Annotated in this window: 713 protein-coding genes, 6 tRNA genes, 2 rRNA genes and 2 other RNA genes (2 of these 723 cut by a window edge); 402 read left to right on the top strand and 321 right to left on the bottom strand. The window is 39.4% G+C overall.

What is annotated here, in order from left to right; all coding sequences use genetic code 11:
• Both ACYVM0_RS09695 and rrf read left to right on the top strand, forming a co-directional pair.
• A 23S ribosomal RNA gene (locus ACYVM0_RS09695) occupies nucleotides 1-1,727 on the top strand (it extends 1,152 nt beyond the left edge of the window).
• Between the two features lie 116 nt (nucleotides 1,728-1,843).
• Nucleotides 1,844-1,955: ribosomal RNA gene (gene rrf, locus ACYVM0_RS09690) — 5S ribosomal RNA — on the top strand.
• A 1,507-nt stretch (nucleotides 1,956-3,462) separates the two neighbouring features.
• Here the strand turns inward: rrf and ACYVM0_RS09685 are convergent.
• The 6 genes from ACYVM0_RS09685 to ACYVM0_RS09660 all read right to left on the bottom strand — a co-directional run bounded on the left by ACYVM0_RS09685 (nucleotide 3,463) and on the right by ACYVM0_RS09660 (nucleotide 8,002).
• Nucleotides 3,463-4,035, bottom strand: a complete 573-nt coding sequence (locus tag ACYVM0_RS09685) for a TMEM175 family protein (protein WP_460556058.1) — start codon at nucleotides 4,033-4,035, stop codon at nucleotides 3,463-3,465.
• Nucleotides 4,036-4,174: 139 nt separating this feature from the next.
• Entirely contained in the window at nucleotides 4,175-4,603 is a 429-nt protein-coding gene (locus tag ACYVM0_RS09680) for an RNA recognition motif domain-containing protein (protein WP_460556056.1), read from the bottom strand.
• A gap of 294 nt (nucleotides 4,604-4,897) precedes the next feature.
• Complete coding sequence (rplI, locus tag ACYVM0_RS09675; RefSeq protein ID WP_430989373.1) at nucleotides 4,898-5,344, bottom strand: 50S ribosomal protein L9; 447 nt, start codon at nucleotides 5,342-5,344, stop codon at nucleotides 4,898-4,900.
• Nucleotides 5,345-5,418: 74 nt separating this feature from the next.
• Nucleotides 5,419-5,682 carry a 30S ribosomal protein S18 gene (gene rpsR / locus ACYVM0_RS09670; protein WP_430989374.1) on the bottom strand — a complete coding sequence of 88 codons (264 nt, stop codon included), beginning with the start codon at nucleotides 5,680-5,682 and terminating at the stop codon, nucleotides 5,419-5,421.
• Between the two features lie 3 nt (nucleotides 5,683-5,685).
• Nucleotides 5,686-6,039, bottom strand: coding sequence for a 30S ribosomal protein S6 (gene rpsF / locus ACYVM0_RS09665; RefSeq protein WP_430989375.1), 354 nt, complete (start codon nucleotides 6,037-6,039; stop codon nucleotides 5,686-5,688).
• Between the two features lie 235 nt (nucleotides 6,040-6,274).
• Nucleotides 6,275-8,002, bottom strand: a complete 1,728-nt coding sequence (locus ACYVM0_RS09660; protein ID WP_460556051.1) for a M14 family metallopeptidase — start codon at nucleotides 8,000-8,002, stop codon at nucleotides 6,275-6,277.
• A gap of 141 nt (nucleotides 8,003-8,143) precedes the next feature.
• On the opposite strand from ACYVM0_RS09660, the gene ACYVM0_RS09655 reads away from it, so the two are divergent.
• Complete coding sequence (locus ACYVM0_RS09655) at nucleotides 8,144-9,436, top strand: sensor histidine kinase (RefSeq protein ID WP_460556048.1); 1,293 nt, start codon at nucleotides 8,144-8,146, stop codon at nucleotides 9,434-9,436.
• 6 nt (nucleotides 9,437-9,442) lie between these two features.
• The gene (locus ACYVM0_RS09650) at nucleotides 9,443-10,135 is read left to right on the top strand and encodes a response regulator transcription factor (protein WP_460556044.1); all 693 of its coding nucleotides are present in this window, start codon (nucleotides 9,443-9,445) and stop codon (nucleotides 10,133-10,135) included.
• Between the two features lie 319 nt (nucleotides 10,136-10,454).
• Here the strand turns inward: ACYVM0_RS09650 and ACYVM0_RS09645 are convergent, their stop codons facing one another.
• Both ACYVM0_RS09645 and rpsT read right to left on the bottom strand, forming a co-directional pair.
• Nucleotides 10,455-10,784 (bottom strand): hypothetical protein, encoded by a 330-nt coding sequence (locus ACYVM0_RS09645; protein ID WP_430989379.1) that lies wholly within the window; start codon nucleotides 10,782-10,784, stop codon nucleotides 10,455-10,457.
• Between the two features lie 221 nt (nucleotides 10,785-11,005).
• Nucleotides 11,006-11,260 (bottom strand): 30S ribosomal protein S20, encoded by a 255-nt coding sequence (gene rpsT, locus ACYVM0_RS09640; RefSeq protein WP_460556041.1) that lies wholly within the window; start codon nucleotides 11,258-11,260, stop codon nucleotides 11,006-11,008.
• A 117-nt stretch (nucleotides 11,261-11,377) separates the two neighbouring features.
• Between rpsT and ACYVM0_RS09635 the strand changes: the two genes are divergently transcribed.
• Together ACYVM0_RS09635 and ACYVM0_RS09630 are read left to right on the top strand one after the other, a co-directional pair.
• Nucleotides 11,378-11,872: a paraquat-inducible protein A gene (locus tag ACYVM0_RS09635; RefSeq protein WP_460556038.1), complete on the top strand. Its 495-nt coding sequence runs from the start codon at nucleotides 11,378-11,380 to the stop codon at nucleotides 11,870-11,872.
• Nucleotides 11,873-12,034: 162 nt separating this feature from the next.
• Nucleotides 12,035-14,803 (top strand): 2-oxoglutarate dehydrogenase family protein, encoded by a 2,769-nt coding sequence (locus ACYVM0_RS09630; RefSeq protein ID WP_460556035.1) that lies wholly within the window; start codon nucleotides 12,035-12,037, stop codon nucleotides 14,801-14,803.
• Between the two features lie 92 nt (nucleotides 14,804-14,895).
• On the opposite strand, the gene ACYVM0_RS09625 is transcribed toward ACYVM0_RS09630, so the two are convergent.
• The 5 genes from ACYVM0_RS09625 to ACYVM0_RS09605 are packed head-to-tail and all read right to left on the bottom strand — an operon-like array spanning nucleotide 14,896 to nucleotide 18,915.
• A complete protein-coding gene (locus ACYVM0_RS09625) occupies nucleotides 14,896-15,297 on the bottom strand; it encodes a c-type cytochrome (protein WP_460556032.1) in 402 nt (133 codons plus the stop codon).
• A 26-nt stretch (nucleotides 15,298-15,323) separates the two neighbouring features.
• Nucleotides 15,324-16,271 (bottom strand): hypothetical protein, encoded by a 948-nt coding sequence (locus ACYVM0_RS09620; RefSeq protein WP_460556029.1) that lies wholly within the window; start codon nucleotides 16,269-16,271, stop codon nucleotides 15,324-15,326.
• A gap of 10 nt (nucleotides 16,272-16,281) precedes the next feature.
• Entirely contained in the window at nucleotides 16,282-17,655 is a 1,374-nt protein-coding gene (gene nrfD, locus ACYVM0_RS09615) for an NrfD/PsrC family molybdoenzyme membrane anchor subunit (RefSeq protein ID WP_460556026.1), read from the bottom strand.
• A gap of 38 nt (nucleotides 17,656-17,693) precedes the next feature.
• On the bottom strand, nucleotides 17,694-18,665 hold the full coding sequence (locus ACYVM0_RS09610; protein WP_460556023.1) for a 4Fe-4S dicluster domain-containing protein: 972 nt from the start codon (nucleotides 18,663-18,665) through the stop codon (nucleotides 17,694-17,696).
• Between the two features lie 19 nt (nucleotides 18,666-18,684).
• Nucleotides 18,685-18,915 (bottom strand): hypothetical protein, encoded by a 231-nt coding sequence (locus ACYVM0_RS09605; protein WP_460556020.1) that lies wholly within the window; start codon nucleotides 18,913-18,915, stop codon nucleotides 18,685-18,687.
• 278 nt (nucleotides 18,916-19,193) lie between these two features.
• Between ACYVM0_RS09605 and ACYVM0_RS09600 the strand changes: the two genes are divergently transcribed.
• Genes ACYVM0_RS09600 through ACYVM0_RS09590 form a run of 3 tightly spaced genes read left to right on the top strand, consistent with a single transcriptional unit; the run spans nucleotide 19,194 to nucleotide 21,991 of the window.
• On the top strand, nucleotides 19,194-20,387 hold the full coding sequence (locus tag ACYVM0_RS09600) for a hypothetical protein (RefSeq protein ID WP_460556017.1): 1,194 nt from the start codon (nucleotides 19,194-19,196) through the stop codon (nucleotides 20,385-20,387).
• Nucleotides 20,388-20,417: 30 nt separating this feature from the next.
• Complete coding sequence (locus ACYVM0_RS09595; RefSeq protein WP_460556014.1) at nucleotides 20,418-21,029, top strand: hypothetical protein; 612 nt, start codon at nucleotides 20,418-20,420, stop codon at nucleotides 21,027-21,029.
• A 44-nt stretch (nucleotides 21,030-21,073) separates the two neighbouring features.
• Nucleotides 21,074-21,991 carry a DUF5777 family beta-barrel protein gene (locus tag ACYVM0_RS09590; protein ID WP_460556011.1) on the top strand — a complete coding sequence of 306 codons (918 nt, stop codon included), beginning with the start codon at nucleotides 21,074-21,076 and terminating at the stop codon, nucleotides 21,989-21,991.
• A 61-nt stretch (nucleotides 21,992-22,052) separates the two neighbouring features.
• On the opposite strand, the gene pdeM is transcribed toward ACYVM0_RS09590, so the two are convergent.
• Complete coding sequence (gene pdeM / locus ACYVM0_RS09585) at nucleotides 22,053-22,712, bottom strand: metallophosphoesterase family protein (RefSeq protein ID WP_460556008.1); 660 nt, start codon at nucleotides 22,710-22,712, stop codon at nucleotides 22,053-22,055.
• Nucleotides 22,713-22,839: 127 nt separating this feature from the next.
• Nucleotides 22,840-25,317 carry a ligase-associated DNA damage response DEXH box helicase gene (locus ACYVM0_RS09580; protein WP_460556005.1) on the bottom strand — a complete coding sequence of 826 codons (2,478 nt, stop codon included), beginning with the start codon at nucleotides 25,315-25,317 and terminating at the stop codon, nucleotides 22,840-22,842.
• Nucleotides 25,318-25,492: 175 nt separating this feature from the next.
• Between ACYVM0_RS09580 and ffh the strand changes: the two genes are divergently transcribed.
• The 9 genes from ffh to dinB all read left to right on the top strand — a co-directional run bounded on the left by ffh (nucleotide 25,493) and on the right by dinB (nucleotide 38,629).
• On the top strand, nucleotides 25,493-26,815 hold the full coding sequence (gene ffh, locus ACYVM0_RS09575; RefSeq protein ID WP_460556002.1) for a signal recognition particle protein: 1,323 nt from the start codon (nucleotides 25,493-25,495) through the stop codon (nucleotides 26,813-26,815).
• A gap of 62 nt (nucleotides 26,816-26,877) precedes the next feature.
• Nucleotides 26,878-27,405, top strand: coding sequence for a hypothetical protein (locus ACYVM0_RS09570; protein ID WP_460555999.1), 528 nt, complete (start codon nucleotides 26,878-26,880; stop codon nucleotides 27,403-27,405).
• Nucleotides 27,406-27,518: 113 nt separating this feature from the next.
• Nucleotides 27,519-29,954, top strand: coding sequence for a hypothetical protein (locus ACYVM0_RS09565; RefSeq protein ID WP_460555996.1), 2,436 nt, complete (start codon nucleotides 27,519-27,521; stop codon nucleotides 29,952-29,954).
• A gap of 61 nt (nucleotides 29,955-30,015) precedes the next feature.
• Nucleotides 30,016-31,113 (top strand): carboxypeptidase-like regulatory domain-containing protein, encoded by a 1,098-nt coding sequence (locus tag ACYVM0_RS09560; protein WP_460555993.1) that lies wholly within the window; start codon nucleotides 30,016-30,018, stop codon nucleotides 31,111-31,113.
• Between the two features lie 109 nt (nucleotides 31,114-31,222).
• Nucleotides 31,223-33,640 carry a hypothetical protein gene (locus tag ACYVM0_RS09555; protein ID WP_460555990.1) on the top strand — a complete coding sequence of 806 codons (2,418 nt, stop codon included), beginning with the start codon at nucleotides 31,223-31,225 and terminating at the stop codon, nucleotides 33,638-33,640.
• Nucleotide 33,641: 1 nt separating this feature from the next.
• Nucleotides 33,642-36,098 (top strand): hypothetical protein, encoded by a 2,457-nt coding sequence (locus ACYVM0_RS09550; protein ID WP_460555987.1) that lies wholly within the window; start codon nucleotides 33,642-33,644, stop codon nucleotides 36,096-36,098.
• A 126-nt stretch (nucleotides 36,099-36,224) separates the two neighbouring features.
• On the top strand, nucleotides 36,225-36,689 hold the full coding sequence (gene rpsP / locus ACYVM0_RS09545) for a 30S ribosomal protein S16 (protein ID WP_430989400.1): 465 nt from the start codon (nucleotides 36,225-36,227) through the stop codon (nucleotides 36,687-36,689).
• Between the two features lie 214 nt (nucleotides 36,690-36,903).
• Entirely contained in the window at nucleotides 36,904-37,419 is a 516-nt protein-coding gene (locus ACYVM0_RS09540; RefSeq protein WP_460555984.1) for a ribosome maturation factor RimM, read from the top strand.
• A 64-nt stretch (nucleotides 37,420-37,483) separates the two neighbouring features.
• On the top strand, nucleotides 37,484-38,629 hold the full coding sequence (gene dinB, locus ACYVM0_RS09535; protein WP_460555981.1) for a DNA polymerase IV: 1,146 nt from the start codon (nucleotides 37,484-37,486) through the stop codon (nucleotides 38,627-38,629).
• Nucleotides 38,630-38,667: 38 nt separating this feature from the next.
• Here dinB and ACYVM0_RS09530 read toward each other — a convergent pair whose 3' ends face one another.
• The gene (locus ACYVM0_RS09530; RefSeq protein ID WP_460555978.1) at nucleotides 38,668-39,084 is read right to left on the bottom strand and encodes an RrF2 family transcriptional regulator; all 417 of its coding nucleotides are present in this window, start codon (nucleotides 39,082-39,084) and stop codon (nucleotides 38,668-38,670) included.
• A 94-nt stretch (nucleotides 39,085-39,178) separates the two neighbouring features.
• Between ACYVM0_RS09530 and ACYVM0_RS09525 the strand changes: the two genes are divergently transcribed.
• The gene (locus tag ACYVM0_RS09525) at nucleotides 39,179-39,817 is read left to right on the top strand and encodes a peroxiredoxin (protein WP_460555975.1); all 639 of its coding nucleotides are present in this window, start codon (nucleotides 39,179-39,181) and stop codon (nucleotides 39,815-39,817) included.
• A 118-nt stretch (nucleotides 39,818-39,935) separates the two neighbouring features.
• Here the strand turns inward: ACYVM0_RS09525 and ACYVM0_RS09520 are convergent, their stop codons facing one another.
• The 5 genes from ACYVM0_RS09520 to rlmN all read right to left on the bottom strand — a co-directional run bounded on the left by ACYVM0_RS09520 (nucleotide 39,936) and on the right by rlmN (nucleotide 43,938).
• Nucleotides 39,936-40,700 carry an RluA family pseudouridine synthase gene (locus ACYVM0_RS09520; protein WP_460555972.1) on the bottom strand — a complete coding sequence of 255 codons (765 nt, stop codon included), beginning with the start codon at nucleotides 40,698-40,700 and terminating at the stop codon, nucleotides 39,936-39,938.
• Between the two features lie 6 nt (nucleotides 40,701-40,706).
• Entirely contained in the window at nucleotides 40,707-41,783 is a 1,077-nt protein-coding gene (locus ACYVM0_RS09515; protein WP_460555969.1) for a pseudouridine synthase, read from the bottom strand.
• A 101-nt stretch (nucleotides 41,784-41,884) separates the two neighbouring features.
• Nucleotides 41,885-42,562 carry a hypothetical protein gene (locus tag ACYVM0_RS09510; protein ID WP_460555966.1) on the bottom strand — a complete coding sequence of 226 codons (678 nt, stop codon included), beginning with the start codon at nucleotides 42,560-42,562 and terminating at the stop codon, nucleotides 41,885-41,887.
• 8 nt (nucleotides 42,563-42,570) lie between these two features.
• Nucleotides 42,571-42,810, bottom strand: a complete 240-nt coding sequence (locus ACYVM0_RS09505; protein WP_460555963.1) for a hypothetical protein — start codon at nucleotides 42,808-42,810, stop codon at nucleotides 42,571-42,573.
• 87 nt (nucleotides 42,811-42,897) lie between these two features.
• Nucleotides 42,898-43,938 (bottom strand): 23S rRNA (adenine(2503)-C(2))-methyltransferase RlmN, encoded by a 1,041-nt coding sequence (gene rlmN / locus ACYVM0_RS09500; protein ID WP_460555960.1) that lies wholly within the window; start codon nucleotides 43,936-43,938, stop codon nucleotides 42,898-42,900.
• 197 nt (nucleotides 43,939-44,135) lie between these two features.
• On the opposite strand from rlmN, the gene ACYVM0_RS09495 reads away from it, so the two are divergent.
• Nucleotides 44,136-45,329 (top strand): thiolase family protein, encoded by a 1,194-nt coding sequence (locus ACYVM0_RS09495; RefSeq protein WP_460555957.1) that lies wholly within the window; start codon nucleotides 44,136-44,138, stop codon nucleotides 45,327-45,329.
• On the opposite strand, the gene ACYVM0_RS09490 is transcribed toward ACYVM0_RS09495, so the two are convergent.
• The 5 genes from ACYVM0_RS09490 to ACYVM0_RS09470 all read right to left on the bottom strand — a co-directional run bounded on the left by ACYVM0_RS09490 (nucleotide 45,324) and on the right by ACYVM0_RS09470 (nucleotide 50,974).
• A complete protein-coding gene (locus ACYVM0_RS09490) occupies nucleotides 45,324-46,508 on the bottom strand; it encodes an FtsX-like permease family protein (protein ID WP_460555954.1) in 1,185 nt (394 codons plus the stop codon). The two genes, ACYVM0_RS09495 and ACYVM0_RS09490, sit on opposite strands and share 6 nt — an antisense overlap.
• Nucleotides 46,509-46,549: 41 nt before the next feature.
• A complete protein-coding gene (locus ACYVM0_RS09485) occupies nucleotides 46,550-47,191 on the bottom strand; it encodes a P-loop NTPase family protein (RefSeq protein ID WP_460555951.1) in 642 nt (213 codons plus the stop codon).
• Between the two features lie 68 nt (nucleotides 47,192-47,259).
• Nucleotides 47,260-48,924, bottom strand: coding sequence for a DUF4836 family protein (locus ACYVM0_RS09480; RefSeq protein WP_460555948.1), 1,665 nt, complete (start codon nucleotides 48,922-48,924; stop codon nucleotides 47,260-47,262).
• Nucleotides 48,925-48,968: 44 nt separating this feature from the next.
• The gene (gene hisS / locus ACYVM0_RS09475) at nucleotides 48,969-50,342 is read right to left on the bottom strand and encodes a histidine--tRNA ligase (RefSeq protein WP_460555945.1); all 1,374 of its coding nucleotides are present in this window, start codon (nucleotides 50,340-50,342) and stop codon (nucleotides 48,969-48,971) included.
• Between the two features lie 176 nt (nucleotides 50,343-50,518).
• Entirely contained in the window at nucleotides 50,519-50,974 is a 456-nt protein-coding gene (locus tag ACYVM0_RS09470; protein ID WP_460555942.1) for a low molecular weight protein-tyrosine-phosphatase, read from the bottom strand.
• 306 nt (nucleotides 50,975-51,280) lie between these two features.
• On the opposite strand from ACYVM0_RS09470, the gene ACYVM0_RS09465 reads away from it, so the two are divergent.
• The 22 genes from ACYVM0_RS09465 to ACYVM0_RS09360 all read left to right on the top strand — a co-directional run bounded on the left by ACYVM0_RS09465 (nucleotide 51,281) and on the right by ACYVM0_RS09360 (nucleotide 71,774).
• On the top strand, nucleotides 51,281-52,105 hold the full coding sequence (locus tag ACYVM0_RS09465) for an energy transducer TonB (protein ID WP_460555939.1): 825 nt from the start codon (nucleotides 51,281-51,283) through the stop codon (nucleotides 52,103-52,105).
• Between the two features lie 93 nt (nucleotides 52,106-52,198).
• The gene (locus ACYVM0_RS09460; protein WP_460555936.1) at nucleotides 52,199-52,459 is read left to right on the top strand and encodes a hypothetical protein; all 261 of its coding nucleotides are present in this window, start codon (nucleotides 52,199-52,201) and stop codon (nucleotides 52,457-52,459) included.
• A complete protein-coding gene (locus tag ACYVM0_RS09455; protein ID WP_460555933.1) occupies nucleotides 52,456-53,403 on the top strand; it encodes a PstS family phosphate ABC transporter substrate-binding protein in 948 nt (315 codons plus the stop codon). The genes ACYVM0_RS09460 and ACYVM0_RS09455 overlap by 4 nt, the downstream gene beginning before the upstream one ends.
• Before the next feature lie 74 nt (nucleotides 53,404-53,477).
• The gene (locus ACYVM0_RS09450) at nucleotides 53,478-55,259 is read left to right on the top strand and encodes a tetratricopeptide repeat protein (protein WP_460555930.1); all 1,782 of its coding nucleotides are present in this window, start codon (nucleotides 53,478-53,480) and stop codon (nucleotides 55,257-55,259) included.
• A 124-nt stretch (nucleotides 55,260-55,383) separates the two neighbouring features.
• The gene (locus ACYVM0_RS09445) at nucleotides 55,384-55,779 is read left to right on the top strand and encodes an NADH-quinone oxidoreductase subunit A (RefSeq protein ID WP_460555927.1); all 396 of its coding nucleotides are present in this window, start codon (nucleotides 55,384-55,386) and stop codon (nucleotides 55,777-55,779) included.
• 73 nt (nucleotides 55,780-55,852) lie between these two features.
• The gene (locus tag ACYVM0_RS09440; protein ID WP_460555924.1) at nucleotides 55,853-56,416 is read left to right on the top strand and encodes an NADH-quinone oxidoreductase subunit B; all 564 of its coding nucleotides are present in this window, start codon (nucleotides 55,853-55,855) and stop codon (nucleotides 56,414-56,416) included.
• Between the two features lie 79 nt (nucleotides 56,417-56,495).
• Nucleotides 56,496-56,999, top strand: a complete 504-nt coding sequence (locus ACYVM0_RS09435) for an NADH-quinone oxidoreductase subunit C (RefSeq protein WP_460556315.1) — start codon at nucleotides 56,496-56,498, stop codon at nucleotides 56,997-56,999.
• Nucleotides 57,000-57,129: 130 nt separating this feature from the next.
• Nucleotides 57,130-58,356: an NADH-quinone oxidoreductase subunit D gene (locus ACYVM0_RS09430; protein ID WP_460555921.1), complete on the top strand. Its 1,227-nt coding sequence runs from the start codon at nucleotides 57,130-57,132 to the stop codon at nucleotides 58,354-58,356.
• An 84-nt stretch (nucleotides 58,357-58,440) separates the two neighbouring features.
• The gene (locus ACYVM0_RS09425) at nucleotides 58,441-58,941 is read left to right on the top strand and encodes an NADH-quinone oxidoreductase subunit NuoE family protein (RefSeq protein WP_460555919.1); all 501 of its coding nucleotides are present in this window, start codon (nucleotides 58,441-58,443) and stop codon (nucleotides 58,939-58,941) included.
• A 4-nt stretch (nucleotides 58,942-58,945) separates the two neighbouring features.
• Nucleotides 58,946-59,377, top strand: a complete 432-nt coding sequence (locus ACYVM0_RS09420) for a nuclear transport factor 2 family protein (protein ID WP_460555916.1) — start codon at nucleotides 58,946-58,948, stop codon at nucleotides 59,375-59,377.
• A 1-nt stretch (nucleotide 59,378) separates the two neighbouring features.
• Nucleotides 59,379-59,807, top strand: coding sequence for a nuclear transport factor 2 family protein (locus ACYVM0_RS09415; RefSeq protein ID WP_460555913.1), 429 nt, complete (start codon nucleotides 59,379-59,381; stop codon nucleotides 59,805-59,807).
• Nucleotides 59,808-59,852: 45 nt separating this feature from the next.
• A complete protein-coding gene (gene nuoF / locus ACYVM0_RS09410; protein WP_460555910.1) occupies nucleotides 59,853-61,208 on the top strand; it encodes a complex I 51 kDa subunit family protein in 1,356 nt (451 codons plus the stop codon).
• Between the two features lie 26 nt (nucleotides 61,209-61,234).
• Nucleotides 61,235-62,413 carry an NADH-quinone oxidoreductase subunit G gene (locus ACYVM0_RS09405; RefSeq protein ID WP_460555907.1) on the top strand — a complete coding sequence of 393 codons (1,179 nt, stop codon included), beginning with the start codon at nucleotides 61,235-61,237 and terminating at the stop codon, nucleotides 62,411-62,413.
• Between the two features lie 20 nt (nucleotides 62,414-62,433).
• Entirely contained in the window at nucleotides 62,434-63,486 is a 1,053-nt protein-coding gene (gene nuoH, locus ACYVM0_RS09400) for a complex I subunit 1/NuoH family protein (protein ID WP_460555904.1), read from the top strand.
• A 30-nt stretch (nucleotides 63,487-63,516) separates the two neighbouring features.
• Nucleotides 63,517-64,065, top strand: a complete 549-nt coding sequence (gene nuoI, locus ACYVM0_RS09395) for a NuoI/complex I 23 kDa subunit family protein (RefSeq protein ID WP_460555901.1) — start codon at nucleotides 63,517-63,519, stop codon at nucleotides 64,063-64,065.
• 16 nt (nucleotides 64,066-64,081) lie between these two features.
• Nucleotides 64,082-64,585, top strand: coding sequence for an NADH-quinone oxidoreductase subunit J family protein (locus ACYVM0_RS09390; protein ID WP_460555898.1), 504 nt, complete (start codon nucleotides 64,082-64,084; stop codon nucleotides 64,583-64,585).
• 35 nt (nucleotides 64,586-64,620) lie between these two features.
• Nucleotides 64,621-65,148, top strand: a complete 528-nt coding sequence (locus ACYVM0_RS09385) for a hypothetical protein (protein ID WP_460555895.1) — start codon at nucleotides 64,621-64,623, stop codon at nucleotides 65,146-65,148.
• A 3-nt stretch (nucleotides 65,149-65,151) separates the two neighbouring features.
• Nucleotides 65,152-65,484: an NADH-quinone oxidoreductase subunit NuoK gene (nuoK, locus tag ACYVM0_RS09380; RefSeq protein ID WP_460555892.1), complete on the top strand. Its 333-nt coding sequence runs from the start codon at nucleotides 65,152-65,154 to the stop codon at nucleotides 65,482-65,484.
• Nucleotides 65,485-65,490: 6 nt separating this feature from the next.
• On the top strand, nucleotides 65,491-67,404 hold the full coding sequence (gene nuoL, locus ACYVM0_RS09375; protein WP_460555889.1) for an NADH-quinone oxidoreductase subunit L: 1,914 nt from the start codon (nucleotides 65,491-65,493) through the stop codon (nucleotides 67,402-67,404).
• Nucleotides 67,405-67,416: 12 nt separating this feature from the next.
• Nucleotides 67,417-68,913, top strand: coding sequence for a complex I subunit 4 family protein (locus ACYVM0_RS09370; protein ID WP_460555886.1), 1,497 nt, complete (start codon nucleotides 67,417-67,419; stop codon nucleotides 68,911-68,913).
• A 42-nt stretch (nucleotides 68,914-68,955) separates the two neighbouring features.
• Complete coding sequence (locus ACYVM0_RS09365) at nucleotides 68,956-70,362, top strand: NADH-quinone oxidoreductase subunit N (RefSeq protein ID WP_460555883.1); 1,407 nt, start codon at nucleotides 68,956-68,958, stop codon at nucleotides 70,360-70,362.
• A gap of 131 nt (nucleotides 70,363-70,493) precedes the next feature.
• Nucleotides 70,494-71,774, top strand: a complete 1,281-nt coding sequence (locus ACYVM0_RS09360; protein ID WP_460555880.1) for an ABC transporter permease — start codon at nucleotides 70,494-70,496, stop codon at nucleotides 71,772-71,774.
• A gap of 106 nt (nucleotides 71,775-71,880) precedes the next feature.
• Here the strand turns inward: ACYVM0_RS09360 and ACYVM0_RS09355 are convergent, their stop codons facing one another.
• On the bottom strand, nucleotides 71,881-74,418 hold the full coding sequence (locus tag ACYVM0_RS09355) for a zinc-dependent metalloprotease (protein ID WP_460555877.1): 2,538 nt from the start codon (nucleotides 74,416-74,418) through the stop codon (nucleotides 71,881-71,883).
• A gap of 340 nt (nucleotides 74,419-74,758) precedes the next feature.
• On the opposite strand from ACYVM0_RS09355, the gene ACYVM0_RS09350 reads away from it, so the two are divergent.
• The 7 genes from ACYVM0_RS09350 (at nucleotide 74,759) to mnmE (ending at nucleotide 80,930) form a co-directional block, all read left to right on the top strand.
• Nucleotides 74,759-75,610 (top strand): MotA/TolQ/ExbB proton channel family protein, encoded by an 852-nt coding sequence (locus ACYVM0_RS09350; protein WP_430989441.1) that lies wholly within the window; start codon nucleotides 74,759-74,761, stop codon nucleotides 75,608-75,610.
• Between the two features lie 58 nt (nucleotides 75,611-75,668).
• Nucleotides 75,669-76,322: an ExbD/TolR family protein gene (locus tag ACYVM0_RS09345; protein ID WP_460555873.1), complete on the top strand. Its 654-nt coding sequence runs from the start codon at nucleotides 75,669-75,671 to the stop codon at nucleotides 76,320-76,322.
• Nucleotides 76,323-76,367: 45 nt separating this feature from the next.
• Nucleotides 76,368-76,916 (top strand): ExbD/TolR family protein, encoded by a 549-nt coding sequence (locus tag ACYVM0_RS09340; protein WP_460555870.1) that lies wholly within the window; start codon nucleotides 76,368-76,370, stop codon nucleotides 76,914-76,916.
• A 49-nt stretch (nucleotides 76,917-76,965) separates the two neighbouring features.
• On the top strand, nucleotides 76,966-77,796 hold the full coding sequence (locus ACYVM0_RS09335; protein WP_460555867.1) for an energy transducer TonB: 831 nt from the start codon (nucleotides 76,966-76,968) through the stop codon (nucleotides 77,794-77,796).
• A 252-nt stretch (nucleotides 77,797-78,048) separates the two neighbouring features.
• Complete coding sequence (locus ACYVM0_RS09330) at nucleotides 78,049-78,870, top strand: energy transducer TonB (RefSeq protein WP_460555864.1); 822 nt, start codon at nucleotides 78,049-78,051, stop codon at nucleotides 78,868-78,870.
• Between the two features lie 111 nt (nucleotides 78,871-78,981).
• Nucleotides 78,982-79,509: an ExbD/TolR family protein gene (locus ACYVM0_RS09325; protein ID WP_460555861.1), complete on the top strand. Its 528-nt coding sequence runs from the start codon at nucleotides 78,982-78,984 to the stop codon at nucleotides 79,507-79,509.
• A 38-nt stretch (nucleotides 79,510-79,547) separates the two neighbouring features.
• Nucleotides 79,548-80,930, top strand: coding sequence for a tRNA modification GTPase (gene mnmE / locus ACYVM0_RS09320; protein ID WP_460555858.1), 1,383 nt, complete (start codon nucleotides 79,548-79,550; stop codon nucleotides 80,928-80,930).
• A 2-nt stretch (nucleotides 80,931-80,932) separates the two neighbouring features.
• On the opposite strand, the gene ACYVM0_RS09315 is transcribed toward mnmE, so the two are convergent.
• Together ACYVM0_RS09315 and ACYVM0_RS09310 are read right to left on the bottom strand one after the other, a co-directional pair.
• On the bottom strand, nucleotides 80,933-81,397 hold the full coding sequence (locus tag ACYVM0_RS09315) for an RrF2 family transcriptional regulator (RefSeq protein WP_460555855.1): 465 nt from the start codon (nucleotides 81,395-81,397) through the stop codon (nucleotides 80,933-80,935).
• A 47-nt stretch (nucleotides 81,398-81,444) separates the two neighbouring features.
• Entirely contained in the window at nucleotides 81,445-81,891 is a 447-nt protein-coding gene (locus tag ACYVM0_RS09310; protein ID WP_460555852.1) for a 6-pyruvoyl trahydropterin synthase family protein, read from the bottom strand.
• Between the two features lie 165 nt (nucleotides 81,892-82,056).
• Here ACYVM0_RS09310 and ACYVM0_RS09305 point away from each other — a divergent pair, with 165 nt between their 5' ends.
• From ACYVM0_RS09305 to ACYVM0_RS09285, 5 genes are all read left to right on the top strand, one after another.
• On the top strand, nucleotides 82,057-82,530 hold the full coding sequence (locus ACYVM0_RS09305; RefSeq protein WP_460555849.1) for an acyl-CoA thioesterase: 474 nt from the start codon (nucleotides 82,057-82,059) through the stop codon (nucleotides 82,528-82,530).
• A 16-nt stretch (nucleotides 82,531-82,546) separates the two neighbouring features.
• Nucleotides 82,547-83,794 carry a peptidase U32 family protein gene (locus ACYVM0_RS09300; RefSeq protein ID WP_460555846.1) on the top strand — a complete coding sequence of 416 codons (1,248 nt, stop codon included), beginning with the start codon at nucleotides 82,547-82,549 and terminating at the stop codon, nucleotides 83,792-83,794.
• Nucleotides 83,787-84,008, top strand: a complete 222-nt coding sequence (locus tag ACYVM0_RS09295; RefSeq protein WP_460555843.1) for a ferredoxin — start codon at nucleotides 83,787-83,789, stop codon at nucleotides 84,006-84,008. Before ACYVM0_RS09300 ends, ACYVM0_RS09295 begins: the two co-directional genes overlap by 8 nt.
• Nucleotides 84,005-84,439, top strand: coding sequence for a hypothetical protein (locus ACYVM0_RS09290; RefSeq protein WP_460555840.1), 435 nt, complete (start codon nucleotides 84,005-84,007; stop codon nucleotides 84,437-84,439). The genes ACYVM0_RS09295 and ACYVM0_RS09290 overlap by 4 nt, the downstream gene beginning before the upstream one ends.
• An 81-nt stretch (nucleotides 84,440-84,520) precedes the next feature.
• Nucleotides 84,521-86,365 (top strand): hypothetical protein, encoded by a 1,845-nt coding sequence (locus ACYVM0_RS09285; RefSeq protein ID WP_460555837.1) that lies wholly within the window; start codon nucleotides 84,521-84,523, stop codon nucleotides 86,363-86,365.
• A 41-nt stretch (nucleotides 86,366-86,406) separates the two neighbouring features.
• On the opposite strand, the gene ACYVM0_RS09280 is transcribed toward ACYVM0_RS09285, so the two are convergent.
• Together ACYVM0_RS09280 and ACYVM0_RS09275 are read right to left on the bottom strand one after the other, a co-directional pair.
• On the bottom strand, nucleotides 86,407-87,786 hold the full coding sequence (locus tag ACYVM0_RS09280; RefSeq protein WP_460555834.1) for a tryptophanase: 1,380 nt from the start codon (nucleotides 87,784-87,786) through the stop codon (nucleotides 86,407-86,409).
• A 10-nt stretch (nucleotides 87,787-87,796) separates the two neighbouring features.
• On the bottom strand, nucleotides 87,797-89,170 hold the full coding sequence (locus ACYVM0_RS09275) for a tryptophanase (RefSeq protein ID WP_460555832.1): 1,374 nt from the start codon (nucleotides 89,168-89,170) through the stop codon (nucleotides 87,797-87,799).
• A 229-nt stretch (nucleotides 89,171-89,399) separates the two neighbouring features.
• On the opposite strand from ACYVM0_RS09275, the gene ACYVM0_RS09270 reads away from it, so the two are divergent.
• Nucleotides 89,400-90,158, top strand: coding sequence for a DUF4184 family protein (locus tag ACYVM0_RS09270; RefSeq protein ID WP_460555829.1), 759 nt, complete (start codon nucleotides 89,400-89,402; stop codon nucleotides 90,156-90,158).
• Between the two features lie 24 nt (nucleotides 90,159-90,182).
• Here the strand turns inward: ACYVM0_RS09270 and ACYVM0_RS09265 are convergent, their stop codons facing one another.
• A complete protein-coding gene (locus ACYVM0_RS09265; protein WP_460555826.1) occupies nucleotides 90,183-91,925 on the bottom strand; it encodes a DEAD/DEAH box helicase in 1,743 nt (580 codons plus the stop codon).
• Nucleotides 91,926-92,254: 329 nt separating this feature from the next.
• On the opposite strand from ACYVM0_RS09265, the gene ACYVM0_RS09260 reads away from it, so the two are divergent.
• Nucleotides 92,255-93,256: a hypothetical protein gene (locus ACYVM0_RS09260; RefSeq protein ID WP_460555823.1), complete on the top strand. Its 1,002-nt coding sequence runs from the start codon at nucleotides 92,255-92,257 to the stop codon at nucleotides 93,254-93,256.
• Nucleotides 93,257-93,340: 84 nt separating this feature from the next.
• Complete coding sequence (locus ACYVM0_RS09255) at nucleotides 93,341-93,919, top strand: porin family protein (RefSeq protein WP_460555820.1); 579 nt, start codon at nucleotides 93,341-93,343, stop codon at nucleotides 93,917-93,919.
• Between the two features lie 60 nt (nucleotides 93,920-93,979).
• Here the strand turns inward: ACYVM0_RS09255 and ACYVM0_RS09250 are convergent, their stop codons facing one another.
• Both ACYVM0_RS09250 and waaF read right to left on the bottom strand, forming a co-directional pair.
• Nucleotides 93,980-94,549, bottom strand: coding sequence for an L-threonylcarbamoyladenylate synthase (locus tag ACYVM0_RS09250; RefSeq protein WP_460555817.1), 570 nt, complete (start codon nucleotides 94,547-94,549; stop codon nucleotides 93,980-93,982).
• Complete coding sequence (waaF, locus tag ACYVM0_RS09245; RefSeq protein ID WP_460555814.1) at nucleotides 94,549-95,553, bottom strand: lipopolysaccharide heptosyltransferase II; 1,005 nt, start codon at nucleotides 95,551-95,553, stop codon at nucleotides 94,549-94,551. Before waaF ends, ACYVM0_RS09250 begins: the two co-directional genes overlap by 1 nt.
• Nucleotides 95,554-95,621: 68 nt before the next feature.
• Between waaF and ACYVM0_RS09240 the strand changes: the two genes are divergently transcribed.
• The 4 genes from ACYVM0_RS09240 to ACYVM0_RS09225 all read left to right on the top strand — a co-directional run bounded on the left by ACYVM0_RS09240 (nucleotide 95,622) and on the right by ACYVM0_RS09225 (nucleotide 99,677).
• Complete coding sequence (locus ACYVM0_RS09240; RefSeq protein WP_460555811.1) at nucleotides 95,622-96,428, top strand: 2,3,4,5-tetrahydropyridine-2,6-dicarboxylate N-succinyltransferase; 807 nt, start codon at nucleotides 95,622-95,624, stop codon at nucleotides 96,426-96,428.
• 119 nt (nucleotides 96,429-96,547) lie between these two features.
• On the top strand, nucleotides 96,548-97,471 hold the full coding sequence (locus ACYVM0_RS09235; protein ID WP_460555808.1) for a DMT family transporter: 924 nt from the start codon (nucleotides 96,548-96,550) through the stop codon (nucleotides 97,469-97,471).
• Between the two features lie 145 nt (nucleotides 97,472-97,616).
• Nucleotides 97,617-97,700, top strand: a tRNA-Leu gene (locus tag ACYVM0_RS09230).
• A 159-nt stretch (nucleotides 97,701-97,859) separates the two neighbouring features.
• Nucleotides 97,860-99,677 (top strand): NACHT domain-containing protein, encoded by a 1,818-nt coding sequence (locus ACYVM0_RS09225; protein ID WP_460555805.1) that lies wholly within the window; start codon nucleotides 97,860-97,862, stop codon nucleotides 99,675-99,677.
• A 405-nt stretch (nucleotides 99,678-100,082) separates the two neighbouring features.
• Here ACYVM0_RS09225 and ACYVM0_RS09220 read toward each other — a convergent pair whose 3' ends face one another.
• Together ACYVM0_RS09220 and ACYVM0_RS09215 are read right to left on the bottom strand one after the other, a co-directional pair.
• Nucleotides 100,083-100,853, bottom strand: coding sequence for an anti-sigma factor (locus ACYVM0_RS09220; protein ID WP_460555802.1), 771 nt, complete (start codon nucleotides 100,851-100,853; stop codon nucleotides 100,083-100,085).
• Complete coding sequence (locus tag ACYVM0_RS09215; protein WP_460555799.1) at nucleotides 100,853-101,470, bottom strand: RNA polymerase sigma factor; 618 nt, start codon at nucleotides 101,468-101,470, stop codon at nucleotides 100,853-100,855. Before ACYVM0_RS09215 ends, ACYVM0_RS09220 begins: the two co-directional genes overlap by 1 nt.
• A 173-nt stretch (nucleotides 101,471-101,643) precedes the next feature.
• Between ACYVM0_RS09215 and ACYVM0_RS09210 the strand changes: the two genes are divergently transcribed.
• The 6 genes from ACYVM0_RS09210 to ACYVM0_RS09185 all read left to right on the top strand — a co-directional run bounded on the left by ACYVM0_RS09210 (nucleotide 101,644) and on the right by ACYVM0_RS09185 (nucleotide 107,064).
• Nucleotides 101,644-102,504 (top strand): alpha/beta fold hydrolase, encoded by an 861-nt coding sequence (locus ACYVM0_RS09210; protein WP_460555796.1) that lies wholly within the window; start codon nucleotides 101,644-101,646, stop codon nucleotides 102,502-102,504.
• Between the two features lie 162 nt (nucleotides 102,505-102,666).
• Nucleotides 102,667-103,662 carry a YHS domain-containing (seleno)protein gene (locus ACYVM0_RS09205; protein WP_460555793.1) on the top strand — a complete coding sequence of 332 codons (996 nt, stop codon included), beginning with the start codon at nucleotides 102,667-102,669 and terminating at the stop codon, nucleotides 103,660-103,662.
• A 36-nt stretch (nucleotides 103,663-103,698) separates the two neighbouring features.
• Nucleotides 103,699-104,184 carry a GlcG/HbpS family heme-binding protein gene (locus tag ACYVM0_RS09200; protein ID WP_460555790.1) on the top strand — a complete coding sequence of 162 codons (486 nt, stop codon included), beginning with the start codon at nucleotides 103,699-103,701 and terminating at the stop codon, nucleotides 104,182-104,184.
• 20 nt (nucleotides 104,185-104,204) lie between these two features.
• Complete coding sequence (locus ACYVM0_RS09195; RefSeq protein WP_460555787.1) at nucleotides 104,205-105,878, top strand: SMP-30/gluconolactonase/LRE family protein; 1,674 nt, start codon at nucleotides 104,205-104,207, stop codon at nucleotides 105,876-105,878.
• Nucleotides 105,879-105,929: 51 nt separating this feature from the next.
• On the top strand, nucleotides 105,930-106,352 hold the full coding sequence (locus ACYVM0_RS09190; RefSeq protein WP_460555784.1) for a DM13 domain-containing protein: 423 nt from the start codon (nucleotides 105,930-105,932) through the stop codon (nucleotides 106,350-106,352).
• Nucleotides 106,353-106,368: 16 nt separating this feature from the next.
• The gene (locus tag ACYVM0_RS09185; protein ID WP_460555781.1) at nucleotides 106,369-107,064 is read left to right on the top strand and encodes a Rossmann-fold NAD(P)-binding domain-containing protein; all 696 of its coding nucleotides are present in this window, start codon (nucleotides 106,369-106,371) and stop codon (nucleotides 107,062-107,064) included.
• Between the two features lie 58 nt (nucleotides 107,065-107,122).
• Here the strand turns inward: ACYVM0_RS09185 and ACYVM0_RS09180 are convergent, their stop codons facing one another.
• The 8 genes from ACYVM0_RS09180 to ACYVM0_RS09145 form a co-directional block, all read right to left on the bottom strand.
• Nucleotides 107,123-107,674, bottom strand: a complete 552-nt coding sequence (locus ACYVM0_RS09180) for a hypothetical protein (RefSeq protein WP_460555778.1) — start codon at nucleotides 107,672-107,674, stop codon at nucleotides 107,123-107,125.
• Nucleotides 107,675-107,771: 97 nt separating this feature from the next.
• Complete coding sequence (locus ACYVM0_RS09175; protein ID WP_460555775.1) at nucleotides 107,772-110,252, bottom strand: peptidase associated and DUF5686 domain-containing protein; 2,481 nt, start codon at nucleotides 110,250-110,252, stop codon at nucleotides 107,772-107,774.
• Between the two features lie 40 nt (nucleotides 110,253-110,292).
• The gene (locus tag ACYVM0_RS09170; RefSeq protein WP_460555772.1) at nucleotides 110,293-110,907 is read right to left on the bottom strand and encodes a TMEM175 family protein; all 615 of its coding nucleotides are present in this window, start codon (nucleotides 110,905-110,907) and stop codon (nucleotides 110,293-110,295) included.
• Nucleotides 110,908-110,912: 5 nt separating this feature from the next.
• Nucleotides 110,913-112,034, bottom strand: coding sequence for a hypothetical protein (locus ACYVM0_RS09165; protein WP_460555769.1), 1,122 nt, complete (start codon nucleotides 112,032-112,034; stop codon nucleotides 110,913-110,915).
• A gap of 14 nt (nucleotides 112,035-112,048) precedes the next feature.
• A complete protein-coding gene (locus tag ACYVM0_RS09160) occupies nucleotides 112,049-112,777 on the bottom strand; it encodes an NRDE family protein (RefSeq protein WP_460555766.1) in 729 nt (242 codons plus the stop codon).
• A complete protein-coding gene (locus ACYVM0_RS09155; protein WP_460555763.1) occupies nucleotides 112,765-113,265 on the bottom strand; it encodes a hypothetical protein in 501 nt (166 codons plus the stop codon). The genes ACYVM0_RS09160 and ACYVM0_RS09155 overlap by 13 nt, the downstream gene beginning before the upstream one ends.
• A 9-nt stretch (nucleotides 113,266-113,274) precedes the next feature.
• Nucleotides 113,275-113,676 carry a DoxX family protein gene (locus ACYVM0_RS09150; RefSeq protein ID WP_460555760.1) on the bottom strand — a complete coding sequence of 134 codons (402 nt, stop codon included), beginning with the start codon at nucleotides 113,674-113,676 and terminating at the stop codon, nucleotides 113,275-113,277.
• A gap of 20 nt (nucleotides 113,677-113,696) precedes the next feature.
• A complete protein-coding gene (locus tag ACYVM0_RS09145; protein WP_460555757.1) occupies nucleotides 113,697-114,164 on the bottom strand; it encodes a YHS domain-containing (seleno)protein in 468 nt (155 codons plus the stop codon).
• Between the two features lie 357 nt (nucleotides 114,165-114,521).
• Between ACYVM0_RS09145 and ACYVM0_RS09140 the strand changes: the two genes are divergently transcribed.
• From ACYVM0_RS09140 to ACYVM0_RS09110, 7 genes are all read left to right on the top strand, one after another.
• On the top strand, nucleotides 114,522-114,851 hold the full coding sequence (locus tag ACYVM0_RS09140; RefSeq protein ID WP_460555754.1) for a thioredoxin family protein: 330 nt from the start codon (nucleotides 114,522-114,524) through the stop codon (nucleotides 114,849-114,851).
• Nucleotides 114,852-114,887: 36 nt separating this feature from the next.
• Nucleotides 114,888-115,568: a Crp/Fnr family transcriptional regulator gene (locus ACYVM0_RS09135; protein WP_460555751.1), complete on the top strand. Its 681-nt coding sequence runs from the start codon at nucleotides 114,888-114,890 to the stop codon at nucleotides 115,566-115,568.
• Nucleotides 115,569-115,675: 107 nt separating this feature from the next.
• Nucleotides 115,676-116,917: a glycoside hydrolase family 57 protein gene (locus ACYVM0_RS09130; protein WP_460555748.1), complete on the top strand. Its 1,242-nt coding sequence runs from the start codon at nucleotides 115,676-115,678 to the stop codon at nucleotides 116,915-116,917.
• Between the two features lie 20 nt (nucleotides 116,918-116,937).
• A complete protein-coding gene (locus tag ACYVM0_RS09125) occupies nucleotides 116,938-117,744 on the top strand; it encodes an SDR family oxidoreductase (RefSeq protein ID WP_460555745.1) in 807 nt (268 codons plus the stop codon).
• Nucleotides 117,745-117,799: 55 nt separating this feature from the next.
• Nucleotides 117,800-118,558 carry a TlpA family protein disulfide reductase gene (locus ACYVM0_RS09120; RefSeq protein WP_460555743.1) on the top strand — a complete coding sequence of 253 codons (759 nt, stop codon included), beginning with the start codon at nucleotides 117,800-117,802 and terminating at the stop codon, nucleotides 118,556-118,558.
• Between the two features lie 12 nt (nucleotides 118,559-118,570).
• Nucleotides 118,571-121,237 (top strand): glucosidase family protein, encoded by a 2,667-nt coding sequence (locus tag ACYVM0_RS09115; protein ID WP_460555740.1) that lies wholly within the window; start codon nucleotides 118,571-118,573, stop codon nucleotides 121,235-121,237.
• A 9-nt stretch (nucleotides 121,238-121,246) separates the two neighbouring features.
• A complete protein-coding gene (locus ACYVM0_RS09110; protein WP_460555737.1) occupies nucleotides 121,247-123,232 on the top strand; it encodes an amylo-alpha-1,6-glucosidase in 1,986 nt (661 codons plus the stop codon).
• A 56-nt stretch (nucleotides 123,233-123,288) separates the two neighbouring features.
• Here the strand turns inward: ACYVM0_RS09110 and ACYVM0_RS09105 are convergent, their stop codons facing one another.
• The 10 genes from ACYVM0_RS09105 to ACYVM0_RS09060 form a co-directional block, all read right to left on the bottom strand.
• Nucleotides 123,289-123,744 (bottom strand): DoxX family protein, encoded by a 456-nt coding sequence (locus ACYVM0_RS09105; protein ID WP_460555734.1) that lies wholly within the window; start codon nucleotides 123,742-123,744, stop codon nucleotides 123,289-123,291.
• Nucleotides 123,745-123,753: 9 nt separating this feature from the next.
• Nucleotides 123,754-124,107 carry a nuclear transport factor 2 family protein gene (locus tag ACYVM0_RS09100; RefSeq protein ID WP_460555731.1) on the bottom strand — a complete coding sequence of 118 codons (354 nt, stop codon included), beginning with the start codon at nucleotides 124,105-124,107 and terminating at the stop codon, nucleotides 123,754-123,756.
• Nucleotides 124,108-124,214: 107 nt separating this feature from the next.
• Nucleotides 124,215-124,793 (bottom strand): Crp/Fnr family transcriptional regulator, encoded by a 579-nt coding sequence (locus ACYVM0_RS09095; RefSeq protein ID WP_460555728.1) that lies wholly within the window; start codon nucleotides 124,791-124,793, stop codon nucleotides 124,215-124,217.
• A gap of 36 nt (nucleotides 124,794-124,829) precedes the next feature.
• Nucleotides 124,830-125,711, bottom strand: a complete 882-nt coding sequence (locus ACYVM0_RS09090; protein ID WP_460555726.1) for a helix-turn-helix domain-containing protein — start codon at nucleotides 125,709-125,711, stop codon at nucleotides 124,830-124,832.
• A 3-nt stretch (nucleotides 125,712-125,714) separates the two neighbouring features.
• Nucleotides 125,715-126,968 (bottom strand): beta-ketoacyl-[acyl-carrier-protein] synthase family protein, encoded by a 1,254-nt coding sequence (fabF, locus tag ACYVM0_RS09085; protein ID WP_460555722.1) that lies wholly within the window; start codon nucleotides 126,966-126,968, stop codon nucleotides 125,715-125,717.
• On the bottom strand, nucleotides 126,965-127,591 hold the full coding sequence (locus tag ACYVM0_RS09080; protein WP_460555719.1) for a pyridoxamine 5'-phosphate oxidase family protein: 627 nt from the start codon (nucleotides 127,589-127,591) through the stop codon (nucleotides 126,965-126,967). The genes fabF and ACYVM0_RS09080 overlap by 4 nt, the downstream gene beginning before the upstream one ends.
• An 18-nt stretch (nucleotides 127,592-127,609) precedes the next feature.
• Nucleotides 127,610-127,801 (bottom strand): hypothetical protein, encoded by a 192-nt coding sequence (locus tag ACYVM0_RS09075; RefSeq protein WP_460555716.1) that lies wholly within the window; start codon nucleotides 127,799-127,801, stop codon nucleotides 127,610-127,612.
• Between the two features lie 16 nt (nucleotides 127,802-127,817).
• Nucleotides 127,818-128,228: a DUF1348 family protein gene (locus ACYVM0_RS09070; RefSeq protein ID WP_460555713.1), complete on the bottom strand. Its 411-nt coding sequence runs from the start codon at nucleotides 128,226-128,228 to the stop codon at nucleotides 127,818-127,820.
• Nucleotides 128,229-128,340: 112 nt separating this feature from the next.
• Nucleotides 128,341-128,898, bottom strand: coding sequence for a carboxymuconolactone decarboxylase family protein (locus ACYVM0_RS09065; protein ID WP_460555710.1), 558 nt, complete (start codon nucleotides 128,896-128,898; stop codon nucleotides 128,341-128,343).
• 160 nt (nucleotides 128,899-129,058) lie between these two features.
• A complete protein-coding gene (locus ACYVM0_RS09060) occupies nucleotides 129,059-129,589 on the bottom strand; it encodes a TlpA family protein disulfide reductase (RefSeq protein ID WP_460555707.1) in 531 nt (176 codons plus the stop codon).
• Between the two features lie 157 nt (nucleotides 129,590-129,746).
• Here ACYVM0_RS09060 and ACYVM0_RS09055 point away from each other — a divergent pair, with 157 nt between their 5' ends.
• The 6 genes from ACYVM0_RS09055 (at nucleotide 129,747) to ACYVM0_RS09030 (ending at nucleotide 135,210) form a co-directional block, all read left to right on the top strand.
• Complete coding sequence (locus ACYVM0_RS09055; protein WP_460555704.1) at nucleotides 129,747-131,336, top strand: GMC family oxidoreductase; 1,590 nt, start codon at nucleotides 129,747-129,749, stop codon at nucleotides 131,334-131,336.
• Nucleotides 131,337-131,414: 78 nt separating this feature from the next.
• On the top strand, nucleotides 131,415-131,762 hold the full coding sequence (locus ACYVM0_RS09050; protein WP_460555701.1) for a DUF1622 domain-containing protein: 348 nt from the start codon (nucleotides 131,415-131,417) through the stop codon (nucleotides 131,760-131,762).
• 60 nt (nucleotides 131,763-131,822) lie between these two features.
• Nucleotides 131,823-132,620, top strand: coding sequence for an aquaporin (locus ACYVM0_RS09045; protein ID WP_460555698.1), 798 nt, complete (start codon nucleotides 131,823-131,825; stop codon nucleotides 132,618-132,620).
• A complete protein-coding gene (locus ACYVM0_RS09040; protein WP_460555695.1) occupies nucleotides 132,586-133,596 on the top strand; it encodes a VOC family protein in 1,011 nt (336 codons plus the stop codon). The genes ACYVM0_RS09045 and ACYVM0_RS09040 overlap by 35 nt, the downstream gene beginning before the upstream one ends.
• Before the next feature lie 45 nt (nucleotides 133,597-133,641).
• Nucleotides 133,642-134,574: a hypothetical protein gene (locus ACYVM0_RS09035; RefSeq protein ID WP_460555692.1), complete on the top strand. Its 933-nt coding sequence runs from the start codon at nucleotides 133,642-133,644 to the stop codon at nucleotides 134,572-134,574.
• 51 nt (nucleotides 134,575-134,625) lie between these two features.
• Nucleotides 134,626-135,210, top strand: a complete 585-nt coding sequence (locus ACYVM0_RS09030) for a peroxiredoxin-like family protein (RefSeq protein ID WP_460555689.1) — start codon at nucleotides 134,626-134,628, stop codon at nucleotides 135,208-135,210.
• Between the two features lie 49 nt (nucleotides 135,211-135,259).
• Here ACYVM0_RS09030 and ACYVM0_RS09025 read toward each other — a convergent pair whose 3' ends face one another.
• The gene (locus tag ACYVM0_RS09025; RefSeq protein WP_460555686.1) at nucleotides 135,260-135,442 is read right to left on the bottom strand and encodes a hypothetical protein; all 183 of its coding nucleotides are present in this window, start codon (nucleotides 135,440-135,442) and stop codon (nucleotides 135,260-135,262) included.
• Nucleotides 135,443-135,592: 150 nt separating this feature from the next.
• Between ACYVM0_RS09025 and ACYVM0_RS09020 the strand changes: the two genes are divergently transcribed.
• Genes ACYVM0_RS09020 through ACYVM0_RS09000 form a run of 5 tightly spaced genes read left to right on the top strand, consistent with a single transcriptional unit; the run spans nucleotide 135,593 to nucleotide 139,799 of the window.
• Nucleotides 135,593-137,248 carry a S8 family serine peptidase gene (locus ACYVM0_RS09020; protein WP_460555683.1) on the top strand — a complete coding sequence of 552 codons (1,656 nt, stop codon included), beginning with the start codon at nucleotides 135,593-135,595 and terminating at the stop codon, nucleotides 137,246-137,248.
• 5 nt (nucleotides 137,249-137,253) lie between these two features.
• Nucleotides 137,254-137,460 (top strand): hypothetical protein, encoded by a 207-nt coding sequence (locus ACYVM0_RS09015; protein ID WP_460555680.1) that lies wholly within the window; start codon nucleotides 137,254-137,256, stop codon nucleotides 137,458-137,460.
• 6 nt (nucleotides 137,461-137,466) lie between these two features.
• Nucleotides 137,467-137,889: a hypothetical protein gene (locus ACYVM0_RS09010; RefSeq protein ID WP_460555677.1), complete on the top strand. Its 423-nt coding sequence runs from the start codon at nucleotides 137,467-137,469 to the stop codon at nucleotides 137,887-137,889.
• A gap of 3 nt (nucleotides 137,890-137,892) precedes the next feature.
• The gene (locus ACYVM0_RS09005) at nucleotides 137,893-138,945 is read left to right on the top strand and encodes a Rieske 2Fe-2S domain-containing protein (RefSeq protein ID WP_460555675.1); all 1,053 of its coding nucleotides are present in this window, start codon (nucleotides 137,893-137,895) and stop codon (nucleotides 138,943-138,945) included.
• Complete coding sequence (locus ACYVM0_RS09000) at nucleotides 138,945-139,799, top strand: hypothetical protein (RefSeq protein WP_460555672.1); 855 nt, start codon at nucleotides 138,945-138,947, stop codon at nucleotides 139,797-139,799. The genes ACYVM0_RS09005 and ACYVM0_RS09000 overlap by 1 nt, the downstream gene beginning before the upstream one ends.
• A 2-nt stretch (nucleotides 139,800-139,801) precedes the next feature.
• On the opposite strand, the gene ACYVM0_RS08995 is transcribed toward ACYVM0_RS09000, so the two are convergent.
• The 6 genes from ACYVM0_RS08995 to ACYVM0_RS08970 all read right to left on the bottom strand — a co-directional run bounded on the left by ACYVM0_RS08995 (nucleotide 139,802) and on the right by ACYVM0_RS08970 (nucleotide 148,062).
• Nucleotides 139,802-142,057 (bottom strand): sigma-54 interaction domain-containing protein, encoded by a 2,256-nt coding sequence (locus ACYVM0_RS08995; RefSeq protein WP_460555669.1) that lies wholly within the window; start codon nucleotides 142,055-142,057, stop codon nucleotides 139,802-139,804.
• Nucleotides 142,058-142,223: 166 nt separating this feature from the next.
• Nucleotides 142,224-142,598 carry a hypothetical protein gene (locus ACYVM0_RS08990; protein ID WP_460555666.1) on the bottom strand — a complete coding sequence of 125 codons (375 nt, stop codon included), beginning with the start codon at nucleotides 142,596-142,598 and terminating at the stop codon, nucleotides 142,224-142,226.
• Between the two features lie 36 nt (nucleotides 142,599-142,634).
• Entirely contained in the window at nucleotides 142,635-144,446 is a 1,812-nt protein-coding gene (locus tag ACYVM0_RS08985; protein ID WP_460555663.1) for an SGNH/GDSL hydrolase family protein, read from the bottom strand.
• A gap of 59 nt (nucleotides 144,447-144,505) precedes the next feature.
• Nucleotides 144,506-145,846, bottom strand: coding sequence for a T9SS type A sorting domain-containing protein (locus ACYVM0_RS08980; RefSeq protein WP_460555660.1), 1,341 nt, complete (start codon nucleotides 145,844-145,846; stop codon nucleotides 144,506-144,508).
• A gap of 249 nt (nucleotides 145,847-146,095) precedes the next feature.
• Nucleotides 146,096-146,815, bottom strand: a complete 720-nt coding sequence (locus ACYVM0_RS08975) for a Crp/Fnr family transcriptional regulator (protein ID WP_460555657.1) — start codon at nucleotides 146,813-146,815, stop codon at nucleotides 146,096-146,098.
• 350 nt (nucleotides 146,816-147,165) lie between these two features.
• Nucleotides 147,166-148,062 (bottom strand): helix-turn-helix domain-containing protein, encoded by an 897-nt coding sequence (locus ACYVM0_RS08970; RefSeq protein ID WP_460555654.1) that lies wholly within the window; start codon nucleotides 148,060-148,062, stop codon nucleotides 147,166-147,168.
• Between the two features lie 189 nt (nucleotides 148,063-148,251).
• On the opposite strand from ACYVM0_RS08970, the gene ACYVM0_RS08965 reads away from it, so the two are divergent.
• The 7 genes from ACYVM0_RS08965 to ACYVM0_RS08935 all read left to right on the top strand — a co-directional run bounded on the left by ACYVM0_RS08965 (nucleotide 148,252) and on the right by ACYVM0_RS08935 (nucleotide 157,629).
• A complete protein-coding gene (locus ACYVM0_RS08965; RefSeq protein WP_460555651.1) occupies nucleotides 148,252-149,232 on the top strand; it encodes an aldo/keto reductase in 981 nt (326 codons plus the stop codon).
• Nucleotides 149,233-149,259: 27 nt separating this feature from the next.
• Nucleotides 149,260-150,378, top strand: a complete 1,119-nt coding sequence (locus ACYVM0_RS08960) for an aldo/keto reductase (protein WP_460555648.1) — start codon at nucleotides 149,260-149,262, stop codon at nucleotides 150,376-150,378.
• A gap of 26 nt (nucleotides 150,379-150,404) precedes the next feature.
• Entirely contained in the window at nucleotides 150,405-150,980 is a 576-nt protein-coding gene (locus ACYVM0_RS08955) for a Rossmann-fold NAD(P)-binding domain-containing protein (protein WP_460555645.1), read from the top strand.
• Nucleotides 150,981-150,985: 5 nt separating this feature from the next.
• A complete protein-coding gene (locus ACYVM0_RS08950) occupies nucleotides 150,986-151,558 on the top strand; it encodes a TMEM175 family protein (protein ID WP_460555642.1) in 573 nt (190 codons plus the stop codon).
• A gap of 362 nt (nucleotides 151,559-151,920) precedes the next feature.
• On the top strand, nucleotides 151,921-153,003 hold the full coding sequence (locus ACYVM0_RS08945) for an efflux RND transporter periplasmic adaptor subunit (RefSeq protein WP_460555639.1): 1,083 nt from the start codon (nucleotides 151,921-151,923) through the stop codon (nucleotides 153,001-153,003).
• A gap of 28 nt (nucleotides 153,004-153,031) precedes the next feature.
• Nucleotides 153,032-156,199, top strand: coding sequence for an efflux RND transporter permease subunit (locus ACYVM0_RS08940; RefSeq protein WP_460555636.1), 3,168 nt, complete (start codon nucleotides 153,032-153,034; stop codon nucleotides 156,197-156,199).
• The gene (locus tag ACYVM0_RS08935; protein ID WP_460555633.1) at nucleotides 156,196-157,629 is read left to right on the top strand and encodes a TolC family protein; all 1,434 of its coding nucleotides are present in this window, start codon (nucleotides 156,196-156,198) and stop codon (nucleotides 157,627-157,629) included. The genes ACYVM0_RS08940 and ACYVM0_RS08935 overlap by 4 nt, the downstream gene beginning before the upstream one ends.
• 188 nt (nucleotides 157,630-157,817) lie before the next feature.
• On the opposite strand, the gene lpdA is transcribed toward ACYVM0_RS08935, so the two are convergent.
• Nucleotides 157,818-159,206, bottom strand: a complete 1,389-nt coding sequence (gene lpdA / locus ACYVM0_RS08930) for a dihydrolipoyl dehydrogenase (protein ID WP_460555630.1) — start codon at nucleotides 159,204-159,206, stop codon at nucleotides 157,818-157,820.
• Nucleotides 159,207-159,481: 275 nt separating this feature from the next.
• Here lpdA and ACYVM0_RS08925 point away from each other — a divergent pair, with 275 nt between their 5' ends.
• Nucleotides 159,482-160,417: a redoxin domain-containing protein gene (locus tag ACYVM0_RS08925; protein WP_460555627.1), complete on the top strand. Its 936-nt coding sequence runs from the start codon at nucleotides 159,482-159,484 to the stop codon at nucleotides 160,415-160,417.
• Between the two features lie 12 nt (nucleotides 160,418-160,429).
• Here the strand turns inward: ACYVM0_RS08925 and ACYVM0_RS08920 are convergent, their stop codons facing one another.
• Nucleotides 160,430-162,052: a hypothetical protein gene (locus ACYVM0_RS08920; RefSeq protein ID WP_460555624.1), complete on the bottom strand. Its 1,623-nt coding sequence runs from the start codon at nucleotides 162,050-162,052 to the stop codon at nucleotides 160,430-160,432.
• 127 nt (nucleotides 162,053-162,179) lie between these two features.
• Here ACYVM0_RS08920 and ACYVM0_RS08915 point away from each other — a divergent pair, with 127 nt between their 5' ends.
• From ACYVM0_RS08915 to ACYVM0_RS08850, 14 genes are all read left to right on the top strand, one after another.
• On the top strand, nucleotides 162,180-163,352 hold the full coding sequence (locus ACYVM0_RS08915; protein ID WP_460555621.1) for a 2-isopropylmalate synthase: 1,173 nt from the start codon (nucleotides 162,180-162,182) through the stop codon (nucleotides 163,350-163,352).
• Nucleotides 163,353-163,552: 200 nt separating this feature from the next.
• Nucleotides 163,553-164,956: a 3-isopropylmalate dehydratase large subunit gene (gene leuC / locus ACYVM0_RS08910; RefSeq protein ID WP_460555617.1), complete on the top strand. Its 1,404-nt coding sequence runs from the start codon at nucleotides 163,553-163,555 to the stop codon at nucleotides 164,954-164,956.
• Between the two features lie 57 nt (nucleotides 164,957-165,013).
• Entirely contained in the window at nucleotides 165,014-165,601 is a 588-nt protein-coding gene (leuD, locus tag ACYVM0_RS08905) for a 3-isopropylmalate dehydratase small subunit (protein WP_460555614.1), read from the top strand.
• A gap of 6 nt (nucleotides 165,602-165,607) precedes the next feature.
• Nucleotides 165,608-166,729, top strand: a complete 1,122-nt coding sequence (gene leuB, locus ACYVM0_RS08900; RefSeq protein WP_460555611.1) for a 3-isopropylmalate dehydrogenase — start codon at nucleotides 165,608-165,610, stop codon at nucleotides 166,727-166,729.
• 448 nt (nucleotides 166,730-167,177) lie between these two features.
• Nucleotides 167,178-168,857, top strand: coding sequence for a dihydroxy-acid dehydratase (gene ilvD / locus ACYVM0_RS08895; RefSeq protein ID WP_460555608.1), 1,680 nt, complete (start codon nucleotides 167,178-167,180; stop codon nucleotides 168,855-168,857).
• An 11-nt stretch (nucleotides 168,858-168,868) separates the two neighbouring features.
• On the top strand, nucleotides 168,869-170,617 hold the full coding sequence (gene ilvB, locus ACYVM0_RS08890) for a thiamine pyrophosphate-binding protein (RefSeq protein ID WP_460555605.1): 1,749 nt from the start codon (nucleotides 168,869-168,871) through the stop codon (nucleotides 170,615-170,617).
• Nucleotides 170,618-170,675: 58 nt separating this feature from the next.
• Complete coding sequence (gene ilvN, locus ACYVM0_RS08885; protein WP_460555602.1) at nucleotides 170,676-171,266, top strand: acetolactate synthase small subunit; 591 nt, start codon at nucleotides 170,676-170,678, stop codon at nucleotides 171,264-171,266.
• A 50-nt stretch (nucleotides 171,267-171,316) separates the two neighbouring features.
• Nucleotides 171,317-171,796, top strand: a complete 480-nt coding sequence (locus tag ACYVM0_RS08880; RefSeq protein WP_460555599.1) for a DinB family protein — start codon at nucleotides 171,317-171,319, stop codon at nucleotides 171,794-171,796.
• A gap of 17 nt (nucleotides 171,797-171,813) precedes the next feature.
• A complete protein-coding gene (ilvC, locus tag ACYVM0_RS08875) occupies nucleotides 171,814-173,298 on the top strand; it encodes an NADP-dependent ketol-acid reductoisomerase (protein WP_460555596.1) in 1,485 nt (494 codons plus the stop codon).
• Nucleotides 173,291-174,553, top strand: a complete 1,263-nt coding sequence (gene ilvA, locus ACYVM0_RS08870) for a threonine ammonia-lyase (protein WP_460555593.1) — start codon at nucleotides 173,291-173,293, stop codon at nucleotides 174,551-174,553. The genes ilvC and ilvA overlap by 8 nt, the downstream gene beginning before the upstream one ends.
• A 117-nt stretch (nucleotides 174,554-174,670) precedes the next feature.
• Nucleotides 174,671-179,233, top strand: coding sequence for a glutamate synthase family protein (gene gltB / locus ACYVM0_RS08865; protein WP_460555590.1), 4,563 nt, complete (start codon nucleotides 174,671-174,673; stop codon nucleotides 179,231-179,233).
• Between the two features lie 211 nt (nucleotides 179,234-179,444).
• Nucleotides 179,445-180,908, top strand: a complete 1,464-nt coding sequence (locus tag ACYVM0_RS08860) for a glutamate synthase subunit beta (RefSeq protein WP_460555587.1) — start codon at nucleotides 179,445-179,447, stop codon at nucleotides 180,906-180,908.
• 266 nt (nucleotides 180,909-181,174) lie between these two features.
• Nucleotides 181,175-182,569 carry an ammonium transporter gene (locus ACYVM0_RS08855; RefSeq protein ID WP_460555585.1) on the top strand — a complete coding sequence of 465 codons (1,395 nt, stop codon included), beginning with the start codon at nucleotides 181,175-181,177 and terminating at the stop codon, nucleotides 182,567-182,569.
• 98 nt (nucleotides 182,570-182,667) lie between these two features.
• Nucleotides 182,668-183,753: a porin family protein gene (locus ACYVM0_RS08850; RefSeq protein WP_460555582.1), complete on the top strand. Its 1,086-nt coding sequence runs from the start codon at nucleotides 182,668-182,670 to the stop codon at nucleotides 183,751-183,753.
• Nucleotides 183,754-183,876: 123 nt separating this feature from the next.
• Here the strand turns inward: ACYVM0_RS08850 and ACYVM0_RS08845 are convergent, their stop codons facing one another.
• Nucleotides 183,877-186,438, bottom strand: a complete 2,562-nt coding sequence (locus ACYVM0_RS08845) for a phosphoenolpyruvate carboxylase family protein (protein WP_460555579.1) — start codon at nucleotides 186,436-186,438, stop codon at nucleotides 183,877-183,879.
• Between the two features lie 286 nt (nucleotides 186,439-186,724).
• Here ACYVM0_RS08845 and thrA point away from each other — a divergent pair, with 286 nt between their 5' ends.
• The 3 genes from thrA (at nucleotide 186,725) to thrC (ending at nucleotide 191,680) form a co-directional block, all read left to right on the top strand.
• Nucleotides 186,725-189,169, top strand: a complete 2,445-nt coding sequence (thrA, locus tag ACYVM0_RS08840; RefSeq protein ID WP_460555576.1) for a homoserine dehydrogenase family protein — start codon at nucleotides 186,725-186,727, stop codon at nucleotides 189,167-189,169.
• 93 nt (nucleotides 189,170-189,262) lie between these two features.
• On the top strand, nucleotides 189,263-190,195 hold the full coding sequence (locus ACYVM0_RS08835; protein ID WP_460555574.1) for a homoserine kinase: 933 nt from the start codon (nucleotides 189,263-189,265) through the stop codon (nucleotides 190,193-190,195).
• A 186-nt stretch (nucleotides 190,196-190,381) separates the two neighbouring features.
• Nucleotides 190,382-191,680 (top strand): PALP domain-containing protein, encoded by a 1,299-nt coding sequence (gene thrC, locus ACYVM0_RS08830; RefSeq protein ID WP_460555572.1) that lies wholly within the window; start codon nucleotides 190,382-190,384, stop codon nucleotides 191,678-191,680.
• A 53-nt stretch (nucleotides 191,681-191,733) separates the two neighbouring features.
• On the opposite strand, the gene ACYVM0_RS08825 is transcribed toward thrC, so the two are convergent.
• From ACYVM0_RS08825 to miaB, 11 genes are all read right to left on the bottom strand, one after another.
• Nucleotides 191,734-191,940 (bottom strand): DUF4177 domain-containing protein, encoded by a 207-nt coding sequence (locus ACYVM0_RS08825; protein WP_460555569.1) that lies wholly within the window; start codon nucleotides 191,938-191,940, stop codon nucleotides 191,734-191,736.
• 56 nt (nucleotides 191,941-191,996) lie between these two features.
• Nucleotides 191,997-192,446: a hypothetical protein gene (locus tag ACYVM0_RS08820; RefSeq protein WP_460555566.1), complete on the bottom strand. Its 450-nt coding sequence runs from the start codon at nucleotides 192,444-192,446 to the stop codon at nucleotides 191,997-191,999.
• 274 nt (nucleotides 192,447-192,720) lie between these two features.
• Entirely contained in the window at nucleotides 192,721-193,326 is a 606-nt protein-coding gene (locus ACYVM0_RS08815) for a thioredoxin family protein (RefSeq protein WP_460555563.1), read from the bottom strand.
• Between the two features lie 51 nt (nucleotides 193,327-193,377).
• A complete protein-coding gene (locus tag ACYVM0_RS08810; protein ID WP_460555559.1) occupies nucleotides 193,378-194,352 on the bottom strand; it encodes a YihY/virulence factor BrkB family protein in 975 nt (324 codons plus the stop codon).
• 22 nt (nucleotides 194,353-194,374) lie between these two features.
• Entirely contained in the window at nucleotides 194,375-195,394 is a 1,020-nt protein-coding gene (gene mltG / locus ACYVM0_RS08805) for an endolytic transglycosylase MltG (protein WP_460555556.1), read from the bottom strand.
• Between the two features lie 223 nt (nucleotides 195,395-195,617).
• Nucleotides 195,618-195,968 (bottom strand): preprotein translocase subunit SecG, encoded by a 351-nt coding sequence (secG, locus tag ACYVM0_RS08800; protein WP_460555553.1) that lies wholly within the window; start codon nucleotides 195,966-195,968, stop codon nucleotides 195,618-195,620.
• Between the two features lies 1 nt (nucleotide 195,969).
• On the bottom strand, nucleotides 195,970-196,866 hold the full coding sequence (locus ACYVM0_RS08795; RefSeq protein ID WP_460555550.1) for a hypothetical protein: 897 nt from the start codon (nucleotides 196,864-196,866) through the stop codon (nucleotides 195,970-195,972).
• A 43-nt stretch (nucleotides 196,867-196,909) separates the two neighbouring features.
• Nucleotides 196,910-197,428 carry an LPS assembly lipoprotein LptE gene (gene lptE, locus ACYVM0_RS08790; RefSeq protein WP_460555547.1) on the bottom strand — a complete coding sequence of 173 codons (519 nt, stop codon included), beginning with the start codon at nucleotides 197,426-197,428 and terminating at the stop codon, nucleotides 196,910-196,912.
• A 19-nt stretch (nucleotides 197,429-197,447) separates the two neighbouring features.
• Nucleotides 197,448-198,686 carry a sigma-54 interaction domain-containing protein gene (locus ACYVM0_RS08785; protein WP_460555544.1) on the bottom strand — a complete coding sequence of 413 codons (1,239 nt, stop codon included), beginning with the start codon at nucleotides 198,684-198,686 and terminating at the stop codon, nucleotides 197,448-197,450.
• On the bottom strand, nucleotides 198,686-198,859 hold the full coding sequence (locus ACYVM0_RS08780; RefSeq protein ID WP_460555541.1) for a hypothetical protein: 174 nt from the start codon (nucleotides 198,857-198,859) through the stop codon (nucleotides 198,686-198,688). Before ACYVM0_RS08780 ends, ACYVM0_RS08785 begins: the two co-directional genes overlap by 1 nt.
• Nucleotides 198,856-200,274 (bottom strand): MiaB/RimO family radical SAM methylthiotransferase, encoded by a 1,419-nt coding sequence (gene miaB / locus ACYVM0_RS08775; RefSeq protein WP_460555538.1) that lies wholly within the window; start codon nucleotides 200,272-200,274, stop codon nucleotides 198,856-198,858. The genes ACYVM0_RS08780 and miaB overlap by 4 nt, the downstream gene beginning before the upstream one ends.
• Before the next feature lie 169 nt (nucleotides 200,275-200,443).
• Between miaB and ACYVM0_RS08770 the strand changes: the two genes are divergently transcribed.
• Nucleotides 200,444-202,873: an outer membrane beta-barrel protein gene (locus ACYVM0_RS08770; protein ID WP_460555536.1), complete on the top strand. Its 2,430-nt coding sequence runs from the start codon at nucleotides 200,444-200,446 to the stop codon at nucleotides 202,871-202,873.
• A 4-nt stretch (nucleotides 202,874-202,877) separates the two neighbouring features.
• Here ACYVM0_RS08770 and ACYVM0_RS08765 read toward each other — a convergent pair whose 3' ends face one another.
• The 4 genes from ACYVM0_RS08765 to ACYVM0_RS08750 all read right to left on the bottom strand — a co-directional run bounded on the left by ACYVM0_RS08765 (nucleotide 202,878) and on the right by ACYVM0_RS08750 (nucleotide 205,277).
• Nucleotides 202,878-203,165 carry a hypothetical protein gene (locus ACYVM0_RS08765; RefSeq protein WP_460555533.1) on the bottom strand — a complete coding sequence of 96 codons (288 nt, stop codon included), beginning with the start codon at nucleotides 203,163-203,165 and terminating at the stop codon, nucleotides 202,878-202,880.
• 273 nt (nucleotides 203,166-203,438) lie between these two features.
• A complete protein-coding gene (locus ACYVM0_RS08760; RefSeq protein WP_460555530.1) occupies nucleotides 203,439-203,948 on the bottom strand; it encodes a hypothetical protein in 510 nt (169 codons plus the stop codon).
• 17 nt (nucleotides 203,949-203,965) lie between these two features.
• Nucleotides 203,966-204,748: a (Fe-S)-binding protein gene (locus ACYVM0_RS08755; RefSeq protein WP_460555527.1), complete on the bottom strand. Its 783-nt coding sequence runs from the start codon at nucleotides 204,746-204,748 to the stop codon at nucleotides 203,966-203,968.
• Between the two features lie 7 nt (nucleotides 204,749-204,755).
• Nucleotides 204,756-205,277 (bottom strand): hypothetical protein, encoded by a 522-nt coding sequence (locus ACYVM0_RS08750; protein WP_460555524.1) that lies wholly within the window; start codon nucleotides 205,275-205,277, stop codon nucleotides 204,756-204,758.
• A gap of 77 nt (nucleotides 205,278-205,354) precedes the next feature.
• Here ACYVM0_RS08750 and ACYVM0_RS08745 point away from each other — a divergent pair, with 77 nt between their 5' ends.
• Nucleotides 205,355-206,404, top strand: coding sequence for a hypothetical protein (locus ACYVM0_RS08745; RefSeq protein ID WP_460555521.1), 1,050 nt, complete (start codon nucleotides 205,355-205,357; stop codon nucleotides 206,402-206,404).
• A gap of 79 nt (nucleotides 206,405-206,483) precedes the next feature.
• Nucleotides 206,484-207,164, top strand: coding sequence for a LysE family translocator (locus ACYVM0_RS08740; protein ID WP_460555518.1), 681 nt, complete (start codon nucleotides 206,484-206,486; stop codon nucleotides 207,162-207,164).
• A 133-nt stretch (nucleotides 207,165-207,297) separates the two neighbouring features.
• Here ACYVM0_RS08740 and ACYVM0_RS08735 read toward each other — a convergent pair whose 3' ends face one another.
• The gene (locus ACYVM0_RS08735; protein ID WP_460555515.1) at nucleotides 207,298-207,627 is read right to left on the bottom strand and encodes a DHCW motif cupin fold protein; all 330 of its coding nucleotides are present in this window, start codon (nucleotides 207,625-207,627) and stop codon (nucleotides 207,298-207,300) included.
• Nucleotides 207,628-207,717: 90 nt separating this feature from the next.
• On the opposite strand from ACYVM0_RS08735, the gene ACYVM0_RS08730 reads away from it, so the two are divergent.
• The 3 genes from ACYVM0_RS08730 (at nucleotide 207,718) to ACYVM0_RS08720 (ending at nucleotide 212,908) form a co-directional block, all read left to right on the top strand.
• Nucleotides 207,718-208,884: a class I SAM-dependent methyltransferase gene (locus ACYVM0_RS08730; protein ID WP_460555512.1), complete on the top strand. Its 1,167-nt coding sequence runs from the start codon at nucleotides 207,718-207,720 to the stop codon at nucleotides 208,882-208,884.
• Nucleotides 208,885-209,045: 161 nt separating this feature from the next.
• On the top strand, nucleotides 209,046-210,386 hold the full coding sequence (locus ACYVM0_RS08725; RefSeq protein WP_460555508.1) for an exonuclease domain-containing protein: 1,341 nt from the start codon (nucleotides 209,046-209,048) through the stop codon (nucleotides 210,384-210,386).
• A gap of 272 nt (nucleotides 210,387-210,658) precedes the next feature.
• Complete coding sequence (locus ACYVM0_RS08720) at nucleotides 210,659-212,908, top strand: Tex family protein (RefSeq protein ID WP_460555505.1); 2,250 nt, start codon at nucleotides 210,659-210,661, stop codon at nucleotides 212,906-212,908.
• Nucleotides 212,909-212,974: 66 nt separating this feature from the next.
• Here the strand turns inward: ACYVM0_RS08720 and ACYVM0_RS08715 are convergent, their stop codons facing one another.
• The 8 genes from ACYVM0_RS08715 to ACYVM0_RS08680 form a co-directional block, all read right to left on the bottom strand.
• Nucleotides 212,975-213,568 (bottom strand): outer membrane beta-barrel protein, encoded by a 594-nt coding sequence (locus ACYVM0_RS08715; protein ID WP_460555502.1) that lies wholly within the window; start codon nucleotides 213,566-213,568, stop codon nucleotides 212,975-212,977.
• A gap of 129 nt (nucleotides 213,569-213,697) precedes the next feature.
• Complete coding sequence (gene aat, locus ACYVM0_RS08710; protein WP_460555499.1) at nucleotides 213,698-214,342, bottom strand: leucyl/phenylalanyl-tRNA--protein transferase; 645 nt, start codon at nucleotides 214,340-214,342, stop codon at nucleotides 213,698-213,700.
• A 581-nt stretch (nucleotides 214,343-214,923) separates the two neighbouring features.
• Nucleotides 214,924-215,301: a VOC family protein gene (locus ACYVM0_RS08705; RefSeq protein WP_460555496.1), complete on the bottom strand. Its 378-nt coding sequence runs from the start codon at nucleotides 215,299-215,301 to the stop codon at nucleotides 214,924-214,926.
• A gap of 35 nt (nucleotides 215,302-215,336) precedes the next feature.
• The gene (locus ACYVM0_RS08700) at nucleotides 215,337-215,840 is read right to left on the bottom strand and encodes a GNAT family N-acetyltransferase (protein WP_460555494.1); all 504 of its coding nucleotides are present in this window, start codon (nucleotides 215,838-215,840) and stop codon (nucleotides 215,337-215,339) included.
• A gap of 56 nt (nucleotides 215,841-215,896) precedes the next feature.
• On the bottom strand, nucleotides 215,897-216,667 hold the full coding sequence (locus tag ACYVM0_RS08695; protein ID WP_460555491.1) for a hypothetical protein: 771 nt from the start codon (nucleotides 216,665-216,667) through the stop codon (nucleotides 215,897-215,899).
• Between the two features lie 103 nt (nucleotides 216,668-216,770).
• Entirely contained in the window at nucleotides 216,771-217,718 is a 948-nt protein-coding gene (gene plsX / locus ACYVM0_RS08690; RefSeq protein WP_460555488.1) for a phosphate acyltransferase, read from the bottom strand.
• A gap of 131 nt (nucleotides 217,719-217,849) precedes the next feature.
• Nucleotides 217,850-218,044: a 50S ribosomal protein L32 gene (gene rpmF / locus ACYVM0_RS08685; RefSeq protein ID WP_430989508.1), complete on the bottom strand. Its 195-nt coding sequence runs from the start codon at nucleotides 218,042-218,044 to the stop codon at nucleotides 217,850-217,852.
• A 56-nt stretch (nucleotides 218,045-218,100) separates the two neighbouring features.
• Entirely contained in the window at nucleotides 218,101-218,658 is a 558-nt protein-coding gene (locus tag ACYVM0_RS08680; protein WP_460555484.1) for a YceD family protein, read from the bottom strand.
• Nucleotides 218,659-218,773: 115 nt separating this feature from the next.
• Between ACYVM0_RS08680 and ACYVM0_RS08675 the strand changes: the two genes are divergently transcribed.
• Nucleotides 218,774-219,853 carry a DUF3810 domain-containing protein gene (locus tag ACYVM0_RS08675; protein ID WP_460555481.1) on the top strand — a complete coding sequence of 360 codons (1,080 nt, stop codon included), beginning with the start codon at nucleotides 218,774-218,776 and terminating at the stop codon, nucleotides 219,851-219,853.
• Between the two features lie 60 nt (nucleotides 219,854-219,913).
• Nucleotides 219,914-220,372, top strand: coding sequence for a TspO/MBR family protein (locus tag ACYVM0_RS08670; RefSeq protein WP_460555478.1), 459 nt, complete (start codon nucleotides 219,914-219,916; stop codon nucleotides 220,370-220,372).
• 13 nt (nucleotides 220,373-220,385) lie between these two features.
• On the opposite strand, the gene ACYVM0_RS08665 is transcribed toward ACYVM0_RS08670, so the two are convergent.
• Both ACYVM0_RS08665 and dcd read right to left on the bottom strand, forming a co-directional pair.
• Nucleotides 220,386-220,694: a hypothetical protein gene (locus tag ACYVM0_RS08665; RefSeq protein ID WP_460555475.1), complete on the bottom strand. Its 309-nt coding sequence runs from the start codon at nucleotides 220,692-220,694 to the stop codon at nucleotides 220,386-220,388.
• The gene (gene dcd, locus ACYVM0_RS08660; RefSeq protein WP_460555472.1) at nucleotides 220,694-221,230 is read right to left on the bottom strand and encodes a dCTP deaminase; all 537 of its coding nucleotides are present in this window, start codon (nucleotides 221,228-221,230) and stop codon (nucleotides 220,694-220,696) included. Before dcd ends, ACYVM0_RS08665 begins: the two co-directional genes overlap by 1 nt.
• Nucleotides 221,231-221,350: 120 nt before the next feature.
• Between dcd and ACYVM0_RS08655 the strand changes: the two genes are divergently transcribed.
• Nucleotides 221,351-221,965 carry a 4'-phosphopantetheinyl transferase family protein gene (locus tag ACYVM0_RS08655; protein WP_460555469.1) on the top strand — a complete coding sequence of 205 codons (615 nt, stop codon included), beginning with the start codon at nucleotides 221,351-221,353 and terminating at the stop codon, nucleotides 221,963-221,965.
• A gap of 107 nt (nucleotides 221,966-222,072) precedes the next feature.
• Here ACYVM0_RS08655 and ACYVM0_RS08650 read toward each other — a convergent pair whose 3' ends face one another.
• The 4 genes from ACYVM0_RS08650 to ACYVM0_RS08635 form a co-directional block, all read right to left on the bottom strand.
• Nucleotides 222,073-222,996 carry a M90 metallopeptidase family protein gene (locus tag ACYVM0_RS08650; RefSeq protein WP_460555466.1) on the bottom strand — a complete coding sequence of 308 codons (924 nt, stop codon included), beginning with the start codon at nucleotides 222,994-222,996 and terminating at the stop codon, nucleotides 222,073-222,075.
• A gap of 1 nt (nucleotide 222,997) precedes the next feature.
• A complete protein-coding gene (locus tag ACYVM0_RS08645) occupies nucleotides 222,998-224,269 on the bottom strand; it encodes a DUF2130 domain-containing protein (protein ID WP_460555464.1) in 1,272 nt (423 codons plus the stop codon).
• A 622-nt stretch (nucleotides 224,270-224,891) separates the two neighbouring features.
• Nucleotides 224,892-226,181, bottom strand: a complete 1,290-nt coding sequence (locus ACYVM0_RS08640; protein ID WP_460555461.1) for a RagB/SusD family nutrient uptake outer membrane protein — start codon at nucleotides 226,179-226,181, stop codon at nucleotides 224,892-224,894.
• Nucleotides 226,182-226,205: 24 nt separating this feature from the next.
• On the bottom strand, nucleotides 226,206-229,154 hold the full coding sequence (locus ACYVM0_RS08635; protein ID WP_460555458.1) for a SusC/RagA family TonB-linked outer membrane protein: 2,949 nt from the start codon (nucleotides 229,152-229,154) through the stop codon (nucleotides 226,206-226,208).
• A 486-nt stretch (nucleotides 229,155-229,640) separates the two neighbouring features.
• Here ACYVM0_RS08635 and ACYVM0_RS08630 point away from each other — a divergent pair, with 486 nt between their 5' ends.
• Nucleotides 229,641-232,658, top strand: a complete 3,018-nt coding sequence (locus ACYVM0_RS08630) for a sensor histidine kinase (RefSeq protein WP_460555455.1) — start codon at nucleotides 229,641-229,643, stop codon at nucleotides 232,656-232,658.
• A complete protein-coding gene (locus ACYVM0_RS08625) occupies nucleotides 232,655-233,278 on the top strand; it encodes a response regulator transcription factor (RefSeq protein ID WP_460555452.1) in 624 nt (207 codons plus the stop codon). Before ACYVM0_RS08630 ends, ACYVM0_RS08625 begins: the two co-directional genes overlap by 4 nt.
• Before the next feature lie 83 nt (nucleotides 233,279-233,361).
• Here ACYVM0_RS08625 and ACYVM0_RS08620 read toward each other — a convergent pair whose 3' ends face one another.
• Nucleotides 233,362-234,150 carry an MBL fold metallo-hydrolase gene (locus ACYVM0_RS08620; RefSeq protein WP_460555449.1) on the bottom strand — a complete coding sequence of 263 codons (789 nt, stop codon included), beginning with the start codon at nucleotides 234,148-234,150 and terminating at the stop codon, nucleotides 233,362-233,364.
• Between the two features lie 560 nt (nucleotides 234,151-234,710).
• Between ACYVM0_RS08620 and ACYVM0_RS08615 the strand changes: the two genes are divergently transcribed.
• From ACYVM0_RS08615 to ACYVM0_RS08605, 3 genes are all read left to right on the top strand, one after another.
• Nucleotides 234,711-236,366, top strand: a complete 1,656-nt coding sequence (locus tag ACYVM0_RS08615) for a hypothetical protein (protein ID WP_460555447.1) — start codon at nucleotides 234,711-234,713, stop codon at nucleotides 236,364-236,366.
• Between the two features lie 188 nt (nucleotides 236,367-236,554).
• The gene (locus ACYVM0_RS08610) at nucleotides 236,555-239,836 is read left to right on the top strand and encodes a T9SS type A sorting domain-containing protein (RefSeq protein WP_460555444.1); all 3,282 of its coding nucleotides are present in this window, start codon (nucleotides 236,555-236,557) and stop codon (nucleotides 239,834-239,836) included.
• Nucleotides 239,837-240,196: 360 nt separating this feature from the next.
• Nucleotides 240,197-240,850: a Crp/Fnr family transcriptional regulator gene (locus ACYVM0_RS08605; protein ID WP_460555441.1), complete on the top strand. Its 654-nt coding sequence runs from the start codon at nucleotides 240,197-240,199 to the stop codon at nucleotides 240,848-240,850.
• 455 nt (nucleotides 240,851-241,305) lie between these two features.
• Here the strand turns inward: ACYVM0_RS08605 and ACYVM0_RS08600 are convergent, their stop codons facing one another.
• Complete coding sequence (locus ACYVM0_RS08600; RefSeq protein WP_460555439.1) at nucleotides 241,306-241,929, bottom strand: response regulator; 624 nt, start codon at nucleotides 241,927-241,929, stop codon at nucleotides 241,306-241,308.
• Between the two features lie 78 nt (nucleotides 241,930-242,007).
• Nucleotides 242,008-243,222 carry a sensor histidine kinase gene (locus ACYVM0_RS08595; protein ID WP_460555436.1) on the bottom strand — a complete coding sequence of 405 codons (1,215 nt, stop codon included), beginning with the start codon at nucleotides 243,220-243,222 and terminating at the stop codon, nucleotides 242,008-242,010.
• Nucleotides 243,223-244,149: 927 nt separating this feature from the next.
• Here ACYVM0_RS08595 and ACYVM0_RS08590 point away from each other — a divergent pair.
• Nucleotides 244,150-244,791, top strand: a complete 642-nt coding sequence (locus ACYVM0_RS08590; RefSeq protein WP_460555433.1) for a response regulator transcription factor — start codon at nucleotides 244,150-244,152, stop codon at nucleotides 244,789-244,791.
• A gap of 240 nt (nucleotides 244,792-245,031) precedes the next feature.
• Nucleotides 245,032-245,682, top strand: a complete 651-nt coding sequence (locus tag ACYVM0_RS08585; RefSeq protein WP_460555430.1) for a response regulator transcription factor — start codon at nucleotides 245,032-245,034, stop codon at nucleotides 245,680-245,682.
• Between the two features lie 223 nt (nucleotides 245,683-245,905).
• On the opposite strand, the gene ACYVM0_RS08580 is transcribed toward ACYVM0_RS08585, so the two are convergent.
• Nucleotides 245,906-246,655 (bottom strand): DUF937 domain-containing protein, encoded by a 750-nt coding sequence (locus ACYVM0_RS08580; protein WP_460555427.1) that lies wholly within the window; start codon nucleotides 246,653-246,655, stop codon nucleotides 245,906-245,908.
• Nucleotides 246,656-247,493: 838 nt separating this feature from the next.
• Here ACYVM0_RS08580 and ACYVM0_RS08575 point away from each other — a divergent pair.
• Complete coding sequence (locus ACYVM0_RS08575; RefSeq protein WP_460555424.1) at nucleotides 247,494-250,301, top strand: T9SS type A sorting domain-containing protein; 2,808 nt, start codon at nucleotides 247,494-247,496, stop codon at nucleotides 250,299-250,301.
• Nucleotides 250,302-250,504: 203 nt separating this feature from the next.
• Nucleotides 250,505-250,972: a hypothetical protein gene (locus ACYVM0_RS08570; RefSeq protein ID WP_460555421.1), complete on the top strand. Its 468-nt coding sequence runs from the start codon at nucleotides 250,505-250,507 to the stop codon at nucleotides 250,970-250,972.
• Nucleotides 250,973-251,125: 153 nt separating this feature from the next.
• On the opposite strand, the gene ACYVM0_RS08565 is transcribed toward ACYVM0_RS08570, so the two are convergent.
• Nucleotides 251,126-251,536 carry a sensor histidine kinase gene (locus ACYVM0_RS08565; RefSeq protein WP_460555418.1) on the bottom strand — a complete coding sequence of 137 codons (411 nt, stop codon included), beginning with the start codon at nucleotides 251,534-251,536 and terminating at the stop codon, nucleotides 251,126-251,128.
• A gap of 367 nt (nucleotides 251,537-251,903) precedes the next feature.
• On the opposite strand from ACYVM0_RS08565, the gene ACYVM0_RS08560 reads away from it, so the two are divergent.
• From ACYVM0_RS08560 to ACYVM0_RS08545, 4 genes are all read left to right on the top strand, one after another.
• Nucleotides 251,904-252,236 (top strand): LytR/AlgR family response regulator transcription factor, encoded by a 333-nt coding sequence (locus tag ACYVM0_RS08560; protein WP_460556312.1) that lies wholly within the window; start codon nucleotides 251,904-251,906, stop codon nucleotides 252,234-252,236.
• 897 nt (nucleotides 252,237-253,133) lie between these two features.
• Nucleotides 253,134-256,415 carry a T9SS type A sorting domain-containing protein gene (locus ACYVM0_RS08555; protein ID WP_460555415.1) on the top strand — a complete coding sequence of 1,094 codons (3,282 nt, stop codon included), beginning with the start codon at nucleotides 253,134-253,136 and terminating at the stop codon, nucleotides 256,413-256,415.
• A gap of 516 nt (nucleotides 256,416-256,931) precedes the next feature.
• Nucleotides 256,932-259,943 (top strand): discoidin domain-containing protein, encoded by a 3,012-nt coding sequence (locus tag ACYVM0_RS08550; protein ID WP_460555412.1) that lies wholly within the window; start codon nucleotides 256,932-256,934, stop codon nucleotides 259,941-259,943.
• A gap of 162 nt (nucleotides 259,944-260,105) precedes the next feature.
• Nucleotides 260,106-262,094, top strand: coding sequence for a T9SS type A sorting domain-containing protein (locus tag ACYVM0_RS08545; protein WP_460555409.1), 1,989 nt, complete (start codon nucleotides 260,106-260,108; stop codon nucleotides 262,092-262,094).
• A gap of 256 nt (nucleotides 262,095-262,350) precedes the next feature.
• Here the strand turns inward: ACYVM0_RS08545 and ACYVM0_RS08540 are convergent, their stop codons facing one another.
• Nucleotides 262,351-262,989, bottom strand: coding sequence for a response regulator (locus tag ACYVM0_RS08540; protein WP_460555406.1), 639 nt, complete (start codon nucleotides 262,987-262,989; stop codon nucleotides 262,351-262,353).
• 609 nt (nucleotides 262,990-263,598) lie between these two features.
• Between ACYVM0_RS08540 and ACYVM0_RS08535 the strand changes: the two genes are divergently transcribed.
• The 3 genes from ACYVM0_RS08535 to ACYVM0_RS08525 all read left to right on the top strand — a co-directional run bounded on the left by ACYVM0_RS08535 (nucleotide 263,599) and on the right by ACYVM0_RS08525 (nucleotide 273,913).
• Nucleotides 263,599-269,664 (top strand): T9SS type A sorting domain-containing protein, encoded by a 6,066-nt coding sequence (locus ACYVM0_RS08535; RefSeq protein ID WP_460555403.1) that lies wholly within the window; start codon nucleotides 263,599-263,601, stop codon nucleotides 269,662-269,664.
• Between the two features lie 232 nt (nucleotides 269,665-269,896).
• The gene (locus ACYVM0_RS08530; protein WP_460555400.1) at nucleotides 269,897-272,404 is read left to right on the top strand and encodes a T9SS type A sorting domain-containing protein; all 2,508 of its coding nucleotides are present in this window, start codon (nucleotides 269,897-269,899) and stop codon (nucleotides 272,402-272,404) included.
• 567 nt (nucleotides 272,405-272,971) lie between these two features.
• Complete coding sequence (locus ACYVM0_RS08525; RefSeq protein ID WP_460555397.1) at nucleotides 272,972-273,913, top strand: T9SS type A sorting domain-containing protein; 942 nt, start codon at nucleotides 272,972-272,974, stop codon at nucleotides 273,911-273,913.
• A 210-nt stretch (nucleotides 273,914-274,123) separates the two neighbouring features.
• On the opposite strand, the gene ACYVM0_RS08520 is transcribed toward ACYVM0_RS08525, so the two are convergent.
• Both ACYVM0_RS08520 and ACYVM0_RS08515 read right to left on the bottom strand, forming a co-directional pair.
• Nucleotides 274,124-274,207, bottom strand: a tRNA-Leu gene (locus tag ACYVM0_RS08520).
• 324 nt (nucleotides 274,208-274,531) lie between these two features.
• On the bottom strand, nucleotides 274,532-275,692 hold the full coding sequence (locus tag ACYVM0_RS08515; protein WP_460555394.1) for a sensor histidine kinase: 1,161 nt from the start codon (nucleotides 275,690-275,692) through the stop codon (nucleotides 274,532-274,534).
• Between the two features lie 57 nt (nucleotides 275,693-275,749).
• Here ACYVM0_RS08515 and ACYVM0_RS08510 point away from each other — a divergent pair, with 57 nt between their 5' ends.
• The 4 genes from ACYVM0_RS08510 (at nucleotide 275,750) to ACYVM0_RS08495 (ending at nucleotide 277,330) form a co-directional block, all read left to right on the top strand.
• Nucleotides 275,750-276,778: a glycosyltransferase family 2 protein gene (locus ACYVM0_RS08510; RefSeq protein WP_460555391.1), complete on the top strand. Its 1,029-nt coding sequence runs from the start codon at nucleotides 275,750-275,752 to the stop codon at nucleotides 276,776-276,778.
• Between the two features lie 49 nt (nucleotides 276,779-276,827).
• Nucleotides 276,828-277,031 carry a hypothetical protein gene (locus tag ACYVM0_RS08505; RefSeq protein WP_460555388.1) on the top strand — a complete coding sequence of 68 codons (204 nt, stop codon included), beginning with the start codon at nucleotides 276,828-276,830 and terminating at the stop codon, nucleotides 277,029-277,031.
• Between the two features lie 99 nt (nucleotides 277,032-277,130).
• Nucleotides 277,131-277,206, top strand: a tRNA-Gly gene (locus ACYVM0_RS08500).
• 38 nt (nucleotides 277,207-277,244) lie between these two features.
• A tRNA-Leu gene (locus tag ACYVM0_RS08495) sits at nucleotides 277,245-277,330 on the top strand.
• A 133-nt stretch (nucleotides 277,331-277,463) separates the two neighbouring features.
• On the opposite strand, the gene ACYVM0_RS08490 is transcribed toward ACYVM0_RS08495, so the two are convergent.
• Nucleotides 277,464-278,174 (bottom strand): YebC/PmpR family DNA-binding transcriptional regulator, encoded by a 711-nt coding sequence (locus ACYVM0_RS08490; RefSeq protein WP_460555385.1) that lies wholly within the window; start codon nucleotides 278,172-278,174, stop codon nucleotides 277,464-277,466.
• Between the two features lie 275 nt (nucleotides 278,175-278,449).
• A complete protein-coding gene (locus ACYVM0_RS08485) occupies nucleotides 278,450-279,115 on the bottom strand; it encodes a porin family protein (RefSeq protein WP_460555382.1) in 666 nt (221 codons plus the stop codon).
• 191 nt (nucleotides 279,116-279,306) lie between these two features.
• Here ACYVM0_RS08485 and ACYVM0_RS08480 point away from each other — a divergent pair, with 191 nt between their 5' ends.
• Nucleotides 279,307-280,299 carry a tryptophan 2,3-dioxygenase gene (locus ACYVM0_RS08480; protein WP_460555379.1) on the top strand — a complete coding sequence of 331 codons (993 nt, stop codon included), beginning with the start codon at nucleotides 279,307-279,309 and terminating at the stop codon, nucleotides 280,297-280,299.
• 111 nt (nucleotides 280,300-280,410) lie between these two features.
• On the opposite strand, the gene ACYVM0_RS08475 is transcribed toward ACYVM0_RS08480, so the two are convergent.
• The 3 genes from ACYVM0_RS08475 to glmM form a co-directional block, all read right to left on the bottom strand.
• Entirely contained in the window at nucleotides 280,411-280,647 is a 237-nt protein-coding gene (locus tag ACYVM0_RS08475; protein ID WP_460555376.1) for a hypothetical protein, read from the bottom strand.
• A gap of 15 nt (nucleotides 280,648-280,662) precedes the next feature.
• Complete coding sequence (locus ACYVM0_RS08470) at nucleotides 280,663-281,793, bottom strand: cysteine desulfurase family protein (RefSeq protein WP_460555373.1); 1,131 nt, start codon at nucleotides 281,791-281,793, stop codon at nucleotides 280,663-280,665.
• A 75-nt stretch (nucleotides 281,794-281,868) separates the two neighbouring features.
• Nucleotides 281,869-283,248: a phosphohexomutase domain-containing protein gene (glmM, locus tag ACYVM0_RS08465; RefSeq protein WP_460555370.1), complete on the bottom strand. Its 1,380-nt coding sequence runs from the start codon at nucleotides 283,246-283,248 to the stop codon at nucleotides 281,869-281,871.
• Nucleotides 283,249-283,437: 189 nt separating this feature from the next.
• Between glmM and ACYVM0_RS08460 the strand changes: the two genes are divergently transcribed.
• Nucleotides 283,438-284,178 (top strand): class I SAM-dependent methyltransferase, encoded by a 741-nt coding sequence (locus ACYVM0_RS08460; RefSeq protein ID WP_460555367.1) that lies wholly within the window; start codon nucleotides 283,438-283,440, stop codon nucleotides 284,176-284,178.
• A 157-nt stretch (nucleotides 284,179-284,335) separates the two neighbouring features.
• Here the strand turns inward: ACYVM0_RS08460 and ACYVM0_RS08455 are convergent, their stop codons facing one another.
• Both ACYVM0_RS08455 and ACYVM0_RS08450 read right to left on the bottom strand, forming a co-directional pair.
• The gene (locus ACYVM0_RS08455) at nucleotides 284,336-286,315 is read right to left on the bottom strand and encodes an LTA synthase family protein (protein WP_460555364.1); all 1,980 of its coding nucleotides are present in this window, start codon (nucleotides 286,313-286,315) and stop codon (nucleotides 284,336-284,338) included.
• A gap of 205 nt (nucleotides 286,316-286,520) precedes the next feature.
• Nucleotides 286,521-288,539 (bottom strand): LTA synthase family protein, encoded by a 2,019-nt coding sequence (locus ACYVM0_RS08450; protein ID WP_460555361.1) that lies wholly within the window; start codon nucleotides 288,537-288,539, stop codon nucleotides 286,521-286,523.
• Between the two features lie 77 nt (nucleotides 288,540-288,616).
• Here ACYVM0_RS08450 and ACYVM0_RS08445 point away from each other — a divergent pair, with 77 nt between their 5' ends.
• Both ACYVM0_RS08445 and ACYVM0_RS08440 read left to right on the top strand, forming a co-directional pair.
• Nucleotides 288,617-289,180: a phosphatase PAP2 family protein gene (locus tag ACYVM0_RS08445; RefSeq protein ID WP_460555358.1), complete on the top strand. Its 564-nt coding sequence runs from the start codon at nucleotides 288,617-288,619 to the stop codon at nucleotides 289,178-289,180.
• A 4-nt stretch (nucleotides 289,181-289,184) separates the two neighbouring features.
• Nucleotides 289,185-290,483 (top strand): hemolysin family protein, encoded by a 1,299-nt coding sequence (locus ACYVM0_RS08440; RefSeq protein WP_460555355.1) that lies wholly within the window; start codon nucleotides 289,185-289,187, stop codon nucleotides 290,481-290,483.
• Nucleotides 290,484-290,492: 9 nt separating this feature from the next.
• Here ACYVM0_RS08440 and ACYVM0_RS08435 read toward each other — a convergent pair whose 3' ends face one another.
• Complete coding sequence (locus ACYVM0_RS08435; protein ID WP_460555352.1) at nucleotides 290,493-291,020, bottom strand: DUF6702 family protein; 528 nt, start codon at nucleotides 291,018-291,020, stop codon at nucleotides 290,493-290,495.
• A gap of 85 nt (nucleotides 291,021-291,105) precedes the next feature.
• Between ACYVM0_RS08435 and ACYVM0_RS08430 the strand changes: the two genes are divergently transcribed.
• The 3 genes from ACYVM0_RS08430 to ACYVM0_RS08420 all read left to right on the top strand — a co-directional run bounded on the left by ACYVM0_RS08430 (nucleotide 291,106) and on the right by ACYVM0_RS08420 (nucleotide 295,089).
• Complete coding sequence (locus tag ACYVM0_RS08430; protein ID WP_460555349.1) at nucleotides 291,106-291,684, top strand: HupE/UreJ family protein; 579 nt, start codon at nucleotides 291,106-291,108, stop codon at nucleotides 291,682-291,684.
• A 108-nt stretch (nucleotides 291,685-291,792) separates the two neighbouring features.
• Entirely contained in the window at nucleotides 291,793-294,180 is a 2,388-nt protein-coding gene (locus tag ACYVM0_RS08425; protein WP_460555346.1) for a M1 family metallopeptidase, read from the top strand.
• Between the two features lie 90 nt (nucleotides 294,181-294,270).
• The gene (locus tag ACYVM0_RS08420; RefSeq protein WP_460555343.1) at nucleotides 294,271-295,089 is read left to right on the top strand and encodes an alpha/beta hydrolase; all 819 of its coding nucleotides are present in this window, start codon (nucleotides 294,271-294,273) and stop codon (nucleotides 295,087-295,089) included.
• A 12-nt stretch (nucleotides 295,090-295,101) separates the two neighbouring features.
• On the opposite strand, the gene ACYVM0_RS08415 is transcribed toward ACYVM0_RS08420, so the two are convergent.
• Nucleotides 295,102-295,788 (bottom strand): toxin-antitoxin system YwqK family antitoxin, encoded by a 687-nt coding sequence (locus ACYVM0_RS08415; RefSeq protein WP_460555340.1) that lies wholly within the window; start codon nucleotides 295,786-295,788, stop codon nucleotides 295,102-295,104.
• A 25-nt stretch (nucleotides 295,789-295,813) separates the two neighbouring features.
• Between ACYVM0_RS08415 and ACYVM0_RS08410 the strand changes: the two genes are divergently transcribed.
• From ACYVM0_RS08410 to ACYVM0_RS08340, 15 genes are all read left to right on the top strand, one after another.
• Nucleotides 295,814-298,372: a WD40/YVTN/BNR-like repeat-containing protein gene (locus ACYVM0_RS08410; protein WP_460555337.1), complete on the top strand. Its 2,559-nt coding sequence runs from the start codon at nucleotides 295,814-295,816 to the stop codon at nucleotides 298,370-298,372.
• 184 nt (nucleotides 298,373-298,556) lie between these two features.
• Entirely contained in the window at nucleotides 298,557-299,387 is an 831-nt protein-coding gene (locus tag ACYVM0_RS08405; RefSeq protein ID WP_460555334.1) for an adenine nucleotide alpha hydrolase family protein, read from the top strand.
• A gap of 6 nt (nucleotides 299,388-299,393) precedes the next feature.
• Nucleotides 299,394-299,879, top strand: a complete 486-nt coding sequence (locus ACYVM0_RS08400; RefSeq protein WP_460555331.1) for an OsmC family protein — start codon at nucleotides 299,394-299,396, stop codon at nucleotides 299,877-299,879.
• Between the two features lie 18 nt (nucleotides 299,880-299,897).
• On the top strand, nucleotides 299,898-300,278 hold the full coding sequence (locus tag ACYVM0_RS08395; protein WP_460555328.1) for a hypothetical protein: 381 nt from the start codon (nucleotides 299,898-299,900) through the stop codon (nucleotides 300,276-300,278).
• Nucleotides 300,279-300,341: 63 nt separating this feature from the next.
• Nucleotides 300,342-301,067, top strand: coding sequence for an LOG family protein (locus tag ACYVM0_RS08390; protein WP_460555325.1), 726 nt, complete (start codon nucleotides 300,342-300,344; stop codon nucleotides 301,065-301,067).
• Nucleotides 301,068-301,211: 144 nt separating this feature from the next.
• Nucleotides 301,212-301,619: a hypothetical protein gene (locus ACYVM0_RS08385; protein ID WP_460555322.1), complete on the top strand. Its 408-nt coding sequence runs from the start codon at nucleotides 301,212-301,214 to the stop codon at nucleotides 301,617-301,619.
• Between the two features lie 129 nt (nucleotides 301,620-301,748).
• Entirely contained in the window at nucleotides 301,749-304,166 is a 2,418-nt protein-coding gene (locus ACYVM0_RS08380) for a heavy metal translocating P-type ATPase (protein ID WP_460556308.1), read from the top strand.
• Nucleotides 304,167-304,258: 92 nt separating this feature from the next.
• Nucleotides 304,259-304,450, top strand: coding sequence for a cbb3-type cytochrome oxidase assembly protein (ccoS, locus tag ACYVM0_RS08375; RefSeq protein WP_460555319.1), 192 nt, complete (start codon nucleotides 304,259-304,261; stop codon nucleotides 304,448-304,450).
• Between the two features lie 3 nt (nucleotides 304,451-304,453).
• Nucleotides 304,454-306,592, top strand: a complete 2,139-nt coding sequence (gene ccoN / locus ACYVM0_RS08370; protein ID WP_460555316.1) for a bifunctional cbb3-type cytochrome c oxidase subunit I/II — start codon at nucleotides 304,454-304,456, stop codon at nucleotides 306,590-306,592.
• Between the two features lie 3 nt (nucleotides 306,593-306,595).
• The gene (locus ACYVM0_RS08365) at nucleotides 306,596-306,787 is read left to right on the top strand and encodes a CcoQ/FixQ family Cbb3-type cytochrome c oxidase assembly chaperone (RefSeq protein WP_460555313.1); all 192 of its coding nucleotides are present in this window, start codon (nucleotides 306,596-306,598) and stop codon (nucleotides 306,785-306,787) included.
• 11 nt (nucleotides 306,788-306,798) lie between these two features.
• Entirely contained in the window at nucleotides 306,799-308,025 is a 1,227-nt protein-coding gene (locus ACYVM0_RS08360; protein WP_460555310.1) for a cytochrome c family protein, read from the top strand.
• Nucleotides 308,026-308,037: 12 nt separating this feature from the next.
• The gene (ccoG, locus tag ACYVM0_RS08355) at nucleotides 308,038-309,525 is read left to right on the top strand and encodes a CcoG/RdxA/FixG family protein (protein ID WP_460555306.1); all 1,488 of its coding nucleotides are present in this window, start codon (nucleotides 308,038-308,040) and stop codon (nucleotides 309,523-309,525) included.
• Nucleotides 309,526-309,538: 13 nt separating this feature from the next.
• A complete protein-coding gene (locus ACYVM0_RS08350) occupies nucleotides 309,539-309,970 on the top strand; it encodes a FixH family protein (RefSeq protein WP_460555303.1) in 432 nt (143 codons plus the stop codon).
• Between the two features lie 11 nt (nucleotides 309,971-309,981).
• Nucleotides 309,982-310,698 (top strand): sulfite exporter TauE/SafE family protein, encoded by a 717-nt coding sequence (locus ACYVM0_RS08345; protein WP_460555300.1) that lies wholly within the window; start codon nucleotides 309,982-309,984, stop codon nucleotides 310,696-310,698.
• An 82-nt stretch (nucleotides 310,699-310,780) separates the two neighbouring features.
• Nucleotides 310,781-311,182 carry a hypothetical protein gene (locus ACYVM0_RS08340; protein WP_460555297.1) on the top strand — a complete coding sequence of 134 codons (402 nt, stop codon included), beginning with the start codon at nucleotides 310,781-310,783 and terminating at the stop codon, nucleotides 311,180-311,182.
• Between the two features lie 6 nt (nucleotides 311,183-311,188).
• Here the strand turns inward: ACYVM0_RS08340 and ACYVM0_RS08335 are convergent, their stop codons facing one another.
• The 5 genes from ACYVM0_RS08335 to msrB all read right to left on the bottom strand — a co-directional run bounded on the left by ACYVM0_RS08335 (nucleotide 311,189) and on the right by msrB (nucleotide 315,629).
• The gene (locus tag ACYVM0_RS08335) at nucleotides 311,189-312,247 is read right to left on the bottom strand and encodes a response regulator (protein ID WP_460555294.1); all 1,059 of its coding nucleotides are present in this window, start codon (nucleotides 312,245-312,247) and stop codon (nucleotides 311,189-311,191) included.
• Between the two features lie 26 nt (nucleotides 312,248-312,273).
• Nucleotides 312,274-313,530 (bottom strand): PAS domain-containing sensor histidine kinase, encoded by a 1,257-nt coding sequence (locus ACYVM0_RS08330; protein ID WP_460555291.1) that lies wholly within the window; start codon nucleotides 313,528-313,530, stop codon nucleotides 312,274-312,276.
• Between the two features lie 79 nt (nucleotides 313,531-313,609).
• A complete protein-coding gene (locus ACYVM0_RS08325) occupies nucleotides 313,610-314,365 on the bottom strand; it encodes a molybdopterin-dependent oxidoreductase (RefSeq protein WP_460555288.1) in 756 nt (251 codons plus the stop codon).
• A gap of 20 nt (nucleotides 314,366-314,385) precedes the next feature.
• A complete protein-coding gene (locus tag ACYVM0_RS08320) occupies nucleotides 314,386-315,087 on the bottom strand; it encodes a cytochrome b/b6 domain-containing protein (RefSeq protein WP_460555285.1) in 702 nt (233 codons plus the stop codon).
• A gap of 77 nt (nucleotides 315,088-315,164) precedes the next feature.
• A complete protein-coding gene (gene msrB, locus ACYVM0_RS08315; protein WP_460555282.1) occupies nucleotides 315,165-315,629 on the bottom strand; it encodes a peptide-methionine (R)-S-oxide reductase in 465 nt (154 codons plus the stop codon).
• A 127-nt stretch (nucleotides 315,630-315,756) separates the two neighbouring features.
• Here msrB and ACYVM0_RS08310 point away from each other — a divergent pair, with 127 nt between their 5' ends.
• Nucleotides 315,757-315,918 carry a DUF6728 family protein gene (locus tag ACYVM0_RS08310; protein ID WP_460555279.1) on the top strand — a complete coding sequence of 54 codons (162 nt, stop codon included), beginning with the start codon at nucleotides 315,757-315,759 and terminating at the stop codon, nucleotides 315,916-315,918.
• Here ACYVM0_RS08310 and lpxB read toward each other — a convergent pair.
• On the bottom strand, nucleotides 315,907-317,043 hold the full coding sequence (gene lpxB / locus ACYVM0_RS08305) for a lipid-A-disaccharide synthase (RefSeq protein ID WP_460555276.1): 1,137 nt from the start codon (nucleotides 317,041-317,043) through the stop codon (nucleotides 315,907-315,909). The genes ACYVM0_RS08310 and lpxB overlap by 12 nt on opposite strands.
• 262 nt (nucleotides 317,044-317,305) lie before the next feature.
• Between lpxB and ACYVM0_RS08300 the strand changes: the two genes are divergently transcribed.
• Complete coding sequence (locus ACYVM0_RS08300; protein WP_460555273.1) at nucleotides 317,306-318,763, top strand: AAA family ATPase; 1,458 nt, start codon at nucleotides 317,306-317,308, stop codon at nucleotides 318,761-318,763.
• Between the two features lie 79 nt (nucleotides 318,764-318,842).
• On the opposite strand, the gene ACYVM0_RS08295 is transcribed toward ACYVM0_RS08300, so the two are convergent.
• From ACYVM0_RS08295 to ACYVM0_RS08285, 3 genes are all read right to left on the bottom strand, one after another.
• Nucleotides 318,843-319,499, bottom strand: a complete 657-nt coding sequence (locus ACYVM0_RS08295) for a class I SAM-dependent methyltransferase (protein ID WP_460555270.1) — start codon at nucleotides 319,497-319,499, stop codon at nucleotides 318,843-318,845.
• 23 nt (nucleotides 319,500-319,522) lie between these two features.
• Nucleotides 319,523-319,867: a VOC family protein gene (locus ACYVM0_RS08290; RefSeq protein ID WP_460555267.1), complete on the bottom strand. Its 345-nt coding sequence runs from the start codon at nucleotides 319,865-319,867 to the stop codon at nucleotides 319,523-319,525.
• A 203-nt stretch (nucleotides 319,868-320,070) separates the two neighbouring features.
• Nucleotides 320,071-320,487, bottom strand: coding sequence for an ATP-dependent Clp protease adaptor ClpS (locus ACYVM0_RS08285; RefSeq protein ID WP_460555264.1), 417 nt, complete (start codon nucleotides 320,485-320,487; stop codon nucleotides 320,071-320,073).
• Nucleotides 320,488-320,561: 74 nt separating this feature from the next.
• Between ACYVM0_RS08285 and ACYVM0_RS08280 the strand changes: the two genes are divergently transcribed.
• The 4 genes from ACYVM0_RS08280 to ACYVM0_RS08265 all read left to right on the top strand — a co-directional run bounded on the left by ACYVM0_RS08280 (nucleotide 320,562) and on the right by ACYVM0_RS08265 (nucleotide 326,254).
• Complete coding sequence (locus ACYVM0_RS08280) at nucleotides 320,562-322,607, top strand: hypothetical protein (protein WP_460555261.1); 2,046 nt, start codon at nucleotides 320,562-320,564, stop codon at nucleotides 322,605-322,607.
• A 118-nt stretch (nucleotides 322,608-322,725) separates the two neighbouring features.
• Nucleotides 322,726-324,702 carry a sialate O-acetylesterase family protein gene (locus ACYVM0_RS08275; protein WP_460555258.1) on the top strand — a complete coding sequence of 659 codons (1,977 nt, stop codon included), beginning with the start codon at nucleotides 322,726-322,728 and terminating at the stop codon, nucleotides 324,700-324,702.
• 253 nt (nucleotides 324,703-324,955) lie between these two features.
• Nucleotides 324,956-326,071, top strand: a complete 1,116-nt coding sequence (locus ACYVM0_RS08270) for an acyltransferase family protein (protein ID WP_460555255.1) — start codon at nucleotides 324,956-324,958, stop codon at nucleotides 326,069-326,071.
• Nucleotides 326,072-326,179: 108 nt separating this feature from the next.
• Nucleotides 326,180-326,254: transfer RNA gene (locus ACYVM0_RS08265), tRNA-Val, on the top strand.
• Between the two features lie 116 nt (nucleotides 326,255-326,370).
• On the opposite strand, the gene ACYVM0_RS08260 is transcribed toward ACYVM0_RS08265, so the two are convergent.
• Genes ACYVM0_RS08260 through mtaB form a run of 3 tightly spaced genes read right to left on the bottom strand, consistent with a single transcriptional unit; the run spans nucleotide 326,371 to nucleotide 328,433 of the window.
• Nucleotides 326,371-326,823 carry a hypothetical protein gene (locus ACYVM0_RS08260; protein ID WP_460555253.1) on the bottom strand — a complete coding sequence of 151 codons (453 nt, stop codon included), beginning with the start codon at nucleotides 326,821-326,823 and terminating at the stop codon, nucleotides 326,371-326,373.
• Nucleotides 326,824-326,865: 42 nt separating this feature from the next.
• Nucleotides 326,866-327,180, bottom strand: a complete 315-nt coding sequence (locus ACYVM0_RS08255) for a hypothetical protein (RefSeq protein ID WP_460555250.1) — start codon at nucleotides 327,178-327,180, stop codon at nucleotides 326,866-326,868.
• Nucleotides 327,168-328,433 (bottom strand): MiaB/RimO family radical SAM methylthiotransferase, encoded by a 1,266-nt coding sequence (gene mtaB / locus ACYVM0_RS08250; RefSeq protein WP_460555247.1) that lies wholly within the window; start codon nucleotides 328,431-328,433, stop codon nucleotides 327,168-327,170. Before mtaB ends, ACYVM0_RS08255 begins: the two co-directional genes overlap by 13 nt.
• Before the next feature lie 96 nt (nucleotides 328,434-328,529).
• On the opposite strand from mtaB, the gene ACYVM0_RS08245 reads away from it, so the two are divergent.
• The 3 genes from ACYVM0_RS08245 (at nucleotide 328,530) to ACYVM0_RS08235 (ending at nucleotide 331,088) form a co-directional block, all read left to right on the top strand.
• Entirely contained in the window at nucleotides 328,530-328,970 is a 441-nt protein-coding gene (locus ACYVM0_RS08245; RefSeq protein ID WP_460555244.1) for an NUDIX hydrolase, read from the top strand.
• A 30-nt stretch (nucleotides 328,971-329,000) separates the two neighbouring features.
• Nucleotides 329,001-329,441, top strand: a complete 441-nt coding sequence (locus tag ACYVM0_RS08240) for a DUF4258 domain-containing protein (RefSeq protein ID WP_460555241.1) — start codon at nucleotides 329,001-329,003, stop codon at nucleotides 329,439-329,441.
• Between the two features lie 150 nt (nucleotides 329,442-329,591).
• On the top strand, nucleotides 329,592-331,088 hold the full coding sequence (locus ACYVM0_RS08235; RefSeq protein ID WP_460555237.1) for a GH3 auxin-responsive promoter family protein: 1,497 nt from the start codon (nucleotides 329,592-329,594) through the stop codon (nucleotides 331,086-331,088).
• Nucleotides 331,089-331,224: 136 nt separating this feature from the next.
• Here the strand turns inward: ACYVM0_RS08235 and ACYVM0_RS08230 are convergent, their stop codons facing one another.
• Complete coding sequence (locus ACYVM0_RS08230) at nucleotides 331,225-331,797, bottom strand: hypothetical protein (RefSeq protein ID WP_460555234.1); 573 nt, start codon at nucleotides 331,795-331,797, stop codon at nucleotides 331,225-331,227.
• A 99-nt stretch (nucleotides 331,798-331,896) separates the two neighbouring features.
• Nucleotides 331,897-333,249: a Gfo/Idh/MocA family protein gene (locus ACYVM0_RS08225; RefSeq protein WP_460555231.1), complete on the bottom strand. Its 1,353-nt coding sequence runs from the start codon at nucleotides 333,247-333,249 to the stop codon at nucleotides 331,897-331,899.
• Nucleotides 333,250-333,599: 350 nt separating this feature from the next.
• On the opposite strand from ACYVM0_RS08225, the gene ACYVM0_RS08220 reads away from it, so the two are divergent.
• The 12 genes from ACYVM0_RS08220 to rseP all read left to right on the top strand — a co-directional run bounded on the left by ACYVM0_RS08220 (nucleotide 333,600) and on the right by rseP (nucleotide 345,766).
• The gene (locus tag ACYVM0_RS08220) at nucleotides 333,600-334,310 is read left to right on the top strand and encodes a GNAT family N-acetyltransferase (protein ID WP_460555229.1); all 711 of its coding nucleotides are present in this window, start codon (nucleotides 333,600-333,602) and stop codon (nucleotides 334,308-334,310) included.
• A 2-nt stretch (nucleotides 334,311-334,312) separates the two neighbouring features.
• The gene (locus tag ACYVM0_RS08215; protein WP_460555226.1) at nucleotides 334,313-334,756 is read left to right on the top strand and encodes a DinB family protein; all 444 of its coding nucleotides are present in this window, start codon (nucleotides 334,313-334,315) and stop codon (nucleotides 334,754-334,756) included.
• Between the two features lie 55 nt (nucleotides 334,757-334,811).
• Nucleotides 334,812-336,011: an argininosuccinate synthase gene (locus ACYVM0_RS08210; protein WP_460555223.1), complete on the top strand. Its 1,200-nt coding sequence runs from the start codon at nucleotides 334,812-334,814 to the stop codon at nucleotides 336,009-336,011.
• The gene (argC, locus tag ACYVM0_RS08205) at nucleotides 336,001-336,993 is read left to right on the top strand and encodes an N-acetyl-gamma-glutamyl-phosphate reductase (RefSeq protein ID WP_460555220.1); all 993 of its coding nucleotides are present in this window, start codon (nucleotides 336,001-336,003) and stop codon (nucleotides 336,991-336,993) included. The genes ACYVM0_RS08210 and argC overlap by 11 nt, the downstream gene beginning before the upstream one ends.
• 158 nt (nucleotides 336,994-337,151) lie before the next feature.
• Nucleotides 337,152-338,285, top strand: a complete 1,134-nt coding sequence (locus tag ACYVM0_RS08200; RefSeq protein WP_460555217.1) for an aspartate aminotransferase family protein — start codon at nucleotides 337,152-337,154, stop codon at nucleotides 338,283-338,285.
• 16 nt (nucleotides 338,286-338,301) lie between these two features.
• Nucleotides 338,302-338,658, top strand: coding sequence for a four helix bundle protein (locus tag ACYVM0_RS08195; RefSeq protein ID WP_460555214.1), 357 nt, complete (start codon nucleotides 338,302-338,304; stop codon nucleotides 338,656-338,658).
• A gap of 74 nt (nucleotides 338,659-338,732) precedes the next feature.
• Nucleotides 338,733-339,698, top strand: coding sequence for a Rossmann-fold NAD(P)-binding domain-containing protein (locus tag ACYVM0_RS08190; RefSeq protein WP_460555211.1), 966 nt, complete (start codon nucleotides 338,733-338,735; stop codon nucleotides 339,696-339,698).
• Nucleotides 339,698-340,498, top strand: coding sequence for an acetylglutamate kinase (argB, locus tag ACYVM0_RS08185; RefSeq protein ID WP_460555208.1), 801 nt, complete (start codon nucleotides 339,698-339,700; stop codon nucleotides 340,496-340,498). Before ACYVM0_RS08190 ends, argB begins: the two co-directional genes overlap by 1 nt.
• 45 nt (nucleotides 340,499-340,543) lie before the next feature.
• Nucleotides 340,544-341,611: a M20 family metallo-hydrolase gene (locus ACYVM0_RS08180; RefSeq protein ID WP_460555205.1), complete on the top strand. Its 1,068-nt coding sequence runs from the start codon at nucleotides 340,544-340,546 to the stop codon at nucleotides 341,609-341,611.
• Between the two features lie 79 nt (nucleotides 341,612-341,690).
• The gene (gene argH / locus ACYVM0_RS08175) at nucleotides 341,691-343,022 is read left to right on the top strand and encodes an argininosuccinate lyase (protein WP_460555202.1); all 1,332 of its coding nucleotides are present in this window, start codon (nucleotides 341,691-341,693) and stop codon (nucleotides 343,020-343,022) included.
• Nucleotides 343,023-343,048: 26 nt separating this feature from the next.
• A complete protein-coding gene (locus tag ACYVM0_RS08170; RefSeq protein ID WP_460555199.1) occupies nucleotides 343,049-344,218 on the top strand; it encodes a 1-deoxy-D-xylulose-5-phosphate reductoisomerase in 1,170 nt (389 codons plus the stop codon).
• Nucleotides 344,219-344,362: 144 nt separating this feature from the next.
• Nucleotides 344,363-345,766, top strand: coding sequence for a M50 family metallopeptidase (gene rseP / locus ACYVM0_RS08165; RefSeq protein WP_460555197.1), 1,404 nt, complete (start codon nucleotides 344,363-344,365; stop codon nucleotides 345,764-345,766).
• A 63-nt stretch (nucleotides 345,767-345,829) separates the two neighbouring features.
• Here the strand turns inward: rseP and ACYVM0_RS08160 are convergent, their stop codons facing one another.
• Nucleotides 345,830-347,623 (bottom strand): MutS-related protein, encoded by a 1,794-nt coding sequence (locus ACYVM0_RS08160; RefSeq protein WP_460555194.1) that lies wholly within the window; start codon nucleotides 347,621-347,623, stop codon nucleotides 345,830-345,832.
• A gap of 119 nt (nucleotides 347,624-347,742) precedes the next feature.
• Between ACYVM0_RS08160 and ssrA the strand changes: the two genes are divergently transcribed.
• The 29 genes from ssrA to ACYVM0_RS08015 all read left to right on the top strand — a co-directional run bounded on the left by ssrA (nucleotide 347,743) and on the right by ACYVM0_RS08015 (nucleotide 394,325).
• Nucleotides 347,743-348,116, top strand: a transfer-messenger RNA (tmRNA) gene (gene ssrA / locus ACYVM0_RS08155).
• A gap of 267 nt (nucleotides 348,117-348,383) precedes the next feature.
• Nucleotides 348,384-348,977 (top strand): RNA polymerase sigma factor, encoded by a 594-nt coding sequence (locus ACYVM0_RS08150; RefSeq protein ID WP_460555191.1) that lies wholly within the window; start codon nucleotides 348,384-348,386, stop codon nucleotides 348,975-348,977.
• Nucleotides 348,978-349,052: 75 nt separating this feature from the next.
• A complete protein-coding gene (locus tag ACYVM0_RS08145; protein WP_460555188.1) occupies nucleotides 349,053-350,246 on the top strand; it encodes a FecR family protein in 1,194 nt (397 codons plus the stop codon).
• 181 nt (nucleotides 350,247-350,427) lie between these two features.
• Nucleotides 350,428-353,805 carry a TonB-dependent receptor gene (locus ACYVM0_RS08140; protein WP_460555185.1) on the top strand — a complete coding sequence of 1,126 codons (3,378 nt, stop codon included), beginning with the start codon at nucleotides 350,428-350,430 and terminating at the stop codon, nucleotides 353,803-353,805.
• Between the two features lie 11 nt (nucleotides 353,806-353,816).
• The gene (locus ACYVM0_RS08135) at nucleotides 353,817-355,475 is read left to right on the top strand and encodes a RagB/SusD family nutrient uptake outer membrane protein (protein ID WP_460555182.1); all 1,659 of its coding nucleotides are present in this window, start codon (nucleotides 353,817-353,819) and stop codon (nucleotides 355,473-355,475) included.
• Nucleotides 355,476-355,511: 36 nt separating this feature from the next.
• On the top strand, nucleotides 355,512-358,538 hold the full coding sequence (locus ACYVM0_RS08130; RefSeq protein WP_460555179.1) for a SusC/RagA family TonB-linked outer membrane protein: 3,027 nt from the start codon (nucleotides 355,512-355,514) through the stop codon (nucleotides 358,536-358,538).
• A gap of 21 nt (nucleotides 358,539-358,559) precedes the next feature.
• Nucleotides 358,560-360,215, top strand: a complete 1,656-nt coding sequence (locus ACYVM0_RS08125) for a RagB/SusD family nutrient uptake outer membrane protein (RefSeq protein WP_460555176.1) — start codon at nucleotides 358,560-358,562, stop codon at nucleotides 360,213-360,215.
• A 10-nt stretch (nucleotides 360,216-360,225) separates the two neighbouring features.
• The gene (locus tag ACYVM0_RS08120) at nucleotides 360,226-361,296 is read left to right on the top strand and encodes an endo-1,4-beta-xylanase (RefSeq protein ID WP_460555173.1); all 1,071 of its coding nucleotides are present in this window, start codon (nucleotides 360,226-360,228) and stop codon (nucleotides 361,294-361,296) included.
• Nucleotides 361,297-361,411: 115 nt separating this feature from the next.
• Nucleotides 361,412-363,253: a glycoside hydrolase family 2 protein gene (locus tag ACYVM0_RS08115; protein WP_460555170.1), complete on the top strand. Its 1,842-nt coding sequence runs from the start codon at nucleotides 361,412-361,414 to the stop codon at nucleotides 363,251-363,253.
• Nucleotides 363,225-364,679, top strand: a complete 1,455-nt coding sequence (locus tag ACYVM0_RS08110; RefSeq protein ID WP_460555167.1) for a hypothetical protein — start codon at nucleotides 363,225-363,227, stop codon at nucleotides 364,677-364,679. Before ACYVM0_RS08115 ends, ACYVM0_RS08110 begins: the two co-directional genes overlap by 29 nt.
• A gap of 28 nt (nucleotides 364,680-364,707) precedes the next feature.
• On the top strand, nucleotides 364,708-365,724 hold the full coding sequence (locus tag ACYVM0_RS08105; RefSeq protein WP_460555164.1) for a LacI family DNA-binding transcriptional regulator: 1,017 nt from the start codon (nucleotides 364,708-364,710) through the stop codon (nucleotides 365,722-365,724).
• 383 nt (nucleotides 365,725-366,107) lie between these two features.
• On the top strand, nucleotides 366,108-369,173 hold the full coding sequence (locus ACYVM0_RS08100) for a SusC/RagA family TonB-linked outer membrane protein (RefSeq protein WP_460555161.1): 3,066 nt from the start codon (nucleotides 366,108-366,110) through the stop codon (nucleotides 369,171-369,173).
• Between the two features lie 53 nt (nucleotides 369,174-369,226).
• Entirely contained in the window at nucleotides 369,227-370,801 is a 1,575-nt protein-coding gene (locus ACYVM0_RS08095) for a RagB/SusD family nutrient uptake outer membrane protein (protein ID WP_460555158.1), read from the top strand.
• A gap of 221 nt (nucleotides 370,802-371,022) precedes the next feature.
• Nucleotides 371,023-373,221: a glycoside hydrolase family 3 protein gene (locus ACYVM0_RS08090; protein ID WP_460555155.1), complete on the top strand. Its 2,199-nt coding sequence runs from the start codon at nucleotides 371,023-371,025 to the stop codon at nucleotides 373,219-373,221.
• Between the two features lie 43 nt (nucleotides 373,222-373,264).
• Nucleotides 373,265-373,717, top strand: coding sequence for a GlcG/HbpS family heme-binding protein (locus tag ACYVM0_RS08085; protein WP_460555152.1), 453 nt, complete (start codon nucleotides 373,265-373,267; stop codon nucleotides 373,715-373,717).
• Between the two features lie 48 nt (nucleotides 373,718-373,765).
• The gene (gene mgrA, locus ACYVM0_RS08080) at nucleotides 373,766-374,761 is read left to right on the top strand and encodes an aldo-keto reductase family protein (RefSeq protein WP_460555149.1); all 996 of its coding nucleotides are present in this window, start codon (nucleotides 373,766-373,768) and stop codon (nucleotides 374,759-374,761) included.
• A 13-nt stretch (nucleotides 374,762-374,774) separates the two neighbouring features.
• Nucleotides 374,775-376,289 carry a TolB family protein gene (locus ACYVM0_RS08075; protein WP_460555146.1) on the top strand — a complete coding sequence of 505 codons (1,515 nt, stop codon included), beginning with the start codon at nucleotides 374,775-374,777 and terminating at the stop codon, nucleotides 376,287-376,289.
• A 23-nt stretch (nucleotides 376,290-376,312) separates the two neighbouring features.
• Nucleotides 376,313-377,272 carry a sugar phosphate isomerase/epimerase family protein gene (locus ACYVM0_RS08070; protein ID WP_460555143.1) on the top strand — a complete coding sequence of 320 codons (960 nt, stop codon included), beginning with the start codon at nucleotides 376,313-376,315 and terminating at the stop codon, nucleotides 377,270-377,272.
• A gap of 28 nt (nucleotides 377,273-377,300) precedes the next feature.
• Entirely contained in the window at nucleotides 377,301-378,326 is a 1,026-nt protein-coding gene (locus ACYVM0_RS08065; RefSeq protein ID WP_460555140.1) for a glycoside hydrolase family 5 protein, read from the top strand.
• 9 nt (nucleotides 378,327-378,335) lie between these two features.
• On the top strand, nucleotides 378,336-379,529 hold the full coding sequence (locus ACYVM0_RS08060; protein WP_460555137.1) for a Gfo/Idh/MocA family protein: 1,194 nt from the start codon (nucleotides 378,336-378,338) through the stop codon (nucleotides 379,527-379,529).
• Nucleotides 379,465-380,895 carry an MFS transporter gene (locus ACYVM0_RS08055; protein WP_460555134.1) on the top strand — a complete coding sequence of 477 codons (1,431 nt, stop codon included), beginning with the start codon at nucleotides 379,465-379,467 and terminating at the stop codon, nucleotides 380,893-380,895. The genes ACYVM0_RS08060 and ACYVM0_RS08055 overlap by 65 nt, the downstream gene beginning before the upstream one ends.
• 119 nt (nucleotides 380,896-381,014) lie before the next feature.
• Nucleotides 381,015-382,250 carry a mannonate dehydratase gene (gene uxuA, locus ACYVM0_RS08050; protein ID WP_460555131.1) on the top strand — a complete coding sequence of 412 codons (1,236 nt, stop codon included), beginning with the start codon at nucleotides 381,015-381,017 and terminating at the stop codon, nucleotides 382,248-382,250.
• A gap of 12 nt (nucleotides 382,251-382,262) precedes the next feature.
• Nucleotides 382,263-384,785, top strand: coding sequence for a glycoside hydrolase family 3 C-terminal domain-containing protein (locus ACYVM0_RS08045; RefSeq protein WP_460555128.1), 2,523 nt, complete (start codon nucleotides 382,263-382,265; stop codon nucleotides 384,783-384,785).
• A 3-nt stretch (nucleotides 384,786-384,788) separates the two neighbouring features.
• Nucleotides 384,789-387,125 carry a glycoside hydrolase family 3 N-terminal domain-containing protein gene (locus tag ACYVM0_RS08040; RefSeq protein WP_460555125.1) on the top strand — a complete coding sequence of 779 codons (2,337 nt, stop codon included), beginning with the start codon at nucleotides 384,789-384,791 and terminating at the stop codon, nucleotides 387,123-387,125.
• Nucleotides 387,126-387,131: 6 nt separating this feature from the next.
• Nucleotides 387,132-388,037, top strand: coding sequence for a substrate-binding domain-containing protein (locus tag ACYVM0_RS08035; RefSeq protein WP_460555122.1), 906 nt, complete (start codon nucleotides 387,132-387,134; stop codon nucleotides 388,035-388,037).
• Between the two features lie 40 nt (nucleotides 388,038-388,077).
• Nucleotides 388,078-389,421: an SUMF1/EgtB/PvdO family nonheme iron enzyme gene (locus tag ACYVM0_RS08030; protein WP_460555119.1), complete on the top strand. Its 1,344-nt coding sequence runs from the start codon at nucleotides 388,078-388,080 to the stop codon at nucleotides 389,419-389,421.
• A gap of 33 nt (nucleotides 389,422-389,454) precedes the next feature.
• The gene (locus tag ACYVM0_RS08025) at nucleotides 389,455-390,825 is read left to right on the top strand and encodes a 3-keto-disaccharide hydrolase (RefSeq protein WP_460555116.1); all 1,371 of its coding nucleotides are present in this window, start codon (nucleotides 389,455-389,457) and stop codon (nucleotides 390,823-390,825) included.
• A gap of 58 nt (nucleotides 390,826-390,883) precedes the next feature.
• Nucleotides 390,884-392,074 carry a glycoside hydrolase family 5 protein gene (locus tag ACYVM0_RS08020; protein WP_460555113.1) on the top strand — a complete coding sequence of 397 codons (1,191 nt, stop codon included), beginning with the start codon at nucleotides 390,884-390,886 and terminating at the stop codon, nucleotides 392,072-392,074.
• A gap of 106 nt (nucleotides 392,075-392,180) precedes the next feature.
• Nucleotides 392,181-394,325, top strand: a complete 2,145-nt coding sequence (locus tag ACYVM0_RS08015) for a glycoside hydrolase family 2 protein (RefSeq protein ID WP_460555110.1) — start codon at nucleotides 392,181-392,183, stop codon at nucleotides 394,323-394,325.
• Nucleotides 394,326-394,408: 83 nt separating this feature from the next.
• Here ACYVM0_RS08015 and ACYVM0_RS08010 read toward each other — a convergent pair whose 3' ends face one another.
• Both ACYVM0_RS08010 and ACYVM0_RS08005 read right to left on the bottom strand, forming a co-directional pair.
• Nucleotides 394,409-395,416 (bottom strand): cytochrome-c peroxidase, encoded by a 1,008-nt coding sequence (locus ACYVM0_RS08010; RefSeq protein ID WP_460555107.1) that lies wholly within the window; start codon nucleotides 395,414-395,416, stop codon nucleotides 394,409-394,411.
• Nucleotides 395,413-396,087, bottom strand: a complete 675-nt coding sequence (locus tag ACYVM0_RS08005; RefSeq protein ID WP_460555104.1) for an MbnP family protein — start codon at nucleotides 396,085-396,087, stop codon at nucleotides 395,413-395,415. Before ACYVM0_RS08005 ends, ACYVM0_RS08010 begins: the two co-directional genes overlap by 4 nt.
• Nucleotides 396,088-396,635: 548 nt before the next feature.
• On the opposite strand from ACYVM0_RS08005, the gene ACYVM0_RS08000 reads away from it, so the two are divergent.
• From ACYVM0_RS08000 to ACYVM0_RS07990, 3 genes are all read left to right on the top strand, one after another.
• Nucleotides 396,636-399,941 (top strand): PQQ-dependent sugar dehydrogenase, encoded by a 3,306-nt coding sequence (locus ACYVM0_RS08000; RefSeq protein WP_460555101.1) that lies wholly within the window; start codon nucleotides 396,636-396,638, stop codon nucleotides 399,939-399,941.
• A gap of 85 nt (nucleotides 399,942-400,026) precedes the next feature.
• Nucleotides 400,027-402,753 carry an Ig-like domain-containing protein gene (locus ACYVM0_RS07995; RefSeq protein WP_460555098.1) on the top strand — a complete coding sequence of 909 codons (2,727 nt, stop codon included), beginning with the start codon at nucleotides 400,027-400,029 and terminating at the stop codon, nucleotides 402,751-402,753.
• Between the two features lie 174 nt (nucleotides 402,754-402,927).
• Entirely contained in the window at nucleotides 402,928-405,207 is a 2,280-nt protein-coding gene (locus ACYVM0_RS07990; protein WP_460555095.1) for a glycoside hydrolase family 3 N-terminal domain-containing protein, read from the top strand.
• 134 nt (nucleotides 405,208-405,341) lie between these two features.
• Here ACYVM0_RS07990 and ACYVM0_RS07985 read toward each other — a convergent pair whose 3' ends face one another.
• Entirely contained in the window at nucleotides 405,342-406,235 is an 894-nt protein-coding gene (locus ACYVM0_RS07985; RefSeq protein ID WP_460555092.1) for a glycoside hydrolase family 16 protein, read from the bottom strand.
• A gap of 212 nt (nucleotides 406,236-406,447) precedes the next feature.
• Between ACYVM0_RS07985 and ACYVM0_RS07980 the strand changes: the two genes are divergently transcribed.
• Nucleotides 406,448-408,886 (top strand): glycoside hydrolase family 3 N-terminal domain-containing protein, encoded by a 2,439-nt coding sequence (locus tag ACYVM0_RS07980; RefSeq protein ID WP_460555089.1) that lies wholly within the window; start codon nucleotides 406,448-406,450, stop codon nucleotides 408,884-408,886.
• 93 nt (nucleotides 408,887-408,979) lie between these two features.
• Here the strand turns inward: ACYVM0_RS07980 and ACYVM0_RS07975 are convergent, their stop codons facing one another.
• The 13 genes from ACYVM0_RS07975 to ACYVM0_RS07915 all read right to left on the bottom strand — a co-directional run bounded on the left by ACYVM0_RS07975 (nucleotide 408,980) and on the right by ACYVM0_RS07915 (nucleotide 418,848).
• On the bottom strand, nucleotides 408,980-409,633 hold the full coding sequence (locus tag ACYVM0_RS07975) for an SCO family protein (protein WP_460555086.1): 654 nt from the start codon (nucleotides 409,631-409,633) through the stop codon (nucleotides 408,980-408,982).
• The gene (locus ACYVM0_RS07970; protein WP_460555080.1) at nucleotides 409,605-410,207 is read right to left on the bottom strand and encodes a toxin-antitoxin system YwqK family antitoxin; all 603 of its coding nucleotides are present in this window, start codon (nucleotides 410,205-410,207) and stop codon (nucleotides 409,605-409,607) included. Before ACYVM0_RS07970 ends, ACYVM0_RS07975 begins: the two co-directional genes overlap by 29 nt.
• Nucleotides 410,179-410,952, bottom strand: coding sequence for a YHYH protein (locus ACYVM0_RS07965; RefSeq protein WP_460555077.1), 774 nt, complete (start codon nucleotides 410,950-410,952; stop codon nucleotides 410,179-410,181). The genes ACYVM0_RS07970 and ACYVM0_RS07965 overlap by 29 nt, the downstream gene beginning before the upstream one ends.
• Nucleotides 410,953-411,013: 61 nt before the next feature.
• Nucleotides 411,014-411,502, bottom strand: a complete 489-nt coding sequence (locus ACYVM0_RS07960) for a Spy/CpxP family protein refolding chaperone (RefSeq protein WP_460555074.1) — start codon at nucleotides 411,500-411,502, stop codon at nucleotides 411,014-411,016.
• A gap of 11 nt (nucleotides 411,503-411,513) precedes the next feature.
• Nucleotides 411,514-411,819, bottom strand: a complete 306-nt coding sequence (locus ACYVM0_RS07955; RefSeq protein ID WP_460555071.1) for a hypothetical protein — start codon at nucleotides 411,817-411,819, stop codon at nucleotides 411,514-411,516.
• Nucleotides 411,820-411,823: 4 nt separating this feature from the next.
• Nucleotides 411,824-412,393 carry an RNA polymerase sigma factor gene (locus ACYVM0_RS07950; protein WP_460555068.1) on the bottom strand — a complete coding sequence of 190 codons (570 nt, stop codon included), beginning with the start codon at nucleotides 412,391-412,393 and terminating at the stop codon, nucleotides 411,824-411,826.
• A gap of 283 nt (nucleotides 412,394-412,676) precedes the next feature.
• Nucleotides 412,677-413,669 (bottom strand): LacI family DNA-binding transcriptional regulator, encoded by a 993-nt coding sequence (locus ACYVM0_RS07945; RefSeq protein ID WP_460555065.1) that lies wholly within the window; start codon nucleotides 413,667-413,669, stop codon nucleotides 412,677-412,679.
• Between the two features lie 158 nt (nucleotides 413,670-413,827).
• Nucleotides 413,828-413,959, bottom strand: a complete 132-nt coding sequence (locus ACYVM0_RS07940) for a hypothetical protein (RefSeq protein ID WP_460555062.1) — start codon at nucleotides 413,957-413,959, stop codon at nucleotides 413,828-413,830.
• Between the two features lie 275 nt (nucleotides 413,960-414,234).
• Nucleotides 414,235-414,951 (bottom strand): DUF4386 domain-containing protein, encoded by a 717-nt coding sequence (locus tag ACYVM0_RS07935; RefSeq protein WP_460555059.1) that lies wholly within the window; start codon nucleotides 414,949-414,951, stop codon nucleotides 414,235-414,237.
• A gap of 76 nt (nucleotides 414,952-415,027) precedes the next feature.
• Nucleotides 415,028-415,723, bottom strand: a complete 696-nt coding sequence (locus ACYVM0_RS07930; protein WP_460555056.1) for a porin family protein — start codon at nucleotides 415,721-415,723, stop codon at nucleotides 415,028-415,030.
• Between the two features lie 138 nt (nucleotides 415,724-415,861).
• Nucleotides 415,862-416,557, bottom strand: coding sequence for a LytR/AlgR family response regulator transcription factor (locus ACYVM0_RS07925; RefSeq protein WP_460555053.1), 696 nt, complete (start codon nucleotides 416,555-416,557; stop codon nucleotides 415,862-415,864).
• On the bottom strand, nucleotides 416,550-417,617 hold the full coding sequence (locus ACYVM0_RS07920; RefSeq protein WP_460555050.1) for a sensor histidine kinase: 1,068 nt from the start codon (nucleotides 417,615-417,617) through the stop codon (nucleotides 416,550-416,552). Before ACYVM0_RS07920 ends, ACYVM0_RS07925 begins: the two co-directional genes overlap by 8 nt.
• 346 nt (nucleotides 417,618-417,963) lie before the next feature.
• On the bottom strand, nucleotides 417,964-418,848 hold the full coding sequence (locus ACYVM0_RS07915) for a LysR family transcriptional regulator (RefSeq protein WP_460555047.1): 885 nt from the start codon (nucleotides 418,846-418,848) through the stop codon (nucleotides 417,964-417,966).
• Between the two features lie 98 nt (nucleotides 418,849-418,946).
• Here ACYVM0_RS07915 and ACYVM0_RS07910 point away from each other — a divergent pair, with 98 nt between their 5' ends.
• Nucleotides 418,947-419,516, top strand: coding sequence for a cysteine hydrolase family protein (locus tag ACYVM0_RS07910; protein WP_460555044.1), 570 nt, complete (start codon nucleotides 418,947-418,949; stop codon nucleotides 419,514-419,516).
• Nucleotides 419,517-419,534: 18 nt separating this feature from the next.
• Nucleotides 419,535-420,218 carry a M24 family metallopeptidase gene (locus tag ACYVM0_RS07905; RefSeq protein WP_460555041.1) on the top strand — a complete coding sequence of 228 codons (684 nt, stop codon included), beginning with the start codon at nucleotides 419,535-419,537 and terminating at the stop codon, nucleotides 420,216-420,218.
• Nucleotides 420,219-420,306: 88 nt separating this feature from the next.
• On the opposite strand, the gene ACYVM0_RS07900 is transcribed toward ACYVM0_RS07905, so the two are convergent.
• The gene (locus tag ACYVM0_RS07900; RefSeq protein WP_460555039.1) at nucleotides 420,307-422,550 is read right to left on the bottom strand and encodes a bifunctional alpha,alpha-trehalose-phosphate synthase (UDP-forming)/trehalose-phosphatase; all 2,244 of its coding nucleotides are present in this window, start codon (nucleotides 422,548-422,550) and stop codon (nucleotides 420,307-420,309) included.
• A gap of 173 nt (nucleotides 422,551-422,723) precedes the next feature.
• On the opposite strand from ACYVM0_RS07900, the gene ACYVM0_RS07895 reads away from it, so the two are divergent.
• From ACYVM0_RS07895 to ACYVM0_RS07885, 3 genes are all read left to right on the top strand, one after another.
• Nucleotides 422,724-424,139, top strand: coding sequence for an arabinose isomerase (locus tag ACYVM0_RS07895; protein WP_460555036.1), 1,416 nt, complete (start codon nucleotides 422,724-422,726; stop codon nucleotides 424,137-424,139).
• Between the two features lie 70 nt (nucleotides 424,140-424,209).
• Nucleotides 424,210-425,820, top strand: a complete 1,611-nt coding sequence (locus ACYVM0_RS07890; RefSeq protein ID WP_460555033.1) for a glycoside hydrolase family 43 protein — start codon at nucleotides 424,210-424,212, stop codon at nucleotides 425,818-425,820.
• 3 nt (nucleotides 425,821-425,823) lie between these two features.
• Nucleotides 425,824-426,348, top strand: a complete 525-nt coding sequence (locus ACYVM0_RS07885) for an endonuclease V (protein WP_460556305.1) — start codon at nucleotides 425,824-425,826, stop codon at nucleotides 426,346-426,348.
• Between the two features lie 41 nt (nucleotides 426,349-426,389).
• On the opposite strand, the gene ACYVM0_RS07880 is transcribed toward ACYVM0_RS07885, so the two are convergent.
• Nucleotides 426,390-427,238, bottom strand: coding sequence for an AraC family transcriptional regulator (locus tag ACYVM0_RS07880; protein ID WP_460555030.1), 849 nt, complete (start codon nucleotides 427,236-427,238; stop codon nucleotides 426,390-426,392).
• Nucleotides 427,239-427,475: 237 nt separating this feature from the next.
• Here ACYVM0_RS07880 and ACYVM0_RS07875 point away from each other — a divergent pair, with 237 nt between their 5' ends.
• The 11 genes from ACYVM0_RS07875 to ACYVM0_RS07825 all read left to right on the top strand — a co-directional run bounded on the left by ACYVM0_RS07875 (nucleotide 427,476) and on the right by ACYVM0_RS07825 (nucleotide 442,987).
• Nucleotides 427,476-428,954, top strand: a complete 1,479-nt coding sequence (locus tag ACYVM0_RS07875) for a xylulokinase (protein ID WP_460555027.1) — start codon at nucleotides 427,476-427,478, stop codon at nucleotides 428,952-428,954.
• A 97-nt stretch (nucleotides 428,955-429,051) separates the two neighbouring features.
• Nucleotides 429,052-430,380, top strand: coding sequence for a xylose isomerase (xylA, locus tag ACYVM0_RS07870; RefSeq protein ID WP_460555024.1), 1,329 nt, complete (start codon nucleotides 429,052-429,054; stop codon nucleotides 430,378-430,380).
• A gap of 130 nt (nucleotides 430,381-430,510) precedes the next feature.
• A complete protein-coding gene (locus ACYVM0_RS07865) occupies nucleotides 430,511-431,164 on the top strand; it encodes an HAD family hydrolase (protein ID WP_460555021.1) in 654 nt (217 codons plus the stop codon).
• Between the two features lie 10 nt (nucleotides 431,165-431,174).
• Nucleotides 431,175-432,818: a ribulokinase gene (locus tag ACYVM0_RS07860; protein WP_460555018.1), complete on the top strand. Its 1,644-nt coding sequence runs from the start codon at nucleotides 431,175-431,177 to the stop codon at nucleotides 432,816-432,818.
• A gap of 161 nt (nucleotides 432,819-432,979) precedes the next feature.
• Nucleotides 432,980-433,684: an L-ribulose-5-phosphate 4-epimerase gene (locus ACYVM0_RS07855; RefSeq protein WP_460555015.1), complete on the top strand. Its 705-nt coding sequence runs from the start codon at nucleotides 432,980-432,982 to the stop codon at nucleotides 433,682-433,684.
• An 84-nt stretch (nucleotides 433,685-433,768) separates the two neighbouring features.
• The gene (locus ACYVM0_RS07850; RefSeq protein ID WP_460555012.1) at nucleotides 433,769-434,911 is read left to right on the top strand and encodes an aldose epimerase family protein; all 1,143 of its coding nucleotides are present in this window, start codon (nucleotides 433,769-433,771) and stop codon (nucleotides 434,909-434,911) included.
• A gap of 52 nt (nucleotides 434,912-434,963) precedes the next feature.
• Nucleotides 434,964-436,970, top strand: a complete 2,007-nt coding sequence (locus ACYVM0_RS07845; protein ID WP_460555010.1) for a glycoside hydrolase family 127 protein — start codon at nucleotides 434,964-434,966, stop codon at nucleotides 436,968-436,970.
• Nucleotides 436,967-437,356: a VOC family protein gene (locus tag ACYVM0_RS07840; RefSeq protein ID WP_460555007.1), complete on the top strand. Its 390-nt coding sequence runs from the start codon at nucleotides 436,967-436,969 to the stop codon at nucleotides 437,354-437,356. Before ACYVM0_RS07845 ends, ACYVM0_RS07840 begins: the two co-directional genes overlap by 4 nt.
• A gap of 10 nt (nucleotides 437,357-437,366) precedes the next feature.
• Nucleotides 437,367-438,878: an L-arabinose isomerase gene (gene araA, locus ACYVM0_RS07835; protein ID WP_460555004.1), complete on the top strand. Its 1,512-nt coding sequence runs from the start codon at nucleotides 437,367-437,369 to the stop codon at nucleotides 438,876-438,878.
• 31 nt (nucleotides 438,879-438,909) lie between these two features.
• The gene (locus tag ACYVM0_RS07830; RefSeq protein WP_460555001.1) at nucleotides 438,910-440,661 is read left to right on the top strand and encodes an SLC5/6 family protein; all 1,752 of its coding nucleotides are present in this window, start codon (nucleotides 438,910-438,912) and stop codon (nucleotides 440,659-440,661) included.
• Nucleotides 440,662-440,839: 178 nt separating this feature from the next.
• On the top strand, nucleotides 440,840-442,987 hold the full coding sequence (locus ACYVM0_RS07825) for a M1 family metallopeptidase (RefSeq protein WP_460554999.1): 2,148 nt from the start codon (nucleotides 440,840-440,842) through the stop codon (nucleotides 442,985-442,987).
• A gap of 165 nt (nucleotides 442,988-443,152) precedes the next feature.
• Here the strand turns inward: ACYVM0_RS07825 and ACYVM0_RS07820 are convergent, their stop codons facing one another.
• From ACYVM0_RS07820 to ACYVM0_RS07735, 18 genes are all read right to left on the bottom strand, one after another.
• Nucleotides 443,153-444,130 carry a YitT family protein gene (locus ACYVM0_RS07820; protein WP_460554996.1) on the bottom strand — a complete coding sequence of 326 codons (978 nt, stop codon included), beginning with the start codon at nucleotides 444,128-444,130 and terminating at the stop codon, nucleotides 443,153-443,155.
• Between the two features lie 432 nt (nucleotides 444,131-444,562).
• Nucleotides 444,563-445,177, bottom strand: a complete 615-nt coding sequence (locus ACYVM0_RS07815) for a hypothetical protein (protein WP_460554993.1) — start codon at nucleotides 445,175-445,177, stop codon at nucleotides 444,563-444,565.
• A gap of 23 nt (nucleotides 445,178-445,200) precedes the next feature.
• Nucleotides 445,201-448,752: a TraB/GumN family protein gene (locus tag ACYVM0_RS07810; RefSeq protein ID WP_460554990.1), complete on the bottom strand. Its 3,552-nt coding sequence runs from the start codon at nucleotides 448,750-448,752 to the stop codon at nucleotides 445,201-445,203.
• A gap of 83 nt (nucleotides 448,753-448,835) precedes the next feature.
• Nucleotides 448,836-449,375, bottom strand: coding sequence for a hypothetical protein (locus tag ACYVM0_RS07805; RefSeq protein WP_460554987.1), 540 nt, complete (start codon nucleotides 449,373-449,375; stop codon nucleotides 448,836-448,838).
• 78 nt (nucleotides 449,376-449,453) lie between these two features.
• On the bottom strand, nucleotides 449,454-450,212 hold the full coding sequence (locus tag ACYVM0_RS07800) for a carboxypeptidase-like regulatory domain-containing protein (protein ID WP_460554984.1): 759 nt from the start codon (nucleotides 450,210-450,212) through the stop codon (nucleotides 449,454-449,456).
• Nucleotides 450,190-450,723, bottom strand: coding sequence for a hypothetical protein (locus tag ACYVM0_RS07795; RefSeq protein WP_460554981.1), 534 nt, complete (start codon nucleotides 450,721-450,723; stop codon nucleotides 450,190-450,192). The genes ACYVM0_RS07800 and ACYVM0_RS07795 overlap by 23 nt, the downstream gene beginning before the upstream one ends.
• Before the next feature lie 35 nt (nucleotides 450,724-450,758).
• Nucleotides 450,759-451,367, bottom strand: a complete 609-nt coding sequence (locus tag ACYVM0_RS07790) for a peptidylprolyl isomerase (RefSeq protein WP_460554978.1) — start codon at nucleotides 451,365-451,367, stop codon at nucleotides 450,759-450,761.
• Nucleotides 451,368-451,421: 54 nt separating this feature from the next.
• Nucleotides 451,422-451,988: a hypothetical protein gene (locus tag ACYVM0_RS07785; RefSeq protein WP_460554975.1), complete on the bottom strand. Its 567-nt coding sequence runs from the start codon at nucleotides 451,986-451,988 to the stop codon at nucleotides 451,422-451,424.
• 37 nt (nucleotides 451,989-452,025) lie between these two features.
• Complete coding sequence (locus ACYVM0_RS07780; RefSeq protein ID WP_460554972.1) at nucleotides 452,026-452,529, bottom strand: YfbM family protein; 504 nt, start codon at nucleotides 452,527-452,529, stop codon at nucleotides 452,026-452,028.
• A gap of 45 nt (nucleotides 452,530-452,574) precedes the next feature.
• Nucleotides 452,575-453,108 carry a hypothetical protein gene (locus ACYVM0_RS07775; protein ID WP_460554969.1) on the bottom strand — a complete coding sequence of 178 codons (534 nt, stop codon included), beginning with the start codon at nucleotides 453,106-453,108 and terminating at the stop codon, nucleotides 452,575-452,577.
• A 78-nt stretch (nucleotides 453,109-453,186) separates the two neighbouring features.
• Nucleotides 453,187-454,101: a DUF6438 domain-containing protein gene (locus tag ACYVM0_RS07770; protein WP_460554966.1), complete on the bottom strand. Its 915-nt coding sequence runs from the start codon at nucleotides 454,099-454,101 to the stop codon at nucleotides 453,187-453,189.
• A gap of 12 nt (nucleotides 454,102-454,113) precedes the next feature.
• Nucleotides 454,114-454,446, bottom strand: a complete 333-nt coding sequence (locus ACYVM0_RS07765) for a hypothetical protein (protein WP_460554963.1) — start codon at nucleotides 454,444-454,446, stop codon at nucleotides 454,114-454,116.
• Nucleotides 454,447-454,568: 122 nt separating this feature from the next.
• Nucleotides 454,569-455,156: a hypothetical protein gene (locus tag ACYVM0_RS07760; RefSeq protein ID WP_460554960.1), complete on the bottom strand. Its 588-nt coding sequence runs from the start codon at nucleotides 455,154-455,156 to the stop codon at nucleotides 454,569-454,571.
• 221 nt (nucleotides 455,157-455,377) lie between these two features.
• A complete protein-coding gene (gene sucC, locus ACYVM0_RS07755; protein WP_460554957.1) occupies nucleotides 455,378-456,589 on the bottom strand; it encodes a succinate--CoA ligase subunit beta in 1,212 nt (403 codons plus the stop codon).
• Between the two features lie 92 nt (nucleotides 456,590-456,681).
• Complete coding sequence (locus ACYVM0_RS07750; protein ID WP_460554954.1) at nucleotides 456,682-458,121, bottom strand: alpha-L-fucosidase; 1,440 nt, start codon at nucleotides 458,119-458,121, stop codon at nucleotides 456,682-456,684.
• Between the two features lie 72 nt (nucleotides 458,122-458,193).
• The gene (locus ACYVM0_RS07745; protein WP_460554951.1) at nucleotides 458,194-460,542 is read right to left on the bottom strand and encodes a beta-N-acetylhexosaminidase; all 2,349 of its coding nucleotides are present in this window, start codon (nucleotides 460,540-460,542) and stop codon (nucleotides 458,194-458,196) included.
• A 155-nt stretch (nucleotides 460,543-460,697) separates the two neighbouring features.
• The gene (locus ACYVM0_RS07740; RefSeq protein ID WP_460554949.1) at nucleotides 460,698-462,560 is read right to left on the bottom strand and encodes a CocE/NonD family hydrolase; all 1,863 of its coding nucleotides are present in this window, start codon (nucleotides 462,558-462,560) and stop codon (nucleotides 460,698-460,700) included.
• Nucleotide 462,561: 1 nt separating this feature from the next.
• Nucleotides 462,562-464,475, bottom strand: coding sequence for a CocE/NonD family hydrolase (locus ACYVM0_RS07735; protein ID WP_460554946.1), 1,914 nt, complete (start codon nucleotides 464,473-464,475; stop codon nucleotides 462,562-462,564).
• A 46-nt stretch (nucleotides 464,476-464,521) separates the two neighbouring features.
• On the opposite strand from ACYVM0_RS07735, the gene ACYVM0_RS07730 reads away from it, so the two are divergent.
• The gene (locus tag ACYVM0_RS07730; RefSeq protein ID WP_460554943.1) at nucleotides 464,522-464,992 is read left to right on the top strand and encodes a nuclear transport factor 2 family protein; all 471 of its coding nucleotides are present in this window, start codon (nucleotides 464,522-464,524) and stop codon (nucleotides 464,990-464,992) included.
• Between the two features lie 292 nt (nucleotides 464,993-465,284).
• Here the strand turns inward: ACYVM0_RS07730 and ACYVM0_RS07725 are convergent, their stop codons facing one another.
• On the bottom strand, nucleotides 465,285-465,623 hold the full coding sequence (locus ACYVM0_RS07725) for a hypothetical protein (protein ID WP_460554940.1): 339 nt from the start codon (nucleotides 465,621-465,623) through the stop codon (nucleotides 465,285-465,287).
• A gap of 65 nt (nucleotides 465,624-465,688) precedes the next feature.
• On the opposite strand from ACYVM0_RS07725, the gene ACYVM0_RS07720 reads away from it, so the two are divergent.
• Nucleotides 465,689-466,114, top strand: coding sequence for a DUF1761 domain-containing protein (locus ACYVM0_RS07720; RefSeq protein WP_460554938.1), 426 nt, complete (start codon nucleotides 465,689-465,691; stop codon nucleotides 466,112-466,114).
• Between the two features lie 94 nt (nucleotides 466,115-466,208).
• On the opposite strand, the gene pyk is transcribed toward ACYVM0_RS07720, so the two are convergent.
• Both pyk and pfkA read right to left on the bottom strand, forming a co-directional pair.
• Nucleotides 466,209-467,699 (bottom strand): pyruvate kinase, encoded by a 1,491-nt coding sequence (pyk, locus tag ACYVM0_RS07715; RefSeq protein WP_460554935.1) that lies wholly within the window; start codon nucleotides 467,697-467,699, stop codon nucleotides 466,209-466,211.
• Nucleotides 467,700-467,839: 140 nt separating this feature from the next.
• Nucleotides 467,840-468,823, bottom strand: a complete 984-nt coding sequence (pfkA, locus tag ACYVM0_RS07710; protein WP_430989640.1) for a 6-phosphofructokinase — start codon at nucleotides 468,821-468,823, stop codon at nucleotides 467,840-467,842.
• A gap of 179 nt (nucleotides 468,824-469,002) precedes the next feature.
• Here pfkA and ACYVM0_RS07705 point away from each other — a divergent pair, with 179 nt between their 5' ends.
• The 3 genes from ACYVM0_RS07705 (at nucleotide 469,003) to ACYVM0_RS07695 (ending at nucleotide 471,841) form a co-directional block, all read left to right on the top strand.
• On the top strand, nucleotides 469,003-469,749 hold the full coding sequence (locus tag ACYVM0_RS07705; protein ID WP_460554932.1) for a hypothetical protein: 747 nt from the start codon (nucleotides 469,003-469,005) through the stop codon (nucleotides 469,747-469,749).
• Between the two features lie 190 nt (nucleotides 469,750-469,939).
• Nucleotides 469,940-470,824, top strand: coding sequence for an SDR family oxidoreductase (locus ACYVM0_RS07700; protein WP_460554929.1), 885 nt, complete (start codon nucleotides 469,940-469,942; stop codon nucleotides 470,822-470,824).
• 48 nt (nucleotides 470,825-470,872) lie between these two features.
• On the top strand, nucleotides 470,873-471,841 hold the full coding sequence (locus ACYVM0_RS07695) for a carboxypeptidase-like regulatory domain-containing protein (protein WP_460554926.1): 969 nt from the start codon (nucleotides 470,873-470,875) through the stop codon (nucleotides 471,839-471,841).
• 2 nt (nucleotides 471,842-471,843) lie between these two features.
• On the opposite strand, the gene argS is transcribed toward ACYVM0_RS07695, so the two are convergent.
• The gene (gene argS, locus ACYVM0_RS07690) at nucleotides 471,844-473,814 is read right to left on the bottom strand and encodes an arginine--tRNA ligase (RefSeq protein WP_460554923.1); all 1,971 of its coding nucleotides are present in this window, start codon (nucleotides 473,812-473,814) and stop codon (nucleotides 471,844-471,846) included.
• Nucleotides 473,815-473,937: 123 nt separating this feature from the next.
• A complete protein-coding gene (locus ACYVM0_RS07685; protein ID WP_460554920.1) occupies nucleotides 473,938-474,750 on the bottom strand; it encodes an OmpA family protein in 813 nt (270 codons plus the stop codon).
• Nucleotides 474,751-474,914: 164 nt separating this feature from the next.
• Between ACYVM0_RS07685 and ACYVM0_RS07680 the strand changes: the two genes are divergently transcribed.
• From ACYVM0_RS07680 to ACYVM0_RS07640, 9 genes are all read left to right on the top strand, one after another.
• Entirely contained in the window at nucleotides 474,915-476,543 is a 1,629-nt protein-coding gene (locus ACYVM0_RS07680; RefSeq protein WP_460554917.1) for an ABC-F family ATP-binding cassette domain-containing protein, read from the top strand.
• 104 nt (nucleotides 476,544-476,647) lie between these two features.
• Nucleotides 476,648-477,154, top strand: coding sequence for a GtrA domain-containing protein (locus tag ACYVM0_RS07675; protein ID WP_460554914.1), 507 nt, complete (start codon nucleotides 476,648-476,650; stop codon nucleotides 477,152-477,154).
• 323 nt (nucleotides 477,155-477,477) lie between these two features.
• On the top strand, nucleotides 477,478-479,085 hold the full coding sequence (locus tag ACYVM0_RS07670) for a hypothetical protein (RefSeq protein ID WP_460554911.1): 1,608 nt from the start codon (nucleotides 477,478-477,480) through the stop codon (nucleotides 479,083-479,085).
• A 74-nt stretch (nucleotides 479,086-479,159) separates the two neighbouring features.
• Nucleotides 479,160-479,339 carry a hypothetical protein gene (locus ACYVM0_RS07665; protein ID WP_460554908.1) on the top strand — a complete coding sequence of 60 codons (180 nt, stop codon included), beginning with the start codon at nucleotides 479,160-479,162 and terminating at the stop codon, nucleotides 479,337-479,339.
• 28 nt (nucleotides 479,340-479,367) lie between these two features.
• Nucleotides 479,368-480,741 (top strand): hypothetical protein, encoded by a 1,374-nt coding sequence (locus tag ACYVM0_RS07660; RefSeq protein WP_460554906.1) that lies wholly within the window; start codon nucleotides 479,368-479,370, stop codon nucleotides 480,739-480,741.
• Nucleotides 480,742-482,229: a sulfatase-like hydrolase/transferase gene (locus tag ACYVM0_RS07655; protein ID WP_460554903.1), complete on the top strand. Its 1,488-nt coding sequence runs from the start codon at nucleotides 480,742-480,744 to the stop codon at nucleotides 482,227-482,229. It begins immediately after the preceding gene.
• 301 nt (nucleotides 482,230-482,530) lie between these two features.
• Entirely contained in the window at nucleotides 482,531-484,447 is a 1,917-nt protein-coding gene (dnaK, locus tag ACYVM0_RS07650) for an Hsp70 family protein (protein WP_460554900.1), read from the top strand.
• Between the two features lie 333 nt (nucleotides 484,448-484,780).
• Nucleotides 484,781-485,446 (top strand): hypothetical protein, encoded by a 666-nt coding sequence (locus ACYVM0_RS07645; protein ID WP_460554897.1) that lies wholly within the window; start codon nucleotides 484,781-484,783, stop codon nucleotides 485,444-485,446.
• A gap of 254 nt (nucleotides 485,447-485,700) precedes the next feature.
• Complete coding sequence (locus ACYVM0_RS07640; protein WP_460554894.1) at nucleotides 485,701-486,201, top strand: hypothetical protein; 501 nt, start codon at nucleotides 485,701-485,703, stop codon at nucleotides 486,199-486,201.
• Between the two features lie 662 nt (nucleotides 486,202-486,863).
• Here ACYVM0_RS07640 and ACYVM0_RS07635 read toward each other — a convergent pair.
• A complete protein-coding gene (locus ACYVM0_RS07635) occupies nucleotides 486,864-487,367 on the bottom strand; it encodes a hypothetical protein (protein ID WP_460554891.1) in 504 nt (167 codons plus the stop codon).
• Between the two features lie 254 nt (nucleotides 487,368-487,621).
• On the opposite strand from ACYVM0_RS07635, the gene ACYVM0_RS07630 reads away from it, so the two are divergent.
• Together ACYVM0_RS07630 and ACYVM0_RS07625 are read left to right on the top strand one after the other, a co-directional pair.
• Nucleotides 487,622-487,861: a hypothetical protein gene (locus ACYVM0_RS07630; RefSeq protein WP_460554888.1), complete on the top strand. Its 240-nt coding sequence runs from the start codon at nucleotides 487,622-487,624 to the stop codon at nucleotides 487,859-487,861.
• Nucleotides 487,862-488,295: 434 nt separating this feature from the next.
• Nucleotides 488,296-488,700: an energy transducer TonB gene (locus ACYVM0_RS07625; protein ID WP_460554885.1), complete on the top strand. Its 405-nt coding sequence runs from the start codon at nucleotides 488,296-488,298 to the stop codon at nucleotides 488,698-488,700.
• A gap of 134 nt (nucleotides 488,701-488,834) precedes the next feature.
• On the opposite strand, the gene ACYVM0_RS07620 is transcribed toward ACYVM0_RS07625, so the two are convergent.
• Entirely contained in the window at nucleotides 488,835-489,233 is a 399-nt protein-coding gene (locus ACYVM0_RS07620) for a helix-turn-helix transcriptional regulator (protein ID WP_460554882.1), read from the bottom strand.
• Nucleotides 489,234-489,668: 435 nt separating this feature from the next.
• Here ACYVM0_RS07620 and ACYVM0_RS07615 point away from each other — a divergent pair, with 435 nt between their 5' ends.
• Both ACYVM0_RS07615 and ACYVM0_RS07610 read left to right on the top strand, forming a co-directional pair.
• Nucleotides 489,669-489,890 carry a hypothetical protein gene (locus tag ACYVM0_RS07615; RefSeq protein ID WP_460554879.1) on the top strand — a complete coding sequence of 74 codons (222 nt, stop codon included), beginning with the start codon at nucleotides 489,669-489,671 and terminating at the stop codon, nucleotides 489,888-489,890.
• Complete coding sequence (locus ACYVM0_RS07610; RefSeq protein WP_460554876.1) at nucleotides 489,884-490,189, top strand: type II toxin-antitoxin system RelE/ParE family toxin; 306 nt, start codon at nucleotides 489,884-489,886, stop codon at nucleotides 490,187-490,189. The genes ACYVM0_RS07615 and ACYVM0_RS07610 overlap by 7 nt, the downstream gene beginning before the upstream one ends.
• A 321-nt stretch (nucleotides 490,190-490,510) precedes the next feature.
• Here ACYVM0_RS07610 and ACYVM0_RS07605 read toward each other — a convergent pair whose 3' ends face one another.
• The gene (locus tag ACYVM0_RS07605; RefSeq protein WP_460554873.1) at nucleotides 490,511-491,491 is read right to left on the bottom strand and encodes a hypothetical protein; all 981 of its coding nucleotides are present in this window, start codon (nucleotides 491,489-491,491) and stop codon (nucleotides 490,511-490,513) included.
• A 285-nt stretch (nucleotides 491,492-491,776) separates the two neighbouring features.
• Nucleotides 491,777-492,112 (bottom strand): hypothetical protein, encoded by a 336-nt coding sequence (locus ACYVM0_RS07600; protein WP_460554870.1) that lies wholly within the window; start codon nucleotides 492,110-492,112, stop codon nucleotides 491,777-491,779.
• A 131-nt stretch (nucleotides 492,113-492,243) separates the two neighbouring features.
• Between ACYVM0_RS07600 and ACYVM0_RS07595 the strand changes: the two genes are divergently transcribed.
• Nucleotides 492,244-492,933 carry a hypothetical protein gene (locus tag ACYVM0_RS07595; RefSeq protein ID WP_460554867.1) on the top strand — a complete coding sequence of 230 codons (690 nt, stop codon included), beginning with the start codon at nucleotides 492,244-492,246 and terminating at the stop codon, nucleotides 492,931-492,933.
• Nucleotides 492,934-493,095: 162 nt separating this feature from the next.
• Here ACYVM0_RS07595 and ACYVM0_RS07590 read toward each other — a convergent pair whose 3' ends face one another.
• The 3 genes from ACYVM0_RS07590 to ACYVM0_RS07580 form a co-directional block, all read right to left on the bottom strand.
• Nucleotides 493,096-493,491 carry a DUF4242 domain-containing protein gene (locus ACYVM0_RS07590; protein WP_460554864.1) on the bottom strand — a complete coding sequence of 132 codons (396 nt, stop codon included), beginning with the start codon at nucleotides 493,489-493,491 and terminating at the stop codon, nucleotides 493,096-493,098.
• Nucleotides 493,492-493,630: 139 nt separating this feature from the next.
• Complete coding sequence (locus tag ACYVM0_RS07585) at nucleotides 493,631-494,719, bottom strand: nickel-binding protein (protein ID WP_460554861.1); 1,089 nt, start codon at nucleotides 494,717-494,719, stop codon at nucleotides 493,631-493,633.
• An 85-nt stretch (nucleotides 494,720-494,804) separates the two neighbouring features.
• Complete coding sequence (locus tag ACYVM0_RS07580; RefSeq protein WP_460554858.1) at nucleotides 494,805-495,434, bottom strand: hypothetical protein; 630 nt, start codon at nucleotides 495,432-495,434, stop codon at nucleotides 494,805-494,807.
• A 74-nt stretch (nucleotides 495,435-495,508) separates the two neighbouring features.
• Between ACYVM0_RS07580 and ACYVM0_RS07575 the strand changes: the two genes are divergently transcribed.
• Nucleotides 495,509-496,258: a hypothetical protein gene (locus ACYVM0_RS07575; protein ID WP_460554855.1), complete on the top strand. Its 750-nt coding sequence runs from the start codon at nucleotides 495,509-495,511 to the stop codon at nucleotides 496,256-496,258.
• 120 nt (nucleotides 496,259-496,378) lie between these two features.
• On the opposite strand, the gene ACYVM0_RS07570 is transcribed toward ACYVM0_RS07575, so the two are convergent.
• Nucleotides 496,379-497,650, bottom strand: a complete 1,272-nt coding sequence (locus tag ACYVM0_RS07570; protein WP_460554852.1) for a T9SS type A sorting domain-containing protein — start codon at nucleotides 497,648-497,650, stop codon at nucleotides 496,379-496,381.
• A gap of 464 nt (nucleotides 497,651-498,114) precedes the next feature.
• Here ACYVM0_RS07570 and ACYVM0_RS07565 point away from each other — a divergent pair, with 464 nt between their 5' ends.
• The 6 genes from ACYVM0_RS07565 to ACYVM0_RS07540 all read left to right on the top strand — a co-directional run bounded on the left by ACYVM0_RS07565 (nucleotide 498,115) and on the right by ACYVM0_RS07540 (nucleotide 502,388).
• The gene (locus ACYVM0_RS07565) at nucleotides 498,115-498,783 is read left to right on the top strand and encodes a hypothetical protein (protein WP_460554849.1); all 669 of its coding nucleotides are present in this window, start codon (nucleotides 498,115-498,117) and stop codon (nucleotides 498,781-498,783) included.
• Between the two features lie 108 nt (nucleotides 498,784-498,891).
• Nucleotides 498,892-500,436, top strand: coding sequence for a hypothetical protein (locus ACYVM0_RS07560; RefSeq protein ID WP_460554846.1), 1,545 nt, complete (start codon nucleotides 498,892-498,894; stop codon nucleotides 500,434-500,436).
• A 36-nt stretch (nucleotides 500,437-500,472) separates the two neighbouring features.
• Nucleotides 500,473-500,763, top strand: a complete 291-nt coding sequence (locus ACYVM0_RS07555) for a hypothetical protein (RefSeq protein WP_460554843.1) — start codon at nucleotides 500,473-500,475, stop codon at nucleotides 500,761-500,763.
• Nucleotides 500,764-500,771: 8 nt separating this feature from the next.
• Nucleotides 500,772-501,245, top strand: a complete 474-nt coding sequence (locus tag ACYVM0_RS07550) for a RidA family protein (protein ID WP_460554840.1) — start codon at nucleotides 500,772-500,774, stop codon at nucleotides 501,243-501,245.
• A gap of 27 nt (nucleotides 501,246-501,272) precedes the next feature.
• On the top strand, nucleotides 501,273-501,800 hold the full coding sequence (locus ACYVM0_RS07545) for an STM3941 family protein (protein ID WP_460554837.1): 528 nt from the start codon (nucleotides 501,273-501,275) through the stop codon (nucleotides 501,798-501,800).
• A gap of 105 nt (nucleotides 501,801-501,905) precedes the next feature.
• A complete protein-coding gene (locus ACYVM0_RS07540) occupies nucleotides 501,906-502,388 on the top strand; it encodes a hypothetical protein (protein WP_460554834.1) in 483 nt (160 codons plus the stop codon).
• 107 nt (nucleotides 502,389-502,495) lie between these two features.
• On the opposite strand, the gene ACYVM0_RS07535 is transcribed toward ACYVM0_RS07540, so the two are convergent.
• Together ACYVM0_RS07535 and ACYVM0_RS07530 are read right to left on the bottom strand one after the other, a co-directional pair.
• Nucleotides 502,496-502,921 (bottom strand): YqaE/Pmp3 family membrane protein, encoded by a 426-nt coding sequence (locus ACYVM0_RS07535; RefSeq protein ID WP_460554831.1) that lies wholly within the window; start codon nucleotides 502,919-502,921, stop codon nucleotides 502,496-502,498.
• Between the two features lie 107 nt (nucleotides 502,922-503,028).
• The gene (locus tag ACYVM0_RS07530; protein ID WP_460554828.1) at nucleotides 503,029-503,709 is read right to left on the bottom strand and encodes an energy transducer TonB; all 681 of its coding nucleotides are present in this window, start codon (nucleotides 503,707-503,709) and stop codon (nucleotides 503,029-503,031) included.
• Nucleotides 503,710-503,852: 143 nt separating this feature from the next.
• Here ACYVM0_RS07530 and ACYVM0_RS07525 point away from each other — a divergent pair, with 143 nt between their 5' ends.
• The 5 genes from ACYVM0_RS07525 (at nucleotide 503,853) to ACYVM0_RS07505 (ending at nucleotide 509,331) form a co-directional block, all read left to right on the top strand.
• Nucleotides 503,853-504,437 (top strand): hypothetical protein, encoded by a 585-nt coding sequence (locus ACYVM0_RS07525; RefSeq protein ID WP_460554825.1) that lies wholly within the window; start codon nucleotides 503,853-503,855, stop codon nucleotides 504,435-504,437.
• A 173-nt stretch (nucleotides 504,438-504,610) separates the two neighbouring features.
• Nucleotides 504,611-504,850 (top strand): hypothetical protein, encoded by a 240-nt coding sequence (locus ACYVM0_RS07520; RefSeq protein ID WP_460554822.1) that lies wholly within the window; start codon nucleotides 504,611-504,613, stop codon nucleotides 504,848-504,850.
• A 92-nt stretch (nucleotides 504,851-504,942) separates the two neighbouring features.
• On the top strand, nucleotides 504,943-505,335 hold the full coding sequence (locus ACYVM0_RS07515; RefSeq protein WP_460554819.1) for a DUF6941 family protein: 393 nt from the start codon (nucleotides 504,943-504,945) through the stop codon (nucleotides 505,333-505,335).
• A gap of 19 nt (nucleotides 505,336-505,354) precedes the next feature.
• Nucleotides 505,355-506,644 carry a PQQ-dependent sugar dehydrogenase gene (locus ACYVM0_RS07510; protein ID WP_460554816.1) on the top strand — a complete coding sequence of 430 codons (1,290 nt, stop codon included), beginning with the start codon at nucleotides 505,355-505,357 and terminating at the stop codon, nucleotides 506,642-506,644.
• Nucleotides 506,645-507,504: 860 nt separating this feature from the next.
• Complete coding sequence (locus ACYVM0_RS07505) at nucleotides 507,505-509,331, top strand: hypothetical protein (protein WP_460554813.1); 1,827 nt, start codon at nucleotides 507,505-507,507, stop codon at nucleotides 509,329-509,331.
• A gap of 68 nt (nucleotides 509,332-509,399) precedes the next feature.
• Here the strand turns inward: ACYVM0_RS07505 and ACYVM0_RS07500 are convergent, their stop codons facing one another.
• Nucleotides 509,400-509,558: a hypothetical protein gene (locus ACYVM0_RS07500; RefSeq protein ID WP_430989686.1), complete on the bottom strand. Its 159-nt coding sequence runs from the start codon at nucleotides 509,556-509,558 to the stop codon at nucleotides 509,400-509,402.
• Between the two features lie 172 nt (nucleotides 509,559-509,730).
• On the opposite strand from ACYVM0_RS07500, the gene ACYVM0_RS07495 reads away from it, so the two are divergent.
• The 14 genes from ACYVM0_RS07495 to ACYVM0_RS07430 all read left to right on the top strand — a co-directional run bounded on the left by ACYVM0_RS07495 (nucleotide 509,731) and on the right by ACYVM0_RS07430 (nucleotide 526,842).
• Nucleotides 509,731-512,412 (top strand): 4-alpha-glucanotransferase, encoded by a 2,682-nt coding sequence (locus ACYVM0_RS07495; protein ID WP_460554810.1) that lies wholly within the window; start codon nucleotides 509,731-509,733, stop codon nucleotides 512,410-512,412.
• A gap of 177 nt (nucleotides 512,413-512,589) precedes the next feature.
• Entirely contained in the window at nucleotides 512,590-514,272 is a 1,683-nt protein-coding gene (locus tag ACYVM0_RS07490; RefSeq protein ID WP_460554807.1) for a hypothetical protein, read from the top strand.
• A gap of 95 nt (nucleotides 514,273-514,367) precedes the next feature.
• Nucleotides 514,368-515,378 carry a dipeptide epimerase gene (locus ACYVM0_RS07485; protein WP_460554804.1) on the top strand — a complete coding sequence of 337 codons (1,011 nt, stop codon included), beginning with the start codon at nucleotides 514,368-514,370 and terminating at the stop codon, nucleotides 515,376-515,378.
• A 127-nt stretch (nucleotides 515,379-515,505) separates the two neighbouring features.
• A complete protein-coding gene (locus ACYVM0_RS07480) occupies nucleotides 515,506-516,438 on the top strand; it encodes a zinc metalloprotease (RefSeq protein ID WP_460554801.1) in 933 nt (310 codons plus the stop codon).
• Nucleotides 516,439-516,710: 272 nt separating this feature from the next.
• Entirely contained in the window at nucleotides 516,711-517,562 is an 852-nt protein-coding gene (hisG, locus tag ACYVM0_RS07475; protein WP_460554798.1) for an ATP phosphoribosyltransferase, read from the top strand.
• Between the two features lie 74 nt (nucleotides 517,563-517,636).
• On the top strand, nucleotides 517,637-518,983 hold the full coding sequence (gene hisD / locus ACYVM0_RS07470; protein WP_460554795.1) for a histidinol dehydrogenase: 1,347 nt from the start codon (nucleotides 517,637-517,639) through the stop codon (nucleotides 518,981-518,983).
• Nucleotides 518,983-520,035, top strand: coding sequence for a histidinol-phosphate transaminase (hisC, locus tag ACYVM0_RS07465; protein ID WP_460554792.1), 1,053 nt, complete (start codon nucleotides 518,983-518,985; stop codon nucleotides 520,033-520,035). The genes hisD and hisC overlap by 1 nt, the downstream gene beginning before the upstream one ends.
• A complete protein-coding gene (gene hisB, locus ACYVM0_RS07460; RefSeq protein ID WP_460554789.1) occupies nucleotides 520,032-521,174 on the top strand; it encodes a bifunctional histidinol-phosphatase/imidazoleglycerol-phosphate dehydratase HisB in 1,143 nt (380 codons plus the stop codon). The genes hisC and hisB overlap by 4 nt, the downstream gene beginning before the upstream one ends.
• Nucleotides 521,171-521,755, top strand: coding sequence for an imidazole glycerol phosphate synthase subunit HisH (hisH, locus tag ACYVM0_RS07455; RefSeq protein ID WP_460554787.1), 585 nt, complete (start codon nucleotides 521,171-521,173; stop codon nucleotides 521,753-521,755). The genes hisB and hisH overlap by 4 nt, the downstream gene beginning before the upstream one ends.
• Complete coding sequence (hisA, locus tag ACYVM0_RS07450) at nucleotides 521,752-522,477, top strand: 1-(5-phosphoribosyl)-5-[(5-phosphoribosylamino)methylideneamino]imidazole-4-carboxamide isomerase (RefSeq protein ID WP_460554784.1); 726 nt, start codon at nucleotides 521,752-521,754, stop codon at nucleotides 522,475-522,477. The genes hisH and hisA overlap by 4 nt, the downstream gene beginning before the upstream one ends.
• 18 nt (nucleotides 522,478-522,495) lie before the next feature.
• Nucleotides 522,496-523,251 (top strand): imidazole glycerol phosphate synthase subunit HisF, encoded by a 756-nt coding sequence (gene hisF, locus ACYVM0_RS07445; protein ID WP_460554781.1) that lies wholly within the window; start codon nucleotides 522,496-522,498, stop codon nucleotides 523,249-523,251.
• A 20-nt stretch (nucleotides 523,252-523,271) separates the two neighbouring features.
• On the top strand, nucleotides 523,272-523,436 hold the full coding sequence (locus ACYVM0_RS07440; protein WP_460554778.1) for a hypothetical protein: 165 nt from the start codon (nucleotides 523,272-523,274) through the stop codon (nucleotides 523,434-523,436).
• On the top strand, nucleotides 523,426-524,022 hold the full coding sequence (gene hisIE, locus ACYVM0_RS07435; protein WP_460554775.1) for a bifunctional phosphoribosyl-AMP cyclohydrolase/phosphoribosyl-ATP diphosphatase: 597 nt from the start codon (nucleotides 523,426-523,428) through the stop codon (nucleotides 524,020-524,022). The genes ACYVM0_RS07440 and hisIE overlap by 11 nt, the downstream gene beginning before the upstream one ends.
• Before the next feature lie 132 nt (nucleotides 524,023-524,154).
• Nucleotides 524,155-526,842 carry a hypothetical protein gene (locus tag ACYVM0_RS07430; RefSeq protein ID WP_460554772.1) on the top strand — a complete coding sequence of 896 codons (2,688 nt, stop codon included), beginning with the start codon at nucleotides 524,155-524,157 and terminating at the stop codon, nucleotides 526,840-526,842.
• Between the two features lie 126 nt (nucleotides 526,843-526,968).
• Here the strand turns inward: ACYVM0_RS07430 and ACYVM0_RS07425 are convergent, their stop codons facing one another.
• From ACYVM0_RS07425 to ACYVM0_RS07380, 10 genes are all read right to left on the bottom strand, one after another.
• Nucleotides 526,969-527,259 carry a hypothetical protein gene (locus ACYVM0_RS07425; RefSeq protein WP_460554769.1) on the bottom strand — a complete coding sequence of 97 codons (291 nt, stop codon included), beginning with the start codon at nucleotides 527,257-527,259 and terminating at the stop codon, nucleotides 526,969-526,971.
• 178 nt (nucleotides 527,260-527,437) lie between these two features.
• On the bottom strand, nucleotides 527,438-528,070 hold the full coding sequence (locus ACYVM0_RS07420) for a hypothetical protein (protein WP_460554766.1): 633 nt from the start codon (nucleotides 528,068-528,070) through the stop codon (nucleotides 527,438-527,440).
• A 169-nt stretch (nucleotides 528,071-528,239) separates the two neighbouring features.
• On the bottom strand, nucleotides 528,240-529,094 hold the full coding sequence (locus ACYVM0_RS07415) for a sterol desaturase family protein (protein WP_460554763.1): 855 nt from the start codon (nucleotides 529,092-529,094) through the stop codon (nucleotides 528,240-528,242).
• Between the two features lie 8 nt (nucleotides 529,095-529,102).
• Nucleotides 529,103-529,549, bottom strand: coding sequence for a DUF2147 domain-containing protein (locus tag ACYVM0_RS07410; RefSeq protein ID WP_460554760.1), 447 nt, complete (start codon nucleotides 529,547-529,549; stop codon nucleotides 529,103-529,105).
• 159 nt (nucleotides 529,550-529,708) lie between these two features.
• Nucleotides 529,709-530,236 (bottom strand): DUF2911 domain-containing protein, encoded by a 528-nt coding sequence (locus ACYVM0_RS07405; RefSeq protein ID WP_460554757.1) that lies wholly within the window; start codon nucleotides 530,234-530,236, stop codon nucleotides 529,709-529,711.
• A 106-nt stretch (nucleotides 530,237-530,342) separates the two neighbouring features.
• On the bottom strand, nucleotides 530,343-531,014 hold the full coding sequence (locus ACYVM0_RS07400; protein ID WP_460554754.1) for an RteC domain-containing protein: 672 nt from the start codon (nucleotides 531,012-531,014) through the stop codon (nucleotides 530,343-530,345).
• 98 nt (nucleotides 531,015-531,112) lie between these two features.
• The gene (locus ACYVM0_RS07395; protein WP_460554751.1) at nucleotides 531,113-532,492 is read right to left on the bottom strand and encodes a T9SS type A sorting domain-containing protein; all 1,380 of its coding nucleotides are present in this window, start codon (nucleotides 532,490-532,492) and stop codon (nucleotides 531,113-531,115) included.
• A 288-nt stretch (nucleotides 532,493-532,780) separates the two neighbouring features.
• Nucleotides 532,781-533,515: a LytR/AlgR family response regulator transcription factor gene (locus ACYVM0_RS07390; protein WP_460554749.1), complete on the bottom strand. Its 735-nt coding sequence runs from the start codon at nucleotides 533,513-533,515 to the stop codon at nucleotides 532,781-532,783.
• A gap of 154 nt (nucleotides 533,516-533,669) precedes the next feature.
• Nucleotides 533,670-534,299: an SHOCT domain-containing protein gene (locus ACYVM0_RS07385; protein ID WP_460554746.1), complete on the bottom strand. Its 630-nt coding sequence runs from the start codon at nucleotides 534,297-534,299 to the stop codon at nucleotides 533,670-533,672.
• A gap of 137 nt (nucleotides 534,300-534,436) precedes the next feature.
• Nucleotides 534,437-536,461: a M13 family metallopeptidase gene (locus ACYVM0_RS07380; RefSeq protein WP_460554743.1), complete on the bottom strand. Its 2,025-nt coding sequence runs from the start codon at nucleotides 536,459-536,461 to the stop codon at nucleotides 534,437-534,439.
• Between the two features lie 109 nt (nucleotides 536,462-536,570).
• Here ACYVM0_RS07380 and ACYVM0_RS07375 point away from each other — a divergent pair, with 109 nt between their 5' ends.
• Both ACYVM0_RS07375 and ACYVM0_RS07370 read left to right on the top strand, forming a co-directional pair.
• Nucleotides 536,571-537,161: a TrmH family RNA methyltransferase gene (locus ACYVM0_RS07375; RefSeq protein ID WP_460554740.1), complete on the top strand. Its 591-nt coding sequence runs from the start codon at nucleotides 536,571-536,573 to the stop codon at nucleotides 537,159-537,161.
• A gap of 203 nt (nucleotides 537,162-537,364) precedes the next feature.
• Nucleotides 537,365-540,295 carry an alpha/beta hydrolase family protein gene (locus ACYVM0_RS07370; protein ID WP_460554737.1) on the top strand — a complete coding sequence of 977 codons (2,931 nt, stop codon included), beginning with the start codon at nucleotides 537,365-537,367 and terminating at the stop codon, nucleotides 540,293-540,295.
• Between the two features lie 174 nt (nucleotides 540,296-540,469).
• Here the strand turns inward: ACYVM0_RS07370 and ACYVM0_RS07365 are convergent, their stop codons facing one another.
• A complete protein-coding gene (locus ACYVM0_RS07365) occupies nucleotides 540,470-540,649 on the bottom strand; it encodes a hypothetical protein (protein WP_460556318.1) in 180 nt (59 codons plus the stop codon).
• Here ACYVM0_RS07365 and ACYVM0_RS07360 point away from each other — a divergent pair.
• The 8 genes from ACYVM0_RS07360 to ACYVM0_RS07325 all read left to right on the top strand — a co-directional run bounded on the left by ACYVM0_RS07360 (nucleotide 540,570) and on the right by ACYVM0_RS07325 (nucleotide 548,932).
• The gene (locus ACYVM0_RS07360; RefSeq protein ID WP_460556302.1) at nucleotides 540,570-541,445 is read left to right on the top strand and encodes a hypothetical protein; all 876 of its coding nucleotides are present in this window, start codon (nucleotides 540,570-540,572) and stop codon (nucleotides 541,443-541,445) included. The genes ACYVM0_RS07365 and ACYVM0_RS07360 overlap by 80 nt on opposite strands.
• 215 nt (nucleotides 541,446-541,660) lie before the next feature.
• A complete protein-coding gene (locus ACYVM0_RS07355; protein WP_460554733.1) occupies nucleotides 541,661-542,611 on the top strand; it encodes a SecDF P1 head subdomain-containing protein in 951 nt (316 codons plus the stop codon).
• A 66-nt stretch (nucleotides 542,612-542,677) separates the two neighbouring features.
• Nucleotides 542,678-543,067, top strand: coding sequence for a RidA family protein (locus tag ACYVM0_RS07350; protein ID WP_460554730.1), 390 nt, complete (start codon nucleotides 542,678-542,680; stop codon nucleotides 543,065-543,067).
• 15 nt (nucleotides 543,068-543,082) lie between these two features.
• Complete coding sequence (locus ACYVM0_RS07345) at nucleotides 543,083-544,297, top strand: carbohydrate binding domain-containing protein (protein WP_460554727.1); 1,215 nt, start codon at nucleotides 543,083-543,085, stop codon at nucleotides 544,295-544,297.
• A 91-nt stretch (nucleotides 544,298-544,388) separates the two neighbouring features.
• A complete protein-coding gene (locus ACYVM0_RS07340) occupies nucleotides 544,389-544,748 on the top strand; it encodes a BlaI/MecI/CopY family transcriptional regulator (RefSeq protein ID WP_460554724.1) in 360 nt (119 codons plus the stop codon).
• Nucleotides 544,749-544,765: 17 nt separating this feature from the next.
• The gene (locus ACYVM0_RS07335; protein WP_460554721.1) at nucleotides 544,766-546,532 is read left to right on the top strand and encodes a M56 family metallopeptidase; all 1,767 of its coding nucleotides are present in this window, start codon (nucleotides 544,766-544,768) and stop codon (nucleotides 546,530-546,532) included.
• A gap of 321 nt (nucleotides 546,533-546,853) precedes the next feature.
• Nucleotides 546,854-547,306, top strand: coding sequence for a hypothetical protein (locus tag ACYVM0_RS07330; protein WP_460554718.1), 453 nt, complete (start codon nucleotides 546,854-546,856; stop codon nucleotides 547,304-547,306).
• Between the two features lie 42 nt (nucleotides 547,307-547,348).
• A complete protein-coding gene (locus ACYVM0_RS07325; protein WP_460554715.1) occupies nucleotides 547,349-548,932 on the top strand; it encodes a T9SS type A sorting domain-containing protein in 1,584 nt (527 codons plus the stop codon).
• 23 nt (nucleotides 548,933-548,955) lie between these two features.
• Here the strand turns inward: ACYVM0_RS07325 and ACYVM0_RS07320 are convergent, their stop codons facing one another.
• Genes ACYVM0_RS07320 through ACYVM0_RS07310 form a run of 3 tightly spaced genes read right to left on the bottom strand, consistent with a single transcriptional unit; the run spans nucleotide 548,956 to nucleotide 553,123 of the window.
• Nucleotides 548,956-551,178: an FUSC family protein gene (locus tag ACYVM0_RS07320; protein ID WP_460554712.1), complete on the bottom strand. Its 2,223-nt coding sequence runs from the start codon at nucleotides 551,176-551,178 to the stop codon at nucleotides 548,956-548,958.
• Between the two features lie 59 nt (nucleotides 551,179-551,237).
• Nucleotides 551,238-552,458 (bottom strand): hypothetical protein, encoded by a 1,221-nt coding sequence (locus ACYVM0_RS07315; protein WP_460554709.1) that lies wholly within the window; start codon nucleotides 552,456-552,458, stop codon nucleotides 551,238-551,240.
• Nucleotides 552,455-553,123 carry a hypothetical protein gene (locus tag ACYVM0_RS07310; protein WP_460554706.1) on the bottom strand — a complete coding sequence of 223 codons (669 nt, stop codon included), beginning with the start codon at nucleotides 553,121-553,123 and terminating at the stop codon, nucleotides 552,455-552,457. Before ACYVM0_RS07310 ends, ACYVM0_RS07315 begins: the two co-directional genes overlap by 4 nt.
• Nucleotides 553,124-553,351: 228 nt before the next feature.
• On the opposite strand from ACYVM0_RS07310, the gene ACYVM0_RS07305 reads away from it, so the two are divergent.
• From ACYVM0_RS07305 to ACYVM0_RS07280, 6 genes are all read left to right on the top strand, one after another.
• Complete coding sequence (locus ACYVM0_RS07305) at nucleotides 553,352-556,597, top strand: S41 family peptidase (protein ID WP_460554703.1); 3,246 nt, start codon at nucleotides 553,352-553,354, stop codon at nucleotides 556,595-556,597.
• A 9-nt stretch (nucleotides 556,598-556,606) separates the two neighbouring features.
• Nucleotides 556,607-557,035: an OmpA family protein gene (locus ACYVM0_RS07300; RefSeq protein ID WP_460554701.1), complete on the top strand. Its 429-nt coding sequence runs from the start codon at nucleotides 556,607-556,609 to the stop codon at nucleotides 557,033-557,035.
• A gap of 44 nt (nucleotides 557,036-557,079) precedes the next feature.
• Nucleotides 557,080-557,463, top strand: coding sequence for a hypothetical protein (locus ACYVM0_RS07295; RefSeq protein WP_460554698.1), 384 nt, complete (start codon nucleotides 557,080-557,082; stop codon nucleotides 557,461-557,463).
• A gap of 23 nt (nucleotides 557,464-557,486) precedes the next feature.
• Nucleotides 557,487-557,870, top strand: coding sequence for a ribosomal maturation YjgA family protein (locus tag ACYVM0_RS07290; protein ID WP_460554695.1), 384 nt, complete (start codon nucleotides 557,487-557,489; stop codon nucleotides 557,868-557,870).
• Nucleotides 557,871-557,946: 76 nt separating this feature from the next.
• Nucleotides 557,947-558,999, top strand: coding sequence for a tetratricopeptide repeat protein (locus ACYVM0_RS07285; protein WP_460554692.1), 1,053 nt, complete (start codon nucleotides 557,947-557,949; stop codon nucleotides 558,997-558,999).
• Nucleotides 559,000-559,246: 247 nt separating this feature from the next.
• Nucleotides 559,247-560,356, top strand: coding sequence for a Gfo/Idh/MocA family oxidoreductase (locus ACYVM0_RS07280; RefSeq protein WP_460554689.1), 1,110 nt, complete (start codon nucleotides 559,247-559,249; stop codon nucleotides 560,354-560,356).
• A gap of 69 nt (nucleotides 560,357-560,425) precedes the next feature.
• Here ACYVM0_RS07280 and ACYVM0_RS07275 read toward each other — a convergent pair whose 3' ends face one another.
• The 8 genes from ACYVM0_RS07275 to ACYVM0_RS07240 all read right to left on the bottom strand — a co-directional run bounded on the left by ACYVM0_RS07275 (nucleotide 560,426) and on the right by ACYVM0_RS07240 (nucleotide 568,085).
• Nucleotides 560,426-560,716 (bottom strand): hypothetical protein, encoded by a 291-nt coding sequence (locus ACYVM0_RS07275; RefSeq protein ID WP_460554686.1) that lies wholly within the window; start codon nucleotides 560,714-560,716, stop codon nucleotides 560,426-560,428.
• Entirely contained in the window at nucleotides 560,716-561,477 is a 762-nt protein-coding gene (locus tag ACYVM0_RS07270; protein ID WP_460554683.1) for a hypothetical protein, read from the bottom strand. The genes ACYVM0_RS07275 and ACYVM0_RS07270 overlap by 1 nt, the downstream gene beginning before the upstream one ends.
• Nucleotides 561,467-561,877, bottom strand: a complete 411-nt coding sequence (locus tag ACYVM0_RS07265) for a contact-dependent growth inhibition system immunity protein (protein WP_460554681.1) — start codon at nucleotides 561,875-561,877, stop codon at nucleotides 561,467-561,469. The genes ACYVM0_RS07270 and ACYVM0_RS07265 overlap by 11 nt, the downstream gene beginning before the upstream one ends.
• 106 nt (nucleotides 561,878-561,983) lie before the next feature.
• Nucleotides 561,984-562,484, bottom strand: coding sequence for a hypothetical protein (locus ACYVM0_RS07260; protein ID WP_460554679.1), 501 nt, complete (start codon nucleotides 562,482-562,484; stop codon nucleotides 561,984-561,986).
• Nucleotides 562,485-562,724: 240 nt separating this feature from the next.
• A complete protein-coding gene (locus tag ACYVM0_RS07255; protein ID WP_460554676.1) occupies nucleotides 562,725-564,119 on the bottom strand; it encodes a caspase family protein in 1,395 nt (464 codons plus the stop codon).
• A 242-nt stretch (nucleotides 564,120-564,361) separates the two neighbouring features.
• Nucleotides 564,362-565,735, bottom strand: coding sequence for a dihydrolipoamide acetyltransferase family protein (locus ACYVM0_RS07250; RefSeq protein ID WP_460554673.1), 1,374 nt, complete (start codon nucleotides 565,733-565,735; stop codon nucleotides 564,362-564,364).
• A 496-nt stretch (nucleotides 565,736-566,231) separates the two neighbouring features.
• Nucleotides 566,232-567,479, bottom strand: coding sequence for a competence/damage-inducible protein A (locus ACYVM0_RS07245; protein WP_460554669.1), 1,248 nt, complete (start codon nucleotides 567,477-567,479; stop codon nucleotides 566,232-566,234).
• A gap of 18 nt (nucleotides 567,480-567,497) precedes the next feature.
• The gene (locus ACYVM0_RS07240) at nucleotides 567,498-568,085 is read right to left on the bottom strand and encodes a Uma2 family endonuclease (protein WP_460554666.1); all 588 of its coding nucleotides are present in this window, start codon (nucleotides 568,083-568,085) and stop codon (nucleotides 567,498-567,500) included.
• Between the two features lie 47 nt (nucleotides 568,086-568,132).
• Between ACYVM0_RS07240 and dacB the strand changes: the two genes are divergently transcribed.
• The 3 genes from dacB to ACYVM0_RS07225 are packed head-to-tail and all read left to right on the top strand — an operon-like array spanning nucleotide 568,133 to nucleotide 570,788.
• Nucleotides 568,133-569,542 carry a D-alanyl-D-alanine carboxypeptidase/D-alanyl-D-alanine endopeptidase gene (dacB, locus tag ACYVM0_RS07235; RefSeq protein WP_460554663.1) on the top strand — a complete coding sequence of 470 codons (1,410 nt, stop codon included), beginning with the start codon at nucleotides 568,133-568,135 and terminating at the stop codon, nucleotides 569,540-569,542.
• 36 nt (nucleotides 569,543-569,578) lie between these two features.
• Nucleotides 569,579-570,013, top strand: coding sequence for a DUF6526 family protein (locus ACYVM0_RS07230; RefSeq protein WP_460554660.1), 435 nt, complete (start codon nucleotides 569,579-569,581; stop codon nucleotides 570,011-570,013).
• 31 nt (nucleotides 570,014-570,044) lie between these two features.
• The gene (locus ACYVM0_RS07225) at nucleotides 570,045-570,788 is read left to right on the top strand and encodes a hypothetical protein (protein ID WP_460554657.1); all 744 of its coding nucleotides are present in this window, start codon (nucleotides 570,045-570,047) and stop codon (nucleotides 570,786-570,788) included.
• 4 nt (nucleotides 570,789-570,792) lie between these two features.
• On the opposite strand, the gene ACYVM0_RS07220 is transcribed toward ACYVM0_RS07225, so the two are convergent.
• Genes ACYVM0_RS07220 through ACYVM0_RS07210 form a run of 3 tightly spaced genes read right to left on the bottom strand, consistent with a single transcriptional unit; the run spans nucleotide 570,793 to nucleotide 572,198 of the window.
• Complete coding sequence (locus ACYVM0_RS07220; RefSeq protein ID WP_460554653.1) at nucleotides 570,793-571,200, bottom strand: acyl-CoA thioesterase; 408 nt, start codon at nucleotides 571,198-571,200, stop codon at nucleotides 570,793-570,795.
• Nucleotides 571,201-571,205: 5 nt separating this feature from the next.
• Nucleotides 571,206-571,781: a hypothetical protein gene (locus ACYVM0_RS07215; protein WP_460554650.1), complete on the bottom strand. Its 576-nt coding sequence runs from the start codon at nucleotides 571,779-571,781 to the stop codon at nucleotides 571,206-571,208.
• 9 nt (nucleotides 571,782-571,790) lie between these two features.
• Complete coding sequence (locus ACYVM0_RS07210) at nucleotides 571,791-572,198, bottom strand: DoxX family protein (protein WP_460554647.1); 408 nt, start codon at nucleotides 572,196-572,198, stop codon at nucleotides 571,791-571,793.
• Between the two features lie 191 nt (nucleotides 572,199-572,389).
• Here ACYVM0_RS07210 and ACYVM0_RS07205 point away from each other — a divergent pair, with 191 nt between their 5' ends.
• The 5 genes from ACYVM0_RS07205 (at nucleotide 572,390) to ACYVM0_RS07185 (ending at nucleotide 579,360) form a co-directional block, all read left to right on the top strand.
• Nucleotides 572,390-575,434, top strand: a complete 3,045-nt coding sequence (locus ACYVM0_RS07205) for a tetratricopeptide repeat protein (protein ID WP_460554644.1) — start codon at nucleotides 572,390-572,392, stop codon at nucleotides 575,432-575,434.
• Between the two features lie 79 nt (nucleotides 575,435-575,513).
• On the top strand, nucleotides 575,514-577,175 hold the full coding sequence (locus ACYVM0_RS07200) for a TonB-dependent receptor (RefSeq protein WP_460554641.1): 1,662 nt from the start codon (nucleotides 575,514-575,516) through the stop codon (nucleotides 577,173-577,175).
• Nucleotides 577,176-577,327: 152 nt separating this feature from the next.
• Nucleotides 577,328-577,933 carry a hypothetical protein gene (locus ACYVM0_RS07195; RefSeq protein WP_460554638.1) on the top strand — a complete coding sequence of 202 codons (606 nt, stop codon included), beginning with the start codon at nucleotides 577,328-577,330 and terminating at the stop codon, nucleotides 577,931-577,933.
• Nucleotides 577,934-578,461 carry a signal peptidase II gene (gene lspA / locus ACYVM0_RS07190; protein WP_460554635.1) on the top strand — a complete coding sequence of 176 codons (528 nt, stop codon included), beginning with the start codon at nucleotides 577,934-577,936 and terminating at the stop codon, nucleotides 578,459-578,461.
• An 11-nt stretch (nucleotides 578,462-578,472) separates the two neighbouring features.
• Nucleotides 578,473-579,360: a class I SAM-dependent methyltransferase gene (locus tag ACYVM0_RS07185; RefSeq protein ID WP_460554632.1), complete on the top strand. Its 888-nt coding sequence runs from the start codon at nucleotides 578,473-578,475 to the stop codon at nucleotides 579,358-579,360.
• A gap of 59 nt (nucleotides 579,361-579,419) precedes the next feature.
• On the opposite strand, the gene ACYVM0_RS07180 is transcribed toward ACYVM0_RS07185, so the two are convergent.
• The 6 genes from ACYVM0_RS07180 to ACYVM0_RS07155 all read right to left on the bottom strand — a co-directional run bounded on the left by ACYVM0_RS07180 (nucleotide 579,420) and on the right by ACYVM0_RS07155 (nucleotide 586,880).
• Complete coding sequence (locus tag ACYVM0_RS07180) at nucleotides 579,420-580,229, bottom strand: glutaminyl-peptide cyclotransferase (protein ID WP_460554629.1); 810 nt, start codon at nucleotides 580,227-580,229, stop codon at nucleotides 579,420-579,422.
• A gap of 87 nt (nucleotides 580,230-580,316) precedes the next feature.
• Nucleotides 580,317-581,432, bottom strand: coding sequence for a saccharopine dehydrogenase family protein (locus ACYVM0_RS07175; RefSeq protein ID WP_460554626.1), 1,116 nt, complete (start codon nucleotides 581,430-581,432; stop codon nucleotides 580,317-580,319).
• 370 nt (nucleotides 581,433-581,802) lie between these two features.
• Nucleotides 581,803-582,294, bottom strand: a complete 492-nt coding sequence (locus ACYVM0_RS07170) for a GNAT family N-acetyltransferase (RefSeq protein ID WP_460554623.1) — start codon at nucleotides 582,292-582,294, stop codon at nucleotides 581,803-581,805.
• A 12-nt stretch (nucleotides 582,295-582,306) separates the two neighbouring features.
• Nucleotides 582,307-584,466 carry a S46 family peptidase gene (locus ACYVM0_RS07165; RefSeq protein ID WP_460554621.1) on the bottom strand — a complete coding sequence of 720 codons (2,160 nt, stop codon included), beginning with the start codon at nucleotides 584,464-584,466 and terminating at the stop codon, nucleotides 582,307-582,309.
• Nucleotides 584,467-584,557: 91 nt separating this feature from the next.
• Nucleotides 584,558-585,184, bottom strand: coding sequence for a metallophosphatase domain-containing protein (locus ACYVM0_RS07160; RefSeq protein WP_460554617.1), 627 nt, complete (start codon nucleotides 585,182-585,184; stop codon nucleotides 584,558-584,560).
• Nucleotides 585,185-585,203: 19 nt separating this feature from the next.
• On the bottom strand, nucleotides 585,204-586,880 hold the full coding sequence (locus ACYVM0_RS07155) for a helix-hairpin-helix domain-containing protein (RefSeq protein WP_460554614.1): 1,677 nt from the start codon (nucleotides 586,878-586,880) through the stop codon (nucleotides 585,204-585,206).
• Nucleotides 586,881-586,973: 93 nt separating this feature from the next.
• Between ACYVM0_RS07155 and ACYVM0_RS07150 the strand changes: the two genes are divergently transcribed.
• Complete coding sequence (locus ACYVM0_RS07150) at nucleotides 586,974-587,117, top strand: hypothetical protein (protein WP_460554611.1); 144 nt, start codon at nucleotides 586,974-586,976, stop codon at nucleotides 587,115-587,117.
• An 83-nt stretch (nucleotides 587,118-587,200) separates the two neighbouring features.
• Here the strand turns inward: ACYVM0_RS07150 and ACYVM0_RS07145 are convergent, their stop codons facing one another.
• From ACYVM0_RS07145 to rplU, 3 genes are all read right to left on the bottom strand, one after another.
• Nucleotides 587,201-587,329: a hypothetical protein gene (locus tag ACYVM0_RS07145; protein ID WP_430989759.1), complete on the bottom strand. Its 129-nt coding sequence runs from the start codon at nucleotides 587,327-587,329 to the stop codon at nucleotides 587,201-587,203.
• Nucleotides 587,330-587,409: 80 nt separating this feature from the next.
• The gene (gene rpmA, locus ACYVM0_RS07140) at nucleotides 587,410-587,676 is read right to left on the bottom strand and encodes a 50S ribosomal protein L27 (protein WP_460554608.1); all 267 of its coding nucleotides are present in this window, start codon (nucleotides 587,674-587,676) and stop codon (nucleotides 587,410-587,412) included.
• 107 nt (nucleotides 587,677-587,783) lie between these two features.
• The gene (gene rplU, locus ACYVM0_RS07135; RefSeq protein ID WP_430989761.1) at nucleotides 587,784-588,089 is read right to left on the bottom strand and encodes a 50S ribosomal protein L21; all 306 of its coding nucleotides are present in this window, start codon (nucleotides 588,087-588,089) and stop codon (nucleotides 587,784-587,786) included.
• A gap of 190 nt (nucleotides 588,090-588,279) precedes the next feature.
• Between rplU and ACYVM0_RS07130 the strand changes: the two genes are divergently transcribed.
• From ACYVM0_RS07130 to ACYVM0_RS07115, 4 genes are all read left to right on the top strand, one after another.
• Entirely contained in the window at nucleotides 588,280-589,041 is a 762-nt protein-coding gene (locus tag ACYVM0_RS07130) for a lysophospholipid acyltransferase family protein (protein WP_460554605.1), read from the top strand.
• 42 nt (nucleotides 589,042-589,083) lie between these two features.
• On the top strand, nucleotides 589,084-591,558 hold the full coding sequence (gene priA, locus ACYVM0_RS07125; protein WP_460554602.1) for a primosomal protein N': 2,475 nt from the start codon (nucleotides 589,084-589,086) through the stop codon (nucleotides 591,556-591,558).
• Between the two features lie 138 nt (nucleotides 591,559-591,696).
• Nucleotides 591,697-592,749: a UDP-N-acetylmuramate dehydrogenase gene (gene murB / locus ACYVM0_RS07120; RefSeq protein WP_460554599.1), complete on the top strand. Its 1,053-nt coding sequence runs from the start codon at nucleotides 591,697-591,699 to the stop codon at nucleotides 592,747-592,749.
• 69 nt (nucleotides 592,750-592,818) lie between these two features.
• Nucleotides 592,819-593,703 carry a hypothetical protein gene (locus ACYVM0_RS07115; protein ID WP_460554596.1) on the top strand — a complete coding sequence of 295 codons (885 nt, stop codon included), beginning with the start codon at nucleotides 592,819-592,821 and terminating at the stop codon, nucleotides 593,701-593,703.
• 68 nt (nucleotides 593,704-593,771) lie between these two features.
• On the opposite strand, the gene ACYVM0_RS07110 is transcribed toward ACYVM0_RS07115, so the two are convergent.
• The 4 genes from ACYVM0_RS07110 to ACYVM0_RS07095 form a co-directional block, all read right to left on the bottom strand.
• The gene (locus ACYVM0_RS07110; RefSeq protein WP_460554593.1) at nucleotides 593,772-595,292 is read right to left on the bottom strand and encodes an AAA family ATPase; all 1,521 of its coding nucleotides are present in this window, start codon (nucleotides 595,290-595,292) and stop codon (nucleotides 593,772-593,774) included.
• Complete coding sequence (locus ACYVM0_RS07105; RefSeq protein WP_460554590.1) at nucleotides 595,293-596,396, bottom strand: hypothetical protein; 1,104 nt, start codon at nucleotides 596,394-596,396, stop codon at nucleotides 595,293-595,295.
• 38 nt (nucleotides 596,397-596,434) lie between these two features.
• On the bottom strand, nucleotides 596,435-597,532 hold the full coding sequence (locus ACYVM0_RS07100) for a vWA domain-containing protein (RefSeq protein ID WP_460554587.1): 1,098 nt from the start codon (nucleotides 597,530-597,532) through the stop codon (nucleotides 596,435-596,437).
• A gap of 167 nt (nucleotides 597,533-597,699) precedes the next feature.
• A complete protein-coding gene (locus ACYVM0_RS07095; RefSeq protein ID WP_460554585.1) occupies nucleotides 597,700-600,909 on the bottom strand; it encodes a glycosyltransferase family 117 protein in 3,210 nt (1,069 codons plus the stop codon).
• Nucleotides 600,910-601,205: 296 nt separating this feature from the next.
• Between ACYVM0_RS07095 and ACYVM0_RS07090 the strand changes: the two genes are divergently transcribed.
• The gene (locus ACYVM0_RS07090; RefSeq protein ID WP_460554583.1) at nucleotides 601,206-602,096 is read left to right on the top strand and encodes a DMT family transporter; all 891 of its coding nucleotides are present in this window, start codon (nucleotides 601,206-601,208) and stop codon (nucleotides 602,094-602,096) included.
• Here ACYVM0_RS07090 and ACYVM0_RS07085 read toward each other — a convergent pair.
• On the bottom strand, nucleotides 602,091-604,283 hold the full coding sequence (locus ACYVM0_RS07085) for a right-handed parallel beta-helix repeat-containing protein (RefSeq protein ID WP_460554580.1): 2,193 nt from the start codon (nucleotides 604,281-604,283) through the stop codon (nucleotides 602,091-602,093). The two genes, ACYVM0_RS07090 and ACYVM0_RS07085, sit on opposite strands and share 6 nt — an antisense overlap.
• A 132-nt stretch (nucleotides 604,284-604,415) precedes the next feature.
• On the opposite strand from ACYVM0_RS07085, the gene rpmB reads away from it, so the two are divergent.
• The 7 genes from rpmB to ACYVM0_RS07050 all read left to right on the top strand — a co-directional run bounded on the left by rpmB (nucleotide 604,416) and on the right by ACYVM0_RS07050 (nucleotide 609,178).
• Nucleotides 604,416-604,652, top strand: a complete 237-nt coding sequence (gene rpmB / locus ACYVM0_RS07080) for a 50S ribosomal protein L28 (protein WP_430989771.1) — start codon at nucleotides 604,416-604,418, stop codon at nucleotides 604,650-604,652.
• A 66-nt stretch (nucleotides 604,653-604,718) separates the two neighbouring features.
• Nucleotides 604,719-604,901, top strand: coding sequence for a 50S ribosomal protein L33 (rpmG, locus tag ACYVM0_RS07075; protein ID WP_430989772.1), 183 nt, complete (start codon nucleotides 604,719-604,721; stop codon nucleotides 604,899-604,901).
• A gap of 76 nt (nucleotides 604,902-604,977) precedes the next feature.
• Nucleotides 604,978-605,148, top strand: a complete 171-nt coding sequence (locus ACYVM0_RS07070) for a DUF4295 domain-containing protein (RefSeq protein ID WP_430989773.1) — start codon at nucleotides 604,978-604,980, stop codon at nucleotides 605,146-605,148.
• Nucleotides 605,149-605,386: 238 nt separating this feature from the next.
• Nucleotides 605,387-606,355, top strand: a complete 969-nt coding sequence (ftsY, locus tag ACYVM0_RS07065) for a signal recognition particle-docking protein FtsY (protein ID WP_460554576.1) — start codon at nucleotides 605,387-605,389, stop codon at nucleotides 606,353-606,355.
• Nucleotides 606,356-606,627: 272 nt separating this feature from the next.
• Nucleotides 606,628-607,023, top strand: coding sequence for a hypothetical protein (locus tag ACYVM0_RS07060; protein ID WP_460554574.1), 396 nt, complete (start codon nucleotides 606,628-606,630; stop codon nucleotides 607,021-607,023).
• 18 nt (nucleotides 607,024-607,041) lie between these two features.
• Complete coding sequence (locus tag ACYVM0_RS07055) at nucleotides 607,042-608,226, top strand: hypothetical protein (protein WP_460554572.1); 1,185 nt, start codon at nucleotides 607,042-607,044, stop codon at nucleotides 608,224-608,226.
• Nucleotides 608,227-608,257: 31 nt separating this feature from the next.
• On the top strand, nucleotides 608,258-609,178 hold the full coding sequence (locus tag ACYVM0_RS07050; protein WP_460554570.1) for a hypothetical protein: 921 nt from the start codon (nucleotides 608,258-608,260) through the stop codon (nucleotides 609,176-609,178).
• A 95-nt stretch (nucleotides 609,179-609,273) separates the two neighbouring features.
• Here the strand turns inward: ACYVM0_RS07050 and ACYVM0_RS07045 are convergent, their stop codons facing one another.
• Nucleotides 609,274-611,838 carry an outer membrane beta-barrel protein gene (locus tag ACYVM0_RS07045; RefSeq protein WP_460556299.1) on the bottom strand — a complete coding sequence of 855 codons (2,565 nt, stop codon included), beginning with the start codon at nucleotides 611,836-611,838 and terminating at the stop codon, nucleotides 609,274-609,276.
• Between the two features lie 297 nt (nucleotides 611,839-612,135).
• Here ACYVM0_RS07045 and rimO point away from each other — a divergent pair, with 297 nt between their 5' ends.
• From rimO to ACYVM0_RS07025, 4 genes are all read left to right on the top strand, one after another.
• Nucleotides 612,136-613,443: a 30S ribosomal protein S12 methylthiotransferase RimO gene (gene rimO / locus ACYVM0_RS07040; RefSeq protein ID WP_460554568.1), complete on the top strand. Its 1,308-nt coding sequence runs from the start codon at nucleotides 612,136-612,138 to the stop codon at nucleotides 613,441-613,443.
• A 47-nt stretch (nucleotides 613,444-613,490) separates the two neighbouring features.
• The gene (gene bshC, locus ACYVM0_RS07035) at nucleotides 613,491-615,089 is read left to right on the top strand and encodes a bacillithiol biosynthesis cysteine-adding enzyme BshC (protein ID WP_460554566.1); all 1,599 of its coding nucleotides are present in this window, start codon (nucleotides 613,491-613,493) and stop codon (nucleotides 615,087-615,089) included.
• Between the two features lie 88 nt (nucleotides 615,090-615,177).
• Nucleotides 615,178-615,819 (top strand): peptide-methionine (S)-S-oxide reductase, encoded by a 642-nt coding sequence (msrA, locus tag ACYVM0_RS07030; RefSeq protein ID WP_460554564.1) that lies wholly within the window; start codon nucleotides 615,178-615,180, stop codon nucleotides 615,817-615,819.
• Nucleotides 615,820-615,824: 5 nt separating this feature from the next.
• Nucleotides 615,825-616,610, top strand: coding sequence for a DUF1223 domain-containing protein (locus ACYVM0_RS07025; protein WP_460554562.1), 786 nt, complete (start codon nucleotides 615,825-615,827; stop codon nucleotides 616,608-616,610).
• Nucleotides 616,611-616,680: 70 nt separating this feature from the next.
• Here the strand turns inward: ACYVM0_RS07025 and ACYVM0_RS07020 are convergent, their stop codons facing one another.
• From ACYVM0_RS07020 to purE, 4 genes are all read right to left on the bottom strand, one after another.
• Entirely contained in the window at nucleotides 616,681-618,468 is a 1,788-nt protein-coding gene (locus tag ACYVM0_RS07020) for a chloride channel protein (RefSeq protein WP_460554560.1), read from the bottom strand.
• 79 nt (nucleotides 618,469-618,547) lie between these two features.
• Entirely contained in the window at nucleotides 618,548-619,423 is an 876-nt protein-coding gene (locus tag ACYVM0_RS07015; protein WP_460554558.1) for an alpha/beta hydrolase family protein, read from the bottom strand.
• Nucleotides 619,424-619,479: 56 nt separating this feature from the next.
• On the bottom strand, nucleotides 619,480-619,893 hold the full coding sequence (locus ACYVM0_RS07010; protein ID WP_460554555.1) for a hypothetical protein: 414 nt from the start codon (nucleotides 619,891-619,893) through the stop codon (nucleotides 619,480-619,482).
• 207 nt (nucleotides 619,894-620,100) lie between these two features.
• Nucleotides 620,101-620,616, bottom strand: a complete 516-nt coding sequence (gene purE / locus ACYVM0_RS07005; RefSeq protein WP_460554552.1) for a 5-(carboxyamino)imidazole ribonucleotide mutase — start codon at nucleotides 620,614-620,616, stop codon at nucleotides 620,101-620,103.
• Nucleotides 620,617-620,830: 214 nt separating this feature from the next.
• Between purE and ACYVM0_RS07000 the strand changes: the two genes are divergently transcribed.
• From ACYVM0_RS07000 to ACYVM0_RS06990, 3 genes are all read left to right on the top strand, one after another.
• Nucleotides 620,831-621,928: an efflux RND transporter periplasmic adaptor subunit gene (locus ACYVM0_RS07000; RefSeq protein ID WP_460554549.1), complete on the top strand. Its 1,098-nt coding sequence runs from the start codon at nucleotides 620,831-620,833 to the stop codon at nucleotides 621,926-621,928.
• Between the two features lie 70 nt (nucleotides 621,929-621,998).
• Nucleotides 621,999-625,118 carry an efflux RND transporter permease subunit gene (locus ACYVM0_RS06995; protein WP_460554546.1) on the top strand — a complete coding sequence of 1,040 codons (3,120 nt, stop codon included), beginning with the start codon at nucleotides 621,999-622,001 and terminating at the stop codon, nucleotides 625,116-625,118.
• An 8-nt stretch (nucleotides 625,119-625,126) separates the two neighbouring features.
• The gene (locus ACYVM0_RS06990) at nucleotides 625,127-626,425 is read left to right on the top strand and encodes a TolC family protein (RefSeq protein ID WP_460554543.1); all 1,299 of its coding nucleotides are present in this window, start codon (nucleotides 625,127-625,129) and stop codon (nucleotides 626,423-626,425) included.
• 70 nt (nucleotides 626,426-626,495) lie between these two features.
• Here the strand turns inward: ACYVM0_RS06990 and ACYVM0_RS06985 are convergent, their stop codons facing one another.
• The 3 genes from ACYVM0_RS06985 to ACYVM0_RS06975 form a co-directional block, all read right to left on the bottom strand.
• Nucleotides 626,496-627,620, bottom strand: a complete 1,125-nt coding sequence (locus ACYVM0_RS06985; protein WP_460554540.1) for a 5-(carboxyamino)imidazole ribonucleotide synthase — start codon at nucleotides 627,618-627,620, stop codon at nucleotides 626,496-626,498.
• Between the two features lie 62 nt (nucleotides 627,621-627,682).
• A complete protein-coding gene (locus ACYVM0_RS06980) occupies nucleotides 627,683-629,806 on the bottom strand; it encodes a tyrosine-protein kinase family protein (protein WP_460554538.1) in 2,124 nt (707 codons plus the stop codon).
• Nucleotides 629,791-630,435, bottom strand: coding sequence for a toll/interleukin-1 receptor domain-containing protein (locus ACYVM0_RS06975; protein ID WP_460554535.1), 645 nt, complete (start codon nucleotides 630,433-630,435; stop codon nucleotides 629,791-629,793). The genes ACYVM0_RS06980 and ACYVM0_RS06975 overlap by 16 nt, the downstream gene beginning before the upstream one ends.
• A 389-nt stretch (nucleotides 630,436-630,824) precedes the next feature.
• On the opposite strand from ACYVM0_RS06975, the gene hppD reads away from it, so the two are divergent.
• The 3 genes from hppD to ACYVM0_RS06960 all read left to right on the top strand — a co-directional run bounded on the left by hppD (nucleotide 630,825) and on the right by ACYVM0_RS06960 (nucleotide 633,631).
• Complete coding sequence (gene hppD / locus ACYVM0_RS06970) at nucleotides 630,825-631,958, top strand: 4-hydroxyphenylpyruvate dioxygenase family protein (RefSeq protein WP_460554533.1); 1,134 nt, start codon at nucleotides 630,825-630,827, stop codon at nucleotides 631,956-631,958.
• 142 nt (nucleotides 631,959-632,100) lie between these two features.
• Nucleotides 632,101-632,868: a L,D-transpeptidase family protein gene (locus ACYVM0_RS06965; RefSeq protein WP_460554530.1), complete on the top strand. Its 768-nt coding sequence runs from the start codon at nucleotides 632,101-632,103 to the stop codon at nucleotides 632,866-632,868.
• A gap of 55 nt (nucleotides 632,869-632,923) precedes the next feature.
• The gene (locus ACYVM0_RS06960; protein WP_460554527.1) at nucleotides 632,924-633,631 is read left to right on the top strand and encodes a DUF2071 domain-containing protein; all 708 of its coding nucleotides are present in this window, start codon (nucleotides 632,924-632,926) and stop codon (nucleotides 633,629-633,631) included.
• A 7-nt stretch (nucleotides 633,632-633,638) separates the two neighbouring features.
• On the opposite strand, the gene ACYVM0_RS06955 is transcribed toward ACYVM0_RS06960, so the two are convergent.
• Nucleotides 633,639-634,922: an aspartate kinase gene (locus ACYVM0_RS06955; RefSeq protein WP_460554524.1), complete on the bottom strand. Its 1,284-nt coding sequence runs from the start codon at nucleotides 634,920-634,922 to the stop codon at nucleotides 633,639-633,641.
• Between the two features lie 110 nt (nucleotides 634,923-635,032).
• On the opposite strand from ACYVM0_RS06955, the gene fbp reads away from it, so the two are divergent.
• The 6 genes from fbp (at nucleotide 635,033) to ACYVM0_RS06925 (ending at nucleotide 639,314) form a co-directional block, all read left to right on the top strand.
• Nucleotides 635,033-636,049 carry a class 1 fructose-bisphosphatase gene (gene fbp, locus ACYVM0_RS06950; RefSeq protein ID WP_460554522.1) on the top strand — a complete coding sequence of 339 codons (1,017 nt, stop codon included), beginning with the start codon at nucleotides 635,033-635,035 and terminating at the stop codon, nucleotides 636,047-636,049.
• A 15-nt stretch (nucleotides 636,050-636,064) separates the two neighbouring features.
• On the top strand, nucleotides 636,065-636,544 hold the full coding sequence (locus ACYVM0_RS06945; protein ID WP_460554520.1) for a GNAT family N-acetyltransferase: 480 nt from the start codon (nucleotides 636,065-636,067) through the stop codon (nucleotides 636,542-636,544).
• A gap of 10 nt (nucleotides 636,545-636,554) precedes the next feature.
• The gene (locus tag ACYVM0_RS06940; RefSeq protein WP_460554518.1) at nucleotides 636,555-637,313 is read left to right on the top strand and encodes an ABC transporter ATP-binding protein; all 759 of its coding nucleotides are present in this window, start codon (nucleotides 636,555-636,557) and stop codon (nucleotides 637,311-637,313) included.
• 60 nt (nucleotides 637,314-637,373) lie between these two features.
• Nucleotides 637,374-638,120 carry a peptidylprolyl isomerase gene (locus ACYVM0_RS06935; protein ID WP_460554516.1) on the top strand — a complete coding sequence of 249 codons (747 nt, stop codon included), beginning with the start codon at nucleotides 637,374-637,376 and terminating at the stop codon, nucleotides 638,118-638,120.
• A 21-nt stretch (nucleotides 638,121-638,141) separates the two neighbouring features.
• A complete protein-coding gene (locus tag ACYVM0_RS06930) occupies nucleotides 638,142-638,672 on the top strand; it encodes a metal-dependent hydrolase (RefSeq protein WP_460554514.1) in 531 nt (176 codons plus the stop codon).
• 99 nt (nucleotides 638,673-638,771) lie between these two features.
• The gene (locus ACYVM0_RS06925; protein WP_460554512.1) at nucleotides 638,772-639,314 is read left to right on the top strand and encodes an NUDIX hydrolase; all 543 of its coding nucleotides are present in this window, start codon (nucleotides 638,772-638,774) and stop codon (nucleotides 639,312-639,314) included.
• Between the two features lie 36 nt (nucleotides 639,315-639,350).
• Here ACYVM0_RS06925 and ACYVM0_RS06920 read toward each other — a convergent pair whose 3' ends face one another.
• The 3 genes from ACYVM0_RS06920 to ACYVM0_RS06910 form a co-directional block, all read right to left on the bottom strand.
• On the bottom strand, nucleotides 639,351-640,676 hold the full coding sequence (locus ACYVM0_RS06920) for a bifunctional folylpolyglutamate synthase/dihydrofolate synthase (protein WP_460554510.1): 1,326 nt from the start codon (nucleotides 640,674-640,676) through the stop codon (nucleotides 639,351-639,353).
• Between the two features lie 106 nt (nucleotides 640,677-640,782).
• Nucleotides 640,783-641,622 carry an SPOR domain-containing protein gene (locus ACYVM0_RS06915; protein WP_460554509.1) on the bottom strand — a complete coding sequence of 280 codons (840 nt, stop codon included), beginning with the start codon at nucleotides 641,620-641,622 and terminating at the stop codon, nucleotides 640,783-640,785.
• A gap of 396 nt (nucleotides 641,623-642,018) precedes the next feature.
• A complete protein-coding gene (locus tag ACYVM0_RS06910; protein WP_430989803.1) occupies nucleotides 642,019-642,219 on the bottom strand; it encodes a hypothetical protein in 201 nt (66 codons plus the stop codon).
• 423 nt (nucleotides 642,220-642,642) lie between these two features.
• On the opposite strand from ACYVM0_RS06910, the gene ACYVM0_RS06905 reads away from it, so the two are divergent.
• Nucleotides 642,643-643,332 (top strand): aspartate/glutamate racemase family protein, encoded by a 690-nt coding sequence (locus tag ACYVM0_RS06905; RefSeq protein ID WP_460554507.1) that lies wholly within the window; start codon nucleotides 642,643-642,645, stop codon nucleotides 643,330-643,332.
• A 7-nt stretch (nucleotides 643,333-643,339) separates the two neighbouring features.
• On the opposite strand, the gene ACYVM0_RS06900 is transcribed toward ACYVM0_RS06905, so the two are convergent.
• The 4 genes from ACYVM0_RS06900 to ACYVM0_RS06885 all read right to left on the bottom strand — a co-directional run bounded on the left by ACYVM0_RS06900 (nucleotide 643,340) and on the right by ACYVM0_RS06885 (nucleotide 648,260).
• Nucleotides 643,340-643,774, bottom strand: a complete 435-nt coding sequence (locus tag ACYVM0_RS06900) for a hypothetical protein (protein WP_460554505.1) — start codon at nucleotides 643,772-643,774, stop codon at nucleotides 643,340-643,342.
• A 69-nt stretch (nucleotides 643,775-643,843) separates the two neighbouring features.
• Complete coding sequence (locus tag ACYVM0_RS06895; RefSeq protein WP_460554501.1) at nucleotides 643,844-645,415, bottom strand: SulP family inorganic anion transporter; 1,572 nt, start codon at nucleotides 645,413-645,415, stop codon at nucleotides 643,844-643,846.
• 112 nt (nucleotides 645,416-645,527) lie between these two features.
• Nucleotides 645,528-647,546 (bottom strand): tetratricopeptide repeat-containing sensor histidine kinase, encoded by a 2,019-nt coding sequence (locus ACYVM0_RS06890; protein ID WP_460554499.1) that lies wholly within the window; start codon nucleotides 647,544-647,546, stop codon nucleotides 645,528-645,530.
• Nucleotides 647,547-647,552: 6 nt separating this feature from the next.
• Nucleotides 647,553-648,260 carry a LytR/AlgR family response regulator transcription factor gene (locus ACYVM0_RS06885; protein ID WP_460554496.1) on the bottom strand — a complete coding sequence of 236 codons (708 nt, stop codon included), beginning with the start codon at nucleotides 648,258-648,260 and terminating at the stop codon, nucleotides 647,553-647,555.
• Nucleotides 648,261-648,386: 126 nt separating this feature from the next.
• On the opposite strand from ACYVM0_RS06885, the gene ACYVM0_RS06880 reads away from it, so the two are divergent.
• The 3 genes from ACYVM0_RS06880 to ACYVM0_RS06870 are packed head-to-tail and all read left to right on the top strand — an operon-like array spanning nucleotide 648,387 to nucleotide 652,186.
• Nucleotides 648,387-649,226 (top strand): hypothetical protein, encoded by an 840-nt coding sequence (locus ACYVM0_RS06880; RefSeq protein WP_460554493.1) that lies wholly within the window; start codon nucleotides 648,387-648,389, stop codon nucleotides 649,224-649,226.
• 24 nt (nucleotides 649,227-649,250) lie between these two features.
• Nucleotides 649,251-650,267: a hypothetical protein gene (locus tag ACYVM0_RS06875; protein ID WP_460554490.1), complete on the top strand. Its 1,017-nt coding sequence runs from the start codon at nucleotides 649,251-649,253 to the stop codon at nucleotides 650,265-650,267.
• 35 nt (nucleotides 650,268-650,302) lie between these two features.
• On the top strand, nucleotides 650,303-652,186 hold the full coding sequence (locus tag ACYVM0_RS06870; protein ID WP_460554487.1) for a thiol-activated cytolysin family protein: 1,884 nt from the start codon (nucleotides 650,303-650,305) through the stop codon (nucleotides 652,184-652,186).
• Nucleotides 652,187-652,216: 30 nt separating this feature from the next.
• On the opposite strand, the gene ACYVM0_RS06865 is transcribed toward ACYVM0_RS06870, so the two are convergent.
• The 4 genes from ACYVM0_RS06865 to ACYVM0_RS06850 form a co-directional block, all read right to left on the bottom strand.
• On the bottom strand, nucleotides 652,217-653,446 hold the full coding sequence (locus ACYVM0_RS06865) for an RNA polymerase sigma factor (RefSeq protein ID WP_460554484.1): 1,230 nt from the start codon (nucleotides 653,444-653,446) through the stop codon (nucleotides 652,217-652,219).
• Between the two features lie 85 nt (nucleotides 653,447-653,531).
• Entirely contained in the window at nucleotides 653,532-653,876 is a 345-nt protein-coding gene (locus ACYVM0_RS06860) for a YciI family protein (protein WP_460554481.1), read from the bottom strand.
• An 18-nt stretch (nucleotides 653,877-653,894) separates the two neighbouring features.
• On the bottom strand, nucleotides 653,895-654,278 hold the full coding sequence (locus ACYVM0_RS06855) for a VOC family protein (protein ID WP_460554478.1): 384 nt from the start codon (nucleotides 654,276-654,278) through the stop codon (nucleotides 653,895-653,897).
• 88 nt (nucleotides 654,279-654,366) lie between these two features.
• Entirely contained in the window at nucleotides 654,367-657,078 is a 2,712-nt protein-coding gene (locus ACYVM0_RS06850; protein ID WP_460554475.1) for a family 78 glycoside hydrolase catalytic domain, read from the bottom strand.
• A 151-nt stretch (nucleotides 657,079-657,229) separates the two neighbouring features.
• Here ACYVM0_RS06850 and ACYVM0_RS06845 point away from each other — a divergent pair, with 151 nt between their 5' ends.
• The 6 genes from ACYVM0_RS06845 (at nucleotide 657,230) to ACYVM0_RS06820 (ending at nucleotide 661,134) form a co-directional block, all read left to right on the top strand.
• Nucleotides 657,230-657,814, top strand: a complete 585-nt coding sequence (locus ACYVM0_RS06845; protein WP_460554472.1) for a Crp/Fnr family transcriptional regulator — start codon at nucleotides 657,230-657,232, stop codon at nucleotides 657,812-657,814.
• 93 nt (nucleotides 657,815-657,907) lie between these two features.
• Entirely contained in the window at nucleotides 657,908-658,255 is a 348-nt protein-coding gene (locus ACYVM0_RS06840; RefSeq protein ID WP_460554469.1) for a hypothetical protein, read from the top strand.
• A 19-nt stretch (nucleotides 658,256-658,274) separates the two neighbouring features.
• Nucleotides 658,275-659,144, top strand: coding sequence for a pirin family protein (locus ACYVM0_RS06835; RefSeq protein WP_460554466.1), 870 nt, complete (start codon nucleotides 658,275-658,277; stop codon nucleotides 659,142-659,144).
• 145 nt (nucleotides 659,145-659,289) lie between these two features.
• Entirely contained in the window at nucleotides 659,290-660,144 is an 855-nt protein-coding gene (locus tag ACYVM0_RS06830) for a pirin family protein (RefSeq protein ID WP_460554463.1), read from the top strand.
• Between the two features lie 15 nt (nucleotides 660,145-660,159).
• A complete protein-coding gene (locus ACYVM0_RS06825; protein WP_460554460.1) occupies nucleotides 660,160-660,471 on the top strand; it encodes a GNAT family N-acetyltransferase in 312 nt (103 codons plus the stop codon).
• A gap of 9 nt (nucleotides 660,472-660,480) precedes the next feature.
• Nucleotides 660,481-661,134 (top strand): (4Fe-4S)-binding protein, encoded by a 654-nt coding sequence (locus ACYVM0_RS06820; RefSeq protein ID WP_460554457.1) that lies wholly within the window; start codon nucleotides 660,481-660,483, stop codon nucleotides 661,132-661,134.
• Here the strand turns inward: ACYVM0_RS06820 and ACYVM0_RS06815 are convergent.
• Entirely contained in the window at nucleotides 661,131-661,682 is a 552-nt protein-coding gene (locus ACYVM0_RS06815) for an NADPH-dependent FMN reductase (RefSeq protein WP_460554454.1), read from the bottom strand. The genes ACYVM0_RS06820 and ACYVM0_RS06815 overlap by 4 nt on opposite strands.
• 152 nt (nucleotides 661,683-661,834) lie before the next feature.
• Between ACYVM0_RS06815 and ACYVM0_RS06810 the strand changes: the two genes are divergently transcribed.
• Nucleotides 661,835-662,590, top strand: a complete 756-nt coding sequence (locus ACYVM0_RS06810) for a DUF4197 domain-containing protein (protein WP_460554451.1) — start codon at nucleotides 661,835-661,837, stop codon at nucleotides 662,588-662,590.
• Between the two features lie 263 nt (nucleotides 662,591-662,853).
• Nucleotides 662,854-663,309, top strand: a complete 456-nt coding sequence (locus tag ACYVM0_RS06805) for a DoxX family protein (RefSeq protein WP_460554448.1) — start codon at nucleotides 662,854-662,856, stop codon at nucleotides 663,307-663,309.
• 197 nt (nucleotides 663,310-663,506) lie between these two features.
• Here ACYVM0_RS06805 and ACYVM0_RS06800 read toward each other — a convergent pair whose 3' ends face one another.
• From ACYVM0_RS06800 to ACYVM0_RS06780, 5 genes are all read right to left on the bottom strand, one after another.
• A complete protein-coding gene (locus ACYVM0_RS06800; protein ID WP_460554445.1) occupies nucleotides 663,507-666,146 on the bottom strand; it encodes a TonB-dependent receptor domain-containing protein in 2,640 nt (879 codons plus the stop codon).
• A gap of 66 nt (nucleotides 666,147-666,212) precedes the next feature.
• Nucleotides 666,213-666,548 (bottom strand): heavy metal-binding domain-containing protein, encoded by a 336-nt coding sequence (locus ACYVM0_RS06795; protein ID WP_460554442.1) that lies wholly within the window; start codon nucleotides 666,546-666,548, stop codon nucleotides 666,213-666,215.
• 162 nt (nucleotides 666,549-666,710) lie between these two features.
• Complete coding sequence (locus ACYVM0_RS06790; RefSeq protein WP_460554439.1) at nucleotides 666,711-667,100, bottom strand: HYC_CC_PP family protein; 390 nt, start codon at nucleotides 667,098-667,100, stop codon at nucleotides 666,711-666,713.
• Between the two features lie 119 nt (nucleotides 667,101-667,219).
• Complete coding sequence (locus ACYVM0_RS06785; protein WP_460554436.1) at nucleotides 667,220-667,999, bottom strand: hypothetical protein; 780 nt, start codon at nucleotides 667,997-667,999, stop codon at nucleotides 667,220-667,222.
• Nucleotides 668,000-668,001: 2 nt separating this feature from the next.
• Nucleotides 668,002-668,571: a DUF4337 domain-containing protein gene (locus tag ACYVM0_RS06780; protein WP_460554433.1), complete on the bottom strand. Its 570-nt coding sequence runs from the start codon at nucleotides 668,569-668,571 to the stop codon at nucleotides 668,002-668,004.
• 399 nt (nucleotides 668,572-668,970) lie between these two features.
• Here ACYVM0_RS06780 and ACYVM0_RS06775 point away from each other — a divergent pair, with 399 nt between their 5' ends.
• Nucleotides 668,971-670,059, top strand: coding sequence for a T9SS type A sorting domain-containing protein (locus tag ACYVM0_RS06775; protein ID WP_460554430.1), 1,089 nt, complete (start codon nucleotides 668,971-668,973; stop codon nucleotides 670,057-670,059).
• Between the two features lie 61 nt (nucleotides 670,060-670,120).
• Here ACYVM0_RS06775 and ACYVM0_RS06770 read toward each other — a convergent pair whose 3' ends face one another.
• The 5 genes from ACYVM0_RS06770 to ACYVM0_RS06750 form a co-directional block, all read right to left on the bottom strand.
• Nucleotides 670,121-674,656: a sensor histidine kinase gene (locus tag ACYVM0_RS06770; protein ID WP_460554427.1), complete on the bottom strand. Its 4,536-nt coding sequence runs from the start codon at nucleotides 674,654-674,656 to the stop codon at nucleotides 670,121-670,123.
• 171 nt (nucleotides 674,657-674,827) lie between these two features.
• A complete protein-coding gene (locus ACYVM0_RS06765; protein ID WP_460554424.1) occupies nucleotides 674,828-676,363 on the bottom strand; it encodes a zinc-binding metallopeptidase family protein in 1,536 nt (511 codons plus the stop codon).
• Nucleotides 676,364-676,454: 91 nt separating this feature from the next.
• On the bottom strand, nucleotides 676,455-677,231 hold the full coding sequence (locus tag ACYVM0_RS06760) for a hypothetical protein (RefSeq protein WP_460554421.1): 777 nt from the start codon (nucleotides 677,229-677,231) through the stop codon (nucleotides 676,455-676,457).
• 52 nt (nucleotides 677,232-677,283) lie between these two features.
• Nucleotides 677,284-677,856 (bottom strand): hypothetical protein, encoded by a 573-nt coding sequence (locus tag ACYVM0_RS06755; RefSeq protein WP_460554418.1) that lies wholly within the window; start codon nucleotides 677,854-677,856, stop codon nucleotides 677,284-677,286.
• Between the two features lie 9 nt (nucleotides 677,857-677,865).
• Nucleotides 677,866-678,261 (bottom strand): hypothetical protein, encoded by a 396-nt coding sequence (locus ACYVM0_RS06750; protein WP_460554415.1) that lies wholly within the window; start codon nucleotides 678,259-678,261, stop codon nucleotides 677,866-677,868.
• 279 nt (nucleotides 678,262-678,540) lie between these two features.
• On the opposite strand from ACYVM0_RS06750, the gene katG reads away from it, so the two are divergent.
• On the top strand, nucleotides 678,541-680,778 hold the full coding sequence (gene katG / locus ACYVM0_RS06745; protein WP_460554412.1) for a catalase/peroxidase HPI: 2,238 nt from the start codon (nucleotides 678,541-678,543) through the stop codon (nucleotides 680,776-680,778).
• A 97-nt stretch (nucleotides 680,779-680,875) separates the two neighbouring features.
• On the opposite strand, the gene ACYVM0_RS06740 is transcribed toward katG, so the two are convergent.
• The 3 genes from ACYVM0_RS06740 to ACYVM0_RS06730 form a co-directional block, all read right to left on the bottom strand.
• Nucleotides 680,876-682,231, bottom strand: coding sequence for a hypothetical protein (locus ACYVM0_RS06740; protein WP_460554409.1), 1,356 nt, complete (start codon nucleotides 682,229-682,231; stop codon nucleotides 680,876-680,878).
• A gap of 110 nt (nucleotides 682,232-682,341) precedes the next feature.
• Complete coding sequence (locus tag ACYVM0_RS06735; RefSeq protein WP_460554406.1) at nucleotides 682,342-682,866, bottom strand: RDD family protein; 525 nt, start codon at nucleotides 682,864-682,866, stop codon at nucleotides 682,342-682,344.
• A 100-nt stretch (nucleotides 682,867-682,966) separates the two neighbouring features.
• Nucleotides 682,967-683,455, bottom strand: coding sequence for a hypothetical protein (locus ACYVM0_RS06730; protein ID WP_460554403.1), 489 nt, complete (start codon nucleotides 683,453-683,455; stop codon nucleotides 682,967-682,969).
• Nucleotides 683,456-683,642: 187 nt separating this feature from the next.
• On the opposite strand from ACYVM0_RS06730, the gene rnpB reads away from it, so the two are divergent.
• Nucleotides 683,643-684,045: RNase P RNA component class A (rnpB, locus tag ACYVM0_RS06725), an RNA gene on the top strand.
• 242 nt (nucleotides 684,046-684,287) lie between these two features.
• Here rnpB and ACYVM0_RS06720 read toward each other — a convergent pair.
• From ACYVM0_RS06720 to ACYVM0_RS06690, 7 genes are all read right to left on the bottom strand, one after another.
• On the bottom strand, nucleotides 684,288-684,935 hold the full coding sequence (locus ACYVM0_RS06720; protein ID WP_460554400.1) for an NAD-dependent epimerase/dehydratase family protein: 648 nt from the start codon (nucleotides 684,933-684,935) through the stop codon (nucleotides 684,288-684,290).
• Between the two features lie 11 nt (nucleotides 684,936-684,946).
• Complete coding sequence (locus ACYVM0_RS06715; RefSeq protein ID WP_460554397.1) at nucleotides 684,947-685,978, bottom strand: alpha/beta hydrolase family protein; 1,032 nt, start codon at nucleotides 685,976-685,978, stop codon at nucleotides 684,947-684,949.
• Nucleotides 685,979-686,086: 108 nt separating this feature from the next.
• Entirely contained in the window at nucleotides 686,087-686,683 is a 597-nt protein-coding gene (locus tag ACYVM0_RS06710; protein WP_460554394.1) for a GNAT family N-acetyltransferase, read from the bottom strand.
• 220 nt (nucleotides 686,684-686,903) lie between these two features.
• The gene (locus tag ACYVM0_RS06705) at nucleotides 686,904-687,362 is read right to left on the bottom strand and encodes an NUDIX hydrolase (protein WP_460554391.1); all 459 of its coding nucleotides are present in this window, start codon (nucleotides 687,360-687,362) and stop codon (nucleotides 686,904-686,906) included.
• A gap of 2 nt (nucleotides 687,363-687,364) precedes the next feature.
• The gene (locus ACYVM0_RS06700) at nucleotides 687,365-688,303 is read right to left on the bottom strand and encodes a magnesium transporter CorA family protein (RefSeq protein ID WP_460554388.1); all 939 of its coding nucleotides are present in this window, start codon (nucleotides 688,301-688,303) and stop codon (nucleotides 687,365-687,367) included.
• Nucleotides 688,304-688,378: 75 nt separating this feature from the next.
• The gene (dapF, locus tag ACYVM0_RS06695) at nucleotides 688,379-689,167 is read right to left on the bottom strand and encodes a diaminopimelate epimerase (protein ID WP_460554385.1); all 789 of its coding nucleotides are present in this window, start codon (nucleotides 689,165-689,167) and stop codon (nucleotides 688,379-688,381) included.
• Nucleotides 689,168-689,255: 88 nt separating this feature from the next.
• Nucleotides 689,256-690,134 carry a nucleoside phosphorylase gene (locus ACYVM0_RS06690; protein ID WP_460554382.1) on the bottom strand — a complete coding sequence of 293 codons (879 nt, stop codon included), beginning with the start codon at nucleotides 690,132-690,134 and terminating at the stop codon, nucleotides 689,256-689,258.
• A gap of 76 nt (nucleotides 690,135-690,210) precedes the next feature.
• Between ACYVM0_RS06690 and ACYVM0_RS06685 the strand changes: the two genes are divergently transcribed.
• Together ACYVM0_RS06685 and ACYVM0_RS06680 are read left to right on the top strand one after the other, a co-directional pair.
• Nucleotides 690,211-690,281: transfer RNA gene (locus tag ACYVM0_RS06685), tRNA-Cys, on the top strand.
• Nucleotides 690,282-690,327: 46 nt separating this feature from the next.
• A complete protein-coding gene (locus ACYVM0_RS06680; protein WP_460554379.1) occupies nucleotides 690,328-690,759 on the top strand; it encodes a hypothetical protein in 432 nt (143 codons plus the stop codon).
• 44 nt (nucleotides 690,760-690,803) lie between these two features.
• Here ACYVM0_RS06680 and ACYVM0_RS06675 read toward each other — a convergent pair whose 3' ends face one another.
• The 10 genes from ACYVM0_RS06675 to ACYVM0_RS06630 form a co-directional block, all read right to left on the bottom strand.
• Nucleotides 690,804-692,465 carry a glutamine--tRNA ligase gene (locus ACYVM0_RS06675; protein WP_460554376.1) on the bottom strand — a complete coding sequence of 554 codons (1,662 nt, stop codon included), beginning with the start codon at nucleotides 692,463-692,465 and terminating at the stop codon, nucleotides 690,804-690,806.
• 92 nt (nucleotides 692,466-692,557) lie between these two features.
• Nucleotides 692,558-692,974, bottom strand: a complete 417-nt coding sequence (locus tag ACYVM0_RS06670) for a DUF1003 domain-containing protein (protein ID WP_460554373.1) — start codon at nucleotides 692,972-692,974, stop codon at nucleotides 692,558-692,560.
• Between the two features lie 99 nt (nucleotides 692,975-693,073).
• Entirely contained in the window at nucleotides 693,074-694,144 is a 1,071-nt protein-coding gene (locus tag ACYVM0_RS06665; RefSeq protein WP_460554370.1) for a fatty acid desaturase family protein, read from the bottom strand.
• A 12-nt stretch (nucleotides 694,145-694,156) separates the two neighbouring features.
• The gene (bshB1, locus tag ACYVM0_RS06660) at nucleotides 694,157-694,885 is read right to left on the bottom strand and encodes a bacillithiol biosynthesis deacetylase BshB1 (RefSeq protein ID WP_460554367.1); all 729 of its coding nucleotides are present in this window, start codon (nucleotides 694,883-694,885) and stop codon (nucleotides 694,157-694,159) included.
• 282 nt (nucleotides 694,886-695,167) lie between these two features.
• Entirely contained in the window at nucleotides 695,168-695,797 is a 630-nt protein-coding gene (locus ACYVM0_RS06655) for a DUF4294 domain-containing protein (protein WP_460554364.1), read from the bottom strand.
• A 126-nt stretch (nucleotides 695,798-695,923) separates the two neighbouring features.
• Nucleotides 695,924-696,739 (bottom strand): copper homeostasis protein CutC, encoded by an 816-nt coding sequence (locus tag ACYVM0_RS06650; RefSeq protein ID WP_460554361.1) that lies wholly within the window; start codon nucleotides 696,737-696,739, stop codon nucleotides 695,924-695,926.
• A gap of 41 nt (nucleotides 696,740-696,780) precedes the next feature.
• Entirely contained in the window at nucleotides 696,781-697,800 is a 1,020-nt protein-coding gene (locus ACYVM0_RS06645) for a N(4)-(beta-N-acetylglucosaminyl)-L-asparaginase (RefSeq protein WP_460554358.1), read from the bottom strand.
• Between the two features lie 33 nt (nucleotides 697,801-697,833).
• Complete coding sequence (locus tag ACYVM0_RS06640) at nucleotides 697,834-699,222, bottom strand: Gfo/Idh/MocA family oxidoreductase (protein ID WP_460554355.1); 1,389 nt, start codon at nucleotides 699,220-699,222, stop codon at nucleotides 697,834-697,836.
• A 28-nt stretch (nucleotides 699,223-699,250) separates the two neighbouring features.
• Complete coding sequence (locus ACYVM0_RS06635; protein ID WP_460554352.1) at nucleotides 699,251-699,556, bottom strand: phosphoribosylpyrophosphate synthetase; 306 nt, start codon at nucleotides 699,554-699,556, stop codon at nucleotides 699,251-699,253.
• 31 nt (nucleotides 699,557-699,587) lie between these two features.
• Nucleotides 699,588-700,811 carry an MFS transporter gene (locus tag ACYVM0_RS06630; protein WP_460554349.1) on the bottom strand — a complete coding sequence of 408 codons (1,224 nt, stop codon included), beginning with the start codon at nucleotides 700,809-700,811 and terminating at the stop codon, nucleotides 699,588-699,590.
• Between the two features lie 198 nt (nucleotides 700,812-701,009).
• Between ACYVM0_RS06630 and rnr the strand changes: the two genes are divergently transcribed.
• Nucleotides 701,010-703,037 (top strand): ribonuclease R, encoded by a 2,028-nt coding sequence (rnr, locus tag ACYVM0_RS06625; protein ID WP_460554346.1) that lies wholly within the window; start codon nucleotides 701,010-701,012, stop codon nucleotides 703,035-703,037.
• A gap of 4 nt (nucleotides 703,038-703,041) precedes the next feature.
• Nucleotides 703,042-704,007 (top strand): polyprenyl synthetase family protein, encoded by a 966-nt coding sequence (locus ACYVM0_RS06620; RefSeq protein WP_460554343.1) that lies wholly within the window; start codon nucleotides 703,042-703,044, stop codon nucleotides 704,005-704,007.
• Here the strand turns inward: ACYVM0_RS06620 and ACYVM0_RS06615 are convergent, their stop codons facing one another.
• Nucleotides 704,008-704,568: a hypothetical protein gene (locus tag ACYVM0_RS06615; protein ID WP_460554340.1), complete on the bottom strand. Its 561-nt coding sequence runs from the start codon at nucleotides 704,566-704,568 to the stop codon at nucleotides 704,008-704,010.
• Nucleotides 704,569-704,639: 71 nt separating this feature from the next.
• On the opposite strand from ACYVM0_RS06615, the gene ACYVM0_RS06610 reads away from it, so the two are divergent.
• The 4 genes from ACYVM0_RS06610 to ACYVM0_RS06595 all read left to right on the top strand — a co-directional run bounded on the left by ACYVM0_RS06610 (nucleotide 704,640) and on the right by ACYVM0_RS06595 (nucleotide 709,692).
• Nucleotides 704,640-706,409, top strand: a complete 1,770-nt coding sequence (locus ACYVM0_RS06610; protein ID WP_460554337.1) for an APC family permease — start codon at nucleotides 704,640-704,642, stop codon at nucleotides 706,407-706,409.
• Nucleotides 706,410-706,475: 66 nt separating this feature from the next.
• Nucleotides 706,476-707,489: a Smr/MutS family protein gene (locus tag ACYVM0_RS06605; RefSeq protein ID WP_460554334.1), complete on the top strand. Its 1,014-nt coding sequence runs from the start codon at nucleotides 706,476-706,478 to the stop codon at nucleotides 707,487-707,489.
• Between the two features lie 219 nt (nucleotides 707,490-707,708).
• Nucleotides 707,709-708,758 (top strand): hypothetical protein, encoded by a 1,050-nt coding sequence (locus ACYVM0_RS06600; protein ID WP_460554331.1) that lies wholly within the window; start codon nucleotides 707,709-707,711, stop codon nucleotides 708,756-708,758.
• Between the two features lie 112 nt (nucleotides 708,759-708,870).
• Nucleotides 708,871-709,692 carry a dienelactone hydrolase family protein gene (locus tag ACYVM0_RS06595; RefSeq protein WP_460554327.1) on the top strand — a complete coding sequence of 274 codons (822 nt, stop codon included), beginning with the start codon at nucleotides 708,871-708,873 and terminating at the stop codon, nucleotides 709,690-709,692.
• 73 nt (nucleotides 709,693-709,765) lie between these two features.
• On the opposite strand, the gene ACYVM0_RS06590 is transcribed toward ACYVM0_RS06595, so the two are convergent.
• Together ACYVM0_RS06590 and ACYVM0_RS06585 are read right to left on the bottom strand one after the other, a co-directional pair.
• A complete protein-coding gene (locus ACYVM0_RS06590) occupies nucleotides 709,766-710,044 on the bottom strand; it encodes a hypothetical protein (RefSeq protein ID WP_460554324.1) in 279 nt (92 codons plus the stop codon).
• A gap of 116 nt (nucleotides 710,045-710,160) precedes the next feature.
• Entirely contained in the window at nucleotides 710,161-710,775 is a 615-nt protein-coding gene (locus ACYVM0_RS06585) for a pseudouridine synthase (RefSeq protein WP_460554321.1), read from the bottom strand.
• A gap of 251 nt (nucleotides 710,776-711,026) precedes the next feature.
• Here ACYVM0_RS06585 and ACYVM0_RS06580 point away from each other — a divergent pair, with 251 nt between their 5' ends.
• The 8 genes from ACYVM0_RS06580 to ACYVM0_RS06545 all read left to right on the top strand — a co-directional run bounded on the left by ACYVM0_RS06580 (nucleotide 711,027) and on the right by ACYVM0_RS06545 (nucleotide 717,701).
• Complete coding sequence (locus tag ACYVM0_RS06580; RefSeq protein WP_460554318.1) at nucleotides 711,027-711,491, top strand: OB-fold protein; 465 nt, start codon at nucleotides 711,027-711,029, stop codon at nucleotides 711,489-711,491.
• Between the two features lie 31 nt (nucleotides 711,492-711,522).
• Nucleotides 711,523-712,071 carry a YceI family protein gene (locus ACYVM0_RS06575; RefSeq protein WP_460554315.1) on the top strand — a complete coding sequence of 183 codons (549 nt, stop codon included), beginning with the start codon at nucleotides 711,523-711,525 and terminating at the stop codon, nucleotides 712,069-712,071.
• Nucleotides 712,072-712,243: 172 nt separating this feature from the next.
• Nucleotides 712,244-713,339, top strand: a protein-coding gene (prfB, locus tag ACYVM0_RS06570; RefSeq protein WP_460554312.1) for a peptide chain release factor 2 whose coding sequence is annotated in 2 segments (ribosomal slippage) — nucleotides 712,244-712,303 and nucleotides 712,305-713,339 — 1,095 coding nt in all. Because the reading frame shifts where the segments join, the coding sequence is not laid out codon by codon here.
• A gap of 78 nt (nucleotides 713,340-713,417) precedes the next feature.
• Entirely contained in the window at nucleotides 713,418-715,052 is a 1,635-nt protein-coding gene (pruA, locus tag ACYVM0_RS06565) for an L-glutamate gamma-semialdehyde dehydrogenase (protein WP_460554309.1), read from the top strand.
• Between the two features lie 75 nt (nucleotides 715,053-715,127).
• On the top strand, nucleotides 715,128-715,637 hold the full coding sequence (gene pyrR / locus ACYVM0_RS06560; protein WP_460554306.1) for a bifunctional pyr operon transcriptional regulator/uracil phosphoribosyltransferase PyrR: 510 nt from the start codon (nucleotides 715,128-715,130) through the stop codon (nucleotides 715,635-715,637).
• A gap of 135 nt (nucleotides 715,638-715,772) precedes the next feature.
• Nucleotides 715,773-716,699 carry an aspartate/ornithine carbamoyltransferase family protein gene (locus tag ACYVM0_RS06555; protein ID WP_460554303.1) on the top strand — a complete coding sequence of 309 codons (927 nt, stop codon included), beginning with the start codon at nucleotides 715,773-715,775 and terminating at the stop codon, nucleotides 716,697-716,699.
• 91 nt (nucleotides 716,700-716,790) lie between these two features.
• Nucleotides 716,791-717,270 (top strand): pantetheine-phosphate adenylyltransferase, encoded by a 480-nt coding sequence (gene coaD, locus ACYVM0_RS06550; protein WP_460554300.1) that lies wholly within the window; start codon nucleotides 716,791-716,793, stop codon nucleotides 717,268-717,270.
• Nucleotides 717,270-717,701 carry a hotdog family protein gene (locus tag ACYVM0_RS06545; RefSeq protein WP_460554297.1) on the top strand — a complete coding sequence of 144 codons (432 nt, stop codon included), beginning with the start codon at nucleotides 717,270-717,272 and terminating at the stop codon, nucleotides 717,699-717,701. Before coaD ends, ACYVM0_RS06545 begins: the two co-directional genes overlap by 1 nt.
• 51 nt (nucleotides 717,702-717,752) lie before the next feature.
• On the opposite strand, the gene ACYVM0_RS06540 is transcribed toward ACYVM0_RS06545, so the two are convergent.
• Nucleotides 717,753-718,382, bottom strand: a complete 630-nt coding sequence (locus ACYVM0_RS06540) for an NUDIX hydrolase (RefSeq protein WP_460554294.1) — start codon at nucleotides 718,380-718,382, stop codon at nucleotides 717,753-717,755.
• Between the two features lie 43 nt (nucleotides 718,383-718,425).
• On the opposite strand from ACYVM0_RS06540, the gene pyrE reads away from it, so the two are divergent.
• Nucleotides 718,426-719,058, top strand: coding sequence for an orotate phosphoribosyltransferase (pyrE, locus tag ACYVM0_RS06535; protein ID WP_460554291.1), 633 nt, complete (start codon nucleotides 718,426-718,428; stop codon nucleotides 719,056-719,058).
• 28 nt (nucleotides 719,059-719,086) lie between these two features.
• Nucleotides 719,087-719,455, top strand: coding sequence for a heavy-metal-associated domain-containing protein (locus tag ACYVM0_RS06530; protein ID WP_460554288.1), 369 nt, complete (start codon nucleotides 719,087-719,089; stop codon nucleotides 719,453-719,455).
• A gap of 58 nt (nucleotides 719,456-719,513) precedes the next feature.
• Here ACYVM0_RS06530 and ACYVM0_RS06525 read toward each other — a convergent pair whose 3' ends face one another.
• Nucleotides 719,514-719,918 carry an LEA/WHy family protein gene (locus ACYVM0_RS06525; protein ID WP_430989879.1) on the bottom strand — a complete coding sequence of 135 codons (405 nt, stop codon included), beginning with the start codon at nucleotides 719,916-719,918 and terminating at the stop codon, nucleotides 719,514-719,516.
• Between the two features lie 1,131 nt (nucleotides 719,919-721,049).
• Between ACYVM0_RS06525 and ACYVM0_RS06520 the strand changes: the two genes are divergently transcribed.
• From ACYVM0_RS06520 to ACYVM0_RS06500, 5 genes are all read left to right on the top strand, one after another.
• Entirely contained in the window at nucleotides 721,050-722,315 is a 1,266-nt protein-coding gene (locus tag ACYVM0_RS06520; RefSeq protein ID WP_460554284.1) for a T9SS type A sorting domain-containing protein, read from the top strand.
• A gap of 460 nt (nucleotides 722,316-722,775) precedes the next feature.
• The gene (locus ACYVM0_RS06515; protein WP_460554281.1) at nucleotides 722,776-722,943 is read left to right on the top strand and encodes a hypothetical protein; all 168 of its coding nucleotides are present in this window, start codon (nucleotides 722,776-722,778) and stop codon (nucleotides 722,941-722,943) included.
• 717 nt (nucleotides 722,944-723,660) lie between these two features.
• Complete coding sequence (locus ACYVM0_RS06510) at nucleotides 723,661-730,143, top strand: PKD domain-containing protein (RefSeq protein WP_460554278.1); 6,483 nt, start codon at nucleotides 723,661-723,663, stop codon at nucleotides 730,141-730,143.
• 115 nt (nucleotides 730,144-730,258) lie between these two features.
• A complete protein-coding gene (locus tag ACYVM0_RS06505; RefSeq protein WP_460554275.1) occupies nucleotides 730,259-731,287 on the top strand; it encodes a PorP/SprF family type IX secretion system membrane protein in 1,029 nt (342 codons plus the stop codon).
• Nucleotides 731,288-731,539: 252 nt separating this feature from the next.
• Nucleotides 731,540-736,681: a gliding motility-associated C-terminal domain-containing protein gene (locus ACYVM0_RS06500; RefSeq protein WP_460554272.1), complete on the top strand. Its 5,142-nt coding sequence runs from the start codon at nucleotides 731,540-731,542 to the stop codon at nucleotides 736,679-736,681.
• 186 nt (nucleotides 736,682-736,867) lie between these two features.
• Here ACYVM0_RS06500 and ACYVM0_RS06495 read toward each other — a convergent pair whose 3' ends face one another.
• The 9 genes from ACYVM0_RS06495 to nusB all read right to left on the bottom strand — a co-directional run bounded on the left by ACYVM0_RS06495 (nucleotide 736,868) and on the right by nusB (nucleotide 747,184).
• Entirely contained in the window at nucleotides 736,868-738,304 is a 1,437-nt protein-coding gene (locus tag ACYVM0_RS06495) for a M56 family metallopeptidase (RefSeq protein ID WP_460554269.1), read from the bottom strand.
• Between the two features lie 32 nt (nucleotides 738,305-738,336).
• Complete coding sequence (locus tag ACYVM0_RS06490; protein WP_460554266.1) at nucleotides 738,337-738,726, bottom strand: BlaI/MecI/CopY family transcriptional regulator; 390 nt, start codon at nucleotides 738,724-738,726, stop codon at nucleotides 738,337-738,339.
• A gap of 351 nt (nucleotides 738,727-739,077) precedes the next feature.
• Complete coding sequence (locus tag ACYVM0_RS06485) at nucleotides 739,078-741,516, bottom strand: proton/sodium-translocating pyrophosphatase (protein WP_460554263.1); 2,439 nt, start codon at nucleotides 741,514-741,516, stop codon at nucleotides 739,078-739,080.
• A 153-nt stretch (nucleotides 741,517-741,669) separates the two neighbouring features.
• The gene (locus tag ACYVM0_RS06480) at nucleotides 741,670-743,166 is read right to left on the bottom strand and encodes a bifunctional ADP-dependent NAD(P)H-hydrate dehydratase/NAD(P)H-hydrate epimerase (protein WP_460554260.1); all 1,497 of its coding nucleotides are present in this window, start codon (nucleotides 743,164-743,166) and stop codon (nucleotides 741,670-741,672) included.
• An 85-nt stretch (nucleotides 743,167-743,251) separates the two neighbouring features.
• Nucleotides 743,252-744,556 (bottom strand): WG repeat-containing protein, encoded by a 1,305-nt coding sequence (locus ACYVM0_RS06475; protein WP_460554257.1) that lies wholly within the window; start codon nucleotides 744,554-744,556, stop codon nucleotides 743,252-743,254.
• A 66-nt stretch (nucleotides 744,557-744,622) separates the two neighbouring features.
• Nucleotides 744,623-745,204 (bottom strand): dephospho-CoA kinase, encoded by a 582-nt coding sequence (coaE, locus tag ACYVM0_RS06470; protein WP_460554254.1) that lies wholly within the window; start codon nucleotides 745,202-745,204, stop codon nucleotides 744,623-744,625.
• A gap of 123 nt (nucleotides 745,205-745,327) precedes the next feature.
• Complete coding sequence (yajC, locus tag ACYVM0_RS06465; RefSeq protein ID WP_460554251.1) at nucleotides 745,328-745,669, bottom strand: preprotein translocase subunit YajC; 342 nt, start codon at nucleotides 745,667-745,669, stop codon at nucleotides 745,328-745,330.
• 26 nt (nucleotides 745,670-745,695) lie between these two features.
• Entirely contained in the window at nucleotides 745,696-746,226 is a 531-nt protein-coding gene (locus ACYVM0_RS06460) for a DUF1573 domain-containing protein (RefSeq protein WP_460554248.1), read from the bottom strand.
• Nucleotides 746,227-746,251: 25 nt separating this feature from the next.
• On the bottom strand, nucleotides 746,252-747,184 hold the full coding sequence (gene nusB, locus ACYVM0_RS06455; RefSeq protein WP_460554245.1) for a transcription antitermination protein NusB: 933 nt from the start codon (nucleotides 747,182-747,184) through the stop codon (nucleotides 746,252-746,254).
• 267 nt (nucleotides 747,185-747,451) lie between these two features.
• Between nusB and ACYVM0_RS06450 the strand changes: the two genes are divergently transcribed.
• From ACYVM0_RS06450 to ACYVM0_RS06430, 5 genes are all read left to right on the top strand, one after another.
• Nucleotides 747,452-747,736: a co-chaperone GroES gene (locus ACYVM0_RS06450; protein ID WP_430989893.1), complete on the top strand. Its 285-nt coding sequence runs from the start codon at nucleotides 747,452-747,454 to the stop codon at nucleotides 747,734-747,736.
• A 104-nt stretch (nucleotides 747,737-747,840) separates the two neighbouring features.
• Nucleotides 747,841-749,478 (top strand): chaperonin GroEL, encoded by a 1,638-nt coding sequence (groL, locus tag ACYVM0_RS06445; protein WP_460554241.1) that lies wholly within the window; start codon nucleotides 747,841-747,843, stop codon nucleotides 749,476-749,478.
• A 408-nt stretch (nucleotides 749,479-749,886) separates the two neighbouring features.
• Entirely contained in the window at nucleotides 749,887-750,447 is a 561-nt protein-coding gene (locus ACYVM0_RS06440; RefSeq protein WP_460554238.1) for a helix-turn-helix domain-containing protein, read from the top strand.
• Between the two features lie 77 nt (nucleotides 750,448-750,524).
• Nucleotides 750,525-751,226, top strand: coding sequence for a basic secretory protein-like protein (locus tag ACYVM0_RS06435; protein WP_460554235.1), 702 nt, complete (start codon nucleotides 750,525-750,527; stop codon nucleotides 751,224-751,226).
• 14 nt (nucleotides 751,227-751,240) lie between these two features.
• Complete coding sequence (locus ACYVM0_RS06430; RefSeq protein ID WP_460554232.1) at nucleotides 751,241-751,762, top strand: class I SAM-dependent methyltransferase; 522 nt, start codon at nucleotides 751,241-751,243, stop codon at nucleotides 751,760-751,762.
• Here ACYVM0_RS06430 and ACYVM0_RS06425 read toward each other — a convergent pair.
• The 3 genes from ACYVM0_RS06425 to ACYVM0_RS06415 are packed head-to-tail and all read right to left on the bottom strand — an operon-like array spanning nucleotide 751,759 to nucleotide 753,762.
• The gene (locus ACYVM0_RS06425) at nucleotides 751,759-752,166 is read right to left on the bottom strand and encodes an SET domain-containing protein (RefSeq protein WP_460554229.1); all 408 of its coding nucleotides are present in this window, start codon (nucleotides 752,164-752,166) and stop codon (nucleotides 751,759-751,761) included. The genes ACYVM0_RS06430 and ACYVM0_RS06425 overlap by 4 nt on opposite strands.
• Nucleotides 752,159-752,839 carry a lysoplasmalogenase gene (locus ACYVM0_RS06420; RefSeq protein ID WP_460554226.1) on the bottom strand — a complete coding sequence of 227 codons (681 nt, stop codon included), beginning with the start codon at nucleotides 752,837-752,839 and terminating at the stop codon, nucleotides 752,159-752,161. Before ACYVM0_RS06420 ends, ACYVM0_RS06425 begins: the two co-directional genes overlap by 8 nt.
• A 17-nt stretch (nucleotides 752,840-752,856) precedes the next feature.
• The gene (locus ACYVM0_RS06415; RefSeq protein ID WP_460554223.1) at nucleotides 752,857-753,762 is read right to left on the bottom strand and encodes a flagellar basal body-associated FliL family protein; all 906 of its coding nucleotides are present in this window, start codon (nucleotides 753,760-753,762) and stop codon (nucleotides 752,857-752,859) included.
• An 81-nt stretch (nucleotides 753,763-753,843) separates the two neighbouring features.
• Between ACYVM0_RS06415 and ACYVM0_RS06410 the strand changes: the two genes are divergently transcribed.
• Genes ACYVM0_RS06410 through ACYVM0_RS06400 form a run of 3 tightly spaced genes read left to right on the top strand, consistent with a single transcriptional unit; the run spans nucleotide 753,844 to nucleotide 756,212 of the window.
• Nucleotides 753,844-754,248, top strand: coding sequence for a hypothetical protein (locus tag ACYVM0_RS06410; protein WP_460554220.1), 405 nt, complete (start codon nucleotides 753,844-753,846; stop codon nucleotides 754,246-754,248).
• Nucleotides 754,249-754,273: 25 nt separating this feature from the next.
• Nucleotides 754,274-754,756 carry an FKBP-type peptidyl-prolyl cis-trans isomerase gene (locus ACYVM0_RS06405; RefSeq protein WP_460554217.1) on the top strand — a complete coding sequence of 161 codons (483 nt, stop codon included), beginning with the start codon at nucleotides 754,274-754,276 and terminating at the stop codon, nucleotides 754,754-754,756.
• A 28-nt stretch (nucleotides 754,757-754,784) separates the two neighbouring features.
• On the top strand, nucleotides 754,785-756,212 hold the full coding sequence (locus ACYVM0_RS06400) for a serine dehydratase alpha family protein (protein ID WP_460554214.1): 1,428 nt from the start codon (nucleotides 754,785-754,787) through the stop codon (nucleotides 756,210-756,212).
• A gap of 92 nt (nucleotides 756,213-756,304) precedes the next feature.
• On the opposite strand, the gene smpB is transcribed toward ACYVM0_RS06400, so the two are convergent.
• The 14 genes from smpB to ACYVM0_RS06330 all read right to left on the bottom strand — a co-directional run bounded on the left by smpB (nucleotide 756,305) and on the right by ACYVM0_RS06330 (nucleotide 772,046).
• Entirely contained in the window at nucleotides 756,305-756,742 is a 438-nt protein-coding gene (gene smpB / locus ACYVM0_RS06395; protein WP_460554211.1) for an SsrA-binding protein, read from the bottom strand.
• A gap of 92 nt (nucleotides 756,743-756,834) precedes the next feature.
• The gene (locus ACYVM0_RS06390) at nucleotides 756,835-757,809 is read right to left on the bottom strand and encodes a lipid A deacylase LpxR family protein (protein ID WP_460554208.1); all 975 of its coding nucleotides are present in this window, start codon (nucleotides 757,807-757,809) and stop codon (nucleotides 756,835-756,837) included.
• 53 nt (nucleotides 757,810-757,862) lie between these two features.
• Complete coding sequence (locus ACYVM0_RS06385) at nucleotides 757,863-758,771, bottom strand: fatty acid desaturase family protein (RefSeq protein WP_460554205.1); 909 nt, start codon at nucleotides 758,769-758,771, stop codon at nucleotides 757,863-757,865.
• On the bottom strand, nucleotides 758,768-759,880 hold the full coding sequence (locus tag ACYVM0_RS06380; protein ID WP_460554202.1) for a BtaA family protein: 1,113 nt from the start codon (nucleotides 759,878-759,880) through the stop codon (nucleotides 758,768-758,770). Before ACYVM0_RS06380 ends, ACYVM0_RS06385 begins: the two co-directional genes overlap by 4 nt.
• A 24-nt stretch (nucleotides 759,881-759,904) precedes the next feature.
• On the bottom strand, nucleotides 759,905-760,969 hold the full coding sequence (locus ACYVM0_RS06375) for a hypothetical protein (protein ID WP_460554200.1): 1,065 nt from the start codon (nucleotides 760,967-760,969) through the stop codon (nucleotides 759,905-759,907).
• Complete coding sequence (locus ACYVM0_RS06370; RefSeq protein ID WP_460554197.1) at nucleotides 760,945-761,682, bottom strand: ferritin family protein; 738 nt, start codon at nucleotides 761,680-761,682, stop codon at nucleotides 760,945-760,947. Before ACYVM0_RS06370 ends, ACYVM0_RS06375 begins: the two co-directional genes overlap by 25 nt.
• Nucleotides 761,683-761,714: 32 nt before the next feature.
• Nucleotides 761,715-762,767, bottom strand: a complete 1,053-nt coding sequence (locus ACYVM0_RS06365; protein ID WP_460554194.1) for a GNAT family N-acetyltransferase — start codon at nucleotides 762,765-762,767, stop codon at nucleotides 761,715-761,717.
• Nucleotides 762,768-762,778: 11 nt separating this feature from the next.
• Nucleotides 762,779-763,228 (bottom strand): hypothetical protein, encoded by a 450-nt coding sequence (locus ACYVM0_RS06360; RefSeq protein ID WP_460554191.1) that lies wholly within the window; start codon nucleotides 763,226-763,228, stop codon nucleotides 762,779-762,781.
• 213 nt (nucleotides 763,229-763,441) lie between these two features.
• On the bottom strand, nucleotides 763,442-763,927 hold the full coding sequence (locus ACYVM0_RS06355; protein WP_460554188.1) for a hypothetical protein: 486 nt from the start codon (nucleotides 763,925-763,927) through the stop codon (nucleotides 763,442-763,444).
• 213 nt (nucleotides 763,928-764,140) lie between these two features.
• A complete protein-coding gene (gene accD, locus ACYVM0_RS06350; protein WP_460554185.1) occupies nucleotides 764,141-765,058 on the bottom strand; it encodes an acetyl-CoA carboxylase carboxyltransferase subunit beta in 918 nt (305 codons plus the stop codon).
• A 142-nt stretch (nucleotides 765,059-765,200) separates the two neighbouring features.
• The gene (gene fbaA / locus ACYVM0_RS06345) at nucleotides 765,201-766,268 is read right to left on the bottom strand and encodes a class II fructose-bisphosphate aldolase (protein ID WP_460554182.1); all 1,068 of its coding nucleotides are present in this window, start codon (nucleotides 766,266-766,268) and stop codon (nucleotides 765,201-765,203) included.
• 170 nt (nucleotides 766,269-766,438) lie between these two features.
• Entirely contained in the window at nucleotides 766,439-767,206 is a 768-nt protein-coding gene (locus ACYVM0_RS06340; protein ID WP_460554179.1) for a TroA family protein, read from the bottom strand.
• A 1,488-nt stretch (nucleotides 767,207-768,694) separates the two neighbouring features.
• On the bottom strand, nucleotides 768,695-770,050 hold the full coding sequence (locus tag ACYVM0_RS06335) for a cystathionine beta-synthase (RefSeq protein WP_460554176.1): 1,356 nt from the start codon (nucleotides 770,048-770,050) through the stop codon (nucleotides 768,695-768,697).
• Nucleotides 770,051-770,459: 409 nt separating this feature from the next.
• The gene (locus ACYVM0_RS06330) at nucleotides 770,460-772,046 is read right to left on the bottom strand and encodes a S41 family peptidase (RefSeq protein WP_460554173.1); all 1,587 of its coding nucleotides are present in this window, start codon (nucleotides 772,044-772,046) and stop codon (nucleotides 770,460-770,462) included.
• 279 nt (nucleotides 772,047-772,325) lie between these two features.
• On the opposite strand from ACYVM0_RS06330, the gene ACYVM0_RS06325 reads away from it, so the two are divergent.
• From ACYVM0_RS06325 to ACYVM0_RS06290, 8 genes are all read left to right on the top strand, one after another.
• A complete protein-coding gene (locus tag ACYVM0_RS06325; protein WP_460554170.1) occupies nucleotides 772,326-773,162 on the top strand; it encodes a BadF/BadG/BcrA/BcrD ATPase family protein in 837 nt (278 codons plus the stop codon).
• Between the two features lie 21 nt (nucleotides 773,163-773,183).
• A complete protein-coding gene (murQ, locus tag ACYVM0_RS06320; RefSeq protein WP_460554167.1) occupies nucleotides 773,184-773,999 on the top strand; it encodes an N-acetylmuramic acid 6-phosphate etherase in 816 nt (271 codons plus the stop codon).
• A 62-nt stretch (nucleotides 774,000-774,061) separates the two neighbouring features.
• Nucleotides 774,062-775,333, top strand: a complete 1,272-nt coding sequence (locus ACYVM0_RS06315; RefSeq protein WP_460554164.1) for a T9SS type A sorting domain-containing protein — start codon at nucleotides 774,062-774,064, stop codon at nucleotides 775,331-775,333.
• Between the two features lie 153 nt (nucleotides 775,334-775,486).
• Nucleotides 775,487-776,050, top strand: a complete 564-nt coding sequence (locus tag ACYVM0_RS06310) for a hypothetical protein (protein ID WP_460554161.1) — start codon at nucleotides 775,487-775,489, stop codon at nucleotides 776,048-776,050.
• Nucleotides 776,051-776,149: 99 nt separating this feature from the next.
• Nucleotides 776,150-776,827 carry a succinate dehydrogenase cytochrome b subunit gene (locus ACYVM0_RS06305; RefSeq protein WP_460554158.1) on the top strand — a complete coding sequence of 226 codons (678 nt, stop codon included), beginning with the start codon at nucleotides 776,150-776,152 and terminating at the stop codon, nucleotides 776,825-776,827.
• A 93-nt stretch (nucleotides 776,828-776,920) separates the two neighbouring features.
• Nucleotides 776,921-778,897, top strand: coding sequence for a fumarate reductase/succinate dehydrogenase flavoprotein subunit (locus ACYVM0_RS06300; protein WP_460554155.1), 1,977 nt, complete (start codon nucleotides 776,921-776,923; stop codon nucleotides 778,895-778,897).
• Between the two features lies 1 nt (nucleotide 778,898).
• Nucleotides 778,899-779,771 (top strand): glycosyltransferase family protein, encoded by an 873-nt coding sequence (locus tag ACYVM0_RS06295; protein WP_460554152.1) that lies wholly within the window; start codon nucleotides 778,899-778,901, stop codon nucleotides 779,769-779,771.
• A gap of 18 nt (nucleotides 779,772-779,789) precedes the next feature.
• Nucleotides 779,790-780,554, top strand: coding sequence for a succinate dehydrogenase/fumarate reductase iron-sulfur subunit (locus ACYVM0_RS06290; RefSeq protein ID WP_460554149.1), 765 nt, complete (start codon nucleotides 779,790-779,792; stop codon nucleotides 780,552-780,554).
• A gap of 77 nt (nucleotides 780,555-780,631) precedes the next feature.
• Here the strand turns inward: ACYVM0_RS06290 and ACYVM0_RS06285 are convergent, their stop codons facing one another.
• The 9 genes from ACYVM0_RS06285 to ACYVM0_RS06245 all read right to left on the bottom strand — a co-directional run bounded on the left by ACYVM0_RS06285 (nucleotide 780,632) and on the right by ACYVM0_RS06245 (nucleotide 789,814).
• Complete coding sequence (locus tag ACYVM0_RS06285) at nucleotides 780,632-781,555, bottom strand: DUF5777 family beta-barrel protein (protein ID WP_460554146.1); 924 nt, start codon at nucleotides 781,553-781,555, stop codon at nucleotides 780,632-780,634.
• Nucleotides 781,556-781,574: 19 nt separating this feature from the next.
• Nucleotides 781,575-782,126, bottom strand: a complete 552-nt coding sequence (locus tag ACYVM0_RS06280; protein WP_460554143.1) for a YceI family protein — start codon at nucleotides 782,124-782,126, stop codon at nucleotides 781,575-781,577.
• A gap of 11 nt (nucleotides 782,127-782,137) precedes the next feature.
• Complete coding sequence (locus ACYVM0_RS06275; protein WP_460554140.1) at nucleotides 782,138-782,521, bottom strand: hypothetical protein; 384 nt, start codon at nucleotides 782,519-782,521, stop codon at nucleotides 782,138-782,140.
• Between the two features lie 29 nt (nucleotides 782,522-782,550).
• The gene (locus ACYVM0_RS06270) at nucleotides 782,551-783,252 is read right to left on the bottom strand and encodes a c-type cytochrome domain-containing protein (protein WP_460554137.1); all 702 of its coding nucleotides are present in this window, start codon (nucleotides 783,250-783,252) and stop codon (nucleotides 782,551-782,553) included.
• Nucleotides 783,253-783,309: 57 nt separating this feature from the next.
• Nucleotides 783,310-783,735, bottom strand: coding sequence for an OB-fold protein (locus tag ACYVM0_RS06265; protein WP_460554134.1), 426 nt, complete (start codon nucleotides 783,733-783,735; stop codon nucleotides 783,310-783,312).
• Nucleotides 783,736-783,895: 160 nt separating this feature from the next.
• Nucleotides 783,896-785,467: a hypothetical protein gene (locus ACYVM0_RS06260; protein WP_460554131.1), complete on the bottom strand. Its 1,572-nt coding sequence runs from the start codon at nucleotides 785,465-785,467 to the stop codon at nucleotides 783,896-783,898.
• A gap of 198 nt (nucleotides 785,468-785,665) precedes the next feature.
• Nucleotides 785,666-786,424 (bottom strand): LytR/AlgR family response regulator transcription factor, encoded by a 759-nt coding sequence (locus tag ACYVM0_RS06255; protein ID WP_460554128.1) that lies wholly within the window; start codon nucleotides 786,422-786,424, stop codon nucleotides 785,666-785,668.
• A 2-nt stretch (nucleotides 786,425-786,426) separates the two neighbouring features.
• The gene (locus tag ACYVM0_RS06250) at nucleotides 786,427-789,306 is read right to left on the bottom strand and encodes a two-component regulator propeller domain-containing protein (RefSeq protein ID WP_460554126.1); all 2,880 of its coding nucleotides are present in this window, start codon (nucleotides 789,304-789,306) and stop codon (nucleotides 786,427-786,429) included.
• A 31-nt stretch (nucleotides 789,307-789,337) separates the two neighbouring features.
• Nucleotides 789,338-789,814 (bottom strand): YceI family protein, encoded by a 477-nt coding sequence (locus ACYVM0_RS06245; RefSeq protein WP_460554123.1) that lies wholly within the window; start codon nucleotides 789,812-789,814, stop codon nucleotides 789,338-789,340.
• Between the two features lie 284 nt (nucleotides 789,815-790,098).
• Here ACYVM0_RS06245 and ACYVM0_RS06240 point away from each other — a divergent pair, with 284 nt between their 5' ends.
• From ACYVM0_RS06240 to ACYVM0_RS06225, 4 genes are all read left to right on the top strand, one after another.
• Nucleotides 790,099-790,479: a hypothetical protein gene (locus ACYVM0_RS06240; protein WP_460554120.1), complete on the top strand. Its 381-nt coding sequence runs from the start codon at nucleotides 790,099-790,101 to the stop codon at nucleotides 790,477-790,479.
• Nucleotides 790,480-790,589: 110 nt separating this feature from the next.
• Complete coding sequence (locus ACYVM0_RS06235) at nucleotides 790,590-795,002, top strand: CusA/CzcA family heavy metal efflux RND transporter (protein WP_460554117.1); 4,413 nt, start codon at nucleotides 790,590-790,592, stop codon at nucleotides 795,000-795,002.
• Nucleotides 795,003-795,013: 11 nt separating this feature from the next.
• Complete coding sequence (locus ACYVM0_RS06230; RefSeq protein WP_460554114.1) at nucleotides 795,014-796,150, top strand: efflux RND transporter periplasmic adaptor subunit; 1,137 nt, start codon at nucleotides 795,014-795,016, stop codon at nucleotides 796,148-796,150.
• 106 nt (nucleotides 796,151-796,256) lie between these two features.
• Nucleotides 796,257-799,754 (top strand): hypothetical protein, encoded by a 3,498-nt coding sequence (locus ACYVM0_RS06225; protein ID WP_460554111.1) that lies wholly within the window; start codon nucleotides 796,257-796,259, stop codon nucleotides 799,752-799,754.
• Nucleotides 799,755-799,845: 91 nt separating this feature from the next.
• Here the strand turns inward: ACYVM0_RS06225 and ACYVM0_RS06220 are convergent, their stop codons facing one another.
• On the bottom strand, nucleotides 799,846-800,853 hold the full coding sequence (locus ACYVM0_RS06220) for a hypothetical protein (protein WP_460554108.1): 1,008 nt from the start codon (nucleotides 800,851-800,853) through the stop codon (nucleotides 799,846-799,848).
• A 227-nt stretch (nucleotides 800,854-801,080) separates the two neighbouring features.
• Here ACYVM0_RS06220 and holA point away from each other — a divergent pair, with 227 nt between their 5' ends.
• The 4 genes from holA to ACYVM0_RS06200 all read left to right on the top strand — a co-directional run bounded on the left by holA (nucleotide 801,081) and on the right by ACYVM0_RS06200 (nucleotide 806,105).
• On the top strand, nucleotides 801,081-802,079 hold the full coding sequence (gene holA / locus ACYVM0_RS06215; RefSeq protein ID WP_460554105.1) for a DNA polymerase III subunit delta: 999 nt from the start codon (nucleotides 801,081-801,083) through the stop codon (nucleotides 802,077-802,079).
• A 413-nt stretch (nucleotides 802,080-802,492) separates the two neighbouring features.
• Nucleotides 802,493-802,681: a hypothetical protein gene (locus tag ACYVM0_RS06210; RefSeq protein WP_460554102.1), complete on the top strand. Its 189-nt coding sequence runs from the start codon at nucleotides 802,493-802,495 to the stop codon at nucleotides 802,679-802,681.
• 671 nt (nucleotides 802,682-803,352) lie between these two features.
• Nucleotides 803,353-803,886, top strand: coding sequence for a hypothetical protein (locus ACYVM0_RS06205; RefSeq protein ID WP_460554099.1), 534 nt, complete (start codon nucleotides 803,353-803,355; stop codon nucleotides 803,884-803,886).
• Nucleotides 803,887-803,912: 26 nt separating this feature from the next.
• The gene (locus ACYVM0_RS06200; protein WP_460554096.1) at nucleotides 803,913-806,105 is read left to right on the top strand and encodes a hypothetical protein; all 2,193 of its coding nucleotides are present in this window, start codon (nucleotides 803,913-803,915) and stop codon (nucleotides 806,103-806,105) included.
• A gap of 31 nt (nucleotides 806,106-806,136) precedes the next feature.
• Here the strand turns inward: ACYVM0_RS06200 and ribF are convergent, their stop codons facing one another.
• Complete coding sequence (gene ribF, locus ACYVM0_RS06195) at nucleotides 806,137-807,087, bottom strand: bifunctional riboflavin kinase/FMN adenylyltransferase (RefSeq protein WP_460554094.1); 951 nt, start codon at nucleotides 807,085-807,087, stop codon at nucleotides 806,137-806,139.
• Nucleotides 807,088-807,217: 130 nt separating this feature from the next.
• Here ribF and ACYVM0_RS06190 point away from each other — a divergent pair, with 130 nt between their 5' ends.
• Nucleotides 807,218-808,423, top strand: a complete 1,206-nt coding sequence (locus ACYVM0_RS06190; protein WP_460554091.1) for an AIR synthase family protein — start codon at nucleotides 807,218-807,220, stop codon at nucleotides 808,421-808,423.
• A gap of 115 nt (nucleotides 808,424-808,538) precedes the next feature.
• Here ACYVM0_RS06190 and ACYVM0_RS06185 read toward each other — a convergent pair whose 3' ends face one another.
• Nucleotides 808,539-811,547: an N-acetylmuramoyl-L-alanine amidase gene (locus ACYVM0_RS06185; RefSeq protein ID WP_460554088.1), complete on the bottom strand. Its 3,009-nt coding sequence runs from the start codon at nucleotides 811,545-811,547 to the stop codon at nucleotides 808,539-808,541.
• 96 nt (nucleotides 811,548-811,643) lie between these two features.
• Entirely contained in the window at nucleotides 811,644-812,000 is a 357-nt protein-coding gene (locus ACYVM0_RS06180; protein WP_460554085.1) for a BlaI/MecI/CopY family transcriptional regulator, read from the bottom strand.
• A gap of 223 nt (nucleotides 812,001-812,223) precedes the next feature.
• On the opposite strand from ACYVM0_RS06180, the gene ACYVM0_RS06175 reads away from it, so the two are divergent.
• Complete coding sequence (locus ACYVM0_RS06175) at nucleotides 812,224-812,910, top strand: cell division ATP-binding protein FtsE (RefSeq protein ID WP_430988332.1); 687 nt, start codon at nucleotides 812,224-812,226, stop codon at nucleotides 812,908-812,910.
• 346 nt (nucleotides 812,911-813,256) lie between these two features.
• Here the strand turns inward: ACYVM0_RS06175 and ACYVM0_RS06170 are convergent, their stop codons facing one another.
• The 3 genes from ACYVM0_RS06170 to ACYVM0_RS06160 are packed head-to-tail and all read right to left on the bottom strand — an operon-like array spanning nucleotide 813,257 to nucleotide 816,466.
• Nucleotides 813,257-814,390, bottom strand: a complete 1,134-nt coding sequence (locus ACYVM0_RS06170) for a glycosyltransferase family protein (protein ID WP_460554081.1) — start codon at nucleotides 814,388-814,390, stop codon at nucleotides 813,257-813,259.
• A complete protein-coding gene (locus ACYVM0_RS06165) occupies nucleotides 814,383-815,477 on the bottom strand; it encodes a glycosyltransferase family protein (protein ID WP_460554078.1) in 1,095 nt (364 codons plus the stop codon). The genes ACYVM0_RS06170 and ACYVM0_RS06165 overlap by 8 nt, the downstream gene beginning before the upstream one ends.
• Entirely contained in the window at nucleotides 815,477-816,466 is a 990-nt protein-coding gene (locus ACYVM0_RS06160; protein WP_460554075.1) for a Gfo/Idh/MocA family protein, read from the bottom strand. The genes ACYVM0_RS06165 and ACYVM0_RS06160 overlap by 1 nt, the downstream gene beginning before the upstream one ends.
• Nucleotides 816,467-816,583: 117 nt before the next feature.
• Between ACYVM0_RS06160 and rpsO the strand changes: the two genes are divergently transcribed.
• Together rpsO and pnp are read left to right on the top strand one after the other, a co-directional pair.
• A complete protein-coding gene (gene rpsO, locus ACYVM0_RS06155; protein WP_430988336.1) occupies nucleotides 816,584-816,856 on the top strand; it encodes a 30S ribosomal protein S15 in 273 nt (90 codons plus the stop codon).
• A gap of 141 nt (nucleotides 816,857-816,997) precedes the next feature.
• Nucleotides 816,998-819,142 carry a polyribonucleotide nucleotidyltransferase gene (gene pnp / locus ACYVM0_RS06150; protein ID WP_460554071.1) on the top strand — a complete coding sequence of 715 codons (2,145 nt, stop codon included), beginning with the start codon at nucleotides 816,998-817,000 and terminating at the stop codon, nucleotides 819,140-819,142.
• 170 nt (nucleotides 819,143-819,312) lie between these two features.
• On the opposite strand, the gene ACYVM0_RS06145 is transcribed toward pnp, so the two are convergent.
• Genes ACYVM0_RS06145 through ACYVM0_RS06130 form a run of 4 tightly spaced genes read right to left on the bottom strand, consistent with a single transcriptional unit; the run spans nucleotide 819,313 to nucleotide 825,215 of the window.
• Entirely contained in the window at nucleotides 819,313-822,126 is a 2,814-nt protein-coding gene (locus ACYVM0_RS06145) for an outer membrane beta-barrel protein (RefSeq protein ID WP_460554068.1), read from the bottom strand.
• A 40-nt stretch (nucleotides 822,127-822,166) separates the two neighbouring features.
• On the bottom strand, nucleotides 822,167-823,951 hold the full coding sequence (locus ACYVM0_RS06140; RefSeq protein WP_460554065.1) for a hypothetical protein: 1,785 nt from the start codon (nucleotides 823,949-823,951) through the stop codon (nucleotides 822,167-822,169).
• Nucleotides 823,952-823,960: 9 nt separating this feature from the next.
• Complete coding sequence (locus ACYVM0_RS06135; protein WP_460554062.1) at nucleotides 823,961-824,671, bottom strand: hypothetical protein; 711 nt, start codon at nucleotides 824,669-824,671, stop codon at nucleotides 823,961-823,963.
• Nucleotides 824,664-825,215, bottom strand: coding sequence for an RNA polymerase sigma factor (locus ACYVM0_RS06130; protein ID WP_460554059.1), 552 nt, complete (start codon nucleotides 825,213-825,215; stop codon nucleotides 824,664-824,666). The genes ACYVM0_RS06135 and ACYVM0_RS06130 overlap by 8 nt, the downstream gene beginning before the upstream one ends.
• A 213-nt stretch (nucleotides 825,216-825,428) precedes the next feature.
• On the opposite strand from ACYVM0_RS06130, the gene prmA reads away from it, so the two are divergent.
• From prmA to ACYVM0_RS06110, 4 genes are all read left to right on the top strand, one after another.
• Complete coding sequence (gene prmA, locus ACYVM0_RS06125) at nucleotides 825,429-826,244, top strand: 50S ribosomal protein L11 methyltransferase (RefSeq protein ID WP_460554056.1); 816 nt, start codon at nucleotides 825,429-825,431, stop codon at nucleotides 826,242-826,244.
• Nucleotides 826,245-826,362: 118 nt separating this feature from the next.
• A complete protein-coding gene (gene plsY, locus ACYVM0_RS06120; protein WP_460554053.1) occupies nucleotides 826,363-827,022 on the top strand; it encodes a glycerol-3-phosphate acyltransferase in 660 nt (219 codons plus the stop codon).
• A 129-nt stretch (nucleotides 827,023-827,151) separates the two neighbouring features.
• Entirely contained in the window at nucleotides 827,152-827,973 is an 822-nt protein-coding gene (locus ACYVM0_RS06115; RefSeq protein ID WP_460554050.1) for a M48 family metallopeptidase, read from the top strand.
• Between the two features lie 252 nt (nucleotides 827,974-828,225).
• Nucleotides 828,226-828,867 carry a YdeI/OmpD-associated family protein gene (locus tag ACYVM0_RS06110; protein ID WP_460554047.1) on the top strand — a complete coding sequence of 214 codons (642 nt, stop codon included), beginning with the start codon at nucleotides 828,226-828,228 and terminating at the stop codon, nucleotides 828,865-828,867.
• Nucleotide 828,868: 1 nt separating this feature from the next.
• Here the strand turns inward: ACYVM0_RS06110 and dnaG are convergent, their stop codons facing one another.
• Nucleotides 828,869-830,812 (bottom strand): DNA primase, encoded by a 1,944-nt coding sequence (dnaG, locus tag ACYVM0_RS06105; protein ID WP_460554044.1) that lies wholly within the window; start codon nucleotides 830,810-830,812, stop codon nucleotides 828,869-828,871.
• A 212-nt stretch (nucleotides 830,813-831,024) separates the two neighbouring features.
• Here dnaG and ACYVM0_RS06100 point away from each other — a divergent pair, with 212 nt between their 5' ends.
• Nucleotides 831,025-832,290, top strand: coding sequence for a hypothetical protein (locus tag ACYVM0_RS06100; protein ID WP_460554041.1), 1,266 nt, complete (start codon nucleotides 831,025-831,027; stop codon nucleotides 832,288-832,290).
• 368 nt (nucleotides 832,291-832,658) lie between these two features.
• On the opposite strand, the gene ACYVM0_RS06095 is transcribed toward ACYVM0_RS06100, so the two are convergent.
• Complete coding sequence (locus ACYVM0_RS06095; protein WP_460554038.1) at nucleotides 832,659-833,522, bottom strand: hypothetical protein; 864 nt, start codon at nucleotides 833,520-833,522, stop codon at nucleotides 832,659-832,661.
• A gap of 171 nt (nucleotides 833,523-833,693) precedes the next feature.
• On the opposite strand from ACYVM0_RS06095, the gene ACYVM0_RS06090 reads away from it, so the two are divergent.
• Nucleotides 833,694-834,134, top strand: a complete 441-nt coding sequence (locus ACYVM0_RS06090) for a CHRD domain-containing protein (protein ID WP_460554035.1) — start codon at nucleotides 833,694-833,696, stop codon at nucleotides 834,132-834,134.
• Between the two features lie 259 nt (nucleotides 834,135-834,393).
• Nucleotides 834,394-835,973, top strand: partial view of a chromosome segregation protein SMC gene (gene smc, locus ACYVM0_RS06085; RefSeq protein WP_460554032.1) — the beginning only. It continues 1,936 nt past the right edge of the window; only the first 1,580 of its 3,516 coding nucleotides appear in the window; it begins with the start codon at nucleotides 834,394-834,396; the stop codon falls past the right edge of the window.

Genomic DNA, 835,973 nt, shown 5'->3' with positions numbered 1-835,973 from the left:
AAAATAATCGGGCATCAAACCATGAACCGAAGTTCTAAACCGCATCTTTGAGATGTGTGTGGTAGGGGAGCATTGAAATCTGCTGCGAAGGTGTGAGGCGACTCATGCTGGAGCGATTTCAAAAGAAAATGTAGGCATAAGTAACGATAATTAATGTGAAAAACATTAACGCCGTAAACCCAAGGTTTCCTGATCAATGTTAATCAGATCAGGGTTAGTCGGGTCCTTAGGCAAACCCGAAAGGGGTAGCTGATGGAAAGTTGGTTAATATTCCAACACCTACTATAGTTTCGATGGGGTGACGAGGTAGTGAAAGATCCGCGTTCTTACGGAATAGAACGTTAAAGGGTGTAGTTATAGGCAGTGTAGGTAAATCCGCACAGCTTGGCGAACCTGATAGTACAGCAAAGCTTCGGCAGCGCTGATAGTGATCCTAATCAAACCTCCGAGAAAAACCTCTAAGTTATGACTATAGCAGCCCGTACCGTAAACCGACACAGGTGGGTGGGATGAGTATTCTAAGGCGCTCGGGTGAGCCTTGGAGAAGGAACTAGGCAAATTAACGCTGTAACTTCGGGATAAAGCGTACCGATTTCGGTCGGTCTCAGTAAAATGGTACAACCAACTGTTTAGCAAAAACACAGGGCCCTGCAAAATCGAAAGATGACGTATAGAGCCTGATACCTGCCCGGTGCTGGAAGGTTAAGGAAGGATGTTCGGCGCAAGCCAAAGCTTCTGACTGAAGCCCCAGTAAACGGCGGCCGTAACTATAACGGTCCTAAGGTAGCGAAATTCCTTGTCGGGTAAGTTCCGACCTGCACGAATGGTCTAATGAGTTGTACACTGTCTCCTCCAAGAGCCCGGTGAAATTGTAGTATCGGTGAAGATGCCGGTTACCCGTCACGGGACGGAAAGACCCCATGAACCTTCACTACAACTTTGCATTGATTTTGAATTTTTGATGTGTAGGATAGTTGGGAGACTTTGAAGTGGTGTCGCTAGGCATCATGGAGTCGTCGTTGAAATACCAACCTTTAAACATTTAGAATCTAATCCCTAACGGGAAACAGTGCATGGTGGGTAGTTTGACTGGGGTGGTCGCCTCCTAAAATGTAACGGAGGCTTGCAAAGGTTCCCTCAGTACGGTTGGTAATCGTACATAGAGCGTATTAGTATAAGGGAGCTTGACTGTGAGACATACATGTCGAGCAGGGACGAAAGTCGGCTAAAGTGATCCGGCGGTTCTGTATGGAAGGGCCGTCGCTCAAAGGATAAAAGGTACTCTGGGGATAACAGGCTGATCTCACCCAAGAGCTCATATCGACGGTGAGGTTTGGCACCTCGATGTCGGTTCGTCACATCCTGGGGCTGGAGAAGGTCCCAAGGGTTCGGCTGTTCGCCGATTAAAGTGGCACGTGAACTGGGTTCAGAACGTCGCAAGACAGTTCGGTCCCTATCTGTGATGGGCGCTAGTAAATTGAGAGGACATGACCTTAGTACGAGAGGACCGGGTCGTACGTTCCGCTGGTGTATCTGTTGTGCCGCCAGGTGCAATGCAGAGTAGCTATGAACGGCCAGGATAAACGCTGAAAGCATCTAAGCGTGAAACCTTCCTCAAGATGAGTTTACTTTTAAGGGTCGTCGGAGACTACGACGTTGATAGGCTATAGGTATACAGGTGGTAACATCAAAGCCGAGTAGTACTAATTGCCCGTAAGCTTTATTTTTTATTTTTCTTAGGAGAAATAATTATATTTAATTACTCTTCTTTACAACTTATCCCAATATGTTATATTATTTATTGTCACTGGTTATCTTTTTAATCAGCTCGACATGACCGTCTTATGGTGGTTTTGCCGAGGGTGTTCACCTCTTCCCATACCGAACAGAGAAGTTAAGCCCCTCATGGCCGATGGTACTGCACAACAATGTGGGAGAGTAGGTAGCTGCCATATTCATTTAAAGCCCTTCAGTTTACTGAGGGGCTTTTTTATTTGTGTCATTTGAAAGATACTGGCTGGTGATGGTGTGTCCCCAACTTGTTGGGGAGGAGAGTAGGTAGCTGCCATATTCATTTAAAGCCCTTCAGTTTACTGAGGGGCTTTTTTATTTAAGTCATCTGAAAGATACTGACTGCTGATGGTATTGTCCCCAACGTGTTGGGGAGGAGAGTAGGTAGCTGCCATATTCATTTAAAGCCCTTCAGTTTACTGAGGGGCTTTTTTATTTGTGTCATTTGAAAGATACTGGCTGCTGATGGTATTGTCCCCAACGTGTTGGGGAGGAGAGTAGGTAGCTGCCATATTCATTTAAAGCCCTTCAGTTTACTGAGGGGCTTTTTTATTTGTGTCATTTGAAAGATACTGGCTGCTGATGGTATTGTCCCCAACGTGTTGGGGAGGAGAGTAGGTAGCTGCCATATTCATTTAAAGCCCCTCAGTTTACTGAGGGGCTTTTTTATTTGAGTCATTTGAAAGATACTGGCTGCTGATGGTATTGTCCCCAACGTGTTGGGGAGGAGAGTAGGTAGCTGCCATATTCATTTAAAGCCCTTCAGTTTACTGAGGGGCTTTTTTATTTGTGTCATTTGAAAGATACTGGCTGGTGATGGTACTGTCCCCAACTTGTTGGGGAGGAGAGTAGGTAGCTGCCATATTCATTTAAAGCCCTTCAGTTTACTGAGGGGCTTTTTTATTTGTGTCATTTGAAAGATACTGGCTGGTGATGGTGTGTCCCAACTTGTTGGGGAGGAGAGTAGGTAGCTGCCATATTCATTTAAAGCCCTTCAGTTTACTGAGGGGCTTTTTTATTTGTGTTATTTGAAAGATACTGGCTGCTGATGGTATTGTCCCCAACGTGTTGGGGAAGAGAGTAGGTAGCTGCCATATTCATTTAAAGCCCTTCAGTTTACTGAGGGGCTTTTTTATTTGTGTCATTTGAAAGATACTGACTGCTTATGGTATTGTCCCCAACCTGTTGGGGAGGAGAGCAGGTAGCTGCCATGTTCATTTGAAAAGCTTTTCGGGAAACGGAGGGACTTTTTGTTTTACCAATGTCTCTTTTTTCTTTAATGATTAAGCCTGTCCCTTTCCTGGTAGATCTGCCGGAGCAGATTAGCATGTAGATGTACATCCATAAAGTATATGTTATCGGAATTGTTATTACTCTTTTTGATAAAGGAGAATGGCGTGGAACTATGGGCAGTTTTTTTGTTACCTGCCTTTCTGTTTCTCTGTATTTATAGCGGGTTAATCTGATCACCTGCTAAAAGAGATGTTTTTTAAATAAGTGTAATGGTAGTGTATTTCGATTGGGCGGGAACTTACAATATCATCCCGTACAATTTAAATTCAGAAGATTAAAAGATTACCAGAACTACTGAATAGTATTCCGCTGGGTATTTTGGACAAGAGAAAGAAAACTCTTTGTAAGCAGAGGTTAGCAATAATAAACAAGACAGCTTTATTCAACTTTTTTCTCAATTCGCCGGTCGGGAATAAACCATACTGCAGCCACAAGTAAATACATAGAAAAACCAAGCCATGAATTAATAAAGGAAAGCCCGATACCAACAATATAAAATATAACGGAAAGAATTCCTTTACGGTCTTTGCCCAGGGCTTTTGCAAGTAACGAATCCTTACCCTGGATATCTGCAAGGCAATGTGCTAAAAAGTAATAAGCAATTCCCGCCATCATGGCAATAAATCCATACAAAGCTACCGGCCAGGTACTAAAATGATTTTCACCCATCCAGGCTGTGGCAAAGGGAAATAAAGACAACCAGAAAAGCAGGTGTATATTATTCCAAAGTACTGTTCCCGTTACTTTGTGAACGGTGTGCAACATATGATGATGATTATTCCAATAGATACCAATATTTATAAAACTCAGTACATAACTAAAAAATGTTGGTAGTAGAGGAAGCAATGCTTCCGGTGTATTACCATGAGGCACTTTCATTTCTAAAACCATAATTGTAATAATGATTGCAATAACGCCATCACTAAATGCTTCCAACCTGCCTTTACCCATAAGTGTTATGTTTATAAAGCGCAATATAATTTGCTGCAGTTAATTGCAGGTATATTTTGCCCTGTTATTTTTACTACCAGGTAAAAATAAAAATCCCTTCATTGCTGAAGGGATTTGATATGAGTTTATTTTTATAATATTAATAATCTCTGTTACCGCCACCGCCGTAACCGCCGCCGCTTCTGCCGCCGCCTCTGTTACCGCCGCCGCCATAACCACCGCCGCCGCCTCTGTTACCGCCACCGCCGTAACCGCCGCCTCTGCTACCACCACCGCCGTAACCGCCGCCGCCACTTTTCTTGTAGCCACCGCCGCCACCGCCTTCCTGGCGTGGTTGAGATTCGTTTACGATTAATTTACGACCCTGAACTTCAGTTTCGTTTAATGCAGCGATTGCAGCTTTAGCAGCTTCATCGTCTTCCATTTCAACAAAACCAAAACCTTTACTGCGGCCGTTCATTTTGTCTTTAAGAATTTTTGCGCTAGTTACGCTACCGTGTTCTGTGAAGAGATTCATTAAATCATCATCAGTCATTGACCAACTTAGATTTCCTACATAAATGTTCATTGTAAAAACTTTTAAATAAATAAATAAAAAACGATAATGACTTAGTTGAACAATGAACTGAATCGGACTTGTAAAAAAGCTACTTCAGCCAATAGCGAAAAACTAAAACCATTAATTCCTCATAAAGATAGGGGTTTTGTTCATATATTGTTATAAAAGCATAAAAATTTAAAAAATCATGGTTCCGCCGCTTTGCAGTGGTTATCTAAGGGTTTAACAAACAATTGTTTGTACTAAAAAATCCGCCCTGGTAGGGACGGATTTTTTAGTACAATTTCCGGAATAAATCTAAACTTATTCAGATATTACTTCAAATTCAACCTCAGTTTCGTTACCGTTACCAAAGTCAATTTTTGCTTTGTATGTACCTAATTCTTTTACATCATCAATGATAGTGATGCGGCGGCGATCGATCTCATAACCTTTTTGATCTTTAATAGCACGAGCTATCTGAACAGAAGTTACGCTACCAAATATTTTGCCACTGGTACCGGTTTTAGCACCAATTTTTAAAGCACCATTTTGTAAAACAGCAATTACGCTATTCAATTCAGCCAATAATTTAGCTTCTTTTTTAGCTTGTTGTTTCTTTTTTTCTTCCATCATTTTCACGTTGGAAGGACTTGCTTCTACAGCCATTTTTTGAGGAATAAGATAGTTACGGCCATAACCGTTTTTTACTGTTACCAGTTCGTTTACACCGCCTAAATTATTTACATCCTGTATTAATATTACCTGCATTGTTTTGCATTTTTACCCAATTCCGAAAGCTTTCGGGACTTTCCCTACTAAAAGGTTAGGGTGGTGAAAAAAAATTATTTCAATAAATCTGTAACGTAAGGCAGAATGGCCATTTGACGGGCTTTTTTTACTGCATCACCTACTTTACGCTGAAACTTTAAAGAGTTTCCTGTAATACGGCGTGGCAATAATCTTCCTTGTTCGTTAATGAATTTTTTTAAAAATTCAGCATCCTTATAATCGATATAATGGATACCCATTTTTTTAAAGCGGCAATATTTTTTTGGACGCTTTTCCTGCTTAATGGCAGTAAGGTATTTTATTTCATTTTTTGCCATGGCTTAAGCTTCGGATTTTTCGTTAGTAAATTTGCCGCCACTTTTCTTTTTGGCATTGTACTCAACGGCGTACTTGTCGAGTGCAGTGTACATGTGACGCATCTGAGATTCGTCACGTAAAAGTTGAATTTTCAACTTTTCATTGAAGCTGGATGGCGCTTTATACTCCATTACCCAATAAAGACCAGTGGTCTTTTTAGCAATGGGATAGGCCAGTGATTTTAATCCCCATGGGTTACTGTACACAACTTCACCACCGTTTTCTACAACGAGGTCAGCATATTTTTTCTGAGCGGCTTTAAATTCGTCGTCAGATAGTACAGGGGTAAAAATCACCATCAATTCGTAATTGTTCATTTCCCTTGTTTTGTTGTTTAAAAAATTGTTTATTCCCGTTCGTTTTAAACGGGCAGCAAAGGTAAGCTTTTTAATGGATAATGAGGTAATGAATAACAGATAATTTTAGTGCGTATTGAACGGTTGTTTACCAACGGAGGTACCATATCAGGCATTGTTTTGAAACCAGTATGCAAAACAGTGCTTAACCGGCTTAAAACCAGCGGTGTAGGAAGGTACTATTTATACAACCCGGTTAATTTACCAGCCTGTAAACAGGGTAACGGTTATGTCCTGGTTCGTAGTAAGGCGAGTTTTTATAGATAAAATCAAGCTGGGCAGGCCCGCTGGAAGCAAATTTGGGGTCTGCTTTTTTCTTTTCCTCCAATTTATTTTTCAAGTCCGGATTTTTTTGCAGCACTTCTGCAGCGAGGTCTTCCCAGCGGTAATCGCTATATCCTTCTTTTTGCTGCAGTACGGCATCAAAAAAATTCCAGGCAAAAAAACTGTCATCGCCGGTTGGCTCCAGCATTTCTACGATGTAGCGATTGGCGCTTTGATTCATCGGTATAAGATAATCTCCTTTTAAAAATTTTATTTTTTGTTTTAGGGCCGTAATTTTTACAGCAGAATTTTTATGGTGCTTTTCATAAGGACGGGGAAGGCTTTTGTAATCATCAATGTGATATGCTTCTACTTCTATTAAAGTATCATTGCTGAATTGTTTTACGATCACATTGTTCAGCTTTAATAAATCAACTGCGGCATACCAACCTTGCGGAATGATATATGCAGAAGGAGCAGTTACAACATTGGAAGGTTTAAATACATTGAAAAATCTTACTTGTTTGGTAAATGGTTTGCTTCTGTCGTAAAACATTCTTTGCAAGCCTGTGGCATTACTTGGTTTAAAACCTTGTTCATATCCTTTAAAAGTGATTATTGAATTTTGTGTAGTATCTACAGCCCAACTTAAAGCCCGGTTTTTCTCTTTTATCACTTCTGCCCTTGCATTTTTACGTTGTGCAATTAGTTCACCGGCATTGGCGGCAGTTTTTTCAATCATTGTTTGCATTAAAGCATAGGTGGAAAGCACCCTGTCTTTAAATGGTTTTAGCATATGCGTTTCCGGTACAAAGCCGATGGTTTGAAATAAAGCTGCATAACCTGAAGAATAGCGTGGCGGATCGTAAAACATTTCCATTCCTTTATCCGGTGTTTCAGTTTCAAAATTTACATAGGGCACCATATCCCATTTTTTTTCTGCCATGCCTTTATACAATTGCGGTTCAAAACTATTTTTCAGCCATTCGCCTAAACCGGCACCCAGCTTATTGTATTGAGTAGTAAGCAACGTCATAGTATGTTGGTAATCGGCGCCATCGCTTACGTGATTATCCATTAAGATATCGGGATCGAGTAAATGAAAAATTTGTGCAAATGACCTTGCTTCCCTGCTGTCGCATTTTGTAAAGTCCCTGTTAAGGTCGAGGTTTTGTGCATTGCCACGAAAACCATATTCCTCAGGGCCATTTTGATTGGCCCTTGAATAGGCATTCCGGTTAAGGCATCCGCCAATATTATATACAGGAATAAATGCCAGTGCAATATTGCCAGGAAGCTGAACTTTGCCCAATATAATATCTCTTACCAGCATCATGCTTGCATCAATACCATCAGGTTCTCCGGGATGAATACCATTATTGATAAGAATAACAGCTTTGTTTTGTTTATGCCATTGTGCAGGATCAAATTTTCCATCTTTACTCACCAGTACAATATGCAGAGGATAGCCTGCATCGCTCATGCCCATCTCTTTTACCATTACCATCGCAGATTGTTGATCTAATTTTTTATACCAGTCAATAGCTTCAAAGTAGGTGGCACTTTCGAGGCCATTGGTTTTTTCGAAGCGGCATTGCTGGGCACTGGTAGTATGAAAAATAAAGAAGATAACTGAAAAGAAGAGGACTGTTTTTCTCATTGCGTTGATAAGTTTTGGTGAAGCTACAATGATTTTTTCTTTGCCGGAAGCCGTTTATAAAAAAATAACAGCGACTGCTAAAAACCATTAACCAGTAATTAACTTTAAACAATGCAGGGCTATGTGATTTAAATTTGAATTTTGCGGAGTATCTTAAAGGAAATTATGAGGTCATCTGCTACAAGGTTAATAATTTTTATTACTACAATTTTAATTGCTGTTATTATCGGCCTGCAGATGCATTGGCTTAATAAGACTTATTCTTTTGAGAAAAAAGAATTCAGGACTTCAGTAGTAAAATGTATCCGTGGGCTTTATGAAGATCTTGACCTGGCAGATGAGCCCGGCACTAATCTTACTAAATTAATTGAGAGCCCTAATGAGAATACTTTTATTTTCAGGGTAGATGATGTTCCGCCAAGAGATACGCTTATCAACGCATTGATGAATGAGTTTGATGATTTTAAAGTGTACACCGATTGTAAAGTGGCGGCTTACGATGATAGTACTAAAAAATATGTGTACGAGGCATTTTTGCCAACAGCTGCATCAATTCATCCAGTTTCCATTGATGTTGATGCTCCCAATTCTGTAAAGGATTATTCTTTTGTGTATCTTAATTTTCCTAACCGGAGCAGTTATATACTGGGTAATATGAGTAACTGGATATTTACGATCATCCTGTTATTGCTTTTGCTGATTGGCCTTGGGGCCAGTATCTATTATTTGTACCGGCAAAAATTTCTGAATGATATTCAAAAAGATTTTATCAATAATGTTACACATGAATTCAGTACACCGTTAACGGTGATAGATCTTTCTACAGATGCTTTGCAAAAGCCGGGTATTGCAGCTAACCCCGAAAAATATAATAAGTATGTAGCATCTATCAAATACCAGAATGAGTATTTGAAAAAACATATTCAAACCCTGGTAAAAACAGTGGTTACAGAATCCTATCATCTAACGCTTGATAAAACCGCTGTTCACCCCGAAGAACTGATAAAAAGAGCTATTGTTCAGTTAGAGCCTATTGTATTGCAAAAGAACGGCAGGATCATTTTTGAGGAACCTGAAGAAATGAATGAAGCCATTATGGCCGATAGTGACAACCTGTATTTAGCCATTTTTAATATTATCAGCAATGCGGTTAAATATTCGGAAACACCTAAAATTATAATTACCACGGGGATGCAGCATTTTAAATATGTTATCAGCGTAAAAGATAATGGTGTGGGAATAGCAGCAGCAGAGCAACAAAAAATATTTAAAAAGTTTTACCGTGCACAGAATGGGAATATCCATAATGCCAAAGGGCTTGGATTAGGTTTGTATTTTGTGAAAAAAATTATAGAATTGCATCATGGATTGGTAGAAGTAAACAGCGTGGAAGGGATTGGAACTGAATTCAAGATTATTTTACCCATTAATTAAACTATCATGGAAATAAAAGGCCGGGTTTTACTTGCAGAAGATGATATTCACTTAGGAGATGTGATGAAAGATACACTTGAAGATGAAGGATATTCGGTGTTTCATTGTACGGATGGGCAACAGGCAATTGACCTGTTTGATAAGGATAAATTTGATATTTGCCTGCTTGATATTATGATGCCGGTAAAGGACGGTTTTACGGTTGCAAAAAAAATAAGACAACAAACTGATATAGTGCCCATTATTTTTATCAGTACGAAGGCATTGCTGGAAGATAAAATTGAAGGATACCACAGGGGTGCCGATGATTACATTGTAAAACCTTTTCAAATGCAGGAATTGTTGTTGAAAATGGAAGTGTTTTTACGACGCACCAAAAAAATGTTTGCTGATAATTTACAGGAATTTTCCGTTGGTAAAATTCATTTTCAGTTTACTAATTTAAAGATGATCACACCAGAGGGTACTATAACCATTACGCAAAAAGAAGCGGAGTTATTAAAATTCCTATGCCTGCACCCCAATAAAATTTTAAAACGTGATGAGATATTAACCGCAGTTTGGGGTAAGGATGATTATTTTTTAGGAAGAAGCATGGATGTGTTTATGACAAAGATACGCAAGCTGTTAAAAGCAGATCCTTCGATTGTGCTGGAAACGATACACGGCATGGGCTTTCGTTTTACAATTCCCCAGTAAAAATGTCAATGCTGTAGTTTTTTTGGGGTTAACATTTGCTTAACCCCTGTTTAACCAATATTAATTCGGCTTAACCAAAGTGCAGAGTATGTTTGTGTTTCATATAACAGTACCATATGCTTTGGTGGTTTTTCAATATGGTTTAAAGGGTATTTTTTAAATACCCTTTTTTATGTTTTACGTGTTATCCTTTCTAGTTACCATTTCATTCTTCCCAGGCCTTACAGTTAAATACATTTACCATTTGCGTCAAAAATAAAAAGATACGGGAAAAATAAAAACCACCGGTTGGTGGTTTTTATTGTAGTTTTTTGGATGCTTAGCCTTTTTTGTTAGCCTTAAATCTTTTGTCCGGGGTACCGTCTTTTTTAACGGGGCCTGTAGCAGCAGGGGCGGCAGCTTTGTTGGCTTTAAATCTTTTATCCGGAGTACCGTCTTTTTTCATTGGCCCGGCAGCAGCTGGCGTAGCGGCTGTTTTTGCAGCGGGCATGCTTACCACTTTAGCTGTAGTAGCGGGTTTTGCAGTTTCTTTTTTTACTGCTTCCATTTTGGGTTTAGCTGCCGGCGCAGCTGCTTTGGCTCCTGTTTGTGCAATCGATAAGCTGGCGAATCCTACCAGCGCAAGGGCTGATAACAATAATTTTTTCATGATGGTAAAATTGTTGAAATGAATAATAAACAAGTTTACAAATTTGATTTGGCAAAACTGCTGCTGGTGACACAGTTAACTTGCGCTTAACCAAGGTTAACAAAGTTATAAAACACTATAATTGCTTTGGTTATGCGGCCTTTTGGCGGTGAGATTAGGAAATGGATGCAATAAAAAACCCGTCATAAGACGGGTTGCTGTAAATTATTTTGAAGGCAGTATTATTTAGCCAGTGCGTTAACTCTTTTAGCCAGTTTGCTTTTTAAGTTAGCAGCTTTGTTTTTATGGATGGTGCCGCGTTTTGCCAGCCTGTCGATCATTGAAGCAACTTTTGGAAATTGTTCTGTTGCAACAGCTTTATCGCCTGCTTTTAAATCACGTATTGCATTACGGGTTGTTTTACCGTAATAGCGGTTACGTTCGTTACGCTTTGTACTCTGACGCACATCTTTTTTAGTAGCTGAATGGTTTGCCATTTAAATCTATTTTTTGGGCTGCAAAGATAGGGAGAAATAATTGATAATTGAATAATTAATAATGAATAATTTTTGGAGTAGCCTCATTTTTAGCTATTTTACCCTTTAAATAATTGTATGAACCGCCTGTTATTACTTTTTTTACATATAGTTTCCCTTGTTTTACTGGGTTTTGGATGGGTTAAAGATATGCTGCATATAGAGATCAGTGCCCATTTTATAGTAAACCTCAGTCTTTTTAATGAAGACCGGAGTGTGCTGGGTACATTGCAAACCTTGTGGCACAGTGGCAATTACTGGCCTTTTTTACTCATTTTTTTATTTGGAATTGTGGTGCCACTGGTAAAATCGGCAGTAATTTTTTATTTGCTGGCGGTTAAAAATGCCCACCCGGGCTGGTTTGGTTTTGTAAACGCCATCAGTAAATGGGCTATGGCAGATGTGTTTGCCATCAGCATCCTGGTAGCTTTTTTAGGGGCCACGGCTATGGAAAATACAAAGGCCAACCTTGAAATTGGCTTTTACTGTTTTACAGGATATGTAATATTAAGCGCCATTATAGTACTGCTGTCAGGAAAAATCATCAAAAAGCCTGAAACTTCTAATGCATAATTAACGATATTTGCATACTTATAAAAAAGGCTTTGGGTTGAAGGTTCTTGTTCAGTAGTTTGTTGCCCTTGAAGTGTTCCTCCGATCGGGATGTACCATGCAACGACACTGAAGCCAATAGAATATCTGCTGCCGGGCTCTAAAAAATTACCCCAGTTTATTATGAAGGATTTTCAATACATCACTAACTCTCACCCCGGTTACATTGAAGGTTTGTACAATGATTTTGTAAAGGATCCCAATAGCGTGGATGCTGAAATGCGTAAATTTTTTGAAGGATTTGATTTTGCAGTAAGTAGTGGTGCCAAAGTAAATGGTACTACAGCGGCTACTACTGTATCAACTATCAACGAGCAGTCATCATCAAACAGCCAGATCGATTGGATGAGTGAGATAAGGGTGTACCGTATGATACTAGGCTACAGAAATAAGGGCCATCTGCTGGCAGATACCAATCCTATACGTAAGCGTAAAGACAGGGGCGCCAATATTGACTTAGAGTTTTATGGCTTTACAGACGCAGACCTTAATAAAACTTTTAATGCCGGTAACCTTATAGGCCTTGGTACAACCACACTCAAAAATATAATTGAACATTTAGAAAAATGCTACACCGGGCATTTAGGCATAGAATTCAAATACATCAGTAATCAAAAGAAAATAGACTGGTTAACCAGTGCTGTAGAGAAAACCATGTTGCAGCCGGTTGGCCTGCCGCAAAAAAAACGCATTCTTCAAAAATTGAATGAAGGCGTAATGTTCGAAAAGTTTTTACACACAAAATATATAGGTCAAAAACGCTTTAGCCTTGAAGGTGGCGAAACTACTATTGCTGCATTGGATGCAATAATAACAACTGCTGCTGATAACAATGTACAGGAAGTGGTAATTGGCATGGCGCACAGGGGAAGGCTGAATGTGCTGGCCAATATCATGGGTAAAACGTATGAACAGATATTCAGTGAATTTGAAGGAACAAATGTACCGGATACTACAATGGGTAGCGGTGACGTAAAATACCATTTGGGTTTTAGCAGTGAAGTAACCACGGCTAATGAAAAAAATATTCATTTAAAACTTTGTCCTAACCCTTCGCATTTAGAAGCGGTAGATCCGGTAGTGGTGGGTTTTGCAAGAAGTAAAGCTGATATTTTATACAAAAGTGATTACGATAAAATATTACCCATCCTCATTCATGGCGATGCTTCTGTGGCCGGCCAGGGTATTGTGTATGAACTATTACAAATGAGTGGTTTGCCGGGTTATTATACAGGCGGTACCATACATTTTGTTATCAATAACCAGATTGGTTTTACTACCGATTTTGAAGATGCCCGTACCGCTGATTATTGTACATCCGTTGCAGCCATGGTGCAGGCGCCTGTATTACACGTAAACGGAGATGATGCAGAAGCCGTGGTAAAAGCTGCAGAAATTGCAACTTTATACCGCCAGGAATTTAACAGCGATATTTTTATTGATATGGTTTGCTACCGCAGGCATGGACATAACGAGGGCGATGAACCGAAGTTTACACAGCCGCAGTTGTACGCCTTAATTGAAAAACATCTTAATCCGAGGGAAGTATATACACAATACCTGATCGAGAATGGAGAAGCGGATGCAAAAGACCTGGCAAAGGAAATGGAGCAGAAGTTTCTGGCAGAGTTACAGGAGCGGCTGGATGAAGTGAAACAAAATCCCCTGCCTTATCACTACCAGCAGCCCGAAATTGTATGGAAGAGTTTACGTAAGGCAAAGGCCGATGACTTTGAAGTATCTCCCATAACTGCCATTAAAGAAGAGGAATTTAAAATGTTGTTTGATGGTTTAATGAAATGGCCGGAAGGGTTTAAGCCATTGCGTAAGATAGATAAACTGATACAGGATAAACTGAAATTGTATAGTGATGAAAAGAAGGTGGATTGGGCTACCGGAGAGTTAATAGCCTACGGCAGTTTGCTGGTGGAAGGCAAGGATGTGCGTATGAGCGGACAGGACGTTAAGAGGGGCACTTTCAGCCACAGGCATGCGGTTATATACGACGAGACTAATAACACCGGCTATAACAGGCTGGATCATTTCTCGGGCACACAGCAGCCTTACAGGATATATAATTCTTTGTTGAGTGAATATGCTGTACTGGGCTTTGAATATGGCTATGCCATGGCAAATCCTAATGCACTGGTAATTTGGGAAGCCCAGTTTGGTGATTTCTGTAATGGTGCCCAAACCATGATAGACCAGTTTATAGCAGCTGCGGAAACCAAATGGCAACGTATGAATGGTGTGGTAATGTTATTGCCGCATGGTTACGAAGGGCAGGGGCCGGAACATAGCAGTGCCAGGATGGAGCGTTTTTTACAGCAATGTGCCGAGTTGAATATGGTGGTGACCAATGTAACTACTGCAGCTAACTTTTTCCATGTGTTGAGAAGACAGCTGGCCTGGCCATTCAGAAAGCCATTGATCAATTTTTCTCCTAAAGCAAACCTGCGTCACCCGGGTTCTTATAGTTTAATGACTGAATTTACTTCGGGAGGGTTTAAGGAAGTGATTGATGATACAGGAGTGAAAGATGCAGGTGAAATTAAAAAAGTATTATTCTGCTCCGGTAAAATATATTTTGACCTGCAGGAAAGGCAACAGAAAGAAAACAGGACCGATATCGCCATCATTCGTTTAGAACAGATTCATCCTTTGCCACAAAAACAACTGGATGAATTGTATAAAAAATACAGCAAAGCTATCTGGTACTGGGTACAGGAAGAACCATTAAATATGGGGGCTGCTACTTTTTTAAGGATGACATTGAAAAATATTAATTTTTATATTATCAGCCGCCAGGCAAGTGCGGCTACGGCTAGTGGTTATAGTAAAGTGCATGCCAAAGAGCAGGCGCAGATCATTGATACAGCTTTCAGCATTTAATAATGCTTTACCTATTTTAAAATCAAGAGGGCTGGTAAAAATACCGGCCCTCTTTTTTAAACACCTTCAAAGTTAAAACTTAGTTTACATTACTATTTTAAGGTTCTCATGTAGTTTACTACAGCCCATATGCCATTGGCATCGGTAATTTTCTTTTTGAAAGATGGCATGTCTTTACGTCCTTCAAAAGTTTTGTAAAATAACGCACCATCAGTTTGTGACTGGAAGGCAGCTTTTGTGAAATCACCACATTCAGTATCTAACTGAGATGCCTTAGGGCCATCGCCTTTACCTTTAGTGCCATGGCATGATTTGCAATGGGTGTTGTACAGGTCTTTTCCTGTAGCAACAGAAGCCGCATCACCTTTAAGCGGATTAACCTTTGTTTTGTAAGCATCTGGCACCGGCCAGTCTTTCTGGAATGTTTTAGGAACAAAGGCAAATAGGCCTAATGCTATAAAACAAATAATGAGAGCAGGAATTTTCTTTTTCATTTTTTTTAGTTTTAAGAATTAAAATTTTATGTGTTTGCAATAGTTGCTGTGTGTGGCTCTTCTTTTCTTAACCTGAATAATTGTACCACAATTACAACATAGTGGCTCCATACAATTCCCATTAAAATAAAGAAGGTGATAAGCATCCATAAAGGCGGATGGGAGCTCCATAAGGCCCGGGGCTGGTTTTCAATTTTATCGGAAACCGGTATGCCCCATTTTTGTATTACAGACGCTTCAAGATTTCCAAAAGTTTCATTTTCATCAAGCTTTGCCACCAGTGTAATATTTCCGCCGGCATCTCCCGGAAGGTTGGCAGGAACTTCTACAGTGGCTTCGCCATCATCATCGGTAGTGCCTTCGCCAATTTTTAATAAGCTGAAAGAACGGTGAACGAATATGCCCACTACGGTGCCTTTAATAGGTGTGTCCTTTCCTAAATCTACCAATTTTATTTTTACATTCAAAACGGAATCTTCTTTTACAGCTGTAATATCCAGCCTTGCTCTTTTTACAGCAAGTTCTTCTTCGGCAGCTTCCATTGATTTGTTACCGGCAAATACTGCTTTAAAATGAATTTTGCCTTCCTTGTCTGCGGATACAGCAGCAGTTTTATAATTGAAAACCGCAACGCCGTTTCTGTCGGTAATAGCATGGCCAAGGGTTACTGTAGCGGTATCAATTACCTGTAAAAAGGTAACTTTAAGCAAAGGCAATTTTAAAAAGGTACCTTTTATTTTTGCTTTAAGTGTGGCTTTTAATTCAATGCTATCGCCTGGCTTTTGTATGCTGGTGAATTCTGCAGACGGAGAGATGAGTGATGGTTCTTCTTTGGCTGCCGGTTCGTCTTTTTTTGTACTGTCTGTTTGTGCAGTTGCATTGCCGGGTAAAATCAGCATGGCTGATAATACTGCCGGGATAACCATCCGCTGCATTTTTTTTATTAATCGGTTCAGTATTGAAACTTGTTTCATAAAATTTCTTTTAAGCGGTTTGTATAACTTCTTTTTGTATGGCGGGTTGCTCATGATGATCGTGATGTGCGTGTGCATGAGGGTGATGTGGTTCTTCCAAACCAGATACCGGTACCACGGTCACAAATTTTGAAATAATGGTAAAGAATAAAAAGAAAGTAGCAATGCCGGCAAAGGTTAAAGCCCATTCAGGCCATGTAGCTGAGTATTTTACATAAGCTATTCTTGTATCCTCCATTGGTAAAGCCGGTGTTTCTAATGTAGGCACAATGATTAAATAGCGTTTAACCCAAAGTGCTATCACCATAAAAAATGATGCCAGTGCTATCCAGTTTGGTTTCCTGGTTTTTGGAAGTGCAACAATAATAATAGGAATAATAATACCGGTGAAATTTGCAAACAACGTCCACCATCCATATTGCGCAGGATTAAATAGTTTGTTGATCACTTCGCTATCCCATTTTGCAGAGCCAAACCAATCGGTAAAATATTCGGAGAAAGTAAAATAGCCATAACCGGCGGATAATACCATCAGGCAATAACCCAGATTGGTAAAATGTTTATCCGTAAAATAGTTTTCCAGTTTGTACATTTTCCGGTATACCCACATTGCAACAATAAGTACTCCGCAACCAGAGTATAAAGCACCTAAAACAAAGTAAGGCCCAAAGATGGTACTGTGCCAGCCTGGCCTCAACGTCATACCAAATATCCATGATAAGATTGAACTAACGATAATGGATAGGGGAATCATGATTATAGCCAGTAAGTTCTGGGAAATGATCAAATGCCTTTTCTGGCTTGCCGCACCCCTGTAACCTATTGCTAATATTTTATACAGTTTTTGTTTCCATGCAGGGATGTTTAATTTAGCATCACGATATACCGCAAAATCTTTTATTAATGCCATGTATAAAAAAAGTATGCTGCCTACAAAATAAGTCATAATGGCGAGTACATCCCATGTCATTGGTGATTGTATCCTCGGATAAATAAACAAGTGATGCAACCTGTCGAAGCGGCCTACACACAACAAAATAAATATCGGGCCTACAATAACAGATATCACCGTCATCATTTGTGCTAACCTGATAATGGGTTTGCCCCAGGGCACTTTAAATAAATGCAGCAAACCTGCAATGATAGCACCGGCATAACTGAGGCCGATAAAAAATATAAAATTAACGATGAACAGGCCCCACACCACATTATCCCTCATGCCTGTAACAACGTGCCCTTTGCTGATCTGTAAGTATAATGCATAGCCGCCCACCATTATCCAAAGCAGAAAAAAAACTGACCATATCAGGTTCTTTTTTCCAAACTTTTCAATATTGGGTCTTTGGTAATTAAAGGCTTCCTGCTGGTATGTATTGAGTTCCATAAAATGTATGCTTTAAATGATATTAAATGTCGCTTTCGTTAAGGTCTTTTCTTTTCCTCTTCAATGATATCTTTAAACCTTGCTTTTAATTTATCAGGCAGGTTTTCATAACCTCTTTCTACAGGGAATTGCCTGTCTTTTGGAGGCAGATAATAAACCCTTGGTTTAGTACCCAGTTCTTCCAGGAACCTGTAAGCTGCACGGTCTTTTATCAATTGTTTAAAGCCGATGGTTTCATCACCGTTGGTAACAGTGTCTTCATTTTCATCACCAAAATAAAATACACCATTGGGGCATGCTTCTACACAAGGAGGCAGTAAACCTTCTCTTGACCTGTCCGGGCAGAAATCACATTTTTCTACTGTGCCAACTTTTGCAGGCACACCGGTTTCGGCATTATAGGCAAGACCTTTTATTTCGAAAGGCATTTCAGGTTCGGCCCAGTTGAACACACGTGTTGAATAAGGGCAGGCAGCCATGCAAAATTTACAGCCGATGCAACGTTCATTATCAATGAGCACCAATCCATCTTGTCTTTTGAAAGTAGCATCAACAGGGCAAACTTTTACGCAGGGAGGGTTATCGCAGTGAAAGCACTGTTTAGGAAACCAATAAGGTGCGGCGTTGTCGCTGTCCTTCATTAGTTTTACGGTAAGCCATTCTGTATCTTCGGGGCGATAGTGATGTTTCTGGCAGGCAGATACACATTTGCGTGCATTCTTACAACGTGCCAGGTCTACCACCATTACAAATTTCTTTCCGGGTATACCTACTCTTTGATCGTGTTGTGATAAAACCGCCATATTCTCCTGGTGATTGAGGTAAGCAGAATCAATTTCAACTATTTCACCATCGGGTGATAATAATCTTACTTTTTCAGCTGCAGGAGCTTTTTTTGATGAGCAGGAACAGTTTAAACTGCCACAGGCTGCTGCTGCAACAGTTACCACGGCAGCGGTTTTAATAAACCCCCGCCTGCTGTTATTGTCTATTTCATCTTCTTGTTTCATGATGTTGGTTTGATTAGGTTCAACTATTTTTTTCTTTAGAAGGATTTTGCATCCAGTCGTAAATTTCTTTGTTGGTGGCTTTCTGGTTTTTCTTTGCTGCATCAAGCACTGTTTGTTCTATTTCCACCAGTTTACCTTCGGCAGTAAGCATTTTTACCATACCGGGCCTGGTTGTTTTTTTATCTGTTGCAGATAAAAGTGATAAAAACCACCGGCGGGATTTGTCTTCAGCTTTTTTATTGTCTCCCATATACTGTTGATTTTCTTTTGTTCTGTGAAAAATGTAGCTGCAATTTATCCAGGCAGCAGAAATAATAGTATGATATCAATCAAGCGGCAACCTGAGAAATATCAGGTACGCCGCTGCAGTGACCATGAGCAGAGCATGACATGATAAAGGTCATAAACCGACCAATCTATTGTCATAGAACTGTAAAAGCAGCCGGGATATTTTTGATATACAATTTTAGAAATAAAGTTGGTCACATAATTAAATAGAAATCTTTCCAAAAAATAAATTAACGTGTTATGAAAAAATTTTCAATAATCAAGGGAACAACACTCTTCCTGGGTGTTATGTTGGTGTCAGCATCCGTTTTGCAGTGCAAAAAAACAGGAGATGTAGTAAAAGGACTTGACAGGTCATTTAAAGGAACTTCAGACACTACATTGTATGCTGCTTTTTACGAAAGTAATAATGTAGGTACAGCCGATGTTGTTGCTGATGTAAATGACGTTGTTAAATTCAGGGGTGTACAAACGATCCTGCATGAATACTGTGCCACATCAAATTGCCACGGCGGCCCTATCGGCCCTAAGTTTGACTCTTATACCGATGTAATGCGGTATGTAGTGGCTGGTAATCCTGATGGCAGTAAATTATGGGAATATATTACCACCAATAATTTTGATAAAGCAATGCCGCCGGTTAACTCCAATCATGAATTGGGCATCAGCGACAAAACTTTAATTTATAACTGGATAGTAAATGGTGCAAAAGAAAAACCGGACCTTAAAGATTTCAGACCAGCTGCCATCACTCTAATTAATAATGGTTGCGGATCTGCCAACTGCCATAACGAAGCCACTGCTACCGGTGGTTGGGCAAGAAAAGGATTGATACCCGGCTTGACCGCTGCTGATACAACACAATTTACATTTACGAATCAAACAACTGGTGCTGTTACTGTATACTGTTTGCTATCAAACAAAACTATACGTGACCAGGTTTGGAATTCTTATAAAGACAGTGTAAGAAAATTTTATTCTGATACATTGGCTTATGCAAGCTACAGGCCATGGAAAACTTTTGCAACCCCACGTTCTGCAAGCAGTACAAGAGGACCATTGCAAACCTATGATGATATATTGCTTGATATCATGTATCCAAAAAGTGCAAGAAGTAATTCATCTGTTCAGTACACTGATCCTGTAACATTAACACAGTACTATGTAAAGGGAAATTATTTGAATGTTACCAGTTCTTTAGTTTCCAGGGTAGATTCCACTTTGTTATTAGCGAATCCTTTCTTAGGTGTGTATGCAACAAATCAGCAAGGTGATATGGCTTATGGAGACGGTGGTTTAAAATCAAATGAAGTGGCGCTGATCAAAGCATGGTATTTCGCTGATCCTAATATTCCTGATGTATGGAAATATGGTAATGCCAATGTGGGCATCTTTAAATACAGGAAAACAGGAAACATCATTATCAAACACTAATTAATACAATCATCCTTAAATTTCAGGAATATGAAAAAGAAAATAATAATGGCAGCTACAATGACTTCAATGCTGATCTATATGTTGTCATCCTGCTACAAAAATAAAGAAGACATTCTTACACTACCAACAGTATCATTCAGGGGAGAAGTAGTACCCATTATTGCATCCGGCGGTTGCGGTTGCCATATCAATGGTAAAGTTTCCAATGCCGTTGCATTTGCACATGGGGATACAGTTTTTTATGATGCTATACTTTCAAGATCATCACTGTTTAGTGCATGGGTTAATGGCGGAACACACCCGGGCGGAGGTATCATTGATTTTAAACCCAATGAAAAAGTGTTGATTAAACAATGGATTGCAGAAGGTGCAAAAGATGACGGCGGCGGATGTACTGTAACCGGAGCATTAAGCTATGCTACCAATATCGCACCGATTTATAACACTACCTGTAAAGGATCAACCTGCCATGGAGGAATAGCTGTAGCATTGGATTATAACAAACTGGTGGCTGATAAAGATAAATTAACTACTATGATGAGCAGTAGCGGTAACGGACACCCGGGTGGAGCGTTAAGCTTAAGTTCCTGCACAGTAAAAATATTTACAGAATGGATCAACCAGGGGTTACCAAAATAATTTTAAAAAACAATAATGAAGTTTATCAAATAAAATAAGACATTATGAAAAAGATATTATCACTACTGCTTGCTTCCATGGTTATTTTTAGCTATGCTGTAGCACAGGATTCTGCCGCAGTAGAAGCTAAAGAAGCACCAACCGCAAAATATGCGAGGGCTACTTTTAACTCTACCCGTATCATCAATATGCAAAGCACAGAGATCGTAAGTAAAGGTGCATTGGAGTTTATGGTTAGTCACCATTTCAGTAATATCTGGAATAAAGATGCAGGCTCACAAAATGTTGGCCAGTTGTTTGGCCTTAACTCAGGTGTTGCACATACCTATTTATCATTTGCTTATTCACCAACCAACTGGCTTAACCTGGGTGTTGCAGCAGCGGGTAGTTCTAAATACGAAGGCTGGGCAAAATTCAGGGTGTTACGCCAGCAAACAGGATTGAAAAATATTCCTGTATCCGTAAGCTACTTTTCTTTAATTAACATCAATACTGCAAAAGATCCTGACCAGACATTTGCCGGAAATAAAATAGCTTTTGTAAATCAAGTATTGATCGCACGTAAACTGTCTCCTAAATTTTCTGTTGAGTTGATTCCTTCATGGGTACACTTTAATATTGTTCCTTATGGTATTAACAACAGTAACGAAGTATTCGCATTGGGTGCCGGTGTTAAATACAAAGCAAAACCAAAAATGAACCTTACACTGGAATACTCACGCCAGCTTAATATGTACGAAAACCTCATCACCAAAAACGGAGCTATCCTGAATTATTATCCTAACCTGCTTGCTGCAGGTATAGAAATCAATACCGGGGGTCACTTGTTCCAGTTCTTTGTGGGAAGTACAACAGATGCCTCAAATGTTGATCAGCTGGCAAGAAATAACAGCAGCATAAAAGATGGCAACTTTGCTTTTGGTTTTACCATAAACAGAAGCCTGAGTTTGAAAAAGAATTAGTTGTTTAAGTTTGATGAATGATAAAAGAGCCGGATATTATATGCCGGCTTTTTTAATACCCTTATTTATGTGGCAGTACACTGTCTTCAACAATGGCAAATGCCTTTTCGGCTTTTAAAGGCGTAACAAGGTAAGTACCTGTAAATTTTCCAAAAGCGGGTAACACCGCATATTGTTGTGTAAAATAAAAACAGGGGAAACGCAATGATTGCTTGCCTAAACCCCTGATGCTAACGGCAGGGTGTATGTGCCCGCTAAAAAAATAGGCAGCAGTAGTTTCATCTCCGGCATCTTCCATCTGGTGCACAAAAGCAAAATTATTTTTATGCCAGATCTTTTCAACGATCTCAACGCCGGCTTCTTTGTACCATGCGTCGGGTACAATATCATGATTGCCTTTTACCAGCAGCATAGGAATATGTTGCAGGTCTTTTCGCCATTTTAAAAATAATTCATGTTCTTTATTTTCTACACTGTGAAAAAGATCGCCCACTATTACCACCAGCAGCGGCTTGTAAAATTGTATGGCAGCTACAAAACGTTGCATATCTTCTTTCATAATTGCCGCAGGCACACCAATACCGCTTTTTCTGAAGTGCCCGGTTTTGCCTAAATGCAGATCTGACAGGATGAGTATTTTTTCCTGCTCCCAAAACACCGTGCGGTTGCTGTTTAAAATAAAGTCATTTTTATTGATGGTATGTTTAACGAATGATGCCATTTGGTTTAGTACATTGAATTTTAAATTCGATAAAATTTTTTAACGCCATAGTGCATTTTTTTTGCCAGGAATGACACTGCTTTTTCTGGTTATTTTGTATTAGTTCTATTCGTGTAATTAGTGGCAACTAGCTATCCTTCCCCAACTGCTCCTGCATCCTTTTCACCCTGTCTTCCAGTTTTTCTGAAGAAACATTCTCTCTCATACTATCTACTTTAAGCGGAAAGCAAAATGGTGTTAATTGCTGCGGCCAGGTAATAATGATCTTACTTTGTTGAATTCTTTGCAACATATCTCTTAATCTTGTTTCTTCCATCTGCTGGTCAAATACTTCCCGGTACGCCTGTTTTAATAAAATATTATTCGGTTCATATTCTGCAAATACTTTAAACAGCAGTGATGCGGAAGATTGCAAATGTCTTGCTTTTTTATATTCGCCGGGATAACCCTGGAAAATTAGTCCTCCAATCACGGCAATATCCCTGAATTTACGCTTGGCCATTTCTGTGCTGTTCACACTGCGCTGAATGTCTTCAAATAAATTTTTATCAGTGAATAATTCATACACATTGCTATCATCCAGGGGTATTGGCTGATCACTCAGTAATTCAAAACCATAGTCGTTCATGGCAAAGGAAAAAGTGATAGGCGTTATCTGGCTGATGCGCCACGATAAAATTGCTGCCATGGCTTCATGTACCAATCTTCCTTCAAAAGGATACACAAATAAATGGAAGCCGTCTTTGGTTTCAATATGTTCAATCAGTAATTCATTTTCTTTGGGCACCTGAGATAAAAGATTTTGCAAATCAAATAAAGGCCTGAGTACTGTAAGTTCCGGTATCTTATTTTTTTGCTGGCTTACGGTAAGGGCCTGCCGCAATTTTTTTCCCATATTGCTGCTCAGGCTCATGCGGCCGCCCTGCCAGCTGGGGATAATACTTTTTTTAGCCGTTGATTTTTTTACCAGTACCGTCATGTCTTTTATCATCACCAACTCTAAATTTCTGCCGGCAATTGTAAAAGAATCTCCTGGCTCTAATCTGGATATAAAGTATTCTTCAATTACACCAATATAGCCGCCACTGAAAAATTTTACTTTAAGCATCGCATCACTTACAATGGTACCTATATGCATACGGTGCTGCATTGCAATACGGCGGTTGTTGATCTTATACAAACCGTTGTCCAGTATTTCTACTTTTTTAAATTCGTCGTATTGATTTAGCGCAATTCCCCCTGCTGTAATATGCAATAAAATTTCAGCAAATTCGTCTTTAGTAATTTCTGCAAAACAATAAGTAGAACTTACTTCTTCAAAAATTTCCTCAGGGTAAAAACCATCTGAAATGGCAATGGTGCATAAATATTGAATTAACACATCAAAGCAAAGTAGTTGTGGTACTTTACTTTCAATAAAATTTTCTTCCACGGCTTGTTTTAATGCGGCGGCTTCCACTAATTCTAAACTATGCGTAGGTAAAAAGTAAATCTTACTAACAGCTTCGGGGCTATGGCCACTTCTTCCGGCTCTTTGTAAAAATCTTGCCACACCTTTTGGTGAGCCTACCTGTATAACGGTTTCTACTGGCCGAAAATCGACGCCGAGGTCTAAGCTGGCGGTACAAACCACAGCTTTTAATTTTCCACTATGCAAATTTTCTTCTACCCAAAAACGCAGTTCCTGTTCAATGCTGCCATGGTGCAAGGCAATGGCACCGGCCAATTCAGGTGCTGCGGTTAATAAGGCCTGGTACCACATTTCAGTCATACCGCGGGTGTTGATGAAGATCAATGTAGTGCGGCTGTTATTTATTATGGGCAGTACCTTATCTACCAGCTTAATGCCTAAATGACCGGCCCAGGGATATTTTTCAATCTCATCAGGAAAAATGGATTCAATTTCAATTTTCTTATAAAGATTTGCTTTTACAATCACCCCCTCCTCTTTCAAGGAGCTCAGCAATACTTCTTTTGCTTCTTCCAGGTTTCCGATAGTAGCAGAAATGCCCCAGATTGAACATGCCGCATTCGTGATCCGGTATTTCACATTCACAATTCTGGAAATAGCTAATTCTGTTTGCACACCTCTCTTACTACCGAGTAATTCATGCCATTCATCTACTGCAATTATTTTTAATGATGCAAAAACATCAGGATAATTTTTTTGTGCCAGCAATAAATGTAAACTCTCCGGTGTAATGATCAGCACTTCGGGCATCTGCCTTTTTTGTTTGGCCCGTTCATTTACTTCGGTATCTCCGTTGCGGATACCAATTTTCCATTGCATATCCAATGCTGCAATTACCTCATCCATAGCACGGGCAATATCCTTTGCCAGGGCCCGTAATGGCGTTATCCATAAAAGTTGTAAACCATTATTTTTTTTGGTGTGATATTGTTTGGGATGAGCGTTAATGAATTGAATAAGGGCACCCAGGAAAACGGAATAGGTTTTACCGCATCCGGTAGGGGCATTCACCAGGCCATTTTGCCCGTTTAAAATATGTTGCCAGGTCTCCGTTTGAAAAGGAAAAGGTTGCCGCTCATTTTTTTTAAGCCAGTCTGTAATAATGGTATAGCCGGTGCTTTTCTCCAGGTTCATAAGGGCAAATTAAGGATTGCTAAACAATTTGGCTAAAACAATTTTAGGATTAACCCCTGGGCAGTTACAGACCCCGCCAGCGGTTAATACGGGATGAATAAATATCCTGTAAAATTATTGACGCTTGCAGCCCTATAATTTTATACTTTTGCAGTCATTTTTAAATGATAGTTATATGTTTAATTCGTTAAGTGAGAAATTAGAAGGTGCGTTTAAGAACCTAAAAGGCCAGGGCCGTATTACCGACCTTAATATTGCCAATACCGTAAAAGATATCCGCCGTGCATTGGTAGATGCGGATGTGAACTATAAGATTGCTAAAGAATTTACAGATAAAGTAAAGGAGAAAGCGATTGGCTCTAAGGTGTTGCTGGCCGTAAATCCCGGACAGCAAATGGTAAAGATCGTTCAGGACGAACTGACAGAATTAATGGGGGGCAGCGAAAGCGAATTCAATATTACCGGCGCCCCGGCTATTATTTTAATTGCAGGGCTGCAGGGTAGTGGTAAAACCACATTCAGCGGTAAGCTGGCGAATTACCTTAAAACAAAAAAAGGTAAATCACCATTGCTGGTGGCAGCAGATATTTACAGGCCGGCGGCGATTGACCAGCTGGAAGTATTAGGCGGCCAAATAGGAGTAGATGTTTTTGCAGAAAGAGAAAATAAAGATGCGGTATCGATTGTACAAAATGCAATAAAGGAGGCAAAGAGTAAAAATAAGAATGTGATCATCGTGGATACTGCCGGCCGTTTGGCGGTAGATGAAGTGATGATGACTGAAGTGGCGAATATTAAAAAAGCTATCAATCCTCAGGAGATTTTATTTGTGGTGGATAGTATGACGGGACAGGATGCGGTGAATACAGCTAAAGCATTTAACGACCGTTTGGACTTTAGTGGTGTGGTATTAACCAAATTAGATGGTGATACAAGAGGTGGTGCTGCGTTATCAATTAAATACACGGTAAACAAACCAATAAAGTTTGCAAGTAGTGGAGAGAAGATGGATACACTGGATGTGTTTTATCCTGAGCGTATGGCGCAACGTATACTGGGCATGGGTGATATTGTGAGCCTGGTAGAAAAAGCGCAGGAACAATTTGACGAAGCTGAAGCAAGAAAACTGGAAAAGAAGATCCGCAAAAATCAATTTGATTTTGAAGATTTTAAAACGCAGTTGCAGCAGATCAAAAAAATGGGTAATCTTAAAGACCTGATGGGTATGATACCCGGTGTAGGTAAACAAATAAAGGATGTTGATATCAACGATGATTCTTTTAAAGGTATAGAAGCGATGATCAACAGTATGACTTTAGAAGAAAGAAGAAATCCCGACATCATAAATCCAAACCGCAAACTGCGTATAGCCAAAGGCGCCGGAAAAGATATTGCTGAACTGAATGCTTTCCTAAAACAATTTGAGCAAATGAAAGGCATGATGAAGATGATGAATAAAATGCCTATGGGAAGAATGCCGGGAATGGGGAAACGTTAAATTTAATATTGATAGAATTATTTTGCAGTATTTGGAATAAATTTAGTTTCAAAACCAACTGCATGATTTCAAGAACTATTACTTTCTTAAGTTTATGCTTCGCTTTATATGCTTGCAGCTTTCACAGGAACGAAGCTATAAATGATTTTTTTGAAAAAGGGAGCGGTTTAGGCGATACCAGCAAATTAAGCTTTATTTTTCTCAGCGACCCTTTGGCCTACAAAGAGAATATTCAAAATATAGTGATTGCTATTGCGGATAATAATCGATTAGACGGGCCTGTTGTAGGATATGGCGGGATTAGAAGTGATCAATATAAAAGGTATGAAATGCTTGCAAAATATGCTACAGATTCTTCTCTTATCAATTTAACCAATCATAAAAATCCCGTAGTAAGGGTCTACGCCTTTGACGCACTAATTAAAAGAAATTATTGGGCATTGAGGTTAGTATTTTGGGAACATGCAAAAGACAATGAAAAATTACAGGCGCTTCAAGGGTGTATAGGATATTATACTACAGTGAGTGAATCCATGACTTCTGCTTTGGAATATTATGAGCACCAAAAAAAGTCAGGCAAACGAAAATAGTAGCTGCTTAAGAATAGCCGGGCACTAAACTTTTGTTAATGCAATTCAATTAAATATAACGCTTTAAAGTTATTAACGAATTATCGCTATATTTAATTCGTAATTGTAAACTTATGCCATCCCTAACTAAAGCGTTGTGTTATTGCTGCATTGCAGTTATCTTTCTTACTCCCATAACAACTTCTGCACAAACAATAGAAAATACTATTAACCTCTATGGTACAAATTTTTCGCAGGAAAAAATTCATATCCATTTTGATAAAGAGGCTTATCTGCCCGGAGAAACCATCTGGTTTAAAGCCTATCTTTTTGAAGATTATATACCTGCTGCAAAAAGTACCAACTTTTATACTTCATTGTATGATGAGAATGGTAAACAGGTACAGCAACTGCTTTGTCCTATTTTTAATGGTACTGCCGATGGACATTTTCAGATACCCGATAGCTTGCTGAGCAAACAACTCATTTGCCGTGCCTACACCACATGGATGTTGAATTTAGATACTACATTCTTATTTACCAAAGCCATCAGGCTGATAAATAATGATGCCAAAACTGACAGCAGTAAAACTGCAAAAACGGTATCTCTGCAATTTTTTCCGGAAGGCGGAGATATAATTGAGGGGGTAAGAAATACCATTGCTTTTAAAGCCAACTACAATAATGGTTTGCCTTTTGAAATAAATGGGGTCATAAAAAAACAGGAAACCGGCGAAGTGGAAATACCTGTAAAATCTGTACATGATGGTATGGGCAGGTTTGATATTGAAGTTTTGCCCAATCAAAAATTTTATGCAGAGTGGACGGATGACAAAGGCGTGTTACAAAAAACTTATTTACCCCAGGCAAAATCAACTGGTGTATCGCTTAAGCTGGCGCAGGTAAAAGACAATGTGATATTTAATCTTACCAATAAAACGGCTAAGGATAGTTTGCATGTATTGATGTACCTGTACCAAAAAGTCTTTTATAAAAATGACCTGTTAGTACCATCAAATGAACCTTTTACGGCTACTGTGCCGGTAAACGCATTACCCAGTGGTATTATGCAGTTAACGGTGTTTGATGCCAACTGGCAACCGGTGGCGGAACGTGTGGCGTTTATCAACAACAATAATTATGCACTCAATGCCAAATTAACCAACACAGCAATCAGTACACAGAAAAGAGGAAAAAATATTATTGAGATTGAAGTAGCAGATACCATTCTTTCAAACATGTCTTTAAGTGTTACTGATGCAGAATTAAATGATGGTGTATCAACCACAAACATTGTTACCAATCTTTTATTAGGTGGAGATGTAAAAGGGTATATCCATAACCCGGCCTATTATTTTACCGGTAATACCAATGCAACCTTAAAATCTGAGTTAGACCTGGTAATGCTTACCCATGGCTGGCGCAGGTACAATTGGGATAATATGCTGGCAGCAAGAACGCCGGAACTGAAATATCCGCAGGATAATTATTTAAGTATTTATGGAAGAATAGGGAAGCAGACACAACAAAAACTGGATGCTGCAGAACTGGTGAACCTGATTATAAAAAGTAAAGACAGTTCCCAGAATTTTTATTTTGTAAAACCAGATGCAGAAGGAATAATTAAACAGACCGGTTTAGTATTTTATGATAGTGCCAGGGTGCAATTTTCTTTCAATAAAAATAAACTGCTGAATCCCGAAATGGTTTTTAGTTCTTCCAATTATACATATCCGCAACCCGTTACTATTGCAAATGCCGGTAATTATTTAATACCCGATACCGCAGGAACAAAATTTAACCAGGCCGCCTCTGTGTTTGGATATTATATTAAGGACAATGCCCTGCAACAATTTAATAAAAAAAAAACCATGCAAGCGGTATTAGTGAAAAACGGAGGTTGGCACAACTGGAAAAATGACCCGATTTTTAAACTGGATCAAAAATATGCCGATGGCGCTTTCAGGGGGGTGGCAAATTCTTTTGCGTATGATGTAATGCATGATGAAATGGCGCCTGCTAAGATGGATATCTATAACTACATGATAGGTAAAGCGCCGGGCCTGGGAGTATACTTCAGGCAAGGAGAAAAAACATTGGTGGTTTACCAGGGTACTCCACCATACGTTGCCTGCAAATTATACGTTAATGAAAGGCCGGTTGAAAATGAAGAGCTCACCAGAATAAATATCGAAGATATTGCCTACGTAAAATTTATCCCACATCTTGCGATTGTTCCGGGGTTACCACCGGCTATTTCCATTTATCTTAAAAAAGGCGATAACCTGATCGATAACCGACCTAAAGATTCTGACTTAAGAGTAGTGAAGGTTGCAGGCTATTCACCTCAAAAAGAATTTTATGCCCCTGATTATTCGCAAAGTAATACTATAACAGGTACCGATGCCCGAACTACTTTATTGTGGCAGCCTTACATATTAACTGATGCCACCAATCAAAAAGTACCCATCACTTTCTACAATAATGATTTTACAAAGAAACTGCGTATTGTACTGGAAGGGTTTAACGACGAAGGGAAGCTGATCCATATTGAAAAAATAGTGGAATAAAATCATAATAGCTTTTGTGCAAAGGCAGCTGTTTTGAATCATTGCATCCAAACCAAATCACATGAGAAAAAACCTTTTGCTTTTGGCCCTTTATCTTTTGCCGGCTTCAGCATTCTCTCAGCAACCGGACTACTATTATGTAGCCGGCAAAATAATTGATGCCATTACCAGAACACCATTGCCCGGTGCTTCAGTCTTTGCTCAAAATACTACTATTGGCACAGCCGCTGATGCGGAAGGCAATTTTAAATTGAGCCTGCCCGATGGAGGATACGACCTTATCATCACCTGCATCGGTTACCAACCAGAGATTATAAGGATCAGTGCATCTGAAAATAACAGTAAACACACAGTAATTGAATTAAAGCAAAAAGATAAGTCGCTTAAAGATGTAGTTATATCCAATGAATTGGCCGATGGCTGGGAGAAGTATGGTGCTTTCTTCCTGGAAAATTTTATAGGAAGAACCACTAATAGTAATTCCTGCTCTATTGCCAACAAGGAAGTATTAAAATTTTATTTCTCCGCTAAAAAAAATACCTTAAAAGTGTTGGCAGATTCTCCATTGATAATTGTAAATGAGGCACTGGGGTACAGGATAAAATATACACTGGTTACCTTTAATTATGATTATGATAAACTTGTAACTTTTTACAAAGGATATCCTTTCTACGAGGAAATGGAACCCAAAGATGCAATGCAGAAAGTAAATTGGGAAGGTGCCAGGCAAAAAGCTTACAATGGTTCTATGATCCATTTTATGAGAAGCCTCTATAGTAAACAACTGAAGGAAAATGGGTTTGATATTAAATACCTGAAAAAAAGATCTGGTGAAAAGGAAACCCTTGTACCGGTTTTAAATTATTACCAGTTTCTCAGCTACGAAATTGATGACAGTACACAAGATGTAATGGTATTACCGGAGAAAAATGAGGTGGTTATTATTTATAATAAGGATGCTCCCGAACAAACTTATGTAAAAGCCGACCCCACCGCATCTCTAAAATATCAGTTATCTGTTTTAACCTTTAAACCTGCACAAGTAATTGGTGTAGAAGTAAATGGGTATTATTTTGAACAGACCTGTATTACAAAAAGCGGCTACATGGCCTGGATGAGAATGGCTGATACCTTGCCTTATGACTTTAAAATAAAATAATTTTTTGTCCCTGCGAAAATAATTGATACACCTGCCGGAACCTGGTATCCGGCAAGTGTCTTTTGCATATCCACCCTTGTTAGATACGCTTCAACAAAACTGACAACTTATGACAATCGCTAACCGCTGCTTTTTTATGGTAAATCTCTTATTTGCATTATCTGCCGGTGCACAGACCATAGAAAAAAAAGATGCCGCTGCAAATGCCATTATTTCTTTTGAAATCATGCATGTGCATTTTGATAAGGACACCTATCTGCCCGGCGAGACCGTCTGGTTTAAAGCCTACCTCTACAACGTAAATGCAATTTCTATTGCAGCTACCAATTTTTATGCGGCCATTTATGATGATAAAGGAAAACTGATTCAGCAAAAACAATATCCCATAGTTGAAGGTAGTTGCTACGGAGATTTTGTAATACCTGATAGTATAGAAAGCAACCGGATACAATTCAGGGCATTTACAAAAGCAATGATAATTGAAGACAGTACTAATGTGTACCAGAAAATTATAAATGTTTACAACAAAGCCAATAATACAGAGAATGTTGCATTAAACAAAGGCGAACAATTACTATTCTTTCCGGAAGGAGGCCACGTAGTAGCGGAGTTGCAAAATTATATTGCTTTTAAAAGCACTTATGCAGATGGAAAACCTGCGCAGACAAACGGACAAATTATAGAAGTGGAAAGAAATAAAGTAGTGGATACTTTTTTTACTAATGCAATGGGCCTTGGCAAACTATTGTTGATCCCATCTCCCAGAAAAAATTACAAAGCGGTCTGGAAAGATGATAATGGCATTGTAAGGGAAACGCCTTTGCCAATGATCAATCGTTATGGTGTTTCTTTTCATGCAGAAATAGCGGAAAAGAAATTGCAATACCTGGTGGCAAGGAACCGTACCAACGACAGCTTAAGCGAATTGCACCTGCTGGCGCAAATGGGCAATTACAAAGTGTATAAAGCAGATATTGTTTTACCAAACGAAATGGAAATGGCCCAGGTTGGTTTTTCTATTGATTCTATACCCGCAGGTTTAATGCAACTCACCTTATTTGATAAGCATTGGAACATATTGCAGGAAAGAATGGTGTTTATTAATAATGAAGGGATGCAGCAACCGGTTATAAAAAGAGATACGATTGCTGCAGGTCCTAAAGCAAAGAACACAATTACTATCAGTTTGCCCGATACGATATTCACTAATTTGTCAGTGTCGATAGCGGATATTAATTTTTACGACCCTTCCAGTACCCATTCTATTACACAAGACCTTTTGCTAAATACGCAATTAAATGGCCTTGATCTTAATCTGGGTTCGGTGTTGTTAGCAGATAAAAAAAATATCATAGACCTGGTTTTGCTTACACAACAATGGAAAAAATATGATTGGCAAAAATCGACAGATCAAGTGAACCTTGCCGGGGAGCCGTTAGACAATTATATAACCCTTGCTGTTAATTACAAAGAAAAGAACCAGGTATTGCCCGAAGGCGAATCACTTAACCTTATTATAAAAGGCACAGGGGCAGCAAAACAATTGTATAACCTGAAACCCATTAATCAAACAGCATTCAAAAAAAATGAGCTGTTATTCTTTGATTCTGTAAAAGTGATTTATCAGACAGATAAAAATAAAGCACTGGGTAGCTACATGTCGGTTTACAAAGATGATACCTTGGCTGTACCTGCGTTAGTAAATGTTTTGCAGCCACAAAATATTGCAGCATCTGTTAAACCAGAAATACAAAACAACAGTCTTGCTTCTTTCCTGCTGTACAAACCCGGCAGGTTCAATGCTGAGCAAACCATTAAAGAAGTTGTAGTAAAATCCAGGTTAAAACATAATCCGGAATTGGTACGCATTGAAGAACTGGATAAAATATATACTACAGGAATGTTTAGTGGAACCGTAAGAGGTTTTCAGTTGAATGTATTAGATGACCCTACTGCTAAACCCAATAGCGACGTGGCAAGCTATGTAACATACAGGATATCGGGTGTAAAAATAATTGATGATGAATGGTCTCATGAAAAATATTTTGTGGCAGAAGCTACTGTAGGATTAGGATGGAAACAAATTCAGCCAATTCCCATGTTTCTAGATGAGCAGCCGGTTAAAAGTATAGGTAATTACGATTTGTCACAGGTGGCTTACATCAAATACATTCCGGGTATCGTTATAAATAGTTCTTTCAGGTCTACCATAGGTGCTATATATGTTTATTTAAGAAAAGGAAATGAAGCAGAGCCAGAAGGGAATAGTAATATGCATTCGGTGTACATTAAAGGCTATAATACACAAAAGGATTTTCTAAATCCTGATTACAACAATAAGGATATAGCAAAAACACCCGACTTGCGCACTACAGTTTACTGGAACCCTAACGTTATAATGGATAAAACGAATAATACCATTAAAATTGATTATTTTAATAATGATATTTCAAAGAAACTACTGCTTAAAATTGAAGGAATAAATGCAAAGGGGCAATTAATTTATATCGAAAAAGTAATTGAGTGAAATGGTTAAATGGATTGTAATAGTAAATCTTTTTTTTGTTCTGCCTGCTTATGCCCAGACGGAAGAAAAAAATAGTGTGACTGCTGATTCAATTATCTCATTTGAAACCATGCATGTGCATTTTGATAAAGATATTTATTTGCCCGGAGAAACCATTTGGTTTAAAGCCTACCTCTACAGTATAGACGAAGTGTCTTATGCTGCCACTAATTTTTACGCCGCTATCTATGATGATAAAGGAAAATTGATTCAGCAAAAGCAATACCCTATTATAGAAGGGAGCTGCAATGGCGATTTTGAGATACCCGATACTATTGAATATAGCAGGATACAATTCAGGGCATTTACAAAAACCATGATTGCAGAAGATACCAACAACGTGTATCAACGGGTAGTTAAAGTCTATCAAAAAAATAATAGAAATAGTAATCCTGCTGTTAAACAAAAATCACTGCAGGTTTTTGCTGAAGGAGGGCAGGCTGTTGCAGAGTTGCAAAACTTTTTTGGGTTTAAAGCAATGTATGCAGATGGTGCCGCAGCAATAATAAAAGGCGAGATAATAGAGGTGGAAACCGGTAAGGCAATAGATTCTTTTTTTACTGATAGTACAGGAATGGGTAAGCTGCTGTTAATACCCCGGCCACGTATAAGTTATAAAGCAGTTTGGGAAGATGATAATGGTATTGAACAAGAGCTTGCGTTGCCCGCTATTAAAAGATTTGGTGTATCATTTCATGCGGAGGTTGTTGGCAGGGAATTGCAGTATACACTTGCCAGGAACAAAACCAACGATAGCTTAAGCCTCCTGCATATCGTGGCACAGATGGGCAACTACAAAGTGTACAAAGCTGATTTGGTTTTGCCCAATGAAATGGAACTGTCAACTGCAAAGTTCCCTGTCGATTCTTTGTCAACCGGCTTAATGCAACTTACTTTGTTTGATAAAGGATGGAACAAGTTACAGGAACGTTTGATTTTTATTAATACTGATGATAATAGTGGGCAGGTTACCGTGACATGTGATACCGTTAGTATTTTACCTAAAGGAAAAAATATTCTAAGTATCAGGTTATCCGATACATTGTTCACCAATTTATCTGTTTCAATAGCAGATGTCAATTTTTATGACCAGGCAAACACACATTCTATCCGGCAGGATCTTTTATTAAATACCCGGCTTAAATCACTAACACAAAACACCGATGCATTATTACAATCAGAAGACCGCAATGCCATTGACCTGGTTTTGTTATCACATCAATGGAGAAAGTTTGATTGGAAAAAAGCAATAGATAAAAAAGAAATTAAACCGGCACTGTCAGACCACTATATTTCACTGGGTGTTGAGTATAAAGAAAAGAACTTAACCTTACCGGCGAATGACGGGCTTAACCTCTTTATAAGTAACAACGGTATGGGTAAACAGTTTTATAATGTAAAACCTGCTGGTCCTGCTACATTTAAAAAATCTGATCTTGTATTTTTTGATTCTGCAAAAGTGGCTTATCAAATGGATATCAATAAAGCAGTGGTAAATTATCTGACCATAAAAAGAGAAGATACTATGCCTGTTCCGCAATTGATTTCTGCCTTGCCTGCAGAAATCTATGCTGCTACCGTAAAAGCAGCATCCCAAAATAACAGCTATGAAAATTTTTATTCAACTGCCCATACAAAATTTAATGATTTGCAAACGATCAAAGGAGTGGTGATAAAATCTAAGTATAAAGGCAATCCGATAACAGAGCGTATAAATGAATTGGATAAATTTTACACCTCCGGTATGTTTAGCGGAACAACAAGAGGCTTTCAGTTAAATGTAATTGATGATACATTTGGCGTTGCAGCAAATCGTGATATAAAAGATTATTTGCGTTTCAGGTTACCGGGGCTGAATTTACGTGATAACAAGTTTGGTGAAAAACGTACAATGATTGTTCCTCGCAATGGAACAAATGCCGTAATTGATACTATTTTTCTTACCAGGATATTTATCAATGAAGTGGATGTAACTCCTGAGCCTATACCTACTCCGTCTGGTCCCATTAGTCCGGGAGATCCTATGGAGCTTTTAAATTTGGCTGATATTGCGTATGTAAAATATATTCCCGGTATAGTGATCGGTGCAGGTTTTAATACTTCCACCGGGGCTATATTTATATACACCAAAACCGGCCGGGAAAAAGGCCCTCCGGTAAAAGGTTTGCCCTTTGTATATATCAAAGGCTACAATTCGCCCCGGGAATTTACCGGTCCGGATTACAGCGACAAAACACAGCTGAAACAGCCCGATTTTCGCACTACATTATACTGGAACCCTTATGTAATACTCGATAAAACCACCCGTACGTTTAAAATTGACTATTATAATAATGACGTCTCAAAAAAACTCCTGCTTAAAATAGAGGGCGTAAATGCCGCCGGCAAGCTGGTTTCAGTAGAAAAAATACTGGATTAAAGGGCCTTTTACAGCTTCCCAGTAAAGATTTTTAAAATATTTTGGCTAATCGCTGTTTCGTAATTATCTTCGTTATCCTTTTTTAAGGAGAAACCCTATTTAGTAACAACCAAAAATTTCTATTTTATGGCTGTAAAAATGAGACTGCAAAGACATGGCTCAAAGAAGAGACCATTCTATTTCATCGTAGTCGCAGACGGCAGAAGTCCACGTGACGGTAAATTCATTCAAAAATTAGGTACGTACAATCCTTTGACGGTTCCTGCTACAATTCAGGTAGATCGTCAGAAAGCATTGGATTGGCTGCAAAAAGGTGCACAACCCACCGACACTGTACGCCGCATCCTTTCTTTCAAAGGCGTGTTATACCTGAAGCATTTACTGCGTGGTGTAGGCCTGGGTCTGTTTGATGAAGCAGCAGCTATGGAGAAGTTTACGAAGTGGAGCAGTGAGCATGATGCTCATATTGCAAAACGCCAGGGTGCACATAAAAAGGCACGTATGGACAAACGTAACCAACCAGTAGTTCGCAAAGTTGAAGCTCCCGTAGCTTCAGCAGCACCAGCAGAAGAAACCAAGACAGAAGAATAATACCTCTGTTTCGTTAATTCATTTAAGTTCCGTTATTTTTTAGCGGAACTTTTTTTTTTACATGGTCTTACGCCCACGTCTGACCATGTAATTTTAATGCCGGAATAAACAATAATGTGCAACCTGAAAAGCACGCTGCTGACACGACTAATAATTAAACTATTTTTGCAACGCAAAACAGCTGTATTTAAAACCGGCAACTAAAAACTACCCCATGGCAGAATATTTTAAAATAGGTAAACTGGCTGCAAGTACCGGCTTAAAAGGCGAACTCGTATTACAGCATAACCTCGGTAAAAAAACAGCATTCAAAGGCCTGGAAGCTATTTTTTTAGAAGAGAAGAAAGATAGTTTTATGCCGTACTTTATTCAATCTGCACAAATAAGAAGTGAGAGCGAAACGGTAATAAAATTAGAAGGTATTGATATAATGGAAGTGGCCAGGAAATTAACACCCAAAGAAGTGTGGATAACAGCAGATGATTTTAAAAAGTTTGCCGTCAAATCTTCACCCATTGCCATGCTTGGCTTTATGATGGTGAATGATGGCGAAGAGATCGGTGTGATAGAAGAAGTGATTGAGCAACCGCACCAGATACTTTGCAGCATCACCTACAATGGCAAAGAAGCATTGATTCCTGTTCATGAAGATAGCCTGGAAAAACTGGACACAAAAAACCGTAAAGTATTTGTAACACTTCCGGATGGGTTACTGGAAATTTATAAATAGAAATTTTTAATCCCTTCTCCTCTGCATTGCAGAAGTGTCAATGCTAAATTCAGTAAATTACAGTGTGAAAGCTCCGCAACGCATCATAGCACACTTCGACCTTGATTCATTTTTTGTTTCGGTAGAAATACTGAACAATCCTTCATTAAAAGATAAACCTGTAATTGTTGGCGGCAGGGAACGTGGTGTGGTTGCAGCATGCAGCTATGCCGCAAGAAAATTTGGTATTCATAGTGGTATGCCTTCTAAAAAAGCATTTCAGTTATGTCCGCATTTAATTGTTGCCAATGGCAGCAGGGGAGAGTATAGCCGCTACAGCCGCTGGGTTACGCAAATTATTGCAGCTAAAGCGCCGCTTTTTGAAAAAGCCTCTGTTGATGAATTTTACATCGACCTAACCGGGATGGAAAAATTTTTTAACCCGCTGCAATGGACCATCGATTTGCGCCAGGAAATTATTAATGAAACCCAACTACCCATTTCATTTGGATTGGCCAGCAATAAAATGATGGCTAAAATTGCTACTGACGAAGCCAAACCCAATGGCTATTTACAGGTGCCATTCGGTATGGAAAAAGAATTTTTGGCACCTATGCCAGTCAATAAAATTCCGGGAGTAGGAGATCATACTTATGAATCTTTGAAAGCAATGGGGATATACACCATCAAAGATATCAGCGAAAGAAAAATTGAAGAATTAGAAGAACGGTTAGGCAAATGGGGTGTTGACTTATGGCATAAAAGCCATGGTATCCATAATGGTGAAGTATCGCAATACCACGAGGCAAAATCGGTAAGTACAGAAAATACTTTTGATGAAAATACAACGGATGTTGATTTTTTAATGAGCGAATTAGTAAGAATGGTAGAGCGTATCGCTTATGAACTAAGGCAGGATGAAAAAGTGGCCGGCTGTGTGGCAGTAAAGATCCGTTATCCTGATTTTGAAACCACATCAAGACAAACCACTATTCCATATACCTGTGCCGATGATGAAATTATCCCGGTAGCAAAAGAATTATTTAAAAAATTATGGAAGAAGGGCAGCCCGGTACGACTGCTGGGGGTACGTTTGAGCGAACTTACCAATGATGCGGTGCAAACTAATTTGTTTGATGATGTGGAAAGAAAAACAGACTTGTACAAAGCCATCGATAATGTAAAAGGAAGATTTGGAAAGGCTTCAGTTAAAAGAGCCTCTTCAAACTGAGGTTAAATTCACGATTCACCACTCACGATTCATGACCCTTATTCCGGTGTATCAATCAGATCATGCAATGTTTTCTTTTCTAAAATTTTCAGTGTAGCATCTCTTGTATAAGCCATGGCTTTATTTAAACCGCAGGTGGCTTCATCGCAATCTTTACATTTTTCATAAAAATTCAGGCTTACGCAGGGTATCATGGCAATAGGTCCATCCACTATACGGATGGCAGAAGCCAACGTGGTTTTTTTAGGTGAATTAGCTAAAAAATAACCGCCGCCTTTACCTTTCTTACTATCTAAAACGCCTTTGTTTTTCAACTGCAAAAGAATACTTTCCAAAAACTTGATGGGGATCTTTTTCTTCCTGGCAATTTCAGAAATTAATACCGGCCCCTGACCGTATTTAGACGCCAGGTAACCCAGGGCTTTAAGTCCGTATTGTGTTTTTTTAGAGAGCATAGCATCAAATATAACACAAAGTTAAAAAATATTTTTAAATAATAGTCTATTTAATCAGTAGAGTAATTATATTTGTGACTTAAATAACATTATTATGAGTTTAAGACTAGGGGACATAGCTCCCAACTTCCAGGCAAAAACATCTTTGGGCGAAATTGACTTTTATGAATATTTAGGTAATTCATGGGGTATCCTGTTTTCTCATCCTGCGGATTATACACCTGTATGTACCACCGAACTGGGCCGTACTGCCGCTTTAAAAGATGAGTTTGCCAAACGCAATGTAAAAGTACTGGCATTAAGTGTTGACCCTGTTGATAAACATTTAGGCTGGATCGGCGATATTAACGAAACACAAAACTGCTCTGTTGACTTTCCTATTATTGCGGATGACGACAGGAAGGTTTCTGAATTATATGATTTTATTCATCCTAATGCTTCCGCAACGGCAACGGTGCGTTCTTTAGTAATTATCGGGCCGGATAAAGCGGTGAAATTAATCATCACTTACCCTGCATCTACCGGAAGAAATTTTGTGGAAGTATTAAGGGTAATTGATTCTTTACAACTTACCGCTAACTACAGTGTGGCTACACCCGCTAACTGGGCAGCCGGCGAAAAAGTAATTGTAGTACCTGCAGTAAGTACAGAAGATGCTATAAAAAAATTCCCTAAAGGTGTGGAAATTGTAAAACCTTATTTGCGTTATACACCACAGCCAAATCTTGATTAATCAGTTCTTGTATTTTTAGTTTAAGCCGCTCTTTGAGCGGCTTTTTTTTGCCACGGATTACACAGATTTTCACGGATTATTTTATCTGTGTTAAATCGTGTAATCCGTGGTTTATTTTTTAAGAGAGTTTTTTTAGTTGCTGCAATAATGCCCTCATATCTTTCGGGAGTGCTGCGGTTAAATTAAAATCATTGCCTTCGGCATCAGTAAATTTTAAGCAATAAGAATGTAGTGCCAGGCGATTGAGCATCGGCTTTTCTTCTTCATCGTGTTTGCTCAGTTTAAATTTCTTTTTGAGCGAAGATAATAACACGGGCTTACCATCTCCATACAGGTCATCGCAGGCTAACGGGTGGCCCATGTTTTTGCAATGTACCCGTATCTGGTGTGTACGCCCTGTATGCAATTGAAATTGTAATAATGAAAATGATTTATGCTCTTCAATTACTTCATAATCTGTAACCGAAGGCTTGCCATTGCGGTGCACTACCATTAAACCTTTGTGAATGGTATGTTCGCTGATAGGCGCATCAATAGTGCCTGATTTTACGGCAGGTGAACCATGCACAATGCCCTGGTAATATTTCTCCACTCTTCTTTCTTCAAATGCAAGCGATAAAAATTTATGAGCAGCTTCATTCTTTGCAAATACTATAAGCCCGCTGGTATCTCTATCTATACGATGTACAGTAAAAATGCTGCCATATTTAGTGATCAGCATATCTTTTAATGATACTTCACTCTGTGTTCTGTCGGGGATAGATAAAAGGCCGGCAGGTTTGTTGATGGCAACAAAATTTTCATTTTCAAAAACAATAGCTTCTGAAAGTTTAAAAGGCGGAGCACTTCTTTTATTGCCGGAGAATTCGAATTCTGGTAACATTAAAACTTATTTCTTTTTTGAAGCATTCATGTATTTCAACAGGCGGATTTCTTTATCACTCAGGTAACGCCACTTGCTTCTTTCTACATTTTTTTTGGTAAGATTTGCGTACATCACACGGTCAAGGCCCTTTACATCATAACCCAAATGCTCAAATATGCGGCGCACAATACGGTTGCGGCCACTATGTATTTCTATACCGATGATGGATTTGTCTTTGCTATCAGCATAAGCCAGGCTGTCTACATTAATTTCACCGTCTTCCAATTTTAATCCTTTCACGATCTTATCAAAATCAGTTTTTGCTAAAGGCTTGTCTAATTTTACTTCGTAGATCTTTTTTATTTCGTAGCTGGGATGCGATAATTTTTGCGTCAGGTCACCATCATTGGTCAGCAATAAAACACCTGAAGTATTTCTGTCTAAACGGCCAATGGGGTATACTCTTTCTGTAGTGGCTTTTTGTATCAGCTGCAATACTGTTTTTCTTCCCTGCGGATCATCAGTAGTGGTAATATAATCTTTTGGCTTATTCAATAAAATGTACACCAGGTTCTTGGTAACAAATAATTTTTTGGTATTAAAAACCACTTCATCCGTTTCTTTTACTTTATAACCCGGCTCTGTTGCAACAGTGCCATTTATTTTTACTTTACCGGCGATGATTAAGGCCACGGCATCCCTGCGGGAGCATACGCCGCAATGCGCCATAAATTTATTCAGCGGCATTACACCGGTTGGTGCATTGTCATTTGCTGCAACTGCTTTTTCCGATTTGGAATGGGGCGTTTTTGCAGCGCCGCCTGTAGGTTTAAATTTTGGAGTAGTACGGGTGCTGTTGTTATCGGCTACAGGTTTTGCCTCTTGCTTACCGCCTGTTGCCAATTTCCCTTTTGAATTATCAGCAGCCTTTGGCGCCATACCATTCTTCTTTGCCATCCTGGCCTGGTATTCTTCTTCTTTTTTCTTTTCAAAAAAAGCATTGCGCTCTTTACGATAGGTTTTCTTTTCCTGGCGTATTTCTTCTTTAATAACGCTGTTCTTTTTCTTTACGGTAAATTTCTGAAACGGAGACTGGCTCATACTATGAAGTGATTTACTGTTTTACAACAGGAGTGAGGTGCAAAGGTAACAAAAAAAAGCGAATCCGGGGATTCGCTGTATTACATAGGGGTAAAATGTTTTTATTTCACTGCCTTCTTCTCCGTTCTTGCTTTTTTCATGTCCTCCATTTTCTGTAACTGGTCAGGGGTAAATATTTTTTGGCGTGCCGCCTTCATTTCAGTTTTTAAGGCCATCAGCTTTTCTTTTTTTGCGGTTCTGTCCATGCGCTCATTTTCTTTAATAGCTTTTGCTTTTGCCATCATCTCTTCGTGCTGCGTTTTCATTGAAGTCACCTGCTTATCAGTAAGGTTTAATTTTGTTTTCATCTTATCCAGGTGTGCAGTGTAATGCGCTGCTGCTTTTGCCTTCTGCGCTGTTTTTAACTGCGCCATTTTATTCTTCTGTTCCGGGGTAAGCAGGCTTTGCATTTTTGCTTTTTGTTCTTTCTTCAATGCTGTCCTTTGGTCACGCTGTTCTTTTACAGTAATGTTCTCATTACTGTTCAATGCTTTCATTTTCTTTTTAAAATCTTCCCTGTACACGGTAGCCTGTTGTTTTTGTGCGTCAGAAAAATTTAGTTGCTGCGCCATGCGGTGATGGCGGTGCATTCTCCTGATCTTATGGTGGCGATGATGTTTACCGGGCTGTTTTCTTACTTCCGGTCTGTTGCCGGGTTTAACTGTTGCCGGAGTTGTTTGGGCACTGGCTGCAACTGAAATAATGGTGAGTGCCAGTATGGCTGCTAATATTTTTTTCATGGTAATTTTTATTTGTTATCAGACGTTGTATTGGGAGCAAGGTTTAATGACCTTGTATGCTGATGGCGATGTTGCCGTCTTAAATTCATGTTAATGCGGTGGTTGCGGATGCGGTCGGTTTTTATTGCCCGCTTTTTGAAACGTCTTTCTTTTTTATGAGCATGCCTTACAGCGCCGCTGCCTCTTTGTGCCTGGGCCGCCACAGACAACAGGATAAAAAAGATGGCGGCGATGATGATTTTCTTCATGGTAAAATTTTGTATTTACCAATGACTTAAAATGCGGGAGAAAGTTTAATGGGATAACAACATGGTCTGACGCCCCGTCTGACCATGTTACCCCTTATTCGCTAATTGTCCGCAGGCAGCATCAATATCTTTTCCCCTGCTGCGGCGCACCCGTACATTCACCCGGTGCTTTACAAGATGATCGGTAAAAAGTTGGGTGGTATCTTCATCCGGTTTGATGAAGGCCGCGCCTTCAATGGGATTATACTCAATTACATTCACTAAATGCGTAGGTATTTTGCGATAGATCTTTACCAGGTCTTCAGCATCTTCAATAGAATCATTCACATCTTTCAGCAAAATATATTCTAAAGTGATATCGTTTTTGGTATGCTCGTAAAAATAATTCAGTGCTTCAACCAGCGCTTCAATATTATTGCTTTCATTAATGGGCATGATCGTATCACGCTTTTTATCAGATGCAGCATGCAGCGACAATGCCAGGTTAAACTTCACTTTATCATCGCCCAGTTTTTTTATCATTTTGGCAACGCCTGCAGTAGATACGGTAATACGTTTCGGGCTCATACCTAATCCTTCGTTGCTGGTGATTTTATCTATTGCCTGTAATACATTGGCATAATTCAGTAAAGGCTCACCCATGCCCATAAAAACTATATTGCTCAGTTTTTTGTTGTACACTTTTTCACTTTGCTGGTTCAGTTGGGCCACCTGGTCGTAGATCTCATCAAAATTCAAATTTCGTTTGCGCTCCATTTTACCGGTGGCGCAAAAGGAGCAGGTAAGGCTGCAGCCGATCTGGGACGATACACAGGCCGTATTTCTCTTTTCCGTGGGAATAAGCACCCCTTCAATAAAATGCCCGTCAAATGTCTTAAAACGTGATTTTAAAGTGCCGTCGCCGCTGATCTGTGTGGCATCGGTGGTAATTGCCGGCAATGTAAAATGTTCAGCTAATTTGATACGTAACTCCTTGCTTAGGTTGCTCATATCATCAAAACTGGTGGCGCTTTTCTTCCATATCCACTCATAGGTTTGTATGGCACGGAATTTTTTATCCCCTATAGATTCAAAGTATTCTTTTAATTCGGGAAGGCTGAGTGTTCTGATATTTGTTACTGCTGACATGCTGCAAAGATAAACAGAGATTAATTATTATCGGGATTTCGTCAATTTGACGCTATTTCCGTTATTTGTAGTTTAATTTACGCTTCAATAAAAGCTCAGTAAAGAGATAAAGTACAAGAGTGCCCCGAATGCTTTCGGAGTAAACTCTGCCAATTAAGATGAACATAGCTTCTTAACCGGGCTCCAAAAAAATAATTATGCAAAATGTATATGTTGTTGATGCTATAAGAACGCCGATTGGAAAATATGGTGGCGCTTTAAGTAATATAAGGCCGGATGACCTGCTGGCCTACGTTATTAAAACTTTGATAAAAAGAAACGATGCCATTGATGTAAATGCCATTGAAGATGTGATTGCAGGGGCGGCTAACCAAAGCGGCGAAGACAATCGTAATGTGGCCCGTATGGCAGCATTGCTTGCCGGGTTACCCGTAACCGTTAGCGGTAATACAGTAAACCGTTTATGTGCCAGCGGGCTGCAGGCCATAATGGATGGGGCAAGGGCAATTGCCTGCGGCGATGGTGATCTGATTATTGCCTGCGGCGTTGAAAGTATGAGCAGGGCACCCTTTGTAATGCCCAAGGCTACAACAGCTTTCTCCAGGGAAAACCAGGTTTTTGATACTACACTGGGCTGGCGATTTGTAAATAAAAAATTATCGGAATTATATTACCCTTATACCATGGGAGAAACGGCAGAGAATGTTGCCCGCCAATGGAATATCAGCCGCAATGCACAGGATGAATTTGCCATGGAAAGCCAGCAGAAATATGCCCGTGCATTGGCAGCCAATAAATGGAGGGATGAAATTATTCCTTTACAGGTACAGGTGGGTAAAGATGTTTTTGATTTTGATAAAGATGAACATCCCCGTTTATCCAGTTTAGAAAAACTGGGGCAATTAAAGCCTGCATTTGCAAAAGATGGTACCGTTACAGCAGGTAATTCTTCCGGCATTAATGACGGCGCTGCTGCTATGTTACTGGCCAGTGAAGCGGCTGTAAAAAGATATGGGCTGCAGCCTATCGCAAAAATTGTAAGCATGGCTGTTGCCGGAGTTGACCCTTCGGTAATGGGTGTTGGGCCCGTGCCCGCAACCAAGAAAGCTTTGGAAAGAGCAGGGCTTACCGTTGCCGATCTTGACCTGGTGGAATTGAATGAAGCGTTTGCATCACAATCTATTGCCTGTATTTACGACCTGGGTTTAGACCTGGAAAAAGTAAATGTAAATGGAGGGGCCATAGCATTGGGGCATCCTTTAGGGTGCAGCGGTGTAAGAATTTCTACCACATTGTTGTATGAATTAAAACGCCGCAAAGCAAAATATGGATTGGCTACCATGTGTATTGGTGTAGGCCAGGGCGCTGCTGTTATTTACGAGGGTTTATAATTTGTACAGTAATTTTTTTACCAGGCGGAAATTTACCACTACTGATAATACCAGTAATACCAGTGCAATGGCAATTACACTCCAATGTATAAAGGGTGAAAGCTCTTCTTTACCTTTCATAAAAAAACGCTGAAAGCTCCAATGTAATAAGGCGGTTGCAGATACAGCAGCAATAACTACGGCAACGTACACCGGTATCCATTTTTTAGCTACGGTTTTACTCAGCCACTGCGGCGAATACCCCAATGTTAAAAGTAATTGCAGGTTTTCTTTGCTTCTGGCAATCATCAATTGTAAATAGAAGGAGAATAACACCATTGCCAATAAAATAACCAGTACACCAAAGCCCGCTAATCCGCTTACTATTGCCTGCAATACTTGTTTTATCCTGCCGAATTTTGTTTTGTCTTTATTAACGTGGTAGTTTTTTTGTTGTAAGAAATTCAGCAGCTCAGGATTGTTAGCATCTTTTGTTTTTATATAAATTCTGGACGGGTTGAAATTATCGATACCTGCATATTTTTTATTTGCCCATTCTAAAAAACTTTTGGGTAGCAGTACTGTATTGATCCTGTCGCTGAGTGCCACAATATTTCCTTTGTAAGAATCCCTGGCACCATTGCCGGAACAATCTAACTGAATAAAAACAGACGCAATTGTTTTTTCAGAAAACTGCGGCAGGTCCCTGCTGGGGGCAAAAAGCGTATTGTAAATTTCAAAATAATCTGATGATACAATAATTGGTATCACCTGGTCTCCGGGAGCCCATTTAAAAGAAGACGGCAATGTATCTAAAAAACTATTGTCAATGGCTTCTGCAAAAAAATCGGTGCTGAAGGGAAGCATACTGCCGCCATTAGCGTCTATTACAAATTTGTTGCCGATCAATGGCGATACATCATCAAGGAACTTCTGTTGTTTTAATTCTGCTAAATCGGCGGCAGAAAAACTATGATCGCTTACCATATTCTCATCGGTGATATTTTTGGTAATGGCTATAAAATCAAACCCGTTTTTTTTAGGACTTTTATTTTTTAAAAGCTCATTAATGTTGATATACATCTGCACCGAACATAATAATAATAACACACCAATACCCAATCCGATATAGCTTAACCAGCGGCTGGCTTTATTTTCACCGGTATTTAAAAAAGGCGCTATGTTTTTAAAAGAAAGCATTGAGTAGGTTGATTAGTTAATTGTTTAACTTGTTCATTTGGTTATAAATGCAATGTTCTGTCTGCTTTAAAATATTCTATGGCTTTTAGATCTGCCAGTATTATGGACGCCTTTCTTAATTCTGCTTCTTCTTCCATTAATTCCATGGCTTTTTTTCTATTGTTCTCATCCAGGTGGCTGAAGGGTTCATCTAACAATAAAAAATGAAAGGGTTGTTGTAGAGAACGGATGATGGCAATGCGTTGCTGCTCGCCATAGCTACACGTTGTACAAAGTTTATTTAACTTATTTTCTATGCCCAGCCGTTTTGCCATTGCTGTAATTTTACTTTCAGTATGGTAAGGATTTAGCTGTCTTTTAATATCTAAATTTTGCAACACGGTCTGTTCAGGAAATAAACGCAAATCCTGGAAGACAATGCTGATACTTTGCTGCCTGTACATGGCAAATTTTTCCGCATCAAAATTTTTGATGGAATTGCCGTCATACAAAATAATGCCGTTGTAATCCTTTCTTAAGCCGTATAAAAAATGAATGAGTGACGTCTTACCGCTGCCACTCGGCGCAACGATCTGTATCTTTTCGCCGGTATTAAAAACAACATTGCTGTTCCATAGCTGTGAGTTGGAAATCTTTTCTTCTTCAATAAAAGTGGGAACTAAATTTTGCAGTTGTATTTGCATGGGCCGAAGATAAAATAAAAACCTATAAGGTATTACTGCTTATAGGTTTTTAAAATTGTTACCTGTAATTATTTATGCTTTTTAACTGGTGGCGGTGGAACAGCAACGCTTATAGAATCCGGCTTTATTTCTTCAATTGTAACATCGTTCATCTGACGTTTTTTATCCCGTTCCATTTTCAGCTTACCTAACAATCCTACATATTGATTCAATTGTTTTAAGCTGTTGGTGTTTTTATCCATTAAATTTACTTCAAGCGATTGCGTAATTCCTCCATCTTCGAATTGGCCCCCTTTCATGTACAAATTGTCCCACATTTTAACAGACGCATCATACACAATTTTTGCGCTGCTGTCTTTGGTTAAATTACTTTCTATTGCTTTTAAAATAAACTGGAAGTTTACATAGCCGCCAACGGGGTTACCACTGATCTTACTTAAAAAATCAAAATTATTATTCGCTTTTCCGGCAATATAATTGTCTGTATTTTCTTTTACATTACCAATAGCAAAATATTTGCCGTCACTTTTATAACTAACGGGTATACTGGCAGGTAAATTACCTCCCAGTTTTTCTCCTGCTTTAATTAAAAGATTAAACGCATCCTTATCACCAATTGAAGCAGCGAAAATAACATCAGGTTCTACAATACCATCATTGTTTGTACCCATACTGTTGGCCGTGTCGGTATTGGCTTTTTGTTTCAGGTCTGTCAATGCAAATACAATATCTCCTTTATTTGCTTTAATAAAATCATCCAGGCCAAAACCTGCAAATGCAAGTCCCATATTAGCATAGCCTTCCACACCCAGTAATTTCAAGAATTCTTTTATGCCCTCTGGTTTAAAACTCATGGCAAATACGGCAGCAACATCTTTAACAGGCAAATGCTTTATCATGTCCTCATCAATATTTTTACCGCCATATTTTTTATACAACTCAGTTAATTCTTTACCGGCATAACTTTTAGCATCCATTAAAATCTTTCCGTTTTCAAAATTAATAGCCGCCGCCGTAATACTTCCTTTGTATAAATTATCCAGTTTCAACATTGCTAATGCCGGATTATTCATACCGCTCTTATACAATTCCTCGCTGTTCATCCAGAAATGAATATCACCTGTTTTTTTAACCATTTTTGTGAACTTCTCGTTTTCGCCAAGTGAATTACTTTCTTTGATATCAAAAAGCTCTTTACAGGTGTTAAACAGGTCCCTCGTCTGCTTATCCATGTAAGCATGCATGTCCAGTTGCGGCGCATTTACTATCAATAAAAATCTTTCTTTATTCCAGCCCACACACATGGGTGATTTACTGATGAATTTAATGCCATCTTTTTCATTTTCACTTCCGCCTTCGCTGGCATCCAAAAAGAACAACCTGAATTTTTCTGCATCTTTAACTGTTCCTGTAAACCCGATAATGCCGCCTGCTGAATCTTTTTGTGCAAAAAATGACAGGTCGGTTTTTACATCAATACCACTGTTATCGGGATTATTCAACGCATTTTTTACAAATGGCGGAACAGTGCTATCTGCATACATTTCCTGGAACAAGGGATTTTGTTTTACTTCATCCCATGGTAATTTGGTAGACAAGGAAGCCCCGTTGATATGTACAGCAATGGCGGCATCTTTCGGCACATACCTGCCTTCCTTATTGTTTTTTTTGCAGGATGCTAAAAGCAGGATTGATACAGCAACCAGTAAATGGATACGAAAACGTGTTTGCATAAAATTGATTTTTGATTGATACGATAAAATTATTTTAGTAACCTTTAATTACTGTTAAAAAAAATGGCCAGTTTTTCAAACGCTACCTGATGTTGCTCACTTGTTGACAGGTTTTTTACCTGGCAATGGTTTTGTTCAATTTCTTTACTGCCAATAATTACTGCGAAAGGTATATTCTTTTTTTCGGCATAACTGAATTGTTTGGCAATTTTCGATTCTTCACGGTGGTACAGTTCGCAGGCAACACCGGCTTTGCGTAATTGCTGCATAATAGTAAAGGCAAATGCACTTTCCTTTTCGCCCATGTTAAAAAACAAAGCTTTTGTACTTATCTGTAAGTTCTCCGGAAATAATTGCAATTCTTCCAGCACATCATAAATCCTGTCTACACCAAAACTAATGCCCACACCAGGGATACCCGGCACGCCGAATAAGCCTGTAAGGTCATCATACCTGCCGCCACCGCCAATACTGCCCATTTGAACGGTTGCCGGTGCTTTGGCTTCGTAAATAATACCGGTGTAATAATTTAATCCCCGTGCTAACGTAAAATCAACAACAATATTTTTGCCGGCAGTATGTTGTAATATCTTTTTTATTTCTTCAAGCCCTTTGGCGGTTTCATCAACCGTGCCGATCAGGTTGATCAGCTGCCCGATTTTTTCGTCATTGCTGCCGCTGATGCCTACATAGCTTTCTATTACCGCCACCTGGCTTTCTGTCAAACCCTTTTCAGCCAGTTCAATTTTTACTTTATCGATGCTTATCTTATCTAATTTATCTATAGCAGTAGTTATAGCAACTAATTTATCAGTAGCATTACATGCTTTAGCTAAAGCGGATAAAATCTTACGGCTGTTGATCCTTAATTCATAACCGGTTAATCCAAGGCGGGTAAATACCTCATCATAGATTAATGCAAACTCTGCATCGTTCATTAAAGAATAGCTGCCTACCACATCTGCATCGCATTGGGTAAACTCACGATAGCGGCCCTTTTGCGGCTTGTCTCCTCTCCATACGGGTTGAATCTGGTAACGCCTGAAAGGAAATGTAAGCCTGGTGTTATTCATTGCTACATACCTGGCAAAAGGAATGGTAAGGTCGTATTTTAATGCCTTTTCAGTGATATCGGTACTGTTTTTGCCTTCCAGAATTTTTTCAAATCCTGCTTTGGTTTTTTCTATTTTTTCTACACGGTTAAGCCCATTGTTTAGAATTTTGAAAATTAATTTATCGCCTTCTTCTCCGTACTTGCCCATTAAGGTTTCTAAATTTTCCATTGCTGGTGTTTCCAATGGCTGAAATCCATACAATTCAAAAACAGTTTTAATAGTAGAGAGAATATGATTTCTTTTACGGATCACTTCTGCCGGAAAATCACGGGTGCCCTGGGGAATCGATGGTTTGTTGTTCATGGTGGTGAATCGTCAATAGTGAAAAGTGAATGGTGAATTTTATAGGCGGCTGTTCGCTGCACATTTTAAAATTCTGCAATTCACTGCACTGTATTTTGTTTTTATTATTTATTGTTCAGTTATAAATTGAAAATGGGTTTTTATTTTAACAACTGCTGTCACTCACCACTCACGATTCACCATTCACGCCTCACCACTTGCTCACACGCTTTATCAATCAGCTCAAAAACTTCATGATATCCCTTCTCAGGTCCGTACCAAGGATCGGGCACTTCCAGGTTTTTACCGGGAAATAATTCATTCAGCAACAGGTCAGTTTTTTTTAAATCAAATTTGTTCTTTGCAATTCGCTTCATGTCATCCAGTACATCTTCAGCCATCGCATAAATTCTATCATAGCGGTCAAAATCTTCGGCCACAAATTTCCTGCTTCTTTGTTTACTGATATCGATTCCATTTTGCCATGCCACTTTAATGCTTAAATGATGTGGTGCTTCGCCTGTATGATAACCATTGGTGCCGGCGCTTTCCACTACCCAGTTCAATCCGGCTTTCATCACTTTATCCTGTAAAATCCCTTCGGCCAATGGGCTCCTGCAAATATTGCCGAGGCATACCATCAAAATCTTCATGGCGCAAAGATAAGCGGCAAGCTTCAAGATTCAAGCTACAATGGGCAGTTGTAAAACCAGCATTTGGTTGAGATAGCTGCAAGCAATAAGCCGAAAGCTATAAGCTACAAGCTTCAGGCACAAGGGGGAATAGGTGCAAGGGAGAAGCAGAAGATTTAAAACCGCATACTTATCCCTTGTAGCCATTCCCCCTGCGTGTATCCCCTTTATGGAATATTACCACAACTTCATCTCATTATCAAACAAGCGCTTGTTTCAAAATATTCATTCATCATCCGGCAATACTCCCGGAGTAAAACTACAGCAATGAAAACAGATCTGATTTTGAAAAGCGAAGTACTGGACATTCTTTTTGAAAACCGCAATAAAGCATATGGTGCTTACGACCTGCGTAAATTTTACGATAACCGGCTGATAAAATCTTTGGGGCTGATGATAGCGGTAGTGATAATATTATCAGCATTTACTTTTATCCCTAAAAAGAAAACTGTTGAAGACAACCAGGGCTATATTCCAACAATGGGATATGTGATACCTCCTGCAAAAGACAAAGTAAAGGAACCGGAAAAGCCCAAAACAGCCCCGCAACCCAAACAAAAAGCACCGCCTACTCAAATATGGACTATACCTGTAATTACCACTAAAACAGATTCGGTAAAACCTTTGGCAAAACTTTCTGACTCTGTAGCTATTGCCAGTGTTACAGGCACAGGCAAGCCCGGTGACCTGCCGGTCATTGGAACACCGCCGGGGGATGAACCAGGAGGTGGTGGAGGAGATGCACCAGTAGTCGCAAAACCTTCCACCAATACTAATACCGTATTGGATTATGCAGAAGTGATGCCTTCCTATCCCGGTGGTATGGATGCATTAAGAAAATTTTTACAGAGAAACCTTACCAACCCCAGGGATATGGAAGAAGGAGAGCTGGTGAATGTAAAAGTGAGATTTGTGGTAGGGTACGATGGTAAGCTGCAAAGTTTTGTTACCGTTGAAGATGGGGGCGACGAATTTAATAAGGAAGTGGTACGTGTGTTGAAGAAAATGCCTGCCTGGATACCAGGAAAATCAAACGGACAAAATGTGGCAGTTTATTACACCATTCCTGTAAAGTTTGTAGCTGCCAACTGATTTTACGACATAAATTCAGTAATTTGGCAGCCCGGTTTATTTAAGACTGTAAGACTGGTAAAGCCTTACAGTTATTTTAATAAAAACTATTTTATGGCACTGGATGAATTTGAAAGAGAACAGTTATCAGAAAGGGATAAAAATATTATCCGCATGCGAAGTATCACCAATTACACCATGGGTGTGTTTTTTATCGCAGTGGGTTTTTTCTTTATGTTTCCTACTAAATATACCATCGGCTTTTTAAGTAAATACGATCCAAGCACTATGAAAATGTTTGCCGTAATATGCTGGGTATATGGCTTGTTCAGGTTATTCAGGGGCTATAGTAAAAACTATTTTAAGGACAGATGACTAAAGAGCTTGTTTGTGCAGTAAAAAAATATGCCGGCTATATCACTGTTGTTTGTTGTGTATTGCTATCAGCCTGTAACAATAATTATAAAGGAACAGAAACCGATTCTCCTACCGAAGGGGTTATTAATATCAGTGTGGATGAATCTTACAAACCTATAATAGAAGAACAGATAAAAGTTTTTGAATCCTCTTTTCCGGGAGCAAAAATTATTGCACATTATAAAACAGAAGCCGATTGCTTTAAAGACCTGTTGAAAGATTCTGCCACCCGGATGATCATTGCTACTCACGGGCTAAATGCAAAAGAAGAAGATTATTTTAAAAATAATCTGGGCTATGTGCCTGCCTGGAATGATCTTGCTTCGGATGCGATTGTTGTAGTGGTAAATGGTAAAAGTAATGATACACTGTTTACCAGGGAGAGGCTAAGGCAACAACTATCCGGCACATTGGGCAAAAAACAAACTTTTGTTTTTGACGGGTTAAATGCAACCAGTATAGTAAGATTTGCCGTCGATAGTATTTTAAACGGCGCCAGGTTTGACAGTACTATTGTAAAAGCCGTAAAAAGCAGCAAAGAAGTACTGGATTATGTGGCCACAGATGAGAACGCTATTGGCTTTGTTGGCATCAGCTGGATCGGCAATCCTGAAGACAGCGCACAGGTGAATATGTTAAAGAAAATAAAAATGGCTTACATAAAATGCGATCGTTGCCCTGATTCACCTTATGTAAAGCCCACACAATTAGGCATCTTAACCAGGAGGTATCCTTTGGTACGTGGTTTGTATTACATAGTTAAAGAAAGAAATGCAGGGCTTGGAACAGGGTTTGTAAGTTTCTTAAAAAATGAACGGGGGCAACTGATTTTCAGAAGGGCATACCTGGGGCATAAAATGAGTTTTGCCATAAGAGATGTAAAGATCAATGAAAAATTATAAAAAGTTTATTACGATTTTTGAATACGGTATCTGTAAAATTAATAACATTGTAAAGTATAAAACAGCAAATTAAAATGAACAAAATTAAAGCAGCCTTATTTTTTCTGACTACAATGCTTGTTGTAAACTTTGTTAACGCACAAAGCATTGAAGAGGGCAAAAAATTTTTCTACTACGAAAAATACAAAAGTGCTAAAGGTGTATTTGAAAAACTTGTAGCTGCAAATCCTAATAATGTTGATGCAGTGTATTGGTTAGGGCAAACCATGATAGCACCTGACGACAATAAAGATATTGCTGGTGCAAAAGAATTGTACCGCAAAACGCTGGAAGCTAACAGCAACAGCGCATTGCTTACTGCTGGCATGGGGCATATTGAATTGCTGGAAGGCAAAACACAGGATGCCCGTAACCGCTTTGAAACAGCCATTTCATTAAGCCAGGGCAAAAGTATACCTGTATTGAATGCTATAGGTTTGGCCAATGGAGATTTTAATATTAAAAACGGCGATGGTGCCTATGCAGTTGAAAAGTTGAAACTGGCTACCACATTAAAAGGATTTAAAGATCCTGAAACCTATTGCCTGTTAGGTGATGCCTATCGTAAACTGGCAGATGGGGGCGGCGCATTAACTGCATATCAGAATGCATTAACATTAGATCCCAAATATGCAAGAGCTAAATACCGTATTGGTAAAATTTATCTTACCCAGGGTATTACGCAGCAGGATATTTATATGCAGTATTTTAATGATGCTATAGCTTTAGATGCAAATTATACTCCTGTATACTATACTTTGTATGACGTGTATTATAAAACCAATGTTGTAAAAGCAGGTGAATACCTGGAAAAATACCTTGTATTAATGGGAGAAGATGAGCCACAGGCTTGTTACTTCAGAACTACCATTAAGTATGCGCAGGGCTTATTTGCCGAAACAGTTACACAGGCAGAAAGTTGTATTGCTTCAGCTGGAACAAATGCTGACCCTAGATTGTATGGTTTGATTGGCTATGCAAAAGATAAAATGAATGATTCAACAGGAGCAAAATCTGCTTTTGAAAAATTCTTCCAATTTCAGAAACCTGAAAAAATCGGGCCAACAGATTATGAAACTTATTCAAAGATTTTGTTGAAGTTCCCGGGTAATGAAGCTTTAGCCGGAACCTACATTAATAAAGCGGTAGAAGCCGATAGCACAGAAGCTGGTAAAGTAACCTTGTTAAAATCAGTTGCCGTTAAGTACGAAGCTCAGAAAAATTACGGCGAAGCTGCCAATTGGTATAAGCGGATAGTTGACCTGAAGAAAGTGCCTACTAAAACTGATGTATTTAATGCCGGCTATAGTTACTACCGTAGCGGCAACCCACAGGCAAGTATTGATGTATTCAATATCTACACTCAAAAATTCCCTGATGACGTACTAGGTTTTTACTGGGTGGGTAAGGCTTCTTGGGTTATTGATACTACAATGACGTTAGCCATGGCCAACCCCGCTTTTGAAAAAGTAATACAATTGGGCGAGCCAATGACCGATAAATCAAAAATAAAGACCCAATTGATGACAGCTTATAAGTATATGATTATTTATGATGCTAATATTAAAAAGGATAAACCAGGAGCTTTGGATTATACTGACAGGGCATTTTTACTCGACTCTACTGACGTTGATGTAAAAAACTACAAAGTATCTATTCCTAAACTGAATATGAATGCTGCGCCTGCAAAGCCTAAAACAAATACTCCGCCAACGCCTCCGGTACCACCGGCAAAGCCTGCCACCACAAAACCTGCAACGGGGACTACAGTTCCCAAAGCAAACTCGACTAAAGCGGCTCCTGCAAAAAAAAAGTAAAATCTAAAAATTAAAAGATATAACCCCGCTACCAAAAAGTAACGGGGTTTTTTGTGCTACATAATATTGATTATTGCAATTGCTGCCTTATTTTTGCGGATAATCTAATAATTAATATCCGATAATGCAGTTTTTCTTCCTCCAGGTGGCCAATACCAACACTACAGCTAATTATTTACCTATTGCTTTGCAACTGCTTTTTGCCGTAGGTTTAATTGCCACCATCATTGTGCTTTCTAATTTTTTAGGGCCTAAAAGAAAAACCAGTGACAAGCTGCAGAATTTTGAAAGTGGTATTGAAATAAAAGGTAATGCACGCCAGCCTATGGCTATTAAATATTTTTTAGTTGCCATTTTGTTTGTGTTGTTTGATGTGGAAGTTATTTTCTTTTATCCCTACGCAGTAAATTTCAGAGAGTTAGGTAAAGAAGGATTTATAGCAGTAGCCATGTTTGTGGCATTATTTGCAGTAGGCTTCATTTATATTATTAAGAAGGGAGCATTGGATTGGGAAGATTAAACCAATAGCGATATTTTATGTTGATTAGGTAGCTACATATTATGAGAAGTTCAACAATTTTAAATTAAAAACTATGAGTCGTCCGGTACAATATAATAACCACATAAAATATGAAGGTATCCCTGAAGGATACATGGGCGAGGGTTTTATGGCTACTAACTTTGAAAAAGTGGTAAGCATGGCCCGTAAAAATTCCATCTGGCCTTTACCTTTTGCCACTTCCTGCTGTGGTATCGAGTTTATGGCTACGGCTGCCAGTCATTATGACCTGGCGAGGTTTGGTGCCGAGCGTATGAGCTTTTCTCCACGCCAGTGCGATTTAATTTTAGTAATGGGAACCATATCTAAAAAAATGGGACCGGTTTTACGCCAGGTATATTTGCAAATGGCAGAACCCCGTTGGGTAATGGCTGTGGGTGCCTGTGCCAGCAGCGGCGGTATTTTCGATACCTATTCTGTTTTGCAGGGTATCGACCAGGTAATACCCGTAGATGTTTATGTGCCCGGTTGTCCGCCAAGGCCCGAAGCGATCCTCGATGGATTTATGAATATACAAAAACTGGTAGATGCAGAAGGATTGAGAAGAAGGTATAGCGATCAGTATAAAGAACTTTTAGCAGGATACGGAATACAATAAAGAATAAAGCCGCAAGCTTCACGCTACAAGGAAGTTTGCGAAAGGTTTGTTGAAGCTTGTAGCTTGAAACTTGAAGCTAATGTTAACCAACGAGATAATTAAACAAAAACTAACTGAAAAATTCGGCGACCAGTTGTCTGACTGGCAGGAGCCTTATGGTATGTTGACTTTTACAGCAGCCAAAGACCTCAACATTAAAGTAATGCAGTTTTTGTATGATGATGCAGAACTGCGGTTTCAGTTTTTAACCGACCTGCAGGCCGTACATTATCCCGAGAGAAAAGGAGAGGAGTTAGCAGTAGTGTATCATTTGCATAACCTGGTTGATAATGTAAGGATACGTTTTAAAGTATTTACCGATATTACAAAACCTGATGTTTTTACAGCAACAGCATTGTACCAGTCGGCTAATTTCATGGAAAGAGAAACCTATGATTTTTTCGGGGTGAATTTTGTAGGGCATCCCAATTTGATACGCATTTTAAACGTAGATGAAATGGATTACTTCCCTATGAGAAAAGAATTTCCATTGGAAGACCAGACGAGGATTGATAAGGATGATGAAATGTTTGGCAGAGGGTAGCCTCTCTTCACCAACTATTGGGGTGTAATTAAAGAGGATATTGTGAAGAGGATATGAGAAGAGAAAAATGCTAGTAATAAATATTTATTAATAAAACATAATCAAAGTCTCCTTCAGGGGATTTAGGGGCATGACTGACTTATCACACATATTATTACCCGAAGGCTCAATAGAGAAACAAACAACCACGCTTAACCTGGGGCCTACGCATCCGGCTACACATGGTGTGTTTCAGAATATCCTGGAGATGGATGGTGAGCGCATTATGAAAGCTACTTCTACAGTAGGGTACATACACAGGGCTTTTGAAAAATTGGCGGAGCGCAGGCCATTATACCAGATCACTCCCATTACCGACAGGTTGAATTATTGTTCATCGCCCATTAACAATATGGGCTGGCATTTAACCTGCGAAAAATTACTGGGTGTACAAACACCCAAACGTGTTGATTATTTACGCATCATAATAATGGAGCTGTCACGTATCAGCGATCATTTGATCTGTAACTCCATTGTGGGGGTTGATAGCGGCGCTTTTTCAGGATTTTTATACCTGATGCAATACCGTGAATTAATTTATGAAATATATGAAGAAGTATGTGGCTCCCGCCTTACTACTAATATTGGGCGTATTGGCGGTTTTGAAAGGAATTTCACAAATACAGCGTTTGAAAAACTCGAAAAATTCTTAAAGGAATATCCAAAAACTTTAAAAGAGTTTGAAAAACTGTTTACCCGTAACCGCATATTTATCGAACGTACTGTTGGCTGCGGACCAATATCGGCAGAGCGTGCCCTGAATTATGGTTTTACCGGGCCCAATTTACGTGCTGCCGGGGTGGATTATGATGTACGGGTGCATACTCCTTACAGCAGCTACCAGGATTTTGATTTTACAGTGCCCGTGGGTACAACCGGCGATTGCTACGATCGTTTCTTAGTGCGTAACGAAGAAATGTGGCAGAGCTTAAGTATTATAGAGCAGGCCTACCAGAAAGTACAGGAATTTAAAGGCGAAGCAGCAGAAGTATTTCATGCCGATGTGCCTGCCTATTATTTGCCGGAAAAGAAAGATGTGTATACTAAAATGGAAGCGCTCATCTATCATTTTAAAATCATCATGGGAGAAACTGATATTCCGGTTGGCGAAGTATACAACAGTGTGGAAGGTGGCAATGGAGAATTAGGTTTTTATTTAATCAGCGATGGGGGAAGAACACCTTACCGTTTACACTTCCGCAGGCCCTGTTTTATTTATTACCAGGCCTATCCCGAATTGATTAAAGGTGGTATGATGAGTGATGCAATTATTACGATGAGTAGTTTGAATTTAATTGCAGGTGAATTGGATGCTTAAGCATTGAATAATGTACAATTGATAATTAATAATGTTTTCTGTTTGAAGGGTATTTGAAATTTTACAGAAAATAAATACGGGGAAATGATACAATTTTCAGAAGAGAAATTAAATAAGGTAGCGGAGATCATCTCCCGCTATCCCGAAGGCAAACAAAAAAGTGCTTTGCTGCCGGTATTGCATTTGGCGCAGGATACATTTGGAGGATGGTTGGATGTGCCGGTAATGGATTATGTGGCTACACTATTAAAAATTGAACCTATTGAAGTATATGAAGTAGCCAGCTTTTACAGCATGTATAATTTAAAACCTGTAGGTAAATACATGTTTGAAGTTTGCCAGACCGGTCCCTGCATGTTGAACGGTAGTGATAATATCATTGATTACATCAAACAGAAATTAAATATTGGTGTGGGTGAAACCACTGCCGACGGCATGTTTACTTTAAAGACAGTGGAATGCTTAGGCGCCTGCGGCTATGCGCCTATGATGCAATTAGGAAAGAATTACAGGGAACATTTAACTAAAGAAAAAGTGGATGCAATAATTGAAGAATGCAGGAATGCTGCTGCATTAAAAAATTAATACCATGAAAAAATTACTTACAGCCCTTTTTCTTTTTGTATCTGTAGCAGCTATTGCACAAACCAAAGATGAAAAAGAATTGACTGAAAAAACCTATTTACTGAGCCATACCGTTTTCGGCACAAAAGATAGCCTGACCCTGGAAAAGCTATTGGCTAAAACAGTCACCTATGGCCATTCCCACGGTAACCTGCAAACCAGGGAAGAGATGATAAAAGGGGTAAGCCGTAATCAATCCAATTACACCGATACTGCAGTTTCAGGCATCAAAATATTTATAGAAGATAAAACAGCAATAGTGCGGTATCTTTTTAAAGCAAAAGAAAATAAGAAAGACGGTACTGTTACTGATCTTGATTTTAGTATGATGCTGGTTTGGATAAAAGAAAAAGGCAAATGGAAATTAATGGGCCGGCAGGCGGTAAGTTTAAAGTAAGATGAAATTATATTTCGTTATATTAAGTTCTTTGTTTTTTATCTCCGCAGTGGCACAAACTGCCGATGAAAAAAAACTGGTTGAAACAGTAAAAGAGTTTCACCAGGCACTGGTAAAAAAGAATACGGTGGCTATTAACCAGCAAACGGATAAGGCATTGAGTTATGGGCATAGCAATGGGTGGATACAAACAAAAGCTGATCTGATTAAGGATTTTGAAAGAGGGTATATCAGTTATCAGAGTTTTAAAGAAGATAGTATAGCCGCTGTAATAAATGAGAACATGGCCAATGTGCGGTTTGTAGCAGATATTACTGCAACATTGAATGGAACAACAACAGTCAATAATTATCATTTAAGGGTTTTGGAAGTGTGGGTGAAGAAAAGTAAAAGATGGGTGTTGTTTGCAAGGCAGGCGGTGAAGGGATAATTAAAAAGAAAACACAATTAAAGCCCTTTCAGGGGTTTGGGGTATATGAGTAAAAAATTATTATTAGCAAACGCAAATGTTCCTGGCATCCGCAGCTACGAAGTGTATCGCCGTGAAGGAGGTTACCGCAGTGTGGAAAAAGCTTTAAAGATGCAGCCGGCTGAAATTGTTGAAGAAGTAAAGAAGAGCGGCTTACGCGGCCGTGGTGGTGCAGGTTTTCCTACGGGCATGAAATGGAGTTTTATTGCCAGGCCCGAAGGGGTGCCGAGGCACCTGGTGGTAAATGCAGATGAAAGCGAACCGGGTACTTTTAAAGATCGTTACCTGATGGAATTTATTCCGCATTACCTGATTGAAGGAATGATCGTGTCTTCGTTTGCGTTAGGTAGTAATGTAAGTTACATTTATATCCGTGGCGAATATGCATGGATCGTTGATATTTTAGAAGAAGCAATTAGAGAAGCCAGGCAAAATGGTTTTCTCGGTAAAAATATTTTAGGCAGCAATTTTGATTGTGAGATCTATGTACACAGGGGTGCAGGCGCTTATATCTGCGGGGAAGAAACCGCATTGATAGAAAGCCTTGAAGGTAAAAGAGGTAACCCTAGAATTAAACCACCCTTCCCTGCTATTAAAGGTGTTTGGGAAAGGCCAACCGTTGTAAACAATGTGGAAACCATTGCAGCCGTTGTTCCTATCATTAATGAAGGCGGAGAGGAATATGCAAAGATTGGCGTAGGAAAAAGTACCGGTACAAAATTAATTTCTGCCTGCGGCAATATTAATAAACCCGGGGTATATGAAATTGATATGACCATCAGTGTGGAAGAATTTATTTACAGCGATGAATGGTGTGGTGGTATTCCTAACGGAAAAAAATTAAAAGCCTGTATTCCGGGTGGCTCATCAGTGCCGATCTTACCTGCAAATTTATTGCTGACCACTGCCAAAGGCGAAAAGCGGTTAATGAACTACGAAAGCTTAAGCGATGGTGGTTTTGCAACCGGTAGTATGATGGGTAGTGGTGGATTTATTGTTTTAGATGAAGACCAGTGTGTAGTAAAGAATACGTATACTTTAGCCAGGTTCTACCGTCACGAAAGTTGCGGCCAGTGTAGCCCTTGCCGTGAGGGAACCGGCTGGATGGAAAAAATATTAAAGAAGATAGATAGCGGAAAAGGGGAAATGAAGGATATTGATCTGTTGTGGGATATCCAGAGAAAAATTGAAGGGAATACTATTTGTCCGTTAGGTGATGCAGCAGCATGGCCTGTTGCTGCGGCGATCAGGCATTTCAGAGATGAGTTTGAATGGCATGTGTTGAATCCTGAAGAGTGTTTAAGAAAAAATTACGGACTGGCGCATTATGCTGATCCGGTTCATGTGGCAGTACCTGCATAAAAAATTAGAAAGAACGAATCATTTATATGGCTGACGAAACAAAACCTGCACCACCTGCAAACTTTAAAGTTACAATAGATAATATTTCTATTGAGGTGGCTCCTGGTACAACAATATTAAATGCTGCCCGCCAGATCGGTGGCGATGTTACACCTCCTGCAATGTGCTACTACAGCAAGTTACAGGGCAGTGGTGGTAAATGCCGTACCTGTTTGGTTGAAGTGGCAGCGGGTTCAACAGCTGATCCGAGACCAATGCCTAAATTGGTAGCCAGTTGCAGAACAACTGTAATGGATGGCATGATCGTAAAAAATATTACCAGCGATAAAGTAAAAGATGCAAGAGCAGGGGTGGTGGAATTTTTGTTGCTGAACCATCCTTTGGATTGCCCTATTTGCGACCAGGCTGGCGAATGTCACTTACAGGACCTGGGATACGAACACGGTAAAGAAGGCACCCGCTATGAATTCAGTCGCCGCACTTTTGAAAAAGAAGATATCGGGCCTTATATACAATTGCACATGACAAGGTGCATACTTTGTTACCGTTGTACTTACGTTGCAGACCAGATTACTGATCACAGGGTACATGGTATTTTAGACCGTGGTGACCATGCGGAAATATCTACTTATATTTCCAAGGCAATAGAAAATGATTTCAGCGGCAACATGATCGATGTTTGCCCTGTAGGTGCATTAACAGATAAGACATTCCGTTTTAAAAACAGGGTTTGGTTTACAAAACCTGTGGATGCACACCGTGACTGTGATAATCCGAAATGCTGCGGCAAAACAACCTTGTGGTTACGTGGCGATGAAGTGTTCAGGGTAACTGCCCGTAAAGATGAATGGGGCGAAGTACAGAGTTATGATGGCAAACCGGGATGGATCTGTAATACCTGCCGCTTTGATAAAAAGAAAACCAGCGACTGGACCATTGAAGGGGTTACAAAAGTAAACCGTCATTCAGTAATATCACAAGGCCATTACCAGGGATTGGTAATGCCTAAAGAAACAGTAAAAGAAGTTATGGGTGGCCGTGACCCTAAACTTTTAATGAACATACATAATGTAAGTGAGGTGAATAACCCTGCAGTACATTTAAGTAAAATTGCCGGCCCGGCACATATGCAGGATTTTGCAAAATCAGCAGACCATGTGGAAGGTGCGGGAGAATCAACCCAATGGGGTTTAACAAAAGAGTAAAAATATTTTAATAAAGGATTATGCTTTTAGCAATTGAGCTGGGATTTATAATAGAAAAATTAGTGTTGATACTCATTGTGGTGATGGGGTCATTGGTTATTGCCATGTATGCCACCTACGGCGAACGTAAAATTGCTGCTGCGTTGCAGGACAGGCGTGGCCCAAACCGTGCAGGCCCGTTCGGGCTTTTACAACCACTGGCCGATGGGTTGAAATTATTTTTTAAAGAAGAGATCATACCTGATTTTTCTTCTAAATTTTTATTCATTCTTGGCCCGTCAATGGCAATGCTTACAGCCATAATGACCAGTGCTGTAGTGCCATGGGGCGATAAAATACATTTCTTTGACAGGGATATCTCTTTGCAGATAGCCAATGTGGATGTAGGGATATTGTATGTTTTTGGTGTGGTAAGTATGGGCGTGTATGGTATAATGATAGGTAGCTGGGCAAGTAATAATAAATTTTCTTTGATGGGAGGTTTAAGAGCTGCATCACAGATCATCAGCTACGAACTGGCAATGGGCATTTCGCTTATCGCATTAATAATGGTTACAGGCCGGCTCGACCTTAAAGAAATAGTATTACAGCAGCAAAGTGGTACCTGGTGGAATGTAGTTTACCAGCCACTGGGTTTCCTGATATTTTTAATTTGTGCTTTTGCAGAGTGTAACCGGGCTCCTTTTGACCTGGCAGAAGCAGAAAGTGAATTGATCGGTGGGTATCACACAGAATACTCTTCCATGAAACTGGGCTTTTATTTATTTGCAGAGTACATCAACATGTTCATCAGCAGTGTAATAATGAGCACTTTGTTTTTTGGCGGCTACGACATTCCGTTTGTAAATGAACAACACCTGCAGGAAAGCATTGGCCAATGGGCTGTATTACTACAGGTATTGTGTCTTTTAGCTAAGGTGATTGGTTTTATATTTTTCTTTATGTGGGTTCGATGGACGATACCACGTTTCCGTTACGATCAGTTAATGAATCTTGGCTGGAAGGTTTTAATACCTTTAGCTTTGATCAATATGCTGGCAACTGGTGGCGTACTTTTATTCTTAAACAAATAATTAAATAAACCCTAAAACGGTTTTATACATATGCAAGCATTAACAAACAGGGTAAAACAGGTAGAAAGAAAGCCATTAAGCTTTATGGAGCGTTTATACCTGCCTGCAATTTTTAAAGGGATGATGATCACATTCGGTCATATGTTTAAAAAGAGGCCCACTATAAATTACCCGGAAAAGAAAAGGCCGTTCAGCCCTGTGTTCAGGGGTTTGCATGTATTGAACAGGGATGCAGAAGGCAGGGAAAACTGTACAGCCTGCGGATTATGTGCTGTTGCCTGCCCCGCCGAAGCCATTACAATGGAAGCGGCAGAAAGAAAAGCCGGCGAAGAAAATTTATACAAAGAAGAAAAGTATGCAGCTAAGTATGAGATCAACATGCTGCGTTGTATATTCTGCGGACTGTGCGAAGAGGCTTGTCCTAAAGATGCGATCTATTTAAGTGAAACATTTGCGCCATCAGATTACCAGCGTAAACAATTTATCTATAGTAAGGATGAATTATTAATACCCCACCCGGTAAATGAACCGGAGGCTTACAAAAAAGCATTGGGTAACAAGGCAACAATTAAACATTAAAAAGTAACAATTAGTAATGGGGCTTACACAAATAATATTTTGGCTTTTATCGGCACTGGCAATTGGTAGTGCTTTGATGGTGATCACCAGGAAGAATCCAGTACATAGTGTGCTGTACCTGATCGTTACATTCTTTGCCATATCCGGTCATTATATTTTATTGAATGCACAGTTTTTAGCGGTAGTGAATATTATTGTTTATGCAGGCGCTATCATGGTATTGTTTTTATTTGTGGTAATGCTGATGAATTTAAATGCCAATACAGAGCCACAAAAAAATAAATTATTACAGTTTGCAGGTGTTATTTCCGGAGGAAGTTTGTTTTTGGTTCTGGTGGCGGCGTTAATTAAATCAAAAGAGGTAAGCAATGCGGTAGAGATGCAAACAGGAAATTACGGGTTAGTTAAAAATTTAGGACAGGTTCTTTTTAAGGATTACGTATTGCCTTTCGAAATAAGCAGTGTATTATTTTTAAGCGCAATGATCGGGGCTGTTGTGATCAGTAAAAAAGAACATTAATTTAATTGTAACCCAAACAAAACAAACAACACAACATGAAGAAGGTAATTATTTCCTGTTTTATTTCCTGTATGATAGCTGCCTCAGCTTCTGCACAAATTGATTTTGATAATTTAAAACTCGACAATATTTTAGGTAAAGTATTGAATGTAAAACGTGGCTTTGCTCCCAAATTCTCCTTAGGCAAGGTGTCCATTCCAAAAATTGCAAAAGTGGCCGAGATCATCGGGCTTAAAAAAAGTGAACAGGCCATTAAATTGTTCAACACTTTTAAAACAGGGCGTACGGTATACAAAATAGCTTCTTACGCAGGCGGTGCTATTGCAGCGTATAGTGCTATAAAAGCAATAGATAAATCTGCTTTAAAAGAAGATTATCAAAAGCCGTTGGTTGGGGCATTAAGTACTTTGGCAACAGGCCTTGTTGTTAAATTCTTAACCAAAGGTGCTTCCTATAAGGCGGTAGATGTTTTTAACGGCGTTGTAAAAAGAAAAATCAAGGATATTTTATCAGTAGCACCTGCATCTTCAACAATAGGCATGGGTGTTTACGTGAAACTATAGTTTATGGAAATTAATTGGTACATCAGTTTATCAGTGGCTTTATTCTGCATAGGGATAATAGGCGTATTAACACGCCGTAATGCCATCATTATTTTTATGTGCATTGAAGTAATGCTTAATGCAGTCAATTTGTTATTAGTGGCGTTCTCTAAAATGCACGCTGCCGCCGCCATTGGCAAATCAATGCCATCGGTAGTGAGCGACGCACAGATATTTGTATTTTTTATAATGGTGGTGGCAGCGGCAGAAGTAGCCGTAGGCCTTGCCATAATTGTAATGATGTACAGGAATGTACATTCGGTGGATGTAAATTTTTTAAACAGGTTAAAGAACTAACAGGGCATGAATAACGTTTTACAAATGGTTTGGCTGATACCTTTTTTACCGTTGGCTGGTTTTTTAATCAATGGTTTGGGAAGAAAGCAATTGTCGAAAACACTCAGTGGTGTTATTGGCAGCGGGGTTATCTTAATTTCTTTTGCAATCAGCCTTTACGTTTTCTTTAGTGTTAAAAGTGGCAATACACATGTTGCCCATTATTTCAATTTTATAAATATTGAAACACTTAAAATTGGTTTCGATCTGCAGATCGATCAGTTATCATCTTTATTCTTATTAATTATTACCGGGGTTGGTTTTTTAATTCATGTGTATTCCACAGCATACATGCATGATGAAGACAGTAAAGATTTTGCAAAGTATTTTGCCTACCTCAACCTGTTTGTATTTTCGATGTTGCTGCTGGTAATGGGAGCCAACTATGTGATCATGTTTATTGGATGGGAAGGAGTGGGCCTTTGTTCTTATTTACTGATCGGGTTCTGGTTTAAAAACACCAGCTATAACAATGCTGCTAAAAAAGCATTTGTAATGAACCGCATTGGCGATCTTGGCTTTTTACTGGCTGTGTTCTGGTTGATAACCAAATTGGGCACTGCAGATTATCATACTGTATTTGCGGGAGTTTCTAAACTCAGCTCCACAGATATCACCGGTATTACCATGCTGCTATTTGTAGGAGCAATGGGTAAAAGTGCACAGATCCCATTATATACCTGGTTGCCTGATGCGATGGCAGGCCCAACACCCGTATCAGCATTAATACATGCGGCAACAATGGTTACTGCAGGTATCTACATGATTGCACGTAGCAATATATTGTACACCATGGCTCCCACCACACAAGCTGTAGTGGCTATTGTGGGGTTAGCAACTGCAGTATTAGCTGCAACCATTGCACTTAAACAAAACGATATTAAAAAAGTATTGGCTTATAGTACTGTCAGCCAGTTAGGATATATGTTTTTGGCATTAGGAGTAGGCGCTTATACCGGGGCTGTATTTCATGTAATGACGCATGCCTTCTTCAAAGCATTAATGTTTCTTGGTGCTGGTAGTGTGATACATGCAATGGGAGGAGAACAGGATATGCGTAATATGGGGGGATTAAAAAAATATATGGGTACAACCCAGCTTACTTTTTTAATTGGCTGTTTTGCTATTGCAGGTATGCCTCCATTCTCCGGTTTCTTTAGTAAAGATGAAATTCTTGCACATGCATTTGAAAAAAATCCTGTGTTATGGGGTGTTGGTGTGTTAACAGCTTTTATGACGGCTTTCTATATGTTCCGCTTATACGCCATGACCTTCCTTGGGAAATTCAGAGGTACGCACGAACAGGAGCATCACTTACATGAAAGCCCTAAGGCAATTACAATTCCCCTGATAATATTAGCTATTCTCTCATTAGTGGGAGGACTTGTTGGCATTCCAGAAGTGTTTATGCATGGGGGGCATAGACTGGAAGCATTTTTAGAACCCATTTTTAACGGTAGTAATCAGTACGTAAAAGCACATGAAATAGTAAAAGAATTGAGCCATACTACCGAATATGCATTGATGGCGATTTCTGTAGCCGGTGCATTAGCAGCACTTTTATATGCCTGGAACAAATTCAGTAAATATGAAAAAACTGATGTTGCTGAAACCGGACTGGGCAAAGTATTGGAGAACAAATGGTATGTAGATGAATTGTATGATACCATCATTGTAAAACCCATTCAATCTGTTGCTGCATTTTTTAATAATGTATTGGAGAAAAAAGGTATTGATGGTTTTGTAAATGGAGTGGGTAAAGCTGTGAATTATGGCAGCCGCCAGGTAAGGTTATTACAAAGCGGCCATGTGGGCAATTATGTATTGCTGATGGTAATAGGAATTTTAATTTTATTTATAGTACAATTGTTTTTGAAATAAGAAGTTACAGATATGCAAAATCTTGGGTTACGTTTCCCTGAATTATTAATATGGTCTCCGCTGATTGCCGGTTTGCTTTGCTTTATCATAAAGAATGATAAGAATTCAAAGGCTGTGGCTTTATTTTCTTCAATTGTTACTTTGGCCATTTCATTTGCCAGTTTAATATATGCAGATGATAAACAGCTAAGCGGATTAAAAGACAGTTATGTATGGATGCCTTACCTGGGGGCCAGTTTTAATATAGGTTTAGATGGCATGGGGCATTTACTTACTTTGCTAACGGCATTTTCTTTTCCTTTGATTTTTGTAGCTACCTATAAAAATGAATACAAAAACGCCAGTGCTTTTTACGGTTTGATGTTATTATCACAAGCCGGATTAATGGGAGTGTTTACAGCAATGGATGCATTGGTATTCTATTTCTTCTGGGAGCTGGCATTAATACCCGTTTACTTTTTATGCAGCCGCTGGGGTGGCGAAAAAAGGATTCAGGCTACATTTAAATTTTTTGTGTACACGTTCACCGGTTCTTTATTAATGCTGGTAGGTATTATCTATGTGTATTTACAAACACCGGCTGTATTTGATGCCAATCATGTATTGGTTTCAAATCATTCTTTTTCCATCAATTCTTTTTATGCGTTGCACATCCCTTTTGAGCAGCAGTTCTGGTTGTTCTGGTTATTCTTTATAGCCTTTGCCATTAAAATGCCCATATTCCCTTTTCATACCTGGCAGCCGGATACCTACGAGCAGTCACCAACTGCAGTAACCATGGTGCTGAGTGGTATTATGGTTAAGATGGGGGTATTTGCAGTATTGCGCTGGCTGGTTCCTGTTTTTCCTGCCGGGGTTGAAAAATACAGCCTGTTTGTGACAGGGCTTTCTGTATTTGGAATGATCTACGCCAGTTTGATTGCCATAAAACAAGACGACCTGAAAAGACTGGTGGCCTATTCTTCCATTGCTCATATTGGTTTGATGTGTGCAGCCATTTTTTCTTCTACATCAGTTGGGGTACAGGGGGTAATGATACAGATGTTCAGCCATGGTATCAATATCATTGGCCTGTGGATCGTTATTGAACTGATTGAAAAACAAACCGGCGTTAGAAAAATATCCAAGCTCAGTGGTGTTGCTCATAAAGCACCTGTGCTTACCATAATGCTGGTAGTAATTGCTTTTGCAAACATCGCTTTGCCATTAACCAATGCATTTGTAGGAGAGTTTATGATGTTTAATGGTTTATTTACATTTAATGTGTGGTATGCTGCAATTGCAGGATTAAGTATCATATTAGCGGCCGTATACACTTTAAATATGGTGCAAAAAGTTTTTTACGGAGAAACCAATTCAGTTACAGCGAGCATAAAAGAAATTGCGTTGAACGAAAAAATAATATTAGCTGTAATAGTAGTGGCTATATTCTTAATAGGTGTTTTTCCGCAGCCAATGTTTAATTTAACAAAGGATGCCGTAACATTAATAACAGGAAAAGGAAAATAATTAATTACAAAACTTAATTATCTGCCGTTGGCGGAACAGGGTATGAACGAAATTATATTATCAGCAATTTGGGGAATAGTAATGATGCTGGCGGGTGCATTTATAAAAAATAAAAGCACGCCGAAATATCTTGCCATTGGCGGTTTGGTACTTATTATTGCTGCCAATTGCCTGGAACTTTATTACAGGGAATCTATCTTCACTTTTGATGTAAAAGATATGTTGAATGTAAATGGCTCAGATACTGCCTATCATTTAACTTTCATTACGATAATGCTTGTAGCAACACTGCTGTATTTTTTACTGAATGGTCGTGATTTTGAAAAAGTAGGAGCGAATGTATCGGAATATTTTGCGCTGATATTTTTTATTCTTTGTGGTGTGGGCATAGTAGCCACTTTTAATACATTGCTGATGTTATTTATTGGCATAGAAATTATTTCTATCCCTTTATATATTTTAACCGCCAGCGATAAACGAAACCTGAAAAGTAACGAAGCGGCATTGAAATATTTTTTAATGGGCTCTTTTTCCACGGGTGTTATGCTTATGGGGATAGCGTTTATCTATGGCGGCACCCCGTCAGCTTCTTTCTTTTTAGATAAGATCAATATCGGAACAGGGGTAATGTCGCCGCTTATTGCAGTGGGCCTGGTGCTTTTAATGGTCTCTATGGCTTTTAAAGTATCTGCTGCTCCTTTTCATTTCTGGACGCCCGATGTGTACGATGGTGCCCCTACGGTATTTACTTCCTTTATGGCTACTATTGTAAAAGCTGCTGCATTTTATGCTTTTGTGCGCTTGTTTGAAAAAGCTTTTGGTACCATACAACCACAATGGCAAAAACTGATTGTAATAATTACGGCTGCTACTTTATTGATTGGTAACCTCACTGCTGTTTTTCAGCAAAGTGTAAAACGCATGCTGGCTTATTCAAGTATTGCACAGGCAGGTTTTATGCTGTTTGCATTGTTTGCTTTAAACAGGGAGGCCAAAGAAGGCCTGGTGCTTTATACAGCTGCTTACAGCCTGGCTACTATTGGTATTTTTGCAGTGCTCATCAAAATGAATGATTACACTATTGACGGCTTTAACGGGTTGGCTAAAAAGCAACCTGTACTGGCTATCACCGCCACCATATTTTTACTCTCCCTTACCGGTATTCCATTAACAGCAGGCTTCCAGGCTAAATTTTATATGCTGCTGGCAGCTGTAAAAAACGGGCATTTCATGTGGTTGGTTATCCTGGCTGTATTATGTGCAGCAACCAGTGCGTATTATTACTTCAGGGTTATACAGGCAATGTATTTTAAAGAAAGTAATGATAATGCCACTGTACAGGATTGGGATATAACGCCGGCATTTAAAGCCCTGCTTATTGTTGCAGCCGCCTTAATTATCATCCTGGGTATCTATCCCAACCTTATCATCGACTGGTTGTATTATTAAACATTTTGACCGGCAGCACTACCGGGAATAGTTTCTTTTAAAAGAAACCGGCACTATTATTTACTGCCATTCATAAAAGTTTTTCTTCAGCATCTGTTTTCTGTTGTTAACTTTAGGTATAATAAGTTTCAATGACTTTTAAAGACACAGTTAAACTCTCCTGGGGTAATATTACGGGCAACAGGCTACGGACTGTAATAACTGTAATTATTATCGCCCTGGGCATATTTGCATTAATACTTATTATTACCGCAATACAGGCAGCCAGCAACAGCCTTACTGATAGTTTCTCCACTATGGGAGCCAATGCTTTTAGTGTAAGATTTAAAGACAAGAATATCCGGTTTGGGGGTGGTGCCCAACGCACTATCATTAAAACCAATAAATCTGCCTTAAAACAAAAAAACTCCAACATCGGAAAAATTATTACCTACGAAGAAGCTAAAGAATTTAAAGAACGATATCCATTTCCGGCTAAAGTGGGGCTTGCAATACGGGGAGCTGGTGGCATAGTGGTGAATAATGAAAATAAAAAAACCAATCCTGATATTAATGTTACCGGTGGCGATGAAAATTACCTGGAATTAAATGGCTACAAGATCGCTTATGGTAGAAATATCACTGCTGCAGATGTTGAGTCGGGACGTAATGTTTGTATACTTGGCAAAGATGTGGCAGAGAAATTATACCCTGGCAATGCTGCTAAAGCCGTTGATAAAATAGTAAGTGTAGATCATATACCATACAGGGTGCTTGCTGTTCTGGATGATAAAGGGTCCAGTGCTTTTTTAAGTACAGGCAAAGTGGTCATTACATCGTACAATAATATCCGCCGTTTATATGCTACACAAAATTCTTCTTTTGCCATTGCGGTAATGGTACCTGATATCAACCTGATGGACGCTGCTATTGGCGAAGCCAGAGGCGCATTCAGGCCAATAAGAAAACTGGACCTTAAAGAGGAAGACAATTTTTATATTGATAAAAGCGACAGCATTGCAGAAAAATTCCTTTCGGCATCGCAATATCTGCAATATGCAATGATTGCTATTGCACTGATCACTTTAATTGGCGCAGCAATAGGTTTAATGAATATTATGCTGGTCGCAGTAAATGAAAGAACAAAGGAAATTGGTTTGATAAAAGCATTGGGCGGAACAAAGAAAGATATACGTGACCAGTTTTTATGGGAAAGTGTATTGATCAGCCTGATGGGCGCAATTGCAGGTATTATTGCTGGTGTTTTGATAGGTAATGTAGTGGCCATTCTGCTGAAAACCGGTTTTGTAATTCCATGGGCCTGGGTGATAGCCGGTATTTTTGTGTGCTCACTGGTAGGCTTAATCGCCGGTTTGTATCCTGCAATTAAAGCCAGTAAATTAAATCCCATTGATGCTTTACGATACGAATAAATACAGCAGGTAAATTGATCATTCCATAACACTCATAACACTATAAAGTAAAGAGGCGCTTCACAATGGAAGCGCCTCTTTACTATGTTGTAATTTTAGTATTGAATTATTTGGGATCTAAAATCTTTCTTAACCTGTCACTTAAATCCTGTAAGTGGTACTTAGTGGCTTTGTCTGCAGTACCTGCAGCGGCGGCATCAATAGCTGCTTTTAATTCTCTTGCGTTACCTTTCAGGTAAGAAAGAACGTCAGATTTTTTAGTATCAACTGATGGGGCCGGGCCATTGCCAAAATTAATAACAATACCTTGCTGCGGAGCCGGGTTGATAAGTGCGCCTAATCTTTCTACATAAGATTTCTGAAGGTTTCTCCTGTAAATATCAATGGGCTTTTTAGTGCTCAGCTCGGTAAAGATGCTCTGCTTAAGATCACTCAACAGGTCATTTACTGTATACGCCTGGTTGCCGATAGCAGCTTCTGCATTCAGCATTTTTGTCATTGTTGTGGTAGATAGCATTCTGCCTAAAGCTGTTTCCTGCAATGATAAAATTGTTGCAGTAGGATTTCCACCTGTTTTACTGGTGATGTCTTTATTAATAAGCCATGTAGGTGTGGTAAATACCTGCTTGTTAATAAAATCAGCAGCTTCCTTCTGCGTTTCTTTGCTTACATATTCGTACACGTTACCTGGCTGGTTATTCTTTTTTAAAGTTTCGTATACGCCACCAAAATTATAACACACATGCCCGATATACCTGCGGAATTGGGTGGTTAGCTGATCGTACATATTGCTTAAATCACCGTAATCATCATTAGGTTGTTTTGTCCAGCTGATAAGATTAGGCAAAATGCGTTGCAGGTTCTTAATACCATAGGCAGATGCTTTCATGGCATTATCACCTATACACTCACTCTGGTCACGTGGATCATCGGGCTGCCCCTGGCGACCATAATAAAAGCGTTTATCATTTGCTTTAGCCTCAATCCATTTATCTAAAATAGGTACTTCGTCTTCGGCAGTAGCAGCTTCAGGAATCATTTTGTAACCCCATTCAATAGCCCATTTATCGTAATCACCAATGCGAGGGTAAATACCCGGTGCAGTAATATTATCTTCTGGTTGTGCCACATAATTAAAGCGGGCATAATCCATTATACTGGGCGTGTGTCCGTTGGCTTCAACCCATGCTTTATTGCGCAGGTTTTCAACAGGTACACCTGCAGAAGAACCAAAATTATGAGGTAAACCAAGTGTATGGCCTACTTCGTGAGAAGATACAAAACGTATCAACTGTCCCATCAGCTCATCATCAAAAACCATTTTACGGGCTTTAGGATCAATGGCTCCGGCCTGTATCATATACCAGTCGTGCAATAATTTCATTACGTTATGAAACCAGCCGATATGGCTTTCCATAATTTCGCCGCTTCTGGGGTCGGTGGTGCTTGGTCCGTAAGCATTTTCAATTGGCGATGGTTTATAAATAATAGCACTGTTACGGGCATCTTCCAAACTCCAGGTACTGTCCTGCTCTTTTGTAGGCGCTTCCTTACCCATGATCGCATTTTTGAATCCTGCTTTTTCAAATGCAACCTGCCAGTCGTTAATACCCTGTATCAGGTAAGGCACCCATTTTTTTGGTGTGGAAGGATCGATATAATAAACGATCGGTTTTGCTGGTTCCACCAATTCGCCACGTTTATATTTTTCCATATCCTCAGGCTTTGGTTCCAGCCTCCAGCGTGCAATCATGTTGATGTCTTTTACGCCTTGCGGATTAGCATCAAAATCTGTAAAGCCGGTGCTGAAGTAGCCTACACGGTTGTCTTCATACCTTGGCTTCATTGGCTTTTCCGGTAATATCAGCAGTGAACTGTTCATTTCCAGGGTTACTGTGGCCTGGCTTGGTGCAGAAGGAGCGAAGCCTGGCATTGGAGCCCCAGCACTTTTTGAAAATGTTTTAACGGTGGTAATTTCAATATTGGTGGCATAAGGCCTTACACTTACAATGTAAGATTTATCGGGTTGAAAACCTCCTACCTGGAATGATGATTTTGCAAAACCTGCAAAGCCAAAAATTTCATTATCTGCTGTGATATTGTCTGTAACATCAATAACAATACCGCCACCGGCGCTGTCAGAAGCATTGGCTTTAATATCAAATGCCATGGCAATAGGTTGTACGTTACTGTTCATTACCGAACGGAACATCGGTTTGGTACTGTCAGGGTTTACATTGTAAGAAATGTTCTTAAGAAAGATTTTGTTGTTGGGCCCTTTTTCAAAACGGATAACATTGTTACCAATTTCATCGCCTGCATAACCATTGAACTGCTTGGGGCTTTCTACAGATGATTTAGATACACGGTTTATTATTAATATATCCCTGCCCAGTAAACGGGGCGGTAATTCAAAATAATATTTGTCTTCTACCTTGTGCACAATAAACAAACCTTTGCTGGTTTTTGCTTTGTCTGTAATAACCTCTTTATAAGGCTTTGGGCCTGCTTTTGCAGCTGCAGGAGGCATGCCGGGAGCAGTAGTTGGCGGCATGGCAGGCTTATCCTGTGCCGTTACGAAAAATGCAAACGATTGCGCCAAAAGCGCAAGGCAGATTTTCTTGTTACTGTAATTAAATCTCATGTGTTTAGTTTTATTTTGAACAGATAATGTTAATAAACGAAAATATCGAATACCATTTGAAATATCAGTATTTATGGATAAAAGGTAAATAAATAATACGGTTGGAAGAATTTGATTTTTTTTGTGCAAAATGCGGAATCCGGCATCAGTATTAAAAAAATAAAAAAAATTATACAGTCAGTTGTTGCTTTCGATTATTTTATTAACTTGTGCGTTCCTACTTAAAAAATGTGTAGAAAAACTGATTGTTTGATTATATTTTTTTAGTAGAATTGTGCAAGCAAAGTTTAAACAACAAAAATTCAAAATTAACATTTTCACTAACTAAAAATTGAATGTCATGGCAGAATCAAAACCATCTGTAAAACCAGCAGCTTCAGTGCAGGTAAAAAAATCAGGAAATGCAATTTCTCTTTTAGCTCCAATAATATGTATTATTGTTGGGTTCATCATTTGGCGTTTTTTGCTGGGCGCCTCATCAAACTTTGACAAGCCGGGAACAGGATGGTTTTGGCCAAGTCACGAAAAACCAAAAACTGCTTTAAGCAAAATGTACCTTGGAGGTATCATCGTTCCGATCCTTATCGGTTGTTTTTTAACCGTTCTTACTTTTGTGATCGAGCGTTTCTTAACTATCTCTAAAGCAAATGGTACAGGAAGCAATGCAGATTTCATCCGCAAAGTGCAATATCACTTAGCTAATAAAAATGTTGATGCAGCTTTGGCTGAATGCGACAAACAAAAAGGTTCTGTAGGTAATGTAATGAAAGCTGGTTTACACCGCTACAAAGACATGATCGGCAATACTGAATTAAGTACCGACCAGAAGGTAATGGCCATTCAGAAAGAAGTGGAAGAAGCTACCTCACTGGAACTGCCAATGCTGGAAAAAAACCTGGTATTCCTTTCAACTATCGCCTCTGTTGCAACCCTGTTAGGGCTGTTGGGTACGGTAATGGGTATGATCAGGGCCTTCGGTAACTTAGGTGCTGATAGTGGTGGCGGTGCTGCTGCAGAACAATTGTCTGTGGGTATCTCTGAAGCCTTGTATAACACTGCATTAGGTATTGGTACTTCTGCCATCTCTATTATCATGTACAACATCTTTACAACTAAAATTGATGGAATTACTTACGGTATCGATGAATCAGGATTTACTTTAACGCAAAGTTTTGCTTCTTTATACAAGTAATTGTTATGGAAGTTTATGAGTTTTGCATCTATTAAGTATCAATAATTAAATTTTAGTAATGCCAAAAGTTAAAATACCACGCAAGAGCACTAACATCGACATGACGGCGATGTGTGATGTGGCTTTTCTGCTGTTGTCGTTCTTCATCCTGGCAACAAAAACAAAACCACCAGAGGCTGTACCTGTGGTTACACCTACCTCGGTGTCTACAAAAGTTGTAAAAGACGAGGCTATTGTTGTAACACTGGGAAAGGACGGAAAGGTTTTCCTGATGCTTAACGACAGGAAGCATAAAGATGATATCATTGATGATATCAACAAAACAAAAGGATTGGGCTTAACAACAGCGGAAATAGCTAAACTTAAAAAACTGGATTTTATCGGGATGCCTTTTAGTAAACTAAAAAGTTTTCTTGATTTAAGTGAATCTGTACCTGCTTCAAAAATGGACGGTATACCTACAGACAGTACGAATAATGAACTGGCAGATTGGATTAAAAGTGTTTCTAATGCATTTGCAGGAGAAAGTATGGACAATCTTAACCTGTTGGTAAAAGGGGATAATGCGGCCAAATATCCTGCTTTTAAAGATATTAAATCGGCTTTTAAAAAAGCTGATATCTTTAAATTCAAGATCGTAACCAATCCTGAGGGAATTCCTGCTGATTCTGAATTAGGGTTGCATCCGCCAAAACCAGAAGCTGTTAAATAATTTTAATTAACATCCCGTTGTTAAAGGGATAAAAAAAGTACTGATATGGCAGAAATGGATACATCGTCGGGTGGTGGCCATAAGAAAGGCCCCGGCGTCAAAAAACCGAAAAAATTATCTACCAGGGTAGATCTCACTCCAATGGTTGATCTGGGATTCCTGTTGCTTACATTCTTTGTGTTTACTACAACTATGAGTACACCAAAGGGTATGGCAATGAACGAACCTAAGGATGATCCGCTTAACCAGCTGAAAGTAAAAAACTCTGGTGCTATGACCCTTTTGTTAGGGAAGGATGACCACGTGTTTTATTATTTCGGAGAATTGCTACCTGAAACAATTAGCGAACAATTCAAAAGTTCTAATTTTAAAGACATCAGGGAGATAATAGCTACAAAAGCAAAGAATACACCTTTGGGTGATTTAATGTACATCATTAAAGCAAACAAGGATGCTACTTTTAAAAATGCTATAGATATCCTGGATGAAATGACGATCAGTAATGTTCCCCCCGGCCACTATGCAGAGGTTGATATTACACCAACCGAAGAAATGCTAATTCAAAAAACAGAAGAAGCTAACGTCGGGAAGTAACTTTATGGAATTGTTTCAATTTTGAATCTAATTAACAAAGTCTATTACAATGGATATAAACAAAATTTTAAGTGCCGACGTCCTCGATATTATTTTCGATGGAAAAAATAAGCAGTATGGCGCTTATGATCTCCGTAAATCTTACAACAAGCGGCTAACCAAAGCTTTGTTGATAACAGCTGCCCTTGCGCTGCTGATATTCTTAAGTTCTGTTTTTGCCAATATTATGGGCAAAACAAAGAAAGAAACTATCGATGTGGTAGATACCCAGATGGCGGAACTGAAGAAAGAACCACCACCACCGGTTGTACCACCACCACCACCACCAAAACCACCACCACCACCGGAGATCAACCAGGTTAAATTTACACCTCCTAAAATTGTAAAAGATGAAGAGGTAAAACCTGAAGAAAAGATCGAAGAGATCAAGGAGGACGCTGCCATCAGTAATAAAACTGTTGAAAGCGATAATAAAGAACAAATTGTTCAGGCTCCGATAGAAGATAAAGGAACCGGTGTTGCTGTTGTACCTCAAAAAGAAGATGATGAGGGTAAGATCTTTACAAAAGTGGAAGTAGAGGCAGAGTTTCCCGGTGGAGCCGCTGCATGGAATAATTTCCTGAAGAAGAACCTTAATGGCGATGTGCCAACTGATAACGGCGCTTCTGAAGGTACTTATACCGTTGTAGTAAAATTCATTGTAAGTAAGGATGGTAGCTTAAGCGATATCTCTTGCGAAAATGATCCCGGATTTGGTATTTGTGATGAAGCGAAAAGAGTAATTAAAAAGACCAAAAACTGGACTCCGGCAATTCAAAACGGACGTAACGTGAACGCTTATCGCCGTCAGCCAATTACCTTCCTGGTACAATCTCAATAAGCTTTACAGCAACAAATATTTTTTTAAAACCTTTCGGTAATAACCGAAAGGTTTTTTTTATGCCTTAACTGCTGTAATTATTTTACAGGGCTGGTACAATAAATAATTCTTCTGTTTGTAAAAAAGAATGCGGCATGAAATACTACAGCGGGTGAAAGTTTTTTCTTTGAAAAACTTTTATCAAAAAAAATACAAAAAAATAATTTTATGGAAGCGCTTTTGTTTTGAATCTAATTAGCAAAACTAATTATTATGGATACTAACAAAATCTTGAATGCAGATGTTCTTGATATCATTTTTGATGGAAAGAATAAAAGTTACGGAGCGTATGCACTTCGTAAATCGTACAACAAAAGGCTCGTTAAAGCTTTGGCAGTAACGGGACTGGTTGCACTATTATTTTTCTTCAGTTCTGTTTTTGCAAACATCGTTGGTAAAAACAAAAACGAAACTATCGAAGTAAAAGACATTGAAATGGCGAGGGCACACGATAATCCGCCGCCGGTAGTACCTCCGCCACCTCCACCACCGCAAACCGCACCACCGCCACCACTTAACCAGGTAAGATTTACGCCTCCTGTGATTGTAAAAGATGATGATGTGAAACCAGATGAAAAAATTGAAGATATAAAGGACAACCAGGCTATAAGTACGGTAACCAAAGAATCAGACAATACAAACCAGGTGGTACAGGCCCCTCTTGAAGAATCTAACAGCGGTGCCTTTGAAGCACCAAAGAAAAATGAAGATGATAACAAAGTGTTTTTAAAGGTTGAAAAGGAAGCCGCTTTTGATGGCGACTGGGTTAGTTTTTTGAAAAGAAATCTCAATGCAGATGTGCCTAATGATAACGGGGCACCCGAAGGAGTGTATACTGTGGTTGTGAAATTTATTGTAAGTAAAGACGGCAGCTTAAGTGATATCAGCTGCGAATCTGACCCCGGTTATGGTATTTGCAAGGAAGCGATTAGGGTTATTAAAAAGACCAAGAACTGGATTCCTGCACTTCAGAATGGAAATAACGTTAACGCATACCGGAGACAGCCCATTACTTTCCAGGTGCAAAGTTTATAAAAGAATAATGATCACCGCATTTGTAAAACTTCCGGCAACTGGCCGGAAGTTTTTTTATGTGCAATTTTATGGAAAACAAATCTTTTACTGTCTATAAGAAAACTAATTATTATGGCAGAGATACAAACTTCAACAGCAAAACCTAAACACGGTAAAAAACTAAATAAAAAAAGTACCAGGGTAGACCTGACGCCGATGGTAGACCTGGGTTTTTTATTGCTTACATTTTTTGTTTTTACCACATCAATGGCAAAGCCAAGGGCAATGAACCTGGTTACACCTTATGACAAAGACAGTGCGAAATCAACAATCTGCGAAACCTGTGTACTTACCGTTATGCTTGATAAAGACGATAAGATTTTTTACTACGAAGGCATGCCCGGAGATAATGCAGTAGTTAAGGAAACTACTTTTGCACCAGACGGAATAAGGAAAGTGCTATTACAAAAACTAAAGGCAGTAAAGGAAGCCAAAGGAACTGCCAATGATATGGTGCTCATCATAAAACCCGGCAGCGAATCGGCATTTAAGAACTTTGTGGATATGGCAGATGAAGTAACCATCAATAATATAAAACATTATTTCTTGGATGAGATTAATGCAGAAGACGAAAAATTGCTGGCAAAAAACAGGCTGTAAGTTTATCCTTTAGCAGGCAGAGAAAGTATCTTTGCAACATGATGCAAAAACTTTCTGGTTGGGATGATACTATTGTAGCCATAGCTACTCCGCAGGGTATCGGGGCAATAGGGGTTATCAGGTTGAGTGGAAAAAATGCAATTGCCATTACCAATCAATTATTTCCTGCTAAGGATTTAATGGCACAGCCTTCACACACGCTACATGTAGGATTAATTAAAGAGGCTGATACAGCAATTGATGAAGTAGTGGTTTCGTTATTTAAGAACCCCAGAAGTTATACCGGCGAAGATGTGGTGGAAATCAGTTGCCACGGAAGCCCGTATGTGCAGCAGCAGGTTGTGCAGGCTTGCATACGTAAAGGCGCAAGACTGGCAAAGCCCGGGGAATTTACCCAACGGGCATTTTTGAATGGTAAACTGGATTTAACCCAGGCAGAAGCAGTGGCAGACCTGATTGCCAGTAATACAGCTGCATCACAACAAACAGCTTTACATAATATCAGGGGAGGGTTTAGCGATGTGCTAAAAAAATTAAGGGCAGAGCTGATACAGTTTTCGGCATTGATAGAGCTGGAACTGGACTTTAGCCAGGAAGATGTGGAGTTTGCAGACAGAAAGAAATTTTACGCTTTAATAGAAAGTGCAGAATTAACCACAACCGGTTTGCTGCAATCCTTTCAGTTAGGCAATGTGATTAAGAACGGCGTTAGCGTTGCCATTGTGGGCAAACCTAATGCTGGCAAATCTACCTTATTAAATACATTGCTTAACGAAAACAGGGCTATTGTAAGCGAAATTGCGGGCACCACCAGGGATACCATTGAGGAAGTGATCAACATAGACGGAATACTGTTCAGGTTAATTGATACAGCCGGTATACGTGATGATAGCAGTGATATCATTGAACTGATAGGCATAGAAAAGAGCAGGGAAAAAATTGAGCAATCTGATGAGGTGATCTATATTTTTGATGTGAATACCGAAACGGCAGGTGAGCTTCAGGCTGCTGAGGCTTTGATAAAAGAGAAAAATAAAAATTATTTACTGGTGGGCAATAAAACTGATGTGGCAGGCGATGCGGCGGCAGCAGAAAAATTTGCAGGCGAACAGGTGTTATACATTTCAGCCAGGGAACAACAACATATTAATTTACTGAAACAAAAGCTGGTTGATAAGATCATTAAAGGGAGCCTGAATACGGAAAATACCATTGTGACTAATGCACGGCATTACGAAGCATTGCAACAGGTACAGGCATCATTAACTGAAATTAAAAACGGGCTTGATAATACTATTACCGGCGATTTACTGGCACTGGATATACGCAGGTGTTTACATTATATTTCAGAAATTACGGGAGATATAACGAATGAAACAGTGCTGGATCTTATTTTCAGCCAGTTTTGTATTGGAAAGTAAAATCAGCGGGGCCGTTTTTTAGCAGCTGTACTTTTATTATTGATAAATACCTCTCCATCCTTTGTATCGTTGGCTAATTGTAAAATGGTTTTTGATACAAATAATTTTATCAGTTGCTGTTTGATGGTTTTGTATTGTGCATGCATAGGGCAGGGTTGTACTTCCGAACAAAGTTTTAACCCGAGTACACATTTTTCCAATATCTCATCTTCGCCCATGGCCAGTAAAATGGCACGAACCGGAAGGCGTTTTGCTTTTTCCGTAATAAAAAAACCTCCATTGGGCCCACGGGCAGAACTAACAACTTTATTATCTTTTGTAAGGGACTGTAAAATTTTTGCAGTAAACGATTGCGGGGAGTCAATAGCCTTCGCTATTTCTTCTATCCCGATCTTTTTTTCTTCGGTACTTTTTTTAGCAATATAAATAGTTGCCCTGAGGGCATATTCTGTTGCTTTTGAAAACATAGTGATTGTTTTAAAAAAGAAAACTACAGATTTTTTTTCATTCCAGGTTAATATGCTGTAAAAGTATTGCCTGGTATCCATTCAGCATAAGAATCTTTTGTTTCAAACAATTTTAAATGAACCAGTTTTATAGCTGGCGGAAAGACTTTGCCCAGGCTGTGTTTAATATGCAGCAATATGTTTTCTGCGGTAGGTTCAGCTTTCCAGGACACGAGATTTTCCTGGGATGCAAACGATGGGTGATCCGACAAAAAAGCTTCCGATAATACAACTTTATGGTCGAACACAGTGATAATGCTATTATTTACCAGTTGCCTGATTTCTTTAAAGTCGGTGATAAAGCCCGGGGCAGGTACATGATCCGGGTAATCTGTTGAACCGGAAATGGTTACATGGAGTTCATAGGAGTGCCCGTGAATATTTTTACAGGCACCCTGGTAACCATGTATTGCATGCGCCATTTCAAAATGAAAAATTTTTGTGAGTAGTAGCATTTTAAATCAACCTGTTGGTTTATAAAATAAATAAAGACAAAATTATCTTTATTTAGTATCTTTGCCTAATAATTGTAAAATAAAATACCATTTATTGCCTTTTGGACATTGATAGCCTAATGAATTTTAAGGTGGCACAATTTTTTGAATAATTGACCAGGTGAAATGAAACAACAAAAGGATTATAAAATTCCTGCAGCATCAGAAACAGTAAAGACTGAAGTGGTGTGCCCCAATGATACCAATCCAATGGGGATACTACAGGGCGGAAAGCTGGTGGAGTGGATGGATATTGCAGCAGCAGTATGTGCGCAAACTCATGCAGGAAAAATTTGCGTTACGGCTTCTATCAACCAGGTTGATTTTAATGCTGCTGCAAATATTGGCGATATTATTACCATTTGTGCAAGTATAACAAGGGCTTTCAATACTTCGGTAGAGATTTTTGTGCAGTCTTTTGCAAGAAAGGTGTTAGTGGGTAAAAAATACCTGATCAGCGAGGCTTATTTCACTTTTGTGGCGCTTGATGAAAAGGGTAATGCAGTGCCTGTACCTGCGGTTAAGCCTGTAAGCACAGCGGAGAAAGAAAGATTTAATGCAGCACTGTTACGCAGGAGAAAAAGTAATATAAAAAAATAACGTAGTAGTTGTAATAATGAAAGACAGGGAAATTGAATTGTTATCTCCGGCAGGCTCGTTCGATTGTATACGGGCTGCGATAGATGCCGGGGCAAATGCAATATATTTTGGAGTGGAGCAACTGAATATGAGGACGAGGTCATCCGGTGGCTTTTCCATTAATGATATCGGTAAGATCAGCAAGAACTGTAAATCAGCAAAAATCAAATGCTACATCACGCTTAATACAGTGATGTACGAACATGATATGCAGTTGTTGCAAAGTATTTTAAAAGAGGTTAAGAAAGAGGGTATTGACGCAGTGATAGCATCGGACTTTGCGGTGATAGAATATTGTAACCGGTTGAATATACCGTTGCATATCTCTACTCAGGCCAATGTAAGTAATATTGAAGCGGTACAGTTTTTCAGTCGTTTTGCAGATGTAGTGGTGCTTGCAAGAGAGCTGACGTTAAAGCAGGTAGCTCATATCACTAAAGAAATCAAGAGAAAAAAGATCACAGGTACTTCGGGTGAATTGGTAAAGATCGAAATGTTTATTCATGGTGCTTTATGTATGGCCATATCCGGTAAGTGTTACCTGAGTTTACATGCTCAGCATGCGTCTGCCAACAGGGGAGCCTGTATACAAAATTGCAGACGGCCTTATAAAGTAACCGAAGCTGAAACTAATGAAGAGTTGATCATTGACAATGAATACATCATGTCGCCTAAAGATCTTTGTACAATAAATATACTGGACCAGGTGGTAAAGAGTGGTGTTAGTGTATTGAAAATAGAAGGCAGGAGTAAGGGGGCAGACTATGTATCTGTAGTAACCAGGTGTTACCGGGAAGCAGTAGACGCTATTAAGAATGATAGTTATACAAACGAAAAGACCGGTAAATGGATGCAACGTTTATCTTCAGTTTACAACCGGGGTTTCTGGGAAGGTTACTACCTGGGGCGTAAGGCTGGAGAATGGGCAACGCAACCGGGTTCAGCTGCCACCGAAAAGAAAATTTATCTTGGCAAAGGCAGCAAATATTATCCCAAAATAAAAATAGGCGAGTTTTTAATTGAGGTAGGAAGCATTAAAGCGGGAGATACTATAATGATCAGTGGTCCGGCTATCGGGTTTGTAAAAGAAAAAATGGACACATTAAAAGTGAATGGAGCGAATGGAAGTGTTGCAGTAAAAGGAGATAAAATAACTTTTCCTGTTGGCAGCAAAATAACTTCTGCTGATAAAATGTATAAAATTGTGGAAACGGCAAATGGCTAAAATTATTCACTACCGGGATAAATGTATTGGCTGTGGTATTTGCTTTGAAATGCAGCCGGAATTATGGCGCATGTCGAAAAAAGATGGTAAAGCAACTTTACTTAAAGCCGTTAAAAAGAAAAAGGTATTTGTATTAGCAATAAGTAATGGCATTGAATTACAAACGCAGGATGTTAAAAAAGCATGCCCTGTAAAAATAATTAAATTATCATGAACGAGACCATTGCCGGTTTTTTGGCAAAACAAACATGCGCTACTATTTGCAGTGTGGGCAAGGATAATAAACCCTGGTGCTTCAGCTGCTTTTATGTATGTAATCCTGCAGAAGGATTATTGTATTATAAATCAGCTGCAGATACACAGCATTCCCTGCAGATAAAGAATGATCCTTTTGTTGCAGGAACCGTATTGCCGGATAAATTGAATTCCCTTCAAATAAGAGGGCTACAGTTTGAAGGTTTGGTTGTGGCTCCGGAAGACCCGGTAGCTGAAAATGCAGCAGCATTGTATTATAAAAAAAATCCGCTTGCATTGGCTATGCCGGGTGAAATATGGACCGTTAAGCTGCTGCATATAAAAATGACCGACAGCACCCTGGGAATTGGAAAAAAAATAAAATGGAGCCGGGAAGCAGAACTGGTATAATTTTTTACCCGGCAGAGATGCTGCAGTTTTCGTACAGTTTATTTACAAGTTATTATTCACCAATATCACTATAAAAACATTATGTACTATTCTCCGCAACATAAATTCCATATCCCGGTGATGGGATTGGCCTATACCATCGACAGCCCTGTAAAAGTAGCAAGGTTTGGTATCTCCTCTGTTATTTCAATTATAGAAGACCGGTTGATTGAAATGATGAGAAAACATTATTACCCAACGATAAACCTGGAGTATAAACCAATAACTGTACATGAGCCCGATTACCGGGCAAAAAGAGTTACTGATTATTTAAATCTTGTAAATACTATTGTTCAATCGCAGGTAGAAAAATTGAAGAATGCAGCATTTGAAGCAGGTTCAGAAATTGAAAAATATTTTGAGATGTTGCCGGATGACAGTGTATTAAAAAAAATGTACCGGCAAATGATCTGCACAACAGATGTACCTGAAAAGAAAAAAATTGAAACGTATTTAAGAACACAAATAAAACCTGGCAGCATTGATGTAAATATCATGACAAAACTGGACCGGAATAATTTTAATGCTGAAGGGGAGCTGATAGAAAACGGTTCTGATGCAGTAGCTGTTCTGCGGGGGTATGCACAAAGCGATCTGAAAAATTCTTCCGTTATTTTTTCTGCAGGATTAAATCCCAGGTTGTATAATTATCTTGAAGATTGCAAGGCGCTGGATGTAAATGAAGACGGCGGCTTTACAAAAAAGGTAGTTATTAAAGTAAGTGATTACCGTTCTGCATTAATACAGGGAAAATATTTAGCCAAGAAGGGTATTTGGGTAAGTGAGTTCAGGATTGAATCCGGCCTGAATTGCGGGGGGCATGCATTTGCCACTGAAGGGTATTTGTTAGGCCCTATACTGGAAGAATTTAAACAGCATAGGCAGGAGTTAATTGATACCATTTTTGAAATTTATAATGCGGCTTTAGAAAAGAAAAGCAATAAAAAATTCATCTATCCGCCAAGCCTGGTATTTTCTGTGCAGGGAGGTATCGGAACACATGAGGAAGATGAATTTTTACATAAGAACTATGGTGTGGAGAGTACAGGGTGGGGCACGCCTTTTTTGCTTGTTCCGGAGGCAACAACTGTTGATGAGGTAACATTGCATCAACTGAGTGCAGCCACTGCTGAAGATATAACATTGAGTAATAATTCTCCTTTAGGGGTAAGGTTTCATTATCTTAAAGGTACTACTGCTGATAAAGAAAAAATGTTGCGCATCCATAATGGCAAACCGGGAAGCCCCTGTACAGAAAAGCACCTGGCTTCCAATACAGAATTTACCAAAGCTCCTATTTGTATTGCATCGCACCAATACCAGAAATTAAAAATTGCACAATTGCAATCGCTTAATTTACCTGATAAAGAATACGCCAAACAATTGCAGGAAGTACTGGATAAAGAATGTTTATGTGTAGGGCTCAGCAATGCAGCGGCAATTAGTTATAACGAAATATTTATAAAAAAACTGAACGCTGTAAATATTTGCCCCGGGCCCAATATTGTAAATTTTTCCAAAGTGGTTTCGCTGCAAACCATGACCGATCATATTTATGGCAGAAAAAATATTGTAACCAACAGTAACAGGCCTCATATGTTCATTGCTGAATTGCATTTATACCTTACTTATTTTAAAGAGCAACTGGAAGAATATGTAAAGCCTGAACTGCTTGCAAAGAAGAGAAAATCGTTCGCTGTATTTTTTCAAAACCTGCTTGATGGGATAGCGTATTACCGGCAACTGGCAAATGTAGCAGCTGGTGATAAAGACCGTTTTTTTAAAGACCTTTATTTTGCAGAAGAAGAATTAGACGCATTGAATTTTCAATATGAAATTACAGTGGAATTATTGGAAGCGAATAAGATAACAAAAGGCTGGCGGTAAAATTGCAGCCAGCCTTTGTATTGGTTGCAGAGATCGTTGATTTATAATTTTTCGAACCTGGCCTGGAAGAATCTTAAATATTTTGGTTCGTATACCATCTTCAATCCTTTGATCGTATTTCGTTTTTCATAAACCCTTGCGGCGGATTCTGCAATCACATCCATATGTGCCTGTGTGTATACGCGGCGGGGAATGGTAAACCTTACCAGTTCCAGTTTAGGATAATAATTTTCTCCGTTAGCTTTACGCCCTGCTGACACAACACCTCTTTCCATAGTTCTCACACCCGCATCAAGATATATTTCTGCAGCTAAAGTTTGTGCAGGAAACTGGTGCTGTTCAATATGCGGTAAAAATTTTTTTGCATCTACAAAAATGCCGTGGCCGCCAATTGGTTTTACTATCGGAACATTGTAAGACATCATTTTTTCGCCCAGGTAAATCACCTGGCCAACCCTGGCTTTAATATGATCATCACTTACACTTTCACCAATGCCAATGGCCATCGCTTCCATGTCTCGTCCGGCAAGGCCACCATAAGTATGCAGCCCTTCATACACTACCACCATGTTTCTTGCTTCTTCAAAAACATCCCAATCATTCACTGCAAGAAAACCACCGATATTTACCAACGCATCTTTCTTTGCGCTCATAGTGGCACCGTCGGTGTAAGAGCAAATTTCCTTTACAATAGACCGGATCGTTTTGTACTGGTACCCTTTTTCTTTTTGCTGAATAAAATAAGCATTCTCGGCTACTCTTGTCATATCATGTATGATTCGGATGCCGTGTTTTTTTGTAAGCGTTCGCAGTTCTTTTAAATTTTTTATGCTGATGGGTTGGCCGCCTGCCATGTTTACGCTGGTAGCAATACTTACATAAGGTATTTTTTTTGCACCATATTTTTTAATAAGTTTTTCCAGTTTGTTCAGATCAACATTGCCCTTAAAAGGAAATTCATTCTCCGGGTCATGCGCTTCATCAATAATAATGTCTTCAAATTTTCCTCCGGCTAATTCCTGGTGCAAACGTGTAGTGGTGAAATACATATTACCGGGAATGATATCGCCTTTTTTAATTAATATCTTCGATAAAATATTTTCTGCGCCGCGGCCCTGGTGTGTGGGTATAAGGTATTTATAGCCATAGGTATCCTTAACTACTTTTTCAAGGTGATAAAAATTCCTGCTGCCTGCATAGGCTTCATCACCCATCATCATGCCTGCCCATTGCCTGTCGCTCATGGCAGACGTACCGCTATCGGTAAGCAGGTCGATATAGACATCCTCTGATCTTAATAAAAAAGTATTAAAACCGGCTTCCTGCATGGCTTTTTTTCTTTGCTGCGGAGTGGTCATTTTTAACAACTCTACCATTTTTATTTTGTAGGGTTCTGCCCAGCTGTGTTTTATATTTTTCATTGTTGTTATTTTATTGAACGGGTTTTAGTTTTGCTGTAAAATGGCGTAAGGTGGGAGCTTCTTCAATTACCTGCAGTCCTTTAATTGCATGGCGGTTATTGAACACTTCAATAATCACTTCTGCTACATAATCAATATGGCTTTGTGTATAAACTCTTCTCGGGATAGCAAGGCGCACCAGTTCCAATGGTGCAGGGATGAGTTTTTTATTGCTATCATACTTGCCAAACATAAGAGAACCAATCTCCACGCTGCGGATGCCACCGTGTAAGTACAAAGCCCCCGCCAGTGCCTGCCCGGGATATTGACCGGCAGGAATATGCTGCAGAAATGCTTTGGCATCAAGATAAACGGCATGGCCGCCTGCAGGTTGCATTACAGGCACACCGGCAGTAATTAATTTATTGGTGAGGTATTCGATACTGCGTATGCGGTATTGGAGATAATGTTCATCCAGTACTTCATTTAATCCTATCGCAATGGCTTCAAGGTCTCTGCCTGCAAGGCCTCCGTAAGTAGGAAAACCTTCTGTCATTATTAAAAGATTGCGGCATTGCTGCGCAAGTGCTTCATTACGCATGGCCAAAAAACCACCGATATTTGCAAACGCATCTTTTTTTGCACTCATAGTGCAACCGTCGGCGTAAGAGAATAATTCCTTTGCAATTTCTCTTACCGTTTTATTTGCATACCCCGGCTCACGCAGTTTTATGAAATAGGCATTTTCTGCAAAGCGGCAGGCATCAATAAAGAGTGGGATATGGTATTGCATGCAGATATTTTTAACCTCCCTGATATTTTGCATGCTTACCGGTTGTCCGCCACCGGAATTATTAGTTACCGTAATGATGCAAAGCGGAATATTTGCGGCTCCTTTTTTGTCAATAATTTTTTTCAACAAAACCGTATCCATATTTCCTTTAAACGGAGCAGGTATAGCCGGATGTTTTCCTTCTTCGCAAATACAGTCAATACCTTCGGCACCCGAAAATTCTATGTTTGCCCTTGTTGTATCGAATAAGGTATTACTGACAAAATATTTTCCTTTACCACCCATTATGCTGAATAATATTTTTTCAGCTGCCCTTCCCTGGTGTGTTGGAATGATCAACGGCATGCCGGTAATGTTCTGTACTGTTTCTTGGAAGCGAAAGAAACTGGGACTGCCGGCGTAAGATTCATCGCCCTGCATAATACCTGCCCATTGGTTGCTGCTCATGGCGCTGGTGCCGCTATCGGTGAGCAGGTCAATCAATACATCAGTGGAATGTATTAAAAAGGGGTTGTAAAAAGCTTTTTCTAAAATGATACGGCGTTGTTCGGGGGTATTAAAATAAATGGGTTCAACAGATTTTATCCTGAACGGTTCAATGATCGTTTGCATACAATAAATGTTTACTGAAAAAAAATGAAATGGCAGAGAAGGGGGGAGGGCGGAATTATGAGGGTCTGTTGATGATATTTTTCCAGATGTTCATAAAGCAAATTTCGATATAGTAATTCAAAAGGAAAATGATTTTGGTCATACCGGCAATAAAAATCAATAAGTAGTATTTTTGTTTACTAACGTATCTTACGGGTCGGTTTAAATCAAGTAAAGTTTACCATTTACAATGCCGTTTACATTTTCGCATCCTGCTATAATTTTACCGCTTGATAAACTTAAGCGCAAACCATTTTCGTTAACAGGGTTAATTGCAGGAAGTATTGTGCCCGATGTGGAGTTTTTGATCCGGTTAAGAAACACCGAAAACTTTGGCCACACCTGGTTAGGTATCATGTTGTTTGATATCCCGGTAGCTTTATTGCTGAGTTTTGTTTTTCATTTGATAATAAGAAATACGCTGGTACCGCATTTGCCAAAATGCTTCAGGGTAAGGCTTGCAGCAGCTACTACTTTTAACTGGGGCAATTATTATAAGGAAAATAAATTAAGATTTTTTATTGCTGTTGTAGCAGGCGTTTTATCACATATTTTATCAGATGAGTTTACGCACGGCGATGGTGTATTTGTACAACTGTATCCTTTTTTCAGCAGCGAAGTAGCAATATGGAAATTTACCATGCCGGTATATTTTATTTTGCAGGTAACAGGATCTTTGCTTGGAGCGTTGTATATTTTATGGGTGGTTTTAAAAATGCCTAAAGCAAATGATTTGCCAATTAGTAATGCCAGTGTTTTTTACTGGCCTGTACTTATACTTTTAGCTGCTGTAATTTTTTGGGTGCACTATTTACAGGATACCACACATAAAAGTTTTGACGATAGCATCATTGGTGTAACAGGCAGTTTTTTGTATGCACTCATTATTGTATCAATAATATTTTTTAAAAGAACAATTGCAGCAATAAAAAAATCCCCGGAAATTTAACCGGGGATTTTTGCATCAAAAAAATTATCTGAAACTCCTTCTTTCTTTTGGAGCGTAAGTTCTTTTTCTTTCCCTTCCGCCGCCACTGCCTTCATCGTTAGGGCGTTTAAAACCACCATCGGCCTCATTCATGCGAATGGTGCGGTTGTTATAACGTTTACCATCAATTGCAGTGATCATTCTCCCGGCTTCGGCCTTATCAATTTCAATCCAGCTGTTCATATCTCTCATATCAATTTTACCCAGCACTTCTTTTTTAAGATTGCTTTCATCTAATATGAATTGTAAAAAGCTGGCTTTATAAAAACCATCTTTGGTACCAAGGTTGATGAACAATCTTGTATAGCCATTATCACGCCTGTTAAAATCGGTACGTTCTTTCCTGCTGCCGTCTCTTGCATCACCACCGGCAGAAGGTTGCCTTCTGTCGCCACGGATATCGCTTCGGTTAAGATCTTCAGCGTTTTCGTAATATTTTAAAAAGTGGTTGAATTCCAGAGAGGCTACTCTTTGTAAAACTTCTTCCTTACTTACGGCTGCAAATTTTTCCATCAGGTCGGGCATATAGGTTTCATAATCACCGCTGCTTACATCTGCCTGCATCAAGGTATCCATAAAGTGGAAGAATTGTTTACGGCAAACATCTTTACCGGATGGCACATCAACTTTATGAAATTGTGCATTGATCATTCTTTCTAAAGATTTGATCTTAAAAGTTTCCCTGCTATGGCAAATAGATAAACAGATACCGGTTTTGCCGGCACGGCCTGTACGTCCGCTGCGGTGGGTGTACACTTCCATATCATCAGGTAATTCAAAGTTGATCACGTGTGTTACACCATCCACATCAATACCTCTTGCAGCCACATCGGTTGCAATAAGCAATTGCAGGCTTTTGGTACGGAAACGGCCCATTACTTTATCACGCTGCTGTTGCGTAAGATCGCCATGCAAAGCTTCAATTTCGTAACCTGATTTTGCCAGGCGTTCGCTTATTTCCTGTGCATCAATTTTAGTACGTGTAAAGATGATACCATACATACCGGGGTTAAAATCGATCAGTCGTTTTAATGCTTCATAACGATGTTGCTGAGGCACTACAAAATACTGGTGATCGATATTAACGTTTCCGCTATTCTTTTTACCTACGGTAACTTCTTTTGGTGTTTCCATGTAGTTCCTGGAAATGGCCCTTACTTCAGGCGGCATGGTGGCACTGAACAACCAGATGCTTTCCCTGTTGATGGTATTCTTTAATACAAAATCAATATCATCCCTGAAACCCATGTTCAGCATTTCATCAGCCTCATCCAATACCACGTATTTTACTTTCTGCAGGTCGATGGCTTTTCTTTCGATAAGGTCAATTAACCTGCCCGGTGTTGCAACAACGATCTGTACACCTTTTTTAAGGTTACGGATCTGCATGGTGATAGAAGCACCACCATATACGGCTTCGGTAAATATATTTTTACTGTGTTTTTTAAATTTCTCCAGGTCATTGGTGATCTGCAGGCACAATTCCCTGGTAGGGCAAACCACTAAGGCCTGGGCGTGTCTTTGTGCAGGATCGATTAATTGTAAGAGCGGTAATCCAAAGGCCGCAGTTTTTCCGGTACCGGTTTGGGCAAGGCCGATAAAATCGGTGGTGCCGGATAATAATACGGGAATGGCTTTTTCCTGTATTTCACTCGGTTTTTCAAATCCCAGGTCGGCAACAGCTTGTACCAAATGTTCGTTTAAGCCTAAGGCTTCAAATGCATTCATTTAAATTTGTTTTGTGATAGCCACATGTTTGTTCCGGCATTCATTTACCGGATGTGTCATGCTTTGGCCGTTGGAGAACCCCGTTGGCTCCTGCAATTCAGCAGGACCTTCAGCGGTTGTTAGTGAGTAGTGAAACCTGATTGCAGCAATCCTCTTTCAACAGCAACTGAGCATGTCATGTAATTCTCAGTTATTAATAATTGGGCGCAAAGGTAAGGTTTTTAGCCGGTAAAACAATCTTAAGGGCAAAGTTTACGTTTTTAACCGGTAATTTACAAGCCGTTAAACTATTTTTGACCACCGCAGTCTTACAAAACCTACTTAATCTTATGCGCAAATTTTACCTGATTCTTGTTATAGCTGTTTGCAGTTGTTCCCTTTGTGTTGCCCAAACCGATTCGCTTTCTCAAAAAGATAAGGAAGCCCTGGACTCGATGCTGGCTAATGATGAGTTTTTAAAGATGATGAAGGACGGGCCAAAAAGTTCCTTTGACGTTAGTATTGGGGTTGGTAACGGGGCATTTAGTTCCCACAATAATGCAGCTAATGCCACCGGGGTGGATAATAAGATAATTTTTACGCCTTCATTAATGTACCGTACCAAAAGCGGTTTTAGTTTTGGGGTAACAGGTTTTTTAATAACAGACAGTACAGGTAGTTTGAATTTATACCAAACCGGTTTAAGTGCAGGATATGATTATACCGGCAAAACAGTTAATGCCGGAATTACTTATACCCGGTACCTGAGCGAAAAAAATAAATACAACAACAACTCTTTGTACCAAAATGACATTTACGGGTATATTAAAAAAGCGAAAGGAATTATACAACCCGGCCTGGCACTGGGGTTTGATAACGGAGCATATAAAGAAGCTGTTTTTGAAAGTTATAGCAAAAAAATACATCGCCTGTTACCATTGCCCAATGGCAGTGATACCACAATAGTTATTTCGGGGATTGATTCTACACATAATAAAACAAGCTATTTTTCAGTATCAGCCAATATTGAACATGATTTTAGTTTTTATAAGTTGTTTGATAAAGATGATGAACTTGATTTTGTACCCTCTCTTATCCTGAATATGGGAAGTGACCAGCTTACACAAACACACCTGAATAAAATCTTTGACAGAAAAGTATTGAGTAAAAGAAAAAAAATTGAAGCTTCAAATAAATTCCAGGTACAATCCGTTGCTGCTTCTTTCGACTTTAATTATGGCATCGGCAAATTCTCCCTGCAGCCAAATGTTTATTTAGATTATTACCTGCCTGAAACAACGGGTAAAAGATTCACTGCAATTTTTTCTGTAACCGCCGGTTTATCCTTTTAACTGATCGTCTTAACAAAATATTAGGCAGGCGGGGTTGCCGTTGGCATATTAGTTGAATATTAATCCGCAACTAAACATTTATTTATGAAAACAAAACTCTTATTAACCGCTGTAATCAGTATTATCAGTTTCAGTGCTTTTTCTCAAAGTTTAAAGATCGGGGCAAAAGGTGGTGCCACAATGAATAAACTAACCGGGCAAACTTTTAAGGAAGAGTTTTCTTATGGTTATCACATAGGTGGTTTTGCTACCATCGGGCTGGGTAAAAAATTCGCCATTCAACCCGAAGTATTGTTCAACCAGATCAATGTTGATACTTCCAGTAAATTCAGTTCTATATACCAGTTTAATAAGTTAGACAATGTGCAGCTGAAATACCTGACCATTCCTATACTTTTAAACTACAACGCCGGTAAACTTATCACGTTGCAGTTAGGGCCACAGTTTGGTATATTAATGAATAAAAGCAACACCTTTATTGAAAACGGAAAGGATGCATTTAAAAGCGGCGACTTCAGTATGCTGGGTGGTGTACAGTTGAATATTTCGCATTTTAAAGTATACGGCCGGTATGCAGTGGGATTAAGTAACCTGAACGATATTGATAATAAAGATAAATGGAAGAGCCAGAGTATTCAGCTGGGCGTGGGGCTTACATTATAAAATAACTACAGTACAAACAAACAATAATTCCCGGATGGTTTAAATACCTCCGGGATTTTTTTAAGAACGAATGATTTGTAAAGAGCCATCAGCCTGCCATTTTACAATAGCAGAAGGGGTTGCAGGCGTTACATCATCCTGCCGGTATTGCACTATATAATCAACACCATTTTGTATGGCAATATCAATATCTGCAAAAATAGTTGGCGGCGGATAGCCTGAAATATTTGCTGAAGTAGATACAATGGGTTTTTTAAAATTCCTGATCAGCTGTTTGCAAAAATCGTCTTTTACAATTCTTATAGCAGCGCTGCCATCTTTTGCAATTACATTTTTTGCAAGGCCGGTTGCTCCTTCATAAATAACAGTGGTGGGTTTATTGATCCCTTTTATGTAATCAAATATTTTTACATCAGGCTGTGTAATATATTCGGTAATTGTTTTTTCATCAGCTACTAAAACCACCATGCTTTTTTCATCAGTCCTTTGTTTTAACCTGTAAATTTCAGCTACAGCTTTTTCATTAGTGGCATCGCAGCCAATACCCCAGATGGTATCAGTAGGATAGAGTATAAGGCCACCGTTTTCTAAAACAGTAATGCACTCTTGTATATCGTTTGCAAACAGCATCAGTTATGCTTTTTATTTTTTAATACGGTAATTACATTTTGTACTACCAGGTTATCATCCAGCCTTAATAAACATTCCGGTGTGCCATATACTTTGCAGGTATTACTTACACAGGGTTCGCAAGGTAATGCACCCAGGCGAATGATGGTACGGTTGTGTTGATTATAAGGCGCTGTATTATTTTCGTTACCTGCACCAAATAAAACAATGGTATGCGTACCCAATGCGTTGGCAACATGTGCAGGCCCGCTATCTGTTGTAAGCATTACAGTACAGGAGCCCAATAAACTGATCAGTTCATTTAAATTGGTTTTACCAGCCATATTGCTGATATTATTTGTATTTTCCAGTGCAGTAAATACTGCTTCAACAAATGACGCTTCTTTATTACTGCCTGCTAAAATAATTTCATTGTCAATATTTTTTCTCAGCAGGTTAATAACGCTCACTGCTTTTTCTTTAGGTAATCTTCTTGAACCGGCTTCGGAATTTATATTTACGATCACCGCATTTTTATGTACAGCGGCATTACTTTTCAATTCAACCGGTGGTATTTTTATTTCTTTATTTAAAAACTGTTGCAGCAGATCAACATATTCCTCTACCCGGTGTATATTTTTTTTCTTTTGATAAGCATTGGTAAGTAATGCAGCACGTAATTCTTTTTTATACCCCACTCTTTTTTTTGCGCCAACTGCCAGGCCCATTACAGCAGATGATAAAGAATCGGGGAGGCAAAAGAAGATGTCGTATTTTTTTTGCTTTTGTATTTGCCTGCCAAATTTATAGGCACCGGTTAAACCGGGATATTCTTCTTTATTAAAAATAAAACACCGGTTATGGGCAGGAAAATAATCTGCTAAGAAAGCGATCCCTTTTTTTGCGATTATATCAATTGCTGCACCAGGATATTGCTGCTGCACCGCTTTTACAAAAGCAGTACTCATTACCATGTCTCCCAGCCAGTTGGGCAAGCGAATTAATATGTGTTGTGCCTGTTTCAATATCAATTAATATACACGGCTGCAAAAATCAACTATTTTATTTATTATGTTTGCAAAAATTTTAAAAGATGAAAGACTTGATATCAGAAGCCTGGAGTAACAGGGAATTGCTGAAAAATGAGAAATATTCAGATGCTGTACGTGCAGTGATTGAAGAAGTGGATAAAGGACGTTTAAGGACAGCCTCTCCCACCGAAAACGGGTGGCAGGTAAATGAATGGGTAAAACAGGCTATACTGATGTACTTTGGTATTCAGCAGATGCATACCTACACCTTACCTCCGTTTGAGTTTTATGATAAAATGAAATTGAAAAGTGATTACGCCGGTTTAGGTGTACGTGCGGTGCCGCATGCGGTGGCAAGATATGGTGCTTACCTGGCCAAAAATGTAGTGCTGATGCCCAGTTATGTAAATATTGGTGCTTATGTAGATGAAGGTACCATGGTGGATACCTGGGCTACGGTAGGCAGTTGCGCACAGATTGGCAAAGGCGTGCATTTGAGTGGCGGTGTTGGTATTGGTGGTGTACTGGAACCATTGCAGGCCAGCCCTGTTATTATTGAGGATGGTTGTTTTATAGGCAGCCGTTGTATTGTGGTGGAAGGTGTAATAGTTGAAAGGGAAGCGGTATTAGGGGCCAACGTGGTATTGACACAATCTACAAAGATCATTGATGTAAGCGGCGCAGAACCTGTTGAAATGAAAGGAAGGGTGCCTGCAAGGAGTGTGGTGATACCGGGTAGCTATACCAAAAAATTTCCTGCAGGCGAATATGGTGTTGGTTGTGCATTGATCATTGGCCAGCGTAAAGCCAGCACTGATTTAAAAACCAGTTTGAATGATGCGTTGAGGGATTTTAATGTGAGTGCATAACACCATCCCCGGAAGGGTGCAATTACCAACTGGCATTTTGTTTTCGCAACAGCATTTTTAAAGAAAGTTGACCTATTATTTTCTAAACCCCGGTACTATTCGTCGGGGTTTTATTTTTCATGAATAAAGAAGCTAAAATAAAAATTTCTGCTGCAGGATTTATAGTCACTTTTATAGGTGCCGTTTTATTTTCTACCAAAGCAGTAATAGTAAAAAAGGCATTTGCTGATATAAAAACAGATGCATTGAGTTTACTGGCGGTGCGGATGATATGTGCGGTACCTTTTTACCTGGTGATTGCTTTTTATAAAACCAACCAGGGGGAAAATAAAAAACTCACCATTAAACAATGGTGGTTTTTAATTGTGCTGGGCTTATCGGGGTATTATATCAGCAGTTTTTTAGATTTTGTGGGGTTGCAATATATTTCTGCAGGGCTGGAGCGGCTGATCCTGTTTTTGTATCCCACCATTACCATGCTCATTACTACATTGTTTTTTAAGCAAAAGGTTTCAACGGTGCAAAAAATGGCATTACTGTTAACGTATGCCGGTACTGCCATTGCATTTTATGGCGAGCTGAAACTGGATACCGGTAACGTTAACTTTTATTATGGCAGCCTGCTCATTTTTTTATGTGCCATTACCTATGGTTTTTTTGTAGCCGGCAGCGGGCAGTTAATTCCGCAGATAGGCGCCACAAAATTCACCGCCTATGCCATGACGGTTGCTGCAGCTGCGGTATTGCTGCATTTTGTAATGAATGGCAATTTTACAGTGATAGAATCGGGCAGTACAAAATTCTGGCAATACGGGATCTTTCTTGCAGTGGTGGCCACTGTTATTCCATCCTTCCTCATCTCCGAAGGGCTGAAGAAGATGGGCTCCAATAATGTGGCCATTGTTTCCTGTATTGGGCCGGTATCCACTATTATACAGGCCCACTTTATTTTGGGCGAACAAATTTTTACCGCCCAGATCGTTGGAACCATACTGGTAATTGCCGGGGTGGTGATGATTGGCTGGAAAAGAAATGAGATATAGTTTTTTGGAGAGCAATTTTAATTTACATTTGCAGCCCGTAATCGTTAATTGGTGTACCGGTTAACTGGTTTATTGGGTAGTTCTTCAGTTTGCCGGGAGCTTTTTATTAAGGTTTCCACGTAACTGCTAAACAAATTAACCAAAAGCCCAGATGGCGAAATTGGTAGACGCACTGCCTTCAGGTGGCAGCGTTCGCAAGGATGTGCAGGTTCGAATCCTGTTCTGGGCACAGATAAACACTTAAAAGCTTTGATAGTATTGACTCTCAAGGCTTTTTTTATTTTAGGGGACATTAACGGGGGACATATAAAGTATTATTTTAAAGTTTTTAATGATATATTGATTATATTTATTTTCAATACGAATTTGTAAATAAATTTTAATAGTTATGGAAGAGAAATTAATAAAGGTAATAATTGAAGCATTTATTAAACAATTGGTTTCTGAAAGTAAAAATATTTTCAATTCACTTTACGATGAAGGGAAGCAATTTCTAGGTAAATCTGTGAAGAAATATCTTGAGAAACACAAAACTAAATTTTCAAGCTTTAAAACACTATTAAAAGGTAATACACCGGTGTATCTCTACGATATCTATTATCCAATAAATTTAAATCAGGACCATAAGAAAACAATTGACACAAGTAATATAAAAAATTTATTTGCGGATGGTAATTATGTTACTATAATTGGAGATGCAGGAAGTGGTAAAAGTACTTTAATCAAGCATTTATTTCTCAACTCAATTAAGGAACAATTTGCGTTGCCAATTTTAATTGAACTTAGATATTTAAATGGAACAAATGGTAATATCGAAGAATTTATCTGTGAGCATGTTTTCGAAAATAAATTATCCGTAAATGGTAAAATTCTTGAGAAATTATTTGAAAAGGGAAAATTTGTATTTTTTCTTGATGGCTTTGATGAATTGAACTCTGATATTAGAAATCATGTGATCAAGAGTCTGAATTTGTTTATGTCAGCATACGATGAGAATAAATTTATCTTGACGTCAAGGCCTTACTCTAATATCGAGAGCCTTTCGGTTTTTAGAAATTTGCACATAAAGAAATTAGAACCTAAAGAAATTAATGAGTTTATAGAATTACAATTGAAGGGGGAAAAAGAGCTGGCTAAAAAAATACAGCTTTCCATTAAGGAAAGTAAAAGTTCTTATATAGAAAGTTTCTTAGCAAACCCTTTACTACTTACATTATACATATTAACATTTCAAACATACGCAGAAATCCCTGATAAGAAGTATATTTTCTATAGAAGAGTTGTAAATGCTCTTTTTTCTGAACATGATAGTAAAACAAAACTGGGGTATATCCGTGAAAAGAAATCACAACTGAATCAAGAACAGTTTGAAGAAATTCTTAAGGCATTTAGCTTGTTAAGTTATTTTGATGAGCATTTTTATTTTGATTTTGATTATGTTAATTCGACATTCAAAAAAATAAAACAAAGAATAAAATCGATCAATTTTGATAATTCAAATTTAATCGATGATTTAAAATCTGCGGTTGCATTATGGGTTGAGGATAACGGTAAGTATTCATTTGTACATAGGTCGTTACAAGAGTATTTTGCCGCATCTTTTATAAAGAACCTAAACCCCGAAGAAAATGAAAGGGCGTATAAAAAAATGATTGAAAGATTTAGTAAAACCGAAAAAAGACTATCAGAGTACAGCAATTTTTTATCGTTATGTAATGAAATGGATGAAATTAATTTTTACACGTTTTATTATCTACCCCTTTTAAAAGAACTTAGAAGTAATCTTGATAACAGTAGCCGAGATAGCTTAGTTAAATCATTTATTTTATACTTTACTGATAAAGTAAAATTTGTGAAGCAAATAGATGGTAAAAATGAAGAAATCTATAAAAATATTCATATAAGAAACGAAGTTTATCGAACGATTTATTTGCATTTAGACTATACCCAACAGCTATATGATGAGCTGAATGTCGTATTAGATAAATTATGGGATGGGTTAGTATTTGATGTTCCTAAGGCTGGTGAAGCAAGAATTGAGATAATTCTAGACGTTGAAAAGGATATTTTAAAGCATTGTACGGATAGTGCCTTTTATAGAGCTTCAAATGCGATTTTACTTTTTGTTGAAAAGGAAATTGTTGAAAAGGAGCGTAAAATACAACAATCACTCAAAACAGATAAAGATTTAATAGATTTAATCTAACCGCTTTAATATGAAGAGGAGTTAATTTATAGTAATTAACCCCTCTTTATAAATTGTTATATTTACTCTGTTTTAACGGGACATGGTAGAATATTATAAACAGAACATTTGAGGCAATGAATTAAATAGTGTTTGTCTTTTTCATACCAGTCAAAGTTGAATTTTTCATCTTCTGGTAATTGTTCAAACTCTATTATTTGAGCATTTAATATACAAGGTTCACAAACCTTGCATTGTTCTTTTAGTGCTTCAATTGCGGTCATAGTAAAGCATTGGTATTGGGTTGAAAAAAATACGGTTCTTTCAGTAATTTACAAAAGACAATAAGGATACAGCATAATCTCTGTGCAGTAATTTTATGTAGCAATAAATTCCTGTAAAATTAAAAGGGCAGAACAATAAGCACTAAATCTTACCGTATAAAAAAGTTTTATCGGCAGAAGGAATTTGATTGTTGCCGATATTTTCCAGGGTTACGCTAAATGCAGTTGCGCCTTCGGGTACATTGGCCAGTTCAATAAAACGGTCACGGATCTCATCATGCACCATGCCCACGTTAACCGGCTTATTATTTACCATTGCCCAGAGCTGGTATTTTTTATCTTCGGGAGAAGGAATCAAATGATGGATCATAATATATGCCTTGCCTGTTTTTTTATCCCAGTACATAGTGCAGCGGCAGAGTGTGTAAGGTGCCACACCATACATAGCCACAGGAGTAATGGCAGGATTTTTCAGTACGGCATAATCAGCAGCAGGTAACGAACTGTCTTTGTCTTTTGCTGCCAGGGCCAGTTCCTGCGCCTGCATTTTTTTATACATGGTAAAATTATACATGCCACTGATACCTAATAACAAAACAGCCGTTGCCGCAACCGGCATCATCCAGTTTATTTTTTTTGCTGCAGGCGGTTTAGTGTTGATGCTGATGACCGGTGCAGGGGTTTGTAAGTTTTGCAGGGTTTGTAAAATTCTTTTATCAGTAGCTTCGCCGGGCTCTTCAGTACCGCTTTGCAATAAGGTATTTTCAAATACTTTTTCAAATTCAATAATCGCAACATGCAATTCGGGATATTGCGGACGCAACAATTCCAGCTCCGCTTTTTCTTCGGGCGAACAAATACCCATCACATACATTTCAATAATGCCCGACGATATGTAATTGTTAATATCCATTATACAAATTGTTTGCGCAATTCTATCAGCGCATTTCTTAATCTTGTTTTTACGGTACCAACCGGTATGGTTAAAATTTTGGCGATCTCTTCATGTGTAAAGCCATTAAAATAAGAAAGTTCCAACACATTTTTATATTCTTCTCTCAGCAGGTGTACCTGTTTTCTTAAACCGATCTGGTTAATATTCTGGCTCAGGTTATCTTTCTCATCCACATAAGTAACGTAATTGTCGAACGAATCGTTTTTTTGTTCGGATTTAAACGCCTTGCTCCTGGTGGTATTGATGGCACAGTTACGGGTTACATTAAACAGCCAGGTAAATAAACGTCCTTTGGAAGCATCGTATTTATCAATGTTTTTCCAGGCCGTAATAAAAGCTTCCTGTAGCACATCCTGTGCAATTTCCTTATCTGCAATAACCTGGTTAATAACAGTAAACAAAGCCGCTTTGTAATTGGTATACAGGTATTCAAAAGCATTGTTATCATGCTTTTTAAGCGCTGCTATCAGATCGTCTTCGGTATATGTTTTTATTGCTGTCAAAAAAAAATGGGAACTGGTTGCCGGTTGTAAAAGTAAATCGTATGCAGGGTTTAAAAAAATATCTTTATTCATGAAAAAGGGGAGCTCATTTTTATGAATAATGTCGGTTGGCTTACAATGGTTCTGCATTTTTTTACAGGGTGTACCTGCCAGCATTTTTCCAATCAGATCAATAAGGCAGCTTATGTATGGATTAATGTAAGATGCCCGACAATTCCGGTAAAATCCTTCCGTAGTTTTAAAAAATGAAATGGAGAAAAATCATGAAGCGATCATTTTTAATAATGGGGATATTATTATTTATATGGGTTATTGCAGCACAGAGTTGTATGCAATTCAGGATAAGTGATACGGAAGCAAAAGCGGATTTTAAAAAGGCAGGCGTAAGCTTAACTACTACCACGGTTAAAATTAACAACGCCGTCATGCATTATGCTAAAACAGGTAATGATACGTTGCCAACAATTGTTTTTGTACACGGTTCGCCGGGAAGCTGGGAAGCATTTGCCCGGTACATGCAGGATAAAGAGCTGTTGCAGAAATTCCGGATGATTTCAATTGACCGTCCGGGTTTTGGTTATAGTGATTTTGGCGAGGCCAGGCATTTAGCGGCACAATCAGCATTGATCAGCCCCTTATTTAAAATATGGCAAAACCATAAACCAATGTATTTAGTGGGGCATTCTTTAGGTGGCCCGATGATCATACAATTGAATGCAGACAATCCCGGCCTTTTTGACGGGCTTGTTCTGCTGGCAGGATCTGTAGACCCTGCAGAAGAAAAAAGTGAATCGTGGCGCTATGTTCTTGATGCAGGCGTATTCAGGTATTTAGTACCGGGTGCCATGCGGCCGAGTAATACTGAATTAAAATTCTTTAAAAAAGATGTATACAGCTTGCAGGATAAATTTGCGATGGTACAATGCAAGGTATTTATTGTGCATGGAATGAAAGATTCGCTGGTTCCGGTGGGTAATGCCAGCTATGCACAAAAGAAATTAATTAATGCAGCTTCTGTTAATCTTACATTGATACCAGGTGCCAATCATTTTATACCCTGGACCCAATACGAGACCATAAAAAAAGTTTTGCTGGAGTTGTATTAAATTTTCAATTCCATAATAGCTATTTAGCATCATCAATAAAGTGATGGTTGCAAAATGCCCGACAAATGCCGGGTATTTTTATTGCACAAATGGCCGTAATGTAAAATGCCCGACAGGCAAGGCTTTTAACCTGTTGTTTATTTGTACTCAAAAAATAAAGTCATGAAACAGTTTACAAAAACGCCGAAGACATTAAAGGCCATTTCTTATTATCGTAATGCTAAAACAAATAAACTTACTATTATTTTAAAAGTGTGTTTTGCCTTATGCCTTGTGTTTACGGCATTGGGCAGCGTACATGCACAGGGTAATGCGGCTACCTATTTCAACAACCTGAACGATAAAGGAGTGATATTGGATGGCTACGACCCAGTGGCATTTTTTACCGATAATAAACCGGTATTGGGAGATGCAAAATTTCAATATACTTATGAAGACGCCATCTATTATTTTGCTTCTCAGGAACATGAGGATTTATTTAAAACCAATCCCGAAAAATATAAACCGCAATTTGGTGGCTGGTGTGCCTATGCGGTTTCATTAGGCCGTGTGGCTCCGATTATCATTAATACATTTTCGATTGTTGATGGCAGGCTGGTGATACAACATAACGAACGTGCTGTAAAAGGCTGGAACAAAGATGTAGCAGGGAATTTAGCTAAAGCAGATAAATACTGGCCTAAAGTTGCTGCCAAACATGGCAAACAAATTACGACAGATGAAGAGAAGAATTATTTAAATAATGTTGACAAAGAAGGCGTGATACTACAGGGTTATGACGCAGTATCCTATTTCACCGAAAAAAAAGCTGTATTGGGGAATGAAAAATATTTTGCCCGCTACAACGGTGCTACTTATTGGTTTTCTACAGAAGCTAATGCCAATATGTTTAAAGATCACCCGGAGATGTTTGCCCCGCAATATGGTGCTTTTTGCGGCTATGCTATGAGCCTAGGTAAATTAAGACCGATCGATCCCACCATATTTCAAATAGAAAATGGTAAGCTGTATTTGCAACATTCACAAGATGCGTATAAAAGATTTAATAAAGATGTAAACGCAAGCATTCAAAAGGCTGATGAGTACTGGCCAAAAGTAGTAGCAAAAAAAGCCGGAAAATCAGTAGAGTTTGATGAACCTGCCAAAACAATGGATTAATCAATAATTATTATTTCAAACTTTTAAAGTATAGCCATGAAATTTTTACAACAACATTTCCCTTTGTTATTGATTGCTGCAGTTATTTTTTCAATACCGGCAAAAGCACAATTAATAACCCAAAAAACATTATCTCTTGAGGCATCAAAAAAAATTGTTGCAGCTGCAGTAGTTTATGCAAAAGAAAAAGCAGCCCCTGGCGGAGCAATTGCAGTAGTAGATAATGGCGGTAATTTAATTTATTTAGAACGCCTTGATGGAACATTTGCTGCAGCATCGGAAGTGGCGATAAAGAAAGCCAATACTTCCGCACTGTTTAAAGCGCCTTCTACAAAACTGGAAAATGCTATAAATGGCGGCAGGCAGGCATTGATCACTGTCGGGCATACTTTTTTACAAGGTGGTATTCCAATAATAATTGATGGGCAGGTTGCAGGTGCTGTTGGTGTAAGCGGCAGTGCAAGTGCACAGCAGGACGAAGACATTGCGATTGCAGGAAGCAAAGCCAACATCAGCAATTAATATTTTCTAAAACTACTGTTATGATAAAGATATATTCCATTTTAAAAATTTACCTGGTCATTCTTATTGTTCTTCTGTTAACAATGATATCATTTAAATTATTTGCACAGGAAACAAGGCAGCTGGCCATAGATAAACCCAATGCTATTGCCGATTTAAAAACAACAACCGGCGCAGCATTGGTAAATGCAACATGGTTTGTGCAGGCGGCTCATATTAATACAGCCGAGTTCAGGTTGCCGGGGACAATAAAAAATGGCGGGCCACTGGCATTGTATCCTACCGGAGAAATAAATAAAACCAATATCATTCGTCCGCAAATTGGTGATGCTGATTTTGATGCAGCCTTTAAAATGGTTAATCCCAATGATCTTGAATTAAGAGAAGGCAGCGGTTTAGTTTCTTTTGTATGGTATAAAGTTGAACTTACCATTCCTGAAACAATCGGGAAACTAAAAACCAACGGTGCTACTGCCGTGTTTGAAATTACTGTTGATGATTATAGCGAAATATGGGTGAATGGAAAACAAATGCAGGGATTTGGACAAACGGGCAATGGATTAATAGCAGGATATAATACCCGTAACAGAGTTATTTTAACCAATAATGCAAAGGCGGGCGAGCATTTTTCAATTGCAATATTGGGCATTAACGGACCTATTGGAAAAATTCCCGAAAATTATATCTGGGTTCGTAATGCCGTTGTTGATTTTTATAAAGACGGATTACCTGCTAATAAAGACTGGAAAAATATTGGAAAGATTTTCACTATCGATGAAAAATTAAACAGCATTATTACACCCGGCAGCAACATTGAAAAAGTTGCTGACGGGTTTTCTTTTACAGAAGGACCGGTGTGGCATCCTGATGGTTACCTGTTATTCAGCGATCCCAATACAAACACTATCTATCGTTACAATCCTGCCAATAATAATATAACTATTTACATGTCACATTCCGGTTACACCGGTGCTGATATTGGCGACTTCGGGCAACCGGGGAGTAACGGTTTAACCATTGATAAGGAAGGAAGATTAATTGTAGACCAGCATGGCAACAGGAGAGTTATAAGATATGAAAAGAAAGGGCCGGTTACCATTTTAGCTGACAATATTGACGGGAAAAAATTTAATAGTCCTAACGATGTAGTGTTAAAAAGTGACGGCACCATTTATTTTACTGATCCGCCTTATGGCCTGCCCGGTTTTTTTACTGATGCAAAAAAGGAATTGGATTATTCAGGAGTGTTTATGGTGAAGGAAGGAAAAGTTACGGTAGTATCAAAAGACCTGGGTGGGCCAAACGGGCTGGCATTTTCTCCCGATGAAAAATATTTTTACGTTACCAATTGGGATATAAGAGATATTCACCACACCAAAACATTGTGGCGTTACGAAGTAAACACGGATGGTACATTAAAAAACGGCAAGATTTTTTTCGATTTTAGTTTTACCGAAGATGACGAAGCATTGGATGGAATGAAAGTGGATAGGGAAGGAAATTTATTTGTGTCTGCACCGGGTGGCGTGTGGATATTATCGCCGGAGGGAAAATTATTGGGCAAAATTGTAACTCCGGAACGTGCCGCCAACATGGCCTGGGGTGATGCAGATGGAAAGACCTTGTATATGACAGCGCATACCAGCTTGTACAAAGTACGTGTGAACACCGGCGGCAAATTCAGCTGGCAGTAACTAAACTTTTCAGTTACCGGATACGTATATGAGTAAACCAAATTAGATGTTATGAAAAAAATCACCCCGGTTCTCGCCTTAATTTTTATTATTTTTTTATCCTCCTGTAAAAAAAATAATACCCCCGAAGTAGTGTTAAATGAAATGGCAGATAGTACTGCAATGTTGAATTATACCGGCATGTTTGCCAGTGGCCCTTACGGAACAGTGAGTGGTGAGGCGAAAATTTTAAAAACGGATAGTGGCAATGTGCTGAAGCTGATGAGTTTTAGCAGCAGCAACGGCCCCGACCTGAGGGTTTATATAGCAAAAGAAATGTACCCGGTAACATTCATTGATCTGGGTGCTTTAAAAGCCACAGGAGGTAACCAGGTTTATAGCATTACCGGTACAGTTAATTTTTCAGAATATAAATACGCATTGATACATTGCCGCCAGTACAATCATTTATTTGGATGGGCTTTGTTGCAATAATTTAAAATACCGAACAATGGCAAGCAAGACTGTAGTCGTAACCGGTGCTTCAGGTAATCTGGGGCAAGCTGTAGTAAAAAAGTTTTTATCAGAAGATTATAATGTGGTGGGAACAATAGTACCCAATGATCCTGTATTGTTTGATATTGATAATAATAAGCTGGAGAAAATAATTGTTGACCTGATGAATGAGAATGATGCCGGTCAATTTGTACATAACATAATTGCAAAGTATGGAGGTATTGATGCGGTAGTATTAACGGTAGGTGGATTTGCAATGGGCAGTTTAGACAATACAAAAACAGCCGACATACGAACACAATACCAGCTGAATTTTGAAACGGCTTACAATATTGCCCGCCCTGTTTTTGTACAAATGCTGCAGCAAAAAAATGGCCGGATATTTTTAATCGGCTCAAAGCCCGGCCTGAGCGCTGATAATAGCAAGGGTATGATTGCTTATGGTTTAGGGAAGTCATTAATTTTTCGTTTGGCAGAATTGATGAATGCAGAAGCAAAAGGCACAAACGTGGTTACCAGCGTTGTTGTAGCCGGCACCATTGATACAGCACAGAACCGGAAAGCCATGCCTGGTGAGGATTTTGACACATGGGTAAAACCCGGTGTAATCGCTGACGTTATTTATTTTTATTGTACAGCAGAAGCCGCTGCAGTAAGAGAGTCCGTAATAAAAATTTACAATAACGGATAGCCGGGTACAACAATAATTTTGAGTTGCCGTTTGATAAACTTATCAAACGGCAATTTTTTTATTGCACAGGGATGGCTGAAAAATTACCATCAACAGTAATCTGATACCTGTTATAGGGATCGTTGGGTATAATGCTGAATTCAAGATCCTGTACCGAACCACTTATTTTCTTTGTAGCTGTATCGTAGGCAAAATTTACTATTCCATGGGAAGGGAAAAATAAATTTTCTGAGACTGTGTTGGCAACTTCGTTACGGAGTGTAACACGGATAGTTGCCTGGTCCCGTGGAAAACTATAGCTGCCAACAATGCCCTCTGCTGTAGTTTGCCTGTTAAAAGTAAAGCTTAATCCAAATGTTGCCAGTGTATGTGTTGTACCCACCGCACCAAGGTTTACTAAAAATTTATTGCTGCCGCCGTCATTGATCAATTGGCCATAGGAAGTGGTATTGAAAGCTCCGCTCCGGTCTCTTTTGGTTTCCATGCTGCCATCTTTGTAAAATGTTGTAGCAGCTAAATTCACCTGCGCACCATCGGCAGGGGTCTTATTTTTTTTACATGATACCAGCGCAATTGTAATAACAGATAAAAACAGAATTCTCTTTTTCATTTTTTTTAGTACAAAATTCTGTAGTTTTTAAAATGGTAATTGTCAAAATGATGACAAGCAGTGAAGCCGGTAAGTTAAAATTTTCTGAAAGAAGTTATTACAACTGTATTTTAAAACTTCCGAATATGCCAAAGCGATTTGCTTTAATAACAGGCAATGGCCGTGGCGATAATCGCCATACCAGATCGAGGCGTAGTACTTTAAATATATTGTCGATGCCGGTACCGGCTTCTAAGTATAATTTTTTATCTAATGCAGTAAAACTATGTTCGGGGGTATAGTTTAATAATTTGTTTGCACTACTTAAATCACCGGTTACACCTTTAATATTCCAGAATTGACGAAACTTTAGTTTTCGTGTTAAAGGGATAAAGCGAAATATTCCATTGCCTGCATTGTGTTCCAGTGAAAAACCAGCATACCTGTCACTAATATATTCGTACCTGTTCATCAGGTTAAAAGCATATTTATTAAAATAGTAGGTTTCATTACCAGGATGTACTTCCAGCAACGGATAGGGTAGTGTGCCGAATACTTTTCCGGCAAACACATTGTAGCTTAATTTGCCAAATGGGGCTACTGAAATTTGCTGGCTTATACTTCCTGCAATTTTCTGGTAATTGTTACTGCTGTTGAGTATGCCCTTAATGCCGGCAGTAAATTCTACTTCTCCAACAGGATATGGACTTCCTAAGCTGTAACGGAAAAAATTAGTACTGTAAAATTTTTCAATGTAGGCAAAACGGAATTTTACTGAGGCTTCCGTGGTAGTTAAAGGATCACCCGAAGTGACAGGAAAAAATGTTTTACCAGGTATATTTTTTAAAGGATCGTAAGATTTGTGCAGCAAGCCAAATGTTGTAGAAAGGCCGATCCTTGTATCTCTTACGTATTCCAATTTTAACTGTGACAGATTAATGAATTTTATAGGAATGCCATTCTTACGTACTGCAACTGCCAACACATTGTCGGCAGGAATATCGGTGTTGTAGTGTTGCGTACGGTCGAGATCGTTCAGATACGAAAGATGCAAAGTTTGCCAGGGATTCTTTTTTAATAACCACAACGCTTCTCCCATTCCTTTAAATTGCTGATCCCCTGATCCATATGCAAGATAGCCGTGCAGCCATATTTTTTTGCTGAAGTATATGTTGGTGCCTAAATCAAAGCGCAATCTTGTACCTTCCCACGCATTGCCACTGATCCACGTAAACCATGGGCCAATTTGAAATTTGCCGATATTTTTATACCCTGTAGTTAAAAAATATAAAGTGCTGTAATATTTTTTGTAAGCCGGAGCATGTTGCAATGAATCTATCATTACATAAATTCCATTTTCAGTTTTGGTTAATGGTTCTGTACGTGCACTATCCCAATTAATATTTTTATTGCGAATTAATTCAGGTACTTCCACTTCTTCCACTACTTTGTTTTTTGCTATCACCGGGGCAACAGCATTTGTGTTTACCACCACTTTTTCATAAGTAGTGGTTTTTCGTGCAATGAAACCTGTGGTTTTACTGCCTATCGGATTAAGATTTACAATAAATTTGTCCTTACTTAAAAACCAGGTGCTGTCGTTGATCATTTTAAACTCCTGCACTAAACTTAATTTATCTACATAATTAATATTAGCCTCTTTATTGATATGCAGTATAACTTTTTGCACTGCAAACGTAGTATCGTGTATCCAGCAATCGCCGCCAAAGGTATTTTCCCCGGCATGTTTGGGAATAAAAACGAGGTGCAGTAATTTTCTTCCTGCTACTCTTTGTGTATCTGCCAAACGATAGTCGTAATAAGTATCGCCATTATCGTTAAGCGGACTTATGAATTCTTTATCAAACACAGGGATGTAATTGGCGTAGATAATAATGTTCTGGTAAAGGCCACCAAGGTATTTGGTAATACTTTCATTTTTAATACCGCTTACTTTATTGGCCAGGATGATTTCTCTGGTACGATGTGGATTCTTCTGGAAATAATAATCGGATAATGTTTCTGAAAAGAATGCAGGAAGAATGGGCTTTTCCTCTGAGACCGTATCAATATTGTTGGCAATAAAGGCAAACGGTTTTAGTAGCCGGCTCTTTTCAATTTTTTGTTTGTTTACATTGTTGATATCCAGCTCTAATTTATTGTACACCCTGTAGGTGAAATTGTCATGCTTAAAAATATTGTTGCTGTCTTTATGCGCTACTACTTTTTTCCACAGATACCAACCTCGGCTGTGTTTTTGTTTCGATCTAATCACCACTTCGGCACTGGCATTACCTGCCTCAAGAGCGGCTAAAATATCAACAGTGTCCTTATCTTTTGGAATAATAATACAGAAAGGTTTATAACTGATACTGGTAATAAGCAATGTATCAGAAGGCCATTTGCTTAGCCTGAATATAAAGGCACCGGAAGAATCGGTGGTTTTACCAATGCCTGTATTTTTAAACTGTACACTGGCAAAAGGCAAAAATTCATCAGAGTGGCCGTCTTTTACAAACCCTTTGATCACTTTTGTTTGAGCAGCGAGAGAGTTGACAAAAATAACAGAAAGTGAAAGCGTTATAATTCTTTTGATCATTGTTCTGTTTGCTGTTAGTTAAAGTTTTACCTCAATAATATTAGCCCATCGCTATCCAGTATATCCACATAACAAAGCTTAATGCCAATGCCGTCCACGGGCTAAAAAAAGCAACCGCCATAATTATGCTGTTGCAGAGTAAACCCAGGTTTTCGTTTTTTGTAAAGGTTTTTATTTCCTGTTCTGTTATTTCCTGTACCAATAAACTTCTTTTACTTGCCGCCGCAAACCAAAGCAAACGAAAGGCAAGGCTTATGAGAACAAAATAGCCTGTATAAAAAATTGCGGCCGTTTTAAAGGCCCCTGTTAATAAAAACAAGCCTAATGTTTTTGTAGGAAAAGGAACCAATGCCACCAGCATCAGCAACACCCCGTTGCTTATCATGACAAAGCTGTTGGTGGTATTTATTTTTTTAAAGAGACTGTGATGCCCGATCCACGCCAGCAGCACATTAATAAAACTGGTTACATACGCTAATAAAATCGGCCACTTATGCAGCAGCGCTATAGTAAGACTTTTATTTGTCATTCCGGCCTCCACTTCAATTCCGATTTCGATAGATAGTAAAGTAACTGCAATGCAAAAAATACCATCGCTGAAAGTTTCAATGCGTATGGTTTCTTTTTGTTGCTGTATGCCGGGGGACGTATTCATCTGTGTCAGGTAAAAAGGATATCCGGCAATTGAAAATGCACTGTAGTCTCCGGCTTTGTCTCTTTACTATTGTGCTGTGCCCTGATCAGTTTTACATAATTGCGGTTATCCCCGAACATTTTTTTTGCTTCAGCAAAACGCATATAAGGTATTTGCATTTGCCGGTGATTGATGCGACTGATCTTAGCCAATATTTTCCAATGCCTGATGATTTCCTTCCAGGCATAAAAAACAGAATGCTTTGGATCGTACATGTGCGTGGGCTCGCTACCGGCGCCATTCAATTCAATGATGGAAATGTTTTTCCCCTGTTCCAGTTCTTCCCAGGTATTATACCGAAGGTCTATCCGGCCAAAGTAAAAACCATTTACCTGTTTGCAGATCGTATCAATGGCAGCTTCTGATTTTTCGTTGATCAGGTGACTGGCATCGATGAACTTAGCACCCCTGGCGTGATTGCCATAAGGTACCAGTAATTTAATTTCTCCTTTAGATAATACCTGCTGCAAAACAGTACTGCTGGTGGCTTTAAGAAACGGAATTTGTAAAATAAAACGTTGGTCCCTTTGCAATAATTCTTCAACAGTGGCAATACCATCCCCGGTTACAGATAAAAACTCTTTGCTTACGATGCCGGAAATATGCCCCTTAGTTTCTCCCGGATAGCGGTAATAGAATATCCCCACTTCGTTTTCCAAATGAATAAATTCCTGTATTAAAAAATCAACCTGTGAAGATTTTGCATAAGCAATGACATCCGTTTCGGTTTCTAATTTTTTTACTGCAATGCCCTGCATACCAATATCAGGCTTACCAATTAAAGGGTATGTAAAATTATTTTCTGTCACCTGCGCTAAAATTCCGGCGGCATTGTTATCGTTTTTAAATAATAAGGTACGGGGATAATAGCCGGATGGTAACAAATCGTAAATTTCTTTTTTTGATTCCATTAAAAAACCCCCGTTTTTTATTGTTGGGTTAGCGGTATTAAAAAAGAAAAAACTTTTGTTGCGGATACCTAACAGTACCCAGTAAAAATATATGGGACTGTATACAACAGCAAATGGCCAGTACTCCCAGTTAAATAATTTTATAAAAAAAGGAAGTTGCAATATTTTCTTTATCATGCTCATGCTGTTTGTTATGCTACTTTTTGTAAATGGCCAAAGGCGAATTGTTGTATTGTGACTGAATTGTTTTTTAAGTCGATATATTGCATTTTGCCTGAGTATTTTTCAAGTTCGATACCCGTAACACTTACGGTAATCATTTTTCCATCACGGTTCATCACCAGGTCATTATTACTATCTCCATCACCTGTAAATTGGTGAAATTGTAAAATATCTTCCAGTGTTGGGCTTGGTTTTTTATTTAACCATTGGATAAACCAGCTTTCTCTTTTTGTTACCACATCCTGTTCGTACAGTGTTGATGAACTCCAGATATATGGCCTGTTGTTTTTTAATTGTTTGCAATGCTTTTGCTGTCCGTCCCAGCGGCACTCGAACAAACTGTTGTTTTCAAAAATGATCATAGTAAATGGCTCTATATGGTGGAGATTAATTTTAGTAAAGGCAAAGCAAGGCCTTGCTGCACCAATAATGTCCAGGAAAATAATCCCCCTGCTTAAACGATAAGGCGGCTGGGAAATATGTTTTGTAAAAGCTCCATTTAATAAAACTGCGGCATTACCGTTCTGGCTGATACTAATCCAACTGCCACCGGCCTCTGCATCTTTGGGATATACCAGGCCACTTCCGTTTCCCCAATATATTGCAGGCGGGAATGCCGCTTTACGCAACACTTTCTCATCTCTGTTGGAAGTGAGATAGAATTTATCCTTCGTTGGTATAAAACTTACTGTGCACATGCCTGGCGGTATTTAATGGTGGATGCAGCTACTCCGAAATCTGCGGGCACAAGGATGTCTGACACTTCTGTAATACCCACTCTGATTAATGCCATGTGATGCACTGTATGCTCAAGATTGTAAGCTATTTCACGATAATAATTAGTTGCAATCGAAATACAATCTTCGGACTGATCATCAAAGCTTGCTTCCAGCTTCAGATCTTTATTGGCTTTATCCAGTGTGAGGTAAATGGATCTTAAAAGTGCGCCGGCGAAATTTTTATCCGTTTCAATTGCGTAGTCTCTTTTTCTTTTCTCATAGTTCACAATACCTGTGTGGTAACCATTATCCAGGCAAATGAATAGCTCAATAATATGCCTTACATGCTGGCCAATAGAAGCTCCAAATAAAATTTTACTGGGCCTGCAGTATTGCTCGCAGGTTAATTGTTCCAGCGATTCGCTGATCTGTACAAATACGTTTTGAATGGACTGTTGCAGTTGCATATAGTTGGCTTAATTAAATTTCAAAATTGACTTTGTGGTTGCCACCAGCTGCTGCCGGAAAATTACCAGCAGTATTGCTGACGACACCAAAACAATTAGTGCATATACAAATAATTGTCCGCCATCGTTTTTTACAACCACACCTAATTTTGTAAGGTGGAAAAAAATTGCTCCTGCCATTAATCCGATAGCGAGCAAAGCGCCGTATGGTGTCGTTTTAGGATAAAGAATCAGAATAGCGGCTATCAGTTCCATGATGCCAATACCAATTCTGCCCCATGGCTCCATACCAATTTGTGTAAAAATGTATACCGATTCTTCCGCTGCTGTAAATTTGAAGAATAGCGTTTGCAATAAAATAAGGGCAGCCAGTAAACGCAGTATCCAGGTGCCGATGGTTGAAAATGTCATGACGGTTATTATAAAATTTTTTAGTGAAATATTTTGATCCAGTTAGCATCGGCATTTTTCTTCAGGGTAGCCTCATCTTTATTCCAGTCTTTAAGGGTATTGTTAAAAAACTTGTTATAAAAAAGATAGAGTTTACCCCCAACAATCTTATAAGTCTCCGGGTCGATACTTACTTTTTCGCCTTTGGCCCCCATGGCATAGGCGCACCAGCCACCATACTCCGGCAAATATTTAGATGGGTTTGCTTTAAATAATTCTTTGTTACCTGTAGAAGAAAAATAGTAAGTAGCACCCTGGTGGTATACTGCAAGGTCTTTGCTTCCCTTTACCGCTTTGTTGGAAGTAAAATAAGCTACAGGGTCGTAACCTTTTATTGCTATACCATCATCAAGATTAAAATGTTTTTTGTTGAGTGCAGTTGCATCCTGGGCAAAACTGCTGATAGTGGCAGAGATTAAGAAAGCTGTTAAAAACAAAATTGATTTCATGTAATTGATTTTTTATTACACAAATGTAGCTGGCGGTGTGCCGGGCCTCTGTCGGGTACATGACAGAAAAGTAAAATGACAGTAGACAAGAGAAATAGAAAATGGCTACAGCTATAACCTGCCTGCTTAAAATAATTTACGCCGGATAGGGTATTGAATACAGTATTGGGAATCCATTCCCAATATGTTGTGACTTTCCCAATATGTTGTGAAAAATGGAGTGGATAAATCTTCTTGTTGCGTTTTATTGAAATTAATAAAACCCTTTACAGTAAAGGGTTTCAGGAGCTAAAAAGGGGCCTGGTAAAATATGGCATCCCGTTTGGCTATAACAATTGTGCCAAATAAAAAAGCAATATGAAAATAGTAGCAGATAAAAAAGGATTTACAGAAAAGATCTTAAACGAACAGGGAATACAGGTAGTTAAGTTTTACGCAGATTGGAGCGGCCCCTGCCAGATGATGGCCCCGATTTACAAAGAACTATCGATGAATTATAGCAGTAGTGTCGGCTTCTTTACAGTTGATGTGGAGGAATCACCCATGTTAAAAGCAGAGTTAGGTGTTATAGAATTGCCAACAATACTATTTTATAAAAACGGAATTGTAATAGATTTTGTAAATGGGATGATATCAAAAAATGCACTGATTGCAAAAATAGAAAACGCCATTAATCAAAAAAGCTGACTATAATTTATTTAACCAAACTTAAAATATCAAGCCATGCACACAGAAATTAAGTTTTTGTATTTGAAACAACACGAAGTTACTACCGGTTTAACTGATACACAGATTTTGGAGATGACTGAAAATGTAAAAGTTAAAAATGTAAATAAGGGAGAAAGTATTTACATGGAAGACGGCTTTGAAAGCAGGGTTTATCTTTTAGTAAAAGGAAAAATTAAAATTTCTGAAATTGACGACTGCGGTGATGAACTGATAAAAGAAGTTTTAACTGCTACGGATATCTTTGGAGATGTGGCATTAAACGGCGGCATTTCTGATGATGAGTTTGCAGAATCATTTACAGATAATACAGTGATCTGTTCTTACCGCTCGGCAGATTTTAAACTGCTGATGCAATCAAATCCCGTTCTGGCCATGAATTTTGTGCAACATATCAGTGCCAAATTCCGCAGGTTAGAAAGCCGTCATTCCAACCTCGTATTTAAGGATGCCAAAAGCAGGTTAATAAGTTTTTTTAAAGACTGGGCTAACCGGGAAGGCAGCAGGGATGGTGATAAAATAAAACTCAATAATTATTTAACGCATAATGATATTGCAGGCATAATATCTACATCACGCCAGAGTGTTACTACTTTACTGAATGAATTAAAAGACAACGGCCTGCTGTACTACAACCGCAAGCATATTGAAATTAACAGCCGCTACCTGGTAAACTGATTTTATTGTAAACTGCCTTACAAATAATGTTTAACATGGTTGCTAGTTTTGCATTGTATTTTTTAAACACTAATTCCCGACTATTAGTTTTAGTAAGCTGACATTTTATGCCTTCAATAAGTTTTTGCTTCAGAGTACATCAACCTTACCGGTTGAAACAGTATGAATTTAAAGATATAGACGTGTTGCATTGTTATGATGACGAAGACGCCAACATGGCAGCAATAAACAAAGTTGCAGATGACTGTTATTTACCGGCAAATAAAATAATACTCAGCCAGATAGCAGCAACCGGTGGAAAATTTAAAGTGGCATTTTCTATAAGCGGCACTGTACTGGAGTTATTGCAATTGTATCGCAAAGATGTTATTGCTTCTTTTAAAGAACTGGTAAAGACCGGCTGTGTGGAAATACTGGCTGAAACTTATCACAATTCTTTAAGCTGGCTGCATTCTAAAAATGAATTTGCATTGCAGGTTGAAAAACACAGCTTGCTGATCAGGGAATTGTTTAACACAACACCAACGGTTTTCAGAAATACCGAATTGATTTATAATAATGAACTGGCGCAATTTATTGCAGCGGCTGGTTACAAAGGAGTGCTCTGCGAAGGGTTATCGAGGATATTAAACGGAAGAACAACTAATCAAACCTATGCTTGTCCAGGCAATGGCGATTTCGGCGTATTGCTGCGCAACATGGAGTTATCGGATGATATTGCTTTTCGTTTTGGCGCCACCGGCTGGAGCCAGCATCCGTTAACAGCCCAAAAATTTGCCGACTGGATACATGCGCATACTGCTGCAGATACCTGCAACATTAATTTATTTTTTGATTATGAAACATTCGGTATGCATAAAAATGCAGGCACAGGTATTTTTGAATTTTTACAACATTTACCTGCAGCGATATTAGCCAACCCCGATTTTTATTTTACAACACCAACAGCCGCATTGGAAAATTGCTATCCGAAAGATGTTTATGATGTGCCGGAAACCATATCGTGGGAAGATAAAAATAACGACTGTTGTTTGTGGGGAGAAAATGTAATGCAACATAATACGATCAGGAAAATCTACAGCCTGGAAAATATGGTGCTGAAAAGCGGCGATGAAAAAGTAGCTGCTACCTGGAGAAAATTACAAACCGTGGATTATTTTTATTTTATGTCGGCCCATCAGCGATGTGAGGGAGATGCTTATCATTTAATGAACCCTTTCAGCTGCCCCGGCGATGCTTTTAAAACCTACAGCAATATTTTAACAGATTTTGAAATCTCAATGATCAAAACAGGTTTGCAGGATAATGTTCACAAATTTTCCCATTCAGCACAATCGGTTCTTTATTAAATAACTCTTATTATAAAAACATGCAAAAAAAATTACAGGGCCAGGTGGCCATAATTACAGGCGCAAGCAGCGGTATAGGCGCTGGCTGTGCTAAAGAAATGGCAAATGCCGGTGCTACGGTAGTGGTGAATTACCCCATAATTCAGGGTAAGGCAATGGCTGAAACTGTGGTAGCAGAAATTGTTGAAGCCGGAGGTAAAGCAATTGCTTATAAATGCGATGTAAGCAGGGAAGATGAAGTACAGCTGATGTTTGCTGATGTGATACAACAATTTGGCACCGTTGATATTTTAGTGAACAATGCCGGTTTACAAAAAGATGCTCCTTTTACCGAAATGACCCTGGAGCAATGGAATTATGTGTTGGGCGTAAATCTCACCGGGCAATTTTTATGTGCACGTGAAGCGATCAGAGAATTTCTTCGTCGTGGGGTAAATGGTAAATCAAAAAGCGCAGGAAAGATCATCTGCATGAGCAGTGTACACGAAGTTATTCCATGGGCGGGCCATGCTAATTATGCTGCCAGCAAAGGTGGCGTAATGCTGATGATGAAAACCATTGCACAGGAATTTGCGCCAAAGATGATTCGTATCAACAGCATTGCTCCCGGAGCTATTGCTACGCCCATTAATCATGATGCATGGGATACACAGGCCCACCTGCAGGAGTTATTGAAATTGATTCCGCAAAAGCGTGTAGGCAAACCCGATGATATTGGTAAAGCGGCGGTATGGTTAGCCAGTGATGATAGTGACTATGTAAATGGTACTACTTTATTTGTAGATGGTGGTATGACTTTGTATCCGGGGTTTGAGGATAATGGGTAGATGCTGATTGGCGATTGACAAGTAACAATAATTACAAAAGATAAACTAATAAAAAATGATACGGTATTTTCTGATTTTTGCGTTGCTCTTTTTCTCCGGAAAAATATTTTCGCAAGGAAAGGTTATAGCGGCTGTTAATGATAGTACAGAATTGCAGCAATTTGATGATGGTACCCAAATAAAGGTGAGCTACTTTTTTAATGGCAATGGAGTGTCTTTAAAAGATAAGGATAACCTGTTGGCAAAGGGTGGCGTATCGTACCAGCAGGAATTCAATATAAAAAATGTTGGAAAGGAGATTATAGGGGAAGTAAATTTTCTGTTGGCTGATTATGACTTACCGGCAAAAAAAGAACTGCATCCCCAAACATTGGATATGCTGACGAATCTTAAAGGAGTATATTTTCCTGCGTTCAGCTGGAGGGATATTAATGGGAATGAATTTTCTACTGAGTCGTTAAAGGGAAAAACGGTGGTATTAAATTTCTGGCATACCTCCTGTATACCCTGCATTGCTGAGATACCTGTATTGAATACACTGGCAGAGAAATACGAAAATAAAAATGTTGTGTTTATTGCCTCTTCACCCAATGAAAAAACCGGGCTGAATAAATTTCTGATTAAAAATACTTTCAAATACATACAGGTGGCGGAAACAGATCCCAATAAAATATTTACTCCGATGCCCGGTTGGCCTATCCATATTGTTATTGACAGCAATGGTATTATACAGTTTGCTGCTTTGGGAAAACAAAACGGGCTGGAAGAAAAGCTATCAAAAAGCATTGATGAATCATTACATGCGATAAAATAAAAATTCCAACACATGAATGCTGAAGAAAAAAGATTAGCCGATCCTGCATGGAAAAAATGGGGACCATATTTAAGTGAGCGCCAGTGGGGCACTGTACGTGAAGATTATAGTGAACATGGCGAAGCCTGGGATTTTTTTCCTCACGACCATGCCAGGAGCAAAGTGTATCGTTGGGGAGAGGATGGTATTGCCGGTATAAGTGATGATATGCAACGCATTTGTTTTGCCATTGCTTTATGGAACGGTAAAGATCCTATTCTTAAAGAGCGGATGTTTGGCTTAACAGGAAGCGAAGGCAATCATGGCGAAGATGTAAAAGAGTTATATTATTACCTGGATAATACACCATCGCATGCGTACATGAAACATTTGTACAAGTATCCACATGCCGAATATCCTTATGCTGAACTTGTAAATAATAACCGTAGCCGCAACAAATACGAGAAGGAATTTGAGTTACTGGATACTAATTTGTTTAATGAGGGAAAATACTTTGATGTGTTTACAGAATATGCAAAAGATAATGCAGAGGATCTGTGTATAAAAATCACCATTCACAATCGTGGAGATGAAACAGCGTATATCGCATTACTTCCTACATTGTGGTTTCGTAATTTATGGAGCTTTGGTTTAATGGATAAGAAACCGACGCTTTGTCTGCAGGAAGAACAAAAGAACTATGGAACAATAAAAGTTGAACATCCTGACCTTGGAGACTATTATTTTTATTTTGACAAACCTGTTCGTACCCTTTTTACCGAAAACGAAACCAATGCAGAGCGTTTGTATGGCCAACCTAATCCGTCACCTTATGTAAAAGATGCTTTTCATACTGCTGTAACAGAAAATAATTTTGAATGGCTGTCAGGAAAAAATGACGGAACAAAATGTGCGCCCATGTATGAATTTAATATAGGGGCACAATCTTCCGTTTCAGTTAAACTGCGTTTAAGTAAACAACCCCATCGGCAAAATCCTTTTGATAACAACTTTGATGCAATATTTATAAACAGAATTAATGAGGCGGATGATTTTTATGCTGCCATAACCGCAGCAAAAGATACAGATCTTATCAATATTCAGCGGCAGGCTTTTGCCGGTATGTTGTGGAGCAAACAATATTTTAATATTGATATTCCCCGCTGGTTAAATGGCGATCCCGGTCAGCCGGCTCCACCTGAAACAAGAAAGAAAGGGCGTAACCATGATTGGCCAACTTTAAATAATGAGGATATTATTTCGATGCCGGATAAATGGGAATATCCCTGGTATGCCGCATGGGACCTGGCTTTTCATTGTGTGCCTTTATCTATGATTGATGCCGGTTTTGCAAAGAGCCAGCTGATATTATTTTTAAGAGAATGGTATATGCATCCCAACGGGCAGTTGCCGGCATACGAATGGGCATTTGGCGATGTTAATCCACCCGTGCATGCATGGAGTTGTATGCAGGTGTATAAAATTGATAAAGCAAAAACGGGGCAGGGAGATATAAAATTTTTAAAACGGGTATTTAAAAAATTACTGTTAAATTTCACCTGGTGGGTAAACCGTAAAGATCATAAAGGCAATAATGTTTTTGAAGGCGGATTTTTAGGGCTGGATAATATTGGCGTATTCGACAGAAGCAGTGCGATACCTGGTGGTGGTGTTTTAGAACAGGCAGATGGTACCAGCTGGATGGCGATGTATTGTTTGAATATGTTGGAGATGAGTTTGGAAATTGCGCAGTACGATGATAGTTACGAAGATGTGACCACAAAATTCTTTGAGCACTTTACTTATATCGCCGAATCATTAAACCGCATGGGTGCTGATTGGACAGGTAGCTGGGATGATGAAGACGGGTTTTTCTATGATGTATTGTCACTACCCGATGGACGATACATTCCTGTAAAAGTGCGCAGCCTTGTAGGGTTAAGCACCCTGTTTGCAGTATTGGTGCTGAAGAAAGATACGTTAAAAAAATTGCCCGATTTTTATAAGCGTTTAAAATGGTTTCAGCAATACAGGGAAAAGAATAATGATTACCTGGTAATAGAAGAGTTGAACGAACATGATGATATTTTACTATCGCTGGTGCCCCGGAAAAAATTAGAACGCCTGGTAAAAGCGCTGCTGGATGAAAAAGAATTTTTATCGCAGGGTGGAATACGTTCTATTTCAAAAATACATGAGCACGGGTATTCGGTGAATATTGACGGGCAGGAATTTGGCCTGGATTACCAGCCTGCAGAAGGTACCAGTGCATTATTTGGTGGCAATAGTAACTGGCGTGGGCCTGTCTGGATGCCGATGAATTATTTATTGATAAATGCATTGCAGCAATACTGCGAATATTATAAAGACGATACAAGGGTAGAATTTCCAACGGGATCGGGCAATGAGATTTTATTGAGTGAGGTATCCAATGAAATAGCCAAAAGATTAGTGTCTACATTTCAGTTGAATAATGAGGGACACCGGCCGGTAAATGATAACTATGCAATTTATCGTGATGATCCGCATTTTAAAGATCTTGTTTTATTCTATGAATATTTTCATGGTGATACTTCAAGAGGTGTTGGCGCTTCGCATCAAACCGGTTGGACCGGTGTGATTGCAGAATTGATCAACAGGATAAGTTTACCTTCTAAACAACCAACGAAATTGAATAAGGAAGAAATATTCATGAAATAAAAAATGGCGATGCTGAAAAAAGATAAAATTATTTTACAAGACTTTACCGAAGCTGCCCAGTATGAATGGCTGGAAACAAATGGCCTTGGTGGCTGGAGCAGTTCTTCCATTATTCATGCCAATACCAGGCGCTATCACGGCTTGCTGGTTGCAGCAACAAATCCTCCTGCGGAAAGAACGGTGCTTTTATCTAAACTGGATGAAACCATTGTGCTGAATGGAAAAAGGATCGAATATGGGACTAACCTTTATGATGGTGATGTTGTTCATCCCGCCGGTAATTTGTTTTTAAAAAGCTTTGGTAAAAAAATATTTCCTGAATGGAGATATGAAACTGAAGGCCTGCAGTTGAAAAAAACAATTGCAATGATACATGGAGAAAACACGGTGGTTGTTTTGTATGAGGTAATTAAGGCCAATACAAAATTTACATTAGAACTTTTGCCTTTGATGGCAGGCAGGTCTTATCATGCCTTGCAGCACGAAGGCCCGCAAATGCATTGGGATGTTGATTTTAACGACGGTATTTTTCATAACCAGCCAGATGGTAATTTGAATGTGTACATCAGTGTTCCAGGGGCAGCTTACAGGCATGCTCCGCGATGGTTTAAAAATTTTAAATACAGTGTGGAAGCATATCGTGGATTGGATTATACCGAAGATCTTTTTAATCACGGGGTAATTACCGTTCCATTAAAAAAAGGTGATTCAATAGGCGTTATCATTTCCACCGAAGACCCTGCAGGAAGGGATGCACAGGAATTGCTGGCAAAAGAAAGTTTGCGAAGACAGGGATTATTAAACGGGCAACCAAAGGATGATACGTTGCAACAATTGATTTTGGCAGCAGACCAGTTTATTGTAAAGCGTGGAGATAATTTAAAAACTATCATAGCCGGATACCACTGGTTTACTGATTGGGGCAGGGATACCATGATAAGTTTACCTGGTTTATGTTTAAGCACCGGCCGTTTTGAAGATGCAAAAAAAATATTATCGGCCTTTGCAAAGAGCGTGAGTATGGGTATGTTGCCCAACCGTTTCCAGGATAATGATGAACCGCCGGAATACAATAACGTTGATGGAACACTTTGGTATTTTGTTGCCGTACATAAATATATAGCGGCCAGCAAAGACAAAAAATTTATACTGGAAGAAATATTACCGGTGCTGAAAGAAATTATCGACTGGCATTATAAAGGTACCCGGTACAACATACATGTGGATGATGATGGCTTGTTATATGCAGGAGAAGCAGGACAGCAATTGACCTGGATGGATGCAAGGATCGGTACCTGGGTGGTTACACCAAGAATGGGTAAACCAGTAGAGATAGCAGCGTTGTGGTATAATGCACTGAAAATATTTGCAGCATTACTGCGTATGAACAAACAAAAAACGGATGCTGTAAAAACAGAAGCAAGGGCGGCAAAAGCAAAAGAAAGTTTTGATCAATTATTCTGGTATAAAGAAGGCGAATATTTGTATGATGTAATTGATGAGCATGGAAAACCGGATGCAGCGTTGAGGCCCAATCAATTATTTGCTATCAGCCTTCCGTTTGCTTTGCTGGAAGGTGACAACGCAAAAAAAGTTTTGCAGGTTGTAACTGAAAAATTATATACACCGGTTGGTTTGAGGAGTTTGCCTGCTGACGACATACATTATGTGCGTCATTACGGTGGCGATCAATGGCACAGGGATTCATCCTATCACCAGGGAACCGTGTGGAGCTGGTTGCTTGGTGCTTATGTTGATGCTGTTATTAAAGTGTATGGTGCCAAAGGAAAAGTGAAAGCACAAAAGATCATTAACGATTTTAAATATCATCTGAGTGAAGGTTGTATTGGTACTGTTGCAGAAATATTTGATGCCGATGCACCACATCATCCACGGGGTTGTATGGCACAGGCATGGGGTGTGGCAGAAGTTTTAAGAGTGATAAAAGAATATGGATTGTATAAAGAGCCGGTAGATAGAACAAAGAAAAATTAATGGGAGCATATTAAATTGAGCATGGTCATTATCGGGTTAATGTAAAATGCCGGGTATTACAACCCGGCATTTTTTGATTTATACAACAATTTATCCAACGATAATTTCCCACTCCCGTTTAGTAGTAATGTTGCGCTAAGTCCAATGACCAATAAAAAATATTCATAGCCTTCTCCTTTCTGGTTCCCGAACCAATTCATGAAAAAGCCGTTCTGAATATGCGATGTAAAAATGATGCCTATAGAAAGAGCGATCATACTGATTGTAATTAACCTTGAGCCAAGGCCCATCACTAATAAAAGGCTGCCAAAAAATTCCAGTAGGATTACTGCAAAACCAATGATCCAGGGCAAGCCAACAGTGGCAGTAAAAAAATTCATTGTTCCTGTAAACCCATAACCACCAAACCAGCCCAATAGTTTTTGTGCACCATGCGGAAATATTACAATGCCAATGGTTAACCTTAACAGGAGCCCCGTCCAGTCGTTATTTGTTTCAAAAATACTTTTCATGGCTATGTATTAATTTCCGTAAAAGAAATGTTCTTTAATAATTTTTCCGTCATCCCAATGTTGTACTGAAACCTGGGTATAATTTTTTTCACCCCATTCCTTATGAGAATAGTCGTAGTGCCAGGTTACATAAGATACATTTTCTCCTGCAGCCACATTCAGTACTTTAGCCCCACGGAAATCAGTGATATTGTTTAAAAATTCCAGCTCTCTTTGCCTGTTGGCGGCTTTACCAACTGTTGCCGGCATCGTGTTTTCCTGCATTGTTACATCATCATGATAATACAATTCAAAAGCGTCGAGCATTTTGCCATCCAGTACCAATTGATTTAAATGATTGATTTTTTCTAAGATCGTGTGCATAAAATTTATTTTGTGTGATAATAAATAAGAATACAAAATTGCATCACAACAGCTACCTGCTCCAATGATGCAGGGTAAGAAATTGTATTGATCTATGGTAAGAGAATTTATTTGCCCGCTAATTGTTTGCGGATGCGGCTGAGCGACTCCGGGGTAATACCAAGATAAGAAGCCACCTGGTGCTGGGGAACTTTTTGTTCTATTGCGTGATACCGCTTGTTAAAATCAAGATAACGTTCTTCGGCAGTCTGGGTAAGGTTAGAAAGGATGCGTCTTTGCAAGGCAACATAACTATTTTGAAATGCAATACGAAAGAGACGTTCAAATTTAGGCACCTGAACATACAATTGTTCAAGATTATTTTTGCTGATCAGTACAACCTGTGATTCTTCAATGGCATCAATAAAATTGGTTGAAGGCAGGCCGGTTAAAAAACTGTATTGATCACCGATCCACCAATCGCTGATGGCAAACTGGATAATATGTTCCAGGCCTTTTTCATCTAAATAATATTGCCGCAGGCAACCACTGTTTACAAAACACTCATATTGAAATACCTCACCCTCTTCCAGCAGGAATTGTTTTTTGCGTAACCGTTTCAACTGCAATAACGAGGTAAAATAAGCCAGCTCATCTGTTGTAAGATCAATATGCCTGGCAATATTTTTTTGAATGAGTTCAAACATGGATTAAAAATACAACAAATTATAAATCTTCCCTGTTTAAGCCATTGCCTTTGCGTAGCCCACGGTATCCCGGTACAACTGTGGTGATACGTCGGCATTTACCTTAAAAAAACGGCTGAAATAATATTCATCTTCATAACCCAGCTCCCATGCAATTTCTTTAACAGTTTTATCGGTGAGGTATAATTCTCTTTTGGCCTCGATGATGATGCGTTCATTAATAAGGCTGCTGAGTGTTTTATTAAAATGAGATTTAGTGATTTTTGCCAATGCCTTCGGAGAAATGTAAAGCATCTCTGCATAATCGGCAGGGGAGTGCTTGGTCTTGAAATTTTCTTCAATAGCATCTTTAAGTTTTTGCAGAATAAAAGGCTCTTCGTTACCTTTTACTGATACGGCAGCTTCAGGTTGTTGTTGTGTTTTTAAACGGGATGCCGTTATTAAAAATATTTTCAGGTAAGAAACCAGCAATTCATATTGAGCCAGCGCAGGATTTTGCATTTCAGTTTCAAGCTGATGGCAAAGCATCTTTAAAGTTGCGGCAGACGGCTCATCAACTTTTACAAAAGGCGGCTTGTACACATTGTTGTAGAGTACGCCATTGCAGGATACTTCTTTATCGTGTTTATAAATGCAAAAGAATTCAGGATGAAAATAAATGGCTATACCTTTTATGGGTTGTGTACCTGAAAACATAAAAGGCTGATAGGGAGCGAATGCAAATAAACTATTGGCTTCAAAGTCATATTCTGCAAAATCGGCTATCACTTTTCCTGTTCCTTCGGTAACCCAGATCAATGAAAAATAATTATTGCGCTGGATATGGTCGAAAAACCCATTGTCTTCAAAATGAAAAAGTTTGAACGCAAGATTCCCGTTCTGCTGATTAACCAGTGTAAAAGTAGATTGGTTGAGCATGGGTTATTTATATTTTTTTAAAATGATGGTTGCAATATGCCCGCCAAAACCAAAGGTATTACTCATTGCATAATTAATTTGTTTTGTTTGGGCGACACCTAAAGTTAAATTGAATGTATTGTTATAACCAGGTTCCACTTCATTGGTATTAATTGTTGGTGGAACTATGTCATCTGCAATAGCTTTTGTTGAAATAATGGCTTCTATGGCGCCAGCAGCGCCCAGCAGATGTCCCGTCATGGATTTAGTAGCGCTGATGTTTAAATTCTTTCTTTTTCCAAAAACTCTCATAATAGCTTTTAGTTCACTTTCATCACCCATATGTGTTGATGTGGCGTGTGCATTGATGTAATCAATAGCTGATGCACCAATCGCAGCATCTTCTAATGCATCCAACATTCCTAGATAAGCACCTTCACCATCAGGATGAGTGCCGGTAAGATGGAATGCATCAGCTGCCATTCCGGTGCCTGTAATTTCCGCCAGTATGGTGGCCCCTCTTTCAATAGCAGCGTCCAGGCTCTCCAGTACTAAAGCCCCTGCACCTTCGCCCATTACAAATCCATCTCTTTTGATGTCAAAAGGCCTTGATGCTCCTCCGGGATTGTCATTATTTGTGGATAATGCTTTTGAAGCATTGAATCCTCCGATTGAACTCTCATTGATTGGCGCTTCCGATCCACCGGTAATGATCATATCGGCTTTACCTAAACGGATATAATTGCAGGCATCAATGATCGCATTATTGGAAGAAGCACATGCAGAAACAGTAGAAAAATTTAATCCTCTTAATCCATGCCGGATTGAAATAACACCGGAAGGAATATCAGCAATGATCTTCGGAATAAAATACGGATTAAAGCGGGGCTGTTTATTTCCCTTTATAAATTCTTCTACCTGGTCCTGGAAAGTTTGAATACCACCATTGCCCGACCCCCAGATAACCCCGATCTTATTGCGGTTTAAATGCTCAAAATTAATATTCGCATTTTTTATGGCTTCGTCAGAAGCAGCCACTGCGTATTGCGTAAACAGATCGTATTTACGGGCCTCGTTTTTTTCAAAGTAATCAGTAGCCGTAAAGTTTTTAATTTCTGCTGCAAATTTGGTTTTAAAATTAGCAGTATCAAATTTTGTAATTAAGCTCACGCCGCTTTTTCCTGCAATAATGTTTTTCCAGAATTCATCCACTGTATTGCCCAATGAAGTAACCACACCCATTCCTGTGATCACTACCCGTTTTAAATCTTTTATCATACATCCTGATTTTTTAATTGTTGCTTCAGTCTTTTTATTTCTGCTTCCAGGTTTGCGATCTGCTGTTGTTGCGGTGCAAATGCATTTTCAATTGCTGCAATGGTATAGCGTGGTGTAATGTGTTGGGGGCAATTCCAGTCATATGCTTCAATAGTAAACACCATCATGCGTTCAGGTTTAAACTTATATTCCTCCAGGTCAAGTTGATCAAATAAAGCCGGATCATCTTTCAATTCAACGATCTCTGCGGTAGCATATATTTTTAATCTTGCCCTTGCAGGATAATCAACCATTATCAGCGCCACATTTTTATTGGTGGCAATATTGCCAACAGAAATGTATTGCATATTTCCTTTAAAATCTATAAAACCCAGGCGCTTGGTATCCAGCACTTTTAAAAAGCCGGCCGGCCCGCCACGGTGCTGTATGTAAGGAAATCCATTTTCTCCGTAAGACGCCATGTAAAAGCTATCCTGCTGCGAAATGAATTCTGCTTCGTTTTCGGTTAGCCCATCTACATAAGTATTTTGCTCCATCCTGGCGTAACTCTTCCTGCTGCCCGATTTTTCCTGCATTTCTTTTACAGCTTTGGTAAAAGCTATGGATGCGAAATTTTTTGCCATGCTTTAAAATTTAATTATTCAGGCATTGGGTATAGCAATAATTTTTACCTTGCTTTCTTCCTGCCTTAAAACCCTGTCCCAGAGGGTATCCCCGCATTCGTCATACAAAACAATATCGTCTGCGTCGGGTTGCTTATTACCCTTAGTTGACTCGGGAACTGAAACTGTGTTTTCTTTTAATGCTTTATCTTTCGTTGTATTCTTTTCCATAACAATTTTATTTATTTTATAATCTTCTATCCGATTCTTTGATGGGTAAATCATTAATGCTGGCATATCTTTTTCTCATTAAACCATTGTTATCAAATTCCCAGTTTTCATTTCCATAGGCTCTGAACCATTGTCCTTCGGCATTTTGATACTCATACTCAAACCTTACTGCCATACGGTTTTCACGAAAGCCCCACAATTCTTTTTTTAATTTATAGTTCAATTCTTTTTCCCACTTGCCTTTTAAAAATTGCTTTACAGCTTCACGGCCGTTTATAAAATCGGTGCGGTTGCGCCACTCGGTATCAATGGTATAAGCCAGGCAAATCCTTTCAGGGTCTTTACTGTTCCAGGCATCTTCAGCCAATTGTACTTTTTGTAATGCGGTTTCCATCGTAAACGGAGGAAGAGGGAATTTTTGTTCCATGATAAAATCGTTTGAATATGTAAAGTTGAAAATAAATCGCAGTTATGGTAATGGAGAATCGGCACAAAAGGATGGACAATTTTCCCCCGTGCCGGTTCTCTCACTTTCCTATTTAATTATTGCTTGCTGCAAAGCTGGATTCCAGGGCCGGCGCCAAAGGAAAATCAACCGGCACTTTTGTAAGGTTATGTAAATAGTTCATGGCAGTTTTATCACTCACCTGTAAAATCAGATCCACCAGGTTTTCATTAGTGTAGCCCTGTGCATAAAAATCATCTACCAATGCGGCGTCTGCATTACCACGGTTTTTTGTAATATCGGCAGCCAGTTTAACCAGTGCATTTAATTTAGGGTTTTCTGATTTTGCATTGCGGATATCCAGCAATTGTTCGTCAGTAAAGCCATTCATTTTACCGATCACAATATGTGCGCTTTGGCAGTAAATACAATTGTTTACCTGGCTAACTACTAAATTAACTGCTTCTTTTTCTTTGTTGCTTAAAGTGGTTTTGGCATTTTGATAGGCAAGATACCTGGTCAATCCGTTATCAGAGTATGCGATAGTGGCATAAAGGTTTGGGACAAAGCCAAGCGCTTTGGTAAGGTTATCGAAAATGGCCTGGTTGGCTGGTGCTACTTCATCTCTTGCGGGAACTGTGAACTTTTTCATTTTTTATATTTTAAATTTGATGTCGTTATTGACAATGCAAAGATGCACCGGCAATGTTCCGTAAAGAATGGATGATGAACGCCCCTTAATGGATAATTTTTTCTGTAAAAAAAAGGCACATGATTCATGTGCCGTATTATTATGTTGGCTTGTAATATCTCTACTTCAGTAATTGGTCAATCGCTTCCTGCAGTTTCATTTTAATATCATCGGTATAGCCAATAAATACCTGACGTATGATACCGTCTTTATCTGCGATCAGATGAGTAGGGAAATTTTCGATGTGCATCGTCTTAATATAATCCAGCGAAGAAGGAATTAGCTGGTAGGTGAAAGTATTTTTTTGTAAAAATTTCCTGATCTGCTTTTCATTTTCCGGTGCAGGGGCTATAAATACAACAGGGTTTTCTTTATTGGCAGCAACAAGCTCAGTTAAAAAAGGCATTTCTTTAATACAGGGGCCACAGTAAGTAAACCAAAAATTGATCACTATAATTTTGCCTTTTAATTTTTTTAGTTCTAATGCCTGTTTATCTATACTGGTAAATTTAAAATCAGCCAGGGGTTTGTTTACAACACTTGTTTTAAATAATTCAATAGCCGCAGCTCTTTTTGCTGCTTCATCCTGGCCAATTGCAATTTGAGTTATCAATAGTAAAGCAAGGATATTAAGGCCGATGATCTTTTTCATTTTTTTTATTTATAAAACTATACTATCCCGGCATGGTCATTTGTAAGATTGCAGACAATTACAGTTTTTTTTATGAGGCGGCTTTCTTTATTGATTGGTCATGTATATGACATGGAATATGTAGCCAAATGTTTCATTTTGTAATGAAATTATTTTTATGAACAACAACTACTACGACATCATTATCATCGGCACCGGCAGTGGTGGCAGTACTATTGCAAAAAAACTGTCAGAAACCGGCAGGAAAATTTTGATACTGGAAAGAGGTGGATTTATTCCGAAAGAAAAAGAAAACTGGGATGCAAAAGAAGTGGTGGTAAACGGCCGGTACCGGCCAAAGGAAAACTGGTACGATAAAGATGATAAACCGTTTTTGCCATTTATACATTATAATGTCGGCGGTAACAGCAAAGTGTACGGTGCCGCCATGTTTCGTTTCAGGGAAAGTGATTTTGCAGCAGTAGAACATTATGGCGGCACAAGCCCTGCCTGGCCGTTTGGTTACGAAACACTGGCACCTTATTATGATATAGCCGAAAAAATGTATCATGTTCATGGAAAACGTGGTATTGATCCCAGTGAACCCAAAACATCCATGCCATATCCCTTGCCGCCTTTACCTTACGAGCCTTTGATAAAAGACCTGGAGAATAAACTGGTACAGATAGGGTTACAACCTTTTCCGTTACCAATGGGTATAAACCTTCCGCAGGATCATAATAAAAATGCATCACCGGTAGTATTGGAAAATTTTGATGGCTTTCCCGACCCCACAGATTCCAAAGCTGATGCACAATCATCCGCTTTAAACAGTGCATTGATGAATGATACTGTAACATTGGTAACACATGCCTATGTTGAAAAACTCATCACCGATAAAAGCGGGAAAAAAGTAATAGCTGTTGCTGCAATAATTGAAGGCGAAGAAAAGATACTCAGTGCGGATATCATTATTGTTGCATGTGGTGCAGTAAACAGTGCAGCTTTGTTCTTACGCAGTGCCAATGATAAACATCCTTACGGGCTTGCCAATTCTTCCGGTCAGGTTGGACGAAATTTAATGTTGCACCACAATGGATGTTTGGTGGCCTTTACTAAAAAGAAAAATGATTGTGTATTTCAAAAAAGCCTGGGGCTGGCAGATTTTTATCATGGCGCCAATGACAGTACTTTTCCGTTGGGAGAAATTCAGCTGATGGGGCGCAATGATGCGGATACGATTTTGTGGATGGCCGAAAAAATTGCACCCGGCAAAACTTATGACGAACTGAAAGCAATGACAATCGATTTCTGGTTGACGGCTGAAGACCTGCCGTCACCGGATAACAGGGTTACGCTTTGTGAAGATGGTGCCATTAAAGTTAACTACACCAGGACCAATTACACCGCTTACGAAAAATTAAAAGAGAAACTAAAACAGGTGTTCGTGCAATTGGGAGAAATTGATGCCGATTATAAAGATGTACAGTGGGGTGGTTACGATTTAGATGTAAGTGGTATGAGTCACCAGAATGGCACATTACGTTTTGGCAATGATCCTTCACAATCAGTACTTGACCTGAATTGCAAAACACACGACCTGGAAAATGTATACGTGGTGGATGCAAGCTTTTTTCCCAGTTGCGGCGCATTTAATCCTGCACTAACCATTGCAGCCAATGCATTGCGTGTAGGAGAACATATTGCTGATAAGGTATTGGGAAATGAAACAGCGAAGAAAAAAACAGCTGTTGTAGTAACAATGTAAAATCCGGTTTTCTTATAGGTGCGGTTTTGAGTTGAAGGCGACAGGGAGCTGTCGCCTTTTTTAAATTAAAATCAGAAGATGGAAGAAATAGCAAAAATAATTACAACTGATATCAGCCATACACTCGAGATCATTTCGGCATTGGTTATTGCTACCGCCTTATTGCAACTTATAATTGATTATTTTAAATCAACAATCAAAGAGAAAAAGATAATTACTGCAGAAGAAGCCCGTGTAAAATTCGGCAGCTCAGTAGCAGTAGCATTAGAACTTTTATTGGGCGGAGATGTACTGGCAACTGCTGTGGCACCAAGCTGGAACGATATTGGAAAACTGGCTGCTATTGCAACCATACGAACCATACTAAATTATTTTTTAGAAAGAGAACTAAAACATATACATCAAAGTAAACGCAGCATAAGTTAATTGCCTTTTTTCGTCAACTATACGACAGCATTTTTTTTTGCTTTGATTTCTCTTTGTATCATGTTAGCAACATTTAAAAACAATTGGAGACTGTACCTGATGGAAGCCCTTGGCCTCGCCATCTTCATGGTATCCGCTTGTTTTTTTAGTGCTTTGTTATTCTCTCCCTATAGTTCCTGGTACCATTTGTTTCGGGATGACATGATGCGAAATTTACTGATGGGACCAATGATGGGGTTGACGGCACTCTTTATTTTTTACTCGCCGTTTACTGCACCAAGTGGTGCCCATATTAATCCTGCCGTTACCATTACTTTTTTGCGATTGGGAAAAATAAGCAGGGAAAATGCTGCTTTCTACATACTCTTTCAATTTATTGGCGGCACTGCGGCAGTATTTGTAATGCAGTGGCTGATGGGCAAAATACTTACCGGGTCACCCGTAAACAGTGCGGTAACAGTTCCCGGAAAAGCAGGTACCATCAATGCAGCCATCACCGAATTTTTTATTGCTTTTATAATGATCTCAATGGTATTATTTACATCAGCCAGCAAGCGATTAAAAAAACATACCCGCAAATTTGCTGCATGTCTTGTTTGTTGCTATGTGATTTTTGCAGGCCCCATCAGCGGCTTTGGTATGAATCCGGCAAGAAGTTTTGCGTCTGCTTTTCCTTCCGGTATCTACACCGCCTTCTGGATATACCTGCTTATTCCTTTTGCCGGTATGCTTGTGGCAGCAGAATGTTTTGTCAGCATTCAATCAGTAAAAAGAAAATGCCGGTTAAAGATCGTTCATAAAAACCTGGATTTAAAAAAAAGAAATGATGAAAAAATATTTAAGGATTTTACTTATTAGCATATTTGTTTTGTCTGGTAATAATTATTTGTTTGCGCAGGTAAACAAAGTAGATGCTATTGGTATTACGGTAAAAGATTTAACCCGTGCTGAAAAATTTTATGAAGCAGTATTGGGGTTTAAAAAAATAGCTGAGCATGAATACTCTGGTACTGCCTACGAAAAATTAGAAGGCATCTTTGGGTTACATGTTCGTGTGGCAAGGCTGCAACTGGGCGATGAGTACATTGAGTTAACTGACTATTTAACCGCAGGAGGCAGGAGTATTCCTGAAGACCAGAAAAGCAATGATCTTTTTTTTCAGCACATGGCTATTGTGGTAAGCGATATGGATAAAGCATTTGAACAATTGAAAAAACATAATGTGGAGTTTGTATCTACTGCACCGCAAACGCTGCCGGTTACTAATGTTGCTGCGGCAGGAATAAAAGCATTTTATTTTCATGATGCAGACAATCATAATCTAGAGCTCATCTGTTTTCCTAAAGGTAAAGGCGATCCTAAATGGCAAAACTCCGGGGGCAAAATATTTTTAGGAATCGATCACACGGCTATTGGTGTTAGTAGTACCGAAAGCAGCCAGAAATTCTACGCAGGCATTTTAGGTATTGAAAGAAAAGGGGATAGCTGGAATTTTGGAACGGAACAGGAACATTTGAATAATGTAGAGGGTGCAAGCCTGCACATTACAGGTTTTAGAACAACTAATGGCCCCGGCATTGAATTTTTACAATACCTTAAACCCGGTCCGGGTAAAGTATACCCTGCTGATACCAGGGCAGATGACATATGGTTCTGGCAAACTACTTTACTCACTAAGGATGCTGCAGCACTCTACAATACATTAAAGGCTTCCAATTATACATTTGTATCAAATGAGCTGGTACTGAATGATGAAAATGGAAAAAATACCAGATCATTTATCGTAAAAGACCCCGATGGCCATGCCATGCTGGTAAAAGAAATAGTTCAATAAAACTATACCGCTTAAAATTTTGTATATCAAAAATAAAATCGCAGCATGAGAAAAATTATTACCCTGTTCAGTATAGCCGTATTTGTTTGCAGTTTCAACGACGTTAATGCACAGGGCTGCAGTGATGCCGGTGTTTGTACCATTCATGCAATAAAAAATAATACCGAAGGAGAAAGCACTGATAAAACAAAGAACGAGGTAACAGTTGGATTTTCTTTTGGCAAGGGAGAAAGAAAAACGAATGATTATACCACTTCGGTTGAATATACCCGGAGACTAGGTATACAAACTTCTGTTACCGGGAAATTAAATTTTTCTGCAGTGGGCGGAGAGTTAGCTAATACCTCAGGGCCTGGTGATCTGTTTCTTTCTGTTAACCATGCATTTGATATCAAAAAGAAATGGCAAAAATCCTTTATAGTGGGTCTGAAAATTCCTTTGGATGATGGCAACATCATTAAGAATGGTATTTATCTTCCTATGCCATACCAAACCAGCTTAGGCACTACAGATTTGGTATTGGGTGTAAACTTTAGTAAAAAATCTTTTGGTGCCACCATTGCCGTGCAACAACCATTAAAACCAACAAACAGCAATCGTTTTCTGCCGTCAGATTATCCTTTAAATACACTGGCAGCAAAATATTTACCTACTAATAAATTTGTACGAAAAGGTGATGTGCTCTTGCGTCTCTCTTATAATATTAAACTCAATAATAAAAAATTTTCTGTTCGTCCGGGGCTGTTATCTATTTATCATGAGGCTAACGATACGTACCTGGATGCAGCGAATATAAGAAAGGAAATTCCGGAATCAAGTGGCCTTACGCTTAATGCTGTAGTATTTGCCGGCTATAAACTAAACGCCAAAAGCGGATTTGAACTTGGCATCGGGAGTCCTTTTGTTGTACGCACCAACAGGCCGGATGGTTTAACCCGATCTGTAGTAGCCTCACTGGATTACAAAATCAATTTTTAATAACGGAGTTATAACTCCACTAAACCCATCACTAACTTTAATTAAAATTTTATGAAGCAACTCATGTTAACCATTGGCTTATTCATTGCAGCCTTTACCTCAAATGCACAGGATAAACCTAAAGGATTAAATGTAAACGACAAAGCGCCTGTATTTTCTGCAAAGAACCAGGCAGGAAAAACAGTGAGCCTGAAAGAACAATTAAAATCAGGCGCTGTGGTACTGATATTTTATCGTGGCCAGTGGTGTCCTTTTTGCAATAAGCAATTAAAAGGACTGGAAGATTCGCTGTCGTTAATTACAGCCAAAGGCGCAACGCTTATTGCAGTAACCCCGGAAAAGCAGGAGAATATCAGTAAGACAATAGCGAAGACAAAAGCTTCTTATCCTATCTTATTTGATGATGGATTAAAAATAATGAAGAGCTATGATGTGGCATTTACGGTAGATGATAAAACAGTTGAAAAATACAAGGGCTATGGAATTGATTTTGCTGAAGTGAATGGAGCCAACGGTGCTAACTTACCGGTTCCCGCTGTTTATATAATTAATAAGGAAGGTGTAATAACCTATAAATATTTTGATGCCGACTACCGGAAGCGTGCCAGTGTGCAGGATATTCTTGATCATTTATAAAATCACTTTGAGTCAATATTTGTTGACGGGGTGCCGGAAGGCACCCTTTTTATTTTATAGCAATGGTATTTATTACAGCCGCCCGGGCCGGAAGTTCTTTTTCTGAAATCACCTCCTGAACTGATGGGGTAAGCTCTTTACTGCGGTGTGAAACGGCATGGCCGGTAAATACGGTTAAAATAAAAGCGCTCCAGATTAAATGCCTCGTGTGGTTAAATCTTTTGTGTATCATAACAAGCCATTTTATTGCTATAAATCTACGTCGTTGACCGGTAAATATTTGTCTTTCAGAAGACGTCAATTATTTTTTTTATTCTGGTCACCTGAATGACAAATGCTATAGCAGCTCTTTATTTTCTTTGTTGTACTTAAAATTTCTCACATGCATGTCGATGAAAAAATTATCTGCCCGCTTTGCAATGATGCAGTAGATAGATTGCTTTATCGTTTTCATACTGAAAGTGAACAGGTCATCCTGGAAAAAATAAAATTACACAATCCCGAATGGGCTGATGAGGATGGCATTTGTAGCAGATGCCTGGATTATTTTAACACGGAGATATTACTGGAACAAAAAATGTTGCCGGAGATTGGCCCTTACTTTCCTGTAAAAAGTGCAGATGATTTTATTATTCTTCCTACACCCATAAGGGTTAACACCAATCCGAAATATTCCGGCAAAGGTGTTACTATCTGCTTTATCGATAGTGGATTTTATTTACATCCCGACCTGGTACAAAATAAGAACAGGATAAAAAAGATCGTGGATATCACAACAGCTAAAACAACAGCTAAATATTTTTCGCAACCACATAATTCATCCTGGCATGGCACCATGACGAGTGTGGTGTGTGCAGGTGATGGTTATTTAAGCAATGGTTTATACAAGGGTATTGCAAGCGAAGCATCGCTTGTATTACTGAAAGTGATGAATGAAGAAGGAAAAATAACCACAGAGAATATAGCCAAAGCCCTGCAGTGGGTAAAGAGCAATCATTTGAAATATAATATCCGCCTGGTCAATATGTCTCTCGGGGATGACGCAACAGGTATGTGGGCAAACAGCAAAGTGGATCTGCTGGCTGAAGAATTAATTGCAAAAGGTATTACCATTGTGGCTGCTGCCGGCAATGATGATAAAGCGTCCATCAGGCCACCGGCCAACGCACCCAATGTTATTGCTGTTGGCGGCTGGGATGATAACAATTGTTTAAACGGCAACGAAAATAAATTATACCATTCTTCGTATGGCAAAACAGCCGATGAATTGTACAAGCCGGAATTGATAGCCAATGCAATATGGATAGCAGCCCCCATTTTACCTGGTACGCCGGCCCGGGAAGCAGCAGCAGCTTTGTATGAATTACACCAATGCAGCGACGGGGAGCTGCAGGAAAAGATATGCACACTGGGTGTTAAAGCCGGCATCAGTTATAGCGAAACAGGGAAAAAAGATGTAACTTTTATCAGGCAACAAATTACAGACAGGATACAGCAATGCAAATATATTTCGCCGCACTATATGCATGTTGACGGAACTTCTTTTGCAGCGCCGATAGTTACAGCAGTGATAGCACAATTGCTTGAAATTAATCCTAACCTTACGCCAGCGCATATTCGTACCATTTTGTTCAGTACTGCAAAAAGATTACCCAGCTTGCCCGCAGAGCAGCAGGGTTATGGCATCATTCATCCGGGAAAAGCAATTATAAAAACCCTGCAAAATTTTTTTTCTATGAAACAACATACATCACCATTCATCAACAAAAGGAAAAAAGCCATCGAGTTTTATATTCAAAACCCCTGCGCTTCACACATTTCTCTTGCCGGAAGTTTTAATCATTGGGCACATGATGCGTTACTGATGGAACCCACAAAAAACGGTTTGTGGAAAATAGAAATTCCGATGCTGCCAAAGGGCACCTACCAGTACAAATTTTTTGTTGATGACAAGGTTTGGCTGGAAGATATCGATAATCCTTACCGCCAACCCGATGGACTGAATGGGTTCAATAGTTTATTACTGATAGAAAATTAAATTGCATGACAATATTGATAACAATAATTTTCGTGGTGGCAGCGCTATACCTGGTTGCCGGATTTTTGTTTGCTATTTGCTTCCTGAGCAAAGGCATACAGAAAGTAGATACTACTGCACATGGTTCAGGTTGGGGATTCCGGCTTATCATAATGCCCGGCACCATTGTGTTGTGGCCGGTATTATTAAACAAATGGAGAAAAATAAAATAATTATAAATGATACAACCGCTACGTAAAAAGCATTTGCAAATATGGAGTTTACTGGCTATACTGATTCCTGCAGGAATCATCAGCGCTTATATGATAGTTCCAAAAGAAGTAGTGAATAAATTAACGGGCAAAAATAATGCAGCGGCTTTACCGGTGGAAATAAAAAAGCTGGAACGAAAAAATTATTCAGCATGCCTCAGAAATAGTACTGATAGAAAAAATTACCAGTTGCAAATCAATATTCTCAACGAATCAACAACGCCATCCTCATTAATTTATCAACTCAATAAAGATGACAATGAGCTGATAGGAAGAACCGCAAGCAAAGGTAATTATTATTTTTCGTTAAAAGCGGATAGTTCGGGCAGCTATAGTTTTCTTCTGTATGATATTATTCACCGGCAAAATATAGATACCCTAAATTTTTAAATCATGAGCGCAGGTTATACAGCTGTAGGTTGGAACAGGCAGAAGAAATTATACGATGGATTTATTTTTATTTTTTGTGTACTGTATCTCACCACATTTATAGTAATTACGGCATTTGTAAATCCAGATTATACTTTTGAGACCGTGTTAATACGCTCTACATCTACCTTAGCCGTATTACTATTGCATGTTATCTTAAGCATCGGCCCCCTGGCGAGGATCAATAAAAAATTTTTACCGCTTTTATATAATCGCAGGCATTTAGGCGTTACTATGTTTTGTATCGCTGCTGTGCATGGTATATTCAGCATCATTCAATTTCATTCCCTGGGTAATGTAAATCCGCTGGTATCGCTGTTTACTTCCAATACCAATTTCTTTTCATTAAGTGGTTTTCCCTTCCAGGCATTGGGATTTTTTGCATTGCTCATTTTCTTTTTAATGGCAATAACCAGCCACGATTTCTGGCTGCACAATCTTTCTCCTAAAGTCTGGAAGACTTTACACATGTTTGTTTATGTAGCCTATTTCTTAATTGTGATGCATGTGATGTTGGGCGTTATTCAATACGAGACACACCCTGTATTTGTATTGCTGGTAAGTGCAGGAGCCTTGTGGCTGATAACATTGCACCTCATTGCAGGAAGAAAAGAAATAAAAAAAGACAATGAAAAATTTGATATCGCAACAGAAGGCTTTGTACCAGTATGTGAAGTAAACGATTTTGAAGAGGGAAGAGCAAAAATATTCTGTCTTGATAAAGAACGCATTGCTGTATACAAACATGAGAATAAATTGTTTGCATTGCATAATGTGTGCAAGCACCAGGGCGGGCCACTGGGCGAAGGAAAAATTATTGATGGTTGTATCACCTGCCCCTGGCATGGCTATCAGTATTTGCCCCAAAACGGACAGTCGCCTCCGCCATTTACAGAAAAGGTAAGTACTTATGATATTAAAATTATTGGTTCAAAAGTGTGGCTGAACCCAATACCTTTTGCAGAAGGAACAGAGAGAAACGGAGCTATAATAAGTGAACAATTAATAAATCAATAATGAATAGTGCAGAGTTTTATATCGGGTGGATGCCTGAAGCGCCATCATCTTTTGCAAGACTGGTTAAAAGAGTACTGATATTTCTTTTACCTCTTGCTGTAGTTGTTGCATTACTGCTGGCATCATTTCAAAAAAAGTTTTCTTCGGCTAATTTTGAATTTGGTACACTTACTGAAGTAAAGGGTATCTACATAAGCAATCCTTTGCCCATGTTAAAAGTTGTTGCCGGAAAAGATATCTGGGGCAATGCTGCTTATATTACCATTCCATTAGTTGGTTATGGTAAACACGGTGCAGCAACCGCCATTATGGAATCAGAGAAAGAAAAAAATATCGCTTTCAATAATAAAGAACTTACGCTAAAAGGTACATTGCTATACAACGATGGAAAAACATTATTGCAAATAAATAAAGATGAAAATCCTGTAGTAAATATTGGAGCAGTTGCTGACTCTGCTGTGCTGACAGCGCAAAAAGATTTAGGGGTACAAACCATAAACGGAGAGATCATTGATCCTAAATGTTATTTTGGCGTAATGAAGCCCGGTGAAGGTAAAGTGCATCGTGATTGTGCTATCCGTTGCATTTTGGGCGGTATCCCTCCTGTATTAAAAGTACAGAACGAAAAAGGAGAAAAGAATTATTATTTAATTGTTGGCCCCAACGGGGAACCTATGAATGAAGCTGTACAGGATTATGTGGCAGAACCCGTTGCTATTACTGCACGTGTTGTGCAACAAGACGACTGGATAATTTTATATGTAGCGGATAAAAAAATAAACAGGATTTCAGGAATCAGGTTGTATAAATCACCAGCCGAAATTACTTCCTGTGTTGCCGGTTGTATGAAATGATTTTATTTCTCTCTTTCTATGCCCAGTTTTTTCATTCTTGCTTCTAAAGTGGTTGGATTAAGGCCGAGTATTTTTGCAGCTCCTTTTTCGCCACTCACTTTCCAATTGGTATCATTGAGTACGCTGATAATATGTTCCTTTTCCACATCCTCCATTTTTTGTAAAACTGCTTTTCCATTGGAGTTTGTCGTTTTTGCGGCCGGAATCCAATCCCCGTATTCCAGTGTATTGGTATTGGTTAATATCAAAGCTCTTTCAATAAGATTTTCCAGTTCACGGATATTTCCCGGCCAATCGTATTGCATCAGCGCATCAACAACTTTATCAGGAATGTGTTTAATATCCTTCGCCATTTTGCCTTCGTATTTTTTTACAAAATGTTTTATCAGCAGAGGAATATCTTCTTTGCGATGACGTAATGGAGGAGATATGATTGGGAAAACATTCAGGCGATAGAACAGATCTTCCCTGAATTCTTTTTTCTCAATGGCCTGCTGCAGGTTACGGTTGGTGGCAGCTATCAATCGTACATTTACTTTTATTGTTTTCGGATTACCTAATCTTTCAAATTCTCCTTCCTGCAACACTCTTAATAATTTGGCTTGCAATTCCACCGGCAATTCGCCGATCTCATCTAAAAAGATGGTTCCGCCATCTGCTAATTCAAAACGGCCTATCTTTCTTTCCATAGCGCCGGTAAATGCACCACGTTCATGGCCGAATAATTCACTCTCAATTAAATTAGCAGGTAATGTGGCACAGTTAATTTTTATCAGCGGCCTTTTGCTCCTGTTACTGATATTATGTACAGCTCTTGCCAGCAACTCTTTTCCCGTGCCGCTTTCACCTAAAATTAAAACGGTGGCATCTGTGGAAGCTACTTTCTCAATTTGCTGTAGTACTTTATGAAAGTCCTTGCTCTTACTGATAATATCTTCAAAATTATACGTCAGTTTTATTTCTTCCTGTAAGTATTGATTTTGTGCCTGCAGCCTGGCTTGTTCCTGTTCCATCAATACTTTATCTGTAATATCAATGAACATCGTCCGGGTAAATTGCCCGCCGATATCAGGGTTGCTCCACCACTGTATCCAGATGGGTTTGTTATTATCTTTACGACGCAATTCCAAAACCACACCGCTGGTATCAGTTCCGCGGCCTACCGATTCAAATGCTTCCTTCATGCGCTTTTGTGCATCGGGTGTATCGGGCGCCATTGTTTTTCCATATGTAAAAGGTACTTCCTCCGGCTTCACGCCTAAAATTCTTAATGCAGCCCTGTTGGCTTTAATAAATTTTGAATCCAGGCCTTCATGTACATAAGCAATCGGGGCTTCTTCAAACAGATCCCTGAAACGTTGTTCACTTTCATCAAGTAATGTGGCTAAATTTTTATTGGCCACTTTTAATTGTTCCTCCGCTTTTATCCTGTCAATTTCAGATCCGGCACGTGCTGCAAATATTTTTAGTATAGAGGTCTGATTCTGGCTTTCACTCATCGGTTTATCATCCAGCGCCGCAATGTGGCCAACAACCTCATTGGACGAAGGACTGTAAATAGGCACTGCTACATACGACTGCATTCCTTTTTCTTTTGGAAAAGTTTTTTCTAACTCATCGGCACAGAAATAATCTTTGCCCTGCATTACAATTTCACACGGTGTGCCCTCCAGGTCGTACTCAATATTTTCTAATGGAGTGGTATTATCTACAAAGGAAATGGTACGTAGCCTTGTCCTGGCTTCATTGGCACACTCTGTTACCAGTGCATATTTAACGCCCAGTGTAAGGGTAATGTATTTTGTAAGTTCCTTAAAATAATCGTAGCCTACATGGCTGGATGTAGCTTCAGAAACTGTACGCAGTAATTCTTCTTCCAGCTTTCTTTTGCGTATATCACGTACAATGCTGCAGGTAAATTCTTCGCCTTTATAGGAAATAAAATTACCCGTAATCTCTACATCATATAAATAGCCGGTTTTATGCCTGTGCTTCGCCTCAAACCTGAATTTTTTTTCCTCTTTAAGCCGCTGCCAGAATTTAGGAAAATCCATTACAATTTCAGAGGGGTTAATGTCATGTACCCTCATCTTTTGCAATTCTTTTTTGGAATAGCCCGTCATTAAACAGGCGGTATTATTTACATTCAGGATCTCCCCGTTGGCATTTACCCAAAAAACGCCTTCCTGTAAATTTTCAAATGTAAATTGAGAAAGGCTTACATCTTTCTCAAAATCCAATAAGGAAGTTTTTGCCATTGCAGTAGAATTTGAAAAACTGATAAGGTTTGTTGCTGATAAAAATAATAATAAATTGCAAGGTATTTTAATTAAAAATCTGTTGATGTCAGTGTAACGACAAATTTTTATCCGCAACCGGGGATTTGTAAAGTAGCTTTTCAATGCTAATGTTGTAAAACACAACTCACACTCTTTTACCGGCTATATTAAAAAGATAGTTCAGCCTGATATTTCTCGAAAAAATAAACTGCAGGTCCTCATCCGAATAAATGCTGAATTTGCCTACTATGGTATTGGAAACCTGTTCAAAACCATTAGAATGATTAAGCCAGAATTCTTCAACTGATAAAATGCAAAAATCTTTTATGAATATCAATTCAATACCATTGCATTCTTTGGAAGGTTTATAATAGCGGTACACCCATTCATTCTGGCCGGATAAAACTTCAATTTTTTTAAATCCCAGGCGTTGTAAAAACTTTTCATTGATAGTGTAAGTGTTCTTTTTTATAAACGGCGGGCCGGGAGGTCCGCCGTTTATATTTAGTTGGGCACACATAAAAAATATTTAATGGTTAGTAAGGGTAAGCAGTAATTATTTTATGAATGCAAGTACTACCTGCATATTTTTACCAGGCAATGCAATATTTAAATAGTAAACACCTTTGCTGCTGTTTGCAACGGCAACCTTTATATTATTTCTTCCTTTATACAATTGTTGTTTGCCTTCACTCATCTTTCTTCCGTTTAAATCAATAACCTGCCAGGAGATCGTACTGTTTTCGTTGGTGTAATAAACAAATGCATATTCATTTTCAGCTATTTTTTGCATTCCTGATATGCCTGCAGCATACCGGTCATTACGAACCACAATGATATCGCTGTACCTCACCAACCCCGGATTTTCTGTTATCTTAAGTTTATAATAACTTACCGGGGAAGTAAAATCATTATCTGTGTAAGTATATGCAACAGCTGAATGTGCTGCAATAACAGCAACCTGTTCAAAACTGTTACCATCAAAGCTTTTCAGTAATGAAAAAGTTGCAGGTTGCTGACCAGGATCTACTTTCCAGTTAAGTGTAACCTGGTGGCCGCCGGTTTGTTCGCCGGTAAAAAACAATGCATCAACAGGTAGCGTAACATTGTTTAATTTATTACTTGCAACAATAGCTTCGTAAATTTTGTTATTACCCTGCTGATTTAAATGTACGCCGTCGCCGGTATCATATATTCCTTTTAAAACATTACCTGTGGCCATACTATCCCAAACGTTTATATAGTATGCAGGATAGGTTGCCGCAACCCAATCTTTAAAGGCCAGCATATTTACACCCAATGGTTTTGAATAATCTTCCGGTAGTACAATATGGTAAACTTTTGCTCCGGTAGCCTGCAAAATTCTTACGAGTGAATCATAATTGCTTTGCAATTGTAAAAGGGTTGAGCCAAACCTGATATCGTTACTGCCAATACTCAGCAGGTATTTGTTGGCAGAAAGCCTGGTCAATTCATCCTGCCGGTTCAATACGTTGGTAACAAGGTCGGCTCCCCCGGCATTGATCAATGCAGGCGGATAATTATTATTCAGTTGTGCCGCATACCGCCCGGTAAAAGTGTTGGTAAAATAACCAATGGTTTTACTGTCACCAACGGTAACTAAATTAGCACCTGTAGGTTCATTGCTGGTAATTTCAATATTTTGTACCTGGTGTGTACCACCTAATTCCATCAGCGAAAAATTACTGGTATTAGGTACAGCAATAGTGCTGCCGTTGGTAGCGTAGGTAAAACTTACCGATCCCATCGAACCGGAACTGATATTATGTGCCGTAAAATGAAACACACTGTCATAAAATTCACCATCAAGATCTATCGTGTCATTCAATGCAAAATTTATTGTTGGCCCTGTGGCAACAATTGTTCTTCCGGATTTTACTATATACAATCCGCCGCTGCCCGAATTAGTAGTTTGCAAAAATCCCATCACATCGTTTTGCACAAAGGCATTGGCAGATTTAAGTCCAAAACCAAGGCCATAAGAATCTGCGGCCCAGGCTGCTATTTTAAACCGTAATTTAAAACGCCACTTCTCCAGTTTGGTCTGGTAACTGGTAATATGTACGGTATTGTTCCAGTCGTCTTTAGTACTGCTGCTTATATTTACATAATTGCCACTAAGGGTTGCCGTTACATTACCATGAGTAATAAAATCGTTGGTATTACTCCAGCTATTTGCACTGTAAATGGTTCCATAGGGAGTGGTTAGTGGTGATATGGCTTTTTTGTATTCTACAGCCCCGGGATGATGAAGTTGTTTGCTTTTGTTTTTTTCGCCTGCGTTTACGAACATAGTAACAAATAGCATGGCAATGCCTGCCGCAATTCGGTAAAAAGTAAATGTCATGTTTTGGATTTTATGGTTTGTTAATTTGTATGAAGAGTTGCAATAGGAGAGGTGCGATCTTATGGCTTAAAAAATTTCAGCGTTACCTGTTCGCTCTTTCCGTTGATCGTTGCCCAGTAAATTCCTCTGGGTAAGTTGCCGGTAGCAATGGGCATATTGCTGAGAGCATTTATTTCTTTTACCAGCCTGCCTTCGGCATTTAATAAATAAATGTGTAACATTTCCCTGGTAGCTGAACGGATATACATGTACTCTTTTACAGGATTGGGTTGAATAGTATACGCTGTAGTTGTTATAAGCGGAACAGTTGCGCTGAGGCTATTGCTATACAATATTCTTCCGCCTGTGGTTTTTATGATAAGCCGGTAATAATTAACTCCCCCGAAAGGCTGATTATCTGTAAAACTGTAGCGGGTGTTGGCTGGCGCATCTTGTATTGCACCGATACTATCCCAGCGGGAGGCATCAGTGCTGCGCTCAATGATATATTCATTTACTCCGGCACCGTACGGATTCCAGTTTAACTCAACGGCATTGTTTACAGCTTTACATACAAAATTCAGCGTAGCAGTATGCAATACATTGCAGGTGCCAAAAAAACCAAATTTATCAGCAAGGTAATGCTCCACCTGTGTTATTTCCGCCGCAGTAAGTACCCTGTTATAAAGAATTATTTCGCCGATATCGCCGGAAAAAAAACTGTAATTCTGTTGCGGTGCCCTGCCACCAATAGTAGTGCTGTCATAAGGCAGCCTGCCAAAAGGGCCGCTGGTTGTTACTGTTGCAGCAACCGTATTGTTATTTGCGGTATAGCTTGATGGCGATGAATTAACGCTGCCGTTATAAGTCAGGGTAAAAATATTTCCGCTGCTTAAAAAAGTCATGTTATCTCCCATGGCGCCGGTCAATACGCCGCCGGATACACTTGAAGTTACATCAGCAATAAATGAAAGGGGGCTATAGGCCGGAGCATCAGTACATAATATTTCGGAGTAAGTATTGGCAAGCCCTTTTATGGACAGCAGCGTTTCCGGGTTGCCGGAAATAGAGGGTTGAAGAAATACAATAAAAATTGTTTTTGCACCGGATGCTTTCAGCGTGCTGCATAAATAAGTTCTTCTGCCTACATCAAAATGTATAAGTGGCTGTGCGCATAATAAATTGGCGTACGCCACCAATTGCGGCCGCTGGCTATTGATATCCTGCCTGAAATGATTGCCGTTACCGCTTTGATCCTGCCATACCTGCACCAGGTCGCCCGGGTTGGCGTGGGTAATCATATTATTATTGAAAACATTTCTGTCGGCTCTCAGCCATAGGATATTTCCGGATGATGGGATCTGGCTGTAAACAAAAGGAAAACATAAAAAAAATAGGAATGTGCATAGGAGTTTTTTCATGTATTGGAGTTTAAGGTTTAGCAATGCAATGCTTCCATCAGATGTTGTAAAAATTCAACAGGGCTATAAGTGCCTTTCGGTTGAATTTTATTTTTGCAACAAGTAAATGATTTGGCAAGACAAGTTTACTCAATAATTCTATTGCAGTAAATAAACACGTAAACCTATTTTTACTTTCTGTAAATTAGTTTACACATAACAGTATGTTATAGAAAAAAAAATAAATGCAAAAGTGAAAAAACGAATTGGCTATACTGCTTTTTTTTGTTTCAAGGTACCCAGGCTTAAAAAATTATACGTAACATCTATTTTTTTTCGGGTATAATATAGCAAACCTTCTTCTTTTAATTCTTTGATCATCACGTGCATAAACTGGCGTGACACACCTATGAATTCGGCAATATCACTAAGAGCGAAATAATTATCCAGAACGATACGGTCACTTTCCTTTTTTCCTGCGCATGCCGTCCAGCCCTGGAAAAAATACAGTAATCGCATTCTTGCATCTTCATTTGTCCATACTGAATGCCTTGATTCTAAAAGACGAAGCTTGGTGCTGATCATTTCCGCATAGTAAAACGATAACAGGTGATTATGTTGCAACATTTTTTTAAAGTCATCCGCCACAAAATAAAACAGGTAGGTATTGGACCTTAACCCCGTTACATAACTATCGTTGTTAGAACCGGTAAAAGAAAAGTCACCGAATATATCGCCTTCAACAAGTATGTCGCTTACAGCATTATTACCCACACTATTAAAATTTACCAATTTTGCAGTGCCGCTTGCAAGAAAATATATTTTGCTAACGGGCTCTGCATCCAGCAGAAGCGGATTCTTTTTTGTTAGTTTAATTATCCTTGCTCTCTGGCATATTATTTTAAAATGATCTTCATTAAGATGTATAAATAAAGGATGTTTACGCATATAAACACTCTTGATCTTTTCATTATTTATCTCACTTTTCATTGCAATCAATTTGCATCCCTGGTAATTTGTATAATCGGATGATGTACTGTATTAAAATATTTATGGAAGAACAAAGTTAGACAGGCTGCTTTTTTGTAGCTGTAAACTATCTTACACTACACAGGTAAAAATTTTGTTAAAGCCTTTACTGTAAAAACAGTTACACCGAAAATAAATCGCTCTGTGGTACAGGTATCAATAAAAAAGCCGGCCATTATGCTGCCGGCTTTTATAAAAATATGGTGGTAATGCAATTCGTTAAACAACGAATTGCCATTTGGACGGAGCTCTTTTTAAAAAGAACTGGCAATCAGGTTATTTTTTGCCAGGGATTTGTAAAAGCATTTTTACTAATTCAACGTTCTGTACTCATTTGGCGACATACCAACTTTTTGTTTAAATAACCTTGTAAAGTGTTGCGGATATTTAAAGCCTAAACCGTAAGCCACTTCGCTGATGGATTTATGGGTATCAAAAATTCTTTCTTTAGCAATCGCCATCACTTTGTTTTGAATATATTCCTGTGCAGATTTCCCGGTTTCTTTTTTGACCAAATCACCAAAATAATTGGGCGATAAATGCAAGGCATCTGCGCAATAGGCCACGGAGGGCAAACCGGCATGTTGCGGTTGATCAGATGCGTAATAACCATTCAGTAACTCCTCGAATTTTTCTAAGATTCCTTTGTGTGTATTATCACGTGTAATAAACTGGCGGTCGTAAAAACGAATGCAATAATTCAGAAACAATTCTATATTCGAAGCGATCAGTGTTTTGCTGTGCTTGTCGATAGACTGTTCTAATTCATATTGAATTTTACCAAAACAGTCCAGTACAAGCTGTCTTTCTTTTTCCGACAGGTGTAAAGCTTCGTTTACAGCATAAGAAAAAAAAGAATATTCCTGGATGTGTTTTCCTAATGCAGTGCCTTTTATCAATTCCGGGTGAAATAGCAAGGCCCATCCACCGGGTTCAAATGTTTTTACTTTTGGCTGCACACCCACCACCTGGCCGGGAGCTATAAACACCAATGTGCCTTCCTGGTAATCGTAATGATTGCGTCCGTACTTCAACTCACCGCATTTAAATTCTTTCAAATACACGGCATACAAACCAAAGTTGAATGTTTTTGCAGGCATCGGTTCAGCCTTCGACAGGTCTATTACAGTAATCAACGGATGCAATGTTTTTACCCCACGCATCTGATTATAGGCTGCAATGGTGTCCAGTTTTACGATTTCTTCCATATCAGTTTTTTTACAGTAACAAAAGTAAACATTCCGGCAGAGGTTTTTAAATAAGCAGATCGGCATCAGTAATAGTGGTAAGTAAACCAGTAATTGGTATACAAACTCCTGTAATTATTGTTCAGACCTTTGCAATAGAAAATAAAGGATAGCCGCATTGGCATCCGTTAAAAATAAAAAATACTTACAATGAAAAAGAGACTATTGGGAAACAGCGGATTAGAAGTATCCGCATTAGGACTTGGTTGTATGGGACTGAACTTTGGTTACGGCCCAGCAACCGACAAGGAAGCAGCTATAAAATTAATCAGGGCAGCATACGAACAAGGCATCACTTTTTTTGATACTGCCGAAGCATATGGCGCTGCCAATGAAGAACTGGTAGGAGAAGCTGTAGCACCTTTTCGTAAAGAGGTAGTGATAGCCACCAAGTTTGGGTTTAAAGACGGAGACTCCAAAAAAGGCCAGGATAGCCATCCCGATCGTATAAGAGCTGTGGCAGAAGAATCATTACGACGGTTAAAAACGGATGTGATTGATTTATTTTATCAGCACAGGGTAGATGCAAACGTACCAATGGAAGATGTGGCAGGAACAGTAAAAGATTTAATTGCAGAAGGAAAAGTAAAACACTTTGGTCTTTCAGAAGCAGGTGTTGTTTCGATACGGAAAGCACACGCTGTGCAACCCGTAACTGCTTTGCAAAGTGAGTATTCCATCTGGTGGCGGGAGCCTGAAAAAGAAATTATTCCGGTATTGGAAGAATTAGGCATTGGCTTCGTGCCTTTCAGCCCCTTGGGTAAAGGCTTTTTAACCGGTACCATCAATGAAAATACAAAGTTTGATGCCAGCGATTTCAGGAACATTGTTCCCCGGTTTACTGAGGAAAACAGGAAGGCCAATCAAAAACTGGTGGAGCTGTTAAGTGCCATTGCTTTGCAAAAACAAGCAACGCCTGCACAAATTGCACTGGGTTGGTTACTGGCACAAAAGCCATGGATAGTTCCTATTCCGGGTACTACAAAATTACACCGGTTAACAGAAAACATAGGAGGCGCATTGGTTGATCTTTCTGTAAGTGATATTAAAGCAATAGATGCAGCATTTGCCTTAACGAATGTGCAGGGCGATCGTTATCCTGCCCACTTGCAAAACAGGGTTGGTAAATAATGGATCACCTGTAATAAAAAAACAACAATGGAAAATCATAATCGTAGAAATTTTTTAAAGTCAGGTGCCGTATTAAGCAGCGCATTGCTGCTTTCGCCTGCAGCCAGTTTTGCAACAGCAAATGAAAAAGATAACACGAAAAATAATACGCCCGGTACTAAATCCCGTACCCTGGGTTCAGGTAAACACAGTATTGAAGTTGCTTATGGTATGGGACTGGGTTGCATGGGTATGAGCTGGAACCGGAGTTTTATTCCGGGCAGAAAATATATGATCGCCACTATCAGGAAAGCGTATGACATGGGTGTAAATCTTTTTGATACTGCTGAAGCTTACGGCCCGTTAGTAAATGAAGAACTGGTAGGCGAAGCAATTAAACCTTTCAGAAAAAAAATTACGTTGTGCAGCAAATTTGGTTTTGATATACAGGATGGTAAAATGACCGGTGGATTTAACAGCCGGCCAAAACACATCAGGGAAGTAGTGGAACAATCATTAAAAAGATTGCAAACCGACCATATAGATTTATTGTACCAGCACAGGGTTGACCCGGATGTGCCCATTGAAGATGTTGCCGGTACGGTTAAAGACCTGGTACAGGAGGGAAAAGTAAAACACTTTGGTTTAAGTGAAGCCGGCCCGGAAAATATCCGCAAGGCGCATGCAGTGCAACCACTTACCGCTATTCAAACCGAGTTGTCATTGATGTCCAGGGAACCGTTAACAGATATTTTTCCTGTTTGTGAAGAACTGGGAATTGGTTTTGTGCCCTACAGTCCCCTTTGCAGGGCTTATCTTACCGGCTATATTAATGAACGTACCACATATGTTCCGGGTAATGATAACCGCCCAACATTACCCCGTTATAAACCCGATGCGGTTATAGCAAACTGGAAGATCATTGATGTATTGACCAGGTTTGGAAATGAAAGAGGATTAACTGCGGCCCAGGTTTCCCTGGCATGGTTACTGGCACAAAAACCCTGGGTGGTTCCTATTCCCGGTACAACAAAACTGGCTCATCTGCAGGAAAATTTGTGGAGTGCTGATTATAACTTCTCTGCAGATGAATTGAAACAGTTAATGGATGATATCTCAAAAATTACAATTACAGGTGCCCGTTACCAAACACCGCAAACCAAATAAATATTTTTCAAAAAAAAGTACCCACAATGAAAAGAGTGATCATCATTGGTGCTGGCGGCAGCCTTGCGCAATATGTAATTGAGGCATTAAAACAATCAGGTAACACGGCGCTTACCTTATTTGCAAGAAATAAAGCCAGGCTTTCAAAAAATATAACAGAAGGCTGCAACATTATTGAAGGCGATGCTTTGGACTATACCGATATAAAAAATGCAGTAGCGGGTCATGATATTGTATATGTAAATCTTGCCGGCAACCTGGAAGTAATGGCAAAAAATATTGTAAAAGCCATGCAGGAAACAGGCGTTAAAAGGATCATCGCCATAAGTTCTATTGGTATTTACCAAACGCCTTTAAAAACTGTACTGGTGCCGTATAGAAAATTGGCCGATGTAATCGAAAGCTCCGGGCTGGATTATACCATTCTTCGTCCCGATTGGTTTACCAATGCCAACGAAGTGGATTATGCTATTACGCACAAAGGAGAAGCCGAAACCGGTACCGCCATTTCAAGAAAAAGTATCGCCGCCTTCATCTCAACTATTGTAAAAGAACCTGGTTTGTACCAGAATCAAAACTTAGGCATAAGTAAACCCCGGTAATAAGTATGGAAAAAAACAGAATGGAAGCGTTTACAGATGGTGTGATGGCTATTATAATTACCATCATGGTACTGGAATTTAAAGTGCCCGGGAATCCTGCTTTGGATAGTTATTTAAAAATGTGGCCTGTATTTATCAGCTATGCTGTAAGTTTTCTTTTTGTAGGCTTAAATTGGGCAAGCCATCATCACCTGTTCCAGACGGTTTCAAAAGTTAACAATAAAGTACTTTGGATAAATATGCTTAACCTGTTTATTCTGTCATTTGTACCTTTTGCAACAGCTGCCATGGGCGAAAACGCTTTTAAAACTATTACTGTTACTATTTATGCAGGTCTGCTTACACTCAGTGTACTTGTCTACCTGGTACTTGTAAACGCATTACGCAAACTACATGGTAAAGGGTCATCTTTTTCCAATACATTTAAAGGGCATAAAAAAACATATGTCAGTCTCGGTTTAAATCTTCTTGCAATAATTATCTCTGTAACAGGTTTTCCTGAAATTGCATTTATGCTTTTAATACTCACATCAGTATCCTGGTTTATACCTAATCATGTATTTGAACCTAAGGCATAATAGAAAGTAAAAATAAAAGCTGGTCGGCATACTGCCGGTTATCATTGGTCAGTTTCCCGCAATGTCATTTTTTTTATTTTTTTCAGGTTATATAACGTTGCTTGATAATTATTTTTTAACACCTGTAATTTTCTCAGCTGCATCAATTTTCTCCCGCAGTGGCACCGGAATACCCCCATTCTCCCTCTTGTAAAACAGATGTTAACGACAAATTTATAACATGCTGCAATATTACTTTTGCACAGTATACCATGTTTAAAATACAGCTAATAAAAAATAATACCCTTATTCAACAACAACACAGTTCATCATAAAAGAATTTGAATGACGACTGCGTGGTTTTAAAATTCACCTGAAAATCAATGAAGAGAATTGCATTGTTGATCGGCCTTTATAGCCTCGTTTATACTACAGGCTGCTCCTCTAAAAAAAAGGAAACAGAAGAACCCGGCACGTACATTGTTACCAGCCCGTTAAGGGTTGATACCTCTTTCACCAAAGAGTATGTATCGCAGATACAATCTGTCCGTAATGTGGAGATACGGGCACAGGAAAAAGGGTATCTGCAAAGTATTAATGTGGATGAGGGCAGGTATGTACATGCAGGCGAGGTGCTTTTTAAGATTGTGCCCACTATGTACCAGGCCGAATATTTAAAAGCAGAGGCTGCGGTAAAAGGAGCTGAACTGGAACTGCTGAATGCAAAAACACTTGCTGATAAAGACATTGTTTCAAAATCTGAATCGGCTATTGCACAGGCAAAACTGGATGAGGCAAAAGCAGACATGGCGCTGGCAAAATTGCATTTGTCGCTTACAGAGATCAAAGCGCCTTTTGATGGCGTGATAGACAGGATACCATTAAAACTGGGCAGCCTGATTGACGAGGGAGCATTACTGACAACACTATCTGATAACAAGAGCGTGTATGCGTATTTTAATGTGCCTGAAAAAGAATACCTCGATTATAAAGCACAGGGCGATACCAGTAATATGAAAAGCGTTTCACTATTACTGGCCAATAATGAAACACATAAATACAAAGGTGTGGTGGAAACTGTTGAAGGGCAGTTTGATAACGAAACAGGGAATATTGCGTTCAGGGCAAAATTTCCCAATACACAATTGTTACTGAAGCATGGTGAAACTGGTAAGGTACAAATGACCGTTCCGTTAAAGGATGCATTAGTGATACCACAAAAAGCCACTTATGAATTGCAGGATAAAGTGTATGTATTTGTAGTGGATAAAAACAACGTGGTTAAGTCCAGGAACATTACCATTAAAAACAGGCTATCCGACATATACGTTGTAGATGGCGGTCTTTCAGAAGGGGATAAAATTTTACTGGAAGGCGTGCAGAATGTAAAAGATGATGATAAGATAGCATACAAATATGTAGAACCTGCAGCGGTTATCTCCAACCTTCAACTGATCAAACAATAGAATATCCTAATCCTGTAAGCAAAAAAAAATGTTTAATAAATTTATACACCGGCCTGTACTCTCTATCGTTATATCGCTGATCATAACGTTGCTGGGTGTGGTGGCCCTGTTGCAATTACCGGTAACCCAATTTCCTTCCATATCGCCACCTAAAGTAAATATCACTGCAGAGTATCCCGGTGCAAACGGGGAGTTAATGACCAAAGCCGTGATCATACCACTGGAGAGAGCGATCAATGGTACGCCCGGTGTTAAATACATTGCTTCCGATGCAGGTAATGATGGTGAAGGTGATATACAGGTGGTGTTTAACTCCGGGGTTGACCCAAACATTGCCACAGTGAATATCCAAAACCGTGTGGCTTCTGTGATCAATAAATTACCACCCATAGTAGTAAGGGAAGGGGTGAAGATCACTCGTGAGGAATCGAACATGCTGTTGTACCTGAACCTGTATACCAACGACCCCAAGCTGGATGAAAAATTTCTTTTCAATTTTGCCGACATCAATTTGTTGGCAGAATTAAAAAGTGTGGATGGGGTAGGATTTGCTGATGTATTAGGCAACAGGGAATATGCCATGCGTATCTGGCTCAAGCCCGATCGTATGACGGCGTATAAGATCTCTGCCGATGAAGTTTTAAAAGCTTTGGATGAGCAAAGTCTTGAAGCATCTCCCGGAAGAACAGGTGAAGCATCAGGTAAAAGATCGCAGAGCTTTGAATATATATTAAAATACCCCGGCCGTTTTACCACAAAAGAAGGATATGAAAATATAGTTTTAAGGGCAACTCCTGCGGGAGAAATGTTGCGTATAAAAGACGTTGCAGATGTGGAATTTGGCAGTGGTTATTATGATATTTACTCCAAATTAAATGGCAAGGCCTCGGCAGCAATTGTTATTAAGCAATCGTATGGAAGTAATGCCAGCCAGGTAATTAAAAATGTTAAGGCAAAATTAGAGGAGATCAAGGCCAACTCGTTTCCCAAAGGAATGGATTATGAGATCAGTTATGACGTATCCAAATTTTTAGATGCATCAATTGATAAAGTGATACACACACTGGTGGAAGCTTTTATATTGGTGGGTATTGTGGTGTTTTTATTTTTGGGCGACTGGCGCTCTACATTAATACCTGCTATCGCCGTGCCGGTATCATTAATTGGTACTTTTCTTTTCATGCAGTTCTTTGGCATTACTTTAAACCTCATTACACTTTTTGCATTGGTACTTGCCATTGGTATTGTGGTGGATAATGCTATTGTGGTGGTGGAAGCTGTGCATGCAAAAATGGAAGAGGAAAATCTGTCTCCCGCCAAAGCAACAGAAGCAGCCATGCATGAGATCAGCGGCGCCATCATTGCCATTACCCTGGTGATGGCGGCAGTATTTATACCGGTAGCATTTATGAGCGGCCCCGTAGGGATTTTTTACCGGCAGTTTTCTATCACCATGTCAACCTCTATCATTTTATCGGGTTTAATAGCACTAACACTTACGCCTGCACTATGTGCGGCAATGCTTAAAAATACCCATGGGGCTCCTAAAAAGAAAACATGGTTAAACAGGGGATTAACCGGTTTCAATAACTGGTTCGAAAGAGTATTAGGAAAATATAAAAACATATTGGGTGTTATTGTAAACAAAAGAGTGATCACTTTCCTGGCATTTGCAGGCTTTTGTGCAGGAACCTATTTTTTAAATACACAATTGCCATCGGGGTTTATACCAAACGAAGACCAGGGAACATTTTATGCCATTGTGCAAACACCCGCAGGTTCTACGCTGGAGCGTACCGATGCGGTGGTGCGCCAGTTGCAGGATATTGCAGCTAAAATTGATGGCGTAAAATCAGTTTCATCCTTAGCCGGCTACGAAATTCTTTCTGAAGGTACCGGTGCCAACGTAGGTACCTGCCTGGTTAACCTGAAAGACTGGAGTGAAAGAAAACACTCGGTACAGGAAACCATAGCCGAGTTTGAAGAAAAAGCAAAAGATATTAAAGGTGCCACTATCGAATTTTTTCCGCCGCCTGCGGTGCCCGGGTATGGTGCGGCCGGTGGGTTTGAGCTGCGCTTACTGGATAAGTCCGGCTCCGGCGATTTTAAACTGATGGAAAAAGTGAACAACGATTTTGTTGCTGCACTCAACAAAAGGCCCGAGCTTACTTCTGTATTCAGTTTTTACAGCGCCAGCTACCCGCAATACATGCTGATAGTAGACAATGATGCGGCACAGCAAAAGGGTGTTACCATCGATAACGCCATGAATACATTATCCACCCTGGTAGGCAGCAACTACGAAACCAACTTCATACGTTTTGGCAGGCAATATAAAGTAATGGTACAGGCATTGCCTCAATACCGGGCACTGCCGGAAGATATCTTAAAGTTATTTGTAAAAAACGACAAGGGCGAAATGGTTCCTTATTCAGCCTTCATGCATATGGAAAAAGTGTACGGCTTGTCGGAAATTACACGGCATAATTTATACAATTCTTCCGAAATAAGTGGTGGCCCGGCACCGGGTTACAGCAGTGGCGCAGCCATTACTGCCATTACAGAAGTAGCTAAAAAAACTTTACCCAGGGGCTTTGGTATTGATTGGGCCGGTATTTCAAAAGACGAAGTGGGGCAGGGTAACCAGGCGATTTATATATTTATCATTTGCCTTGCTTTCGTGTACCTGTTACTGGCAGCACAATATGAAAGCTTTGTATTGCCGTTCCCCGTAATTCTTTCATTACCTGCGGGTATTTTCGGGGCCTTCCTTTTATTAAAATTACTGGGCCTGGAAAATAATATCTATGCACAGGTGGCAATGGTAATGCTGATAGGGCTGCTGGGAAAGAACGCCGTATTGATTGTTGAATTTGCAGTACAGCGGCACCGGTCGGGCAGTTCGGTGATGGAAGCTGCTATCCAGGGTTCGGCGGCACGTTTCCGGCCTATTTTAATGACCTCCTTTGCATTCATAGCAGGTCTTATACCATTGGTATTTGCAAGTGGCCCGGGTGCAGTGGGCAACAGAACCATTGGCTCTGCAGCAGGCGGCGGTATGTTGCTGGGTACATTGTTTGGTGTATTGCTGATACCGGGATTATATTATCTCTTTGCTAAAATTTCTGAAAAGAATCCCATTGTGGAAGATGAAGATGAAAATCCTTTAACCGAAGAAATAGATCATAACAGATGATGAATGTAACAAAAAATATTTTTATAACAGTAATGGCTACCTGTATTTTGTATGCAGGTTGCAAAACACCGGCATTGGTTCAGTCGCCGCAGCCAAAAGCAGTGGCACCAACCTATGCAAACAGCAGCGATACTGCTAACACCGCAGATATTAAATGGCAGGAGTTTTTTAAAGATAAATACCTGGTTAGCCTTATTGATACGGCGCTGAAAAATAACCAGGAGCTGTCTATTACCCTGCAGGAAATAGAAATTGCCAGGAACGAAATACGCAGCAGGCAGGGATTACTGCTGCCTAAGGTGGAAGCAGGTGGTGGCATAGGTATTGAAAAAGCAGCCCGTTATACCAGCCAGGGTGCAGGCGATGCTTCTACAGATATTACACCGGGTAAAGAAGTACCGGAATGGTTGCCTGATTATCGCCTTGGTGCTTATGCCACCTGGGAACTTGATGTATGGAAAAAACTACGCAATTCAAAAAAGGTTGCGCTCGACCGTTACCTTGCTACTGTGGAAGGCAGGAATTTTGTTATCACTAACCTGATTGCTGAAATAGCTAATGCTTATTATGAATTGCTGGCACTGGATAACCAGCTGGATATTGTAAAGCAAACCATCAAACTACAGCAAAATGCGCTGGAAATTGTAAAAGTTCAAAAGCAGGCTGCAAGGGCTACAGAACTGGGGGTAAAAAAATTTGAGGCAGAAGTTCTCGGCTCACAAAGCATGGAATTTGATCTGCAGCAAAAAATAACCGCCAAAGAAAATGAGATCAATTATTTGCTGGGGCGTTATCCGCAACCCATAGCAAGGGATACCACCGGTTTTTTAAATTTAACGCCATCGCAGGTAGCAGCCGGTATTCCTTCTCAATTATTAAAAAACCGGCCCGATATTAAACAGGCCGAGCTTGAATTGGCTGCAGCAAAGCTGGATGTAAATGTGGCCAGGGCAGAGTTTTATCCTTCCTTTAATATTTCGGCAGGCGTGGGCTTCCAGGCATTTACCCCCGGTTACCTGGTAAAATTTCCTGAGTCGCTGCTGGCTTCTCTCGTTGGCGATGTAGCTGGTCCGTTGATCAATAAAAACGCAATAAAGGCAGAATATTACAACGCCAATGCAAGGCAGCTACAGGCGGTATATAATTACGAACGCACTATACTCAATGCCTATATTGAAGTGGCCACAGAATTATCGGATCTAAAGAACGGGCAACAGATGTATACCATAAAATCGCAGCAGGTAGATGCACTTGTAAAATCTATTGATATTTCCAATGATCTTTTCAAGTCGGCCAGGGCTGATTATTTTGAAGTATTAATGACGCAGAGAGATGCACTGGAATCAAAATTAGAATTGATTGAAAACAAGTTGCACCAGTTTAATGCAGTTACCAATATTTACCGGGCCCTGGGCGGAGGATGGAAATAACCAGCCTGATTACAAATTACCGGCAGTGCCAGAAAATAGCATTCATTGAAAATTAATGCGTTATATTTTTGAGCTGCAATTGCGGTACAAATTTTGTGATAAGGTTCTTCCTCTTCTCTTGTGCTTTGGGACCATAAAAAAGGGTTACAATTATTTGTAACCCTTTTCTTATAACTTTCTTAGGGCTGTTAAATATCTATTGCTTCCCCGTAAGCTGCTGCAGTAGCTTCTTTCAGGCCTTCACTCATGGTGGGGTGAGGGTGAATGGCATTCAGTATTTCATGCGCTGTGGTTTCCAGTTTACGGGCCACCACTGCCTCTGCAATAATTTCGGTTACGTTCATACCAATCATATGGCAACCTAAAAATTCGCCGTATTTAGCATCGTAGATCACTTTTACAAAGCCATCGGTTGCACCGGCAGCCACTGCTTTACCACTGGCGATATATGGAAACTTACCCACTTTAATTTCGTAACCGGCTTCTTTAGCTGCTTTTTCAGTATATCCAACACTGGCAATTTCAGGCGTGCAATACGTACAACCCGGAATGTTGTTGTAATCAATTGGTTCAGGATGATGGCCGCTTAAATGTTCAGCTGCATTGATACCTTCTTTGGTAGCCACATGCGCCAAAGCCTGGCCCGGTGTACAATCACCAATGGCGTATATACCTTTTACATTGGTTTGCTGGTTGGCATCCACAATGATCTTTCCTTTTTCAGTTTTAATGCCCAAAGCTTCCAGGCCAATATTTTCAATATTAGCTACAACACCTACAGCACTCAATAAAATATCAGCTTCTAAAATCACTTCACCCGCAGCAGTTTTTACTTTTGCCTTTACACCTTCGCCGCTGGTATCCACACTCAGCACTTCGCTATTGGTCATAATGGTCATGCCCTGTTTTTTAAATTGCTTTTCCAGTTCTTTGCTGATGTCTTCATCTTCTACAGGAACCAGCCTTGGCATAAACTCCACCATGGTAACTTTTGTGCCCATGCTGTTATAAAAATAGGCAAACTCACTTCCTATAGCACCGCTTCCGCAAATGATCATGCTCTTGGGTTGCGTAGGTAAGCTCATTGCTTTACGGTATTCAATTATTTTTACGCCATCAATCGGTAAGCTGGGCAACGCTCTTGCACGGCCGCCTGTAGCCACAATGATATTGGTCGCTTCTTCTACCTTTTTGCTGCCATCAGCTGCGGTAATTTCCAATTTACCCGGGGCAATCAATTTACCAAAACCCATGATCACATCGATCTTATTTTTCTTCATCAAAAACTGGATGCCCTTGGTCATTTTATCCGCTACACCACGGCTACGGGTGATAACACTACCAAAATCCGGCGTGGGGTTGGCGATATTGATACCATAATCTTTTGAATGCTTGGCATATTCAAATACCTGGGCACTTTTCAACAAGGCTTTGGTAGGGATACAGCCCCAGTTAAGGCAGATGCCGCCCAGGCTTTCTTTTTCTACAATTGCTACTTTTTTACCTAACTGACTAGCCCTGATTGCTGCAGGATAACCGCCGGGACCGCTGCCCAACACTATTACGTCGTATGCCATATTGTTATTTTAGATTTTAGATTTGCGATTTTAGAATGCCGGTTGCTTTTTGAAGCAGGGCAAAATTAGTTTGAAATGAGGGATTAGCCAAAAGCTATTTGGGAGACTTCTGTGTAGGCGTTTTTTTTGCCGCGGATTACACAGATTGGCCTGTATTGATCCGTGTTAATCTTTGTAATCTGTGGCCACCTTATTATGCGGAGCATATTTTTATTTAAGGCTTATTTTAACAGGTGGCATAAACCCAATCCCGTTATTCTGCGTATTTTTAAAGCATGATTAAAAAGACTGCCTTTGTTATTGCTTTTTTTTGTTTTGCCTTCACTGCTACCGCACAGCAAATCCCGGAATTGAAAATGGCGGACGTGGTACGGTCCTTCAGCACTAAATCAGACAGCATATTTGTTATCAACTTCTGGGCTACGTTTTGTAAGCCTTGTGTGGGAGAGATCCCCGGGTTTATAAGAATTGCCAATAAATATAAAAAGGATAAAGTAAAACTGCTGCTGGTGAGTTTAGACCTGCCTTCTTTCTATCCCAAACGCATTGCCACATTTGCAGCTAAAAATAATTTTACCACCAATATAGCCTGGCTCAACGAAACCGATGCCGATTATTTTTGCCCGATGATTGATACCGCCTGGAGCGGTGCCATACCGGCAACAATAATGGTGAATACCAAAACAGGCTATAAGAAATTTTTTGAAGGAGAGTTAAATGGAGAAGAATTTGAAAAGGAATTGAAGAAGGCAATTGGGGGAAATACAGCCTCAATAACAAGTCCGGAGTTTTTAATGCCGATGAATAATGTGGCGTTGATTGATTGCCATGATGGAAACCAGCCGGCACATGCATCAATGCAATTCACCACTTTTGGCTCAAAAGACAGCACCGTTTTTTCATTAACAGAGGGGAGGGTGTCAACTATTGCCATTATCGACGATATAAAAGTGGTGATTGTAGAAAAAGATAGTTTATTTTATACCTACTCCAATCTTAAATCGGTATTGGTAAAAAGAGGGGATAAAATAAAAACTGATCAGATGATCGGCTATGCCGCACTTGGCCTGGATAGCATAATGCCTACCGTGGATTTTTATATGACTGATACAAAGAAATCGGTTGTGCTTTCTAAAAACAATTTTAAGCCACGTAAAAATAGTAATGGTATTAAAGATCATTCATTCGACCCGATGAAGGAGCCGGAATAGATATCGCAGATTTTACTTTCTTGTTAGGTATTTTTTCTGCGTCACCTCCTGCACCGGCACATTATTAATCTTGCTTTCCAGCCAGGATATCACATCTAAATACATAAATGCCCTCGTTTCAAAAGGCTTGTTTTCAAACTGCTTTAATTTATGCAGCAGCTTTTCAAACTCAGGTTTTAATTTATTGGGCGGCAGGCTCAATGCTTTGCGTAAAAATTTAAACATCTCTTCTTCCACCACACTCAGGTTATGCATTTTGGCCATAAAGCGGTACACCGATTTGGCCAGGTACTCCAGCAATTGAAAATTACCCAGTTCGTAGTGAGCGATCAAATGCAGCAGGCGGGCATAACATTGCAGGTCGTTACGCAGGTCCACTTTCCAGTTAATGATCTTATTCAGGTAATCTATCGTGGTTTCAAAATCGCCGGCACCAAAATACATACAGGCAATCTTGTAATAGATCACTAAAATGCGGTGACGGTCCAGGTAGATTTCATATGCTTTTAATTTTGCTTCAATGCCTTCAATCAACAATAAACCTTCAGAAAATTTACCGCTGATAAAATGTTTATTCAGCAAAGAAATAGTGTAATAAATAAAACACTGGATTAAATTATTCTGATTTTGCTGTACTGTTTTACTGTTGGCAAATTTTTCAAACTCAATTAAGGTATCGTTTAATTTTTGATAATTACCCAGGTTAAAATGTGCCCCCATCAGGTTGTGCATGCCTTTAATGTAATGGCCACTTTCAATAGCGATCATGTAAGGCTCTTCTTCAAAAATATCCACCCATTTTTGTGTATAACGGTAGTATTGTAAAAAATCCTGGCGTATAAAAGCCTTCCAGCAATAGCACTGGTACAAATATAATTTTTCGTAAAAGCCATTAGGGTGCCGGATGTTTGCAGGCAAGTTATTATTCAGGAAATTCTTTACAGCTTCCTCTTCTTCATCATCTCTTGCAAAACCATTTTTAATATACCAGCCATACAACTGCAAAGCCAGGTTGCTCAGTTTAGATACGGCAGATAAATGATCGCTTACTTCATCTGCTTCTTTACTCAGTTCCTCGGCACGGTTCTTAAGGCTTCGGGTAATATACAGGCCTTCAATTTTCTTTTCAAAAAAAAGTGCCTGCTGCAAATAAGTGAGTTGATTATGGCTCTTTGCCTGTTCCTTCAGCTTGTCTAACACTTTCAGGCTTTGCAGGTACAGTCCCTTGTTGTACAGTATCCGGGCATAATCCATCTGCTCATGCAATTGAATATCGATATTGTTTTCGTCGTTGATGAGCCTGAGGCTTGACAGAATTTGCTTATATAAATAAGCTTTAAGATTAGAAAGCTGCTGTTTTTTAATGCTCTTATTTTTCTTCAGTAATATGGCCTCATCGTAAGCATCCATTTTGTCCAGAGCATCAAATAGTTGTACAATTTTTAACTCCTCCGAGGCGGTGGTTCTGTTGATATAAAGCTTAAAATTCCGTTTTTCGCTCTTGCCCAGCGATTTTATGAGTTGGAATAATGTATCTGTATGGCGGTTGGGCATCGTAATTGAAAATCTTTTAAAGTCAATACAGGTAAGGGTTTTAGGGAAAATTGGAGGGCTTATACAGCGTATTAAACCCATGCTTTTGATTTTCTCCTTAGCTGCCTGTGCGGTAAATTTATGGCGAAGTTGTTATTAAAGGAAACTAAACTTTTGGTTTTAACGGGGAACCGACATACAATTTCGAGTTACTTAAATCACTTTAGCTATGCCAGGCGACAAAATTCACATTTTTGACACTACATTAAGAGACGGCGAACAGGTGCCGGGCTGTAAATTAGTCAGCAGCGAAAAAATAGCACTTGCACTTAAATTGGAAGAATTGGGGGTTGATATTATTGAGGCGGGTTTTCCCATCAGCAGCCCCGGTGATTTTGCTTCGGTTACTGAAATATCCAAATTGATTACTAAAGCAACTGTTTGCGCATTAAGCCGTGCGGTACAAAAAGATATTGAAGCAGCAGGAGAGGCCATCAAATTTGCCAAACGTCCCAGGATACATACCGGTATCGGCACATCCGATTCTCATATCAAGGCAAAATTTAATGCTACACAAGACGAGATTTTGGAAAGAGCAATACAGGCAGTGAAATGGGCTAAAAAATATACCGACGATATTGAGTTTTATGCAGAAGATGCAGGAAGAACAGAGAACGGTTACTTGGCAAGAGTGATTGAAGCCGTAATTAAAGCCGGTGCTACTGTTGTAAATATACCTGATACAACCGGTTATTGTTTACCGCACCAGTACGGCGAAAAAATTGCGTACTTAATGAACAACGTTCCCAATATTGATAAAGCCATCATCAGTTGTCATTGTCATAATGACCTGGGATTAGCCACAGCCAATAGCATTGCCGGTGTTATTGCAGGTGCAAGGCAGATTGAGTGTACCATCAACGGATTGGGCGAAAGGGCAGGTAACACTTCACTGGAAGAAGTAGTGATGGTAATTAAACAACACAAGGAATTAGGGTTACATACAGATATTAATGCAACATTGCTTAACCCGATGAGCCGCCTGGTGAGTGATACCATGCGTATGCCGGTACAACCAAATAAGGCCATCGTTGGTGCCAATGCTTTTTCTCACTCCTCTGGCATACACCAGGATGGATTTTTAAAAGACACCAGCACTTACGAAATTATTGCTCCCGAAGAAGTGGGTGCCGATAGTTCAAAGATTGTACTAACGGCAAGAAGTGGCCGCAGTGCACTGGCGCACCGGTTTCAAAAATTAAATTACCAGTTTGATAGAAATGATATTGATGTTTTATACGAACATTTTACCCAGTTAGCTGATAGTAAAAAGGAAGTTGACGACAACGATCTTGCTCATATGGCGCAGAGCCATCAACAAAAGACATTGGCTACGGCTTAATTCTTTCTCATGCGTTTTAGTTTAGTTTTAGTTTAGTGGTGGGGGATTGTCCCCCACTCTTTTAAAAATCAGGTGGTGAAAAAAGCAAAACATAATAGTAACTCATTTAATAACATCAGTATTAGTTGCAATAAAATTAATGCTGTAATTACAATATTGTAAAGTAACAATCTAAGTTCCCCGTGAAGGGGCAGGGGCATATGGCACAAACATTATTTGATAAGATCTGGGATACACACATCGTAAAAAATATCGAAGGCGGGCCTTCTGTTTTATATATCGACAAACATTTTATTCATGAAGTAACCAGTCCGCAGGCCTTTACAGGATTGAATAAAAGAGGGATTAAAGTTTTTCGCCCCAAACAAACCATCGCAACAGCTGATCATAATGTGCCTACATTAAATCAGCATTTGCCCATTAAAGAAGAATTAGGAAGATTACAGGTAGAAGCCCTGATAAAAAATTGTGCCGAACATGGCGTTGAATTGTATGGACTGGGGCATCCGTTCCAGGGTATTGTACATGTGATTGGCCCGGAGTTAGGCATTACACAACCGGGTAATACCATTGTATGTGGCGACTCACATACAAGCACACACGGAGCATTTGGCGCTATCGCATTTGGTATTGGCACCAGCGAAGTGGAAATGGTTTTATCAACACAATGTTTGATGCAGACCAAACCAAAATTGATGCGTATCAACATTGAAGGAGAATTAAAAAACGGGGTGGTTTCCAAAGATATTGTGCTATATATCCTTTCAAAGATTACTGCGAGTGGTGCTACTGGCTATGCGGTAGAGTTTGCCGGTAGCGCTATCCGCAGTTTGAGCATGGAGGCGAGAATGACCATTTGCAATATGAGTATTGAAATGGGCGCCAGGTGTGGTATGATAGCTCCTGACGAAACTACTTTCAGTTATATCAAAGGCAGAAAATTTGCGCCTGCCGGGGCTGAGTGGGATAAAAAACTGGCATACTGGAAAACACTGTTCACAGATGCGGATGCCATATTTGATAAAGAGATCACTTTAGATGCAGCAGGTATTACACCTATGATCACATACGGCACCAACCCCGGTATGGGCATTGGTGTAAATGAAAATATTCCAACCCTGGCGGAGGTAAATGATAATGACAGATCAGGTCTGGAAAAATCATTAGCCTATATGGGATTGCAACAGGGCCATCCGATTAAAGGACAAAAAATTGATTACGTTTTTATTGGTAGTTGTACCAATTCAAGAATAGAAGACCTGAGAATGGTGGCCGGTTTTGTGCAGGGAAAACATAAGGCAGACAATGTGGAAGTGTGGATCGTTCCGGGAAGTAAACAGGTGGAAAAACAAGCTATTGAAGAAGGTATTGATAAGATTTTTGAAGCTGCAGGGTTTCAATTACGCCAACCCGGTTGCTCTGCCTGTTTGGGTATGAATGAAGATAAAATTCCTGCAGGAAAATATTGCATCTCTACCTCTAACAGGAATTTTGAAGGCAGGCAGGGTGCAGGTGCAAGAACATTATTGGCAAGTCCTTTATCGGCTGCCGCTGCAGCTGTTACAGGCATGGTTGCAGATGTAAGAGAATTTCTTAACAATTAATAATTAACAATGAGTAATGAGTGGTACACTCACAACTCACGTCTCACAACTCACGAAATGAAAGAAGGTTTCAAAAATATCACCAGCCGGTTTGTTCCATTGCAAAATGAAAATGTAGATACGGACCAGATCATTCCTGCAAGGTTTTTAAAAGCCACTACCAAAGATGGTTTTGGCAAAAATTTATTTCGTGACTGGCGTTATGACAATGATAACGAAGCAACACCTAAAACTGATTTTGTGTTGAATCAATCACAATACAAAGGCGATATTTTAGTTGCAGGAAAAAATTTCGGATGCGGTTCTTCAAGAGAACATGCTGCCTGGTCGATTGTGGATTATGGATTTAAAGTAGTGGTAAGCAGTTTCTTTGCAGATATTTTTAAGAACAATGCATTGAACAATGGCTTGTTACCAATAACTGTATCAGAGGATTTTGTACAAAAAATATTTGCACAAAATAATGAGGCAACACTTTCTGTTGACCTGGAAGCACAAACCATAACTATTGATGCAACCGGCGATAAGGAAAGTTTTGAGATCAATGCCTATAAAAAAACCTGTATGATCAATGGGTACGACGATATTGATTACCTGATCAACAGCATTGATGAAATAGAAAAATTTGAAAAACAATCCGTATAATAATTTATGAGTCTTAAAAAAAACATAGCAGTAATTGAAGGCGACGGCATCGGGCCGGAAGTAACCAAACAATCAGTAAAAGTATTGAATGCTATTGCAGAGCAATTTGGGCATGAGTTTGACTACAAATATTGTTTATTAGGGGCAGATGCCATCGACAAAACTGGAACTCCTTTACCGGAAGAAACTATTGACATCTGCTTAGACAGTGATGCTATTTTATTTGGCGCTATAGGCCATCCGAAATATGATAACGATCCCACAGCTAAAGTAAGGCCTGAACAAGGTTTGCTGGGTATCAGGAAAGCATTGCAGTTGTTTGCCAACATTCGTCCTATTACTACCTACTCTTCTTTACATCATTTATCCCCGCTTAAAACAAAAAATATTGAAGGCGTGGATTTTATCATCTTCAGGGAACTGACCGGTGGTATATATTTTGGTAAAAAAGAAATTAATGCAGAACAAACCATTGCTTCTGATGATTGCACTTATACCAAAGAAGAAATTGAAAGAGTAGCCCACCTGGCATTTCAATCTGCTCAAACAAGAAAGAAAAAATTAACGCTGGTTGATAAGGCAAATGTATTGGAAACATCAAGGCTCTGGAGAAAAGTAGTAAAAGATTTAGCGGTTCAATATCCTGATGTGGCTTTGGATTTTTTATTTGTTGATAATGCAGCGATGCAGATCATACTGAATCCAAAACAATTTGATGTTATTCTTACAGAAAATATGTTTGGTGATATCATCAGCGATGAAGCCAGTGTGATCAGTGGTTCCTTAGGTTTATTGCCTTCTGCTTCTGTTGGAAACAAAACAGCGTTATTTGAACCTATTCATGGTTCTTATCCCCAGGCAACCGGGAAAGATATTGCCAATCCCATCGGCTCTATTTTATCTGCAGCTATGTTGCTGGATTATTTTGAGTTAAGGGAAGAAGCGGCTTTGGTAAGAGAAGCCGTTGAATGGACATTGACCAATCAATTTGTTACCAAAGATATTGAGCCCATCAATTTTTATTTTACTTCTACCATTGGAGAATTGATCAGTGATTATATCGGTAATAAAATTCCGGGAAGGCTGAATAAAGAAAATATTGAGTTAAGAAAATCGACGATTATATAAAAAGGAGGGAAGAAGTTACAAGCTTCAGGGGAGCAAACAGAAACTTGTTGCATTAAGTTATTCATTGTGGTTTTTCCCCTTGTAACTATTTTAAAAAGTTCTTTGTTTTTATTTTAAGTTCAGGTATATTTGTGTAATAACATCCTTCATGTTGAGCAACAGATTAAATAATGTCATTACAAAAATCGCAATAATTATTATTGTGATTGTCATTATTATACCTGTACTGCATGGGGGAGGAACAAGCTTATAAAATAAAATTAAAAATATATAGCGACCCGCCTCCAGAAAGGCGGGTCGCTTTTTTTATGACTTCACCTGCTGGTAAGCGTAAGGTGGGTCACTCTTTAAGAGTGGCTCACCGGGTAAAGAAAATAATAGCGGGATTGAGTTAAAGAAATATAGTTCGTTACAAAGAAAAATAATTCGCCAAAGGCGATTCAAAACGATGGAATTAAATAAATATTCAAAGGTTTTAACGCAGGATGAAACGCAGCCGGCTGCACAAGCCATGTTATATGGTATTGGGTTAACAGAAGAGGATCTAAAAAAGCCCCAGGTTGGCGTTTGCAGCATGGGTTACGATGGGAACACCTGTAACATGCATTTGAACGACCTGGCTAAAACGGTGAAGCAAGGTGTTTGGGATGCGGATATGGTGGGATTGATCTTTAACACTATTGGTATCAGCGACGGTATCAGTAACGGCACTGACGGTATGCGTTACTCGCTGGTGAGCCGTGACCTGATTGCAGATAGTATTGAAGCGGTATGTGGAGGATTTTATTATGATGGATTAATTGCATTACCAGGCTGTGATAAAAATATGCCGGGTTCTGTTATGGCCATGGGAAGGTTGAATCGTCCTTCGATAATGGTATATGGTGGCACCATTGAACCCGGGCATTACAAAGGCGAAGAGTTGAATATTATTTCGGCTTTTGAAGCGCTGGGGAAAAAACTGGCAGGATCAATAACGCCGGAAGATTTTAAAGAAGTAGTAAAGCATAGTTGCCCCAGCGCAGGTGCCTGCGGTGGTATGTATACAGCCAATACCATGGCAAGTGCTATTGAAGCATTAGGTATGAGTCTGCCTTATTCATCCAGCAACCCTGCCTTGAGCGCCGATAAACAAAAAGAATGTTTAGATGCCGGTAAAGCAATAAAAATTTTACTGGAAAAAGATATCAAGCCAAAAGACATCATGACGAAAAAAGCATTTGAAAATGCGATTACCACCATCATGATCTTTGGAGGAAGTACCAATGCGGTGTTGCATCTGATTGCCATGGCAAAAAGTGTGGATGTTGATTTAACACAGGATGATTTTCAACGCATCAGCAATACCACACCGGTACTGGCAGATTTTAAACCGAGTGGAAAGTATTTGATGCAGGAGCTGCACTCACATGGCGGCGTACCAGCTGTAATGAAATATTTACTGGGCAAAGGATTGTTACATGGTGATTGCCTGACCGTAACCGGTAAAACAGTAGCAGAAAATTTAAAAGATATTGAGTCGATAAACTTTGCAACACAAAAAATTATCTTCCCTTTAGAAACGCCGTTGAAAGCAACAGGCCACTTACAAATACTATACGGTAATCTTGCAGAAAAAGGAAGTGTGGCAAAGATCAGTGGTAAAGAAGGCGAACGTTTTGAAGGGCCGGCACGGGTATTTGATGGGGAAAAGGATTTAGTGGCGGGCATCGCAAACGGAAGAGTGAAAAAAGGAGATGTGGTGGTGATAAAAAATGAAGGCCCTAAGGGAGCACCTGGTATGCCGGAAATGCTGAAACCAACTTCTGCCATTACCGGTGCAGGATTAGGAAAAGATGTAGCCTTAATAACCGATGGAAGATTTAGCGGCGGCTCTCATGGTTTTGTCGTCGGACACATCACACCGGAAGCTTACGAAGGTGGATTAATAGGATTGGTGGAAGACAATGATATCATTGAACTGGACGCTACAAAAAATATGATCAACCTTAAAGTAAGCGAAGCAGTTATTGCAGAACGCAGAAAAAAATGGCAGCAACCAGCTTTAAAAGTTACCAAAGGGGTTTTGTACAAATACGCACAATGCGTAAAGGATGCAAGCCAGGGTTGTGTAACTGACGAAGCATAAAATAAATTGTTATGGAAACACTGGAATTAGTAGCAGAAAAAACAGAGGCAAGAAAGAATACCACCATCTCGGGAGGTCAGGCAGTATTAGAGGCATTTTTATACGAAGGAGTGGATACCATTTTTGGTTATCCCGGAGGCGCAATCATGCCTATCTATGACGCCTTGTACGATTATAATGATAAGTTAACACACATATTGGTCCGTCACGAACAGGGAGCCATACACGCAGCACAGGGTTTTGCAAGAGCAAGTGGAAGAACAGGTGTGGTATTTGCAACCAGCGGCCCTGGTGCCACCAATTTAGTTACGGGCTTAGCAGATGCCATGATTGATAGCACACCATTAGTTTGTATCACAGGGCAGGTATTTGCACATTTGTTAGGCACTGATGCCTTCCAGGAAACAGATGTGATCAATATTACAACACCGGTTACCAAATGGAATTACCAGGTAACAGATGCAACAGAAATTCCTGCAGTTTTGGCAAAAGCATTTTATATAGCCGGCAGCGGAAGGCCTGGGCCTGTGTTGATAGACATTACTAAAAACGCACAGTTGCAATTGTTCAATTACGAAGGGTATAAAAAATGTGATCATATCCGAAGCTATCGCCCTAAACCAATTGTTCGTAAAACATATGTAGAGCAGGCAGCTGAATTAATTAATAAAGCAGAAAGGCCGTTTGTGATTTTTGGCCAGGGTGTAATATTAGGTAAAGCAGAAAAAGAATTTGCCGCTTTCATTGAAAAAGCCGGTATCCCAAGCGCATGGACGATCATGGGTATGAGTGCAATCCCGACTGATCATCCGCTTGCAGTGGGTATGCTAGGCATGCATGGCAACTACGGGCCCAATGTTTTAACTAACGAATGTGATGTATTGATAGCGGTGGGAATGCGTTTTGACGACAGGGTTACAGGACGTTTGGATAAATATGCAAAACAGGCAAAAGTTATTCATCTGGATATTGATCCTTCAGAAATTGATAAAAATGTAAAAACAACCGTGCCTGTGTGGGGTGATTGCAAAGAAACATTACCCATGCTTACTGCATTGGTGCAGGAAAAAACACATGCTGCCTGGCTCAGCAGATTTAATGAGTACAAAAAGAAAGAAGAAGAAAAATGTATCAATGCAGAATTGAATCCTGTTACGGATGAATTAACAATGGGAGAAGTAATTAACCTGTTGAATGAATTAACTGGCGGTAATGCGATTATAGTAACCGACGTTGGCCAGCACCAGATGGTAGCCTGCCGTTATGCAAAATACAATCAATCCAAAAGTAATATTACCAGTGGTGGATTAGGTACCATGGGTTTTGCATTGCCAACAGCAATTGGTGCAAAATATGGTGCACCGGAAAGAACTGTTGTTGCTATTGCAGGTGATGGCGGAATCCAGATGACGATACAGGAATTAGGCACCATCATGCAGTTTAAGCCCGATGTAAAAATTATTATTCTTAACAACCAGTTTTTAGGAATGGTGCGCCAGTGGCAACAATTATTTCACGAAAAAAGATATTCATTTGTTGATATCACCAGCCCCGATTTTGTAGCCGTGGCAAAGGGCTATTATATCGATGGGCAAAGAGTAAGCGAAAGAGCCAAGCTTAAAGAAGCTTTACAAACCATGTTGCAGCATAACGGAAGTTACCTGTTGGAAATTATGGTGGGTAAAGAAAATAATGTGTTCCCGATGGTACCACAGGGAAGAGGTGTTTCGGAAATTATTTTAAGTAAAGAAGAACTTTAAAACCCCGACAGGGTTTCAACCGCCGCCGGCGGTTGGTAATGAAATTAAAAAGCTGATTATGCAAAAGCAGGAATATACTATAACCGTTTATACAGAAAACCAGATTGGTTTATTAAATCGTATCGCTATTATTTTCTCCCGTAGAAAAATCAATATCGAAAGTTTAAATACTTCTCCCAGTGAAATTGACAGCGTACATCGTTTTACAATTGTTATCAACGAATCAGAAGAAGTAGTACGAAAAGTGTGCCGCCAGATTGAAAAACAGGTGGAAGTACTGAAAGTATATTACAACACCAATGACGAGATCATCTGGCAGGAACTGGCTTTGTACAAAGTACCAACAGATATTATTGCAGAAGAAGTAAAAGTAGAAAGATTATTAAGTCAGCACGGAGCTAAAGCTGTGGTGATTCGTAAAGATTACACCGTATTTGAAGTAGCGGGGCAAAGAGAAGAGACCGACAATTTTATCAAAGTACTGGAACCCTACGGGCTCATTGAATTTGTTCGCAGTGCAAGAATTGCGATCATTAAAAACAGCGAAGGCTTCCATAAAAAATTAAGTGAGTTTGAATACAAAGAGCCGGGTGAAGAAGCTGTAGAAAATGAATTCTTAAATCAGAATGAAGAAGTGTTTTCGATGTGATTTTTTGGGTGGCTCACCCAAAAAATCAAAATGATTTCAAAAATAAAACAATGCAAAAACAAATCGAATTAATACTACAAACACGAAATCGTTTCATACAATTGGTGGATGGTTTATCCATTGAACAACTGAACGAAATTCCTGCCGGTATGAGCAATAATATAGCCTGGAATTTCGGGCATATTGTGGCGGCGCAACAGGGATTGTGCAACGGGCTTTCGGGGGTGGCTTTAAATGTTCCGGCGGATTTAATAGCCAATTTTAAAAAAGGTACACAGCCGGAAAACTTTATCAGTGAAGAAACCATACAGGTGTTTAAAGGATACCTGATTTCCAATATCTGTGATCTGCAAAAAGGCGTGGACGAAAATATATTTATCAATTATCAGCCTTATGTAACATCCTATGGCTATGCATTGAATACTATTGAAGATGCTGTAAGATTTATAGCCACACATGATGCATTACACCTGGGCTATTCCATGGCAATAAGAAAAAATTTATCAAAAAATAATAAAACACAATCATAAAAAAATAAAAGAAAAAGATGGGAAATTATTTCAACACATTACCGCTAAGAGAACAATTAAATCAATTGGGTGTATGTGAGTTTATGGACATCAGTGAATTTTCAAACGGCGTAAATGCATTGAAAGGAAAAAAAATAGTCATTATAGGTTGTGGCGCACAAGGATTAAACCAGGGCTTGAATTTAAGAGATTCCGGTTTGGATGTTGCTTACGCCTTACGCCAGGAAGCGATTGATGCCAAAAGGCAATCCTGGAAGAGTGCCACTGAAAATAATTTTACTGTAGGTACTTATGAACAATTGATTCCAACTGCAGACCTGGTATTGAATCTTACACCGGATAAACAACACACCGCCGTTGTTGCTGCCGTAATGCCGTTAATGAAAAAAGGCGCTACACTTTCTTACTCTCATGGTTTTAATATTGTTGAAGAAGGAACACAGATACGTAAAGACCTTACCGTAATAATGGTGGCACCCAAATGCCCTGGCTCGGAAGTTCGTGCCGAATATGTACGTGGCTTTGGTGTACCTACTTTAATTGCAGTGCATCCTGAAAATGATCCTGAAGGCAAAGGTTTGGAACAAGCCAAAGCTTATGCTGCAGGAACAGGCGGACATAAAGCCGGTGTATTGCGCTCTTCATTTGTGGCAGAAGTAAAATCAGATCTGATGGGCGAGCAAACTATCTTATGTGGTTTGTTACAAACCGGTTCAATACTTTGTTTTAATAAAATGGTAGAGAAAGGAATTGACAAAGGCTACGCTTCTAAATTGGTACAGTATGGTGTGGAAGTAATTACAGAAGCATTAAAGCAAGGAGGTATCACTGCAATGATGGACAGGCTATCTAATCCTGCAAAAATTAAAGCCTTTGAATTATCAGAAGAATTAAAAACGATCATGCGGCCGTTGTTTCAAAAACACCAGGATGATATTATGAGTGGTGAGTTCAGCAAGACCATGATGGAAGACTGGGCTGCAGGGGATAAAAATTTATTGGCATGGAGAGCTGCAACCGGTGAAACTGCTTTTGAAAAAACACCGGCAGGCGATGTTAAGATCGGGGAGCAGGAATATTTTGATAACTGTTTATTATTTGTAGCCATGATACGGGCCGGTGTGGAACTGGCTTTTGAAACGATGGTGGAAGCAGGTATCAAAGAAGAATCTGCTTATTATGAATCATTGCACGAAACACCATTGATCGCTAATACCATTGCCCGTAAAAAATTATTTGAAATGAACCGGGTAATCTCTGATACAGCAGAATATGGTTGTTATTTATTTGATCACGCCTGTAAACCATTGCTGGCCGGTTTTATGAGTAAGATAGATACCGACGTAATTGGTAAAAACTACAATACAGGCAAGGATGGCAGCGTGGATAATAAAACTTTAATTGCAGTAAATAAAGTATTGCGTTCTCACCCTGTAGAAAAGATAGGCGCTCAGTTAAGAGAAGCGATGACAGCTATGAAATCTATAAGCACTAATGCTTAATACCATGGATACAACAGTGAACACGATATTGAATTTTGCAGGCGCAGCTCAACGATTAAAAAGCGTGGTCAACAGAACACCACTGACCTTTAACCTGAATCTCTCAAAAAAATACCAGTGCAATATTTTTTTAAAAAGAGAAGACCTGCAGGTGGTACGTTCTTACAAACTACGGGGCGCTTATAATATGATGAGTAGTTTATCTCCTGATCAGTTACAGCGTGGAGTGGTATGTGCCAGTGCAGGTAATCATGCGCAGGGTTTTGCATATAGCTGCAAAAAATTAAATACGCATGGTGTGGTGTTTATGCCGGTGATAACCCCCAATCAAAAAATTACCCAGACAAAGATGTTTGGAGAAGATAAGCTTACCGTAAAATTAGTAGGCGATACGTTTGATGATTGTGCTATTGCCGCAAAAAGATATACTGAAGAAAATGGTATGACTTTTATTCCGCCATTTGATGATTATAAAATTATTGAAGGCCAGGGAACGGTTGGGGTAGAAATTTTAGAAGACCAGCCAGATGTTGATTTTTTATTCATGCCCGTTGGTGGCGGTGGTTTAAGTGCAGGTGTGGGAACATATTTTAAAACCTTTTCACCAAAAACAAAAATTATTGGTGTGGAGCCTGAAGGGGCACCCAGTATGTTTGAAGCATTGAAAGCAGGCCACCCTGTTACGCTGGATAATATAGAACGATTTGTAGATGGTGCAGCAGTAAAACGTGTGGGAGAAATTACTTTTTCTATTTGCAAAGATGTACTGGATGATATGCATTTGGTACCCGAAGGAAAAGTATGTACTACTATTTTAAAATTGTACAACGAAGATGCTATTGTTGCAGAACCAGCAGGTGCGTTGAGCATTGCGGCATTGGATGATTATGCATCAGAAATAAAAGGTAAGAATGTAGTGTGTATTGTAAGTGGCAGTAATAATGATATCGACCGCATGCAGGAAATTAAAGAACGCAGCCTGCAATACGAAGGATTAAAACATTATTTCCTGATCAGGTTTGCGCAAAGGCCCGGCGCTTTAAAAGAATTTGTAAATCATGTATTGGGAGAAAATGATGATATCACACGTTTTGAATACATGCAAAAACACAACAAGGAAACAGGACCTGCATTGGTAGGCATTGAATTAAAAACCAGGGAAGATTACGATTTGTTATTGAAAAATTTAAATCAATACCATATCAATTACACCGAGTTAAAAAGTGGCGATAATGCATTTGGGTATTTGGTATAAAGTAGGGTGAGTCACCCCAAGAGGGTGGCTCACCCGGCGAAGAGAACATAAAGGGTGACATATAATAACGATTGCTTGCTATTGAACTTTGGTTCATAAATAAAACTGCTTAACAAAATGAATGAACAAAAAAAGACAGCAATGTTGAACAACGCTATTCCGGTTAACACCAGCAAAGGCTTGTATGATGAACGATACGAGCATGATGCCTGTGGTATTGGTTTTGTAGCCAATATAAAAGGTAACAAATCGCACCAGCATATTGCTGATGCATTAACCGTGTTGGAAAACATGGAACATCGTGGTGCATGTGGTTGCGAAAATAATTCCGGCGATGGTGCCGGTATTATGTTACAAATGCCACACGAATTCTTTTTTGATGAATGTATAAAATTAGGGGTGCATCTGCCGCCATTCGGAAAGTATGGCGTGGGCGTAATGTTTTTTCCAAGAGAAATAAGATTGCGTGAGGAATGCCGTGCCGTATTTAACAGGGCTGCCGAAAAATTAGGTATGGAAATTCTTGCCTATAGAAAAGTACCTGTAAATACAGAAAACATTGGACCTACTGCACTAAGTGTAGAGCCTGAAATGGAGCATGTTTTTATTGCCTGTCCCGACAATGTGAAGAATGCAGATGAATTTGAACGTAAACTTTTTGTGTTGCGTAATTATGCACAACATACTATCAATAGCACCGTAAGAAAAGATGCGATTGGTTTTTACATTGCTTCATTATCGTATAAAACGATCGTTTACAAAGGGCAATTAACCAGTACGCAGGTACGCAATTATTTTCCTGACCTGAGTAATAAAAGAGTGGTGAGCGCTTTTGGTCTGGTGCATTCCCGTTTTGCTACCAATACTTTTCCTTCGTGGAAATTGGCACAACCATTCCGCTACATTGCACATAATGGAGAGATCAATACTTTGCAAGGCAATATCAACTGGTTAAAAGCTGGTGAGCATGAATTTACTTCTACCTTTTTCAGTAAAGAAGAAATGGAAATGTTATTGCCTGTGGTAACCAGCCAGCAATCTGATTCTGCATGCCTGGATAATATGATCGAGTTATTATTATTATGCGGCAGAAGTTTGCCGCATGTAATGATGATGCTCATTCCCGAAGCATGGGATGGCAATGAAGATATGGACCCGGTTAAAAAATCTTTTTACGAATTCTATGCCTCTATCATGGAACCATGGGATGGGCCGGCTTCTATCTCCTTTACCGACGGAAAAATAATTGGCGCTACATTGGATAGGAACGGATTACGTCCTTCAAGATATTGTGTTACCACCGACGACAGGGTGATCATGGCCAGTGAAACCGGCGCATTACCTGTTGATCAGAAATTAATAAAAGAAAAAGGAAGGCTGCAACCCGGCAAAATGTTTGTAGTGGATATGGAGCAGGGAAGGATCATCAGTGATGAAGAACTGAAACAAAAAATATGCAGCCAGAAACCTTATGGCGATTACCTGAATCAATATAAAATCCGGTTGGAAGAAATTGATGAACCAAGAGTTTCATTTACTCATTTATCCGACGCTTCTATTTTAAAATATCAAAAAGCATTTGGTTATTCTACAGAAGATATTGATACTATTTTAAAGCCAATGGCTTTGGATGGTAAAGAACCTATTGGCTCAATGGGTACTGATGTGCCATTGGCAGTACTGAGTGATCAGCCACAACATTTAAGTTCTTATTTCAAGCAATTGTTTGCACAGGTTACCAATCCGCCGATCGATCCGATAAGAGAAAGGTTGGTAATGAGTCTGGCTACATTTGTGGGTAACAATGGTAATTTATTGGATGAAAGTCCTGAGCATTGCCATACGGTAGCACTAAAACAACCGATATTAACCAGTACCGAATTAGAAAAATTAAGAAGTATTGATACCGGGATTTTCCAGGCAAAAACCCTGCAAACCTATTTCCGTGCTGATGAAAAGCCGGGCTCTTTGCAAAGAGGTTTGGAAAGATTATGCCGCTATGCAGAAGATGCAGTACATGATGGTTTTGAAGTATTGATACTGTGTGACCGTGCTGTGGATAGCGATCACGTTGCTATTCCCTCACTGTTAGCCACAGCCGCAGTTCATCATCACTTAATTCGTAAAGGGTTACGTGGGCAGGTAGGTATTGTGGTAGAAGCAGGAGACGTTTGGGAAGTGCATCACTTTGCATGTTTGCTGGGCTTTGGTGCTACCGCAATCAATCCATACCTGGCAATGGCCGCCATCAGGAACATGAAAGTGAACGGTGTAATTAAAACTGATTTGGAATGGAGGGATCTGCGTAAAAATTATATTAAAGCAGTCTGCGATGGTTTATTGAAAGTATTTTCCAAAATGGGCATCTCTACCTTACAATCCTACCAGGGCGCACAGATTTTTGAGATATTGGGTTTGCACAGGGACGTGGTAGATAAATATTTCACCGGTGCCGTAAGCCGTATTGATGGGGTTACGTTAGATGGTATTGCAAAAGAAGCACTGGCAAAGCATATGCAGGCTTTCAGCAAAAAAAATATTCCTGTAGACAGGTTGCCCGTTGGTGGAATTTACCAGTGGAAGCGTAAGGGAGAATTTCATTTATTCAATCCCACCACCATTCACTTGTTGCAATATTCAACCAAGATGAATGATTATGCTACGTTTAAAAAATATACCAAACATGTAAATGATCAGAGTGAAAAAGCAGCTACACTAAGGAGCTTGTTCCAATTTAAAAAGAACAGGCCTTCCATTTCAATTGATGAAGTAGAGCCGGCAGAAAATATCTACAAACGTTTTGCAACGGGCGCCATGAGTTTTGGTTCCATCAGTTGGGAAGCGCATACTACATTGGCCATTGCCATGAACCGCCTTGGCGGTAAAAGCAATACCGGCGAAGGTGGAGAAGATGACAGGCGCTATGATAAAATGGCCAACGGAGATTCTATGCGTTCTGCCATCAAGCAGGTAGCATCGGCACGTTTTGGGGTTACCAGCTTGTACTTAACTGAAGCAGATGAATTGCAAATTAAAATGGCGCAAGGTGCAAAGCCGGGTGAAGGCGGACAGTTGCCCGGGCATAAAGTAGATGAGTGGATCGGTAAAGTGCGTCATGCCACACCGGGTGTGGGATTAATTTCGCCACCGCCGCATCATGATATTTATTCTATTGAAGACCTGGCACAATTAATTTTCGATCTTAAAAATGCCAACCGTGCCGCAAGGATCAATGTAAAACTGGTGAGTAAAGCTGGTGTGGGTACTATTGCTGCAGGTGTTGCCAAGGCAAAGGCAGATGTAGTGCTGATTTCCGGTTTTGATGGCGGTACCGGAGCTTCGCCGATAAGTTCTATCAAACATGCCGGGTTACCGTGGGAGTTAGGTTTGGCAGAATCGCATCAAACCTTGGTAAAAAATAAATTACGCAGCCGTGTGGTACTGCAGGCCGATGGGCAAATGAAAACAGCAAGAGATATTGCTATTGCAACTTTACTGGGTGCCGAAGAATGGGGCGTTGCTACTGCTGCGTTGGTGGTGGAAGGTTGTATCATGATGCGTAAATGTCATTTGAACACTTGCCCTGTTGGTGTGGCCACACAGGACCCGGAATTAAGAAAACGATTTACAGGTAATGCTGATCATGTGGTGAACTTTTTTAAATTCTTAACACAGGAATTAAGAGAGATCATGGCAGAACTGGGTTTCAGAACCATTAACGAAATGGTAGGCCAGGCAGAATGTCTGGAGCAAAGAGAAAATATACAGCATTGGAAATATAATAACCTTGATCTGTCTGCTATTTTATACAAAGAACCGGCTTCTGCATACACCGGCTTGTATAACATGGAACAGCAGGATCATGAACTGGAAAAAGTACTGGATTGGAAATTGCTGGAAGCTGCAAAGCCGGCTTTGGAAAAGCAACAAAAAGTTACCGCTACATTCGATATAAAAAATACCGACCGTACAGCAGGTACCATATTATCCAATGAGATCACTAAGATTTATAAAGCTGCAGGTTTACCTGAAGAGACCATTCACTTTAAATTCAATGGTACAGCAGGGCAAAGCTTTGGCGCTTTTAATACCAAAGGTGTTACCCTGGAACTGGAAGGAGATGCCAATGACTATTTCGGCAAAGGATTAAGTGGAGCCAGGTTAATTGTGTATCCTTCAAAAGATGCCGGTTTTATACCAGAAGAAAACAGCATTATCGGCAACGTGGCTTTTTATGGTGCTACTGATGGCGAAGCCTTTATAAGAGGTAAGGCAGGCGAACGTTTTGGGGTACGTAACAGTGGTGCCAATGTGGTGGTGGAAGGAGTGGGAGATCACGGTTGCGAATACATGACGGGTGGTAATGTTATTATCCTTGGTGCAACCGGTAGAAACTTTGCAGCAGGCATGAGCGGTGGAATTGCTTATATATACGATGTACAGCACCAGTTTGAAAATCTTTGCAATAAAGAAATGGTTGATCTTGATCCTGTGGCAGAAGAAGATGTTCCGTTCCTGCAGGCAATGATTCAAAAACATTTTGATTATACACAAAGTACGGTAGCAAAATTTGTGCTGAATGATTTTGAAAGCCAGCTGAAAAATTTTGTAAAAGTATTCCCTGCCGACTATAAAAAAGCATTGGCGGGAAGAAAGGAAAAAGTAAAGGTGAGCAAGTAATATGCAAGGGTGGGTCACTCCTTAAAGAGTGGCTCATCCGGCCAAATGAAGAGCGCTGTATAATTCAGTGAACTGTTTTTGTAAAACACAATTAAGGTTCAATAAAGTTGTGTGGTACAATCGGATGTTTCAGACGACGTCAATGCAACCAAATTGAATTAGCAGGACTTGCTAAAAAATAAACAACTAACAACAAACAACAAATATTACAATGGGAAAACCAACAGGTTTCTTAGAATTTACCAGGGAGCTTCCGGCAAAACGTAAAGTGGAAGAAAGATTAACTGATTACAACGAATTCATTCAGCGGTATACAGATGAAAAGCTGAATGAACAATCCGGCCGTTGCATGAATTGTGGTGTACCATTCTGTCATAATGGATGCCCGCTGGGTAATATCATTCCCGAATTCAATGATGCGGTGTATCGTAAAGAATGGAAAGAGGCTTATGACATCCTTGCTTCCACCAATAATTTCCCTGAGTTTACAGGAAGAATTTGCCCTGCACCCTGCGAATCTGCCTGCGTGTTAGGCATCAATCAACCTGCTATTACTATTGAAGAAATTGAAAAGCATATTATAGAAATAGCTTTTGATAAAGGATTTGTGCAGCCTAAAAAATCAATTATACGTACCGGTAAAAAAATTGCGGTAGTGGGTAGCGGCCCTTCCGGCTTAGCAGCTGCGGCTCAGTTAAATTATGCCGGCCACTATGTAATGGTATTTGAAAGAGATGATGCACCCGGTGGATTATTACGCTATGGTATACCCGATTTTAAGTTGGAAAAATGGGTGATTGACAGGAGAATAAAATTAATGGAAGAGGAAGGTGTGGTATTTCGCTGCAATGCTAATGTGGGGGTTGATGTAAGCATTAATGAACTGCTGAGAGAATTTAATGTAATTGTTTTGGCAGGCGGATCTACTATCCCGAGAGATTTAAAGATACCGGGCAGGGAATTAAAAGGTGTTCACTTTGCCATGGATTTTTTAAAGCAGCAGAATAAAAGAGTATCGGCAAGGGAAGTTGGGGTAGAAGATATTATAGCCGCTGATAAAAATGTAGTGGTAATTGGTGGTGGTGATACAGGCAGTGATTGTGTAGGAACTTCAAACCGCCAAAAAGCAAAATCGGTTACGCAATTTGAATTACTGCCTAAACCACCGGAAAGCAGAACGCCGTTTATGCCATGGCCTACTTACCCGATGACTTTAAAAACATCCTCATCGCATGAAGAAGGAGCCAGCAGAAACTGGGCAATAGCTACAAAAGAATTTATTGGCGACGGTAATGGCAATTTAAAGGCATTGAAAATTGTAGACCTGGAATGGGCGATAACTGAAGATGGAAGGCCGGCAAAATTTGTAGAAAGGGCCGATAGTGAAAGAGAGATCCCCTGCGACCTGGCATTTTTGGCCATGGGTTTTTTGCATCCGCAACACGAAGGCCTGGTACAGCAACTGGAAATTGAGCTGGATGAAAGGGGAAATGTAAAGGCAACGGAGGCCGCTTATCAAACCAATATTCCTAAGATATTTACTGCCGGCGACATGCGTCGAGGACAATCTTTAGTGGTTTGGGCCATCAGCGAGGGCAGGGAGTGTGCCAGGAAAGTGGATGAATTTTTAATGGGCACTTCATTACTGGAAACAAAAGACAGCTTTTTAAAATAAAACAGCGTTTATATTATCTGCACAATATTTCCTTTGCTTTTTCCGGCAAAGGATTTTTTTTAACCTAAAATACATATTATAAAATAAAATATCTTATACTTTTTTGATAAAATCTATCAAATAATATGAATTGAGAACGTTGCAATTGATTTTTTTCGAATTGTTTAAAAAAAAACTTAAGAAAATATGATATTTGTAACAATTATCTATATATTTGTTTCAAGAGGAACACATTTATTTTTAATTAATATAAAAGCAAAACGAGCATGAAAAATCTAAGTTTAGCAAAATTAGCGCCCTTCTTCATTTTGGCCATTGTTGCCATTGGAGCAATCTTTATTCCGTCTTTACCCAACTTCGATGATGGAAAATTTAACGGTGCAGATGTTGCCTGGATAATTGTTGCAACAGCCCTCGTTTTTTTGATGACTCCCGGTCTTGCATTTTTTTATGGTGGTATGGTACACAGAAAGAATGTGATCAGCACTATGATTAAAAGTGTGGTAGCTGCCGGAGTAGTTAGCGTACTTTGGGTAGTAGTGGGATATAGTCTTTGTTTTGGTCCGACTATTGGCGGTTTTATTGGTAACCCAATGACGCATCTTTTCTTTAAAGGTGTGGCATCCGGTGCACCTCTTTTGCCCGGCGCAACAGCTCCTCTTACAATTCCCCTTTTATTATTTGCATTATTTCAATTAATGTTTGCGGTTATCACGCCAGGCCTGGTTGTGGGTGCCGTTGCAGAACGTATAAAATTTACAGCTTACATCCTGTTTATAGTGTTATTCAGTTTACTGGTATATGCTCCGTTGGCACATTGGACCTGGAACCCTGAAGGATTTTTATTTAAATGGGGTGTATTGGATTTTGCAGGTGGTACCGTGGTACATATTTCTGCAGGTTGTGCAGCTTTGGCAGGTGCCCTGGTTTTAAAAAGAAGGCAATCACATATTGATCAGAAAGAAATTCCACCAGCTAATATTCCTTATGTGTTAATAGGAACCGGTTTACTATGGTTTGGCTGGTTTGGTTTTAATGCAGGCTCTGCTTTAGGTGCAACTACTTTATCTGTTTCGGCATTTGCTACTACTAATACTGCTGCTGCTGCTGCCGGTTTAAGCTGGATGTTCTTTGATGTATTGAAAGGAAAAAAACCATCTGTATTAGGCTTTTGTATTGGTGCGGTAGTTGGCCTTGTGGCTATTACACCTGCTGCAGGTTTTGTTGCTATTCCTCAAAGTATTTTTATCGGTTTTGTAGCCGCAATTATTTCTAACGTTGCTGTGTATTACAAATCAAAATCAAAATTAGATGATACACTTGATGTATTTCCATGCCATGGTCTTGGTGGTATGGTAGGTATGATCCTTACCGGTGTTTTTGCCACTAAATCTGTAAATGGTGCAGGCGCCAACGGATTATTGTATGGAGAAACTGCATTCTTTTTTACACAGCTTAAAGGTTTGGCCATTGTAGTTGCCTATAGCTTTACCGTATCCTTCCTGATTTTTAAATTCATCAATTTCATTTTACCTATACGTGTTAGCCAGGAAGAAGAATTACTCGGACTGGATGCTTCTCAACACAACGAAAATTATACACAGGGTACATTGTTGGTACAAACCGACGGTGGTATTAAAGAAACTCTTGTAGAAGATTAATAAGAGAACAGATTAGCAAAAAAGGTACAACCATAATATGAGCTTCTGGACAAAGTTCATTGGTTGTACCTCTTATTTAATAATTAAAATCAATTACAATGTTAAGAAAAATTTCTTTGGCAGCAATCGCTGTCCTGGGTTTTAATGCCCTGAATGCCCAGGATTCTACAAAAACGCTCAGTTTTTCCGGTTCTGTTGATGGTTATTACCGTTACAATTTTGCAGGAAAAACCAACAACTACACCAGTTTTACCAATTCGCAAAGTTCTTTTGAATTAGGCATGGCTTCATTAAGGGCAGATGCCACTGCTATGTCTGGCAAAGTAGGAGCTACTGTAGATTTAGGTTTTGGCCGCAGGGCAGAGGAGTTTTCCTATAACGATGGTAATGATAACGTTGGAACGGGGTCAGATAAGAACGGGTTCTTATCCCTGGCTGCAATCAAGCAGGCATATATCACTTATGCACCTTCTTCCAAAGTAAAATTTACTGCCGGTAAATTTGCTACTCATGTTGGATACGAACTATTGGATGCCCCGTTAAACAGGAACTATAGTATGAGTTATATGTTCACCAACGGGCCATTTTTTCATACCGGTTTAAAAGCAGATATCACTGCAGGTCCGGTTGCATTTATGATTGGTATTACCAATTATACTGATCAAACTACCGCTACCACCAGTGTAAAGAATTTAATTGCACAGTTCAGCGGCGGCACTAAGAATGGTAAATTAAAATTCTACCTTAACTACTCTGGCTTTGCAGGCTCTGATGCCGGTAATAACCCAAGTGGCTTAAAATCGCTTAACCAGGTTGACCTGGTGGTACTCGGTACCGTTAGTAGTAAATTTAATATCGGGTATAATGGTACCGTGCAGTCAAGAAAGCCCGTTAGCGGCAGCAGCGGCAGCTGGATCGGTAATGCATTGTACCTGAATTTTGATCCTTCTGCTAAAACAGGTATTACTTTAAGAAGCGAAATTATCAGCGATAGTAAAACCATTTACTATGGTACTAAAAGCATTTTCGCCAACACACTTTCTGTAAATTGCAAAGTAGGTCCGCTTACAATCATTCCGGAATTAAGATTTGAATCTGCACAAAGCAATATCTTCCTGAAAAGTAATGGATCGGGCACTAAATCTACTGCAACTGCATTAGTGGCAGCAGTATATAAATTCTAATTACGTTTTTTTATATGGCAGGCAATCGTAAAGAGAGCCCCTGTTTTTACAGGGGCTCTCTATTTTTCTTTCAGAAATTTTATTTGTATCTCTTTTCAAAAAAGTTGACAGGGATAACCTGGCTTATGCCGAATTTCTTCCTGCATTAATGATACCGAATGATGAACGGATCACTAACTTCTCATAAGTTTCCCTCACAGGCGAATTTACCAGCTGCTCATCCATCTCCCTCATTTTATTAATAGCATATTGCTGTATGGTCAATAAGGGCAATACAATTTTTTCTCTCATGGCTATAGATAAACTATCAACCGGGTAGGTGCTCATTAATTCATTGCTGCCGCTTAGCTGCAATACATATTTTTTTGTAAGCTCATATTCCTGGTAGATCTTATTCCATATTTCACCATATTTTTCATCATTACTTAAATACTCTGTTAACGGAAAATAACATTTCTTCATCGCCATCTCACAATTATCCATTAATGTTCTGAAGAAAAGAGAATTACTATACAATTCTTTTACCTGCGAAAATTTGCCAGCTTTTTCCATAGCGGCCAATGCGGTACCTACGCCATAATACCCCGTTACATTTTGTTTTAGCTGCGCCCATGCGCCTACAAAAGGAATGGCACGCAGGTCTTTTAAGGTTAGTTTACTACCGCTGTTCCTTTTGCTGGGCCTGCTGGCAATATTGGTTTCACTGTAAAATTTTACCGGGCTTACATGCGATAAATAATCTAAAAAGTCAGGATGGTTCTTCAGTTCCACATACGCCGCAAAACTTTTATCTGCCAATTGCAGCAGCAGGTCTTCCTCGGCATGTTGTAAAGTAATTGCCTTGCCGCTGAAAAGATCATTGCTTATACCGGCGTGTATCAGTTGCTCAATATTGTATTGTGCAGAATCAATAGTGCCGAAGTTGGAACTTACGGTTTGCCCCTGTATGGTAAGCTGAATTTCTTTATTGCTGATATTCTTTCCCATGCTGGCATAAAACTGGTGTGTTTTACCGCCGCCTCTTGCAGGCGGGCCACCGCGGCCATCAAAGAACACCACATCAATATGGTATTCTTTAGAGATCTTTGTAAGCGCTTCTTTAGCTTTATAAATACTGAAGTTGGCCATTAAATAACCACCGTCTTTGGTACCATCACTAAAGCCCAGCATGATCGTCTGCCGGTTATTTCTCAGCTTTAGATATTTTCTGTACACAGCATTGCTGTACAATTCATTCATGATGGCTGAAGCACGCTGCAGATCATCAATGGTTTCAAACAAAGGAACAATATCCACCGTTAAAGCTGCAGCCTTCCAGCCACAACTTAAGAACAAGCCATACACTTCCAATACATTCAATGCACTATTACATTGGCTGATGATATAGCGGTTACATCCGGCCTCACCGTTAAGCTGCTGTATTTTTTTGATGCCATAAAGATTGGTCACTGTATCCTGTACCAATGCATCGGTATAATTTTTTTCTGCAATTACTTCAGGTGCACTGATACAGAAATTTATTTTTTCTGCAGTACTTAATTTGCTGTAAGCCTCACCATGTATGGCTTCCAGCACCACATTGTGCACAGTGCTTTCCTGCCTGATATCCAGCGATGCAAAGTGTAAACCAAAAACATTCACTTTATTGATGAGGTTATTTACCAGGTGAAGGAATAAGCCATTGTGCTGGTAAATGATGATCTCTTTAATTTTATTCAGCTCGCCTAAAATATACTCTTTACTCAGTTCGGTTTGATAACCGGGAATAAAAATATTGTCGTACAATTGTTTTTCCAAACCGTTTAAAATAACATCAATGCCCTTAAAAGTCAGCCTGCGCTTGATTCTTCTTATTTCAAGATAGTAGCACTTGATAATACTGCCTCTTAAAGCATGGGCCACTTTTAAGGTGATCTCGGCAGTTACAAAAGGATTGCCATCCCTGTCGCCACCGGGCCAGAAACCCATATTGATCAGCGATCTGTTTTGTGGTAAGGCGTCAGCAAACTGGTTTTTTAAAAAAGAAGTGATCCTTCCTGCAGCCAGGTAAAATACATTTTCCAGGTACCAAATTAAGCTTACAGCTTCATCAAAAGGAGTGGGCCTTTGCTTTTGCAAAAAAGGTGTTTTACCCAATTGTTGCAAATAGATATTGATCTTGGCTGCATCGTTTTCGGACAACGCTTTACTAAGGTCATTAATGATGCCTAACACGGTTCCGGGATAAAACTGGGTAGGGTGTGCCGTTAGTACCAGCTGTACCGAAAAATCATGTAGCTTTTTTTCAAGTTCCTTTTCTTTATTATTTTTTATTACTTCAAGTTCTAGTTGTTTTAATGTGCCGGCACCCGCCATATCTTTTACATCAGTAAATGCAGCATCTTCCAAAGCATCAAATAAAACCACCTGCCGTTCTACAAACTGGATGATCCTGAACAGCATATCCAGTCTTTCTTTTTCAGTTTTAAAAGTGGTGTGTTTTTCAAAAAAATCATCAATGATATCGGTAGGATTCATTTTCTTTTTAAATCCTTCCTCGCAATTACTCAGCAACACCGATAAATAAATACCTGTCTTTTCAATGCGGTGAAAAGGAAGCGATGAAAAAAGGCTGTTGTACAACTGAAATTTGATGCCAACATTGTTATTAAACTGCTGCAAACCCCGGGAACTGTGATGATCCATACTAATCTATGTTAAATATTCAAAAAAATGATGAAAATGGCAGCAATCGGTTAACAAAGATGAAATATTTTTTGATAATATCCAATCATTTTTTATATCTTTGCGTTCTGTTCAGATGAAATACAATAATTCCCATATTGCTCCCCTCTCAAAGATAGTGCTAACTATTTGTGGTACTACAATTTTTACTATTACAACCCTTTAAGGGTTGCACATTTTCATATCATCACTTGGGCTTAAGCTGTTTTCTAAAAGAAAACTATTCTATATCATTAAAAAATAAACAATGCAGGTAATAAAATTCGGAGGCAGTTCGGTAGCATCCGCAGAAAATATCAATAAGGTGGTGGAAATTGTAAAAACCAAAACCGGTACCGGAAAAGTAGCAGTAGTAGTGTCGGCATTGGGCGGCATTACCGACCTGTTGCTGCAATGTGCCCACCTGGCGGCAGCAGGCAATGAATTGTATAAAACCCTGTTACAGGAGATTGAATTACGGCATTTAAATACCGTAAAGGAATTGATTCCCGTTACACAGCAAAGCAGTGTATTGAGTGCTGTTAAAAAAATGAGTAACGAGATAGAAGATATCTGTAACGGTATTTTTTTACTGGGCGAATTATCCGAACGTACCAAAGACAAAATAGTGAGCTATGGCGAATTACTTTCTTCGCAGATCATTGCGGCCAAATTAAAAGTTACTGGTTTGGATGTGGCATGGAAAGACTCCCGGGAACTGATACAAACTGATAGCAGCTTTGGTGCTGCATTGGTGGATTTTGCAAAAACGAATATTGCTATCAATAATTATTTTACAGCCACCGGTTCACCACTATATCTTTTGCCGGGTTTTATTTCGGCTGATGCCAATGGTACCACCACAACTTTGGGACGAGGCGGTTCTGACTATACTGCCGCCATCATTGCCGGTGCGGTAGATGCAAAAGTGCTGGAAATATGGACCGATGTGTCGGGTATGATGACTGCCGATCCGAGAATTGTGACCAACATAAAACTGATCCCTAAAATTTCATACCAGGAAGCGATGGAATTATCGCATTTTGGTGCTAAAGTAATTTACCCGCCCACTATTCAGCCGGTGATGAGTAAGAATATTCCGGTATGGATAAAAAATACTTTTGCTCCCGAAGATGAAGGCACGGTAATTCAAAATGAATCGATGACCAATGGCAGTGCCATACGTGGTATTTCAAGTATCAATAAAATTTCACTATTAAGCCTGGAAGGTAGTGGTATGGTGGGCATTCCCGGTTTTAGTAAAAGATTATTTGAAGCCCTGGCGAATAATAAGATCAATGTTATTTTAATTACCCAGAGTTCATCAGAACATTCTATTTGTGTGGCTGTTGATGCTGCCAACGCTTTAGCAGCCAAACAGGCCGTGGATGCGGCTTTTGCTTATGAAATAGAAACTAAAAAAGTAGAACCGCTGTTTGTTGAGAACGACCTGGCTATTGTGGCCGTAGTAGGCGATAACATGAAAAGCCATACCGGTATTGCAGGTAAGATGTTCAGCGCCATGGGAAAAAATGGGGTTAACATCCGTGCTATTGCCCAGGGTTCTTCTGAAAGAAATATTTCTGCCGTAATAGCATTCAGCGACGTAACCAAAGCGGTAAACGTTTTACACGAAGCCTTTTTTGAAACTACTTACAAGCAGGTGAATGTGTTTATTGCAGGTGCAGGAAATGTGGGTAGTAAATTATTGGCACAATTAAACCAGCAATTAGATTTTTTAAAGAACAGCAATCGCCTTAATGTAAAAATTGTTGGTTTGGCCAACAGTAAAAAAGCTTTATTCAATGACGAGGGTATTGATTTAAATAACTGGCAGGCATTGTTATCCGCAGCTGCCCCCAATACCATTGAAGGTTATATTGATACCATTGTTGCAAAAAATTTACGCAACACTATTTTTGTAGATGTTACCGCAAGCGATGTGGTAGCTGCCTGCTACAACAAATTATTGCAGAAAAGCATTGCGGTGGTAGCTTGTAATAAAGTAGCCTGTTCTTCGGCCTATACCTATTACCAGCAATTGAAAGAAAGTGCCAGGGAATACAATGCAAAATTTTTATTTGAAACAAATGTAGGCGCAGGCTTACCAATCATTGGTACATTGAACGACCTTATCAGCAGTGGAGATAAGATCAATAAAATGCAGGCGGTGCTTAGTGGTACGTTAAATTTTGTATTTAATAATTATGATGGAAAAAAATCATTTGCATCAGTAGTTAAACAGGCGCAGGATGAAGGTTACACAGAACCGGACCCACGCCTGGATTTAAGCGGTAAAGATGTGATGCGTAAAATAATGATCCTGGCGAGGGAAAGTGGAGAAACGATTGAAATGGATGACATCGATAATAATTCCTTTATGCCCGAAAGTTGTATGCAGGGTTCTGTAGAAGATTTTTATGCCGCAATGGAAAAAGAAGAAGCACATTTTAAAGCTATCTACGAAGAAGCTGCTGCCAAAGGCAATAAATTAAAATTTGTAGCTTCTTACGAAAATGGAAAAGCTGCGGTAGGATTACAGCACATCAATCCTGAACATGATTTTTACCATTTGTATGGAAAAGATAATATTGTTCTATTTTATACTAATCGTTATCCGCAGCAACCGATGGTAGTAAAAGGCGCTGGTGCCGGTGCAGAAGTTACAGCAAGTGGTGTATTTGCAGATATCATCAGGGCAACGCACAATTAAGAATACTGCAAAGGTAAGTCACTCCTTAAGAGTGGCTCACCCGGCAAAAAAAATAAGATCGCAACTAAATAGTACTGTTAAATAATCTGGTAAATGAACTCCGTTAAAATTTTAGCTCCTGCAACAATTGCAAATCTTGTTTGCGGTTTTGATATTCTGGGCCTTGCACTCAATCATCCGCAGGATGAAATGCAATTAACACTGAGTAAAGAACCGGGATTAAGAATACAGCATATTGATGATTACAATTTACCCACCGAACCTGCAAAAAATGTAGCGGGTGCAGCATTGCTGGCCATGATGGAAGAATATGGTGATACATCAATTGGGTTTGATCTCACCATTAACAAGATCATCAAACCCGGCAGTGGCCTGGGTTCCAGCGCTGCCAGCTCGGCAGGTGCAGTAGCAGGAGCAAATCATTTACTCAACAATCATTTCAGTAAGCAGGACCTGGTGAGGTTTGCCATGAATGGCGAAAAAGTTGCCAGCGGCGTAAAGCATGCAGATAATATAACGCCTTGTATTTATGGTGGCGTTACATTGATACGGTCTATTTTTCCATTGGATATTATTCCTTTATCGGCGCCGCCGATGTATGTAACCGTGGTACATCCGCAGATAGAAGTAAAAACATCTGATGCACGACAAATATTGCGTAAAGAAGTACAATTGAAAGACGCCATAAAACAATGGGGCAATATCGCAGGATTGGTAGCCGGTTTTTTACAAAATGATTACGAACTCATCAGTCGCAGTCTGGAAGATGTGATCATTGAACCTATCCGTAGTATTTTAATTCCTGGCTTTGATGAAGTAAAACAACAATGTAAAGAAGCAGGTGCATTGGGCGGTGGTATCAGCGGTAGTGGCCCTTCTGTTTTTATGTTGAGTAAGGAAGAACACACGGCAAAAAATGTGGAGCAGATCATGAAAAGTATTTACGATAAAATAGGCGTGGATTATCATACGCATGTTACTACAGTGAATACAGAAGGAGTGAAGGTGGAGAGGCGTGAATCGTGAATGGTGAATCGTCAAATCGTCAATGGTGAATAGCGGATATGCAACCAGAGACGAAAGGCTAAACTCCTAAACCCTAAACTCCTAAACCCTAAACTCCTAAACCCTAAACTCCTAAACCCTAAACTCCTAAACCCTAAACTCCTAAACCCTAAACTCTAAACCAATTAACCAGTTAACTAATTTAAAATGAATTTTTACAGTTTAAATAAAAAATCGCCGGATGTAAATTTTAAGGAGGCCACCATTAACGGTCAGGCGCCGGATAAAGGATTATATTTTCCGGCAACTATTCCGCAGGTAAAAAAAGAAATAATTGCCGGTATTGAAAATATCAGCAACGAAGACATTGCTTTTGAAGTAATAAAACCTTATGTGGGTAATACGATTCATGAAAGCGATCTGTACAACATTGTAAAAGAAACGATCAGCTTTCCGATTCCGTTGGTAAAAGTTACAGAAGATATTTTTTCGCTGGAATTATATCATGGGCCAACATTGGCATTTAAAGATATTGGCGCAAGATTTATGAGCCGTTGCCTCGGCCATTTTGTAAAAGGCAGCGAAAAAAAAGTAACCGTATTGGTAGCTACCAGTGGCGACACCGGCGGTGCTGTTGCCAATGGTTTTTATAATGTGGAAGGCGTTGATGTGGTGATATTATACCCGTCGGGAAAAGTAAGCAGTGTGCAGGAAAAGCAGCTCACCACACTCGGTAATAATATTCATGCACTGGAAGTGAATGGCAATTTTGATGATTGCCAGCAAATGGTGAAAGCCGCTTTTCTTGATGAAGAACTAAATAAAAAATTATTCCTCACATCTGCTAATTCTATCAATGTAGCCCGGTGGTTACCGCAGCAATTTTATTATTTCTTTGCGTACAAGCAATGGATAGAAAAAAATAATCCACCGGTGATTTGTGTACCCAGCGGCAACTTTGGAAATATTTGTGCAGGATTGTTAGCGAATGCATCCGGCTTACCCGTAAAACATTTTATTGCTGCTACCAATGCCAACGATGTAGTGCCGCAATATTTTGCCACACAACACTATCAACCTAAAAAAGCGGTTGCTACCATAAGCAATGCGATGGATGTTGGCGATCCCAGTAATTTTGTGCGTATCATGGAAATCTTTCAGCAGCAATTCAATAACCTTACTGCCAAAGTAAGCAGCTGTAGTGTAACGGATACCGTAACCAGGGAAACATTGCTGTCGGTTTATAACGAACATAATTATTTGTGCGATCCGCATGGCGCTGTGGCCTTCAGGGCATTGGAAGATTATTTACAGCTACATACCAACGATAAAGGTATCTTTTTGGAAACGGCACATCCTGTAAAATTCTATGATGTAGTTGAGCCGGTGATTGGCCAAACAGTTGAAGTGCCGGAGAGTATTAAAGCAGAATTGGCTAAAGAAAAGAAAACTACATTAATTGGTACAGGGGTGGAGGAGTTGAAAAGTTTTTTAATGAAACTGTGATCTTATCCTGCAGCTTAAATTTATTGAAAACCCTATGCCGTAACATAGGGTTTCTATTTTTCTCTTTTAAAAATAAAAATCAGTTCTGTTGTTTCGGCAACTTTCCAAAGCATAGAACTTCCGTTCAGGCCTTCGGCGCTGATGATTTCCCAGCCTTCATTTCCCAGTTCATTAAACCTGTCCAGCATTTCTGTCTGAAAGCTATCTTTTTTCATGTGCTCCCTGGATACAGTTATCATTTTGTATTCAAATTTTTTCATAGCCAATTATCTTTTACTGAAGATACGTGCTATGGCTGAATCTGAATAGCAAAAAATTATTGCCTCCTGAAAGAATACTGATAAGAAGAGAACCCGGTGTAAATAAAACCATCCAATCTGTCGCTGCTTCTTTTAAATTGAGCATCATCAAATTCCCAATCTATAAACCGGTTGGCCGCAAAGTTGGCCAGCCTGATACGCAATACAAGATTATTTTTTTGCTGGTAATCGCCATTGCCATCGTAATAACTCCTGTCTTCTCGGTACATACTCCAGTTACCCGTCAGGGTGATGGTATCGGTATAGGTGGCATTGCCATTATTCTCAAAGCGAAATAAACCAGCTTCATAACCTGTTGTAAGATGATCGCTATGTAAAAATTTTCTTTTTACCACGTCGTCCAGTTTCCAGGTGCCGGGCATTTTACTTTCGGGATCTAATTTAGCGCAGGAAGAAAAAATAAGTATAAGTGTACTTAAAAGTACCAAGAAGTAAATATGTTTCATACAGAAGTGTTTATTGAATTTATCACAAAAACAATTCCGTAAGAGATGCAGGAATAAAATTTGTAAGAATATTAACAGCGATAATGAAAAAAAGAGTAGCTGTAGGGAGGCGTTTTAATCTGTGCTATTACAACACACAGGCAAAAAAAGAACAGACGAGTTTATTAAGTTTACGATAGTGAATAGCGGGCATAAATAATCCCCTATACAAAATTAATCAGAATGATATTCGGTTATAGGGGAATCTTATTATAGTAAAACAGTAAAAATTTATTTACCCTTTTCTCTTGATACCACAACCCACACTCCGGCTTTCTTTATAACTTACTTCTTTACCGGCTACCATTTCAGTAATCGCTTCTTTTAAATGATGGCGCTTTACATTATCAGCGTCAGTTGGATTATCATCAATAGCGCCATGGTAAACCAGTTTTAATTCTTTGTTGAATAAAAAACATTCCGGTGTGCGGTTGGCGCCAAATGCATCTGCCAGTTCATTATTTTTATCAACCACGTAATGCCATTTGTAGCCTTGTTCTTTTGCATAAGCTTTCATGGCTTCGTAGCTGTCTTCATCATTGCGCTGCCCTTCATTGCTGTTTAAAATAATGATGCCTACATTATTTTTTTCGGCGTAGTTAGCCGCTTCAATAGTGCGTTGTTGATTTTTTATTACATACGGGCAGGTGTTGCAACTGAACATAACCAGCACACCATTATCTTTTTTTACTTCTTTTATGCTTACCTCTTTACCCGAAATATCTTTCAGCTTAACATCAGCTTTAGGCATTGCACTGCCAATGGGCAGCACTGTACTTATTGTGAACGCCATTGCTGAAACAGCAATAATAGCAAGTGCAGAGAAAAATATCTTTTTCATAAAAAATAGTTTTATTGAAGTTACTACAACAAAAATGGAAATAAAAACCGCTTATGTAATTTGTTTAACTGCGGCGGCACGGGCTTTTTCTTCTGCTTCACGTTGTTCGGCAATCAGGCGTAAGGATTTGATACTTACATTCAATTCAAAACCAATTAATAGTACCAATGAGTTGATGAAGATAAGTGCCATCAGCATAATGATAGTACCAATGGAACCATACAGTGCATTGTATCGGCCAAAATTATTGACAAAAGTAGAAAACCCGATGGTAGCCAGTAAACTTAAAAAAGTGGCCAGTATGGTACCGGGGGAGGTGAGCTTCCAGCGTTTTTGAACAGCCGGCGCATACTTGTAAATAAAAGCTATAGAATAAAATACCAGGCCAATAATAAATATCCAGCGTACATAGTAAATAAAATCTTTCCAGAAATTACTTTTTACACCAAACCATTTTAAAACTGCCCCTTGTGTGATAAGCAAAATAAGGCAGCCCAGCACCAATCCGAAAATTAAAGTGGTTAAGCGTATGGCTACCCAACGGGTATGCAGGCCTTTTCTTTTTTCGAAGCCGATATAATTTTTGTTGAAAGAACGCATTAAACCCATCATGGCATTAGAGGCAAAGAACAGTGCCAATATTAAACCAAAAGAGAGTAAACCAATCTTGTTGCCATCAATAAAAGAGTCGATGAATTTAATGATATTATTGTTGTAGCCTTTCGCCGGAACAATATCGGTTACCAAAGCGTGCAACTGGATCTTTAAACTTCTTTTAGAAATAAAAGGTAAATTGGGAATTAAGGTAAATAAAAATAAAAATGAAGGAGGGACTGCCATTATAAAATTATACGCTACTGCCGAAGCTCTTTCTGTAAGCCCCACCGTTTTGATCTGTTTGTAAAAAAAACGCAGTACATCGTATAAGGGCACGCCTTCAAAGCCCGGTAAATACCAGTGTTTGCTTTTACGCAAGGCAAAGGCAATGGGTGTCTGGGTTAGTATGATGCGTTCCAGCCGGGTCATTCTGTACTACAAGATACTATTCTCATTTAATATTTATGCTGTCCAGGAAATGCTGGTAGATTTTTGCATTGATCTTGTGTTGTTCGTAACTATCTGTAAAGTTAGACAGCCCCGACCAATCAGGCTTTGCCACAAAGAATAAATAATTGGTAGCCGGAGCATTCAGCACTGCGTCAATTGTTTTAGATGATGGCGTGCATATAGGCCCTACCGGAAGCCCGGCATGAAAATACGTATCGTAAGGAGAGTCTTTTGCGGCCAGTTTATGGCCTTCCTTAATGCGCTTTAAACCAAAATTGCGGAGTGCAAATTTTATAGTGGGGTCAGCTTCCAGCCTTTGCCCCGAATTAATGCGGTTGATATATACGCTGGCTACATTTCCTTTATCGGCTTCTTTGGTAGTTTCTTCCTCTACAATGCTTGCCATAGTGTATACCTGCTGCGGCGTCATCTTTAATGCGGCCGCTTTTTTTCTGCGGTCCTCATTCCAGAATTTTTCCTGGTCGGTATATAGTTTTTTAAAAATTCTTGCAGCGGAGGTATTCCATAAAATGCTATACGTATCCGGTATTACGGCAGTCATTACCGTATTACTGTCCAGGTTGTATTTTTTTAAAGAATCGGTATTATTTAAAATAGCGATCATACTCAGCGAATCGCATTCAAAATTGGCGGCTATCTTTTGTGCAAGGTCCTCTTTAGTTCTTAGCTTGGTAATGACAAGGTTTACCGGCGACTGGTTGCCCGAACGCAGCATACGCACCAGGTTAAAAATACTCATGCCTGCTTTTATTTCGTAACGGCCTGCTTTTACTTTTGCAGGATAACTTAATTTATTGGCCACCTGGTTAAACCAGAATCCGCTGCTGATGATTTTAGCTTCCGTTAAATTATTTTTCACGGCATCATAAGTATCACCTGTTCTTACATAAAAATATTTTTTTTCAGGTGCCGCCACTGTGGGACCAAAAATTTTCCAGGCAATAAAGCCGCCGCAGATCAGTAACAGGGCCAGGATGTAGAGGATCGTTTTCTTTTTCATTTTTATGTTTACGTTTTTCGGGTGGTTACGGTGAGTTTTTTTGTTACGTTTTTTTCTTGTTACGGGTTAATTTGTTAGCGGATATTTCCAGGTCGCAAACTATTAAATAACAAAAATAACCCGTACCCCGTAACAAAAAACAACCCGTAACTTCTGCTCCAAAGTAAAATAAAAAACCCCGGTGTTACCATCGGGGTCATTAAATATTTTATAAAATTACTAATTACTTCTTGTTGGTATCCGGCGCTGCTGCTCCAGGCATTGGAGTAGTGTTAGCAGCGGGGGCTGCTTGTTTTACAGGAGCTGAATTCATATTATTCAGAATGTTGTCGCCACCGGAGTTGCCTGCATTCTTAATAAAATACGGCGAAACGATACAAAGAATACCTACAATGGCTGCAAATAACCAGGTTCCTTTTTCCAATACATCAGTAGTTTGTTTTACACCCATCAATTGGTTGCTGAAACCTCCCAGGCTGGCAGATAGACCACCACCTTTAGGGTTCTGGATCAATACGATCATACCTAATACTACAGAAGCAATAATCACTAAAATTCCGAATAAAACTAACATGTCAGGTTCCTTTTAATTGTTCAATTTTGGCTGCAAAGAAAGCGCTTTTAGAGGGATTGAGCAAACTTAATTTTTGATACACTTCAATTGCCTTGCCGGCCTTGCCCTGTTGCAGCAATACTTCGGCCATGGCTTCGGTAACAATTTCGCCTTCCTTATTGCTTTTAGCTGCCAGTGCCTGTACCGCAATATCACTGATGCCGGCATTGGCCTCAGTATCAGGTACATGTATCTTCTTCATGGTTTTAAGCCATTCTGTAAAGCTCTTCAGTTGTTTGCCCAGTTTATCGGCGGTTTGTACCTCGTCGCTTAATTTAATCCCCTGCGATGCAAAATAATCCACCAGGTGCATGGGTTCAAAAGCGGGGGTATTGTCATCAATCTTACCGGCCTCCAGGTTAGGGATAGTAATTTTTATAGGTGTAATTTCTTCCATAACTGCTTCGTCATCGTTATTATCAGCATTTTCTGCCAGCATCAATTGCTCATCAGTCATGGGCAGTTTTTCTGCTTCAGCTGTTATAGCTGCAGGCTCAATAGTTTCTGCAGGCATTGATTGTTCTGCCACCGGTGGTGGTTGGGTAATCACTACGGTATCATCATCATTGTCTGTATTCTCTTCAGGCAATATAGTGTTTGTTATTTCAGTAGCAGCCACTATTGTATCGGCTGGCTGTTGCAATTGAAAGTTCAACCAAAAAGGGTTATTAAAAAGTACCGCAGTTTTTGCAGTTTGCAATGGGTACGCAGCATCAGTTTCTTTCAGTTGTTGTAATAAATAAAATTGTGCCGGCGCAAAATAAGGATGGTGCCTGGTTACATGCTTCAGAAATTCTTCTTCAGGTAAACCACCCAGGTTTTGTTTAGTGATCAGGTTCAATAGTGGGGAATGCTGCATAATTCAAAGCTAAAACACAAAGCACAAACAGCAAATAGTTTTTTTACCAGTTGGCAAATATCTTATTAAAAATTTCATCTACAATATTGCCTACTATCTTACTGCTGTTAGCCGTTTCAGCTTGTGAAAGGCTTTGTGTGGCAGGGAAATCCACGTAGGTACTTACATCAGCTTCAAAATTTTTCTTTTCATCCAGGCTGTTCTTAAAAATGAGGTGAAAAGAAATATTCAAACGGTTAGTGGTGGCGCTGTTGCCGCTGATACCGGTGGTACTGGTGTAATATTGTGTTACGCTGCCGCTGATATCGTAATGGGCATCATCATTATTGGTTTGACGCAAACGGGTATTACCAATGATCTTCGATTTTAGTTTTTCCGTTAACTGCGGACTCAATTGCGGATTTACATATTGCGCTTTATTGGTAAGATAATTCACCCTGAAGGTTTTTACTTCGGGGGGGATAGCACCAATATTTTTAAAACCATATTTACAGGTGGAGTAGGAGCAGGTTATAAGTATTATTAAGCAGGTAATAACCAGCTTCCAGCTTTTGATTTTCAAACTGCCACTTTTAACTATCTTATTCTTCAATATCATATTCCTTCAATTTTCTGTACAACGTTCTTTCACTTATACCCAGATCCAGCGAAGCATCTTTACGTTTGCCCTTATGTTTTTTCAGTGCTTTTATAATGAGTTCCTTTTCCTTATCCATAATGCTTAATGATTCCTCCACATCTTCGTGGTGATGGATATCATCAGTATTACCATGGTGCAAAATAACAGACTGCGATGCTACTGCCGGTAAAGCATTACCATTGTTGCTGCTGTATTCTTTTAATTCTTCTGCAAATACCGGGGCATGATGATTGCCGGCAATATTGGGATTTTGCAACAGATCAAAAAACATTTTCTTTAATTCATTCACATCTTTCTTCATATCGAAAAAGAGTTTGTATAAGATCTCTCTTTCATTGGCAAATTCTGTTTGACTCACCACGCCTGCACCACCCGAAAGAACCGGTAATCTTGAATAATTATGTTCCGGTAAAAAGCCTCTTAATTGTGCCGCATTAATATTTTTGTTCTGGCTCAGTACAGAAATCTGTTCTGCAATATTCTTCAATTCCCTCACATTACCGGGCCAGGTGTAGTTAATTAACACATTTTTTGCCTCTTCATCTAATTGCACCGGTGGTGCTTTGTATTTATCAGCAAAGTCGGCCGAAAATTTTCTGAAGAGTAAAGGAATATCTTCTTTCCTGTCTCTTAAAGAAGGCACCCTGATAGGAACCGTATTTAAACGGTAATACAAATCTTCCCTGAACCTTCCGGTTTGTGTAAATTCTATCAGCTCTTTATTGGTCGCTGCAATTACACGTACATCCGTCTTCTGCACTTTACTTGAACCCACACGTATATACTCACCTGCTTCCAGTACACGTAATAAACGTGCCTGTGTGCCCAATGGCATTTCACCAATCTCATCTAAAAAGATAGTGCCGCCATTCACCGTTTCAAAATAACCTTTGCGGCTATCCAATGCCCCGGTAAAACTTCCTTTTTCATGGCCGAATAATTCGCTGTCAATAGTGCCTTCGGGTATAGCACCGCAGTTAACTGCGATAAAAGGATTGTGCTTTCTTGCAGATAATGCATGAATGATCTGTGAGAACACTTCTTTACCCACCCCGCTTTCTCCGTTAATTAAAACTGAAAGATCGGTATTGGCAACCTGTGCCGCAATATTTAAGGCATGGTTTAATGCAGGTGCATTACCAATAATGCCAAAACGATTTTTTATACTTTGTAAATCCATTACCCTTCGTTGTCTTCTTGATTAATAATTTTCAGATCCTGAATTTCAATTAAGGCATAGCCTATAAAAGCACCTGCAGATGCAATGCCGGGAGCTATATTAGTTACACTAAAAGTTGCTATGCCTGCAATAAATGCAAACCCAAGGATGATATATTTTACCGGTAGTTTCATGTTGTTATCGGTTCGCCAAATAATGTACCTGCAGTACAGGAACTAATTTTTACAAAAACATAGTCTCCCTTTCTCAAATTTCCTTTAGGAAAAATCACCACTTTATTATGATCAGTTCTTCCCTGCAATTCATGGTCATCTTTCTTACTGGTGCCTTCAATTAAAACTTTAAATGTTTTGCCTACATCTCTTTGCATGCTGTGTAAAGATTGTATGCGGTGCAGGTCAATCATTTCCTGCAATCTTCTTTTCTTTACGGCTTCAGGAATATCATCTTTAAATCTTCTTGCGGCCAATGTTCCGGGGCGTTCGCTGTAAAAATACATGTACGCTAAATCGTATTGGCAATAACGCATCAGGCTTAATGATTCCTGGTGGTCTTCTTCTGTTTCGGTACAAAAACCGGTGATCATATCAGTACTTAATCCGCAATCCGGGATAAGTTCTTTAATACGGTTCACTTTTGCAATATACCACTCACGGCTATACGTTCTGTTCATCAGTTGCAATATGCGGCTGCTGCCACTTTGCACAGGCAGGTGAATATAGTTACAGATGTTCTCGTATTTAGCAATGGTAAACAACACATCGTCCGTAATATCTTTTGGATGAGAAGTAGAAAAACGAACACGTAATAACGGAGAGATCAATGCCACTTTTTCCATCAGCATCGCAAAAGTAACCGTCTCATTTTTTTGTTCATCTATCCAGTGATAACTGTCTACATTCTGGCCTAGTAAGGTTACTTCCCTGTACCCCTGTTCAAAAAGATCTTTACACTCATGTACAATACTTGCTGCATCACGGCTTCTTTCCCTGCCTCTTGTAAAGGGTACCACACAAAAGCTGCACATGTTGTTGCAGCCTCTCATAATGCTTACAAAAGCATTCACGCCATTACTGTTTAAACGGATGGGAGAAATATCAGCATAAGTTTCGTCACGGCTTAATAAAACGTTCACTGCTTTTTGCCCGGTCTCGGCCTCTTCAATCAAACCGGGTAAAGTGCGGTAAGCATCAGGGCCAACCACCATGTCCACCAGTTTTTCTTCTTCCAAAAATTGCGCTTTCAATCTTTCAGCCATGCAGCCCAATACACCTACCAATAAGCCGGGATTAGTTTTTTTGAATTTGCGGAATTCGGTTAACCTTTTTCTGACGGTTTGCTCGGCTTTATCCCTGATACTGCAGGTATTGATAAAGATAAGATCAGCCTCTTCCACATTTTTGGTGGCACCAAAACCTTTGCCCTGTAAAATGGAAGCTACTACTTCGCTGTCGGCAAAGTTCATGGCACAGCCATAGCTTTCTATATAAAAATGTTTCTTAAACAGGTTGATCTCGTTAGCAAAAGGTGCATACGCTTCGCCTTGCCTGGTCTCGTCGTGTTCTTTATGTGTCAATGTTTCCAGCATTTTTCCTGCACTTTTTTAGGACTGCAAAGATAGAGAAATCTCTGAAGATTATGACAGGATGGCAGAAACGGACTTTCTAAATCAGGAAAAATTTTGAAACCGTTGGTAACAAAAGCCCTGCAGCCATAAACAGAATGCAATAAATTTGTTTACCAAAACCATATTGTACTTGAAATTTATTTTTTTCACCATTTTTCCTCTCCTTTTTTTAACCGCTGCCGCACAAAAGGATACCAGTAAACCAAAGGGTAACCCGGGAGTTATTGTGGGCAGTGTGCTCGATAATGAAAACGCCAAAGCGATAGTTGCAGCTACTGTTACGCTTGTAAAAATTGCCGACACCGGGGTGGCCAGAACTTTTATTACAGCAAAGGACGGTTCCTTTTTATTTGACCAGCTTGCTTTTGGCTATTACAGGTTGCAGCTGAGTATGGTTGGTTACAATAATTTAAGGCTGGATAGTATTTATATCCGTGCCGAACGTTTTGATTTTGACCTGAACGAAATAAAACTTCATCGCAGATCAACCGATATGGATGAGGTAATAGTGTATGCAGAGAAACCAATTATTGAAAATAAGGACGGCAAAATAATTTTTAATGTAGGCGAATCTGCACTGAGCGCCGGCTCGTCCACTACCGAACTATTAAAACAGGCGCCCCTGGTAAATGTAGACAATGATGGTAAAGTGCAAATGCGGGGCAAGGATGTAAAAATATTGATTGATGATAAACCGGTGGAATTAAACGGCAAGCAATTGCAGGACCTTTTGGAAAGCATGCCCGGCAGCATGATAGATAAGATAGAAGTGATGACCACACCACCACCGCAATACGCCAACGAAAGGGGAGGAGTGATAAATATTGTAACTAAAAAAGGCCGTGTGGGTAAGAGCGGGCGCATCAGTATAAGTTATGGCACAAGGGGAGAGAACGGGATTAACGGCAGTTTCAGTTACCGGAAAAATAAGATTGCGTTGAATGCAGGCGCCGGCTTTGGTTATAATGCTTTTGAAGGCAACAGTTACAGCAACAGGCAAAATATTTATACAGATTCCATTAATTATTTTAATACCATTGGCAATAACAATAATAACGCTTTAAGGCCTAATGCAAGATTGAGCCTTGATTATGACCTGAACAAACGCAATGCTTTTAATTTTACCACTTACTATAACAGCAGTGATGCAGAAAGCAACAGCAATAATCAATACACCAACATCAACAGCGGTAATTTGATCTATAAGCTCAGTAACAGGGCCATCAGCACCAATAGCACCAGCTCTTCTCCCGGCTTTAATGCCACATATACTGCAAAAGGGAAACTGCCTACCACGGTGTTTAAAATAATTACCGGTGTAAATTTTGGTAGTAATGATAATGAGAGAGATTATTACCAGCAATATTTAAATCCCGATTATAGTTTTACCGGTACCGATAGCAGCCAGCAACAGGATACTAAAATAAAAAACAGTACCATTAGTATCCGTATTAATTACGACAGGCTTTTAAAGAACAATAAATTTTTTCTTAACCTGGGCAATGGGTTGATAAGGGCTAATAACCACAATATTTTAAACACTGCATTTTTAAAGAAGCCCGATAATATTTTTGTTAAGAATGAATTGCTGAGTAACGATATTGAGTTTCATCAAAACATATTTTTTTACAGGGCAGCATTGCGCTACACAATTGTACCCGACTTTAATATTACTGCCGGTGCACAGGTGGAACAAACCACAACTAATTTTGACCTGGTAAATGATACCAGTAACTATGCCAACAATTACTGGAGCCCTTTGCCATTTGTTACCATTATAAAAAAATGGGAGAATGATGTGAACATTACAGCCAGTTATAAAAGAAGTATTCAGCGGCCGGGATTGAATCAACTTAACCCGAGTGTGGATTACAGCGACCCCTACAATACCCGTTTTGGTAACCCTTACCTGCAACCTTATTTTGCAGATAATTTTGATTTTATCATTGGTAAATGGAACAAATTGTATTATGCCAATGTATCTGTCGGTTATAATGAATTGAAAGATATTTACAGCTCCATAAGAACATTGCAGCCCGATGGAAAAACCACTACCACCTGGCAAAACCTCAGCGGCAGAAAAGAGTACGAAGCCAATACCTGGGGTGGTTATACCATCAACAAAAAAGCAAAAGTAAACCTGAGCCTGGGTTATACTTACAATGTTTACAGCATACACGACAGAACAGTAAACCGTTACCACAATGGCGGCTCCGTATTCTCCACCTTTAATGGCAGTTACCAGTTTAATGATTTATTGAACAGTAATGCCAGCGTTACTTTCAACCGTTTTGCCAATCCGCAGGGCACGGTGAGGAGCACATTAAGTATGAATATTGGTGTGCAACAAAAATTCTTTAAAAAGAAAATGATCCTTTCTGTAAGCATGATCGATCCTTTTCGCCAGCAACAGAATAAATTCTTTACCTATGCCAGTAATTTTAATTTAGAGAGTTACAGCACTACTAAAACAAAAAATTTCAGGATTGCGGTGAGTTATTTGTTTAGTAAGAAGGTGAAGAATAATAAGGCAGCTTTACTTAAGGCGTTGAAGAAGTAAGGATTTAAAATCTTATTGTAGTTGGCTTGCTCCAGATGTAATCTTTTTTAGTGTATTTAGGGTCGTTTTCAAATAAAGAATTGAATCTTTTAAACTTTTCTCCGGTGTCTTTGAATAGATCGTCACCTGCAGCCGTTAATAATTCGTTCGATGGTTTTATTACTCTGAAACCGGCTCTTAGCATTACAGGATTACCAAAAGAGCTATCTCCAAGTTTATAGCCTCCATCAAGAGAAAAAGAATCGTGTGGTTTTGGTATTATTTCCTTTGGAAAATTTTGGTCACAACCCATGAAATCGCTGTTAACTATATAAGGGTCAAAACTTACACATCCATGCCACGAGCAAGTCATTACCCAGAAAGAAAATGCAGTGTCAGCGGTATTCGTGATTTTGATTCTCAGGGCATGGAAAACAGGACGATAAATTTTATCTTTATCAAGATCTACTAAAGTTACTTTCAGAGGATAAGCAGTCGAAGAATCTTTTTGGCTAAAAGAATTCACTGATACCAGGAGTAAAAAAAATAGTATGCAATATTTAGTTTTCATCAATGGAATAGAAAGTTACACTTTCGCCGGTAACCTTTTTGCCAGCCAGCTTTCCTTAACCGGCACAATCCATTTTTCTAATAATTCTTTTTTAGTCAGCACGGTATTATTAAAATACAAAGTATTGCCATCAATAAAATTATTTTCTGCGGCATAATTCAATTGTGATAGTGGCAGTAACTGCACTTTATCTTTAATGATAAAAGCCAGGTTTTGCCTGTTAAAAAGATCTACGTTAAATTTTTTCTCGATGTCTTTTATCAAATGTACAGAACTATCGGTGCTGCATCCGCTAACACCACTCTGCGTTTCATCGGCCATCAATACAATAAACTGCCCGAAAAATAAATTGGCAAATCCTTTTACCGTATCGCCATGGCTTTTCCAGGTAGCAACAAAATTGTTCAGCATGTCTTCCATTTCAAACGCCTCACTCATTAAAAACAAGCGGCTGCTCTGGTATATCCATACTTTGGAATTATCATCAAAGTCTTCGGGAATATGTTCTTTAATATCGGTGTTCATTTTTAATTATTTCAATATTAATTATTCATTGATAGTGCTACCAGTTCCGCAATATCCAGCACCTGCACTTCTTCTTCCTTTTCGTTACTCTTTACACCATCCGTAAGCATGGTATTACAAAACGGGCAGGCGGCAGCAATTACTTTTGCGCCGGTTGCCAATGCCTCATTGGTTCTTTCCTGGTTAATCCTGGTATCTCCTTTTTCTTCTTCTTTAAACATTTGTGCACCACCGGCACCGCAACATAAGCCATTACTTTTGCAGCGTTTCATTTCTACCAGTTCGGCATCCAATGCTTCTAAAACTTTACGGGGTGCTTCATAAATATTATTGGCACGGCCTAAATAGCAACTATCGTGGTACGTGATCTTTTTTCCTTTAAACGTTCCTCCGTCAGTCATCTTGATTTTGCCTTCATCAATCAATTGCTGTATAAATGTAGCATGATGGATCACTTCATACGTACCTCCTAATTCAGGGTACTCATTTTTCAAGGTATTAAAGCAATGCGGACAAGCGGTTACAATTTTCTTAATACCATAACCATTCAGAATTTGTATGTTCTGGTAAGCCATCATCTGGAACATGAACTCGTTGCCACTTCTTCTTGCAGGGTCGCCGGTACACATTTCTTCTTTACCTAAAATGGCGTATTTGGTGCCCACTTTATCCAGTATGGTCACAAATGCCTTCGTTATCTTCTGTGCCCGCTGGTCAAAACTTCCGGCACAGCCCACCCAAAATAAAATTTCAGGGCTTTCTCCATTAGCCATCATTTCGGCCATTGTTGGAACGTGCATAAACTTATTAATTTAATGTAGATATTATCACTAGCAAAGCTAAGGCAAACAATACAACATAAAGCCCTCCCAAAACAATTCCTAAAATTGACCTGGTATTATTGGGTGTTTTGTTTAATGAAATGGCGCCATAAATAATGGCTGATAGTGCAAAGGGAATAGATAAGATACCGATAAACGGAACCGCTATTCCTAAAAGCAATAAACCCCAGGTGGCAATGCCACAAAACAAGGCGTTTTTGCTATGCCTTTCTGCTTTTGATATATCGCCTTCACCTTTTTCAAGAGCTTTCATCTCTTTCTGCAATTTCCACTGCATAAATTTCCAGGCAATTTTTTCTTTGAACGATAAATGCCTGCCGGTGAGTTTTTCAAAATTTTTAGGGGAGAGGGAAAATAAATCCTCCGTAGTTAGCGGAGCGTTTATATTAACAGGAACAGTTGCAGTTGTTAAAAATGTTGGAGCCCCATAGGTAACACTTGCACAAAGGATACAAATTATACTTGCTAACCAGGTTTTTTTTACCATATATGATTGTTTTATCAAATCTAATTATTTTTATGGAATCCGGCTAACTGATTTTAGATAACTTCGCCTAATTAACAATGAAGAAAATATTTAAAAAAATAACTAATTGGGAGGCCTGGCCTTTCAAGTTAATATACGCACCCATTACGCCGGTTTGGCTCTGGTACATTTTTAAATCCCGTGCTGTTTGGTTTTTTACACCCAGCAACCCCAAATTAACTTTTGGAGGTATGGAGGGCGAACCCAAAAAAGAAATGTACGAGTTGCTGCCCAACGAACTTTATCCTGCCACATTTAATGTATTACCCGGCCAGGATATAGCATCTATTGAGGCAATGTTGCAGCAACACAGTATTACCTACCCGTTTATTGTAAAACCCGAAGTAGGCGGACAAGGCATTCTTTTCAGGAAATTAGATACTAAGGAAGAGTTTTTGCATTATCATTCCATTATGCCATTTGAATACATTGTGCAGCAACTGGTATATTACCCGGTAGAAGTAAGTGTATTTTATATCCGCCATCCAAAAGATGAAAAAGGAATAGTGACCGGTTTTCTCCATAAAATTCCATTGCAGGTAACCGGTGATGGTAAACTTACTTTAGAAGAACTGATACTGGAACATCCGAAAGGGAAAAAAAGAACCGGTGAGTTACACAGCAAGCATAAAGATAAATGGAATACCGTTATTCCTGCAGGGGAAAGGTATATGCTGAGTTATGCGGCTAACCATAACCGTGGGGCTCATTTTGTTGATCTGAAAGAACATATTGATGATAAATTAGTGAGCATTTTCGATAAGATAAGCCATGGGATCAACGATTTTTTTTATGGCCGGTACGATATTATGTGCGCCAGTGTGGAAGACCTGAAGAATGGCAGGAATTTTACGATACTCGAATACAACGGATGCGGTGCAGAACCCAATCATTTTTACGATACCGGGTATACGCTAATGGGGGCGTACAGGGAAATTTTAAAACACTGGAAGGCTTTGTATCAGATCAGTAAATACAACAGGCAACAGGGAATACAACCCTGGCCTTTACAAAAAGGGCGTAAATTTTTAAGCGATACCAACAGGCATATTAAGGCGATGAAGGAAGTAGATGAGCGGATAGGGTAGTAAGTCGTGAATGGTCAATCGTGAATACACAGGTGTAAAAACAGAGAGTCGTTCGATATTAATAAATTCGAAAATTCCAATGAAGAAATTATTGAAAATATTTTCCTGGGGTTTGGTCATCAGCTTTCTTGGATCTTTGCCTTTGGGTACGCTTAATGTGGCGGCAATGCAAATAGGCATACAGGAAAGTATTACTGATGCCATGTATTTTTCATTTGGTTCTTTATTGGTGGAGATGGTGTATGTAAGGCTTTCATTAGTAGGTATTGATTGGGTACGCAAGCAGGAAAAACTGATGAAGGCTATGGAATGGGTAACGCTGGCCATAATTGTGGCATTGGCTGTAGGAAGTTTTATTGCCGCAGCAAAGGGCGGAGGAGATGCAAAAAATGTGTTGCTGAAAAATAATATGCACCGCTTTTTGCTGGGCATGTTTATGTGCGCTATCAATCCTGTGCAGATACCTTTCTGGTTTGGATGGAGTACAGTATTGTTTACCAAAAAAATATTAGAGCCCAGGCAAAACCAGTACAACAGTTATATTATTGGTATAGGATTAGGAACACTTTTAGGTAACTGCGTTTTTATCTTTGGCGGAAAATGGCTGGTACAACGCATTGCCAACAGCCAGCAATATTTAAACTGGGTTATAGGTGGCATTTTTGCATTGACTGCTATAATACAACTGGTAAAAATGTTGTTGCATAAAGATGGCATCTCCAAATTCAATGAAGATAAAGCTGAAGAAACTACAAAGTAGTTTTTCCAGCAGGTATTAATTACATACATGCCCGCTAATGAAATACATTGGGTTGTGTTAACCTGCAAGCCGGAAAGTTTTTGCCATTTGTAGCAAGCCTGTTCACGAAGCGAATTAAAATTATTCAACCAGCTTAATCCACTATCAGCAATTTGCAGCCATTTACCGAAGAGGAACGATGCGCTTCACAATCATCTCCTACATGATAGGTCATGCCTTTGGAAAATTTAAACACCCGGCCATCTTCTAATTTAGTTTCCATTTCGCCTTCAATGCAATAGATAATATGGCCTTTGTGGCACCAATGGTCGGCCAGGTAATTGGCAGAATAATCCACCATTCGCACCCTGACAGGCCCCATATGAAAAATTTTGGAACTTGCTTTTCCGGTAACACCATCACGTTCCATAATTTCAAAATTGGTCCAGTCAACAATTGTAAAAGGGAATTTGTCAATTTTCATATATCAACAATAGTTTCGTTGTATAAAATTAAGGGAAAACCTTCATTCCTGATGTTTGGGTTACCTTTGCAGTGGTTTAAAAATTAAATTATGTCAAATCAGTTATCGCCCTTCCTGCAAAAAATTTCTGAAAGCTTTAACCTTCAGCAGCTGATTAAAATTACGTTGGGTAATAAAAGAGACAAGTCTGCTGATTTAAAAAACGTATTCATTAAACCGGTACGGATAAAAAATGCGGAAAAATTATCCTTTACTTACCGCAATCCCACACAGGATATTTTTAAGAATTACGACCTCAAAGAAAGCCTGATCTTAATAGAAAAAATGTTGCAGGCAGATTTTTATAATGCTGATCTTTTTACTGCGGCGAATGATCTTCATTTGGCAATTGATAAAAATGATGTTGTTAAGATCATTACCCGGCCGGCGACCTTATCCATAACAGCAGCAACACAGCAACATGATAAACAAAAAGTTCGTGTGGTAAATTCCACCACTGCTGTTTACCTGCACCAGTTGGGTATTACCACTGCCGAAGGAGTAGTGAAAAAAGATATGCAGGATAAATTTAAACAGATCAACCGCTATGTGGAAATTATAGAAGGTATCATAAAAGATATTCAGTTAGACGAAAATATTACAGTCGCTGATATGGGCAGTGGTAAGGGATATTTAACTTTTGCGTTGTATGACTACCTGACCAACACTTTAAAAAAAGATGCCACAGTGGTGGGTATTGAAATGAGGGAAGACCTGGTGAATAAATGTAACCAGATAGCAAAAAATATCCACTACCAAAATCTGAAATTTGAAAAAGGAACGATACAGGATGCTGCTGTACCTGCAATAAATATGCTGATCGCTTTACATGCCTGCGATACCGCAACCGACGATGCGATATGTAAAGGTATACAAGCCAATGCCCGGGTGATCATTTGTGCGCCTTGCTGCCACAAACAGATACGCAAACAAATGGCGCCGGAAAATGAATTGAAAAATATTACAAAACATGGTATTTTACTGGAGCGCCAGGCCGAGATTGTAACAGACAGTATTCGTGCTTTAATGCTGGAAGCACATGGCTATAAAACAAAAGTGTTTGAATTTATTGCCACAGAACATACGCCCAAAAATGTGTTGATCGTTGGCATCAGAACCAATACAACCGAAGCCTCAAAACAGGAAAACCTTGAAAAAGTGGCGGGCTTAAAAAAACTCTTTAATATCAAAACACATTACTTAGAAACGCTGTTGTAAGAACACGCCTTGCAGCGTGTTCCACCGGTCTTAAGAGTGCTCCCGGCCATCAGACCCTTTTGTCGCCTGAAATCCATGGCCAAACTTCTTTTGAGGTTAACTAAAATAATTAGTAATTTGCATACTCCTGTCAACAGTCAACTTAAAACTAAGTACTCAACTTGTACGCCATTGTAGATATAGAAACCACCGGTGGTTATGCAGCAGCAAGCGGCATCACAGAAATTTCTGTGTTTATACATGATGGTACCAAAGTGGTAAAACACTTTGAAACACTCATTAATCCCCAGCAAAGTATTCCAAGGTACATCACTGCTTTAACAGGCATTGATGATGATATGGTAAGGGATGCGCCGGCATTTGATGAAATTGCAGATGTGCTTTTTGATATGTTGAATGAACACATTTTTGTTGCACACAGTGTAAATTTTGATTACAGTTTTGTAAAACACCAGCTTAAAAATTCGGGCTACGATCTAACAGCAAAAAAATTATGCACCGTTCGTTTGGGCAGAAAAATTTTTCCTGGATTGCCTTCTTACAGTTTAGGTAATCTTTGCCGCTCTTTAAATATCAGTATCGAAAACCGGCACAGGGCAGGGGGAGATGCAAAAGCAACCGTAACCTTATTTGAATATTACCTGGCTAACAATGGCGAAGTTTTCATTAATGAAATGTTGAAAAAATCTTCCAAAGATCAGTGGCTGCCATTGCACCTGGATAAAAAGGAGATTGATCAGCTGCCATCAAAACCGGGGGTATATTATTTTCATAATAACAAAGACAAGATCGTTTATGTTGGTAAAGCGATCAATATAAAAAAAAGAGTAAGCAGTCATTTTACGCATAACGACCCTGATAGAAAACGGCAGAATTTTTTGCGTAATATTCATAAAGTAACTTACCGGGAATGTGCTACCGAGCTGGAAGCATTGGTTTTAGAAAGCACAGAGATAAAAAGATTGTGGCCTTTATATAACAGGAGCCAGAAACAACCCTTACAAAAATATGCCTTGTATTTATTTGAGGATGCAAGAGGCTATATGAGGTTAGCGATTGATAAAAAGAAAAAAAATATACAATCATTATACGTGTTTAATTTATTGCATGAAGGATTGGTATTACTGAAAAAAATGGTAGATGAATTTGAACTGGATGCCAAACTCTGTTTTTTAGATAAAACCCCTTTTACAACATCAGACTATGAATTTTTAGAACCACCAGCCATCTATAATGGTAAAATAAACCGGGCATTAGAAGCTTTAAATGAGCAATTACCTACGTTTGTTGTAATGGATGAGGGTATTAAAGCCGAAGAAAAATTATGCCTGCTGATTGAAAGAGGAAGCTTCTGGGGCATGGGGTATATTCCCAAAAAATTAAAGCCGAAATCAACAGGAGAATTAAAAAATTATCTAAACCCTTATGCCGATAATGACTATATCCGTAACAGTATTTATTCGTTTGCAGAAGCTAATCCACATAAAAAAATATCACTTTAATTAATTGCCATCACTATTCCAATTTTTTGTTTCAATACACAACATTATTTTCGCAACCCAAAAAACAGTTAATAGTTCATGGTTCATAGTTGACAGCAGAAAAAATATAACCCTGATCGGGTGTCTCCAACGATCAGAAGGTAAAGCAAAATGATAATTACAAATTAAAAAGTATTACAAATAAAATAATTCTTCACCCTGGTCGGTGTCTACACCTGCCGGAATGATACACCAAAGGGTTTAAAAATATAACAATTAAAATAATTCAAATAATGTCAGAATTTGTTCAGCCAATAGCGCAAAAATTCAATTTCAAAATACAACAGGTAGAAGCGGTTCTTTCATTACTGGAAGAAGGTGCTACCATTCCTTTTATTGCCCGTTATCGTAAAGACAGAACCGGGGCTTTGGATGAAGTACAAATTCAGCAGATACAGGAAGAAGCAAAATTTTTAAAGGAATTTACCGAGCGTAAAGCTTTTATTGAAAAAGCTATTACCGATCAGGAAAAAATGACGGAAGCAATACAGGCCAGATTAGATAAAGCTACCACTGTTGCTGAACTGGAAGATATTTACCTGCCGTTTAAACCCAGGCGTAAAACCAAAGCGCAAACAGCAAGAGAGAACGGGTTGGAGCCTTTGGCGATGTTATTATTAGAACAAAAAGATATCGACCTTATTGCAGCAGCAACAAAGTTCATCAATGAAAAAATTGCAGACGCTGAAGCTGCATTGCAAGGTGCAAGGGATATCATTGCAGAAACTGTTAATGAAGATGCACAGGTAAGAGCTAAGCTGCGTAAACTTTTTGACACCGAAGCCACCATGCAAAGCAAAGTGGTAACTGATAAAGAAACGGAAGGGATTAAATACAAAGATTATTTTGAGTTCAGTGAATTGATCAGCAAAATTCCTTCGCACAGAACATTGGCAGTACTGCGGGGATTTTTAGAAGGCTTTTTAAGAATAGAAATTTCTCCGCTGGAAGAAAATGCATTGGAGATGATTGAAAGCCTGTACATCAAAGGTATGAGCACCTGCAGCGACCAGGTACGCAAAGCTATAAAAGATGCTTACAGAAGATTACTGCAACCGAGCCTGGAAACAGAATTCCGTACGGCATTAAAAACAAAGGCAGATGAAGAAGCGATCAATGTATTTGCAGAAAATTTACGCCAGTTATTATTAAGTTCTCCATTGGGTAGTAAAAGGATTTTAGCGATTGATCCGGGTTACAGAACCGGTTGCAAAGTAGTTTGCCTGGATGAAAAAGGAGAGTTACAAAAAACGGATCTCATCTTTCCGCACGAGAACAATCGTGTAGCCGCAGAAGAAATAAAAATAAAACATTTGGTACAGCAATACGGTATTGAAGTATTTGCCATTGGTGATGGAACTGCAGGCAGAGAAACAGAGCAGTTTATAAAACGCCTGAATTTAAACCTGCCGGTATTTTTGGTGAATGAAGATGGCGCCTCTATTTATTCTGCATCAGAAATTGCAAGAGAAGAATTTCCTGACGAAGATATTACTGTACGTGGCGCAGTAAGTATCGGCAGAAGATTAATGGACCCATTGGCGGAGTTGGTAAAATTAGATCCTAAAAGTATCGGCGTAGGGCAGTACCAGCATGATGTAAATCAATTCCGTTTAAAAGAAAGACTAGATGCTACTGTTATCAGTTGCGTAAATAATGTTGGTGTTAATTTAAATACAGCCAGTAAACATTTACTGAGTTATGTAAGTGGTATCGGCAGTACGCTGGCAGATAATATTGTGAAGTACAGAAATGAAATTGGCAAATTCAGTAACCGTAAACAATTATTAAAAGTGCCAAGATTAGGGGGTAAAGCATTTGAACAATGCGCCGGTTTCTTACGTATTAAAGATGGCGAAGATCTGTTAGACGCCAGCGCCGTGCATCCTGAAGCCTACACCGTTGTTGAAAGTATTGCAAAAGACCTGGGTGTTGCTGTAAATGCTATCATCGGGAAAGAAGAATTATTAAAGTCTGTAGAAGCAAAAAAATATGCAACTGAACAGATTGGTGAATTAACAATAAAAGATATTTTAAATGAATTAAAAAAACCGGGGCTGGACCCACGTAGTGAAGCACAGCAATTTGAATTTGCAAACATCTACAGTATTGACGATGTTAAGATTGGAATGGAAGTACCGGGCGTTGTAACTAATATCACCAGGTTTGGTGCATTTATTGATATTGGTGTTAAACAGGATGGGTTAGTACATGTGTCTGAAATTTCTCACACTTACATTACCGATCCAAATGAAGCATTAAAACTGAATCAAAAAGTAAATGTAAAAATTCTGGAGGTTGATACGGCAAGAAAAAGAATTGCTTTATCAATCAAGCAAACTATGGAAGCGCCTGCACGAAATCAAAACCAGAGGCCCAGGTATAACGGGCAACAGGCTCAACATAAACCACAACAAAAATCTGTTGCCGAAATGCCATTGAATGATGCACTGGCTGCATTGAAACAGAAATTCGGTAAATAAGCGTAAGAAAAAAGAATAAAAAAAACGTCTCTGTACAACAGAGACGTTTTTTTTATTCAGCATAAATTATTTCTTTTTACCCGGACCAAAGTTTTTAGAAATACCCACGTTAACCTGCTGGCCAAAAGTTAGCGAAAAAGAATTGGCTGATTTAGCACCGCTCACATCTGCCTTGGAAGTACCATAATCAATACCACCAAAACCAAAGTTCAATGCAAAACCATTTTTAACATTTACGCCTACAGCTGGAAAAATATTAATGCCAAAACCATTTACTGTGGTATTAGTACCGGTAAATGGCTTGTATTTACTGGTAGAGTAATTAAAATTTGCATGGCCAAAAATACTAAAGATATTCCCCAGCGTTTTTGTGTATCGTACAAAGGGCCCTGCAGTAAAACCGGAAATTTTGTTGTAATTACCCGAAGTGCCGATTTCGTCCTTACTACCATTAACGCCAAGATTAATACCGGCTGTCCATTCATCTGCAAACTGGTAGCCAATACCAGGCATTACAGAAAATGATGAATTTTTAGAATCACTTGCATCTTTTGAAGAGTTTACAGCAAGATTTCCGTACAATAAAACTGATCCTTTTTGTGCATTTACCGCCTGTGTTACTGTTACTAATGTTAATGCAGCTACTAATACTTTTTTCATTCTTTTTTGTTTTTAGAGTTAAAGATTAAAATGATTCACACCTAAGGCAATAATTGATAATAATTAGTTGCACGGGTGTACCCTTTTTGCTTTTTGTTAACAATTTTTTTTAAAATAAGAATTGAGTGGTCAAATAATATTAGCAGAAAGTATACCAGAAAAATGGCTGCGGTCAATCATTCTGGCGCCAAGACTTTCCAGGTGTGAAGTATAGATCTGGCAATCGATTAATTTAATATTTTGTTTTTGTAAATGCTTTACAAAATTGATGAAGGCAAATTTACTGGCATTACTTTTTTTGCTGAACATACTTTCTCCAAAGAAAATCTTACCCAGCAAAACGCCATACAATCCGCCCACCAGTTCACCTGCAGCCCATGCTTCGGCACTTACTGCAAAACCTGACTGATGTAATTTTGTATACGCTTCAATTACTTCAGGTTGTATCCATGTACCATCCTGGCCTTTTCTTGTTGCACTTTTACAATTAGCAATTACTTTATCAAAAGCTTTATTCATGGTAAACCTGAAGCTGCCGTTATTTAAAACGGTTTGCATGCTCTTGCTTACTTTTAATTCTTCCGGAAATAAAACAAACCTGGGGTTGGGGCTCCACCAGCAAATGGGTTCATCTTCGTTATACCATGGAAAGATGCCGTTCTTATACGCTGATAATAATCGATCCGTACTTAGGTCGCCACCAATAGCCAACAAACCATCATCATCCGCCAGTTCCACTGCAGGAAAAATTATTGCTTCGCTTAAAATATGCATACTTAAAAATAGGAAATGTTACGGCAAGTAATTGTAAAAAAACTTTTACACCGCTGCAATAAACAGGGCGCAAAAAAAAACTGCCGCTATTAAGCAGCAGAGATTTCCCCTTTATTAAAATTTTTGTGTTTCAGGTCCAGGGATTGGATTCAATGTGTTTTCTGGCTGGGTTTTTGTTTTTAGTTAGGATAATTTTTAATCTTTACAGGGATATTGTTTTATTTTCTTTGGTTTTATTTTTCGACTGTTATTGGATGTATTTTCTGAGGATATTGAATTGTCTTTAATCACAATAATATAGTCTTTCAGCAGGTATTGGATTTCTATTTTTATTCTTATGCTTGAGCTACACCATTTACGATAACTGTGCCAAAGGGGTAACTGCCTGATAATGAGTAGCAATCATTTTGCAGGGAAAGATTTTTTTCCAGAAACGGGAAGGAAATTGTGGAATACGGAATAATTGGAGGCTTTTTTACGGGAAAAAGTTGAAAACAGCGACAGTTATTATTTATTTTTAGTGTATACTATACAGGTATAATAAAATTCCTGGTTAAGGCTGCATTATTATTTTAATGTAGTTAAGATCTGGCGGCCATCAATTGAAATACATTGCCTTCAGGATCTTCTCCGTCACAAAATAAATAGTCAAAACCGGTATAGGATGTAATTGAAGACATTATAACGCCGCTTTGTATAAGCATTGTACGAAGTAGCCCGATATCAGCAATTTTAAATACCAGTTTGGTATTACTTTCTGCTTTGAAAGGTGCTGCACCATTGTTGTGCCAGGCATCTCCGATTTTGTGAAATGCAATTTCAATTTGCCCTGCATTTAAAACCACCCATTCGTTTGGTATTTCTTCTATTACACTAAATGCAAAATGTTGCTGGTAGAATTGTTTCAGTTGTTCAACATTGGCGGCAAAAACTATTATCCTGCTGAGTATGGCATGCATGTTTTATAGTAGGTTTAATAAACCAGGTGATACTGTTAAACAGTTGTAATGGCATTGCTGTACACCAAAAGTTTTTCCTGCTCCACCAGGATTTCTTTTTCAAAATGCAATCCCAATTTAGTAAGCAATTGAATAGATTTTACATTGTGTGGTATTGTGGTTGCCAGCACAGGATGATAAGCAGGATCTTTAGCTGCAATGGATAGCACTTCTTTTGCAGCTTCGTAAGCATAGCCCTGGCCGTTATATTCCGGCAAAAAAGCAAAACCGATATCAAAATGATCGAGATAAGTACGTTTGATAAATGACACGATGCCAATAGGTATGTTGGTTGCAGTAACCCTCACTACCCAATAGGTTAAGTTTTTTGTAGCATTTACTTTTTTTATATAGGCAATGGCATCTTCTTTTGAGTGTACGTTTCTGTCGCCTATAAACTCAATCCAGCCTTTTGTATTTACAATGGCTTCAATAAATTCGAAATCATTTTCAGTTAAAGTTTGTAGTGTTAACCGCTGTGTGGTAATAATATGCTGCATAGTAAACAAAAAATTAGCCGGGTTATAGTGGTATTATTTTTTATGCTGCCTGTAATTTATGCAGGCAGTTGCTCTTCAACATTTAAAGTTATGATTTTTTGTCTGCCTTTTAGTACCATGTCCATATTCGCCCTGGGTTTAATGGTGATTTTTTTATTGGTAACCGTTATCGCTCCAAACCAACCCCTTACCAGGAAAATATTTTCCTGGCCGAATTTCCATTTTACCTTTTTATTGGTTGCTTTATTGAGGATGGTAAAATAAATCTCTTCTTCGTATTTTTTTAATATGCCTTTAAGGGAAATAGTAAATGCGATTTTTTTATTGTCTTTCGTTTTTAAGGTTCGTTCACGTAAAATTCCTGCTGCCCCGGCTTCTTCAATGGCCGAAGCTATGGTATTGGTATCCAGTTTATCTAAGATGGCAATATCCATTAATCCATCCTTAATTGCGGTCAGTACCAATGCCTGTTGTGTTTCTTCATCGGCATTTAAAAATATTGCTGCTGGTAAAACTGCAATGCCGGAAGTATGCCAGTCTTCGGCCAATACAATATTTTGTAAAGCTTCTTCCCTGGTATTGGCAATGGTAATGTACAGGTGATCATAAACAGGGCACATCAATCCTTTAGTAATCAAATGCTGTAGCACAATTTCGGCATAGCGATTCAGGTATAATAACTCTTTGGGTATTTGATATGTAAAAGATATCCTGATATCCCGGATCAATTTAGTAGCATTGGTGGCCGCCAGTTGTCTTAGTTGCCTGGAGTGTTCAATGATGGCAATCTGATCAGCGTTCAGGGGATTTTCTTGTTCTTTCTTCATTGTAAAAAGATTAAATAACAAGTATGGGCACAAAATTCTTTCCGGGTAAAATAAAAATTAAATCTTGCCTATATTGAAAAACGCCGGTGCCAGGTTTACTATCCTATACTTCGCCAACAAAACTGCCCTTCATCTTTTCCAGCAGGTCAGTTTCAATCATACGTTGTGCAATGCGGATCATATTTTTAAATGCCGTGGCGTGAGAGATACCATGACCGATGATAACGGGTTTGGCTACACCTAAAACAGGAACGCCACCGTATTGCTCAAAATTAAAACGGTCGAAATGTTCGTCGTGAATATTGCGGCGCTTTACAATATCGTAAATACTTTCAGCTAATTTTAATACTACGTTGCCGGTAAAGCCTTCGCAAACCAATACATCGGCCTTGGTCATTAAAATATCACGGCCTTCAATATTGCCTATAAAATTGATTTGCTTATTTTCTTTTAACAGGGGATAGGCGGCCTGTGCCAGTAAATTGCCTTTGCCTTCTTCTTCACCTAAATTTACAAGGCCAACTTTAGGGGTATCAAAATTTAAAATATGCTGTGCATATAAAGAACCTAATACAGCAAACTGGTTCAGGTTTTCGGGTTTGCAATCAGCATTAAGGCCCACATCTACCAGTAAACCTAAAGTGCCATCTTCTCTTGGCATATAAGCGCCAATGGTAGGGCGCAATACACCTTCAATAGCTTTAATGCTGAACAGGGAACCTACCATCATTGCACCGGTATTACCAGCGCTGATAAAAGCATCTATTTTGCCGGTAGCCAGTAAATAAAAACCTACGGCAATGGAAGAATCTTTTTTTTCTTTTAAGGCTTTGGTGGGATGCTCATTCATTTCTATTACCTGCGTGGTGCCAATGATAGTGTATTGAGCTGCAGCAAGAGGGTGCGCTGCAATATGGGTTTTAATTTGTGCTTCGTCGCCAATTAAAGTAAGATGAATATTGGCGTTACCTGCTGCTAAAAACTCAGCAGCACCTTTTACTGCTTCCAGGGGGGCAAAATCGCCACCCATCATATCAAGTCCTATATTCATTTCAATTGCTTTTATGTTAAGGTTGTCTCCTTATTTGAGCCAGGGACGACAGTACAGTCCTATAAATAAAAATTCTAAACTCCATATCCGTAAACGAATTTAGAGTTTAGAATGCAAAGTTGAAAATATAATTAGGCTTTAAGCGGCGCTTTTTCTGCAACTAACTTTCCTTTGTAGAACAATTTTCCTTCACTTACATGTGCACGGTGGCGTACATGTGTTTCGCCGGTTGTTTTATCAACACTTAAAGTAGTTTCTACCGCTTTGTAATGCGTTCTTCTTTTTGCACTGCGTTGCTGACTATGGCGCCTTTTTGGATTTGGCATGATTGGTAATTATTAAATTATTAATTATAAATTATTATCTGCTTTAAATACTCTTTCTACTTCTTGCTTTTCTTCTTCACTTTAAACTGTTCCAACCCTTTCCATAACTGGTTGCTGTTGGCTTCCTGTGCTTTTACTTCCATCATCCGCAATTTTTCCAACACTTCCTTATTACAAAGCGGGCCACCCATTTCATCGTCACTGCAGGTTTTTTGAATCGGAAAACTCAGCAGCACAAATTCATAGATCCAGTTGGTTACATTAAGGTGGCTTTCCGTACGGGAGATGTAAAACACATCAGGATCTTCTTCCTGGTCATTCATCTCATCGGGGTTTTCCACCAGTTTTACCAGCATGTTAAACTCATCCCAGATATCCATCGGTAACGGATTTCCACAACGGTCACAGGTAACATCTGCCTTGCCGCCAATTTCAAACTTCAGCAACATAAAGCTGCTTTTCTTATCTAAAGTAAGTTTGATACTGGCGTTGCAGTTGGTAAAATCTGTAGCACCTTTTTCAACAAAGAACTTATCATCTACCTCGTAAGTAAACTCATGAACGCCGGGCTTCAATCCCACAAAAGCTATCTCAAATCCCCGTTTATTAGCCATTACGGATAGTTTAAAGGACGGCAAAGGTAAAGAAAAATTTTAGATTTTTGATTGTAGATTTCAGATTTATTGTTAACAGCCTTTTTATTAGGGTTTTAGTACTTTTAAGGCCGGTATGAAATATCAAAAGAAACTGGCATTTATAGGAATATTAGCTGTTCTGGTCATCATTATTAAGTTGTACTCGGCTGATGCTGTAAGGGTAGAAAATGGCTATTCCGTTGGTTTTTACCGGTTTATTACGGCTTCACTTCGCTTGCTGTTGGGATGGCTTCCCTTTAGCATCGGCGACCTGTTGTACGGGGCTGCGGTGATCTGGATCAGCTGGAAATTAGTAAGATTGACCAGGGTACTGGTGAAAAGACAGGTGACCCGGGAGCGATTTATCAACGGAAGTTTAAAAACCCTCACTATTTTTTTGTTGCTATATATTGTTTTTAATGCTTTTTGGGGCATTAATTACAATCGCAAAGGCATTGCGTATCAATTGGGATTGAAGATGGAAAAATATAGTGTAGAAGACCTGAAAAATATTAATGCACTGCTTATAAGTAAGGTAAATGCGGCCAAACAAAGCCTGGTTAATAGTAAGGCTACCTATCCTTCTTCTCAACAATTATTTACCAAAGTGCAGGACAATTACGAAAATATTGATAGCCTGTACCCGTTTTTACAATACGATCATCAGTCACTGAAATCATCAATGTGGGGATGGCTGGGTAATTACGTTGGGTTTACCGGTTACTATAATCCTTTTACCGGCGAGGCACAGGTAAACACTACTGTACCCCGGTTTTTGCAACCTTTTACCGCCTGCCACGAAGTAGCGCACCAGCTGGGTTACGCCAAAGAAATGGAAGCTAATTTTGTGGGCTACCTTGCCGCAAGTGCCTCAAAAGATACTTTATTTCAGTACTCTGTGTATCTCGATCTGTTTATTTACAGCAACCGTAATCTCCGTAATAGTGATTCTGTGAGCGCAAAAATTTACTCCCAACAATTATTACCTGAAATTAAAAATGACCTGCTGGAATGGCGTGCCTTTAACCGGAGGCATAAAAACCCTGTGGAGCCTGTAATAAGATGGATGTACGGGAAATACCTGGAAAACAATCAACAACCTCAGGGCGTAATGAGTTATGATGAAGTGACCAGTTTTTTAATTGCGTATTATAAAAAATTCGGGAAGATATAGACGTGAAACGTGAATGCCTGGCGGTCTTAAACTTTTTTTAAGTTGGTATGTTAAATCATAATGAAATTGTTCATTGCTATATTAATTCCGCTTTTGGTGGGTGGCATATCGGGTTATTTTACGGCTTCGGGTGTAGAAGGTTGGTATGCGGCCGCTAACAAGCCCTGGTTTAATCCACCCAATTGGATTTTTGCCCCTGTTTGGACGGCGCTTTACATTTTAATGGGGATTGCTTTGTACCTCGTTTGGAAAACCGAAACCATCGGAACGGTAAAACAAACTGCTATTATTTTATTTGCAGTACAATTAACACTTAACTTTTTCTGGTCGCTGATATTTTTTAAACTGCAACAACCCGGCTGGGCTTTTGCAGAAATTATTGCCATGTGGGTGATGATATTATTAACGATACTTTGGTTTGGCAAAATATCTTCCACCGCTGCCTGGTTGCTGGTGCCTTATATCTGCTGGGTAAGTTTTGCTTCCGTGTTAAATTATGCTATCTGGAAGTTGAATTAGGTAAAGCGGAAAATCATTTTGTAAATTCCACGGTATTGATGTAAAGCCCTGTTTGCCCGGTAAAGGATTTTACCTTCATCTCGTAACCTTTTGCATCTGTCCACATAACAATGCATTTTGGTATTCCCTGCCTGAAAATTGTGTCATGCGATAACCTGTAGTAATTACTGGTATCAAATTCAACAAAATCGCCATCACCAATTTTATAGCCCGAATCCCATTGCCATAAATTAGATTGTACATAATTAAGATCGGCATGTTTGCAGGAGCACAATAGCACCAGCAATAACATAACCGGGATATGGTTTTTTAGTGGCACCATTAAAATTTATTCTTCCACATCATGCTTTCAACAGGTTTATTTATTTGTCCGCTGTATTTAGCATTCTTCTTTTGGTTGTATTTTACTTCAATCTCGCCATCTACAGGAAAATAGATCAGCTGGCCGATAGGCATTCCTTTATATACTCTTACGGGTTGCTTTACAGAAATTTCAAGGGTCCAGTTGCCGCAGAAACCCACATCGCCTTTACCGGCAGTGGCATGTATATCAATACCCAGACGGCCGGTTGATGATTTGCCTTCTAAAAAAGGAACATGGGCATGTGTTTCGGTGTATTCTTCTGTAACACCCAGGTAAAACTCATTGGGCTGCAACACAAAACCTTCGTCCGGTATTTCAAAATGCTCGATGGTATTGTGTTTTTTAGCATCCAATTCCTTGTCGGTATAGCGGGCAAGGTCTTTTCCTAAATGCACATCATAACTGTTGCTGCCCAGCTGATCTCTGTCGTAGGGAACAATTTTAATAGTCCCTTTTTCGATTTCTTCTAAAATTCTGGTGTCGCTTAATATCATGTTAACTGGTTAATGAGTTTACTTGTTAATAGGTCAATTCGTGTAATTGGTGTTTTTAATTCGTGTAATTTGTGCAAATATTCAATCTAAAATCTGCAATCTAAAATCTAAAATTGCATTATGCCGTTGGTTTATCAACAAAATATTAACGCTGTAACCAAAATAGGGGTGTGGCATATTGCCGAAGCGGAAGCATTTTTTGCAGGTATGCCACTGCAAAAAACGATTACGCATCCGCACAAGCGGCTGCAACACCTGGCCGGAAGGTTTTTACTGAAGGAATTATATCCCGATTTTCCTTTGGACCTGATTAAAATAGCCGATACCCGCAAACCATTTTTAGAAAACGAAACCTACCATTTTTCTATTTCGCATTGCAGGGATTATGCGGCTGTATTGATCAGCAAAGAAAAAAGGGTAGGTGTGGATATAGAATTAGTGAATGATAAGATAGAACGCATTCTCCATAAATTTTTAACCGACGAAGAATGTCTTTTAATGCCACGGGGTGCCATACAAAAAACGGCTACTTTATTCTGGAGTGTAAAAGAAACTGTTTACAAATGGCAGGGTACAGGTGGCACCGACTTTAAAGAGCATATCCGTATTGAAAAATTTACCGGCGATGCAGAGGAAGGGATCGTATACTGTTTATTTAAAAACAAAATTCCTTTGCAGGTGCACTATCTTTTTTTTAACGGCAATTTTTTAACCTGGGTGCTAAGCGACCACTAAATGTTTTTCTATTCACGAAGTGAATAAAGGTTTGCTGCGGATTACACGAATTAACACGGATGAAAGCCATTGTATTGTAATCAGTGATAACTCGTGGCTACAAAAAACTACGCAGTGGTTGCAAATGCAATTTTATTGTACGGGTCCTGGTTCAGTAAAGTTTTTATGGTATCATACAATTGCGGATAACTTTCTTTCATCACAGCCGGTTTTTCAAAAAATATTTCAGCACTCTCTGCCCAAAACTCCTGGAAATTTTTCAATGCATAATCAGAATAGAGGTCATTGCCCGGTTTTAGTTCCTGCTCAAAAACCTTATTACCATAACTATTGAAGTGGTCGAAACTATCCCTGAAAGTATGGTCGATATTTTCTCCCACTATAAAGGTTTGGTAATATAGCGCATGCGCCAGTTCGTGCAGGCCAACATTTTGCCCGTCTGCATTATCGGCATAACCTTGTAAAAAGTGTTTCCACGATAAATTAACCGCATGGCCCGACACATTGCCTTCCAAAAAACAAATACTATCCTGCACCCTCATAAACTCCTGCGGATATACATGAATGAAACCGAAATTGGGCAGCAGGTATTTTTCTAAACCAAAAGTTAGTTGTATGGCCGCAGCACTGATGAGTACGGGCATTTCTTTAAAACAACTGGCATCATGTATCTTAAAAATTTTTGCGGCAATAAAATTTTGCAACCGCTCAATAAACCGGGTTTGCTGTGCAGGAGAAAGATCATTGTAATACAAAAATCTTTTGGATAGAATAGCCGCCAGCTCTTCATCAGAAAAATTTAATTCTTCTCCGTAATAGGTAGAGTAAGGTATTTTGGCGAGGGAAGATTGAGCAGGTAAATTATTACCTTCTTCCTCTTCACTGTCTTTTTTAAAAACAATAAAATATAAAATGAAGGCGATCATTGAAAAGAAAGGCCACACCACTTCATCCATCCTGTTGTCAAATGCAAAAGCAATGGTGATGGCAAATAAAACCAGTGGAATTATAAATTTTAACCTGTCGCTCATATTAATCTTCTGTAAGGTCATCGCCACCTTCCAGCAACGGGATATCGTTTACCGAGGCTCCTGCAATGCCTTTTACGCTGCCATACAAACCACTGGTGCTGAGTAAAACTTTTTCCAGTTGCTTTTCTCTTTCCTTCCACATTTTTTCCATTTGTATGCGTTCTTTTGTAATAGAATTTTTCATTGATACAAAACCTTCAACAATAGCTTCCATTTGCCCACGAAATTCGTTGCCGGTTAAATAATCGTACAGCATCTGCATTTTATCTCCTTTGTTTTCCTGCGCTTTATTGGCATTAAACACTTTAATGATGCCCTCTCTTAATAGATAGGCAACGCTGCTTACCTCGCTGAAATTGCATATCCATATCCCATCTTTTTCACCAAACTTTTCCATATCCTTGGGAAATACCTGCGATACCAAAATAGCTACATCGCTGCCGCTGGTTCGCTTATCGGCTTTTAATTTATCTATCCAGCCATTGCTCCAGGCCTTGGTACGTTTGCTTTCATAAATGATCCTGCCGCACACAACACCACTGTTATTACGTACCAGTTGTATACAATCTGCACCTTCCACACCCTTACCTACTTCTTCAATCACATCAAAAGGAAAATTTTCTTTTAAAATATCTTCCAGCAATAACTCCTGTACCTCTCCCTGGCGTTGCATGCTGCCTTGTTCTGCCCTTCGTTTCATTTCATCAGCTAATTTCTTTTGTTCTTCCAATTGAATTTCCAAAGATTTCAGCTTCATCTGCAATTCAGTTTCTTTCAATGCATTCTTTTCCACTTCCTGGGTGCGTATCTGTTCTGATAAACTTTCTCTTTCCTGCTGCAGTTTTTTTTGCAACGTAATTTCCATTTCGGCTTCTTTGTTTTTCAGCTCCTGCTCTTTTTGCAAAAATTCCAGCTCTTTTTTCCTGGCCTCTTTTAATTTTTCTTCATTGTCTTTATTATTATTTTCCAGCATTCTCAGCTGGTTCTCAAAATCAGCAGCAGTACTTTTTGTGATCTGCTCTTTAAGGTCATTTTCTATTTTCAATCTTTCCTGCTGCATTTTCTGTGCAAATATTTCATTCTCCCTTTTTTTGGTCTCTTCAAACCGCTGCTGGCTCTCCTGTAATTTTTTCTTGTCTTCTTCTATACTGTTTAAGGATTTTTGTAATTCTTTTTGGTATTGCTGTTTATATTTTTGTTCCAGGTCTGCAGCAATTACATTTTCTACATCAAATTCGTGCCCGCAATTCGGACATTTTATATTATTCGCCATCGGTTAATTTTTTACAAGATAGATAAAAGTACTGTACAGTGAATTTTCATTTTACTTCAGTAAAGGTCGAAATCAAATTTCAACATACAAAAAAGCAAAGTAAAAATTTCTTCTTGTCAAAAGCCTTTTCTTTTCGGTATCAGCCGGCCAGTCATTTTGAAGGGCCCGTTTGCTAAAACTATTTTATTAGTTATTGAGGTAATATAAAAGCCGGCACAAAGTGCCGGCAGAATAAAACAAGAATTATAAAACGGATTTTCATAGGTTCGATAGTGTACATCCTTTAGCAACTACCGGAAATGTTATTTAAACTTTGAGAGTAAATGAAGTTGGAAATAAAAGCAATTCTTTCTCATAGGATTCAGTGTTTAAGGATAGATGGATATTGAATTTAAAACGGGGCCAATTGTCTTTTATTTCCAACTTCTACTCAAAGATAATTTGCGCCGGAATTCTTTTACTTACCCTTTCGTGTATCCCAGAGAGCACTTTTGTGTAACCTGGTTAACAGGTTTATCTGAATTGCTTTATTTGATAGGTAAATTCAAATACATTATCGGTACAAAAAAGCAGCATGAAAATACATGCTGCTTAAAACCTGAAATACAAATGAGACGACAGGTTAAAGTTCGCTTAATGGCAGAGGAAATTTTAGCCAGACATTATCATCCACTCTGTCTATTGTTAACTGCGATAAAAGATCATATCGGCGCATATCTATCCAGCGATGCCCTTCAAAGAATAAAGAATAAGTTCGTTGCTTCAGCATTTCGGTTATCAGTGCAGGTTGGGTAATTGCCCCGGAATAATCAGGTAGTGCATGCCCGTTCCGGATAATATTTAAGGCTTTTATACCATTAGACAGGTCGTTGTTTTGTATACTTGCTTCAGCATAGATCAATATTAATTCTTCATTTTTTATGATTGGTATTGAAGCGGTAGAAGAAGTATAAACCCAAACATCCCTGTTACCTGAAAGCCCGTTAAGAGAAGCGGCTGTACTTCGTAATGTGGCTTTAGAGATCCTGTCATCGCCGGCTTCAATAGCAGCAAAGCAGGAAGGGTGTGCAATACGGATCTCCCCATTTTGATTCTGCGGTATAAAAACTGGATTTAACATGTCGCCTGAGCCGGAGCCAAATGAGGAATATACACCTGTGCCAAAGCTGCCGGTAAGGTCAAAAAAAGATTCCGTCAGATCTTCCAGCGCTGTAGTCCACTTTTTCGAATAAAGCGCAACTCTTGCTGCAATGGCACGGTTGAATTTTATCAGCCCTAGGGCATCATTGAATTTTGTATACCCGTTGGATAAAGGAAATGCGATTGTTGCATGGGCCAAATCGCTTTGAGCTGCATTCAACAGTTTTGTGATTTCGTTTAATGCTGTATCATAGCCAACTATCGGCCCCGGCTTATCCGCATCAGCAACATCAATCCTGATACCATTAGAGTAAGTCAGATTCAGGTTGAGTAAAAGAGAATAAGCTTTTATTGTTTTTGCAAATCCGCTGTAACCTGCTTTTTCAGCATCAGTTATCAATGATGTATTTGCGCAAGCCTGCTCCAGCAGATTACAACTCTTTACTACCCTGTAATTGGCTGCCCATATCGAAGTAATATAAAATCCTGTATTGCTTAAAGTAGTACTGCCCATTCCCAGCAGATTTGCGGTATATGCAGGTTCCGAAGGAGAGAACCGGTAGATCTCTCTTCCAACTACACTTACATCATCTAAGTACAAGGCCAGCTTTATCCGCATTCCGCTTTCAATTCCTGTAACAAGGTTGTTAAGTTGCTCTTTAGAGGCATTTTTTAAAAAATCACTTTCTGTTGGATTATTTAAACTGCCGAAATCTTTTTTACAATTGCTGAAGCAAAATGTTGTAGCCAGTAATAGCAATATTATCCGCATAGTGAAAAATTTATCAGTTATAGATTAGAAAGTAAAGGTAACATGCATGAATGCCCGCTTTGTGGCTGGGTATGGCGCCAGGTCTACACCTGTGGAAAAACCTGTTCCAAAATTTGATACCTCGGGGTCATAGCTTTTGTACCTGGTGATTGTAATAAAATTGTTTAATGATGCACCGATTTTTATAGCGTTTATAAAATGAAGTGCTCTGTTTTGCAGCGTATAATACAAACCTATTTCTCTAAAACGGATATAACCTGCATCTTCTATAAATAATTGAGAATTCTTTCCGTATTGTTTAATACGATAAAGCCCGTTGGCAATGCCTGATGGGTTAGTAACATCATCATAGTCGGCCGATGTACCTCCAAAATCATTGGTTAATGTGGTAATATTAATATTGTCACCGCCTTTTTTCCAATGCAATAAAAAAGAGAACGTTATTTTTTTGCCGAAAGAGAATTGGTTATAACTGGTCATTTGAAAATCCGGTTCAGCATCACCCAGTGCACCAGTACCATTACCATTAACACCAACAATTTGAGTAGCCGGTTTACCTTGTTCTATTCTGAATGAGCCTCCCAGCGAATAGCCAAAGGAACCTTGCGGAACCGGTGGCGTAATAAGCCTTGTAACCAGTGATCTGTTGAACCAGTAATTAACTGATGTTATCCATTTTAATACAGCGGTTGAAAACAGCTGTGCATTTATACCAATTTCAACACCACGGTTACGAAGGTCACCTGCATTTAACCACTTTTGTAAAAAGCCGGATGAGGAAGGAGGGTTTGTCAACATTAAAAAATCATAAATATTTTTAGTGTAGTAAGTAAACTCTACTGATAATTTCCCTTTCAAAAAAGCCAGGTCAAAACCTGTCTCAAGTTCACTCTGTCTTTCCGGCCTGATGGCAGAATTTCCCCTAACAATATCAATTAATGAACCGGCAAGCCCTCCGATATTTGATACCACAAAAGATGTGAACTTGCTGCCATATGCAGGTACATTATTTGCCTGGCCATATGCAGCACGTATTTTAATGTTATCAAAAAAATCAGTTTTAAGAAAGTTCATTTTGGTAATATTCAGCGACAATCCTGCTTTTGGATAAAAATAAAACTTACCGGCGTTGCCATTGTTTGTTGACCGGTCGAAACGGCTGCCGATATTAAGCGTTACAGCTTCTCTAATATTTGCTTCTTCCTGAATAAATATTCCTGTATTCTCAAATTTTGATATGAATTGAGAAGCGGTTAATGATCCGCCCTGTGTAATATTCGATTGCCCGGTGATCACTTTAGTTGCTACACCTAAAAGGGTATTATAATTCCCGTTTTCATTTGTTACACCGCCGGCAGTAGTTAAAGATATTTTGGAAAAAGGAGTGTAATTATTTACGAACGACAATATTAAGTTAGAGGCAAGATTCCTGGTAAAGCCTTGTATTAAAGTGCCCTTATTGATTGCCTGAAACTGTAATTGAGAGGGAAATTGTGCCTTCGAAACTAAATTATAAAAATCCAGTCCGCCGGAAAAGATCAATTTGGTATTGCTGTACTTATTTTTTTGCAGCAGCGCTTCAACACTTATTCCTGAAAGAAAGCGATTATTTGATTCGTTATTTTTTACCAATGCAACAGTCTGCAATGGGTTTGAGCCGGCAAATGGATTGTCAGGAAATTTTCCCTGTGCATCAGGATGCAATTGCGCAAAAGATGGTGTGGAAGAAAGTGCAATGCCAAGTGTTACGCCTGTATTATCATTACCCGTTAAACCCCTGTCTGCCGAAGTACTGATAAAGCTGGTATTTATCGCAATTTTAATATTGTTACTGATCTGGTGATCGGCATTTAAACGAAAGCTGCTGTTTTTGTACCCCGTATATCTTACAATTCCGCTTTCATCTTTTTGCATTGCAGAAAAATAGAACCGGGTCTTTTCATTTCCGCCACGCATGCTTACAGCTGTATTGCGGCCAAAACCGCAATTGCCAAAAATTTCTTTTTCGTAATCAAAAATTTCTCCGGCTGCCTGCGCTTTTAAAAATTGTTGCCTGTATAGTACACTTGTGGCGCTATCGCTTGACAGGCTGGCAGCTTTATTGGCATCAAACACCCGAACACCTAATAACTTACTTGCCTTTATTATACCGGCATCCTGCGAAAAATTGATTTTCGTTTTACCTGTAGTCCCTTTTTTTGTTGTAATGATTATCACACCGGCTGCGGCCTTTGATCCATAAATGGCAGCTGCAGAGGCACCTTTCAATATTTCTATCCTGTCAATATCTTCCGGTTTTATATCCGCAATTCTGTTGACCTGGTTATCCTGGTTAGAAGTGATGGAACCGTTTGACAATGAAGCCTTCGTTATAAAATTCAATCCGCCGGATGTTGCCGTATTATCTGCAAACATGCCATCAATTATGTACAGCGGCTGGGTATTGCCATATATTGAGGTAACGCCTCTTAATTTAACTGAAACGCCTCCACCGGGAGCGCCGGTATTGGCATTAATAAAAGCCCCGGGAATTTTTCCATTGATGGCGGCATCAAAGGTTTGCGCAGGAGCAATTTCATTTAGTAACGTGGCAGAAATAGTGGCCACAGAATTCGTACTGTTACGGCGTTTAATGGTTGTTGTTAAGCCGGTAACTATTACTTCATCCAGTTTGGCAATATCTTCAGGCATAACTATTTTTAAAGTGGCTGCATCGGTGATTTTAACGGTTTGAGTTATATATCCTGTTGCACTTATTTCAAGTATTGTTTGGGCAGGTGCGGATAAAACAAACTTTCCGTTACCATCTGTTAGTATTACCAGGTTACTTTGTTTAACAGCTATAGTGGCAATTATTCCATTACCATTAATATCAACCACCTTTCCGGTTATATTTTTATTTTGTGCAAAGCACTGCGTAATAATAAATAATAAATAAATAAGGGTAAACGTACAGATAAATACTTTTTTCATGTCAGTATATTAATGGGTAAAAATAAAAACCTGTTTATTTTTTAGTATGAGCAATAGTATACAAATCGTACTGCTTGGCTTCGTAGCTTTTCAGGCAGTACGGTTGTATTTCGTTTACCGGCCAAAGCCCTGCAAAATACCATGCCGGCGAATCCCATGCACAGGCCCGGAAAATGAAAAGATTTTTATGAGGATGAGGTTTGCTGTTTATGGCGAAAGGTTACGCTTACAGGTTACAAAAGTATATACAAATTAAATAAATTTATCTACCCTTTTGGGTAGACGAAGAGTATATTTTATGTAAAAATGTTTTGTGTAATAAGAAAATATTTTGAGACTGAATTTGGCACTTTTGTGTACTATACAGGCTTTGTATTACAAGTACATTTGTACCAGGCTCTTTTACAGTAAAAAAGTGCGGTAGCAAAGGGCTCTATAATTATGCGGTTCAAAGCAATTTGTAAATATCATTTTTTAATAGTTTTTGTGTCAGGTAGTTTGATCTCTGCCAGTTGCTATGGCCAGAATTATACCAACCTGTTCTTTAAACGATATGCCTCCCCGGGAGAATTGCCCAGTGGCAGCTGTTCTAACCTGTACAAGGATAGTTATGGCTTTTTATGGATTGGTACTGCATATGGGATAAGTGTATTTAACGGGAAAGAATTCAGCAATATATCAATGTACACTGACAATAAGAATTTTTACCTGGGTGATGCTCCGCAAAATTTTCTTCAGCTTGATAACAACAGGTTGCTGATAACCTGTACCAATGGGTTGTTTATTTTTTATTATAAAGACAAACACATAGTTCAGGTTAAAGCCAGCCTGAAAAAATCGCCGGAAGAACGCATAGAGATAATAGGTTTTGACAGAACGCGGCAAAGGGTAATAATTAAAACAGCAGGTAGCGTTTATTTATTTGACACTGCTTTAAAGCAAACCGGCTTATTAAAGTGTGTTAATGAAAGCAGGGATGTATATGTAAGAAATGAATGCACCTATCCTTATTGTTTTTATTATTCTGCTAACAAGCATTTGGTATCATTAAATATTGAAACCGGGCTTACAGACTCTTTGTTATTAATGCCCGGCGAAAAGGGATTGGTGGTTAATGGCCAAAAAGAAAATCTCTTTCTTGTTGTCTCATCAAAAAAAATAATACAGATTAATGTTTCTAATCTGGCAATAATAAAAACAGCGGATGTTCCGCCCGAAAAATATGGCTGCTTTTTCTTTCCCCGTACTGCAAAAATGGATGAGCAGGGTGCATTCTGGATAGGTGGAGAAACTAATCTTTTTGTGTACAATACCGATAGCAACAAAACTGCCATTGTTGATGCTTCCGTTAGTAACTTTTCTGTAAAAAAGCTGAATAAGTTTAGCATTTATGATATCTGGATAGACAAAGAGTCGCTTTTTGCGGCCTGCTACCGTGGGGGATTATTTGAAAACAAAAAACGGTTAAACAAATTTACCGACTATCATCTGGCGGATACTTTAAATGCCGCAACTTTTTCAATGGTAATTGACAAGGGAATTATCCTTGGGGCAAACGATTTAAAAGGCATTTACGCTTTCCCGTTAAATAAAAATGCCCGCACTGTATTTTATCCGGTTGTAAACAGCAGCAGTGCAATTTTACAAATTGAAAGAATTGATAAAGACTATCTCTGGGTACTTTTCGACGAATATTTTAAAGTGGGTATCATTGATATCAGGTCGATGTCTTTAACCGGTCAGCAACTTTCTATTAACAACATTACCCGCCCTTACTTTGATTCTATTAACAATTTCCGCTTGCTTTCCAGGGATTTTCGTCCGGTAATTAAAAATATTTCAGAGCAGCTGTCATACATTACCGTTGGCAGGGCTTTATTCAGTATAACCGGAACAAAGAAGCAGGGTTTCAGATTTAATTTAGTGGATACCATTGTATCAAGTGGCGCTATTTCCTGTATCTCTTCGGGTAATATTTTTATTGTTGGAAGTACAAAAGGGGAGCTCTTTGTATTAGAGAATAACCGGTTAATAAAAAAAGCCGGTGCTTTGAACAATATATTTTTACCGCTAAAAGGCCTGGACAATGATAAGTATGGAAATGTTTTCGCAATGACATCAAATGGATTGTACATCTACAATAATAATTTTTCACTTTCAAAAACCATGTTGAAGCCGCTATACGGCATGATAGATAATAAAATATATTCGGGTAAAATGGATAGCCAGGGTGTGTTGTGGATGACCACTTTTGGAGGGATTATGGCTTATAATTCGGTTACTGATGAACTGGCTAATTATCCCTCCCCGGGGCTTACAAGAAATGTAGGATTTATTACTAAAGCAATGACGTACGATGATGATCATATTTTCTTTGGCGGTGGAGAAGGAATTACGCAAGTGAATACAAAAGAACAGGTGGCAGACCCATTAAAAACAAAACTGTACTTCGATGAAATAAAAAATGGCAACAAGGTATTGCATTCAGGTATGGTACCGGGTTCTATAGCAGAAGAATTACCTTTTAATTACGACGATAACTCTTTTAGTTTTTCATTTAAATCAATATCATATCAGCAATCAGAAGGTATTTATTATAAGTATAAATTAGAAGGCGTTGACACCTTCTGGCATTTTGTAGATAAGGGTAAACAACTTAATTTCTTGAGTCTTTCTGCAGGCGGGTACAAATTGTTTATAAAAGAAATTTATCCTAATAATCAACCGGGAGCCCAGATATCTTATTCTTTCACAGTAAAAAAGCCTTTTTGGAAAACAATAACTTTTGTTTTTTTATCGGTGTTGGTTTCGGCAAGTTTAGTAACGCTGATCATTGTATTTATTTTTAGAAAAAAATTAGAACAGCAACGGATAGAGGCATACCGGCAAATAGCGTTAAAAAATGAAAGGGAAAGAATTTCGCAGGATCTTCATGACGATCTTGGTACCGGGCTCACCTCCATCAGATTATTGACTAAAACCTTATTGGCACGGCAAGAACAAGCGCCGGGTAATACTATGCTGGATAGTATCGGAAAAATTTCTGCTGGGCTTATTGATCAAATGAGTGAGATAATCTGGCTGCTCAATCATATGGATGATACTTTAAATGGTTTGATGGCACATGTAAGAATGTTTATTGCCGAATATTTACAACGAACTGAATCGGATGTTAAACTCGAATTTGTAAATAATTGTAAAATAGAAAATAACATTACCAGTATCCAGAGACGAAATATTTTACTGGTAGCTAAAGAAATATTTAATAATGCTATTAAATATTCTAACGGAACATTGTTTACCGTTAACTGCTCCTGCAATGAAAAAAGGATATTACTGGTATTTATGGATAATGGTATTGGTTTGCCAGCTACCAGCAACCCGAATGGTAATGGATTGAATAACATAAAAAAACGGATTGCAGCCATAAATGGTACTGTAAAGTTTGAGAATATTAATGGAACCGTAATCACTATTGAAATACCAAAAGAAAAAACTATATGATAACTGTATGTATTGTAGACGACCAAAAAATAATGTCGCAGACGCTGGAACTTATTATAAACGAATCAGAAGATATTGGTTGCATTGGAATATTTTCAAACGCCGAATCTTTTATTGAACAATATGAAGAACTGCGGCCTGATGTGACGCTGATGGATATTGACCTGCCGGGAATGTCGGGGATTGAGGCAATCTTTAATATAAAATCAGGATACCCGAGGGCTAAATTTTTAGTGCTTACTATCTTCAACGATGATGAAAAAGTCTTTAACGCTTTAAAAGCAGGGGCAGGCGGCTATTTATTAAAGAAGCATTCCTTTGACCTGTTACTTGAAAATATTAAAGAACTTTATTTTGGCGGGGCACCAATGTCGCCTGAAATAGCAAAAAAACTGATCGGCTATTTTCAAAGGGATAACGGGCGGGTGCAACTTAACAACCTTACCGATAAAGAGAAGAAAGTTCTGGAATTAATAGTAGAAGGCTACTTATATAAGGAGATTGCCGGTACTTTGGGAGTAACAATTGATGCGATTAAAAAGCACGCCCACAATATTTATGAAAAGCTGCATGTGCGAACAAGGAGTGAAGCAATACGGAAATACCTTTCCGGTAACTAATATGAGTTACGCTGAAATTATATTGTTAAGCAGAATTTGATAGTCATTTTTTTGCCAAACATTATTAACTATTTTCTACAGGCCTATTGTTTATTTTTCATTCTTAAAAATTCTGTCTCGTCGTGTGAAGAAAAGAATTCGGTTTTATTGTTGTTTTTTAAATATAGCGTTCTTAATTTTTTTTCGGTATCGGCTCTGTCTTTTTTGTTAGCTGTAACAATGGCCTGTAGCAATTGGTATTGAAAAGGCGTTTTAGACGTACCATATTTAATTGTTTTTCTGTCATAATAAGCATCTCCGCAGTGAAGTAAAATATGCCCGTTAAAATATAGCAATACTCCACAATGTCCATCCGTATGTCCTTTTAAATCTACCAGCAAAATATCTTTATCATCTTTAAATATTTCGCCGGTCTCAAAATCGTTCCATTTCGTATTAGTCAATTCAATTTTTAACCAAATATAGGTTCCGGAAATCTGCTTTAAATTAGGACGAAACCTTACTTTTTTTGAATGAAATGTATTCTCATATTCTACTGCAGAAGTTATTAAAATTGCATTAGGAAAGTCGTCTATCCCGCCGATATGATCTTCGTGTAAATGGGTTAAAATTATAAATTTCACATCTTCAGCATGGTAACCTAATTGCTGTATTTGATGGTACGCAGTTTCATTAATATTTAATACCGGATTTACCATTTTTCTAAACAGTAAATCCAGTCTTGATTTTGGAGAATTAATATCTTTCTTCCCTAATCCTGTATCAATAAGTATTAACCCTTTATCCGTATCCAGCAGTAAACAATGACAAATTATTTTCCCTGAAAGAGGTTTTAAAGTGGCACAATTTAAATGGAAAAGTTTATTGATCATTTTATAAAATCAGGTATGCGTTACTTATAGTAATCATAAGAAATTAAAATAATTTATTGTGATTTTGTCAAATATACGCAATGCTACCCTGCGTAACACCTGGTTATAAAGTAAAGTAGTTTTTTGGGGCTACTAAAAAAACAGGCTGATCATAATAAATCAAAACCTGTAATATAGTTTCGGCCTGGCATTTTACCTGCAGTGTTATTTTCTTAACAGCTTTACTTACCTGCCAGAAATTGACGTATGTCAAGAAATATATTCTTAGCATAAGCTACTTATACATTTGCAATGTAAAAAGCGTACCGTAAAATTACTAACCTCTTTCTAGCGTAAAAACCCTTAGCCAATATTTTATAAAAGCAAGGGAACAAAATTAATTTCCCTCTTAAGCCTGAAAATCCGTCAACCCGGAAACAATACCATGCACAGGTGTTGTAACTGTTACTTCAGTTATAACACTTGGTGGTATTGACTTATGAATTTATCATTAAAACAACTATTTAAATAAGTAGCATTTGATGCAATCAAAACAATGCTATGTAAAAAATTCAACTACAATGAAACAAAGACTACATTTAAAAATGTTTGTAGTGCTGGCTTTTTTGCTCGTGCAACAACTGTTTACACAAGCCCAGGTAAGTATCAATTATCCCAATCCGGCGCAAGGGCTTACACGTGGTACAGGAAAAAGCAATCTTACCGTACAATTGGGCTTTACGGCCGCCTGTACCGGAGTAACGGTTACCATTGCCCTGCCTCCATCAATAAATTATGTGGCAGGTTCTGCTACTAAAACAGCAGGTTCATTAACCGGCAGTACCATTACAGAAAATAATATAACCAATCTTAATGCGCCTGTATTTTCTGTGAACAGCATTACATCGGCAGGCGATATTACCTTTACCATTAGCAGGCAGGCTGATTGTGGTACTTTAGCAAATGGTAAAGACACTATAAAAGTTAACAGTACAGATTGTGGTACTGCCATAGAAAATAATGCAAGTACCAATACTTATAATATTCTTGCACCTGTGCTAAGTCTTGTACCCCCCGCAGCCATTACCAATGCCGTGATAGGTACTACGGCCACACGAACTATCACAATTACCAATGGCGGTAATGGCGCCTTGGATACCCTGCTGTATTACGTAGTGTATGCCGGCGGCGGTATTGTCAATACCAGCGGTAGCAATGCCATTACAGCCAATGGCACTTCCTTTACACCAGGCAGCATCAACGGCGATACTTTGTTCTACAAAATCTACGGTGCCACGCTGTTTGGCGGCGACAACCTGCTGAGCAATGGCGAAACAGTAACCATTACCGAGCCTATTAAAGTAGTGAAATGTAATGCATCTACTGCCTACGGCGCCAGCTGGGGCAAGAAGTGCCAAACCGCTACCGGTACCAGTGCGGTAACCATGGCCAATGGTGTACCTATCTTAACCACCACCATCGTAGAAAATACCGTGATGAGCCCTTGCACACCTGGTACTGTTACGGTTACTTTTTCTAACACCGGTAGCGGTGGCAATGCAGGAGCCATGTATAATATCATTGCACAGCTTGGTAATCTAAATCCGAATTTGCCAAATGTAGTTTTTGGCCCAACAGGTAGCGGAAATAATAGTACAACAGCGGTTATCTTTAATAATTTTATGATTAATGGTGTACCAATAGCGGTAACTCAAACTGGTACCGGCGCATGGATAGCCGACATGAACCAGTTCAGCAGTGACCCCGACGGGGCTGCTGGCTTGTCCGATCTTGATGGTGATGGTCAGTTTGATGACCTGGCACCGGGAGCCTCCATTGTTGTTACCATGAAACGGGAATACCAGCCTGTTGCACAATGTGTGATACCGGATTATTACAGGAAAATAGGAGCTAAAGCAACCTACAATACCATGTGCGGTACACTAACTACACCACTCGCTACTGTTGGCGGCACTACAGCCCAGTCAACAGGTCACGTAGTCACTACAACAGCACCCTCACTGGTAGCAGGTGGCACAGCTTTTACAGTGAGGTTTTGCCACGCAGGTTTTGACAGCCAGGGATTTTCTTTGCCTACGGATAGCCTTTATCTTAAAATGGATTTGCCTGCGGGAATTTCCTATGTAGCCGGAACGGGGCAGTTTAACGGGGGGCAGCAGCTACCATTACCAGTTCCGGCACCACGCTTTACATATCCGCAAAACGAAATGGCTTAAGTCTGTTTTGCTTTAATGCCGATTTTGTTTATACCTGCGGTGCCGGCGGCAACATCGTAATCCCTTACGAGATATATCATGTATTGGCAAGATCCTGTAATGCGATTGAGTCGTTTAAATGTGGAAGCCTTACAATTGCTGCAAAATGCCCGGCACCCTGCCCAACGGGCATGGCGAATCTTAGTCCTGTGGCAACCAGAACAAATTACGGATGGACCAATACGACAATGACTGCTAAGGTTGACCCGACTACTCTTACCTCACTGGCCCGTAAATCTGCCACGGTGTATGATACCGTTGAAATAATACAACCCGGTAAACAATCCGGTTCTTACAACAATTTGTATTATTCGTATGAAATGAATAAAGCTGGTAGTCCCGGTGTCGATGCTGTGAAATTTGAAGGAGGTACCATCAACTATAAAGCAGGAGGTACAGGGCCAACTATTAGTTGCCCTATGCCAGCCTATACCAATATGAGTACTGCTACATTAACCAAATGGGTGTGGAATTTTACTCCCTTGATGGGTGGTGCCTGTGGTTTTCCTGCTACCCTGGTAAGCGGGGATAGTGTTTGGGTAGATATGAAAATATCAGTAACTAATGCAAATAATAATCAATTGTTTGGTATTACACTTACTGCACCACCCAATCAATTGAGCTATATGTACAATCTGGATGCCGCATCAACACCGCAGTATTGCGACAATTGGGCACCAGACTTTTATTTGATAGGCTTGAAGAATCAGGTGACTTCTTATTTTGCATCAACTCCTTTCAATTTAACTGGCTGTACGCCCGCCACCACCAGTTTTGTAAATTATGGATTTCTTACAGGTGAGTCAGGCGATATATTCCCTGCTGAATACCGACCTGCAGTATCAATAGATTCAATTGCCATTGTATTTCCTCCGGGAATTACCTGGTCTGGAGCTATGCCTACGATGATTGTGGATACATTTATTACGGCATATAATGCAAGGTCAGCTTCGGTTGGAACTACTGCAACTATGACCGGCAACCGGTTAGTATTGAAAAATTTTGGTAGTGGATATTTTAGTGATTTGCTGCCACAAAACTATACACACAGTCACAATACTTATTTTGAAGTAGTAGCTTCATGTGCAGCGGCAGCCACCAACAATAATTTTATCGTCACTACTTACGGCAAAAGCTTTGTATATGCCGGCGCTAATATTCCTTTTGTTTCCACTTATAATGGAACCGGCGCCAGTCTTACGGCTAATTATGATGTTACAACCAAACCCAATATTACAGTGCAAAATAATACGGGTGTGGTGCAAGGTATATTACCTCAGCAATACTGGGACGTACAAGTAAACAGCACCGGAACAACAACAGCACCTTATGTTTGGTTTGCGTTGGAAAAAAGCAGCGGTAGTGGCGGTATTAGTATTGATAGCGTAGTATTAAAACCTGCTAATACTGTATTAACAGCTGCTACTTATAATACTACCGACAAATGGTACCAGGTAAGCACAGCAGGTTTAACCAGTGGCAGCACACAACAGGCAAGGGTATATTTTAAATACAGTAGCTGTACAGCAGATAGTATATTATTAAAAGCAGGTTGGAACTGTACAGGTTACCCGAATCCTGATCCGCTAACAGGTTATTCATGTACTGCTGCACAAACATTTTTAAAAGTTATACCTCAGCCCAGCCAGGTGCAATTAAGTGTAACCCGGCAGCCGGGAGATGGCTCTGCAGTATCATTATGTAATACAGATAGTGTATTGGTGGTAATAAATAGTGCCCAGGCAGGTAATCTTATATCTCCTTACGTAAATGTATATCCGCCGGCAGGCGTAAGTATACAACTGCCCGTACAGGTAGAATATCCATTAGGCAGCGGTAATTATCAAAATACAACTGCCACTGCAATAAGTGGCGGTTATAAATTAGATATTACCTCACATACAGGCATAGGCGCAAATGGCTTACCGGGCACAATAACCAACCCCGGCACTGCCGGTCGCCAGGCAAAACTAAAAGTAATGTTTACTACTACCTGTGGTATCACTTCAGGCAGTCCATTAACTTTTGAGCCCTATGGTACACAACCTTGTGGTGCCCCGGCTATTGGTAATGCCATACCGGTACAAACGGGAGGTATTAATATAACCGGCGCATCTACCACTGGCGGCGCAGGTATCACAATTGGCGTAGGAGCATCATCGATAAGTTGCGGCACCGCTACTACGCTTAGTCTTTCCACCACCCCTGTAATAACCCCTACACAAACAGGAGATACGGTGATCTATACCATTCCTGCCGGGCTTTTATACAATGGTAATTTTACCGGAACAGGTTTTGGTACAATAACAACAGCATTAGGACCTGGTGGTACTACGCTGGTTAAAATACCATTACCGGTAGGTATAGCCGCAGGCACAGTTATTAATTACAGTTTTGATGTGGTTGCCGGAGGAATAGGGGGCTGTGGTAATGTAAATATACTTGCTGCTGCAAAAAGAGATATAGCACCCCTGATGTGCGGCGGAATAGCCTGTACCAGCAGTACAGTTGTTATCGGCACGGCTATATCTGATGCCATTACACTTACCAGGCCATCACTTAATACAAGTAACTTTACCTTTACAGAAAATCTGGCTACATCGCCAAGGGTGATAAATTACTCCTTTAATATTACCAATAATGGTACACTGGCGGCAAGTGCCGGAGCTTACCTGGTTAAAATATATTGCGGTGCTGATAACACCGGTAAAGTGCTGGCAACATTTACTACAAATGCTGTTGGTATTGGAGCTACTATCACACAGACAGGTTCTTTTATCTACGCCGCATATACAGATTGTGCTAAAGGAAGTCCACTGTTTTTGCAGGTACAGGATACCACTGCAACAGGTGCAAAAGTATGTTTATGCAGCAGCCCTGCCGGTTCTTTATCATTGCAGGTATTACCGGTTAAGTTGTCGGCTTTTACCGGTACTCCTATTAACTGTACTGCCAGCCTTTCGTGGACAACTACCGAAGAAACCAATTTTGATCATTTTGATGTGGAACAAAGTATAGATGCTGTTAATTTCGAAAAAATCACCACCATAAATGGTAAAGGTAGTAGCAGCGGAAGTACCTATGCAGCATTATACAATCAGCCTGCAAAAGTAACTTACTACCGCCTTAAGATGGTTGATAAAAACGGGGCAAAAGCTTTTAGCAATGTTGTGGTCGTTAAAACAAACTGTACAGCTAATTTGCAGGTTAATGCTTATCCTAACCCTGTAAAAAATAGGGTAACACTTACAGGCTTAAGCGGGCAAACGGAATTACGATTGGTAAATGTGCTTGGCCAGGTACTAACATCGGAGTCAACCTTTAATAGTACAAAGCAGCTGGACCTAAGCCAATATCCTGCTGCAACTTATATGTTGCAGGTAATACAAAATAATACAATAATAAAAAACATAAAGCTGATTAAGGAATAAATAAAAGGTCTTTAATAATTACAGCCGGACAAGGACTATACCTGTCCGGCTGTTTTGTGCTATGGGTTTGTGATTATTTATTAGCCGCAATGAGTGATAAAATTAAATAGTTGAATATGTATTATCAATTACTTTCTTCATTAGCCATAATATATATACTTTTGCACATTGTATTTTTAGGCCTCTGTAAATAAGAGTTAAAAGAAAATACCAAATCGTTTTTTATAACAAACCTCCCCGGAAAAACTGATTGAATAAAAGTTTTATTCAAAAATATTTTATCTCTGTAATTTAATACAGAGTATAGAATTTTGGAACATAGCGTCAGACTTATCTTGTTATTAAAAAATGTGTTAAAAAATGAATTTCTTTTTTGAAGAATACCCGCTCTCTGAAAAAACAATATCTAATTTATATAAGCAGCGCAATTATGTGTATTGTTGCCTGGCCGATCTGTTAGTTTTTTTGGGTGTGAATGATATTGAAGATCCGATGTCGCTGAAACCTTTTTTTAAAGTTACAGAAATTCCAAAGGATACTTTACTTGTAGCCGAAAATCAACTGGCCGACAAATTATTTTACATAGCGAAAGGGGCTATTAAAAATACGATCACAGTAATGGATGAAGAGCAGGTTTTTTTATTATTATCGGAGGGTAATTTTGTAACAGCTTTTGATAGTTTTATGAGCCAATCAATTTCTAAATCGAATATTATAACGATTGAAGAGTCTGTTGTATTGGAAATTTCTTACGAAAATTTTTTAAAATTGGCATTACTTTATCCTGGTGTACAAAAAGCTATGGAAAATGCGAAATCAATTTTTATGAAATTTCTTAAAGAGTTTACTTTAATTTCAAAATTTGAATCTAAGCAACGCTACGAATTTCTTCTTACTAAAATGCCGCAAATTGCTAATCGGTTTCTGTTAAAAGATCAGGCGTCTTTTTTAGGAATGAAACCCGAAACACTCAGCCGTATCAGGAATGAAATTGCAAAAAGTAGCGGATATTAAATATTATAATAATCATATTTTTTCTCATGGTACCTTTATTGGTACTGTTCAGTGATTCGATTTAATACAGCTGATTTCAAAAGCGGCTGCCTATATTGTACAATTCTTTTGTTATGAAAAATCATCCCGTATACGGCAGGTATTTTCCGTCTTTGGTGCATTGCCGGATGCTCTTCTAAATGTAGTGGTCTTTTTTTATCGATTAACAGCGCTTGAGAAATTTGACTGGTATTGCAGGAAAAGTTTCCTGGTTTGTGAGCAAGTGAATTGGGGAATATAGTTTAAGGATTGTAAAGCTTAGTAAAATAATTGTAGCTAACAGTGGTGTCTCAAAATATTGTATTCTAAAAGTGATTGCAGTTTTAATGCTTTTTTATTTGGGTTATACAGAAATAATTATTTCATTTTTTAGTCGCCGGAATTTAAAGGTGATTTTTTATAATAGAAATATAATATCAGGAGTTTGTCAGAAATTTTTTAATGGCTTCGCTTCTGGTTCTTACGTGTAATTTATCGTAAATGCTCTGGGTGTGTTTTTTTATGGCGTCAATTGTAACAAGCATTTGCGCAGCAATTTCTTTGTACAAAAATCCATCTACAAGAAGCTGCAAAACAATTTTTTCTTTTTCTGTAAGGTTTGTAAAATCGTTTATGCTTACCTGTTTTTGAAAATGTAAGATCACTTTTCTCGCTACTTCGGCGGTCATTGGAGCTCCTCCTTCTGAAACTGAAATTAATGCTGATTCCAGGTTTTTATAGGCATCTTTTTTTAGTAAATACCCATCAGCTCCAGCTCTCAGGGCATTAAATAATTTATCATCATCGCTATAATTTGTAAGTACCAGGAATTTTGTATTGGGATAGCTGGATTTCAACAGGGTAATTACTTCAATTCCGCCTACGCCGGGTAGATCAAGATCAACAATGGTAATATCCGGCTGTAAATTCTCAAATTCTTGTAACAGTTTCTCTGCAGAAGTGAAGCTTCCGGTTATTTGCATGTTTCCCGATTCGCTTAAAATCTGTTCAACAGCATCCAGCGAAATTTGCTGATCATCAACTATGCAAACACTTTTCATGCAATATATTTTTATTTGCTGAGTCTAAATTAGATTAATTAAATCAGGTTATGGCAGCACTTTTGTGTAGTAACTAATTCAAAGCAATGGGATCTCTAATTTGAATACTGATCCTGAATGGCTGCTTTCAGTGCAGGTTAAATTTCCTTTCATTCTTTCAGCAGCTCTTTTTGCACAGGCAAGCCCAAGGCCATTCCCTGTTTTAAACCTGGAGTCATTTTGAATTCTTTTGAAGGGTACAAAAATTGTTGTAAAATATTTTTCCGGAATGCCAATTCCGTTATCACTTACAATTATAAAAACGGAACTTTTTGTTTTTTCGTAAGTTATAGCTACTTCAGGTGTTGGCGAAAGATTATATTTTATTCCGTTATCAATCAGGTTATAGATAATGGTGGAAAAAAGTAATTGATTGGCTTTTATAAAAATGGATGATCCGGTTACCAGTATTTTTGCTTTTGAATATCGCATCGTAATGCTTCTTCTTACAATATCTATTTCCTTCGTTATATCAAATTGTGTTAATTCATTTTCAATATTGATGATGCGGTTATAGGAAAATAAGCCCGTTACCAACTGGTCGATTTGCTGCAGGCCGTTCTTTATTAATTCTATATTTTTTTTTGTTTCCCCGTTTACTTTATTGTGCAATTCCGATTCAATTTTTTCCAGAAAAAAAGCAGATACGTGCAGTGGTGTTTGCATTGTATGAGATGCTGCAATGCTGAATGTTTTGAGGTCATCATTTTGTATTTGCACTTTAGCCTGCGCTTCTACTATCTTTTGCTGTTTGGCCAATAAATTTTTTTCCCGTAGCCGGGTTATATAAATATATACCATTACATCAATGAGGATCGTTAGTATCTGGCTGATCAATAAAACAATATTTGTTGCAGGTATATCTTTTAAAGCGTTTAAAGCAGGTAAGTGATTTTGTAAGGATGTTGTTTCAATGATGAAAAAGGACAGGCATAAAAAAATGCTCATCAATAACCATTTTCTTTCCTGGTAAGAATATACAAAATTGCAATCGATAGCTAAAATGAGGAAAAAATTGTCCAGCATGGTATTGTGAGAAAACCAGCAGGAGGCTAAAAAAAGCATTCCAACAGAAAATATGATTAATAACAGGCGGGAGCTTATGGTGAGCCCGTTGCGGTTTAAATAAATGGGAAGCAGCCACACTATTCCGCTGAAGATGAACATTAATCCGGGTAATATATCGTGTATAAAAAAGAATAAAAATCCTGTGAGTGAATTTATTGTAAACGTGACTACCGCAATCAGGTTCATTTGGATAACATAATGCTGCTTTGATTCGTCTTTTTCATTTTTTACTCCCGAAAGGGATATTGTTAAAGCAAGGCGTTTAAGTTTCCCGGATAGTTTTGGTAAAAAAAAAGTGCTGGCAGGTTTTCTTTTGTTGCTAATTGGCAATAAGCTATTATGCATATACCGGTTTCCTTTGATAATGAAATATGAATACATCTGTTTTTAAAGGAAAGGCTTTTCAAATGTATATTTTTATTGGATGGTACACAAAAGTATTTTACCTGTTACCCAAACGGGTAGTTGTGATGTGTTCTTGGGTAACTATTTTTGTTTTACAATCTTAAAAGATAATCACGCAATGCAAATTGTATAACCCGATACGCCAACCCTGGTAGAACCAAGCACTATACACAGTTCCGGCATTTCTATGTCGGATTTTTTTACATAAAAATTAAACCTTAATCAACATAAAATAAAATTTGACAACATTTTTTAATGTTGGCAGCAGGCAATTTAAAAATGCCGGTGTAGTGAGCTTATTTTAAGCAATAGCTGTTGTGTAATGAAGGGTATATCAGTTGCATAAAAATGAAGTGACGAATTGAAGTGCAGGAAAATATACTAAAATATGATAACCAGTAATATCAGGTAAAGCCAGGTGGGCAATTTGTCTATACCATATTGAAACAGGAAGATATGTATTAAAAAAGAAAGACTGGTAGAAACCAGTCTCGTTTTCTGAAACAAACCCTTCTAGGGTTATATCGTTGATCTGTATTTATTCAGATGTGATCTTTTCTTTTTTGCAGATTGTAAAATTCAATACTTTATCGTTTATAGATACCCGTTAAATTAGCTAAAAATCCCCCCTATTTTTGGGGGGCTGCTGTTTGTTTGTCAATCCGTATTTGTAAGTTTGAAACAATTAAATAAACGCACCCATATCAGATGACAATTGCTCTAATTGATGATCATTCACTTTTTGTTCAATCGTTAAAAATATTATTGGCAAAACATGGGTATAACGATGTGGCCATTTACACAGAAATGAAGGTCTTTTTGGAAGAAGATCTTCCGGAGATACCTGATATAGTAGTGGTGGAATTGATGATGGAAGGTGTAAACGGTATGGATTTTATTGATATGTGCCGCAATAGATATGGCAATGACAAACCTAAAATTATTGTTCTTTCTACATTTTCAGATATGCAATTGGTAAAGCGGGCAATCAGAAGTGGAGCCTCTTCCTATCTTACCAAAAGTATTTCTTTTGACGAATTTCTTGAAGCTATAAATGCCGTTTTTAACGGGAAACAGTTTATTGCAACCGGGCTTAAAGAAAGCCTCCTGAATAGTATTTTTATTGTTGAAAAAGCCAACTTTCATCTTACGCCGAGAGAAAAAGAGGTGCTGAATATGGTTTGCAGGGGCAATACCATAAAACAGATCGCTATCCAGCTTAAACTAAGTGTTCATACGGCTCAATATTATCACAGAAGAGTAATGGGTAAATTTAAAGTGAAAAGAACAGCTGATCTTATTGTAATGGCAATGAAGAATGGTTTTTTTATTCCCGACACAAAAAAATAGCAGTGGGCTATAGAAACAAAAGCAGTAATCATTTTAACCTATCCAATATGTAAAACGAAAAATATTTCCGACACCTTATTTATATTTTTTATTTATTGACTTTACACAGGCCTGCAGGGCGGATTTAACAGGCAGATCCGGGGCTACCCGGGTTAATTTTTCCTAATAAATTTTAAACAATAGTATATTTTATTTTATATTTACTATTATTTTATTACATCACTCCTCAACATAAATACAATGTTAGTTGCACTGGTTGATGATCATCCGCTCTTAACTGAATCAATAAAAAATACATTGTTACTTCAGCCTGGTGTGGGGCAGGTTAAAACCTACAATAGTGCAGATATTTTTCTTTCAGAAAAACTGGTGCCTGTTCCTGATATTGTAATTACAGACTTAATGATGCCGGGTACTAACGGCCTGAAATTGATAGAAACGATTCGTAAACTCAATAACGATAAAATAAAAATACTGGTGTTGAGCAGTATTAATGATGTGCAAACAATAAAACAGGTAATAAGGGCAGGGGCAAATGGATACCTGTCTAAATCATCGCCCCTGGAAGAACTGATTGAAGCCATTTTTGAAATAAATGAAGGGAGGCAGTATATAGCAAAAAGCCTGCGGGAAAGTATGTTAAATACAATGTTTACCGAAGAGCAGGTTGTGTACCACCTGTCTCCCAGGGAAAAGGAAGTACTGCATAAGGTTTGCAGTGGGCTAACCATTAAAGAGATAGCGTATGATTTAGATTTAAGTGCACATACTGTACAGTATTATCACCGGAGTGTACTTACTAAACTAAAAGTTAAACGCACCACCGACCTGATCGTTTTTGCTATGCAAAATGGGCTCTACATACCGGATATTGACCAGCAAAAAAAATAAAATCCGGTATAGAAATACCGGATTTTGGGCTATGCCCAAGTTTTAACCTATCCTAATAAACCTTCTTTTATAAGCCCGGGTATTTAGTTTTTAATCTGCTAATAAGCCAGGCTGTTTTATATGAGCTTTAATTCATTGTTTTCGGGCTGTAAAATACTTCCTGCCACTAAAAGTTCAATCCACTATATTCCATTATAAACTCCCCATAAAATTGGGGGGTATGTTATTTTTTAGAGGAATACATTGTATTTGAAACAGAAATATTTCCTTTTGCAGTTGGATGAACACTGCTTTTGTCAGTAACTGCAGGCGGCTTTTGCAAAGTTTCTTTTCTATGAACAAAAAGCCAGCCCCAAAAAAAAATGGCTCCGATTATTGTAACAACCCCAAAAAACCAACCTTTTGAATATTGCCTTTTATTATAAGGTACGCCAATGTACTCTTCAGGCTCATCTTCCACTTCAATCAGGCAAAGGTCCGGTGGAAACCGTTGTATAAAATTACTTTTCTCAGAGATCAGTAAAGCAGCTAACCCCGTTACTGATATACCGGAGCTTGCTTTATGTTTACCAATTAACCCTAATACTGCGTACAAGGCAAGCGACACCAGGGAAGAAGCAGAGGCGTATTTAATATTTGCATATTTTGAAATGTAATCAATAATATAACCCGGCTTATTACCATACATACTGCTTAGTAAAAAAAGATAGGAACCGGTACCCCCATAAAGTAGAGTGTCCAGCCTGTTTAATACTTGTTGGTTGAAGGAGTCGGTAGCTCTTTGCGAAACTTCTGTGATACCAAACCTGGTGGCAGACTTTTCAGCTAAACCGTACAACACTACAGGAACAATTACATCTATTGCTTTGCGTACGCTGGTTTCCCCTTCTTCTAAATACAGGCAATTTTTTTGGATTACATCATCAGTAAAAAGCTCCAGCGATGCTGTTGTAATATTAAATTGCGGTTTCATTGTGATCAGGATTTGTGGATTTAACTAATACTGCTTTATTTTAATTTAAGAGTGCTTACTTTCTTATCTGATTAATAGCCGCAATTTATTTTACAACTCCAATCCGGGTCTCATTATATATCATGTTCGTCCACGGCTGATTTTCTGCAAAATAAAATTCAATCCCGGTAATTATTTACCCAATACTAATAGCATTGATACCCCAATTTTAGGGGGACTTTTTAAAAAGCCGGAGATAAAAATCTCCGGCTATGCTTACCACTGACAACCTTGAGAAATGGGTTGTAAAAAATATTGACCCCCGGAAATTTAAGACGTAAATATCCGGAAACAGTTGCATGGCGGAACAGTATAATAGCTGAAAATTTAAAGACCGTTAACGTATTGGGTTTAATTAAAATAAACCAGGCGCTTATTAAAAAAGATGCAGGTTTTTGCGTGTAAAAAAAATAATATGCAGTTTTCTGCGTGCAACCGTTTATGATAGTTAGCTGTCTTAAAGAAATATCAATGAAAACAGTTTTGCCTTTATCTTAAAAATTACCACCGCAATATTTTCTGCTTTACCCTTGGCAGAAAATGATCCGATACCTATAAAATTATCTTTAGTCTAAGAGGTTTTAGTAGACCTGGTCAGGTAACTAAGATCGTCTTTAAAGTCACCTTATCAATTTGTAAAACATGAGGTAAACAAATAAAAATTTGTATTGCCATGTTATTTCATCCACTATCCAAAATAAAAATAGTTACTGTTTTATAAAAGGTAAAAACTTTAATAGCCCTGCATATTGATATGCTGACTGGTAATAATAAAATTATTAATAACACATACAACTTTATGAAAAAGATTTACTTTACGGTATTTGCTGCCATTTTATTAATGGTAAAGGCTTTTGCACAATGCCCGGCAAGCATAAGCGTTACATCAACAAATGTAACCACGGCAACCTGTCCCAGCAATGGCGCATTTACCATAAATGCAACAGCAGGTACGGGAGCTACATACCAGATTACGGCAGGGCCCGCAGGCTATCCTTCGGCTTCACAAAGCAGCAGTACTTTTAGTGCGTTATTACCCGGTACGTATACGGTAAAAGTGGCCTGCCAGGCCAACCCCGCTATTTTTACTACTACTACTGTTACCATTCCCTCCACTTACGTACAGGTGGCAGCCAACTCGGTAGTGACTAATGTATGCGGTACAAATGCACCCGGAGGCACTATTACTACCACCGCTGCAGGCAGCAGTACCCCATTTACCTATGCTTACTGGCAGGGAGACCCTGCAGCACCCGAGAGCTCATTAACTTACGGAACTTCTAATACATACACGGCACCGGCATTCGGTACGTATAACATAAGAACTAAAGATGCCTGCGGTGTATTTGTAACACAAACGGTAACGGTAGCAAATCCGTACCCGGCCAATTTATGTATTGAAAGTATATTTTTAAGAAATGAAAATTTAACATGTGCAGAATTACAGGATTCTATTTGGAGTAACTTTATACTGAACGGGAACCTGCAACTTTCATCTTTACCCGCTGCTGGTATTGATGTAGATGTGTATCTAAATCCCGGTAGCTGTGCAAGTCCCGTACAAGGTACATTAGTAAGTACGCATCATTATGATAATACTTCGTGGGATCGTAGAATTAAGATACCCGTTGGCGTTAATTTATTATATGTAGTACGTACGCCATGTGGTGCATCATGTACTTATTGTTATACCTATGATCCGGCGAATTCTGCTTTTCTCCAAAACGTTTCCATGAGATCAAATGGATGCGTTGCTCCGGGGAACCCGATTACCTATTCAATAACTGTAAATCACAACGTATTTTATACTTATCCAATAACATGGCAAATAAAAAATAGTAGCGGAGTAGTGGTGGCTACTTTTACAGCTAATAGCGATGCCGACTTGCCACATAGCTTTAACGGTTTGCCTTCAGATAATTATACCTCTATAGCTACAGATGCCTGTGGGAATACTGCAAGTAATATTGTTACTCCATCGGCAGGTAATTTAAATGAACTTTATATCACTTATACAGGTTCAAATACCGGATGTACAAGTATTGAAGGAAGAACTACGCTTTCAATATATGTAGAAGGTGTAATGGCAAATTTTATGAATGCAGTGGCAACGATTATAGCTCCGAGCCCAAATTTGATTGGTGTTACAGCTTCAGATCCTACGGGCTACTTTACATGGCTAAACGTAATACCGGGGGCCACATATTATATAAAAATAGACAATGGCTGCGGTCAGTCTGACACCGTAACCGCAGTTGTGCCGACAAATATAAATGCTATATTGGTTCAGCATACCAATGCTACAGTGCAACAACTTTGCGGTGGCACCGGTAACATTATTGTTGATGCGGCTTATAATGGATGGGGTTCATTTAGTTATTCGATAACCAACAGCGCAGGTACTGTTGTTGGAACCGGTGCCCTGCCGGGCGGCACTTACAGTAATTTACCAGCGGGTACCTATACTATTACCACTACTGTAAATGGATGTGCTCCCGGGGTTTATACGTATTCCTCCCAGGTTACCATATTGCCTGGTGGCTCAGGGCCATCCATCATTAAAAAACTGGGCGTGGTTTGTGAAAATGCCGTAGGTACCCCTTTAGCTACCGGCAGTGCCATATTCTCATTTACAGGTGCACAGCCTTTAAAAGTAGAATATAAGTTAAGCTCACAACCAGATATTAATTATGTAACTTTTACCAACAATTCGGATGGAAGTGAAACTATTACAGGATTAGCGGCCAATACTTCTTACACTATAAGAATTACAGATGCCTGCGGTAATGCAGTAGTAACAGAAATTTCAATTGGCCAGTTAAGTCCTTTAAGCACAACATCTTCTTCACAACCTTGCGTGGGCAGCACCTATACGTTAAGTGTACCCGATATGGTAGATGCTACGTACACCTGGACGAAAAACGGGGTAACGATTTCCACTAGCCGGGAGATTATTTTTACAAGTTTTACAGCAGGAGACAATGGTACTTATACCTGTACTGTGGTAATTGCAGGCGGATGCGTAACACGTACAGTTACGGTAACCCTTAACTCGGCATTTTGCGGACAGGTTCTACCTATAAAACTGCTTGCTTTTACTGTACAAAAAATAGATAATAGTGCAAAAATTAACTGGAGTACCGAACAGGAAAGTAACAGCAGTTATTTTAATGTGGAAAGATCGGCAGATGGTAGTAACTGGATTACCATCGCAACTATTGGTGCGGCAGGCAACAGCGGTCAGCGTATAGATTACGGAGTTTATGATAACACACCGCTTACAGGCGTTAACTATTACCGTTTAAAAATGGTGGATAAAGATGGCAGGTATATTTATTCATCTATACAAACTGCATTGTTTAAAACTAAATATACTGTTGCGGTGGCGCCAAACCCGGCAAAGGATTTTATACATATTTATATAGCAAAAACGGGCAGCCAGGTTGCGGCTATTCAATTGCTGGATGCCGGTGGAAAATTGATATATAGTACAAAATCTTCACAAGCTCATCTGCAGATCAGCACATCAGGCATAGGCAAGGGGTTGTATTTTGTAAAAGTTGTTGATGCAGATAATGTAACGGTAATAAAAGTGCTGGTGGAGTAAAGTATATAAGCAGCAAAAAAGAAGAGCGGAAGGAAATAATAAAATATTTTCTTCCGTTTTTATTATGTCAGGATAATAATATTAAACAGGAAATTATATTCCTTAAGAGGCTTTTAACTTTTTACCCGTCAATATTATGCAACCGTTTTATACAACCGGCCGTCTTGGCAATTTTACACTTTAAATTATTTGATAAAAACTTTATGAAAAAAATCGTACTCTCAGTATTTACACTTCTTGTTATTGGTGCAGCAAGTGCACAAAACAAAACAGCAAACTCCAATACTTATAAAAACGCTATAGGCGTTAAGGTTTGGGATGGGGGAGGTGTGTCATTTAAACACTTTTTTGATTCAAAAAATGCAGGAGAATTAATTGGCTATTTCTGGGGTCATGGTGCCCGTATAACAGGTCTGTATGAGATTCACGGCGATATAGCAAATGCAGGCGGCCTTAAATGGTATATTGGCCCGGGTGCCCATGTTGGTGTGTATAATTCCAGCTATGGAGATGGCGCATTTTTTGGCGTAGATGGCGTGCTGGGCCTGGATTATAAACTTAAAAAAGCTCCTCTTAACTTTTCACTGGATTGGCAACCTTCTTTTGAATTTGGCGATAATCGCGGCTTTGCCGGCGGCTGGGGCGGTCTGGGAATCAGGTACACATTTTAGTTTGATATAGTTACAGTAAACCAGTAAATACATTACCGGCAGTACTGTAAGAGAAATCAGATGTTGAAGAAAGTTTATTCTCATGGTTGTTAATAGGCGGAGGAAAAATAATATAATTTTAACTCCGCTTTCTTTTTACTGCTGCAGTCAAAATCAGCCAACGTTAAAATTTCCTTTTATTGTAGTACCTGTGCCTGAAGTACTGTCAATTGTAAAATCCCCACCAATATCTTTTACCCTTTGGGTAATACTGTGTATTCCAATGCCATAAATTATTTTATCTTTCTCATACCCTTTGCCATTATCTGAAATAGTGAAATTGCATTTGCCATCATTAAACAAGATAGAGATCATCAACTCCGATGCGTTGGCATGTTTAATAACATTTGAAATACATTCTTTAATGATGTGATAAAGCTGGTCGTGCTGAATGGTAGTGAGGCTGGATTTTATTTTAACTTCATCTTGGTCAAGTTTTATTATCAGCAAATTTTTATCTGCAAATTTTTGCTGATCGCAAATTTTTAAAAACCCCTCCAGTATAGCTTCAGAGTAATGACTCACTGTCATTTTTTTCGGGGAATTAGTGCAGCAATTGAATGTAACTGCAAAAAATACCGGTATTATCAGCGCTATTAATTGTTTTGGATTTCACAAGACCAGGTTTGGGTAAAAAATATAATCAACTTGCCACCCTAAAATTATCAGAGAGGCACTACTCTAAACTATAGGATAAATTAAATAATTGCAACAGGCTTTTAAAAGGAGAGTATTCTTATTAAAAAGTGAACTAATAATTTTATTTAAACCTGTTGTTATGCAACCTGTTTTTCGGAAAAGAACTCTACAGGAAATAGTGGGACAATCTAACATAATTAGCGGTTACCGGCAACCGCTCAAAATAGTAATCTTGTATTTATAAAAGTTTAACATTCTAATTATCAGGAAAATAATTATTAATACCAGCGACAAAGTTCATGTATTAAATACCGCCGATATTGCTTACATAAAGGCAAAGTCATCGTATTCAATATTTGTGCTAACAAGTAAGGAAGAAGTGTTGTCATCTCAACCGATTGCCTTATACAGCAAATCACTTCAAAGTACTGGTTTTTACAGGGTGCATAAATCTTTTTTGGTTAATCTTAATCATATTGCCGAAATCATAAGGAGCGGGGACCTGGTTTTAACCGGCGGTACAGAGATACCTGTTGCAAAAGGGAATATTAAATCTGTGATAGAGGCACTTACAAAATTGCAGTAAAAAATGAAACCCTCGTTTGTATAAATAATTACGAAATACGATCTGGGGTAAGTATGTGAATGCTTTGGGGAAAAATTTAATATCCTTGTTAAAATCAAAGTCTGATGTTCACGCATGGGATACCCAGGCACAAAAGCAGCGGCTCTTCTTAAATAATAAGAAGGCCGCTTTGCTTTTTTATGAACACGGTAAATGATACGATCTTAAGCTGTAACATACCGGATTATTTATGGGGTTACCTGTTCCGGTTTTTAAATTTCAAGAGTATAAATACAGTAAAACAGCCTGGTGTTTTTACTGTATTTTTTTGTCTTATAAGATCAAAAGGTAGTCTTATGAAATAAAGAATAGTGTTCATGCAAAATGGTAAATGCTGTTCGATTTATTATCTAAGTTTGTTAAGCATTGATATAAATCAATATCAATTGCTGCCTCTAACCTTATTCTGCAAAAAGACATTCCGGTATTAAACCATCCTGATTTAATCGTGATAACCTGATTGGCAGCCTTACGGTAGCCCCCTATTTTTAGCGGGGAGTATTCTACAACATAGGGATGCGATGCCAGCCGGATTGTATCAATATTTGCAACGGTTTTTTTTATCAGGTAGTTGTATCGATAGACCAGAAAGACTATTACGAATAGCCGAAATCAGCCAGCTATCCTGCAATAAAACCCATATTCCAATTATCCCCTGAAATAATATTCCTGGTTATTTATTAACATCAGGATTTGATTAGCCTGGCTACTAAAATCGCTTTACCAGGATTTTTAAAGAGGGTGTAATTACTTATAGTTAGTTATGCAACTGGTTTTAAAGTATTCAGGTCTTAAGGAGAAAAGTAAAAAAGGCAATTTTTTATATAAACAATTTAAAATATTAAAAGCAATAAATAAATGGAACAAATCTACTTTAAATTGAAGCGAATTTTTGCAGTAGTACTGCTGTTGGGCGGAGGGGTTTTCTATAATGCAAACGCACAAACCGGTTACATTTATGTGCACAAAAAAGCATTGAATGAAACTGCAAGCATTGATTTCCCTTTCACTGTTTCGGGAGGCAGTACTGCTGTTGCTCCGTTTACTTTAAATGATCAGCCGCAACAATTGAGGGTTAAAGATATCGGGTCTTCACAAAACGGGAGATTATGGGCCATTGATGAAACAGGCAGTACACTTTATTATCGTGATGTTAATAGTAATACCTGGGTTCAGACCAGTATTACAAATGCCAGCCGTGTAGACGGAGATATGAATGGTACTGCAGTATATATTAATACTAGTGGTACCGTGTTCAGTACCAATGGCACTACTACCACACAAATTTCTGTTGCAGGGGCCTATTCCGGCACAGCAGATATAGGATCAGGCTGGGACGGTTTACCCTATGTTGCAGCAGGGGGAAACATTTATCGCTATAGCGGAACCGGTACCAACTGGAATTTAATTGCCAACAACCTGTCAGGTTCTTATGCTCCTTCTGCCATTGATGTAAATCCCTTAACAGGAGATGCTTATATAGCCGCAATAAATAATTCAAATGTTGTAAGTGCTTTTAAAGTTACAGCTGCCGGTGTGGTCACCAATATCGGGGCACCTGCAGGACTATTCAGTGGCGGCTCAAATACCCCTAGAGATATTGCAGTGAATGATAAAGGCGAAGTGTTTTTATCAGCAGTTTCAACCAGCTGGTATGTATTTAAATATAGCGGAGGTTCATGGTCTGCTGCAGAATTAACATCATTTGATGTGAGCAATTTAACAGGTGGCGTAGGCGGAGAATTATGGATAACCATGAACAGCGGTGGACAAAATTTTGGGCAGCCAACCGTTCCTTACTATAATATTTTTACAAGGGCAACTGACGGTACCAATATTTATTATATTGATGATGAGCGGGTGAGGACAACTGCAGGTAATTCGATACTGATACCCGTTACTGCAGGAACCTATACTATTACTGAAGCAGTGTCAGGCGGCTGGGACCTGCAAAATATCATTTTGAATGACCCCACAAATAACAGCAGTTCAAACCAGGTAGCGGGAACGGCTACCCTGGACGTAGCCGCCGGGGAAACTGTAAATGTGGTGTTTCAAAATGGAGAGTTGAATCCCGTGGCTATGACAAATGATTGTTCGGCGAGCTATTTGGAAACCTTTGGTACAGGTGCTGTGGGCAGTTTCGGATCATTGGTGCCGGGACAAACCAGCTATCATTTTTTGAGTAATGCGGTGAGGGCAGAAGATGGATACTGTAAAATCGTAAGTACAGCTTTCCCGGATTTTAATAATTGGCAGGCCAGTAATTTTTATGATCATACTTCCGGAAATGGCACCGGCAGAATGTATGCAGTAAATGCCGGTTATGATAAAGGTGAATTCTTCAGAAGAAGATTTACCGGCGTTATTCCCGGTGCAACATATAATTTTTCTGCCTGGGCAGCTAACCTTACTCCGGGAGGGAGCAATATCAGGCCTAATATTAAGTTTCAGGTACTGGATCATACTTCACAGGCTGTGTTAGCTACTTTTAATTCAGGAGATATCAGTACCGCCACATCGCAATGGATTCAGTACGGTTTTTCATTCACCGCAACTGCCAATGACATTGATCTGTTATTGTCAAATAATGCTGTTGGTGGTTCTGGTAACGACCTTGCGATTGATGATATTTCCTTCGCATTGATTCCGGTATCTACACCCGTTACTACAGTTGCAAATACTGGCTGTGGTACATCAGGAAGTATAACTGTAACAAGTCCTGTAGGAGCTTCATATGAATACAGCAAGGATGGTTTTGTCACAACTCCACAATCAAGTCCTGTTTTTAGTAATCTTGTGCCTGGTACCTATACCATCTCTGCAAGATTTGTTGGAACTCTAAATTGCATTACCAGTAAAGTTGATGTTATAAGTGCTACCATTTGCGGTAACATTTGGGATGATGCTAATGGGAATGCTGCTAACAGTGGCGAAAACCCGATAACCAGTGGCATATGGGTAAATTTAGTTGACCCTGTAACACATGCAGTGCTGCAATCGGTACAGGTAGATGCTTCGGGTAACTACAGTTTTACCGGGTTGCCCCAGAATACCAGTTATCAGGTTATACTTACTACAGCAAATCAAACCGGTAATCTGAATTTAACTACTTCTACAATTCCAACCGGTTTTGTAGCAACAGGAACTAATTTAAGTGGAGTTGCCAATACAACTAATAAAACGGGTGTGATAACTGTAAATACCGGTACCGGTGGTTTAACGCAGCAGAATTTTGGTATAGAAAAATTACCCGATACAGACCCTAAAACACAAACTGTTCCTTATCCAAACGGTGGAATTATTCCGGCAGGAACAGTAACTACCGCAGTTAGTGGTGCCGATTTTGAAGATGGCACATTGGGCAACAGCAATACTATTGTTATTACCAGTTTGCCTGCTAATGCCACTATGTATTATAATGGTGTTGCAGTAACTGCCGGCCAGCAGATAACGGGTTTTAATCCTGCATTGGTTTCATTTGGAGGCATAACCAACGGCTCTACATCAGTTGTTTTTAATTATGCCTTTATAGATGCAGCGGGTAAACAAGACCCTACGCCTGCCAGTTACACCTTAAATTGGCTAGGTGCCCTGCCGGTAATACTTGAAAGTTTTACTGCAACCAAAGAAAATGATAAAGTCAGATTATCGTGGAGAACATTAACAGAGCAGAACGTAAGTAAGTTTACAATTGAATATTCTAAAGACGGCAATACATTTACCGTAATTGCCGATGTTGCAGCAGCAGGCAACAGCAGTGCAGCGGTTAATTATAGCTGGCTGCATACCAATCCGGTTGCAGGCAATAATTATTACAGGCTTAAAATGACTGACCTTGACGGGAAGTATATATACATCAGTACCAATCTCATTAAAATAAGCAGGGCCGGAGAAGTGGCGATCACCGTATATCCTAACCCGGTTCATAATGCGCTGACTGTATCATTACCTAAACCAGGTACAGTAAATACAATGCTGCATATCTATAGTAGCGATGGAAAGCTGGTTTATACCAGGGCTACCGGTAATGCACAAACTATACCTGTACAGGTAAGTACATTGGCCAATGGTGTTTACTATATCAGGATAATTGAAAGTGGTAAAACACTGTATGATACAAAGTTTGTAAAACAATAATTTTTTCTATGATTGTAAAAATAGTTGCCTTCAGTTTTTTGGGGCAACTATTTTTTTACGGAAATAATTAACTGTTTTTTTTGAATAAAATACGATCAGTTTTTATGACAAAAAATAAACCAGGCAACTGCCAGTAAACTCTTACAGTCGGGCTTGTGATATTAGTTTCCGGAGCTATTGTGATGCAACCATTTTTGCAAAAAAACTATCTTTCAATAACTAAAGAAATATAGTTTTCCTGATAGAAAATATAATATTTAAATAACTATCCGATACCTGGTGAAAACAGTTTTCTAAAACTAAATAATTGATTTTTTGAAACAGTTTTTGTAATGATGTTACAGCCCCGTTGAATAGTTCTTTTTAGTACCAACGTACAAAAAAAACTTAGCTCAATATCCAATCTAAAATCCCAATCCATTCCTGTTGCCTGCATATTATTAATTGGCCTCAATCTATAATTATAAAATGCTGCTACAGGGAAAACTATACTTAAAAAAAATAAAATTTTATATTATGTTCGTCAATGCTACTACAAATTTTACAGCAAGATTTATTGTTATAACAGGTATGGTAATGGGGTTGTTATTTTTTAACAATAGCACCAGGGCACAGAACTGTAATACAGATGTAACAAATGGTATTGCTGCTGCCAGTATTGTAGCAAGTGCAGAAAATGCACCCGGGGAAGGAAAGGATATGGCCTTTGATAATATAATAACCACTAAATGGTATGCCGGCGTAACTCCGAGCGTTGCTAATCCTGTTTATATCCAGGTGGATCTGGGAACAGCACAGGTAGTTACCAATTATTCTATTACTTCGGCCAACGATGTTCAGTCAAGAGATCCTAAAGATTTTACACTTTCCGGTTCCAATAACGGGAGTAGTTTTACCGTATTAAGTACCAGGACCGGCGAAGTATTTGCTTCCCGGTTTTTGATGAAATACTACAGTTTTAGCAACAGTACAGCATATCGCTATTACAGGTTAAGTATTACTGCTAATTATGGAGGCGCTACTGCAACACAGCTTGCCGAAATACAATTGCTACCTACCAATAATTGCATAACAGGCAATGTGTATAATAATGCCGTTGGCGTGGGTTATCCCTCAATCCCGGTACTGGCAAGAACTACAGCCGGTACAGTTGCAAGTACAACAACAAATGCATCCGGGGCTTTTGCATTTACTACAGCAAATGCACCGGTTACAGATTATGCCATATTAATTCAACCTCCTACAGGTACATATTTTTATTCCGGACCCGGTATGAACTTTAATGCCAGTGTAATGTCTTCCGATATTTATAATTATTTTAAACAGGAAGCCTGGCCAACCGGTTCGTTTTTAAATGTAAATGGAGATGTAGATGCAATAACCAATAATTATTATACCATTGATAATACAGAAGGAACGAAAACCCCTGCAAGTTTAGACTGGGTGCTAAAGCCAACCGCTATTGTTGCCCCTACCTGTACTGTAGTTGCAACTACATTGGATGGAAGTGGTACTTTTGGTAATCTTTCTGTTGCTGATTACACCACGGAGCATGCCTTGCAACCTGGTTTTCATGCAGGGCCGATCCCTTTTGCAGGAGAGGCTCATCCTAATTTATTTAAATCAATAACTACAGGTTCATCAGGGTATATCAATGGAAATATCCTTTATAGTAACCGGGGATCATTGTACGACGAAGGCCGGTATAACATTACAAGCTTTTTGGGTACTATACAGGATGCAGCATTGATTTTTGGTCGTACAGAAACAGGAGCCAATGTTAACTCCACATTTAATTTGTTGAACGGGCATAACGGAGGCTGGCGTAAAACCTACGGACGTACTACCGGTGACGTATATGACTTATTTTTAGCTGCAAACGGACAAACCAGTGCCACAGGGAGTATTGTGGAGTTTACTGCAAATATTGGCACAACAGGCACAAAATACCTTAACTTTTATGGCAAGAATGCCAATTCGTTTGCACAAACGCAGAATTCAACGGCATACTCAAATGTAGAGGTGGTTTTCTCTGTATATAACAGCTCAAATGTATTGGTGACAAGCTCTACATTGGTATTGTCACCTGTAGCATCCGCCGCACAGGATAATCCAACCAGCCCCTGGGAAGGCAGAACATTTACTTTTACAGCGATTACTACAGGTACTTATACTTTCAAACTAACAGTACCTACTACAGCCCAGCAAGGGAATGATTTTTACCTGGACAATATTGAATTATCGGAGTGCCCGATTCAATACACTTTAACCGGCAAGGTTTGGGACGATGCTAATGGCAATGCGGTACAAAATACCGGGGAAAATACTATCCCTGTTATCAGCAGTTCACTTTATGTAAACCTGGTTGACGCCAATGGCTATATTGTTACCTCCGTAAAAGTTAATGCAGACGGAACTTATAGTATACCCATTCCTCAAAATATTACGGGCTATAAACTGGTATTGACTAGTGATCCTTCGTTAAATACAGCCTCTCTTCCTGCAGGAAGTGGCTGGGTCAATACAGGCGAAAGTGTCAATACACAAAATACCGCTACACAATCGGGACTTGTCGGAGTTATAGAATTAAATACCGCCACAAGTGATATTGCCGGACAGAATTTTGGTATAGAAAAACTACCGGATACCGATCCTAAAACACAGACAGTACCTTACCCAACCGGGGGAATAATTACTGCAGGTGCTATAACTACGGCTGTTAGCGGAACCGATTTTGAAGATGGAGCATTGGGTAACAGCAATACCATTGTTATTACAAGTTTACCTGCTAATGCCACTATGTATTATAATGGTGTTGCAGTTACAGCCGGCCAGCAGATAACGGGATTTAATCCTGCACTGCTTTCCTTTACAGGTATAACATTGGGTTCTACCTCGGTTGTTTTTAATTATGCATTTATTGATGCCGCAGGTAAACAAGACCCTACACCAGCAAGCTATACTTTAAACTGGCTGCAGCCATTACCTGTAACCCTGCAAGTGTTTACCGCCACTAAAGAAAATGATAAAGTAAAATTATCGTGGAGGACATTAACAGAACAAAACGTAAACAGGTTTACTATTGAATATTCTAAAGATGGCAATACATTTACCGCAATTGCCAACGTTGCAGCAGCAGGCAACAGCAGTATAGCAGTTGATTATACCTGGTTGCATTCTGATCCTGTTGCAGGCAATAATTACTACAGGCTTAAAATGATTGACCTTGACGGGAGGTACATATACAGTAATACCAATCTTATTAAAATAAACAGGGCTGGCGAAGTAGCGATCACTGTATATCCTAACCCGGTACATAATGAGCTGACTATAGTGTTACCCAAACCAGGTACAGTAAATACAATGCTGCATATCTATAGTAGCGATGGAAAGCTGGTTTATAACAGGGCTACCGGTAATGCACAAACTATACCTGTACAGGTAAGTACATTTACCAGCGGTGTTTACTATATCAGGATTAGTGAAAGTGGTAAAGCTTTGTATGATACAAGATTTATAAAACAATAATTTTTGTACTAAAGATAACAGGATGTTTTTTTCTGAGTGTGTAATAGTAGTTGTGTGCTAAAATTTGACAGGCTTAAGTTTGATTTTATAATTAATGAAACTAAAAACATTTATAATAAAAACAGTATTAAAATTTAACTCTGCCGTAATTAAAATGAACACATGAAAAAAAGACACACCAATAGCAAAAATAAAAAGGTGCGAAAATTATCTGAAATGGCGATTGCTGTTTTGGTATTTACTGCCATATTATTGTTTTCTCCTGATGTAGTAAAAGCACAAAATGTTTCCGGGTTTGGCTATACCTCGTATACAAGTGTTAATGCAGGTAACTGGACCTATGGAGCAGTTTCTAATCCTTTTACCGTTACTTATTCCGGTAATACATGGAATACTAAAGTAATAGCAACTTATGCTCCTGTTGCTACACCGGCGGCATTATCTAACTACACACAGCCTGGAACTATGTTGGAGTTGGGCGCATTATCTGTAACTACCCCTCCATCGGCGTTGTTTACTTTTACCTCAGTATTGCCAACAGGCGCCGTAATGTTTTTACAGGATATTGATGCCCTTGAGTCGTTCAGGATTGAGTTTTTGGATGCCTCGGGTGCATTGCTTAATCCGGCTGCAATTGGAACGTATAATTTGTCTAATCCTGCCCGTTCTGCAGTTACTTTTAACGCAACAAATATTACAGTAACTGCTGTGGATAATAATAATTATGCAGAATCTTTAAGTGACTTTGTTCTCAGCAGTGGGTTGGTAAAGCAGTTACGAATTACACAGATAGCCAGCACAGGAAGCGTGGCATCGGCTGGTACTGCGGAGTTCTATTTTGCTGCACCCCCGCTTACCAGCGTTAACGGTAATGTATTTAATGATCCTAATGGAGGTAATGTGGATAATAGTACCGGTAGTGCAAACTTAGTACCTGCAGGTATGTTTGCAAATTTGGTAAATTCATCGGGCATAGTAGTAGCTACCGTAACGGTAAATACTGATGGGACTTTTGCTTTTGTTAATGTTGCAGCCGGCACTTATACCGTAGTAGCGGGCACCACACAGGGAACAGTAGGTTCAGCGGCCCCTGCGGAATCCTGGCCATCAGGTTGGGTAAACACAGGAGATTTTAACGGTGTACCAAATACCGGCAATACTAATACCACACCCAATGTAAGCAGTAGTTTTACGGCTACTACAAGCAGTTTGGTAACTAATATAAATTTTGGCATTGAGCAACCGCCGTTACCTGTGGGAGGAACTGCAACGGCGGTGCCCAACCCGGGAGGTACAACACAGTCGGCGAATGAAGCAGGCTTATTTGGTGGTACCGATCCAAGTGGTGGTAGTATTACAAGTTTAAATATTACCGCTTTCCCGTCAAACGCAACAAGTATCAGTATTAACGGCGTACTTTATACTACATTAGCGGCAATACAGGCAGCCTACCCGTCTGGTATACCTACCAATGCGTCGGGGGTACCAACTGTGCCGGTTACAGTAGACCCAATTGATGGCGTAACGACAGTAATAATTTTATTTAATGTAACCGATAATGCAGGGGTAACATCTGCCTCTGTATCAAGTGTAAATATACCATTTGGATCAGCGTTACCTGTAACTCTTATAAGTTTTACGGCCAACCCCAAAGAAAATGATGTAGTGCTTAATTGGGTAGTTGCAATCGAAATAAATGTAGTTGCCTACGAAATAGAGTATAGTACAAACGGAATTGACTATACCAGGGTGAGTACCATACCAGCAACGGGTAGCGGCAATTATATATTTTTACATACTTCGCCAAATCAAGGTCTAAAGTATTACCGGTTAAGAATAATTGATAATAACGGTAGTAAAAGCTATAGCCAATCCATAAAAGTTAATGCAGTACTGACTGCCGGTGAAATTAAAGTCTATCCTGTTCCGGCGAAAACAAGTATCAATATCACAGTGCCAAAAGCAATGATAAATCAGTCAGCAGCCATCATGCTTTTTAATATGGATGGTAAAATGATTTACAGGAAAATCACATCGGCATTAAACCAAACAGAAGTAATTGATGTAAGTAAATTGCCTGCGGGAAATTATATTATACAGGTTGTAGCAGCAAATGAATTATTCAATGCGCAATTGCAGGTAATAAAATAGTTGAATTTGAAAATCTAAGCAACAGAAAGCTAACTTCGTTTATACGAGGTTAGCTTTTTTATTGCCCAAACCGTTTGCAGTAGTCACAATAGTGAGTAGCTATGGCAGGTATTATAAATAGCTTACAGCAAATTTACCAGCCACGGGTATTTACTACATCAGCATAATAAAAGTGGGCAACAAATTGTGTTATAAGCTGAAATGGTTGCCTGTTGAATTATTAAGAGGCATTTTTACTATTGGTAACTGCCGGGAATTAATTAAGGTTATTTTCATAAGCATATTTTACTAATTCAATGGCAGTGTGAACGTTTAATTTTTTCATTATGTTTCTGCGATGAGCTATTACTGTAAATGAGCTGATAAAAAGTATTTCACTGATTTTATCCACTTTATATCCCTGTGCTATTAACTTCAAAACAACAAGTTCTTTAGCTGTTAAATTGGTTTGGGGAGGAAAAAAAAGACTGTTGGCCAATTTGCTGTTTAAATCTGAACTCACATACTTGTCTCCGGCATAAGTTCTTTCAAGAGCAAGATTTAGTTCAAATACGCTTACAGATTTACTGATGTATCCATCTACTCCCCAGGTGAAACATTCTTTTACTCTATTTATTTCAGAAATAGTACTTACAATAATTATAGTTAAATACGGGTACTTTTTTCTGCAAGTAGTTATAAATTCTTTGGTATCAATACCGGGCATCTGTAAATCGATAAACAGAACATTGTAATTATTTGCCTGTAGTTCATTCATCGCCCTTTCTGTATTGGTAAAATGAAGGGTGTTATTAAAAGCCATGGACTTGAGTATCATTGCGAACCCCTGTCCAAAAAGTTCGTGATCGTCAACGATAATTCCATTAAATGAGCTTAAGTCTAAGGCGTTCGTCATAAAATATTGCTTTGCATTAAAAAAAGTAAATTGATTTATTACCGGGTATATTTTTACATAAAAATGAACCTGTACATCCCGGTAAAATATGTAGCAAATATCCCAATAGATGTAATCTGATGCAACTGACATTTTTTTATAATTTACCCGCTAAAAATTAGGGGTATAACGGCTTTTTCTCAAAAAAATAGAAACGAATCCCCATAAGAGATTTTAAAAAAATCATACTCCTGTATAATAAAAATATATCACGGATCTGCTCATTAATCAGGCTCCATAAAACTTTTAAAATATTATTATTCAGTCAATTATGTGTTTCCTGGACTATGTGCAGTAATAATACGGCTGTGATTGTAGCCTGAACAGACTAGTACAGCTGGCTGTTTAATCTACCTGTTGCACCGGTTGAAACTATAAAAAACGTCAATCCAGTCTATTTTTTTCGGGGATTGTTTTATTCACTTTTGCATGGTAGTACTACCCAGATTTTGATAGCTCAAAATTGCACAAAAATTAAGTCTGAATACCTTTTGAAAAACCATTTTTTTTAAACGCTACACAGTATCCTTTTAAAAAACAGCGCTTAAAGAAATACAAAAAAAAAGAAAAATGAAAAGAACAACTACAAAGAAAAAAATCCAGCTTTTAACAGTATTGATATTGCTGCTGGTAAATTACAATTTTGCACAGGCGCCCGGTGGCGTATCTTCTCCTGCTGCAAATGTTCCCGGAATGCGGTACGAACTTTATAATGGTGCCACAACAGTAGCAAATCTGTCTGCCGCCAGTTATGGTACTTTAAAGCAAACAGGGTACACCAGTTCGTTATATGATTTTGACGACAGGTTTGCAAGTGAACTGGCCAATAATTTTACCCTGGTAGGTAAGGCCGGGTTTACAATTACTGCAGCCGGAAGTTATTCCTTCAGCATGAACGCACCTTCTTTAAATGATGCGGCTATCATTTTAATAGATGGCACAACTGAAGTGTACAGGGGAAATAACTCTGCTGCATTGGGTACAGTAGCTACTACCATTACTCCAACGGTATTGAGCGCCGGAACGCATACGATTGAAATACGTTTTACTGATAATGGCAATGGCGTTACCTGCGAACCAGTTTGGAAAGGTAATGCCGCAGGTCTTGATGCCGGCACTTCGTATGTTCAAATGCCAGATAGTAAATTTATGCTTACCAATGCCACTTTGGGTACATGGCACAAAGCAGACGCCGGCATTGCGGTTGCAAACGGAGGTACAGTCACTACGTGGGCTGACCAGTCTTCAAATACATCTAAAACAGATATGACCACTGCTGTGGGTACGGGACCAACTTACCGCAGTACCACCACCGGCCTTTTTAATTTTAACCCTACTTTGCAATTTGCCAATAACGGGGCTTTACTTAGCAATGATGATGCTTATAATTTAGCTTATGCCACACAAGGCAGAACAACTTTTGTGGTTTCATCCAGTGCTAATACAACTGATGTGGGAAATATGTTATCCTATGGCAGAGATAACGGAACTTCAACAACTGCATTTATTTCGCAAAGCGGAGGCACTCTGAACAGCGGATTAGGCGGAGGCACTAACGTAAATACAAACAATATTTTCTTAGTGGCTAATCAGCCTGTATTATCAGTAATGAAATACCAGAATACATCAATTACAGCTTCAAATAATAATTCGCAGTATGTAAACGGTTATCTACGCGGTACCACAACACAGACCGCTGCAGGTATTGAGATAAATGATAACCAGGATTATTTTATCGGCTCCTTTGTTGATAATACTGCCACAACGGATTATTTAGAAGGGAATATTGCAGAGGTAATTAATTATCCATGGGATTTGTCAAATACTGAAAGAAATAAAGTGGAGTCTTATCTTGCCGTTAAGTATGGCATCACATTAGGCAATGCCTCCAATTTAATTAATTATACCAACTCAGCCGGTACAACTACATGGCCCGCAGATGCGGTTTTTCAAAATAATATAGTAGGTATAGCGAGGGATGATGCTTCGGCATTAAATCAAAAGCAATCGCAAAGTCAGAATCAGGGTACAAGCTTAATCGTTAGTAATGGTACAGCGGGTTTTGCGGCTACAAATGATGTCAATGGCAATAACTTTAGTGCTAACCTGCAATCGCTTATAATGGGCGATAATAATTTAAGTACTTCAATTAATGTAAATGTTTCGGGCACTATGTATAGAATGGCCGAAGCGTGGAAGGTACAGGATGCAGGGGGCGTAGCTACTGTTACACTAGCTTACCCGGTAACCGCATTTAGCAGTGTTGCAAATCCCCGGCTTATTTATGCTAATAATTCAGGCTTTTCGGGTTACGGGCTTATTGCCAATTCGGGTACAGCAATAATAAATGGCGTATCATGTTATCTTTTTTATTACGATTTCAGTGATAATGCTACCACTTATTTTAGTTTTGGAGGTACTGCTACCGCACCGGGAGGTGTATTTGCACCAGCTGCAAGTGTTAACGGTATGAAGTATGAAATATACAATGGTGTTGTGGCTGACCGGGCCACGATTATTGCCGGTACTTATGGCAGTTTAAAACAAGTGGGTTATACCAACACGATGTATAACTTTAATACAGTTCTCCAGGGTTCCGGTTCAAGCTCAGAGTTTGCCACGGGTAATTTTACAGTAGTGGGTAAAGGCAGCTTAATAATAAATAATGCAGGGGCCTACCAATTCCAGATGCAGAATATTGATGATTATGGCGCCATATTTATTGACGGAAATCTTGCGTATGCCGATGAATTTGGGGGGGCAGCAGCAACAATTAATACTCAAAACCTTGCAGCTGGAACGCATAGTATAGAGATACGTTTTAGCGGCGGGGCACTTCCAAATCTTTGCCAGCCTCAATGGAAAGGGAATACTGCCGGTTTAGATGCCGGTACCGGTTTTGCCCAAATACCCGATAATAAATTATTTATGGACCCGTTGCTGGGTACCTGGCACAAAGCAGATGCCGGCGTTACCGGTAGTGAAGGTGCAGCAGCCAGTGCCTGGGCAGATCAATCCACCAACAGTAATCTTACCAATCTTACGGCAGGGGGAACTTCACCCATTTACCGTACAGGCACCAACCTGCAAAATTTTAATCCAACTATCGAATTTGGCGGGTCGGGTAATCTTGAATCTGCAGACGATGCCAACAACCTGCCTTATGCCCAACAGGGTACTACCAGTTTTGCCGTGGCTTCAAGATTAAGCCTTGCAACAGGTTCAGCAGATGTTATAACCTCCTACGGGGATGATTTTGGAACAGCTACTATGAATTTTATAAGCCAGGTAAATAATAAACTAAGATCAGGTAGTAACAACTATCCGGCTACAGCAGTACAAAGCCCGGCTGATGTATTTACTACTATTAAAAAGCCGGTAATCGCTGTTCAGGATTATCAGAATAATAACCTGGTAACTACATTAAACAACAGCCAATTTGTTAATGGCGCATCATCTGCTACCGCCATTACTGATGCCGGAACAAACAGGTATTTAAATGACAATAATGATTTTTATATCGGAAGCCAGGTTGACGGGCCAAATGGCTGGAATGGTGCTATCTCAGAAGTAATCACCTATCCGTGGCCGTTAAGTGCTACAGAAAAATTAAGGGTAAACTCTTACCTGGGTATAAAATATGGTATTACGCTGGCAGCAGGTACAAGCAGCTATGTATTTTCGGATGCAGGAGCAACCAATGATATGTGGACACCCGCAAACAATGCAGGTTATATCAATGATATTGCCGGTATCAGCCGTGATGATGCTTCGGGACTATACCAAAAACAATCTCAAAGTGTAAATGATAATGCATTTGTAACATTGGGGCTTAGTACTATTGCAATAAGCAATGCAGCAAATACCAATACCATAGCTTCAGATAAATCATCTTTAGTATGGAGCGCCAACCAGGCTGCTGCACCTGTACTTACAGATAATGCTAATTATAGTGTTTCTGTACAAGGCTTTAATACTATACTGGATAAAAAATGGAAAGTACAACTTTCCGGTTCAGGGCTTGCAGGTAAAACTATACGTGTAGGTATTGCTGCCACCAATGGTGTAATACCTGCATCAGAAAGTTATTTAATAGTAAGTACTACCGGTGCATTTAATGCCGCTAATGAAACTTATTATCCTTTAGCAACCAATGGCAGTTATTTATATGCAGATGTTTCCACCGGCGTTTTGTCCAATGCAACCTATTTTACTTTCGGGCATAAAATAATTGCACCAGGTGGTGTTACAGCTAACCTTAGTGTATGGCTGAGTGCAGATTCAAACTATGTTGCCGGGGCAACAGATACGTGGACAGCCAGGAATGCAACCGGTTATAAAGTACAACAGGCTACCGCATCTAAAAAGCCGGTATTCAATACCGTTAGTAATGCTTTTAATTTTAACCCCGTGGTTACTTTTGACGGATCGAACGATGAGCTTATAAGTGCAGCCGGCAATATTCCGCTTAGTGCAATTACAACTACTTCAGGTGATGCGCCTTCTTCACAATTCGTAGTATATAATTCATCTTCAACAAGTGGTGTACCCGTATACAATTATGCTTCAAACTCGGGTGGCATATATGCTGCTACCTATACTGATGCCGGTACTTTTTATATTCAGCAAAATACGGTTACAGCTGCTACTGCTGTTGCTAATAAGGTAACATTGGCTTCTATGGCCGGTGCAAGAAATACAGCTACTGGTCAGAAAGGTTTAAATGGTAATATGAGTACAGCGACTTTTGGCAATTCGGGCACCTATTTAACATCCGATCAATTATTGAACGTTGGTTCGGGCGGTGGCGCTAATTATTTGCCGGGAAGTATTGGTGAAATAATTCTCTACAATAACCCGGTTAGTATACCCAACAATGTGCAAAGGATAAATTCTTACCTGGCGCTTAAATATGGTATTACGCAAGGCAGTACTGCAAGCCCATTAGATTATGTAAACACAAGGGCAACAACAGTGTGGACAGGCAGTACTACTTACCAGAATAATGTTGCCGGTATAGGCCGTGATGATAACGAGGCATTAATACAAAAACAAAGCCGTAGTGTAAACACACCAGTAACCAGCCAGGTAACTATTGGCTTAGGTACTATTGCAACTACTAACACAGGTAACAGCAATGTATTTGCTAATGATTTAAGCTATCTTGTTTGGGGCGATAACGGACAAACCAATACATTAGGTGCAGACATAACAGCACTTACTGCTCCTGCATTTGTGTATAATGCACCCAGTATGAATAACAGAATGCAGCGTGTATGGAAGACCGTGGCCACTAATTTTACCCAACCGGTAAAAATAAGTGTTGATGGTGCAGGTATAATTGGTACAGTATCTCTTGCAGGCTCCTGCACAAAATTGTGCATGGTTACAGCAAGCGATGCAGCATTTACCACAAATGTTACCACAACAATTCTTACAGTAGAAGGATCAAACTATGTTTGTAATACCGTATTTCCTGCAGGTACCTCTTATTTTTCATTTGCAAGAGTGCAGATAAAACCAGAGGGTAATGTTTACCTGCCTGTTGCTGCTGCTACAGCAGTACCTGTATACAGCGGTTGCCCGCAGGAAGGGTGGCAGTATTACTATTCTGATGGTACTGCAGCAAGTGGTACTACAGGTTTAAGCCTTGGTGATGGTACAAAGAAAATTTTTGCACTGTATGCCAATGGAAATGCCATTCCAACAAATCTTACAGGAAATGTAACTTACCAGGCAGCTCCTTACAGTGTAAGCAACGGAGCTACAAGTACTGTGAATATTATGGGACGTTTGCTTACAATAACAGATCCTACCGCAGGTACATATACTGCAGGTGGCGGAATGAAAGTAAGGGTGTTTTATGATCCGGCAGAATTAAGTGCTTCACTTGTGCCGGCACCTGTAGTAAGCCAGAAGTGGTTTAAATTTGAAGGAGATGCTGCTGCTGCTATTGCTGCCAATACAGGATCAACAATTACCGGGGCCGCTTTTTATACAGGCTTAACTACCGGTACCGAAGATGGAATTAGTTATGTGGAATATACAGGCATTCAAAACTTCTCCACGTTTGGTTTTGCAAGTAATAATGGCGCATCAAATCCGCTACCGATTGTTTTAAATGAGTTTGCAGCAGGGGTAAAGGATTGTAAAGTGATACTTAACTGGAAGAGTGCTGCTGAACCCGGCTCAAGCCTGTATGAAGCAGAGTATAGTAAAGACGGTGTGAATTTTAGTACTATTGCACAGGTGGCAGCAAAAGGAGATAACAGCAGTTATCAATATGCATATCCTGCACCCGCCGGCAGGTCTTACTATCGCATTAAACTTTTAAGTTCAGATATTGCTACTCCAAAATACAGCCAAACGGTAACGGTTAACGCAAATTGTAATACTGCCAATATTATTATTTTCCCTAACCCTGTAAGCACTGCAGTACATATCAGCCTGAGCAATTATACTGGTAAAGTATCCGGACAATTGTTTAATAGCCAGGGACAGTTAGTGCAGAACATAAGTTTAATTAATGGTACTAATACCATTAATTGTGAGCACCTGGCAACTGGTATATATAACTTACGTGTTACCAATGGAAACGCAGGCAGTGAAGTTTATAAAATCCAGGTGATTCATTAATTTATTAATAAAGTCAGAATAGCCAAGCAGAAAGGAGTCGCCGGTAAAATGGCGGCTCTTTTTATTGGGTAAGTATATATTGCAATTGCATCAGGTAACATACGCAAAGTATTCGTTTTACTATCCGCTGATAAAAATAAGCAGGAACAAAAAGGTAGTTGCTGAGTACACAAAGAGGTAGTGAAGGGAGTAAAAGCCCTGTTTACTTTTGTTTTGAATTAAAAAAAACAAAATGACTTTAAACCCAATCCCATGCTTACCCAAAAAACTCACCATTCGCATTTTTTTTGCGATGGTGAGTTTTTTATTTGGCAATGTTGCCATTGCCCAAAACACCGTTAGCGGTACTGTTTATAATGATTTAGATGGAAGTGCCAAGGGGACTTTTTCTAATATACAAACAGGAACAGAAACGGGTACCAATGCCAATGGTACATTAAATGTGTATGTGGTAACCTTATTGGATATTATTGTAGCTAAAGCTTCAGTTGCGCCTGACGGTACTTATATTTCTTCTCCTTTCAGTTCCCTTCTTACCCTTAATGTGTACCTGGTTTTAGATACGGTGTCAAGAAATGTCGGGGATAATATCGGTACTTATTCAACCATTAAGATGCCTGCTGCATGGACAAATACATCACCTTACATGACGGCAGATATGCCCACTCTGGGAGCTGATATTGTAAACCAGAATTTTGGTATTCAAAAAAACGGATTTCTTACTATTCCTGATTTTTCTCTTTGTGCCGCATCAGATTCATTATTTACCTGGTACTTCAGAGGTAGCAGAACCACCCTGGCAAACGGAACAACAATAGTAGAAAGTTCGGGTACCAGTGCAAAGGTTCCGTTCTTAAAAGTAACAGCAAGATATTTTACCAATAATGTTTCTTACAGTGTAAGCCCGGATATTTACGCACCTGCAAACTATACCGTTGCAGGTGCAGGAGGAGGACAACCTATTCCAACGACCCTGGAGTATAAAAATCCTGTGTTGGAAATAGGAGGTTCGTCTGCTGCTAACGGTATTAATAATGATTCAATAGGTATAAGTGTGGCATTTAAAAATACCAATGGCCAAAAAATGTACATTCAGAAATTAAATAACGCTGTATTGGACCTGGATACCTATGAAAGTTTAAAAGTGATAGGATACAATAATGGAGCAGAAGTAAAGCCTGTTATTTATGTAAGTAACGGGTATGCTGATAATACTACTAATGACATGCGTTCTTTTTATATGGGTAACAAGGCGTGGATTTTTGACGTGTCCAGTGGTTTCCAGGCGTCAGGGCCATGTAATGCCTGGTGCGATTATAACTATAATGCTGTTGCTATAATGGAATTTCCTACCGCCGTGGATAGTATTTTTTATACGGCAAGAATTACTGAACCTACCGGCAACAGGGGGTATATATCCACTAGCGTGGGAACTAATGAAATCACCGGATTTAAATACTGTCCGGTAACCATCCAGGGTAAGTTGTGGGACGATGCCAACGGAAACGGAATTACAGATGGTGCTGAAATCAATGTATTGAACAGTGGTTACTATATTAATTTGCTTGACGAGTATGGAAAAGTCTTAGCTACCACTCCAATTCTGGCAGATGGTACTTACATATTTGCCAGCTTTCCACAACTTGCTACAACTACCAATATGAAACTACAGGTTTCTGCCACACAAGGTACAATCGGTGCTTTGCCACCAGCTACCGGTGTGCCTAACGGGTATGTATCCGTTTCTGAAAACCAGGCAGGTGTAACTCCGGAAACAGGCGCTTTAGCAAACAAGGAAATAATATTGCCGTTATTGCTGGGCTCAAATTTAAGCAGCTACGATTTTGGCATAGAAAAATTACCGGATACTGATCCGAAAATTCAGGCAGTTTCTTATCCAGCCGGGGGCATAATTCCTGCAGGTACGGTAACCAATGCCGTTAGTGGCAGTGATTTTGAAGATGGAACTTTGGGTAACAGTAACACCATTGCAATTACTAATCTGCCTGCTAATGCTATGATGTTGTATAATGGTGTTGCTATAGCTGCCGGGCAGCAGATCACAGGTTTCAATCCTGCACTGGTTTCGTTTACAGGTATAACCTTGGGTTCTACCTCAGTTTTTTTTAACTATGCCTTTATAGATGCGGCAGGTAAACAAGACCCTACACCTGCCGGTTATACTTTAAACTGGTTGCAGCCGCTTCCTGTAACGCTTGAAATTTTTACAGCAACCAAAGAAAATGATAATGTACGAGTAATGTGGAAAACTTTGACAGAGCAAAACCTGGACAGGTTTGTTATAGAGTATTCAAAAGATGGCAGAACATTTACTTCCATGGCAACAGTAACGGCAACAGGCAATAGCAGCATACCTGCTAACTATTCATGGTTGCATACCAACGCTGTTGCAGGCAATAATTATTACAGGCTTAAAATTATTGATATAAATGAAAGGTATGTATACAGCAACCTCAGCCTTATAAAAATCAGTAATGCAGGCGGGCCGGCTATTACGGTTTATCCTAACCCTGTACAGAATATATTGACAATTGTATTGCCCCGGAACTGCAATGCAAACACTATGGTAAATGTATTTAGCAGTAACGGCAAATTGGTGTACACAAAAACTACCGGAAATGGACAGAGTATATCTATGCCGGTAAGTGAATTGGCAAGCGGGGTTTATTATGTGAGGATAGCAGGGGAGAAAGGAGGAACAACATTTTTAAAAAAATAACTGCATTGTAATTTAAAAATACTGCCGGAAAACGGGCGGCATTTTACAAACGACCAGAGTGCTTAACAAGTGTTAAGCACTTTTTTAGTAATCAAGGTACAATTCCGGTATGGCAAAGGGGAGATGCTTGTTGGTTGTTTACCGCAGTCATTTAAAATCGGTAAACCGCTAAAAATTGATATATTACTGAATTGGATAACTAGAGTAATGCGTACCCGAAAATTTCCTAAGGTAAATTAGTGGTTAATTATTCAGAAAGAATATAAGTTATTCAATAAAAATCATGTTTTTAAAATTGGCTCTGAATGAAGCCAGTAAAATATTTTGGTAAAATAAATCTTTTATGTTATTTTCATATTCAATCAGCGTTGTTTCTCAATGGCCTTATGGTAGTCTTTCATAAGCAGCCGAATAAACCTTACAAGAGTTGGTAGTACATTACCAACTTCCTCCTTAAAACCTTTTTTGTTTTGTTTAATTACAATACTGCTCCTTTGAGTTTAGTGTTGTTATTGATCATAAGGTAAACTAATGCCAAATCGATTTCATTATTTTAAAAATTCTGTTATGAAGAAGGCGCTACTGTTTTTTTTACTGTCCTTTGCCGCAGGGATAAGTTATGCGGTTACGTATACAGCAATAACTAATGGTAATTTTGAAGCGGCTTCAACATGGAGCCCTGCAGGAGGACCACCAGGTGCAGGAGATAATGTAATAATTCCTTCCGGAATTACTGTTACGGTTACAGCCAATAATACAGCTCAATTAAGCGGTTTAAATCTTTTTGGTACATTAACATTTGCCGTTGGGGCCAAACTGGGTTTTTCTGCCCTTGCCATTATCCAGGTTAATGCAGGGGGTGTTATTAACGGCGGAAATCCGGGGTCCCAGATTGTGTTTCCTGCAGCCACTTATAGCGGGCCCTTCAATAGCTTTGGTCCCGTTTATTATACAAATAATGGCGCTGCGGGAGGTACATTAGCCGTAACCGTAAGTGCATTTGCCTTTGAGATGATAAATGAAGGCGTGAAATTATCCTGGAAAGCCGAAAATGAAACGGATATTGCAGTTTATGAAATTCAATGGAGCGCAACCGGGCTTAATAATTGGCTAACGATCTTTACACAAAAAGCCGCTAACCTGAATACAATCGAAAATTACTGTTTTATACAGCAAAATAGTTCTCCCGGAATAAATTACTATCGCCTGAAAATAGTAGAAAAAAGTGGCCGCTATTCTTATTCTGCTATTGTAAAAGCAAATGTACCCGGGAATAGAAAATTCGAGGTTAGCCCCTCCGTTACAACAGGTACTTTAACCTGTTATATGGCATCTTCAACCCCCGGGTCAATAAGAATAACTGATATATCAGGAAAGATTGTACGAAAAGTGGAAAATATTGGTTCGGCCAAATATACATTGCAATTATATGATATTCCGCCGGGTATTTATTTTATTTCATTAATACAGAACAACAGCATCACTACGGCGAAATTTATAAAGAACTAAGCCAGGCATAGGTATTACATGTAATGCTTAAAAGGGCGGGGCCAATGGCTTGTTATCTGCTATTCGCTAAAGGAATCCTGTTTGATAAAAAAGCATTGTTCGAACTGAAAGAACAAAAATTTTATTTGCCATAATCCCTTCACCGGTAAAGGTATTGTTCCAAAAAAAAGAAAGGTAATCTTCATGAAGATTACCTTAACTCTGATTTAGTGACCGAGACTGGATTCGAACCAGCACGCCGTTTCCAGCGCCACCACCTCAAGGTGGTGCGTCTACCAATTTCGCCACCCGGCCATGGTATTTATATTGACTTTAGAAATTCTTTTCCAATGCCAGATTTCAAATATTTCTCTCTCTTTCTAGCTTCAGCCCTCGTTTTAAATTCTTTTTATGTTGTTTGTCATCCAACATAAATATAGTTTTTTGTCAAGCTCTTAATTGCATAGACACAAAACATAAATTAATCACCTCAAGGTAGCGCATCTACCAATCCTGCCTGCCGGCAGGCAGGTTCGCCACCCGGCCATGATTTGGGATTGCAAATTTAGCGGATAAAATACATTTTGCCACAGATTACACGAATTAACACGGATTTTTTTTTACCTCTGTAATCATGGGCTATTTTTTCAGCACAATCCTGAATGTGGTACCTTTTCCGGGTTCGGAATGTTTTACAAATAATTCTCCCTTATGGTATTGTTCAATAATTCTTTTACTCAGGCTAAGGCCAAGTCCCCAGCCTCTTTTTTTAGTGGTAAAGCCCGGTTTAAACACATTGGCAATATTTTGTTTGCTGATGCCCTTACCACTATCTGTTACATCAATCACAATATTGGCCACTTCATTTTTGATTACAATACCAATAGAGCCCTTGCCTTCCATGGCATCCAGTGCATTTTTCAAGAGGTTTTCAATCACCCAGTCAAATAAAGGTGCATTTACCATACCTGCAATTTCAGTTTCATCAAAACTATTGATGCTGAAATTTACTTTGTCGGGAGCCCTGCGTTTGATATAGGCGACCATATTTTCTACCAGCTCAACTATATTTTTTTCTTCCAGTTGTGGTGTGCTGCCGATTTTTCCAAAACGGTCGCTTACTAACTTTAAGCGATCCACGTCTTTTGCCATTTCGGCCGCAATTTTTTCATTGTGCGGATCGTCCTTCAGCATTTCCACCCAACCCTGCAACGAAGAAAGTGGTGTGCCCAACTGGTGCGCCGTTTCTTTTGCCATACCCGCCCATACCTGGTTTTGGGTAGATTTATTTCTTGTGGATACGGTGATCAATGTAATAATAATAAATAAAGCCACAATGATCAGCTGAATGATGGGGTAGTAGCGCACCTGCTGCAATAATTCCGAATCGCCATAGTAATATTTATTGTAGTACAACGGGTCTTTACTGATCTCTACTTTTATCGGATCGTGCTGGCTCTTAAATTCTGCTATCTTGTTTTTTAAATAATTGGTATCGGCTTTTACTTTGTTAGAATCCAGGTTGGAATAATCATTGGGACCGAGTACCCTATCATTTTCATCTGTGGCAATAATGGGGATCTCTTTATTTTCGGAGGTAATGATGTTGGTAAGTTCAATTGCCGAAGGCTCGGTGGTACTGCTCCTGGTTTTTAAAGATTGTACCCACACGTTTACCTTCTTCCTTTCATCGGCAGCAATTTTTTTTGCCAGGTAATTGGAATAAAAAACGGTGCCGGTTACAATGGCAATAGCCACAAATGCCAGCGCTGTTCTCCAGTTTAAAAATTGACGTACCATTACTGTAAAACTAAAATCTTAAATCTGGAAAATAAAATCTTTTATGTTTGCATATAAATGAAGCCTGTGCCATCTGTTGCAATCGTTATTTTAAACTGGAATGGAAGAAAATTCTTAGAGCAATTTCTTCCATCAGTAATGGCATCGGTATACGATAACAAAAGGGTGATAGTGGCAGATAATGCTTCCACCGACGATTCTGTTGCTTTTATAAAAGCGCAATATCCCCAGGTAGAAATTATCATCAACAATAGCAACGAAGGTTTTGCAAAAGGTTATAATACCGCTTTAAAGCAGGTACAAAGCGATTATTATGTTTTATTGAACAGTGATGTGGAGGTAACTCCCAACTGGATAGCACCTGTTATTGAATTAATGGAAAGTGATATTGCCATTGCTGCCTGTCAGCCCAAGCTACTGGCTTTTCATAATAAAACACATTTTGAATACGCCGGTGCAAGCGGCGGCTGGCTGGATATATTGGGTTATCCTTTTATGAGAGGAAGGGTGTTTGATTTTTGTGAAGAAGATAAGGGACAATACAATGATGCCCGGGCTTGTTTTTGGGCCAGCGGGGCTGCATTATTTGTAAGAGCAGCAGTGTATCATGCCATGGGTGGGTTAGACGAATATTTTTTTGCCCACCAGGAAGAAATTGACCTTTGCTGGCGTATGCAACTGGCGGGGCACAAAGTGTATGTGCAGCCGGCATCTGTGGTATATCATGTAGGCGGTGGTACATTACCCAAAGGCAACAGCAGGAAAACATTCCTCAACTTCAGGAACAACCTGGTAATGCTGGCAAAAAATTTATCCTTTGGTAATGCTTTGTGGAAGATATCTTTCCGCTTAGGTTTAGATGCCGTTTCTGCCTGGCAGAATTTACTGAAAGGGGATAGCGGCTACTTCATGGCGGTTTTAAAAGCACACCTGCATTTTTTTAAATGGTTATTGTTGCAAAAAAAGCAGTCTGTTTTTCCGGTACACAAACACGGAAAGCCTTACGGGTTGTACAAAGGCCTGGTGGTATGGAAGTATTTTGTACAAAAGAAAAAAACCTTTTCAGAAATTGTTGATAACAAATAAGTTTTTTTGAAGCATACACCTTATTTTTGCACTGCAAATTTTAAAAAACATGGAACAGGAAGTTATAGAAACTGCACACAAAGATTTTACCCACAACTGGGTATCATCATCCCGTTTTATCTGGTTTTGCCAGGTATTCCTGGCTTTAGCTTTTGTTATTGGTATGTGCTATAATTTATATACTCACCGTTACAAGGGTAAACCAGAGGTTAATGTACCAGAAAATACCCTGTACAATCCAAAATACAAGTAAATTTTTTTGTTTGTAGAGAATACAAACCTTATTTTTGCCGTCCGAAAAACGGTAGCTGGGTTCCCAGCTTAAATTTTCAAAAGTTCTTACAACACAATTGCGGAAGTAGCTCATTTGGTAGAGCACGACCTTGCCAAGGTCGGGGTGGCCGGTTCGAGCCCGGTCTTCCGCTCCAAATAATCCCGACTCGTCGGGATTTTTTTTCACTACCACACTCGGGTGGTGGAACTGGTAGACACGCAGGACTTAAAATCCTGTTCACAGTAATGTGAGTGTGGGTTCAACTCCCATCCCGAGTACAACAAAAGCCCCGATAGTTTTATTTATCAGGGCTTTTTTGTTGTAGTACCTTTCCAAAAAATATTTATTACCGGTTAAAATAAAAAAGCCATCTGCATAAGACGGCTTTTAATACAATATAGTGCCTGGTTATTATTTCAGATTATGATACACTTTCTGTACATCTTCATCCTGCTCCAATTTATCTACTAATTTCAATACATCATTAGCCGCTTCTTCGTCCAGTTCTGTTAAATTCATTGGTATACGTGTAAGTTCGGCTGTAATGACTTCGATCTTTTTTTCTTCCAATGCCTTTGCCATATGTCCAAACTCAGCAAAAGCTGTGCGGATGATTATATTTCCGGCGCTATCTTCTCCTATTTCTTCTAAACCATAATCGATCAATTCCAATTCCAGCTCTTCAATATTCAGTCCTGCATTTTTTACTTTAAATTCTCCCATTCGGTTAAAAGTAAAAGCCACACTACCACTTGTTCCTAACGCACCGCCACTTTTAGTAAAATGCATTCTCACATTTGCCACCGTTCTTGTAGGGTTATCTGTTGCCGTTTCTACCAGCAAGGCAACACCATGCGGCGCATATCCTTCATAAACAACCTCGTCGTAACTACTCGTGTCTTTACCCATTGCCCTTTTTATAGCAGCCTCTACTCTGTCTTTCGGCATATTGCAGGCTTTGGCATTCAGGTAGCATCTGCGCAAAGCAGGATTGCTATCCGGATCCGGACCGCCGGCTTTCACAGCAATATTGATTTCTTTCCCAATACGGGTAAAGTCTTTTGCCATTTTATCCCAGCGGGCAAACATGGCTCCTTTTCTTACTTCAAATATTCTTCCCATGAATTTGATTGATTGGTTAACTGGTTAATTGGTCTACTGGTTTATTAGTTAATCAGTAAACCAGTTATCCGGGCTGCAAATTTAAGGAAAATCATGGCGTAAACAGAAAGTATGCCATGAAAAGGCGGCCATGAAGTTTTTATAAAATAAAGATCAGAGGAATGTAAAGGTGCCAGTTCCCCCGGAATTTATCCCGATCCTTATCAGGAGGGGGCGGAGGGGGTAAAAAAAGCGGCCCCTTTTTACGGGAGCCGCCCTAACCGAAAGTATAGCCACTAAAAACTAAATCCAACCGAAAGTTTTACCACCCTGTTATAAGCTTTAAAATTATCGTTCTTGTCTAATTTAGATAAGCCGTAATCGTAACCGGCTTTTACGTTAAAGCCATTATCAAACTGGTAGCCTACACCACCGGCAATACCAATATCTATACGATTAAAATTATCGGTAAGGTCTAATCTTTTATTGAGTAAAGAAATACCTAACACACTGGTGTTTACATGCAGGCTGCTTTTAGCCAGGTAAGATAGTTGCGGACCTGCATAAATACTCAGGCCTTTTGCCACTTCTGCTTTTACAATCAAAGGGATATCAATATAATTCGCTTCTACTTTTGCGCTGGCGTTTACACCTAAAAATTTAAGCGCATCAATTTTTAAATCGCCTTTCATAGCATAGCCTTTTTGTGAATATTGTAAGCCGGGTTCAAATGATACCTGTTCGCTGATGGGAATGCTGAGATAGCCGCCAATGTGAAAACCTGTTCTGCTTTTAGTGCCTATAAAACCGTTGGACAGATCAACCACACTGTTTAAACTGTTGAGTGCATCGCCTTGCCAGTTGGCAATGTTTACACCGGCTTGTACGCCGTAACTGATTTGTGCTTTGGAGCTGGTAATAATTATTAAACTAAGTACAGCAAGAGTAAAAAATTTTTTCATGTTGTTGGGGGCAGTGTTTTAAGTGGCTGCTTGTACAATGTTATTAGAATAGCATGCCAGAAAATTTTTCTTTAGATAAGAAAACGTTAAAGGAATTTTCTGTTCACCAGTCGTTAACAAACCATGATTACTAAAAAACATTTTTTGCAGCAATACATTTATGTAAGTTTGCTGCACCAAAAACAATGGTTATGGAAAATAAAGCGGTGTATTACGGCGACTATTTGCAGTTAGAAAAAATTACCGGTGCACAAGATCCCGAAAGTTTTAAAGCAGGAAAAATTCCTGCGCATGATGAAATGCTTTTTATCATCATTCACCAGGCGTATGAATTGTGGTTCAAACAAATTTTGTTTGAAGTGAATTCGGTGATTGCCATTATGGATAAACCAACATTGAATGATAATTCGCCAGAGATGCAAACTGTGGTACATCGTTTAAAAAGAGTAACAACTATTTTAAAAGTATTGGTGCAGCAGATAGATATTATGGAAACGATGACGCCAATGGATTTTTTAGATTTCCGTGATATGTTGCGCCCTGCATCCGGGTTTCAGAGTTACCAGTTTAAAATACTGGAGGCAAAACTGGGCTTAAAATTTGACCAACGCCACGGACAAAATTATTATACTTCTCAATTAAAAGAAAAAGATATTGCTGTTATTAAAGATGCCGAGAATGGTAAATCAGTTTTAGAATTGATCAATGCCTGGTTAGAAAGAATGCCTTTTATTACAACTGAATTCTGGAATAATTACCAGCAAGTATATGTAAACAGCCTGGCAGAAGCAGAAAAAAATAACGCTGAATTTTTTGCTGCTGTTTTTACTGATGCACCGGCCCATGCAGAGAGAAACCTTACACCCAAAGCCTGCCGTGCGGCATTGTTCATTATGTTGTATCGGGGTTATCCCATGCTGGAATTGCCTTTTCAATTATTAGATACCTTATTGGAAATTGACAATCAGTTGGGCAACTGGCGCAACCGCCACATTAATATGGTGCGGCGTATGATTGGTACCCGTATTGGTACCGGCGGCAGTACCGGTGCCGGTTATTTAAAAGGCGCCATGGATAAGCATTATATTTTTAAAGAGCTGGCACAGTTGAATAGTTTTTTAATTGACAGAAGACAGTTGCCGGTGTTGCCGAAAGAGTTAGTGGTGCGTTTAGGATATTCGTAGGAATTCGCCTGTGGCGAATTCAATTTGCCAAAGGCAAATTTTTTGATTTTCTGATTCGATAAAAGTCCAATAATTTTATTCTGTTGAAAAGAATTTGTCTTAATGAGCGTTTTATTTTTTCTTACGTTGATAATTAAGTAGAGCTGCATACAAGGCAAATATAAAACCTACAATGATGAGGCCTTTACCATTAAACGAATAGGGTAAAGTATCTCTTGTTCCTCCACCTGGAATTGCTTCTCTTGTAGCAACTATACCAAATTTGTACATGTATATTCCAACAAGCAAAAAAATGCCTGCTGTAATGTAAAGTATTGTAATAATTCTTTTTTCCGTAGAGGGTTCCATATCGGTAGTAAGAATTTACACCAAACTCTTCAACTTCTCCACCACCGCATCTACCTCCGCCTTAGTATTATGTTTACTAAAACTAAAACGCACTGTTACCTGGTTAGGATTGTTGTTGATGGCACGTATAACATGACTGCCCTGGTCGGCGCCACTGGTGCAGGCGCTACCGCCGCTGGCACAAATATTATTAATGTCCATATTGAACAGGATCATTTCTGATTTTTCTGTTTTGGGAAAACTTACACTGAGAACGGTGTATAGACTCCTGCCTAATGTATCGCCATTGAAAGCAACACCGGGAATATTTTTTTTCAGTTCATCCATCATGTAATACTTTAACGTACCGATGAAAGCACTATCCTCTTCATAGCCTGCCGTAGCTATTTCCAAAGCTTTGGCAAAGCCTACAATGCCATAGAGGTTTTCTGTACCTGCACGCATGTTACGCTCCTGCGAGCCACCATGCACAAAGGGTTTTATTTTTACATTTTCGTTGATGTACAACATGCCCACACCTTTTGGTCCGTGAAATTTATGTGCAGCGCCGGTAATAAAATGCACCGGAGTATTTCTCAAATCGAAAGGGAAGTGGCCAACTGTTTGTACAGTATCACTATGAAAAATAGCATTGTATAATTTGCATAAATTTCCTACTGCATGAATATCTAAAATATTACCAATCTCATTATTGGCATGCATTAAAGTAACCAGTGTTTTTTCGTTGCTGCCGGCTAATAATTTCTCCAGGTCTTCAATATCCACATGACCGTTGGGTAATAATTTTACATAGCTCACTTTTGCAATGTTTAAATTATCTGCATGTTCAACGGAGTGTGATACGGCATGATGTTCTATTGGCGAAGTGATGATATGTTTACAACCTAAATCTCTTACCGCAGCAGTAATAGCAGTGTTGCTGCTTTCGGTACCGCCACTGGTGAAAAATATTTCTGCAGGGTGTGCATTTAAAATTTTAGCAACCGATTTCCTGGCGGCTTCTATAGCCATCCTGGTTTCTCTTCCATAGGAATAAATAGAAGAGGGATTTCCGAACTTTTCAGTTAAGTAAGGCATCATGGTTTCCAGTACTTGTGGATCAAGTGCGGTAGTGGCGGCGTTGTCGAAATAAATTCTTTGGCTCATGGTTAATGGTTCATTGTTCATGGTGAGATCTGTATACGTGAAGGCTGACTATGAACTATCAACCATCAACTTCTCTTACATCATCTGCCCGATATCCTGCATCAATCTTTTAGCAATATTATCGGCAGTGGTTTCAAAATTACTTTCAGCATAAATACGAACGATGGGTTCGGTATTGCTGGTACGCAAATGTACCCAGTCGGTATCAAATTCAATCTTTAAACCATCTTCGGTATTGATCGGCTGGTTTTTATATTTTGCTTTTATCTTTTCAAATATCTCTTTTACATCAGTACCATTTTCCAGGGCAATTTTATTTTTGCTCATAAAATAATCAGGATAGGTATTGCGTAATTGTTTGATACTTTTTTTGCTGTTGGCTAAATGTGTAAGGAATAAAGCAATGCCAATCAATGCATCCCTTCCGTAATGCAGGTCAGGAACAATAATGCCGCCATTCCCTTCGCCACCAATCACAGCATTTACCGCTTTCATTTTATTTACCACATTCACTTCACCTACCGCACTGGGGAAGTATTCGCCGCCATGTTTTATGGTCACATCTTTCAATGCTCTTGTAGAAGACATGTTGCTTACCGTATTGCCTTTTCTTTGGCTTAACACATAATCAGCAACGGCCACTAAAGTATATTCTTCGCCAAACATACTGCCATCTTCGCATACAAAACAAAGGCGGTCCACATCGGGGTCAACAGCAATACCTAAAGATGCATTTTCCTTAACTACTTCGTTGCTCAATTGAGTCAGGTGTTCTGGTAATGGTTCGGGGTTATGGGCAAATTTGCCATTTACTTCTTCATTGATCACCACAATATCTTTTACACCCAATGCTTTTAATAAAGCAGGTACTGCAATAGCGCCGGTACTGTTAACTGCATCTATAACAATTTTGAATTTACTTTTTTTAATAGCCGCAACATCCACCAGTGCGTAATTTACCACTGCATCTATATGTTTCTGTAATAAGCTGTCGTCTTTTGTATAAGAGCCTAATTTATCTACAGCAGCAAAATTAAAATCTTCGCCGGCAGCCAGGTCCAGAATTAATTTGCCTTCATCACTACTGATGAATTCGCCTTTATTATTCAGTAATTTTAAAGCATTCCATTCTTTTGGGTTATGGCTTGCCGTTAGTATGATGCCGCCGGCTGCTGCTTCAAATTTTACTGCCATTTCAACAGTAGGAGTGGTGCTCAATCCGAGATCAATCACATTCAATCCTAATCCCAATAAAGTATTTACTACAAGGCTGCTCACCATTTCTCCGCTTATCCTGCCATCTCTTCCAATAACTATTTTATTATTATTGCTTTGCTGCATCAGCCAGCTGCCATATGCTGCAGAAAATTTAACTATGTCGAGCGGAGTAAGGTTATCATTTGTTTTTCCGCCGATAGTGCCTCTTATTCCGGATATGCTTTTTATCAGTGCCATACGCTTCGTGTTTTAGGGAGGGCAAAGATAAGAAAAGTTAAGGGTTAATAAGTTACGGGTTACGGGTTACGGGTTATTTTTGTTGTTGATTGTTCTGCCAGATAATTTTCGCTAACAATAATTGACCTGTAACTTTTTTACCCTGTAACTTATTAACCCGTAACCCTTTTAACCCGTAACTTTGCAGCTATGCAACAGCCCTGGTTTAAAGACTGGTTCAATTCGCCTTATTATCATCAGCTTTACTTTAAAAGAGATGAAAATGAGGCGGCTGCATTTGTAGATAAACTGATTGATTACCTGAAGCCGGAATGCGGTAGTACCATGCTGGATGTGGCTTGCGGTAAAGGCCGTCATTCCATTCAGCTGGCAGGTAAAGGGTTTGATGTTACCGGTATCGACCTTAGCGAAGACAGCATTAACGAAGCTTTGCAACATGAAGCCGGTAACCTCCATTTTTACCGCCACGATATGCGCCTGCCTTTCTGGATCAATTATTTTAATTATGCGTTTAATTTTTTTACCAGTTTTGGCTATTTTAAGACCCGCCGTGAACATGATAATGCCATAAGAACAATTGCACAGGCTGTAAAACCAGGCGGTACATTTGTAATGGATTATTTGAATGTGCATTATGCCGAAGATCATTTGGTACACCAGTCAGAAAAAGAAATTGAAGGGGTGAATTTTTTGATCACCAAATGGTATGATGAAACACATTTTTATAAAAAAATAATTATTGAAGACGAGGCCATGCATCATGAGCCAATGATCTATACAGAAAAAGTGGCTAAATTTTCCTTAGGTGATTTTACTGACATGTTTGCCTACCAGGGCTTGCAGATACAGGAAGTTTTTGGCGATTATAATTTTGCTAATTACGATGTAAGAGCAACGCCCAGGCTGATAATGATAGCAAAAAAGTCGTGAGACCTGAGTGGTGAATCGGGAGTGTCCTTTCTGATTAAGTTGCTGCAAAACAAGCAGCCCATAAATAACATCCTTTAAAATTAAACCGGTAAGCGCTTAATCAATTGAATAAACCTTAAAGGTTCAGAGTGTCGCTCACGCCACACCACTCACGCTATCATTTCTTCCGGTTATTCACCAACATCCATTTACTGGTTTCAAAAATGGCAGAGGTTAGCTGTGATAATTTACTTTTGATCGAATCGGATTGCTGTGTGGTCAGCGGTGGAAGCCCGTCTTTAACCGGCACTAATTCCTGCTGGGTAATGTTGATATTTTTTACAAAGTAATAATCATCAGTGATGATACCAATATTACCTTCATCGTGATGAATGATAAATGCGGCATGAAAAATTTCCGGCTGATTGATCACATCTCTTCCCAGGGTAGTATTGGTGTAAGGTTGATGTATCATGCCCGCAAGCGTGGGTAGTAAATCAATTTGTGAAACAGTGTAGTGATAGGTTTGTGGTTGTAATAATGAAGGCGCATAATACAACAAGGGCACATGTTCATCACTCAGGCGATGAGAGTTCCATGCTTTGGGATATACAGCACCTGATTCACCTTCCACACCATGGTCGCCTACAAAAACAAAGATGGTATTATTGAAATAAGGCTGTTGTTTTGCAGACTCTATAAATTTCTTAAAACAAAAATCGGTATAACAAAAAGCCTGGTATTCTTCCTGCGATTCAAAACCATTTTTAGCTAAGGTTTCTTTATCTACTTTTTCGCAGGTAAATTCTTTTTCATCCGGCGGTAACATAAAGGGCCGGTGGTTATGTGCCGTTTGAATCACTGCAAAGAAGGGTTTGTTCTGTTGTTTCAACACATCACCGGCTTCTGCAAAAAGATCTTTATCACTGATACCCCATACATTTATTTCCGGCGATTTATATTTTCCCTTTTCATAAATATCAATGCCATCTACATTGCTCATCAGTCCCCTGAAATTATTGAACTGGCTTCTGCCCCCTATAAAATAAAATTTATTGTAGCCTTCAAAATTATTGATAATGGTTTGTTGATTTACTGCTTCAGGATTTTGGGTGGAAAATTTTGCCAACTGCACATCGGGTATGCCGGTGATAGTAGCAAAAATTCCCCTGGCAGTACCAAAAGTGGGCGTAAAGCAATGATCGAAAAAAATACCATTCTTACACAACTCATTAAAGTAAGGCGTGCTGTTGAGTTTGTTGCCGCTCATACTGCTCTTATACATGCTGAAGCTTTCGCAAAGCACCAATACTACGTTGGGTTTACTTTCCAGCCCGTGGCTGTTGGGCAGCATGGTTCTTTCGTAGTTAAATTTTGATTCTGTCAATGAATCCAGCTGCAGGTAACCGGCAATATCTTTATAATATTTTGCTGCACCGCTGGTATTAAAATCGGGCCTGCGTTGCTTTAAAGAAGTAATAAAATTCTGGAAAGGGTTCAATGCCAGGTAACTTTTAAAATTATCATTCAGCTTGTAAGCATCCTGCCGTGTTAATGGTTTCAGTTGTAAAAAGCCATACACAAACCAAAACATCATTAATAGAGCCAGTAAATACCAACGGCGTTTGTATTCAAACTTGTGCCAGTAATTATTGGCATCAACGGAACCATGAGTGCTACGGAATAATTTTGCTGTGAAGAATACTGCAATACCCAGCCCGATCAATATCCATACAATAGGATAAGATTGCCACACCATGCGGAACATTTCGTACGGGTCGTCCTTAAAATTTAAAGCACTGGCACCTATACGGGTGTGGTTGTAACTGAAATTACCAAAATCGGCACCATAAAAAAACATGATGACCAATGTGACAATGGCTAAATAGATCGTCCACAATTTTTTTGTACGGGCTGAGTGAAATGGTGAAAATCTTTTAAATATCGACAATACAATAATGGGGGAGAGTACAATGGCGATCCAGCGCAGATCGTATTTAAGCCCCAGCCAGAATGATGGCACCAGTTCTATTACACCAATAGTTTTGGGTTTAAAAAGAAAGGCAGTGGCAATACGGAAGGCCGTAAACATACACAGGTAAATAATAAACAATTTTATTATCCACTGAATGGTTTTTGAAACTTTCCATTTTCTCATGTTGTGTATTGCCCAGGATTTAAACGAGTGCGAATATAATAATCAATAGGGAGAAATGCAGTTTTATAATGACAAAGGGTAGGCGGCTTTATATTTGCAGGCTTGCTAAAGTTACGGGTTACGGGGTGTTTTTGTTAATTATTGTTTGCGAAGTTTGTTTCGACACAATAATTAACCCGTAACTTTTTTAACCCGTAACTCTACCTCACTTCTTCTTATTATTCAGCATTAAATATTTAGCTGTTTCGTAATAGGCATCTGTTAACCGGGATAAATAATTCCGGGTACTGTCTGATTGCGGATTTTTTTCAACCGGGTTATTATTAATTATCGATACAAAATCTTCCTTTCCTGATTTTAAATTTTTAAGAAAATAATACTGGTTAGAAATGAGCCCGATCGTTTTTACGTCATGGTCTATAACGAAAGCAAATTTTTCTCCCTTTAAAATTGATTGGTATGCTGAAAGCGGCACCAGTGTATCAAACAGGTTTCTTCCAAAAGTATTATTGCGGTATGGCGTTTTTGCCAAGGATGCCACGCTGGGTAAAATATCTACCTGGCTGCAAACATCATGCACTCTTTTAGGTTGCAATAATTTAGGTGCATAAAAAAGCAGTGGCACATGCTCGCAGGTAAGGCCTTGCTCCGTCCAGCTTTTGGGAAACATATCTCCTGCACTGCCTCTTATACCATGATCGCCAACAAAAACAAAAATGGTGTTATCAAAATATTTTTCTTTTTTTGCCGCTTCAATAAATTGCTGGTAACCAAAATCGGTATAGCGAAAAGCATTCATCTCTTCATTGCTTTCAAATCCAAAACGTTTTAAAGAGTCGGTTGAAAAGGAGATCTTTTTAAATGCCCCTTCATCTTCTTTGGGTATGGTGTAAGGCCGGTGGTTATCTGCAGTTTGAATAACGGCGAAGAAAGGTTTGGTTTGTTCTTTCAATACTTTGTTGGCTTCTAAAAAAAGATTTTTATCGCTTATGCCCCATACGTCAATATCACTGGCTTTATAATCGCCCTGTTCATATAAATGAACGCCACTGATATTGTTGGTGAGCAATCCACGGATATTGGCCCAGGTAGCACTGCCGCCCAAAAAATAATAATTGTTGTAGCCGTTAAAATTATTGATGATCGTGTGCTGGTTTACAGCATTGGGGTTGCGGCTGGCGGTGCTCGGGCTTTCCACATCAGGTATGCCTGTAATGGTGGCCCAAACGCCACGTGCGGTGCCGTAGGCAGGTGTAAAGCAACGGTCGAAGAATACACCATTCTTACTTATCTCATTAAAAAAGGGGGTGGTGTTTAAAGGATTGCCATACATGCTGCTTTTGTATGCACTGAAACTTTCGCAGATCACTAACACCACGTTGGGTTTGTTAGCAGTTGAATCGGCGCTGTTGTATTTTCTTTCAAAATTTAATAGCGTACTGTCAGGTTGCTGCACCTGCAGATAGCTTGCCATCAAATCGTAATCTGCCCTTACTTTTTTTATATCGAAAGATGAATTCCTGAAACTTAAAGTGCTGAAAAAACTCTGAAAAGGATTGAGTGCAAGATTGGATTTAAAATCATCCGACAAATTAAAAGCATCGCTCCAGCGTAATGGAAATTGCCCCGGCCTTACTACAATTTTACCCACGATGATTTGTGCCAGTATAATAAAACTGGTAACATATACTAAGGTGCCTTTCCTCTTATAAAAACTATCCTGGTGTAAATAGTTTGCCAATAACCTGCCAAAAAGAAATCTTGCGGCAATCAGGAGAATGATGAGTACCACAGTGGCTTTTACCAATGGATAAGTTTGCCACATCATGCTGAAGGAAATGCCGGCATCCTGCAAATAATTTAATACGCTGGCATTTAACCTTTGGTGTAAATAATCAAAATGGTAAAAATCGATAAAATAAAATAATACCAATATGGCAAACACCAGGGGCAATAAAAAATTCCATAGTTTTTTGGCACTGGTATTTTTAAACGGGTTTAATACAGGGATGAAAGTGAGCAGCATCATGGCCAATCCGATAATACAGGCAATCCTGGCATCAAAACGCAGGCCCATTAAAAATGCAGAGCCGGAAAATGCTTTACCGGGTGGATTGTACTTCCAGTAGAAAATGAAACGGAAGATGGTCATGGTAACCAGCAGGATGATCACCACAGAAAATATCCAGCGTAATAACTTAGGTATTCTTTGTAAAAAAAGCATTCGGGTTATTTTATCAGGCTGCTAAATTAGTTTAATTATTTTTGGGTGATTGTAATTTAACACTCACCTTAGATTTAATGAAGCAATTGTTATCATACGACCTGGATTTGTTTAAACATATCAACTATAACTGGCAGAACGGGTTTTTTGACTGGCTGATGCCGCTGCTGAGGAATGCCGAAATGTGGTACCCCCTCTATCTTTTTTTACTGCTGCTGGTGACCATAAATTATAGAAAAAACGGCTGGTGGTGGGTACTGTTTTTTGGGGTTACTGTTGCAACAGCAAATTTTGTAAGCAGCTCAATCATTAAAGAGCACATCATCAGGTTACGGCCTTGTAATGAGCCTTCTATTGCAGGCTGGGTAAGGGTTTTAGTGGGATACCGGCCACAGAGCAGCAGCTTTACCTCCTCCCATGCCACCAACCATTTTGCTATGGGAATGTTTTTATATGTGACCCTCGAAAAACAGTTTGGCAAATGGCCCCTGTTGTTTCTTTTATGGGCATTTTTAATCTCCTTTGCGCAGGTGTATGTAGGGGTGCATTACCCGTTAGATGTAACCTGCGGAGCACTTATTGGAATACTTATCGGATATTTGTCCGGAAAATCGTTTAACAGAAACTACGGTTTAGTATAAAATTATGGGTCCATTAATTATTTTAATTTTACTGATTATCCTGAATGGTCTTTTGGTGATGAGTGAGATAGCCCTGGTAAGTGCCAGAAAAGCAAGGCTGGAAGGCCTGGCAAATAAAGGCGATACCAAAGCTAAAGTGGCCCTTGCCCTTTCTGAAAATCCGGAGAAGTTTTTGGCTACGGCACAAATATTCATCACGCTTATTGCTATTTTATCGGGTGTTTATGCAGAACGGAAATTGGGGCCCTATGTGGAGCCATATATTGCAGGGGTAGATTTTTTTAAGCCTTATGCTGAAACTATTTCAACCGTACTAATAGTTGTGGTGGTTACTTTTTTATCCATCATTTTCGGAGAACTGATACCTAAAAGGCTGGGCATGCTACAGGCTGAAAAAATTGCACGCCATGTTGCAGCCCCTATGAATTTCTTATCTACCATCACTCTTCCGATCGTATGGCTGCTTTCCAAAATATCGTATTTATTTTTTAAGGTGATCAATGTAAAAACATCTAACGATAATGCCGTAACAGAAGAAGAGATAAAAGCCATGATCACCGAAGGTAGCGAGCATGGCACTATTGAGGAAGAAGAAAAGGAAATTATTGAAAGGGTGTTTCATTTGGGCGACAGGAATATTACATCGCTGATGACACACCGTACTGATATTGCCTGGTTTGATGGCAGCGAAACGGTACAGCAGGTAAAAGATAAAATGGATACGGTTATTTATTCCAGCTATCCTGTTTGTGAAGAAACGGTAGACAATATCAAGGGGATCATCAGCGTAAAAGACCTGCTGAAAGCATCACCTGATATGCTGCTGAAAGATATTGCAAAGCCTGCCTTATTTGTGCCCGAAAATAATACTGCCTACCAGTTACTGGAAAAATTTAAAGAAACAAAAATTCATGGTTGTTTTATTGTAAATGAATATGGCACGCTGGAAGGCATGATAACGCTGAATGATATTTTAGAAGCGATTGTGGGTGATGTGCCGCAAACCGGGCAGGATGAATATGAAATTATTGAAAGGGCCGACGGTACTTTTTTAGTAGACGCACAAATTCCTTTTTATGATTTTTTAAGCCGGTTTGAAAAAACCGACTGGATGAATGAGGCCGAACACGATTTTGATACTTTGGCGGGGTTTGTTTTACATGAACTGGAGCATATTCCTGCAACCGGTGAAACATTTGACTGGCGGGGCTTTGACTTTGAGATCATTGATATGGACGGGCAAAGGATTGATAAGCTGTTAGTGAAAATATCAGAAGAGATCAAAGAAGAGATGGATGAGTAACAGGTAACATTAAAAGTCAAAACTGGCCTTATCATCAGGATTACTGAGTTTGGTGCTTTTCCGGTTTCCGCCCACTGTTACATGCATAATTTCAATCTGCTCTTTCTTGTATTCGTAAAGGATGCTGTTGGTGATGTCGATCTTTTTTACTGCAGTGATATTGTTAACCTGGTAATAACTCAATATACCTTCTTCCTGTTGTTCGTAGCCAATAAATTGCAAACTCACTTTTTTACCATCTACAGTAAGCGTTAAATGTTTTTGCACATAATCACTCACCAGTTTATTCATTGCCGCTTTATCTTTCGGATTGATAAGGTCAACCGTGGTTTTATAAACCTGGCGTAATGTTTTTTCAAAATCGTCAGTGAAGATCTTACAGCTTATTTCCAGTGTTTTATCTTTTGCATTGTGTTCAATTTCGGTAACACTCATAAAAATGGGATGGCTTGCAGCTTTACCGTGTATTATATTTGAAAATACGGGTATATTTACAAGGCTAAAAAAAAGAGACCATTTAAATAAAATTGATACCATTTAGCAAAGATATTAGGTATTAAAAACTAGTTTAAAGATATTTGAACAGCAAAACTAACACAAACATTCAAGCCACAGGCCGTTAATGCAGGATTTTACATTTTATTTAAAATTAGGCTGGCAGCATATTATCAGTTGGGATGCATTGGATCATATACTGTTTGTGCTGGCATTAAGTGCTATTTATTTATTGGGTAACTGGAGGCAGGTGCTGGTGCTGGTAACGGCTTTCACCATCGGGCATTCGCTTACATTGGCTTTAAGCGTATATAAAATTGTTACTGTAAATGACAGCTGGGTGGAATTTTTAATTCCCTGTACCATTGTTGCTACGGCGGTATTTAATTTTTTACAAAAGGATTTTACACCAAAATCTTTGCGGTTAAATTATTTTCTTGCCTTGTTCTTTGGATTGATACATGGGCTTGGGTTTGCCAACTATATTCGCTATATGATGGCAAAAGACCAAAGCATTGGCTGGAGCTTGTTTGCTTTTAACATCGGCTTGGAATTGGGACAGATAGTAGTGGTGTTGGGCATTTTACTACTGAGCTTTGTGCTGGTGAATACACTAAAACTCAAAAGAAGCTGGTGGGTTTGGGGATTATCGTCTGTAGCTTTTTGTATAGCACTAAACATGGTTGTACACAGGTGGATATTCTGAGCGTGTACAGTGTATTAAAAAAAATAAAACCGAAACTAAATACCATATAATTTCCCCGCAGTCTTCATCAGCAGACAGGGGCATTAAACACAAACAATAAACTAAAGCATGAAACAAGTAACCTTCTTAGTGATTTTATTTTCAGTTGCTTTTGCTGTTAGTGCACAGGATATCAAAAATAATCCTGGCAGTAACCACGGCAACCGGTTTGAACAATTGGGAACCATTCTTCCCACCCCCAACGAATACCGTACCGCAAGCGGCGCACCGGGGCCAAAGTACTGGCAGCAACGTTGCGATTACGATATCACCTGCGAACTGGACGAACCCAACCGCCGTTTAACCGGTAAAGAAACCCTGACGTATTTCAACAATTCTCCTGATGTATTAACTTATTTGTGGTTACAGTTAGATGAAAATTCTCACAGTTCTGTAAATAATGCCGGCTATGATAACAGCAGCATTATGCCTACCAGGATCACTGAAGCTTCTATCCAGGCCTTTACCGGAAAAGTGGATAAAGACAGGGAATATGGCGATAATATTACCCGTGTGGCTGATGCTACCGGTAAATTATTAAAATACACCGTTAATAAAACTATGATGAGAGTGGAATTGCCACAGCCATTAAAACCGGGGCAACAATTCATTTTTAAAATAGATTGGAATTACAATATTATCGAGCGCACCAAATACGGGGGCCGTGGAGGCTATGAGTATTTTGCCGAAGATGGTAACGATCTTTATACCATGACGCAGTGGTACCCACGCCTTTGTGTGTACAGCGATTTCCAGGGATGGCAGAACCACCAGTTTACAGGTACCGGCGAATTTGCTTTAACTTTTGGTAATTTTAAAGTGGCTATGACTGTGCCTGCTGATCATGTGATCATGGGAACAGGACAATGCCAGAATTATGCTGCCGTACTGTCTGCTACAGAATTAAAAAGGTGGACTGCTGCACAAACTGCTACTGATGTAACAGAAATTGTAAACCTTGCAGAAGCCACCGCAAAAGAAAAAACAAAATCCACCGCAAAAAAAACATGGATATTTAAAGCGGACATGGTTCGTGATTTTGCATGGGGTTCTTCACGCAAATTTGTTTGGGATGCAATGCCTGCCGTAGTGGAAGGCAAAAAAGTAATGTGCATGAGTGCTTATGGTAAAGAAGCTTACAATTTATACAGGAAATACAGCACCAAAGCAGTGGCGCATACTATTAAAACGTATTCAAAATTCACCATTCCTTATCCATACCCTGTAGCGCAAAGTTTAGAAGCTGCTAACGGAATGGAATACCCGATGATATGTTTTAATTTTGGCCGTTGCGAAAAAGATGGTACTTACAGCGAAGGCACAAAAAATGGCATGCTGGGTGTGGTGATACATGAAGTAGGCCATAACTTTTTCCCGATGATCATCAATAGTGACGAAAGGCAATGGACATGGATGGATGAAGGGTTGAATTCTTTTGTAGAATATTTAAGTGAAGAATTGTGGGATAATAAATACCCGGTGAGCAAAGGCCCGGCCTATAAAATTGTGGATTACATGAAACTCCCTAAAGATCAGCTGGAGCCGATCATGACCAACAGCGAAAATATTATCCAGTTTGGCCCAAATGCATACAGTAAACCTGCTACCGGCTTGAATATTTTAAGAGAAACGATCATGGGCAGAGACCTGTTTGATTATGCTTTTAAAGAGTATGCAAGGCGCTGGGCATTTAAACATCCTACACCTGCTGATTTGTTCAGAACAATGGAAGATGCCAGCGGCGAAGACCTGGATTGGTATTGGAGAGGATGGTTTTACGGAACTGAACCATGTGACATTTCACTGGATACAGTAAAATGGGCCACATTAAGTACAGAATCTGCAGCACCACGTTTTGGTGGTGGCAATAACAATAGTATGCAGCCTGTTGCAAAACCTCTTTTAAATACTTTTGATGATATTTCTAAAAGAAGAAACAGGGAAGATAAAAATATTGTTTTTGCAACCGATGCCGATGAGTCTTTAAGAGATTTTTACTGGAGATACGACAGGGGATTGGCCAAAGTAGATACGACACCATTTACTATTACCATGCCTCCTGCAGTGATAGATACTTTTACTGAAGCAGAACGTTTTGCAATTGCCGGTAAAAAAAATATCTATGAATTAACCTTTAGTAATAAAGGCGGTTTGGTAATGCCGATCATTATTGAATGGACCTATAAAGATGGTACAAAAGAAATTGAAAGGATACCGGTGCAGATATGGCGCAAGAATGAAAATAAAGTGGTGAAGGCATTTATGAAAGATAAAGAAGTGGCATCTATTAAATTAGATCCATTGAGAGAAACTGCCGATATTAATGAAGCTAACAATACATGGCCTGCAGTGGAAACACCCAGCAAGTTCCAGTTGTTTAAAGGTGCCGGCCGTGGCGGCGGACCAAGAGGTGCAGCAGGTGGCGCAGGCAACCCGATGCAAAAAGAAATTAAATAATAATATTGTAACTGATAAAAAAGCTGATCCGGGAAACGGATCAGCTTTTTTATTTTCTGATAATTGTATCTTGCCGTATAAATTATTGCGATGAAGAAAATTATGCTATTGCTTGTGGTTATATTTATTGCTGTAGCTGGTATTGCTGCAACTGTTGATACTGTTGCTATTTATAGTAATGCTATGCATCAATCAATCAACTGTGTGGTAATAAAACCGGACAGTTATAAAAAGAAAAAAAATACTTTTCCTGTAGTGTATTTATTGCATGGTTACAGCGGCCGTTACAGCGACTGGATCATTAAAGTGCCGGGCTTAAAAGAAGAAGCGGATAGAAATGCGATAATTATTGTTTGTCCTGATGGCGGTTACAGCAGCTGGTATTTCGACAGCCCGGTTGACAGCACTTATAAATACGAAACTTATGTGGCCACAGAAGTGGTGCATTTTATTGATACAAATTACCGCACTATCCCCGATAAAAATCATCGTGCTATTACAGGCTTAAGTATGGGCGGGCATGGCGGATTATTTTTGGGGTTACGCCATGCTGATATCTTTGGCGCGGCAGGCGCAATGAGCGGAGGAGTGGACCTGGGCGAAAGCAGGAACCGTTTTGAGATCATAAAGCGTATCGGGGACACAACTGCCTATGCAAAAAACTGGCACGACTATTCTGTGGTTAACCTGGTTGAAAACTATGCCAACACATCCTTAAAAATTATTGTTGATTGTGGCGTAAATGATTTTTTTATTAACGGCAACCGCCTCCTGCATAAAAAAATGGAAGGGTTAAAAATACAACACGATTATATTGAAAGGCCCGGCGAACATAACTGGGCGTATTGGGAAAATGCAGTAGGATTTCAGTTGTACTTTTTTAAACGATTTTTCGATCAGCAAAAATAAAACTGAAGTTTTTTACATTCCCGTTTTGCCATCTCTTATTACATTCTTCTTGCCTTTGTTTTTCTTTTCCCATTCCAGCATTTCGGGGGTCTTTTCTACTTTTTTAGGTTTAGCAGCAGCGGGTGCTGTGGTTGCGGCTACAGCTGTATTGGGTTTTTCTAATAAACCACGGTCGTATTTTTCAAGTTTTATCAATCTGCCGCTGCCCGGTTCATAATACTTCCATTCGCCGTGCTTTACGCTGTATTGCTCGGCTTTTACAATTTTATAATCTACAATTTCGTTGCTGCCGGTGCCATAAATGGCAATAGTGTCATAAGGCGAATTGGGATCATATCCTTTCCAGCTTTCTTCACGGTACAGGTCGCCCAGGTAAGTGTAGTATTGCTGTATGCCATGTTTGCCACCCAGTTTATAATTTTCCACCCCAATTAAATCGCTGGTTAAATTATACAGGCGCCATACACCTTCTTTCTTATCATTCTTATAAATACCTTCTTCTTCATAGCCCGGTTCGCCACGTATCTCATCTACATGCACTACCCATTTACCCTGTTTTAAACCATTTTTATCGATAGCATTAATGGTGTCGCCTTTCTCACTTATCTTATAAGTTTTATATTGCGCAACGCCATTCATCAAAAACAAAAATTGAATGATGATCAATAAATACAATTGCCGTATTTTTAATACTCTCATTTTTTATACAATTTAATTTTTATTTATGTTACCAAACCTTTCCGGCAACCAACTTCGTAGTACCAGATTGCTGCTTAACAAATTTACAATTTTACTTTTTCTTGTAAGTGTTAATTCTGTATATGCACAAATTAAGCCAACTCCGGCTGCTGAAAGAATAAACGGGCTGCAAAAAAGAAAATTGCTGGAAGACAGGTCGGTTTTGAAAAATATTGCATTTCGTAATATTGGTCCCGTGCAAATGAATGGCCGTGTGGTGGATATAGAAGCTAATCCTAACGACCCTACGGAATTTTATGTGGCTTATGCCAGTGGGGGATTGTGGTATACGCATACCAATGGTTTAAGCTTTACCCCCATTTTTGATAAGGAAGATGCGTTTACTATTGGTGATGTGGCTGTAAACTGGAAAACAGGAACCATTTGGGTGGGTACCGGCGAAGTAAACAGCAGCCGTTCTTCGTACAGCGGTATCGGGGTGTATAAAAGTAACGACAATGGTAAAACCTGGCAATACCTTGGTTTGCCCGAAAGCCAGCATATTGGTAAAATAGTATTGCATCCCACCAATGATAATATAGCGTGGGTAGCAGCATTGGGACATTTATATTCTGCCAATAAAGAGCGTGGAGTGTATAAAACTACAGATGGTGGCAAAACCTGGAAACAAACTTTGTATGTAGATGATAATACCGGTGCAGTAGAAATGGATATCAACAATCAAAACCCGATGGAATTGTATGCCACCACCTGGTACAGGGAGAGAAGGGCTTACGACTGGAAAGAAAGTGGTAAAACATCAGCCATTTATAAAAGCACTGATGGTGGTGATAGCTGGAAGCCTGTCACATTACCCGGTAGCGGATTTGCTACCGGCGATAAATTAGGAAGGATAGGCGTAGCAGTGTTTCAAAAAAATCCCAACATTGTGTATGCCGTTATCGATAACAATAATTTAAAGCCTGATACGGCAAAGAAAAAAATTGATAGTACAAAATACAATCTTGATGATTTTAAAAATATCACTAAAGAAAATTTTGCCGCATTAAATGATAAAAAATTAGACAGCTTTTTGATACGCAATAATTTTGATGCTAAATACCGTGCTGCAGCTGTAAAAGAATTGGTGAAGAATGATAAAGTAAAACCAACAGCAGTGTACGAATGGCTGGTGGCCGATGATGGTTTTCAAAACGGAGGTATTATTGGTTGCGAAGTTTACCGCAGCGATGATGCCGGTGTTACGTGGAAAAAGACGAATACCAAAGAGCTGAGTACTTTCAGTACCTACGGTTATTATTTTGCCAAACTGAGTTTATCCGCTACTGATGAAAATAAAGTGGTGGTATTGGGCTTTAATTGCATTTACAGCAGCGATGGCGGTAAAACTTTTAAATCAACAGATAAAAATGCCACACATGCCGATTGGCATGCGTGCTGGATAAATCCTGCACGTGACGGGCATTGGATAGCAGGCAATGACGGTGGCTGCAATATCACTTACGATTATGGTAAGCATTGGTTTAAAGTAGCCACTATACCTGTAGGGCAGTTTTATGGCATTGCCACAGATGATGCAAAACCTTACAATGTGTACGGAGGCCTGCAGGATAATGGCACCTGGTTTGGCAGCAGTAAATTAAATAATGGTTTTTCAAATGATGACGACGATGATGAAACCGAAAAAGAAGATGGCCCTGATGCGTATGGCTGGAAAGCAATTGGCGGAGGCGATGGCATGCAGGTACAGGTGGATACAAGAGACAATAAAACGGTGTATGCCGGTTCGCAATTTGGTTTTTACAGCCGCAGAAATACTGATGGCGGAAGAGGGGCCGGCATTCACCCTATGCATGATTTAGGAGAAGCAAAATTGCGTTACAACTGGCAAACACCCATATGGTTGAGTAAACACAGCCAGGATGTTTTTTATTATGGCAGTAATAAATTTCACCGCAGTTTAAATAAAGGAGAAAAATTAGAAACACTGAGCGGCGATTTAACCAATGGTAAACATGAAGGTAAAGTTCCATTTGGCACCTTAACCACCATTGTGGAATCTCCGTTAAAGTTTGGGTTAATTTATGTTGGCAGTGATGATGGCAATATACACGTAACCAAAGATGGCGGGTACAACTGGACAAAAATAAATGTGCAGGTAAAAAATGTTCCGCAAGGTTTGTATGTAAGCCGGGTTACACCATCTGCATATAAAGAATCGAGGGTTTATGCTACATTAAACGGCTACCGCAACGATAATTTTATAGCGTACCTTTTTGTGAGTGAAGATTATGGTACTACCTGGATACAATTGGGCAACGACCTGCCTGCTGAACCTTTGAATGTGATTAAAGAAGATCCCAAAAAAGAAAATATTCTTTATGCAGGCAGTGACAATGGTTTGTATGTTTCCTTTGATATGGGTAAATCATTTATGACCATTGGTAATTTACCCCGTGTGCCGGTGCATGATATTACGGTGCAGCAAAGAGACAATGAACTGGTGGTGGGTACGCATGGCCGCAGCATTTTTATTGCAAAGTTAGATGCCGTGCAGGCGGCTTACGAAAAAGCAAAACAATAACTTACTGATTACTGATTGTTCAACTTCCGGTTGCCTTCTTTTTAATGCCACTAAGTGACTGCTTAGTGGCATTGTTTTTGACGATTTTTAATAAGGTGATATCAATCATTTTATATACTGCTGCCAGTCATATGTTATGGTTGGCAATGCAGATTACTTTGTTTAAGTATAAAATTTGTCAATCATGAAAAAGATAATCATTGCACTGGATGGTGATCATTTTCCTAAAGGTGCATTCGAATTTGCGAAATACATTAACGAACAAAATGAAATTTTACTGGCAGGCGTTTTTTTAACGCCGGTTGATTATTCCAAACTGATGGCTTACACTACCGCAGTGGAAGGCGTGGCTATAATGCCGGAGTGGCTGATGAAAAATGAAGACGACGAAATTGTAAACCGCAACATTCAATTATTTGAAAATGCCTGCGTTGCAGATGGCATGCATTACAGGGTGCATAAAGACAGTGATATCACTGCACTGGCTTCATTAGTGGAGGAAACCCGTTTTGCAGACCTGCTGTTGGTAAGCAGCGAACTGTTTTACAAAAATGTAGAGCAGGCACAGCCCAATTATTACCTGGAAGAATTATTAAAAAGAACAGAGTGTCCGGTGTTGCTGGTGCCCGAAAACTTTAAAACACCCTCACAGATTTTACTTAGCTACGATGGCAGCGAATCTTCCCTGTTTGCCATTAAACAGTTTGCTTATCTTTTTGCAGAACTCACCAACATTGAAACCATATTACTTTCAGTAAGTGATGATAATCCGGTTGCATTACCTGAATATGGTATGGTAACAGAATTGCTGGCACGCCATTATCCTAACCTGCAATTACAAAATATAAAATCAGAAGATAAAAGATCTTTTGTGGAATGGCTGGCATGCCAACCCAACAGTTATATTGTTATGGGTGCTTTTTCAAGGAGCCTGTTCTCTCAGTTATTTAAAAAGAGTTTTGCAAAAGATATCATCCGTGATATTAAGATGCCCATTTTTATATCCCATAAATAAATTATTATGATAGCAAAAACAGATAAACACCAATATTATTTCCAGGTACAATTAAACTGGCAGGAAGGTTGCAAAGGGATACTTACCGCCAATGATGTAAAAGATGTGATCAGGGTAGCTACGCCGCCTGAGTTTTCGGGTGGTGTTGCTGATATGTGGAGTGCGGAGCATTTATTGCTCAGTGCGCTGAGTAGTTCTTTTATGTCTACCTATTTGGCCTTTGCAGCAAAAGAAAAATTAGCGATTGCCCATTTTGAATGCAGTACCATTGGACAGATTGGTTTGGTGGAAGGGCACCTGGAATTTATCAACATCAATTTGTTTCCTAAAATTTATGTTGAAAAGCAGGAGGATATAGTGACAGCTAACGAAGTGCTCACAAAAACCTATAAGCATTGTATTGTGGCCAATTCTATAAAAGCACACCTGATCCATCACGGGCAGGTATTGCTTAACCATCATGCTGTAGGCTATCATTCTTTGAATAATTAACTAATAAAATCTATTACCATGCAAACTACAAGTATAAAAAAGGTAAGCGGCAATCACGATGAGTGGAAAAATACACTTGGCTTTTATAAAGATGAATTAATGATCTGCAAAAAACGGCTTCTTGAAGTGGTATCAAAAAATACCGGCAAAGAGATCATGCAGATGGTGGAACATTTTCAAAACCAGTTTCTTGTTCAATCAGAAAATATAGACATACTTAGCCATGATATTAATGAGCATATGAAACGGATGGCCACAGAAATACAATCGCATGCGGGCCATGTTGATAAAGAAGAGCTGCCTGTTCATTTTTTGCTGAAGGATCGTTTTGAAACAGAGCAAAAAGTTTTTACACATCTTAAGGAAGAGTTTCAGCAATTCCTGGCTAAAGTGATGTAATTATTATTAATGCTATCCTGTATAAATAAAATCCAGTAAGTTTGAGCCTGATAAATTTACAGGATGAATGAACAGGTAAAATCGGAGATCAAATTTTTAGAAGGCCCCCAAAGCCGTTGGGAGGAATTTAAATTTGCCATCAAAGTACTTTTTGAATTTATAAAAGGATTCAGGGCCCTGCATTTTGTGGGGCCCTGTGTTACTGTTTTTGGTTCTGCAAGATTTAAGGATGGCCATCCCTATTATGAAATTACCGAAGAACTTTCAGGAAAAATTGCGCAACTAGGTTTTACCATTATGACGGGTGGCGGGCCGGGCATTATGGAAGCCGCCAACAAAGGCGCCAAAGCTGTAGGTGGCAGAAGTGTAGGTTGTAATATCGTATTGCCGGTAGAGCAACATCCCAACCCGTATTTGGATAAATGGGTCAACATCCGTTATTTTTTTATACGCAAAACTTTATTGATCAAATATTCTTATGCTTTTGTAGTGATGCCCGGAGGCTTTGGTACACTGGATGAATATTTTGAAGCGCTTACTTTAATTCAAACCAGAAAGATAAGCGAATTTCCCATTGTGATTTTTGATACCGCCTTTCATAAGGAACTCATTGAACATATAGAATACCTTAAAACCAAAGCCACTATTTCGCCGGCGGATACACAACTATTCCTTGTTACTGACTCTATAGAAGAAGCTGTTGCATATATTCAAAAGAACAGCATAGTAAAATTTGGCCTTACAACACAAAAACCATACAAGCCTTTCCGGTGGTTGTTTGAAAAGTAAGCAGGATTACCCAATAAAGTTGTATTATAATACTACTTACCATCCCTCTTTTTTTAATACCTGATTAATATCATGTTGTCCTTTGATAGCCGTCATTTTTATATGCCGGTGTATGCGGCACATTTGTGATGTAATACGGTTGCAATGGAAAACAGGTTGATATTAGACGAAGCGAAATACAGGCTGTTCATAAAAGAGAATGTCAACTGGCAGCGTATTATAAAAGCGCAGGTAAATGAAATTCCGTGGTGGAAAGAATGGCAGCAGGTGGCAATAAAAAAAGCAGCCAACACCTTCAGCAGAACCGGTGATAAAAGAGCGGATTATTTTTTTTATAACCAATTACAGCAACAACAAAATCAAATGCAAAAGCTCGAAAACGATATAGCAATACAACAGCAGCGCCTCGAAAAAGATTGTGTATTAAAAGATCAGTATGATGTGGATGCTTTTTGTACACAGGATATACTGAGAGATCGTATTAAAGCAATAGAAAAGACTTTTATAGAATTGAAATGCAATTTCCTGAAATACATTTCTGCAATATCATAAAACCTTATAAGATCCAATAGCTTGAATATTTCAGGTGCAAAATTTTTAAAAGAGTGTTCAATAGTTTCTGTCTAAAAAAAGCCGCTGTGTAGTCTTATTCGGCGGCTACTTTTTTTAATTAAACCGTAGATTATTAAAACAACCACTACCATACAAACCAAATGCTTTCATTGCGGCGATAACTGCAATGACATTGACATTGCCATAGAAGATAAAAATTTTTGTTGCGAAGGGTGCAAACAGGTTTACCTGCTGCTCAACGAAAATGATCTTTGTGTGTATTACGATTTTGATAAAAATCCCGGTATTAAAGCAAGGGGAAAATTTGTGAGCGAAAGGTTTGCCTATCTTGATGATGAGGCTACCGTAAAAAAACTGGTGCAGTTCAGTAATGCCTCGCAAACCAATGTCACTTTTTCTTTACCGCAGATGCATTGTTCTTCCTGTATTTTTTTACTGGAGAATTTACATCGTATCAATCCTGCCATTACCAAATCGCAAACCAATTTTCAGCGTAAAGAAGTATTCATCATTTTTGATCCGCAAAAAATTTCTTTACGTAAAGTAGTAGAACTGCTGGCCTTTATCGGTTACGAACCTGATATCAGCTTAAAGGATACGGTTACAAAAAAAAACTCAACATTCAACAGGCAAAGAATTTACAAAATTGGTGTGGCGGGCTTTTGCTTTGCCAATATTATGATGCTGAGTTTTCCGGAATACTTTTCATCCGGTAATATTGAGCAAAACGGATTAAAAGAAACCTTTACCTGGCTGAACCTTGGTTTATCATTGCCGGTGTTGTTGTATAGTGCATCAGGCTTTTTTGTATCGGCATGGAAAGGTTTGCGCCAGCGTTTTTTAAATATTGACGCACCTATTGCATTGGCCATTGTGGTTACCTATGGCCGCAGCTATTATGAGATCATCAGCGGGCATGGCGCCGGTTATTTGGATTCCGGTACCGGTATTGTATTTTTCATGCTGATCGGCCGCTGGTTCCAGGATAAAACCTACGATTCATTTTCATTCGACAGGGATTACCGTTCTTATTTTCCATTGGGCGTAAGCGTTATTAAAAATGGTATCGAAAAAAATATCCCGGTTACACAATTACAAAAAGGCAACCGTATCATTATCCGCAACGAGGAAATGATACCTGCAGATGCATTTTTGCTTAGCGGCGATGCCAATGTGGATTATAGTTTTGTAAGCGGAGAAAATACACCGGTGCAAAAAAGAACGGGTGCACTCATCTACGCAGGAGGCAAACAAATCGGCAGCGCCATAGAGCTGGAAGTTGCTGGTGACGTTTCGCAAAGCTATATCACCCAACTCTGGAACAATGATATTTTTCACAATAGGAAGAATGGCGAAAAATCATTTATACATCCCTGGAGCCGGTATTTTACACTGGCACTATTTACCGTAGCTGCCGCCACCCTGGTATTCTGGTGGATAAATGATCCGGCAAAAATACTGCCTGCTGTTTCATCGGTGCTGATTGTAGCCTGTCCATGTTCATTGTTACTGTCTGCAACCTTTACTTACGGCAATATGCTTCGCATTTTTGGTAAAAATAAATTATACCTTAAAAATGCCAGCGTAATGGAATCATTGGCAAAAATTGATACGCTGGTATTTGATAAAACGGGTACGCTTACTCAAAATCACACTTCCCTGGTAAGCTACGAAGGCACGCCATTAATGGAAAAAGAACTGGCTGCAATAAAAATGGTCAGCAGGCAATCATCACATCCGCTGAGTAAAATTATTGCGGCATGGCTGCAGGTAAAAACCGACAGGCGTATACCGGTTGAAAATTTCAGGGAATATACAGGCAAAGGCTTGCAGGGCAGTGTAAATAATATTGATGTAAAAATGGGGTCAGCTGCTTTTATCAACCAGTTTAACCAGGGCTTTGCTTCCTTCGATACCGGTACACATGTGCATGTGATGACGAATAATGTGCATATGGGACGGTTTAATGTAAGTAATCAATACCGTGATGGGGTAAAGCCATTGGCAGGTAAGTTAAAAAGTGATGGATTTACACTTTCTCTTTTAAGCGGTGATAACGATTCGGAAAGAGAGAACCTGAAAAAAATATTTGGCAATGATACACCGCTTCAGTTCAATCAAAGTCCGCAGCAAAAGCTGGACTATATTGAAGCGTTACAACAAAATAAAAAAAATGTATTGATGCTGGGCGATGGTTTAAATGATGCCGGTGCATTAATGCAGAGTAATGTAGGTATTGCAGTCAGTGATAATACGGCCCAGTTTTCTCCTGCCTGCGATGCAATTCTTGATGGCAATAATGTGAAGCTGCTGGATAAATTTATTGCGTATGCAAAGTCGGGCAAAACCATTGTTACCGCCAGTTTCATACTTTCCATTTTATATAATATTGTGGGCTTATCTTTTGCTGTACAAGGCATTTTATCGCCAATGGTAGCAGCTATTTTAATGCCTGCAAGCAGTATCAGTATTGTATTATTAGTCACCTTATTATCTTCTTTAAGTGCCCGCTCAAAGGGCTTGTAAAAGCAACTGACCAAAATCATATTATCGTTTGATGTTCATCAGCCACAAAAATTGCGGCTCCGGCTACTTTTGAATTTATAAAACCATTTTCAATGAGCGTACTATTTATTTTAATCGGTATCAGCATTTTTGTTGCTTCGGTTTTTTTAGCTGCCTTCTTATGGAGCGTACGATCCGGCCAGTTTGATGATGATTACACCCCTTCTGTACGTATGCTTTTTGATGATACCAAAGCAATTCCAACAATAAATAAAAACCAAAACTCAACAAAACTTAAACGATAAACTATGCAGGTAGAAAAATTTTATTATGATAACAAGATTGTGAGAAACTTTGCCTATGCCACCGTTGTATGGGGGGCTGTAGGTATGCTGGTGGGGCTGTGGGTAGCACTGCAACTGGTGTTTCCAACGGCATTAAATATTACACAATACTTTTCATTTGGCAGGCTTCGTCCATTACATACCAATGCGGTAATTTTTGCATTTGTGGGCAACGGGCTTTTTATGGGCGTGTATTATTCCCTGCAGCGTTTATGTAAAGCAAGAATGTTCAGTGATAAACTGAGCTATATACATTTCTGGGGCTGGCAGTTAATTATTGTTGCTGCAGCAATCACATTGCCTTTGGGTTTATCACAAGGAGCAGAATATGCGGAACTGATCTGGCCAATAGATCTTGCCATTACTGTGATCTGGGTAATATTTGGCTGGAACATGTTTGGTACCATTATTAAAAGAAGGGAAAAACATTTGTATGTGGCCATCTGGTTTTACATCGCCACATTTGTTACTGTTGCAGTATTGCACTTAGTACGTTCAGGCGAATTGCCTTATACCTGGTTAAAAAGTTACAGCTTTTATTCCGGTGTACAGGATGCGTTGGTGCAATGGTGGTATGGCCATAATGCGGTGGCATTCTTTTTAACCACTCCTTATTTAGGGTTGATGTATTACTTTATGCCAAAAGCGGCTAACCGCCCGGTTTATTCTTACCGCCTTTCCATCATTCACTTTTGGGCTTTGATCTTTTTATATATCTGGGCAGGCCCTCACCATTTATTATATACAGCCTTACCTAACTGGGCACAATCTCTCGGTGTGGTGTTTTCATTCATGCTCATCTTCCCAAGCTGGGGTGGTATGATCAATGGTTTACTTACACTGCGTGGCGCATGGGACAGGGTACGTGATGATGTGATTCTGAAATTTATGGTTGTGGCTGTTACTGCTTATGGTATGGCCACTTTTGAAGGCCCGATGTTGTCTTTAAAAAGTGTTAGTGCTATTTCGCATTATACCGACTGGATCATTGCTCACGTACACGTTGGTGCATTAGGCTGGAATGGTATGCTCACTTTTGGTGTGCTGTACTGGATCATTCCAAGGATATTTAAAACACAACTGTACTCTAAAAAAATGGCCAATAACCATTTCTGGTTATCTACACTGGGTATTTTATTCTATGCCATACCTATGTACTGGGCAGGTATTCAGCAAAGCCTGATGTGGAAACAATTTACCGAAGCAGGCCAGTTGAAATATACTTTTCTTGAAACAGTTACTTACATGAGACCTTTCTATGCTATGCGTTCTTTGGGAGGAACCCTGTATCTGATCGGCGTTATTTTCATGATCGTTAACTTATACAAAACAGTAAGATCAGGAAAACTTGTAGCCAATGAAGAAGCAGAAGCAGCGCCATTACAAAAAGAATATGTAAAACACCAGGGCGAACACTGGCACAGGTGGATCGAAAGAAGGCCGGTGCAATTCATGATCATGAGTTTGGTAGTGATATTGATCGGAGGATTGATTGAACTGGTACCAACATTCCTCATCAAATCAAATGTGCCTACCATTGCCAGTGTAAAACCTTACACACCACTGGAACTGGAAGGAAGGGATATTTATGTAAGAGAAGGATGCTATGTATGCCACTCGCAAATGATACGGCCTTTCCGGAGTGAAACGGAACGTTATGGCGAATATTCCAAAGCAGGCGAATTTGTTTACGATCACCCGTTCCAGTGGGGTAGTAAGCGTACCGGGCCAGACCTTGCCAGGGAAGGAACCGGGAACCTGAAAAAAACTGACGGCTGGCATTTCCGCCATTTCCGTGAACCATCATCTATGAGCTTAGGCTCTGTTATGCCGGCATATCCTTTCTTATTAACCAACGACCTGGATATTTCCAATACAGAAGCAAAGGTAAATGCAATGAGAACCCTGGGTGTACCTTACGAAAAAGGGTATGAGAAAAATGCGGTTGCTGATCTTGTAACACAATCGCAGCAGATTTCCAATAACCTGGTTAACGACAGCATCCGGATTTCACCTAAAAAAGAAGTGATCGCATTGATCGCTTACATACAACGTTTAGGAGTTGATATCAGTAAAAATAAAACAGCCACTTCAAATAAATAAGCCATGTTCAAATTCATAAAACAATATGCCGAAACAATGAATAATGCGAATATCTATCCCATGATATCATTGTTTATATTCTTCATCTTTTTTATAGTGCTTACTGTGCTGGTGGTAAAAATGAAGAAAGAAAGGGTGACAGAATTATCGAATATTCCTTTTGACAATGAAGAACTAACTAACTCAACCTTATAAATCAGATCAGTATGCGTTTTATATATTTAATAAAGAAAAAATTCATCCTTGTAATAGCAGCACTGCTTGTTGTAACAGTTGCTGTGGCGCAAACAACAGCTCCTGCTGCACCTACTACAGTAACATCGGGGTATAATCAGCTGGCCACATTATTGGTGATAATGACGGTAGTACTTGCTTTTGTATTGTGGGGATTAGGCCAGGTGCTTGTGGTGTTAAGCAGGCAGTTGTTGGAAAAACAGAAGAATGCAACAAAAGCCATCTCCGCAATTGTGGTACTGGTATTATTACTGGCATCTCAAACGGCCTCAGCACAGGATGCTGCAAAAGATGCGGTAACTGTAGTGCCTAACTATGGCGGCTTGTCGGCTACTTCATTTTATTTGTTTGTTACAGTAATTATCACTGAAGTGATTGCCATTGTATTCCTGGCATTTTCTATCAGGAGAATTTACAGTGAGTTGTTACCACAAAAAGAAGTAGCAGCAGCAAAAAAATCTGCATTAAAAGAATGGTGGGCGGGGCTGGACAAAAAAATATTTACAAAAGCTATTCCTGTGGAAAGGGAAGCTGATATTTTACTGGACCATGATTACGATGGCATTAAAGAACTGGATAATGCATTACCACCCTGGTGGAAATATGGTTTCTATTTTACTATCGTGGTAGGATTAATTTACCTGCTCAATTTTCATGTAATGGGCAATGGAAAAAATCCAACAGAAGAATATGCAGCTGAGATGGAAGATGCACGGATACAAAAGGAAATTTTTGAATCTACCAATAAAGATAAAATAGATGAAAATAATGTACCGATGGCCGATGCCACAGGTTTAGCAAGAGCCAAAGAGATTTTTGGAACCAAATGCTGGGCTTGTCATGGTAAGCTGGGTGAAGGTGGTGCAGGCCCGAATCTTACCGATGACTACTGGTTGCATAAGGGTTCATTAAACGATATTTTTCATACCATAAAAAATGGTTATCCCGATAAAGGAATGCAATCATGGGCAACAGATTATACCCCAAAAGAAATTAGTTTTTTGGCCAGCTATGTTAAAACATTGCGTGGCACCAATCCTCCGAATCAAAAAGCGCCACAGGGAGAACTATATACCGAAACAGCAGCAACGGCACCTGCAGCAGATTCTGCAAAGAAAACCACTGCTGATACTGCCGGTGTAAAAAAAGTGGCCGTGGTAAATAAAACTGATTCGGTCAAGACCGTATCAAAAAAGTAGGAGAACAGAACTATGGAAGAAACTATTGTACAAGACAAAAAAGGAAGCTACAGGGACTCTGTCGCCACCATCAGCAAGGAAGGGAAAAGGAATTTTATCAATCCTAAAAAACCCAAGGGCAGGTTGTATAATTTACGTACCTGGTTCAGCGTTTTTTACCTGATCGTTTTTTTTACGTTGCCGTTTATTAAGGTTAGCGGCGAGCCGCTGCTGATGTTTAATATACTGGAGAGAAAATTCATCATTTTCGGCATGGTATTCTGGCCGCAGGATTTTTTCATCTTTGGTATTGCCATGCTTACGTTTGTGGTATTTGTTATTTTATTTACTGTAGTATTTGGCCGTATCTTTTGCGGCTGGGCCTGTCCGCAAACAATTTTTATGGAAATGGTCTTCCGTAAAATTGAGTACTGGATCGATGGTGATTCGGCAAAGCAAAAGCAATTAAAAAGTATGCCCTGGAATGGGGAAAAGATCAGGAAGAGAACAGTGAAATTCATGGTGTTCTTTGCGATCTCCTTTATCATTGCCAATTTTTTCCTGGCTTATCTCATCAGCATGGATCAGTTGCTGGGTTATGTACGAAACCCGGGGGCACATGTGGGTACATTAATATCCCTGTTCATTTTTACCTGTGTATTTTTCTTTGTGTACTGGTGGTTTCGTGAGCAGGCCTGTATTGTGGTTTGCCCTTACGGAAGATTGCAGGGGGTGCTGTTAGATAAAAATTCTATTGTAGTGGCATATGACAGGGTGAGGGGAGAGCCCAGAGGAAAATTAAAGAAGAAAGACGATCACGATTGCAAGTGTACGGATTGTAAAGAGGATGGTGCCTGCAAAAGTATTGCTGCCAAATTTGAAGAAGTAAAACTAAAGCCGCAAAGCGATTGTATTGATTGTTTTGCCTGTGTTCGTGTTTGTCCTACAGGTATAGATATCAGGAACGGTACGCAACTGGAATGTGTAAACTGTACAGCGTGTATTGATGCCTGTGATGCTATTATGACCAGCATTAACAGGCCAACAGGCCTGGTTCGCTATGCTTCTGAAAATAGCATTGCCAACGGGGTGCAATTAAAATTCACCACCAGGATTAAAGCCTATACAGCGGTATTAACTCTACTGTTGTCATTACTGGTATTTTTATTGGTAAGCAGAACAGACCTTGATGCCAGATTGATGCGTACTGCCGGTATGACGTACACTTCTTTGCCTGACGGACGTATCAGTAACCTGTATAATTTAAAACTGGCCAACAAAACGCATAAAGATATTCCGTTTACTTTAAAACTGGAAAACCTTAATGGTGAGATTGAATACGTAGGCAGTGTAAGCATGATCGTTAAAAAAGAAGATTATTCTCACCTGCAGTTTTTTATCAAACTCAACCGCAACGATATTAAAGGCTGGAAAACAGAACTGAAGATTGGCATGTATGAGAATAATGTAAAAATTAAAACCATCACGGCTAATTTTATCGGACCTGAAATTTATAACTGATAAATTATTTACTATGAACTGGGGATATAAAATACTTATTGTTTATGGCATTTTTGTTGCCGGCATCATGTTCATGGTGTTTAAATCATCCAATCAGAAAATGGACCTGGTTACCACAGATTATTATGCCAAAGAATTAAAGTACCAGGAACGTATTGATGCAACCGGCAAGGCCAATGCACTGTCTGAAGATATAAAGTACGAGATAAAAGATAACCAGGTGGTATTGCATTTTCCCAAGGATCTTGCAGGAAAAAAGATCAGCGGCAATGCACAGTTGTATTGCCCTGCAGACGAAACCAGAGATATTGTAAAGGATTTTACTGCAGATGATCTGCTATTGAGTATCCCGCTGAAAAAAGATAATACAGGGCTGCATGAATTACATATCAGCTGGACGGCAGATGGCGTGAGTTATTATTTTGAAAAGAAAATATTTATTTAAGCAACAGGCCGATGGTACAATTAATATTTGCTGCATTTGCAATGGGATTGCTGGGAAGCTTTCACTGCGTAGGTATGTGCGGTCCTTTGGCTTTGTCATTACCATTAAGCAGTGATGGTAACTGGGCAAAATTTTCCGGTGCCTTTTTGTATAATGCAGGCCGGGTGGTAACCTATTCGGTATTAGGGTTAGTATTTGGTGCGCTTGGTAAAAGCGTGGCGCTGTTTGGATACCAGCAATGGTTATCTGTCATCTTAGGCGTATTGATCATTGTTTTTATCATACTCCCGAAAAGAATAGCGTCATTTAATAACAATAATTTTTTGCTGTCTTTTTTCGAAAAGATAAGAGCCGCATTAGGGCAACTGTTTTTTAAAAAGAATTATTCTTCCCTGTTTTCAATAGGCTTGTTAAATGGCTTGCTGCCTTGCGGATTAGTGTATATGGCTGCGGCAGGGGCGGTGGCTACCGGTGATATTGGCAACAGTGTATTATTTATGGCATTTTTTGGTTTGGGAACATTGCCGGTAATGTGGAGTGTTGCTTTCTTTGGCAACTATGTAAGTATCGGTATCAGGCAAAAAATACGCAAGGCCTATCCATATATGATGATGCTGATGGCCTGCCTGCTGATACTCAGGGGCATGGGGCTGGGTATACCTTATGTAAGCCCTAAGGCAGATGTGGAAAAAAAGGAAATTAAGAGCTGCTGTGCAAAACCTGATTAAATTCAGTTTTTGACATGACGAAGATTGGTAAAAATAAGGGAGAGAAAAAAGATATTTATTCAAATGAAAATTATAATATTCAGTGTTTACTAATATGACCAGTAGTTATACAGCCAAATTAGACCAGTACCGCCATGAATACCATACATGGAAAAGAATGCTTGAGTTTTTTAAGCAGGAAAATGCTTTCTTAAAAACCCGTCTTTCTGAAGTGGTAGATCGTAATACAGATAAGGAATTCCTGGCACTGGCCGAACATTTTCAAAATCAGTTTATCATTAAAGATGAGTTCATGGACGAACTGAGGCATGATATTAATGAAATGGAGGCTGAACTTAAAACACCTTCAGGCTCCGCTAAAATAATAACGGATAAAAAAACGGAAGCTAAACAAACCAGGCTGCGTAATGAAATTGAATACCTGGAAAAAAACTTTACACAACTGAAAAATGAGTTTAATAAATACCTTGTTTCGGTTTTGTAACCGGTATTAATTTAAAAGGGAGGCCAGTTTTTTTTCGTTCAGTATAAAAATATTGCCTTCTTTGATCTCAATTAATTTTTCATTTTTAAAATCGCTCAGCGTACGTATCAGCGATTCTGTGGCAGTACCTGCAATATTGGCCAGGTCTTCTCTTGAAATATGCATGGAGAAAATAGTATCGCCTTCTTTCTTATATTTATTCTGCAGGGTTATTAACGCATCGGCTACTCTTTTTCTTAAAGAATTATAGGCAATGCCCAGCAACTGCTCTTCTTTTTCAGAAACATTTTTGGCCAGCAGCTGAATAAATTTCTTCTGTACACCCGAATTGGAGTGCATCAGTTTTTCAAAATCTTCTTTTGGTATCACTGCAATTTCTGCATCTTCAATAGCTTCAGCATTTTCCTTATATACAGATTCTTCCAGTAAAGCTGTATAACCAAAAAAATCGCCTTCGTTAAAAAGGCCAACTGTTAGTTCTTTCCCGTCATCATTGGTCTTAAAAATTTTCACTTTACCTTTTTCTATATAAAACAAACGTACGGGGTGGTTGCCTTCGGTATAAATGATCTGTTTCTTTTTGTAATGGTTAATATTGCCGCTTTCGGTTAAATATTGCAATGCATTTTTGCCACCAAACTCGTTCAGCATCTGCTGCACGCCGGCCGCACTGCTCTGGTATTCTTTTTTCAGCAGGTCGGCTTTATGCAGGCGGCTTTCCACCGCATTCAGCAATTCAATATCATTAAATGGTTTGGTGATATAATCATCGGCACCCATTTCCATCCCTTTTCTAAAATCGTTACGTTCTGCTTTTGCCGTTAAAAAAATAAAGGGAATACCCACCAGCTCGGGGTTTTTATTAATAAGGTGCAAAACGCCATAACCATCCAGTACCGGCATCATTACATCGCAAATGATCAGGTCTATCTTTTTTTGAAGTGCTATCTCTATACCTTTTTTGCCGTTTTCGGCAGTAGCCACGGTATAGCCGGCCAGTTGCAGTATTTCTGCCGTATTCTCCCTGATCTCATTATTATCTTCAATAAGCAGTAAGTGCTTCATATAAATGTTGGTTATGTAGTAAAGGTTTAAAGAACGGTAAATTTAATAATAAATTCGGTTCCTTTTTCTAATTCGCTGGTATAAGAAATCTGCCCGTCCATTAATTCGATGTATTTGCTTACAATATGCAGGCCCAGGCCGGTGCCTTGTATGTTAGAGGCATTGGTGCCCCTGAAGAAACGTTCAAATAAATGTTCCTGGTCTTCTTTAGAAATGCCGATACCACTGTCTTTTACCGTAATAACAATTTCGTCTTGTTTAGTGGCACTGGCTATGGTAATGATCCCTTTTTCGGGAGAAAATTTAATGGCATTAGATAAAAGATTCAGGATTACATTTCTTAATAATGCCGGATCAAGGTTAACAATGGCATCCCCGGTATGGGTATACTGTATATGCTGTCCCGGCTTTACAAGGTTCTGCATTTCGGCACAAACCGTTTCCAGCATTTCTTTAATATTAAACTGGGTGTAATGTGCCGTAATTTTTCCGTCTTCAATTTTTCCGATGGATAAAAATTCGTTGAGCAGATCAGTGAGGTTGTTAACAGAGGTTTTAATGCGTTGAATATGCTTGTCCCTGTTTTCCTGCTGCACTGTTTCGGTATATTTTGCCACCAGGGAAGCCGAAGAAAGTATCGTACTCAAAGGCGTTCGGAATTCATGCGAAGCCATAGAAACAAAACGGCTTTTAAGGTCACTCAGTTCTTTTTCCTTACTTAATGCTTTGGTCAGCTCTTCTTTTGAATCCTGTAGTTGTACCAGTGTTTCCTGTAATTGCTGTGTACGCAATTCTACTTTTTGTTCCAGGTCGTTATTAAGTTCCTCTATTTTTAAATTGATATCGGCCAGTTGCTCTTTTTGTTCCAGTACTGCGTTTTCAATTTCTTTACGTTTCGTAATATCACTTATAAATGCAATAGCAAAACTGCCTTCGTCGGCACCGTAGTGGCTTAAACTGATCTCTACCGGGAATTCGGTACCATCTTTTTTTATGCCATACAGGTCCTTTCCGATACCCATGGGCCGTCGTTCCGGTTTTTTATTGTAATTGGAAAGATGTTTGGTATGGTTATGATGATAGCGGGAGGGGATGAGCGCCTCTACTTTTTTACCAATAAGTTCTTCGGGGCTGCCATAGCCAAATTGTGATAGTAAAAAATTATTGGCAAGAACGATTTCGCTTTTATCGTTTATTACTAAAATACCCATTGAGGCATATTGAAACAGCGCCTCAAATTTTTCCTTTTCTTTTAAAAGGATATGTGCCGATGTGTAGACCAAATTGTGTTGGTTTGTATAAGTTAAGTAATTCTAAAATTACAACAATACAAACATATGCAGAGAAAGAAACTGTAATTTTTTATAAGCCGCCATAATAGTCATAGCCCCTCTCATACCAATAATCGGGCGGCCTTTCATTACTAAAGAAAATAGTGCCGATACGTTTTATATTTTTTACGCCGTATTTAACCGGTATAATCAGCCTTAAAGGGAATCCCTGGTTCATCGGCAGCGGTTTGGCATTCATTTCGTAACATAAAATGGTTTGCGGGTGCAAAATACTTTTGGTATCAATGCCAACATAGTATTCCTTGTCGGGTGTGTTAAGGCCCACAAATTTCATCTGGCTTTGGGCATCCAGCTTATATTGTTTCACAAAGTCGGTAAACTTTACACCTGCCCAGTGTGTAACCTGGCTCCAGCCTTCAATACACTTAAAGTCAAAAATAATTTCGGTTTTGGGAAGGGCTTTAATTTCATCTATGGAAATATATTGCGTGTCTCCGATGTTACGGATCAATTGCAGCTTCCATGTTGTGGCATCAAAATTTTCGCCCATGCCGGCATCGCCATTTACCCTTACCCTGGGTACTGCATCCTTAACGGGGTAAGATCTTGCCAGGTGGTTGTTAGCAAAAAGCGACATAAAGATTTTTTCATTGGTATTTAAAACTGCTCGTAATGGAGCGGGGGTGCCGTTATCTTCCGGTTGCCGGTGCAGCCATTGCCATGCCGCAACGCAGGATGCTATAAACAAAAAGAAAAACAAAAATGAGATCAGGGTTTTATTCCTGATCTGCTTTGCAGAAAGAATTTGTTCTTTGTTGGTATCCATCACCTTTGTTTATAAATAGGTTAAATATCTTCAGCAGGGGCTTCCAAAGTTTTTCCTTCAGACGGAAGGGGTTTGGTTTCAAAACCTCTTACCATTGCTGCAAAATTATTCCAGCCTGCCAGTACCACTTGTATGATATGTACTAAAAAGAAAAGGCAAAACAATATCGTTAAAATAAAATGTTCTGCCCTGGCCCATTCGTAACCCCCTAATATGGTACATAACCAATAGAGTTGTACCGGTTTAAAAATGGCCAGCCCGGTTAATAAAGAACCAAGCCCCATAAAAATTACACCGGTATAAGCAATGCGTTGTGCTGCGTTATATTTTTTTTGAGGAGGCAAGCCTCGTTTCAAATGCAGGTCGTGCAGTAAAACCAACCCAGCTTCTTTTAAAGATCTTCTATTGGGAAAAATAAATTTATATTCTTTTGAAAACAACAGGTATAAAACATAGATCAATCCGTTTACAGCAAACAGCCACATAAACACAAAATGTAAACTCATGCCTTCAGCCAATCTGAAAGGAATGTTCAACGCCTTATTAAAGGAATCAGGAAAAAATTTAAGCACAGTGGTATTACCCCAGCCCAGGCGGTACACATCATTGGCCCAGTAAATTAACATGCCGCTCCAGATCATTACACCCAATACCGGAAAATTGATCCAGTGAAACCATCGTATGGCAAGCGGATGTTTTTGTATGATCTTTTTTTTAGTCATTACTATTGTAAGCAGAAGTTTATACCAACCATTTTAAGTTACGCTGTTAATTTCAAACTTCACCTTCATGAGCGCCTCTATTTTTTGGGAATAAATGTTAAGCTGGCCGAATTCATGCAATATCTTAATCCGGTAGGTTTGGGGCCATCATCAAAAACATGGCCTAAGTGAGCACCACACCTGCTGCAGTTTACCTCAGTTCTAACCATGCCATAGCTGTTATCAGTAAGTTCTTCCACATTAGCTTTTACCAATGGTTGCCAGAAGCTGGGCCACCCGGTGCCGCTGTCAAATTTAGTAGCAGAGCTGAATAATTCCTGGCCACAGCAAACACATTTATAGATACCGGCTTTGTGATTATCCCAGTATTTGCCGGTGTACGCATTTTCGGTGCCTTTTTTACGGGTTACCTGGTATTGTTCTGCAGTTAATTGTTTTTTCCATTCTGCATCGGTTTTTGTTACCGTATAGGTTTTTGTTTGTGCTGATGAACAGCTTGCTGCTGAGATGAATAGTATAGCAGCCAATACAATATGTTTCATATTTTTTATTTTAAACAGATACGGAAGATGAACAATTTTAGTTTTTCGGGAGCTGAACTTTTAACAAAATCCCGTGTTAACAAATTTACAGTATAATTTAGCAGTTCAAAAGTAATCTTACCGACAAATGGGAATACGCAGACAAGTTGCCGAATATTTATTCATTAAAAAGAAAAGTGCGGATGCGCCACATACGTTTAATATCAAAGCCATGCATTTTATTAACCGGCTTTCTATTATGCTTTTTATTGCGGCAATGATAATACTGGCAGTAAAACTATTGCGCTGATGCAGTAAGAAAATGATGAATACTCTTAGCTGCATTGGCAGAGGCATGCCCGCCCTTGCGCAACAGATTTTTTAAGGCCGCATAATCTGCAGCCAGCTGTTGTTGCTTTTTTTCATCGCTGAGTAATAATTCAAGTTCTCGCCTGCAATTTTCTACGGTCAGTTCATCCTGTATCAATTCTTTCACTACTTCTTTATCCATAATTAAATTCACCAGCCCGATGAACTTAATTTTTATTAATCGTTTTGCAATCTGGTAGGAGAGGGCATTGCCTTTATAACAAATTACTTCCGGCACGGCAAACAGTGCTGTTTCTAAAGTAGCCGTACCACTGGTTACCAGGGCCGCTTTAGCCTGTGATAAAAGCGGGTAGGTTTTATTTACTACAGAAGATACATTGCTGTAAGGTGCTAACAGCTCATTATAAAAACTCTCCTCTAAACCGGGTGCTTTAGCTACTACAAATTGATAAGCCGGAAAATGTTTGGCCACCTGCAGCATGATGGGTAATTTTTTTAAAATCTCCTGCTGGCGGCTGCCGGGGAGTAGTGCGATGATGTTAGCTGTTGGTTGACTGTTGCTGGCTATAAGGGGCTTGTTACTGCCGGCTGTCAGCAACCAGCTATCCACTACTTCCACCAAAGGATGCCCCACATATTCCACTTCGTAATTCCATTTTTTATAAAAATCTTTTTCAAATGGTAAGATCACGAGCATTTTATCAACATTCTCTTTAATACCTTTTACCCTGTTTTCCTTCCATGCCCAAACCTGCGGAGAGATATAATAGATCACTTTTATGCCTTGCTGTTTTGCCCATTTTGCAATACGCAAATTAAAGCCGGGGTAATCAATCAGTATTAAGGCATCTGGTTTATGTGCTGTAATATCTTTTTTACAAAAATCGATATTGCGGAAAATAGTGCGCAGGTTTTTTATCACTTCCACAAAGCCCATAAAAGCAAGGTCGCGGTAATGCTTTACCAATGTAGCGCCGGCGGCCTCCATTTTATCGCCACCCCAGCAACGGATACCGGCAGCAGGATCCAGCTTACGCAGTTCTTTAATAAGGTTACTGCCGTGTAAATCGCCACTTGCTTCTCCTGCTATAATATAATACTGCATAAATAATAATTACCGGTGCAATTTACCATTGTTTGTTTAATTAAAATAATCGCCGGGTAAGGAAGCCGGCAGTAACTTTTTACTACCATGCAATAACCTGTTGCTGAATACATATTTAATACTAACAGTAATCTGCCGTGGCAGTAAATGATTTTATCCTGAGCCAAAACGCATAAAAAAATATAGTTTTGGCTCAGGATGCAGGTAAAATTAGGAGCCAAAACAGCAAATAATTTGTACTTTTGGCTTAAGATAAATTACTATGCAGGAAACAAATATTATTGGCAGAGAACAAGAAAAGCTTTTACTGGATGGTATCCTGGCTGATGACAAAGCTGATTTAGTTGCGGTGTACGGCAGGCGGAGGATCGGTAAAACCTACCTTATCCGCAGCTACTTAAAAAAACATATTGTACTGGAATACCCGGGTATTCATAATGTAGAAACTGCCGTGCAATTAACCGGTTATTGCCGGGCATTGGCTACACAACTGAATAATAATATTGCATTACCCGGCGTTACTGACTGGTTTGGGGCATTTGAATTAACAGCCCGGTTATTACAAAAGAAGCTGCGCCGCAAAAAAATAGTGTTTTTTTTAGATGAATTTCCGTGGCTGCAAACCCCCAAATCCAATTTTTTAGCTGCCTTTGAACAATTCTGGAATACCTGGGCCTGTAAACAAGCTAACCTGGCCGTGGTACTTTGTGGTTCTGCCGCAAGCTGGATGATACAAAACGTAGTGCGGAACAAAGGAGGATTGCATAACCGCATTACGCATAAAATTCCCCTGCAACCTTTTACATTAAATGAAACAGAAGCATTTTTAAAAAGCAGGAAGGTGCAATTAAACCGCTACCAGGTTACGCAACTCTATATGGCTTTTGGTGGTGTGCCGCATTACCTGGAGCAGGCAGCTACGGGCTTAAGTGCGGCACAAATTATAGATAAAGCCTGCTTTACCAAAAGCGGTTTTTTATACAACGAATTTACAGATCTGTATAAAGCCTTATTCGACAGTGCCGATAGACATTTAAAAGTAATAAGGGCTTTGGCAGCCAAACCCATGGGGTTAAGCCGTAATGAAATAATTAAGGCCTGTAAATTACAAAGCGGGGGAAGTACCACAGCATTACTGGAAGAGCTGACCGCTTCGGGGTTTATTACACCCTATGTGCCGGTAGAAAAAAAAGTAAAAGACAGTATTTATAAATTAACGGATGAATACTCTTTGTTTTATTTAAAATTTATGGAAGCCAACCGCAGCGGCAGCAAAGGTACCTGGGTACGCCTGAGCGATACCCCTGCATGGAAAAGCTGGAGTGGCCTGGCTTTTGAAAGTATTTGTATGAAACATATTCCGGCTATAAAAAAAGCATTGGGTATAGGTGGCGTTTACAGCGAAACAGCAATCTGGAAAAGTAAGGGCAGCAACAATAAAGCTGTCGCACAAATAGACCTTGTTATCAGCCGCAGGGATAACTGTATTAATTTTTGCGAAATAAAATTTTACGAAAATAAATTTTCAGTAGATAAAAAATATGCGGCTGCCCTGCAGCAGAAGAAACATATTTTTCAGCAGGAAACAAAAACAAGGAAACATCTTTTTATAACGCTCATCAGCAGTACAGGTTTGCAGGCTAATGAGCATAGCCTTGGGTTGATAGACCAGCAACTTACCTTGGATGATTTGTTTATTCCCATGCAAAGAGAAGGATAATATCCTGAGCCAAAACTATGTTTTTTGATGGGTTTTGGCTCAGGATGTGCCGATAGGTAATACTGGCTTTTAATAGTGATCATTCTTTTATTGCTTCAATTACCAGGCTTTCCATTTTTACCATTTCTCCGTTCAATTCAAAATCCGGTTCCTGTATTTCAAGGGACTGCAGTATAGTAAAACCATTTTGAATGAGCAATTGTTCGGCATCTTCTTTACTGAACATATGGAAGCCATATTTTGTAAAAGGGTAATTTTTCATTTGCCGTTTGGGCCGCAGGGTTACAATGAACTTTCCTGCAGGCTGCAATACCCGTTTTATTTCGTTCAGTATGGTTACCGCGTCATCCCAAAAATAAATGGTGTTGATGGTAAATATTTTATTGAAAGCAGCAGCAGCAAATGGCAATGCAGCAACATCAGCTAAAATGAATTCAGCCCTGCCTTTCGCTATCCATGCAGCATTCAGCTTTTCGGCTTCTTTAATCATCACCTCCGAAAAATCGGCGCCGGTATATTGTATGCTCTCATCTTTTTGCAAAATATGGGGTACAAAAAATCCATTACCCATGCCGATCTCTAAAATTATATCCCCTGCTGCTGCGTTCAATACGGCAAGCGTATCTAAATTAATTTGTGTATTGCCCCGGTTCATCCATTCGCCTGTTTGTATGCCTGCGTCGCCGGTAGGTTGGCGTAGTTGTGCGGCAAGTTGCTGGTAAGATGTTTCGTTCATGTTGAATAGAATTAAAGGGAAATTTATTTTTTATACAATTCAATTTTGCGTCCATCAGGGTCGGTAATTATTGTCATAAAACCAAAGTCTGTACTGGTTGGCTCAGTAAAAACTACTTGCTTTTCTTTAAGTATACTAATAACCTGGTTAAAATTATCGATGCTAAAACCTAACCTTAAATTTTTATCCGGCTCGGGTTGATTTTTTGCTAAAGGATAAATCTCCAGAATGGTCTTATCTATCAATGTTGAAAAATGGTAAGCAGAGTTGCCATGTTTGTGATATTCAAATGTTAATCCCAAAACAGCATAAAAATCTGCGAGCTTTTGTATATCGGCTGTCCTTAAAACTAATAATTTGATTTCCATTTTTCCTATAGCTGCGTGAAGACTTCTTACCTTACGAGAGTAGATTCAATATTAAGATATTCTGCGCTAATATAAAAATTGGAAAATAGTATATGCCTGAGGAGTGTAACTTACGATGGCAAATGAAGGTAATAATGCTGATGCAAAAGAAGGGCATGCAATGCATTCTGATCTGCGTATTCAGCGATATCTGCGGGAGATAATTAAATTTCAAACACCTCAATCGTGGCATTAATACCTCTTTCGGTAATGGCATCGCATTGAGGTTTCAGTGTGTCGTAGCTGCCTTCTTTTACGGCGTATTTGCCTTTGGTGTGGATGATCATACTGCATTGCTCGGCCTGCTGTTCGGTATGGCCGCAAACTTCCATCAGGGTTTCTATCACCCATTCAAAAGTATTTACCTCATCATTCCATACAATTAAAGTGCAGGATTCATCTGCGGTGGTCATTGTATCGGTGGCTTCCAGGCCCCTGGTTTCAGTATGTGTTTGAACTGACTGCATGTGGTAATGCAAAAATAATACGATTTTTTTATAAAACACCACCGGTGCAACATTTAAGGCATAATAATTGTCAATATTGGTCGTGAGGCGTGAATAGAGAATCGTGAATGACAAACCCTGAATGTTTTAGTGTTTCTCAACTCAGATCCGACTGCCACGAAAACATACCTCAAAAAACTACCGGAACAATGCTGCGCATCACTAAAAAAAAGAAGGACGGGACAGAACTGCCTGTAAAACAACAGGCCGTAGTGCTGCCTTTGCATACCGGCAACCGCAGCCTGGAATTTTTAGTAGAGCTGATTAAAAAGATCCGCCCCGATAATCCCCGCAACATTGAAGAAGCCGAATTGAAGTTTAAAGCTGTACTGTACCAGGTGGGGCAGGAGCGTACTTCCTTGTTTTCGCTACGTAAAGCATTACTGAGCCAGTTTGTAAAAACAAATATTGTAACGGCACTCACCGAAAGTGGCATTGTAAGCAGCCGTGGTTTTGTGCAGGAATTGCAAAGCAAACTGAAACATAAAATTTTACCGGCGCTGCAAAGCCCCGATAATTTTTTATATGTGATCAACAAAATATTTTATAAAAAAACTGATCATATCTGGGTAGAGGGAATGGACCCTGAATTGTGGAAACAGTTTTTTGAAATGCTGGGTATACAGATCAACCTTACCGAACCGGCATTGATAAAACAACTGCAGCAGTCATTGCAATTGCTGAGTTACCGCATAACCACATTGGGTTTGGAAAAGGAGATGACGCACCGCTACGAGAATTTTGAAGATGCTATTTATCCTTTTTTAGAACAGAACCGCCTGGTGAATGAATATTTGCTGGCCTACGCATCCGGTAAGGATGCACAAACGCAGCGCATCTTATTGGGTAACGCTACCGAAGCATTGCATAATTGCAATCAAAGTATCCAGTGGATAAGAGACCAGCGGAAAACCTATGGCACCAGCCTTGCACAAACGTATATTCTTACCCGTTTACAGCAACAGATCAACCGGTTGTTTATTATTATTGATGTACTGGATAGTGATAATGCGTTAAACACCGAACGCTTTGCCGATTATTTTAAAACTGTAGTGCATAATGAGAACCGGAAAAATTCAGTAAGAGAATTTTTAAGTGAGAACACGGGATACTTAGCTTACCAGATTGCGGAGCATGGTGGCCGTACAGGTGAAAGATACATCAGCACTACCCGGAGAGAATTCTGGAAAATGTTCTGGAGTGCAGCAGGTGGCGGTATAATTATTTCTTTTATCGGGGTGATAAAAAATTTACTGGGTAAGATGAAGCTGGCTCCTTTCTGGCAGGGCTTTTTATACAGTACCAATTATTCGCTGGGGTTTATTTTGATACAGGATACCGGTTCTACCTTAGCAACCAAGCAACCGGCCTACACTGCTAATAATGTAGCCAGTTCTTTTGATGTGGAAAAAATTGGTGAGCAACCCGACCTGCGTAACCTTGCAATTACAGTGGCAAGGGTAAGCCGTACACAACTGGCGTCCTTTGCAGGAAATTTAGCCGTGGTATTTCCGCTCACTTATATTTTGGCATTTTTGTTTTTTGAAATTACCGGTAACAAAATTGTGGGCGGCAATACACCCGAACAATTTAATGCGGCACATAAATTATTAACCGATCAGCAACCCTTTCACAGCCTTGCTTTATTGTATGCATGTTTTACGGGCTTCTTTTTATTTGCCAGCGGATTGATTGCCGGCTATGTAGAAAATTATGTGGTGTATGGAAAGATCGGCGACCGCCTTCGTAGCCTCTCTTCTTTTAAAAATACGTTTAGTGAAAAACGCCGCTACAAGATTATTCATTATATAGAAAATAATTTAGGCGCACTCATTGGTAATATTGCCCTGGGTTTCTTTTTGGGTATGGCCGGTTTTTTTGGAAAAACATTCGGCCTTCCTTTCGATATACGGCACATCACCATCTCGGCAGCCAATACGGCCATCGGGCTTTTTGGTATGGATAATGCAATCTCCACTAAAGAATTATGGTACACTATTGCCGGTGTATTCAGCATTGGTTTTTTAAATTTTGCCGTAAGCTTTAGCCTGGCGTTTATTGTGGCGGTAAAAAGCCGGGGTATTCATTTAAGAGAGTACCCTGAGTTCCTGGGTATTCTATGGCGCTACATAAAAAAATTCCCCCGTGATTTTATTAAGGCGCCTGCAGTGCGTACGGCGAATGAGTTGAAATGATTTTAGCAATTGATACTATTTTATCTCTCTCTTGTAAACAATAAGCACCTCATCAATTAGCTCCCGCTATTTTTGTATATTGTCAGCAATTTTAAAAATCTTATTCAATTATTGCTGTATGAAAAAAATTGCTGCACTGTTATTGCTTTCCATTACTATTTGTTCCGCTTTTGCAACTGTTACCCTGCCAAAAATATTTGGAGATAATATGGTATTGCAACGCAATAAACCCATCAGTATCTGGGGTTGGGCAAATGCCGGAGAAAAAGTAAGGGTGCAATTCAATCAGCAGCAAAAATCTGCAGTAGCTGACAAGATGGGTAAATGGCAATTGTTGTTACAACCGGAAAATGCAGGCGGCCCTTACCAGTTAACAGTAACCGGCAAAAATAAGATCAGCCTGCAAAATATTTTAGTGGGTGAAGTGTGGATATGCAGTGGCCAGAGTAATATGGAAATGCCCATTGCAGGTTGGGGCAGGATCAATAATTACGAAACTGAAATTGCCGGAGCTGATTATAAATTCATTCGTCATTTTAAGGTACCCAATACCGTTAGTACAACAGTAAAAGAGGATATTACAGGGGGAGAATGGAAAGTTTGCAGCCCTGCAACTGCGGGTGATTTTTCTGCAACGGCATATTTTTTTGCAAGAGAATTATACAAACAATTAAAAGTGCCCATAGGATTAATTAATTCTTCCTGGGGTGGCACACAATCCGAAGCATGGACCAGCAAGGAAGGTTTTGCACAAAGCCCTGAGTTTAAAGATATCAGCGCTGCTATGGAAAAAAGTGATATAGAAGCCCTGGTAAAACAAAAAAGGGATGCGGTAATGGCAAATATTAAAAAGGCACAAGGAGTGCTGGATAATGCTGCCGGAACTGCTGACTGGAAGAATAATAATTTGGATGACAGCAAATGGTGGCCGATGAAATTGCCCGGCGCCTGGGAAGAGAATGGCTTTCCGGGGTTAGACGGTGTGGCATGGTTTAGAAAAACAATTACCATCAGCGAAGCCGATGCAGGTAAAGCTGCCGTACTTGAACTGGCAAAAGTGGATGATATTGATGAGACCTACGTAAATGGAATAAAAGCGGGCAGCATAGATAAATGGGATGAACCAAGAAAATACAATATTGGTACAGGTATTTTAAAAGCCGGTAAAAATGTGATCGCTGTAAGGGTAACCGACCAGCAGGGTGGAGGAGGCATTTATGGCGATGCGGCAGCAATGAAACTTACAATTGATAAAACAGTATTACCTCTTTCAGGTGAATGGTTGTTCAGGGTAGAGTCGGTAGCATCAGCTGGCACAGCAGGCTCCGTTGGGCCAAATGATTTTCCTTCTCTTTTATTTAATGGGATGATCAACCCTTTGTTGCCCTATACTTTTAAAGGTGTAATCTGGTACCAGGGCGAAACCAATGCAGGCAGGGCTTACCAATACCGTACCGCTTTTCCTTTAATGATCAGCGACTGGAGGCAACATTTTAAACAAGGTGATTTTCCTTTCTTATTTGTGCAATTATCCACTTTTGGTACTGCAGATGCCAATAGTAACAATGGCAGCAACTGGGCAGAGCTGAGGGAAGCACAGGCTATGACACTTACATTACCCAATACCGGTATGGCAGTTACCACTGATATTGGTAATCCAAAAGATATTCATCCTAAGAATAAGCAGGATGTGGGTAAAAGGCTGGCCGCAATTGCGTTACATGACGTGTATGCACAGGTTGGCGAGTATGCAGGGCCGTTATACCAGGCGATGAAAATAAATGGCAGCCAGCTTGAATTATCATTTACACATACCGGCAGCGGATGGTTAGTAAAAGATAAATATGGTTACATCAAAGGTTTTGAAATTGCAGGTGCAGATAAGAAATTTTATTTTGCCAAAGCCATGATAAAAGATGGGAAGGTAATTGTATTTAACGATGATATTGCACAGCCTGTTGCAGTACGTTACAATTGGTGTGATGATGCATCTGAAGGCAACCTGTTTAATAAGGAAGGTTTTCCTGCAGCTCCGTTGCGTACAGATAATTGGGATGGGATAACTATAAAAAATAAATACAATCTCAATCAATAATGAGCCGGCTGCCTGGTAATATATAAAGCGGTATATGGGTGATACCCGAAAAGCCTTCCGGAATTACATGATAGTAAATGGGTAGAAGACAACCCTTGCCGGTGCCTGTTCTATAAAAACATGCCATTAATATTTGACTTTCAGAAGGCAATATATTCTTTAAATTTTCGTTAGTTTTGGTTTACAAAATACTTTACACTAAGCTTTTCATTATCTAACCCGGGAGTATTTAGCCAGTTACAAAAAGTACACGATGAAACCTTCTGCCACAAGTATTTCCAGCCTTACTCCTTTACGTGGTATTGCAGCCCTTGGTGTGGCGGCTTTTCATTTCCAGATCTATTTTATCAGGTTTGTTGCAAAAGAACAAAGCATGTTTATTGATAAGGGGTATTTAATGGTAGACCTTTTCTTTATCATGAGCGGTTTCCTGATCATGCATGTTTACAAAGATGAATTTGCACAAAAAATAAGTGCGGCTGCATTTAAGAAATTTATGCTGGCCAGGTTTGCAAGGATATACCCGTTGCATTTTTTTACACTGATCATATTCCTGGGGGTATTTTACCTGGGCTATCTTGATGTTGAGGGCCGCTACGATCAGCATGCCATTCTCAGCAATCTTTTTCTGCTTCATTCATTTCCTGTAAATAAAGAATTAACCTGGAATGTGCCCTCATGGAGTATAAGTGCAGAGTGGTGGACCTACATGCTGTTCCCGTTTTTTTGTTTATTGTTGTGTAAAAGCAGGAAACCGGGTATTGTAATAATGCTATCGGGTATTGTATTACTTTATACGGCAATACTGTATTTTATACCAAGGCATGGCGCTGATGAACCGGGATACAACCTGGGGCATAACCTGGATGTGAATTTTGATTATGGATTTTTAAGAAGTATTGCAGGATTTATGACAGGCATGCTTTTGTATTTATTGTATAGCATCAGCAGGGTGAGAAAAATGTTTAGTTCAGATATGCTTTGTGGAAGCTATGTGGCATTGCTATTGTTTGCAATGCATATAGGGATGGAGGATATCTTTTTTGTGCCGGCCTATGCCATTTTAATACTATTACTCACTTGTAACACGGGTAAAATTTCGGCCGGGTTTAATAACAGATTGTTTACTTTTTTAGGGGATATTTCCTATTCGGTTTACCTTATTCACTTTCTGCTGATCATCTTTATTAAAATGGTGGCGTATAAACTGGGCTATCATTTTAACCCCGGAATACTATTCCCCTTTTTACAGGGAGCGGCATTTTGCCTGTTGTATCTTTTAACCCTGGTGGGCATTTCTGCCGTTTCTTACCGGTTACTGGAGAAACCCTGCAGAAAATTTATTAATCAAAAATGGGCAGGAAAGTAAAGCCGGGAGAGGCATTCCGATAAATGTCAATAAATTAATTCAACTAATTTGATGAAAAATTTTGTCAAAAGTTATTAAACCTTATCTTTGCCCTCCGAAAATCAAAAAGGGAGTTTAGCTCAGTTGGTTTAGAGCATCTGCCTTACAAGCAGAGGGTCGGCGGTTCGACCCCGTCAACTCCCACAAAACCTCATCTTCACCGATGAGGTTTTTGCATTTACAGATTTCATCTCCTGTAATTTCACATTAGCTTCCCCGGCAATACGCAGGATCAGGCGTGAATTCATTATTAAGGGCAGTTAATCAATATTTACAGTTGGATTTACTTTTTTTGTTTGAGCAATGAATGCGGCAATATTTTCAGCATCGTACGCTACCTGGAATTTTATTTTTTCTGACCTGCCAGATAGTGTTATATATTTTACAACATAAAAATTAATACCCCTGGTAGCCAGCGAGGTAAAAAAATCTTCTTTTACCGATTTAATATTTTTCAAAGGGACAACAATTTCCTGCCTGTGATATTTTTTTATATAGAGATTACCGGAATCGAAAAAAACAGCTGCCCTTGTAAAAAAATAAACCAGCAGGGCGCTTAATATAATAATCAGCAAAATATATTCTGTTAGTTTTTCTGTAGAAATTCGTTTGTAATCCTGAACCAACAAGAATAAAAGAAGAATGCCTGCAACGGTGAGTATTTTTGTAAAAATAAGTTCAGCTGATATTTTTACTTTTTCCGCGCTTTCCATAATGATAGCGTTTGCAAATAGTAAGGAACCAGGGACAAATTGTTAATTCAATTGCAATGCCGGCAACCGGTAAGTTTGCCCGTCATATACAAATAATTCATCTACCTCAATAGTCCAGTATTTATGCAGTGGTGATTTTGCCAGCATTTTTTCCACGTCTTTCTTACTCTCTGCATTAACGATCATCCAGCTTCTTTGTGTTTCCATGCTCACCGAATAATAATCGATCACATTTTTTTCAATTAATGAATTAATGTACACCCGGTGTGGCGGCACAAAGCTCATAAACTCGTCATCCATTTCAAAATGAATGGTTACCTGGTACTTATTTAATTCCTTTTCATTTAAATAGTCCATGATGTAATATTGTTTACCCATTCTTTATTGAACGGGACGGTTATTTTAATGTAGTTATCTGTAAAGCCCTCCATCATATTATTCTTATCCTGCTTCTCAAACAATACTTTCCTGGTTTCACCAATATGCTGCTGTGTAAAGTACTGCATCTTCTGGTAACTCAAATTACGTAATTGTTTGTTTCTTTCGTTACGAACCGATACGGGCACCACAGGTTTTAAAGTGAGTGCATGGGTATTATCCCTTTCCGAATAGGTGAATACATGCAGGTAGGAAATATCAAGGCCATGTAAAAAATCAAAAGTCTCTTTGAAGTCTTCCTCCGTTTCTCCCGGAAAACCAACGATCACATCCACACCAATACAACAATGCGGCATCAGTGTTTTGATGAGGCCCACTCTTTCGGCATACAATTCTCTCTTATACCTTCTCCGCATCATCCCTAATATTTTATTGCTGCCACTCTGCAAAGGAATATGAAAATGCGGCATAATCCTCTTACTGTTACTTACAAATTCAATGATCTCGTTGGTAAGCAAATTAGGTTCAATAGAAGAGATACGGTAACGCTCTATGCCTTCAATAGTATCCAATTCTTTTAAAAGCCGGAAGAAATTTTCTTCAGTTTTTTTGCCAATATCGCCATTGCCAAAATCGCCAAGGTTTACGCCTGTCAGCACAATTTCTTTAATGCCTGTAGCAGCTAATGTTGTTACATTCTCAACCACATTGGCAATACTGTCGCTTCTGCTTTTGCCACGGGCCATAGGGATAGTGCAGAAAGAACAGTTATAATCACAGCCATCCTGTACTTTTAAAAAGGTCCTGGTACGGTCGTTTTTAGAATATGATGCAGTGAAAGTATTTACATCTTCAATATCGCAACTGCATATTTTAGTGGCATCGCCTTTACTGATCTCTTTGAGATGATGGGCAATATTGAATTTTTCAGCAGCACCCAAAACCAGGTCCACACCCGGAATAGCGGCAATCTCCGTGGGTTTTAACTGGGCGTAGCACCCGGTGATCACCACCATGGCTTCCGGCGCTTTGCTTTGTATGCGGCGCACCAGGTAGCGGCATTCTTTGTCGGCATTTTCGGTAACGCTGCAGGTGTTAATTACATAAACGTCAGCCACTTCGTCAAAATCTTTCTTAATAAAACCATCCTGTTCCAGCAACCTGCCAATAGAAGAGGTTTCAGAAAAATTAAGCTTGCAGCCCAAAGTGTGTAATGCAACGGATTTACTCATGAACCGCAAAGATAAAACAGAGATGATAAATGGTAGTAAAAATGATTTTGGCGCCTTTATCTTTGTAACCGCTGGTTATTGTACAGCATCACAAATATGCATCAACCCCAACAAATACTCCCCGCAGTGGCCGCCGCCATCTTTAACGATAAAGGCGAAATATTACTCCAAAAAAGAAAGGATGTGAACCAATGGTGCATTATTTCGGGGCATGTGGAGTTTGGGGAAACGATTGAAGCGGCTATTTTAAGGGAGATTGCAGAAGAAACGGATAGCAAGGCAACTATCACACGTTTTATAGGGGTGTATTCTTCACCCGGGTCGCAAACCTATCATTACAAAGATAAAACGGTGCAATATGTAACGTCTTATTTTGAAGCCCGGCTTGAAGATGCTGTTGCGCCGGGGTTTTCCAATAACGAAACTGCCGCATTACAATTTTTTAAGCCGGAGCATATTCCCGGTAACCTTGCCCTGATCAATCCACATTGGCTTGATGATGCTTTAAATAAAACATCGGCCGTTTTTATCCGGTAAGCCTTTACTTTGCATTTGTAAATCCCCGTCATGTTAAAAAAGTATTTGCCATTTGTGTTTTTAATTGCTGCGGCAGGTTTGTTATACTATGTAAAAAATCACCAGCGGGGAAAAACAATTTCCACCACTACCAATACGGAACCGCATGTAACTATTCCGTCGACTATTACAACAAAAAATAATACCGATCTCCCCTTCAACAGGCATAGCGGACACCTGATCTATACCAAACATGCCCGATGCAGGATGGAGTGCAGGCATATCGACGAAACCGAAGTACAGGAAATATTAGACAACGGTATACTTAATAATAATAAAATTGAAGAAAGCGATAAAGGCAAAAGTTATCCTTTAGAAGGGGTTACGCATGATAAGCAACATGTGCGTATTGTGTTTGCCCCCAAGCAGGAAAACCTGGTGGTAGTAACTGTAATTGATTTAGATAAGGATTGGTATTGCGATTGCAAGTGAATAAAGAGTATAAAAGTGCTGCGTTTATAAAGTATGATTTACAATAAAAAAGTAACAGTTTATTTAAAAAACATTCGTGTAAATTTGTATAACCTGCCTGCCGGCAGGTTAGTGGCGAAACAATTAATCGATTAACGTGAGTGAACAGATATGAAAATAAAATCTTTTTTGGCAAAACCTTTTGCCTCTTACATACATAAGCAGATAAAAAAAGGAATGGAAACTGCTGTGCAGGACCAGCAATCCATTTTTACCCAGCTAATAAAAGATGCAGCAAAAACCGAGTTTGGCAAAGAACACGGTTTTGCAGATATTAAAACCTATGAAGATTTTGTAAAGCAGGTGCCCATCAGAGATTACGAAGCGTTTAAAGGATACATTGAAAGAATTAAGGAAGGCAAGCATAATGTATTGTGGAAAGGGCAACCGATTTATTTTGCCAAAACGAGCGGCACCACCAGTGGTGTAAAATATATTCCCATCACCAAAGATTCTATTCCCAATCACATCAACACAGCACGCAATGCGCTGTTGTGCTATATGGCCGAAACTGGCAATACACAATTTGCCGATGGCAAGCTGATCTTTTTAAGCGGTTCGCCCGAATTGGAAAGAGTAGGCGGTATACCAACCGGAAGATTGAGTGGCATTGTGAATCATCATGTGCCGAAATATTTACGGAGCAACCAGATGCCTTCTTACGAAACCAATTGTATTGAAGAGTGGGAAGAAAAATTAGATAAGATTGTAGAAGAAACGATCAATCAGAACATGACACTCATCAGTGGTATACCACCATGGATGCAGATGTATTTTGACAGGCTGACAGAAAAAAGCGGAAAAAAAATAAGTGAACTCTTTCCAAATTTTAGTGTGATGGTGCAAGGCGGTGTAAACTTTGAACCATACAAGGCAAAGCTGTATGAAAGTATTGGTAAAAAGATTGATTGCATCGAATTATTCCCGGCAAGCGAAGGCTTTTTTGCTTTCCAGGATAGTCAGCATGAAGAGGGGTTATTATTGAATACCAATAGCGGAATATTTTTTGAATTTGTACCTGCGGGAGAAATTTTCAACCAGCACCCAACAAGGTTGTCATTAAAAGATGTGAAAGTGGGAGAGAACTATGCATTGATCATTAATAACAACGCCGGCTTATGGGGATATAATATCGGTGATACCGTAAAGTTTTTATCAACCAATCCTTACCGTTTAATGGTGAGCGGAAGAACAAAACATTTTATCAGTGCCTTTGGCGAACATGTAATTGGCGAAGAAGTGGAAGCCGCATTATTAAAAGCTGCCGAAGAAGAACAGGTGAAAGTGACGGAATTTACTGTAGCGCCAATGATTGCACAGGATGCCGGCAAAAGTTACCACGAATGGTTTATTGAATTTGAAAATACGCCGGCAGACATGAACCGTTTTGCCAAAAAAATAAATGAGAACCTGCGCACTAAAAATGTATACTACGATGATTTGATAGCCGGTAATATTTTACAGCAATTAAAAATTTCCGCAGTAAAGAAAAACGGTTTTATCGATTACATGAAAAGCATTGGCAAACTCGGCGGACAAAATAAATTACCAAGGTTGAGTAATGATAGAAAGATTGCAGAGGCGCTGGAGCCTTATGTTTCCAATTGAATTTTTTACGAGGAAGTCAAGTTTAAAAAACTTGACTTTTTTGGGTAATTACTAATTGCTTTTACACATTCTGCACCTCTGGCCTTAATCATTGTCAAATAAAAAATCCTCAATCTTCACAGTTTTGCAGCATTGGCTATTTCCTTTCACCTGTAGTACCAACAAGGTACTGGATGATAATTTCTTTAATTGATAAATCAACGATGAGTTTTTCATACCAGTCGATTAAAATAAACGAATATTTTTCTCCTAAATAATTTAATAACTGAGAAATGGCAAATCTGTCATTTTTATTCGACAAGTCATCATCATAATCAAGCCAAATATATTTCACTATGCCGTTTTCTGAACTAAAGAAAATTGCATACGACGAGTTGCCAAAGCAACTGGCGTCTTCGATGTTTTGCCGGTAGTCGTCCATGCGTTGATCTTCTACATAGATATTATTTTCTCTGTAAACTAAGCCATGGTTTAAAAAAGCTTCAGTAAGTTCGGAATTTGAAATATTTAAATTCAATATCGAAAAAGACCTGTCCCCACCAATTGGCCTTTGAGTAAAATAGTAATCACTTGTGTCCCTGTATTTCCAGGTATTATTATCATTTTCTTCCAGATATTTCAAATGCTCTAAGGCATCTAAAATAAGTTGTCGGTTTTTTTTCGTTGTTATCCCGAAAATCAAGTAGTCAGACTCAAAAAATTTATTCATTGATCAATAACATTTCGGTATCCAGGCAACACCAGTATTTCTTGCAGCAATATTATAAAGAAGTCTGGTTTTAAAACCAGACTTCTTTATTTGCAGTAGTTAAATCTTCTGTACGCCCGGCTTTATCGTCGTCAGATCCCCAATCATTACCGGTTTGCCGCTATCACAACTTTTTCTTGCAGCAATACCCACCAAACAAGATAAAGCTCCATCTCTTACGCCGGCAGATTGCCGTAAATTATCTGCGGTACCAGGAATAAAGATCCTGTCTTTCAAAAGTTTATCGCCACCACCATGGCCACTGGCCGCAAAAGGCACTTTTATAAACTCCGGCTTCTCAAAATTTTTGGTCAGCATCAGTTCATCATAATCCAGTTTCACCGGCGGATTGCTTTCCTGTATCCATGCTTCCAGTCTTCCTTCGGTACCATTAAAGGCTATGCGGTAGCCCTCGTAAGGAGAGTAGGTAGTGCAGCTGTAACTTACCTGTACACCATTGGCATATTTTATAGAAGCCGCCATCTTATCAAAAATATCAATATCGTTTTTCCATACACATCCATCTCTTAAATAACCATCATACTTTTCATTATCGGCATACAAGGCCATCAATCTTTTGTCTTTGGTCATATCAAAATAAAATTTGCATTTATCCTTATGCTCACAGGGCCTGCAATTGGTACTGCGGAACGAATTATTTTTTCCATAATGTTCCAATGAGCCAAAGGCAAAAACTTCTGTAGGATCGCTGTCGATCCACCAGTTCAGTAAATCAAAATGATGGGTGGCTTTGTGTACCCACAGGCTGCCGCCAAATTCTCTCAGGCGATGCCATCTTCTGAAATAATCTGCGCCATGATGAATATCGAGGTACCAATGAAAATCGACAGAAGTTATTTTTCCTACTGCACCGGCACGAAGCAGCTCCCACATTTTAGCCCGGTGTGGCGAGTAGCGGTAATTAAATGTTACGGTAACTTTTTTGCCGGTTCTTTTTTCTGCATCAATAATGGCCTGGCATTTTGTTTCATCGGTGGTCATGGGTTTTTCGGTGATGATATCTGCACCCATTTCCATGCCTTTTATGATGAACTCGTTGTGTGTAGAACACATGGTGGTTACAATCAACACTTCCGGTTTCACTGTACGCATCATCTCTTCAAAATTGGTGAAGGTGGGGCAGGTTACGCCCAGCATTTTTTGTACGGTTTCCACACGGCCTTTATTCTTGTCGCACAAGCCAACAAATTCCACATAATCGCTATATTCTTTCAGCACATCCACACCCCACATGCTGCTGCCGCGGTGGCCGGTGCCTACCATGGCATAGCGTTTCTTTTTTCCTGTAAACAGAGCGGCGGTTTCGGCAACGGCATCATTCAGTAACATGGAACCTGCTAAAACGGTACCTGTGGTGGTAATAAATTGCCTCCGGCTGTAGTTGTTTTCCATAATGCAAGTGTTTAATGGTTTGATTAATACATGTTTAGTTTAGCAGATCGGTAACTAAAGATATTTCAAAGTATTTTAAAGTTTAGTATTTTTTTACACATTTTATTTAAATAATGCTATACCTTTGCGACGACTTTACAGATAAATAAATTGAAAAAGAATCAACCATACATTATTTCAGTGAACAACAGCCCTGCAAGGGTTATGTTTTCAATTGAAAATGTAATTGAGTCGCTCCCGCGACCCCGACGTGGTTGCTGATAGGACGAGCAATTGAAACCTGCCCCTGTCAGTGAAAAAATCTCCGAAAGTTTTCTCAATATTTTTAACCTCATTTCAATTTTTAAGAATTGGAAAACAGTAACATTACCATCAGGGTAGCAACGGCCAACGATAAGCATTACGCAAAAACAATAACAGATGAAATGGAATCCTCTGCCAGGGCAAGGGGTACAGGTATTGCAAAACGTTCTCCCGAATACATCGAAAAGAAAATGACCGAAGATAAGGCGGTGATTGCCCTTACCAGTGATGGTAAATGGGTTGGCTTTTGCTATATAGAAGTGTGGAAAGGAGAGTACGTTGCCAACAGCGGTTTAATTGTAGCGCCTGAATTCAGAAAGAGTGGCGTTGCCAAACAGATCAAAAAAAGAATATTCGACCTGAGCAGGGAAAAATATCCTGAAGCAAAAATATTTGGATTAACCACGGGCCTTGCAGTAATGAAAATTAATTCGGAGTTAGGTTATGAACCTGTTACTTACAGTGAATTAACTGACGACGAACAGTTTTGGGCCGGGTGTAAGAGTTGCGTTAATTACGATATCTTAATGAGTAAAGACAGGAAGAATTGTATGTGTACTGCAATGTTGTACGATCCCAAAGATCATTACGAACCTGCAGAGACCAAACAATTTTTTGAAGAAAATAAAAACATCTTTGAAAGATTGATCCGCTTTAAACAATGGAAATTATTGAAACCATTTTTTGATAAACCATCATCAGGTGGTAACGGTGGCGGAGGATCAAAATCAGTATTCAGGTCTTTTTTTAATTTTTAAAAATGGAACAAGCAGCGCAGCAATTAGATACTATTGTAGATACCTATTCAGTTGAATTTTTAAATTTTACTGAAGCTGAACTTGCGCTTAAACCTGCAGCTGATAAATGGAGTAAGAAAGAAATTATCGGCCACCTCATCGACTCTGCACAAAACAATATCAGAAGATTTATTGTAACGCAATACGAAACCACGCCGCATATTGTATATGCACAGGATAAGTGGGTAAGTATACAAAATTATCAAGCGTACAATAGTAAAGATCTTATAACCTTATGGTCGTTGTTGAATAAACATATTGTTGCGATCTTAAAAAATATGCCTGCTGCAAATTACCGTTTGCAATGCAATACGGGAAAAGAACAGGAACAATTGCATACGATTGAATTTCTTGCGCAAGATTATATCACACATCATCTTCATCATTTAAAACAAATTGTAACATAAAATGAAATAACCCCTGGTTATTCCATGTGGCAAACAAAAAATAAAAATAATTCACATGAAAAAAGTTGTTTTAGGTTTCAGCGGCGGATTGGATACCACCTACTGTGCAAAATATTTTACCGACGAGAAAGGATATGAAGTGCATTCGGTGATCGTAAATACCGGTGGCTTCAGCGAAGAAGAATTAAAAAAGATTGAAGCGCATGCCTATAAGCTGGGTGTAAAAACGCATACCACTATTGATGCGGTAAAAAGTTATTACGATAACATCATTAAATATTTGATTTTTGGCAACTGCTTAAAAAATAATACGTACCCTTTAAGTGTGAGTGCCGAAAGATTGAGCCAGGCCTTAAGCATAGCGGAACATACCAAAAAATTAAAAGCTGATGCCGTAGCGCATGGCAGCACCGGTGCTGGTAACGACCAGGTAAGATTTGATATGATCTTCAACATTATGATACCAGGGGTGGAGATTATTACCCCGATACGTGACATGAAACTGAGCCGTGAAGAAGAGATCACCTATTTAAAAAGTAAAGGGGTGGAGATGAACTTTGAAAAAAGTGCCTACTCTATCAATAAAGGTTTGTGGGGAACAAGTGTAGGTGGTAAAGAAACTTTAAACAGCAAAGGGTTGTTACCAGAATCAGCATGGCCAACACAGGTTAGTAAAACCAATGCCGAAGAAGTGAAGCTGGGTTTTGTGAAAGGAGAATTGTTTAGTGTGAACGATAAAAAATTTGATCATCCTTCTGAAGCGATACAATATTTACAAACTATTGCCGGGCCTTTTGGATTGGGCCGGGATATACATGTTGGCGATACCATCATCGGAATTAAAGGCCGCGTAGGTTTTGAAGCAGCTGCGCCAATGGTAATTTTAAAAGCTCACCATGCGTTGGAAAAACATGTGCTTACCAAATGGCAATTGAACTGGAAAGACCAGCTGGCATTATTTTATGGCAACTGGTTGCACGAGGGACAGATCATGGACCCGGTGATGAGGGATATCGAAGCATTTTTTACCAATAGCCAGCAAACGGTAACGGGTGATGTATTTGTTCAATTACAGCCTTATCATTTCCAGGTGATCGGTATTGCATCTGAATTTGACCTGATGAGCGCAAAGTTTGGTAAATATGGTGAAATGAATACAGGTTATACAGGAGATGATGTAAGAGGCTTCAGCAAAATTTTCGGTAATCAAACCTCAATTTATCACAAAGTAAATGCGGCAGGCGATGGCAAATAAAATCCGGGTTGGTATTATTGGAGGTGCAGGATATACTGCCGGCGAACTGATAAGGATATTATTGAATCATCCTGGTGCTGCATTGGTTTCCATTCACAGTAACAGCAATGCAGGAAATTATATTTATAAGGTGCACCAGGATTTAGTTGGCGAGACCGATTTGAAATTTACAGGGGAGATAAGTAATGATGTTGATGTATTGTTTTTATGCCTGGGCCATGGTGAATCGAAAAAGTTTTTAGCAGAAAATAAAATTGCCGATGCCGTAAAAATTATTGACCTGGCAAACGACTTCAGGTTAGTTTCGCAATCAGAGATAGGGAATAGAAAATTCGTATACGGGTTACCGGAACTACAAAGAGAAAAAATTGCCACAGCCAATAATATTGCTAACCCCGGTTGTTTTGCCACTGCTATTCAATTAGGTTTATTGCCACTGGCAAAAGCAGGTTTGTTAAATGAAGTATATACAACGGGTATTACAGGTAGTACCGGTGCAGGGCAAAGTTTAGCTGCCACATCACACTTTAGCTGGCGTGCCAATAATATACAGGCGTATAAAACTTTAACGCATCAGCATAATGCAGAGATATTGCAATCCATCAATTCATTACAATCAGCGTCAGCTTTAAATGAAGAGGACTTCAGTTTTGTTCCCTGGAGAGGAGATTTTACAAGAGGCATATTTATCAGTTCCCAGGTAAAATGTGATTTGAGTGTAGAAGAATTGCAGGTGATGTACAGGGAGTTTTATAATGGCCATCCGTTTACTACAGTAACTACAGAGTCAGTGTTTCTGAAGCAGGTTGTAAACACTAACAAATGTATTATTCAATTAGAAAAATCGGGCAGCAGGTTAGTGGTACATTCCGTAATGGATAATTTAACCAAAGGCGCCAGCGGGCAAGCCATTCAAAATATGAACCTGGTTTTTGGATTAGAAGAAACAACAGGATTAAAGCTGAAAGCGAATTATTTTTAGCGAAATGATGCTCCAAAATCCCCTGAAAGGGACTTTGGAGTTCAATCTTTAAAAGAGTTTTTCAATCAAGTAAGGAAAATAATAGGATTTAAAATTGATACTGATACAAATTAATTATTCACTTTAAAATTAAGTTCCCCTTTGGGGGCAGGGGCATTATGCAACTATTCGACGTTTATCCACTCAACGACATTGTGATCGACAAGGCACAAGGCTCTTATGTATGGGATGATAAGGGACAAATTTATTTAGATATGTACGGCGGGCATGCTGTAATATCAATCGGTCATACGCATCCGCATTATGTAAAGCGATTAGAAGATCAATTGCATAAAGTAGGATTCTACTCCAACTCAGTAAAAATTCCTTTACAGGTGCAGTTGGCAAAAAAGTTAGGCGAAGTTTCGGGTAAAGAAGATTACCACCTTTTTTTGTGCAACTCCGGCGCCGAAGCAAATGAGAATGCATTAAAGCTGGCGTCGTTTTATAATGGCAGAAAAAAGATCATTGCATTTTCAAAAGCCTTTCACGGCAGAACATCCTTAGCCGTTGCGGTGACTGATAATCCCAATATTGTAGCCCCGGTTAATCAGACGGATAATGTGGTGTTTCTTCCTTTTAATGATGAAGCTGCTTTACAAAATTATTTTGATGCACATGGTAATGAAGTATCATCAGTAATTATTGAAGGTATACAAGGCGTTGGCGGCATTAATGTTGCCAGCGATACTTTTTTACAAAAAATAAGAAGCCTGTGTGATCAATACAATGCGGTATACATTGCAGACTCTGTACAATGTGGTTACGGACGTACCGGTAAATTTTACAGCCAGGATTTCAGTGGTGTTGATGCCGATATTTATACCATGGCAAAAGGTATGGGTAATGGTTTTCCGGTGGCAGGTATTTCTATTGCTCCCCAGTTAAAAGCCAAACACTTTATGTTGGGCACTACATTTGGAGGTAACCACCTGGCATGTGCCGCAGCGTTATCAGTGCTTGAAATTATTGAAGAAGATGCATTGATGCACAATGCGGCATCAGTTGGTGCTTACTTGATTGAAGAATTAAAAAAGCTTCCGAAAATAATTGACGTAAGGGGTAGAGGATTGATGATCGGTATTGTGTTGCCGGAAGAAATGAAAGAAGTAAAGAAAAATTTATTATTTAAACATAAAATATTTACCGGCGAAGCCAAGCCTAATGTGATCAGATTGTTGCCGGCATTAAGTATTACAAAAGAAGATGCGGATATTTTTCTGAAAGCAATAAGCATAGAGCTTAAAGCTTAAAGCTAAAAGCAAAGAAATGAGAGATTATAAAAAATACGGAGTTTGGACGAAAGCACATCAACTGACTTTGCATTTGTATAACAATGTGTTGCCGGGTTTTCCAAAAAGCGAACAATTTGACTTGCATTCGCAAATTAAAAGAGCAACTTACTCTATCCCATTAAATATTGTTGAAGGGTGTGGAAGAAACACCGACAAAGATTTTGCTCATTTTCTTGATATCGCACTGGCATCAGCTCAAGAGGCAGAATATTGTGCGCTGCTTGCACATGATTTAGGATATTTAAGTAGTGAAATTTATCAAAAGGTAGATCAGATGTATAACGAAGTAAAAGCCATGCTTATTGGCTTAATAAAGTCAATAAGAAAATAATTAATAACCAACTATCAGCTCAAAGCTTTAAGCCTCTTGCTTTTGGCTTTCAGCTTTTAACTTTCAGCTTAAAAATGAAAAATTTTATTTCTGTTAATGATGTTACTGATATCAATGCTTTGGTTGCAAAGGCGCTGGCGTATAAAGCCAATCCTTATGCAGACAGGATGTTGGGAGCAGACAAAAAAATTGGATTGTTGTTTTTAAATCCGAGCCTGCGTACAAGATTAAGCACACAGGTTGCGGCGAAAAATTTAGGTTTTGAAGCCATTGTTTTTAATGTAGATAAAGAGGGCTGGGCGTTGGAATTTGAAGATGGCGCTATCATGAGTGGCACTACGGTAGAGCATGTAAAAGATGCCGCACCCATTTTAGGACAATATTTTGATGTGTTGTGCATCCGTGCATTTCCGTCACTAAAAAATAAGGAAGAGGATTACAGCGAACTGGTGATGAAATCTTTTGTGCAATATGCCGGAGTGCCCATTGTAAGCCTGGAAAGTGCCACATTGCATCCACTACAATCGCTTACAGACATTATTACTATCAAAGAGCAGGTTGAACAATCGAAAATCATACATCATAAACCTAAAATCGTTCTCACCTGGGCACCACACATTAAGCCTTTGCCACAGTGTGTTTCCAACTCATTTGCACAATGGGTGAATGCCTGGGGCGAAGCGGATTTTGTGATCACACATCCGGAAGATTATGAACTGGACGAGCAATTTACAAAGGCCGCAACCATCACACAAAACCAGGATGAAGCTTTAAAGGATGCAGACTTTGTGTATGTAAAAAACTGGAGTACTTATACTGATTACGGAAGAATTTATTGCAATGATCCTTCGTGGATGCTGACAGAAGAAAAATTGAAACTGACCAATAATGCCAAAGTAATGCATTGCTTACCGGTAAGAAGAAATGTTGAATTGAGCGACGAGATACTCGATGGCAGCAACAGTTTGGTTACAAAGCAGGCGGGTAACAGGGTATGGGCAGCTCAAGCTGTTTTATCAGAAATATTGAAAGCGAAATAATGGAGCAGTTATTTGTTATAAAAATTGGTGGCAATGTAATTGATGATGAAAAAAATCTTTCAGCATTTCTTAAAAATTTTGCTGCAATCCCGGGGCGGAAGATCTTAATTCATGGCGGAGGGAAAATTGCAACTAAGCTGGGAGATAAATTAGGCATAGCATCTAAATATATCAATGGCAGAAGGATTACCGATGCCGAAACCATTGACCTGGTTACAATGGTATATGGCGGATTGGTAAACAAAAAACTAGTAGCTCAGTTGCAAGCCATACAATGCAACGCTATCGGTTTAACCGGCGCCGATGCCAACATCATTCCAGCCACAAAAAGGCCGGTTACCAAAGAAGGTATTGATTTTGGTTTTGTGGGAGATGTAAATACAAAAGAATTAGGAACCAGTAACCTGCAATGGATGGTTGATAGCGGGCTTACACCAATCATAGCGCCGCTAACGCATGATGGCAAAGGACAAATACTGAATACCAATGCCGATACGATGGCATCTTCCATTGCGGTAGCATTATCTGCATTGTATAATGTGCGATTGATCTATTGTTTTGAAAAGAAAGGGGTGTTGGAAAATGTAGATGATGACAATTCTGCCATACGATTGATCAACAAAGATATTTACCAGCAATTAAAAACAGGCAATAAATTATTCGACGGTATCCTGCCAAAAATTGACAATGCATTTGCAGCTATTGATAGCGGTGTAAAAGAAGTATTGATCGGCCATGCGGATGATTTATTACAAAACACAACTGAACAAACAACCGGTACTTTAATCAAGAGGTCTTGACGGGGGCTGACGGCTTTGAGCCGTGTGACCGCTATAAAAAAATATATGCAACAGGAACAATTATACAGTGAAGCAGTAAGCTTATTAAAAGACTTAATTTCCACGCCTTCATTTTCAAAAGAAGAAAATGATACGGCAGAAATTTTAATGGCTTTTTTTACAAAGCATAATATTGCATTTTCCAGGGTAGGCAATAATATTTATGCCAGGAACAAGTATTATGATGCCCATAAACCTTCCATTTTATTAAACTCACACCACGACACGGTTAAACCTAATAAAGGCTATACACTCGATCCGTTTACGCCAATTGAAAAGGAGGGTAAGTTATTTGGTTTGGGCAGTAATGATGCCGGCGGATGCCTGGTAAGTTTAATTGCCACTTTCTTACATTTTTACAATGACGAAAATACAAAATACAATGTGGTGTTTGCTGCCAGTGCAGAAGAAGAGATCAGCGGTGTAAATGGTATTGAATTGGTATTACCTTATTTAGGAAATATTGATTTTGGTATTGTGGGCGAGCCAACAAAATTAGAAATGGCTGTGGCAGAAAGAGGCCTGATGGTGATTGATTGTACAGCTCCGGGCAGGGCAGGACACGCTGCAAGAAAAGAAGGAGAGAATGCATTATACAATGCAGTAGATGATATTAACTGGATAAGGAATTACCATTTTGAAAAAGTAAGCGACCTGTTAGGGGAATCAAGATTAACCGTTACTGTAATTGAAACAGAGAACAAGCAACACAATGTAGTACCTGCGCAATGCAAATTTGTAATTGATGTACGGGTGAACGAACTCTATACTTTTGACGAAATACTGGAGGCATTAAAAGCGAATTTAAAAAGCGCCTTTAAACCCCGTACCACAAGGATGAAATCAACAGCCATTGCATTGGACCACCCGCTGGTAAAAGCAGGTATCCATCTGGGCAAAGGTTATTACGGTTCGCCAACTACAAGTGATAAGGCGCTGATGCCTTTTCCTACTTTAAAGATGGGGCCCGGCGATAGCGCAAGAAGCCATACCGCCGATGAATATATTTACCTGGATGAAATAAAAGATGGTATTACTACTTATATAAAAATGGTGGAGCAGATTGTACAATAAGTAGAGTAAATGGCATAGGGTAAAGGGTAAAAGCCCTGAATCCTAAACGCTAAACTTTTAAACGCTAAACTTGAGTGAAATGAAATTATGGCAAAAAGATAAAGCATCATTACAGGAAGTAGAAAAATTTACTGTAGGCAAAGACAATGAGCTGGATATTCACCTGGCACCATTTGATGTTTTAGGTTCGCTGGCACATACCAAAATGCTGGAGTCGGTTGGGTTGCTTACCAAAGAAGAACTGACTTTGTTAGAAGCGGAATTAAAAAATATTTACCAGCAAATACAAAAAGGCGGCTTTACATTAAATGAGGGTGTAGAAGACATTCATTCGCAGGTGGAATTAATGCTCACTGAAAAATTAGGTGATGTAGGTAAGAAAATTCACAGCGCAAGAAGCCGTAACGACCAGGTTTTAGTGGACCTGAAATTATTTTTGCGGCACGAAATTGAAAAATTAGTGGGCAATACCAAAGATCTTTTCGACCTGCTGATCCGGCAAAGCGAAAAATATAAAACAGACCTCTTGCCAGGTTATACGCATCTGCAATTAGCCATGCCCTCATCATTTGGTTTATGGTTTGGCGCTTATGCCGAAAGTTTGGTGGATGATCTTACTACCTTGCAGGCAGCCTATATTGTGGTTAATAAAAATCCATTGGGTTCCGCTGCAGGGTATGGCAGTTCCTTCCCCATCAACAGAACTCTCACCACACAACTATTGGGTTTTGATGACCTGAACTATAATGTGGTATATGCACAAATGGGACGTGGCAAAACAGAACGTATTGTGGCATCGGCCATGGCCAATATTGCTGCTACATTATCTAAATTAAGTATGGATGCCTGTTTGTTCATCAACCAGAATTTTTCATTCATTAGTTTTCCTGATGAATTAACAACCGGCAGCAGCATCATGCCGCACAAAAAAAACCCGGATGTATTCGAGCTCATCCGCAGCCACTGTAATCGTATACAGGCATTGCCCAACGAGATCATGCTGATGACCACCAACCTGCCTTCAGGTTATCAGAGAGATTTGCAATTATTAAAAGAACATATCATTCCTGCATTTGAAAATTTAAACAACTGCCTGCAAATGGCGGGTTTAATGTTGAGCAATACCGAAGTGAAGAAGGATTTATTAGAGGATGAAAAATATAAATTTCTATTTAGTGTGGAAGAAGTGAATAAATTAGTGCTGCAAGGCCTGCCATTCAGAGATGCGTATAAAAAAGTGGGGATGGATATTGAAGAAGGTAATTTCAGGTATTCCACCGCAGTTAATCATACCCACGAAGGTTCTATTGGTAACCTCTGCAACCCCCAGGTTGAGCAGGCAATGCAAAATATTATCCAAAAATTCAATTTTGATAAAGTGAAAATTGCGTTGCAACAATTATTAGGTTAGATTTGCCACACAATTTTTAAAAGCAAATGGCTGATCAGGCACCCAAAAAACGCATTGCTATCTTTGGTTCCACCGGCTCAATCGGTACACAGGCATTGGAAGTTATCCGTGCCAATCCTGATTTATTTGAAGTAGAGATACTCACCGCACAAACCAATGATGAGCTGCTGATCAAACAAGCCATCGAATTTAAGCCCAATGCCGTAGTTATTGGCGACGAAGGCCGTTACCAGAAGGTAAAAGACGCTTTAGCAAAAACTTTAGTGAAAGTATTTTCAGGCGAAAAAGCCCTGGAAGAAGTAGCTGATTTTGATAGTTATGATATGATGCTGGCGGGTATTGTGGGCTTTGCCGGCCTTAAACCAACCATGAAAGCCGTTGAAAAAGGTAAAGTGGTTGGCCTGGCTAATAAAGAAACCCTGGTGGTGGCCGGCGACCTGGTAATGCAAAAAGCCATTGAAAAAAGAGTACCCATCATTCCTGTTGACAGCGAACATTCGGCCATATTTCAATGCCTGGTAGGAGAGAGCAGGAATAAGATTGAAAAGATCATCCTTACTGCAAGCGGCGGCCCTTTTTTAGGTAAAAAGCCCAACTATTTGGTGAATGTAAAAAGAGACCATGCCTTGCAGCATCCCAACTGGACGATGGGGGCAAAGATATCGATAGACTCTGCCACCCTGATGAATAAAGGGCTGGAGATGATTGAAGCCAAATGGTTATTCAATTTACAGCCCGACCAAATACAGGTAGTGGTACATCCGCAAAGTATTATTCACAGCATGGTACAATTTGAAGATGGCAGCATTAAAGCACAAATGGGTTTACCTGATATGAAACTGCCCATTCAATATGCCATGGCATTTCCGCAGCGCATTAAAAACGATTTTCCAAGACTGGATTTCAGAAAATATCCCAACCTCAGTTTTGAGGAGCCGGATGTTAAAACTTTCAGAAATCTGGCCCTGGCAACCGAAGCACTGTTCCGTGGTGGCAATATGCCTTGTATATTGAATGCGGCCAATGAAATTGCGGTATGGGCTTTTCTCCGCAATCGGGTGGGTTTCCTGGATATGACGGCAATGGTGGAAAAAACAATGGAAAACATAAAATTCATACCAAAACCCACCATGCAGGAATATTTTGAAAGCGACGGTGAAGCCCGTAATTTTGCCGCTTCGTTAATTAACCTGTAGCCCCTCCATCCTCCCAACTTATTGGGGAGTATCGGGTGTCTGCAAACCAACTATAATATTATATCTTCAGCCAGTTCAATTGAAATACGGTTTGAAAAATTATAAACTTTAAAACTAAGTTCCTCTTTCAGGGGACAGGGGCATATGACATTATTATCAATAGATTGGCCGGTAGTAGGCGTAAAAGTGGGACAACTTTTACTGGCATTATCGATACTCGTTATTTTACACGAATTTGGCCACTACATTACAGCACGCTGGTTCAAATGCCGGGTAGAAAAATTTTACCTCTTTTTTGATCCCTGGTTTTCGTTGGTTAAAAAGAAGATCGGCGATACCGAATATGGTATCGGCTGGCTGCCATTGGGCGGTTATGTAAAAATTTCCGGCATGGTGGACGAAAGCATGGATAAAGAAGCATTGAAATTACCACCGCAACCATACGAGTTCCGGAGTAAGCCTGCCTGGCAGCGTTTGATCATCATGTTAGGTGGTGTGATCATGAATGTGCTGGTAGCATTTTTTATTTATGCCATGGTGTTGTGGGTTTGGGGCGATTCAAAAATTCCTATGTCGAGTTTAGAAAATGGTATTGGTATCCAGAACAAACAAATTACTGAACTGGGTTTTAAAAGTGGTGATAAAATAATTGCCATCAATGGTAAGCCCATTGTATATTTTGAAGACCTTACCGAGAAAATTTTAATTGGTACCGAAGCCAGGATTGTTGACCTGGAACGTGATGGTAAAAAAATGCAGATAACCATTCCCGTTAAATTCTTAAACCAGGTAATTGAAAACCGCAAAGCTGCAAGAGGGTTTATTACTCCAAGGCTTCCGGCCATATTAGGTGAGTTTGATCCGAAAGATACGGCCAATAAAGCGGTGCAGGGCGGTTTAAAAGAAGGCGACAGAATTATTGCTGCTGATAATGTGCCGATTAATTTTTTAGATGAGATCAGTGCTTACCTGGAAGATAAGAAGGATAAGAATGTAACTTTTAAAGCCATCAGGGGAACAGACACGGTTACTAAAAATGTGATAGTGGATTGTAACGGAAAGATTGGTATCAGCAGGTATTCATACGAAAAATATGATACCATGAAAGTATTGCACATTGAAAAAACACCTTACACTTTCTTCCAGGCATTTCCTGCCGGTGTAAGCAAAGCTGTAAAATCATTAACCTCTTATGTAGACCAGTTTAAAATGATCTTTAAGCCTGAAACAGGCGCCTACAAAGGCCTTGGTGGCTTTAAAGGGATGACCAATGGCTTGCCCGGCACCTGGGACTGGGAAACTTTCTGGTTGTTTACGGCCTTTATTTCTATGGCATTGGCCTTTATGAACCTGTTGCCTATTCCGGCTTTGGATGGCGGACACGTAGTGTTTACATTATACGAGATGATCACCGGGCGCAAACCCAATGAGAAATTTCTGGAGTATGCACAGATCGTTGGTATGGTGTTACTTTTAGGATTGATGCTGTATGCTAACGGTAACGACTGGTTTGGATGGGGAAAAACAATTAGTACAGATTGTAAATAGAACAGGATTTCTGATTTATGATGTCTGATATCATACAGCATAAATCAGAAATCAAACATCGTTCTATAATTCTATCCCGATCTTCTTCATCAATATGGAGGCATTTAAACTAGTACAAATCCCTTCCTTCAGTTTATAATCAAAATACAATTCATCATTGGCTACCTGCACATCAAAATGATAATTTAAAATATTGTTGGGGTAGTTGTCTTTTAATTTTGCCAATTCCACATCGTGGGTGGCGATAATACAGGCGGCTTTGTGTTTGATCAGTTGTTTTACCAATGCCACCGAGCCTGTATGACGATCCAATGAATTAGTACCTCTTAAAATTTCATCCAGTAAAATAAATATTTTTTCACCGGCATTTACTTTGTCGATGATGGCTTTTAGTTTTTTTAATTCGGCATAAAAAGTACTGGTGCTTTCTTCTAAATTATCTGCAATACGCATGCTGCTGATAATTTGTACCGGCGATAGTGTAAATGTTGCCGCACATACAGGAGCGCCTGCCATTGCCAACACCGTATTTACGCCAATGCTACGCAGGTAGGTACTCTTGCCCGCCATATTGCTGCCTGTTATCAGCATCAGTTCTTCACGGGTAGTAATGCTGATATTGTTGTTGACTCTTTTGGCAGCACTGATCAATGGGTGGCCGATATTGGTGCCTGCTATATAAAAATGTTCTTCTTTAAATAAAGGATAACTCCATTCCGGGTGATTGAATGCCAGGCCGGCAAAACTATGCAGCGCTTCAAATTGCCCGATAGCTTCAAACCAATCATTGATATTTTGACGGTTGCGTTGTTTCCATTTTTCGAGCGCCATGGCCTGTTGTATATCCCATTGTAAAATTACAGCCAGTGGTATAAACACTACAGGATTCAATCGCAGGTCTAGCCGCTCTACAATTCTTTTCAACTCTTTTAATTGAACTGATGCTTTGGTGTGCTCAATCACAAATTTTGATTGCAGTGATTGCAGTAATGGCGCATTAAAAGAAGTTTGTTCTACATGTTTTATGCTATCGGCCAGCACGGCTAATTCATCTGCCATTTTACTTACCTGCATGTGTAAAGGCGCAATTTTTTTTGCCATCACCAAAGCAATTAAAGCAGAACCCAGCAAAAACATATTCCTTACCGGGTTGGTAATTACATCTCCTGCGTTTAAAATAATTACGGTGATGATGATTGCAGGAATAGCATATTGTAAAATCTTCCAGAAAAGATTATTGATAAAATGTGGCTCGGCCTGCAACCATTCCTGCAAACGGGATGCTGTTAAAGTGGTTATCTTTTGTTCCTTACCATATGCTTCCAGTTGTTGCCGCCAGGCTGTTTTGGCCGACAGTTCTTTTACCGCTTCCTGTCTTTCTTTAATTACAGTAATGGCTGCAGGATGCAGCAACCAGTTACTTAATATACCGCCACCCATATCAGAAGTGGTGCGGTTGCAATATTGAAATAAGGAAGCCCTGCCAAAAATATCCAGGTCGTTGGAGTAGGGGTGCTCTGTTGCAGGTATGTATTGATGGCCATCATCAAAACTGTAATAATTGTGTGCCAGCGCCTGCAATTCGGCTTCGTTAATTTGTTTTAAATGACGGTTATTTTTTATTGCAGTTTTATTCTGCAGGTCGATATAGATGAGCCGCACAAATACAACAACTAATAACAAGGCAGTTATAACCGCATAGCGGATACCCGCAGGCAATAAAAAATACAATGCCGCACCAATAGCCACGGCGGCCGCAAAGCGCAACCATGCCAATAGCGATTTTTTAGATTGTAATTGTTGGTATTGTTCTTCCAGTGCTTGTATCCTTTGCTGATAAAATAGATCCGGCTGCATAGCTATGTTTTGTTAAATGATTGTACTGCAAATGTACTTTTATAACGAATACTAATTAGTTTTCGTAATTTTGTATGCTTAATTAGTAATTCTGCATTATTAATGATTCATTGCAAAACGGGGCCGACCGGTTTTGACAGCATAGTTCTTTGTAAGTATAAGCATGTAGTGCGTTGGATAATTAGCACTTTAATCTGAATATTCAACAACTTAAATGGCAATACTCAGTATGCCATGGCTGCTTAATCGATAGATTAACATCCATTAGGGCCGCCGAACAGGTCAGTTCTGTTACCATGTTCCGCCGCCGACTCAAAAACAAAACGGAATGCTGTAGTGGAATGAAGTGACCACTGCTTAAGACCATTCTTCTAAGGATACAGTTGGTTGGTTAGGTTCCTGCTATATCCCGACAATTAATAACTAAATAAACATGTAGAAAGCTTACGGCGGATGTGTTTGGACCAGGGTTCGATTCCCTGCGGCTCCACTGATTTAAGCCCTTGAGTTCAAGGGCTTTTTTGTGAATAGTTAAGATTAAATTTAGTATTTGATTTAGTATTGTTATTCCTTTCTTTTTTATGAGCCACCTAATTTTTACGGGACTTAATAATTACACCAAACCTGCAATCAAATAGCTCTGCATATAGTAGTTATAAATTCCGGACTTTTTTTATGCCCTTAAATCAATTTGTTTTTACTCAACTAATGACAACTATTTTCTGTTATCTTTAATTATTGATTTACGTTTATTTGCTAAATGGAACCTGTTGCTTATGACGAAACTGCTTTATTAAAGCGCCTGAAAGAGGGCGACACTACTGCATTTATTCAACTCTACGATCATTATCATCATCCACTCTATATATTTATTCTGCGGTTTGTAAAAGTGCCTGAGTATGCAGAAGATGTGTTGCAGGATGTTTTTTTAAAAATATGGGAAATAAGGGAACGTATCAATCCTGATTTATCGTTCAATGCTTACTTATATAAGATCTGCCGCAATAAAGTATTTAAGTTATTAAAGAAAATAGTAACTGATAATGCCATGCAAACCCAGCTGATGAATCAATTGGAGACAGCCACAGAAGCACCTCACCTTAAACTGCAATGGAAACAATATAACGACCTGTTGCATAAAGCCGTAAATCAATTGCCCCCTCAAAGGCAAAAGGTATTTAAACTTTGCAGGGAGCAGGGTAAAAGTTATGATGAGGTGGCTGAAGAACTTGGCATTTCCAGGAATACCATTAAAGAACACATGGTTGCGGCTATGAAATCTATTAAAGAATATATTTTTCAGCATGGGGAATTATCATTGCTGCTATTGTTTTTTTACAGTCAAAAAAAATAATTTATAACCGACCCACCCTCTTTTGTTGTTCAAGGATATTATATAGTAGCTGCTTAACGATCAGCCTACTTGCTTATGATAGAAAACCTGTCTTATTACAAAGATATTTTTCAGCGTTACCTGAATAATAATTGCACCCCTGCAGAAGCCGAAGCGCTTTTTATCTTCCTCGAAAAAAATGAATCTGACAAGCTATTGTTGCAGCAGTTAAGAGAAGAGTTTGAACAGATACCCAAACCTGTGGCTGCTACAACAGATTACAGCAGCCGTGTTTTAAACAACCTGCTGAGTAAAATAAATGAAGTCCCCGTTGTACAAATGCCAAAAAGAAGATGGTCAAGAATTGCTGTAGCGGCGGCTGCGGTGGCCATTGTTATAAGTGGCTATTTATTTTTTAATAAGCAGGCTGCCAATAAAATAGTTGCCCAAAAAGAAGACATTGAAAAACGTTACAAAAACGATATTGCCGCAGGCGGTGACAAAGCTATACTGGTGTTAGGCAACGGGCAATCCATTGTATTGGATAGTGCTGCAAACGGAACACTGACGCAACAGGGTAATACCAAAGTACTTAAACTGAATAACGGGCAATTATCCTACGCTTCCGGTACCAATGCCGGCAGCAACGAGGTGCTCTATAATAGCATTGTTACACCAAGGGGTGGTCAATACCTGGTGGTATTGCCTGATGGTACCAATGTATGGTTGAATGCTTCTTCTTCATTGCGTTTTCCTACAGCATTTGTTGGTAAAGAACGCAGGGTTGAAATAACCGGCGAAGCCTATTTTGAAGTACAGAAGAATAAAGCGATGCCATTTATTGTTGCCATCAATGGCGGATCGGAAGTTGAAGTTACAGGAACGCATTTTAATATCATGGCCTATGAAGATGAGCTTACCATGAAAACCACATTGCTGGAAGGGGGCATCAATTTGCATCATGGAAATGAAGTACAAAAATTAAAACCCGGCCAGCAGGCACAGCTTACTCAAAATAAAATGCAATTGATCAATGATGCCGATGTGGATCAGGCCATTGCATGGAAAAACGGTTTATTCGATTTTAATGATGATGTGGTGCCGGATATCATGCGGCAATTATCCCGCTGGTACGACATAGATGTTGCCTATGAAGGTAAAATTCCCGACGGGCATTACGTAGGCTCAGTACGTAGAAAATCCAATATTTCTGAAGTGTTGAAAATGCTGGAACTGGCCGGCGGTATACATTTTGAAATACAAGGCAAAAAAGTAATTGTAAAAAAATAAGCAAAAAGATTTTATACAACAGGTAGCTGAAAAAAACCGTCCCGGCTGGTACCCGGAACGGCCAAAGTTCAGGTTACTCAAATACACAATTGACACTGATAGTTGAATTCCTAAACATTTCAAATTTATGCAAATTCTAATGAACCGCCCTGCTATTTTGAGGGTAAAACTTTTAAAGGTTATGAAATTAACTGCTGTTTTTTTGCTGGCTGCCTTGCTCCAGGTTTCTGCAAAAACCTTTTCCCAAAGGGTGACGTTGAAGATGCAGAATGTTACGCTGGACAAAGTTTTTAAAGAAATAAAAAAGCAAAGTGGCTACCTGTTTTTGTATAAAACAGAAGAGCTGAAAAAGATTGGTAAAGTAAGCATTGATGTACAGGATGCAACCATTGATGAAGTTGTTTCCAAAGCATTGTCTGCTACACAGTTCAGCTATAAAATTGTGGATAAAACAATTATCCTGGAACCAAAGCCATTGTTGTTGCAGCCTTCGGTTACAACAGCAGTAGTATCTCCAACCGTGACGATCTCAGGTTTAATAACTGACGAGAACGGGGCGCCCTTAAACGGGGCTTCAATTCTTATAAAGGGAACTTCCCGTGGTACACAAACGGATGCCAACGGCAGGTTCAATATCAATGTAAACTCCGGGGATGATATATTGGTAGTGTCTAACACAGGATACAAAAGCAGGGAGCTGGCTGTAAAAAATTTACCATCTCCTGCGGTGATAGTACTTAAGTTGGCTGATACAAAATTAGAAGACGTGGTGGTGATCGGGTATGGTACCCAACGAAAAACTTCTGTTACCGGGGCTATCAGTACAGTGTCTTCAAAAGAAATATTGAAATCGCCAAATTCAAATGTTACCAATAGCCTCGTTGGCAGGTTAACAGGATTATCTGCTGTACAACGTAGCGGGCAACCGGGCAATAACGAAGCACTGATCAGTATCCGCGGCTCGGCCACCTATAATAATAATGCCGCTATTGTGGTGGTAGATGGAGTAGAGCGTGCCAGTTTTGGCGATATCGACCCTAATGAAATTGAAAGTATCTCTGTATTAAAAGATGCTGCTTCCACTGCGGTGTTTGGTATTAAAGGTGCCAATGGTGTTATTGTGGTAACTACAAAAAGCGGCCGTGAAGGAAAACCAAGAATCAGTTATAGCGGCAACGTTAGTTTGCAAAGTTATACCGGTATACCTAAAGCATTAGATGCCTATAACAATGCATTGCTGATCAACGAAGCTAACCGCAATGATGGCATTGCTGAAACATGGGCACCTGATGAGTTACAAAAATTTAAAGATGGTTCCGATCCGCAGGGTTATCCCGATATCAACTGGTTTGAATATCTAACCCGTAAAACATATACGCAAACACAACACAATATCAATGTAAGTGGTGGTACCAAAGTGGTAAAATATTTTGCTTCCGTAGGATATCTTTTTGAAGACGGCATTTTTAAAAAATTCGATTCTCCTTTTGGTATCCGGTCCACACCCTCTTATACCCGCTACAATTTCCGGTCCAATGTTGATTTTAACCTGAGTAAAGATCTTATGGTAGGCGTGCGTTTGGGAGGCAAGCTGGGCGAACGTTATCAGCCTGCAGGTTTGCAATCAGGTTCCGGTTCTTTTTCCTATGATAATATTGAGGCAATGATATCAAGGATATTGCAAACACCTTCATTTGCGTATCCAGTTACGTTACCTGATGGCAGGATTGCACAAAATCCGAATGTGGGAACCAATATCTGGAATCCTTTGGCTGTAATAACAAGATGGGGTACACGAGAAGATGATAACAATACATTGGAAAGTACTTTTAATATCAATTATAAATTAGACCGTATCACCAGGGGCCTTGCCTTTAAAGCGGTGATGGGCTATGATTCTTATTTTTCGAGCGCTACAAGGCGTAATGCGGTGTGGGCTGCTTATGTGGTAGACAGAAAGACCAAAGTGGTAACCCTGTCTCCCGACAGGCCCAGAGACGAGCCTTTAAGTGGTTTGATCACCTCTTTCAGCGGATTGATCAACTCTAACCTGCAGGCAGGATTTAATTACGACAGAACATTTAAAAAACATGCTTTTACAGGACTGGTATTAGGTAACCGTCAATTAATCCGTGAGCAGGGGTCAGGGTTAAATGCGCCTCCAAAAGCATCCCAGGGTTTGGTGGGAAGGGTTACTTACAATTATGATAAAAGATACTTTGCCGAATTTAATGCAGCTTACAATGGTTCTGAACAATTTGCAAAAGGAAAACAATATGGATTTTTTCCTGCTGTTTCTGCAGGGTGGACGATCAGCAATGAAAAATTCATGCAGAATGTTTCATGGGTATCTAATTTAAAGATCAGGGGTTCTTATGGTTTGGTGGGTAACGATAAATTAAACACCCGCTTTTTATTCCTGGATAATTATTCCGTTGCAGGGTACACCAATTTTACCGACCCCGTTTACTCCAGGCCCGGTAATGGTGTGCAATTCGGGTTGCCTACATCGCTAGTAAACTACCAGGTGGTGGTACCTACTTCATTTGGTAATCCTGATGTAACATGGGAAACAGGCACTAAAAGAAATATTGGTTTGGAGGCAAGTTTCTTTAATAAAAAATTATCTATTACTGCAGATCTGTTTGATGAAAAGAGAGTGGATATTCTGACCAACAGGGCTTCGGGATTATTAACCTACGGACAAACTTACCCGGCTTTAAACATTGGCCAGGTGTATAACAAAGGGTACGAACTGGAAGTTAATTACCAGGGCAGCATCGGACAATTTAATTATGGTTTGATAAGCCAGCTGTCTTTTGCACGTAATAAAATTTTAACAAGGGATGAACCGCCGGGTACCCCTGATTATAAAAAACAGGAAGGTAAGCCTGTAGGCCAGTTCTTTGGATTTTTAGCTGATGGTTTTTATGCTTCTGCTGCAGATATAGCTGCATCGCCAACCAATACATTGGGTACACCAAAGCCCGGAGACTTAAAATATAAAGATTATAATGGTGATGGAAAAATTGACGCAGATGATATTGTGCCTATCGGTTTTACCAGGACGCCGGAATATATTTTTAGTGTAGCACCTTCTGTTTCTTACAAGGGCTTATCGCTATCATTACTTTTTCAGGGAGTTACTAATGTAAGTTCAGATGTTATTTTGAATGAGCAAAATAACGGGCAGCAGATCTATGAATTTCAATTAGACAGATGGACGCCTGATAATGCAGCCAATGCAAAATGGCCTGCGCTGCATTCCAGGGGCAATACTTACATCAGCTATCGCCTGAACGATTTTATTTTACAGGATGCTTCCTATATCAAATTAAGAAATGCAGAATTGTCGTGGACTTTGCCACAGCACATGATCAGGCAGCTTAAGCTATCTGGTTTAAGGGTGTATTTATCAGGACAAAATCTGCATACCTGGACTAAATTTAAAATGTACCTGGACCCGGAAAATGTAAATCTTTCCAATACAGATTTTTCAAAACAGTCTATTTATCCAACATCACGAATTTTCAATTTTGGTGTAAACGTTCAACTGTAAAAACAACAACAATGAAATCAATGTATAAAATTGCTATCGCTGTCTTACTATTATCACTGGTAGTATCTTGTAAAAAAGATTTTTTAGACAGGGCTCCAAGTGTAAATCTTTCTGAAGCAGATATTTTTTCAAATCCCGTTTTGGCGGCACAGTACGCAGATAATGCCTACAATAGCCTGATAGATGAATACGCCCGTTTTAACGCACATCGTGGAATTACCGGCCAGGCTGCAGATGAAGCCGTATCTGGTAATAACGAAGTGTCCATCCGTACCCTTACCAATGGAACTTATCATGATCATTACGAAAGAGGTGGTGCTTCTTTAAATGATATCAGTGATGTATGGGCCAGGGCATATGGCGGTATTCGTGTTGCCAATAAAATGCTGGAGATGATTGATAAAGTGCCCTGGACCAGTAACCAGTCTCCTGCAAGAATTAAAGGAGAAATGTTATTCATCAGGGGCTTTTTATATTTTGAACTCATCAAAAGATTTGGCGGCGTACCTATCATTGACCATGTATACGGCCCCAATGAAAATATTGATATTCCGCGAAATACTTATACCGAATGCGTAAATTTTATCATCAAAGATTTGAAAGATGCAGATCTGCTATTGCCGGCTACTTATGATAACTCCAATAACGGAAGAGCTACTTCGGGTGCATCAAAAACATTGCGTGCAAGGGTATTATTATTTGCAGCCAGCGCATTAAATAACGAAACTAACGACCTGGAAAAATGGAAAGCTGCTGCGGCTGCTGCAAAAGAGGTAATGGATCTGAACCTGTATTCATTGCAGCCAACTTATGCTGATATTCTGAATGTTGCGTCTTCGCCAGAGTACATTATGATAAAAATAAGAGGGCCACGCCCCATTGATGGGTTTTTGCTGGACTTTGCCATGTCGCCCGGTTCGGGAGGTGCACAGGGGCAACTGAACCCTACACAAAATCATGTTGACCTCTATGAGATGAAAACAACAGGAAAACCTATTTCTGACCCAACTTCCGGCTACAATCCGCAATTACCTTATGCCAACCGTGACCCACGTTTAGCAGCCAATGTATTGTATAATGATGCTACCTGGCAGGGGCGTAAGATGGAAATGTGGAGTGGGGGAAAAGATTACTTGTCCGGAAATGTAACTTATACGGCTACACGATATTACTGCCGCAAATTATGGCCCGAAGTGTATATCAGGAATGTAAGCGGTACCGCACTGCTGAATTTTGTTTATTTCCGTTATGCAGAAGTATTGCTCACTTATGCTGAGGCACAAAACGAAGCGGTGGGTCCGGATGCAAGTGTATACAGCGCAATCAACCAGATAAGGGCAAGAGCAAGTGTGGGTATGCCTCCGTTGCCTGCAGGTTTAACCCAGGCCCAAATGCGGGACAGGATAAGGAACGAACGTGCGGTGGAGCTGGCATTTGAAGATTTCAGGTGGTATGATATCATGCGCTGGAAGGCAGGTCCGCAAATAGTGGCACAACCGATGTATGGCATGAACGTAGTTAAAAATACCAATGGCACATTTACCTATAATAAAGAATTGCTGCCTGCAAATATGCAAAAGGTTTACCTGGATTATATGCATCGTTATCCCATTCCTCATTCAGAAATTTATAAAAGTAAGGGTATTTTATTGCAAAATACCGGGTGGTAATAAGCGATATAATTTAAAAAATATAAACTAACTATAATGAGCATACGTAATAAAATTCTTTTGGTCACTTTTTTTATTGGCCTTTCACTTTCAGGCAATGCGCAGGTGCCGGGTACACCTGTAACTGCGATAGGGAAAATCGTAGACAGTAAAAATGCACCTGTTGAAGGTGTTGCGATTTTTATCCAGGAAAAAACTTCGGGTATTGTAAGCGGAGCAGATGGCGTATTTACTGTTAAGTGTACCTCCAATGATATCCTGATTTTTAAAAAACAAGGATTCAATACTATTCAAAAAGCGGCTACAGATCTTATTGGTGCCGATGTGTTGATGATATTATCATTAATTGATGCCGGCGATGATGACGTGGTAAGTATTCCTTTCGGATTCAGAAAGAAAAGAGCTTTGTCTGCTTCCATCAGTTCTGTAAAAGGCAGCGAATTGCCACAACTCCCGTTATCAACTTTAAACAATGTATTGTCAGGAAAAATTCCCGGTCTGTATGTAAAGCAAACAGGAACACGTCCCGGTACAGATGATGCCACATTTTTAATACGTGGCCGGTCATCTTACAATAGCAACCAGGAACCATTGGTGCTGGTAGATGGTGTGGTAAGGGATTTTGTGAATATGGATTTAAATGAGATACAAAGCATCAGTGTTTTAAAAGATGCCGCTTCTTTATCATGGTATGGAATGAATGGTGCTAATGGTGTAATTTATGTTACCACTAAACGTGGCAGCCCTTCGGCAACAAAAATTTCTTTAGATGTACAGGGCGGTGTACAGGCGCCGGTTAATAAAACCCAAACAGTGAATGCCTACAACTACGCAACCTTATATAATCAGTCGTTAAAAAATGACGGGGCCTTACCAAGATATGATCAAACGGCACTGGACGGGTATCAATCAGGATCAGATCCCTATAAATATCCCAATGTAAATTTTGCAGATGCTTTTCTAAAAACGGCGGCACCGGTGCAGCGTTATGTTGCAACAGTAAGCGGGGGTAATGCATTTGTAAAATATTTTACTTTACTGAGTTACTATAACCAGGATGGTTTATATAAAGGTGCAGATAATGATAAATACAATTCAAACACCAACTACAAGCGTTATAACTTTCGCACTAACCTCGATCTGCGTATAAATAAATCACTCGACGTGCAATTGGATGTAGGCGGCAGGGTTGAAAACCTGCGGTACCCTAATTCCGGTAACGGAACTTTTCTGTCAACGATATTCAGTACACCGGCTAATGCTTTTCCGTTGCTGAATGCCGATGGTACTTATGGCGGCAGCTCACTATTCCGCAATAATCCATTGGCGATGCTGAATGCTGATGGCAATATTACCGATCTGTACCGAACGTTGTTAGCTACTTTAAATGTGAAGCATAAACTTGATTTTATTACAAAAGGGTTGTCTGCCAATGTATTTTATACGTATGATATTACAGGTACATTTCAATCCGGCTATAGCCAGAGTTATGAAGTGTATGAACAAAACAGCAACGGCACTTTTACACGTTTTGGAAATAAAACTCCGCTTACTTACCGCTCTACTTCCTTTGGTGGTAATTTAAGGAACAACGAATTCTGGGCAGGATTTGATTATGACCGTACTTTTAAAAAACATGCTATTAATTTTTCTACACGAATGCAGCGTGCTGTAAGCTCACAACCAAACCGCCTGGATAATAACCGTGTAAGCTATGCCAACCGTGTAAGCTATAATTACAACCAACGGTATTTTGCTGATGTGGTGGTTACCTACGCCGGCTCTCAAAACTTTGCACCTGATAAACGCTTTGGCTGGTTCCCGGCTGTATCTGCAGGGTGGATCATCTCTGACGAAAAATTTCTTAGGTCAGTACATTTCCTGGATTATTTAAAACTCAGGGGCTCTTACGGTTTGGTGGGCAATGATGGTATCAGTGCAAGAAGATTTGCCTACCGTAATTATTTTTCAAGAGGCGGTTCGCAATATACTTTTGGAACGGGGTACACCGCTGTATCAAATACTACAGAAGTAGAGCTGGGCAACCCTGATCTTACGTGGGAAAAAGCGACTAAAACAAGTATTGGTTTTGAAAGTAAGTTATTAAAACAAGCAGTTGCCGTTTCGTTTGATTATTTTAATGAAAGGAGAACAGACTTACTGACAACAGCATTATTGCCCAATATTTTAGGCCAGTCAGTGGTGGATGTTAACGCCGGTACTGCCGCTTACAAAGGATTTGAAATCGGGCTTACTTACAACAAAACTTTTGGAAAAGTAGGTGTGCAACTTAATGGTAACTATACCCGTGCCACCAGTAATATCATTGCTTTAAATGAAGAAGCCGGTTTGCCGGGGTATCAAAAACAAGTGGGTTATTCTATTGGTGGAGTGGGTGATAATTTTGTAAGAAAATTTTTAGTTGCTGAAGGATTATTTCAATCACAGGCAGAAATTGACGCAGCACCGGTGCAGAGATTTGCTGCGGTTGTGCGTCCCGGTGATATACGGTATAAAGATATTAACGGAGATAAGGTGATAGATAACCTGGATTATATAATGACCAATTATTCTGATATTCCTAAAGCATATTACGGATTTGGTGCTTCAGTTAATTATGCTCATTTTGATATTACGGCTCAATTCCAGGGAGTAGAGGGCAGAACTATCCAGATCAATGATCTCATTAATTCCGGCTCTGCAGCAACCGGCTATATCAATCAGTTCAGTGCGCAAAGCTGGACAACTGATAATGCAGCTACTGCTATTTATCCAAGAATGTCGCTTACCAACAGAGGGAATAATAATCTTAATTCCACATTCTGGTTGCGGTCAGGAGATTATCTCCGCCTGAAGAATGCAGAGCTCGGGTACTCTGTTTCATCAAATACCTTAAAAAGATTTAAACTGGCTTCCTGCAGATTTTACGTAAGCGGATTTAATTTACTCACTTTCAGTAAAGTAAAAGACCTGCCCATCGATCCGGAAATTCCAGGCTCAGGTTACGGATCAAACTATCCTTATCTAAGAACTTTTGCAGCGGGCGTGAGTGTAAATTTTTAACCCAAAAATTAAAGTTATACAATGAAACATACAATCAATAAATTTTGCATCATACTACTGCTGGTGATTTCTTCCACGGCTTGTAAAAAGAATTATTTAAAAGATGGTAGTACTACAGAAGGTAATATTACAGAAGACCAGGTGTGGGGAAATGATAGTTATGCCCGTGGTTACCTGAACAATGCCTATTTTACTGTTCCTTCGGGTTTTGACCTGGATGGCGATGGTGCAATGCTGGCTTCGGGCTCTGATGAAGCGGTAAATTCTAACGGAAACTCTTCCATTAATATTTTTAACAATGGCACCTGGAGCCCTTTACGTACCATTGATAATGTGTACAGCAGCATGTATGAGGGTTTAAGAAAAGTAAACCTGTTTTTAGTAAAAGTACCTACAGCAGTGATCATTCCGCAGGATGGTTTATCACTGGAAGATGATGTAAAAAGATTAAAGGGAGAAGCCTTTTTTTTACGGGCCATGTTTCATTTTGAATTAGTGAAACGTTATGGTGCTGTAACGTTGGCAACAAGAGTGTTCGACAGGGAAGAAGATCTTAACCTGCCTAAAAATACTTACCAGGAATGTGTTGACCAGATTGCAAAAGACTGCGATTCTGCGTTTGCGTTATTACCTACATGGACACAATCGTGGAGTGCTGCCAACAGGGGCCGTGCCACTAAAATGGCGGCACAGGCAATCAAGTCCAGGCTGCTGTTGTATGCTGCCAGCCCTTTATTCAACCCATCCAATGATGTAACTAAATGGCAGGCCGCAGCCAATGCAGCTAAGGTGATCATTGATTCCAATAAACACAGTTTAATTACACCTTATATTAATATTTTCAACTTTGGTGCAGCACAGTATAATAACGAAGTGATCTTTGCTACACAGGCATTAAACCGTAACGATATTGAAACGAATAATGCACCTGTTAGTTACGATGGTGCCAAAGGCAGAACTGATCCCATACAGGAGTTTGTAGACGCATTTGAAATGACCAACGGTAAAGCAATTACTGATGCCACATCGGGCTACAATCCTGCAAACCCTTATAACCTTCGTGATCCGAGATTAGCGCTTACGGTAAATTATAATGGCCGTTTGTTTAAATCAATTGCGGTAGAAACTTTTGTTGGCGGTAAAGACGGGTTGAATAAAAATGTGAATGCTACAAGAACAGGATATTACATGCGCAAATTTTTAAGTGAAGCAGTAACATGGAACCAGGCTTCAAATACCAGTGCAAGAAGGCCATGGGTAGTATTCAGATATGCAGAAACATTATTGAATTATGCAGAGGCTTTAAATGAAGCGCAAGGTCCTGTTGCAGATGTATACAAGTATGTGAATGCGGTACGCCAGCGTGCAGGTATTGCAATGCCGGTATTGCCCACAGGATTAACGCAAAGCCAGATGAGAGACAGGATAAGAAATGAGCGCCGCATTGAATTATGTTTTGAAGGACATCGTTTCTTTGATGTGCGCCGTTGGAAACTCGGTGATACTTACCTGAATAAACCCGTTACCGGTATGCGTATCATCAATACTGCAGGTGTACTTACATTTACTCCGTTTGAAGTAGAGAAAAGAGTATTTGCTGACAAGAATTATTTATATCCTTTTTCCCAGAATGATATTAACAGGCAGCCCGCTTTAATTCAAAATCCTGGTTATTAAATTTTATTTTATGAAAAAATATTCGATAGCAATTCTTGCAGGGTGTTTTCTTACCATATCCTGCTCCAAAAAATCTGGTGGAGAAACTACAGTGTTGCCGCCACCGGTAGTTGTACAGGATACCAGTTTGTATAAGATGGTATCATTCCCGGTTGGGGCATCAGTAAATATTACCCTGATGAAAAACAACCTGAAGTATAACGGTATTGTAACAAAGGAATATAACAGTGTTACTGCAGAAAATGCCATGAAGTTTGCGGCATTACATCCTGCACAAAATACTTTTAACTGGACAGATGCAGATTACCTTGTAAATTTTGCACAAACCAATAACAAACGTGTGCATGGCCATACGCTGGTATGGTATACATCATTGCCATCGTGGGTTACCGGTTTTTCCGGTGATTCTGCTGCATGGGAAAATTTGTTGAAGACACATATTCAAACTGTGATGGCACATTTTAAGGGTAAAGTAGCATCCTGGGATGTAGTGAATGAAGATTTTGAAGATACAGGCATACCACGTAACAGTATCTGGAGGCAAAAGTTAGGCAATGATTATGTGGCCCGTTGTTTTCAATATGCGCATGAAGCAGATAGTGCTGCACTATTGTTTTATAATGATTACGGACATGAATACAGTGCTGCAAAAAGAACTGCGATCATTGCCATGGTCAATAATCTTAAAAGCCGCGGTATTCCTATTGATGGAATAGGTATGCAGTTTCATACCACGGTTGGCCAGTCTGATGCCAATATTGCAGCCGCTATAAACACGGCGGCATCCACCGGGTTAAAAGTACATATTTCAGAATTGGATATCAGGTTAAACGCAGCTTTATCGCAAAGCTTAACTTATACCGGTACATTAGGTCAGCAGCAGGCGGCACGTTATAAATTTATTGTACAAACATTTAAAGCCATTCCTGCAAACCAGCAATTTGGTATCACCACATGGAATGTTACTGATGCTGATTCCTGGATTCCGTCATGGCAGGGCGCACCGGATTGGCCATTGCCATTTGATGCAAATTATTTGCGTAAACCTGCATACAAAGCAATCATTGAAGGCGCAAAATAAATCGTTGATTCATCCTGTTTCATATAGCAGCAGTCAGGGTTTCATAAAAGCGTAAGGGTGATTCTTCACTTTTACGCTATGAAACCTCTCTTGCTTTTATTCATAAAATAATATCATGTTTAAAAAAAATAATATTCAGCAAATAGTTTTTATTCTAACTGTTTTTATAATTGTTTGTATTAACCCGGTAAGTGCACAACAACAATTGTTACAAAATATTTATGGCCGTTCCCATACCAGTTTAAATGGCAGGTGGAATTATATCATTGATCCTTATGAAATGGGCTATTATGATTATCGGCATATGCCATTTGATCAGTCACCATCTGGTAAAGGCGGCTTTTATGATGACCGTAAACCAGCAGATAAAACAGATTGGGTAGAATATGACTTTGATCTTTCTCCTGCCATGAAAATTCCCGGCGACTGGAATTCGCAGGCAGAGAAATTACAATTGTATGAGGGTACAGTTTGGTTTCGTCAAAAATTTAAAGCATCTCCCAAAGCTGATAAACAATACATCCTGTATTTTGGTGCTGTAAATTATGAAGCGCATGTATACCTGAATGGTAAAAAATTGGGTATGCACAAAGGAGGATTTACACCCTTTCAATTTGATGTGACCGGTAAATTAAAAGATGGAGAAAATTTTGTTGTGGTAAAGGCTGACAATAAACGTTACCCCGATGAAATACCAACCGTAAATACAGATTGGTGGAATTATGGCGGCATTACTCGTGATGTATTGCTGGCAGAAGTTCCTTTAACTTATATCACCGACTACAAAATACAATTAGCTAAAAATAGCCTCAATAATCTTGAGGGGTATGTACAATTATCGGGTAACCAGAAATCACAAACCATTACGATCAGTATTCCTGAAGCAGGAATTAAACAAATGGTAACTACTGATACATCCGGAAGAGCAGTAATTAATATTCCTGTAAAAAAAATGCAATACTGGGCTCCCGAGAACCCGAAATTGTACAATGTAGAAATTACAGGTGGTACAGATAAAGTTACCGATCGGATTGGTTTCAGAACAATAGAGACAAAGGGTCAGGATATTTTATTGAATGGTAAATCAGTTTTTCTCAGGGGCATTTCCCTGCATGACGAAAATCCGCTGATACCCGGCCGCTTAAGAGGAGAGGGAGATATGCGTATGATGTTGCAATGGGCAAAAGAACTGAATTGTAATTATGTACGCCTGGCACATTATCCGCACAGCGAAGAAATGATAAAGCTTGCCGATGAAATGGGATTAATGGTTTGGGCAGAAGTACCGGTTTACTGGACAATCTCCTGGGAAAATGCGGCAACATTTAACAATGCACAAAAACAATTAACTGATCTCATTACAAGAGATAAAAACAGGGCCAGCGTTATTATCTGGTCGATGGGCAATGAAACGCCGCTTAGCGAGCCCAGGAATATTTTTATGGGTAAGTTGGTTTCCACTGCACGGTCATTAGATGATACCAGGTTAATAGCAGCTGCATTGGAGATACACCGGAATGGGAATAATGTAGTAGTAGAAGATCCTTTAGGAGAAAAATTAGACCTGGTAAGTTTTAATGAATACGCCGGCTGGTATTGGAGCAATACCAAAGACATGCTGAATTATACATTCGATATCAAATACAATAAGCCGGTTGTTATTACAGAGTTTGGTGCTGATGCATTAGCAGGTTATCATGCAGATGATGCCACCAGGTGGAGTGAAGAATACCAGGAACTGTTGTATAAAAATCAATTTACGATGCTAACGGCAATGCCTGGCCTGCGTGGGATGACACCATGGATACTAACCGATTTTCGTTCGCCGAGAAGGCAGCATCCTTATTTCCAGGATTTCTGGAACAGAAAGGGATTGATCTCAGAGACAGGTAAAAAGAAAAAAGCATTTTATACTTTAAAATCATTTTATGATGGCATACAGGCAAAATATAAATAAAGCGTTTATCCGGTCGGTAGTTACAGCAAGCTGCTGCTTAAACATCGGAATAATAAAAATTGTGGCGCAACAACAAACCAATGAGTATACTGCCAGGGTAGAAGCAATGGTGCCCAACAGCGAAAAGAAAATGTATGGTACATGGAAATGGTATCCTACAAGAACCATGGAAACATTAAACGGATTCAAAGCAGGCGCTGCTATCAAAACAGATAAATACGGAGCCCGTACAGATAAAAAATTTACAGCAACCGGTTTTTTTTATGTGCAAAAAACAAATGGCCGCTGGTGGATCATTGATCCCGATGGCTACCCGATGATCAATATCGGATTGAATAATGTAGCCACGGGTGCATCTGACAGCAGTATGCAGTTACTGCAATCGCAGTATGGCAATAAAAATAATTGGGCAGATAAAACCAAAACTGTCATGCATGAACTTGGTTTTAATGCATTGGGGGCATGGTCAGACAATGAATCTTTTCAGCAGGTAAAAAGCCAGCAAAAAAATCCGTTTTCATACACTATCATCAAGGGATTTATGAGTGATTACGGAAGGCAGCGTGGTGGCACTTACCAGGCATCCGGGCATACGGGTTACCCTGATAACACTATTTTTGTTTTCGACCCTGAATTTGAAAGTTTTTGTGATGGTTATGCAAAGCAACTTGCTGCAAATAAAAATGATAAAAACTTATTAGGCTATTTTTCTGATAATGAAATGCCATTTCAAAAATTATCGCTGGACAGATACCTGGCTAAAGCGGATACCACCGATCCCGGTTGTATAGCAGCAAAAAAATGGTTAATTGAAAAAAAAATTGCGATTGCAAATATTACCGATAAAGAACGAAACGAATTTTTAGGAGTGATGGCAGAACGTTATTATTCCATTGTTTCAAAAGCAATAAAAAAGTACGACCCCAATCACATGTATTTAGGCAGCCGCTTTCATTCTTACGAAAAGAAGGTAGCAGAAGTGTTTCAGGCAGCAGGAAAATATGTAGACCTTATTGCAGTAAATTATTACAGGGAGTGGACACCGTTGCAGGAAGATGTTACCAACTGGGAAGCGTGGAGCGGCAGGCCGTTCATCATCACCGAATGGTATACCAAAGGAGAGGATAGCGGAATGCCTAACTATTCCGGTGCCGGCTGGATCGTTCGTACACAAAAAGATCGGGGATTGTTCTATCAGAATTTTGCTTTGGCTTTACTGGAATCAAAAAATTGTGTAGGCTTTCATTGGTTTAAATACCAGGATAATGACCCAACCAATTTAAAAACAGACCCATCTAACCGTGATGCCAACAAAGGCATTGTAACGCTGGGGTATAAAGTTTATAGCGACCTTACCGATAAAATGAAGGAACTCAATGCGAATGTTTATCAACTGGTCGATTTTTTTGATCAGCGAAAAAAATAATTGTTGTAAAAATTAACTGCCAATTATTATGAATCTTAAACAACTTGCCAAGGAACTGAATTTATCATTCTCTACTGTATCAAAAGCTTTACGCGACAGCCATGAAATAAGCAACAGTACAAAAGAAAGGGTATTAGCAAAAGCAAAAGAACTTAATTACCAGGTTAATCCTTTGGCAAGTAGTTTCAGAAAACAAAAAACTAAAACAATAGCAGTTATTATTCCTGAAGTGGTGAATGATTTTTTTGGCCCGGTAATTAATGGCATTGAGTCTATTGCCCAGGAAAAGGGTTATCATGTTTTAATTTATCTTACCCATGAGGACATGGCAAAGGAAGTTGCGATCACTCAGCTTTTACAAAACGGGAGAGTGGATGGCCTGATGATATCTTTATCTGCAAAAACTACCGATACCACTCACCTGGAAGTACTGAAAGAAAAAGAGATACCGCTTGTTTTTTTTGACAGGATTGCTGAACACATCGATGCACCTAAAGTTATTACTGACGATTTTAGCAGTGGTGCCGAAGCAACACAGCACCTGATTGAAAATGGATGTAAACGGATTGCTTTTCTTTCTATTTCCCAATCGCTTTCTATAAGTAATAAAAGAATGAATGGGTACCTGGAGGCGTTAAAGAATAATAATATACCAATAGATGAAAGCCTGGTAGTGCATTGTGATGGAGACAGCCCCGGTGATAATGATCTTATCCGTGCATTATTGAGTCGTAAAGACCGTCCTGATGGCATTTTTGCTTCAATAGAACACCTGGCCATTGCAACCTATGAAATTTGTGAAGCATTAAAATTAAGGATACCACGTGATGTTAAAGTGATCTGTTTTTCTAATTTAAAAACCGCCGGGCTGCTTAACCCTTCCATGACAACCATCACGCAGCCTGCTTTTGAGATTGGCCGTGAAGCGGCCTCTATTCTTTTTAAATTGGTAGAAAAAAAAGGGCACCATTTTTTGCTGGAAAAAACGATAATAAAATCAACATTGGTCAAAAGAAATTCTACGAATGCAAAAATAAAAAAGTAGTTATTTCTCAAATGTAGCCGGCCGTAATATTTGAGGAGTGCAATACGCTCTGCAAAAGGTATCTTCTTTCTTATTGTAATCATTTTTTGCTGCAAGCGTAGCCGTCAGGTAATGTGCATTTTTTAACAGCTGCTTTTTTCTTTATCATCATTAATCCGGCTGAGTTATTTTTTATTACACGATAGCATAGGGACATATTTATTTACTACAACGTTGTAGTAAATAAATGTTAGCCGGTGCAAATGAAATTTATTTCGCAAACTACTAAAACAGACTACAACGTTGTAGTGAATAAATGTCTGCACTTTATGTTGTGCTATTTATTTTTTTCTAAATTTTACATTGCTAAATAAGAATGTCTTCATTAACCAAAACCGATTGTTATGCTTAAAAAGAAAATCGCTTTTTCTATTTTATTGTTTTTTTGTGGCATTATAGCAATGGCCCAGACAAAAACAATAACAGGAAAAATCACCACTGCTGAAAATGCACCACTCTCCGGTGCCACAGTACAATTAAAAAAATCCACGGTCACTACCAAAACAACCAATGACGGTACTTATTCAATAAGCATTCCGCAAAATTCTTCAGGCGTTCTTGTCATCACCAATGTGGGGTACGAATCAAAGGAAGTTGCTATCGGAAATTTAACTGCTATTGATGTAAGCTTAACAGAAGACCTGAAGGGATTGAATGAAGTGGTGGTGGTTGGTTATGGCACCCAGAAAAAAAGTGATGTGATCAGCTCAGTAGCTTCTATTAAACCAGAGAAAGTAACCCGTAACGCCACTTTAGATGTAGGCGAAATGTTACGTGGTAAGGCAGCAGGTGTAATGGTTACCACAAGTGATGCCGGCCCTGGCGGAAGTTCAAATATACAGATCAGGGGCAGACGGTCAATTTCTGCATCTACAGCGCCGATTGTAATTGCCGATGGAGTACGGATCGGTTCTATTAATGATCTTAATCCAAATGATATTGCTTCAATAGAAATTTTAAAAGATGCAGCGGCCCAGGCCATTTATGGAGCAAGAGCCTCCAATGGCGTGATCCTGATCACTACCAAGAGAGGTAAAGCAGGTAAGCTTACTATAAATTATAACGGTTACTATGGTACGCAGACTGCACATAGAAATTTTGATGTTTATTCAGGTCCTGAGTTTGCCCAGTTAAAAAGAGAAGCAGACAGGGCTGTGAATAAAAACATCATGCGCTCGGATGCACTTATTTTCAGCGCAGATGAATTAGCTGCCATTGCAGAGAACAGGACCATTGATTGGTCGGGACAAATTCTGAAACCTGCGCAAATTCAAAATCATGATTTGAATTTTTCTGCGGGAAATGATAAGACAACCGTATACGTTAGTGGTAATTTCCAGGATATGACCGGGATAGTGCCCACAACAGATATTAAGAAAGGTACTGTAAGAATGAACCTGGAACAGGTATTGACGAGTTGGTTAAAGGCAACATTAAATACTTCAACGCAATCGTCGGTATCAAGCGATCCCGGTGTAAGTGGTATTGTTCGCCAGATTGTTACAGCGTCTCCGTTAGGTAATATCTATAATGCAGATGGATCATTCAATGTTCGCCCGGGCGGCAACCAGGAAAGTTTTAATCCATTGCTTAATCTGCAGGAGACAAAAAATAAAGTAACCAACAGGAACGATCTTGTAAATATAATTTTTGATATCAGCCCGATAAAAGGATTTAATAACAGGATCAATGCAAGCCGCAGATCATGGAATTACAAGGAGCTGAATTATAATACCAAATTATCTGAAAGCGGTGTAGCCAACGGATATGCCAATGGCAGTATTTATTTCCAGGAAAATGTAGAGTGGCTGGTGGAGAATATTATGAGTTATAAAACCAAATTCAGGGACCATACTTTCAATTTTACCGCAGTAGGAAGTTTAAGCCAACAGGATTATTATAACTTCAGAAATTCCGCTTCTAAAATATCTAATGATATCCTGGGTGTATACGGACTGGAATCTGCACTCATCAATGTGCCCACCATCGGGGGAAATTCCCGCAAACTTGTAACCGGTGTGGGAAGGGTGATCTACGATTATAAATCTAAATATTCCGCACAGGTAACTTTTACAGCAAATGGCTCTTCTGTTTTTGGAGCAGACAATAAATGGGGTTACTTTCCTGCTGTAGCAGTGGGCTGGAATATTTATAAAGAAAAATTTCTTTCAAACTTCAAACCACTTTCAAGTCTTAAATTAAGGGCCAGCTATGGAAGTGCCGGTAATGAAGCCAACGGGCCTTACGGAAGTTTAAGCTTAGCTAACCAGGTAGATTATTTATATGGTGCAGACAGGGTTTCAGGTTATACTCCCGGTAGTTCATTGCCTAATCCTAAATTAAAATGGGAAACTTCAACCACAATGAATTTGGCGGTTGAGTTCGGGTTTTTTAACAATCGCCTTTCGGGATCTGTTGAATATTACAACACGAGTACCACAGACCTGTTAGTAAACAGGCAACTTAATTCTTCAATCGGGTATTCTTCACAACCTTATAATATCGGTGAAGTGCTGAATAAAGGTATTGAGATACAACTTGATGCCGTGCCGGTAGAAACAAAGGATTTCAGGTTGCAAACCGGTATCATCTTTTCAAAAAATAAAAATTCTATAGTAAGATTATATGGAGATTTGAATGGTGACGGAAAAGAAGATGATGACGTAGCTAATAACTGGTTCATTGGTCAGCCAATTCAAATATTCAGGCAACCTAAATATCTTGGTGTATGGCAGGCATTGGAAGTATATCCGGGATCTACTTTTAATAAAACCACCGGCAAGTGGGAAATAGGTGGTGTGCAGGCTCCCGTAGCAGTTGATAAAAACGGTTTACCCATCATCGATCCTTTTACAGGCAAAACACCGGTACCGGGTACCTGTAAAATTGAGGATAAAAACGGCGACGGTAAAATTAATGCAGATGATAACTATATTACCTCTCAATACCCGGACTGGATGGGGTCATTTAACTTAAGTGCTACCTATAAAAACTTCGATCTCTCCATGGATATCTATACTGTGCAGGGTATCACAAGGAATAATCAATTTCTGTATGATTATACTGCAGGTGGTGATTTAAGAGGGAACAGGAACGGAATTAAAGTGGATTACTGGACACCGGAAAATCCTGCCAGCATTTATCCACAGCCTAATGCCGGTACCTCACCTCCGGGCATGACCAATCTTGGATTACAGGACGCTTCTTACTGGAGATTACAAAATGTTACTATCGGGTATAATTTCCCTAAAAAACTGATCTCCAGATTTAAGTTTTCTAATTTCAGGATTTACGCCACCGGGCAAAATTTAATTACTAAAACTGATTACCAGGCCTATAGTCCGGAACAGGACCTGTATGCTTATCCCATGACTAAGAATTTTATTTTCGGAGTAAAACTTGGCTTGTAATAAAGCTGACGTAAAAACGGGATTTTAATTTTTATCAACCAAAAAAATAACGAATGAAAAATATAAAAATAATTTTAATCGGGGCACTGGCATTAGCACTGCTCAATTCTTCCTGCAAAAAGTGGCTTGCCGAAGAAAATTTTACACAGATCGGGTCGGATGTAATTTATAAAGACGAGGCAGGTTTGAACGTAGGTTTGGGTGGCTTGTATAATTTACAAAGAGCTTATGAAAGATTAAGTGATGCAACAGGCTTAACACAAAATAATCTTTGGGTGTATTGCGCTGATGATTTGGGATGTACCAGAACTTTCAATGACGCACAGGTATACAAATCTGCAATGACGCCAACTGGTTTTCCAAGAGGTAAATGGAGTTCCGGTTATCAATTAATAGACAGGGCCAGTGCAATTATTACTGCGGCACCCAATGTTAGCTTTTCTTCAGCTGCCAACAAGGCAAGAGTAATAGCAGAAGCAAAAGTTATAAGGGCAATGACCTATTTTAAACTCTGGCAATTGTATGATAATATCTTGATTGATACTATTCCAACCACTGTTGACAACGCTTTTGATCCCATTGTATATGCACCGGCCTCTAAGAACGATGTATTAAACCTTATCAATTCCGACCTGGATTATGCTATTGCAAATTTGTCGTACACTGTTAAGCCAGGCCAGGTGAGCCAGGGTTTGGCACGCCACCTGAGAGCACAGGTAGCTTCATGGCAAAGCGACTGGGCAACAATGGCAGCACAATGTGATGCGATTATCAATAATGGCGGTTACAGTCTACAGGCCATTGATAAAGTTTTTGGTGCCGATGTAAATCATAAAGAAGCATTGTATACCTACCAGTATGATGAGGTAACAGGCGGAAGTGATAACCTTGCGGGAGGAAGCCAGCATATTCTTTCTGCTGTATTTACTGCACGGTATTATGAAATGCCGGGAGGTTATATGATTGAAGATAATAACTGGGGTGGTAATTCATTTGCATGGACAACACCTAATAATTATTTAAAAAGCCTGATGAGCTGGGATCCTGCAACAGGTCTTTCTCCTGATAAAAGGTTTACCAACTATTTTTACCCGGATACTGTGATCGGCAATAAACCAGGCTCTGCATATTATGGTTTAAAACTACCAAGGTCTGCTTATCCTGATAATTACAGGCAATATCACTGGAGTATTAAAAAGTACCAGGATTTTACCAAGCCGGATGGCAGGGCCGGAAGTTTTAAAGATGTGATCGCTTATCGTTTGGCAGAAACGCTTTTATTAGGAGCCGAAGCACATTGGAGGCTGACGAATAATGCAGCTGATCCGATAGCATTGTCGTACATAAACAGGGTTCGTACAAGAGCCGGCATGCCCGGATTTACCACCATTGATCAAAAAACAATTTTAGAAGAATCGGCACGTGAATTAGCGTTTGAGGGTGGCCGTTGGTTTTTATTAAAGAGAATGGGTGTTTTAGTGAGCCAGGTTAATCAATACCACACATTTGGCAGTGCTAAAACAAATGAAGCCGTTTACCCGATGCAGCCCTATATGGTTCGTTGGCCAATACCACAAGATCAGATTGATCTGATGGCGCCTAACTTTCCACAAAATACAGGATATTAAAATATACTGTATGAACCGGGGTTGATAATGAAAATTACCTGCCCTGTTTTTAATAACAGGAATTAAGAATACCAGGTTTGATCTCAGTCTTTTTTTTTCATATAGCAGTAGTTGGGGTTTCATAAATGCGTAAAAGTGATTTGTCACTTTTACGCTATGAAACCAATAAGAAAGAAGTTAGCATCGGGAGTAAAAAAACTGGAACCTTGTAACAGATCAGTATGAAAAAAAATATTCTTTGTTTGCTTATCATTGCTATGCCTGCTACCAATTTTGCACAGCAAGCCACTCCTTTGTATAAAAACAAAAATGCAGCAATTGAAAGCCGTATCAATGATTTGCTGAAGCGAATGACATTGGAAGAAAAGATCCTGCAAACCAATCAATGGACCTACGGAAAAAATGCCAATGCCAATAATATAGAGGCCAGTAAAAAAGCTGTGAGGCCGGAGATTGGTTCCCTGATATACCGCAGCATTAATCCTGTTTACCGCAATGAGATCATGCGTAAAGCAATGGAAGAATCCCGTTTGGGTATTCCTATTTTAATGGGCTTTGATGTGATACATGGTTACCGCACGGTTTATCCTATCCCTTTGGCGCAGGCTTGTTCATGGAATACTGATTTAGTATCGCAGGCTTGTGCAGTAGCTGCAAAGGAATCCAGGTTATCTGGTGTAGACTGGACATTTTCTCCCATGATTGATGTAGCCCGTGATGCAAGATGGGGAAGGGTGGCTGAAGGTTATGGCGAAGACCCTTATGTAAATGCGGCATTTGCGGTTGCATCAGTAAAAGGATACCAGGGAAAAAAATTATCTGATTCATTTTCTATTGCGGCCTGCTTGAAACATTATATCGGGTATAGTTTATCGGAAGGCGGCAGAGATTATCACTATGCTGACGTATCTGCACAAACGCTTTGGGAAACTTTTATGCCACCTTATGAAGCTGGTGTAAAAGCCGGCGCCGCTACTTTAATGAGTGCCTTTAATGATATCAGTGGCGTGCCTGCATCTGCTAATAGCTATACGTTGACAGCAATATTAAAACAGCGCTGGAAGCATGATGGCTTTGTTGTTTCTGACTGGGGCTCTATTGAAAATTTAATACCACAAGGTTTTGCTAAAGATAGAAAAGATGCCGCTTTAAAATCCTTTATGTCGGGTGTGGAAATGGATATGGTAGATAACGTGTATGTAGAAAATCTGCAGCAACTGGTGAAAGAAAATAAAATTCCGTTGAGTAAGATAGATGAAGCGGTGAGAAGAATTTTAAGAATAAAATTCAGGCTGGGGTTATTTGATCAGCCTTATGTGGTGGAGTTGCCGGAAAAAGATCGTTACTATCAACCGGCAAGTATGGCTGTTGCAGCAAAGCTTGCAGAAGAATCGATGGTGCTGTTAAAAAATAATAATCAGGCATTGCCTCTTACAGACAAAATAAAAAAGATTGCTTTGATAGGCCCGATGGTTAAAGACAGTATTAATATAATGGGTTCCTGGGAAGGGCAGGGTACTGCCGCATCAGTGGAAACTTTATTCAGTGGATTTGAAAAGGAATTTGCAGGTAAAGCGGTGCTGAATTATGCAAAAGGCTGCGACTTTGAGGGTACTGATGAAACTGGTTTTGAAGAAGCGATCAGTGCAGCACAGCAATCAGATGTGATCATTATTTGTATGGGAGAAATGAAAAAGTGGAGCGGAGAAAATGCTACCCGTTCAACTATCGGGTTACCGGCGATACAGGAACGTTTGGTAAGTGTATTAAAGAAAACAGGTAAGCCGGTAATTCTTGTGTTATCTAACGGGCGCCCTATAGAATTAGGCCGTTTAGATAATTTGTCAGACGCCATGCTGGAGATCTGGCAACCTGGTATTGCCGGCGGCACAGCGGTTGCCGGTTTAATTTCCGGACGCTTAAATCCTTCAGGAAAATTAGCGATCACATTTCCGTTAACCACCGGGCAAATACCAACGTATTACAACATGCGTCAATCAGCAAGGCCTAAATTAGGCGGTTACCAGGATATTGCTACAGAACCCAGCTATTGGTTTGGTCACGGCTTAAGTTATACCACATTCTCTTATGGAAAAGTTACTCTTTCAGATAGTGTGATTAAGAAGAATAATAAAATAATTGCGGAAGTTGAAATAACCAACACAGGTGTAAGAGACGGTAAAGAAACTGCATTATGGTTTATTGCCGATCCGGTGGCATCCATTACAAGGCCAATGAAAGAGTTAAAATATTTTGAGAAAGTGGCATTGAAAGCCGGAGAGAAGATAAAAGTAAAATTTGAAATTGATCCGCTTCGTGACTTAAGTTTTCCTGATGCAAATGGTATACGCCGGCTGGAAAGCGGCACCTTTTACCTGATGATCAGCAATCAAAAACTAAAGTTTGAATTGACGGATTAAATATTTTTCTGAGCATGAATTTCAATAACTAAATAATAACCCGATGGAAAATAAGGAAATTGAAGTAACGATTTATAAATTATTTGAAGCCATTGAAAAACTGATACCGGAGTATATGCAGAATCCGGAAGATCAATGTATTTCCAATGGTAACCTGGCTGCCTGTATAATTGATGAGAATGGTTTGGTGCACGGAAAAATGTTTGGAAAAGATAAGCCAAGATTAAGGCAGTCTTATAAAGTAGCCTGGACAAAAGCCAGCCAGGTTTTGCTTACGGGGGTAAAGACCGGCGAGTATGAGAAAATGGTTTTTAATAAGGAAATAGGGGAGAATGCCAATGGCATTGAAGCACCCGATTTAATAGGCTGGGAAGGCGGACAACCTTTGGTAATGAAAAACGGAACCAGGTTTTCCGTTGGCTTTAGTGGTTTCAGAGGTACAACAGACCTGGAAATAATGGTGAAGGCCCTGGATCATGTTGAGCAGCTGTCATAATCCTATTGCAAAATGCTTTGAAAAGAAAATAATTAAAACGATTGTTACATGAGCTACATTGCTAACGATAAGCGATACCAGCAAATGGAATATCGCAGATGTGGAAATAGCGGTTTAAAATTGCCTGCAGTATCATTAGGACTCTGGCACAACTTCGGTCATATTGATAGTTTGCAAAATGCCGCTGAAATATTACGTGTGGCTTTTGATAATGGCATTACTCACTTTGATTTAGCCAATAACTACGGGCCACCGGCAGGTGCTGCTGAAGAAAATTTCGGAAAAATATTCAAAGCAGATTTTGTTCCGTACAGGGACGAACTTATTATTTCCACAAAAGCGGGTTGGGGTATGTGGCCTGGCCCTTATGGCGATTGGGGATCAAAAAAATATTTAGTGGCCAGCCTCGATCAGAGTTTAAAAAGAATGGGGCTTGATTATGTAGATATTTTTTATCACCATCGCCCCGATCCTGAAACACCACTGGAAGAAACGATGGCTACACTCGATCTAATGGTTCGCCAGGGAAAGGCACTGTATGTTGGTATCTCAAGTTATCAACCAAAAGAAGCTGCAAAAGCAATTGAAATTTTAAAACAATTAGGCACGCCCTGTTTAATTCACCAACCAAAATATTCCATGTTCGACCGTTGGGTGGAAAATGGATTACTGGATGTGTTGGAAGAGAACAAGGTTGGCTGTATTCCTTTCTCTCCGCTTGCACAGGGATTGCTGACCAATAAATATTTAAAAGGAATTCCGCAGGGTTCAAGAGCATCCAGCCATCGTGGCAACGGGGCAATTGAGGAAGATGCGATAACTGAAACCAATATTAATAAAGTGATCCAATTAAATGTGTTGGCGGAAGAACGTGGACAGAATCTTGCTCAGATGGCGCTTGCATGGATATTAAAAGATAAAAGGGTGAGTTCCGTTTTAATTGGTGTTAGTAAACCAGAACAAGTATTAGATTCTATTCGTTGTCTCGAAAATTATTCATTCACCAATGAAGAACTTGATCGTATTGAAACAATTTTAAAATGACTAAACCTACGAAATGAATAATAAAAAAAATATAGTAATAGTAGTAATGATTTTATGCAGTGCATTCTTCTCTCTTGTGTGTGCACAAATCCCCGGTGTTAAGATTGGTTCCTTTGATCAATTCTCCAATGTTGGCGGTTTAAAGATTGCGGGCACAGCAAGCTACAGCGAACCTTCACAAACGTATCGCCTTACAGGTTACGGGGCTAATATCTGGTTTGGCCAGGATAGTTTTGCATTACTCAGCAAAAAAATGACCGGTGATTTTATTTTGCAAACACAGGTTCGTTTTATCGGCGAAGGGCATGAGCCGCATCGTAAGGCCGGACTGATGATCAGGAGTTCTGCGGCAAGCAATTCCCCGGTAGTGGTGTGTACCGTTCATGGCGATGGATTAACTGCATTTCAATACAGAACAACTGCCGGCGGAACGATGAAGGAAATAAAATTAACCATTAAAGCTCCTGATGTTTTACAGTTAGAAAAAAAAGGCACTACTTATATCATGTCGGTAGCACATTTTGGTGAGGTTTACCAGGTGCAACAATTAGATAGCATCGACCTGGGGACAGACCTCATTGCCGGGGTATACGTATGCGCACACACGAATAAATTTTCGGAAGAGGCGGAGTTCAGCAATACAAGAATTTTTAATCCGGCACCCGATAGTTTAATTCAATACAAAACTTATATCGGCAGCGCATTGGAATTGATGGATGTGGCAACCGGGCATCGTGAAATTATAGCCGGTGAAACAGGTTCTATGCAGGCACCTAACTGGACACCGGATGGCAAAACATTGATCTACAATGCCAGGGGAAAGTTGTACAATTTTGACCTGGCAACAAAAACAGCTACTGTTCTTAATACTGACTTTGCCAATAAAAATAATAACGATCATATACTCACGTTTGATGGTAAACAAATTGGCATCAGTAGCCAGCAGCCGGAAACAAAGGGCCAGTCGGCTGTTTATACCTTACCGGTTTCCGGTGGGGTGCCTAAAAAAATTACTGATAACACCCCTTCATATTTGCACGGCTGGTCGCCGGATAACCAATACCTGGTTTACACCGGCGAAAGAAATGGCGAGGCAGATATTTATAAAATTTCGAAAGACGGGGGAAAGGAAACACAATTGACCAATACGAAAGGATTAGATGACGGGTCTGAATATTCGCCTGATGGAAAATATATTTACTTTAATTCTACCCGTACCGGCAAAATGCAGCTGTGGAGAATGACCCCGGATGGCAAAAATCAAACGCAATTGACTTTTGATGAAATGAATAACTGGTTTCCGCATGTATCACCCGATAATAAATGGATCGTGTTTATTTCTTTTCCAAAAGAAGTGCCGGCAGATAAACATCCTTTTTATCAAAGAGTGTATTTACGGTTAATGCCGGTTACTGGTGGCGAACCAAAGGTGATTGCTTATTTATATGGAGGGCAGGGCACTATCAATGTTCCCAGCTGGTCACCCGATAGTAAAAGAATTGCATTTGTCAGCAATGGTATTTTTTAATTAAAGCCTGCAAAAAATAATACATGAAAAATTATAGTTTCAACCTTGTAATAAATAAAAGAACACTGCTGATTGCAGCAGCTGTAACCGTATTGTTAAGTGTGTTTTCTGCAACAGCTGCAGCACAAAAAAAGAAAAAGCAATTGCCGTTGACCGCTTCGCTGAATGCTTATTCATTCAGCGATCTGTTGAGTGCAAAAGATAGCCGGGATAAACAACAGGTATATACTTTATTTAATCTTCTTGACTGGTGTGCATCAAAAAAAATAAAAGCACTTGACCCCACAGCTTATTTTTTTCCTACCTATCCCGAAGTGCCATCAGATGACTACCTGGCCAGGTTTAAAAATAAAGCTGCCGAGCTGGGTGTTGTAATAACCGGAACAGGTATCAGAAACGACTTTGCTTCGCCTGATTCAAACATACGAAGAACGGGAATTGAACTGGCAAAAAAATGGATCGTTGCGGCTTCTAAAATGGGCGCTCCTGTGGTCAGGTTATTCTCGGGAGAAATTCCAAAAGGATATGAAAACAAATGGAAAGAAGTGGCTGATTGGATGATAGTATGCTATAAAGAATGTGCTGCTTATGGTGAAAAATATGGTGTTAAAATCGGCATACAAAATCATGGCGATATGCTGCAAACTGCTGATCAGTGCATGTATATCATTAAAGGGGTTAATTCTAAATGGGCCGGATTAATTGTTGATACAGGTAATTTTAAAACAGAAGATCCTTATAAAGATATTGCAGCGGTTGTTCCATACGCAGTTAACTGGCAAATAAAAGAAAGCGCATTTGGTATCGGCAACACAATTCCAACTGATTACAAAAAACTGATCCGTATAATAAAAGAAGGTGGTTACAAAGGTTATCTTCCTGTAGAAACATTATTGGTTCGTGGCAAGTCATATGATCCCTTTGCTTTGGTTCCTGAAATGTTAGGCGAGCTGGATAAAGCAATTAATGAAGTGTATAAATAATTTGGACTAAAACATTTTATTAAGCTAAATGAAAAATCACTACACCATACTTTATTCGTTTTTTTCTTTTTTGCTTTTGCTAAGTTTTGATGCGACAGCGCAGCACAAATACGGAAAAGGCTTTGCATTTACACAAAATAAAAAACTGGGCCGTGGTGTAAATATTATAGGCTACGATCCTATATGGAGAGATACTGCTAAAGCAAGAATGAAAGAACTCCATTTTAAACTCATTAAAGAAGCCGGCTTTAGTAACGTTCGCATTGTAATTGCACCATTCAAATTTTCAATGAATGATTCTGCATATACAATCAAACCAGAATTTTTTACCACACTGGATTGGGCCATAAATGCGGCATTAAAAAACAAACTGATGGCCATTGTGGATTTTCATGAGCACAATGCAATGGGAAAAGACCCCTTAGGTAATAAGCCAAAATTCCTGGCCATGTGGAAACAGATTGCAGCACATTGTAAAGATTACTCTAACCATGTGTTGTTTGAAATAGCCAATGAACCCAACATGAGACCTGAGATATGGAATACCATTCATAAAGAAGCTTACCAGCTTTTAAGAGTATCTAATCCAAAGCGCACAATTATTATCGGCACTATCAATGGCAACCAGGTAAAGCATTTGCCGGATCTTACTTTGCCAGAAGAAGACAGAAATATCATAGTAGCAATACATTACTACAGTCCTATACAATTTACCCACCAGGGTGCGCCCTGGTCTGTAAAAAATAAAGACCTCAGTGGTATTGAATGGACGCAAAGTAAAGCGCAGGAAGATTCGGTAAAGGCAGATTTTGATTTTGCTCAGCAATGGGCTGTATCCCACAACAGGCCGTTAACGCTAGGTGAATTTGGTGCTTATGAAAAAGCGGATATGCCTTCACGTGTGCGTTGGACAAATTACATAGCCCGCCAGGCAGAAGAAAGAAAGTGGAGCTGGAGTTACTGGCAATTTGATGCTGATTTTATTCTTTATGATATGGGTAAGCAGCAATGGGTGGAACCGATAAAAAATGCACTGTTGCCAAGTCAGCAATAATAAAATCAAATGGAAAGAAACAAAACGGCGATACGTGCAGGAATAATCGGTTCCGGTTTTGCCGCAGCATTTCATTATGCTGCTATAAAAAGGGTGCATAGTGCAGGCATTACCATTGCCGGGGCATTCTCAACCAATAATTACAGGGTAAAAGCTTTTACAGCGCCCAGAGGAATCAGAGGATTTGAAAGCCTTCATACCCTTATTGCGGATTCAGATGTATTACATATCTGTACACCACCGGCAACGCATGAACAATTGGTGATTGAAGTGCTGAAGCAGGGAAAATATGTGATAGTAGAAAAACCCTTTACCGGTTATTTCGGGCAGGGAGCAGCTGAATTTAACGGTGATACATTTTCCCGTAAGGAAGGATTAGAAGCAGCCACCAGCAGTATTCAGCGCATGCTGATGGCTGAAAAAGCAAGTAAGGGTAAAATTATGTATGCAGAGAACTGGGTATATGCACCTGCCATTCAAAAAGAAAAAGAACTGATCGAGAAAACCAAGGCGCAGATTTTGTGGATGCAGGCACAGCAATCGCATTCCGGTTCGCATTCTCCCGATTACGGGCAATGGCATCTTTCCGGTGGAGGTTCTTTAATAGGAAAAGGAAGCCATCCTTTAACTGCAGCAATTTATTTAAAACAAGTGGAAGGAAAAGTGAGGAACGGAAAACCGATCCTGCCAAAGACGGTATCCGCAAGAACACATGCTATTACACGAATGCCAGGTTTTATAAACGAAGGCCATATAAGAGATACTTATAAAGATGTGGAAGATTATGCAATGGTGCATGTGGTGTTTGAAGATGGCAGCATTGCTGATATTGTTGCCGGCGAATTAATGCTGGGTGGTGTTAAAAATTATGTGGAGGTACATGCCAACAACCATCGCACGGTTTGCAATATAGCGCCTAATAATGCCATGCAAACCTATAACCCGGCAGAGCAAAACTTTCAGGATATATATGTGGTAGAAAAAACGGGTACTAAACAAGGCTGGTCGTTTATATCACCCGATGAAGCATGGTTCAATGGTTATCAGCATGAAATGGAAGCCTTTTATCGTACTGTAGCTTTTGATGAACCAATTGAAAGTAATAGCAATTTGGCAGCAGCTGTGATCACTACAATTTATGCAGCTTATCTGTCGGCAGAACAGCAGGGCATCGAAGTGCCTGTTGACCTGGGCAATTATTAAAAGTAATACCATTCAATTATTACCGGGAGAAAAAAGTAAACAGAAAATGGATAATAAAAAAGTGCCTGGTAAAACGCCGGTTAAGAAATACAGGTGGGTAATATTATCTCTGGTTTTTTTTGCCACTACTATTAACTATCTCGACCGGCAGGTGATCAGTTTATTAAAAGATGATTACCTGGAACCATTGTTTGGCTGGAATGAAACTGATTATGCCAATATCGTTATAGCTTTTCAGGTGAGCTATGCAGCGGGGATGGTAGTAGCAGGTTTTGTTATTGACAGGGTAGGTACAAAAATAGGGTATGCTTTATCGTTAACTGTATGGAGCCTGGCAGCAATCGGCCATGCTTTTGCAAAATCTACTTTCGGTTTTGTGATTGCCCGGGGAGCATTGGGTGTTAGTGAGGCGGGGAATTTTCCGGCAGCTATTAAAACGGTGGCAGAGTGGTTTCCTAAAAAAGAAAGGGCATTGGCTGCAGGTATTTTTAATTCGGGCACCAATGTAGGAGCTATACTGGCACCGCTTACCGTGCCGCTTATTGCAGCTTCAATGGGGTGGGATTGGGCATTTATTATTACCGGTATTATCGGGTTGGTCTGGTTACTTTTCTGGTGGTTATTTTATGAAAGTCCATTGAAGCATAAAAAGATCTCTGCAGAAGAATTGGAGTACATCAATAGCGATGATAAGGAAGATGTGTTGACAGATGGAGTGGTAACAAAAATAAAATGGGTTACATTATTAGGTTTCAGGCAAACATGGGCTTTTGCAATATTGAAATTTTTTACTGATCCTATCTGGTGGTTCATTTTATTCTGGTTGCCTTCTTTTTTAAATAAACAATATGGCATGACGAAAATGCAACTGGCATTTCCTATAGCAGTGGTATATACCATGGCAATGTTTGGCAGCATTGCAGGAGGCTGGCTTTCGGGGTATTTTATCCATCGTGGCTGGCCTTTATATAAAGCAAGAAGAACAGCACTGCTCATTTTTGCCTTATGTGCTTTGCCTATGCTGGCAGCGCAATGGCTGGGCGGTTTTAATTATTGGTATGCAGTGGCAATTATTGGTCTTGCTGCTTCGGCTCACCAGGCATGGTCGGCTAATATTTTCACTACAGTGTCTGACATGTTTCCCAAAAGAGCAGTGGCATCGGTGGTTGGCATCGGAGGTATGATTGGCGCTATAGGAGGAATTGTTATTGCAAGAACAGCCGGCCTGATATTGGATCACTACAAAGCATTGGGCAAAATTGAAACCGGCTATTACGTGATGTTCATTATTTGTGCATTTGCCTATATCATCGCATGGGTACTGTTTAGTTTGCTGGTGCCTAAAATGCCCGTGGTAAAAATATAATAATACCTATTGAATAACAGCAATACAGGGAAAATATATCGTCGTATAAAATTTGTTACCGGGATGGATATGGCTGTGATGGTGGTTTTACAATTATCGGCGGCATTTAAAAATAAAAAATGGAAAATACGTATTATCCTTCTTACGGTCAGGTAAATTACCGGATGGAACAAACCATGCGTTGGTATGGCCCCAACGATCCGGTTTCGCTAAAAGATATCCGGCAGGCTGGTTGTACCGGCATTGTAACAGCCTTACATCATATTCCTAACGGTCAGGTATGGACTACAGATGAAATAAATATACGCAAAGCCATTATTGAAAAAGCCGGCTTAACCTGGAGTGTGGTGGAAAGTGTTCCTGTACATGAATCAATAAAAACACAAACTGCCGGCTTTGAACAATTCATCGAAAATTATAAACAGAGTATTAAAAACCTGGCAACATGCGGCATTAGAAATGTAACCTACAATTTTATGCCGGTACTGGACTGGACGAGAACAGATTTGAGTTACGAAGTAGCTGATGGTTCCAGGGCACTGTGTTTTGAAATGGCTGCTTTTGCTGCATTCGATCTTTTTATTTTAAAAAGGAAAGATGCTATAAAGGATTATGATGAGGATACCATTGACGGTGCCATTAAAAGATTTGCCACAATGGATGAACAGGAGAGAATATTATTACAGCGTAACATCATTGCCGGTTTACCGGGAAGTGAAGAAAGTTTTACCATTGAACAATTTCAGCAGGCATTAGATGCTTACAAGGGGATTGACAGGAAAAAATTACAGCAACACCTCATTTATTTTTTACAACAAATAATACCCACTGCAGAAGCTGCAGGTGTGGTAATGAGTATCCATCCTGATGATCCTCCGTTTGAAATATTAGGATTACCAAGGGTGGTAAGCAATGCGGCCGATATACAGGTATTGATTGATGCGGTGCCATCACTATCAAATGGCCTTTGTTTTTGCACCGGTTCGTATGGAGTAATTGCAGGCAATGATTTACCCGCAATGATACGTGAGTTTGGTAAACGCATACACTTTATTCATTTAAGAAACACCCGGAGAAATGAAGCCGGTGATTTTTATGAAGATAATCATCTTGAAGGAGATGTTGACATGTATGCAGTAATTAAGGAACTGGTGAAAATAATGTACGACAGAAAATGTGCTATCCCGGTAAGGCCCGATCACGGTCACCAGATGCTGGATGACCTGCATAAAAAAACTAATCCGGGCTACTCTGCAATAGGCCGCTTAAGAGGATTAGCTGAAATACGTGGCGTTGAATTAGGTGTATTAAGAAGTGTAATGGAAAACAGGTTTAACAGGTTACTGGTATCTTAAAATTTCTTTGGTATGAAAGCGATATCTTATTCATTTGTTGTTGCTACTTTGATGGGCATAATAATGTTGCTGGTGGCTCAAACATCTTTTGCACAGGTAACAGAAAATAAAAATGCTTTGGAAGAACGCCTGGACACGCTGCTTTCTGAAATGACGATGCAGGAAAAAATTGAGCAGCTCTATTATCAGACAGATGGCAACAAACGGTTAGGCATTCCTCAATTTACAGGAAGTGACGGGCCTCATGGCATTGGCAATAAGGCAAAAGGTTTTTCTTCATTTCCTGTAACCATTGCCATGGCTGCAACCTGGGACCCTGGTTTGATTGCAAGGGTAGGAAGGGGTATTGCTGTAGAGCAGGCGGCAAGGCGCAGAGACAGGATTGCAGGCCCCACTTTAGATCTGTTAATTGACCCTAGAATTGGCAGGGCAGCAGAAACCATTGGCGAAGATCCCTTTTTAGGTGGCCGCATTTCTGCAGCTTTTATTGCAGGGCAAAATACTACCTCGGTGTTTGGTACCATCAAACACTACAATTTAAACACCTACGAAATAAACAGGCGAACCAATAACTATTTAAGTGACGAAAGAAGCCTGGTGGAATTCTGGGGCTACCATTGGAAAAGAGCTATTCAGCAGGGTGGCGCTATATCGGTAATGTGTGCCTACAACTGGATCAATGGCGATAAATGTGCCGAAAATAAATACCTCATCAAAGATCTGTTAAGAGACCATTGGGGCTTTAATTATTACACCATGAGCGATTGGGGTGGCTTTAAAGAAACGGGTAAAGCACTTAATGCCGAACTTGATTTTTGCGAAGGCAATGATTTGTACATTAAAGAATTGCCAAAGGGCGTACAGGACGGAACATTTGATAGCAGTTTAATTAACCGGGCTGTAAAAAATGTATTGCGTACAAAAATTATTTCGGGTATGATGGACGGAGTGCCGGTGATACCTGTGGCGGTTATTGATAATAAACAACAAAGAGAACTGGTGTACGAAAGCGGGCTGAAAAGCCTGGTGTTGTTAAAGAACAACAAAAATATTTTACCACTCAGCAAAGAAAAAATCAGGTCTGTTGCAATTATTGGCCCTAACGCGGCCGTATTGCCTTTGGATGGAAACAGTAGTTCAAAAGTAAGTCCGTCTTACCGCATTACAGTTGAAGAAGGAATAAGAAAAATAATAGGTGATGGCAAAGTGAATTATGCAAAAGGTTGCAATATTAATGACAAAGATCAATCGCAATTTAATGCAGCTATCGAAGCAGCAAAAAAATCAGCCTGCGTAATATTTGTGGGAGGCCTGGATAGTACAATAGAAGGCGAAGGTTATTTTATAAACAAAGAAGCAGATGAAAAAGGAGGTGGTACTGTTGCAAGACCAGACAGGCCTTCGCAAACAGTTTTATTACCCGGTATGCAAAATGAATTGATCAATGCCATAGCAAAAGTGAATCCCAATATTGTGCTGGTCGTGATTTCGGGAGGTACATGCAGCGTTACACCGGTTATTAAAAATGTAAAGGGATTGTTGTATGCTTTTTACCCGGGGCAGGAAGGTGGAAGGGCCATTGCGGACGTATTGTTTGGCAATTACAATCCTTCTGGCAAACTACCTGCAACCATACCGAAAGATGATAGCCAGATCATTCCCATTACACCGGATTTTAGAAATTTAGTTACTAAAGGTGTGGGCTATCGCTGGTTTGATAGTCAGCATTTAATTCCTGAATTTGCCTTTGGCGCAGGCTTAAGTTACACCACTTTTAACTATTCAAATATCAGGATCAATAAACAAAATGCTGCTGTTGGAGAGTTGATAAAAATTTCTTTCGATTTAAAAAATACGGGCAGCAGGGTTGGCGAAGAAGTGGCGCAATTGTATTTGTCTACAGGAAAAATTTTTCCCGATGTTGCAATGCCTCAAAAACAATTGCGTGGTTTTGAAAAAGTACTGCTGCAGCCCGGCGAAACAAAAAATATCAGCTTTCAATTAACGCCGGAAGAGTTCTATATCTATAATGAAACCACGAGATCTTACCAGGTACCGGAAGGAAAATTTATAGTGCAGATTGGCAGTGCCTCGGATAAATTGCTATTGAAAACTGAATTCAACCTGCTTAAAGCCGATCCTCAACCTGACTTATCGGTAACCAATATTCGCACTATGCCGGCTTTCCCAAAAGTGGGAGAGCCTGTTGTTTTTATGGCTTCTGTAATTAACAACGGCACGGCTGCCATTAAAAAAGGGGATACCTGTAAAGTGCATTTTTATGTAGATGGTAAAGAAGTAGCTGCTTCTTATACTACCACTTCAGTAATACCTGTTGGTGGCATGGAACTCTCTTGCGCAAAGGGTTTGAATGGAAAAGAATGGCTAGCAATGAACGGGAAATTTAATATCACTGCTACCATTGAGGTTGCAGAAGACAAAGATTTAAATAAGCAAAATAATACCTGTAAAGGACAACTGATTGTGCCTGGTGGAAAAGTAATTCCTATGGAACTTGTAAAAATATTGAACTAAAAAATGAATAAGCTATTGGTTAAATATTATTGTTTGCTATTGTTATCTCTGATGATAGCATGCACTGTTGCAGCACAAAAAAGGGCTACACCAATTTATAAAAATCCAAAAGCTTCTATTGCATTACGCATCAAAGATCTGCTTGGCAGAATGACAATTGAAGACAAATGCCGCCAGTTAGATGTATGGCACCCAACAATAAATTTGAGCATACCGGATACATTACAAAAAGCTATTGCAGCATTAGGTGACACCATAAAAAATGGTATGGGCTTTTTACAATTTGAAGTGGAGATGCCTGTAGCCGATTATGCTGAAAGGTTCAACGCTATTCAAAAATACTTTGTAGAAAAAACAAGGCTTGGTATTCCTGCTATTTCCAATGGTGAGGGTTGCCACGGCTTTGTAGGTAACGATACTGCATCAACGGTGTTTCCTGTACCTCCTGCACTGGGCAGCAGTTGGGATACAACATTAATAGAAAATGTGTTTGCAGCAGTGGCAAAAGAAATGCGTAGCTATGGCATTTCGCATGCGGCAACACCTGTAATTGATTTATTGCGGGACCCCCGCTTCGGACGTTCAGAAGAATTTTTAGGCGAAGATCCTTACCATGTTGCCATGATGGGCGTGGGTGCTATTTATGGTTTACAAGGCCGTTCTGCTGTAATTGATAGTGACCATTTAATGGCCTGTGCCAAACATTTTTCAGGACATGGGCAACCGGAAGGGGGCACCAATTTAGCACCTGCAAATTTCTCGGAAAGAGTATTGCGTGAAAATCATTTTTTTCCTTTTGAGATGGCTGTAAAAAAGGCCAATGTCCGCACCGTAATGGCTTCTTATAACGAAATAGACGGCATTCCAAATCATGCTAATAAATGGTTGCTGACAGATGTATTGCGTGGCGAGTGGAAATTTAATGGCTATGTAATTTCTGATTATGATGCAGTGAACAGGATGGTAACCCGTCAGCATGCAGCGCTGAACCAGGCCGAAGCCGGTAAAAGAGCCATCAATGCGGGAATGGATTTTGAATGCCCGGCTAACTGGAAGGAGTACTGTTTTCGTTTTTTACCTGCACTCATAAAAGCCGGCGAAGTAAAAGAAGCTGTTTTAGATTCAGCAGTAGCAAGAGTTTTACGCAATAAATTTATCATGGGTTTATTTGAACACCCATATATATATCCTGTAGGCCAAACAGAAAGAGTAAATATAAAAAAAGCTCATCGTTTTGTGGCATTGCGTGCAGCAGAAGAAGGCATGGTATTGTTAAAAAACGAAAGCCACACTTTGCCTTTTGACGAAAATAAAATTAAACGCATTGCTGTAATTGGCCCCGATGCAGATGAGGTACACTATGGTAATTATTCCAATGATAAGTCACCGGGCGTTAGCATTATTGAAGGTTTATCAAAATATGCCAGGGGCAGGTTTGAAGTATTGTACAGTGAAGGGTTTAAAATTTATGAGAATGATTTAACCATTAAGGCAGATGATAAAACGGCAGGCGCTGAAAATAAAAGAATTGCTGATGCTGTGGCATTGGCTGCAACCTGCGATGCTGTTCTATTGGTAATGGGTGAAAATGAATTGACCTGCCGTGAAGAATGGAAAGGACATACAGGTGACCGTTATGACCTCGATTTATTAGGCAGGCAAAACGATGTTGCTAAAGCAATTTTTGAATTGAAAAAGCCTACAGCCGTTTTGTTGGTAAATGGCCGTCCTTTATCTGTTAATTATTTAGCAGAAAAAGCTCCTGCGCTCATTGAAGGATGGTATTTAGGGCAAGAGCAGGGTAATGCGGTAGCTAATGTATTGTTTGGAAAAGTAAATCCTTCCGGTAAACTGGCAGTAACTATCCCCCGTTCTGTAGGGCAATTACCTGTTTATTATAATCACAAACCCTATGTGCATGAAAGTCCTTACATCTCTGGTGAATATTCGCCTTTGTTTTCCTTTGGTTATGGCTTGAGTTACACTACTTATAAATACAGTGATCTTAAACTAAGTACTAAAAAAATAGTTGCCGGCGGTGCTCTAAACGTTACTGTTGACGTAACAAATACAGGCGATATGGATGGTGACGAAATTGTACAACTCTACATACACGATATGGTAAGTTCGGTTACACGTCCGGTACAGGAGTTAAAAGATTTTGCCCGTATTCATTTAAAAAAAGGAGAAACAAAAACGGTATCATTTTCCATCACAGCCGATAAACTTCAATACTATGGCCTGGATATGAAGCGTATTGTGGAGCCTGGAGAATTTGAAATACAGGTAGGCAAAAATTCAACAGAGTATTTATCAGAAAAATTTGAAGTGATTAAATAATAAAGAATGAAAAATTGTAAAAGACTTTTCTTAATGGCAGCATTTTTTTTCAATGCCATATTGATGCTATGTGTTTGTAGTCCCGGTAAATTAAGTGCCCAGGTGCAGTTAAACGATACTTTAAAAATGGGGATTGCCGTTACCACCAGGCATTTGATGGAATTGGTGCAGCCTGTTTTTTCAAAAGCCAATCCAACCATGAACATCACGTCAAAAACTGATGAAACCGGTAATGTGGTAGATGATGTAATTACAGGCAAGGCATCTGTTGCAGTTACCACACGAAACCTCAAAGACTTTGAAATAAAAAAATCTGCAACAGTTATTGGAACTCCAATTGGTTTGGATGGACTTGTTGTGGTTGTTTCGTCTGCCGTTCCGGTAAGCAATTTAAGTTTTGAACAAATTGCCGGTATTTATACAGGTGCATATACCAATTGGAAACAGCTTGGCGGTAATGATTTACCCATTGCAGTGATTGGTCGTTTAAAGGCCTATGACCCGATTCAACTTTTTGCTGACTTTATGCAATTGGAAACTAAACCACTTAATACTGGTATTGTGTATAGTGAAAAGGGAAAGAACAAATGGTGTAAAACTATTGCAGCCTCACCATCTACAGATGACGCTGCGTTGGAAATGCTTTTGAAAACGCCAGGTGCCGTTACGTATTTTCCTTTACAGATTTTTAATAGGTATCAAAAGAAAAAAGTTGCTATAAAAGCATTGGATTTTAATGGGATAAAAGCTACAACAGCAACTATTGCCAACGGCGAATATTTTATCCATAGAAGATTAAATGTTATCACCAATGGAATGCCAGCTGGTGCTTCCAAAATTTTTGTTGATTTTATGTTATCAGATAAAGGGCAGCAATTGATTCAACGGGCAGGGTTTCTGTCGATACAGTAAGCATATTGAAAAGATTACAATTTATAAATAGGGTCAGTCAATGAAACTAAAAACCATCATCACATGCTTAACCTGTATTGCTGTTTTACAGCTTGGTGCAAATCCTGTGGATAGAATATTGGTAAAAGGTGGTACAGTATTATTTAAAGGTAATGCAGTCAATATAAAAAGTTTTCAGATCTCGAAGTATGAAATTACTAATGAGGGGTATGTGGCTTTTTTAAATTCAAAGCAGATAGGTTTTGACGGAAAGTATAAAGGAATAGTATTGATCAATATTGCTTCTAAAGACCTGCAGATTGAATTTGCAGAAAAAAAATGGAGGGCAAAACATGGCTTTGAAAATTATCCCATGGTAATGGTGAGTTACTATGGTGCAGCTGAATTTTGCAGCTGGATGGGAGGTAGTTTACCAGGCGAAATGGAATGGTTGTATGCTGCACAGGGAGGTGTCCGCACAAAACACTACAGGTTTGCAGGCAGCAATAATTTTGATGAAGTTGGCTGGTACAAAAACAACAGCAGTCAACAGGTGCACCCTGTTGGCCAAAAGAAACCAAACGAATTGGGTATTTACGATATGAGTGGCAATGTATGGGAATGGTGCATGAACGATATGCCGGTAAACGACAGCAGTTTTTGTGTACACATGGGAGGCAGCTGGTACGCCGGCGAGCAACCGGGCCACCTGGATGCCCGTTATGGAAATACACCAACACATTGCAGTAACAGCGTTGGCTTTAGAATAATATTTACTGGTGACACTGTTGTTGTTAACAAAAATTTTTTTAAAAACTATCCGGGCAAACCCTGGAATAACCAACCGCAGCAAATACCCGGAAAAATTCAATGTGAGTGGTACGACCAGGGCGGAGAAGCCATTGCCTATCATGATAAGGATAGTGTTAATAACGGTAATGGAAAACTAAATCCTGCCAACGGAACTTTTCTCAACGAATTCCGGATGAACGAAGGAGTTGATATCTCTTATACCAAGGATAGAGATATTGACAATAATCCCTACAATGTAAAAGAACCTGAAATGGGATCGTTGTACGCCGGGTGGATGGTGCCGGGAGAGTGGATCAATTACACGGTTAAAGTAAATGTTAGCGGGAAATATAGTGTAGGCATGATGTTTACAGCGAGCGGCGACGGAACTATCATGCTATTGCTGGACGGGAAAGCCATAACACCTGAAGTACTTGTTCCTTCAACCAGGAATGAAAATGAAACTATTCCGTGGAGGCAGTGGCATCACTGGAACAGGATAGATTCATTGGAAACAGTGACATTAAAAAAAGGTACGCATGTGCTCACTTTAAAAACGGTGAGCAATGGTAATATGAATTACGATTACCTCGATTTTAAACTTAGCCAATAAAATAATCGGTTATCACAAATAAAATTTATGATCATGACATTAAATCTTCGCCTGGTGCAATGTATATTTTTTCTTTCGGTGTCGGTAAACATGCTGGCACAGGAAAAAGGATGGCAAAGTCTTTTTAACGGTAAAGATCTTACAGGCTGGAAAAGAATAGCCGGTGCTGCTACGTATACCGTAGAAGACGGCGTAATTGTGGGCAGAACGGTGGCAAAATCACACAATAGTTTTCTGGTAACAGAAAAAGAATATGGTGATTTTATACTTGAAGCAGACGTATATGTGGAGGATGAAGAAGGTAACTCCGGCTTACAAACCAGGAGCCATTTAAATCCTGCAGGGTATAACGGAGAGGGAAGGGTATATGGCCGCCAGTGCGAAATTGATCCTACGCCCAGGCGATGGACGGGAGGTATTTATGATGAAGGAAGAAGGGAATGGTTGTACCCCATGCAATTGAACCAGGCAGCACAAAAGGCGTACAAAAAAAATACGTATAATCATTACCGTGTGGAGTGCATTGGCAACGAAATGCGAACCTGGGTGAATGGTGTTGCAGCTGCTTATGTAGTTGATACGGTAGATGCAAAGGGTTTTATTGGATTGCAGGTACATGAAATTTATTCTGCCGGTCATGTTGGCAAAAAAGTTTGCTTTAAAAACATCTTTATCAAAACCACTGATCTTAAACCAATGCCATTTGCGCCAGGTATCTATGTAGTTAACTTATTGCCTAACCAGTTAAACGCTTATGAAAAGAGAAATGGCTGGCGCCTGTTATTTGATGGCAAAACAACCAGGAGTTGGAAAAGTGCCAAAGGAAGTGCCTTTCCCGATTCAGGCTGGACAGTGGCTAACGGAACAATTGCTGTTGTTGAAGCAGAAGGAAAAGAATCTGCTAATGGTGGGGATATTGTTACCATGGAGGAGTATGCTGCATTTGATCTTTCATTCGATTTTAAATTGACAGCCGGGGCAAACAGCGGGGTAAAATATTTTGTAACACTTTCTGAAGATACTAAGGGCTCTTCTATTGGCCTGGAATACCAGGTGCTGGATGATACACTGCATCCCGATGCCAAACTGGGCCGGGATGGTAACCGGACACTGGCATCTTTATATGACCTTATCAAAGCACAAAAACAAAAAAGATTTTTACGCCCCATTGGCCAATGGAATACGGGACGCATCATTGTATATCCCAATAATAAAGTGGAGCATTACCTCAACGGCATAAAAGTGCTGGAATACATCAGGGGCTCAAAAGAATTGAAAGACCTTGTTGCCATCAGTAAATATGCCGCCTGGAAAAATTTTGGTGAAGCTGACCAGGGGCACATCCTTTTGCAGGATCATGGAAATGCAGTTAGCTATAAAAATATAAAAATTAAAGAACTGTAATTACCGGGGAAGTCGGCACTTAAAAAAATAATTTATTCAATCAATCAAAATAAAAATTATGAAACAAATACAAATGAATATTTCAATCTCATGCAGAAATATTTTCTACGCATTGGCAGTATTGTTTTTATTTACAACGCTTGTCTCATGTAAGAAAAAATCAGATACCCCGGCGCCTACGCCGATTGTAATAGTACCACCCACGGTAATACCACCTATAAATACCAATTCAACTACTGCAAAAGAAATCATCGTAGATATGGGAGGAGGATTTAACCTGGGCAATACGTTTGAAAGTAATGCCAACGCAACCACTCCGTCTGTTATTAAACAAATTATCGACCTGTATTATAGTGCCGGCATGCGGCATATACGTATTCCTGTAACATGGATGGATGGATTCAGCAGTAACCTGGCAGATGCTAATGGCAATGTGAATACTAGTCACCCCAGACTGCTGGAACTGAAAGAAGTAATTGACTATGCATTGGCTAAAAAAATGTATGTGGTAGTAAATACACATCATGAACACTGGATTAAAAATAACTACGATGGCAGTGCAGCTTACGATACAAAATTTGCCAATTTATGGACAAGCATTGCCACTTTTTTTAAAGATGAGCCCAGGCAATTATTGTTTGATGTGATCAACGAACCGGAAGGTAAATTAGGCCAATGGAGCGGAACAACTTATCCTTTGCCAACTGGAGCACAACAATTGGCGTGGACAAGGCAGGTGAACAAAGTTGGGTACGATGCCATCAGGGCAACCGGCGGCAATAACGCCACCCGTGTAATTATGGTAGAACCAAATGGTCAGGGCAACCAGGGAATGATTGAAGAAGTATATCCCGATAAAGCAAGCCTTCCCGGCGGTGGTACCGATGCATACCTCGCCATCCAGGTACATACATACGACCCATGGGCTTTTTGCGGAGAAACCGGCAGCAATGCGGCATGGCCCGGCAGTGCCACTTTTGAAAATGCTATCAAGAAAGTAGGTGTTCATTCAGTACTGATTGATGTACCTGTTAATTATGGCGAATTTGGTGTGGGCAGACAATCGAATACAGCTGAACGTAATACTGAAATAGTTCGTGGATATTACAGGATTTTCAACGTTACCTGCAGGGCTCAGAAAATGTCATTCACTGCATGGGATGACAGGGGGTGGTTTGGTCTGATTTACAAGAACGGATCTGTATACGCATTTTCCAATAACATCGTGCCGGCAATGATGGCACAATAGAAATTGTTTGGAAGAAATTAATTTTTAGCAGTGATTCAAAAATATGTAAGCTTGTTGTAAAATAACAGGCTTACATAAGTTAAAACAAAAGAAGCAATACATTATTATGCGCTCATTCACCCGGATCGTTTTTTTGATTGTACTATCATCTTTGTGTAACGATGATGCCTATAGCCAAAGAAAAATAATTTCTTTAAATGGTGAATGGAAGGTGGAAGAAAACGCAAATGCCACCAATATCCCATCCGTATTTACCCATAGCATAACTGTGCCGTCTTTAATTGATATGGCAGTGCCCGGCTTTAATACGGTAAAAAAAGGTGCAGACTCTTTAAGGTATTTCTGGTATAAAAAAACATTTGCAATTAAAGGGGTATTGCCACAAAATGTATTGCTTCAGGTAAAGAAAGCAGCTTACAGCAAGCAGTTATTTATCAACGGAAAGGAAGTCTATATTCATCAGACTGCATTTACTTCTTATGAAAGTAATATTCGTCAATTTTTAAAAACTGACGGACAGGATAACGAATTGGTACTACGGTTAGGTACTTTCGATAATTTTCCTGACACCATGGTGAACGGAAATGATTTTGAAAAAACGAAATTTTTGCCCGGCATTTTTGATGATGTAAATCTCATTCTTTCAAACGGGGCTTACGTAGAAAATATTCAGATAGCACCAGACATTATCAACAAAAAAATAAATGTAGTTGCAGCAATAAATGGTTTTGGAAAAAAGGGAAAGCAAAAAATAAATTACCAGGTAAGAGAATGGCTCAGTAAAAAAATAATTTATGCTGGTCTGGCTGAAATTGATTTAACGGGTGGCACAGATACCGTAACCTTTGAAGCAAAAATCAGTAACTGTAAGCTCTGGAGCCCGGAGCAACCTTTTTTATATGAGCTGAAAACTACTACAGGTACTGATGACCAAACTACCCGTTTTGGTATGCGGAGTTTTAGATTTGATAAAAATGCAAAGACAGCTCTTTTAAATAACCAAACTTATTTTTTAAGAGGGACCAACGTACCGGTATACCGTTTTTTTGAGGATGCGCTACGTAATAATTTACCGTGGAATGAAAAGTGGGTGCGTTTATTATTCAAACGCTTTAAGCAAATGCACTGGAATATTGTGCGTTTTCATGTTGGCCCTGCGCCACAATTCTGGTATGATATAGCTGATGAAACAGGGATGTTGATACAGGATGAATATGCTATCTGGGGAGGCAAAGGAGGCATTAAGAAAAAAGTTACGCCGGAACATATTGCATTGGAATATACCGAATGGATGAAAGAACGCTGGAATCATCCCTGCATCGTGATCTGGGATGCACAAAATGAAACCGTTGCAAAGCAAACCGGCTTAGCCATTAATAAAGTTCGTCATCTCGATTTATCCAATCGTCCGTGGGATAATGGCTATTCGGCTCCGGCATCGCCGGATGATCCGATAGAAGCACATCCCTATTTATTTTATCCCTACCATTTAAAAGATGCCAAAGAGCCGGAAGAAGGTATACTGAAAAAACTCATGGGTAAAATCCGTATTCCGTCCAACGATCCTAACGAGCAGGATCCATCACCGGATGGGAAAAAGTATGACAATGCAATTGTTTTAAATGAATATGCATGGCTATGGGTAAACAGGGATGGTTCTGCTACTACATTATCTGAAAATGTGTACAGGAATTTTTTTAAGGATGTTGTTACTAATGAACAGCGGATAGAAAAATGTTGCCGGCTTACTGCTGCTTTAACTGAATACTGGAGGGCTCATCGCACTTCAGCAGCAGTCATGTACTTTGCAGGCTTATCCTATTCCCGCCCAACGGTTCCCCGGGGAGAAACCAGCGATCTTCTGCAAAATGTAGAACAATTTACCTATTGGCCGGCATTTACCCGATATGTAAAAGCATCTTTTTCGCCGGTAGGTTTAATGGTAGATACCTGGGAGAAATCGTATCAGCCCGATACTGTAATTTCTGTTCCCGTTTATGTAATTAATGATTTAAATAAAGACTGGAAAGGTAATATGGAAATAGAACTTACAGAAAACGACAAAGTAATTTCACATCAGCGCATTCCTGTTATTGCTGCTGCATTTAAAGTGGAGATTAAAAATTGCGCTGTTAAAATCCCTGCTGCAAACGGATTGTATAAATTGATAGCGAGAATTAATTATAATGGAGAAAAAGTGGAGAGTGTAAGAGATATTTTGGTGGCACGATCAACTACAGTAAGTAATTGATCGTGTCCATCACTGTTTTATTAAAGACTTAATACTATGTCCCTGTATGTTTAACAACAGGACTATACCATTTACTTTATTTATTACCGGGAGTATTGATGTTTTGTATTTAAAATAAATTCCTCATCGTTCAATGTATTTAAAAATGCGATGAGGTTGATCTTGTCAACAGGTGATAATATTATTGGTGTTCTTAAAGGAGCGGATAAGTTTTTATATTGTTTGATATCCCTCATATAATAGTCAACAACCTGTTTTACTGTTTTAAATCTTCCATCATGCATATAAGGATAAGAGTATTTCAGGTTTCGTAAACTCGGTGTTTTAAACATCAGGCTGTCTGCACTTTTTTTTGTTATCATCCATCTGCCAAAGTCATTCAAGGTAGTATCTGTAGTGAGTCCATTATTGGCAAATTTATAATTGCTGAACAATGGTTCTGTATGGCAGTTGTTGCAGTTTTGTAAAAATAGATTATAGCCAATTTGTTCCTCCAGGGTAAAGTTTTCTTTTCCTTGTTTTACTTTATCATATTTAGCCGTAGCAGAAATTAATGTTAATTGAAATTGAGTTAATGCCTGCAATACTTTTTCACTGGTTATTTTATTGCTGCCATAGGCATCACTGAATAGTTTTTTATATACTTCAGCAGCATTTAGTTTTTTTACCACTTCTTCCATATTGCTACCCATTTCTTTTGGATGAATAATAGGAGCCAGGGCCTGCTCCTCCAGGTTATTGGCAGCCCCATCCCACATAAAAGAGTTTTGCCAGGCCAGGTTAAATAACGCAGGCGCATTCCTGTTGCCCAACTGGTTGTTAATACCGTGGCTCAAATTGTGATCAGTATGTGCAAAGGCATTGTAAGGAGAATGACAGGATGCACAGGAAGTACTATTGTCTGCTGATAAAACCGGGTCGTAAAAAAGTTTTCTGCCTAATTCAACCGTGATACTGTCGAGCGGCTTTGTTTTATAATTGTATACAGGTTCAGGAAAATAGTTAGGGTAAATTAATGGCTGTTGCTTTAAGTTAAAGGAGAGTAATGAAGTAAAAGCAACAATTAAAATTAGTATCCGCTTTGTTTTCATATACATGCTTTAAAAATTGCTGAAAATTGTTGGGCCATTTCAACCGCCTTTGTACCCGGGCTCATTAAATGATAAAGCTCAGCCAGGTTGACCTGATTGAGCAGTTGGGTAATATCTATATCAATAGCAATATTTTTTTTATTGGGTATATTAAATGAAAGTGGTTGAATAGTAGCATTGGGATATTGGTACCCTCCAATATGAAAAATGAATTCATTATTACGGGCAGTACACATCTTACTTTTACCTTCCAGCTTTACATTAATGTAGCCGCTTTGCCAGGTCCAGTACATACCATTTGTTGGGTCCAGGTCGCCAGCCTGTGCACCCGATACATTGGTAAGGCTATCAATACCTATGTTAAATGTAACGCGGTTGAAAGGCTGGTTGTTTTTATTAAAATAATTAAGGCTCAACGAGGCAGGGTCCTCCACATTAACCAAATGATATTTTTTAATAGCTATGCCCGCAGGCTTATTATCCTGGAATACTTGAATGTCAGACAGGTAGAATTTTAATGCAGTGATCTGTATACTGTCTGTTTTGTAGCTGTATGCTTTATCTGATTGCAGTGGTACTGCATTGAATATTGGATTAAATGTTATGGAAACGTTCTGCCCAAACAGCAGGCTGTTTAACACAGTTAGTAAAAAAGAAAATATAAGTTTCATTGTGTTCTTTCAAAAGTTGTAAATAATAATTTAATTTTTTGTTGCTAAAAATGTATTCTTTTTCCAGGCTTTACAATTGAGTTGTTATAGTGGTTTTAACATTAAGCTAAAAAAATGCGGGCTGATATTTATTTGTGTTATCTACTATTGCCTGGCCGTAAACTGCTAATAAACTACGGCTGTAACATACATAATTTTATATTTCTCAGATAAAAAAGAGTAACAAGGTTTATCAAAAAAAGCTACAACGTTGTAGTAAATAGGTTTTTAATTCTTTTGCTTTTCGGCACTTAAAATTTCTTTTTTCTCTACTTTCATTCTGCTATATCAATTTAGTAAATTTTATAGCAGTAAACGATATGCTTAAAATATCAGCTGAAAAATTCAGCAGTAAAAAAATAGTTTTTACTTACCATCTTATTGTTAAGTTATTTTTCCTTCTGTTGATTTTCTGCTACAGCTTATTTAAAAGCAAAGCATTCCCTGATAAGATCCTGCTACAGCAATTACTTCCTGTTTTAAATTATTAATTAAAAAAAATCAAAAAAATGAAAAGACGATTACCAGCTTTTTTTAACGCAATTGTTAAAGTATGCAGTATTGTTCTGCTTGTTTTGGCGGCTTCACTTAACAGTGTAATGGCCCAAACATTTCCTGCAGGTTTCAGCAGGGTACAGGTTACCGCTACAGGTGCAACTGTAACGGGTATGACTTTTGCACCTGACGGAAGATTATTTATTGCACATCAGGATGGCCGGATCAGGTTATTTAAAAACGGAGTGCTTTCCACGATGCTTACACTTACTGGTGTAAGAAACGGAGGAGAAGACGGTCTTAGTGCAATTACGGTAGATCCTAATTTTGCAACTAATAACTATATCTATATATGTTATACCACCACCAGTTTGGTAAATCGCCTGGCAAGACTTACGCTTAGTGGTGATGCGGTAGTTGCACAGTTAACGCTTAGAGAATTTCCACTTTTATCTACTACTTCGCAACGCCACAATGGTGGGGGTATCAGATTTAAGGACGGCTATCTTTATATTTCTATTGGTGAAAATGATGTTCCTACTGCTGCTCAGGATAAAACAAAATACGGAGGCAAGGTATTAAGGCTAAATGCGGCAGATGGATCTCCGGCAGCAGGAAATCCTTTTTACAATGAAGCAGGTGCCTCTACTATAACCAAGTGTATTTGGTCTATGGGTGAACGTAACCCATGGTCAATGGATATTTCTCCATCAACAGGGAAAGTATATATCTGTAATGTAGGGCAAACTTTTGCTGAGGAGATTAATGATGTTACTGCGGCTGGCACTAATTCAGGCCATCCGGTTGTAGAAGGTAATTCTACCAACCCTGCTTATAAAAATCCTGTGTATTATGTTACCAATCCTAACTATACACCGGTAACTACGTCGGAAGGTTGTGCTATTATAGGTGCTGCGTTTTTAGAGTCTCCCGCAACTAATTATCCCGCAACCTATGTAGGAAAATTTTTCTACATGGATTATTGCAATAACTGGATTAATTACGTTAATCCCAGTACAGGGGTCTATACTAATTTTGCAACTGGTGTTGGTGGCGCATCTCCAAATGCGAACACTACTACACTTCGTTTAGGGGTTGATGGTAATTTATATTACGCTCAGGGTGGAACAATTTTTAAGGTTATCTATACCAATGTAAGTGCGCCCACAATCACTAATCAGCCTGTAAGCGTTACCGTGACTGCCGGCCAACCAGCAAGTTTTTCGATAAATGCTTCGGGTGCAACTCCCATGACTTTTCAATGGGAAAAAAGTGGCGTTAACATTACTGGTGCAACCGGTAGTACTTATACAATACCAGCTGTTGCAGCTGCCAATGCAGGTAGTTATACTGTAACAGCAACTAACTCTTTTGGTTCAGTAACAAGCACAGCTGCAACCCTTACCGTATTAGCATACAATGCCCCTCCTGTAGCCACCATTATAACTCCGGCAGCAGGTTTAACCTATTTTGCCGGTCAGTCGTTTAGCTTTTCCGGCTCGGCTACCGATGCAGAAGATGGAGTTTTACCTGCCAGTGCCTTCAAATGGGGATTATTTTTTGATCATAATGAACACACCCATGATTTGGCAACTGGTGGATTAGCTGTTGGTTCTAAAACCGGCTCTTTCACAACTTTAACAGGTAACGAAACAGATACAGTGGTATCCTATAGATTAGTTTTAACCGTTACCGATAGCAATGGCTTAACTGACACTGCCTCTGTTTCTGTAGTACCTCAATTATCAAGAATAAGTTTTGTTACGCAGCCTGCTGGTTTAAAGGTTACCGTAAATGGAGCACCCCAAACTACACCTTACTCCACTAATGGTGTGGAGGGCATCACATTTGCTATGGGTGCAGATCTGATTCAAACTTTAAATGGCGTTAGTTATCAATTTGATAGTTGGGTACATGGTGGTACTATGAATCAAACTTTTTCTGTACCTGCCAATAACACTACTTACACGGCTGTTTTTAATGCAGTTGCAGCTACAACTACTACTTTAACCACCACAAAGGATGTATATGTAAGAGATGGTGCCAACGCTGCTATCAATTATGGTGCCACCAATCCTGCCAAAATGGAAACCAAACTGGATGTAACAGCTAATAGCGGATATAACAGGGAGGGCTACCTTGGATTTGATCTGTCAACCATTACTGGTAATATTTCCAGCGCAAAAATAAAAGTGTATGGTAACCTGGGGGCCGCAGGCACTGCCATACCTGTTGCCATGTATGCTGTGTCTGGTACAACATGGGCGGAGGCCACCACCAATTGGAATAATAAGCCCGCTGCTGCTGCCACTGCACTTGCCACTACCAGCGTAACAGATGTTGCCGGAAAATATTATACCTGGGATGTTACCAGTTATATAAATGCAGAAAAAGCTGCCGGCAGAAATCTGGTAAGTTTCAATTTTAAAAACCTGGCAAATGCAGCAAGCCAGTTAAGCTGGAATACTAAAGAAGCCGGCACCAATGCACCCCAATTAGAAATTATTACTTCTAATGCACAAATGCCTTTTTATGGTACGCCAATGACGTTGCCAGGTAAAGTAGAAGTGGAGAATTATGATTTTGGCGGGCAGAATATTGCCTATAACGACCTCACCGCAGGCAATGCCGGTAATGCTTACCGCACAACAGAAAATGTGGATATACAGGCAGGTACTGATGGCGGCGTAGCCATTTACAATATGGGTTATGCAGCCGCCGGCGAATGGATGGAGTATACGGTAAATGTAAATACTACCGGTACCTATAGCTTCCAGGCAAGGGTAGCTTCTACTTTTGCAGGTAAATCTTTTCATATTGAAATGGATGGCGTAAATATAACTGGCAGCATTGCAGTGCCAAATACAGGGGCATGGCAAACTTGGGCAACTGTTACGGTGCCCAATATCAACCTTACTGCAGGTCAAAAAGTAATGCGTATAGTTTTAGAGACAGATAATCTTAACATTGATTATATAAACGTAGTACTAACTGCTGCCGGTCAGGCATTAGTTGCCGCTCCGGTATTCAATGCTGCAAACGAAAAGGTACCGGAAGCAGCTACAGAAAAAAAGCCAACAGCCATTTACCCTAACCCTACCGAGGGAATGATTACCATTTCAACAGATATAGAGGGTGTTTCTGCAGTATCAATATTAATATACAATGTAAATGGCGGGCTTGTCTTATCTAAAGATTTTGAAAATATCAAAGGACACTTTGAGAAAAATCTAAACATCAGTTCACTTCCTTCCGGAACATTTATTGTAAAAATTAAGAAAGGTAATACTACAGAAATTAAAAAATTAGTAAAGAATTAATACCGTTTCATTAATAATAACCTGAAATAAATAACAGGGTTTAGATAAAGAATCTTGTTATTTATTTTAATCTAAAATAGTAAATATGAAAAAAATATTTTTAACTATAGCACTTGCTTTTTTTTATATGGCTTCATTTGCCCAGGTATATTACGGACTTTTTGAAGAGGGTTTGCCTAACAACAATACCAGGTTGGCGTCAATAGAATCTGAGTTGGGTAAAAAGCCAGGGTTGTGCCTTTTGTTTATGTCGCTGCCCAATAATGTTGATGTAGCCGGTTGTAATAATTTAGTATCAAAGGGTATTACGCCAATTATAACGCTTGAGCCGGGAACATCTTATACCAATATCATAAATGGTAATTATGATACTTATTTTAGAACAGTTGCCGATCAGTTAAAACAAATTAACGGCACTGTTTTTTTACGATATGCTCATGAAATGAATGGCAACTGGTATTCATGGTCTGGCTACAGTAATGGTGCTAATGCAACGGCAACAGCCAATTATATTGCGGCATGGAGACGGGTTTATGGCATTATCAAAACAGAAAAAGGAGCTAATAATGTATTATGGAATTGGTGTGTAAATGGTGGCAGCTGGCCTAATGAAACATGGAATCAACATGCGAATTATTATCCTGGTGATGCTTATGTAGATTGGATAGGGTTTGATTCCTATGACAAACCTTACAATTATACGCCAACCAGGTACCAAACTGTAGAACAAACTTTTGGGCCTGTTTATGATATCATAACAGCTATTGCACCCGATAAGCCCGTGTTAGTAGCTGAATTTGCCTCTGAAAATTTTGGTCATGAAACAGATCCTCACAAAGCCGAATTTTTCAGCCAGGCAGCAACAATGTTCGATAAATATCCACGGGTACATGCATTCTCTTATTTTAATGTTGCTAAATCTAATTCCGGCCGTTGGAACGATTACAGGATCAATAATCCTGCATCTTTGTTGCCCGTTTTTAAAGATAACTGGATTTCCAACGTAAACGTAATAGACGGTAATACAGGTATTGCAACCTTGCATATTCCTAAAGTAGTGCCGGCAACAGGAATCTTAAGAGTAGAGGCTGAAAATTATTTTGATCATTTTGGTATTAAAAGTGAAGTTTGCGGCGAAGGTGGTTTAGATGCAGGATCAGCTTCCACAGGTGATTATATGGATTATCTCATAAACGTAACAACTGCGGGTATGCATACCTGTAATTTGAGAGTAGCCAATAGTGCCGCCACCGGTAAAATTGATATAAAAAACCAGTCGGGAACCACACTCGGTTCTTTTACACAAACTGCATCAACCGGAGGTAATCAAACTTATGTTACTGTTTCGGTAACCATAAATCTTTCAGCAGGGAAACAAAAACTCAGGCTTTATCATGCTGCCGGCGGATTAAATGTAAACTGGTTTGAATTAAGCAAAGCCGTTGTAAATACAGCACCATCGGTAAGTATTACTTCACCTGCAACGGGTAGTAATTTTGAGGCCGGTACTGCTATCACGCTTACCGCAACTGCTTCGGATACTGCGCCCGGTACAGTTAGTTCCGTATCTTTTTATGATGGTGCTACATTGTTAGGTACCGACGTAAGCAGCCCTTACAGTTTTAGCTGGTCAGGTGCAGGTATCGGTAGTCATAACGTTACAGCCAAAGCAACAGATAATGATGGCGCAGTCACTACTTCTGTTGCGGTATCAATAACAGTTACAAATACTCCGCCCTCAGTAAGTATTACTTCCCCTGCATCGGGTTCAGGTTTTACTTCTGGTACAGTTATATCGCTTACGGCAACGGCTTCTGATGTTGCACCCGGTACAATCAGTGCTGTATCTTTTTATGATGGCGTAACGTTGTTAAATACCGATGTAAGTAGCCCTTACAGTTTTAGCTGGTCAGGTGCAAGTGTGGGCAGCCATAGCATTACTGCTAAGGCAACCGACAATAATGGGGCAGTTACAACATCAGCCGCTGTAGCGCTGACTGTTACCGCAATAAGTGATCCACTATCATTATCCTATTTTCATTTCATCAATAAATGGACGGCGGATTATATGCGGCCAACAGCCGGCTCTGCTACAGCTGCCATTACGCAATACGAGGAAACAGTAACACCCACTTTAGATTCTTATGAGTGGGAATTCAGAGCTGTTACAGGTACCAGCTATTATTATATTATCAACAAATACACTCAAAAAGCTATTCAACCCACCGGTGGATCTACTGCAGATAATGTAGGGTTATCTCAAACTACTTTAACCGCCGGTAACGAAGGCTTAACAGAATTGCATTGGAGTGTAACCGTATCCGATGAAGCTCCTTATTATTGGATCATGAACAGAAAATCACTCAGGTATATCCGTCCCAATGCAGGTACTAATGGAACCGGTGTAGCCATTGTTCAAAACACATTTAACGCCGCATATTCATCCTTTAAATGGAACCTGGATAGCCAGGGCGTAAAACCTGCAGCACCACAGGCGCTAGTAGCCACGGGTAGTACTGTAGCAGAAGCAGCAGCAATAAATATTTCTGGCGACGTTACAAAAAAGGGCACGGCTGTTTATCCCAACCCTGCAGATGGTATCATTACTATAAGTACTGAGGTTGAATACCTTTCAGCCGTAACGGTGAAAATATATACTGTAGCAGGCGCACTTGTATTTTCAAAGCAATACCAAAAAAGGATAGGTTGGTTTGCAGAGCGTGTTAATGTGAGTGCCCTTGCAGCCGGTACCTATGTTTTGAAAATTCAAAAAGGAGATATCATAACTTCTCAAAAATTAATAAAAAATTGAGAACCGGATTTTTTTACTGGCATTTTTGATACCACACAGGGTTCAGTATGATGAACCCTGTGCTGCATTAAGGAAGTATCGGATTTTATGATACTATAACTACAGGTACTTAAAAGAAGTTATTTGTATACAATGATTACCCGGCATATTTAATCACTATAAATAAATCTATAAATGAAGGCGAAAAGAATTATTCTCGTTGTATTGGTTCAATTGGTTTGCAGCCAGTTGATGCAGGCACAAACAATTGATCAAAAAGTAAATGCCATTCTTGCTAAAATGACGTTGGAGGAAAAAGTAGGGCAGATGACTAACCTTACCATAGATGCTATTTCCAAAACCGATGTAAAGGGCAAGATCATTGAACCACATGAAATTGATCCGGAGAAATTAAAAGATAAAATGTTGGTACATCATGTAGGGTCATTTCAGAATGTAGCTAACCATGGTTACGACCGTAAACATTGGTACGAAATTATTTCCGGTATTCAAAATATGGCCGGCAGCACAAGGTTACAAATACCCGCTTTGTACGGCATTGATGCCATTCATGGTGTTTCTTATACCATGGGCAGCACTTTATTTCCACAACAAATAGGAATGGCAGCAACATTTAATACCGGGCTGGTTACACAGGCAGGTACTATTGCTGCCTATGAAACCAGGGCCAGTTATATTCCCTGGAATTTTTCGCCGGTACTTGATTTAGCTAAAACACAATTGTGGCCGCGTATTTACGAAAGCTTTGGCGAAGACCCTTACCTCATATCCACCATGGGTGCAGCAATTATTAAAGGTTACCAGGGTAATAGCGTAGGAGATAAGTATCATGTGACCTCTACCATGAAACATTTTTTAGGTTATGGGGCACCGTTAAGTGGTAACGACCGAACACCTGCATGGATTCCTGACCGCTATATGAGAGAATATTTTTTACCCCCTTTTGCCGAAGCTGTTAAAACAGGTTCCCGTACAATTATGATCAATTCTTCAGAAATTAATGGTGTGCCGGTGCATGCCAGTAAATATTTACTTACAGATGTGTTGCGCAATGAATTAAAATTTACCGGGGTAGTAATTTCTGATTGGATGGATGTACGTTATTTGTTTACACGTCATCATGTTGCTGCCACAGAAAAAGAAGCAGTGGCGCTTTCTGTAAACTCAGGCATTGATATGTGCATTGTTCCTTATGATTATACTTTTTCCGATTACCTGGTTCAAAATGTAAAAGAAGGCAAAGTACCTATGAGGAGAATTGACGAAGCAGTAAAAAGAATCCTGCATCTTAAGTATGAGTTAGGATTATTTGAACGTCCTGTTGGTAACCCGGATGATTTTCCAAAGTTTGGGTCGGATGAATTTAAAGCGGTAAACCTGCAGGCAGCAACTGAAGCCATTACGCTGCTTAAAAACACCGGCAATATTTTACCGCTGAAGAAAAGCAGTAAAGTATTGGTAACAGGCCCTGCCGCCAATACGATGTGCTCTTTAAACGGCGGCTGGAGTTTTACCTGGCAGGGCGATCAATCCGATAAATATGCAGCAGATAAAAACACTATACTGGCAGCCATTCAGCAAAAAATAGGAAAAGAAAATGTGTTGTACCAGCCCGGGGCAAAATTTGACACGCTGCAAAATATAAATGCCGCAATAGAAGCCGCACAACAGGCTGATGCAATTGTACTTTGTTTGGGTGAATCTACTTACACAGAAAATGTGGGTAATATTAATGATCTACATTTAACCGAAGCTCAAATGGAACTGGCGCAACAATTGGCTACAACAGGTAAGCCGGTAATTTTAGTGCTTGCGCAAGGCCGGCCAAGAATAATTACCAGGGCCGATAATGTTGCTGCGGCAACATTGATGATGTATTTTTCGGGCAATGAAGGCGGCAACGCACTGGCAGATATTTTATTTGGAGATAGCAACCCTTCAGGTAAATTACCTTTTACTTACCCACGCTATAGCAATGCATTGGTAAATTATTACAGGAAAAACCTGGAAAACGGAAACCCCGATGATAAGAATGGCTACAATCCTTTGTATGAATTTGGATATGGATTAAGTTATAGCACGTTTAAGTACTCGAATCTTAAACCGGATAAAAATGATTTTAAGGATAATGAAAATATCAGTGTGCATATTGATGTAACCAATAGCGGAACCAGGGAAGGGAAGGAAGCAGTGTTACTTTATACCAGTGATCTGTATGCTTCCATAGCGCCGGATACAAAAAGATTAAGAGCATTTAGCAAAATTGATTTAAAGCCCGGCGAAACAAAAACAGTAAGTTTTAAAATCAATGCCAAAGACCTGGCTTTTATTAACGGGCTAAGTAAACCGGTAACAGAACCAGGTGAATTTATCATCCAGGTTGGTGATCAAAAAGTAAAAGTAATGTATAAAACTACTGCAAATTATAAGGCTTATACAGATGGTAAATTATAATTTACCGGAACTTTGTATAGAGAAGCTTTTATTACAGAACAGTACAAAGGGCAGAAGAGATTTATTTCTTCTGCCCTTTGTTAATATTTGCAGGATACTTTCTGCAGAAGTAAGGAGTTGTTTTATTCTATCAGTTACAAGGTCCTTTTATCAACAGTAACATAATCAACCCACATTTGTGTATTGGTAAGTATGTTAACATTGCTGAGTGTAAAAACATTACGTTCCGGATCTGAAGCAATGCACATATTTAAAATAATATTGTGGGAATTAAATTTTTCCAATTTCAGATTTGCGTTTATAGAATTGGTATACGACTTTACTGTAGTACCATCTACTTTTGTTGTAACAGTAACTACGCCGTTAGTATTGGCCCAATAACAATCATAGGTATGCCACCCCGAAGTGGTATAGGGAGACGCATAAGTTGCTGTACAGGTATTACCAAGTAAGTTGGAACCAACGGTGGTACCATAAAATAAATTGCTTGTAGCATAGGTAGATGCGTACCTGGAATAGGCTTCTAAAATATCAATTTCGCCATAGGTTGGCCAATTGGTTTCTTTTGTAAGCCAGAACGCAGGCCATGCACCATATGTTGATGCGAACGACGTGTATGTGCTGCCATTCATGGCAATAAATTTTATTTTAGCAGAAATTTTATACTCGGTATTGGTGGTTGGACTAATGGAGTAATATGTTTTTATACGGCCCGATTTCCATGCATTGGTCCCTGTTTTGGTGGCTGTAATTTTAAGTGCATTTATATTTCCATCTACTACACCCGTCGACAATGCAGAGGTAGTGTAGGTACAATAGTTGGAGTTGGGGTCTGTTGGGTCACTGTTATCACTATAGGATTTCCAGGTGGCGTAATTCAGGCTGTTAAAATTTTCTGTAAAAACATTTGACCATGCACTGACCGCAGAGGAAGTAACAGTAACATCATTACCGGAATGTATAGCACTTGTGCCTGCATCAATTCCTGTTGTTTGTTTTTTGCAACTCATAAAACTGAGTGTAATCATAGTAAGAGCAATCGTTTTTTTCATCATTTAGATATTTGGTTAAAAAAATGTTTTTTAAATTTAGTATATGCTGATTATTTTATAGCAGAAATCCACTACAACGTTGTCGCAGGTAAATGTTGTGATATTTTGTTTTAACCGGCAGTTGAACAATATTGTACGATATTGCGTTTTAATTTTTAATTACATTTTTAATTTTTATGCAGTACGGTATGCTTCGCTCAATTACCATGAAAAAATTCAGAAAAAATATATTGCAGACAGGTATTGTATGTATAGCAGTTTATTGTTTTAATTGCCCCTTACATGCCCAGTCTTCTATTTATAAAAATGGATGGATTGATTTTAATAAGAACGGGAAAAAAGATGTGTTTGAAGATAGTAAGCAACCAGTTGAAAAAAGGGTTGCCAACCTGCTGACTCAAATGACGCTGAATGAAAAAACCGTGCAACTGGCAACCCTGTATGGATTTGGCCGGGTGTTAAAAGATACTTTACCTGCAGCGGATTGGAAAAATAAAATATGGAAAGATGGTATTGCCAATATTGATGAACAATTGGCGAACACTACTTTTCGTAAAGAAATGCGAACGGTACTTTCTTTTCCCTACAGCCGGCATGCGGCAGCTATTAATCAAACACAAAAATGGTTTATTGAAGAAACCCGTTTGGGCATTCCGGTGGATTTTACCAATGAAGGGATACACGGTTTGGCACACGACAGGGCAACAGCAATGCCTGCACCCATTGCAATGGGCAGTACCTGGGATAAGCACCTGATTTATAAAGAAGGCCAGGTGATCGGAAGAGAAACAAAAGCTTTGGGTTACACTAACGTATACACGCCAATACTGGATGTAGCCCGTGACCAGCGCTGGGGAAGGATCGTGGAAAGTTACGGCGAAGATCCTTTTTTAATAGCGGAGCTGGGCAAACAAATGGTATTGGGTGTACAAAGTGAAGGTGTGGGGTCAACCGTAAAACATTTTGCAGTGTACAGTGTACCCAAAGGTGGCAGGGAAGGCAATGCAAGAACGGATCCGCATGTGGCGCCCCGTGAATTACATCAGCTTTATTTGTATCCTTTTCGCAGGGTTATTCAGGAAGCACACCCGGTTGGTGTAATGAGCAGTTACAACGATTGGGATGGGGAACCTGTAACCGGCAGTTATTATTTTTTAACGCAATTGCTTCGTAAGGAATACGGATTTGACGGGTATGTGGTTTCCGATAGCAGGGCCGTTGAATTTATTGAATCTAAACATCATGTTGCAGGCTCATATAAAGAAGCCGTGCGGCAGGCGGTAGAAGCAGGCCTTAATGTAAGAACCGATTTTGATATGCCCCAGAAATATATCACGCCGGTAAGGGAACTGGTAAATGAAAAAAAGATTGCTGTAAAAACACTGGATGCAAGAGTGGCTGATGTGCTGAGGGTAAAATTTAAACTCGGCTTGTTTGATGATCCTTATGTAAAACCGGAACTGGCAGATGTGATTGTGAATAATGACGACGCAAAATTGTTTGCAAAGCAGGCTTCAAGAGAAGTGCTGGTGTTATTAAAAAATGCCAATGGTCTGCTGCCGCTCAATAAGGCTGCTGTAAAAAATATATTGGTCACCGGCCCGCTGGCTGCAGATACTTTGCATTCCATGAGCCGCTATGGTCCCAATAATGTAAAAGTAATTTCTGTTTTGGAAGGCATAAAAAATTATGCGGCATCATTTGCCGCAATCGATTACGCAAAAGGATGCGAAACCGTTGATGCCACCTGGCCGGAAAGTGAAATATTTCCGCTGGCTCTCACCGCAAAAGAAACAAGCGATATTAATGATGCCGTTGCAAAAGCAAAATCAAGCGATGTGATTATTGCTGTAATGGGAGAGGATGAAAGTATTGTAGGCGAAAGCAGGAGCAGGACATCGCTGGATTTGCCGGGTAAGCAACTACAATTATTACAGGCATTATATGCAACAGGAAAACCTGTAGTGCTGATTTTAATTAATGGACGGCCATTGACCATCAACTGGGCCAATAAATTTCTTCCTTCCATTATTGAAGCATGGTTTCCCGGTATTGATGGGGGCACTGCTATTGCAGAATCTTTATTTGGTGATTATAACCCAGGTGGAAAATTACCGGTAACTTTTCCTAAAACAGTCGGGCAGATAGAACTTAATTTTCCTTTTAAACCAGGTTCGCATGCGGGCCAGCCCGGCGATGGGCCAAATGGTTTTGGTACCACAAATGTATATGGCGCCTTATATCCTTTTGGGTATGGATTAAGTTACACCACATTTAAGTACAGCAATCTTATTGTTACACCCGAACAACAAAACAGCAAAGGAAATATCAATGTATCAGTTGACATAACAAACACAGGAAAATATAAAGGCGACGAAGTGGTGCAGCTTTATTTTAAAGACGAAGAGAGTAGTGTAACCGTTTATGAATCGCAGCTAAGGGGATTTGAAAGAATTTCATTAAATGCCGGGGAAACTAAAACAGTACAATTTGTTATTAAGCCAGATGATTTAAAATTGCTGGATAAAAATATGAAGTGGGTAGTAGAGCCGGGAACATTCGAAATATTAATAGGAAGTTCGAGTGAAGATATAAGACTGAAAAAGAAATTTAATATTACACAATAAATTACCGGGCAATAAAAAATATGTTTTTAATGAACGTGGCTATGATAATTATTATAGCCACGTTCTTATTTAGTTAAATGCGGCAGGTTTTACTTAATTGTCTTGTAGTATTTTTATATCCTTAATTAACTGTTCCATCTCCAGCTGTAATGTACCATTATATATTCCTCGAATTCTTTTGGTTCTATCAATTAATAAAATATGTTCAGTGTGTAAAAATTGGGTACTGTCTTTAGTAAAGCCCAGGTCTTCTTCGGCATAATATGATTGCCTTGCCAGTTTATATATTTCAGCTTTATTCCCTGTTAACAGGTGCCAGTTTGTGGCGGTGATGTCATTGTTCTTTGCATATTCCTTTAACCTGCTTACGCTGTCGATCCATGGTGTTACACTAAAAGAAAGCATAACAATATCAGGGTCCTGGCTGAATTGATCCTGCAGTAATTTCATATGCCTGGTCATAACAGGGCAAATACTGCCGCATCGTGTAAAGATGAAGTTGGCGACATGGATTTTTCCATCAATATTTTTATCTGTTATTGTTTTACCCAGTTGATCAGTAAAAGAAAATGTACTGATGGTATGTTTTATTTTTTCAGTTACTTCTTTGCCGGTTGATAAAAACATCGGTGTAAAATCCGGTGAATTATAATAGGGTAGTTGTTCCTTTACCTGTTTGCCGGTACATGCGGAAGTGAACATTACCAGTAATAAAATGCTAATTCTTAAAAATGCTGTCTGATACATTGGTGCAATGTTTTGTTCCTAATAATCCGTACCTTCTTCCGCGTATAATAATATAATTGGCCCTTACTTTTCCATTATCATACCACCATCTCTGGCTACCTTCTTCCTGCCCTTTATGGTAATTCATTTCTTTTACCAGTACGCCACTATCTGTCCATTCACGGCTTACACCTTCATATTCATCATCCTTTAATAAACAATACATTTGTTTATGGCCACTTGGCCACCAGGTAAACAGTGTACCGGTCTTCCTGCCATTATTAAATTCTCTCTGCTCTTGTAATTTACCTCCGGGATAATACTTTACCCAAATGCCATGTTCTTTGCCATTTAAATAAGATGCTTTTGTTGCCGTATCTGTAGTAGCCGGATACAAGGAATAAAGTACGCCGCTAAAAACCTGTTGATTAAAATAAATGATGCCGTTTTTATTCTTAATGCCCGTATCGGTAGTATTAAGCAGCAGCAGAGAAACAGGTTGTGGTTGTTGCTCTGTTACGGCGGTGCAACCGGTAACGGCGATGCAAAAAAATAATAGTGCGGCTTTAAAATGTAGCCGTGCCTGGTGTTCCATAATATCCGCTTCCGTTTATATAAGGATCTGTATTATTGATATGGTAATGATAAGTGCCATTGGGAAAGTCTGCAGTAGCATGCGTATGTCCATGATAGGCATCCAGCATAGCATTGGTAACTGCGGCTCCGTTCTCTTCGGGGCCATATACGGGAAAGCCATCCAGTAAAAAGCCCAGTAACGACGACTTGGTAGCCTTTACTGTAGTTAGATAAAGCGGCTCTACGTGATAGTGATACCTGCTGGTTGCAGTGGGGTGTCCCCAGTATTTATCAAAGCTGATTACTTCTGTGGTTAGCGGTTGATTAGGTGCTGCATATTGATTATATAATGGAATACCGTTGATCGCAACTCCCATAGCGCCCAATGGAGTGGCAACATGTGTTGTGGCCATTACAGGGTTTAACGGAATTTTAAAAGTATAATTCTGGGCAGCTATGGTATTAGGATTTTTTACAAATGTATTGCCTCCAAAAGTGGTGCCGCTGAATGCTTCGTACATGGGATCTGTTGGAGGATAGTAAACACTTTTATAATCCGGAAGGCCATTTGTTTTGATGGTGATAAAAGTGCCATCGGATGTAATACTGCTTGCGCCATAGATTTTTGAATACACGGCCGGCACAGGATAAGTGGTGCCACCTCCTCCGGTAGCTGTATCAGTAGTGCTGTCTTTTTTACAGGCAGTAGAAATTACAACTATACCAAGTAAAGCTGCAATAAATGCAATGTGGTTTCTGTTCATAAATGAATTGTTTTATTTTTTATTAAAGACTTTTTTGAATAAATTTTTGGGGGGATCGGTATTAGTTCCGTCCCGGGCCGGGTCCATCTCCGGGTCTTGATTGCGCTTTCATTGCCGTTACCTGGTGAATGATCTGGTCAAATTTATTTTGTTGCTCGGGCGTACACAGTTCCCTTATTTTTTGAAAATGAGTAAATGTTACGCTGTCAAGTGCTTCCGTGTTAACACTCACGGCTTTTAAAGCAGCTGTTTTTGCACTGTCGCTTAGGTTGTATACTTTCAGCAGATCAAATAGCGCTTCTTTACTTGCTCTGATATTTCTTCTCAGTGGCGGAACTTGCTCTTTGTGCCGGGCAACTAATAATTCCAGTTGTTCCTGTTGTTTGATATCAAATTTTAATTCTTTAATAAGAAACTCAGTGGGGGTTGCTTTGGAAGCAGGTAATTGCGTATTCCTGTTCATCCAGAAAAGCACAATACTTGTTACATTTCCAATTAATAACAATACCACCAGCCAGGTTAATATTTTATTTTTTATTGCCGTATTCATATTTTATTATTTCAATAAGAGGGTGACACCACCAGGTCATATGATTCTGCAAATTTTTGCAAAGAAGATTTCTCCGCAGCATTAATTTTTTGATTGCTGAACTGCCTGGACAACATGAATCCATTCACAATCAGTAATAAACAGAGTGTACATATTACCAAAGCCGGTTTAAAAGGAAGTCCCCAGTTTGGCGTGGGTAGTCGTGTGTTCATCCTGGCTTTTAACCGGGTATAAAAAAAATCACCGGTTCCTGTTTGCTGCAAACCCTCAATGCTTTCCAGGTATTCATCCACTAATGGGGTTACTTTATTTTTCATATTACTAATATTGTGTGTTGGCATTATGTTCCAATACTTTTTGCAAATTAATTTTAGCCCTGTTGACCAATGATTCAATGGCTTTTGTATTTTGTTGCATAATGGCACCGGCTTCGTTATAACTCATGCCCTGTACTTTTATCAATGTAAATGCCAGTCTTTGTTTTTCAGGCAATGTTGCAATAGCTTTAAATAAAATGGCCGCTTTCTCTTTTCGTTCAAGTGATATTCCCGGGTGCAGAAAGTTTGCCTCACTGCTTTTTTTCTCTTCCGGCATCCACCAGGGCATAATAGCATGCAGTCGTTGTCTTACTTTTTGTTTTCTTATTTTCCCCAGCCCTTTATGTACTGCAATACGGTTTATCCATGTTGCCAGGGAAGACTCCATTCTGAATGTACCTATTGATTCAAAAACGCCGATAAAGGTTTCCTGTGTACTGTCTTCAGCTTCTTCTGCATTCTGCAACAGGTTCAGTAAAGTATAATACACTCCGTTGCGGTAGTTATCTACCAGCCAACGGAAAGCAGGCTCGTAACCTTGCTTTAATTGCTGTATCAATTCCTGTTCGTCCAATAGTTATGCTATATAGATGCTGCTCAAAAAAAAATCCTTCGCAATGGGGCTATTTTTTTAAATATTTATTTCATTAATTACAACATAAAAGGCAGGCGGAAGTTGCCCGGTTAAATTGACGTCTTGTAACGACGGTGACATAGCGAAGTATGAGAGAGCCGAAATTGTTGCAGCATTTTATACAATGATGCTGCTTGCATTAAACAATATGCAAAATTTAAAAAAAATGCCTTGAAGAGTGATGGCAGCGCTTCTGTTGCAGCAGTAGCAGGGATGGTTACTACTAAATACTGGATTCCCTGAAATGAAAAGTGCAATCAAAAATGATATTCTTTTCAGTGTCGTCCTTCTTATGCTTAAGCTTTTGTAAAAGAAATTCCACTGCAGCCGCACCCATTTGTGTTGCCGGATGAATAATTGATGATAGAGGAGGGGCCAGCAAAGCCGCAGTAGGCGAATTGAAAAAGCTGATGATTTTTAAATTTCCGGGGATAGCGATTTTTAATTCATTGCATAAGCGGTACAATAACAAGGTATAGCGTTCCACCGTAGAAAAAATGCCATCAGGCTTTATTTGTACAAGTGCATTTTTTATCTTTTCTTCCGCTTCTTTTTCATTGCTGCAAAATAAAATATTTTCCTTTTTTACAGGTAAGCCATTATTTTTTAGTGCTTCGGTATAACCGGCAAGCCTTGCACTGGTTACAGAAATCTGATCGGTAATTCCGATAAATGCAATGTTGGAGCAACCTTTTTTAACCAGGTGCTCAGTAGCTTTCAATCCGCTCTCATAATCGTTGCAGGTAATTGCTGGTATGCCTTCCTTTGTGATCACCCTGTCAAAAAAAACAACCGGTATAAAATTGCTGAGATTTTCGATATGCGAAAAGTCTTTGTCAATGCTGCCGGCTACTGATATAAGAACGCCATCCACTCTTCCATTATATAATTCATTGATGATCTCCACTTCCCTGTCATGATTTTCATGTGTCTGGTAGATCAGTACATGAAATTTATTGCGGTTGGCTATTTCTTCAATAGCGTTAAGGGCAAGTGTAAAAAAATGATTGGAGATCTCGGGTATTATAACGGCAATCGTTTTGGTTGAGCCACGCTTTAAGCTGGTGGCCTGCGGATTACGATGAAAATTAATTTCTTTTACAAATTCGTTGACCTTATTCCTGGTTGTTTTGCTGATTTGGTGACTGTTGTTCAAAGCCCTCGAAACGGTAGAGGGGGAAACGCCTAATTTTTTCGCAATCTCAATTATTGTCATAGTGAACAAAAATAAAGATAAAAACTAAAAATAACGTAGTGAATAGCATACTGCAATTTATTCAGATACCGGAATGTAAAAGATAAGCAGTATCCTTTACTTTTCCGGGGCAACAGCTGGTACTTTGTGGTGGAAAACAGAGAAGCGTTTTTCAGCCACTATTTTATTGGCAGCTCTTTACTCAGCTCAAATAATGGCTGTTGAATGGCAGAGCCAAAACTGTACTGTAATTCGCTGAAAGTAGCATTATGCTCAATTTTATCGGCTGCTTTTTGTTTCGTATCAGCCATAAAGCAAATATCATCCGGGTATAAATTATTTAGTGTACTTGTTACAGATAGATATTTGAATAAAGTATGGTGTTGCTGCGGCGCCGGATATTCCATAAATCCATAAGGGTAAAAATTGCAGGGGCAAAATCCCCTGCTACAGTTGTATTTATTACTGCAGTTACATCATTGAATTGCTCTTTACTGATGTTTTGGAAAATTATTTTCAGTTTTCTTCTTCATCATGTGTTATTGTATAACCTGGCTTGTGCCAGCCGGTAAAGCATGATAAGGCTTTAGTGATCTGTGGTGATGACTGATGGCCTGAAGCCCTTTACAACAAGGTAGATGCCCAGTGAAAATTCAAATAGCGCAACTAATAATGCAGCTAACCCTGCTAACGGTTCATGCTGCCCGATGCTACCGGATAGCACGGCGAAGTAACCTGCGAGTAAAGGGAATGCTCCAATAATACCAACCAGGGAAAGTACCCTGGGTACTAACTTCGACTGGTAAAGCAGTAAGCCCAGCAGCAGGTCGTTTAAAGCAGGCATAAAGCTTTGCCCAAGCAGGAAGATACGGTCGTATAAAGTTACAAGCGCATGGCCCGTTGCTATAGTACCGGTACCTTCCTGCCGCAAAGCTACTATTGATACAATAAAGGCTACACCTGCAAACATGGTGCTGGCTTCAAGTATGCGGCAGGCAACAAGCCCCAGCGCAAGGCCCTCGCTTTGCTTTTTAAGTACCGGGTAAAGTATAATGGCAGTGCCCATGCCGGCGAGTGCCACAATGATCTCCAGCAGTCCTCCGGTAACGGCCGCAGTGTCTGGTCCGAAACCGGTAATGTAATTTGTTTCGTGTATTGGGCGGTACAGTATAAGCGTGGGAATGGAAACAAACGTAAGCAGGTATAGTATGCCTGCAACCAGCGAAGTTTTTCGCAATGCACTCATCGGAACTTTTGCTGCTGATACCGCTGCAGCAATTGCTGTATTTTGCTTGGTAGTCATTTTTTATTTTTTAAAATTGATCTGCTTTTTTTGCACGCTGATAAACGGCACTGCTGTAAAGGACAATAGTATTTTTTTAATTTCTTCCCGATAGATTCTTTTTCCAGGGTTTAGAAAAATGTACGCTCACCATTACAGCCCTGTTATAGATTTCCTTTTTGTAAGTGATATTGGTTAAGCCATAATTGTACCTGATGTCCAGCGCAATCCTTCTTTGTTTAACCGGAAACGCAACACCACCGCCTGCCTGCACACCGGCATCAAAGCGTTTAAAGCCTTCAGCTGAATTGGTAAAGGAGAGTTTGGTTGATACTTCCTCCAGCTTCCTGGTTCCGCTAATGTTATAGGCAATGGATGGTCCTGCATTTAAATAGAATTTTCCAAAATGAAAACGGGCCAGCACCGGTAATTCTATTGTGTTTAAGTGAATAACTGACTCATTGGAGGTTAAAGGATTACCGGTGTTTAACTTTCCCCCCTTTCTTATAAAATATAATTCAGGCACAATTGAAAACCCCGGCGTAATACCAGCCTGGAAGGAAGCGCCGGCCTGTATGCCGTTATTCGATTTTTTATAATCAGTGAGGGTACTGTTTGCGCCGCCATAGTTTATGTTGGTACTTACCACATTAACCATCAGGTCCAGGTAAGTTGCTGCAGTTTTTTTATCATCGCCTGATTTTTTTAATGCTGCGGTTTGAGTCTGGCTAATTGCTGTTGCCGACAGGAATATCATACCTGTGATAACCCCGGTTTGTACTACTTTTTTCATAATTCTTTTTTTTTAATTTTTCGTTTTGATTAATTAAAGCAAAAGTATATGACTGAGTGTGGGCCTGCAATTCAGCTATGCAAAGGAGGGGAGTACGTCTTCCAAAAGCAGTTTTTAATCTTCCAAATTTCAGCAGGATTATGCCCTGCTGTTAATGAGTTGAAGAAAAGCTTCTTTATAAGTGTCTGATACAGGAATTAACTGGTCTGCAATTTTTATCCTGCTGCGTTCTATCGATTCTATTTTGTTAATGGCAATCATGTACGACTTGTGTACGCGGCATACGAGGTGAGCAGGTAACAGCTGTTCAAGTTCGTTAAAACTCTGCAGGGTCATGATCTTTTTATTGGAAGTATGAATGCGCAGATAATCTCTCATACCTTCTATGTACAGGATATCGCTGATCATGATTTTTTCAAGGCGGTTTTCAGTTTTTACAAAAATAAAATCCAGTTGTTTTTCTGTCATCCGCTGATTCAGATTTTCCTGCGCTTTATTTACGGCTTGTAAAAAGCGATTAAAAGTAAATGGCTTTAGCAGGTAGTCGGTAACATGCAATTCGTAACCCTTTAAAGCATATTCCTGGTACGCAGTAGTTATAATTACCTGGCTGGTTATTTTAGAACTCTCCAGTAATTCAATGCCTGATAATTCATCCATATTGATGTCTAAAAAAAGAACATCTACTTTGTTGTTGTTCAAATAGGTTAGCCCGTTCAGTGCATTGTCGAAAGTAGCACTCAGGTTTAAAAACGGGACCTTGTTTACAAAATCCTTTGTTTTTTCAAGTGCCAGGGGTTCGTCTTCTATTATGATGCAGGTATATTTATCCATTGCTGATTGTTAAGTGAACGCTGTACAGTTCGTTGTTTTTGTTTATTTCTAAAAGCTGTTTATCCGCATAAATAAGCTGCAGTCTTTTTTGGATCAGTTCGTTACCCAGTCCGCTGTTTAATGACTGGATCTTGGGCTTTGCATCAAATTTATTTTCACACACCATTTTTATTTTCGTATCAGTGATAAGAATAGTAACGGTGATGGCATTTTCAAGTTTTTTATTGGTGGTATGCTTAAAGGCATTTTCAATAAATGGGATAAAGATCATGGGGGCAATAGATTTATTGCCAACATTGCCCGATACGGTAAAATGTATATAATTTATGTTGGCGGTTCTTATTTTTTGCAAAGCAATGTATTTTTCTATGTACTCAATTTCCTGCGAAAGCAATATTTTTTCAGCCATTGTTTCGTACAGCATAAACCGCATAATATCCGACAATTTATTCAAATAGTCAGATGCTTCAACGGCATCCTTTATAATCAGTGAATCGATATTGTTAATGGTGTTAAACAAAAGGTGCGGATCAATTTTTGATTTTACAAGGGCCATTTCCATTTCATGATTCTTTTCTTTTAAGGCCTCTTTCAATTTTTTTTCGTTGAACCAGTTAATGAACCCTTGTATGATCAAAGCCACAGTTCCTGTAACCATTCCAATTAGCGTCATCGCCACTATCACAGTGATAGCAGTAGAACGGCCATGTTTACCGCCATCATCCATATCTGCCATATAACCCGATTCTATTGAATACCTGATGAGGATATAGCCTGCCGTTGCAGCCGCAGCAGAAATAGCAATGCCATGAATGACAGACAGGAATACTCTTTTATGCTGCAGGTACCTGGGAAACAAAATAAAATAATATGCCCAGTACGAAGTAAGCGATGGAATAAAAGCAAACAGGAAAAGATTTTTCAAAGCATTTAAAATTCTGGGAGCCTGGCTGCCTGCACCGGCACTGCTTCTATAGTAAACACCCAGCATGATGGCTATCAACCCGAAGTAACAAACCCAAAAGCCGGTATGCAATAATAAAATAAATGATTTTCTCATACTCCAAAATGTCTCACCTGTGGCATGAAGGTCCTTTATTATTGTGGTATTGGAGCAAATGATATGCAAACAGGCCTTATTTGTCTTCAAAATGAACTGCCGGCTGCCTTTATTGCTTTTCCTGATCGTTGTACAAGCTAGTATTTCTTAGTCATATTTCCCTGTTATCGTAACTGCCTTTTCAATAAGGGCGTCTGTTCTGTTACATATATCCTCACGCAAGCAACCAATACACAAAATATAATTACAAGCAAGGGATTCTTTTTTTAAATTCAAAGTAAGCCTGCGGTTACAGTACGGCAGAAAATAATATACCAACAGGCCGGGTTTGTCTGCGAATGGGGAGTTATCGAAGGTAGTTTGAAGCCTGAAACATTTGTATAAACCTGCTCAATTCGTCTTCCCGTTCCTGTAACCAGAATAATGTCATCACTGCTTTTTGCGGCAGGAATTTCAAGTCAACCAATTTTATATTCATATTGGTGCCACGAACAGAAGAGATAGGTTCAATGGAAATGCCGAGGCCTGCCTCCACAAGGCGCAGTACGCCTGCAGCATGTGCAGATTCGTGTGCTACTTTTGGCTTAAAGCCGTAGCTCTGGCATACCTGTAAAATGGTTTCTACATAACCTGTCCCTGTTGAAAGTTGCGGCAGAATGAAAGTTTCATTTTTTAGAATAGAAAGATCTGTTATTCTTTTTTTTGACAAAGGATGGTTGCCCGGCAATAGCAATACAAAATTTTCTTTGTATAAAATTTTGGAATTCATTTCGGGTGGTAGCATGATATTGGGCGCAATTCCAAGATCTGTTTTTCTTGCCTGCACCATTTCTATTTGCCTGAAGTTGGAGGCTTCCTGCACAATGGTTTTAAGCAGGGGCCAGGTATGTTTAACCTTTACTAAAAAAGCAGGCACTACAGTGTTCATGGCAGAACTTGAATGCGCCACTTTTATTTCGCCCGCTTCGCCGGTATGCAATTGAGCGGTACGTGTAATTGTTTTATCCAGGTCCTGTATAATTCTGCCAGCTTCTTTCTGGAAAAAGATGCCCGCAGCAGTTAAAGAAACGGTCCGGTTATTCCTGTTAAATAATAAAGCCTGTATTTCATTCTCTAATAATTGTATTTGCCTGCTTAAAGCCGGTTGTACAATATTGATCTGCTCAGCAGCTTTTCTGAAATTAAGCGTATCGCATAAAACAAGGAAGTTTTTGATTTGCTGAATATCCATTGTGATCAGAATAAGTTATCAATTAATCAAAACTAAGCATTTTCTGGTATCAGAAAAACAATGTTGCTTTGCACTTTCAGAAACTAATTTTTCCATCGATGGCATTAACAAAATCACAAAGCCCGGCCCTATTGCTTATAGATATTCAAAAGGGATTTGATAATATTGAATATTGGGGAGGGCAAAGAAATAACCCGGATGCAGCAACAAAGGCCTGTGAATTACTGCACTGCTGGAGAATGCATCATTTACCCGTGTTCCATATACAACATTGCTCCTCCAATCCATTATCTCCGCTTCATGAAAGCCATACCGGCAATGCATTTAATGATCTGGTTATGCCCGTTGAAGGGGAAGCAATCATAAAGAAAAATGTCAACAGTGCATTTATCGGCACTGATCTGCAGGCCCGGTTAGCGCAGGCAAAAATTACCACGCTTGTAATTGCCGGGTTAACTACCGATCACTGTGTGTCCACTACGGTGAGAATGGCTGGTAATCTGGGCTTTGAAACTTTTTTGGTAGCTGATGCAACAGCTACGTTTAATAAAAAGGGAATTGATGGCACCAATTATCCTGCAGCATTGATCCATGAAACGGCACTTGCAAGTTTAAACAAAGAGTTTGCAACTGTGGTGACTACCAATTTTATAAAACAAAATATCTGATCTTGTCAACAAATATTTATGCACGAAACAAAACAAAAAATGCTGCTGGCCGAGCAAAAGGCAAAAGCATTATTTAATACCGTGGAGGCACGGGGATTAATTATTCCGGGAAAATCTGAATCGCAACTGGTGGAAGAAATTGTGCAAATTGCCCAAACAGAATTCGGGATAACAAACTACTGGCATAAAAAAATTGTACGTTCAGGTGTTAATACACTGCAACCTTTTAATGGTAATCCGCCTGACAGGATCATAGAAGCCGATGACATCGTGGTATTGGATTTCGGCCCCGTTTTTCAGGGCTATGAAGCCGACCTGGGAAGAACTTATGTTATAGGAAGTGATCCTTTGAAACTAAAAATAAAAAGAGATGTTGAAGCTGCATGGTATGAAGCGAAAGACTGGTATGCTCATCAAAGCAGTCTTACCGGCGCTGAATTTTTCAATTATATAACCAGTCTTACTCAACGGTATGGCTACGAATTCGGCAATGCAATAGCCGGGCATTTGGTAGGCCCCTTTCCTCATGAACAACCCGATGATCCGGAAGATCTCTGTTTTGATATTCATCCGGATAACCACAGCAGTATTTTGCTTACAGATAAAAACGGCAATAGCAGGCACTGGATCTTAGAGATACAATTTGCAGACAGGGTAAATAATATTGGTGGTTTCTTTGAGCAACTGCTGGAGCAGGTGTAATGCAGGCAAACCAGTATTGTGTATAAGAATGGCAACATCCTGATCCGGGTTTTCATAAACTGCTCCTTAATATTTTGTTCTCCCGGCATTATTCCTTTCCAAATGATGGATAGGGTACAATATGTATCAGCTTATCTAATATTTTTGTGATGAGTAATTTAGAAGGCAGGTTGCGCAGCAAAGCACGGGCTTCCCTGGAATTATTAAAATGAAATGCCGCTGCTGATTTGTTGGTGCCAATTTTTACGGTGATACCAAAAGGCCTTACTACTTTAAACATATCTTCATCAGTAACATCATCGCCAATGGCCATAATAAAATTATAGTTGCCATTGGTAATACAGGCCAATGCAGCTTTTCCTTTATTGATCTCACTGCTTTTTATTTCAATCACTTTATTGCCCTGCAGCATGTGCAGGGGCTGGTCGGCTATCAGGTAACGGATATTACCCATCAGCTCGTTGGCCCGCAATTCGCCAATGCCGCCTTCTACACCACGGTAATGCCAGGCCAGTGAATGTGATTTTTCTTCTACAAATGATCCGGGCGCCCTGTCCGAATACACTTTTAAAATCGGTAACAATTGTTTTTTCCAGTCCACATTAAACTGTATGGTTTCCTGCCAGTTGCCACCGGCTTTCTTTAACCATACACCATGCTCTGCCACCATATCAACGGCCATTTTTCCAAACCATTCTTCCATAGTGGTATGTTGCCTTCCGCTGATGATCACTACTTTGTTGCCTTCATCATTTACAAGGTCCTGCAGAATATCAAGTAATTCCTTATCCGGAGAAACAGCATTAATATCGGTATCAAAATTTACCAGCGTACCATCATAATCCAGTAGCAATAATCTTCTTTTAGCCCTTACATAACGATTACGGATATACTGGACGGTAAAAAAACTCAGGTATCTGGATACTTCAACCTGCCTGGGCTTTTCCAATTCATTCAACCTGCGCATAAAAGTCTCTACCCAATGCTGCACATTGTACTTGCTTACCAGTTCCTGCATTTGTTTCATCCTGCGCTGTTGTTCTGTTGCAGGCATATTTAATGCCGCCAGCATAGCATGGCTGATCTCTACAATATTGTTGGGGTTTACAATTATGCTGTCGATCAATTCTTTTGCAGCACCAGCCATTTCGCTCAAAATCAAAACACCATCATGCGATACACGGCTGGCCACAAATTCCTTGCATACCAGGTTCATACCGTCACGCATGGGTGTTACCAGGCATACATCAGCAAACTGGTATAATGCAGAAAGCATTTCCACCGGGTAGGAGCGATAAAAATAATTGATCGGCGTCCAGGTATTGGTCCGGTGCCGTGCATTGATATTACCTGCCAGTTTATCAATCTCGTTTCTTAACTCTTTATACATAGCCACCGTATCTCTGGATGGTACAACGATCATGTATAAAGAAACTTTTTCTCTCCAGTCGGGCCGGTTCTCCAATAACAGGTCAAATGCCTGGAGGCGTTGCAAGATACCTTTGCTGTAATCCAGCCTGTCGATGGTAAGTATAAGCCTTACATCGGCAAAACTGTTTTTTAAATGTTCAATATGCTGCAACACTTCTTTATCATTGGTAAGGCCGATAAATTTTTTATCATCAATGCCCATGGGAAAAGATTCCACTACTACTTTCCGGTCATTGTACAACACCGTGTTCAGCGAAGATTTTACCGAAAGAATATGATTGCTGGCGCCGAGAAAATGACGGGCATCATCATAAGTATGAAAGCCAATAAGATCGGCACCCAATAAACCTTCCAGCAATTCTGTACGCCAGGGTAATAACCTGAACAGTTCAAAAGAAGGAAAAGGAATATGCTGAAAAAATCCAATGCTGGCAAATGGTTGTGCCGCACGTATCATTTTGGGTAACAGCAGTAAATGATAATCATGTATCCAAACCACATCACCCGGCTGATAAATTTTCAGGAAGGCATCACAGAATTTTTTATTCACTACATTATAGTATTCCCAATAAGAATTTTCGTAACGGGCATAGGTGGGCATGTAATGAAATACCGGCCATAAGATCTCATTGGAAAAACCTTCGTAATACTGGTTGATCTCTTCGTTGGTTAAATAAACGGGATGCAGGTTAATGGCGCCCAGTTTTTTATCGATCTCTTTTTTCTGCTGCTCATCGTCAACAAATAAACCGGGCCAACCCAGCCACACACTGTTACCATTTTTATAAATCGATCCAAGCCCTGTTGCAAGCCCGCCTTCGCTGGGTTGAAAACTATAATTGCCCTCTTTAACTGCAATTTTAACCGGTAACCTGTTGGAGATAATAATTGTTTTTCCCATAAAGTGCTTTTCTATAGTAGGGTTGTACTTCCATAGTCAAACATTATACCACAAAGCAAAATGCTAAGGATTGTGTAACCATACAGCTCATAACTGTTAGTTTTTCTATTGCCGATAGCTTTATCTTTAACAACAAATTTTGTAAATTAAAAAACGATTAAAATTGCTATAGAATGAAAATCGGATTATTTGGCATTGGCCTTGATACTTATTGGCCACAGTTTGCAGGTTTAAAAGAGCGCCTGGAAAATTATTTGCAACAGGTAGAAAATAAATTGGCAGCCATTAATCCCGGTGTTATAAATGCAGGTTTGGTTGATACAACTGATAAAGCATTCGCTGCAGGAAAACTATTCAAGACCGGGGATGTTGATATCATTTTTTTATACGTTACCACTTACGCTTTATCATCAACCGTATTGCCGGTTGTGCAAAGGGCAAAAGTACCTGTTATCATTCTTAACCTGGCACCCGGAGCTGCCATTGATTACACTTCGTTCAATGGTATGGCCGATCGTACAAAAATGACCGGAGAGTGGCTGGCATATTGTTCTGCATGTCCTGTTCCTGAAATAGCCAATGTGTTCAACCGAACAGGAATAAAATTTCACCAGGTAACCGGCATGCTGCATAACGATGATGAATGCTGGAATGAAATTACGGAATGGGTACAAGCTGCAAAAGTAATGCATACGATGGCGTACAACCGCATGGGTTGCATGGGGCACTACTACAGCGGTATGTTAGATATTTATACTGACCTGACCAGGCAATATGCTTATTTCGGCGGGCATATTGAATTGTTGGAAGTAGAAGAGTTAGTAGCGCATCGCAAAACAGTTACTGCAGCAGAAATACAAGACCGTATAAAATTATTGCACGGGAAATTTGATGTACAACCCGATTGTTCCGAAAAGGAATTAGAGAATGCAGCAATCACTTCTGTTGCATTGGATAAATTAGTAGCACAACATCAACTTGGCTCAATGGCCTACTATTATAAAGGCTCCGGCAACGAAGAAAATGAAAATGCTATTGCATCAATCATTATTGGTAATTCTTTATTAACTGCCAACGGTATTCCTGTTGCAGGTGAATATGAAATAAAAAATGCGCAGGCCATGAAGATCATGGATAGCTTTGGTGCCGGTGGATCTTTTACAGAATATTATGCAATGGATTTTGCTGCTGATGTTGTGTTGATGGGCCATGATGGCCCGGGGCATATTGCCATTGCAGAAGGTAAAACAAAAGTACGTCCGTTGGGAGTGTACCATGGAAAAGTAGGTAGTGGTTTATCTGTTGAGATGTCGGTGAAGAATGGCCCCGTAACTTTATTATCAGTTGTTGAAACGGCTGACGGCAAACTAATGTTGCAGGTTGCCGAAGGTGAATCTGTAGCCGGCCCGATATTACAAATTGGTAATACCAACAGCAGGTATAAATTTTCTATCGGCGCAAAAAAATTCACCAACGATTGGAATAGTCACGGCCCTGCACATCATTGCGCTGTGGGTATTGGCCATATCAGTTCTAAAATTGAAAAATTGGGAGCCTTGTTAAATATGCAGGTTGTAAAAATTTGTTAGTTAATGGCCCGCGGATATCGCTGATGCCGATGATTTTTTCTGCGCATGCTGCGGGCCAAATAAAAATTGTATGATTAAAAAAAACATTGCAGGTATCATCATTTTATTATTTTTTGGATCATCTCTGTATGCACAATCCAAAACATGGGTTGCAGATAATGGCGATGGCACGTATAAAAATCCCATCATCAATGCCGATTACAGCGATCCGGATGCTATAAGAGTGGGTGATGATTATTATCTCATCAGCAGCAGCTTCAATCAAAGTCCGGGTTTACCCATTTTGCACAGCAAAGACCTGGTCAACTGGTCAATCATCGGCCATGCCTTACAGCAACAACCACCCATTGAACATTTCAGTAAAGTACAACATGGCAATGGCGTGTGGGCGCCCTCTATACGTTATCACAACAATGAATTTTATATTTACTATCCCGATCCTGATTTTGGTATCTATCTCACCAAAGCAAAAAATATTACAGGCCCATGGACAGCACCTGTATTGGTACAGGCCGGAAAAGGGTTGATTGATCCTTGTCCGCTTTGGGATGACAACGGCAAAAATTATTTAGTGCATGCATTGGCCGGCAGCAGGGCAGGATTTAAATCGGTTATTATAATGAAGGAATTGAATGCCGCAGGAGATAAAGTGATTGGTGATGCGGTATTGATTTACGACGGACATGAGCTGGATGCAACTATCGAGGGACCTAAAATTTACAAGCGCAATAATTACTATTACATTTTTGCACCGGCTGGTGGTGTAAGTACCGGTTGGCAAACTATTTTGCGCAGTAAAAATATTTATGGCCCTTACGAAAGAAAAGTGGTGCTGGAACAAGGCACTACAACCACCAATGGTCCACACCAGGGCGCATGGGTACAAACACAAACGGGAGAGGATTGGTTCATTCATTTCCAGGATAAAGATGCTTATGGAAGAGTAGTGCATTTGGAACCAATGAAATGGCTGAATGACTGGCCGGCAATGGGAGTAGATAACAATAATAACGGTATCGGGGAGCCGGTGATGGTATTTAAAAAACCCAATGTAGGCAAAAAATTCCCAGTCACTACACCAAATGAATCAGATGAATTTAATGATAATAAAATGGGCCTGCAATGGCAATGGCATGCCAATACAAAATTAAACTGGGCCTATTGCTATACTTTAAAAGGTGTGCTGCGATTGAATAGTGTACTTAGACCTGATACAGCAAAAAGTTTGTGGGATATTCCCAATATACTCACCCAAAAATTTCCTGCAGAGGAATTTACGGCTACTGCAAAATTTTTATTTACGCCCAAAACAAATGGTGAAAAATTTGGCCTGGTAGTTTTAGGAATGAGCTATGCTGATATTGCCGTAACCAAAAAAGCAGACGGACTTTATTTAAGTTATGCCAAATGTATTGACGCCGAACATGGCAAACCCGAAACAGAAACGGAGCTTACAAAAATTCCATCCGGAGATTTATATTTTCAAGTAAAAGTTACCAAAAATGCTGTGTGCACTTTTAGTTACAGCAGCGATGGAAAAATATTTACTGCTGTACCTGAAACATTTAAAGCCACGCCCGGCAAATGGATCGGCGCTACCATGGGTTTCTTCTGTACAAGAACGCAGGTGATCAATGATGCAGGCTTTGCAGAAGTCGATTGGTTTAGGGTAGAGAAATAGAACCTGGATGCAGCGCAAAAAAATAGCTCTATGTTATTAGCAATCGATGTTTATTATAAAGAACAAACTGCAAAAGCTGTAGGTGTATTATTCAATTGGGAAAGTGATGTGCCCGGGCAAATAATTATTGAAAACATTAATGGCATAGAAGAATATATACCCGGGGAATTTTACAAAAGAGAATTACCATGCATACTCAAGATTTTAGAGCAAATACGATTAGATAATATAGAAGCAATAATTATTGACGGTTATATTTATGTTGATAACAATGGAACAATGGGATTAGGTGGAATCTTGTACAACACAATAAACCAGTCAGTGCCCGTAATCGGCGTGGCCAAAACTTCTTTTTTTAAGAATAAAGAAACCGTTGCAGAATTATTGAGAGGCGAAAGTAAAAATCCGCTATACATTTCATCTATTGGTTACCCAATTAAAGATGCAGTGGAAAGAATAAAAAATATGAAAGGAGAATTCCGGATACCCGCTATTTTAAAAGAATTAGACAGGATCACTAAAGAATAATACGGTATATTTTGCTGCGCTCTCTGCCTCACTACGTGCCGCTACTTACCCTTTTCCACAAACTCCTTCCTGTACATCGATGGTGTAATTTGTTTGATCTGCTTAAACTGTTTACTGAAATGTGCCCAGCTGTTATACCCACTCTCATAACAACAATCCATTACGGGCTTATTGGTGGTTGTTAATAATTTGCAGGCATGGCTCACCCGCAGATCCTGCAAAAAATTAAAGTACGTCTTCTTGATATTCTTTTTAAAAAAACGGCAGAAGGTAGGAATGCTCATTTCTGCAATGGCAGCTACTTGTTCTAAGGTGATGGGTTCTAAATAATGTTTGAAAGAATAATCAATGATCTTTTCAATGGCGGGATTAATATTATTATCAGGAGAAGAAAAATCCTGGGTCAAACGGATATAGTTATTGGAAGTACTCATTTTCTGCAATGCCTGCAGCAACAAATTAATTCTGTCAAAACCTTTTGCGGTTTCCATACTCAATAATAAAACGGTCACTTCTTTTTTTAATTTATTGGATAATTGTATCGCATCATTTTTATTCAGAAAAGTAAATACATGTTTTATCTCGGGCAATAAAAAAAAGCTTTCACCAAAAACATCTTTTTTAAAATGTGCCACTACCGCATCACCGATCATTTTATGGTGCCGTTTACGAAAGGAGTGTGGAATATCGCTGGCAATAAAATAAATATCTCCGGTTTTATACTCACCCACAAAATCACCGATCATGGCCGTGCCCTGCCCTTCGGTAATCACTATCAGTTCACACTCCTCGTGCTTATGCCAGCTGGTTTCAAAATCCGGTGTACGGTAATGCCGGCAGGCAAAGGAATATTGTTCTTCTACATGTATCTTCTGAATTAATGTTCTCATAATCTTATATTGTTCCCGCAGATTTCGCTAATCACGCAGCAAATACAGTTTTAATCTGCGACATCAGCGCTATCTGCGGGCCATAAAAGCCGCTATATTATCATTTTTAAGCCATTAAATTACTATAATTTGATAAGATAGCATATTTTATTTCTAAAATAGCAGTTGTATAAACAGCTAATTAGGTACAAATTTGATGTTCAAAAACGGTTGTGAACTGTAGTTTAAAATTGCTGTATGCTTTTATTAGGAATTGACCTGGGAACATCGTCTGTTAAAGTAGCTGTAATTGATGCTGGCAATGGTAGCATCCTTGCATCAGTACAATACCCCGAAATTGAAACGGCTGTAATTGCCCCGCAACCTGGCTGGGCAGAACAATCTCCCGAAGAGTGGTGGAAAAATGTGCAACAGGCAATTTTAAAAGCGCATGCACAAAACAAATACAATCCTGCAGATATTAAATCTATCGGCATCAGTTACCAGATGCATGGATTGGTTTTGGTTGATAAAGACCAAAACGTTTTACGCAACAGCATCATCTGGTGCGATAGCCGTGCAGTGGAAATTGGTAACAAAGCATTTGATGCTATCGGCCATGAAAAATGTTTATCGCATTTATTAAATTCTCCGGGCAATTTTACCGCATCTAAACTGGCATGGGTAAAACAAAATGAACCGGAAGTATACAATCGTATTGATAAAATTATGTTGCCCGGCGATTTTATTGCCATGAAATTAACCGGTACCGTCACTACTTCTATCTCCGCTTTATCCGAAGGTATCTTCTGGGATTTTCAGCAACAGCAATTGTCTGATGATGTATTTAATTATTATGGTTTTGATAAATCGGTAATACCGGCTGTTAAAGATGTATTTACAGTTCACGGTACTATAAAAAATGATATGGCGCAGGCGCTTTCATTAAATAATGCAGTAACGGTAACTTATAAGGCAGGCGATCAGCCCAACAATGCGTTATCATTAAATGTACTGGAGCCCGGCGAAGTAGCGGCCACTGCAGGTACTTCGGGTGTTATTTATGGAGTGATAGATGAACTGGCTTATGATAAAAAATCAAGGGTCAACACTTTTGCGCATGTTAATCATACCGCAGCACAAAAAAGATTAGGTGTTTTGTTGTGCATCAATGGTACAGGCATTTTAAACCGCTGGGTTAAAAACATTACCGGCAACAGCCTTAGTTACGAACAAATGAATGCTGCCGCAGCAGCAGTTGAACCGGGCAGCAATGGCCTGGTGATACTGCCATTCGGCAATGGTGCAGAACGTATATTTGAAAACAAAATTCTCAACAGCGATATTCAGAACATCGATTTTAATATTCATACCACAGGGCATCTGGTAAGAGCAGCACAGGAAGGAATTGCATTTGCCTTTCGTTATGGTTTGGATATTATGAAATCAAATGGCATTCAACCCAAAGTGATACGGGCAGGTAAAGCCAATATGTTTTTAAGCGATGTATTTACTGAAAGCTTTGTAAATGCCATCAACGTTCCTGTGGAATTGTACAATTGCGATGGCAGTGTGGGTGCTGCAACAGGCGCAGGTATTGGCGCAGGTATTTATGCCTCTGCAAAAGAAGCCTTCCGGGCATTTAAACCGGTAAAACTGGTTGAGCCGGCAAAAGAAAAATTATACGACGGATTATACAACAGATGGAAACAGGGATTGGAAAAAACATTGTCGTGAGTGGCGTGTCGTCAGTCGGGGATAAAACATTCACCATTGACGATGCACTATTGGCGATTCACCATTGACTATTCATAAACACATAAACAACTTCATTATGTCAGTAATTACAGGCGACAAAGAATTTTTTAAAGGCATTGGCCAGATCAAATTTGAAGGCACTCAATCAGATAATCCACTGGCCTACAGGTGGTATGATGAAAATAAGGTGATTGGTGGTAAAACCATGAAGGAATATTTACGCTTTGCCTGTGCTTACTGGCACAGCTTCTGCGGTAATGGCGGCGATCCTTTTGGTGCACCCACACACTTACATCCGTGGGATGTAAAAACCGATGCAGTAGAAAGAGCAAAAGATAAAGCTGATGCTGCATTTGAATTCATTACCAAATTAGGGTTGCCTTATTATTGTTTTCATGATGTGGATGTGGTGGATTATACCAACGATGTAGCGGACAATGAAAAAAGATTACAGGCTATAGCGGCCTACCTGCAGCAAAAGCAGGACGCCAGCGGTGTAAAATTATTATGGGGTACGGCTAATTTATTTTCTAATCCAAGATACATGAATGGCGCTACCACCAATCCTGATTTTCATGTACTGGCACATGGCGGCGCACAGGTAAAAGCAGCATTGGATGCTACTATTTCTTTAAAAGGCGAAAACTATGTTTTCTGGGGTGGAAGAGAAGGCTACATGAGTTTACTGAACACCAACATGCAAAAAGAAAAAGAACATTTTGCAAAATTCCTGCATACAGCAAAAGATTATGCAAGGCGCAATGGCTTTACCGGTACTTTCTTTATTGAACCCAAACCATGTGAGCCAAGCAAACATCAATATGATTATGACAGCGAAACCGTAATTGGTTTTTTACGCCAGTTTGACCTGTTGAACGATTTTAAACTAAATATTGAAGTGAATCATGCAACACTGGCCGGTCATACTTTTCAGCATGAATTACAGGTGGCAGCAGATGCCGGCATGTTGGGCAGCATTGATGCCAACCGTGGCGATTATCAGAATGGCTGGGATACCGACCAGTTCCCCAATAATATTAATGAACTGGTAGAAGCCATGCTGGTAATTGTGGAAGCCAATGGATTTGCAGGCGGCGGTATCAATTTTGATGCAAAGATCCGTCGTAATTCAACCGACCTGGTAGATCTTTTCTATGCCCATATTGGTGGTATGGACACTTTTGCAAGGGCATTGATAGTAGCCGATAATATTCTAAATGAATCTGATTATAAAAAATTCCGGGCAGACAGGTATGCCAGCTTTAATAACGGTGCAGGTAAGGACTTTGAAAATGGTAAGTTAACTTTGGAAGATCTTAGGGATTACGCAGTCAAAAATGGCGAACCTGCAGTGATCAGTGGCAGGCAGGAATACCTGGAGAATATAATCAACAGGTTTATTTAAGAAGAGTTCGTCACGGACTGCACAGGTTTTCACGGATAATACAACCGTCGTTTAAAGATTGTTGTGAACATCAGCAAAAAGATCAGTGAAAATCTGTGCAATCAGTGGCAAAAAATATTGTGGTTAAAATATGAAACAACAGAAGGTTTTTTTATTCGATCTGAATGGTACAGTGATCAATGATATGCAGTTTCACATTCAGTCGTGGTACGAAATTTTGAACAGTTTGGGCGCTACCATTTCCTATGAAGAAACAAAACTGCAGTGTTATGGTAAAAATGAGGAATTACTGGAGCGGATCTTTCCGGGAAGGTTTACGGATGAGGAAATGAAAGCGATGATTGTTGAAAAGGAAAGGAGGTACCAGGAAAATTTCAGGCCCTATTTAAAACTCATCGACGGGTTGGGGGAATTTTTAGAAGCCGCCTATATGGCCAATATTCAAATGGCGATTGGATCGGCCGCCATTCCTTTTAATATTGATTATGTATTGGATGGCTTGCAATTACATAAATATTTTCCTGTGGTGGTAAGTGCATATGATGTAGTGGAAAGTAAGCCGCACCCCGAAACGTTTTTATTGTGCGCTGAAAAATTGAATGTAGCTGCAGCAGACTGCATTGTATTTGAAGATTCACCCAAAGGCGTGGAAGCGGCTGCAAGAGCGGGCATGAAAGCCGTAGTGATCACCACCATGCATACGAAGGAAGAATTTTATGGTGATAATATTATTTGTTGTATAGAAAATTACGGTAACGGTTTATTCGAAAAACTGGTACATTAAAAAGATAACGATGGCTGCTGAAAATAAATATGTAATAGGCGTTGACTATGGAACGGACTCTGTTCGTTCGGTTGTATTGAATGCCATGAACGGAGAAGAAATGGCCGCTTCAGTTTTTTATTATCCAAGATGGAAGGAAGGTAAATATTGCAATGCCATTGCCAACCAGTTCCGCCAGCACCCCCTGGACTATACCGAAGGCCTGGAAGCAACAATAAAAGATTGTCTGCAAAAGGCAGGGCCCGAAGTAGCCGCCGGGGTAAAGGGCATTTCTGTTGATACCACCGGTTCTACACCCGTTGCAGTAGATGCCACAGGAACACCACTGGCATTAGTGCCGGGCCTGGAAGAAAACCCCAATGCGATGTTTGTATTGTGGAAAGATCATACCGCAACCAGGGAAGCAGAAGAGATCAATACACATGCAACAAAATTCCCGGTTAATTATTTACAATTCGTAGGCGGTATTTACAGCAGCGAATGGTTTTGGGCAAAACTGTTACATATTTTAAGAGAAGACGAAGCCATCAGAAAAAATATCTACTCTTTTGTAGAGCATTGCGATTGGATACCTTTTGTATTAACCGGTGGCAACGACGCCACAAAATTAAAACGTGGTGTTTGCAGTGCCGGCCACAAAGCCTTATGGGCCGAAGCGTTTGAAGGGTTACCACCCAATGATTTCTTTACATCACTGGATCCTGTGTTGGATGGCATCACAGCAAAACTATTTACAGCAACCTATACTTCTGCTCAACCTGTTGGTACTATCAGTAACGAATGGGCGCAAAAACTGGGCTTACCAAAAGATGTGGTGATTGGTGCAGGTGCATTCGATTGCCATATGGGTGCAGTAGGCGGACAGATTGAACCGTATTACCTGAGTAAAGTAATGGGCACATCTACCTGCGATATTTTAGTGGCTCCTGTTGATGAAGTAAAAGATACACTGGTAAAAGGTATTTGCGGGCAGGTAAATGGCTCTGTAATTCCCGGTATGATCGGCATGGAAGCAGGCCAATCTGCTTTTGGAGATGCTTATGCCTGGTTTAAAAATCTCATCAGCTGGCCCATACATCAGTTTGTAACAGATGAAAAAGAAAGAGAACTGATCACTGATAAAATAATTGCCGCATTGGCAACTGAAGCAGCAAAAATTGAACTGAACGAAAAAGATGAACTGGCACTCGACTGGATGAATGGCAGAAGAACACCTGATGCCAATCAATTATTAAAAGGAGTGATAGCAAATATAAATTTAGGTAGCGATGCTCCAAGAATTTTTAAATCATTAGTGGAAGCTACCTGCTTTGGCAGTAAAGCCATCGTTGAACGTTTTATAAGCGAGGGTATTCCTGTAAAAGGAATTATTGCATTAGGCGGTGTTGCAAAAAAATCAACCTACGTAATGCAGGTAATGGCCAATGTGCTGAACATGCCCATCCGCATACACAGCAGCGAACAAACCTGTGCCAATGGTGCCGCTATGTTTGCCGCCACAGCTGCTGGTTTATACAGCAAGGTAGAAGATGCTATGAATGCCATGGGGCAGGGCTTTGAAAAAACATACGAGCCGCAGCAGGATAAAGTGGCTTACTATGCAAAGCGGTATAAAATGTACCTGGATTTAGGGAACAAAATTGAAAAAGGATAGGGTGGATCACTCCTTAAGAGTGGCTCACCCGGCCAATTCTTAGTTTGGGCCATCCTTAATGGGGTGACTCAACCAATAGAAAATATAACTGGGATCAGAACAGAAAATCGAAAATAATTGATCATAAAAAATGGTTAGCCTCCTTCAGGGGCCAGGGTATCATGAGTAACAAATATCAACACATTCAGCAAGAGGCTTACGAAGCCAACATGCAATTACCCCAATTGGGTTTAGTACTTTTTACTTTTGGTAATGTAAGTGCAGCCGACAGAAGCCTGGGTGTATTTGCCATTAAACCAAGCGGTGTTGCCTATGAAGATCTTACACCTGCAAAAATGGTGATCGTTGATTTTGAAGGCAAGACGGTTGAAGGTGATCTGCGTCCTTCTTCTGATACATTAACCCATGCAGTACTGTACAAACACTGGGAAAAGATCGGCGGTATTGTACATACACACTCTACTTACGCTACCGCATGGGCGCAATCACAAAGAGACATTCCTATTTTTGGAACAACACATGCTGATTATAATACGGTTGATATTCCCTGTGCACCACCGATGGATGATGAAATGATAAAAGGTAATTACGAATATGAAACCGGTTTCCAGATCATGAATTGTTTTAAAGCCAATGACCTGAAATATGAAGAGGTGGAAATGGTATTGGTGGGTAATCATGCACCATTTACCTGGGGAAAAAATGCTGCCAAAGCGGTACACAACAGTGCGGTATTGGAATGTATTGCAAAAATGGCCCTGCTTACAGAACAAATTAATTTTAATGCACCAAGATTAAAAGATGCATTAATTCAAAAACATTTTGAACGCAAACACGGGCCGGATTCTTATTACGGACAATCGTAGTATTTATATAACCCCGGCAGCGGTTAGATAGAATAGCCGACTATAACCTGACTTAACATCTTTAAAATAAAACGAAAGCTAATTATGAAACAATTATCATCACTAATCCTGGCAGCATCTGTGTTTTTATTTTCCTGTAATAACAACGCTGAAAATAAAGAGACCGCTGCCGCAAATACCACTCCTAAAATGGGCATTACAGAAAAATCTTTCGGCAGTGTAAATGGTGAAGCAGTTACTGAATATACTTTAACCAATGCCAATGGCATGCAGGTGGGTATTATAAATTATGGTGGTACGCTTACAAAAATCCTTACTAAAGATAAAGACGGAAAATTGGGTGATGTTATCCTGGGCTTTGATTCCATTGCAGGATACACTCAAAAAGGCAACCCGTTTTTTGGCGCATTGATAGGCCGTTACGGCAATCGTATTGCCAAAGGTCATTTTACTTTGGATGGTACTACTTATACATTAGCTCAAAATAATAATGGTCAATCTTTACATGGTGGCCTTAAAGGGTATGATAAAGTAATGTGGAAAGCAGAGAAGCAGGCCGGAGACAGCAGTTTAAAATTAACCTACCTGAGTAAAGATGGAGAAGAAGGGTATCCCGGTAATTTATCTGTAGAAGTTATTTATACTCTGACAGCAGACAATGCATTAAAGATTGATTATGCAGCTACCACCGATAAAGCCACACCGGTTAATTTAACCAATCATGCATATTTTAATTTATCAGCAGGAAAAGATTCTACTATTCTAGATCATGAATTAATGCTGAAGGCAGATAAATTTACAGAAGTGGATTCTTTTTTAATACCCACCGGAAAATTGCCTGATATAAAAGGAACACCAATGGATTTTACCACCGCAAAAAAAATAGGTAAAGATATTGCAACAGTAAAGGGTGGTTTCGATCACAACTGGGTATTAAGCAAAAATGCCAATACATTAGAAGTGATAGCCACTTTATACCATCCTGCAAGTGGCCGTTATATGGAAGTATCCACTACAGAACCGGGCATACAATTTTACAGCGGTAACTTTTTAGATGGCACCTTAACCAATACCAATGGCGGACAAAAATATGTGCAGCATGCGGCACTTTGTTTGGAGACACAGCATTTTCCGGATAGTCCAAACCAGCCCACATTCCCGAATACCATTTTAAAACCGGGAGAAAAATATACCCATACTTCATTGTACAAATTTTCAGTAAAATAAATGGTAAAGCAGTCTTCTTTTAAAAAGAAGACTGCTTTGATAAAATACTTGTATGAAAAATTATTTTTTATCAGCCACTATCTTTTTAAGCTTGCCGGTACTGGCACAGCAAAATGATTATGCTATTAAAGAAGTGAATTTTACGCAGGTAAAATTATCGGATAATTTCTGGCTGCCAAGAATAGAAACCAATCGTACCGTTACTATTCCGGCTTCTTTTGAACGTTGTGAAAATACCGGGCGTGTAAAGAATTTTGTAATGGCAGCGCAAAAACAAGGCAAATTCTGCACCCGCTATCCTTTTGATGATACAGACATTTATAAAACCATTGAAGGCGCTTCATTTTCCCTGGCAGTTCATCCGGATAAAAAATTAGAAGCCTATGTGGATTCTTTAATTGCCATTATTAAAGCGGCACAGGAACCTGATGGGTATTTATATACAGCAAGAACAATTGACCCATTACATGTAGGCAGTTGGGTAGGTAAAGAAAGATGGGAAAAAGAAAGAGAGCTCAGTCATGAATTATATAATGCCGGCCATTTGTACGAAGCGGCTGCCGCCCATTTTTTAGCTACTAAAAAAAGAAATCTTTTAGACATTGCTTTAAAGAATGCAGATTTGGTTTGTGCTGTTTTTGGTCCCGGGAAAAAATCAGTAGCACCAGGACATGAAATTGTAGAAATGGGTTTGGTGAAATTGTATCGCATCACCAACAAGATTGACTATTTAAATACCGCTAAATTTTTTATAGAAGCAAGAGGAAGGTACAATGGTTATGATGCCAAAAGTAGTGACAGCTGGAGAAATGGTTCGTACTGGCAGGATAACAAACCGGTAGTGCTGCAGGATGAAGCAGTAGGCCATGCCGTTAGGGCAGGGTATTTATATGCGGCTGTTGCTGATGTGGCAGCACTTACAGGAGATGACAGTTTAACCAGGGCAATTGATAAGATATTTGAGAATGTTGTAACAAAGAAAATTTATGTGCAGGGGGGCGTTGGTGCCATTGGTGCCGGCGAACGTTACGGCGATAATTATGAATTGCCCAACAACACAGCTTATAACGAAACCTGCGCTTCTATAGCAGAAGTGTATTGGTATTACAGGATGTTCTTATTGCATGGCGATGCTAAATATATTGATGTGCTGGAAAAAACTTTGTACAACGGTTTAATATCCGGTATTGGTCTGGATGGCAAATCTTTTTTCTACACCAATGCCATGGAAATACGCAACAGCTTTACCCATCCTGATATGGAAGCCACAAGGTCGGGTTGGTTTGAATGTAGTTGCTGCCCCACTAATTTAACCCGTTTAATTCCTTCGGTGCCGGGATATATGTATGCACAAAAGGGCGATAATTTATTTGTGAATCTTTTTATCAACAGTACGGTTGATCTTACAGTAAATAATAAAGCCGTGCAGGTTGTTCAGCAAAATAATTATCCCTGGGATGGTGATTTAAAATTTACTATCAATGCAGCAAAAGCCAATGCATTTAATTTACTGATCAGGATTCCGGGATGGGCAAATGATGCAGCCATTCCTTCTGACCTTTACAAATTCACCAGCACGTCTTCTGCAAAACCAATAGTAAAAGTGAATGGCGTTGCCATAGCATACGCCATGCAAAATGGTTATGCGGTCATTAACAGGCCATGGAAAAAAAATGATGTGGTGGAAGTAAACCTGCCAATGGAAGTGAAAAGAGTAGTAGCCAACGAAAATGTAAAAAATGATATCGGTAAAGTAGCCTTGCAGCGTGGCCCGATCATGTATTGTGCAGAGTGGGTGGATAACAACAGTAAAACAAGTAACCTGATCATTCCTGACGGTACAGTTTTTAAAAGTGAATTCAATCCGGGTATTTTAAATGGTGTGATGACGTTAAAGGCCGAAGTGCCTGCAGTGATCATTACTAACAACGATAATATTTCAACACAAAAACAAAGTTTTACAGCCATACCATATTACAGCTGGGCCAATAGGGGCAAAGGCGAAATGACGGTGTGGTTTCCAACGCAGGTAAAGGACATTGAAATTCTGTCGAAATGAAAATAGAACATCTGGCAATTTGGGTGGAAGATTTAGAAAGAGCAAGAGATTTTTATGTGCAGTATTTTGATATGCAGTGTAGCGGAAAATATATAAATGAACAAAAACAGTTTGCCTCTTATTTCCTGTCATTTGCCGGCAAAGGAGCAAGAATTGAACTGATGCACCGCCCCGGAATTTTAAAGCATAATGGTGACAGGGGGATTGTGACAGGGTTTACACATATTGCAATTTCTGTTGGCAGCAAGGAAAATGTAAATGCTTTAACGGAGCGAATGAGGGCTGATGGTATTACCATACAAAGCGAACCAAGAACAACCGGCGATGGCTACTACGAAAGTGTTGTATTGGACCCGGAGAAAAATTATATTGAAATAACTGAATAAAAATAATAACATGAAAAGTAGTATCAACACAAGAGGATCAGAGGTTTGGTTTGCTACAGGCAGCCAGAACTTATATGGAGAAGAGACTTTAAAACAGGTAGCCAAACATTCTGCTATGCTGGCAAAATCGCTGAATGATGCAGAAGTCATCCCTGTAAAAGTTGTTTTTAAACCCGTTTTAAAATCTACTGAAGAAATTTACAACCTGGTAATTGATGCTAACAGCAATAAGAACTGTATTGGTATCATTACCTGGATGCACACTTTTTCTCCTGCTAAAATGTGGATCAACGGATTGAAGATCTTACAAAAACCATTACTGCATTTGCATACCCAATTCAACCGTGATATTCCATGGGGCGAAATTGATATGGATTTCATGAACCTGAACCAATCGGCTCATGGTGACCGTGAGTTTGGTTTTATGATGAGCCGTATGCGTATGGAAAGAAAAGTAGTGGTAGGGCACTGGCAGGATAAAAATGTAATTGCACAAATTGCAGGGTGGACAAGATCGGCATTGGGCTGGAACGATTGGCAGGGCGCAAAATTTGTACGCTTTGGCGATAACATGCGTTATGTTGCGGTAACAGATGGCGATAAAGTAGAAGCCGAATTAAAATTCGGGTATAGCGTAAATACTTATGGCATCGGCGATTTAGCTGGTGTTATCAACGGTATAAAAGAAACTGCAGTTACAAAACTGTGTGATGAATATGCGGAGTTATATAAATTAATGCCTTCGTTAAAAAAAGGTAATGCTCAACACCAGTCTTTACGTGATGCTGCTAAAATAGAATTGGGCATGCGTAAATTTTTAGAAGAAGGAAATTACAAAGGATTCACCGATACATTTGAAGACCTCCATGGCCTGCCACAATTACCAGGCATTGCCACACAACGTTTAATGGCCGATGGGTACGGTTTTGGTGGCGAAGGTGATTGGAAAACAGCGGCGTTGGTAAGAGCAATGAAAGTAATGGGAACAGGATTACCGGGCGGTAATTCTTTCATGGAAGATTATACTTATCATTTTGAACCCGGCAATGAAATGGTATTGGGAAGCCATATGTTGGAAATTTGCCCCAGCATTGCCAGCACTAAACCGAGTTGCGAAATTCATCCCTTAGGTATTGGCGGAAAGGCCGATCCTGTGCGTTTGGTTTTTAATGTAGGTGCAGGCCCTGCATTAAATGCCTCTTTAATGGACCTGGGCAACCGTTTCAGGTTATTGGTAAATACTGTTGATGCTGTTAAGGCAACACATGAACTGCCTAAACTACCGGTAGCAAGAGTGTTGTGGAAACCACATCCTAATATGCAAACAGGTTGTGCGGCATGGATACATGCAGGCGGTGCACATCATACCGGCTACAGCCAGAATCTTACTGCAGAAAATATGGAAGACTTTGCAGGCATGGCAGGAATTGAATTTGTTTGTATCAATAAGGATACTAACATTTACAATTTAAAGAATGAATTAAGATGGAATGATGTATTTTACAAAATAAACAGCAAATAATATCTACTAATAATAAAAAAGCAACTTGCTTATGAATGGTTTATCCTCTTTAGACATGCTGATCTTCGTGATCTATTTTATACTGGTGGCCGGTTACGGTTATTGGGTGTACAGTAAAAAGAAGAAAGCAGCGATCTCAGCATCGCATGATTATTTTTTAGCCGAAGGTTCACTTACCTGGTGGGCAATCGGTGCATCACTTATTGCCTCAAATATTTCTGCAGAGCAATTTATTGGCATGAGTGGTAATGGTTATTTTGTAGGTATTGCTGTGGCAGCATACGAATGGATCGCTGCATTGGCATTGATCATTATTGCCGTATGGTTTATGCCCATCTATTTAAAGAACAAGATATACACCATGCCGCAGTTTTTAAAAACACGGTATAACGAAACGGTGTCATTAATAATGGCCATCTTCTGGTTATTCTTATATGTATTTGTAAACCTTACTTCAATTTTATACCTGGGTGCTATCGCTATCAGCGGCTTGATAGGGCCTGAGTATTTACACATTGTAATGATTGCATTGGCGGTGTTTTCACTTATCATTACTTTAGGCGGTATGAAGGTGATTGGCTACACCGATGTGATACAGGTGGCTGTATTGATTATCGGTGGTTTTGCAACCATCTACTTTGCATTGACTATTGTAAGCGAAAAATTTGGTTTGGGAAGAGATGCGTTAGCCGGTTTTAAAACCTTAATGTCACAGGCTCCCGATCACTTTCATATGATATTGCAAAAACCGGTAACGGGAGTTACACCACAGGAAGATGTAAATAAATACCTTATACTTCCAGGTATTGCTATGTACTTTGCCGGGCAGTGGATAGTGAATTTAAATTACTGGGGTTGTAACCAGTACATCACACAAAGAGCACTGGGAGCTGATCTGCAAACTGCACGAAAAGGAATTTTGTTTGCAGGATTTTTAAAACTGATGATGCCGATCATTGTAATGTTGCCGGGTATTGCGGCTTATGTGTTGCACAAAAATGGACACCTGGAAGGCTTACGTGGTATGGATGATGCTTATTCTGCAATATTAGGATTCTTACCTTCAGGATTGAAAGGATTGGCCATTGCCGCACTTACTGCTGCAATTGTTGCATCATTGGCCGGTAAGCTTAATAGTATCGGTACTATTTTTACGCTTGATATTTACATGAAATATTTCCGTAAAAAAGCAGCGCATACCGATGGCACTAAAGCTGATGTATTAACTACGGTAGAAAGAGATGCACATAAAGAAGGTGAAGAAAAAAATATGGTTTGGGTTGGCCGCATGGTAGCATTGGTGGCTATTGTATTGGCAGTGATTTTTGAATGGAAAGATCTGTTGGGTATTGGTGGCGAAGGTGGTTTCACTTTCATTCAGAAGTATACTGGTTTTATCAGCCCGGGTGTGTTTGCCATGTTTATACTAGGGATGTTCTGGAAAAGAACTACCGGTGCAGCAGCAGTGGCAGGTTTGTTAACCGGATTCCTGATGGCGATCTTCTTTAACAGCTTTGCTGTTTCAGTTTTTGGTCACGAAAACTTTATGTACACAGCATTTATCAACAGCAAAGGGGTTTACGAAATTCCATTCCTCATCAACATGGGCTGGGCATTTGTAATTACCATGCTGGTAATGATAGGTATCAGTATGGCAGGGCCAAAAGATAATCCTAAGGCATTCGAACTGGATAAGAGCATGTTTAAATTGAAACCTTCAATAATTGCAATGATCGTAACCACAATATTGATACTTACTGCATTGTATGTTAAGTTCTGGTAACAGTACTGGTAGTTATAGCAAATAATAATAAAATCCCTTTGCCTGGTGGCAAAGGGATTTTTGTTTCAATGACCAGCTTCTTCAAATAGGCAACAGCTACCGCTTATATAAAAAAGCCCCAAAAAGTAGGCTGAAAATATTCTACAGTCTAATTTCAGGGCTTCTTAAAAATAAAGCCATGAAAAAAGCACTCACCTTCCTTTGCCTGTGTATAGCAGCAACTGCTATTGCACAGCAACCATTGTTTATTCCGCAAAATGTAAAAAAGGCATTTGATAACGGCACCCGTAGTATGGACGGGAAGCCCGGGAAAAAGTATTGGCAGAATTTCGGCCGCTATAATATCAGCGTTACCACCATGCCACCTGCCAAAGAGGTAAAGGGTACCGAAACCATTACGTATATCAATAACAGCCCCAATACATTAACAAGATTAACCATCAAATTAATTGTAAACATTCACAATCCCGGTACTGCACGGCAGGGCAATGCTTCCGCAGATTATTTAACAACGGGAATACATATTGATAAGTATACAGAGAATGGTACCGAAAAACCATTTGGCGATCCGCGGGGCTCCACCAATTATGGTATACGTTTAACTAAAGGGGTACCCAGTGGCGATAGCGTAAAACTAACATTCGACTGGCACTATGACCTGAGCGAACAAAGTGGTAGGGAAGGTAAATTAGACAGCACCAGTTTTTTCCTGGGTTACTTTTATCCTCGTGTATCCGTAATGGATGATGTGAACGGATGGGACAGGATGAACTTTACCGATGCACAGGAATTTTACAACGATTTTAATGATTATGAAGTTTCAGTTACGGTACCTAAAAACTTTTTAGTATGGGGCACCGGCGATCTGTTGAATGCAAATGAAGTATTGCAAACAGCTTATGCCGACAAATTTAATAAAAGCCTTACCAGTGATGAAGTGATCAACGTAGTGACACAAAAAGACCTGGATACAAAAAATATCACCACACAAAATGCCACCAACACCTGGAAATGGAAAGCCACTAATGTGAGTGATATGGCGTATTGCATCAGCGATCATTATGTATGGGATGCTGCAAGCGTGGTAGTAGATAAAAAAACAGGCAGAAGGGCTAGTACCCAGGCTGCGTTCAATGATAAAGCGGTCAACTTTCACAACCAGGTAAAGCACATTCAGCATTCATTGGATTGGTATAGTAATAACTGGCCGGGAGTACCTTATCCTTTTCCAAAGAGTACCATCATTGAAGGTTTTGCAGATATGGAATATCCTATGATGGCCAACGACAGCAGGCAGGATGATGATGTGATACAACGTTTTATTGCAGAGCATGAAGTAGGGCACAGTTATTTTCCTTTTTACATGGGCATTAACGAACACCGCTATGGTTTTATGGACGAAGGCTGGACCACCGCATTTGAAAATATGATCGGCATTGCAGACCTGGGTAAAGAAAAAGCCAATACATTCTTTAAACAATTCAGGGTTAATGGCTGGGCATTGAATCCTTCTGACGAAACACAAATACCCATTATTACCCCGGTAAATATTTTAAGCGGGCAAGCCATGGGCGAAAATGAATATGGCAAACCTGCATTGGCGTACCTGGGATTAAAAGACATGCTGGGTGATGACCAGTTTAGAAAATGCCTGCATGGTTTTATGGATCGCTGGCATGGTAAACATCCTATACCATGGGATATGTTCAATAGTTTTTCTGATATTAACGGTAAAGACCTGGGCTGGTACTGGAACAACTGGTTCTTTACCAGTAATTATATGGATGTGGCGGCAGATAAAGTAGTGCCGGCAAAAACAGGCTATACTGTTACTATAAAAAATATCGGCGGTTTTGCCATACCGTTAGATATTGTGATGGAATATGCCGATGGTACCACAGAAACATTGCACCAGACGGCAGCAATGTGGGAGAAGAATCAACAACTGGCTACCATAGAAATTAAGACGGCAAAAAAGATCAGCTACTTAAAATTGGATGGCGGTATTTATGTAGATGCTAATGATAAAGATAACAGCTGGGGCACGGCAAAAACAAAAGCAACAGCTGCAGTAAGTAATTTAGACCTGGGTAAATACACCGGCACTTACAGCTCAAAACAAATACCCATAAAAATTACATTTAGTAAAGAAGACAATAAATTAGTAGCAGAACCGGGTGGACAGGACAAAGTTACTTTGGAAAGCACCGGAAAAGATATATTCAGTTATGTGGCAGCAGGCGCTATATTTGAATTTGATACCACAAAAAATGAAATGACCTTAAAACAGGGTGGAGGAACATTCTTATTTACTAAAGAGAAATAGTATAATCAACAATATAAAAACTTTAATAGCTGCAAGGGAAAAGCTGCAAAGGGAAACAAGAAAATTTAACGGGCATGCTTATCTGCCGGAGCTTATAACCTGCAGCTTATGCGGATCAACATTGCTATGTGTTTCTGATAAGCCTTGAAAGTTTATGGGGTGAAATTAATGTTTCAGTGGTCTTTTCTTTATCATGCCGCCCTTGGTATCTTTAATACTGCTCATTACCACAAAAGCATGAGGGTCAATTTTTTCAATCTCTGTATTCAGGCGGTTCAATTCCAGTCTTGTAACTACAGTGTATACAATATCAATATTTTTAGCTTCCCCGCTTTTTCCAAAGCCACGTTTACCATTGTACACCGTTACACCGCGGCCAATGATATTAATGATCATCTCTCTTATTTCTTCGTTATGCGAAGAGATGATGGTAACGCCGGTGTATTCTTCAATACCTTCAATAATAAAATCGAGTGTTTTGGACGCTGCCAGGTAAGTAACCATGGAGTACAAAGCAACTTCAACGGATAAAAAATATGCTGCTGCAGAAAAAATAATTACATTGATGAGGATGATGATATCGCCGATGGTGGTACCTAGCTTACGGCTTAAATAAATGGCCAGCACTTCGGTTCCATCAATAACAGCACCGCCTCTTACCGAAAGGCCGATGCCGGCACCCAGGAAAAAACCACCAAACACTGCTACCAATAAATTATCTTTTGTTACATCAGGAAAATGCACCGTACCTACAACTAATGCCAGGCCGCAGATAGCCAATGTTGTTTTAATGGCAAAGGCCTTACCAATGGTCTTGTAGCCAAGAATTATAAACGGAATGTTCACTACAATCAGTAATGCATACAGCGGTACATCTGTTAATGCCGAAATTAATAATGAAATGCCGGTGGCACCGCCATCAATAAAATGATTGGTCAATAAAAAGCCTTTAAACCCAAAAGCGGCAGAAAAAATACCCAGCGTGATAAGTACAAAATCCCTGATATGCCGGAATATGGTCAGCTTCAATTCCCACCAGCCTTTTGCCAACTCAAAATCCGAATATTTCTTTTCTTTGCCAGCCTGCTCACCCTTCTTCCTGAGCGTGGTTTGTATGACAATATTTGTAAGAAATGGGTTCATATTGTTTCTTTAAATGCAGTCAATTGGTATTGCCAGTGATGCGTCGTAACCAAATTTAAGGTTTAATATCGAGGGTTGGTGAAAGGTCAGATTAGAAACCGGTTAAAATACAGCGTAAAACAAGCATAAACTACAAGAATCAGCTGGCTGTATGATGTCCGTCATAAAGCAAATTATTTTGCTGCCGTATTCTTGCATACTGAAATTATTATTCAGAGATAGCAATTTCAGCAGTTTTAGTTTTTATGAGGTGCAGCGGGCACCGGTTTCAACTTCCGTATCCTTTATGTAACCACAGACTCCGCCGGGCTTGCAGCTGCAAACATGGCGGAGTTTTTTATTTGCAGGCTGCAAATAAAATGTAATTTTTAAAGTTTGTTTTTTTATGTGGTGATTGTACTGGTGTTTTGTAATATTGAAAATATTACAGGATTAACTGGTTTTATTTTTCTGGTCACTTATTCTTTTAAATCCAAGGCCTTTCCAGTTAGTAACTTCAGTCAAATTATTATATACATTCAGGCCTGCTCTTCCGGTACCATTATTTGAAACCGTTGTTTCTGAAATTAAATACCCGTTTTCCAATTCAATAAACCCTTTATCAAAATTGTCGCCAAAAGTAATCAGGTCTTTTATAATACTGTCTTTAATATATTTAAGCCTGTTCTCTCTATACTCAATGGTATATGGCTGATGTGCTGTAACTACTGGTTTTATTTCAGCCCGTTTTCGTGGAAGCAGAAATTGAAAAATGTCCTCAAAAAAACTAAGTTTTTCCTTCCGGGGCTTCACCTCCGTGTCAGGGGATGGTGGCGCTTCTTCATTAATATGATAAACCGGGTAATCTGAAAGATCAGTAAAAACACTGAAGGCTGCTTCATCAAGCTCTTTAATTATTACTTCATCCCAGCCGCTTTTTGGAATATCAATTATAATGCTGTTATCCAGTTCAATAAAACATTCGCCGGTGTCAAGCCCATAACTTTCATATTCCACTATCTGAAAAATATTGGTTATTCTGCAGCCAATAAGATCTTGTTGTTGCATTACAATAGTTTACTACTGCAAACTCACTTTTTAAATTTATCAATATAATCAGTAAAGAGCTTGTCAATATTACTGGTTTCAAATTTACTTCTGTACAAAATATATTTTTCTTCTCCGGCCTTAATTGAAAAATCAGTTGCTGTTGTTGAAAACGGCCCGATGATACAGGTGTACAATTCATTACTGCGCCTGTATTGGCAGGTTACTTTAAAAACATAAAAGCGGCGCAGGGTATCATTCAGCACCACATCTTTTATAGCAGCAACGTCATAATACTTGGGAATATCTGCAGTAACCTCATTATTGGTGTACGCAGTAGCAAAAGCTTCTGCAAAAGACCGCTGGCTTGCATATTCTCCTTTAAATAATGATTGTTTACCAACATCTATCAAAGCATCATACAGCTGAATGCGGCGTTCGGGGTTAGTACAAAAATTATCTATCACAGAAGTAGCTACGGTTTGACCATTTTGCAATAAGGCTACAATTATTACAGAATTTAAAGTGTAATTGTTTAGATCAATAAAATCATTCAGCACGGCTCTTGCAGATTTTTGATTTATTCTGGCCAGCATTTGCAACACGCCAATGGTATGCGGGGCATAAAAATTATCGTTATTCCGTGCCCTGTATTCTTTCAGTAATTGTTTGCCGGTATGTATAATATCATCCTCATAATCTTTTAACGATGCATACTGAACCTGGTTACTATCGATAAGTATATTGGCGATATCAATTATAAAAGGAGCCAGGTCATCATCCTTTAACTTAATGGCAATACCAGGAAATAAACCTGCTGCTACAGCTGGCGAATGACTTAAGTTACTTAACACAATTCCATAGTCAGTAGCAAGTGGCGGTGGTTCATTCAGTAAAAGTACTTTCAATACCTGGTAAGCTGCCGCATTATTGCTTGCAGATAAAATATTCAGCATCAGCATTCTTAAATCTTCCCGTTTACCTTTTAACAAAGGATAGTTTGTTTTGATGAATTCAAAAACTGCGGTTCCGGTATAAGGGGCAATGGTTTGCGCTATAAGTGCCGCCTGGTTGGTACTGTTGTTTTTAATTGGTGTATACGGAAATAAAAATGCATCTAATAATAGCGGCAGATCCTGCTGCGGAAAACGGAAACCTTTTCTTAATGAGGCTGCTGCACCAATGCAGGTACTGCTGTCTGCAGATTGCAGGTCGCTGATAAGCAGCGCAGTTTTGGAAGTATATGCCGTGCTTGAAAAATTTTCGTTACTAAACCTGAAGCTGTTGAAAAAAATATCTGCATTTTCATTCGTTACCAATTCCTGGTCTCCTTTTAAATTAATGATAAAAACAGAATCGGCAAAATGCATAATGCGTAGTCTTACAAACGAATTGTTCACCAGGTTTTTCAGCAATAATTCTCTTCCTTCAATATTGCCATTATAAACGGGTTTTTTATACACCAGCGAATCTGTGTTCAAAACATTACCTGCAGCAAGTGAATCATCAAAATTCATCCTGGTATAATCATCCAATAATTTTTTTTCTCCTTCTACCCAATAGTATTTACCGAGCCCCAGCGCAGTGATGCCATAAGACATAGCCGTATTACTATCAATCGCAAAATAATCTGTACGCTTTACTGATGTGGTTTTATGTTTCTCCTCTTCATACACATTGTTCTGCAGGTAATAAACAGGCGAAGGTGCTATTACAGAAAACAGGTTATCACCACCGGCTTGTTTTTCAAACACAGTTGCTGCATAAGGCAGAAAACGAAAAGAATTAATGAACTGGTCAAATAATGCTTCATTGTCTTCTGTTATTAAACTACGTGTGGTAAGGTTGTACATTCTGTTGTGGCGTATGGTCAATGCTGCATAGATCACAAAATTCTTCCGGTCAGCTTCTCCTCTTATTTTTACTTTTAATGCAGGGTAACCATCAAGGATAATATTTTCAACAGCAAAATCTGTTTGCACGATGCCTTTTTTGATCTCATTTACAGTTTGTAAAAATATGGTGCTGTCAAAATCAAAGAAATACCCTTTAAAAGGTTCTTTTAAAAGCACCAGGTAGTTGATCTTTGCTTTGGGATCTACACTGCTGAAAAGCGTAACATCTTCTTTGGTATAAGTATTATCACCCGCTACTATTTCTTTTTTAGGCAGCACAGGTAATGATACGCTGAAAGCTTTTTCGGGGCAGGTAAAGGAAAGCATATTGCTTGCCGGCTTTGGCCTGTTAAGAATCATGGTATAACTGTTGATATAACTTTCGCAACGGGCAGAACTCAGGCTGTCTTTATATTTGGAGCCAACAGCAAACATGTAGGTTTTTCCGGCATTATAAAATAACTGTATCCTGATATAGCCTTCACGGCTTTTAAAATTTACATCATAGCCATTCAATTGCTGCCGTACTATCTTATTGCTGGAATATAATTTTATATCATTGCGTGAAAAGAATCTTGTCATTTCTGCCACTTCCTCGTCAATAGTTTTTGCCAGGTTACCATCTTCATAAACACCACTCATCAAAAGAATTTCATTCGACAATTCTTTATAGGTTTTAACGTAAAGCTTGTTGGTGATGCCCGTAAGTATAGTTGGCTTACCAGGCATTTGTACAATATAATTGGAATCGGCATCAGAAATACTGATCAGCTGCTGTAACTGGTTATCGATCTTAATATCGCCGGGCTCAATCGTTTTAGAAGAAAACACCGGCGTAACAGTAAAACCTCTTTTTCTCAACAGGCTTATCACACCCGAATCTCCGGGCAAATGTGCCGCACCTACTGCACAAAAAGTGCTCCTGATCTTTCCCAGGCTATCTATACGCCTGCTCATTTTATAATTGCGGTTGCTCAGCATTAAACTAAACTGTTCTTTCGACTGGCTTTGTTTACTGAATTCGTGAATATTATCCAGCTCAGCCTTAGTGTAGTTATCAATCATCCATTCTTCCACATCGGCATATTTTTTTCTTTGGTTTTTTAAAAATTCATCCGGGTCAAATGGGTTGCCCAGTTCATCCTTTAAAGAAGTCTGGTCAGTAATATCCTCAATACCACCTACTATTTTGCCTTGTCTTTTTGCAAGGTCAAAAAGATACAGGTCAAGTGCTGTACGCATATCATTCCTGTCTCTTCTGCGAAAAGCTTTTCGCAGCCGGGCAATATCACGGGCTGTAATATCATTATACCGCTCCCTCATTTTCAGTAGTACAGAATCAAACTGGCGGCTGCTGTTTTTATAAGGATCAGTTCTCTTTTGCAACAGGTCATTCTCTACTGCCTGGCGGTAGCTGATATTAAGATGTTCATTTTCTATTGAATTGATAAATGTATCTACATATTCCCCGGGGTCTATTTCTATTGCAAACCCGGCACAGGATTTTATGCTGCTGTAAACAGAATCCCCTAAATAATACACCCGCTTATCCCTTGAATGCATGGTGCCGTATAAATAACAAGGCTGCTGCAAATTATTGCCGGTGATCTTCCACAACATCGTTTTAGGTGTTGGGGTGGTTTGAGAAAATGCGATGCCGGAATAAAGGGACAGGAATAAAAGCAGGGTGGTAAAGCGCATAAGAGGATTATAAAAATTAGATAGAGTAGTTTTATTGGTAAAAACGAATTACGGTATTAAAAATACAAAGAAAAACTGATTTTTTATTTTGAAATCCGTGTAAGCAAAGGGCCTAACAAAGGCACATCAATTGTACCATAATTCCAGCCATAGTCTCCAGCAGCGTTTACCTCTATAATTGTATTTTGCTCAGCATTTTTAACTGCAAACTCTATACATGAATTGTCTTTTTTTTCGAGTCTTACCAGGCAAACCCAGGTCGGATTTTTTATTATTGAATGTCGTAAGGTACCAGTTCTTATTGCAGTACACAAGCTGTCAATTATTTCTTTTTTTATTATTGTAAGAGGATTTTTTGTTAAACTAAGTGTTTCGTAACCCTTGTAAGTCGTTGGCTTGATCAAAATTGCAGTAATATCTTTTGGGTCAATATGGAGAACGGTATCGGGATATTTATAGCTTTGTGAAAGTGGTCCAATGATTATTAATACAATTGCTGCCAGGCCGATGGTTAGCGGGATAAGCCCGGTCAGCTTCTTCTGTTTTTTAAATACAAGGGTGCAAATTCCAATAATGGAAAAAATAGTGCCGGTTATAAAAAGCTCAAGGTTATGCTGAATCAAATAATAATTTGTTTTTGGTACCTCAAAAATACAGGAGTTTGCTGTGTTTTATTAACCCTGGAATAAAACGCATAGTGGTTATTCCTTTTTCTTATTGTATTTTCTAAAACGCTCTGAAGATTTTTCCGGCCGCATTACAATCTGGTCTTCTGAAAGCTCATCAATTTCATACACATACACTTCCCCATGATTCAATTCTTTGTTTGTAGACTGGTCTTGCCGGTGAAATAGTGTAATGGTATAATTGGCACAGCTGTCAAGTTGTAGTCGCCCCGGTTCAATACCAAAAGCGTAGGTTTTAATAAGAACAGGGTAATGGTTATTCTTTACCTTCAGCATTAACTGTCCTGATGAATCTGTAGCGGTTCCGGCGGACAAAGAATTCTCTCCTTCTATAAATACGGTGGCATAGGGTATTGGAATACCATGATTATCTCTCACGCTTACAGATATCGTTGAAAAGCTATCTACGCTTGTTGCTTTTATAATGAGGGCAGTTTTTAGACTATCCTTTTTGGGTTTACTTTTATCTTTCCCGAAATACAGGTATAAAAAATTATTACGGATTTCGCAGCGGCCTTTACCATGAACACCATAAGTACAATAAAAGCCATTGAAATAAAAAGAATCTTTGCCAACAAAGTTGATGCTTTCCCCACCAATGAAGCTGGCGCCATAACTGCCCTGTAAGTTTATTTCCTGTGCCAACAGGTTGCCTGTTTTAAAAAGGCATAGTATGAATAATAATTTACGCATAGTTCTATTGAGATGCAGGGAGAGAAGGTATTGCATAAATATAGGCAACCTGTTGTTTTTATTCAGCATCACCTTGTTCATTGGTCAGTTTAACCGGAGTGATGCCCATATATTTTTCAAATGAATGGCGAAGTCTGGTAGCTGCATTTTTTGCGCTGATAAATAAAAAAAATAAAGCAAATACAAAAGGCCAGGGCCCCAACAGCGAAAAATGGAATTCCATTGTCAGCAATGATTTGATAATGATGAAAACTGCAAATGGTAAGCAAACAAAAAATAACAACCGGTATACAGCGTTGGGCTTAACCACAATTTCAATTTTTGTTTGTGTGGCATTGATGGGAGAGATGATGCCGCTTAATTTTGCCGGTTCCCTTTCTTCTCCACCCCGTATTTGCACGAACCATCTTTTGGGTGTGACGCTAAATATCGAAGGGTATTCTAAAAATTTGCCTTTTAAATTGGGCGATTTAAACCAGCCTTGTTTTTCATTAAATAGTACTTCCAGCTTACCGGTTAACAATTGCGGGGTGGTATCTGTTACATAAGTAAAAGTGTCAAAGTAAAGTGTTTTGTAAAAGAAGTTAGGCATGAGTATCGGTTCAGTTTATTTGCTGCTGACAAACATTAATGGCCTGTTTTTATTTTCAGTATTGCCAGTTCCTTTACTTTTCTGTCATCAAAAGTTTTAAGTGCTACATAGTACCATTTATTTACCGGAATATCGATGGTAAAAATGTCATCTTTTTTATGTTGACGGATGGCTGTTTCAAATTCTTTTGCCATCATGCTTTCTGTAAACCAGCCTAAGTCACCAGTGGGGTTACCATCCATCGTATATCCCTTCACCAGGTCGAAAAAGGATGTGCCGTTTTTGAATTTAGCAAGAATGATATTCCTTATACTGTCAATTGATTTTAAAGACAGCTGGCTACCATCCAGATAAATATAGCTTGCCCTGAATTCGGGATAGGTGATTGAATCAATGATCTTATAACTATAGTTGTCAATACTAAAAGTAAAGCCCTTTTTTTTATCAAATAATGGAAGCGTAATGTCGGATGTATCTTTATTGGAAAACAACATGAACACTTTAGCATCAAGATCAGGATAGTTTTTTGCAACCTTGTTTGCCTGCGCAATAGTTTTTGTATCAGCGAGAAGCTTTGCAGGCGTTTGTGCAAAAAGGACTGTATAAATAAAGCAGCATAGAAATGTTGGAAAGATTTGTTTCATGTTTGTAGTCAGGTCTATATTATTAAAGAATGAGAATGTTAATATTCAATACTGCTATTCGTCCCACCACATAAGGTTATTCCATCTTTGCCAGGCTCCGGATACTTTCTTGTAAATAGTAATTTGCCCATGTCCGCATAATCCCCCGCAACTGTAACTATAACATAAAATGCCATAGGTTTGATTGTTAAAAAATATTGGTGGAACTATTTGATATTTTATTGCGTATTCCGGTTGCACCGTACTGCTGGTATCAGGCCCGATAATGCTGAGGTGATCAAGATTTATTTTTTTAGCAACTTCAGTAGTCCACTTAAATGTTTTTAGCGAATGTAGTTTCTGATACATTGAATCTGCATCCTGGCTGGTAAGTTTTACTGTGTCTGAAACGTCTTTATTATTATTGTCAACTAATCTTAGCACAAAGAAACCTTTGTCAACAAATTTTTTTATTTCTGCAAGGTTATACTCTGTCATTTCAGAGATCAGAAAAATGCCGTGCCTTTTGTCTTTAATAGCAAAGTTAACCAGGTCTATATCGGTTTGGCTGATAGCAGGGCTTTGTGCTTTGGAATGGGCCACAAAAGTTAATGACAATAATATAAATAGTAGTCTTACCATAATAGCTATAACATCCGGATCTTGTATAAACCTTAAGTTAGTTGATAAAAGTTATAATGGCTTCCCCGTTTTTTGCAGCTTCCGCATATACTTCCTGCACATTTTTAAAATATTCACTCAAATACTCAAAGGCTTCATCACCTTCTTCGGCCCAGATGGAGGGATACACTTCTAAAGCTTCCATTTTTACAGGATCATATTTTTGTTTCAGATCGGCAGTGGTGATTTTTAAGATCTGTTCATTTAGTTCCGCCACTTGCCCGGGTGTTAAATAATGCGCCGGTCCGTAACCAAGGTCCTGTTCTTCATCAATAATTTGTCCGCTGAATAAAACCTTTGCCAACGGATGTTCTGTATTGGCCACATTCTGCCCGGTAAGTAAAAATAAAATCCCATCCCAGGATTTATCAATATCAGTTAAATTGGGATTTTCATCATCTGTTTCTTCATCATAAATGCTGTGCTCTAATAAGGAGCTGTCTTGTAAATAAGCTTCAAGGTCTGTTGCTGTTACCCGAAGTAAATTGCCGATCATACTCATGAATGAAATGTGTTTTAGGTTATCAATTTTTTTTAGATTAGGGTGTTATTTTTTCTTATCGATAATTTCATCCTTGATATAATTTCTTACCATTTCGTAATTGTCAACCGGTTGTCCTTCCCAGGTATCATCATTAAAATCCCAATGCACTGTTCTGTCATAATAAACACGTTTCTCAATTATGGGAAAATACTTTGGGCTTTCTGTTATCCAGAAATTTCCATAGCCGCCAGCATAGGCACCAACAGGTTTAAAGTAGGCATGAAAAATTCTGCCATTAACTTTTTGGTAGTAAAAGCTGCGCATTTTAAAAGTATCCAGGATAAACATATCTGTAAAACTATATGCTATTAAACCAAATACAATTGCCGAAAGAAAAACTGTTGAAATTTTTAGTGTAACTATTACCCCGGATTTTACAGAACCTTTCTTAAATACAATCCACAGTGCAACCAGGGAAAGCAAAATTGAAAAAATAATATCTGTCCAGAATCCTACTAATGATATATCAGTAAATAAAACTGTATAAAGATAGGCTGCAAAAAAAATGATTAGTATGGTTTGCTTTCCGGGGGTCATTAAATGATGTTTGTATCAACGTTTTTACACCGCTCATGCCTCTGCAATCTAATTAATAAATTAATACAGGCTGTTATTTCATTGTTTCCAATGCTGAGAATATCTCAGGGAGTTGAAATACGCATATAAAAATACTAGTCCAAATTCACCCTCTTTACCATAGTCACGAATGTGTTTATGGGTTCCGTCTGTAAAAGTTAAATCAATTATGCCAGTTGGCAAGTCCGTAACGTAAATGGCATAATCGTCGCTATACCTGGGGAGGTTAATATAATTTATGATCGTATTCATATAATTAAATGTTTGAGATGGAATTGTACAATGGAATACTCCTTCTATATTTTCATTGTACCTGAAAGCTTCAAGCCGGGCTTTGCCGGTACTGTCTATTGTAAGGTCATATATAGGGCAACGGCCAAGGCAACTTTCGGAAAAATATTTCAGGCTGGCTATTTTTCTGTTTATTATTTTTTCTTTGGGCGTAAAATTAATGAAGTGCTTGAATTTGTAAATTAACGTATCAGTTTTTCTTACTTCAATTGTATCGGATTCTTTATCCGAATCAGTAAAATCAATTTCTTTAAAAATTATCACTGCCTCATCATTTATTTTCGTAGGTAAAACGTATGGTCGTACCCAACCTCTGTCCCGGTTTACCAGGTTTACAACCGAATACTTTTTATTGGTATCTCCCAGTACAATCAAAGCCTTATTTTTCCCATCTACACTTCCTGTAACAATTAAATCTGTGAGATGGTCCTGGTTAATATCTGTTTTGTACCAGGTTTTTCCACTCGTTTTTTTCAGGTACTGCTTACCTCTGTTACTTCTGAAAATATAACCAACATAAAAATCAATATAATTGTCTTTGAAGTTTGCCCTGATGAAATTTTGCGCTTCCAACTCCGTTTTCAGATCATCTATATTTTGACAAAAAGAAACTGCAGGGGAAAACAGGAAACTTAAAATTATTAATGCTTTCATCATTTTCATAAGTCATATTGTTTACCTGACTAGCTGGTATATTACAATACCTGAACCTAATACCATTAATATTAAGGGCCAATAAAAGAGCGGGATAAAAAACAGCCTGTGTTCTTTTCCTATTACCATATTTTTTTCACCCGCCGTCACTGATTGCCGCTTCCTTCTGATCATAAAATCTGAAATGAGTCTTACTACAATCGCAGAAACCAGGAAGGAACACCCTAGGGGAATAAGATTGTTTTGATAATAATTTTCATCATGAGTGAGTGATTCTGAAACTACTTCTGCAACCAGTGAATCAAGAAATACAACAACAAAAACAACGAATCCATAACCAGACCAAATTATCATAATTTATATTTTTAAAAATGAATTTTCCGGAGAACGAAAAGTATGGATTTACAAATTCCTGATATTAGTTTATCTCCCTAAACTAATTAAAACCTGCAGTTGGCCACTGGTTACCCGTCCTGCTATTTCCCCTTTCCGGGATTTCTTTTCTTCTTTTTAATTTCATGTAACAACTGTCTTTTCCTGCCTTCCAGCCGGTCAACGGTTATAGATGTAATATCAGCCAGCCGGTATGTTTCAATGCCATCATCTTCCCCGGTTTTAGTAATTGCTTTCAATTGTAATGATGTATCATCATAGTCAAGCACAAATCCGAAATTTACAGTATCAGAATTATTTACTTCTACGGTTATGATTTTACCCTGGTCAAACCCGATTTTTAAAAGTTCATACTGCCAGTTGTCTTCATTGGATATTTCAACGGTTTTTACAATTTGTTTTTGAATTCTATTCTGGTTGTCAAATAATAACTGAATTGATTTTATATAATTGTCTTCAATTTCAAAATTATCAATGTTATCAATTCTTTCTATTATCATACCATCTTCAAGTCCTAATGAAGAAATATGTTGCAATACAAAGAGTGTATCATTGAAGTCAACTATATAGCCAACCCAAACATTGTCGTCACTATTCCGCTTTCGTACCGAAATCAAGGTCTTTGTTTCTTGAGAATAGGTCAATATCTCTCTGATAATTCTGCTGATCATATGGTTTTATAAAAGGTTTATTTAAAACCGGCGGTCAAATATTTTAGTTACACAACTTTTTTGAATCAATCCTTAAGGATAAATAATGCCAATCTGGTCAAAATTAATTTCCTTCCGCAAGCTAACAAAAATCATAACACCACCTGCTCCCACAAAAAAATCCCGTCAATGAAGACAGGATCTTTCGTTTGTTTGGTTACAAAAATCTAAAAAGGTATCGCTTAGGCTACAGCTTTGTTTACCAATGCTGCGGCTTCGCTTAATAAAATAGCGCTTTGTACTTTAAGGCCACTCTCGTCAATTAATTTTTTAGCTACATCTGCATTGGTACCTTGTAAACGTACAATGATAGGGATGCTGATATTGCCAATAGATTGATACGCATCAATTACACCTTGCGCCACACGGTCGCAACGTACAATACCGCCAAAAATATTAATGAGGATCGCTTTTACTTTCGGGTCTTTTAAAATAATACGGAAACCGGCTTCCACAGTTTGTGCATTAGCTGTACCACCTACGTCAAGGAAGTTGGCAGGGTCACCACCGCTTAATTTGATCATATCCATGGTAGCCATAGCAAGGCCGGCACCATTTACCATGCAACCTACATTACCATCTAATTTTACAAAGTTCAGGTTGAATTTGCCTGCTTCCACTTCAGTAGGATCTTCTTCACTGATATCTCTCATAGCGGCAAGATCAGGATGACGCATCAATGCATTATCATCAATATTCATCTTGCAATCCACGGCAATAATTTTATCGTCGCTGGTTTTAAACAAAGGATTTATTTCCAGCATGCCGCAATCTAAACCCACATAGGCATTGTATAAATTGGTTACAAATTTTACGCAGTTCTTAAATGCATTACCGCTTAAACCAAGGTTAAAAGCAATTTTACGTGCCTGGAAACCCTGTAAGCCACCACTTGGGTGAACCCATTCCTTAAATATTTTTTCAGGCGTATCATGGGCCACATCTTCAATGTTCATACCGCCTTCGGTACTGTACATTACTACGTTTTGTCCTTTGGCCCTGTCCATTAAAATCGACAGGTAAAATTCTTTCACCGGCTCAGGACCTTCATAATACACATCCTGTGCAACAATGATCTTATTCACCAGTTTACCAGCCGGACCGGTTTGAATGGTCACCAACGTGCCACCCAGTATATTTTGTGCAATTTGTTTTACGTCTTCTGCATTTTTACCCACAGCCACACCACGTTGTTCGGTACCGGCAATTTTGCCTTTACCACGTCCGCCTGCATGTATCTGTGCTTTTACCACAGCAAACTTGCTGCCGTATTGGGTATGAATTTGGCGGTAAGCTTCTTCCGCTTCAGTGGGGGTGTTGCAGGGGATGCCTTCCTGCACGGGAACATTGTATTTTTTAAGCAATTCCTTAGCCTGGTACTCGTGAAGATTCATGATTTATAAAGTTTTAGCGAAGATAATTAAAAACCGTTTACGGCGGTCGGTTTTCTGCCGGTGGCAGGGCTATTTACCGGCAACGATTGCGTTTACCTGATGAGTTTAAAAACAACTGCATGTTTCAGGTTTCGGATGCCTTCATCATTGGGGAACCTGATCTCCAGCATGGGCAAACCATTGGTAGCCCTGTACTTTTTAATGGGTAGCTTAATGTTCGTCCCTAATACCTGGATATGATTAAACTTTCCTTCATATTGGTCTTCTACCTGTAACAGGGCACCGTTGGTGAAGTAATTCTCCTGCTCTTTTAATAACGTCAAAACGTAAGCAGCACTTTTATCTTTTGCCATGGTGAAATAATTATGGTCATAAATGGGAACAGCGGAAGGCCTGGTATTGTAGATCGCTTCTCCGTTGATCTTCATCCACTCGCCCATTTCTTTCAATCTTGTATAAGCAGTGGTGTCCCATTCGCCATTGGCATCGGGGCCCACATTCAGTAACAGGTTACCGCCGGTGCCCACAATTTTTACCAGGGTATGTATCAGTTCGTTGGTGGATTTGTAGGTATCATGAGGCACATAGCTCCAGCTGCCCGCCATCGTCATACAGGTTTCCCAGGGATAAGGCAACAGGGTAGAAGGGAGCTGTTGCTCCGGCGTTACATAATTTTCATATTCGTTGCCTACGCTGCGGTCTACCACCAAAAGCCCGGGTTGATAACGCCTTGCCATAGCCGCAATTTTTGACATGTCTACATCCTGCTCGTATGTAATGGTGCGTTGCCATTCCACTGCAGTGTCAATAGTATTCTTCGGCCTTACCCAGCCGCCATCTAACCAAAGAATATCCATCTTGCCATACTCACTCATCAGTTCTTTGATCTGTTTATAAGTAAAATCTTTAAACGCATTCCAGCGCTGCGGATATTTTTTAGGATCATAATTTACATTCCTGTCTTTAGGCGGAAAATAAGGCCACCAGTAATTTTCCGTATGCCAGTCGGGTTTGCTGAAGTAGGCTCCGGTTGCTAATCCCTGCTTGCGGAATGCTTCAAATACTTCTTTTGCAATATTGCTTTTTGCGTTAGTGGAAAACGGTGTTTTAGGCGACGTGATCTTATAATCTGTTTCTTTGGTATCAAACATGCAAAAGCCATCATGGTGTTTGGTGGTGAACACCACGTATTTCATTCCGGCATCTTTTGCAGCTGCGGCCCATTTTGCAGGATCGAAATTTTTGGGGTTGAAAGTAGTTTGTAAGGCTTCGTAATTTTTTTTGTACTCGTTATAGGTTTTACCATGAATGCTGTCTCTTTGTGTCCAGCCTTCATCTTCAGGACAAATACTCCAGCTTTCCACCACACCCCACTGGCTGTACGTACCCCAATGCATCAGCAAACCAAATTTCCAGTCCTGCCATTGCGATAATTTTTTTATGACTGCTGAATCGGTAGGAGCTACATAATGTGGTTGTGCGGTTGCGCCGTAAAATGAAAACAGTAAAATGTATACTACAATATTTTTCATTAATCCTTTTTTATGTAAAAGCATTCATTCTTATAATCATAATAATCTACCCCAATCTCCGTTCAGACAAAATCACTCCACTTCAATCTCATCTACAAATAACCAGGCAGCCGAACCGGCACCCGGATTACCGGATGGAATGATACCGAAATTCTTTACCACCACATGTACAAACCGGCAACTATGTTTGCCTTCCAGTACAATTGTTTTTGCACCTTTATCTTTTATCGGATCAATGATTTTTATTTCCTTTGGTGCAGCAGCAATAAGTTCGGGAGTAAGATCACGGTCGGGTAAATAAGTTATTTCCACTGCAGCCGGTAAATAGATCCAGCTGCCGTTTTGATCCATCACATGAACCGTTATTTTACTGATGTCGGTTGTTGTTTTCAGGTCGATCGTCGCATCAAGATCTTTACCTGAAAAACCTAAAAACTCATTGGACTTTGCAAGGCCTTTTTCATTCTGTACACCATCTACCAGTGTAAATGCACCGCTGCCGGGATAATTTTTACTGGGCTCAGTTGCAAGGGTTATTTTTTTGCCGGTGGCTTTATTGAAATGAAAAGTTTGAAAGACACTTGATAACGGAATATTATTGTTATTGAGTAAAGATGCAGAAATGCCATCGGTTGTTTTGTTTATAAGTATCGGCTTAACATAATCAAATGCTGCTGAACTTAACATAGAAGGTATCCATCTTATTTTTGCATTTTTATTTTTGCTTTCTATTTTCCACAATACACCATCATAATTGTCTGTTGGTAAAACTGTCGATTGCAGATCATAATACGCCTTGCTGTAATTAATTTTCTGTTTATCCAACCTTTCAAAAACAGCAGGCAACCTGCTTTCAAAATTGTTCCAGTCCCTTTTTTCTTTCGGGCTCCACAATACTTCACTCAATGCGATCATACGTGGAAAGATCATGTATTCCACTTTGCTGGTATTACCAATGTACTCCGTCCATAAATTGGCTTGTGCGCCTAAAATGTGTTTGGCCTGTGCAGCATTTAAAACTGCAGGAATAGGTTCGTAGCTATATACCTTTTCTAATGGAAGGTAACCACCAATAGTAATACTGTCTTCATTTTTGGATTGAGAATGATCTATATAACAATGACTGCCCGGTGTCATGATCACATCGTGATTTTGTTTAGCAGCTTCAATGCCACCTTCTTCGCCACGCCAGCTCATCACCGTAGCATTGGGTGCAAGGCCGCCTTCTAAAATTTCATCCCAGCCAATAATATTTTTTCCCTTGCTGTTTAAATATTTTTCTATCCGGTTGATAAAATAACTCTGCAAGGCATGTTCATCTTTTAATTGATTGTCCTTAATTCTTTTCTGGCAAAGCGGACAAACCTTCCATCTTTCCTTCGGACATTCATCACCGCCAATATGAATATATTTGGAAGGAAATAATTGTACCACTTCATCCAATACATTTTGTAAAAAAGTAAAAGTGCTATCGTTGCCGGCGCAAAACACATCTTCAATTACGCCCCAGGTTTCAAACGTTTTGTAAGGCCCTTTGGTACAACCGAGATAAGGATAGCTTGCTAATGCTGCCATACCATGCCCCGGCATTTCAATTTCTGGTATTACGGTAATGTAATGGTCGGCAGCATATTTTACGATCTCTTTTATTTGTTCCTGTGTGTAGTAACCGCAATACTTTGTGCCATCATATTTATCGCTGCCGTACCGGCCAATTAATGTTTGCGCCCTGCAACCACCCACTTGTGTGAGCAATGGATATTTTTTTATTTCAATGCGCCAGCCCTGGTCATCGGTTAAATGCCAGTGAAAAGTATTGTATTTATAAGCCGCTAAATAATCAATATATTTTTTAACAAAAGAAACCGGAAAGAAATGACGGGCCACATCAAGGTGCATACCACGGTATTTAAAACGAGGTTCATCATTAATGGTAAGTTGAGGAACTGTGAGTTTGTTTTTTGAAGAAGGCAAAAGCTGCAGAAGGGTTTGAATGCCGTAAAAAATACCTTTTTCAGAGCTGCCAGAAATTTGTATTAAACTCCCTTGTTTGTTTTGGGTAATAGTTAAACTGTATTCATCATTATTATCCAATAAGTCTTTCTTATCATAGGGAATTAGACTCAAATCAATGCAATTCGTGCTTTTGCTTTTTTGGATTTTTTTTGTAACAGACGATTCCATTGCTGCAAAATTCCAAACCTTTATACTTGTTCCTGTTAGCGTTCCGATTTTATTGGCCAATTCCCTTGCAGGTTGGTCTAAACCTCCCGGAGAAAAAAATCGGATACTTGTGATGTTTTTTAGATCAACTTCGCCCTTACCCATCTTTACTTCTGCAGGCATAGGCACAATATTCAATTGCGAAAAACTTTTTAAGGATAGTAATAAGCAAAGGATTAAAAAATAATTTTTCTGCATAGCATTTTATTTTTTTATTGCCCCGGCCTTCAGGCCGGGGATTGAAATTTTAATATTTTGGGGCTTTAGCCCAATGGCGTTTGTAATAATGAGAGGCTAAAGCCAGGCAAAAATCATTTTATTTCCGGCCTGAAGTCCGGAGCAATTCAGCATAATTAATTTTTCAATACCGGCAATACAATTTTACTGGCATTCACCGCATCATGATAAATTCTTATCGATGCTTTTTGAAAATCTTTTTCCGTTGCATCCGGTATCCGCATAAATTTTTGCGGGTTCCTGTCTACCAGCGGAAACCAGCTGCTTTGTACCTGCACCATTATCTTATGCCCTTTTTTAAAAGTATGCGCCACATCATTAAGGTCAAATTTTACTTCGCTTATTTTATTGGGTACAAAAGCTTCAGGTTTTTCATAACTGTTACGGAATTTGCCTCTCATCACTTCAGCCCGTACCAGGCGTTGGTAGCCTGCCATGCTGAAGCCTCTTGGCGAACCTTTAGGCGTTGCGGTGGTATCAGGCAATACATCAATCAGCTTCACAATAAAATCGGCATCCGTACCGGTAATACTTACAAAAAGATCGGCATTAATTCTGCCGGATAGTGTAAGGTCTTCAGTGAGTTCATCCGTTTCAAAAACCACCACATCAGGACGTAACGCGGCAAAGCGCTGATCTTCCGCCATGTATTCGTTATTGCGCCTGCCGAATGTGCCATTGGTATAAGGTACCGGCTTGGCAGGGTCACTGATGTATTCATCAAAACTATTGGATGCAGCTGTTTTTTGTAAAGAGAGTTTATTGTTATCATTAAAATAGTAAGCTATTGGCACTTCATTTTTTGGAGGCCATACGGGGTAGCTTTTCCATTGATTGCTGCCGGTTTCAAATACGGTAGCTTCATTCGCTGTAAAACTGCCTTTGTCTTTTAAATAAAAATTAAAGAAAGTAGTTTCTAAGCTATCCTGGAAATATTTACTGGTGTTGCTGCCAAATTCATGCGTTGCAAATTTGCTCCAGTCGCCACCGGCCCAGGCGCCATGCGTCCACGGGCCCATCACCAGCCGGTTATTATTTTTTGCACTTTGTTTTTCTATTGCTTCATAAGTGTGCAGGGCACCAAAAAGATCTTCAGCATCAAACCAGCCACCAACTACCAGTGTAGGAATGCTGATATTTTTTAAGTGCGTACGGATATTCCTTGCTTTCCAGTACGCATCATAAGTGTCGTGTTGTAAATATTCATTCCATATAACACTCTTGTTATTATAATATTTTGCACCATTGGTATTTTTTATAGTGCCCATTTGTAAATAAAATTTATAAGCATCTCTTGAGCCTGCATTAAAAACTGGTTTGGCATAATCTTTAACGGGGCCGTTTCTTTCCATGTCGAAGAAATTCATAAAACTAAAATTGTCTAACAAAAAGAAAGCACCGTTGTGATTGGCATCATCACCAATAAATTCATCCGTAACCGGTGCCTGCGGACTCACCGCTTTTATTGCCGGGTGTGCGCCGGGTAAACATGCGGTGGCATAAAATCCGGGATAGGAGATACCTGCCAGGCCTACACGGCCATTATTATTTTTAATGTTTTTTATCAGCCAGTCAACGGTATCATAGGTATCACTGCTTTCATCCACATCAGCTTTACTTTTTTTATTGGCGATATAAGGTGTTACTTCTAAATTGGTGCCTTCGCTCATATAGCGGCCACGCACATCCTGGTACACAAAAATGTATTTCTCTTTCATCAGGTTATCATTCGGCCCTAATGAACGGGGGTAATTATTGGCACCATAGGGCCCGGCAGAGTAGGGCGTACGCTCCATTAAAAAAGGGTAGGATTGCGATTCATCTTTCGGCATATAGATCACCGTGTACAATTTTACGCCATCCCTCATGGTAATGGTGGTATCAAACTTGGTATAATTTTCTTTTACAAAACTACCCTGTGCCAATACAACTGCATGCATGGCAACTAATCCGCAAAAACTTAAAAATATTTTTTTCATATTATTTTATAATGGGCAAAATGAATTTGGTTTGATTATTTACATCATGATAAACACGGATAGTTGATTTTTGAAAATCACTATCGTTGCAATGGTAGATATCGGTAAAGGTCTGTGGGTTTCTGTCTGCAATAGGAAACCAGCTGCTTTGTACCTGTATCATTATTTTATGGCCTTTCTTAAAAGTATGCGCTACGTCGGGTAAAGTATATTTTACCTCGGTGATCTTGCCGGGCACAAAAGGTTCCGGCTTTTCAAAACTATTACGGAACTTACCTCTCATAATTTCGCCCCGTACCAGCATCTGGTAACCACCCATCGGGTACTCTTTACCGTTTCCTTTTCCGTATTCCTTTTCATCGTATTTAAAGTCGTCGGGAAAAATATCCACCAGTTTCACCACAAAATCCGCATCCGTGGTGGAAAGACTTACCATCAGGTCGGCAACCAGGGGGCCGCCTAAGGTTACATCATCTGTTAAAATATCCGAACTGAATGTAAGTACATCTGGTCTGCGGCTGGCAAAGCGCTGGTCATCGGTCATGTATTCTCTTGTTCTGCCTAAATGAACATCCTCGGTATACGGTACCGGGTGTGCAGGGTCGCTGGTATATTCAGAAAATGATTCCGGCCTTTTTGCTTTATCTGCAGGTTTAAAAGCATTGGCCGTATTATCAAATGATAATTTACCATCCCATTTTATAACGAGGTTTGTGTATGCCACATTCTTTGGCGGCCATTGATTAAAAGTCTTCCATTCATTAGCACCGCTGAAGAAAATATTGGCTTCGGCAATATCATGTACGGTGCCTTTAAGTTTTAAATAAAAATTAAAGAAGGGGATCTCGATATTGCGTTGATAATATTCACTTGTCTTACTGCCAAATCTTACATTACCCAGGTACTCACCTTCACTTCTGCCACCCCAGCCGCCATGAAACCAGGGGCCCATCACTAAACGGTTATCGGTGTTCTTACTTTTTTCTTCAATGGCTTTATATAAATTCCAGGCGCCAAAGCAATCTTCTGCATCAAACAATCCGCCTACCACCAGCATCGCAGGTTTTACATTCGTAACAAAATTCCTGGGATTGCGTGCCTGCCACCAGGCATCATAATTCGGATGATTCATCAGGTCGTTCCAGAAAGCAATACTGTCGCCCATTATTTTACTGAAGTTTTTTAAAGCACCTGTCTTTAAAAAGAAATCGTAATTATCCTGCGAAGGAATGTTGAAGCCGGGTTTGCCGGTCGTAGTTGGTTTGGGTCTTGGTATACCAAAGCCACTATAAAAATTAAACGCATCCATTACCATCAATGCACCGTTGTGGTGAAAGTCGTCGCCAATAAACCAGTCGGTAACCGGCGCCTGCGGACTCACGGCTTTTAATGCCGGATGATTACTTAATGCCGCCATCGTACTGTAAAACCCGGGATAGGAAATGCCGAATACGCCCACTCTTTTATTATTACCCGGAATATTATTGATCATCCAGTCGATGGCATCATAAGTATCGCTGGCTTCATCAATCTCCTTATCTTTTTTATTGGGATTAAAAGGACGAATATCCACATAATCTCCCTCGCTCATCCATTTGCCTCTTACATCCTGTATGGCAATGATATAACCTTCTTTTAAATAGTTGATCCAGTACGAGCCATATAAACGGGGGCTGAATTTATCTTCTCCGTAAGGGGAACAGGTATAGGGCGTACGGTTGAACAGGATCGGGTGTTTTTGTGTGCTGTCTTTGGGAATATAAAAAGCAGTGAACAACTTAACACCATCCCTCATGGTGATCATCCGTTCAATTTTATAATAGTTATCTCTTACCCAAAGTGAATCAGCATCCTGGGCAGTAAGTTGTGTTGCAACAAAAGAACAAAAAAAGAGGACAAGGAAATATTTTTTCATTTTGTATTTATTTGAATGCTAAATTTAGCGAATCTAAACTGTTTCTATGTCAAATAATGCACAAACGATTGCCCGGTTTTATAACGCCTTTCAAAAAAAGGATTATACAACCATGAATAGTTGCTATAGCGATGATATTATTTTCTTTGATCCTGCCTTTGGTTTATTAAAAGGCGACGAAGTAAAATACATGTGGGAAATGCTCTGCAAAAATGCCAAAGACTTTTCATTAACCTATGGTAACATTATCGATTTAGATGAAGAATACAGCACCTGCGACTGGGTTGCCACTTATACATTCAGTAAAACCGGTAGAAAGGTGGTGAACAAAATAAGAGCGAATATGAAATTTGCAGACGGTAAAATTATTGAACACAGCGATGCTTTCAGTTTACATAAATGGAGTGCCCAGGCCTTAGGTTTCAGTGGCTGGTTGCTGGGCTGGAATAAATTTTTTCAGAATAAAATAAAAAATACTGCGAAGAAGAATTTACTGAAGTTTATGGAATCGAAATAGGGATGTTTTAAACCACAGTGTGCACCGCCTGCGGCACCTTTTAATCGGAAAGCATTTTTAAGATGATTATGATTTGTTGTGATATAACGGTAAGAATTTCATGTATCATAAAAAGCTGCGTTCCAAAAAATACTGAAAGTGCTTAAATTATCACCTTGTCGGTGTCTTCACCGAACGAAAAGCTCAAAATGTACAGCACTTTCCTTTTTTCATTAACTGCCTGTCGGGATGGTCCGGGCTTTTGCGGGGAGTGAAGGTTTCAAAACATTAGTAAAAGCCTGATGTTTTATGGCTACACCTCTTCAATCACCGATTCCCCCTTACTTATATCCCCGCTTGTCCATTGCCATTGTTCATGCAAACGTATTTTTCCATTGGGTAAAAGTTCAGGAACGGATAAACAAATACCCGTCATTAATTGGTTTTGGGTATTGATATGCTGGTATCGCATATCCAATTGCCCCGCTGCATCAGCCAGCGCAATTAAACTGCCGCTGATAATATTACCGCCACTATATGTTGCTGTTACAATATTACCCGATTGCCGGTAGTTAAAGATAGTTGTGGCATCTACCTCGCCATTGCTGCTGTTGGCAACAGACCGGAAGGTCTTGTTATGGTAATTGTACATACTTGCAATTTGGGAAAATTATTTCTATTTTGTTGAATCATTTTCTTTAACCTAAACCTCCTGGCATGAACACCGAATTTTTAAACGACATTAACTGGCTGGCTGTACTGGTAGCCGGTATTGCTTACTGGGCACTTGGTGCGGTATGGTATTCAAAAATTCTATTTGCAAAAAAATGGCTGGAATACACCAAAATTAACCCCAACGACCCCGAAGCTAAAAAGGGTATGGGTATAATGTTTGGCGGTTCCCTGGTAATGATGGTATTAACTGCCACAGGCCTTTCTATACTGGTACACCGCATGGATATTACAGCATGCTGGATGAGTGGCGTAAAAATCGGCGCCATAACAGGCTTGTTATTTGGCACTACTGCCATAGCTGTTTCTTACCTCTACGAAAAAAGGCCCTGGGGTTTGTACCTCATCAATTGCGGCTATACCGTGTTGGGCAATATGATTGCTGCCATTATAGTTTGCTGCTGGCAATAAAATAAAACTATAAAAAAACGGTAAGCCTTGTAAAGCCTTACCGTTTTTTAGTGAAGTGTAAATGCCGGTATCTGCCGGTACTAACGCTTTTCTCTTATTCTACTTTCGTTACTTTAATAATATTGGTAGGCAAATGAAGGTCTACCGGTGTACTTCCGGTATTAACCACTACATCCCCGGTCTTTAAAAATCCTCTTTGTTTTAAGATCTCAATTTCATCTGAAATGATGTCATCCAGGCTTTCTTCTTCGGCATAGTAAATGGCTCTAACGCCCCAGCTTAGACTAAGTTGGTTGATCAGGGTTCTTTCTTTACTGAAAATATACAGCAGTGATTTGGGGCGATAGCTGCTGAGCATAAACCCGGTGTAACCGCTCTGTGTCATCCCTATCAAAGCAGTAGCATTGGTATCCTGTGCCAGTTTACAGGCACTGTAGCAAATAGCATCGCTTAAAAAAGAAGGCGAGTGGGGTTGCGGTTTTAAAATATCATCCCTGTCATAATCATATACTGTTTTTTCTACTTCCTGTATGATCTTACTCATCATTTCCACTACCAGTGTAGGATAATCTCCCATGGCAGTTTCGCCACTCAGCATTACGGCATCGGCACCTTCCAGCACGGCATTGGCAACGTCGGTTACCTCACTGCGGTTGGGTTTGGTACGCTCCATCATACTTTCCATCATTTGCGTAGCCACAATTACGGGCTTGGCACGGTGCATACATTTGCGTATCAGTTCTTTTTGAATGATGGGCACCTGTTCTACCGGAACTTCTACTCCCAGGTCGCCACGGGCTACCATGATACCATCGCTCTCCACAATAATATCCCTGATATTTTTCAAGGCTTCAGGCATTTCAATTTTAGCGATCACTTTTATTTTACTGTTCTTCGCCTTGATTCTTTTTTTAAGATCAGTAATATCAATGGCTTTTCTTACAAACGACAGCGCCACCCAATCAAGATTATTGTCGATGATGAATTCCAGGTCTTCAATATCTTTTGGTGTAAGTGAAGGCATGGTCAGTTCACTATCGGGAAGGTTTACCCCTTTTTTAGGAAGCAATGTGCCGCCTAAACTCACCCTTATCAAAACTTCTTTATCGCTCAGTACTTTTACCAGTTGTACTTCCATTTTACCATCATCAAAAAATATACGCTCGCCGGGTTTTACATCGGTAGCCAGGTTCTGGTAACTCACGTATATCTTTTCTTTGGTGCCCACCATTTTTTCGGTGGTTAAAATAATTTCATCGCCTTCCTTTAATTCCAGGCTGCCACCTTCCAGTTCGCCTACCCTTAATTTAGGGCCCTGCAGGTCTCCCAGTATGGCAATATTGTAAGGCTCTTTTATATTGATCTCACGGATGTAATCGATAATTTGTTTTTTGCTGTCGTAAGCACCATGCGAAAAGTTAAGGCGGAATACGTTTACACCGGCTTTAACCAGGGCCAGTAATTTTTCGTAGGTATCACAAGCCGGGCCTACAGTAGCTACAATTTTAGTTCTTTTCTGGGAGTGTTCAAGCCCCGCCTGCTTATCCATTTGACGATGCAGGTATTGCGTAAGATTTTTGCTCATGATTTTTTTAAAAGTTACGAGTTACGTGTTTTATGGTTTCTGTCTTTTTTTCGTTACGGGTTACGGGTTTATTTTGTTTTTAATACGCTTATAAATCGCTAACGATAAATAACCCGTAACAAAACAAACCCGTAACTGCTTTAACTGGATAATACTTTCACCACTGTCATCCATTCTTCACTGATCCTTTGTTTTTTCTTTACCGCTTCATTTAACGGCGTATAATGTATTTTGTTATTTACAATGCCTACAAAAACATTAAACCTTCCTTCCATCAAACATTCCACTGCATGGTAACCCATACGGCTGGCCAGTAAACGGTCCATACAACTAGGGCTGCCACCTCTCTGGATATGTCCTAAAATACAAACCCTTACTTCCTGCTGCGGCAATCTCTGTTTAATCACTTTGGCCACCTCATCAGCACCACCAAATTCTTCACCTTCAGCCACTACAATTAAATTCACCAGTTTATGACGGCGCTCTTTTTCTTCCAGGGCTTTTACAATATCAGTAATGATGGTCTTTCTTTCGGGTATCAGTATGTTTTCTGCGCCTGTAGCAATACCACTGTGCAGGGCAATATAACCTGCATCACGGCCCATTACTTCAATGATGAATAAACGGTCGTGAGCATCTGCTGTATCCCTTATCTTATCAATAGCTTCTACAGCAGTATTTACCGCAGTATCAAAACCAATGGTAAAATCAGTACCCGCAATATCTTTATCAATAGTGCCCGGTAAACCAATACAGGGGATATCAAATTCATTACTAAAGATCTGTGCACCACGAAAACTGCCATCGCCGCCAATGATCACCAGGCCATTGATGCCGTGTTTCTTTAAATTTTCGTAAGCGATCTTCCTGCCTTCGGGGGTAAAAAATTCTTTACAACGTGATGTTTTTAAAATAGTGCCGCCACGCTGAATAATATTGGCCACACTTTTACTTTCCATACGAAAAATATCATTTTCCACCATGCCGCTATAGCCTCTCATAATACCAAATACTTCCATCCCATGGTAGATACCGGTACGCACTACTGCACGTACGGCAGCATTCATGCCCGGACTATCTCCACCGGAAGTAAGTACACCAATTTTTGTTACTTTCTTTTCCATGTGCCAAAGATAAGTTAAAGACTTGATTTTTTGATGTGTCAAAAATACACATTAGAAATTGCGGCAGTTTTTTGCACCATTTACTAATACTTTTTTGATGCTGCGGCAAAATAAATATACCCTGCAACAGGTATTTACAACGTAATAATAACAACTTACATTTATTAAAACTTATAGTAATGAAATTTCATGTATTGATTTACAGCCTGTTTTTTGGCAGCTTGCAATTATCGGCGCAGCAAGACAATAAGAAAGAGCCTTTTGTTTTTACCATTACAGACTACATCGTTGCCTCAAACGACAGCATTACAATAGTACAGGTGCAAATGCCGGCAGGATCAAAAATAAGTATTGAAAAAGACCAGGTGGGTTTACTCCGGCGCAATTTTACCAACGATAATACTGATACTGCAAAAACCGGATGGGGCAGGTGCCGTTTAATAAAAGGCGACTATTATTATTTTGGTTTGCATTTGTACGATCCCCAAAAAAAGCCACAAAAAAACGACCTGGTATACACCATGGTCAGTTACCCGGCAAAATATAAAGGCCGCATTTATGCCATGATAAAAAACGCTGTTTACTTTGAGCATGTAACCGGCGGTAATTTTTATGATTTTAATACAGCGGCAACATTAAATGAGCAACAGGAAAACAGTGTAATAGATTCTTTGGTTGCAGATATTCAATTTACCGGTAAAGAAATGCTGCAACAAAATAACGGACAGGACCAGGATATCAGCGGTGGCATATTTAATGGCAAAAAATTATTTGCGGCCATGCAAACGGTTACCAATAATAATGTAAAAGATTTTTTAGATTATGTTGCGGCAAGGCCCCAAAAATATGCAGGCAATACCTGGAAGATATCAGAAACATTTGCCACCTGGATGGTAAGTAAAACACCCACAGTGGTACGGGAGTGATAAAGTAAAATATAAGGTTACACTACGCTGCATCAGGTTATACAGCGGAGTGATTCTTCGCCAGGCAAGGTTTCTCTAATGGGCTTTTTTATTCATGTTTATTCGTGTACCTGGCGGCAACAGATTTGTGCTGCAGGCGCAATGTAAATAAAAATTGCTCTCTTAAAATTTATACAGCATCTTTGTTTTGATGAAAGTATTAATTACAGGAGCCAACGGTTTTTTAGGTTATTACGTAGTGGAACAATTGCTGAATAATAATCACGTAGTAATTGCTACGGGTAAAGGAGAGCGCCGCTTACCATTTGTGCACCATCATTTTATTTATGAGGAATTGGATTTTACCGATGCCGGAGCTGTAACGGTAATTTTTGCAAAGCACCGGCCCACACATATCATACATGCAGGCGCTATCAGCAAGCCCGATGAATGCGAATTAAATAAACCAGTAGCAGATAAAGTAAATATAGATGGAACAGCAATTTTATTGGCCGCTGCAGAAGAATATCATGCGGCTTTTTTATTCTGCAGTACCGATTTTATTTTTGATGGTATCAAAGGCATGTACAACGAAGAAGATGCACCTGCCCCTGTAAATTATTATGGCGAAACCAAGGTAAAGGCAGAAGCATTGGTGCAGCAATATCCGCAGCAATGGAGTATTGTAAGAACAGTACTAAACTATGGTAAGCCTTTTAATAAACGTAATAATATCTTAACAATTGTAAGAGAAAAATTAGAAAGAGGAGAAGCGTACCAGGTTTTTCACGACCAGGTACGTACTCCAACCTATGCCGGCGATTTTGCCTGGGCACTTGCTACTATGCTGGAAAAAAATGTGACTGGCATTTACAATATCTGTGGCGAAGATGTGCTTACGCCTTACGAAATGGCAATAGCTACCGGCAACTTTTTACAATTGGATACCTCACTGATCAAAAAAATAACAGCTGCCGATTTTGTGCAGGCTGCAAAGCGGCCATTAAAAACCGGGCTTGATATCACGAAAGCAAAACGTGACCTGGGCTATCAGCCTGTGAGTTTTAAAGAGGGGCTGAGAAGAACATTAGGATAAAATCAAGTCATTTTTTTTTGTAATTTTAATTCACTTAGCCGTATTGCAATGAAAAAAAACACCCCGCTTCATATTACTATTCCAAAACCATGCGCCCAAAGCTGGGATGCAATGCCCGTAGCAGGCGAGGGCAGGCATTGCATGCACTGTAATAATACCATTTACGATTTTTCGCAGATGAGCGATAATGAATTGTTTGATTTTTTTAAACAAAGACCGGATACGCATTGCGGCAGGTTTCATAATACGCAATTACAAAGGGATATTTTGCCTTTAGTTCCGCAAAGAAATCTCGTAGCCTATAAGTTTACCAAAATGGCTGCAGCAATATTTGCAGTACTTAGTTTTAAGTCATTGTCTTTGCAGGCCGGTAAAAAAACTGCAACAACTATCCTGGATGCAGATTACGCCTTCAAAAAATCATCCACTTCCGGCAAGCTGATAATTTCCGGCACCATAAAAGACAGCGAAGGAAATCCATTGGAAAAAGCAACGGTAATATTTGATGAGGCACAGGTTGCCATTACAGATAAAGAAGGAAAATTTAGTTTTGAATTACCTGAAGTAACTGCCACCAGCCATACATTATATTTTAATTATGGGGATCTGATCACCGCGGTTCGCAATTACCATCCGGCTATGTTGTCTACTGCTTATGATGTGGTGCTGAATAAAAAAGTGGAAGGCTTTCATACAATGGGAATAGCGATACCACCTTCTGAACAATTAGGCGCCTTGCCAAGTTTATTATTTAAAACGAATGCCTATAAACTAAGCGCCGATAATAAAGCCATACTGGCTGCCATAGCCGCAAAAATGAAAGGAGTGCCCAATGGTACTATTACTGTTACTGCTTACAGGGGTGGGCATATGAATCCATCGATCTATGCACACCGGATGGACAATATTAAAAAATACCTGGTTGAGCAGGGGGGCATAAGTGCAGACCGGATTACCACTATTGTTGAAGATAGCGGAGGAGATAAAAATACCATTGATATTAAGTCGGATAATTAAAATTACATCCGCTCGGGCACTTCTACGCCCAGTAAATTCATCCCGCTTTTAATTACATTCGCCGTCATAGCGGCTAACTGTAAACGCAATTGTTTTTTCTGTTCTGTTTCTGCATTGGCAATAGAATGCTCCGTATAAAACGAACTGAATGTTTTGGCAATATGGTATACATAAATAGCAATGGCAGATGGATTCATTTCATCGCAGGCCTGCTTAACAATAGCGGGATATTGCTCCAGTGCCACAATCAATTCCTTCTCTAAAGGCAAAAAATCATTCACCACTGACGATTCACCACTCACCACTGACGATTCACCACTCACGCCTGACGATTCACCACTCACGCCTGACAACTCACCACTCACCCCTGCCGATTTCCTCAATATAGATTTTATCCTGGCATGATTGAATTGAATAAAAGGCCCCGTAAATCCATGAAAATCGATACTCTCCTCCGGGTTAAAGATCATTTTCTTCTTAGGGTCAACCCTTAACAGGAAAAACTTTAAAGCACCTAACCCGATGGTATGATACAATGCTGTTAATTCTTCAGCAGTAAAATCTTTTACCTTACCCAGCTCTTCTGTTTTTTCCTGCGCTACTTTTTCCATTTCTTCTACAATATCATCTGCATCCACTACAGTACCTTCCCGGCTTTTCATTTTACCGGTAGGTAATTCCACCATACCATAACTCAGGTGATAAATGTTTTCTGCATTGGGCAACTGTAATTTTTCAGCAATTAATTTCAGCACCTTCATGTGGTAATTCTGTTCATCACCAATTACATAAATGCTCTGGTCAATACCATACTCTTCATACTTCTGTTGCGCCAATCCAATATCCTGGGTGATGTAAACCGAAGTGCCATCTTTACGCTGCACAATTTTTTTATCTAAACCATCAGCAGTCAGATCAATCCAAACGCTGTTATCTTCTTCTTTAATAAACACATTTTTCTGTAAACCTTCTGCTACAATTTTTTTACCTAGCAAGTAAGTATTGCTCTCATAATAGGTTTTATCAAAATCGCTGCCTATCGTTTTATAGGTAATATCAAATCCTGCATAAACCCAGCCGTTCATTTTTGTCCACAGTTCTATTACCTCAGGCTTGCCGGCTTCCCAGTCAAAAAGCATTTGTTTGGCTTCTTTCATGATATCAGTTGCCGACCTTCTTATTTCGGTAATATCATCATCAATTTTTGTGATTTTTTCTTTATTCTTTTCATTATTATCAGTCAGCAGCTGGCTTTTTATTTTTGATAATTCAATTACCTTGTTCTTTTCTTCTTCAGTATAATGCGTATAGTCGTTATTGTTTTCTTTTGTAGTCAGATTGATAGATTGTTTTTTTAATTCCTGTTCAAATTTTACATAATAATCGCCAACAAAATGATCTCCCTTTATTCCGGTTGATGCCGGTGTTTCTCCATTACCCCATTTCTGCCAGGCAATCATACTTTTACAAATATGAATACCCCTGTCGTTTACAATACAGCTTTTTATCACTTCGTATCCACTGGCTTTAAAAATTTCTGCCACACTCCAGCCTAAAAAATTATTTCTTAAATGGCCAAGATGTAGAGGCTTGTTGGTATTGGGAGAAGAATATTCCACCATTACTTTTTTGCCATTCATAGCCTGCTTGCCAAAACACACATCGTTATGATGCTTTGCTACAATATCCATCCAGTAAGCATCGGCAACAGTAAGGTTTAAAAAACCTTTAATGATATTGTATTTTGTAAAAAGCAAAGGATTATTTTCAACCAAATGATCGCCCAGTTTGGTACCAATGGCATCCGGCGATAGCTTTAATGATTTTACTAAGGAGAATAACACAATGGTGTAATCGCCTTCAAATTCGGGCTTGGTCTGGTTAACCTGGAAATCTTTTTCGGTAAAGGCCTGGCCAAATAATGCGGTTAAACTTGCTACGGCACTTTTTTGTAAACTTTCTACTACTGACATAGCGCAAAGATAATAGACAACAGACAATTAGCAATTGTCAATAAACGAAGGGCAACAGGCAATTTAAAAAATGCGGATTTCTTTTTAATAAATCTAAAATCGCCAATTCAAAATCTGCAATCCTTATTTACTGATGATCTTTATCTCAACTCTACGGTTCAGTTTAGCTTCGGTTTCATTTTTTTCGGGATAATCAAACAGTGGCTGATTGTGCCCCACACCGATATAAGAAAGCCTGGTTGCAGCAATGCCATTTTTTATAAGGTATTCCCAGATGGCTTTTGCCCTGGCTTCAGATAAATTATTTAGTCCGGTTTCTTCATCCAGTCCATCAACATTGCCGGGCAGGCAACAGATATGGCCCTGTATCTGTATCACCAGGTTTTTATTTTTCTTCAACGCACCTAACAGGTCTTTCAACACCGGGTAGCTTTCTGGTAACAGCTGGTGCCGGGCACCAATAAAATTGATGTTTTGTAAAATAATATTGCTGCCGGCTTTTACAGCAGTATCCTGCAATTGTGTGCTTACATTATCTGTCACTGTATTTAAAGACGCTGCAATATCCACCCGCCGGTTGGCCTGGCGTTCAGTTGCTGTGGAATTACCATTCACCGGTTTTCGTTTGCCATATCCCCTGGAAATGGTAAAAGCTGCCAGCGGTAATTTATTTTGTAGCAAATATTTCTTTACTGCCTGCACCCTTTGCACACTCAGGCGGTCATTATACGCATTATTGCCAATGCCATCGCAATAGCCCCGTAATTCAATAGCGGTCTGCCCGGCAGCAATATTGATAAAGCTGTCTAATGTTGCTTTTGCGGAAGGTGTAAGCTGGTGTTTATTAAAATCAAAATACACGGCAGTGCCGGTTTCATTTTGTGCGGGTACAAAAAATGGCAGCAACAAAAGGCTGTATAAAAGAGTAAGTTTCATAAAGTTGTTTTCATAAATATGAGGATAATAATCCGCATTAGCTTCAATCAAAGCCAAAATAAATGCTGCAACTATTATTGACCAGCTACCTGTTTTCCCCAAATCCAAAATCGCCAATCTAAAATCCGCAATCCCTCCCTATCTTTGCACACTTTTTTACAATTATGATAAGTGCTAATAATATAACGCTGGCGTACGGCAAAAGGGTTTTGTTTGATGAGGTAAATATCAATTTTACCAAGGGAAACTGTTACGGTATCATTGGCGCCAATGGTGCCGGTAAATCTACATTTTTAAAGATACTGAGCGGGGAGATTGAACCGAATAAAGGAACCGTGGATATTACTCCCGGCGAACGTATGGCGGTGCTTAACCAGAACCAGTTTGCGTTTGACGAAATAACAGTACTCAATACAGTAATGATGGGCCACAGTAAAATGTGGAAAGTGATGCATGAAAGGGATGCCATCTATGCCAAAGAAGATTTTACCGAAGCCGATGGCCTTAAGGCAGGCGAACTGGAAGAACAATTTGGCGAAATGGGTGGCTATACTGCCGAAAGTGATGCGGCTACCATGCTGAGCGAACTGGGTGTGGATGATGCTTTACATCAATTACTGATGAAAGATGTGGCGGCTAACATCAAAGTACGGGTATTGCTGGCACAGGCCATCTTTGGTAACCCCGATATTTTATTACTGGATGAACCTACCAATAACCTTGATGTGGAAACCATCAGCTGGTTAGAGAATTTTTTAGCCGATTACCAGAATATTGTGTTGGTGGTAAGTCACGATCGTCACTTTTTAGATGCCGTATGTACGCATGTGGCGGATGTGGACAAAAACAAAATAAAGATATATACCGGTAACTATACCTTCTGGTACGAGAGTTCTCAATTGGCAGCAAGGCAGGCAGGGGATAAGAATAAAAAGATGGAAGAAAAGAAGAAAGACCTGTTGGAATTTATTGCACGATTCAGCGCCAACGCTTCTAAAAGTAAACAGGCTACCTCCCGTAAAAAAGCATTGGATAAACTGGTGTTTGAAGATATTACACCGAGCAGCAGAAAATATCCCGGTATTATTTTTAAGCAGGAGAGAGAAGTGGGTAATGAGATCTTAAAAGTAGAAGACCTTACCAAAATTGTGGAAGGTAAAACCTTGTTCAGCAAAGTGCGTTTTGATGTACAGAAAGGTGATAAGATAGCATTTGTAAGTAAAGACCCGATGGCATTGACAACTTTTTTTGAAGTTTTAAACGGCAGGATAAAAGCAGACAAAGGCACTTACGAATGGGGTACTACCGTAACCACGGCTTACTTGCCCAACGATAACAGTGAATATTTTACCGGCAGCAGCTACAACCTAATGGATTGGTTGCGCCAATACGTACCACCGGGAACAAAAGATGTGGATGAAGATTTTTTACGCGGCTTCCTGGGTAAAATGTTATTTACCGGCGATGAGATCATGAAGAAGACCAACGTATTGAGCGGGGGAGAAAAAGTGCGTTGCATGGTAAGTAAAATGATGTTGCAGAACCCCAATGTGTTAATGCTGGATGAACCAACCAACCATCTTGACCTGGAAAGCATCACTGCATTTAACGATAGCATGATCGCCTACACCGGCATTGTGCTATTGACTACGCATGATCACCAGTTTATGCAAACCGTTGCCAACCGTATCATTGAATTGACACCTAAAGGCATTATCGATAAACTGATGTCCTACGATGAATACCTGGCGGATGACAGGGTGAAAGCAAGCAGGGAAGAAATGTACAGTTAGAAGTAAAAAAGTATATAAAGTATATAAGGTAGATAAAGTAAAAGTTGTTGCAATAGCAGTATCTCCTGCTATTAGCCATCAACTATCAATCATCAACTTTTTTAATGCCGAAAGACAAGATCATAGCATGTATAGATTTTTTTTATCCGCCATTTCGCAAATTAATGCCGGAACAAACTTTTCGTTATGCAGCTTGTGGTGGTGCCAATACTTTGCTGGGCCTTGCAGTTAACTATGTTTTTTACAGGTTTGTATTTGATAAAGAAGTGTTTCACCTGGGCTTCATCAGCCTGGAGCCTTATGTGGCTTCGCTGGCAGTGGGTTCGGCGGTAAATATTATCACCGGGTTTTTATTGATGAAATACGTGGTATTTGTTGATTCCAATCTTAAAGGCCGCATCCAGTTCTTTCGTTATTTCTTGTCCTTTGCTTCTATGCTGGGGCTTAATTATATCCTGCTTAAATTATTTGTAAAAATATTTCGCTGGGAAGCATTTTTCAGCCAATGCCTTATTACAATAATTGTAATTATTGTAAGTTATATCAGCCAGAAATATTTTACTTTTCGCACCCGGAAGGAAACAGAAACCTCTTCTGTTACGGAGATATAAACACCGGTGGAAAAATTGCCGGCCGGGCTATTATACTTTTTTAACCGGAATGGTTAAATTGCATTACAAAAAAATAGCCCCTCTATAGAAATAGAGCGGCTTTAACGATTGCTTGCTATATGAAAATTCTTAAAGTAGTTCTTGATATGTTTTGCTAAAAGTTTTTCATTCTTCCTGCATTTTTTGTGCAGTTATAACGATTGATTGTCCCTTTAACGATTGCCTGCTATCACCATCAACTCATCCTCTTTAGTAAAAGTAGGATGAGTTGTTATTTTAATAAAATCAACTTAATACCGGTTTTATTATGGTAAACCATATTTTTGCACCATAAAAACCTTACCGGTATTGGTTTTTATAAAAAATTAGTATTTATGCCCAACCGCTTTACAGATACCTTATTTCAACTGGTCCGTTCCCTGGAAAAGGCGGAAAAAAGGCATTTTAAGCTCTATATCAAACGAAGTTCCGGAAACGAAGACCTTAAAATTGTAGAATTATTTGATGCGCTGGATAAACTGGAAGAATACGACGAGGCTTTACTGCTAAAGAAACTGAAGTCCATAAAGAAGCCCCAGTTATCCAACGTAAAAGTTCATTTATACAAACAACTACTGGCCAGTTTACGATTGCTGAAAAGTACCGATAGTATCGATCTGCAATTGAACGAGCAATTTGACTATGCCCATATCCTGTATAAAAAAGGATTGTTCTCTCAAAGCCTTAAAATTTTGGATAAGGCAAAAGAAACAGCTAAAGCCAATCATAAGGTTAACTTTTTACTGCAGGCCATTGCATTGGAAAAGAGAATAGAAACACTGCATATCAGCCGTGCCATGCAAACCCGTGCAGAGCAATTATCTGCCGAGATCAATGAAGTGAACCACCAGATAGATATTCTAGCAAGGCTATCTAACCTGGCCATGTTGCTGTACAGCTGGTTTATAAAAAACGGCCATGCCCGTAACGAAAAAGACGAGGAGGGTGTAAAAGCCTATTTAAAAGAACACCTGCCTAAAGATGCGTTGGAACAAAATGGCTTTTACGAAAAACTATACCTGTACCAAAGCTATACCTGGTACGCTTTTATCCGGCAGGATTTTTTGATGTACTATCGGTACGCTCAAAAATGGGTGGATATTTTTGATGAAAAACCACTGATGATAAGGGTGGAAACCGGCCACTATATTAAAGGCCTGCACACTTTGCTCAATGCACACTTCGACCTGCGCAACTACCAGAAATTTGACGATACACTGAAGAAATTTGAAAAATTTGCAGAAACCGACCGTGTACGCCTACACGATAACTTCCGTACCCAGGCTTTTGTATACATCTACAGTGCCAAAATTAACCAGCACAGTATGCTGGGTACTTTTAAAGAAGGCTTAAAACTGGTGCCGCACCTGCTGGAGCAATTAAGAGAAAATGAACTCTTTATTGATGAACACCGCATCATGGTATTCAACTATAAAATTGCCAGCATGTATTTTGGCAGCGGCGATTTTGCCACCTGTATCGATTTTCTGCAAAAGATCATTAACGAAAATACAGAGGTAAGAAGCGACCTGCAAAGCTACTCCCGCCTTATGCACCTGATGGCACACTACGAACTGGGTAATTTTGAACTGATGGAATACCTTACCAAATCGGTATATCGTTTCATGAGTAAAAAAGAAAACCTTACGGTGGTGGAAGAAGAGATGTTTAAATTCTTAAGAAAATCGTTTCATATCTCCAGGGCTAAATTGCAGCAGGAGCTGGAAAACTTTTTAGAAAAAATAAAGGGGTTGGAAAAGAATCGTTTTGAAACCAGGGCATTTGCTTATTTAGATATTATATCCTGGGTGGAAAGTAAAGTATACAGGAAATCGATGGCTGAAATTTTACAGGAAAAATATGAAGAAAGCCGCAAACGGATATACAAATAAAAACGCCACAAACCTGGTATGCAAAGCATCTGTTCAAATTTGTTTAACTTGGCATTTAATTAGCAAACGTTCTCATGAAAAATGTTTTTTTATACCTCGACCCCGGCAGTGGCAGTTACATACTGCAGGTTATTATTGCAGCTATTTTAGGAGGCTTGATGTTCTTTAAAAATTTCTGGATCAAGGTGAAATCATTTTTTATTAAGCCCAAACAAAAAGAGGAAGAAGCAAAAGAGCAGGAGGGGGATGAATAAATTACAGTACACGCTAAAAAAATAATTATTGGCTCCTGATATTTTACAACATGCTGCTTCCTACAGGGACAGGGATGGCTTTATATTTAAGCACGGCAAAAATTATTACCGTTGCATTAATACAGGTTATCATGAGGCATACCAGCAGTTAATGCAAAGCGGCCTCTATGCACAGCTCACTAAAAAAAAATGGCTGGTCAGTCATGAGGAAGTTACCAGCGATGCGGAATTACATTTCCCCGGTGCAATTATTATTTTACCACAACAGGTTAACTACATCAGTTATCCTTACGAATGGAGTTTTGCCATGTGGCAGGATGCGGCCTTGCTCACGCTCAACATTGCAAAGGAATCTATAGATAAAGGTATGCTACTGAAAGATGCCACGCCTTTCAATATCCAGTTTGTACATGGCCGTCCTGTATTTATAGATACGTTGTCTTTTGAAAAATATGATGCGGCAAAACCATGGGTGGCCTATCGCCAGTTTTGCGAATGTTTTATAGCACCGCTTTTATTGCAACAATATTGCCATGTGGAAATGGGGAAGCTATTTACCATTTACCCCAACGGTATTCCATTACCAATAGTAAAATCATTATTACCAGGCAAAGCAAAATGGAACCTGCATAATTACCTGCATGTGTATTTGCAGGCATCGGTTAAGCCGGGCAAAACAAAAAATGATACTGCTGCCAAAGGTTTTTCTCAACAAAAAATGTTGCTGCTGCTGAATGGCCTTATCAGTTATGTAAATAAGCTGCACCCCAAAAAAAGCAAGACCATCTGGGATGATTATTATGGCGGCACTATTTTAAGCGAAGCCTATCTGCAGGAAAAAACAAAACTGGTGCAATCATTTGTCAACACTGTTTCCTTTTCTACCGTAGTTGACCTTGGTGCTAACGACGGCCACTTTAGTGTACTGTTCAAAAACACGGATAAGCAAATGGTATCCGTTGATGGCGATGCCAATTGTATTGACGAACTCTACAAAAAAATAAAAAAAGAAAAGATCAGTAATATTCTCCCGCTGATCAATACATTAAATACACCATCGCCGGCAATTGGCTGGAACAATGCAGAGCGTACTTCTTTTAATGAAAGAATAAAAGGCGATATGGTTTTTGCATTGGCACTGGTGCATCACCTGGCCATTGGCTGCAATCTGCCGCTGCATTTTATAGCTGGCTGGCTGGCCCCAATGGGCAATTATTTATTGATAGAATTTGTGCCCAAACAGGATGAGAAAGTGAAACTGCTCCTGCAAAACCGGCAGGATATTTTTGACGACTACACTATTGCTGATTTTGAAAAAGTATTCTCTGAAAAATACAGGATACTATTGCAGGAAAAAATCACTGGTACCGAACGCACCCTTTACCTTATGCAAAAATTGTAAATGAAACTATTAAAAACGATACCCTGGTTTCTTTTTTTGCTGGTGCTTTTTTTTGTGGCACATGGTGCGGTGGAAAATTTCGGGTTTATTTATGTAAATGAAGTGGTAAAAATAGGCTTAACGATCCTTGGTTTTGTACTGCTCTTCTTTTTACTCACCAGGATTTTTATCAGGAACAATATACATGCGGCCCTTATTGTTTTTTTTATCAGTGCCTGGCTGTTATTCTTTGGTGCCGTGTTCGATTGGGTAAGAAGTGTTAGCCTTTTGCATTGGCTGCACAGCTATAGTATTTTTGTTCCTTTCATGTGCTGCACTTTTATTGCCTTCATATTATTCATCCGTAAAAAAGAACCGCTGCGGAGTAAGTTATGTTTCTACCTTAATCTGTTACTGCTGATCTATTGTATTTTCGATCTTGCAACATTAGGATTTAAAGCTATCAGTACCAATAAAGCAGTAGTAAAAAATACGATCACCATTGATGCGGCTGCCATACAATCAAAACCTGATATTTACTTTTTACTTTTTGATGGTTATCCCGGTTATAAAAGTTTACAGGATAGTTTTGCATTTGCCAACGACAGTTTGTATCATTTCCTGGCCACGAAGAATTTTAAAATACTGCCCACTTTTTCCAATTACAACATGACGTATTACTCCATGTCTTCCATGTTGAATATGCAGTACATTGATAAACCCTTTGTGCCATTGGCCAATACAGCAGCCGACGATCAGCAGCGCATCAAGGAAATTAAAAATGCCGGACTCATCCGCCTGCTAAAAAGCATGGGTTATCAGTTTACCAATTATTCCATCTTTGATATTGCCGATCAGCCTTCGGTAAAGGGCAATTCCTTTGTGGTATCGCAGGCTACCTTGCTTACACACAAGATCTTCTTTAATAAAATAGTAAAAGATATCGGCTGGCATTTTATATCCGGTAAATACAGCATTCCCTTCATCAAAAATATTTTTATGGGGGATGACAGGAACAATAAATTTATTGAAGAAAAATTAACAGCAGGTAAGATTGCCGGTGCAGGTACGCCAAACTTTGTATACGCACATTTACTGCTGCCGCACCCGCCCATATTTTGCGATAGCGTAGGCAATTACCTGCCAACAGAAACGATCTTTGATCCAAAGGCTGCTGCCAACAAAGCCCTGTATCTATCCTATTTAAAATATGCCAATACAAAAATGCAGGGCATCATAGAAAGCATTGGCAACAATGATCCCGGTGCCATTGTTATTGTAATGAGCGATCATGGCTACAGGGATTACGATATTGGCGACCGCACAGAACCCCTGCACTTTAATAATATCTGCGCCGTGCATTTTCCCGATAGCAACTACCTGCCCATGAAACCCCAATGGAGCAACGTGAATTTTTTCCGCTACCTGCTCAACTGCGAATTCAATCAAAAGCTGCCTTACCTGGCAGATAGTGCCATCTTTTTAAGAGACATAAAAACAGCGGAGTAAAAGTGGCCCGCCGATCTCGCCAATTACGCAGAAAAAGGCATTAAAAATTTGCGAAATCTGCGATATCTGCGGGCCATACCCTCCACCTGCCCGGCAGGCAGAGCCACCTATTTAAGGGATATAAAAGCAGGAGAATAGCATTGCCCCGCCGATCTCGCCAATTACGCAGAAAAAGGCATTAAAAATTTGCGGAATCTGCGACATCTGCGGGCCATATCCTCCCTTTTCTGCCAATTTTGCATAAAATCCCTAATGGCACAATCATTGACTATTCCTTGTAAACTCAATAAATTTTTACAACATGGGAAAGATTATAGGAATTGACTTAGGAACCACCAACAGTTGCGTATCCGTAATGGAAGGTAACGAACCCGTGGTGATTGCCAACGAAGAAGGGCGCCGCACCACCCCGTCGGTAGTGGCTTTCCTTAAAAATGGCGAACGTAAAGTAGGTGATCCTGCAAAGCGCCAGGCCATTACCAACTCTCAAAACACCATCAGCAGCGTTAAGCGCTTTATGGGCCGCCGTTTTGATGAAGTAACTGAAGAGATCAGCCATTGGAGCTACAAAGTAGTAAAAGGCGACAATAATACAGTTCGTATCGACATAGATGGCAGGTTATATACGCCACAGGAAATAAGTGCCATGGTATTGCAGAAAATGAAAAAAACTGCCGAAGATTACCTGGGCCACGAAGTAACAGAAGCGGTAATTACCGTACCTGCTTATTTTAACGATGCACAGCGCCAGGCTACAAAAGAAGCGGGTGAAATTGCAGGCCTTACCGTAAAACGTATTGTAAACGAACCTACCGCAGCTGCATTGGCTTACGGTTTGGATAAAGGCGGTAAAGACCAGAAGATCGCTGTATTTGACCTTGGTGGTGGTACATTCGATATCAGTGTACTGGAATTAGGCGACGGTGTATTTGAAGTAAAATCTACCAATGGTGATACCCACTTAGGTGGTGATGATTTTGATAAAGTGATCATGGATTGGTTAGCAGACGAATTTAAAGCCGACGAAGCCATTGACCTGCGTAAAGACCCGATGGCTTTGCAACGTTTAAAAGAAGCCAGTGAAAAAGCTAAGGTAGAATTATCTTCTTCTACTGAAACAGAGATCAACCTGCCTTATGTAACTGCAGTGGATGGTGTGCCAAAGCACTTAGTGAAAAAATTAACCCGTGCAAAATTTGAAGCACTGGCTGATAAATTATTTGAACGTTGTTTAAAACCATGCGAAGCGGCATTGAAAGATGCCGGCATGAACACCAGCGAAATTGACGAAGTGATAATGGTAGGTGGTAGCAGCCGTATCCCTAAAGTACTGGAGATCGTTGAAAAATTCTTTGGTAAAAAACCTAACCGTGGTGTTAACCCTGATGAAGTAGTTGCTATTGGTGCTGCTATACAAGGTGGTGTAATGACCGGAGAAGTAAAAGATGTATTGTTGTTAGACGTTACCCCGTTAAGCCTGGGTATTGAAACCATGGGTGGTGTAATGACAAGGTTAATCGACAGCAACACTACCATCCCAACCAAAAAATCAGAAACATTCAGTACCGCCAGCGATAACCAGCCGGGGGTGGAAATACATGTACTGCAGGGCGAAAGGCCAATGGCCAACCAGAATAAGAGCCTGGGTAAATTTAACCTGGCCGATATTCCACCTGCACCACGTGGTGTACCGCAGATTGAAGTGATATTTGATATTGATGCCAACGGTATCTTACACGTAACGGCTAAGGATAAAGGCACCGGTAAAGAACAACGCATTACCATACAGGGTGGTAGCGGCTTAAGCAAAGAAGAAGTGGAAAAAATGAAGAACGAAGCTAAAGCCAACGAAGCCTCTGATAAAGCAGAAAAAGAAAAAGTAGAAAAGATAAACGGTGCCGACAGCTTAATTTTCCAGACAGAAAAACAACTGAAAGAATACGGTGATAAAATACCTGCTGATAAAAAAGCACCTATTGAAGCCGCTCTGGAAAAATTAAAAACTGCCCACAAAACTGCCGACCTTGCACAGATTGACGCCGCTACCGCAGAAATGAATACTGCCTGGACAGCCGCAAGTGAAGACATGTACAAGGCCACACAGGATGGTGCAGGAGCTAACCCAGGCGCACAACCCGGCCCGGATGCAGGCAGCGAACCGCAACAGCAAAACAGTGAAAGCAAAGTAGAGGATGTGCCTTTTGAGGAAGTGAAGTAAGAGAAGAAGTAGAAAAGGTTTAAAAGTATATTTAGTAAACAGCCGTTCAGTAATGAGCGGCTGTTTTTTTAACATGGTCTGACGCCTACGTCTGACCATGTTTTTTTGGGTATTAGCGTGAGTAACAATATTGAACTTCAGTGGCGTCGCACTCTTGTACTGTATTACTCTATTGAGCTTTAACTTAAGCCTGGAATGTATTTATACCACTAATTACATTACTCAAAGGAACCTGATAGCTGCTTTCAAAATCTTATATTTGTTAGCGCCATTGTTTCCTCAGTCATTATGATAATGAAATGGCAGGGTAGCAGCTACATAAAATTTATAATTATGCGTAAATATCTATTTATAATAATTGGTAGTTTAAGTTTTTCTATTGCAACAGCTCAAAAATCTCTAGGTAAGTTTATAGATAGTGCAATTAAAATAACCAGTTTTTCTGCTGACGACTGGGCGATTGGGCTCGATATAAGACAAGCGGGAAGAATGGCTATATACGACACCCATGGTAATGACTCCCTTGGTAATGAATTTATTGATCCTGCAATGGATTGTATCCTTTTCATTATTAAGATACAGGGCAAATACTATACACAAAAATTTACAACAACTTACGAGCTATATACACACGACTATCACACAAGTATACAAAAAGCTTTACCAGCTAAAATAACGATTGATTACAATATCGATAGCCTCCGGCTTTCCGGTAAAGAATACATACTCCCATTTATTTACAAGCTCGATGGTGTAGAGGGGTATAGTTATCAGCAACCGGCAGATCATTCGCAATACTATACCATGTATTTCAAAACAAAGGAACTGGACGTGCAAACATTCTTTAACGAAGATGATATCAGAGAAGCAATGTCCTTTCTGAAACCAGGCGAAAAAAATGTAAACTATTTGTATAATTCAAAAACATTTACTTTAAGAGCATTCTATAAACTTAGGGACTTATTTAATGAACATAAAGAGATTTTTCTATTTAAATAAATTTCGCTGCAGCCTTCCCTCACTGGTGTCAACCAGACTTTTAGCCGTTGTTGGTATGTCGGGCAGGCAAGTGCGCAAGACTACCAACAACACATTCCGAAGCCTACTGGCGCCAGTCTTCTTCCGTAGGAAGGCGACTGGTGTCTATCAGTCTTAGCGGTTTGTAACCGCAGCATACATTTTGAGAAAATAATATACCACAACTAACTCAGCCCGAAGTCCACTCAGGCAAAACCAACAAAGCCCAGTTGAAAATGATTGCATCAACATTACAAAACGACATAGAGGAAGCAATTCCAGTCTTGCTTGAGTTAGCAAGAGAAGTAACCTGGAATAAAATTTCAGACAATTGCAAATTCATTGTATCAGAAATAAAGAACAGCGGGGATAACTTTCATGTACAAAGAAGGATGAGGAAAAAAGAGAACGATCTAAAAATTCCTCTTACATTGCAGCAGCAAATGCCCACCTTACAGCAGTTGTATGAAAATTTTTACGACATCAATCTTCACATTTACAAGGCAACAAAAAATCTCACTATCATTGATATTCGTTACTATCCAAAATCTTCACTTGACCAGGAATACAAACAGCAGGTAATGAATAACAAACCAATGTTGCACAGTAAAATAACAATACCTGCGTGGGTGAGTGATAAAAAAAATAAGTTTGATATTAATTGGGAGCATAAAGAATGGTTGATACACTGGAAATTGTATTGGGAAAGACGAAAACTAAAAAGTCAAAAAAGGTAGCTTTCCTTCGCCGTTTTTGATATGTCGGGTAGCCCACTGGCGCCAGTCTTCTTCCGTAGGAAGGCGACTGGTGCCTGTTAGTCTTAGCGGTGTGCAACCGCAGCATACACTCTGAGAAAATAATATAACCCTTCGCCATTGTTGCCCCTCTGGCGCCAGTCTTCTTCCGCAGGAAGGCGACTGGTGTCTATTAGTCTTAGCGGTTTGCAACCGCAGCATACACTTTGAGAAAATAATATAACCCTTCGCCGTTGTGGGTGTGTAGCTAAGGCAAGTGCGCAAGCCTTCCAATAACATAGCCCGAAGCCCACTCCGGCAAAAACAACATAGCGCAATATTTGTTACAGCTTTTATTTCACCCGTATTGTTGGTACCCCACTGGCGCCAGTCTTCTTCCGTAGGAAGGCGACTGGTGTCTATTAGTCTTGGCGGTTTGCAACCGCAGCATACACTTTGAGAAAATAATATAACCCTTCGCCGTTGTTGGTATGTAGCTAAAGCAAGTGCGCAAGCCTTCCAACAACGCAGCCCGAAGCCCACTCCGGCAAAAACAACATAGCGTTTGTTACAGCTTTTATTTCACCCGTGTTGTTGGTACCCCATCGCTCATTATCCTTGCTTCGATACCAACAACGGCTAAGGCTAAAAATAATACAGCCCTATCAATAAGCCAGGGAGGTTACCAGGGCATCCGCTACTTTACTCATTTCTGTTTCCTGGGCTTTATTGCAAATAACGGTAAGTTGTATAAGTCCATTGGTAACATCAGGTAACGGATTTTTAAGCCGGGTTAGGGTGGCGTAGTTTAATTCTGTATTTGTTATTACTACTTTATTATTGGTAAAGTATTTTATTTTTTTGTAAATATGGTCGCCCGATTTTACATCAGGTAGTATGGTACGTACATGTGGGTCTGGTGAAAATTGTAGTTTATCCAGCACCATAAATTTAGCAAGGTCTTTATCTGGGTATTGGTTCAGGGTAATTTCTATCCGGCTGTAAATATCCCCGGTTTTACGCAGCGTAATCTTTTTTAAAGAAGAATCTTTTACATACCAACCGGCAGGTATTGTATATCTCATATTGGCATTAAACACTGTTTTTTCCTGGGCAGAGATTTTTGTTGTAATTATAGCAACGATGATAAATAGCAATAATTTTTTCATAGTGGGTAAATCGGTTTAAGTAATTGAGATACAGTACAGATAATCCATTTTCTGTTTTTGTAACCACCCATTGGCTCAGCCATATGGGGCAGTTAATACAACATAACGTAATTGCTGCAAATTTATTTTTCTCCTTGCCTATGTTTTGCCCTTGTTGGTACGCTATCACAATACTGCATACCAACAACGGCATAGCAACAAAAAAATGCAGGTGAAAATATGGGGTGCCTAATCTTCGTACGCACACAATTAATATGACAGCTAAACTGATCAATGCGCTTATTCCTGTATTTGCAGGAACTTATTTTTTGCTGTTATTGTACGGTAATGTGAATTTACCTGCAGCGCAACAATTAAAATTCAACAATTTTGTTCTGAATAAAAAGAAGTGGTTAATAGTGCTTTGCTGGCTGATGATTGTTTTGCCTGTTTTTGCTTATGTTATGCAAACCTTTTTTACTGAAACTGTTTGGGTTGAGAAACCTGTGCATTGATCAGCTAATCCAATTTGTCCGAAGCCCTGCAAACAAACCTGAGTATTTATTTCGATAAATAAAATCCTGCGTTTGGTTTTACGGAAGCTTTTAATTTTCTAATGCCACCCTTTCAGGGTTAGTCACTTTTGCATAATTATTTTGCTACAGTAATGTCAGCCTTTCAGGCTTAGCGGTTTATAATCCCGAAGGGATGAAATTAATATAGCTGTAGAAATAAGTTTAGAGCTAACCCCGAAGGGGTGGAATTTTTTTCGCCGCTGTGTTGTTTTTAACCGTAGCTATACAAATGCCGTTTGCTTTATCCCGAAGCTCATTGCAACCCCAACCAATTGAAGCCTTATATTTGTAACAGTGCTGTAGTGCATAACCCTAAACATTGCCGGGCAAACAAATTGCAATCCCGTTTAATTTCTTTATTAAAACATTGGCTGATGAAACATTTACTGTTAATGCTATTATGCCTTGGGGGTATAATGTATACGCATGGGCAGGTAGCAGTAAAACAAGTAGTGGTAGAATTTAACAAACCCAAAAAAAGCAGCAAAGCTGTTGCAACGGTGCAGGTAAAGGGCAATTCTGCACAGGACTCTGCATTGCTATTGTCCCTACAGCGAAATATTGATGCTGCCAGGGTTATGGGTAGAGGCGTTAAAAAAGGAAAATATATTGTAGTAGTAAAGTATATCTTTTCTAAAGATGGTTCTATATCTGATATTGCATGTGAGAACGACCCGGGATACGGCCTGTGCCAGGAAGTGATCAGGGTTATGAAAAAGACCAGAGCCTGGACACCGGCTGCTCAAAACGGGCGTACGGTACGTGATTATCGCCACTGAGCCTGTTGATCAGGCAACGAATATTTATTGCTGTTCTTATCCTGGGTCGGTGCCTTAATCAGCTGTAACGCTAAGTATGCAATCAGCAACTGATTCAAAAATCATACTTCATCATTGCAGGTATTCGTAAACGATTACTTTTTTCCATCCAGTAATTTCTGCAACATTTCCACTTTCTCTTTTTCACTTTTCAACAACGCATCATATAGCTCAATAATTTTTTCTATCGGATTAAATGTGGGATAATAATTAAATAAAGAATTGGCTGATGCGTTATCGTGATTGTGAACGGTATTGGAAATAATATTTACCACTGCTTCTTCATCAAAACTTTTAATGGCTGCCACAGGTATTTTAAGCACCGTTGCCAATTGCTCCAATAAAGAATCGTCTATCACTTCTTTCCCTTCCAGCAACGATATTTTTTTCTGGTTCCATTCTGTACCCAGTTCATGCGCCAGGGCTTCCTGTTTAATGCCCAGCATTTCTCTAAAGCGTTTTATGTTGTGGCCCTGGTGTATTGTTTTTTCCATGGTTGGTAGTTTGTGTAATTACAAATATAGCAAGATAATAAAGGAAACCCTATCGTATGAAACAGCAATTTTTCAGATAAAATATCCGCCTGTTGGGCGTTAAAAATGTATTGATCTATGCAACCTTTTTATTTGCGCTACGTCTTAAAAGCGCTTTTAAATTTTATCAACCCGATACCGCCTTCCACACCAGCCTTCCACACGTTTTACGGTAATCATCTATCGCTCATCCTTCGCTGCAAAGCCTGCCCAAAGCGCAGGTAAAGCCTGTGCAAGGCCACACTTTAGTCAGTATTCTTCCAAAGAGAGTTCAAGGTTGTTTTTCCTCCCCGGCCGGTGTCTCTCCATGCCTTTGCACTTCTTTGTTGCCGCAGGTATACCATTTAGTGTTTTAATAAAGAAAAAAAAGTAAATTTGAATATCAAATTAAACAGTATGACAACAATAGCCGTTCGTAAAAAATTGCACGCATTTATCGATGCTATGGAAGAGAAAAAGGCGTTGGCAATTTATACATTATTCAGGGAAGAGATAGAACAGGACGAACATATAAATGTAGAGCAATACAATCAGGAGCTTGCCGAAGCGGAAGCGGAATATGAGAAAGGAGAATATGTTACGCATGAAGAAATGGTAAAGCAAATAAAAAAATGGTAAAAAAGCAATACCAGGTTGTTTGGACAAAGCGTTCGCAACTGCATATCAAAGCTGCTCATAAATATATTAGTAAAGAATCTCCAAAAAATGCTACCAAGGTTGTAAATGATATTGTAACAGCGGTTAATAAAGCGCTTAATCATCCTGAATTTTACGGACCTGATAAATACAAAATAAATAACGATGGCAGTTACCGGGCTTTTGAAAAACATCATTACAGAATAGTGTACCGGTTTTCAAAAAATATAATTCGTGTGCTTCGTGTGAGGCATACAAAAATGGAACCTAAGGAGTTCTGACTTTCGTAGCAGCCTGGTCAGTGTTTCCTCCCTGGCCGGCGTCTTCACCGGCCGGAACTCTTCACCTTCAATCAACAACCTATCCAAAAAAATATTGCTCCAATATTACTGCGGCGTATCCCAGCCCCAAAAATCAAACTTCAAATCATCCTGCAATTGTATAAAGCTGCTGAAAAGAATTTCATAACGCTGCTTCCATAAAAAATAGTCATAAATACATACCCCTTCTTATTAACCGGGCAGAAACAAAAGAGGGGTGTTTCACTATTAAATAAAACTTGCAATAATAAAGTTGCCATTGTTCAACTTACATATTGGTTTTTACAAGGCCTTGTATTTGTACCTGAGTGTAATAGTTGAAGGGTCGGTGGTGGTATAGGTTGATTTACTTAAATAAGCATTCGGTAAATAAATGTTGGCAAAATTAAAAACATAATTATAGCTGGCAGTAAAACCTGAATATTTTGTGAAATTGTTTTTTGAATTATATACCGGGTTATCACCAAAGTAGAAAAAATCATTCAGAGGATCGGTACTTTGCAAACTCGAATTGAAGGATTTAAAAATATTCAGCCTTGCAAAAGGGCTTGGCTTGCTATCAAATTCGGCCAGGTATTTTTGATTGCTTGGATGCAGCATGGGTAAGCTCGTATCTCCGTGCAATAGCGTTTGTACAGCATTCCCAAAGCTATTGATATCGGTACTATCATTTATGTAGTACTTTTTATAGGTGTTAAATGTAGGGATATTTTGTTCCTGTAGCTTTACATAGGAATAAGCACTGATAATACGTTGACTTTGCACTGTAATATTATAAATATGTTTGCTGATGGTGTAATGGTTAGGGGTAGGAGAAGAATTTTGCACTCTTTCTCTTTCAATTATAGAATCCCTGATCAGGTTTTGTTGTCCATCGTAATAAAAATAAGCAGTAGCGGTATCAAATGTATTACTGGCTCCGGCATCATAAGTTCTTACCAGTTCTGCTTTAAATGGTAATGTATCCTGGCTGGTATAAAAATAATTCAGTGTTCCGCCTTCAACGGGCACAATACTGCCGGTTGTAAAATTTTTTGCTACAACAACGGTAACTCTTTTCAGGTTGTCATAAGAAAAACTAAGGACACTGCTGTCATACAATAAGCTGTTACTTCTGTTAGAAAAGAAAACTGTATCAAGGTAAGTGCTATCTGGTACACCGGGTACTATTGGAGTGCCTGTACCTGTAGCGCTTTCTTCTTTAGAGCAGGAAATAAAAAAAAGAACCAACAATGCGGCGGTAACGGATTTGATAAGAGTCATTTTTACGGGTATTTTTTACAAATATAATTGTTTTCTTTATTCCGTACAGGTATGTGCTTCTCCAATCATCGTTTTTTATATATCGTACAGCCAATTACGTAAGCCTGCCGGCAAAACCGCTACATCAAAGCTTTACTGCGGCGTATCCCAGCCCCAAAAATCAAACTTTACAGCATGATCAGCAATATAAATTTCTCCTCCCTGCCTGCAACCTGGCGGTTACAACAAAGCGTATTTGGTTAAAGGATACCTCTACTTAGTAAACAGGTGACTGCATTTAACATCCTACCATTTCCAGAAAGTGTTGAACATGCCGATATAAGTTTCCGATTGCATGCCACTGGTAGCCATTAATGCCGCCACAGCAGGAGATTTGGTAGTAGCAGCCTGTTGCTGCAAACTCACGTGGCTGGGTTTAAAATACGTAACGGTGTAAATACCGAATAATTTGGCACCCAAAAATTTAAATGGCACTTCAGAAACATTTAATCCCACAAAGCTTCCGGCAGGTAATTTGTCGCTTACATATTGTTTGCATTGTTCTTTACCGGTAGAAGTAAAAAACGCAATAATAACAGCCAGCAATAAGGCGTAGCCAAGGTAACTGAAGAACTTTTTCATTTGTGTTGGTTTAAGGTGGTATAAATGTAATTATTCTTTTCAGTTTCTGCAAAGATTGTCATGCGATGAAGGTATTTTTGCAGCATTGCTGATACCGGTAAAACGGCAACTCTAAATAAAATCAACATTAAATGAGAAAGAACATTTTTATTTTTTTTATACTGCTCCTGATAGTAAATACTGCTATTGCGCAATTAAAAATTACCAATAATACTGAGTTTGATTACGACCTGGTTTTTATAGTACCCAATAATGTACCGATAAAAACTAACCCTGGTTGTTTTACTATTACTGAAAAAAGAGTCAATAAAAAAGATCTGAAACCCCGGGAGAATATTGAAGTAGCCTATAAGTTTACAAAAGGTGTAAAGTACGACCTGTTTTTAGTAGATACTTCCCAAATGGGTACCTACGAACATACTGCATGTTTACATTCCATGAATTTTGATAACGAAAGATCAGTAACTGTAATTAATGATAGTTTACCCCGGCAATTTTTTTATCATTGCGAAGAAACTATAATGCTCGAAAACATGGTTTCCTTAAGTTTAACTATTATCAATAAAACCAAATACAGGATACTTGGATTTTCTTATGCAATCGATGATCTGAATAAGTTTACTACCAACAGGTATCTGGTTCCCTGGGCTCCCTTATTAACCAATCAACCGGGCAAGTATTACTTAACACATACCAGGCAAGACGGTGTGGAGAAAAACCTGAAACTCAAATTCAAATTAGAATTGAATGGCGTGTATATAGAAAAAGTGATGGCTTTTAAATTTACTAAGGAAGAACTTGATTGTGTTGTAACGGAATAAGCTGTTTCGGGCCAGTATTCTTATGAAGGAAGCTCAAAGTTTTTTATTAGTTTAAGCGATAGCTGCAGCATACACGCTGAGAAATAGTGCTACCAGTCACCAGTTGCTACAAATACAAAAGCCTGTTATAACAACAGGCTTTTGTATTTGTAGTTTATTCATTTATTGTGTAGCAGTAGCCGGGCTGATAACAGTGGCTATCTCTGTAATAACATTGGCAGGAAAGCCACCTTTTTTAGCATGCTCCCTTATCAGCTCTTCACTCTCGGCCCTGTACACACAAAATATTTTGTTGCCGGTAACATAGCTTTGCAGCCATTCAATTTTTGGCCCCATGTCTTTTAATACCGAACAGGATTTTTGTGAGATGCCTTTTAACTGTTCGGGGGTTAATTTACCGGCATCGGGAATGTCTCTTTCAATGAGATAGGTCTTCATTGTTGTTGTGTTTTTAGTGTTTGATGAATTGGTTGCAGGATTGTTTTGCGCCATAGCGGCATAAGCAGTAAAAAACAGAATGCCCAACAGTAACGCAAATTTTTTAGTGTTCAGTTTCATACAATTTGTTTTTAGGTGATAAGATGCTCAAAGATACTTTCACCAACAGGCCCTGGGCTGTAACAAATCATTCAATAAATGGTACGGCACCTGAAACAAATCGTTCAATCAATGGTAAAATTCAATCAGCGGAATAATATCAATGTAACAAGTCGAGATAGGCCATGGGCAGCAGGCCGTATTTCTTTTTAAAACATTTGGTAAAATAAGAGGGGCTCGAAAATCCGGATTCAAATGTGATCTGCGAAATGCTGTACTGCTTTTTATTCATCAGCTCCTTTGCTTTCTCCAGCCGGAAATCTTTTAAAAATAAATTAGGCGACAGGCCGGTAAGGGAAATTGTTTTCCGGTACAATTGAGAATTACTCATCGCCATCGACTGGCAGTAATTACTGATATCAAATGCTGTATCGGGCCAGTTGGCTTCCAGTGTACTGTATAATGTTTGCAGTAAATTTTCGTCCTGCGCTGATAAAGTGAAAAAATTAGTATTCCTGTTTTGAAAATGATCTTTTAAAACCAGTTCCTTTACGGCATTACTCAATGCCACCTGCATGGAGCCGGCAATAGCACAAAGCTGTTGCGCAAACTGTAAGGTATCTCCAAATAGCTGGTTGCTTTTTTCAACCGGCTCGCCGGCATTAATGCCGATCCGCAGATCCGGTTCATTTGCACCGGTACTTTTTATGGTATCCAGTATTGCCAATGCACAGGCAACAGCCGCACTGGCAGAAGTAAAGGAAATAATAAATCCGGCTCCGCCATGTTCTGCCTCGCTGCCGCCAAAGTGCTGCAGTTTTTGCCGTATAATTTTATTATGGTTATTCAGTAATTCTTCAGCTTTTGCTGCCCCGTATTTGTATTTTAATAAAACAGGGTCGGTTATTTGGGTTACCAGTAAAATCCGGAAAGAAGGATCATTAAAAACCTTTAAGCCTTCTGTAGTGGTTTCAGCATTTTCGGGGTCGTATATTCTTCCTAAAAAAGATTCTACCAGGGTGCTTTTTACTTCAATGATCTTGTTGGGTATAAGGCCATGTGTCTGCGAATGCAATTCTTCCACCGCTTCTTTATTCGGGGCATCAATAAGGCAGAAAACACTTTCACGTTCTTCATCTATCCAATAGGTCATGCACTTGCATTGGTGCTCTTCCTGGTGCGCCAGGTCCATGGTGTGGGCCTGTGCCACATCCCGGGCTTTTACACCCGGTATAATATGTACGTCCATGTAAATAGGCATAAGGAGTGTGCATTAGCAGAAAATGAAGTTAATGTTTTTTTAGTATTGCAGAAAGAGGGGGTAAGTAATTACACTATAAAATTTCCAGCAGTATTTTCGCCAGCTCAATAAAAGCCCCGGCTTCTTCCGGGCTTACAGGTTTACGGCCGGTCCTGAAATAACATTGATTTTCATTCAACTCAAATTCAGCTCCGGGGTGTTCCGTAATCCTGTCTAAATCTTTATTCAAAAAAAGGATTTCTAATGCCTGCCGGTCTTTTGTAACTAAATAAAATTTGCGGGAGAATTTTTTAGCATGATCAAAATCAACATCAGCTTTCGTTATAAGATTTTCAATTTTAAGTGCAACAGTTTCCGGTTGGGCAATTGTATGCGGATAATTTTTTGCAAGATCAAAAACACCAGCAAAATAATAATCCACGCCGGAGTTATTTATACGGCCTGCATGTACTGAACTTTCATAACTGAAAATACAAAAATAAAAGCCCCTGTTCTTCCATTTGCCTTCATAAGATTCAAATACAAAAGGGATGGAAACTGATTTGTGCAGCAGAAACTGTTTTAGATTTTTATGCGATGATTTTTGTGCATTGAAAGTATCGGCAACATTTTTAATGCTGCTATCACGTAGCCGTAATAATTCAGCTTCCAGTTTCCTGTTCTTAATAATCTCTTTATCATTTGCAAAATCATCAATATCCATATAATAAGTTTTGTTTAAAGATAATAAAAATGCGTACAGTATATTTGAAGGCTGAGACAGTAAACTACATTCCAATGAAAAAAAGAAAGGCGAAAAATAGCAACACTAACAAATCAGGCGGTGTAAGCGTTTCTAAATTAACTTTTCATAAACTCGATTGGTTAGAGTGGGTGACCATTGGTTTGGGTATTTGGTTTTTGTTTTTCCCAAAACCATATATAGTTTCATTCAGTATTCTTTTAGCGATGCCCGTTATTGGGTTATTGCTTAATGGTATTCATAAACCCAGTATGGCAACCCTGGTTACCATCAGCAAGGATAAGGATGAAAAAGATACTTACGATGTGGCCGATTTTATTGACGTAGCTGCATGGGTAATTTTATTACGTGTGATACTCGATTTTGAATTTGAAAGTTGGTATAGTTTAATACTGCCAGGTACCGTTGCCAGTATTATAATGCTGGTATTGCTTTTTGCAACGCACCGGCAGATAACGGGTAGTAATAAAAATAAAACATGGATCTACCTGTCTTTGATATTTAATATTTGCCTTTACAGTTATGCCGGTACTTATGCTGCCAATTGCGTCTACGATTTTTCGGAGCCCGCAGTTTACCAGGCAGAGGTAGTGGATAAACATATTGGAGGTACCAAACATAAAACTTATTATTTAAAAGTAACGCCCTGGGGCCATCATTACGATAAAGAAAATATCAGTGTAACAAGAGAACAGTATAACGAAACCCTCATTGGAGAAACTGTAGATGTTAACTTAAAGAAAGGGCTTTTTAATATACCATGGTATTATGCCAGCCGGAGATGAAAAATACAAGCGAAAACATTTTGTCAATCCCGGGTATAAAAAAAGCCGCCCTGAAATTTTACTTTCAAAACGGCTGCCTGGTGATTGGTCTGGAGTTTTATAGTACTGAAAACTGGTTGCTTATTTGATGATCTTTTTACTTTCAATTGTTGCGCCGTTTACTACAAGGCGGGCAATGTAGATGCCTGGTGTAAGTGTGGCCAGGCCATCCACCGTTAAATTATTAGCACCTTTATTAATGCTGAATTGTTTATTCATTACCGTTTTTCCGCCAATTGCAGTAATGCTTATTGTTGCAGTTCCTTTGGTATCACTGTTAAACTGCACTGTAATTTTTTCTGTAAAAGGATTAGGGGCAGTTTTCATCTTTTCAACCGGAACGGTTTGCAAATGAACATACGATAAATTACTGTAGCTTACTTTTCCTGCAGCATCAGTTTGCCTGATCCTGTAATACAGGTATGGCTGACTGGTAAACTCAGGCGCTATATCAATAGCCTCGTAGGTGCTGAGGTTTTCTTGTGCTGATTTTTGTATCACTGTGTTTACAGGTATAAAACTGGTACCATCAAAGGAACGCTCTATGGTAAAAGAATGATCATCTGTCTTTTCATTGGTGTGCCAGCTCAGTACAATATTGTTATTGGTACCGGTAGCACTTAATGATAAATATTGCACCGGTAATACAACCACATTAGGTATAACTATGGGCTTAAAATAAATGCAGCTATACCTGTCCTGTACTGTAAATGTGGCATCGGTTACGCTGCCGATTCTTACCTCACCTATTTTGCTTTTGTTTATATACTTATAATTGATGTTGGATACATAGGCAGAAGTATCAATACCGGGAAAATTAACAATGGTGCTGGTAGCTTTTAATAAACCACTTTGATTGGCTAAGGTAAGGGTGGTGGCATTAGATACACCGTAAGTTGAAAAATCGTTAGCGGCAACCATTTCCCTTACATGCACGCCATCACCATCCACATCAATGGCTGATAAGGTAAAGCAAATAAAAACGTGTGAAGAACCGTCCGTTGTTTTTACAAAGTCAACCGCAAAGCTAACATAGGATTCTCCGGCGCCTTGGGTTAAGGGTGTTTTTACAACCGGTTGCCAGGCATCGCTGTAGCCGTAGGTATTATCATCAATACTGGTAAGCGTGGCACCTCCAACTTTACCGGTCACTTTTACAATAGCATCCACACCGGCAATCACCGAAGGGAATTTGTATACAGCGCCTGTCTGGTTGGGCATACCTGAGATCAATACCGGGTTTTTAAACTTCATTCCGGGTGCTACGCACTGGGCATCAGCACTATTAAAAAGAGAGGAAAAAATGGCAATAGTAAAAAATACTAGGCAAACAAATGTAGAATTAGTTTTCATTTTCTTGTGGGTTTGGTACGTTAATAAGCGGTAATTCTACAGTGGATCAGTTTTGGTTTCAGTCAAAACCGGGAGCTGTATCAGGAGGTTGGACGGGTTTTGAATATTGTAATAACCGAGGTAATGGCCATCATCAAATTCGATACAAACATAATATGCGGTTTCGGAAAACGCAAGTTTTTAAGGCAGTAATTTTACGGTTTTGCAAGTAAAAATACCTATGTTGCTGATTAATAGATACTTATTATCGAAAAAAAAATACTACGCAATCCCTTGTCAGGCTTGATATTGAGCCGATATAAGCTGTTTTTTAGCCATAAGATGCATTTTGGGGTAAAGTATACCCCATAATTAAAAGGCCAGTGCTTGCCTGCCCAATATTGGCTGGCAGACCGGCCGGCAGTTTGCTTATACTATATCTTTTTATAGCATATATTTATACAATAGTCAATGATAAAAGCAGCATGTCAATCCAGGTAAAAATAAGGTTGCTGATAATTATCGGACTGGTAGTCCATTTACAGGCACTGTGCCAGGTTCCGGTAATCATTCCCAATTACAGGGCATCCGATGTGGCAGACCTACAGCCCATTGATTCCTTTATAAAAAAGCAGGCCTATGTTATAGCATATAAAGAGGAGGGAGGATTTTGTCACAATTGCCCCACGTATACTTACAAAATAATTTCCTTTAAAAACAAGCAATGGTCTTCCTTTACGTTGAGTAATTACAGCATCCGTGGTACTTTTAATAAGCTAACAAAGCAAATGGTAACCGACACTGTGCGTACAGGTACATGGTACAAATCAAAACTTACCGTAGATAACCGGGCAGTGCAACAATTATTCGACAGCTTATCAGCAATTCATTTTTGGTATTTACATAACGATTCACTGAATCAAACAAGGAAGGTGATCAGGAGAATTGATAATGGCGATACATCCTATACCAATGCCGGTATTACAGACGATATCAATTACAGGTTTGACATTGTTTTCAAAAGTAAACGCAGGATAATTCAATCTTATGCACCGGAGTATTTTGTATCCTTATTTCCGGATATGACAGACCGAAAAGTTTTTATGCAGGGAAGGGAAATATTTTTACGATGGTGGGATAAGTATGGAAAATAGAGAGCCGTCATTTACTTATAAATTTGAAGTACCGGTATGTAAAAAAACATAAAACAGCATCCTGTCTTTTTAACTGATTTCTCACTTCATTAAATCGATTACTTTTCCATGAAAAAAATACTCCTCTTTATTGCTGCCGCCATTTGCACATGGCAACTTACTGCACAAAAAAAATTACAGGCTTTAAATCCCTCCCGGCTGGGTATTTTTAAAAATGGTACCTGCTTTGTAAAAAGAGAGGGATTGGTAAGTGTAACGGAAAAAAGTTTTTACATTAAGGCACCCGATAAAGTTTTGATGGGTACTTACTGGGTATTTACAGGCAAAGATGCCGCACTGCAATCGATAGTGGTAAAAACAGATACCTTTAAAACCAATCATACCGCTCATGCAATCGGCGAATTTTTAGAAGCCAATGTAGGCCAGGCCATCACTTTGTACGGCAATGCTCAAAATACTGACCTGCGCAAACTGAGTGGTAAATTACTGGAGTATGAAGCCGCTTCTGCAACAATGAAAATGGCAACGGCCAATGGTAAAACAGTTATTGCCGGTACAGCCGGTTTTGACTGGATGGAAACAGGAAGTAATCTGCAAAACACTATTTTAAGAGATAGCATTATTCCCATTGCAAAAGTAAAACTGAATAAACAGGTTGATAATGTAGTAGTCTCAACCATCAGTTTAGAAAAAGGGCTGCAATGGTTTCCTTCTTATTTATTTACAGTAATAAATGATAAGGAAGCTAAACTGGAAATGAAAGCCACCATTGTAAATGGCGAAACAGAATACAGCAATATGCCGGTGGATATTATTATTGGTAACCCCGAAATGTTTTACGGGCAAAGACTTGACCCGGCTTGTATTGAATACCTGAACGAAAGTTTACTGGGCAACCGCTACGACAATAATGGCCTTACCAACATGTTGAATACAGTTAATGTAAGTACACAGGCCGTTGGTAATGTTTATAACTGGACAGGCAATGATACTGATGCCGATGACCCCGGTAAGGCAGGCCAGAAACTGGAAGACCTGTATTACTACCAGTTAGGTGTAATTGATCTTGAGAAAAATGCACGTGTTATTGTACCTGTAATGACTACCAATATTTCATACTCAGAAATTTATACTGCTAACCTGCCTTTACGCAGCACTATGATGGAAGGGGCTAACTCCATACAAACTTATCACAGTTTTCTGGTGAACAATAGTACCAGTGCCCCTTTAACCAGCGGCGCCGTTTTTGTAATGAATGCAGGTGGTCAACCTTTGGCACAGGCACAACTTAATTACACACCGGTAAAAGGCAGTTCAGAAATGCAATTGTCTAAGGCAATAGATGTGCAGGTAAAAAATGATGAAGAAGAAAGCGGCCGTGAAAAAAGTACCGTCAAAAAAAATGGTTCGGAGTATTACGAAAAAGTAACGCATACCGGGGCCATTAGCATTACAAACTACAAAGACAAAAAAATTACGATCAGGATAAATAAAGTAATTGATGGTATATTTATTAAGGCTGATAATAATGGTAAAAGCCGCAAAATAAAAGCGGCGGACGAAGATGATACTGTATCTGAATTATACTGGCAGGTGGAAGTGGCACCCGGTGCAAAAATGAAATTGCAGTATACTTATTATAACCTGGATTAGCATTTTCAGTAATGGTTGATATCCTTAAAAATTGATGTGAAAAAATTTAACGCAATAACATTTCTCATTGCTGTAGGTATTACCGGCATTTTAGTGGTAATAAGTTTTTTGGCAGCCTTTGCTGAAGATGAAGGCACTTCAGGGGGGAGTATAATTACTGTGGTATTCGCCAAACTAATCTATATGCTTCGTTTTCCTGCGCATACATTTTTTGGTAAAACATTTTCCGGTAGCGGTAATGTATTTGTATTGGGGCTTTTTATTAATTGCTTATTTTACGGACTGATCATCGAAAGGATAGGTTCGTTTTTAAGGACAGGTAAATAGTATTGCAAATGATGAAAAAAATAATTGTTATTCCATTATTATTGCTGGTGCTGCAATGTTTTGCGCAAAAAGATACTTCGATAATACAATTTGCCAACCCTTCAGCAGTGGCGCCGGCCAAAGGCTATTCTCATGCAGCAGTAATAGACCTTGGTAATAGCAGGATGATTATTATTTCGGGCCAGGTAGCATTGGATAGTGCAGGAAATTTAATTGGCAAAGGAGATATTGCAAAGCAAACAGAGCAGGTTTTTCTGAACATTAAGAACATCGTTACCAGCCAGGGAGGTACTATGGACAATGTTGTTAAACTGGGCTTTTACATGCAGGATGTATCGCAGGTGCAGGCAGTAAGGGATGTGCGCAATAAATTTATCAATCTTAAAAAGCCACCTGCCAGTACCCTGGTGCAGGTGAGTCAATTAGTAAGAGATGACCTGTTGATTGAGATTGAAGCCACTGCAATTATTCCCAAAAAATAGTATTTAACAACACTGGTAATAATTATTATGGAAGATATTTTAATTCCTTTCAGCAAAAAAAAGTTACGGTTGATTCTTGTTTTAGCACTTGCATTTGTTGCCGCAGGAATTTTTTGTACTACTTTACAGGATTCATTGTACCTCAGCGATTTTGGCCTTACTGTAACCTATAAACAGTCAGGTTATTTTCTTATCGCCCTCTTTACTGTTGCTGCAATTATAATAGTATATAAGATGTGGGATAAAAGCCCTAAGCTCATAATCGATCACCTGGGCATTACCGATAAAACCGGCAATACCGAGATCTTCTGGCAGGACATTACAAAACTTTCAGTATTTACAACACATGGGCAACGCATGCTGATGATACATGTTTCTAATCCGCAGGAATATATGGACAGGCAAACCAAAACAATTAACCGCAAATCGATGTGGGTAAATTATAAAATGCATGGCACGCCGCTTTCCATTAATACCAATACACTCGATATTTCAATGGAAGAACTTATTAAAATTATTAATGAACGCTGCAAATTTCCTGTTGCAGCTTTATAGATTTTTTCTTAACATTCCTTTATAATAAAACCACTAAATAATTTACAGCCTTGTAAATTCTGGCATTTTATTTGGCAATCCTGTTGCGAACCAAACGAAATAACTATGAAAAAGCTTTCGGTGTTTTTTACACTTATTGTATGCAGTTTTATGTACAATGCACAGGCCCAGGTAAGGGTTAATGTTAATATCAATACACAACCACAATGGGGGCCGGCAGGCTATGATTATGCAGCGTATTATTACATGCCCGATATGGATGTGTATTATAGTGTACCCCAGCGGCAGTTTATTTATTTGCAGGGACGCAACTGGATGTTCTCGGCAGCATTGCCTGCACAATACCGGGATTATGATCTGTACAGTTGTTATAAGGTTGTGGTAAATGAACCAAGGCCTTACCTCCGTTGCGACGAGTACCGGTCGAGGTACGCATCATACAGGGGTAGAAGAGACCAGGTGATTTTGCGTGACAGGTGGGAAAGGCACGATAATGGTAATCACTACGGATGGAGAAACCAGGATAAACATGGTGGTTATGATCGTGGACGCGGCCACGGGCATGGTAAATGGAAAGACAGGGACTGATTATGGTAAATGATCAATAATAGCTGAAATAAATTAGCCCGTGGTTTCATAAACTCACGGGCTAATTAAATATTGTAATTGGTTGTAGCTATTTAATCTGTTGAAGATTAGTCTGCGCCAAGTATTACTATCAATGCATAAATAACACCCGGTAACCAGAAGAGCAAGGTCAACAACAGGTCGATCCAGAATTTACTATTGATCTCTCCCTGGTGCAGGTACACCGCCAATGGTGGCAGAATGATTGCTAATATCACTAACAACAAAGTATTAGTACTGGCTTCGCCGCCGCTTTTTTTGGCTGCTTTATACGCTTTCAATTCTTTTTTTACATCTTTAAAGCGTTCCTTTTTTTCTTTACGGGAAAGGCTTTTAAAATCTGCCAGGGCCGATTTAAGCGAAGCTGAATCCGGTAATGCTACCCTCGGGCCTGGTCCGGCAATTTCTCCGGGTGCTACTGCGGCATAAGCAGGGCTAAAAAAAAGTGTGAAAGCAAGAAATAAACTGGTGAGTGCTAAAGAAGTTTTTTTCATAATGTATGTTTTGGTTGTTTTAATGCTGTTAAGCATAAAGTTATTTTATTCATACCAATAGACGAAAAAAAGATATTCAGGTTGCACTGTGTGCCGGATATCTTTTTTTATTGCTTGATCACCTCAATACTTGCGCTGCCAACCTTTTTATTTTTTTTAGTATTGAACAATTCAAAAATCACCCTGCCCGGTTCATTTACACGAACTACAAATTTTCCTTCTGCAATTTGTTTGATGGTGCCTTTTGAAACAGTCACCTGCAGGTCTTCTGGTTTTACTTTTTCGGCCGTTACTGTTATTACATTATCCGTTGCGGCAAAAAGCTGGTGCGGTACCTTTGTGGTAATGTCAAATGTTTCGTCAATTACTGCAAAAGTTATCGGTTGCCTTCTGTAGGCATTTACCACCCTGCCGTTTTGCTGTGCCGGAATCCATTTTCCCGATTTTTCTATTACACGTATCACCTCTTCTTCAATACCATAACCAATTTTTGTTTCGGCTTTAATATCAGTAAGGGTTCCATCTTTACCTACAATAAATTTTACCACTGTAGTATAATAACCAGCAGGTGCACCATTCTTTTCCGGTACATCAGCCTTCAGGTTTTTCATCAGGTATTTCTTCCAGCCATCCAGGCCGCCGGGAAATTCTGCTTCCTGTTCTACACGGGTAAATATTTTATCATCAGCATCACCGGCATCTGCCGGCGGTGGCGGAGTGCTTTGTGCAAAACTATTTGCGACACTGCAGAGTAAAATAAACAGGGCAAGAATTTTTAAGGAACGCATGGCTTATATTTTCAGGCAAGGTAAAATATTTTCATGTTGATATTATAATGAATGGCGATATTTTTCCTGCCGGCAGTCTCAGTGCCTGTGGGTATATCATAAACCAATTATTTTTTTTAGTTTAGCGAACCTAAAAACCTGAAATGGAAAAGCAACCATCGCCTCACTCAGCAGCTTCAATTGCCAGGAACATTGGTATTGGTGTGGTAACACCTGTACTTGCGGCAACTATAATTTATTTTTTGGGATTCAATAAAAATGAAGGCTCCGATTTTAAAAAGAAAAAAGAGGCGACTATAAAAACCTGGACAGCCTACGTACAAAACCGGGGCATACTAAGTACTGTGTTTAAACAATTTGAACATGTGGACAGCAGCATGGAAATAGAAACGCTGCGTAATAATATTTACCACGAAATAGATATTACCATAGATAATATGGAAAATATAAAAAAAGAACCCAACGCAGATCAAAGAGTATATTCTACTATAGATATTGTAGAACAGCAGATAAAGGAGATGAAGCCCATCATGGGGAAAATGATTGATGACATGATCAGTTTTTCGGCTACAGAACAAACACCTGAGTCTGTGGAAATATTTCAGCAGCAACAAATGGAGGATGTTGCAAAGAAAATGCGTGGCTTGATGCAGAGAGATTCAATAAGGCTGGCTACTTTTTACGAAGGGCTTAATAAAGATTACAATGTAACACTTCCCAAACATTAATCTTCCGCATATTGAAAGCGTATATTGCTGTTAGTTTCAACAAAAGGCAAGGTCTGCAGTACGAGCTTGACGTCATTTCAACAACTTTGAAACAGTTTTCCATAGAACCTTTTGTTTTTGCAGATCACTATCATTTTACTGCAGATGAAGAAACGCAGATGATGCAGTAGGCAATGGAAGCTATTGATAGCAGCGATATATTCATAGCCGAGACATCTTACAAAGCCATTGGCATTGGGGTAGAGGCGGGCTATGCAAAGGCAAAACAGGTACCCGTAATTTATATGCGGCAAATAAATGCGGCACACTCCACTACTGTTGCAGGCATCAGCAACTACCGGGTTATTTATGCTGATGCCAGTGATCTGCAACAGCAACTCCAGACAATACTGCAATTGATCCTTAAAAAATAAAACGCCCTTCCCGTAAGCTGAATTTGCCGTAGAAATAAAATAAGTATTAGTTATCGGGCATGCAGTAATTTTACAGCTACAAAAAATAAATAATGGAAATAGAAATATTCACACTCTGCGATTTTGCACAGGATAACAATTCCAAGCTCACCATTGTGGGCACTTTCGATAGTATTAATGCCAGGCAGTTCCCGGTGCAGCACCCCGCCTGTGCAGTAGCGTGCAGGTTACGGTTTGCTGCCAAAGAAGCGGGCGACCACGATTTTAAATTAAGGATGACAGACCCTGCCGGTAAAGAAACCATACAACCCATACAGGGTAATATCAATATTCCGCCACCGGCAAATGGCCAGGTGGTGGCTATTAATTTAGTGGTTAATTTTAACCAGTTGCAATTTGCAACAGCCGGCCGCTATGCTTTTGAATTGCATATAGACGGAGAGTGGAAAAGCGGTCTTTCTTTGTTCCTGAACCAGGTGATGTAATTTTAAATACCAGTTAATAATGAAAATTAAACAGCATTATATTTTGCTGCTGTTTGTTGTAAGCATTGGTGCCTGCAACAACACCAGGATCAGCAAGTCTGCAGGCAGCAATGCTCTTGCCGTGGAAGCCATTCAATTGCCGGCGCCTTTTGCTACACCTTCTGTAAGAAATGTATCAAAAGTTATTGGCTGGCCCGAAGGTAAAACACCCATAGCACCGGAAGGTTTTGCAGTTACAAAATTTGCAGATGGACTGGATAACCCACGCTGGATATATGTAGCACCCAATGGCGATATCTTTATTGCAATGGCCAATACCGTCAGCGACGGATTTACAAAAACAGCCAGTGATAAAAAGCCGGGTAAAAGCAGCAACACCATTTTATTATTAAGAGATAAGGACGGAGATGGCATACCCGAAGTAAAAAATGTTTTTTTAAAAGGCTTGAACCGGCCGCTGGGAATGCTGATACTGAATGGTAAATTTTATGTGGGTAATACCAATGGTTTATGGATGTTTCCATATGAAGAGGGGCAAACAGAAATGACAGCAGAAGGCACTAAGATTTTAGACCTGCCTGCCGGTGGTTATAATAATCACTGGACAAGAAACGTAATTGCCAATGCTTCAGGTACCAAACTTTATGTAAGTGTAGGCTCGGGCAGCAATGTGGCAGAACATGGTATTGATAATGAAAAAAGAAGGGCCAACATACTGGAAATAAATCCTGATGGAAGCGGGGAAAGAATTTATGCCAGTGGTTTACGTAATCCTGTAGGTATGGATTGGGCAACTGGTACTAATACTTTATGGACAGCCGTAAACGAAAGGGATAACCTGGGCGACGACCTGGTACCTGACTATGCTACCAGCGTACAAGAGAATGGATTTTACGGATGGCCCTATGCCTATTATGGAAAAAATGCCGATCCAAGAATGAAAGGAGAAAGAATGGACCTGGTAAATACTACCATTACTCCGGATGTGTCAATGGGTTCACATACAGCATCTTTAGGGCTTGTATTTAATAAAAAAAATTACCTGGCGGCGCCCTATTTTGGCGGCATGTTTGTAGGCCAGCACGGCTCCTGGAACAGGAGTGTACTTTCGGGGTACAAAGTAGTATTTGTGCCTTTTGCCAATGGCAAACCCTCCGGCCCGGTACAGGATTTTTTAACGGGGTTCATTAGCAATCCATCTGGTAATGATGTTTATGGCCGGCCGGTCGGGGTGGCGTTTACTAATGACGGCGCTTTACTGGTGGCTGATGATGCCGGTAAAACCATCTGGCGGATTACCAAAAAATAAAATCCATTCTTCGGATTGTGAACAGGTAAAAATTCCCAATTCGGTACATTTTAAAACCTGGTATTAATAAACAAGCGGTTATAAAAAAACGGCGTATTATGTACAGGTAGTTTTACTAAAAAAACAACCTACTTTCACGTTGCCCTGCCACAGTATTAAGCTTTAATTTTACATTGAATTTATTTTTAATCCAAACTCAGTGTTATGAAAAACAAACTTCTACTATTTTTAGTAACTGTACTTTTTCTTACGTCATGTTCCCGTTCGGTAACAATGCAGCAGGCTGCAAACCGTAGTTACCGGGGTTCCAGAACTGTGAGGTAAAAATGCCGGCAGGTAAAAAAAACAGGAAGGTAAAATTGTTACACTAACCGTTGTATTATAGCTGATGCTGTGTTGCATACCAAAGCAGATTTTTATCTGTTCAATAGCTTCGCCACTGGTGAGATGTGACGAAAATTTACTTTAAGTAATATGTTTTACATTATTAATAATCAGCTGATTATATTTATTTAATGAGTGCGTTGAAATTATGCTTCCGACAGCTTTTTTTACTTTGATCTTTTTGTTAAGTAGCTCCTTGTTTTGTTAAATTATTTCAGGAGGCAGGGCAGGTACTGTATTTAATTGATATTTAATTTCAAGTGAAAATTGCTGCACCAGAACAGATGGTTTAGGCATTACCTGATCCTCATCAAATTTGTTTTGTTTACTTTCTCCGTCAAAATTCCTCGTTCCCCGATTTTTTTATGCATAATGATGACCATATCATTAATTAACACGTCTTAACATCTGGCTGTAGTTCTGTTTACTTACAATGCAATATCTTTATCAAACTGAGATAGAATATTAGGATAAATATGTTCAAGCGCTTGCGGTATATATTTTTAGCTATTGTATTGATGATGCATCATTGTGCCGGTGCACAGGAACCCGGCCATAACCAGGAGGATACTTTTTTCCTGGCAAAGAAAAAAGGATTGCTGGGCAGGCTGGGTAAAAGCATATCTACCTATACACCGGATGAACCTCCTCAGAAAATAGAAAACCAGTATTTAAAATTCAAAGGCAAGATCATCCGTTCGGTAAGAATGATACGCCTGGGCTTTGAATGCAGTATTTACGACACCTGCGATATCAAAAACAATTTTGGTATCCGTATGGCGAATGCCTTTCATAAAAATTCAAAAGAAAAAGTAATAGAGCGCAATTTGTTTTTCAGGCAGGGTGGCCGTTTTTATCCTTACCTGGTGGCCGATAATGAAAGGTATTTGCGTGACCTTTCTTATATACAGGATGCCAGGATTGTGGTGGATTTTGCAGAAGGCTCTGCAGATTCTGTTGATGTGGTGGTATTAACAAAAGACATTTTTTCCATAGGTGGAAAAGTAAAAATTGATACCCGTACAAGGGGGCGGCTGGAGCTGCAGGACGAAAATGTTGGCGGCAGTGCAACCCGTATCCTGGTAAGTGGTTTGTATGATGAAGCAAGGACTCCGCACCAGGCGTTTAATGCAGAGATCACCAAACGTAATATCGGGGGATCTTTTGTAGACTGGACGCTTGGCTATAATAGTTTTGCCCCATCATTCAGCAGTGGCAGAAGGGAGGAGAGTAATTTCTTCACCAGGTGGGAAAAGCCATTGGTAACCCCTTACATTCCCAGCATTGGGGCATTGGAAGCCGGTTATTACAGTACCAATAATGCCTACGTTAACGACTCATTATACAAATCCGATTTCAGGTATACTTACTATAATATTGATGGCTGGCTGGGGTATAGCCTTGATAGCAAACGCAGGTTATATGCCAACAGGGAAATAAGAGTGCACAAGTTTGCAGCGTTACGGGCTTTTAACCAGCATTTTTTTAACCTGCCTACCAGGTACAAAACCGAATTCGATTATCGTTATACCAATTTCATTGGTATGCTGGGTTCGGTAAATGTGTTTAAGCAGAGTTTTTATAAAACCAATTTTATTTATGGATTTGGAAGAAACGAGGATGTTCCCGAAGGATTCAGTGTATCATTAACGGGAGGATGGCTTAAAAAGCAACAGTTGAAAAGGCCTTACGGTGGTTTTGATTTTAATTTAACCAATTTTAAAAAGAGAGGGCTTTACAGCAATTTTACGTTAAGCGGCGGCGGCTTTTTTTATCGCAGGCGTTTTGAAGACCTGACCTTTCTATTTAATGTAGAGCATTTTACCCGGCTGAAAAAGCTGAACAGCAAATGGTACCAGCGTACGTTCATTACTTCGGGTATTACGGCGCAGGTAAACCCGGTATTGAATGCGCCGTTATTTATCAACAGCAGTTATGCATTGCCTTATTTTAACCCGGAGAATATTAATTCTGACCTGCGGGGTACCATGAAACTGGAATCGGTGTATTATAACACCAGTAAAATACTGGGCTTCAGGCTGGCACCATTTGTTTTTACCGACCTGAGTTTACTAAAGCCCGTAAAAGAGAATTTAAGTAAAAGTGACCTGTATACCGCAATAGGTGGTGGTATACGCACCCGTAATGAGAACCTTGTATTTGGCACTATCGAATTGAAAGGTTATTATTTTCCCCGTACTAATGCCGATATGAGGGTGTGGAAAGTGGAGCTGAGCACCAATATCAGGTTTAAATATAACAGCACTTTTATCAGGCGCCCGGGTTTTGTAAACGTTAACTGAGAAAAGTACCAGGCATAAAAAAACACCCGCCCAGGGCAGATGTTTTTTATATAAATAAGTTGGAAAAATTACATCAGGTCTAAAGCCTTTGCAAAAAAGGTAACATTAAAAGGCAGTACCATTGAGCAGTAAGCACCTATTGGTGAATACAGTACAGCAAAAAATCCTGCTACAGAAAGTAAAAATAGTATCCAGTAAAGTCCGGTATTCTTTTTGGTTGTTTCCATTTCTAATTATTTTTTGCAAATATAAGGCAGAAGGATTGATGCTGTTACATTTGTACAAAAAAAACCGGTAGTTTATAAACTTATTATCGTGTTTTGTTCATTTTTTAATGTGTATTTTTTACATTTTGCTATAAAGGTTTTATATTGCCCCCTGATTAGAACCTGATTGCTGATGACTATACATTTTTACCTACGCTTTTCCACACACTTTGGCCAGTCGATTTTTATTAGTGGCAACAACGATGTGCTGGGCAACAATGATTTCTCCAAAGCCTTTCCTATTCAATACCTTAATAACGAACTCTGGCATGGCAGTATCAATATCGATACCGTTAAGGAGTTGAATACCCTTCAGTATAAATACATTTTAAGGGAAGATGGCAAGGACGAGACTGTAGAATTTGGCGACGACAGGATTGCAGAACTGGATAATATACAGGCAGATGAACTGGTATTTTTTGATACCTGGAATTATTCAGGCGAAATAGAGAATGTTTATTTTACACAGGCCTTCCAGGATGTTTTATTAAAAACACCGGCAACAGTGGCAAAAATTGCTGCCAGGTCTCCTAAAACCTATACCCACGAATTCAGGGTTAAAGCGCCTATTTTAAACGAAGATGAAGTCATTTGCATAACCGGTGCGGCAAGCGTTTTAAATAACTGGTCTACCGAAAAACCTGTACTGCTCACCAAAAATAAAACCTGGTGGAAAGTGAGGTTGAATTTAAGCAAGGAGACCTTTCCGGTGGCGTATAAGTATGGCATCTACAATGTAAAAAATAAAAAGTTTACAGCATTTGAAAATGGCAATAACAGAACGGTATCCGGCGATGCTGCAAAGAAAAAGATCACTATCAATCACGATGGTTTTATAAATGCTCCATACACACCCTGGAAAGGTGCCGGTGTGGCTATTCCTGTATTCAGCCTGCGCAGTAAAAACAGTTTTGGTACAGGCGAGTTTGCTGATATCAAATTATTAGTGGACTGGGCAAAGAAAACAGGGTTAAAACTCATACAGGTTTTGCCTCTTAACGATACCACGGCTACGCATACCTGGAAAGATTCTTATCCTTATGCCGCCATTTCTGCTTTTGCATTGCATCCTTTGTTTTTAAATTTAGAAAAAACAGCAGGCGCATCGCAGGCAACATTCATTAAATCGCTGAAGAAAAAGCAACAGCAATTGAATGCGCTGGAAGAGATGGATTATGACAGCGTGATCAAATTCAAGCTGTCAGCCATAAAAGAAATTTACACTGCAAAAAAAGATATTTTTAAAGACGATACTGCCTACTTTGAATTTTTTGAACTCAACCGCCATTGGCTGGTACCGTATGCGGCATTTTGTTTTTTAAGAGATAAATACAACACTTCAGATTTCAGCACCTGGAAGACCAACAGTGTGTATGATGAAAATGCGATCCAGCGTTTGGTGAGCCCTTCACAAAAACATTATGATGATATTGCCGTGCATTATTTTACACAATATCATTTGCATTTACAATTAACAGAAGCTACAGCTTACGCACATAAAAACGGCATAGTAGTTAAAGGCGATATCCCCATTGGTATTTACAGAAATAGTGTGGACGCATGGATGGCACCCCGGCTTTACAATATGGATGCACAGGCCGGAGCGCCGCCGGATGATTTTGCTATAAAGGGCCAGAACTGGGGGTTTCCTACCTACAACTGGAAGGCCATGCAGGAAGATGATTTTACCTGGTGGCGCCAGCGCTTTGAGCAGATGAGCAATTATTTTGATGCCTTCCGCATTGATCATATTTTAGGTTTCTTCCGCATCTGGAGTATTCCTTTATCGGCCGTAGAAGGTATTATGGGCCGGTTTGAACCCGCCATTCCGGTTCACATTAACGAGTTATTTGAAAGAAATATCTCTTACGAATGGCACCGCTATTGCAAACCTTACATTACAGAAGGCGTATTGCACGAATTATTTGGTGAAGAAGTGAATTATGTGAAGGAACATTTTTTAGATCATTACGAATTAAAAGAAGCTTTTAATACACAGCGAAAAGTAACACATTATTTTGCTGCCAATAACGACAGTGATAATAAAATAAAGCAAGGGCTGTTCGATCTGATCAGTAATGTGATCCTGTTTGAAGAAGAAGGATCGCAGGGGCAAAAATTCCATTTCCGCATCGGTATGGACCAAACTTCGTCCTTCAGGGATTTAGATGGCCATTCGCAGTACCAGTTGAAAGAATTGTTTGTGAATTATTTTTTCCGCAGGCAGGATGATTTTTGGGAGAAGGAAGCCATGCATAAATTACCGGGTTTAAAACGCAGTACCAATATGCTGATCTGCGGCGAAGACCTGGGTATGGTACCGCATTGTGTGCCGGATGTAATGCAACGCCTGGGTATACTGAGCCTGGAAATTCAACGTATGCCCAAGAAGAGTACATCGGAATTCTTTCATCCCAACGATGCGCCTTACATGAGTGTGGTTACACCCAGTACACACGACATGAGTACCATACGTGGCTGGTGGCAGGAAGACAGGGTCAAAACACAGCGTTTTTATAATACTATCATGGGCCGCTATGGCGAAGCACCTTATTTCTGTGAACCATGGGTGAATAAGGAAATTGTAACAGAGCATTTATATTGCCCTGCCATGTGGAGCATTTTTCAATTGCAGGACTGGCTGGGCATCAGCGAAAAGCTGAGGCGGCAAAACCCTGATGATGAACGTATCAATATACCCGCCAATCCCGATCATTACTGGCGGTACCGCATGCACATTAACCTGGAAGACCTGTTGAAAGAAGATGAATTTAATGAGGAGGTGAAAGGTTATGTAACATCAAGCGGCAGGTAAGCGGCAATCAAAAAACTTCTCCCGTGTTGGTATCTCCCCTGGGTGGTGAAGGCACCCGCCGGCAATACCTATAGAAATGTTAATGTTGAGTAATCGTTGGCGTATACATACTACGCTTTGGATTGATGCGTTGTACCAGCATTCCCGCAAAATTATTTACCAACATCATCTCTTGTTATGAGTATCACCAAAACGATCCTGGTTAGTTTTTTTATTGTGTGCTGTTCGGTTGCTGCCAAGGCACAGCCTGGCTCAGCCACTAAAGATTCAACGCTGCTCAAATTGAATTTTATCACATTTGAAGGTGAAAAGATCGTAACCAAAGTGCATTTTGAAAATACAGCTACTCATAAAATAATCAATTTTAAAACAGATCAAAACGGGGTGGCTTCATGCACCCTGCGCATTGGCGAAAATTTTGCCATTACCATCGATAACTCTGCTGATTCCTATGAATACACCATTCCTGATGCGGATGGGGAAGCATTGAATTTTACTTTTAAATACCACCTTCAGGAAAAAATTATTCCAACCGGCGTAATAAAAGTATTCAATAAAAAAGAGCTGAAAGCTATCAGCATCAGATCCAACAATAATTCCACACAGGTACTTACAATAACTAACGATACTGTACATTTTCCTGTAAATGAAAATGTACAATACCTTGTACAGGCTTCGGGAGTTTCTATAAAGAATAACACCATAAAAATAAAAAATACCGCAGATGCTGTTTTAAATTATATCCTTTACTTCAGTGATGATACACATGCCGAACTGATTGCTATTGATAGTTCTAAATCAGTGATCAATGTGGTGTATAAAAATTTGTATAATAAACCAGTAGAGGGGGATACTATTTTGGTGAAAGGGAAAAAAATGGCGGAACAAAAGATCCGGACTTCGGCTAATGGTACAGCTATTGTAATATTGCCGGCTGATGATCATTATACCGTATCATTAAAATACTTTCCCAATGTGTATGATATCAATATTGAAAAAGAGAATAACCTTATTCTTGCCAATGATCTTATTTTAAATTACCCCGGCGTAAAAGAATTTGAAAAGCAGAAAAAAGAAGAAGCAGATTTTATTGCCTACCGGGATTCAATTTATAAAGCAACAGAAAAAACAAAGGAACTAAAACTGGAAAGCTTATTGCCTAAAATTGCCAGTGAAATTGAATTTGTTACAAAAAAATTAAAAGATGATCCGGGATATTTTGAAAGAGAACGCAATGTAGTATGTGCTGTTTTAAAACGGAATAAATGGCCATCCCGTATGATAGTAACCGATGTTACGGGAAGTATGTATCCTTACATGCAGCAGATCGCTTTGTGGCATACACTGGAAATGATGGATAAGTCTCCTTCAGATTATGTATTTTTTAATGACGGAGACAATAAACCCGATCGCCTGAAAGTAATTGGAAAAACAGGCGGCATTTACAGTTGTTTAAAAAATATGCCTGATTCAGTAATAAAAACAATGTATACCGCAATGGGGAAGGGCAGTGGCGGCGATGCGCCTGAAAATGATATAGAAGCTTTATTGAAAAGTATAGAATTAAAATCACCTGATGCTACTGTTATTTTAATAGCAGATAATTTAAGCCCGGTAAAAGATATGGCCTTACTATACGATGTTAAAGTGCCGGTAAGGGTAGTGCTTTGTGGTACGGGCATGGGCTGGGTAAACACTGATTATATTGAATTGGCTTATAGAACGGGTGGCAGCATACATACTATTGAACAGGATATTTTTAATCTTACTGATTTACACGATAACGATACCATTACGATTGCAGGCACTACCTATAAGCTTTCAGGGGGGCGTTTTTTCCCATTGTCAACGCGGCTGTAATCAATTCCTTTCCATAGTGAGATTCATTTTTTATTCTATCTTCATTGTTTCTTACATAACACAGTTGGCTGTTAGGGCTGTGTATTAATAAACTCATGAAAGTAAATTACAAAACATACCATCTCCCGTTTACTCACCCTTTCACTATTTCTAAAGGCACCAAAACACATCAACCTACATTAATTGTGGAACTGGAGTTTATGGGCATCAAAGGTTATGGCGAAGCACCAGCTATCAGTTATTACAATATCCCGGTAGAAAAAATGGTGGAAGACCTTGAAAGTAAAAGAATATTTGTAGAAAAATATGCATTTAATGAACCGGAGAGGTACTGGCATTACCTGCACCATCTCTTTCCTGCCAATTCATTTTTAGTGTGTGCATTGGATATGGCAGGATGGGACCTGTATGGCAAATTAAAACGCAAACCATTGCATGCCTTGTGGAATTTAGATATTGCCAAAAGCCCGGTTACAGATTTTACCATCGGCATTGATACCATTGATAATATGGTAGCCAAGATGAAAGAAAAACCATGGCCTGTTTATAAAATAAAAGTGGGCGTGGATAATGATATTGAAATGGTGGCCGCATTGCGGAAACATACCGATGCTGTATTGCGGGTAGATGCCAATGCCGGCTGGACATTGGAACAGGCATTGGAAAAAATTCCATTGCTGAAAGATTTAGGTGTGGAGATGGTGGAACAGCCTTTGGCAAAAGATAATTGGGAAGGTATGAAAGTGCTATACGAAAAATCTCCTTTGCCTTTGTATGCAGATGAAGCTTGTGTGTTTGAAAATGATGTGGAAAAATGTCACCGGCATTTTCATGGTATCAATATCAAGCTCACCAAGTGCAGTGGTATAACGCCTGCCAGGCGCATGATCACCAGGGCACGTGAACTGAATATGGAAGTAATGGTAGGTTGCATGAATGAAAGCAGTATTGGTACTGCCGCCATTGCACAACTGGCGCCATTGTTAGATAAAGTGGATATGGATGGGCCGTTGTTATTGAGTGAAGATATTGCAACCGGTGTGGGTTTTGATTTTGGAAAAATTATTTATAACGAAATACCGGGTTTGGGTATTACAATTTTGTAGAACCCCGTCAGCGGTTGAAAACCCTGGCGGGGTTTGAAAACAAAACCCTGACGGCGGTTGAGCAATCCCGAAAAGCGCTGGCAGGGCCTGAAGCCGCTGCCAGGGTTTGTACCATAAAATAATTTACATGACCGAAGAAAACGAATCGTCAGAAATAGTAGTAAAGCCCGGGGAAACGGAATTTAAAAAAACATCTTTATCCCGAACGCTGGTAAGCCTGGCATTATTTATTGCGATTGATTACTGGATATTTAAAAGCTGGTTTTCGGTATTGTTATTGGTAACGGTAATTTTTATTCATGAGCTGGGGCATTTTATTGCCATGAAATTTTTTGGCTATAAAGGTGTGAACATGACGTTTGTACCCTTTGTTGGCGCTTATGTTTCGGGTACGGCAACCAATCTCTCCAGGAAAAATAAACTGATTGTTTTATTGGCAGGGCCTTTACCTGGTATTGTAATCGGTATTATTCTATTATACCTGCACCAGGGTAATTACGAACACCTTTATTTTCAGCTGGCCATGCCTTTTTTGTTGCTGAATGTATTCAACCTGTTACCGGTCTTTCCATTGGATGGCGGCCAGTTTTTTCAAACGCTGTTCTTTAATGGCAGCCGGATCATACAATTACTTTTTTTGTATTTATCCTGCGCTGCATTGGTGTACCTCTTCTTTAAATTAAATTATGCCTGGGGCCTGTTGCTGGTTGCCTTGCTTGTTTTACTCCGCATACACCAGGTTAACCTGCTGCATAAAGTACGTAAACAACTGGATGAAGAAGGTGTTGATTATGCCTGCTCTTATGATGACCTTACAGATGCGGAATACTGGCAGATCAGGAATGTAGTGATCAATAACAGCAGGGTGCTGAGCAGCAAATTTTCTACAGAAGAACAATCGGGTGATGAGCAAGTGATCATTAAGCATATTGAAAATGTATTGGTGCCGGCTTACGAGGATGACCTTACTACCGGCAGCAGGATGGCCTTTCTGCTGGTATGGATAGTGGCATTTACCCTGCCTGTATTACAATGGCTGCAGTATAAGGGCTACCTGTAGAAATTTTATTTGGAGATATAAACATTCCGTCTTTACTTTGTGCTAACAATGCAACAAATCGTTCACATACACCATCATCATACATTACTCAACGGGTAAGCGTGCTGATTTGTATGTAACTACACATAATTTTAATCAAGGGCTTACTGAAAAGTGAGCCCTTTTTATTTAGCCACGGATTACAGGAATTTACACGGATGAATACAAAAGTAAATTCGGGCAAAACAATTCTTGTAATTAGTGTATTTAATTCGTGTAATAAAAAACAAATAATGCTAAAGATCGCAATTCAAAAATCGGGGCGCTTGTATGAAGATTCCATCAAACTTTTAAAGGAGTGTGGTATCCAGTTAAACAATGGCAACAAACAATTAAAAACTATAGCAGAAAATTTTCCGCTGGAAGTTTATTTTTTAAGGGATGATGATATTCCCCAGTATGTGTACGATGGCGTGGCAGATATTGGCATTGTAGGTGAGAATGTATTGCTGGAAAAAAGTAAAGACATCGATTTAGTCTACCGGTTGGGTTTTGGAAAATGCAGGTTAAGCATTGCTGTACCAAAAACAATGCAGTATAAATCCATTACAGATCTGAACGGATTAAAGATTGCTACCACTTATGCTACTATCCTGCAAAAATATTTAGAGGAGAAAAAAATACCTGCAGAGATACATGAGATCAGCGGATCGGTAGAGATAGCGCCTGGTATTGGATTAGCAGATGCTATCTGCGACCTGGTGAGCAGCGGCAGCACTTTATTCACCAACGGATTGAAAGAAGTTGAAGTGATCTTAAAATCAGAAGCAGTACTAACATCCAATAAAAATCTTTCTGAAGAAAATAAGAATTTGCTGGAAAAATTATTGCTGCGTATCAATGCCGTAAAAACCGCCAAGAATAATAAGTACATTATTTTAAATGCGCCCAATCATCAATTACACAATATCGAAAATGTTTTACCGGGTATGAAGAGCCCAACGGTAACTCCATTGGCAACCGAAGGCTGGAGCAGTGTGCAAAGCGTGGTGAATGAAAATGATTTTTGGGAGGTGATAGAAAAATTAAAACAATTTGAAGCAGAAGGAATTTTAGTGATCCCGATTGAGAAGATGATTGTGTAAATACCATCAGCCCCGGGGGGAACCTGGAGAAAGCTGATCGGTAGTGACATTCAATTTTTATTTGGCTTACTAAAATGCTGTTTAAAAAATTATACACTTTAAAACTAAGTTCCCCTTTTGGGGACAGGGGTATGGAAATTTATATTAATCCTGAAAAAAATAAATGGCAGCAGCTACTGCAGCGCCCGGTTTTTGATACAAAAAAACTGGAAGGCACTGTTGCTGCAATTGTAAAAGACGTGAAATTGAATGGCGATGCAGCTGTAAAAAAATATGCTGCACAATTTGATGCAGTACAATTGAACGAATTAAAAGTGAGTGCAAAAGAAATTGAAGATGCTATTGCAACAGTGGATGATAATTTAAAAGCAGCGATTGCCATTGCCAAAAATAACATCACTGCATTTCACGAAGCACAAAAAGAAACAGTTACAAAAATTGAAACGGTAAACGGTGTGGTGTGCTGGAGAAAAGCGGTAGCTATTGAAAAGGTGGGATTGTATATTCCGGGAGGAACAGCGCCTTTGTTTTCTACCTTATTAATGCTGGGTATACCGGCCGGCATTGCAGGCTGTAAAGAAATTGTAGTATGTACACCTTGTGATAAAAACGGAACAGTAAATGCCGTTGTTTTGTATGTAGCGCAATTGATCGGCATCAAAAATATTTACAAAATAGGCGGCGTGCAGGCCATTGCTGCTATGGCTTATGGTACAGTTGTTGTTCCAAAAGTGTATAAGATATTTGGTCCGGGTAATCAATATGTAACCTGTGCCAAACAGCTGGTAAATGCAGGTGGTATTGCCATTGATATGCCTGCCGGTCCCAGTGAAGTAGCAGTATATGCAGGTGCAGGCAGCAATGCTGCATTTGTTGCAGCCGACTTATTAAGCCAGGCGGAACATGGAACAGACAGCCAGGTGGTGTTAGTTGCCAGTGCCGCTTCAATAGCAGAGGACGTACAGGCAGCGCTGGAAAAACAATTGTCAGCTTTATCAAGAAATACCATAGCTGAAAAAGCTTTGGCCAACAGCAGGTTTATCGTAATGGAAAATGCAGATGCAGCATTTGAATTATTGAATGAATATGCGCCGGAGCACCTGATCATTGCATCTGATAATGCTTTAGCACTTTCTGAAAAAGTAATTAATGCAGGGAGTGTTTTTATCGGGCACTATTCTCCTGAGAGTGCAGGCGATTATGCATCGGGCACCAATCATACGTTGCCCACCAATGGTTATGCAAAAGCCTACAGTGGTGTATCGTTGGATAGTTTTGTAAAGAAGATCACTTTTCAGCAATTGAATGCTGCCGGTTTACAAAATATTGGTACTGCTGTGGAAGTAATGGCTGCGGCAGAAGGACTGGATGCCCATAAAAATGCAGTCACCATTCGTCTAAATGAAATAAACAAATCATAATGCAATTTGAATTACACAAACTGATCCGGGATAATATTAAAGTGCTTAAGCCTTACTCTTCGGCAAGGCATGAGTTTACAGGAAAAGCATCTGTATTTTTAGATGCCAACGAAAACGCTTACGGCTCACCGGTAGCGGAAAATTATAACCGCTATCCCGACCCTTTGCAATGGCAATTAAAATTTCAACTGGCAAGAATAAAAGGAGTGCCGGCAGAAAATATTTTTATTGGTAATGGCAGCGATGAAGTGATCGACCTGGCCTATCGTATTTTTTGTGAGCCACGAAAAGATAATGTGATCATTTGTCCGCCTACTTATGGCATGTACCAGGTAAGTGCCAACATCAATGATGTAGCCATAAAAAAAGTGACCCTCACTAGGGATTTTGAACTGGATGTGGAAGGCATCATGAATGCTACAGACGAACATACCAAATTATTATTCATCTGTTCGCCCAATAATCCAACCGGCAATAATATGAACCGTGCCGATGTGGAAGTATTGCTGAATAATTTTCCTGGTATTATTATCATTGACGAAGCGTATATCAATTTCTCTAAACAAAAAACATTTATACAGGAGTTAACGGAGTATCCTAATTTAATAGTGATGCAAACTTTATCCAAAGCCTGGGGCCTTGCAGCGTTAAGACTGGGATTGTGTTTTGCATCGATGGATATCATTGATATTTTTAACAAGGTAAAACCGCCTTACAATATCAATGAAGCATCGCAACAGATTGCCCTGGATGCCTTGCAGGAAACGGCAATGGTAAATAAATGGATCAAAGAAGTAGTGCATCAGAAAGAAGAACTGGCTGCGGCATTGGTAAGATTGCCGTTTGTTAAAAAAGTATATCCTACAGATGCTAATTTTATTTTAGTACAGGTTAACGATGCTGATGCACTTTACCAATACCTTGCCGACAATGAAATTGTAGTGCGTAACAGGAATAAAGAAGCAGGCTGCGAAAATTGTTTGCGTATCACAGTAGGAACGCCGGATGAAAATAAGAATCTATTATCTACTTTAAAAAAATATCAAGGGTGAAAAAAGTATTATTTATTGACAGGGATGGCACATTGATCAAAGAAGCTCCACCAACCTATCAACTGGACTCATTTGCAAAACTGGAATTTTACCCGGATATGTTTTTGTACATGCGTAAAATTGCAACAGAATTAAATTACGAACTGGTGATGGTGACCAACCAGGATGGGTTAGGCACTGCAAGTTTTCCTGAAGATACATTCTGGCCCGTACATAATTTAGTGATGGCCAGTTTGGCAAATGAAGCCATTCATTTCAGTGAGGTTTGTATCGACAGGACTTTTCCTGAAGAGCATGCACCCACACGTAAGCCTGCTACCGGAATGCTCACAAAATATCTGGATAACACAGAGTATGATATTGCCAATTCATTTGTAATTGGCGATAGAATTACAGATATGGAGTTAGCCAAAAATTTGGGCTGCAAAGGGTTCTGGTTAAATACAGATGCCGGCCTTGGTGCATCCGAAATAAAAGATACCATCAGTGCATTAAAGCAAGAGGTGATTGTTTTGGAAACTCCGGACTGGTCGGATATTTATGCGTATTTGAAATTACCGCCAAGAAAAATCGTTCACCAGCGTAATACAAACGAAACCAAAATAACAGTAGCCGTAAATTTAGATGGTACGGGCAAAGCAACCATAGACACCGGTTTAGCATTTTTTGACCATATGCTGGAACAGATTGCAAGGCATGGCAATATCGACCTGGATATTGAATGCAAGGGCGACCTGCATATTGATGAACACCATAGTATTGAAGACACCGGCATAGCTTTAGGCGAAGCCATTGCAAAGGCATTAGGGGATAAGAGAGGTATTGAGCGCTATGGTTTTTTATTACCTATGGATGATTGTTTGGCCCAGGTAGCGATTGATTTTGGGGGGAGAAACTGGATCGTTTGGGATGCAGAATTTAAAAGAGAAAAAATAGGAGAGATGCCTACAGAAATGTTCTTTCATTTTTTTAAATCATTCAGCGATGCATCTAAAAGTAATTTGAATATAAAAGCAGCAGGCGACAATGAACATCATAAAATTGAATCCATTTTTAAAGCTTTTGCAAAAGCCATAAAAATGGCGGCGAAGAGAGATATTAATAATAATGCGTTGCCATCAACCAAAGGACTATTATGATTGCGATTATAAAATACAATGCCGGTAATGTACAAAGTGTACAGTATGCATTGCAGCGCATAGGAGCTGAATCAATAGTAACCGATGATGAAGCGATGATCCGCAATGCATCAAAAGTTATTTTTCCCGGTGTGGGACATGCCAATGCAGCAATGGCTTATTTAAAAGAACGGGAACTCGATAAAGTGATTGTTTCTTTACAACAGCCGGTACTGGGTATTTGTTTAGGATTGCAATTGTTATGCCATCATTCCGAAGAAGGTGATACCCGGTGCATGGGCATATTTGATACCGGGGTGAAATTATTTGAATCCAAGGAATTAAAAATACCACAGATAGGGTGGAATACAATTTACGATTACCAATCTGTTTTATTTAACGGGTTAAACGAAGGCGCTTTTGCCTATACGGTGCACAGTTATTATGCAGCACTATGTAATGAAACGGTGGCAAAAACAGATTATAGTTTACCTTACAGTGCAGCGCTGCAAAAAGATAATTTTTATGCAGTGCAGTTTCATCCTGAAAAATCAGGAAAGGTTGGAGAAATTATTTTACAAAACTTCATACAACTGCCATGATCATTATTCCCGCAATTGACATTATTGATGGAAAATGTGTACGCCTTACCAAGGGTGATTATGCACAACAGAAAGTTTATAACGAAAATCCTGTAGAAGTAGCTAAACAATTTGAGGCCGCAGGAATACAGCGGTTGCATATTGTAGACCTGGACGGTGCAAAAGCCGGAAAGATCATCAATTTAAAAGTATTGGAAAATATTGCTTCGGCAACAAACCTGGTCATTGATTTTGGAGGTGGTGTAAAAAATATAACCGATGTAGGTAATATTTTTAATGCAGGTGCCGCTATGGTAACCGTGGGCAGCATTGCCGTAAAGCATCCAGAATTACTGGAAGAATGGCTGATGGAATTCAGTGCCGAACATTTTTTAGTAGGCGCAGATGTGCTGGATGAAAAAATAAAGATCAGCGGCTGGCTGGAGGATGGCGGTATTAATATTTTTAATTTTATCGGTCAGATGATCAGCCTGGGTACTACCAATATTTTTTGTACTGATATTTCTAAAGACGGTGTGATGGAAGGGCCTTCTGTGGCGTTGTATAAAAAAATCATGACAGAGCATCCTGAAATAAATTTAATTGCAAGTGGCGGTGTAAGTAATATTGATGATGTGAAAGAATTAAAAACTATCGGGTGCAAGGGTGCTATTATTGGGAAAGCCATTTACGAAGGTTTAATAAGCTTGCAGGACCTGGCATCCCTAAACTCTAAACTCTAAACCTCTAAACTCTAAATCTTGCTTACAAAGAGAATCATCCCTTGTCTCGATATCAAAGACGGCAGAACTGTTAAAGGTATCAACTTCGAAAGCATCCGTGATGCCGGCGATCCGGTTGAACTGGCTATTATTTATTCTGAACAAGGCGCAGATGAATTGGTTTTTTTAGATATCACTGCTACTGTTGAAAAAAGAAAAACATTAGTGGAGTTAGTAAAAAGAATTGCAGCGAATATCAATATCCCTTTTACTGTGGGTGGCGGTATCAGTACGGTAGAAGATGTGGCCTTGTTATTACAAAACGGTGCCGATAAAATTTCGGTGAACACATCCGCATATAAAAATCCACAACTGATACAAGACTTAAGCAATGCATTTGGCAGCCAGTGTGTGGTATTGGCGATAGATACCAAAAAGGAAGCCGATGGCGAATGGTATGTGTATTTAAATGGAGGCAGAACAAAAACTGAAACCAAAACTATGGAATGGGCAAAGCAGGCGGTTAGTTTGGGCGCAGGAGAGATCTTATTAACGAGCATGAATAATGATGGTACTAAAAATGGTTTTGCTATGGATATCACTGCTGCTTTATCCAATGCATTGCCGGTGCCTGTTATTGCAAGCGGTGGTGCAGGAACAATGGAACATTTTAAAGAAGTATTTGAAAATGCCAATGCTGATGCTGCGCTGGCAGCGAGTATTTTTCATTATAAAGAAATTGAAATACCGGAGTTGAAAAAATATTTAGCACCTCATGTTAATATGAGAATGTAAAAAATAAGACGATGTTATTTATGGGCATCATAGCGGCTTTTATAACTTTCCTGTTTTTTAAAAATAAACAGGAAAACAGGGCTATTGACCGCCGTAACAGGATCGCTGAAAAGCAAGAAGAATTGGTAGAACAATTAAGAAAAAATAATTCTCAACAAGAAAATATAACTGACGATGAAAATTGATTTTGCAAAATTTACTGACGGACTTGTACCAGCAATTATACAGGATGATATAACCGGTAAAGTGCTGATGCTTGGTTTTATGAACGAAGCCGCAGTTGCCAAAACGCAGGAGCTGCAGAAAGTAACTTTTTTCAGCCGTAGTAAAAACAGGTTATGGACAAAAGGAGAAGAGAGCGGTAATTTTTTATTGCTGAAAGATATTAAAGCTGATTGTGATAATGACACGTTACTGATCAAGGCCACGCCGCAAGGGCCTACCTGCCATACCGGCGCTGATACCTGCTGGAATGAAAAAAACGAAACCGGTAATTTTCTCTTGCAATTAGAACAAGTTATTGCGGACAGAAAGAATAATCCTTCAGATAAATCCTACACCAGTTCTTTATTTGCAAAAGGGATCAATAAAATTGCCCAAAAAGTAGGCGAAGAGGCAGTGGAAATTGTGATTGAAGCTAAGGATGACAATAAGGATTTATTTTTAGGTGAAGCAGCCGATCTTTTATTTCATTATTTGATTTTATTACAGGCTAAAGATTTTTCATTGCAGGATGTTATTGAAGTGCTGAAGCAAAGGCATAATAAATAAGGAACGGTTTTTGCACTTCTGCAGCCTCTGAGTGCCTGCTTTTACTTTCTTTATACATGATTTGCAACCATTAAGCCTCCCCGGAGGTCAATAGTAAGTAAAGTTTAATACAACGTATCTTAAATTTGTACTATGAAAAAGTTCAAGAAAATCCTGAAAATATTTTTGATCAGCCTGGTAGTGCTGATTGCCCTTGCATTTGCAGCGCCCTATTTATTCAAGAGCCAGATAGTGGCATTTGTAAAAAAAGAGATCAACAATAACCTGACTGCAAAAGTTGATTTTAAAGATGTGGATATTTCTTTCTTCCGCCATTTTCCCAAAGTGGCAGTAGGCCTGGATAAATTACAGGTAATTGGTACGGGGCCTTTTGCTGAAGATACTTTATTATCTGCAGAGCGTATTGATGCCGCTGTTAATATCATGAGCATCATTAAAGGAAAGAACATGACCATTTATTCTGTGTTTGCAGAGTCGCCCCGAATACATGCTATTGTAAATAAAGATGGTGTTGCCAATTGGGATATTATAAAACCCGATACCACTGCCAAAAAAGAAGGCGAAGAAAAGCCATTTGCATTGCAGTTGAATAATTACGAGATCAGCAATGCTTATATCAGTTATAAAGATGAGCCGGGGGCCATGAGCAGTGAAATATTTAACCTTAACCATAGCGGCAGCGGTGATTTTACTTCGGATAAGTTTACTTTAAAAACAGCCACCAAAGCTGATGCCGTTACATTTACCTACGGCGGTATTCCTTTTTTAGCCAATGCAAAAACCGTTGTTGATGCTAATGTGGAAATTGACAACAAACAAAATACCTATACTTACAATACCGATAATATTTCAGTGAATGATCTAAAGATCAGCAGTAATGGTGTCATCAAAAATCTGAACGATAAGGGCTATGACATGGATATTAAATTCAAAGCACCGTCTACCGATTTTAAAAATATTTTGTCATTGATTCCTGCAGTGTATAAAAATGATTTTGATAAAATTAAAACCAGCGGCAATGCTATTTTCAGTGGTTTTGTAAAAGGCGTATATAATGATGTTACCATGCCTGCTTACCATGTGGATATGGAAGTGAAGAATGGTTTCTTTCAATATGCCGATTTGCCAAAGCCGGTACAAAACATAAATTTTAAAGCACAGGTAGATAATAAGGACGGACAAACGGATAATACTATTGTGAATGTGGAGAACGGACATATTGAAATGGATAAAGAACCATTCGACTTCAGGTTGCTGGTAAAAAATCCGGTGAGTAATATGTTTGTGGATGCTGCTGCAAAAGGAAAACTGGATCTGAGTAAGGTAGCACAATATGTAAAACTGGAAAAGGATACCCGGCTGGCTGGTTTGCTGAATGCTGATGTAAGTGTAAAAGGAAATGTAAGCGATATTGAAAAACAGCAGTATGAAAAATTCAGTGCAGCGGGTACTGTTGGGCTGAATGATTTTTTATACGTTGCCAGGGATTATCCCACCGGCGTAAAAATAAATTCGCTGTTAACTTCCTTTACGCCCAAACAAATTGACATCAGTAATCTGAACGGGCAATACATGTCTACCAACTTTAACGGCACCGGGCAAATTAATAACCTGCTGAATTATTTATTTCAGAATAAACCATTGCAGGCTTCTTTGAATGTAAATGCCGATAAATTAAATCTTAACGACTGGATGGGCACATCTGCAGATACCACAACAACGGGGCCTGCGGCTGCACCATTCGCCGTGCCTGCAAATTTAAATATCACTTTGCAGACAAAGGTGGATAAAGTGCATTATGATAAAACGGATATCGATAATCTTACCGGTACCCTTTTAATTAATAACGAAACTGTTTTTATTAAAGATGTAAAAGGCAATGCGCTGGATGGTACGCTTGGTGTAAACGGGCAATACTCCACTCTGCAAAGCAAAGCCAAACCTGATATTGCTTTGGATTATGCTGTTACCGGCGTGGATGTACAAAAAACATTTTACGCTTTTAATACGGTACAAAAATTAATGCCTATCGGAAAATTTATTGCGGGTAAACTCACTTCGCAGATGACGGTAAAAGGAAAATTAGGCGATAATATGATGCCGGATATGAATTCGCTCACCGGAAATGGTAATTTATTATTGATACAAGGTTTCCTCAGCAAGTTTGCCCCGTTGGATAAAATTGCCAGCACTTTAAATGTAAAAGCGCTGGAACAGGTTTCCTTAAAAGATGTAAAAAACTATTTTGAATTTTCCAATGGTAAGGTACTCATCAAACCATTTGCTTTTAAAGTTTCGGGAATTGATATGGAGATCGGCGGCTTGCAAGGTTTTGATCAGTCATTGGATTTTATTGTGAACATGAAACTACCCCGAGCGTTAATGGGAGCTCAAGGCAATCAGCTGGTGAATAATTTAGTTACACAGATCAATAGCAAAGGGGTTCCCGTACAGGTTGGCGAAACGGTGAACCTGAATTTAAAACTCGGCGGTTTTATAAAATCCCCCACTGTAAAAACTGACCTGAAGCAAGGTGCAGCTAATCTTGCCGACCAGATGAAGCAACAGGTTACTGATTTTGCCAAAGCAAAAATTGACAGCACCAAGCTGGCCGTTACCAATGCCGTGAAGGATACTGTAAAATCGTTAAAGAACCAGGCATTGAATGCAGCTAAAGATGAGCTGGCTAAACAATTAGGCGGTGATAAAAATACTGTAGCCGATTCAACTAAAACAAAACCGAATGCCAAAGAATCTTTAAAAGGATTGATGAATGGTTTGTTGAAGAAGAAGGTAAAGGATACGGCAACAAAACAATAATTTTCAGCAGTATATTATTTGCCGGAGTGAGCCACCCTTTGGGGGTGACCCACTCCTTACAGCTCTTTCTTCGGGTGAGTCACCCACGATGGGTGGCTCACCCGAAGAAAGTACGATAGCACTTAATTAATTGCTCCTGGCTTTGGTACCTGCTAAAAATACTTCCATGTTGCTTTTATCTGCTGCACCGGCAATCCACTCATTTACCAGTTCACTGTTGATGGGTTCATAAATATCCATTGGCAATTCTTTTACCGGCACCAGCATCAGGTAATGCGGCTCCACGTATTCAGGATGATGATCGAGTGTAAAACCCTGCACCTGTAAATATTTGTAGCCCTTTTCTTCCAAACTGTGTATTGCTTCGGCAGTAAGTGCCCTGTGATAGAGAAAGTTGTTCTTGATTTCGTTTGTCATAGTTGCTGTTTATGTAATAACAAACTACAGTTAATAAAGTTTATATTTTTTTTGAAAAGAGTGCATGTTCAATGTTTGAACTTCATTGGTGAAGCTTTATTCAACAGTGGAAAATTGGGGCTTTTATTGAAGTGTAGAGGAAACTAAATATTTTTTATTAGTTATAATAATCGATTGTCTATTTATTGACATTTTGAGTGTAGGTCATTTCCGTTATTAAATCTTTTTTGTTTTTGGTGGTTATCAGCAATAGATTTTTTTTCATGGTTTCGTCGGTTTGTGTGCCAGCCAGTTGTTTTAATAATTCATTTCCTTTTGTTTGTTGCCCAAGCATGATCAGTGTTATCGCTTTATTGCTTGCCAGGATAAGATAATTCGTGTTTGTATTATGAATAGTGTCCAGAACGGCATCACATATTTGTAACGATTTTTTAAAATAAGGTACTGATGAAATAGAGTCATTCAGCCTTTCGTAAAATATTCCGCCTAACAGGTAAAGGTCTTGCGCACCCGGATTTATTCTGATGGTATTATTTATAGCGGTAATAGCTTTGTTGTATTGTTGCAAACTGTTCAGGAACATTAATTTTTCATAATAACAGGGAAAGCAATTACTATCAATGGCTGTGGCGCTATCAAGAAATAAAAGTGCTTTTTTACAACTATCGGCATTATCAATATATTGAACCAGGGGAATTATTTTGTCATGCAACTTACCAGCGTCTGCTGTAATTGAGTGTCTGGCTGAATTTGATTTGCAGGAAAAAAATCCCAATAATATAAGAAACAGAATAAGTTTAATAGCTTTCATAAAAGCAGTTGAATAATATAAATATACAAACTACAAGTTACAGAATAGAAATTACTATTTTAATTGCTGCAAGCTACGCTTCAATAAAAGCTCAATAAAGGTATACTGTACAAGTGAGTGACACAACGATGTTTGGCTGTGGACAACTGCTCGTTCCAAAAAGCAACGATCACTTATTAACTGCGTGCAATTCATCAATCATTACCGGATTACTCTTCCGGTATTTTCCAAAAGGCAATTTTAGTAAATGCAGGTATTTTCTTTTATCTGGTTCATCCATAAATGTATCTACACCAAAAATAATTTTAGAAGGGTGGAGGCGTTTGAAAGTGCCGAAGAGATGATCCCAGATGCTCAATACATCGCCGTAATTGCAATCCGTATAGGGTTGAGCATAGTGATGGTGTACATGATGAATATTAGGTGTGATGAACAATATACCGGCAACTTTATCTACTTTTTCGGGCAGCCGGTAGTTCACATGTGCAAAAACATTGCTGGCGATCTGTATAATTTGCCGCAGTACCAATGCCCAGAAAACAGTGCCGCTGATAAAAACCCAGAGTAAGGTAAAACTGTTGCGGATAAAATTTTCACCCGGGTGCTCCCGTAAGGAAGTGGAAGTATCTAAATGAAGGTCGCTGTGGTGTACCACATGAAACATCCAGAAGCGTTTAATTTTGTGCATTACCACATGGTAGATATATTCGCCAAAATCGAGAAAAATAAAAGTGGCGATAAATAGCCAGAGCTCATTTTTTAAGAACGGAATGTGGTAGAAGAAACCAAAATGATGCCTGGCTGTCCATTGCATGGTGGCGGCAAATGTAATACCCACCAGTACCTGCAACGGAAAATTACTGAAGATAAAACCGGCATTTACAATGGCATGTCTCCACTTTTTATAATTTACATTCAGGCCGGCCAGTAATTCAATATTCCAGCAGAGCAGCAGCATGCCGGTGATGAGAAAAAACTGTGCTTCCGATGACGAATACACTAAGAAATGAATAAGGTGGTGCATATATGGGTTTAAACTTTATTAAAGGTCATTGTTTCGCCAAAAAGGCTTACCAGCCAGTAACCCCTCACTTTTAACTGGTGGTTTTTATTGATCCATACTTTGGAACTCCATTCTTTTCCCGATTTACTATCGTAGATCACACCATCCACCCATTCGTCATCCTCTTCATCATACGTTAGTCCGCTCAACACTTCCATCCCCGCAATCTTCCTGGAGCGTAATGCTGCCTTCGGATTTTTTTCATCCAGCCTGGTATTCCAGGGTTTGTTTTTATCATCACTATCATCAAACCAAAGTACTTTAGCTTTAAACTGTGTACCATCTTTGTACACTTCCACTTTAAGGTTATTATCTTCACTCATCCATTGGCCTACAATGGCGTCAGGATTTTTTTGTGCATAGCTGCTGAATGAGCAGAGCGTTGCAATAAAAAAGCAAATGAATGTATGTTTCATTATAGCGGTTACTTTATTTATTCCAACGACAAAGAGACAAATTACATGCGCAGGCCGTGGTTAAACAAGTGTTAATCAGGAAAACATTGGGAGCATTAACGGCAATAAAAAAGAGCCATGCAAATTGCACAGCTCTCTTTTTATAGTGAGATCAAAAAATTATTCTACCTTAAAAGTAACTTTATTATCGCCCCACAATAATGTAACCAGGCCGTTTTTGTCAATGGTAAAAGTCATCTTTTCGGCAAAGGGAGTTGCTTTGGAAACGGTAGCAGGAATCCTTAATGCATCATCGGCTTCTTTGTAAGAAAAAGCGCCCCATTGTTTCCAGGTTTTATTAAAAATAATGGTCCATGTTTCTGCACCGGAAAGGCTGAACAAACCATATTTTCCCGCAGGTAATTCTTTGCCATTAATTTTTAATGCCTTGGTGGTTTCAAAAACGGTGGCTTCGTTGGCACCGGTGCGCCATACTTCACCGGCTTTAGGTTCAAGGTCTTTACCAATAGTCCTTCCTTTTACAGAAGGCTGGCTGTAATCGATACTTACTACGGCGCCTGATGCAAGTGTTTGTGTTACCAGTGCAGGCGGGCTGGGGCGTTTGCTTTTGTCACCTCCCTGTGCCTGTGTGTTACTGCTGATGACCAGGCCGGTTAACAGCAGTGCAAATGTGGCTATCTTTTTCATGTGTAAAGTTTTTAAGTGAACTGCAATGTAAACTTTTTAGATTAATTGCAGTTTACCGTTGCTGTATATTTTGTGATTTAAAACAACAAATTTTTCGGGAAAATGTTTAGCGGGCATGTAATATTAGTTTGGGTTGAGCATTGACCAACCTGTTAAAGAAGGAAAACCTGAGGTCGGATAAAGTGAAAAGTGTTGCAGCAGGATGGTACTGTTGCCGGGGCTCTTTTGTATTGCCTTTCAATAGTATTTCCAGTTCTGCTTCTACATACTTTCTGTATTTCTGGTACGCAATTATGCAAGCCACAACATGATCTTGTGAACTGGCTGTGTTAATATCAGATAGCTTGCTGCCGGCTGCCTTGCCTGTATTACAGGCACGGGTAAAATAACTGCGGTCATTATAGTTTTGCCCGCTGCTGTAGTATTGATAAAATTCCTTGTGCCGGGTATAAAATTTTTCCACTCTCTTCAATTCATGCATCCAGTAGGCTGCCAGTGCATTGGTATCGTTTGAAGGTTTAAATAAAATGGCCTGGTAGTGCAGGGTATAATATTCTATTGCAGCTATAAATAAGGGTTTTATATTTTTAAAGAAATGGATCTCTTCCGTTTCGGTGGTGAATATATAAGATTCTAAGTATTTTTTTATTTTGCCCCAGCAATGAATAACGATATTAAAACAGCCTTCTATCATTGTGGTTTCACATTTGCAATGCATCACTAAGTCGTTGATGTCATCCTGCATTTGTGTATAGAGTTGCATCGAACTACTGTTCATGAGTTTTGGGTTTGGTAATGGCAATAATTTATCATACTGTACGTACAGCTGAGTGGCTGTACATACAGTTGAGGAATACATTTTAATATGTGATAGCGCTATTGTTTTAAAACTTTTTGTCGCCAGGTATGCCCGCCTGCTGTCACTGTGACGATATAAATTCCGGCAGCAGCACCCGGTGGCAGGTTAAGTTGCCACCTGTTACCAGTATACGAAGTATGCTGCTGGCTGATTGTTTTGCCATACACATTGGTAATGGTGGCGGTAACGGTGGCATAATTCTCCGCTAATGAAACCCACAACTGCTCTGTAAAAGGATTGGGATAGATGACAACCGGGTAAGAGTTTTTGGTTTTAATTTTGATGACCGGTGTATAAGTAATAAATTTCGATGCCGTATCAACGTACTTTATCCTGTAATAACCAATTTCGGCTGATAAAGGTGCCGCCAAATAAGAGTATTGTATGGTGTTGTTATACTTTCCTGCGGCTAACGAATGTATCGTTTCAAACTGTGTGCCATCGGTTGATGATTCAATATAGAATACAGCATTGGCCGTATTATTGTTTTCCATTTCCCAATACAGCATATTGCCTGCAGGGTATTGTGTTGCAGAGAAGGTGAGAAAATTATTTGATAGTACCTGTATCATATTACAACCGGTGCAACCCCTGAAAATATCTGCCGTTCCCCAGGAAGGTTTACAACCGAAAGGCCTGCACGAAGAATCAGTGCGGTGTGTGGGGCCAAGGCAAAGATGAATGTACGGATTCACGGTAGTAAGTGTATCCCATAGCTGCGAAAATTCTGATACCGATACACAGGCAAAAGCTTCGGGGGCAAAATAGCTGTTCTTTACTTTGTTATACAGTACTGTCATCACCGTTTCACTGCCTTTGCCAAGGCATACACTGTTTACGGCAGATTGCGGATCGGTGATGATGCCATGAAAATAGGCTTTGCCTTTATTTACAAACCAGGAGTTGGCATTGTTGATAACAAAGTACTGGTTGTTCATTTTTAGAGTTGCAGTACGTGTGGCATTGATAACCACATTGGGTTTTGCAGCGGTAGCCCAGCCATTTTCCAAAGACAAATTCCTTTGAATTTCCAATGTGCCGTAGTTGTAGAGATAACTATTGCCTTTTAACGGCAGGCCCGAACCGATACCGCTGCCAATTACAAACCTGCCACCGGCCTGTACAAATATTTTACCGGAATCCATATAAAATTTATCGATGGTAAGATTACCGCATACCACTAAAGTGCCGCCATTCAATTTTAAAGAATTAAAAGTTGTTGCTGCGCCATAATACCATTTGGTAGTGCCGCTATTTAATGTTTCACCATCAGTAGCTAAAGGCTCGGTATTGGTGCAACTTGCAGTGGGAGCGGTTAAACATTGGCCATGTAAGGGAGTTGCTGTAATCACTGCTAAAATAAGCAGGACAAAGAAGAAAATGAAAAGGGCTTTCATAATTTGATTTTTTTAAGGATATTGAATTTATATATTGGATAATAGAAAAACAGTTCTGTAAAATCCCCTTTTCACTGGCGCTGGTTGATATAATTGACAATAACAATTATAACAGCAGCAAAACTTTGGTAAACTATTAATGCAAACCGGCATTTGCACAGTATCCTTTTATCAGCAGTTGCAAAGTAAACCTACACACTTGGCCGGTAGAAATGTAACGAAGTTGCAGCAGTTGAAACAATTACTGCATTAGTTGTAGAAAATTGAACACGAACAAAAGGAAGGTAGTTATTCTCCCAGCCATTTTTTAAAATTGGCAATACGCTCACGGCTAACGATCATTTCTTTTTCAACCGGGGGCAGTAAATTTATTTTGTAACGGTTACCGGGATAGGAATAAATAACCGCAATTGAATTAATGGAAATGATATACGACCTGTTGATACGAAAGAAAAATTGCGGGTCAAGAATGGTTTCCAGTTCATCCATCCTGTATTCAATTAAAAATTTCCGGTTATCGAATGTTTTAAAAAAGATGAAGCGGTTATCAGAGAAAAAATAAGCAATCTCTTCCACTGCAACAGACAATAGTTTTTGCTGGTAGGTAACTAAAAATCTTTTTTTAATGGCTTGCTGCAATTCGGGTAAGGTAGCCATCTGGTCCCGTTTATTTACGGTTTTAGTGATATCAGTTTGTTCTTTCTGTAAGGGAGTAGTGCCGGTATTTTCCTTGAGTAAATATTTTTGCAGGTACTTCAGATTGTTTATCCTGAAGGCAAGATATACGAGGTGATTTTTGCCGGCGGTAATGATCAGTTTTGCTTCAATAGAATTCTGCGTGTCACTCAGCAATTGTTTATTTACTAATACCAGGTCGGGGATTGGGGGGGTGTTTATTTGTGATTGCAATGCAGCTATATCATTTACCACAGCAAGGATGTTGATGCTGCTATCGATGGCATGCAGCACCCGCATTAATTTTTTTATCACCTGCTTTTCCGGCTCTACAATTATTACTTTCATAACCCCTGGGAATATTTCTTTTATTGCAAGTTCATTTTTTAGCCCTGTAGTTTCAAGGGCAAGCAGAATGAACTGAAAGAAATACTGGATGAGTTGCCCGAAGCAGCAGCGGAATTTATTGCGCTTAGGATTTTGTTAATGTTATCTGAAGCAATTAATTCCCGATCAATTTATTTTTCTGTGCCACGTATTCCTCATTGGTAATAGCGCCTTTCTGCAACAGGTCGAATAATTTATGCAATTCGTCTGCAATCATTTGTTGTGAAGCCGCCGGGCCTGCAGCCGGCCTTTGCGCCGCAATAGCCTGTGCCAGTTGTGTAGCCTGGCTGCTGATCTGCATGCGTTTGTATTCTTCCTGTGCGTGGGTGATGGTGTCTTTTAATAATTTAGGATGATGGATCAACTGGTATTTTGTTTCACCTAATTCAGCGGCCGTTTGTATATCCACATCTCCATAACCAAAAATTCTGCCCCATATCGTTTGATCGTATTCCACATTATTAATTTTATCCAGCGGACTTTCTTTTGAATAGCGGGTAAAATAACCGCTTTCATCCACCACTCTCATATTGGTAACAGCCCACAGGTTATATTTCCAATTGATGTATTCCAACGCAGGGTAAATAGCTGCCAGCAAAATAATTACAAAGCCCACACCGGTAGGCATCCACCATAATATGGCAATGGTAAGCACAAGCCATGCAAACATGGGCAGCACTAATTTTATCCAGTGCTTGCGGATGATGAGTAATAATTTTTCGTCTGTTTTTAATTTCGTCCTCATGATGTATAAATAATTTTTCAGAGCGTGGATTAAAAAGATGGTGCGGAGAAAAGAATATTTTAAAAGTACAATTTTTTTCTGCTGTTTATAAAAAATCTGTGCTGATCCCTTCTATCTGCGTTATCCGTGTTCATCTCTTACCAGATGTTTACCCTTAAATTATCAGCCCTGTACATTTTGTCTCCCGGCTTAATACCAAAGGCTTCATAAAACTCAGCAATATTTACTACCGGCCCGTTCACTCTTTCTTTTGCAGGTGCATGCACATCCGTCATCACCTGGTTGGCAAGGCGTTCTTTTTTTTCCTGGTACATCCATCCATAAGCATAACCTAAAAAATAACGCTGTATCGGTGTAAGCCCGCCGATCAATTTACCTTCTTTATATTCTTTTGTTTTTTTATAGGCATCAAGTCCTAACAACATACCACCAAGGTCGGCAATATTTTCTCCCTGTGTGGCTTCGCCATTAATATGCAACGTATCCACCGGCATAAATTCGTTGAATTGATTGATGATGGCTTTGGCTCTTGTTTTAAATTCTTCACCATCTGCTGTTGTCCACCAATCGGTTAAATTGCCTTTTGCATCATACTGCCTTCCCTGGTCATCAAAGCCATGTGTAATTTCGTGGCCAATGGTACTGGCACCTGCATAGCCATACACAAAGGCATCATCCAATTCATCATCCTTCATGCCCGGCACTGCAAATATGCCGGCGGGTAATACAATTTCATTATTGCCAGGATTATAATACGCATTGTAGGTTTGCGGCGTCATATCCCATTCTGTTCTGTCAACGGGTTTGCCTAATTTATTCATACTGTAAAAATGCCAGAAGGTGCTTGCAGCCATCATATTTTTAAAGTAGGAGTCTGGAGTAATGTTCAAAGAACTAAAGTCTTTCCATTTATCAGGGTAACCAACTTTTTCACTCACCTTGCTCAGTTTATCCAACGCCTTTGTTTTTGTTTCGGCACTCATCCACGATAATTTTTTTATGCGGTCAACATAAGCATCCCTTATCGCTTCTACTAAATTGCTGTACCGTGCTTTTGCTTTTTCATTAAAATATTCCTTTGCAAAAAGTTGTCCCAGTAATTCACCCATCGCACCTTCTTCTGCATCCAATACTCTTTTCCATCTTGGCCGTGGTTCTTTTGCACCCGTTAATGCTTTACGGTAATTAAAAGCATTCATGTAAGTGGTGTTATCTAAAAAACCCGCAGCAGATTGTATCACATGAAATTTTAAATAGTTCTTCCATACTGCAATGGGCGTGGTTTGTATTGCAGTGCTTAGTGCTTTATAAAATTCAGGCTGGCCTACTACAATAGAATCGGTAATGATCGTTTGTTTAATACCGATTGCGGTGGCATATTTATTCCAGTTAATAGCCGGGCAATCTGCAGATAAAGATCCAAAGGTCATTTTATTATAATTCGCATAAGGGTCACGCAGGTCTTCTAACTTGCGGCTGGCAGTAGCTAAGCTGGTTTCCAGGTCAAAAATTTCTTTCATGCTTTTTAAAGCAACAGCATTGCTCATGCCCAGTTGCTGTAAAGTAAGCGTAACATATTTTTTATACGCTTCTCGTACGGTTGCTGTTCTCTCATCGGTTTTAAAATAATATTCCCTGTTGGGTAAACCCAGCCCGCCCTGGTCTAAGCGATACACCATGGCGTCGCTGTTCTTATCGTCCTGTGCTACGTACTGGCTGAAGAAACAATTGACACCCGCAATATGCAGGGCTGCTGCCACTGCAGTAAGATCTGCCGGTGATGTAATGGCATCAATGGTTTTGAAAGTTGTTTTTAATACCGATAAGCCTGCTTTATTGATAGCCACCGTATCCATCGCTGCCTTCCAGAAATCGCCGATCTTTTGCGAAGTGCTGCCATGTATTTTGGTTGCTTGTGCTGCGCTGTAGTTGATCGCTTTTATGCGGCTGTAAATTTCTTCCTGCACCAGGTTGCCAATGCCCCAGCCACTTTCGCTGGCAGGTATGGGTGTTTTGTTGATCCATCCGCCATTGGCATATAAAAAGAAATCGGTGCCGGGAGCAACGGTATGATCAATATTAGCGGCTAAAAAATCCGGTTTCTTTTGTGCCGTAGCAAAAAGGCCCGTGAATAAAAAACTTACCAGTAGTACTTTTCTCATGTTTGAAATTTATATTTAAAAGTAAACAATGATTTTGTGCTGCAATAATATTTTTGACAGATGGATACACTAAGGGCATATTGTGTATTTTTACGTTTTATATATTGATATGACACCCGAACGCAACGAACGACTCTCTTCTGTATTAAATAAACGCCAGCCTGACCTTACGGTGGTATTGGAAAATGTTTTTGATCCGCACAATATCAGCGCTGTAATGCGTACCGCAGATGCCGTGGGCATACAGGACATTTTTATTTTGAACAATAAGATTCCACCGCACCGTAAATGGGGTGCTAAAAGCAGTTCCAGTGCAGCCAAGTGGCTAACCGTACATCAATACACCGATGCGGATGAATGTTTTGCCGAATTAAGAAAACGCTATAAAAAAATTTACACCACGCATTTAAGCAGCGATGCAGTTGGCCTGCACGAATTAAATTTAACCGAACCGGTAGCATTGATTTTTGGTAACGAACACAGTGGTGTTAGCGAGGAGATCATTGCCATGGCTGATGGAAATTTTATTATTCCGCAGGTGGGCATCATTAAATCATTAAATATTTCTGTGGCTTGTGCGGTTACATTATACGAAGCCTACCGGCAGAAAAATAATGCCGGGCATTATGATGCAATAAAATTAGAAGGAGAAAGACTGGAAGGATTGAGAACGGAGTGGGGATTTATGGAGGAGGAATAGGCCCGCAGATTACGCAGGTAACGCAGGTTTGATCCGGGTGGATTTTTGTAACGGCATCAGTGTTGGCATCTGCTTTTTCTATGCTTCCGTACCACTGTGGCAACCCTATTTACTGCAGGTAAAACTATATTTTCTTCCTTTCTGCGTCCTCAGTGAAATCTGCGGGAAAATTCCAATAACTTTAAGCCTCCAAAACCTCTAATATGCAAAAATTGTTTCTTATCCTGTTTCTGTTCATTGTTTCCTCTGCTACAGCACAAAACAAAAAACCTCTGGACCATAGCGTGTATGACAGCTGGAAAAGTATTGGTGAACGTATGATCAGCAACAACGGAAAATTTGTAGTGTACACGGTTAATCCCCAGGAAGGCGATGGTGAACTGGTGATACAAAACCCGGTTACGAGATATAAAAAAGTAATTCCCCGTGGTTACAGCGCTGTACTTACAGAAGACAGTAAATACCTGGTGTTTAAAATAAAACCATTTTTCCAGGATACCCGGCAGGCAAAAATTAAAAAGAAAACCGGTGATGACCTGCCCAAAGATTCTTTAGGTATTATAGAACTGGGGCAAGACAGTGTATTGAAGATCGCTAAAATAAAATCGTACAAAACACCCGAAAAAGGCAGCGGCTGGATGGCCTATTTGTTAGAAAAGGCAGAAACGCCTTCACCTAAAGTAAAAGCATTGCCTGATTCTGCCACGCAATTAAAAAATATGTACCAAACAGCAGATAGCCTGATGAATGTTGCAGCGGAAATGGTAAAAAAAGCGAAGGAAGCACAAGAGAAGGGTATAGCCATACTTAAACCAACTAAAAAAGAAGAGAAACCCACGCCACCCAAACCTGATGCAGAAAAAGTGGAAGAAGGCACTGACCTGGTATTGAGAAATTTGAATACCGGCACCGATAAAAAATTTAAACTGGTAACAGAATATTTCTTCAGCAAAAAAGCCAACACTTTAATTGTAGAAACTTCTGCAAAAAATAACGACAGTATTACAAAGCCAACGGTATTATGGGTAGACCTTACTACCGGCAAGACCGATACTATCATGAAAAAATTCAACGATGCCAAAAATTATGCGTTGAATGAAGAGGGTAATCAACTGGCTTTTGTGGCAGAACGTGATAGTGTAGCCAAAGCACTCACTAAATTTTACAAACTCTATTATTATTTTAAAGGAGCGGATAGTGCCGGTATTATTGCAGAAAAAAATACGGTAGGCATGAAAGTGGGCACTACGGTTAGCGAAAATGCGAATTTGATTTTTAGTAAAGATGGTAAAAAATTATTCTTTGGCACTGCACTCATTAAAGCACCAAAAGACACCACGCTGGTAGATTTTGAACTGGCCCGTTTAGATGTATGGCATTACAATGATGATTATTTACAACCACAGCAATTAAAACAATTGGACGGTGAATTAAAGCGCAGCTATACGGCCGTAATTAATTTAGGCCACAACCAGGTGATACAACTGGGCGCCGAAGATGCCGAGAGAATTACATTGGTAAATGAGGGTAATGCCGATTGGGTTTTGGCAGAGAGTAATAAAGGCAACAGGGTGGAAGGGCAGTGGACAGGCCGTACCAAAACATCTGCTTATGTGATCAGTACAAAAGACGGCAGTAAAAAATTAGTGCTGGCTAATGCCCTGGCTAACTTTGATGCTTCGCCTGCCGGTAAGTATGTGTACTGGTACGATAACGTGAAGAAAAATTATTTTACCTATGATGTAACAACCGGCGTTACAAAAAATGCTACCGAAAAAATTAAAGTGCCTTTGTATGAAGAGGATAATGATGTGCCGGATTATCCTGCGCCTTATGGAGTGATGGGCTGGAGTGATGAAGATAAGGATTTGTACGTGTACGACAGGTATGAAGTGTGGGACGTGAAACCCAATGGCGGAGTTGCCCCCGTAACGATCATTGATCCTGCTCAAATGCCAAGGAAGAACAAGGTAACTTACCGCTATATATCCACAGACAGGGAAGAACGTTTTGTAAATACAGAGAAAGGTGTAATGTTTCGTGTATTTGATAACGTAACAAAAAAATCTGCACTGGATATAACAAAAGCAAAAAATAATATCCTTTCTTTTCACAACGAACTGCTGCCTTATACATTTGGTTTTCCTGTAAAGGCAAAAAATGAGATCGCATATATCTTTACCAAAGAAAACTATACATCTCCGCCAAATTTATATTTCCAATGGGACCAGTTACTAAGCGATATTAATCCCCAGCAAAATGATTACAACTGGGGTACTGCCGAATTATTTAAATGGAAAACCTACAACGGTAAAGAAAGTGAAGGTATTATTTACAAACCCGAAAACTTCGATCCTAAAAAGAAATACCCGATGATCAGTTATTTTTACGAAAAGCTGAGCGATGGTTTGTATGGTTATATTCCACCTTCGCCTACGCCCAGCCGTTTGAACATATCTTTTTTTGTAAGTCGTGGTTATGTGGTGTTTGCTCCTGATATTTCCTATACTACCGGCCACCCCGGCAACGATGCGTATAATTATATCGTAAGCGGTGTAAGGGCAATTGTAAAACTGGGGTATGTAGACAGTACCAGACTGGGGTTACAGGGGCAAAGCTGGGGTGGTTATCAAACCGCCATCCTTATTACCAAAACAAAATTATTTGCTGCGGCATGGGCAGGTGCACCCGTTGCCAACATGACCAGTGCCTATGGCGGCATACGCTGGGGTAGTGGCCTCAACCGCCAGTTCCAGTACGAAAAAACACAGAGCCGTATTGGTGCCACATTGTGGGAAAAACAAAATCTGTATATAGAAAACTCACCGCTGTTCCATTTACCTAAAGTAACTACGCCCTTGGTAATTATGAGTAATGATGCTGATGATGCAGTACCCTGGTACCAGGGTATTGAACTATTTACTGCTATGCGTCGCCTTAACAAACCTGTATGGTTACTGGTGTATAATAACGAAGCCCATAATTTAATTGAAAGAAAAAACCGTAAAGATATCCAGTTAAGAGAGCAACAATTTTTTGACTGGAAACTGAAAGGAGAAAAACCTGCCAAATGGTTAACCGAAGGTGTGCCGGCAACACAGAAGGGCATTGATTGGGGGTTGAAAGTAGAATAGTTGATACAGCGAAGCCAGGTCTCTAAAACCTGGCTTCGCTTTTTTACCATGATTGGTGTATACACCAGGGGTGAAGGCGAGCACCTGCAAACAAAACACCTCCTTAACAATTTTTTAAGAGCACTCTTATATAATAAATGCGTTTGCTGCGTTCTGCATTTAAATCTCACCACCTTAAATTTTGCCCGCCATGATTTGCCAGAAACTGTTTTGGGGAATAGCCTTTTTATTTGTTGCCGGTATTTTTTCCTGTACTAATTCTTCTAAGAGCGAGTTGGCTTTTTTTAAATTGATAAATGAGGGCATAGAAGCATCGTCTAAAAATCTTACACAGCAGAGCAATATGCTGTACATGGGGCTGGAAGAAAAATTATCAGATCCGCAAACAATAGAAAGAACAACACGCTGGCAAGCCAGGTTTACAGGTATTAAAAATTATTCCGTGGGGTTGGTTAGGTACCTTGATAGTTTAAAAGATATATTGAAAGATAAAGCTGGTTATACCTTTAAAGAAAAAAACTATGAATTAAATGAAGGGAACAAAAAATCGGTAAATGAGGTTTTGCTTAGAAACGGAGAGGGTAAAGTGCTGTATCAGAAAATAAAAGCTTACAAAAAGAATATACTTGAATTGGATGAGGGTATCAAAGATGTTTTTGAAAAAAGAATAGTTATTGCAGGTACTATGTTTGAAGACGAAAATACAACATTGAATTTTTCAAATACGCTTTTTGCAAATAAAACGGTTATTGAAGTTTTAACCCTTTTAAACCAGTTTAAACATGCTGTTCTGGATACAGAATGCCAGTTGCTTACTTATTGTAATTATCAAACAAATTCTTATAGTTGTGGATATGAAAAGTTTGAGGCAATTGTAGCGCAAAGCAGTAAATATGTAAAGCAGGGAGACTATATCGATATCAGTGCCGGTATCGGGGCCTTTAATACAGCTTCCTCGCCAAAAATCAGTATCAATGGTAAAAACGTTTTGGTGGATGTGAACGGCGTTGCAAATTATACATTAAAGGCAGCCAGTAAGCCAGGTAAACATTTTGTGCCAGTACGAATAGATTATGTAAAAGCAGATGGCACTTCAACTTCTGAATCTCATACTTTAGAATATGTAGTTAGCAAAGATGCGACATATTAATATACCGGATGTATTCCATTTTCTTTGCCGGTGCCTTCACAGGAAACAATAGCCGGCATTTGTAAACGAAACATCATTATTGCACTCCAGTGATATTTGAATCTGCTGAGAAACGCTCAGCACAATGTATTCGCAATCTTAACCCCTAAAATAAAAGCACCTTACTTTTATAATCATTACATATCTTAGATTACGAAAGCGATAACTCCCCAACAATGAAATACATTTTACCCCTCTTACTTATCTGCAGCCTTGCAACAAGCAGTTGCAACCCTAAACAAAAGCAATTTATTACTACACTCACTATCGAAGATTCCGTTACTGGTAATGAACAAATAGACACCGCAGTATTGATATTGAAAAAACGGCTGGCGATGGCAAAGTTTAATGATGCTGTTGTTACTGCTGACTACAAAGAACACCAGCTAATCATACGTTCAGCGGTTTCAGATAAAGATTGGATAAAAACTAACCTGCTTAAAAAAGGGGCATTAATTTTTTACGAATGTTATTCCATTCCCGAGCTGGCCAATATTATGGAACAGGCAGATAAAATGGTGGCTGAAAAAATTTCAGGAGATAAAACAGATACATCAGGCCATCCTTTTTTGAGTGCATTTTATAGTTACGCACAGCAATATACGATTGGCAGTACCACAAATTTTCCGTCTTATATCGGGGAGGTAACAACACAAAATATTCCCCGGCTGAAAAAATACTTTCAACTTTCGGCTGAATTATTTCCTGCAGATGCAGCACTGGTTTTTAAAGAAGAAGATAGGCCAAATAAAAATACACCACCATTGAGTGAAGTATATGTTATAAAAGAAAATGACACCCGTTTTTTTGCCAGTAACTATATCAAAAAGGCTTCCGTAAAATCCGACGGCAAATACAATTCGGTGGAAATGTCTTTTGATGCCTACGGCACTTACGCCTGGAAAAGAATGACGGAAAGAAATATCAATAAGGCAGTAGCTATGGTAATGGATGGTAAGGTTTTAACAGTGCCGACTGTGATAGGCATTATTGAAGGTGGTAACAGTGTTATCAGCGGTGTTTTAAAAAAGCAGGAGGCACAGGATTTTGCTGACCTGTTAAGCTCAGGTTATCTTTCGCTGAATTGCAGTTTAAAAGAAATGCATGCAGTAAAAGATACAGAGTGAGCTACGCTGAATAAAACAGTTTACATTCATCCGGCAAATTATTTTTTACAACTAATACAATTTACTATGGCAGCAAGAAAAAATTTTAATACGCCTAAAGTCCTGCGGACCAATATGACCTTTCCACAGGCGGTAATTGCTGGTGATTTTATTTTTGTTTCAGGTACTACAGGTATTGATACCGCAACAGGCAGTATTGCAGTAAATGATTTTGAAGCGCAGGCTTTGCAGGCATTTAAAAATGTGCAAACCATTATTGAAGAAGCCGGCAGCAGTATTAGTAAAATTGTAAGAACCACGATTTATATGGTGGCCGGATGTGATAGTGATTTTAAGATCATTAATAAAGTGTACTCAGATTTTTTTAAAGAGAACCCACCTGCACGCAGTGCACCACAGGTAATGCCATTTCCCGGTAATATACTGGTTTCGGTAGAGTGTATTGCAATGGTGTAATAAAATGACCAACAGTTGAAAAAGATTGCAGCAAATATTGCGTTTACTGTTTTTGTATGGCTTGCTTGCTGCGGCAATATAAAAGTATTGGCACAAACAAATAATTGCCATTATGAAGAGCCCGTGATCAGAATTGATTTTGGTACGGCGGCAGATAGTAAGGAGTATAATCTTTCCAATGTAAAAAATTACAGGAAAGCAAAAGACGGCTGCCCCGATGATGGCTATTATAGCTTTGTATCTTACAGCAGCAATTGTTTTGGCGGCAGGTGGCATGATATGTTAAGCGATCACACTACAGGTGATGTGAATGGGAAAATGATGATAGTAAATGCATCAGAAAAGCCGGGCTATTTTTTTGTTTTAAAAATTACCGGGCTTAAACCCGGGGCTGCATATCAATTGTCAACATGGTTTGCCAATATTTGCAGGTATAGTACCGGTTGTTATCCAACGCCACCGGTAATTGCCATTGGTATTTTTGCCAATGATAAAATGCTGTCCGGTTTTGAAACGGGGCAGATATTACAAACAAGCGGGCCTTTGTGGCAAAAGTATACGGGTGAATTTACCATGCCCTTAACTGCTGATGCTGTTACGATACAAATGAAAGATATGACTACCGGAGGTTGCGGCAATGATTTTGCAATGGATGATATTTTTATCAGCGAATGTATTTTGCCACAACCTGAAGTGAAACAAAAAGAAAATTCACCACCGGTGATTACTGTAACAAAACCGGTTGAAAAAGTTATTCCGCCTCCTGTAAAAACAGAAACCAACAGGCAACCGCAAAAACCGGCAGAGCAGATACCTGCAAACAAAACCACTGTTGTTCCTGCCGTGGTTCAAAAGAAAATTATGGCTCCTGTGCCTGAAGTAATTGAAACCAGGGCTAACCCGGTAGTGCGGCAAATAAAAACTGAGGCCACTGAACTAACTATAGAGCTATATGATAATGGTGAAATAGATGGCGATACGGTAAGCATTTACCATAATAATGAACTGGTGGTAAATCATGCAGGTATTTCTGCAAAACCTGTTAGCTTAAAAATAAAAGTAGATAAACAACAACCGCATCACGAACTGATAATGGTTGCCGATAACTTAGGCAATATTCCCCCTAATACCTCACTCATGATCATTACAGCCGGGAAGAAACGGTATGAGATTTTCATTTCTTCTTCTGAACAAAAAAACGCCAAAGTAGTGATTGATCTGCAGGAGTGATCAACACTGTTAAATTATTAGCAGCACACTTTAACAAAAATAAATTTGGTTAATTACGAAATGTTCGTAGATTTACGAAAAATTCGTAGAAATGGAAAAGTTAACACATGTTGAAGAAGAAGTGATGCAGGCCATCTGGCGCACCGGCGAAGCCAACGTAAAAGCCTTTATGGAAAATCTTGACGAACCTGCTCCTTATACTACAGTGGCTTCCATTGTAAAAAATTTAGAACGTAAAGAATATATCAGCAGCAGGCTGGTGGGCAATGCCTACCTGTACAAACCTGCCGTGAGCGAAGCAGAGTATAAAAAGAAATTCATGGGTAATGTGGTAAAGGAATATTTCGACAACTCCTATAAAGAGATGGTGAATTTTTTTGTAGAGCAGAAAAAATTATCTGCCAGGGAGCTGAAGGAAATTATCAGCATGATTGAAAAAGGAAACAAATAACCTGTAAAACTATTGGTATGCATTTTTTAGCGGCGTATATTTTAAAACTTTCTGTAAGTCTTGCGGTAGTATTTTTATTTTACTATTTCATTTTACGCAAGCTTACTTTTTATAACCACAACCGCTGGTACCTGCTGGGATATACCCTGCTTTCTTTTTTAATTCCATTTATTAATATCAGTGCTGTATTACAAAAAAATAACTGGCATAGCAGTGAGATCGTTAATTGGGTGCCAACAATCAATAACAATATAGTAACTGATTTGCCTGCAACGCAGTCTGCCACTTTGGGCATAAGGGAATTATTATTGCTGATAATTATTACAGGTATGCTGGTAATGCTCACCCGTTTGTTACTACAGGTTTTTTCCTTTAAAAAAATGTTGCGCAGGGCAGAACCGGTTACTGCAGACGGCATGAACCTGTACCAGGTAAACGAAAATATCATTCCGTTTTCTTTTGGCAATGCTATTTTTATTAACCGCCACTTACATACCGAAGATGAATTGCAGGAGATCATCCACCATGAATTTGTGCATGTAAAACAAAGGCATAGTATCGATATTATCTGGAGCGAACTGCTTTGCATTGCCTGCTGGTACAATCCCTTTGTATGGCTATTGAAAAGATCGATACGCCAGAACCTGGAGTTTATTGCCGATGAAAAAGTACTGGAGAATGGCATTAATAAAAAAGAATACCAGTACCTGCTGCTGAAAGTAATAGGAAACAATCAATATAGTATAGCCACACAATTCAATTTTTCTTCACTTAAAAAAAGAATAGCCATGATGAACAAAACAAAAAGTGCCAAACGGCAGTTGATACGACTGCTGTTTTTATTACCTGCCACAGCTGTTTTGCTGCTTGCATTCCGTAGCAAATGGGATGCAGCAGTAAAAACAACTGCTGCTGTTAAAGCAGCAGGCATAGCAGGACCTGTAGCAAATACCGGAATGCTGCAACCTGGTATCGCTGCCGTAGACAAAACAATATCCAGGGATACCTTCCCTAAACGTAAGCGGACTAACAGTAAGGGATACCTTATTGATGTTGCCGGCAAAAAAGGTAATGCCACCGTGGTGATAAAAGACCAATCAGGCAAAGAAGTAAAAAGAGTTTTACTAACCGAATGGAATGAAAATCCTGAAAAGTATGAGGGCGTCTATGGCGAATTGCCTGCACCACCTCCGCCACCTGCGGCACCACTTGCTCCGCCAACGCCAGACATGCCTGCATCCCTTGCTCCCCCGGTACCAGACATGCCTGCACCACCTGCAGTAGCCGGCACACAGGTAAAACCAGCAATAGCACCAACGCCACCGCTGCCACCTGTGGCAGGCATACAAGTTGCGCCACCTCCTCCGCCAGCCGCACCACCAGCGCCTCCTGCACCACCAAAATTGCCCGCCAACGTAAAACGGTTAGACATTAATAATAACAAAGCCACTATATGGTTAAAGAACGGACAAAAAGAAACCTATGATTTTAATGACGCTGAACAAAAAGAAAAATTTGAAAAAAAATATGGTGAGATAACCAAACCACCAACACCACCTGACGCAACCGCTATCCCGGCAAAAAATAATCCAGCTGTATATACCGGGGAGATTAAAATTATGAATAGTAATAAAATGCTTGTTCTTGATGGAAAAGAGCTGGCATCAAACAATACCAGGTTAACAGGAAAGTTTACCATGCTTACTTTAACCAGCGATGAAGCAGAAAAAAAATATGGGACAAAAGGAGAAAACGGTGCTATTGAAATTACTACCGTGCAGTAAATAGCATCATCAAAGGATATATACAGCCTGCTTGCATAAAGCAGGCTGTATTTGTTTAATACCATTGCAGATGCAATATGCCCGGCTTAATGGTTATAAAACCGTGCATTCACCAGGATGCACATCAATACCAAATTCCGGGTATACAAAATGTTCAGGTAAGTATCGTAATGGCCATCTGTTATTTATTCGGTATATAAGTTATACTGCATCTGACAATATAATATGCGGTTATTTTTTGTGTGAGATACTAACCCGTATTTAATTGCGTTTGCAATAACAGTTATTGTCCCGATTTCTTCAGTATTCAAATCCGCTGTCATGAATAAACCTGTACTTTATGTATTATTGTTGCTGTTATTTGTTACCACCGGCAGTTTCGGGCAAAACAACGCAACAAACAAACCTGAACAATTCCATGATTTTCCAACGGTGATCGACTGTTCAGCCTCTTTATTAAGCAGTATTTTTAATACTGCTGCCGGGCAAAACATCACGCTTTCTCTTCCCGGTAATTTTTTGTTTTCAGGAAAAGTTACCAGCAACCTGGTAAAATACAATAACCTGCAAACTGCGGTGATACAATCCGCAGTTCTTGACAATACAATTTTCAGTGTATCTAAAATAAAGAATACAGACAATAGTATTACTTACCTCGGCCGTATCATTAATACCAGGTATTTTGATGGCTATGAATTACAAAGAAATACTGACGGCAATTATCAATTGATAAAAATTGAGACCAGCCGTTTGATGCAGGACTGCAAGCACTAATAAAGTACCGGCGATTACCTGATGCCGCTAAATCCAAAGACTATGAAAAATATTTTTACTTCTGTGTTGGTAATAACACACCTGCTGTTTTGTAATAAAGTTTTTAGTGTTCCTAAACTGAACAGTCTGCCCGGTGCGACAGCCACTATCTTTCTTGATTTTGACGGACATTTTGTACAGAGTACATTATGGAATAACGGCGCTGCATTTTATTGCAGCCCTTCCGGTATGTCTGATGTTCAGATCACAGAATCATTTGACCGTGTGGCAGAAGACTACCGCCCGTTCAATATCAATATCACCACAGATTCGGCTGTGTTTGAAATGGTGCCGTTAAATAAACGTATCAGGATCATTATCACTCCCACCAGTGCCTGGAGCCCGGGTGTTGGCGGCGTATCGTGGATCGGTTCATTTAACTGGGGTGATGATACACCGGCGTTTGTGTTTTGCGATCGTCTTGGCCCAAACAGTCCTAAAATGGTAGGAGAGTGTTGTTCTCACGAGAGCGGACACACGATAGGATTGTCGCATCAATCAAAATATGGTACAGATTGCAATACGCCAATTGAAACCTACAATACCGGCAATGGCAGCGGCGAAACAGGGTGGGCACCTATTATGGGAAATAGCTACAACAGGAATATGAGTAACTGGAATAACGGGCCTACTCCTTATGGTTGTACCACATTGCAGGATAATCTTTCTATTATCACTACCATGAATGGTTTTGGTTACCGGGCAGATGATTACGCAGATACCTTAAATGCCAATACGTTTGTTTTAAACGGCACCACCTTTACAGCAAACGGCATCATCAGTACTGATGCGGATAAAGATGCTTTTAAGTTTACCATGGCACAAAATTCTACCTTCCATCTAACGGCTGTTCCCTTTAATGTGGGTGCTGATTATATGGGTGCCAACCTGGATATAAAAATAGAACTCTACAATGCTGCGGCTAATTTAATTGCAACCTGCAACCCGGCAACAATGAGTGTTACAATAGATACCATACTAAATGCAGGTATCTATTATCTTAAAATAGATGGCACCGGAAATATAAACACCGGAGAATACGGAAGCCTGGGTGCTTATACGTTAAATGGCTTCACAGGTATCTTACCTATTCATGATGTAAGCCTGGGTGGAAAAACAGAAAATGAGAATCACCGGCTTAACTGGCATATTACCACTGATGAGCAGGTTAAAACTATAGCAATTGAAACCGCAGAAGATGGTATTCATTTTATTGAGTTAACCACTGCAGCCACTGCCGCAACACAATTTCTGTATCAGCCCGATAAAAAGAGTACTATCTATTACAGGATAAAAGTTACTTCAGTACTCGACCAGGTTATATATTCTAATACCATCGCATTAAAATCTCCGGGCAAAACAAACCTGCCTGCTGTTATATCAGCGGTGGTTCACAATGAGATCACAATAAATGCTGCTGCAAATTATCAATACCGTTTGCTGGATATCAATGGCAGGGTTGTAATTACAGGTACAGGAACAGGGGGTATTAACAAGATCGATATTTCCAATCAACCCGGCGGTATGTATATGCTGCAGCTTTTTAATAACGGCCAGCAACAAACCCAAAAAATATTTAAACAATAAGGGGCATCATTACCTGTAGCAAACTATTCTTCCATCCACTGCATGCCGGTTTTTTTAATATCGGTGGCAATATTATCAATGAAATTAAACTGGTCGGCAATAGGTTTAAATTCTGTCAGCATTTTTTGTGTATCACTCTGCAATATGCCTTGCTGTAATTCTTTACGCCTTGCCTGCAGCAGGTGTTGCAATTGTTGCTGAATGATATTATGTGGTAACGATTCCGGCGCCACTGCTTCACCCGGCGTTTCACTGATCACTTTTTCTGCATCTTCCAAACGTGCTGTGGTATTGTTGATCAGCGGTCTAAAATCTGGCGAGGCAAATTTTGCAGACAGGGGTTTTACATAATAAGACAAGGTGGCAATATGCGACGTAAGCATATGGTTAAGCACTACAAACTGGTGTAGTTTAGTACTGTTCTTTTGCTTACTCTTAGGTTCAGACAGCATACGGGTGAATGCGTCGGAAAGATTGGCCAATGCAACAAAGGCGTCTTTACGGCTTACTTTATACAAGGTATTGTCTGCCGGGTTGCCGGTAAAAGCTCCTGCAATAGCAGTGAAATATTTTTTGTTACTGCGGATGGCATCCAGCATATAACTGCTTACCTGCTCCTGTTCCCATGCCGGCAATAAGATAAGATTTGCTAAAAATGCAATGACAGAAGCTATAGCGGTATCGGTTACACGATCAATAATAATGGTTTGAAAACTGGCATTACTCAGCAGGTGAAAAAGCAACAGTATATATGGCGTCATAAAAATAACGCTGATCATATAATTGGTTCGCAATAAGCTGTAGGTGCCTATCATTAATACCAGCATGATAATAAACAACACCTGGTTGTCATGAATAAAATATAATAACAACATGCCCACTGCAGCGCCAAGTATAGTGCCCACCAGCCTTTCGTAATTTCTTTTTTTAGTAAGGCTGTAAGCTGGTTTTAAAATCACAATAATGGTGAGTAATATCCAGTAACTATGCCCCACAGGCAATAACAGCGAAACAATATAGCCCACCAATGTGGCAATGCTTACCCTTAATGCATGCCTGAAATTATTGGAAGAAAAAGAAAGGTTGTCTTGCAATACTTTCCAATCGATGGCCTGGTGAGAGATGAACTTATCGAGGTCAACTGGTTTGGCCATTTTTTTTGTAAGTTCCTTATCATACGCCGTGTATAAATGCAAAGTATGTATGCGGCCGGCAATATCGCTGATGCTGTTGAGGATATGCCGCATGCTGATGAAACTGTCTACATTTTCTGCAGTGCGGTTAGCATCGCGGAATGTATTAAAGTATGCTGTAGTACTGCTGATATGTGCCGCCAGCAACCCCGTATCTTCAGATTCTCTTCCGCTTTTTACGGCAATGCCGATTTCATCCAGTTCATTCGCCAGTTCCAGTATCAGTTGCCGGTATTGTTCCAGTATATCATTATCATTAAATGCATCATGCAATGCTTTATAATCATGATAAGAAGTCATCGTTCTTTCAAACAGGTCAACAATGTCGGTAAACATCATCAGCAATGTTCTGCCGGTGGTGGTAGATTCTTTAATTACATCCCGGCTTTTAAACAATAATTCTCTTACCAGGTTTTGTTCGGTATGCAACACAATCTGTTGCTCCATCATTTGCTGGTAGGTTTTTTCATAATCAACTTCCTTTTCGTAAAAGGCAGCTCTTACACGCAGGTAATCGGCAGTGGCCATAATACAATCCCCCAGTGCCTGCTGCGCCAGTTTATAAGGCCTGAAACTATACAGCAATAAACTCAGCAATGTATACCATACCGCACCGGCCAGTATATAGCCTGCATTGATCACCAGGTTCCATCCTGTAAGGTGGTCGCTGATATTCAGCACTATCATCAGCAAGGCTGATACACCAATGGAATTAGCCCTGGCACCATACACCGCAATCATCGAAAAAGAAAAACAAGCTACTACTATCAGTACACCAAGTAATAAATGATAAGGTGCCACTAAACCTGTGAGCAGTGCCATCAGAGTGTTGATGACAATGCAGGCCAGCATGCCGTTTTTACGGTGATGTATAGGCCCTGGTGTATCTGTAATGCTCACACTCATGGCGCCTAAGGATACTACCACGCCAACAGCTAATAAATTAAAATGATTGAGAACAATAGCAGGCAAAACAATACCGGCAGTAATGCGAACTCCATCACTGAGGTAATGGCTGCTGATAAAACTTTTATATTCTTTGATGTAATCCATTGCTGCAAATAACAGTTTACGATAGCAAAGATACTATGCATAACGTAAGCATCCATACTTTACTGCATTCCATCCATCGTCCAGTGAAAGTCTTTTTTTAAGGCCGGCAATTTTCTCCAGTCAATAGCTTTGCCAATTAATTGCAGGGCTTTGCCATTACTGAAATACTGCAGGGTTAAAATACCGTCTGACGCATTATAGTTGTAGGAGAGTATAGTTTCTTTAAACTGGTAATCGGTAATCGTAAATGTGGTATCGGTTTTATCGTAACCCAGTTTGTAATCCTGCATCACATCCTGCTGGTTTTGAAAAATAATATAACTATCCCGGTGAATAAAAAAACGTTTTACAGGCGACGCAGACAACGTAATTGTATCTTCTCCGTCAATTACGCCGGTTACTTCATAGGCACCATGCAGGTAAGGCCTGGGCATTTTATCTCCGTTAAAATTACCAGATACCAAAAAAGGATAAAAAACTTCCAGCGCAATAAGGCCGGCAGCCAGCCAGTGTAAAAATGAAATAAGAAATGTTTTTTTGAATAATGATATTTGCCGGGTTGCAGGCAGCACTGTATTATTTTTCTGCAACAATAATTGATACAACCTGCTACCAAAAGGATGCAACAGGTATATATTCAGGAACAATAAAAATAAGGCAAAGAGCTTAACAGAAATATCAAAACTGAAATTTACTGCTACCACATTTACAAGTATTCCCAACGATAGTAATAACCCCATTAACCTTGTCCGTTTCATTAAAATAAAAACTGCGGCCAGTATCTCCAGTGATCCAAGAAAAACAGAATAAGAATAGGAAGTACCCATAGTACTCCAGTACAAAATATCTTTTTCCAATTGGCCCATGGGTGTAAATAAAGTATTGGGCTCGGGAGTATAGAATTGATTTTTAAAAATTTTATCAGCACCATATTTCAATAACTGCAATGCCAGGTAATAAATAAAGAACTGGTAAAAAATGCGGAGTGTTTTTTCTTTGTATAATGGCCATTTTTTTTTACTGTTCAATACCAGTGCAATAATAACAGCAGCCACAAGAAGTAGCAACAGCAACAGGTACATCGAAGTACTGTCTGAATACACTTTTGTATGGCGAAGTGTTTTGCTGAAAAATATTGTAGCAACAAAATCGATCAGCCTGCCGAAAATAAAATCGGTAACCTGCAGTTGCAGTGTGGTGATATTAAAAGGAAAGGGAATGAAGAGCACGCCGAGCAATGCAAAAAAAGCAGCTATGCTTTTGATTATACTGCCCTTCATGCAACAGCTAATTGGTCAGCAATTGCATCACTCTTTTTATTACGGTAACCGGCGTATTTCCAGGAGAGCCAGCCGCCGAGTAGTGCCAGTAAAAAAATGCCGGCAAGTGCTTTTGCCATTTGCCTATCAAAAGGGGAGTTGTCGTTATTATTTGTAACCACAGGGATGATAGTATTTTCTTTTGGTTTTTTATGGCTGTTATCAACAGGAGCAGCCATTGTTTTTTCCCGGATCATTTTTTTCTTATTGTCGTACCCAATGAATACAGCATTGTTAATGAGGTAATCGTAACGGCCAGACTTTTTTAAAACCGCCTTAATACTGTCCAGCGAATGTTTTTTTGAAAATAAAGGATGATTAAAAAGTGAATCTGTATAGCTTCTGATAAACTTTGCCGAATCTTTAGGTTGATTAAACTGGCGGTTATAAAACCTGTACACAATTACAGCAACTGTTTCGGAAACGTAGGTCACGCTATCCAGCCGGTACGTTTTTATGCTTGACGGGATGCCGAAATTTGATTCTTCATTACTAAATAAACTATGCTCCAAAGTAATATTGAAATGCTTCATATTGCCGCTGTGACTTTTAAAAGCAATCACTTTGGTTTGCGCAAAAGAAGAAAGGGTAATTATACTAAGCAGCACCATAATGATCTGTTTCATACCTGGTAAAGTTTTGGAATTGATTTAAAGATAATTATTTTTTCTTCGGTTTTGGCTTTAGCCGAATGTTAAAATTCAGCCATTTTGTTGTATCATCAGTGTATGCCGCAGGCAATTTTTAACAATAATAAATCCTGCTGATTAGTTGTAATTATTACTTTTTTTATTTTATCTTACTGTTCCTTATCAATATCTCTCACACATTTAACTACTAAACTTATAATTGCCATGAAGAAATTAATGCTCTTCCTTTTTATTGCTGTTTTTAGTGTATTGAAGTTAACAGCACAAATTGATGCCGGTTTGTTTCGCTATCCTGATGTTTCAAAAACACAGATCGTTTTTTCATATGGCAATGATATCTGGATAATGCCCAAAACGGGTGGTACAGCAGAAAAATTAAGTTCGCCACCCGGGGTGGAAAGCTTTCCCAAATTCTCCCCAGATGGAAAACTAATTGCATTCAGTGGCAATTACGACGGCAATACAGATGCCTATGTTATTCCTGTTAATGGTGGCGTGCCTGTACGCTTAACCTCACATGGTTTTCCTGATCGTGTGGTAGACTGGACACCGGATGGTAAACGTGTTTTATTTGCATCGGGGCGTGAAAGTGGCAGGAACAGGTTCAACCAGTTTTTTACTATTGCTGCAACCGGTGGCCCCGTGGAAAAATTGCCTTTTGCTTATGCAGAGTTTGGTACTTATTCTCCTGATGGTAAACAAATGGCCGTAACTTTTATATCCCAGGCATTCCGCAACTGGAAAAGATACCGCGGCGGATGGAAGGCTGGTATTCATGTGTTTAATTTTGACAATAACACCTCGCAGAATATTTCTGCTAACGAAGCAGCAGGAAATGAATTTCCCATGTGGCACGATGATTATATTTATTTTTTATCAGACCGTGGTGCAGAATTAAGAATGAATTTGTGGCGGTATTCCGTAACGGGCAAAAAATATGAACAACTCACCAATTTTAAAGATTATGATATTCATTTTCCCTCAGCAGGGCCGGATGAAATTGTATTTGAACAAGGTGGAAAATTATACCTTTTTTCTTTTGCCACACAACAATCAAAAGCCGTTACAGTAAATGTGGTAACTGATAAAGCAGCATTAAAACCCAGATCAGTTACTGCCGCAAACTATGTGCAGCATGTAAATATTAGTCCTGATGGCAACAGGGTATTGGTAGAAGCAAGAGGGGATATTTTTTCTGTACCTGCAGAAAACGGGTTCGTAAAAAATCTCACTCATTCTACAAATGCCAATGAACGTTATCCTTCCTGGTCGCCCGATGGAAAAACTATTGCATACTGGAGTGACCAGTCAGGCGAAAATGAATTGTGGTTATCACAGCCAGGCAAAGACGAAGTGCCTAAAAAAGTTACCAGCTATGGTGTGGGTTTCGGGTATAATTTATCATGGTCGCCCAACGGTAAAAAATTAATTTTTATTGACCAGGCCATGAAAATCAAGGCCTATGATATTGCAACAGGCAGTACAACAGAAATTGACCAGGCATTACGTTTTATGCATGGCGGCTGCGAAAATTTTTCCGGAAGCTGGTCGCCGGATGGTCGTTGGTTTACTTATACCCGTGACCTGAATAATTATCATAATGCAGTGTTCATTTATGATGCAGAGAATAAAAAGACGCAACAGGTTACTGATGGATTTTACAATTGCGGCAACCCGGTGTTTGATACTGAAGGCAAATATTTATACCTTACCACTAATCAATCTTACTCGCCTTATTACAGCGATATTGATAATTCATTTATCTATGGCAACTCCACGCAGATCGCATGTATTACTTTAAAGAAAAGCACCGCCTCACTTTTATATCCCAAAAATGATACCGTTGCTTTTAGAGCAGATGAGATGCCTGCAGAAAAAAAGAAAGATACCACAGCCAAAAAGCCAGCTGCCAATATGGTTGGTATTGACTTTGATGGCATTGAAAAAAGAATGGTACTGTTACCGCTGGCTGCAGGTAACTATGGCAACCTGGCTGCTGTAAAAGGAAAAATAGTATACCAGAAATATCCTAATATGGGTAGTGGTGATGATGCCAAACCGGCACTTAAATTTTTTAGCATTGAGAGCAGGGAAGAAAAAAATATAGCAGACAATGTGGACAACTATATACTTTGCGCTAATACCGATAAAATTCTGGCAGCACGTGGCAATGCATTTGCCGTAATAAAAACTGATGAAGGCCAGAAGTTTGACAAAACATTACGCCTGAATGAAATGGAAATGATGGTGGACCCGGTGGAAGAATGGAAAGAACTGTTTACCGACGCATGGCGTATGGAACGTGACTATTTTTATGACCCCAATATGCATGGTGTAAACTGGAACACCGTAAAAGAACGCTACCTGAAAATGATAGAGGGAGCCATTACACGGGAAGAAGTTGATTTTATTATTGGTGAAATGATAGGCGAACTGAATGCTTCACATACTTATCATGGCGGCGGTGATGTGGAAAGAACCAGCAATAAAAATGTAGGCTACCTTGGTGCAGACTGGGAAGCGGCAGGAAATTTCTATAAAATTAAAACCATTATTCGTGGAGCTGCATGGGATGCCGCAACGCGTTCGTCATTGGATCAGCCGGGTATTGATATAAAAGAAGGCAGCTACATTCTGGCCGTAAATGGTGTACCCATTACAACAGGGCAGGAGCCTTATGCGTACTTCCAGGGACTGGCAAAGAAAACAGTGGAGTTAACGTATAACAGCAGCCCTTCTTTTTCCGGAGCAAAAACTGCAGTGGTGCAAACCATGGATAATGAATACAACCTGCGCTACCTTGCCTGGGTCGAAGGCAACCGTAAACGGGTAGACGAAGCTACCAACGGTGAAGCCGGTTATATTTATGTACCCAGTACCGGCACTGACGGACAGGAAGAGCTTACACGCCAGTTTAATGCACAATGGGATAAAAAAGCATTGGTGATTGATGAACGTTTTAACAGTGGCGGACAAATTCCTGACCGGTTTATTGAAATGCTCAACCGTACACCATTGGCTTACTGGGCTACCCGTGATGGTGAAGCCTGGCCATGGCCGCCTTATGCACACTTTGGCCCTAAAGTGATGCTCATTAATGGCTGGAGTGGTTCCGGCGGCGATGCTTTCCCTGATTATTTCAGGAAGAAAGGTTTAGGCCCGTTGATTGGTGCAAGAACATGGGGAGGACTGATCGGTATCAGTGGTATGCCTTTATTAATTGATGGAGGAAATATTACTGCGCCCACATTCCGCATGTATAATCCTGATGGCAGCTGGTTTAAAGAAGGACACGGAGTTGACCCTGATATTGCAGTGGATGAAGACCTGGGTCTGATGAGCAGGGGAACCGATCCGCAACTGGAACGTGCAATCATCGAAATAAAAGCAGCTTTAAAAAACAAAAGCTACAGTGCCCCCAAACAACCGGGCTACGAAAAAAGAAATTGATTGTACACCATGAAGAGTCATGTGTCTCTAAGGATAGTCTTTACAATAGCATTTTTTGCAGGAGCATCTTTTTTATTTGCACAAAGTGATCTTGTAACAACTATTTATTTTAAACCCGGTAGTTGTACTATTGAAAAAAAATATTTACCTGTGCTTGATGCAGTGGCAAAGCAACTCAGTTCCGATTCAATGGGGTTCTTAAAAGTTTTTGGTTTTGCAGATACCAGGGGAAGGGAAGATGACAATGATGAACTTTCATCTGAAAGGGCCGGTGCAGTGTATGGTTATTTAGCCGCCCATGCGGTATTCGACACCAGCCGTGTGTATGTGGCGTGGATTGGATCGTCTGCAGATGCCTACGACCTGCATTTTCCGCAGGCGCATGTACAACAACGCTGTGTGGATATTTACATTCAGTTCAGGAGAAGAAAAGAATAAGAGCAGGCCGCAACAAAATATTTATTGTAAAGCATAAACTTAGTATGAAATTTTTAAAATACAGCCTGCTTTTTTTATTGTGCATGGCATTTGCATACCCGGATGATACCGACTGCAAAAAACTATTTACCGGTAAATGGAAGTATAAAGATATCGATTCAAAGAATTTATTCGTGGTAAGAACATTGCAAAAGCAAAGGGAGTATGTGGATAGCGGTAAACATTTTTATGAATTTAAGATACATTGGATAGATAAATGCAGTTACCGTTTGGTTTATATGGGCACCACCAGTGCTCGTCCGGCATCAATAAAAGTAGGGGATTCATTATTGGTGGAAGTGCTAAGTATTGATAAAACCAAAATGACCTACAGAAGCACTATTGCCAGTGGGGAACAGGATAATGGTGAAATGGAAAAAATGCGTTGATCATAGTATACCCTGAATAACTTATGAACAGTACCCTCCGCTTCAGTTACAGGTATTTTCTTTTGGCTGTCGCATTATTTATTACAGAGATCATGATTGCATTATATGTTCATGATACCATTGTAAGGCCCTATATCGGGGATCTGCTGGTGGTCATTCTTATCTATTGCGCAGTAAAGGCTTTTATAAATACCCCGGTGTTAAAAACCGCCATTGCAGTGCTGTTGTTTGCCTTTGCTATAGAAACCCTGCAGTACCTAAAAATTGTGGAGGTACTTGGCCTGCAACAGTCAAAACTGGCGAGGGTTATTATTGGTACTTCATTTGAATGGGGCGATATAGCCGCATATATAGCGGGGATACTGGTTGTGTTGGTTGCAGAAAAACTGTCGGGGAATTTAAAATAAATACCTGGTCATAAATCATATTAACTTTTATTGTGTAAATTGAATATCATTCGCATCTTCATCAATAAACTGATTTATGAAAAAAAATATCCTGGTAGCAGTCTTCTGTCTTTTTTGCCTGTTTAGTTTTGCCCAATCTGAAAAAGCGAAAGCCCTGGTAAACGAAGGTATTGCATTGCACGATAAAGGTGAGTACGACAATGCCATAAAAAAATATGACGCCGCTATTGCCGAAGACCCTGCTTATATTGATGCGTATTATGAAAAATCTTTTTCACTTTACTCCATGAAAAAGTATGATGAATGCATTGAACTTTCCAAACAGATGATCAAACAATTTCCTGATAACCCCTTATTAAAAGCAGTGTATGTGCAGTATGGCAGTTCATTGGACGACCAGGGCAAATCTGCAGATGCTATTAAAATTTATAACGAAGGCTTGAAAAAATTTCCCGGCTATTTCCTGTTGAATTTTAATAAGGGCATTACATACAGCATTATGAACGATGCTGATAAAGCCTATGAAAGTTACCAGGAGGCATTGATATCAAATCCATTTCATGCATCCAGTTATTACCGTGTGGGAGAATTATTAAAATCAACCAATCATATTCCGGCCATGATGGCCTGTATCATGCAATTGATAGTAGAACCTGAAACAGACAGGGCAGCTACCAGTTTTGCCACTTTAAAAGAACTGATGTTTGGCAGCGTAAAAAAAACAGGGGAGAACAGTATCACCATCACCATGGATGCAGGAATGCTGGATACAAAAAAATCTAAAAAGAAACCGGATAATTTCAGCATGCAGGAAATGATCTTTAATATGTCTGCAGCATTGGATAAAGATTCTGTGCTCAACTCTACCAGCAAAACTGAAATTGAAAAATTCGACCTGAGATTACAATTACTGATCGGAAGTTTAAATGATAAGGAAAAAGGATTCTTCAGCGAACGTTATGTACCTTTCTTTAAAAGCATGAAGGAAAATAAATACACCATGATCGTCAGCCGCCTGGTGTTTGCCCATACAGGAGAAGAACGCAATAAAATCTGGCTCACTGCCAACACTGGTAAAACAGACGAATTTTATGATTGGCTTAAAGCCTATAAATGGCCGGAAAAATAATCAGTCAATACATTTCCACTTACGGATGCTGCGCCGGTTGGAAAAATTCAATGCTAAAAAAATTCCCTGGCATCTGAATGTTACAAAAACAGGAACAGAGTCGGCATTGACAAAATCGGGTTGATCCCGGGGCCTTACTTTGTGTTTCTGCCATTCATAAAAATCACTACACGGTATTTAATATCTTGTATACATTTGTGCTGATTGCAATGGGCTCGTGTTGCAGCTTATTTTTAAAATATACAAGATGAAAAATTTATCCCGCCGTTCTTTTTTACAAAATCTAAGTATGGGTGCAGGTGGTGTTGCCGTAGCAGCATCATTGCCGTCTTTTATAAAGCCGCCTGCAAATTATGCCGGTAAAAAATTAAACATTGCTATTTGTGGTTTAGGGCGTTACGGCAATTACCTTGCCGAAGGCATAGCAGTTTCTCAATATTGTAAAGTGGCCGGCATAATAACCGGTACGCCGGCTAAAGCCACAGAATGGAAAACGAAATATAATATCCCGGATAAAAATATTTACAACTACCAGGATTTTGATAACATAAAAAATAATAAAGACATTGATTTAGTTTATGTGGTATTGCCCAATGCCATGCATAAAGAATATACCATCCGTGCAGCAAAAGCAGGCAAGCATGTAATTGTAGAAAAGCCCATGGCCATTACATCTGCCGATTGCAGGGAAATGATTGATGCCTGTAAAACCGCAGGGGTTCAATTAGCAGTGGGGTATCGTTTGCATTACGAACCCTATAATTTAGAGATGAAAAGATTGGGACAGGAAAAAGTTTTCGGGCAGGTGCGTTTGATTGAAGCCTCACTCGGTTACAAAACAGGCGACCCAACGGAATGGCGTTTGAACAAAGCATTGGCGGGCGGCGGTCCTTTAATGAATGTTGGTATCTATTGTGTGCAGAGCAGCCGTTATGTAACAGGCGAAGAACCCATTTCGGTAACTGCACAATTTGGCCCCATCACCGATAAAAAATTATTTGCCGAAGTGGAAGCCTCTATTGCATGGCAACTGGAATTTCCGGGCGGTGCTTTCAGTAATTGCACCAGCACTTATAATTGTGGTATCGACAGGTTTTTTGCATCAGCAGATGAAGGCACTTTTGAATTAAGTCCCGGTATCAGTTACGGACCTTTTAAAGGCAAGACAAGCAAGGGTGAATTGAATTTTCCGCAGATCAACCAGCAGGCTGCACAATGCGACGGCATTGCAAAAATAATATTAGACAATAAGCAATTGCCTGAACACATTAACGGCGAAGAAGGTTTTAAAGACATGAAAGTATTACAGGCTATTTATGAAGCCGCAAGAACGGGGAAGAAGATTTCGCTGGAGTAAGTTGAATCTTATTGCATAAAATATTTACCTGAGTAGCAAAAGCATATACTTTTATTATAACTGAAAACCTCAGGTATTCTTTTTTCCTGACCTCCATCTGCTTATTACATAGTTGCCCGGCAGCCATATAACCAGCACTGTTAAAAAACAAAAAGCAATATCAATGCCCAGGTACCAATAGTTTGTCGCCGATGGGTTGGGAGGGCAGGGATCACACATACCACTGAATTTTTCGTGAAACGTTAATGGAAAACCATAAGTGTCGTTGCCATCAACTGGGGTTTCTATTTTAGCAGTAGCCAATGTAGAAGCTATGAAAACAATAATGGTTAATGCTGGTATGATGAAATACTTTTTCATTATTGTACCTGGTTTATATTTCCCTTTACCTCATCATCACTTTCTACTGTAAATTTTATTGCCGGTCTATGCTTCACCAGGTAATCAGTAAAAGCGTAATAACAACTACTGGAAACTTTTATTTCTAACGCATTGGTGCTATCCCAGTGAATATCATTGAAGCAATCAAAATCGTATTTGGAAATATATACATTGCCATACTTGGGAATACTATCGCCTTTATTGATCACTGAAATATTCAACAGGTTATAGCGGTAACCTTCAGACGGTTTTACGTAGCGATACACCACCAGGTCAGATTTATTATCAGGAGAAGTTTCCCTGTAAATAATTTTTCTCTGGTATGAAGTATCAAGCGGGGCCCGTTGAATGATTTTAATGGCAACGCCATTAACTAAAGTGTCTTTCAGGTTTGATTTTCCTTCGCTGATAAAGTCGGAATATTTTTCTTCCACTATAACCGTATCGTTCCCTTTCCAATAGATCTTGTCAAAATCTAAACTCGTTAATGAATAATGAGCAGCCTTTAACGAATCTGTTTTTTTTAGCACTGCAGTAAGCGAAACTCTGCCGCCATCCCATGCGCCTTGCTCATAGCGGTAGGTCAATAAATATTTTGAACTATCAGGACAGAATACTTTTGATAGCTCAGTATATTCCCCGGGTGAGTTGTTGGAATTGGTAAGGTTGAGGCAGCCGGTGGTAAGCACCAATAAAGAGGATAATAAAAATACTATGCTGTTTAGTTTATTACCTGGCATATTTGCAATTGTAAAATTTTACAGTATCAAATCTTTCTTCTGCTATCTCTTGTAGTTTTGGGAGTATCAATGCATTCACTTGCGTCCAGTATACTTCATTGCTATTCCAGAAAGTAGTATCAACTTTTAAAACCATTTGTAAAAGATCACCTTCATACAGGTCACCTTCTGCAAACAGGTTTTCTTTTAAGTGTTCTATAGCAAGCGGTATTAAATAAGGCAATCCAATTTCTTGCCCGATCATGCAACGCAGGTCTTCAATGGTAAATGTATCTACAATTTTTCTTCTCAATTGTAAACATCTTTTTACCAGGCCGGTGGGCGCTTCGTTTGGTTCACCCCAGTTCTTGTTTTCTAAGGTTTCCAGTGTTTTTTGTTGCCAGTTGTGTGGGAGGTTCATTTTGGGTGATTTTGTAGTCAATCTATTTCAGGACGAGACAGCAATTATTTGATGTTTGTTTGTCCCGCCACATTTGCATCAAAACTTTTTGTTGGCTGTAGTGGCTTTAGACTGGAGACGTATTTCCTAAGGCAATAAACTTAGTTGTCTTGCTTAAGAAAAAGGTTAATAAGCCAAGGGTCAAAAGAATTATCCCATTCGTCAAGTACTCTAATGTAATGTTTCCGAAAATTTCACCCGGCGTCAGAAATATATTTTTTAAAAAATCCCAGCCAAGTAGCTCAAAGCGAGACAGGATGCATACCAAAACAAAGACAATAATAGAATTAAACCAAAACCATTTTCGTTTAATTGAAATTATCAACGAGATGATGAACGCTACTAAAAAACCAAGCGTGTTACCGATACTTGTCCATACAACAAAATAACTCACTTCTATTGATGAGACTTGATTTTTGCTTAGAGCGTTGGTTAAATCTCCTTTATCTGAATGTCTTAAAATGTCAATTAAATTCGTGTTGTGTAAAACGGCAAGAGTATGAAATGAATACATAAAAAACCAAGCAGCAATAAAGTGAATTAAAACTTGTCGCCAATTAAGTTTCATTATAAATTTTTGAAGTGTCATATTTCAATTACAGCCAACGTTTGAGGCTTGCCGCAGGGCTGGAATTGTTGCTGTGTCAGCCCGGCAGATGAAGCCGAGTGAAAAACTGAAGTTGAAGTTAACAACTAAAAGCCAAATAGAATTCGGTCAAGCCCGATATTAGTTGGTAGTAGTACAACTGCCGATTGTTTTTCCGTCCGCCAGCCTTGCGGCAAACCTTTTGTTGGTGGCAGTAAAATTCTAAAATGGCAAATCGTCAGCCGGTGGTTCTGCCGGCTTAAACTTGTTTTCGATATCTTTTCTTATTCTATCTTCAATTGTAGCAGTTAAAGTAAGTACTGCTTCTTTAATTGCGGCTTGGTCAGAAATCTTTACCTCATTTGTAAACCACTTTATATCCTTTACATTTAAAGATTTACTGTCAAAACTTTCCTCAACGTAATTTGTAATAAAATAGAAAAAACGTAAATGAATTCTTGATATTAGAAAAACAATATTTGCTTGGTAGCTTACTATATTCGGGAAAAGACTGTTAATCTCCAATTTTATTCCTTTAAACGGTGTTTCAAACTTTAAATCGAAACCAGTCATAGTTGTATATTGCTCGCCGGTATCATAGTCTATTGCATCTTCATAAACAAGTTTTGCAAAGAAATCGTTTTCGTTTTTTGTCAACCAAGTTCCGATAACTTTAAGTTTAGGTATTGTTTTGTTTTCTTCTAAGAATTCAATATCAACTTTAAATAATTCAGAAATATCCCCATTGAGTTTTAATTGCTCTATTTCTTTTTTAATTATTTCAATTGATTTTAAAGCCCCTTCTTTGTCTATATATTCTTTAGCCTTTGACTTTACTATTTCAGCTAGTGTAAGTGGCTTTTCTTTCGGTGTTGTATCCGGTAATTCTTTCGCATTAAAAGTTAAAAGATATTCTTTTAAGTCTTTTGAGAATGTACAAAACTTCTCAGTTAAATCTGCTTGAATAACAAAGAATGGCGTCTGGTCGTTGTTACTTGAGAATTCATCAGAGATAACATCGATGATATCTTTATATCGAATTTCATTTGTGCTATGCTCTTTTAGTGACTTAATAAAGCTAGCAGTAAAAAAGCTTATATTTTTATCTTGATACGAAGACTGATTATTTAATGAAGAATTTAGAAAATAACATTTCCTGAAACCTTTTTTTGTATCAGTAAAATATTTACTCAAAACATTACTTTCTTTTATGTATGTAGTCCCAGATTGACAGGCGTCAATAATTTTAATGACTAATTCTGGGTTTAATGTTCTAAATAACTCATCAATTTCTCCATTTTGAAGTGAAGTTTGATTTCTTTTTTTTGGGTCGAAGTCAGAAAGTATATAATAAAACTCATCGTTCTGAAATTCACCGTGTCCAGTATAATAGAAAAATAATTCTTCAATACTTTTCCCTTTATTCTCTGAAATGAAGTTTGTTAGTTGTTCCTTAATCTTAGCACTCTGTTGATTATCATTTATAAACAGAATGTTTTCAAACTTTTCAGTTTTCTTAATTATCAAATTTATTGCTTCCGCATCGTTTTTACAACCAGGCAAATTATTCCTGCTGTCAACATAGTTACTTACTCCAATTATGATTGCTATATTCATCCCGTTTAAAGTTTTAGAGTGCTGAAATTATTGCCACCAACTCTTGTATTTGCGCAATACTTGTTCAATAACTATTTGATAGCTAAATCAAAAGGGAACAAATCTTTTCAAACACAATACAATTTTTTATTGCAGTAAAATAGATAAAAAAATTGGAAATCATCGCAGCAACCCGCTATAATTTCCAATCAATATTTTGCACAAAAAATTATAAACCTGCCTGCCGGCAGGTCTGCAATCCTCTATATGCTGCGATGCACATCAAAATTCTCCAGCTCTTTACTCACCGCATTTAAGAAAGTACTTCCCAAGGCACCGTCAATTATTCTATGATCGTAACTAAGAGAGATGTACATCATGTGGCGGATAGCAATACTGTCGCCTTGCGGTGTTTCAATAACCATGGGGCGTTTTTTAATGGCACCTACCGCCATAATAGCTACCTGCGGTTGGTTAATGATGGGTGTACCCATGATGCTGCCGAATGTACCCACATTGGTTAAAGTGAAAGTGCCACCAGTGGTATCATCAGGTTTTAATTTGTTATTACGGGCAGCATTGGCAAGGCCATTTACTTGTTTGGTAAGGCCGGTTAAATTTAACTGGTCGGCATTTTTAATTACCGGTACAATCAGGTTGCCGCTGGGCAGGGCAGTAGCCATACCAATGTTAAGGTCTTTTTTAATGATGATCTTATCGCCATCCACACTGCTGCTGAGCATGGGGTATTTTTTAATACACTTTACAATGGCTTCTATAAACAATGGGGTGAAAGTAATTTTTTCGCCTTCTCTTTTTTCAAAATCCTTTTTCACTTTTTCTCTCCACATCACCAAACCGGTAACATCACATTCTGCAAAGCTGGTTACATGAGCGCTGGTATGCTTGCTGTCCGTCATGTGTTTGCTGATGAGCTTGCGCATGCGGTCCATTTCAATGATCTCTACATTGCCGCTATACACAGTAGGTGCCTGAAATGCTGGTTGCTCGTTGGTAGTTGGCCGTTGTTGGTTAGTTGTTGGTTGTTGCGCCGCAATAACAGTTACTTCCTGTGCTTTCGGGCTTTCCGCTTTTAGCTTTCCGCTTGCGGCTCCTTTATCTGCCACATACGCTAAAATATCTTTCTTGCTCACCCTGCCTTCCTGGCCTGTACCGGGGATATTTTCCAGCTCCGTCATGCTGATACCTTCCTGCTGTGCAATATTCAATACTAAAGGAGAGTAGAATTTTATTTTGTTATCGCTGCCTTGCTCGTTGCCTGTTGTAGGCATGGTGTTGGCAGGCACAAAGGGAATTTCTTCCACCAGTTTAGCTTCTTCATATTGTGGCTGGTTAACCGGTGCTGCCGGCTGATTATTGGAAACCGCAGCATTGGCGCCCACACGTATGGTGGCAATTACAGTACCAATGGGTACCACATCATTTTCATTAAATAAAATGGTTTCAATTACACCTTCAGCTGTAGAGGGTACTTCACTATCCACTTTGTCGGTGGCAATGTCTAAAACAGTTTCGTCCTGCTTTACCGTGTCACCGGGTTTTTTGTGCCATTTTAAAATGGTGGCTTCCATAATGCTTTCGCCAAGCTTTGGCATAATTAAATCTACTACACTCATAAAATGGTTTAAGTGTTAACAATCGTTGTTCTGGCAAGGGCAAAAGTAAGCAAAAATGGTTTGCCACGAATGACACAAATTTACAAGGATAAAACGCAGAGAGAATTGGCCACGGATTACACAGATTTTTACGGTTGAAGTGCAGGGGAAATCAGCCACGGATTACACGGATTTTCACGGATGAAGTGCAGGGTAAATCAGCCACGGATTACATGGATTTTCACGGATAAAGTGCAAAGGAAATTGGCCACTGATTACACGGATTTTCACGGATGAAATACAAGGGAATTAGCCACTAATGGCACGAATGAACACGAATAAAATCCAGGGATAATTGGCCCCAGGTTGCGCAGATTTACACGGAAATAAAACAGGCCATATTAGTGTTGATTGGTGCCATTAGTGGCAACAAACAATTCACCTAGTGAATTAAAAAATCCGTGTAAATCCGTGTACTAAGCTTGTAGAAGTATCCGTGGCAAAAGAAAAAATGGCTTTAGCCGTTCTCCAGAATAAATTTGCGCAACAGGTTCAATGCGGTAACTGCTGTTAATTGTATATTCCTTGCCCTGTCGAAACGGAAAAAGAGTTTTTGTGTGATGATCTTTTCGGCGTTGCCGATAGCAACCCAGGCAGTGCCTACCGGTTTTTCGGGCAGGCCGCCGCCGGGGCCCATAATGCCGCTCACTGCTATCACGTAATTGGATTTAATATTCTGCAAAGCACCTTTAGCCATTTCTGTCACCACTTCTTCACTCACCGCACCCTTGGCCAATAAGGTTTGATGATTTACATGAAGCAGGTCTTCCTTGGCACCATACGAATAACTCACCACGCTGCCATCATAAAATGCTGATGAACCGGGGATGGAAGTAACCAGGTGAGCAATATAGCCGCCGGTACAGCTTTCGGCAGTACACATGGTCTGATTTTTTTGCAGGAGTAATTTGCCGACTACTTTTTCCATCGGCTCGTCAATATTGGTAACTAGATATGGTGCCACCAGTAATTGCAGCTGATCAAATTGTGCATCAATTTCTTTTTCTGTTGCGGCTTTATCAAAACCTGAGGTTGACAAGCGCAAACGTACCATGCCGTAATTGGGCAGGTAAGCTAATTTGATGGATGCAGGCAATGCGGTTTCAAAATCCTGGATGAGGTCAGCTAAAAAACTTTCACCCACACCGGCCGTTAATAAAGTACGGTGAATAATAACCGGTAATTCAAATTGTTTGATCAGATGCGGAATCACATCATCTTCCATCATGCCTTTCATTTCGTTGGGTACGCCGGGCATGCTCACAAATATTTTTCCTTCTTTGTTAAATAGCATTCCTGGTGCGGTGCCTCTTTTATTTTGAATAACTGTACACACATCCGGTACTTCGGCCTGTAATAAATTTCTTTCTATCATGGGCCTGTTAAGCCGGGTAAAAATATCGATGACATTTTGTTTGGCACCTTCATCAATAATTAATTGGCCGCCAAAATATTTACACAACAATGGTTTGGTAATATCATCAGCTGTAGGGCCAAGGCCACCGGTGATCAAAATGATGTCAGCATGTTTGCTTTCTTCATCAAGGGCACTCCATATTTCATCCCACACATCGCCTACTGCCAAACGCCTTACAACAGGTATGCCGGCTTTGTTTAATTCCTGTGCCATCCAGGCGCTGTTGGTATCTATAACCTGGCCTATTAAAAGTTCATCGCCAATGGTGATGATGGTTGATTTGATCATGTTTAAAAAGTAATGATTTTAAAAATTGAGATCCTGGTAGATGTCTTTAAGAGGAATAGCAATATTTACAGTGGAGATTTGTAATGTGTCTTCCCGGGAATTGTTATCTATAAGTTGCCAGGCATTATTGTTGCTTCTGGAGTATCTTTCAATATGTATCCTCTGTGAATCCACTAAAATATATTCTTGCAAAGTATCAATATCCCTGTACAATGAAAATTTTTCCAGCCTGTCGTAGTTACGGGTTGACCTGGAAAGTATTTCAATAATTACACTGGGATTTGTAGCAGTATCAAGTTTATCGTCAGTTAGTTTCATTTCGCCACAAATAATACTGATATCCGGATAAGTATATAAAGTGTTCTTAGGGATATGTATCCGCAAATCGCTACCATAAGGTACACAGTTTTTCCCTTTTAGTTTGTAACCAATGTCTGTAAAAATATTTGTAAATATGCGGTTGTGTTTTGCCGATGCGCCACTCATGGCATAAATTTCACCCTCGTAGTATTCATGCTTTTCTGTAGCAGTTCTTTCTTGCTCCAGGTATTCCTCCTCCGAGATGTAATTGTATTTAAGCACAGGCTCTTCTACTTTATTTTCCATACATCAAATTTAAATCTTTTAGTTTTGACAAATAAATTTATTTGCCCATGAAATGGTTGGTAGTAACACTATTGGTTTGCATTTGTTCAAACATGCAAGCGCAAAATATTGATGCCCGTTTAACGGCTGCAATTAAAGGCCTTGAAAATGATACTCAGTTTAAACATGCCATACTAAGCATGTATGTAGCGGATAGCAAAACCGGCAAAGTTGTTTTTGAAAGGAATGCACAAATTGGCCTGGCACCGGCAAGTTGCCAGAAAGTGATTACCAGTGTGAGTGCATTTGAATTATTGGGCAAAGAATATCAGTACAAAACTGAACTGGCAATTGACGGCCAGGTAACAAATGAAAAACTAACCGGCAATATTTACCTGGTTGGTTATGGCGATCCTACCTTGGGTAGCTGGCGCTGGAAAAATACCAATGAAAAAAATGTATTGAATAGCCTGGTGGATGCGGTACAGCAAAAAGGTATTAAAGCAATTGAAGGCAATGTATTTGGTTACGATAGAAAATGGGAAAGTAACAATACACCCCGGGGATGGATATGGGAAGACATCGGTAATTATTATGGTGCTGGAGCTTCTTCATTAAACTGGAGGGAGAACCAGTATAATGTTATTTTAAAAGCCGGTGAAAAAGAGGGCGACAAAGCAACTATTGAAAAGATAATCCCTCACCTGGAAAATGTGGGTTTATATAGCGAAGTTGTTACAGCTAAAAAAGGAAGTGGCGATAATGCCTACATTTACCTGGCACCATACGGAATTAGTGGTTATATAAGAGGTACTATTCCTTTAGGAGAAAATAATTTTACTATCAGTGGTGCAATGCCCAATGCAGCAGAACAACTCACGCTGACTTTTGTGGACGAATTAAAAGCCAAAAATATTAACGGAGTTTTATTTGCAGGTTCTTACAATGGGATAGAAGTAGAAAAAAAAGATATACCGATAAACCCTGCCACTATTTTAACCATCACCTCTCCAACACTCGATAGTATCAACTACTGGTTTTTAAAAAAGAGTGTGAATTTATATGGCGAAGCATTTGTAAAAACCATTGCTTATGAAAAAATAAAATCCGGTTCCACCGATAGCGGCATTGCTATCATAAGGGATTTCTGGAGTAAAAATGGTATTGAAAAATCGGCCTTAAATATTATCGACGGCAGCGGATTATCACCTGCCAACAGGGTAACAACAAATGCATTGGTAACTGTACTACAGTATGCCCAAAAACAAAAATGGTTTGCTTCTTTTTATTACGGTCTGCCGGAGATAAATGGCATTAAAATGAAAGACGGTTATATCAATGGTGTAAGAAGTTATACCGGCTATGTAAAAAGCAGGTTGGGCGAAGCATATACCTTCTCTTTTATCGTCAATAATTTTGACGGCAACCCCGGAACAGTGAGGGAAAAAATGTGGAAGGTACTGGATATTTTAAAGTAGCTTTATTGTTACTCAATCAACCTAAACTATACTATTATGTCAGAACAGAATTTCAAAAATCATTCCCGTTATGTTCCCTTATTTCATTTTGTAGCATTTACTGCGGCATTATTTCCACTTGTCAGCAGTGTGATACATTTTATAAAAACCATCAGCGACGGAAGCGGCAGGCTCCATGCTGCGGCCATGCTGTCTTTAACAGTGGCTGTTGTACTGGCACTCTGGTTTGCAAGGGCATTTGCATTAAAGGCACAGGACAGGGCCATTCGTGCAGAAGAAAATTTCCGTTATTATATTGCCACCGGAAAAACTTTTGACAGCAGGCTGCGTATGAGCCAGATCATCGCTCTACGTTTTGCAGGCGATGATGAATTTGTGGCATTAGCTAAAAAAGCGGCGGATGAAAATCTGTCTTCCAAACAAATTAAAATGGCCATCACCAACTGGAAGGCAGATAATAACAGGGTATAATGGTATAGCAATAAAAATAAACTTTGCGCTTATGAAAATGTTCTTATTCAGCTTGTTCATCAGTAGCTCAATAGTTGCCGCAGCACAAATAAAATACGAACGTACCGCATTAATAACAGGTGCATTTATTGATCCCTATTCTCATACCAGCGATTCGATGGTGATGCCCCGTAACAGGAATAAACTGAGTTTTGGCGATGAATTCAATATTGATCTGCAGAGTTTTTTTTCTTTGCGTAATAAAAGGCTGAGGGTATCGGCAGGGCTGGGATTCAGCCAGCGCCATTTTTCGATGAGTAAATTTAATGCCGGTGATTTTATACTGTTGTTTATACCATTTGCTACTTTTAAAGACACAGCGTACCTGACAAAAGTAAGATCTGTCAGTCAGTATGTTAATGTACCACTGGGGTTTGAATACCGTCTTTCAGGAAATGAAAATAAGAGAGTAACTGTTTTTGCAGGGCTGCGGCTGATCAATAGTTTTAAAGTAGCAGCTTCAACTATTGCTACCCCAGATACCAGTTATTTCAGGCCCAGCAGTACGCAATTGAGTTCCATCAGCGATGCTTATAATAACGACATTAACAATTACCTGCTGCGCATTGAGCCTTATCTTGATATGGATATCCATATTGCCAGAGGGTATGGGGTGCGGCTGGGTTTATTTCCTATCGGTTTTTATGCCACTCCATGGTCTAAAAAAATTACCCAAACGGCAACGGCAATCGGCGTAAATTTTTCTTTGTATAAAAAAATAATGGCCCGCCAATAGAAAATTAAAAGTAATGTTTCAGCTTTTCTTTCAGTACCTCCGGCATTTCGCAACGCTTCATGGTTTTGGCATCAATAAAAAACAAAGTTACCTCGCCGGTGTTCAGTAATTCATCCTGCTCATTATAAATCTCAGCATGAAATACAATTTTATGATGAGCAGGCATTTCCCTTAATGTGGTTTTAATGGTAATGAGGTCATCATATTTTGCAGGCCGTAAAAAACGGCTGTGTATATCTACCACCGGCATAATAATACCCAGCGCTTCAATCTCTTTATACGTATAGCCCAGCTGGCGTATAGCTTCTGTACGCCCAATCTCATAAAACTGTGCATAGTGGCCGTAATACACCATGCTCATCTGGTCGGTAAGGGCATAGTGAATACGTATTTGTGTTTCGGTTACAAACATAAATTTTACTGGGTTTCTTCAAGGTTATCGCCAATTGTATCAACGGCTGTATCCTCTTTGATATGTCTTACAATAAATTCAGTTAATGTTTTGGCATATACAAGCATTGTAGCGGCAAGGATAATAATGACCAGGTATTCAGGGATACTTTCTTTGGGCAAAATAAAATTAGGGCCTTCGTAACCTATTGATTCATTCCTTTCTCTGATATAGGCGTAAATTTTTACGAATAGCTTTGGCAGCCGTGTAGTTAAAATATAAGCCCCCATGGCTACAAACGTAACATATAATACATCGTCTCTTTTTAAATAAATTTTTATAGCAGACGAAAAAGATACTTCTGCCGCAATTTTTTGCGCAATATTTTTTGATCGTTTAATTAAAACTGTTGCCACAGTAATATAAAAAACAAGGTATAATAAATTAAGGGTAACATTGTAAAAGTCACCCGCCAGCGTTAACCCCTGCTCAAACCAGCGGTATAAAACCCATAAAAAGTACGGCACTGTTTCCAGGGCATTATAACCAACCAGCAATGCAAGTATCAGTACGGCTAACTGAAGGGGATCACTATTTTTCATGAATTGTTTTTATTTACCTATCATGCTATCCACACTTACCCTGCCCGGGCCCACCAGCAGTAAAACAATATAGCTGGTAAGAAGCAGCACTACATTTTCATTGGTTCCGGATATATGGCCATTATCTACCTTAAAAATGATAACACAGGTAACAACGATGAGCGGAATGGTGGCAAGGCGTGTAAACAATCCTAAAATTAAAAACAGGGAGCAAAAGAATTCTGCAAAAACCACCAGGGCAAGGCTCAGGGTTTTACCAATGCCCATAAAATTCATAAACTCATTCTGGTATCTGGCAAAATGCATCAGTTTATCATACCCATGCAGCAGCATTAAAATTCCGGCAGCCAAACGGAGTGCTAACATTGCAGTGCTGAATGCACCCGCAGAATACTTTGTAGAGAGTAATTTTTTCATTTTCTTTTTTTGAGATTTTAGGTTACCGATTTTTTAATTGTCAATTTTACAAAATCCTTAACAGCAAAACAAAAATACATTCGTTTAGCATATAACAGTTATCCACTTATTCACAATAAACTTGGAACGGTGTTTGCATAACTGGCATTATAGTTAATTTTACAATTGGCAAAAAGCCTGAATTTACCGACATGATAAAACACAAACTCTTCGCCCTGCTGCTTACTGCCGGGCTTTATTGTACAGCAGTTGCACAACCCACCAATACGGTTACCGATTCAGAAAAAAAATATAAAGATGCTAAGGAATTGTTTGTGAAAGAGCAGTTCGCACTGGCTTATCCGCTGTTTAAAGAACTGAAGGAACAATATCCCGATAACAGCATCAGTAACCATACTTATCTCAACGATGATATCAGTTATTTTTATACCGTTTGCGAATTAAAACTGGTGCAACCTGTAGCCGAAGATGAAGCCAAACGCTACATTGATGTGGTGAATAATGAGCCCCGCAGGCAGCTGATGAGCTATCACCTGGCAAAGTTTTATTTTACAAAAGAAGATTTTAGCAATGCTATAACATATTACGAAAGAGCCGGATTAGATAACCTGAGCAATGAGGAAATTGCCGATGCAAAATTTGAAAGAGCATATTGCTATTTTAATTTAAAGCAGTTTGAAGAAGCCAAACCATTGTTTGATGAAATACACCAGTTGCCCGGCAATAAATATTATTTTCCTGCCAATTACTATTATGGTTTCATTTGCTACTACGATAAACAATATAACGAAGCTTTAAAGTCTTTTAAGTTAGTAGAAACAAGGGAAGAATACAAAGGCGTGGTGCCTTATTATATTGCTGAGATCTATTACTTCCAGGGAAAGAAAGACGAATCATTGCGTTATGGTGAAAGTGTATTGGCAAGAGGGGGGACCTTGTATTATGAAAAAGAAATGAAATTGCTGATGGGGCAATTGCATTTTGAGAAAAAAGAATTTGGAAAAGCACTTCCGCTTTTAGAATACTATGTCAATAATACCGATAAGGTTGATAAAGAAGTGCTCTACGAAGTAAGTTACTGTTACTACCAGGATAACCAGTTACAAAAAGCTATTAACGGGTTTAAGCAATTAAGTAACCAGCGTGACTCCATGGGACAAAACAGTATGTACCTGCTGGGAGATTGTTATTTAAGAACCGGGCAGAAAGCCAATGCAAGAAATGCTTTTCAATATTGTGCGTACAACAACAGTAATGCAAAGCAGCAGGAAGTATCCCGTTTTATCTATGCCAAATTATCTTATGAATTAGGTTACCAGGATATTGCTTTAAATGAATTGAAAAAATTCCTGAACGATTATCCCAATTCAGATTATGAAACAGAAGCCAAAGAATTACTGGTAGGACTGCTGGCGAACACCAATAATTTTTCTGATGCACTAACCTTGTACGAATCGATGGGCAAGCCAACGGTAGCCATGCAAAAAGTATATCCCAGGATATTATTTGGCAAGGCAGTGGAATACATCAACGATCAGCAGATAATAAGGGCAGATGAATTATTGACCAAAGTACTAAGCGATCAATATGCCGGTCCGATATTACCGTACGCTAATTTCTGGAAAGGAGAAATAGCATTGCGCAACCAGAAATTTGATGATGCCATTAAATACATGACGGCGTATTTACAAAGCAGTGCACCATCACAGGGAGAAGCAACGCCGCAGGCAGCCAGGTATGATTTGGGGTATAGCTGGATGAAAAAAGAAAATTACAAACAGGCGTTGAATTATTTTGAGCAGGTTACAAAATCAGTAACCGTTACCTCTCCTGCAATGGAACAGGATGCTTATGTACGCAGTGCTGATAGCTATTTTATGAACCGTGATTTTACAAAGGCAAACAGTATGTATGATAATGTGATCAGCAATGCACTGCCACAAAGTGATTATGCCTATTTTCAAAAAGCAATGATCGCCGGTGTAAAAAGCGCTGCAGATAAAATTAAAACGCTTAATACACTTACAAGGTTATATCCGCAAAGTGGTTTGGTACCTGATGTTACCATGGAAATTGCCAACACTTATATGGCCGACGAAAAATTCAGGGATGCTATTCCTTACCTGAATAATATTTTAACCATGCCTGATGCCGGTGGATTAAAACCTACAGCGTATTTAAAATTAGGATTGAGTTATTATAATATCGATAATAATAAAGATGCACTCACCAACTATCAGACATTAATTCAGAAATATCCCCAATCACCCGAAGCAGATGAAGCGCTGGATAATATCAAAAGTATTTATGTAGAAGATGGTAAGCCGAATGAATACGTGGAACTGATGCGTAAGAATGGCAAGAACATTTCAGTAAGTGAAGCAGATTCATTAACCTATACTTCTGCTGAGTTAAAATACAATGCAAATGACTGCGGGGCAGCAATAACAGGATTTAATAACTATCTGTCGCAATACCCTAATGGTTCCTTTGCTTTAGAAGCAAACTATTTCCGCAGCGAATGTTATAATAAGAATAAAGATTTTCAAAATGCACTTACGGGTTATAACTATGTAAATGCAAAAGGCCTTAACCGTTATTTTGAAAAAGCTACTTTGGAAGCAGCCAGGATCAATTATTTTGAACTGAAAAATTATGCTGAGGCCAAACGATTCTTTGAATCATTATTAAGTGGTACGGCCAGCCAGGATAATATCCTGGAAGCCTTAAGAGGTTTGGTAAGATGCCAGTACCTGTTGAAAGACTATTCCAAAGCCAATGAAACAGCAAAAACATTGCTCACTAAAAAAGGCATCAGCACAGATGATAAATCAATTGCCTTCCTGGTGCTGGGTAAATCGCAGCAACTGGGCGGAGATTGTGCTGCTGCTATTGCTTCCTTTAAATCCTGTGCGGCTATCAACAAAGCGGCCTGGGGTGCAGAAGCCCGGTACGAAATTGCCAACTGCCAGTTTACTTCCAATAATTTAAGCGCAGCTGAAAAATCAGCCATGGCGGTAATTAAAGAAACCGGTTCCTACGATTACTGGGTAACCAGGTCTTATATCTTACTGGGTGATATTTTCATGCAACAGAAAGATTATTTTAATGCCAAAGCTACTTACGAAAGTGTGGCAAAAAATTCAGTGATCCCTGAGTTGAAAAATGAAGCACAACAGAAGCTGGATAAGGCAACTGAGGAAGAGAAGGCAGGGAGTAAGATAACAGGGAATTAAAAATCTGGAATTGTGTGGTGTAACAAAATTAAAAGAAGTTAAAATAATAAGAATGAAAAGGCAAGTAAAAAAATATTCAATGTTCAATGTTCAAGATTCAATACTCACTGTAAAGGCAGGTATATTATTTATTGTTTGTTGCCTGGCATCTGTAGTAAGTCTTGCCCAAAAAGATACTACCAAAAAAGGAACTACCATCGATATTACTTCGGCATACAAACCGGTATTGCGTAATGCGGTAAAAATAAATTTTTCGGCATCGCATTTAAATGCCGATACCAGTAAACCTAAAATGAACTATAGCGTACCGGCGCAGAATTTATTTTACTCTTATCAGCCCATTACATTAAAACCTTTGGCATTACAGCAGGATACCAACCTGAATTTAGGATTAAGAAATTACCTGAAACTTGGCTTTGGTAATTTTTCTACGCCTTATGTGAGTGCAGGTTTTAGCTTTGGTGATGGTAAAACAAGTTTATTGAATTTATATGCTGATTATATTTCTTCCAGGGGAAAAATAAAATACCAGGATTATTCTCAGCTGAACCTTAAAGGCACAGGAAGTTATTTTATGGAAAAAAATGAAGCGTATGGTAGTGTGAATATCAGCCAGCATGATACTTATTTATATGGTTATGATCATACCTTATACAATTATAAAAAAGACAGCATCCGCAACCAGTACCAGGATATAACACTTAAAGCAGGAATACGAAATACTACCGTGGGTGATTTTGGTATCAAATACAATCCCAATGTAGAGGTAAATATCTTTACCAATAAAAACAGGTTGAGCGAAAGTTCTTTAATTGTCAGTGCACCGATAGAAAAGCAATTTGGTGAAGCGATGTCAATAAAAGTAGAGGGTAAAGCAGACATCACCTCTTATACTACAAAAGATCTCACCAGCAATGTAAAGATCAGCAACAATATTTTCCAGGTAGCACCGGCATTGGCTTTTGCATCACCAAGGTTCAGCATTAATGCAGGTATTACACCAACATGGGACAATGGAAATTTTGTGTGGTTGCCTAATGTATATGCAGAAGCACAACTGAAAGAAAAAGTAGTGATGATCCAGGCAGGCTGGGTGGGTACCTACACTAAAAATACTTTCCGTAATCTTTCCGCCATTAACCCTTATTTAAAAACTATTGCATCGCAAACCAACACTAAAGAAATTGAATATTATGGTGGCATAAAGGCAACTATGGGTAAACATTTTAATTTCAGTGCCAAAGCAGGTTTAATCAGCTATACTAACTTTCCTCTATTCATCAATGATACCGCAACAGACAACAAAGCGTTTAAAACCGTGTTTGAAGGCAAAGGAAATAACCTGCGTATTCATGGCGACCTGAGTTACATTAACCAGGACAGGTTTACCTTAACTACCGGGCTTACATTAAACGGTTATACCGGCTTTAATAATAATGGCAAAGCATGGAACACCATACCCATGGAATTAACCAGTTCACTACGTTGGTGGGCATTTAAACAGGTATTGCTTAAAGGTGATTTTTATATGTTTGGCGGGGGTAATTATATTGCCAAAGGCAACAGCACCAAATCATTCAACGGTGGCACCGATTTAAGCGCCGGTATGGAATTTAAAGTGAACAAAATGTTCAGCGCCTGGCTGGATGTGAATAATATCCTCAACAATAAATACGAACGCTGGCACAATTATGAAGTATATGGATTGAATGTGCTGGGAGGGGTGAGAGTAACTTTCTAGGTCAAAGTAGTTAAAGCCTGCAGGAAAATGCTCAATGCTCAATTTTTATTGCATATTGAGCATTTTAAGTCGGTTTAAAATTTAACTATCGCCTTTAGGGCCCCTTTGGACATTCAGTTTTCCGTCATACCTTTGCGCAACCCCCAAATGTTATGCACCAGTTAATCGCTTCATATCTTTTTCAAAATAAAATATGCCCTTTACCTGGCCTGGGCACCTTATCAGTAGTGGCGGGTAAGGCAGAATCAGATTTTTTAAATACTTCAATTAAAGCCCCGCTACCCCGAATTATTTTTGATGCAAAAGAAAATGATGCCAGTAATCTGCTGGACTATGTGGCCTCAAAAACAAACAGCACGGTTTTAAATACGATAGATACATTAGGACAATTTTGTAATAGTTTAAAAGCAGCAGCCATCAGTAACCAACCTGCAACATTAGATGGCGTAGGGAATTTTTTTACAGACTCATCCGGGAATATCAATTTTAAATCGAACCAGGCACCGGCTGCATTTTTACAACCTGTGAAAGCAGAACGGGTGATACATCCGCAGGCAGAACACCAGATACTAGTGGGGGATAAAGAAACCACCAATACGGTAATGACCGAATATTTTAATGAAACTCCTGAAAAGTCAAGCCGATGGTGGGTTTGGGCTATTGTATTAGGCACATTTGCCTTACTGGGTTTACTGTATTATTTAACGATGGATAAAACGGCCTCTGCCTTTGGAGGAAATACAACACCCATTCAATAAATGAAAAAGCGCACTAAAATATTATTATTCTGTACCTGCTGCCTGGCTTTTATCAGCTGCGACAGGCTAACAAAAGATCTTGCCAAAGAACATTTAAAAGATAAGCCCGCCATCACTTACCTGGATAATACGGTAAGATTACAATACGTTGAAAATACAGGAGCTGCTTTAAGTTTGGGCGATGACCTGCCGAAGGCCGTAAGTTTTTGGTTGCTGAGTATTTTACCATTAGCAGTGTTATCGGGATTGTTCATCTACACCATAAAAAACCTGCAGCAAATGGGCACGATGAAAATATTTTCTATCGCCCTTGTTTTTTCGGGGGGTATTGGAAATATTATCGACAGGATAGTATTCGACCGGCATGTAACCGATTTTATGAATCTTGGTATTGGCAATATACGCACAGGTATTTTTAATGTGGCCGATATTTGTGTTACAGCAGGTGTTATAGGGCTGCTTTTATTTTTTAATGATAAAAGAAATACACCAACCACTACTACTACTAACGAACTTCCTGCACCATAAAGTTTTTCTTCATGATCCATTATACTAACTGTCCTGTTTGTGCTTCCGGAAATATTGCGCCTGTATTAACTGCAAAAGATTACACTGTTTCTCAAAAAGAATTTGCAGTATGGCATTGCAGCGCCTGCACAGCAAGGTTTACACAGGATGTGCCGGAACAAAATGCCATTGGCCCATATTATCAATCGGATAATTATATTTCTCATAGTGATACAAAAAAAGGCTTCGTCAATACTTTGTATCATGCAGTAAGAAAACGTACGTTAAATAAAAAGAAAGAACTGATCATCGACCAGGTGGGCATGACAAAAGGAGAAATACTGGATATTGGTTGTGGTACCGGTGCTTTTTTAAATACCATGAAAACGGCAGGCTGGGGCATTACCGGTGTAGAGCCTGATGGTACCGCAAGAAAGAAAGCCGCGGAATTATATGGTATCAACCCGCAATCGCCGGAACAATTATTTCAGTTAAAGCCGGCCTCATATCATGCTATCACCATGTGGCATGTGCTGGAACATGTGCATGAGCTGCATGCCTACATCAAGCAATTGGCTGATCTGATTACACCACAGGGAAAGATATTTATTGCGGTACCTAATTATACTTCTAAAGATGCGGCTATCTATAAAGAGTTCTGGGCTGCTTATGATGTGCCCAGGCATCTGTATCATTTTTCTCCGGCTTCAATGCAGGTATTGATTTCAAAATATAATTTACAACTAACCACCATAAAACCGATGTGGTATGATAGTTTTTATGTGAGCATGCTGAGCGAACAATATAAAAGCGGCAAAGGCAATATCATCAAAGCATTCTGGAACGGATTCATCTCTAACATCAAAACAATGGGGGATAAAACAAAATGCAGTTCGGTGATTTATGTTATCAGCAAGTAATCAGCATAAAGAAGTCAACTTTTTAAAAGTTGACTTCTTTACTAATGAAAAGCAGGTAATTAGTCAAATGAGATCTCAAACATTTTCGGCCAGCGCTTACCGGTAATATACATTTTTTTAGTAGTGCTGTCATAGGCAATTCCATTTAACACATCTGTCCGCTGCTCTACAATTTCTTTGGAAAAATATTTTTCTTTAAGACCAGGGAATTCCATTTTACCAACAATCTGCCCGTTTGCCGGGTCTATCTTTACAATATCATCCGTTTGCCACACATTGGCATAAATAAACCCATTCACATATTCCAGTTCGTTGATTGAATCAACAGATTTACCATCTTCTGTAACAGCAATGGTACTTTTTACTTTAAAGGTTTCGGCATCTACAAAATAAAGATTAGCACTGCCATCACTGATGATCAGGTCAGTACCATTATTCGTCATGCCCCATCCTTCATAAGGCCATTGCATTGTTTTTATTGGCTTATCAATATTATTTTCATCGTACACATACACGATATGGTTCTTCCAGGTAAGCTGGTATATTTTTCCTTTAAATACCTGTATGCCTTCGCCGAATATTGCAGTGTCGGTATAAAAATGTTTTTTTTCTACTTTACCGGTCTTAATATCGGCAATGCGTAATGTAGATTCCTGTTCCATACCGGTTCCTTCATAGAATTTACCATTGTAAATTTGAAGGCCTTCTGTAAAAGCACTGGTATCGTGTGGATATACATTCACAATATTGTAACTGATCATTGGCGTTACTTTTGGTAACAGGGCAGGATCAATGTCTGCAGGTTTATCTCCGCCGCCATTGCAGGCTGCAAAAAAAACAATTACCGCCGGTGCTAAAAAATATTTCATATCTGATCAAATGAGTATGCGCAAAAATAACAAACTGCAGCACATCTGCTGCAGTTTTATTGATAAAAGATTGTAAAATGCCTGGTATTACTGCTCCGTTTTTACATACACAACATTCCGCTCCCGTAAATAATCCAGTATAAAATTAAAACAGGTTTCACTTTTGCCTACCAGCTCAGGCGGAAAAACGCCTTTGGCAGTGAATAAATTATTCATCAGCATGTTCAACGCTGCGGTACAGGTATAGCCAGTAGTGCGGCTCATGCTGCTGGTTGCTGTTGCAGCATCATACTCATCATACAGGTTATAATGAATAGCTTTCCCTTCTCCTTTAATAGTGATGGTCATCAGTGTAAACTCTTCTTCAGCTGGTCCGGGTTTCCATTGGTCAAAAAGTAATGCGGAAGTAAATTCCAACGGAATAATCTGTTGCCCTTTAAAGTTAAGAGGACTTGAACTTAAAAAGCCTGCTTTTATTAATGCCTTCATCAGGTTAATATGGCCGGGATAGCGCAATGTTTTTTCTTTCATGTTGGGGATATGGCTCATGGTAAATAAAATACTCCGCAAGCCATCGGTGTTGAATGATTCCAGTGTGCCCACATTATGGAAGTCAATTAATTCGGCATCGCTTAACGCAGGTTTGGTTACAATATGGCCATTCTCTGCATAGCGTGCCGGCCGTGTATACTCTTCCAGTACATCAATAGGCGAGAAGGGGGCTTTGTACTCAAATGGTAGTATTCTTTTCTTCGGCAAGCCGCCTACCATACATTCAAAACTGTCAATTTTCATTCGTTCGTTATAATAACCTAAAATTAAATTACTCATACCCGGCGCCACACCACAATCAACAATAGCCGTTACGTTATTCTTTTTTGCCAAAGCATCCAGTTGCAATGCATCCTCAGGAAAAAAAGAAATGTCCACCACATTTTTTTGTGCACTGATGATGGCTGTTAAAGTTTTATAACCCATAAAGCCTGGCACCGCACTGATCACAAAATCAAAATCAGCTAATAATTTTTTGTAATTGTTATAATCACCCAGGTCTGTTTGTATAGTGGTGACCGATTTATTTTTTTCATGTAATAATTGCAGCGCCTGTTCGCTGATATCAAATGAAGTAACGGAATAATTCTTTACCAGATCAATTGCCATGGCACGGCCTACCATGCCGGCACCTAATATTGCTATTTGCATAAAATATGTTTTGTGTACCTTGAAACTCCGGCTTCAGGTCTTTTTGTAATGATGGTGTATTCTGAAGGTTTTGCTTCAAAATGCTTTTGTAATGAGCTGAGGAATTCTATGGAGCTGCATTGGTTCCCAACTCATTGGGAACTCCATTCAAAGGTTGTAATTCCTGTTATCTTTTATTGAAGCGGTTGCGACGTTCCATTCATCATAATGGAAATATAGGCAGAGTGCCTGTAGAAATGTGCGTATGAAGTGATGTTTGACACGTAGTAAAAGTAAAGAAATTTTTTAAGCCGTTTACAATTTTTTTGTGCAAATAGTTCTGAGTTGGAGACGCAAAACCATTGCATCCTCGTGAGAGACGAAGACGGCATTACACCCGTTTCCCCAAAATCTTTACACTTCTCTCGATACCATCCAGTAAAGCAATGTTTTTTAAATGCCCCCATTCTTCAAAACCCAATGTCATAAAGAGTTGCAGGCTGGGGCTGTTATGGGCAAAAATGAAGCCAAGCAAAATATTTATTTTCAAAGCTGCTGCATTATCCATGCAGTATTGCAATATTTTTTTGCCATAGCCTTTTCCTCTTTGTGAAGGATCAAGATAAATACTGATCTCTGCTGTACCATCATAAGCCGGCCTTCCATAAAATGCCTGGAAGCTTACCCATCCAATGGTATGGCCGTTATCATCTTCCACCATCCACAAAGGATGTTTATCAGCAGTATGGTCATCAAACCATTGCTGCCGGCTTTCTATAGACACCGGGTCGGTATCTGCAGTTACCATGCGGCCTTCAACAGTTGAATTGTAGATGGAAACGATGGTAGCTAAATCATTTTGTAAGGCATTCCTGAATTGCATACATGCAGCAATTTATTTTTTCTTACGTACTAATTTTAATTCGCTGATAATATTTTTTGCCCCGGCAAATTTGTCTACAATAAATAAAACATAGCGGATGTCTACCATAATATTGCGGCAAATATTTTTATCGTAATTGATATCACTCATTGTGCCTTCCCAAACCCTGTCAAAATTCAATCCTACTAAATTGCCATAACCATCCAATGCAGGGCTGCCGCTATTACCTCCAGTGGTGTGATTGGCTGCAATAAAACATACCGGCTGACGGCCATTAACACCGTAAGGGCCAAAATCTTTTTTATTGTACAGGTCAATTAGTTTTTGCGGTACATCAAATTCATAATCTCCCGGTTTGTATTTTTCCATTACACCATCTAAGTAAGTATAAAAATCATATTTAACCGCATCTCTTGCATGGTATCCTTTTACATTGCCGTAAGTTAAACGTAAAGTACTGTTGGCATCCGGGTAAAAAATTTTTTTGGTAAATACATCCATCTGTGCCTGCATGTAAGTGCGTTGCAATTGATTGATGTTAGCTTGCAGTTCATTCAGCCTGGGGGCAACATTGGTAACGTAGGTTTTAAGTATATCTGCATACAGCGCTGCAGCAATATCATTGGTTACCGGTTGTGTACCACCGGTGCCCATTCCGTTCAATAGATTTTTAAGTTTAGCTGCATCTGTAAATACGGTCTGGTTGTAAACAGATTTTGCCAAAGCCGCAAAGGAGTTACCATTTTCTGCCAGCATTTTTTTCAGCAGGGGAGATACGTTTTCTTCTTTCTGGTCTTTCACATACATTTCCAGCAATACTTCAAATAGTTTTTGATCAACTGTGGCATTGTATTCACCAAATAAACCGTCTAGTTTTTCATTTACTTCTGCCAGTGTTTTTTTGTAGGCAGCTTCATCTTTGCCGGCAGCCGTTGCTGCAGCCATGGCATTGTTGGCAATGGTAAACAATTCTATCCTGGGAATGATCTCATTATAATAATCACGGGCATAACCATAAGGTTCAATAGCTGCATAGGCCTCGTTCAATTTTTTTAACAGGTCAACATACCCGGCATTCATAGCCGGTTGCGATAAAACAATTTTTTCAAAGCCTTCTTCCAGCTCCAGCTTTTTGCCAATGGCATCGGATGCTTTTAAACCCAGTACTTCGCCTTTCCATTTTTTATACGCATTTTCTATGCTGGCATATTTTGCGGCATACTGAATTTTTACCTGTTCATCCTTACGCATAAAACTATTGAGTACCTGCAATGCTTTTTCACGAATACCAATTTTTGCAGGATCATTGATATGCATCGTTTGCGCAACTGCTGCAGAAGGTAAATACTCCATCGTTTTTCCCGGAAACCCAAACACCATGGTAAAATCGCCTTCCTTCATTCCATCTAATGAAATGCTTAAACTACGTTTAGGTTTGTAAGGCACATTATCAGGAGAAAAATCGGCAGGCTTATTATCCTTACCTGCATAAATGCGGAACATGCTGAAGTCGCCGGTATGGCGTGGCCACATCCAGTTATCGGTATCTTTTCCAAAATTACCAATAGAAGAAGGTGGTGCTCCTACCAGGCGGATATCTTTGTACGTTTCGGTAATGAAAATAAAATACTTGTTGCCTTCAAAAAAAGGACGGATCAAAATATCCTGGTAGCTTTCTTTTTTTACCGTCTTTTTAAATTCATTGATATTTTTATCAATGGTACTTTGTCTTTCTCTTTCGCTCATGCCGGCAGTAACGCCATTCAGTATTGGCGCCGTTACTTCGGTAATGCTTACAATAAAAGTGGCAAACAAGCCGGGGTTTTGTAATTCCTGCCCGTTATTGTAAGCCCAGAAGCCATCACGGATATAATTGTTTTGGATAGTAGAATGATTTTGTACAGCATCAAAACCACAATGGTGATTGGTAAGCAGTAAACCTTTATCAGAAATAACTTCCGCCGTACAAAAGCCACCAAAGCTTACAATGGCATCTTTTAAACTTCCCTTACTGATATTGTAGATGTCAGCAGCACTGATCTTCATGCCCATCTTCTTCATTTCTTTTTCATTCAGTGTGGCCAGTAATTGCGGTAGCCACATGCCTTCATCGGCAAAACTCTTCGCCACAAAAGAAAATGCAATAACAAGCAGTAAAAAATATTTTTTCATAAATGCAGTTTAAGTAACAAATGTAGGTAAATGTTTGCTGGGGTGGGTCACCTCCTAAAAGGTGGCTCACCCTGTTTGGGGTGCAGCATACTTAAAGTTCAAAAACTATTGGGGCTTTGGTTAATTTATATTTACTATCCAGCAAACTTGCATTAATGAATCTAATGCCTTCTTTTTCTGTTGTGCCATAAGCTTCATGAATATGTCCGCAAATGTGAACCATAGGATTAATTTGGCGAACCCGGTCAAGTAAATCTTTACAGCCGGTGTGTTCTCCTCTGCTGGTCATGTCAAGGGTATGCAATACCGGTCCATGTGTTATAATGATATCAGTGTCGTCAGGAATAAGATCCCAATGTTTGTTTATGGATTCGCCTCTGTACCGGTTAAATGCCCAGTTAAAAAACCATGGCGTAATAGGGGAGCCCCATATCCTGGTATTATTGATACTTATGCCGCTGTCATTTAAATAGATAATATTTTCCGGAAGAAGCTTTAATATTTTGTCCTGCGGTTCCCTCTCAAAATAAAAATCATGATTGCCTGCAATAAAAATTTTGTGTTGGAAGTTTTGTGCACTGAACCAACTAAGGAAGTTCGCTATTTCAATTTCATCTCCTTTCATTGAAACGTCGCCTGCATGAATTAAAACATCACCAGTAGGAAGTACCAGGGAATTGTGTTGGCCGTGCGTATCAGAGATCGCTACAAATTTCAAATTACTTTATTTACTGTATTTACTTTATCCCCTTCAACCCCCTCACTTTCTCCAGGTACCCTTCAAACGCCTTCAATCCAAAGCTGCTTAAATTCTGTTCCTTAGTCACCATTGCTTTTTGTGCAGCCAGTACACCATATTTTATATCATCAAAACCTTCAATGGTATGTGCATCAGGATCGATAGAGATCAATACATTTTTCTGCAGTGCATAATCAATATGGCGCCAGTCAATATCCAGCCGGCTGGGGTGAGCGTTCAGTTCAATGGCCACATGGTTGGCAGCGCAGGCATCAATAATTTTTTTATGATCAACAGGATAGCCTTTACGGCTTAATAACAACCGGCCCGTCATGTGACCGAGAATAGTGGTGTAAGGATTTTCAATGGCGTTCAGCAAACGCATCATGGCCTTCTCCTCACTCATTTTTAAATTACTGTGCACCGATACAATCACTAAATCAAATGTGGAGAGAATGGCATTGGTGTAATCCAGGCTGCCATCGTTTAAAATATCGCACTCAATGCTTTTAAAAATTTTAAAGCCGGTGATCTTATCGTTCAGTTCGTTAACGTATTGTTGCTGTGCTGCAATTCTTTCTTCATTTAAACCCTGTGCATAAAAAGCGCTCTTGCTATGATCACTGATCACTAAATATTCAAGGCCCTTTTCTTTAGCTGCTTTGGCCATTTCTTCTATTGTATAACTACCATCGCTCCAGTTACTATGGCTATGAATGATGCCTTTGATATCGCCGGGCCGAATAAGATCGGGGATGGTAATTGTTGCAGCTTTTTCTATAATAGCAGCGGTTTCTCTTAAACAAGATGGAATAAAGCTGATCTTTGCCTGCTCAAATATGGCTTTTTCTTCTTTCGAGTAATCTATAGCAGGAAACCGTTGTTCAAAAGCAGTGGCAAATTCGGCACTGCCGCTGCTGGTAAAAATGCGTTTGGCAAAGTTGGCTGTACCCGTGTACAATCTTAAACGCAGGCCGTTTAATAATTTGTAGAGTAAACTGTCCGGCTTTTCTTCCAATAGTTCCGGCGGGTTGGCACTTACAAACTTTGGTTTTATCAATTCATTGGTACTGTTTACTACAAATTCCAGTTCATCTATAATTTCCAGCTGTCTTTTAAAAGCACCGGTAATAGATACATTTTCGGGGGAGAATAATTTTTCCAGATAAGCAATTATCTGTGGTACTACTGCTTCTACCTGTGGATATAAATAACTGCCCTGGTTGTGTAAATAATATTCAATGGTTTCAATAATGTTCTGTTGCGTTTTTTCACCAAAGCCTTTGTATAATTTTAAACGGTTTTCCTGGCAGGCATATAATAATTCACCAATACTTTCTATTTCCATCTCTTTCCATATCGTATGAATTTTTTTTGGCCCGATACCTTTTATATTCAGCAATTCAATAACACCCGGGGGGGTTTTACTGATCATTTCCTGTAATACTTTTAACTCCCCGGTTTCTAATAATTCAATAATTTTTTTTCCGGTTGATTCGCCAATACCTTTTATCACAGGAATTTTTTCAACCGGTGTATTACTTAATTGTTCCGTTAAATTTTCTACATGATAGGCCGCAATAGCGTAAGTTTTTGCCTTAAAACTATTTTCGCCATGTATGTCCATTAATTTGCTTAAAAGAGAAAAATTTTCGGCTATTTGGTAATTATCCATGTTTCAAAAGTAATAAAATCAAAAATAGGGGAGCCGCCAATTTTATAAAATCAGGAAAAATAAAACCATAATTTTTATTCAACCGCACAAAAAATGTTGACTAAAACAGATGATCAAAAAATAAAAATGAATGAAACGCCTGCATTTATTTTAACGGCAGTTTTTATAAAAAATAAAAACCAGTTGCAACGTTTATTGAAAAGTATGAAGGCTGAAGAAAAACTACAGCAGCTGTAATGCAGTGCCACAAAGGGTTTTAAAAGAAAAGCCCCGGTAAAATTACCAGGGCTTCCGTATTTTTTTGCTTTAAAAAGCAAAGCTTACTTTTTCTTAGCAGCTTTTTTTGCAGCTTTTTTAGGAGCAGCTTTCTTTGCAGCTTTTTTAGGAGCAGCTTTCTTTGCAGCTTTTTTTGGAGCAGCTTTTTTTGCAGCTTTTTTCTTTGTTGCCATTTTTTTAAATTTAATTGGTTAGTAAATAATACTTAAAAATAGAAATATTTCTTTAACTAACAAAAAAAATTAAATATTTTTTAAGCGGTTGGCTCCACAGCCTGAACAGAAACTATATTTTTATCACCTTTGGTTTTTCTGAATTCTACTAAACCATCGGTTAATGCAAAGATGGTAAAGTCTCTGCCAACACCAACATTTTTACCAGGATGATAAACTGTACCGCGTTGACGGATGATGATATTACCTGCTAATGCCGGCTGACCACCATAAATTTTTACACCTAATCTTTTGCTTTGTGAATCTCTGCCGTTTTTTACGGAACCTTCACCTTTTTTATGTGCCATGTCTTAAAAGTTTATTCGTTAATTAGTTTAATAGTTTATTGGTTTACGATTGATAAAATGTTTTTTGTATTTGCAAATAAACAAAGTAACCAATCAACCAATTAACGTTACGCTATTGCTGTTACTTTAATGTGAGTGTACTGTGTACGATGTCCGTGTTTTTTACGGAAACCTTTTCTTCTTTTCATTTTAAAAGCGATCACTTTATCGCCTTTAATAAGGTCGCTGATAATTTCAGCTTTAACTACAGCTTTTACATCTGCACCGGCAACAATGCTGCCATCGCTTTCTGTAAATAATACTTCTGCAAATTCAACCTGGTCTCCGGTTTTACCTGCAATGTGAGGCACATATAAGCTGTCGCCTGCTTTAACTTTAAATTGCTGACCTGCTATTTTTACTACTGCTAACATAAATATCCCAAATTTAGGACGGCAAAGGTAAGGGTTTTAACTGAAAATTGGTACAGCTAAACAGAAAAAATATATCCACTAAATCGGGCCAATTGGGGACAAAATGGGCTTTACAGCCTGAAAATCAGTGGCCAACAACTCATTTACCCCCGTAAACAGGTTATCTTCGCAGGCTATTATGCAGTATTTTTTGCGTTTTATACAAGTAATTTACAGCCTTTACGCTATAATAGTGTTCACCGCCTTCCTGGTACTGATATTTCCGCTGGTGATCATTGCTTCCTTTTTCGGTAAAATAAAGGGGGGCAATTTTATATATAAGCTATGCCAGGCCTGGGCCGATTTCTTTCTTTTTATGCTGGGCATACGTACTCAATATATATATGAGAGCGCAATGGACCGCAGCAAGCAATATGTATTTGTGTTTAATCATATCTCTTATGTGGATATTCCCTTTTTGATGAAGGCCATACGCAAACAGCATTTCAGGGTTTTGGGCAAAGCCGAAATGACCAAAATTCCCATTTTTGGATTCTTATATAAATGTACCGTGGTTTTGGTTGACAGGAAGAATGCCCATAACAGGGCCAAAAGTGTACTGCAGTTAAAAAGTGTGATCAAAAAGGGTATATCAATTGTTATTAGTCCGGAGGGTACATTTAATCTTACACACCAGCCACTAAAAGAATTTTATGATGGGGCTTTCAGAATTGCCATTGAAACACAAACTCCCATTAAACCGCTTTTATTTTTAGATGCCTACGACCGCAATAATTATGCAAGTATTTTTTCTTTTACACCGGGCAGGTCAAGAATTGTTTATTTAGAGGAAATACCGGTTGAAGGATTGACCGTTAAAGATGTAAAGGAACTAAAAGAAAGGGTGTATAAAATAATGGAAGAAAAACTGGTTGGGTATAAAGCGAGTTGGATCAGAAAGGCGGATAGTTAATGGTTCATCGTACGCATAAGCAATATCTTTGCACAGCAATTTTTGGAAAACAACACTAACATATTATTTACCGAGCCATCCTCCGGTCTTTGGGCCGAAATAATTTTGCCTTTGGCATTGCCGCAAACTTATACCTACACTATCCCTGTTGCATTGGTTGATAAAGTAAAACCGGGTTGCAGGGCCGAAGTGGAACTGAAAAATAAAAAATATGCAGGGGTTGTAAAAACTATCCTTGATAAAGAACCGGCTTACAAAACCAAGCCGGTGATGAATGTACTGGATGATGAGCCTATTCTTTATCCGCAGCAATTACAACTCTGGCAATGGATGGCACAATATTATATGTGCAGCGAAGGAGAAGTGATGGCAGCAGCATTACCGGCACATTTTAAATTAAGCAGCGAAACTATTTTATTATTTAATGAAGAAGCCGGCGAGGATTTTTCTCATTTGGGCGACGAAGAATTTTTAGTAGCTGAAGCATTGCTGTTAAAAAAAGAATTGCGTTTATCTGAAGTACAGCAGATACTGGACATTAACCACGTATACCCTGTTATAAAAAGACTGATTGAAAAGAAAGTATGTATTGTGTGGGAAAGCCTGGATGAAAAGTATAAAGCCAAAAAAGAAAGTTACGTTATCCTAAACCCGGCTTTTAATAATGAAGAAGAGCTGAGTAAAAAATTAAACGACTGGAAGGGCGCTCCTAAGCAAATGGAATTATTGCTGGCCTATTTGCATTTGGAAAAATCGGCCGGTGATGTTTTACAAACTGACCTGCTAAAAAAATCCGGGGCCAGCCTTGCTCAACTAAAAGGGCTGACAGACAAAAATATTTTGTGGGTAGAGAAAAGAAGCGTGGACAGAATTAAAACCCTGCCCAGGAATGTGGAGGTAGATTTTGAATTCAGTACTGCTCAGCAGGAAGCCAGTGATGCCGTAGCCAAAAGTTTTGAGGAAAAGAATGTGTGTTTGTTGCACGGCGTTACCGGCAGTGGCAAAACACAGGTGTATGTAAAACTGATGGAGCAATATTTTAAAGCAGGCCAGCAGGTATTGTATTTATTGCCCGAGATTGCGCTTACTGCACAAATTATCCGTAGGCTGCAAAAACATTTTGGGGGCAACATTGCTATCTATCATTCTAAATTTAATGACAACGAACGAATAGAATTGTGGAATAAAATAAGAAGCGGCGAAGTGAAAATGGTATTGGGTGCAAGAAGTGCTTTATTTCTTCCGTTTAAAAATTTAGGATTGATAATAGTAGACGAAGAGCATGATGCTTCTTATAAACAACAGGACCCTTCGCCAAGGTATAATGCAAGAGATGCTGCTATTTATTATGCCGGAATATTCCGGGCGCAGGTTTTATTGGGCAGTGCCACACCTTCGGTAGAAAGTTATTTTAATGCGGTTAATAATAAGTATGCACTGGTGGAGTTGAATGAACGTTTTGGCGGTATCAATCTACCTTCAATTGAAATTGTGGATGTACGGCAGGTAGCAAAACAGGGCAAAGTGATGATCAGCCCCCAATTAAAGGAAGCCATGCAACAGGCTCTGGATGCCGACCGGCAGGTGATCTTATTTCAAAACCGGAGAGGCTATAATCCTTATTTGATCTGCGGCACCTGTGGTTTTATTCCGCAATGCGAACATTGTTCTGTATCTCTTACATTACATAAGCACAGCAATAAACTACATTGTCATTATTGCGCCAGCCAGTATCCTAAATTAATTACCTGCCCTGCATGTGGCAATAATAACTGGTTAGAGAAAAATTTTGGTACAGAAAAAATAGAAGAGCAACTGGAAGAAGACTTTCCTAAAAATAAAATAGCCAGGATGGATGTGGATAGTGTGAGGGGGAAAAAAGCACATGATAACCTGATACAATTATTTGAACAGCACCGCCTGGATATTTTGGTAGGCACACAAATGGTAGTAAAAGGATTGGATTTTGATAAAGTAAGTCTGGTGGGTATTTTAGATGCGGATGGTTTATTAAGCTTTGCCGATTTCAGGGTGAATGAAAGGGCCTTTCAATTAATGGAGCAGGTGAGTGGCAGGGCAGGAAGAAAAAATGCACAGGGTAAAGTAATAATTCAGGCCACCAATGTTAAGCATCCCGTTTTGCAACTGGTACAACAGCATGATTATAAAAAGTTGTATGAAAATGAAATTGTAAACCGTAAGGAGTTTTTCTATCCGCCTTATAGCCGCATTGTTTTATTAACTTTAAAGCATAAGGATAAAACGGTTGTTGCTAATGCGGCAGATAAGCTAGCGGCATTGTTACGGCAGGATCTGAAAGATTATATTGTTGGCCCTGCGGCACCGGTGATCATCCGCATCCGCAACCAGTATTTAATGGAAATATTAATTAAGTTGCCCAAGGAACATGGCATGAGCATGACCTATAAAAAAGTGATCCGCAACCATATTAATTTATTGGGCGGAGAAAAAAGTTATAAGAGTGTGCACGTGATAGCAGATGTGGATACAAATTAACGAAGCGTAAAAACAACCCCGTCAGCGGTTACAAACCCCGTCAGCGGTTGCAGACCCTGACGGCGGTTGCAAACCCTGACGGCAGTTGCAAACCCCGGCGACAGTTGTATAAAAACCGGGCCAAAAATAAAAATACAAATGCAGATACAACCCAACATCTCACTAAAAAAATACAATACATTCGGCATAGATGTAATGGCAAAATATTTTGCTTCGTTTGATTCAACTGATTCATTAGGGCAATTATTGCAGTACGATGATGCCAGGGCTGCTACCCAAAAAAACCGGGTGCCCCTGCTAATTCTTGGAGGTGGTAGTAATATGCTTTTTACTAAAAATTTTGATGGCATTGTTTTAAAGAATGAGATCAAAGGAATTGATATTATTAATGCAGATGATGATTATGTTTACATAAAGGCAGGAGCGGGGGAGCACTGGCACCGGTTTGTATTGCATTGCATCAATAATAATTTAGCCGGAGTTGAAAATCTCTCTCTTATACCAGGTAATGTTGGGGCAAGTCCTATGCAGAATATAGGTGCTTATGGCGTGGAGATAAAAGACGTATTTCATTCTTTAGAAGCATTTCACCTGCAAGAAAAAAAAATGGTCACCTTCAGTTTGGATGATTGTGCTTTCGGTTACAGGGAAAGTGTATTCAAGAAAAAATATAAAAACCAGTTTGTAATTACAAGTGTAACCTACAAGCTCAGTAAAAAGCCTGTCTTTAATACATCGTATGGTGCAATAGAACAGGAATTGGAAAAAATGGGGATACAGGAATTGAGTATTAAAGCTATTTCAGATGCAGTTATCAATATCCGCACTTCTAAATTACCCGACCCTGCACAAATTGGAAATGCCGGAAGTTTTTTTAAAAATCCTGAAGTAAGTAGCCACCAATTTCAACAATTAACTCAAATGTATCCGTCCGTTGTTGGTTACCATCTTCCCAATGGTAATGTTAAGCTTGCTGCAGGCTGGCTGATAGAACAATGCGGCCCCGGCGAATCTGTGAGCTGGAAAGGTTACCGCAGCGGTGATGCAGGCTGCCATGCAAAACAGGCCCTTGTATTGGTAAATTACGGTAATGCAAAGGGCGATGAGATTTTTGCATTGAGCGAAGCCATTATCAAAAGCGTATTCCAAAAATTTGGTGTGGAGCTGGAAAGAGAAGTTAATATTATTTAACATTTCCTGAAGGCAGCAGGTTTTGAATTAATAGCCTCTTTGTTAATTCATAACCCTAAAACATACTATATGAAGAAAGTACTTTTTTTGATCGCCTTATTGATCTCCTTTACACAACTGTTAAAAGCACAGGATAAAATCTATCGTAAAAACGGCAAAATAGTAGAAGCCAAAGTTTTGGAAATTGGCGCTGCTGAAGTGAAGTACAAAGAATTTAGTAATCCTGACGGCCCCATCTACGTTTTAGAAACTGACCGCATTAAAAAAATCATTTTTGAAAATGGCAAAATACTCACTTTTGAAGATAACTTCAGAGACGTAGAATCTTATGAAGGACAAGCAAAGAAAGCCATCAAGATCAACTTCTTTTCTCCCCTGTATGGCTACACTGAATTCGGGTACGAAAAAAACCTGGGCGTTGGTAAAAGTTTTGAACTATCACTGGGCTTTATCGGTTTAGGTAAAACCGAACAATTGTCTTATTATAATTCGCAGTTGCAAAATGTAAAGCGCAACCAGGCCGGTGCTTTTGTTTCTGGCGGATATAAGTTTGGAAAATTACCCGATTTTATTCTTTTCGGCAGATCAAGGATGTCGCATTTAATGCAGGGTACTTATGTTAAACCTATCATTTACTTTGGCCATTATTCTGAAAATATGGTAACAGAAAAAGCCAATAACCTATATGAAGTAGGAAAGCAGCAGGTAACTTTTGGCGCCTTGCAGATTGAAGTGGGCAGGCAATGGGTATTAGGCAACAAACTGGTGCTGGACATTTATGAAGGACTTGGCTATGGTTTTGATAATAAAAAAGATGCTTACCAGTACCTGAATACAAGCACCTACTCTAACTATAATGATGAAGCTGCCTACAACTATGTGAATGCCAGGGCAGGCAGAAGCCCGTCTATATCTTTTACATTTGGTGTTAAACTGGGTTTGCTGATCAAATAAAAATAGCACCATACTAAAAAGCCCCCGGCAAAATGTGCCGGGGGCTTTTTAGTATGCAGAAAAATCATTTAATTAAAATCATCCTCGTTAAAATCTTCTTCGCTGAAATGCTGGCTGCCTATATTCAGCATACTGCCCATCAGATCTTTAAATTCAATTTTTCCTTCCAGCACTTTTTTGCTGATGAGTGAATGGGCAGCAAGGCCATGCAGTACAAATTCCATCAGTAAAGCATTTTCTTTTTCATTGGCAGCTTTAAAATATTTTTTCACCAATGCATGCAGGCCATCTACCTTGTACAGTAGTTGTACTTTATCTTCATCTTTTGTTTCAAAGAAATTATTTAATGAATTACCGGCATCAAACCAGCGTGTGATGGATTTATAAGGTGTGTCTTCCGGTGTTAGTTCTTTGCCTCTTTTCTTTTTTAATGTATCCGGGTTAGGAAAGTACAAACCAAATTGTGTACGAATGGATTTCTCCAGTAAATTAAAAGCTACCTGGTAAGGGCCTTCCTGTTCGCCTTCATACACCAGTTCAATTTTACCTGTAATGGAAGGAATGATGCCTATAAGGTCGCTCAGCCATACCTGTGTTTCCTTTTCGCCATTAATGATTGCCCTGCGCTCTGCGGCACTCACTGCGTTCTCATAAGCACTGATGGTAAGCCTTGCGCTTACACCACTTTTTTTATCTACCAGTTCGCTTCCCCTTGCTTCAAAAGCCACTTGTTCAATCAAACGTTTTATAAGGTCACTTACTTTTACCCTTTGTGATTGTTCATCACTGATACCTGCTTCCTGCTCAGTAATGGCCAATGATGTTTCAATGCTTTTGGGGTAGTGGGTGAGTATCTGGCTTTCAATACGATCCTTTAATGGTGTTACAATACTTCCACGATTGGTATAATCTTCTGGATTCGCTGTAAACACAAACATCACATCAAGCGGTAAACGCAGTTTAAAACCACGTATCTGCAGGTCGCCTTCTTCTAAAATATTAAACAGCGATACCTGTATCCTTGCCTGCAGATCGGGTAATTCATTGATCACAAAAATGCTGCGGTTGCTTCTTGGTATGATACCGTAGTGCAGTACGCCTTCATCAGCAAAACTTAATTTAAGGTTAGCTGCTTTTATGGGATCAATATCACCAATAAGATCGGCCACACTTACATCGGGGGTAGCTAATTTTTCGCCATAGCGTTGTGTTTTATGCAGCCAGGCGATTGGTGTAGCATCTCCTTTTTCTGCAATAAGATCTGTGGCATATTTTGAAATGGGCTTTAAAGGATCGTCATTGATCTCACTGCCTGCAACTACAGGAATATATTCATCCAGCAATTCGATCATCTGCCTGGCCATACGTGTTTTAGCCTGCCCACGTAAGCCCAGGAACAAAATATTGTGTTGCGATAGCAATGCTCTTTCTGTATCAGGAATTACTGAATCTTCGTAACCTAATATACCAGGAAAAGGATTTTCTTTTGCTTTAATTTTTGTGATCAGGTTATCACGGATCTCCTGCTTAATGCTTTTTGAAACGTAGCCGCTTTTCTTTAACTCGCCGAGTGTTTTGATGTTGTTCATTTATTTAGTTGTAAAGTTTTTAATACATTTAATTTCAGATGCAGTAATATCCATTTCTGCAGACTGCTTTGCCGGTATCTTTGCCAGAATTATTTCATCTAAAACATCAACCGCCGTCTTAAAGCTTCCGCCTGCTTCTTGCTTAATGATGATCATCAGTTCTTTTACAGGCGTGTTTCTTTTTTCATTAATCAATAACGAGTGCAATTGTTGCAGGCTTGTTTTTTTGATGCCACTGCAATCTGTACCATGGTAATAAAATATTGCACCAGTTGAGGAAAGCACCAGTGTAAGTGTCTTATTTGTAATAGGTATGGGTGTCTCCTGTTCCTGTTTTTTTAATGGGGCAAGAGCGTTCTCATCAGTAGTTACAATTTTAAATTTATAAATATCTTTAGCTCTTAGTGCGTCCTTTATTATTTTAAATTGAGCGTATTTTGCAGATACCGGCCCTCTTATTATAATTTGTCCATCACTCAGCGTTATTTTATTTTTCTGTTCAACAGTATTTATTGCAGCTATTAATTTTTCTTTACCAGGTTGATCAATGAGTATTAGATTTCTATTCATATCGGTAGAATCATAGCTATAATATACCGATCCATCCGGATTTAAAATAAACTGAAAAAAGGGACTCTCATCTTTGGTTGAACTAATCGTTGGCGTAACAACTACCACGGCCGGTGGAGGAGGTGGTGGCCTTAGGTTTGATAACATATCAATTACAGAAACATCATTAAAATAATTATTTTCTACCGAATCTGTATTGCTGATCGTGAATTCAATATTATTGCTGATCAAAAGAGATTTTACATTCATAACCCGCTCTCCGAGATTACCATCGCCGCAATTGCCACCAAATGGTTTAAATAAAACTTTTTTATTTTCTTTTGTTATATCGTACAGCATCTTATTTACAAAAACAGAATCATTGCTCTTGCTGGCCTGTATGGCTTTAGCATTAAATGTTTCTCCTTCACAATAAAAAATACTATCGCAGCCGGCAATATAAATATTCACTGTCATCTTTGCCTGCTGTGCCGTGTTTTGTGCACATGCTGCAATAGAAAAAAGTATGGTAAAAGCTACAAGTAATTTCATCATGCTTTGGCAAATTATTTATGCAGTCCATAGTGTGTACATTAATACACCGTCTTCCGCTTCCCGCTTTCAAAATCTTTAAATATAAAGGAACCCAGTTTATCTAGCCCTGCAAAAAAGGCTTTGCCATTATTGCATTCAGTAAACTCCTGTACAAATTTTTGCAGGTAAGGGTCCGTTGCTATCATAAATGTGGTAATGGGAATTTTTAGCTTTTTACATTGCGTAGCCAAACTCATGCAACGGTTTAAAATCTTCCGGTCTACACCAAAACTGTTTTTATAATAACGGGCACCTACTTTTAAACAGGTGGGCTTACCATCGGTGATCATAAAGATCTGTTTATTAGGATTCCTTCTTCTGCGTAAGAGGTCCATCGCTAATTCCAGGCCTGCAACGGTGTTGGTATGATAAGGCCCCACTTGCAAATACGGCAGGTCTTTTATCTCGATCGTCCAGGCATCATTACCAAATACCACAATATCCAAAGTATCCTTCGGATATTTTGTTTTGATCAGTTCACTCAATGCCATCGCCACTTTTTTTGCCGGTGTAATCCTGTCTTCCCCATACAATATCATGCTGTGAGAAATATCGATCATCAATACTGTGGAGGTCTGCGATTTAAAATCCGTTTCCCTTATCTCCAGGTCATCTTCATGCATTTTAAAACTATCAATACCATGATTGATCTGCGCATTGCGGATAGAACTGGTAAAATCGATTTGTTCCATCGTATCCCCAAACTGGAAAGGCCTGGTTTCGGGATTGATCTCATCGCCACCGCCCGGCTTAAAAGTATTGTGGTTGCCTTGTTTGGTTTTCTTCAGCTTACCAAAAATTTCTTCCAGGCTTTTTTTACGGATGCTTTGCTCTGTCTTTGAAGTAATATGTATCTCTCCGTTTTCTTTCTTCTCATCAATATAGCCTTTGTCTTTAAGGTCTTCTAAAAAATCGCCGATGCCATAATCGTTATTGGTGAGTTTGTATTCTTTATCCAGCTCATTCATCCATTGCATGGCTTCATTAAAATCGCCGTTGGTATAGGTGAGCAGTTGTAAAAAAAGATCCAGCAATTTCTCAAAAGGAGATTTGCTTTGTTCGTTGGGATCGTATTTGGAAAAGTGGAAGCCTAACATATAAGTTATTAATTAAAAGTACAGAGTGCAATGTAAAGCTGTTGTAACAGTTTTAAACTGTTTTATACCTACTAAATTACGAAACATTTGAGTGAAGCGTTTGGTTCATTTGTTAAATAAAAAATCCTCCGGAGTATTTCCGGAGGAGTATCATTGCAGTTGATATTTTATTTTTTCTTTTTCTGCGTGTCTGCTGCAGCTTTGGCATTTGGTGCTACTGGTTTCACCTCAATCGAGCCGGGAATATCACCAGCCGGAGGCTGTACAGGCCTTGGGTTCTTAATCTGCATCATCATCATTTGCATCTGCTGCACACTCTGCATTTCAGATACCATGTTTTCCTGCTTGCTATCCGGTAGTTCATTTAAATAGGCTGCCGTCTGGTCAAGGTCTGTCTTAACACTCTTATATATTTTAGCGGCCAATACCGTGTCATCAGCTTTATAGGCGGCCTGCATCATCAGCAAAGAAAAATAGTTATGCTGCTGGCCCCTGCTTACCATACCATAAGGGAAATTTTCATCCAGCATCATCTGGTCGCATTTATTCAGCATGTTTCTTGCTTTCTCTTTTCCTTCCGGACCATTATCGGCAAGACTGCTGGCAGCCTGTGCATACGCCAGGCGGATACTGTTCAGGTGCCTGCGGTTCTCTTCATCAAAATATACACCCATTACATTGGCATTACCAAACTGGAATTTCTTCATCATTTTATCGTATACCCAGTCATTATTTACCGGGCTGTTTAAAACCGGTACAAAACGATAAGTAAGTCCATCCTGGCGGATATACCTGTCAATGCCAATATCGCCGGCACGTTCCGAAGTAAAGTATATCGGGCGTTTCCATTTATTAGCTGCAATAATGTTTAAAACAGCGGCATCATTTTTAAAGATCATATTCTTCGGTATGTCAAATACTACTTCCGATACCACGCTGTCGTTTGCATTTACTGTTCCGTTTTGTTTTACAAAATTCACGTCAACAGGTACAGATACCTTCCTGGTTGGATAAATGTTAAGGATATCTCCATCTGTTCCTCTTTCAACTTTGCTGGGGTCGTCGCTGCCCGCAAAATCCTTCATCATTGTGTACAGGTCCATAGCCTGGTTGGCATCTAATTTATTAGCACCGGATCTTTTTTTGTAATCGTTAAGCATAGCGGCGTTATTACCATAAATCCTTTCAGGTGCATAAATAACATCCCTGTTAGAACCCTCAATTTGCTTAGCTGTCCATATCGGGTCAATAGGGTCGCTTTCATTTACTTTGTAACGAAGCTGATTAATATACCAATCGGTACCCAGTAAGCTGGAGTTGATAACCCGTATATCCCTTCTGATGCCTTCTACTTCCTGTGCATACCAGAGCGGGTAGGTATCATTATCGCCAAAAGAAATTACAATGGCATTTTTATCACAACTTTCCAGGTAATCAATGGCAAGATCTCTCGCCAGGGTCTTGTGGCTGCGGTCATGGTCATCCCATTCCTGGCTGGCCATTATAACTGGTACGGCTAACGTACATAAGCCTGCAGCAACATAACCTGCAGTTGCCGGCGCTTTAATAAATTTTCCAAACAGGTCTTTTACATATAAAACACCCAGGCCAATCCATATGGCAAAAGCATAGAAAGAACCTACAAATGCATAATCCCTTTCACGGGGCTGGTTACCAGCCTGGTTTAAATAAAACACAATGGCGGCACCGGTTAATAAAAACAACAGGCCCACTATAAAGGCATCTCTTTTATCTTTTTTAACCTGGTAAACAAAACCCAGCAAACCCAATATCAGTGGCAATGCATACAGGTTATTATTGGCTTTGTTTTTCTTTAAACTGTCGGGCATGGTATTCTGGTCTCCCAATCTTAACCTGTCCCAAATGCCAATACCCGTTTTCCAGTTACCATCACGTACGTTACCCATGTATACGCCCTGTAAATCGTTTTGTTTACCGGCAAAATTCCACATAAAATAACGCAGGTACATCCAGCCTAACTGGTAGCTGAATGCAAAGCCGATGTTTTCGGCCATGGTAGGCTTCGCATCTTCTTCTGAACCATTACGCATGTATTTACCGTTGGGGCCTCTTTTAAAAGTGCCATTGGCATTTTGATCCAGTCCCATCCATCCGGCATAATAATCAGCATGCCCCTGGTCATTGCTCTGGTCCCACATGCGTGGAAACAGGTGCATATCCTCAGCGGCATAAGTGTATTCTATTTTTCTGCCGTTCTTTTCGTACCGGCCATTACTTTTAATATAGGTTTCTGTTATCTTACTGTCCGAAGGAGAGGCTGTAAAATCCTGTCCGTATAAAATAGGCCAGTCGCCATATTGTTCACGGCTTAAATAGCCCACCAGGTTTACCGGGTTATCAACATTATACATATCTACAGATGGATCTGCATTACTGCGTACCATGGTAGTAAAATAAGATGAGAAGCAACCCAGTACCATAAAGGCAGAACTCCATAACCCCAGTTTTAAAAAATTCCAGTTTTTAGCTTTGGCAATGCGCAGGCCTGCATATATTAAAACCGCAAGCAGCACAAAGAAAAAGGCAAAGCCCGAAAAGAATGGCAGGCCAAAACTGTTTACAAAAAGGATATCGAAATTTCCGGCACCTTTAATGGTCCATTGTATAACCGCTTTTTGTATAAAACCTGTAATGATACAGGCGGTTAAAAATGCCCAGAATACGCCCCAGTTGGTTACTTTATAACGTTTGTAATAGTACACCATTACAATTGCAGGAATAGTTAATATCATCAGTAAATGCACACCTACGCCTAATCCCACCAAATAAAATAATACAATGATCCAGCGGTCGGCCCTGGTAAAGTGGCCCCTGATGCCTTGTGCTTCTTCCTCATCAACACTTTGCTCCCATTTAAGGATGGCCCAGAATACAATAGCAGTAAAGAATGAAGACATGGCATAAACCTCGCCTTCCACAGCACTGTACCAGAAAGAATCAGAAAAAGTATAGGCCAAAGCGCCAACCACACCGGCAGCCATTACAGCAAATATCTTTTCGGTAGTTAGTTCTGCGCCGTTTTTAGTAACTATTTTACGGCCAAAATGGGTGATACTCCAAAACAGGAATAATATAGTGAAACCACTTGCCAGTGCGCTCATCAGGTTAATGCCTGTAGCTGCATGGTGTGGGCCGAAAGGAGACATGAATATACGGCCGATCAGCGCAAAAAGCGGAGCTCCCGGCGGATGCGGAATTTGTAGTTTATAGGCACTGGATGCAAATTCACCGCAATCCCAAAGGCTGCCGGTAGCTTCCATCGTCATAATATACACAGCACAAGCAATGATGCAAACCAGCCAGCCGGTAATGTTGTTAATACGTTTAAAACTCATATAGTTATTGGTTATAAGTTGGCAAATATAATATGTTTACCGTTTAGAGTTTTACCGTTAACCAATATTTATAGATTTTCGGTGTTATTTATATTGGTAATAATAAGTAATGCAGCATAAAACAGTGGCCGGTAGTAGTATAACATAGCTTTTATACGGAGTAATGCCGGCTTTGCTGCGGCTTTGTTACGACGTTGCTACGGCTGTAGTACCCACCTTTACAGTCAATACTATTAAAAAGCATTACAAAAGTATTGCTATATCAGAAAGAAGGGTATACCCTTATCTTTGGGTTAATGAAGAAAGCCCTCATTCAATTGCACATCGCTGTTTTTTTAGCTGGCTTTACCGCCATACTGGGTAAATTAATACACCTTAATGAGGGATTATTGGTGTGGTACCGGCTTTTAATAACCGTGGTTACGCTATTTGCCATCATGATGTATAAGAAGCAATTGGTAAAAATTTCTGCAACAGATGCGTTGAAGTTTTTAGGTGTAGGTGCCATTGTTGCTATTCATTGGATAACATTTTACGGCAGCATCAATTATGCCAATGCATCGCTGGCATTGGTTTGTTTTAGTGCTACGGGCTTTTTTACGTCTTTGCTGGAGCCGCTGATTTTAAGAAAGCAGGTTGTAGTAATTGAAGTGCTGCTGGGGTTGCTTACCATTGCAGGCATCTATATCATTTTTGATTTTCACCCGCAATATAAACTGGGCATTGCATTAGGGATAATAGCGGCATTGGGCAGTGCCTTGTTCCCCATCTTCAATAAAGAATTTACAAAAAGATTTGCGCCGCAAACCATTACATTGTACGAAATGGGCGGCGGCCTGATTGCAGCAACATTGCTGGTACCGTTGTATAACCTGGAATTTCCGGCTGCCTATTACTGGCCTACGGCAAGCGACTGGGTATGTTTGCTGATACTGGGATGGTTTTGCACGGTACTTAGTTTCAATCTGCAATTGAATGCACTTAAAAAAATATCGGCCTTCACGGCCAATCTCACTTATAATTTAGAACCGGTGTATGGCATCATTATGGCATTTGTTTTTTTTAAAGAAAATAAATCACTGCATTACCAGTTTTATATTGGTGTGGGCCTGATATTACTGGCCGTGATATTACAGATGTACCGTGTCTATCACCAGACTAAAAATTATAAGACTCCTGCTTTATAAAGGCTTCAGTGAAAATATTAGTGTGGCGTAACCGGAATTTTCTACCTGTTCAATCCTGATCTCGTGTTTGCCGTTGAGCGAAACAATAGCACTATGGTGTGCGTCTTCATCATTCACATATTTTGCAGCATCCCAAAAATCGATGACTAATTTACCATCGATAAAAACTTTTACGAGGTCATCAGCTGTTACACCAATCCTGTATTTTCCTTTTTTTACGTTGACGGTAGTGGTAGCAACAGTAGCAAAACTATCAGCCGGTAATTGTTTGCCAATAGCACCCCACCAGGTATAATTTATTTGTTTTGCGGTTTCAGTTTTAACAGGTGTGCCTGTTGTAATAAAATCCTTAAATACTTTATAATCTTTATTGGGATTATGTGCCGCATCCCAGCTAAACCAATTTACATTCCAGTTCATAACCGGCTTGTAATCCCTGAAAGTAAATGTGTAAGGATTTGTTGCGGTTTGTAGTTTACCAAATTGGTCTTTAAATGCAGGGCCTGTGTATTCCATTATTATCTGAACATCATCGCCGGTTTTTTGTGCAGTTATTTCTGCAGGAAAAATGCCACTGTTTATTGAAATACCGCTTACATCATTGGTGTTCTTTATTTTCCACTTGCCACCGGGCCCCAGTACATCAAAATGATAAATAGTATTACTGTCAATTTTTTTTAAGAACAGGATAGGGTAGTGGAAATCGTAAGGTCCCCATTCGGTGATGTAGATGTTTTTGCGGCCGGGGAGGAATTCGTTTGGAAGCTGGTCGGAAATTTTTAGTTTCGTCATAAGAGCTGCATCAACATGAGTAATTCTTTGATGTCCAAAATCAGCATCTTCATTTGGGCCATTAGCATAAGAGGAAATATTACTGTTAGTTGGTTCTTTTAAGTAGCCGGAATAATCTCCGGAATCTATATTATTCTTACAAAGTCGAAGACTGTCTGTGTTTTTTATATTAAAGACAGTGGTACTGTTTTTAAACTCATTATTACAAATTTCATAAACCCTGCTTGCAGTATTGTTCTTTTTTGGGAAACCCCAATCAGATGGTTCTTCTTTTTTAGCCCAAAGTTTTATAGCGGTTTTATTACCGTCAAAATGGTTTTGATTTATATAAATATTGTTGCCGTGTTCAATTGATATGGCGGTGGTATTTTTTGCGAATATGTTGCCGCCAATTCTTGACCTAAAACTATAGCCACCCCAGATACCATTATCGCATTCAATGATCCTGTTGTCAATTATATAATTCCTGCTGAAGGTAACTTCTACACCGTTAGTAGGGGCGTAGGAAAAATCGTTACTGTACAAATCATTTCCATTGCACCCGCCTTCTCCTGTATCCATGGTAGTTTGCCCGGCCCATAAAAAAAATCCATCGCCACCATGGGTTACACTGTTATAGGCAAATGCATTATCGTTACATTGTTCAAACACCAGGATACCTGCGCTATCCTGCCCACGGTTGTAGATACCATGGCTGTAACCACGAACATTAAAGTTTAATTTATTATGCAAAATTTTATTGCGGCTGCTGCGGTACATGCCAATGCCAATACCGGAGTTAAAAGAAAAATCATTGTCGTTGATCAGGCCATCATTGCAGCGCATCAGCATCAATGCACATTGACCGCCGGTGATAGTATTATGCTGAATAGTAGCGTTATTGCAATCTTTTAAATACATACCGGCACCATAACGCAGCCATTCATCATTCTCGTTGTGGTGGTAGCTCATCCAGTCGCTCACATCTTCGCTCAGCCAGGTGCTTTGCAATTGCTGGCGGTAATTATAACTGAAATCGCAGTATTCGATTGTTAAGTTTTTGCAGCCATTGGCCATCAGCGCCACTTTATAACCCGAGACGTGTGCATTTTTAATAGTGATATTATTGCCTTTTACCAGTATCGCCTGACCGTAAAATTCGTTGGGGTAGGCTTTGTCATTGCTTCCATGAAGCTCTGCGTTATTAAAATCCACCGTAATATTATCGCCTTCAATGATGATGACTGGACTTTTAAGGGAATCGCTGCCATTTAAAAGATAGCGGGCCTTTTTTATTTGTACCGAGGTTTTTATGATCATTCCTTTTTGCAGGGCGATGGGTGGTGCGGCCATAACACCACTGAAAATCAGGCAGCTTGCTATTGTCAGCAGTAAGGTTGGTATCTTTGTATTCATGGCTTAAAGGTAGATTATTAACAGTTTTGAAGCACTTGTGGGTATTTTTAGGGCTAAAATCAAAAATTAATCTGATTTAAGTGTCGGAAATCCATTTTAAATCTTACCTTTGCCGTCCAAAAAATTAGTACAATGGCTAGAGTATGTCAGGTTACAGGAAAGAAGCCGATTACCGGAAATAAGGTTTCGCATTCTAACATTAAAACAAAACGCAGGTTTTTACCTAACCTGCAAACCAAGCGTTATTTTCTTGCAGAAGAAGATAAATGGGTTGTTTTAAAAGTATCTTCCGAAGCAATCAGAACCATTAATAAAAATGGTTTGATGAGCGTAGTTAAAGGATTACGTGCTGCTGGAGAAAAAATCTAAACGTCAATCTGTTAATAGTTAATCCGGATAAACGAATTAACCAGTTAACTAATAAACAATACAACAATGGCAAAGAAAGGCAACAGGGTGCAGGTTATTTTAGAATGTACCGAGCATAAAACAAGTGGTAAACCAGGCACAAGCCGTTACATTACTACTAAAAACAAAAAGAACACACCTGAAAGAATGGAGTTGAAGAAATTCAACCCGATTCTTAAGAAAGTTACTGTTCACAAAGAAATTAAATAATAACGTTGATTTGTGTAAAAGTTAACCTGGTAAAACAGGTAAACCAATAAACTAATTAACCAATAAACAAAATACAATGGCAAAAGCAGCATCAAAGAACGCTAAGATCAAAGATACCAAAGCGGCAGCAGACGCAAAGAACTGGACTAAAGTGATACGTACTGTACGTAGCCCTAAAACAGGTGCCTACACTTTTAAAGAGCAGATCGTTCACAAAGACAAGATCAAAGATTTTTTAGCTAACTAAGATCTTCTTGCGTACAATAAAATATTTTAAAGCTTCCCCATTACCGGGAGGCTTTCTTTATTTACAAGAATTGGCCACAAAGAATCTGGCCACAGATTACACAGATTAATACGGATTATTTTATTCCATTGTATCTATCCGTGCAAATCCAGGTAATCCGTGGCTAACCCTAAATAAGCCACAGGCTTAATTTAAAAGCTTTAATTTTACAGCGGATAATAATTAATCATCAACATTTATGGGACTTTTTGATAAACTCTTTGGTAAAAAACAACAGCAGGAAAGTTTAGAGCAGGGATTACAAAAAACCCGGGAAGGCTTTTTCAGTAAAATAACCAAAGCCATTGCCGGTAAAAGTACCGTTGATACCGAAGTACTGGACGACCTGGAAGATGCATTGGTAAGTGCGGATGTGGGTATTGAAACCACGGTGAAAATTATTGACCAGATTGAAAAGCGTGTGGCTAAGGATAAGTACCTGAATACATCTGAGCTTAACCGCATCCTTAAAGAAGAAATCCAGAATATTTTAGTTACTGCCCCGCAGGATACCAATTACGAAGATTATGAATTACCGGCAGGGCATAAACCCCATATCATTTTAGTAGTGGGTGTAAATGGCGTTGGCAAAACCACCACCATTGGTAAACTGGCGCATAATTTTTCCAAGGCAGGTAAATCCGTATTGCTTGGCGCTGCAGACACTTTCAGAGCGGCAGCAGTTGACCAGTTAACCATCTGGAGCGAAAGAACCGGTGTGGATATTGTAAAAAAAGAAATGGGCAGCGATCCTGCATCAGTAGCATTTGATACTGTAAAAAGCGGCGTTGCAAAAAATGTGGATGTGATCATTATTGATACCGCAGGCCGGCTGCATAATAAAGCTCATTTAATGGATGAGCTCACCAAAATAAAAAGGGTGATACAAAAAGTTATTCCTGATGCGCCACACGAAGTGATGCTGGTGCTGGATGGCAGTACCGGGCAAAATGCATTGGAACAAGCCAAACATTTTACTGCAGCAACAGATGTTACGGCGCTTGCGATCACCAAATTAGATGGTACGGCAAAAGGTGGTGTGGTATTGGCCATTGCCAGCCAGTTTAAAATTCCTGTAAAATTTATTGGTGTGGGCGAAAAGGCGCAAGACCTTTTGGTTTTTAATAAACAATTGTTTGTTGATGGCCTTTTTAATCCCGGCGCATAAATCTTTCTTTAAAAATTATACTTATTTACTTGCATTTGTAAAATGAACGCATTACGTTTGTTTTAAATTTCATTCCTTAGAGAACCTACTCTTCAGCATTAGTTAATCTACTATTTTTTACCGGCAACATGTAATACCTGCAACAGGTACAGGTAAAAATACGTGGGTATTTCTGGAACAGATATATTATCATGCAAAGCAAATTAATTTTCCAGGTTTTTTGAAAAGTGTCATCATCAAAGGACCTGCATACCTTTTAACTGATAATGATTATGGCAATTAAAAAAAAGAAGGCCCAAAAAAAAGTGCCTGCAAAAAAAAGTGACAGCACCGTAAAGCCTTTACTGAGAGGAGCCGCCGCGGCAGCAATTGCTGATGTTGCCACACCTGTAGCAGGCAAACCGGCTACAGTTACAGTAACTTTTACAGCCGGTATAGGCAACCTTACAGCAACATTATTTAAACATTTAACCGGGGCAATAATCGGGCACGATAGTGTAAATACCAGTGGCACTATCATCTTCAACAATGCCAGTACAGGAGATGCTATTTCTGTTAATGGTGCCTGCACCGGTGCTGTAGTTATTAATGTAGATGTAAGTACAGATCCTGTTACGCCGGTAAAATTTTCTGCCGGCAATATCAATTTTGGCTTCGATATCCTGTAATTATTAATTGTAAAAAATATGCCGCAGCTAAAAAAAATATGGGTACCCGTTATATTTATTTTTGTTTGTAATGTATGTACAGGCCAGCAATTAAAACCCTTTACGCCACTCACCGCCGACTCACTTGCTACCGGCAATTATAAAGATGTGCTGAGTAGTTTTTTTCAGCTGGCGTTTAATAATCTTACCGGTGCCAAAAAAGAATTGAAGTTTACATCAAACCCCTTTGCCGTAATGGCAAAAATGAACCCGGCGCTAATGGTGGACACGAATTATTACAAGTACAGAAATTTACGAAAACTCAACTTCTCTTTTGCAGGAAGACTGGATACCTCTTACCGGTTCAATGGATTTACATCATCCGTAAATTATGCCATCATTAATAAAAGGGATATCACTGTATCGAGAGCTTTTCTTACATCGGCCTATAACAGCAATGGTGAATTTAACAGGCTCAACGATTCCTTCAACGGGTATATCGCTACTATTGCTGATGCGGATGAAAAAAAGAAGATGAGAAAAATTTATACTTCCATTTTTACAGATTCCAGTACCGTAAATTTTGATGATCTTGATACAAGTGCGCAGCACCTTATCATCAGGCTGGCAAAGCAATCCAATGCCAATCATTTTTTAAACCTTATACAACTTGATCCGTCCACAAATATCCGTGCGGCTTCTCAACAAAGTTTCGACAGCCTTAAAAAAATATTTCAGAATAAATTATTGTGGACGGCCGGTATAGCAGATACCACTTACCAGGATCAATTCATGTTTTCTAATATTGTAATTTCCTCCCAGCTTTTAAAAGGAATAATTGACCCCGGCAGGGCCAGCAATGTAGAACTGAATATAAGAACAAATGTAAATTTTGCAGATGATACCGCTACAGCCGGCAGGGATTTAAAACGCAGCATTTTTACTTTTGAACCCGGACTTAACTGGGTATTGAAATCGAAATTTAACCAGCAATCTTTAGTGGAATTTCAATTCAGCGGCAGCTATAACCATATTTTTAAAGGTATTTACTCCAACGAAAAAAAAGACAACCTCACTTTTAATGGTATAGTAAGGGTAAGAATTATGAATGACATCTGGATACCGCTTGAAATTAAATATGATCCGGGGAACGGAAATGTTCTTGGTTTTATGAATGTGAAAGCCAACTTTAATGCATTATCAAAAGCTATGAAAAGCTTGTAGGTAAATAGTAACATATAAAATTTAACAGGGTATGCCAACAGATTTAAGCCCACGTATAAAAGCCATTCAAAAAATAATTGGTGTTGCAGCTACCGGCGAGTATGATGTTGCGACGATTGACCGCCTGGTAAGCATTATGCAGTTGCTGCCTGGTGATGACAGCATGCAGGCAAAAAAGCAAGCCATACAAAAAAAGTTAGGTTTCAGTGGTACAAAGATAGATACCATTTTTGGCGTAAATACCACTACAAGACTGGAGTTTTTTGTAAGCAGTGCTTTACCTGCTATACCACCGGGGGCATCAATGATCGTTTCAAAAAAAGGGCTTGACCTTATTATTCAAAGTGAAGTTTCAGGCGAAGCAGCTTATAACCTGAAATATAAAAATCCTATCTGGCCTAAGAGTGAAAGCGGTATTACTATTGGTATCGGTTATGACCTGGGTTTTGAAACTGCAGCAGGCATACAAAGCGATTGGGCAGACTTTTTAAGTATAACAGAGATCAATACACTACAATCGGTGGCAGGGTTAAAAGGGCTTGCCGCAAGAGATGCGCTGGCAAATAATGTGGGCGGTATCAGGTCGATATCAATACCCTACGAAGCGGCAAAAGCAGTTTTTTATATGAACTCAATGCCCGGTTATGCAAGATCCACAAGAGCTGTTTATCCCGGTGTGGCCGCATTGCCTCCCGATGCACAGGCGGCCTTACTTTCGGTTGTATATAACCGTGGTGCAGGTTTAAACGGAGAGAGAAGAAGGGAGATGAAAAATATTGTAGCACTTGTTGCCAGCGAAGACCTGGAGGGTATAGCTGCAGAAATAAGATCGATGAAACGTTTATGGACAACACCTGATACAAGAGGCCTTGTTACCAGGCGAGAAAAGGAAGCGGTATTGGTAGAAAATGCCTCCTTCTTTTTTAATCCCGGGGATATTATAATTGTATAAAGGAGAAACCGGGTTCAATAACAACACAAGCATGATTATTTAAAAAGCCGCTCCTGTACAGAAGCGGCTTTATTATAATTAAAACAAACAAAATCTTAATTGCCTCCCACACCCATTCCGCCACTGCTTTGCTGCGAACGTTTGTTTTCTTCTTCAATAGCTTCCTTACGCTGGCGGGCAGCTTTTACCTGGCTGTTACCAAAACGGTAGCTGAAGTTTAATTTAAACTGGCGGCTTTCCCAATGTGCCAGTACATCACTGTGTTGTCCTGTATAATCCAATGATCCTTTAAAACGCAATAGTTTAAACATGTCGCTTACAGAGGCTTTAAGGTTACCCATACCTTTGAAGATGGTTTTTTGTATACCACCATCTATACTGTACAGCCCACGGGCTTTAATGGTACCCTGGTAAATTGCAGGGGAATTGTAGAAACCACTTAATTCTGCTTTATACCCTTTACCTAAATTGAAAGAGTTTTGCATAAAGAAACTTACGGCTACCACATCTAAATTTATCTTACGGTCTCCGCCATCATAATCTGCTTTGTATTTGGAATAATAACTGTTTACATTAGCAAAGAAGCTGTACCATTTCTTCTGGAAAGGATAGCTTACATTAAGGCTTACAATATCCTGTGTAGCAAGGTTCTTTTTAGTGAGAAAACTTTTTGAACCCAGTGTATCCGGTATCTGTGCAAAAATATCTTTAACATGGCTGTAGTTTAAACCAGTGTTCAGCCTGTATTTGTAGGTATAGGTGAAACCTACGCTATTGGTATACTGCGGCCTCAATTGTGTATTACCCTTCATGTAAGTATAGTCATTGATCTTAAATTCAAACGGATTAAGGTCCTGGTAAACAGGCCTGTCTATACGGCGGCTGAAAGTAAAACCAAATTGTTTCATCGGGTTTTTGTTGAACGTAATGGCACCACTTGGGAAGAAGTCGGTGTAACTTCTTTTTACAGTGGTATCAAGCGGTACATACACCGGTGTTGTAAATTGAGGCGCTACATTTTTAAACCCGGTTGTTCTTCCTTCGGAAGTAGTATTCTCGGCACGTAAACCAACCTGTATAAAAAATCCTTTGTAGGCCTTATTAAAATTTACATACGCTGCATTGATATTTTCGTTGTAGCGGAAACGATTGCTGGAAGCGGTATCATATACTTCTGTGTTATTGTTGAAGATGTTCCAGCGGGCAAAATCATTATCGGTATTTACAATACCTACCTTTCCGCCATAGCCCAGGCGGCCTTTTTTAAAGTTTTGTTCATAATCACCTTTTATAGCAAAAATCCCGATGTCGGTAGGTGATACCGTGCGGTAAATATTGCTGTTGAGCTTTACATTGGTAGCACCATCATAATAATCGTTGGGCTGGTACTGGTGTGTACGTAAATTAAAGAAACCATAATCTGCATCAAGATTCAATTCGGAACCACCGGTAACTGCATAACGATAGTTTAAGTTAAAGTTCATGTTACTGCGTGTGGTGGCATTATCACCATTGGCCAGTAATAAGCGGCTAAGCGTATTTGTTGGCTTGTAAATGATCTTCATCGGGCCTTCTGTAATAATATCACTGGCCGAAACATTACCGTTAACAACAACACCGAAGGTGCTTTTTTTGTTGATGAAGAAATCCACACCTGTTTTAAAATTATGACCGTATTTATTGTTTTGGGTGATCCTGCTCTTCTGATCAAAAATGGTATCTTTTTGTGTCCTGTATATACTGAAGTTGCTTTCATTTAAACCCTGGTTATAGTTGTAATTACCAAACAGGTTCATTTTTTTATTACGGTGGTTAAGTGCTATTCCCCCATTGTATTTGGCATAAGTGCCAATGTTGTAGCCTGCGTTCACATTACCGTTGGTACCAATGGTTTTGTCTTTCTTTAATTTGATATTGATAATACCTGCATTTCCTGCTGCTTCATATTTTGCAGAAGGGTTAGTGATCAGTTCTATTGATTCGATCTGCGAAGATTGCAATGATTTTAAATACGCAGCAAGGTCTGCACCTGAAAGCGGGCTTGGCTTGCCATCAATATAGATCTGCACACCATTTTTACCGGAAAGGGTGATATTATCGTCTTTATCCACAATAACCCCCGGAGATTTACGCAATAATTCCAATGCATCATTACCAACGGCATTGATAGTACCTTCTACGTTAACGATCATTTTATCTGCCCTTACTTCAACCATTGGTTTCTGGCTGGTAACGGTTACGCCCTGCAGGCTTTTTTCTGCAGGTTTTAATGTAACGGAGGGAGCTGTAGCTGTTTCGCCATCCGTAACTTCAAAGGCAGGTGAACTGGCTTTTTGCATGCCGGCGGCTGTAGCCCTGATAAAATACTTACCCGCCTTAACAGCAGGCATTTCGTACGTACCGCTATTGCTGGTAACTGCGGTTTTTGCCAGGCTGGAATCTTTGGCATTGTGTAAGGTTACCGTTGCGGCAGCTACGGCATTGCCGGTAGCATCTTTAACCTGGCCGGTAATTTTTGTTGCATTCTGGGCCTTAATCTGAAAGGCCGATAATAGGATTACGGCTGCAATAAGCAGTAGTTTTTGTTTCATGGCAATATACTTTAATGTTTCGCCGCAAATGTAGTTTTTATCAATTGTAATTAAATTGTCATACTGCATCAAACGGCTTTTTTTAGTGATGAATGGTTAATGAAAACTGTTACGCGTAAAAGATTTATAACACAAATTTATTGTTACGTTTTACAGCAGGAAAGTAACATTAGGCCACTATCGCTAAAATGTCGGTGAATAGCAGGCTGTGATAGGTAAGCCGCATGAGGGCATGGGTTTATACGTATAAATAGTGATCTTTAAGTCCTAAACACAATAATAGCCCTGGCCCAACCCCGTGCCTGAATAGTAAGTTTTTCAAACCTCCCTTCATCAACTTTCTTCTTACCTTTGCCCACATTAATTATGAAGACAAAAACTATAAAGAAGGATAAGGTAAACATCATTACGCTGGGGTGCAGTAAGAATATGGTGGACAGCGAAGTACTTAGCGGCCAGCTGATTGCCAATGAAATTGATGTGGTACATGAGAATGCGAAAAAGGACCATAACATTGTAATTGTAAATACCTGTGGCTTTATTGAAAAAGCAAAGGAAGAAAGCATCAATACCATTTTAGACCAGGTGGAGTTAAAGAAAAAAGGCAAGCTGGATAAAGTGTATGTTACGGGCTGCCTGAGTGAGCGCTACAAAAATAATTTAGAAGAGGAGATACCCGAAGTGGATGCATTTTTTGGTACCATGGAATTGCAGGGCATGCTGAAACAATTTAATGCCGATTACAAAGCCGATCTAATTGGTGAACGGTTACTGTATACACCACAGCATTATGCGTATATGAAGATCAGTGAAGGTTGCAACCGCACTTGTTCATTCTGCGCTATTCCTTTAATGAGAGGGCAACATGTAAGCCGGCCGATTGAATCATTGGTGGATGAAGCCAAACGTTTGGTAGACCGTGGTGTAAAAGAAGTAATGCTGATTGCACAGGAGCTTACCTATTACGGTTTGGATATTTATAAGAAAAGAGAATTGCCAAAATTGTTACATGCGCTTGCGGATGTAAAAGGGTTGGAGTGGATACGTTTACACTATGCCTATCCTTCAAAATTTCCGTTGGAAATAATTGATGCGATAAAAGAAAGAGAGAATATTTGTAATTACATCGATATGCCATTGCAACATGCTGCCAATAATATGCTGAAAGCAATGAAACGACAGATTACAAGAGAAGAAATGGAAGACCTTGTAGGCGCTATCAGAAATAAGCTGCCTGATATTTGCTTACGCACAACATTGATAGCAGGTTTTCCCGGTGAAACGAGAGATGATGTGGAAGAATTAAAAATGTTCCTGCAAAAAATGCGTTTCGACAGGGTGGGTATTTTTACATACAGCCATGAGGAAGGAACCAGTGCCCATGATTTAATTGATGACGTACCTGCAGAAGAAAAAGAAGAAAGGGCGCAGGAAATAATGGAAGTGCAGCAGGAGATTTCTTTAGAAAAGAACCAGGAAAAAGTAGGTAAGACCTTTAAGGTGTTGATTGATAAAAAAGAAGCAGGTCGTTATCTGGGCCGTACCGAATTTGATAGTGTGGAAGTGGATAATGAAGTAATTATAGAAAGTAAAAAGAAACTGATCATCGGCGATTTTGTGAATGTGAAAATAACAAAGGCTTATGATTATGATATTGAGGGAGAGGTGGTGTAAATAGTATTGAAACGTTTGTATTTTGAACTTTGAATTTAAAGTGTACAATGAATTTTTCAGCCCGGAATATACCTTATCAGTCTACTGGTTTTTTTAGTAAGCTTGTGAGTGATTATGTTGATCAGTCACAACAACTACAGCCGTTTCTTTCTTTTGCCCCAACTACAGAGGGGATAAAAAAAGCTATTGAAGAAAGAAAAAAATATCCCACCAACAGAAAAGCATTAGTTGATGTACTGACAAAACAGTACGCTACTATTGCAACCACTGAAAAAGTAAAAGCCAATATTACTGCGCTGCTTGCAGATACTACGTTTACCATCACTACGGCGCACCAACCCAATATCTTTACCGGTCATTTGTATTTTGTGTACAAAATTTTACACACGGTAAAACTGGCCGAAACATTTAAAAAACAATTACCCGAAAATAATTTTGTGCCGGTATATTATATGGGCAGTGAAGATGCTGACCTGGATGAGCTGGGGCATGTATTTGTGAACGGAGAAAAATACGAATGGCAAACCAGTCAGACCGGAGCCGTGGGCAGAATGAAAGTAGATAAGGCCCTGATCAAACTAATTGATGGTATTGCGGGGCAGGTTTTGATTCATCCTTTTGGCGCAGCAATTATTGATACCATGAAAGCCTGTTACAAAGAAGGCATAACGATTGAACAGGCTACGTTTAAATTAGTGAACGAACTCTTTAAAGATTATGGTGTGCTGGTTGTGTTACCGGATGACGCTGCATTAAAATCGCTGTTCATTCCTGTAGTAGAAAAAGAATTGAACGAAGCGTTTTCTCATACAGCAGTTGCAGCAACTGTAGCTGCATTTCCACCTGCATATAAGGTGCAGGCAAGTGGCAGGGAACTGAATTTATTTTATTTAAAGGATGACCGGAGAGACAGGATAGAAGCGGAAGGAGGAATATATAAGGTACATGATACCGCAATTGCTTTTTCAAAAGAAGAAGTATTTGAAGAATTACATCAGCATCCTGAACGTTTCAGTGCCAATGTAATTTTGCGCCCAGTTTTCCAGGAATTGATATTGCCCAATATTGCATTTATCGGCGGTGGAGGTGAAATTGCTTACTGGCTGGAGTTAAAAAAAGTTTTTGAAGCGGTGAACGTGCCATATCCTGTTTTAGTGCTTCGCAATTCTTTCATGATCGTGGAAAAAGAGCAGGTTGTAAAAAGTAAAAATTTGGGGTTTGTCATTCCTGATCTATTTAAAGACGAACTGGAATTACTGAACAGTTTTGTAAAAAGAGAAAGCGATCTGCAACTGAGCCTGGATACCGAAAAACAATTTTTACATGCTGCCTACGAAAAATTAAAACTTGTTTCCGGCGCCGTGGATGTAACACTGGCCAAACATACCGAAGCATTGCAGGTACAGGCCCTTAAAAAAATTGCCGCTTTAGAAAAGAAAATGCTGAGAGCCGAAAAGAAAAAGTTTGAAGCACAGCAACGCCAGTTGCATAAATTGAAAACGGCCTTATTTCCCAATAATAATTTACAGGAACGTATTGAAAACCTGGCACCATTTTATGCTAAATGGGGCCCAGATTTTATCAGGATGCTTTATGCAAATTCTTTAGCACTGGAACAGGCGTTTGTAATACTGGAAGAAGTATAAGCCACTATTATTTTGTTTTAACATTGTTTTACAGCCCTTATAAAACCTTACCGCCAATTATTTTGTAAATAGGTAAAATAATAAGCTGATGAAAAATGTATTTGCCATCATTGCACTGGTTATCTTTTCTTCCTGTGCACAATCACAAAGCAGTAGTAATGTAAAAATACCCCTTGGCTCAAAAATAAAATCGGCCAATGAAGCTGTGGCAGTATTTGGCGAGGGCTGTTTCTGGCATGCAGAAATTGTTTTTCAGAGTTTGGTGGGAGTAAGGGATGCTGTATCAGGGTATGCCGGCGGTACTGTTGCCAAACCGGATTATGAAACAGTATGTACGGGTAGTACAGGCCACGCAGAAGTAGTGCAGGTTTATTACGATAGCACAAAAATATCCTACGAAACTTTGGTGAAAGCTTTTTTCGCCAGCATGGACCCCACTGAATTAAACAGGCAGGGTAACGATGAAGGCACACAGTACCGTTCGGTAGCTTTTTACCAAAACGACAGGGAGAAACAAATTATTGATGCGGAAATTAAAAGGATAAACGATTCAAAAAAATACAGTCACAAGATTGTTACTCAGGTATTGCCTTACAAGATTTTTTACCCTGCAGAAGACTATCACCAGGAATATATTTACCATCATCCTGAAAACGGGTATGTGCAAAATGTTTCGATACCCGATTACCTGGAGTTCAGAAAGGAATTTAAAGGCAACTTTAAAAAGTAAATGGTATGAAATGTAAACTATTCAGTGCCTTTACATTAATTGCTGTTATTGCAATAGCATGTGGGTTTAAAAAATCACCCGACTTTCCGGCGGAAAAACAAATTGTCAATAAAGGTGCGTTTGAACCTGTAGCAGTAATAGAATTATTTACATCACAGGGGTGCTCCAGTTGCCCGCCTGCAGATGCGTTATTGGCACAAACCATTAATGATGCAAAAAAGGAAGGGAAGCATATTTTTGCTTTATCGTTTCATGTAGATTACTGGAACCGCTTAGGATGGGCTGATCCGTTTAGCAGTGCAGCCTGGTCGGCAAGGCAAAATAATTACGTGTCTGTATTTGGACTGGATGGTGCCTATACACCGCAGATGATCGTAAACGGGAAAGACCAGTTTGTGGGTTCTGATAAAAGTGCTTTATCGGAATCTTTGAACAAGGCATTACATTCAAAGGCAGAAATAAATTTTAAAAGTTTAGTTGCTACGTACAATGCCGATAAAACAATTCAGTTACAATACACCCTGGAAGGCGACCTGGCCGGTAGCATAATTAATGTTGCTTTGGTGGCTTTGCAGGAAACCACAATGATAAAACGTGGTGAAAACGGCGGACGTACCTTGAGTAATGAAAATATTGTACGCCAGCTGATCAGTAAAAATGCAACGGCTTCCGGTGAAATTAATTTTGCCGCATCACCGACCGCTGTAAAAGAAAATATGGCCATAATAGCTTTTGTACAACAGGAAAAAACTTTAAAAATTGTTGGCGCAGCAATGGCAAAAATCCAGTAAGGATAAACTGTTTTACAAAAGAGGTCCACTTTTTAAAGCTGGCTGCCGTATTTAATTAATTCGGCATTGGTTACTCCGTTTCGTACAGGTCTCCCTGTGAAGCCAGTATTTCCCTGTATTTATTGAAAAGTTTGGTTTTGGAAATGAAGCCGATGAATTTCCTGTCTTTATCCAGCACGGGCAGGTACCAGCTTTGCGTAATATCAAATTGCTCCATTACGGAATGCATATCCTGGTAGTTGTATAAAACTGTTGCAGGTTTTTTCATCATCGACTTTACAGTTATGGTATCAAACAACTCCGGTTGAAATAATTTTTGTTTGATATCATTCAGTTCAATAATGCCGGCAAACTTTTCATTACGGTCAGTTACTGCAAAAATATTTTTCTCACTGCGTTTGATGATCTCTACCAATTGTTTTAATTTTTTATCGATAGCGATACTGTCGTAAGTATCCTGCAGCATATCGTTAATTTGAATGGAGGTAAGAATGTTTTTTTCTTTTTTCTGCGTGAAGATCTGTCCTTCCATTGCCAGTTTTTTTGTTTCCATTGAAAACGGCTCGTAACTTTTTACAATAAAAAAAGAAATGGACGATACGATCATCAATGGAATAAACAGCTCATACCCATTGGTAATTTCGGCAATTAAAAATATGGCTGTAAGCGGGCAATACATCACACCACTTAAAACACCGGCCATACCCACCAAACTAAAATTGCCAATAGGAATTTTGATCCATGGCGTGCTGTTGATGAGTTTGGAAAAAAAGAAGCCCATGTAAGCACCACTGAATAAAGAAGGCGCAAAGTTACCGCCATTGCCACCGCTGCCGATGGTGATGCCGGCTGCAATAGGTTTAAATAAAAAAATAAGTGCGGTAAATGCAATGATGCCCCAGTGTTCGCCTAATTTACCAAAGAGGGTGGTGTTATCGGCAAAAGTATTCAACGTGCCATCAGCTACTAATTTAACACTGCCGTATCCTTCACCAAATAAAGGCGGTAATACAAAATAAATAGCCAGTAATAGCAATCCGCCAACAGCTGCCTTAAAGTAGCCATTTATTCCCCATTGGTGAATACGTTTTTCAGTAGCCTTAAATGTTCTGGCATAATACAGGGAAACAAAACCTGCCATAATGCCTAACAAAACATAATACGGTACATTTTTATAATCGAAAGTTTGCTTCAATACAAAATTGAAAAGGAAATTCTCGTGCAGGATTATTTTTGAACATAACACACCGGCAACGGATGCAATGATCAATGGAATAAAATAACTTACTACAGTTTCTGCCAGTAAAACCTCAATGGCAAAAATTACACCTGCAATAGGAGCATTAAAAACTGCGGCGATACCTGCAGCGGCACCACAGGCAATCAGTAACGTTCGCTCCTGGTAATTGAGATCGCTGATACGGGAAAGATTAGAGCCTGCTGCAGCGCCTGTTGCCACAATCGGCGCTTCTAAACCAACAGAACCTCCAAGGCCAACCGTAATGGAACTGGTGATCACATGAAGGTAAGTATGATTTAAGGGAATGAATGAAGACCGCCTTGCGATAGCCCTCAATACCATGGCAATTCCTTTTTCTATTTGTCCCTTAAAAAAATGACGGATGATAAAAACAGTAATGAGTAAACCAATGGCAGGAAATAATAAATACGCAAAACGGGTAACGGGAATTTCTTTTATCCAGTGTTGCAAATAATGTACAATTGTTTTTAGCAATACCGCCAGCAAGCCCGAAACAAAACCTGTAAGCGTTGCAATTACCATAATAAACTGCACCCTGCTGAGTTTAGTACGCAGCAGGCCAATAACATTTGAATACAATTGCTTGACACTTTTCAATACTGATGGTTTTTATAGCCAGGTATTTCGGAGGGCAAAGATAGGGAGAGTTTTTAGTTTTGCAGGTGTGGTTTGCCGATCAGAATATTGACTTTAATACATGGCTGTTTTGGATATACAACTGAAAATTGTAATCGGGCCTGCTGATAACATCATTGTGCTCTTTTTTGCTGTGTATAAAAATTATATGATTTGTTGTAAGCACAGTTGCATCCACATCTTTTTCTTCGGCATGAATAAAAGGAATATTTTTTTCATCCAGTTCTTTCATCATAGCAGCAGATACAGCATTGGTTCCGCCATTATCGGTATAGATGTTGATGAACTGGTGTGCTGTATCAGCTTTTATCCAGTTAATAAACTTATCGGTCTGGCTATACAATGCATCAAATAAAATGGTTTGTTTTACTTCTACTGCGCCATTTTGTAATATATGGGCCATTACCCTGAAAGCACCGCTGTGCCCTGCTAAAACTACATCACCCACTTCAGTTTTTTTAGCAATGAGCTTTTCTGTCTTTAATTTTTTCAATACATCGTTCAGCAATAGTTTAAAGACATTCTTTTGCTCCAGTTTGCCGCCATAACTATCAGGTGCATCTTTTGTTGTTTCGGGCAATATCAATATGGCATTACGATTGGAGGCTATAAATTGTTTAATAATAGCAAACTGTACCGGCACACTGTCAATATTATTTCTCCAGCCATGAAACCATACGATTATATCCAAAGGCGCTTTAGTGTTTAATTTTGGCGGAACAATGATCAATACGCTACTGTCATTATAATGTTCTGCAGCAGTGTATAGAACATTATCATAAGTATGGCCATTTGCTCTGCCGGTATCGGGGAAAGATGTGTATGATGAAGTAATGCGGAATATCCCTGGTGCTGTTGGCTGGGCAAAAGACGGTGATGCGAATGCTATTAATACAAGGAGAAATAATCTATTCATAAACCTGCAAATTGTTACGATCTGAAGAAAAAAAATATTTAAGCGGTTACTACTAATTATCCGAAAAAGCTAAAGCCGGGATCAAAATCAAAATCATCCCGGGAAATTGTAAGAAATTCATCTTTCAATGCACCGGATACAAAAATTTCACCTCCACGCTTAAATATTTTTTGCCCCTCACTATTTATAGTTTGAATAGTCTCCGGTTCAATTGAATGCTTAATCTTTAGTTCTATATAATTATGATATTCTGTTTTAAGAACGTAGTCAAATATTTTTACTTTAGTAAAAGAAACCTGGTCAGAAAGTTTGCTTAGTAAGCAAGAATATTTTTGATCGATTATAGAATAAGCAGGATTAGTTAATATAGCTGAAACAATTCCTTTTTCGTTAACCTGGAAATTCTCATTATCAATGCGCCAGAGACGTATTGAAGGCCACACTTTATTACTAACATGCCAAATGTTCATTCGTAAATTATAACCGTATAAAGTAAATCAATTAATACAGAAACTTCTTCGCATCAATAAAAGTTCACCAATGGTATTCGCACAAGTGATTCCCGAAAATCGGGATCAAATTAACACAACTGCCGGTAGTATTACAAATACTCAACCTAAACTCCTAAACCTCTAAACTCCTAAACCTCTAAACTCCTAAACCTCTAAACCCCTAAATTACCGATCAAACTCATTCCTGAATCCCATGCTCTTCACATTCTTCACGCTTTCCATTACGATATCGTCCTGGTATTCTTTATAAGCTTCTAATTTGCCGGCGATAGAAGTATCATGCAGGGCTAAAATTTGTGCGGCTAATATACCGGCGTTTTTGGCGCCGTTCAATGCAACAGTTGCAACAGGTACGCCATAAGGCATTTGTAAAATAGATAAAACAGAATCCCAGCCATCGATACTGTTACTGGATTTTACAGGCACACCAATAACCGGTAAAATAGTATTGGCCGCTACCATGCCCGGTAAATGTGCAGCACCACCGGCGCCACAGATGATTACTTTTATACCACGGGCTTTGGCCTGCTGTGCATACTCCCGTAAGCGTTCGGGGGTGCGGTGTGCAGATACGATGGTTAACTCCGGTTCTACTTCAAATTGGCGCAGCATTTCGGCAGCTCCTTTCATGATGTCTAAATCGCTTTCGCTGCCCATTATTATTCCTACAAGTGGATTCATATTTTAAAATTTACGCAAAGAAAAGGAAAAATAACAAATGGTTTATTTTAATACGCTTTTAATGGTTGTTTAATTAGCTTTTAATTGCGACTGTGTTTTATTAAAAGATGGGGTATAAGTTAACTTTTGAATAACCTGTATTTGTATAAGCGGCAGGTGTTCAAGCTAAAAACTACCTATATTTGATGTTACATTTATTCTATAAAGTTTTATAATGCAGCGTTTAAACAGATCAGCAATTTTTTTTCTTCCCCTGCTTTTTTCAGTGATTATTTTTCCGGCCTGCAAAGGCAAGACCAATGCTGCTAAAACAGCACCTAAAGAAACACCTCCTGTGGTGGTGGATGTGATCATTGGCCAGCCGCAACCCATTACCAATATTGTGGAAGCCAATGGTACCGTAATAGCGCAGGAGTTTGTGGAGTTACATCCTGAAGTTAGCGGCAGGCTTACCTACCTGAATTTAGCAGAAGGCAAGCCAATTGCACAGGGCACAGTAATTGCCCGTGTAAATGATGCCGACCTGCGGGCACAAATTGGTAAAACCAAAGTGCAGTTGCAGCTGGCAGAAAAAACGGTTGAACGATACAAACCTTTATTAGATATCAACGGCATTAACCAGGCTGATTATGATGCGGTGGTGAACCAGGTAAACGGCTATAAAGCAGATATCGTTTACACACAGGCTTTGATAGATAAAACGGTTATCAGGGCACCTTTCAGTGGTATTGGCGGCCTCAGGCAGGTAAGCCCGGGTGCGTATGTAACACCTGCAACGGTGATTGCAACACTGCAACAAACAAAACAGGTTAAAATAGACTTCACTTTACCGGAAATGTATAGCAATATCATAAAAACCGGTGCCACGGTGGATGTGGAATTAGATGCGGCTACCAAAGAAAAAAGCAAAGCACTGATCATCGCTGTTGAGCCGGGTGCCAATACCGATACCCGCAATTTAAAAGTAAGGGCGGTATTAAAAGAGGGAAGCTCTAATCCCGGGGCATTTGTAAAAGTGTATATCGATGCAGGCAAAAGCAGGTCTTCTATTAAAGTGCCTACCAACTGCCTGATTCCTGATGATAAAAATAACCAGGTGATACTGGTGAAAAATGGCAAAGCAAATTTTGTAAATGTAACAACAGGTATAAGGGAAGCCAACACAGTGGAAATTGTGAAAGGTGTGGAACCCGGCGATTCTATTGTTGTTACAGGGGTGTTGTTTGCAAGGCCTAAAAGTGTTTTAAAAGTAAGAAGTGTAAAGAAACTGGAAGACCTGAATAAAACAGCAGAAGGTAACCAGGGGCTTTAATGGTGTAACATCATTTTTTTTTTTTTTTTTTTTCAGCAGTTGTACAATAAAAGCAGACCCCGTTCAAGGCATGAATATTTCTGAATTTTCTTTAAAGCGCCCCGTATTTGCTACGGTGATGAACCTGATGATCATCCTGTTTGGTGTGGTGGGCTACACTTTTTTAGCGATAAGAGATTATCCTGCTATCGATCCGGCCATCATTAATATCAGCACTTCTTATACAGGCGCCAACCCCGACCTGATAGAGAGCCAGATAACAGAACCACTGGAAAAGCAGATCAATGGTATTCCCGGTATCAAAACCATTACGTCATCAAGTAGTTTAGGCAACAGCAATATATCGGTAGAGTTTGAACTGGGGGTAGACCTTGAAGCAGCGGCAAGTGATGTGAGAGATAAAGTGGGGCAGGCCAGCAGAAGTTTACCACAGGATATTGATGCGCCGCCGGTGGTAACCAAATCAGATGCCAACAGCGATTTTATTTTGATACTGGCGGTACAAAGCCGCACCAAGGGCTTGCTGGAACTGAGCGATTATGCAGAAAATGTTCTGCAGCAACAGTTTCAAACCATTAAAGACGTAAGCTCGGTAAATATATTCGGGCAAAAACGTTATGCCATGCGGATATGGATAGACCCGGATAAAATGAATGCACAGGGGGTAACGTTTTCGGATATACGTACTTCGCTTAATAATGAGAATATTGATCTGCCGCCGGGAAAGATATACGGAAATAATACCGAGCTTACCATTAAAACCCTGGGCAGGCTGAGTACAGAAAAAGATTTTCAAAACCTGATCATTAAGGAAGATGCTACGGGCATTGTAAGGTTAAGTGATGTGGCCAGGGTAGAGATTGGCCCGGAAACTTTAGAACAGGCCTGGAAATATAATGGTGTAAATGCGGTGGGTATTGTATTGATACCGCAACCCGGCGCCAATAATATCCAGATAGCCAATGATTTTAATAAAAAACTGGAGGCGATAAAAAAAGCCAATAAGTCGGATATTGAAATGAATGTGTTACTGGATAATACAATTAATATCCGTAAATCCATTGCAGAAGTAGAAGAAACCCTGATCATATCTTTTTCGTTAGTAGTACTGGTAATATTTTTCTTTTTCAGGGATTGGCTTATCGCCATCCGTCCTTTGATAGATATCCCTATTTCTTTGGTGGCTACTTTTTTCATCATGTATATTTCAGGTTTCTCTATCAATGTATTAACGCTGCTGGGTATTGTGCTGGCTACGGGTTTGGTGGTGGATGATGGTATTGTGGTAACAGAAAATATTTTCAGCAAGTTTGAAAAAGGCATGCCGATAAGGCAGGCTGCTGTTGAAGGAAGTAAAGAGATTTTCTTTGCGGTAATTTCTACTTCTATCACATTGGCGATAGTGTTTTTACCGGTAATATTTTTAGAAGGTTTTATTGGAAGGCTATTCAGGGAGTTTGGTGTAACGCTGGCAGCAGCGGTTTTAATTTCTGCTTTAGTTTCTCTTACCATTACACCTGTACTAAATGTGGTGCTTAGCCGAAAAACAGCAGGCCATGGAAAATTCTACATGAAAACGGAGCCATTCTTTACCGGAATGGAAAATGGATACAAACGCTGGCTGGGTGGATTTTTAAAAGTGAAATGGATGGCAAAAGTAATTCTTGGCGTGTGTCTTGTAATGATATTTTTTTTCGGCTCTAATTTAAAAAGCGAGATAGCCCCACTGGAAGACAGGAGCAGTATTCGTTTTACTGTTACAGCAGCAGAAGGAACCAGTTACAGCAAAATGCAGCAGATAGCAGACAATGTAAGCAACTACCTGTATGATTCTGTACCGGAAAGGGCATTTGTATTTGCACGTACGCCGGCACAGGCTATTAACAGCACACAGCCAAGGCTGGGACTGACAGACCCTAAAGAAAGAAACAGAAGCCAGTCGGAAATTGCCAGTGACCTGCAAAAGAAATTGATACGTTTTAACGAAGCCCGTATATCTGCCGTTCAGGAACAAACCATTGCAGTAGGAGCCGGTTCAAGGGGTAGTTTGCCTGTGCAGTATGTGTTGCAAAACCAGGATTTTGAAAAGTTAAAGGAAATAGTACCCAGATTCCTGGAGGAAGCCAGGAAGGATAAAACATTTGCTTCGGTAGATGTGAACCTTAAATTTAATAAGCCGCAGATAGAGCTTACGCTGGACAGGATGAAAGTGAAAGACCTGGGCTTATCGTCACAAGATGTAATAGCTGCATTGCAATCTGCTTTCAGTGGTGGCCGGTTGGCGTATTATATACAAAACGGGTTTCAGTATTCTGTAATTGCACAGGTGGACAGAAGCGACCGGTCTGCACCAGACGATATAACGAAGTTGTATGTACGAAATAATAAAGGGCAGCAAATACCGATAAGCGCTGTTGTTAATGTACAGGAAAGCAGCAGCCCGGCCACGCTTTATCACTACAACAGGTATAAAGCAGCAACCATTTCGGCGGCATTGGCAGATGGGTATACCATTGGGGATGGTGTAAAAGCCATGGATGCCATCAATAAAAAATTATTAGACGAGAGTTTTCAAACCTCTTTAAGCGGCCCTTCACGTGATTATGCAGAAAGTTCTTCTAATATAGCTTTTGCTTTTGCCCTGGCGCTGATGCTGATCTATTTAATATTGGCTGCACAGTTTGAAAGTTTTGTCGATCCTTTAATAATCATCCTTACAGTGCCGCTGGCGTTTGCTGGTGCTTTGTTAAGTTTGTGGCTATTCGGACAAACATTAAATATATTCTCTGAAATAGGTATGATCATGCTGATAGGCCTTGTAACAAAGAATGGCATTTTAATTGTTGAGTTTGCCAATAAAAAAGGAGAGGAAGGGTTTACCAAAAAAGAAGCGATACTTATGGCAGCTGAACAAAGGTTACGCCCTATTTTAATGACGAGCCTGGCAACATCATTAGGCGCATTGCCTATTGCATTAAGTTTAGGTGCATCATCTGCAAGCCGGGTACCGTTGGGTATAGTGGTGGTAGGTGGTATACTTTTTTCGCTGATCTTAACTTTGTTCATTATACCGGCCATGTACATATTTCTTGCAGGCAAGCATAAAGTGCAAGCGGATACTGTACCTGCAACAGCGGCAACTGTAATTGCGCCGGCGCCGGAAGATAGCCAAACCAATACTGATATTTAAAGACCAATATGAAACAGGGAGTTGTATTTATTTTTTTATTGACCACAGTTTTTTATACCCAAGCACAGGGAGTGCTTAAGCTACCTGATGCCGTAAATATTTCATTGAAGAACAGCCTTGACCTGCAGCTTTCAAAAAATACTTTGGAAGCCAACAGCATTTTTAATAATTATGGTGTTGCCGGCGGATTACCCTTGGTTACTGCAAACCTGAGTGATAATGAACAGGTATCAAATATCAACCAGAAATTAAATACCGGAACGCAGATACAGCGCAACGGTGCCTCTACCAATGCCCTTGTAGTTGGAGTTACGGGAAGTATATTATTGTATAACGGCAACAGGGTAGTAGCTGCTAAAAGCAGGTTAGCACAGTTGGAAAAGCAAAGCCGGTTGCAGCTTAATTCCAGGATACAGAATATAATGGCAGATGTAATGACCGGCTATTACGATATTGTAAGGCAGCAGAGTTACATGAAAACTATCGACCGTTCCATTGATATTGCACAGCAGAAACTATCTATTGTACAAATACGGCAGAGTGTGGGCCTTGCCAATAATGCAGATCTCTTCCAGGCACAGTCCGACCTGAATGCATTGCTGCAGGCCAAACAATCCCAACAGGTTATTGTAGACCAGGCAAAAACAGAATTACTGCGGCAGCTTACGTTAAAAGCAGATAGTACTATCGCTATCGAAGACACGATAATTGTAGATAGATCAGTGAACCTGGATGTTATTTTAAACAGCCTGAATAAAAACGCCGATATTCTTGCCGCTGCCGACCAGGTGAAGATCAACGAATTTATTGTAAAGGAAACTGCAGCGTTGCGTTATCCTTCCATACGTGCCACTACAGGTTTTAATTTCAGCCGTAACCAGGCGGCAGCAGGGCAGGTATTGCTGAACCAGAATTATGGACCTTCTGTTGGTATAAGCGTTGGCATTCCTATTTATAACGGCTCTGTATATAAACGGCAACAGCAGGTGGCAGCACTAAATGTGAAAAATGCCGGCATTGCAAAAGATATATTAATGAGAGATTACAGCGCACAGGTGGTAAAATCATACCAATCCTATGCTTCTGCATTAAAGCAATTGCAAACAGAAGAACAGAATTACGATATCTCTTTAAAATTGGTGGATGTGGTATTCAAACGTTTCCAGGCAAAAATTGCAACCATTGTAGATCTTAAAAATGCACAGCAAAGTTTTGAAGAATCCGGTTACAGATTGGTGAATTTAAATTATGCTGCTAAAGCCGCAGAGATAGAATTAAAGCGTTTGGCGAATATATTGAGCTTGTAATTTGCCCGCAGATATCGCTGTTGTGCTGCTGTAACAGAAAAATGCAGTACTTTATTTACCTTGTTTACTTTTACTTACTTATCACTTTCAACCCTGCCTTTATCCTGTTGGCCTGGTGAATCAGTTCCTGTTTTTCTTTACTGAGAATAGTTATGTGGCCCATTTTTCTGCCCGGCCTGGTTTCTTTTTTTCCGTAGATATGTACAAACACATTATCTATCTGCAATATTTCATTTAAGCCTTCGTAATACGCTTCACCGCTAAAGCCTTCTGCACCTAATAAATTCACAATAGCTGCCGGTAAAATATGATCGGTATTGCCTAAAGGATAGTTAAGCATGATGCGCCAAAGCATATCAAACTGGCTGCTGTAGTTGGCTTCAATGGTATGATGGCCGCTATTATGTACCCTTGGTGCGGTTTCATTCACTAAAACATTGTTATCAAGATCAACAAATAATTCCACGGCAAAAATGCCCGGGCTCTTTAAATCCTTCACCACTTTTAACGCAATGGCTTCTGCTTTCCACAACACTTTTTCAGGAAGATCGGCAGGGCTTATCTGGTAGTCGAGTAAGTTTAAACGGGTATCAAAAACCATATCTACCGGAGGGTATAAAGCATTTTCGCCTTTATCATTTACGGCAATAATAACAGCGATCTCTTTTTTTATACTTACCAGTTTTTCTAAAACAGAAGGCGCATCAAAACCTTTTGCAAAATCATCGCTTTTTTTCATCAATTCCACGCCACGGCCATCGTAACCACCCATGCCTATTTTATGCGCCGCCGGTAAAAAGTTACTGTGCTGTTGCAGGTCAGTTTTGTTTTGGGTGATCACAAATTCACTGGTAGGAATTTCATTGTCTTTATAAAACTGCTTTTGCAAAATTTTATTTTTAATGATCCTTAAGGCAGATGGTTTTGGATATACCCTTACACCTTCGCTTTCTAATTTTTCCAGTGCGGCTTCATTTACACTTTCTATTTCAATGGTAATGGCATCCAGGCCTTTGCCAAAATTATAAACGTCGTCAAAATTCCTGATATCGCCTTGTGTAAAATGATGGCAGAGATGGGCAGCGGGGCAGGAGGCATCGCTTTCCATTACAAATGTTTCAACAGGGTAATTTGCTGCGGCTTGTAACAGCATGCGGCCCAGCTGGCCTCCGCCTAAAATTCCAACTTTTTGCATAGTGGCAAAGATAAGGGACTGCAAAAAATGTTTGATAAAATTAATTTCGGGTGCAGTATGCCCTAATATTTTTTAGCCTTAAGTAGTACCTGCTGCCTCGGGTTAACTGCCGGCTGTGGTTTTGCAAAGCAGATAAAAACGCTCAGGTAGTTTTTAGTAGGTGTTCTGGCCACTACCAGCTCGGTTTTAATATCAGCTGTATTGTTAATGATGGCTTGTATATGCTTTGCAATCTTATACTCATCATCTCCATTGTACCGCACCTGGTTTTCGGTGATATAGTAAGGCGAAGTGGTATCTGAAGACATTTTAAAATTGTTACGGGTATAAATGGTATACTGATCTGTTTTTTGCAGCGCATTAATAATATCGGCAGCTTTTTTACCGGGTATTTTTTCGCCGGATTGGCAAAGAAAAATTTCGATCACCGTTTTTTGCCCGCCGGATAATACAGGCGTGCCTTTGAGCGGCGTATAGGTAAAAGAAACTATTTTATAATCATAAGATACCAATGCCGTAACAGCATTCTCCATATTCTTATATTCTTCTTTGGTATCAATTAAGTAATTGCCTTTTTCTATAAAGCGGATATAAAAACCGAGCGAATCACTGGCAACGGTAATGGCACCGGAATCTTCAATGGCGTTGGTGATCTTTTTTAAGAGCTTTATCGAATCTGTTTTTGTTTGTATCACTGCCGGTGTTGTTGATTTTAAAGTGCCAAATGCGCTGATGGTATCAGCAAAAAAATCAGCAGCTTTAAATGCAGGCTGGGGCAACGCTTTGTAATAGTTGCGAACAACATCAGTGAATTTATAGGCTATGATCGTTTCGATACTGTTTTTTATTGCAACAGCACTATCCTGGTAATTTTTTGCAAGCTGGTAATATCTTTTCAACATCGTAATATTAAAAGCAGGGTCGTATTGATTAGTGGAATCGCCGTAGTACAATTTTTTCAGGTTCAGGTAATCTTCTTTTAGTTGTAAAGAATCCGATAGCGTTGGATCTGCCACCACAATTTTGTTATTGGTCAGAGAAAAATAGAACAATGCCGCAATGCCCAGTAATAAAGACACCACCACCAGCCTGTAGATGATACTTCTTTTCCTGGATTGTTTTTCTTTGATGGAGAGTTGTTCCTGTAGTTTTTGTTTTTCTTCTTTTTCCTGGTCTATTTTTTTTCTGAATGCGCTGTCATCAGTAAAATCTTCTCCCTTTGCTTTTTTTACGTAAGAATCTCTTGAATTTATCAGCAGATCGATATTTTGAAAATCGTTGGCCAAAACAGCGGCCAGTGTTTCGTAAGAGTAACCAATATCCTGCGGATCGCTGGTACCCCTTGACTGTACAGCCAGTTTTTCTCCATAGGCATAATAGGTTTTATAAGGGATCTTTATCAGGCCCAGTAATTGTGCAGGGGTTACCAGGTGTTCGGTAAGGCTTTCTCCTTTTTTGGGCAACCATTCCAGCATCTCATCGGAGTTGTTGTATATTTTTGTCATCCATTCATCCAGCAATGCCGTCTCCTGGTTTTCTATCCTGCTGGGTACCGGTAAGGTTCTTAATTTAAACCTGTCGTAAATGATCTGCTTCTGGCCCAGTATAGCTTTTGCGGCTACACTTTTGATACCATTAAAACTTTGTTCGTTGGGTGTAAATAACAATACCAGTATATCGGGCATGTGTATCGAGCAAATGCCGCTGCTGTCAGTTAATCCTGTTCTGCTATCGATCAATACAAAATCATAATTGTCCAGCCATACATCCCTAAGGTCTTCCAGGTATTGCCCGCCATCGGCATTCTGGTAAAAATTATTATAATCAAATTGTTTTACGTTCCTGATAAAGTCATCATCATTTTTGCCGGCAGTGATCATATCCAGGTCGATGCCTTTACCAATTCTTATGTGGGTAAGGTAATCGTCCCAGTTGATGGATGCCGGTTGTATCTCCGGGTTGGTCTGTTTTAAATTCAGCAGGTCTATCAACCCGCATTTTTTTCGTGCCAATTTCGGATCGATGTACTTGCTATAAAAATTTTCCAGGCCGGGTGCTTCCAGGTCCCAATCGATGATCAATGTTTTATGCCCCCATTGTGCCAGCAATACAGCAATATTGGCCATGGCCATGGAGCGGCCAACGCCTCCTTTGTAAGAATAAAAAGTAATTATTTTACTTGCCATGTGATGGGTTCTTGTTTTAACTCATTTTCAAGATTGTACTTTTTAAAATACTCATTCAGCTCATTTACGATCTGCTTTCTGCCTTCTATGGTTTCCCATTCGGGTTTTAATGCCGGAGCCTTGGTTATGATGGCGGCGATAGTTTTAATATCCTTCTTCATTTTTTCCTGGATGGCCAGGTATTTCTCCGTTTTAAAAAATGCATCCCCCACCAGGTTAAAATCGGTATAATCAAGATAGGACAGCCCATCAGCCAATTCCGGTATCGGTACTACCTCACGATACAATACTGACCAGATAAGGGTTTTGGGATCGGTTAAGGGACTCAGTTCCAGTACTTCCTGCCGGTGTTTCATGGTAAGAAATTCCTTAACACACCAGTCGGACCGCCTGAAGTACGGCGGCGACCAGATGGATACGATACATTTGGAATACAGCAGGTTAACAAACAATTCATCATTGAAATTTACGCCGGGAGTTAAGCCTGATCTGTCTACAAAAATCTTTGGTTCAAATGGCAATTCGTTATTCAGGTATTCCGAAAAAAGCGGCAGGAATATTTCATTGAGCCATTGCTCATTTATTTTTCCTCTTTTATAGGAAATAAAGACGTCGTTTATGTAGGGCATAAAATGATATTGTATAGTTTGTTTAAAGCTGTTAATAGTGGATGGCAGAGGAAGGGGCAGTTGTATAGCACTGTATCTGAAAGATAACTAACATTTATAAAATCTGCAATACCACAAAAGTGGTATACCATTTAAAATGTGGTGATTATTTAAAACAGTATTATCAAAAAAGCAATTTATCTTTGATTAAAATATGCAACCGGATTATCCACATAAATTATTTGCAGACAGGCGCAACAATTATTCTTTATTGATGCTGGCCCTTGCCATGGATTCGGTACTTTAATTTGATTATCTACCGCAGGTAACGCTGATGTCGCAGATCAGCTGAAATTTTTCTGCGGCTCCGGTGTTTTCTGCGGACCCATTTTTCATCTCAAATTAAAACAATGCAAACAACCACTATACAACCCCAGGCTCCTGTTAGTTTAACTACCGATTTCTTACCACTCCAGGGAACTGATTATGTAGAATTTTATGTTGGCAATGCCAAACAGGCGGCACATTTTTATAAAACGGCTTTTGGCTTTCAGAGCCTGGCTTATGCAGGGCCTGAAACGGGGGTAAAGGATAAAGTGAGTTATGTGATCCGCCAGAATAAACTCACGTTTGTGTTAACCACGCCCTTAAAAACCGGTAATGATATGGCCAATCATATTTACCTGCATGGTGATGGTGTAAAAGTACTGGCATTAAAAGTAGAAGATGCCACCAGCGCCTGGCATGAAACCACCAAACGTGGTGGCCGGTCGTATTTGCCACCCACTACTTTAAAGGATGATAATGGAGAAGTGGTGTTAAGTGGCATTCATACCTATGGAGAAACGGTACATATTTTTGTAGAAAGAAAAAATTATACCGGCCCGTTTATGCCGGGCTTCAGGGAATGGAAATCGAATTATAATCCTGCACCAACAGGTTTGTTATATGTGGATCATTGTGTAGGCAATGTGGGCTGGAACCAGATGAACCCCTGGGTAAAATTTTACGAGGATGTGATGGGCTTTAAAAATATTTTAAGTTTTGATGACAACGATATTTCTACCGAATACTCGGCACTGATGAGTAAGGTGATGAGTAATGGTAATGGCTATGTGAAATTTCCTATTAATGAACCTGCTGAAGGAAAAAAGAAAAGCCAGGTAGAAGAGTATCTGGAATTTTATAACGGAGAAGGCGTGCAACATGTGGCCATTGCTACTAATGATATTGTTGCCACAGTAAGCGAATTACAAAACCGTGGCGTGGAATTTTTGAGTATACCCGAAAGTTATTACAACACTGTTTTAGACAGGGTGGGCAAAATTGATGAAGACCTTGCGCCACTGCAAAAACTGGGCATATTGATTGACCGGGATGACGAAGGTTATTTGTTACAGATCTTCAGTAAGCCGCTGGAAGACAGGCCTACATTATTTTTCGAGATCATACAGCGCAAAGGCGCCAAAAGTTTTGGTAAAGGCAATTTTAAGGCTTTGTTTGAAGCATTGGAAAGAGAGCAGGATGCAAGGGGAAATTTGTAAATCACATGGTCAGACGAGGGCGTCAGATCATGGGGAAACCACCTGAGTTTGCAGGGTTTTCCACATTGTGGCTTTTTTTAACAAATAAAGCATCATTTTTTTTTTACTTTTACGTTCAAAGTTTTAACTCCAATTGTTTTTAATGAAGCATCTGTTTGTAAAAACCATATTTATTATCCTGCCCTTTTTCTTCATTGGGGGTGTTGCCTGTTCTCAAAATTCATTTGTTGATATTCAAAAAAGTTCGGTTAAACTTTCCGGGATATTTTCCGGCATGGAAGATTCTTTAATAAAACAGTTTGACGAAAAGAAACTCACCTGGCCGCCACAAGCCATGTATATCCGGTCGTTTAAGTACGACAGGCAACTGGAAGTGTGGGTTAAAGGCAATGCGAAAGAACCATTCAAACTTTTTAAGACGTATAAGATATGTATGCAAAGCGGCACCATGGGCCCCAAGCGCATGCAGGGAGATTACCAGGTGCCCGAAGGTTTTTATTATATCAACGAATTTAATCCCAACAGTAATTATCACCTGGCCTTAGGATTAAATTATCCCAATGCATCAGATAAAATCTTAAGCGATTCATTGCATCCCGGTAATGCCATCTATATTCATGGTAATTGCGTTTCTACCGGTTGTATCCCTATCAGCGATGAACCCATTGAAGAATTGTATATCATTGCCACGCATGTAAAATCAAGCGGCCAGGATTTTATACCGGTGCATGTTTTTCCTGTAAGATACAATGTAAAAAAATCGGCAGAGTATCTGGCACAAACGTTACAGACCAGGCCCGCATTAATAGACTTTGCTACAAAACTTAAAGAGGCCTTCAATTTTTTTGAAGAGAAAAAACAACTCCCGGTTATTTTGGTGAATAAGAAAGGGGAGTATGTGGTGGATTAAAAATTTTATGAGGCTGGTGGCTATTAAAGTTGTAACAATATAACAGGTTTGCCATATGAAACTTCCCACCATACATGGCTTCATCGACCGGAGAATACTGATCAATTTTACTGCCACCCCCGGAGATGTAGAAAAAATCATCCCTTTCCCGTTTCGGCCTAAAATTTATAAAAACAAAGCCATTGCAGGCATCTGTTTGATCAGGCTTAATAAAATCAGGCCCAAGGGGTGCCCGGATTTTATGGGTATCTCTTCTGAAAACGGGGCCCACAGAATTGCGGTAGAGTGGGATGAGGAAGGGCAGGTTAAAGAAGGTGTTTTTATTCCAAGACGGGACACTTCATTAAGGTTCAACACAATTGTTGGCGGAAGGATTTTTCCGGGCAAACATCATTTTGCAAAATTCAATGTAATTGAAAAAAATAAAAACTATCATGTAGCTTTCAACAGTTCGGATGCAACACAAATTTCTATTGACGCAACTGAAGTAAATACATTTGACCCCAATTCAATTTTTGAAACGCTTGAAAATGCTTCGGCTTTTTTTGAAAAAGGGGCCGTTGGTTATTCTCCCAATGGTAAAAAGTTTGAGGGCTTAAAACTGGAGACGTATAACTGGAAAGTAAAACCGCTTGCAGTAAGCAATGTGCAATCAAGCTTTTTTGACAATGAAACTATTTTTCCAAAAGGCTCCGTAAAATTCGACAATGCTTTACTAATGACAAGGATTGAACATGAATGGCACCCTGTTAGTAATAAGTAACTATTTTTCAGGCCTGCGTTACAGGGGTGTTCTGCATTAATGCCTGCACCGTTTCGGTTGTTCTCTGCGTAAGCAAAATTGTTTTCCCTTTGGTTAATACATCAAATTTTTCCCTGGTATAATGGCGTATGGTGAGTAAGGTCAGATCTTTTTTTACCTGCACATCAAAAATCTCCGAGGCAGCTAAAGCCAGCTTTTCAATTTTTTCAGGCTTATCATCTAAGCAACATAAAATACTTATCGCCCCGTTCTGAATTAGGTTAGGACGTATTTTTATTTGCGCAAACAATTCATACAAACGGCTTACATATTCTTCTCCTACAAAAGAAAAATCTTTAGAACTTAATTCCAGCAATACCTGTTTATCTTTTACCACAATAACGGGCGGCAAATTATGTACCGGTTTATTACTGATGATAGTGCCTGCAAGATCGGGTTGTAAAAAACACCGTACGTGCAGGGGAATGTTTTTATTCTGTAATGGCTTTATTGTTTTGGGGTGAATCACCTGTGCGCCATAGTAAGCCATTTCAATTACTTCGTCATAGCTAAGGGCATCTAAAAATGTAGCATCCGGAAATGCTTTAGGGTCGGCATTCATCACACCTTCCACATCTTTCCAGATGGTCTGGCTTTCGGCATTTAACAAGTTGGCAAAAATTGCAGCACTGTAATCACTGCCTTCCCTGCCTAAGGTGGTACTTTCATTTTCATCGGTAGCGCCAATAAATCCCTGTGTAATAATTACATCATACTCATTAAAAAGCGGTACCACAATACTATTCACTTTTTCCTGTGTAAAGGCCCAGTCAATAGCCGCATCACGAAAATTATCATCGGTTCTTACAATATCCCTTACATCTATCCATTTATTTTTTACGCCGGCTTCATTAAGGTAATCACTCATCATGGAAGTGCTCATCAGTTCACCACTGCAAACGATCTGGTCGTAGTAATAATCATAAGCTCTTACCGGCTTATCATGCAATAACCATTCTATTTCTGTAAAAAAATCTTTTAAATGCGCTTCGGCCTGTTGCCAATGCAAAGTAGTAAGGTATTTAAGCGTGGTTAAATGCTGCTCTTTTACCCGTTCAAATAATTGCAGGGCATCATCTTTGCGGCCTTCAAAAAAAGCATCCACCACTTTTTCCAGTGCATTGGTGGTTTTGCCCATGGCAGAAATGATCACCAGTATTTTTTCGCCCTGGTAAGCCTGTAAAATCCTGCTTACATTTTGTATTCTTTCCACGCTGTTGATGCTGGCGCCTCCAAATTTAAAAACCTTCATTTATGGTAGTTGATTAAGTTAATTCTGTAATTTAGCCCTGTTAAACAGATTTGCAAAATTCGTAAATCTTGCTCAATAAACCCGTTAGTATTTAACCAAGTTATACAATTATGATTATTAACCGCAGAGTACAGACACTGGATGAATTTACCATTCAGCAGTTACGTGATTTTCCTAAAGCCACAGGTGAGCTGTCGAGTTTATTAAGAGATATCGGGTTGGCTGCAAAAAGGGTGAATGTGGAGGTAAATAAAGCCGGGCTGGTGGATATTTTAGGTGATGCAGGGTCGATGAATGTGCAAGGCGAAGAAGTAAAGAAATTAGACATTTTTGCCAATAACCAGTTTGTAGGGGTATTGCGCCATGGAATCAGTTGCGCCGGTATTGGCAGCGAAGAACTGGATGATGTGGTGATATTTGATGACGAAGTAAGTAATGCCAGCAAATATGTCTGCCTGTTCGATCCGCTGGATGGCAGCAGCAATATTGATGTAAATGTTTCTATAGGTACCATCTTTAGCGTGTACAGGCGGGTAAGCGAATTGGGCAAGCCTGCTACCGAAGCAGATTTTTTACAGCCAGGTGTTAAACAGGTGGCAGCAGGTTATATTATTTACGGCTCGTCTACCATGATGGTGTATGCAACAAGAAGGGGAGTAAATGGATTTACACTGGATCAATCGATAGGTGAATTTACTTTAAGCCATCCTGATATTAAGTGCCCGGACTCCGGCAAATTTTATTCTGTGAATCATGGTAATTTTTTCCAGTACGAAGAGAATGTAAAAAAATACATTAATGAATGCCAGAGAAAAACAAAAGAAAATGGCGGCCCCTATACGCAACGTTATATAGGAAGTATGGTAGCCGACATTCATCGCAATTTAATTAAGGGCGGAATTTTTATGTACCCTGCAGTGCTGGATAAACCCAAAGGCAAATTAAGGGTGATGTACGAATGTAACCCCTGTGCATTCATCATTGAAGTGGCAGGCGGAATTGCCACCAATGGCAAACAAAGAATGCTGGACGTGCAGCCAACCGGATTGCACCAGCGCACACCGTTTTTTGCCGGCAGCAAATTGATGATGGAAGAACTGGAATCATTTTTAAAAGGAAACGAATAACAGCAGCTAACGGGTATGCCGCAGCGTAGTGTTGATAGTATGATAGCAATTATTGAATACGACAATAAATACCAACCCGATTTTTACCGGTTGAATATTGAATGGCTGGATAAATATAATCTTACCGAGAGCCACGACCTCGAAATATTGAACGATCCTGAAAACACGATCATTAAAAACGGGGGCTTCATCTGGCTGGCCAGGGAGGCAGATAAAATCGTTGGCACCGCAGCAATCATTAAAGAAGGCGATGGCGTATTTGAATTAGCTAAAATGTCGGTTGATGAAGCTCACCAGGGCAAGGGCATCAGTAAATTACTGATTGAAAAATGTATTGCAAAAGCAAGGCAGGCAGGAGCAAAGAAACTGGAACTGTTTTCCAATAGCCAGTTAACTACTGCACTGGGTTTGTATGAAAAATACGGATTCCATCATGTTACAGTAACCAATTCTCCATTTGAAACAGCAGATGTAAAAATGGAAATGATATTTTAATTTATTAAGTATGAGCACAATGATCTCTGTAAAGAATCTTACCAAAAATTACGGCAACTTCCAGGCAGTAAAAGGTATTTCCTTTGATGTGTATGAAGGTGAAATTTTTGGTTTGCTTGGGCCGAATGGTGCAGGTAAATCCACCACGCTGGAAATTATGGAAACGCTTAAAGAGAAAACCAGTGGCGAAGTAATAGTAAATGGTTTCAACCTGGATAAATCTCCCGGCGAAATAAAAAAGATCATCGGCGTGCAATTACAAACTTCCGGTTTTTATCCCGGATTGAATTTGATTGAGCTGATCAATTTATTCGGAGGTTTGTATAATGAGCCGGTGAATGCCATGGAACTGTTGAAAATGGTAAACCTGGAAGATAAAGCAAAGAATAAATTTAAGGATATGAGTGGCGGGCAAAAGCAACGTTTTTCTATTGCCACCACGCTCATTAATAAACCCAAAATTATTTTCCTGGATGAGCCTACAACAGGGCTTGACCCGCAGGCAAGAAGAAATTTGTGGGACCTTATCATTGCTATCCGTGACAAGGGTACCACAGTTATCATCACCACACATTATATGGATGAAGCGGAACAGCTTTGCGACCGCATTGCCATTATGGACGAAGGCAGGATCATTGCTTTGGATTCTCCTGATAAAATGATCGATGACCTGGTAGCCACAGGTTTTGAAAGGCCTAAGATGGTAAAATCAGCTAATCTGGAAGATGTGTTTATTCATCTTACCGGCAAGGAAATGAGAGAGGATTAGTGAGTAAGTATGTAAAGTAAATAAGTATATAAAGTAAATTAAAAACAAAAAATAAAGTACATGAATAAGGTATTAGTATTGATGTTAACAATGGGATTATTTTTTTATGGCGCAGCACAAAGCAAGCCAAAAGTTGTAGCAAAGCCTGCAACAAAATCGGCTGTTGTAAAAGGCCCTTTTAAAAATTTAGTAGATAGTTTTAGTTATGCAGCCGGGTATAATGTGGCCAATAACATGAAATCGCAAAACATCAGCAAGATCAATCCTGTGATTATGCAAATGGCTATTGATGATGTGTATAAAGGAAAGAAGCCGGTGCTGAGTGTGGAGCAGATGGGTGCCTGTATGCAGAAGCAGGTGGATGCGTTTTCTAAAGAAGCATCTGCAGCAGAGATAGCCAAAGGTGTTGCATTTTTAGATGCCAATAAAAAGAAGCCCGGTGTAACTACCTTGCCAGACGGGCTGCAGTATGAAGTGATCACGAAGGCACCGGAAACGTCTACACTAAAACCAACATTGGTTGATACAGTGGTGGTAAATTATGTAGGTACGCTTATCGATGGCCGTGAGATCGACAATTCCTACAAACGTGGGCAACCGGCCGTATTCCTGGTTACCGGCGTTATTAAAGGCTGGATGGAAATTTTACAACTGATGAGGGTGGGAGATAAATGGAGGGTTTTCATCCCTACAGAACTGGCCTATTATTTAAACCCGAGAGACCCCAATGCCATACCTCCCGGTGCTGCATTGATTTTTGAAATGACACTGGAAGGAATTAAACCGGCTGCACCAGCTTCTAACTAATAATAAAAATTTTTGTGTATAATGAGCGAAGACCTTAGATACCCCATTGGTAAATACGAAGCACAACCGTTCTCTGATAAACAATTGCAGGAATGGCTGACTGATATAAAAAATTTGCCGCAGCATTTAGAGAATGCCGTTTTAAATTTAGATGCGGCGCAATTGAACACGCCATACAGGGAAGGTGGCTGGATGGTGAAGCAGGTAGTACATCATGTAGCAGATAGCCATATGAATGCCTACACACGCTTTAAATTAGGCCTTACCGAAGATAATCCTACCATCAGGCCTTATGATGAAGTGGCCTGGGCAGCAATGAAAGACTCCCTTGAACAGCCCATAAATATTTCGCTCACATTATTGCATGCCTTGCATAGCCGCTGGCATTATTTTCTTAAAGAGATTACTGCAGCTGAATTACAGAGAACTGTTTTTCACCCGGAGCATAAAAAGGAAATGACCCTGTGGCATTTGCTGGGTATGTATGCATGGCATGGCAGGCATCATGTGGCACATATCACCAGCTTAAGAGAAAGGATGAAATGGAGTTAGTTAAATAGTTAATTGGTTAATTAGTTAATTGGGGGTTTGCAGCAAGAAGTAAAACTAATAAACCAGTAAAGTAATACACCAGTAAACCAAAAAACAATCATGCAGTGGAAATTATTAGCTTCTAAATATTTAAGCAGGCACATTTATTTTACCGCAAGAGAAGACCGTTGTGAAAGACCCGATGGACAGATCGTGGACCCTTATTTTGTAGTGGAATTACCGCCCAGTGCCTGCGCCATGGCCATTACAGAGGATAATGAAGTGGTTTTAGTAAGGCAGTACCGGCATGCCATAGGCGAAACCATTTTAGAAATTCCCGGTGGTTTTATTGATGCCGGCGAAGACCATCAAAAAGCTATAGCAAGGGAATTACTGGAAGAGACGGGCTATGCATTTACCAGTTATGATTACCTGGGAAAGATTGCAGCCAACCCCGGAATGCTGGATAATTATACTTATTTATACCTGGCCAGGGGAGGAAAAAAAATAGCAGCGCAAAAGTTAGATCACAACGAAGATATTGACCTGGTAACAATGCCGCTGGAAGATTTCAGAAAAATGTTATTGAATAATGAGATCGTTCAGTCGCTGCACATGGCCTGTGTGTATTATGCTTTTCAGAAAATAGATGAAGGGGCGTGAGGGTGAATCGTGAATAAGATAAAGTCTGTTACAATGCTATTTCTTGTCTGAAGCATTTGCCTGACCTGCGGGCATATTCACTTCCCCTACTAAAAATACGCTTCCGCAAACGATGATGAGATCTGTAGCTGAAGCTTTTTCTTTTGCAGCAGCAATGGCATTATTTACCTCATCATAAAAATCTCCCTGCAGGTTAAAGGTTGCCGCTTTGGTTTGTAAATCCTGTGCCGGCATGGCCCTTGGAATATGAGCATTGGTAAAATAATATGTGCCATCAGTTGGCAATAATGATAAAACCTTATCTACTTCTTTATCTTTTACCATACCAATAATAAAATGTGTTTTGGTTTGGCTGTTGCCTGTTGCCAGTTGTTGTAAAATTTGTTTGATGCCATCTTCATTATGCGCCACATCTAAAACAATGGTTGGGTTTTCTGCAATCACATCCCACCTGCCGTGCAGGCCGGTTATTTTTTTTGTATTGGCAAGGGCAGTTTTTTCTGCTTCATTTTTTATAGTAAAACCTTGTTGTGTTATAATACCTTCGGCACATAAAACAGTGCACAGGTTTTTAGTCTGGTAAATGCCGTTGAGATCCAATATAAATTGTTCTGTTATTGTATGCTCAACATCTGTAACGGCGCATTGCAATGTCTGCACAGTTGATACAATGTCCGAAACCATATATTTATCCTGTGCAAAATAAACAGGTGCATTGCATTCTCTTGCTTTGGCAATAAAAATATTTTTTGTTTCGGCCAGGTATTCCCCGATCACCACCGGCACACCCGGTTTTATTATGCCTGCTTTTTCCATCGCAATTTCTTCCAGTGTGTTACCTAAGATATTCATGTGGTCGTAACCGATATTGGTGATCACAGATAGCAGGGGAGTGATCACGTTGGTACTGTCTAACCTGCCACCAAGGCCGGTTTCAATAATTGCGATATCAACTTTTTGTTGGGCAAAATATTCAAATGCCATGGCAACAGTCAGTTCAAAAAATGATGGTTCAATCTCTTCTGAAATAAGTTTGGTGCGTTGTACAAATTCAATCACAAATTCCTCTGCGATCATTGTGCCATTTATTTTTATTCTTTCCCTGAAATCTTTTAAGTGCGGCGATGTGTACAATCCCGTTTTATAACCCGCCTGTTGCAACATGGCCGCAAGCATATGACTGGTACTTCCCTTGCCATTGGTACCGGCAATATGAATACTTTTGAATTTTGTTTCAGGATTACCTAATGCATCGCAAAGGGCAATAGTATTATGTAGATCTTTTTTATAGGCAGCTGCGCCAATGCGGCTGAACATGGGCAGGTGCTGGTAGAGATAATCAATCGTTTGCTGATAATTCATTTAGTTGGCTATATTCAGCAGCAAATGTAAGTAAAGCGCAATAGCAATGCAAATAGATAACTGAATCATATTTATCTATAGACGATGAATTTATTACCGGGAAAAATTATTGCACTTTAAAATTAAACGGCACAACTACTTCAGAAGTGTGATCACTTTTATTAAATTGTATATTGGGCAGGTAACCCCTGATAGCGTCAGCATATCTGGAATCGCTGCTGGTAGAACCTTTATCTAACCCAATAAATACTCCTCTACCTTCGGGATTAACCCTGATTTTAGCATTAATAATTGCTTTGGGAAGTGAGCCCATGAAAATATAATTGTTTATAATAGTCCTGTCGCCTTTGGATACCCTTAATCCACTACCACCGGTTCTTCCGCCCGGATTATCACCAAAACTATCAGGCTTGCCATTAGGATGACCGATATCGCCTTTGCTACCTGGTTTATTACCCTGACTATTAAAACCATTATCTTCCTTAGCTCCATTACCAGGGTTTGTATTATTTGAACCTCCGGGATATACAATCTTTGGCTTTCGTGGCTTAGGTTCAGCTACAGCAACAGGTGCTGTGGTGTTTGTTACAATTTTTGGTTTTGTTTCAGTTTTAGTTGGTTTTACAACAGGTATTGCATCAGCATCTTTACTGTCGTCAGGCATTTGTTCTTTTATCGGTTCAGGAGCGGCTGCGGCCTGGGTCTGCTTCGGTTCGTTTACCGGTTCCTCTGCAGGAGATTTCTCTCCTTTTATCAATGGCTGCACCTCGCCAAAACCTTCACTTAAGTTACCTAAGTTCACTTCAATCAGGTCCTGTGCAATGGGTGCTGGTGGCGGAGGTATTATCCATGTCCAGAAAATGGCCAATAACAAAAAGGCAATAACTATTGCAATAGTATAAAAAAAAGCTTTCCTGTTTTTTTCAGATTCAAATGATGCAGACATAGTAATTGTATAGTGTATAGTAAAGATATTCAATTTTCTATAACGATGCAAAACCGTACCAAATTCAATAAATCCTGTTAAAAATTTAACAAAATCATGGGTATAGCCACGGATTACACGGATGAACGCGGATTTTTTTTAGTTGAAACTTCGTTCAGCCTGTTTTATTAGACTTTTATTTTCATTGGTGAAAAATACAGTTAGCCACGGATTACACGGATTAACACGGATTATTTTTTTGATGAGAGCAGCTGTTTAATCAACTTAGTTAATATGCTGTATTTTGTTTTCATCCGTGCAAATCTGTGTAATCCGTGGCCCAATAAAAAAGCATGGCGCAAGCCATGCTGTAAAAACTAAAAAGAACTATTTTATTTCAAACGAATAAAGTAACACTTAGTTAGACCATCTCCTCATCATTGAGGCAGTGGTTCTTTGTCTTTTTTGAACATTCCACAAGTCTACCACACCAAATGAACGGTTGTTGTTCCCGTCAATTCTTACATCAACAGCAATGGTTTCTTTTGTTTCTTTCAATAGTTCTTTCAGGTCTTTTTTGTTGATAGGGGCACCAATGCCCATGACATCACTCTTCATATTTCTAGTTTTAATTTAAAAAATTACATCCCCTCAAAGTCAGGCGAAAAAGTCTGGTTGGGCGGATTGTTCAGTAGCACACATTGGTTGTTGTAACCAGTAAATAGCGCAGGTTTACCGAATTGCGGCGCAAAGATAGTAAGCTTTACAATGCTTTATAAGTCAATTAAAGGTTCGTAATATTATGCCTAAAGGGTGAAGGTTTTGTTAAAAGCCTTTACAGTGCTGGGTTTCAGGCAATTTTTTTTATTACAGCCAAGGCTGTTATGGTGGTGTTTATTACCACTTTAAAGGCGGGTTTAACCAACAATTTATCCATTAAAACAGAAGAAATGCATAAAGGTTACTTTTACTGCACTTCGTTTTTGTGAGATGAAGATTTACAAAAATGATTGTAACATTGCGTTGCAAAAAATTATCAGCATGAAAACAATCGGCATCATTGGTGGCTTAACCTGGTATTCTACTTTAGATTATTACAGGTTATTGAATGAACTCACTAACAAACGGCTTGGTGGTGCACATGCTGCAAAAATAATTTTAAACTCGGTTGATTTTGCAGAAATAAAAGTGTTAACCGAAGCTCAGGATTGGGATGGTATTGCGGTGATCATTTGCAAAGCGGCACAATCACTGGAACTGGCCGGCGCAGATTGCATTATGATAGGAGCCAACACCATGCATAAAATTGCAGACACGATACAGGCATCTGTACATATTCCTGTGATACATATTGGTGAAGTAACTGCTGCAGCAATAAAAAATACCGGATTAAAAAAAGTGGCTTTGCTGGGTACAAAATATACCATGCAATATGATTTTTACAAAGCTAAACTGGCGGCTAACGGAATAGCCACTATCATTCCCGGAGAAACGGATATTGCTTTTATCAATAATTCTATTTACAATGAATTTAGTGCAGGTATTTTTTTGCCTGAAACAAAGGCAGAATTTTTACGCATCATCAATGTGCTTATTGAAGAAGGTGCAGAAGGAATTATTTTAGGCTGCACCGAAATTCCGATATTGATAAAACAGGAGGATTGTGCTGTACCTGTTTTTGATACCGCATTAATACACTCAACTGCGGCAGTTGATTTTGCCTTAAGCTGATCTTGTTTTACAATCTTTCCAGAGTAAGATAATCTGTACCGCTGCCGCCACCGCTTACATCTTCCAAACGTATCTTCATACTTGTTTTTTCAATGATATGCCAGTCAGTTTTTAATTTACTGAGGGGTGCGGTACTGCCAAAATTCAGGTATAATTTATTCTGGCTATCATCATTGTATGATGTCCAGGTACCATTGGTTACAAAACTCCCCAGGATGGCACTTGCAGAACCGTTGGTTGTAAATACAAAAGTGTAGCCGGTGTAATTAGCCGTTTCATCAGTACCACTGTCGTTATAATAAGTTATTTTCCAGGTGCCCTGTGTTACCACCGTACTTGTTGGTGTTGTTGAAGCCGCTGTTGTAGTGTCGTCTTTGCTGCAGGAAATAAAAATAGTTGAAAGCAGTAGTGCAATAATAGTAAGGCTAACGATCTTTTTCATATAAGTAGATTGTGTATAGAACTACTTATGAAATAATGGTGCCAGAATGATGTTTTACCTGTTAATTTTTTAATGTACTGCTGTAATGTTCACTTTTTCAATGCCTTTAAGGTGTAATTCAATGTGCCGGTCGTGTGCTTTGTTGGCATACTCGCTGATTATTTCAAGAATATCATAATCAATAAAATTACAGTCGCTGCCATCAATGGTAAGCACGCTGTACGGAGGAACTTTATCCAGCGCTTTCTTCAGGTTTACTTTATTGAGAAAAGTGACATTGCTGTTGAGCCGGATGTAAAACACCTCTGTTTCGTGTTGTTTTGTTTTGGTGATCTTATATTCTGCCTTAAAATTATTCCTGATGATAAAATAAATTGAAATGAGTAATCCGATGCTTACGCCAATTAAAAGATCGGTAAACAGAATGACCACAATGGTTATAATGAAGGGAATAAATTGCTTCCAGCCCAGGCTCCACATATTGCGGTAGAGTTTTGGTTTGGTAAGATTATATCCCGTAATTAATAAAATAGCGGCCAAAGAAGCATAAGGTATCTTATTAAGCAGGAAAGGTATCAGCAATACTGCTAACAATAAAAACAAGCCATGTGTAAATGCCGACAATTTTGTGCGGCCACCGGCGTCAATATTGGCCGCTCCTCTTACTACTACTGCGGTTATTGGAATGGCGCCTAAAAATCCGCAAAGCATATTACCAATGCCTTGCGCCACTAGTTCCCGGTTCACCGGTGTGATCCTGTTGTGTGTATCTAATTTATCAATGGCTTCGGTGCAAAGCAATGTTTCCAGAGTGGCTAAAAGCCCAATGAATAAACCATCGATCCATATTTCCTTATTGCTGAATATTTTTGAAAGATCGGGGAAAGCGATATTTGAAAAAATATTTGTAGGGATATTCACTAATTGTGTAGGGCGCAAAGTATATACTGATGTGATCTTGGTAAAAATAATATTGATGATAATGCCAAGCACCACTACTATTAAAGGTGCAGGAACCACTTTTAATTTTTTTGCAAAGGGCTGTTGCAATACGATCATTACACACAATGATGCCACCGCAATGATAATAGCGCCCCTTGTAATTTCCTGGTTGAAATTTTTGATGTTGGCAATAAAATTCTGCGACGAAAATAAATGCATAAAACTGCCCGTCCAGAAATCAGGCTTATCATATCCCAATGCCAGCGGAATTTGTTTTGATATTAAAATAATACCAATGGCTGCCAGCATGCCTTTAATTACTGAGGATGGAAAATAATTGGCGATAACCCCCAGTTTTAATACCCCCAGTAATAATTGAAATAACCCCGCAATAATAACTGCCAGTAAAAATATTTTATAATCACCTAATGAAATGATGGACGCTGCCACTAATGTAGTCAGGCCTGCGGCAGGGCCCGACACGCCTAACGAAGCGCCACTTATCAATGATACCACCAGCCCGCCAATAATGCCGGATAGCAATCCTGCATATAAAGGTGCGCCGGATGCCAGCGCAATGCCTAAGCAAAGCGGCAGTGCAACAAAAAAAACAGATAATCCGGCAGGTAGATCATGTTTAAGCCAGAGGAGGCGGTAGTATTTTATTTTTCGTTTCAGAATTCCTGTGAATTTTACCACTAAGGTAAAATTTTTTAAAAAATATTTTCATGACCAATATCATTTGGCCGGTACCGGTAATTTACCAGTTCAATAATTACTCCACTAAGGATTAAAGTATTGACCGCTAAAATTAAATAGATAAGCTGAAAGATGTGCCTTGCTGCTGCACCTGCTGCAGCCTGATAGTACAATGTATTGCTTTGGCAAGATCCCTTATCAGATGAAATCCAAGGCCGCCTTTAATATTAACAGGAGTTTTATCATCCTGCAACACTCTTGCCTGTTCGTCTGCAATGCCCGGGCCATTATCGGTGATGGATAAAATTGTTTTACCGCCTTCCTGTTTTGCATTCCATACAATGGTGGCATCGGGAGTATGCTGCAAAGCCTTGATAGCATTTGAGGTTAGGTTGTGCATGATGGTTTGCAGGTAATTTTCATCCGTAGTCACTTTCAGGTTGCCGGCATCTTTAAATACCAGTTGCACGTTATCAGTGTTTATAAAAAAATTATTTAAATAAGCAAACAGGTCGCTTACTGCAACAGTACGCATAGTGGGTTGAAAGTTTTCCATCTGTCCCTTGCTCCAGGTAAGCATAGCTTCCATATTCTCCAATAAAGACTCTGCCGATTCCGTGATCTTTTTTTCGTGTGCTGCAGCCTGTTCTGCAGACCATAAACCGGCATCTTCTTTTTGTAAATGTAAAAAGTGTACCAGCCGTGAAACCGGTCCACGAAAATCATGACTGAGTATTGCAAAGAATTTTGCTTTTAGTTTATTGGCTTCATCCAGCTCACTATTCAACTGTAGTAAAGTAGTATTGTTTTTTTTACGGGTTCGGCTTTGCAGGAATAATAAGCCTCCGATGATACTTAATAACAATAATCCACCGATCAATGCCCATTGCGTTTTCCTGGTGTTAGATAATGCCAGTTTATTGATCTCAATTTCTTTGTCACGTATGGCAACTTCTCTTTGCCCTTCAATACCGGCTATGGCATTTTTATTTTCCTGCGAATGAATGGAGTCATCTCTTGTGTGGTATAGTTTGTAATTTTCAAAAGCACTTTTATAGTCACCCTTCATGGAATATACATCGGCCAGCATTTGCCCGTATACTGCTTCATATGCAATATCGCCGTTTTGTTTGTACAATAGAACTGCTTTTTTTAACCAGGTTTCTGCGTTAATAAGCAAATTGTTTTTTTGAAAAGCGGGATCGGTTTTATGCGCTGCAGTTACAGAAGAATCGTGTTGTGCAAGGTCTAAATAAGCGCCGCCGATATTGCCAATAATAGAAATGGCATTCTGGCTTCCCGGAGCAATTGTTGTCCACAGTTCATTCGCTTTCAGGTAAAAGGACAGGGCATTTTCATAATCTTTAGTATTGCTATATACGGAACCGTAATTACCATAGATAATAGCCAGTTGCCGGTTGTTGCCGGTTTGTTTATTTATGGCAGATGCTTTTGCCAGGTAGTTTTTCGCTGCTTCGTAATTTTTAAGGTTGCTGTAGTCGAGACCAATAGAGGTGTAGGCTAGTTCAATCCGGTCATCACGTTTTGCCATTTCATAAGCCTGCAATGCTTTTTCATGATAAGTTAATGCTTTGGTATGATCATTTTGTGATGCGTATGCAGCGGCAATATTAAAATTGGCATCACCGGTATTAAGGGTATCTTTTATTTCTTCCGCAATTTTTAAAGCCTGAAAAAAATAATCTACTGCTTTGGTATGATTCCCCTGTTGCAGAAAAATTCCTGCAGTGGTATTGAGCGCAACAGAAATGCCTTTATAATTTTTTATGGCTTTGCTTATGGTAAGTGCTGTATCCAGTAATGTGATTGCTTTCGCATAATCGCCTTTGTAGGAGTAAGCATTGCCCATTGATATTAAGAATGACCCTTCGCCTTTTTTCCATCCTGCTTTTCTCGAAAGATCCAAACCTGTTTTTGCAAATGCAATAGTTTTATCAGGATCACTTTCAGCATATTTTAAAACGATCTTGTAAATAATTTTTGCTCTTAACGTATCATCTTTTTCTTTGGGTATTTCATTAATTAAAGAATCGATAAAAGCCTGTCCCTGCTTTTGTGCAATGGTAGTATTACCGGGGAATATGATCAATAAAAGGAAAAATAATTTCATAATTATTTAATTGAATAGCCCTTCCAATGCATTTTTATAAGTTCTTCCTACAGGTAAAATAATATCATGTACAAAAATTTCTTTCGGTGTTATCTTATTAATAAAGTGTTTTTGCACGGCGTAACTCCGGTGTATACGGATGAACATCTGAAATGCTTTTTGCTCCAGCAAGTTACCGAGTGTTGATAATATACAGTATTTTTTTGTTGCTGTTACAATGCTGGTATAATCACGTAAGGCTTCCAGGTATATGATATCATGCAATTGTAATTTTACCTGGTGGTGCCCGTCTTTGATGAACAGGGTATCGCCGCCTAAACTATAATCGAGTAAAGCGGCTTTGCGCCGTATATCAAGATAGGTTTGCAACCGTACCATTGTTTTGGCAAAGCGTTCTGCTTTTAATGGCTTTACAATAAAATCCAGGGCCTCCAGTTCAAAACTTTCTACTGCGTAATCGGGATAGGAAGTAATGAAGATGCAGGCAGGAATGCCGGCCAATTCTTTTCTAAGCTGCAGGCCATTAAGCCCGGGCATGTCTATGTCTAAAAACAATACATCAGGCGCTACTTTTTGTGCAAATTGTAATGCTTCTTCAGCGGTACCAAAACTACCCATCACATTCAGCAACGGATATTGTTTGGCAAAATGCGTTACCGTCAGCCTGTCTACTTCTTCATCATCCACAATAATACAGTTATAGACTTGTTGCATAGAAAACAAAAATAATATAAAAAATCATTTGCAGATTTAAAATGTTGTTGGTCGATTGCAATAACTGTAAGGCTACGATTGGTTATAAGTTTGTTTGCACAATAACAAATGTTTAAACCTGTCAACATGAAACTGTTTTTTTTGCTTTTAATAATTAGTCTGACTGCTGTTGCCGGATGCAAAAAAACGGGCACTACGGCTGTTTCCAATCCTGCGGCAAACAATACCAATACCCCGGGTTTAATTGGTGGTGGTTTTCAGCCGGGCATTCCGTTCAGTACTTCCGAGTTTAATATTTACGACCTGGATCATGATAATAATAACGACAAAAAATATTTCCGGATAGAATTGTACAGTACCGATAGTGCAAGAATTGTAATGGCCCCCAAACCTATCGATAGCCTTTCCATTAACTGGCCGGCTGCGGTAAAAAAAATCCGCTGGAGCCCCGGGGCAGAATTTATTGTGGATAATAACAGTTATATACGGATATCAGGAGGTGGTTTCGTTCAAACATCATACAGCCCCACATCGCCACAGCATGCATGGATACGACAAAACGAGTACACTATTTTTAATCCATTATTTCCGGCAAGGCTACCTGATGCAGATGTGTTTATAAATGGCGAATACCATCTTTTATACCTCGATCAAACCCATCCTTACATTGATAAAGTTGCCAGTACCACTTTAAATGGATACCAGCAGTATAATGTTTATAGCATGAGTGATTTTTATGCGGCGCTGCCGGGATTGGCAGGCCAGGCTTTTGACCTGTACGACTACACTAATGTTACAGACGTGATCTATCAGCCTGTCACCAGCAAATACTACTTTTTTGATTTTAAGAATTGGAGGTATTGGGTAATTGACAGGCCCGGCGGATTAAATGAAGGCTTTGTAGCACATCCCATAAAAAGTTTAGACAAATTTTTAAAATGGCCCGCCGGCTGGGGCAAAAAATAATCTTCACCAAAAATAATAATGACAATGAAAACGACGATCGTTTTTTTTAGCAGCTTATTGCTATGGCAATTTTCTTTTGCACAGGAAAATAAAGTGGTTAAAAAAGCGCAACAGGTAAACAATAAATCGCAGCAGGTAAGCGAAACCAGTGATAAGGTAAAAGAACAGGCTGGCATGATTGCAAACAATACAAAGAATGCAGTACAGAATGCAAAGGCTGTAATAAAAATATTTGAACCCATCTTCGCTATTCATTTTAAAAAGAAAAATAAAAAGAGTAGATCAGCAAATGATAATGACAATGTAGTCATCGATACGAAGCAGGTAAAATCTGATCCTGGAAATAATAATACTAACCCTTCGCAAGGGCAGCCGGTAAGTGATAATAATTTCCCGGTAAATAACAATAACAATGGTCAGCCGGTTTATAACGATCCGGGTGTTCCTGAAAATACCAATTACAACCCCGATGGCAGTGCCAATTTAGGCAACCAGTACAATGCAGAATATGGATGTTATTTAGACGCATTAACCGGCACCGTTTTATTTGGTGGCGATGCAGAGGAAAAACCTACCAGTGTGGACCTTATTTTTTTAGCGCCTAACGATGGGCAGAATACTTATTATTTAGTGACACCAAATTTTGCTCATGATGGAGGTGCCGATTGCTTTTGGGGTAGTTGCACAACCGATAACCCTGTTAAAAGCTGGAAGACTGTAAATGAAAGCGAAGTGGCAGTAACTACTTTAACCGGTGCACAGTTTGAAAAAATACAATACAATACGCAATTATCAGGTGCCGTGAAGGGTACACGTGGTTTTGCAGGCTGGTATTCTTCCCCCGGCAATAAACTGGACGGGAAAGTTTTTGCAGTAAAAACAGAAATGGAAAATCGTACCGCTTATGCATTGATATACGTAGTAAAGCAGGTAGGTACCAGCGGAAGCGGAGGTTATCTAAAAGTAAAAATAAAAGTAACCGGTATGGATACTAACGGTGATGGAGACCCTGATACTAACGTGTATGAATCCAGGAATTAAATCAAACAATTTCAGCAGTTATAAAAATTAATGTTATGAATAATAAATTTGTTTTACTTGCCGGCTCAGCATTGCTGTTGGTAAGTTTTTCAATAAAGGCGCAGGTGATGTCTGCAAAAAAACTGATACCTGCAACAGGTGCTACTACTGCAATCAGTAAGCAGCCCATTAAAAAAGATACATTGCCGGTGGCTAAACCTGCTACAGGTGTAAAGTTAGCCGGACAGGGAAATGCGCCATTAGCCAGTAAACCTTTGCAACCTGCAAATCAATTGCCTGCAAGAGACCTTAAACAAACCGATTATGGCAACAAATATAATTCGCCCAATCAGTCAATTAAAGCCAATGAAGTTATCTCCGGTATATATACTCAAACTATTCGTTCGGGAGGAGTGCCGGTAACTATTCAATACAAACTTGCAGATAAGTCATACGGTGTTTCAGCAAATACTATAGCCGGTGCAGAAAAAGGTAAGCCTGGTTATATGAGTAAAAATAAAACACAATCGCAGAACAATGAATGGAATTGCAGCTCCGAACAAATAAGGGTTTCTATTAGCAATGACTCTTACATGAAAATAAATTACGAGGCACAGGCAGCCAATATCTGGCCGGGGGCTGTGTATAAATTCAATAATTTTATAAATAGCCGGAGTGATGAAACCGGCAATCGTAACCCCGTAATAATTTCTACCTCTAACCCCAATATAAGTGGCTCTGTATCTGAAACCATGCAGGAACCAAACCTGGTTAGTGCAAGGCAGGCCATTAAAAATCTGTATGAAAGATTTACAAGAGTGCCTGAAGATATTAGTTTGGGCAGTATGCAAATACATTCGGAAGAAGTACGCAGTGCAGCGGAACTGGATATAAAAATTGGCGCATCGGGTTATGGCGGCGGATTTTCTGCCAGCAATCAATTTAATTTTTATAAGAAAAATCAATCGCATATTTTTTTATTTGATTGTACTAAAGAAATGTTCAGTATTGATGCCGGTAAACCTGCCGGAGGTTTTTTTACTGACCCTGCAAGAGAAACTGCAGACATGATGTACATATCTTCTGTTACTTACGGGCAAAGAGTGATGGCGTTGGTAGAAATAAGCCTGGATGATGAAAAAATAACGAATAATTTAAAAGCCCGTTATGAAGGATTGCTTGCAGGTGGCAGTGGTGCCATTGACATTGCATCTGATATTTCCAATGGCAAGGCAACTGTAAATATGTTTGTGGTAGGCGGGCAAAGTGCAAAAGCATATCCTGCATTTGGCATTACAGAAATGAAAACAAGATTACAGCAGATTATACAAAGCCTTACTTATACCACATCAAAACCAATCCGCTATACCTTCAGAAATATGAATGGTGATATAGTAAAATATTCCAGTACTACGGATTATTTCAACAGTATTTCCTGCGAACCAAAGAGTGAAGATGAAAAGCCTGCATCTGTTAATGTAAAGATCGCTTCAATTCATATTGACCAGATGAACCAGGATGATGTGGATCTTTACGGCCTCATATTTGCTGAAGTAAATGATGCGGAAGGTAATCGTATCTGGGAAGGCCAGTCAAAGATTATGATGAGTTTAAGCCAGCAGGATCATATCAGGAAGGAAGAATTAAAAACCTATAACCAACAAAATTTGCCGCTGAAAGAAATACAGATTAATATTCCGGCAGGTAAAGTACCAGGTGCAAAACTTACTGTTTACTATTCCCTTTCAGATTATGATAGCGGCAGTGGCGATGACCGGATAAAAATACGTGGACAAGACGGAACAATAAAAGGGTATGATTTCCAGGTCATTGACCTCGATCCCATAAAAAGAGGCGACCAAAAACGTTTTGCCACCCAATTTGTAGATGAAGATGGCGATTATCCATTTACCATAACCATAGATGTAAAAAAGCAATAAAGATAAATTGACGGAAGAATACTTTAACCGCTATTGAAGCGCATAAATGTTTTTACTTATTGTTGCTTTATCTGACGCTGATTTTGCAAATTTTAAAGCATGCTGAAAATGCTGCATAGCTTTGGCGTTATCAATACCTGTATACAAATTGCCCAATAAAGAATGGTAGAAATGATTACCGGGAAGATTTAATTTTTCTGCTTCTGCAATGGCTTCCCGCTTTCCATTGGCTTTTGAAAGCGCATAGGTTCTGTTTAATGCAGCAATAGGAGAGTATTCTACCTGTAATAATTTGTTATAGAGTTGCAGGATGTTCTCCCATTTTTCAGGTGTATCTTTTTTTTGCGTATGCCAGAAAGCAATAGCAGCTTCCAGGTGGTATTTAGTTAACTGTTTGCCGGTAGAGGCTTTGTTCAGGTAAAGCTCTCCTTTGGTGATCAGTTCGGTATTCCAGAGCTTTTCATCCTGGTCTTCATACAAAATAATTTCACCAAGGGTATTTATCCTTGCCTCAAATCTTGACGAATGAAAGCACATTAAGGAGAGTAATGCATTGGCCGCAGGTGTATTGGTTTGTTCATTTTCTGTGAGCATCAGGTTTAAGCGCATGGCTTCAATGCATAATTCTTTTCTAAGGGTGGTATTTTGCGAAGAAGAATAATAACCTTCGCTGAATAATAAATACAATGTGGTTAAAACAGTTTCCAGTCTTTGATTGATGGCTGCGGTACCGGGTATTTCTATCTTTACTTTTTCAGCCTGAAGTTTTTCTTTGGCACGGTTCAATCTTTTGTAGATCGTTTCTGTATTGCTTAAAAAAGCATCGGCAATTTCTGCTGCACCAAATCCGCAGAGAATATTTAAGGATAGGCCGATTTGTGCTTCTGCAGAAATGCAGGGGTTACAGATAGCAAACATCATCTGCAGCTGGCTGTCGGTAATGTTTTGTTCACTAAGATCAATTTCGGGTTCTGTTACACTGTTTTCTTCAGCAGAAATAGCCGGTGTAATTTTTTCGGTAAAAAGTTTATTCCTTCTTAAAAAATCAATGGCCTTATTTTTCGAAACTTTATATAGCCATGCAGTTGGATTTTGAGGTAAGCCTTTCAATCCCCATGTTTCCGCAGCCAATAAAAAAGTATCGCTGGCAATATCTTCTGCGGTGCTCATGTACTCAATACCAAATAATTTACAAAGTACAGCAACGATCTTACTGTATTCTGTGCGGAACAAATGCGGTATCAGTTCTGTTTCATTCATAATGATAATGCCCCTGTAAATGTACAGAGGCAATATTATGTGAGGGTTGTCAATCTTTTAAAAATTGACAACCCTTTGCATGTTGTTACATTGGTATTATAGCTCTCACTTCCACACTGCCGCCAACAAAAAGTATGGGACAACCTTTCGATATCTCTGTGGCTTCTTCTAATGTACCAGTTTTAATGATGGTATAACCACCGATCGCTTCTTTTATTTCTACAAAAGGGCCATTGGTAACAATATTGCCGGGCTTAACCACATTGCCATCAGCCTCCAGGCGGTTGCCGGCCGATACCAGTTTGTTTTGTGCAGCAATGCTACCGATCCAATCCTGCCAGGGTTTCATCATAGCCTGTAATTGTTCAGGCGACATTGGTGGATTATCGGTGGTATTTTCTCTTCTGAAAATTAATAAGAATTCTTTCATAATATTTTTTTGTTTTTATTATTTATTGGAATGTAATGCCACCGTATTGCCTTCGGTGTCGGTGAAATGTGCCATGTAGCCGATCTCGTCTGTGATCTTTGTCTTAGGCATTAATATTTTTCCTCCTGCTTTGTCAATTTTAGCAAGTACATTGGAAAGATCGGGATTACCATTCAAATAAACTTTGGTACCATCTGCACTCGGTGTATGCATCGGACCCTGTACCAATCCCCCGGAAACTTTTCCATTCATATCTTCCGAAGGAAAGAAGGCCATTTTCATACCCATCATCTCTGCCTGTTGCAGCTGGATACCAAAGATAGTTTCGTAAAATTTTGTTGCACGGCTGATATCAGCTACTGGTATTTCAAACCAGTTGAGTGCATTTTCTTTCGCTGTCATGAGTAATGTTTTTAGATGTTTTAAAATCTGTTTTCATTATTATGACGAACGGCATTTACAAAACCGGACAAACGAAAAAAAATATTTTTTAAAACAATTGCATCCCTTCAAAATGATATTTACCCGACCCAACTTTGAGTATTACGTAAAAATCCTCTGTGCCAATAACTGTAATATCTTTTAACGGAGATGGTAATAGTATGTCGCCTTCTTTCGCTATTAATGCAGTGGAAGGTACATATACAGTAGCCGTGGTGTTTGCCGGAATTTCCACATCCATTGTTACCCTGCCTCCATCAACTTTCCAGCCGCAGCTTAAAGTACCATAGTAGGTTTGCAAACCTGCAGCTGCATTGGTAAATCCTCCGCCAATATGCGGTTGTATTTTGATGTGCTTGTAACCAACACCATCTTCATATGTATCTAATCCTACCATCACCCGGTACATCCAGTCGCCAATGGCGCCGTATGCATAGTGATTAAAAGAATTCATGGAAGGCACCTGGAAACTGCCATCCGGTTTTATGCCATCCCATCTTTCCCAAATAGTAGTTGCACCCATTTTTACCGGGTACAGCCATGAAGGGTAAGTTTCCTGCAATAATAATTTATAAGCAACATCGGTATAACCAAAACGGCTGAGTACATGGCAGAGATAGGGGGTGCCTAAAAATCCGGTGGTTAAATGATTGCCATAACTTTTTACATTCTCAGCCAGCCTGGCTGCTGCATCTTTACGCATGGCTTCGGGCAGCATATCAAAATTTAATGCCAGCACATGAGCCGTTTGTGTGTTGGATAATAATCTTCCGTTGGGTGTAACATATTCTTTTAAAAAAGCTTCTTTTACTTTTTCTACCAGGTTGCTGTAATACGTTACATCTGCAGTTTTATCTAATACTTTTGCTGCATTCAATGTTAGCTGGGCAGAGTGAGCAAAAAAACATTGCGCAATAAAATATTTATCTGTAACAGCAGAGCGGCCATCATTATCATCAAAAGGGCGGTAAAATAACCAGTCGCCAAAATGAAAACCCGTATTCCATAAATAATTCTTACTGGCTTTTTCCATATAGCCCACCCATGCTTTCATACTGCTGTATTGGTCTGCCAACACCTGCTTATCACCATAGGCCAGGTACACGTTCCATGGAATAATGGTAGCCACATCTGCCCAGCCTGTGGAGCCGGCATCTGTTTTTCCTAATACATTCGGTATCACAAAAGGTACACTGCCATTGGGCAATTGATCAAATGCCACATCTTTTAACCATTTGGCGAAAAAATTATTGACACCAAAATTAAAAGTTGCGGTACGTGAAAATGCCTGCGCATCACCCGTCCAGCCCAAACGTTCATCACGTTGCGGGCAATCAGTAGGCACATCTAAAAAATTACCTCTTTGTCCCCATTGTATATTATGTTGCAATTGGTTTACCAATGCGTTGGAAGAAGTAAATGTGCCCGTTGGTTTCATATCAGAATATAAAGCCACCGCCGCAATATTTTCCGGTGTCAGTTCGCCGGGGAAACCATCTACTTTTATGTACCTAAATCCCTGGAAGGTAAAATGCGGTTCAAAAAATTCTTCGCCACCACCTTTTAAAATATAAGTGTTTTGTTGTTTGGCCACACGAAGATTTTCTGTATAAAAATTTCCAGCTTTATCCAGCACTTCGGTATGTGAAATAATTATTTTATCACCACTATTACCTTTCACTTTTAATTCCACCCAGCCTACAAGGTTCTGTCCAAAATCTGCTACCAGTTCTCCTTTTGGTGTTCTGAAAATTTTGATGGGTTTAAATGTTTCATGCTTTTTTACAGGTTCATTATAAGTGGCTACTAAATGCGCTTTATCCGCATCACCAATCTTTACGGCTTTCCAGTCGGCATCATTAAAATTGGTTGTTGACCAGCCTGTTTTTTCTTCTCTTGCATCATCCGTTTCGCCATTATAAATTTCAGCATAGCGGATAGCGCCGTAGGAAGATTTCCAGCTTTCATCAGATATTATTGTTTGCGTAGTACCATCATTGTATTCAATATCTAATTGCAGTAAAATACCTGTTTTTTTACCATAGAGATTTTTATGGTCATCCCACGCTAAATAACCACGGTACCAACCCATGCCTGCCACAACTCCAATAGCATTGGCACCATTATTCAACATGGCAGTAACATCATACACCTGGTATTGCAGGCGGTTGTTATAACTTGTCCAGCCCGGGGTTAGGTAATAATCACCAACACGTTTGCCATTAATTTGTGCTTCATACATACCATGTGCTGTAATATAAGCGGTAGCCGTTTTTATTTTTTTATTCAGCGAAAAAGGTTTTCTGAAATATTGTGCCGGACGATTGATACTGTCTTCTGCAAAACCAGCCTCGATCCATTTTGCTTTCCAGTCTGATGCATTCAATAAACCCATTTTAAAAGCAGCAACATTGCTCCATGCAGATGCAGCGCCATAATTATCCCACACTTTTACCTGCCATGTATATTGCCTGCCCGATTGCAGTTCACGTCCTGCATAAGGGATCATTACAGATTGTGATGATGGTACTTTACCGCTGCTCCATACAACTGTTTTTCCATTCATTACTTTACATTCATAAGCTGTTTGTACAACATTTCTTTTGCTGCTTGCTAATTGCCAGCTCAATCTTGGTGTGGCAACATCAATGCTCAAAGGGTTGGAGAGATTTTCGGTGAGCAGGCTGGTTACGCTTACCTGTGCCATTACAAACTGCAGGCTGATAAGCGTGCCAATAAATACAGCAAACATTTTTTTCATCGGAAAAGCTTTATAAGAGGTTGAAGAAATTAAGTGGGTTAAAAGTAAGCACTTTTTAATTCAGGAGATATGATTTTTGAGTTTAAGTTTACGCAAACTGTTAACCGGGGAGTACTTATTCTTTCTTATTTTTGAAAACATATTATACTGTATGCAGCCTGATCTATTATTACATGCCATTGCCAGACATATCAGCCTCACTGCCGGGGAGCAGGACCAGCTTATTGCTGTGTTGTCCTATAAAAAAGTAAAGAAAAAACAATTCTTGTACCAGGAAGGAGATATCAGTAAGCAGGCGGTATTTGTTATTGCCGGCTGCCTCCGCAGTTATTCCATTGATAAAAATGGATTTGAACACATCCTGCAGTTTGCGCCGCCCGGCTGGTGGATAAGCGATATGAAGAGTATGATCACCCAGGAGCCGGGCACATTATACATTGATGCTGTGGATGACAGTGAAATTATACTGATACAAAAAAATGACCTGGATAAATTGTATACCGCAATTCCCAAACTGGAACGATTTTTTAGAATACTGGCCGAAAACTCATTAGCCACTTACCAGCATCGCCTTATTGATAACCTTAGTCTTTCGGCATTGGAACGTTACGGCAATTTTTGCAAACGCTATCCTTCATTAATAGAAAATCTTCCTCAAAAACAAGTAGCCGCTTATATCGGGGTTACCCCGGAATTCCTTAGTAAAATGCTGAATAAAGTTCCTGCAAAGAAATAAAACTTAATCTTGATTAAGTTTTTTGCTTAACCTGGATTATTTTTTTCAGGTTATAGCCGTGGTACTTTTGTTATTCAAAAAAAAGTAAAGTATATGAACAGGACAACAATACTGGTAGTTGGAAAATATGATTTCTTACCTGCCGGTAACGAATGGGATGTAGTTGCAGTAGCCGGCACTGAAGCCGCTATTGAAAAATTTCACCAGGTGGATTTTGATGTGGTGGTATTTGATAACAGTACAAAGGAAGATGCCGCAAAGCTGAGCAGATTATTTTTATTTCAGCGGCCTGATCTGGTCCTGTTGGAAAATAATAATGATGATGAAATTGTTACACAAATAAAAGCGGCGCTGCAAAAAAGACAAGAAGCAAATAAACCTTCATTTTCATTTGTTGACGATGCTTTAAAAGCAGCTGCATTACCCATCACTATTCAATAAAAAAATTAAAATACATTGTATGAAAAAAGTAATTGAAAGAATAATAAAAAGGCCTGAACAACCAGGCATGGTGGGAGATGGTTTCAGGGTATATAATTTTATACCTCGTGCTAATATTCCCCAAAGAAGGATAAGCCCGTTTTTAATGCTGGACTTTGGTGCTGAATTTAATTTTAGCCCAACTGAAAAACTAAGAGGAGTGGATGTGCATCCGCATAAAGGTTTTGAAACGGTGACCATTGCTTATAAAGGTAGTGTGGCGCATCATGACAGTGCCGGCAACAGCGGTGTCATCAATCCCGGTGATGTACAATGGATGACGGCAGGTGCAGGTATACTGCACAAAGAATATCATGAAAAAGAATATTCAAAAAAAGGCGGCCCGTTTGAAATGGTACAATTGTGGGTGAATCTTCCTAAAAAAGATAAAGCTGTAGCACCACATTATCAATCTATCACCGCCGGCCAGATGGGCAAAATTGAATTGCCCGGCAACAGCGGTACAGTAAATGTAATTGCAGGAAATTACAACGATGTAAAAGGTCCTGCTGCTACTTATACCCCTGTAAACCTGTTTGATTATAAATTAAACAAGGATGGTGAAGCAACAGTAGCTGTACCGGCAACACATAATACTGCTTTGCTGGTAATAAACGGCAGTGTGGAAGTGAATGGCAGCAATGCCGCAGAACACAGTTTTGTTTTATTTAAAAATGAGGGAGAAGAAATACAGATCAAGGCAAATGAAAATGCAGTAGTGTTACTATTGAGTGGTGAGCCTATCAACGAACCTATCGCAAGCTATGGCCCGTTTGTAATGAATACACAAGATGAAATATATGAAGCTATAGCAGAATTCCAGGAAGGAAAATTTGGAGTGTTGGATTAATAATTTATCCCGGAGCAAAACTTTGCCCCGGGATTTTTTTGCCACGAATTGCACTAATTTACACGAATAAGAAAATATCATTAGTAAAAATTCGTGTAATTAGTGGCCGCAATAAATTATAAATAAATTTATAAAATAGTTGTTTATGAAAAAGGCAATTGAACATATTTTAGCCGGAAGAGAAAAACAGATCACAAAAGAAGAAACGGTGTTACAACCCTTGCCACACAAAGACTTCAGGTTTGCCAATCCGTTTATAGTACTGCATCACATGCTACCCAAAAATATTGAACCGGGTTCAACATTGCGGATCAATCCGCATCCGCACCGGGGTTTTTCTCCTGTAACATTTACCTTGCAGGGAGAAGGTTATCATAAAGACAATGCAGGCCATGATAATGTTGTAAAAGCCGGTGATGTGCAATGGATGTTTGCAGGCAAAGGACTGTTGCACAGCGAAGGCCCCACGCAAAACTTTTTAGATAATGGAGGTATAAGTGAATTCATCCAATTATGGATCAATGCACCGGCAGCCAATAAGTGGGATGCACCTTCTTACCAGGCTGCAAAAAAAGACCAATTGCCCAAAGTACTGGAACAGGAAGGCGTGAGTTTCCGGTTGGCAACCGGCGATTATGAAGGTAAAACAGGGCCAATAAAAAGTATAACACCGGTAATATCAATGATAGGTGAAATTGAAAAAGGCAAAAGGGTACAGTTTGCAGCAACACCGGGTTACTGGACATTGTTGTATGTGGTAAATGGCCGTATTAATGTAAATATGGAAACGGTTACCGAGCATCATTTAATTGTATTTGAAAAAGAAAATGATGAAATAATTGTTTGTGCAGAAGAAAGCGCACAATTATTATTTTTGTCTGGCGAAGTTATTGATGAGCCTGTGGCAGCAAAAGATAATTTTGTAATGAATACGGCTGCAGAAATTGAACAGGCCATGGATGATTACAGGACTGGAAAATTTGGTACATTGAGTTACTAATAATACATAATAATTATGAAAGATGAATTTGTACATCTCCCGCTCGTAAAAAACGAGCACCTCAAACAATTTGAGATGATGGTAGATGACTATAAAGCAAAAATAGTGTATTCAGAAAATCATTTTACTATCAGCCTGCTGCACACCGAAGTGCCGCCGGCATTGGAAGGTAAAGGTGTTGCCACTGCCATTATTGAAAAAACATTGTCTTACCTGGAAAAAAATCATTTCAGGTTGATACCGCTTTGCCCGTTTGTGGTGGCGTATATTAAAAGGCATCCTGAATGGAAAATGATTTTAGACGAAAGCGTAAGAGATAAATTTTAAAACACTGCAATGCAATACAAATTAGAAAAGCCGGTGCATGGCACTATCGGCACAAAAAAATACCAATGCAATATTGAATGGCGCAATGGCAAATTTATTGCGGATGAACCGGTGAAAAGCGGCGGCGAAGATACCGGCCCCGATCCATTTACATTATTACTTTCCTCGCTGGCTTCCTGCACATTGGTCACCCTGCGTATGTACATCGAACGCAAGGGTTGGGAAATTCCTGCTATTGCAGTGAACACCAATTTATTTCAAAGCAGGCAGGGAGAGGAGCTGCTGACTTTTATTGATCGGGATATCAGTTTTCCCGGTGCGGAAGTAAGTGCTGAACAAAAAAACCGTTTGGCAGAAATTGCACAGGCCTGCCCGGTTTCAAAAATACTGGAAGGCAATACCAAAGTACGTACTTATGTATATCATGAAGAAGAGGTAGACAAGAAAATTAAATATGCCAACGATGATATCACAGTAGTATGGAAACCTGAATTGTGTAAACACTCCGGCCGCTGTGTAACCCAATTGCCGCAGGTATTCGATCTTAAAGCGCATCCTTGGATCAATGCAAAAGGCGCCGATACACCAACAATAATTGACCAGGTAAATAAATGTCCTACAGGAGCATTATCAATAAAAAATAATAACGATCCGGTATTTTAAGGTGCAGCTATTGCATTTTTTTCAATGGTACTGATCAATGCTGCCATCAGTTTTTTTATTGCAGTAAGTGTAGCTTCATCTTTAATGATATGGTCTTTACCGATTTTTGTTCCTGCAAATTGAATGAGCAATTGTAGTTGTGCTACATTTCCGGCTTCAATGGTTTGTAATGTTTCCAATAAAGCAGCATGACCTGCTCTTCCATCTGTGGAAGCAGTTATTAATGCCGTTGGTTTATGAGAAAATTCATTGGTGGAAACCGTCCAGTCAATGGCGTTTTTTAAAGAGCCAGGCACACCGTGTGCATATTCAGGCGTGCAAATAACCACGGCATCGGCATGGCGAAGTTGTTCTCTGAATAACATTACTTCGGGAATGGGTTTGTCGGTATCATCAGGATTAAAATGCGGCAATGATGCAATGCCTTCAAATATTTTCATTGTAATGGCATCTTCAAATAATATTTCAATTGCCTTCAACAAATTTAAATTGGTGGAGTTTTGACGGGTGCTACCTGAAATGGCTAATATCTTTTTCCTTTCTGCCATATAAAAATTGCTTTTGGTATGGTTTTTAATATATTATTGTGGTTGTAAAATTACCGGTATTTGGTTATCAACAGGTAAACAATTGCCGGAGTATTAACCATATGTTAGCATATTAACCGATAATTTTGTCGTCTAAGTCTTAAAATCTGAATATGAAAAAATTTACTTTCGTTTTACTGGCTGTTGCAGCCGTTTCATTTGTTAATGCACAAGGTATTTTAGGGAAGATAAAAAAAGCCACTTCTAAAGACAGCAGCGGTAATATTCTTTCCGGCCTTGGAAAATCTACCAGCGGATCAGGATTGAGCAATGATGAAATCATCAACGGTTTAAAAGAAGCGTTGACCATCGGTACCGACAGCGCTTCAAAAAGATTACACAAAACAGATGCATTTTTCACCAATGCGGCCATTAAAATTTTAATGCCACCCGAAGCACAGAAAGTAGAATCTACTTTGCGTAAAGCTGGCTTAGGTTCTTTGGCGGATAAAGCTATTTTATCAATGAACCGGGCGGCAGAAGATGCGGCAGGCGGCATATCAACCATATTTATTGATGCTGTAAAACAAATGACTGTAACAGATGGACTGAAAATATTAAAAGGAGGCGATTTTGCCGCTACCGATTATTTAAAAGCCAATACCACGGCAAAACTTACCGAAAAAATGCGCCCGGTTATTGAAGCGTCATTAGCCAAAGTAAATGCCACCACTTATTGGAAAGATGCATTTACCGCATACAATAAAATTCCATTAACCAAAAGCCAGGTTAATCCCGATTTGAGTGCTTATGTAACTGAAAAAGCAATGGCGGGTATTTTTTATTCTATAGGGCAGGAGGAGCAGAAGATAAGAAAAGATCCTGCGGCGCAGGTAACTTCATTATTGAAGAAAGTATTTGGTAAATAAGCCGTACAGTTTTTGATCATTATAATTCAGAAAGCCGGAATTTTTATTCCGGCTTTTGTATAAGCAAATATTTAAAAAGGCAAGGAAACAAATTTATACAAAGCCGGGAAAAATATTGCGAATAGCTTAAGCCATTTTTATATGAGTTTCAAGGCACACAACTTTTATACCTTCCGCTGCAGGTGGATAACTCGCTATTGCAAAAGCTGTTTAAGTTTTGTAAATTTATAGCAGGTCTTTATTCATCATCTAAAACAAGCTATATGAATTATCTCCATCGCCTTGAGCTTTGGGGTGAAAATCATCACTCCAAATGGCTTGATATCATCCGGGTTTCACTCGGTGCTTTTCTCTGCTTTAAAGGAATCAGTTTTTTGGTAAACATGAGTACATTGATCGGCCTGTTGGGAAGTACCAATATGAACTCAGGCTCTTTTGCATTGGTACTCATCGGTCAGTTTATTGTGATCGCACATCTGCTCGGTGGTTTTTTTATTCTGATAGGATTACATACCCGGCTGGCCTGCCTTTCGCAGATGCCGATACTTATCGGCGCTATTATTTTATTACGCTTTTCCGGTAACGATAATATTCCATCCGGCGAATTAATGTTGTCTGTTGTAATATTGGTTTTATTGATAGTCTTTTTGGTCATGGGTAATGGCCCATGGTCTTATGATAAAATGTTCAAGGAAGAGAAACGGCACCAGGTTTTGTAAACATTCGTTTATATCGGTTGCGGTTTTAAATAAAACACTTGTGCTGCCAGGGCAACGCAAGTGTTTTTATTTTACGGCAAAGTCAATTCCGTAACCCTAATAGAAAGTATTCAATATAAAACACCGGTGTATTTTTATTGAACATTAAGAACTGAAAATTTCCCACACCTCATGCATGGTGAAGAAAATACTGTCACCTATTTTAACTTATACCTCCACCCGGCATACAGCATCCTGCCTGTTACCGGCCCCCATACCAGGGAGGCGTCAAAGTACTGCCCGAAGGGTTGATTGGCTGCCACAATTACGTTTTGCTGAAAATAATCTGTAAGATTTTCTGCGCCAATATAAAAATCCATCGGGTGTTTTTTACCTATGGTTTTACTGATCTGTGCATTCATCAGGATAAAATCAGGTGAATACTCATCTCTCCGGTATGGTACAGGATTAGATACAGTATTCGGAATCCTTTTTTTACCATTGAAGTTGAACGTATAATCAAATTTCCATCCGCTGTATGCATATGCAAGATTAGCAAAAGCCCTGTTGGCTGCAATTAAAGGACGTTCCAGTAATGTGCCGCTGTAGGTGGTCTTTACATCAAAATAACGATAGGCTAACCTCAGGTCTAATTTTTTTACGGGCTCAATATTTACTTCTGCCTGGAAACTGTTGGAATATGATTTGCCCTGCAGGTTATAAAATTTTACTTCCGAAGGATTTTCCAGGTCAACCACTACCTGGTTATTAAAATCGTTCCTGAAAAAATCAAGGCTTAATAATCCATCACGTTGAAAGAGTTTAAATTTCTGGTCTACACTGATGCCTTTGTTCCAGGCCACTTCTGCATTTAAACCATAGGCTTTTCCTGCGGCCGCATTCATAATATTCACTTGCCGTGAACTTACCAATACACTGGTATTCTCTGCAAAAATGTTGGCAGTACGCTGCCCACGGCCTGCACTGGCACGTATGGTGGTGCCTTTTACCGGCTCGTATCGTACATGCAGGCGTGGTGTGGCAAAAAATCCGAAGAGGTTGTTATGATCACCTCTTATACCTGCTATCAAACTGAATTTTTCACCAGGTGTAAAAGTGTATTCAAAAAAAGTACCGGGCACATTTTCTGTACGGGTATAATGCACAGCTTTCAGGTCTTCATTGTAATGATCAGATAAAAAACTTACACCCGTTCTGAATTTGTGTTTGGTATTATTGATGATGGATTGATAAATTAAATTGGCATAAAAATTTTGTTGTTTGGCATTGTAAGTAGTCAAACCAAAATAAGAATCCTGCTGATGATCAATTGCAGATAATTGCAAACCGATACTCTTGTATTTCTTCTCCGGGAAAACATACCCGATTTTAGTAAAAGCTTCATAACGTTGCGTATTGATGCCTAACCCGTATTTATTCATGGTGTTCTTATCAATCGCAGGATCATAACCCACTTCGCCACCGGTTCTTTTGTCAGTCAGTATTTTTACACCAAACTGTGTCAGAAATCCTTTGCCGTTATCATACTTCCAGCGGTTGACCAGGTTAAATTGATTGCCTGTGGGCAGGTCTCTGAAACCATCTTTATTAAAATCTAATTTTTTGTTGGATAAAAAATCATCATGCAGTAATAACCCGGTTGACCATTTGCTGCCGATCTTTTGCGAAAGATTTAAATTGAGGTCTGTTTTTCCAAAATCATTCACATAAACATTGGCAAATAATTTTTCGCTGTTCTCCGGTTTTTTTAATTCCACGTTAATCTGCCCGGCAATACTTTCATAACCATTGGCAACAGAACCAATGCCTTTGGTGAGTTGTATCGATTCCACCCATGGGCCTGCAATAGAATTTAAACCCAATGGAGTAGCAAGCCCTCTTGGCCCCGGAAGATTTTCTACTGTAAGTTGTGTATAGTTACCACTCAATCCCAATAATTGAATCTGTTTGGAACCTGTTACCGCATCATTATAAGAAACATCAACAGAAGGATTGGTTTCAAAACTTTCGCTCAGGTTGCAACAGGCAGCTTTAAACAATTCCTTATCCGTCATTATTTGTGTGCGGATAGGATTTGCTGCAGCTAAATAAGTAGAACGTTGTTTGGAAAGTACCGTTACTTCTTTCAGTTGTTTATTGGCAGCCAAAATAATTTTCAATTCATTCATATCAACAACACTGATGGTATCGGGTTGGTAGCCTGCATAGCTGATCACTAACCTGCTGCCGGTACCATCGTGGGGGATTAAGAAAATACCTGTACTGTCTGTTGATACACCTTGTTTGGAATGCAGCCAGATCACGCTGGCACCTTGCAGGGGAGTAAAAGCTCCTTTTTTCCCGGTTTCCAATACCACACCTTTTACTATATGTGTAGTTGTTTTAGTTTCCGGAACCACAACATCAGTTTTAACAGGGTGCTGTTCTATCACTGAATCTTTCGGATGAAGTTGTATTGTATCTGTATCTGTCTCATGGATCATCGTTTCCATTTCACGGTAATGGCAGCAGGAGGGTAGTTCCTTATACACATTGTCTTTTGCTTTTTTATTCTCCAGGTCATGCCCAACAGCAACAATGCGGTTCTCTATTTTATCTAAAGAAATTAGCGCAGGATTATAGGTAAGGCTTAATATCTTGCTATCCACATCCCAGGTTGCTTTTTTTACACCCCGGCCTTTTACCACGCCTTCAATACGGGCCTTACATTGTTCGCAGGCACCGAATACTTTAAAGCTTATGCTGGTATCTTTTGCAACGGGTTTATTGTTTTGTGCATTTGATATGCCGGCTGAAAAAATCAGCAGCAATATCAAAAAACAGGGTTTCGTTTTCATTATCATAAAATTTAATCATAAAACCGGTTTGCAGAAAATTTTGTTTGCTGCAAACCGGTTACTCAATTAACCTCTTTTGGTTTTTATTTTTGTCTTTGTTTCTGAAAGATCCATACCACATTTGGTGCATTTGCCTGGTTTTTCACTGGTAACTTCGGGATGCATCGGGCAGGAATAAGATTTCATCACTTCCATTTTCATGTGCTCCTTTTTTGATTTGGTAAGGTCCATACCGCATTTGGTGCATTTACCAGGCTTATTACTGGTTACTTCCGGGTGCATAGAGCAGCAATACTTTGCTTTAGCAGCCATCGTAGTATCTGCTTTATGCATTTTGTTTTTTTGTGCAAACGTTGTAAGTGATGCAATTACAGCAATTACAATTAAGGTTACTTTTTTCATTTTGATTTGATTTTATGATGACGAAATATTTTTTAATGATTATAAACCTGCTATAGCCGGATACTTCATTAATATAAGTTGTAATAAAATGTAACAGAGGGCTGCATTATAAGCAGCAGTTACAGCAGGCATTAACAGCCTGTTATTTAAGAGAGGAATAAATCAAATACGGTAAGTACAGTTGAGGATATAGATCGCAATGCCATTTAACTTTGGCGGCGGTGCATTACTGGCATTAGCAACTACCACCGGCTCATTTACGGGGGCCTTTACTTCAAAAGCAGGAGTAGCTATATGCAGATCTGTAAAATGCTTAACCAGCACAGCAATGCCATCTGCTGCCACATGGCTGTCTTTTACTTTCAGGCTTTTGAACTGTGTTTTGCAGCAGCCTTTCATGGCATCGGAGTTGCTGCATTTTTCTTTGGCTTCCTGCACCAAAGTGATATTGGTGGATTTTAATTTACCGCAACAATAAAACTGCCTTATCCCTATACCTAAAGTGGTAAGTGAATAAAGCGTAATAAGAAATATGGCGGTAATTTTTTTCATCTGCTGTTGTAAAGATACATACTTTCTGATAGGTTGGTTTTATAATCAGGTTAAAATTTCTATGATTTTTATCACAATTTTTATAACGGGTATGCATTAGCCGGCTCCTGGTCAGCCGGTTACATCTTTTCAAAATACCTGCCGGTAAATTTATAGGCTATGAATTTACGGGTTACTTTGCCGGCTGCTGTAACCACAGGTATTTTTAATATCTTTTTTACCTTATCATAATATACCAGTTGCAGGGGCCTTTCATCATGGCCATCCAAAAGGAAGAAATTAAATTCAAAACCCAATTCATTTTTAATGCCTGTTTTTGTTTTAATTATTTTTACCGAATCATTCAGCACATTATTTTCAATAGCAAATGCGTTAACGGCCTGGTAACAATCTTTTGAAGAAAAAGTTGCCAGGCTTACGCCAAGATAATATGTTTTGTTGTCAGCTTTAACAGTATGAATAGCCGAATAAGATGCCCCGAAATCACCCTCCTCATAAATATAACCGGGAGCTTTCGAAAATACTTTGTTATTGCTTTTATACTGGTACACTACGTCAAAATCGTGTGCAGTACCTCCCATAAAAGTATTCCAGGAATAAATTCTGAACAGGCCATCATCAGAAGTGGTAATGTTTACACCTTCTTTCTGCAATGCTTTAAACGGATAAGTGATAGTAGAAGGATTTGCTGCGGTGTATTTCAAAAGATCGGCCAGGAAAATTTCATTTACTGCAGCAATAGAATCGGAAGAATGCACTTTGTTGCTGCTTTCATAATGTTCCAGCCAATAACCAATTTTCTTAAATGTGGTTAATAAATTTTGTTCAATTGTTTTTTCATTTTGGGCATCAGCCTGCAGGATGCTGAACAATAAAACAAAGGCAATAATTTTTTTCATGATTAACCTAATATTTTAGAAATAAAATCAGAATGTAAACTGATCTTCATAAATGCGGCAAGGCCCAAAATAAAGCCTGATAAACTTACAATGCCTGAAAAATACAGCAGCCATCTTTTTTGTGTAAGAGAAGTAATGCCAAACATGGCGATGGAGATGGTTAACAGCGCTTCTGTCATATCAAACTGGTCGTCGAAAAGGTTGATATCATCATATTGCTTTTGAAAACCTTCAGCTTCAGTTTTTATGGTCTCTTTCTCTTTTTCGTAGCGTGCTATGGCTGCTTCATATTTTTTTATCAATGTATCAGCACCGGGCATATGTTGTTCCTGCAATAAGCCCACCGTATTTTCTGCAATAGCTTGTTTGGTGCTTTTGGCCTGGTAATAAGACCATGCATCAATGCCATGCGCCTGCGCCTGCGACATCGATTGCACAATATTGCCATCTTTAACGTTACAAAGTGCCATAAAAGTGGCGGTTATAGCTACAAACAGCGCTACCCTGGAATTGATATTGCTTTTATTGGCCTGCTCCAGCGGCTCCTGGATTGTTTCTGCAATGTCTGTCATATTGTAAATGGATCTGTAATTATTGGCTTGGTATAAAAATCACAATGCTGTTTTCCGAAGTTAAACAGAATTATTTTATTCATATTCGTTTATATATGCATAATGCAGCTGCCGGTGAATCTTTAACAACCGCTTAATTGCCCAATGTGTGAATCATGCAATAAAATCTGAAAGTTATATAACAATTGACGAAGCATTAGTACGCATCTTTACATTCCGGGTAACAAAAGTAAAATGGTTGTAAAACCGTAATACTTAAGTCTCCCCACCCGGGCACACAAGCACAACATTTGCCGTTGGCCGGCATCTCAAACTATTTCCAACTCCCGTATAAAGACTTCAGTTGATCTATGATCAGCGTTTTTTTAATTTTTATCTCTTTACACTTAAAAAAAAATTATGAAAAAGTTTTTACTATCGGCGGTTGTTATCGCATCCGGGTTTGTTGCTGCTGCACAATCCCCAACAATTGTTACTACGGTAACTAATTGCAGTGTTTTCCGCAATTTTAATCTTACTGATGAAGGCTTCAGCTCTCCCAGTATATATTCCGACGGTAACGATGTTTCGTTCTCATGGAATGCAGGAGCTGGGGCTGAAATTGAAAGCAGCGGACTGACAGGCCGCAGTGGAAGTCTTATTTCTCCTGTGTACGTTCAAAGCGAACCGGGACACGTAACGCTGGGCTTTAAATACACCGTTCCCGTAAATACGCAATACAGGATAAGGGTGATATCAGCGGTAAGTACAGCTCCGCTGGAAATATTAGCTACTACTGCGAACGGTCCGGTATACACAGCCCTGGCAGGAACTTCCGGGAATGTTTGTATTGCATTGGCAGATGCGGACCTTGAAGTAGGTCACCTGATTCGTTTTGAATTTACTTTCAGGGCTACAACACCAGGTAATATAACATTTGATGATTTGGCGCTTTCTGTAGCAGGCGGTCCTTTGCCAGTAACCTTTGAGGGTTTTGTAGCAAGAAAGAATACTGATGAATCGGTTAAATTGTTATGGAATGTAGGGGAAGAAGTGAATGTAAAAGGATATTATGTAGAAAGCAGTACTGATGGTATTAATTTTACCAATGCTACTTATGTAACTGCTACAGGAAAATCAATTTATAGTTTCGACTACCCGGGAAAGACTGTACAAACCATGTTTTTCAGGGTGAAAAATATGGACTTTGATGGCAGAAGCAAATATTCAGCAACAATTAAAGTGTACAGCAAAACTCTGGCAACTGCACAAATACAGATTTACCCGATGCCTGCAAGAGAACAGGTGACTATTCAACATAACAAAGCCACAGAAAATACGGTGATCACCATACTGAGCCCCGAAGGAAAAATAGTACAACGGAAAACGGTATTGGCAAGTACACTACAAACACAACTAAATATCAGCGGCCTTGCAGCCGGAATATATTTTGTTAAGTATGATGACGGTACCGGTGATACGCAAAGCGTAAAGCTGATCAAAAACTAAAATGGTTCTCATGTATAATACAAACGGCTGCTGCAAAGCGGCCGTTTTTTTGTGCCACTCGTCAGCAGGGGATGGCAATAGTTGTTCTGCAGCCTTTGCCCGGGTTGCTTTCTATTTCCAGGTTGCCATCAAAAGATTCTACCCGGTTCATGATATTTGAAATGCCAATGCCATTTCTTTTACTGTTTACATCAAATCCTTTACCATCGTCGGCTACAATTACAGTAAGTACTTTATTCCTTGCGGCTTTTATTGATATCGTTATACATTTGGCTTCTGCATATTTCAATGTATTATTAACTAATTCCTGCAGAATCCTGTATATATTTAATTTGAGGTCGTCTGTAAGTAATGGTTTTGGTACGCTGTATATAAGATCTGTTTTAATTATTGTGCTATGATTCAGGTTGATCAAAAGCCCTTGGGCCAGGTTTTCCAGGTCAATGTTTTTTATAGGGCTTACTAAATTACGGCACAGGGAACGGATTTCTTCAATAGCACTATTCAATAATTCTACAGGGTATTGGATCAGTTCTTTTACTGTTGCGTTTTTATGGCCGGCAGATGTAAGAAATAATTTGGTGCCAGCCAGTATCTGGTTAATATTATCATGCAGTTCTTTACCAATATAATTCCGTTCTTTTTCCTGCCCTTGCAAAATGGCAAGCGTTATTTTCTTCTGCTCATCCATACTGCTCTTTAACCTGGCCTGCTCCAGCATCCGCAATTCAGAAATATCTACATGCATTACCACAGCACCGGCATATTCTTTTTCCTGCAGGGGAGAAACCACCATCCGGAACCATCTTTCTTTTTGCGGTGAATGACAAGGATATTCGTATACAAACTCCTCTATTTCTTTTGTAAGCACAGCTGTTATGCCATCAGCCACTTTTTTGCCATCAACCTTTTCATTACCCGATGCATTTTCGGCAATTGTTATGTAATTATTGCCAATACCATGGTTGGAACCAATAAATTGATTTTCATCTGCAAATATTCTCCAGGCATCATTTACATCAACTATTATTCCTTCTTCATTCAGCAATGCAATATTGGCCGGCAGGGTATTCAGTATTACCGACATTCTTTGGGCTAACAGTTGTTTGTCGGCAAAACTTTTTCTTAACTGTTCCTCTGCTATAATACGTTCTGTTATATCTCTCGAAAAGCAGGCCGTTCCTATTACAGCATTTCCTTCATAAATAGGATTAAAAGAAATTTCTGTCCAGAAATCATGCGGCGTATTATTATATTCAATTTCTTTAAAGGTAGATCCTGCAAAAGCACGTTCATAATAAGTTTTATAACGCTTAATGGTATCTTCAGGAAATTCTTCATTTAGCATTTTAAATCCCTTTGTTATTTTTTGACCGGTTACGGTCTCTATCATGTCATTAAAAGCATTATTGGAAGTAATTAAATTAAATTCCCTGTCAACACTCCACACCATATCCCCGGTATTATTAATCATTGCATTCAGGTTGCTATGATCAAATTCTTTTTGTTGCTGTGCAATTTTCTCGATAGTTATATCACGCCCCGTAATGCAAACTCCTTTAATAATATTGTTATCTTTTACAGGGCTAAAAATAAAATTGATCCAGGTAACAGTGTTGTTCTCACTTTCATAACAACGGTCGTACTGGATAGTTTCACCTTTGGTAACCTTTAAAAATACCGCATAAAAAAATTCCTTCCTGGATGCTGTGATGTAATCGAATATACTGGAACCCATTTTTATTTCTTCCTGTACATTTACCAGTATGCTGTTGAATACCCTGTAATTAAAGGCTTTTACAATACCGTTTATATCTGTTAATATAAATCCTTCGGCAGCATTATCAAAAATGGCTTTCAGGTTTTCTTCAGATTCAATTATTTTTTGCTCTGCTTTTTTACGATCGGTAATATCAACCGAAAGAATAAAAATGCCTTCCGGTACCGGTTGAAAGCTCAGTTCAAACCAGCTTTTCGTTTTGTCAGGAAATTCAAATTCATTTTCAAGATGAATGGGGATTCTTTCAGTAAAGCATTTTTGGTACACCTTAAAAATTTCGGTGTGTTCAATACCCGGAAATTTTTCCATTACGGTGCAGCCGGTAAATGCTGCTTTAGGATATTTGGCGTGTTTTGCCATGGCATCATTTACATAGATATAACGCCAGTCAAATCCAATGATCTGTATACCCTCCAGCATATTATCCAGCGTATAACGGAATTGCTTTTCGCTGGCAATTAATTTTTCTTCACTTTCCACACGTGCAGAAATATCCCGTGAATTAAATACAATAGCTTTTACATTGTCATCATGCAACAGGTTAATGGCAACGCCTTCCATCCATTGGTAATGCCCGTTCCTGTGCCTGTTTCGGAACTTACCGTATACGGGCTTGCCGGGATTTGCTTTTACCCGGTTTAATAATGCAACAGCTTCTTCCACATCATCGGGGTGCATATTTTTGGCGCTGCTAAAGCCGGTAATTTCGTCATCTGTCCAACCTGTTATCCTAGCTGCAGACGGGCTGCGGTACACTACCTTAAAAGTTTCATCCAGCAGTACGATAAGATCCTCGTTATTTTCAATTAATGCCCGGAAACGTTTTTCACTGGCCGTTAGTTTTTCTTCCGCTTCAATGCGTTTGGTTACATTGCGGAAATTAAATACGATAGCATTTACATATTTATCTTTAAGCAGGTTAGTCAGTATCCCCTCTACCCAAATATAATGCCCCTGTTTATGCCACATGCGAAATTTGCAGGGAATCGTTTTGCCGGGATTGGCCATTACATCCTGTACAATAGCTGCAGCCATGGGCCTGTCTTCTTCAAATATATTCCGGGTTGCGTCGATGCCTAACATGTCTTCATTTGTCCAGCCAGTAATTCTTGAGGCAGCAGGACTACGGTATATTAGTTGGAATGTTTCGTCCATCAGGGTAATAATATCATTGCCGTTTTCAATTAATGCACGATAGAGTTTTTCGCTGGCCATCAATTTTTCCTCGGCTCCAATTCTTTCTGTAATATCATTGGCAAGAATAATTCTTGCAGCAGCCCCGTGAAAAATAATATCATGTACAATAATCTCTACCTGTATAATGGTGCCATTTTTTTTCTTATGATTCCAGATGCCTTTATTGTAATTTCCGGCCGTTATTTCGTCGGCATGATCAGAATGAATAAAGCTATTTTTATCCGCATCCGGCCTTATATCCAATGCCGTCATCGAAAGAAATTCTTCACGGCTATAGCCATACTGCAATACCGCCATTTCATTTACATCCAGTATCTTAAATGTCTCCAGGTGCATCACCCACATAGGCATCGGGTTATTCTCAAAAAGATAACGGTATTGCTTTTCGCTTCTTTTTATTGCCATAGTACGCTCTGCCACCTCAAATTCCAGTTCCTGGTTTAAATAATTCAAAGCTTCCTCTGTTTTTTTGCGGATGGTAATATCCCGAACAAGAATAAGATTACCATATTGATCTCCTTCTGCATCTTTAAGTTTGGATGCCGTGGCTACTACATTTACCGGGTTGCCTGATTTGGTATGATATACCAGTTCTCCCTGCCAGATACCTTTTTTTGCAATGGTAGCAATTACCTCTTGCCTGGATTCGCAGGGGTAAATAGTTTTTAAAACATCTACAGTTGTTTTACCAATAACTTCCTCACTTTTCCAGCCAAATAATTTTTCGGCAGCATCATTCCAGCGGGTAATACAAAAATTGTTATCGGAAGAAATTACGGGGTCCTGTATACTATTGGTAATACTTGCCAAAAAACGTATACGGTCCTCATCCTTTCTTTTTTCAGTTATATCTTTAGTTACTTTCGCATAGCCGTAATGTTTACCATTGCTATCAATCAGTGCAGTATACACAATATTGGCATAAAACAGCGAGCCATCTACACGTTTGCGCCAGCCTTCCGTTTCAAAGTGCCCGCTTTGCAGGGCCATTTGTAAATTTTTCTGTGGTATACCGTTGGCTATATCGGTATCGGTATAAAAAATATCCAGCGGACTGCCCATAATTTCTGTAGCGGTATACCCTTTAATATGCTCCGCACCGCTGTTCCAGCTGTTTACGCAACCCTTTTTATCCAGCATAAAAATGGCATAATCCTTTACACTATTTACCAGTAATTGAAAGTCACGTTTATTTTTCTTCAACTGGTTGCTGGCATGGCGGCTTGCGGTTACATCCTGTACTTTGTGAATGATGTAACAAATCTCATGTTGTTCATTGAAAACCGGGGTGTTCAGCGGGCTCCAGTGCCTTTCTTCAAACAGGCCATCGGCCCTGCGGATATCATATTGCTGATCTGCCATAGCATGAGGCACTTTATGTTCCAATACATAATGTAAAGATGCTTTTAAGTTGGAAACACCGTTAGCTTTTTTATCATCCGGATTGTCGGGGAAAACCTGGAATATATTGCGGCCAATGATACATTCCCTTGTTGTTAATGAGGCTTCAATATAGAGGTCGCTCACTGCAGCAATAGTAAAATCGGGGGTCAAAATCAGGAACAGCCCGGGCAACTGCTCAAATAAAATTTTAAAATTATCCGCCGGTATCGAAAACATGTGCTGATTAAATAAGGTGTTAAGGTAGTATCAATAAAAGCGTTCAGAACTGTTAGTATTGATATATCCCGAAACTATGTCATATCTGGCCACAGTCTTGTAGTATAAACTCTATATATATGATAGTATAAGAAAGCACTATATTGTAATAGTGCGGCGATAAACTGCCCATTATTGTATCAGCATCAGCGCAGCCATTGTAGTGATACCATCCAGTAAATTGCCAATGCGGATATTCTCATTTTCGGCATGCTGGTTATTATCATGATTAGCAACGGGGATGGTAATGGTTTTGGTATGCAGGTATTGTTCAAATAAATATAAGGGCAGGCTACCGCCCATAGTAGGTTGTAAAACTATTTGCTCATTGGATGTATTTTTTACGGCTGCAATTACTTTTTTAATAACGGGCAGGTCCATTGCCGTACGCTGTGCATTATAGCCATCTGCACCGGGAGTTACCTTGATGAGCTTTGGATATTTTTTTCTTTCTTCATCTGTAGGTTCATGATCGGTAACATAATACCCCTGTGCTTTGATATGATCAATAACTTTTTGCTGCTGCCTTTTCCAGTCGTTACCCAATACCAGCCGAAGATCGATGACAGCTGTAGCAAACGTAGGTATTTGATTAGACGATTGTTTGCCTACATTACCGCTTTGTATGCCGTTGATGTTTAATGAAGGCAGGTTGATGGCTTCATTTAAGCCGGTGCCTTTCATCTCGGTACTGCTGATGCCTAATTCAGTTTTCATTTGTGCATCGGCAGAAGGCACTTCACTTAATGCTTTTTTTTCCATTGCAGTTAATGGAGTTACATCATCATAAAAACCTTTGATGGTTACCTTGCCATCATCGTTTTTCATAGACGATAATAATTTCACCAGCATCATGGCAGGGTTTGGTGCCCAGTTGCCATAATGCCCGCTGTGCAATGGCCGTTTGGATGCATACACGGTAAGATCGAGATGTGTATCGCCACGTACGCCAAATACAATTTGTTTCTTTCCTGATTGATGTACGGGCCCATCGCAAATGATCCAGAGATCGGATTGCAATAAGGAGCTGTGTTTTTCCAGTATCTCATTTAAATGAACAGATCCGGCCTCTTCTTCTCCTTCAAAGAAAAATTTAATATTACAGTTGGGTGTTAAACCAGTTTTTTTAATCGCATCATAAGCATTTAAAATTGCCGCTACTCCGGCTTTATCATCCGAAGCACTCCTGGCATATATTCTCCAGTCGTTATTATAATTACCATCAAACGGAAAAGAAATATTGCTACCACTTTTATCTATTGCACCGGTAAATAGTTTTGGCACAAAAGGAGATAGCGCTTTATCCCATTGTGCAGCTGTAACAGGCTGGCCGTCGTAATGAGCATAAAAGATCAATGTTTGTTTGGCGCCAGGTACTATCACTTCGCCATACACTGCAGGTGGTACATTTGCTGTGGTTGCATTTAAAAGCTGTACTTTGTTAATGCCTCTCCTGGTCATCATTGCCATAATAAATGCCGCAGTCCTATGCTGGCCTGCGGTATCGGCAGCAACATTAGGAATGGTTAAAAAATCAGTGAACTCATTAATGATGGCCCCTTTATTTTGTTGCGTGTAAGTATTGATAGTTGCAATAACAGCCGGTTGTGCTCTAATGATTTGGTGTGTTAGTAAAACAGAAAAAAGCAGGAAGCTGTATTTTATCATAAGATCAGTTTAAGGAGAAGTATACAATGACCGCAGCTAAGATATACAATTCATTTAAAGTATGGTACTGGTTAAACAAGGAATGGATTTTTTAATAGTATTCGTATTTATCAAATTGAAAAGCCTGCGCTTTTTTTAAATAAAAAATGTCGGTAATTAATTGGTCTAAATTATCAACAATATGATTTAACTCCCTGGTTTCTTCTGCAAAATCTTTCCCTTTACTATCATAGTTTAATGAACTTTCGTCATCGATTATTTGGCGTAATAAACCCAGGTAGAGTTTTTTTTCTTTGGTGATATTATAGGATTTGGACTTGCTGCTTTCGTGGTCAATAAATGTATGCAGGGAGAATTCTGCATAAGCCAGTATCCTGTATTGCTGGTGCCCGAAATAAGTGCCGCCATCCTGGATATGGCGATAAAGGGCATTGATATTGGCATAGATGTCGATCAGTTTTTTTCGCCGTACAGCATATTTTTCAACACCCTGTTGTTGCTTAAGAAAATAAGCATACAGCATATAATAAGTATCTTGCCCGGCTTCGCTGCTGAACCCTTCCTTATTGCTGGAAGAGTAATACATAAGGTCGGGGTTTGTAACATAATCAATGTTCAATAATTCGGGATGTTGATCTATCAGCTGGTTGAATTCTTCTTTGCTGTATTCTAAGCTGTCATCGTTTTCGGTTACAATTAGTAAGCTGTCTTTTGTAGTATAATATTTTGAATAATCAGGTTTTATTACGGCGCTGCTTTTTACAATAGTATCATCAGGGGCAATCTTATCATTTAAGTTATTGTGATTACTGCAACCCGGAGCCGTTGCAATAAACAGCCAGCAAAGGGCTTTTAAAAATCTGAGCATGGGTATAAAATATATTTAAAACAGAATTCCTGGTTACAATACAGCAACTAAGCTACTCAATAAAATTTTGAATTGTTATGCTTCCTTTTTTATAATACAGTAATAAGTAAGTACTGCTTACGCCACGTTTTTTCCATTCGGGTGGAATTACTGCAGACCTATCCAGGTGCAGGTATATTTTATCATTGGCATTATCACTCAAAGCGCCAGTACTAAATTTGTCTACCACAAATTGCGGAAAAAGGGGAGGAGGATAAAATTGCGATTGCTTCAGCTCATCAATATTCCCCAGGCAGGGCATATCCAGTTCAAGAAAGGGAAAGTTCCTGGTCTTTTTATCAGCACTTAAAACAATGCTTAAATAAAAATATAAATGAGCACCGCCGGTACCAACAAAAAATAATCCATCCGTTTTGCCATCGCCATCAAAATCCCAATTGCCGGAATAGTCGTGTGTTTGTTTGGCAACGTTGTACACATAATGAACAGGATTTTTATTCTTATCAAAATAAGGCTGGCACGAATTGCCGGGTGTAGCAATAGCAGTGTCTTGCGCAAAGGAAATAGTTACTGCATGAAGTGCCGGAACAAGTAAGAAAAATGATATGGCTGATTGTTTAAGCATCTGGTAAAGTTATTGTATGATTCGTATGGAAAGGCCTGCCCAGGGCACCTGCTGATTCTTCTTATTATATCCTTCTACATCGATGGTGATGACAGTTCCCGGACCGGCTCTCTCAAAATATTTCCTGGCCTCATTATTTATGGAGTCGCCTTTTATAGAAAGCATCATGACGTCACTAAGTCCTTCCGTTCCAAAATATAATGTTACCGACTTGATGGTTAACCAGGGAAAATTTGCCGTTACTTTTCCGGCCTTAAATAACTGCGACTTACTTATTTTTAATGTAGAATCTGAACAACCAATATTTTCAACACACAGTCTGAAATCTTTTATGGTAAGTTGGGCAGGGCTTAATTTGGGAAAAATTAAAAGCAGGATGATGATAATGGTATAGTATATTTTCATTTGCAGAGACCTCTAAGATAAAAAATCACCTGCTAAATGCAATAGTAGTTGCTATAATAAAAGGTTAAACCAGTTTTTATATGTTTATGCTGTTACAGGTACTTGTTGTATAACACAACTGCACTATGCTTTTAAAATAAACAATTTTGCTGTATATTGAAATGGCATACCATCTTACCCGGCATTATCAATTCTATCTATAACTATATAAAATTTATAGATAAGGGTTATGTAAGTATTATTGTAAGTTTGAATTATAAACCATATAAATCTATAAGAATGGAACATAACACATCCCCCGACACACCGGTACTAGACGTTAATAAAGAAAATATGGCTGCTAAGTGCCCTTTTAGTGGTGGCTCATTAAAACAAACTGCCGGCAGTGGTACCAGGAACCGTGACTGGTGGCCAAATCAATTAAAGCTGAACATCCTTCGTCAGAATTCTTCCTTGTCCGACCCGATGGGGGCGTCTTTCGACTACGCAACTGAATTTAAAACAGTTGACCTGGATGCATTGAAAAAAGAAATTTACCAACTGATGACTACCTCGCAGGATTGGTGGCCTGCAGATTATGGTCATTACGGACCGTTCTTTATCCGTATGGCCTGGCATAGCGCAGGTACCTACCGTATACAGGATGGCCGTGGCGGTGGTGGCGCCGGTATGCAACGCTTTGCACCGTTGAACAGCTGGCCGGATAATGCTAACCTTGATAAAGCCCGTTTATTATTATGGCCGATCAAACAGAAATACGGCAGAAAGATCTCCTGGGCCGACCTGATGATACTTGCAGGCAACTGCGCCCTTGAATCGATGGGCTTTAAAACATTCGGTTTTGGTGGTGGCCGTGCCGATGTGTGGGAACCGGCAGAAGATGTGTACTGGGGTTCAGAAAAAGAATGGCTGGGAGATAAGCGTTACAGTGGCGACCGCAACCTGGAAAATCCGTTGGCCGCAGTACAGATGGGTTTAATTTATGTAAATCCTGAAGGGCCTAACGGTAAGCCAGACCCGCTGGCTGCTGCACGTGACATCCGTGAAACTTTTGGCCGCATGGCAATGAATGACGAAGAAACCGTAGCGTTGATAGCAGGCGGGCACTCATTTGGTAAAACTCATGGCGCTGCCGATCCTGGCAAATATGTTGCCGCAGAACCTGCAGGTGCTACTATTGAAGAACAGGGCCTGGGCTGGAAAAATACTTATGGCAGCGGCAATGCAGGCGATACCATTACCAGTGGTTTGGAAGGCGCCTGGACAACCACACCAACAAAATGGAGCAATAACTTTTTTGAAAACCTGTTTGGTTATGAATGGGAATTAACCAAAAGCCCTGCAGGTGCACAGCAATGGAAACCTAAAGATAATGCAGGCGCCGGCCTGGTTCCTGATGCACATGATCCGTCTAAACGCCATGCACCATTTATGCTTACTACCGATCTGGCATTGAGAATTGATCCTGCGTACGAAAAAATCTCAAGGCGTTTCTTCGAAAATCCTGACCAGTTTGCAGATGCATTTGCCCGGGCATGGTTCAAGTTAACCCATCGTGATATGGGGCCACGCAGCCGCTACCTGGGTAAAGAAGTGCCGGCAGAAGAACTGATCTGGCAGGACCCTGTTCCGGCTGTTACACATCCACTGATCAATGATGCTGATATTGCGGCATTAAAAACTAAAATACTGGCAAGCGGATTATCGGTATCCGAACTGGTAGCTACTGCATGGGCATCAGCATCCACCTTCCGTGGTTCTGATAAACGTGGCGGTGCCAATGGGGCACGTATTCGTTTGGCGCCACAGAAATACTGGGAAGTAAATAATCCTGCTCAATTGAGTAAAGTGCTGGCGGCTTTAGAAAGTATACAAAAAGAATTCAATAGTGCATCTGCTGCTGCAAAAGTGTCGTTGGCCGATCTTATTGTTTTAGGTGGCTGTGCAGCTGTTGAACAGGCCGCAAAAAATGCAGGCTACACAATTACTGTGCCTTTCACTGCCGGCAGAACTGATGCCACACAGGAACAAACTGATGTGGAATCATTCGCAGTATTGGAACCTGTTGCAGATGGTTTCCGTAATTACTTAAATGCCAAACACACAGCCTCAGCAGAAGAATTACTGGTAGATAAAGCACAACTGTTAACCTTAACCGCACCTGAGTTAACGGTGCTGGTTGGTGGCATGCGTGTGCTGAACACCAACTATGGTCAATCCCGGCATGGTGTATTTACCACGCAAACCGGTGCATTAACCAACGATTTCTTTGTACACCTGCTTGATTTTGGTACTACCTGGAAAGCCGCATCAAAAGATGTGTTTGAGGGAAGCGATCGTAAAACAGGCGCAGTAAAGTGGACGGCAACAAGGGTTGATCTGATCTTTGGTTCTAACTCAGAGTTACGTGCGCTTGCAGAAGTATATGCCTGTGAAGATGCAAAAGAAAAATTTGTACATGATTTTGTTGCAGCCTGGACTAAAGTAATGAACCTGGATCGTTTTGATCTGGCTTAACTTATACATCCTGTGATAGTAAAAGGTGACCTGTTAACAGGCCACCTTTTTTAGTTGCTGATCTATCTAACCTTAAAAAAATAATTTCATTGAATTATCAGTGGGCTTCACCATAAATAAAACTGAAGTCGGTTCTTGCCGGTGCTGCGGGGAACGTAGCAACGTAATGACAACCCATACAACTTGAACTGATGCCTTTTGCAAACGGCTGGTACAATGAGTCGGTATAATACGGCTGATCGATATTTAAATGGAACCCGCCATAGGAAGCCGGGTGCGGCCCCTGCACATAAGTTTCCTGAACCGAATTGGCAAGGAATGATGGCGTCATTGTTTCTGCAAATAACCACTGTGTGCTCACCAGTTTATAATTTGCCCATACCGATCCCTTCAGCAAAGTTTGAAAGTACAGGTTGATGCTATCTGCAAAAGGATCTTCTACTGCATTTACTCTTGTTACCTGTGTTGGTTTGTTGATGGGGCTGCCATCAGGATTCAGCTCTTTGTAATTACTGCCGGGTATAGGCATATTCGGCGTACAGGTGTCACAGTTAGCATTATAAAAAGATTTGGTCAGATTGTCTACCTGTTCAAAAGTAGACCATACCCAGTTGCGTTGCGTTGCTGTTTTATGTGCAATATGTAAGCCCACCAATCCGAGTGTTACCGGGTTTTCGCCGGGGCTGGGGTCTCCGGAATCATCATTATACACAATGGCTTTTATCTTGTAAAACTTACTGCTGTCATCACCCTTACCCAATACTTTCCATGCGGCTTTAAATTCCATAGCACCATTGGGCCCGAAGGCAGAAGGGCCGGCGGGCATCGTGATGGTAGTGCTGTCTGCCGCATATTTATTCTGGCCTGCTTTATTCCATAAACCGTTTTTAGTAATAAAATTATATTCATCATAATTCATACGCACTTCGTATCGGGCAAATCTTCCGTTCTGATCTACCAGCGGGCCACCAACCGCCTGGTCCAGCGCATGCGGCGATTTTGAAATACGATGTACAAAACGATATACACCGGTTTTGCGTGCCAGGTCCTGCACTTTTTGCGGCAGGTGTGTAAGGCTGGTAACAGCATTATTATTGGCACACCATGGGCTTGGGGCATCCGGTGCAGCAACAAAAACCTGGTCAGAAGAAAGGTAGGTTTCCCATACTACCGGGCCCTTGCCGGTAAGGATGGAACTGCCATTGCTGGTATCGGGGCCGCAGGTACTGATATTGGCAGGCCAGTTCATGGCAATAAAACTTTGCCATGAAAATGTATCAGCCGTTTTTTGCGACAGGGCATCAATATCCATGGGCAATACAGCATATTTATTGCTGAGGCCTTTGGCTGTTGCATCCATTGTTGTTGGTGAAGAGCAACCGGAATTGGTAAATAGCAGGTTGACAAATACAATTATTGCTGCAATGCCCAGCACTATAATTTTATTCTTCATAGTCAGTTAAATTTAAGGCGTGTTTTTTTTAAATAATACGCAACAAAATATAAAACCAACGATGCATTTTTACCCGTAGAAATACTGGTTTTAGCGGGAGTGAATAAATTTTAAACGCCTGACTTTTTCTCCCATGCCGTGGGCTTAGTGATGTCTATACAAACAGAGTTTGCAATATAATCATGAACAGAACGCCGCTTGTTATTGAATAACATGGTAAGCATTTCGGCAATTAACCAGGTGAATGAAGATAACCCTAAAACGATATCTCCATATTCTGTATCTGCCGAACCCGATACTATAATGCAGAATTCTACCAGCACCAATAGTATTCCAAGTAAGTCTCTTTTAAATGCCTGGGCTGGCGATAGTAGTTTACTCTCGTCTTCACTTTGTACAACTTTTACAAAAGTCAATCGCTTGCCAATTGTCTGTCCATATTTATGATGTCCGGTTATTGAATAGGCATAGTACAGTCCATTTAAAATTATCAGCCACAAAATTGATTTGTCTTCATCAGGTCCAAAAACCTTACTGCCAATGTACATAACCGGTAAAAATAATATAGCATCAATAATTGCTGCACCTAACCTTTGTGAGAATGTCTGGTATTTTTTGAATGAATTTTCAATCATAAAAAATGCGGTTTTAATGGAATGCAATTGACAATCACTATTTATTTTAAGTCTGTTATGGCAATGCAATTTTGCAAATGATGTGGGTAAAGAAAGGCCATCAGGTAGAAGTTTCTTCATTGAAATAGTCGCAAAAATCTGCAATCAGCTTCATATTTCTTTCACTGTCGTTCCATTCAGTTTCCGTAATTAAGTCCCTGATATGTGTTCTTACAAAATGTTCCAATTCCTCTGCTGTTGAAATTGTAAATGCTCCTGGTTCAGGCTCAAAACTGTAATACCACTCGCTTAATATTTCCAATATGCAATTTCGAACAAGTTCATATTGGCTTGATTGTAAAAGTTTAGTGATCAGTGGCAGCACTGCTGCAATTACCGGGTAATACGTTCCTGCATGGTTATTACCCAACGCAAATAAAACATCGTTATAAATATGCCATTTTTCTTCCTCGTTTCTAAGATAAACAAGATTCGTAAGACTTAAAACAACATTACGGGGCTGATAATATTCCGCCCCTTTAAATTGGCTCCAATTTATATGGGTAACCTCATCAATAAATTCTGCTTCATTTGTTTGTGAAATAGTCATCGGGAGTTCGTAATTAATGAGTTGCCAAAAAGTCTGCACCTAACAAGTGCATGTATCTTCCTGGATAAATCTAAACAATGCATCAATAAAAATCTATTTTAAGATTTCATTGTGCTACAATATAATTAAAATAGCAATGCCTGACTATCCCTAAACTACCCCAAAAAAATATAATCTATCTTTGCGTTCTATCAGCCGGGTTATCGTTCTCTCCAACTTGTTGGGGGGGGAAGGAAAGTCCGGACAGCAAAGGGCAACACACCGGTTAATGGCCGGTCTCCAACTTGTTGGGGAAGAAAGTGCCACAGAAAATTACCACCTATCCCCAACTCGTTGGGGAGGGGCCAGGGTGAAAACGTGAGGTAAGAGCTCACGGGTTTTTGCAGTAATGCATGAATCGGGTAAACCTTGTGTGCTGTAATGCCACGTATATCAGCGTTGAGGGCGGCTCGCCCGATCCCCAACTTGTTGGGGAACGTTGAAGGGTAGGCAGCAAGATTGTAACAGTAATGTTACAGCCAGATAAATGATAACCATTTCCCCAACTTGTTGGGGGGATACAGAATCCGGCTTACAGGCTGATAGATTTTAAATTATTAGCCCCGCTTCTGGCGGGGCTTTTTTATAAATGCTCACTTCTTTTTTGTAAGCCTTCATTTACTTTTTTTCTAACAAAAAAGTAAAGGCAGGAAAGATTTCATCCCTTTCCTGCCAGGTAGCTATGTTCATCTTTTGTACTACTGTAGCTGCAACATTGGTGCTCTGCTCTTAAATTCAATATAGCTTAATGCTCAGGCTATTGTTTTAATTCAGGTTGACGTAAAATGTATTTTTACAATCTCTTCATCATCTGCACATCAACAATATTATTTTTATCGGGCTGAGTTTTTATGCAGGCTACTACTGCTTTTATCATTTGTGCAATGGTAACCGTGTCTAAATGTATTGCGGCTTCTTTTTTCGTAGGAAGAAATTTTAAAATAAAGAAAACCGGTTTCAATAATAAAGGCCACCAATGCCCCGGGCCTAAAACATACCAGGGCCTTATGAATGATGAAATAAAATGTTGTTGTAATAATACGGCTTCACCTTCGGCACGAACTGCTTGGAAGTCTTTCATTATTCTGGTTGGATACATCGATACACTTAAGTAAACAAAATGCTGAATGCCTGCAGTAGTTGCGGCTTTTGCAGCCTGCTGTACAGATACCAGGTCAATGTTTTTAAATTGTACTTTTTTTGCAGGAGAGGGATGTGCTACTCCAACCAGGTGTACAAATATTGTTGCCGGTGTAATATTGTTTTGATAACTATCGGCATCTAAGGCGTTACCAAAAATTATTTCGCAGCCAGCTGGTAATTTATTTTCTGATCCCTTTCTTACCAATGCCTTGATGTGAAAATGGCCATCCTGCTGCAGGGCTTTAATTAACCTGGTGCCGATATAACCTGTACCACCGGTAATAAAAACAGTTGGCATGGTTGCAGTGTTTACAATTTTCCTTCATTCACATCTTTTATAAAACTGATGAGGCCCGGAAAATAATTTTTCTGGTCATCATACATATCCATATGGCTGCCGTTGGGGCATAATAAAAACCTGCCGTGTTGTACCTGCGTACTCATCCACTTCATGTGTTCCGGGTCCATGGTATCAAATTTTCCACCAATAGTAAGTGTGGGCACTTTTATTTGCGGCAATTGCTTTTTTACATCCCAGTTAATTAAATTACCACCAATGCCAAACTCACTTGGGCCCTGCATGGTTACATACAAAGAGTGATTCATTTTTGCAAAAGAGCGGTTCACGGGTTCGGGCCATTGCTCTACCGGAAAACGGCAAATATGTTTTGCATAAAAATTCGGCATCAGCAATTCCATGTATTTGGGATTTTCAAAATCGCCTTTCTTTTCTATTTGCCTGATAGTATCTAAAATTTTTGGATCAAATTGTGGTGCTAAAACTTCCTGCGCATATTTACCATAATCGGGGCAACTGCTCATCATGTTACTGATGATAAGGCCCTTTAAATTATCCTGGTATTTTAAAGCATATTGCATGGCTAAAATACCTCCCCAGCTATGGCCGAGTAAATAAAAATTATCTTTTGTCAGGTTCAATGCCTTGCGTACCTGCTCTACTTCTTCCACAAACCTGGTAAGGTCCCACATGCTGGTATCTTTTGGATTATCAGACAAGCCGCAACCCAGTTGATCGTAATAAATGAACTCAATGTCCTGCTGCGGAAAAAAACTTTCAAAGCATTCAAAATATTCGTGTGTGGCACCGGGGCCGCCATTTAGCAACAATACTTTTATCTTGGGGTTATTGCCTACACGTTTTGTCCAGATATTAAATTTCCCTTTCGGTGTTTCTATCGGGATAATTTTTATACCACCGGTTTGTACTTCGTTAAATAAACTGTCATTTACAATAGCCGTTGCAGCTGTAGCTGCATTTTTATTTTCGTTATTACAGGAAATGATGCATATACAGGCAATGCAAAAGAATATATTTCTCATAATTAAATTTTAGTAAGTAAAATAAAAAATATTATTGAGAACGTAGTTTTTATTATACACAGATTCACAGCATCTTTCACGGTGTTGCACAAAGATTCTGTGTAATATCTAAACTAACGCTTTAAAAATAGTCCCCTTTATTTCCGGCCATTCTTCTGCAATAAAACTAAAGTATACCGTATCTCTCACCAGGCCATCTTCATTAATGCTGTGGCGGCGCAATATACCTTCCTGTACCGCACCAATTTTACGCATGGCTTTTTGCGACCTTAAATTAAGGTGACTGGTTTTTAATTCAATACGGTTTAAATGCAATTGTTCAAAACCATAGGAGAGGAGTAAAAATTTACAATGCTTGTTAAAGCCACTGCCATGCAGGCCTGGGTCCAGCCACGTCCATCCGATCTCGATTCTTTTATTTGCAAAATCTATATTGCCATAGCGGGTGCAACCCACGTATTGCCCTGTTTGTTTATTAAAGTAAGCAAAAGGATAAGATTTCTTATTTTTCTTCTCCAGCAAAGCAGTATCAAAATACCTCTTAAAATCTGCTTCTGAATTTACCTTTGCGCCGGTAAACTCCCACAACATTTTGTTCATGGCTACAGGCAGTAACAAGTTGTAATGCTTTTCTTCTAATGGCTCAAGCCTTACCAGTGCATCTTCTAAAATAATCGGCGAATCAAAAAAGTTATCGTAATTCATAAAACGCTATTCACTTTGTGGATTTTTAAAACCAAACAAGTTTGTTTTTGTTTGCCATAGCTTGCACAGATTAACGCGGATTAAATACAAAAAAGAAAATAGCCGTAAAGAAGGTAAGACGTACATATTGAGTTTACTCCCTTACCATTTTTCCGGCAAAATAAAATTCACTCCGTGAATTAAAAATCCGTGTTAATCTGTGTAATCCGTGGCTGATTTATTAAAAATTATTTTTTATTAATGTGGCTACAATTTTGTCAATCGGTAAAGTTACTGACGCTTCAGAAAAATCTTCCCAATCCACAAAACGGAAGGTTTCGGTTTCACCGGTTTCTTTATACACCCTCATTTGCTGTTCATCAAAATCAAATGGTGTATCTCTCAGCGGAGCTTTAATTTCTTCCAGTGCTTTTGCAAAGTAATAGATAGAGATGATCTGCTTTTTATTATCAAAGGCACTCATCTGGTAAAAATCGGTAGTGTAAATATGATCGCCGACGGCTACATTCAATTGCATCTCTTCCATGAATTCTCTTTTCAGGCAATCTCTTGTGCCTTCGCCAAATTCAAGCCCACCACCGGGTAATTTGGTGATGTACATGCCACGTATCAATTCATCACTAACCAAAACCTGTTTGCGGTCGTTGATCAAAATACCATATACTCTTATAGAAAACATACTTATTTTTTAAAACGCTTTAAATAATTCCACATCACAAAAGCAAGAATGGCTACCGATAAAATTACCGGCACCCAAAAAGCATAGTGGGTGTCTTTATAGGGGATGGGCACATTCATTCCGTAAATGCTTGCAATTAAAACCGGTACACTTAAAAATATTGTGAGTGTGGTTAGCCGTTTCAGCACTTCATTCTGGTTATTACTGATGATGCTGGCAAAGGCATCGAGCGATGAACTTAAAATATTGGTATACGTATTTGCGGTTTCCAATGCCTGAGATGTTTCTACCACCAGGTCATCTAAAAAGTCTTTTTCATCATCGGTCAACTGCAATACATTGGTACGTGCCAGTTTCATCATCAGCAATTCGTTGCTGCGTAAAGCTGTAATAAAATATACCAGGCTTTTTTGAATACGCATCAGTTGCAGCAATTCCTCATTCCGGTTGGCATCGTATAATTTTTGTTCCAGTACATTGCGGCGCTGGTTAATTTCCTTCAGGTATTCCTGGAAGTTAGCCGTGATCTTTTCAAATATCTTCAGCACCATCATACTTTTTTTATCAGGATGACGATTTTGAAAACTATTCAGGAATTTTTTTATCGCTTCGTTCTCAAATGAATTTACCGTTACAATCTGGTTATGCGTTAAAATAATACAGATCGGGATAGTGATATAAAAGGCATCGCTTTCGTTGAAGGAATTATTCTCGGTAGGCGTTTTAATAACGATCAGCTTTACATTGTCGTCAATTTCGTAACGGCTGCGTTCATCTATATCCAGGGAGTCCTTTAAAAAATCAATGGGTATATCAAGCGTTTCGCTGAGTTCTGTAAATTCTTCCTGTTTTAGCGGAGGCAGCACATTTACCCATGAACCAATTTCGGGTTTATCCGTTTCGATGGTCTGGTGTTCGATGATTTTAAAATACTGGATCATATATTAAGCTGCTGTTCTTTACGAAATGATAGTCAAATGATGTTGCGTATGTAAGCGATGCAATAAATACAATGATTATACTTCTGCTTCTCCTTTAAAAACAAACTCAGCAGGGCCACATAACCAGATATTTTCAAAATGTTCTTCATCTGTTTTATCAAACTCCACACTTAAATGTCCGCCGGGTGTTTGTACTTCCACACGGTTAAAACCTTTGGCATTATGTGCACTCATTAATGCAGATGCGGTAACACCGGTGCCACAGCTCATGGTTTCATCTTCCACACCACGTTCGTAGGTGCGTACAAAAATGCTGTCCTCATCAATCGACTCTACAAAATTCACATTAATGCCATGCTCTTTAAATTCTTTGCTGTAGCGTATTTCACGGCCTGTTTCCACCACATCAATATCTCTTACATTATTGGCAAATTTTACAAAATGCGGCGAGCCGGTATTTAAAACAGCGTAGGTAGAGTGTTCATCTACTTCGGTAACATCTTTCATTTTCAATCTTACAGCCTGGCCGTTATCAATGGCAATATCTGCAAAATGCTCGCCATCGGTAGCTATAAAATGATACGTGTTTTTATGTATGCCCATGTGATAGGCAAACTTTACCAGGCACCTGCCGCCATTGCCACACATACTGCTTTCGTTACCATCAGCATTAAAATATACCATTTCAAAATCGTAGCCTTCTTTTTTCGTCAGCAGCATTAAGCCATCGGCACCAATGCCAAAGCGGCGGTCGCAAAGATGTTTAATTTGTTTTACAGAAAGCCCATTGTATTTATTATCCCTGTTATCCAGTATAACAAAATCATTTCCGGTTCCCTGGTATTTATAAAATTCTACTTTCATGTGTTATTTTTATTGTTTTAAGCCATATAGAGTTCGCTTATGGGCATTTTACTGAGCCGTAGCTTCTTTTACGGCTCATTTCATTTTATTATAAATTGGTTGAAATTATCTCAAGAGATTTTTGAATTAAATTTTCCACTGTTGCGGCACCATCTTTACTGAATTCTTTTGAAATACGATTGGCAACAATAGCACTTATAGAAAGACAGTGATGGCCTAATGCATTACCCAATCCGTAAATAGCCGATGTTTCCATTTCAAAATTGGTGATCCGGTGCTGCCCGAAATTAAATGCGGTTAAGTTATCGATCAGCGCAGGATTGGCTAAACCTAAACGCAGTACCCTTCCCTGCGGACCGTAAAAGCCCGGACAAGTAACTGTAATGCCATGATGAAAACCATCCACAAAATGTTTTATCAGCGATGCACTGGCACTGGCAATGCAGGGATAAGCAAAATTATTATGCAGCTGTGTTTGTGTTACAAAAGATTGTACCAATTGTTTTTCCTCTTCGTTATTATCCAGCCGGTAAAAATTCAGCAGGTTATCAATACCCAGTCCATGTGTGCTCACCACAAAACTATCTACAGGAATATTCATCTGCAAAGATCCTGAAGTACCCACTCTTATAATGTTCAGTTGCGTTAAGTTTTCTTTAATAGTCCGGGTGGCAAAATCAATATTTACCAATGCATCCAGTTCATTCAATACGATATCAATATTATCAGTACCAATTCCGGTACTAACAACGGTTAATCTTTTTTTATTAAGATAACCGGTATGCGTAACAAATTCACGATGCTGATTTTTTACTTCTAATGAATCAAAATGTTTGCTCACTTCACTTACCCTGTCGGGGTCGCCAACAGTAATAATGGTAGGTGCAATTTCTTCGGGCCGGCAATCCAGGTGATAAATGGCGCCACGGCTGTTGATAATAAGTTCTGATGCTGGTATGAGGCTCATAATATTTTTTTAAAAACAGATGTACAAGGGAGAATAATTTTGCCTAAAAATACCCTATTTTTGCAACACTAAAAAAGGTCCTTTGGCCGAGTGGCTAGGCAAAGCTCTGCAAAAGCTTCTACAGCGGTTCGAATCCGCTAGGGACCTCACCCATCGCCCCGTATTTTCGGGGCGATTTTTAATTCAGCAATATATGAATGCAAAAATATTATCCTGGTTTGGCATGGCTGCCTGTGTGATACTGATCATTTCCTGCTTTTTGCCCTGGGGTTATTATGCCGATCCGCAGATAACCAATGAGGCCGAAAGAACTTTTACGGGCTTTTTTTCTTTTAAGGGGCAGTATGGCAAACCTGGCTATTCCCTGGTTTTGTTTGGGTTGATAATACTGCTATTTATGATACTGCCCAAAGTGTGGGCTAAAAGAACCAATCTTTTTTTAAGCGCTTTTACTTTGGCCTATGCCATTAAAACATATATCCTTTTTACTTCCTGCTATAATGCCTATTGCCCGGAGAAGAAGGCAGGGATATTCATAATGTTATTTGCAACAATAGTGATGCTGGTAGCCAGCGTATTTCCTAATATGAAAATCCCGGACGGGACTACCGGTAAAAAAGGCTGATCATGATCTGACGCCCCCGTCTGATCATAATCAGCGGAGTGAAATTAATTTCGTTTTACTTCTTTACCCCAGGCATCTTTTAATGTAACCGTTCTGTTGAATACCAGTTTTTCGGTGGTAGAATCTTTATCTAAACAAAAATATCCCTTGCGTAAAAACTGGTAACGGCTATCCAATGTAGCTGTTGCCAAAGAAGGTTCTATATAAGCATTACTGATCACCTGCAACGAATCGGGATTGATATTATCCTTAAAATCGCCTTCTTCCGCAGCAGGGTTTTCTGCTTTAAATAAACGATCGTATAATCTTACTTCGGCAGTAATGGCATGTGCAGCACTTACCCAATGAATAGTACCTTTTACACTGATACCACTGCTGTCGCCGCCACTTTTACTTTCCGGAATATAAGTGCATTGAATTTCGGTAATGTTTCCCGCCGCATCTTTTGTAAAGCCTTCGCATTTTACAATGTAGGCGCTCTTTAACCGTACCAATGCACCGGGAGCCAGGCGAAACCATTTTTTGGCCGGCACTTCCATAAAATCTTCCTTTTCAATCCACAACTCCTTACTGAATGGAACGGTACGGGTGCCCATGCTTTCTTCGGGCCCGTTCTCACTCATCAGCTCTTCTGTTCTGCCATCTTCGTAATTGGTGATGATGAGTTTTACAGGGTCCAAAACTGCCATTACACGTAAAGAGGTTTTATTCAGTTCTTCACGCAAACAAAATTCCAGCAGACTGATGTCGATTAAATTTTCTCTTTTGGCAACTCCGATCTTATCACAAAAACTGCGGATACTTTCCGGCGTATATCCTTTTCTTCTGAAGCCGCTAAGTGTGGGCATACGAGGATCGTCCCAGCCACTTACATAACCTTCATTAACCAGTTGCAGTAATTTTCTTTTGCTCATTACCGTGTAGGTCATGTTCAATCTTGCAAACTCGTATTGATGGGAGGGGAAGATGTTCAATTTTTCAATACACCAGTCATACAACTCACGGTGAGGAATAAACTCTAAGGTGCAGATACTATGAGTGATGTTTTCAATACTGTCGCTTTGCCCGTGTGCAAAATCGTACATCGGGTAAATGCACCATTTGTCGCCGGTGCGGTGGTGATGGGCATGTTTAATACGATAAAGGATAGGGTCTCTCATCAGCATGTTCACATGTGCCATATCAATCTTTGCACGCAATACTTTTTCTCCGTCTTTATATTTGCCTTCTTTCATGGCCGTAAATAAAGCCAGGTTCTCCTCAATACTCCTGTTCCTGTATGGGCTGTCTTTGCCGGGTTCTGTTGGCGAACCTTTTAAAATGGCCATTTCTTCTGCAGAAATATCGTCTACATAAGCCAGGTCTTTTTTTATAAGGTCGGTAGCAAATGCATATAACTGGTCAAAATAATCAGAAGCATAAAATTCATTGGCCCAGTTAAAACCCAGCCAGCGGATATCATCTTTAATGCTGTCTACATACTCTGTGTCTTCGGTAACAGGGTTGGTATCATCAAAACGCAGGTTGGTTTTGCCGCCATATTTTAAACCTAAACCAAAATTCAGGCAAATAGATTTTGCATGGCCAATATGCAAATAGCCATTGGGTTCCGGTGGAAAACGGGTAAGGATGGTTTTGTATTTACCGCTCTCAAGATCGGCTTCAATTATTTCTTCAATAAAATTTAAATTCTTTTCTTCACTCATCTTTTTTGTTTGTATAGCAAATTTAAGGAAAAAGGCTGCCAACCTTTAACCGTGGCTTTAATTTTCACGTTCTTATAATAAGGAGAGCAACATTATACCTGCTTAGCCTTCATTTCCTGCAGCAACTCAATAATTTTATCCAGTTTGTCCGATTCAATTTTATTTAATTGACGTTGCAGACATTCAATCTCTTCTTTGGCATCCAGGTTGGTCTTATAGTCATCTTCTGCCTGTACACGGTCTCTTTTTGACTGCCTGTTTTGTGCCATCATAATAATAGGGGCGGCATAGGCAGCCTGTGTAGAAAAGATCAGGTTAAGTAAAATAAAAGGGTACACATCCCAGTGTTTTACAAATCCTATCACATTCAATATCATCCAGCATACCACAAAAATACTTTGCCAGATAATGAATTTCCATGAACCCATACCATTGGCTACGGCATCAGAAATTTTTTCACCCACAGTGAGCGCTTCTACATGTTTATCATGCCAGGTCTTTTTTGCCATAAATTATTTTTTAAAAATGAAAAGTATAAGGTATAAAAAAACCTTTTTATCATCGCACCTGGAAATAATAAAAAGGTTTTGCAAAAACTAAACTATCATTTAAGCCCTTCCCATTCTTTTTAAATGTTGTGTGTGAGAAACCAGTGCATGCCTCATTTTACGGAACTCAATATATTTTACGCCATACTCCTGGCAGGTTTGTTTAATGATTTTGCTGATCTCGGGGTAATGTACATGCGAAATTTTAGGAAACAAATGATGTTCGATCTGGAAATTTAATCCGCCTACCAGCCAGCAGATCAATTTGTTTTTAGTAGCAAAATTTGCGGTGGTCTGTATCTGGTGAATGGCCCATTCGTTCTCAATTTTATTAATGTCAGCATCAGGAACAGGGAAAGCTGTTTCTTCAACGGTATGCGCTAATTGAAACACTACACTTAAGATCAATCCTGCAAACATGGCAATGATGAGAAATCCCAGTAACCATTGTACAAATCCTAAAAGGTAAATAGGTAATGCAATCATCATAAAAGCATAACCGGCTTTTGCTATCCAGAATGCAAAATGTTCGAAAGTGCTCATTTTTTTAATAGGCACAGTACCAACTTTCTTTTTAAAATATTTGGTATAGTCAGTTGCAAAAACCCAGATGATCAATAATAAAGTATACAGGAACCACACATAAATATGCTGGTAGCGGTGGATCTTATATTTTTTTTGCGTTTCGCACATTCTCAGCATTGGCTTAATTTCAATATCATCATCCACACCATCGATATTGGTGTAAGTATGGTGGATGATATTGTGTTTGTTATTCCACATAATAGCGCTTGCACCCAATGCATTTACAGAGAATGCTGCGATCTTATTCCAGAATTTACTGTTGCTGAAACTGCCGTGGCCGCCATCATGCATCACATTAAAACCAATGGCTGCAGTTAAGCCGCCCATTAAAAAACATTCCAGGATGGCCACCCATGTTGGAGGCGTAAAAAATACCACATGGATATAAAGGAAAACATAAGACGCCCAGAAAAGCACGGCTTTAAAATATAAACTGAAATTACCCGTAGCAGGCTTTTCTGCTTTTGTAAAATACTCATTCACTCTTCTTTTTAATTCCTGGTGAAAGGTAGATCCGGCTACATTTAAGAATTTAGGGGTTGCCATATAATATTGTATTTAAGTATTGTTTTTTACAAGGGCATCAAAATTATTGAAGCCGATCATTTTTTCTGAAATAAAACCTTCGGCATATTTTACACCGATCATTTTGCCAAACCACTTATGCCTGTATACCACACTGTCTAAAAAATCAGGTGTGGAAATATAGGTTTGCGGTTCGTTGCTCTCTGTATTATGAAACTGGGTTCCGTAGGCTTTTATGGCCTCCACTTTTTGTTCAAATACAGCTGTGATATCAATTACAAAATCAGGTTGCAGAAATTTATCCTGGATATAGTTAAACACATATTTAGGCCGCCAGGCTTCCTGCGCAATCCCGTCTTTTGTAGTGTCAATTTTTTTAAGACCCGAAAGAAAAGCGGCTTCTGCAACCAATCTTGCTGATCGTCCATGATCGGGGTGCCTGTCTGATGGAGCATTACACAAAATGATCTCCGGCTGATAAGTGCGTAAAGTGGTAATTATTTTACGTTGGTGTGCTTCATTGTTTTCAAAAAAACCATCAGCCATCATTAAATTTTCTCTCACATCTACCTCTAAAATGGTTGCCGCAGCTGCAGCTTCCAGTCTTCTGGTTGCAGCGGTACCCCTTGTACCTAATTCGCCCTGCGTTAAGTCGATGATGCCTGTCTTTTTACCATTCCGTTTTTCAACCAGTAATACACCTGCACAACTCAATTCCACGTCATCAGGATGAACACCAAAGGCCAGTATGTCTAACTTCATTCTTGGATCTAAATTTCTAGGCTGCAAGCTACGTTATTTTAGGCAGGTTTCCAGTAGTAGAATGTGGTATTCTGTTGTAGTAAAGCCAAATTGTGCAGTTATTAACAGTAAAGGGGGTAAAGTGAGTAAAAATCGTGAGGCGTGAATGGTGAATCGGCAATGGTGAGTGGTGTATCGTCCATGGTAAATGATTAGTAAGCTGGTAAGTAGTAAAGCCAATTGAAATCTGAGGGTGCCGCCTCACGTCTCACGCCTCACGACTCACGCCTCACGTCTCACGTCTCACGACCCATAGCCATACATCCGCCTTACTTCCAGTACAATCTTCTCAATGGCAGCATCCTCGCCGGTGGCATCATAAGGTTGCTTTAAATTACTATCGAAAAAAAAGGCCACGGTTTGATAAAAACGTGCCGTAAAACCTCCTTTGTAATCCTTGATGATCTCATAGCAGTTATTGCCGGTTTCCCGGTTGATCAGCTTCATCAATACTTTGCCCTGGTAAACCGATAAATTGGTAAGCGGGTCGGTAAATTCTTTTTTTAATTCCTTCTCCCTCGATTTGATATACTCTTTACGGGCAGACTTGTCGCTGATATTGGTAAGTTTAAGATTGATATCGTTTAACACGGCACCGGCACGTTTGGCATAGGGATAAGTAACATACACAGCATTTCTCAACCTCGTCCATTGGGCGTTTTTATTTGCCTGGTCGCCTTTTAAGAAACCTACCACAGCAACATCATACAGGGTTTTTGCTTCAATGGTATCGCCATTGTAAATAACAGCGCCCACCACAAGGGTATCATTAGAAACCGCTTGTGCAATTACGCTATTGCCCCTCATTGCAAATAATACAATAAATAACAGTACTATTAATTTAACCGGTATGGCGTTGTTTTTAATTTGCATTGAAGCTGAAATTACTAAGCATCTGCTTTACTAATACGGATAAGATGCTTAAAGTAACCCTAAAGTTTATTAATGAGGCATATTTTTAATAAAAATGTGGCAAAACCGGCTTAAAAAGTCAGCTTTCTACGCTTGCTGATAGCTTTTTAACAGTGCTGCAATAGTTGCTACTTCTTTACCGTCTGCCATTACCGTGGTAAGCTCTTCTTCCATTCCTGCTACCACAAAATCCATTGCGGTAGCTTCAAAAATCCGGGCAGAAGTATGAAACTCAGCCGCCCCGGTAATGGTTGCCACTTCAATGACATTGGAAGACCGCAGACCGCTGCCCGGCATAATAACGATTCTTCCATTGGCTTGTTGTACCAGCCGGGCAATCAGTGGTGCACCATCAAGGCAGTTGGGTACAAGGCCGCTGGTTAAAATTCTTTCGCAACCGGTCTCAATAATATCTTCCAAAGCTTTAAAGGGATCATTCACCCTGTCGAACGCCCTTTGAAAAGTAACTCCCATGGGATAAGCCAGTGCTACTAATTTTTTGCTTCTTTCCTTATCTACCGAACCGTCTTTGTTTAACATGCCTATCACCACCCCATCACAGCCCAGTTGCTTACACATTTGCACATCAGCCTGCATGATCTCAAAATCAGCATCACTGTATAAAAAATCGCCGCCCCGTGGACGGATCATGCAGTATAATTCAATATGTAATGCAGCCCTTGCCGCTTTAATAAAACCATAAGAAGGAGTGGTACCGCCATCGCCAGGGTTATCACATAGTTCAATACGTGTGGCACCCGAAGCCTGTGCTATGTGGCAGCTTTCTATGTTAAAGGCAATTATTTCGAGCGTGTAGCCTTGCCCCAAACCCTTCCGGGAAGAATCGGTATAAATGTCTGGCCCTTCAGCTCTTTTAGTATCGGCGGGGTGTGCATGTTCCATTGTAAACGTTAATGCTTAAGGTATCAAGTCCCTTTAGGGATTTAGGGCAAGAGAAATTTTGATTGGTGAATTTGATTTTCATTACCGCTTTTTACACTGAATACAAATCCTTTTTGAATGGCATAAGCACCGTATTGGCCTTTTTTATTCAATGCTAAAAATCCTACCTGCAAGGTTTTTGCTTTGGCCGGATCTCTTTTTACAATTCTTTCCACTGCTTTTTTGCAAGCCATTTCAGGTGATAATCCCTGGCGCATAAATTCCACTACCAGGTGCGTTCCGCAAATTCGTATCACTTCTTCGCCGGTACCACTGCTGGTGGCAGCGCCTACTTCATTATCTACAAATAAACCGGCGCCAATGATGGGGGAGTCTCCCACACGGCCGTGCAGTTTAAAAGCCATACCGCTGGTGGTAACGGCACCGCTTAAATTACTGTTGGCATCCATGGCCACCAACCCCATCGTATCATGATTGGGTGTGCCATCATCAAAAAAATTAGGCGCAAAAGGGCCATTGCCCTGTTTTCTTTCTATATTGATGATGGGTTTATATTCGCTATGTTTTAACCAATCGGTATAAGCTCTTTTGGCATCCTCCGAAAGTTCACCACTTTCCAAAGGGAAACCATTTTCAACAGCAAATTGTTGTGCCCCTGCACCTACCAGAATTACATGCGGTGTGTTTTCCATTACTTTACGGGCAACAGAAACAGGATGTTTTATTCTTTCAATACCTGCAACAGCACCGCAGTTGGCATGTTCATCCATAATGCAGCTATCAAGTGTAACAATGCCATCCCTGTCGGGGTAACCACCAAGGCCAACACAACAGTTGATCAGGTCTTCAATCTGCCTGGCACCGGCTTCCACGGCATCTAATGCACGGCCTTTGGCAGATAGTATTTTCCAGGCTTCGGCATTTACTGCCATGCCACTATCCCAGGTAGAAACTACAATGGGTTTTGTCGTACTCTCCAAACCGTTAGCCAGCGTTTTTTTTGCGGCAAGCAGGGGGGCGGTTAATGCCGAGAGCTGTAAAAATTTTCTTCTGTTGATCATTGGTATACTATATTCCTTAAATAATGAGGTGAATTAATATTCGTCATTCAAAGCAAAAATCTGTTTTCTCGTCTTCCATTTTCCCTTTGTAAAATCAGGGATATTCTGCAAAGCACCCCCTTCCATAATTGATTTTTCGCTCAATGGAGTTATACTATACCAGGTGGCATAATCATACACATCCAGAGGAAAATCAGCACCACGTTTAATACATTCAATAAACGCATGGTCAACAAAAAAATCCATCCCGCCATGGCCGGCACCTTCTGCCTTGGGCCCGTATTTTTTCCACAACGGATGATCATTATCGGCTAACCATTTTTCAGTACCATCCCATTTATGGCTGTGGTTCATTTGCTTTTGAAAATAGATGAAGCCCTGTTTATTGCCACCACTTCCATAATCCTGCCATAATCCTTCGGTACCCTGTACACGAAAACCTAAGTTGTAAGGGCGTGGAGACGAAACATCATGCGTTAATAAAATAGTTTCACCATTGGCACATTGCAATTGTGTGTTTACAATATCACCGCATTTAAAATTTACTTTGGCATTAGGGTGATCGGGGCCGCCTTTGGGGTGTTCTACTATATATTTATGCAAACCCCTTGCCTTGGTGGCAATAGAGGAAAGTTTAGTTAAACGGTTACCCTTATTGATATCCATCATTACGGCAACAGGGCCAAGGCCGTGTGTAGGATACAATTCTCCGTTACGTGTTCTGTTATGTTCCGTACGCCATTGTGCTTCGCTATAAGCATTTTTGCCAAACTCCACACCGCTGTCGTAGGCCGTTACGCCATCATTAAATAATACGCCTCTCAGGTCATGTTCGTAACCTCCCTGCCCGTGCAATAATTCGCCAAACATACCTTGCCGCACCATATTTAAAACGGCCATCACATCACGGCGGTAGCAAACATTTTCCATCATCATCAGCGGTACTTTGGTTTTTTCAGCAGTGTTTACCACATCCCAGCATTCCTGTAATTTAATGGCACCACACACTTCCACACCAGGTATTTTTCCTGCATTCATAGCATCAATAGCCTGTATGCTATGCCATTGCCACGGGCTGCAGATCATCACCGCATCCACGTCATCACGTTTCAATAAATTTTTATAATCGGTGTCGCCGTTTTTATAAATGGCCGGCTCAGGACGGTTATATTGTTTAAACACTTTTAATGCCTCATCAATACTGCGTTGCTGCGGATCGGCAATGGCCGTGATCTCCACATCTTCTCTTTGTAAAAAATTACCCATGTGCTCGTGCGAACGAAAGCCGGTACCAATGATACCCATACGCACCTTATCTTTTTTTACATTACTGAATGCTTTGATGGAATTAGTGAGCGTTAACGCAGCTCCTGTAAGAGCAGAGGTTTTGATAAAATTTCTGCGGTTGAAATTTACTGGCATATGCAATCTTTAGAATTATAAATGAAAATTATTTGTGCATGGATAATTTCTGTATCATATCGGTGGAAATGCTTTCGGCATAGGTACCAAATGCACTGATCATACTGCCTTTTACTTTGCCATCCTTTGATTCAATAGCATATACCACATCCTCATCATCGGGATTGGTATCACCTTCAAAACGGTACACCTCTACAATTTCAAATTCGTGAGGGTTTAATACGGTTTCATTTTTAGAACAAACGATCTTATCGAAAGCGATATTAAAATCTACTTGGTAGCCACGGGCTTTTAAATCTTTTAATGCGTCTGTTACGGTATCGTATGAATTCATGATAATTTTTTAATAAAGTTAGTAAAACTTTTTATAAGGGGTCAGGCGGTTTAGAACCGTGAGACCCCTTATAACCCGATAAATAAATTATAACTATCAATGTTATGGCTGCTGTAATTAAAAATGTGGCTGATCCTCCAAAATTATACCACAATAATCCGCAAATACTGCTTGCAAGTAATGCGGCAATACTTTGAAAACCGGTATAAGTACCAATAGCAGTAGCGGTTTCACTTTTATCGGTAATATTACTGATCCATGCTTTAGCAATGCCTTCTGTTGCTGCAGCATACAAACCATACAATGCAAACAGTATAATAAAAATGACGATATTATTATTGAAAGCAAAGCCTGTGTATACTATCGCAAATATTAATAATCCAAAAAGCAATACTTTTTTTAATCCTAATTTATCAGCAATAATACCGGCAGGGTACGCCAGCAAAGCATAAATAAAATTATAAAAGATATATACGCCAATTACAGCCGTATCATTCAACCCGCTTTCTTTCATTTTTAATAATAAAAAAACATCGCTGCTGTTGAATAAGGCAAAAAGCAGTAACCCCATCACCAGTTTTTTATATTGCGGAGAGCTGTTTTTCCAATAAGAAACGAAACTGAAGATACTTACTGGTTTTGCGTTTGGTGGTCTTTTGTTTACCGGTTTAGGCTTTTCCTTTATCAGTAAGGTGCAAAGAATGGCCAATACACCCGGACCGAATGCAATTACAAAAAGTGTTGTATAGTCACCAGGATGAAAATATAAATATGCCAGTGCAATAGCCGGGCCAAATACGGCACCCAGCGTATCCATGCTGCGGTGAAAACCAAAAACGGTGGCCCTGGTGGCTGCTGTGGCTTCATCGCTTAATAATGCATCTCTTGCGCCGGTCCTGATGCCTTTGCCCAGGCGGTCGAGGGTTCTTACAAAAAAGATCCACAACGGGAAAACAAATATTGCCATTAACGGTTTACTTATAGCACTTAGCCCATAGCCTGATTGTACAAAGGGCAGGCGTTTGCCTTTGCTATCGCTGAGCTTTCCAAAATAAGGTTTGCTTAATCCGGCCACGGCTTCGGCAATACCTTCCAAAATGCCAATGAATATTACAGTAAAACCAATTTTTTTCAGGAACAAAGGCATTACAGGGTATAGCATTTCACTGGCCACATCAGTAAACATACTTACCAGCGAAAGTATCCAGATGGTTTTGGTAATAATGCGTTTTACAGGATGATTTTGAACTTGCAATGAGGATGCTTTTTTTCGAATGTAGCAATTTGTTGGTACATTGCAGAAGTTTTTGCCAGATTGCCACTGAGGCACAGAAAATACAGGTTTACCAGGCTCCCATAAAAATTTCCCAATGGTTTGCTGTTAAAAAAGATCAGAAATGATACTGTGGATAATGAAGTGTGACAATTTATGGCAGGTATAAAAGAAAAAATTATGAGTAAAAATACAAAACCATCCAGGAGTTCATCACAAATGAAAACGGTAAAAGGAACACTGGATATTTCACGAAGCGGTATTGGCTTTGTGGCAGTTGAAGGAATGGATAAAGACGTGCTGGTAAGGCCTAATGATTTTAACCGGGCCTTTCACGGAGACACTGTTAAAGTGCAGATCGCTAAACACAGTATGCCCGGCAAACGCATTGAAGGAAAGATAACCGAAGTGGTGGAAAGAAAACAATCTGAATTTATTGGCAACCTGCAGGTAAGTAAGGCTTTTGCTTTTTTTGCTGCGGATACCGAAAAACCAATGCCTGATTTCTTTATCCCGATAGAGAAGTTAAATGGCGCCACCGATAACGACAGGGTAGTGGTTAAATTAACCAAATGGAATAAAGATGATAAAAAACCCGAAGGCGAAGTGGTAACAGTGATAAAGGCAGAAGATATGAATGATTTTGCGATGAAGGAATTACTGATAGATGCCGGCTTTCCTATTGGATTTGATGAAGCGGTGATGAAGGAAGCCCTGGAGCTTTCGGAAAACATTACCCGATTGGAATTGGTAAAAAGAAAAGATTGCAGGGATATTCTCACTTTTACTATTGACCCTGTAGATGCAAAAGATTTTGATGATGCCATCTCTGTAAGAAATTTAGATAATGGTAATTATGAAATTGGTGTACACATTGCAGATGTGAGCCATTTTGTAAAACCCGGTTCTTTGCTGGATAAGATTGCTTACGAAAGAGCTACCAGCGTGTATTTGCCGGATAGGGTAAACCCGATGCTGCCCGAAAGGATCTCCAATGAATTATGTTCTTTGCGTCCGCACGAAGATAAATATACTTTCTCTGCTATATTCCAGATCAATAACCGTGCAGAAATAAAACATAGCTGGATCGGCAGAACGGTCATCCACAGTAATCACCGTTTTACTTATGAAGAGGTGCAGGAGATCATTGAGAAAAAAGATGGATTGCATTACAAGCCCATCATGTTGCTGAACGACCTGGCACAAAAATTCCGCAGGGAAAGATTCAGGAAAGGTGCCATCAATTTTTCCTCACAGGAAGTGCGTTTTCAACTGGATGAAAAGGGAAAGCCTATTGGCATTGTGGTAAAAGAAAGTAAAGATGCCCATAAATTAATTGAAGAATTCATGTTGCTGGCCAACAGAACGGTGGCGGAGTACATTGCAAAAATAAAGATCAACAAACAGCCGGTACCATTTCCTTACCGCATACACGATACACCGGATGATGAAAAACTAAAACCATTTGTGGCATTTGCCAAAAAATTTGGTTATTCATTTGATATGCATGATGAAGCGGCAGTTGCGGCATCATTTAATAAACTATTGAAAGAGGTACAGGGTAAACCGGAGCAACATGTGCTGGAGCAATTGGGTATACGCACCATGGCAAAAGCCATTTATACTTCTGAAAATATCGGCCACTATGGTTTGGGCTTTGAACATTACTGCCATTTTACCTCACCCATACGCCGGTACCCGGATGTGATGGTGCACAGGATCTTACAGGAATGCTTAGACAAAAACCTGAAGCTGGACAAGAAGATGGAAGAAAAATGTAAACACTGCAGCGAAAGGGAACGCAAGGCAATGGAAACAGAAAGAGCAGGCAATAAATACAAGCAGGTAGAATTTATGCAGCAGTATTTAGGTGAGGAATTTGAAGGTATCATCAGCGGTGTGGCTTCTTTTGGATTTTTTGTAGAAACGGTATTGCATAAATGCGAAGGTATGGTTACAGTAAGAGACCTGAGTGAACATGATGATTTCAGGCTGGATGAAGCGGATTATGCACTGGTGGGTTTAAGAACAAAACGTAAATTCAGAATGGGAGATAAGGTGATGATAAAAGTGGTGGCAGCTAATTTAGGCAAGCGCCAGTTGGATTATCATTGGGTGCCAACGGTTAGTAAACCAGCAAAAACTGTAACCAAAGAATCAGCAAAAGCGCCAGCAAAAGCCAAGGCAACAACAAAAAAGAAGAAATAGTACAATGCATAGTTTTTTAGAACTCTCTAAGCTATTTGAAGAAAAATTCAATGTCAGGCATTTCCCCGGTCATACCGAAACTTTATATGAACCTGCACAATATATTTTAGGTATTGGTGGTAAAAGAATACGCCCTGTATGTGTATTGCTGGCTAATGAATTGTTTGACGACATTACGGCTGATGCTTACCATGCCGCAACAGCAATAGAACTCTTTCATAATTTCAGTTTGATACATGATGACATTATGGACAAGGCACCGGTACGCCGTGGCATGCGGACAGTGCACATGAAATACGGTGAATCAACAGCCTTGCTTGCAGGTGATGTAATGTTTGTAAAAGCCTATGAAAATTTAAATAAGATACAGCCTGCCAACCTGCAGAAAGTATTACATCTTTTTAATGTTACTGCAGCCCAGGTTTGCGAAGGACAGCAACTGGATATGGATTTTGAAAAAAGAGATACCGTAAGTTTTGAGGAATATGTAAAGATGATCACGTTAAAAACTTCTGTATTGGTGGCGGCAAGTTTACAGCTTGGTGCTATACTCGGCGGCTCCGGCGAAGGCAATCAAAAACACTTATATGAGTTTGGGAAAAACCTCGGCATAGCCTTCCAGGTGCAGGATGATTATCTAGATGCTTTTGGTGATCCTGATAAATTTGGTAAACAAATTGGAGGCGATATCCTGGCCAACAAAAAAACTTTTTTATTGATTCATGCATTGGAAGTAGCCACTGCAGAAGACAAAGCAGCTTTATTACAACTGATGATTGATAACCCTGCTGACAAAGTTGCAAAAGTGTTAGCCATTTTTAAGAAATGTAAAGTGGATGAATGGGCTAAACAACTACAGGAAAATTATTTTCAAACAGCTTTACAGCATTTGGAAGATACTGCCGTACTTTCTGCACGTAAAAAACCATTAATGGAACTTGCACAGTACCTGATGGTGAGGGAGAGTTGATTAATCAGTTTCTCTCTCAAGCTGAATAACATGATGTAGTTTAAAAAATATACAAAGAATGAATTCCCAATTCGGATCATCTTCTAATACAATAACACCTTCTATATTTACGAAATAAATCCAACGGTACCATTTCCTTTTGATTTTATTAATAAGCATTGATAATATAGTATTGCTGGTGCCGGTATATATATCAAATCTTAAATCGTATCCATAATTTTTATTGAATACAGTTTTAATACATTTGTAATAGTTTAAAGCTAATGTTCTGTAAATAAAATTATGGCTAATTAAACCAATACAAGTATTTGTCTTTCTATCGTAAATTTTAAGTTGGTTATTATTAAATGTCCCTTCTCTCCTCAAGATTAGTTTTGTTCCTTCAAATTCGCCAATAGCCACCTGAATGTTTACTTTATTATAGATATCGTCCTTATAAATAACATAACCTGTTTTGTTATTGCAATAAAAATTATACTTTCTTCCCTTTATTTTCCCAAAACCATGCTCCGGCAAAGAATCTGCTTTAACTGTTTCACTATACCATTCAATTTTATACATGTACAAATTTTATTTTCAGTATCAATATTATTAATTATTTTGGATTGTTAAACTACAAAACCAAAACTAATATGGCTAATTCTTTATTCCGCACAAAAAAAATAGAAAATATTTTAGCCGAAGGCAGCGATGATCCTCACGGCGGTGGCGGATTAAAAAGAGTACTCACCTTACGTGACCTTACATTTTTTGGTATTGCTGCAATTTTAGGTGCAGGAAGTTTCAGCAGCCTTGGTGGAGCAGTGTTTCATGGTGGTCCCGGTGTAATCGTTTTATTTATCATTACGGCAATTGCCTGCGCATTTACCGCGTTTTGCTATAGCGAATTTGCCAGCCGTATTCCTGTTGCAGGTAGTGCATACACATACGCCTATGCCAGTTTTGGTGAATTATTTGCCTGGATCATTGGTTGGGCACTGATAATGGAATATTCTATCGGTAATATTTATGTGGCTTTCAGCTGGAGTGATTACTTCACTTCTTTTCTTGATAAATTAGGAGAGATCATACATATGAACCTGCATGTGCCAGATTATTTCAGCAACAGTTACTCCGAAGTAAAACACGCCATTGCAGATGGCAGCACAAATCCTGAAATATTAAATGCATGGAATAATGCGCCTGTTATCGGCGGTTTAAAAATGATACTGGATATTCCTGCTTTAGTGATCAACCTGCTCATTACCTATCTTGTTTTCAGGGGCGTAAAAGAAAGCCGCAATTTCAGTAATGTAATGGTTATTCTTAAACTGGTTGTAGTGGCGCTTATAATAATTGTGGGAGGGTACCTTGTCTTTTCAACCGGCTCTACACACAACTGGTTGCCACCCGATGATAAAGGCGTAAGAAGTTTTATGCCTAATGGATTTGGCGGTGTAATGGCTGCCGTAAGCGGTGTGTTTTTTGCTTATATCGGTTTTGATGCAGTAAGTGTGCTGGCAGAAGAAAGTAAAAATCCGCAACGGGATTTACCTAAAGGAATGATTCTTTCCCTGGTTATATGTACGGTAGTGTACATCTTATTAACGCTTGTTTTAACCGGTGCGGTTAACTACAGAAATTTTGATGGTGTAGGTGATCCGCTGGCTTTTATTTTTGAAAAACAAAATTTAAATGTGGGTTGGATGCAATTCTTTGTTGCCATTGCTGCAGTAGTAGCCATGACGAGTGTATTGCTGGTATTTCAAATGGGGCAGCCACGCATCTGGATGAGTATGAGCCGCGATGGCTTAATGCCCAAAGTGTTTCAAAAGATCCATCCCAAATACAAAACGCCCTCTTTTGCAACTATTATTACCGGGCTGGTTGTAGGCCTGCCTATTTTATTTACCGATAAAACTTTTGTGCTCGACTTTACCAGTATTGCTACATTATTTGCTTTTGTATTAGTGTGCGGTGGGGTATTATTAATTCCACGAAGAGAGAAAGAGGCCGGACGCTTTCATATACCGTTCATTAACGGACAGTTTATTTTTCCCATAATTGTTATTGCAAGTATCATCACTGCAGCCTTGCTTTCAAAACATTATTTTTCTGACATGTTCAATTTTGATTTTAGTACTAATGAAGATTATGTGAAAGATAAGATCAGCTTTATGGATGCCGCAACGCCTAATATATCACTCATTATTTTCTGGATCAGTGCGGTTTTGCTGAGTGTGATCACTTTTGTAAAAAAATATTCCCTTATTCCTTTAATGGGCCTCATAACCTGTATGTACCTGCTAACCGGTATGACAAAGAGCAACTGGGCCTGGTTCCTGGGCTGGCTGGGTATAGGTTTGATCATTTATTTTTTATACGGATACAAGAAAAGCAAACTGGCGCAAACCAATCCTTAAATAAGATTTAATTAACCGGGGTTATCAACTTTACGCAAGTTGGTAACCCTTTTGTATTTTTGCACTATGAAATACGAAGTAGGAGATGCCATTACCGTGCTGCTCACCAACGAAGACGGTAAAGTGGTAGAGATAATGAACGAAAAAATGGTGATGATTGAAGTAAGAGGTGTAAGGTTTCCGGCCTATACCGACCAGATTGATTTCCCTTATTTTAAAATGTTTACGCAAAAGAAAGCGCCCGAAAAAAAGAAAGTGTTTATAGACCAGGTGCGTAAAGAAAAAGCCACTGTAAGAACAAAAGAAGGCGATGGCATTGTACTCTCTTTTCTTCCCGTATTCAGCAAAGATGTATTTGACGATGATGTGGTAGAGAAATTTAAAATTCATTTGCTCAATCATACTGAAACAGCGTATACTTTTACATATAATCTAATGATCGGAGGTAACAGTGTTTTCCAATTAAAAAATACTGTAGAACCACTCTCGGATTTTTATCTGCATGATGTGGATTTTGAGGAACTGAGCGATAGTCCGCGATTTGACTTTGAATTTGGATTAAAGGAACCTGATAAAAGAAAAGCGCCTTATTACGAAGTCTCACTTAAATTAAAAGGCAAGCAAATATTTAAAAAGATAGAAGAAATTCAACTGAAGAATGAGCCTACTTTCGGGTATCTTTTATTTGATACCTACCCCAACAAAGTGGATGAAGAAATAGTTGACCTGAGCAGGCTGGGTAATGCCGGTTACCGTGTATATGACGTTGGTAAAGTAAGAGAAAATTTAGAACCGGCACGTACCGTTGTTGACCTGCACATCGAAAAATTAACCGATAGCTGGAAACACCTCAGCAATTTTGAAATACTTACCCAGCAATTAAAAACCTTTGAAAAATATTACGACCTGGCAGTGGCGCACCGTCAACCAATGCTCACCATTATACATGGTGTGGGCACCGGTAAATTAAAAGATGAGATACATGAAAGCCTCCGGTTAAAAAAAGAAGTAAAATCTTTTGTAAATCAATATAATCCCTTGTATGGATATGGTGCAACAGAGATTTATTTTCAATATTAACCACTCTTTACTGTAATTGCTATTGCCTTTATAGGGTTTTTAATAAATATGTTTTTATTTTGCCGGAAATGCCTATTTTCGTTGTTCAAAATTTAGCTACCAAACCAGCAAAAGTTTAGTACCCCCCATTGAAGATTGCTTCCCAAAAAAACACAGTATTGTTAGTCAGGTTACAGCGTAGACTATAAAACTGCAACCAAACCCTTAAAAGTTTTTATTTTGAAAAGACTGCTACTATTTTTATGCTTACTGTTTTTGGGGCAACTTGCTATCGCACAAATGGCGGCGTTAAATCTTTCCGAACTATCGTACGTGCCCAAACAAAAATTTGATACTTATATCTCCAAAAAAGGATTTGCTTTTGTAGGTACATCCTATAAAACGGATACCATCGCAAGAGACTTTGATTACAAACGCACTCCAAAAGATACCATACCGGTGCAAAGAACAGTAACCAGCTTTAGTACAAAAGAAGATTTTTGCCTCGTTTACAGAACTACTTCTACCGACGAATTTCAAAAAATAAAAGCCGATATTAAAAAAGAAGGTTTTTTTTGTAACCGGGAAAAAGATTCATTAACTGCTCCCTTCTTACTATACCAGCATAACGATGTAACCGTAAATATTTCTTCTAAAACTATAGACACGCTAACTGAATATTCATTTACCGTAAGAAAGCAGGAGTTGCCCAAACCTAAGGAAATTTCTTTTGCAGAAGACCTTTCCGTTTTTAATTCGCATGAATACCTGCGTTTTTATTTTGGCGAACAGAATGTAAAAAAAGATATCTATTATCTGTCCGATCAAAAAGTAGGCAAATGTTCAGTGCTGTTTCCTAACACCAACCGGCAGGTGGTTTTTTTATGGGATGACGAGGCGAATAACTGCAATCTTTCTAAAATTTATATTGGCGGCCAGCTAATGGCAGAAAGTAATTTACAATACGAAAATAATATTCCCGAAAACCTTTGGCGGCTTAAAAGCGGTATCAGGCCGGGCATGAGTTTGTACCAGTTAAGAAAACTAAATGATGCCGCATTCAATTTTAACGGCGGCAATTCATCCAATACCGGTATGGTAGCTACTGACAGCACAGGCAAACTGGATTTTAAAAGAGAAAGCGTTATACTTGGCTGTATGAATTGTACCGACCCTGCATTTTCTAAAAAGAAGATCATGAATTCAGATGATGCAATTGAAGAAGAGCGGATACTTTTTGTGCAGACCATCATACTGGAGCCCGTTAAAATCAAACCGGCGGAAAAATAGGTATGTTGGTCGCTTTACAATATTCCAACATCTTCAAATAATTCTTTTCCATTCTCATTTTTTTGGTGAACTTTATTCTTCGTTTTTCGTTTTTATCAGTAAACTAAATACAATGAGATATATTTCCATCGTTGTTGGTGCAGCATTATTCTTATCAGCCTGCAATAACAACAGTTCAACTCCCGAAAAAGAAATGACAAAAGCACCGGTAATTGTAGCATCCGACGTGAGCTACGGAACAGATACTGCAAAGCTTACCGGTTTTGTAGCCTATGATTCAGCCTCCACTGCAAGGCGCCCTGTGGTATTGATTATACACGAATGGTGGGGATTGAATGATTATGTAAAAAGCCGGGCCAGGCAATTGGCCGGGTTAGGTTACCTGGCCATTGCGGTAGATATGTATGGTGATGGTAAAATGGGCAACGATCCAACAGAAGCCGGCAAACTGGCTGCGCCTTTTTACCAGAATCCTGCATTGGCAAAAAGCCGCTTTGATGCAGCTTTAGCAAAAATAAAGACCTATGCCCAGGCCGATACTACAAAAATTGCAGCCATTGGTTATTGCTTTGGTGGTGCAATGGTATTAAATATGGCAAGATTGGGAGAGCAGCTCAATGGGGTAGTGAGTTTTCATGGTAACCTGGTTGGTGTGCCTGCTGATAAAAATTTACTGAAAGCAAAAATATTGGTTTGCCATGGTGCAGATGACCAGTTTGTAAAACCCGAAGAAGTGGCCACATTTAAAAAACAAATGGATTCTGTTGGTGCAGATTATACCTTTAAACAATATGCAGGAGCCACACATGCATTCTCTAATCCGGCTGCAACAGAATGGGGGCAAAAATTTAAAATTCCTATCGCATACAACGCTGCAGCAGATTCCACATCATGGAACGATATGAAAGATTTTTTTGGAAAGATCTTTAAATAACAAGAGGTCTTCTGTATAAAACAAAACTGGTTCAGTATAAATGCTGAACCAGTTTTTTATGTGCTTGTTGTTCTTAATTGGTATTTGTACTTAACTCTTCCTCAATTAATTTTTGAAAATTGTTCTCATTTTCCAATATCCATACCGGCAACTGGGTTTGGGCGATCTTCCAGCCGGTATCCAGCTTCTGCATTTCAAAAATAATGCGGTTCCCCCTGTCGTCGGTAACATTTACAGAACAGATATCTTTTTGCGAAGGGCTAAAATGATTTCTGAAATTAAACTCTCTTAACCGGCCTTCGGCCTTGATTAATTTGGTGAACTGTACGTTTTTAAAAAATTGCAACTTCATGTGTAAGAATTTAGACTGCCCAGGGACTGATAAAGTTGCAATTTCGGTGCCATTTCCCGTTAAAAAGACAGAACCCTTCAAAATGTGCAAAAAATTAACAAGTTGGCAGTTTTGCTTTACCCGGCGTCGTAATTTCCTATCTTCAGCAGCCGGAAAAATTCTGATTCACCAATCTCTTTTACCCTGCCCGCTTCCAGCCCGTCAAGTGTAAGATCTTCAATGCTTATCCTTATCAGCCGCTTCACTTTATGCCTGATGGCGCCGATCATTTTTCTTACCTGGTGATACTTGCCTTCTGTAATGGTAATTAAAAGCCATGTGTATGGCATGTAGGCAGTCACCCTTTCTGCCATTACGCAATACGCCTCAGGATTTTCCACGATCATCACGTCACATGGTGCCGTTGTGTACGATATACCGGTTTTTATTTTAAAATTCACACCCGTTTGCAGGCGACGCAGGTTTTGTACACTTATACTATTATTGATCTGTACTAAATAAGTTCTTTTATGCGGTGTGTCGCTTAAAAACAACAACCGGGTAACTTTTTTATTGGTAGTTAATAACAGCAATCCTTCAGAGTCATTATCCAGCCTGCCAATAGCATGCGTGCCCTCGGGAAAACTAAAATCAAGATCACCCAATAAACCAACTTTATGGGTGCTGATAAACTGCGACACCATATTAAAAGGTTTATGTAAAACAAAGTACCGATTAGCTCCGGGCTCCATAACAAATTTTATAGTGCAAGTTCTGTTTTTTAACAATAAAGTAAACCCTTCAAAAAATAATTCCTGCAACTTTGGTTTAATTCTTGTAAACTGAAACTGATGTAAACCAATAAGGTAGGTAAAGTTGAAGGCTAACAGGGTAAACAGTGTTAACAAGCGGCCGTTAAAATGTTGAAAAATTAGTAAGGCAATTGAATAAATGATGTTTAAACATTGTATATTTGCTATTATTATACAAAAACAGTAGACTTATGAGTGAGCTGAAACGTAAAAGAAGTCCGTGGATAAAAAGAATTTTAATAGGGGGATTGGTATTGTTAATTGCCGGGGGAATAGCAGCGTGGCTCATTCTTACTGAAAAATTTACTGATACCACAAAACGTGAAGCTGCTTTTACTGTAAATGCTATGGACCTGTTGCAGGAGTTTCAGAAAAGCGATAGTCTGGCCAATATAAAATATGCGGAAAAAATAATTACCGTTAACGGAAGAGTAACAGAAACCGAAGCTGCAGATACAACTATCAACATTAAAATGATTGATACAGCTACTTCGGCGTATATCATTTTTGCGTTTCAGCAACAACATCTTGCAGAAGCCAAACAATTAAAAGAAGGCGATAGTGTATCTATCAAAGGCTCCTGCAGCGGTGGTACTTACAGCGATATCCTGTCAACTGAGTTTGTGACTTTTAAACGCTGTGCAATTAATAAATAAATTTTTAAAACAAATAAAATCAAACAAACAAATGAAAAAATCAATTCTCTTCTTAGCACTTGTAAGCGTACTCGGTACAACTATTGCACAAAAGAAAAAAACAACTACTTCTGCTACCATCAGCTTTGATGCAACCACTAAACTGGATGCATTGCCTAAAGGTGATAACAAAACTGTTGTAGCAAGCCTGGATACCAAAAGCGGTGCTGTAGCTTTTGAATCTGTGGTAAAAAGTTTTTCTTTCAGCAACCCAAAAATGCAGGAGCATTTTAACAGCCCGATGTGGATGGATTCCGACAAATTTCCAAAAGCAACTTTTAAAGGCAAGATCACCAATGTTGCAGATGTAAAATTCACAACAGACGGTACTTACAGTGCAACTGTTACAGGGGATCTTACTATACATGGCGTAACAAAGCCCGTTAGCACAACTGCATCTGTAGTAGTTAGCGGTAAAACTGTTACTACCACTTCTAATTTTGTAATTGCATTGGCAGATTATGGCGTAAACGGTGCTGCTATTGGCGCCGGCAAGGTTTCTTCCGATCCTAAAATTACTGTTGTAGCAGAATTTAAATAAGTAAACTTTTTTACCATGTCCCGTAAACAAACCCGTTTTGTTTACGGGATTTCTTTTTCTAAACCCCTAAACCCCTAAACCCCTAAACCTCTAAACCCCTAAACCCCAATCCCTAAACCCCAATCCCTAAACCCCTAAACTTCTAAACCCATAAATTTCTTACTTTTGCACCATGACAATTGAACAAATAAAGGCTCTGAGAGATCGCACAACGGTTTTGAAGAGATTTCTTTGACGTAGATAACAGGGAAGCTAAAATAGCAAACGACAAACAACTTTCTCTTTCGCCGGGCTTTTGGGATGATAATGCCCGTGCCACTTCTATTTTAAAAGAAACTAAAGTAAATGAGTATTGGGTAAACCTCTATCACACCGTAGATACAGCGGTGGAAGATTTTGCGGTACTATTTGAATTCTGGAAAGCCGGCGAAGCTACCGAGCAGGAAGCAAAAGAAGCTTTTGATGCGGCTGTTGTAAAAATTGAAGAAGCAGAATTTAAAAGTACCCTTAACGAACCTGAGGATGAACTGCCGGCCATGTTGCAAATAAACAGTGGTGCAGGGGGGACCGAAAGCCAGGACTGGGCAGAAATGCTGGCCCGTATGTTCAGGATGTACGGCGAAAAGCAGGGCTGGACTGTAACCGAAATGGACTGGCAATGGGGCGACGGCGCAGGTATAAAAACCTGTACCTATAAATTTGAAGGGCCCTTTGCCTATGGCTTTTTAAAATCAGAGAGTGGTGTGCACCGCCTGGTGCGTATTTCACCTTTTGACAGCAATGCAAGAAGGCATACTTCTTTTGTATCGGTAAACGTGTATCCATTGGTGGATGATACCATCAACATCGAAATCAATCCTGCCGATGTAAAAATGGAAACCAGCCGAAGCGGCGGTGCCGGCGGACAAAACGTAAACAAGGTAGAAACCAAAGTACAATTAACGCATATTCCTACAGGTATAGTGGTGGTTTGCCAGCAAGACAGAAGCCAGCTGGGCAACCGTGAGCTGGCCATGCAAATGCTGAAAAGCCGTTTATACGAAATGGAATTGCAAAAGCGCAACGCCATTAAAGATGCCGCCAACAGTAAAAAGAAAAAAATTGAATGGGGCAGCCAGATACGCAGTTATGTTTTTCATCCCTATAAAATGATCAAAGACCATCGTACCGATTATGAAGTAGGTAATGTGGGGCCGGTGATGGATGGGGAACTGGATGGATTCATTAAAGCCTACCTGATGAGTGAGAAGGAAGAGCAAAGCAGTTAATGTGCTGTACAAATTGTAAATGCTACCTTTGCGCAACATTAAAATCGAACAGTATTTAAATATCAAAAAATCATTTTTATGCAATACGGAGATTTTTATTACCCCATGCCGGCAAACGAGCCCGTTCTTTCCTATGGTCCAGGTTCTGCAGAAAAGAAAAGATTAAAGGAAGTTTTAGCAGAACTGAAAAAAGAGCAGGTAGATGTACCAATGTACATTGGTGCCGATGAAGTACGTACCAGTAAAAAAGTGGCTATGCATCCGCCGCACCAGCGTAAACATGTACTGGGATATTTTAATGAAGGTGATGCAGGCCATGTAAAAAAAGCTATTGCCGCAGCATTAAAGGCAAAGGACAAATGGAGCAACATGAGTTGGGAAAACCGTGCAAACATATTTTTAAAAGCAGCCGATCTGTTAGCCACAAAATACCGTCCTTATATTAACGGTACTACCATGTTAGGGCAGAGTAAAAATGCTTTCCAGGCAGAGATTGACAGTGCCTGCGAGTTAATAGATTTCTTACGTTTTAATGTTCATTTTCTTAGTGATATTTATCGTCAGCAACCCATCAGCGGCGCTGGTATGAACAACAGGATGGAATACCGACCCCTGGAAGGATTTGTATTTGCGTTAACGCCTTTTAACTTTACAGCTATTGGTGGTAACCTGCCAACATCTGCTGCCATGTGCGGTAATGTGGTGGTATGGAAATGTGCCAACACGCAGGTATACAGCGCACAAATGTTCATGCGTATTTTAAAAGAAGCCGGTTTGCCCGATGGTGTTATCAACCTTGTTTTTGTTGAAGGGCCTGTTGCAGGGGATGTGATTTTCAATCATCCTGATTTTGCCGGCATTCACTTTACAGGAAGTACAGGTGTATTTAATTTTATGTGGAAAACGATTGGTGCTAATATGAGCATGTATAAATCTTATCCGAGAATTGTGGGAGAAACAGGCGGCAAGGATTTTGTGATTGCACATAAATCTGCTAACCCCGATGTAGTAGTGGCAGCATTGGCCCGTGGTGCATTTGAATACCAGGGACAAAAATGCAGTGCTGCATCAAGAGCCTACATCCCCTCTAACATTGCAGCAGAAGTAAAGAAAAAATTAGTAGCAGAAATAAAAACCATGAAAATGGGAACGGTGGAAGACTTTACTAATTTTATCAATGCAGTAATTGACGAAAAAAGTTTTGATAAATTAGAAGGCTATATTAAACTGGCTCGTAAAAGAGATAGTAAAGCAAAAATTTTAGTAGGTGGTAAATGTGATAAAACAGAAGGTTACTTTGTTGAACCAACCGTTATTGAAACTACCGATCCTACATACATAACCATGTGCGAAGAATTATTTGGCCCCGTGCTTACTTTATATGTGTATGATGAAAATAAATTTGAAGAGGCATTAAAATTGGTAGACAGCACTTCTCCTTATGCATTAACCGGTGCCGTTATTGCGCAGGACAGGTATGCTGTGGAATTGGCTACCAGTAAACTCCGCAACAGTGCTGGTAATTTTTACATCAACGATAAACCAACCGGTGCTGTTGTAGGCCAGCAACCTTTTGGCGGTGCCAGGGCAAGTGGTACCAATGATAAAGCAGGTTCTATCTTAAACTTATACCGCTGGTTAAGTGCCAGAACAATCAAAGAAACATTTAATCCGCCAACAGATTATCGTTATCCGTTTTTACAGGAGAAATAATTATTAAAGTCCTCTTTAGCGAGGACTTTTTTTATCAAAGAATAACAGATAAATTCGCTTTGTAAATATTTTATTTTGAAAATCATCTTAGATAAACAACAATTACATCTTACCATCTCCAGGCTGGCACACCAGCTTTTAGAAAATCATTTGGATCTTAACGATGTGGTTTTTATTGGCCTGCAACCGAGAGGGGTAAAAGTGAGTAACCTGCTGGTAGAAAATATCCGGAAGTTATATCCGGCAGAAAAAGTACAATATGGTATTTTGGATATCACATTTTATCGTGATGATATCAGGAACGAATTGCACGTAGCTAATAAAACAGATATCCCGTTTTCTATAGAAGGCAAAGAAGTTATTTTGATGGATGACGTTTTATATACCGGCAGAACCATCAGGGCTGCATTGGATGCCTTGCAGGATTTTGGCCGTCCGAAAAAAATAGAGCTTTGTGTATTGGTGGACAGAAGGTTTAACCGGGAGTTGCCCATTCAACCGGATTATTGCGGTAAAGCAATAGATACCGTTATCTCACAAAAAGTAAAAGTAGAGTGGGAACGGGAAGAAGTGGTTTTATATTAATGAATAATGAGTTAATGGATAATGAATAATGTTGTAAACCTGAAGCATTTTGTAAAGAAGATAAAGCCTTGAAATGAAAAAATTATCCGTTATTAATTATTCAATTATCCATTATTACTATAACTTCGCTGCTTAATGCAACTATCTACTAAACACTTATTAGGCATTAAAGATCTCACTCCCCAGGATATTTCCATTATTTTATCTACCGCCACAGAATTTAAAGGGGTTTTACAACGACAAATAAAGAAAGTACCTTCCCTGCGGGACGTAACGATTGTAAATTTATTTTACGAGAACAGCACCCGTACCAGGATATCTTTTGAACTGGCAGAAAAAAGATTGAGCGCCGACACTATTAATTTCACAGCTTCAGGTTCATCAGCCGCAAAAGGAGAAACATTGCTGGACACAGTGAACAATATCCTTAGCATGAAAGTGGATATGGTGGTAATGCGGCACAGTGCCAGCGGAGCACCACATTTCCTGGCCAAACATATTCCTGCTGCCATTGTAAATGCAGGAGATGGCATCAATGAACATCCTACACAGGCTTTACTGGATGCTTTTTCAATACAGGAAAAATTAGGGTCGCTGGAAGGAAAGAAAATTGTTTTGATCGGTGATATTATGCACTCCCGTGTGGCACTCAGCAATATTTATTTATTAAAAAAGATGGGGGCCGAAGTGATGGTAGCAGGCCCGCCAACACTAATACCCAAATACATCAGCGAAGCATTGGGTGTAAAAGTAGAATACAATTTAAAGAAGGCTTTAGGATGGTGCGATGTGGCCAACGTATTGCGCATTCAGCTGGAAAGGCAAAACCAGGTATTGTTCTCTTCCTTACGGGAATATAACCTTGCCTATGGCGTTAGTAAAAAATTATTAGATGGGTTAAAAAAAGAAATTGTGATCATGCACCCGGGCCCCATTAACAGGGGAGTGGAAATAGACAGTGATGTGGCAGACAGCAATCAATCCATCATTTTACAACAGGTAGAAAACGGCGTGGCAGTGCGGATGGCAGTGTTATACCTGCTTTCGGGAAGTAAGTCTTAAACTATTAGATTTAGATTGACGATTGCAGATTTTAAAAACTACGATCGCTAAAAATCATCAATCTGAAATCTGAAATTATAAATCTACAATCATGCCTCGTATTTGCTTGTTCCCCGGAACCTTTGACCCTGTTACCTTAGGGCATATCGATATTATTGACAGGGCCCTGCCGCTGTTTGATAAATTGATTGTGGGTATTGGCCGCAATGTAAACAAAGCCCCCATGTTCAGCGAAGAACAAAGGTTGCAATGGCTCAGAGAAATATACAAAGACGATCCCAAAGTAGAAGCCGTAGTATATGATGGATTAACAGTGGATTGTTGTAAAACTGTTGGCGCCAATTTTATTTTAAGAGGTATCCGTTACGTAAACGATTTTGAATACGAAAAAGCCATTGCAGATATGAACAGGAGTTTAGATGGCCATGTGGAAACCATCTTTCTCACCTGTCTTCCGCAATTTACTTCTGTGGCATCTACATTGGTACGTGATGTATTGCGCAATGGCGGCGATGTATCACAATTTTTACCGGCCCCGGTAAATCTTTCTATAAAAAACAGCGTTAAATAATGGCGGCTATCTGGTTTAATAAATCACTGTCTTTGCCGGATATTCAACCACTCGGCCCCGCTACCATGGGCGAACATTTAGGTATGGAATGGGTGGCTATTGGGGATGATTTTCTTAAAATGAAAATGCCGGTGGATAATCGCACCAAACAACCTTATGGGCTATTACATGGCGGTGCTAGTTGTGCATTGGCTGAAACCATTGGCAGCATTGCCTCTCATTTTGTAATTGACTCTGATAAATTTATTTGTGTAGGCCTCGAAATAAATGCCAACCATGTACGTGCTGCAAGAGATGGTTATGTTACAGCCACCTGCACACCTTTACACATAGGCGCTTCCACACATGTATGGGATATAAAAATTCATGATGAAAGAGAGAAACTGGTTTGCATAAGCAGGCTTACAGTAGCCATTCTTAAAAAGCCGTAATCCTAACCCCCTAAACTTCTAAACCTTCTAAACCTTCTACCCCTAGACCAATCACGGCTCATCAAAAAATGTTCTCAAAATATCTTTTATAGAAGGATAAGTATTGGCAATGGGTTCCTTAATATTTCTTGTAGGCACCCATTTTATAGCCGTAATATCTTCTTCAGTTTGCGGAACCAGTTGTTGTGCAGCAGGGCAGGTCATATAATACCAGTGTGTAACCTTTAAAAAATGTTTGCCAAATGCATCGTAGGTATGGTAGGTTTCACCGATCTTTTTCTTCAGTTTTAAATTGATTACCCCGGTCTCTTCTTCCACTTCTCTCAAGGCTGCTTCATCCGGCTTTTCGCCTTTTTCTATTTTTCCCTTGGGCAGGTCCCATTTATCCAGGCGGTAAATAAACAGCAATTCTTTCTTTGTGTTTTGCACAATGCCACCTGCAGCTTCTATCAAAGTAAAGTTTTTAAAGAATACTTTTTTCAGTTGCTCCAGGTCTTTATTCCATAATACACCGGCATGAAATTCTTCTTTTTTTATTTCGTGCAGCAACGATTTTATGGCGGGATTAGTGATCTCGTCTACAAAAACGGCATCCGGGTGATGGAGTATCTGGTTCAATTCGGTATCGATATCATCACAAAGAAAAACAGGTTTATCGCCAAAGTATATCTTGATGTGCATAATAATATTTCAAATTTTAAATTTCAACCGTCAAATTTGCAACATGACAAATGAAAAAGCCGTTGCTGAAAAGCTCTTACAAATTAATGCAATTAAATTAAGTCCGCAACAACCTTTTACCTGGGCCAGCGGATGGAAAAGCCCCATTTACTGCGATAACCGCAAAGTATTATCCTTTCCCTATATCAGGGATTTTATTAAAAGCGAAATGTGCAGTGTAATATTCGAAAAATTTCCTGATGCCGATATTTTAGCCGGTGTGGCCACAGCGGGTATTGCCTGGGGGGCCATGGCTGCCGATCAGTTAAAACTGCCCTATGTTTACGTCAGGCCAAAGCCAAAAGAACATGGATTAGGCAACCAGATTGAAGGGAATTTAGAAAAAGGGGTGAAAGTAGTGGTTATAGAAGACCTTATCTCCACCGGTAAAAGCAGTTTGCAGGTTTGCGATGTGCTTAAAGCAGCGGAAGTGGAAGTAATTGGGATGGTGTCCATCTTTACCTATGGCTTTAGTGTGGCCGATAAAGCTTTTGAAGCAGCTGGAATTCCCTACCGGTCGCTAACCAATTACCCAACTTTGATTGAACTGGCGATAGAAAAGGGAATAATTTCTGCAGATCAGCAAAAAACCTTGTTAAATTGGAGTGCAGATCCGGCAAATTGGTCGGGGAATTAATAACTTTATTTCAAAATCAGCATCATTTATGAAAAAACTATTCTTGGGAATGGCAACTTGCTTTCTTTTTTTAGCGGGTACTGCCCAGATAAAAACCTCCGATAAGGCCATTATAGCTTTACCAACACTTCAAAATTGCGATAAATGCAAGGACCAGATCGAATTCTTTATCAGCAAAACGGAAGGAGTTACAGCCATAAAAGTGGACCTGAAAAAGAAAACAGCCACCGTTTCGTGGCTTACCGACAGGACAAATAAAGAGTATATTAAAACAGCAATTGCCAATCTCGGCTTTGATGCAGACGATATAGAGGCCGAGGAATTTGCCTATAAAAGATTACCAGCTTGTTGTAAAAAACCAGCAGAAGCACCCAAACCCGGAAACCCAAAAGGGTAAAATAAAATAGCTTAAACGTAGCAAAAAGCATCAACCAGGGGTTGGTGCTTTTTTGTTTTTAGAAAGAAAATGTCTGCTTACCCTCGTAATTCACATTAAAACTTTTGTATACATTCGCCTTCCCCAGCTTCACTTTTCCAACCACTCTTACCAAAACCTCTTTGCCAAAAAGTGCCGGGATAGCATTTTTATAAGCATTTTTCATGTCTACCTCAATGCTCAGGGGAAGGGTAAATTCGGCCCTCCTGGGGATGTTGATCTGGAAATCCTGTGCGGTATGGCCCAGGTAATTACTATCAATATAAACGTCAAGATCGGTGCGTTTTAACTGCAGCCCGAAATTATTGGGGTTGTAATAAACCAGGTCAACCTTAAAGGTAGAGGTGGAAAATCCCAGTTTTTCTGAGCTGAGGTTTTTAAAATCCCGGTACTCCAGTTCCTTTGGTTCTTGACAGGATGTCATAAATAGCAGGGCCACAGAAACGGCTAGGAGGAGGGGGGAGAATTTAAAGGACATAGTTACTAATTATTTGCTGATGTTCGATTGTACGCAAAGTAAGATAAAGTTTAGCAAATAGTGGTTGTAAACTTGTACAAAAGTTTTGCTAAAGCAATTAGGTTATTGTTAAAAGAGAGATAGTTTTTTCAGACAATTTTTTTGATACTATCTTTAGTACAAATAAAATAGAATAAAAAATTGTTTATTAATTATTTATAATTTCTATCTAATAATAAAAATTATAAATTTAATCCGTAAAACATCCAATTTTTTACCATAAAGCGAATACGCTGGTATTTTGCTTTTTTAATTTAGTAAATTATTGATTTTTAATTTTTTATGTAATTTATAGGATATTTAATTTTATTAAATACTACATATTTAATAAAAACAGTACCTGTTTGACTCTAATTCACAGACGAATTAAATAGATTTTCAGAGCAGGGAAAAATATACTGGTAACCCGGGCAAGACCGCTGGCTGGAAGTATAGGTTTATAGAATAACTATATTGCAAAATAATGCTAAAATGTCATGATTCAAAATTTTCATCCGGTTAAATAAAATGGGGCAAAACGGGTGTTTGGAGTGATGAGGATGATGGTGCCTGGTGGACTGTATTTTAACAGGTCTGGATGCCGGGGGATAATTATCACGGGAGGTTACTACTAATATAAACATTGGTAAACTACGCTGAGCCCATAGTAGATTTGCTCGTACAACAGCGTACTACAAAAGCATCCGGGAATGCTGTTTTCTTCAATAAATGGGCCTGAATTAAATGTTTACGAAAGTTATTTCGTTCAGATGTTGAATATTTTCTAACACTTTAATCGGAAAGTGGTAGAAAATATTCAAAGAAACGGAGAAATACGTGTTTATCCTCGAAGTGCAGTAAAATTACGGTGCAAAAAACTTGCGGTTTCCGAAAAAGCGTATTATGTTTGTGATGAAATTATAGACGACCATTACCTCGGTTATTTATTCTTTCCCATCCGAAGCCCAATCTTCCTCAAAAAGAGCCACCAGGTTAAAACAGTACTTACCCACTGTAAAAAAATCTGGAAAATTATTTCTGAAACAACAAAACAAGAAAATGAAAACTAATTTTACTTCTCTGAAGTATGCTATATTATTTATAGCTGTACTTTTCTCTTCTCTTCAAACAAAAGCTGACAACAGCTTCGGATTCAACTTCAATTCTACTCCAACATTAGTAAGCGGTACAGCATTAACTGTAGGTGCCAAGTATAAGTTTGGTAGCGTAGCTTCTGGTACAGACGCATATGTTACTATTGTAAGTGCAACAGGCGGAGCAACAGTTACCACCCTGGATGATAACACCACTACTAAACCGGAGGCTTTTTCACCTGCAATACGTATACCCGCTTTTAGCACCGGTATGGTAGAATTTAAAATTGAGTTTGTAAACGGAGGTGGTAGTCCTAAAGTTATTGATACCCTGCGGGCTACCGCAATGGATATTGATGGCAACGCCACATTGCATGAAATGGATGCGCTGGATATGGGGCCAACAAGTCTTTTAAGTTACCTGACGGGTACCTTGCAAATAAACGTAGTGCAGACCCTTAATCAATTCTTAGCCACCAATATTGCCGGTGTTGAATATACAGGGGTTGATACAGCAGCAAAAAGTGTAATGTTTACTTTAACTAAAAATAATATCAGCAGCTTTACTTATAAAGCCGGTGCAGCAAATACCGGTTCTTCAGCTTCTACAAGGCAGAAAGGTATTTACTTTAAAGGTTTTAATTATGTTCAGGCAGGCGGTACTTTAGCTGTAAAATACAGTGCTTTTGACGCCTCAGTGGTTGATAAATCAGTGCTATTAAAATGGATCACCGAAGAGGAGATCAACAGCAACCATTTTGAAGTGGAACGTTCTTTTGATGGTAAAAACTTTACTACTATTGCACTTGTATTGGATGGTTTTGAAAACGGTTCTAAAAAATCATACCAGTATAAAGATAATTCAGCTGAAGTGCAATCTAAATCTGTTATCTATTATCGCTTGAAACAGGTAGATAATGATGATAAGTTTACTTATACCAATACACTGGTAGTAAAAATGCAGGCTGCAAACGGCGTAACTATACAAACTTCACCCAATCCTTTTACAGATAACCTGAATGTACGTTTTACCGCTACTGAAAACGGTATTGCTTTAATTAGCATAGTTAACAGTAATGGTCAGCAGGTAATGACACAGCAGTCATCAATCAGCAAGGGATACAATACTATCCAGGTTAACGGTTTAAGCAAGCTTGCTCCCGGTATGTATGTTGCGCATTTAACAATGAACGGTGTAGCAACCGGTACTCAGAAAATTATCAAAAACTAATTATAACCAGGCACAAAGAGGTTTACTGAGGAGTTGCTGATTTTTTTACCCTAAGTCGGCAACCTCCTTTACCTCAACTAACTGTTCTTTTACATTCGATTATTTAACTAATTATAACCAGGCACAAAGAGGTTTACTGTGAGGGGTTGCTGATTCTTTACACTGAACCGGCAACTCCCTTTACCTCGATTGAAGGGCTCTTTTAAAGATTGTTTCTTAAACTAATTATAACCAGGCACAAAGGTTTAACAGGAGTTGCCGGTATTTTACCGGCAACCTCCTCTGAACTGAACGAGGTGCTGCATTTGAAGAGGAGTAGAAAATGGCTTGCCGGGGAAAATGAAAATAACGGTGTATTGGTAAGCAACGAAGTGAGTGAAACAGGGAATCTTATTACCTGTAGCGGGTGATGGAATAATAACGAAAATTGAACTTATTGTTAATAAACAATTTTACCATTATGAAAACAATGATCAACTTATTAGCCGTACAATTCAGAAACGTATTGCAACTGCTTTCCGGCAAATACAACCAGGCTCCGGTGCAATACAATTTTCAGCCATTGCCATCTTACTGGACCATGAGCCCGGATAGCAGTGTAGCTGGTTTGCATAACAAAAGAAATTAATAAACAAGAAAGATATTAGAGATAATTACAGTTTATGTTGCAAAACAGCAAATTGTGATGATTATTTCAACGAAATTTTAACACCAGCAAAATAAATTTTAACAACCAGCGTTTACTATTTGCCCCAAAAGAACAGTAAACGTTGTTAGTGCTTGGTTTACGATGTTTTCTTTGGGGGTTACAGAATCGAAAGATTCTTAACAAAGGCCGCATTTCTATGTGGCTTTTTTTTATGTACCTGATCGAGCTTTTAATTGCAGCTATACTAAAGATCAATTGCGGGTGATTGCCTGGACTGACCCGACCTGGTTACAGAGTAAACCCGGCTTTGCTATGGCTTTGCTTCGGCCTTGCTACGACGTTGCCACGACTTTGCGATTCAAAATAATGTTACAAGCTTTACATTGTATTATACGGTAAATTTTCTATCCGGGTATAATGCTATCGTGCTTTATGTTATTTGTTTTGCAACACCGGACTTTAAAAACTCCGGCTTTTATTACTATTTTTTTAAATAATCAGACCTGATTAAATATTATCTAAAAAAGCCCCTGATTCAGGGGCTTTTTTCATTAATTTCCCTTACATTTACTTATCTGTTTCTCCTGTGGAAAATAGGTGTATTTCTCATTATCCTTCGAAAGCAACACTCTCCCCCTAATTAGCATCCGGTAAACGGGCTTTTTTATTAATTGAACAACGTTTTATACCAAACACATGAGAAAATTTTTACTGCTGACAGTTATTTCTATTATTTCAATTGCCGGTTTTGGACAGGATTTTAGTAATAAAGGGAAAGATTTCTGGGTAGGGTATGGATACCACCAGGTTATGTTATCTGGAAGTCCGGCTAATGCCCAGGAAATGGTTTTGTATTTTGCTACAGACCAGGTTTCGAATGTTACAGTGTCCATTCCTCTTTTAGGTTACAGTGTTACTTATAACAATATAGCAGCCAATACAGTATTTCAAACACCTCCATTACCAAAAGTAGGTGGATCAGATGCACGTTTGTATACAGAGGGCTTGTCAGATAAAGGTATTCATGTGACAAGTGATGTACCTATTGTGGCTTATGCCCATATTTATAATTCAAGCGTATCTGGTGCTACGGTATTATATCCGGTACCAACTTTAGGTAAGCAATATTATTCAGTAAATTTTACCAATAATTCTAATATCGGTGGTGCTAACTGCTGGTTTTATGTTGTTGCAGTTGATACAGGAACAACTGTTGTTTCAATAACCCCAAGTGCTCAAACCCAAAACTGGGCTGCAGGATCAAAAAATACAGTTTCGCTTACCCAGGGGCAGGTATATAATGTGATGGGTTTTACTCCCGGCAACAATGGTGTTGATCTTACTGGTTCTGTGATTGAAAGTATTGCCTCAGGAACAGGTGGTTGTAAAAGAATTGCTGTTTTTTCAGGCAGCGGAAGGATTGCGATTGCATGTAATGGAACAACACCTTCTTCAGATAATTATATGGTACAGGGTTTACCAAAAAGTGCGTGGGGAAAAAATTTCTTAACAGTACCATCAGCAAACTATACATCAACAACCGGTGTAGCGGCACCAATGGGAAATATTTACAGGATATGTGTAGCTGACCCAACTACAGTGGTAACGGTGGATGGATTGCCAATAGCAGTTCCACTTAATGGCAACTTCTATTATGAATTGCCACAGAGTGCAACCTTCAGAAAGATAGTTGCGGATAAACCTATAATGGTTGCACAATACTTTCCCTCTCAGAATAACCCCGCCGTAGCCTGTGGTCCAATTCCTTCGGGAGATGGAGATCCGGAGGTCATTTATTTAAGCCCGGTAGAACAGAGTATTAATGAAGTAAGATGGGATGCCTGTGCTAATTTTGCTATAAAGGCTCAAAAACACTATATAAATGTTGTAATACCGAATGGAGGTACAGCTATCAGTTCAATATTACTTGATGGTGCTCCTCTGCCTGCGGGAACATTTACTGTTCATCCACAAGATCCTGCCTATTCTTATGCCATAATAAGAGTTGCAGGAGCAACAGGAGTTAGTATACCGCATGTTATTAAATCTGATTCAGGTTTTAATGCAATTGCTTACGGTTACGGTGCAGCGGAATCTTATGGATATAATGCTGGTACCAATGTAAAAGATCTAAATACCAGTCTCGAAATAAACTCACCAAACAGTATTGAGAGTGGTGCTATTACTTGTGTCGGAACTCCTTTCGGGTTCAAAGTATTTTTACCCAACAAAACATCCGGACCCACACCAACAGAAATCCGCTACGATTCTATTCGTTGGAATTGCAGTAATACTAACCTAATGAGTCCGAACAACTTTCCGGTAGTGGTTCATGGCACACCAACTGTTACACCGGATTCCATAAACTTTCGTAATGGTAAAGAAGTTGCCTGGTATTCAATTCCGGGCCAGTACTCATTTACGGTACCAGGTACTTATCAAATTACAATTACGGTTTATCGTACTTCAAGTGAAGGATGTGGAAATGAACAGGACTATACTTTTAACCTGGTGGTAAATGATCCGCCCGGAGGAAGCTTCACCCCGAGTACATCCGGATGTTACCTGGAACCTGTGACCTTCACAGAAACAACGCCTCAAACGCCTAAGCCAACTTATAAATGGTTATGGAATTTTGGTGATCCTGCCAGCGGAGCAGCAAATACATCTACTTTAAGAAATCCTGTTCATACTTTTAGTGCTCCGGGTACTTATACTGTAAATTATACCGGTACCACCACTACAGGTTGCGAAGTCACTAAACAACAAAGTATCACAGTACTTGATGTGCCCAATGCCAGCATTGCTGCCACTGCAACCAGCGTATGTATCAACTCAGCACCAGCGCCCCAGGTTACCTTTACTATTACAGGAGGGGCACCACCTTATCAATTAGATTACAGTCTTAATAATATTGCACAAACACCTGTTATCAGTGCAACCAACATTTATACTATTAGTGTACCTACCAATGTTGCCACTACTTATACTTACAGGTTAGACAGCGTGAAAAACCAGGGCTCAACATTGTGTAAAACAATTATTGCCAACCAAACGGCAACGGTTACTGTAAACCCCAATGCCACCATTGCCTTAGCATCGGTAGCCGGTACGGCTAACCAAACGCTTTGTGTAAATACCGGTATTGCGCAAATTGATTATTCTATAGGGGCTGGAGGAACAGGTGCTACTTTTACCGTTGCACCTGCATTGGCCGGTCTTTCCGGATCGTATAATGCTGGTACGGGTATTTATTCTATAACTGGTATACCACCAACAGCAGGTACATATACAATAACCGTAAGGCCAACAGGTACATGTACCGAACCCGCTGTGTTTCTTACGGCAACTTTAAATGTATCTGCCAATGCTACACTTGCTTTGGCAGCAGGGTCAGGCACACCTAACCCCACGCTTTGTATCAATACGCCTATACTTTCTCCCATTGTTTATGATATTGGTGGTGGAGCTACCGGCGGCACCGTTTTGTTTACACCGCCATTACCAGGTGTAACGGGTACCTATAATGCAGCCACCAAGCAGGTAACTATACAGGGAACACCAACTATAAGTGGTACTTTTAGTTTTTCTGTATCTACCGTAAGTACTTGTATCAATCCGCCTCCAATGGGTGGTACTATAATTGTTAACCCGGATGCAACACTTTCCCTGCAATCGGGCACACCTAACCAAACACTTTGTGTAAATAATGCCATTACCGCATTTAGTTACCAGGTAACCGGTACGGTTACAGGTGTTACTTTAGCAGGAGCATTGCCGCCGGGAGTTAACTACGTTTATACTGCACCGGTAGGAGCAACGCCGGGTTCTATAAATATAACCGGTACACCTACAACAGGAGGAACGTATACGTTTAGTTTTGGTCTTACAGGCCCATGCCAGTTACCAACGGCATTGGGTGGTACTATTAATGTAACACCGGATGCAACCATCTCTTTGCTTTCCGGTTCTACCACACCAACAGTTTGTGTTAATAGCAGTTTAACTACTAATATTGTATACCAGGTTTTTGGTGCTGTTACAGCTGTAAATGTAACCGGTTTGCCTGCAGGTGTAAATGCTGTTTATGTACCGGGTAACCCAGGTACAGTAACTATATCGGGTACACCAACTGCTGTGGGCCCTGCGACTTATACAATTACTATCACAGGCCCTTGCCAGGTGCCGCTGCCAATTGGCGGTACTATTACCGTAACAGCAGATGCCACACTTACATTAAACTCTGCCATAACCACACCAGACCAAACGGTTTGTGTAAATAACGCCATTGCAAATGTGGTGTACGCTTTAGGCGGTAGTGCAACAGGTGCCACTGTAACCGGATCATTACCTCCGGGAGTTACCTGGGCAGTGGTAGGTAGTACACTCACTATACAGGGTACACCAACAGTGGTTTCCACTACCCCGGTAGTATATAATTATACAGTTAATACACAGGGGCCATGCGCTAAACCGTCGGCACCGGGAAAAATTACTGTTAACCCTGATCATGTATTGAATTTAACAGCAGGATCAGAAAACCAAACCGTTTGCTCCGGTACGCCAATTGCACAGATCAGGTATACTTTAGATGGCGGTGCAACAGGGGTTACAGTTACCGGTTTGCCTGCCGCAGGTATAACTTATACTGTTGCTGGTAATATTGTTACAATAACCGGTTCGCCTACAGCATCGGTGCCTTATACTATTCAAACAACAGGTAATGCCTGCCAGAAAGCAACAAGAGCCGGTACCATTACTGTAGTGCCATTGCCTACAGCCAATTTCAATTTCTCTACACCGTCTTGTAATACCAGGGTGATCACCTTTACCGATAATTCAGTGCCTAATGCAGGTACCTTATCAGGCTGGGCATGGAATTTCGGAGACCCTGCAAGTGGTGCCAATAATACTTCTACACAGCAAAATCCATCACATACCTTCTCATTGCCGGGTACTTATACCGTAGGCCTTATTGCTACTACTTCACCAAACGGTTGCAGTAACGCCACTGCGTTTACCCGCCAGGTGGTGATCAATGAAAGGCCTAAGACTGATTTTACTGTACCTGCTTTAGCTTGTGTAAGTGATAACGCTTTGTTTACTGATGCCAGTACTTCGCCCATTACCAATACACCTTTTAATGTTGCAGGATACGAATGGAATTTTGGCGATCCGGCAAGTGGTGCCAACAATACTCAATTCTCATTAAATGGTACACACTTTTTCAGTGCCGGCGGTACGTATACTGTAACACATATTTCTGTAAGTAATGCCGGTTGTGCCGACACCATAACGCATACTGTAAATATTGCCAGTGCACCGGTTGCCAATTTCTCTGTTACTAACGGTAGTGCGCTATGTGTTAATGATACCGTAGCTATTGTTAACCTTTCATCAATAGGCGTAGGTACTATTTCCAAGCTTGAAATATACTGGGATTTCCTTGGCGCACCAGGTACATTTATAACAGATAATGCACCGGCATTGAATACGGTGTACAAACATAAATATCCCAACTTCCAGTCGCCAATAACCAAATCATACAGGGTAGTGGTACGTGCGTTCTCAGGTATATCCTGTACCAACGATAAAGTAACCGATATCACTATTAACGCAGTACCTAAAGTGCAGTTTAATGCAATGCCTGATGCCTGTTATAACAGCGCACCATTCCAGATAACACAGGCCAGCGAAATTGGCGGTGTACCGGGCAGCGGCGTTTATACCGGACCGGGAGTTAGTCCTACGGGCTTGTTCAATCCCGTAACAGCGGGCATCGGTACACATACCATCAAATACACTTATACTTCACTGGCAGGTTGTATGGATACGATGAGCAGTACCATTAAAGTGCTGGATACCGCTTCTGCTAAATTCTCTTATGTAACTCCGGTATGCGATGGCAGTGCTATCAGCTTTAAAGAAGAGTCAACTGCACCTGCGGGAGTAACCCTAAATAATACCACCTGGAATTTTGGAGATGGTTCGCCAATTGAACAACATGCACCGGGTAGTACATTTACACATAACTTTCCCACATGGGGCAGTTATAATGTAACCATGTTCAATACTTCGGCTTATGGTTGTAAGAGCACTAACCTGGTTACACCGGTACGTGTAAACCCGATACCAACGGCGGTATTTGGTTTTGTACAAAGCAGTGTGTGTTTGCCAAATGCTGCGGTATCATTTACCAATACATCTTCTATTGCTGATAATTCCGGTATCACTTATTTATGGGATTTCGGAGACCCGGCAAGTGGTGCTTTAAATACCTCAACAGCTAAAATTCCACCTGCACATATTTATACCGGTGTAGGGCCATACACTGTAAAGCTTACAGTAATTGGTGCAACGGGTACTAACGGAGCCTGTTCGCAAACCATTACTCATGATGTTAATTTTATACATCCGCAACCTATAGCTGCATTTGATCTTAATAAAGCAGAAGTTTGTATTGGCGATAATGTGATCGTTACTGATAAAACCAACGGCCTTGATGGTAGTGTGATACAATGGCATTGGGGCTTTGGTGATGGTACTTTTGCTACCACTCAGCAGGTACAACATACCTACACCACGGCTCAAACCTACAATATAGAATTGTACATAGTTAACAGCCAGGGTTGTACCAGTACCGTACAAACGCAGCAGTTCAGGGTAAATCCTTATCCTACAGTAAATGCGGGGCCGGATGCGGTGGTATTGGAAGGTGGTTCTTACACGATGCAACCAGTAGTTACGGGTACAGGCCTGCAATATTTGTGGAGCCCTGCAACTTATCTAAGCAGTACTACCGATGCTACACCAACCGCCAATGTTATTCTTAATGATATTACCTATACCTTAACTGTTACCGGAACAGGAGGATGTACAGCGCCGTCAGACAATGTGTTTATCAAAGTATTAAAAGCACCCAAAGTGCCCAATACCTTTACACCAAATGGCGATGGTATCAATGAAACCTGGCTGATCGATTACCTGGATACTTATCCTAATTGTAAAGTACAGGTGTTTACAAGAACCGGCCAGCTGGTATTTGAATCGAAGGGTTACAAAACACCATGGAATGGTAAGCTTAACGGTAAACCATTGCCATTTGATACTTATTATTATATTATTGAACCAGGTAACGGAAGACCTCCGATGACCGGTTATGTAACTATTATAAAATAAAATATGCCATAGCTGCAATAGTACTTTGCAGCTATGGCTTTATACTCTTTGTCTTATTGAAATAAAAATGTTGAAAACCGATTGCTATAACCGATAAGAAGCGAAAAGCTGAACCATGAAAAAAATTATATTAATTGCAGCAGGTTGTATATGTAGTGTGATAGCATCTGCACAGGCAAAACCCTTTTATACGCAGTACATTTTAAATAATTATATCCTTAATCCTGCTGTAGCCGGTATTGAGAATTATGCGGATATAAAATTAAGCAGCCGCAACCAATGGACGGGCATCAACGGAGCACCTGTTACCACATACTTCAGTTTTCATGCGCCTATTGGCAAAGAAGACCTGCGTACCAGTGCCACATCCTTCCAGGTGCCGGGTGAAAACCCAAGGGGTAAAAGATTATGGGAAGAGTATACACCACCAGATCCTCATCATGGTATTGGTGTTGTGGCAATGAATGATAAAGCCGGTTATATTAACCGCTGGTCTATAACCGGTACTTACGCCTATCACAAACCTTTAAGTGTAAGAACTACCTTATCGGCCGGTTTTAATATTGGCGTAAATAGTGTTAACCTGGACCGTTCTAAAATTGAATGGGCCAATCTTGACCCAAATGATCCTGCTATCGGTATCAGTACCGGTGAATTAAAGAAAATAAAACCTGAAATAGGAGCAGGGTTGTGGTTGTATTCGGCACAATACTTTGTGGGCATATCGGTATTGAATATTATACCGGGCAAAGCAAAGTTTGTTACCAATGATAAGTATGGTGTTTCTTATACGCCTAATTATTTTGCGACAGCGGGTTATCGTTTTTCATTAACAGATGATGTGATGATGATGCCATCGGTAATGTTTCAATACTGGCAACCGCAACTGGCGGGTTTGCATGCTAATGTAAAATTTCAGTACCAGGACCTGGTGTGGGTAGGCGGTGGCTATCGTTTTTCTGACCTGATATCAGGCTATTCTGCATTAGCCGGCATTAATGTATCCAATACTTTTAATGTGAGTTATTCTTATGAAGTAGCTACTTCATCAAGGTTAAGAAGCTATACCAATAATACGCATGAGATCATGCTGGGCTTTATTATTGGCAATAAGTACAGCCAGAAATGCCCGAGGTGTTATTAAGGTTTTAATTATTTTTAATGGGTTATTCTTTATTACAGTTTCATGTAATATTCAAAAATATTTTTTCTTGCACAGCTTAATTTAAGGGCCCCGTCATTGGGGCTTTTCTTTTTTTTATGTATATTTATGCCAGCAACTTGCTATGCTAAACCAGGAAAATTAATTTTTCTTTTAACCAACGTTCCCCTCAAAAAAAGCATCCGGTTAACGGATTAGTTTATTTGTTTTTGCACCGCTTGTTATACCAAACACATGAGAAAATTTTTACTGCTGCTGATTGTTTCAATTATTTCCATTATTGGTTATGGCCAGGATTTTACGAATAAAGGGAAGGATTTTTGGGTGGGTTATGGTTTTCATGTATCTATGGGCCTGAACGGAATTAATACCGGGGGTAATTACCAGATGGTATTATATATAGCAACAGACTCGGCTACAACAGTTACTGTATCTTGTCCCGGCAATGGCTATACGGCTACTTATAATATTCCTGCAAATACAATTTATCAAACAGCAACTATTCCAAAATCAGGCGCACAGGATTGCAGGTTGTTTGCTGAAGGGTTGAGCAATAAAGGAATACATATTGTAGCAACAAAGCCAGTTGTTGCCTATGCTCATATTTACGACCAAAGTGTATCCGGAGCAACCGTTTTGTTCCCGACCAATACATTGGGTAAAGAATATTATTCTATAAATTTTGAGCAACGATCAAATGCTAACAATGCGAATTGTTTCTTTTATGTAATTGCCTGCGATACCGGTACCACGTCTGTTGAAATTACTCCTACCGCTGCAACAACAGGTGGTTGGGCAGCCAATACCACACATACCGTTAATCTTACACAAGGGCAGGTGTACAATGTAATGGGAACTGTATCGGGAAATAACGGTGTAGACCTTACCGGTTCTAAAGTTAAAAGTATTGCAAGTGGCACGGGTAATTGTAAAAAAATAGCTGTTTTTTCCGGGGCAGGAAAATTGAGTATCAAGTGCCCTAATACCGGTAATGGCGCCACTTCTGATAATTATATGGCGCAGGCGTTTCCCAAAGCTGCCTGGGGTAAACAATTTCTTACAGTACCAACCTTACAATATGATAGTAATTATTACAGAATTTGTGTGTCTGATCCAACTACAATTGTAAAGGTAAATGGTGTTGTTCAGAGCGGGCTTATCGGAAATTTTTATTACCAGATCAAAAACAGGACACCCAATTTAATTGAAGGAGATAAGCCCATTACGGTAGCACAATATATTTCCTCACAAAATGAATGCGGAGGATCAGGAGACGGCGATCCTGAAATGATTTACCTGAGTTCTGTTGAACAGAATATCAGCAGGGTTATTTTATATTCCACTCAAAATTTTAATATCGGTTTTCATTACCTGAACGTTGTGCTGCCAAACTCCGGTACAGCAATTAGTTCTTTCAGAATAGATGGCGCAATACCATCCAGCCCTTTTGTGGTACACCCTCAAAAGCCCGGTTACGTTTACCTGCAGCAAAGTGTATCCAGCGGACAACATATTGTATCATCAGATTCAGGATTTAATATTACGGCATACGGATATGGGCCTGCCGAATCTTATGGATATAATGGAGGAACAAATATTAAAGATCTGCTGACCTTTATTACCCCAATCAACCCTTTAAGTATCAGCACTAATGTTACCGCATGTACCGGTACACCATTTTATTTTTCTGTTACCTTACCTAAGCATCCGGATTCACTGACATCACTGATATGGGACTATCATGGTTTTTTCGGAACGCATAATGACACTATTAACGCACCGCTCACTTCCGATTCTACTTATTTAATTGGAAGTACCCAGGTTTGGCGGTACAAATTAAATCATACGCATACTTTTAGCCCTGCGGGGGTTTATCCTATAACAATTACTGCGGGTACAGTTACCAGTGAGGGCTGCGGTAATTCTGTAATTATCGACAGGGATCTGTATGTGTATGACCCCCCGGTTTTAGGATTTAAAGCACTTAATAATGGCTGTGTAAATGATAGTATTACTGTAACTGACACCACATCTTATCCTGCAGGTACCTACTCGTATAAATGGTGGTGGGATTTTGGGGATGGTAATTTCAGTACGTTGAAAAGTCCTAAACATTTATATGCTGCCGCAGGTACTTATACAATAAGATATGCAGTAGTAAGTAATGTGGGTTGTTTAAGTGATACCGTTTCAAGAACGATAGCCATTACCAATGTACCCACTGCAAAATTCGGCATGTCGGGCCCCGTATGCGAAGGCAAACCCATTACTTTCAGTGATACTTCAGTATTGGTTGCCCCGGGTAATATTGTAAAATGGTATTGGGATTTTGGAGATGGGTTTAGTGTTGTAAGAACTAATAACAGCGATACCACACACATTTATACGCCATGGAACCCGGCTATTACCGATAGTTTAATTGTAGAAACCAATACGGGGTGCAAAAGTCTTCCATTTGTAAAAACATTTAAAGTGCATCCTAATCCTGTTTCCAACTTTAGCTTACCAGCAGGAGTGTGCCTGCCCTGGGATTCGGCGCATTTTATAAGTACCAGTACCATTGCAGATGCAACAGGTGGCTTTGGTTACCTGTGGAATTTTGGTGACCCGCCAAGCGGACCAAATAATACTTCTGTTTTACCTAACCCGGCGCATTATTATAACAATGTGGGACCGTACAATATAAAATTAATTACCACCAGTGCGGCGGGCTGTGTGGATAGTGTAACAAAAGTGTTATCCAATATTTACAACCAGGCCATTGCAGGTTTTACTGTAAACCCTGAGAATTGCTTAAATGATATCACTGCTTTTACAGATAATAGTACCGGCAGCGGTAACACGATAACGCAATGGTACTGGGATTTTGGTGACGGCTCCCCAGTAGATAATACGCAAAACCCGACGCATGTGTATGCAACTGCCGGAGTAAAAACCATCAGGCATTGGGTAAAGACCAATGTGAGCTGTTACAGCGATACGGCAGTGTTAACAGTAACCATTAATCCTTTGCCTACGGCAAATTATACTTACAACGCACCCGGCTGCGAAACCAGGGTGATCAGTTTTACAGATGCTTCCGTTGCCAATGCAGGCAGTTTAAGTACCTGGCAGTGGGATTTTGGCGATGCATCACCGGTGAGTAACCAGCAAAACCCCGTGCATACTTTTGCTGTGGCAGGTACTTATAGTGTAAAGCTTACTGTTACCAGCAGCAAAGGTTGCGTAAATAATATTATTAAACAGGTGGTTATAAATGCAAGGCCGCTAGCAGGCTTTATTACACCCGAAGTTTGTTTGAGTGATACCTATGCACAATTTTTAGATACCAGCAAAGTGGCATTGCCTGCCACCATCAGTGCATGGCAATGGAATTTTGGCGATCCCAATGCTACCGTTCCCAATCCTAATACCTCAAATTTACAAAACCCCACGCATAGTTATACTGCAGTAGGGCCGTACAATATTCAGTTGATTGCTACCAGCACCACAGGTTGTAAAGACACTTTGAATCAAACGCTGATTGTGAATGGTAGTTTCCCGCAGGCTAATTTTACAGTTACCAACGCCGCTGCATTATGTGCCAATGATTCGGTAGCTATTGTGGAAGCATCAACCGTATTCCCCGGTAGTATTACCAAGGTGGAAATTTACTGGGATAACCTGAATTTTCCCGCAGGTCCGCCGCAAACAGATAATGTACCTTTTACAGGAAAAGTATATAAACATTTATACCTGCCCAATTCGCAGGTTACCAAAACCTACCAGATACGCTACAGGGCTTATTCCGGTGGTGTTTGCGTAAATGATAAATTAGCCACAATAACTGTTAATGCCGCACCTAAAGTACAGTTTACGGCAATGCCTGATATTTGTTATGATGCTGCGCCATACCAGATAACACAGGGCAGTGAGATTGGTGGCGTACCGGGCAATGGCGTGTATTCGGGACCGGGAGTCAGCCCGACCGGATTGTTCAATCCGGTTATTGCAGGTATTGGTACACATTCTATTAAATATACTTTTACTTCTTCAGCGGCAGGTTGTGTGGATAGCATAAGGCAAAATATTAAAGTGCCGGATACAGCTAGCGCTAAATTTATTTTTGTTGGCCCTGTGTGCGAAGGTACTCCCGCAACCTTTAAAGAAATTTCAACTGCACCAGCAGGAGTAGTATTGGCCAACAGCACCTGGAATTTTGGAGATGGTTCTCCTTTGGAAACACATGCACCGGGCAGCACCTTCACACATGCTTTCCCCGGCTGGAACACTTATACGGTTACAATGTACAATACCTCTGCATATGGATGTAAGAGTGCCGCAACGGCGCAGCAGGTGTATATCAGCCCGATACCGAAAGCTGATTTTACTTTCAATGAAACGAGTGTTTGTTTACCTGATGCGGCTGTCTCCTTTAAAAACACATCTACTATTGCTGATGGATCTGAAATTCAATTTATGTATGCCTGGGATCTTGGAGACCTGACCACATCTGTTGCTAAAACACCGCCGCCGCATATTTATACCGGAACAGGGCCTTACACCGTGCAATTAAAAGTAACCAGTGGCAATAATTGTGTTAATACGGTTACACATCCAATTAATTTTATTCATCCGCAGCCAAAAGCCGCTTTCGATTTCAGCAAGCCGGAAGTGTGTATTGGGGATATTGTGGTTTTCAGGGATGTCACCAACGGGCTGGACGGTTCGGTAGTAAAATGGAACTGGAATTTTGGCGATGGCAGCTTAGGTAACCTGGCTTTGGAACCTCATTTGTACAGTTCAGCAAAAACCTATAACGTATCCTTATTTATTGTAAACAGCAGGGGGTGCAACAGTGATACACTTACGCAGCAGTTTACAGTACACCCGTACCCGGTAGTTGATGCAGGGCCCGACAGGTGGGTGTTGCAGGGCGGAGCCATTACTATTCAGCCTGTTGTTACCGGTAATGACCTGCAATACTTATGGAGCCCGGCTACCTATTTAAACAGCACAACAATGGAGTCTCCTGTGGCCAGTAATATGCAGGATGATATTACCTACAGGCTAACGGTTACCGCAAGGGGCGGCTGTAAAAGATCTGATGATATGTTTGTAAAGGTGTTAAAAGCACCAAAGGTTCCTAATACATTTACACCTAATGGTGATGGTATCAATGAAACCTGGATGATACAGTACCTGGATACCTATCCTGATAATAAAGTACAGGTATTTACAAGAACAGGGCAACTGGTATTTGAATCGAAGGGATATAAAATACCCTGGGATGGTAAACTGAATGGTAAGCCATTGCCATTTGATACTTATTATTATATTATTGAACCCGGCAATGGAAGAGCGCCGGTTACAGGGTATGTTACAATAGTGAAATAATCAGGGTGGATTGAAATATAGGAATGTTATAGAGGGAAGATACAAATGTTCAATGCTCAACGATCAATGGAAACGCATAATATGCTGCTTTTCGGTTTTTGCTGAGGTTGTGTTGTAGCAGGGTCAGCTTTCGGGCTTCGCATTAAATGTTATTGGAGAACAGGAAGTAAATTAAAGTATTACTTATTATTCCTTAATAACTGCTGAGTCTGCCATTACAGGAAGCAGTAATGAGTCGGAAGGTATTTCTTTAGCAGCAAGCATCCATTCGGGAACAATTACCCATTGGCCGTTAATGAATGAAACGGTATACACTTTTACAACTGAATTTTTAGAACCTGATTGTTCTTCCTTAACTATAATTTGTTTTGTAGGTATACTATCTGTGAATGCAACTGGTGTTACATTCAGATCGTCAAATTGTTGTGCAAATGCTTCGGCTTTTTCCTGAACGGATTTAATGAGTGGCTGCAGTTTTTTAAGCTGCTTTTCAATCATTGGTTTTTGTTTTTCTACCACCGCTTGAATTTTTTGCAGGTTTTCATCGTTCAGGTTTTCAATAATGTTGGAAACAAAAGCGGGTGTTGCCTCGTCATTTACATTATTATACAATGGAGCTGTAATATTTACCAGCGCTGGTTTTGATACTGCTGTAAGATGATATTGAAAAAAGAATGTAGTAACAAAAACGGTAAGCAATAAAAAACTCAGCAAAGGAAAAATAAAGCTGTTGTTTTTACGGGCAGTAAAATTGTTATTGTTGGTAAAAAAACGGATGCGTTGCAGCAATTGTTTTTTACCGGTTACAGCAGCCAGCTGGTATTGCGGTATAAATTGCTGTGCCTGTTGTACCTGCAATAATGTTTCTGCATAAAGAATGGGAGAGTAGGCAAAAGCAATCACGTTGCTGTCGCAATACTTTTCCCTTTCCAAACGTATTTTTTTACACAGCGTTATAATAAATGGATTGAAGAAGAAGATATTTTCAAGAATAATTAAAGCCCAGTTTAGCAGGAAGTCATTTGCTTTGATATGTGTCAACTCGTGCAGAATCAGCGTTTCGGCCTGCCGCATGCTCAACTGGTTAACCAATGCAACGGGTAAAACTATAATGGGTTTAAAAAATCCAAAAGTAACCGGCGCATTTATGGTACTGCTCAGCCATAGCTGCACTTTTCTTTTGATGCCAAAATGATTGGCCTTTGCTATGGTAAATAATTTAAGATCGATAGCAGGCTTTTGTAAGCCGGCAAGATGCAGTTTTTTAAAGTGTATCCATTGATACAATGCTTTTATCATTTTGTAGCTGATGGCCACAAGATAGAAAGTAAATAACCAGGGGGTGAAAAGCGTAACACTGTCAGCAGATAAAATTCCTGTTACCGTATTGCCCAAAAGGTTTTCAGTAACAGTGTTCTCTATGTTTAAAAAGTAAATGAAAAAAGTGATCACAAAAAAACTCAGCTGGGCCACCAGTAATACAAATAACCAGTTACGTTTTTGAAGCGGAGAAGTTTTGTGCTGAAAAATTTTTTCGGATAATAAATAAGCCAATAATAATAACCCGGCCTGCCACAGGCTGTGCAACATACTCATGCAGAAACTGTAGGAGAGATGCGACATGTTTTGAGTTAATTAGTTTTTGGTTGATGGTTTTATTTATTGTCTTTCTTCAGCTGATCAATAAGTGCCTGGATCTTTTCCAGTTCTTCATTGCTGGCATCATGGCCGCCTAAAGCCTGTAGTACCAGGTTGGCTGATGAGCCTGCAAATAAAGTATCGATCATCTTATTTAAAAACTGCGATTGCGTTTTTTCCCTGCTAACGGCAGGCTGGTAAATATGTGTTTTACTGCTGTCATCACGGGTAACAAGGCCCTTTTCAAACATAATCTGCATTAGTTTAAGGGTGGTGGTGTAGCCACTGTCTTTGGTCTTACTCAATTCTTCATGCACTGTACGCACCGTTGCAGCTTTCTCATTCCACAAAACCTGCAGTATTTCCAGTTCACTCTCGGTAGGTTTCAGGTTTTTAATTAATGTCATAATACGATTGTTTTCGTAATGCAAAATACGACTTTAGTCGTAATTGCCAAATCCGTTCATGTAATTTTTGTTAACAATTAACAATAGGATGTGGATACCGGGGATGGGAGGATTTTTGATCCTGGCTGGCGCCAGAATGGTTTTGCCACGGATTGCACAGATTTGCACGGATTAAATACAAGAAACTACAGGAAATAAAAAGACGTAAAGATTAATATTTTACTCGACACAAAAAATCGGTGAAAATCTGTGTAATCCGTGGCTACAAATAAAAAAGCCCCGATGTGGAAACATCCGGACTTCTTGGTTATAATGGTTCTGATTAGATATTTTTGAAAACTTCGTAAAGTTTTATTGCTGGCTGTTTTTTAGTTCGATATCTGCACCACCTAAAGCTTCAATCAATGGCTGGTATTTAGCCGCTGCATCTTCTTTAAGTTCTGTACCATCAATAGCAATCTTTCCTTTTTTTACAGATAGTGTATAGTTGTCTTTCTTCAACAAATTATCGGTAGCCAAGGCATCAACTAATTTACCAGTTGCGGTATTCATCACCTCTTTATCTGAACTAACGGTTACGCTCATTGTGTTGGTACTGTCATTTTTTGTAACCAGCATTTCCCTGATCACTTCCTTCCCGCTTTCTTTAGATGAAGCTTTGCCGTGAATGGTTGCAAGGGTAGGTGCAATTACTAAAGAAACTATACTCATTAATTTGATCAGGATGTTCATTGACGGACCTGAAGTATCTTTAAACGGATCACCTACAGTATCACCGGTTACAGAAGCTTTGTGCGGATCAGATTTTTTATAGAACATTTCGCCGTTTATTTCCACCCCTTTTTCAAAAGATTTTTTTGCATTATCCCATGCACCACCGGCATTGTTCTGGAACATACCCATTAGTACACCGCTAACCGTTGCACCAGCCAAAAAGCCGCCCAATGCTTCGGCACCAAGGCCCGGCATAAAGCCAATGATTAACGGGGAGACGATAGCAATAGCACCCGGCAACATCATTTTTTTAAGAGAAGCCTGGGTAGAAATAGCCACACATTTGTCGTATTCAGGTTTGCCTGTACCTTCCATGATACCAGGAATGGTACGGAACTGCCTGCGTACTTCTTCCACCATTGCCATTGCCGCTTCGCCTACCGCACGGATAGCCAGTGAAGAGAATATAAAAGGAATCATGGCCCCTACAAATAAGCAGGCCAATACATTTGCTTTGTAAATATCAATACCACTGATGCCAGCCACACCAACAAAGGCTGCAAATAAAGCCAGTGCAGTTAAAGCGGCAGAAGCAATGGCAAAACCTTTACCACTGGCGGCTGTAGTGTTACCTACAGCATCCAGCACGTCAGTTTTTTCACGCACATCGCCTGGTAATTCACTCATTTCGGCAATACCACCGGCGTTATCAGCAATTGGTCCGAATGCATCAATAGCCAATTGCATAGCAGTAGTAGCCATCATACCGGCAGCAGCAATAGCCACACCGTATAATCCGGCACATTCGTAACTGCCCCAGATACCACCGGCTAAAACCAGTATTGGCAAGAAGGTAGATTCCATACCTACCGCTAACCCGCCAATTACGTTGGTAGCATGGCCGGTAGATGATTGACGGATGATAGATAATACCGGACGTTTGCCCATAGCAGTGTAGTATTCAGTGATGATACTCATTAAAGCACCCACGGCCAATCCTACAGCAATGGCACCCATTACACCCCATTTGGTGAAAGGTACGCCACGTAAAATCATATGTTCGGGTAATAACCAGTTCACTAAAAATGCTGCAGCAATAGCCGTCAGTATCATTGAACCCCAGTTACCCATGTTCAATGCTTTTTGTACAGTAGCAGTATTAATGCCGGCTGTTTCGCTGATGCGAACAAACAAAGTACCGATGATTGAAAATATAATACCTACACCGGCAATAACCATTGGTAAAATGATAGGGGAGAAGCCGCCCAGGATATCGGTACCGCCTACGATTGTAGTTTGCTGACCTAATACGATGGTTGCTAAAACTGTTGCCACGTAAGAACCGAAAAGATCGGCACCCATACCGGCAACGTCACCCACGTTATCACCCACATTATCTGCAATTGTTGCAGGGTTGCGTGGATCATCTTCAGGAATACCAGCTTCTACTTTACCAACTAAATCGGCACCCACATCGGCAGCTTTTGTATAGATACCACCACCCACACGGGCAAATAATGCAATAGACTCTGCACCTAAAGAAAAGCCGGTGAGTACCTCTATAGTCCTTACCATTTCTTCAGAATCGATAGTTGCTGCAGGAGCAAAAAAGTGTTTTAATACAATGTATAAACCACCTAATCCCAGTACAGCCAGGCCTGCAACACCAACGCCCATTACGGCACCGCCTGTAAATGATACGTTCAATGCTTTTGCAAGACTGGTACGTGCAGCCTGCGCCGTGCGTACATTAGCCTTGGTAGCGGCTTTCATACCGATATAACCTGCGGTAGCACTTAAAACAGCACCAAGCACGAAGGCAATGGCAATACTCCAGTGACTGTGCGGATTAGCACCAGCCATAACAGCCAGTAATATGCCCACAATTACAACGAAATAGCCCAAAACTTTCCATTCAGCTTTTAAAAAAGCCATGGCACCTTCAGCAATATAAGTGCTGATTTCTTTCATGCGGTCGTTACCTGCATCTTGTTTACTAACCCAGTTGAATTTCCATAAGGTGTAAAGCAATCCTAAAACACCCATTGCCGGAACGGCGTAGATCAAATTATCCATAGTAGTTGTTCTGAAATTTGGACGGCAAAAATAGGGGAATTGGTTCAAAAACAGGCATATTGGTTGGGTTTATTGCCGGAGTGAGGCCTGATAAAGCTTTAAGGCAAATTTTGTCAATAAATCAGGCCCTGAAAAATACCTGTTTATTGTGTTTTAAAGCAAGGCTTTAAAGGCCTCTCCAAGGTGTGCCGTAATATCCCCGGCAATCATGGCTTCCTGCGATAATGCAGCTGCCGCAAAGTCGCCGGCCAGGCCGTGTAAGTATGTACCTAACAGGCAGGCCTGCGAAGAGGTGTAGCCCTGCGCCAGTAAACCGGTGATAATGCCGCTGAGCACATCACCGCTGCCGGCAGTTGCCATACCGGCATTGCCAGTACTGTTGAAAAAGCCTTTTCCTTCTGGTGTGCTGATAAATGAAAAATGCCCTTTTAATATTATGCAGATATTGTACTGCTTCGATTTTTGCAAAGCCAGATGCAAACGTTCAAAATTATTGTTGGTAGTGCCAAAGAGTTTTTCAAATTCTTTAGGGTGTGGTGTTAAGATTGAATTGGGGGGAATTATATCCAGCAAAGTTTTATCAGCCGCAATAGTATTTAATGCATCGGCATCAATGAGCATTGGTTTGCTTACGGTAGTAAAAATTTCTTTTAAAAGCAGGCCATGGCTTTCAAACATTCCAATACCCGGGCCAACGCCTACCGCATTATAGGTTTCCATTTTATTTGTCGCTGTAATATGGTCTTCACCGGCAATGCGGCACATTGCTTCGGGAATTGTGGTTTGCAATATTTCATCACCACATTTTGGAGTGAAGCAGGTTAATTTACCGGCGCCGCTTCTTAAACATGCTTTGGCACTTAATACTGCTGCACCCATCATCCCCAGGCTACCGCATAGTAATGCGGCATGGCCAAAATTACCTTTGTGAGAAAAATTATGGCGCGGCTTGTACATAGATCTGATGAGTGGCTTATCGGATATTTCAAAAGCAGCAGCTTCTTCCATTTCAAATTTTTTGTGCAGGCCTATATTGAGCAGGTGAATGGTACCGCAATAAATTTCGTTCTCCGGTAATAAAAATGCCAGTTTATAATTTTGAAAGGAGAGGGTATGTGTGGCTTTTATAACGGTGTTGTTTTTTGATGAGCTATCTGCAGATAAACCGCTCGGCAGGTCGATAGCAATAATTTCTGCCTGGTATTGATTAATATGATTGACCAATGCAGCGCTTATGCCTTCCAGTGGTTTGTTTAAACCTGTGCCAAACAGGGCGTCGATAATGATATCATTATTGTTTATTACCGGAAAGAATTCTGCTGACTGTATAAAATGAATACCGGCGCTGCATTCATGTAACCGGGTTAAATTAGTTTGAAAATCTGCAGTGCCGATATTCCCGAATTCAAGAATGTACACCGTAACGGTATATGATTTTTTAATTAGCATCCGGGCAATGGCTAAACCATCACCGCCATTATTACCCTTGCCGCAGAAAATATGCAGCTTTTTTTGACAATAGTCTTGTGTTGTAAGCCATTCACAGCATTTTGATGCTGCCCTTTCCATTAAATCTATTGCAGCAACCGGCTCGCTGGCAACGGTAAATGCATCCCATTTTTTTATTTGTGCTGCAGAAAAAATTTTCATGCAGGTAAGTTACAAAAGAATGGGGAGTAAAAGAATGATGGTGGTTAGTTGTGGCCGGTGAATGCACCGATCACTACAGTGGCGGTCACCTGGTAATATCGGAATATTCTTTTCCGACGGCGTTAAGGTAGCTGATCAATACTGTTGTATAACTATTGTTGAGATAGATATAACGGTATATAAGACTCAGCTTCATATCATGCGAATAGGAAAAAACCTTATCCTGGTTGATAACTGGTTTTAAATATTTGTCGGTAATAGTATGACTCTCTTTTTCCTCGGTGATCTTTGCATTTATGATATAATTGCTGTTACCTATTTTACTGATGCTTCTGATATCTTTAATACCAATTCCTTTTACTGTATCTCCGCTTCGGTAAAAGGCCCTTGGCCCGATGCCCATTACAAAATTACTGCCATCAATAGTACTGATGTAATCTGCAGCCTTTTTATTTAATGCCACCCCCTCTTTGTCTATGATATAAACAGAATCGTTGCTGTTTTTTATTATGAATAAATTATTGGCAACAGCATTGGCTTTCTTAAATCCTTTTCCTTTAAATAAAGTATTTCCTTTGGTATCAATTAAAAAGTTTTCAGCGCCTGTTTTTACAACAGCATAACCGTTTTCAAAATCATTAGCATCGTCAAATTGGGGAGTTACAATTTCTTTTCCGGACATATTAATGTAGCCATATTTTGCATTTATTTTTACAAATGCCAGCCCATCATTAAATCGTCCTATACCATTATACTTTGGCTCCAGTACCCATTTTCCGCCTGCATTAATAAAGCCGGTTTTATCGTTTGCATCTACTATTTTTAAAATTCCTTCCTCTGTTTTATAAATCGATTTATAAATGATGGGGAGAATAGATTCTCCATTTTCTTTTGATAGACCATAGCGTATATTTTCATTCAGCAGCCCTGTACTGCTGTTAAGGGAGTATAAAAAAATGCCCGGTATTCCTGATACAGCAACTTTCTGTGTGGTTTTTATCCCTCCGCCTTTAATTGTTTTTTTTGTTTTGATATTGATCACATAATTTTCAAAGCTAACAGGATCAGCTACTGCTACATAATCATTTTCAACATTACTGCAGGAGATGTAGATTGGTTCTATGATCACATTACCCTTTGCATCCATTAAACCAAAACGTTTATTTTTCTTCAATACCACGTACCCGTTTTCAAACAAATTCATTTGTTCGTTAACAGGCTGAATTACAATATTGAATTGTTCATCTTTATAACCCCAGAGTTTATTTACATCCCAGTTTGCATAATTCTGCACCTGGTAAGGAATGAGTTTACCGGTAGTTTGTTGTGCCGGAGCGTTTACATGACAAAATATAACTGCAAATATTCCCAATACAAATCTTTGTATCATAATTTGATTTTTGTAAATGTAAAGGAAAAGTTATGCCGGCAGATACCCTGTTGAGGGTAATTGTATTTAAAGAGAAGATAATTTTTGATGCAACGCCATTACCTGTGGAATCACTAATTCCTGCTCATCATTTTGTATAACAAAATCGCAGAGCCGCATTTTAATGGTTTCATCAATTTGCTTATTCATTCTTGCAATTACTTCATCACGGGAAATGCCATCTCGTTGCATTGTACGTTGTATGCGCAGGGGGGCGGGGGTGTAAACGCCAATTACATAATCCAGGTGTTCCTGTGCGCCGCTTTCAAAAATAATGGCGGCTTCTTTTATAGCGTAAGGAGTGGTTTGTTGCTGCATCCATTTTTCAGCGTCGGCAATTGTTGCAGGATGTACAAAACTATTGAGTAAAGCCAGTTGAGCAGGGTTATTAAAAACAATACCAGCAAGGTATTTTCTATCCAGTTGTCCGTTTACATAAGCAGCTTCGCCAAATGCCTGCTTAATTTTTTGCTTTAGCCCTTCATCTTCATTCATCAGGCGTTTGCCTGCATCATCGGCATAATACACAGGTACACCCAGCACTTCAAATACTTTAGCCACGGTACTTTTACCGCTGCCAATGCCCCCGGTGATGCCAACTTTTATCATATACCCTTAAATGTATTTGCGATTTCAGATCTCAGATTCCGGATTTGAAATACACCGTAATCTACCATAAATCTAAAATCGCAAATATGCCTGCCGGAAGGCAGGTCTAAAATCTAAAATAAATTATTTTTTGGCTTCTGCAGCAGGTTTATTAATGTTGGTGGTCCATTCCATACTGATAGCACTGCGTTCAATTTTAATGTAACTGCCGGGGCTCACTTCCATTTCTAAAGTGTTATCGTCATTTACTTTATTTACTTTACCATGTATACCCGCAATGGTAACAATTTTGTCGCCTTTTTGCAGGTTGTTAATAAACGCTTTTTGTTGTTTTGCTTTTTTTGCCTGCGGACGGATCATAAAAAAATAAAACACCGCAATCATGCCACCCATCATTACTAAAGTGGTGGTGCTGCTGCCTTTTCCCTGTGGATCCATCATTAAAAAAATACTTAGTAGTTGCATGTTATTTATGTTATTGGTTAATTAGTTTATTGCTTTGGTTTAATATCGCCCATTAATTTTAATACCGGGAAGGCAGGAGTTACGTTAGATGATACATTGATCTCTTTTTCAACATGGTCTTTTTTACCACTGCTGTTGAATACCACTTTTAAAAAACCGGTTTCGCCGGGAAGTATAGGTTTTTCGGGTTTTTCCGGTACGGTACAACCGCAACTGGCGTGCGCTTCAAAAATCACTAGAGGGTTGCTGCCGGTATTTTTAAAACGATAGCTGTATTCTACTTTTTCGCCATCGGTAATTGTTCCAAAATTATATACGCTGTCTATCAATTGTACAGTAGTAGTGCTTTTCATAGCTTCGTCCTGGGCCTTTTTTTGTTCGGCCATTTTTGCAGAATCTTCCACTCTTTTTTTAGCCAGTTCTACAGAATCTTCCTTCATTTTCTGTACCATTTGTACAGAGTCAAGATTAGAGTCGTCAGAAATTTTATCCTTTCTTTTTATATCACATGAAAAAAGTGAAACAGAAACAAGGATGAATAAAATGTTTTTTGTCATTGATAAAAAGTTTATTCAAAGATATTTACAAGGTGCTGTTTTTGTGGCTCTTCTTATGAATTTTATTTTCCTGCGTTAATTCTTTATGGATATTGTCTAAAAGGCCGTTTACAAACTGTCCGCTTTGCACGGTGCTGTATTCTTTTGCCAGGTCGATGTATTCATTGATTGTAACCTTGGTAGGTATGGTTTCAAAAAATAAAAATTCACATACACCCATTTGCAAAATGATGAGGTCCAATGCTGCAATACGATCGGCATCCCAGTTCTTTAATTTGGGTTTGATGAGTTCTAAAGTAACTTCACTTTTTTCGAGTGTGGTTTGTAAAAGGCTTTTGGCAAATTCTAATTTTTCTTTACTCAGTATCGGGCCAAAATCGTAGCTGGCGGGCTTTTGTAAAAAGTTTAATACCAGCTGCTCCATCATTTCGGCATCATCATCCCAGTTAATAAAATATTCTTCCAGGTGGCTGATAAAATCTTCGTTGGGTAAAAGGAGTGTACTGAAAATGTATTCTAAAATTTCCTTTTCAGATTTTTTATCTCTTGCCTGTACTTCGATATATTCTTTATATTCTTCTGATGCTGCTAATTGCAGGTATATCTTCTTTAAAAGCTCCCCGTCAATAATGTGTTTTAATTTAAACTCATTTACTGCTGCGTTAAAGCCGGGTTGTTCCAGTATTTTCCACAGTACCTCATTACCTGCTATTTTGGTATTTACAGTAAGATCGGCCTGGCTGGGCAGGTTTTTGGATGCCCGGTGTTTGGCCGAAGTTTCGGAGTAGCGGGCTACTTCTGTAATAAAATAGGTTAAGTAGGTAAAGAGATGGCGGCTGAGATCTAATTTTTTGTTTAAGATTACAAGTGGTTCGCCGGGCTTTACTTCGCCGCTCATGCTGTCGATAGTATAAAGTGTTTGCATCACTTTTACCCTGATATTTCTTCTGCTGATCATAATAATGTGGCGGCAAAGGTAACTATGAATTATGAATTATGATGGATGATTTATGAATTGCTTTCCCACAGGGCGCCAATTCTTTTTGCGGGCCTGCCAAAAATTCGTGTCCCACACAGGTTGAAACTGCCGAATTTGTGCCAATTCCTTATCCCTGATTCCCAATTTGATAGAAAAACTGCCATCATTGCTTTAAATTTTGAATGGCATAGAATTAGCATACCTTTGCCGACCGAATTATTTAACAAAATCAAAAACAATAGAGTTATGGCAACTAAGAAGTTAAGCATTACCCCATTGCACGACAGGGTGATTGTGAAACCAGCTGCTGCAGAAGAAAAATCTGCTGGTGGTATTATTATTCCTGATACAGCAAAAGAAAAACCACAGCGTGGTGTTGTATTGGCTGCAGGCCCTGGTAAAAAAGATGAACCAGTTACTGTAAAAGCTGGAGATACTGTTTTATATGGCAAATATGCAGGTACAGAGATCAGCGTGGAAGGACAGGATTACCTGATCATGAGAGAGAGTGATATTTTGGCAATAGTTTAAAACAGCGGTGAGCAATCAGCTGCAAGCCACAAGCAAAGACTTATCCTTGTAGCTTTTCCCCTTGAAGCTAGTACAATTTTATAAAATCTAAAAATTATTATACAATGGCAAAAATGATATACTTCGATATTGAAGCAAGAAATAAAATGAAGAAAGGCGTTGACACTTTAGCCAATGCCGTTAAAGTAACGCTTGGTCCAAAGGGCCGCAACGTGGTGATTGAGAAAAAATTTGGTGCACCACAGGTAACCAAAGATGGTGTTACTGTTGCAAAAGAAATTGAACTGGAAGACCCTATTGAGAATATGGGCGCACAGATGGTGAAAGAAGTAGCTTCTAAAACTGCAGATATTGCAGGTGATGGTACTACTACTGCAACTGTATTGGCACAATCTATTATCAGTGAAGGTTTGAAAATGGTTGCTGCAGGTGCAAACCCGATGGACCTGAAACGTGGTATTGATAAAGCTGTTTCTATTGTAGTTGAAAATTTGAAAGGCCAGAGCCAGACTGTTGGCAATGATGCTAAAAAGATTCAGCAGGTAGCTACTATCTCTGCCAACAACGACGAAACCATCGGTAAATTAATTGCTGAAGCTTTTGTAAAAGTGGGTAAAGAGGGTGTGATTACTGTAGAGGAAGCAAAAGGAACTGATACCACTGTTGATATTGTTGAAGGTATGCAATTTGACAGGGGATATATCTCTCCCTACTTTGTAACTAACAGCGAAAAAATGCAGGCTGAATTACAAAGCCCTTACATTTTAATATATGATAAGAAGATATCTGCAATGAAAGATATCCTTAGCATTCTGGAAAAAGTTGCACAAAGCGGCCGTCCTTTGGTAATTATTGCTGAAGACCTGGAAGGTGAAGCATTGGCAACATTAGTGGTAAATAAATTACGTGGTACTATTAAAGTAGCTGCGGTAAAAGCACCGGGCTTTGGCGACAGAAGAAAAGAAATGCTGACTGATATAGCCATCTTAACAGCAGGTACAGTTATTAGCGAAGAATTGGGCCATAAACTGGAAGCTGCTGACTTAACTTTCTTAGGTCAGGCTGCATCAATTACAATTGATAAAGACAATACCACTATCGTTGGAGGTAAAGGTAAAAAAGCTGATATCACTGCACGTGTAAATCAAATTAAAGCACAGGTAGAAAATACAACTTCTGATTACGATAAAGAAAAATTACAGGAGCGCCTGGCAAAATTAGCCGGTGGTGTTGCAGTACTTTATGTAGGTGCTGCTACCGAAGTAGAAATGAAAGAAAAGAAAGACAGGGTAGATGATGCATTACATGCAACACGTGCTGCTGTTGAAGAAGGCATTGTACCAGGTGGTGGTGTTGCTTATATCCGTGCTATTGAAGCCCTGGAACCAAAGGTAAAAGGTCAGATAGCTGATGAGCAAACCGGTATGGCAATTGTTCGCCGTGCATTGGAAGAACCTATCCGTACGTTAACTTCAAATGCAGGTATCGACGGTTCTATCGTGGTACAAAAAATTAAAGAAGGTAAAGGTGATTATGGTTTTAATGCAAGAACTGAAATATACGAAAACCTGTTTAAAGCGGGTGTTATCGATCCAACCAAAGTTAGCCGTGTAGCATTGGAAAATGCAGCAAGTATTGCAGGTATGTTGTTAACAACAGAATGTGTAATTGCTGATAAACCTAAAGACGAAGCGCCTCATAGCCATGGTGCTCCTGATATGGGCGGAATGGGCGGTTATTAATAAATGACAATGAATTAATGGATAACTAAATTCCCTCTTGCTGAAAAGTAAGAGGGAATTTTAAATTGACTGATACATTGATTGTTTAACAATTAAAAATGGAGGAACCTATGAAAGTAAGTTTGAGGCATTTGTATTGTTATTTCAAAAAATTGTTTAAGTCCCGCCAAGGGGATGATTACTGGGGAGATAATCCTTTTGTGATTCACTAAAACTGATTCCTCTTACTGAAAAGTAAGAGGAATTTTTGTTACCGGAAGCCCTGACTTTTGGTGATACCAGTTAACGGCTTGCTATGCTATAGAATGATTAGTTAAAATGTGATCATTTTTCTTTTTGGATTGGTTATTGAACAGAGCGAAGAAAGTGTTAGTTTACACTTTACCTTAACCATTAAATCAATAATTGATGAAATTGTACATTAGAAATATGGCCTGCCTCAGCTGCAAAGTAGTAGTAAAAGAAGCGTTAGAAGAAATGGATATACACTCTGTAAAAGTTGAATTAGGGGAAGTGGAAACCAAAGAAGAAGTGAGCGAAGAAGAGAAGCTGCTGCTGAATAAAAAAATAAAAAAGGTAGGATTAGAATTACTGGAAAGCAAACAGGGCATACTTATAGAAAAAATAAGAAAAGTAATTGTGGATTATGTATATAACACGGATGAAAAAGAAATTATCAACTTTTCTGATCTGTTGAGCCAGAAACTAAATTACAGTTACTCTTACCTGGCTAATTTTTTCTCGGAGGTTGAAGCAACTACCATTGAACAGTATGTAATTGCCCTGAAGATTGAACGTATAAAGGAACTGATCATTTTTGGAGAAGATACACTTACCCAAATAGCCGATAAACTACATTACAGCAGCGTGGCGCATTTATCGGCACAGTTTAAAAAAGTTACCGGGTTAACGCCTACGCATTTTAAACAATTAAAGAAGAAGCGGAGGCTTGCCATACAGGAATTGTAGTGCGGCATCAGGGCGCTTAAGAAAAAGGATTTTTTATACTTTATATTGCAACTTTTTTGTTACTTAAAATTGCACACATGATCATGCAAAAAACATCTTTCGGTACTCTTCTTTTAATGACCATATTGTTCTGTTGCAATAACCTGATTGCACAGCCTGCACAAACTATCAAACACGGTAAATACACGTTGTATGTATCGGGTAATGACAGCAGCTTTTCGCCGCAGCTTACACAAAGGCTGATTGATGTATTTTTTATAGTGTATCCAAAGCTGGCAAAAGAATACAATACCAGGACGCTTAAAAAAGTAACCTTTTTTATTGATACTGCTTACCATGGTGTAGCGGCTACGGATAATGGGAGAGTAGTGTTCAGTGCTGCTTACATGACGAAACATCCCGGTGATGTGGATGTGGTAACGCATGAGGTAATGCATATTGTTCAAAATTATGGAGAGCGTTCCGGGCCAGGTTGGCTTACAGAAGGTATTGCAGATTTTGCACGCCATAAATTTGGTGTGGATAATGCCGGTGCCGGATGGCGTATGCCCGATTTTAAACCCACACAACATTACGATAATAGTTACCGCATTACAGCAAGGTTCTTATATTGGCTGGAGAAAAAAATACATCCCGGTATTGTGGCGAAATTAAATACAGCATTAAGAAAACATACTTATACCGATGCTATTTGGATGCAATTAACGGGTAAAGACCTGGATGCACTTTGGGAAATGTATGGGAAAGATCCTTCTGTTGAAGTACTGATGATAAGGTAAATGAATTTAAAAAAATGCTGTTAACTGAAGCCATAAAATTAATTGACCATAAAGCGATCAATAATAACCAGGCGGAACACTGGGCTGATTTTGGTTGCGGTACCGGTTTATTTACAAAAGCACTGGCATCAATAATAAAAACAGGAAGTACCATAACAGCTATTGACAAGAACGGCAACAGCTTAAAAAAATTAGGCGGTGTTTTTAATGGCGTTACCATTGAAACATTGCAGCAGGATTTTACGGTTGCAAAATTTATTATTCCTCCCGACGGTATATTAATGGCGAATGCATTGCATTATGTAGCCCACCAGCAAAATTTTGTTGCACATCTAAAAACATTGATAAAAGAAAACGGCAGCCTTATTATTGTAGAATATGATACTGATAAAGCCAATCCATGGGTACCTTACCCGGTAAATTTTAGTAAATTAACACAGCTTTTTCAGCAACAGGGTTTTTCAAACATTGAATTAACCGGACGGCAAAATTCTGTGTATGGCGCAATGATGTATTCCGTGATCATAAAAAACTAATCCACTATCTCCCCGTAATCCACCAGTAATTCTTCCCCGGCTTTTATATCTCTTACGGCTTCAAAATAATCGCCATCGTTTATCGAAATTATATTGGCAATATCAGCATGATTTAAAAAAAGTGAGAGGTCAATTTTTTTAAATCCGTTTCCCGGTATAAAATAATTGTCTTCGTCGTACAAACAATAATTGCCTACAATAAATTGGGCATGGGGTGGCAGGGCGTCTACTTCTGTTTTAGGCACTGTTACCCATTCATCATCGGTACCGGGCTTGCTGAACATATCCCTGCAGCCTTTGGGGATATCTGTAATGGCAAATACACCAACGCCTTCAATGGGAGAGGGTTTAAGCATTACATAAGTATTGTTGGTTAATTCGGCCAGTAATTCTGCTTTAGTCATGTGGTTGTTGTTTAATAAATGCCGTAACTATAAAAAATTGTGCAGCGCAATAGGTAAGCATAATACATACACCTGCATAAGCAAAGGGTTGATAAAATTTATTTATTGCCAGCAGTGAATCACTGAGTACAAAAAATGCGGCACCGGATAAAAATAACCTGTTGGCAGGGGCATTCACTTTTACAAAGATATGCAGGCTGCAAAGCAACATGGTACAAATAACAGCGGCGTACACCATTACCGGAATTTTTAATTCCTTTAAATGAGGGTATAAAAAATATACAAGCGAAACGCCGTATCCAATAACCAATAAAAATAACAGCGGCTGCTTTTTTAGTAATGACATGCCTGCAGGTTCAATCTTTAAAAAATAAATGATGTAAAAAATATGTGTGGTTAAAAAACAAACCAGGCCAAAAATAAAAAAAAGCTTGTACGTGTTTTCAAATAATAAAAATAGATCGCCCAGCCAGGAGAAGAATAATCCAATCAGTACTAAATGTTTTCGTGGTACTGTTGTTTTTGCTGTGCCCGATAACAATAGCAACATGGGCACCAGTAAAGGTTTAGTAATAAAATGTAATGCTGAAATACCTGCGGCGATGCCAATACTATCAGCTGCAACCACTACCCAGAAAAGAACGGCTAATTGTATGGGTATCTTGTTTTTCATCCGCAAAAATCAGCCCGTCATTTAATGTCAATAGAAGGTTTGCCCCCGAATAAAATTCTTACAGAATCTTTTGCATGAATGGTATCGGTAAGCGGTAAGGCCATTGGCATTGCCAGTTTATAAGTTACCGAATCAGCAGTATATACTTCAAGTTTGTATCCGTATTTGGTAAGCCTGTTATAGGCGTTCTGAGCTAATAACAAGGACGGATATTTTTTGATGACTACCTTAAATGTACCTGGTGCATTAGTAATTGCCGGTGCAATGCTATCCGGTTTATGTTGTACCAATGCAGTAGTATCTTTTTTTGTTGTATCAGCTGCAGGTGTAACAGGAGGGGGCACCTGTTCTGTTGTATTTTCCGCAACAGGCGCAGCTGATTTTTTGTTGCTTAAAAAATACCATACCGCCCAACCAATAGCACCAACAATAAGTACGGCAGCTATAATGGCCACCAGTTTTTTATTAGTGGCAGCCGGTTTAGATTCATTACCAAATGAAACATTTTCTTCTGCCTTCTCTTTTAATTTTACTTCGGCATCTTCTACCCTGGTATTAATATACTGGCCCTGGGAAAACTGGTATTCTCCCAACTGATTTTTTTCCAGCATACCAATGCCTTCAATTTTCAGGGGCTTGCCAATATTTAAGAACTGGCTGGCCAGCATCAGGTAAGATTCCAGGTCGGCAGAAGCCAGGGGCCTCATTTTGCGGCTTTGTTGTACTATGTAATTGATAAGCGATTCGTCTTCTGTTGCTTTTGGATTGTATTGAAATGACACTGCATTTTCGGGCAGTACAATATCCTTCTCCGTTTCGGCAGGCATAACAAAATCGGGAGATAAGGTGAAAGTGCCGATGCCCTGTAATGTAACCTGTTTGGTGATGTAAAAATGCTGTACCAGCAGTTGTTCTATCTTCATTATAGATGGTTAAAGGATAATTAACCTACAAGATATTTAAAATATGGCAAACTTGTAGCTACAATGCTATAGTTTTGCAGCATGCTTTCAGAAAAAGAGGAAAATTTCATTATTTACTGGGAAAAAGTACGTGAAAAAGAGAGTACTTTCCGCCATAAGTTTTTAGCAGGTTTACCAATGGCATTTATGTTTGGCCTGCCGATCCTTATTTTTTTTGGAATTGTAAAGATCTTTTTTCCTTCCTGGTTTACCACAGCATCGCATAAACAAACTGAAATAGCAACCACAGAATGGTCGGCAAAATTTATGCAACTTTCTAACGGGGATATTATTGCAGCATTGGTTGCCGTGTTTATTGTAATTCTTTTTTTCTCTTACTTTCGTATGCATTATAAATGGGAGAATAATGAACAATTGTACAAGGAACTAAAAAGTGTACAAAAAAAAGAGCAGGATGCAGCATTACAGGCATCCATTATCTCTTAACTTTAACCTTTTAATAAGTATAAATATGATAAAGAAATTATTAGTTTTTAGTGCCGTGATTGTTTTACTGAGTTCTTGTGTTAAGTCGAAAGATACTGGTTGCCCGTATAAGGAATCCACCGTGGTGGCGCCTGCTTCTGAACAGGCTACGCTGCAGACCTATGTGAATGCCAACGATCCTGCTGCTATATTGCATCCCAGTGGATTCTATTATAAAATTACGGCACCCAGCACCGGCTCTGTTACTCCGGGAGTTTGTTCTTCAGTTACAGTAAGATATTCAGGCTACTTAACCAATGGAACAAAGTTTGATGAAAACCTTAGTGGTGTCAATTTTGTTTTGGGCGGATTGATCACCGGCTGGCAAAAAGGTATTCCCCTGATTAAAAAGGGCGGTTCCATCACTTTATATCTTCCTCCATCTTTAGGTTATGGCAGCAATGCAGTAGGTTCTATTCCTGCTAATTCAATCCTGATATTTTATATACAGTTATTAGATGTGCAATAATATTTTTCAGCAACCTAAATAATAATCATTGAGCCACGAAGCTATTTCGGTGTTTGATATGTTTAAAATAGGTGTTGGTCCATCCAGCAGCCATACACTGGGGCCGTGGCGTGCTGCACAACGTTTTACCGATTCCTTACAGCAAAAAAATATTTTGCAGGATGTGAAGAGTATCGAGGTATTATTGTACGGCTCACTGGCAAAAACCGGTGTAGGCCATGGTACAGATGTGGCGGTGCAATTGGGTTTAAGTGGTGATGATCCTGTTACGTTTGATGTAGATAATATCACGGCCAAGATTGAGGATATTAAAGTAATGAAAAAAATATTACTGGCGGGTAAACACGAAATTGATTTTGACCCTGCAGAAGATATTGAATTTTTATTCAGTGAAAGTTTACCTTTTCATCCCAACGCTTTAACTTTTTTAGCCAAATTTCATAACGATGATACCCTTGCAGAAACTTATTATTCTGTAGGCGGTGGTTTTGTAAAAAAAGAAGGAGAAGATAGTAATGCCCTTGATGAAGTAGTGCTTCCTTTTCCTGTAAATACTGCAGATGAGTTGCTGCACTGGTGCATGAAGACGGGGCTTAATGTAAGTGATGTGGTATTGGAAAATGAAAGCAGCTGGAGAAAAGAAGCAGATACCAAAGCCGGTGTACTGAATATCTGGAATACGATGACGGCCTGCATTTATCGTGGCTGCCATACCGAAGGGATGTTGCCCGGTGGACTGAATGTAAAAAGGCGTGGCGCAGGATTGAATAAAAAATTAATGAATGGACGCAGCTATACTGATTACAATAGCTGGCTGGCAACAATACGGCAGGGGGGAAGTGATTTTAAATATATTTTAGATTGGGTGAGCTGTTTTGCGTTGGCAGTAAATGAAGAGAATGCCAGCTTTGGCAGGGTTGTTACTGCGCCTACTAACGGTGCCGCAGGTGTGATACCGGCAGTGCTGCAATACTACGTGGCTTTTTGTGATGGCAACAGCAATGAAAAAATAATCCAGTTTTTATTAACTGCTGCCGAAGTAGGGAGCATCTTTAAAAAAGGGGCCACTATATCTGCTGCTATGGGTGGCTGCCAGGCAGAAATTGGTGTAAGTAGTGCAATGGCTGCTGCAGCATTAACTGAATGTATGGGTGGTACACAACGCCAGACTTTAATGGCTGCCGAAATTGCTATGGAACATCACCTGGGTTTAACCTGCGATCCTATTGGCGGATTGGTACAAATTCCCTGTATTGAAAGAAATACCATGGGTGCAATAAAAGCTATCACTGCTTCTCAGCTGGCCTTGCAAAGTACACCTGATTATGCTAAAGTTAGCCTGGATGGGGTAATTAAAACCATGTGGGACACAGCTCTTGACATGAATAGTAAATATAAAGAAACTGCTGATGGCGGCCTGGCGGTGAACGTACCGATCAGTTTGAGCGAATGTTGAGTGAAACAAGACTCAAGCTACAAGCTTCAAGGAGATGCATTCTATTCTAAACCGTCTTGTTTTTCAATAGCAGCTTTCCTCCCTGCGGCTTATCAAATTCCATACTTCCGCTTAATATCCCTGTCGTTCTCCCGCTCTTTAATCGTTTCTCTTTTATCGTATAATTTTTTGCCTTTGCCCAGGCCTATTTCCATTTTAAAAAAACCTTTCTCTGTTAAAAATATTTTTAAAGGAATGATAGAATAACCTTTCTCTTTTATTTTAGTTTCTAATTTGCGCAGTTCACGTTTGTTCAACAGCAATTTTCTTTCCTGCATAGGCTCGTGGTTGGTGTACGTACCAAAAGAATATTCGGAGATATGCAGGCTTTTTACAAACAACTCGCCATTCTCAAATAAACAATAGCTGTCATTAAAACTGGCCTTTCCTGCACGTAAACTTTTTATCTCGGTGCCTTGCAATACAAGTCCGGCAATGTATTTGTCTTCAAAAAAATATTCGTGGTATGCTTTGCGGTTACTGATTTCCAATGCTCTTCAATTTCTGCAAAGATAAAAGGGATTTGTGATGTTTGATTTATGATTTATGATAAGGGCGGGCGCTTAAAGCCCCGATCCGCAGGTTACAAGGCAAAACCAACACTTATACCGCCCCAGCGATGGTAATGGCCGGTACGGAATTCTTTGGTAAGAAAAGATTGGGTATAAGAGAGGTACAATTTTTTAAAATTCACTATCAGGCCTGCATCGGCCTGGAAGGTTACCCTTGTAATATCGCTGCCGGCAATGGTGTAGGGATTTTTACGATTGAAAACGCCGCCCTGCATTGTGGCGTCGTAGCCAATTACATTCATTCGGCTTTGCCCGTAAAAATAATATTCAGCTTTTCTGTTTTTATACAAAACGGGCAAAAATCTTTTATTAAACCGGCCTGCCAAAAAATTAAAGCCGCCACTGAGTTTGTCGTTGAGTGTACCAACTCTTGCTTCTGCAGCGCCATTCAATAAAAAATGATCACCTGCGCTCAATAATTGTTTTTCGTAATTCATTTGATAATTAAGAATCACATCATTTTGTACCTGGTATTGCCAGCCATGCGGCAAAGGATTTTTTAACCAGCGATGAATATTATCCTGTATCTGGTAGCCCAATGCGTTTGGCCCCATGATGCCAATGCTGAAGCCAGTAGCTATTTGTTGTTTTTTTGCAGGATCAACCTGTATTAAAAATGTTTTTAAAGATATGTTGGCATTAAAAGGACGGTCGCCATATAGGATACTATCGCTGGCAATGCTGGTGGGAGTGTAGCCAAATAAATTAAATGCCATACCATACTGTGGCGTGGTTGCAAATGGCTTCCATAATAATTTTGTCAAGGGGAATTTTTTTATAGCAGGATGTATCATATCCAGCGTGATGCCCTGGCTGTAATACTCATCCGACTTGGTAAAAAAATCATTATCGTAATGAAAACGGAAATAACTATTGTGGTTAATAGTTCTGAAAGTGGAACTGTTATCAATGAGCTGGGCTTTTGTTGCAGTGGCACAACAAACCAATAGCATTACCGGGGAAATCTTAAAAATGTATCTTATCACAAACTGATATACGGATAAATCAGCAGGACAGATGTGAGGGTTTTACCAGGATTTTATTTTGAAATTACTTTTGGAGATTCTTCTTTTGTTAGTTTAGGACCTTTCCATAAACGCAGGTAATTTTTAAAGAATGAAAATCTTCCTTTACCAGACCTGATAAATTTGGGCAAATGCAGCCAGGGTATCTTTGGATTCTGATGATGCGCCAGGTGTAGATTAAAATTTAAATAAATTAAATTCAGCCAGACAGGAATTTTTAAATTATGAGCGCCATTGATGATATCACGGGGACTGAAAGCATGGTTAATATAGTTTTGCGATGACCATACAAAACCATGCAGTAAATAAAAGATCAGCCAGGTTTCAACATCCCAATTGATCAGCCACAAACAAAATACCTGGAAAGCAATAACCACAATGCTTTCAACCTGGCATATTCTTAATTTATGTACATCATCGCTGCCTTCAAGAAAGCCTCTTATCTCTTTATGCTTTTTAAACAAAGCAGAATTAACTAATCCCGGTGCAATGGCAAAAAGAATGACCGATAACCATAGTGCCAGGTAGCCAAAGCCAACCATCATCAGGTAAAGATTACCATACCGTAACCATTTATTCTGGTGTTCATAATAAAGATCCCACATCTCTTCATCTGTTCTGTTTTTTTTGTGGTGCTTTAAATGGCAATGCCTGAAAAAATGAAAGGAAACAATGAATAGGCAACAAAGCCACCGGCCCAGCAAAACATTCCAACGGGGATTGGGATGCAATGCGTTATGTGCTGCTTCATGCATAAGAGAATAAACCGGTATCATCATAATAGCAAAAGCTACTGCCAGTAATAATTTAAATCCGATAGTATGAATATGTGCCCCGGTTAACAGCAAGAAAAAATATACAGCAGAACAAATTGCAATGATTGCAAGATTTGTTTTTTCAGGTATGGGATAGTTGTCTGTCATGGCTGTTTATTAATATGGTAGGCGGCAACTTTTCCATATACAAATGAACGGTCGTTGTCATAAATATATTTACTCAGGGTTTCGTTTTTTACGATCTGTGCTTTTAATTCGCCCGGTACCTCACGTGGCACCATCAGGTTGCGGAAGATGACCCTTGCGCCTGGCCTGCTTGTGCGGTAAACAGATGCAAACAAACGATTGGTATCTTTTTCACTCATCAGTTCACAAATATTCGATAAAGCAAAACAGTCAATCCTTTTGTCAGGTATGCTATCGATCCAGTTTTGCGCTTCTGCAGTAAAAATTTTGATCCTGCCGACCCTTGATTTAATAATGTCAAAATTTTCTTTCAGTAAACAGGAGGGAACTTCATTGGCGTTGCTGTATTTACCCAGCAGATACAGCGACAAAAAATAATTTCCTTTTATGGGAATATTGCGGAATGCTTTTTTAGAACGGTTGTAAAAACTTTCGGCAAATGATTTACTCCCGTCATCAAAATGAAAGTAATCGGCTACCAAACCACGTTTGGCCAATCTCTTTTTATTGAAGAGTATTTTAAACATGTAATGAAAGCGCCGGGTATTCCATACTTCATCAAAATAGATTTCCTGTTCTGCTTTGGTCTTCTCTTTAAATAAACCCAGCACTCTTTTTTTGCCCTGCAATAATTTAATGAATTTTCCTGCCAGCTTAATAAACCCTTCATATTTTCCATTCATGATAAGCCCGTTGGTTAAAATTTTATTTTGCCGGTTCCAGAATGCAAGCGCTGCTGGGCTTAAGGAAGATTTGATGGTATCATATAATTGTAACCGGTTAGAATTGGCTGTTAAACCCATAAATGAAATGAACTCATCAAATTCCAAATGTTTTATGGCAGCAATTTTCAATTCCAGTAAATGAGATTGTGTGGGATTAATATCAATGCTATAGATCACAGCAGGATCAAATAATAAAAAGCCCAGTACATTACAACCTCCGGATGTAATGGCCATCACCGCATCATTGCTTTTTATCTGTAATGCAGCATGATCGCTTTCGGGATCTTCCCAGTTATGCGTAAAAACCAATTTGAATAAGGAAACCTGGTCTTTTTCTTTTTCCATTGTTTAATTATTTAAGTGGTTTGCTTACCATAATCCTTTGCTGTTGAAAAATGGTGCAACGGTAATGCCGTGCTTTAAACTGAGGTTATAAATTGCTTCTGTTTTATCGATGGTAATATTGCCTTTACCGGCAGAATATGATTCAATTTTATTTTCAAATGCCAATACCATTGCTTCCAGTATGCAGCCATGTATAATATAAGGTGCTGCATAACGGTACATATTTTTTGAGTAGTCAGGATAGAAAGAAAAACCTTCGCTTACCTGTCCCATGCCGCCATGAAATAAATTGAAATCCGCATTACTTTCAGTTTTTGTTTCCAGGTTTTTAGGATAGCCGGCATCGCAGATCAAGACCTTCTTTTTACAATTCGATAATTGTATTCCTGATGAACTTGCTGCACTGATGATGATGTCGGCATCTGCAATAAGGTCATTAACTGCAATGGCGCAACCTACTGCAATATTTTCTTTTACCAATTGCAGATACAATTGTTGCAACCTTTGATTATTTCGTGCACACAGGAGTAGTTTTTTTACCTTTGTTTTAAGGTAGTTCACGCAGGCCATTCCTATATCGCCGGTGGCACCGATAATTAAAACCTCTGCTTCATGCAATTGAATGCCCTGTTGAGTTGCCGCTTTTTCAATTCCTTTTACAATGTATGCAGCAGTAAGTGTGTTACCGGTTGTAAATTTTGCTTCACCTGCAGAAAAGCCATCGAGATTACCTTCTAAAACTATTGAAGTAAAACCGCCCAGCGTTACAATTTTAGCGCCCATTTTTTTTGCATGGGCTACGGCATGCATCACCTTACTGATATTCGTTCTTACAAATGACGCATCCAGTTTTTCCGGGTCAATAAAAGTATCGATGTATACACCATTTATTTCGGTACCTGTTTTTGATCTTACTTTAACGCGGAACAGATCTCTCGGTGGAATGAAAGAAAATATGCTTTTAATTTTGTCGGCAGAAAGTTCTTCCAGTTCTGCAGAACGGATACTGTTGATGAATGCAGTAATGTTCTGCCAGCTATCCTGGTGCCCGATAACCGCAAAGTCTAAGCCGGCAGGCGTGCTATCCATACAATTGATTTTTCTCCGGGAATTCCGATATTGTCTAACGCCTGTAAGTATAATGCCAGTGCATTACCACGCATGGTGGCAACGTCGAGCCCTATGTGATGCAATGTGCCTTTCATACAATCGCCGTTGCAAACACCGCAATGCCCACGCAGATCGGTGGTGGCAGTAAATGCTGCAAGAATGGTCATGCAATTAAAATGCAGTTCTTCAAATTTGCTGATGAATGCATCCGGATCTTTTTCTAATTCGGCACGTAACAGGTCCGAAGAATGTTCAAGGTGTTCTTTTTCTTCATCGGCAATGTTCAGAAAAAGTTTACCGGCCTCGCCGCCCAATGCGTTGCCGGTATCGGTGTACATGGAAACGGCAAAAGATTCCAGCATTACTTCCTGGATGATCAGGCAGGCGATAAAATCTTTTGTACGGGCATAGGATAAAAACTGTTTGCGTACATTTCCCCAATACTCACCATGCATGTTCACATTGATCTTTAATTTTGCTTTTTTGGCATAAGCCATAAATCCTTCCGCATGCATCCTTTCGCTGTTGGCATGTTCTACGGCTTCCATTTTTTCATGAGGATCATCAATGGTTTCCGCAAGTGATGCAAAATTAGACATGCCGATCAATTCGCCTGTAATGGCCTGGGAAAAAACATCCGAAATAACATTGAATTGCTCAATGGTCATTGCTGCATTTTTTACTGCTTCCATGCTTAGTGCTTTAATGGTTAAGAAAAGGGTTATTATACTAAGGAATAGTCTTCGAAAGGAATGCCCTGTTTCACTTTATCAATAAGCTCCCTGTTGTCTTTTATGCTTACCAACATGCCAACAGAATTAAAAGTTAATCTGAATAAACCGGAAAAGCAAGCATTCAGGGGATCTTTTTCGTGCAGCCCTATAGAAACAAACGAATAAGACTGTTCGTAAATAATATTCCTGGCATGATTTACCAGTGATCTTACCACGGTCTTCTCCCTGTTTTCCACTGCCAGGTATTTGATGTACATCATTTTTACAGGTTCATTTACCACAGGCATCCGGGATATGCCCAGTATACCGCTCAGTGCATTCATAGCTTTCAGCAGCCATTTCATTTTCCGGGATAATCTTGTCACTACATTTTGCTTTACGGGCATCGTATCGGTCATACACATTGCAGCGATGATAGTATTGTTGTGGCGGATGATAAAATTAGTAGTGCCTTGCAGTTTTTCATTTGTAATAACACTACCTAATTCATATGTACTGTAATGCAGATTGAAGAAATTGATCAATTCATCTGTAATGGGGGAGGGTTCAATTTTGTAAAGAGAAGAAGTTTTTTTTCTTTTTTTACCAATGAACTGGTGGATCTGGAAGATGCCGATATTATCAAAATCGGGTACACTGGGCCTGTTCTTAAAAAATGAAACCGGTTTGGTATTGCCTTTTGAAACATTGAGAAAAGCTAGGTCCGCATCTTTTGCAATTACATAACCGGCCATCTCGTTACACAACTGTAAACCAATTCCTTTATTCCTGTAGGTAGCTGCTACTTTAAGATCGCCGATATATTGCAGGGGTAAAACCTGTCCACCAACATATACCTGCTGCAAAGAAACGCAAAGGCAACCAATGATGGTTTCACCATCCAGTGCAACAAATACTTTTGTTGGCCCACGCATGTGCAGGAGTTTAAAAAAATCAGGTTTCCTGTCTATACGCAAACCTGTTTCCCCCATCATTCCTGAGGCCGCAGTAAGTGCTATCAATTGCTGGTTGTCTTGCTGCGTGGCAAGGCGGTAATTGATCATGTTTTCTTTTTTTAGAAATTGACAAGCCCGGATTTACCTTCCACTTCTTTAAAATGCCTTTTGCCCCCGGCATCCACAAACATAAAAATGGTCATATGTGCATCGGTACTGTGAAATACGTACCAGTTGTTTTTATGGAATGCCAAAGGTTGGTGCAAGGTATCAACAATTTTATTGTTCTCCCACACCAAAACATTTTTGCAATCCCTGGTAAAATATAAGCGCATGGGATTATTACTTTGTTTGTACAGGGAAGCGGAGCGGAGTTTGGTATAAACAACAGGCACTTCATTTTTAAAACTGTCTGCTTTTATTTCTTCAACATAAATACCATTTGCAAGGCCGCAAACATTGCCAATATATTTTTTACGGATATGTATGTTGCCACCGGTGATGCATTGGATGCAGCCGGAGAGGATTGTTATTAGGAGAAAAAAAATGAAGAAGGGAAAATTACGCATAAGTATTGTTTGCAGTAGATAATTATTTCAACAGAACAGTATCCCAATATTTTTTGCCATCCTCAAAATTTTTGATTCGAAATTTATTCTTCGATATTTTACGAACAAGATCTTCAAATCTTATTTTGTCGGGGTCTTGTGACGAAACGATTAAAGCAGCATGATGTTTTTACATTAATGTTCCCTACGCCAGGTAATGAATATTTTTACTGTTTAATTTTGTGATGAATAATTTGTAGTCAGTGTATTGCTCCATATCATTACATCTTTGGATTTTATTTTTTTTACTTTTAATGGCAACTCTTTTATCGTAACCGGTGGAGGAACAAAATGAAACCCGATCTTAAACTCAGGGTTTCTTGATTTGCAGAGTCCTGTAATTCTCTTTAATTCAAGGATCTTTGTTTCACTTTGGAAGGGAGGAATTGTAATTGTTTCAGGCCCGTTTTTAAAACATAAGTTTACTGAAATTTTCCACCTGTCATTATCAATTGCATAGCGTTCCTGCCACGAACAATTCCAGGTAACATATTTTACCGAGTCTGGAGAATTATTTGTCAATGTTACTTTGATGAAGAGATTGTTTTCGCTGCGACTATTAATTATTGCAGTTAATAATAATTTAGCATTATCCGCAGGCTTAACCTGGAAAGAAGAAAAGATTGCAATAGCTATACTACAAAATAGAACCTTTTTCATGTTTATTCTTTAGAGCGGACGGTATGTAGAAGTGGTGCCCTTTATTTATTATTATGCAAAAACTTTCCACTTAAAGATATATGTTTTTATGGCATTTGTATTTGGGAATACAAAAGAGTCCTATATTTTTTTGTTAAAAGGAGCACATCTGAATACACAAAAAAATCCCATCAACTCTTCAGTCAATGGGATGAAAATATTTTTTAAAAAGAATCAACTCTTAAACAACACCAGCAGTGTACTCAGCTTCTCTTTCAATTCTTTTCTTGGAATAATAAAATCCAGGAAGCCATGTTCCAGTAAAAATTCACTGCGTTGAAAACCTTCGGGCAGGTCTTTTTTAATGGTTTCTTTAATTACCCTGGGGCCGGCAAAGCCAATAAGGGCGCCGGGTTCGCCGCAGATGATATCTCCCAGCATAGCAAAAGATGCAGTAGTGCCACCAAATGTGGGATCGGTACACAAAGAGATATACGGAACCTGGTGATCGCTTAACTGGGATAGTTTACCGGAAGTTTTTGCCAGCTGCATTAAAGAGAATGCACTTTCCATCATCCTGGCACCACCACTTTTATTGATGATCATAAAAGGAATGTGGTGTTCAATACAATAGTCGCAGGCACGGCTTATTTTTTCTCCCATCACGCTGCCCAGGCTGCCACCAATAAATTCAAAATCCATACAGGCCACTACAAGATCATTGTCGTTCACTTTACCATGCGCAACAGTTATCGAATCATGAATATCCGTTTTGGAATAAGTTTCTTCCAGGCGCTGGTGGTAAGGTTTCAGGTCGGTGAAATTCAACATATCTTTGGACCTGATGTTGGCAAACAATTCTGTGTAATGGTTATCGTCGAAAAGAATTTCAAAATATTCTTCGCTGCCAATGCGGTGATGATGTTCGCATTTAGGGCAAACAAATTTATTTTCTCTCAGCTCCGATACCGTACAGGTGTACTTGCAGTTGGGGCATTTGCTCCATAAACCTTCGGGTGCATCCTTTTTATCTTTGGTAGAAGTGAGGATACCTTTTTTTATACGCTTGAACCAGCTGGATTTGGTTTCTTCCGAATCACCTTCCTCGCCGGTTAAATTAAGTTCAAAATCTTCTTCTTTCTTCTGGCTCATATTACAAGTTGAAAGTTAAAAGTACAAAGTTATGAGTTACGGGTTACCTGTTGCGGGTTATTTGATTGTTTGCGAAGAATTGAGCTCTTATTATCAAACTAACAATCAAATATCCCGTAACTTTTAAAACCCGTAACTTTTATTATGCATTCCGGTTAATACAATTCAAATCTTCAAAAGCTACTTCTAATCTTTTAATAAAGCTTTCTTCTCCTTTACGTAACCAAACTCTTGGATCGTAATGCTTTTTATTGGGAGCATCCGGGCCATCAGGATTACCTAACTGGCCTTGCAGGTAAGCTTCATTCTTTTTGTAATTATTTAAAATGCCTTCCCAGAAAGCCCATTGCATATCGGTATCAATATTCATTTTGATAGCACCATAACTGATGGCTTCACGAATCTGGTTCTGCGGAGAGCCGCTGCCACCGTGGAATACAAAGTATACTGGTTTTGGCCCCGTCTTTAATTCTTTTTCGATATACACCTGGCTGTTGTGTAAAATGATGGGCGTTAATTGTACGTTACCAGATTTATAAACACCATGCACATTACCAAATGCTGCAGCAACAGTAAACAGCTTGCCTACTTTACTTAACTCCGTATAGGAATAAGCAACGTGTGCCGGTTGCGTATATAATTTTTCATTGTCTACATCACTGTTGTCCACACCATCTTCTTCACCACCGGTAACACCCAGTTCAATTTCAATGCTCATGCCTAATGGCTGCATGCGTTTAAAAAATTCAACTGAAGTGGCAATGTTTTCTTCAATAGGTTCTTCAGAAAGATCCAGCATGTGAGAACTAAAAAGTGGCTGGCCTTTTTCTTTATAAAATTGTTCGCCGGCATCAATTAATCCGCTTACCCATGGCAGCCATTTTTTAGCTGCATGATCGGTATGTATCACAACCGGTACACCATAATATTTAGCCACATTATGAATATGTAAAGCGCCGGAAATACCACCGGCAATATTGGCTTGTAATTTATCGTTGGGCATTCCTTTGCCGGCCATAAACTGTGCGCCGCCATTAGAAAATTGTATAATAACAGGAGAATTAACTTTTGCCGCAGTTTCTAAGGTGGCATTGATAGAGTTGGTACCAATTACGTTAACCGCAGGAAGTGCGAACTGGTTGTCTTTTGCATCATTATATAGCGCTTCTAGCTCTGCACCATGTAAAACGCCTGAACTGTATTTACTCATAGTAGAAATGTTTTTTGCAAATGTAAGGAACTGTGGGGAATAGTCAATTGTGAATGGTCAATTGTGAATGGCGAATGGTGAAATGTGAAAAGGATTCAGTAAATGTCACTTTTTTTAAGACTTTTCTAAAAACAGCAAGTTACAGCTATTGACCATTCACTATTTACGTCTTACCACTCACGGCTTATGCCTTGCAGGTATTCCGGCACCAGCAACATACGGCTGCCGTACCAGCTGAACATTTCGCCATCGGCTAAAATTATTTTTGTGCCGGGTAAATGTTGTTGCAACTCGTCAATATGTTTTTGTTTAAAAGGGTAGGGCTCAGAAGAAAGTAAAACCAGTTGGCAATTTTTAGTCTTTAGCTCGTCGGTGGTAACTTCCGGATATCTATTATCCTCTTCAAAAATGTTTTTTAAGCCTGCCTTTGAAAGTATATCATTAATAAAAGTATTGCCACCTGCTGCCATATAGGGTTTATTCCATATTAGGTAAGCGGTTCTTAAAGGCGCAGCCGGCTGATTGATGGTTAAAAAACCGGACCTGATTTTTGTTGCCAGTTGTATTGCTTCGTTTGCCTTTCCGGTAAGCGCTCCTATATCGGTGATCATTTGCAATGCTTCAGCAACATTGTTTACATCAGTCACCAGCACATCGTAGTCATGGGCAAGTTCTTCAATTTGTTCTTTTACATTTTCTTCTTTATTGGCAATGATAAGATCGGGCTGTAATTTTTTTACTCCTGCAATGTTCACTGTTTTAGTGCCGCCTACTCTTGTTTTGGTCCGGTACCATTCTTTCGGGTGAATGCAGAACCTGGTGATGCCAATTGTTTCTTCTTCAAGGCCAAGATAATGCAACAGCTCTGTCTGCGAGGGAACCAGTGAAATAATTCGTTTGGGAGTAAAAGGAAGTATGTAAGGCGGCTGCAGGATCATATTGCAAAAGTAGGGCACAGGTATTAGTGCAAATAAAAAACTTCCATAGTCATCTGACAGAGTCAAATAATTATGGAAGTAAGTTTTTTAAGAACCAACCAAGCACTAGTCGGTTTAAACAGGGACCTTTTGGATCTTTTAAAGCATTCCGGTTTAACGAAACACTTTTAATAATGTAATCCGGTTTCAGTGTGGTCTTTTCATTTTAACCATCATCGCTTTTTACAGCATAGGTTTAGGATATTGTACTACTTTGGTCTTTTGCGCCATCATCGCTTTTTACAGCATAGGCATTGGATAATTGGATATTCTTGTTTTCTTTAGGAATCAGATCTTGTTTTCTTTGAATGCTCTTTGGTTTTTTACAGAATCAGATTTATAATGTTATACTGTTAATTTTAAAAAGTAGAAGTTGACTGATATTGGATTTGTTTCAGGTTTTTCACAAACATTGGATTGATTTCTTTGGCTTCTTCAGGATTGTTGGATATAATGATTGATATTTAATTCCTATCAATCAACTTCTTACACAAAGATGCGATGTAATCGGTTGCTGTACAAGAGCGTTATTGCGCTTTTTTTAACATACTGTATTTACTGCTGCAATCGTAGATGTTCAGGTTTATCAATAGGGTAGCTACGTATTTTGTAAACGTAGTTTTACGATTTTGCTATGAGAAAGAATGATTTACATAAATAAAAAACTTCCATAAACATTTGACGAGTCAAATACCTATGGAAGTAAGTTTTTTGAGAACCAACCAAGCACTAGTCGGTTTTAAACAGGATTGTCTTGGATCTTCACTTCGTTACTCCAGGTTTAGTGGAACAACTTTTTAATAATGTAATCCGGTTTCAGTGGTCTTTTCATTTTAACCATCATCGCTTTTTACAGCATAGGTTTAGGATATTGGTCAACTTTGGTCTTTGGCGCCATCATCGCTTTTTACAGCATAGGCATTGGATATTGGTTTCTTTCGGTCTTTCTCGCCATCATCGCTTTTTACAGCATAGGCATTGGATAATTGGATACTTGTGTTCTCGTTTTTCTTTAGGATTTAGATTCTGCTTTTTGTTTTCTTTGGACTTTGGTTTTCTATAGGTTTAGATCTTTATGGTATTATTTAAAAAATTAGAAGTTGACTGATATTGGATCTTTTTAGGTTATTCACAAACATTGGATTGAATTCTTTTGGCTTCTTCAGGATTTTTGGATAATGATTGATATTTAATTCCTATCAATCAACTTCTGACACAAAGATGCAATGTAATCGGTTGCTGTACAATAGCGTTATTGCCCTTTTTTTAACATACTGTATTTACTGCTGCAATAGTAAATGCGCTGTTATTTTAATGGGGGAGCTACGTGAAAAAGTATCGTAGATTTACGTTTTTTATATGTAATCACGTGTAAATATGAAAAATGCTGCATCGTTACAATGCAGCATTCACAAGGGTTTGAAGCCTATCGTAAAAATGCCTTTAACATTATTTGGCAAGGCTTTGGATAATATCGTATTTGGTAACAATATGATATGAGCCGCTCTCATCTTTGCTTAAAACCGCACCATTTTCCTTTGTAATATAAGTACTTAAGCGCTCCACAGGGGTATCAAAAGCCACTTCGGGGTATGGTTTTTCAATTACCAGGCTGATGGGATCATTCTTTATTTCTGCATTGTTCAATATCTTATTAAATAAACCACTTTCAGATATAGAACCGATATTATTATCGCCATCCAACACGGGAATGTTTTCAATATCATACTTCTTCATTAATTCTATAGCCTGTAATACCGTCTGATTGCTGCTGATGGTCACTAATTTTTGATTGCCTCTTCCGCTAACCAGGTCTTTAAAGGTTTTTACTTCTAAAAATCCTCTTTCCATCATCCATTGATCGTTGTATATCTTACCAACATAACGGCTGCCATGATCGTGAAATATCACTACTACCACATCATCTTTTTTAAGCTGGTCTTTTAATTGCAATACGCCCTGTAAGCAGCTGCCGGCGCTGTATCCGCAAAACAAACCTTCTTCTTTAGCAATACGCCTGGCCATAATGGCACCATCTTTATCGGTTACTTTTGTAAACTCGTCAATCACACTCATATCATAGTTTTGGGGTACAAAATCTTCGCCAAAGCCTTCACTGATATAAGGGTACACTTCTTTCTGGTCCAGTTCCCCGGTTTCAAAATATTTTTTTAATAAAGAACCGTAGCTGTCAATAGCCCACACTTTAATATTGGGATTTTTTTCTTTCAGGTATTTGCCGGTGCCTACAATAGTGCCGCCGGTGCCTGTTGCCACTACAAGGTGCGTTACTTTGCCTTCTGTCTGTTCCCATATCTCCGGCCCGGTTTGCTCGTAATGCGCCTGTCGGTTGGCTAAATTATCATATTGATTAACGTACCAGCTGTTAGGTACTTCGGTAGCCAGTCTTTTACTTACAGAGTAATAACTACGGGGATCTTCAGGTTCTACATTGGTTGGGCAAACAATTACTTCTGCGCCTACAGCTTTAAGGATATCAGCTTTTTCTTTGGATTGTTTATCGGTAGTGGTGAAAATACATTTGTATCCCTTTACACAGGCTGCCAAAGCAAGGCCCATACCGGTATTGCCGCTGGTGCCTTCAATAATGGTGCCGCCGGGTTTTATTTTGCCTTCCTGTTCGGCCACTTCCAGCATTTTTAAAGCCATACGGTCTTTAATACTGTTGCCGGGGTTAAAGTATTCTACTTTAGCCAAAACCGTGCAGGGCAGGTGTTTGGTAATTTTATTCAGTTTAATAAGGGGAGTGTCACCAATTGTTTCTAAAATATTATTAAGCCACATAAGAATCGTTGTTTTGCCGCAAAGGTAATATTAAGTTGAAAGTTTAAAGTTGAAAGTTGAAAAACTGCATCAATGGTTGTAATGGCAGCTTTTACCTGTTTTTCAGAGTAATGCTGTTACAGGCAGTTTTTATTTTGACATAACGAATAGAAAACGTTCTACAATACATTTATTCCGGCGTCTACTTTTAATGGTTTTGTTTGTTTGCAACTTTACAGTACCAATATATCCTAACAAAAACAATTGCGTCCGTATCCTTACAAACAATTGATTCTGTATCCTAAGAAAAAACAATTAGTCCCGTATCCGGAAGAACAAATTAACCTCTGGATCGTAAGTAACAAAGTAGTTGGAAGACTGTAAAAGTAGCAGACTACAGTAAGCGCCTCCTCAACCGGAGGCGCTTTTTTTATTGCAATACTTCTATGGCTTTTTTTATAGTGTTATCATCGGTATTCAATACCTCCACCATGCCTTCGGTACGCCATACCTGGCGGGCTATAGAAGATTTAATACGGTTGATGATATCTGCTTTTTCTTTTACGCTTACAGTATCAATATTGACAGAATCTTTTATGGCAGATGTTGTAAAAGATTTCCAGTCGTTATCAGTAAACGAAAAGTTTTTAATAAAATCAGCAGGCGATTTATAATTTTTCAGCGATGCGGTATTTTGTAAATAAAACTGGTAGGCAAAATTTCCCGGTACATTCCTGGCATATAATTTTGCTGTGCTGATGCTGAAGCCGCTGGTATCTAAAGCCACAAAATAATCAGGCGTAATACCGCCACCGCCATACACCGTTTTTCCCCCGGGTGTTTTATACACTTTGGTTTTATCATTTTTTACAGAGTCGGCACTTTGTGTTTCTCCATCATGAAAGCGGTTACTGATTTCATCATAGTAAGCTTTTTCACCGTTAGTATAAGAACGTTGAATGCTTCGGCCCACGGGGGTGTAATATCTTGCGATGGTTAAACGCAGTGCGCTATTGTCACTCAATTCAAATTGTTCCTGTACCAGCCCTTTACCAAAAGAGCGGCGGCCGATAACCGTAGCCCTGTCCCAATCCTGTAAAGCACCAATCAATACTTCACTGGCGCTTGCCGTGCCTTCGTTGGCAAGCACCACCAATGCACCTTTTTCAAATTGGCCATCCCTGCGGCAACGGTATTCTTTTTTAGCCACATGTTTTCCTTCGGTATAAGTGATGAGTTTATCGCCGGGTAAAAATTCATCTGCAATTTCCACAGCTTCATCTAAAATGCCACCACCATTATCTCTAAGGTCTAATATTAATTTCTGCAGCCCCTGCTTTTTTAATTCCAGCAAAGCATCCATAAACTCATGGTAGGTTTGCTGCGAAAATTTATTGAGTTTAATATAGCCCACACCATTACCGATCATATAGCTGGCATCCAGGCTGTATAATGGAATAGCATCCCTGGTAACGGTTACTTTTTTCTGTTCGGTGCCCCGTAAAAAAACAATATCCACTTTGGAGCCTTTATCGCCCCGTAATAATTTCCTTATCCTGTCGCCATCAATTTTATTGCCTGCAACAACGCTGTCCTCAACCTTTAAAAACTTATCACCTGTTTGCATACCGGCTTTAAAGCTGGGCCCGTCTTTCAATACATTGATCACATTAATAGTATCGTTATAAATATTGAACTCCACACCAATGCCATAAAATTTTCCGGCAAGATCTTCATTAATACCATCTAATTTTTCTGCCGGGATAAATACAGAGTGGGGGTCCAGCTTGTTCAGCATGGCGGTGATTGCGGTATCTGCCAAAGCATCGATCTTTACATCATCCACGTATTTATTTTGAATCAGGTCCATGATCTCCTGTATGGGCCTTCTTTTTTCTGCATAAAAAAAACTTTTTCCCGGCATATTATCCCTCATTTTATACCCCAGGTACATTCCTGCAATCATGGTTAAGCTGAATAGCAATGGCAGCCAAACCTGTACTTTTTTATTATTCATTTTGCGAAGATAAGGAGAAGAAGCAAGCGGTAAGCAATGAGAGGAAGAGCGGCAAGCTGCAAGGAGAATAGCTGCAAGGGATAAGGATGGAAGTTGAAATTTTTTTTAGCGAAATAAGCTGCCGGTGAAAGCGCCATTGCAACCTTTTGCTGTTATGCCTGTCGCTGATAAATAATAGTTCCTTAAATTCTTGCGGCCCCCTTTGCAGCTACGCCCTTTGCGGCTTGTATTTTGCAGCTTATTGATAAATGCTGTAACTTCAATATACAAAAGGAAACAATGGCTATAAAATTAATTGCAGACAGCGGGTCAACCAAAGCAGAATGGTGTCTGTTAGACGGGAAAAAGAAAAAGATATTTTACACACAGGGTCTAAGCCCTTATTTTTTATCCTCCGAACAAATACAACATATTATTGAGCAGGAATTGCAAACCAAAATGAAACAGGTACCCGATGAAATATATTTTTATGGTACCGGGTGCAGCAGTCCCGATAATGTGAAGGCAGTAAAAAAAGCCTTACAAAGAAGTTTTTTAAAAGCACAGGTATCTGTCGATCATGACCTGATGGGAGCAGCCAAAGCATTATGTGGTAAAGAAAAAGGGATTGCCTGTATTTTAGGCACAGGCTCCAATTCCTGTTATTATAATGGAAAGAAAATTATAAAGAACAGTCCTGGCCTGGGTTATGTATTGGGCGATGAAGGCAGTGGTGCCTACCTGGGCAAAAAAGTGATCCAGTATTTTTTATACAATACTTTTGATGAAGACCTGATGGACCGCTTTGCAGCAAGATTTAAAACCAACAGTTACGAGATACTGGATGCGGTATATAAAAAGCCGTTACCTAATCGTTACCTGGCTTCCTTTGCTATTTTTTTAGCCGAGAACCGTGGGCATTATATGGTTGAGAATATTATTGAAGACGGCTTTAATGATTTTTTCTTTAATCATATTTATAAATACAGGGAGAGCTGGACATTGCCCATTAATTTTATTGGCAGTGTGGCATTTGGTTTTAAAGATGTGTTGAAGGAAATGTGCAGCAGCTACGAATTACAACTGGGTAAAGTATTACAAAAACCCATGGATGGCTTAATAAAATATCATAGTTAATCAGTAAGAATCAGCAAGGTTATGGCATTTGAAAAGATAACAGAATCCACATCGGCATACCGGCACCTGGAAAAAATGAGTGTGTTGCAATTATTGCAAAACATTAATAAGGAAGATGCCGCTGTGCCTGCAGCGGTAGCAAAAGTAATACCGCAGATAGAAGCATTGATACATGCCATAACCGACAAGATGCTGATGGGGGGAAGGCTTTTTTATATTGGCGCCGGTACCAGCGGAAGGCTGGGTATTTTAGATGCCAGTGAGTGCCCGCCTACTTATGGCGTGCCGCAGGGTTTGGTGGTAGGCATTATTGCCGGTGGCTACAAAGCCATTACAGAAGCAGTGGAATCTGCAGAGGATGATACGGAGCAGGGCTGGGCAGATCTTCAGCAACATAAAATAAACAGCAATGATGTGGTAGTGGGCATTGCAGCCAGCGGCACCACGCCTTATGTGATCAGTGCATTGGAAAAGTGCAGGGAAAATAATATTGTAACCGGAAGCATCAGTTGCAATCCCGATGCACCCATCAGCCAGGCCGCCGATTTTGCTATTGAAGTAGTGGTAGGGCCCGAATTTGTGACCGGCAGCACCCGTATGAAAAGCGGCACGGCACAAAAACTGGTACTCAATATGATCTCTACCTCGGTAATGATCCAATTAGGCAGGGTGGAAGATAATAAGATGGTGAATATGCAGCTGACCAACGAAAAAATAGTGGATCGTGGGGTAAGGATGCTGATGGAAAAACTCGGGCTGCAGGAATATGAAACCGCCAAAGAGCTGCTGCTGGAAAAAGGAAGTGTTAAAAAAGCAATAGAAAGCTTCCGTTCATAAAAAAGTAACGGCAGTTTTATGAATTTTAATTAACTTAGGAATCTAATAACAAAACTACTCATATGAATTTCAAAATTTTACTCTCCACTTCATTTATTGTTTCTTCATTAAGCGCTCTGGCACAGGATGCCGGTAAAACTTATGCCATTACAGGCGATGGCAGTAACGATTTTCGCTGGATGAGCATTCGCCAGGTAGACCTTGCTTCGGGCAAAGTAACACAGGATGTTTATCAAAGAGATAAAACTGCTTTTGTATTGCTTGATGCTGCTACCAAACAACCGGCATCTACACAAACTTTTAAATTTGATAACAACGGAACAACTTCTGTTGTACAGATGCAGGATGCACCTACTTTAACCATGGTAGCTGCAGCAGCATACGATAAAAAACACGATAAATTATTTTTCACGCCGATGCGTATAGGAGAATTGCGCTGGCTGGATGTAAGTGCATCTGCTACGGCTCCTAAATTTTATGCAGAAAAAACACAGTTATTAAATACCGCAAATTTAATGGATGAAGCCAATCATATAACCCGTATGGATATTGCGGCTGATGGCAATGGTTATGCTATTACTAATGATGGCAATCACCTGATCCGTTTTACAACCGGTAAAAAAACTGTGATCACCGATCTTGGTAATTTAGTAGATGCAGAGGATAATAAAAGCGGTATCTCTATTCATAACAAATGTACCAGCTGGGGTGGCGATATGATTGCTGATGCCTATGGTAAATTGTATGTGATATCTGCCAATCACCAGGTATTTAAAGTTGATATCGACAGCAGGATTGCAACATACATCGGCGCTATCACCGGTTTGCCCGCTAACTATACAACTAACGGTGCTGCGGTTGATGCCGATGATAACATTATTGTAAGCAGTGCTAACAGCTTTGAAGGTTTTTATAAATTTAAAATGAAAGACCTTGCCGCAGTTAAAGTAGAAGGAACTGATAAAACTTACAGTGCATCAGATCTGGCCAATGGTAACTTATTATACCAGAAAGAAGCAGATGCTAAAAGAAATTACAGCATGCCTTCTTTAGCACCAATGGCACCAATAAATACCGATGCAAGAATTTTCCCGAATCCTGTTACAGCTAATGAATTCAGGGTACTGTTCGACGGACAGAAAGCTGGTTCATATACTGTAGCGTTAACCGATCTTTCGGGCAGGGCAGTAATGAGTAAAGTGGTTGCAGTAACTTCTAAATTACAAACAGAAACCGTGCAGATATCAAGAACGGTGGCAAAAGGTATTTACATGGTAAAAGTTACCGACGCTTCCAGTCAGCTAATATTTACAGAAAGAATTGTAGTACAATAAAGATATTATGGTTATTAAGTAGGTAGGTTGCCGTTTACGGCAACCTTTTTTTGTATCCGGAAGGGCGGGGCTTACTGCTACAAAAAAAGATTTGAAGCAGGAGCTTTAAAATACATTGATTTCTCGGAACTTTGCAGGAACAAAAAATACGAAGTGCAGGATATAGAACCATATTACAACTGGCGCCATTTATACGCAGCAGAAGAAGATGAATTGTCGCCTTTTTATGGTCGTACCTATAGTGAGTTTGAATTCAGCCAAACCGTGTACAATTATTATATCCATCCCCAGTGGGACGATTTTGGCAGCAAAACATTATACCTTAAAATTTTGTTTGTTGAATATGAGCAAAACTATGCCATCATAGAACTGATAGGTGAATGGAATGATGCCATTGGTAATGATATCATGTTTTTACGAAGAGACGTTACAGATTTTTTATATGCAAAAGGTATTACCAAATTCATCATTGTTGCAGAGAATGTATTGAACTTTCACAGCAGTGATGACAGCTATTACGAAGAGTGGAGAGAACAGGTGCAGGATGATGGTGGCTGGGTGGTAATACTTGACATGCCTCAACAAAGCCAGTACGATTTTAAACGGGCCAGGCTGACCAATTATATCAGTTTAATGGAATTTCCCCAATGGAGGACCTTAAAACCTGACCTTGTTTTTCAGCAGGTAGATAACTGGGTAATGAAGCTGCTGGAGTAAAATTCGGTATCGATTGCATAAAAACATTTAACAAAACGTTTTTTTGAATGATTGTAGCTTAAATTTGCTTTCCAAAATTCAACCATTAACTTTTGCATAATGACTTTTAAACAGATTTTCACTTCTTCGATAGGCAAGAAGTTAACGATGGGGCTTACCGGTTTGTTTCTTATCTCTTTCCTGGTTATACACTGCACCGTCAATTCCATGATATTTTTTAAAGACGATGGAGCCATGTTCAATACCTATGCTCATTTTATGAGCCACAATTATATTGTAAGGGTTTTGGAAATTGGTTTGTTTGCAGGTCTGATAGTCCATATCATTCAGGGCTTACTGTTGTGGAAACAAAACAGCGCAGCAAGGCCGGTGAAGTATGCTGTAAATGCAGCATCAACCAACAGCAAATGGTACAGCCGCAGCATGGGATTGCTGGGTACTTTATTATTATTCTTTTTGATACTGCACATTTCTAAGTTTTTTGTGAATACAAAAATTGCATTATACGGCAACGGTGGCGAAAACGATGCTGCCTATAATTTGTTTGAAGAAATGAAAGAATACTTTCAGCAATTATGGGTGGTGATTGCTTATATAGCCGGCGTGATCTCTTTGTTCTGGCATTTGTTACATGGTTTTCCCAGTGCATTTCAAACACTAGGCATCAATCATAAAAAATATACACCTGTTATTAAGGCTGCAGGCCTCGGCTTTTCAGTAATTGTATGTGTGTTGTTTGCCCTGATGCCACTTGCTTTTTACCTGGGTTGGATTTGATATTTTGCTGCATTGACGCATGCAATTGAAACTAACGATAGCTGATAAAAAAAGAAATTATACATTATTCATTATTAATTATTCATTACCAATATGGCTCTAAATTCAAAAATACCTGCGGGTGAGATGAATGAAAAGTGGGAAGATTATAAAGGACATGTAAAGCTGGTGAACCCTGCCAACAAAAGAAAAATTGAAGTGATCGTTGTAGGAACCGGTTTGGCGGGAGCTTCGGCTGCTGCTGCATTGGGTGAGCTGGGATATAAAGTAAAAACATTTTGTTTCCAGGATAGCCCCCGCCGTGCTCATAGTATTGCGGCGCAGGGTGGTATCAACGCTGCAAAAAATTACCAGAATGATGGTGATTCGGTTTTCCGTTTATTTTATGATACTGTAAAAGGAGGTGATTACCGTGCAAGAGAAGCTAACGTACATCGTTTGGCCGAAGTAAGTGTAAACATCATTGACCAGTGTGTGGCGCAGGGTGTTCCTTTTGCAAGAGAATATGGTGGCTTATTAAGCAACAGAAGTTTTGGTGGTACACAGGTACAAAGAACTTTTTATGCAGCTGGACAAACCGGCCAGCAATTATTATTAGGCGCTTACAGTGCATTGGAAAGACAAGTGGCATTGGGTACAGTTACGCAATACAACCGTCATGAAATGCTGGATGTGGTAATGATTGATGGTAAGGCAAGAGGTATTATAGCAAGAGACCTTGTAACAGGAAAATTAGAAAGACATTTTGGCCATGCGGTATTACTATGCACCGGTGGATATGGTAATGTATTTTATTTAAGCACCAATGCTATGGGCAGCAATGTTACTGCAGCATGGAAGGCGCATAAAAAAGGAGCCTTCTTTGGTAATCCTTGTTTTACTCAGATACATCCTACATGCATTCCCGTTAGTGGCGACTATCAAAGTAAACTTACACTGATGAGTGAAAGTTTACGTAATGACGGACGTATATGGGTGCCCAAAAAGAAAGACGATAACCGCAAAGCGGTAGATATACCGGAAGAAGAAAGAGATTATTACCTGGAAAGAAGATACCCGGCTTTTGGAAACTTAGTGCCAAGAGATGTGGCTTCAAGAGCAGCAAAAGAAAGATGTGATGAGGGCTATGGCGTAGGTACCACCAAATTAGCTGTGTACCTGGATTTTGCAGATGCAATAAAACGCTACGGAAAAATTGAGGCCGGTAAACAAGGTAACCATAACCTGGATGAAGCTTCTATTATTGCTTTGGGTAAAGAAGTGGTGAAAGAAAAATATGGTAACCTGTTTGAAATGTACGACAAGATAACCGGTGAGAACCCCTACGAAATGCCTATGAGGATATATCCTGCGGTGCATTACACCATGGGCGGCCTTTGGGTGGATTATGAATTGAAGACAACAGTAGATGGCTTGTATGCTTTAGGCGAAGCTAACTTCAGCGATCATGGTGCAAACCGTTTGGGTGCATCAGCATTAATGCAGGGCCTGGCTGATGGTTACTTTGTTATTCCGTATACCATTGGTAATTATTTGGCGGATGAAATACGTAATCCTGCCATCCCTACCACACATCCTGCATTTGAAGAAACAGAAAAGGCAGTAAGCGACAGGATAAATACTTTAATGAACATTAAGGGCACGCAAACGGTAGAAAGTTTTCATAAACGTTTGGGAAAGATCATGTGGGATAAATGCGGAATGGCCCGTAATGCACAAGGCTTACAGGAAGCCATAGCCGAAATTCAGCAATTGAAAAAGGAATTCTGGAGTGATGTACGCATACCGGGGGAGATCAACAGCATGAACCCTGAATTAGATAAAGCCGGCCGTGTGGCAGATTTTATTGAGCTGGGTGAACTGATGTGTAAAGATGCCCTGAACCGTAATGAAAGTTGCGGCGGACACTTCCGTGAAGAAAGCCAGACAGCAGATGGTGAAGCCAAACGTGATGATGATAATTACAGCTATGTAGCCGCTTGGGAATACAAAGGAGAAAGCAACTGGGAATTGAATAAAGAAGAGCTGACATTTGAAATAGTGAAACCGACGCAAAGAAGTTACAAGTAAAATGAAAGTATCCGGCTTCACCTTTGTAAAGAATGCCATTAAGTATGGCTACCCGGTGGTGGAATCGATAACATCCATTTTGCCTGTAGTAGATGAAATGATCGTTTGCCTGGGAGATTCGGAAGATGATACCAACAACCTGATCGCATCCATAGGTTCTGATAAAATAAAGATGATTCATTCCGTTTGGGATAATAATCTGAGGGAAGGCGGAAAGGTGCTGGCAGTGGAAACTAATAAAGCCATTGCAGCAACAGCGGCAGATAGTGATTGGCTCTTTTACATCCAGGCAGATGAAGTGGTGCATGAACAATATCATACTACTATTGTTGATGCTATGAATAGATATGCCAGTGATAAAAGGGTGGAAGGGTTGTTATTCAACTACCATCATTTTTACGGCAGTTATAAATACATTGGCGATGGCAGAAGCTGGTATAGTAAAGAGATCAGGATCATCAGGAATAATAAAGGCATCAAAAGTTATAAGGATGCCCAGGGCTTCAGGTGGGAAGATGGCAGAAAGTTAAATGTAAAACTGATCGATGCATATATCTATCATTATGGCTGGGTAAAAAATCCTTTGACCATGAACCGGAAGAAAGAGAATTTTGGAACACTCTGGGATGGGGAAAGCGGAAAAAACAAAGTAGTGAAGGAAGCCGCATTTGATTATACCAATATTGATTCGGTAACCTTGTTTAAAGGCACACATCCGGCAGTGATGAAGGAGCTGGTGGCAAAGGAAGACTGGAATGTAGAACTCGATATTCAAAAGAAGAATTTTAAAAATACAAAACACCGGGTACTGTATTTTATCTGGCAAAAATTTGGATGGCGGCCGTTTGAATACAGTAACTATAATAAAATTTAGCATTAAAGTAATTTACGTATGGAACATTACAGCATGAATTTAACGTTGAAGGTTTGGAAACAAAAGGATACCGGCGATAAAGGCCAGTTTGAAACTTACCAGGTAAAGGATATTTCATCCGAGATGTCTTTTTTAGAAATGTTTGATGTGTTGAACGAGCAGTTGATCACCGAGGGTAAAGATGCCATTGCGTTTGATCATGATTGCCGTGAAGGTATCTGCGGTATGTGCAGTATGTATATCAATGGTAAAGCGCATGGGCCTTGGGCACAGAATACCACCTGCCAGTTGCACATGAGGGCTTTTAAAGATGGCGATACCATTGTGGTGGAACCATGGCGCAGTGCGGCTTTCCCGGTAATTAAAGACCTGATGGTGGACAGAGGTGCATTTGATAGAATTATACAGGCAGGCGGTTATATATCAGTAAATACCGGTAATGCAGTAGATGCTAATGCCATTCCTATTGATAAAAAAGATGCAGATGATGCCTTTGCCGCAGCAGCATGTATTGGTTGTGGTGCCTGTGTGGCCGCCTGTAAAAACAGCAGTGCCATGTTATTTGTAAGTGCCAAGGTTTCTCAATTGGCTTTATTGCCGCAGGGCCAGCCGGAAAGAAAAACCCGTGTGTTAAATATGGTAGCACAAATGGATAAAGAAGGTTTTGGTAATTGCACTAATACCTATGCCTGCGAAGCAGAATGCCCTAAAGGAATTTCTGTAAGTAATATAGCCAGGATGAACAGGGAGTTTTTAAGTGCAGGATTAAGTTCAGAAGAATAAAATGTAAGATATATTACAATAAGAAGCCGCTTCAAAATGAAGCGGCTTTGTTATACCTGTTAAACCAACCTTGCACTTTATTTCTTTTTCCTTTTGTCTTTTATAGTAAACACCCTTGATACATTGAATCCAAAATGAATATCGCCTTTAAAAAAATCGCCGGTGGTTTCTGTTATAAAAGTTTTTTCCGTCATGCCGGTGGAGTTGGTAAAGTGCAATTGAAAAACGTGGCCGCCGGTTTCAATATCAAAACCCACCGCTAAAGAATTTTTAGTGCCCGGAATCATATATCCTTCTCCGGGTACTAGCGATATCGGCAGAATATGATAATACTCTGCATTAAAGCTTAACCTTTTACTCAACTTAATTCTTCCGCCAATACCCATTGCAAAAATATCATTGGGGTCTGTTACGGCTTGTGCAATATTGTAGTGAACAAACGAAGGCATGATCTGCAATGAAAGGCCTTCGCTGAATTTACGTGCAATAATTAACTGGTGTGCAAAAGACAGGCGTGAAGTATAATAATTCTTACGTGTGGGATCTTCCCATTTTAATGTTTTAATCATTACTGCAGACATTGCACTGATTGAAATTGGTGACGACCATCTGCCACCTTTAGATTGTCTCAGTATTTTAAATTTTCCAAAAGCATCATATTGTTTTTGAAAAGTACTTCTGCCAACTCCTATCATTAAACGGTTGGAAATGCCATAGTCTAATCCAAGGCGCATGGTGGCCTGGTCTAAACCAAAAAATTCATAGCCCCCTTTATTGACCATACCGAAGCGGTGGGAAATTTTAAGGTCTAAAACGCCTGCTGCTGCATTTTCAATGGAGTGTCCGTTGATCAGTCTTGATGTTTTAAAAGTTGCGGTGGCATAATCTCTTTTCTTTTCCTTTGCAGTTTCAGCTTCCAGCATTTTCATCAGGTCATCCTGTGCCTGTAACCCCGGTAAAGCAACGCCCAGTAAAAAAAATAGTATGAGAAGTTTTTTCATTAATCAGAATTTTATAGGTTTAGCTTTTAGGTTCGTATTTACAGTCAACAGTCAGGTCAATCTCTTCCGAAATTTTATCTCCTACCAATGCGGGGATGCTGATATTGTAATCTTTTAACCTGATACTGAATTTTGAGAAGGCTGTAATCTTTCCTGCTTTTACAGTTACAGAACCTGTAGATAATATTTTTTTTGTTACCCCATGCATTGTCAGCTCGCCTTCTACAGTAACAGGGTAGGCGCCATCTTTAGTAAAATTTACGGAGCTAAGGTTAGTGATCTTACCTTTAAAAGTTGATTTAGGAAATTTACTGCTCTCTACATAATTCTCATTAAAATGCTCCTCCATTAATGCCCTTTCAAAGTGAAAACTTTTTAGTAATACTGCAAATACCAGTTCGCCTGATTGGATGTTAAGAATACTGGAGACTTCATTATTATCTGCTTCTACTTTTTCTACTTTAGAGCGGGAGTAAAAAGATATCTTACCCGTTTTAGTCATGAATATATTTTGAGCATTTACTAATACAGTAGCCATGCTAAGCGTGCTGATAAGAAATATTTTTTTCATATTGTTGAATTTTAATTGTTTGGAGTACCTGAGTTGATCCATTGCTGAATTCTGGTGATTGTGCAGCCTGATAATTTAGCGCCACCTTTTGGCATAGCAGAATAAGCACCGGTTTGATTTATGGAGCCCATCAGCCGGCCGTTAAGCGCCTGGGTTTTTACGCCTGCATAAGTATCCAGTATTACACCTCCCGATGCAGCAGTGGTGCTATGGCAGCCGCTGGTATTACAGCTGGCATTCATAATGGGCAATACTTCAGTGGAAAATTTTGCTACCACAGATGTATCGCAGGGTATTTTACCATCGGGATATAAAAGATCAGCCTTATCATAATAACAACTCTCGTTTATTGAAATAAAAAGAATTGTGATAAGAATAAATAATACGGTTTTCATAAAATAGTAGTGTTACCTGGTTTATTAATTTAATTATTAAGAGCACCTGCTGCAATCCATTTTTGTATCTGTTGTATCCTGCAATCCGATAATTTGGAACCACCTTGTGGCATAGCAATAAATCCGGATGCATGTGTAATGCTGCCCATCAATTTTCCATTGGCAGCAATTGTTTTTATACCTGCATACGTACTCAGGTCTATACCGCCACCTAATGAGGAAGGGTTATGGCATCCTTTGCAATACGTGTTTACGATAGGTGCAGTTGCGCCTGAGTAAGTAATTACCGCTGTATCGCAATCGTTACAGGCGTTGTTTTTTGCGCCTTGTAAAATCCAATTGTAAATAATATCTTTTTGTGCCTGTGTAAATGCAGGAGCAGGGGCAGGGGGCATCCTGTCGCTACCGGATTTAATAATTACTTTGTACAATTTACTATTGGCAGGGTTGCCGGGGAGTACTCCTCCTGTTGAAAATATTTTTGCGTACGTAGTTAAATTCACCCCTTCCTTATGCGTAATGGCATCGTGACAGCCACTCATGGCACAACCGGAATTTAAAAGTGGCAAAACTTTATTTTGAAAATATACAGTGTCGGCACTACAGGTTTGTGTACCACCTGTAATTTGAATTTGTGCTTCGGTAAGCTGTATTTCATGTTTACATGAAATGATAGCTGAAAAGAGGATAAACACAAATACCGTAAGCAAAAACAATTTGCATTTTTTCATTTTACTGAATTAGAGTTATTAAAAATTGGTTCTTCAATAAGAATTGTCATTCCCGTTTTATTTTGCCTGAACAATACATCTTACCAAAACAACATCAGTAAGGTAACCGGTACAGATACCTTTAATAGTTACTGGTGCGCCTGTTGTAATTGTAGCCGGTACCGCTCCTTCAAGCGTACAAATAATGCCGCTCATATCCGATCCTTTCAAGGTAATCACAGGTTCTCCTTTTTGGTTTTTTGAAATATTATCTATTGTGCCGCTTACTTCTAATACTTTATCCAGATATTGGCTGTTGGCAAAGGGTTCGTTGGTTTCATATGCAACCGCTAATTGTGCAGCAGGTACCTGTATAGATGCGGCAGCTTCCACATTTCTGTGTGGCTTGGTCCACATTTTGTATCCTGTAAAACCTCCTGCCACAGCTATAAGCAGTACCAATAGCAACGTAAATTTTAAAATCCTTTTTTTCTTTACGGTCATAAAAATCATTTCCTTTTTTTATTCTAAAATTGCGCCAATCGCATGCAATAGTTTTATAAGGTTCGCTGAGTCTGCATTTAAACATGCTGAACCTGTAAATCAAATACTACAGGCCAGCATGTCAGTTGTCGTATCTATAAAAACTAAATCCGGATGAATATTAATCGGTGTACCTGTGGCCGGCGTTGATCCAGTTGGTGATGATGGCTTTTTCTGCAGCTGTTAAAAATGGTTGCGGGCTTTTAGGCATTTTAACCCAACCCGGCGAATATAAAACAGACGTGCTGTTGATCTGGCTCCATTTAGAAACGATACTGCAATCGGCATCAAAATTATACCCGGCAGTAGTGGTGCCATTCATGTGGCAACCGCTTCCGCTGCATCTTGTTGTAATCAGGTTTCTTACCTGGGCAAACAACGGGCCTTGTGCTATTACACCTACTGTTACTGATAATGTTTTTGTACAACCATTCACATCTTTTACCCCCATAACATAATTGCCCGCATTCTGATTGGCAAAAATATTACTGGTTTGATAAGCACCTCCATTGATATTATAAGTAAAACCTGAAGACCCTGTTGCTGTTACTGTAATACTGCCGTTATTCGTTGGCGTTACACAAGGCGTTGTGTTGACTATTGCGGCAGTAAGTACAATTGTTGTGCTTGTACAAGGGCTTGTTGCAGTAAGAGTAGCCTGTGTACTGCCTAAACAACCGTTGGAATTTTTTGCTGTAATGGTATATGTGCCCGCTACAAGGTTGGCGAATGTGCCACTGGTTTGGTAAGTGCCATTATTTAAGCTGTAAGTAAAACCGGAGCCACCGGTAGCTGATGCTGTAATAGAACCATTGCTGAGGCCTGTAGAAGGGTTTACCGTTGTGGTGGTTACTGCTACCGTAATTCCTGCGCAGGGATTAGATGCGCCTAAAGCTACAGTAGTTACACCGGTACAACCATTTGAATTTTTTGCTGTGATGTTATAGTTACCAGCAGCCAATCCGCTGAAAGTGCCGCTGGTTTGAAATGCAGCATTGTTTAAACTGTACGTGAATCCGGTGCCGCCGGTTGCCGTTGCAGTAATGGCGCCATTACTTTGTGTTGTAGTTGGTTGCACAACGGTAGTGGCAATGGCAACCGTAATTCCTGCACAGGGATTATTGGTACCCACCGTTACCTGGTTACTGCCAATACAGCCTGCTGCACTTTTTGCTGCTACTACATAATTCCCCGGTGCTAAATTGGCAAAAGTACCACTGTTTTGAAAAGCACTACCATTGATACTGTAAGTAAAACCTGTACCCCCCGTAGCGGTAGCAGTTACCGATCCGTTAGATTGATTTAATAAAGCATCGGTTTTGGTTAGCGTAACATTTATAACAACACCCTGGCAGGGATCAAAGGAACCTATTTGTACCACAATAGTATCAGTGCAGCCAATTGAATTTTTGCCTACCAGGTTATAATTTTTAAAAGGCTCCAATCCTGAAAAATAACCAGTGTCCTGGTAGCTGCTGCCGTTTAAACTAAACTTGAATCCGGAACCACCAACGGCTGTGGCGGTGATAGTGCCATTGTTTTGATTAAGCGTAGCCGGTGTTTGTATGGCGCTCACTTTAAAGGAACTTCCATTACAGGTTTGAGGCGGTAGTTCGTGTTTACAGGCAAACTGAAACACGGTAATTAATAATACCAGCGCACTTACAATTTTAAAGGTGATAGTTTTTTTCATAAACATTGGGTTATTGTAGAATAAACAGATTGTGTTGTTGTACTACTTTCTATTTACTGGATATAAGGTACTGCGGGACCAGTTTTATAAGACGAAAAATTAAGCCAAGGCACGTAAAGGCCTGGTAAAAACCTGCTGAAGCTGCAGGTAGGGTGGCTGAATCTGCAATGGGAAAATTACGATAGTAAACAGCGCAATTTATTCTGATAACCAGCTGCGGAAATCCTGTGCCCGGTCGATGGCTACAACAGTATCCAGGCGGGAAGGAGGGTTGAGTCTGACGATGATCCTGGAACGGGTATGGGCTTTCATTTCTTCAATAGCATGATGCCCGATGATAAATTGCCGGTTGATACGAAAGAAATTTTTTGGATTGAGTAATTGTTCTGTCTGGTCCAGGTTAAAATCCATCGGGTATCGCTTACCGTCATTGGTACAAACAAAATTAGATTTGTTCTCGGTATAAAAATAAGCAATGTCGCCAATGGAAAGCGATTTAATAGTATCGCCGATCTTGATAATAAATCGGTCTTTATATTTTTTGGAAGGAGGTTGTATTGTTTTTAATATTTCGGCATAATCTGCAACAAAGGACCGGGAGCTTTGTAATAATCTTAATTTATCAATGGCTCTTTTTACGTCAGTTTTATCAATAGGCTTAAGCAAATAATCCACACTATTTACTTTAAAAGCTTCCAGGGCATAATTCTCGTGGGCAGTGGTAAAAATAACCGGGCAACTTATTTTTATTTTATTAAAAAGTTGCAGGCTGTTTCCATCGGCCAGTTGTATGTCCATAAATATCAGGTCGGGCATAGTGTTGTGTTCAAACCAACTGATGGTCTCTTCCACACTGGGTGTTGCGCCAATTAAAACAGCATCAGGAACAACCTCCAATATAATTTTCTGTAGCCGTTTTAAGGCTTGTTCTTCATCTTCCAGGATAAGTATCTGCATATTTAGTTAGAATTTAATAGTGGTAACCTTACTGTAAATATTTCACCGTTCTCTTCCTGTACTACTTCTCTGTTGGTAAGTACTTTGTAGCGATTCTTAATATTTTGCAAACCCACACCTTCGCTTTCTGCCGGTTCCATTTTACTATTGATATTATTTTGTATCACAATGGTATCTCCTTCAGAAAAAATATGAATATGCAATGGCCTGAACTTGCTGATGGCATTATGCTTAACGGCATTTTCGGCTAAAAGCTGTAAAACCAGTGGCGGTATAAATGTGGATTTTTTAAGTACCGGCTCAACGCTGATGGAGATCTGCAACGCATCTCCATATCTTTTTTCCTGTATGTATAAATACGATTGCAGTAATTCCAGCTCTTCTCCCACAGTGATCAGCTCTTTCTGGCTGTAGGCGGTCATCTTACGGTAAAACTGCGAGAGGTGTTTTATCAGCATCGATGCTTCTCCGGGATTTTCTTCTACAATATTCATCAATGCATTAAAACTATTGAAAAGAAAATGTGGGTTTACCTGGTTTTTTAAAGCATCATATTGTAATTGAAATCTTTCTCTTTCTGCATATTCCTTTTTACGGATACCCCTTATTCGTTGCTTTACAAAAAAGTAAAGTAAGCCTGCTATTGCAAGGGCTGCCACAAGGCGGAACCACCATGTGGTGTAGAAGGAATTAGCAATAGTAAAAACATAATTGGCAACAGGTGAGGCTTCAAAATTATCACTTGCAGAAGCCCTTATTTTTAAAGTGTATTTTCCCGGTCGCAATTGCGGAAAATTGATCATACGGTCGCCAGTGGTTTCCCATTTTTTACTATAGCCATCCAGGAAATATTGAAACCTTATTTTTTCAGGGGCTTTGTAATAGGCAGCAGCAAACTTAAAGCTAAAATTATTCTGATCGTGCTCAAAACTATTTTCCAAATCAGTATTAACGGGATTATTAAATAAAGTTACCTGTTCAATGATGGCTTGTGGAGTATATGATGAAAAAGATTGCTGGCTTACAAAACGAACAATTCCTTTATCTGTACCAATCCATATATTACCATCAGCATCTTTCGCTATTGAATTCAGGTTGGGTTGTAATTCCTCAAATCCGGATTCGCTTCCATAATGCTGCACAATATTTTTTACAGGATTAAATACATCTATTCCTTTTTTGTTAACAGCAATGATGTTATTATACTCATCGGCAGCAATAGAAGTAATTGCCATATCTGTGAGCCCGTTTTTAATACCATATTGGATAAATTTTTTTTCATCATATTCAAACAGCCCGTCGTTGTAAGTGCTTATCCAGATGTGGTGATTTTTATCTTCGGCAAGCGAATACGTAACTTTTGAAGGAAACATTTTTTCCAGGTAAAAATTAATAAAAAGGTTATTATAAAAAAGGGCCACACCTGCACCATCAGTCGCAAACCAAACCCTGTTTTTAGAATCGATGAGTATATGATAAATATAATCACTTCCCAGGCCATCGTTTTTATTGTAATTAGTGTAGCTGATCTTTTCGGCCAGGTCATAATTGTTTTCCGTAAGCGTAAAGCGGGCTACTCCGTTTAAAGTAGATACCCAGACCTGGTTATCCTTACCTGCAATGCTGAGTATATTGCCATAATATGCTATAGGGTCTTCATCAATCCTTCTCCATTTTCCGGTAATTGTATTCAGCCTGAATAAACCTTCTCCCATTGTACCGATCCAGATAAATCCAAATTTGTCTTTATAAAGACTCGTAATATCAATATGCTCTTTTGGAGGCGTGATCTCATAGCTGTGCAGATTTTCTTTGCCGAGGTTTTCTATAGTGCTCTCATACAATCCAAAATCAGGAGTAAACCATAATTTTTTTTCATCATCAGCAAGTAATGCATGCACTTTAATGAAGCTGGTATTTTTAGCAGCAAACCAATACCTTAAATAATCACCGGTGAAGCTTACAATTTTATTTTCTGATGCCGCCCAGATATTACTTTCATTATCTGTTTGCAGGTCTGCAATTCTTTTTGGAAAAATAGTATCTCTTAAAAATTTATCTGTAAATGCATTATTTATTTTATTGTAACAAATGATGCCGCTTTGTTCGGTAGCAATAAGCGTTTCATTCTTTAATTCTGAAATGTCGTTTACCTGGCCAAATTTCCATTGCAGGGTATTGCCTGCAGTAACGATCTGCTCTGTTTGAATATTAAAAAGCACAATACCCCTGGATTGCATGCCAATCCAGACCATATTTTTTTGCTGTGCGGCAACAATGCACCGAACAATATTATCCGGTAGTCCATTTTTAGAACTGAAAAAATGAATGTATTTTTTACCATTATCAAAATTGATAAATGATAAACCCCTGTCTGTACCTGCAATAATTCTTTTACCTTCGGCAGTGTATAAACAATTTACATTATCATCACCAAGCCCATCAGCAGTAGTTATTTTGTAAAGCCGGTTGTTATCGTAACAATAGATGCCTTCACCTGCGGTAGCAAACCATAGTCTTTTTGCAGCATCAGTACAGATGTTGGTGATGGTTACTTTAGGTAGTCCATCTGCAGGCTTAAACAAATCAATACTATGATTCCTGATGGTAATGACCTGGCCGTTTTTGCACCCGGCCCATATTGTGCCGTCGGCATCTTCGTACAAGGCACTGATATATGCTCTTTCCTGTCCGGCAATTACAATCTTCTCGGGTATTAACGAATTGTATTTAAAAAGTCCTTCTGAAGTGCCGATCCATAAAAAACCATTATGGTCTTTAAGAAGTGTAGTTGTTTTTAAAATAAGATTTTCTTCTTCTACATCAATTTTTTTTGAATAGGGGCTCTGTGCAATACTATTTACACAAAGTAGCAAAGCCACGAAAAGGTTTAAATATTTAGCCTGCATATTTTTATTTTGCAATAAAATCTGCCGCAACAATCACATTAATTTCAGAAGCCAGTTTTTCATGGACAATTCTTGGTATTTTAATGTCGTGTTCCGACAGAAAAACAGTAAACATACAATTGAGTTTTATCACACCTTTTTTAACTACCAGGTCGCCTTGCAAAATTCTTTCCTGTTCCACTCCATGAATTGAAAATTTTCCTTTGGCCCTGATATTGTAAGTGCCATCCCTGGTAAAATCGTCTTCCTCAATAATGTGGCCACTAAAACTGGCTGTTGGAAACCGGTCACTTTCCAGGTAGTTTTCATTAAAATGTTCTTTTTGCAGGGGACTGTTAAATCCTTCAAAAGTCTTCATGGCCACCGAAAAAGCAAAAGTTCTTTTCTCCGCATCAATCACACCTTTTAGTTGAGTTGAAGATGCTTTGATCAATTCCAGTTTTGTATTGGAATGAAAAGAAACAATACTTTTTTTGATCATAAAAATAGTGTTGCTGTTTTGACCTTTGACAGTTGAAATGCCAAAAATGAAATACAGCAAAGCAACCGGTAAAAATATTATCTTCGGAAACATGCGATGAAAATAAGGATTTTATACCATCATAGTCATGAGCGTCGTCATATGAAATTCGTAAAAAATATGCTTTAACGGCACCAACTATTGCCCGATATGCAGATAATCGCATTGAACCTGTTTATTTTAAAGCTGAACCTGTATCCGTTTTTTTTAATATTGCTTTGCGCATATTTTATATCTTTGCAACATTGAAACGTTTTTCTGCAATATTGTTTTTATCACTAACGCTGCTCACTCAAACGGAGCTGCACCAGGTGTTTAAGCTGCCTGTATTACTGCAACATCTTGCAGAACATCGGGCACATAATAAGAATATGTCGGTTGCAGACTTTGTAATACTCCATTATTTCAGCGGCAATCCTAAAGACAAAGATTATGACAGGGATATGCAGTTGCCTTTTAAAACAACCGAGTGTGCCGCAATGGTAAATGTTGCAATCATACCCACACCATCTTATAGTATAAAACTTCCTGCCTATTTTATTGATATCAATTATCCATCACTGGCCAATAGCAGGGAACGCTTCAGCCATACGGCAGATATCTGGCAGCCTCCAAGGCTTTCTTAATCAAATCACATCAGGGGTATTAGTATCCAAACAACATTAACAGTATCGTTGATGATGTGATGTATTATTTCATGCATTAAATAATTAAAAATGATTAAGACAGGAAAATTATGCTTAATAAAATCATTGCATTTTCTATCCGCAATAAATTAATTGTGGGTATAATGGTGCTGGTGCTCATCTTTTTTGGAGTGTATAGCACTACCAAACTACCAATAGATGCAGTGCCGGATATAACTAACAACCAGGTATTGGTAATCACCCCTTCACCTTCTTTGGGTGCTGCGGATATTGAAAGACTGATCACTTTCCCGATAGAACAATCTACCATTAATATTCCCGGTATAATAGAGCAACGCTCTTTTTCCCGCTTTGGATTATCGTTGGTAACAATTGTGTTTGACGACAACACGGATGTATACTGGGCAAGGCAACAGGTAAGTGAAAGATTGCTGCAAATACAAGTTCAGATACCACCGTCATTGGGCACACCAACATTGGGGCCGGTTACAACAGGGCTGGGAGAAATTTTTCAATACGTTGTAAAAGCAAGGCCCGGTTACGAAGGAAAATACAATTCGATGGAGTTACGTACCATCCAGGATTGGATCGTTCGCCGGCAATTACTTACAACAAAAGGTGTGGCTGATGTAAGCAGCTTTGGCGGAAAAATGAAACAGTATGAAATTGGCGTTAACTACGATAAATTAAAATCATACAACCTTACCATTGGTGATATTTTTTCGGCATTGGAAAAAAATAACCAGAATACTGGAGGTGCCTATATTGAAAAAGGGCCTACTGTTTTATTCATACGTAGCGAAGGATTAGTAAAAAATACAGATGATATTAATAATATTCCTGTAAAAACGCTGGCTGACGGAACACCTGTTTCAATAAGGGATGTGGCTGATGTGAATTTAGGAACAGCTACAAGGTATGGTGCCGTTTGTTACAACGACCGGGGGGAAGTAGCCGGAGCAGTAGTGATGATGCTGAAAGGAGCCAACTCTTCTAAAGTAATAAAAGATGTAAAAGAAAAAATTGCAGCAATAGAAAAACAATTGCCTGAAGGTATTATGATTGAACCATTTTTAGACAGAACAAAAATGGTGAACAATGCCATCAGCACAGTAGAAAAAAATTTAGTGGAAGGCGCATTGATAGTGGTGTTGATACTGGTGATTTTTTTGGGTAATCTCCGTGCAGGTTTGTTGGTAGCATCAGTTATTCCGCTGGCAATGCTGTTTGCCATTATAATGATGAACTTCTTTGGTGTAAGCGGCAACCTGATGAGCTTAGGTGCTTTGGATTTTGGATTGATCATTGACGGAGCTGTAATTATTGTAGAAGCAGTAATGCACCGGCTGCACCATAATAAAAATTTTGCAGGCCTGATAAAGATTGACCAGGATCAAATGAATGCAGAAGTTAATCATTCTGCAGGGAAAATGATGAATGCTGCGGTATTCGGGCAGATCATTATTTTAATTGTATATCTCCCTATTCTTTCATTACAAGGTATTGAAGGAAAAATGTTTAAACCAATGGCGCAAACAGTAGCGTTTGCAATAATGGGCGCATTTATTCTTTCGCTTACTTACATACCTATGATGAGTGCATTGGTGCTGAGTAAAAAAATTGCGGTAAAGAAAAATCCTGCAGATAAAATGATGGGATGGGTAGAGCGAATCTATAAAATCACATTAGAAAAAGTATTGCTGATACCAAAAACAGTGGTTGCTTCTTCGGTAGCTTTATTTATTGCGGCAGTAATTATTTTATTATCAATGGGTGGAGAATTTATTCCCAAATTAGAAGAAGGCGATTTTGCTGTAGATACCAGGGTATTAACGGGCAGTTCATTACCTACCACCATACAGGCAACACAACAGGCTTCACATATCTTACTGCAAAATTTTCCGGAAGTGGAAAAAGTAGTAACCAAAATTGGTAGTGGCGAAATACCAACAGATCCGATGCCGATTGAAGCATCTGACATGATGGTGGTTTTAAAACCGAAAGATAAATGGACCTCGGCAAAAACATTTGATGAGCTGGCCGAAAAAATGAGTAAGGCATTGGAAGATGTACCGGGTATAACAGCAGGTTTTCAATTTCCTGTACAGATGCGTTTTAATGAATTGATGACCGGGGGAAGGCAGGATGTAGTGTGTAAAATATTTGGTGAAGATATTGATACACTGGCTTTATATGCCGCAAAATTAGGTGCTGTTGCTACTACTGTAGATGGAGCAAAAGATATTTATGTAGAAGCCGTGACCGGCCTGCCACAGATAGTGATCAATTATAACAGGGCTGCATTGGCGCAATTTGGTTTATCTGTTGGCGAAGTAAATAAAACATTGCAATCTTCTTTTGCCGGTGCTGTAAGCGGGCAGGTTTTTGAAAAGGAAAGACGGTTTGACCTGGTAGTGCGGTTAAATAATAACAGCAGGCAGGATATTGCGGATGTACAAAATCTTTTAATAGCTACACCCAAAGGAGAACAGATTCCATTGCAGCAAGTTGCCAAAGTGGAGATAAAAGTTGGCCCTAACCAGATACAAAGAGAAAATGCACAACGCAGAATTACCATGGGCTTTAATGTAAGAGGTAAAGATGTGCAAACTGTGGTAAAAGAATTGCAGGATAAAATAGATAAACAGGTTAAACTTCCTACCGGTTATTACGTAACCTATGGCGGGCAATTTGAAAATTTAATAGCTGCAAAAAACAGGTTGAGTATTGCAGTGCCCATATCATTATTACTCATTTTACTGATGTTATATTTTGCCTTTAACTCTGTAAAGCATGGGTTGCTTATTTTTTCTGCTATTCCTTTATCTGCTATCGGTGGTATTATAGCCTTGTGGAGCAGGGGGATGCCTTTCAGTATTTCTGCAGGCATTGGCTTTATTGCATTGTTTGGTGTGGCAGTATTAAATGGGATTGTTTTAATTACGGAGTTTAACCAGTTAAAAGCAGCAGGTGTTATCAATATCAGGGAAAGAATTTTAAAAGGAACCAGGATTCGTTTACGCCCCGTGTTAATGACAGCGGCAGTAGCTTCTTTAGGTTTTATGCCCATGGCATTAAGCAATGGTGCAGGTGCAGAAGTACAAAGACCCTTGGCTACTGTGGTTATTGGCGGGTTGATAACTGCTACCATACTCACATTATTGGTATTACCGGTATTGTACCTGTGGTTTGAACATAATGATACCATTAAAAAACCAAAAAGAAAAATCACTATGCCAAAGTTTAAAAAGAAAAAATTCAATAATAAAAGTCCAATGAAAATAATATTGCTGTTACTGAGTTTACAATTCAGTACTGCAATTGTACATGCACAAACTGCAATAAGCTTAAAAGCAGCCATCGATTCCGCATTAAACCAAAATCCTGCAGCCATAGCTGCTACACTAAAAACAAGGTCGGCAAAAGCTTTTGAAACAACAGCTTATGATATTCCTTTTACCGGCATCAATGCTGAATTTGGCAAGATCAACAGTGTGTTCAATGATACCAAACTGGCGATATCACAAACTGTTTCATTTCCGGTAGTGTATAAACGGCAAAAAGAATTGCTGCAGGCGCATACACAATCTTTTGTGCTAAATGAAAACATCATTAAAGTGGAGTTGAAAAAGCAAGTGACCTACCTGTATTATCAGTTACTCGTTTTGCAAAAAAGGAGAGCACTTTTGTTAGGTGCTGATAGTTTGTTCCGGCAGTTTGCACAAAAACAGGAGCAGCGTTTTAAAGCCGGTGATGCCGGTATTTTAGAAAAGACTGCAGCAGCAACGCAACTGATGCAGGTGAGCAGCCAGCTTAACCAGTTAACAATTGATTATAATATTGTGCAGCTGCAATTGGGCAGGTTACTTCATTCCGGTACGCTTTTTATTCCTGCAGATGAAAAAATAAAAATTGAAGACAAGCAGTCGCCGGATTTATCCGCAGCAGTAAATTTTCCTGTTGTAAAATTAAAAGAACAGCAGCAGGATATTTCAGTAAAGGAAATTGAAGTGCATAAGGCCAAAAATCTGCCGCAGTTTACTATTGGCTATACTAACCAATCTATTGCAGGTATTCAAAATATCAATGGTGTGGATAAACATTTTACTGCTGCCAACAGGTTTTCTTCAGCAATGGTGGGCCTCAACGTTCCTCTTTTTAATAAGGCCAATAAAGCACGTATTGCGGCCGGTAAAATAAATTACAAAATAGCCAAAACAGAATACGAAGAAACGCTGAAACAACACGAATCAATGGTGCAACAGTTATTGCTTAAAAAAACGAAGCACCAGAGTCAACTGGCGTATTTTGAAACATCAGCCTTGTTACAGGCCCGGATTATTACCGAAAATGCCAACCTGCAGTTTGCCAATGGTGCCATCAATTATTTAGAATGGATCATGCTTACCAACCAGGCCATTGGCATACAGGCAGAATATATTACTGCCGTTTATGAATGGAATACTACTATCATTGAATTAAATGCTTATTCAAACAATTAATAAAGACCATTATGAAATATAAGTATCACATCACTGCTATTTTAACGCTTATACTGGCGGCATGCAATAGTAAAGAAAATAAGACCACAGAAAATAAAGCTACCGTTGTAAATGAAAATACAGTACTGCTTACTGAAGCACAGATTAAAAACGCCGGAATACAAACCGGCAGGCCACAGTTTGGCAGTATGAGTTCAACTTTAAAAGTAAACGGCCTGGTAGATGTGCCGCCGCAGAATATGGTCTCCATCAGTTTCCCTTTAGGTGGTTATTTAAAATCCACGCAATTATTGCCAGGTATGAAAGTGAGCAAAGGCCAGGCCATTGCAGTAATGGAAGACCAGGCACTTATTCAAATGCAGCAGGATTATTTAGTAGCCAGGTCAAAAGTTTATTTTTTACAAAAAGACTTTGAAAGACAAAGGACCCTGAACGAAACTAAAACCAGCAGCGATAAAGTATTGGAGCAAATTAATAATGAATACCAGGTGCAAAGGATTATGGTAAATAGTTTAAAGGAAAAATTACTGTTAGTGGGCTTGAATCCTGCTACATTAACCGAAAATAATATCAGCCGTTCTATCAATATCCATTCCCCGATAAATGGTTATGTAGCCGCAGTAAATGTTAACATTGGTAAATATGTAAATCCATCCGATATTTTATTTGAATTGGTGAATCCCTCTGATCTGCATTTTGCATTAAAAGTTTTTGAAAAAGATCTGCCCTTTATACAGATCGGGCAAAAAATAAAGGCACATCTTGCCAGCGATCCGGGTAAAACATTTGAAGCCGAAGTGATCCTGGTAAGTAAAAACCTCGATGCCAACCGGAGTGCTATGGTACATTGTCATTTTGAAAAGCCACAACAGGAGCTGTTACCCGGAATGTTTTTAAATGCCGAAATAGAATTAACTAATAATGCTGCAGTAACTGTACCTGAAGATGGGGTGGTAAGGTTTGGCGATAAGCAATATGTATTTCTGCAAAAAACCACCACACAGTTTGAAATGGTACCGGTAAAAACAGGAAATGCCGGCAACGGTATGATCGAAATTATTACGGAGCTGCCCGATTTTTCCACCGCTAACATCGTTATAAAAAACGCCTATGCGGTATTGATGAAAATGCAAAACAAATCGGAGTAATAATATAAATAGTGATATTTTCCGGGTGGCAGCGGCAGCAAAAAGATGATTTTGCCCGTCTTAAACAATAAATGGTAATTTTAGGCATTACTAATCAAAAAAACTGTTGAAGCACCCCGGGAAATACCTGTTTGTTGTACTGATATTTTTTGTGCACACTTTGTATGCACAAAATCCTGCGTCGCTTTCCAACCTGCGTAAAAAATTTGTACCGGTAACCAGCAATATTATAAAACTGGATACACTAAGCATTGTACCCAATTCTGTAAGTATTGCGAATGTATTGCCCGCTGCCTATAAAGTGGATGAAGTAAATGGTACCATCACCTGGATCAGCAAACCTGCTGTACCTTCAGTATGGATCACTTACAGGGTATTCCCTTACAAATTAAATGCAGTGGTAAAGCATTATGATTACGACAGTATCCGGTATAATTTCATCAACAACAACCCGGTAACTTTTAAAGTGAATAATAATCAGCAGGGAAATCCCCTGTTTGATTTTGGCAACGTAAAATCGGAAGGTAGTTTTGGCCGCGGTATTTCTTTTGGCAATAGCCAGGATGCAGTGGTCAACTCCAGCCTTAACCTGCAACTGAGTGGTTTTATAGGCGATAGTTTAGAATTGACGGCGGCCATTACCGATAATAATATTCCCATTCAGCCTGATGGGAATACGCAAGACCTGAGGGATTTTGATAAAATATATTTACAGATAAAGAAAAAAGGGTGGCAGGCCAATTTCGGCGATATTGATATCAGGCAAAGCAAAAATTATTTTCTCAATTTTTATAAACGTTTGCAGGGCGTTTCCTTTATAACCGAAAATAAGATCAGTAAAAAAATATCCAATTCATTATTGGTGAGTGGTGCAGTGGCCAAAGGAAAATTTACCCGCAATGTACTTACACCGGTAGAAGGCAACCAGGGGCCTTATCGTTTACAAGGGGCTAATTACGAAGTGTATTTTGTAATACTGGCAGGAACAGAAAGAGTGTTTATTGATGGCCAGTTATTGCAGCGAGGCGAAGACCAGGATTATGTGATGAACTATAACACGGCAGAGATCACGTTTACACAAAAACATTTAATTACCAAAGACAGCAGGATACAGGTAGAATTTGAATATGCTGACCGCAATTTTTTAAACGCACAGGCATATGCAAGCGATGAAGTGAATTTTAACAACAAGTTTTTTTTAAGTGTGGGTGCATTCAGTAATTCGGACGCCAAGAATTCTTCTATCAACCAGGTGCTGGATAATAAACAAAAACAATTCTTAGCCAATATAGGCGATGGTGTTGATACGGCGTTTTATGAAAATGCACAAAGAGATACTTTTTCCATTGATAAAATACTGTATAAAAAGATCGATACACTGTATAACACCAGTCTTCATGATTCTATTTATGTTTTTTCCACCAACCCCAACGATGTGTTGTACAGCCTTTCTTTTACTTATGTAGGAACGGGTAAAGGAAATTATATGCCTTTGCAAAATGCAGTGAATGGCAAAGTGTACGGCTGGGTTGCGCCGGATGTAAACAATAACAAACAAGGCGATTGGGCCCCGGTGATATTATTAGTATCACCAAAGAAACAACAGGTGATCACCATTGGAGGGGAATATTTATTTTCTTCCCGTTCAAAAATACGGGTGGAGGGTGCGATGAGTAATTATGATATCAATTTATTTTCTACAAAAGATAAAGGCAATGATAAAGGCTATGCGGCCAAATTACAATTTGAAAATAAGGATACAAAAATTGCACTGTTCAATACACCAATGAAGTTGCAGACTAACCTGGGCTACGAGTTTGTTCAAAAAAGATTTAAACCTTTGGAGCGTTTACGCAATGTAGAATATTTGCGTGACTGGAGTTTGCCTTTCCTGGTGAATCCTGCGGATGAGCATCTTGCTAATGCTGCTGTAAAAATTGCGGATGCCAGGGGTAATTATTATGGCTACGAAATTATCCGCTATCAACGCAGCGATCATTTCAGTGGCCTTCGCCAGCAGGTGAATAATTATACTGCTGTACAAGGCTGGAAGTTTACCAATTCTATCAGCTTAACCAATACTAACAGTGTGGAAGAACAGGGTATTTACTTCAGGCCTACTATTGATATCAGCAAAGAACTGGTAAAAATGAAGAAGATACAATTGGGCGTTAACTACAACAGCGAATATAACCGCCAACGTAATAAAGTAACAGATACTTTATCGCCATTGAGTTTTGCATTTACTATCTGGCAGGTGTACATTAAATCCAATCCGCAAAAAGCCAATAAATGGGGTGTTTCATACTTTACACGAAATGATCAGTTGCCTGTGCTGGCAAAATTGCAACAGGCAGACAAGAGTGATAATTTTAACTTCTTTACCGAAATATTAAAGAATGAAGACCGCCAGTTAAAATTAAATATTACGTATCGCAAACTGCATATCATCAATAATAATATCAGCAAACAAAAAGCAGATGAAAGTTTATTGGGGCGCTCCGAATATACTTTCAGGGAGTGGAAAGGACTATTGAATGGTTCGGTACTATATGAATTAGGAGCAGGGCAGGAGCAGAAAAGAGAATATACTTTTTTTGAAGTGCCTGCAGGCCAGGGCGAATATACCTGGATAGATTATAACGGCAATGGCATTAAAGAACTGAATGAATTTGAGATCGCTGTTTTCCAGGATCAACGCAAATATGTAAAACTGTTTACACCAAGCAATCAATATGTAAAAGCCAATTATATTCAGTTCAATTACAATGTAGATATCAATCCAAGATTTGTGATCAAATCAAATAATGCAAACGGCATTAAAAAATTATTGTACCGTTCTAATACCAGTTCCTCTTTACAGATCAATAAAAAAGATATCTCTACCGGTAAATTTCAATTCAATCCCTTTACCAGAAAACTCGTGGATACCACATTGCTGTCTTTAAATTCAATTTTAACCAACACGTATTTTTTTAATCGCAGTAATGTAAAATGGGGTTTTGATGTGACGCATTATTTATCCAACGGAAAAACATTACTGTCTTATGGATTTGAAAGCCGTAAAACAAGAAACCTCTCCGGAAAAATACGATGGAACTTCAGTAAAAACTTTTCTACCAATATCAATCTGCGCCAGTCGAAAAATGAATTGAATACCAGTGGTACCAAATTCAATAACCGCAATTATATAATTGAGCAAAATGCTGTTGAGCCCTCCATTGCGTATATCCATAAATCAAATTTCCGGTTAAGCCTGGCGTATAATTTCAGTAAAAAAGAAAATACGATAGACTCTATGGAAAAAGCCATTACACATGCTCTGATTGCCGAAATGCGCTACAATATTCTTAACAACAGTACGCTCAACGCTAAAGTAACATTGAACCAGATCAATTTTACAGCTTATCCCGGTGCAGCTAATACAACAGTAGGTTACGTATTGCTGGATGGTTTATTGCCCGGTAAAAACTATTTATGGAATGTGGAATACACCAAAAGACTGGCGGGTAATTTTGAAGTGAGTATACAATACGAAGGCCGCAAACCCGGTGAATCTAAAACGGTGCATGTAGGAAGGGCTTCTATCCGTGCCATCTTATAAAAATTGGGCCGGCGGTTTAAAACCGTTATGACCCCGTAAAAAAAATCGCCGCATTTTGTGATGCGGCGACTCTGATATAGATTGAAAATGATTAGCCAAATAATCCGCCTTTCTTAAAGCTTCTTACACCTTCACCAATTTTAAACCCGTTATTGTACACTTCAATTTTGTAATCACCGGTTTCAAAACTGCTGTTTTGTTTCCAGTCTACATTAATGGTCTGGCGCTGGCCCTGTGTATAATTGATCTCTACTTTTTGGGTAAAAAATTTATCCTCGCCTTCCCTGGTTTTAAAATTGCCCGAACCTAAAGCCTCTACTGTAACAGGATTTCCTTTAGGATCGGTGATGCAGATATAAATAGTTTTATTACCCGATTGAGTGATGCGGTTTTCATCCAGGTCAAAAGAGATGCGTAGCTTATCTACTCTTTTTGCAGTAGAAGTAGTTTTTTCTTTGCCGCTCTTTTTTTCGTTGATACCGGTAATAGAAAAATTGCTGGCGTGTAAAGTAGAACCGATATCAATCACGTCTTCTTTTTCCTTGATCACTGTTTTGGCATCTTCGGTTTCTTTTCTTGCCTGGTCTCTTTCTTTGGTAACGGCTTCTTTCTGCTGCGTTAAAACAATTTTTTCTCCTTCCAGGGTTTCAATTTGTGTTTTGTACCCGGTAATATCATCGTTCAATGAAGCAATCAAAGCTTTTGCCTGTGCCAGTTCTTCCTTGGTTGCATTTACCTTGGTAAGCAATTGCTGAATTTTGGTTCTCTTCTCTGCAATATCCCTGTCACGCTGGGTGATCACGCTGTCTTTAGCATGTACCATATCCGCACTCTGGGTCTTTATCATATCGTAGCGGGTAGTGGCATCATCCAGCTCTCTTCTCAATTCATCTTTGTCGCTGGTGGTTTTAGCCAGCTGTTCATCCTGTTTAATATCTTTTTCATGCACCTGGTTTTTATCATAAATAATATAGCCCCAGGTACCCAGTAATGCCAGTAGCAGGCCGCCGGTTAATAAATTACGCATGTTGTTCTTTTGCGGAGGCGGTGGCGCAGGCTGCTGTGGGTTTTCTGCGCTTGGGAAATTTTCGTAAGCCATAGTTGATGTAGGTTTTATAGTGGACAAATGTATTCATTCAATCAGTTAAAAAGAATGTAAATAGTCAGTTCTGTTAATATGTTAATAAATAAACGGTAGTTATCGCTGCCATTAACGGCTAAAATTATGCCAGTTTTGTGAGTTGAAACCCCGGCAGCGGTTACAAACCCTATCGGCGGTTGAGTGAAGGGCACGAACCCTTTAAAAATTCTTTTATCTTTGCCGCCATGAGTGCAGAAAAAATCATCGGCGACTGGAAAAAGAAAAGCTTTAAACCGCTGTACTGGCTGGAAGGAGAGGAAGATTACTATATTGATATGGTAGTGGATTACGCCGAGCATAAAATTTTAGACGAAGCAGAAGCCGGTTTTAACCTCACTGTTTTTTATGGCCGTGATGCAGAATGGACGGCCGTGGTAAATGCCTGCAAACGTTACCCCATGTTTGCGGAGCGGCAGGTGGTATTGCTGAAAGAAGCCCAGCAAATGAAGGATATTGAAAAACTGGAAAGCTACATTGAGCATCCTTTAAGCTCCACCGTTTTTGTGGTGGCGTATAAAACCAAAACACTGGATAAGCGTACCAAACTCAGTAAGCTTTTAAAACAAAATGCCGAAGTTTTTGTATCCGATAAATTAAAAGATTTTAAGGTTAATGAATGGATAAAGGAAATGGTGACCAGCAAGGGATATTCCATTACGTCCAAAGCTGTGATATTGCTGGAAGAACATATCGGCAATGACCTCAGCCGCATGGCCAACGAAATTGATAAGCTTTCCATCAACCTAAAAGGCCGAAAGGAAATTACTGAAGATGATATTGAAAAATTCATCGGCATCAGCAAAGAGTATAACGTTTTTGAATTGCAGGCAGCCATTGCAAAAAAAGATCTGGCTAAAGCAATAAAAATTATTCAATATTTTGAAGGCAATCCTAAAGCTGCACCTATACAAATGGTATTGCCTGCCTTGTATGCCAACTTCAGTAAAGTATACACTGTATTTGGCATGAATGATAAAAGCGAAGCGGCACTAAAACCTCATTTTTATTTTAATGCCACCGCTGTAAAAAATGCTTTGGAAACGATACGCCTGTATGGTTACGAAGGCGTGGAAAGAATTTTATTATTACTGCACCATTACAACTTAAAAGGTGTTGGAGTTGGCGATACCGGTACTTCTGATGCGTCACTGATGAAGGAGATGGTGGTAAAGATGATTGCTTAAATCAAAATCGCTTACAGCAATGTTGTATTTTGGAACAGACAGTATTTCTTTGTTCAGCTTCGGTGGCGTCGCACTCTTGTACAGGATATCTTTATTGAACTTTGATTGTGTTTTATGGGGGATATTTTTTTCTAATGTCACCTCTTCGGGGGGAGTACATTTAAATTAATATTGTTGTCTATTGTAACTCCAGTCTTCCGGGCTTTTGATCCCGAAGGGGTGAAATTAAATGTCGTATGCTTAGGGATAGTTATCAGCAAAGAAAAATTATGAAATAAATATAGCATTTGCAATAGCTAACTATGAGAAACAGGAATAGGCATGCCAATAAAAGTTCAAGCGGAAATGAAACTGAAAAATCCGGAATGCAAATCCGGCCAATACCCTTATATGGAATTTTAATCTGTGGCATAGTGATAACAATTGTCGGGCTCTATTTATTTTTTACAGAAACCGTTGCAAGTGGTTATGTAACTCCCGGAAAACTTTCAGGCTATAGTGGTACTTCGGTTGCGCTTAATGGTAAGTCTGCAATAATTTTTGGTTTGGCAATTTGCCTTTTCCCGGTGTACCAGTTGATCGTACAGCGAAAGAAAAGATAATTGCTTAGAGGCAGTAGCGCTTTCAGCAATCTGAATTCTTTTTTCTTTCGCCCGGCTCCAATAATTCTCAGGCATCTGTGGTGCTCAAATTAAAAGTAAAATCTCATGCATTAGTGTGGCGCTATCCACAAAAAAATACCACGTTTAGGGTATTGTAAAGAGTATAGGCTTACTATACTTTTACTTTAGTCAATAAGTAATCATTGCAGAAAAGACAATCAAACAATAATTTTTGAGATATTACAGTAACGGGTACTCTTGATCTGCGGCAGGTCATTTTCTAAATCAAATCCTGTAAACCAGGCTATCCGGCAAGAGACAAATATTTCTATACAGGTATTAATTACCCGGCACTAAGTAAAACAGGTGATTACTATCATGCAGTGTTATGTAGGCAGCCGCCTGTTAGGGTACAAACCGGAAAGTTAATTTAAAAAGCAGTTGCAAAATAAAAGGGTATTTGTTATCGGTAGTTTTAAAATTTTACAGTAAATAAAAGCTGAATTGCTGTTGTTTTTCCGTCTCTTACCTTATCCTGTTATCATAAGCCAGAGTTATAGTAATTAAACTTAGTTGCAATTATGCAGGGGTATTTTATTGCCCTGTATAAAAGCAATAAAAAAGGATGCTGTATGCAGGTAAACAATATTTTAAATTATAAAACTTGAATAATGGAAAATTTAAAAATGAATGCCAATTTATTGGCACAAAATTTAACGGAGTCTGCAAATTATGACAAGCCTGTGAAAGCAATAGTGCCGCAGGGTAGTAATCAAAACCTGAACATACGGGTATTGGCAGCTTCAAGTGATGTATCAAAACTGAATTTGTTTAACAAATGCAATCCCCGAAAACAATTGGATGGCAAAGACCGGTTAATAACAGTATTGCCGGAAGGCCTGAAAAAAATTTTTAATGAAGCCAATAAAAAAATGACTGATTGGCTGAGTAAATCGGAGGATAATGTAAAATCCTACCTGCATGATCCGGTCGGAGCTTTAAAAGCGGCGGGTGTTGAATTAGCAAGAACAGATCAAAAAGAACTCTCCAGGAATTTTGAGGAATTTAAATCAGTTACGTTGCTAAGCCCCGGCCTCAATTTAAATCAATTCACTACTAAATACAAAACCGGTACCATAACTAAAACAAACCACAACCATGACGATAATACTGGTAATGGTGTTTGTGGATGCGGTTGCAAATAATATTATTAAAAATAAAAAATAAAAAAATGGCACAAGACAGAACTTCAGGCTATGATATGTTGGTACAGATATCAGAGGCTGAAATAAATAACCAATTGGCAACGGCTTTTTTAGCAGGATCAATAATTCCTGCAAGTATGAGTGTACCGGTAAATTCAGGAGGTTTGGTGGGTAATGCCGCTCTTAATTTCAGAACTCCCGTAGCTGACCTGGACCGGCCCAGGCCTAAGATGGGCATCACCATTCCGTTTGTTAATTCTCAACTGGCACTAACTGCACCTGCGCCGGTAACTATTGCGCCTGTAAGTGGCACAATAACCATAGTGGATGATATACAGGTATTGGATGAGGTTACTACGCAAACGGTAGTAATGGACTTTAACAGTGGTGCGCCAAATGTATCCGTAGCTTTTGATGCTGCTTCGCAGGCTTTATTAGCGCCATTTCTTGCAATAGCAGGAATGACCTTACTGCAGGCACAAAACCTTGTTGCCGGTATGGTACTCCAGGAACTTCAGAATAATCTTCACCAGATTGAATTATCACCACCAATCCCGGTATCGGATGATACTAACCCAACCACGGTTTTTGATATTGATGTAACTACTATCAACGATACGTCTGCAGCAGACAGGGATTGTATTGTGCTGGGAATAAAAATGGCCAGCGATTCGGGAGGTAATATAAATACTGCCACTACTAATTTTATTCCTGCAGGCAGCCAGTCCCTGGTTATGATGAGTAACTTTTGGTTGCTGGCAAGGGTAATGCGGCCAAGGGTGGCAAGTGCATTAGGCCTTGCCGTTAGTGACCTTGATACGCCCCTCCGTTTAAACAGAAATGTACCGGCACCGGGTGGAAGAGGTACCTTAACAAGACTTGAGGCAAGGATAGATGGTAACCGGATTAGGGTTGATGGAAGAGCAACTGATTCGGGTACTGGTTGGTCGGCAGAGTCTAATTTCTTTTTCTTTATAGACATTTCTTTATCGGGAGGTGCGCTTAACATTACTGCCACCACACCTGATGTGGATACCGATGTAGATCTTGAATGGTGGGTATGGCTTACTACCTTAGGCTTAGGAGGTCTGTTTTTTGGCATTGCAGGCGTAATCGTTTCTGCAATAGTACTTGCTATTGTGGAAGCAGTAGCAGAAGGCATTGTAGACAATCTTATATCAGATGGTATCTCAGGCTCGTTGGGTGCCATTCCTTCCATTCCATTAGGCCCTATTGGCAGCGGATTAACTATGACCAGTGTGCTATTAGATGACCTGGAATTGAGGTGCGCTATCCTCAGGTCTATTACAGTACCTGTTAAAAGCCAGGGGCAGTATTCATCTCTGCAAGGTTTTGCACTGGATCTGGAAACCGGGAACATAAGAGCCACTGCGGTAAGGGCAACAGATCTTATCTGGAATCCATCTTCCGGTATCAGTATAGGCAATACAGCCGGACTAACGGTTACCAATGTACACTATAACACTTTAACGCCGGTGCAAATTTCCAACATGGCATTGAACCGTACGAATATTCCGTCAGGTATGATACCGCTAACATTTCCTGCCACATTACCATTCTTTCCTCATGATGAAATTGTATTTGGTGTAAGAACTGCCGAAGGAAGACTGGCGAAAGTAAAAGCATGGCGTTCATTGATGGAAGGCGGAGCGATAAAATTAGAATGGGTAACATATGATACACCAATACCATCGTTGGAAATTACATCTAAATGGCTGGCTGCCGAAAGAGGCGAGGTAAAGGAATATATCACCGATGATTGCCGGTTCTGCCGTTCCAGCCAGGTAAGGTGGAGAGGGATTTTTGAAGCCAAATCCAAATTAATGGCTTTCCCTATAGATTATGAATGGTGCTTCTGTGGCCAGGTATTGAAAGATGCGGAAGGCGAAATTTCTTACCTGGGTAACAAACTGTCCTATAAAGTGAACAGGAATAAACTGGTTATTGAAACCACAACACTGGGGCAAAATATTAATTGCGAACTTTGTGTAAGTGCAATTGATAACAGGGGACAGGAATTATTTGTTTGCACTAAAGTTGTCAAATCGGGTCTTGATGTTAAATGCCGGAAATGTGGTGAAAAGAAACCACTCGTTGATTTAATATACCAGCCGATCGATTACAAATTAGTTAACTGGAGACCTTTGTTAAGTGAAGCGGTAATGTTATCCCGTAAAGATATCCTTCAGGTAAAATAGCATGTCAATAATGATTAAGGAGTGAAGTGTGTCACTCCTTAATCATTTCAGGGATCATAGGAATAGCTTTCAAGCTATCCAGCTTATCCTGGTGCAATTGTTGTTTCAATGCTTCCAGGCCATCAAATTTTACTTCGCTGCGTAAATATTTTACTACGTATATCCGTATGATGGTTCCGTAGATATCTTTTTCAAAATCAAAAAGGTTCACTTCAGTTACACGCTTTTTACCATTTACGGTAGGCCTGAAACCAATACTCATCATGGCTTTGTAGCGGGTGCCATCTACTTCGGCATACACGGCATAAATACCATCGCCTAAAACAATTTTTTCTTCATCAGTGCTTTTAAGGTTGGCAGTAGGGTAGCCAATGGTGCGGCCGATCTTATCGCCATGTATTACTTCGCCTTCAAAAAAGAAAGTGTACCCCAGGAGTTTATTGGCATCTTCAATATGCCCGTGTAAAATGGCCTCCCGGATATTGCTGCTGCTTACTTTTATAGTATCCAGCAAATGCACCGGAATTTCCATCAGCCGGTAATTGTACACCACGGCTTTTTCTTCCATCAGTTTATAATCGCCGCTGCGTTCTTTACCAAAGCGATGGTCGTAACCGATGATGATGGTATGCGGATGGCATTTATCCACTAAAAAATCGCTGATGTATTCTTCAGCCGTTTGGTTGGCGAAATAATCCGTAAAAGGTACTACCACCAGGTGATCCACCCCGGCATTGCCGATCAGTTCAATTCTTTCGGCAAGGGTATTGATCAACCTGATGCCCGTAACCGCCGAAGACACTACTTTGCGTGGATGCGGATGAAAAGTGATGATGACAGATTCGCCCCCGGCTGCCGCCGCCTCGGCCTTAAGCGTATTGATAATTTGCTGGTGGCCGGTGTGTACGCCATCAAAAGTGCCGATGGTGAGAACCGCATTTTTAAAAACGGGCAATTGGGTAATATCGTAATGTACCTGCATATTTTGGAGTTGCAAATTAATGGATAATTATTTAATGGATAATGGATAATTCATTTGTAATTTGCGCCCTGAAATGAAACAGGAGGTGGCGTCAAATCCACAATCGGAAATCTAAAATCTACAATCAACAATGTCCCTTTACGCTAAACGTGGTGTTTCTGCCCAAAAAGAAGAAGTTCATGCCGCCGTTAAAAACCTCGACCAGGGTTTGTTTCCCCATGCATTTTGCAAAGTATACCCCGATTTTTTAGGCGGTGATAATAGTTTTGTAAATATCATGCATGCCGATGGTGCAGGTACCAAAAGCATCCTGGCTTATTTATATTGGAAAGAAACGGGAGATATTTCCATCTGGAAAGGCATTGCACAGGATGCTATTGTAATGAACCTGGACGATTTATTGTGCGTGGGCATTTACGATAATATTGTTTTTAATTCCACCATCGACAGGAACAAAAATTTAATACCCGGCGCTGTGCTGGAACAAATTATCAGCGGCAGCCAGGAATTATTTGATACCTTAAAAACATTTGGTGTACACATTCATTACCTGGGTGGCGAAACTGCCGATGTGGGTGATGTGGTACGTTCTGTTGCTGTTAATGGTACTATGACCTGCCGCTGGCCAAAAGATAAAATCATCAGCAACGATAAAATAAAAGCGGGACATGTGATTGTTGGTTTTGCCAGCTACGGGCAAGCGACTTACGAAAACGAATACAACAGCGGTATTGGCAGTAACGGCCTTACCAGCGCAAGGCATGATGTGCTGGGCAAATTTTATGCAGACAATTTTAAAGAAAGTTATAACACCGGTTTGGATGAAGCAGTGGTGTATATTGGCAAACATCGCTTAACAGATGTGGTAACGACAAACGACGGGCAACAGACCACGATAGGTAAACTGATCCTTAGCCCTACAAGAACTTTTGCGCCGGTAATGCAGGCATTGCTGACCCATCATTTTGATAAGATACACGGTGTGATACATTGCAGTGGCGGCGGGCAAACCAAGTGTATGAAGTATTTACCGGAAGCATGGTCAGACGGGACGTCAGACCATGCAAGACACCTGAGGGTAATAAAAGATAATTTATTTGAAGCCCCCGAGATCTTCAACATCATTCAGCAAAACAGCGGCAGCAACAACAGGGAAATGTATGAAGTGTTTAACATGGGGTGCCGCCTGGAAATTTATTGTGATGCATCCGATGCTGATACAATGATTGCCGCCGCAAAGGCATATGGAATAGACGCACAGATCATTGGCAGGGTAGAAGCCGGTGACAAAAAAGAACTGGTAATAAAAGTAAAGGGAGAAGAGATCGTGTATTAAGATACTATACTTAGGAATAAATAAAAAGGAGAACCAGGTTCTCCTTTTTTAATAAGCAGTTTTTAATGGCTATACACTTTTCAAAAACTAACTTCTGGTGGTAATTAGTATCAGGCTATTTGTTTTTTGTTATAGCTTTTTTTTCGTCGTCGGCTGTAATTAAAAATGTAATAGGTTGCTTGCGGTATGCAGTAACCGTATGGCCGTTTTGTACTGCAGGTAACCATTTGGCACTCTTCTTAATCAGGTCGACACAATGCTGTGCGGTTTTAGTACCCGGGTAGTTTAAAGCGGTAACATCGCTTACACTACCATCGGTATGCACTATAAACTGAATGATGATGGTGTAAACGCCTGCTTTCCATCCTTCATTCACAGGTATGGCAGGGTTGAGATTTTTAGAGAGGTATTTTTTCCATCCATCCAAACCATCGCCATATATTGATTCCACTTCTACTTTGGTAAATATTTTGTCATCACCTGTAGCAATATTATCAAATAATGAATAGGTTACCCCTTCAATGGTTCTCATTCCATCGGCATCACTTTTTACTCTTACATTATCAAATGTTACGGCAGTACCGGGTTCACATCTATCAATATATTCTTTCAAAGGTTGCAGAGAAGTACCGGTTAAATTAACTACTGCTACTTTGGAAAAACCGATGCCGGAAAAATACACGGTTGCACTGATAAAACTACATCCGGCTGAAACTTTTACTTCTGTTTGTTTTTTAAATTCATTTACATCCACACGTGGTCTGTAAAGTTCTCCAACAGAAAATCGGGGGTATTGCCTTACCTGTGCTGTTGTAGATTTATATCCCTGAACTGTGATTGGTTCAAGAGATGATACGGTATTTTTTTTAGTAGTAATTTCAATAACACCTGCTTTGCCTGTATCTCCGTATTTACCTGTAGCAGTCAGATCTTTTAAAACGTTGATACTTTCAATATTATCAGGCGCAATACTATTGAGATTATAATTATCGTTTTGCACTTTGCCATCAATTACATACAATGGATTTTCTTTTTTATAACCGGTTACCACCACTTCCTGTAACGGATCGGCTTTTAAGGTTACGTTAATAACAGCTTTTTTCCCTTTGGCATCCATTACATCATTCAGTTTCTCGCCTTTAAAAATAGTAACAGCACTTATCCTGGCCGGGTCCAATGCATTTAATTCTGCAACTGTGGATTGTTTTTGTTCAATATAGATCGTTGCATCAGAAAGGTCTCCCTTCAATGCAGTTTTATTACCCGATAATTTTAAAGAATTATTTTTCTCATCCACATAAATTGAATCTGCAGTAATACATAACACTTCTTTAATAGTTAGTTTTATAACCCCATATTTTCCTTTGTCGCCGTAAATTTTTTGTGCTTCTGCAGGGTTGTAAGTCACCAGGCTGCTGTATTGCACGTTACTTTTTTCAACATAATCCATACCTACATTGCCCATCTCTCTGGAATCCACAATTACCAGTGCTTTTGTTTTATAGGCCGCTGTTTTAAAATAATTGGTATCTGCATATTGCGTATTGATGTATATGGCATTACCAGGTAACCCTTTACTAAAAACATCGGTAACTAAAACCGGAGTGGTGGTTTGCAAATTACCAACCGCATATTTTTCTATAGCGTTTAAAATATTTTTAGCGATCGTTTCTTTTCCTTTGGCCGATTGCAGGTACGCAGCATCTTTTTTGTTATTTACCAGGCCGGTTTCTATATACACAGAAGGGCAGGTGTTATGTTCCAGTGTATACAATGTTCTTTTAACCAGCTCCTGCGAAACCGGTAGTTCATAATTGCTTTTGAATTCATTTAAAACGGCGGAGCCAAATATTTTGCTTTGTGTGGCATTGGGAGCTTCATCGTTGCCTATTAATAATTTCAAACCACTTTTGTCATCCATCGGGTCGCCGAGATGGTACTCTTTTTCTGCAGCCGTTGCAGTGGCTCCGGCATGTAATGTTATATAAATTGCTGCATTGTGGCTTTTGGCAAATGCTGCCTTTTGTTCTTTGGTAAGAAAAATATCGGTTTCTTTTGTCAACACAATTTCAATATCGGCATTGGTATTAAGTTCTTTAATTGCTTTGGCAAGGGAAAGGGTGATGTCTTTTTCCAGGATGCTGCCATCAGTGCTCTTTGCACCTCCATCTTTTCCGCCATGGCCTGCATCAATTACAACGGTTAATTTATTGCCATGATAGAGATGATTGATGGGTTTTGCTTTAAAAGTAAAAGCAGCAAAAATTAATACCAGCAGTGGCAATACCATCACCCTGCCAACATAATTTACTTTGGGGTTTTTGTTTTTTGTAAGCATAAGCAAGCGGCGTTTTACGGGAGAATAGAAAAAATTATTGGTCAACTGAAACCGGTGCTGCGGATAAGTGGCCTGCAATATCATGGCAGCAAAAGCAGCAGTATCACTATCTTCCACGGCTTTTTTATCAGCAATAAATTCGTGTATCATATTCAGCTCTTTGCGGTACAGCCAGTAAAAGGGGTTGCACCAGAAAAATATCAATACCAGGTTAATGAATAATTTATCGTAAGTATGTTTTTCCTCTACATGTGCCACTTCGTGTTTAAATATCTGGTTACCGGTAATGGTTTCCATATCAATATTATGGTTCCAGAAAATATAATTTAAAAAAGAAAAGGGCGTGCTTTTGGCATCGGTATTAATAAATGATATTTTATCGATGGTTTGTTTGGGATATTTTTTCAGCAAATTAAAAATAACAAATAAAGTATGCAGGAAAACAGTCAACAAAACAAGCGATACCAGCAGGTATGCAAAAGGATACAATTGTGTTACATCAAAACTTTCGGCATTGTTACCCGAACTTACAGTGATATTATCCATATACTCATCGCCACTGCTTACTACCTGTAATACTTTAATTACACCGGAAGGTTGATCGGCAGCAGGCTGCCAGAAATTAATTTTTATCAATGGCAGTAATAAGGATAGCAGCACCGATACCATCAGGTAAAACCGGTTGTACTTATGAAAAACTTTATTACGCAACAGCAACCAGTAATAAACGTACAATATACCGGAGCAGATAATTACTTTTAAAAGATAATAAGCAAGTGGTAGCATTTTTTTACTTGTTAGTTGTTAGTAAATAGTTGCCAGTACCAGGTGTTGCCCGGCATTTATAACCTGGCACCTGTAAACCAACAACGGTCAACTGTTCTATTTTTTCTTCAACTGTTTCAATAGTAATTCCAGTTCGTCCAGGCTGATATTGTTTTCTTTTACCATAAACGAAACGGCATTGCTGAAGCTGCCTTCAAAATAACCTTTCACCAGGCTCTTCATGGTGCTTTTACTGTACGTTTCTTTACTTACCAACGGGTGGTACTGGTGTGTTCTGCCAAATACGGTGATGCCAACAAATTCTTTATCCACCAGTATTTTTATAATAGTAGCCACCGTATTACTGTGTGGCTTCGGGGCAGGCAATTCGTCAAGGATCTCTCTTAAAAATGCTTTCTCTAATTTCCATATCACCTGCATGATCTGCTCTTCTGCTTTAGTTAAATTTTTCATTGTTGTTGATTTATGCTTGGTATTGTAAACTTAAAACTAATATCTTAGTTGTACAACTATTTTTTTAGTTATTCACATTTTTTAACAAATGGTGAGGAAAATATATTTTAATGTAGCAGCAGTAAAAGCTAAATTTGCCACACTGGCTAAACTGTCAGCCTTTATTGCACAAGTTACATTGTAATCTTATGCCGGAACAAAAGCACTAAACACCAAGTTAACCATGTCTCAATCGATTGTTGAATTAAAGAATGTAAATATTTACCAGGGCAACAGCCTTATTTTAAGTGATGTTAATATCAGTATTGATAAAGGAGAATTTGTATACCTGGTGGGTAAAACCGGTACCGGTAAAAGCAGTTTGCTTAAAACCATGTACGGCGACCTGCAGTTAACAGAAGGCGAAGGTTGGGTAGTGGGCCATAACTTAAAAGAACTGACCTGGAAGACCGTTCCTTTTTTAAGGCGTAACCTGGGTGTGGTATTCCAGGATTTTCAATTGCTTACTGACCGGAATGTAAATGAGAATTTGAAATTTGTGTTGAGGGCAACCGGCTGGCAGGATGTAAAATTAATGGACGAAAAAATTGCTGATGTACTGGATAAAGTGGGTTTAAAAACAAAGGGTTTTAAAATGCCTTTTGAATTAAGCGGTGGCGAACAGCAAAGGGTGGATGTGGCAAGAGCGCTGTTAAATTCTCCTAAATTAATATTGGCCGATGAGCCTACGGGAAACCTTGATCCCGAAACCAGCGACGAAATTATGCAGTTGCTGTTTCATATCTGCCGCGACTACAATACTACCATCATCATGGCTACACATGATTATATGGTGATCAATAAATTTCCTGCAAGAATGCTGAAGACCGAACGGAATAAGGTTTGGGATAATGCTACAATAGAAATGTAAGGGCGTGAATGGTGAATCGTCAGTCGTGAGTAGAATATTCTGTTCAAAGTTTTTTTTTGTATTTGCAGACGGAACAATCCTTTACACGTGAATAGTGAATCGTCAGTCGTGAGAGGAGTATGCTGTTCAAAGTTATTTTTGTATTTGCAGGCGGCACAATCCCTTACACGTGAATAGTGAATCGTCAGTCGTGAGAGGAGTATGCTATTCAAAGTTTTTTTTGTATTTGCAGGCGGCACAATCCTTTACACGTGAATAGTGAATCGTCAGTCGTGAGTAGAGTATACTGTTCAGGCTACTTTTTATTTATTGAATAATCCCGCTGTTACCACTCACGTCTCACCACTCACGCCTCACGCTCAAAAGCTGCCATCAGTTTCTTTGCGTTTGCTTCATTATTAAAGATCCTTTGCAACAAGCCCTGTCGTTTTTCCTTTTCCTGTTCTGTAAATGATTGCTGGTATAATGCTGTTATTATTTTTTTAAAAGAACCTGCGTCTGATGCTATGTGGCACGCTTCCTCAAGTCCGCTGCCATCCACGCCTGCACTATTCACCACACAATGACGCCCATTGAACAAAGCATTCAATAATTTTAATTTTATGCCGGTGTTGTTAAAAGAGGGTAATACATGTATTTGCGCTTTGCAGATCATATCCTGCATTTCCTTTTCGCCGGGATTGGCAACAATACAGGTATGTTTATGCGCATGTGCCAGGTCCTGTAATTTTTTAGAAGGATTTTTACCTGCTATCACAAAAGGAATTTCTAAAGTGTTGAATACGTTTTGCAAAAGCCAGGTGGCTGCGGTTTCATTTTCATTAATGGATAAATTACCATGGTACAAGCAAAAACAACCTTTACCTTCCTTACCTGCAGCTAATGTATGCGGAATAAAAACCGGCAGGTAAGCAATATCTTTTGCGTTGAATAATTGCTGGTATACTTTTACATCATGCTCACTCACCGTAATAAAACCGGCTTTGCCGGCAATGCTCTTTTCGTATTGGTACAACAACCTGCTTTCGTTAAGAAAATATAGTTTTTTTAAAAAATGGCTTTCGTTTTTTGCCAGTTGTTTATAATATTCAAACTCTACATTATGCAGCCGCACTATTACTTTCCTGTTTTGTAAAGCACCACTATGCAGGTAATAGGTACAATGAATACCTTCTAACAACACCGGGTAATTATCTTTATTGAGGTTTGTAATCAGTTCCTCATTTTTTCTGCTCTTTACAATAAAAGGAAGGCGCATAGAAAAACTGCTTAAATTCTTGCTGCGCTGGTAATAGTGTACACTTACGCAATATTTATTCAGTTCGTCCTGAGGTGGCCGCCCCGGCTGTGTAAAACAATGCAAATGAATTTTTACACCCAGCTGGTGTAATGCTTTCAGTTTGTAAAAAAGATCTACAACGCCGCCATAATCTGCGGGCCAGGGTACATCAAGGGCAACGATATGTAAATGTTTATCCAAGTAAGTTTTTATAAAATTGTAATAATTTCTTCTCTTCTTCCTGCCAGTTTAATGCGGCTCTTGCTTTTAAACAATTTTGCTGTAAGGATTTATACTCAACTTCATTTGCCAGTAAATTGTTCAGTATTGCGGCTAAATTTTTTGCACTGATATCGTTGGTTAAGGCTGCAATATGGTATTTGTCGTTAATTTCTTTGTACACGGGATAGTTTACACAAAGCTGCGGAATGCCGGCGTGCAGGTAGTCGAAAAAGCGGTTAGCAAGTGAATAATAGTTGCTTAAGCCTGCATCATCAAATAAAGTAACACCAATATAAGCCTGTTGTGTAATGGCTCTTAATTCATCGGGCTTTACTTTGCCCTTAAAAATCACTTTGTTGTTCAGATTATTCTCTTTTACTAATTGCTGTGCCTGTTGCATAAAATTACCATCGCCGCAAATAATAAGCCTTGCATTCACTGCTGCCATGGCAGGTATCAATGTTTCAAAACTTCTGCCTTCATTTACTGCACCCTGGTATAAAATAAATTTTTCTTTTTTTTCTGAAATGGCTAGCTCTCTTAACAAAGCAATATTTCTTATTACTCCATAATGTACACCATACATTTTTTCAAATTCATCTGCAATGGGTTGGTTTACGGTATAGCCATGGATAAATTTCGGAACAGTGTAACGTTCAATTTTTTTCCAGGCTTTATATATTGCCGGCCTGGTGGCAATTTCTTTCATCTCACAAAACAGTTCATGGGCATCGTACACTCTTTTTATATGTCTGATTGCAGAAACAAAATAGCAAGGTAAAATAGTATCCAGGTCAATAGCACCTATACAATCCATCTTTTTAAACAACAGGTAAAAAAACAAACGGATATTATATTCCGCATAAAACAATTTCCCTTTCTCAAAAAAACAAAACAAACGTTTTTGCACAAAGGGTTGCACAGCAAGCGGGAGGGAGGCCTTCATTTTTCTGCCCACCAATGTTACAATATATCCTGCATTGGCAAGTGATGTGCAGATGCGTATCATACGCTGGTCATAAGTAAGATCGGTAGTAACGGTGAAATATATTTTTGTGTGCCCCATCAGCTGTTATAAATTTTTTCAATTATCTCCACAGTCTTCAATCCATCGCCGGCACTGGCAAATGCATGTGTATCGTCTTTTAATGCAATCATCAAATTCTCATACACTCTATCATGGTTACTCATACTGCCCTGGTAAAAGCCATAGCCATTGGCAGGGTTGCCCTGCGGCAATTCAGGCCGATCGGTTCCGGCAACCGAACAATATTCCAGTTCATTTAAATATTGTCCACCCACTTTTACCGTACCATGCTCTGCAAAAACAGTAATGGAGCCTTCCATGTTTTTATTAAAACTGTTTACGGTATAATTTAATGAGCCAATGGCACCACTGGCCATTTCAAATAACACTGCACCGGTATCTTCAAATGCAATGGAAGGGTGGGCAAAATTCCGGGTGAGTGTCTTCACTTCGGCCACATCACCCAATAACCAATACAACAGGTCAATAAAATGGCTGAATTGGGTAAACAATGTTCCGCCATCAAGATCTTTGGTACCCTTCCAGCCGGTATAATATTCGTTGGGCCGGTTCCAGAAACAATTAACCTGGAAACTGTACATTTTACCCAGCTTTCCCGAACTGATCAGTTCCTTTAAAAAGGCAACAGGAGGATTGTACCGGTTTTGCTTTACCACAAAAAGTTTTTTGCCGGCCTTTTCAGCAGCGGCCATCATCTTTTTGCCCTCTTCCACATGTATGCACAGGGGTTTTTCGCAAAGTACATTGCTGCCGGCTTCCAGCGCTTTTATGGAATGTTGCGCATGCAAACCATTTGGTGTACAGATACTTATCACATCAGGCACCTGGCCGGCAGCCAGCAGCTCTTCTATAGAATAGTAAGCTTTGGCATGGTAAAGGGCAGCCATTTCGTTGGCTTTTTCGGGGATTATGTCGCATACCGCAGCTAAAAATCCATGCTTTATTACCTGTTCGGCATGCCTTTTAGCGATCCTTCCGCAACCAATTATAGCGAATGAGGGTTTCATATATTAGCAATATTCAAAAAAAATCCTCAATCCACCTCGTAAAAACCATTTTTTTATGTACTTTTGCGCCTAATTATAAAAGAAACATAACAAAGACGTTATTAAAAAAACAAAGAGATGCCTTATTTAACAATCGAAAAAAGAGCAACAATTTTTTCAACTTACGGTGGCAAAGCCACAAACACAGGTTCTATTGAGGGCCAGATCGCTTTATTAACTGAGCGTATCAATTCTATTTCAGAACACCTGAAATCTAATAAAAAAGATTTCTCTTCTCAAAGAGGGTTAATGAAAATGGTTGGACAACGCAAACGTTTATTGACCTACCTGAGCAAACACGACCTGACCGGTTACAGAGCTTTAATTGAAAAATTAGGTCTTCGTAAATAAATTTTTCCCAACTATGTAATATTAATAATTCCCAACTGCTTTTATTCGGTTGGGAATTATTATTTTTTACGTCATTAATTCACCACCCGTTGCTATTTGGATAAATCTGAATTCAGCAATCGGCAATCATAAATCTTATTTATGTCTTTATTAAACCCAAAATCGGTAACTTTTGATATCGGCGGTGGCCGTATGGTTACCATAGAAACCGGCAAAATGGCCCGCCAGGCCGATGGCGCCGTTACTGTTCGCCTTGGCAACAGTATTTTATTAGCAACAGTGGTTGCCAACAAAGAGCCTAAAGATGGCCAGAACTTTTTTCCACTTTCAGTAGATTACCAGGAAAAGTTTGCTTCTGCAGGCCGTATCCCGGGTTCATTCTTTAAAAGAGAAGCCCGCCTTAACGACTACGAGATTCTTACTTCACGTTTAATAGACAGGGCTTTACGTCCTTTATTTCCTGAAGATTATTTATGCGATGTACAGGTATTGGTGACTTTGATATCTTCTGATGCAGAAGTTATGCCCGACGCTATGGCCTGCCTGGCAGCATCTGCAGCATTAGCGGTTTCGGATATTCCCATCCAGGAAATTATTTCTGAAGTGCGTATTGCCAGAAAGAATGGTGAATTCATTATTAACCCTACACGTACCGAATTAGCGGAATGTGACCTGGAATTCATCATTGCAGCTACCGAAAAGAATATCATGATGGTGGAAGGCGAAGCGAAAGAGTGCCAGGAAGAAGATCTGATCAAAGCAATTGAGCTGGCACATGATGCTATCCGTATCCAGATTAAAGCACAGGCTGAATTGAGGGATATTGTTGGTATTACTGCAAAAAGAGAATATACCAAACCTTACCGCAACGAAGAGCTGAACGAAAAAATAAAAGCTTTTGCAAAAGATAAAATGCATGCCATTGCTATTGCAGCAAGTGCCAAGCACGAACGCAGTGATGCTTTTGCAAAATTGCATGACGAAGTGGTGGCTTACTTAGGCGAAGAATTATCTGATGCGGATAAAAAATTAATTGGACATTATACAGGCGAATTGCAATATTATGTTGTAAGAGATATGATATTGAATGACAGGGTAAGGCTGGATGGCAGGGGAACTGCAGATGTGCGCCCGCTGGCTATGGAAACAAACACTTTACCAACGCCACACGGTTCTGCTTTGTTTACAAGAGGAGAAACACAATCTTTAACTACAGTTACTTTTGGTACGCCTTTAGATGAATTGTTGGTTGAAAGTGCTAACAAGTCTGATTACACGAAATTTATTTTACATTATAATTTCCCTCCATTTTCTACAGGTGAGGTAAAAATGATAAGAGGTGTTGGCCGTCGTGAAGTTGGTCATGGTAACCTTGCCATGCGTTCATTAAAACAAATGATGCCGGGCAGCGATTATCCTTACACTGTTCGTGTGGTGAGTGATATTTTAGAAAGTAACGGTTCTTCTTCAATGGCTACGGTTTGTGCTGGTTCGCTTGCATTAATGGATGCCGGTGTACCTATTCCAAAACACGTAAGTGGTGTGGCTATGGGATTGATCACTAAAGAAGGAAAATTTGCCGTACTTACAGATATCTTAGGTGATGAAGATCATTTAGGGGATATGGATTTTAAAGTTACAGGTACACGGGATGGCATTTGCGGTGTGCAGATGGATATTAAAGTGGATGGCTTAAGCATGGACATTATGCGCCAGGCATTGGCACAGGCACGTGATGGCCGTTTGCATATATTGAATGCCATGTACGAATGTATACCTGCTGCAAGAAGTGAAGTGAAACCACATGCACCACGTATGGTGAAGATCACTATCGATAAAGAATATATTGGTGCAGTGATAGGGCCCGGTGGTAAAGTCATTCAGGAAATTCAGAGAGAGACCGGTGCTACCGTAAATATTGAAGAAGTGAACAATGTTGGTGAAGTATCCATCTTCTCTGCACAAAAAGATAGCCTGGAAAAAGCACTGGCATGGATCAAAGGCCTGGTAGCTACACCGGTTGTGGGTGATACTTACGAGGGTACTGTAAAAAGCATTAAGGAATTTGGTGCTTTTGTTGAATTCTTACCTAAAAAAGAAGGTTTACTGCACATCAGTGAAATAAGCTGGAAACGCCTGGAAAGCATGGACGGTATCTTTAAGGAAGGCGACAAAGTGAAAGTGAAATTGCTTGACATTGACCAGAAGACCGGTAAGTTTAAATTAAGCCGTAAAGCTTTAATTCCAAAACCCGAAATGCAGCCTAAGCCGCAACAAGGTGAATAAGATCTTTCTTAATTCTTTCTGATAGTAACCGCCCCCAACTTGTTGGGGGCGGTTTTTTGTACCCTGGAATTTTATTCCGGGCCGCGTATTATGAAGAAAACAAAATTCCAAACGGCACCAGGGAAGATATTGATTTATCTTATGCTCTTATGATACTGGTAATAGTTCTTCTAAAACAAAAACAACCTTTCTCTTCCGCCTACTTTTTTATTGCCACTTCCATAAGGCCTTACATTATAAGTTGCAGTAAGCATCATATATTGAGGCAGGGTATTGGTTTGGTTGGTGTTGATGAGGTTGCGGAAAGTAGAAGAAGTATAATTAATGTTGGTATTCAAAATATCAAATACCGATAACTTAAAAACCAATGCCTCGCTTTTTAACATTGTATAATTCACGGCAGCATTCCATCTTGTGATCCTTCTTGCAGAGCCCGTAAGGCTGCTGTTAAAATCCTGGTTGAATTGTGTTTCCCAGATAATATGCTTTGGCCATCTTACTACCAGTTCGTTATCCAGCCAGGTAGTACGGATATTTAATTTTTTAAAACGGTCAGAAGTATATTGGCTGAAATTATACCCCAGGTTAATGGAGCTGTTCCATTCTACCTTGTCATTAAAATTCAAGCCGATTCCTCCCCAATTATTAAGGGTATAATTCCGCTGCCTGCTGCTGGCATTATTGTACAACAGCAAACTGCTGTTGATACTGTAATAGCCGCCCACATTCCAGCTAAAGATAAATTTTGGGTTGTGCTTATACTGTTTATTTATATTGAAATTGGCATAAAAACTTTTAGTGCCATTGGTATTCACCGGTATAGAAGTTTGTACACCCCTGTCATCTACTGCAATGCTTTGTATCACATCATTTTTAGCAAATGAACCGTTGGCATAAATAAATGAATTGAAATTTGTTTTTGGATTGTAGTAATTATAATTCACCGAAAAATTCTGCCTTTCAACCGGTAACAAACCGGTGTTTCCTTTTGTAATAAAATAAGGATTGGTATTATCTGATACCGGTATTAAATAATTATAACCGGGCATTGTTACATCTTTAGTATAATTGAAATTAAATTGTTTGTATACGATGCCCAATGCAGGTAAAAGACTGTTCTTTTTTTGATTAATGGAAGCCGGTAATGAAGCCAGGTTGTTTTCAAAAGATTGCAATAGCACCCTTGCAGTTGGTGTAATGGTTAAATTTTTCCATTTAAATTCTAATCCTGATGTAAATAAGAAGCGGTTGCCTGTTCTGTGAAACCTGCTGCTGAGCGCAGGATTCAGCAGGTCGAATTTATCGGAAGCAGCACTTTTATTGAAAGTATTTATGGTATTATACAATTGACTGTATTCATGTCTTCCACCAAAACGTAACGTAATTTTTTTTGATAGAGGTTCACTATAAAGCAAGGAAGTAACCGCATCCGTTCTCGGAATTCTTTCTACACGTAACTGCGATAATAAACTATCGTAGCTGGCAGGGTAGAGGTAATGTAAATTATATTCGGTGCTGTAATCGTTAAAACGGTTATTGATATCCAGGCTTTGATTAAAATTAAAGCGCCTGCCTTTTTTTGTTTTAGATAACCGGGTGATGTTAACATTATGCCGGTAATAATAAGTGCTGGCAGGATTATTTTGAAAAATATTCCCCATACTCAAAGGGCCCAGCTTATTGTTGTTGCTTTGTACATCGCTGATGCGTTGCTCATTTTGTAAGCCAATGGTATAATTGGCATTAATGAGCATATTGGTAACCGAATCTGGTTTAAACCTGGCACCAATACCGATATTATGTGCATTGGTAACCACATCGCCACCTAGTGTAGTATGATTATTTATAATGGTATCGCCCAGGTATTGATCGCTGTTGGTAATATTAGTCCTGTCAATGCCAACATTGCCCCTGAAGTATTGTGCAAAAAAGGAACGCTTTTTATTGGGCGTATGATTAAGATTAATGCCATATCCTTTGCTGGTAGCTACACCGCCATAATTTTGTTGCCCGCCAAAATTCACACCATTGATAGAGATGCCACTGCCATTTGAGCTGCGCCATATCGAAGTGTTGGCGCCATTGCTGCTTTCACGGTTTCTTTGCAAGCCACCGGCCTGCATTAATTCACCATACCCAAAACCGGGTTTGTTTAAATTGTTTGCATAACCCAGTATACTTACCTGCAATGTATCCCTGTAAATATTGGCAATGCCGCCGGCTTCAAATGTATTTTGAGTACCGCCGCCTGCATATAGTTTGCCAAACCAGCCCTTTTTAACTCCTTTCTTTAAAGTAATATTTACCACTTTACCCACGTTATTCGGGTTGTCGTCGCCGTTACGTAACATTTCTTCCTTGTCATCTGTTACCTGCACTTTATCAATTACATTGGCAGGTAAATTTCTTGTGGCCATTTTCGGGTCGTCTCCAAAAAAACTCTTACCGTCTACTAAAATTCTGTTCACAGGTTTCCCGTTTACCATTACATTGCCATCTTTATCTACCTGTACGCCGGGCAGTTTTTTTAACAGGTCTTCCACCAATGCATTGGGCAGTGTTTTAAAAGCAGAGGCATTAAATTCCACGGTATCTTTCTTAATCACTACCGGTGGCCTTTCTGCATAAATCACCACTTCATCCATTGTTTTAGAGCTTGCGGTCATAGTAATAGTGCCCAGGTCAATGGCAGGTTCGGCAGCCTTTAAAGTAAATTCCTTTCTGTACCCACTGTAACCATTAAACGAAACTACCACACGGCAGTTAACATCAAAAGGTATTCCCGGAATTTTAAATTCCCCTTCGGGGTTACTGAGCCGGTAGGTGATGATGGCCGTATCGGCGGCTTTAAATACGGTTACGGTGGCTAAGCCTAAAGGCGTTTTGGCTGTGGAGTCAACCAGCTTCCCTTTTAGTGTGCCTTGCGCAAAACTGCTTACATGCAGGCACAGGATGCCTGCCAGGGTCATAAAAATGTTTTTCATGCTAAAAAATTAAAAATGGCTATACTTTAAATACTATACTTTACCTGAAACTTACATTGCAAAACGGGCATACAATATCAACTTTGGTATACCTGCCGGTGATATCTCCTGCTGTGGCATTAAACCTGGTTTTGTTAACGCCATCTGTTTTACCCTTGCCCGCAAGCGTATCTTGTTGCCCGGCTACCACCACAAAAACATTGCCTGTATTACTTGCCGATTGCGTTGCGTATGATATTTTACTCACGTCTTTATAACTCCCTTCATACGAAATACTGTAGTTAGCTAAATTATATACCGGTACTTTAAGGTCGGCATATTTACTGTCTATTTTTATTAATGGCGTTTCCAAGTTTACGGTATTTATTTTTACATCAGCATTGGCGCCTGTAAGCACCAGTTGGTCTTTCAGGTTGTCAATGGTAAATTTTCCAAAATCCTTATTGCCGGAAATACTACCGGCTTTTTCAACCCGGTAAACATCACTTACACTGGCAATATTCATGGTAGTGCAATGATCCAGTTCCATACTGGATGCTTTGGAAATAATTGACATTGAAATGATAGTGCCCCCGCTAAACCTGGTATTGGTAAAATTAAAATCTGCTTTTTTTATATCATCTGTTTTAATGGTGCTGTATTTACCTTTCAATACCGCATCATCAGCATTGCCCATTTTTAAAGCACCGTTGGTAATTTCTGCATTGATATACTTTACATAATTTTCAACATTGGCATCTGCATATTTGGTATTTAAAAAGATAATTGCATTACCAGGTAGTTCTATTACCAGCGAACGTTTCACATTACTTTCAGCATTCAACTCCCTGCATAGGGCATTATCAGCATCGGCTTTATTTATATTGCTGTTATCATTATTGTCTCTTATTCCCGGTGGCTTTGTTCCATTCACCGTTGCGGTTACACTACTCCCGGTTCTTGATAATTCAATGCCCATCTTTTTAAACAGTGCATCGTCTCTTTCATTAAGAGCTTCCCTGTAATTAATAAATGTTGACAATCGTAATTTTTGCGACGGCATTGTTTTAATGATCACCTTTTTATAATTGTTATTGATGTACACCGTATCGCCGGCATTACAGGTAATTTCCATCGACAATTGCCTGGAGCGATACCCGTTTTTTGTTTGCGCCGTATCCAGTTGAAGTTGCTGCAACTGTGTCTTTTTAAGTTGCAGGTACTTTTTTATTCTCAGGGAATCCGTTTTTATATGTTGCAGGTACAAAACTTTTTTCAATGAATCCGACACCACAGTTCTGAAAACTTTGAATTTGTGCAAAGTGTCAAGCCTCGAATTCAGCACATATAATTTTCGTAAAGAGTCTGATTGTAATCCCCGCAGTTTATGCATTCTTTTTAGTGAATCGGTAGTTCTGAACAATACATTCTTTTTATCGAATACAGAATCAAATGCCTGCCTTTTAAAAGTTGTTTTTCTCTTTACAGAGTCAAAGGAACGCAATTGCAGGTTGAACTTTTTATAAGAAGAATCTCTGTAAAGGGTCGGGTTTTTCCTGGCAATATTTAATTTTCTTTTTACGCTGTCAAATTGTTTTTGTTGTACAAAAAACAGGGTGTCTTTTTCATGGTTCAGCGAATCCGGGTGATTTTTTTTAATTGTCATATACAGCTTACCATCGGGATAAGCACTATCGGCAACATAAAACCCGGGATGTGTTACCCTGAAAATGCTGTCCTTAAACTTTTTGGTAACGTATAGGGTATCTTTTTTTTGTGCAGCAGCGGTACAACAAAATACCGAAAGCAGCAGTAAAGTAAAAAGACCTGGCAAAATATTTTTCATGACAATTCTTTAAATGTTAATGTAATGGCTTGTAAGGGTGTCGGTAGGTAAATGGTTCTCCTTTACTTTATTATTTATTTTATTCATCTCCTGCTGGAGGTTTTTCAGCACATTGATCTTTTCCTGGTATACATTGATCAGTTGTTCCAGTAAAACATCACTAAGGCCGTTGCTCCTGATATTCTTTTTTATGATGGCTTCGTCGGTATCTATCTGTTTCAGCGTTTGCTTAAAATCATTGAAGTAATCCGGTGTTTCTCCGTATACAGGTGTTTGCCTGATATTCTTTAATTGCAGTTTTACCAGTTGGGTATAATTGTATTCAAAGGATTGCATCAACCGGTAGGGTTCTGAAATTTTTTTTGCAGCAGTATTTTTTTCAGGCGATAAAGAAGCGGTATTATTTTTTTCTTCTGCAATATGTCTGTTGGTTACGGTATCAATTGCTGCGGGCAAAACTCCGGGTGTCTTTTGCGTTGGGGTAGCAGGAGCAGTAACAATCCTTTCGCCGGTATCACCTGTATTCAGCATCCGTTTAATTCCAAAACCAATCAGCACCAGTATACATGCTGCTGCACTTATACGCAATAATACCGGGTATAATGCAGCTTTTTTCTTTGCCGTAGTTTGTGTTTGTATACGTTGCAATAATCCTGCGGAAGGCGCATCCACATCCAGCTCATCTTTATGTTCCTGCAGGTATTTCTTAAACTCATCCATTGGTAACTATTTGTGTATTGATTCTTTCTCTTAATAATTTTTTTGCCCGGTGATACTGGCTTTTACTGGTGCCTTCGGTAATACCCAGTTGTGCTGCAATTTGCCGGTGACTATTATCTTCCATAGCATATAAAACAAAAACCTGCCGGCAGCCATCGGGTAAACTTTTAATCTGGTGGTGTACTTCGGCCAGGCTGATCGTTGTCCACCATTCCATGGGCTCATCGGCAATGGCATCATAATGCTCTTCATCCCAATCATTCCAGTGAATGTTTTTTTTGCAATCATTAATGCAGGCATGTACCACTATCTGTTTCAGCCAGCCACCAAAAGCCGCAGCCTGTTTTAAACTGCCCAGGCTTTTAAAGGCAATAATAAAGGCATCATGCAACACATCCTCCGCATGGGGAATGTTACCGGTCATTCTAACGCAAATGTTAAACATCGCTTTACTGTATTGTTGGTAAAGCCAGGCTTGTGCATCTGCATCACCCTGAGCGGCCTTTTGTATAACTGCAGTTTGTATATGTGTTGGCGCTGTCAATAGATGAATACGTTTATAAGAGAACAGGATGTTTAAAAGGTTGGAAAATGATGCTGCTTTTATTTTAAAACCAATAAAAAATCAAATATACGAACAGTGTCGTAGATTGACAAGTTGATATTATCTGGTTGACCAACCTTTCAAATCATTTGTTTTATGCTATAGTTTTAAGAAGGTTGACAACCTTTGCTGCAAAATAAATACCTTAGTTGCATGAAGTATACACAGGTACAATTTACCAATGCAACAGCGGAGCAGAATGAAATATTAATTGCTATGCTGGCCGACATCGGGTTTGAAGGTTTTGAAGAAAATGAAAATGAGTTAAAGGCTTTTATCAATCAATCAGCATTTGATAAAGACACACTGGATATGATTGCAGGCAGCAATAATTGCTCTTATTTATTAACCGAAATAGAGCAGCAAAACTGGAATGCAGCATGGGAGAGTAGCTTTGAACCTGTTATTATAGATGACTTTGCTGCAATACGGGCAGGCTTTCACCAGCCGGTAAAAAATGTACAATATGAAATTATCATTACTCCAAAAATGAGTTTTGGTACCGGGCATCATGCCACCACTTATTTAATGATGGAGCAAATGAGCCACCTGGATTTTAAAGATAAAGCGGTATTGGATTTTGGAACCGGCACCGGGGTGCTGGCTATCCTGGCTGCAAAAATGGGTGCTTCATCAGTGCTGGCTATTGATAACGACGAATGGAGTATTGATAATGCCAAAGAAAATAGCAGCAATAATAATGTTGACAATATTTCTATAGAAATGGCTGAAACCATCAATACTCAGGCTAAATACGATATCATTTTAGCCAATATTAACCTGAATGTAATATTGCAGCATATGGAGGCAATTGCCGGCATTTGCAAACCAGGGGCACGGATACTCCTGAGTGGATTTTTATCGGCAGATGAACCTGCCATTAAAGCGTCTCTGTTAACCAACGGACTGGTTTTTAATGAAGTAAAACAAAAAAAAGACTGGATTTGTATAAAAGCCAGCCGCTCCTGAAAATCTTAAATATACTCTTAATTTATTATGCGTTTGCAGATTCCTGTTAATTTAAGGTTATGTAAACCAATAATTCATTATTTTTGTCCTGTTCAACTCAACTCAAAGCAAGCACAGCATGAAGGAATTAATTCTAATAATTCTGGCCTATTTAATTGGTTCTATACCTTCGGCATTAATCATCAGCAAAAAATTCTTCGGGGTAGACATCCGTGATTATGGTAGTGGTAATATGGGTGCCACCAATACCTTCAGGGTGTTGGGAAGCAAGTACGGTACTATTGTAATGATCCTGGATATTCTTAAAGGTGCTGTTGCAGTAGGCTTGTACAATTTTCTTCCTTATTACTTCAGCAGCGATGCAGAATTACAACGCACTAATTTTATGATCGGGCTGGGGCTGGCTGCAGTAGTAGGGCATATCTTTCCTATTTATGCCAATTTTAAAGGTGGTAAAGGCGTGGCTACATTATTTGGAATGATACTGGCCGTTCAACCCCTGGTGGCCATCAGTTGTGTGGGTGTATTTTTAATTGTACTTTATTTAACAAGGTATGTTTCCCTCAGTTCAATACTGGCGGCTTTATTTTTACCCGTAAGTGTATTATGGATATGGAATGAACACGAAGTGTCTTACCGCCTGTTTGCACTACTGGTTGCTGCTCTCGTAATTCTTACTCATCAAAAAAATATCGGCCGCATCCTTCGTGGTGTAGAGAGCAGGGTGCCTATCCTCAAACATCGTGACAGAAGAAAATCACGCCGCCGCAACGATTAATACCTATTAATAGCTCCGCTGCAAACCTTATCCCCGAAATTGGCGTCTTAACTAAAAATTACATTTTGTAATTTGTAGTTATCAAAATTGGTACGCCAATTGTTTACTTTAAATAAAACTCAAACAAAAATGAAAAGACTATTATTCTTATTGCTTGCTTCATCCGTATTTGCAGCATGTCATAAAAATGCAATAACCAATCGCAACCAGCTGGCTTTGTTTAAAGAAGAAACATTACAGCAGATGGCATTGACAGAGTATAGAACATTTTTATCTCAGAACCAGGTAATGAGCGAAACCACCAATAAAGATGCTGAAATGGTAAGGCGTGTAGGATCAAGAATTGCCAAAGCGATCACTGATTATTATACCCAGAAAGGTGCTACAGAAGTTTTGAAAGAACTGTCAACTTATAAATGGGAATTTAACCTGGTGAATAATAAAGAAGTGAATGCCTGGTGTATGCCGGGTGGTAAAGTGGTAGTATATACCGGCTTGTTGCCTATAACCCAAAACGAAGCCGCACTGGCTGTAGTATTGGGGCACGAGATAACGCATGCAGTAGCACACCATGGTAACGAGCGTATGAGCCAGGGTGCATTGGCACAAGGGCTGGAAGTGGCGGGCAATATTGCCACTTCAGGTAACTCTAAATATAATACCCTGTTTAATAATGTATTTGCACCCGGCGCCCAGGTTGGTTTCTTGCTGCCAAACAGCAGAAAGCAGGAGTATGAAGCTGATCACCTGGGATTGAATTTTGCAGCTATGGCAGGATATAACCCTCGTGAAGCAGTTCCTTTCTGGCAGCGCATGGCAGCAGCCGGCGGCGGACAAAAGCCTCCTGAATTTTTATCTACTCACCCGGCAGATGAGAACAGGATAGCAAAAATACAAAGCTATATGAATGAGGCCTTAAGCTACTATAAACCAGTAGGTCCCACTAGATAATTTATACCAAATACCATATTTGATTGAAAAAACTCCGCATTTTGCGGAGTTTTTTTGCGTAATACTTTTATGTACCAAACATATTGTTTAAATTTGCACCCTGAAACAACAGATTTTGTTGTTAAGCTTAAACCCTCCGGAAAAAAGACCTTTACAATTCAGACACGAACTATTGCTACAAAAAATATTTTGTGTCATGTAATACTTTTTTAAAACCTAACTGTTGTTTTGCCTATGTCTTCACAGTCGCTGTTGGAAAAATTACAACTGAATGATGAAAAGAATCTGCTTTTGCAGGGATTGCCCTTATCAATAGAAAAGCAATTCATCAAACTTTCTTTCTCCAAAAATGTAACACCATTACTTAAAAGCAAAAAGATTGATTTTGCTTTGATATTTGCTTTCAGTCAAAAGCAATTAAAAGAAATATTAACCGAGGTGATACCGGCCTTACATGACGATGCCAAATTCTGGATCGCCTATCCAAAAGCCTCTTCAAAGATAGCCAGCGATCTATGCAGGGATGCCAGTTGGGATTTTATTGCCGAGCATGGATATGAAACAGTACGTATGATTGCCGTGGATAACCTGTGGAGTGCAGCACGATTTAAAAAACCAGAGGAAGCGCCCAAAAAAGCGCCATCATTTTCTTCTGCTAATCCGGCCCCGGGGGTAGATTATGCCAAAAGAACAATAGAAGTACCTGAAGAACTGCAGCAATTACTGGACAAAGACCAGGTAGCAGCAGCTTTTTTTCAGTCGCTTGCGTTTAGCCATAAACGTGAATATGTAGAATGGATAGTAAGCGCTAAAAAAGAAGAAACAAAAGCCAGGCGCCTGGAAACAACAATGGAAAAACTGTCGGCCCGTAAAAAGACTTTTAATGCAAAGTAATTTATTTGAAAATTACGGTGCCTAATTGTTTGGTTAATTCAATTTCCATTTGCTTAAGGTGCTGGTGGGTTTGCACAAAAATCATCTGTTCTTCCGCAATGGTGGATTTTTCCAGGTCTCTTTGATTTTCATCAATCAGCCGCTTTATCTTTTTAAGCTTTAAATAATTTAGTGTAGAGAATACTTCTTCTTTAAACAGGTCTTCCCGAGTAGGTAAATGGCCTTCAAAATGTTCTTTCCATTTCGGGCTTATCTCATGATTAAAATCCATGATGCTTACCACCAGCGAACTCATTTGTAAATTATCGTGGTATAAAAAATTCTTTGGTGTGGGGTCTAACCCTTCCTTGTACCAATGCCTGTAGGTTTGTACCACTTTTACCAGGTCTTTATTATCAATCAGGTCTTCCAGCTGGTTCAATTCAATTTCTTTAAAAATATGATCGGCAACTTTTTCTTCTGTGCTCCAGTCTTTCAATCCAAATTCCAAAAGGCTTCTTACCATTGCCCTTTCATGCATTTCATCTTTATTGAATAAGCCAACAACATCCGTATCAGTGGTTTCAGTTTCATTGGCAGCTTCGTTAGCCGCAAACTGCTCTTCTCTTTGCTGCAGATTTTCGGCCTTGGTTACTTTTTCCCTGATGAATTTATTTACCAACGCATGTAAACCACTTTCTTCGATCTTTAAAATTTCAGAACATTGTTTAATATAATCCTGTTGCTTGGTAAAATCTTCCGCCTTGTTAATTTTAGCGATCGTTTCGGCAATCTGGTTTACAATGATAGATTTTTTATTGCTGTCGCTGCCGGCATCTTTTAAAGCAATATCCAGCTGAAATAAAATTACATCACGTTTATTGGACGCAATAAATTCCGTGAATGCAGCAGCGCCTACTTTATTTACATAACTATCCGGATCTTCTTTATCCGGTATTAAAACCAGTTTTACATTCAGGCTTTCTTCCAGCGCAAGGTCTAACCCTCGTAAGGCTGCTTTTATACCGGCATTATCGCCATCATAAATTATCGTAAGGTTGTTGGTATATTTTTTTATCAGTCGCAGCTGATCCGGGGTTAATGAGGTACCACCACTGGCCACCACATTTTCAATACCGGCCTGGTGCAGGCTTACCACATCGGTATAACCTTCTACCAATAAACATTCATCTGCTTTATCAATTGCCTGCCTGGCAAAATAAGAACCATAAAGTAATTTACTTTTTACATAAATCTCATTCTCCGGCGTGTTAATATACTTGGGTGCTTTGTCATTGCTCTTAATGATCCTGGCGCCAAAGCCCAATACTTTTCCGCTTTGATTATGGATAGGAAAAATGATCCTGCCCCTGTAATTATCATAGGCATTACCATCTCTTACATTTACTAAGCCGCTTTTTTGCAGGTACTCCAGGTTGTATTGATTGGCCAATGCTTCTTTGGTAAAACTATCCCTTGCTTCGGGATTAAAACCCAGTTGAAATTTTTTGATCGTTTCTTCCCTGAAACCACGTTGTTGTAAATAACTCAGGGCAATGGCCTGGCCTTCATCTGTATTAAGCAGGGCATTGCTGAAAAATTTTTGTGCAAAATTGTTAATGATATACAAACTTTCGGCCACCTGCTGTTGTACTTTGTACTCCGGGCTGGTTTCTGTTTCTTCAATTTCTACGTTATACTTTGCAGCCAGCCAGCGCAGGGCTTCGGCATACGTATATTTTTCGGCCTCCATTAAAAAACTGATGGAATTGCCGCTGCGGCCACAGCCAAAACACTTGTATATTTCTTTTGATGCAGAAACGGTAAAAGACGGTGATTTTTCGTTGTGAAAAGGGCAGAGGCCAATATAGTTGGTACCCCTTTTCTTAAGTTTTACAAATGAGCCAACTATCTCCACAATATCGATGCGGCTTAATATTTGTTGTATGGTATTTTGCGTAATCAAAAGAATAGTAAATAGCCGTGCAATTTAGCTTATTTCAACAAGAAAACCTATGTAAACCGCATACAGTTATTCTGCCTGTAATAAGCCTGCAAAGCATTTTATTACCTGCAAAAAACATGACGAAATTCATCCTGAAGTTTATGAAAAACTCTATTAAAATTCATCTTGATAACCAATTAACTAATATCTTTATCACCTAAAAATTAAATAGAATGAAGAAATACTGTTTTTTTATTATGTTGCTTTTTGCCTGCCATCTCAGTTTTGGTCAAAGCATGGAAGATATCATTAAAATGATCAACGGCGGACAGAACAAAAAGGCCAAAGATGCTATCGATAAATTTTTGAGCGATTCAAAAAATGCCGCTAAACCGGATGCCTGGTTTTATAAAGGAAGGATATATAATGCTGTATCCAAAGATTCATCTATAACAACAACAGATGCGATGAAACTTAAAGCTGAAGCTTTTGAAGCGTTTAAAAAATACCAGCAGATGGATGCTAAAGAAGTCATCTTTATTTTAGAAAATCACGGTTCTTATTTTGACCTGTACAATGGTTATTTTGATATTGGTGCCAGGGAGTTCAATGCAAAGAACTATGCCGTTTCTTTTGAAGGATTTAAGAATGCCCTTGCTGTAGAAGATTATGTAAAAAGTAAAGCCTACGATTATAATGGATTTAAGTTTCCGGCGCTGGATACATCACTGGTGTTAAATGCCGCCATTGCGGCCAACCAGGCAAAGGATGAAGCATCTGCGGTATTGTATTACAGGAAACTTACTGATGCTAATTTAGCAGCAGAACAATATTTAAGTGTGTACCAGTTTTTATGTGAATACTACTCCAAAAAAAATGATGAAGCTAACCTGGCTGCAATATTGGAAAAAGGAAGAACCTTGTATCCTGCAGATGAATACTGGACAGAGTTAGAACTGGAAAGGGTTGAAAAAAGCGGCGATAAACAAGCCCTGGTAGCAAAGTATGAAGACCTGATGAAGCGTTATCCCCAGAAGTTCTCGTATCCTTATAACCTTAGCGTGGTATTGTTTAACCAATTGTATACCGGGGACAGCAGGCCGGCTGATGCCGTTAATCTGCAAAACAAATTAACTGACCTGTTAAAGACTGCCATCAATCTTGATAAGGGTGTTGACTCAAAAATGCTGATGGTACGTCATTTGTATAACTATGCATACGACTTCCAGGATTCATCCAAAAAAATAAAAGGAGCTAAGCCTGATGATATTAAAAAGCGCAATGACCTTAAAGCACTGTTCATAAAAAAAATAGACGAGTGTATTCCTTATGCGGAATCAGCGGTAGCTTATTTTGGTGCCTTAACAACTTTAAAGCCTATTCAAAAAGCTAACTATAAAGATGTGCTGGATATTCTCAGCCAGTTTTATGGTGCTAAAGCTGATCCTAAAAAAGCTGCTGAATATGATAAGAAGAAAGCCGATGTAGAAAAAATGTAAATCTACAGTACATCGAAATTGTATTTCGATCTGCTTAAATTATAAGAGCCGCCCCTTTATATCGGGCGGCTTTTTTATATAACTATGCTATTTACCAGGAGCAGCAAAATGCATTTCAGTTATGCAATTCTTTGATAGTACATTGAAATTATATTTCGATCTGCTTAAATTATAAAACCAGTCGGCTATTTATTTAATTATAGTATTTACTCCGGGCAGCAAAATGTAACTCAGATGTACAATATTTTTACAGCGATAATGTATCGAAATATAATTTCAATTTACATGAAGAAGCCGCTGCACAATGATGCAGCGGCTTCTTATTTTTGATTTGGGATGAGTCGAAATATAATTTCGATGTGCCTGTATTACTGGCCAGGTCCGCCCATTCTTATCTGGAAGCCTGGGCCGCCATTACCGTTTTGCATATCCTTCATCGACTTTACTTCAAAATCTTTAGGGATTTCAAATTCTTTATCGGCTATTTCTTTTTCGGTATTGATCTTGGTTACTTCCACGATCATCTTTCTGCCACGGTTCATTTTCATTTCGTATTGCATAGGAAAACCGGCCAGGTTATCTAATCCGCTGAGGGCTGTTGTACGGCCAAAATTACCAAAACCTCCTGCCATACCACCGGTAGAGGCAATACCCTGCAATTTAAAATCAGGAGCATACCACACAATGCTGCTGTCTTTAGTACCATTCTTCCGGGTAGCAATGATAAATGCTTTTTTACAGGTAATACCGGCTACTTTTTTGGTATCATCTGCATAGGCAATATCAGTACTGCTAACCTGGTTGCCATTATTAAAACTGGCTGCTGTCTGGCTTCTGCTCTGCATCATGCTATCCATTCTTTTTGCCATCTGTTGCTGATCTTCATCGGTAGTATAAAAACCGGTTTTCTTGCCCATCATTTCCATCAGGGTAGTGGTCATTTTTTTATTGTTGTCTCTTAAAACTGTGGTGCGGCTCATATCAGTTTCGGTATAGGTTTTTATCATATTCCCTTTAAACGTGGTTACCGATTTGGTTTCGCCATCACCGCCAAAGCGCATTACACGTACTTCGCCGCCTTCAGCAGCAGGTGGCGGGGCAATATTATCATCGGCTCCCTCGGGAGAAACTATCGTTGTTTTTGTAGTGATTATAGCATGGTCCAGAATTTTAACCTGTGCCTGCGCTGCAACGGCAGCAGATAAAAAGAAAATGGTAATAATTTTTTTCATGTTAGAATTGTTAAGCCTCAAAAATACGAATTGGTTCGTAACAATAAAATAAGCTTTTTGCTTTAAGAAGATTTTAACAGGCAACCCCGGCAAAGGTTTCTGCGATTTATTATCAACTACCTGTCTGCAAAACGCCTTCTCAAATTATTTAAACCTTTCAAAATTTTATTTATGAAAAATGTAATCATTTTTATGGCTATTGCTATGCTATCCATGGGCCTTTTATCCTGCAAAAAAGATGATCCGGCACCAGCTGCAGACCCTACCACAACTTTTAAAGCCACGCTTACCGGGGCAAGTGAAGTACCCGCCAATGCCTCTGCGGCAACAGGTACGGCCACGCTTACATTTAACACGGTAACCAAGGTTTTTACCGTAACTGTAACGTATTCGGGTGTAACAGCAAATAATGGCCATATTCATAAAGGGGCTGCCGGTAGCAACGGTTCGGTAATTTTTCCTTTTTCAGGTTTAACATCGCCTATCGGCTATACCAGCGCTGCTTTAGATGCTACCCAGGAAGGCGATCTTAATAACAATTTGTATTATGTAAATATTCATAGTGCAGCATTTCCGGCAGGTGAAATAAGAGGGCAACTTATCAAACAATAATAATAGCTGCTACAGGGTTTCAGGTTAAAGCCTTCTTTTCTTTGCAAAGAGAAAGGGAGGCTTTTGCACTTTTGTATACTATAAATTAACCGTAAATGAATGGGAAAACTACCCGATAATTGTCCAAACACCAATTCTGTTAACAGGTAGCAAAATCCTGTTAAAAACCTGTGAATAACTCTGCATAGTTGGTGTAAACAATGAAATTTTTCTTTTCATGCATTCCGTTATATTTGCCGTCTGACTAAAATAAGAAAACGTGCGTTTAAAGAGTTTAGAAATCAAAGGATTTAAAAGTTTTGCCGACAAAACCGTACTCAATTTTGATGAAGGTATTACCGGCGTTATTGGCCCCAATGGCTGTGGCAAGAGTAATATTGTGGATAGTATCCGCTGGGTAATTGGTGAGCATAAGATCAGCAACCTGCGTAGTGAAAACCTGGAAAGCCTTGTGTTCAATGGTTCTAAAACCCGTAGTGCCAGCGGCCTTGCCGAGGTGAGCCTGACTTTTGAAAATACCAAAAACCTTTTACCTACCGAATTCAACACTGTAACTGTAACCCGTAAATATTACAAGAACGGGGAGAGCGAATACCGGCTTAATGATGTGGCCTGCCGCCTGAAAGACATTCACAATTTGTTTATGGATACCGGTGTAAGTACCGATAGCTATGCCATTATTGAATTGGGGATGGTGGATGATATCATTAAAGATAAAGAGAACAGCCGCCGTAAAATGCTGGAACAGGCTGCCGGTATCACCATTTACAAAACACGTAAAAAAGAAGCCAAGCTAAAATTAGATGCCACCGAGCAGGACCTGGCACGTATTGAAGATCTGTTGTTTGAGATCAACAACCAGTTAAAAAGCCTGGAAAGCCAGGCTAAAAAAGCCGAGAAATATTTCGAAATAAAAAAAGAGTACAAGGAAGTTAGTATTGAACTGGCCAAAGCCGCCCTGGAAGGTTTTAATATTACCTACCGCGACCTGAACCAGCAGCAACAGGCTGAAGTAGATAAAAGAATTGAACTGGAAACTTCTATTGCCACAGAAGAAGCTGCATTGCAACAGGAAAAATTAGGCTTTATTGAACAGGAAAAAGCATTGCAGCAAATGCAGCATGCTTTTAATGATATGCTGGATGGCTTACGCAATAAAGAAAGCGAAAAGAATTTGAGCGCACAACGCTTGCAATATTTAAAAGAAAGAGAAAGCAGCCTAAATGAGTTTTTACAAAAAGCCGGCGGGCAATTAAAAGGTCTTGATGAAAGCATTCAGTTTACCAGCTTACAGATAAAAGATGATGAAGTAAAATTAGAAGAGTTTGAAGGTAAATTAGACGAACTGAAAAATGCGGTGGAGGATAAACGAAAAGTGTTTGATGAAAAGCGCAGCAGCATTGATGCCCTGCGCAGGGAGAATCAGGCCATACAACGCAACCAGTTTGAAGCAGAGAAAAAAGTAGCGGTAGCCGATACCTCTATACAAAACTTACAGCGTACCGTTGTACAGATACAGGAAGAAAAAGCACAACGCCAGAGCCAGTTGCTGCAACTGGAAGCCGATAAAAAAATTAAGGAAGAAGAACTGGAGCAAAAGAAGACTGACCTGCAGCAACTGCAGGATCATCATGAGTTTACCAAAGAACAGATCTTAGCTACACAAAATTTACTGGAAAGCCTGCGTAATGAATTAGCAGAAGAAAGCAGGAAATTAGACAGTAAGAAAAATGAATATGCTTTATTAAAAAGCCTTATCGACTCAATGGAAGGTTACCCGGAGAGTGTAAAATTCCTGCATAAAAATACCGGGTGGAACCATGAAGCACCTTTACTGAG

Source organism: Ferruginibacter profundus, from assembly GCF_054783275.1.
Note: the sequence above shows the minus strand (reverse complement) of the source record. Positions and strands in the feature narration are given on the sequence as shown.

Coding starts and splice junctions, on each gene's coding strand:
- ACYVM0_RS09685 (WP_460556058.1), bottom strand. CDS start 4,035: ATGGGTAAAGGCAGGTTGGAAGCATTTAGTGATGGCGTTATTGCAATC.
- ACYVM0_RS09680 (WP_460556056.1), bottom strand. CDS start 4,603: ATGAACATTTATGTAGGAAATCTAAGTTGGTCAATGACTGATGATGAT.
- rplI (WP_430989373.1), bottom strand. CDS start 5,344: ATGCAGGTAATATTAATACAGGATGTAAATAATTTAGGCGGTGTAAAC.
- rpsR (WP_430989374.1), bottom strand. CDS start 5,682: ATGGCAAAAAATGAAATAAAATACCTTACTGCCATTAAGCAGGAAAAG.
- rpsF (WP_430989375.1), bottom strand. CDS start 6,039: ATGAACAATTACGAATTGATGGTGATTTTTACCCCTGTACTATCTGAC.
- ACYVM0_RS09660 (WP_460556051.1), bottom strand. CDS start 8,002: ATGAGAAAAACAGTCCTCTTCTTTTCAGTTATCTTCTTTATTTTTCAT.
- ACYVM0_RS09650 (WP_460556044.1), top strand. CDS start 9,443: ATGGAAATAAAAGGCCGGGTTTTACTTGCAGAAGATGATATTCACTTA.
- ACYVM0_RS09645 (WP_430989379.1), bottom strand. CDS start 10,784: ATGAAAAAATTATTGTTATCAGCCCTTGCGCTGGTAGGATTCGCCAGC.
- rpsT (WP_460556041.1), bottom strand. CDS start 11,260: ATGGCAAACCATTCAGCTACTAAAAAAGATGTGCGTCAGAGTACAAAG.
- ACYVM0_RS09635 (WP_460556038.1), top strand. CDS start 11,378: ATGAACCGCCTGTTATTACTTTTTTTACATATAGTTTCCCTTGTTTTA.
- ACYVM0_RS09630 (WP_460556035.1), top strand. CDS start 12,035: ATGAAGGATTTTCAATACATCACTAACTCTCACCCCGGTTACATTGAA.
- ACYVM0_RS09625 (WP_460556032.1), bottom strand. CDS start 15,297: ATGAAAAAGAAAATTCCTGCTCTCATTATTTGTTTTATAGCATTAGGC.
- ACYVM0_RS09620 (WP_460556029.1), bottom strand. CDS start 16,271: ATGAAACAAGTTTCAATACTGAACCGATTAATAAAAAAAATGCAGCGG.
- nrfD (WP_460556026.1), bottom strand. CDS start 17,655: ATGGAACTCAATACATACCAGCAGGAAGCCTTTAATTACCAAAGACCC.
- ACYVM0_RS09610 (WP_460556023.1), bottom strand. CDS start 18,665: ATGAAACAAGAAGATGAAATAGACAATAACAGCAGGCGGGGGTTTATT.
- ACYVM0_RS09605 (WP_460556020.1), bottom strand. CDS start 18,915: ATGGGAGACAATAAAAAAGCTGAAGACAAATCCCGCCGGTGGTTTTTA.
- ACYVM0_RS09600 (WP_460556017.1), top strand. CDS start 19,194: ATGAAAAAATTTTCAATAATCAAGGGAACAACACTCTTCCTGGGTGTT.
- ACYVM0_RS09595 (WP_460556014.1), top strand. CDS start 20,418: ATGAAAAAGAAAATAATAATGGCAGCTACAATGACTTCAATGCTGATC.
- ACYVM0_RS09590 (WP_460556011.1), top strand. CDS start 21,074: ATGAAAAAGATATTATCACTACTGCTTGCTTCCATGGTTATTTTTAGC.
- pdeM (WP_460556008.1), bottom strand. CDS start 22,712: ATGGCATCATTCGTTAAACATACCATCAATAAAAATGACTTTATTTTA.
- ACYVM0_RS09580 (WP_460556005.1), bottom strand. CDS start 25,317: ATGAACCTGGAGAAAAGCACCGGCTATACCATTATTACAGACTGGCTT.
- ffh (WP_460556002.1), top strand. CDS start 25,493: ATGTTTAATTCGTTAAGTGAGAAATTAGAAGGTGCGTTTAAGAACCTA.
- ACYVM0_RS09570 (WP_460555999.1), top strand. CDS start 26,878: ATGATTTCAAGAACTATTACTTTCTTAAGTTTATGCTTCGCTTTATAT.
- ACYVM0_RS09565 (WP_460555996.1), top strand. CDS start 27,519: ATGCCATCCCTAACTAAAGCGTTGTGTTATTGCTGCATTGCAGTTATC.
- ACYVM0_RS09560 (WP_460555993.1), top strand. CDS start 30,016: ATGAGAAAAAACCTTTTGCTTTTGGCCCTTTATCTTTTGCCGGCTTCA.
- ACYVM0_RS09555 (WP_460555990.1), top strand. CDS start 31,223: ATGACAATCGCTAACCGCTGCTTTTTTATGGTAAATCTCTTATTTGCA.
- ACYVM0_RS09550 (WP_460555987.1), top strand. CDS start 33,642: ATGGTTAAATGGATTGTAATAGTAAATCTTTTTTTTGTTCTGCCTGCT.
- rpsP (WP_430989400.1), top strand. CDS start 36,225: ATGGCTGTAAAAATGAGACTGCAAAGACATGGCTCAAAGAAGAGACCA.
- ACYVM0_RS09540 (WP_460555984.1), top strand. CDS start 36,904: ATGGCAGAATATTTTAAAATAGGTAAACTGGCTGCAAGTACCGGCTTA.
- ACYVM0_RS09530 (WP_460555978.1), bottom strand. CDS start 39,084: ATGCTCTCTAAAAAAACACAATACGGACTTAAAGCCCTGGGTTACCTG.
- ACYVM0_RS09525 (WP_460555975.1), top strand. CDS start 39,179: ATGAGTTTAAGACTAGGGGACATAGCTCCCAACTTCCAGGCAAAAACA.
- ACYVM0_RS09520 (WP_460555972.1), bottom strand. CDS start 40,700: ATGTTACCAGAATTCGAATTCTCCGGCAATAAAAGAAGTGCTCCGCCT.
- ACYVM0_RS09515 (WP_460555969.1), bottom strand. CDS start 41,783: ATGAGCCAGTCTCCGTTTCAGAAATTTACCGTAAAGAAAAAGAACAGC.
- ACYVM0_RS09510 (WP_460555966.1), bottom strand. CDS start 42,562: ATGAAAAAAATATTAGCAGCCATACTGGCACTCACCATTATTTCAGTT.
- ACYVM0_RS09505 (WP_460555963.1), bottom strand. CDS start 42,810: ATGAAGAAAATCATCATCGCCGCCATCTTTTTTATCCTGTTGTCTGTG.
- rlmN (WP_460555960.1), bottom strand. CDS start 43,938: ATGTCAGCAGTAACAAATATCAGAACACTCAGCCTTCCCGAATTAAAA.
- ACYVM0_RS09495 (WP_460555957.1), top strand. CDS start 44,136: ATGCAAAATGTATATGTTGTTGATGCTATAAGAACGCCGATTGGAAAA.
- ACYVM0_RS09490 (WP_460555954.1), bottom strand. CDS start 46,508: ATGCTTTCTTTTAAAAACATAGCGCCTTTTTTAAATACCGGTGAAAAT.
- ACYVM0_RS09485 (WP_460555951.1), bottom strand. CDS start 47,191: ATGCAAATACAACTGCAAAATTTAGTTCCCACTTTTATTGAAGAAGAA.
- ACYVM0_RS09480 (WP_460555948.1), bottom strand. CDS start 48,924: ATGCAAACACGTTTTCGTATCCATTTACTGGTTGCTGTATCAATCCTG.
- hisS (WP_460555945.1), bottom strand. CDS start 50,342: ATGAACAACAAACCATCGATTCCCCAGGGCACCCGTGATTTTCCGGCA.
- ACYVM0_RS09470 (WP_460555942.1), bottom strand. CDS start 50,974: ATGAAGATTTTGATGGTATGCCTCGGCAATATTTGCAGGAGCCCATTG.
- ACYVM0_RS09465 (WP_460555939.1), top strand. CDS start 51,281: ATGAAAACAGATCTGATTTTGAAAAGCGAAGTACTGGACATTCTTTTT.
- ACYVM0_RS09460 (WP_460555936.1), top strand. CDS start 52,199: ATGGCACTGGATGAATTTGAAAGAGAACAGTTATCAGAAAGGGATAAA.
- ACYVM0_RS09455 (WP_460555933.1), top strand. CDS start 52,456: ATGACTAAAGAGCTTGTTTGTGCAGTAAAAAAATATGCCGGCTATATC.
- ACYVM0_RS09450 (WP_460555930.1), top strand. CDS start 53,478: ATGAACAAAATTAAAGCAGCCTTATTTTTTCTGACTACAATGCTTGTT.
- ACYVM0_RS09445 (WP_460555927.1), top strand. CDS start 55,384: ATGCAGTTTTTCTTCCTCCAGGTGGCCAATACCAACACTACAGCTAAT.
- ACYVM0_RS09440 (WP_460555924.1), top strand. CDS start 55,853: ATGAGTCGTCCGGTACAATATAATAACCACATAAAATATGAAGGTATC.
- ACYVM0_RS09435 (WP_460556315.1), top strand. CDS start 56,496: ATGTTAACCAACGAGATAATTAAACAAAAACTAACTGAAAAATTCGGC.
- ACYVM0_RS09430 (WP_460555921.1), top strand. CDS start 57,130: ATGACTGACTTATCACACATATTATTACCCGAAGGCTCAATAGAGAAA.
- ACYVM0_RS09425 (WP_460555919.1), top strand. CDS start 58,441: ATGATACAATTTTCAGAAGAGAAATTAAATAAGGTAGCGGAGATCATC.
- ACYVM0_RS09420 (WP_460555916.1), top strand. CDS start 58,946: ATGAAAAAATTACTTACAGCCCTTTTTCTTTTTGTATCTGTAGCAGCT.
- ACYVM0_RS09415 (WP_460555913.1), top strand. CDS start 59,379: ATGAAATTATATTTCGTTATATTAAGTTCTTTGTTTTTTATCTCCGCA.
- nuoF (WP_460555910.1), top strand. CDS start 59,853: ATGAGTAAAAAATTATTATTAGCAAACGCAAATGTTCCTGGCATCCGC.
- ACYVM0_RS09405 (WP_460555907.1), top strand. CDS start 61,235: ATGGCTGACGAAACAAAACCTGCACCACCTGCAAACTTTAAAGTTACA.
- nuoH (WP_460555904.1), top strand. CDS start 62,434: ATGCTTTTAGCAATTGAGCTGGGATTTATAATAGAAAAATTAGTGTTG.
- nuoI (WP_460555901.1), top strand. CDS start 63,517: ATGCAAGCATTAACAAACAGGGTAAAACAGGTAGAAAGAAAGCCATTA.
- ACYVM0_RS09390 (WP_460555898.1), top strand. CDS start 64,082: ATGGGGCTTACACAAATAATATTTTGGCTTTTATCGGCACTGGCAATT.
- ACYVM0_RS09385 (WP_460555895.1), top strand. CDS start 64,621: ATGAAGAAGGTAATTATTTCCTGTTTTATTTCCTGTATGATAGCTGCC.
- nuoK (WP_460555892.1), top strand. CDS start 65,152: ATGGAAATTAATTGGTACATCAGTTTATCAGTGGCTTTATTCTGCATA.
- nuoL (WP_460555889.1), top strand. CDS start 65,491: ATGAATAACGTTTTACAAATGGTTTGGCTGATACCTTTTTTACCGTTG.
- ACYVM0_RS09370 (WP_460555886.1), top strand. CDS start 67,417: ATGCAAAATCTTGGGTTACGTTTCCCTGAATTATTAATATGGTCTCCG.
- ACYVM0_RS09365 (WP_460555883.1), top strand. CDS start 68,956: ATGAACGAAATTATATTATCAGCAATTTGGGGAATAGTAATGATGCTG.
- ACYVM0_RS09360 (WP_460555880.1), top strand. CDS start 70,494: ATGACTTTTAAAGACACAGTTAAACTCTCCTGGGGTAATATTACGGGC.
- ACYVM0_RS09355 (WP_460555877.1), bottom strand. CDS start 74,418: ATGAGATTTAATTACAGTAACAAGAAAATCTGCCTTGCGCTTTTGGCG.
- ACYVM0_RS09350 (WP_430989441.1), top strand. CDS start 74,759: ATGGCAGAATCAAAACCATCTGTAAAACCAGCAGCTTCAGTGCAGGTA.
- ACYVM0_RS09345 (WP_460555873.1), top strand. CDS start 75,669: ATGCCAAAAGTTAAAATACCACGCAAGAGCACTAACATCGACATGACG.
- ACYVM0_RS09340 (WP_460555870.1), top strand. CDS start 76,368: ATGGCAGAAATGGATACATCGTCGGGTGGTGGCCATAAGAAAGGCCCC.
- ACYVM0_RS09335 (WP_460555867.1), top strand. CDS start 76,966: ATGGATATAAACAAAATTTTAAGTGCCGACGTCCTCGATATTATTTTC.
- ACYVM0_RS09330 (WP_460555864.1), top strand. CDS start 78,049: ATGGATACTAACAAAATCTTGAATGCAGATGTTCTTGATATCATTTTT.
- ACYVM0_RS09325 (WP_460555861.1), top strand. CDS start 78,982: ATGGCAGAGATACAAACTTCAACAGCAAAACCTAAACACGGTAAAAAA.
- mnmE (WP_460555858.1), top strand. CDS start 79,548: ATGATGCAAAAACTTTCTGGTTGGGATGATACTATTGTAGCCATAGCT.
- ACYVM0_RS09315 (WP_460555855.1), bottom strand. CDS start 81,397: ATGTTTTCAAAAGCAACAGAATATGCCCTCAGGGCAACTATTTATATT.
- ACYVM0_RS09310 (WP_460555852.1), bottom strand. CDS start 81,891: ATGCTACTACTCACAAAAATTTTTCATTTTGAAATGGCGCATGCAATA.
- ACYVM0_RS09305 (WP_460555849.1), top strand. CDS start 82,057: ATGAAACAACAAAAGGATTATAAAATTCCTGCAGCATCAGAAACAGTA.
- ACYVM0_RS09300 (WP_460555846.1), top strand. CDS start 82,547: ATGAAAGACAGGGAAATTGAATTGTTATCTCCGGCAGGCTCGTTCGAT.
- ACYVM0_RS09295 (WP_460555843.1), top strand. CDS start 83,787: ATGGCTAAAATTATTCACTACCGGGATAAATGTATTGGCTGTGGTATT.
- ACYVM0_RS09290 (WP_460555840.1), top strand. CDS start 84,005: ATGAACGAGACCATTGCCGGTTTTTTGGCAAAACAAACATGCGCTACT.
- ACYVM0_RS09285 (WP_460555837.1), top strand. CDS start 84,521: ATGTACTATTCTCCGCAACATAAATTCCATATCCCGGTGATGGGATTG.
- ACYVM0_RS09280 (WP_460555834.1), bottom strand. CDS start 87,786: ATGAAAAATATAAAACACAGCTGGGCAGAACCCTACAAAATAAAAATG.
- ACYVM0_RS09275 (WP_460555832.1), bottom strand. CDS start 89,170: ATGCAAACGATCATTGAACCGTTCAGGATAAAATCTGTTGAACCCATT.
- ACYVM0_RS09270 (WP_460555829.1), top strand. CDS start 89,400: ATGCCGTTTACATTTTCGCATCCTGCTATAATTTTACCGCTTGATAAA.
- ACYVM0_RS09265 (WP_460555826.1), bottom strand. CDS start 91,925: ATGAATGCATTTGAAGCCTTAGGCTTAAACGAACATTTGGTACAAGCT.
- ACYVM0_RS09260 (WP_460555823.1), top strand. CDS start 92,255: ATGCGCAAATTTTACCTGATTCTTGTTATAGCTGTTTGCAGTTGTTCC.
- ACYVM0_RS09255 (WP_460555820.1), top strand. CDS start 93,341: ATGAAAACAAAACTCTTATTAACCGCTGTAATCAGTATTATCAGTTTC.
- ACYVM0_RS09250 (WP_460555817.1), bottom strand. CDS start 94,549: ATGCTGTTTGCAAACGATATACAAGAGTGCATTACTGTTTTAGAAAAC.
- ACYVM0_RS09240 (WP_460555811.1), top strand. CDS start 95,622: ATGAAAGACTTGATATCAGAAGCCTGGAGTAACAGGGAATTGCTGAAA.
- ACYVM0_RS09235 (WP_460555808.1), top strand. CDS start 96,548: ATGAATAAAGAAGCTAAAATAAAAATTTCTGCTGCAGGATTTATAGTC.
- ACYVM0_RS09225 (WP_460555805.1), top strand. CDS start 97,860: ATGGAAGAGAAATTAATAAAGGTAATAATTGAAGCATTTATTAAACAA.
- ACYVM0_RS09220 (WP_460555802.1), bottom strand. CDS start 100,853: ATGGATATTAACAATTACATATCGTCGGGCATTATTGAAATGTATGTG.
- ACYVM0_RS09215 (WP_460555799.1), bottom strand. CDS start 101,470: ATGAATAAAGATATTTTTTTAAACCCTGCATACGATTTACTTTTACAA.
- ACYVM0_RS09210 (WP_460555796.1), top strand. CDS start 101,644: ATGAAATGGAGAAAAATCATGAAGCGATCATTTTTAATAATGGGGATA.
- ACYVM0_RS09205 (WP_460555793.1), top strand. CDS start 102,667: ATGAAACAGTTTACAAAAACGCCGAAGACATTAAAGGCCATTTCTTAT.
- ACYVM0_RS09200 (WP_460555790.1), top strand. CDS start 103,699: ATGAAATTTTTACAACAACATTTCCCTTTGTTATTGATTGCTGCAGTT.
- ACYVM0_RS09195 (WP_460555787.1), top strand. CDS start 104,205: ATGATAAAGATATATTCCATTTTAAAAATTTACCTGGTCATTCTTATT.
- ACYVM0_RS09190 (WP_460555784.1), top strand. CDS start 105,930: ATGAAAAAAATCACCCCGGTTCTCGCCTTAATTTTTATTATTTTTTTA.
- ACYVM0_RS09185 (WP_460555781.1), top strand. CDS start 106,369: ATGGCAAGCAAGACTGTAGTCGTAACCGGTGCTTCAGGTAATCTGGGG.
- ACYVM0_RS09180 (WP_460555778.1), bottom strand. CDS start 107,674: ATGAAAAAGAGAATTCTGTTTTTATCTGTTATTACAATTGCGCTGGTA.
- ACYVM0_RS09175 (WP_460555775.1), bottom strand. CDS start 110,252: ATGATCAAAAGAATTATAACGCTTTCACTTTCTGTTATTTTTGTCAAC.
- ACYVM0_RS09170 (WP_460555772.1), bottom strand. CDS start 110,907: ATGAATACGTCCCCCGGCATACAGCAACAAAAAGAAACCATACGCATT.
- ACYVM0_RS09165 (WP_460555769.1), bottom strand. CDS start 112,034: ATGATAAAGAAAATATTGCAACTTCCTTTTTTTATAAAATTATTTAAC.
- ACYVM0_RS09160 (WP_460555766.1), bottom strand. CDS start 112,777: ATGTGCACAGTAAGTTTTATACCAACGAAGGATAAATTCTATCTCACT.
- ACYVM0_RS09155 (WP_460555763.1), bottom strand. CDS start 113,265: ATGCAACTGCAACAGTCCATTCAAAACGTATTTGTACAGATCAGCGAA.
- ACYVM0_RS09150 (WP_460555760.1), bottom strand. CDS start 113,676: ATGACATTTTCAACCATCGGCACCTGGATACTGCGTTTACTGGCTGCC.
- ACYVM0_RS09145 (WP_460555757.1), bottom strand. CDS start 114,164: ATGAAATCAATTTTGTTTTTAACAGCTTTCTTAATCTCTGCCACTATC.
- ACYVM0_RS09140 (WP_460555754.1), top strand. CDS start 114,522: ATGAAAATAGTAGCAGATAAAAAAGGATTTACAGAAAAGATCTTAAAC.
- ACYVM0_RS09135 (WP_460555751.1), top strand. CDS start 114,888: ATGCACACAGAAATTAAGTTTTTGTATTTGAAACAACACGAAGTTACT.
- ACYVM0_RS09130 (WP_460555748.1), top strand. CDS start 115,676: ATGCCTTCAATAAGTTTTTGCTTCAGAGTACATCAACCTTACCGGTTG.
- ACYVM0_RS09125 (WP_460555745.1), top strand. CDS start 116,938: ATGCAAAAAAAATTACAGGGCCAGGTGGCCATAATTACAGGCGCAAGC.
- ACYVM0_RS09120 (WP_460555743.1), top strand. CDS start 117,800: ATGATACGGTATTTTCTGATTTTTGCGTTGCTCTTTTTCTCCGGAAAA.
- ACYVM0_RS09115 (WP_460555740.1), top strand. CDS start 118,571: ATGAATGCTGAAGAAAAAAGATTAGCCGATCCTGCATGGAAAAAATGG.
- ACYVM0_RS09110 (WP_460555737.1), top strand. CDS start 121,247: ATGCTGAAAAAAGATAAAATTATTTTACAAGACTTTACCGAAGCTGCC.
- ACYVM0_RS09105 (WP_460555734.1), bottom strand. CDS start 123,744: ATGAAAAGTATTTTTGAAACAAATAACGACTGGACGGGGCTCCTGTTA.
- ACYVM0_RS09100 (WP_460555731.1), bottom strand. CDS start 124,107: ATGCACACGATCTTAGAAAAAATCAATCATTTAAATCAATTGGTACTG.
- ACYVM0_RS09095 (WP_460555728.1), bottom strand. CDS start 124,793: ATGTTTGAACTCATTCAAAAAAATATTGCCAGGCATATTGATCTTACA.
- ACYVM0_RS09090 (WP_460555726.1), bottom strand. CDS start 125,711: ATGCTCAACCAATCTACTTTTACACTGGTTAATCAGCAGAACGGGAAT.
- fabF (WP_460555722.1), bottom strand. CDS start 126,968: ATGATAAAAGATTTAAAACGGGTAGTGATCACAGGAATGGGTGTGGTT.
- ACYVM0_RS09080 (WP_460555719.1), bottom strand. CDS start 127,591: ATGGCAAAAAATTTCGCATCCATAGCTTTTACCAAAGCTGTAAAAGAA.
- ACYVM0_RS09075 (WP_460555716.1), bottom strand. CDS start 127,801: ATGGAAAAGAATACAACGAAAGATAAAGCATTAAAAGAAAACACAGTT.
- ACYVM0_RS09070 (WP_460555713.1), bottom strand. CDS start 128,228: ATGGAACAAAAATTCCCTCTTCCTCCGTTTACGATGGAAACCGCATTA.
- ACYVM0_RS09065 (WP_460555710.1), bottom strand. CDS start 128,898: ATGAAAAAGTTCACAGTTCCCGCAAGAGATGAAGTAGCACCAGCCAAC.
- ACYVM0_RS09060 (WP_460555707.1), bottom strand. CDS start 129,589: ATGAAAAAGATCATCGGCCTTAATATCCTTGCTTTACTATTGATAACT.
- ACYVM0_RS09055 (WP_460555704.1), top strand. CDS start 129,747: ATGAACAACAACTACTACGACATCATTATCATCGGCACCGGCAGTGGT.
- ACYVM0_RS09050 (WP_460555701.1), top strand. CDS start 131,415: ATGGAAGAAATAGCAAAAATAATTACAACTGATATCAGCCATACACTC.
- ACYVM0_RS09045 (WP_460555698.1), top strand. CDS start 131,823: ATGTTAGCAACATTTAAAAACAATTGGAGACTGTACCTGATGGAAGCC.
- ACYVM0_RS09040 (WP_460555695.1), top strand. CDS start 132,586: ATGATGAAAAAATATTTAAGGATTTTACTTATTAGCATATTTGTTTTG.
- ACYVM0_RS09035 (WP_460555692.1), top strand. CDS start 133,642: ATGAGAAAAATTATTACCCTGTTCAGTATAGCCGTATTTGTTTGCAGT.
- ACYVM0_RS09030 (WP_460555689.1), top strand. CDS start 134,626: ATGAAGCAACTCATGTTAACCATTGGCTTATTCATTGCAGCCTTTACC.
- ACYVM0_RS09025 (WP_460555686.1), bottom strand. CDS start 135,442: ATGATACACAAAAGATTTAACCACACGAGGCATTTAATCTGGAGCGCT.
- ACYVM0_RS09020 (WP_460555683.1), top strand. CDS start 135,593: ATGCATGTCGATGAAAAAATTATCTGCCCGCTTTGCAATGATGCAGTA.
- ACYVM0_RS09015 (WP_460555680.1), top strand. CDS start 137,254: ATGACAATATTGATAACAATAATTTTCGTGGTGGCAGCGCTATACCTG.
- ACYVM0_RS09010 (WP_460555677.1), top strand. CDS start 137,467: ATGATACAACCGCTACGTAAAAAGCATTTGCAAATATGGAGTTTACTG.
- ACYVM0_RS09005 (WP_460555675.1), top strand. CDS start 137,893: ATGAGCGCAGGTTATACAGCTGTAGGTTGGAACAGGCAGAAGAAATTA.
- ACYVM0_RS09000 (WP_460555672.1), top strand. CDS start 138,945: ATGAATAGTGCAGAGTTTTATATCGGGTGGATGCCTGAAGCGCCATCA.
- ACYVM0_RS08995 (WP_460555669.1), bottom strand. CDS start 142,057: ATGGCAAAAACTTCCTTATTGGATTTTGAGAAAGATGTAAGCCTTTCT.
- ACYVM0_RS08990 (WP_460555666.1), bottom strand. CDS start 142,598: ATGTGTGCCCAACTAAATATAAACGGCGGACCTCCCGGCCCGCCGTTT.
- ACYVM0_RS08985 (WP_460555663.1), bottom strand. CDS start 144,446: ATGACATTTACTTTTTACCGAATTGCGGCAGGCATTGCCATGCTATTT.
- ACYVM0_RS08980 (WP_460555660.1), bottom strand. CDS start 145,846: ATGAAAAAACTCCTATGCACATTCCTATTTTTTTTATGTTTTCCTTTT.
- ACYVM0_RS08975 (WP_460555657.1), bottom strand. CDS start 146,815: ATGAAAAGTGAGATAAATAATGAAAAGATCAAGAGTGTTTATATGCGT.
- ACYVM0_RS08970 (WP_460555654.1), bottom strand. CDS start 148,062: ATGGAAGAAATCGTAAAACTGGACACCATTGCAGCCTATAATCAGATG.
- ACYVM0_RS08965 (WP_460555651.1), top strand. CDS start 148,252: ATGAAAAAGAGACTATTGGGAAACAGCGGATTAGAAGTATCCGCATTA.
- ACYVM0_RS08960 (WP_460555648.1), top strand. CDS start 149,260: ATGGAAAATCATAATCGTAGAAATTTTTTAAAGTCAGGTGCCGTATTA.
- ACYVM0_RS08955 (WP_460555645.1), top strand. CDS start 150,405: ATGAAAAGAGTGATCATCATTGGTGCTGGCGGCAGCCTTGCGCAATAT.
- ACYVM0_RS08950 (WP_460555642.1), top strand. CDS start 150,986: ATGGAAAAAAACAGAATGGAAGCGTTTACAGATGGTGTGATGGCTATT.
- ACYVM0_RS08945 (WP_460555639.1), top strand. CDS start 151,921: ATGAAGAGAATTGCATTGTTGATCGGCCTTTATAGCCTCGTTTATACT.
- ACYVM0_RS08940 (WP_460555636.1), top strand. CDS start 153,032: ATGTTTAATAAATTTATACACCGGCCTGTACTCTCTATCGTTATATCG.
- ACYVM0_RS08935 (WP_460555633.1), top strand. CDS start 156,196: ATGATGAATGTAACAAAAAATATTTTTATAACAGTAATGGCTACCTGT.
- lpdA (WP_460555630.1), bottom strand. CDS start 159,206: ATGGCATACGACGTAATAGTGTTGGGCAGCGGTCCCGGCGGTTATCCT.
- ACYVM0_RS08925 (WP_460555627.1), top strand. CDS start 159,482: ATGATTAAAAAGACTGCCTTTGTTATTGCTTTTTTTTGTTTTGCCTTC.
- ACYVM0_RS08920 (WP_460555624.1), bottom strand. CDS start 162,052: ATGGGTTTAATACGCTGTATAAGCCCTCCAATTTTCCCTAAAACCCTT.
- ACYVM0_RS08915 (WP_460555621.1), top strand. CDS start 162,180: ATGCCAGGCGACAAAATTCACATTTTTGACACTACATTAAGAGACGGC.
- leuC (WP_460555617.1), top strand. CDS start 163,553: ATGGCACAAACATTATTTGATAAGATCTGGGATACACACATCGTAAAA.
- leuD (WP_460555614.1), top strand. CDS start 165,014: ATGAAAGAAGGTTTCAAAAATATCACCAGCCGGTTTGTTCCATTGCAA.
- leuB (WP_460555611.1), top strand. CDS start 165,608: ATGAGTCTTAAAAAAAACATAGCAGTAATTGAAGGCGACGGCATCGGG.
- ilvD (WP_460555608.1), top strand. CDS start 167,178: ATGGAATTAAATAAATATTCAAAGGTTTTAACGCAGGATGAAACGCAG.
- ilvB (WP_460555605.1), top strand. CDS start 168,869: ATGGAAACACTGGAATTAGTAGCAGAAAAAACAGAGGCAAGAAAGAAT.
- ilvN (WP_460555602.1), top strand. CDS start 170,676: ATGCAAAAGCAGGAATATACTATAACCGTTTATACAGAAAACCAGATT.
- ACYVM0_RS08880 (WP_460555599.1), top strand. CDS start 171,317: ATGCAAAAACAAATCGAATTAATACTACAAACACGAAATCGTTTCATA.
- ilvC (WP_460555596.1), top strand. CDS start 171,814: ATGGGAAATTATTTCAACACATTACCGCTAAGAGAACAATTAAATCAA.
- ilvA (WP_460555593.1), top strand. CDS start 173,291: ATGCTTAATACCATGGATACAACAGTGAACACGATATTGAATTTTGCA.
- gltB (WP_460555590.1), top strand. CDS start 174,671: ATGAATGAACAAAAAAAGACAGCAATGTTGAACAACGCTATTCCGGTT.
- ACYVM0_RS08860 (WP_460555587.1), top strand. CDS start 179,445: ATGGGAAAACCAACAGGTTTCTTAGAATTTACCAGGGAGCTTCCGGCA.
- ACYVM0_RS08855 (WP_460555585.1), top strand. CDS start 181,175: ATGAAAAATCTAAGTTTAGCAAAATTAGCGCCCTTCTTCATTTTGGCC.
- ACYVM0_RS08850 (WP_460555582.1), top strand. CDS start 182,668: ATGTTAAGAAAAATTTCTTTGGCAGCAATCGCTGTCCTGGGTTTTAAT.
- ACYVM0_RS08845 (WP_460555579.1), bottom strand. CDS start 186,438: ATGGATCATCACAGTTCCCGGGGTTTGCAGCAGTTTAATAACAATGTT.
- thrA (WP_460555576.1), top strand. CDS start 186,725: ATGCAGGTAATAAAATTCGGAGGCAGTTCGGTAGCATCCGCAGAAAAT.
- ACYVM0_RS08835 (WP_460555574.1), top strand. CDS start 189,263: ATGAACTCCGTTAAAATTTTAGCTCCTGCAACAATTGCAAATCTTGTT.
- thrC (WP_460555572.1), top strand. CDS start 190,382: ATGAATTTTTACAGTTTAAATAAAAAATCGCCGGATGTAAATTTTAAG.
- ACYVM0_RS08825 (WP_460555569.1), bottom strand. CDS start 191,940: ATGAAAAAATTTGAATACAAAATGATAACTGTATCCAGGGAGCACATG.
- ACYVM0_RS08820 (WP_460555566.1), bottom strand. CDS start 192,446: ATGAAACATATTTACTTCTTGGTACTTTTAAGTACACTTATACTTATT.
- ACYVM0_RS08815 (WP_460555563.1), bottom strand. CDS start 193,326: ATGAAAAAGATATTTTTCTCTGCACTTGCTATTATTGCTGTTTCAGCA.
- ACYVM0_RS08810 (WP_460555559.1), bottom strand. CDS start 194,352: ATGACCCGGCTGGAACGCATCATACTAACCCAGACACCCATTGCCTTT.
- mltG (WP_460555556.1), bottom strand. CDS start 195,394: ATGAAAAAGAAAACGATCCTCTACATCCTGGCCCTGTTACTGATCTGC.
- secG (WP_460555553.1), bottom strand. CDS start 195,968: ATGTTAGTTTTATTCGGAATTTTAGTGATTATTGCTTCTGTAGTATTA.
- ACYVM0_RS08795 (WP_460555550.1), bottom strand. CDS start 196,866: ATGCAGCATTCCCCACTATTGAACCTGATCACTAAACAAAACCTGGGT.
- ACYVM0_RS08785 (WP_460555544.1), bottom strand. CDS start 198,686: ATGGATTTACAAAGTATAAAAAATCGTTTTGGCATTATTGGTAATGCA.
- ACYVM0_RS08780 (WP_460555541.1), bottom strand. CDS start 198,859: ATGAAACTACCGGTAAAATATATCATCCTTGGGTTTGCATTTATTGCA.
- miaB (WP_460555538.1), bottom strand. CDS start 200,274: ATGCTGGAAACATTGACACATAAAGAACACGACGAGACCAGGCAAGGC.
- ACYVM0_RS08765 (WP_460555533.1), bottom strand. CDS start 203,165: ATGGGTTGTGACCAAAATTTTCCAAAGGAAATAATACCAAAACCACAC.
- ACYVM0_RS08760 (WP_460555530.1), bottom strand. CDS start 203,948: ATGAACACCGATATTAAAGAACATATTCCCGAAGACTTTGATGATAAT.
- ACYVM0_RS08755 (WP_460555527.1), bottom strand. CDS start 204,748: ATGCACGTTCCAACAATGGCCGAAATGATGGCTAATGGAGAAAGCCCT.
- ACYVM0_RS08750 (WP_460555524.1), bottom strand. CDS start 205,277: ATGGTAAAAAAAACCTGGTTAGCAAGTATAATTTGTATCCTTTGTGCA.
- ACYVM0_RS08745 (WP_460555521.1), top strand. CDS start 205,355: ATGAAGAAAATATTTAAAAAAATAACTAATTGGGAGGCCTGGCCTTTC.
- ACYVM0_RS08740 (WP_460555518.1), top strand. CDS start 206,484: ATGAAGAAATTATTGAAAATATTTTCCTGGGGTTTGGTCATCAGCTTT.
- ACYVM0_RS08735 (WP_460555515.1), bottom strand. CDS start 207,627: ATGAAAATTGACAAATTCCCTTTTACAATTGTTGACTGGACCAATTTT.
- ACYVM0_RS08730 (WP_460555512.1), top strand. CDS start 207,718: ATGTCAAATCAGTTATCGCCCTTCCTGCAAAAAATTTCTGAAAGCTTT.
- ACYVM0_RS08720 (WP_460555505.1), top strand. CDS start 210,659: ATGTCAGAATTTGTTCAGCCAATAGCGCAAAAATTCAATTTCAAAATA.
- ACYVM0_RS08715 (WP_460555502.1), bottom strand. CDS start 213,568: ATGAAAAAAGTATTAGTAGCTGCATTAACATTAGTAACAGTAACACAG.
- aat (WP_460555499.1), bottom strand. CDS start 214,342: ATGCATATTTTAAGCGAAGCAATAATTTTTCCTGCAGTGGAACTGGCG.
- ACYVM0_RS08705 (WP_460555496.1), bottom strand. CDS start 215,301: ATGCATGCCATACTCAGCAGGATAATAGTTTTTGCCGCCAATGTTGAA.
- ACYVM0_RS08700 (WP_460555494.1), bottom strand. CDS start 215,840: ATGCAGCATATTATTACCACACAGCGGTTAACACTACAAACTTTAACT.
- ACYVM0_RS08695 (WP_460555491.1), bottom strand. CDS start 216,667: ATGAAGAAAGAACAAGAAAATCCCCTGAACGCTGATCAGATTGCCATC.
- plsX (WP_460555488.1), bottom strand. CDS start 217,718: ATGAATATAGGACTTGATATGATGGGTGGCGATTTTGCCCCCCTGGAA.
- rpmF (WP_430989508.1), bottom strand. CDS start 218,044: ATGCCAAATCCAAAAAGGCGCCATAGTCAGCAACGCAGTGCAAAAAGA.
- ACYVM0_RS08680 (WP_460555484.1), bottom strand. CDS start 218,658: ATGGCTAATAAACGGGGATTTGAGATAGCTTTTGTGGGATTGAAGCCC.
- ACYVM0_RS08675 (WP_460555481.1), top strand. CDS start 218,774: ATGAAATATCAAAAGAAACTGGCATTTATAGGAATATTAGCTGTTCTG.
- ACYVM0_RS08670 (WP_460555478.1), top strand. CDS start 219,914: ATGAAATTGTTCATTGCTATATTAATTCCGCTTTTGGTGGGTGGCATA.
- ACYVM0_RS08665 (WP_460555475.1), bottom strand. CDS start 220,694: ATGGTGCCACTAAAAAACCATATCCCGGTTATGTTATTGCTGGTGCTA.
- dcd (WP_460555472.1), bottom strand. CDS start 221,230: ATGATATTAAGCGACACCAGAATTTTAGAAGAAATCGAAAAAGGGACT.
- ACYVM0_RS08655 (WP_460555469.1), top strand. CDS start 221,351: ATGCCGTTGGTTTATCAACAAAATATTAACGCTGTAACCAAAATAGGG.
- ACYVM0_RS08650 (WP_460555466.1), bottom strand. CDS start 222,996: ATGAGCGACAGGTTAAAATTTATAATTCCACTGGTTTTATTTGCCATC.
- ACYVM0_RS08645 (WP_460555464.1), bottom strand. CDS start 224,269: ATGGCGAATAATATAAAATGTCCGAATTGCGGGCACGAATTTGATGTA.
- ACYVM0_RS08640 (WP_460555461.1), bottom strand. CDS start 226,181: ATGCGGATAATATTGCTATTACTGGCTACAACATTTTGCTTCAGCAAT.
- ACYVM0_RS08635 (WP_460555458.1), bottom strand. CDS start 229,154: ATGAAAAAAGTATTTATCTGTACGTTTACCCTTATTTATTTATTATTT.
- ACYVM0_RS08625 (WP_460555452.1), top strand. CDS start 232,655: ATGATAACTGTATGTATTGTAGACGACCAAAAAATAATGTCGCAGACG.
- ACYVM0_RS08620 (WP_460555449.1), bottom strand. CDS start 234,150: ATGATCAATAAACTTTTCCATTTAAATTGTGCCACTTTAAAACCTCTT.
- ACYVM0_RS08615 (WP_460555447.1), top strand. CDS start 234,711: ATGAAACAAAGACTACATTTAAAAATGTTTGTAGTGCTGGCTTTTTTG.
- ACYVM0_RS08605 (WP_460555441.1), top strand. CDS start 240,197: ATGAATTTCTTTTTTGAAGAATACCCGCTCTCTGAAAAAACAATATCT.
- ACYVM0_RS08600 (WP_460555439.1), bottom strand. CDS start 241,929: ATGAAAAGTGTTTGCATAGTTGATGATCAGCAAATTTCGCTGGATGCT.
- ACYVM0_RS08595 (WP_460555436.1), bottom strand. CDS start 243,222: ATGAACCTGATTGCGGTAGTCACGTTTACAATAAATTCACTCACAGGA.
- ACYVM0_RS08590 (WP_460555433.1), top strand. CDS start 244,150: ATGACAATTGCTCTAATTGATGATCATTCACTTTTTGTTCAATCGTTA.
- ACYVM0_RS08585 (WP_460555430.1), top strand. CDS start 245,032: ATGTTAGTTGCACTGGTTGATGATCATCCGCTCTTAACTGAATCAATA.
- ACYVM0_RS08580 (WP_460555427.1), bottom strand. CDS start 246,655: ATGAAACCGCAATTTAATATTACAACAGCATCGCTGGAGCTTTTTACT.
- ACYVM0_RS08575 (WP_460555424.1), top strand. CDS start 247,494: ATGAAAAAGATTTACTTTACGGTATTTGCTGCCATTTTATTAATGGTA.
- ACYVM0_RS08570 (WP_460555421.1), top strand. CDS start 250,505: ATGAAAAAAATCGTACTCTCAGTATTTACACTTCTTGTTATTGGTGCA.
- ACYVM0_RS08555 (WP_460555415.1), top strand. CDS start 253,134: ATGGAACAAATCTACTTTAAATTGAAGCGAATTTTTGCAGTAGTACTG.
- ACYVM0_RS08550 (WP_460555412.1), top strand. CDS start 256,932: ATGTTCGTCAATGCTACTACAAATTTTACAGCAAGATTTATTGTTATA.
- ACYVM0_RS08545 (WP_460555409.1), top strand. CDS start 260,106: ATGAAAAAAAGACACACCAATAGCAAAAATAAAAAGGTGCGAAAATTA.
- ACYVM0_RS08540 (WP_460555406.1), bottom strand. CDS start 262,989: ATGACGAACGCCTTAGACTTAAGCTCATTTAATGGAATTATCGTTGAC.
- ACYVM0_RS08535 (WP_460555403.1), top strand. CDS start 263,599: ATGAAAAGAACAACTACAAAGAAAAAAATCCAGCTTTTAACAGTATTG.
- ACYVM0_RS08530 (WP_460555400.1), top strand. CDS start 269,897: ATGACTTTAAACCCAATCCCATGCTTACCCAAAAAACTCACCATTCGC.
- ACYVM0_RS08525 (WP_460555397.1), top strand. CDS start 272,972: ATGAAGAAGGCGCTACTGTTTTTTTTACTGTCCTTTGCCGCAGGGATA.
- ACYVM0_RS08515 (WP_460555394.1), bottom strand. CDS start 275,692: ATGGTACGTCAATTTTTAAACTGGAGAACAGCGCTGGCATTTGTGGCT.
- ACYVM0_RS08510 (WP_460555391.1), top strand. CDS start 275,750: ATGAAGCCTGTGCCATCTGTTGCAATCGTTATTTTAAACTGGAATGGA.
- ACYVM0_RS08505 (WP_460555388.1), top strand. CDS start 276,828: ATGGAACAGGAAGTTATAGAAACTGCACACAAAGATTTTACCCACAAC.
- ACYVM0_RS08490 (WP_460555385.1), bottom strand. CDS start 278,174: ATGGGAAGAATATTTGAAGTAAGAAAAGGAGCCATGTTTGCCCGCTGG.
- ACYVM0_RS08485 (WP_460555382.1), bottom strand. CDS start 279,115: ATGAAAAAATTTTTTACTCTTGCTGTACTTAGTTTAATAATTATTACC.
- ACYVM0_RS08480 (WP_460555379.1), top strand. CDS start 279,307: ATGGAAAATAAAGCGGTGTATTACGGCGACTATTTGCAGTTAGAAAAA.
- ACYVM0_RS08475 (WP_460555376.1), bottom strand. CDS start 280,647: ATGGAACCCTCTACGGAAAAAAGAATTATTACAATACTTTACATTACA.
- ACYVM0_RS08470 (WP_460555373.1), bottom strand. CDS start 281,793: ATGAGCCAAAGAATTTATTTCGACAACGCCGCCACTACCGCACTTGAT.
- glmM (WP_460555370.1), bottom strand. CDS start 283,248: ATGGCACTGATAAAAAGCATATCCGGAATAAGAGGCACTATCGGCGGA.
- ACYVM0_RS08460 (WP_460555367.1), top strand. CDS start 283,438: ATGCAACAGCCCTGGTTTAAAGACTGGTTCAATTCGCCTTATTATCAT.
- ACYVM0_RS08455 (WP_460555364.1), bottom strand. CDS start 286,315: ATGAGAAAATGGAAAGTTTCAAAAACCATTCAGTGGATAATAAAATTG.
- ACYVM0_RS08450 (WP_460555361.1), bottom strand. CDS start 288,539: ATGCTTTTTTTACAAAGAATACCTAAGTTATTACGCTGGATATTTTCT.
- ACYVM0_RS08445 (WP_460555358.1), top strand. CDS start 288,617: ATGAAGCAATTGTTATCATACGACCTGGATTTGTTTAAACATATCAAC.
- ACYVM0_RS08440 (WP_460555355.1), top strand. CDS start 289,185: ATGGGTCCATTAATTATTTTAATTTTACTGATTATCCTGAATGGTCTT.
- ACYVM0_RS08435 (WP_460555352.1), bottom strand. CDS start 291,020: ATGGTATCAATTTTATTTAAATGGTCTCTTTTTTTTAGCCTTGTAAAT.
- ACYVM0_RS08430 (WP_460555349.1), top strand. CDS start 291,106: ATGCAGGATTTTACATTTTATTTAAAATTAGGCTGGCAGCATATTATC.
- ACYVM0_RS08425 (WP_460555346.1), top strand. CDS start 291,793: ATGAAACAAGTAACCTTCTTAGTGATTTTATTTTCAGTTGCTTTTGCT.
- ACYVM0_RS08420 (WP_460555343.1), top strand. CDS start 294,271: ATGAAGAAAATTATGCTATTGCTTGTGGTTATATTTATTGCTGTAGCT.
- ACYVM0_RS08415 (WP_460555340.1), bottom strand. CDS start 295,788: ATGAGAGTATTAAAAATACGGCAATTGTATTTATTGATCATCATTCAA.
- ACYVM0_RS08410 (WP_460555337.1), top strand. CDS start 295,814: ATGTTACCAAACCTTTCCGGCAACCAACTTCGTAGTACCAGATTGCTG.
- ACYVM0_RS08405 (WP_460555334.1), top strand. CDS start 298,557: ATGAAAAAGATAATCATTGCACTGGATGGTGATCATTTTCCTAAAGGT.
- ACYVM0_RS08400 (WP_460555331.1), top strand. CDS start 299,394: ATGATAGCAAAAACAGATAAACACCAATATTATTTCCAGGTACAATTA.
- ACYVM0_RS08395 (WP_460555328.1), top strand. CDS start 299,898: ATGCAAACTACAAGTATAAAAAAGGTAAGCGGCAATCACGATGAGTGG.
- ACYVM0_RS08390 (WP_460555325.1), top strand. CDS start 300,342: ATGAATGAACAGGTAAAATCGGAGATCAAATTTTTAGAAGGCCCCCAA.
- ACYVM0_RS08385 (WP_460555322.1), top strand. CDS start 301,212: ATGGAAAACAGGTTGATATTAGACGAAGCGAAATACAGGCTGTTCATA.
- ccoS (WP_460555319.1), top strand. CDS start 304,259: ATGAGCGTACTATTTATTTTAATCGGTATCAGCATTTTTGTTGCTTCG.
- ccoN (WP_460555316.1), top strand. CDS start 304,454: ATGCAGGTAGAAAAATTTTATTATGATAACAAGATTGTGAGAAACTTT.
- ACYVM0_RS08365 (WP_460555313.1), top strand. CDS start 306,596: ATGTTCAAATTCATAAAACAATATGCCGAAACAATGAATAATGCGAAT.
- ACYVM0_RS08360 (WP_460555310.1), top strand. CDS start 306,799: ATGCGTTTTATATATTTAATAAAGAAAAAATTCATCCTTGTAATAGCA.
- ccoG (WP_460555306.1), top strand. CDS start 308,038: ATGGAAGAAACTATTGTACAAGACAAAAAAGGAAGCTACAGGGACTCT.
- ACYVM0_RS08350 (WP_460555303.1), top strand. CDS start 309,539: ATGAACTGGGGATATAAAATACTTATTGTTTATGGCATTTTTGTTGCC.
- ACYVM0_RS08345 (WP_460555300.1), top strand. CDS start 309,982: ATGGTACAATTAATATTTGCTGCATTTGCAATGGGATTGCTGGGAAGC.
- ACYVM0_RS08335 (WP_460555294.1), bottom strand. CDS start 312,247: ATGAAGCACTTACTGCTTATTGAAGATAATAATGAGATCAGGGAGAAT.
- ACYVM0_RS08325 (WP_460555288.1), bottom strand. CDS start 314,365: ATGGATACCAACAAAGAACAAATTCTTTCTGCAAAGCAGATCAGGAAT.
- ACYVM0_RS08320 (WP_460555285.1), bottom strand. CDS start 315,087: ATGACTAAAAAAAAGATCATACAAAAACATCCGCTTGCCATACGATGG.
- msrB (WP_460555282.1), bottom strand. CDS start 315,629: ATGAAACATATTGTATTGGCTGCTATACTATTCATCTCAGCAGCAAGC.
- ACYVM0_RS08310 (WP_460555279.1), top strand. CDS start 315,757: ATGGGAATACGCAGACAAGTTGCCGAATATTTATTCATTAAAAAGAAA.
- lpxB (WP_460555276.1), bottom strand. CDS start 317,043: ATGCAGTATTATATTATAGCAGGAGAAGCAAGTGGCGATTTACACGGC.
- ACYVM0_RS08300 (WP_460555273.1), top strand. CDS start 317,306: ATGCAGGAAACAAATATTATTGGCAGAGAACAAGAAAAGCTTTTACTG.
- ACYVM0_RS08295 (WP_460555270.1), bottom strand. CDS start 319,499: ATGAACGAAACATCTTACCAGCAACTTGCCGCACAACTACGCCAACCT.
- ACYVM0_RS08290 (WP_460555267.1), bottom strand. CDS start 319,867: ATGGAAATCAAATTATTAGTTTTAAGGACAGCCGATATACAAAAGCTC.
- ACYVM0_RS08280 (WP_460555261.1), top strand. CDS start 320,562: ATGCTGCGCATCACTAAAAAAAAGAAGGACGGGACAGAACTGCCTGTA.
- ACYVM0_RS08275 (WP_460555258.1), top strand. CDS start 322,726: ATGAAAAAAATTGCTGCACTGTTATTGCTTTCCATTACTATTTGTTCC.
- ACYVM0_RS08270 (WP_460555255.1), top strand. CDS start 324,956: ATGAAACCTTCTGCCACAAGTATTTCCAGCCTTACTCCTTTACGTGGT.
- ACYVM0_RS08260 (WP_460555253.1), bottom strand. CDS start 326,823: ATGGAAAGCGCGGAAAAAGTAAAAATATCAGCTGAACTTATTTTTACA.
- ACYVM0_RS08255 (WP_460555250.1), bottom strand. CDS start 327,180: ATGGACTATTTAAATGAAAAGGAATTAAATAAGTACCAGGTAACCATT.
- mtaB (WP_460555247.1), bottom strand. CDS start 328,433: ATGAGTAAATCCGTTGCATTACACACTTTGGGCTGCAAGCTTAATTTT.
- ACYVM0_RS08245 (WP_460555244.1), top strand. CDS start 328,530: ATGCATCAACCCCAACAAATACTCCCCGCAGTGGCCGCCGCCATCTTT.
- ACYVM0_RS08240 (WP_460555241.1), top strand. CDS start 329,001: ATGTTAAAAAAGTATTTGCCATTTGTGTTTTTAATTGCTGCGGCAGGT.
- ACYVM0_RS08235 (WP_460555237.1), top strand. CDS start 329,592: ATGAAAATAAAATCTTTTTTGGCAAAACCTTTTGCCTCTTACATACAT.
- ACYVM0_RS08230 (WP_460555234.1), bottom strand. CDS start 331,797: ATGAATAAATTTTTTGAGTCTGACTACTTGATTTTCGGGATAACAACG.
- ACYVM0_RS08225 (WP_460555231.1), bottom strand. CDS start 333,249: ATGGAAAACAACTACAGCCGGAGGCAATTTATTACCACCACAGGTACC.
- ACYVM0_RS08215 (WP_460555226.1), top strand. CDS start 334,313: ATGGAACAAGCAGCGCAGCAATTAGATACTATTGTAGATACCTATTCA.
- ACYVM0_RS08210 (WP_460555223.1), top strand. CDS start 334,812: ATGAAAAAAGTTGTTTTAGGTTTCAGCGGCGGATTGGATACCACCTAC.
- argC (WP_460555220.1), top strand. CDS start 336,001: ATGGCAAATAAAATCCGGGTTGGTATTATTGGAGGTGCAGGATATACT.
- ACYVM0_RS08200 (WP_460555217.1), top strand. CDS start 337,152: ATGCAACTATTCGACGTTTATCCACTCAACGACATTGTGATCGACAAG.
- ACYVM0_RS08195 (WP_460555214.1), top strand. CDS start 338,302: ATGAGAGATTATAAAAAATACGGAGTTTGGACGAAAGCACATCAACTG.
- ACYVM0_RS08190 (WP_460555211.1), top strand. CDS start 338,733: ATGAAAAATTTTATTTCTGTTAATGATGTTACTGATATCAATGCTTTG.
- argB (WP_460555208.1), top strand. CDS start 339,698: ATGGAGCAGTTATTTGTTATAAAAATTGGTGGCAATGTAATTGATGAT.
- ACYVM0_RS08180 (WP_460555205.1), top strand. CDS start 340,544: ATGCAACAGGAACAATTATACAGTGAAGCAGTAAGCTTATTAAAAGAC.
- argH (WP_460555202.1), top strand. CDS start 341,691: ATGAAATTATGGCAAAAAGATAAAGCATCATTACAGGAAGTAGAAAAA.
- ACYVM0_RS08170 (WP_460555199.1), top strand. CDS start 343,049: ATGGCTGATCAGGCACCCAAAAAACGCATTGCTATCTTTGGTTCCACC.
- rseP (WP_460555197.1), top strand. CDS start 344,363: ATGACATTATTATCAATAGATTGGCCGGTAGTAGGCGTAAAAGTGGGA.
- ACYVM0_RS08160 (WP_460555194.1), bottom strand. CDS start 347,623: ATGCAGCCGGATCTATTTTATCAGCAAAGGATACAAGCACTGGAAGAA.
- ACYVM0_RS08150 (WP_460555191.1), top strand. CDS start 348,384: ATGGAACCTGTTGCTTATGACGAAACTGCTTTATTAAAGCGCCTGAAA.
- ACYVM0_RS08145 (WP_460555188.1), top strand. CDS start 349,053: ATGATAGAAAACCTGTCTTATTACAAAGATATTTTTCAGCGTTACCTG.
- ACYVM0_RS08140 (WP_460555185.1), top strand. CDS start 350,428: ATGAAATTAACTGCTGTTTTTTTGCTGGCTGCCTTGCTCCAGGTTTCT.
- ACYVM0_RS08135 (WP_460555182.1), top strand. CDS start 353,817: ATGAAATCAATGTATAAAATTGCTATCGCTGTCTTACTATTATCACTG.
- ACYVM0_RS08130 (WP_460555179.1), top strand. CDS start 355,512: ATGAGCATACGTAATAAAATTCTTTTGGTCACTTTTTTTATTGGCCTT.
- ACYVM0_RS08125 (WP_460555176.1), top strand. CDS start 358,560: ATGAAACATACAATCAATAAATTTTGCATCATACTACTGCTGGTGATT.
- ACYVM0_RS08120 (WP_460555173.1), top strand. CDS start 360,226: ATGAAAAAATATTCGATAGCAATTCTTGCAGGGTGTTTTCTTACCATA.
- ACYVM0_RS08115 (WP_460555170.1), top strand. CDS start 361,412: ATGTTTAAAAAAAATAATATTCAGCAAATAGTTTTTATTCTAACTGTT.
- ACYVM0_RS08110 (WP_460555167.1), top strand. CDS start 363,225: ATGATGGCATACAGGCAAAATATAAATAAAGCGTTTATCCGGTCGGTA.
- ACYVM0_RS08105 (WP_460555164.1), top strand. CDS start 364,708: ATGAATCTTAAACAACTTGCCAAGGAACTGAATTTATCATTCTCTACT.
- ACYVM0_RS08100 (WP_460555161.1), top strand. CDS start 366,108: ATGCTTAAAAAGAAAATCGCTTTTTCTATTTTATTGTTTTTTTGTGGC.
- ACYVM0_RS08095 (WP_460555158.1), top strand. CDS start 369,227: ATGAAAAATATAAAAATAATTTTAATCGGGGCACTGGCATTAGCACTG.
- ACYVM0_RS08090 (WP_460555155.1), top strand. CDS start 371,023: ATGAAAAAAAATATTCTTTGTTTGCTTATCATTGCTATGCCTGCTACC.
- ACYVM0_RS08085 (WP_460555152.1), top strand. CDS start 373,265: ATGGAAAATAAGGAAATTGAAGTAACGATTTATAAATTATTTGAAGCC.
- mgrA (WP_460555149.1), top strand. CDS start 373,766: ATGAGCTACATTGCTAACGATAAGCGATACCAGCAAATGGAATATCGC.
- ACYVM0_RS08075 (WP_460555146.1), top strand. CDS start 374,775: ATGAATAATAAAAAAAATATAGTAATAGTAGTAATGATTTTATGCAGT.
- ACYVM0_RS08070 (WP_460555143.1), top strand. CDS start 376,313: ATGAAAAATTATAGTTTCAACCTTGTAATAAATAAAAGAACACTGCTG.
- ACYVM0_RS08065 (WP_460555140.1), top strand. CDS start 377,301: ATGAAAAATCACTACACCATACTTTATTCGTTTTTTTCTTTTTTGCTT.
- ACYVM0_RS08060 (WP_460555137.1), top strand. CDS start 378,336: ATGGAAAGAAACAAAACGGCGATACGTGCAGGAATAATCGGTTCCGGT.
- ACYVM0_RS08055 (WP_460555134.1), top strand. CDS start 379,465: ATGCAGCTTATCTGTCGGCAGAACAGCAGGGCATCGAAGTGCCTGTTG.
- uxuA (WP_460555131.1), top strand. CDS start 381,015: ATGGAAAATACGTATTATCCTTCTTACGGTCAGGTAAATTACCGGATG.
- ACYVM0_RS08045 (WP_460555128.1), top strand. CDS start 382,263: ATGAAAGCGATATCTTATTCATTTGTTGTTGCTACTTTGATGGGCATA.
- ACYVM0_RS08040 (WP_460555125.1), top strand. CDS start 384,789: ATGAATAAGCTATTGGTTAAATATTATTGTTTGCTATTGTTATCTCTG.
- ACYVM0_RS08035 (WP_460555122.1), top strand. CDS start 387,132: ATGAAAAATTGTAAAAGACTTTTCTTAATGGCAGCATTTTTTTTCAAT.
- ACYVM0_RS08030 (WP_460555119.1), top strand. CDS start 388,078: ATGAAACTAAAAACCATCATCACATGCTTAACCTGTATTGCTGTTTTA.
- ACYVM0_RS08025 (WP_460555116.1), top strand. CDS start 389,455: ATGACATTAAATCTTCGCCTGGTGCAATGTATATTTTTTCTTTCGGTG.
- ACYVM0_RS08020 (WP_460555113.1), top strand. CDS start 390,884: ATGAAACAAATACAAATGAATATTTCAATCTCATGCAGAAATATTTTC.
- ACYVM0_RS08015 (WP_460555110.1), top strand. CDS start 392,181: ATGCGCTCATTCACCCGGATCGTTTTTTTGATTGTACTATCATCTTTG.
- ACYVM0_RS08010 (WP_460555107.1), bottom strand. CDS start 395,416: ATGAAAACAAAGCGGATACTAATTTTAATTGTTGCTTTTACTTCATTA.
- ACYVM0_RS08005 (WP_460555104.1), bottom strand. CDS start 396,087: ATGAAACTTATATTTTCTTTTTTACTAACTGTGTTAAACAGCCTGCTG.
- ACYVM0_RS08000 (WP_460555101.1), top strand. CDS start 396,636: ATGAAAAGACGATTACCAGCTTTTTTTAACGCAATTGTTAAAGTATGC.
- ACYVM0_RS07995 (WP_460555098.1), top strand. CDS start 400,027: ATGAAAAAAATATTTTTAACTATAGCACTTGCTTTTTTTTATATGGCT.
- ACYVM0_RS07990 (WP_460555095.1), top strand. CDS start 402,928: ATGAAGGCGAAAAGAATTATTCTCGTTGTATTGGTTCAATTGGTTTGC.
- ACYVM0_RS07985 (WP_460555092.1), bottom strand. CDS start 406,235: ATGATTACACTCAGTTTTATGAGTTGCAAAAAACAAACAACAGGAATT.
- ACYVM0_RS07980 (WP_460555089.1), top strand. CDS start 406,448: ATGCTTCGCTCAATTACCATGAAAAAATTCAGAAAAAATATATTGCAG.
- ACYVM0_RS07975 (WP_460555086.1), bottom strand. CDS start 409,633: ATGTATCAGACAGCATTTTTAAGAATTAGCATTTTATTACTGGTAATG.
- ACYVM0_RS07970 (WP_460555080.1), bottom strand. CDS start 410,207: ATGGAACACCAGGCACGGCTACATTTTAAAGCCGCACTATTATTTTTT.
- ACYVM0_RS07965 (WP_460555077.1), bottom strand. CDS start 410,952: ATGAACAGAAACCACATTGCATTTATTGCAGCTTTACTTGGTATAGTT.
- ACYVM0_RS07960 (WP_460555074.1), bottom strand. CDS start 411,502: ATGAATACGGCAATAAAAAATAAAATATTAACCTGGCTGGTGGTATTG.
- ACYVM0_RS07955 (WP_460555071.1), bottom strand. CDS start 411,819: ATGAAAAATAAAGTAACCCCATTAGTGGATGAATACCTGGAAAGCATT.
- ACYVM0_RS07945 (WP_460555065.1), bottom strand. CDS start 413,669: ATGACAATAATTGAGATTGCGAAAAAATTAGGCGTTTCCCCCTCTACC.
- ACYVM0_RS07940 (WP_460555062.1), bottom strand. CDS start 413,959: ATGGCTGATACGAAACAAAAAGCAGCCGATAAAATTGAGCATAATGCT.
- ACYVM0_RS07935 (WP_460555059.1), bottom strand. CDS start 414,951: ATGACTACCAAGCAAAATACAGCAATTGCTGCAGCGGTATCAGCAGCA.
- ACYVM0_RS07930 (WP_460555056.1), bottom strand. CDS start 415,723: ATGAAAAAAGTAGTACAAACCGGGGTTATCACAGGTATGATATTCCTG.
- ACYVM0_RS07925 (WP_460555053.1), bottom strand. CDS start 416,557: ATGGATAAATATACCTGCATCATAATAGAAGACGAACCCCTGGCACTT.
- ACYVM0_RS07920 (WP_460555050.1), bottom strand. CDS start 417,617: ATGAGAAAATCATTTATTTTATTATTGCATACCGGCTTTTGGGTTTGT.
- ACYVM0_RS07915 (WP_460555047.1), bottom strand. CDS start 418,848: ATGGATATTCAGCAAATCAAAAACTTCCTTGTTTTATGCGATACGCTT.
- ACYVM0_RS07910 (WP_460555044.1), top strand. CDS start 418,947: ATGGCATTAACAAAATCACAAAGCCCGGCCCTATTGCTTATAGATATT.
- ACYVM0_RS07905 (WP_460555041.1), top strand. CDS start 419,535: ATGCACGAAACAAAACAAAAAATGCTGCTGGCCGAGCAAAAGGCAAAA.
- ACYVM0_RS07900 (WP_460555039.1), bottom strand. CDS start 422,550: ATGGGAAAAACAATTATTATCTCCAACAGGTTACCGGTTAAAATTGCA.
- ACYVM0_RS07895 (WP_460555036.1), top strand. CDS start 422,724: ATGAAAATCGGATTATTTGGCATTGGCCTTGATACTTATTGGCCACAG.
- ACYVM0_RS07890 (WP_460555033.1), top strand. CDS start 424,210: ATGATTAAAAAAAACATTGCAGGTATCATCATTTTATTATTTTTTGGA.
- ACYVM0_RS07880 (WP_460555030.1), bottom strand. CDS start 427,238: ATGAGAACATTAATTCAGAAGATACATGTAGAAGAACAATATTCCTTT.
- ACYVM0_RS07875 (WP_460555027.1), top strand. CDS start 427,476: ATGCTTTTATTAGGAATTGACCTGGGAACATCGTCTGTTAAAGTAGCT.
- xylA (WP_460555024.1), top strand. CDS start 429,052: ATGTCAGTAATTACAGGCGACAAAGAATTTTTTAAAGGCATTGGCCAG.
- ACYVM0_RS07865 (WP_460555021.1), top strand. CDS start 430,511: ATGAAACAACAGAAGGTTTTTTTATTCGATCTGAATGGTACAGTGATC.
- ACYVM0_RS07860 (WP_460555018.1), top strand. CDS start 431,175: ATGGCTGCTGAAAATAAATATGTAATAGGCGTTGACTATGGAACGGAC.
- ACYVM0_RS07855 (WP_460555015.1), top strand. CDS start 432,980: ATGAGTAACAAATATCAACACATTCAGCAAGAGGCTTACGAAGCCAAC.
- ACYVM0_RS07850 (WP_460555012.1), top strand. CDS start 433,769: ATGAAACAATTATCATCACTAATCCTGGCAGCATCTGTGTTTTTATTT.
- ACYVM0_RS07845 (WP_460555010.1), top strand. CDS start 434,964: ATGAAAAATTATTTTTTATCAGCCACTATCTTTTTAAGCTTGCCGGTA.
- ACYVM0_RS07840 (WP_460555007.1), top strand. CDS start 436,967: ATGAAAATAGAACATCTGGCAATTTGGGTGGAAGATTTAGAAAGAGCA.
- araA (WP_460555004.1), top strand. CDS start 437,367: ATGAAAAGTAGTATCAACACAAGAGGATCAGAGGTTTGGTTTGCTACA.
- ACYVM0_RS07830 (WP_460555001.1), top strand. CDS start 438,910: ATGAATGGTTTATCCTCTTTAGACATGCTGATCTTCGTGATCTATTTT.
- ACYVM0_RS07825 (WP_460554999.1), top strand. CDS start 440,840: ATGAAAAAAGCACTCACCTTCCTTTGCCTGTGTATAGCAGCAACTGCT.
- ACYVM0_RS07820 (WP_460554996.1), bottom strand. CDS start 444,130: ATGAACCCATTTCTTACAAATATTGTCATACAAACCACGCTCAGGAAG.
- ACYVM0_RS07815 (WP_460554993.1), bottom strand. CDS start 445,177: ATGCAACAACAAGATCTTATTGGCTGCAGAATAACCAATATTTTTCAG.
- ACYVM0_RS07810 (WP_460554990.1), bottom strand. CDS start 448,752: ATGCGCTTTACCACCCTGCTTTTATTCCTGTCCCTTTATTCCGGCATC.
- ACYVM0_RS07800 (WP_460554984.1), bottom strand. CDS start 450,212: ATGAACAAGGTGATGCTGAATAAAAACAACAGGTTGCCTATATTTATG.
- ACYVM0_RS07795 (WP_460554981.1), bottom strand. CDS start 450,723: ATGCCTAACTTCTTTTACAAAACACTTTACTTTGACACTTTTACTTAT.
- ACYVM0_RS07790 (WP_460554978.1), bottom strand. CDS start 451,367: ATGAAACAAATCTTTCCAACATTTCTATGCTGCTTTATTTATACAGTC.
- ACYVM0_RS07785 (WP_460554975.1), bottom strand. CDS start 451,988: ATGGTAAGACTACTATTTATATTATTGTCATTAACTTTTGTGGCCCAT.
- ACYVM0_RS07780 (WP_460554972.1), bottom strand. CDS start 452,529: ATGAGTATGATCGGCAATTTACTTCGGGTAACAGCAACAGACCTTGAA.
- ACYVM0_RS07775 (WP_460554969.1), bottom strand. CDS start 453,108: ATGACCCCCGGAAAGCAAACCATACTAATCATTTTTTTTGCAGCCTAT.
- ACYVM0_RS07770 (WP_460554966.1), bottom strand. CDS start 454,101: ATGAAAATGATGAAAGCATTAATAATTTTAAGTTTCCTGTTTTCCCCT.
- ACYVM0_RS07765 (WP_460554963.1), bottom strand. CDS start 454,446: ATGATAATTTGGTCTGGTTATGGATTCGTTGTTTTTGTTGTTGTATTT.
- ACYVM0_RS07760 (WP_460554960.1), bottom strand. CDS start 455,156: ATGATCAGCAGAATTATCAGAGAGATATTGACCTATTCTCAAGAAACA.
- sucC (WP_460554957.1), bottom strand. CDS start 456,589: ATGAATCTTCACGAGTACCAGGCTAAGGAATTGCTTAAAAAATACAAT.
- ACYVM0_RS07750 (WP_460554954.1), bottom strand. CDS start 458,121: ATGAAAAATATTGTAGTATACATTTTACTGTTTTCATTTTACGGCGCA.
- ACYVM0_RS07745 (WP_460554951.1), bottom strand. CDS start 460,542: ATGCAGAAAAATTATTTTTTAATCCTTTGCTTATTACTATCCTTAAAA.
- ACYVM0_RS07740 (WP_460554949.1), bottom strand. CDS start 462,560: ATGAAAAAAATATTTTTAAGTTTTTGCGGATTAGTTGCCATGCATGCA.
- ACYVM0_RS07735 (WP_460554946.1), bottom strand. CDS start 464,475: ATGAAAAAATATTTCCTTGTCCTCTTTTTTTGTTCTTTTGTTGCAACA.
- ACYVM0_RS07730 (WP_460554943.1), top strand. CDS start 464,522: ATGTCAAATAATGCACAAACGATTGCCCGGTTTTATAACGCCTTTCAA.
- ACYVM0_RS07725 (WP_460554940.1), bottom strand. CDS start 465,623: ATGTACAATTACCATAACAAGACCTTCCGGTCTGTTGCCAACAGCAGC.
- ACYVM0_RS07720 (WP_460554938.1), top strand. CDS start 465,689: ATGAACACCGAATTTTTAAACGACATTAACTGGCTGGCTGTACTGGTA.
- pyk (WP_460554935.1), bottom strand. CDS start 467,699: ATGAGCAAAAATCTTACGCAATACCTGCATCGTCAAATGGATAAGCAG.
- pfkA (WP_430989640.1), bottom strand. CDS start 468,823: ATGGAAAAGAAAGTAACAAAAATTGGTGTACTTACTTCCGGTGGAGAT.
- ACYVM0_RS07705 (WP_460554932.1), top strand. CDS start 469,003: ATGAAATTTCATGTATTGATTTACAGCCTGTTTTTTGGCAGCTTGCAA.
- ACYVM0_RS07700 (WP_460554929.1), top strand. CDS start 469,940: ATGAAAGTATTAATTACAGGAGCCAACGGTTTTTTAGGTTATTACGTA.
- ACYVM0_RS07695 (WP_460554926.1), top strand. CDS start 470,873: ATGAAAAAAAACACCCCGCTTCATATTACTATTCCAAAACCATGCGCC.
- argS (WP_460554923.1), bottom strand. CDS start 473,814: ATGTCAGTAGTAGAAAGTTTACAAAAAAGTGCCGTAGCAAGTTTAACC.
- ACYVM0_RS07685 (WP_460554920.1), bottom strand. CDS start 474,750: ATGAAACTTACTCTTTTATACAGCCTTTTGTTGCTGCCATTTTTTGTA.
- ACYVM0_RS07680 (WP_460554917.1), top strand. CDS start 474,915: ATGATAAGTGCTAATAATATAACGCTGGCGTACGGCAAAAGGGTTTTG.
- ACYVM0_RS07675 (WP_460554914.1), top strand. CDS start 476,648: ATGCCGAAAGACAAGATCATAGCATGTATAGATTTTTTTTATCCGCCA.
- ACYVM0_RS07665 (WP_460554908.1), top strand. CDS start 479,160: ATGAAAAATGTTTTTTTATACCTCGACCCCGGCAGTGGCAGTTACATA.
- ACYVM0_RS07655 (WP_460554903.1), top strand. CDS start 480,742: ATGAAACTATTAAAAACGATACCCTGGTTTCTTTTTTTGCTGGTGCTT.
- dnaK (WP_460554900.1), top strand. CDS start 482,531: ATGGGAAAGATTATAGGAATTGACTTAGGAACCACCAACAGTTGCGTA.
- ACYVM0_RS07645 (WP_460554897.1), top strand. CDS start 484,781: ATGCGTAAATATCTATTTATAATAATTGGTAGTTTAAGTTTTTCTATT.
- ACYVM0_RS07640 (WP_460554894.1), top strand. CDS start 485,701: ATGATTGCATCAACATTACAAAACGACATAGAGGAAGCAATTCCAGTC.
- ACYVM0_RS07635 (WP_460554891.1), bottom strand. CDS start 487,367: ATGAAAAAATTATTGCTATTTATCATCGTTGCTATAATTACAACAAAA.
- ACYVM0_RS07630 (WP_460554888.1), top strand. CDS start 487,622: ATGACAGCTAAACTGATCAATGCGCTTATTCCTGTATTTGCAGGAACT.
- ACYVM0_RS07625 (WP_460554885.1), top strand. CDS start 488,296: ATGAAACATTTACTGTTAATGCTATTATGCCTTGGGGGTATAATGTAT.
- ACYVM0_RS07620 (WP_460554882.1), bottom strand. CDS start 489,233: ATGGAAAAAACAATACACCAGGGCCACAACATAAAACGCTTTAGAGAA.
- ACYVM0_RS07615 (WP_460554879.1), top strand. CDS start 489,669: ATGACAACAATAGCCGTTCGTAAAAAATTGCACGCATTTATCGATGCT.
- ACYVM0_RS07610 (WP_460554876.1), top strand. CDS start 489,884: ATGGTAAAAAAGCAATACCAGGTTGTTTGGACAAAGCGTTCGCAACTG.
- ACYVM0_RS07605 (WP_460554873.1), bottom strand. CDS start 491,491: ATGACTCTTATCAAATCCGTTACCGCCGCATTGTTGGTTCTTTTTTTT.
- ACYVM0_RS07600 (WP_460554870.1), bottom strand. CDS start 492,112: ATGAAAAAGTTCTTCAGTTACCTTGGCTACGCCTTATTGCTGGCTGTT.
- ACYVM0_RS07595 (WP_460554867.1), top strand. CDS start 492,244: ATGAGAAAGAACATTTTTATTTTTTTTATACTGCTCCTGATAGTAAAT.
- ACYVM0_RS07590 (WP_460554864.1), bottom strand. CDS start 493,491: ATGAAACTGAACACTAAAAAATTTGCGTTACTGTTGGGCATTCTGTTT.
- ACYVM0_RS07585 (WP_460554861.1), bottom strand. CDS start 494,719: ATGGACGTACATATTATACCGGGTGTAAAAGCCCGGGATGTGGCACAG.
- ACYVM0_RS07580 (WP_460554858.1), bottom strand. CDS start 495,434: ATGGATATTGATGATTTTGCAAATGATAAAGAGATTATTAAGAACAGG.
- ACYVM0_RS07575 (WP_460554855.1), top strand. CDS start 495,509: ATGAAAAAAAGAAAGGCGAAAAATAGCAACACTAACAAATCAGGCGGT.
- ACYVM0_RS07570 (WP_460554852.1), bottom strand. CDS start 497,650: ATGAAAACTAATTCTACATTTGTTTGCCTAGTATTTTTTACTATTGCC.
- ACYVM0_RS07565 (WP_460554849.1), top strand. CDS start 498,115: ATGTCAATCCAGGTAAAAATAAGGTTGCTGATAATTATCGGACTGGTA.
- ACYVM0_RS07560 (WP_460554846.1), top strand. CDS start 498,892: ATGAAAAAAATACTCCTCTTTATTGCTGCCGCCATTTGCACATGGCAA.
- ACYVM0_RS07550 (WP_460554840.1), top strand. CDS start 500,772: ATGATGAAAAAAATAATTGTTATTCCATTATTATTGCTGGTGCTGCAA.
- ACYVM0_RS07545 (WP_460554837.1), top strand. CDS start 501,273: ATGGAAGATATTTTAATTCCTTTCAGCAAAAAAAAGTTACGGTTGATT.
- ACYVM0_RS07540 (WP_460554834.1), top strand. CDS start 501,906: ATGAAAAAGCTTTCGGTGTTTTTTACACTTATTGTATGCAGTTTTATG.
- ACYVM0_RS07535 (WP_460554831.1), bottom strand. CDS start 502,921: ATGAAAAAAACTTCTTTAGCACTCACCAGTTTATTTCTTGCTTTCACA.
- ACYVM0_RS07530 (WP_460554828.1), bottom strand. CDS start 503,709: ATGCGTTCCTTAAAAATTCTTGCCCTGTTTATTTTACTCTGCAGTGTC.
- ACYVM0_RS07525 (WP_460554825.1), top strand. CDS start 503,853: ATGGAAAAGCAACCATCGCCTCACTCAGCAGCTTCAATTGCCAGGAAC.
- ACYVM0_RS07520 (WP_460554822.1), top strand. CDS start 504,611: ATGGAAGCTATTGATAGCAGCGATATATTCATAGCCGAGACATCTTAC.
- ACYVM0_RS07515 (WP_460554819.1), top strand. CDS start 504,943: ATGGAAATAGAAATATTCACACTCTGCGATTTTGCACAGGATAACAAT.
- ACYVM0_RS07510 (WP_460554816.1), top strand. CDS start 505,355: ATGAAAATTAAACAGCATTATATTTTGCTGCTGTTTGTTGTAAGCATT.
- ACYVM0_RS07505 (WP_460554813.1), top strand. CDS start 507,505: ATGTTCAAGCGCTTGCGGTATATATTTTTAGCTATTGTATTGATGATG.
- ACYVM0_RS07500 (WP_430989686.1), bottom strand. CDS start 509,558: ATGGAAACAACCAAAAAGAATACCGGACTTTACTGGATACTATTTTTA.
- ACYVM0_RS07495 (WP_460554810.1), top strand. CDS start 509,731: ATGACTATACATTTTTACCTACGCTTTTCCACACACTTTGGCCAGTCG.
- ACYVM0_RS07490 (WP_460554807.1), top strand. CDS start 512,590: ATGAGTATCACCAAAACGATCCTGGTTAGTTTTTTTATTGTGTGCTGT.
- ACYVM0_RS07485 (WP_460554804.1), top strand. CDS start 514,368: ATGAAAGTAAATTACAAAACATACCATCTCCCGTTTACTCACCCTTTC.
- ACYVM0_RS07480 (WP_460554801.1), top strand. CDS start 515,506: ATGACCGAAGAAAACGAATCGTCAGAAATAGTAGTAAAGCCCGGGGAA.
- hisG (WP_460554798.1), top strand. CDS start 516,711: ATGCTAAAGATCGCAATTCAAAAATCGGGGCGCTTGTATGAAGATTCC.
- hisD (WP_460554795.1), top strand. CDS start 517,637: ATGCTGTTTAAAAAATTATACACTTTAAAACTAAGTTCCCCTTTTGGG.
- hisC (WP_460554792.1), top strand. CDS start 518,983: ATGCAATTTGAATTACACAAACTGATCCGGGATAATATTAAAGTGCTT.
- hisH (WP_460554787.1), top strand. CDS start 521,171: ATGATTGCGATTATAAAATACAATGCCGGTAATGTACAAAGTGTACAG.
- hisA (WP_460554784.1), top strand. CDS start 521,752: ATGATCATTATTCCCGCAATTGACATTATTGATGGAAAATGTGTACGC.
- ACYVM0_RS07440 (WP_460554778.1), top strand. CDS start 523,272: ATGGGCATCATAGCGGCTTTTATAACTTTCCTGTTTTTTAAAAATAAA.
- hisIE (WP_460554775.1), top strand. CDS start 523,426: ATGAAAATTGATTTTGCAAAATTTACTGACGGACTTGTACCAGCAATT.
- ACYVM0_RS07430 (WP_460554772.1), top strand. CDS start 524,155: ATGAAAAAGTTCAAGAAAATCCTGAAAATATTTTTGATCAGCCTGGTA.
- ACYVM0_RS07425 (WP_460554769.1), bottom strand. CDS start 527,259: ATGACAAACGAAATCAAGAACAACTTTCTCTATCACAGGGCACTTACT.
- ACYVM0_RS07420 (WP_460554766.1), bottom strand. CDS start 528,070: ATGAAAGCTATTAAACTTATTCTGTTTCTTATATTATTGGGATTTTTT.
- ACYVM0_RS07415 (WP_460554763.1), bottom strand. CDS start 529,094: ATGCACCACCTTATTCATTTCTTAGTGTATTCGTCATCGGAAGCACAG.
- ACYVM0_RS07410 (WP_460554760.1), bottom strand. CDS start 529,549: ATGAAACATACATTCATTTGCTTTTTTATTGCAACGCTCTGCTCATTC.
- ACYVM0_RS07405 (WP_460554757.1), bottom strand. CDS start 530,236: ATGAAAAAGATAGCCACATTTGCACTGCTGTTAACCGGCCTGGTCATC.
- ACYVM0_RS07400 (WP_460554754.1), bottom strand. CDS start 531,014: ATGAACAGTAGTTCGATGCAACTCTATACACAAATGCAGGATGACATC.
- ACYVM0_RS07395 (WP_460554751.1), bottom strand. CDS start 532,492: ATGAAAGCCCTTTTCATTTTCTTCTTTGTCCTGCTTATTTTAGCAGTG.
- ACYVM0_RS07390 (WP_460554749.1), bottom strand. CDS start 533,515: ATGAAAGTAATAATTGTAGAGCCGGAAAAGCAGGTGATAAAAAAATTA.
- ACYVM0_RS07385 (WP_460554746.1), bottom strand. CDS start 534,299: ATGAGGACGAAATTAAAAACAGACGAAAAATTATTACTCATCATCCGC.
- ACYVM0_RS07380 (WP_460554743.1), bottom strand. CDS start 536,461: ATGAGAAAAGTACTACTGGTAAGTTTTTTATTCACGGGCCTTTTTGCT.
- ACYVM0_RS07375 (WP_460554740.1), top strand. CDS start 536,571: ATGACACCCGAACGCAACGAACGACTCTCTTCTGTATTAAATAAACGC.
- ACYVM0_RS07370 (WP_460554737.1), top strand. CDS start 537,365: ATGCAAAAATTGTTTCTTATCCTGTTTCTGTTCATTGTTTCCTCTGCT.
- ACYVM0_RS07365 (WP_460556318.1), bottom strand. CDS start 540,649: ATGTACAGCATATTGCTCTGCTGTGTAAGATTTTTAGACGATGCTTCT.
- ACYVM0_RS07355 (WP_460554733.1), top strand. CDS start 541,661: ATGAAATACATTTTACCCCTCTTACTTATCTGCAGCCTTGCAACAAGC.
- ACYVM0_RS07350 (WP_460554730.1), top strand. CDS start 542,678: ATGGCAGCAAGAAAAAATTTTAATACGCCTAAAGTCCTGCGGACCAAT.
- ACYVM0_RS07340 (WP_460554724.1), top strand. CDS start 544,389: ATGGAAAAGTTAACACATGTTGAAGAAGAAGTGATGCAGGCCATCTGG.
- ACYVM0_RS07335 (WP_460554721.1), top strand. CDS start 544,766: ATGCATTTTTTAGCGGCGTATATTTTAAAACTTTCTGTAAGTCTTGCG.
- ACYVM0_RS07330 (WP_460554718.1), top strand. CDS start 546,854: ATGAATAAACCTGTACTTTATGTATTATTGTTGCTGTTATTTGTTACC.
- ACYVM0_RS07325 (WP_460554715.1), top strand. CDS start 547,349: ATGAAAAATATTTTTACTTCTGTGTTGGTAATAACACACCTGCTGTTT.
- ACYVM0_RS07320 (WP_460554712.1), bottom strand. CDS start 551,178: ATGGATTACATCAAAGAATATAAAAGTTTTATCAGCAGCCATTACCTC.
- ACYVM0_RS07315 (WP_460554709.1), bottom strand. CDS start 552,458: ATGAAGGGCAGTATAATCAAAAGCATAGCTGCTTTTTTTGCATTGCTC.
- ACYVM0_RS07310 (WP_460554706.1), bottom strand. CDS start 553,123: ATGAAACAGATCATTATGGTGCTGCTTAGTATAATTACCCTTTCTTCT.
- ACYVM0_RS07305 (WP_460554703.1), top strand. CDS start 553,352: ATGAAGAAATTAATGCTCTTCCTTTTTATTGCTGTTTTTAGTGTATTG.
- ACYVM0_RS07300 (WP_460554701.1), top strand. CDS start 556,607: ATGAAGAGTCATGTGTCTCTAAGGATAGTCTTTACAATAGCATTTTTT.
- ACYVM0_RS07295 (WP_460554698.1), top strand. CDS start 557,080: ATGAAATTTTTAAAATACAGCCTGCTTTTTTTATTGTGCATGGCATTT.
- ACYVM0_RS07290 (WP_460554695.1), top strand. CDS start 557,487: ATGAACAGTACCCTCCGCTTCAGTTACAGGTATTTTCTTTTGGCTGTC.
- ACYVM0_RS07285 (WP_460554692.1), top strand. CDS start 557,947: ATGAAAAAAAATATCCTGGTAGCAGTCTTCTGTCTTTTTTGCCTGTTT.
- ACYVM0_RS07280 (WP_460554689.1), top strand. CDS start 559,247: ATGAAAAATTTATCCCGCCGTTCTTTTTTACAAAATCTAAGTATGGGT.
- ACYVM0_RS07275 (WP_460554686.1), bottom strand. CDS start 560,716: ATGAAAAAGTATTTCATCATACCAGCATTAACCATTATTGTTTTCATA.
- ACYVM0_RS07270 (WP_460554683.1), bottom strand. CDS start 561,477: ATGCCAGGTAATAAACTAAACAGCATAGTATTTTTATTATCCTCTTTA.
- ACYVM0_RS07265 (WP_460554681.1), bottom strand. CDS start 561,877: ATGAACCTCCCACACAACTGGCAACAAAAAACACTGGAAACCTTAGAA.
- ACYVM0_RS07260 (WP_460554679.1), bottom strand. CDS start 562,484: ATGAAACTTAATTGGCGACAAGTTTTAATTCACTTTATTGCTGCTTGG.
- ACYVM0_RS07255 (WP_460554676.1), bottom strand. CDS start 564,119: ATGAATATAGCAATCATAATTGGAGTAAGTAACTATGTTGACAGCAGG.
- ACYVM0_RS07250 (WP_460554673.1), bottom strand. CDS start 565,735: ATGAGTGTAGTAGATTTAATTATGCCAAAGCTTGGCGAAAGCATTATG.
- ACYVM0_RS07245 (WP_460554669.1), bottom strand. CDS start 567,479: ATGATCAAATCAACCATCATCACCATTGGCGATGAACTTTTAATAGGC.
- ACYVM0_RS07240 (WP_460554666.1), bottom strand. CDS start 568,085: ATGGAAAATAAAGTAGAAGAGCCTGTGCTTAAATACAATTACATCTCG.
- dacB (WP_460554663.1), top strand. CDS start 568,133: ATGAAATGGTTGGTAGTAACACTATTGGTTTGCATTTGTTCAAACATG.
- ACYVM0_RS07230 (WP_460554660.1), top strand. CDS start 569,579: ATGTCAGAACAGAATTTCAAAAATCATTCCCGTTATGTTCCCTTATTT.
- ACYVM0_RS07225 (WP_460554657.1), top strand. CDS start 570,045: ATGAAAATGTTCTTATTCAGCTTGTTCATCAGTAGCTCAATAGTTGCC.
- ACYVM0_RS07220 (WP_460554653.1), bottom strand. CDS start 571,200: ATGTTTGTAACCGAAACACAAATACGTATTCACTATGCCCTTACCGAC.
- ACYVM0_RS07215 (WP_460554650.1), bottom strand. CDS start 571,781: ATGAAAAATAGTGATCCCCTTCAGTTAGCCGTACTGATACTTGCATTG.
- ACYVM0_RS07210 (WP_460554647.1), bottom strand. CDS start 572,198: ATGAAAAAATTACTCTCTACAAAGTATTCTGCGGGTGCATTCAGCACT.
- ACYVM0_RS07205 (WP_460554644.1), top strand. CDS start 572,390: ATGATAAAACACAAACTCTTCGCCCTGCTGCTTACTGCCGGGCTTTAT.
- ACYVM0_RS07200 (WP_460554641.1), top strand. CDS start 575,514: ATGTTCAATGTTCAAGATTCAATACTCACTGTAAAGGCAGGTATATTA.
- ACYVM0_RS07195 (WP_460554638.1), top strand. CDS start 577,328: ATGCACCAGTTAATCGCTTCATATCTTTTTCAAAATAAAATATGCCCT.
- lspA (WP_460554635.1), top strand. CDS start 577,934: ATGAAAAAGCGCACTAAAATATTATTATTCTGTACCTGCTGCCTGGCT.
- ACYVM0_RS07185 (WP_460554632.1), top strand. CDS start 578,473: ATGATCCATTATACTAACTGTCCTGTTTGTGCTTCCGGAAATATTGCG.
- ACYVM0_RS07180 (WP_460554629.1), bottom strand. CDS start 580,229: ATGAAATATTTTTTAGCACCGGCGGTAATTGTTTTTTTTGCAGCCTGC.
- ACYVM0_RS07175 (WP_460554626.1), bottom strand. CDS start 581,432: ATGCAAATAGCAATATTAGGTGCCGGCATGGTAGGCCGTGCCATGGCA.
- ACYVM0_RS07170 (WP_460554623.1), bottom strand. CDS start 582,294: ATGCAATTCAGGAATGCCTTACAAAATGATTTAGCTACCATCGTTTCC.
- ACYVM0_RS07165 (WP_460554621.1), bottom strand. CDS start 584,466: ATGAAAAAATATTTTTTACTGCTTGTTATTGCATTTTCTTTTGTGGCG.
- ACYVM0_RS07155 (WP_460554614.1), bottom strand. CDS start 586,880: ATGGATAATTACCAAATAGCCGAAAATTTTTCTCTTTTAAGCAAATTA.
- ACYVM0_RS07150 (WP_460554611.1), top strand. CDS start 586,974: ATGTTGACTAAAACAGATGATCAAAAAATAAAAATGAATGAAACGCCT.
- ACYVM0_RS07145 (WP_430989759.1), bottom strand. CDS start 587,329: ATGGCAACAAAGAAAAAAGCTGCAAAAAAAGCTGCTCCAAAAAAAGCT.
- rpmA (WP_460554608.1), bottom strand. CDS start 587,676: ATGGCACATAAAAAAGGTGAAGGTTCCGTAAAAAACGGCAGAGATTCA.
- rplU (WP_430989761.1), bottom strand. CDS start 588,089: ATGTTAGCAGTAGTAAAAATAGCAGGTCAGCAATTTAAAGTTAAAGCA.
- murB (WP_460554599.1), top strand. CDS start 591,697: ATGCAGATACAACCCAACATCTCACTAAAAAAATACAATACATTCGGC.
- ACYVM0_RS07115 (WP_460554596.1), top strand. CDS start 592,819: ATGAAGAAAGTACTTTTTTTGATCGCCTTATTGATCTCCTTTACACAA.
- ACYVM0_RS07110 (WP_460554593.1), bottom strand. CDS start 595,292: ATGAACAACATCAAAACACTCGGCGAGTTAAAGAAAAGCGGCTACGTT.
- ACYVM0_RS07105 (WP_460554590.1), bottom strand. CDS start 596,396: ATGATGAAATTACTTGTAGCTTTTACCATACTTTTTTCTATTGCAGCA.
- ACYVM0_RS07100 (WP_460554587.1), bottom strand. CDS start 597,532: ATGTTAGGCTTCCACTTTTCCAAATACGATCCCAACGAACAAAGCAAA.
- ACYVM0_RS07095 (WP_460554585.1), bottom strand. CDS start 600,909: ATGAGTTTTAAACGTATTAACAACATTACCGGCTGGCTGGTTTGCATC.
- ACYVM0_RS07090 (WP_460554583.1), top strand. CDS start 601,206: ATGAAGAAAGCCCTCATTCAATTGCACATCGCTGTTTTTTTAGCTGGC.
- ACYVM0_RS07085 (WP_460554580.1), bottom strand. CDS start 604,283: ATGAATACAAAGATACCAACCTTACTGCTGACAATAGCAAGCTGCCTG.
- rpmB (WP_430989771.1), top strand. CDS start 604,416: ATGGCTAGAGTATGTCAGGTTACAGGAAAGAAGCCGATTACCGGAAAT.
- rpmG (WP_430989772.1), top strand. CDS start 604,719: ATGGCAAAGAAAGGCAACAGGGTGCAGGTTATTTTAGAATGTACCGAG.
- ACYVM0_RS07070 (WP_430989773.1), top strand. CDS start 604,978: ATGGCAAAAGCAGCATCAAAGAACGCTAAGATCAAAGATACCAAAGCG.
- ftsY (WP_460554576.1), top strand. CDS start 605,387: ATGGGACTTTTTGATAAACTCTTTGGTAAAAAACAACAGCAGGAAAGT.
- ACYVM0_RS07060 (WP_460554574.1), top strand. CDS start 606,628: ATGGCAATTAAAAAAAAGAAGGCCCAAAAAAAAGTGCCTGCAAAAAAA.
- ACYVM0_RS07055 (WP_460554572.1), top strand. CDS start 607,042: ATGCCGCAGCTAAAAAAAATATGGGTACCCGTTATATTTATTTTTGTT.
- ACYVM0_RS07050 (WP_460554570.1), top strand. CDS start 608,258: ATGCCAACAGATTTAAGCCCACGTATAAAAGCCATTCAAAAAATAATT.
- ACYVM0_RS07045 (WP_460556299.1), bottom strand. CDS start 611,838: ATGCAGTATGACAATTTAATTACAATTGATAAAAACTACATTTGCGGC.
- rimO (WP_460554568.1), top strand. CDS start 612,136: ATGAAGACAAAAACTATAAAGAAGGATAAGGTAAACATCATTACGCTG.
- bshC (WP_460554566.1), top strand. CDS start 613,491: ATGAATTTTTCAGCCCGGAATATACCTTATCAGTCTACTGGTTTTTTT.
- msrA (WP_460554564.1), top strand. CDS start 615,178: ATGAAAAATGTATTTGCCATCATTGCACTGGTTATCTTTTCTTCCTGT.
- ACYVM0_RS07025 (WP_460554562.1), top strand. CDS start 615,825: ATGAAATGTAAACTATTCAGTGCCTTTACATTAATTGCTGTTATTGCA.
- ACYVM0_RS07015 (WP_460554558.1), bottom strand. CDS start 619,423: ATGAATAGATTATTTCTCCTTGTATTAATAGCATTCGCATCACCGTCT.
- ACYVM0_RS07010 (WP_460554555.1), bottom strand. CDS start 619,893: ATGAACATTTGGCATGTTAGTAATAAAGTGTGGCCTTCAATACGTCTC.
- purE (WP_460554552.1), bottom strand. CDS start 620,616: ATGAATCCACTTGTAGGAATAATAATGGGCAGCGAAAGCGATTTAGAC.
- ACYVM0_RS07000 (WP_460554549.1), top strand. CDS start 620,831: ATGCAGCGTTTAAACAGATCAGCAATTTTTTTTCTTCCCCTGCTTTTT.
- ACYVM0_RS06995 (WP_460554546.1), top strand. CDS start 621,999: ATGAATATTTCTGAATTTTCTTTAAAGCGCCCCGTATTTGCTACGGTG.
- ACYVM0_RS06990 (WP_460554543.1), top strand. CDS start 625,127: ATGAAACAGGGAGTTGTATTTATTTTTTTATTGACCACAGTTTTTTAT.
- ACYVM0_RS06985 (WP_460554540.1), bottom strand. CDS start 627,620: ATGCAAAAAGTTGGAATTTTAGGCGGAGGCCAGCTGGGCCGCATGCTG.
- ACYVM0_RS06980 (WP_460554538.1), bottom strand. CDS start 629,806: ATGGCAAGTAAAATAATTACTTTTTATTCTTACAAAGGAGGCGTTGGC.
- ACYVM0_RS06975 (WP_460554535.1), bottom strand. CDS start 630,435: ATGCCCTACATAAACGACGTCTTTATTTCCTATAAAAGAGGAAAAATA.
- hppD (WP_460554533.1), top strand. CDS start 630,825: ATGCAAACAACCACTATACAACCCCAGGCTCCTGTTAGTTTAACTACC.
- ACYVM0_RS06965 (WP_460554530.1), top strand. CDS start 632,101: ATGAAGCATCTGTTTGTAAAAACCATATTTATTATCCTGCCCTTTTTC.
- ACYVM0_RS06960 (WP_460554527.1), top strand. CDS start 632,924: ATGAAACTTCCCACCATACATGGCTTCATCGACCGGAGAATACTGATC.
- ACYVM0_RS06955 (WP_460554524.1), bottom strand. CDS start 634,922: ATGAAGGTTTTTAAATTTGGAGGCGCCAGCATCAACAGCGTGGAAAGA.
- fbp (WP_460554522.1), top strand. CDS start 635,033: ATGATTATTAACCGCAGAGTACAGACACTGGATGAATTTACCATTCAG.
- ACYVM0_RS06945 (WP_460554520.1), top strand. CDS start 636,065: ATGCCGCAGCGTAGTGTTGATAGTATGATAGCAATTATTGAATACGAC.
- ACYVM0_RS06940 (WP_460554518.1), top strand. CDS start 636,555: ATGAGCACAATGATCTCTGTAAAGAATCTTACCAAAAATTACGGCAAC.
- ACYVM0_RS06935 (WP_460554516.1), top strand. CDS start 637,374: ATGAATAAGGTATTAGTATTGATGTTAACAATGGGATTATTTTTTTAT.
- ACYVM0_RS06930 (WP_460554514.1), top strand. CDS start 638,142: ATGAGCGAAGACCTTAGATACCCCATTGGTAAATACGAAGCACAACCG.
- ACYVM0_RS06925 (WP_460554512.1), top strand. CDS start 638,772: ATGCAGTGGAAATTATTAGCTTCTAAATATTTAAGCAGGCACATTTAT.
- ACYVM0_RS06920 (WP_460554510.1), bottom strand. CDS start 640,676: ATGAATTATCAGCAAACGATTGATTATCTCTACCAGCACCTGCCCATG.
- ACYVM0_RS06915 (WP_460554509.1), bottom strand. CDS start 641,622: ATGTCTGCATCATTTGAATCTGAAAAAAACAGGAAAGCTTTTTTTTAT.
- ACYVM0_RS06910 (WP_430989803.1), bottom strand. CDS start 642,219: ATGAAGAGTGATGTCATGGGCATTGGTGCCCCTATCAACAAAAAAGAC.
- ACYVM0_RS06905 (WP_460554507.1), top strand. CDS start 642,643: ATGAAAACAATCGGCATCATTGGTGGCTTAACCTGGTATTCTACTTTA.
- ACYVM0_RS06900 (WP_460554505.1), bottom strand. CDS start 643,774: ATGAAAAAGATCGTTAGCCTTACTATTATTGCACTACTGCTTTCAACT.
- ACYVM0_RS06890 (WP_460554499.1), bottom strand. CDS start 647,546: ATGAAATTATTTTTCCTTTTATTGATCATATTCCCCGGTAATACTACC.
- ACYVM0_RS06885 (WP_460554496.1), bottom strand. CDS start 648,260: ATGCAACAAGTCTATAACTGTATTATTGTGGATGATGAAGAAGTAGAC.
- ACYVM0_RS06880 (WP_460554493.1), top strand. CDS start 648,387: ATGAAACTGTTTTTTTTGCTTTTAATAATTAGTCTGACTGCTGTTGCC.
- ACYVM0_RS06875 (WP_460554490.1), top strand. CDS start 649,251: ATGAAAACGACGATCGTTTTTTTTAGCAGCTTATTGCTATGGCAATTT.
- ACYVM0_RS06870 (WP_460554487.1), top strand. CDS start 650,303: ATGAATAATAAATTTGTTTTACTTGCCGGCTCAGCATTGCTGTTGGTA.
- ACYVM0_RS06865 (WP_460554484.1), bottom strand. CDS start 653,446: ATGAATGAAACAGAACTGATACCGCATTTGTTCCGCACAGAATACAGT.
- ACYVM0_RS06860 (WP_460554481.1), bottom strand. CDS start 653,876: ATGAAAGAATTCTTATTAATTTTCAGAAGAGAAAATACCACCGATAAT.
- ACYVM0_RS06855 (WP_460554478.1), bottom strand. CDS start 654,278: ATGACAGCGAAAGAAAATGCACTCAACTGGTTTGAAATACCAGTAGCT.
- ACYVM0_RS06850 (WP_460554475.1), bottom strand. CDS start 657,078: ATGAAAAAAATGTTTGCTGTATTTATTGGCACGCTTATCAGCCTGCAG.
- ACYVM0_RS06845 (WP_460554472.1), top strand. CDS start 657,230: ATGCAGCCTGATCTATTATTACATGCCATTGCCAGACATATCAGCCTC.
- ACYVM0_RS06840 (WP_460554469.1), top strand. CDS start 657,908: ATGAACAGGACAACAATACTGGTAGTTGGAAAATATGATTTCTTACCT.
- ACYVM0_RS06835 (WP_460554466.1), top strand. CDS start 658,275: ATGAAAAAAGTAATTGAAAGAATAATAAAAAGGCCTGAACAACCAGGC.
- ACYVM0_RS06830 (WP_460554463.1), top strand. CDS start 659,290: ATGAAAAAGGCAATTGAACATATTTTAGCCGGAAGAGAAAAACAGATC.
- ACYVM0_RS06825 (WP_460554460.1), top strand. CDS start 660,160: ATGAAAGATGAATTTGTACATCTCCCGCTCGTAAAAAACGAGCACCTC.
- ACYVM0_RS06820 (WP_460554457.1), top strand. CDS start 660,481: ATGCAATACAAATTAGAAAAGCCGGTGCATGGCACTATCGGCACAAAA.
- ACYVM0_RS06815 (WP_460554454.1), bottom strand. CDS start 661,682: ATGGCAGAAAGGAAAAAGATATTAGCCATTTCAGGTAGCACCCGTCAA.
- ACYVM0_RS06810 (WP_460554451.1), top strand. CDS start 661,835: ATGAAAAAATTTACTTTCGTTTTACTGGCTGTTGCAGCCGTTTCATTT.
- ACYVM0_RS06805 (WP_460554448.1), top strand. CDS start 662,854: ATGAATTATCTCCATCGCCTTGAGCTTTGGGGTGAAAATCATCACTCC.
- ACYVM0_RS06800 (WP_460554445.1), bottom strand. CDS start 666,146: ATGAAAACGAAACCCTGTTTTTTGATATTGCTGCTGATTTTTTCAGCC.
- ACYVM0_RS06795 (WP_460554442.1), bottom strand. CDS start 666,548: ATGAAAAAAGTAACCTTAATTGTAATTGCTGTAATTGCATCACTTACA.
- ACYVM0_RS06790 (WP_460554439.1), bottom strand. CDS start 667,100: ATGAAAAAAATTACCGCCATATTTCTTATTACGCTTTATTCACTTACC.
- ACYVM0_RS06785 (WP_460554436.1), bottom strand. CDS start 667,999: ATGAAAAAAATTATTGCCTTTGTTTTATTGTTCAGCATCCTGCAGGCT.
- ACYVM0_RS06780 (WP_460554433.1), bottom strand. CDS start 668,571: ATGACAGACATTGCAGAAACAATCCAGGAGCCGCTGGAGCAGGCCAAT.
- ACYVM0_RS06775 (WP_460554430.1), top strand. CDS start 668,971: ATGAAAAAGTTTTTACTATCGGCGGTTGTTATCGCATCCGGGTTTGTT.
- ACYVM0_RS06770 (WP_460554427.1), bottom strand. CDS start 674,656: ATGTTTTCGATACCGGCGGATAATTTTAAAATTTTATTTGAGCAGTTG.
- ACYVM0_RS06765 (WP_460554424.1), bottom strand. CDS start 676,363: ATGATAAAATACAGCTTCCTGCTTTTTTCTGTTTTACTAACACACCAA.
- ACYVM0_RS06760 (WP_460554421.1), bottom strand. CDS start 677,231: ATGCTCAGATTTTTAAAAGCCCTTTGCTGGCTGTTTATTGCAACGGCT.
- ACYVM0_RS06755 (WP_460554418.1), bottom strand. CDS start 677,856: ATGCTTAAACAATCAGCCATATCATTTTTCTTACTTGTTCCGGCACTT.
- ACYVM0_RS06750 (WP_460554415.1), bottom strand. CDS start 678,261: ATGAAAATATACTATACCATTATCATCATCCTGCTTTTAATTTTTCCC.
- katG (WP_460554412.1), top strand. CDS start 678,541: ATGGAACATAACACATCCCCCGACACACCGGTACTAGACGTTAATAAA.
- ACYVM0_RS06740 (WP_460554409.1), bottom strand. CDS start 682,231: ATGAAGAATAAAATTATAGTGCTGGGCATTGCAGCAATAATTGTATTT.
- ACYVM0_RS06735 (WP_460554406.1), bottom strand. CDS start 682,866: ATGATTGAAAATTCATTCAAAAAATACCAGACATTCTCACAAAGGTTA.
- ACYVM0_RS06730 (WP_460554403.1), bottom strand. CDS start 683,455: ATGACTATTTCACAAACAAATGAAGCAGAATTTATTGATGAGGTTACC.
- ACYVM0_RS06720 (WP_460554400.1), bottom strand. CDS start 684,935: ATGCCAACTGTTTTTATTACCGGTGGTACAGGTTATATCGGCACCAGG.
- ACYVM0_RS06715 (WP_460554397.1), bottom strand. CDS start 685,978: ATGAGAAATATATTCTTTTGCATTGCCTGTATATGCATCATTTCCTGT.
- ACYVM0_RS06710 (WP_460554394.1), bottom strand. CDS start 686,683: ATGAATTACGATAACTTTTTTGATTCGCCGATTATTTTAGAAGATGCA.
- ACYVM0_RS06705 (WP_460554391.1), bottom strand. CDS start 687,362: ATGTTTTCTATAAGAGTATATGGTATTTTGATCAACGACCGCAAACAG.
- ACYVM0_RS06700 (WP_460554388.1), bottom strand. CDS start 688,303: ATGATCCAGTATTTTAAAATCATCGAACACCAGACCATCGAAACGGAT.
- dapF (WP_460554385.1), bottom strand. CDS start 689,167: ATGAAAGTAGAATTTTATAAATACCAGGGAACCGGAAATGATTTTGTT.
- ACYVM0_RS06690 (WP_460554382.1), bottom strand. CDS start 690,134: ATGAGCCTCATACCAGCATCAGAACTTATTATCAACAGCCGTGGCGCC.
- ACYVM0_RS06680 (WP_460554379.1), top strand. CDS start 690,328: ATGAATGCAAAAATATTATCCTGGTTTGGCATGGCTGCCTGTGTGATA.
- ACYVM0_RS06675 (WP_460554376.1), bottom strand. CDS start 692,465: ATGAGTGAAGAAAAGAATTTAAATTTTATTGAAGAAATAATTGAAGCC.
- ACYVM0_RS06670 (WP_460554373.1), bottom strand. CDS start 692,974: ATGGCAAAAAAGACCTGGCATGATAAACATGTAGAAGCGCTCACTGTG.
- ACYVM0_RS06665 (WP_460554370.1), bottom strand. CDS start 694,144: ATGGCAACCCCTAAATTCTTAAATGTAGCCGGATCTACCTTTCACCAG.
- bshB1 (WP_460554367.1), bottom strand. CDS start 694,885: ATGAAGTTAGACATACTGGCCTTTGGTGTTCATCCTGATGACGTGGAA.
- ACYVM0_RS06655 (WP_460554364.1), bottom strand. CDS start 695,797: ATGCAAATTAAAAACAACGCCATACCGGTTAAATTAATAGTACTGTTA.
- ACYVM0_RS06650 (WP_460554361.1), bottom strand. CDS start 696,739: ATGGAACATGCACACCCCGCCGATACTAAAAGAGCTGAAGGGCCAGAC.
- ACYVM0_RS06645 (WP_460554358.1), bottom strand. CDS start 697,800: ATGATCAACAGAAGAAAATTTTTACAGCTCTCGGCATTAACCGCCCCC.
- ACYVM0_RS06640 (WP_460554355.1), bottom strand. CDS start 699,222: ATGCCAGTAAATTTCAACCGCAGAAATTTTATCAAAACCTCTGCTCTT.
- ACYVM0_RS06635 (WP_460554352.1), bottom strand. CDS start 699,556: ATGAATTCATACGATACCGTAACAGACGCATTAAAAGATTTAAAAGCC.
- rnr (WP_460554346.1), top strand. CDS start 701,010: ATGAGTAAAAATACAAAACCATCCAGGAGTTCATCACAAATGAAAACG.
- ACYVM0_RS06620 (WP_460554343.1), top strand. CDS start 703,042: ATGCATAGTTTTTTAGAACTCTCTAAGCTATTTGAAGAAAAATTCAAT.
- ACYVM0_RS06615 (WP_460554340.1), bottom strand. CDS start 704,568: ATGTATAAAATTGAATGGTATAGTGAAACAGTTAAAGCAGATTCTTTG.
- ACYVM0_RS06610 (WP_460554337.1), top strand. CDS start 704,640: ATGGCTAATTCTTTATTCCGCACAAAAAAAATAGAAAATATTTTAGCC.
- ACYVM0_RS06605 (WP_460554334.1), top strand. CDS start 706,476: ATGAAATACGAAGTAGGAGATGCCATTACCGTGCTGCTCACCAACGAA.
- ACYVM0_RS06595 (WP_460554327.1), top strand. CDS start 708,871: ATGAGATATATTTCCATCGTTGTTGGTGCAGCATTATTCTTATCAGCC.
- ACYVM0_RS06590 (WP_460554324.1), bottom strand. CDS start 710,044: ATGAAGTTGCAATTTTTTAAAAACGTACAGTTCACCAAATTAATCAAG.
- ACYVM0_RS06585 (WP_460554321.1), bottom strand. CDS start 710,775: ATGGAGCCCGGAGCTAATCGGTACTTTGTTTTACATAAACCTTTTAAT.
- ACYVM0_RS06580 (WP_460554318.1), top strand. CDS start 711,027: ATGAGTGAGCTGAAACGTAAAAGAAGTCCGTGGATAAAAAGAATTTTA.
- ACYVM0_RS06575 (WP_460554315.1), top strand. CDS start 711,523: ATGAAAAAATCAATTCTCTTCTTAGCACTTGTAAGCGTACTCGGTACA.
- pruA (WP_460554309.1), top strand. CDS start 713,418: ATGCAATACGGAGATTTTTATTACCCCATGCCGGCAAACGAGCCCGTT.
- ACYVM0_RS06555 (WP_460554303.1), top strand. CDS start 715,773: ATGCAACTATCTACTAAACACTTATTAGGCATTAAAGATCTCACTCCC.
- coaD (WP_460554300.1), top strand. CDS start 716,791: ATGCCTCGTATTTGCTTGTTCCCCGGAACCTTTGACCCTGTTACCTTA.
- ACYVM0_RS06545 (WP_460554297.1), top strand. CDS start 717,270: ATGGCGGCTATCTGGTTTAATAAATCACTGTCTTTGCCGGATATTCAA.
- ACYVM0_RS06540 (WP_460554294.1), bottom strand. CDS start 718,382: ATGCACATCAAGATATACTTTGGCGATAAACCTGTTTTTCTTTGTGAT.
- pyrE (WP_460554291.1), top strand. CDS start 718,426: ATGACAAATGAAAAAGCCGTTGCTGAAAAGCTCTTACAAATTAATGCA.
- ACYVM0_RS06530 (WP_460554288.1), top strand. CDS start 719,087: ATGAAAAAACTATTCTTGGGAATGGCAACTTGCTTTCTTTTTTTAGCG.
- ACYVM0_RS06525 (WP_430989879.1), bottom strand. CDS start 719,918: ATGACATCCTGTCAAGAACCAAAGGAACTGGAGTACCGGGATTTTAAA.
- ACYVM0_RS06520 (WP_460554284.1), top strand. CDS start 721,050: ATGAAAACTAATTTTACTTCTCTGAAGTATGCTATATTATTTATAGCT.
- ACYVM0_RS06515 (WP_460554281.1), top strand. CDS start 722,776: ATGAAAACAATGATCAACTTATTAGCCGTACAATTCAGAAACGTATTG.
- ACYVM0_RS06510 (WP_460554278.1), top strand. CDS start 723,661: ATGAGAAAATTTTTACTGCTGACAGTTATTTCTATTATTTCAATTGCC.
- ACYVM0_RS06505 (WP_460554275.1), top strand. CDS start 730,259: ATGAAAAAAATTATATTAATTGCAGCAGGTTGTATATGTAGTGTGATA.
- ACYVM0_RS06500 (WP_460554272.1), top strand. CDS start 731,540: ATGAGAAAATTTTTACTGCTGCTGATTGTTTCAATTATTTCCATTATT.
- ACYVM0_RS06495 (WP_460554269.1), bottom strand. CDS start 738,304: ATGTCGCATCTCTCCTACAGTTTCTGCATGAGTATGTTGCACAGCCTG.
- ACYVM0_RS06490 (WP_460554266.1), bottom strand. CDS start 738,726: ATGACATTAATTAAAAACCTGAAACCTACCGAGAGTGAACTGGAAATA.
- ACYVM0_RS06485 (WP_460554263.1), bottom strand. CDS start 741,516: ATGGATAATTTGATCTACGCCGTTCCGGCAATGGGTGTTTTAGGATTG.
- ACYVM0_RS06480 (WP_460554260.1), bottom strand. CDS start 743,166: ATGAAAATTTTTTCTGCAGCACAAATAAAAAAATGGGATGCATTTACC.
- ACYVM0_RS06475 (WP_460554257.1), bottom strand. CDS start 744,556: ATGATACAAAGATTTGTATTGGGAATATTTGCAGTTATATTTTGTCAT.
- coaE (WP_460554254.1), bottom strand. CDS start 745,204: ATGATAAAAGTTGGCATCACCGGGGGCATTGGCAGCGGTAAAAGTACC.
- yajC (WP_460554251.1), bottom strand. CDS start 745,669: ATGCAACTACTAAGTATTTTTTTAATGATGGATCCACAGGGAAAAGGC.
- ACYVM0_RS06460 (WP_460554248.1), bottom strand. CDS start 746,226: ATGACAAAAAACATTTTATTCATCCTTGTTTCTGTTTCACTTTTTTCA.
- nusB (WP_460554245.1), bottom strand. CDS start 747,184: ATGATCAGCAGAAGAAATATCAGGGTAAAAGTGATGCAAACACTTTAT.
- ACYVM0_RS06450 (WP_430989893.1), top strand. CDS start 747,452: ATGGCAACTAAGAAGTTAAGCATTACCCCATTGCACGACAGGGTGATT.
- groL (WP_460554241.1), top strand. CDS start 747,841: ATGGCAAAAATGATATACTTCGATATTGAAGCAAGAAATAAAATGAAG.
- ACYVM0_RS06440 (WP_460554238.1), top strand. CDS start 749,887: ATGAAATTGTACATTAGAAATATGGCCTGCCTCAGCTGCAAAGTAGTA.
- ACYVM0_RS06435 (WP_460554235.1), top strand. CDS start 750,525: ATGATCATGCAAAAAACATCTTTCGGTACTCTTCTTTTAATGACCATA.
- ACYVM0_RS06430 (WP_460554232.1), top strand. CDS start 751,241: ATGCTGTTAACTGAAGCCATAAAATTAATTGACCATAAAGCGATCAAT.
- ACYVM0_RS06425 (WP_460554229.1), bottom strand. CDS start 752,166: ATGACTAAAGCAGAATTACTGGCCGAATTAACCAACAATACTTATGTA.
- ACYVM0_RS06420 (WP_460554226.1), bottom strand. CDS start 752,839: ATGAAAAACAAGATACCCATACAATTAGCCGTTCTTTTCTGGGTAGTG.
- ACYVM0_RS06415 (WP_460554223.1), bottom strand. CDS start 753,762: ATGAAGATAGAACAACTGCTGGTACAGCATTTTTACATCACCAAACAG.
- ACYVM0_RS06410 (WP_460554220.1), top strand. CDS start 753,844: ATGCTTTCAGAAAAAGAGGAAAATTTCATTATTTACTGGGAAAAAGTA.
- ACYVM0_RS06405 (WP_460554217.1), top strand. CDS start 754,274: ATGATAAAGAAATTATTAGTTTTTAGTGCCGTGATTGTTTTACTGAGT.
- ACYVM0_RS06385 (WP_460554205.1), bottom strand. CDS start 758,771: ATGACAGACAACTATCCCATACCTGAAAAAACAAATCTTGCAATCATT.
- ACYVM0_RS06380 (WP_460554202.1), bottom strand. CDS start 759,880: ATGGAAAAAGAAAAAGACCAGGTTTCCTTATTCAAATTGGTTTTTACG.
- ACYVM0_RS06375 (WP_460554200.1), bottom strand. CDS start 760,969: ATGGATAGCACGCCTGCCGGCTTAGACTTTGCGGTTATCGGGCACCAG.
- ACYVM0_RS06370 (WP_460554197.1), bottom strand. CDS start 761,682: ATGGAAGCAGTAAAAAATGCAGCAATGACCATTGAGCAATTCAATGTT.
- ACYVM0_RS06365 (WP_460554194.1), bottom strand. CDS start 762,767: ATGATCAATTACCGCCTTGCCACGCAGCAAGACAACCAGCAATTGATA.
- ACYVM0_RS06360 (WP_460554191.1), bottom strand. CDS start 763,228: ATGCGTAATTTTCCCTTCTTCATTTTTTTTCTCCTAATAACAATCCTC.
- ACYVM0_RS06355 (WP_460554188.1), bottom strand. CDS start 763,927: ATGAAAAAGGTTCTATTTTGTAGTATAGCTATTGCAATCTTTTCTTCT.
- accD (WP_460554185.1), bottom strand. CDS start 765,058: ATGAGCCAGAAGAAAGAAGAAGATTTTGAACTTAATTTAACCGGCGAG.
- fbaA (WP_460554182.1), bottom strand. CDS start 766,268: ATGAGTAAATACAGTTCAGGCGTTTTACATGGTGCAGAGCTAGAAGCG.
- ACYVM0_RS06340 (WP_460554179.1), bottom strand. CDS start 767,206: ATGATCCTGCAGCCGCCTTACATACTTCCTTTTACTCCCAAACGAATT.
- ACYVM0_RS06335 (WP_460554176.1), bottom strand. CDS start 770,050: ATGTGGCTTAATAATATTTTAGAAACAATTGGTGACACTCCCCTTATT.
- ACYVM0_RS06330 (WP_460554173.1), bottom strand. CDS start 772,046: ATGAATAATAAAAAAGTACAGGTTTGGCTGCCATTGCTATTCAGCTTA.
- ACYVM0_RS06325 (WP_460554170.1), top strand. CDS start 772,326: ATGGCTATAAAATTAATTGCAGACAGCGGGTCAACCAAAGCAGAATGG.
- murQ (WP_460554167.1), top strand. CDS start 773,184: ATGGCATTTGAAAAGATAACAGAATCCACATCGGCATACCGGCACCTG.
- ACYVM0_RS06315 (WP_460554164.1), top strand. CDS start 774,062: ATGAATTTCAAAATTTTACTCTCCACTTCATTTATTGTTTCTTCATTA.
- ACYVM0_RS06305 (WP_460554158.1), top strand. CDS start 776,150: ATGACTTTTAAACAGATTTTCACTTCTTCGATAGGCAAGAAGTTAACG.
- ACYVM0_RS06300 (WP_460554155.1), top strand. CDS start 776,921: ATGGCTCTAAATTCAAAAATACCTGCGGGTGAGATGAATGAAAAGTGG.
- ACYVM0_RS06295 (WP_460554152.1), top strand. CDS start 778,899: ATGAAAGTATCCGGCTTCACCTTTGTAAAGAATGCCATTAAGTATGGC.
- ACYVM0_RS06290 (WP_460554149.1), top strand. CDS start 779,790: ATGGAACATTACAGCATGAATTTAACGTTGAAGGTTTGGAAACAAAAG.
- ACYVM0_RS06285 (WP_460554146.1), bottom strand. CDS start 781,555: ATGAAAAAACTTCTCATACTATTTTTTTTACTGGGCGTTGCTTTACCG.
- ACYVM0_RS06280 (WP_460554143.1), bottom strand. CDS start 782,126: ATGAAAAAAATATTTCTTATCAGCACGCTTAGCATGGCTACTGTATTA.
- ACYVM0_RS06275 (WP_460554140.1), bottom strand. CDS start 782,521: ATGAAAACCGTATTATTTATTCTTATCACAATTCTTTTTATTTCAATA.
- ACYVM0_RS06270 (WP_460554137.1), bottom strand. CDS start 783,252: ATGAAAAAATGCAAATTGTTTTTGCTTACGGTATTTGTGTTTATCCTC.
- ACYVM0_RS06265 (WP_460554134.1), bottom strand. CDS start 783,735: ATGACCGTAAAGAAAAAAAGGATTTTAAAATTTACGTTGCTATTGGTA.
- ACYVM0_RS06260 (WP_460554131.1), bottom strand. CDS start 785,467: ATGAAAAAAACTATCACCTTTAAAATTGTAAGTGCGCTGGTATTATTA.
- ACYVM0_RS06255 (WP_460554128.1), bottom strand. CDS start 786,424: ATGCAGATACTTATCCTGGAAGATGAAGAACAAGCCTTAAAACGGCTA.
- ACYVM0_RS06245 (WP_460554123.1), bottom strand. CDS start 789,814: ATGATCAAAAAAAGTATTGTTTCTTTTCATTCCAATACAAAACTGGAA.
- ACYVM0_RS06235 (WP_460554117.1), top strand. CDS start 790,590: ATGCTTAATAAAATCATTGCATTTTCTATCCGCAATAAATTAATTGTG.
- ACYVM0_RS06230 (WP_460554114.1), top strand. CDS start 795,014: ATGAAATATAAGTATCACATCACTGCTATTTTAACGCTTATACTGGCG.
- ACYVM0_RS06220 (WP_460554108.1), bottom strand. CDS start 800,853: ATGGCTTACGAAAATTTCCCAAGCGCAGAAAACCCACAGCAGCCTGCG.
- holA (WP_460554105.1), top strand. CDS start 801,081: ATGAGTGCAGAAAAAATCATCGGCGACTGGAAAAAGAAAAGCTTTAAA.
- ACYVM0_RS06205 (WP_460554099.1), top strand. CDS start 803,353: ATGGAAAATTTAAAAATGAATGCCAATTTATTGGCACAAAATTTAACG.
- ACYVM0_RS06200 (WP_460554096.1), top strand. CDS start 803,913: ATGGCACAAGACAGAACTTCAGGCTATGATATGTTGGTACAGATATCA.
- ribF (WP_460554094.1), bottom strand. CDS start 807,087: ATGCAGGTACATTACGATATTACCCAATTGCCCGTTTTTAAAAATGCG.
- ACYVM0_RS06190 (WP_460554091.1), top strand. CDS start 807,218: ATGTCCCTTTACGCTAAACGTGGTGTTTCTGCCCAAAAAGAAGAAGTT.
- ACYVM0_RS06185 (WP_460554088.1), bottom strand. CDS start 811,547: ATGCTACCACTTGCTTATTATCTTTTAAAAGTAATTATCTGCTCCGGT.
- ACYVM0_RS06180 (WP_460554085.1), bottom strand. CDS start 812,000: ATGAAAAATTTAACTAAAGCAGAAGAGCAGATCATGCAGGTGATATGG.
- ACYVM0_RS06175 (WP_430988332.1), top strand. CDS start 812,224: ATGTCTCAATCGATTGTTGAATTAAAGAATGTAAATATTTACCAGGGC.
- ACYVM0_RS06165 (WP_460554078.1), bottom strand. CDS start 815,477: ATGGGGCACACAAAAATATATTTCACCGTTACTACCGATCTTACTTAT.
- ACYVM0_RS06160 (WP_460554075.1), bottom strand. CDS start 816,466: ATGAAACCCTCATTCGCTATAATTGGTTGCGGAAGGATCGCTAAAAGG.
- rpsO (WP_430988336.1), top strand. CDS start 816,584: ATGCCTTATTTAACAATCGAAAAAAGAGCAACAATTTTTTCAACTTAC.
- pnp (WP_460554071.1), top strand. CDS start 816,998: ATGTCTTTATTAAACCCAAAATCGGTAACTTTTGATATCGGCGGTGGC.
- ACYVM0_RS06145 (WP_460554068.1), bottom strand. CDS start 822,126: ATGAAAAACATTTTTATGACCCTGGCAGGCATCCTGTGCCTGCATGTA.
- ACYVM0_RS06140 (WP_460554065.1), bottom strand. CDS start 823,951: ATGAAAAATATTTTGCCAGGTCTTTTTACTTTACTGCTGCTTTCGGTA.
- ACYVM0_RS06135 (WP_460554062.1), bottom strand. CDS start 824,671: ATGGATGAGTTTAAGAAATACCTGCAGGAACATAAAGATGAGCTGGAT.
- prmA (WP_460554056.1), top strand. CDS start 825,429: ATGAAGTATACACAGGTACAATTTACCAATGCAACAGCGGAGCAGAAT.
- plsY (WP_460554053.1), top strand. CDS start 826,363: ATGAAGGAATTAATTCTAATAATTCTGGCCTATTTAATTGGTTCTATA.
- ACYVM0_RS06115 (WP_460554050.1), top strand. CDS start 827,152: ATGAAAAGACTATTATTCTTATTGCTTGCTTCATCCGTATTTGCAGCA.
- ACYVM0_RS06100 (WP_460554041.1), top strand. CDS start 831,025: ATGAAGAAATACTGTTTTTTTATTATGTTGCTTTTTGCCTGCCATCTC.
- ACYVM0_RS06095 (WP_460554038.1), bottom strand. CDS start 833,522: ATGAAAAAAATTATTACCATTTTCTTTTTATCTGCTGCCGTTGCAGCG.
- ACYVM0_RS06090 (WP_460554035.1), top strand. CDS start 833,694: ATGAAAAATGTAATCATTTTTATGGCTATTGCTATGCTATCCATGGGC.